Annotated in this window: 851 protein-coding genes, 6 tRNA genes, 16 pseudogenes and 2 riboswitches (2 of these 875 only partly in view); of the genes and pseudogenes, 351 read left to right on the forward strand and 522 right to left on the reverse strand. The window is 68.2% G+C overall.

The features are described 5' to 3' along the window. The 12 genes in view from ACEL92_RS15335 to ACEL92_RS15390 are tightly spaced (at most 59 nt apart) and all read right to left on the reverse strand, a layout consistent with a single transcriptional unit that may run on beyond the window. Window positions 1-952, reverse strand: the 5' portion of a protein-coding gene (locus tag ACEL92_RS15335; protein WP_374021592.1) for a calcium:proton antiporter. The gene continues 143 nt to the left of window position 1, outside the view; only the first 952 of its 1095 coding nucleotides appear in the window; it begins with the start codon at window positions 950-952; the stop codon falls past the left edge of the window. 52 nt (window positions 953-1004) lie between these two features. Beyond that, complete coding sequence (locus ACEL92_RS15340; RefSeq protein WP_374021593.1) at window positions 1005-1829, reverse strand: SAM-dependent methyltransferase; 825 nt, start codon at window positions 1827-1829, stop codon at window positions 1005-1007. 7 nt (window positions 1830-1836) lie between these two features. After that, entirely contained in the window at window positions 1837-2673 is an 837-nt protein-coding gene (locus tag ACEL92_RS15345; RefSeq protein ID WP_374026229.1) for a helix-turn-helix domain-containing protein, read from the reverse strand. A gap of 51 nt (window positions 2674-2724) precedes the next feature. After that, on the reverse strand, window positions 2725-3072 hold the full coding sequence (gene hisI / locus ACEL92_RS15350) for a phosphoribosyl-AMP cyclohydrolase (protein WP_374021594.1): 348 nt from the start codon (window positions 3070-3072) through the stop codon (window positions 2725-2727). After that, window positions 3069-3854 (reverse strand): imidazole glycerol phosphate synthase subunit HisF, encoded by a 786-nt coding sequence (gene hisF, locus ACEL92_RS15355; protein ID WP_374021595.1) that lies wholly within the window; start codon window positions 3852-3854, stop codon window positions 3069-3071. Before hisF ends, hisI begins: the two co-directional genes overlap by 4 nt. 1 nt (window position 3855) lies before the next feature. Then, complete coding sequence (locus ACEL92_RS15360) at window positions 3856-4659, reverse strand: inositol monophosphatase (protein ID WP_374021596.1); 804 nt, start codon at window positions 4657-4659, stop codon at window positions 3856-3858. Window positions 4660-4663: 4 nt separating this feature from the next. Then, window positions 4664-5395, reverse strand: a complete 732-nt coding sequence (gene priA / locus ACEL92_RS15365) for a bifunctional 1-(5-phosphoribosyl)-5-((5-phosphoribosylamino)methylideneamino)imidazole-4-carboxamide isomerase/phosphoribosylanthranilate isomerase PriA (RefSeq protein WP_374021597.1) — start codon at window positions 5393-5395, stop codon at window positions 4664-4666. Between the two features lie 20 nt (window positions 5396-5415). Next, complete coding sequence (gene hisH / locus ACEL92_RS15370; protein WP_374021598.1) at window positions 5416-6036, reverse strand: imidazole glycerol phosphate synthase subunit HisH; 621 nt, start codon at window positions 6034-6036, stop codon at window positions 5416-5418. Beyond that, entirely contained in the window at window positions 6033-6653 is a 621-nt protein-coding gene (hisB, locus tag ACEL92_RS15375) for an imidazoleglycerol-phosphate dehydratase HisB (RefSeq protein WP_067310415.1), read from the reverse strand. Before hisB ends, hisH begins: the two co-directional genes overlap by 4 nt. Next, a complete protein-coding gene (locus ACEL92_RS15380; RefSeq protein ID WP_374021599.1) occupies window positions 6650-7786 on the reverse strand; it encodes a histidinol-phosphate transaminase in 1137 nt (378 codons plus the stop codon). Before ACEL92_RS15380 ends, hisB begins: the two co-directional genes overlap by 4 nt. Then, window positions 7783-9129, reverse strand: a complete 1347-nt coding sequence (gene hisD, locus ACEL92_RS15385) for a histidinol dehydrogenase (RefSeq protein WP_374021600.1) — start codon at window positions 9127-9129, stop codon at window positions 7783-7785. Before hisD ends, ACEL92_RS15380 begins: the two co-directional genes overlap by 4 nt. A gap of 59 nt (window positions 9130-9188) precedes the next feature. Then, complete coding sequence (locus tag ACEL92_RS15390; RefSeq protein ID WP_374021601.1) at window positions 9189-9890, reverse strand: carboxymuconolactone decarboxylase family protein; 702 nt, start codon at window positions 9888-9890, stop codon at window positions 9189-9191. Window positions 9891-10107: 217 nt separating this feature from the next. Between ACEL92_RS15390 and ACEL92_RS15395 the strand changes: the two genes are divergently transcribed. After that, on the forward strand, window positions 10108-10530 hold the full coding sequence (locus ACEL92_RS15395) for a nitroreductase family deazaflavin-dependent oxidoreductase (protein WP_374021602.1): 423 nt from the start codon (window positions 10108-10110) through the stop codon (window positions 10528-10530). Window positions 10531-10761: 231 nt separating this feature from the next. Here the strand turns inward: ACEL92_RS15395 and nadC are convergent, their stop codons facing one another. From nadC to nadA, 3 genes are read right to left on the reverse strand one after another with little or no spacing between them, the layout of a single operon-like run. Continuing rightward, a complete protein-coding gene (nadC, locus tag ACEL92_RS15400) occupies window positions 10762-11613 on the reverse strand; it encodes a carboxylating nicotinate-nucleotide diphosphorylase (protein ID WP_374021603.1) in 852 nt (283 codons plus the stop codon). Next, a complete protein-coding gene (locus ACEL92_RS15405; protein WP_374021604.1) occupies window positions 11613-13199 on the reverse strand; it encodes an L-aspartate oxidase in 1587 nt (528 codons plus the stop codon). Before ACEL92_RS15405 ends, nadC begins: the two co-directional genes overlap by 1 nt. Further along, window positions 13196-14245, reverse strand: a complete 1050-nt coding sequence (nadA, locus tag ACEL92_RS15410) for a quinolinate synthase NadA (RefSeq protein WP_374021605.1) — start codon at window positions 14243-14245, stop codon at window positions 13196-13198. Before nadA ends, ACEL92_RS15405 begins: the two co-directional genes overlap by 4 nt. Window positions 14246-14291: 46 nt before the next feature. Between nadA and ACEL92_RS15415 the strand changes: the two genes are divergently transcribed. Then, complete coding sequence (locus tag ACEL92_RS15415; RefSeq protein WP_374021606.1) at window positions 14292-15002, forward strand: NUDIX domain-containing protein; 711 nt, start codon at window positions 14292-14294, stop codon at window positions 15000-15002. 186 nt (window positions 15003-15188) lie between these two features. Further along, complete coding sequence (locus ACEL92_RS15420; protein ID WP_374021608.1) at window positions 15189-16529, forward strand: lipase family protein; 1341 nt, start codon at window positions 15189-15191, stop codon at window positions 16527-16529. On the opposite strand, the gene ACEL92_RS15425 is transcribed toward ACEL92_RS15420, so the two are convergent. Genes ACEL92_RS15425 through bioB form a run of 3 tightly spaced genes read right to left on the reverse strand, consistent with a single transcriptional unit; the run spans window position 16524 to window position 18450 of the window. After that, a complete protein-coding gene (locus ACEL92_RS15425; protein WP_374021609.1) occupies window positions 16524-17177 on the reverse strand; it encodes a DUF2567 domain-containing protein in 654 nt (217 codons plus the stop codon). The two genes, ACEL92_RS15420 and ACEL92_RS15425, sit on opposite strands and share 6 nt — an antisense overlap. Then, window positions 17174-17401: a hypothetical protein gene (locus tag ACEL92_RS15430; RefSeq protein ID WP_068086434.1), complete on the reverse strand. Its 228-nt coding sequence runs from the start codon at window positions 17399-17401 to the stop codon at window positions 17174-17176. The genes ACEL92_RS15425 and ACEL92_RS15430 overlap by 4 nt, the downstream gene beginning before the upstream one ends. Window positions 17402-17415: 14 nt before the next feature. Beyond that, entirely contained in the window at window positions 17416-18450 is a 1035-nt protein-coding gene (bioB, locus tag ACEL92_RS15435; RefSeq protein ID WP_374021610.1) for a biotin synthase BioB, read from the reverse strand. 132 nt (window positions 18451-18582) lie between these two features. On the opposite strand from bioB, the gene ACEL92_RS15440 reads away from it, so the two are divergent. From ACEL92_RS15440 to ACEL92_RS15455, 4 genes are all read left to right on the forward strand, one after another. Further along, window positions 18583-18753, forward strand: a complete 171-nt coding sequence (locus tag ACEL92_RS15440; protein ID WP_374021611.1) for a hypothetical protein — start codon at window positions 18583-18585, stop codon at window positions 18751-18753. Between the two features lie 88 nt (window positions 18754-18841). Further along, on the forward strand, window positions 18842-20686 hold the full coding sequence (locus tag ACEL92_RS15445; RefSeq protein WP_374021612.1) for a hypothetical protein: 1845 nt from the start codon (window positions 18842-18844) through the stop codon (window positions 20684-20686). Window positions 20687-20689: 3 nt separating this feature from the next. Further along, on the forward strand, window positions 20690-21052 hold the full coding sequence (locus ACEL92_RS15450; protein ID WP_374021613.1) for a hypothetical protein: 363 nt from the start codon (window positions 20690-20692) through the stop codon (window positions 21050-21052). Between the two features lie 68 nt (window positions 21053-21120). Continuing rightward, window positions 21121-22413, forward strand: a complete 1293-nt coding sequence (locus ACEL92_RS15455) for a hypothetical protein (RefSeq protein ID WP_374026230.1) — start codon at window positions 21121-21123, stop codon at window positions 22411-22413. Here ACEL92_RS15455 and ACEL92_RS15460 read toward each other — a convergent pair. Genes ACEL92_RS15460 through ACEL92_RS15475 form a run of 4 tightly spaced genes read right to left on the reverse strand, consistent with a single transcriptional unit; the run spans window position 22410 to window position 26074 of the window. Next, complete coding sequence (locus ACEL92_RS15460; protein WP_374021614.1) at window positions 22410-22919, reverse strand: 2'-5' RNA ligase family protein; 510 nt, start codon at window positions 22917-22919, stop codon at window positions 22410-22412. The genes ACEL92_RS15455 and ACEL92_RS15460 overlap by 4 nt on opposite strands. Continuing rightward, window positions 22919-23599 (reverse strand): dethiobiotin synthase, encoded by a 681-nt coding sequence (gene bioD, locus ACEL92_RS15465; protein ID WP_374021615.1) that lies wholly within the window; start codon window positions 23597-23599, stop codon window positions 22919-22921. Before bioD ends, ACEL92_RS15460 begins: the two co-directional genes overlap by 1 nt. Next, the gene (locus tag ACEL92_RS15470) at window positions 23596-24744 is read right to left on the reverse strand and encodes an 8-amino-7-oxononanoate synthase (protein WP_374021616.1); all 1149 of its coding nucleotides are present in this window, start codon (window positions 24742-24744) and stop codon (window positions 23596-23598) included. Before ACEL92_RS15470 ends, bioD begins: the two co-directional genes overlap by 4 nt. Before the next feature lie 4 nt (window positions 24745-24748). Further along, entirely contained in the window at window positions 24749-26074 is a 1326-nt protein-coding gene (locus tag ACEL92_RS15475; protein WP_374021617.1) for an adenosylmethionine--8-amino-7-oxononanoate transaminase, read from the reverse strand. 62 nt (window positions 26075-26136) lie between these two features. On the opposite strand from ACEL92_RS15475, the gene ACEL92_RS15480 reads away from it, so the two are divergent. The 6 genes and pseudogenes from ACEL92_RS15480 to treZ all read left to right on the forward strand — a co-directional run bounded on the left by ACEL92_RS15480 (window position 26137) and on the right by treZ (window position 36352). After that, window positions 26137-26589, forward strand: coding sequence for a hypothetical protein (locus ACEL92_RS15480; RefSeq protein WP_374021618.1), 453 nt, complete (start codon window positions 26137-26139; stop codon window positions 26587-26589). Between the two features lie 312 nt (window positions 26590-26901). Next, window positions 26902-27600, forward strand: a pseudogene (ripD, locus tag ACEL92_RS15485) (NlpC/P60 family peptidoglycan-binding protein RipD); the annotation flags it as partial. 329 nt (window positions 27601-27929) lie between these two features. After that, entirely contained in the window at window positions 27930-30086 is a 2157-nt protein-coding gene (locus ACEL92_RS15490; protein ID WP_374021619.1) for an acyltransferase family protein, read from the forward strand. Window positions 30087-30120: 34 nt separating this feature from the next. Continuing rightward, window positions 30121-32313, forward strand: a complete 2193-nt coding sequence (gene glgX, locus ACEL92_RS15495; RefSeq protein ID WP_374021620.1) for a glycogen debranching protein GlgX — start codon at window positions 30121-30123, stop codon at window positions 32311-32313. Window positions 32314-32316: 3 nt separating this feature from the next. Further along, entirely contained in the window at window positions 32317-34617 is a 2301-nt protein-coding gene (gene treY, locus ACEL92_RS15500) for a malto-oligosyltrehalose synthase (protein WP_374021621.1), read from the forward strand. Further along, complete coding sequence (gene treZ, locus ACEL92_RS15505) at window positions 34610-36352, forward strand: malto-oligosyltrehalose trehalohydrolase (protein WP_374021622.1); 1743 nt, start codon at window positions 34610-34612, stop codon at window positions 36350-36352. The genes treY and treZ overlap by 8 nt, the downstream gene beginning before the upstream one ends. Before the next feature lie 210 nt (window positions 36353-36562). Here treZ and ACEL92_RS15510 read toward each other — a convergent pair whose 3' ends face one another. Next, window positions 36563-37891: an aminotransferase class I/II-fold pyridoxal phosphate-dependent enzyme gene (locus ACEL92_RS15510; protein ID WP_374021623.1), complete on the reverse strand. Its 1329-nt coding sequence runs from the start codon at window positions 37889-37891 to the stop codon at window positions 36563-36565. Window positions 37892-37926: 35 nt separating this feature from the next. Between ACEL92_RS15510 and ACEL92_RS15515 the strand changes: the two genes are divergently transcribed. Continuing rightward, window positions 37927-38589, forward strand: a complete 663-nt coding sequence (locus ACEL92_RS15515) for a pyridoxamine 5'-phosphate oxidase family protein (RefSeq protein ID WP_374021624.1) — start codon at window positions 37927-37929, stop codon at window positions 38587-38589. On the opposite strand, the gene ACEL92_RS15520 is transcribed toward ACEL92_RS15515, so the two are convergent. From ACEL92_RS15520 to ACEL92_RS15535, 4 genes are read right to left on the reverse strand one after another with little or no spacing between them, the layout of a single operon-like run. Then, window positions 38565-39461: a phosphatase PAP2 family protein gene (locus ACEL92_RS15520; RefSeq protein WP_374021625.1), complete on the reverse strand. Its 897-nt coding sequence runs from the start codon at window positions 39459-39461 to the stop codon at window positions 38565-38567. The two genes, ACEL92_RS15515 and ACEL92_RS15520, sit on opposite strands and share 25 nt — an antisense overlap. Window positions 39462-39477: 16 nt before the next feature. Next, window positions 39478-40761, reverse strand: coding sequence for a threonine ammonia-lyase (ilvA, locus tag ACEL92_RS15525; RefSeq protein ID WP_374021626.1), 1284 nt, complete (start codon window positions 40759-40761; stop codon window positions 39478-39480). Between the two features lie 38 nt (window positions 40762-40799). Beyond that, the gene (locus ACEL92_RS15530) at window positions 40800-41237 is read right to left on the reverse strand and encodes a nitroreductase family deazaflavin-dependent oxidoreductase (RefSeq protein WP_374021627.1); all 438 of its coding nucleotides are present in this window, start codon (window positions 41235-41237) and stop codon (window positions 40800-40802) included. Between the two features lie 9 nt (window positions 41238-41246). Further along, window positions 41247-41819 carry a TetR family transcriptional regulator gene (locus ACEL92_RS15535; RefSeq protein WP_374021628.1) on the reverse strand — a complete coding sequence of 191 codons (573 nt, stop codon included), beginning with the start codon at window positions 41817-41819 and terminating at the stop codon, window positions 41247-41249. 97 nt (window positions 41820-41916) lie between these two features. Between ACEL92_RS15535 and ACEL92_RS15540 the strand changes: the two genes are divergently transcribed. Both ACEL92_RS15540 and ACEL92_RS15545 read left to right on the forward strand, forming a co-directional pair. After that, window positions 41917-42324, forward strand: a complete 408-nt coding sequence (locus ACEL92_RS15540) for a hypothetical protein (protein ID WP_374021629.1) — start codon at window positions 41917-41919, stop codon at window positions 42322-42324. Beyond that, on the forward strand, window positions 42321-43760 hold the full coding sequence (locus ACEL92_RS15545; protein ID WP_374021630.1) for an FAD-dependent oxidoreductase: 1440 nt from the start codon (window positions 42321-42323) through the stop codon (window positions 43758-43760). The genes ACEL92_RS15540 and ACEL92_RS15545 overlap by 4 nt, the downstream gene beginning before the upstream one ends. Before the next feature lie 4 nt (window positions 43761-43764). Here ACEL92_RS15545 and ACEL92_RS15550 read toward each other — a convergent pair whose 3' ends face one another. From ACEL92_RS15550 to ACEL92_RS15585, 8 genes are all read right to left on the reverse strand, one after another. Continuing rightward, a complete protein-coding gene (locus tag ACEL92_RS15550; RefSeq protein WP_374021631.1) occupies window positions 43765-44538 on the reverse strand; it encodes a DUF6065 family protein in 774 nt (257 codons plus the stop codon). Between the two features lie 85 nt (window positions 44539-44623). After that, window positions 44624-45187 (reverse strand): arsinothricin resistance N-acetyltransferase ArsN1 family B, encoded by a 564-nt coding sequence (locus ACEL92_RS15555; RefSeq protein WP_374021632.1) that lies wholly within the window; start codon window positions 45185-45187, stop codon window positions 44624-44626. A gap of 105 nt (window positions 45188-45292) precedes the next feature. Beyond that, window positions 45293-46546, reverse strand: a complete 1254-nt coding sequence (locus ACEL92_RS15560; RefSeq protein ID WP_374021633.1) for an HNH endonuclease signature motif containing protein — start codon at window positions 46544-46546, stop codon at window positions 45293-45295. A 55-nt stretch (window positions 46547-46601) separates the two neighbouring features. Then, on the reverse strand, window positions 46602-47120 hold the full coding sequence (locus ACEL92_RS15565) for a phenolic acid decarboxylase (protein WP_374021634.1): 519 nt from the start codon (window positions 47118-47120) through the stop codon (window positions 46602-46604). 281 nt (window positions 47121-47401) lie between these two features. Then, entirely contained in the window at window positions 47402-49294 is a 1893-nt protein-coding gene (locus tag ACEL92_RS15570; RefSeq protein WP_374021635.1) for a lysophospholipid acyltransferase, read from the reverse strand. Then, window positions 49291-51108: a fatty acid--CoA ligase FadD11 gene (gene fadD11, locus ACEL92_RS15575; protein ID WP_374021636.1), complete on the reverse strand. Its 1818-nt coding sequence runs from the start codon at window positions 51106-51108 to the stop codon at window positions 49291-49293. Before fadD11 ends, ACEL92_RS15570 begins: the two co-directional genes overlap by 4 nt. 60 nt (window positions 51109-51168) lie before the next feature. Beyond that, the gene (locus ACEL92_RS15580) at window positions 51169-51642 is read right to left on the reverse strand and encodes a VOC family protein (RefSeq protein ID WP_374021637.1); all 474 of its coding nucleotides are present in this window, start codon (window positions 51640-51642) and stop codon (window positions 51169-51171) included. Window positions 51643-51655: 13 nt separating this feature from the next. Next, complete coding sequence (locus tag ACEL92_RS15585) at window positions 51656-52045, reverse strand: MerR family transcriptional regulator (protein ID WP_374021638.1); 390 nt, start codon at window positions 52043-52045, stop codon at window positions 51656-51658. 54 nt (window positions 52046-52099) lie between these two features. Here ACEL92_RS15585 and ACEL92_RS15590 point away from each other — a divergent pair, with 54 nt between their 5' ends. From ACEL92_RS15590 to ACEL92_RS15610, 5 genes are all read left to right on the forward strand, one after another. Then, window positions 52100-52546 carry a PPOX class F420-dependent oxidoreductase gene (locus ACEL92_RS15590; protein WP_374021639.1) on the forward strand — a complete coding sequence of 149 codons (447 nt, stop codon included), beginning with the start codon at window positions 52100-52102 and terminating at the stop codon, window positions 52544-52546. Beyond that, window positions 52543-53472, forward strand: a complete 930-nt coding sequence (locus ACEL92_RS15595; RefSeq protein WP_374021640.1) for an MBL fold metallo-hydrolase — start codon at window positions 52543-52545, stop codon at window positions 53470-53472. Before ACEL92_RS15590 ends, ACEL92_RS15595 begins: the two co-directional genes overlap by 4 nt. A 174-nt stretch (window positions 53473-53646) precedes the next feature. Continuing rightward, a complete protein-coding gene (locus ACEL92_RS15600; RefSeq protein WP_374026231.1) occupies window positions 53647-54453 on the forward strand; it encodes an SH3-like domain-containing protein in 807 nt (268 codons plus the stop codon). 36 nt (window positions 54454-54489) lie between these two features. Continuing rightward, window positions 54490-55206 (forward strand): thiocyanate hydrolase subunit gamma, encoded by a 717-nt coding sequence (scnC, locus tag ACEL92_RS15605; RefSeq protein WP_374021641.1) that lies wholly within the window; start codon window positions 54490-54492, stop codon window positions 55204-55206. A 10-nt stretch (window positions 55207-55216) separates the two neighbouring features. Then, complete coding sequence (locus ACEL92_RS15610; protein ID WP_374021642.1) at window positions 55217-55579, forward strand: thiocyanate hydrolase; 363 nt, start codon at window positions 55217-55219, stop codon at window positions 55577-55579. Between the two features lie 57 nt (window positions 55580-55636). Here ACEL92_RS15610 and dnaE read toward each other — a convergent pair whose 3' ends face one another. The 5 genes from dnaE to ACEL92_RS15635 form a co-directional block, all read right to left on the reverse strand. After that, window positions 55637-59209 (reverse strand): DNA polymerase III subunit alpha, encoded by a 3573-nt coding sequence (gene dnaE / locus ACEL92_RS15615; RefSeq protein ID WP_374021643.1) that lies wholly within the window; start codon window positions 59207-59209, stop codon window positions 55637-55639. A 229-nt stretch (window positions 59210-59438) separates the two neighbouring features. Further along, a complete protein-coding gene (locus tag ACEL92_RS15620) occupies window positions 59439-59882 on the reverse strand; it encodes an SRPBCC family protein (RefSeq protein WP_374021644.1) in 444 nt (147 codons plus the stop codon). 51 nt (window positions 59883-59933) lie between these two features. Further along, window positions 59934-62186 (reverse strand): MMPL family transporter, encoded by a 2253-nt coding sequence (locus tag ACEL92_RS15625; protein WP_374021645.1) that lies wholly within the window; start codon window positions 62184-62186, stop codon window positions 59934-59936. An 87-nt stretch (window positions 62187-62273) separates the two neighbouring features. Then, window positions 62274-63077 (reverse strand): SDR family NAD(P)-dependent oxidoreductase, encoded by an 804-nt coding sequence (locus tag ACEL92_RS15630; RefSeq protein ID WP_374021646.1) that lies wholly within the window; start codon window positions 63075-63077, stop codon window positions 62274-62276. A 4-nt stretch (window positions 63078-63081) separates the two neighbouring features. Further along, complete coding sequence (locus ACEL92_RS15635; RefSeq protein WP_374021647.1) at window positions 63082-64122, reverse strand: SDR family NAD(P)-dependent oxidoreductase; 1041 nt, start codon at window positions 64120-64122, stop codon at window positions 63082-63084. A gap of 285 nt (window positions 64123-64407) precedes the next feature. Between ACEL92_RS15635 and ACEL92_RS15640 the strand changes: the two genes are divergently transcribed. Together ACEL92_RS15640 and ACEL92_RS15645 are read left to right on the forward strand one after the other, a co-directional pair. Further along, window positions 64408-64818, forward strand: coding sequence for a group 1 truncated hemoglobin (locus tag ACEL92_RS15640; RefSeq protein ID WP_374021648.1), 411 nt, complete (start codon window positions 64408-64410; stop codon window positions 64816-64818). Window positions 64819-64914: 96 nt separating this feature from the next. Then, window positions 64915-65676 carry a class I SAM-dependent methyltransferase gene (locus tag ACEL92_RS15645; RefSeq protein ID WP_374021649.1) on the forward strand — a complete coding sequence of 254 codons (762 nt, stop codon included), beginning with the start codon at window positions 64915-64917 and terminating at the stop codon, window positions 65674-65676. 24 nt (window positions 65677-65700) lie between these two features. Here ACEL92_RS15645 and ACEL92_RS15650 read toward each other — a convergent pair whose 3' ends face one another. Both ACEL92_RS15650 and lspA read right to left on the reverse strand, forming a co-directional pair. Next, window positions 65701-66627, reverse strand: coding sequence for an RluA family pseudouridine synthase (locus tag ACEL92_RS15650; RefSeq protein WP_374021650.1), 927 nt, complete (start codon window positions 66625-66627; stop codon window positions 65701-65703). Beyond that, window positions 66624-67202, reverse strand: a complete 579-nt coding sequence (gene lspA / locus ACEL92_RS15655; RefSeq protein ID WP_374021651.1) for a signal peptidase II — start codon at window positions 67200-67202, stop codon at window positions 66624-66626. Before lspA ends, ACEL92_RS15650 begins: the two co-directional genes overlap by 4 nt. Window positions 67203-67272: 70 nt before the next feature. Between lspA and ACEL92_RS15660 the strand changes: the two genes are divergently transcribed. Continuing rightward, on the forward strand, window positions 67273-68199 hold the full coding sequence (locus ACEL92_RS15660) for an asparaginase (RefSeq protein WP_374021652.1): 927 nt from the start codon (window positions 67273-67275) through the stop codon (window positions 68197-68199). Here ACEL92_RS15660 and ACEL92_RS15665 read toward each other — a convergent pair. Beyond that, the gene (locus ACEL92_RS15665) at window positions 68164-69555 is read right to left on the reverse strand and encodes a DNA polymerase IV (protein ID WP_374026233.1); all 1392 of its coding nucleotides are present in this window, start codon (window positions 69553-69555) and stop codon (window positions 68164-68166) included. The two genes, ACEL92_RS15660 and ACEL92_RS15665, sit on opposite strands and share 36 nt — an antisense overlap. A gap of 49 nt (window positions 69556-69604) precedes the next feature. On the opposite strand from ACEL92_RS15665, the gene ACEL92_RS15670 reads away from it, so the two are divergent. Then, window positions 69605-70108, forward strand: a complete 504-nt coding sequence (locus tag ACEL92_RS15670) for a hypothetical protein (protein ID WP_374021653.1) — start codon at window positions 69605-69607, stop codon at window positions 70106-70108. Between the two features lie 5 nt (window positions 70109-70113). Here the strand turns inward: ACEL92_RS15670 and ACEL92_RS15675 are convergent, their stop codons facing one another. The 9 genes from ACEL92_RS15675 to ACEL92_RS15715 all read right to left on the reverse strand — a co-directional run bounded on the left by ACEL92_RS15675 (window position 70114) and on the right by ACEL92_RS15715 (window position 103150). After that, window positions 70114-70878 carry a hypothetical protein gene (locus tag ACEL92_RS15675; RefSeq protein ID WP_374021654.1) on the reverse strand — a complete coding sequence of 255 codons (765 nt, stop codon included), beginning with the start codon at window positions 70876-70878 and terminating at the stop codon, window positions 70114-70116. Between the two features lie 255 nt (window positions 70879-71133). Then, complete coding sequence (gene ileS / locus ACEL92_RS15680) at window positions 71134-74256, reverse strand: isoleucine--tRNA ligase (RefSeq protein WP_374021655.1); 3123 nt, start codon at window positions 74254-74256, stop codon at window positions 71134-71136. A 316-nt stretch (window positions 74257-74572) separates the two neighbouring features. Beyond that, window positions 74573-74809, reverse strand: coding sequence for an Rv1535 family protein (locus ACEL92_RS15685; protein WP_374021656.1), 237 nt, complete (start codon window positions 74807-74809; stop codon window positions 74573-74575). Between the two features lie 288 nt (window positions 74810-75097). Further along, window positions 75098-75267: riboswitch (M-box (ykoK) riboswitch) on the reverse strand. 265 nt (window positions 75268-75532) lie between these two features. Beyond that, complete coding sequence (locus ACEL92_RS15690; RefSeq protein WP_374021657.1) at window positions 75533-76657, reverse strand: NAD(P)H-dependent flavin oxidoreductase; 1125 nt, start codon at window positions 76655-76657, stop codon at window positions 75533-75535. Between the two features lie 32 nt (window positions 76658-76689). Further along, the gene (locus ACEL92_RS15695) at window positions 76690-77271 is read right to left on the reverse strand and encodes a carboxymuconolactone decarboxylase family protein (protein WP_374021658.1); all 582 of its coding nucleotides are present in this window, start codon (window positions 77269-77271) and stop codon (window positions 76690-76692) included. A 130-nt stretch (window positions 77272-77401) separates the two neighbouring features. Beyond that, complete coding sequence (locus ACEL92_RS15700) at window positions 77402-84616, reverse strand: amino acid adenylation domain-containing protein (RefSeq protein ID WP_374021659.1); 7215 nt, start codon at window positions 84614-84616, stop codon at window positions 77402-77404. 352 nt (window positions 84617-84968) lie between these two features. Beyond that, window positions 84969-92615, reverse strand: coding sequence for an amino acid adenylation domain-containing protein (locus ACEL92_RS15705; RefSeq protein WP_374021660.1), 7647 nt, complete (start codon window positions 92613-92615; stop codon window positions 84969-84971). Continuing rightward, the gene (locus ACEL92_RS15710; protein WP_374021661.1) at window positions 92612-102856 is read right to left on the reverse strand and encodes an amino acid adenylation domain-containing protein; all 10245 of its coding nucleotides are present in this window, start codon (window positions 102854-102856) and stop codon (window positions 92612-92614) included. Before ACEL92_RS15710 ends, ACEL92_RS15705 begins: the two co-directional genes overlap by 4 nt. A gap of 63 nt (window positions 102857-102919) precedes the next feature. Then, window positions 102920-103150 (reverse strand): MbtH family protein, encoded by a 231-nt coding sequence (locus ACEL92_RS15715; protein WP_374021662.1) that lies wholly within the window; start codon window positions 103148-103150, stop codon window positions 102920-102922. A gap of 960 nt (window positions 103151-104110) precedes the next feature. Here ACEL92_RS15715 and ACEL92_RS15720 point away from each other — a divergent pair. The 6 genes from ACEL92_RS15720 to ACEL92_RS15745 all read left to right on the forward strand — a co-directional run bounded on the left by ACEL92_RS15720 (window position 104111) and on the right by ACEL92_RS15745 (window position 112975). Further along, the gene (locus ACEL92_RS15720; RefSeq protein WP_374026234.1) at window positions 104111-104530 is read left to right on the forward strand and encodes an MmpS family protein; all 420 of its coding nucleotides are present in this window, start codon (window positions 104111-104113) and stop codon (window positions 104528-104530) included. Further along, the gene (locus ACEL92_RS15725) at window positions 104527-107418 is read left to right on the forward strand and encodes an RND family transporter (protein WP_374021663.1); all 2892 of its coding nucleotides are present in this window, start codon (window positions 104527-104529) and stop codon (window positions 107416-107418) included. Before ACEL92_RS15720 ends, ACEL92_RS15725 begins: the two co-directional genes overlap by 4 nt. A gap of 38 nt (window positions 107419-107456) precedes the next feature. Then, window positions 107457-110369, forward strand: a complete 2913-nt coding sequence (locus tag ACEL92_RS15730) for an RND family transporter (protein WP_374026235.1) — start codon at window positions 107457-107459, stop codon at window positions 110367-110369. Window positions 110370-110499: 130 nt separating this feature from the next. Continuing rightward, on the forward strand, window positions 110500-111447 hold the full coding sequence (locus ACEL92_RS15735) for an ATP-binding cassette domain-containing protein (RefSeq protein ID WP_374021664.1): 948 nt from the start codon (window positions 110500-110502) through the stop codon (window positions 111445-111447). Further along, complete coding sequence (locus tag ACEL92_RS15740) at window positions 111444-112187, forward strand: ABC transporter permease (RefSeq protein ID WP_374021665.1); 744 nt, start codon at window positions 111444-111446, stop codon at window positions 112185-112187. The genes ACEL92_RS15735 and ACEL92_RS15740 overlap by 4 nt, the downstream gene beginning before the upstream one ends. Continuing rightward, on the forward strand, window positions 112184-112975 hold the full coding sequence (locus ACEL92_RS15745; protein ID WP_374021666.1) for an ABC transporter permease: 792 nt from the start codon (window positions 112184-112186) through the stop codon (window positions 112973-112975). Before ACEL92_RS15740 ends, ACEL92_RS15745 begins: the two co-directional genes overlap by 4 nt. A 112-nt stretch (window positions 112976-113087) precedes the next feature. On the opposite strand, the gene ACEL92_RS15750 is transcribed toward ACEL92_RS15745, so the two are convergent. From ACEL92_RS15750 to ACEL92_RS15775, 6 genes are all read right to left on the reverse strand, one after another. Further along, complete coding sequence (locus ACEL92_RS15750) at window positions 113088-114275, reverse strand: acyltransferase family protein (protein WP_374021667.1); 1188 nt, start codon at window positions 114273-114275, stop codon at window positions 113088-113090. Window positions 114276-114317: 42 nt separating this feature from the next. After that, on the reverse strand, window positions 114318-115130 hold the full coding sequence (locus ACEL92_RS15755) for a glycosyltransferase family 2 protein (protein ID WP_374021668.1): 813 nt from the start codon (window positions 115128-115130) through the stop codon (window positions 114318-114320). A 125-nt stretch (window positions 115131-115255) separates the two neighbouring features. Continuing rightward, complete coding sequence (locus tag ACEL92_RS15760) at window positions 115256-115978, reverse strand: FkbM family methyltransferase (RefSeq protein ID WP_374021669.1); 723 nt, start codon at window positions 115976-115978, stop codon at window positions 115256-115258. A 196-nt stretch (window positions 115979-116174) separates the two neighbouring features. Continuing rightward, entirely contained in the window at window positions 116175-117137 is a 963-nt protein-coding gene (locus ACEL92_RS15765) for a GDP-L-fucose synthase family protein (protein ID WP_374021670.1), read from the reverse strand. Between the two features lie 7 nt (window positions 117138-117144). Continuing rightward, window positions 117145-118167, reverse strand: coding sequence for a GDP-mannose 4,6-dehydratase (gmd, locus tag ACEL92_RS15770; RefSeq protein ID WP_374021671.1), 1023 nt, complete (start codon window positions 118165-118167; stop codon window positions 117145-117147). A 282-nt stretch (window positions 118168-118449) separates the two neighbouring features. Further along, window positions 118450-119322 carry a glycosyltransferase family 2 protein gene (locus ACEL92_RS15775; protein ID WP_374021672.1) on the reverse strand — a complete coding sequence of 291 codons (873 nt, stop codon included), beginning with the start codon at window positions 119320-119322 and terminating at the stop codon, window positions 118450-118452. Between the two features lie 289 nt (window positions 119323-119611). Here ACEL92_RS15775 and ACEL92_RS15780 point away from each other — a divergent pair, with 289 nt between their 5' ends. Further along, entirely contained in the window at window positions 119612-120964 is a 1353-nt protein-coding gene (locus ACEL92_RS15780; RefSeq protein WP_374021673.1) for a UDP-glucose/GDP-mannose dehydrogenase family protein, read from the forward strand. Window positions 120965-121029: 65 nt separating this feature from the next. Then, window positions 121030-122055, forward strand: coding sequence for a methyltransferase type 11 (locus tag ACEL92_RS15785; RefSeq protein WP_374021674.1), 1026 nt, complete (start codon window positions 121030-121032; stop codon window positions 122053-122055). A 15-nt stretch (window positions 122056-122070) separates the two neighbouring features. On the opposite strand, the gene ACEL92_RS15790 is transcribed toward ACEL92_RS15785, so the two are convergent. Further along, window positions 122071-122724: a hypothetical protein gene (locus ACEL92_RS15790; RefSeq protein WP_374021675.1), complete on the reverse strand. Its 654-nt coding sequence runs from the start codon at window positions 122722-122724 to the stop codon at window positions 122071-122073. 302 nt (window positions 122725-123026) lie between these two features. Here ACEL92_RS15790 and ACEL92_RS15795 point away from each other — a divergent pair, with 302 nt between their 5' ends. From ACEL92_RS15795 to ACEL92_RS15825, 7 genes are all read left to right on the forward strand, one after another. Further along, window positions 123027-124310: a glycosyltransferase gene (locus ACEL92_RS15795; RefSeq protein WP_374021676.1), complete on the forward strand. Its 1284-nt coding sequence runs from the start codon at window positions 123027-123029 to the stop codon at window positions 124308-124310. A 466-nt stretch (window positions 124311-124776) separates the two neighbouring features. Beyond that, window positions 124777-126018, forward strand: a complete 1242-nt coding sequence (locus tag ACEL92_RS15800; RefSeq protein WP_374021677.1) for a methyltransferase domain-containing protein — start codon at window positions 124777-124779, stop codon at window positions 126016-126018. 153 nt (window positions 126019-126171) lie between these two features. Beyond that, on the forward strand, window positions 126172-127290 hold the full coding sequence (locus ACEL92_RS15805) for an NAD-dependent epimerase/dehydratase family protein (protein WP_374026236.1): 1119 nt from the start codon (window positions 126172-126174) through the stop codon (window positions 127288-127290). Between the two features lie 181 nt (window positions 127291-127471). Further along, window positions 127472-128305 (forward strand): TylF/MycF/NovP-related O-methyltransferase, encoded by an 834-nt coding sequence (locus ACEL92_RS15810; protein WP_374021678.1) that lies wholly within the window; start codon window positions 127472-127474, stop codon window positions 128303-128305. Between the two features lie 144 nt (window positions 128306-128449). Then, window positions 128450-129718: a glycosyltransferase gene (locus tag ACEL92_RS15815; RefSeq protein ID WP_374021679.1), complete on the forward strand. Its 1269-nt coding sequence runs from the start codon at window positions 128450-128452 to the stop codon at window positions 129716-129718. A 122-nt stretch (window positions 129719-129840) separates the two neighbouring features. Next, window positions 129841-130845 (forward strand): class I SAM-dependent methyltransferase, encoded by a 1005-nt coding sequence (locus ACEL92_RS15820; RefSeq protein WP_374021680.1) that lies wholly within the window; start codon window positions 129841-129843, stop codon window positions 130843-130845. A gap of 408 nt (window positions 130846-131253) precedes the next feature. Next, window positions 131254-132711 carry a GMC oxidoreductase gene (locus ACEL92_RS15825; protein WP_374026237.1) on the forward strand — a complete coding sequence of 486 codons (1458 nt, stop codon included), beginning with the start codon at window positions 131254-131256 and terminating at the stop codon, window positions 132709-132711. 33 nt (window positions 132712-132744) lie between these two features. Here ACEL92_RS15825 and ACEL92_RS15830 read toward each other — a convergent pair whose 3' ends face one another. Next, a complete protein-coding gene (locus tag ACEL92_RS15830) occupies window positions 132745-133752 on the reverse strand; it encodes a Gfo/Idh/MocA family protein (RefSeq protein ID WP_374026238.1) in 1008 nt (335 codons plus the stop codon). Between the two features lie 234 nt (window positions 133753-133986). On the opposite strand from ACEL92_RS15830, the gene ACEL92_RS15835 reads away from it, so the two are divergent. Next, window positions 133987-135096, forward strand: coding sequence for an acyltransferase family protein (locus ACEL92_RS15835; RefSeq protein ID WP_374021681.1), 1110 nt, complete (start codon window positions 133987-133989; stop codon window positions 135094-135096). A gap of 64 nt (window positions 135097-135160) precedes the next feature. Here ACEL92_RS15835 and ACEL92_RS15840 read toward each other — a convergent pair whose 3' ends face one another. After that, window positions 135161-136435: a glycosyltransferase gene (locus tag ACEL92_RS15840; protein WP_374021682.1), complete on the reverse strand. Its 1275-nt coding sequence runs from the start codon at window positions 136433-136435 to the stop codon at window positions 135161-135163. 825 nt (window positions 136436-137260) lie between these two features. Between ACEL92_RS15840 and ACEL92_RS15845 the strand changes: the two genes are divergently transcribed. Beyond that, the gene (locus tag ACEL92_RS15845; RefSeq protein WP_374021683.1) at window positions 137261-138436 is read left to right on the forward strand and encodes a sulfotransferase family protein; all 1176 of its coding nucleotides are present in this window, start codon (window positions 137261-137263) and stop codon (window positions 138434-138436) included. A gap of 127 nt (window positions 138437-138563) precedes the next feature. Here the strand turns inward: ACEL92_RS15845 and ACEL92_RS15850 are convergent, their stop codons facing one another. The 4 genes and pseudogenes from ACEL92_RS15850 to mutA all read right to left on the reverse strand — a co-directional run bounded on the left by ACEL92_RS15850 (window position 138564) and on the right by mutA (window position 145039). Continuing rightward, on the reverse strand, window positions 138564-139850 hold the full coding sequence (locus ACEL92_RS15850; RefSeq protein ID WP_374021684.1) for a serine hydrolase domain-containing protein: 1287 nt from the start codon (window positions 139848-139850) through the stop codon (window positions 138564-138566). A 52-nt stretch (window positions 139851-139902) separates the two neighbouring features. Further along, window positions 139903-140903, reverse strand: a pseudogene (gene meaB, locus ACEL92_RS15855) (methylmalonyl Co-A mutase-associated GTPase MeaB). After that, complete coding sequence (scpA, locus tag ACEL92_RS15860) at window positions 140904-143156, reverse strand: methylmalonyl-CoA mutase (protein ID WP_374021685.1); 2253 nt, start codon at window positions 143154-143156, stop codon at window positions 140904-140906. Between the two features lie 5 nt (window positions 143157-143161). Continuing rightward, complete coding sequence (mutA, locus tag ACEL92_RS15865) at window positions 143162-145039, reverse strand: methylmalonyl-CoA mutase small subunit (protein WP_374021686.1); 1878 nt, start codon at window positions 145037-145039, stop codon at window positions 143162-143164. 168 nt (window positions 145040-145207) lie between these two features. On the opposite strand from mutA, the gene ACEL92_RS15870 reads away from it, so the two are divergent. The 3 genes from ACEL92_RS15870 (at window position 145208) to ACEL92_RS15880 (ending at window position 147277) form a co-directional block, all read left to right on the forward strand. After that, complete coding sequence (locus tag ACEL92_RS15870; RefSeq protein WP_374021687.1) at window positions 145208-145975, forward strand: TVP38/TMEM64 family protein; 768 nt, start codon at window positions 145208-145210, stop codon at window positions 145973-145975. Between the two features lie 134 nt (window positions 145976-146109). Next, window positions 146110-146901 (forward strand): endopeptidase, encoded by a 792-nt coding sequence (locus ACEL92_RS15875; RefSeq protein WP_374026239.1) that lies wholly within the window; start codon window positions 146110-146112, stop codon window positions 146899-146901. Between the two features lie 127 nt (window positions 146902-147028). Further along, window positions 147029-147277 (forward strand): hypothetical protein, encoded by a 249-nt coding sequence (locus tag ACEL92_RS15880; RefSeq protein ID WP_374021688.1) that lies wholly within the window; start codon window positions 147029-147031, stop codon window positions 147275-147277. 49 nt (window positions 147278-147326) lie between these two features. On the opposite strand, the gene ACEL92_RS15885 is transcribed toward ACEL92_RS15880, so the two are convergent. Next, window positions 147327-148847: a sensor histidine kinase gene (locus tag ACEL92_RS15885; RefSeq protein WP_374021689.1), complete on the reverse strand. Its 1521-nt coding sequence runs from the start codon at window positions 148845-148847 to the stop codon at window positions 147327-147329. After that, window positions 148844-149557 (reverse strand): response regulator transcription factor, encoded by a 714-nt coding sequence (locus ACEL92_RS15890; protein WP_374021690.1) that lies wholly within the window; start codon window positions 149555-149557, stop codon window positions 148844-148846. Before ACEL92_RS15890 ends, ACEL92_RS15885 begins: the two co-directional genes overlap by 4 nt. Before the next feature lie 119 nt (window positions 149558-149676). On the opposite strand from ACEL92_RS15890, the gene ACEL92_RS15895 reads away from it, so the two are divergent. Further along, window positions 149677-150060, forward strand: coding sequence for a hypothetical protein (locus ACEL92_RS15895; RefSeq protein WP_374021691.1), 384 nt, complete (start codon window positions 149677-149679; stop codon window positions 150058-150060). Between the two features lie 45 nt (window positions 150061-150105). Further along, window positions 150106-150219, forward strand: a pseudogene (locus ACEL92_RS15900) (nitroreductase family deazaflavin-dependent oxidoreductase); the annotation flags it as partial. Here ACEL92_RS15900 and ACEL92_RS15905 read toward each other — a convergent pair. The 3 genes from ACEL92_RS15905 to ACEL92_RS15915 are packed head-to-tail and all read right to left on the reverse strand — an operon-like array spanning window position 150220 to window position 152217. After that, entirely contained in the window at window positions 150220-150576 is a 357-nt protein-coding gene (locus ACEL92_RS15905) for a DoxX family protein (protein WP_374021692.1), read from the reverse strand. A 9-nt stretch (window positions 150577-150585) separates the two neighbouring features. Beyond that, a complete protein-coding gene (locus tag ACEL92_RS15910; protein ID WP_374021693.1) occupies window positions 150586-151731 on the reverse strand; it encodes an SPFH domain-containing protein in 1146 nt (381 codons plus the stop codon). Window positions 151732-151779: 48 nt separating this feature from the next. Next, window positions 151780-152217: an NfeD family protein gene (locus ACEL92_RS15915; protein WP_374021694.1), complete on the reverse strand. Its 438-nt coding sequence runs from the start codon at window positions 152215-152217 to the stop codon at window positions 151780-151782. 57 nt (window positions 152218-152274) lie between these two features. On the opposite strand from ACEL92_RS15915, the gene ACEL92_RS15920 reads away from it, so the two are divergent. Continuing rightward, the gene (locus ACEL92_RS15920; RefSeq protein WP_374021695.1) at window positions 152275-153201 is read left to right on the forward strand and encodes a hypothetical protein; all 927 of its coding nucleotides are present in this window, start codon (window positions 152275-152277) and stop codon (window positions 153199-153201) included. A gap of 2 nt (window positions 153202-153203) precedes the next feature. Here the strand turns inward: ACEL92_RS15920 and ACEL92_RS15925 are convergent, their stop codons facing one another. Genes ACEL92_RS15925 through fabG1 form a run of 3 tightly spaced genes read right to left on the reverse strand, consistent with a single transcriptional unit; the run spans window position 153204 to window position 155861 of the window. Beyond that, window positions 153204-154226, reverse strand: a complete 1023-nt coding sequence (locus tag ACEL92_RS15925; RefSeq protein WP_374021696.1) for a ferrochelatase — start codon at window positions 154224-154226, stop codon at window positions 153204-153206. A 23-nt stretch (window positions 154227-154249) separates the two neighbouring features. Continuing rightward, a complete protein-coding gene (inhA, locus tag ACEL92_RS15930) occupies window positions 154250-155059 on the reverse strand; it encodes an NADH-dependent enoyl-ACP reductase InhA (protein WP_067311115.1) in 810 nt (269 codons plus the stop codon). A gap of 34 nt (window positions 155060-155093) precedes the next feature. After that, complete coding sequence (fabG1, locus tag ACEL92_RS15935) at window positions 155094-155861, reverse strand: 3-oxoacyl-ACP reductase FabG1 (RefSeq protein ID WP_374021697.1); 768 nt, start codon at window positions 155859-155861, stop codon at window positions 155094-155096. A 148-nt stretch (window positions 155862-156009) separates the two neighbouring features. Between fabG1 and ACEL92_RS15940 the strand changes: the two genes are divergently transcribed. Continuing rightward, window positions 156010-156849: a hypothetical protein gene (locus tag ACEL92_RS15940; protein WP_374021698.1), complete on the forward strand. Its 840-nt coding sequence runs from the start codon at window positions 156010-156012 to the stop codon at window positions 156847-156849. 54 nt (window positions 156850-156903) lie between these two features. Here ACEL92_RS15940 and ACEL92_RS15945 read toward each other — a convergent pair whose 3' ends face one another. The 6 genes from ACEL92_RS15945 to ACEL92_RS15970 form a co-directional block, all read right to left on the reverse strand. Beyond that, window positions 156904-157911 carry a VWA domain-containing protein gene (locus tag ACEL92_RS15945; protein ID WP_374021699.1) on the reverse strand — a complete coding sequence of 336 codons (1008 nt, stop codon included), beginning with the start codon at window positions 157909-157911 and terminating at the stop codon, window positions 156904-156906. A gap of 46 nt (window positions 157912-157957) precedes the next feature. After that, window positions 157958-158911 (reverse strand): DUF58 domain-containing protein, encoded by a 954-nt coding sequence (locus ACEL92_RS15950; RefSeq protein WP_374021700.1) that lies wholly within the window; start codon window positions 158909-158911, stop codon window positions 157958-157960. After that, window positions 158908-160044 carry an AAA family ATPase gene (locus ACEL92_RS15955; RefSeq protein ID WP_374021701.1) on the reverse strand — a complete coding sequence of 379 codons (1137 nt, stop codon included), beginning with the start codon at window positions 160042-160044 and terminating at the stop codon, window positions 158908-158910. The genes ACEL92_RS15950 and ACEL92_RS15955 overlap by 4 nt, the downstream gene beginning before the upstream one ends. Before the next feature lie 162 nt (window positions 160045-160206). Beyond that, a complete protein-coding gene (ripB, locus tag ACEL92_RS15960) occupies window positions 160207-160962 on the reverse strand; it encodes an NlpC/P60 family peptidoglycan endopeptidase RipB (RefSeq protein ID WP_374021702.1) in 756 nt (251 codons plus the stop codon). 4 nt (window positions 160963-160966) lie between these two features. After that, window positions 160967-162403, reverse strand: a complete 1437-nt coding sequence (gene ripA / locus ACEL92_RS15965) for an NlpC/P60 family peptidoglycan endopeptidase RipA (RefSeq protein ID WP_374021703.1) — start codon at window positions 162401-162403, stop codon at window positions 160967-160969. A 239-nt stretch (window positions 162404-162642) separates the two neighbouring features. Then, window positions 162643-163191 carry a DUF6676 family protein gene (locus ACEL92_RS15970; RefSeq protein ID WP_374021705.1) on the reverse strand — a complete coding sequence of 183 codons (549 nt, stop codon included), beginning with the start codon at window positions 163189-163191 and terminating at the stop codon, window positions 162643-162645. Between the two features lie 356 nt (window positions 163192-163547). Between ACEL92_RS15970 and ACEL92_RS15975 the strand changes: the two genes are divergently transcribed. Both ACEL92_RS15975 and ACEL92_RS15980 read left to right on the forward strand, forming a co-directional pair. Further along, a complete protein-coding gene (locus ACEL92_RS15975) occupies window positions 163548-166364 on the forward strand; it encodes an aconitate hydratase (RefSeq protein WP_374021706.1) in 2817 nt (938 codons plus the stop codon). A 12-nt stretch (window positions 166365-166376) separates the two neighbouring features. Next, a complete protein-coding gene (locus tag ACEL92_RS15980; protein WP_374021707.1) occupies window positions 166377-166958 on the forward strand; it encodes a TetR/AcrR family transcriptional regulator in 582 nt (193 codons plus the stop codon). 76 nt (window positions 166959-167034) lie between these two features. Here the strand turns inward: ACEL92_RS15980 and ACEL92_RS15985 are convergent, their stop codons facing one another. From ACEL92_RS15985 to trxA, 3 genes are read right to left on the reverse strand one after another with little or no spacing between them, the layout of a single operon-like run. Continuing rightward, a complete protein-coding gene (locus ACEL92_RS15985; RefSeq protein WP_374021708.1) occupies window positions 167035-168672 on the reverse strand; it encodes an ABC-F family ATP-binding cassette domain-containing protein in 1638 nt (545 codons plus the stop codon). A 21-nt stretch (window positions 168673-168693) separates the two neighbouring features. After that, window positions 168694-169503: an enoyl-CoA hydratase gene (locus tag ACEL92_RS15990; protein WP_374021709.1), complete on the reverse strand. Its 810-nt coding sequence runs from the start codon at window positions 169501-169503 to the stop codon at window positions 168694-168696. A gap of 55 nt (window positions 169504-169558) precedes the next feature. Beyond that, a complete protein-coding gene (trxA, locus tag ACEL92_RS15995) occupies window positions 169559-169912 on the reverse strand; it encodes a thioredoxin (protein WP_374021710.1) in 354 nt (117 codons plus the stop codon). A 208-nt stretch (window positions 169913-170120) separates the two neighbouring features. Here trxA and ACEL92_RS16000 point away from each other — a divergent pair, with 208 nt between their 5' ends. From ACEL92_RS16000 to ACEL92_RS16010, 3 genes are all read left to right on the forward strand, one after another. Further along, window positions 170121-171947, forward strand: coding sequence for an acyl-CoA dehydrogenase (locus ACEL92_RS16000; protein ID WP_374021711.1), 1827 nt, complete (start codon window positions 170121-170123; stop codon window positions 171945-171947). A gap of 228 nt (window positions 171948-172175) precedes the next feature. Beyond that, a complete protein-coding gene (locus tag ACEL92_RS16005; RefSeq protein ID WP_374021712.1) occupies window positions 172176-172823 on the forward strand; it encodes a DUF5666 domain-containing protein in 648 nt (215 codons plus the stop codon). Between the two features lie 102 nt (window positions 172824-172925). After that, window positions 172926-173663, forward strand: a complete 738-nt coding sequence (locus tag ACEL92_RS16010) for a DUF5666 domain-containing protein (RefSeq protein WP_374021713.1) — start codon at window positions 172926-172928, stop codon at window positions 173661-173663. A gap of 204 nt (window positions 173664-173867) precedes the next feature. Here ACEL92_RS16010 and ACEL92_RS16015 read toward each other — a convergent pair whose 3' ends face one another. The 7 genes from ACEL92_RS16015 to ACEL92_RS16045 are packed head-to-tail and all read right to left on the reverse strand — an operon-like array spanning window position 173868 to window position 180133. Continuing rightward, on the reverse strand, window positions 173868-174215 hold the full coding sequence (locus ACEL92_RS16015) for a metal-sulfur cluster assembly factor (RefSeq protein ID WP_374021714.1): 348 nt from the start codon (window positions 174213-174215) through the stop codon (window positions 173868-173870). Further along, complete coding sequence (gene sufU / locus ACEL92_RS16020; protein WP_374026240.1) at window positions 174190-174690, reverse strand: Fe-S cluster assembly sulfur transfer protein SufU; 501 nt, start codon at window positions 174688-174690, stop codon at window positions 174190-174192. Before sufU ends, ACEL92_RS16015 begins: the two co-directional genes overlap by 26 nt. Continuing rightward, the gene (locus tag ACEL92_RS16025; protein WP_374021715.1) at window positions 174687-175928 is read right to left on the reverse strand and encodes a cysteine desulfurase; all 1242 of its coding nucleotides are present in this window, start codon (window positions 175926-175928) and stop codon (window positions 174687-174689) included. The genes sufU and ACEL92_RS16025 overlap by 4 nt, the downstream gene beginning before the upstream one ends. A gap of 2 nt (window positions 175929-175930) precedes the next feature. Further along, window positions 175931-176713, reverse strand: a complete 783-nt coding sequence (sufC, locus tag ACEL92_RS16030) for a Fe-S cluster assembly ATPase SufC (protein ID WP_374021716.1) — start codon at window positions 176711-176713, stop codon at window positions 175931-175933. Then, window positions 176710-177876 (reverse strand): Fe-S cluster assembly protein SufD, encoded by a 1167-nt coding sequence (gene sufD / locus ACEL92_RS16035; protein WP_374021717.1) that lies wholly within the window; start codon window positions 177874-177876, stop codon window positions 176710-176712. The genes sufC and sufD overlap by 4 nt, the downstream gene beginning before the upstream one ends. Then, window positions 177873-179333, reverse strand: a complete 1461-nt coding sequence (gene sufB / locus ACEL92_RS16040; RefSeq protein WP_374021718.1) for a Fe-S cluster assembly protein SufB — start codon at window positions 179331-179333, stop codon at window positions 177873-177875. The genes sufD and sufB overlap by 4 nt, the downstream gene beginning before the upstream one ends. Further along, window positions 179330-180133 (reverse strand): helix-turn-helix transcriptional regulator, encoded by an 804-nt coding sequence (locus ACEL92_RS16045; protein ID WP_374021719.1) that lies wholly within the window; start codon window positions 180131-180133, stop codon window positions 179330-179332. Before ACEL92_RS16045 ends, sufB begins: the two co-directional genes overlap by 4 nt. A gap of 74 nt (window positions 180134-180207) precedes the next feature. On the opposite strand from ACEL92_RS16045, the gene mptB reads away from it, so the two are divergent. From mptB to ACEL92_RS16070, 5 genes and pseudogenes are all read left to right on the forward strand, one after another. Further along, window positions 180208-181911, forward strand: coding sequence for a polyprenol phosphomannose-dependent alpha 1,6 mannosyltransferase MptB (mptB, locus tag ACEL92_RS16050; protein WP_374021720.1), 1704 nt, complete (start codon window positions 180208-180210; stop codon window positions 181909-181911). Window positions 181912-181913: 2 nt separating this feature from the next. Next, window positions 181914-181988, forward strand: a pseudogene (locus tag ACEL92_RS16055) (16S rRNA (guanine(966)-N(2))-methyltransferase RsmD); the annotation flags it as partial. Continuing rightward, a complete protein-coding gene (locus tag ACEL92_RS16060) occupies window positions 181985-182920 on the forward strand; it encodes an ABC transporter ATP-binding protein (RefSeq protein WP_374021721.1) in 936 nt (311 codons plus the stop codon). The pseudogene ACEL92_RS16055 and the gene ACEL92_RS16060, both read left to right, overlap by 4 nt. Further along, window positions 182917-183696 carry an ABC transporter permease gene (locus tag ACEL92_RS16065; RefSeq protein ID WP_374021722.1) on the forward strand — a complete coding sequence of 260 codons (780 nt, stop codon included), beginning with the start codon at window positions 182917-182919 and terminating at the stop codon, window positions 183694-183696. The genes ACEL92_RS16060 and ACEL92_RS16065 overlap by 4 nt, the downstream gene beginning before the upstream one ends. A 149-nt stretch (window positions 183697-183845) precedes the next feature. Continuing rightward, on the forward strand, window positions 183846-184781 hold the full coding sequence (locus ACEL92_RS16070; RefSeq protein ID WP_374026241.1) for a heme A synthase: 936 nt from the start codon (window positions 183846-183848) through the stop codon (window positions 184779-184781). On the opposite strand, the gene ACEL92_RS16075 is transcribed toward ACEL92_RS16070, so the two are convergent. Then, window positions 184731-185372 carry a hypothetical protein gene (locus ACEL92_RS16075; protein ID WP_374021723.1) on the reverse strand — a complete coding sequence of 214 codons (642 nt, stop codon included), beginning with the start codon at window positions 185370-185372 and terminating at the stop codon, window positions 184731-184733. The two genes, ACEL92_RS16070 and ACEL92_RS16075, sit on opposite strands and share 51 nt — an antisense overlap. Before the next feature lie 19 nt (window positions 185373-185391). Here ACEL92_RS16075 and ACEL92_RS16080 point away from each other — a divergent pair, with 19 nt between their 5' ends. Next, window positions 185392-186366 carry a quinone oxidoreductase gene (locus ACEL92_RS16080; protein ID WP_374021724.1) on the forward strand — a complete coding sequence of 325 codons (975 nt, stop codon included), beginning with the start codon at window positions 185392-185394 and terminating at the stop codon, window positions 186364-186366. Between the two features lie 6 nt (window positions 186367-186372). Here ACEL92_RS16080 and ACEL92_RS16085 read toward each other — a convergent pair whose 3' ends face one another. Next, window positions 186373-187299 (reverse strand): heme o synthase, encoded by a 927-nt coding sequence (locus ACEL92_RS16085; RefSeq protein ID WP_374021725.1) that lies wholly within the window; start codon window positions 187297-187299, stop codon window positions 186373-186375. A gap of 259 nt (window positions 187300-187558) precedes the next feature. Between ACEL92_RS16085 and tkt the strand changes: the two genes are divergently transcribed. From tkt to ACEL92_RS16115, 6 genes are all read left to right on the forward strand, one after another. Next, window positions 187559-189649 (forward strand): transketolase, encoded by a 2091-nt coding sequence (gene tkt / locus ACEL92_RS16090; RefSeq protein WP_374021726.1) that lies wholly within the window; start codon window positions 187559-187561, stop codon window positions 189647-189649. Window positions 189650-189664: 15 nt separating this feature from the next. After that, window positions 189665-190783: a transaldolase gene (tal, locus tag ACEL92_RS16095; RefSeq protein WP_374021727.1), complete on the forward strand. Its 1119-nt coding sequence runs from the start codon at window positions 189665-189667 to the stop codon at window positions 190781-190783. Further along, on the forward strand, window positions 190780-192324 hold the full coding sequence (gene zwf, locus ACEL92_RS16100; protein WP_374021728.1) for a glucose-6-phosphate dehydrogenase: 1545 nt from the start codon (window positions 190780-190782) through the stop codon (window positions 192322-192324). Before tal (ACEL92_RS16095) ends, zwf begins: the two co-directional genes overlap by 4 nt. Before the next feature lie 77 nt (window positions 192325-192401). Beyond that, entirely contained in the window at window positions 192402-193313 is a 912-nt protein-coding gene (gene opcA, locus ACEL92_RS16105) for a glucose-6-phosphate dehydrogenase assembly protein OpcA (RefSeq protein ID WP_374021729.1), read from the forward strand. Continuing rightward, on the forward strand, window positions 193310-194059 hold the full coding sequence (gene pgl, locus ACEL92_RS16110; protein WP_374021730.1) for a 6-phosphogluconolactonase: 750 nt from the start codon (window positions 193310-193312) through the stop codon (window positions 194057-194059). Before opcA ends, pgl begins: the two co-directional genes overlap by 4 nt. A 27-nt stretch (window positions 194060-194086) precedes the next feature. Then, complete coding sequence (locus ACEL92_RS16115; protein ID WP_374021731.1) at window positions 194087-194485, forward strand: ATPase; 399 nt, start codon at window positions 194087-194089, stop codon at window positions 194483-194485. A 10-nt stretch (window positions 194486-194495) separates the two neighbouring features. On the opposite strand, the gene ACEL92_RS16120 is transcribed toward ACEL92_RS16115, so the two are convergent. Together ACEL92_RS16120 and ppc are read right to left on the reverse strand one after the other, a co-directional pair. Continuing rightward, window positions 194496-195308 (reverse strand): DUF1206 domain-containing protein, encoded by an 813-nt coding sequence (locus tag ACEL92_RS16120; protein WP_374021732.1) that lies wholly within the window; start codon window positions 195306-195308, stop codon window positions 194496-194498. A 16-nt stretch (window positions 195309-195324) separates the two neighbouring features. Further along, window positions 195325-198132: a phosphoenolpyruvate carboxylase gene (gene ppc / locus ACEL92_RS16125; RefSeq protein WP_374021733.1), complete on the reverse strand. Its 2808-nt coding sequence runs from the start codon at window positions 198130-198132 to the stop codon at window positions 195325-195327. Between the two features lie 200 nt (window positions 198133-198332). Here ppc and ACEL92_RS16130 point away from each other — a divergent pair, with 200 nt between their 5' ends. Continuing rightward, window positions 198333-199193, forward strand: a complete 861-nt coding sequence (locus ACEL92_RS16130) for an alpha/beta fold hydrolase (RefSeq protein ID WP_374021734.1) — start codon at window positions 198333-198335, stop codon at window positions 199191-199193. Window positions 199194-199227: 34 nt separating this feature from the next. Here the strand turns inward: ACEL92_RS16130 and ACEL92_RS16135 are convergent, their stop codons facing one another. Further along, window positions 199228-201948: an AAA family ATPase gene (locus ACEL92_RS16135; RefSeq protein ID WP_374021735.1), complete on the reverse strand. Its 2721-nt coding sequence runs from the start codon at window positions 201946-201948 to the stop codon at window positions 199228-199230. A 53-nt stretch (window positions 201949-202001) separates the two neighbouring features. Between ACEL92_RS16135 and ACEL92_RS16140 the strand changes: the two genes are divergently transcribed. Beyond that, window positions 202002-202454 carry a winged helix-turn-helix transcriptional regulator gene (locus tag ACEL92_RS16140; protein ID WP_374021736.1) on the forward strand — a complete coding sequence of 151 codons (453 nt, stop codon included), beginning with the start codon at window positions 202002-202004 and terminating at the stop codon, window positions 202452-202454. Here the strand turns inward: ACEL92_RS16140 and ACEL92_RS16145 are convergent. Beyond that, complete coding sequence (locus ACEL92_RS16145) at window positions 202451-203272, reverse strand: alpha/beta fold hydrolase (RefSeq protein ID WP_374021737.1); 822 nt, start codon at window positions 203270-203272, stop codon at window positions 202451-202453. The two genes, ACEL92_RS16140 and ACEL92_RS16145, sit on opposite strands and share 4 nt — an antisense overlap. A gap of 142 nt (window positions 203273-203414) precedes the next feature. Between ACEL92_RS16145 and ACEL92_RS16150 the strand changes: the two genes are divergently transcribed. From ACEL92_RS16150 to ACEL92_RS16160, 3 genes are read left to right on the forward strand one after another with little or no spacing between them, the layout of a single operon-like run. Beyond that, complete coding sequence (locus ACEL92_RS16150; protein ID WP_374021738.1) at window positions 203415-204134, forward strand: hypothetical protein; 720 nt, start codon at window positions 203415-203417, stop codon at window positions 204132-204134. 14 nt (window positions 204135-204148) lie between these two features. Beyond that, entirely contained in the window at window positions 204149-204988 is an 840-nt protein-coding gene (locus ACEL92_RS16155; protein ID WP_374021739.1) for an alpha/beta fold hydrolase, read from the forward strand. A 35-nt stretch (window positions 204989-205023) separates the two neighbouring features. Beyond that, window positions 205024-205908 carry an NADP-dependent oxidoreductase gene (locus ACEL92_RS16160; RefSeq protein WP_374021740.1) on the forward strand — a complete coding sequence of 295 codons (885 nt, stop codon included), beginning with the start codon at window positions 205024-205026 and terminating at the stop codon, window positions 205906-205908. Between the two features lie 6 nt (window positions 205909-205914). Here ACEL92_RS16160 and secG read toward each other — a convergent pair whose 3' ends face one another. From secG to ACEL92_RS16195, 7 genes are all read right to left on the reverse strand, one after another. Continuing rightward, on the reverse strand, window positions 205915-206148 hold the full coding sequence (gene secG / locus ACEL92_RS16165; RefSeq protein WP_040624202.1) for a preprotein translocase subunit SecG: 234 nt from the start codon (window positions 206146-206148) through the stop codon (window positions 205915-205917). Window positions 206149-206179: 31 nt separating this feature from the next. Next, on the reverse strand, window positions 206180-206965 hold the full coding sequence (tpiA, locus tag ACEL92_RS16170) for a triose-phosphate isomerase (protein WP_374021741.1): 786 nt from the start codon (window positions 206963-206965) through the stop codon (window positions 206180-206182). Beyond that, window positions 206962-208200, reverse strand: a complete 1239-nt coding sequence (gene pgk / locus ACEL92_RS16175) for a phosphoglycerate kinase (protein WP_374021742.1) — start codon at window positions 208198-208200, stop codon at window positions 206962-206964. The genes tpiA and pgk overlap by 4 nt, the downstream gene beginning before the upstream one ends. 2 nt (window positions 208201-208202) lie before the next feature. Continuing rightward, window positions 208203-209222 (reverse strand): type I glyceraldehyde-3-phosphate dehydrogenase, encoded by a 1020-nt coding sequence (gap, locus tag ACEL92_RS16180; protein WP_374021743.1) that lies wholly within the window; start codon window positions 209220-209222, stop codon window positions 208203-208205. Window positions 209223-209334: 112 nt separating this feature from the next. After that, window positions 209335-210762: a phytoene desaturase family protein gene (locus ACEL92_RS16185; protein ID WP_374021744.1), complete on the reverse strand. Its 1428-nt coding sequence runs from the start codon at window positions 210760-210762 to the stop codon at window positions 209335-209337. Continuing rightward, a complete protein-coding gene (locus ACEL92_RS16190; RefSeq protein ID WP_374021745.1) occupies window positions 210759-212570 on the reverse strand; it encodes a DUF3556 domain-containing protein in 1812 nt (603 codons plus the stop codon). The genes ACEL92_RS16185 and ACEL92_RS16190 overlap by 4 nt, the downstream gene beginning before the upstream one ends. A gap of 140 nt (window positions 212571-212710) precedes the next feature. Then, entirely contained in the window at window positions 212711-213076 is a 366-nt protein-coding gene (locus tag ACEL92_RS16195; RefSeq protein WP_374021746.1) for a hypothetical protein, read from the reverse strand. Between the two features lie 355 nt (window positions 213077-213431). Here ACEL92_RS16195 and ACEL92_RS16200 point away from each other — a divergent pair, with 355 nt between their 5' ends. The 4 genes from ACEL92_RS16200 (at window position 213432) to ACEL92_RS16215 (ending at window position 218070) form a co-directional block, all read left to right on the forward strand. After that, window positions 213432-214172: a lysophospholipid acyltransferase family protein gene (locus tag ACEL92_RS16200; RefSeq protein WP_374026242.1), complete on the forward strand. Its 741-nt coding sequence runs from the start codon at window positions 213432-213434 to the stop codon at window positions 214170-214172. 24 nt (window positions 214173-214196) lie between these two features. After that, a complete protein-coding gene (fadD12, locus tag ACEL92_RS16205) occupies window positions 214197-215804 on the forward strand; it encodes an acyl-CoA ligase FadD12 (protein WP_374026243.1) in 1608 nt (535 codons plus the stop codon). Continuing rightward, on the forward strand, window positions 215804-217066 hold the full coding sequence (locus ACEL92_RS16210; RefSeq protein ID WP_374021747.1) for an alpha/beta hydrolase: 1263 nt from the start codon (window positions 215804-215806) through the stop codon (window positions 217064-217066). Before fadD12 ends, ACEL92_RS16210 begins: the two co-directional genes overlap by 1 nt. Window positions 217067-217224: 158 nt before the next feature. Next, window positions 217225-218070, forward strand: a complete 846-nt coding sequence (locus ACEL92_RS16215) for a DUF559 domain-containing protein (RefSeq protein WP_374021748.1) — start codon at window positions 217225-217227, stop codon at window positions 218068-218070. Between the two features lie 66 nt (window positions 218071-218136). Here the strand turns inward: ACEL92_RS16215 and ACEL92_RS16220 are convergent, their stop codons facing one another. From ACEL92_RS16220 to uvrC, 9 genes are all read right to left on the reverse strand, one after another. Continuing rightward, the gene (locus tag ACEL92_RS16220; RefSeq protein WP_374021749.1) at window positions 218137-219525 is read right to left on the reverse strand and encodes a wax ester/triacylglycerol synthase family O-acyltransferase; all 1389 of its coding nucleotides are present in this window, start codon (window positions 219523-219525) and stop codon (window positions 218137-218139) included. Window positions 219526-219767: 242 nt separating this feature from the next. Next, complete coding sequence (locus tag ACEL92_RS16225) at window positions 219768-220781, reverse strand: PPE family protein (protein ID WP_374021750.1); 1014 nt, start codon at window positions 220779-220781, stop codon at window positions 219768-219770. 60 nt (window positions 220782-220841) lie between these two features. Beyond that, the gene (locus ACEL92_RS16230; RefSeq protein WP_374021751.1) at window positions 220842-221195 is read right to left on the reverse strand and encodes a DUF732 domain-containing protein; all 354 of its coding nucleotides are present in this window, start codon (window positions 221193-221195) and stop codon (window positions 220842-220844) included. Between the two features lie 35 nt (window positions 221196-221230). Then, window positions 221231-222592, reverse strand: coding sequence for a PPE family protein (locus ACEL92_RS16235; protein ID WP_374021752.1), 1362 nt, complete (start codon window positions 222590-222592; stop codon window positions 221231-221233). A gap of 14 nt (window positions 222593-222606) precedes the next feature. Next, window positions 222607-223872, reverse strand: coding sequence for a PPE family protein (locus tag ACEL92_RS16240; protein ID WP_374021753.1), 1266 nt, complete (start codon window positions 223870-223872; stop codon window positions 222607-222609). Between the two features lie 847 nt (window positions 223873-224719). Next, window positions 224720-225697 carry a DNA-binding protein WhiA gene (gene whiA, locus ACEL92_RS16245; RefSeq protein ID WP_156736802.1) on the reverse strand — a complete coding sequence of 326 codons (978 nt, stop codon included), beginning with the start codon at window positions 225695-225697 and terminating at the stop codon, window positions 224720-224722. After that, on the reverse strand, window positions 225694-226770 hold the full coding sequence (gene yvcK / locus ACEL92_RS16250) for a uridine diphosphate-N-acetylglucosamine-binding protein YvcK (protein ID WP_374021754.1): 1077 nt from the start codon (window positions 226768-226770) through the stop codon (window positions 225694-225696). The genes whiA and yvcK overlap by 4 nt, the downstream gene beginning before the upstream one ends. Then, complete coding sequence (rapZ, locus tag ACEL92_RS16255) at window positions 226767-227684, reverse strand: RNase adapter RapZ (protein WP_374021755.1); 918 nt, start codon at window positions 227682-227684, stop codon at window positions 226767-226769. The genes yvcK and rapZ overlap by 4 nt, the downstream gene beginning before the upstream one ends. Continuing rightward, a complete protein-coding gene (uvrC, locus tag ACEL92_RS16260; protein WP_374021756.1) occupies window positions 227681-229636 on the reverse strand; it encodes an excinuclease ABC subunit UvrC in 1956 nt (651 codons plus the stop codon). The genes rapZ and uvrC overlap by 4 nt, the downstream gene beginning before the upstream one ends. A 273-nt stretch (window positions 229637-229909) precedes the next feature. Here uvrC and ACEL92_RS16265 point away from each other — a divergent pair, with 273 nt between their 5' ends. Next, complete coding sequence (locus ACEL92_RS16265) at window positions 229910-230248, forward strand: hemophore-related protein (RefSeq protein ID WP_374021757.1); 339 nt, start codon at window positions 229910-229912, stop codon at window positions 230246-230248. Between the two features lie 48 nt (window positions 230249-230296). Here ACEL92_RS16265 and ACEL92_RS16270 read toward each other — a convergent pair whose 3' ends face one another. The 3 genes from ACEL92_RS16270 to ACEL92_RS16280 are packed head-to-tail and all read right to left on the reverse strand — an operon-like array spanning window position 230297 to window position 232564. After that, window positions 230297-230758 (reverse strand): PH domain-containing protein, encoded by a 462-nt coding sequence (locus ACEL92_RS16270; protein WP_374021758.1) that lies wholly within the window; start codon window positions 230756-230758, stop codon window positions 230297-230299. Beyond that, complete coding sequence (gene ribH, locus ACEL92_RS16275) at window positions 230755-231234, reverse strand: 6,7-dimethyl-8-ribityllumazine synthase (RefSeq protein ID WP_374021759.1); 480 nt, start codon at window positions 231232-231234, stop codon at window positions 230755-230757. Before ribH ends, ACEL92_RS16270 begins: the two co-directional genes overlap by 4 nt. 52 nt (window positions 231235-231286) lie before the next feature. Next, complete coding sequence (locus tag ACEL92_RS16280; RefSeq protein ID WP_374021760.1) at window positions 231287-232564, reverse strand: bifunctional 3,4-dihydroxy-2-butanone-4-phosphate synthase/GTP cyclohydrolase II; 1278 nt, start codon at window positions 232562-232564, stop codon at window positions 231287-231289. Between the two features lie 519 nt (window positions 232565-233083). Between ACEL92_RS16280 and ACEL92_RS16285 the strand changes: the two genes are divergently transcribed. Further along, window positions 233084-233359, forward strand: coding sequence for a hypothetical protein (locus ACEL92_RS16285; RefSeq protein ID WP_374021761.1), 276 nt, complete (start codon window positions 233084-233086; stop codon window positions 233357-233359). A 16-nt stretch (window positions 233360-233375) separates the two neighbouring features. Here the strand turns inward: ACEL92_RS16285 and ACEL92_RS16290 are convergent, their stop codons facing one another. Then, the gene (locus ACEL92_RS16290) at window positions 233376-233969 is read right to left on the reverse strand and encodes a riboflavin synthase (RefSeq protein ID WP_374021762.1); all 594 of its coding nucleotides are present in this window, start codon (window positions 233967-233969) and stop codon (window positions 233376-233378) included. 129 nt (window positions 233970-234098) lie between these two features. Here ACEL92_RS16290 and ACEL92_RS16295 point away from each other — a divergent pair, with 129 nt between their 5' ends. The 3 genes from ACEL92_RS16295 (at window position 234099) to ACEL92_RS16305 (ending at window position 237462) form a co-directional block, all read left to right on the forward strand. After that, the gene (locus ACEL92_RS16295; RefSeq protein ID WP_374021763.1) at window positions 234099-234806 is read left to right on the forward strand and encodes an LppX_LprAFG lipoprotein; all 708 of its coding nucleotides are present in this window, start codon (window positions 234099-234101) and stop codon (window positions 234804-234806) included. Beyond that, window positions 234803-236356, forward strand: a complete 1554-nt coding sequence (locus ACEL92_RS16300) for an MFS transporter (RefSeq protein ID WP_374021764.1) — start codon at window positions 234803-234805, stop codon at window positions 236354-236356. The genes ACEL92_RS16295 and ACEL92_RS16300 overlap by 4 nt, the downstream gene beginning before the upstream one ends. 119 nt (window positions 236357-236475) lie before the next feature. Then, entirely contained in the window at window positions 236476-237462 is a 987-nt protein-coding gene (locus tag ACEL92_RS16305) for a GGDEF domain-containing protein (protein WP_374021765.1), read from the forward strand. Here the strand turns inward: ACEL92_RS16305 and ribD are convergent. From ribD to fmt, 4 genes are read right to left on the reverse strand one after another with little or no spacing between them, the layout of a single operon-like run. Beyond that, the gene (gene ribD / locus ACEL92_RS16310; RefSeq protein ID WP_374021766.1) at window positions 237459-238481 is read right to left on the reverse strand and encodes a bifunctional diaminohydroxyphosphoribosylaminopyrimidine deaminase/5-amino-6-(5-phosphoribosylamino)uracil reductase RibD; all 1023 of its coding nucleotides are present in this window, start codon (window positions 238479-238481) and stop codon (window positions 237459-237461) included. The two genes, ACEL92_RS16305 and ribD, sit on opposite strands and share 4 nt — an antisense overlap. Then, complete coding sequence (gene rpe / locus ACEL92_RS16315) at window positions 238478-239167, reverse strand: ribulose-phosphate 3-epimerase (protein ID WP_374021767.1); 690 nt, start codon at window positions 239165-239167, stop codon at window positions 238478-238480. Before rpe ends, ribD begins: the two co-directional genes overlap by 4 nt. A 32-nt stretch (window positions 239168-239199) precedes the next feature. After that, on the reverse strand, window positions 239200-240588 hold the full coding sequence (locus ACEL92_RS16320; protein WP_374021768.1) for an RsmB/NOP family class I SAM-dependent RNA methyltransferase: 1389 nt from the start codon (window positions 240586-240588) through the stop codon (window positions 239200-239202). Then, complete coding sequence (gene fmt / locus ACEL92_RS16325; protein ID WP_374021769.1) at window positions 240585-241517, reverse strand: methionyl-tRNA formyltransferase; 933 nt, start codon at window positions 241515-241517, stop codon at window positions 240585-240587. The genes ACEL92_RS16320 and fmt overlap by 4 nt, the downstream gene beginning before the upstream one ends. 170 nt (window positions 241518-241687) lie before the next feature. On the opposite strand from fmt, the gene ACEL92_RS16330 reads away from it, so the two are divergent. Then, the gene (locus ACEL92_RS16330) at window positions 241688-242485 is read left to right on the forward strand and encodes a class I SAM-dependent methyltransferase (RefSeq protein ID WP_374021770.1); all 798 of its coding nucleotides are present in this window, start codon (window positions 241688-241690) and stop codon (window positions 242483-242485) included. Between the two features lie 42 nt (window positions 242486-242527). On the opposite strand, the gene ACEL92_RS16335 is transcribed toward ACEL92_RS16330, so the two are convergent. The 6 genes from ACEL92_RS16335 to ACEL92_RS16360 form a co-directional block, all read right to left on the reverse strand. Further along, entirely contained in the window at window positions 242528-243367 is an 840-nt protein-coding gene (locus ACEL92_RS16335) for an MBL fold metallo-hydrolase (protein WP_374021771.1), read from the reverse strand. A 21-nt stretch (window positions 243368-243388) separates the two neighbouring features. Further along, window positions 243389-244057, reverse strand: a complete 669-nt coding sequence (locus ACEL92_RS16340) for a cysteine hydrolase (protein ID WP_374021772.1) — start codon at window positions 244055-244057, stop codon at window positions 243389-243391. A gap of 48 nt (window positions 244058-244105) precedes the next feature. Beyond that, the gene (locus tag ACEL92_RS16345; protein ID WP_374021773.1) at window positions 244106-244573 is read right to left on the reverse strand and encodes a nuclear transport factor 2 family protein; all 468 of its coding nucleotides are present in this window, start codon (window positions 244571-244573) and stop codon (window positions 244106-244108) included. Window positions 244574-244789: 216 nt separating this feature from the next. Further along, a complete protein-coding gene (locus ACEL92_RS16350) occupies window positions 244790-245278 on the reverse strand; it encodes a MarR family winged helix-turn-helix transcriptional regulator (protein WP_374021774.1) in 489 nt (162 codons plus the stop codon). Window positions 245279-245407: 129 nt separating this feature from the next. Continuing rightward, the gene (locus ACEL92_RS16355) at window positions 245408-247420 is read right to left on the reverse strand and encodes a primosomal protein N' (RefSeq protein ID WP_374021775.1); all 2013 of its coding nucleotides are present in this window, start codon (window positions 247418-247420) and stop codon (window positions 245408-245410) included. A 45-nt stretch (window positions 247421-247465) separates the two neighbouring features. After that, window positions 247466-248200 (reverse strand): lysoplasmalogenase, encoded by a 735-nt coding sequence (locus tag ACEL92_RS16360; protein ID WP_374021776.1) that lies wholly within the window; start codon window positions 248198-248200, stop codon window positions 247466-247468. Between ACEL92_RS16360 and ACEL92_RS16365 the strand changes: the two genes are divergently transcribed. The 3 genes from ACEL92_RS16365 to ACEL92_RS16375 are packed head-to-tail and all read left to right on the forward strand — an operon-like array spanning window position 248199 to window position 251643. Next, complete coding sequence (locus ACEL92_RS16365) at window positions 248199-249161, forward strand: alpha/beta hydrolase (RefSeq protein WP_374021777.1); 963 nt, start codon at window positions 248199-248201, stop codon at window positions 249159-249161. The genes ACEL92_RS16360 and ACEL92_RS16365 overlap by 2 nt on opposite strands. A 22-nt stretch (window positions 249162-249183) precedes the next feature. Continuing rightward, on the forward strand, window positions 249184-250149 hold the full coding sequence (locus tag ACEL92_RS16370) for an alpha/beta hydrolase (protein WP_374021778.1): 966 nt from the start codon (window positions 249184-249186) through the stop codon (window positions 250147-250149). Window positions 250150-250158: 9 nt separating this feature from the next. Next, a complete protein-coding gene (locus ACEL92_RS16375) occupies window positions 250159-251643 on the forward strand; it encodes a flavin-containing monooxygenase (RefSeq protein ID WP_374021779.1) in 1485 nt (494 codons plus the stop codon). 10 nt (window positions 251644-251653) lie between these two features. Here ACEL92_RS16375 and ACEL92_RS16380 read toward each other — a convergent pair whose 3' ends face one another. Beyond that, a complete protein-coding gene (locus tag ACEL92_RS16380) occupies window positions 251654-253276 on the reverse strand; it encodes a GMC oxidoreductase (protein ID WP_374021780.1) in 1623 nt (540 codons plus the stop codon). A 294-nt stretch (window positions 253277-253570) separates the two neighbouring features. Here ACEL92_RS16380 and ACEL92_RS16385 point away from each other — a divergent pair, with 294 nt between their 5' ends. Beyond that, entirely contained in the window at window positions 253571-254653 is a 1083-nt protein-coding gene (locus ACEL92_RS16385; protein WP_374026244.1) for an alkane 1-monooxygenase, read from the forward strand. A gap of 42 nt (window positions 254654-254695) precedes the next feature. Here the strand turns inward: ACEL92_RS16385 and metK are convergent, their stop codons facing one another. The 5 genes from metK to mihF all read right to left on the reverse strand — a co-directional run bounded on the left by metK (window position 254696) and on the right by mihF (window position 258699). Next, window positions 254696-255907, reverse strand: coding sequence for a methionine adenosyltransferase (metK, locus tag ACEL92_RS16390; protein ID WP_374021781.1), 1212 nt, complete (start codon window positions 255905-255907; stop codon window positions 254696-254698). Between the two features lie 96 nt (window positions 255908-256003). Further along, window positions 256004-257251 (reverse strand): bifunctional phosphopantothenoylcysteine decarboxylase/phosphopantothenate--cysteine ligase CoaBC, encoded by a 1248-nt coding sequence (gene coaBC, locus ACEL92_RS16395; protein WP_374021782.1) that lies wholly within the window; start codon window positions 257249-257251, stop codon window positions 256004-256006. A 21-nt stretch (window positions 257252-257272) separates the two neighbouring features. Further along, a complete protein-coding gene (gene rpoZ / locus ACEL92_RS16400; protein WP_374021783.1) occupies window positions 257273-257599 on the reverse strand; it encodes a DNA-directed RNA polymerase subunit omega in 327 nt (108 codons plus the stop codon). A gap of 85 nt (window positions 257600-257684) precedes the next feature. Then, a complete protein-coding gene (gmk, locus tag ACEL92_RS16405; RefSeq protein WP_374021784.1) occupies window positions 257685-258335 on the reverse strand; it encodes a guanylate kinase in 651 nt (216 codons plus the stop codon). A gap of 49 nt (window positions 258336-258384) precedes the next feature. Continuing rightward, window positions 258385-258699: an integration host factor, actinobacterial type gene (mihF, locus tag ACEL92_RS16410; RefSeq protein WP_007171927.1), complete on the reverse strand. Its 315-nt coding sequence runs from the start codon at window positions 258697-258699 to the stop codon at window positions 258385-258387. Window positions 258700-259166: 467 nt separating this feature from the next. Between mihF and ACEL92_RS16415 the strand changes: the two genes are divergently transcribed. Beyond that, window positions 259167-259589, forward strand: coding sequence for a molybdopterin-binding protein (locus ACEL92_RS16415; protein ID WP_374021785.1), 423 nt, complete (start codon window positions 259167-259169; stop codon window positions 259587-259589). A gap of 14 nt (window positions 259590-259603) precedes the next feature. Here ACEL92_RS16415 and pyrF read toward each other — a convergent pair whose 3' ends face one another. From pyrF to ACEL92_RS16455, 8 genes are all read right to left on the reverse strand, one after another. After that, a complete protein-coding gene (gene pyrF / locus ACEL92_RS16420; RefSeq protein ID WP_374021786.1) occupies window positions 259604-260431 on the reverse strand; it encodes an orotidine-5'-phosphate decarboxylase in 828 nt (275 codons plus the stop codon). Next, complete coding sequence (carB, locus tag ACEL92_RS16425; protein WP_374021787.1) at window positions 260428-263793, reverse strand: carbamoyl-phosphate synthase large subunit; 3366 nt, start codon at window positions 263791-263793, stop codon at window positions 260428-260430. Before carB ends, pyrF begins: the two co-directional genes overlap by 4 nt. After that, window positions 263793-264911 (reverse strand): glutamine-hydrolyzing carbamoyl-phosphate synthase small subunit, encoded by a 1119-nt coding sequence (gene carA / locus ACEL92_RS16430; RefSeq protein WP_374021788.1) that lies wholly within the window; start codon window positions 264909-264911, stop codon window positions 263793-263795. The genes carB and carA overlap by 1 nt, the downstream gene beginning before the upstream one ends. Window positions 264912-265004: 93 nt before the next feature. Then, window positions 265005-265514: a transporter gene (locus tag ACEL92_RS16435; protein WP_374021789.1), complete on the reverse strand. Its 510-nt coding sequence runs from the start codon at window positions 265512-265514 to the stop codon at window positions 265005-265007. Next, the gene (locus ACEL92_RS16440; RefSeq protein ID WP_374021790.1) at window positions 265511-266803 is read right to left on the reverse strand and encodes a dihydroorotase; all 1293 of its coding nucleotides are present in this window, start codon (window positions 266801-266803) and stop codon (window positions 265511-265513) included. Before ACEL92_RS16440 ends, ACEL92_RS16435 begins: the two co-directional genes overlap by 4 nt. Next, entirely contained in the window at window positions 266800-267744 is a 945-nt protein-coding gene (locus ACEL92_RS16445) for an aspartate carbamoyltransferase catalytic subunit (RefSeq protein ID WP_374021791.1), read from the reverse strand. Before ACEL92_RS16445 ends, ACEL92_RS16440 begins: the two co-directional genes overlap by 4 nt. Continuing rightward, window positions 267741-268313 carry a bifunctional pyr operon transcriptional regulator/uracil phosphoribosyltransferase PyrR gene (gene pyrR / locus ACEL92_RS16450; RefSeq protein ID WP_374021792.1) on the reverse strand — a complete coding sequence of 191 codons (573 nt, stop codon included), beginning with the start codon at window positions 268311-268313 and terminating at the stop codon, window positions 267741-267743. The genes ACEL92_RS16445 and pyrR overlap by 4 nt, the downstream gene beginning before the upstream one ends. Window positions 268314-268573: 260 nt before the next feature. Beyond that, window positions 268574-269005, reverse strand: a complete 432-nt coding sequence (locus ACEL92_RS16455; protein WP_374021793.1) for a cellulose-binding domain-containing protein — start codon at window positions 269003-269005, stop codon at window positions 268574-268576. Window positions 269006-269185: 180 nt separating this feature from the next. Between ACEL92_RS16455 and ACEL92_RS16460 the strand changes: the two genes are divergently transcribed. The 4 genes from ACEL92_RS16460 to ACEL92_RS16475 all read left to right on the forward strand — a co-directional run bounded on the left by ACEL92_RS16460 (window position 269186) and on the right by ACEL92_RS16475 (window position 272014). After that, a complete protein-coding gene (locus ACEL92_RS16460) occupies window positions 269186-269818 on the forward strand; it encodes a class I SAM-dependent methyltransferase (RefSeq protein WP_374026245.1) in 633 nt (210 codons plus the stop codon). A gap of 79 nt (window positions 269819-269897) precedes the next feature. Next, window positions 269898-270263: an STAS domain-containing protein gene (locus ACEL92_RS16465; protein ID WP_374021794.1), complete on the forward strand. Its 366-nt coding sequence runs from the start codon at window positions 269898-269900 to the stop codon at window positions 270261-270263. Between the two features lie 4 nt (window positions 270264-270267). Continuing rightward, window positions 270268-271473 carry a serine hydrolase domain-containing protein gene (locus ACEL92_RS16470; protein ID WP_374021795.1) on the forward strand — a complete coding sequence of 402 codons (1206 nt, stop codon included), beginning with the start codon at window positions 270268-270270 and terminating at the stop codon, window positions 271471-271473. Window position 271474: 1 nt separating this feature from the next. Continuing rightward, window positions 271475-272014 carry a GNAT family N-acetyltransferase gene (locus ACEL92_RS16475; protein WP_374021796.1) on the forward strand — a complete coding sequence of 180 codons (540 nt, stop codon included), beginning with the start codon at window positions 271475-271477 and terminating at the stop codon, window positions 272012-272014. A gap of 64 nt (window positions 272015-272078) precedes the next feature. On the opposite strand, the gene ACEL92_RS16480 is transcribed toward ACEL92_RS16475, so the two are convergent. From ACEL92_RS16480 to ACEL92_RS16510, 7 genes are all read right to left on the reverse strand, one after another. Further along, window positions 272079-274778, reverse strand: coding sequence for a fumarate reductase/succinate dehydrogenase flavoprotein subunit (locus tag ACEL92_RS16480; RefSeq protein WP_374021797.1), 2700 nt, complete (start codon window positions 274776-274778; stop codon window positions 272079-272081). Then, window positions 274775-275527 carry an ABC transporter ATP-binding protein gene (locus ACEL92_RS16485; protein WP_374021798.1) on the reverse strand — a complete coding sequence of 251 codons (753 nt, stop codon included), beginning with the start codon at window positions 275525-275527 and terminating at the stop codon, window positions 274775-274777. Before ACEL92_RS16485 ends, ACEL92_RS16480 begins: the two co-directional genes overlap by 4 nt. Further along, entirely contained in the window at window positions 275524-276381 is an 858-nt protein-coding gene (locus ACEL92_RS16490; RefSeq protein ID WP_374021799.1) for an ABC transporter permease, read from the reverse strand. The genes ACEL92_RS16485 and ACEL92_RS16490 overlap by 4 nt, the downstream gene beginning before the upstream one ends. Beyond that, entirely contained in the window at window positions 276378-277766 is a 1389-nt protein-coding gene (locus ACEL92_RS16495) for an ABC transporter substrate-binding protein (RefSeq protein ID WP_374021800.1), read from the reverse strand. Before ACEL92_RS16495 ends, ACEL92_RS16490 begins: the two co-directional genes overlap by 4 nt. A gap of 13 nt (window positions 277767-277779) precedes the next feature. Further along, complete coding sequence (locus ACEL92_RS16500; protein WP_374021801.1) at window positions 277780-278010, reverse strand: ferredoxin family protein; 231 nt, start codon at window positions 278008-278010, stop codon at window positions 277780-277782. Then, the gene (locus ACEL92_RS16505; RefSeq protein ID WP_374021802.1) at window positions 278007-278741 is read right to left on the reverse strand and encodes a GntR family transcriptional regulator; all 735 of its coding nucleotides are present in this window, start codon (window positions 278739-278741) and stop codon (window positions 278007-278009) included. Before ACEL92_RS16505 ends, ACEL92_RS16500 begins: the two co-directional genes overlap by 4 nt. A gap of 123 nt (window positions 278742-278864) precedes the next feature. After that, entirely contained in the window at window positions 278865-280124 is a 1260-nt protein-coding gene (locus ACEL92_RS16510) for an MFS transporter (RefSeq protein ID WP_374021803.1), read from the reverse strand. A gap of 294 nt (window positions 280125-280418) precedes the next feature. Between ACEL92_RS16510 and ACEL92_RS16515 the strand changes: the two genes are divergently transcribed. Then, window positions 280419-281195, forward strand: a complete 777-nt coding sequence (locus tag ACEL92_RS16515) for a hypothetical protein (RefSeq protein ID WP_374021804.1) — start codon at window positions 280419-280421, stop codon at window positions 281193-281195. A gap of 4 nt (window positions 281196-281199) precedes the next feature. Further along, window positions 281200-281868, forward strand: a complete 669-nt coding sequence (locus tag ACEL92_RS16520; RefSeq protein ID WP_374021805.1) for a response regulator transcription factor — start codon at window positions 281200-281202, stop codon at window positions 281866-281868. On the opposite strand, the gene ACEL92_RS16525 is transcribed toward ACEL92_RS16520, so the two are convergent. The 7 genes from ACEL92_RS16525 to ACEL92_RS16555 all read right to left on the reverse strand — a co-directional run bounded on the left by ACEL92_RS16525 (window position 281865) and on the right by ACEL92_RS16555 (window position 289504). Further along, on the reverse strand, window positions 281865-283268 hold the full coding sequence (locus ACEL92_RS16525) for an ATP-binding protein (protein ID WP_374021806.1): 1404 nt from the start codon (window positions 283266-283268) through the stop codon (window positions 281865-281867). The genes ACEL92_RS16520 and ACEL92_RS16525 overlap by 4 nt on opposite strands. A 316-nt stretch (window positions 283269-283584) precedes the next feature. Further along, window positions 283585-286446, reverse strand: a complete 2862-nt coding sequence (locus ACEL92_RS16530) for an aminotransferase class I/II-fold pyridoxal phosphate-dependent enzyme (protein WP_374021807.1) — start codon at window positions 286444-286446, stop codon at window positions 283585-283587. A gap of 78 nt (window positions 286447-286524) precedes the next feature. After that, the gene (locus tag ACEL92_RS16535; RefSeq protein WP_374021808.1) at window positions 286525-286920 is read right to left on the reverse strand and encodes an antitermination protein NusB; all 396 of its coding nucleotides are present in this window, start codon (window positions 286918-286920) and stop codon (window positions 286525-286527) included. Then, window positions 286917-287414, reverse strand: coding sequence for a transcription antitermination factor NusB (gene nusB / locus ACEL92_RS16540; RefSeq protein WP_374021809.1), 498 nt, complete (start codon window positions 287412-287414; stop codon window positions 286917-286919). Before nusB ends, ACEL92_RS16535 begins: the two co-directional genes overlap by 4 nt. Then, window positions 287411-287974, reverse strand: a complete 564-nt coding sequence (gene efp / locus ACEL92_RS16545) for an elongation factor P (protein WP_067282552.1) — start codon at window positions 287972-287974, stop codon at window positions 287411-287413. The genes nusB and efp overlap by 4 nt, the downstream gene beginning before the upstream one ends. A 139-nt stretch (window positions 287975-288113) precedes the next feature. Beyond that, window positions 288114-288335, reverse strand: a complete 222-nt coding sequence (locus ACEL92_RS16550) for a hypothetical protein (protein ID WP_374021810.1) — start codon at window positions 288333-288335, stop codon at window positions 288114-288116. Window positions 288336-288385: 50 nt separating this feature from the next. After that, complete coding sequence (locus ACEL92_RS16555) at window positions 288386-289504, reverse strand: M24 family metallopeptidase (RefSeq protein WP_374021811.1); 1119 nt, start codon at window positions 289502-289504, stop codon at window positions 288386-288388. A 33-nt stretch (window positions 289505-289537) separates the two neighbouring features. Between ACEL92_RS16555 and ACEL92_RS16560 the strand changes: the two genes are divergently transcribed. Continuing rightward, on the forward strand, window positions 289538-290221 hold the full coding sequence (locus ACEL92_RS16560) for a B-4DMT family transporter (RefSeq protein WP_374021812.1): 684 nt from the start codon (window positions 289538-289540) through the stop codon (window positions 290219-290221). Here the strand turns inward: ACEL92_RS16560 and aroQ are convergent. From aroQ to ACEL92_RS16605, 9 genes are all read right to left on the reverse strand, one after another. Then, window positions 290218-290670: a type II 3-dehydroquinate dehydratase gene (gene aroQ / locus ACEL92_RS16565; RefSeq protein WP_374021813.1), complete on the reverse strand. Its 453-nt coding sequence runs from the start codon at window positions 290668-290670 to the stop codon at window positions 290218-290220. The two genes, ACEL92_RS16560 and aroQ, sit on opposite strands and share 4 nt — an antisense overlap. Then, the gene (gene aroB / locus ACEL92_RS16570; RefSeq protein ID WP_374021814.1) at window positions 290667-291758 is read right to left on the reverse strand and encodes a 3-dehydroquinate synthase; all 1092 of its coding nucleotides are present in this window, start codon (window positions 291756-291758) and stop codon (window positions 290667-290669) included. Before aroB ends, aroQ begins: the two co-directional genes overlap by 4 nt. Next, window positions 291755-292291, reverse strand: a complete 537-nt coding sequence (locus tag ACEL92_RS16575; protein ID WP_374021815.1) for a shikimate kinase — start codon at window positions 292289-292291, stop codon at window positions 291755-291757. The genes aroB and ACEL92_RS16575 overlap by 4 nt, the downstream gene beginning before the upstream one ends. Further along, a complete protein-coding gene (aroC, locus tag ACEL92_RS16580; RefSeq protein ID WP_374021816.1) occupies window positions 292291-293496 on the reverse strand; it encodes a chorismate synthase in 1206 nt (401 codons plus the stop codon). Before aroC ends, ACEL92_RS16575 begins: the two co-directional genes overlap by 1 nt. Before the next feature lie 63 nt (window positions 293497-293559). Next, window positions 293560-295170, reverse strand: a complete 1611-nt coding sequence (locus tag ACEL92_RS16585) for an ABC transporter ATP-binding protein (protein WP_374021817.1) — start codon at window positions 295168-295170, stop codon at window positions 293560-293562. Window positions 295171-295182: 12 nt separating this feature from the next. Beyond that, window positions 295183-296004 (reverse strand): ABC transporter permease, encoded by an 822-nt coding sequence (locus ACEL92_RS16590; protein ID WP_374021818.1) that lies wholly within the window; start codon window positions 296002-296004, stop codon window positions 295183-295185. Next, window positions 296001-296963 carry an ABC transporter permease gene (locus ACEL92_RS16595; RefSeq protein WP_374021819.1) on the reverse strand — a complete coding sequence of 321 codons (963 nt, stop codon included), beginning with the start codon at window positions 296961-296963 and terminating at the stop codon, window positions 296001-296003. Before ACEL92_RS16595 ends, ACEL92_RS16590 begins: the two co-directional genes overlap by 4 nt. Beyond that, window positions 296963-298552, reverse strand: coding sequence for an ABC transporter substrate-binding protein (locus tag ACEL92_RS16600; protein WP_374021820.1), 1590 nt, complete (start codon window positions 298550-298552; stop codon window positions 296963-296965). Before ACEL92_RS16600 ends, ACEL92_RS16595 begins: the two co-directional genes overlap by 1 nt. 7 nt (window positions 298553-298559) lie before the next feature. Beyond that, entirely contained in the window at window positions 298560-299753 is a 1194-nt protein-coding gene (locus ACEL92_RS16605; RefSeq protein ID WP_374021821.1) for an acyl-CoA dehydrogenase, read from the reverse strand. 192 nt (window positions 299754-299945) lie between these two features. Between ACEL92_RS16605 and ACEL92_RS16610 the strand changes: the two genes are divergently transcribed. From ACEL92_RS16610 to ACEL92_RS16620, 3 genes are read left to right on the forward strand one after another with little or no spacing between them, the layout of a single operon-like run. Continuing rightward, window positions 299946-300869 (forward strand): luciferase, encoded by a 924-nt coding sequence (locus ACEL92_RS16610; RefSeq protein ID WP_374021822.1) that lies wholly within the window; start codon window positions 299946-299948, stop codon window positions 300867-300869. Beyond that, window positions 300866-302143 (forward strand): NtaA/DmoA family FMN-dependent monooxygenase, encoded by a 1278-nt coding sequence (locus tag ACEL92_RS16615; protein WP_374021823.1) that lies wholly within the window; start codon window positions 300866-300868, stop codon window positions 302141-302143. Before ACEL92_RS16610 ends, ACEL92_RS16615 begins: the two co-directional genes overlap by 4 nt. A 3-nt stretch (window positions 302144-302146) precedes the next feature. After that, window positions 302147-303202 carry an LLM class flavin-dependent oxidoreductase gene (locus ACEL92_RS16620; RefSeq protein ID WP_374021824.1) on the forward strand — a complete coding sequence of 352 codons (1056 nt, stop codon included), beginning with the start codon at window positions 302147-302149 and terminating at the stop codon, window positions 303200-303202. Here the strand turns inward: ACEL92_RS16620 and ACEL92_RS16625 are convergent. The 6 genes from ACEL92_RS16625 to ACEL92_RS16650 form a co-directional block, all read right to left on the reverse strand. Further along, window positions 303195-303614 (reverse strand): A24 family peptidase, encoded by a 420-nt coding sequence (locus tag ACEL92_RS16625; protein WP_374021825.1) that lies wholly within the window; start codon window positions 303612-303614, stop codon window positions 303195-303197. The two genes, ACEL92_RS16620 and ACEL92_RS16625, sit on opposite strands and share 8 nt — an antisense overlap. A gap of 111 nt (window positions 303615-303725) precedes the next feature. Next, window positions 303726-304562, reverse strand: a complete 837-nt coding sequence (locus tag ACEL92_RS16630; RefSeq protein WP_374021826.1) for a shikimate dehydrogenase — start codon at window positions 304560-304562, stop codon at window positions 303726-303728. After that, complete coding sequence (mltG, locus tag ACEL92_RS16635; protein WP_374021827.1) at window positions 304540-305781, reverse strand: endolytic transglycosylase MltG; 1242 nt, start codon at window positions 305779-305781, stop codon at window positions 304540-304542. Before mltG ends, ACEL92_RS16630 begins: the two co-directional genes overlap by 23 nt. Then, entirely contained in the window at window positions 305774-306283 is a 510-nt protein-coding gene (gene ruvX / locus ACEL92_RS16640) for a Holliday junction resolvase RuvX (RefSeq protein WP_374021828.1), read from the reverse strand. Before ruvX ends, mltG begins: the two co-directional genes overlap by 8 nt. Further along, a complete protein-coding gene (alaS, locus tag ACEL92_RS16645) occupies window positions 306284-308977 on the reverse strand; it encodes an alanine--tRNA ligase (protein WP_374021829.1) in 2694 nt (897 codons plus the stop codon). It lies immediately after the preceding gene. A gap of 91 nt (window positions 308978-309068) precedes the next feature. Continuing rightward, complete coding sequence (locus tag ACEL92_RS16650; RefSeq protein ID WP_197498726.1) at window positions 309069-309458, reverse strand: secondary thiamine-phosphate synthase enzyme YjbQ; 390 nt, start codon at window positions 309456-309458, stop codon at window positions 309069-309071. Window positions 309459-309629: 171 nt separating this feature from the next. On the opposite strand from ACEL92_RS16650, the gene ACEL92_RS16655 reads away from it, so the two are divergent. After that, window positions 309630-310253 carry a hypothetical protein gene (locus ACEL92_RS16655; protein WP_374021830.1) on the forward strand — a complete coding sequence of 208 codons (624 nt, stop codon included), beginning with the start codon at window positions 309630-309632 and terminating at the stop codon, window positions 310251-310253. A gap of 46 nt (window positions 310254-310299) precedes the next feature. On the opposite strand, the gene ACEL92_RS16660 is transcribed toward ACEL92_RS16655, so the two are convergent. Together ACEL92_RS16660 and ACEL92_RS16665 are read right to left on the reverse strand one after the other, a co-directional pair. Then, window positions 310300-310635, reverse strand: a complete 336-nt coding sequence (locus ACEL92_RS16660) for a hypothetical protein (protein WP_374021831.1) — start codon at window positions 310633-310635, stop codon at window positions 310300-310302. Next, complete coding sequence (locus ACEL92_RS16665; RefSeq protein WP_374021832.1) at window positions 310635-311984, reverse strand: replication-associated recombination protein A; 1350 nt, start codon at window positions 311982-311984, stop codon at window positions 310635-310637. Before ACEL92_RS16665 ends, ACEL92_RS16660 begins: the two co-directional genes overlap by 1 nt. Window positions 311985-312074: 90 nt before the next feature. On the opposite strand from ACEL92_RS16665, the gene ACEL92_RS16670 reads away from it, so the two are divergent. The 3 genes from ACEL92_RS16670 to ACEL92_RS16680 all read left to right on the forward strand — a co-directional run bounded on the left by ACEL92_RS16670 (window position 312075) and on the right by ACEL92_RS16680 (window position 319165). After that, window positions 312075-313082: a hypothetical protein gene (locus ACEL92_RS16670; RefSeq protein WP_374021833.1), complete on the forward strand. Its 1008-nt coding sequence runs from the start codon at window positions 312075-312077 to the stop codon at window positions 313080-313082. A 90-nt stretch (window positions 313083-313172) separates the two neighbouring features. Further along, window positions 313173-316493 carry a DUF2126 domain-containing protein gene (locus ACEL92_RS16675; protein WP_374021834.1) on the forward strand — a complete coding sequence of 1107 codons (3321 nt, stop codon included), beginning with the start codon at window positions 313173-313175 and terminating at the stop codon, window positions 316491-316493. Between the two features lie 14 nt (window positions 316494-316507). Next, complete coding sequence (locus tag ACEL92_RS16680; protein ID WP_374026246.1) at window positions 316508-319165, forward strand: circularly permuted type 2 ATP-grasp protein; 2658 nt, start codon at window positions 316508-316510, stop codon at window positions 319163-319165. Window positions 319166-319199: 34 nt separating this feature from the next. On the opposite strand, the gene ACEL92_RS16685 is transcribed toward ACEL92_RS16680, so the two are convergent. Together ACEL92_RS16685 and ACEL92_RS16690 are read right to left on the reverse strand one after the other, a co-directional pair. Further along, window positions 319200-319874, reverse strand: a complete 675-nt coding sequence (locus ACEL92_RS16685; RefSeq protein ID WP_374021835.1) for a TetR/AcrR family transcriptional regulator — start codon at window positions 319872-319874, stop codon at window positions 319200-319202. Continuing rightward, window positions 319871-320782: a fumarylacetoacetate hydrolase family protein gene (locus ACEL92_RS16690; RefSeq protein ID WP_374021836.1), complete on the reverse strand. Its 912-nt coding sequence runs from the start codon at window positions 320780-320782 to the stop codon at window positions 319871-319873. The genes ACEL92_RS16685 and ACEL92_RS16690 overlap by 4 nt, the downstream gene beginning before the upstream one ends. A 235-nt stretch (window positions 320783-321017) precedes the next feature. Between ACEL92_RS16690 and ACEL92_RS16695 the strand changes: the two genes are divergently transcribed. Beyond that, window positions 321018-322379 carry an alpha/beta hydrolase family protein gene (locus tag ACEL92_RS16695; RefSeq protein WP_374021837.1) on the forward strand — a complete coding sequence of 454 codons (1362 nt, stop codon included), beginning with the start codon at window positions 321018-321020 and terminating at the stop codon, window positions 322377-322379. Between the two features lie 80 nt (window positions 322380-322459). Here ACEL92_RS16695 and ACEL92_RS16700 read toward each other — a convergent pair whose 3' ends face one another. The 4 genes from ACEL92_RS16700 to ACEL92_RS16715 all read right to left on the reverse strand — a co-directional run bounded on the left by ACEL92_RS16700 (window position 322460) and on the right by ACEL92_RS16715 (window position 326611). After that, the gene (locus ACEL92_RS16700) at window positions 322460-323824 is read right to left on the reverse strand and encodes an HNH endonuclease signature motif containing protein (protein ID WP_374021838.1); all 1365 of its coding nucleotides are present in this window, start codon (window positions 323822-323824) and stop codon (window positions 322460-322462) included. A gap of 107 nt (window positions 323825-323931) precedes the next feature. After that, window positions 323932-324612, reverse strand: a complete 681-nt coding sequence (locus ACEL92_RS16705) for a DUF6629 family protein (protein WP_374021839.1) — start codon at window positions 324610-324612, stop codon at window positions 323932-323934. 9 nt (window positions 324613-324621) lie between these two features. Further along, on the reverse strand, window positions 324622-325677 hold the full coding sequence (locus ACEL92_RS16710) for a putative zinc-binding metallopeptidase (RefSeq protein WP_374021840.1): 1056 nt from the start codon (window positions 325675-325677) through the stop codon (window positions 324622-324624). Further along, a complete protein-coding gene (locus tag ACEL92_RS16715; protein WP_374021841.1) occupies window positions 325670-326611 on the reverse strand; it encodes a transglutaminase N-terminal domain-containing protein in 942 nt (313 codons plus the stop codon). The genes ACEL92_RS16710 and ACEL92_RS16715 overlap by 8 nt, the downstream gene beginning before the upstream one ends. Before the next feature lie 91 nt (window positions 326612-326702). Here ACEL92_RS16715 and ACEL92_RS16720 point away from each other — a divergent pair, with 91 nt between their 5' ends. Then, window positions 326703-327092, forward strand: a complete 390-nt coding sequence (locus ACEL92_RS16720; RefSeq protein ID WP_374021842.1) for an MmcQ/YjbR family DNA-binding protein — start codon at window positions 326703-326705, stop codon at window positions 327090-327092. A gap of 6 nt (window positions 327093-327098) precedes the next feature. Here ACEL92_RS16720 and ACEL92_RS16725 read toward each other — a convergent pair whose 3' ends face one another. Genes ACEL92_RS16725 through aspS form a run of 3 tightly spaced genes read right to left on the reverse strand, consistent with a single transcriptional unit; the run spans window position 327099 to window position 330395 of the window. Continuing rightward, window positions 327099-328178 (reverse strand): aromatic acid exporter family protein, encoded by a 1080-nt coding sequence (locus tag ACEL92_RS16725; protein ID WP_374021843.1) that lies wholly within the window; start codon window positions 328176-328178, stop codon window positions 327099-327101. A gap of 4 nt (window positions 328179-328182) precedes the next feature. Further along, a complete protein-coding gene (locus tag ACEL92_RS16730) occupies window positions 328183-328614 on the reverse strand; it encodes a nitroreductase family deazaflavin-dependent oxidoreductase (protein WP_374021844.1) in 432 nt (143 codons plus the stop codon). Beyond that, window positions 328611-330395 carry an aspartate--tRNA ligase gene (gene aspS, locus ACEL92_RS16735; RefSeq protein WP_374021845.1) on the reverse strand — a complete coding sequence of 595 codons (1785 nt, stop codon included), beginning with the start codon at window positions 330393-330395 and terminating at the stop codon, window positions 328611-328613. The genes ACEL92_RS16730 and aspS overlap by 4 nt, the downstream gene beginning before the upstream one ends. Window positions 330396-330424: 29 nt before the next feature. Between aspS and ACEL92_RS16740 the strand changes: the two genes are divergently transcribed. The 4 genes from ACEL92_RS16740 to ACEL92_RS16755 all read left to right on the forward strand — a co-directional run bounded on the left by ACEL92_RS16740 (window position 330425) and on the right by ACEL92_RS16755 (window position 334487). After that, a complete protein-coding gene (locus ACEL92_RS16740) occupies window positions 330425-331357 on the forward strand; it encodes an oxidoreductase (RefSeq protein WP_374021846.1) in 933 nt (310 codons plus the stop codon). Between the two features lie 9 nt (window positions 331358-331366). Beyond that, window positions 331367-331870 carry an SRPBCC family protein gene (locus ACEL92_RS16745; protein WP_374021847.1) on the forward strand — a complete coding sequence of 168 codons (504 nt, stop codon included), beginning with the start codon at window positions 331367-331369 and terminating at the stop codon, window positions 331868-331870. Window positions 331871-331879: 9 nt separating this feature from the next. Next, window positions 331880-332758, forward strand: coding sequence for a neutral zinc metallopeptidase (locus ACEL92_RS16750; RefSeq protein WP_374021848.1), 879 nt, complete (start codon window positions 331880-331882; stop codon window positions 332756-332758). Window positions 332759-332873: 115 nt separating this feature from the next. Next, window positions 332874-334487, forward strand: a complete 1614-nt coding sequence (locus ACEL92_RS16755; protein ID WP_374021849.1) for an MFS transporter — start codon at window positions 332874-332876, stop codon at window positions 334485-334487. Window positions 334488-334501: 14 nt separating this feature from the next. Here the strand turns inward: ACEL92_RS16755 and ACEL92_RS16760 are convergent, their stop codons facing one another. Beyond that, window positions 334502-334945 (reverse strand): hypothetical protein, encoded by a 444-nt coding sequence (locus ACEL92_RS16760; RefSeq protein ID WP_374021850.1) that lies wholly within the window; start codon window positions 334943-334945, stop codon window positions 334502-334504. Window positions 334946-335063: 118 nt separating this feature from the next. On the opposite strand from ACEL92_RS16760, the gene ACEL92_RS16765 reads away from it, so the two are divergent. Further along, the gene (locus ACEL92_RS16765) at window positions 335064-336662 is read left to right on the forward strand and encodes a purple acid phosphatase family protein (RefSeq protein ID WP_374021851.1); all 1599 of its coding nucleotides are present in this window, start codon (window positions 335064-335066) and stop codon (window positions 336660-336662) included. A 1-nt stretch (window position 336663) separates the two neighbouring features. Here ACEL92_RS16765 and ACEL92_RS16770 read toward each other — a convergent pair whose 3' ends face one another. The 4 genes from ACEL92_RS16770 to ACEL92_RS16785 all read right to left on the reverse strand — a co-directional run bounded on the left by ACEL92_RS16770 (window position 336664) and on the right by ACEL92_RS16785 (window position 339933). Then, window positions 336664-337695 (reverse strand): Rv2578c family radical SAM protein, encoded by a 1032-nt coding sequence (locus ACEL92_RS16770; RefSeq protein ID WP_374021852.1) that lies wholly within the window; start codon window positions 337693-337695, stop codon window positions 336664-336666. Window positions 337696-337735: 40 nt separating this feature from the next. Next, the gene (locus ACEL92_RS16775) at window positions 337736-338167 is read right to left on the reverse strand and encodes a hypothetical protein (protein ID WP_374021853.1); all 432 of its coding nucleotides are present in this window, start codon (window positions 338165-338167) and stop codon (window positions 337736-337738) included. Window positions 338168-338305: 138 nt separating this feature from the next. Further along, complete coding sequence (locus ACEL92_RS16780; RefSeq protein WP_374021854.1) at window positions 338306-339163, reverse strand: LLM class flavin-dependent oxidoreductase; 858 nt, start codon at window positions 339161-339163, stop codon at window positions 338306-338308. An 11-nt stretch (window positions 339164-339174) separates the two neighbouring features. Beyond that, the gene (locus tag ACEL92_RS16785) at window positions 339175-339933 is read right to left on the reverse strand and encodes an SDR family oxidoreductase (protein WP_374021855.1); all 759 of its coding nucleotides are present in this window, start codon (window positions 339931-339933) and stop codon (window positions 339175-339177) included. A 97-nt stretch (window positions 339934-340030) separates the two neighbouring features. On the opposite strand from ACEL92_RS16785, the gene ACEL92_RS16790 reads away from it, so the two are divergent. From ACEL92_RS16790 to ACEL92_RS16800, 3 genes are all read left to right on the forward strand, one after another. Then, window positions 340031-341077: an Lrp/AsnC family transcriptional regulator gene (locus ACEL92_RS16790; protein ID WP_374021856.1), complete on the forward strand. Its 1047-nt coding sequence runs from the start codon at window positions 340031-340033 to the stop codon at window positions 341075-341077. 44 nt (window positions 341078-341121) lie between these two features. Further along, complete coding sequence (locus ACEL92_RS16795; RefSeq protein WP_374026247.1) at window positions 341122-341607, forward strand: SRPBCC family protein; 486 nt, start codon at window positions 341122-341124, stop codon at window positions 341605-341607. Window positions 341608-341699: 92 nt separating this feature from the next. Next, on the forward strand, window positions 341700-341924 hold the full coding sequence (locus ACEL92_RS16800) for a deoxyribodipyrimidine photolyase (protein ID WP_374021857.1): 225 nt from the start codon (window positions 341700-341702) through the stop codon (window positions 341922-341924). A gap of 8 nt (window positions 341925-341932) precedes the next feature. On the opposite strand, the gene hisS is transcribed toward ACEL92_RS16800, so the two are convergent. After that, the gene (gene hisS, locus ACEL92_RS16805; RefSeq protein ID WP_374021858.1) at window positions 341933-343195 is read right to left on the reverse strand and encodes a histidine--tRNA ligase; all 1263 of its coding nucleotides are present in this window, start codon (window positions 343193-343195) and stop codon (window positions 341933-341935) included. After that, a complete protein-coding gene (locus ACEL92_RS16810) occupies window positions 343192-343863 on the reverse strand; it encodes an MBL fold metallo-hydrolase (protein WP_374021859.1) in 672 nt (223 codons plus the stop codon). Before ACEL92_RS16810 ends, hisS begins: the two co-directional genes overlap by 4 nt. A 117-nt stretch (window positions 343864-343980) precedes the next feature. Here ACEL92_RS16810 and ACEL92_RS16815 point away from each other — a divergent pair, with 117 nt between their 5' ends. Both ACEL92_RS16815 and ACEL92_RS16820 read left to right on the forward strand, forming a co-directional pair. Continuing rightward, window positions 343981-344880 carry a peptidylprolyl isomerase gene (locus ACEL92_RS16815; RefSeq protein WP_374021860.1) on the forward strand — a complete coding sequence of 300 codons (900 nt, stop codon included), beginning with the start codon at window positions 343981-343983 and terminating at the stop codon, window positions 344878-344880. A 68-nt stretch (window positions 344881-344948) separates the two neighbouring features. Next, window positions 344949-346733: a protein kinase gene (locus tag ACEL92_RS16820; protein WP_374021861.1), complete on the forward strand. Its 1785-nt coding sequence runs from the start codon at window positions 344949-344951 to the stop codon at window positions 346731-346733. 172 nt (window positions 346734-346905) lie between these two features. Here ACEL92_RS16820 and ACEL92_RS16825 read toward each other — a convergent pair whose 3' ends face one another. The 6 genes from ACEL92_RS16825 to yajC form a co-directional block, all read right to left on the reverse strand. After that, the gene (locus ACEL92_RS16825; protein WP_374021862.1) at window positions 346906-349299 is read right to left on the reverse strand and encodes a bifunctional (p)ppGpp synthetase/guanosine-3',5'-bis(diphosphate) 3'-pyrophosphohydrolase; all 2394 of its coding nucleotides are present in this window, start codon (window positions 349297-349299) and stop codon (window positions 346906-346908) included. A 42-nt stretch (window positions 349300-349341) separates the two neighbouring features. After that, complete coding sequence (locus ACEL92_RS16830; RefSeq protein ID WP_374021863.1) at window positions 349342-349899, reverse strand: adenine phosphoribosyltransferase; 558 nt, start codon at window positions 349897-349899, stop codon at window positions 349342-349344. Continuing rightward, a complete protein-coding gene (locus ACEL92_RS16835; protein WP_374021864.1) occupies window positions 349881-351530 on the reverse strand; it encodes an ABC transporter substrate-binding protein in 1650 nt (549 codons plus the stop codon). The genes ACEL92_RS16830 and ACEL92_RS16835 overlap by 19 nt, the downstream gene beginning before the upstream one ends. Before the next feature lie 5 nt (window positions 351531-351535). Beyond that, complete coding sequence (gene secF, locus ACEL92_RS16840) at window positions 351536-352801, reverse strand: protein translocase subunit SecF (RefSeq protein WP_374021865.1); 1266 nt, start codon at window positions 352799-352801, stop codon at window positions 351536-351538. Between the two features lie 3 nt (window positions 352802-352804). Further along, window positions 352805-354646 carry a protein translocase subunit SecD gene (gene secD / locus ACEL92_RS16845; protein WP_374021866.1) on the reverse strand — a complete coding sequence of 614 codons (1842 nt, stop codon included), beginning with the start codon at window positions 354644-354646 and terminating at the stop codon, window positions 352805-352807. 111 nt (window positions 354647-354757) lie between these two features. Next, window positions 354758-355096 carry a preprotein translocase subunit YajC gene (gene yajC / locus ACEL92_RS16850; protein ID WP_374021867.1) on the reverse strand — a complete coding sequence of 113 codons (339 nt, stop codon included), beginning with the start codon at window positions 355094-355096 and terminating at the stop codon, window positions 354758-354760. A 209-nt stretch (window positions 355097-355305) separates the two neighbouring features. On the opposite strand from yajC, the gene gabT reads away from it, so the two are divergent. Both gabT and car read left to right on the forward strand, forming a co-directional pair. Further along, window positions 355306-356646, forward strand: a complete 1341-nt coding sequence (gene gabT, locus ACEL92_RS16855; RefSeq protein ID WP_374021868.1) for a 4-aminobutyrate--2-oxoglutarate transaminase — start codon at window positions 355306-355308, stop codon at window positions 356644-356646. A gap of 149 nt (window positions 356647-356795) precedes the next feature. Further along, window positions 356796-360317 carry a carboxylic acid reductase gene (gene car, locus ACEL92_RS16860; protein WP_374021869.1) on the forward strand — a complete coding sequence of 1174 codons (3522 nt, stop codon included), beginning with the start codon at window positions 356796-356798 and terminating at the stop codon, window positions 360315-360317. A gap of 61 nt (window positions 360318-360378) precedes the next feature. Here the strand turns inward: car and ACEL92_RS16865 are convergent, their stop codons facing one another. The 6 genes from ACEL92_RS16865 to ruvC all read right to left on the reverse strand — a co-directional run bounded on the left by ACEL92_RS16865 (window position 360379) and on the right by ruvC (window position 364860). After that, window positions 360379-361068, reverse strand: a complete 690-nt coding sequence (locus tag ACEL92_RS16865; protein WP_374021870.1) for a hypothetical protein — start codon at window positions 361066-361068, stop codon at window positions 360379-360381. Window positions 361069-361196: 128 nt separating this feature from the next. Then, window positions 361197-361583 (reverse strand): DUF1304 domain-containing protein, encoded by a 387-nt coding sequence (locus tag ACEL92_RS16870; protein ID WP_374021871.1) that lies wholly within the window; start codon window positions 361581-361583, stop codon window positions 361197-361199. Window positions 361584-361708: 125 nt separating this feature from the next. Continuing rightward, complete coding sequence (locus ACEL92_RS16875; RefSeq protein ID WP_374021872.1) at window positions 361709-362380, reverse strand: hypothetical protein; 672 nt, start codon at window positions 362378-362380, stop codon at window positions 361709-361711. Between the two features lie 283 nt (window positions 362381-362663). Then, window positions 362664-363719 (reverse strand): Holliday junction branch migration DNA helicase RuvB, encoded by a 1056-nt coding sequence (gene ruvB / locus ACEL92_RS16880; RefSeq protein ID WP_374021873.1) that lies wholly within the window; start codon window positions 363717-363719, stop codon window positions 362664-362666. Further along, window positions 363716-364309: a Holliday junction branch migration protein RuvA gene (ruvA, locus tag ACEL92_RS16885; RefSeq protein WP_374021874.1), complete on the reverse strand. Its 594-nt coding sequence runs from the start codon at window positions 364307-364309 to the stop codon at window positions 363716-363718. Before ruvA ends, ruvB begins: the two co-directional genes overlap by 4 nt. Then, window positions 364306-364860, reverse strand: a complete 555-nt coding sequence (ruvC, locus tag ACEL92_RS16890; protein ID WP_374021875.1) for a crossover junction endodeoxyribonuclease RuvC — start codon at window positions 364858-364860, stop codon at window positions 364306-364308. The genes ruvA and ruvC overlap by 4 nt, the downstream gene beginning before the upstream one ends. A gap of 180 nt (window positions 364861-365040) precedes the next feature. Between ruvC and ACEL92_RS16895 the strand changes: the two genes are divergently transcribed. From ACEL92_RS16895 to ACEL92_RS16915, 5 genes are read left to right on the forward strand one after another with little or no spacing between them, the layout of a single operon-like run. Then, the gene (locus tag ACEL92_RS16895) at window positions 365041-365652 is read left to right on the forward strand and encodes a DUF4178 domain-containing protein (RefSeq protein WP_374021876.1); all 612 of its coding nucleotides are present in this window, start codon (window positions 365041-365043) and stop codon (window positions 365650-365652) included. Between the two features lie 9 nt (window positions 365653-365661). Beyond that, window positions 365662-366165: a DUF2617 family protein gene (locus ACEL92_RS16900; protein ID WP_374021877.1), complete on the forward strand. Its 504-nt coding sequence runs from the start codon at window positions 365662-365664 to the stop codon at window positions 366163-366165. Continuing rightward, on the forward strand, window positions 366162-366593 hold the full coding sequence (locus tag ACEL92_RS16905; RefSeq protein ID WP_374021878.1) for a DUF4247 domain-containing protein: 432 nt from the start codon (window positions 366162-366164) through the stop codon (window positions 366591-366593). Before ACEL92_RS16900 ends, ACEL92_RS16905 begins: the two co-directional genes overlap by 4 nt. A gap of 31 nt (window positions 366594-366624) precedes the next feature. Next, complete coding sequence (locus ACEL92_RS16910; RefSeq protein ID WP_374021879.1) at window positions 366625-367080, forward strand: DUF350 domain-containing protein; 456 nt, start codon at window positions 366625-366627, stop codon at window positions 367078-367080. Continuing rightward, window positions 367077-368663, forward strand: a complete 1587-nt coding sequence (locus ACEL92_RS16915) for a polyamine aminopropyltransferase (protein WP_374021880.1) — start codon at window positions 367077-367079, stop codon at window positions 368661-368663. Before ACEL92_RS16910 ends, ACEL92_RS16915 begins: the two co-directional genes overlap by 4 nt. A 60-nt stretch (window positions 368664-368723) precedes the next feature. Here ACEL92_RS16915 and ACEL92_RS16920 read toward each other — a convergent pair whose 3' ends face one another. From ACEL92_RS16920 to pdxS, 4 genes are all read right to left on the reverse strand, one after another. Continuing rightward, window positions 368724-369479 carry a YebC/PmpR family DNA-binding transcriptional regulator gene (locus ACEL92_RS16920; RefSeq protein WP_068084934.1) on the reverse strand — a complete coding sequence of 252 codons (756 nt, stop codon included), beginning with the start codon at window positions 369477-369479 and terminating at the stop codon, window positions 368724-368726. A gap of 135 nt (window positions 369480-369614) precedes the next feature. Continuing rightward, window positions 369615-370211: a pyridoxal 5'-phosphate synthase glutaminase subunit PdxT gene (gene pdxT, locus ACEL92_RS16925; RefSeq protein ID WP_374021881.1), complete on the reverse strand. Its 597-nt coding sequence runs from the start codon at window positions 370209-370211 to the stop codon at window positions 369615-369617. Then, a complete protein-coding gene (gene tesB, locus ACEL92_RS16930) occupies window positions 370208-371053 on the reverse strand; it encodes an acyl-CoA thioesterase II (protein ID WP_374021882.1) in 846 nt (281 codons plus the stop codon). The genes pdxT and tesB overlap by 4 nt, the downstream gene beginning before the upstream one ends. 14 nt (window positions 371054-371067) lie before the next feature. After that, window positions 371068-371979 (reverse strand): pyridoxal 5'-phosphate synthase lyase subunit PdxS, encoded by a 912-nt coding sequence (pdxS, locus tag ACEL92_RS16935; protein ID WP_374021883.1) that lies wholly within the window; start codon window positions 371977-371979, stop codon window positions 371068-371070. A 221-nt stretch (window positions 371980-372200) separates the two neighbouring features. Between pdxS and ACEL92_RS16940 the strand changes: the two genes are divergently transcribed. Together ACEL92_RS16940 and ACEL92_RS16945 are read left to right on the forward strand one after the other, a co-directional pair. Then, on the forward strand, window positions 372201-373256 hold the full coding sequence (locus ACEL92_RS16940) for a PPE family protein (protein ID WP_374021884.1): 1056 nt from the start codon (window positions 372201-372203) through the stop codon (window positions 373254-373256). Window positions 373257-373271: 15 nt separating this feature from the next. Continuing rightward, on the forward strand, window positions 373272-374471 hold the full coding sequence (locus ACEL92_RS16945; RefSeq protein WP_374021885.1) for a PE-PPE domain-containing protein: 1200 nt from the start codon (window positions 373272-373274) through the stop codon (window positions 374469-374471). 1 nt (window position 374472) lies between these two features. Here the strand turns inward: ACEL92_RS16945 and ACEL92_RS16950 are convergent, their stop codons facing one another. The 7 genes and pseudogenes from ACEL92_RS16950 to thrS all read right to left on the reverse strand — a co-directional run bounded on the left by ACEL92_RS16950 (window position 374473) and on the right by thrS (window position 381006). Next, on the reverse strand, window positions 374473-375522 hold the full coding sequence (locus ACEL92_RS16950; RefSeq protein ID WP_374021886.1) for an NUDIX domain-containing protein: 1050 nt from the start codon (window positions 375520-375522) through the stop codon (window positions 374473-374475). Beyond that, on the reverse strand, window positions 375522-376646 hold the full coding sequence (locus tag ACEL92_RS16955) for a glycosyltransferase family 4 protein (protein ID WP_374021887.1): 1125 nt from the start codon (window positions 376644-376646) through the stop codon (window positions 375522-375524). The genes ACEL92_RS16950 and ACEL92_RS16955 overlap by 1 nt, the downstream gene beginning before the upstream one ends. After that, window positions 376646-377575 carry a phosphatidylinositol mannoside acyltransferase gene (locus ACEL92_RS16960; protein ID WP_374021888.1) on the reverse strand — a complete coding sequence of 310 codons (930 nt, stop codon included), beginning with the start codon at window positions 377573-377575 and terminating at the stop codon, window positions 376646-376648. Before ACEL92_RS16960 ends, ACEL92_RS16955 begins: the two co-directional genes overlap by 1 nt. Window positions 377576-377583: 8 nt before the next feature. After that, on the reverse strand, window positions 377584-378216 hold the full coding sequence (gene pgsA, locus ACEL92_RS16965; RefSeq protein ID WP_374021889.1) for a phosphatidylinositol phosphate synthase: 633 nt from the start codon (window positions 378214-378216) through the stop codon (window positions 377584-377586). Between the two features lie 79 nt (window positions 378217-378295). After that, window positions 378296-378370: pseudogene (locus tag ACEL92_RS16970) on the reverse strand (hypothetical protein); the annotation flags it as partial. Window positions 378371-378383: 13 nt separating this feature from the next. Continuing rightward, a complete protein-coding gene (locus ACEL92_RS16975) occupies window positions 378384-378959 on the reverse strand; it encodes an HIT domain-containing protein (protein WP_374021890.1) in 576 nt (191 codons plus the stop codon). Continuing rightward, window positions 378952-381006, reverse strand: coding sequence for a threonine--tRNA ligase (gene thrS, locus ACEL92_RS16980; protein ID WP_374021891.1), 2055 nt, complete (start codon window positions 381004-381006; stop codon window positions 378952-378954). The genes ACEL92_RS16975 and thrS overlap by 8 nt, the downstream gene beginning before the upstream one ends. 217 nt (window positions 381007-381223) lie before the next feature. Between thrS and ACEL92_RS16985 the strand changes: the two genes are divergently transcribed. Together ACEL92_RS16985 and ACEL92_RS16990 are read left to right on the forward strand one after the other, a co-directional pair. Further along, complete coding sequence (locus tag ACEL92_RS16985; RefSeq protein ID WP_374021892.1) at window positions 381224-382075, forward strand: LLM class F420-dependent oxidoreductase; 852 nt, start codon at window positions 381224-381226, stop codon at window positions 382073-382075. Between the two features lie 110 nt (window positions 382076-382185). Further along, complete coding sequence (locus ACEL92_RS16990; protein WP_374021893.1) at window positions 382186-383874, forward strand: cation:proton antiporter; 1689 nt, start codon at window positions 382186-382188, stop codon at window positions 383872-383874. A gap of 29 nt (window positions 383875-383903) precedes the next feature. On the opposite strand, the gene ACEL92_RS16995 is transcribed toward ACEL92_RS16990, so the two are convergent. The 4 genes from ACEL92_RS16995 to ACEL92_RS17010 form a co-directional block, all read right to left on the reverse strand. Next, entirely contained in the window at window positions 383904-385142 is a 1239-nt protein-coding gene (locus ACEL92_RS16995; protein ID WP_374026248.1) for an amidohydrolase, read from the reverse strand. A gap of 16 nt (window positions 385143-385158) precedes the next feature. Next, a complete protein-coding gene (locus ACEL92_RS17000; RefSeq protein WP_374021894.1) occupies window positions 385159-385884 on the reverse strand; it encodes a trimeric intracellular cation channel family protein in 726 nt (241 codons plus the stop codon). 143 nt (window positions 385885-386027) lie between these two features. Next, window positions 386028-386651, reverse strand: coding sequence for a PaaI family thioesterase (locus ACEL92_RS17005; RefSeq protein ID WP_374021895.1), 624 nt, complete (start codon window positions 386649-386651; stop codon window positions 386028-386030). 20 nt (window positions 386652-386671) lie between these two features. After that, window positions 386672-387565: an aldo/keto reductase gene (locus tag ACEL92_RS17010; RefSeq protein WP_374021896.1), complete on the reverse strand. Its 894-nt coding sequence runs from the start codon at window positions 387563-387565 to the stop codon at window positions 386672-386674. A 56-nt stretch (window positions 387566-387621) separates the two neighbouring features. On the opposite strand from ACEL92_RS17010, the gene ACEL92_RS17015 reads away from it, so the two are divergent. Next, window positions 387622-388122, forward strand: a complete 501-nt coding sequence (locus ACEL92_RS17015) for a DUF1990 family protein (RefSeq protein WP_374021897.1) — start codon at window positions 387622-387624, stop codon at window positions 388120-388122. A 113-nt stretch (window positions 388123-388235) separates the two neighbouring features. Here ACEL92_RS17015 and ACEL92_RS17020 read toward each other — a convergent pair whose 3' ends face one another. The 6 genes and pseudogenes from ACEL92_RS17020 to ACEL92_RS17045 all read right to left on the reverse strand — a co-directional run bounded on the left by ACEL92_RS17020 (window position 388236) and on the right by ACEL92_RS17045 (window position 392185). Continuing rightward, window positions 388236-389177, reverse strand: coding sequence for an NAD(P)H-dependent flavin oxidoreductase (locus tag ACEL92_RS17020; RefSeq protein ID WP_374021898.1), 942 nt, complete (start codon window positions 389175-389177; stop codon window positions 388236-388238). 4 nt (window positions 389178-389181) lie between these two features. Then, complete coding sequence (locus ACEL92_RS17025) at window positions 389182-389526, reverse strand: cupin domain-containing protein (protein ID WP_374021899.1); 345 nt, start codon at window positions 389524-389526, stop codon at window positions 389182-389184. A 31-nt stretch (window positions 389527-389557) separates the two neighbouring features. Further along, window positions 389558-389983, reverse strand: a complete 426-nt coding sequence (locus ACEL92_RS17030) for a hypothetical protein (RefSeq protein WP_374021900.1) — start codon at window positions 389981-389983, stop codon at window positions 389558-389560. After that, a complete protein-coding gene (locus ACEL92_RS17035; RefSeq protein ID WP_374021901.1) occupies window positions 389980-390660 on the reverse strand; it encodes a helix-turn-helix transcriptional regulator in 681 nt (226 codons plus the stop codon). The genes ACEL92_RS17030 and ACEL92_RS17035 overlap by 4 nt, the downstream gene beginning before the upstream one ends. A gap of 7 nt (window positions 390661-390667) precedes the next feature. Continuing rightward, window positions 390668-390907 (reverse strand): annotated as a pseudogene (locus ACEL92_RS17040) (ferredoxin family protein). Window positions 390908-391024: 117 nt separating this feature from the next. Further along, on the reverse strand, window positions 391025-392185 hold the full coding sequence (locus ACEL92_RS17045) for a site-2 protease family protein (RefSeq protein ID WP_374021902.1): 1161 nt from the start codon (window positions 392183-392185) through the stop codon (window positions 391025-391027). Window positions 392186-392420: 235 nt separating this feature from the next. Between ACEL92_RS17045 and ACEL92_RS17050 the strand changes: the two genes are divergently transcribed. Further along, window positions 392421-392660, forward strand: coding sequence for a hypothetical protein (locus ACEL92_RS17050; RefSeq protein ID WP_374021903.1), 240 nt, complete (start codon window positions 392421-392423; stop codon window positions 392658-392660). Between the two features lie 261 nt (window positions 392661-392921). Here the strand turns inward: ACEL92_RS17050 and ACEL92_RS17055 are convergent, their stop codons facing one another. Continuing rightward, window positions 392922-393905 (reverse strand): GNAT family N-acetyltransferase, encoded by a 984-nt coding sequence (locus ACEL92_RS17055; RefSeq protein ID WP_374021904.1) that lies wholly within the window; start codon window positions 393903-393905, stop codon window positions 392922-392924. Between the two features lie 330 nt (window positions 393906-394235). Here ACEL92_RS17055 and ACEL92_RS17060 point away from each other — a divergent pair, with 330 nt between their 5' ends. Both ACEL92_RS17060 and ACEL92_RS17065 read left to right on the forward strand, forming a co-directional pair. Then, entirely contained in the window at window positions 394236-394499 is a 264-nt protein-coding gene (locus tag ACEL92_RS17060) for a hypothetical protein (protein ID WP_374021905.1), read from the forward strand. 150 nt (window positions 394500-394649) lie between these two features. Further along, a complete protein-coding gene (locus ACEL92_RS17065) occupies window positions 394650-396491 on the forward strand; it encodes a long-chain fatty acid--CoA ligase (protein WP_374021906.1) in 1842 nt (613 codons plus the stop codon). A gap of 164 nt (window positions 396492-396655) precedes the next feature. Here ACEL92_RS17065 and ACEL92_RS17070 read toward each other — a convergent pair. Then, window positions 396656-396786, reverse strand: a pseudogene (locus ACEL92_RS17070) (DUF1876 domain-containing protein); the annotation flags it as partial. A 218-nt stretch (window positions 396787-397004) separates the two neighbouring features. On the opposite strand from ACEL92_RS17070, the gene ACEL92_RS17075 reads away from it, so the two are divergent. From ACEL92_RS17075 to ACEL92_RS17085, 3 genes are read left to right on the forward strand one after another with little or no spacing between them, the layout of a single operon-like run. After that, the gene (locus ACEL92_RS17075; protein WP_374021907.1) at window positions 397005-397652 is read left to right on the forward strand and encodes a TetR/AcrR family transcriptional regulator; all 648 of its coding nucleotides are present in this window, start codon (window positions 397005-397007) and stop codon (window positions 397650-397652) included. A 49-nt stretch (window positions 397653-397701) separates the two neighbouring features. Beyond that, a complete protein-coding gene (gene macS / locus ACEL92_RS17080) occupies window positions 397702-398856 on the forward strand; it encodes a MacS family sensor histidine kinase (RefSeq protein ID WP_374021908.1) in 1155 nt (384 codons plus the stop codon). Beyond that, complete coding sequence (locus tag ACEL92_RS17085) at window positions 398853-399515, forward strand: response regulator (RefSeq protein ID WP_374021909.1); 663 nt, start codon at window positions 398853-398855, stop codon at window positions 399513-399515. Before macS ends, ACEL92_RS17085 begins: the two co-directional genes overlap by 4 nt. A gap of 291 nt (window positions 399516-399806) precedes the next feature. Here the strand turns inward: ACEL92_RS17085 and ACEL92_RS17090 are convergent, their stop codons facing one another. Beyond that, on the reverse strand, window positions 399807-400463 hold the full coding sequence (locus ACEL92_RS17090; protein WP_374021910.1) for a TetR family transcriptional regulator: 657 nt from the start codon (window positions 400461-400463) through the stop codon (window positions 399807-399809). Window positions 400464-400642: 179 nt separating this feature from the next. Between ACEL92_RS17090 and ACEL92_RS17095 the strand changes: the two genes are divergently transcribed. From ACEL92_RS17095 to ACEL92_RS17110, 4 genes are read left to right on the forward strand one after another with little or no spacing between them, the layout of a single operon-like run. Beyond that, on the forward strand, window positions 400643-401509 hold the full coding sequence (locus tag ACEL92_RS17095; RefSeq protein WP_374021911.1) for an amidohydrolase family protein: 867 nt from the start codon (window positions 400643-400645) through the stop codon (window positions 401507-401509). Window positions 401510-401512: 3 nt separating this feature from the next. Beyond that, a complete protein-coding gene (locus ACEL92_RS17100; RefSeq protein ID WP_374021912.1) occupies window positions 401513-403741 on the forward strand; it encodes an acyl-CoA dehydrogenase family protein in 2229 nt (742 codons plus the stop codon). A gap of 35 nt (window positions 403742-403776) precedes the next feature. Continuing rightward, on the forward strand, window positions 403777-404970 hold the full coding sequence (locus tag ACEL92_RS17105; RefSeq protein ID WP_374021913.1) for an amidohydrolase family protein: 1194 nt from the start codon (window positions 403777-403779) through the stop codon (window positions 404968-404970). Window positions 404971-404980: 10 nt separating this feature from the next. Next, window positions 404981-405265 carry a hypothetical protein gene (locus tag ACEL92_RS17110; protein WP_374021914.1) on the forward strand — a complete coding sequence of 95 codons (285 nt, stop codon included), beginning with the start codon at window positions 404981-404983 and terminating at the stop codon, window positions 405263-405265. A 114-nt stretch (window positions 405266-405379) separates the two neighbouring features. Here the strand turns inward: ACEL92_RS17110 and ACEL92_RS17115 are convergent, their stop codons facing one another. The 3 genes from ACEL92_RS17115 to ACEL92_RS17125 form a co-directional block, all read right to left on the reverse strand. Beyond that, a complete protein-coding gene (locus tag ACEL92_RS17115; RefSeq protein WP_374021915.1) occupies window positions 405380-406696 on the reverse strand; it encodes an acyltransferase in 1317 nt (438 codons plus the stop codon). A 158-nt stretch (window positions 406697-406854) separates the two neighbouring features. Next, window positions 406855-407148 (reverse strand): YiaA/YiaB family inner membrane protein, encoded by a 294-nt coding sequence (locus ACEL92_RS17120; protein WP_374021916.1) that lies wholly within the window; start codon window positions 407146-407148, stop codon window positions 406855-406857. 196 nt (window positions 407149-407344) lie between these two features. Beyond that, window positions 407345-408415, reverse strand: a complete 1071-nt coding sequence (locus tag ACEL92_RS17125; protein WP_374021917.1) for a permease — start codon at window positions 408413-408415, stop codon at window positions 407345-407347. A 109-nt stretch (window positions 408416-408524) separates the two neighbouring features. Here ACEL92_RS17125 and ACEL92_RS17130 point away from each other — a divergent pair, with 109 nt between their 5' ends. Further along, window positions 408525-409331 (forward strand): SGNH/GDSL hydrolase family protein, encoded by an 807-nt coding sequence (locus tag ACEL92_RS17130; RefSeq protein WP_374026249.1) that lies wholly within the window; start codon window positions 408525-408527, stop codon window positions 409329-409331. 36 nt (window positions 409332-409367) lie between these two features. Beyond that, window positions 409368-410033, forward strand: a complete 666-nt coding sequence (locus ACEL92_RS17135) for a DedA family protein (protein WP_374021918.1) — start codon at window positions 409368-409370, stop codon at window positions 410031-410033. Window positions 410034-410043: 10 nt separating this feature from the next. Here the strand turns inward: ACEL92_RS17135 and ACEL92_RS17140 are convergent, their stop codons facing one another. Beyond that, a complete protein-coding gene (locus ACEL92_RS17140; protein WP_374021919.1) occupies window positions 410044-410664 on the reverse strand; it encodes a TetR/AcrR family transcriptional regulator in 621 nt (206 codons plus the stop codon). Between the two features lie 153 nt (window positions 410665-410817). On the opposite strand from ACEL92_RS17140, the gene ACEL92_RS17145 reads away from it, so the two are divergent. Together ACEL92_RS17145 and ACEL92_RS17150 are read left to right on the forward strand one after the other, a co-directional pair. After that, window positions 410818-411255, forward strand: a complete 438-nt coding sequence (locus ACEL92_RS17145; RefSeq protein ID WP_374021920.1) for an anti-sigma factor antagonist — start codon at window positions 410818-410820, stop codon at window positions 411253-411255. Between the two features lie 39 nt (window positions 411256-411294). Then, window positions 411295-412377, forward strand: coding sequence for a glutamate--cysteine ligase (locus tag ACEL92_RS17150; protein ID WP_374021921.1), 1083 nt, complete (start codon window positions 411295-411297; stop codon window positions 412375-412377). Between the two features lie 145 nt (window positions 412378-412522). Here the strand turns inward: ACEL92_RS17150 and ACEL92_RS17155 are convergent, their stop codons facing one another. The 3 genes from ACEL92_RS17155 to ACEL92_RS17165 all read right to left on the reverse strand — a co-directional run bounded on the left by ACEL92_RS17155 (window position 412523) and on the right by ACEL92_RS17165 (window position 415112). Continuing rightward, complete coding sequence (locus ACEL92_RS17155; protein ID WP_374021922.1) at window positions 412523-413308, reverse strand: sulfite exporter TauE/SafE family protein; 786 nt, start codon at window positions 413306-413308, stop codon at window positions 412523-412525. A 65-nt stretch (window positions 413309-413373) separates the two neighbouring features. Then, window positions 413374-414306, reverse strand: a complete 933-nt coding sequence (locus ACEL92_RS17160) for a catalase family peroxidase (protein ID WP_374021923.1) — start codon at window positions 414304-414306, stop codon at window positions 413374-413376. 17 nt (window positions 414307-414323) lie between these two features. After that, a complete protein-coding gene (locus tag ACEL92_RS17165; protein WP_374021924.1) occupies window positions 414324-415112 on the reverse strand; it encodes an SDR family NAD(P)-dependent oxidoreductase in 789 nt (262 codons plus the stop codon). 194 nt (window positions 415113-415306) lie between these two features. Here ACEL92_RS17165 and ACEL92_RS17170 point away from each other — a divergent pair, with 194 nt between their 5' ends. Next, a complete protein-coding gene (locus ACEL92_RS17170) occupies window positions 415307-415885 on the forward strand; it encodes a hypothetical protein (RefSeq protein WP_374021925.1) in 579 nt (192 codons plus the stop codon). Window positions 415886-415922: 37 nt separating this feature from the next. On the opposite strand, the gene ACEL92_RS17175 is transcribed toward ACEL92_RS17170, so the two are convergent. Continuing rightward, on the reverse strand, window positions 415923-416567 hold the full coding sequence (locus ACEL92_RS17175; RefSeq protein WP_374021926.1) for a carboxymuconolactone decarboxylase family protein: 645 nt from the start codon (window positions 416565-416567) through the stop codon (window positions 415923-415925). A gap of 93 nt (window positions 416568-416660) precedes the next feature. On the opposite strand from ACEL92_RS17175, the gene ACEL92_RS17180 reads away from it, so the two are divergent. Next, entirely contained in the window at window positions 416661-418220 is a 1560-nt protein-coding gene (locus tag ACEL92_RS17180) for a long-chain-fatty-acid--CoA ligase (RefSeq protein ID WP_374021927.1), read from the forward strand. After that, window positions 418217-419005 (forward strand): MBL fold metallo-hydrolase, encoded by a 789-nt coding sequence (locus ACEL92_RS17185; RefSeq protein WP_374021928.1) that lies wholly within the window; start codon window positions 418217-418219, stop codon window positions 419003-419005. Before ACEL92_RS17180 ends, ACEL92_RS17185 begins: the two co-directional genes overlap by 4 nt. On the opposite strand, the gene ACEL92_RS17190 is transcribed toward ACEL92_RS17185, so the two are convergent. Beyond that, entirely contained in the window at window positions 419000-419839 is an 840-nt protein-coding gene (locus ACEL92_RS17190) for an enoyl-CoA hydratase/isomerase family protein (protein WP_374021929.1), read from the reverse strand. The genes ACEL92_RS17185 and ACEL92_RS17190 overlap by 6 nt on opposite strands. 116 nt (window positions 419840-419955) lie before the next feature. On the opposite strand from ACEL92_RS17190, the gene ACEL92_RS17195 reads away from it, so the two are divergent. The 4 genes from ACEL92_RS17195 to gyrB all read left to right on the forward strand — a co-directional run bounded on the left by ACEL92_RS17195 (window position 419956) and on the right by gyrB (window position 425117). Next, complete coding sequence (locus ACEL92_RS17195) at window positions 419956-420825, forward strand: formylglycine-generating enzyme family protein (RefSeq protein WP_374021930.1); 870 nt, start codon at window positions 419956-419958, stop codon at window positions 420823-420825. Between the two features lie 222 nt (window positions 420826-421047). Then, window positions 421048-421752, forward strand: a complete 705-nt coding sequence (locus tag ACEL92_RS17200) for a GntR family transcriptional regulator (RefSeq protein ID WP_374026250.1) — start codon at window positions 421048-421050, stop codon at window positions 421750-421752. 59 nt (window positions 421753-421811) lie between these two features. Then, window positions 421812-423164, forward strand: coding sequence for an arylsulfatase (locus tag ACEL92_RS17205; protein ID WP_374021931.1), 1353 nt, complete (start codon window positions 421812-421814; stop codon window positions 423162-423164). 12 nt (window positions 423165-423176) lie between these two features. Beyond that, window positions 423177-425117 (forward strand): DNA topoisomerase (ATP-hydrolyzing) subunit B, encoded by a 1941-nt coding sequence (gene gyrB / locus ACEL92_RS17210; protein ID WP_374021932.1) that lies wholly within the window; start codon window positions 423177-423179, stop codon window positions 425115-425117. A gap of 13 nt (window positions 425118-425130) precedes the next feature. Here the strand turns inward: gyrB and ACEL92_RS17215 are convergent, their stop codons facing one another. Beyond that, window positions 425131-425475, reverse strand: coding sequence for a DUF202 domain-containing protein (locus tag ACEL92_RS17215; protein WP_374021933.1), 345 nt, complete (start codon window positions 425473-425475; stop codon window positions 425131-425133). Then, window positions 425472-425786 (reverse strand): YidH family protein, encoded by a 315-nt coding sequence (locus ACEL92_RS17220; RefSeq protein WP_374026251.1) that lies wholly within the window; start codon window positions 425784-425786, stop codon window positions 425472-425474. The genes ACEL92_RS17215 and ACEL92_RS17220 overlap by 4 nt, the downstream gene beginning before the upstream one ends. Window positions 425787-426227: 441 nt before the next feature. On the opposite strand from ACEL92_RS17220, the gene ACEL92_RS17225 reads away from it, so the two are divergent. The 5 genes from ACEL92_RS17225 (at window position 426228) to ACEL92_RS17245 (ending at window position 431247) form a co-directional block, all read left to right on the forward strand. Next, window positions 426228-427607: an ABC transporter substrate-binding protein gene (locus ACEL92_RS17225; RefSeq protein WP_374021934.1), complete on the forward strand. Its 1380-nt coding sequence runs from the start codon at window positions 426228-426230 to the stop codon at window positions 427605-427607. Window positions 427608-427670: 63 nt separating this feature from the next. Continuing rightward, window positions 427671-428519 carry an ABC transporter permease gene (locus tag ACEL92_RS17230; protein WP_374026252.1) on the forward strand — a complete coding sequence of 283 codons (849 nt, stop codon included), beginning with the start codon at window positions 427671-427673 and terminating at the stop codon, window positions 428517-428519. After that, complete coding sequence (locus tag ACEL92_RS17235; protein WP_374021935.1) at window positions 428516-429271, forward strand: ABC transporter ATP-binding protein; 756 nt, start codon at window positions 428516-428518, stop codon at window positions 429269-429271. Before ACEL92_RS17230 ends, ACEL92_RS17235 begins: the two co-directional genes overlap by 4 nt. A 75-nt stretch (window positions 429272-429346) precedes the next feature. Continuing rightward, a complete protein-coding gene (locus tag ACEL92_RS17240) occupies window positions 429347-429694 on the forward strand; it encodes a hypothetical protein (protein WP_374021936.1) in 348 nt (115 codons plus the stop codon). A 44-nt stretch (window positions 429695-429738) separates the two neighbouring features. Next, window positions 429739-431247, forward strand: coding sequence for a SulP family inorganic anion transporter (locus ACEL92_RS17245; protein WP_374021937.1), 1509 nt, complete (start codon window positions 429739-429741; stop codon window positions 431245-431247). 18 nt (window positions 431248-431265) lie between these two features. Here the strand turns inward: ACEL92_RS17245 and ACEL92_RS17250 are convergent, their stop codons facing one another. Continuing rightward, window positions 431266-431559 carry a hypothetical protein gene (locus ACEL92_RS17250; protein WP_374021938.1) on the reverse strand — a complete coding sequence of 98 codons (294 nt, stop codon included), beginning with the start codon at window positions 431557-431559 and terminating at the stop codon, window positions 431266-431268. Between the two features lie 247 nt (window positions 431560-431806). On the opposite strand from ACEL92_RS17250, the gene ACEL92_RS17255 reads away from it, so the two are divergent. Beyond that, a complete protein-coding gene (locus ACEL92_RS17255) occupies window positions 431807-432121 on the forward strand; it encodes a hypothetical protein (RefSeq protein WP_374021939.1) in 315 nt (104 codons plus the stop codon). A 51-nt stretch (window positions 432122-432172) separates the two neighbouring features. Here the strand turns inward: ACEL92_RS17255 and ACEL92_RS17260 are convergent. Then, window positions 432173-432247, reverse strand: a tRNA-Val gene (locus ACEL92_RS17260). A gap of 179 nt (window positions 432248-432426) precedes the next feature. On the opposite strand from ACEL92_RS17260, the gene ACEL92_RS17265 reads away from it, so the two are divergent. From ACEL92_RS17265 to ACEL92_RS17280, 4 genes are all read left to right on the forward strand, one after another. Next, window positions 432427-432499, forward strand: a tRNA-Gly gene (locus ACEL92_RS17265). A gap of 28 nt (window positions 432500-432527) precedes the next feature. Continuing rightward, window positions 432528-432601: transfer RNA gene (locus ACEL92_RS17270), tRNA-Cys, on the forward strand. Window positions 432602-432614: 13 nt separating this feature from the next. Further along, window positions 432615-432689: transfer RNA gene (locus ACEL92_RS17275), tRNA-Val, on the forward strand. Window positions 432690-432916: 227 nt separating this feature from the next. Further along, on the forward strand, window positions 432917-433243 hold the full coding sequence (locus ACEL92_RS17280) for a hypothetical protein (RefSeq protein ID WP_374021940.1): 327 nt from the start codon (window positions 432917-432919) through the stop codon (window positions 433241-433243). A gap of 702 nt (window positions 433244-433945) precedes the next feature. Here the strand turns inward: ACEL92_RS17280 and ACEL92_RS17285 are convergent. Next, window positions 433946-435412, reverse strand: coding sequence for a hypothetical protein (locus tag ACEL92_RS17285; RefSeq protein WP_374021941.1), 1467 nt, complete (start codon window positions 435410-435412; stop codon window positions 433946-433948). Window positions 435413-435846: 434 nt separating this feature from the next. On the opposite strand from ACEL92_RS17285, the gene ACEL92_RS17290 reads away from it, so the two are divergent. Further along, a complete protein-coding gene (locus tag ACEL92_RS17290) occupies window positions 435847-436032 on the forward strand; it encodes a hypothetical protein (protein ID WP_374021942.1) in 186 nt (61 codons plus the stop codon). Between the two features lie 153 nt (window positions 436033-436185). On the opposite strand, the gene ACEL92_RS17295 is transcribed toward ACEL92_RS17290, so the two are convergent. The 6 genes from ACEL92_RS17295 to ACEL92_RS17320 all read right to left on the reverse strand — a co-directional run bounded on the left by ACEL92_RS17295 (window position 436186) and on the right by ACEL92_RS17320 (window position 439274). Beyond that, the gene (locus ACEL92_RS17295) at window positions 436186-436497 is read right to left on the reverse strand and encodes a hypothetical protein (protein WP_374021943.1); all 312 of its coding nucleotides are present in this window, start codon (window positions 436495-436497) and stop codon (window positions 436186-436188) included. A 92-nt stretch (window positions 436498-436589) separates the two neighbouring features. Further along, window positions 436590-437090 (reverse strand): hypothetical protein, encoded by a 501-nt coding sequence (locus ACEL92_RS17300; RefSeq protein WP_374021944.1) that lies wholly within the window; start codon window positions 437088-437090, stop codon window positions 436590-436592. A gap of 238 nt (window positions 437091-437328) precedes the next feature. Next, window positions 437329-437676, reverse strand: a complete 348-nt coding sequence (locus ACEL92_RS17305) for a hypothetical protein (protein WP_374021945.1) — start codon at window positions 437674-437676, stop codon at window positions 437329-437331. 115 nt (window positions 437677-437791) lie between these two features. After that, the gene (locus ACEL92_RS17310) at window positions 437792-438022 is read right to left on the reverse strand and encodes a hypothetical protein (protein ID WP_374021946.1); all 231 of its coding nucleotides are present in this window, start codon (window positions 438020-438022) and stop codon (window positions 437792-437794) included. 31 nt (window positions 438023-438053) lie between these two features. Then, a complete protein-coding gene (locus tag ACEL92_RS17315; protein WP_374021947.1) occupies window positions 438054-438803 on the reverse strand; it encodes a hypothetical protein in 750 nt (249 codons plus the stop codon). 123 nt (window positions 438804-438926) lie between these two features. Further along, entirely contained in the window at window positions 438927-439274 is a 348-nt protein-coding gene (locus tag ACEL92_RS17320; protein WP_374021948.1) for a DUF732 domain-containing protein, read from the reverse strand. 615 nt (window positions 439275-439889) lie between these two features. Here ACEL92_RS17320 and ACEL92_RS17325 point away from each other — a divergent pair. The 3 genes from ACEL92_RS17325 (at window position 439890) to ACEL92_RS17335 (ending at window position 442688) form a co-directional block, all read left to right on the forward strand. Beyond that, complete coding sequence (locus ACEL92_RS17325; RefSeq protein WP_374026253.1) at window positions 439890-441836, forward strand: alpha/beta hydrolase; 1947 nt, start codon at window positions 439890-439892, stop codon at window positions 441834-441836. Then, the gene (locus tag ACEL92_RS17330; RefSeq protein WP_374021949.1) at window positions 441817-442395 is read left to right on the forward strand and encodes a hypothetical protein; all 579 of its coding nucleotides are present in this window, start codon (window positions 441817-441819) and stop codon (window positions 442393-442395) included. Before ACEL92_RS17325 ends, ACEL92_RS17330 begins: the two co-directional genes overlap by 20 nt. A gap of 62 nt (window positions 442396-442457) precedes the next feature. Continuing rightward, window positions 442458-442688 (forward strand): hypothetical protein, encoded by a 231-nt coding sequence (locus ACEL92_RS17335; protein ID WP_374021950.1) that lies wholly within the window; start codon window positions 442458-442460, stop codon window positions 442686-442688. On the opposite strand, the gene ACEL92_RS17340 is transcribed toward ACEL92_RS17335, so the two are convergent. After that, on the reverse strand, window positions 442685-443020 hold the full coding sequence (locus ACEL92_RS17340) for a DUF732 domain-containing protein (RefSeq protein ID WP_374021951.1): 336 nt from the start codon (window positions 443018-443020) through the stop codon (window positions 442685-442687). The genes ACEL92_RS17335 and ACEL92_RS17340 overlap by 4 nt on opposite strands. Window positions 443021-443276: 256 nt before the next feature. Between ACEL92_RS17340 and ACEL92_RS17345 the strand changes: the two genes are divergently transcribed. After that, a complete protein-coding gene (locus ACEL92_RS17345; RefSeq protein WP_374021952.1) occupies window positions 443277-444197 on the forward strand; it encodes a cation diffusion facilitator family transporter in 921 nt (306 codons plus the stop codon). A gap of 3 nt (window positions 444198-444200) precedes the next feature. Here ACEL92_RS17345 and ACEL92_RS17350 read toward each other — a convergent pair whose 3' ends face one another. From ACEL92_RS17350 to ACEL92_RS17365, 4 genes are all read right to left on the reverse strand, one after another. After that, window positions 444201-444545 (reverse strand): DUF732 domain-containing protein, encoded by a 345-nt coding sequence (locus ACEL92_RS17350; RefSeq protein ID WP_374021953.1) that lies wholly within the window; start codon window positions 444543-444545, stop codon window positions 444201-444203. A 76-nt stretch (window positions 444546-444621) separates the two neighbouring features. Continuing rightward, on the reverse strand, window positions 444622-446130 hold the full coding sequence (locus ACEL92_RS17355) for an alanine/glycine:cation symporter family protein (protein ID WP_374021954.1): 1509 nt from the start codon (window positions 446128-446130) through the stop codon (window positions 444622-444624). A gap of 148 nt (window positions 446131-446278) precedes the next feature. Next, window positions 446279-446596: a DUF732 domain-containing protein gene (locus ACEL92_RS17360; protein WP_374021955.1), complete on the reverse strand. Its 318-nt coding sequence runs from the start codon at window positions 446594-446596 to the stop codon at window positions 446279-446281. Window positions 446597-446655: 59 nt separating this feature from the next. Next, complete coding sequence (locus ACEL92_RS17365) at window positions 446656-446988, reverse strand: DUF732 domain-containing protein (protein ID WP_374021956.1); 333 nt, start codon at window positions 446986-446988, stop codon at window positions 446656-446658. A gap of 110 nt (window positions 446989-447098) precedes the next feature. Between ACEL92_RS17365 and ACEL92_RS17370 the strand changes: the two genes are divergently transcribed. The 3 genes from ACEL92_RS17370 to ACEL92_RS17380 all read left to right on the forward strand — a co-directional run bounded on the left by ACEL92_RS17370 (window position 447099) and on the right by ACEL92_RS17380 (window position 448954). Continuing rightward, window positions 447099-447836: a Clp protease N-terminal domain-containing protein gene (locus ACEL92_RS17370; RefSeq protein WP_374021957.1), complete on the forward strand. Its 738-nt coding sequence runs from the start codon at window positions 447099-447101 to the stop codon at window positions 447834-447836. Between the two features lie 87 nt (window positions 447837-447923). Then, window positions 447924-448457, forward strand: coding sequence for a hypothetical protein (locus tag ACEL92_RS17375; RefSeq protein WP_374021958.1), 534 nt, complete (start codon window positions 447924-447926; stop codon window positions 448455-448457). Then, window positions 448445-448954, forward strand: coding sequence for a GNAT family N-acetyltransferase (locus ACEL92_RS17380; RefSeq protein ID WP_374021959.1), 510 nt, complete (start codon window positions 448445-448447; stop codon window positions 448952-448954). The genes ACEL92_RS17375 and ACEL92_RS17380 overlap by 13 nt, the downstream gene beginning before the upstream one ends. On the opposite strand, the pseudogene zapE reads toward ACEL92_RS17380, so the two are convergent. Continuing rightward, window positions 448932-450024, reverse strand: a pseudogene (gene zapE, locus ACEL92_RS17385) (cell division protein ZapE). The gene ACEL92_RS17380 and the pseudogene zapE overlap by 23 nt on opposite strands. Between zapE and ACEL92_RS17390 the strand changes: the two are divergent. From ACEL92_RS17390 to msrB (ACEL92_RS17405), 4 genes are all read left to right on the forward strand, one after another. Then, window positions 450023-450784 (forward strand): pyrimidine reductase family protein, encoded by a 762-nt coding sequence (locus ACEL92_RS17390; RefSeq protein ID WP_374021960.1) that lies wholly within the window; start codon window positions 450023-450025, stop codon window positions 450782-450784. The pseudogene zapE and the gene ACEL92_RS17390 overlap by 2 nt on opposite strands. Before the next feature lie 163 nt (window positions 450785-450947). Continuing rightward, entirely contained in the window at window positions 450948-452507 is a 1560-nt protein-coding gene (locus ACEL92_RS17395) for an alpha/beta hydrolase (protein ID WP_374021961.1), read from the forward strand. A gap of 18 nt (window positions 452508-452525) precedes the next feature. Beyond that, window positions 452526-453836, forward strand: coding sequence for an arabinofuranan 3-O-arabinosyltransferase (gene aftC, locus ACEL92_RS17400; protein ID WP_374021962.1), 1311 nt, complete (start codon window positions 452526-452528; stop codon window positions 453834-453836). After that, window positions 453833-454243, forward strand: a complete 411-nt coding sequence (gene msrB, locus ACEL92_RS17405) for a peptide-methionine (R)-S-oxide reductase MsrB (protein WP_067268938.1) — start codon at window positions 453833-453835, stop codon at window positions 454241-454243. Before aftC ends, msrB (ACEL92_RS17405) begins: the two co-directional genes overlap by 4 nt. Window positions 454244-454347: 104 nt before the next feature. On the opposite strand, the gene ACEL92_RS17410 is transcribed toward msrB (ACEL92_RS17405), so the two are convergent. From ACEL92_RS17410 to hemE, 5 genes are all read right to left on the reverse strand, one after another. After that, a complete protein-coding gene (locus ACEL92_RS17410) occupies window positions 454348-455196 on the reverse strand; it encodes an endonuclease domain-containing protein (RefSeq protein ID WP_374021963.1) in 849 nt (282 codons plus the stop codon). A gap of 123 nt (window positions 455197-455319) precedes the next feature. Beyond that, window positions 455320-456072 carry a class I SAM-dependent methyltransferase gene (locus ACEL92_RS17415; RefSeq protein ID WP_374021964.1) on the reverse strand — a complete coding sequence of 251 codons (753 nt, stop codon included), beginning with the start codon at window positions 456070-456072 and terminating at the stop codon, window positions 455320-455322. Continuing rightward, a complete protein-coding gene (gene hemQ, locus ACEL92_RS17420; RefSeq protein ID WP_374021965.1) occupies window positions 456069-456764 on the reverse strand; it encodes a hydrogen peroxide-dependent heme synthase in 696 nt (231 codons plus the stop codon). Before hemQ ends, ACEL92_RS17415 begins: the two co-directional genes overlap by 4 nt. Window positions 456765-456769: 5 nt before the next feature. Further along, window positions 456770-458125, reverse strand: a complete 1356-nt coding sequence (locus ACEL92_RS17425; protein ID WP_374021966.1) for a protoporphyrinogen oxidase — start codon at window positions 458123-458125, stop codon at window positions 456770-456772. Continuing rightward, window positions 458122-459171, reverse strand: a complete 1050-nt coding sequence (gene hemE, locus ACEL92_RS17430) for a uroporphyrinogen decarboxylase (protein ID WP_374021967.1) — start codon at window positions 459169-459171, stop codon at window positions 458122-458124. Before hemE ends, ACEL92_RS17425 begins: the two co-directional genes overlap by 4 nt. 58 nt (window positions 459172-459229) lie before the next feature. On the opposite strand from hemE, the gene ACEL92_RS17435 reads away from it, so the two are divergent. From ACEL92_RS17435 to ACEL92_RS17445, 3 genes are all read left to right on the forward strand, one after another. Next, window positions 459230-460051 (forward strand): enoyl-CoA hydratase/isomerase family protein, encoded by an 822-nt coding sequence (locus ACEL92_RS17435; protein ID WP_374021968.1) that lies wholly within the window; start codon window positions 459230-459232, stop codon window positions 460049-460051. 76 nt (window positions 460052-460127) lie between these two features. Then, window positions 460128-460784, forward strand: a complete 657-nt coding sequence (locus ACEL92_RS17440; protein ID WP_374021969.1) for a DUF3000 domain-containing protein — start codon at window positions 460128-460130, stop codon at window positions 460782-460784. Between the two features lies 1 nt (window position 460785). Continuing rightward, window positions 460786-462117, forward strand: coding sequence for an HRDC domain-containing protein (locus ACEL92_RS17445; RefSeq protein ID WP_374021970.1), 1332 nt, complete (start codon window positions 460786-460788; stop codon window positions 462115-462117). Window positions 462118-462226: 109 nt separating this feature from the next. On the opposite strand, the gene dxs is transcribed toward ACEL92_RS17445, so the two are convergent. The 4 genes from dxs to ACEL92_RS17465 form a co-directional block, all read right to left on the reverse strand. Continuing rightward, a complete protein-coding gene (gene dxs / locus ACEL92_RS17450; protein WP_374021971.1) occupies window positions 462227-464140 on the reverse strand; it encodes a 1-deoxy-D-xylulose-5-phosphate synthase in 1914 nt (637 codons plus the stop codon). 58 nt (window positions 464141-464198) lie between these two features. Next, window positions 464199-465662 (reverse strand): cation:proton antiporter, encoded by a 1464-nt coding sequence (locus ACEL92_RS17455; protein ID WP_374021972.1) that lies wholly within the window; start codon window positions 465660-465662, stop codon window positions 464199-464201. A 153-nt stretch (window positions 465663-465815) separates the two neighbouring features. Then, entirely contained in the window at window positions 465816-467012 is a 1197-nt protein-coding gene (locus tag ACEL92_RS17460; RefSeq protein ID WP_374026254.1) for a class I SAM-dependent RNA methyltransferase, read from the reverse strand. Between the two features lie 29 nt (window positions 467013-467041). Further along, a complete protein-coding gene (locus ACEL92_RS17465) occupies window positions 467042-469036 on the reverse strand; it encodes an APC family permease (RefSeq protein ID WP_374021973.1) in 1995 nt (664 codons plus the stop codon). 128 nt (window positions 469037-469164) lie between these two features. Here ACEL92_RS17465 and ACEL92_RS17470 point away from each other — a divergent pair, with 128 nt between their 5' ends. Further along, window positions 469165-469833 carry a TrkA family potassium uptake protein gene (locus ACEL92_RS17470; protein ID WP_374021974.1) on the forward strand — a complete coding sequence of 223 codons (669 nt, stop codon included), beginning with the start codon at window positions 469165-469167 and terminating at the stop codon, window positions 469831-469833. Between the two features lie 10 nt (window positions 469834-469843). After that, complete coding sequence (locus ACEL92_RS17475; RefSeq protein ID WP_374021975.1) at window positions 469844-470521, forward strand: TrkA family potassium uptake protein; 678 nt, start codon at window positions 469844-469846, stop codon at window positions 470519-470521. Between the two features lie 46 nt (window positions 470522-470567). On the opposite strand, the gene ACEL92_RS17480 is transcribed toward ACEL92_RS17475, so the two are convergent. Together ACEL92_RS17480 and ACEL92_RS17485 are read right to left on the reverse strand one after the other, a co-directional pair. After that, window positions 470568-471215, reverse strand: coding sequence for a DUF3159 domain-containing protein (locus tag ACEL92_RS17480; RefSeq protein WP_374026255.1), 648 nt, complete (start codon window positions 471213-471215; stop codon window positions 470568-470570). 74 nt (window positions 471216-471289) lie between these two features. Continuing rightward, window positions 471290-471658 carry an OB-fold nucleic acid binding domain-containing protein gene (locus ACEL92_RS17485; RefSeq protein WP_374021976.1) on the reverse strand — a complete coding sequence of 123 codons (369 nt, stop codon included), beginning with the start codon at window positions 471656-471658 and terminating at the stop codon, window positions 471290-471292. A gap of 136 nt (window positions 471659-471794) precedes the next feature. Between ACEL92_RS17485 and ACEL92_RS17490 the strand changes: the two genes are divergently transcribed. After that, window positions 471795-472496 carry an alpha/beta hydrolase gene (locus ACEL92_RS17490; RefSeq protein ID WP_374021977.1) on the forward strand — a complete coding sequence of 234 codons (702 nt, stop codon included), beginning with the start codon at window positions 471795-471797 and terminating at the stop codon, window positions 472494-472496. Between the two features lie 8 nt (window positions 472497-472504). Here the strand turns inward: ACEL92_RS17490 and ACEL92_RS17495 are convergent, their stop codons facing one another. Next, the gene (locus tag ACEL92_RS17495) at window positions 472505-473245 is read right to left on the reverse strand and encodes a DUF3710 domain-containing protein (protein WP_374021978.1); all 741 of its coding nucleotides are present in this window, start codon (window positions 473243-473245) and stop codon (window positions 472505-472507) included. Beyond that, window positions 473245-473709, reverse strand: a complete 465-nt coding sequence (gene dut / locus ACEL92_RS17500) for a dUTP diphosphatase (RefSeq protein WP_067780641.1) — start codon at window positions 473707-473709, stop codon at window positions 473245-473247. Before dut ends, ACEL92_RS17495 begins: the two co-directional genes overlap by 1 nt. 25 nt (window positions 473710-473734) lie before the next feature. Between dut and ACEL92_RS17505 the strand changes: the two genes are divergently transcribed. Beyond that, window positions 473735-474220, forward strand: a complete 486-nt coding sequence (locus ACEL92_RS17505; RefSeq protein WP_374021979.1) for a DUF3093 domain-containing protein — start codon at window positions 473735-473737, stop codon at window positions 474218-474220. Window positions 474221-474224: 4 nt separating this feature from the next. Here ACEL92_RS17505 and ACEL92_RS17510 read toward each other — a convergent pair whose 3' ends face one another. Next, window positions 474225-474527, reverse strand: a complete 303-nt coding sequence (locus ACEL92_RS17510) for a DUF4193 domain-containing protein (protein ID WP_007171590.1) — start codon at window positions 474525-474527, stop codon at window positions 474225-474227. A 197-nt stretch (window positions 474528-474724) separates the two neighbouring features. On the opposite strand from ACEL92_RS17510, the gene cei reads away from it, so the two are divergent. Further along, entirely contained in the window at window positions 474725-475375 is a 651-nt protein-coding gene (gene cei, locus ACEL92_RS17515; protein ID WP_374021980.1) for an envelope integrity protein Cei, read from the forward strand. 7 nt (window positions 475376-475382) lie between these two features. On the opposite strand, the gene ACEL92_RS17520 is transcribed toward cei, so the two are convergent. Then, a complete protein-coding gene (locus ACEL92_RS17520; RefSeq protein ID WP_374021981.1) occupies window positions 475383-476258 on the reverse strand; it encodes an inositol monophosphatase family protein in 876 nt (291 codons plus the stop codon). A 104-nt stretch (window positions 476259-476362) separates the two neighbouring features. Here ACEL92_RS17520 and ppgK point away from each other — a divergent pair, with 104 nt between their 5' ends. The 3 genes from ppgK to ACEL92_RS17535 all read left to right on the forward strand — a co-directional run bounded on the left by ppgK (window position 476363) and on the right by ACEL92_RS17535 (window position 479334). After that, complete coding sequence (gene ppgK / locus ACEL92_RS17525; protein ID WP_374021982.1) at window positions 476363-477172, forward strand: polyphosphate--glucose phosphotransferase; 810 nt, start codon at window positions 476363-476365, stop codon at window positions 477170-477172. Between the two features lie 175 nt (window positions 477173-477347). Then, entirely contained in the window at window positions 477348-478835 is a 1488-nt protein-coding gene (locus tag ACEL92_RS17530) for an RNA polymerase sigma factor (RefSeq protein ID WP_374021983.1), read from the forward strand. Between the two features lie 85 nt (window positions 478836-478920). Further along, window positions 478921-479334 (forward strand): RidA family protein, encoded by a 414-nt coding sequence (locus tag ACEL92_RS17535; RefSeq protein ID WP_374021984.1) that lies wholly within the window; start codon window positions 478921-478923, stop codon window positions 479332-479334. On the opposite strand, the gene ACEL92_RS17540 is transcribed toward ACEL92_RS17535, so the two are convergent. Next, a complete protein-coding gene (locus ACEL92_RS17540) occupies window positions 479283-479648 on the reverse strand; it encodes a DUF952 domain-containing protein (protein ID WP_374021985.1) in 366 nt (121 codons plus the stop codon). The genes ACEL92_RS17535 and ACEL92_RS17540 overlap by 52 nt on opposite strands. Window positions 479649-479784: 136 nt before the next feature. On the opposite strand from ACEL92_RS17540, the gene ACEL92_RS17545 reads away from it, so the two are divergent. After that, complete coding sequence (locus tag ACEL92_RS17545) at window positions 479785-479970, forward strand: hypothetical protein (RefSeq protein ID WP_374021986.1); 186 nt, start codon at window positions 479785-479787, stop codon at window positions 479968-479970. Between the two features lie 65 nt (window positions 479971-480035). Continuing rightward, a complete protein-coding gene (locus tag ACEL92_RS17550; RefSeq protein WP_374021987.1) occupies window positions 480036-481007 on the forward strand; it encodes a YihY/virulence factor BrkB family protein in 972 nt (323 codons plus the stop codon). Window positions 481008-481029: 22 nt separating this feature from the next. Here ACEL92_RS17550 and ACEL92_RS17555 read toward each other — a convergent pair whose 3' ends face one another. Next, window positions 481030-481269 carry a DUF3039 domain-containing protein gene (locus tag ACEL92_RS17555; protein ID WP_007171573.1) on the reverse strand — a complete coding sequence of 80 codons (240 nt, stop codon included), beginning with the start codon at window positions 481267-481269 and terminating at the stop codon, window positions 481030-481032. Window positions 481270-481314: 45 nt separating this feature from the next. Between ACEL92_RS17555 and ACEL92_RS17560 the strand changes: the two genes are divergently transcribed. The 3 genes from ACEL92_RS17560 to ACEL92_RS17570 all read left to right on the forward strand — a co-directional run bounded on the left by ACEL92_RS17560 (window position 481315) and on the right by ACEL92_RS17570 (window position 483668). After that, entirely contained in the window at window positions 481315-481740 is a 426-nt protein-coding gene (locus ACEL92_RS17560; RefSeq protein ID WP_374021988.1) for a DUF3099 domain-containing protein, read from the forward strand. Window positions 481741-481890: 150 nt separating this feature from the next. Next, window positions 481891-482850 carry a sigma-70 family RNA polymerase sigma factor SigB gene (sigB, locus tag ACEL92_RS17565; protein ID WP_040623889.1) on the forward strand — a complete coding sequence of 320 codons (960 nt, stop codon included), beginning with the start codon at window positions 481891-481893 and terminating at the stop codon, window positions 482848-482850. 128 nt (window positions 482851-482978) lie between these two features. Next, on the forward strand, window positions 482979-483668 hold the full coding sequence (locus ACEL92_RS17570; RefSeq protein ID WP_374021989.1) for a metal-dependent transcriptional regulator: 690 nt from the start codon (window positions 482979-482981) through the stop codon (window positions 483666-483668). A gap of 16 nt (window positions 483669-483684) precedes the next feature. Here the strand turns inward: ACEL92_RS17570 and ACEL92_RS17575 are convergent, their stop codons facing one another. After that, window positions 483685-484743: a DUF4192 domain-containing protein gene (locus ACEL92_RS17575; RefSeq protein WP_374021990.1), complete on the reverse strand. Its 1059-nt coding sequence runs from the start codon at window positions 484741-484743 to the stop codon at window positions 483685-483687. A gap of 111 nt (window positions 484744-484854) precedes the next feature. Here ACEL92_RS17575 and sthA point away from each other — a divergent pair, with 111 nt between their 5' ends. Then, the gene (sthA, locus tag ACEL92_RS17580) at window positions 484855-486270 is read left to right on the forward strand and encodes a Si-specific NAD(P)(+) transhydrogenase (RefSeq protein WP_374021991.1); all 1416 of its coding nucleotides are present in this window, start codon (window positions 484855-484857) and stop codon (window positions 486268-486270) included. Here sthA and ACEL92_RS17585 read toward each other — a convergent pair. After that, window positions 486267-487106, reverse strand: coding sequence for a serine protease (locus ACEL92_RS17585; protein ID WP_374021992.1), 840 nt, complete (start codon window positions 487104-487106; stop codon window positions 486267-486269). The two genes, sthA and ACEL92_RS17585, sit on opposite strands and share 4 nt — an antisense overlap. Window positions 487107-487293: 187 nt before the next feature. Here ACEL92_RS17585 and ACEL92_RS17590 point away from each other — a divergent pair, with 187 nt between their 5' ends. From ACEL92_RS17590 to ACEL92_RS17600, 3 genes are read left to right on the forward strand one after another with little or no spacing between them, the layout of a single operon-like run. Continuing rightward, window positions 487294-488265: a proteasome assembly chaperone family protein gene (locus ACEL92_RS17590; protein ID WP_374021993.1), complete on the forward strand. Its 972-nt coding sequence runs from the start codon at window positions 487294-487296 to the stop codon at window positions 488263-488265. A gap of 46 nt (window positions 488266-488311) precedes the next feature. Then, window positions 488312-489343 (forward strand): alpha/beta fold hydrolase, encoded by a 1032-nt coding sequence (locus tag ACEL92_RS17595; RefSeq protein ID WP_374021994.1) that lies wholly within the window; start codon window positions 488312-488314, stop codon window positions 489341-489343. Window positions 489344-489389: 46 nt separating this feature from the next. Further along, complete coding sequence (locus tag ACEL92_RS17600; RefSeq protein ID WP_374021995.1) at window positions 489390-490076, forward strand: PhzF family phenazine biosynthesis protein; 687 nt, start codon at window positions 489390-489392, stop codon at window positions 490074-490076. Between the two features lie 170 nt (window positions 490077-490246). Here the strand turns inward: ACEL92_RS17600 and ACEL92_RS17605 are convergent, their stop codons facing one another. The 5 genes from ACEL92_RS17605 to ACEL92_RS17625 all read right to left on the reverse strand — a co-directional run bounded on the left by ACEL92_RS17605 (window position 490247) and on the right by ACEL92_RS17625 (window position 496350). Beyond that, complete coding sequence (locus tag ACEL92_RS17605) at window positions 490247-491830, reverse strand: AMP-binding protein (protein WP_374021996.1); 1584 nt, start codon at window positions 491828-491830, stop codon at window positions 490247-490249. A gap of 39 nt (window positions 491831-491869) precedes the next feature. Further along, on the reverse strand, window positions 491870-492661 hold the full coding sequence (locus ACEL92_RS17610) for an alpha/beta hydrolase (RefSeq protein WP_374026256.1): 792 nt from the start codon (window positions 492659-492661) through the stop codon (window positions 491870-491872). Window positions 492662-492870: 209 nt separating this feature from the next. Beyond that, window positions 492871-493629: a class I SAM-dependent methyltransferase gene (locus ACEL92_RS17615; protein WP_374021997.1), complete on the reverse strand. Its 759-nt coding sequence runs from the start codon at window positions 493627-493629 to the stop codon at window positions 492871-492873. A gap of 207 nt (window positions 493630-493836) precedes the next feature. Beyond that, entirely contained in the window at window positions 493837-495396 is a 1560-nt protein-coding gene (locus ACEL92_RS17620) for a GMC family oxidoreductase (protein WP_374026257.1), read from the reverse strand. A gap of 237 nt (window positions 495397-495633) precedes the next feature. Next, complete coding sequence (locus ACEL92_RS17625; protein WP_374021998.1) at window positions 495634-496350, reverse strand: SDR family oxidoreductase; 717 nt, start codon at window positions 496348-496350, stop codon at window positions 495634-495636. 70 nt (window positions 496351-496420) lie between these two features. Here ACEL92_RS17625 and ACEL92_RS17630 point away from each other — a divergent pair, with 70 nt between their 5' ends. Beyond that, window positions 496421-497317, forward strand: coding sequence for a LysR family transcriptional regulator (locus tag ACEL92_RS17630; RefSeq protein WP_374021999.1), 897 nt, complete (start codon window positions 496421-496423; stop codon window positions 497315-497317). 351 nt (window positions 497318-497668) lie between these two features. Here the strand turns inward: ACEL92_RS17630 and ACEL92_RS17635 are convergent, their stop codons facing one another. Then, window positions 497669-498658 (reverse strand): alpha/beta hydrolase, encoded by a 990-nt coding sequence (locus tag ACEL92_RS17635; protein ID WP_374022000.1) that lies wholly within the window; start codon window positions 498656-498658, stop codon window positions 497669-497671. A 597-nt stretch (window positions 498659-499255) separates the two neighbouring features. Here ACEL92_RS17635 and ACEL92_RS17640 point away from each other — a divergent pair. Together ACEL92_RS17640 and ACEL92_RS17645 are read left to right on the forward strand one after the other, a co-directional pair. Continuing rightward, entirely contained in the window at window positions 499256-499954 is a 699-nt protein-coding gene (locus ACEL92_RS17640) for a CGNR zinc finger domain-containing protein (protein ID WP_374022001.1), read from the forward strand. Between the two features lie 319 nt (window positions 499955-500273). After that, window positions 500274-500411 (forward strand): annotated as a pseudogene (locus ACEL92_RS17645) (PhzF family phenazine biosynthesis protein); the annotation flags it as partial. A 14-nt stretch (window positions 500412-500425) separates the two neighbouring features. Here ACEL92_RS17645 and ACEL92_RS17650 read toward each other — a convergent pair. From ACEL92_RS17650 to ACEL92_RS17660, 3 genes are all read right to left on the reverse strand, one after another. Further along, the gene (locus ACEL92_RS17650) at window positions 500426-500911 is read right to left on the reverse strand and encodes a peroxynitrite isomerase (protein ID WP_374022002.1); all 486 of its coding nucleotides are present in this window, start codon (window positions 500909-500911) and stop codon (window positions 500426-500428) included. A 31-nt stretch (window positions 500912-500942) separates the two neighbouring features. After that, the gene (gene nrdR / locus ACEL92_RS17655; RefSeq protein WP_374022003.1) at window positions 500943-501407 is read right to left on the reverse strand and encodes a transcriptional regulator NrdR; all 465 of its coding nucleotides are present in this window, start codon (window positions 501405-501407) and stop codon (window positions 500943-500945) included. Between the two features lie 127 nt (window positions 501408-501534). Continuing rightward, a complete protein-coding gene (locus ACEL92_RS17660) occupies window positions 501535-502029 on the reverse strand; it encodes a LysM peptidoglycan-binding domain-containing protein (RefSeq protein WP_374022004.1) in 495 nt (164 codons plus the stop codon). A gap of 289 nt (window positions 502030-502318) precedes the next feature. On the opposite strand from ACEL92_RS17660, the gene lexA reads away from it, so the two are divergent. Further along, window positions 502319-503014, forward strand: a complete 696-nt coding sequence (gene lexA, locus ACEL92_RS17665) for a transcriptional repressor LexA (protein WP_374022006.1) — start codon at window positions 502319-502321, stop codon at window positions 503012-503014. A 10-nt stretch (window positions 503015-503024) separates the two neighbouring features. Here the strand turns inward: lexA and ACEL92_RS17670 are convergent, their stop codons facing one another. The 7 genes from ACEL92_RS17670 to ACEL92_RS17700 all read right to left on the reverse strand — a co-directional run bounded on the left by ACEL92_RS17670 (window position 503025) and on the right by ACEL92_RS17700 (window position 511994). Then, window positions 503025-505232, reverse strand: a complete 2208-nt coding sequence (locus ACEL92_RS17670; protein WP_374022007.1) for a hypothetical protein — start codon at window positions 505230-505232, stop codon at window positions 503025-503027. Between the two features lie 544 nt (window positions 505233-505776). Next, entirely contained in the window at window positions 505777-506937 is a 1161-nt protein-coding gene (locus ACEL92_RS17675; RefSeq protein ID WP_374022008.1) for an acyl-CoA dehydrogenase family protein, read from the reverse strand. Window positions 506938-507029: 92 nt separating this feature from the next. Continuing rightward, complete coding sequence (gene hflX, locus ACEL92_RS17680) at window positions 507030-508451, reverse strand: GTPase HflX (protein WP_374022009.1); 1422 nt, start codon at window positions 508449-508451, stop codon at window positions 507030-507032. A gap of 46 nt (window positions 508452-508497) precedes the next feature. After that, complete coding sequence (dapF, locus tag ACEL92_RS17685; protein ID WP_374022010.1) at window positions 508498-509370, reverse strand: diaminopimelate epimerase; 873 nt, start codon at window positions 509368-509370, stop codon at window positions 508498-508500. Between the two features lie 4 nt (window positions 509371-509374). Then, entirely contained in the window at window positions 509375-510295 is a 921-nt protein-coding gene (gene miaA, locus ACEL92_RS17690; protein WP_374026258.1) for a tRNA (adenosine(37)-N6)-dimethylallyltransferase MiaA, read from the reverse strand. 7 nt (window positions 510296-510302) lie between these two features. Further along, a complete protein-coding gene (locus ACEL92_RS17695) occupies window positions 510303-510992 on the reverse strand; it encodes a hypothetical protein (RefSeq protein WP_374022011.1) in 690 nt (229 codons plus the stop codon). Between the two features lie 33 nt (window positions 510993-511025). Further along, entirely contained in the window at window positions 511026-511994 is a 969-nt protein-coding gene (locus ACEL92_RS17700; protein ID WP_374022012.1) for a DMT family transporter, read from the reverse strand. Window positions 511995-512580: 586 nt separating this feature from the next. Between ACEL92_RS17700 and ACEL92_RS17705 the strand changes: the two genes are divergently transcribed. Next, a complete protein-coding gene (locus ACEL92_RS17705; protein ID WP_374022013.1) occupies window positions 512581-513942 on the forward strand; it encodes a DUF349 domain-containing protein in 1362 nt (453 codons plus the stop codon). Here ACEL92_RS17705 and ACEL92_RS17710 read toward each other — a convergent pair. The 4 genes from ACEL92_RS17710 to recA are packed head-to-tail and all read right to left on the reverse strand — an operon-like array spanning window position 513939 to window position 517641. Then, window positions 513939-514553, reverse strand: a complete 615-nt coding sequence (locus ACEL92_RS17710; protein WP_374022014.1) for a hypothetical protein — start codon at window positions 514551-514553, stop codon at window positions 513939-513941. The two genes, ACEL92_RS17705 and ACEL92_RS17710, sit on opposite strands and share 4 nt — an antisense overlap. Further along, the gene (miaB, locus tag ACEL92_RS17715; protein WP_374026259.1) at window positions 514541-516061 is read right to left on the reverse strand and encodes a tRNA (N6-isopentenyl adenosine(37)-C2)-methylthiotransferase MiaB; all 1521 of its coding nucleotides are present in this window, start codon (window positions 516059-516061) and stop codon (window positions 514541-514543) included. Before miaB ends, ACEL92_RS17710 begins: the two co-directional genes overlap by 13 nt. Window positions 516062-516113: 52 nt before the next feature. Further along, window positions 516114-516635 (reverse strand): recombination regulator RecX, encoded by a 522-nt coding sequence (recX, locus tag ACEL92_RS17720; protein ID WP_374022015.1) that lies wholly within the window; start codon window positions 516633-516635, stop codon window positions 516114-516116. Continuing rightward, a complete protein-coding gene (gene recA, locus ACEL92_RS17725) occupies window positions 516601-517641 on the reverse strand; it encodes a recombinase RecA (RefSeq protein ID WP_067268999.1) in 1041 nt (346 codons plus the stop codon). Before recA ends, recX begins: the two co-directional genes overlap by 35 nt. Before the next feature lie 166 nt (window positions 517642-517807). Beyond that, a riboswitch (cobalamin riboswitch) is annotated at window positions 517808-517937 on the forward strand. Between the two features lie 42 nt (window positions 517938-517979). Here recA and ACEL92_RS17730 point away from each other — a divergent pair. Together ACEL92_RS17730 and ACEL92_RS17735 are read left to right on the forward strand one after the other, a co-directional pair. After that, window positions 517980-518696 carry a (2Fe-2S)-binding protein gene (locus ACEL92_RS17730; protein WP_374022016.1) on the forward strand — a complete coding sequence of 239 codons (717 nt, stop codon included), beginning with the start codon at window positions 517980-517982 and terminating at the stop codon, window positions 518694-518696. 5 nt (window positions 518697-518701) lie between these two features. Beyond that, window positions 518702-519322: a flavodoxin family protein gene (locus tag ACEL92_RS17735; protein WP_374022017.1), complete on the forward strand. Its 621-nt coding sequence runs from the start codon at window positions 518702-518704 to the stop codon at window positions 519320-519322. A 9-nt stretch (window positions 519323-519331) separates the two neighbouring features. Here the strand turns inward: ACEL92_RS17735 and ACEL92_RS17740 are convergent, their stop codons facing one another. From ACEL92_RS17740 to ACEL92_RS17750, 3 genes are all read right to left on the reverse strand, one after another. Next, a complete protein-coding gene (locus tag ACEL92_RS17740) occupies window positions 519332-519526 on the reverse strand; it encodes a DUF3046 domain-containing protein (RefSeq protein ID WP_067269003.1) in 195 nt (64 codons plus the stop codon). 43 nt (window positions 519527-519569) lie between these two features. Further along, a complete protein-coding gene (locus tag ACEL92_RS17745) occupies window positions 519570-519794 on the reverse strand; it encodes a hypothetical protein (RefSeq protein WP_374026260.1) in 225 nt (74 codons plus the stop codon). 80 nt (window positions 519795-519874) lie between these two features. Further along, window positions 519875-521041 carry a glycosyltransferase gene (locus ACEL92_RS17750; RefSeq protein WP_374022018.1) on the reverse strand — a complete coding sequence of 389 codons (1167 nt, stop codon included), beginning with the start codon at window positions 521039-521041 and terminating at the stop codon, window positions 519875-519877. A 53-nt stretch (window positions 521042-521094) separates the two neighbouring features. Here ACEL92_RS17750 and ACEL92_RS17755 point away from each other — a divergent pair, with 53 nt between their 5' ends. After that, window positions 521095-521526 (forward strand): limonene-1,2-epoxide hydrolase family protein, encoded by a 432-nt coding sequence (locus tag ACEL92_RS17755; RefSeq protein ID WP_374022019.1) that lies wholly within the window; start codon window positions 521095-521097, stop codon window positions 521524-521526. On the opposite strand, the gene ACEL92_RS17760 is transcribed toward ACEL92_RS17755, so the two are convergent. From ACEL92_RS17760 to pgsA (ACEL92_RS17775), 4 genes are all read right to left on the reverse strand, one after another. Beyond that, window positions 521523-522332 (reverse strand): hypothetical protein, encoded by an 810-nt coding sequence (locus ACEL92_RS17760; protein WP_374022020.1) that lies wholly within the window; start codon window positions 522330-522332, stop codon window positions 521523-521525. The genes ACEL92_RS17755 and ACEL92_RS17760 overlap by 4 nt on opposite strands. A gap of 13 nt (window positions 522333-522345) precedes the next feature. Further along, the gene (gene pspA / locus ACEL92_RS17765; RefSeq protein WP_374022021.1) at window positions 522346-523176 is read right to left on the reverse strand and encodes a phage shock protein PspA; all 831 of its coding nucleotides are present in this window, start codon (window positions 523174-523176) and stop codon (window positions 522346-522348) included. Between the two features lie 127 nt (window positions 523177-523303). Further along, entirely contained in the window at window positions 523304-523654 is a 351-nt protein-coding gene (clgR, locus tag ACEL92_RS17770) for a transcriptional regulator ClgR (protein ID WP_374022022.1), read from the reverse strand. Between the two features lie 114 nt (window positions 523655-523768). Then, a complete protein-coding gene (pgsA, locus tag ACEL92_RS17775; RefSeq protein ID WP_374022023.1) occupies window positions 523769-524368 on the reverse strand; it encodes a CDP-diacylglycerol--glycerol-3-phosphate 3-phosphatidyltransferase in 600 nt (199 codons plus the stop codon). A 56-nt stretch (window positions 524369-524424) separates the two neighbouring features. Between pgsA (ACEL92_RS17775) and ACEL92_RS17780 the strand changes: the two genes are divergently transcribed. Beyond that, window positions 524425-524934, forward strand: coding sequence for an amino-acid N-acetyltransferase (locus tag ACEL92_RS17780; RefSeq protein WP_374022024.1), 510 nt, complete (start codon window positions 524425-524427; stop codon window positions 524932-524934). A gap of 120 nt (window positions 524935-525054) precedes the next feature. Here the strand turns inward: ACEL92_RS17780 and ACEL92_RS17785 are convergent, their stop codons facing one another. Beyond that, a complete protein-coding gene (locus ACEL92_RS17785; RefSeq protein WP_374022025.1) occupies window positions 525055-527730 on the reverse strand; it encodes a DNA translocase FtsK 4TM domain-containing protein in 2676 nt (891 codons plus the stop codon). Here ACEL92_RS17785 and ACEL92_RS17790 point away from each other — a divergent pair. The 3 genes from ACEL92_RS17790 to ACEL92_RS17800 are packed head-to-tail and all read left to right on the forward strand — an operon-like array spanning window position 527729 to window position 529729. Then, on the forward strand, window positions 527729-528043 hold the full coding sequence (locus tag ACEL92_RS17790; RefSeq protein ID WP_085242012.1) for a putative quinol monooxygenase: 315 nt from the start codon (window positions 527729-527731) through the stop codon (window positions 528041-528043). The genes ACEL92_RS17785 and ACEL92_RS17790 overlap by 2 nt on opposite strands. Further along, window positions 528040-528861 carry a mycofactocin-coupled SDR family oxidoreductase gene (locus ACEL92_RS17795; protein WP_374026261.1) on the forward strand — a complete coding sequence of 274 codons (822 nt, stop codon included), beginning with the start codon at window positions 528040-528042 and terminating at the stop codon, window positions 528859-528861. The genes ACEL92_RS17790 and ACEL92_RS17795 overlap by 4 nt, the downstream gene beginning before the upstream one ends. Window positions 528862-528865: 4 nt before the next feature. Further along, complete coding sequence (locus tag ACEL92_RS17800; protein ID WP_374022026.1) at window positions 528866-529729, forward strand: SAM-dependent methyltransferase; 864 nt, start codon at window positions 528866-528868, stop codon at window positions 529727-529729. A gap of 75 nt (window positions 529730-529804) precedes the next feature. Here ACEL92_RS17800 and ACEL92_RS17805 read toward each other — a convergent pair whose 3' ends face one another. The 9 genes from ACEL92_RS17805 to ACEL92_RS17845 all read right to left on the reverse strand — a co-directional run bounded on the left by ACEL92_RS17805 (window position 529805) and on the right by ACEL92_RS17845 (window position 539044). Further along, window positions 529805-531481: a ribonuclease J gene (locus ACEL92_RS17805; RefSeq protein WP_374022027.1), complete on the reverse strand. Its 1677-nt coding sequence runs from the start codon at window positions 531479-531481 to the stop codon at window positions 529805-529807. A gap of 19 nt (window positions 531482-531500) precedes the next feature. Beyond that, window positions 531501-532403 (reverse strand): 4-hydroxy-tetrahydrodipicolinate synthase, encoded by a 903-nt coding sequence (dapA, locus tag ACEL92_RS17810; protein WP_374022028.1) that lies wholly within the window; start codon window positions 532401-532403, stop codon window positions 531501-531503. A gap of 81 nt (window positions 532404-532484) precedes the next feature. Continuing rightward, window positions 532485-533237 (reverse strand): FAD-dependent thymidylate synthase, encoded by a 753-nt coding sequence (gene thyX / locus ACEL92_RS17815; protein ID WP_374022029.1) that lies wholly within the window; start codon window positions 533235-533237, stop codon window positions 532485-532487. 10 nt (window positions 533238-533247) lie between these two features. Next, entirely contained in the window at window positions 533248-534309 is a 1062-nt protein-coding gene (locus tag ACEL92_RS17820) for a restriction endonuclease subunit S (RefSeq protein WP_374022030.1), read from the reverse strand. Next, a complete protein-coding gene (locus ACEL92_RS17825) occupies window positions 534306-535679 on the reverse strand; it encodes an N-6 DNA methylase (protein WP_374022031.1) in 1374 nt (457 codons plus the stop codon). Before ACEL92_RS17825 ends, ACEL92_RS17820 begins: the two co-directional genes overlap by 4 nt. After that, complete coding sequence (locus tag ACEL92_RS17830) at window positions 535679-536923, reverse strand: winged helix-turn-helix domain-containing protein (RefSeq protein ID WP_374022032.1); 1245 nt, start codon at window positions 536921-536923, stop codon at window positions 535679-535681. The genes ACEL92_RS17825 and ACEL92_RS17830 overlap by 1 nt, the downstream gene beginning before the upstream one ends. Window positions 536924-536961: 38 nt before the next feature. Continuing rightward, entirely contained in the window at window positions 536962-537663 is a 702-nt protein-coding gene (locus ACEL92_RS17835) for a cell division protein DivIVA (protein ID WP_374022033.1), read from the reverse strand. Between the two features lie 86 nt (window positions 537664-537749). Further along, window positions 537750-538247, reverse strand: coding sequence for a dihydrofolate reductase (locus ACEL92_RS17840; protein ID WP_374022034.1), 498 nt, complete (start codon window positions 538245-538247; stop codon window positions 537750-537752). Continuing rightward, a complete protein-coding gene (locus ACEL92_RS17845; protein ID WP_374022035.1) occupies window positions 538244-539044 on the reverse strand; it encodes a thymidylate synthase in 801 nt (266 codons plus the stop codon). The genes ACEL92_RS17840 and ACEL92_RS17845 overlap by 4 nt, the downstream gene beginning before the upstream one ends. A gap of 751 nt (window positions 539045-539795) precedes the next feature. Here ACEL92_RS17845 and ACEL92_RS17850 point away from each other — a divergent pair. Both ACEL92_RS17850 and ACEL92_RS17855 read left to right on the forward strand, forming a co-directional pair. Further along, window positions 539796-540290 (forward strand): PAS domain S-box protein, encoded by a 495-nt coding sequence (locus tag ACEL92_RS17850; protein ID WP_374022036.1) that lies wholly within the window; start codon window positions 539796-539798, stop codon window positions 540288-540290. Between the two features lie 63 nt (window positions 540291-540353). After that, a complete protein-coding gene (locus ACEL92_RS17855) occupies window positions 540354-541094 on the forward strand; it encodes a dienelactone hydrolase family protein (protein ID WP_374022037.1) in 741 nt (246 codons plus the stop codon). Here the strand turns inward: ACEL92_RS17855 and ACEL92_RS17860 are convergent. The 4 genes from ACEL92_RS17860 to ACEL92_RS17875 form a co-directional block, all read right to left on the reverse strand. Next, on the reverse strand, window positions 541083-542297 hold the full coding sequence (locus ACEL92_RS17860; protein ID WP_374026262.1) for a glycosyltransferase: 1215 nt from the start codon (window positions 542295-542297) through the stop codon (window positions 541083-541085). The genes ACEL92_RS17855 and ACEL92_RS17860 overlap by 12 nt on opposite strands. Window positions 542298-542495: 198 nt before the next feature. Next, the gene (locus ACEL92_RS17865; RefSeq protein WP_374022038.1) at window positions 542496-543587 is read right to left on the reverse strand and encodes an acyl-CoA dehydrogenase family protein; all 1092 of its coding nucleotides are present in this window, start codon (window positions 543585-543587) and stop codon (window positions 542496-542498) included. Continuing rightward, window positions 543584-544777 (reverse strand): acyl-CoA dehydrogenase family protein, encoded by a 1194-nt coding sequence (locus tag ACEL92_RS17870; RefSeq protein WP_374022039.1) that lies wholly within the window; start codon window positions 544775-544777, stop codon window positions 543584-543586. The genes ACEL92_RS17865 and ACEL92_RS17870 overlap by 4 nt, the downstream gene beginning before the upstream one ends. 2 nt (window positions 544778-544779) lie before the next feature. Beyond that, the gene (locus ACEL92_RS17875; protein WP_374022040.1) at window positions 544780-545556 is read right to left on the reverse strand and encodes an SDR family oxidoreductase; all 777 of its coding nucleotides are present in this window, start codon (window positions 545554-545556) and stop codon (window positions 544780-544782) included. 90 nt (window positions 545557-545646) lie between these two features. Here ACEL92_RS17875 and ACEL92_RS17880 point away from each other — a divergent pair, with 90 nt between their 5' ends. Beyond that, window positions 545647-545994 (forward strand): PE-PGRS family protein, encoded by a 348-nt coding sequence (locus tag ACEL92_RS17880; protein WP_374022041.1) that lies wholly within the window; start codon window positions 545647-545649, stop codon window positions 545992-545994. A gap of 9 nt (window positions 545995-546003) precedes the next feature. Here the strand turns inward: ACEL92_RS17880 and ACEL92_RS17885 are convergent, their stop codons facing one another. Further along, entirely contained in the window at window positions 546004-549243 is a 3240-nt protein-coding gene (locus ACEL92_RS17885) for a carboxyl transferase domain-containing protein (protein WP_374022042.1), read from the reverse strand. After that, window positions 549240-550775, reverse strand: a complete 1536-nt coding sequence (locus ACEL92_RS17890; RefSeq protein ID WP_374022043.1) for a class I adenylate-forming enzyme family protein — start codon at window positions 550773-550775, stop codon at window positions 549240-549242. The genes ACEL92_RS17885 and ACEL92_RS17890 overlap by 4 nt, the downstream gene beginning before the upstream one ends. Before the next feature lie 39 nt (window positions 550776-550814). Between ACEL92_RS17890 and ACEL92_RS17895 the strand changes: the two genes are divergently transcribed. Beyond that, complete coding sequence (locus ACEL92_RS17895) at window positions 550815-551648, forward strand: acyl-CoA thioesterase domain-containing protein (RefSeq protein ID WP_374022044.1); 834 nt, start codon at window positions 550815-550817, stop codon at window positions 551646-551648. Between the two features lie 5 nt (window positions 551649-551653). On the opposite strand, the gene ACEL92_RS17900 is transcribed toward ACEL92_RS17895, so the two are convergent. The 3 genes from ACEL92_RS17900 to dapB are packed head-to-tail and all read right to left on the reverse strand — an operon-like array spanning window position 551654 to window position 553318. Further along, window positions 551654-552121 carry a flavodoxin family protein gene (locus ACEL92_RS17900; protein WP_374022045.1) on the reverse strand — a complete coding sequence of 156 codons (468 nt, stop codon included), beginning with the start codon at window positions 552119-552121 and terminating at the stop codon, window positions 551654-551656. Then, window positions 552118-552573: a hypothetical protein gene (locus ACEL92_RS17905; protein ID WP_374022046.1), complete on the reverse strand. Its 456-nt coding sequence runs from the start codon at window positions 552571-552573 to the stop codon at window positions 552118-552120. The genes ACEL92_RS17900 and ACEL92_RS17905 overlap by 4 nt, the downstream gene beginning before the upstream one ends. 7 nt (window positions 552574-552580) lie before the next feature. Further along, window positions 552581-553318 carry a 4-hydroxy-tetrahydrodipicolinate reductase gene (gene dapB / locus ACEL92_RS17910; RefSeq protein ID WP_374022047.1) on the reverse strand — a complete coding sequence of 246 codons (738 nt, stop codon included), beginning with the start codon at window positions 553316-553318 and terminating at the stop codon, window positions 552581-552583. Window positions 553319-553517: 199 nt separating this feature from the next. Here dapB and ACEL92_RS17915 point away from each other — a divergent pair. Next, a pseudogene (locus ACEL92_RS17915) lies at window positions 553518-553679 on the forward strand (transposase); the annotation flags it as partial. 19 nt (window positions 553680-553698) lie between these two features. On the opposite strand, the gene ACEL92_RS17920 reads toward ACEL92_RS17915, so the two are convergent. Both ACEL92_RS17920 and ACEL92_RS17925 read right to left on the reverse strand, forming a co-directional pair. Further along, window positions 553699-553965, reverse strand: coding sequence for a hypothetical protein (locus tag ACEL92_RS17920; RefSeq protein WP_374026431.1), 267 nt, complete (start codon window positions 553963-553965; stop codon window positions 553699-553701). A 59-nt stretch (window positions 553966-554024) separates the two neighbouring features. Continuing rightward, window positions 554025-556109, reverse strand: coding sequence for a P-loop NTPase fold protein (locus tag ACEL92_RS17925; RefSeq protein ID WP_374022048.1), 2085 nt, complete (start codon window positions 556107-556109; stop codon window positions 554025-554027). A gap of 109 nt (window positions 556110-556218) precedes the next feature. On the opposite strand from ACEL92_RS17925, the pseudogene ACEL92_RS17930 reads away from it, so the two are divergent. Continuing rightward, window positions 556219-556491, forward strand: a pseudogene (locus ACEL92_RS17930) (HNH endonuclease signature motif containing protein); the annotation flags it as partial. Between the two features lie 7 nt (window positions 556492-556498). Here ACEL92_RS17930 and ACEL92_RS17935 read toward each other — a convergent pair. Further along, entirely contained in the window at window positions 556499-557581 is a 1083-nt protein-coding gene (locus ACEL92_RS17935; RefSeq protein ID WP_374022049.1) for a dihydrodipicolinate reductase, read from the reverse strand. Continuing rightward, a complete protein-coding gene (locus ACEL92_RS17940; protein WP_374022050.1) occupies window positions 557578-558585 on the reverse strand; it encodes a Rieske 2Fe-2S domain-containing protein in 1008 nt (335 codons plus the stop codon). Before ACEL92_RS17940 ends, ACEL92_RS17935 begins: the two co-directional genes overlap by 4 nt. A gap of 172 nt (window positions 558586-558757) precedes the next feature. Here ACEL92_RS17940 and ACEL92_RS17945 point away from each other — a divergent pair, with 172 nt between their 5' ends. Continuing rightward, on the forward strand, window positions 558758-559333 hold the full coding sequence (locus tag ACEL92_RS17945; protein WP_139273184.1) for a TetR/AcrR family transcriptional regulator: 576 nt from the start codon (window positions 558758-558760) through the stop codon (window positions 559331-559333). Further along, window positions 559330-559842, forward strand: coding sequence for an N-acetyltransferase family protein (locus tag ACEL92_RS17950; protein WP_374022051.1), 513 nt, complete (start codon window positions 559330-559332; stop codon window positions 559840-559842). The genes ACEL92_RS17945 and ACEL92_RS17950 overlap by 4 nt, the downstream gene beginning before the upstream one ends. Here the strand turns inward: ACEL92_RS17950 and ACEL92_RS17955 are convergent. Together ACEL92_RS17955 and ACEL92_RS17960 are read right to left on the reverse strand one after the other, a co-directional pair. Continuing rightward, window positions 559829-561289 carry a flavin-containing monooxygenase gene (locus ACEL92_RS17955; RefSeq protein ID WP_374022052.1) on the reverse strand — a complete coding sequence of 487 codons (1461 nt, stop codon included), beginning with the start codon at window positions 561287-561289 and terminating at the stop codon, window positions 559829-559831. The two genes, ACEL92_RS17950 and ACEL92_RS17955, sit on opposite strands and share 14 nt — an antisense overlap. 9 nt (window positions 561290-561298) lie before the next feature. Further along, window positions 561299-561760, reverse strand: coding sequence for an SRPBCC family protein (locus ACEL92_RS17960; protein WP_374022053.1), 462 nt, complete (start codon window positions 561758-561760; stop codon window positions 561299-561301). Between the two features lie 100 nt (window positions 561761-561860). Between ACEL92_RS17960 and ald the strand changes: the two genes are divergently transcribed. Next, window positions 561861-562976, forward strand: coding sequence for an alanine dehydrogenase (gene ald / locus ACEL92_RS17965; RefSeq protein WP_374022054.1), 1116 nt, complete (start codon window positions 561861-561863; stop codon window positions 562974-562976). On the opposite strand, the gene ACEL92_RS17970 is transcribed toward ald, so the two are convergent. From ACEL92_RS17970 to rpsO, 4 genes are all read right to left on the reverse strand, one after another. Continuing rightward, the gene (locus ACEL92_RS17970; protein ID WP_374022055.1) at window positions 562973-563998 is read right to left on the reverse strand and encodes a nitronate monooxygenase; all 1026 of its coding nucleotides are present in this window, start codon (window positions 563996-563998) and stop codon (window positions 562973-562975) included. The two genes, ald and ACEL92_RS17970, sit on opposite strands and share 4 nt — an antisense overlap. A gap of 4 nt (window positions 563999-564002) precedes the next feature. After that, window positions 564003-565358, reverse strand: coding sequence for a M16 family metallopeptidase (locus tag ACEL92_RS17975; RefSeq protein ID WP_374022056.1), 1356 nt, complete (start codon window positions 565356-565358; stop codon window positions 564003-564005). Further along, window positions 565336-567591, reverse strand: coding sequence for a polyribonucleotide nucleotidyltransferase (locus tag ACEL92_RS17980; RefSeq protein WP_374022057.1), 2256 nt, complete (start codon window positions 567589-567591; stop codon window positions 565336-565338). Before ACEL92_RS17980 ends, ACEL92_RS17975 begins: the two co-directional genes overlap by 23 nt. Before the next feature lie 306 nt (window positions 567592-567897). After that, window positions 567898-568167 (reverse strand): 30S ribosomal protein S15, encoded by a 270-nt coding sequence (gene rpsO, locus ACEL92_RS17985; protein WP_003878661.1) that lies wholly within the window; start codon window positions 568165-568167, stop codon window positions 567898-567900. A gap of 172 nt (window positions 568168-568339) precedes the next feature. On the opposite strand from rpsO, the gene ACEL92_RS17990 reads away from it, so the two are divergent. Next, a complete protein-coding gene (locus tag ACEL92_RS17990) occupies window positions 568340-568681 on the forward strand; it encodes an ArsR/SmtB family transcription factor (protein ID WP_374022058.1) in 342 nt (113 codons plus the stop codon). A gap of 3 nt (window positions 568682-568684) precedes the next feature. Beyond that, the gene (locus tag ACEL92_RS17995; RefSeq protein WP_374022059.1) at window positions 568685-569170 is read left to right on the forward strand and encodes an SRPBCC domain-containing protein; all 486 of its coding nucleotides are present in this window, start codon (window positions 568685-568687) and stop codon (window positions 569168-569170) included. 23 nt (window positions 569171-569193) lie between these two features. Here the strand turns inward: ACEL92_RS17995 and ACEL92_RS18000 are convergent, their stop codons facing one another. Continuing rightward, entirely contained in the window at window positions 569194-570171 is a 978-nt protein-coding gene (locus ACEL92_RS18000) for a bifunctional riboflavin kinase/FAD synthetase (RefSeq protein WP_374022060.1), read from the reverse strand. Window positions 570172-570272: 101 nt separating this feature from the next. On the opposite strand from ACEL92_RS18000, the gene mntR reads away from it, so the two are divergent. Further along, entirely contained in the window at window positions 570273-570965 is a 693-nt protein-coding gene (gene mntR / locus ACEL92_RS18005) for a manganese-binding transcriptional regulator MntR (RefSeq protein WP_374022061.1), read from the forward strand. A gap of 129 nt (window positions 570966-571094) precedes the next feature. On the opposite strand, the gene ACEL92_RS18010 is transcribed toward mntR, so the two are convergent. Further along, window positions 571095-572285, reverse strand: coding sequence for a lipid-transfer protein (locus ACEL92_RS18010; RefSeq protein WP_374022062.1), 1191 nt, complete (start codon window positions 572283-572285; stop codon window positions 571095-571097). A 162-nt stretch (window positions 572286-572447) separates the two neighbouring features. On the opposite strand from ACEL92_RS18010, the gene ACEL92_RS18015 reads away from it, so the two are divergent. Beyond that, window positions 572448-573266, forward strand: coding sequence for an SHOCT domain-containing protein (locus tag ACEL92_RS18015; RefSeq protein ID WP_374022063.1), 819 nt, complete (start codon window positions 572448-572450; stop codon window positions 573264-573266). A 4-nt stretch (window positions 573267-573270) separates the two neighbouring features. Here the strand turns inward: ACEL92_RS18015 and truB are convergent, their stop codons facing one another. The 3 genes from truB to ACEL92_RS18030 are packed head-to-tail and all read right to left on the reverse strand — an operon-like array spanning window position 573271 to window position 575803. Continuing rightward, the gene (truB, locus tag ACEL92_RS18020) at window positions 573271-574164 is read right to left on the reverse strand and encodes a tRNA pseudouridine(55) synthase TruB (RefSeq protein ID WP_374022064.1); all 894 of its coding nucleotides are present in this window, start codon (window positions 574162-574164) and stop codon (window positions 573271-573273) included. Further along, a complete protein-coding gene (locus ACEL92_RS18025) occupies window positions 574161-574841 on the reverse strand; it encodes a 4'-phosphopantetheinyl transferase (RefSeq protein ID WP_374022065.1) in 681 nt (226 codons plus the stop codon). The genes truB and ACEL92_RS18025 overlap by 4 nt, the downstream gene beginning before the upstream one ends. Further along, window positions 574838-575803 carry a metallophosphoesterase gene (locus ACEL92_RS18030; protein WP_374026263.1) on the reverse strand — a complete coding sequence of 322 codons (966 nt, stop codon included), beginning with the start codon at window positions 575801-575803 and terminating at the stop codon, window positions 574838-574840. Before ACEL92_RS18030 ends, ACEL92_RS18025 begins: the two co-directional genes overlap by 4 nt. Window positions 575804-575961: 158 nt before the next feature. Between ACEL92_RS18030 and ACEL92_RS18035 the strand changes: the two genes are divergently transcribed. Continuing rightward, on the forward strand, window positions 575962-576549 hold the full coding sequence (locus tag ACEL92_RS18035; protein WP_374022066.1) for a DUF3558 domain-containing protein: 588 nt from the start codon (window positions 575962-575964) through the stop codon (window positions 576547-576549). An 8-nt stretch (window positions 576550-576557) separates the two neighbouring features. On the opposite strand, the gene ACEL92_RS18040 is transcribed toward ACEL92_RS18035, so the two are convergent. Then, window positions 576558-577295 (reverse strand): polysaccharide deacetylase family protein, encoded by a 738-nt coding sequence (locus ACEL92_RS18040; protein WP_374022067.1) that lies wholly within the window; start codon window positions 577293-577295, stop codon window positions 576558-576560. Window positions 577296-577449: 154 nt separating this feature from the next. Here ACEL92_RS18040 and ACEL92_RS18045 point away from each other — a divergent pair, with 154 nt between their 5' ends. Beyond that, window positions 577450-579165, forward strand: a complete 1716-nt coding sequence (locus ACEL92_RS18045) for a CocE/NonD family hydrolase (protein WP_374022068.1) — start codon at window positions 577450-577452, stop codon at window positions 579163-579165. On the opposite strand, the gene ACEL92_RS18050 is transcribed toward ACEL92_RS18045, so the two are convergent. After that, window positions 579124-579684: a DUF1802 family protein gene (locus ACEL92_RS18050; RefSeq protein ID WP_374022069.1), complete on the reverse strand. Its 561-nt coding sequence runs from the start codon at window positions 579682-579684 to the stop codon at window positions 579124-579126. The genes ACEL92_RS18045 and ACEL92_RS18050 overlap by 42 nt on opposite strands. After that, on the reverse strand, window positions 579681-579950 hold the full coding sequence (locus ACEL92_RS18055) for a DUF2277 domain-containing protein (protein WP_374022070.1): 270 nt from the start codon (window positions 579948-579950) through the stop codon (window positions 579681-579683). Before ACEL92_RS18055 ends, ACEL92_RS18050 begins: the two co-directional genes overlap by 4 nt. A 43-nt stretch (window positions 579951-579993) precedes the next feature. Here ACEL92_RS18055 and ACEL92_RS18060 point away from each other — a divergent pair, with 43 nt between their 5' ends. Both ACEL92_RS18060 and ACEL92_RS18065 read left to right on the forward strand, forming a co-directional pair. Further along, window positions 579994-580743, forward strand: a complete 750-nt coding sequence (locus ACEL92_RS18060; RefSeq protein WP_374022071.1) for an enoyl-CoA hydratase — start codon at window positions 579994-579996, stop codon at window positions 580741-580743. A 95-nt stretch (window positions 580744-580838) separates the two neighbouring features. Continuing rightward, a complete protein-coding gene (locus ACEL92_RS18065) occupies window positions 580839-581420 on the forward strand; it encodes a hypothetical protein (protein ID WP_374022072.1) in 582 nt (193 codons plus the stop codon). 75 nt (window positions 581421-581495) lie between these two features. On the opposite strand, the gene ACEL92_RS18070 is transcribed toward ACEL92_RS18065, so the two are convergent. From ACEL92_RS18070 to rimP, 6 genes are all read right to left on the reverse strand, one after another. Continuing rightward, window positions 581496-582506 (reverse strand): bifunctional oligoribonuclease/PAP phosphatase NrnA, encoded by a 1011-nt coding sequence (locus tag ACEL92_RS18070; RefSeq protein ID WP_374022073.1) that lies wholly within the window; start codon window positions 582504-582506, stop codon window positions 581496-581498. After that, window positions 582481-582954, reverse strand: coding sequence for a 30S ribosome-binding factor RbfA (gene rbfA, locus ACEL92_RS18075; RefSeq protein ID WP_374022074.1), 474 nt, complete (start codon window positions 582952-582954; stop codon window positions 582481-582483). The genes ACEL92_RS18070 and rbfA overlap by 26 nt, the downstream gene beginning before the upstream one ends. Next, window positions 582954-585722 (reverse strand): translation initiation factor IF-2, encoded by a 2769-nt coding sequence (gene infB, locus ACEL92_RS18080; RefSeq protein WP_374022075.1) that lies wholly within the window; start codon window positions 585720-585722, stop codon window positions 582954-582956. The genes rbfA and infB overlap by 1 nt, the downstream gene beginning before the upstream one ends. A gap of 64 nt (window positions 585723-585786) precedes the next feature. Beyond that, window positions 585787-586173 carry a YlxR family protein gene (locus ACEL92_RS18085; protein ID WP_374022076.1) on the reverse strand — a complete coding sequence of 129 codons (387 nt, stop codon included), beginning with the start codon at window positions 586171-586173 and terminating at the stop codon, window positions 585787-585789. Window positions 586174-586267: 94 nt separating this feature from the next. Next, a complete protein-coding gene (gene nusA, locus ACEL92_RS18090; protein WP_374022077.1) occupies window positions 586268-587323 on the reverse strand; it encodes a transcription termination factor NusA in 1056 nt (351 codons plus the stop codon). After that, on the reverse strand, window positions 587320-587847 hold the full coding sequence (gene rimP / locus ACEL92_RS18095; RefSeq protein WP_374022078.1) for a ribosome maturation factor RimP: 528 nt from the start codon (window positions 587845-587847) through the stop codon (window positions 587320-587322). The genes nusA and rimP overlap by 4 nt, the downstream gene beginning before the upstream one ends. Before the next feature lie 202 nt (window positions 587848-588049). Between rimP and ACEL92_RS18100 the strand changes: the two genes are divergently transcribed. Both ACEL92_RS18100 and ACEL92_RS18105 read left to right on the forward strand, forming a co-directional pair. Beyond that, window positions 588050-588586, forward strand: coding sequence for a hypothetical protein (locus ACEL92_RS18100; protein WP_374022079.1), 537 nt, complete (start codon window positions 588050-588052; stop codon window positions 588584-588586). Continuing rightward, complete coding sequence (locus ACEL92_RS18105) at window positions 588583-589029, forward strand: ferritin-like domain-containing protein (RefSeq protein ID WP_374022080.1); 447 nt, start codon at window positions 588583-588585, stop codon at window positions 589027-589029. Before ACEL92_RS18100 ends, ACEL92_RS18105 begins: the two co-directional genes overlap by 4 nt. A gap of 19 nt (window positions 589030-589048) precedes the next feature. On the opposite strand, the gene ACEL92_RS18110 is transcribed toward ACEL92_RS18105, so the two are convergent. The 8 genes from ACEL92_RS18110 to mqo form a co-directional block, all read right to left on the reverse strand. Further along, complete coding sequence (locus ACEL92_RS18110) at window positions 589049-590797, reverse strand: proline--tRNA ligase (RefSeq protein ID WP_374022081.1); 1749 nt, start codon at window positions 590795-590797, stop codon at window positions 589049-589051. Between the two features lie 138 nt (window positions 590798-590935). Continuing rightward, window positions 590936-592528 carry an MFS transporter gene (locus ACEL92_RS18115; protein WP_374022082.1) on the reverse strand — a complete coding sequence of 531 codons (1593 nt, stop codon included), beginning with the start codon at window positions 592526-592528 and terminating at the stop codon, window positions 590936-590938. Window positions 592529-592561: 33 nt separating this feature from the next. Then, on the reverse strand, window positions 592562-593767 hold the full coding sequence (gene cobA, locus ACEL92_RS18120) for a uroporphyrinogen-III C-methyltransferase (RefSeq protein WP_374022083.1): 1206 nt from the start codon (window positions 593765-593767) through the stop codon (window positions 592562-592564). 9 nt (window positions 593768-593776) lie between these two features. Further along, on the reverse strand, window positions 593777-595147 hold the full coding sequence (locus ACEL92_RS18125) for a cobyrinate a,c-diamide synthase (protein WP_374022084.1): 1371 nt from the start codon (window positions 595145-595147) through the stop codon (window positions 593777-593779). Next, the gene (gene cobO, locus ACEL92_RS18130; RefSeq protein ID WP_374022085.1) at window positions 595144-595758 is read right to left on the reverse strand and encodes a cob(I)yrinic acid a,c-diamide adenosyltransferase; all 615 of its coding nucleotides are present in this window, start codon (window positions 595756-595758) and stop codon (window positions 595144-595146) included. Before cobO ends, ACEL92_RS18125 begins: the two co-directional genes overlap by 4 nt. Before the next feature lie 15 nt (window positions 595759-595773). Next, window positions 595774-597609 carry a magnesium chelatase subunit D family protein gene (locus tag ACEL92_RS18135; protein ID WP_374022086.1) on the reverse strand — a complete coding sequence of 612 codons (1836 nt, stop codon included), beginning with the start codon at window positions 597607-597609 and terminating at the stop codon, window positions 595774-595776. Beyond that, entirely contained in the window at window positions 597606-598133 is a 528-nt protein-coding gene (locus ACEL92_RS18140) for a GNAT family N-acetyltransferase (RefSeq protein ID WP_374022087.1), read from the reverse strand. The genes ACEL92_RS18135 and ACEL92_RS18140 overlap by 4 nt, the downstream gene beginning before the upstream one ends. Continuing rightward, a complete protein-coding gene (mqo, locus tag ACEL92_RS18145) occupies window positions 598130-599632 on the reverse strand; it encodes a malate dehydrogenase (quinone) (protein ID WP_374022088.1) in 1503 nt (500 codons plus the stop codon). The genes ACEL92_RS18140 and mqo overlap by 4 nt, the downstream gene beginning before the upstream one ends. Window positions 599633-599742: 110 nt before the next feature. Here mqo and ACEL92_RS18150 point away from each other — a divergent pair, with 110 nt between their 5' ends. Together ACEL92_RS18150 and mtr are read left to right on the forward strand one after the other, a co-directional pair. Next, window positions 599743-600753: an alpha/beta hydrolase gene (locus ACEL92_RS18150; protein ID WP_374022089.1), complete on the forward strand. Its 1011-nt coding sequence runs from the start codon at window positions 599743-599745 to the stop codon at window positions 600751-600753. Between the two features lie 4 nt (window positions 600754-600757). Then, window positions 600758-602161: a mycothione reductase gene (gene mtr / locus ACEL92_RS18155; protein WP_374022090.1), complete on the forward strand. Its 1404-nt coding sequence runs from the start codon at window positions 600758-600760 to the stop codon at window positions 602159-602161. Between the two features lie 17 nt (window positions 602162-602178). On the opposite strand, the gene ACEL92_RS18160 is transcribed toward mtr, so the two are convergent. Further along, entirely contained in the window at window positions 602179-602670 is a 492-nt protein-coding gene (locus ACEL92_RS18160) for a Fur family transcriptional regulator (RefSeq protein ID WP_374022091.1), read from the reverse strand. A 154-nt stretch (window positions 602671-602824) separates the two neighbouring features. On the opposite strand from ACEL92_RS18160, the gene ACEL92_RS18165 reads away from it, so the two are divergent. The 19 genes from ACEL92_RS18165 to ACEL92_RS18255 all read left to right on the forward strand — a co-directional run bounded on the left by ACEL92_RS18165 (window position 602825) and on the right by ACEL92_RS18255 (window position 619753). Further along, window positions 602825-603943: a HoxN/HupN/NixA family nickel/cobalt transporter gene (locus ACEL92_RS18165; RefSeq protein WP_374022092.1), complete on the forward strand. Its 1119-nt coding sequence runs from the start codon at window positions 602825-602827 to the stop codon at window positions 603941-603943. 73 nt (window positions 603944-604016) lie between these two features. Further along, window positions 604017-604352: a hydrogenase maturation nickel metallochaperone HypA gene (locus tag ACEL92_RS18170; protein WP_374022093.1), complete on the forward strand. Its 336-nt coding sequence runs from the start codon at window positions 604017-604019 to the stop codon at window positions 604350-604352. Window positions 604353-604380: 28 nt separating this feature from the next. Further along, entirely contained in the window at window positions 604381-605151 is a 771-nt protein-coding gene (gene hypB, locus ACEL92_RS18175) for a hydrogenase nickel incorporation protein HypB (protein ID WP_374022094.1), read from the forward strand. A gap of 218 nt (window positions 605152-605369) precedes the next feature. Beyond that, window positions 605370-606425, forward strand: a complete 1056-nt coding sequence (locus tag ACEL92_RS18180; RefSeq protein ID WP_067311604.1) for a hydrogenase expression protein HypE — start codon at window positions 605370-605372, stop codon at window positions 606423-606425. Window positions 606426-606497: 72 nt separating this feature from the next. Then, window positions 606498-608297, forward strand: a complete 1800-nt coding sequence (locus ACEL92_RS18185) for a nickel-dependent hydrogenase large subunit (protein WP_374022095.1) — start codon at window positions 606498-606500, stop codon at window positions 608295-608297. Then, window positions 608298-609206, forward strand: a complete 909-nt coding sequence (locus tag ACEL92_RS18190) for a NifU family protein (RefSeq protein ID WP_374022096.1) — start codon at window positions 608298-608300, stop codon at window positions 609204-609206. Continuing rightward, window positions 609203-609841 carry a DUF5947 family protein gene (locus ACEL92_RS18195; protein WP_374022097.1) on the forward strand — a complete coding sequence of 213 codons (639 nt, stop codon included), beginning with the start codon at window positions 609203-609205 and terminating at the stop codon, window positions 609839-609841. The genes ACEL92_RS18190 and ACEL92_RS18195 overlap by 4 nt, the downstream gene beginning before the upstream one ends. Continuing rightward, window positions 609838-610479, forward strand: coding sequence for a DUF6084 family protein (locus ACEL92_RS18200; protein ID WP_374022098.1), 642 nt, complete (start codon window positions 609838-609840; stop codon window positions 610477-610479). Before ACEL92_RS18195 ends, ACEL92_RS18200 begins: the two co-directional genes overlap by 4 nt. Next, the gene (locus ACEL92_RS18205; protein ID WP_374022099.1) at window positions 610476-611795 is read left to right on the forward strand and encodes a hypothetical protein; all 1320 of its coding nucleotides are present in this window, start codon (window positions 610476-610478) and stop codon (window positions 611793-611795) included. Before ACEL92_RS18200 ends, ACEL92_RS18205 begins: the two co-directional genes overlap by 4 nt. 19 nt (window positions 611796-611814) lie before the next feature. After that, on the forward strand, window positions 611815-611934 hold the full coding sequence (locus tag ACEL92_RS18210) for a hypothetical protein (protein WP_374022100.1): 120 nt from the start codon (window positions 611815-611817) through the stop codon (window positions 611932-611934). 11 nt (window positions 611935-611945) lie between these two features. Beyond that, window positions 611946-612443 (forward strand): hydrogenase maturation protease, encoded by a 498-nt coding sequence (locus ACEL92_RS18215; RefSeq protein WP_374022101.1) that lies wholly within the window; start codon window positions 611946-611948, stop codon window positions 612441-612443. Between the two features lie 3 nt (window positions 612444-612446). Beyond that, entirely contained in the window at window positions 612447-612713 is a 267-nt protein-coding gene (locus tag ACEL92_RS18220) for a HypC/HybG/HupF family hydrogenase formation chaperone (protein ID WP_374022102.1), read from the forward strand. Between the two features lies 1 nt (window position 612714). Beyond that, window positions 612715-615048, forward strand: coding sequence for a carbamoyltransferase HypF (hypF, locus tag ACEL92_RS18225; protein WP_374022103.1), 2334 nt, complete (start codon window positions 612715-612717; stop codon window positions 615046-615048). Window positions 615049-615051: 3 nt separating this feature from the next. Beyond that, window positions 615052-615768 (forward strand): HypC/HybG/HupF family hydrogenase formation chaperone, encoded by a 717-nt coding sequence (locus ACEL92_RS18230; RefSeq protein WP_374022104.1) that lies wholly within the window; start codon window positions 615052-615054, stop codon window positions 615766-615768. Beyond that, window positions 615765-616442, forward strand: a complete 678-nt coding sequence (locus tag ACEL92_RS18235) for an SIS domain-containing protein (protein ID WP_374022105.1) — start codon at window positions 615765-615767, stop codon at window positions 616440-616442. The genes ACEL92_RS18230 and ACEL92_RS18235 overlap by 4 nt, the downstream gene beginning before the upstream one ends. Continuing rightward, window positions 616439-617551, forward strand: coding sequence for a hydrogenase expression/formation protein HypE (hypE, locus tag ACEL92_RS18240; RefSeq protein WP_374022106.1), 1113 nt, complete (start codon window positions 616439-616441; stop codon window positions 617549-617551). The genes ACEL92_RS18235 and hypE overlap by 4 nt, the downstream gene beginning before the upstream one ends. Before the next feature lie 39 nt (window positions 617552-617590). Next, window positions 617591-617863: a HypC/HybG/HupF family hydrogenase formation chaperone gene (locus ACEL92_RS18245; protein WP_374022107.1), complete on the forward strand. Its 273-nt coding sequence runs from the start codon at window positions 617591-617593 to the stop codon at window positions 617861-617863. 13 nt (window positions 617864-617876) lie between these two features. Then, window positions 617877-619007 (forward strand): hydrogenase formation protein HypD, encoded by a 1131-nt coding sequence (hypD, locus tag ACEL92_RS18250; protein ID WP_374022108.1) that lies wholly within the window; start codon window positions 617877-617879, stop codon window positions 619005-619007. Beyond that, entirely contained in the window at window positions 619004-619753 is a 750-nt protein-coding gene (locus ACEL92_RS18255; RefSeq protein WP_374022109.1) for a DUF6390 family protein, read from the forward strand. The genes hypD and ACEL92_RS18255 overlap by 4 nt, the downstream gene beginning before the upstream one ends. Here the strand turns inward: ACEL92_RS18255 and ACEL92_RS18260 are convergent. Beyond that, on the reverse strand, window positions 619750-620835 hold the full coding sequence (locus ACEL92_RS18260) for an IS630 family transposase (RefSeq protein ID WP_374022110.1): 1086 nt from the start codon (window positions 620833-620835) through the stop codon (window positions 619750-619752). The genes ACEL92_RS18255 and ACEL92_RS18260 overlap by 4 nt on opposite strands. Before the next feature lie 117 nt (window positions 620836-620952). On the opposite strand from ACEL92_RS18260, the gene ACEL92_RS18265 reads away from it, so the two are divergent. The 4 genes from ACEL92_RS18265 (at window position 620953) to ACEL92_RS18280 (ending at window position 624769) form a co-directional block, all read left to right on the forward strand. After that, window positions 620953-622092 carry an alkaline phosphatase family protein gene (locus tag ACEL92_RS18265; protein WP_374022111.1) on the forward strand — a complete coding sequence of 380 codons (1140 nt, stop codon included), beginning with the start codon at window positions 620953-620955 and terminating at the stop codon, window positions 622090-622092. Between the two features lie 781 nt (window positions 622093-622873). Further along, on the forward strand, window positions 622874-623236 hold the full coding sequence (locus tag ACEL92_RS18270; RefSeq protein ID WP_374022112.1) for a PPE domain-containing protein: 363 nt from the start codon (window positions 622874-622876) through the stop codon (window positions 623234-623236). A 59-nt stretch (window positions 623237-623295) separates the two neighbouring features. Beyond that, window positions 623296-623745 carry a hypothetical protein gene (locus ACEL92_RS18275; RefSeq protein ID WP_374022113.1) on the forward strand — a complete coding sequence of 150 codons (450 nt, stop codon included), beginning with the start codon at window positions 623296-623298 and terminating at the stop codon, window positions 623743-623745. Window positions 623746-623878: 133 nt separating this feature from the next. Next, window positions 623879-624769: a PPE family protein gene (locus ACEL92_RS18280; RefSeq protein ID WP_374022114.1), complete on the forward strand. Its 891-nt coding sequence runs from the start codon at window positions 623879-623881 to the stop codon at window positions 624767-624769. Here the strand turns inward: ACEL92_RS18280 and ACEL92_RS18285 are convergent. The 10 genes from ACEL92_RS18285 to dxr form a co-directional block, all read right to left on the reverse strand. After that, the gene (locus ACEL92_RS18285; protein WP_374022115.1) at window positions 624766-625509 is read right to left on the reverse strand and encodes a gamma-glutamyl-gamma-aminobutyrate hydrolase family protein; all 744 of its coding nucleotides are present in this window, start codon (window positions 625507-625509) and stop codon (window positions 624766-624768) included. The two genes, ACEL92_RS18280 and ACEL92_RS18285, sit on opposite strands and share 4 nt — an antisense overlap. A 170-nt stretch (window positions 625510-625679) precedes the next feature. After that, window positions 625680-626240 carry an alpha/beta hydrolase gene (locus ACEL92_RS18290; RefSeq protein WP_374022116.1) on the reverse strand — a complete coding sequence of 187 codons (561 nt, stop codon included), beginning with the start codon at window positions 626238-626240 and terminating at the stop codon, window positions 625680-625682. Window positions 626241-626360: 120 nt separating this feature from the next. After that, complete coding sequence (locus tag ACEL92_RS18295) at window positions 626361-627872, reverse strand: cobyric acid synthase (RefSeq protein WP_374022117.1); 1512 nt, start codon at window positions 627870-627872, stop codon at window positions 626361-626363. Between the two features lie 14 nt (window positions 627873-627886). Continuing rightward, window positions 627887-628744, reverse strand: coding sequence for a type I methionyl aminopeptidase (map, locus tag ACEL92_RS18300; RefSeq protein WP_374022118.1), 858 nt, complete (start codon window positions 628742-628744; stop codon window positions 627887-627889). A gap of 10 nt (window positions 628745-628754) precedes the next feature. Continuing rightward, a complete protein-coding gene (locus tag ACEL92_RS18305) occupies window positions 628755-629366 on the reverse strand; it encodes a DUF1707 domain-containing protein (protein WP_374022119.1) in 612 nt (203 codons plus the stop codon). 42 nt (window positions 629367-629408) lie between these two features. Then, a complete protein-coding gene (locus ACEL92_RS18310) occupies window positions 629409-631226 on the reverse strand; it encodes a penicillin-binding transpeptidase domain-containing protein (protein ID WP_374022120.1) in 1818 nt (605 codons plus the stop codon). Between the two features lie 178 nt (window positions 631227-631404). Then, on the reverse strand, window positions 631405-632259 hold the full coding sequence (locus tag ACEL92_RS18315) for a GNAT family N-acetyltransferase (protein WP_374022121.1): 855 nt from the start codon (window positions 632257-632259) through the stop codon (window positions 631405-631407). A 50-nt stretch (window positions 632260-632309) separates the two neighbouring features. After that, window positions 632310-633476, reverse strand: coding sequence for a flavodoxin-dependent (E)-4-hydroxy-3-methylbut-2-enyl-diphosphate synthase (gene ispG, locus ACEL92_RS18320; RefSeq protein ID WP_374022122.1), 1167 nt, complete (start codon window positions 633474-633476; stop codon window positions 632310-632312). 16 nt (window positions 633477-633492) lie between these two features. After that, window positions 633493-634716, reverse strand: a complete 1224-nt coding sequence (locus ACEL92_RS18325) for an RIP metalloprotease (protein ID WP_374026264.1) — start codon at window positions 634714-634716, stop codon at window positions 633493-633495. Window positions 634717-634736: 20 nt separating this feature from the next. Then, on the reverse strand, window positions 634737-635942 hold the full coding sequence (dxr, locus tag ACEL92_RS18330; protein ID WP_374022123.1) for a 1-deoxy-D-xylulose-5-phosphate reductoisomerase: 1206 nt from the start codon (window positions 635940-635942) through the stop codon (window positions 634737-634739). Window positions 635943-636019: 77 nt separating this feature from the next. Here dxr and ACEL92_RS18335 point away from each other — a divergent pair, with 77 nt between their 5' ends. Further along, window positions 636020-636274, forward strand: a complete 255-nt coding sequence (locus ACEL92_RS18335) for a DUF2631 domain-containing protein (RefSeq protein ID WP_068088435.1) — start codon at window positions 636020-636022, stop codon at window positions 636272-636274. A gap of 60 nt (window positions 636275-636334) precedes the next feature. On the opposite strand, the gene rlmN is transcribed toward ACEL92_RS18335, so the two are convergent. From rlmN to pyrH, 4 genes are all read right to left on the reverse strand, one after another. Continuing rightward, the gene (gene rlmN, locus ACEL92_RS18340) at window positions 636335-637429 is read right to left on the reverse strand and encodes a 23S rRNA (adenine(2503)-C(2))-methyltransferase RlmN (RefSeq protein ID WP_374022124.1); all 1095 of its coding nucleotides are present in this window, start codon (window positions 637427-637429) and stop codon (window positions 636335-636337) included. A gap of 23 nt (window positions 637430-637452) precedes the next feature. Continuing rightward, window positions 637453-638376: a phosphatidate cytidylyltransferase gene (locus tag ACEL92_RS18345; protein ID WP_374022125.1), complete on the reverse strand. Its 924-nt coding sequence runs from the start codon at window positions 638374-638376 to the stop codon at window positions 637453-637455. A gap of 32 nt (window positions 638377-638408) precedes the next feature. Further along, window positions 638409-638966, reverse strand: a complete 558-nt coding sequence (gene frr, locus ACEL92_RS18350; RefSeq protein ID WP_067269849.1) for a ribosome recycling factor — start codon at window positions 638964-638966, stop codon at window positions 638409-638411. Window positions 638967-639058: 92 nt separating this feature from the next. Then, window positions 639059-639829 (reverse strand): UMP kinase, encoded by a 771-nt coding sequence (gene pyrH, locus ACEL92_RS18355; protein WP_374022126.1) that lies wholly within the window; start codon window positions 639827-639829, stop codon window positions 639059-639061. Window positions 639830-640184: 355 nt separating this feature from the next. Here pyrH and ACEL92_RS18360 point away from each other — a divergent pair, with 355 nt between their 5' ends. Both ACEL92_RS18360 and ACEL92_RS18365 read left to right on the forward strand, forming a co-directional pair. Further along, the gene (locus ACEL92_RS18360; RefSeq protein ID WP_067901776.1) at window positions 640185-640421 is read left to right on the forward strand and encodes a CsbD family protein; all 237 of its coding nucleotides are present in this window, start codon (window positions 640185-640187) and stop codon (window positions 640419-640421) included. 215 nt (window positions 640422-640636) lie between these two features. Further along, entirely contained in the window at window positions 640637-641359 is a 723-nt protein-coding gene (locus ACEL92_RS18365) for a winged helix-turn-helix domain-containing protein (RefSeq protein WP_374022127.1), read from the forward strand. Window positions 641360-641387: 28 nt separating this feature from the next. Here ACEL92_RS18365 and ACEL92_RS18370 read toward each other — a convergent pair whose 3' ends face one another. Both ACEL92_RS18370 and ACEL92_RS18375 read right to left on the reverse strand, forming a co-directional pair. Further along, a complete protein-coding gene (locus ACEL92_RS18370) occupies window positions 641388-642323 on the reverse strand; it encodes a lysophospholipid acyltransferase family protein (RefSeq protein WP_374022128.1) in 936 nt (311 codons plus the stop codon). Window positions 642324-642425: 102 nt separating this feature from the next. Further along, the gene (locus ACEL92_RS18375; protein ID WP_374022129.1) at window positions 642426-642983 is read right to left on the reverse strand and encodes an MPT63 family protein; all 558 of its coding nucleotides are present in this window, start codon (window positions 642981-642983) and stop codon (window positions 642426-642428) included. A gap of 286 nt (window positions 642984-643269) precedes the next feature. Between ACEL92_RS18375 and ACEL92_RS18380 the strand changes: the two genes are divergently transcribed. Both ACEL92_RS18380 and ACEL92_RS18385 read left to right on the forward strand, forming a co-directional pair. Continuing rightward, window positions 643270-643446 (forward strand): hypothetical protein, encoded by a 177-nt coding sequence (locus tag ACEL92_RS18380; protein ID WP_374022130.1) that lies wholly within the window; start codon window positions 643270-643272, stop codon window positions 643444-643446. Between the two features lie 52 nt (window positions 643447-643498). Further along, window positions 643499-644338, forward strand: a complete 840-nt coding sequence (locus ACEL92_RS18385) for an SDR family oxidoreductase (protein ID WP_374022131.1) — start codon at window positions 643499-643501, stop codon at window positions 644336-644338. A 27-nt stretch (window positions 644339-644365) separates the two neighbouring features. On the opposite strand, the gene ACEL92_RS18390 is transcribed toward ACEL92_RS18385, so the two are convergent. Together ACEL92_RS18390 and ACEL92_RS18395 are read right to left on the reverse strand one after the other, a co-directional pair. Continuing rightward, window positions 644366-644647, reverse strand: a complete 282-nt coding sequence (locus tag ACEL92_RS18390) for a DUF2795 domain-containing protein (protein WP_374022132.1) — start codon at window positions 644645-644647, stop codon at window positions 644366-644368. A gap of 120 nt (window positions 644648-644767) precedes the next feature. Beyond that, window positions 644768-645181 carry a ChaB family protein gene (locus ACEL92_RS18395; RefSeq protein WP_374022133.1) on the reverse strand — a complete coding sequence of 138 codons (414 nt, stop codon included), beginning with the start codon at window positions 645179-645181 and terminating at the stop codon, window positions 644768-644770. Window positions 645182-645295: 114 nt separating this feature from the next. Between ACEL92_RS18395 and ACEL92_RS18400 the strand changes: the two genes are divergently transcribed. Next, a complete protein-coding gene (locus tag ACEL92_RS18400; RefSeq protein ID WP_374026265.1) occupies window positions 645296-645715 on the forward strand; it encodes a MarR family winged helix-turn-helix transcriptional regulator in 420 nt (139 codons plus the stop codon). A 7-nt stretch (window positions 645716-645722) separates the two neighbouring features. On the opposite strand, the gene ACEL92_RS18405 is transcribed toward ACEL92_RS18400, so the two are convergent. Genes ACEL92_RS18405 through rpsB form a run of 3 tightly spaced genes read right to left on the reverse strand, consistent with a single transcriptional unit; the run spans window position 645723 to window position 648845 of the window. Beyond that, on the reverse strand, window positions 645723-647132 hold the full coding sequence (locus ACEL92_RS18405) for an amidase (RefSeq protein WP_374022134.1): 1410 nt from the start codon (window positions 647130-647132) through the stop codon (window positions 645723-645725). Window positions 647133-647163: 31 nt separating this feature from the next. Further along, window positions 647164-647991 carry a translation elongation factor Ts gene (gene tsf, locus ACEL92_RS18410; protein WP_374022135.1) on the reverse strand — a complete coding sequence of 276 codons (828 nt, stop codon included), beginning with the start codon at window positions 647989-647991 and terminating at the stop codon, window positions 647164-647166. Between the two features lie 11 nt (window positions 647992-648002). Then, window positions 648003-648845 carry a 30S ribosomal protein S2 gene (rpsB, locus tag ACEL92_RS18415; protein WP_374022136.1) on the reverse strand — a complete coding sequence of 281 codons (843 nt, stop codon included), beginning with the start codon at window positions 648843-648845 and terminating at the stop codon, window positions 648003-648005. Between the two features lie 273 nt (window positions 648846-649118). Between rpsB and ACEL92_RS18420 the strand changes: the two are divergent. Further along, window positions 649119-649619 (forward strand): annotated as a pseudogene (locus tag ACEL92_RS18420) (M23 family metallopeptidase); the annotation flags it as partial. 17 nt (window positions 649620-649636) lie between these two features. Here ACEL92_RS18420 and ACEL92_RS18425 read toward each other — a convergent pair. Genes ACEL92_RS18425 through dprA form a run of 4 tightly spaced genes read right to left on the reverse strand, consistent with a single transcriptional unit; the run spans window position 649637 to window position 653829 of the window. After that, window positions 649637-650533 carry a tyrosine recombinase XerC gene (locus tag ACEL92_RS18425; RefSeq protein ID WP_374022137.1) on the reverse strand — a complete coding sequence of 299 codons (897 nt, stop codon included), beginning with the start codon at window positions 650531-650533 and terminating at the stop codon, window positions 649637-649639. A 33-nt stretch (window positions 650534-650566) separates the two neighbouring features. Further along, window positions 650567-651730, reverse strand: a complete 1164-nt coding sequence (locus ACEL92_RS18430; RefSeq protein WP_374022138.1) for a lactate 2-monooxygenase — start codon at window positions 651728-651730, stop codon at window positions 650567-650569. A 42-nt stretch (window positions 651731-651772) separates the two neighbouring features. Next, the gene (locus ACEL92_RS18435; protein ID WP_374022139.1) at window positions 651773-652630 is read right to left on the reverse strand and encodes a siderophore-interacting protein; all 858 of its coding nucleotides are present in this window, start codon (window positions 652628-652630) and stop codon (window positions 651773-651775) included. A gap of 32 nt (window positions 652631-652662) precedes the next feature. Continuing rightward, complete coding sequence (gene dprA / locus ACEL92_RS18440) at window positions 652663-653829, reverse strand: DNA-processing protein DprA (RefSeq protein WP_374022140.1); 1167 nt, start codon at window positions 653827-653829, stop codon at window positions 652663-652665. Window positions 653830-653942: 113 nt separating this feature from the next. Between dprA and ACEL92_RS18445 the strand changes: the two genes are divergently transcribed. Continuing rightward, window positions 653943-654218 (forward strand): DUF4190 domain-containing protein, encoded by a 276-nt coding sequence (locus ACEL92_RS18445; protein WP_374022141.1) that lies wholly within the window; start codon window positions 653943-653945, stop codon window positions 654216-654218. A 14-nt stretch (window positions 654219-654232) separates the two neighbouring features. Here the strand turns inward: ACEL92_RS18445 and ACEL92_RS18450 are convergent, their stop codons facing one another. From ACEL92_RS18450 to ACEL92_RS18465, 4 genes are all read right to left on the reverse strand, one after another. Then, a complete protein-coding gene (locus tag ACEL92_RS18450; RefSeq protein ID WP_374022142.1) occupies window positions 654233-655744 on the reverse strand; it encodes a YifB family Mg chelatase-like AAA ATPase in 1512 nt (503 codons plus the stop codon). Further along, complete coding sequence (locus ACEL92_RS18455; RefSeq protein WP_374022143.1) at window positions 655744-656121, reverse strand: YraN family protein; 378 nt, start codon at window positions 656119-656121, stop codon at window positions 655744-655746. Before ACEL92_RS18455 ends, ACEL92_RS18450 begins: the two co-directional genes overlap by 1 nt. Before the next feature lie 115 nt (window positions 656122-656236). After that, window positions 656237-657055 (reverse strand): formate dehydrogenase accessory sulfurtransferase FdhD, encoded by an 819-nt coding sequence (fdhD, locus tag ACEL92_RS18460; RefSeq protein WP_374022144.1) that lies wholly within the window; start codon window positions 657053-657055, stop codon window positions 656237-656239. A gap of 70 nt (window positions 657056-657125) precedes the next feature. Next, complete coding sequence (locus ACEL92_RS18465; RefSeq protein ID WP_374022145.1) at window positions 657126-658106, reverse strand: SDR family oxidoreductase; 981 nt, start codon at window positions 658104-658106, stop codon at window positions 657126-657128. Between the two features lie 269 nt (window positions 658107-658375). Between ACEL92_RS18465 and ACEL92_RS18470 the strand changes: the two genes are divergently transcribed. After that, complete coding sequence (locus ACEL92_RS18470; RefSeq protein ID WP_374022146.1) at window positions 658376-659143, forward strand: GAF and ANTAR domain-containing protein; 768 nt, start codon at window positions 658376-658378, stop codon at window positions 659141-659143. A gap of 7 nt (window positions 659144-659150) precedes the next feature. Here ACEL92_RS18470 and ACEL92_RS18475 read toward each other — a convergent pair whose 3' ends face one another. From ACEL92_RS18475 to rplS, 4 genes are all read right to left on the reverse strand, one after another. Further along, complete coding sequence (locus tag ACEL92_RS18475) at window positions 659151-659456, reverse strand: DUF2469 domain-containing protein (RefSeq protein WP_007171389.1); 306 nt, start codon at window positions 659454-659456, stop codon at window positions 659151-659153. 4 nt (window positions 659457-659460) lie between these two features. Further along, the gene (locus ACEL92_RS18480; RefSeq protein WP_374022147.1) at window positions 659461-660264 is read right to left on the reverse strand and encodes a ribonuclease HII; all 804 of its coding nucleotides are present in this window, start codon (window positions 660262-660264) and stop codon (window positions 659461-659463) included. A 2-nt stretch (window positions 660265-660266) separates the two neighbouring features. Then, window positions 660267-661157 (reverse strand): signal peptidase I, encoded by an 891-nt coding sequence (gene lepB, locus ACEL92_RS18485; RefSeq protein WP_374022148.1) that lies wholly within the window; start codon window positions 661155-661157, stop codon window positions 660267-660269. A 69-nt stretch (window positions 661158-661226) separates the two neighbouring features. Beyond that, window positions 661227-661568: a 50S ribosomal protein L19 gene (gene rplS, locus ACEL92_RS18490; RefSeq protein WP_007775353.1), complete on the reverse strand. Its 342-nt coding sequence runs from the start codon at window positions 661566-661568 to the stop codon at window positions 661227-661229. A 352-nt stretch (window positions 661569-661920) separates the two neighbouring features. Between rplS and ACEL92_RS18495 the strand changes: the two genes are divergently transcribed. Further along, window positions 661921-662907, forward strand: coding sequence for a hypothetical protein (locus ACEL92_RS18495; protein ID WP_374022149.1), 987 nt, complete (start codon window positions 661921-661923; stop codon window positions 662905-662907). On the opposite strand, the gene trmD is transcribed toward ACEL92_RS18495, so the two are convergent. From trmD to ACEL92_RS18520, 5 genes are all read right to left on the reverse strand, one after another. Continuing rightward, complete coding sequence (gene trmD, locus ACEL92_RS18500) at window positions 662904-663689, reverse strand: tRNA (guanosine(37)-N1)-methyltransferase TrmD (RefSeq protein ID WP_374022150.1); 786 nt, start codon at window positions 663687-663689, stop codon at window positions 662904-662906. The genes ACEL92_RS18495 and trmD overlap by 4 nt on opposite strands. After that, entirely contained in the window at window positions 663686-664207 is a 522-nt protein-coding gene (gene rimM / locus ACEL92_RS18505) for a ribosome maturation factor RimM (RefSeq protein ID WP_374022151.1), read from the reverse strand. Before rimM ends, trmD begins: the two co-directional genes overlap by 4 nt. A gap of 17 nt (window positions 664208-664224) precedes the next feature. Further along, the gene (locus ACEL92_RS18510) at window positions 664225-664467 is read right to left on the reverse strand and encodes an RNA-binding protein (protein ID WP_003878715.1); all 243 of its coding nucleotides are present in this window, start codon (window positions 664465-664467) and stop codon (window positions 664225-664227) included. Between the two features lie 7 nt (window positions 664468-664474). Then, the gene (rpsP, locus tag ACEL92_RS18515) at window positions 664475-664996 is read right to left on the reverse strand and encodes a 30S ribosomal protein S16 (RefSeq protein ID WP_374022152.1); all 522 of its coding nucleotides are present in this window, start codon (window positions 664994-664996) and stop codon (window positions 664475-664477) included. Window positions 664997-665171: 175 nt separating this feature from the next. Then, entirely contained in the window at window positions 665172-665591 is a 420-nt protein-coding gene (locus ACEL92_RS18520; protein WP_374022153.1) for a nuclear transport factor 2 family protein, read from the reverse strand. Between the two features lie 59 nt (window positions 665592-665650). Between ACEL92_RS18520 and ACEL92_RS18525 the strand changes: the two genes are divergently transcribed. Further along, entirely contained in the window at window positions 665651-666526 is an 876-nt protein-coding gene (locus ACEL92_RS18525) for a D-alanyl-D-alanine carboxypeptidase family protein (RefSeq protein WP_374022154.1), read from the forward strand. On the opposite strand, the gene ACEL92_RS18530 is transcribed toward ACEL92_RS18525, so the two are convergent. From ACEL92_RS18530 to ffh, 5 genes and pseudogenes are all read right to left on the reverse strand, one after another. Beyond that, a complete protein-coding gene (locus tag ACEL92_RS18530) occupies window positions 666521-667123 on the reverse strand; it encodes a TetR/AcrR family transcriptional regulator (RefSeq protein WP_374022155.1) in 603 nt (200 codons plus the stop codon). The genes ACEL92_RS18525 and ACEL92_RS18530 overlap by 6 nt on opposite strands. A gap of 1 nt (window position 667124) precedes the next feature. Next, on the reverse strand, window positions 667125-668954 hold the full coding sequence (locus ACEL92_RS18535; protein ID WP_374022156.1) for an amidohydrolase family protein: 1830 nt from the start codon (window positions 668952-668954) through the stop codon (window positions 667125-667127). Between the two features lie 144 nt (window positions 668955-669098). After that, window positions 669099-670190: an amidohydrolase family protein gene (locus ACEL92_RS18540; protein ID WP_374022157.1), complete on the reverse strand. Its 1092-nt coding sequence runs from the start codon at window positions 670188-670190 to the stop codon at window positions 669099-669101. Window positions 670191-670204: 14 nt separating this feature from the next. Further along, window positions 670205-670372, reverse strand: a pseudogene (locus ACEL92_RS18545) (hypothetical protein); the annotation flags it as partial. 47 nt (window positions 670373-670419) lie between these two features. After that, complete coding sequence (ffh, locus tag ACEL92_RS18550) at window positions 670420-671979, reverse strand: signal recognition particle protein (protein ID WP_374022158.1); 1560 nt, start codon at window positions 671977-671979, stop codon at window positions 670420-670422. A gap of 153 nt (window positions 671980-672132) precedes the next feature. Between ffh and ACEL92_RS18555 the strand changes: the two genes are divergently transcribed. Together ACEL92_RS18555 and ACEL92_RS18560 are read left to right on the forward strand one after the other, a co-directional pair. Then, window positions 672133-672927 carry an alpha/beta hydrolase gene (locus ACEL92_RS18555; protein ID WP_374022159.1) on the forward strand — a complete coding sequence of 265 codons (795 nt, stop codon included), beginning with the start codon at window positions 672133-672135 and terminating at the stop codon, window positions 672925-672927. Between the two features lie 104 nt (window positions 672928-673031). Further along, complete coding sequence (locus tag ACEL92_RS18560; RefSeq protein ID WP_374022160.1) at window positions 673032-674765, forward strand: DEAD/DEAH box helicase; 1734 nt, start codon at window positions 673032-673034, stop codon at window positions 674763-674765. Here ACEL92_RS18560 and ACEL92_RS18565 read toward each other — a convergent pair whose 3' ends face one another. The 8 genes from ACEL92_RS18565 to ACEL92_RS18600 form a co-directional block, all read right to left on the reverse strand. Beyond that, window positions 674766-675857 (reverse strand): diguanylate cyclase domain-containing protein, encoded by a 1092-nt coding sequence (locus ACEL92_RS18565; RefSeq protein ID WP_374022161.1) that lies wholly within the window; start codon window positions 675855-675857, stop codon window positions 674766-674768. Between the two features lie 144 nt (window positions 675858-676001). After that, window positions 676002-678461, reverse strand: coding sequence for a [protein-PII] uridylyltransferase (locus ACEL92_RS18570; protein ID WP_374022162.1), 2460 nt, complete (start codon window positions 678459-678461; stop codon window positions 676002-676004). Window positions 678462-678506: 45 nt separating this feature from the next. After that, window positions 678507-678845 (reverse strand): nitrogen regulatory protein P-II, encoded by a 339-nt coding sequence (gene glnB / locus ACEL92_RS18575; RefSeq protein ID WP_066952569.1) that lies wholly within the window; start codon window positions 678843-678845, stop codon window positions 678507-678509. Then, a complete protein-coding gene (locus ACEL92_RS18580) occupies window positions 678842-680233 on the reverse strand; it encodes an ammonium transporter (protein ID WP_374026266.1) in 1392 nt (463 codons plus the stop codon). The genes glnB and ACEL92_RS18580 overlap by 4 nt, the downstream gene beginning before the upstream one ends. Before the next feature lie 187 nt (window positions 680234-680420). Beyond that, entirely contained in the window at window positions 680421-681767 is a 1347-nt protein-coding gene (gene ftsY, locus ACEL92_RS18585; protein WP_374022163.1) for a signal recognition particle-docking protein FtsY, read from the reverse strand. A 162-nt stretch (window positions 681768-681929) separates the two neighbouring features. Continuing rightward, entirely contained in the window at window positions 681930-685538 is a 3609-nt protein-coding gene (smc, locus tag ACEL92_RS18590; RefSeq protein ID WP_374022164.1) for a chromosome segregation protein SMC, read from the reverse strand. Window positions 685539-685695: 157 nt separating this feature from the next. Further along, complete coding sequence (locus ACEL92_RS18595) at window positions 685696-685989, reverse strand: acylphosphatase (RefSeq protein WP_374022165.1); 294 nt, start codon at window positions 685987-685989, stop codon at window positions 685696-685698. Then, the gene (locus ACEL92_RS18600) at window positions 685976-686389 is read right to left on the reverse strand and encodes an OsmC family protein (RefSeq protein ID WP_374022166.1); all 414 of its coding nucleotides are present in this window, start codon (window positions 686387-686389) and stop codon (window positions 685976-685978) included. Before ACEL92_RS18600 ends, ACEL92_RS18595 begins: the two co-directional genes overlap by 14 nt. 52 nt (window positions 686390-686441) lie before the next feature. Between ACEL92_RS18600 and ACEL92_RS18605 the strand changes: the two genes are divergently transcribed. After that, window positions 686442-687218 carry a PIG-L deacetylase family protein gene (locus ACEL92_RS18605; RefSeq protein ID WP_374022167.1) on the forward strand — a complete coding sequence of 259 codons (777 nt, stop codon included), beginning with the start codon at window positions 686442-686444 and terminating at the stop codon, window positions 687216-687218. Between the two features lie 36 nt (window positions 687219-687254). Here ACEL92_RS18605 and ACEL92_RS18610 read toward each other — a convergent pair whose 3' ends face one another. The 7 genes from ACEL92_RS18610 to sepIVA form a co-directional block, all read right to left on the reverse strand. After that, window positions 687255-687818, reverse strand: a complete 564-nt coding sequence (locus ACEL92_RS18610) for a NifU family protein (protein WP_374022168.1) — start codon at window positions 687816-687818, stop codon at window positions 687255-687257. Beyond that, on the reverse strand, window positions 687815-689725 hold the full coding sequence (locus ACEL92_RS18615; protein WP_374022169.1) for a ferrous iron transporter B: 1911 nt from the start codon (window positions 689723-689725) through the stop codon (window positions 687815-687817). Before ACEL92_RS18615 ends, ACEL92_RS18610 begins: the two co-directional genes overlap by 4 nt. Then, the gene (locus ACEL92_RS18620; protein WP_374022170.1) at window positions 689722-689994 is read right to left on the reverse strand and encodes a ferrous iron transport protein A; all 273 of its coding nucleotides are present in this window, start codon (window positions 689992-689994) and stop codon (window positions 689722-689724) included. Before ACEL92_RS18620 ends, ACEL92_RS18615 begins: the two co-directional genes overlap by 4 nt. Before the next feature lie 173 nt (window positions 689995-690167). Further along, window positions 690168-691028 (reverse strand): DNA-formamidopyrimidine glycosylase, encoded by an 861-nt coding sequence (gene mutM, locus ACEL92_RS18625; RefSeq protein ID WP_374022171.1) that lies wholly within the window; start codon window positions 691026-691028, stop codon window positions 690168-690170. A 168-nt stretch (window positions 691029-691196) separates the two neighbouring features. After that, complete coding sequence (gene rnc, locus ACEL92_RS18630) at window positions 691197-691910, reverse strand: ribonuclease III (RefSeq protein WP_374022172.1); 714 nt, start codon at window positions 691908-691910, stop codon at window positions 691197-691199. Next, the gene (locus tag ACEL92_RS18635; protein ID WP_374022173.1) at window positions 691907-692491 is read right to left on the reverse strand and encodes a DUF177 domain-containing protein; all 585 of its coding nucleotides are present in this window, start codon (window positions 692489-692491) and stop codon (window positions 691907-691909) included. Before ACEL92_RS18635 ends, rnc begins: the two co-directional genes overlap by 4 nt. 57 nt (window positions 692492-692548) lie before the next feature. Further along, window positions 692549-693286, reverse strand: a complete 738-nt coding sequence (gene sepIVA / locus ACEL92_RS18640; RefSeq protein ID WP_374022174.1) for a cell division protein SepIVA — start codon at window positions 693284-693286, stop codon at window positions 692549-692551. Between the two features lie 317 nt (window positions 693287-693603). Between sepIVA and ACEL92_RS18645 the strand changes: the two genes are divergently transcribed. Further along, window positions 693604-694788, forward strand: coding sequence for a permease (locus tag ACEL92_RS18645; RefSeq protein WP_374022175.1), 1185 nt, complete (start codon window positions 693604-693606; stop codon window positions 694786-694788). 159 nt (window positions 694789-694947) lie between these two features. On the opposite strand, the gene ACEL92_RS18650 is transcribed toward ACEL92_RS18645, so the two are convergent. From ACEL92_RS18650 to ACEL92_RS18675, 6 genes are all read right to left on the reverse strand, one after another. Next, window positions 694948-695901 carry an amidohydrolase family protein gene (locus ACEL92_RS18650; RefSeq protein ID WP_374022176.1) on the reverse strand — a complete coding sequence of 318 codons (954 nt, stop codon included), beginning with the start codon at window positions 695899-695901 and terminating at the stop codon, window positions 694948-694950. An 89-nt stretch (window positions 695902-695990) separates the two neighbouring features. Continuing rightward, window positions 695991-696473 (reverse strand): pantetheine-phosphate adenylyltransferase, encoded by a 483-nt coding sequence (gene coaD, locus ACEL92_RS18655; RefSeq protein ID WP_374022177.1) that lies wholly within the window; start codon window positions 696471-696473, stop codon window positions 695991-695993. A 77-nt stretch (window positions 696474-696550) separates the two neighbouring features. Then, window positions 696551-697105, reverse strand: a complete 555-nt coding sequence (gene rsmD, locus ACEL92_RS18660) for a 16S rRNA (guanine(966)-N(2))-methyltransferase RsmD (RefSeq protein WP_374022178.1) — start codon at window positions 697103-697105, stop codon at window positions 696551-696553. 10 nt (window positions 697106-697115) lie between these two features. Next, entirely contained in the window at window positions 697116-697742 is a 627-nt protein-coding gene (locus tag ACEL92_RS18665; RefSeq protein WP_374022179.1) for a vitamin K epoxide reductase family protein, read from the reverse strand. A 7-nt stretch (window positions 697743-697749) separates the two neighbouring features. After that, window positions 697750-698508 (reverse strand): DsbA family protein, encoded by a 759-nt coding sequence (locus ACEL92_RS18670; RefSeq protein ID WP_374022180.1) that lies wholly within the window; start codon window positions 698506-698508, stop codon window positions 697750-697752. 75 nt (window positions 698509-698583) lie between these two features. Beyond that, the gene (locus tag ACEL92_RS18675; protein ID WP_374022181.1) at window positions 698584-699699 is read right to left on the reverse strand and encodes an alpha/beta hydrolase; all 1116 of its coding nucleotides are present in this window, start codon (window positions 699697-699699) and stop codon (window positions 698584-698586) included. Here ACEL92_RS18675 and ACEL92_RS18680 point away from each other — a divergent pair. Both ACEL92_RS18680 and ACEL92_RS18685 read left to right on the forward strand, forming a co-directional pair. Continuing rightward, window positions 699698-699868: a hypothetical protein gene (locus tag ACEL92_RS18680; RefSeq protein ID WP_374022182.1), complete on the forward strand. Its 171-nt coding sequence runs from the start codon at window positions 699698-699700 to the stop codon at window positions 699866-699868. The two genes, ACEL92_RS18675 and ACEL92_RS18680, sit on opposite strands and share 2 nt — an antisense overlap. 273 nt (window positions 699869-700141) lie before the next feature. Then, window positions 700142-700987 (forward strand): aldo/keto reductase, encoded by an 846-nt coding sequence (locus ACEL92_RS18685; RefSeq protein ID WP_374026267.1) that lies wholly within the window; start codon window positions 700142-700144, stop codon window positions 700985-700987. Window position 700988: 1 nt separating this feature from the next. Here the strand turns inward: ACEL92_RS18685 and ACEL92_RS18690 are convergent, their stop codons facing one another. Genes ACEL92_RS18690 through ACEL92_RS18700 form a run of 3 tightly spaced genes read right to left on the reverse strand, consistent with a single transcriptional unit; the run spans window position 700989 to window position 705621 of the window. Continuing rightward, window positions 700989-701702, reverse strand: coding sequence for an HNH endonuclease family protein (locus ACEL92_RS18690; protein ID WP_374022183.1), 714 nt, complete (start codon window positions 701700-701702; stop codon window positions 700989-700991). Next, on the reverse strand, window positions 701699-703930 hold the full coding sequence (gene recG / locus ACEL92_RS18695; protein WP_374022184.1) for an ATP-dependent DNA helicase RecG: 2232 nt from the start codon (window positions 703928-703930) through the stop codon (window positions 701699-701701). Before recG ends, ACEL92_RS18690 begins: the two co-directional genes overlap by 4 nt. 2 nt (window positions 703931-703932) lie before the next feature. Beyond that, complete coding sequence (locus tag ACEL92_RS18700; RefSeq protein ID WP_374026268.1) at window positions 703933-705621, reverse strand: DAK2 domain-containing protein; 1689 nt, start codon at window positions 705619-705621, stop codon at window positions 703933-703935. A 262-nt stretch (window positions 705622-705883) separates the two neighbouring features. Here ACEL92_RS18700 and rpmB point away from each other — a divergent pair, with 262 nt between their 5' ends. Beyond that, the gene (gene rpmB / locus ACEL92_RS18705) at window positions 705884-706078 is read left to right on the forward strand and encodes a 50S ribosomal protein L28 (protein ID WP_374022185.1); all 195 of its coding nucleotides are present in this window, start codon (window positions 705884-705886) and stop codon (window positions 706076-706078) included. A gap of 17 nt (window positions 706079-706095) precedes the next feature. Here rpmB and ACEL92_RS18710 read toward each other — a convergent pair whose 3' ends face one another. Next, entirely contained in the window at window positions 706096-706917 is an 822-nt protein-coding gene (locus ACEL92_RS18710) for a mycofactocin-coupled SDR family oxidoreductase (protein WP_374022186.1), read from the reverse strand. Window positions 706918-706919: 2 nt separating this feature from the next. Then, window positions 706920-707810 carry an SDR family NAD(P)-dependent oxidoreductase gene (locus ACEL92_RS18715; RefSeq protein ID WP_374022187.1) on the reverse strand — a complete coding sequence of 297 codons (891 nt, stop codon included), beginning with the start codon at window positions 707808-707810 and terminating at the stop codon, window positions 706920-706922. A gap of 96 nt (window positions 707811-707906) precedes the next feature. On the opposite strand from ACEL92_RS18715, the gene ACEL92_RS18720 reads away from it, so the two are divergent. The 3 genes from ACEL92_RS18720 (at window position 707907) to ACEL92_RS18730 (ending at window position 710489) form a co-directional block, all read left to right on the forward strand. Beyond that, window positions 707907-708350, forward strand: a complete 444-nt coding sequence (locus ACEL92_RS18720; protein ID WP_374022188.1) for a nuclear transport factor 2 family protein — start codon at window positions 707907-707909, stop codon at window positions 708348-708350. A 62-nt stretch (window positions 708351-708412) separates the two neighbouring features. Beyond that, window positions 708413-709657 carry a hypothetical protein gene (locus tag ACEL92_RS18725; RefSeq protein WP_374022189.1) on the forward strand — a complete coding sequence of 415 codons (1245 nt, stop codon included), beginning with the start codon at window positions 708413-708415 and terminating at the stop codon, window positions 709655-709657. A 1-nt stretch (window position 709658) separates the two neighbouring features. Continuing rightward, window positions 709659-710489 carry an oxidoreductase gene (locus ACEL92_RS18730; protein ID WP_374022190.1) on the forward strand — a complete coding sequence of 277 codons (831 nt, stop codon included), beginning with the start codon at window positions 709659-709661 and terminating at the stop codon, window positions 710487-710489. A gap of 128 nt (window positions 710490-710617) precedes the next feature. Here the strand turns inward: ACEL92_RS18730 and ACEL92_RS18735 are convergent, their stop codons facing one another. From ACEL92_RS18735 to ACEL92_RS18750, 4 genes are all read right to left on the reverse strand, one after another. Further along, window positions 710618-711982 carry an HNH endonuclease signature motif containing protein gene (locus tag ACEL92_RS18735; protein WP_374022191.1) on the reverse strand — a complete coding sequence of 455 codons (1365 nt, stop codon included), beginning with the start codon at window positions 711980-711982 and terminating at the stop codon, window positions 710618-710620. A gap of 118 nt (window positions 711983-712100) precedes the next feature. Beyond that, the gene (locus ACEL92_RS18740) at window positions 712101-713027 is read right to left on the reverse strand and encodes an NADP-dependent oxidoreductase (RefSeq protein ID WP_374026269.1); all 927 of its coding nucleotides are present in this window, start codon (window positions 713025-713027) and stop codon (window positions 712101-712103) included. A gap of 5 nt (window positions 713028-713032) precedes the next feature. Then, entirely contained in the window at window positions 713033-713716 is a 684-nt protein-coding gene (locus ACEL92_RS18745; RefSeq protein WP_374026270.1) for a uracil-DNA glycosylase, read from the reverse strand. A gap of 39 nt (window positions 713717-713755) precedes the next feature. Further along, window positions 713756-714718, reverse strand: coding sequence for a thiamine-phosphate kinase (locus ACEL92_RS18750; protein ID WP_374022192.1), 963 nt, complete (start codon window positions 714716-714718; stop codon window positions 713756-713758). Between the two features lie 159 nt (window positions 714719-714877). Here ACEL92_RS18750 and ACEL92_RS18755 point away from each other — a divergent pair, with 159 nt between their 5' ends. After that, entirely contained in the window at window positions 714878-715447 is a 570-nt protein-coding gene (locus ACEL92_RS18755) for a DUF3515 domain-containing protein (RefSeq protein ID WP_374022193.1), read from the forward strand. On the opposite strand, the gene ACEL92_RS18760 is transcribed toward ACEL92_RS18755, so the two are convergent. Both ACEL92_RS18760 and ACEL92_RS18765 read right to left on the reverse strand, forming a co-directional pair. Continuing rightward, entirely contained in the window at window positions 715444-716556 is a 1113-nt protein-coding gene (locus ACEL92_RS18760; RefSeq protein ID WP_374022194.1) for a D-alanine--D-alanine ligase family protein, read from the reverse strand. The two genes, ACEL92_RS18755 and ACEL92_RS18760, sit on opposite strands and share 4 nt — an antisense overlap. A 71-nt stretch (window positions 716557-716627) precedes the next feature. Then, a complete protein-coding gene (locus ACEL92_RS18765; protein WP_374022195.1) occupies window positions 716628-717647 on the reverse strand; it encodes an NAD(P)H-dependent glycerol-3-phosphate dehydrogenase in 1020 nt (339 codons plus the stop codon). A gap of 112 nt (window positions 717648-717759) precedes the next feature. Here ACEL92_RS18765 and cofC point away from each other — a divergent pair, with 112 nt between their 5' ends. The 3 genes from cofC to ACEL92_RS18780 all read left to right on the forward strand — a co-directional run bounded on the left by cofC (window position 717760) and on the right by ACEL92_RS18780 (window position 721711). Then, window positions 717760-718413, forward strand: a complete 654-nt coding sequence (gene cofC / locus ACEL92_RS18770; RefSeq protein ID WP_374022196.1) for a 2-phospho-L-lactate guanylyltransferase — start codon at window positions 717760-717762, stop codon at window positions 718411-718413. Between the two features lie 89 nt (window positions 718414-718502). Next, complete coding sequence (locus tag ACEL92_RS18775; RefSeq protein ID WP_374022197.1) at window positions 718503-720695, forward strand: RNA degradosome polyphosphate kinase; 2193 nt, start codon at window positions 718503-718505, stop codon at window positions 720693-720695. 86 nt (window positions 720696-720781) lie between these two features. Continuing rightward, complete coding sequence (locus ACEL92_RS18780; RefSeq protein WP_374022198.1) at window positions 720782-721711, forward strand: NUDIX domain-containing protein; 930 nt, start codon at window positions 720782-720784, stop codon at window positions 721709-721711. Window positions 721712-721780: 69 nt separating this feature from the next. On the opposite strand, the gene ACEL92_RS18785 is transcribed toward ACEL92_RS18780, so the two are convergent. The 3 genes from ACEL92_RS18785 to leuC form a co-directional block, all read right to left on the reverse strand. Next, window positions 721781-722407, reverse strand: coding sequence for an HU family DNA-binding protein (locus ACEL92_RS18785; RefSeq protein ID WP_374022199.1), 627 nt, complete (start codon window positions 722405-722407; stop codon window positions 721781-721783). A 211-nt stretch (window positions 722408-722618) separates the two neighbouring features. Further along, window positions 722619-723215, reverse strand: coding sequence for a 3-isopropylmalate dehydratase small subunit (gene leuD, locus ACEL92_RS18790; RefSeq protein WP_374022200.1), 597 nt, complete (start codon window positions 723213-723215; stop codon window positions 722619-722621). Between the two features lie 24 nt (window positions 723216-723239). Continuing rightward, window positions 723240-724655, reverse strand: a complete 1416-nt coding sequence (gene leuC, locus ACEL92_RS18795) for a 3-isopropylmalate dehydratase large subunit (RefSeq protein ID WP_374022201.1) — start codon at window positions 724653-724655, stop codon at window positions 723240-723242. Between the two features lie 85 nt (window positions 724656-724740). Here leuC and ACEL92_RS18800 point away from each other — a divergent pair, with 85 nt between their 5' ends. Both ACEL92_RS18800 and ACEL92_RS18805 read left to right on the forward strand, forming a co-directional pair. Beyond that, window positions 724741-725442 (forward strand): IclR family transcriptional regulator, encoded by a 702-nt coding sequence (locus tag ACEL92_RS18800; protein ID WP_374022202.1) that lies wholly within the window; start codon window positions 724741-724743, stop codon window positions 725440-725442. A 153-nt stretch (window positions 725443-725595) separates the two neighbouring features. Then, window positions 725596-726108 carry a pyridoxamine 5'-phosphate oxidase family protein gene (locus ACEL92_RS18805; RefSeq protein ID WP_374022203.1) on the forward strand — a complete coding sequence of 171 codons (513 nt, stop codon included), beginning with the start codon at window positions 725596-725598 and terminating at the stop codon, window positions 726106-726108. A gap of 5 nt (window positions 726109-726113) precedes the next feature. On the opposite strand, the gene ACEL92_RS18810 is transcribed toward ACEL92_RS18805, so the two are convergent. The 4 genes from ACEL92_RS18810 to ACEL92_RS18825 all read right to left on the reverse strand — a co-directional run bounded on the left by ACEL92_RS18810 (window position 726114) and on the right by ACEL92_RS18825 (window position 728754). Then, window positions 726114-726186, reverse strand: a tRNA-Glu gene (locus ACEL92_RS18810). Between the two features lie 73 nt (window positions 726187-726259). After that, window positions 726260-726331: transfer RNA gene (locus ACEL92_RS18815), tRNA-Gln, on the reverse strand. 147 nt (window positions 726332-726478) lie between these two features. After that, a complete protein-coding gene (gene gltX / locus ACEL92_RS18820; protein ID WP_374022204.1) occupies window positions 726479-727960 on the reverse strand; it encodes a glutamate--tRNA ligase in 1482 nt (493 codons plus the stop codon). Then, window positions 727957-728754 carry a fumarylacetoacetate hydrolase family protein gene (locus tag ACEL92_RS18825; protein ID WP_374022205.1) on the reverse strand — a complete coding sequence of 266 codons (798 nt, stop codon included), beginning with the start codon at window positions 728752-728754 and terminating at the stop codon, window positions 727957-727959. Before ACEL92_RS18825 ends, gltX begins: the two co-directional genes overlap by 4 nt. Before the next feature lie 95 nt (window positions 728755-728849). On the opposite strand from ACEL92_RS18825, the gene ACEL92_RS18830 reads away from it, so the two are divergent. Beyond that, window positions 728850-730154 (forward strand): MFS transporter, encoded by a 1305-nt coding sequence (locus tag ACEL92_RS18830; RefSeq protein ID WP_374022206.1) that lies wholly within the window; start codon window positions 728850-728852, stop codon window positions 730152-730154. Here ACEL92_RS18830 and ACEL92_RS18835 read toward each other — a convergent pair. Next, window positions 730054-731064 (reverse strand): 3-isopropylmalate dehydrogenase, encoded by a 1011-nt coding sequence (locus ACEL92_RS18835; RefSeq protein WP_374022207.1) that lies wholly within the window; start codon window positions 731062-731064, stop codon window positions 730054-730056. The genes ACEL92_RS18830 and ACEL92_RS18835 overlap by 101 nt on opposite strands. Continuing rightward, the gene (serA, locus tag ACEL92_RS18840; RefSeq protein ID WP_374022208.1) at window positions 731061-732647 is read right to left on the reverse strand and encodes a phosphoglycerate dehydrogenase; all 1587 of its coding nucleotides are present in this window, start codon (window positions 732645-732647) and stop codon (window positions 731061-731063) included. The genes ACEL92_RS18835 and serA overlap by 4 nt, the downstream gene beginning before the upstream one ends. A 107-nt stretch (window positions 732648-732754) precedes the next feature. Between serA and wrbA the strand changes: the two genes are divergently transcribed. Continuing rightward, window positions 732755-733372 (forward strand): NAD(P)H:quinone oxidoreductase, encoded by a 618-nt coding sequence (wrbA, locus tag ACEL92_RS18845; protein ID WP_374022209.1) that lies wholly within the window; start codon window positions 732755-732757, stop codon window positions 733370-733372. Window positions 733373-733411: 39 nt separating this feature from the next. Here wrbA and ilvC read toward each other — a convergent pair whose 3' ends face one another. From ilvC to ACEL92_RS18860, 3 genes are read right to left on the reverse strand one after another with little or no spacing between them, the layout of a single operon-like run. Beyond that, window positions 733412-734413: a ketol-acid reductoisomerase gene (ilvC, locus tag ACEL92_RS18850; protein WP_374026271.1), complete on the reverse strand. Its 1002-nt coding sequence runs from the start codon at window positions 734411-734413 to the stop codon at window positions 733412-733414. Window positions 734414-734447: 34 nt separating this feature from the next. Continuing rightward, window positions 734448-734948 carry an acetolactate synthase small subunit gene (gene ilvN, locus ACEL92_RS18855; RefSeq protein ID WP_066952481.1) on the reverse strand — a complete coding sequence of 167 codons (501 nt, stop codon included), beginning with the start codon at window positions 734946-734948 and terminating at the stop codon, window positions 734448-734450. Continuing rightward, complete coding sequence (locus ACEL92_RS18860; RefSeq protein WP_374022210.1) at window positions 734948-736816, reverse strand: acetolactate synthase large subunit; 1869 nt, start codon at window positions 736814-736816, stop codon at window positions 734948-734950. The genes ilvN and ACEL92_RS18860 overlap by 1 nt, the downstream gene beginning before the upstream one ends. Before the next feature lie 314 nt (window positions 736817-737130). Between ACEL92_RS18860 and ACEL92_RS18865 the strand changes: the two genes are divergently transcribed. Continuing rightward, the gene (locus ACEL92_RS18865) at window positions 737131-737487 is read left to right on the forward strand and encodes a PH domain-containing protein (RefSeq protein ID WP_374022211.1); all 357 of its coding nucleotides are present in this window, start codon (window positions 737131-737133) and stop codon (window positions 737485-737487) included. 3 nt (window positions 737488-737490) lie between these two features. Here the strand turns inward: ACEL92_RS18865 and ACEL92_RS18870 are convergent, their stop codons facing one another. After that, a complete protein-coding gene (locus ACEL92_RS18870) occupies window positions 737491-738351 on the reverse strand; it encodes a DoxX family protein (RefSeq protein WP_374022212.1) in 861 nt (286 codons plus the stop codon). Window positions 738352-738611: 260 nt separating this feature from the next. Here ACEL92_RS18870 and ACEL92_RS18875 point away from each other — a divergent pair, with 260 nt between their 5' ends. Next, window positions 738612-739733: a sorbosone dehydrogenase family protein gene (locus ACEL92_RS18875; RefSeq protein WP_067758311.1), complete on the forward strand. Its 1122-nt coding sequence runs from the start codon at window positions 738612-738614 to the stop codon at window positions 739731-739733. 79 nt (window positions 739734-739812) lie between these two features. Here the strand turns inward: ACEL92_RS18875 and gatB are convergent, their stop codons facing one another. From gatB to gatC, 5 genes are all read right to left on the reverse strand, one after another. Next, window positions 739813-741324, reverse strand: coding sequence for an Asp-tRNA(Asn)/Glu-tRNA(Gln) amidotransferase subunit GatB (gatB, locus tag ACEL92_RS18880; protein ID WP_374022213.1), 1512 nt, complete (start codon window positions 741322-741324; stop codon window positions 739813-739815). A gap of 88 nt (window positions 741325-741412) precedes the next feature. Next, window positions 741413-742378, reverse strand: a complete 966-nt coding sequence (locus ACEL92_RS18885) for a MinD/ParA family protein (protein WP_374022214.1) — start codon at window positions 742376-742378, stop codon at window positions 741413-741415. A 357-nt stretch (window positions 742379-742735) separates the two neighbouring features. After that, window positions 742736-743767 carry an ATP-dependent 6-phosphofructokinase gene (locus tag ACEL92_RS18890; protein ID WP_067276507.1) on the reverse strand — a complete coding sequence of 344 codons (1032 nt, stop codon included), beginning with the start codon at window positions 743765-743767 and terminating at the stop codon, window positions 742736-742738. Between the two features lie 119 nt (window positions 743768-743886). Then, the gene (gene gatA / locus ACEL92_RS18895; protein ID WP_374022215.1) at window positions 743887-745368 is read right to left on the reverse strand and encodes an Asp-tRNA(Asn)/Glu-tRNA(Gln) amidotransferase subunit GatA; all 1482 of its coding nucleotides are present in this window, start codon (window positions 745366-745368) and stop codon (window positions 743887-743889) included. Further along, window positions 745365-745664 (reverse strand): Asp-tRNA(Asn)/Glu-tRNA(Gln) amidotransferase subunit GatC, encoded by a 300-nt coding sequence (gene gatC, locus ACEL92_RS18900; RefSeq protein ID WP_374022216.1) that lies wholly within the window; start codon window positions 745662-745664, stop codon window positions 745365-745367. Before gatC ends, gatA begins: the two co-directional genes overlap by 4 nt. A 96-nt stretch (window positions 745665-745760) precedes the next feature. Between gatC and ACEL92_RS18905 the strand changes: the two genes are divergently transcribed. Next, the gene (locus ACEL92_RS18905) at window positions 745761-746417 is read left to right on the forward strand and encodes an amino acid-binding protein (protein WP_374022217.1); all 657 of its coding nucleotides are present in this window, start codon (window positions 745761-745763) and stop codon (window positions 746415-746417) included. Here the strand turns inward: ACEL92_RS18905 and ACEL92_RS18910 are convergent. The 7 genes from ACEL92_RS18910 to ACEL92_RS18940 all read right to left on the reverse strand — a co-directional run bounded on the left by ACEL92_RS18910 (window position 746414) and on the right by ACEL92_RS18940 (window position 755848). Then, entirely contained in the window at window positions 746414-749350 is a 2937-nt protein-coding gene (locus ACEL92_RS18910) for an RND family transporter (protein ID WP_374022218.1), read from the reverse strand. The genes ACEL92_RS18905 and ACEL92_RS18910 overlap by 4 nt on opposite strands. Further along, entirely contained in the window at window positions 749347-749778 is a 432-nt protein-coding gene (locus ACEL92_RS18915) for an MmpS family transport accessory protein (RefSeq protein ID WP_374022219.1), read from the reverse strand. Before ACEL92_RS18915 ends, ACEL92_RS18910 begins: the two co-directional genes overlap by 4 nt. A 173-nt stretch (window positions 749779-749951) precedes the next feature. Next, window positions 749952-750560 carry a TetR/AcrR family transcriptional regulator gene (locus tag ACEL92_RS18920; RefSeq protein WP_374022220.1) on the reverse strand — a complete coding sequence of 203 codons (609 nt, stop codon included), beginning with the start codon at window positions 750558-750560 and terminating at the stop codon, window positions 749952-749954. Between the two features lie 41 nt (window positions 750561-750601). Further along, a complete protein-coding gene (locus ACEL92_RS18925; RefSeq protein ID WP_374022221.1) occupies window positions 750602-751714 on the reverse strand; it encodes a cystathionine gamma-lyase in 1113 nt (370 codons plus the stop codon). Window positions 751715-751718: 4 nt separating this feature from the next. Beyond that, a complete protein-coding gene (gene ligA, locus ACEL92_RS18930; protein ID WP_374022222.1) occupies window positions 751719-753800 on the reverse strand; it encodes an NAD-dependent DNA ligase LigA in 2082 nt (693 codons plus the stop codon). Window positions 753801-753853: 53 nt separating this feature from the next. Continuing rightward, entirely contained in the window at window positions 753854-754747 is an 894-nt protein-coding gene (locus ACEL92_RS18935) for a hypothetical protein (RefSeq protein ID WP_374022223.1), read from the reverse strand. Between the two features lie 87 nt (window positions 754748-754834). After that, the gene (locus ACEL92_RS18940) at window positions 754835-755848 is read right to left on the reverse strand and encodes a methionine synthase (RefSeq protein ID WP_374022224.1); all 1014 of its coding nucleotides are present in this window, start codon (window positions 755846-755848) and stop codon (window positions 754835-754837) included. Window positions 755849-755953: 105 nt separating this feature from the next. Between ACEL92_RS18940 and ACEL92_RS18945 the strand changes: the two genes are divergently transcribed. After that, complete coding sequence (locus ACEL92_RS18945) at window positions 755954-756589, forward strand: sensor domain-containing protein (RefSeq protein WP_374022225.1); 636 nt, start codon at window positions 755954-755956, stop codon at window positions 756587-756589. Here the strand turns inward: ACEL92_RS18945 and mnmA are convergent. From mnmA to ACEL92_RS18965, 4 genes are all read right to left on the reverse strand, one after another. Beyond that, complete coding sequence (gene mnmA, locus ACEL92_RS18950) at window positions 756586-757662, reverse strand: tRNA 2-thiouridine(34) synthase MnmA (protein ID WP_374022226.1); 1077 nt, start codon at window positions 757660-757662, stop codon at window positions 756586-756588. The two genes, ACEL92_RS18945 and mnmA, sit on opposite strands and share 4 nt — an antisense overlap. Beyond that, window positions 757663-758841, reverse strand: coding sequence for a cysteine desulfurase family protein (locus ACEL92_RS18955; RefSeq protein WP_374022227.1), 1179 nt, complete (start codon window positions 758839-758841; stop codon window positions 757663-757665). Between the two features lie 197 nt (window positions 758842-759038). Further along, window positions 759039-759944, reverse strand: coding sequence for a lysophospholipid acyltransferase family protein (locus ACEL92_RS18960; protein WP_374022228.1), 906 nt, complete (start codon window positions 759942-759944; stop codon window positions 759039-759041). Then, a complete protein-coding gene (locus ACEL92_RS18965; protein WP_374022229.1) occupies window positions 759941-760786 on the reverse strand; it encodes a GNAT family N-acetyltransferase in 846 nt (281 codons plus the stop codon). The genes ACEL92_RS18960 and ACEL92_RS18965 overlap by 4 nt, the downstream gene beginning before the upstream one ends. A gap of 247 nt (window positions 760787-761033) precedes the next feature. Between ACEL92_RS18965 and ACEL92_RS18970 the strand changes: the two genes are divergently transcribed. Beyond that, window positions 761034-761414, forward strand: coding sequence for an SRPBCC family protein (locus ACEL92_RS18970; RefSeq protein WP_374026272.1), 381 nt, complete (start codon window positions 761034-761036; stop codon window positions 761412-761414). A gap of 654 nt (window positions 761415-762068) precedes the next feature. On the opposite strand, the gene ACEL92_RS18975 is transcribed toward ACEL92_RS18970, so the two are convergent. The 10 genes from ACEL92_RS18975 to ACEL92_RS19020 all read right to left on the reverse strand — a co-directional run bounded on the left by ACEL92_RS18975 (window position 762069) and on the right by ACEL92_RS19020 (window position 773229). Beyond that, window positions 762069-762398, reverse strand: coding sequence for a PPE domain-containing protein (locus ACEL92_RS18975; RefSeq protein ID WP_374022230.1), 330 nt, complete (start codon window positions 762396-762398; stop codon window positions 762069-762071). 83 nt (window positions 762399-762481) lie between these two features. Continuing rightward, on the reverse strand, window positions 762482-763462 hold the full coding sequence (locus ACEL92_RS18980) for an SIS domain-containing protein (protein ID WP_374022231.1): 981 nt from the start codon (window positions 763460-763462) through the stop codon (window positions 762482-762484). Window positions 763463-764087: 625 nt separating this feature from the next. Then, on the reverse strand, window positions 764088-766391 hold the full coding sequence (locus ACEL92_RS18985) for a LuxR C-terminal-related transcriptional regulator (protein ID WP_374022232.1): 2304 nt from the start codon (window positions 766389-766391) through the stop codon (window positions 764088-764090). A gap of 468 nt (window positions 766392-766859) precedes the next feature. Next, entirely contained in the window at window positions 766860-767384 is a 525-nt protein-coding gene (locus tag ACEL92_RS18990; protein WP_374026273.1) for a DUF421 domain-containing protein, read from the reverse strand. Window positions 767385-767486: 102 nt separating this feature from the next. Then, a complete protein-coding gene (gene ctaD / locus ACEL92_RS18995; RefSeq protein WP_374022233.1) occupies window positions 767487-769229 on the reverse strand; it encodes a cytochrome c oxidase subunit I in 1743 nt (580 codons plus the stop codon). 13 nt (window positions 769230-769242) lie between these two features. Next, window positions 769243-770361, reverse strand: coding sequence for a transaldolase (gene tal / locus ACEL92_RS19000; protein ID WP_374022234.1), 1119 nt, complete (start codon window positions 770359-770361; stop codon window positions 769243-769245). A 152-nt stretch (window positions 770362-770513) separates the two neighbouring features. Further along, complete coding sequence (msrA, locus tag ACEL92_RS19005) at window positions 770514-771065, reverse strand: peptide-methionine (S)-S-oxide reductase MsrA (protein WP_374022235.1); 552 nt, start codon at window positions 771063-771065, stop codon at window positions 770514-770516. Beyond that, window positions 771062-771550, reverse strand: a complete 489-nt coding sequence (msrB, locus tag ACEL92_RS19010; RefSeq protein WP_374022236.1) for a peptide-methionine (R)-S-oxide reductase MsrB — start codon at window positions 771548-771550, stop codon at window positions 771062-771064. Before msrB (ACEL92_RS19010) ends, msrA begins: the two co-directional genes overlap by 4 nt. 82 nt (window positions 771551-771632) lie before the next feature. Beyond that, window positions 771633-772403 carry an SDR family NAD(P)-dependent oxidoreductase gene (locus ACEL92_RS19015; protein ID WP_374026274.1) on the reverse strand — a complete coding sequence of 257 codons (771 nt, stop codon included), beginning with the start codon at window positions 772401-772403 and terminating at the stop codon, window positions 771633-771635. Between the two features lie 310 nt (window positions 772404-772713). Beyond that, window positions 772714-773229: a YkgB family protein gene (locus ACEL92_RS19020; protein WP_374026275.1), complete on the reverse strand. Its 516-nt coding sequence runs from the start codon at window positions 773227-773229 to the stop codon at window positions 772714-772716. Window positions 773230-774074: 845 nt separating this feature from the next. Between ACEL92_RS19020 and ACEL92_RS19025 the strand changes: the two genes are divergently transcribed. After that, window positions 774075-774518: a hypothetical protein gene (locus ACEL92_RS19025; RefSeq protein WP_374022237.1), complete on the forward strand. Its 444-nt coding sequence runs from the start codon at window positions 774075-774077 to the stop codon at window positions 774516-774518. Between the two features lie 71 nt (window positions 774519-774589). Here ACEL92_RS19025 and ACEL92_RS19030 read toward each other — a convergent pair whose 3' ends face one another. Next, window positions 774590-776860 carry a LuxR C-terminal-related transcriptional regulator gene (locus ACEL92_RS19030; protein ID WP_374022238.1) on the reverse strand — a complete coding sequence of 757 codons (2271 nt, stop codon included), beginning with the start codon at window positions 776858-776860 and terminating at the stop codon, window positions 774590-774592. A gap of 624 nt (window positions 776861-777484) precedes the next feature. Here ACEL92_RS19030 and ACEL92_RS19035 point away from each other — a divergent pair. From ACEL92_RS19035 to ACEL92_RS19070, 8 genes are all read left to right on the forward strand, one after another. Further along, window positions 777485-777727, forward strand: a complete 243-nt coding sequence (locus ACEL92_RS19035; protein ID WP_374022239.1) for a hypothetical protein — start codon at window positions 777485-777487, stop codon at window positions 777725-777727. Between the two features lie 228 nt (window positions 777728-777955). After that, complete coding sequence (locus tag ACEL92_RS19040; RefSeq protein WP_374022240.1) at window positions 777956-778576, forward strand: sigma-70 family RNA polymerase sigma factor; 621 nt, start codon at window positions 777956-777958, stop codon at window positions 778574-778576. 93 nt (window positions 778577-778669) lie between these two features. Further along, the gene (locus ACEL92_RS19045; RefSeq protein WP_374022241.1) at window positions 778670-779254 is read left to right on the forward strand and encodes a hypothetical protein; all 585 of its coding nucleotides are present in this window, start codon (window positions 778670-778672) and stop codon (window positions 779252-779254) included. A gap of 51 nt (window positions 779255-779305) precedes the next feature. Then, a complete protein-coding gene (locus ACEL92_RS19050; RefSeq protein WP_374022242.1) occupies window positions 779306-779545 on the forward strand; it encodes a hypothetical protein in 240 nt (79 codons plus the stop codon). A gap of 41 nt (window positions 779546-779586) precedes the next feature. Continuing rightward, window positions 779587-780612, forward strand: a complete 1026-nt coding sequence (locus ACEL92_RS19055) for a DUF4331 family protein (protein ID WP_374022243.1) — start codon at window positions 779587-779589, stop codon at window positions 780610-780612. A gap of 347 nt (window positions 780613-780959) precedes the next feature. Beyond that, the gene (locus ACEL92_RS19060; RefSeq protein WP_374026276.1) at window positions 780960-782354 is read left to right on the forward strand and encodes an NAD(P)/FAD-dependent oxidoreductase; all 1395 of its coding nucleotides are present in this window, start codon (window positions 780960-780962) and stop codon (window positions 782352-782354) included. 65 nt (window positions 782355-782419) lie between these two features. Further along, the gene (locus ACEL92_RS19065) at window positions 782420-783418 is read left to right on the forward strand and encodes an NAD(P)/FAD-dependent oxidoreductase (protein WP_374026277.1); all 999 of its coding nucleotides are present in this window, start codon (window positions 782420-782422) and stop codon (window positions 783416-783418) included. 348 nt (window positions 783419-783766) lie between these two features. Beyond that, entirely contained in the window at window positions 783767-784429 is a 663-nt protein-coding gene (locus ACEL92_RS19070) for a TetR/AcrR family transcriptional regulator (protein ID WP_374022244.1), read from the forward strand. 208 nt (window positions 784430-784637) lie between these two features. Here the strand turns inward: ACEL92_RS19070 and ACEL92_RS19075 are convergent, their stop codons facing one another. After that, on the reverse strand, window positions 784638-785345 hold the full coding sequence (locus tag ACEL92_RS19075; protein ID WP_374022245.1) for a TetR/AcrR family transcriptional regulator: 708 nt from the start codon (window positions 785343-785345) through the stop codon (window positions 784638-784640). A 293-nt stretch (window positions 785346-785638) separates the two neighbouring features. Here ACEL92_RS19075 and msrB (ACEL92_RS19080) point away from each other — a divergent pair, with 293 nt between their 5' ends. Then, window positions 785639-786139 carry a peptide-methionine (R)-S-oxide reductase MsrB gene (msrB, locus tag ACEL92_RS19080; protein ID WP_374022246.1) on the forward strand — a complete coding sequence of 167 codons (501 nt, stop codon included), beginning with the start codon at window positions 785639-785641 and terminating at the stop codon, window positions 786137-786139. Continuing rightward, window positions 786139-786828 (forward strand): antibiotic biosynthesis monooxygenase, encoded by a 690-nt coding sequence (locus tag ACEL92_RS19085; RefSeq protein WP_374022247.1) that lies wholly within the window; start codon window positions 786139-786141, stop codon window positions 786826-786828. Before msrB (ACEL92_RS19080) ends, ACEL92_RS19085 begins: the two co-directional genes overlap by 1 nt. 36 nt (window positions 786829-786864) lie before the next feature. On the opposite strand, the pseudogene ACEL92_RS19090 reads toward ACEL92_RS19085, so the two are convergent. Further along, window positions 786865-787144: pseudogene (locus ACEL92_RS19090) on the reverse strand (cytochrome ubiquinol oxidase subunit I); the annotation flags it as partial. 336 nt (window positions 787145-787480) lie between these two features. On the opposite strand from ACEL92_RS19090, the gene ACEL92_RS19095 reads away from it, so the two are divergent. Continuing rightward, window positions 787481-788833, forward strand: a complete 1353-nt coding sequence (locus tag ACEL92_RS19095) for a PPE domain-containing protein (RefSeq protein WP_374022248.1) — start codon at window positions 787481-787483, stop codon at window positions 788831-788833. Between the two features lie 207 nt (window positions 788834-789040). Then, window positions 789041-789449, forward strand: a pseudogene (locus tag ACEL92_RS19100) (four-helix bundle copper-binding protein). 252 nt (window positions 789450-789701) lie between these two features. Here the strand turns inward: ACEL92_RS19100 and ACEL92_RS19105 are convergent. The 3 genes from ACEL92_RS19105 to ACEL92_RS19115 all read right to left on the reverse strand — a co-directional run bounded on the left by ACEL92_RS19105 (window position 789702) and on the right by ACEL92_RS19115 (window position 792363). Further along, the gene (locus ACEL92_RS19105; protein ID WP_374022249.1) at window positions 789702-790712 is read right to left on the reverse strand and encodes an LLM class flavin-dependent oxidoreductase; all 1011 of its coding nucleotides are present in this window, start codon (window positions 790710-790712) and stop codon (window positions 789702-789704) included. Between the two features lie 469 nt (window positions 790713-791181). Beyond that, the gene (locus ACEL92_RS19110) at window positions 791182-791871 is read right to left on the reverse strand and encodes a TetR/AcrR family transcriptional regulator (protein WP_374022250.1); all 690 of its coding nucleotides are present in this window, start codon (window positions 791869-791871) and stop codon (window positions 791182-791184) included. Window positions 791872-792054: 183 nt separating this feature from the next. Next, a complete protein-coding gene (locus ACEL92_RS19115; protein ID WP_374022251.1) occupies window positions 792055-792363 on the reverse strand; it encodes a putative quinol monooxygenase in 309 nt (102 codons plus the stop codon). A gap of 391 nt (window positions 792364-792754) precedes the next feature. Between ACEL92_RS19115 and ACEL92_RS19120 the strand changes: the two genes are divergently transcribed. The 9 genes from ACEL92_RS19120 to ACEL92_RS19160 all read left to right on the forward strand — a co-directional run bounded on the left by ACEL92_RS19120 (window position 792755) and on the right by ACEL92_RS19160 (window position 802653). After that, on the forward strand, window positions 792755-793627 hold the full coding sequence (locus ACEL92_RS19120; RefSeq protein ID WP_374026278.1) for an alpha/beta fold hydrolase: 873 nt from the start codon (window positions 792755-792757) through the stop codon (window positions 793625-793627). Between the two features lie 529 nt (window positions 793628-794156). Then, entirely contained in the window at window positions 794157-795158 is a 1002-nt protein-coding gene (locus ACEL92_RS19125; protein ID WP_374022252.1) for an LLM class flavin-dependent oxidoreductase, read from the forward strand. A 221-nt stretch (window positions 795159-795379) separates the two neighbouring features. Next, entirely contained in the window at window positions 795380-795541 is a 162-nt protein-coding gene (locus tag ACEL92_RS19130) for a hypothetical protein (protein ID WP_374022253.1), read from the forward strand. Between the two features lie 254 nt (window positions 795542-795795). Then, window positions 795796-796545 carry an SDR family NAD(P)-dependent oxidoreductase gene (locus tag ACEL92_RS19135; RefSeq protein WP_374022254.1) on the forward strand — a complete coding sequence of 250 codons (750 nt, stop codon included), beginning with the start codon at window positions 795796-795798 and terminating at the stop codon, window positions 796543-796545. 271 nt (window positions 796546-796816) lie between these two features. Further along, complete coding sequence (locus tag ACEL92_RS19140; RefSeq protein ID WP_374022255.1) at window positions 796817-797605, forward strand: isocitrate lyase/phosphoenolpyruvate mutase family protein; 789 nt, start codon at window positions 796817-796819, stop codon at window positions 797603-797605. Window positions 797606-797693: 88 nt separating this feature from the next. Beyond that, entirely contained in the window at window positions 797694-798425 is a 732-nt protein-coding gene (locus tag ACEL92_RS19145) for a haloacid dehalogenase type II (protein WP_374022256.1), read from the forward strand. Window positions 798426-798468: 43 nt separating this feature from the next. Then, complete coding sequence (locus ACEL92_RS19150) at window positions 798469-799554, forward strand: IS630 family transposase (protein ID WP_374021365.1); 1086 nt, start codon at window positions 798469-798471, stop codon at window positions 799552-799554. 167 nt (window positions 799555-799721) lie between these two features. Then, entirely contained in the window at window positions 799722-800636 is a 915-nt protein-coding gene (locus tag ACEL92_RS19155) for an alpha/beta fold hydrolase (RefSeq protein WP_374022257.1), read from the forward strand. 397 nt (window positions 800637-801033) lie between these two features. Next, window positions 801034-802653: an MFS transporter gene (locus ACEL92_RS19160; protein ID WP_374026279.1), complete on the forward strand. Its 1620-nt coding sequence runs from the start codon at window positions 801034-801036 to the stop codon at window positions 802651-802653. 169 nt (window positions 802654-802822) lie between these two features. Here the strand turns inward: ACEL92_RS19160 and ACEL92_RS19165 are convergent, their stop codons facing one another. Further along, window positions 802823-803377, reverse strand: coding sequence for a carboxymuconolactone decarboxylase family protein (locus tag ACEL92_RS19165; RefSeq protein WP_374022258.1), 555 nt, complete (start codon window positions 803375-803377; stop codon window positions 802823-802825). A gap of 796 nt (window positions 803378-804173) precedes the next feature. Here ACEL92_RS19165 and ACEL92_RS19170 point away from each other — a divergent pair. Continuing rightward, on the forward strand, window positions 804174-805907 hold the full coding sequence (locus ACEL92_RS19170; protein ID WP_374026280.1) for an MOSC domain-containing protein: 1734 nt from the start codon (window positions 804174-804176) through the stop codon (window positions 805905-805907). A gap of 191 nt (window positions 805908-806098) precedes the next feature. Here ACEL92_RS19170 and ACEL92_RS19175 read toward each other — a convergent pair whose 3' ends face one another. The 3 genes from ACEL92_RS19175 to ACEL92_RS19185 form a co-directional block, all read right to left on the reverse strand. Further along, a complete protein-coding gene (locus ACEL92_RS19175; RefSeq protein ID WP_374022259.1) occupies window positions 806099-806296 on the reverse strand; it encodes a hypothetical protein in 198 nt (65 codons plus the stop codon). A 422-nt stretch (window positions 806297-806718) separates the two neighbouring features. Next, a complete protein-coding gene (locus ACEL92_RS19180; RefSeq protein WP_374022260.1) occupies window positions 806719-807675 on the reverse strand; it encodes an electron transfer flavoprotein subunit alpha/FixB family protein in 957 nt (318 codons plus the stop codon). Window positions 807676-807714: 39 nt separating this feature from the next. Further along, on the reverse strand, window positions 807715-808506 hold the full coding sequence (locus tag ACEL92_RS19185; protein ID WP_374022261.1) for an electron transfer flavoprotein subunit beta: 792 nt from the start codon (window positions 808504-808506) through the stop codon (window positions 807715-807717). Window positions 808507-808733: 227 nt separating this feature from the next. Between ACEL92_RS19185 and ACEL92_RS19190 the strand changes: the two genes are divergently transcribed. The 4 genes from ACEL92_RS19190 to ACEL92_RS19205 are packed head-to-tail and all read left to right on the forward strand — an operon-like array spanning window position 808734 to window position 813761. Beyond that, window positions 808734-809549 (forward strand): class I SAM-dependent methyltransferase, encoded by an 816-nt coding sequence (locus tag ACEL92_RS19190; protein ID WP_374022262.1) that lies wholly within the window; start codon window positions 808734-808736, stop codon window positions 809547-809549. A 26-nt stretch (window positions 809550-809575) separates the two neighbouring features. Continuing rightward, entirely contained in the window at window positions 809576-811138 is a 1563-nt protein-coding gene (locus ACEL92_RS19195; RefSeq protein ID WP_374026281.1) for a 1,4-alpha-glucan branching protein domain-containing protein, read from the forward strand. Between the two features lie 13 nt (window positions 811139-811151). Next, the gene (locus ACEL92_RS19200) at window positions 811152-812396 is read left to right on the forward strand and encodes a glycosyltransferase family 4 protein (protein WP_374022263.1); all 1245 of its coding nucleotides are present in this window, start codon (window positions 811152-811154) and stop codon (window positions 812394-812396) included. Between the two features lie 9 nt (window positions 812397-812405). Further along, window positions 812406-813761: a TIGR01777 family oxidoreductase gene (locus ACEL92_RS19205; protein ID WP_374022264.1), complete on the forward strand. Its 1356-nt coding sequence runs from the start codon at window positions 812406-812408 to the stop codon at window positions 813759-813761. 40 nt (window positions 813762-813801) lie between these two features. Here the strand turns inward: ACEL92_RS19205 and ACEL92_RS19210 are convergent. From ACEL92_RS19210 to ACEL92_RS19245, 8 genes and pseudogenes are all read right to left on the reverse strand, one after another. After that, window positions 813802-813966 (reverse strand): annotated as a pseudogene (locus tag ACEL92_RS19210) (NAD-dependent epimerase/dehydratase family protein); the annotation flags it as partial. Window positions 813967-813975: 9 nt separating this feature from the next. Continuing rightward, the gene (locus tag ACEL92_RS19215; RefSeq protein WP_374022265.1) at window positions 813976-814653 is read right to left on the reverse strand and encodes a phosphodiesterase; all 678 of its coding nucleotides are present in this window, start codon (window positions 814651-814653) and stop codon (window positions 813976-813978) included. A 57-nt stretch (window positions 814654-814710) separates the two neighbouring features. Next, window positions 814711-815790, reverse strand: a complete 1080-nt coding sequence (locus tag ACEL92_RS19220; RefSeq protein ID WP_374022266.1) for a sulfate/molybdate ABC transporter ATP-binding protein — start codon at window positions 815788-815790, stop codon at window positions 814711-814713. Between the two features lie 16 nt (window positions 815791-815806). Then, window positions 815807-816625 carry a sulfate ABC transporter permease subunit CysW gene (gene cysW / locus ACEL92_RS19225; protein WP_374022267.1) on the reverse strand — a complete coding sequence of 273 codons (819 nt, stop codon included), beginning with the start codon at window positions 816623-816625 and terminating at the stop codon, window positions 815807-815809. Next, on the reverse strand, window positions 816622-817506 hold the full coding sequence (gene cysT / locus ACEL92_RS19230) for a sulfate ABC transporter permease subunit CysT (RefSeq protein WP_374022268.1): 885 nt from the start codon (window positions 817504-817506) through the stop codon (window positions 816622-816624). Before cysT ends, cysW begins: the two co-directional genes overlap by 4 nt. Beyond that, window positions 817503-818540, reverse strand: coding sequence for a sulfate ABC transporter substrate-binding protein (locus tag ACEL92_RS19235; protein WP_374022269.1), 1038 nt, complete (start codon window positions 818538-818540; stop codon window positions 817503-817505). The genes cysT and ACEL92_RS19235 overlap by 4 nt, the downstream gene beginning before the upstream one ends. 469 nt (window positions 818541-819009) lie before the next feature. Continuing rightward, the gene (locus ACEL92_RS19240) at window positions 819010-819555 is read right to left on the reverse strand and encodes a hypothetical protein (RefSeq protein ID WP_374022270.1); all 546 of its coding nucleotides are present in this window, start codon (window positions 819553-819555) and stop codon (window positions 819010-819012) included. Window positions 819556-819641: 86 nt separating this feature from the next. Further along, window positions 819642-820136 carry a MarR family winged helix-turn-helix transcriptional regulator gene (locus tag ACEL92_RS19245; RefSeq protein WP_374022271.1) on the reverse strand — a complete coding sequence of 165 codons (495 nt, stop codon included), beginning with the start codon at window positions 820134-820136 and terminating at the stop codon, window positions 819642-819644. 270 nt (window positions 820137-820406) lie between these two features. On the opposite strand from ACEL92_RS19245, the gene ACEL92_RS19250 reads away from it, so the two are divergent. The 9 genes from ACEL92_RS19250 to ACEL92_RS19290 are packed head-to-tail and all read left to right on the forward strand — an operon-like array spanning window position 820407 to window position 828352. Next, window positions 820407-821588: a polyprenyl synthetase family protein gene (locus ACEL92_RS19250; RefSeq protein WP_374022272.1), complete on the forward strand. Its 1182-nt coding sequence runs from the start codon at window positions 820407-820409 to the stop codon at window positions 821586-821588. Between the two features lie 27 nt (window positions 821589-821615). Beyond that, window positions 821616-823148 carry a phytoene desaturase family protein gene (gene crtI, locus ACEL92_RS19255; RefSeq protein ID WP_374022273.1) on the forward strand — a complete coding sequence of 511 codons (1533 nt, stop codon included), beginning with the start codon at window positions 821616-821618 and terminating at the stop codon, window positions 823146-823148. Beyond that, entirely contained in the window at window positions 823145-824101 is a 957-nt protein-coding gene (locus ACEL92_RS19260; RefSeq protein WP_374022274.1) for a phytoene/squalene synthase family protein, read from the forward strand. Before crtI ends, ACEL92_RS19260 begins: the two co-directional genes overlap by 4 nt. Then, the gene (locus ACEL92_RS19265) at window positions 824098-824421 is read left to right on the forward strand and encodes a lycopene cyclase domain-containing protein (RefSeq protein WP_374022275.1); all 324 of its coding nucleotides are present in this window, start codon (window positions 824098-824100) and stop codon (window positions 824419-824421) included. The genes ACEL92_RS19260 and ACEL92_RS19265 overlap by 4 nt, the downstream gene beginning before the upstream one ends. Beyond that, window positions 824418-824729: a lycopene cyclase domain-containing protein gene (locus tag ACEL92_RS19270; protein ID WP_374022276.1), complete on the forward strand. Its 312-nt coding sequence runs from the start codon at window positions 824418-824420 to the stop codon at window positions 824727-824729. Before ACEL92_RS19265 ends, ACEL92_RS19270 begins: the two co-directional genes overlap by 4 nt. Continuing rightward, window positions 824716-825441 (forward strand): class I SAM-dependent methyltransferase, encoded by a 726-nt coding sequence (locus ACEL92_RS19275; protein ID WP_374022277.1) that lies wholly within the window; start codon window positions 824716-824718, stop codon window positions 825439-825441. Before ACEL92_RS19270 ends, ACEL92_RS19275 begins: the two co-directional genes overlap by 14 nt. Further along, window positions 825438-826973, forward strand: coding sequence for an FAD-dependent oxidoreductase (locus ACEL92_RS19280; RefSeq protein ID WP_374022278.1), 1536 nt, complete (start codon window positions 825438-825440; stop codon window positions 826971-826973). The genes ACEL92_RS19275 and ACEL92_RS19280 overlap by 4 nt, the downstream gene beginning before the upstream one ends. After that, complete coding sequence (locus ACEL92_RS19285) at window positions 826970-827980, forward strand: DUF5914 domain-containing protein (RefSeq protein WP_374022279.1); 1011 nt, start codon at window positions 826970-826972, stop codon at window positions 827978-827980. Before ACEL92_RS19280 ends, ACEL92_RS19285 begins: the two co-directional genes overlap by 4 nt. A gap of 12 nt (window positions 827981-827992) precedes the next feature. Beyond that, the gene (locus ACEL92_RS19290; protein ID WP_374022280.1) at window positions 827993-828352 is read left to right on the forward strand and encodes a DUF2784 domain-containing protein; all 360 of its coding nucleotides are present in this window, start codon (window positions 827993-827995) and stop codon (window positions 828350-828352) included. Here the strand turns inward: ACEL92_RS19290 and ACEL92_RS19295 are convergent. Continuing rightward, complete coding sequence (locus ACEL92_RS19295; protein ID WP_374022281.1) at window positions 828342-828590, reverse strand: hypothetical protein; 249 nt, start codon at window positions 828588-828590, stop codon at window positions 828342-828344. The two genes, ACEL92_RS19290 and ACEL92_RS19295, sit on opposite strands and share 11 nt — an antisense overlap. A 102-nt stretch (window positions 828591-828692) precedes the next feature. On the opposite strand from ACEL92_RS19295, the gene ACEL92_RS19300 reads away from it, so the two are divergent. The 6 genes from ACEL92_RS19300 to ACEL92_RS19325 all read left to right on the forward strand — a co-directional run bounded on the left by ACEL92_RS19300 (window position 828693) and on the right by ACEL92_RS19325 (window position 832360). Next, window positions 828693-828986 carry a lipopolysaccharide assembly LapA domain-containing protein gene (locus tag ACEL92_RS19300; protein WP_374022282.1) on the forward strand — a complete coding sequence of 98 codons (294 nt, stop codon included), beginning with the start codon at window positions 828693-828695 and terminating at the stop codon, window positions 828984-828986. A 170-nt stretch (window positions 828987-829156) separates the two neighbouring features. Then, complete coding sequence (locus tag ACEL92_RS19305; RefSeq protein ID WP_374022283.1) at window positions 829157-829579, forward strand: hypothetical protein; 423 nt, start codon at window positions 829157-829159, stop codon at window positions 829577-829579. Between the two features lie 4 nt (window positions 829580-829583). Then, complete coding sequence (locus ACEL92_RS19310; RefSeq protein WP_374022284.1) at window positions 829584-831068, forward strand: DUF2867 domain-containing protein; 1485 nt, start codon at window positions 829584-829586, stop codon at window positions 831066-831068. Between the two features lie 12 nt (window positions 831069-831080). Next, on the forward strand, window positions 831081-831314 hold the full coding sequence (locus ACEL92_RS19315) for a DUF2945 domain-containing protein (RefSeq protein WP_374022285.1): 234 nt from the start codon (window positions 831081-831083) through the stop codon (window positions 831312-831314). Continuing rightward, window positions 831301-831636, forward strand: a complete 336-nt coding sequence (locus ACEL92_RS19320; RefSeq protein ID WP_374022286.1) for a DUF3140 domain-containing protein — start codon at window positions 831301-831303, stop codon at window positions 831634-831636. The genes ACEL92_RS19315 and ACEL92_RS19320 overlap by 14 nt, the downstream gene beginning before the upstream one ends. Window positions 831637-831778: 142 nt before the next feature. Beyond that, window positions 831779-832360 (forward strand): MarR family winged helix-turn-helix transcriptional regulator, encoded by a 582-nt coding sequence (locus ACEL92_RS19325; RefSeq protein WP_374022287.1) that lies wholly within the window; start codon window positions 831779-831781, stop codon window positions 832358-832360. Here ACEL92_RS19325 and ACEL92_RS19330 read toward each other — a convergent pair. Next, a complete protein-coding gene (locus tag ACEL92_RS19330) occupies window positions 832357-833607 on the reverse strand; it encodes a glycosyltransferase (RefSeq protein ID WP_374022288.1) in 1251 nt (416 codons plus the stop codon). The genes ACEL92_RS19325 and ACEL92_RS19330 overlap by 4 nt on opposite strands. 9 nt (window positions 833608-833616) lie before the next feature. Then, a complete protein-coding gene (fni, locus tag ACEL92_RS19335; protein ID WP_374026282.1) occupies window positions 833617-834642 on the reverse strand; it encodes a type 2 isopentenyl-diphosphate Delta-isomerase in 1026 nt (341 codons plus the stop codon). Window positions 834643-834955: 313 nt separating this feature from the next. Between fni and ACEL92_RS19340 the strand changes: the two genes are divergently transcribed. The 3 genes from ACEL92_RS19340 to ACEL92_RS19350 all read left to right on the forward strand — a co-directional run bounded on the left by ACEL92_RS19340 (window position 834956) and on the right by ACEL92_RS19350 (window position 837442). Next, window positions 834956-835435 (forward strand): TspO/MBR family protein, encoded by a 480-nt coding sequence (locus ACEL92_RS19340; RefSeq protein WP_374022289.1) that lies wholly within the window; start codon window positions 834956-834958, stop codon window positions 835433-835435. 2 nt (window positions 835436-835437) lie between these two features. Then, a complete protein-coding gene (locus tag ACEL92_RS19345) occupies window positions 835438-836766 on the forward strand; it encodes a deoxyribodipyrimidine photo-lyase (protein WP_374022290.1) in 1329 nt (442 codons plus the stop codon). A 124-nt stretch (window positions 836767-836890) separates the two neighbouring features. Further along, the gene (locus tag ACEL92_RS19350; RefSeq protein WP_374022291.1) at window positions 836891-837442 is read left to right on the forward strand and encodes a DUF4333 domain-containing protein; all 552 of its coding nucleotides are present in this window, start codon (window positions 836891-836893) and stop codon (window positions 837440-837442) included. 292 nt (window positions 837443-837734) lie between these two features. On the opposite strand, the gene ACEL92_RS19355 is transcribed toward ACEL92_RS19350, so the two are convergent. Beyond that, entirely contained in the window at window positions 837735-838472 is a 738-nt protein-coding gene (locus ACEL92_RS19355) for an acetyltransferase (RefSeq protein ID WP_374022292.1), read from the reverse strand. Between the two features lie 102 nt (window positions 838473-838574). Here ACEL92_RS19355 and ACEL92_RS19360 point away from each other — a divergent pair, with 102 nt between their 5' ends. Continuing rightward, window positions 838575-839933: a PQQ-binding-like beta-propeller repeat protein gene (locus tag ACEL92_RS19360; RefSeq protein WP_374022293.1), complete on the forward strand. Its 1359-nt coding sequence runs from the start codon at window positions 838575-838577 to the stop codon at window positions 839931-839933. Between the two features lie 18 nt (window positions 839934-839951). Beyond that, the gene (locus ACEL92_RS19365) at window positions 839952-840338 is read left to right on the forward strand and encodes a DUF6264 family protein (protein ID WP_374022294.1); all 387 of its coding nucleotides are present in this window, start codon (window positions 839952-839954) and stop codon (window positions 840336-840338) included. 56 nt (window positions 840339-840394) lie between these two features. On the opposite strand, the gene ACEL92_RS19370 is transcribed toward ACEL92_RS19365, so the two are convergent. The 8 genes from ACEL92_RS19370 to ctaD (ACEL92_RS19405) all read right to left on the reverse strand — a co-directional run bounded on the left by ACEL92_RS19370 (window position 840395) and on the right by ctaD (ACEL92_RS19405) (window position 849041). Next, window positions 840395-841078: an esterase gene (locus ACEL92_RS19370; RefSeq protein ID WP_374022295.1), complete on the reverse strand. Its 684-nt coding sequence runs from the start codon at window positions 841076-841078 to the stop codon at window positions 840395-840397. 71 nt (window positions 841079-841149) lie between these two features. Next, window positions 841150-842319 carry a class I SAM-dependent methyltransferase gene (locus ACEL92_RS19375; RefSeq protein ID WP_374026283.1) on the reverse strand — a complete coding sequence of 390 codons (1170 nt, stop codon included), beginning with the start codon at window positions 842317-842319 and terminating at the stop codon, window positions 841150-841152. 29 nt (window positions 842320-842348) lie between these two features. Further along, window positions 842349-843323, reverse strand: coding sequence for a class I SAM-dependent methyltransferase (locus ACEL92_RS19380; RefSeq protein WP_374022296.1), 975 nt, complete (start codon window positions 843321-843323; stop codon window positions 842349-842351). A 10-nt stretch (window positions 843324-843333) separates the two neighbouring features. Next, window positions 843334-844107: an enoyl-CoA hydratase gene (locus ACEL92_RS19385; protein WP_374022297.1), complete on the reverse strand. Its 774-nt coding sequence runs from the start codon at window positions 844105-844107 to the stop codon at window positions 843334-843336. Further along, the gene (locus ACEL92_RS19390; RefSeq protein ID WP_374022298.1) at window positions 844095-844940 is read right to left on the reverse strand and encodes an NUDIX hydrolase; all 846 of its coding nucleotides are present in this window, start codon (window positions 844938-844940) and stop codon (window positions 844095-844097) included. The genes ACEL92_RS19385 and ACEL92_RS19390 overlap by 13 nt, the downstream gene beginning before the upstream one ends. Continuing rightward, the gene (locus ACEL92_RS19395; RefSeq protein ID WP_374026284.1) at window positions 844937-845764 is read right to left on the reverse strand and encodes an ABC transporter ATP-binding protein; all 828 of its coding nucleotides are present in this window, start codon (window positions 845762-845764) and stop codon (window positions 844937-844939) included. The genes ACEL92_RS19390 and ACEL92_RS19395 overlap by 4 nt, the downstream gene beginning before the upstream one ends. A 262-nt stretch (window positions 845765-846026) precedes the next feature. Next, window positions 846027-847265, reverse strand: coding sequence for a phosphoserine phosphatase SerB (gene serB, locus ACEL92_RS19400; protein ID WP_374022299.1), 1239 nt, complete (start codon window positions 847263-847265; stop codon window positions 846027-846029). A gap of 15 nt (window positions 847266-847280) precedes the next feature. Continuing rightward, the gene (gene ctaD, locus ACEL92_RS19405; protein WP_374022300.1) at window positions 847281-849041 is read right to left on the reverse strand and encodes a cytochrome c oxidase subunit I; all 1761 of its coding nucleotides are present in this window, start codon (window positions 849039-849041) and stop codon (window positions 847281-847283) included. Window positions 849042-849226: 185 nt separating this feature from the next. Here ctaD (ACEL92_RS19405) and ACEL92_RS19410 point away from each other — a divergent pair, with 185 nt between their 5' ends. Together ACEL92_RS19410 and ACEL92_RS19415 are read left to right on the forward strand one after the other, a co-directional pair. Next, window positions 849227-850321 (forward strand): iron-siderophore ABC transporter substrate-binding protein, encoded by a 1095-nt coding sequence (locus ACEL92_RS19410; RefSeq protein ID WP_374022301.1) that lies wholly within the window; start codon window positions 849227-849229, stop codon window positions 850319-850321. 79 nt (window positions 850322-850400) lie between these two features. Further along, entirely contained in the window at window positions 850401-851441 is a 1041-nt protein-coding gene (locus ACEL92_RS19415) for an NAD(P)-dependent alcohol dehydrogenase (protein WP_374022302.1), read from the forward strand. Here the strand turns inward: ACEL92_RS19415 and ACEL92_RS19420 are convergent. Further along, on the reverse strand, window positions 851436-851873 hold the full coding sequence (locus ACEL92_RS19420; protein WP_374022303.1) for a DUF3349 domain-containing protein: 438 nt from the start codon (window positions 851871-851873) through the stop codon (window positions 851436-851438). The genes ACEL92_RS19415 and ACEL92_RS19420 overlap by 6 nt on opposite strands. Before the next feature lie 156 nt (window positions 851874-852029). Here ACEL92_RS19420 and ACEL92_RS19425 point away from each other — a divergent pair, with 156 nt between their 5' ends. After that, complete coding sequence (locus ACEL92_RS19425; protein WP_374022304.1) at window positions 852030-852608, forward strand: restriction endonuclease; 579 nt, start codon at window positions 852030-852032, stop codon at window positions 852606-852608. A gap of 60 nt (window positions 852609-852668) precedes the next feature. Here the strand turns inward: ACEL92_RS19425 and nrdF are convergent, their stop codons facing one another. The 6 genes from nrdF to ACEL92_RS19455 form a co-directional block, all read right to left on the reverse strand. Further along, the gene (gene nrdF, locus ACEL92_RS19430) at window positions 852669-853643 is read right to left on the reverse strand and encodes a class 1b ribonucleoside-diphosphate reductase subunit beta (RefSeq protein ID WP_374022305.1); all 975 of its coding nucleotides are present in this window, start codon (window positions 853641-853643) and stop codon (window positions 852669-852671) included. A gap of 135 nt (window positions 853644-853778) precedes the next feature. After that, on the reverse strand, window positions 853779-853970 hold the full coding sequence (locus ACEL92_RS19435) for a ferredoxin (protein WP_374022306.1): 192 nt from the start codon (window positions 853968-853970) through the stop codon (window positions 853779-853781). Between the two features lie 46 nt (window positions 853971-854016). Beyond that, window positions 854017-856380 carry a CoA transferase gene (locus ACEL92_RS19440; protein ID WP_374022307.1) on the reverse strand — a complete coding sequence of 788 codons (2364 nt, stop codon included), beginning with the start codon at window positions 856378-856380 and terminating at the stop codon, window positions 854017-854019. After that, window positions 856381-857547: a CaiB/BaiF CoA transferase family protein gene (locus tag ACEL92_RS19445; RefSeq protein ID WP_374022308.1), complete on the reverse strand. Its 1167-nt coding sequence runs from the start codon at window positions 857545-857547 to the stop codon at window positions 856381-856383. A 43-nt stretch (window positions 857548-857590) separates the two neighbouring features. Next, on the reverse strand, window positions 857591-859123 hold the full coding sequence (locus tag ACEL92_RS19450; RefSeq protein WP_374022309.1) for an aldehyde dehydrogenase family protein: 1533 nt from the start codon (window positions 859121-859123) through the stop codon (window positions 857591-857593). Window positions 859124-859129: 6 nt separating this feature from the next. Then, window positions 859130-860332, reverse strand: coding sequence for an amidohydrolase family protein (locus ACEL92_RS19455; protein WP_374022310.1), 1203 nt, complete (start codon window positions 860330-860332; stop codon window positions 859130-859132). Between the two features lie 102 nt (window positions 860333-860434). On the opposite strand from ACEL92_RS19455, the gene ACEL92_RS19460 reads away from it, so the two are divergent. Beyond that, complete coding sequence (locus ACEL92_RS19460) at window positions 860435-861868, forward strand: cytochrome P450 (RefSeq protein WP_374022311.1); 1434 nt, start codon at window positions 860435-860437, stop codon at window positions 861866-861868. A 22-nt stretch (window positions 861869-861890) separates the two neighbouring features. Here the strand turns inward: ACEL92_RS19460 and ACEL92_RS19465 are convergent, their stop codons facing one another. Then, window positions 861891-863012: an NDMA-dependent alcohol dehydrogenase gene (locus tag ACEL92_RS19465; protein ID WP_374026285.1), complete on the reverse strand. Its 1122-nt coding sequence runs from the start codon at window positions 863010-863012 to the stop codon at window positions 861891-861893. Between the two features lie 233 nt (window positions 863013-863245). On the opposite strand from ACEL92_RS19465, the gene ACEL92_RS19470 reads away from it, so the two are divergent. The 3 genes from ACEL92_RS19470 to ACEL92_RS19480 all read left to right on the forward strand — a co-directional run bounded on the left by ACEL92_RS19470 (window position 863246) and on the right by ACEL92_RS19480 (window position 865076). Beyond that, window positions 863246-863932 (forward strand): TetR/AcrR family transcriptional regulator, encoded by a 687-nt coding sequence (locus ACEL92_RS19470; protein ID WP_374022312.1) that lies wholly within the window; start codon window positions 863246-863248, stop codon window positions 863930-863932. A gap of 165 nt (window positions 863933-864097) precedes the next feature. Then, on the forward strand, window positions 864098-864544 hold the full coding sequence (locus ACEL92_RS19475; RefSeq protein ID WP_374022313.1) for an SRPBCC family protein: 447 nt from the start codon (window positions 864098-864100) through the stop codon (window positions 864542-864544). Then, window positions 864528-865076: a TetR/AcrR family transcriptional regulator gene (locus tag ACEL92_RS19480; RefSeq protein WP_374022314.1), complete on the forward strand. Its 549-nt coding sequence runs from the start codon at window positions 864528-864530 to the stop codon at window positions 865074-865076. The genes ACEL92_RS19475 and ACEL92_RS19480 overlap by 17 nt, the downstream gene beginning before the upstream one ends. Here the strand turns inward: ACEL92_RS19480 and ACEL92_RS19485 are convergent. Further along, entirely contained in the window at window positions 865053-865625 is a 573-nt protein-coding gene (locus ACEL92_RS19485) for a TetR/AcrR family transcriptional regulator (RefSeq protein ID WP_374022315.1), read from the reverse strand. The two genes, ACEL92_RS19480 and ACEL92_RS19485, sit on opposite strands and share 24 nt — an antisense overlap. Window positions 865626-865729: 104 nt before the next feature. Here ACEL92_RS19485 and ACEL92_RS19490 point away from each other — a divergent pair, with 104 nt between their 5' ends. Continuing rightward, window positions 865730-866647 (forward strand): SDR family NAD(P)-dependent oxidoreductase, encoded by a 918-nt coding sequence (locus tag ACEL92_RS19490; protein ID WP_374022316.1) that lies wholly within the window; start codon window positions 865730-865732, stop codon window positions 866645-866647. A 23-nt stretch (window positions 866648-866670) separates the two neighbouring features. On the opposite strand, the gene ACEL92_RS19495 is transcribed toward ACEL92_RS19490, so the two are convergent. From ACEL92_RS19495 to ACEL92_RS19510, 4 genes are all read right to left on the reverse strand, one after another. Next, a complete protein-coding gene (locus tag ACEL92_RS19495) occupies window positions 866671-867129 on the reverse strand; it encodes a universal stress protein (RefSeq protein WP_374022317.1) in 459 nt (152 codons plus the stop codon). Between the two features lie 86 nt (window positions 867130-867215). Then, entirely contained in the window at window positions 867216-868760 is a 1545-nt protein-coding gene (locus tag ACEL92_RS19500) for a flavin-containing monooxygenase (RefSeq protein ID WP_374022318.1), read from the reverse strand. 113 nt (window positions 868761-868873) lie between these two features. After that, on the reverse strand, window positions 868874-869608 hold the full coding sequence (locus ACEL92_RS19505) for a TetR/AcrR family transcriptional regulator (RefSeq protein WP_374022319.1): 735 nt from the start codon (window positions 869606-869608) through the stop codon (window positions 868874-868876). Window positions 869609-869678: 70 nt separating this feature from the next. Continuing rightward, complete coding sequence (locus ACEL92_RS19510) at window positions 869679-870686, reverse strand: AraC family transcriptional regulator (RefSeq protein ID WP_374022320.1); 1008 nt, start codon at window positions 870684-870686, stop codon at window positions 869679-869681. Window positions 870687-870905: 219 nt separating this feature from the next. On the opposite strand from ACEL92_RS19510, the gene ACEL92_RS19515 reads away from it, so the two are divergent. After that, entirely contained in the window at window positions 870906-871688 is a 783-nt protein-coding gene (locus ACEL92_RS19515; RefSeq protein WP_374022321.1) for an alpha/beta fold hydrolase, read from the forward strand. A gap of 48 nt (window positions 871689-871736) precedes the next feature. Here the strand turns inward: ACEL92_RS19515 and ACEL92_RS19520 are convergent, their stop codons facing one another. The 3 genes from ACEL92_RS19520 to ACEL92_RS19530 are packed head-to-tail and all read right to left on the reverse strand — an operon-like array spanning window position 871737 to window position 876488. Beyond that, on the reverse strand, window positions 871737-872180 hold the full coding sequence (locus tag ACEL92_RS19520; protein ID WP_374022322.1) for an MmpS family transport accessory protein: 444 nt from the start codon (window positions 872178-872180) through the stop codon (window positions 871737-871739). Between the two features lie 30 nt (window positions 872181-872210). Next, window positions 872211-873623 (reverse strand): FAD-binding oxidoreductase, encoded by a 1413-nt coding sequence (locus tag ACEL92_RS19525; RefSeq protein ID WP_374022323.1) that lies wholly within the window; start codon window positions 873621-873623, stop codon window positions 872211-872213. Window positions 873624-873626: 3 nt separating this feature from the next. Beyond that, window positions 873627-876488: an RND family transporter gene (locus ACEL92_RS19530; RefSeq protein WP_374026286.1), complete on the reverse strand. Its 2862-nt coding sequence runs from the start codon at window positions 876486-876488 to the stop codon at window positions 873627-873629. Between the two features lie 361 nt (window positions 876489-876849). Between ACEL92_RS19530 and ACEL92_RS19535 the strand changes: the two genes are divergently transcribed. Continuing rightward, window positions 876850-878361 carry a GMC family oxidoreductase gene (locus ACEL92_RS19535; protein ID WP_374022324.1) on the forward strand — a complete coding sequence of 504 codons (1512 nt, stop codon included), beginning with the start codon at window positions 876850-876852 and terminating at the stop codon, window positions 878359-878361. 16 nt (window positions 878362-878377) lie between these two features. Here the strand turns inward: ACEL92_RS19535 and nrdE are convergent, their stop codons facing one another. The 4 genes from nrdE to ACEL92_RS19555 all read right to left on the reverse strand — a co-directional run bounded on the left by nrdE (window position 878378) and on the right by ACEL92_RS19555 (window position 882333). Further along, window positions 878378-880543: a class 1b ribonucleoside-diphosphate reductase subunit alpha gene (gene nrdE, locus ACEL92_RS19540; RefSeq protein WP_374022325.1), complete on the reverse strand. Its 2166-nt coding sequence runs from the start codon at window positions 880541-880543 to the stop codon at window positions 878378-878380. After that, entirely contained in the window at window positions 880513-880965 is a 453-nt protein-coding gene (gene nrdI / locus ACEL92_RS19545; RefSeq protein ID WP_374022326.1) for a class Ib ribonucleoside-diphosphate reductase assembly flavoprotein NrdI, read from the reverse strand. The genes nrdE and nrdI overlap by 31 nt, the downstream gene beginning before the upstream one ends. Window positions 880966-881008: 43 nt before the next feature. Then, window positions 881009-881248, reverse strand: a complete 240-nt coding sequence (locus tag ACEL92_RS19550; RefSeq protein ID WP_374022327.1) for a redoxin NrdH — start codon at window positions 881246-881248, stop codon at window positions 881009-881011. Between the two features lie 527 nt (window positions 881249-881775). Continuing rightward, window positions 881776-882333 (reverse strand): NAD(P)H-dependent oxidoreductase, encoded by a 558-nt coding sequence (locus tag ACEL92_RS19555; protein ID WP_374022328.1) that lies wholly within the window; start codon window positions 882331-882333, stop codon window positions 881776-881778. Window positions 882334-882425: 92 nt separating this feature from the next. Between ACEL92_RS19555 and ACEL92_RS19560 the strand changes: the two genes are divergently transcribed. The 3 genes from ACEL92_RS19560 (at window position 882426) to ACEL92_RS19570 (ending at window position 885178) form a co-directional block, all read left to right on the forward strand. Further along, complete coding sequence (locus ACEL92_RS19560; protein ID WP_374022329.1) at window positions 882426-883028, forward strand: TetR/AcrR family transcriptional regulator; 603 nt, start codon at window positions 882426-882428, stop codon at window positions 883026-883028. Beyond that, the gene (locus tag ACEL92_RS19565) at window positions 883025-884059 is read left to right on the forward strand and encodes a DNA polymerase IV (protein WP_374022330.1); all 1035 of its coding nucleotides are present in this window, start codon (window positions 883025-883027) and stop codon (window positions 884057-884059) included. The genes ACEL92_RS19560 and ACEL92_RS19565 overlap by 4 nt, the downstream gene beginning before the upstream one ends. Window positions 884060-884185: 126 nt before the next feature. Next, on the forward strand, window positions 884186-885178 hold the full coding sequence (locus tag ACEL92_RS19570; RefSeq protein ID WP_374026287.1) for an IS481 family transposase: 993 nt from the start codon (window positions 884186-884188) through the stop codon (window positions 885176-885178). On the opposite strand, the gene ACEL92_RS19575 is transcribed toward ACEL92_RS19570, so the two are convergent. Continuing rightward, window positions 885116-886036, reverse strand: coding sequence for an SDR family oxidoreductase (locus tag ACEL92_RS19575; RefSeq protein WP_374022331.1), 921 nt, complete (start codon window positions 886034-886036; stop codon window positions 885116-885118). The genes ACEL92_RS19570 and ACEL92_RS19575 overlap by 63 nt on opposite strands. 27 nt (window positions 886037-886063) lie before the next feature. Then, a complete protein-coding gene (locus tag ACEL92_RS19580) occupies window positions 886064-886699 on the reverse strand; it encodes a TetR/AcrR family transcriptional regulator (RefSeq protein WP_374022332.1) in 636 nt (211 codons plus the stop codon). A gap of 116 nt (window positions 886700-886815) precedes the next feature. Between ACEL92_RS19580 and ACEL92_RS19585 the strand changes: the two genes are divergently transcribed. Further along, window positions 886816-888297, forward strand: coding sequence for a cytochrome P450 (locus ACEL92_RS19585; protein WP_374022333.1), 1482 nt, complete (start codon window positions 886816-886818; stop codon window positions 888295-888297). 3 nt (window positions 888298-888300) lie between these two features. Here the strand turns inward: ACEL92_RS19585 and ACEL92_RS19590 are convergent, their stop codons facing one another. Further along, window positions 888301-888804 carry a homocitrate synthase gene (locus tag ACEL92_RS19590; protein ID WP_374022334.1) on the reverse strand — a complete coding sequence of 168 codons (504 nt, stop codon included), beginning with the start codon at window positions 888802-888804 and terminating at the stop codon, window positions 888301-888303. A 274-nt stretch (window positions 888805-889078) separates the two neighbouring features. On the opposite strand from ACEL92_RS19590, the gene ACEL92_RS19595 reads away from it, so the two are divergent. Then, a complete protein-coding gene (locus tag ACEL92_RS19595) occupies window positions 889079-889306 on the forward strand; it encodes a hypothetical protein (protein ID WP_374022335.1) in 228 nt (75 codons plus the stop codon). A gap of 49 nt (window positions 889307-889355) precedes the next feature. Here the strand turns inward: ACEL92_RS19595 and ACEL92_RS19600 are convergent, their stop codons facing one another. From ACEL92_RS19600 to ACEL92_RS19610, 3 genes are all read right to left on the reverse strand, one after another. Further along, the gene (locus ACEL92_RS19600; protein WP_374022336.1) at window positions 889356-890345 is read right to left on the reverse strand and encodes an anti-sigma factor RsbA family regulatory protein; all 990 of its coding nucleotides are present in this window, start codon (window positions 890343-890345) and stop codon (window positions 889356-889358) included. A gap of 108 nt (window positions 890346-890453) precedes the next feature. Continuing rightward, entirely contained in the window at window positions 890454-891884 is a 1431-nt protein-coding gene (locus tag ACEL92_RS19605; protein WP_374022337.1) for a FadR/GntR family transcriptional regulator, read from the reverse strand. 33 nt (window positions 891885-891917) lie between these two features. Beyond that, window positions 891918-893111: a thiolase family protein gene (locus tag ACEL92_RS19610; protein WP_374022338.1), complete on the reverse strand. Its 1194-nt coding sequence runs from the start codon at window positions 893109-893111 to the stop codon at window positions 891918-891920. A gap of 50 nt (window positions 893112-893161) precedes the next feature. Between ACEL92_RS19610 and ACEL92_RS19615 the strand changes: the two genes are divergently transcribed. Beyond that, complete coding sequence (locus ACEL92_RS19615) at window positions 893162-893497, forward strand: Zn-ribbon domain-containing OB-fold protein (protein ID WP_374022339.1); 336 nt, start codon at window positions 893162-893164, stop codon at window positions 893495-893497. Between the two features lie 81 nt (window positions 893498-893578). Here ACEL92_RS19615 and ACEL92_RS19620 read toward each other — a convergent pair whose 3' ends face one another. After that, window positions 893579-895741, reverse strand: coding sequence for an acyl-CoA dehydrogenase (locus tag ACEL92_RS19620; protein ID WP_374022340.1), 2163 nt, complete (start codon window positions 895739-895741; stop codon window positions 893579-893581). A 107-nt stretch (window positions 895742-895848) separates the two neighbouring features. After that, window positions 895849-896607, reverse strand: a complete 759-nt coding sequence (locus ACEL92_RS19625; protein ID WP_374022341.1) for an SDR family NAD(P)-dependent oxidoreductase — start codon at window positions 896605-896607, stop codon at window positions 895849-895851. A gap of 122 nt (window positions 896608-896729) precedes the next feature. On the opposite strand from ACEL92_RS19625, the gene ACEL92_RS19630 reads away from it, so the two are divergent. The 5 genes from ACEL92_RS19630 to ACEL92_RS19650 all read left to right on the forward strand — a co-directional run bounded on the left by ACEL92_RS19630 (window position 896730) and on the right by ACEL92_RS19650 (window position 903441). Then, complete coding sequence (locus tag ACEL92_RS19630) at window positions 896730-898259, forward strand: ATP-dependent DNA ligase (protein WP_374022342.1); 1530 nt, start codon at window positions 896730-896732, stop codon at window positions 898257-898259. A gap of 42 nt (window positions 898260-898301) precedes the next feature. Beyond that, window positions 898302-900569, forward strand: coding sequence for a carbon starvation CstA family protein (locus tag ACEL92_RS19635; RefSeq protein WP_374022343.1), 2268 nt, complete (start codon window positions 898302-898304; stop codon window positions 900567-900569). Window positions 900570-900741: 172 nt separating this feature from the next. After that, complete coding sequence (locus ACEL92_RS19640; RefSeq protein ID WP_374022344.1) at window positions 900742-901059, forward strand: hypothetical protein; 318 nt, start codon at window positions 900742-900744, stop codon at window positions 901057-901059. Between the two features lie 179 nt (window positions 901060-901238). After that, window positions 901239-902768, forward strand: a complete 1530-nt coding sequence (locus tag ACEL92_RS19645; RefSeq protein ID WP_374022345.1) for an Hsp70 family protein — start codon at window positions 901239-901241, stop codon at window positions 902766-902768. A gap of 7 nt (window positions 902769-902775) precedes the next feature. Beyond that, window positions 902776-903441, forward strand: coding sequence for a nitroreductase family protein (locus ACEL92_RS19650; protein ID WP_374022346.1), 666 nt, complete (start codon window positions 902776-902778; stop codon window positions 903439-903441). Between the two features lie 23 nt (window positions 903442-903464). On the opposite strand, the gene ACEL92_RS19655 is transcribed toward ACEL92_RS19650, so the two are convergent. Next, entirely contained in the window at window positions 903465-904421 is a 957-nt protein-coding gene (locus ACEL92_RS19655; protein WP_374022347.1) for an LLM class F420-dependent oxidoreductase, read from the reverse strand. Between the two features lie 81 nt (window positions 904422-904502). Here ACEL92_RS19655 and ACEL92_RS19660 point away from each other — a divergent pair, with 81 nt between their 5' ends. From ACEL92_RS19660 to ACEL92_RS19685, 6 genes are all read left to right on the forward strand, one after another. Further along, a complete protein-coding gene (locus tag ACEL92_RS19660) occupies window positions 904503-906176 on the forward strand; it encodes a glycoside hydrolase family 15 protein (RefSeq protein ID WP_374022348.1) in 1674 nt (557 codons plus the stop codon). Further along, on the forward strand, window positions 906176-906319 hold the full coding sequence (locus ACEL92_RS19665) for a hypothetical protein (RefSeq protein WP_374022349.1): 144 nt from the start codon (window positions 906176-906178) through the stop codon (window positions 906317-906319). The genes ACEL92_RS19660 and ACEL92_RS19665 overlap by 1 nt, the downstream gene beginning before the upstream one ends. Window positions 906320-906479: 160 nt before the next feature. Then, complete coding sequence (locus tag ACEL92_RS19670; RefSeq protein WP_374022350.1) at window positions 906480-907676, forward strand: acetyl-CoA C-acetyltransferase; 1197 nt, start codon at window positions 906480-906482, stop codon at window positions 907674-907676. Further along, complete coding sequence (locus tag ACEL92_RS19675) at window positions 907673-908455, forward strand: enoyl-CoA hydratase/isomerase family protein (protein WP_374022351.1); 783 nt, start codon at window positions 907673-907675, stop codon at window positions 908453-908455. Before ACEL92_RS19670 ends, ACEL92_RS19675 begins: the two co-directional genes overlap by 4 nt. Beyond that, on the forward strand, window positions 908452-909600 hold the full coding sequence (locus ACEL92_RS19680) for a CaiB/BaiF CoA transferase family protein (RefSeq protein ID WP_374026288.1): 1149 nt from the start codon (window positions 908452-908454) through the stop codon (window positions 909598-909600). Before ACEL92_RS19675 ends, ACEL92_RS19680 begins: the two co-directional genes overlap by 4 nt. Then, window positions 909601-910962, forward strand: coding sequence for an acyl-CoA dehydrogenase family protein (locus ACEL92_RS19685; RefSeq protein WP_374022352.1), 1362 nt, complete (start codon window positions 909601-909603; stop codon window positions 910960-910962). 94 nt (window positions 910963-911056) lie between these two features. On the opposite strand, the gene ACEL92_RS19690 is transcribed toward ACEL92_RS19685, so the two are convergent. Continuing rightward, entirely contained in the window at window positions 911057-911740 is a 684-nt protein-coding gene (locus tag ACEL92_RS19690) for an MspA family porin (protein WP_374026289.1), read from the reverse strand. Window positions 911741-912186: 446 nt separating this feature from the next. Continuing rightward, on the reverse strand, window positions 912187-912956 hold the 3' portion of the coding sequence (locus tag ACEL92_RS19695) for a phosphotransferase family protein (protein ID WP_374022353.1). The gene runs 190 nt beyond the window's last position; only the last 770 of its 960 coding nucleotides appear in the window; the start codon falls outside the window, past its right edge — the gene reads right to left on this strand; it ends in the stop codon at window positions 912187-912189.

Here is a 912956-nt window from a genome sequence, read left to right on the forward strand (position 1 = left end):
GGCCGAGCACCAGCGGCCCCTCGAGCCAGCTGGACGCCAGCGCGATCACCGGGATGGTCAGCCCGATGCTGGCCATCGCCGAGCCGTACGCCAGGTTGAGGCTGGTCTGGATGCGACCCTGGCGCGCCGCGCGCACGGCCGCCAGGGTTTCGGGCAGCAGCACCAGCGCGGCGATCACCACGCCGACGAATGACTGCGGGAACCCGGCCGCGGTCACCGCGCGTTCGACGGCCGGCGACTCCTCCTCGGCGAGCCCGACCACCGCGACGAGGGCGACCAGCAGCAACCCGAGACTGCCCAGCGCGGCGGCGCGGCTTGGCGGCTCGGCGTGGCTCTCGTCCTCGAACAGCCGCTTCTTCTGGCCCTTCTGCGCGACCGGGAGGAAGAAGTCGCGGTGGCGCACCGTCTGCGTGAAGACGAACACCAGATACACCAGCAATGACGCGACCGCCGCGAACGTCAGCTGGCCCGGGGAGAACTCCGGCCCCACTTCGCTGGTGGTGAACGCCGGCAGCACCAGGCTCAGCGTCGCCAGCGTGGTGAGCGTGGCCAGCGCGGCGCCGCTGCCTTCGGCGTTGAACAGCGTGACGCCGTAGCGCCGGGAGCCGAGCAGCAGCGACAGCCCCGCGATGCCGTTGGTGGTGATCATCGCCGCGGCGAAAACGGTGTCCCTGGCCAGCGTCGCCGCCTCGTTGCCGCCGGAGGCCATGAGCGTGACGATGAGCGCCACCTCGATCACCGTCACCGCGGCCGCGAGCACCAGCGAGCCGAACGGCTCACCGACCCGGGCCGCGACCACCTCCGCGTGGTGCACCGCGGCCAGCACGGCCCCGATGAGCAAGGCCGCCGCCAGCGCGACCAGCGGCGGGCCCAGCTTCTCGCCCCAGATCACGGCCAGGACGGCGACGGCAAGCAGCGGCACGACCGCGGTCCACGACACCCGTCTCAACATCGCCCGCCATTGTCACCGAAGACGCGGGTCCGCGCCCGCGGGCGAACCGGGATCAGTTCTTGGTCGCCCGCACGAAATACCCGCGCGGCACCCCGGGCACGTCCAACGGGACGACCGGGTGCTCCCAGCGGTGCCATCGACTGCCGGGCTCGGCCACATCGGTGACTACGGCGGTCCAGCCGCGGTCCTCGACGAGCGCGGCCGGCGTGTCGGTGCCGAACGTCCACGGCGCACCGAGCCGCCGCATGAATTGCTGGGTGGACTGCAGGAAGGGCGCCTCCAGCAAGGTCTGGCCGATCACGTTGTACAACAGCACGCCCCCGGGCGCCGACAACGCGTCGATGCGCGCGAACAGGCTGTCGACGGCGGCCCCGTCGAGGTACTGCAGCAACCCCTCGACCAGCCACGCGGTCCACGCTGAGGATGTAAATCCCTGCGAGACAAGCGCTTTGGGCCAATCGTCGGCCAGGTCGACGCCGACCGCGACCCGCCGGCAGCGCGGCGATTCGCCGTCCAGTCGCTCGTCCTTGGTCGCGATCACGTGCGGCTGGTCCACTTCGTAGACGGTCGTGCCCGGGCGCCACGGCAGGCGGTAGGCGCGGGCGTCCATGCCCGCGGCCAGCAGCACCACCTGTGTCACGCCCTCGCGCTGCGCCCTCAGCAGCGCCTCGTCGAAGAATCGCGTGCGGATGGCGATTTCGGCGGGCGACTGCCCGGTGGCGGCCACGGCGTCGGCGAGCAACCGCCGGCCGTCGTCGCCGGCCAGGCGTTCGGCGAACGGGTCGGTGAAAAGCGGGTCCTCGCGCCGGGACTCCTCGGCGCGCACCGCCGCGGCGAGCAGCCCGGTGGCCGCTACCGCGCGTTTCGTGTTGTCCATGCGCCGATCATGACGCGGCGGGCGCCGGCGGTATTGCATATTTGTGCCGTCCTGCGGGGACATGGCTGGGCAACACGAGCGGCTGCCGGACGTATTGCGTCGGCGTCATCGCGGTGAACGAGCGGAACTCGCGGACGAAGTGCGGCTGGTCGAAATAGCCCGCGTCCGCGGCGATACGCGCCCCGCCCACCGTGCCCTCCCCGAGCTGCCGCAGGGCGGCCTGCAGTCGGCGCACCCGCGCGTAGGCCTTGGGGGTGAGGCCGATCTCGGCCCGAAACAGCGCGAGCATCCGCTTGGTCGACAGCCCGCTCAGGCGGCGCAGTTCGGTCATCCGAATGGAGGGGTTGGCTTCGATCGCCGCCACCGCGCCGGCGACACCGGGGTCGCGCGACACGCCGAACCGCGCCCGCGCCAGCAAGAAGCCCTCGAGGATGGCGAATCGGGCGGGCACCGACGGCGCCTCGATCAACCGCTCGTGCACCTCGCGTCCCGCGCGTCCCCAGAGCTCGTCGAGGCCGATGGCCGCATCCTCGATGTCGCCGAGCGGGACGCCGAGAAACGGGAAGGCGCCGCCGGGCCTGAAGTGGATCGCCATGGCGGGCTCCTCGGCGGCGATGTCGGTGACGTACGACGCGCGGTGCGGCCCGGCGACGACAGCGGGTGGAACCGCCAGGCGGGTGCGGCCGTCTGCGGCGTAGAAGTCCAGTCGGTGTCGGCGCCCCACGTCGATGACGATGGTCACCGCGCCGCGCGGCAGCGCCCGGCTGCGGTAACTGGACCCGCGATGCAGCCAGTGGCCGAAGAATTCGACGTGGTCGCCCAACGGCGGCGGCGGCCGGTACAGCGCAGGCCCGCACCGCCCAAGGGGTGTCGAAAGCCCGTCCGCGTTGATCCTTCAGTCCTCCGGCGCCAGCAGCAGGTCGGCGTCGAAGCAGCTGTGGTCGCCGGTGTGGCAGGCGCCGCCCACCTGGTCGACCGTCAGCAGCACGGTGTCCCCGTCGCAGTCCAGCCGCACCGAGTGCACGTATTGGGTGTGGCCGGACGTCGCGCCCTTGACCCATTGCTCGGAGCGTGACCTCGAAAAATAGGTTGCCTCACGCGTTTCCAAGGTGCGGGCCAGCGCCGCGTCATCCATCCAGGCGACCATCAGGACGTCCCCGGTGCCGCGCTCCTGCACGACAGCGGTGAACAGGCCGTCGGCGTTGCGCTTCAGGCGCGCGGCGATCTGCGGGTCGAGCGTCATCGCACCGTGATCCCTTCCGCGGCCATCGCGGCCTTCACCTGGCCGATGGTCAGTTCCCGGAAGTGAAACACGCTGGCGGCCAACACCGCATCGGCGCCGGCGGCGACCGCGGGCGCGAAGTGTTCGGCCGCACCCGCCCCCCCGCTGGCGATCACCGGGACCGTGACCGCCGAGCGCACCGCCCGCAGCATCGGCAGGTCGAACCCGGCCTTGGTGCCGTCGGCGTCCATCGAGTTCAGCAGGATCTCTCCCACGCCCAGATCGGCGCCGCGCGAAGCCCACTCGACGGCGTCGATCCCGGTGCCGCGGCGTCCGCCGTGCGTGGTGACCTCCCAGCCGGACGGCGTCGGCACCGAGTCCGGGGGCACCGTGCGGGCGTCGACCGACAGCACGATGCATTGCGAGCCGAATTGCCTTGCCATTTCTTCCAGCAGGTCGGGGCGGGCGATCGCGGCGGTGTTGATCGAAACCTTGTCGGCCCCGGCGCGCAGCAAGACGTCGACGTCGGCCACCGTGCGCACCCCGCCGCCGACGGTCAGCGGAATGAAGACCTGCTCGGCCGTGCGCCGCACCACTTCCAGCATGGTGGCCCGTCCCGACGACGAGGCGGTGACGTCGAGAAAGGTGAGCTCGTCGGCGCCTTCGGCGTCGTAGGCGGCGGCGAGTTCGACGGGATCGCCCGCGTCGCGCAGGTTTTCGAAGTTGACCCCCTTGACCACCCGCCCGGCGTCGACGTCCAGGCACGGAATCACCCGCACCGCAAGGCCGTTACCGCAAGGCATGTCAGTAGTCCTCCGGCCGGCCGGTCCTGCGCAGGATCTCGAGTATCTCGTCGTGCGCGCGGGTCCCAGCGGCCAGGGCGGAATCCGAGGCGGGTGACCACGGTTCGCCGTGGATATCGGTGACGACGCCGCCCGCCGCCCGCACCAGGGCCACGCCCGCGGCATGGTCCCACACGTGGCCTCCGAAACTGATCGAGCCGCCGAGGACTCCGTCGGCGACGTAGGCGAGGTCGAGCCCGGTGGAGCCGTGCATGCGCAACCGCGACGAGACCCGGCTCAGGTTCTCCAGCACCGCGATGCGGTACCGCCCCGGGAACCGGCCCCGCGCGTCTGCGCTGAAGGAGCCCGCGCCGATCAGGGCGTCGGTCAGGTCGATGTCGGCCAGCGGAGGTTGCGCGACAGCGTTTTTCATCAGCGGTCCGCCCACGACCGCGGTGTAGCGCTGGTCGACGAAGGGCAGCCAGGTCAGGCCCGCCACCGGGTCGCCGTGATGCAGCAGGCCGAGCAGGATGCCCGCCATCGGCGATCCCGCCGCGTAGTTGAACGTGCCGTCGACGGGGTCCAGCACCCATACCCACTCCGAGTCGACGTCGGCGCCACCGAACTCCTCACCGTGCACACCGATCCCGGTCGCCTCTTCCAGCGCGCCAACCACCTGCCGCTCGATCGCCAGGTCGACGTCGGTGGCGAAGTCGTTGCCCTTCTTCTGGACCGCCGAATCGGCGCGGTGGCCGGCCAGGAACGGCTCGGTGGCGTCGTCGAGGATCGCCGAGGCCTTCTCCACCAACGCGTCCAGATCCGCCACTGCCCTACCCCGCGACCGCGGCCAGCGCCTGCGGCAGAGTGAACCGCCCGGCGTAGAGGGCTTTGCCCACGATCGCTCCCTCGACCCCGCGGTCGGTGAGGGTCGCGATCGCCCGCAGGTCGTCCAGGCTGGACACGCCCCCGGAGGCGATCACCGGGGCCTCGGTGCGGTCGGCGACGGCCGCCAGCAGGTCGAGGTTGGGGCCGCCCAGCGTGCCGTCCTTGGTGACGTCGGTGACCACGAAGCGCGAACAGCCCTCGCCGTCAAGGCGTTCCAGCACCTCCCAAAGATCGCCGCCGTCAGTTTCCCAGCCGCGGCCACGCAGGCGGTGCCGTCCGTCGACGATCTGAACGTCCAGCCCGACCGCGACCTTCTCGCCGTGCTCGGCGATCGCGCGCGCGCACCACTGCGGGTTCTCCAGCGCCGCGGTGCCCAGGTTCACCCGGGCGCAGCCGGTGGCCAGCGCCGCGGCCAGCGAATCGTCGTCGCGGATGCCGCCGGAGAGCTCCACCTGCACGTCGAGCTTGCTGACCACCTCGGCGAGCAGTTCGCGGTTGGAGCCGCGCCCGAACGCCGCGTCCAGGTCGACGAGGTGGATCCATTCCGCGCCGTCGCGCTGCCAGCCCAGCGCCGCGTCCAGCGCCGAGCCGTATTCGGTTTCACTGCCCGCCTTGCCCTGCACCAGTCGCACGGCGCGGCCCTCGACCACGTCGACCGCGGGCAACAAGATCAACACATTCCCTCCCGAGCCGTCCTTCACAAAGACTCAATCCAGTTGCGCAGCACGGCCGCACCCGCGTCCCCACTCTTTTCGGGGTGAAACTGGGTGGCCGACAGCGGCCCCTGCTCCACGGCGGCCAGGAACGGCACCCGGTGGGTGGCCCAGGTGAGCACGGCCTCGGGCGAACCCTCCCACCGCTGCGCGGCGTAGGAGTGCACGAAATAGAAGCGGGTGTCCGGGTCCAGTCCCTTGAACAGGGTGGTGCCTCCCCCGGCGTCGACCACGTTCCAGCCCATGTGCGGGATGACAGGGGCATCCAGCCGGGTGACCTCTCCCGGCCACTGGCCGCAACCCGTTGTCTGCACACCGAATTCGACGCCGCCGGCGAACAGGATCTGCATGCCCACGCAGACCCCCAGCACCGGGTGCCCGGCAGCGACCCGGTCGGCGATGATGCGGTCCCCCTTCACCCTGCGCAGGCCGGTCATGCAGGCCTCGAACGCCCCGACGCCGGGCACCACCAGGCCGTCGGCCGCGGCCGCGGCGTCGGCGTCAGCGGTCACCTCGACCGACGCGCCCGCCCGCTGCAGGGCGCGCTGGGCCGACCGCAGGTTGCCCGAGCCGTAATCCAGGACGACGACGGATGGTTTTGTCACAGAACACCTTTGGTGGACGGCACGTCCGACACGCGGGGGTCGGGTTCGACGGCCTGGCGTAGCGCGCGGGCCACCGCCTTGTATTGCGCTTCGGTGATGTGGTGCGGGTCGCGCCCGTAGAGGACACGCACGTGCAGCGCGATGCGGGCGTTCATGGCGAGCGACTCGAACACGTGCCGGTTGATGACCGTGTGGTACGGTACCGAGCTGCCGGCGATGGTGGTGTGCAGCAGGTGATCCGGCTCGCCGGTGTGCACGAAATAGGGGCGGCCCGACACGTCGACGACAGCGTGGGCCAGCGTCTCGTCCATCGGAATGAAGGCGTCGCCGAACCGGCGGATGCCGCGCTTGTCGCCCAGGGCCTGCCCGAGCGCCTGCCCGAGCGCGATCGCGGTGTCCTCGATGGTGTGGTGCCCCTCGATCTCCACGTCGCCCTTGGTGCGCACCGTCAGGTCGAAGCTGGCGTGGCTGCCCAGCGCCGTCAGCATGTGGTCGTAGAACGGCACCCCGGTGTCGACGTGGACCTGGCCGGTGCCGTCGAGGTCGAGTTCGATCACGATGTCGGATTCTTTGGTGCGGCGCTCGATCCGCGCGCGCCGGGTCGCAATGGTGGTCACGGGGCTCCTACAGGGGTGGCTGGGGCCAGCTCGGTGGCGGCGATCTGGGCGCTGGCCCGCAGGAAGGCGTCGTTCTCCTCGGCCAGCCCGGTGGTGGCGCGCAGGTAACCGGGAATCCCGACGTCGCGGATCAGGACACCGGCATCCAGGTAGCGCTGCCAGGTGGCCGGGGCGTCGGCGAATTGCCCGAACAGCACGAAATTCGCGTCACTGGGAATCACCTGAAACCCCATACCGCTCAACGCTTTTGTGACGCGCTCCCGTTCGGCGATCAGCGTCGCGACGCTCGCCAGGGTGTCGTCGGCGTGGCGCAGCGCGGCCCGGGCCGCGGCCTGGGTGACCGACGACAGGTGATACGGCAGCCGCACCAGCAGCATCGCGTCGATCACCGCGGGCGTGGCGATCAGGTAGCCGAGCCGACCGCCGGCGAAAGCGAACGCCTTGCTCATGGTGCGCGTGACTATCAGCTTGGTCGGGTATTCGCGCACCAGCCCGACCGCGCTGGGCTCGGAGGAGAACTCGCCGTAGGCCTCGTCGACGATCAGGATGCCCGGCACCGCGTCGAGTAGCCGCCGCAGATCCGGCAGCGAAACGCTCTGCCCGGACGGGTTATTCGGGCTCGCGATGAACACGACGTCGGGCCGCCGGTCGGTCACCGCGGCCACGGCCGCGTCGACGTCGAGGCTGAAGTCCTCGGCCCGGACGCCCTCGAGCCACTCGGTGCGCGTGGCGTCGGAGATGATCGGGTGCATGGAGTAGGACGGGACGAACCCGATCGCGGTGCGCCCCGGCCCACCGAACGCCTGCAGCAGCTGCTGCAGGATTTCGTTGGAGCCGTTTGCCGCCCAGACATTTTCGACCCCGACGTGCACACCGGTCTGGGCGGTGAGGTAGTCGGCCAGATCGCGGCGCAGGTCCACCGCGTCCCGGTCGGGATAGCGGTGCAGGTCGGCCGCCGCGGCCGCGACCGACCGCACGACGTCGTCCACCAGCGCCCGGCTGGGCGGGTGCGGATTCTCGTTGGTGTTCAGCCGCACCGGGACGGCCAATTGCGGTGCGCCGTAGGGCGATTTGCCGCGCAGGTCATCGCGCAGGGGTAGGTCGTCGAGGGTGGGCTCCCGCGGTTCGGTCATCGCTCGAACCTCCGCCGGATCGCCTCGCCGTGCGCCGGCAGGTCTTCGGCCTTGGCCAGCGTGACCACGTGGCCCGAGACGTCCTTGAGGGCGGCCTCGGTGTAGTCGACGACGTGGATGCCGCGCAGGAACGTCTGCACCGACAGCCCGCTGGAATGCCGGGCCGAGCCCGCGGTCGGCAGGACGTGGTTGGATCCGGCGCAGTAGTCGCCGAGGCTCACCGGCGAGTACGGACCCACGAAAATGGCTCCGGCCGAACGGATACGGGCGGCCACCGCGGGGGCGTCGGCGGTCTGGATCTCCAGGTGCTCGGCGGCGTAGGCGTTGACCACCTTGATGGCGGCGTCCAGGTCGTCGACCAGGATGATCGCCGACTGGCGGCCCCCGAGCGCGACGGCCACGCGGTGGTGGTGCACCGTCGTGCGCAGCTGAGCGGCCAGCTCATCCTCGGTGGCGGCGGCCAGGCGCTCGCTGGGGGTGACCAGCACGCTGCCCGCCATCTCGTCGTGTTCGGCCTGGCTGATCAGGTCGGCGGCCACGTGCGCGGGGTCGGCGGTGTGGTCGGCCAGGATCGCGATCTCGGTGGGCCCGGCCTCGGCGTCGATGCCCACCCGGGAGCGGCACAGCCGCTTGGCGGCGGTGACGTAGATGTTGCCGGGCCCGGTGATCATGTCGACTGGTGCGAGCTCTCGACCGTCGGTGTCGGTGCCGCCGTAGGCCAGCAGCGCCACCGCCTGCGCGCCGCCCACGGCCCACACCTCGTCGACCCCGAGCAGGCGGGCGGCGGCCAGGATCGTCGGGTGCGGCAGGCCGTCATATCGGGCCTGCGGCGGGCTGGCCACCACCAGCGACTCGACGCCGGCGGCCTGGGCAGGCACGACGTTCATCACGACGCTCGAGGGGTACACCGCGTTGCCGCCGGGCACGTACAGGCCGACCCGCTCGACGGGGACCCACCGCTCGGTGACTGTCGCGCCGGGGCCCAGAGTGGTCGTGACGTCGGCGCGACGTTGGTCGGCGTGCACGGCGCGCGCACGTTCGATCATCACCCGCAGGGCTTCGACGACCTCGGGGTCTAGGCCCGCCAGCGCCGCATCCAGCGCGGCGGCGGGCACCCGGACGGCCGCGGGCCGCACCCCGTCGAACGACGCCCCGTACTCCAGCGCCGCCTCGGCGCCGCGCTCGGCGACGGCCTGCACGATCGGCCGCACCTTGGGCAGGACGCTCTCCACGTCGGCGCCGCCGCGCGGCAGCGCGGCCCGCAATCGGGCAGCCGTCAGCTCGACGCCGCGCAGGTCGATGCGGGCGATCGGCGACGGTTGGGTGGGGGTCACGTTGTCCATTGTCCCCGATGGAAGCAACCGCATTTGCTCTCGGGGTTCGGGACCGGGCGAGTCGGCGTTCAGCCGCCGAACGCGTTGCTTCCCATGACCAGCGCTGCGGTCCCCCCGTAGAGGTATCCCACCTCGACCGCCTCGGTGACCTCGGCTTCGCTCGCGCCTGCCGCCCGGGCGTTGTCGGCCAGCATCCTGACACCGTCCGGGTGCGCCGCGATGGCGTCGGTGACCATACCGATGAGCAGCTTGTACTTGGCGGGGATCGCGCCGTCCTTCAGGATGCGCTCCCGCATCGCCAGGTAGGACTCGGCGAACTGCGGATCGCGACGCTCGATCGTCGACAGCCAGGGCGGTTTGGGAGAGGCGGCCTGCGGTGGCGGGTCCCCGGCGGGCGCGCCGGGCTGGCTGCAGCCACCCGCGGGCGTCTGCGCCCCGCCGACGTCGCCGCACCCATCGGCCCGGGCCGGTGCAGCGGACTGCATCAGCAGGGCCGCGCCCACCATGACGGCCGCCGCGCACAGGGCCAGGTAGCCCCGCAGTGTCCGCGTTCGCGAGTTTTCGGCGGCCGCCGCGGGCAGACCTGCGGCGCCCACCGATCGTCGGATCTCGACCGCCTCAGCGACCTCCGCGTGCGAGGCGCCGGCCGCGCGAGCGGCGGCGGCCAACGCCCTGACACCGTCGGGACGCGCCGCGGCCATGGCCACGAGCAATCTGTACTTGGCCGGGATAACGCCGTCATTCAGAATCTGCTCGCGCGCGTTGGTCATGTCCAAACCGTACGCCCGCGACGCCGCCGATTGCAACGAAATCCCTTGTGGGGCTTGGCTTATGCGACGCAACGACCATGAACGCCAGTCGCGCACCCGGCATTGGGTTGCCACGCGCGCTCCCGGAACATCGCAAGCCGATGCCCGACCGGTACAGTGCCGGTGAAAGGCATCGCACGACCGGCCAAGGCCCGCAGAGATTACTCAAGGAGCCGTCATGTCCGCGAAGGATCACCCCAACAACGCTCCAGGCGTCCCGATGGTGTTCCCGCCCTGGTTCGAGCGCTTCCAGATCAAGTATTTCAACCCGGCGGTCAAGCCGCTCGCCCGCTTTCTGCCCGGGACCGCGACCATCAAGCATCGCGGCCGCACCTCGGGCAAGCCGTACGAGACGATCATCACCCCGTATCGCAAGGGCAATGTCCTGGCGATCGCGCTCGGCCACGGCAAGACGAACTGGGTCAAGAACGTGCTTGCGGCCGGCGAGGCCGACGTGCAGTTCGGCCGCAACCGCGTGGTGCACCTCACCAACCCGCGCATCCTGCCCGCCGGCACCGAGGGACCCGACGCCGAACGCCTGCCGCGGATGGCCCGCGTGCAGCTGCGGCGCATCGGCGTTTTCGTCGCCGACATCGCCTGAGGGCTGCTCGCGCTTTTGCGCGTGCGCTCACGGCATTGCGCGTGCGCTCACGGTGGCGACACGCCGCGGGGGTCCGCCCTGCGCGCACGCCCGACGCCCGACGCGCGGGGCCCTCACACGATCGACTTCGCCGAGGCCGCGGTGTACGAAGCGGAATACGCAGTGCTCGATGCGCTTTCGGCCCGCTCCGCCGCCGACGCGATGGCCCGAGGGTGATCGTCCGGTAAGGGGTTACATGTCCAGGCCGAGATCGAGCGCGCGCACCGAGTGCGTCAGCGCGCCGACGGCCAGGTAGTCCACCCCGGTGGCGGCGTAGGTGGCGGCGTTGTCCAGGCTGAGCCCGCCGGACGACTCGAGCAGGACGGCCGGAGCGCGCGCGTCGCGCCGCTGCACGGCCATCTGCGTCTGCCACACCGGGAAGTTGTCCAGCAGCACCAGTTCGGGCTTTTCGGCCAGCACCTCGTCGAGCTGTTCGAGCGAGTCCACCTCCACCTCGCACGGCAGGTCCGGCGCCGCGTCGCGCACCGCCCGCAGCGCGTCGACCACCGATCCCGCGGCCACGACGTGGTTGTCCTTGATCAGCGCCGCGTCCCCCAGCCCCAGCCGGTGGTTGACGCCCCCGCCGACGCGCACCGCGTATTTCTGCAGCGCGCGCAGGCCGGGAAGGGTCTTGCGGGTGTCGCGGATCTTGGCCTTGGTGCCGTCCACGGCCTCGACCCAGGCCGCCGTCGTGGTGGCGATGCCCGAGAGATGGCAGACCAGGTTCAGCATGGTCCGTTCGGCGGTCAGCAGGCCGCGGGTGTCCGCGCGCACGGTCAGCACCGGTTCACCGGGCTGCAGCCGGGTGCCGTCCTCGACGCCGTGCATCACGTCGTAGCCGCCGGCGAGGACCGCGTCGAGGACCAGCAGGGCGACCTCGATGCCGGCGATCACGCCGGGCTCCCGGGGCACCATCGACGCCGTGGCCACCGCCCCGGCGGGCACCGTCGCGAGCGTGGTGACGTCGGGCCCGTAGCGCAGGTCCTCTTCCAGCGCTCGCCGGATGGTGTCTTGAGCGGCGCTCCGCTCGTCGGGCAGCATCATCAGCCCACCGCCGCCAGCGCCTCCACCAGGACCGAGTTCTGGTCGTCGGCCAGCCGCAGCACGCTGCTGCGGGCCTGTTCGGGTGCGGGGTCCGGGTGCTCCGCCCGGTGGTGGCAGCCCCGGCTTTCGTTGCGGGCCAGGGCCGCCGCGGTCACCGCGCGGGCGGCGACGGCCAGCGCCACGTCCTCGAAATCGCGGCGGCCGGCGATGGCGCGCACCGGCGCCCCCGACAGCGCGTCGGACAGCCGCGCCAGCCCGGCGGCGTCGCGCACCACCGAGGCGTCGCGGCTCATCGCGGCCTGCAGTTCGGCCCGGTCGGGCGCGGTGTGGACGACGGGCTCGGGCGCCGTGAAAGGCACGGCCCGGACGCGTCCGGCCGCCCCCGCGTGGGCGGCCGCGGCCCGGCCGGCGCGGCCCCCGACCACCAGGCCCTCCAGCAGGCTGTTGGACGCCAGCCGGTTGGCGCCGTGCATGCCGGTGCGCGCCACCTCGCCGGCGGCGAACAGCCCCGGCAGCTCGGTCCGCCCGTGCACGTCGGTGACGACGCCGCCGCAGCTGTAATGCGCCCCGGGCACGACCGGGATGGGCTGGCGGACGGGGTCGATGCCGGCGGCCCGGCACGCGGCGGTCACGGTCGGGAAGCGGGCCGCGAAACCGTCGATGCCGCGGGCGTCGAGGAAGACGCACGGGTCACCGGTGGCCTTCAGCCGCGTGTCGATGGCCGCCGCGACCACGTCCCGCGGCGCCAGGTCGCCCATCGGGTGCACGCCGGCGGTGACCGAATTGCCTTGCCGGTCAACCAATATCGCGCCCTCACCGCGGATGGCCTCGGTGACCAGCGGGCGCCGGCCACCGGCCGCGCCGGCGTAGAGCATCGTGGGATGGAACTGGATGAACTCCAGGTCGCTGACCGCGACACCGGCCCACAGCGCCAAGGCGATGCCGTCGCCAGTGGAGCCTTCGGGATTGGTGGTCGCGCCGTAGAGGTGCCCGAGCCCGCCGGAGGCCAGGATGACCGCGGGCGCGTGAATGATCCCGTAGCCGTCCTGGTTGGCGACGGACACGCCGGTCACGGCGGTGCCGTCGTGCAGCACGCGCAGCCCGACGTGTCCGGTGCGGATGTCCAGCAGCCGGGCGGCGTGGTCGAGCGCCCGCTGCACCTCGGCGCCGGTGGCGTCGCCGCCGGCGTGCACGATGCGCCGCCGGGAGTGCCCGCCCTCGCGGGTGACGTCCCAGCGACCGGGGGTCGCCTCGTCGAATCGCGCTCCGGCACCGACCAACTCGGACACGGCGCGATAGCCGTCGGCGACGATCGAGGTGACCGCGTCGGCATCGCACAGTCCGGCGCCCGCGGTCACGGTGTCGGCGACGTGGGCCTCGACGGAATCGTCGTTGTCGGGCAGCACCACCGCGATGCCGCCCTGGGCGTAGTGCGTCGCCGTGACCCCGCGCGCCTGGTCGGCCTTGCTGAGCACGACGACGCTGCGCCCGGCGCGGTGGGCGGCCAGCGCCGCGGCCAATCCCGCGACGCCGGTTCCGACGACGACGACGTCAGCGCTGTGCGTCCAGGCGGGGCGGACGATCATTCACCACCGCCCGGCTGGCCGATCTCGATCATGCGCTGCACGCTGCGGCGGCCCGCCGCCGCGATCTCCGGGTCGACGTCGACCTCGTCGGCGCCGTCCACCAGGCAGCGCAACAGGGCCGCCGGGGTGATCATCTTCATGTACTTGCACGAGGCCCGGTCGTTGACCGCGCGGAAGTCGACTTGCGGTGCGGCCCGGCGCAATTGGTGCAGCATGCCGACCTCGGTGGCGACCAGCACCTTGCGGGCCTGCGTTGCGTGCGCCGCGTCGAGCATGCCGCCGGTGGACAGGATCTTCACCCGGTCCTGGGGGAAGGCGCCCTCGCCGGCGAGGTACAACGCCGAAGTGGCACAACCGCATTCGGGGTGGACGTACAGCTCGGCGTCGGGGTTCGCGCGGGCCTGCTCGGAGAGCTCGTCGCCGTTGATGCCGGCGTGCACGTGGCACTCACCGGCCCACACGTGCAGGTTGGTGCGGCCGGTCACCCGGCGCACGTGCGCGCCGAGGAATTGGTCCGGGCAGAACAGCACCTCGCGGTCGGGGTCGATGGACTCGACCACGTCGACGGCGTTGGACGAGGTGCAGCAGATGTCGGTGAGCGCCTTTACGGCGGCCGTGGTGTTGACGTAGGAGACGACGACGGCGCCGGGGTGCTCGTCCTTCCAGGCGCGCAGTTCGTCGGGGGTGATGGAGTCGGCCAGCGAGCAGCCGGCCCGCTGATCTGGGATGAGGACCGTCTTCTCGGGGCTCAGGATCTTGGCGGTCTCGGCCATGAAGTGCACGCCGCAGAACACGATGGTGTCCTCGGGGGCCTCGGCGGCGATCCGCGACAGGGCCAGCGAGTCGCCGACGTGGTCGGCGACGTCCTGGATGGCGGGCAGCTGGTAATTGTGGGCGAGCACGGTGGCGCCGCGCAGCGTGGCCAGGCGGCGGATTTCGGCGGCCCATTGCTCGTCTGGATCGACACCGCCGTAGCCGGCGGGCGAATTCGTGAGGTCGGCCATCATGTCTTCAGCGAGCGTGTCCATGCGATTGATAACCGTCACGGCGGCTCCTTTCAGCCCAGGAGGTTTTCGACTTATAATCGAAAACATGGGCCATACTAGCACTGAACACGAGGTGCTGGCCGTGGTGTTTCAAGTTCGCCGGGTGACCACCGGCCCGCGAACAGAGAAACCGCAGCTGAACGTGTTGTTATGGGAGCGTGCCAAGGACCCGCAGCGCGGCGCCTGGTCGCTGCCGGGCGGGCGGCTGCGCTCCGACGAGGACATGACCACCTCCGTCCTGCGACAGCTCGCCGAGAAGGTGGACCTCAAGGAACTGGCGCACCTGGAGCAGCTGGCGGTGTTCTCCGACCCGAACCGGGTGCCGGGCGCCCGCGTCATCGCGTCGACGTTCCTGGGACTGGTGCCCTCCCCCGCCACCCCGGAACTGCCGCCGGACACCCGCTGGCATCCGGTGAGCAACCTGCCGCCGATGGCCTTCGACCACGGCCCGATGGTGACGCACGCCCACGCCCGGCTGAGCGCCAAGTTGTCCTACACCAACCTCGGATTCGCTTTGGCGCCAAAGGAATTCGCGCTCTCGACGCTCCGCGACATCTACGGCGCCGCGCTGGGCTACCAGGTCGACGCGACCAACCTGCAGCGGGTGCTGGTTCGCCGGGGCGTGATCAGCCAGACCGGCACCATCGCCCAGTCCGGCCGCAGCGGCGGACGGCCGGCGGCGCTGTACCACTTCACCGATTCTCGACTGCGCGTCACCGACGAGTTCGCCGCTCTCAGGCCGCCCGGGCAGGTGTGACACCGCCGATCGTCGCCCCCGTTAGGCTGGTGGAAAGCGCCGGGGGGTGACGTAGCCGCAAATCGGGTACCAGTGACGTGTCCGACCTGCATGCCCTGGCAAGAAGTCGCTCACAGTGCGGCGATTACGTTTTGGTTACCCGCCGTTCGTACGCGAGAATGCCGGATGGCCTAGAAGGGAGCCTCAATGGCTGAGCTCGGCAATCTGGCAGGCACGCGCGGGGCGGAGTGGATCGCCCGGCCGCCGCACGAGGAACTGCAGCGCAAGGTGCGCCCGCTGCTGCCCTCGGACGACCCGTTCTACCAGCCACCACTCGGCTTCCAACACGCCGAACCCGGGACGGTGCTGCGCTCGCGCGACGTCGAGCTCGCCTTTTTGGGGCTGATCCCGCAGCCCGTCAAGGCCGTCCAGCTGCTCTACCGGACGATGGACATGAACGGCGAGCCCGAGGCCGCCGCGACCACCGTGATCGTCCCCGCCGAGCTGTCCCCGGAACGTCCCTGCCCGCTGCTGTCCTATCAATGCGCCATCGACGCCGTGTCGTCCCGGTGCTTCCCGTCGTACGCGCTGCGGCGCCGGGCGAAGGCCCTCGGATCGATCGGCCAGTTCGAACTGTTCCTGATCACCGCGGCCGTCGCCGAGGGCTGGGCCGTGTCGGTGCCCGACCACGAGGGGCTGCGGGGCCTGTGGGGCGCGCCCTACGAACCCGGCTATCGCGTCCTGGACGGCATCCGCGCCGCCCTGGGCTCCGAACGTGTCGGGCTCTCGCCGTCGGCGCCGATCGGGCTGTGGGGGTATTCCGGTGGCGGACTGGCCAGCGCCTGGGCGGCCGAGGTGTGCGCCGAATACGCGCCCGAGCTGGACATCGTCGGGGCGGTGCTGGGATCGCCCGTCGGGGACCTCGGCAACACCTTCCGCCGGCTCAACGGCAGTTTCCTGTCCGGCCTGCCTGCGCTAGTGGTGGCGGCCCTGGCCCACATCTACCCCGAGCTGGACCGGGTGATCAAGGAGCACAGCAACGAGGAGGGGCGCGCCCTGCTCGAGTCGCTGGAGAAGATGACCACCGTGGAGGCGGTCGTCCGCATGGCCGGCAAGAACATGGGCGACTACCTCGACGAGCCGCTCGAGAACATCCTGTCGACGCCCGAAGTCACGCACGTGTTCGAGAACATCAAGCTGGGTGTCGCGGTGCCGACGCCCCCGGTGCTGATCGTGCAGGCCGTCCACGACTACCTCATCGACGTCAAGGACATCGACGTGCTGGCCGACGCCTATTCGGCGGGCGGCGCCCGGGTGACCTACCACCGGGACGCGTTCAACGAGCACATGCTGCTGCATCCGCTGTCGGCGCCGATGACGCTGCGCTGGCTCACCGACCGGTTCGACGGCCGGCCGCTGACCGAGCACCTGATCCGGACCACTTGGCCGACGATGTTCAACCCGATGACCTACGTCGGCATGGCGCGGCTCACCAAAATCGCGGCCAAGGTCGTCCTCGGCCGCAGGATTCACCGCCGGCCGCTATGACCCGGGACCTTCCGGGGCGCTGCCCGCCCCCACCCGCAGCGCATCCGAAGACCGGTCGCGCGGCGGCATAGCCCCCAAATCGTCGCGCGCGTCGGCGGCGGCGAGGACCGCGTAGACCAGCGCCGCGACCGCGGCGGGCCACAGCAGGGTGAGCGCGACCCGCAGCGGATCGCTCGCGAAGAACACCGGCGGCGCCTGGATGACGTAGGCCACCGACGGGCCCTTGGGCAGCGGCACCGCGTCGAAGTTCAACGCTCCGTACCTGATTCGGGCCAGCGCCGCCCCGGTGGCCGCCGCGACCGCGGCCGCGGTCGCCAAGCCGGTCGCCAGCGCGACGACCATGCCGGGCCCCCGGCGCGCGCGCCACTGCCACGCCACCGCCGCCCCCAGCACCGCCAGCACGGTGAGCAGGCCCAGCATCAGGCAGGGCGCGTCGAAGAAGTGCTGGGACTCGTTGCCGAGATAGTCGTGGACCCGTTCACCGGCGCGCGTGAGGGCCACCACGGCATGGATCGGCGGGGCGATCCACACCCACAGCGCGCCGAGCAGCACACCGGCGGCCACCGGCGCGAGCCCCGCGATGGCGGTCGCCCGGCGCGGCAATGCGCGCGAGGGCGCGCTCGGCGGGGTGTGCGCGTGCTCGGTCACCGCTGGGCCTCCAGGTCGACGGAGTCGACCTGCCCGTGCCGCGAGCACCGCGCCCGCCAGCCGTCGGGGCGGACCTGCACCACCATGCGGCGTCCGCATTCCGCGCAGAACCGCGGCGGTTCCAGACCCAACTGCGCCGCTGTCGGCACCGCAGTGCCCCCCAGTTCGCCGGTGTAGACGTTGTAGACGCCCGCGCTGACCGGAGCGCCCAGATCGTGGACCACAGTCTCCAAGTCTCTTACAAAGTGGCGTTGAGCGCCTTGATCGGCATCTGCAGGTCGTCGAGCAGCTCCAGATCGGCTTCGGCCGGCCGGCCGAGCGTGGTCAGGTAGTTACCGACGATCACGGCGTTGATGCCGCCCAGGATGCCTTTCTTGGCGCCCAGGTCGCCCAGCGTGATCTCGCGGCCCCCGGCGAACCGCAGCATCGCGCGCGGCAGGGCCAGCCGGAAGGCGGCCACCGACTTGAGCGCCTCGGCCACCGGCAGCACCTCCAGGTCGCCGAACGGCGTGCCGGGCCGCGGGTTGAGGAAGTTCAGCGGGACCTCGTCGGGCTCCAGCTCGGCCAGCTCGGCGGCGAACTCCGCGCGCTGCTCGAGCGTCTCGCCCATGCCCAGGATGCCGCCGCAGCACACCTCCATGCCGGCGTCGCGCACCATCGACAGGGTCTGCCAGCGCTCTTCCCAGGTGTGGGTGGTCACCACGTTGGTGAAGAACGAACGGGCGGTCTCGAGGTTGTGGTTGTAGCGGTGCACCCCCATCCGCGCGAGCTGCTCGACCTGCTCGGCGGTCAGCATCCCCAGCGAGCAGGCGATGTTGATCTCCACCTCGTTGCGGATCGCCTCGATCCCGGCCGCGACCTGGGCCATCAACCGCTCGTCGGGGCCGCGCACCGCGGCCACGATGCAGAACTCGGTGGCGCCGGACTTGGCGGTTTGCTTGGCGGCCTCGACCAGGCTGGGAATGTCGAGGCGGGCGCTGCGCACCGGCGACGCGAACAGCCCCGACTGCGAGCAGAAATGGCAATCCTCGGGGCAGCCGCCGGTCTTCAGGCTGATGATACCCTCGACCTCGACCTCGGGACCGCACCAGCGCATCCGCACCTCGTGGGCCAGCTCCAGCAGGTCGTCGAGCCGGTCGTCCGGGAGTTGCAGCACCCGTAGCACCTGGTCGCGAGTCAGTCCCTCGCCGCGCTCGAGCACTTGTTCGCGGGCAACCACCAGAATGTCTGCGTCGGTGGCGCCGGTCGCCGGTCGAGTTGCCGCTTGAGTCACCAGTACTCCCCTACATCGTCGGTGGCCGAGCGCGCGGCCTCCTGCCCCACGGTCGTGGCGGCTGTGAATAAAAGATGTTCAAAGTAGGGTAACGGCCGCAGCGCATGCCGTCCGCCGGGGTATCTCACCACCATGACCGATCCGCACGTCACCTATGTGGCCCACCACATGATCCTGCTGGCGATCCCGGCGTTCCTGCCGGCGATCATCGTCGTCGGCGTGATCCTCTACGTCGCGCTCAAAGACCGCCGGTCCTCCGGCGAGTCGCAGGACACCGGGCGGCGCGACGACGAAAATCCGTGATTGATCGGCAGGCGATTTGGGCATTCCGCTTCGTGCGAGCTGGATCACAGCTCGCCAGGCGGTCGGGCGCTGTTGGGAGGGTTTGACGATGACATCGGCGGAACTCACTTTCGTTGCCGAGGCGCCGGCGCGCGGCGCCGGCCTCAACCAGGTGATCGGGCTCTCGGTCGCGGCGGTCGTGATCGCCGCGGTCATGCTCTGGGTCGGTTACGCCCACCGCACCCATCGCATCGAGTGGCTGACCCGGGTCGCCGACAAGCTGGGCGAGAAGTTCCACCGGCCCAACTGGGTGGCGCTGCCGGTCCTCATTTTCACGACGTTCATCATCTGCGCCCTGTTCGGATTCATCTGGGACGTCAGCTGGCACATCGGCAACGGCCGCGACCCCGGCCCCTTGGCCAACCCCGCGCACTACTTCATCATCATCGGCCTGTTCGGGATCTTCGTCGCCGGCATGGTCTCGGTCGTGCTGCCGTTCGACAAGCCGGGCCCCGCGGCGGTGCGCATCACGCGCAACTGGCACGCACCGGTCGGTGGCCTGCTGATGGCGGGCTGCGGGATGTACGCGATGATCGGGTTCCCGCTCGACGACATCTGGCACCGGATATTCGGGCAAGATGTAACCCTCTGGGGCCCAACGCATTTGATGATGATCGGCGGGGCGTGCTTCTCGCTCTTCTCGGTGCTGCTGCTCGAGCGTGAGGGCGAGGCGCACGACGCCGACGAGGTGACCCACCCCGCGTTCGTCACCTTCCTGCGTTACCTGTCCTTCGGCGGGCTGTTTATCGGCCTGTCCGTCTACCAGATCGAGTTCGACTTCGGGGTCCCGCAGTTCCGGCTGGTGTTCCAGCCGATGCTGATCGCCGCGGCGTCCGCGCTGGCCGCCGTCGCCGCCCGCCTGACCATGGGGCGTGGCGCCGCGGTCATCGCGGCGGTGTTCGCCATCGCGCTGCGGGGCGCGGTTGCGGTGCTGGTCGGCCCCATCCTGGGCGCCCCGATCAACTGGTTCCCGCTGTACCTGGGGCCCGCCCTCGTCGTCGAGCTGGTGGCGCTGACCCCGTTGATCAAGCGGCCGGTGGCCTTCGGCGCCGTCTCCGGCGTCGCGGTGGCCACGGTGGGGCTGTGGCTGGAATCGCTGTGGATCGGGGCGGTGTACCACTACCCGTGGCCGACGAGCATGTGGGGCGAGGCGCTGGCGATGTCGGTGCCCGTGGCCGCGTTGACCGGCGTGTGCGGCGCGCTGTTCGGCCTGGTCCTCATTGGCCAGCGCCTGCCGGGGCGGCGGCTCGGCGTCGGCGTCGTCGCGCTGACGGTGCTGGTGATCGGCGTCGCGGTCGCCAACGGGTTGCACATCACCGTGCCGAGCCAGAACATCGCCACGGTGACGCTGACGGATCTGCCCAGCCCCGCGGGGCAGCGGATGGTGTCGGCCGACGTGATGATCTCCCCGACCGACATGGTCAGTGACCACCCGGACTGGCTGACGATCCTGTCCTGGCAGGGGCGGATGCAGAACGACCGCGGCCTGGTGATCGACAAACTCGCCAAGGTCGGGCCGGGGCATTACCGGTCCACCGAGCCGGTCCCGGTGTGGGGAGACTGGAAGACGCTGTTGCGGGTGCAGGACGGCCGCACGATGACGGCGGTGCCGATCTACGAGCCGGCCGACGCCGCCATCCCCGCGCCCGAGGTCCCGGCGCTCGCGATCAGCACGCGGCCGTTCGTCCTGGAGGTCACGATCCTGCAGCGCGAGCGCGACCAAAGCGCGCCGGCCTGGCTGTTCACCGCCGGCGGGATCGTCGTGCTGTTCCTGACGCTGATGGTGATCACCGCCCTGACCTGGGGCGCCGGCCGGATCAACAACTACGACACCCTGCCCAAGCGACCCGAGGAGGCGAAGCACACCGTGCCCGGCACCCCCCAGGCGGCGTGACCGATGGGAACGCGTAGCGCCCTGGCCGCGGCGTGGGTGGCGGCCCTGGCATCGGCCCTGATCGCATGTGGCGGTTCGCAGAACCAGTCCCCGGCCGCCGGCCCGACGGTCGACGTCACCATCGCTAAGGGACAGGTGACCCCCACCAACGCCACACTGCAGGCCAAGGTGCGCCAGCAGATCACCCTGCACGTCACGAGCGACGCCCCCGACGAGCTGCACGTGCACTCGACGCCCGACCACAAGTTCCCGGTGGCCGCGGCGCCGAACCAAACCTTCCAGTTCGCCGTCGACGTACCCGGCAACGTCGAGGTGGAGCTGCACCACCTGGACCGCACGATCGCGACCATCCAAGTCCAGCCGTGAGCGCCCGCGGCGCGACCGCGGTGCTCGCGCACGGGCTCGGCGGATCCGGCGACCTTCCGGTGCCGTACATGTACGCGATGGTCGGCGCGGCGTGGGCGCTGACGTTCACCTTCGCGCTCGTCGCCTTCGCGTGGCGCAAGCCGCGGTTCGATCCGGCCAAGCCGGGCCGTCCGCTGCCGCCTGCGGTGACCGCGGTCGTCGACGCGCGGGCGACCCGTTGGGCGGCGGCCGCGCTGGGGCTGGTCTTCGCGGCGTGGGCGGTGGCGGCCGGGGTGTGGGGCCCGCGGTCGGAGGCCAACGCCCTGCTCGGCGTGTTCTACGTGCTGCTGTGGGTGGGGCTGGTGGCGCTGTCGCTGCTGGTCGGCCCGGTCTGGCGGGTCATCTCGCCGATGCGGACCGTCTACCTGCTGCTGCGCCGCGGCACGCCGGAGCGCCTGCACCGGCCGCGGCTCGCTTATCCCGACGGCTGGGGCTACCGCCCGGCGGCGGTGGGCCTGTTCGCATTCGTCTGGATGGAACTGGCCAGCCCTAACCCGGCCTCGCTGCCGTGGGTGCGGGCGTGGCTGGCCGTCTATGCGGTGGCCATGCTGGTGGGCGCCTGGTTGTGCGGCCAGCGCTGGCTGGCCCGGGCCGACCCCTTCGGGGTGTACAGCATGGCGGTGTCGCGCCTGTCGCCCTTTCGTCGCAACCCCGACAGCGGGCGAATCGTGGTGGGAAACCCGCTCGACCATCTGCCGTCGCTGCCGGTGCGGCCCGGTGTGGTGGTGCTGCTCGCGGTGCTGCTGGGGTCCACCGCGTTCGACAGCTTCTCGTCGTCGGCGACGTGGCGCGGTTTCGCCGACCGGCTCTCCCCCAGCATCGGCCTGCCGCCGGCTGCGTCGTCGTCGCTGCTGCGGACTCTCGGGCTGATCCTCTTCATATCCGTTGTCGCCGTGACCTTTTCGCTCGCCGCACGCGCGACCGGCGGCGTGGACCGCGCGCAGCGCCGCGCCCTGCCCGGGCAGATGGCGCATTCCCTCATCCCGATCGTGGTGGGCTACATCTTCGCCCACTACCTGACCTACCTCGTCGAGCGCGGACAGCAGGCCGTGTTCGCGCTGGCCGACCCCTTCGGCCGCGGCTGGAACGCGCTCGGGCTGGCGCACCAGCAGGTCGCCTACGTGCTGTCCACCCACCCGCCGGTGCTGGCCGGGATCAAGGTGGCGTGCGTGGTGACCGGCCACATCCTCGCGGTGATCGCGGCCCACGACAAAGCGCTACGCCTTTTGCCCAGCGGCCACCAGCTCACCGGCCAGCTGACGATGATGCTGGTCATGGTCGGCTACACGTTCACCGGGCTCTACCTGCTGTTCGGCGGTTAGCCGATCAGGTGATCAACCTTCTTGTCGCCATTCCAGTGCCGCAGGGCGGCGAAGCCGCCCTTGACGAGCGTTGGCCGTCCCGCGATGTGTAGCGCGCGGCTCAGCGCCGGCCCGCCGACGCGCCGGGCCAGCGTGACGTGAGGCGTCCATTGACCGGGCAGGCTGGTAGGGGCCGGCGCGGGGTCCAGGTGCTCGCCGCACAGGCGGTGCACCTCCGCGTGGAAATCGAGCAGTTCGGCCGTCGGGACGATGAGCCGGGCCAGGATCGCGTTGGACCGCCCGAGCAGCAACGACGCGCCGACGGCGCAGCCCAGCGGCAGCCGTGCGGTGAGCGGCCGCAGGGCGGTGTCGGCCTCCTCGGCGATGCGGTCGGCCACCGCGAGCGTGACGTGCGGCCGCCCGGCCGGCGCCTGGCTGGGAATCCCGGCGCCCGCCAGCGCGTCCCACAGCCCGCGGATCGTCGCCTCGGTCCCGGCGTCGAAGAGCAGCTCGATGGAATGCACCATCAGCGGACCAGCGCGGTGACCCAGCCGCGGTCGAACGCCGCCGCGCTCATGTCCGCGAACTGCGCCGCGTCCATCGCCCCGGCGCCCGCGGGCAGCGCGGCCCGCACCGGGCCCAGCCGGTCCAAGGCGACGCGGTTCGAGGTCTCCGCGGGCCCGGGGCGAACCGGCCAGCTGCCGATCACCAACCCCGCACACGGAACACGATGCGCGGCGAGCGCTTCCAGCGTCAGCGCGGTGTGGTTGAGGGTGCCCAGTTCCGCGGTGACCGCGACCAGCGCCCCGGCGTCCAGCTCGACGGCGAGATCGCGCAGGGTGACGCCGCCGGCGGCGAGCTGGACCAGCAGCCCGCCGGCCCCTTCCACCAGGGTCAGCCGCCCCGGGCGGTCCAGGCCGGCGATCAGCCGCAGCACCTGGTCGCCGGTGGGCAGCGTGGCGCCGGCCAGCTCGGCCGCGGCGGCCGGCGCCAGCGGTTGCGGATAGCGGGCGAGCCCGGCCAGCTCCGTCGTGCCGGACAGGCGGGCGACCTCGGCGAGGTCGTCGTCGCCCGAGTCGGTGCCGGTCTGGACCGGTTTGCACACCGCCACGTCGATGCCGGCCTGGCGGGCGTGGCAGGCCAGGGCCGCGGTGACGACGGTCTTGCCGACCCCGGTGCCCGTGCCCGTGACGACCAGGACGGTCAAGGGCGCGTCACAGCGAGGACGTCGGTGAGCACCCGCCGGGCGAGCTCGAGCTCGGCGGCGTCCAGCGACGCCCGCGCGGTCAGCCGCAGCCGGGACGTCCCCGCGGGCACCGTGGGCGGCCGGAAGCAGCCGACTTTCACGCCGGTGTCCAGGCAGGCGGTCGCGGCGGCCAGGGCCACCTCCGGGTCGCCCAGGATCACCGACACCACCGCCGACTGCGGGACCTCGGCAACGTCGCAGACCTCGGCCAGGGCGCGGGCGTGCCGCAACACCGCCTCGGGTCGCCACGGCTCGGTCCGCAGGACGTTCAGCGCGGCGCGCGCGGCGCCCACCGCGGCGGGCGCCAGGCCGGTGTCGAAGATGAACGTGCGCGCGGCGTCGATCAGGTGGGCCCGCACCGCCGCCGGTCCGAGCACCACGCCGCCCTGGCTGCCCAGCGCCTTGGACAGGGTCGTGGTCATCACCACGTCGGGCGCGCCCGCCAGCCCAAGCTCGTGCAGCAGCCCGCGCCCGCCCCCGCGCACGCCCAGGCCGTGGGCCTCGTCGACGATCAGCAGCGCCCGGTGGCGGCGGCAGGCCTCGTGCAGCTCGCGCAGCGGCGCCAACGCGCCGTCGGCGCTGAACACGGACTCGGTGATGACGACGGCGCGCTCCTCGTCGCGGGACCACAGGGCGGCCGCCACCGCGTCGACGTCGCGGTGCGGCGTGACCACCACCCGCGCCCGTGACAGCCGGCAGGCGTCGACCAGGGACGCATGGGAGAGGGCGTCGGACACCAGCAGCGAACCCCGGCCCGATAGGCCGACCACCGCGCCCAGGTTGGCCGCGTATCCGGACGAGAACAGCAGGCCCGCCGAGACGCCGACGTACTCGGCGAGCTCGGACTCGAGTTGCTGATGCAGTTCGGTGTCGCCGGTGACCAGCCGGGAACCGGTGGCCCCGGCGCCCCACATGCGCAGCGCGGCGACGCCGCCCTCGATCACGTCGGGGTGCTGGGACAGGCCCAGATAGTCGTTGGACGCCAGATCGAGTTCGGTGGCGACGGCCGGGCGGGGCCGCAACGAGCGACGCAGCCCGGCCTCGCGGCGCTGTTTCTCCACCTCCTCCAGCCAGGCCAGCGGGGAAACCTCGATCGGTGTTTTCATCGCCCTAAAGACTACGAGAGCCAACCAGGCGCGCGACCTCGACCATCGCCGAGGTGATCTGGGCGATCTCGGCCGGCGGGCAGATGTAGGGCGGCATCGCGTACACGAGGTTGCGGAACGGGCGCAGCCACACGCCGCGCTCCATTGCCGCCGGGGTGGCGACGGCCAGGTCGACCGGCCGGGCGCACTCGATGACGCCGATCGCCCCGCACACCCGCACGTCGGTGACGCCGGGCAGCGCCCGGGCGGGCTCGAGCCCGTCCGCCAGCCCGGCGGCGATCTCGCCGACCCGCGCGCGCCAGTCCTGGCCGAGCAGCAGCTCGACGCTGGCCACCGACACCGCGCAGGCCAGCGGATTGGCCATGAAGGTGGGCCCGTGCATCAGCGCGCCGGCCTCACCGGCGCTGATGGTGTGCGCGATCTCGGTGCTGCACAGCGTGGCCGCCAGGGTGACGTAGCCGCCGGTCAACGCCTTGCCCACGCACATGATGTCCGGGCTGACGCCGGCGTGGTCGGCCGCGAACAGCTCGCCGGTGCGCCCGAAGCCGGTGGCGATCTCGTCGAAGATCAGCAGCACGTCGTGCCGGCGGCACAGCTCGCGCAGGTCATGCAGGTAGCGGGGATCGTGGAAGCGCATGCCGCCCGCGCCCTGCACCACGGGTTCGACGATGACGGCCGCCAGTTCGCCGGCGTGCTGCGCCAGTTGCCGCTCGAACGCCGCGGTGTAGCCGGGGTCGTAGTCGCGCGGGACCTGCGGGGCGAACACCTGGCGGGCCAGGACCGAGTTTTCTCCGGTCCACAGCTGGTGCATGCCGCCCTCGGGATCGCAGACGCTCATCGGCGTGAAGGTGTCGCCGTGGTAGCCGCCCCGCCAGGTCATCAGCCGGTGCTTGTCCGGCCGGCCCCGGCCGCGCCAATACTGCAGCGCCATCTTGACCGCGACCTCGACGGACACCGATCCGGAATCGCTGAAGAACACGGTGTCCAGCCCGGCCGGCGTGATGTCCACCAGCAGCTGCGCCAGCCGGGCGGCCGGTTCATGGGTGAGCCCGCCGAACATGACGTGGTTCATGACGCCCAGCTGCGCGGTCAGCGCCGCGTCCAGCACCGGGTGGCCGTGCCCGTGGATCGCGGTCCACCACGAGCTCATCGCGTCGAGCGCCTCGATCGGCTCGCCGTCGCGGATCAGCGTCAGCATGGCGCCCCGCGCGGCCACCGCGACCACCGGCGCGACGGCCTCGCTGCCGATGGTGCTGTACGGGTGCCAGAGATGCGCAGCGTCGATCGCGCTGATCTGCTCGGGGGTCAACCCGGCCCTCGCCGCAGGCATAGTGATCGAGGGTAAAGCAGCCAAGTCGCACAACGGCCGCCCATCGGGGAGCATGGGATCCGATGGCTACGCCGAACACGTCCGGTGAACCCGCCGCGGGCACCCCGCCGACCGCGACGACGAATTCCCTGTTGGCCGACTACGACGACGAAGCGCCCCGGGTGCTGCGGGTGCGGCTGGCGCCGTGGGACGTCGCGTGCACGGTCGCGCTGCTGGCCCTGCTCCTCGTCCTGGCCACCGCGACGGCGTGGCCGGACCGTCTTTTCGGCTTCCTCGATCACGTGTGCGCCGACGAGACGTGCGGGCCGGTGCCCTTCGGGGTCGACTACTACATCCGCCCGATCGTGTGGGGCGGCATCGGGGCCGCGATCGCCGCCGCGGTCCTCGGCCCCATCGTGTCGCTCCTGAAGGGCTGGTACATGTCCTTCTGGCCGGTGCTGGCCCTCGCGCTGGTCATGCTCAGCTCCCTCGTCGGCTCGCTGCTGACCCTGTTCAGCGAACGCTATTGGGCGTAGGCGCGCGGCGCGACGGTCCGCGTCGACGCCCGCCCGACTGAGACCGAAATCACAACTGCGCACTCGGATTTCGGTCGCCCAGTCACCGTCCGGTCACGTTACGACAAAGAATCCCACCGGGCCCTGGCGGCTAACAACTTCTGTTGTCAGAGTGGCTGCAGTGACTGATGTGAAACAGGCCCGCTGTTCACATCCGCAAGTGTCATGCAGCGGCGTCGGCCCCAAAGGGGAGGCCCTCGCCCAGTCATGGATCGGCGGCGGACGCGCGAGGTCACCGCGCTGAGGCCAGTGAGCCCCTGAGAGGCCAAGACAATGAAACGGATCTCCGCCTTCGCGATCGGTGTGGCGCTGCTTGCCGCACCGATGGCCGCTCCCGTGATCGCTTCCGCCGATCCGGGCATTCGGCCGATGGACTACCAGCAAGCCGCCGACGTGGTGATCGCGCGCGGGTTGTCGCAGCGGGGCGTGCCGTTCTCCTGGGCCGGCGGCGGCATCAACGGCCCGACCCGTGGCACCGGGACCGGCATCAACACCGTCGGCTTCGACGCGTCGGGCCTGATGCAGTACGCGTACGCCGGCGCGGGAATCAAGCTGCCGCGTTCGTCCGGGGCGATCTACCGGGTCGGCCAGAAAGTACTGCCGCAGCAAGCGCAAAAAGGCGACATGATCTTCTACGGGCCCGAGGGCACGCAGAGCGTCGCGATGTACCTGGGTAACAACCAGATGCTCGAGGTCGGCGACGTCGTCCAGGTTTCGCCGGTACGCGCCAACGGCATGACCCCTTATCTGGTCCGGGTCCTGGGGACCCAGCCGGCGCCGGTCCAGCAGCTGCCGCAGCAGGTGCCGGCGCAGCAAGCCCCGGTGCAGCAACTGCCCGCGCAGCAAGCCCCGGCGCAGCAACCGCCGCTTCAGCAACTCCCGACGCAACCCGCCCCGGCCCAGCCGGTCCCCTCACCGCAGGCGCCGGTGCAACAGGCCCCCGTGCAGCAGGCCCCCGTGCAGCAGGCCCCGCTGCAGCAGCAGTCCGGCCAGCTGCCCTCGCAGCAGGCACCCGTGCAGCAGCTCCCGGCGCCGCAGGCCCCGCCGCAGCGGGTCCCGGTGCAGCAGGCGCCGCTGCAGCGGGTCCCGGTGCAACAGGCGCCGGTCCAGCAGCTGCCCACGCAGCAACTTCCGGCGCCGCAGGCCCCCGTGCAGCTGCTGCCGCCGCAGCAATCACCGTTCCTCCCTCCGGCCCCCGGCACCGCCCGATAAATTTCCCGCACTTCGGGAGACTTTCGAACGCCGCCACCCCGCTCCTAAACCGGAGGGGGTGGCGGTTTTCGGTAAATTAGCGGTCAATCATGCCGACCCTGTCCCCGTCTCCCCGACCGGTCGCGACCGCGGAACCGGTCGATACGGCGGCGCGCAATTCGGGGTTCTACCGCTATGACCTCGACGGCCTGCGCGGCATCGCCATAGCGCTGGTGGCCGTCTTCCACGTCTGGTTCGGCCGGGTCTCCGGCGGCGTCGACGTCTTCCTGGCGCTGTCCGGATTCTTCTTCGGCGGCAAGATCATTCGCGCGGCGCTGAATCCGGCCGGCACCCTGTCGCCGGTCGCCGAGGTGGTCCGGCTCGTGCGCCGCCTGGTGCCCGCCCTGGTCGTGGTGCTGGCCGGCTGCGCGGTGCTGACCATCCTGGTGCAACCGGAGACCCGCTGGGAGACGTTCGCCGACCAAAGCCTCGCCAGCCTCGGCTACTACCAGAACTGGGAGCTGGCCAACACCGCGTCGGACTACCTGCGCGCGGGCGAGGCCGTCAGCCCCCTGCAGCACATCTGGTCCATGTCGGTGCAGGGCCAGTTCTACGTCGGCTTCCTGCTGTTGATCGCCACATGCGCGTACCTGTTCGGGCGTCCGTTGGGCCCGCGGCTGCGCACCCTGTTCCTGGTCCTGCTAACGGCGCTGACGGCGGCGTCGTTCGTGTACGCAATCGTGGCGCATCAGGACGACCAGGCGGCCGCCTACTACAACAGCTTCGCGCGCGGCTGGGAGCTGTTGCTCGGCGCGCTGGTCGGCGCGCTGGTGCCGGCCATCCGCTGGCCCATGTGGTTGCGAACGGCCGTGGCCACCCTGGCGCTCGCCGCGATTGTCTCGTGCGGGGCGCTGATCGACGGCGTGAAGGAATTCCCCGGCCCCTGGGCGTTGGTGCCCGTCGGGGCCACCATGCTGATGATCCTGGCGGGGGCCAACCTGCAGGGCGATCCCGGCGCCGGGAACCGGCTGCCGGCGCCCCATCGCCTGCTGGCGGCCGGGCCGCTGGTCGCGCTGGGCGCCATGGCGTACTCCCTCTACCTGTGGCACTGGCCGCTGCTGATCTTCTGGCTGTCGTTCAGCGGCCACCGGCACGCCGGCTTCGTCGACGGCGCGGCGGTGCTGCTCGTCTCGGGGCTGTTGGCCTACCTGACCACCCGGCTCGTCGAAGACCCCCTGCGCTACCGGACCGCGGGCAGGTCACCGGCGCCCGCACCCGCGTGGCTGGCGCGCCTGCCCCGGCCCACGATGGCGCTGGGCGCGGCGATCGTGCTGCTCGGCGTCACGCTCACCGCGACGTCGTTCACGTGGCGCCAGCACGTCACCGTCCTGCGGGCCGCGGGCAAGGAGCTCAGTGTGCTCAACCCCCAGGACTATCCGGGGGCGCGCGCGCTGACCGAACGCGTGCGGGTGCCCGCGCTGCCGATGCGGCCGAGCGTCCTGGAGGTCAAGGAGGATTTGCCGGTCTCCACCCGCGACGGCTGCATCAGTGACTTCGTCAACCCGGCGGTGGTCGCGTGCACCTACGGCGACGTGGCCGGTGACCGCACGATCGCGCTGGCGGGCGGGTCGCACGCCGAACACTGGCTGCCCGCGCTGGACCTGCTCGGCAAGATGCACCACTTCAAGGTGGTGACGTACCTCAAGATGGGCTGCCCGCTGTCCACCGAGGAAGTCCCGTTGATCATGGGCAACAACGCCGCCTACCCGCAGTGCCGGCAGTGGGTCGAGCAGGCGATGGACCGGCTGATCGCCGACCGTCCCGACTACGTGTTCACCACCACGACGCGCCCGTGGAACATCAAGCCCGGCGACGTCATGCCGGCGACCTACATCGGAATCTGGCAGCGGTTCTCGGACAACAACATTCCGATCCTGGGCATGCGGGACACGCCGTGGCTGGTCAAGAACGGCCAGCCGTTCGACCCGGCGGATTGCCTGGCCAAGAAGGGCGGCAGCCCCCAGTCGTGCGCGATCAAGCGTTCCGACGCGCTGTCCGACCGCAATCAGACCCTCGACTTCGTCACACAATTCCCGCTGCTGAAGGTGCTCGACATGTCGGACGCGATCTGCCGCACCGACGTGTGCCGGCCGGTCGAGGGAAACGTGCTGATCTACCACGGCGCCCACCACCTGACCCCCACCTACGTGCGGACCATGGTGGGCGAATTGGGCCGCCAGATCGCCGCCAACACCGGTTGGTGGTGACGCGCCCCGCCGCCCCGAGCGCGGATAAGGTCAGATGGTGCCGACCGACAATCACGCTTCAGAAACAGGCGTAGCTGGTAACCAACAGCCGAAACTGGCCACCGTCTGGCCAGGGAACCCGTATCCCCTCGGCGCGTCCTATGACGGCGCGGGGACGAACTTCTCGTTGTTCTCCGAGATTGCCGAGAAGGTCGAGCTGTGTCTGATCGACGACGCCGGGGCGGAGTCACGGATTCCCCTCGACGAGGTCGACGGCTATGTGTGGCACGCCTACCTGCCCAACATCTCCCCGGGCCAGCGCTACGGTTTCCGCGTCTACGGGCCCTTCGACCCGGCGGCCGGGCACCGCTGCGACCCGAGCAAGCTGCTGCTCGACCCGTATGGCAAGGCCTTCCACGGCGATTTCACCTTCGGGCAGGCGCTGTTCTCCTACGACATGAAGGCCGTGCATCCCGACGGCGACGACGCCGACCCCGGCATCCCGCCGATGGTGGACTCCTTGGGCCACACCATGACCAGCGTGGTGAGCAATCCCTTCTTCGACTGGGGCTCGGACCGCTCGCCGCTGACCCCGTACCACGAAACGGTCATCTACGAGGCCCACGTGAAGGGCATGACCCGGACCCACCCCGGCATCCCCCCCGAACTGCGCGGCACCTATGCCGGGCTGGCCCACCCGGTGATCATCGACTACCTCAAGTCGCTCAACGTCACCGCGCTGGAGCTGATGCCGGTGCACCAGTTCATGCACGACTCCCGGCTGCTGGACCTCGGGCTGCGAAACTACTGGGGCTACAACACTTTCGGGTTCTTCGCGCCGCACAACCAGTACGCGGCCAATCGCACCTCCAGCGTCGCCGAGTTCAAATCGATGGTGCGCAGCCTGCACGAGGCCAATATCGAGGTGATCCTCGACGTGGTGTACAACCACACCGCCGAGGGCAATCACCTGGGGCCGACCATCAACTTCCGCGGCATCGACAACGCGGCGTACTACCGGCTCGTCGACACCGACCTGCGGCTGTACAAGGACTACACCGGCACGGGCAACAGCCTCAACCCGCGGCACCCCCACGTCCTGCAGCTCATCATGGACTCGCTGCGCTACTGGGTGACGGAGATGCACGTCGACGGCTTCCGTTTCGACCTCGCCGCCACGCTGGCGCGCGAGCTGCACGACGTCGACCGACTGAGCGCGTTCTTCGACCTGGTGCAGCAGGATCCGATCGTCAGCCAAGTCAAGTTGATCGCCGAACCGTGGGATGTCGGCGAGGGCGGCTACCAAGTCGGCAATTTCCCGGGTTTGTGGACCGAGTGGAACGGGAAGTATCGCGATACTGTGCGTGACTACTGGCGGGGCGAGCCCGCGACCCTGGGCGAGTTCGCTTCCCGGCTGACCGGGTCGTCGGACCTCTATGAGGCGACCGGCCGGCGCCCCAGCGCCAGCATCAACTTCGTCACCGCCCACGACGGGTTCACGCTCAACGACCTGGTTTCCTACAACGAGAAACACAACCTGGCCAACGGCGAGGACAACCGCGACGGCGAAAGCCACAATCGCTCGTGGAACTGCGGCGTCGAGGGTCCCACCGACGACCCGGAGATCTTGGCGCTGCGTGGTCGCCAGATGCGCAACTTCTGGGCGACGCTGATGCTCAGCCAGGGCACCCCGATGATCGCGCACGGCGACGAGCTGGGCCGCACCCAGAACGGCAACAACAACGTGTACTGCCAGGACTCCGAATTGTCGTGGATGGATTGGTCATTGGTCGACAAGAATTCGGACCTGCTGGCCTTCGCGCGCAAGGTGACCACGTTGCGCAAGACCCATCCGGTATTCCGCCGGCGGCGGTTCTTCGAGGGTGAACCGATCCGCACCGGCGACGAGGTGCGCGACATCGCCTGGCTGAATCCGAGCAGCCGGGAGATGACGCACGAGGACTGGGGCGAGAGCATCCACAAGTGTGTGGCGGTGTTCCTCAACGGCGAGGCCATCACCGCGCCCAACGCGCGCGGTGAGCGGGTCGTCGACGACTCGTTCCTGTTGTGCTTCAACGCCGGCGAAGAACCGGTGGAGTTCGTGATGCCGAACGACGACTATGCGCAGGAGTGGACCGTGGAACTGGACACCAACCACCCGACGGGTGACGCCGACCAGGTGGTGAATGCTGAAGAGAAGGTCTCGTTGCCCGGGCGTTCGCTTCTGGTCTTACGTAAGACCATGTGACGCATGCCCTTTCCCATACTCTCGACCTACCGGTTGCAACTGCGCGGTGAGGCCAGCGGGTTCGCGTTCACGTTCGCCGACGCCGAGAACCTGCTGGACTACCTGGACGAACTCGGGGTGTCCCACCTCTACCTGTCCCCGATCATGACCGCGGCCACCGGGTCCAACCACGGCTACGACGTCACCGACCCGACGACCGTCTCCCCCGAACTCGGTGGCCGCGCCGGTCTGCAGCGGCTGTCGGCCGCGGCGCGGGAGCGCGGCATCGGCCTGGTCGTCGACATCGTGCCCAATCACGTGGGGATCGACCAGCCCCAACAGAACGCATGGTGGTGGGACGTGTTGCGGCACGGCCGGTCGTCGGACTACGCCACGTATTTCGACATCGACTGGGACCTCGACGAGGACGGCCGCATCGTGCTGCCGATCCTGGGCTCCGACGACGACGCCGCCGACCTGAAGGTCGACGGGGACCTGCTGCGGCTGGGCGACCTCGCGCTTCCCATCGCGCCCGGCACCGGCGGCGGCAGCGGGCCCGAGGTTCACGACCGCCAGCACTACCGGTTAGTGGGCTGGCGCAACGGCGTGTGCGGCTACCGGCGCTTCTTCTCGATCACCTCCCTGGCCGGGCTGCGCCAGGAAGACCGCGCCGTGTTCGACGCCACCCACGCCGAGGTCTCCCGGTGGGCCGCGGAGGGCCTCGTCGACGGCGTGCGCATCGACCATCCCGACGGCCTGTCCGACCCCTGCGGCTACCTGGCGTGGCTGCGCGAATCGGTGGGGCCGCAAACCTGGATCGTGATCGAGAAGATCCTGGCGGTCGACGAGGCGCTCGAACCCACGCTGCCCATCGGGGGCACCACCGGGTACGACGTGCTGCGCGAGATCGGCGGGGTCTTCGTCGACCCCAGTGGCGCACCCGCGCTCACCCAACTCGTCGAATCGGCGGGGCTGGACTACGGCGCGACACCGAAGATGTTGGCGGACCTCAAGATCCGCGCGGCTACCGACACGCTCGCCAGCGAACTGCGCCGCCTGCGCCGCGCCATCGTGGCGGCGGCCGGCTCCGACCACCCGCAGTTGCCCGAAGCGGTGGCCGCGCTGCTCACCCACATCGGCGTCTACCGCAGCGACTACCCGGCGCTGTCCGCGATCATGCCCACCGCGCTGGCCGAAACGCAGGCGCAGTCACCGGAATTGGCGCCCGCCCTGCAGGTGATCGCCGCCGCGCTGGCCCGGGGCGGCGAGCCGGCCACCCGGCTGCAGCAGCTCTGCGGCGCGGTGACCGCGAAATCCGTCGAGGACTGCTACTTCTACCGTGACGCGCGGCTGGTGTCCCTCAACGAGGTCGGCGGTGAGCCGCACCGCTTCGGTGTCGGCGCGGCGGAGTTCCACCACAGCGCCGCGACCCGCGTTCGGCAGTGGCCGCAGACGATGACGACGCTGACCACCCACGACACCAAGCGTGGTGAGGACGTGCGGGCCAGGATCGGGGTCCTCTCGCAGGTCCCGTCGCTGTGGGCCGAGTTCGTCTCCCGCTGGGAGGTCAACGCGCCCTCCCCCGACCCGATCACCGGACAGTTCTTGTGGCAGAACATCTTCGGCGTGTGGCCGGTGAGCGGCGAGGTGAGCCCCGAGCTGCGCGAACGGCTGCACGCCTACGCGGAGAAGGCGATCCGGGAGGCCGCATGGCGGACCTCGTGGAACGATCCGGACACCGAGTTCGAGGACGCGGTGCACCAGTGGCTGGACGGCGTGTTCGACGGCCCGGTCGCGGGCCAGCTGACCGAGCTCGTCGGCCAGCTCAACCCGCACGCCGCCAGTGACGCGCTGGGCCAGAAGCTGCTCGCCCTGACCGTGCCCGGGATACCCGACGTCTATCAGGGCACCGAACTGTGGGACGACAGCCTGGTGGACCCGGACAACCGCCGGGCCGTCGACTACGCCGCCCGGCGCGCAGCCCTGAAGGCGTTGGAGCATCCCAAAATTCGGGTGGTCACGACCGCGCTTCGGGTGCGACGCGCCCACCCGGACACCTTCCTGAGCGGCGGCTACGTTCCCGTGCTGGCCGACGGCGATGCCGGCGATCACGTGCTGGCCTTCCGGCGGGGTGAAGACATCGTGGTCGCGGTCACCCGGTGGACGGTGCGCCTGACCGAAGCCGGTTGGGGCAACACGGTGCTGGCGCTGCCGGAGGGCACCTGGAAAGACACGCTCACCGGCGCCATCGCGGACGGGCCGACGGCCGCGGCCCAAATGTTCGCCGAGCTGCCCGTCGTGCTGCTGGAGCGCCACCATGACTGAATTCCGGGTCTGGGCACCCAAACCCGAGTTGGTCCGGCTCGACGTCGAGGGCCGGGTGCACCCGCTGACACGCTCGGACGACGGCTGGTGGCACGCGTCCGTCGAGGCGGCCCCGGACGCCCGCTACGGCTTCCTGCTCGACGACGATCCCACGGTGTTGCCCGACCCGCGCTCGCCGCGCCAGCCCGACGGCGTGCACGCTCGCTCACAGCTGTGGGACCCGGCCGGTGCCGTCTGGACCGACGACGACTGGCAGGGCCGGCCGGTCGAGGGCGCGGTGATCTATGAATTGCACCTCGGCACCTTCACCCCCGAGGGAACCCTCGACTCGGCCATCGAGAAGCTGGACTACCTGGTGGATCTCGGCGTCGACTTCGTCGAGCTGATGCCGGTGAATTCCTTTGCGGGAACGCATGGCTGGGGCTACGACGGCGTGCTGTGGTACAGCGTGCACGAACCCTACGGCGGCCCCGACGCCCTGGTGCGGTTCGTCGACGCCTGCCACGCGCGGGGGTTGGGCGTCCTGATCGACGCGGTGTTCAACCACCTCGGCCCGTCCGGCAACTACCTGCCGAAGTTCGGCCCGTACCTGTCGTCGGCGAGCAACCCATGGGGCGAAGGCATCAACATCGCCGACGCCGACTCCGACGAGGTCCGGCGTTACATCATCGGCTGTGCGCTGCGCTGGATGCGCGATTTCCATGCCGACGGGCTGCGCCTGGACGCCGTGCACGCGCTGGTGGACACGACGGCCGTCCACATTCTCGAGGAGCTCGCGACCGAAACCGATTGGTTGTCAAGGCAAGTGGGTCGCCCGCTGTCGCTGATCGCCGAGAGCGACCTGAACGACCCGCGGCTGATCACCCCGCGCGACCGCGGCGGTTACGGCCTGACGGCGCAATGGTCCGACGACATCCACCACGCCATCCACACTGCGGTGTCCGGCGAGCGGCAGGGCTACTACGCGGACTTCGGCAGCCTGGCCACCCTGGCGCAGACGTTGCGTCACGGCTACTTTCACGCCGCCACCTATTCGTCGTTCCGGCGCCGCCGCCACGGACGCCGGCTGGACACCACCGAGAAGTCCGGGATCCCCGGTACCCGTCTGGTCGCCTACACCTGCACCCATGACCAGGTGGGCAACCGGGCGCTCGGGGACCGCCCGTCGCAGAACCTGTCCGGCGGCCAGCTGGCGATCAAGGCCGCGCTCGCGCTTGGGACGCCCTTCACCGCAATGCTTTTCATGGGCGAGGAGTACGCGGCGTCGACCCCGTTCCAGTTCTTCAGCTCGCATCCCGAGCCGGAGTTGGCCAAGGCCACCGCGGAGGGGCGCAAGGCCGAGTTCGCCGAACACGGCTGGGACGCCGACGAGATCCCCGACCCCCAGGATCCGCAGACGTTCCAGCGCTCGAAACTCAACTGGGCCGAGGTGGACGCCGGCGAGCACGGCCGACTGCACCGGTTCTACCGCGACCTGATCGCGTTGCGGCACCGCGACCCCGACCTCGCCGATCCCTGGCTCTCGCACCTCGCGGTCGACTTCGACGAGCAGCAGCGCTGGATCAGCGTGTCCCGCGGCCGGTTGCGCATCGTCTGCAACCTCGGCACCGATGCTGTGACGGTGCCCGTCGCCGGTGACGTGGTGCTGGCCTGGGGCGACCCCACGGTCGAGGCCGACAAGACGACGCTCGACGGGCATTCGCTCGCCATCCTCGCGGTGGCCGAGCAGCGCTGAGCCCTGTGGATAGCGGTGCGCGGCCTGGCGCGCGACCGCCGATGATTCGCCCATGGATCAATCCGTATTCGACCGGTGGATCAACTCACTGAGGAAACGGAAGCCGGTCACGGCTTCGCCCGTCGCGCCCGACGGGGCGCCGCCACCACGCAGCGTGGAGCTGCTGTGGTCGGGTCCCGGCCTCGGGTGCACCGAAGGGTCTGAACTCGCCTAGACGCTGGGACGGCCAGCGCCGTGCACCGCCTCGGCGATCGCCTCCGCCAGCGGGTCGATCTCGTCGGCGCCCAGGTCCGCGATGGTGACACGGATGCCCGGGGGCGTGCCGATGCGGAACCGGGTGCCCGGCGCCGCGGCCCAGCCCGCGCCCAGCAACCGGGTGATCGCGACCGTCTCGTCGGGCACCTGGATCCACACGTTGAGCCCGGAGCGGCCACGCGCGGCGACGCCGCGCCCGGCCAACGCGGCCGCCAGCCGCCGGCGAGTGTCGGCGTACCGCCGCTCGGCCGTGGCGACCAGGCGCGCGGCGGCCGGGTCCGACCACAGGCTGACGGCCAGGTCCTGCAGCAGGTGGCTGACCCACCCCGGCCCGAGCCGCAGGCGGCCGTGCACGCGCTCGACCGTGCGCCGATCCCCCGCCAGCACGGCCACCCGCAGGTCCGGGCCGTAGGCCTTCGATGCGGACCGCACGAACGCCCATCGCTCGGTCACGCCGGCCAATGTGTACAGCGGCGCGCCCGAAATGCCCGCGCAGTGATCGTCTTCGACCAGCAGCAGATCGGCGGCCCGGCGCGCCAGCAGCTTTCGTAGGTCATCGCGGCGGCCGGCCGACAACGCCGCCCCGGTCGGGTTCTGGGCGCGGGTGGTGACGATCAGCCCGCGCACCCCGCGGTCCAGCGCCCGCGCCAGGTCGTCCGGCACTGGTCCGTCGTCGTCGACCCGCACCGGTTCGGCCGAAAGATCAAGGGCGCCAAGCAAATCGAGCAGGTTGGCCCAGCCCGGGTCCTCCACGGCGACGCGGTCGCCGGGACGCAGGTGCGCGGTGAGCACGCGTTCGATGCCGTCGAGCGCGCCGCTGGTCACCGCGAGGTGTTCGGCGGGGACGCCATCGGCGGCCAGCGCCGCCCTGGCGAACTCCACCAACGCCGCCGACATGGCCGGCTCCCCGTACAGCACCGGGCGGCCCCCCACCGGCCCGGGCAGCGAGGCCCCGGCCAGGGGCAACAGGGCGGGGTCGGGATTGCCGGTCGACAGGTCGCGCACCCCGGCGGGGACGTCGAGCCCCAGCAGGGATCTGGGCGTGGTCGCCGGCCGTTGCCGCACCCGGGTACCGCGCCTGCCGGCGGTCTCCACGGCGCCGCGATGCCGCAGCAGGCGATAGGCCGCGGCGGCGGTGTTGGCGTTCACGCCGAGCTGGGCGGCCAGGTCGCGGACGGGCGGCAGCGCGTCGCCGGGCGCCAGCGCCCCCGCCGAGATGGCCTCCTCGATGCTGCCGGCTATGGATTCGGCGCCCGTCCCGGTTATGCTGATTTGTACTGGCACGCAATTAATTATGTACTAGGACAAAGGTAAGCGCCATGACCACGGGATACGAGCCGACACCGCGCACGACGCCCAGCCGCTACCGGGAACGCGCGCGCTATGACCGCGAGACCGTTCACCGGATCCTGGACGAGGCGCTGATCTGCCACCTGGGCTACCTCGACAACGACCGGCCGGTGGTCCTGCCGACCACTCACGCCCGCCTCGGCGGGACCCTCTACCTGCACGGTTCGACCGGCAGCGGCCCCCTGCTGGCGGCCGGCGCGGCACCGTCGGGCCTGCCCGTGTGCGTCACCGTCACCCTGGTGGACGGGCTGGTGCTGGCGCGGTCCGCCATGCACCACTCGATGAACTTCCGCTCGGTCGTCGTGCTCGGCAACGCGCGCGTAGTGGACGACGCGGCAGAGAAACTGCGGGCGCTCGCCGGCCTGCTGGATCACATCGCGCCCGGGCGCGCCGCCGACTGCCGAGCCCCCAACCCGCGGGAGCTGGCCGCGACGGGGATACTCGCCCTCGACCTGGAGGAGGTGTCGGCCAAGGTGCGCAGCGGCGGGCCGGTGGACGATCCGGACGATTGCTCCCTGCCGCACTGGGCGGGGGTGGTGCCGCTGAGCGTGACGGCCGGGGCGCCGGTGCCGGCCGGGGACCTCGATCCCGGCACTCCCGTGCCGGCCTACCTCAGCGAGCGAACGGCCTGAGGCCCACCCGCGCGCCGGGTGTCGTCCCACCAGGTTCCGACGAGCATGACGGTGCCGGCCCAGGCCAGGCCCAGCATCCAGCCGGAGAGCACGTCGCTGACGTAATGGACCCCTAAGTACACCCGCGAGAACCCGATCAGGAACGCCGAGCCGATCGCGACCGTCCACACGATCACCCGCCCGGTCCACCGCAGGATCAGCCAGCGGGTCAGCATCCACGCGGAGATCACCATGATCGCGGCGGTGCCGGTGGCGTGCCCGGACGGGAACGAATACCCGTCGGCGTCGACGAGCGCGAACGGCAACGGCGGTCGCGGCCGACCCACCACCGCCTTGGCGGTGAAGAGCACCAGCGGCACCACACCGCCGCCGACCAGGGCGAGCACGATGGGCCGCCAGGATCTGCTCCGATAACCAGCGGCTACGGAAATCGGGAACGCGACCGCCGTCAGGAAAAGGGGTCCGCCCGCGACGGTGACCGCCCGCAAAGCTGCGGTCAGCCACAGCTCACGGTGGGCCGCGAGCCACCGAGTCACCGGTGGGTCGATGCCGGCGATGCCGTCGCCCTCGAGCACGTCCTCGAGGACCTCGCTGAAGCCGACCGCGAGCGCGATGACCACGGCCAGTCCGACCAGCAATGCCGCACCGGCGACCTCGCTCTCGGACCACCGGCGGGCCAGCGACCATCCCCGGTCGCTGATCCGGTCACGGGCCCAGGTCAGCGCTTCGGACACCCTTACCCAGAGCATCCGGAACGGGGGTCCGCGGCGGGCGACCCGAACCGCCACCCACGCAAGCAGCACGAGCGAAGCGACGACGCCGGCGCCGACCAGGCCGAACCCGCCAGCACCGGGGCCATACTGCTGGTCCATGCAGCGCGGCCCGGTTCTAGAACAACAGGTAGCGGTACGCGGGCGAACCCGGCTCGAGGCGTTCGACGTGCAGCTCCGTCGCCCGCATCCGCGCGAGCAGGCCGTCCAGGTCGGCCGACGAGGCCAACTGGATGCCCACCAGCGCCTCGCCGGTCTCGCGGTTGTTCCGCTTGATGTACTCGAACAGCGTGATGTCGTCGTCGGGGCCCAGCACCTCGTCGAGGAACCGGCGCAGCGCGCCGGGCTCCTGCGGGAAGTCCACCAGGAAGTAGTGCTTGAGGCCGAGGTGGACCAGCGACCGCTCCAGCACCTCGCCATAGCGCGAGACGTCGTTGTTGCCGCCGGAGATGAGGCACACCACGCTCGAGCCGGGCTCGACGTCCGCCTCCAGCAGTCCCGCGACAGACAGCGCGCCCGCGGGCTCGGCGATGATGCCCTCGTTCTGATAGAGGTCCAGCATCGCGGTGCACACGGCGCCCTCGTCGACCGTCGTGATCGACACCATGTCACCGGCGGCCGCCAGCGCGGCGTAGGTCAGCGTGCCCGCGCGGCGCACCGCGGCGCCGTCGACGAACTGGTCGACGTGGTCCAGTGTCACCGGTTCGCCGGCGGCCAGCGCGGCCATCATCGCGGCGGCCCCGGCCGGTTCAACGCCGAGCACCGACGTGTTGGTCGTCCGCTCGGCCAGGTAGGTGGTGATGCCGGCGATGCAGCCGCCACCGCCGACGGGGACGACGACCAGGTCCGGCTCGGCGTCCAGCTGGTCCAGCAGCTCGACGGCGATGGTGCCCTGACCGGCGATGGTGCGCAGGTCGTCATACGGGGGCACCAGCGTGGCGCCGGTGCGTTCGACGTCGGCCAACGCGGCCTCGGCGGCCAGGTCGTACGTCGTTCCGCCCACGATCAGTTCGATGAACTCCCCGCCGTGGTAGCGGATCCGGTCACGCTTCTGCTGCGGGGTCTTGGCGGGCACGTAGACGCGGCCGTGCACCCCCAACGTCCGGCACGCGTAGGCGAAGCCCTGCGCGTGGTTGCCGGCCGACGAGCACACCACCCCCGCGGCCAGCTCCTCCTCGGAGAGCTGGACCAACAGGTTGTAGGCACCGCGCAACTTGTAGGAGCGCACCACCTGCAGGTCTTCCCGTTTCAGGTAGACCTGCGCGCCGGTGATCGCCGACAACCGGTCGCTGTGCTGCAACGGCGTCGGCGTGACCACCGCGGCGATCCGCTTCGCTGCGTGGTCGATGTCAGACCCGCAAACGTACGGCACGCTCGGGTGATGGCTCAGTTCGGCGGACACTGGTCAATGGTGCCACGCCAGCCGGTCAACCCAGGAATTCAGTCGACGGGGGTGAGCACGAAGACCGGGATCTGACGGTCGGTCTTCTTCTGGTATTCGGCGTAGTCGGGCCATGCCTCGACGGCGCGCTCCCACCACACTGCCTTTTCGTCGCCGAACACCTCACGCGCGTCGTACTCGCGGGTGGTGGCGCCATCCTGCAGCTCGACCCGGGGGTTCTTGACGACGTTGTGGTACCAGACGGGGTGCTTGGGGGCGCCGCCCAGCGAGGCGACGATCGCGTACTCGCCGTCGTGCTCGACCCGCATCAGCGGGGTCTTGCGGAGCTTGCCGGTCTTCGCCCCGACCGTGGTCAGGACGATGATGGGCTTGCCCTTCATGTCGGTCGCCTCGGTCCCACCGGACTGCTCGTACTTCTCGGCCTGTTCGCGGGACCAATCCCATGGGCTCGGCGCGTATTCCCCAGAAAGTGGCATGCCCCAACTCTAGGCCGGGGATTTCGAGGGCGCCGGGCCCGTCAGGTAGCGGGCGAGCACCGGGCGTACCCATTCGGTCAGCGCGTCGTCGTCCATCTCGGCCAGGGCCGGCACGCCGACGACGTAGCGGGCCATCGTGATCCCCAGCACCTGCGAGCCCACCAGCGCGGCCCGCTCGGCGGCGCGATCGGGGGTGACGCCGGCCAGCGCCGGGGCGACCTGCTCGACGAACACGGCCAGCAGCGTGTCGGCGGCCGTGCGGTTGGTCGCGGCCGCGCGCAGCAGGGGCAGGAAGGAGCCGTGCGGGTCCCATACCTGGACGAACAGCGGAACGAGCACGTCCGCGAGGCGATCGGGGGCGACGCCGGACAGGTCGGGGAACCTGACCTCGAGCCGTGAGACGGCGGCGAACAGGTCGGCCTTGCTGCCGAAGTAGTGCATGACGAGCGCGGGGTCCACGCCTGCCTCCGAAGCAATCGAGCGAATCGTGGTCCGCTCGAAGCCGTGTGCGGAGAACTGGGCGCGCGCGGCGCGCAGGATGGTTTCGCGGGTGAGGTTCCCGTCGCGCGTCTTTGCGGGCATGGCCGCGATTGTATTCAACAACTGTTGACACGACCAGGGTGCCGGCCTAGCGTTGAGTTCAACAATTGTTGAACTCAACTCCGGGGAGGTCTCACCCATGACCGTGACCGTCATCCAAATCGGGCTCGATCCCGACGTGATCGACTACTCGTCGCCGGATTTCGCGCAGTTCGCGGGCCTCTCCAGAGACATGCTGCGGACGGCCAACGACGACAACGTCGCGGCGTTGCGCGCCGCCGGCTACGAGGTCGACAACTGTTTGGTCGACTTCGGCGCAGCGGGCGCCGACAAGGCCCGCCAATGGCTTCGGGCCAAGCGTTACGACGCCGTGTTGATCGGCGCCGGGATCCGGCTGGTCGCCGGCAACACCCTGCTGTTCGAGTCGATCGTCAACGCGGCGCACGAGACCCAACCCGGCTGCCGGTTCGTCTTCAACCGCGCCGCGCGGTCCACCCCCGGCGACATCCGCCGCTGGTACCCGCAGCCCGAAGGGGCGGCGCGATGATGACCCACGAAGTCGACGTCCTGGTGGTCGGGGCCGGCCCGACCGGCCTGACCGCCGCGGGTGACCTGGCCCGCGCCGGCCGGTCGGTCACCGTGCTGGAACGCTGGCCGACCGAGAACCCGGCGAGCCGCGCGTTCGCCACCATGGCGCGCACGCTGGAACTGCTCGACGCGCGCGGCCTGGCCGACGACCTGTTGGCGCTCGGGCACCGCGCACCGGGCGTGCGGCTGTTCGCGGGCGCGCAGATCGACCTGACCCACCTCGACTCGCCCTATCCGTTCGTGTTGATCACCCCGCAGACCAACGTCGATGCGGCGCTGCGCCGCTACGCCGAGGCCCAGGGCGCCGAGATCCGCCGCGGCATCGAGGTGATCGCGCTCCACCAGGACGCCCATGGTGTGACCGTCACCGCTCGCCCCAAGGACGACGACGATCCGGCGCACCGGCAGACGTGGCGGGCGCGGTACGTGATCGGCGCCGACGGCGCGCACAGCACCGTGCGACGGCTGGTGGGCGCCGCGTTCCCCGGCAAGACGGTGCTGACGTCGATCCTGCTGGCCGACGTCAGGCTGGCGCACGGCCCGGAAGGCGGCGGCCTCACGGTCGCAGCGCCCGGTGACGTCCTGGCCTTCCTGGCTCCGTACGACCGAAGGGGCGGTTCCTGGTATCGCGCCATGGTGTGGGACCGCGCGCACCAGGTGCCCGACGGCGAACCGGTCTCCGACGCCGAGATCGTCGACGTGCTCGCCCGCGGCATGCGCACCGACTACGGCGTCGTCGAGGTGGGCTGGAAGTCCCGATTCCATTGCGACGAAAGGCAAGTCGAGCGGTACCGGCACGGGCGGGTGTTCTTGGCCGGCGACGCCGCGCACGTGCACTCCCCCATGGGCGGCCAGGGCATGAACACCGGCATTCAGGACGCCGCCAACCTGGCGTGGAAGCTCGACGCGGTGCTCGGCGGCGCCGACGAGGAGCTGCTCGACAGCTACCACACCGAACGCCACCCGATCGGCAAGCGCGTGCTGTTGCAATCCGGGGCGATGGCCCGCGCCGCGACGCTGCATCCGCGCCCCGCGCGGTGGTTGCGAAACCTGTTGGTGCCCAGGTTACTTCGGGTGCCAGCGGTCCGCGACGTGGTGGCGGGCAGTTTCGCGGGGACGACGCTGCGCTACGGCCGTCGCGGCCTGGTCGGCACCCGCGCCACCCAGATTCCCCTCGTCGAGGGGCGGTTGACCGAATTGCAGCGCGCCGGGGGCTTCGTGTTGGTGCGCGAACGCGGCGCCCCACCCGTCGAGGCACCCGGGATGCTGCAGGCCGAGCGGACCGATCGCGGGCCGGCCGTGCTGGTGCGCCCCGACGGGTACATCGGCTGGGCGGGGTCTTCGGCTCGTGCGCCGGCCCGGATCCCGGGGCCGGCCGCGACGCGCGCGGGGTGAGCGCCTACCGGGTGTCGACGAACGGGCGCAGGTGGACTCGCGTCTGGTGATCGGGTGCGCCGGGTTCGCCGTCGGCGTGCTTGCCGCGGGTGTAGTCGCCCTGCCACGGGATCTTTTCGCCCAGTTCGGTGTTGACCGCGGCCTGCGCCTGGCCCAGCTCGTTTCGTGAACGCAGGAAGAACTCGTGTTTACGCCGCACTTCCTCGTCGGAGTCGATCGGCCTGAGTTCGGGCGCGAACTCTTCCAGCTCCGCCCGCCGCTGCGGGACGATCATGCAGATCGGCTCGTCGACCTCGAACCGCACCGGCATCATCTTGCGGGTTATCTGCCAGCTCATGCTGAAACTCGATGTGGCCCAATCCGTCTCGACGATGCCCTCCAACGGCGACACGGCATCCTTCGGGTAGTTCGCCGGCCCGCGGACCAACAGGTTGTAACCGGGCGGGGTGCGGAACAGCATCGGCAGGTGCCAGGTCAGGATGCCGTGACCGAAGTGGCTGAACGGCAGCAGCTGAGCGGGGTCGCGCCGGTCGGGCGCGATGATCACCCCCAGGCTGTCGTCGCCACCCATCCACGTCGCGGTGAATGCACACGGGTTGCGCAGCTCCCAGCCGCTCTGGTTGGCGATCAGTATCGGCAGGCACCGGTTCGGCCAACCGTTGCGCAGCTCCGACATCCACGGCCGGCTGATGGGCGCGGGCGTGATCGGCGGCGCGTTGTCTGCGGTGGTGAACGCGATCAGCGGGCGGCGCGTGGGCGCCCCGGACTTGTCGCTCATCGACTCCCCTCGATTCGCCGCTTGCCGCGGACGTCGTCCGCTCCAGTCTTAGCGCACGTCTAGCGGTGCCGCCTCGAGCCAACGCTCATCGGTCGTGTCCGTTGAGCGCAGCCTCAATTGTGCGAGTCGGAAGACCCGACCATGGCAGCGGGTCAGCAGGCCGGCCGGGCCGGTCCGCCAGCGGGCGCCGCCACCAGCCGACGTCCCACCACGCTCCGTTCTTGAAGCCCACCCCGTCGAACACGCCGACGCAGGCGAAACCCATCGACTCGTGCAGACCGACGCTCGCGGGATTGGGCAGCGCGATGGCGGCGAATGCATTGATATACCCCTGCGCGGCAAGAAGTTTGAGCAATGCGGAGTATAGCCGCCGACCGTTGCCGTTCCGGTGAAGTGACCGGTCGAGGTAGATGGAGACGTCGACGGACCAGCGGTAGGCGGCCCGCTCGCCGTGCGGACTTGCGTAGGCGTAGCCGCTGACGGCGCCGGCATGGGTGATGACCAGCCAGGGCAGGTCGGTCAGCGTGGCGGTCAGCCTCGACCGCATCTCATGCGCCGTCGGCGGCACCGCCTCGAAGGAGATCGCGGAGTCGCGCACGTAGGGCGCATAAATCTCGGCGATAGCGTCCGCGTCCTTCGGCGTCGCCATTCGGATCATGAAAACAGCTTGCCAATGAATCACCTTCTCGGCGGACCGGCGGTGGGTGTTCTGCGTCGCCGCGCTCGGCTACCGGCCGTTGGTTTGCGAACCGAGTCAGTTGGTGCTCGGTGGTGGTTGGGGCTGGAAGGGGTCGTACCACCACCAGTCGGCGCGTTCGCCCAGAGGCCCGGGCCATGGCGGGACGGCGGGTGGCGGATCTTTGGGGGGACGGGCCAGTGATCGGGCGCTCAATGGTCGACCGGAGTCGTCGGTGACGCTCAGATCGGTCGCGGTTCCGCCGATGGTGATCAGGCCCCGGTGGTGCGCCCGATGGTGATACGGGCAGACCAGCACGAGGTTGGTCAGCTCGGTGGCACCGCCGTCTTCCCAGTGTCGGATGTGGTGGGCATGCAGACCGCGGGTGGCACCACAGCCGGGCACCGCGCACGTGCGGTCGCGGTGCTCGAGTGCGCGACGTAGCCGCCGGCTGACGGTGCGGGTCGCCCGGCCGGCGCCGATGACCTCCCCGTCACGCTCGAACCACACCTCACAGGTCGCATCGCAGGTCAGGTATTGACGCTCGGCATCGGACAGCAGCGGACCCAGATGCAGCGCGGCCGCGCGCTGGGCGACATCGAGATGCACCACCACGGTGGTGTGCTGCCCGTGCGGGCGGCGGGCCGCCTCGCTATCCCAGCCGGTCTCGACCAGGCGCAGGAAGGCATCGAGGGTGTTGGGGAACGGCGGCGCACCATCGCAGGCGGCCTCGCCGTCGCCGCGGTCGCGCTTCCACTGGGCGATCAGCGCGTCACGATGAGTCGCCAACGCCGCGTCGAACGTCGCCGCCTCGTCGCGGGGCAGCTTGATCCGCCAGCAGCTGCCCTCCTCGGTGGTGGTCTTACTGATCGAGCGCTCCGGCTCGGGACGGGCATCGGGTTCGGGCCGCGGTTCGAGCTTGACCGCGGTGCGCAGCTGATTGACCGTGGCCACCGCGGCCAGCTGGGCGTAATGCTCATCAGACCCCTCACCCGCCCGCGCCGCGATCACCCCAACCTGATCCAGCGACAACCGCCCCTCCCGCATGCCCTGCGCACAGCGCGGGAACTCCTCGAGCCGGTGCGCGACGGTGGTGACCGTGTGCGCGGTGGTCGACGACAAACCCAGCTTCCAAGCCACCAACGCCGCGACCGAGCGCGCGCCGGTCATGCCGCACAGCTCATCACGCTCGATCTCGGCCACCAACTCAACAATGCGGCCATCAATCGCGTTGCGCTGACCGGCCAACTCCGCCAACTCCTCGAACACCACCTCCAAACGCTCTTTGGGGCTCACCGCCACAGAGCCCGGAGGCGACGCGATCGAGTACATGACCTCATCATCGCAGGGGGGTACGACAAGCCTCGGCCACCAAATCCGCAACGCGTCAATTGGTGCGGTCGGCCCAACCCGGTGGGAGCTGGTCGGGGGCCACGGCGATCACCGATTCGTCGTCGGCGCCGACACGCTCGAACAGTGTGATGTAGGCGAACTCGGGCACGGTGAAGATCGGGTAGGTCGGTCCCTCGTCACGGTAGGCGCGCATCTCAGCGAGGTGCTCGTTTTGGAAACACACCGTTCGCTCCCCGTGCTGACGGATCCACTGGGGGAAAAAGATCACGCCGTGGATCCGCCGCTTGCCAGGCATGACGTTGACGACCACCGACGTGCCCGTGGGCTCGGTCCAGGAGATCTTGTAGCTGTCGTCGTCGAGCTGCACCAGGTCGACCTCTTGGCCCTTGACCCACCGCCCGCCGACATGGCCCGAATGGATTCGATAGTCGATGGTCCGGTCGTTCTTGACATACATCTCGTAGCGCCAGCCATTGGCGTAGGTGTAGATGAACCGGCATCCGACGATGCCCGACAAGTCCTGCAGCGGAATGGGATTGTCGACGGTGGTCATAATCGGCTCCCGAAACTGTCGGCGGTCCGTAGCATACGGCGAAGGCAGGGGTGAGGGGCGTCGCGGAATGCACTGGATGCGCGTGTGGTGGCGTCAACCAGATCACTACGACTGGTTCTCCGACTACCTCGGCGCGCGTGGATTGAAACCATTCGTCCGCTACTTGATGGTCGCAATCCTGTCAGTCCTCGTCGCGGCGACGTTGCTGATGCTGAACAGCCCCTCGGGTCTGCAGACCCCCGCTCGGCGCGGCCTGGCGGCGGTGTTCGTCGCCTGCCTACCTACCGCGTCCCGGCCAGCCCCGCAATGGTGTTGACGCGCCGGACGGCCGTGGCGATCTCGTCGGCGAAGTCGCGGCGCCGTTGGGCGATGTCGACGTCGGAGAATCCGTCCACCAGCTCTCGATGCCGGGCCAGCCGCAGCGCGGTCTTGAACAACTCCATCGACCTCGATTCCGCGCTGGCGATCCTGCGTTGCAGCTCCCACTGCTTGCCCACCTCAAGGCACTCGGCGAGAAACGCCTCCCCATCGAACGATTCGTCGTCGAAGGCGGCCAGCCGGTCGGCGACGATGTGGTAGGCGTCCAGGAACGGCCGCAGCACCAGGTGCGCCAGCAGCAGGTCGGCCTTCTCCAGTAGGCCGCGCACGTCGGCGGCGTTGGCCGCCTTACTGGTGTCCTCCACCCGCCCGATCAGGCGCACCTCGTCGGCGAGCTCCTTCTCGAACTGCGCCCGCGCCGAGAACAGGAACTCAAATTTCAGCAACTCGCGCAGGCGCAGCGCCTCGTCACGCACCGTCATCGGTTCAACCAAACCGTCCACCGAACCCTCGGCGTCCTCTATGGCGGCCAGCAGCGCGGTCTCGGCGATGGCGCGGTCGACCACGATGTGGATCGCGGTGTTGCGGTAGAACGCGGCCACCAGGTGTTGCTCGGCCCCGATGCCCCAGACCGGTTCGGTGCCCGCGTCATACACGTTGACGACGCCTGAGGCGACCATTTGATGCAGCGTCCAGCGGATGGTCGAGCGGTTCGTCAGGTCGGCGGCGCCGGCCACGCACCAGTTCCGCGCCGCGATGTAGCTCGCCAGCGGTCGCACCGTGGCCAGCACCTCGCTGATCGAAAGCGAGCGGTCGGCGCCCAGCAGCGCGAGGCTCACCACCGCGGTCGGGGTGACCGGAGTGGCGCGGTTGATCCGGTGCTCGACGTCGAGCGCGATGCGTTCGATTTCGGTGCCCGTCCCGGACTCCTCGGCGCGCAGCTCCTCGAGGCGCTTGCGCAGCGGCAGCGGTTCGCCGAAGTCCAGGTAGGCGCGGCCGAGTCGCTCGCCCTGCTGGCGCGCCAGCCGCACCAGGAAACGAAAGTCCTCGGGCCGCTTCGTCGCGCCGTAGGCCTCGGTGGTCATCGCCTCCACCTCGTGCAGCTGGTCGTACACGATCGAGGTGGGCACCAAATAGACTTCCGGACCGTCGATTTCGTCGACGGCGTCGCTGATGTAGCGCAGGATGCCGTACACCGGGGGCCGCAGCTTGCCGGTCCGGGTGCGGCCGCCCTCGATGGACCAGGTGAGGTTGGCGTGGTTCTGCACCAGTTGCGCGGCGTAGGCGCGTAATACGAAGCGGTACACCGGAATGTCTTTGGTCTGGCGCCGGATGAAGATCGTGCCCGTCCGCTTGGCCCACGCCCCCATCGGGAAGAAGTTCAGGTTCGCCCCGCCGAAGGTGAGCGCCGGCGAAAGCCGGTTGGCCTGAATCACTTCCGGCAGCAGCAGGCCGTCCAGATAGGAGCGATGCGAGAAAGCAAACGCCAGTGTCGCTTTGCGATCCAACTTGCGCAGCTGCGCGATCTGGTCCTCGTCGACCAAGACGTCGTAGGCGCGCATCAACCAGCAGCTGAAGCTGCGCCACGCTCGGACAGCCCGCTCGTCCAACGACGGCGCCATCTCCCGCAGGTAGCCGGCCGCCTCGGCGCGCACGCCGGCCAGGTCGCGCCCCAGCTCGTCGGCCAGTCCGGCCAACCGCTGGTCATACCACGGGGCCGCGAGCAGCTGGACGACCTCCGCCGGGTCCGTCGTCAGCGGCGTCGTCGATTCCTCCACGATTCCGGTGCGCTGCAACAACTTTCGCATCCCGACCCGACCGAATTCACGGGCGCTCGCCCCCGGACCCGCGCTCATGCCGGCTGCACCGTCGCCGCCGACGGCTCGTGCACGTCCGGGTGCAGCTCGGGCGCGTAGAGCTCCTCGATCTCTCGGGCGTATTTCGTCATGATCGGCTTGCGTTTGAGCTTCATGGTCAACGTGATCTCGTCTCCTCCGGGCTCCCAGAGTGACGGCAGTATTCGGAAGCGCTTGATCTGCTCCACCCGTGACAGCTTGGCGTTGCCCTCGGCCACCCCCGCGGCGATGCGGGCGATGACCTCCGGGTGGGCCGCCAAAGCCGCGGGCGACGCGTCGCCCAGGCCGTGCTGCGCCGCGTAGGGACCGACCGATTCGGCGTCGAAGACCATGAGCGCGGCGTTGTAGGGCCGCCCGTCACCGATCGTGATCATCACGCCGACCATCGGGCACGCGGCCAGCACGGTGTTCTCAATGTTGGCCGGCGACATGTTCTTTCCGGCCGCGTTGATGATCAACTCCTTCTTGCGGTCGATGATCCTCAGGTAGCCCTCGTCGTCCACCTCGATGATGTCGCCGGTGTGCAGCCATCCGTCGGCGTCGATCGCCTCGGCCGTCTTCGCGGGTTCCTTGCGGTAGCCCTTCATGACCAGCGGTCCGCGCACCAGGAACTCGCCGTCGTCGGCGACCTTGCCCTCAAGCCCGGGCAGCAGCTTGCCCACGGTGCCCAACCGTGCGTCGCGGGGATGGCTGACGCTGGCGACACAACTGAGCTCCGACATCCCCCAGACCTCGGCGATCGGAATGCCGATGCCGAGGAAGAACGCCAGGGTCTCCCGGGGAATCGGGGCGGCGCCCGATACCGCCCAACGGAGTTCGCCGAACCCGAGCCGCTCGCGCAGCTTGGACAGCACCAACTGGTCGGCCTGCGCCCATTCGGCGGCCAGCTCGTCCGACATCGGCTCGCCGGCCACCAGGGCGGCGGCGCGCTTGCCGGCCACCGACATCGCCCACTGCAGCGCCGGACGCTTGACCTCGTCGGTCTCGCTGGCGACGGCGAATTCGATTCCGGCCTTGAGCTTTTCCCACACCCGCGGCACGCCGCCCCACACCGTGGGCCGCACGTCGGGCAGCGCGGCGGCGATGGCGCGGACGTCCGAGACGACCGTGACCTGGGCGCCGAACACCTCGAGGCCGTACAGTCCCATCACCCGGTCGGCGATGTGCGCGGTCGGCAGGTACGAAGTCACGCGGTCACCGAACTGGGACGGGAGAACGGCGTTGAGGGCATACGCCTCGAAAAGCAGGTTGGCGTGGGTCATCTCCACGCCCTTGGGGTTCCCGGTGGTTCCGGAGGTGTAGATGAGCGTGACGACGTCGTCGGGCCGCACGGCCCGCCAGGTCGCCTCGAAGTCGAAGCCCTCCCGCGCGGCGGCGTACACGTCGTCGACCGACATGGTGCCGGGCGGCGACCCGTCGATGCAGACGATGTGCTCGATCGGCGCGCCGCTGGCGCGGATGCGGTCCACGTACTGCTCCTCGCAGATCGCGACCCGCGTTCCCGCGTTCTCGAACAGGTAGGTCAGTTGTTCGGCGGGCAGCGTGTTGTAGACGGAAAACGAAGTGGCGCCGAGGTGTTGGGCGGCGATCTCGAACGGGTAGAACTCGATGCGGTTGGCCATCATCAGCGACACCGTGTCGCCCGGCCCGACGCCCAGGCCGGCCAGGCCTGCGGCCACCTTGCGCACCTGCGCCGCCAGCTCGCGCCAGGTAAGGGTCTGGGTGCCGCCCGGGGTGCGTAGCGCGACGGCGTCCGGATCGATCGACGCGTTGCGTGCGAACGCCTCGCATAGGGTGACGGGACGCTCGGTCATGGGTGTCCTCTCAGCTGTGCCTTCGTGAGCGTACGTCCGCGGTCGGGGACGCGGAGCCGATCACGCCGGATCCGGGCGCCAGAGCTGCAGCGTGCTCGATATCCCGGCGGGCAACTCCAGCAGTTCGATCGGGGTGCCATCGGGGTCGTAGATGAAGAACATCCGCACCCCGCCGATGTCGACGGGCGGCTCGGACCGCACGCCGGGATGCTCGCGCCGCACCGCGTCGTACGTGGCGTCCAGGTCGTCGACGCGGAACGAGACGTTGGTGTAGCCCAGGTGCGGTCCGCTCGGGCACTCGGGGACGGCGCCCAGCGAGAGGAGCTCGACCATCGCGGAGCCGATCAGCCCGCCGATCATGCGGCCGCGTTGCGCGGCCCCGCCGGTCACCGAGTCCAGTCCGGCGCCGTCGAGTTCGACGTCGAAGACGACGTCCATGCCCAGCACCGCGGTGTAGAACGTGCGCGACGCCTCGATGTCCGAGACGCCGATGCAGACGTGGGAGAAGTTGCGCACGGCGATGGGCGGGGTCATCGAGCTCCTTTGCTCAGGCGGGCAACGCGGCGTGAATCCCGCACGTACACGCGTCGATCGACGGGCACGTGCAGCGCATCCCCCATTCGATCACGGCGCGCGCCCGGGCCAGCGCCTCCATCTGGGCGTCGATTTCGGCGAGCTTGGCCTCGGCCAGCGCGCGACTGACCGGCCGCCCCGGCGCGTCGTCGGCGAACAGCAGCTGGATCTCCTCCAGCGCGAAGCCGGCCGATTTGCAGAGCCGGATCACCTCGAGCCGGGCAAGCACGGAATCGTCGTAGCGGCGCTGCCCGCCGAGCCGGCCCGGCCGGGGCACCAGGCCGATCTGTTCGTAATAGCGCAGCGTGGTCGCCGCGACGCCCGCTCGGCGCGCCACCTCGCCGATCGTGAGCCGAGCACTCATCGGGCCTCCCTCGACGCTTGACTTAGAGCCAACTCTAAGTCGTTGACTGGGGCCATGCACACACATTCACTCGACGCGCTCGGCGGGGCGCGCTACGCGCTGCTGCGGTCCTTCCGCCGCGACGGCACACCCGTCGACACCCCAATCTGGTTCGGGCTGGACGGCAGCGCGCTGCTCTTTCGCACCAAGCGGGGGCCGAAGACCACGCGGCTGACCGCGCGCCGCGACGTCGAACTCACCGCGTGCGACTATCGGGGCCGGGTTCGCCCCGGCGCGACGACGGTCGCCGGCCGCGCCACCATCCTGTCGGGGGTCGACGCCGAGCGGGCCAATCGGATCCTGCACCGGCGCTACGGCTGGCAGTGGAACATCGTGCCGCTGATCAAGGTCCCGGGCGTCACGAACGTCCACGAAGATCTGTGCCTGCGCGAGAAGGTGCGCCGGGCGCGCGACCGCGGCGTGTGGCCCGACAGCGTCATCGTCCGGGTGGAGGCGCCATGACGCACGATCCCGTCCGCTCCCCCACCCTGCGCCAATGCTGCGCCGCCGCAACCGGATTGGTGTGGGGCGCGCTGCGCCCGAAGCGGCCCGACGACCGGTTTCTCCGCCATGTCACCGACGCGGGTCTGCCCGAGCCGCGGCGCACGGTCACGGTGACCGCGCTGCCCCAGGTGCCGCGCTCGGTGCCCACCGCGGCGATCGTCGAGGGCACATTCGTGCCCGCCCGCGTCGACAACTCGATGACCTCGTTTCTCGTCAGCCACCCGGAAGCCACCTTCATCGTCGATCCGGCCGTGTGCCGTGACGTCGAGCGCCGGGCGATCGCGCAACTACCCGCGGTGCTGCGCGTCGCGGTTCGTCCGCCCGTCGACACCGTTCCCACCGTCACGGCCCTCAACCGGCTGCCCGGGGCGCCGGCGTTGGACTTCGCGTTACCCACCCACGCGCACTGGGACCACGTGTCGGGTCTGCTGGACCTGCCGGATCTGCCGGTTCATTTGCATCGCACCGAACGGGACTGGGTCGATTCGGGTCGCGTGGCGCCGGTCGGCGGCGTTCGCGATTCGCTGCGCGGCCGGCCCGTCGTCGACTACGAACTGGACGGGCCGCCGGTGCTGACCTTCACCCGCAGCCACGACCTGTTCGGGGACGGCTCCGTCGTGTTGGTCGACCTGCCCGGTCACACGCCGGGCAGCGTCGGGGTGCTCGCCCACACCGGGCACCGGTGGGTCTTGATCGCCGGCGACGCGGCGTGGCACCAGTTGCAGATCGAGAAGGTGCGCCAAAAGTCAAGCTACCCCGGTGTTCTGGTGGACGAGGACCGCGACGAGGCCTTCCGGACGCTGCAGCGGCTGCACCTGGCGCGGCACACCGTGACGATCATCCCGACGCACGACCACCAGGCGGCGCTGGGATTGTCGGCCTAGCGGCCCGCCGGCCCGCACAGCGGGACGCGAGGGTGCGACCGGCCGCGCGCTCGACCGGCGGTCGCGCAGATTCCCGCGCCGGATGACCCGAGCGGTGTTACCGTGAGTCCTCGGGGTCATGCACTCTCGCTTCTACGCTTCTACTTTGAGGTAGCGATCGTGGCGAATTCTGTTATGGGCGACTTGGTCAGCCAACTGCGCGTCGCCTTACACCGCTTACAGGACTGGGTCTACCCGGACGAGGTTCATCACGACCACTTTTGCGCCTTCATGAAGACGCCCCACGACGTGGGCGGCGAGCCCGACGCCCCGGCGGTCTTCGAGGAGAAACAGGAAGAGCAGTGGGAACTCAATACGTTCGTCACCTGTGAGGTCCTCGGCTGGCGGGGCATCTGGACGTCGGAGGAGCGCAGACGGCTCGGCAACGTCGATGTCGGAAGGACGCTGTATCAGGGCTTCCCCTATTACGGCCGTTGGGTTTTGGCGGCCGCCCGGTGCCTCATCGACAAGCGCCACATCACCCTCGGTGAACTGATCGAACGGGCCGCCGAAGTGCGCGGGCGCGCGGCGGCCGGCGCGACCCCGCTGGAAGCAGCGCCTCGCGCTGTCGGCGACGCGGCGGCGGTGCCCAGGAACCGCCATCACGTCGAGGCGGTCGGCAAGGGCGACCCGCAGTGCTTCGACGGCCTCGCCGGTGACGCGCGATTCGCGGTCGGCGACCCGGTGGTGGTGCGCGACCTGCCCACCATCTTCTACACCCGAACCCAGGAATACCTGCGGGGCAAGCCGGGAACGGTCGTGCGGGTGTCCTACGAGAGCCTGGTCTCCGAGGACGAGGCGTTCGACCGCGAAGACCAGCAACCGGAGTGGTTCTACATCGTTCGCTTCAAGATGGCCGACCTTTGGGACCCCTACGCGGGCCCGCCGAACGACACGCTGCAGGCGGAGATATCGGAACGGTGGCTGCAGCCGGCTTCCTAGCCCGAGCCGTCACTTATCACTAACCAGGATGGCGAGATGACAGAGCACACCGATGCGGCCCACGAAATCGAACGCCACGCGGCACCGATGGTCGAGGAGGTCACCGACTTCGAAGTGCTGGAAATCGCCTTGCGCGAGCTGGCAATTGAGAAGGGTCTGTTCACCGCCGAGGATCATCGGCGCTACACCGAGTTCGTCGAGCAGATGGGACCGGCGCCGGGCGCCCGGCTCGTCGCGAAGGCCTGGGTGGACCCCGACTTCAAACGGCTGGCCCTGCAGGACGGCATCGCCGCCAGCCGCGAGGTGGGCATCGACTGGCTCCATCCGACCGGCTTCGGCACACCCAGCGACTTCACCGCGCTGCACATCCTCGAGGACACCGAAACCCTGCACCACGTGATCGTGTGCACGCTGTGCTCGTGCTACCCACGTCCGCTGCTGGGAAACTCCCCCGAGTGGTACCGGACGCCGAACTATCGACGCCGCATCGTGCGATGGCCCCGCCAAGTCCTCGCCGAGTTCGGCCTGTATCTGCCGGAGGACGTCGAAATCCGAGTCGAGGATTCGAATTCCAAACATAGGTTCCTCGTCCTGCCGCTCCGGCCGGCGGGGACCGACGGGTGGAGCGAGGAGCAACTCGCCGAGATCGTGACCCGCGACTGCATGATCGGCGTTGCCCTGCCCAAGCCGGGTGTGACCGCCAGCGTCGAACGCCCCGTGCATCCCGCGGTGCGCCCCGCCGAGAACTACTGAGGGCCTAGCGATGTCTGCCGAGATCGACGTCACCGCCGTGCGGGTGCCGACGCTGGAGCAGGTGGCCGGGCGCGACCAGGTGTGGGCGCGGATGGCGCAGAAATACGGGGTGAGCAATCCCGTGCCGCCCTGGAAGTCGAGCCTCGACGGGATGTGTGAAGCGCTCGACAGGCAGGGAACGGCGCTGGAGCTTTTGACGCGCCGGACCGACGAGGATCGCCTCGGCGAAGGGCGTTACGCGGCCCTACCGTATCCGGAGAGCCAGCTCGTCGCGCTGGCGCACTCCCTGGTGGCCCGCAACGTCATCGACGAGGAGGCGCTGGCCCAACGCATGGAAGCGGTTCGAGCGCGGCTGCAGGCCGGCGACGCCTAAAGCCGCGACGACTCAAGTCGCGAGTGTGCTGCCGGTTTCCCGCTCGGGCGGGGCGACCTAGCCGCCCAGGCAGCCCGGGCCGAGCAGCTCCTTGAGGTCTCCCATCAGCGCGGGCGAGGGCGTCACCCGCAGCGACGGGTCCAGCTCGAGGGTGGTGATTCGGTCCCCGCTGATCAGCCGCAGGTGCACCTGAGCGGTCCCGGGGTGACGCGCCAGCACCTGCTTGAGCGCGCTGACCTTGTCGATGGTGCACTGCCGGGTCGGCAGGCTGACCGCGATCGGACGATTCGGCTGGGCGTTGGAAAAGTCCGGCACCACAAGCTCGTTGGCGATCAGGCTGATGCGATCGTCGCGAATCGCGACCTTCGCGTTGATCAGCACCACCGCGTCGTCGGCGATGTCGGCGCCGTAGGCGGAGTACGCGTGCGGGAAGAACATCACCTCGATGCCGCCGGTGAGGTCCTCCAATTGCGCCGAGGCCCAGGGCATCCCGTTCTTGTTGACCCGCCGGTTGACCGACGCCAGGATGCCACCCACCCGCACCTGCGTCTCATTGGGGACGTCGCCGTCCAAAATGGCCGGGATCTGGGTGTCGACCTGGGCCGCCAGCAGGTGCGCCACACCGTTGAGCGGGTGCCCCGACACGTACAAGCCCAGCATTTCCCGCTCCAGGGCAAGCTTGTGTTTGTCTTCCCATTCGTCCTCGGGCACCTTGATGGTGAAGACAGCGTCGGTGACGCTGCCGTCACCGCCGCCGCCGAACAGGTCGAATTGGCCCATTGCCTCGGCCTTCTTGGTGCCCAGCACCGAATCGACGGCGTCGGTGTGCACCAGGAACAGGCCCTTGCGGGCATGGCTGAGCGAGTCGAACGCGCCGGCCTTGATCAGCGACTCGGTGACCTTCTTGTTGCACGCCGAGATGTCGATCTTGTTGAGGTAGTCCGAGAAGTCGGTGAACTTCCCCTTCTCGTTGCGGGTCTTGATCAGCGAACCGACGACGTTGGCGCCGACGTTGCGGACCGCGCCCAGCCCGAAGCGGATGTCCTTGCCGACCGACGCGAAGTTGACCAGGGACTCGTTGACGTCCGGCGGCAGCACGGTGATGCCGAGCTTGCGGCAGTCGGCCAGGTAGACCGCGGCCTTGTCCTTGTCGTCACCCACCGAGGTCAGCAGGCCGGCCATATATTCGGCCGGGTAGTTGGCCTTCAGGTAGGCCGTCCAGTACGACACCAGGCCGTAGCCGGCGGCGTGTGACTTGTTGAACGCATACCCGGCGAACGGAAGGATGGTGTCCCACAACGCTTTCACCGCTTTTTCGGAGAAACCGTTGGCGGTCATGCCCTCGTAGAAGCCCTTGTACTCGGCCTCGAGCACCTCGAGCTTCTTCTTGCCCATCGCCTTGCGCAGCGCGTCGGCCTTGCCCATCGTGTAGGAGGCGACCTTCTGGGCGATGAACATGATCTGCTCTTGGTAGACGATCAGACCGTAAGTCTCCGAGAGGATCTCGCGCAGCGGCTCCTCGAGCTCCGGGTGGATCGGTTTGATCGCCTGCCGGTTGTTCTTGCGGTCGGCGTAGTCGTTGTGGGCGTTCATGCCCATCGGCCCGGGACGGTACAGCGCCAGCACCGCGACGATGTCGTTGAACTCGGTGGGCTGCATGCGCCGCAGCAGGTCGCGCATCGGCCCGCCGTCGAGCTGGAACACCCCCAGCGTGTCGCCGCGACCCAGCAGCTCGTAGGTGGGCTTGTCGTCCAGCGGCACCGATTCCAGGTCGAGGTCGATTCCCCTGTTGGCCTTGATGTTGTCCAGCGCGTCGCCGATGATCGTCAGGTTGCGCAGGCCCAGGAAGTCCATCTTCAGCAGGCCGATGGCCTCACACGACGGGTAGTCCCAGCCGGTGATGATGGCGCCGTCCTGCGGCCGCTTCCACAGCGGGATGGCCTCGGTGAGCGGCTCGCTGCTCATGATCACCGCGCAGGCGTGCACGCCGGCGTTGCGGATCAACCCCTCCAGCCCGCGCGCGGTCTGGTAGATGGTGCGGACGTCGGGATCGGTTTCGATCAGGCCGCGGACCTCGGCGGCCTCCTTGTACCGCTCGTGGTTCGGATCGGTGATGCCCGACAGCGGGATGTCCTTGGCCATGATCGGCGGCGGCAGCGCCTTGGTGATCCGGTCGGCGATGGCGAAGCCCGGCTGCCCGTAGTGGATACGCGCCGAATCCTTCAGCGCCGCTTTCGTTTTGATGGTGCCGAAGGTGATGACCTGGGCGACCCGGTCGTGGCCCCACTTGTCGGCGGCGTAGCGCACCATCTCGCCGCGCCGACGGTCGTCGAAGTCGATGTCGATGTCGGGCGCCGACGGGCGCTCGGGGTTGAGGAACCGCTCGAACAGCAGGCCGTGCGGGATCGGGTCGATGTTGGTGATGCCCAGGGCGTAGGCCACCAGCGAGCCGGCCGCCGAACCGCGGCCGGGACCCACCCGGATGTCGACCGAGCGGGCGTAGTTGATCAGGTCGGCGACGATCAGGAAGTACGACGGGAAGCCCTTGTCGCAGATGACCTTGATCTCGTATTCGGCCCGGTCGATGTAGTCCTGGCCGACGCCGTCCGGGAAACGGCGCGCCAGGCCCGCCATCACCTCGTGGTGCAGCCAGGACGCCTGGTCGTGCCCCTCAGGCACCGGGAAGACCGGCATCCGGTCGCGGGGTGTCCACACGTCGTCATAGGGCTGCACCCGCTCGGCGATCAGCAGCGTCGAGTCGCACGCGCCCGGGATCGTGTCGTCCCACAGTTGACGCATCTCGGCGGCCGACTTGAGGTAGTAGCCGTCACCGTCGAACTTGAACCGGTTCGGATCCGACAACGTCTTGCCGGTCTGCACGCACAACAGCGCCTCGTGGTTGTGGGCCGCGTCGCGGGTGACGTAGTGGCAGTCGTTGGTGGCCAACGGCGGGATGCCCAGTTTGCGGCCGATCTCCAGCAGACCCTCGCGGACCCGCTGCTCGATGGACAGCCCGTGGTCCATCAGCTCGAGGAAGTAGTTGTCGGCGCCGAAGATCTCCCGCCACTTGGCGGCCGACTCCAGGGCCTCGCGGTCGTGCCCCAGCCGCAGCCGGGTCTGCACCTCACCCGACGGGCACCCGGTGGTGGCGATGATGCCCTCGGCATGCTCGGCGATGAGCTCGGCGTCCATGCGCGACCACTTGCCGAGCTGGCCCTCGAAAGACGCCAGGGAGGACAGCTTGAACAGGTTGCGCAGGCCGGTGGCGTTCTCGGCCACCATCGTCAGGTGCGTGTAGGAGCCGCTGCCGGAGACGTCGTCGGACTTCTGGCCGGGATCTCCCCACGTGATCCGCCGGGTGTCGAAGCGCGAGCCGGGCGCGATGTAGGCCTCGACCCCGATGATCGGCTTGATCCCGGCCTTGGTCGCCGCGTTGTAGAACTCGCTGGCGCCGAACATGTTTCCGTGGTCGGTCATCCCGACCGCGGGCATGCCCAGCCGCTCCACCTCCGCCAGCATCGGCGTGATCTTCGCGGCCCCGTCCAGCATCGAGTACTCGGTGTGGTTATGCAGGTGCACGAAGGACGACTCGCGGCGAACGCTTGCGGGAGGGGGAATCGAACCGGTCATAGGGACGCCAGTCTATGACTGAGGACCGACGGGTTTCGGGCGTGTCGCGAAGTGTGTCCCCTATTGATTCGCGGCGACCCGCCGCGCCCGGCCACCCCGCGCTTGCGATCGCCGCTATTGATTCGCGACGACCCGCCGCGCCCGGCTACCCCGCGCTTGCGATCGCCGCCATTGATTCGCGACGACCCGCCGCGCCCGGCTACCCCGCGCTTGCGATCGCCGCGTGAAGTTACCCGGTGGCCTGGCCATAGCGCTCGACGAAATTCTTCAACGACCTCTGCACGTCCCCCTTGACGGCGCGCGCCGCCGCCGAACCGACCGGCCCGAACAACGGCCGCCCGCCCAGCTCCAGGCGCAGGCCGAGCGTCGACCCCTGGTCGGCGGGCCGCACGGTGAGCGTCACGGCGTACTTGGCGCCGCCCTTGCCCGACCCCGAGAGCGCCACCTCATGCGGCGGATCCCACGTCGTCACCGTCCACGTCACCCGGTTGCGGAAGCCCTTCGCCCTGGCCACGCCCACCACCTGGACGCCCTCGCCGAGCTCCTCGGGCAAGTCGCTGCGCCACCCTTCGTGCATCACCAGCCAGTCGCCCAGTTCCGACAGGTCGGCGACGTGATCCCACATCTCCTGCGGGCTCATCGGCATATCGGCGGTCAGGTCAACGGCGGCCATGGCCCGAGCCTAGATTGTGCGATCGGCCCCGCGGGCCTGGTGTCCCGCGCGTTACGGTTCGGGACTGAGGGCCCGCGGCCGAACGTCGCCTTCTTCGGCATTGACGCCGATCCGCTCGTGCAGTTTGGCCAGCGGTTTAGGCGCCCACCAGTTGGCGCGGCCCAGCAATCTCATGAAGGCCGGAAGCAGCAGCATGCGAACGAGCGTCGCATCGACCACCACCGCCAGGGTGAGGCCCAGACCGAACATCCTCATGAACGAGACCTGCGCGGCTATCAACGCCGCGAACGAGATCGCCATCAGGAGCGCCGCTGCGGTCACCACCCGGCCCGAGCGGGCCACTCCCTGCGCGACGGCGTCGTCGTTATCCTCGGGCGTTCGGTTCGAGGCCAGCCAGTGCTCGCGGATCCTCGACACCAAGAACACTTCGTAATCCATGGACAGGCCGAACGCGATGCAGAACAACAGCACCGGCATGTGGACCATCAGGGTGCCGTTGGGAGTGGTGCCAAGGGCACGCAGATGGCCGTCCTGGAAGATCCACACCAACGCGCCGAAGGCGGCGGTCAACGACAAGACGTTGAGCACCAGGGCTTTCAGCGGCATCACCACGCTGCCGGTCAACAAGAACAGCAGCGCGAATGTGATTACCGCGATGATCGACAGCACGACCGGCAGTCGCGACGTCACCGCCTCCGCACTGTCACGGTTTATCGCCGCCCGGCCGGTGAATTGCACGTCGCGGCCGGCCGGACTGGAGACAGCTTGCAAACGATCTAGTTGCCTCTTCGATGCGGCGGAGAACAGCGGAGCCGCGCTGCGCACGGTGAGGAACACGCTGCCGTCTTTCGCATCGGTGGGCGCCGACGGGGCCCCGACCAGCGCGCCGTTCTGGACGGTTCCGCCCGGCGTCGACACCGAGACGACGTCGGCGACCTGCGAGAGCCGGGTGGCATAACGCTCGATGTCACTGGGCGCCAACCCGTTTGCGTCGGGGATCACCACGATGACGTCCTTTGCCGCGTCTGCGGTGAAACCCGAGCGCATCTCATCGCCGATCTGCCGCGCCGATGCCGACGGGGGCAACACACGGTCGTCGGAGAAGCCCCAATTCGCGCCGAGAAAAGGCGCGCCCAGCACCAGTAACAGTGCGACGACCGCTGTCGCGATCGGAATCGGCCGCCGCATCACGGCTTTTGTCGATCGATACAGGAAGCTCTCTTGGATCGGTCGTGGCGCCGGTTCCGGTCGCGCGGCCAGCCGGCGGATGAGCCGACGCACGTTGAGGGAGTCCAACCGGTCGCCGAACAACACGATCAGGGCAGGAGTGACCACGACCGCGGCACCGGCCGCCAAGGCGACCACCGCGACACCCGCGTAGGCGAACGACTTCAGGAAGTACATCGGAAACAGCACCATCGTCACCATCGACAGTGCGACGGTGGTTGCCGAGAACAGCACGGTTCGCCCAGCCGTGCACATTGTGCGAACCAGCGCATGCTCGGCGTCTGCGCCGTCGGCGAGCTCATCGCGATATCGGCTGATGATCAGCAGGGTGTAGTCGATGGCCAGCGCCAACCCCATGGCCACCGTGAGGTTGAGCGCGAAAATCGAGACGTCGGCGAAGAGTGCGATCGCTCGCAGCGTCGCCAAGGTGGAAACGATCGCGAAGCCGCCTACCGCCATCGGGATCGCCGCGGCGACCAGGCCGCCGAATACCCACACCAGCACAATGAAGCTCAACGGCAAGGCAATGGATTCCATGGCGAACAGGTCGTTTTCGGTTTGGTCGTTGATCTGCGCGTAGGTCAGGGCCTCGCCGCCGGCCTTCACCGTGATGCCGTCGCGATCGTGCACGAGCTGCTTTTCCAGCGCCGCGGCGTTCTTCTGAGCGTTGGTTTCACCGCCGCGAACGCCGGCGACGATCAGTCCCGTCTTGCCGTCCGCGCTGATCAGCCCCGACGCAACCGACGGCGGAGCCGTCCAGGCCGAACTGACCTGGGCAACGTCCGGCGACGCTTTCAGCCGCGTGACGATGTCGATGGCCACGTTCCGGGTGCTCTCGTCTTGGGCGCCCGCCGCGGAGGTCACCGCGATGATCATCTGCTGGTCGCCGTAATCGAACTTCTCCGCGAGGACCCGCTGAGCCCGCGCCGACTGCGATGACGGGTCTTGATAGCCGCCGGCTGACAGCGCGTGCAACGCCGAGGCGCCCACAACCGCGGCCATGATCAGCACCAAGAAAGCCGCGGCGATGATCCTGCGCGGCGCGGTTATGGCGAGTCGTGCAGTTCCCCGTAGCACCTGGTGCTCTCCCTACCTAGCGCGAAGGCGCGTGAGTCTACTGTCCGGCCGGGCGCGTTAGGTGCCAAATCGCCTGCACATCCCACATCAGCGGTTGGGTCCCCCGCGGAAGCGGTTACCGATCCGGATCCCCGGCAGCAGCAAGCTGCGCGGCGCGAACCGGCCGCCGGTGCTGACGACCTTGGGCACGACGCCGGGCACCACCGTGCGCCGGCCGGACAGCATGCCGCCGATCGCCGCCTCGGCGACGTCGCGCGGCGAAACCTGCGCGATGGGGATGCTGAACCGCTCGGCGTTGGCGATCTCCGCCCACTCGGTCGGCACCGGCCCCGGGCACAGGCACGTCACCGACACCCCGGTCCCGTGCAGTTCCTCGTGCACGGCCTCGGAGAATGTCTGCACGAACGCCTTCGTCGCCGAATAGACCGCCATGTAGGGCACCGGCTGGAAGCCGGCGATCGACGCGATGTTCATCACCGCGCCCGCCCCGCGCTCGACCATGCCGGGCAGGGCCGCGTGGGTCAGTTCCATCAACGCCAGCGCGTTGAGGGTCACCTCCTCGCTTTCGCGCTCCAGCGGCAGCTCGTGGAAGACGCCGCTGGTGCCGAACCCGGCGCTGTTGCACAACCCGGCGATGGGCTCGGTGCGCAGCCGGTCGGCCAGTTTGGCGCGGCCCTTGGGATCGCCGAGGTCCAGCGGCAACACCTCGACCGCGACCGAGTACTCCCGGCCCACCTCGTTGGCGAGCTCGTCGAGGCGCTCCCGGCGCCGCGCGACCAGCAGCAGCGGGAAGCCCCGCCGGGCCAGCCCGCGGGCCAGTTCGGCGCCGATGCCGGACGAAGCGCCGGTGATGACGACGGTGGTCTGAATGTCGGGTTTCGGAAGGCTCATGATGTCACCAATGTATCCCGCGGGTCGCGCGCACAAACGTCTCGCTGCGTTTGTCGAATTGCGGTGAATTGCTTGGTGATTCGTCGCCCCTGGCGGCGTCGGAGTCACCGAACATGGCGAACGCGCGGTTGCGCACCCGGTCCATCACCGCCGGGTTCACCGCGTCGGCGACTGCGGCGAATTGGCCGAACGGCGAGCTGGCCCGCCGGGGCCGGTGCACGATGGCGTCGGCGATCACCCCGGCCGCCTGGTCCGGCGTCAGCGCCGGGAACTTGTCGTAGAGCGTGGTGGGGCTGATCATCGGGGTGCGCACCAGGGCCATGTGCACGGTGGTGAACTTCACCCCGTCGTTGACCGTTTCGGCCTGCAGGGAATCACAGAGGCTGTCCAGCGCGGCCTTGCTGGCGATGTAGGCGCCGAAGCGCGGCGCGCGGGTCTGCACCCCGACCGAGGAGACGTTGATGATGTGCCCGAAGCCGCGCTCCCGCATCCCCGGGATGAACTTGAGGATGAGCTGGACGGCGCCCAGGTAATTCAGCTGCATGGTCCGCTGATAGTCGTGGATCCGGTCGTAGGACAGCTCCAGCGAGCGCCGGATGGACTTGCCGGCGTTGTTGATCAGGATGTCGACGCCCCCCAGGTCGCCGAGCACCTGGTCGGCCATCGCGGCGATCGCGTCCATGTCGGACAGGTCGCACGGATAGACGTGGGCGGTCCCGCCGTCGCCGCGGATCTCGTCGGCCACCTTCTCCAAGTTCTCCCTGGTCCGCGCGACCAGCACCACCGCGCCGCCGGCTTCCGCGATCCGCTTCGCGGCGGCCTCCCCGATGCCCGACGATCCCCCGGTGATCAGAACGGTCTTGCCGTTGACCGCCTCGTCGAGCGTGCGGCCCTGCACGGCGTCGAGCAGATTCCTCAGATAGAACGGCCGGTAGCGGCCCGCGGAGTTGGGGGTGTTGACGATGTGGGACACCGCCGCGAGCGGCTTCTCCACCAAACTCGCGAGCGGCTTTTCGACCAGGTTGGTGATGTCGCCGAGATTCATTGGCTTTCGCTCCTGATGATGTCGGCCCCCCGACCGCAACTGGCCTGCCCGTTGACCACGACCGCCTTGCGGGGCTGTGTGAATGTTGTGACGTGAGTCATAAGGCCAACCTAGGACATCAGCGCCCCGACCCGATGCAGATTTCCGCCATGTAAAGCGCGCCGCACATCTCACGCCGCGGCGAAGGCGGCCGTCATGGTTGGGCAATCCGGTTGTTACCCATAGACATCGGTGCGTGATTGCCAACTAACCGGCGGGCAACGCCGGAATGTTCCAATCGAGCTTATGAAAATGCTGGCACGCTTCCGCAAGCCACAGTCGGTCACCATCTACGACCGGATCGGCGGGCACGAGGCGATCGAAGTCGTGGTCGAGGACTTCTACGTTCGTGTGCTTGCCGACGACCAACTCGCGGGCTTTTTCACCGGGACCAACATGAACCGCCTCAAGGGCAAGCAGGTCGAGTTCTTCGCCGCCGCGCTCGGGGGCCCCGAGCCCTACACCGGCGCGCCGATGAAGCAGGTGCACCAGGGGCGTGGGATCACCATGTACCACTTCAACCTGGTGGCCCGGCACCTGTCGGACGCGCTGGCCGCGGCCGGGGTGCCGGCCGAAACCGTCACCGCCATCATCGGCGCGATCGCGCCGCTGGCCCCCGAGATCGCGACGGGTGACGCCAACCCAGCCACGGTCTGACGCTTCCGCCGCCGTGGTCACCGCGGCGGGACCGGCCGTAGGCGACGGCACGACCGTGACGGCGATCTCGGGTGTCGCGCGCCTAGCATGCTCGACATGGGCCGCACCTTCGACGACCTCGTGGCCGAGGCCGACGCCGCCCCCGTTGACGGCTGGGACTTCTCGTGGCTGGACGGGCGCGCCACCGAGGAACGCCCGTCGTGGGGGTACCAACGGCAGCTGAGCAGCCGGTTGGCCACGGTGTCCGCCGCGCTGGACATTCACACCGGAGGCGGCGAGGTGCTGTCGGGCGCGGCACCGTTCCCGCCGACCATGGCGGCCATCGAGACGTGGCCCCCCAACGCGGCGCTGGCGACCAAGCGGCTGCATCCGCTCGGCGTGGTCCTCGTCGTGACGCGGGATGAGCCGCCACTGCCGTTCGCTGACGAAGCGTTCGATCTGGTCACCACACGTCATCCGATCTCCGTGTGGTGGAACGAGATTCGCCGGGTGCTGCGGCCGGGCGGCACCTACTTCGCCCAGCAGATCGGGCCCGAGACGATGGCCGAGCTGGTCGAGTACTTCATCGGGCCGCAGCCCGAGAAGTGGGCCGAGTTCCACCCGGACGCCGTGCGCGCCCAGATCGAGGCCGCAGACCTTCAGGTCGAGGACTTGCGCATGGAGCGGATGCGGGCCGAGTTCTTCGACGTCGGCGCCGTTATCTACTTCCTGCGCAAGGTGATTTGGACGGTGCCGGACTTCACGGTCGCCGCCTACCGGGATCGGCTGCGGGAACTGCACGAGCGCATCCAGGCCGACGGGCCCTTCGTCGCGCACTCCACGCGGCTGCTCGTCGAGGCGCGCAGACCGGCTGAGTGATCGCAAGCGCGACCATCAGAATGATCAGCCCTCGGCGCGCAGCACGTCCAGCGCGTGCCGCAGATCCGCCGGGTAGGGGCTGACGATCTCCATCCGCCTGCCGTCAGCCGGATGGGCGAACGACAGCGACCTCGCGTGCAGCCATTGCCGTTCCAGCCCAAGCCTTTTCGCAAGTTTCGGGTCGGCACCGTAGACGAGGTCACCGCAGCATGGGTGATGCAGCGCGGAGAAGTGCACCCGGATCTGGTGCGTGCGACCGGTTTCCAGGTGCACGTCGAGCAGGCTGGCCGCGGTGAAGGCTTCGATGGTGTCGTAATGGGTCAGGCTGTGCCGGCCATTCGTCGTGACCGCGAACTTCCACTCGCCGCCGCGGTGCCGCCCGATCGGTGCGTCGATCGTCCCGCTCGACGGGTCCGGATGCCCCTGCACCAGCGCGTGATAGCGCTTGTCCACCGTGCGCTGTTTGAACGCGCGCTTCAGCACGGTGTAGGCCCGCTCGGAGAGCGCCACCACCATCACTCCGGAGGTGCCGACGTCGAGGCGATGCACGATGCCCTGCCGCTCGGGCACGCCGGACGTGGTGATCCGGTAACCGGCCGCGGCCAGGCCGCCGAGCACCGTCGGCCCGGTCCAGCCCACCGACGCGTGCGCGGCCACCGCCGCGGGCTTGTCGACCGCGACGATGTCGTCGTCGGAATACAGGATCGTCATGCCCTCTATCTCGACGGGCGTGTTCTGCACCGGCGGGGGCGCTTCGGGCAACCGGACGTCCAGCCACGCGCCGCCGGTCAGCCGGTCGGACTTGCCCGCCTGCACCCCGTCCAATTCCACGCCGCCGTCCTCGGCCAGCGCCGCGGCGGCGCTGCGGGACAGGCCCAGCAGGCGCGCGAGGCCCGCGTCCACGCGCATGCCCGCCAGCCCCTCTGGGACGGGCATGGAACGGTGCGTCATCGGGGCTGGTCGGCCTTTCGCCTGCCGACCGTGTCGAAGTCGTAGCCGAAGACCGACAGCACCACCAGGAGGATCGCGCCGCCCACCACCGAGGGATCGGCGACGTTGAAGACCGGCCACCACCCGACCGACAAGAAGTCCACGACGTGGCCGCGCAGCGGCCCGGGAGCGCGGAAGAAGCGGTCAACCAGGTTCCCCATGGCGCCGCCGAGGATCATCCCCAGCCCGACCGCCCACCAGGGCGACACCAGCCGCCGGCCCATCCAGAAGATGCCGGCCACCACGCCGGTCGCGATCAGCGTCAGCACCCACGTGTAGCCGGTCGCCATCGAGAACGCGGCGCCGGAGTTGCGGACCAGCGTCCAGGTCACCGTGTCACCGATGATGGGCACCGGCTGACCGGGCGGCAGCAGCTTGACGGCCAGCACCTTGGTGACGATGTCCAGGGCCAACACGACGCCCGCCACCGACAGCAACAGGCGCAGCCGCCTCGGCGGCCGCGCCGGCTCCGCGGCCGCGGCGTCCCCGGCTTGCTCGGTTGAGGTCACTGGCTCAGTCGATGGTTCCTCGGGCACTCTCACATCATCCCCCAATGCCGGCGCGGGCTGGCCGGTGTTCGCGGTTGGCGTGCGCGATGATTTCATCATGGGCCGGCTCACCGTCATCGCCACCGGAGGCACGATATCGACCGGCACCGGCCCGGACGGCGTACACCGGCCCGCGTATGGCGCGGCCGACTTGGCCGCCGGCCTCGACGTTGACGTCGTCGACGTGCTGGCGTTGGACAGCTCGCAGCTGGTGCCGGCCGATTGGGACCGGATCCGCGACGCCGTGCGGGCGGCGATCGACGGCGGCGCCGACGGAGTGGTGGTCACCCATGGCACCGACACCATGGAGGAGACCGCGTTGTGGCTCGACCTCACCCATGCAGGTGATGTTCCCGTGGTGCTGACCGGCGCGATGCGCAGCGCCGACGCCCCCGACGCCGACGGCCCGGGCAACCTGCGCGCTGCCCTCGCGCTGGCGGGCAGCCCCGCCGCGCGGGGCCTGGGCGTGCTGGTGTGCTTCGCCGGCCGGGTGTTGCAGCCGTTGGGGCTGAACAAGGTGGCGACCAACGACCTGACCGGGTTCGCCGGTGAGCTCATCGGCACGGTGAACGGCGGTGTGACGCTGGCCGGCACCAAGACGCGGCCGCAGCTCGGGGACCTGACCGCGGCCGACGCGCCGCGGGTGGACATCGTCGCCGCCTACCTGGGCAGCGACGGGGTGGCGCTGGACGCCTGCGTGGCGGCCGGGGCGAAGGGCGTGGTGCTCGAGGCGCTGGGCTCGGGCAACGCCGGCGACGCGGTGGTCGACGCGGTGACCCGGCACTGCCGCGCCGGGGTCGCCGTCGCGGTGTCCACCCGCGTTCCCGGCGGGCGCGTGGGTGCCAGCTACGGGCCCGGCCACCAGATGGCGACGGCCGGCGCGGTGATGGTGCCCCGGCTGCGCCCGCCGCAGGCGCGAGTGCTCGTGATGGCCGCGCTGGCCGCGCAGCTACCGGTCGCCGACGTCGTCGCCCGCTGGGGCTGACGGCTCGTTGGCATCCCGGGCCTGCAGCGCGCCTACGTAGTCCGGCCAGTCCAGGGAATCGACCGGGTTGGCTTTGGTCAGCTCGGCGGTGCCCGCGGGGAACGTGCGGGCCGGGCCCGGACCGGAACTGCGGGTCTCGAACCGCGCGGTGACCACGCCGTGGCCCGCGCCCTGCACCCAGCCGTGCCCCAGCTCGGGATGCGTGACGTCGTCGCCGACCCGCCAGCCCTGCTCGGGCGCGGCGGCGAACATCACCTCGGCCGCGGTGGCCACGGTTTCGGCGGGGTGGTCTTCCCCCGCCAGCTCCAGGTCCGGGAACAGCGACTCCTGCCGCACGTCAGTCAATCCCGAAAACCCCACGCCCAGTAGGCGAATCGGCCCGATCTCGCGGGGGTCGAGCAGCAGCCGCCGCGCCACCGCGACCAGCGCGCCGGACTCCGTCGTCGCGTACGGCAGCGTCGCCGAGCGGGTCAGGGTGCTCATGTCGGACTTCTTCAGCTTCACGGTGACGGTGCGCGCGCCGCGGCCGTCGCGCAGCAGGCGCTGATGCGCGTGCTCGGCGATCGGGTCGATCGCCTCGCGCAGCTGCTCCAGGCTGGTCAGGTCGATTGCGAAGGTGGACTCGGAGCTGATCTGCTTGGCCTCGGCGCGCTCGGCGACCGGGCGGTCGTCGATGCCGCGGGCCAGGCGGTGCAGCGCCGGCCCGATCGTCGCGCCCAGGATGTTCGCGGCCTCGGCGTCGGTCAGCGCGGCCAGCTGACCGATCGTCTCGATGCCGAGCCGGTTGAGCTTCTCCTCGGCGACCGGCCCGATGCCCCACAGCCGCCGCACCGGCAAACCGCCGAGCAGCGACCGCTCTTCGGCGCGCCGGACCACCCGAACGCCGTCCGGTTTCGCCAGTCCCGACGCGATCTTGGCGATCTGCTTGCCCGAACCGGCACCCACCGACGCGATCAGGCCCGTCTCCTCGCGAACCCGTCGCCGCAGGCTTTCGCAGAACGCCTCGACGTCCTCGGCGGACGCGCCCGCGAGGCCGGGCGGTTCACCGAACCCCTCGTCAAAGGACAGCTGCTCGACCACCGGCACCACGCCGCGCACGGTGTCGAAGACGCGCCGGCTCGCCACCCCGTACACGACGCCGCGCGGGGGCAACACCACCGCGGTCACCCCGATCAGGCGGCGGGCCTGGTGCATCGGCATCGCCGAGCGGGCGCCGAACACCCTCGCCTCGTAGCTGGCACCGGCCACCACGCCCCGGCCGCCCAGGCCGCCGACCAGCACCGGCCGCCCCCGCAGCGTCGGCCGGGTGAGCTGTTCGACCGAGGCGAAGAACGCATCCATGTCCAGGTGCAGCACCCAACGGGACTCCACACTTCAAAATGCTATTGGTCTAGCGTCGTTGGGTATGGAGCCTGACGGCACCGACGCGCCGAGGTCGCGGTGGGAGCGCCTGCGCCGGCAATGGGACCAGCGGTTGCAACCCGGCGAGCAGGCCACGGTGCTGGCCTGGTCGTCGTTCACGCTCACGTTCGCCGCACTGCGGGCGCTCACGCATTGGATCCGCGCCGGCCATGGCCCGTCGGGTGGGGGTATGTCGATGGGCGGGAGGCACTTTCACCACTACAACATCGGCATCGCGATGCTGGCCATCGTGGGCGCTGTGGGCTTGCGCGGGACCGACAGGCAACGGCGGCATCCCGCGGCGGCCGTCGCGTACGGCGCCGCGAACGCCATGATCGTCGACGAGCTCGCCCTGCTTTTGGACCTCAAGGACGTCTACTGGGCGCGCGACGGCCGCCGGAGCGTCGACGTCGCGGTCGGGCTCATCGCCACCGGCGCGACCATCGTGGCGGGCATGCCGTTCTGGCCGCACGCCCACCGAGCGCTGCGCTCGCGAACGGCCCGATAGCGCGCTCAGGGACGCAGCGGCTGCGGGTGGATCGGCTGCGGCTGAACCGGCTGTTGCGAGACCGGCGGGTGGCAGGCGTAACACTGGATCGGCCCGTGGCCGCTCGGCGCGGGCTGGCCGCCGCCCTGCTGAGTGCCACCTTGTTGGCTGCCACCTTGCTGGCTGCCACCTTGCTTTGGCGGCACCGGTATCGGAACCGGCACCGGCACTATTACCGGCGGGACGTTGACGGTCACGTTGGGCGGCGGCGGGGGGCCCGGATCGGCCGGGGGCGCCGGTGCGGCTGGCGCCGGCGCCGGCGGTGCGAGTGGCGCCGGTGCGATCACGACGGGCGCGTCCCCACCGTTGACCGGCCCGGGCGAGACGTGCCCCGCGTCGGGAGGCGCAGCCGCCGGGGCCGGCGCCGCGGGCGGTGGCGCGACCGCGCTGGGCGCTTGGGGCGTCACCGGGCCGACGCTGGCATTCGGAACCACGACGGCCGGCCTCTGCTCCTTGGCGCCCGACCCGTCGAAAAGCACCAGGCCTAACCCGGCGACCGCCCCGAGCGCCGCCACCACGGCCCCGGCCACCACGGCGTTCGTTGCCCTCGGGCGCGGCTTCGCGGTCACGGTCGTGGCCGGGGAGTCATCCGAATTGCCGGTCCCCGACAGCGAACCGTCCTCGAGCGCGGGGTCGCCAAGCGGGCTCGACGCCCACGCCTCGGCGACGGTGAGGTCCTCGTGCGGGATGGCGGCGAACGTCGTCGACCTGAAGTTTTCGATGGTGCTCATGGCGTGTTCCTTAACCTGGTCGCGCCCCCCGATGGGCCGCTGTCACAGATAGGAGCGGCCAGCCCCGCTGGGGCGGACACTTTTCTCTTCGCGAGAGTGCGACTACCGACGCCCCGACTCGTGCGCTTTCGCCTTCAGCCACGGCAGCCCGCGGCTCCCAGTGCATCGCGGTCAGCGGATGAACCTCGTCCACCGCGAGCCCGGTAGCCCTTGCCAAGGACTCGACTGCCGCAGCTCGCGCTTAACACCGCACGGTCAGGCTTTGGTGATCGCCACCCGGACGCCGTCACCGATGTCGACGGCGTCGCCCGGCTCACCGAATTCGAAACTGGTGGCCAGGATCTCACCGGCGATCAGGTCGGCATGGGTGCGCGCCCAGTCGGCCCGCTCGGCGGGCACCGACATCACCACCGAGATCCGGTCGGACACGTCCAGGCCGGTGGATTTGCGCAGCTCCTGCAGTTCGCGGATGCGGTCCTTGGCCCAGCCCTCGGCCTCCAGCTCCGGTGTCACAGTGCCGTCGAGCACCACCAGCCCGGCCCCACCAGGGAGGGCCGCGGTGAACTCCGGGTCGGCGGCGACCAGCCGGGAGCTGTACTCGTCGGGCAACAGCACCGCGGGACCCGCGGTCAGGGTTCCGTCGGGGTTGACGACGCCCTCCCCCGCCTTGACGGCCTTGATGGCGGCCTGCACGTCCTTGCCCAGCCGCGGGCCCGCCACCCGGGCGTTGACCGTGAGCTCGAACCGGCCGTAGGTGTCGATCGCGTCGGTCAGCTCGACGCTCTTGACGTTCAGCTCATCGGCGATCAGGTCGACGAACGGCTCCAGGCTCCGCGGGTTCTCAACGGCCACAGTCAATTTCAGCAGCGGCAGGCGCACGCGCAGCTTCTTGGCCTTGCGCAGCGACGACGCGGCCGAGCACACCTCGCGCACCTGGTCCATCGCGGCGACCAGGCCGGGGTCGGCGGGCAGCGCCTCGTCCGGCCAATCGGTCAGGTGCACCGAGCGCCCCCCGGTGAGGCCGCGCCAGATGATCTCGGTGACCGACGGGAGCAGCGGCGCGGCCAGCCTGGCCGTCACCTCGAGCACGGTGTGCAGCGTGTCGATCGCGTCGGGGTCCTCCTCCCAGAACCGCGAACGCGACCGTCGCACATACCAATTCGTCAACGCCTCGGTGAACTGCCGCAGGTGCTCGCAGGCCCGCGAGATGTCACAGGTGTCCATCTCGCGGGTCAGGTTGTCGCGCAGTTCGGCCAGCTTGGCCAGGATGTAGCGGTCCAGCACCTGCCGCGAATCGGTGCGCCAGGTACCGACTTTGGGCGCGTAGAGGGCCAGGAAGCTGTAGGCATTCCACAGCGGGAGCAGGACCTGGCGCACACCCTCGCGGATGCCCTGCTCGGTGACGATGAGGTTGCCGCCGCGCAGGATCGGGGAGGCCATCAGGAACCACCGCATCGCGTCGGAGCCGTCGCGGTCGAACACCTCGGAGACGTCCGGGTAGTTGCGCAGCGACTTGCTCATCTTCTGTCCGTCGGAGCCCAGCACGATCCCGTGCGCGACACAGGTTTTGAAGGACGGCCGGTCGAACAGCGCGGTGGCCAGCACGTGCAGGGTGTAGAACCAGCCGCGGGTCTGCCCGATGTACTCGACGATGAAGTCGCCGGGATAGTGCCCGTCGAACCAGTCGCGATTCTCGAACGGGTAATGCACCTGGGCGTACGGCATGGAGCCCGAGTCGAACCACACGTCGAGCACGTCGGGGATGCGTCGCATGGTGCTGCGCCCGGTGGGATCGTCGGGGTTGGGCCGGGTCAGCTCGTCGATGTAGGGCCGGTGCAAGTTGGTCGGCCGCACCCCGAAATCGCGCTCCAGCTCGTCGAGGCTGCCGTAGACGTCGATGCGCGGGTAGGCCGGGTCGTCGGACTTCCACACCGGAATGGGGCTGCCCCAGTAGCGGTTTCGCGAGATCGACCAGTCGCGGGCGCCCTGCAGCCACTTGCCGAACTGGCCGTCCTTGACGTGTTCGGGATACCAGGTGATCTGCTGGTTGAGCTCCACCATGCGGTCGCGGAATGCGGTGACCGCGACGAACCACGACGACACCGCCCGGTAGATCAGCGGGTTGCGGCAGCGCCAGCAGTGCGGGTAGGGGTGCTCGTAGGTCTCGTGGCGCAGCAGCACCGCGCCGTTCGCCGCCGCCGGGCCGCTGCCGTTCTTCAGGTCCCGGATGATGGACGGGTTGGCGTCGAAGACGTGCTGCCCCTGATAATCCGGCACCGTGGCGTCGAAGCGGCCCTTGGAATCGACCGGCGTCACCGGCACGATGCCCACCTTGTCGGTGGTCGCCATGTCGTCCTCGCCGTAAGCCGGGGCCATGTGCACGATGCCGGTGCCGTCCTCGGTGGTGACGAACTCCCCCGGCAGCACCTGAAAAGCCTTGGGGCTGTCCAGGAAATACGGGAAGGGCGGCAGGTAGCGCGTGCCCAGCAGGTCGGCCCCCCGGTAAGTGCCCAGGATCTCGGGCTCCTCACCCAGCTCGCGGGCGTAGGCGGCCAGCCTCGGCTGCGCCAGCACGAAACGATGGTCGCCGGATGGGACCTCGACGTAGGTCACGTCGGGGTTGACGGCGACCGCCTGGTTCGACGGCAGCGTCCACGGTGTCGTCGTCCACACCAGCAGGTGCGCGCCGTCCAACGCGCCGCCGACCACCTTGAATCCGACCGTCAGCGCCGGGTCCTGCCGGCTCTGGTAGACGTCGTCGTCCATGCGCAATTCGTGGTTGGACAACGGGGTTTCGTCGCGCCAGCAGTACGGCAGGACGCGGTAACCCTCGTAGGCCAGGCCCTTGTCCCAGAGCTGCTTGAACGCCCAAATGACCGATTCCATGTAGGGCAGGTCGAGCGTCTTGTAGTCGTTGTCGAAGTCGACCCAGCGGGCCTGGCGGGTGACGTACGCCTGCCATTCGTCGGTGTAACGCAAGACCGACGCGCGGCACGCGTCGTTGAACGCGGCGATCCCCATGTCGTCGATCTGAGATTTGTCGTTGATGCCGAGTTGGCGCTCGACCTCGAGCTCGGCGGGCAATCCATGCGTGTCCCAACCGAACCGGCGCTCCACCTTGTAGCCGCGCATGGTGCGGTACCGCGGAACGATGTCCTTGACGTAGCCGGTGAGCAGGTGCCCGTAGTGCGGCAGGCCATTGGCGAACGGCGGCCCGTCGTAAAAGACGTACTCGTCGGCGCCGTCGCGGCGCGCGATGCTGGCGCGGAAAGTGTCGTCTTGGGCCCAGTAGTCGAGGACCTCGAGTTCCAGAGCCGGGAAGTCGGGTGCGCCGCTCGCCAGCTTGGGATAAGCCCTGGCTTCAGCGTTTTCTGTCAACGCGTCGTCTCCTGCGTGCCTATGGTCAGGCCGGGGACGACGACGCGCTGTCTGCGCGAGCGCCGCGGTACCACCCCGCTTGCCACGCCGTGGCGTGGCCGCTCGTTTCAAGGCTGTGACGGGCCCACCCGTTCGGTTCTACTGAGCCGGCCCGAGAAAGATGCCGGCTGTTCTTCCGAAGGCTCCCCGGTGATGCCGGATCGACGCCGATGGCCCGATTCTACTCAGGCGGAGCACCCCAAGGGGCTACCTGGCCTCAGGAAACACCTGCGGCCGGGTAGCCCCTTGGAGCCTTGGTTGGTCGCTGTCCATCGGATCAGGCCTGAATTTCGAGCACACCGGCCCGCAGCAGGGCCGCGTACAGGTGGCGCAGCGGGATGCTGAGCAGGCGGGTGGCGCCCTCCACCAACGGGTCGCCCACGACGGGCTGCGGGTTGGCCCGCGGGGTGGCCTTCTTGGGCGCGGGGGCCTTGGTCGTCTCGACGTCGCGCACCACCGTCAACTTGCGGGCGGGCGCTACGGTTACCACTTCGTCGTACAGAGCTGCGGTCATGGTCGTCTCCTGACGGGTTCGAACGGGGACTGAATGAATTTGACGTGCCCCGTCCCGCCGCGGTTCCGGTCCCAGAACGCTTGGCCGATAAGCCAGTTAGCGTTTGCGACGCCTCAGCTGAGAACGCCGTGCCGGAGACCGGATCGGGACGAGACGGAGTTCGGACTTCGGTCCGGACTATCGCTGGAACTCATGTGTCCCTCACCTCCTCGCGGTCACGACGCATGCGGTTGTCCGCACACGATTTGCGCGCAGCATGAGGAGCAGAAACCCGACGACCGCCGGTAATCTGCACCCCTCTCGTCAGAGCTTTGGCACCACACGACGTGTCCGGTTGTCCGGAAGCCACCTGGGCTCAACCCTTAAGCCGGGAGGAGCTGTCCTGACCCGGGGCGTCTTTCGACGTTCGGGGTCAGTGGCCTGTATTCGTGTAGACGCCTCACCTAACGAGGTGCTTACCCGACCGATAATGCACGACGGGTCCGACGGGGTCAAACTCATCGGCGCGGGGTTTCGCAATCTTTACGAATCCGCGCGGCCGGCCCACAGGATTCTGCCAGGACCGGGCCGCTGAGCTGGGCGTATGCGCTCCTCCGGACGCCACCGAATGTTCATCTGGTGTTTGCGCCGGCGCCCAAGCGTGTGCGTCCAGGGCGAAGGTTGTCGGCGTGTCGTCGCCGTGCGCGCACCCCGAAAGCCGTCGGCGCACACGCGAAACGCGTCTTAGTTCTCGATGAGCCCGTCGAGCCGCCCGATGGTGTCGATGAATTCCTCGACCATGTCGAGCATCACCGTTCGCGCGGGGCGAACCCGGTCGAGCGAGCCGACCACCTGGCCGACGAAGTAGGTGGCCAGCTCGCGCGCCTTGGCCCCGGGGTGCGCGGCCGCGGAGTTGATGCGCACCTGCGGCTCGCTGACCAGCGCTGTCTGCAGCGGCATGCCGAGGGGCTCGGGATTCCCCGGGCGGTCCCATTCGTCGGTCCAGGCCGTGCGCAGCATCCGCGCCGGCTTGCCGGTCATCGATCGCGACCGCACGGTGTCCGAGGAGGTGGCGGCCAGGAACTTATCCTTGACCACCGGCGGCGTCTCGGCCTCCTCGGTGGTCAGCCACACCGACCCGCACCACACGCCCTCGGCGCCGAGCGCCAGGGCCGCCGCGACCTGGCGGCCGCGGGCGATCCCGCCTGCGGCGAGAACGGGGACCGGCGCCACGGCGTCGACGACCTCGGGCACCAGGACCATGGTGGCGACCTCGCCGGTGTGCCCCCCGGCCTCGGTCCCCTGCGCCACGATCAGGTCGACTCCGGCGGCCGCGTGCCGTTGGGCGTGACGCGTGGTGCCGGCCAGCGCTGCCACCAGCACGTCACGATCGTGGGCGCGGTCAACCAGGTCCGCGGGCGGCGGCCCGAGCGCGCTGGCGATCAGCCGGATGCGGTGCGCGAACGCCACCTCCAGCAGGGGCTCGTAACCCTTCGGCGAGATGTTGAGGCCGCCTGCGGGGCCCCGCGCCTCCTGGGGCGGGGCCGTGATCCCGTAGCGGGCGAGGATGTCGTCGACGAACGCGCGGTGCTCCTCGGGCAGCCGCGCCCGCACCTGTGCGGCATCGATGCCACCCTCATCCGCGCCGACGTACTTCGGTGGCAGCAGCAGGTCCACCCCGAAGGGCTTGCCGCCGGTCTGCTCCTGAATCCACGTCAGTTCGTTCTCCAGCCGCTGGGGGCTGTGCGCCACCGCGCCGAGGACGCCGAACCCGCCCGCATTGGTCACCGCGGCCACCACATCGCGGCAGTGGCTGAACGCGCAGATGGGGAACTCGACGCCGAGCATTTCGGCGACCCTGGTACGCATTGCCCGACGCTAAAGAGCCACCGATCGATATGTCAATCGACGACGGCCTCGGCGGGTGACCGGCCGTCCGGCGGCCAGCTGGACACGCCCTCTTCGAGCGGGACCTGCAGGCTCTGCAGGATCGACGAGACCATCCGCCACGCCCCGATCACGGTGACCAGCTCGATGAGAACCGTTGTGTCGCCTTGCAATTCGCGCTCGCAGGCCGCCCAGCTTGCGGCGCTCACCGCGCCGTCGCGGACCACGTCGTCGGTGGCGGCCAGCACCGCCCGCTCGGCGGCCCCGAACCCGTCGTGCGCCTGCCAGTCGCGCACGCCGAGCAGGTCGTCGGGCGCCACGCCCAGCCGCGACGCGACCCGCCAGTGCTGCGTCCATTCGTAGTCGCAGGCGGTGAGCCAGCCGATCCGCATGATCACCAGCTCGCGCAACCGCGGGTCGAGCGCGCCGTGCCAGAGCATGGTGGCCAGCAGATCGTTGATCGCGCGCGCCAGCGGCGGGTGGTTCAGCAGCACCTGGAAGATGCTCAGCTCGGCCATGTAGTTGGGCACGGCCGCTTCGTCGGCGGCGGCCGTGGCTTCATCGAGCGGCAGTTTGGGCACGCGAGCTGTTGTCATGGTGAACACCTTCGTGTGCTGGCGGGACACCGTCACGATCATCGGCCATGTTAGTCACGAACCGCCGCCCCGTTGCCCGAACGCCGCGATGCCGTGACTGCCCGATCGAAACCGTTGGCGCCCTGCGCATTCAGAGCAATCCGAGCAGTTGTAGGTCGGTCGGGTCGGCGGTCATGGCCGCCAGCACCCGGCGGAACCGCTCGACGAGCGCGTCGATGCCGGCCGCGTCGAAGACCTCGGTGTCGAATTCGACTCGCAGGCGCAGTTCCTCGCCCGGCGCCGCCCGCACCGAGAGGGGATAGTGGGTGAACCCCCGGCTGGCGAAATCGGTGACGGCGACTTCGTGGGCGCCCGCCAGCGCGGCGGTGTCGATCGGAGAGTCCTCGTACACGAACAAGGTGTCGAACAGCCGCTCGTGGCCGGTTACGCGGTGAATTTCGGGCAGCGCGAGATGCTGGTGTTCGAGGGTGTGATTGTGGGCGCGGCGCAGCTGGTCGAGCAGGCCGGCGACGGTGGTTGCCGGGGTGATGTTGGCCCGCACCGGAACCGTGTTGGCCAGCAGGCCCACCATCGATTCGGCGCCGGGCAACTCGGCCGGGCGGCCCGACACCACCGCGCCGAACACCACGTCGTCCTGCCCCGTCAGCCAGGCCAGCAGCTGCGCCCACCCGGCCTGCAGGACGGTGCTGACGGTGGTGTGCGACGAGCGGGCCAGCGCGCTCAGGGCCCGCGTGGTGTCCGCAGGCACTGCGAAGGTCGCGACCCCGCGCCGCCCCGCCCGGCCCGGCGCGCGCACCAGCGTCGGGGTGTCGAACCCGTCGAGCACCTGGCGCCACGCCGTCCGCGCCGCGGCCGCGTCGCGGGTGGCCAGCCAGGTGAGGTAGCTGCGGTACGGCGTCGCGGCCGGCAGCGGCTCCTGGTAGTAACCGGCGAAGATCTCCCGGAGCACGATCGGCAGCGACCAGCCGTCCATCGCGATGTGGTGGACGGTCAGCACAAGGCGATGCCGGTCTGTCGTGGTGCGGACCAACGCCGCCCGAAAGGCCGCGGGGGTCGCCGGGTCGCACACCGCGGCACGCTCGGCGACGCACAGCTGCTCGATCCGCTGATCGGGGGCGGGATCGTCGGCGTCGAGCTGGAGGTAGCGCCAGGCGATGGCGGGGTCGGCCGGGATGATCTGCACCGGCTCGTCGAACTCTTCGCTGAACCGGGCCACCAGGTTGGGGTGCCGGTCGACCACGTTGCGGACCGCCTGGCACAGGCGGTGTGGGTCGAGCGGGCCGCAGACGGTGATGTCGAGCTGCACCGCGTACACGTCGTCGCCCGGGTCCCGTCCGGAGCCGGTGTGGAAAAGCAGTCCTTGCTGCACCGGGGTCAACGGCAGCACGTCGGCGGTCGGGTGTCGCCGGCAGAGCTCGTCGATCTGCTGCTGGGTCAGCCGGGCGGGAGTGATGTCCGACGGGGTCAACCCGCCGCCGCCGTTTCGCACGTGCGCGCAGATGCCGGTCAGGGCGGCGCACCACAACTGGCTGAGGCGGAGGACCTGCCCGTGCTCCAGGACCGACGGCGCCCACATCCAATTGGCATGCAGGAGTGGGCCCTTCGCCGTTTCCATGATGCCGGCGTTGAGCTCCAGCGTATGTCCGAGCGGAATGGGCAGTGCCGTGGTCGCGGCGGTGAACGTCGGACCGCAGGGGTCGGGCCGCCACAGGTCGTCCGACAACTCCGCCGCGCCGCCCAGCCGACCCAGGTAGTTGAATCCGATCGCCGGGTCCGGATCATCAAGGGCCACTTCGGCATTGAGATAACGCAGCAACCCGTAGGTAATCCCGTCGGGCAGGGCACGCAGCTGCTCCTTGGCCTCCTTGACGAGCGCCCCGAGCTCGGCCGCACCGGCGGTGACCCCGTCCCACGGCGGCTTACCGAGGCTGAACGCGACCGGGTATTTGGCGGTGAACCACCCCACGGTGCGCGACAGATCCACGCCCGGGCCCACGTCTTCGTCGCGGCCGTGGCCCTCGACGTCGATGGAAAGCGGCGCGCCGGTGCCCAGGAATTCGTTGATCGCCAACCCGAGGGCGACCACCAAAATATCCTGGACACCGGCGTGGAACGCCGCCGGCACTGCCCCCAACAACATGCGAGTGGTCTCGGTATCCAGCGCCACCGACAGGTGCTGCGCCGTCTGATAGGTGTCGAGCCCCGGGCGCACCGCAGGCAACGCGACCGGGATCGCCGCTACCCGCCGCCAGGCGTCCGCCAGCTGGACGACCTCGGGCCGCCGGGCGTGCTCCTCCACCAGGGCGGACCACCGGGCGAACGACGTACCGCCAGTTGGCAGCGCCACCGGCAGGCCGCCGCGCTGCTGGACCCATGCGATGTTCAGGTCCTCCAACAGGATTCGCCACGACGCACCGTCGACGGCCAGGTGATGAACGATCAACGCCAGCCGCCCGGTGGCCTCCGCCCACACCGCACGCAGCAGCACGCCCGCGGCCGGGTTCAACCGCGACCGCGCCGCCACCAAGGCCTCTTCGGACAACGCGTCGACGATGTGCATACACCCGCGGGCGTCGACGGCGCCGGGCCCGGGCACCTGCAGCGACCAGCCACCCGCACCGTCGTCGTCGACGCTCAGCCGCAGCATCGGGTGCCGATCGAGCACGGCCTGCAGGAGCGCCGCCACGTCGTCACGGGTGACGCCGGCGGGGGCCTGAACGACCATGGTCTGGTTGAACTGTTCGACCGGCCCGTCGAGCTGCTGCAGCCAGCGCATGATCGGCGTGGCGACGACGTCGCCGAGACCGTCGTCGACCGCATCGTCGCCGGTGGACACCCCGGCCACCCCGGCCACCCGGGCCAGCCGGGCCACCGTCTGCTGGACGAAGACGTCCCGCGGGCGGAACCGGACGCCGGCCGCCCGCGCCCGCGCCACGACCTGCATCGACAAGATGCTGTTCCCGCCGAGGTCGAAAAAGGAGTCGTCGATGCCGACCCGCTCCACGCCCAGCACCTGGGCATAGATTCCGGCCAGGATCTCTTCGACGGCATCGCCGGGAGCGCGAGAGTGCTCGGCGCCCTGGTAGTCGGGCGCGGGCAGGGCCCGGGTGTTCAGCGTGCCGTCGGGCGCCAACGGCAACTCGTCGAGCGCGACGACCGCGGCCGGCACCATGTGGATGGGAAGCCGATCGGTCAACTGTGCGCGAACATCGGCCGGATCAGCACGACCGGTGATGTAGGCAACCAGCCGCCTGTCCCCGGGCCGATCCTCGCGCGCCAGCACCGCCGCGCGGTCCACCCGAGCCAAAGCCGTTAACGCCGCGCGGACCTCGCCCAACCCGATGCGATATCCGTGAATCTTGACCTGCTCGTCACAACGGCCCACATACTGCAGCTGCCCACCGACGCCCCAGCGCGCCAGATCCCCGGTCCGATACATCCGCGCACCCACCCCTTCGAACGGACATGCCACGAACCGGGCCGCGGTCAACCCCGACCGGCCCGCATACCCACACGCCACACCGCGGCCGGCCACATACAACTCACCGACCACACCGGCCGGAACCGGCCGGAGCCAGCCGTCCAACACGAACAGCGCCGCGCCGGGCATGGGCGAGCCGAGCGGCGGTGTTCCGCTCCTCGCGGTCAGCGGCCCGGTCATCGCCGCGCACCTCGTGGTTTCGGTGGGTCCGTATAGGTTGACCATCGCCCGCCCGGGCGCCCACCGGTCCACCACCTCAGACGGGCATGGCTCACCGGCCATCACCAGCGTCGCCACCGAATCCAAACCTTGCGGCGACAACGCTGCCACGGCCGAAGGGGTGTGGCTCAAGACGTCGACCTGCTCGCGAATCAGCATGGTGTGCAAGTCTTCTGGTGAGCGGACCACCGAGTCGGGCACGATCACCAGCCGGTCGCCGCTCAGCAGCGACCCGAAGATCTCCCACACCGAAAAGTCGAAGCCCAGCGGGTGACACTGCGACCACACCCGGCCCAGTGCCAGCCCGTCGTGCGCCGAAGCCACCAGCTGGGTGACGTTGTGGTGGGTTGCGGCCACGCCCTTCGGCGCCCCGGCCGTGCCCGAGGCGTAGATGACGTACGCGATGTCCCCGGGAGACGGCGCCGGTAGCGGGTCGCCCGAGTGTGTCGCGATTTCGGGGTCGTCGAATTCGATGACGGCCGCGGCTGATCCGTCGAGCCGCGATCGCACGCCCGCGGTGGTGACGACGGCGATCGGTAGGGCGTCGGTGAGCAGGTACTCGATGCGGGTCGCCGGGAGTCCCGGGTCGATGGGCAGGTAGGCGGCCCCGGTTTTGAGCACGGCCAGGATCGCCACCACCGCCTTGGCCGAACGCTCGGCCACCAGCCCCACGCACTCCCCTGGGCCCGCGCCATATTCAATCAGCAAGCGCGCCAATCGATTCGACGATTCATCCACCTCGCCATAGGTCCACGACCCGTCCCCGCAGGTGATCGCCACCGCCTCCGGGTCGCGATCCACCCGCACGGCGAATAACTCCGGAATCGACACCCCCGCCGGCGCAGGCCCACTCAGCACCGCCCGATTGCCGATCACCCCAAGACGCGCACGCTCGGCCGCATCAAGCACATCGATCGACGAGAGATGCCGCGTGGGGTCAGCGGTCATCGCGACCAACACGTCGTGCAGTTGGGTGGCCAGCGCCTCGATGCGGGCGGTGTTGTACACGTCGGTGCGGTATTCCACCGTCCCGCCGATGCCGGCGGGCCGCCCGTCCTCGGTCCAGCGTTCGGCCAGCGAGAACACTAGATCCGTTCGCGCGCCGCGGGTCTCGGTGGGCAATGGGGTTACCTTCAGGTCGCCCAGCTGCACCTCGGCGAAGTCTTCGGCCTGCCAGGCCAGGACGACTTGGATGAGGGGGTGGTGGGTCAGGCTGCGGCTGGGGTGCAGCCGTTCGACAAGGACTTCGAAGGGCACGTCCTGGTGCTCATAGGCGGCCAGGCACCGTTGCTGCACCTGAGCCAACAACTGCGCAACCGTGGGATCACCGCTCAGATCGGTGCGCAACACCAACGTGTTGACGAAAGACCCGACCAACTCGGCAAGCCCGGGCTCGCGCCGCCCCGCGATCGGAAACCCGACCGCCACATCTGAACTCGCACCCAACCGGCCCAACACCACCGCCAACGCGGCCTGCACCACCATGAAACTGCTGGCATTATGCGCACCAGCCACCGCGCGCACCCGCTGCTGCAACGCCGCCGGCCACTCCACCACCACCCGCGCGCCCCGATAATCGGCCACCGCCGGATACGGCCGATCCGTGGGCAACTCCAAACGCTCCGGCATCCCCGCCAACGCATCAAGCCAATACGCCAACGGCGCGGCAATCGCACTGTGCGGATCCCCCAAATCCCGGAACCGCGTCCGCTGCCACAACGTGTAATCCACATACTGCACCGCCAACGGCGCCCATCCCGGCGCGCTGCCCGCCGAACGGCTGGCATAAGCCAACCCCAGATCACGCGCCAACGGCGTGATCGACCACCCATCCGCGGCGATACCATGAGCCACCGCGACCAACACATGCGCATCGCAACCCACACGGAAAAGTGTTGTACGAAAAGGAGTTTCGGCCGACAAATCAAACGCGTAGCGCGCCGCCGCCTCGATGGCCTCCTGCAACCGGCTTGCGGACCAGCCGTCGGTCTCGACCACCTCCCACTTGACGGTTGAGGGGGTGGGCGGCAGCACGATCTGCTCGGGATTTCCCTCGGGTGCGATGAAGACGGTGCGAAGACTTTCGTGCCGCGCCACCACGTCGCCCAGTGCGGCACGCAAGGCGTCGGTGTCGAGGCGCCCTTGAAGTCGAAGCGCCGCCGCCACGTTGTGGACGGGCGACGGCCCGTGCAGTTGGTCGATGAACCACAGCCGGGACTGGGCGAAGGACAGCGGGATCGTGGCCGGGCGTTCGCAAGCCGCCAATGGTGCCGGCCCAGTCCCGCCGGTGCCGATGCGCGGGGCCAAGTGTCGATGGCCGCACCTGGCCGGCCGGGCCCGCTCCGGCTCGTCGAGCACCTCGATCGACAGCAGCCGCCGCGTCGGATCCGCGGTCAGCGCCACCAGCACCCGCTGCAGGCGGCGGGCCAACTGCGATGCCTCGAAGCCGGAGAAGGCTTCCCACGCGCCCGCCGTGCTGAGGAAAAGCCGGTCCCCGTCACCGGAGAAGATCAGCCCGAAGCCACTGACCTGGCCGCTGTCGGTGTAGGACGCCGAGGCGGTGACACCGCCGAAGGGCAGGGGGAAATCGGAGGGGATGAAATTGACACCCACCCGCTCGGCGGGTTCGGCCGGGCCGCGGGCTTTGCGTTCCAGCGCCTGCACCGGAAACCGTTGGTGTTCAACGGCTTCACGAATCCGGGTGTCGACGTGCCGGCAGAAATCGGTGACCGTGAGTTCGGGCGCGACCCGCAATACCAGCGGCACCACCCCGGCCACCATGCCGGGGAGCGTTTTCGATTCCGGGCGCACTCGCCGGTCGACCGGGAAGTCGAGGACCACCTCCGAGGCACCGCCGGTCCAGCCACGCACCACCAGCGCGCACGCCGCGGTGATGATCGACGTCGGGGACACGCCCCATGTCGGGGACAGCTTGTGAACGCAGCGGAGGATTCCGGAGTCCAACGCGACCGGCGCGGACGGCCAGGGATCGCGCTCACCGTTCGCGTGGGGGGCCCGATGCGGTCCCGCGTCGATCGCGGGCAGGTTCTGGACCCAGTACGCCTCGTCGTTCCGGTAGTCGCCGGACGCTTCGTACCGTGACTCGCAGTCGAGAAGATCCTGCAGGGAGCCGAACGGGGCCGGCCCGATCGGAGCGCCTGAGACTATGGCGGAGTAGACGGAGGCGATGCGGTGCGCGAGGAGCGCGACGCCGGTTCTGTCGACGATGATGCGGTGGCAGCACGCGAACAAGTGGTACTGGTCCGCGCGGGTCCGGAAGAGGGCGAATCGGAACAGCGGACCCGCGAACGCCATCGGCGTTCGTTGGATCGACAACGCCATCTGCCGGGCCTCTTCGATGGCGTCGCTCGAACCGCTCAAGTCGTGAAAGGCCAGTTCGATGCTGGGGTAGGCGATCGGGCGTTGGAAGACCTGACCGTTCGCCTCGGTGAAACAGACCCTGGTCGGTTCGGCTTCTTCTACCGATTGGCGGATCGCCGACTTCAGGGCATCACGGTCGACCCGGCCGTCGATCCTGACGAAGAGGCCGATCTGCCACTCCGTGCCGGGGCGGCAGATCTCCTGCGCAAGCCAGATATCTAGCTGTCCGCGCGTAAGCGGAAGGGCGTGTTCACCAGGCTGCATCCAACTTCCCAACCATGAGGTTCACCGTTCAAACCCCCGGTTGACTGCAGTCGCTCGACCGAACCCTCCACAATGCCCGTTCGGTTTTCATGCTGACTAAGACGGAACCGCGGCTGTGGTCTTCGACCGGTCCAACGCACAGGGTTTCTCCGCCAAAGTTAGTCAACATGAGTGCAACAATCCGAAAGGTTAGCCGAGCGCGCGAATGTGCGCTAGAGGTTTCGAAAAAGTGCCGGGCGCCTTAACAAAACCTCACGCGAAAGCCCCTAAAGATACGGAAAGGATGTTTCAGCCCGCAACATGAACATGCGTTCGATAGCTCCCGGGCAGACCGTCGTGAACCGCGGGCGTGTTACAGCAGGCCGAGCAACTGGAGGTCGGTGACGTATTTGACGATCACCGCCGGCGTGATGTGCGGGATGTCGTTGTCGGCGCCGATCTTGGCTTCCTGCACCGCGGCGCGGAATCGGTCGGCAGGGGCGAACGACCCCGTTGCCGGTTCGGGCGCCTGCAGCTGGTTGTAGCCCGGAACCTGCAGCATCTGCAGGACCGAGTGCTTGCGCTGGCGCTCCGGCAACTCGCGCAGCGCGGCCTCGAATCGCTGCAGCCACTCCCCGAAGTCGTCGATGCGCTCGATCGGGTACCCGGCCTCGATCAGCCAGTCGACGTACTCGTCGATGCCGATGCCGTCGTCGTGCGGGTTCATCACGTGGTAGGTCTCGAACCCCTCCATCACCTGCGCGCCGAGGGTGGTGACCGCCTCGGCGACGAACTCCACCGGCAGCGCATCGAAGTGCGAACGCTGCCGGTTGCCGTCGGCGTCCAGCTGGTAGAACGACCGCGGAGCGATGCCCGTGGCCACCAGGCTCAATACCATCCGCGTGAACATGTCGGACAGGTTGAACTGGCCGGCGTAGCTGGTGTCGGACAGGATCATGTCGGAGCGGAACACCGAGACGGGCAGCCCGCACAGGTCGTTGGCCTCGCGCAGTAGCACCTCGCCGGCCCACTTGCTGTTGCCGTAGCCGTTGGCGTAGCTGCCGTCGATCTTGCGGATCGGGCTGATCACGCGGATGTCGGCGTCCTCGGTGAACGCCGCCGGATCGATCTGGCGGCCCACATCGGAGGTCGACACGTACGCGTACGGCTTCAGCCTGCTGGTCAGCGCGATCCGGATCAGCTCGGCGGTGCCCGCGACGTTGGGTCCGAACAGCTCGCTGTAAGGCAGCACCCCGTTGACCAGGGCGGCCGAGTCGACGATCAGGTCGACGGTGTCGGCCAGCCGCTGCCACGTCTGCTCGTCGAGACCCAGGTTCGCAGCGCCCTTGTCACCGGCGATCACCTCGAGGTGGTCGGCCGCGAGCTGCTGGAAGTAACGGAGCAGCTTCGGGTCCCCGCTGTCGAACGTCTTCTCCAGCCGCTGGCGCGCCTCTTCGTCCGAGCCGGCCCGCACCAAGCAGATCAGCTTGCCGTCCACCAGCTCGAGCTGCTCGAGCCACTGCAGCGCCAGGTACCGGCCGAGGAAGCCGGTCGCCCCAGTCAACAGGACCGTCTGCACCTGCGAGCTCGGGCCCGGCAGCGCGGGCGCGGCGCTCAGTGTCGCGGCGTCGATGAACTTGTCCAGGGTGAGATCGCTGGCGTAGACCTGGGTGGCGTCCCGCCCGTGGACGGAGGCGAAGCTGGGGCCGCCGGCCTCGGCTTGGCCCGCATCGCCGGCATCGCGTTCGGCCCGGTGGGCCAGGCCGCGCACCGATGGCGCCTCGAACAAGCTGCGCACCGAGAGGTTGGTGTCGAGGGCGGTGTTGATCTCGGCGATCACCCGCATCGCGGAAAGCGAATCCCCGCCGAGGTCGAAGAACGAGTCTTCGACCGAAACCCGCTGCAGCCCGAGCACGCGGCCGTAGATGTCGGCCAGGGTCTCCTCCACCGGAGTGGCCGGGGCCCGGTACTCACCACCGGTCTTCTGGTATTCGGGGGCGGGCAGGGCGCGCTTGTCGAGCTTGCCGTTGACGGTCAGCGGCAGCGCGTCCAGCACTACCACCGCGACCGGCACCATGTAAGCGGGCAGGCGCTCACCCAGCTGGGCCCGCACCTGGGCGGGATCGGCGGTGCCGGTGATGTAGCCGACCAGCCGCTTGTCGCCGGGGCGGTCCTCGCGGGCGATCACCGCCGCTTGCTCGACCCCGTCCAGACCGGCCAGGGCGGCCTGGATTTCGCCGAGCTCGATGCGGTAGCCGCGGATCTTGACCTGCTCATCGACACGGCCGAGGTACTGCAGCTGACCGTCTGCGCCCCAGCGCACCAGGTCCCCGGTGCGATACATCCGCGCGCCCGGCGCCCCGAATGGGCAGGCCACGAACCGCGAGGCCGTCAGGGCGGAGCGCCGCGCATAGCCCGACGCCACACCCCGACCGGCGATGTAGAGCTCACCGACGACGCCTTCCGGCGCCGGGCGCAGCCACTTGTCCAGGACGAACAGGGCTGCCCCGGGAACGGGTGCGCCGATCGGCGCTCCCCCGTCCGCGCTCAGCGGCGCGCTCATCGCCGCGTACACCGTGCCCTCGGTCGGGCCGTAGGCGTTGATCATCACCCGACCCGGCGCCCACCGTGAGACCACCTCCGGCGGGCAGGCCTCGCCGGCGACCACCAGGGCCATCGAGTCCAGCCCCTCCGGGGACAGCATTCCCACCGCCGACGGGGTCTGGCTGAGCACGGTCACCTGCTCCGCGACCAGCAGCGCGTGCAGGTCCTTCGGGGAACCGGCCACCGACTCGGGCACCACGACCAGCCGCCCGCCGTGCAACAGGGCGCCGAAGATCTCGTGCACCGAGACGTCGAAGACCAGCGAATGCCACTGCGCCCAGACGCCCGGGTCGGGCAGGTCGGCGTGCAGCTTCTCGAGCAGCTGGGTGGCGTTGAGGTGCGTGACCGCCACGCCCTTCGGGATACCCGTGGTGCCGGACGTGTAGATGAGGTACGCGATGTCGTCGGGCGCCGGGCCCGGCAACGCCGTGGCGGGCCGCGCGTCCACCGACGGGTCGTTGACGTCGATCACCAGCAGGCCAGCGCCCTCCAGCCGCGACCGCAATTCGGCGGCCGTGACGACGGCGACCGGCGTGGCGTCGGCGAGCACGAACTCGATCCGCGCCGCCGGGACCGCCGGGTCGATCGGCAGGTACGCCGCGCCGGTCTTCAACACGGCGATGATCGACACGATCGCCTCGGCCGACCGGGGAAGCAGCAGCGCCACGTTTTCGCCGGGCCGTGCGCCGTGCTCGGCCAGGAGGTGGGCCATCCGGTTCGCGGCCTCGTCGAGTTCCCGATAAGTCATCGAGTGGCCGTCGAACGTCAGCGCCACCGCTTCCGGCGTCCGGGCCACCTGCCTGGCGAACAGCGACGTGATCGACGCCTTGCCTCGCACGGGCGCGGTCAACACCGACCGGTTGCCCCACTCGTCGAGGCGGGCGCGCTCGCCGACGTCCAGGACGTCCATCGTGGACAGCCGCTGGCTGGAGTCGGCGGTCATGCCGGCCAACACGCGCTGGAACCGCTCGATCAGCGATTCGATCGCGGCGGTGTCGAACACGCTGGTGTCGAATTCGACGCGCAGGCCCAGCTCACGGCCCGGAAGGGCCATCACCGACAGCGGGTAATGGTTGTACTCGCGGTTGGTGACGTCGGTGATCGCCAGCTCATGGAAGCCCAGCGGCACGCTGGTGTCGATCGGGTAGTTCTCGTACAGGAAGAGCGTGTCGAAGAGCTGGTCGTGACCGGTGACGCGGTGAATCTCGTTCAGCGCCAAGTGCTCGTGTTCGATCGTGTTGTTGTGGGCGTTCTGCAGCTGCTGCAGCAGCTCGACCACGGTGGTCGACGCGGTGATGTTGGCGCGCACCGGCACGGTGTTAATCAACAAGCCCACCATCGACTCGGCGCCGGCCAAGTCGGCCGGCCGACCGGACACCGCGGTGCCGAAGGCGACGTCGTGCTGGCCGGTCAGCCACATCAGCAGCTGCGCCCAGGCGCCCTGCAACACGGTGTTGATGGTGGTGTGGCAGGAGCGGGCGAGCTCGCCCAGCGCCCGAGTGGTCTCTGCGGGCATCCGGTAGGACTCGACGCCTCGCCGGCCGAGGCCCAGCCGGGCCGGCGGGCCGACCAAGGTGGGCGCGTCGAATCCGGCCATCACCTCGGCCCAGGCCGCCCGGGCCGCCGTGCGGTCCTGGGCCGCGAGCCACGTCAGGTAGCTGCGGTAGGACGCGGGCGCGGGCAACCGCTCGCCGTAGTAGCTGGTCAAAATCTCCCGCAGCATGATCGGCAGCGACCAGCCGTCCATCACGATGTGGTGGTTGGTCAGCACGAACCGGTGCCTGTTGTCGGCGGTGCGGATCAGCGCGGCGCGGAAGGCCGGCCGGTTGGCGAGGTCGCTGACCGCCGCCCGCTCGGCGGCGCAAAGCTGATCGATCTTCTCGTCGGGATCCAGGTCGTCCGCGCCGAGCTGGATGTAGCGCCACGCCATCACCGGGTCGGCCGGGAGGACCTGCACCGGCTCACCGAACTGGGGGCAGAATCGCGCCGCGAGGTTGGGGTGCCGGCCGACGACGGCGTGCACGGCCTCCCGCAGCCGGTGCGCGTCGAGGGCGCCGGTGACGGTGATACCGAGCTGCACCGCGTACACGTCGTCGCCGGGGTCGTGCGCGAAGCTGGCGTGGAAGAGCAGGCCCTGCTGCAACGGGGTCAACGGCAAGACGTCGGCGACCGCGTACTGCTGGCACAGGTCGTCGAGCTGCTGCTGAGTCAGCCGAGCGGGGGCGATGTCGGACGGGGTGAGCCCGCCGCCGCCGCTCCGCACGTGCGCGCAGATGCCGGCCAGGGCCTCGAACCACAACTGGCTCAACCGGCTGACCTGTTCGTGGTCGAGCGCCGACGGCGCCCACGTCCAGTTCGCCTGCAGGTTCGGGCCGGCCTCGGTGTCCATGGTGCCGGCGTTGAGGTCGATGGTGTGCATCAGCGGCATCGGCAACGCCGCGCTGGCGGCGCCGGTGAACGACAGGCTGTCCTGGCTGATTCGCCACATCTCGCCGGGCAGATCGGCCGCCGCGCCCAGCCGACCCAGGTAGTTGAACCCGATGACCGGGTCCGAGCCGTCCAGGTCGACGTCGGTGTTGAGGTAGCGCAGCAGCCCGTAGGTCAGCGGGTTTGGCAGGGCACGCAGTTGCTCCTTGGCCTTCTTGACCAGCGCTCCCAGCGCCCGGTCGCCGGCCATCACCTGTGCCCAGTCCAGCTCGCCGACGGTCAGCGCGACGGGGTACTTGGTGGTGAACCAGCCGACGGTGCGGGACAGGTCGACGCGCGGGCCCAGTTCCTCGTGGCGGCCGTGGCCCTCCACGTCGATGCCGATCGGGGCGCCGGTGCCGACGAACCGCGCCCATGCCAGCCCGAACGCGATCAGCAGGATGTCCTGCACGCCGGCGTGGAACGCCGCGGGCACCTCGCCCAGCAGCGACCGGGTGGTCTCCACGTCCAGCGACACCGACAGCTGCTTGGCCGTCTCGTAGGTGTCGACGTCGGGGCGCACCGCCGGCAGCAACGCCGGGGTCGCCGCGACCTGGCGCCACGCCTCGGCCGTCTCGACGACCTCGGGGCGCTGGGCGTGCTCCTCCAGCATCGCCGACCAGCGGGCGAACGAGGTTCCACCCGTCGGCAACGCCACGGGCTGCCCGCTGTGGTGCTGGGCCCAGGCAATGTTCAAGTCTTCCAACAGAATCCGCCACGACACGCCGTCAACGGCCAGGTGGTGGATCATCAACGCCAACTGGGCGGTGGATTCCGCCCACACGGCACGGAACATGACGCCGGCAGCGGGGTTCAGCTGCGAGCGCGCCGCCACCAGCGCCGCGTCGGACAGCGCGTCGACGGTGTGCATGCAGGTGCCGGCATCGACCGAGCCGACCTCGGGCACATGCATCGACCAGCCGCCGGCGCCGTCGTCGTCGACGCGCAGCCGCAGCGTGGCGTGCCGGTCCAGCAGCGCCTGCAGCACCACCCGCACGTCGTCGCGGGTGACACCCGCGGGGGCCTGCACCACCATGGTCTGGTTGAACTGGTCGGTCGGGCCCTCGACCGGCTGCAGCCAGCGCATGATCGGGGTCGCGGCCACCGGGCCGATGCCCTCGTCGACTTCCTCCTCGTCGGAGGCCACGCGGGCCACTCGGGCCAGCTTGGCCACCGTCTGCTCGACGAACACGTCGCGCGGCCGGCACACCACGCCGGCAGCCCGGGCGCGGGCCACCACCTGCATGGACAGGATGCTGTCGCCGCCGAGGTCGAAGAACGAGTCGTCCACGCCCACCCGCTCGAGTCCGAGGACCTGCGCGTAGATGGCGGTCAGGGTCTCTTCGACGGCCGTGGTCGGCGCGCGGTATTCGCCGCTGGTCTTCTGGTATTCGGGGGCGGGCAGGGCGCGCTTGTCGAGCTTGCCGTTGACGGTCAGCGGCAGCGCGTCCAGCACCACGACGGCCGCGGGCACCATGTAGCTGGGCAGCCGCTCGCCGAGCTGGGTGCGGATCTCGGCCGGGTCGGCGGTGCCCGTCACGTACCCCACCAGCCGCTTGTCGCCGGGGCGGTCCTCGCGGGCGATCACCGCCGCCTGCTCCACGCCGTCCAGCGCCGCGAGCGCCGACTGGATTTCGCCGAGCTCGATGCGGTAGCCGCGGATTTTGACCTGCTCGTCGGCGCGGCCCAGGTACTGCAACTGGCCGTCGACGCCCCAGCGCACCAGGTCGCCGGTGCGGTACATGCGCGTCCCCGGCGCCCCGAACGGGCAGGCGATGAAGCGCGAGGCCGTCAGGCCCGGCCGGCGCACGTATCCGGAGGCCACGCCGCGACCGGCGATGTACAGCTCGCCGACCACACCCTCCGGCGCGGGGCGCAACCACTTGTCGAGCACGAACAGCGCCGCTCCGGGCACCGGCGAGCCGATCGGCGGCGCCCCGGACTCCGCCTTCAGCGGCCTGCTCATCGACGCGTACACCGTGCCCTCGGTCGGGCCGTAGGCGTTGATCATCACCCGGCGCGGCGCCCAGCGATCCACCACTTCGGACGGGCAGGCCTCGCCGGCCACGATCAGCGCGGTGGAATCCAGCCCGTCGGGCGACAGCATGCCCACCGCCGATGGGGTCTGGCACAGCACGGTGACCTTCTCCGCCACCAACAGCGCGTGCAGCTCGTCCGGCGATCCGGCCACCGATTCGGGCACCACGACCAGCCGGCCGCCGTGCAGCAGCGGGCCCCAGACCTCCCACACCGACACGTCGAAGACCAGCGAATGCCATTGCGACCACACACCGGCCTTCGGCAGGTCGGCGGGCAGCTTGTTGAGCAACTGGGTGACGTTCTGGTGCGTGACCGCCACACCCTTCGGGGTGCCGGTCGTGCCCGAGGTGTAGATCATGTACGCGATGTCCTCGGGAGCCGGTCCGGGCAGCTCCGAGCTCGGCTGTTCGTCGACCGCCGGGTCGGCGACGTCGACGACCAGCAGATCGAAGCCGTCCAGCCGCGCTCGCAGTTCACCCGTCGTGACCGCGGCGACCGGTGCCGCGTCGCCGAGCATGAACTCCATCCGCGCCGCGGGGACCGCCGGGTCGATGGGCAGGTACGCCGCACCGGTCTTGAGCACCGCCAGGATGGACACGATCGCCTCGGCGGACCGCGGCAGCAGCAGCGCCACGCAGGCGCCCGGGCGCGCGCCGTGATCGGCCAGCAGATGCGCGAGCCGGTTCGCGGCCTCGTCGAGCTCCCGGTAGGTCAGCGTGCGACCCTGGAAGGTCAGCGCCGGAGCTTCGGGAACGCGCGCGACCTGCTTGGCGAACAACGCCGGAATCGATGCCGCTTCCGTCACCGGAGCAGTCAGCACCTCCCGGTTGCCCCACTCGTCGAGGCGGTCGTGCTCACCGCCGTCAAGCAAGTCGATCGACAACAATCGCCGCCCCGCACCGACGGTCATGACTGCTCCTCCACATCTGCGGTCATGGCTTCCAGCACGCGCCTGAACCGCTCAACCAACCTTTCGATTCTGCCCGTGTCGAAGACTTCTGTATCGAATTCGACGCGAAGACCTATTTCGTGACCTGGCACGGCCTGCACCGACAACGGGTAATGGTTGTATTCCCGATTAGTGAAACCGCTAATAGCCAGCTCATCGACGGCAGACAACGCTGCGGTGTCGATCGGATAGTTCTCGTACACGAACATGGTGTCGAACAATTGGTCGTGTCCCGTTACACGGTGGATCTCGTTGAGCGCCAGATGCTGGTGCTCGAGCGTGTCGTTGTAGGCGCCTTGTAGCTGGTTGAGCAGGTCGGCGATCGTGGTTTCGGCGCCGACCGTCGCCCGCACCGGCACCGTGTTGATCAGCAGCCCCACCATCTGGTCGGCGCCGGCCAGATCGCTCGGCCGACCCGACACCGCTGTGCCGAAGGTCACATCGTGCTGACCGGTCAGCCACATCAGCAGCTGCGCCCACGCCGCCTGCAGCACGGTGCTCACGGTGGTGTGGCACGAACGGGCCAGTTCGCCCAGCGCCCGCGTGGTCTCCGCCGACACTTGGAAGGAGGACACCCCCCGGGGCCCGAGGCTGACCCGGCCGGGCGGACCCACCAAGGTCGGCGTGTCGAAGCCGGCCAGCACCCGCCGCCACGCCGCCTGGGCCGCGCCGCGGTCCTGCGCCGCCAGCCAGGCGACGAACTTGCGGTACGGCACCGGGGCGGGCAACTGCACACCGTAGTAGGCGGCGAAGATCTCCTGCAGCAGGATCGGCTTCGACCAGCCATCGAGCACGATGTGGTGGTTGGTCAGCACGAACCGGTGCCGGTTGTCGGCGGTGCGGATCAGCGCGGCCCGGAACGGCGGGCGCTCCGCCAAATCGGAGACCGCGGCGCGTTCGGCGGCGCAGAGCTGCTGGATCTGCTCCTCCGGTTCGACGTCTTCGGCGTCGAGCTCGACGTAATGCCACGCCAGTGCGGGCTCGGCGGAGAGCACCTGCACCGGCTCGCCGAAGTCCTCGACGAAGTGCGCCACCACGTTGGGATGCCGCTTGATCATGGTGTGGACGGCGTCGCGCAACCGGTGCGGGTCGAGGGCGCCGCTCACGCTGATGTCGAGCTGCACCGCGTACAGGTCGTCGCTGCCGTGCTCGCTGCCGGTGTGGAAGAGCAGGCCCTGCTGCAGCGGGGTCAACGGCAACACGTCGGCGATCGGGTAGCGCTGGCACAGTTCGTCGATGTCCCGCTGGGTCAGCCGCGCGGGGGCCAGGTCCGACGGCGTCAGGCCGCCGCCGCCGCTGCGGACGTGGCTGCAGATGCCGCTCAGGGCGTCGAACCACAATTCGCTCAGCCGGGCCACCTGGCCCTCGTCCAGCGCCGAGCGCGCCCAGGTCCAGTTGGCCTGCAGGAGCGGACCGCCGGCGGTGTCCAGGGTGCCGGCGTTGAGCTCGACGGTGTGCGGCAACGGCATCGGCACCGCCGTCGCGGCGCCGGCCGACGCCAGGCTGTCCTGGTCGAGCCGCCACAGCTCGCTGGACAGGTCGCCGGCGCCGCCCAGCCGCCCGAGGTAGTTGAACCCGATCACAGGGTCGGACACGTCGAGTTCGACGTCGGGGTTCAGGTAGCGCAGCAGTCCGTAGGTCAGGCCGTCGGGCAGGGCGCGCAGCTGTTCCTTGGCATCCTTGACCAGCGCCCCCAGCTCCGCCTCACCGGCGACGACCCGCCCCCAGGACAGCCCGCCGACCTGCAACGCGACCGGGTACTTGCTGGTGAACCAGCCCACCGTGCGGGACAGGTCCACCTGCGGACCCAACTCCTCTTGCCGCCCGTGGCCCTCGACGTCGATGCCGATCGGGGCGCCGGTGCCCACGAACTGCGCCCAGGCCAACCCAAATGCGATCAGCAGGATGTCCTGCACGCCGGCGTGGAACGCCGCGGGCACCTCGCCCAGCAACAACCGCGTCGTGTCGGCATCCAGTGACACCGACAGCTGTCCCGCACTGACGTAGGTGTCGATGTCGGGACGCACCGACGGCAACGGAGCCGGGGTCGACGAGATCTGCCGCCAGGCTTCGGCGGTGTCGACGACTTCCGGTCGGCGCGCGTGCTCGGCCAGCAGCGACGACCACCGCGCGAACGACATGCCGCCGGCCGGCAGGGCCACCGGCTGCCCGCTGTGATGCTGGGCCCAGGCAATGTTCAAGTCTTCCAACAGGATTCGCCACGACACGCCGTCAACGGCCAGGTGGTGAATGATCAGCGCGAGCTGGCCCGTGCCGGGCACCCATACCGCGCGCAGCATCGTGCCGCTGGCCGGGTTCAGCTGCGAGACGGCCGTCGACAACGCCGCGTCGGACAACGCCTCCGCGGTGTGCACGCAGCTGGCGGCGTCGACCTCGCCGACCTCGGGAACCCGCAGCGACCACCCGCCCGCGCCGTCGTCGTCGACGCGCAGCCGCAGCATCGCGTGCCGGTCCAGCAAAGCCTGCAGGACCAGCACGACGTCGGCTTCGATCACCCCCGCCGGGGCCTGCACCACCATCGTCTGGTTGAACTGCTCGACCGGGCCGTCGATGCTGTGCAGCCAGCGCATGATCGGGGTCGCGACCACCGGCCCGACACCCTCGTCGACCACGTCGTCGTCGGTGGCCAGAGCGGCAACCCGGGCCAGCCGGGCCACCGTCTGCTCGACGAAGATGTCGCGTGGGCGGCAGACGACGCCGGCCGCCCGGGCGCGGGCGACGACTTGCATCGACAGGATGCTGTCGCCGCCGAGGTCGAAGAACGAGTCGTCCACGCCGACGCGTTCCACACCCAGCACCTGGGCGTAGATGCCGGCCAGGATCTCCTCGATCGCCGTGCTGGGGGCGCGGTACTGGTCGGCGTCGGAGTATTCCGGTGCCGGCAGCGCGCGGGTGTCGAGCTTGCCGTTGACGGTCAGCGGCAGCGCGTCGAGCACCACCACCGCGGTGGGCACCATGTAGGTCGGCAGCCGCTCGCCGAGCTGGTTGCGGATCTCGGCCGGGTCGGCGGTTCCGGTCACGTACCCCACCAACCGCTTGTCGCCGGGGCGGTCCTCACGGGCGATCACCGCCGCCTCGTTGACGCCGTCCAGCGCGGCCAGGGCGGCGTGCACCTCGCCGAGCTCGATGCGGTAGCCGCGGATCTTGACCTGCTCGTCGGCGCGGCCCATGTACTGCAGCTGGCCGTCCGCACCCCAGCGCACCAGGTCGCCCGTGCGGTACATGCGCGCGCCGGAGCCGCCGAACGGGCACGCCACAAACCGCGTGGCGGACAGTCCGGACCGGCCCACATACCCGTACGCTAGGCCCCGGCCGGCCACGTACAACTCGCCGACCACACCTTCGGGCACCGGCCGCAGCCACCCGTCCAGCACGAAGAAGCCCAGGTGGGCCAGCGGAACGCCGATCGGGCTGGCGTTGCTGTCGACGTCGCCCTCGACGACTTCCCGGAACGAGGCGTGCACCGTGGTCTCGGTGATGCCATACATATTGATCAGGCGCGGCAGCCCGGGGTGATTGTGCAGCCACTTGCCCAGCCGGTGGGGTTCGAGGGCCTCTCCGCCGAACACCACCGTCTGCAGCTTCAGCTGCTGCCCCAGCTCGGGCGCCAGCGAATCCGCGGTCTGCAGCGCGTAGAACGCCGACGGCGTCTGGCTCAGCACGCTGACCTGTTCCCGGACCAGCATGGCGTGCAGCTCTTCGGGCGAACGGACCACCGCGTCGGGCACGATCACCAGCCGGCCGCCGTACAACAGCGACCCGAAGATCTCCCACACCGAGAAGTCGAAGGCCAGCGAGTGGCACTGCGTCCACACCTGCCCCAGTGCCAGCTGCGCGTCCAGCGACTCGAGCAACTGGGTGACGTTGCGGTGCGGCACGGCCACGCCCTTGGGCGTGCCGGTGGTTCCGGACGTGTAGATGATGTAGGCGATGTTGTCCGGCGACGGCGCGGGCAGCCCGTCGCTGGACTGGGTGGCGACGGCGGGGTCGTCGAAGTCGATGACGTCCAGGTCTTGTCCGTCGAGCCGCGACCGCACCTCCGCGGTGGTGACGGCGGCGATCGGAGACGCGTCGCCGAGCACGAACTCGATGCGCGCCGCCGGCACCGCCGGGTCGACGGGCAGGTAGGCCGCCCCCGTCTTGAGCACAGCCAGGATGGCCACGACCGCCTCGGCCGTCCTGGGGAACAGCACCGCGACGCGCTCCCCCGGTCCGGCGCCCCGGCTCACCAGCAGGTGGGCCAGGCGGTTCGCCTGTTGCTCGACCTCGCCGTAGGTCCAGGAACGGTCGCCGTAGGTGATGGCCACCGCTTCCGGGGCGCGGGTCGCCTGCGCGGCGAACAGCTCCGGTATCGATGCCAGTTTGGGTGCCGCCTCGGCCAGCACCGGCCGGTTGCCCCAGTCGTCGAGCCGGCCGTGTTCGGCGGCGTCGAGCAGGTCGATCGAGGACAGGCGGCGGGCGGGATCGGCCGTCATGGCGACCATTACCTGCTGCAACCGCTCGATGAGCGTGTTGATGGCCGCGGCGGTGAACACCTCGGTGTCGAATTCGACGCGCAGGCTCAGCTCGTGACCCGGCGAGGCCACCACGGACAGCGGGTAGTGGTTGTATTCGCGGCTGCTGAAGTCGGTGATGGCCAGCTCGTGGACGCCCAACAGGGCGCCGGCGTCGATCGGGTAGTTCTCGTAGAGGAACAGGGTGTCGAACAGCTGGTCGTGACCGGTGACGCGGTGGATCTCGGGCAGCGCCAGGTGCTGGTAGTCGACGGTGTCGTTGTGCAGGCGTTGCAGCTGGTCGAGCAGGTCGGCCACGGTGGTCGTCGCGGTGATCCTCGCCCGCACGGGCACGGTGTTGATCAGCAGGCCCACCATCGCGTCCGCGCCGGGCAGCTCGGTGGGACGTCCCGAGACGGCGGTGCCGAAGGCGATGTCATGCTGGCCGGTCAGCCACGTGAGCAGCTGCGTCCACGCGCCTTGCAGGACGGTGCTGATGGTGGTGCGGCAGGACCGCGCCAGCTCGCCCAGTGCGTGCGTGGTTTCGGCGGGCACGTGGAAGGCGGCGACGCCGCGCTTCCCGATCTGCCCGAGCGGACCGACCAGGGTGGGGGTCTCGAAGCCGGCCAGCGCCTGGGCCCATGCGGCTTGCGCGGCGGCGCGGTCCTGGTTGGTCAGCCAGGTGACGAAGCTGCGGTACGACGGGGGGGCGGGCAACCGCTCTCCGTAGTAGCTGGCGAACACTTCCTGCAGCAGCACGGGCAGCGACCAGCCGTCGACCACGATGTGGTGGATGGTCAGCACGAACCGATGCCGGTCGGCCGTCGTGCGGATCAGCGCGCCCCGGAACGACGGCTTGTCGGCCAGGTCGCACACCGCGGCGCGTTCGTCGGCGCACAGCTGCTCGACCTGCTCGTCGATGTTGCCGCCGTCCAGCTCGACGTACCGCCAGGCCATCTGGGGATCGGCCGGGATGATCTGCACGGGCTCGCCGAAGTCTTCGGAGAACCGGGCGACCAGGTTGGGGTGGCGCTTGACGGCTGTGTGGACCGCCTCGCGCAGGCGCGCCGCGTCGAGCGCACCGCTGACGGTGATCCCGAGCTGCACCGCGTACAGGTCGTCCATGTCCTGCGCGAAGGCGGTGTGGAACAGCAATCCCTGCTGCACCGGGGTCAGCGGCAGCACGTCGGCGACGCCGCCCTGCCTGCACAGGCTGTCGATTTCCTGCTGGCTGAGCTGAGCGGGGGCGATGTCCGACGGGGTCAGCCCGCCGCCGCCGGCCTGGACATGCGCGCAGATCCCGGCCAGAGCCTCAAACCACAGCTGGCTCAAGCGGTTTACCCGTTCCTGGTCCAGCGCCGACGGGGCCCAGCTCCAGTTGGCCTGCAGGTGCGGGCCGGCCTCGGTGTCCATGGTGCCGGCGTTGAGCTCGACGGTGTGAGCGAGCGGCATGGGTACTGCCGTGGCCACCGCCGCCACCGCCAGGCTGTCGTGGCTGACCCGCCAGAACTCGTCGGAGAGATCCGCGCCCGCGCCGAGCCGTCCCAGGTAGTTGAACCCGATCACCGGGTCCGCCCCGTCCAGGTCCACGTCGTCGTTCAGGTAGCGCAGCAGGCCGTAGGTCAGGCCGTCGGGCAAAGCGCGCAGCTGTTCCTTGGCGGCCTTGATCACCGGGCCCAGCGCGGGCTCGCCGCCTGCCACCTGCGACCAGTTGAGCCGGCCACCCTTCAACGCCACCGGGTATTTGGTGGTGAACCAGCCGACGGTGCGCGACAAGTCCACGCGGGGAAAGAGTTCTTCCTGACGCCCGTGGCCCTCCACGTCGATGCCGATCGGCGCGGCGCCGGCGCCCAGGAACTCCGCGAAGGCCAGCCCGAAGGCGATCAGCAAGATGTCGCCCACGCCGGCGTGGAAGGCGGCGGGCACCTCGCCGAGCAGCAGCCGGGTCGTCTCCACGTCCAGCGAGACGGACAGCTGACCGGCGTTCACGTAGGTATCGGTGTCGGGTTGCACGGCCGGCAACGCGGCTGGGGTGGCCGCGACCCGCCGCCAGTCGTCGGCCCGGGCCACCACGTCGGGCCGGTGCGCGTACTCCTGAAGCAGCGACGACCAGCGGGCGAACGACGTCCCGGGCGCAAGCAGGTCGATGGGCTGCCCGTTGTGATGCTGGGACCAGGCGATGTTGAAGTCTTCCAACAAGATTCGCCACGACACTCCGTCGACGGCGAGGTGGTGGATGATCAGCGCCAGCTGACCAGTGGACTGCGCCCACGCCGCGCTGACCATCACCCCGGCGGCCGGGTTCAGCCGCGATCGGGCCTCCGCCAACGCCTCGTCGGACAGCGACTCCACGGCGTGCACGCAGCCGCGCGCGTCCACCGCGCCGACCTCGGGCACCTGCAGCGACCAGCCGCCCGCGCCGTCGTCGTCGGCGCGCAGCCGCAGGGCGGCGTGGCGGTCCAGCAGCGCCTGCAGGACCGCCACCACGTCGTCCTCGCTCGCGCCCGCCGGCGCCTGCACCACCATGGTCTGGTTGAACTGCTCGATCGGCCCGTCGATGTCTTGCAGCCACCGCATGATCGGGGTGGCCACCACCGGCCCGACGCCGTCGTCGCCCGCCCCCGCCGCACCGTCGGCCGCCACCTCGGCCACCCGGGCCAGCCTGGCCACCGACTGCTCGACGAACACGTCACGCGGCCGGAACAGGATGCCCGCCGCCCGGGCCCGGGCCACGACCTGCATCGACAGAATGCTGTCGCCACCGAGGTCGAAGAACGAGGCGTCGACGCCAACCCGCTCGATACCCAGCACCTGGGCGTAAATGTCGGCCAGGATCTCCTCGACCCGGTCGCCCGGGGCGCGGTACTCGGCGGTGGCATACTCGGGTGCGGGCAGGGCGCGCTTGTCGAGCTTGCCGTTGCCGGTCAGCGGCAGGGCCTCCAACACCACCACCGCGGCCGGGACCATGTACGGCGGCAGGCGATCGGCCAGCGCCGCGCGGATCGCGGCCGGATCGGCGGTCCCGGTGATGTAGCCCACCAGGCGCTTGTCGCCGGGGCGGTCCTCGCGGGCGATCACGGCCGCCTGGTCGACGCCGTCGAGACCCTTGAGCACCGACTGGATCTCACCCAGCTCGATGCGATAGCCGCGGATCTTGACCTGCTCGTCGGAGCGGCCGAAGTACTGCAGCTGCCCGTCCTCGCCCCAGCAGACGAGGTCACCGGTGCGGTACATCCGCGCACCGGGACCACCGAACGGGTTGGCCACGAACCGGGAAGCCGTCAGGCCGGCGCGGCGCACGTATCCGATGCCGACGCCGCGACCCGCGAGGTACAGCTCGCCGACCACACCGGCCGGCACCGGCTGCAACCACTTGTCCAGGACGAACATCGCCGCGCCGGAAATCGGCGAACCGATCGGCACCACACCGGTTCCGGGGGTCAGCGGCTTGCTGATCGAGGCGCAGACCGTGGTCTCCGTCGGGCCGTAGGCGTCGAGCATCACCCGTCCGGGCGCCGCCCACCGATCCACCACGTCGGTCGGGCAAGCCTCGCCGGCCACCACCAAGGCGGTGGACTCGAGGCCCTCCTCCGGCAGCATCGCCACCGAGGACGGGGTCTGGGTGAGCACGCTGACCTTTTCCGCGACCAGCAGGTCGTGCAGCTCGTCCGGGGAGCTCGCCACGGACTCCGGGACCACGAGCAGCCGGCGACCACGCAGCAGCGCGCCGAAGATCTCCCACACGGAGAAGTCGAAGGCCGCGGAATGGCATTGCGTCCACACCTGCCCCTTGGGCAGGCCCTCGTCGAGCGACTCGATCAGCCACGTGACGTTGAGATGAGGAATGGCAACACCTTTGGGGGTTCCGGTGGTGCCGGACGTGTAGATGATGTAAGCGACGTTCTCCGGGGCCGGCGCGGGCAGCGCGGTGCTGGGCTGGGTTTCGACGGCCGGGTCGTGGACGTCGACGACCAACAGGTCGCGCCCGTCCAGCCGGGAACGCAGGTCCGCCGTGGTGATCACCGCGCTCGGCGCCGCATCGGACAGCACGAACTCCATCCGGGCCGCGGAATGCGCGGGGTCGATCGGCACATAGGCCGCACCCGTCTTGAGGACCGCAAGCATCGCCACGATCGCATCGGCGCAGCGGGGGAACATCACCGCCACACACTCGCCGGGCCCCGCGCCGTGGCCGGCCAGCAGGTGCGCCAGCCGGTTGGAGGCCTCGTCGAGTTCGGCGTAGGTCAACGACTTGGCGTCGCAGGTGACGGCCAGGGCCTCGGGCGAGCGCTGCACGTGTTCGGCGAACGCCACCGGGATCGAGACAGGCTCGGGTGCCGGCTGGGTCAGGGCCGCCCGGTTGCTCCACTCGTCGAGCTGCGCCGGCTCGTCGGCGGCCAACAGGTCGATCGAGGACAGCCACCGCTCCGGGTCGGCGGTCATCTCCTCCAGTACCCGCTGCATCCGCGCCGCCAGGTCCGCCACGCCGAAGTCCGCGAACGGTTGGCCCGGACCCGCGGTGCTGAGGAAAAGCTGGTCGCCGGCGCCGAGGAAGAACAGGCTGAAATGCCCCACGGGCCCGTGGTTGGTGTAACTCGCCGTCGCCGGCGAACCGGCGAGGTCCAAGGTCAGCCTCATCGGCAGGAAGTTGATGCCGACCCGATTCGCCGCCTGCCTCAGGCCGTCGCTCTCCAGGGTGTGCACCGGGAATCGCTGATGGTGCAACAGTTCCCGGATTCGCGTGTCGACGTGTTTGCAGAAGTCAGCGACCGTGGCGGTGGGCGCGGTGTCCAAGACGAGCGGCACCACCCCGGCGAACATGCCGGGAAGCGTCTTGGATTCCTGGCTCACCCGCCGGCTCACCGGAAAGTCGAGCGCCACTTGCGAGCCGCTCCCCGACCACGCCCGCACCAACAGCGCGCACGCCGCGGTGGTAACAGAAAACCGGCGGATGCCCAGCTTCTTGGACAGCTCCTTGATCCGGGTGGTGACGGACGGGTCCAGCTGGACCGACGCAGACGGCGAGTAGTGGTCTTTGCCGCTCGCGGCCTCGACCGGGCGATCGACCCACGCGCTTTCCGGCGGAAGGTTGTCGCGCCAATAAGCCTGGTCCTCCAAATAGTCGGCAGATGCTTCATATTCGGATTCGATGTCGACCAAATCTTGCGCCGAGCCGAAATAGGCATCAGGAATGGGTTTCCCGGCCATCATGGCGGAATAAATTGTGGAGACCCGACGGGCCACCAGCGCCATACCCAATCCGTCGATCGCTATGTGGTGACAGCAGCCGAATAAATAAAACTGGTCAACCCCGGTCTGAAACAACACGAATTGAAACAGCTGGCCGTTCAATGCCATGGGCGTCCGCTGGATCGAGGACGCCATCGCGCGGGCTTCCTGCACGGGGTCGGGCAGGGAGGTCAGGTCGTGAAAGGTGAGCTGGACGTCCGGGTAGTCGATCGGCTTCTGCACCACTTGGCCGTCGACCTCGAAGAACGACACCCGGCCGGCCTCGGCCTCGGCGACGGTCTGGGTGAGGGCGCGCCCAAGGGCTTCGCGGTCGACCGGACCGTCGATCCTGATCAGCAGCCCGAGCTGCCACTCCGTACCGACATAACCCGTTTCCTGCGAGAGCCAGATGTCAAGCTGGCCGCGCGTCAGCGGAAGTGTGCGATCACCAACTTCCATCGACTCCCCCAAAGTTTCACCCGCCCCATACCCCGACTCGTTACTGGTCAAAACCCCGACTCGTTACTGGTCAGAACCCCGGCCCGTTGCGAGCCTGTCGCGCAAGCTCTTTGGCCGAATGTCGGGCCAGTTCTGTTCGATGTACTCCAAGCATGCAGCGCGATCGGCCTCCCCGTGGACCACTCGCCAGCCAGCTGGAACGTCGGCGAAGGCCGGCCAGAGGCTGTGCTGCTCCTCGTCGTTCACCAAGACGAAAAAACTGCCGTTGTCGTCGTCGAACGGATTGATGCTCACAGTTCTCCAAAGCTGCTAGTTGACATGAGTGGAACGGTTCCAAACCATACTGGAGCCACTAGCGCGCGTCCGAGGTTTGGACAAAGTTCCGGGGTGACCCGTCAGGCTCTTAACGTGCCCTAAAGATTGGGCTGGTACAGGGCTGCGCAGCGGCCGCCGTTGGCTGCTGTGACCTGCACGAACCGCTCACCGGTGTGGCTCGCGATCGGGCAAGGTCGGCCTTCAGGGACGATGGAATTTTGGGGGCTTGCCGTCGCCAAGGATACCGGCGCTCGAGCCGCCGCAAAAATCACCACGAGGCGAGCCCCTTCCGGTGGATGACGGGGCCACGAAATCGGCCATAAAGCGAAACGACGGGCGGCGAAACGCATTGCCTATGGGCATCGGCCGTCGTTAGCTGGCTGGGGCCGCCGAGGGTGAGTGGACCTTGGCCGGCGGGCGGCCCGCGGAGGCCTCGTTCCGAACCGACCTGGGGACAGGCGCCGGCCCGCTGAACCAGCCGGGCGAGGATCGAAAAGTGCGCTTACGCACGCGGTATGCATTACGATCCCGTATCTCCTTTTCGAACGGCTGATGCGGAGACCGATGGCGTGGTTTACTCGTGAAGACTTGGTCGCGCTCCCCGGGGGGCGGGGCTCGAACCAGGTGCCCAAGCACGACTAGTCTGTGATGTACACCGCATTCGAAGTGCCCTCACCTGGTGGCGCGACCGACCTGTAACGACTTGTTAAGGCCGGCGGACATACAAGAGACGTAAAACGTGTAGAAGGGGGTGCGGTGGTCGAACCCGATGTGCGGGCCCGGCCCGATATCGCCGTCACGGAAGGCCGCGAAATCAGCCAGCCGCCCAGTCGCCGACGCAGGTTCCTGCCTTTTGGTCGCCGCTCTTCAGCCGGCGTTGAAGGAAAAGGCGCGCCTCGAGAAAACCGCAGGAAGCGGCGAGCCGGGCTGTTCAGCTTCTTGAAGCACGGGTGGATCCCGCTGGTCATAATCGCCGTCGTCGCCGCCGGCGGATTGACCGTTTCTCGGTTGCACGGCATATTCGGCTCCGAGAAACGCCCGTCCTACGCCGACACCAGACAACAAGACACCAAGCCGTTTAACCCCAAGCATGTTAAGTACGAGGTTTTCGGACCGCCTGGGACGATGGCCGACATCAGTTACTTCGATGCAAACGGCGAGCCGAATCACATCAACGGCATCCCCCTTCCTTGGACGTTCGACATCGCGACCACCCTCCCGTCAATCGTGGGAAACGTTGTCGCACAAGGCAATAGCGATACTCTGGGGTGCCGCATCGTGGTGGATGGTGTGGTCAAAGCCGAGAGGATCTCACACGAGTTGAACGCGTTCACCTACTGCGTGTTGACAGCCACATGAGCAATCAAGATCTGGCTACGGAGCGGGCCTCGCAACCATTCTTCGCGCGGATGATCCACCGATTCTCCGTGCCGATCATCTTGGGTTGGTTGGGAATCGCCGTGCTCATCAGCATCGGCGTTCCGTCGCTGGAGCAGGTCGAGAAAGAGCATGCGGTATCGCTGAGCCCAATAGGCGCACCCTCATTCAAAGCGATGGAGCGCCTCGGTCAGGACTTCAAGGAGACCAACTCCGGCGCCTTGGCAATGATCCTGCTGGAAAGCCAGCAGCCACTCGGCGACGACGCGCACCACTACTACGACCGTTTGGTTCGCCTCCTCGAGGACGACCACAAGCATGTGCAGCACGTCCAGAACTTCTGGGGCGATCCCCTGACCCGGGGCGCGGCGCAGAGCCAAGACGGCAAGGCCGCCTACGTGCAGGTCAATCTCAATGGAACCCAGGGTGGTAGTCAGGGCGACGAATCCGTAGCGGCGGTCCGCAAGATCGTGCAACGGGCTGACCCCCCGCAGGGTCTCAAGGTTTATGTCACCGGCCCTGCGCCGATCGTCGCGGATATGAATATCGCCGGCCAAAAGACGGTGATGTTGGTCACCGTGGCGAGCCTCGCCGTCATTTTTATCACCCTGCTGCTGGTCTACCGATCAGTCGTCACGGTGATTCTGTTGTTACTCATCGTCGGGCTGGAATTGCAGATCGCCCGCGGAATGGTCGCATTGCTCGGCCATTTGGGGATCGTCGGACTCACCACTTTCGCCGTCAACCTACTGGTGGCCGCGGTAATCGCAACGGGAACCGACTACGGGATATTTTTCGTCGGCCGGTACCAGGAAGCCCGGTCGGTGGGCGAGAGCCGGGAGATGGCTTTCTATACGACCTTCGGCAGCGTCGCCAAGGTCGTGTTGGCGTCGGGTCTGACCATTGCCGGGGCGGTGCTATGCCTCAGCTTCACCCGACTCCCGTACTTCCAGCCACTGGGCATCCCCTGCGCCGTCGGCATCGCCATAGCGGTGCTCGTCGCGCTGACGCTGGGGCCGGCGCTGCTTGCCGCCGGCGGTCGCTTCGGTCTGTTCGAAGCCAAACGGCCTATCTCGACGCATCGATGGCGGCGGTACGGCACGGCGATCGTCCGGTGGCCGGCGCCGATCCTGATCGCATCGTTGGCGATCGCGCTCATCGGGTTGTTGACCCTGCCGAATTACAGACCCAGCTATGACGACCAGAAATTCATACCGACGAACATTCCCGCCAATGTGGGCTATGCGGCCGCCGAACGGCACTTCCCCGGCTCGCGAATGATGATGCCGGAAATTCTGCTGGTCGAGACGGATCATGATTTGCGGAACCCCACGGACATGTTGGTGATCAACAAACTGGCGAAAGGTGTTCTCGCGGTCCCGGGGATTTCCACCGTGCAGACCGTCACCCGGCCGGAAGGGGTCCCGCTTCAGCACACGACCATTCCGTGGATCATGAGCATGTCACAGGCGAGCCAGCTGCAGAACATGGCATTCCAGAAAGACCGCATGGATGACATGCTCAAGCAGGCCGAAGAGATGGGCAGGATGATCGCCATCATGGAGCACATGGTGGGCCTGATGCGTGATCTGGTGAACACCACCCATCAAATGGTCGGCACGACGCACGAAATGCAGGACATCACTTCCGAATTACGCGACCACATCTCGGATTTCGAGGATTTCTGGCGCCCCATCCGCAGCTACTTCTATTGGGAACGGCACTGCTACGACATCCCGATCTGCTTCTCGCTGAGGTCCATTTTCGACGCTCTCGACGGTGTCGACGAAGTCAACGACAAGTTGAAGGAGTTGGTCGGCAACCTCGATCAGCTGGACGTCGTCCTGCCGCAGATGGTCATGGAGATCCCTCCGATGATCGAGATCATGAAGGGCATGCGCAGCATGATGCTGACCATGCACAGCACCATGTCCGGCGTGATGGGTCAGATGGACTCGAGCGTCAAAGACCCGAGCGCCATGGGGCAGGCTTTCGACGCTTCCCGAAACGACGACTCGTTCTATCTGCCGCCGGGAATCATCGATGGCTCGGATGCCTTCAAGCGGGTCGAGAAGGTGTTCATGTCGCCGGACGGTAAGGATTTCCGGCTCCTCATTTCGCAGCGGGGCGACCCGGCGACGCCCGAGGGTCTTTCTCGGGTGGAAGCCATCAAGACGGCGGCCGAAGAGTCGTTGAAGGGCACACCCCTGGAAAACGCCAAGATCTATCTCACCGGCACCGCCGCGATCACCAAAGATCTGGTGGATGGCTCCAAGTTCGACCTGCTGATCGCCGGGGTGTCTGCGCTGTGCCTCATTTTCATCATCATGCTGATCATGACGCGCAGTTTCATTGCCGCCATGGTGATCGTGGGAACGGTCTTGCTCTCGTTGGGTGCGTCCTTCGGACTGTCCATCCTGGTCTGGCAGGACTTGCTGCACGCGCCGCTGCACTGGACGGTGCTGTCCACCTCGGTAATCGTCCTCTTGGCGGTGGGGTCTGACTACAACCTGTTGTTGGTGTCCCGCATGAAAGAGGAATTGGGCGCCGGTATCAACACCGGGATCATCCGGGCGATGGGCGGTACCGGCAAGGTCGTCACCAATGCCGGCCTGGTCTTTGCGTTCACCATGGCATCGATGGTGGTCAGCGACCTGCGCAGCATCGGCCAAGTCGGCACGACCATCGGCATGGGCCTGCTGTTCGACACGCTGGTCGTCCGCGCCTTCATGACGCCCTCGGTCGCCGCGCTGCTGGGACGCTGGTTCTGGTGGCCGCAGCGCGTCCGGCCTCGCCCGGCGAGCGCGCTGCTGCGGCCCACGGGGCCGCGCCCGTTGGTGCGTTCCCTGTTGCTGAAAGATGCGCGATAAGTGAAGGGTCTTCCACTTCTGGTCGGGGAAGGGGACGCATGAGTAGCCCACGCCCGCAGGGCTTCTCGGCTTCGCGGACGATTCGCAGGCTCGCGCTGGTCATCATCCTGGCGTGGGTTGGGTTCACGCTGCTGGTCTCGTTCGGTGTTCCGTGGCTGGAGACGGTAGGGCGGGAGCACTCCGTCCCGATGGCCCCCCAGGATGCGCCGGCGGTGCAGGCCATGCAGCGGATGGGCAGGGATTTCAAGGAATCCGACTCGGACAGTTTCGCGATGCTCGTGCTGGAAGGCCAACAGCCACTCGGCGACGATGCGCACGCGTACTACGACCGACTGATCCGGGAATTGCGGGCGGATACCAAGCACGTCGAGCACGTCCAGGACCTGTGGGGCGATCGGCTCACCGCGGCGGGCGCACAAAGCCCGGACGGCAAGGCCGTCTATGTCCAGATCAATCTCGCCGGTAACCAGGGCACCACCCTGGGCCAGGATTCCATTGCTTCCGTCCGCCATATCATCGCGCGGACACCCCCGCCGCCGGGGCTGCACGCCTATGTCACCGGGCCCGCGGCGCTCGTCTCGGATATGCAACACGCCGGTGACAGCTCCATCCTGAAGATGACCCTGATCGGCGCGGTGATCATCTTCACGGTGTTGATGTTCGTCTACCGCTCTGTCTTCACCGTGATCTGTCTGCTCGTCACGGTCGGGATCGAAGTGTTTGCGGCACGGGGGGTTATCGCGTTCCTCGGCGACAACGGCGTCGTCGCGCTCTCCACGTTCGCCATCAACCTGCTGGTGGCGCTGGCCATGGCGGCCGGCACCGACTACGGCATCTTCTTCTTCGGCCGGTATCAGGAGGCGCGCCAGGCGGGCGAGGACCGAGAAACGGCGTTTTACACCACCTACCGCGGCGTAGCGCCCGTCGTCCTGGGTTCCGGTCTGACGATCTCCGGGGCGATGCTGTGCTTGAGCTTCACCAGGATGCCCATCTTCCAGACCATCGGCGTGCCGTGTGCCGTGGGCATGCTGGTTTCGGTCCTGATCGCCCTGACTTTGGTTCCCGCGGTGATCACCGTTGGCAGCGGATTGGGGCTATTCGACCCCAAGCATTACATCGGCTTCGGCCGGTGGCGCCGGGTCGGGACAGCGATCGTCCGCTGGCCGGTGCCGATCCTGGTCGCCACCATCGCGATCGCCCTGGTGGGCCTGGTGACCCTGCCTGGCTATAAGACCAGTTACAACGACCGGGCGTATATCCCGAAGGACATCCCCGCGAATGTCGGTTATGCCGCGGCCGATCGCCACTTCTCGCAAGCCCGAATGATGCCGGAAATCTTGATGATCGAAGCCGATCACGACATGCGCAACCCTGCGGATTTCCTCGTGTTGCACCGGCTGGCGAAGGGCATCTTTCAGGTTCGCGGAATTTCACGCGTGCAAGGCATCACCCGGCCCGAGGGCACGCCGATCCAGCACACCTCGATCCCCTTCCTGCTCAGCATGCAGCAGGCGATCATTCACCAAGACGTGAAATACATGCAGGCCCGGATGGACGACCTGGTGGTCCAAGCGGACATGTTGGCCGAGCAGATCAAGCACATGAAGCGGATGTACGAAATCCAAAAGCAGATGACCGCTCTGACCCATGACTCAATTGCCAAGACGCACGAGATGTTTGCGGTCGTTAGTGACCTTCGCGACGACCTGTCGAATTTCGAGGATTTCTTCCGGCCCATCAGGAGCTATTTCTACTGGGAACGGCATTGCTACGACATCCCCATCTGCTTCTCGCTCCGCAGCATCTTCGACACGCTCGACGGTGTCGACACGCTGAGCGACAAGATGAAAGAGCTCCTCGTCCATCTCGACCACATGGACGCGATCATGCCGCAACTGCTCGAGCAGTTTCCCCCGATGATCGCGATGTCCGAGGACATGCGTCAGATGATGTTGACGAATCACAGCACCATGTCCGGGATCATCGGCCAGATGGACAGCAACGATAAGGATGCCGTTGCCATGGGCGAGGCGTTCGACGCCTCAAAAAACGACGACTCCTTCTATCTGCCCCAGGACATTTTCGAAAACCCTGATTTCAAGAAGGCGATGAGCCAGTTCCTGTCTCCGGACGGAAAAGCGGCTCGGTTCATCATCTCTCACCTCGGCGATCCCGCGACGCCCGAAGGGGTGGCGCGGATCGACAAGATCAGGACGGCGGCGGAAGAAGCGCTCAAGAACACGCCGCTGGAGAATTCCAAGATCTTCATCGCAGGCACGGCGTCGACGTACAAGGACTTCCGCGACGGGTCCACCTATGACCTCTTCATCGCCGGCGTCGGTGCGCTCTGCCTGATTTTCATCATCATGCTCATCCTGACGCGAAGCTTCGTGGCGGCGCTCGTCATCGTGGGCACCGTGGCCCTTTCCTTGGGCGCCTCGTTCGGGCTTTCGGTACTGATCTGGCAGTACATCTTTGGCATCAAACTGCACTGGATGGTGCTGCCGATGTCCGTGATCGTCCTGTTGGCGGTCGGTTCCGACTACAACCTGCTGCTGGTGTCCCGGATGAAAGAGGAACTGGCCGGCGGCATCAAGACGGGCATCATCCGCGCCATGGGTGGGACCGGCAAAGTCGTGACCAACGCCGGTCTGGTGTTCGCCTTCACCATGGCCTCGATGGTGGTCAGCGACCTGCGGATCATCGGCCAGGTCGGTACCACGATCGGCCTTGGTCTGTTGTTCGACACCTTGATCGTGCGTTCCTTCATGACGCCCACGATTGCCACGATCCTCGGACGGTGGTTCTGGTGGCCGCAAGTGGTTCGCCCCCGGCCGGCCAGCCTGCTGCTTCGCTCCGAGGGGCCGCGTCCGCTGGTACGTTCCCTCCTGCTGCACCGAGAGTTCGGCGAGGATGCACCGACGGCCGAATTGCCAAGGACTACCGTCTAGATAGCACTTCACTCGACCATGCCGCTGCGGCGGCCATGCGTTATTCGCTGTGTTGCCGAACGATTTCATGGAGGAGCATGTACGACCAATATGGCCAACGTGATGACGGCCCCATGAAATACTTTCTACCGTGAGCCAACTGGCAATCGAGGTTGTCGACCTAGCAAAGACTTTCGGCCGCGACACCCATGCCCTGCGCGGCGTGAACTTCTCCGTTCCGGCCGGCACGGTCTGTGGTTTGCTCGGCCATAATGGCGCCGGAAAGACAACCACCATCAATATTCTTTCGACGCTCATTCGCCCCAGTTCGGGCCGTGCCACCGTTGCCGGATACGACATCGTCCGCCAGCCGGCGCAGGTGCGGGCCAGCATCTCGACGACGGGGCAGAAGAGCGCGATGGACACACTACTTACCGGCAGAGAGAATCTGATCCTGTTCGGCAGGTTGCGCGGGCTGGGCCGCAAGCAGGCGAAGGCTCGTGCCGACGAACTCATCGAACAGTTCGACCTGAGCGCGGTCGCCGATCGCCTGATATCCACCTACTCGGGAGGCATGTGGCGGCGCACTGACGTCGCGTGTGCCCTGATGGTGCGGCCGGAAGTCCTTTTTCTCGATGAACCGACCACCGGGCTCGATCCCCGGAGCCGGCGAGACGTGTGGTCCTTCGTGAGCTCGTTGGCCGGGCAAGGAGTGACCGTGCTACTGACCACGCAGTACCTGGAAGAAGCGGACCAGTTGAGCGACTCCATTGTCGTGATCGACCACGGGGAGGTGATCGCCAGCGGCACCGCCGAGGATCTGAAGCGCCGGGTGGGCGCGAGCTATTGCCAGGTGAGCCCGGCTGATCCCGCCGACCTGCCCCGGGTCGCGTCGACGTTGGCCGGGTTCGAAGGGTTAGACGTCGACAGCGACACCAACTCGGTATCGGTGTTCGCCCCCGACGGGGTGGCGACGTTGGCCGATGTGTTCCGACGGGTCGACGCGCTGGGCGTCGAACTCGCCGACATCTCGTTGCGCAAGCCCTCTCTGGATGAGGCTTTCCTCCACCTCACCGAGCGGACCGTGGCGCGGCCATGAGCGGCCTCGCTGCCCTTACCGAACGTTCGCTGATGTCCTCAGCACGCGATGGAGGCCTGATCTTCGAACTAGTGTCGCCGGTCGTGTATTTGGCCGGCTTCACCGTGGCGCTGCACGGCCTCGTCGACACGGGCCGCGTGAGCTACGCGCAGTACTTGCTGCCCGCCGTGGTCGTCCAGTCGATGATCTTTGTCGCCCTGATGACGGCTGACCGCGCCGCCCGTGACCACTTGTCGGGGTTCGGCGAGCGGTTGCGGACGCTGCCGATCGCCGCGGCAACGCCCGTTAGCGCCCGCGTGGCAGCCACCCTGACGCGCGGCGTCCTCGCCCTCTCGGTGTCGATGGTGGCCGGCTACGCGTTCGGATTCCGGATGACCGGCGGAATCAGCTCCGCAGTCGCCTTCATGCTCATCGCTTTGCTGCTTTGTTTGGCCGTCGCATTGGGCGCCGATGCACTGGGCTCGCGCTCGAAGAGCCTGCAGGGCGCGAGCTATCTGCTCTTCGTCCCCCAGCTGCTGTTGTTCATGCTGTCCACCGGAATTGCCCCCGAGAAGGCGTTTCCCGGTTATTTGCGGCCTTATGTACGCAATCAACCGGTGTCTCAGGTCGCCGAAACGCTCCGCGGGCTGGGCGCCGGCCACCTATCGGCCAGCAACTTGGCGGCGAGCCTCGCGTGGTGTGTCGGCATGATCGTGGTCTTCGGAGGCATCGCGCTACGAATGCAACGGCGAGCCGGATGACGTCGGGAACCGGAGTGCAGGGTTCGCTTCTGGCCCAAAGCTGGGTGCAGGCCGGTCGGCTTCTCACCAGATGGCGGCGAGACCGAGCCGTGCTGATGGGCTCGCTGCTGTTGCCCATCGGGCTTCTGCTGCTTTATCAAGCGGTGCTGGGCGACCAGGTGCGTCGGATTACCGGCGTCGAGAGCATTTACGGGCTGGTCCCGACCTGTGCGGTGCTGTCCGCGCTGTTCGGCGGCTTAGCCAATTCCGTTGGAATTACGGATGACCGGCAGACGGGTTTGATCAGCAGGATGTGGATGCTGCCGGTACACCGCTCCAGCGCGCTCACCGGGCGGCTCACGGCGGAGGCCACGCGCGTCCTCATCGGCACGCTCCTCATCACCGCGCTCGGAGTCACCATGGGGCTGCGCTTTACGCACGGGTGGCTTTCGGCGTTGTTGTATGTACTGATTCCGTCGATCGTGGTTGTCGAATTCGCAACGCTGGCAATGGCGCTCATCATCCGCACCAACGGTCGCGCGATGACGACCTGGTTGGCGGGCGGCACCGTCGCGCTCGCCTTTCTCAACCCGGGCACCACCCCGGTCGGGCAGTATCCGAGTTGGCTTCAGACGTTCGTCCGCGTACAGCCCATCTCCCCTCCCATCGAGGCGATGAGATCACTGGCACACGGCGGACCGATCCTGTGGCCCGTCGCCATGACCTTGATGTGGGCGGTCGCATTCCTCGCCGTCTTCTTTCCCCTAGCGGTCCGCGGGTACCGGGTCGCCGCGGAGACCAACGCGTAAGACCTTGCCGCCCTTGGTTGTCCGAGACGAAGGGCAGGCGGGTGGCACGGCCTGCATTGAAAGGCCGCGGAACTCCCGCCTCCGCCTCCGCGCGCAGGTATCGCCAGCGCAACTACACGGCCGGTTCCGGACTCGCCGAGGGCGGTTCCGGAGCGTCCTCGTCGGTCGAAAGGTTGTCTGGGCGCGTACCGGTCTCGCCGCGAGCTGAATAGCGGCTCGGGTCTGACTCGACTTCGCCAAGCTCGTCTGAAGCCTGCTCGCGTCGCGTGGCGCGCCCCCTCAGGCGGCGCTTCAGGGACAACGCGGGTTTCTCGATCAGGAACCAGCTCAACGCGGCGGTCGGCGCAGTGACTGCAATAGATATGAAGCAGAACAAGATCGAATTGAGGCGAACAAGTCCCGCGAGCACCAGCAACTGCTGGATCGCGAACGCGTAAATGTACACGCCGTAGGACAGGTCGGTGGGAAACCTCAAGCGCCTGTTCTTGATCAGGGAACCCGAAACGATGATGGCGTAGGCCATGGGAAGGGCGGCGATCAGCCGATAGTTGGGCAGTACAGCCGATGACGCGAGGACGACGAGGCCGCATACCGCGACGAGCGACCACTTGGCTGGAATTGCGTTCCTCAGCTGATGGAGAAGGGCCCCGGCCAAGAACATGAGGGCGAATCGCGCTGCGTTGGCGGCGATCGCGTGCACACCACCCCACGGCGGCAGCACCACCGACCAGGCCAGCGCCAGCGCCAACGCCAACGGGATGGCCCATTTTCGGCGAAGCAGCCCGGCGACGCCGAACACCGCGACGCCGATGTAGCACAGCACCTCCCAACCCAAAGTCCACAGGGAACCGTTCCACATTCCCGAAACCGGGATACCGCGAGGTGTGCCGCCGATATCGAATTGGAACATCCACACTGCGCTGTTCTTCAGGACGTATTCGATCGGCGCTCGGGACAGCAGCAGCTTTGCCGCCGAACCACCTTGAAGTGCCACGCCGATCGGGGCGATGACGAAGGCGGTGACGGCGAGGCACACCCACAACCCCGGCAGGATCCGCAGGGATCGAGCGATGAAGTATTGACCGAGCTGCGGATTTCGAAGCCAGCTCGAGACGATGAGGTAACCGGAAATTGCAAAGAAACCGTCCACACATCCAAGGCCGAGAATCTGGACGAAAGGCGCGAACGGCATGCGCCCCGTAAGGGGGAAGGAATGCCACAGGATCACACCGGTCGCCAACGCAAAGCGCCACGCGTTGAGGGCATTCTTGCGTGGGTCAAACACTTCCCCGAGCGTCATACGCCCAATGTCCCCCTCACGATAAGCAAGGGCTGTCTTGATTCACTCACCCGCGACTCCAGATGTTTGCCGTGCGTTGGCTGCCGCCCGGTACCTGATCATGCGCGAACGGACCGCCAGTTTCCGGTTTTCCTTATTCTTCAAGAAAGCCAGCATTCTGCTGCAGGTCTCCCAGGCCGCCACCCAGAAGTACATGGGGAGCCGTTTCCTGAATTCCCTGTCGACTCCCTCCCGCATGCTGAGGCCCGTCATATCGTTGTAGCGCGCGACGACGATATCCATGTAGTGGGCGACTAACGCCGGATTGGAGAAGCACCGGATATTGAAGTCCCAGTCGGCCCACACCGGGTAGCGCAGGTTGTACGGGCCGATCCCCGCGAAGAGCTCACGGCGGTAAAAGATCGATTGATGGCACAGATTCGTTTCGAACAGCAGTCGGTCGAGGTCGAAGGCGCCGGCGTGCCGAGTCTCGGTTGAACGCATGATGACGTCGCCGTACACGAGATCACTGCGTTCATGGTCGCGAATGAAGGCTGCCACGTGGGCCAGGGTCTCCGGCTCGTAAAGAGTGTCGTCGGCCCCCAGGAACAGTAGCCACTCTCCCGTGGCGATTCCGACACCGCGGTTCATGGCATCGTAGGGGCCGCCGTCGGGGCCACTGTGAACGACTAGACGTGCGCCGAGTTCGGTACCGAAGCCCCGCGCGATGTCGAGGGTTTCGTCCTTCGACCCGCCGTCGACGATAACGACTTCGAATTCGTCGTAGGTCTGGTGGACGATACTTCCCAGGCAGGCCTGGATTGTCGCCGCTGCATTGAAGGTGGGCACGATGATCGAGAACAGTGGCGCGGTCATGGCCCCTGTCACGTTAGCAGCGGACTGCCTAGTGTTCGCATCCTTCCGAACAATCGCCGCTCACCGCGTCGCCCCCTGGGTCACGCCTGGTCGTTTCGTCACGCAGCGACGGTTGCACGACGCGGTCAATCGTCGCCACGGAAGAAAATGCCGTCGGCCTGCAGCATCCGCCCATTGCGCGGATCGGTGAATCCCGGCAGCAAGCCCGTGAGCACGAAGCCCATCGAATACACCCGTTCCAGTGATTCATGAATGAGCATGTCGCCCTGATACAAGGGCAGGAAGGATAACTCGAGTTGCATGCCGACGCAGCGGTCGTTCACCGTTTCTTTTGCGCCCGCCAGCACCTCCTTCTCGAAACCCTGGACGTCGATCTTCAGAAACATCACGTCGCCGGGTTTCAAAAACTCCGGGGCCAGGGAGTCGAGCCTATGGATGGGAACTTCTTCTGTGCCGACGTAATTCGCAGGCGGAAAGGCATCCTGATGACTTTTGAGCATGGGCAAGACGGAACTGCTTGCGCCGGCATTCCCCGCGACGTTGATCGCAATTGTCTGTTCGGCGTCACCCAACGCGCATTGTCGACAATCCCACAATGGATCGTTGGCGGTCTTGCGTTGCAATTGAGAAAAGGGTCCCGACAGGGGTTCAAACGAGACAATACGGCCCTTGTATCCGGCGCGTCGCAATGACGTACCGAATTGCCCCGAGTTGGCGCCGACGTCGATAACGACATTTACCTTCAGCGCTTCGAGTTGATTGATTAGCAGGCGTTTGCGATCGAAGTGACGCAGCGTCTCCATACTGACGTTGCGAGCGATCAAGCGAACATTGCGAAAGAATTCCACCGCGCCACATTAGCACGCGAATATGCGCCGAGGAGACGCTTGGCCATGCTGATTCTGCGATGCGATGCCGCATGCTCGGCTTTCCGCCCACTCGACGGACGGAGCACCACCGCGGCAACGGTCGACGCCCGTCGGCGACGGCATGTGCCGGTCGCACGCAGGCGGACCGAACGGTCAAGGCTGGAATGTCACGCGTTCACTGCCTCACCGCATCCGCGTTCGTGCGGTACCAGGACACCGTTGCCTCAATACCGCTCTGCAGGGTGATGCTGGGCAGCCATCCCATGTCCCGCAAGAGCGAGACGTCGAGCAACTTGCGCGGAGTCCCATCCGGTTTCGTTGCGTCCCAACGGGTTTCGCCCGTATAACCCACCGCCGCGGCGACCATCTCGGCTATCTCGTTGATGGAGTGGTCGATGCCGGTACCCACGTTGACGTGGCTGGGACCATCAAAGTGTTCCAAGAGGTAGAGACATGCGCTCACCAGATCGTCAACGTGCAGGAGTTCACGCCGCGGTGTCCCTGTCCCCCAGTTGCTCACCTCGGGCGCGCCACTGGCTTTGGCCTCTTCATACCTGCGGATGAGCGCGGGAAGCAGATGGGACCCCGAGGGAGAGAAGTTGTCACCCGGCCCATAAAGGTTTGTTGGCATCGCCGAAATCCATGCCAGCCCGTATTGGCGTCTGACCGCCTGGACCTGAAGAATTCCGGCAATCTTGGCGATTGCGTACGCGTCATTGGTGGGTTCCAGAGGGCCGGTCAACAACGCATTTTCCGGAATAGGTTGCGGAGCGTACTTCGGGTATATGCACGATGACCCGAGAAATAGCAGCCGAGGCACCCGAGCGGCGACGGCGGCATCGAGCATATTGACCTGAATCTGCAGGTTTTCGGATAGAAAATCGGCCGGGTAGGTGTTATTGGCCATGATGCCGCCGACCCGGGCCGCGGCATCGACAATGACCTGCGGCCTCGACTCCAGAACGAAGTCAAAAGTCGCGGCGCGATCCGTAAGGTCAAGTTCGGAGTGTGACCGGGTCAGAAGGTTCGTGAATCCCTCGGCTTGAAACCTTCGCATCAAGGCGGACCCGACCAGTCCGCGGTGACCGGCGATGTATACAGGCGATGCGCGGTCGAGCATCCCGATCGGTGTGTTCATCGCCCCGTCAGCTCCAGCCAGGCAGGGTTGGCTTGTCGATCCACGGCCTGCCGTCGCACTCCAACGCGGCCATATCGGCATCGACCATGATCCGTGCCAGTTCGCCGGTGTGCACCGAGGCCTTCCACCCGAGTGACTGCGCGGCCTTGGTGGCGTCGCCTATCAGCGAATCCACTTCAGTGGGCCGCAGATAGCGGTCGTCGAACTTCACATACTTTTGCCAGTCGAGTCCGGCATGATCGAATGCGGTCTGCGCGAACTCACGCACGGTAAAGCCGCGTCCCGTCGCCAGAACGAAGTCCTCGGGCTCGGGCGCCTGCAGCATCCGCCACATCCCTTCGACGTATTCGGGCGCGTATCCCCAACCGCGCACCGCGTCGAGATTGCCGAGGTAGAGGTCGGACTGGACGCCGGCCTTGATACGCGCAACCGCCCTAGTTATCTTTCGAGTCACGAAAGTTTCACCGCGCCTGGGTGATTCGTGATTGAACAAGATGCCGTTCACCGCGAATAAGCCGTACGCCTCTCGATAGTTGCGCGTCGCCCAATAGGAGTAAACCTTCGCCGCGCCATACGGAGACCGCGGATAGAAGGGCGTTTCCTCGCTTTGCGGTGGCGGCGACGCGCCGAACATCTCCGACGAAGACGCTTGGTAAAACCGGCAATTCACGCGCGAGAGGCGGACGGCTTCGAGCAGCCGGATCGACCCCATGCCCGTCGTGTCGCCGGTGTGCACCGGCTCGTCGAAGCTGACGCGCACATGTGACTGCGCCGCAAGGTTATACACCTCATCGGGGTCAATGGTGCTGAGCAAGGTGACCAGGCGGGTGCCGTCCGTCAGGTCGCCGTAATGCAGGAACAGCCGTGCGTCCGGTTGGTGTGGATCTACGTATAGGTGATCGATCCGCGAAGTGTTGAAGGTCGAGGCGCGGCGGATGAGGCCATGGACCTCGTATCCTTTGCTCAGCAAAAGTTCGGTGAGATAAGACCCGTCCTGTCCGGTGATTCCGGTTATGACTGCCCGCTTCACCGGATTCCGGCTCTCATGGGTGCATGCAGCTCACCGTAGGTCCGGCATCGCATCATCTGGCGGTTCACTCCTCGTGGTACTGCAGGGCGGGTGCCGTCGCGAGAGCCACGCTGCGCATGGCCGCAAAACCGCCTCGCTGCCGGGTTTCAACGTACAGGACACGCTCGCCCCACGACGGCATCTGGCTGACTTCCGGTAGCGATTCCACGCCGTGCGAGCCGGGCGCAACAAGCGGCTACTGGTCGCCAGTGAACCGGCGTCTTCGGACCGCCAACGCGCCGTTCACCCGGCTTGGGCGACGCTCGTCTCACTCTGCGTCGACGTCGACCCCGACCGCCTGCGGTTGGCCAACTTCCCGCGCAGCGCCTTGACAGCGTTGAAGGCGGCAAGATCCGCCCTGATGGCATATTCCTTCACGCGTAGGTAGGCCCACGACCTCCGCCGTCCCCCCAGTGGGTAATAGCCGTACATGTCCCACATGCGGCGAAGAGTTCGGTAGTGCTCACGAATGGGTTGTGTCGAACCGGGTCCAGTCATGTCGAAGTTGCAGACCACCCGGTCGATCGTGATCGGCGCTTGCAGCATCGCGGCCCGGTAGATGAAGAGTTGGTCCGCTTCGAGTCCGAAATCGAGGTCGTAGCCCCCTAACTTCTCCACCAGCGCCGCCCCGAAAAAAGTCGCTTGGTGCGCAACGGTCGCTCCCAACAGGAACTTCCGTATTTTGAAGGGCATATAGCCATACGGGCGGGGGAAGAGAACGCTGCCGTCGGGGCCAACCAGGTTATTTTTCCCGTAACCCCATACGTCACGCACCGATCCTTGCCGGGAGATCGCCTCGACGACCGAGGCCACCGCGTCCGGATCGGAAAAGCAATCCGTAGAGTGCATGAACCACAACAAGTCGCCGGAGGCGTGAGCGATGCCCTGGTTCATGGCGTCATATCTGCCGTTGTCGGGCTGAGACTGCCAGTATGCAAACCCAGGCTCACAGCCGGACAGATATTCGACGACCGCGTCGCCCGACCCACCGTCGATAATGATGTGCTCGATCTGGCCCCCATAACGCTGTGACCGCACACTTTCCACCGTGCGTCTCAGCCCGTCGAGGTCGTTGAACGAGATCGTTATCACCGAAACGGTCGGAGCAGATGCCACCGTTGTCGTCCTTCCCGCTGTTGACCGCTCTCGCTGATGTTTGGTCATCGTCGCACGGAACCTATGGTCGACCAACGCTACAACGCTCCTGGCTTGGCCGGAGGGCGATCGCCAAGCGTCGGCAATCCGGTTCCGTTACCGGTTGACAAGGCTGGCCGGGTCGGCCCTGCCCGCCATCGCGCGACAACCCAGCCCCGCTGGTACCACAGCTATTGCGGGCTACCCGCTCGCCGCCACGAGCGGACGCGACATACGAATCGGTGCGTGAACCGGGCGCGCGTGAGGCAATATGGGCGGCGATCAGTCAGGACGTAAAGGGGATGTCTTGAAAATTTCGGTTATCGGATCCGGCTACGTCGGCCTGGTCACCGGCGCCTGCCTGGCGGACAGCGGCAACGACGTCGTCTGCGTGGATATCGATCGAGCGAAGGTGGACCGGCTGCTGGCCGGCGAAGTGCCGATCTACGAGCCGGGGTTGGCGGAGCTGCTCGCGAGGAGCCGGGACAACGGGCTCATCGACTTCACGACCGACGCCCGACGTGGAATCGAGCACGGGGATGTCATCTTCATCGCCGTGCCGACACCGATGGGCGAAAACGGGGCAGCCGATCTCACCCATGTCTACTCCGCCGCCGACGCTATCGGATCACACATGGACCGATACAAAGTCATCGTCGACAAGTCCACCGTTCCCGTCGGCACCGCGGACGAGGTTCGAGCGATCATCAGCAAGAAAACCAAGCATGACTTCGACGTCGTCTCAAACCCCGAATTCTTGAAGCAGGGCAAGGCGATTGCCGACTTCATGCAGCCCGATCGCGTGGTGATTGGCACCGATTCCGAGCGCGCCCTCGAGATCATGCGCGAGCTCTACGAGCCGTTCCTGCGCACCTTCCACCCACTGATCGCCATCGACATCAGGAGCGCGGAGATGGCCAAGTATGCGGCGAACTGCTTCCTGGCGACCAAGATCTCGTTCATCAACGAAATGTCGAACTTGTGCGAAAAGGCCGGCGCCGATATCTCGGCGGTCCGGGAGGCTATCGGGGCGGATAAGCGTATCGGTTACGAATTCCTGTTCCCTGGAATAGGATACGGTGGTTCTTGCTTGCCGAAGGACGTTCGGGCACTGTTGCACACGGCCGACTGCGTGGGCTCTGACATGCACCTGCTGCGCGCCGTCGAGCATGTCAACAACGAGCAAAAGGCCGCCCTGGTGGCAAAAATCTTCACCCGATTCGGGGGCGAGTCACCGCAGAGGAACTTGCAAGGCTTGCGCATCGGGCTCTGGGGTCTCAGTTTCAAGCCGCAGACGGACGATGTGCGCGCCGCCCCTTCGCTGGTCATCGCGAAGAGGCTGGTGGAGTCCGGAGCGACAGTGCGGGTCTTCGACCCCGAGGCCACCGCGCAAGCCAAGGAGACGTTAGGAGATTCGGTCGAGTACGCCGGAAATATGTACGAGGCCGTCGAGGGCGCCGACGCGCTGCTCTTACTCACCGAATGGAAGCAATTTCAGCGGCCGTCGTGGCAACGCGTCAAGTCAGCGATGCGGGGCCATGTCATTTTCGATGGCCGCAACATCTACGAGCCCGAAAGCATGCGCGCCGAGGGTTTCGAATACTACGGCATGGGCCGCCATTAGTGGAAAGCGGCCGGGACGTGGCTTGACGGTTCCACAACGACTTCTATAGGGTCAGAACGCATTTCGTGGGCGACGTCTTCTCGGATAACTCATACATTCCGCCTCTCCTGAAAGTGGTCGCGAAGGATGGGACTGTGACAACGACACCACCGGTCATCCTCATGATTTTCAACCGGCCGGATACCACCCGACAGGTTTTCGAGACTATCCGCGCGGCGAAGCCGGAGAAGCTGCTGGTGATCGCCGACGGCCCTCGCTCGAACAAGCCTGGAGAAGCCGAGAAGTGCGCGGCGGCGCGCGCGATCATCGACGAAGTCGACTGGGACTGTGACGTCCAGAAGAATTTCTCCGAGACGAACATGGGCACCTGCCCTCGCGTCTCCTCGGGCATTACGTGGGCATTCGAGCTGGTCGAGAAAGCGATAATACTTGAGGACGACTGCGTCGCCTCTCCTTCATTTTTCCAATACTGCGAAGAACTCCTTGACCGCTATGAGGACGACGAGCGGGTCATGATGGTTTCCGGCGGGAATCATTTATTCGGCCACGCCGAGACGAGCGAAAGCTATTACTTCTCCAGATATCCCCATATTTGGGGATGGGCCACGTGGCGGCGGGCCTGGGCGCATTACGACGTCGAGATGACGCGCTGGCCGGAAATCAGAGATAGGAAATTGTTCGACCAGTACTTTCCGAAGCTGACCGAGCGTTACCACTGGGAGGGCATCTTCGAATACATCGTGTACCGGGGCAGAGTCGACACCTGGGCGTGGCGGTGGTTTTACAGCATATGGGCCAACTCGGGCCTATGCGCCACCCCGGGTCGCAACTTGGTGCGAAATGTCGGCTTCGACGCCGATGCGACGCATACTCACGCCAAATGGGACAGGATCTATGCGGCACTGGCGGCAGAAGAACTGGACCTGCCGCTAATTCACCCCGCGGCCGTCATAGCGAGCTCGGACCTGGACAAGCTCGAGGCGAAACTCAGGGCGACCTACCATTCGAAAGGCCTGCTGTGGGTGACCAACAAATTGCTGGAGTCCAGGGTGCTGGGCGCACGGGCGATCAGGGGTATCAAGAACCGCTGACAATCAAGGAGGCAGTTAGCCGCTTGCGGGGGTCTCGACGACGATCGAGTCCAAGCCGGCCCGAATGATTGCGTCAGGGAAAGCGGCTCGCGCGGCTGAGGTGATCGCGTCGAGCTGCGGAAAACCCGAAAGCCCAGAGCCGAAGAGTCGCAGATCGTCGATCACGATCGTCGTGCCCGCAGGTGTCACGTCCGCGAGCCGGGAGAGGGTGGATTCCGCGGGCTCCATCTCCTGACCTTCGGCGGTGCCCTCGCCGGAGAAGTGTCCGTCGAGAAACACCAGGGGTGGAGACGAACAGTTCGCGACGATCTTTGGTATCTCGACGAGCGAGTCGCCATGAACCAGAGTGACTTTGGGCTCGTGCGCGAACCGTCTCTGGGCCGCGGCAAAAAGGCCATCGTGCAACTCGACCGAGATCACCTGGTCCACATATGGCACGAAGAAAGCGGTGGTCTCCCCCTTATATGTGCCGGCCTCGACAAAGATGCGGTGCTGGCGCGACTGCAACGTGTGAAGCAGGTGTCGCTGTTTCGAGATCGCAGGCGGCGAGACAAGATGTTCACCGTTGAACCAGCCGTAAGCAGCCGCTAGGCGCGAGGGCTCGAGGGACTTCCTGTTCCGAACTGAGTTCAGCGCAATGCCGACCAGGCCGCGCGTGATCCTCGACATAACGCAGAACCCTAACGGGTCGCTCGTTGTGATTCCAGCAGAACGGCACAGTTCGTTTCGGGGCCGGCCACTCCATCTGACCGGGATCACCAAACACCGCGCAAGCATTGCAGCGCGAGGGCGCCGCGACGTGAGCGCCGCTGACCGAACGATGCGTACGGTTGGCGTCATAGAAGATAGGTTGAACCACAGCCAACACCCCACCGCGCCAACGCGAAACGGCAGCCCGCAGTCGAAGAACCAGGGACAATGACCGAGACCCCGCAAGCCGCTCACGCACTGCAACACGGCGAGGATTCGCGATGAGATTTGCCCTGGCCAGCTATGGAACTCGCGGCGATGTCGAGCCTTCCGTCGCCGTCGGGCGGGAGCTACTGCGCAGGGGGCATGAAGTCCAGATGGCCGTGCCACCTGAACTTGTGAGCTTCGCCGAATCGGCCGGGCTTGCGGCGGTGCCCTATGGGCCGCAGGTGCAGGACTTCTTGAACGAGGAGTTTCTTCGCAACATGTGGCGAGACTTCTTCCGCAGCGCCTGGACAATCCGCGGTCCGGTCAAGGTGGTCCGCAGGGTGTGGGAGCCCATCATCCGCTACTGGAATGACGTGAGCAGAACGCTCATGTCGGTGGCCGACGGAGCGGACCTGCTCTCCACCGGCTTGAATTTCGAGCAGGCCGCCGCCAACGTCGCGGAGTATTACGACATTCCGCTGGCCACGCTGCATCACTTTCCGATGCGCGCCAATGGCCAGCTGGTTCCCAGTGCCCCGGCGCCGGTGGTCCGCTCGACGATGACGGCGGTCGAATGGCTGTTCTGGCGCTCGACGAAGAAGACGGAGAACGCACAGCGCCGGGAATTGCAGCTGCCAAAGGCCAAGCGTCGCTCGCCGCGCCGGATCGCGCGACGTGGTTCGCTGGAAATCCAGGCTTACGACGAGGCGTGCTTCCCCGGCCTGGCGGCGGAGTGGGCGAAGTGGGGCGATAGACGGCCCTTTGTCGGTGCCTTGACGATGGCGCTGACGACCGATGCCGATGAGGATGTGGCCTCGTGGATCGCCGCGGGTCCACCGCCGATCTGCTTCGGCTCGGGCAGCATACCGGTCGAGTCGCCGACCGAGACGGTCGAAATGATCGCGAAGGCGTGCGCACAACTGGGCGAACGGGCCTTAATCTGTTTCGGCGGAACCGATTTCAGCGATGTCCCCCAGTTCGACCACGTCAAGGTCGTGGGCGTGGTCAACTACGCTTCGGTTTTTCCTGCCTGTCGCGCCGTTGTCCACCACGGTGGCTCGGGAACCACAGCGGCAAGCATGCGCGCCGGCGTCCCGACGTTGATCTTGTGGAGCTCGGCCGACCAGCCGTACTGGGGGAACCAAGTGAAACAACTCAAAGTGGGTACCGCCCGCCAGTTTTCACAAACCACCCCGGAGTCGCTGGTTGCGGACTTACGTCAGATCCTGGCCCCCGAGTACACGATTCGGGCCCGCGAGCTCGCCGCCCGGATGACCGAACCCGCCACCAGCGTCGCCAAAGCCGCCGACCTGCTGGAAGGTGCCGCTCGCCGGGACGTGAAGAGATCCAGCCCGTAAATGGGCGTCGGATGGTGACCCGCGCACTTTTATGAGGATTGCTGTTGCACCGCATGCCTGCGCCGCTAACACCTCGATGTTCTGATGTATTCATTGGCGACCACAACTGATTGCGCATTTCGGCCGCTGACCGCAATTTGCATCCATAACGCGCGGCCGTCGGGCCGTTCTAATGGAAGCCACCGGCGACCACGGGACACCATCAAATTGCGGCCTTCTCGGCGTGCGCATTTCCGGTCGGGATGGCCGGCGCCGCGGGGTTGCCGCTGGTCATGGCGTCGCCCACCTGCGGTAGCGCCCAACGACCGGCCGCGCGTCGCCGGACCTGCGCAGACGCGTCGGATCGGCTTGCCAGCTGCTGAAAGCCACCTACGCCGGCACTCTGGAACGAATTAATGTTCGAGAAACTCAGGAGCCTATTGACGACGTCCGTTCCGGTCTATGCTCATCACACGGCGGTCGCGATGTGAGACAGGGGGCAGTATTGTCCGAGCACAGTTGCCGAGTATGCGGCGGTGATCTTCGGCAGGTCCTTGACCTCGGGCGTCAGCCTGTCTCAAATGCCTTCGTCAAGGCCGAAGAGAGCGCCAAAGTGCCGTTCTTCCAACTCGCGGTAGGACTCTGCACGTCGTGCACAATGGTGCAACAGCTCGACGAGGTGCCACCGAACGAAATGTATCGCGCCGACTATCCATATCGCGCGTCCGGATCCGCGCTCATCCGCAGACACGGCGAGGAAGTGGCCCGGCACATCATGCGAGCCTGTCCCGGAAAAGGTGACAAGTTTGTCGTCGAGATCGGCAGCAACGACGGGGTAATGCTGAAGACCCTGAGCGAAGCCGGAATACGGCACTTGGGGGTGGACCCGGCCGCCGGGGCCGGCGAGGTGGCCCGGGCACAAGGCATCAACGTGCGCACCGATTTCTTCAACGCGCCAACGGCCGGCGAGATTCGCGAAGAGCACGGACCCGCCCACCTGATCTATTCGGCGAACACGATCAGCCACATCTCCTACCTGGACTCGATCTTCCAGGGTGCCGACACCCTGCTTTCCCCGGACGGCCTATTCGTATTCGAGGATCGGTATCTCGGCGACATCCTGAAGCAGGTCTACTTCGACCAGATCTACGACGAGCACATCTACCTCTTCTCGGTCCGCTCGGTGCAGGCGACTGCCGCCCGGTTCGGCTTTGAACTCGTCGACGTCGAACACCTCCCGCTGCACGGTGGTTCGATCCGTTACACCGTCGCTCGGCGGGGCACTTCGGAGCCGACCGCCACCGTCGCGGAATTCCTGGCACGGGAAAAAGCCGAAGGGATCGCCGAGGAAGAGACTTTCGTTCGGTTCGCGGCCAACGTCGATCGCATCCGCGCGGACCTCGTCAAACTCCTGCGCGACTTGCGTTCTGACGGCCGACGTGTCGTCGGATACGGGGCCACCTCACGGAGCGCGACGGTGATGAACTACTGCCACATCGGCCCGGATCTTCTTCCTATGGTGTGTGATTCGACCCCCGAGAAGCAGGGGCGTCTCACGCCCGGCTCCCAAATTCCGGTGTGCCCGCCGGAGGTCTTCTCTCACCCCTATCCCGACTACGCGCTGCTGTTTGCGTGGAACCACGCCGACGAGATCATGGCCAAGGAACGCGGCTTCCAAGAGCACGGTGGACGGTGGATCCTCTACGCGCCGGACGTTCACCTGGTCTGACACGCCCCCGGCGACAGGGTTATGGAGCTATCTCCTTCAACTCGGCTGACGGTGGATCGTTCACCGATATGATCAACCGCGGGCCGCACCCGCAAACGCGTCTCGGTTGGATTGTCTGCGCTCGAACGGGAGGATCGGCTCTTGTCAACATCCGTGCTCATCACCGGTGGAGCAGGATTCATTGGGTGCAGGCTGTCACGCCGACTCATCGAAGCCGGGCACAACGTCGCTGTCATGGATGTGCTGCTGCCTCAGGTCCACGGTCAACGCCCGACGATTGACCTACCGCCATCCGTGCGGTTCTTCACCGGCGACGTCACCCACGCCCCGGACTGGGATGCCGTGCTGCGGCTTTTTCGCCCCACACAGGTCGTCCATCTGGCAGCGGAGACGGGAACAGCGCAGTCGCTATCAGAGGCGACGCGGCACGGCGCCGTCAACGTGGTGGGCACCACCCAGCTTCTCGACGCCCTGACGCGCGCGGGCATCGTGCCCGAGCAGCTGGTGGTGGCGTCGTCCAGGGCCGTCTACGGCGAGGGCGCCTGGCGCGCCGGAACACAGATCTTCTATCCCGGGCCTCGCAGCCACGCGCAGCTGGCCGCGGGTAACTGGGATCCGCAAGGACCCACCGGCGAGCGCGCCGAACCCCTGCCGAGCTGCGCGGAGCGCACGGAGCCTCGCCCCACCAACATCTACGGCGCGACCAAGCTCGCCCAGGAACACTTGCTGGCCGCCTGGGCGGCCGCGCACGACACCAACCTCAGCGTGCTGCGTTTACAGAACGCCTACGGACCCGGTCAGTCGCTCACCAATCCCTACACCGGAGTGGTTCCGTTCTTCGCACGCCTGTCGCGCCAACAGCAACCGTCCGAGGTCTACGAGGATGGGCGGATCCTCCGCGATCTCGTCTACATCGACGACGTCATTGACGCGGTGTTCGCGACGGTGCAGCAACCTGCCCACGGGTCACGCTGCCTCGACATCGGGTCGGGCGTCGCGACCAGCATTCATGAGCTTGCGCGGAAGATCGCCGCCGTCTTCGACGCCCCCGAACCGATCGTCGTACCGAAATTTCGCGACGGTGACATCCGCGCCGCCAGCTGCGATATCGCGCCGGCGAAGAAGGAGCTCAACTGGCAACCCAAGTGGGCGCTCGACGAGGGACTGGGTGCGCTACTGCGATGGATCGATGAGCAGAGCGATATACCGCCCGCGCAAAGCGATTACGCGAGCGCATCGGGTCGACCCGCCGAACCCGCTGGGCGCCAATAACACCGCCTCCCACCAGCGCGCGCGACTTGCCTCCGCATCAGCACCGGCGTGTGAGTGTGGATAATCTAGCTCTGGCAACCTGATTCTAGAAAAATCCAAACGCGCAATGGGGCGTGGATTGGGCGTCTAGGCTCACCACCGGCAGTACTGGCATCCGAGAAACAGGGGGACGGTTTTGACCGTGACCGAAAGCGACGTCCGATCTCTCTATCTGGACCAGATCCGGCGCGATCTGACCAGGTACGGCATGGACCAGCTAGTGCCCGTGGGGTGGCCGCTGCAAATGCGTGCCAGCGTCGGGTGGCTGACGTGGCTTCCCTTCCTCAAGAACCGCAACCTGATGCTGGTCCGCAAACGCCCGTTCGACAAGCACGCACGCGACTTCGGCATGGATTGGCCGGCCGACGCGGAAACGATGATCGGGATGCAGCGACTCACAAGTCTGCAGCACTGCGTCGAGACGGTGCTGAACGAGGACATCCCCGGTGATCTAGTCGAATGTGGCGTGTGGCGGGGCGGGGCCTCTATCTTGATGCGCGCGGTGCTGGCCGCATACGGCGATAAGACCCGACACGTGTGGCTCGCCGATTCGTTCGAGGGCGTCCCGCCCCCGGACACCGCCAATTACAAAGAGGACAAGCTGCCCCGGTTTGCGCTGGGCCTGCACCACGCTGCGCCGGTCCTGGCGGTGTCCGAAGCGGAGGTCAGAGCGAACTTCGAGCGCTACGGGCTGCTGGACGATCAGGTCCGCTTCCTTCCGGGCTGGTTCAAGGACACGCTGCACAAGGCTCCGATTGACCAAATCTCGGTATTGCGGCTCGACGGCGATCTCTACGAGTCGACAATCCAAGCGCTCGATGCGCTGTACCCGAAGTTGTCACCGGGGGGCTTTTGCATCATCGATGACTACAACCTCGAGGGATGCCGCAAAGCTGTCGCCGACTATCGTTCCCGGCACAACATCGCCGCGGAGATCGTCACGATCGATCAATGCGGGGTCCTGTGGCGAAAGTAGTGACAACCCGCACGACGTTTCTCAACGCCGGCGACTTTGCTGTCATCGGCGCCGGTATACCGACGCGGTAGATGTGACGTCGAGACAATTTCCTTCCATTCGATCACCACGCCATAACGCCCGACTCGAAGGCTAGAACCTTAGATGAAGTTTGTGCTGGCAAGTTATGGAACGAGAGGCGATGTCGAGCCTTCCCTCGTAGTCGGCCGTGAACTGATGCGCCGGGGGCACGAGGTGCACATGGCGGTGCCGCCCGATCTGGTCGGCTTCACCGAGGCCGCGGGCCTCCCCACGGTCGCCTTCGGCTTGAACACGCAGACGTGGGTCGACGTGTACCGCAACTTCTGGACATCCTTCTTCGGGGGTTTCTGGAAGCTGCGGGAGATGAGGGAATTGTGGCGCGAGATGTGGGACCTCAGTGACCAGTGCTGGACACAGATGAGCAAGACGTTGACGTCGCTCGCCGAGGGGGCAGACCTTCTGCTCACGGGCCAGAGTTACCAGGAGGCCGTCGTCAACGTGGCCGAGCATCTGGGCGTCCCGTTGGCCACGTTGCACCACGTTCCGGTGCGTGCCAACGGCCGGCTCGTTCCGCTTCTCCCCCCTCCCCTCGCACGCGCGTCGATGACGGCGTTCGACTGGTTCGGTTGGCGCCTCAACAAAAAGGTTGAGGACGCACAGCGCCGCGAACTCGGGCTGCCGAAGGTCAGAGGCGCATCGGCGCGGCGCATCGCCGCGAATGGATCGCTCGAGATACAGGCCTACGACGAGGTCTGCTTCCCCGGGCTGGCGGCGGAATGGCGAAAGTGGAACGGTCAGCGGCCCTTCGTCGGTGCGTTGACGATGGCTCTGACCACGGAGGCCGATAGCGAGGTCGCGTCGTGGATCGCGGCCGGAACCCCGCCGATCTGTTTCGGGTTCGGCAGCATGCCGGTGGAATCGCCAGCGGACGCGATCACGATGATCAGCGCCGCCTGCGCCGAGCTCGGCGAGCGCGCGTTGATTTGCGCTGGTTGGAGCGATTTCAGCGACGTCTCCCACGCCGACCACGTCAAGGTGGTGGGCGGCGTGAACTATGCGGCCGTCTTCCCCGCCTGCCGGGCGGTCGTGCACCACGGCGGTTCGGGCACCACAGCCGCAAGCATGCGCGCCGGGGTGCCCACCTTGATCCTCTCGATGGACGTCAACCAGACGTTGTGGGGCGCGCGGGTGAAGCGATTGGGGGTGGGCACCACCCGCCGCTTCTCGAAGACCACCCGCCAATCCTTGGTCAAGGACCTGCGGCGAATACTCGGCCCCGAATATGCCGCCCGAGCCCGCGAGCTGGCCACCCGGATGACCGCACCCGCCGAAAGCGTCCAGAAGGCCGCCGACTTGGTGGAGAGCTTCGCCCGGTCAAGGCAACCGGCTTGATGGCGGTGCGCGTGACCACCGTTTTGGCTGCCACGTGCGCCGGACGGCGCCTGCGGTGGGGCCCGCTGGGCCGAGCCAAACTGCCCCGCCCCCTGAGCGGCTGCTGTTAGGATCCAACGACCGTGCTCTACGAGCTCGCCGAACCTTCCGGGGGAGGTCAGCGGCCCGTTTCGAGCCCCGAGACAAGACCGCGCCAGCCTTCCAGCAACAAGACCAAGGGAAACATGACCAGCCAGACGACCAGACCGAAGTTTCGTTGGACCGCGCGAACCCTGACATTCCTGTTTTTCTGGTGGATCGGGGGAATGCGCGCGGGTGTGATCTGGCACTATCTCACGGACGTCGTGCACTACCGCCTGGTAACGCGGGGCGTTCTCTCCCGCAAGGCCAAACACCTGGCCGAAGTTCGCGCGGAGTTTGAGGAGCAGGCGGCCAACGGCCAATTCCAAGAGCGGTGGTTCGACATGAACATCGTGCACTGGGCCGTCACCTTCCCGAAAGTCTTCAAGCGTGCCGACCCCATACGCATCCTCGAAATCGGGTCCTGGGAAGGGCGTTCGACGCTGTTTTTCCTGACGTACTTCCCGCACGGGCACATGACCGCCGTGGACACCTGGGCGGGCAGCGACGAATGGCACTACCACGCCACGTCGGACCTGCGCGACCTCGAGGCACGCTTCGATCACAACGTATCCTCGGCCGCGGGTCGGGTAATAAAGCGGAAGGGGTCATCGCTGGCCGTTTTGCCGCAGCTCATCGACGAAAAGCAGGAATTCGATCTGATCTACGTCGATGGGTCGCACTTCGCCGACGATGCAATAGTGGATTCACTCAACTCGTGGCGCCTGCTGAAGCAGGGCGGGATGATGATTTTCGACGATGTTATGTGGCCGGCCTATCCGCGACCACGGGCAAACACCGCGTGGGCCATCCACCAGTTCCTGAAGTACCACGCCGGAGAATACCGAGTTCTGCACGCCCAGTATCAGATCATCCTGCAGAAGAAGACGGCGTTCGATGATCGCCTCGCGCACTGGACGAATCACCCCACCGCCGCTGTGGCGGTCACGCACTCGGCCACTAATTCCCACCAAGCGGAGCACGCGCATCAGCACTCGGTTGGCTAGGTAAGGCGCACCTCGCGCAACCACGAGCGCCGATGTGCCTGTGGGCGAAAGAGATTGGCCCAGCGATGGGTCGTCGGTGCGGTTCGCCCGCACGGTCGCCCCATGGACGCGGGTGCGTTGGGGCCTGATCAGGCAAACGGCCGTCTGTCCGCGGCGGGGATGATACTGTCGTGATTCGCCCACCTGGGGGCAAAGTTTGGGCAATCATGCACTGAGGACGAGATTTTGGCCGACGGCGAGTTAGACGCGCGCGAGGCGGAACGCGTCGAGTGGGACGCGATCATCGTTGGAACCGGCATGGGCGGCGGTACCCTGGGCTACTCGCTGGCCCGTGCGGGTCGAAAGGTGCTATTCGTCGAGAAGGGTCGTTCGACCCTTCCGGGAGCGTCCGGGACGGTGCGCTCATCGATGCCCGAAGTGTCCCATCCACGGGCATGCCGCTCCGCGGAAACCTACTTCGACGTGTTGACCAGGTCCGGACGCTCGACCGATGAGATCGAAGACATCAGCGGACGCTCCCCGCAACGATTCGTCCCCTTCTTGGGTGCCGGTACGGGCGGCTCGTCGGCGCTCTACGGCATGGTGTGTGAGCGGTTTTTCGCTCAGGATTTCACCCCTCGGCAGCACTTCCGAAACCCTCGCGATTCGACCGTGCCCGAGGCCTGGCCGATCACGTACGACGAGATGCGCCCGTGGTACTCGGCGGCCGAAAGGCTGTTCGGGGTTCGGGGCCAGCCCGATCCCCTCCGGCCGGGCGCCGCCGACCCTGATCTGCCTGCGGCGCCGCCATTTTCGGTGGACAACCAGCCGCTTGTCGATTACCTGAGGGGCCGCGGCTTGCACCCGTATCACCTACCGATGGCCTGCGACTACACCACCGGGTGCACGACCTGCCAAAGCTATCTGTGCCACCAGTCATGCAAGAACGACACCGCACGCAACTGCGTCTTGCCGGCGGTCGCCGAGTTCGGCGCGAAGCTCCTGCCGGAATGTCGGGTCATTAATCTCGACGCGGACCGCAAGCGAGTCCGGCAAGTGATCTGCGAACATCGCTCCGGGACGGTCTCTTTGAAGGCCAAACTGGTGGTGCTTGCCGCCGGCGCGCTGGTCACCCCGGTGCTGTTACTCAATTCCCGTTCCGCCGACTGGCCGCGTGGGCTGGCCAACGGCTCGGATTGGGTGGGCCGCAACCTGATGCGTCACCTTGTCGACTTGGTCGAGATCTGGCCGCAACGCGGTTCCAGGACCACCGCCGCCAACAAGGAGATCGGGCTGAACGACTTCTATTTCTGGGAGGGACAGAAGTACGGCACCGTGCAATCTTTCGGTTCCATGGCGCCCATGGAGATTCTGACCAGTGCCCCCGGATGGCGGCCAGCGGCACTTCGGCTGATGAAACCGGCAGTGCGTCAAGTCTATGAGCGGTTTTTCAACGGCGGGTTGGTCCTCGCAACGATCATGGAGGACCTCCCGTATCTGGACAACCGCGTGGTGCCCCACGACGGGCCGAGCGCCGACGGTCGTCAGCGGCTGAAGCTCCAGTACCGCCTTCACGACAACGAACTCGAGCGCCGCACAATCTTTTTGGAGCAGTTGCAAGGGGTTCTGGAACCCTTCCGCAAGATCACCCTGCGAGGCGCCGAGGACAACAAAGCCGTGGCCCACGTTTGCGGCACATGCCGCTTCGGCGACGATCCCAAGACGAGCGTGCTGGACCCGTACAACCGGGCGCACGAGGTCGAAAACCTCTACGTGGTCGACAGCTCGTTCTTTCCCAGCAGCGCCGGCCTGAATCCCAGCCTGACCATCGCCGCCAATGCCTTGCGGGTGGCCGAACACCTGAATCAGGCGCACTTCGCCAGCTGAGCTTGCCGGCTCCACCCGGATGGGCCGTTCAGCTCAGGCGGGCTCGCGAAGCGGGAGGCCGGCAGCGCGATAGATGGCGTCGATGACGCTCATGTTCTCGACCGCGCCTTGCGGTGTCGTCTTGATGGGCTCCCCGCGCAGCACCGCCGCGGCGAACGCGTCGAGTTGATACGCATAGGAGGGGCGGCGCGAGAAGCGCTCCACTCGTTTGCCCTCGGCTGATTTGACCGTGAGCCGATGGAAGGCTTGCGGCATCACGGGATTGAGCACGCGCGCTTCCCCGCGATCGCCGACAACCTTGGCGCTCAATTGGAACAGATCCCACGACCACATCGAGCAACGGATCCGCCCCTCAATCCCGTTCGCAAAGCGAAGCCGGGCGGTCATGGCACGGTCCACCTGCGCATCGCGCAGTTTCGCCTGTGCCGAAACAACTTCGGGGGTCCCACCGCCAAACGTGCGGATAATGTCGACCGCATAGCATCCGGCGTCCATCGTCGCGCCACCGGCAAGGGAGTAGTTGTAGCGGATATCGGAAAACTTCGGCAATGGGAAGCAGATGGCCGCCTCCACCCGCTTCAGCTGTCCCAGTTCCCCGGAGGCGATGATCTCCTCGACGCGCAGTGTCAACGGATGGTAGCGATAGTGGAAGGCCTCCATCACGACCCGGTCCGATCCAGCGGCCAGTCCCGCGACTTCGCGGGCCTCGGCGGCGTTGGCGCTGAACGGTTTTTCGCACAGCACATGCTTGCCCGCGGCAATTGCAGCTCGGGTCCACCTGCCGTGCAACCCATTTGGGAGTGGGTTGTAGACGGCGTCCACCTCCGGGTCGGCGACGAGTGCCTCATAACTGTCGTGCACTCGAGAAATGCCGTGTTCCGCGGCGAAGGCTTGGGCGCGAGATGCCTCTCGAGCCGCCACCGCCGTGACCACCACCTGGTCGTTTTCGCGTGCCGGATTGATGAGCGCCAGCGGTGCGATGCGGGCTGCGCCGAGGACCCCGATCCGCACCCGTGCACCTTGTTCAGACACGACCCGGATGCTAGCACCCCCGTTCTTACCGGGAGCGTTAAATGTCGCTGAGGCGGCCCCGTTACGGGGCATCACCCAACCGCAGGGCGCGTCAAATCCCCGCTTCGCCAGTTAACCCGCCGCTGCAGCGTCGCTGCTCCGTCCCGACCGACTCGCCAAGGGCGCTCAAAGCCACGGTGATCAACACCGCCGCGATATACGATGGCGCCGACAACGCGCACGGGGGACGATGGACGGAGTCACATGAAGCTGGGGCAAGTGTTCAGCCCGCGAAATAATGCGCTGAACGCGTTCCGGCTGGCCCTGGCAACTGAAGTGATGCTGTTCCACTCGTGGCCCATTACCGGCCACATGCCGCCGGCCGCGGCCAACAAGCTTCTTTTCGCCGTGGGTGTCGACGGGTTTTTCGCGATCTCAGGGTTTCTCATCTCCCGAAGCTGGCTGAACGACCCTCGACTTCGTGACTACCTCTTGGCTCGGGCTCTACGCATTCTGCCCGGCTTCTACGTCTGCCTGATCGTCACCGCATATCTGTTCGCACCACTGAGCGTGGCGATTCAGGGCGGTTCGCCCGGACGGTTGCTGGCCTCGCGCGCCCCGGTCGATTACGTGCTGCAAAACGCCGCCTTGGCCTACCTGCACCCGAATGTCGGCGCGACACCGCACGGGACGCCGGGCGGAGCAAATTGGAACGCCTCGCTGTGGTCCCTCATCTGGGAAGTGATGTGCTACTTGGCGGTTGCGGTCATCGGCGTCGTTGGACTCGCCAACCGCAGGTGGGTTTCGCCGGCGCTGCTGGCACTCGCCGTGGTCGGGGCGATGTTGTTGCCGCCGTTGACCTTTCCCGGCGTGTGGACCATCCCGCAGCTCCTTTGCCGCTCCGCCATCATGTTCGCCTCCGGAGCACTCCTGTACCAATGGCGAGACGTGATCCCCGCTCGCTGGTCGCTCGTGGCGGTCTGCGTGGTCATCGTCCTGGCGTCCAGCCAGCTGCCGGATTATCGGGTGGTGGCCGGGCTTCCGCTGGCCTACGCCGTCGTCGTTTCTGGGGCCCTGCTTCAGCACAAACGATTGCAACTACGCACCGACTTGTCCTACGGCATGTACATCTATGCGTTCCCGATGCAGCAGTTGCTGGCAGTGTGCGGCCTTGCGCGGCTGCATCCGGTGGTGTTTTTCGTCGTCGCCATGGCGGCCACCCTTCCGGTGGCGGCGTTGAGTTGGTTCCTGGTGGAAAAGCGCGCGCTATCGCTGAAATCTCGCTTCAAGCGGACGAGCACCGCCGCCCCGACCGGTCGGCCCGTCCAGGTCGAGGTCAGGTCGGACAACGGGAGAGACGCGCCCAGCGGATAACCGCATCCCGTGGAGCGGGCCGGTGACCGGTGCCCAGCAAATCCGGGTAGACCGCCGTCACCGGTCAGACCAGACGCCTTGCGCTGGCGAACTTTTCGAGCACATCAACGGCTCTGGCAACGCTTTCAGCCGGGTCTGTCATCCGCGCCGCGAGGTCACGGGCTCTTACCGCATAGTCGGGTTCGAGGATCTGACGCAAGTCGGTGACCAACGTCTCGCTGGTCGTGCTCGAAAAGCGCCGAGTGGTACCGACTTTCAGCCTCTTGAGCTGGGCCCCCCAATGCGGTTGGTCACCGGCCGTCCAAAGGATCATCGACGGAACGCCGGCACGCAGAGCCGCAGCCGTGGTGCCCGAACCACCGTGGTGGACGACCGCGCGGCACCTAGGGAAAGTTGCCGCATAATTCACCGCGCTGACCACCTTCACGTGCTCGAGATCGGGCACGTCACTGAAATCGGCCCACCCGGCGCAAACCAATGCCCGCTCGCCCAGCTCCGCGCAGGCGGCGCCGATCATCTTCAGGGTGTCGGCCGGGGAAGCGGCGACCGGCATACTGCCGAAACCGAAGCAGATCGGCGGTGTTCCCGCGGCTATCCACGACGCCACCTCTTCGTCGGCATCCGTGGTCAACCCCATCGTCAGCGCCCCGACGAAAGGGCGTCGGTCACCCCATTTTTGCCATTCATCGGCCAGGCCCGGGAAGCAGACTTCGTCGTAAGCCTGAATCTCCAACGCGGTGCGTTCGATTCGACGCGGCGAGGGAGACGTCGCCTTGGGTAGACCGAGTTCGCGGCGCTGCGCGTCCTCCGCATTCTTGCTCATGCGCCAACAGAACCAGTCGTAGACGGTCAACCCGGTACGGACCAGTGGCGCCGGCACAACGGGATACAGCTGGCCGTTGGGGCGTATCGGAAAGTAATGCAGCGTGGCGAACGGAATGTCGTAAGCCTCGGCGATGCTTGCGGCAAGTTCCTGGTAGACGAGTCCGCTGAACAGCACGTCGGCGCCGGCGGCGAGCGATGCCAGCGTGCGGCTCATTTCTGCCCAGTGCGTGAGGCAGGGCTGCCAGAGTTCACGCAACAACCTGATGGGCTCTTTGATCGTCCAGAAGCTGCGGCGGAAATTCGTCCAGAAGTCACGGAGGAAGTCATCGGTCAGGAAGTCATGCATATCCGGGCCGTAGGCGGCTGCCGGAAGCCCCGCCGCCTCGGCGAAGCCGGTGAGGTTGCACGGGACGGCCATGAGAACGTCGTGTCCCCTGCGCTGCAATTCTCGGCCCATGGCCACGGTCGGTTCGACGTCGCCCCGAGTTCCATAGCTTGCCAGCACGAATTTCACGACGGATCATAGCCTTTCAGTCCTGTGGGGCCCGAGGCATTGATAATTGTCTCCGATCCTTCGGCGATGCGGCAACTCATCTCGTTTCGATACGCCATCGCAATCGGACGGAGTCCGGCGAACACCTCCATGACGGTCTTCGTTGTGCGCGAGATCGCATACCTTCATTGGCAGCCTCAATAACCGATGCGACGTTTGAAGTGTGTGCGTCGCGGGTCAAGACCTAACTCCCCCTTTACCGCATGCCAGTACCGCCGCGTGTGAGTCTAGATGCCCGTCGACCCAGCCACCCCCATTTTCGGCGTTTCCCGCCAGACGGTGCGACGGTTGGTCATTCGGCGTCGTGTAGCCAGCCGAGAGGCTTCCGGCGAGCCGGTTGATGACCCACGGGCGACTACTACCCCGCCACCCATCAATGAACCCGCAATCCACAAACTTGTGATGGGCATCACGTCAAGAGCAGAGGCGCGTCGGCCCCAGCTACTCACCGCTCCGCCGGCCGGCCGTAGATGCCGATCACTATCGGCCGGGGGCCCGACCCGGCGACACGCGCCAGGAGGACACGGGCCGGCACGCGACCCTCTGATCCTCCCGCAGAGGCGCCTCGGACCGTTCGGGTAGGAAAACCTACCGCGCGCGATCGTCGTCGAGCCAGATGGCGTCGTACGGCCGGACAACCGGCCCCCGGGTTGCGCCACCCGGCCATACCGCCGTACCTAAAGTCGTCGCGGCCGCTTGAAAAGATTCTTCAAGAATGTAAACATTGACTTCTGCTGCATCTAGGTCCGGTCGCAGCGGTTGATCATGGGGTTACGAGGGGAAAGCATGCCCAGCACTACGAGCAAACGTCGTCCGACGGGAAGCCATCGCAAGCGTGGAGAGCCACTGGGCGTGCCCCACACCCCCTACGGTGCGAAAACGGAGAAGAAACCCGTCGCACTGTTCGTACTCGGTATGGGGCGGTCTGGTACGTCGGCCCTCACACGGGTGATCTCGCTGTGCGGCGCCGCGCTGCCGCCCCGACTGCTGGGGGCCGACGCGAGCAATCCACTCGGCCTATGGGAACCGCGAGACGCCATGGACATCAATGAAGAGATCCTGTATCGGCGGCACAGCGGTTGGGCCGATCCCAGCCTACGAATCCACGAGGAAAGCGCATCCCCCGAAGAAAATGCGGCGTGTATCAAAACGATCGCGGCCTTTTTCGCCACCCTGCCGGCCGAGCCACTCGTTGTCATCAAGGAGCCCCGGATTTCGTTGCTGTTCAACGTGTGGTTCGAGGCCGCACGTCGAGCCGGGTTCGACGTCGCGATTGTCATTGCGGTGCGCCACCCGGACGAAGTCATAAAGTCGCTCGCGACGAGAGACCGAGCCTCGCAGGAACTTGCAAGTGCCTTGTGGCTGAAATACAGCCTGCTCGCCGAAAGGCAAACGCGTGGCCTCCCGCGCGTTTTCGTCGACTACGCCAACTTCCTCAAGGATTGGCGAGCGGAGATAGCGCGGGTTTCTACGGCCCTCGCAATCGATTTCGATACCCGCGACGAGCGTGCGATCGAGGAGTTCCTCAACCCCGGCCTGCGGCGGGAGCAAAGCAGCGGATCAGTGACAGACACGTTCGGGACGGATTGGCTCTCCGCCACCTATGAAGCCCTACATGCAGCCGCGCAAGACGAAGTCTTGGACCAGAACACACTTGACCGTGTGTTTGACGCTTTTCGGGCCGGTGAGCACGACTTTCGCACTGCGCTCGAGGATTTTGACGAACACTTCAGTCTGAACACCGTTTTACGGCGGGCCTTGTTCCGACCCTCCATCGCCAAAAGGCTGCGCGCTGTCGTCGCTTTCGTGACGCGCCTGGGTTTCGACCCCTATCAGCGGCGATACGCGAAGCAACAAGGCCTTCGCACGACGAAACCCGCCGAGATTGCCCCAGCTGGTCGAGCGGAGCCACAACGCGGCCAACCCCATTGGCGTGGTGGAGGAGTTCGCTCGGTCGGGTGAGCATTCGGGGGCAGCAAGGCCGTAACGCCAGCCAGTAGATCATGGCGGCCGTTATCGGGGCGCTTTGCTACCTCGGGGGCCTCAGCGCGCGAACACGCGATCACATTGAGCGGCAACCGCTTCGGCGTCAGCCCGCGACCGCTCCCGGCTCGTAAAACGGCGCGCCGTATTCGGTCACCGGCGAGAAACCGCGCTTGCGCGCCTTTTCGGCGGCCTTACGGATCAGCGCATAAATGCCGACGAACGCGGCGTGATCGGTCATGACGAACGGGGTGAGCAGCCGATTGTGCACCAGCGCGAAGGCCACGCCGCTCGACGGGTCGGTCCAGCCGAGCGAGCCGCCCAGCCCGACGTGGCCGAAGCCCGGCATCACGTTCCCGATGGGCAGGCTGTGGTAGCCCAGGTGGAACGCCAGCGGCACGAACAGGTTTCGGTCCGGCCGCAGGCTCCGCCGACCGGTCAGGCCCGCGACCAACTCGCGCGACAGGAACCGGATGCCGTCGACCTCGCCGCCATTGGCGATGGCACCGTACATCCGTGCCAGCCCGCGGGCGGTCGCCACCCCGTTGGCCGCGGGAATCTCCGCGTCCAGCAAGGGGGTTTCGCCCTGGACCGCGGCGACCATCCCCGGAAAATAGATGGACCGGAAGCCGCCGGACAGCTCGTTGGCGACCTTGCGCGTCACAAAACTCAGGACCGGGTTCCGCACCATGCTCTGCGGCGCGATGATCTCGGCCACCCGCGTCGGCGCGCCGGCCGGCGGGCGACCGAGGTACAACCCGTCGGTGCCCAGCGGCTCGGCGAGCTCCTCGCGGATCAGCGCTGCCATGCCCTTCCCGGTCACGCCCCGGGCGAGGCCGGACATCAGCCAGCCGAAGGTCAGTGCGTGGTACGCCGACTTGCCCAGCAGCCGTCCTGGTGACGCCGCGGCCAGCCGCTCTTCCATCCCGACGTGGTCCAGCAAGTCCTCGCTGCTGGCTCCCCGCAGTCCCGATAGGCCGGCGGCGTGCCTCATCACGTCGCGCACGGTGAGGTCGGCCTTGCCGTTGGCCCCGAACTCCGGCCAGTACTCGGCAACGGGCGCCTCGTAGTCGATCAGCCCGCGGTCGGCGAGCCGGTGAATGACGGTGGCGGCCATGCCTTTGGTCGCGGAGAACACCATCGGTGCGCTGTCGGCCGACCACGGCCGGTGCCCGCCGCGGTCGGACCAGCCGGCCCACACGTCGACGACGGGCTGACCGTCGAGGTATACGGCCAGCGCTCCGCCACCGAACCGGCGGGCGGGAAACATCGTGGAAAAGCTGCGAACGACGCATCCGAAGTGTGAGTCCGCCGCGCCGGACACACGGTGACCTGCGTCAAGGTCATCGTGGACAGGGACCGCACGGCGATCGACTCGGGTTTCCACCGTCACAGTTTCGAATTTACTTGGATTTCATACCTTGCCGGTGCGAAACCTAGATTATTTACCTATCCGTTAGTCTGACGCAGCCGTCAATATTTGCTCGGCGGCCAGCGCGGGGGTCAGCTCCCCCGCCTTGACCCTGCGCTCGACATCGGCGCGCATCGTCCGCACCTTGGGGTTGGCCAGCACTCGGTCCACGACGGCGTCGCGCACCATCTGCCAGGTCCACTCCACTTGCTGGGCCCGCCGGCGCGCCTCGAACTCGCCGGCCTCGGTCAGCACCCTCCGATGGCGTTCGATGGTGTCCCACAGCTCCTTCAAGCCGGTCCCCTCCATCGCGCTCATGGTGAGAACCGGCGGCCGCCACAGTGTTTCACGCGGGTGTATCAGCCTGATGGCCGAGGACAGTTCTCGGGCGGCCACCCGTGCCTCGGCGAGGTGTTCGCCGTCGGCCTTGTTCACCACCACGATGTCGGCCAGCTCCAGGACACCCTTCTTGATGCCCTGCAGCTGATCGCCGCCGCGCGCCAGCGTCAGCAGCACGAAAGTGTCAACCATGTTGGCCACCGTCACCTCGGACTGACCGACACCGACGGTCTCGATGATGATCACGTCGAAACCGGCGGCCTCCAACAACACCACCGTCTCGCGGGTGGCCTTTGCTACGCCACCCAGCGTGCCGGACGTCGGTGACGGGCGGATGTACGCATCCGGATGCACCGCCAGGCGCGCCATCCGGGTCTTGTCGCCCAGGATCGACCCGCCGCTGCGTGTCGACGACGGGTCGACGGCCAACACCGCCACCCGGTGGCCGTGTCCGATCAGGTGCATGCCGAGGGCCTCGATGGTGGTCGACTTCCCCACCCCCGGGGTGCCGGTGATGCCAACGCGATGCGCGTTGCCCGCGTCGGGCGTCAACTCGAGCAGCAGCCGCTGCGCCTTCTCGTGATGGTCGGCGCGGGTGGACTCCAGCAGCGTGATGGCCCGCGGCAGCGCCGCCCGGTCGCCACGGCGAACGGCGCCGGCGAGCTCCTCGACGGAATCGCTCTTGCGGCCGGCCATCTAGTCGAGCGGGTAACCCAGCCGCTCGGCCAGCTTGTGCAGCAAGCCGATCGCGGCGTCGGCGATCACCGTCCCGGGCGGGAAGATGGCGGCGGCCCCGGCCTCATACAGCTCGTCGAAGTCACCGGGCGGGATGACCCCGCCGACCACGATCATGATGTCGGGCCGTCCCACCTCGGCGAGCGCGTCCCGCAGCGCCGGCACCAGCGTCAGGTGGCCGGCGGCCAGCGACGAGACGCCGACGACGTGCACGTCGTTGTCGGCGGCCTGCCGGGCCACCTCGTCGGGCGTGGAGAACAACGAGCCGACGTCGACGTCGAAGCCCAGGTCGGCGAAGGCCGTCGCGATCACCTTCTGGCCCCGGTCGTGACCGTCCTGCCCCATCTTGGCCACCAGAATTCTCGGCCGTCGGCCGTCGGCCTCGGCGAACTTCTCGACTAGTTCCGTGGCGGTTGCGATGTTGGGGGCCTTTCCGGCTTCGTCTCGGTAAACGCCGGCGATCGTGCGGATCTCCGCCTGGTGCCGGCCGTATACCTTTTCCAGCGCGTCGGAGATCTCCCCGACCGTCGCCTTGGCCCGGGCGGCGTTGATCGCCAGCGCCAGCAGATTATTACCCAGCCCGTCGTCGCCGGCGCGGCCGTGTGCCGCGGCCGCCCGGGACAGGTCCGCCAGGGCGGCATCGACGGCGGACTGGTCGCGGCTGGCCCGCAGCTCGGAGAGTTTGGCCAGCTGTTCAGCGCGCACCCGGCTGTTCTCGACCTTGAGGACCTCGACCTCTTGGTCCTCCTCGACCTGATACTTGTTGACGCCGATCACCGGCTGCATCCCGGAGTCGATGCGGGCCTGGGTGCGCGCGGCCGCCTCCTCGATGCGCAGCTTGGGGATGCCGTCGCTGATGGCCTGGGCCATGCCGCCGTGCTCGGCGACCTCGGCGATGTGGGCGCGGGCCTTTTGCGCCAGCTGATGGGTCAGCCACTCCACGTAATACGAACCGCCCCAAGGGTCGATGGGCCGCGTGGTGCCGGACTCCTGTTGCAGCAGCAACTGGGTGTTACGCGCGATCCGCGCCGAGAAGTCGGTGGGCAGCGCCAGCGCCTCGTCGAGGGCGTTGGTGTGCAGCGACTGGGTGTGCCCCTGGGTGGCGGCCATCGCCTCGATGCAGGTGCGCGCCACGTTGTTGAACGCGTCCTGCGCGGTCAGCGACCAGCCCGAGGTCTGCGAATGCGTGCGCAGCGAAAGTGATTTCGCGCTTTTCGGGTTGAACTGGGCGACCAGCTCGCTCCATAGGAGCCGGCCCGCGCGCAGCTTCGCGACCTCCATGAAGAAGTTCATGCCGATGCCCCAGAAGAACGACAGGCGCGGCGCGAACTTGTCGATGTCCAGGTCGGCGTCCAGGCCCGCCTTGATGTAGTCGACACCGTCGGCCAGGGTGTAGGCGAGTTCCAAATCGGCTGTGGCACCGGCCTCTTGGATGTGATAACCGGAGATCGAGATGGAGTTGAACTTCGGCATCTTGGCGCTGGTGTAGCCGAAGATGTCGGAGATGATGCGCATCGACGGCTTGGGCGGGTAGATGTAGGTGTTGCGCACCATGAACTCTTTGAGAATGTCGTTCTGAATGGTGCCGGCCAGCTTCTCCGGCGGCACGCCCTGCTCCTCGGCGGCCACCACATACAGCGCCAGAATCGGCAGCACGGCGCCGTTCATCGTCATCGACACCGATACGGTCGACAGGTCGATGCCGTCGAACAGCTGCCGCATGTCCAGAATGGAATCGATTGCCACGCCGGCCATTCCGACGTCACCCTGGACGCGGGGGTGGTCGGAGTCGTATCCGCGGTGGGTGGCCAGGTCGAACGCCACCGACAGGCCCTTCTGACCGGCGGCCAGGTTACGACGGTAGAACGCATTCGACTCCGCCGCGGTGGAGAACCCCGCGTACTGGCGGATGGTCCACGGCTGGTTGACGTACATGGTGGGGTACGGGCCACGCAGGAAGGGCGGTTCGCCCGGGAAGCTGTTCAGCGGGTAACCGGCCGCCACGGCGGCGGCCCGGTCGGCGCCGATGTACACCGGTTTGACGGCGATGTCTTCTGGCGTATGCCATTCGAGCTGATCGGGCGTGTACCAGTGGGCCGCCGCGGCTGCGGCGACGTGCTTGTGCACGGCGGCCTCGGTGGGCGGTGGCAGCGGCCGGTCGCCGTCCAGCGGGATTTCGGCGAAGTTTCCGATCACGGGTGCGGTTGTGGTCATCGCGGCTAGGCTCCCAGTCGAGTGAGCAGGTTCGAAAGGGCTTCGACCGCATTGATTTTCGCGGTCAGGAACTCGTCGGGCCGGTGCTCGGCGTCGCCCAGGGCCTTTTCCGGCCCGGCCAGATAGACCCGCGAAACCCCCGCGGCCCGGGCCGCCTCGACGATCGCCGCGGCTTCCTCCCCGTAGCGCTTGTCGGTGCCGCAGATGACCGCCGCGTGGGGCGCCCCGGCGTCGGCGACGGCCTTCGCGACGCCCGCGGCGTCGACGGTTCCGGGGTTGACGGCCTCGATGCCCCCCGAGGCCAGCAGGTTGACGGCGAAGGTGGCCCGGATGTTGTGCTCGGCCAGCGGGCCCAGCGGCAGCAGCAGCGCTCGCGGTCGCGCACCGGTGCGGGCCAGGAAAGCGTCGGAACGATCGCGTAGCGCCTCGAACGCCGCGGCATAGCGCTGCAGGTGGCCCGCGGCCAGCGGCGACCTTGACGAATCGTCTTGCGGCAGTGCCGGTTCCGCCAGATTCGGGAACTCGTTGACGCCGGTGATCGCGGTGCGCCGATGCGCGATGTCGTCGGCGCGTCGCGCGGCCACTTCGGCGATCTGACCGGCGACGTAGTCGCGCGCCTCGACGAAACCGCCGTGGGCCTCAATGGCCTGGAAGTGCTCCCAGGCTTGCTCCGCGAGCCGCGCGGTGAGGTCCTCGACGAACCACGACCCGCCGGCCGGGTCCAGCACCCGGCCGACGTGCGACTCCTCCAGCAGCAGCAGCTGGCTGTTGCGCGCGATCCGGCGCGCGAAGCTTCTCGCCGTGCCTGGGAAGCCGCCCGGGATCGCCACGTCGAACGGCAGCACCAGCACGGTGTCGGCGCCGCCGACGCCCGCGCCGAATGCGGCCAGGGTGCAGCGCAGCATGTTCACCCACGGGTCGCGTTGGGTCATCATCGGCAGCGACGTTTCGGCGTGCACGACGACGGCGCCGCCGTCCGGGTCGCCGACGACCTCGGCCACCCGCGCCCACAGGCGACGCACGGTCCGCATCTTGGCGAGCGTGACGAACTGGTCGTCGTCGGCGGCCAGCCGGAAACTGATCTGCCGCAACGCCTCGCCGACCGGCACGCCCGATTCGGTGAGCCGCCGCAGATAGTCCACTCCGGCGGCCACGGTGCCGGCCAGCTCCCACGTCGCGTTGGCGCCCAGGTTGTGGAAGGCCGGCCCGTCGACGGTGATGGCACGCACGCCGCGGTCCCCGGCCGCGCGCTTGGCGACCGTGACGACCTCGTCGAGCGTTGGTGCGGGACGCTCGCTCAGCGCCGCGGTGAGCGGGTCGCCGCCCAGGTCGATCGACACCAGTTCGCGCTGATCCGCCTCCACGCCCGCCGCCAGCGCCAACATCACGTCGGCGGCCGTGGAGTAGTCCGCGCCCGCGTCGATGATGACCGGTGCCATGCTCAGGTACACCCCGGCCAAACTTTCCTCGAGCTGGTCGGCGGTCACGCCGGACTGCCCCACCCGCAGCACGAGCGCGCTCGCCCCGTTGCCGAGCGCCTCGAGCACCGCCGCGTTCACGTCCTTGGCCGCCACCCCGGCGACGCGGTCGGCCGGAAACGCCTCGGCCACCTTCCAACCGGACTTGACGTCGCGCAACGCGTCCGCGCCCCGCACGTACGGCCACTCGCCCGGCAGCGGTGGTTCCGGCAGCTCGTCCAGCGCCGTGTACAGCGCCCGGATCGCGATGCCGTCATAGGTCGGGGTTTCCAACAGCCGCTCGGGCTGGTCCCCGAGCTCCTCGGGGTCCTTCCGGGTGCTTTTCGATAGCACACCGGCGACCGCGTTGCGCCAACGCCCGCGAACCTGTTCTAGTTCGGCGAGCTCGGGTACATCAATGGACACCGATTGCTCCCTTTTTCCCAGCAAATGGGGCCTGCGACTTACTAATGAGGCTAATTGATCGGGCCTGTCGGCAGAAAACCGCGCGGCGCGACGAGCGTGGCGGCGCGGCGGCGAAACGCCAGCCTCGGGAAACGAGTTATTCACCTCGGGCACGTAACCTTTACAGGCGTGACGGCTCCCGCCACCTGCAGAATCAACCGCGCTCTGCGCGACCTCGGCGGCACGCTGGGCGCGACCGCGCGCCTGCTGTCGCGGCCCCGGGCGATCGCCACAGTGGTCGGTATCACACTCCTGATCGCCGCGGTGTCATGGCTTCCCCTGCCCACGCCCGTGCAGATGCGGGACTGGGCCCAGTCGGTCGGCCCGTGGTTCCCGCTGGCGTTCCTCGGCGCTCACATCGTGGCGACCGTGGTCCCGGTCCCGCGCACGGCGTTCACGCTGGCCGCCGGCCTGCTGTTCGGCCCGCTGCTCGGGGTGGCGCTCGCCGTCGGCGCCAGCACCGCGAGCGCGGTGATCGCGATGCTGCTGGTGCGGGCGGCCGGGTGGCGGCTGAACCGCCTGGTGCGCCACCGGTCGATCGACACGGTCGACGAGCGCCTGCGCCAACGGGGTTGGCTGGCCATCCTGTCGCTGCGGCTGATTCCGGCGGTGCCGTTCTCGGCGATCAACTACGCCGCCGGCGCGTCGACGGTGCGCCTGCTGCCGTACACGCTGGCGACGCTGGGCGGCCTGCTGCCCGGCACCGCCGCCGTGGTGATCCTCGGCGACGCCCTCGCCGGACACCCCAACTCGCTGCTCTACCTGGTGTCGCTGTGCACGGCGACATTGGGTTTGACGGGCCTGGTCATCGAGATCCGCCATTTCCGCCGGCACCATCGCCGGGCCCACAGTCCCGTCGACGACGAGCCCTCCCCCGAGCCGGCCACCGTTCGCTGACCAGATCCGGCTAATCGCCACGGCTGGTGCGCCGAAGCTGGCAAGCTAGGGCCCACAGACCTACCGGCATCGCGCGCTCAGGGGGGGTGTTGGCCGGAACCCACGCGCAGTACCCGCTGCCGCAACGCGCCAGGATGCATTCCGCGTTGCTGGCGATCGCGGCGTTGTTGTGCGCCCTGGCCTTCGTCGCCGCCGTTACCCAGCTGTCCAGGAACGACGCGGCCCGCGAACTGACCCCACCGCCGGCTCTGGCGCCGATCGACCTGCCCGCATCGAGCGCCATCGGCCCCGGCGCGGGCATCTTCGTCGAGTACGCCGACGGCTCGGGCGGAATGGGTTGCACCGCAGGGTTTTTGGTCCATACCGCCGCCGGCGAGGCCGGAGTTCTCACCGCCGGCCACTGCAACCGCCCGGGTGGGCCCGGCAAGGTGACGATGAACCTGGGCGGCGTCCTGCCCTACGCGGCGGTCGGCACGTTCAGCCAGACGGTCAACGAGGGCGTCCACAACGAACAGCACGACATCGGCCTGGTCCTGCTGGGTGGCGACAACATCCCGCAGAGCGCGGCTATCGGGGCCTCCCTACCGGTCTCGGGCGTCGCCACCAACCTGCGCATCGGCCAGGAGCTCTGCAAGTTCGGCATGGGCTCCGGCGGGGCCACCTGCGGACAGATCACCGAAGTCACCAAGAGCAAGGTCGTGTTCTTGGCGCCCGGCCAGTGCGGCGACTCCGGCGGCCCGGTGTATCTCAACGCAGGCGACGGCACCGTTCGCGCCGTCGGCATCCTCATCCGCGGGGGTATCCCGAACACCCCCAAGGCCGGATGTTCGGCCCCGGCCAGGTTCTCGGTGGCCGAGCTCGTCCAGCCCTGGCTGGACAAGTGGCGGCTGACCACCGTGACCACGGCGCCGTCCGCCGCGGGCTGAAAGACCGCCGCCCGCAGCATCTTCAGGTCGGCTTCAGGCTCACTTCTTACTGTCGCTGCCGTTGCGGTGCGCCGCATGGCACACCCAACGGGTGATTGATTGCCGCCTGAGAGGAGAGATGGGCCCAGTGAAGATCAAACAACTCATCGCCGGTTCGATGCTGGCCGGTGCCCTTGGGGCGGCCGTGGCCGGCTTCGGTGCCGCGGCGGCCAGTGCCGATCCGCCGCCGCCCCCACCGCCGGGACAACCCTGGGGGCCGGGTCCGGGTGGGCCCGGTGGACCGGGTGGACCGCCGCCACCGCCGGGGGGACCGGCTGGACCGCCGCCGCCGGGGGCCCCGGGGGGACCGTTCCGTCCGCCGCCGCCGGGGTTCTGACGCCGACTGCGCTAGCTGTACCGAGCGGTGGCCGCCTCAGCTGGGGCGGTCACCGCTCGCCGCTACGGTCGGCCGCCGCGACGGCCGGCAGGGTGAGGCGGAACTGGGCACCGCCCTCGTGCGGCACGCACACCAGCTCTCCTCCGTGGGCTCGGGCCAGCGCCCGCGCGATCGGTAGGCCCAGTCCGGCGCCGCCGTGATCCCGGCCGCGCCCGGCGTCCAGGCGCACCAGGCGCTCGAAGACTCGCTCGCGCTCGTCGTCGGCAATCCCGGGGCCGCTGTCGGTGACGGTCACCGCGGCGGCGCCGTCATCGCGCCGGACGTCGACCGTGATCGCGCCTCCGGCCGGGGTGTAGCGGCGTGCGTTGTCGAGCAAGTTCGACAAGATCTGCGCGAGCCGGGTGGGGTCCGCGTTGACCGCGAGGTTGGCCGCGCCGGTGCGACTGATGGTGAGCTGCGGCGCCAGCATGGCGGCCCGGTCGGCTTCGGCGTCCGCGATCGCGGCCAGGTCGACGTCACGGGCGTCCAACGCCAGCCCCGCGTCGATGCGACTCAGATCGAGCATGTCCGAGACCAGCCGGCCGGCGCGGCGGGCGTCGGACAGCAGCAGGCTGGCCCGGTGATATTGCCCCTGCGCCAGGTCGTCCCCCCGATCCGCGGAGGCGTTGTTGGCGAGCTGTTCGGCGGCGACCTGGATTCCGGCGATCGGGGTGCGCAGCTCGTGGGCGGCGTCGACGAGGAAGCGCCGGGTGGCGCTCTCGGCGCGCTGGGCGGCGTCCGCGGCCAGCCGGGCGCGCTTTTCGGAGGCCTCCAACGCGTCCAGCATCCCGTCGAAAGCTGTTGCGGCGCGGCCCAATTCGGTGTCAGCGCGGTCCGGGCGCAGCCGTCGCCCGCGATCGCCGGTCCTGATGTCGTTCGCCAGCGCCGTCAACCGGTCCAGCGGGCGCAGCGCCACCCTGCTGACCGCAATCAACAACAGCGCCGCGGTCAGGAGCGTTACCGCACCGGCCCCGATCATCAGCAGGCGCAGCTGGTGGGTTACCTGGGTGGTCTGCGTCGTGTCGGCGACCAGGATCACCCGGGAGCCATCCGGCAGCGGGCGCACCACGGCCGTCGCGGTGGCGTCCGGCGGGGGCGGCGGGGGTGGGGGCGGCGGTGGCCACGGCGGAAGGCCGGGCGGCTGGAAGTTCGGGCCGGGCGCGAACGGCGGTGGTGGACCAAAGGGTGGCGGGGGCGGAAGGGGCGGCGGGACAACGGGACCGGCGACGGTATCGGGGCTGATGCCGCGGTCGCCGTATGTTGCGCCGTCGGCGGTGATCAGCAAGGCTCGCACACCGCCGCCGTTGAGTTCGGCCGCCAGCAGATCGGGCGAGGTGTGCGCGGCGTCCAACGCCTCGGCCCGGGATGCGGCGGCGAGCAGCCGGTCGTGCAAGTTCCTGCGGGCGAGGACGCCCAGGCTGAGGTCGACGGTCACGCCGAGCAGCACCAGCAGCAGCGCGAGCAACGCCACCACCACCAGCGTCACCCGGCGCTGCAGCGACGGGGTCCGAGTCGCGGGGGCGGCCGTCATGATCGCTGCGGCTGCAACCGGTAGCCGATGCCGCGAACGGTGTGCAGGATCCGCGGCCCGTGGGCTTCGAGCTTGCGCCGCAATCCACTGACATGCACCTGGACCAGGTTGGGGTCGTAGGCGTCGTACCCCCACACCGCGTTCATGATCTGGCCGGCGCTGACGATGCGGCCGCGCTGCTCCACCAGGAAAGCCAGCAGGCGCAGCTCGGTCGCGGTCAGATCGAGGCGACTGCCGGCGCGCGCGGCCACTCCGGCGTCGGCATCCAGCATCAGATCGCCGACCTGGACGACCTGCGGCAGCCGTCCGCGCCGGCGCAGAACCGCGCCGACACGTGACACCAGTTCGGCCAGCTCGAAGGGTTTGATCACGTAGTCGTCGGCCCCACCGTCCAGGCCGCGCAGCCGATCGTGCAAGCCGTCGCGCGCCGTGATCAAGACGATCCCCACGTCGCCCCAGTCGCGGATGACGTCGATGAGGTCGAAGCCGTCGCGTCCCGGCAGCATGACGTCGAGCACCACCAGATCCGGCCGGAGCCCGTCGAGCACCTCCTCCAACCCATCGCCGTCGCAACGGCCGACGGTGTGATAGCCGACGTCGGTGAGCGCCTCGCTCACCATCTCGCGGATCGTCTCGGAGTCCTCGACCACCAGAACCCGCGGCGCACCGACGCTGAAGTGGCCGGCCGCCGCGCGCGGGCAGTTCGTCATGATTCCATTGTCGACGCCGGTGCTGAAACCAACCTGAAGCGGTCGCTGGTGACAGACGTGACGGAAGGGCCACGGTTTCTTCAGGTCCACTTCAGATCCGGCTCCTACCGTCCGATGCCATGACCACAAACGACGAGATCGACACCAATCCGCCGCCGCCGGCGGCACCCCAACCACGTGAGCCCCGCCGCTACGCCACGGGCGTCGTGGTCGGCGCCGGGGTGGCGGGCGCGCTGATCGGCGCCGTCGGAACCATCGTGGCGATTGCCTTCGCCTGGATCATCAGCGTGGGCCCGCCCGGTCCGCCGCCGCTGCCGGGTCCGCCGCCGATGATGGCGCTGCATCAGGGCCCACCGCCCCCGCCGATGGGCGGGCCCATGCCCGGCGGATTCGGGGTCGCGCCGCCGCCCGGGCCGCCCGGTCCCCCGCGAGGCTTCGTCCCCCCTCCGCCGGGTGAGGCCTTCCCGCCACCGCCGCCGCCCTCCCCTGCGCCACATAGCTGACCGGCCTGCCGCCGTCACGATCAACAAAATCGTGGCGGCGGCCGCCGTCACCCCAAGGCGTGGGAGCGGATGCGGCCCGTGCTGGAGGGCACGCTTGGCGCGTCGATCACCGACACCGGCGCCCCGTTGCCGTTGGTCGAGCTGCGCCTCGCCATATAACTAGCTGCGGTCGGGACCCTTCGCCGTCATGACGGCGAAGGTGGCCAGGAACACCGCCGCCGGAAGCGCGTTGGCGACCTTGTCCCGCACCCGGATGTGCGCGCCGAGCGCCAAGACGAAATAGAGCGTCAGCATCGCCGTCGTCAGCCTCGCCAGGGCGGGGAAACGGGTGACCGACAGCAATCCCACCGCGGCGGCCGCCTTGACCACCGGCAGCACGGGCCGGACGTTTTCCGGCAGCCCGACGTCGTCCAGAACCTTCTTGATCGGAGCCACCTGGACGCCGCACGCCAACGCGTCCACGGCATGGAACGCGCCGAGCGCGACGTAGGTCTTCGGCGAAGTGAAAACGCTCATGGAGCAATCCTATTGGGCCAACTGAGGCGGCGTCCCGGGCGTCGTGCCATCCACGGGCTGACGGGCGATCGCCTCCGCCTTGGCCACCGCCTGCGCGATCGCGGGGTCGGTCTCGGCGGAGAACCAGTCGGCGATGTCGGCGTCGTCGTCGGCGCTGTGCTTGGGTGCGTCCTCGACCGGTGACGGCTGGAACCTGAACACGCCGTCCTCGCCGGGGGCGCCCAGCAGCTTGGTGAATCCCTGCAACGCCGCGCTGAAGTCGCTCGGCACCACCCACACCTTGTTGGCGTCACCGCGGGCCATCTCCGGCAGGGTCTGCAGGTACTGGTACGCGAGCATCTCCGGGGTGGGCCTGCCGGCCTTGATCGCGGCGAACGTCTTCTCGATGGCTTTGGCCTGCCCCTGCGCCTGCAGGTAGGCCGCGGCGCGCTCACCCTGGGCGCGCAGCATGCGGGATTGCCGGTCGGCCTCGGCGGCCAGGATCGCGGCCTGTTTGGCCCCCTCGGCCGCCAGGATCTGCGCCTGCTTGGCCCCCTCGGCCTGGGTGATCGCGGCCTGCCGGTTGCCTTCGGCGGTCAGGATCATCGCCCGCTTCTCGCGGTCGGCCTTCATCTGCTTTTCCATCGAGGCCTGGATCGACGGCGGCGGGTCGATGCTGCGCAGCTCGACCCGCGCGACCCGCAGGCCCCAGCGGCCCGTTGCCTCGTCGAGGACGCCGCGCAGCTGGCCGTTGATCATGTCGCGGGAGGTCAGCGTTTGCTCGAGCGTCATTCCACCGACCACGTTGCGCAGGGTGGTGGTGGTCAGCTGCTCGACGCCGACGATGTAGTTACTGATCTCGTAGACGGCGGCCTGCGGGACGGTGACCTGGAAGTAGACCACGGTGTCGATGTTCAGCGTCAGGTTGTCCTCGGTGATCACCGGCTGCGGCGGGAACGACACCACCCGCTCGCGCAGGTCGACCCGGGCGCGCACCCGGTCGATGAACGGCACCAACAACGTCAGCTGACCGCTGACCGTCCGGCTATACCGCCCCAGCCGCTCGATCACCGCGGCCTCGGCCTGCGGGATCAGGGCGACCGACTTGGCCACCACGATTATGGCGAATATCACCAGGACGGCTAACAACACCAGACCTGCAACCGCACCTTGCACGGCAGTTCCTTTCTCTACCAGGGTCTCTCACAGCGCCTCGCGCATCCGTTATGGACTGCTTTTGAAGACCACCGCCGTGGCGCCGTCGATCTGCAAGACGGTCACCGACTCCCCCGGTTCGTAGACATCGCCCTCGTTGAGGGGACGCGCCGTCCACACCTCCCCGTCGAGCTTCACCTGACCCTCGTCGCGGCCAATCCGCTCGAGCACCAGCGCATTCTTGCCCTCGAGCGCCTCGATACCCAGGCGCGGCGCGTGCGCTGGTGTCAGTCGCCGCCGCAGCGCCGGGCGAACCAGCGCCAACAGCAGGACGGAGACGATGAGAAACACCATCCCGTTCGACCAGCCGGGCCAGTCCGTCAGCCAGCTGGTGATTGCCGCCGCCACCGCCCCACCGCCGAGCATCACCAAAAACATATGGCCGGTGAGCGCCTCCGCACCGGCAAGCACCAGCGCGAATATTAGCCAGAGCACCGCAGCGTGCATGCGGTCAGAATACGCGTGATCCGCCTTTGCCGGGCAAAACAACTACACTGCGGAATCGTGTGGTGTCCCAGTGTCTCGCTCTCCCTGTGGGCCAATGCCTGGCTCGCGGGCAAGGCCGCGCCCGACGACGTCTTGGACGCGTTATCGGTATGGGCTGCAAAGCAATCGGTCACCGCGTATGATGCGGTCGCCGCGGGCCACACCGGGCTGCCGTGGCCGGATGTGAACGACGCCGGGACGGTGACGCTGCTGCAGACGCTGCGGGCCGCGGTCGGCCGATCGGCCCCCACCGCGGGCGGCTCGGGGCGGCTGCTCGGAAACATCAATGTGCTTTTGCCCGTGCCCGGCGACGTGCGGGGTCTGGCCCCGGGAACGCAGTTCGAACGCGACGCCCTGGCGGCGGGCGAGGCGATCATCGTCGCCAACCCCAACGATCCCGCCACCGCCGTCGGGCTGGTGCCCGAGTTCTCCTACGACGAAGAGGCGACGGACTTCCCGGAATTGTGCGCGCTGTCCTGGACGGTGTACTCCCTGCCGGCCGCGCCGGTGCTCGACCACCACGATCTCGGGGACGCCGAATACACGTTGCGCTCCGCGGTCCGGTCGGCCGCCGACGCGCTCGGCGCCATCGGCCTGGGATCAGCCGCGGCCGATGTCGAGGATCCGCGCGGACTCGTCGAGCAGTTGCTGGAAACCGCACGGCAGCACCGGATTCCCGACCATGCGCCGTCCCGCGCGTTGCGCGTGCTGGAGAACGCCGCGCACGTCGACGCCATCATCGCGGTCAGCGCCGGACTCAGTCGCTCCCCCGACTCGCCGGATCGCTTCACGGCTCCCGTCGTCGCCGTTCCGGAACCGTATGGGACGCAATCTTCTTCGGAGGCGCGCATCGCCAGTGACGCGTTACGCCCGCTCACCGCGGTCGTGCGTTCGGCGCGGATGGCCGCCGTCACGGCGATCCTGCACTCCGCGTGGGCTGACTAGCACTAGCCAGCCGGCTTGGCGGTTTCGGTCGCGACGCAGTGCGGCGGACGGCACGGCTCGCCGTTCACGCTGGCGAGACAACCGGATACCGGGTCGAGGCCGGCCACCCTGGTGGGGTGGCGACCCGTGCGCAGTTCGTCGATCAAATCGGCTGCGAGCCTGGCGAATCGGCGATCGGCGTTGGGCGTGGCGGCCCGGGCGAACGCCAAACCCGTCGCCTCGGCCTGGGCGCGCAATTCCTCGTCGAGATCCCACACCACCTCGATGTGGTCGGCAACGAACCCGATCGGGCAGACGACGACGGCCTTCGTGCCCGAGGCGGCCAGCGCCGCGAGATGGTCCTCGACGCTGGGCTCCAACCAGGGCACCTGCGGCGGACCGGACCGGGATTGCCAGGCGAGATCGAACTCGGTGTAGCCGGCCGCCGCGGCGACCAGCCTTGTGGCGTAAGCGACTTGGCGACTGTAAAGCCGGGGGCCGAGGCGCTGGTCGGCGGCCACCGGGACAGAATGCGCGGTGAACACCAGGCGGGCGCCGTCGGGCACGGTCCGCGCGGCGGCCCCGACGGCACCGGCGAACATCTCGACGAAGAGCGGGTGGTCGAAGTACGGTCGCAGCTTGACCAGTTCGGGGGCGTCCGGCCCGGCGGCCCGCCGAGCGCGGGCGATGTCCTCGGTGTACTGCGTGCAGCTGGAGTAGCCGCTCCACGCCGAGGTGGTGAAAACGGCTGCGCGACGAATCCCATTGTCCCGCATGGCCACAACGGCGTCTTCGACGTAGGGGTCCCAGTTGCGGTTGCCGAAATAGATCGGCAGGTTCAGTTCCGCCCGCAGCTCGTCGATCAGCGCGCGATTGATGCCGTTGATCGGTGACACCCCGCCGAAATGCAGGTAGTGCTGCGCGACGTCGTCCAGGCGCTCGGGCGGCACGTTGCGGCCCCGGGTGACGTTCTCCAGAAACGGCCGCACCTGCTCGGGGCCTTCCGGTCCACCGAAGGACAGCAGCAGGACGGCGTCGAATTCCATTCTAGGCTCGCGCAATTCCGCTTTTACAGCAATTGCGTGCTGGCGCCGCCGTCGGCGAAGATGATGGTGCCGGTGGTGGCCGGCAACCAGTCTGAAAGCAGGGCGCACACCGTCTTCGCCACGGGCGTGGGGTCCTTCATGTTCCAGCCGATCGGCGCGCGCTGGTCCCAGCCCTCTTCCAGTAGCTGCATCTGGGCGCCGGCCTCCTCGCCGAGCGCGCCGCCGACGATGGCGGACATCGCCAGGGTCCGGATCGGCCCCGCCGCAACCAGATTCGAGCGCACGCCGAACTTGCCGGCCTCGCGGGCCACGAACCGGTTGACCGATTCGAGCGCGCTCTTGGCCACCGTCATCCAGTTATAGGCCGGCATGGCCCGGCTGGGGTCGAAGTCCATGCCGACGATGGACCCGCCGGGGTTCATGATCGGCAGCAGCGCCTTGGCCAGCGAGGCATACGAGTACGCGGAGATGTGGATGCCCTTGGAGACGTCCTCGTAGGGCGCGTCGAAGAACGGGTTGATGCCCATCCCGGTCTGCGGCATGAAGCCGATCGAGTGCACCACACCGTCGAGCTTGTTGCCCTCACCGATCTCGGCGGTGACCCGCTCGGCCAGGGTGTCGAGGTGCTTTTCGTTCTGCACGTCCAGCTCGATCAGCGGGGCCTTCTCCGGCAGCCGGTCGGCGATGCGCTGGATCAGCCGCAGCCGGTCGAACCCGGTCAGCACCAACTGCGCCCCCGCCTCCTGGGCCACCTTGGCGATGTGAAACGCGATCGACGAGTCGGTGATGATCCCGCTGACCAGAACCCGTTTGCCCTCGAGCAGTCCTGCCATGTCCGTCCTTAATGTCCTTGTGTCGTGGGTGAATTCAGTGGCCCATGCCCATGCCGCCGTCGACGGGGATGACCGCGCCGGCGATGTAGCCCGCATCCTCGGACGCCAGGAAGCTGACCGCCCCCGCGACGTCCTCGGCGGTGCCGACCCGCTTGGCCGGGATGAATTCCAGTGCGCCCGCCTGGATGCGCTCGTCGAGCGCGCGGGTCATCTCGGTGTCGATGTAACCGGGGGCGACCACGTTGGCGGTCACCCCGGCCTTCGATAGTTCGCGGGAGATCGAGCGCGCCATGCCGATCAGGCCGGCCTTGGCGGCCGCGTAGTTGGCCTGGTTGCCGATGCCCCACATGCCCGACACCGACCCGATGAAGATGATGCGGCCGAACCGCTTGCGCTGCATGCTGCGCGACGCCCGCTGGGCCACCCGGAACGCGCCGGTGAGGTTGGCGTTGATGACCTCGGTGAACCGCTCCTCGGTCATCCGGATCAGGAAGGCGTCCTTGGAGATGCCGGCATTGGATACCAGCACCTCGACCGGCCCCTGATGCTCCTCGACCTCCTTGAACGCGCGGTCGACGGCCTCGTTGTCGGTGACGTCACACACGACGCCGAACAGCCCATCGGGCGCCCCGGATCCGCGGTGCGTGACGGCCACCTTGTGGCCATCGGCGGCCAGCCGCTGCGCGATCGCCAGGCCGATGCCCCGGTTTCCGCCCGTCACCAGGACTGAGCGGGATACGAATGCGGGTTTGCCGCCGGTGGCGGCACTTTCGGTGGTGTTCTCCGTGGCCGTGTCAGTCACCCCGCCAACCTAGCGCCTCGCCGTGGTCGCGTTGAAATGTCCCCCCTGCCAGGCTGCGGTCGTAACGCTGTGGCGAGATATCGAACGAAATTCCGCCACCACGTTACGACCGCCTCGACTTGTCGGTGTGACTCAGCACACTTTCACCATGACGCATCCTTTCGTGGGCAGTGAAGCCTGCGCCGCGCGGCTGGTGACTCGCCATGAGCTGCGAACTCGGTACGTTGCGCTGCATCGGGACGTCTACGTGCCCAGAGATGCGGACGTGACCGCGGTTTTGCGCGCCAAGGCGTCCTGGCTGCGATCGCGGAGACGCGGCATCCTGGCGGGCTTCTCGGCCGCCGCGCTCCATGGTGCTCGCTGGATCGACCCGGCGCGACCTGCCGAGATCATCGATTGCAATCGCCGACGGGCCGCGGGAGTGCGGGTCTGGGAAGAGCGCGTCGAAGCCGACGAGATCGCGGTCGTCGACGGGATGCGTGTCACGACGCCGCCTCGAACGGCCCTCGACCTGGCGAAGCGCCATCCGAAGGGAACCGCGGTCGCCGCCATCGATGCCCTTGCCCGGGCGACCGAACTGAAGATGGCCGACGTTGAGCTGCTCCTTGAGCGGTACCGCGGCCACCACGGTATGAAGTCTGCGCGAGCGGCTATCGAACTGGTCGACGGTGGGGCTCAATCTCCGAAGGAGACGTGGCTACGTCTGCTGTTGCTGCAGGCCGGCTTCCCCAAGCCACAGACGCAGATTCCCGTCCGCAACGAATGGGGTTGGGCCGAGGCGTATTTGGACATGGGCTGGGAAGAAATCAAGGTGGCCGCGGAGTACGACGGCGACCAGCATCGAGCCAACCGCTACCAATACGTGAAAGACATCCGCCGGCTGGAGATGCTCGAGCGGATGGGCTGGATCGTCGTCCGGGTCATCGCCGAAGACCATCCCGATGACATCATCCGCAGGGTGGCCCACGCGCGAGCGCGCCGCTCGTAACGACAGGCCGAAGATTGAGACGAAGTGTCGCCCTGGTTACGGGCGCGCCCGAGGCTACGTCGGCAGGCGGCGGTTGATCAGCAGCGCGGCCAGGGCGGCGAGCGCCAACACCAGGGCCCCCAGCCGAACCCAGCCCACGCTGGCGTCGCCCTTGATGGTCTCGTAGCCGATCTGCTGCTGCAGCGTCGCGTAGACCGCCTTGAGCTCCGCGAGGCTGGCGGCGTTGTACCAACTGCCGCCGGAGAGCTCGGCGACCTTCTTCATCGTCGTGTCGTCGACGGGCACCGGCTGGCGCTGGTCGTTGATCTCGACGAAGCCGTACGGGGTGCCAAACGAGATGGTCGAGATGGGCACGCCCTGGTCCTTGGCGGTGCGCGCGGCGGTGAAGGCGCCCTTCGGGTTGTCCGGATTGGTCGGCATCGTCTCCTTGCCGTCGGAGAACAACACGATGCGCGCCGGCGGCGGTTTGTCACCGCCGCCGATCACCGCGCCGACCGTCGCGATCGCCTGCAACGCGGTGAAGATGCCCTCTCCGGTGGCGGTGCGATCGGCGAACTGCAGCTTGTCCAGCGCGTTCTTCGTCGCGTCGCGGTTGGTCGTCGGCGACACCAGCACCGTGGCCGTGCCCGCATACTCGATCAACCCGAGGTTGATGCCCGGGGTCAGCTCGTCGGCGAATTGCTTGGCCGCCTCCTGTGCGGCCGCCATCCGGTTCGGCTGGACGTCGGTGGCGCGCATCGACTGCGACACGTCGATCGCCAGCATCACCACCGCCCGGTTGCGGGGTATGCGGACGTCGTTGGTGGGCCCAGCCATCGCGATGGTGAACAGCACCAGCGACGTGACCAGCAGAATCGCCGGCACGTGCCGCCAACGCGAAGGTCGTTTGGGTGCAACGCTTTCCAGCAGCTCCATGTTGGCGAAGCGCAGCATGCGCCGCTGGCGGGCCAGCTGCATGAGGATGTACATCGCGGCCAGCCCGAACACAACCAACAGGAAGAGGAAGAACCAGGAGTGTTCGAAGCCGGACAGCGAGATCGGCCCGAGCAATGGCAGTGTCATAACGAAACCGTCTTGGTGTGTCTGTGCGCCTCGGTCAAAATGCCGGTCACTGCCGTCCCGCCATCGCCCCGCGCCTGCGGGACTCGACGAAACGGACGATGTCGGCGATCCAGTCGCGGTCGGTGCGCAGGGTCAGGATCGGCGCCCCGCAACTGCGCACGGTACGCGCCACCTCCGCGCGGTGCGCGGCGGCCGCCTTGGCGAAGTCGTCGCGCAGCTGAGGGTCGATGGTGAACTCGCGGGTGACCCCGGATTCGGCGTCCTGCAGCACGACGTCGCCGATGTCGGGCAGCTCGACGTCGCGGGGGTCGAGCACCTCGACGGCCAGCACTTCGTGACGCGCCGCGATCGCCCGCAGCGGACGCATCCAGTTGATCGGCCCGAGGAAGTCGCTGATGATCACCGCCATGCCGCGGCGGCGTTCCGGCCGGCGCAGCGCGTCGATGGTCGTCGCCAGATCCCCTCGCACGCCCACCGGCGCCCTCGGGGTGGTGGCGATGGTGCGCAACAGCGTCTGCTCGTGCTGTCGCCCGGAGCGCGCCGGGACCCGGATCGTGGTCTGGCCGTTGGAGATCAGCGCGCCGAGCCGGTTACCGCCCCCGCTGTTGAGGAATGTGATCGCCGCGGCGGCCGCCACCGCCAGGTCCCGCTTCTCGCACCCGACGGTGCCGAAGTCGAGGCTGGCCGACATGTCGACCACCAGCCAGGTTTCCAGCTCACGGTCAGCGATCATCTGCCGGACGTGGGGGTGGGTGGTGCGCGCGGTGACGGCCCAGTCCATCCGCCGGACGTCGTCACCGGGCTGGTACTCGCGCGATTCGCCCGGCTCGGAGCCCGGTCCCGGGATCAGCCCGAGGTGGTCACCGTGCAGGACGCCGTCGAGCTTGCGCTTGACCGTCAGCTCGAGTTGCCGCAGCGCCGCCGCCAGCTTCGGGTCGACGATCTGCCCGCGCTGCATCGAGGGCGGATGTGGCAACGCCGGCTGCTTGGGATTCGTCACCGACCGCTAGCCGCGCCGGCGGGCTGCATCACCGGGGGCACCGACTGCCCTTGCTGCGGAACGGCATTGACCTGAGGCAGGGCGACCGTCTGCAGCACCCGGTTGATGACGATCTCCGGGGAGATCTCGTCGGCGAGCGCGTCGTAAGTGAGCACCAGGCGGTGCCGCAGCACGTCGGGGATGACGTCCACGACGTCCTGCGGGATCACGTAATCCCGGCCGCGCACCAGCGCCAGCGAGCGGGACGCGGCGATGATGCCCAGCGAGGCGCGCGGGGACGCACCGAACGAGATCCAGGTCTTGACGTCGTTCATGCCGAGCTGCTCGGGATGGCGGGTGGCGGTCACGACGCGCACCACGTAGTCGACGAGCGCGTGGTGGACGAAGTTGTTGGCCGCGATGTCCTGCAGCCGGATCAGGTCGCCGGTGTTCAGGATCTGCTTGGGCTCGGGCGGTCGCACGCCCATCCGGTAGATGATCTCCCGTTCCTCTTCGGGCGACGGGTAGCCGACGTTGATCTTGAACAGGAAGCGGTCCCGCTGAGCCTCGGGCAGCGGGTAGACGCCCTCGTGCTCGATCGGGTTCTGGGTGGCCATCACCAGGAACGGGTTGGGCAGGTCGAACGTCTTGCCGCCGATCGACACGTGGCGTTCCTGCATGACCTCCAGCAGCGCCGACTGCACCTTGGCCGGCGCGCGGTTGATCTCGTCGGCGAGCAGGAAGTTCACCACCACCGGGCCGAGCTCGGTGTCGAATTCTTCCTTGCCCTGCCGGTAGATGCGGGTACCGATGATGTCGGTGGGCACCAGGTCGGGCGTGAACTGGATGCGCGCGAACGTGCCGCCCACCACCTTGGCGAAGGTCTCGACGGCCAGCGTCTTGGCCACGCCGGGGACACCTTCGAGCAACACGTGGCCCTTGGAGAGCAGGCCGACCAGCATCCGCTCGACGAGCTGGTCCTGACCGACGATGATCCGCTTGACCTCGAAGATGGCCCGCTCCAGGGTGTGCACCTCGGCGGCCAGGCCGTTACCGCCGCCGCCGGACGGCGCTTCATGGGCCGGCGAGCCGGAAGGACCACCCGGGCCCGAGTAACCGCTGGCGCCCTGAGGCGGCCCACCTGCTGCTGTCATCAATAACCCTCCACAGCTCATTCGGACACGACTGCCTGCACCACCACTGTCGTGGGGCCGCGACGTGCCCGCGTCCAACTATTCCAGGCCCACCGGATTCCGTCGACGCTGGTGGTTCGCCCCCGGCATCCAGCCGGGCGATCCGCCAGCAACGAACCTGGATCAGTACTCGATGATCCTAGTCAGGAACGGCGTCATGCCGGGCTTGCGAACCGGGCTGACGGTGACGTGACCGGCGAGGCTGGACGCCTCCAGCATCTGGCCGTTGCCCAGATACATCGTCACGTGCTGGCCGCCGTTCGGGCCGTAGAAGATCAGGTCGCCGCGCCGCGCCTGGTCGGGCGGGATGTGCCGGCCCGCGTTGTACTGGTCACCGGAGAACCGCGGGATCAGGACGCCGACCCCGGCGAAGCCGTACCGCATCAGGCCCGAGCAGTCGAAGCCGGTGATGTTCGCGCCGTCACCGACGCCCTTGCTCGGACCGTCGAGCGAGCCACCGCCCCACGAGTAGGGCACGCCCATCTGCGACCCCATCCGCTTGATCACGTACTCGATCGCCTGCCGGCCGTAGACCCGCGGGATCTTGCCGCCCGGGTTGGTGGGGCTGGCCGCGGTGGGAGCCGGATCTCCCAGGATGTTGATTCCGAGGCCGCCGAGGAATTGTCTGCCCAGGTCCATCGTCGTCTGGGTGGCCTGGGCGGTGGCCTGCAGCGACGCGTTGGCGACGGCAAGTGGATCGCCCGGTGCGCCGGCGCTGATCGTCGCCGGCAGGGTGGGATCCCACGCGCCGGGATCGGCCAGGGCGACGGGCGTCGGGGCGGCGACAGCCAAGGTCAGCCCGGTCACCAGGGTGGTGATCCAGGCGAAGTTGATCAGGCGAATCCGCTTGCGACGCAGGACTGTCCGTTCGATTCTCATTCGTTCACCACTCGATGTAGCGGACCACGTAGGGCGTCATGCCGCTGGTGCGCACCGGCGCGACGCGGACCTTCAGCCCGATGTCGGGAGCCTCGAGCATCTGCCCGTCGCCGAGGTAGATCGTCACGTGCTGACTGCCGCCCGGGCCGTAGAAGATGACGTCACCGCGGCGCATCTGCGAGGACGGGATCTTGCGGCCCATGTTGTACTGCGAGCCCGAGTAGTGCGGCAGCTTGATGCCCACCCCGGCGAACGAGTACAGGACCAGGCCCGAGCAGTCGAAGCCGGTGATGCCCGCGCCCGAGTCGATGCCCTTGCTGGGCCCGGCGGCGTTGCCGCCGCCCCAGGAGTACGGCACGCCGATCTGCGACATGCCGCGCCGGATCACATATTCGGTGGCCTGCCGGCCGTACACCCGCGGGATCCGCCCGGAAGTCCCGCCGGGGGTCGCGTTGGTGATGCCGGTGTCGTCGGGCTTGAGGATGCCGAGCTGCTGCAGGAAGTTGCGGCCCAGTCCGGCGGTGACCTGCGTGGAGGTGGCCGAGATGCCCAGCACCTGGTTGATGACCGCGATCGGGTCACCGGGGACGTTGGCGCTCGGGATCATCGGCAGGGTGGGGTCCCAGGCGCCGTCCCAGCGACGGGCCCCGGCCTTCGGCGCCGGGGCGCCCGGCGAGCCCGTCTCCCACCGGTCGCCCGACGTCGGGGCGGAAGGCGCGGCGGGGCCGGCCGACCACTGCCGTTGGGCGGCTTCGAGTTTCGCCTGCGCCTCGTCGCGTTCCGCCGCCAGCCGGGTGATCTGTTCGCGCTGTTCGTCGAACTTGCGCTTGGAATCGGTCAGTGCCGCCACGGCGGCGTCCTGGCTGCCCTTGGCGTCGGCGGCCGCCTTGTCGGCCTTCTGCTTGGCCAGCCGCGCCGCCGATTCCTTGTTCACCTGTTCCGTTCGCGCCCGCTGCAGCTTGGCCATCACCGTTTGCGAGCTCGCGGACAGCGTCTTGGCTGCGGCCTCGGTGGCGATGATGTCGTCGGGGCTGGTGGCGGTCAGGTAGCTGCTCGAGGGGCCGTTCATATAGGTGGCCGCCGCGAACGTGTCGAACCGCTGTTGCGCCGCGGCGATCGCGGAGTTGGCGTCCTTGACCGCCTGCTGACTGGTCTCCAGGTCGTGTTGGGCCGCGGCGACGTTGTCCCGGGAGGTCTCGACGTCCACCAGGGCCTTGTTGACGCTCTCCTGTTCCGTCTGGATTTCGGCGCTCAGATTCTCCAGGCGCTGGTTGGCCTTCGCGACGTTGGCGATCAGGCCGGCCAGGCTGTCGGCGGCGGGGTCGCCCTGCGCGAGCCCGGGCGTACAAAGCAGCAGGGCCACGCTCACGACTGATGGCACGACCGGTCGGACCAGCCTCGCGACCGGCTGCGCAGCGGAGCCCCGGCGTGTGCGTCTCATTCGACTCAGGTCTCCTACGGCTCAACGCGACGGGCGGCGCCGGCCACAGGGCTCACAAAAGGCGCCAAAGACAACACCAGCATCATTTGCACCGTACGTCACACTATTGGGCGTGCAAACGCCCCACACAAATCGCACTCTCTGCGTGCGTTTAATGTGACCGAACGGTGACCTGCCGGGTTTGCCGCGGCGGCACATTCACTCGGGGACCGGCGGGAGGTGACGCGCCGGAAAGCGTGCTAGCCCGTATTCGTCGGGGTTACTTCCTGCGCCCCGGCCGAGTCCGGCGGAGTTGCTGACCGCCTGGCGCGGACCTGCAGGAGGCGGGTGCCGACGGCGGCCGCGAAGACCGCGATCAGCAGGAAGATCGTGAGCCCCGTCCACGGGAACTCGTGGCCCTCCAGCTCGCCCACGAAATGCTGCGCGGAGACCACCGGGTTGCCGGTCTTGGCGATGTCCTCGCCGGCCTCCAGCGTGACCCGCGGGAATTGCGTGCTGTAGCTGCCGACGTAGCTCGGGCTGAGCGTCAGGACCGTCGAGTCGTGGTAGTCGGCGCCGACCACGGTGGAGATGTCGCGCAGCGGGGTGTCGTTTGGTGGGTTGTGATCGAGCAGCACGATCTTGAGGTTGATGCCGTGCGCGCGCGCCTGGTTGACCACGTCGAGCAGGCCGGGCAGGGCCGCGGCCGGCGCGCTGACACCGTCGGCTGCGACCTGCGCCTTGATCGCGGCCATGTCGACGTCCTGCGGAATGTAGAGCGGCAGGACGAAGGATTCGTGCCCGGTCATGTGGCCTCCCTGACTAGTGCTACAGGCACCGTACGCGAGGCGGGCTCGCGATCGCCCGCGCGGCGGGCGGGCAAGCCGCGAGCCGCGCTTGCCTCGCGACACATAAAGCACGCACACGACGCGCCGATGCGGGTGTGCGAGTTTTATATCTCGAGAGCGTGCCCTGGAGCCACGCCCGAGCAGCCGAACGAGGCGCTCCCGAGAGAGTCCACTCCGGGGGGTTTAAACCGCCGCGGAAGGCGACAAGACTGAACCTACGGGCGCCCCGCCGTAATGCAGGACAAGCGTACTGTTAAAGTAGCATCGCACCGCCGACACGGCCCGTCGGCGGAAGAACTTAATCCTTGGGAGTTGAAGTGAGTAAAGAAGATTCTGTGAACTCGTTCGGAGCACGCGACACCCTCAAGGTCGGCGACAAGAGTTACCAGATCTATCGTCTCGACGCCGTACCCAACACCGAGAAACTCCCCTACAGCCTCAAAGTCCTCGCCGAGAACCTACTGCGCAACGAGGACGGCGCCAACATCACCAAAGACCACATCGAGGCCATCGCGAACTGGGATCCCAAGGCCGAGCCCAGCATCGAGATCCAGTACACCCCCGCCCGCGTGGTGATGCAGGACTTCACCGGCGTGCCCTGCATCGTCGACCTGGCCACCATGCGCGAGGCGATCGGCGACCTCGGCGGCAAGGCGGAGAAGGTCAACCCGCTGGCCCCGGCCGACCTGGTGATCGACCATTCGGTGATCGCCGACCTGTTCGGCGCCGCCGACGCCTTCGAGCGCAACGTCGAGATCGAGTACCAGCGCAACGGGGAGCGTTACCAGTTCTTGCGTTGGGGCCAGGGCGCTTTCCGCGACTTCAAGGTGGTGCCGCCGGGCACCGGCATCGTGCACCAGGTCAACATCGAATACCTGGCGAGCGTGGTCATGGAGCGCGACGGGGTGGCCTACCCCGACACCTGCGTGGGCACCGACTCGCACACCACGATGGTCAACGGCCTGGGCGTGCTCGGCTGGGGCGTCGGCGGCATCGAGGCCGAGGCCGCGATGCTTGGTCAGCCGGTGTCGATGCTGATCCCGCGCGTCGTCGGGTTCAAGCTCACCGGTGAGATCCAGGCCGGCGTCACCGCCACCGACGTGGTGCTGACCGTCACCGAGATGCTGCGCAAGCACGGCGTGGTCGGCAAGTTCGTCGAGTTCTACGGCGAGGGTGTGGCCGAGGTGCCGCTGGCCAACCGCGCCACTCTCGGCAACATGAGCCCCGAATTCGGTTCCACCGCAGCGATTTTCCCGATCGACGAGGAGACCATCTCCTACCTGCGGTTCACCGGCCGCTCCGAAGAGCAGCTCGCGCTGGTCGAGGCGTACGCCAAAGAGCAGGGCATGTGGCACGACCCCAAGCACGAGCCGGCCTTCTCCGAGTACCTCGAACTGAACCTGTCCGACGTGGTGCCGTCGATCGCCGGACCGAAGCGTCCGCAGGACCGAATTGCGTTGTCCGACGCGAAGTCGACGTTCCGCGCGCAGATCGGCGACTACGTCGGCGACGACCCCGACAAGAAGGAGTACTCCAAGCTCGACGAGGCGGTCGACGAGTCCTTCCCGGCCAGCGACCCCGGGGCGCTGGAGAACGGCCATGCTGACGACGCTCCGAAGTTCGAATCCGCTGCGGCACATGCCAAAGGCCGGGTGAGCAACCCGGTGCGGGTGCGCTCGGAGGACCGCGGCGAGTTCGAGCTCGACCACGGCGCGGTGGTGATCGCCGCCATCACGTCGTGCACCAACACGTCGAACCCCGAGGTGATGCTGGGTGCGGCGCTGCTGGCGCGCAACGCCGTCGAGAAGGGGCTGACGTCCAAGCCGTGGGTGAAGACCTCGATGGCGCCGGGCTCGCAGGTGGTCAGCGACTACTACGACAAGGCCGGCCTGTGGCCCTATTTGGAGAAGCTCGGCTTCTACCTGGTCGGCTACGGCTGCACGACGTGCATCGGGAACTCCGGCCCGCTGCCCGACGAGATCTCCAAGGCCATCAACGACAACGACCTGTCGGTGTCCGCGGTGCTGTCCGGCAACCGGAACTTCGAGGGCCGGATCAACCCCGACGTGAAGATGAACTACCTGGCGTCCCCGCCGTTGGTGGTCGCCTACGCGTTGGCGGGGACCATGGACTTCGACTTCGAGTCCGAGCCGCTCGGTCGGGACAAGGACGGCAACGACGTCTTCTTGAAAGACATCTGGCCGTCGCAGAAGGACGTCTCGGACACCATCGCCTCGGCGATCAGCCAGGAGATGTTCACCAAGAACTACGCGGACGTGTTCAAGGGCGACGAGCGGTGGCGTAACCTGCCCACCCCAAGCGGCGACACCTTTGAGTGGAACCAGGATTCGACCTACGTGCGCAAGCCCCCGTACTTCGAGGGGATGGCAGCGGAGCCTGAGCCCGTCGGTGACATCACGGGTGCGCGGGTGCTGGCGCTGCTGGGCGACTCGGTGACCACCGACCACATCTCCCCCGCGGGTGCCATCAAGCCGGGCACCCCGGCCGCGCAGTACCTTGACGAGCACGGCGTCGAACGCAAGGACTACAACTCCTTCGGCTCCCGGCGCGGTAACCACGAGGTGATGATTCGCGGCACGTTCGCCAACATCCGGCTGCGCAACCAGTTGCTCGACGACGTCTCGGGTGGCTACACCCGCGACTTCACCCAGGACGGCGCTCCGCAGGCGTTCATCTACGACGCGGCGCAAAACTATGCGGCGCAGAACATTCCGCTGGTGGTGCTGGGCGGCAAGGAGTACGGCTCCGGTTCCTCACGTGACTGGGCGGCCAAGGGCACGCTGCTGCTGGGGGTGCGGGCGGTGATCGCCGAGTCGTTCGAGCGCATCCACCGCTCGAACCTGATCGGCATGGGCGTGATCCCGCTGCAGTTCCCCGAAGGCAAGTCCGCGAAGGAATTGGGGCTGGACGGCACCGAGGTGTTCGACATCACCGGCATCGAGGCGCTCAACGACGGCAAGACGCCAAAGACGGTGCACGTCAAGGCCACAAAGGATGGCAAGGACGCCGTCGAGTTCGACGCGGTGGTGCGCATCGACACCCCCGGGGAGGCCGACTACTACCGCAACGGCGGCATCCTGCAGTACGTGCTGCGCAACATGCTCAAGTCATAGCCGTCGCCGCCTGTGCCTAAAGTCAGCGAGGACCATCTGGCGGCTCGCCGCCGCCAGATCCTCGACGGCGCCCGCCGTTGCTTCGCCGAATACGGCTACGACAAGGCCACGGTGCGGCGGCTGGAGACGGCCATCGGGATGTCGCGTGGCGCGATCTTCCACCACTTCCGCGACAAGGACGCACTGTTTTTCGCGCTGGCACATGAGGACGCCGAGCGGATGGCCGACGTGGCGTCGCGCGAGGGGCTCATCCAGGTGATGCGCGACATGCTCGCCGCGCCCGACCAGTTCGACTGGCTGGCCACCAGGCTGGAGATCGCACGCAAGCTGCGCAACGACCCCGAGTTCAGCCGCGGCTGGGCGGAGCGGTCCGCGGAACTGGCGGCGGCGACGACCGATCGGTTGCGCAGGCAGAAGGAGGCGCATCGGGTGCGCGACGACGTTCCCGGCGACGTCTTGCAGTGCTATCTCGAGTTGGTGCTCGACGGCCTGGTGGCGCGGCTGGCCTCAGGCGAGGACCCGGGGCGGTTGTCCGCGGTGCTCGACCTGGTGGAGAAATCGGTGCGCCGCAACGACTCTGGGCCGCAGCGATAGGTGCGCCGCGACCGGCGCTACACCCCGGGGACCGCGCGGTGTGGTTGTGCCCGCCGCGGGCCGATTCGGCGAAGAGTCAGGCCAGTTCGATCAGGTCCCGGTACTCGTCGGACCAGAAGTCCTCGGTGCCGTCGGGCAGCAGCACGACGCGCTGCGGGTCGAGCGCCTCGGCCGCTCCCGGATCGTGGGTCACCAGCACCACCGCGCCCTGGTAACTGCGCAGCGCGTCGAGCACCTGTTCGCGCGAGGCGGGATCGAGGTTGTTCGTCGGTTCGTCGAGCAGCAGGACGTTCGCCGTCGACGCGACCAGCCCGGCCAGCGCGAGCCGCGTCTTCTCCCCGCCAGACAGGGTGCCCGCCGGTTGGTCGAGCTGGGGTCCGCTGAACATGAACGCGCCCAGCAGGCCCCGCAGATCCTGCTCGCCGGTGTCGGGCGCGGCGTGCCGGATGTTCTCCCACACGCTGGCGTCGTTGTCCAGGGTGTCGTGCTCCTGCGCGAAATAGCCCATGCGCAAGCCGTGTCCGGGCTCCAGGCCGCCGGTGTCGGGCTCCTCGGTGCCGGCCAGCAGTCGCAGCAGCGTGGTCTTGCCGGCGCCGTTGAGCCCCAGGACCACCACCCGCGAGCCGCGGTCGATGGCCAGGTCCACGCCGGTGAACACCTCCAGCGACCCGTATGACTTGCTCAATCCCTTGGCCACCAACGGGGTACGCCCGCACGGGGCCGGGGTGGGGAACTTGATGCGGGCGACCTTGTCGGCGACCCGTTCCTCGTCGAGCGCGGCCATCATCCGGTCGGCGCGGCGCAACATGTTCTGGGCGGCAACGGCTTTCGTGGCCTTGGCGCCCAGCTTCGCGGCCTGCGTGCGCAGCGCGGTGGCCTTGCGTTCGGCGTTGGCGCGCTCGCGGCGACGGCGCTGCTCGTCGGTGGCCCGGGCGTCGAGGTACTTCTGCCAACCCATGTTGTAGACGTCGACCTCGCCGCGCACGGCGTCGAGAAACCACACCCGGTTGACCACGTCGGCGAGCAACTCGACGTTGTGACTGATGATCACCAGCCCGCCGGTGTGGGCGCGCAGGAAATCACGCAGCCAGCCAACCGAATCCGCGTCCAGGTGGTTGGTGGGCTCGTCGAGCAGCAGGGTGGTCTCTGAACCCGAAGCACCGGCTCCGCCTTCCGACGCGGCGAACAGGATCCGCGCCAGCTCCACTCGGCGGCGTTGGCCGCCCGACAGCGTGCGCAGCTTCTGCGTCAGCACCCGGTCCGGCAATCCCAGGCTCGCGCAGATGCGGCTGGCCTCGCTCTCGGCGCCGTAGCCGCCCAACGCGACGAATCGCTCCTCCAGCTGCCCGTACCGGCGAATGGCGCGATCTCGGGCGTCGTCGTCGGCGACCTCGGCCATCAATGCCTGCTGCTTCTCCAGGTCGGTGAGCAAAACGTCCAGGCCGCGCGCGGACAGCACCCGGTCGCGGGCCAGCACGTCGAGGTCCCCCTCTTTGGGATCCTGTGGCAGATAACCGATTTCGCCGGCGCGGACCACCGACCCAGCGTACGGTTCGGTCTCCCCGGCCAGGATGCGCAGGGTGGTCGTCTTGCCGGCACCGTTGCGCCCCACCAGTCCGATGCGGTCGCCGGGCTGCACGCGCAGGTCCGGCCCGTCGGGTGAGAGCAGGATGCGCGCACCAGCGCGGACCTCCAGGTCCGTGGCCGTGATCACATCTACTCCCTCATGTCGTGGCTACTTGTCGTCGGTGAAAACCGCGGGGCGTCGCTCCGCGCGCGCGGCAACCGCTTCTTCGAAGTTGGCGGTGAGCAGACGGACGAACAGCTGACCCAAGCCTTCGGCTTGCATGTGCCCCTCCAGGCTACCGGCGTCCAGTCCACTCCACAGTGTGCGCTTGGTCAATTCGATGCCCGGCCGCGAGAACGCCGCTATCCGGGCGGCGATGGCGTAGCAGGTGTCCAGCAGTTGCTCGTCGGGCACCTGGCACGACACCAGTCCGATCCGCTCGGCCTCCTCGGCGGTGACGTCGCGACCGGTCAACATGATTTCGAATGCCCGCGACGATCCGATGGCCCTGGGCAGCAGGTAACTCAGCCCCAGCTCGCTGGCGGTCAGGCCGTTGTTGATGCCGGCCGCGCGAAAATACGCGCCGGTCGCGGCGACCCGGATGTCGGCGGCCAACGCCAGACACAGCCCCCCGCCGATGGCCGGGCCGTTGACCGCGGCGATCACGGGTTGGTGCAGGCGTCGCAGCCCCAGGATGACCTCGTCGAGGACCTCCATGGAGCGCAGCGCGTACGTGGGGCGGGTCAGTCCCTCGACGTGGGGCACCGAGCCTGCGGACTTGTGGTCCGCCCCCGAGGAGAATCCGCGCCCCGCCCCAGTCAGGACGACCACGCGCACGGAATTGTCGTACCTGACCTTCTCCAGGGACTCTTTCAGCGGCACCATGACGTCGAACGCCATGGAATTCATTCGCTCGGGCCGATTGAGGGTTATCAGCGCGACGCCGGGCCGCGGGTGCTCTACCAGTACCAGACTCACCCAAGCAACCTAGCGCGTGAGCCGGCCCCGCCCTGCCTTTGCCGCGATGTCGGAGCTATTCGGCCTGGCCGGCCTCGGCCGCGTCGACGTCGAAGGCCCTGATTTGCTGGACCAGGTCTTCCAGCGCCGCCGGCGGCAGCGCCCCGGCCTGGTTGAACAGCAGCTTGCCCTTCTTGAAGGCCATCAGCGTGGGGATGGACCGGATCTGGGCGGCGGCGGCCAGTTGCTGTTCGGCCTCGGTGTCGACCTTGGCGTGCACGATGTCGGGGTGCTTCTCCGCGGAGGCCTGGAAAGTGGGCCCGAACTGGCGGCATGGCCCGCACCAGGAGGCCCAGAAGTCGACGAGCACGATGTCGTTGCCCTCGATGGTCTCGTTGAACTTCTCGGCGGTGAGATCGAGTGTGGTCACGTTTTGGGTAACGCGGGGGCCAACCGTGGTGTTCCCGGGTCGGGAAGCCGGCCGAGTTTGCCTCGGGCCGCTGCACCCGCTTTTTCCCCACCGCAACCGCCGCGTAACCCGCCGGCGCCCCCTCGTAGGTTACGGTTGCGTACGTTTTCCCACGTCGGAGACACTGAGCGGACGATCCGCCGCGTCAAGGGACCAGTGAGGAATCGCGTTGGGCCACTACATCGCTAACGTCCGTGATCTTGAGTTCAACCTGTTCGAAGTGCTCGACATGGGCGCCGTGCTGGGCACCGGACGCTACAGCGACCTCGACGCGGAGACGGTGCGGACAATTCTCGACGAAGCCGCGCGCCTGGCCGAAGGTCCGGTGGCCGAGTCCTTCGCCTTCGCCGACCGCAATCCGCCGGTCTTCGACCCGGCCACCCACACGATCAGCGTGGCGCCCGAACTGGCCAAAACGGTGCAGGCGATCAAAGAGGCCGGTTGGTGGCGACTGATGCTCGACGAAGAGATCGGCGGCATGGCCGCGCCGCCGCCGCTGGCGTGGGGCGTCAACGAGATGATCATCTGCGCCAACCCGTCCGCGAACTTTTTCAGCCTCGGACCGTTGATGGCCCAGGCCCTGTATGTCGAGGGCAACGAAGAACAGCGGCGCTGGGCGGCCGAGGGTGTGGAGCGGGGCTGGGCGGCCACCATGGTCCTCACCGAGCCCGACGCGGGCTCCGACGTCGGAGCCGGCCGCGCCAAGGCCATCGCGCAACCGGACGGCACCTGGCACATCGAGGGCGTCAAGCGGTTCATCTCGGGCGGCGACGTGGGCAACACCGCGGACAACATCTTCCACCTCGTGCTCGCCCGCCCGGAGGGCGCGGGCCCGGGCACCAAGGGACTGAGCTTGTTCTACGTGCCCGAGTATCTTTTCGATCCCGAGACGTTCGAACTCGGGCCCCGCAACGGGGTTTTCGTCACCGGGGTGGAGCACAAGATGGGGATCAAGTCCTCGCCCACCTGTGAACTGACGTTCGGCGCTACGGATCTGCCCGCGGTCGGCTACCTCGTCGGTGACGTGCACAACGGGATCGCGCAGATGTTCACAGTGATCGAGCACGCGCGCATGACGATCGGCGTCAAGGCGGCCGGCACGTTGTCCACGGGCTACCTGAACGCGCTGGCGTTCGCCAAGGAGCGGGTGCAGGGCGCCGACCTCACGCAAATGTCCGACAAGACGGCACCGCGGGTCACCATCATCCACCACCCCGACGTGCGACGCAGCCTGATGACGCAGAAGGCCTACGCCGAGGGGTTGCGGGCGCTCTACATGTACGCGGCAGCGCACCAGGACGACGCCGTGGCCCAACATGTTTCGGGTGCCGACCACGACATGGCGCACCGCGTGGACGACCTGTTGCTGCCGATCGTGAAAGGCGTCAGCTCGGAACGGGCCTACGAGATCCTGACCGAGTCACTGCAGACGCTCGGCGGTTCGGGCTTCCTGCAGGACTACCCGCTGGAGCAGTACATCCGGGACTCCAAAATCGATTCGCTCTACGAGGGCACCACGGCCATCCAGGCGCTGGACTTCTTCTTCCGCAAGATCGTCCGCGACCGCGGGCAGGCCCTGCAGTTCGTGACCGCTCAGATCACCGCGACGATCGATGCGTGCGACGACGCGCTCAAACCGCAGGCCGAGCTGCTGCAGACCGCGCTCGACGAGGTCACCGCGATGACGGGCGCCTTGACCGGGTACCTGATGTCCGCCGCGCAACATCCCACCGAGATCTACAAAGTGGGGCTCGGATCGGTGCGGTACCTGCTCGCGGTCGGCGACCTGCTCATCGGCTGGCGGCTGCTGGTGCAGGCCGGGGTCGCGCAGGCGGCGCTGGCGGGCGCGGACGGGAAAGACGCGGCGTTCTACCGGGGCAAGGTGGCGACGTCGGCGTTCTTCGCCAAGAACATGCTGCCCAAGCTCACGTCCCTGCGCCAAGTCATCGAGTCGATCGACGACGAGGTCATGCGCGTGCCCGAACAGGCGTTTTGACCAGACCGCATTACACACAGGTTAGCTACAGCTCCAACTGGTAATACCCATTGGCGTTGGGTCCCACCACGATTGGAGAAAACCTCGATGCCTGCCAGTTGTCCGACGCCTCCGCTCACCCGGTTAGCGGTCCTCACGGCCGCGGGGGTCACCGCGCTGTCGCTCGCCGCGTGCAGCTCGTCCAACAAAGCCAGCCCGACGACGTCGACTTCGACGTCTACCTCGGTAGTGACCTCGACGACCACGTCGCCGGCTCCGGCCAACGGTGAAGCACGGGTCAGTGGCCTGATCGCGTCGGTGGCGGGCAACTCCGTGCAGGTCACCAAGGAAGACAACTCCACCGCCGCGGTGAACTTCACCTCGACCACCAAGGTCACCGAAACGACGCCCGCCGCGCTGACCGACGTCACCTCCGGCAGCTGCGTGACCGTGCGGCCCACCCAGGAAGCCCAGGGCGGCCAGCCCGTCACCGCGGCGTCCGTGAAGGTCAGCCCCTCCGTCAACGGCGCCTGCCCGGCCAAGCCGGCGGGCCAGGGCTCCGGCCCGGGTCCGTCGACCCCGCCGCCCCCCGGCTCGCCCGCCCCGGCCCCCAAGCCGGCGCCGGTGCGCGGCTCGGTGGCGTCCGTGTCGGGTAACACCATCAACGTCACGGGCACCGACCCTGGTGGCAACACCACCCAGACCGCGGTGACGGTCGACGACAAGACCAAGTACAGCAAGCAGGCGTCCGCGACCACCGACGCGATCGCGCAGGGTAAGTGCCTGTGGGCTCGCGGAACGATGGACAACGGCACGCTGCAGGCGACCAGCATCAACGTGCGGCAGGCCAATGACGGCAAGTGCGGCAAACCCAAGCAGCCCGGGCAGGGCGGCTAACAAAGCCGCTGAGATTACCGTCACAACGGGCGGGCGCGGTGGTGAAAACCGCGCCCGCCCGGGTACCCGTTGGCGACGGCCAACGCGAACGGAGTTGTGACGATGCCAGCCATGTCGGTGAACAACACCCGGCTGGCTCGGATGGCGCTCGTCGCCGTCGTCGCGGTCATCATCCTCAGCGTCGCGATGTGCCGTTCGAGCCATACCGATACCGGCAATGCCGCCAAGCCGTCGGTGCCGACAGCGGTCCCGCCCAGCCCGCCGCCGAGCGCGGCGCCGCCGCCCCCGGCGCCCCCGCCCGTGGGCAAGGACTACGTCGAGGGCATGGTCCAGTCGGTGGCCGGCGACAAGATTCAGCTCAGAACGCGCAGCGGCTCGGCGACGGTGGACTTCGCCCCGGCGACACCCGTCTTCCAGGTGGCCCCGGCCAAGCTGCCCGATGTCACCCCGGGCAGCTGTGTGAACGTGCGGGCCACCCCGCAAAGTTCACCGGCCGCCGGTGTCACTGCGCAGACCGTCATGATCACGTCGGCCGTCGATGGCAAGTGCCCGCCGCCCGCCGGCTTCTACGGCACGGTCGCGTCGGTGTCGGGCAACACGATCGCCGTCAACGGGCTTGGCCCCAGCGGCCCCACTACGGTGACGGTCAACGACGCGACGTCCTACAAGAAGCAGACGATCAGCAACACCCAGGCGATCACCAACGGCACCTGCATGGGAGCCCAGGGGACGAACGACGGCGGCGCGCTGCAGGCGACGACCATCAGCCTGGAACAGTGCCCGCCGATGGGGCGTCCACACCACCATCTGCACCTGCCACACCTGCCCTTCCACCTTTAGCGGCGATCGCAAGCGCGGCGAAGCCGGGCGCAGCGGGTCGCCGCCATCGGGCTTAGCGGCGATCGCAAGCGCGGCGAAGCCGGGCGCAGCGGGTCGCCGCCATCGGGCTTAGCGGCGATCGCAAGCGCGGCGAAGCCGGGCGCGGCGGGTCGCCGCTAGGGCCTCGCGACGATCGGAAGCCGGGCGCAGCGGGTCGCCGCCGATCTAGACGGTAAAGCCCAGGGCACGCAGTTGCTCGCGCCCGTCCTCGGTGATCTTGTCCGGGCCCCACGGCGGGTTCCACACCCAGTTGATCCGCAGGTCGTCGACCAGACCGCTGCTGACCAGCGCGCTGCGGGACTGGTCCTCGATGACGTCGGTCAGCGGGCAGGCCGCCGAGGTCAGCGTCATGTCGATCAGGGCGACGGTTCCGTCGTTGCCCTCTTCCACGTTGAGCCCGTAGACCAGCCCGAGATCGACGACGTTGATGCCCAATTCGGGGTCGACGACGTCGCGCATCGCCTCCTCGAGGTCGGCAATGAATTCGTCATCCGGTGCGGCGGTCTCGCTCATCTTTCTCCTCCTCGAAGTCCGCGCCCGTGTCCGAGCAAGCCTGGGCCAACGCGTCCTTGAACGCCATCCACCCCAGCAGGGCGCATTTCACCCGGGCCGGGTATTTGGCCACCCCGGCGAACGCGATCCCGTCGCCCAGGACGTCCTCGTCGCCCTCGACCGTGCCGCGCGAGGACACCATCTCGGTGAACGCGCTGACGGTCTTCAGCGCCTCGGGCACGGTCTGACCGATCACCTGCTGCGTGAGCACCGAGGTGGCCGCCTGGCTGATCGAACAGCCCTGGCCGTCATAGGAGACGTCCGCGACGCGCTGACCGTCGTCGGACAGCGCGACGCGCAGGGTCACCTCGTCGCCACAGACCGGGTTGACGTGGGAAACCTGCGCGCCGAACGGCTCCCGCAGCCCCCGGTGCTGGGGGTGCTTGTAGTGATCCAGGATCACGTCCTGATACATCTGCTCCAGGCGCACGGTCAGTCTCTCCCGAAGAATTCCAGCGCGCGCCGCACGCCGGCCACCAACCGCTCGACCTCGTCGGCGGTGTTGTACACGGCGAAGGACGCCCGGGCGGTGGCCGCCACGCCGAACCGGCGGTGCAACGGCATCGCGCAGTGATGCCCCACGCGCACCGCGACACCGTCGTCGTCGAGCACCTGCCCAACGTCGTGCGCGTGCACGCCGTCGACGACGAAAGAGACTGGCGAGCCGCGGTTCTCCATGACGGTCGGCCCGACGATCCGCACACCCTCGATGTCTGCGAGGCCCTCGAGGGTCGCGGCGACCAGATCGCGCTCGTGCGCGCGCACCGCGTCCATGCCGATGGCACTCAAATAGCGCGCGGCGGCGCCCAACCCGACGACCTGAGACGTCATCGGCGTGCCGGCCTCGAATCGTTGCGGCGCCGGGGCGTACGTCGACGCCTCCATGGTCACCGTCTCGATCATCGACCCGCCGGTGAGGAAGGGCGGCAGCTGCGACAGCACCTCGCGCCGGGCGTAGAGCGCGCCGACCCCATTGGGGGCCAACATCTTGTGGCCGGAGAAGGCGGCGAAGTCGACGCCGAGCGCGTGCAGGTCGACCGGCTCGTGCGGCACCGACTGGCAGGCGTCCAGCACGGTGACGGCGCCGACGGCGCGAGAGCGGCTGACCAGTTCCGCCACCGGTGCCACCGCGCCGGTCACGTTCGAATGATGGCTGAAGGCAACGACTTTCACGCGTTCGTCGAGCTCCAGCGAATCCAAATCGATGCGCCCGTCGTCGGTCACGCCGAACCAGCGCAGCGTGGCGCCGCTGCGACGGGCCAGCTCCTGCCAGGGCACGATGTTCGCGTGGTGCTCCAGCTCGGTGGTGACGATCACGTCGCCCTCACCCACCGCCCGGTCGAACCTCTTGTCGCCCAGCACGTATGACGCCAGGTTGAGCGCCTCGGTGGCGTTGCGGGTGAAGACCAGCTCGTCGGCGTGGGCGCCGACGAACGCCGCGACGTCGGCGCGGCCCTGTTCGTAGGCGTCGGTCGCCTCCTCCATCAGCTGGTGCGCGCCACGATGCACCGCGCCGTTGGAGGTGATCAGGAACTCGCGTTCGGCGTCGAGCACCTGCAGCGGGCGCTGCGACGTCGCGCCGGAATCCAGGTACGCCAACTGCTTCCCGCCGCGCATCACGCGCTTCAGGATGGGAAAGTCAGCGCGGATGGCGTCGACATCCAGTGCGGTCATGCCTACGCTCCCGCGGCCGCCGCTTCGGTGAAGCGCACGTAGCCGTTCTCCTCGAGCTCGTCGGCCAGCTCGGGACCGCCGGATTCGACGATCCGTCCCCCGACGAACACGTGCACGAACTGCGGGCGGATGTAACGCAGGATCCGGGTGTAGTGGGTGATCAACAGGATGCCGCCGTGTTCGGCCTCCGCGTAGCGGTTCACGCCCTCGCTGACCACCCGCAGCGCGTCCACGTCCAACCCGGAGTCGGTCTCGTCGAGGATGGCGATCTTGGGCTTGAGCAGACCCAGCTGCAGGATTTCGTGGCGCTTCTTCTCCCCGCCGGAAAACCCTTCGTTGACACTGCGTTCGGCGAACGCCGGGTCGATGTCGAGGTCGGCCATTGCGGCCTTGACCTCCTTGACCCAATGCCGCAGTTTCGGCGGCTCGCCGCGGACGGCGGTGGCGGCGCTGCGCAGGAAGTTCGACATCGATACGCCCGGCACCTCGACGGGGTACTGCATGGCCAAAAACAGCCCGGCGCGGGCACGTTCGTCGACGCTCATGTCCAGCACGTCCTGGCCGTCGAGCGTGATCGACCCGGACGTCACCCGATACTTCGGGTGGCCGGCGATGGCGTAGGACAGCGTGGACTTGCCCGAGCCGTTCGGCCCCATCACGGCATGCGTCTCACCTGACTTGACGGTCAGGTTGACGCCGTTGAGGATTCCGATCTCGCGGCTGCCCTCGGGGGCGTTGGGATCTTCGACGCTGACGTGCAGGTCTTTAATGTCCAAAGTCGTCATGACGCTGTTGTCTTCTCCGTGATTTCCAGTTCGTGTTCGATGGCGGCGGTCAGGCGTTCGCGGATCTCCGGCACGGCGATCTTGGCGATGATCTCGCCGAAGAAGCCGCGCACCACCAGCCGGCGCGCCTGGTCCTCGGGGATGCCGCGGGCCCGCAAGTAGAACAGTTGCTCGTCGTCGAAACGTCCGGTGGCACTGGCGTGCCCGGCGCCGACGATCTCGCCGGTCTCGATCTCCAGGTTGGGCACCGAGTCGGCGCGCGCCCCGTCGGTGAGAACCAGGTTGCGGTTCACCTCGAAGGTGTCGGTGTCTGTGGCGTCGGCGCGGATCAGCACGTCACCCACCCAGACGGTGTGCGCATCGGGGAGCTGCGAGGACGGATCCCCTTGCAGCGCACCCTTGTACAGCACGTTCGACTTGCAGTTCGGCTGCGCGTGGTCGACCAGCAGCCGCGATTCCAGGTGCTGCCCGTCGTCGGCGAAGTACAGGCCGAGCAGCTCGGCGTCCCCGCCCGGGGCGGCGTAGCGCACGTTGGCCGACATCCGCACCACCTCGCCACCGAGGGTGACGGCGACGTGGCGCAGCACCGCGTCCTTGCCCAGCTTGGCGTGGTGCGCGCTGAGATGGACCATGTCGTCGGCCCAGTCGGCGACCCACACCACGGTGAGCCGGGCGGCATCGCCGACGATCAACTCGACGTTGTCGGCGTAGGTTCCACTCCCCCGGTGGTCGATCACCACGACCGCCTCGCCGAGTTCGGCGACGCTGATCTGCAGGTGTCCGTAGGCCACCGCGCCGGCACCCGGCCCCGTCACCGTGATGTTGATCGGCCCGGCGACCTGGGTGTCGCGGCCGACGCTTACCAGCGTCGCGGAGTTGAACGACGAAAACGCTTGCGCGGCAACCCGATCGGTGGGCACACCGGCGCGGCCCAGCCGCTCGTCGCCGCGGCGCACGGTTTCGACCTGCACGCCCGGTTGCTCGTCGACGCTGATCTGCGCCTTGCCGGTGGCCTGAGCCGAGCCGTCGTGCAGCCCGCGCAGCCGCCGCAGCGGGGTGAACCGCCAGATCTCGTCGCGCCCGCTGGGCACCTCGAAGGCGTCCACGTCGAAGGACGCGAACAACTCGCCCTTGTTCAGGGCGGCAGCAGCGGTGGCGGTCATCCGACCGCGCCCTCCATCTGCAGCTCGATCAGCCGGTTGAGCTCCAGGGCGTACTCCATGGGCAGCTCTTTGGCGATCGGCTCGACGAAACCGCGCACCACCATCGCCATCGCCTCGTCCTCGGTCAGCCCGCGGCTCATCAGGTAGAACAGCTGGTTGTCGCTGACCTTGGACACCGTGGCCTCGTGGCCCATCGTGACGTCATCCTCGCGGATGTCGACATAGGGGTAAGTGTCGCTGCGGCTGATCGTATCGACGAGCAGCGCATCGCATTTCACGCTGGAACGCGATCCGTGCGCGCCCTTGTTCACCTGCACCAGGCCCCGGTAGGAGGTGCGGCCGCCGCCGCGGGCCACCGACTTCGAGACGATGTTGCTCGACGTGTTGGGCGCCAGGTGCAGCATCTTGGCGCCGGCGTCCTGGTGCTGACCCTCCCCGGCGAAAGCGACCGAGAGAACCTCGCCCTTGGCGTGCTCGCCGGTCATCCAGACGGCCGGGTACTTCATGGTCACCTTGGACCCGATGTTGCCGTCGACCCACTCCATCGTCGCGCCGGCCTCGGCCCGCGCCCGCTTGGTGACCAGGTTGTAGACGTTGTTCGACCAGTTCTGAATCGTGGTGTAACGGCAACGGCCGCCGGGCTTTACGATGATCTCCACCACCGCCGAGTGCAACGAGTCGGACGTGTAGATGGGCGCGGTGCAGCCCTCCACGTAATGCACGTAAGCGTTTTCGTCGACGATGATCAGGGTCCGCTCGAACTGGCCCATGTTCTCGGTGTTGATCCGGAAGTAGGCCTGCAGCGGGATGTCGACGTGCACGCCGGGCGGAACGTAGATGAAGGATCCGCCGCTCCACACCGCGGTGTTCAGGGCGGAGAACTTGTTGTCCCCGGCCGGGATCACGGTGCCGAAGTACTGCTGGAAGAGCTCGGGGTGTTCCCGCAGGCCGGTGTCGGTGTCGAGGAAGATGACACCCTGCGATTCCAGGTCCTCGCGGATCTGGTGGTACACCACCTCGGACTCGTACTGGGCGGCCACACCGGCGACCAGCCGCTGCTTCTCGGCCTCCGGGATGCCCAACCGGTCATAGGTGTTCCGGATGTCCTCGGGCAGGTCATCCCAACTGGCGGCCTGCTTTTCGGTGGACCGCACGAAGTACTTGATGTTGTCGAAGTCGATGCCCGCGAGGTTCGAGCCCCACGTCGGCATCGGCTTGCGATCGAAGATGCGCAGCGCCTTCAGCCGGGTCTGCAGCATCCATTCGGGCTCGTTCTTCTTCGCCGAGATGTCGCGAACCACCGCCTCGGACAGCCCGCGCTGGGCGCTGGCTCCGGCGGTGTCGGAGTCCGCCCAGCCATAGCCGTAGCGGCCCAGCGAGGCGATCGTCTGCTCCTGGGTCAACGGCTCTGCTTCTCCCGCTTTAAAGGCCTTCTGGGCCTCTGGCGTGAGGGTCATAACGACGCTCCTTCGATGCTCGTGGTGTCACGACGCGGGCTGGGCGCCGGGGTAAGTGGCACGTGGGTGGTGCAGGCGCAGTTTCCGTTGACGATGGTCGCCAACCGCTGCACGTGGGTCCCGAGCACCTCGGCCATGGCCTGCTGCTCGGCTTCACACAACTCGGGGAATTCCTCGGCGACGTGCGACACCGGGCAGTGGTGCTGGCAGATCTGTACGCCGTGGATCGGGCCGCCGACCCGCGTCGTGGTGGCGACGTAACCCGCCTTGGTCAGCGCGCCGGCCACCCGCTCGGCGGCCGCCTCGACTTCGGCGTCGTCGTCGCCCTCGGCCGACGGTACCCCGGCCAGGATCGAGTCGATCCGTTGGCGGGCGAACGTGCGGACCGCATCCTCGCCGCCGATCTCCCGCAGCTGCCGCATGGCCGCGGCGGCGAGGTCGTCGTAGGCGTGGTCGAGCTTGGCGCGGCCCCCCGCGGTGAGCCGGAAGCGCTTGGCGGGACGCCCGCGGCCCACCTGCTGCCACGCCGCGGCGGGCACCGACTCGGCGTCGCCCGCCTCGATCAGGGCGTCGAGGTGGCGTCGCACGCCGGCGGCGGCCAGCCCGAGCCGGTCACCGATCTCGCCGGCGGTGATCGATCCGGACTCCACCAGCAGGCGCACGATCGCGCGGCGGGTGTGGCCATCCGGCACCGCCGCGCCCACGGCGGCGTCATCGAAGCCGGTTCGGATTTTCACAACACCAGTGTGACGCAATTCCGGGAATCGGTCTACCAAGGGTGCCCTGACCGGGCGTTGCACTGGTCACAGTGAGTGCAACGCGGGGCGACCCGCCGGGCACGAGGCGCGGCGACCCCGACGGTTACGCTGCTCTGATGGCAGCCCGCCACCACGTGCTGAGCTCGTCGATCGCCAGCCTGCATGGCGACGAGCAGACGGTGGGCACGCCGCTGAACGATACCGAGCTCACCGCGCTGCAGCGCACCCGCCTCTTCGGCGCGACTGGCACCATCCTGATGGCCATCGGCGCGCTGGGCGCCGGCGCCCGGCCCGTGGTCCAGGACCCGACCTTCGGGGTGCGGTTGCTCAACCTGCCGTCCCGTATCCAGACCGTGTCCCTGACGATGACGACCACCGGCGCGGTCATGATGGCGCTGGCCTGGCTGATGCTCGGGCGGTTCGCGCTGGGCAGCAGGCGGATGTCGCGCGGGGACCTCGACCGCACGCTGCTGCTGTGGACGCTGCCGCTGCTGATCGCGCCGCCGATGTACAGCAAAGACGTCTACTCCTACCTGGCCCAGAGCCAGATCTCGCTGGAGGGGCTCGACCCCTATCGGGTGGGCCCGGCGTCCGGGCTCGGGCTGTCCCACGTCTTCACGCTTTCGGTGCCCACGCTGTGGCGGGAGACGCCGGCGCCCTACGGTCCGCTGTTCTTGTGGATCGGGCGCGGCATCTCGGCCATCACCGGGGAGAACATCGTCGCCGCCGTGCTGTGCCACCGGCTCGTCGAGCTGATCGGCGTGGGCTTGATCGTCTGGGCGACTCCGCGGCTGGCCCGGCGCTGCGGCGTCGCGGAGGTCAGCGCGCTGTGGCTGGGCGCCGCCAACCCGCTGCTGATCATGCATCTGGTCGCCGGCGTCCACAACGAGGCGCTGATGCTCGGGCTGATGCTGGCCGGCGCCGAGTTCGCGCTGCGGGGCCTGGACTCGGCGCGCTCATCGCGGCTGTTGCCTTCCTCCTGGCGGCCCGGTCCCGATTGGGAACCGCTGGGCTTGCTGCTGGCCGGCGCGGTCCTGATCGTGCTGTCGTCACAGGTCAAGCTGCCGTCGCTGCTGGCGCTGGGCTTCGTCACGATGGCGCTCGCCTACCGCTGTGGGGGCAACCTGCGGGCGCTGTTGCTGGCGGGCGGCGCGATGAGCGCGCTGTCGTTGGCGGTGATGGCGGTCGTCGGCTGGGCCAGCGGCCTCGGTTTCGGCTGGATCTACACGCTGGGCACCGCCAACGTGGTGCGCAGCTGGATGTCGCCGCCGACGCTGCTCGCCCTGGGCACCGGGCAGGTGGGCATCCTGCTGGGGCTGGGCGATCACACCACCGCGGTGCTGGGCCTCACCCGCGCCATCGGCGTGCTGATCATCACGGTGATGGTCGGCTGGCTGCTGGTGGCCGTCTTCCGCGGGCGGTTGCATCCCATCGGCGGCCTGGGCGTGGCGCTGGGCGTCACGGTGCTGCTGTTTCCCGTCGTTCAGCCCTGGTATTTGCTGTGGGCGATCATCCCGCTCGCGGCCTGGGCGACCCGCAGCGGCTTCCGCGTCGCGGTCATCGTCATCACCCTGGTCGTCGGCATCTTCGGCCCGACGGCCAACGGCGACCGCTTCGCGCTGTTCCAGATCGTCGACGCGACCCTGGCCAGCACCGTGATCGTGGCGGTCCTCATCGCGGTGACCTACACCCGCCTGCCGTGGCGGCGGCTCCCGGCCGACAGCGCCGAACCGCAACAGACGACCGCCGAAACGGCGCCCGCGACCGCTCAGACCCCCCGCCCGGCGGCGGCGCCTGACGCCTACGCTGATTCCACGTGAGCCGCGCCGACGACGATGCAGTGGGGGCACCTCCCGCTTGCGGGGGACGAAGCGATGAGGAGGAGCGGCGCTCGTGAGCTCGGACGTTCCTGAGACGGTCGTGCGGCTGCGCGGGGTGACCAAGCGCTACGGATCCACCACGGCCGTCGCCGATCTCGACCTCGAGGTGCACGCCGCCGAAGTGCTGGCGCTGCTGGGGCCCAACGGTGCCGGCAAGACCACGACGGTCGAAATGTGCGAGGGCTTCGTGCGCCCGGACGCCGGCACGATCGAGGTGCTCGGGCTGGACCCGATCGCCGACAACGCCCGCCTGCGCACCCGCATCGGCGTGATGCTGCAGGGCGGCGGCGGGTACCCGTCCGCGCGGGCGGGCGAAATGCTCAACCTGGTCGCCTCCTACGCCGCGGACCCACTGGACCCGGCCTGGCTGCTGGACACCCTCGGCCTCACCGACGCGGCCCGCACCACCTACCGGCGGCTGTCCGGCGGGCAGCAGCAGCGGCTCGCGCTGGCCTGCGCACTGGTCGGCCGCCCCGAACTGGTCTTCCTCGACGAGCCGACGGCGGGCATGGACGCCCACGCCCGGCTGCTGGTCTGGGAGCTGATCGACGCACTGCGCCGCGACGGCGTGACGGTGCTGCTGACCACCCACCAACTCAAGGAAGCCGAGGAGCTGGCCGATCGGCTGGTCATCATCGACCACGGCGCGACCGTCGCCGCCGGCACGCCGACCGAGCTGATGCGCGCCGGCGCAAAGGACGAGCTTCGGTTCACCGCGCCGCCACGGCTCGATCTGTCGCTGCTGACCGCCGCCCTGCCGGAGGACTACAAGGCCTCGGAGGTGACGCCCGGCGAGTACCTGGTCGAGGGCCCGGTCGACCCGCAGGTGCTGGCCACCGTCGCCGCATGGTGCGCACGGATCGACGTGCTGGCCACCGACATGCGCGTCGAGCAGCGCAGCCTCGAAGACGTGTTCCTCGACCTCACCGGCAGGAAGTTGCGGCAGTGACCCAATCGAACGTCTTCCCCGCGGGGACCTTCACCCCCGACCCTAGGCCGAACGCCGTGCCGCGGATGCTGGCCGCGCAGTTCGGCCTCGAGCTCAAGCTGCTGCTGCGCAACGGCGAGCAGCTGCTGCTGACCATGTTCATCCCGATCACGCTTCTGGTCGGGTTGACGCTGTTGCCGTTCGGCTCCTTCGGCCACAACCGCGCCGCCACCTTCGTCCCGGCCATCATGGCCCTCGCGGTGATCTCGACCGCGTTCACCGGGCAGGCCATCGCGGTCGCCTTCGACCGTCGCTACGGCGCGCTCAAGCGGTTGGGCGCGACCCCGCTGCCGGTCTGGGGCATCATCGCCGGCAAGTCGCTGGCCGTGGTCACCGTGGTCTTCCTGCAGGCAATCCTGTTGGGCGCCATCGGGTTTGCGCTCGGCTGGCGGCCCGCGCCGGCCGCGCTGCTGCTCGGCGCCGCGGTCATCGCCCTGGGCACCGCGGGCTTCGCCGCGCTCGGGCTGTTGCTCGGCGGGACGCTGCGCGCCGAGATCGTGCTGGCGGTGGCCAACCTGCTGTGGTTCGTGTTCGCGGGGCTCGGCGCGCTGACCGTGGAAAGCGGGATGATCCCGGCCGGGGTCAAGTGGGCGGCCCGGCTCACCCCGTCGGGCGCGCTCACCGAGGCCCTGTCGCGGGCGATGGTGCTGTCGGTGGACTGGTTCGGCGTCGCCGTCCTGGCGGCGTGGGGGGCGGTCGCGGCGCTGGCCGCGCGGCGCTGGTTCCGCTTCACCTGAGGCGCGGCGGCTCCGGATCCGCGACACGTAAAACCACGGACACGACACGCTGCGGACGTGTGTGGTTTATGGCTCGCGACGCCAGGGCTTACTACAGGGTGTAGTTTTCGTTGGCCTACCATCGGGCCATGCCGGTGGGACGAACGCTGATGCGGCTGGTGGACCTGCTCCCCAGCCCCAGCGTGCGCGTCCAGCGCCTCATCGCCGCGGCCGTCGTCCTCACCCAGGGCGGTATCGCCGTCACCGGGGCGATCGTCCGCGTCACGGCGTCGGGCCTGGGCTGCCCCACCTGGCCGCAGTGCTTCCCGGGCAGCTTCACCCCCGTCGCCCACGCCGAGGTGCCGCGCATCCACCAGGCGGTCGAATTCGGCAACCGCATGATCACCTTTGCGGTGGTCGTCGCGGCGGCGCTGGCCGTGCTGGCCGTGATCCGGGCCCGGCGCCGCACCGAGGTGCTGGTCTACGCGTGGCTGATGCCGGTGTCGACGGTAGTGCAGGCGGTCATCGGCGGCATCACCGTGCGCACCGGGCTGCTGTGGTGGACGGTCGCCATCCACCTGCTCACCTCGATGACAATGGTGTGGCTGTCGGTGCTGCTCTACGTCAAGATCGGCGAGCCCGACGAAGGCGTGACGCGCCGGCGGGTCCCCCGGCCGCTGCGCGCCCTGACGGCGCTGATCGGGCTGGACCTGGCCGTGGTGTTGGTCACCGGCACGCTGGTGACGGCCGCCGGCCCGCACGCGGGTGACCGCAGCCCCACCCGGACCGTGCCCCGGCTCAAGGTCGCGGTCGACACCCTGGTCCACGCGCACTCCTCGCTGCTGGTCGCCTACCTCGCCCTGCTGATCGGACTGGGCTTCGGGCTGCTGGCGGTGCACGCCGCCCGGCCCATCCTGCGACGGTTGATCGTGTTGCTCGGCCTGGTCTGCGCACAGGCCGCCGTCGGCACCGCCCAGTACTTCACGGGGGTGCCCGCCGCGCTGGTCGCCCTGCACGTGGCCGGGGCGGCGGCGTGCACCGCGGCCACCGCGGCGCTATGGGCGTCGATGCGAGAACGGGCCCAGCCCGAGCCGTTCGCAGGCTGACTCCACGGCCAGCGCGAAGTCGCGCTGGGCGCGCTCGCGGTCGTCGGCGCGCAGGTGCCGCCAGCCCAGCGACGGCGCGACGAGGTCGAGCCCGACCAGCCGTCCCTCGGCGAGGTCGGCGCGCGCGTACAGGAGGTCGCGTGCGGCGATGCCGGTGCGGTCGGCGGCGGCCGCCAGCGCGGCGTAACCGACGTCCCACGACTCGAAGTCCGGCTCGACCGGCCAGGCGTGTGACTGCTTGCCGCCGAGAAAGACCAACGCCGCCCGCGCCGTCCCGCCCGCGAGCGTCGGCACCCCGGCGGCCGCCAGGTCGCTCAGATACCGCTCAGCGAGGTTCCACGCGACCGCGTCCGGCGGGTTGAGCAGGTGGCGCACCCGCCGCGTCCAGCCGAGGAACTCGTCGCTGCGGTCCGCGGAGGCACGCAGAATCACCAGGTCGGCGCCGAGGGTCTCGGGATCGTCCCAGGACAGCCAGCGCGCGTGCAGCCCACGGGTGCGCAGCGCCGGCAGCAGGCCGGCGTCGTCGGGGTGGCGCGGACCACCCGCCAGCACGATGCGGGGATGGAAGATGTCCGGACGGGCGAGTTTCATGCCCGGGCATGATATCCACATGCACGCAATCGAAGTCAGCGAAAACGGTGGTCCCGAAGTCCTGCGCTATGTCGACGTCCCCGAGCCCACGCCCGGCCCGGGCGAGCTCTTGATCAAGGCCGAGGCGATCGGCGTCAACTACATCGACACCTACTTCCGCTCCGGGCAGTACCCGCGCGAGGTGCCGTTCGTCCTCGGCCAGGAGACCGCCGGCACCGTCGTCGCCACCGGCGACGGGGTCGACGGCTTCCGCGAGGGCGACCGGGTGGGCACCGCCGCGGCGTCGGGCGCTTACGCAGAATTCGCCACCGCCCCAGCGGCTTTGACCGCCAAGGTGCCCGATGGCGTGACGTCCGAGGTGGCCGCCTCGGTGATGCTGAAGGGCCTGACCGCGCATTATCTGCTGACGTCGGTGTATTCGGTCAAGAGCGGGGACACCGTGCTGGTGCACGCGGGCGCCGGCGGGGTCGGGCTGATCCTGACGCAGTGGGCCACGTTGCTCGGGGCGCGGGTCATCACGACGGTCTCCACCCCGGAGAAGGAGCGGATGTCCAGGGAGGCCGGCGCCGCCGAGGTGCTCTCCTACCCCGACGACCCGGGCGAATTCGGCCAGCAGATTCGCGAATTGACGCGAGGCGACGGGGTGGCCGCGGTTTACGACGGCGTCGGCGCGACCACCTTCGACGCCAGCCTCGCCAGCCTCGCCGTGCGAGGCACCCTGGCGCTGTTCGGCGCCGCCAGCGGACCCGTTCCCCCGTTCGACCCGCAGCGCCTCAACGCCGCCGGGTCGGTGTTCCTGACCCGCCCGTCGCTGGCGCACTTCATCCGCACCGGCGACGAGTTCCATTGGCGCGCAGGCGAACTATTCGACGCGATCGCCGGCGGCGGCATCACCATCGAGGTCGGCGGCCGCTACCCGCTCGCCGAAGCGGCGCGCGCACACCAGGATCTGCAGGGCCGCAAGACGACCGGATCGATCGTGTTGCTGCCGTAGGGCCGACTAGAGCAGCGTCGGCAGCGCGATCACCGAGTCAACCGCCAGCGCGCAGAACACCACCGCCAGGTAGTTGTTCGATTGCAGGAACAACCGCAGCGGCTTGACCGGCTCGCCGGCGCGGACCCCCGCGTAGAGCTGGTGGGCCATCGCCAGGAACCACACGCCGGCCACCACGGCGACCGCCGCGTAGAGCCAGCCGGCGGCCAGCGCCAGCGCCAGCGTCGCTGCCACCGTCAGCCAGGTGTAGATGAGGATCTGCTTGGTGACCTGACGCTCGGTCGCCACGGCGGGCAGCATCGGCACGCCGGCCGCCTTGTAGTCGTCCTTGTACCGCATGGCCAGCGCCCAGGTGTGCGGCGGCGTCCAGAAGAAGATGATCGCGAACATCACCAGCGCGGGCCAGCCGATGGTGCCGGTGACCGCCGACCAGCCGATCATCACCGGCATGCAACCGGCGGCACCGCCCCACACAACGTTCTGCGACGTGCGCCGCTTGAGCAGCAGCGTGTAGACGAACACGTAGAAGGCGATCGTGGCGAGCGCCAGCAGACCCGACAGCAGGTTCGTCGTCCACCACAGCCAGAAGAACGAGCCGACGCTGAGCACCAAACCCAGCACCAACGCGTTTCGCGTCGGCACCGCGGCGCGAGCCAGCGGCCGGCGCGCAGTGCGCTTCATCACCTTGTCGATGTCCGCGTCGGCCACGCAGTTGAGCGTGTTGGCGCCCCCGGCGGCCAGCATCCCGCCGATCAACGTGTTGAGGATCAGCAGCGGGTTCACGACGCCGCGGTGGGCGAGCAGCATGGCGGGTATCGCGGTCACCAGCAACAGCTCGATGACCCGCGGCTTAGTCAGCGCCAAGTACGCCAGCACCGTGCTCTGTACTCGGCTCGGTACCTGGCTCGGGGCGACGCGCCCGCGAACGCTCACGCAATAACTCCTTGGGGTCGCAGCAGCGCGCACGATCTACTACGCACGATGGTAGACCGCGGGCCGGTGCCGGCCTGCCCGCAGGGTCCAATCAAGGCATACTTCTCCGAAGATTTCCGGACTGAATGTTACGGGTCGACGGCCACCGCGTTATTTTCACACCAGCCGGCGGCGGGTACCCGAAATCCAGCGATGCAAGAGCCGGCCCTCCCGCACTAGGGTGGGATTGATCAGCTCGATAACCCCAAGGACTGAGTCTGTGACCACACTCGAAGAGATCTCCACGCTGACCCAACCGCACCTCCCCGACGACTGGTCCGAGATCGACTCGGCCGCCGTCGACACGATTCGGGTGCTGGCCGCCGACGCGGTGCAAAAGGTCGGCAACGGACATCCCGGAACCGCGATGAGCCTGGCCCCCCTGGCGTACACGCTCTTCCAGCGCACGATGCGACACGATCCCAGCGACACCTACTGGCTGGGTCGCGACCGCTTCGTGCTGTCCTGCGGGCACAGCAGCCTCACGCTGTACATCCAGCTGTACCTGGGCGGGTTCGGCCTGGAGCTCTCCGACATCGAGTCGCTGCGCACATGGGGATCCAAGACACCTGGGCACCCGGAGTTCCGGCACACCAAGGGTGTTGAGATCACGACGGGTCCGCTCGGCCAGGGTCTTGCGTCGGCTGTCGGCATGGCGATGGCGTCGCGCTATGAGCGCGGGCTGTTCGACCCGGACGCCGCCCCGGGCGCCAGCCCGTTCGACCACTTCATCTACGTGATCGCCTCCGACGGCGATATCGAGGAGGGCGTCACATCGGAAGCCTCGTCGCTGGCCGGCGTCCAGCAGCTGGGCAACCTGATCGTCTTCTACGACCGCAACCAGATTTCGATCGAGGACGACACCAACATCGCGCTGTGCGAGGACACCGCCGCGCGCTATGAGGCCTATGGCTGGCACGTACAACGCGTCGAAGGCGGCGAGAACGTGGTCGGCATCGAGGAGGCCATCGCCAACGCCAAGGCCGTCACCGACCGGCCGTCGTTCATCGAGTTGCGCACCATCATCGGCTACCCCGCGCCGAAGTTGATGAACACCGGCAAGGCGCACGGCGCGGCGCTGGGCGACGAGGAGGTCGCCGCCGTCAAGGAGATCCTGGGCTTCGACCCGGGCAAGAACTTCGAGGTGCGCGACGAGGTCATCGCCCACACCCGCAAGCTGGTGGACCGGGGCAAGGAGGCCCACGAGAAGTGGCAGGCGGACTTCGACGCCTGGGCGGAGCGCGAACCCGCCCGCAAGGCGCTGCTGGACCGGTTGACCGCAGAAGAGCTGCCCGACGGCTGGGACGCCGACCTGCCGCACTGGGAGCCGGGCTCCGACGCGATAGCGACCCGCAAGGCGTCCAACGAGGTGCTCAACGCGGTGGGACCAAAGCTGCCCGAGCTGTGGGGCGGTTCGGCCGACCTGGCCGGCAGCACCAACACCACCATCAAGGGCGCCGACTCGTTTGGGCCGCCGTCGATCTCAACGAAGGAATACACCACTCACTGGTATGGGCGGACCCTCCATTTCGGCGTCCGCGAACACGCGATGGGCGCCATTCTGTCCGGCATCGTGCTGCACGGCCCAACCCGCGCTTATGGCGCCACCTTCCTGCAGTTCTCGGACTACATGCGCCCGGCGGTGCGACTGGCCGCGCTGATGGACATCGACACCATCTATGTGTGGACGCACGATTCGATCGGGCTCGGCGAGGACGGCCCGACCCATCAGCCGATCGAGCACCTCTCCGCGCTGCGCGCCATCCCCAAGATGTCGGTGGTGCGGCCGGCCGACGCCAACGAGACCGCGTACGCCTGGCGCACGATCCTGGCCCGCGGCAACGGCAGCGGCCCGGTCGGGCTGATCCTGACCCGCCAGGGCGTGCCTATCCTGGAGGGCACCGACGCCGAGGGTGTGGCCCGGGGCGGCTACATCCTGGGTGACGAAGGGGTCGAGGATCCCGACGTCGTGCTGATCGCCACCGGCTCCGAGGTCCAGCTGGCGGTCGAGGCCCAGAAGTTGTTGGGCGACAAGGACATTGTCGCGCGGGTGGTGTCGATGCCGTGCGTGGAATGGTTCGAGTCGCAGCCCGAGGACTACCGCGACAGCGTGCTGCCCCCGTCGGTGTCGGCCCGGGTGGCCGTCGAGGCGGGCGTCGCGCAGTCCTGGCACAAGCTCGTCGGCGACACCGGTCGCATCGTCTCGATCGAGCACTACGGCGAATCCGCCGATTACAAGACTTTGTTCCGTGAGTTCGGTTTCACCGCAGAAGCCGTCGCGGCCGCCGCGGAACAGGTAGTGGACAACTGAGAAAGGGTAATCCACATGACTCAGAACCCTAACCTCGCGGCGCTGTCCGCCGCGGGCGTATCCGTGTGGCTGGACGACCTGTCGCGCCAGCGGTTGCAATCGGGCAACCTGAAGGAGCTCATCGACACCAAAAGCGTTGTGGGAGTGACGACCAACCCGTCGATCTTCCAGAAGGCGCTGGCCGACAGCGACACCTACAACGACCAGATCTCCGAGTTGGCCGAGCGCGGCGCCGACGTGGACGCCACGATCCGCACGGTCACCACCGACGACGTGCGTAACGCCTGTGACGTGCTGCGTCCGCAGTGGGAGGCCTCCGACGGGGTCGACGGCCGGGTCTCCATCGAGGTCGACCCGCGCCTGGCCGCCGAGACCGACAAGACCACCGCGCAGGCCGTCGAGCTGTGGAAGATCGTCGACCGGCCCAACCTGTTCATCAAGATCCCGGCGACCAAGGCCGGGATTCCGGCCATCACCGCCGTTCTCGCCGAAGGGATCTCGGTCAACGTCACCCTCATCTTCTCCGTCGAGCGGCACCGCCAGGTGATGGACGCCTACCTGGCCGGCCTGGAGAAGGCCCGCGAGGCGGGACACGACCTGTCCAAGATCCATTCCGTCGCTTCGTTTTTCGTGTCCCGGGTGGACACCGAGGTGGACAAGCGTCTGGAGAAGATCGGGTCACAGGAAGCGCTGGCGCTGCGCGGACAGGCCGGGGTGGCCAACGCCCGGCTGGCCTACGCGGCCTACCAGGAGGTCTTCGAGGGCGGCGATCGCTTCGAGGCACTCAAGGGCAGCGGGGCCCGCGTGCAGCGCCCGCTGTGGGCGTCGACCGGGGTCAAGAACCCGGACTACTCCGACACCCTGTACGTCACCGAGCTGGTCGCGCCGAACACGGTGAACACCATGCCGGAAAAGACGCTCGAGGCCGTGGCCGACCACGGCGAGATCAAGGGTGACACCGTCACCGGCACCGCGTCGGCGGCCCAGGAAGTGTTCGACAAGCTGGCCGGAGTCGGGATCGACCTGACCGACGTGTTCGTCGTTCTGGAGAACGAGGGCGTGGAGAAGTTCGTGGAGTCGTGGACCGAGCTGCTGGAGGAGACACAGAAGCAGCTGGGTTCCGCCTCGAAATGAGTCCGGCTCGCACCGCCGAACAATGGCATAACCCGTTACGGGACAAGCGCGACAAGCGGCTGCCGAGGATCGCCGGCCCGTGCGGCATGGTGATCTTCGGGGTCACCGGTGATCTCGCCCGCAAGAAGGTGATGCCGGCCATCTACGACCTGGCCAACCGCGGCCTGCTGCCGCCGAGCTTCTCGCTGGTGGGATTCGCGCGCCGGGACTGGGAAACCCAGGACTTCCGCAAGGTGGTCTACCAGGCCGTCAAGGATCACTGCCGCACACCGTTCCGGGAGGAGAATTGGGAGCGGCTGGCCGAGGGATTCCGGTTCGTGCCAGGGTCTTTCGATGACGACGCGTCGTTCGGTCGGCTGGCCGAAACCCTGGACAAGCTGGACGCCGAGCGGGGCACCGGCGGCAATCACGCGTTCTACCTGGCGATCCCGCCGAAGTCCTTCCCGGTGGTGTGCGACCAGCTGCACAAGTCCGGATTGGCGCGCCCGCAGGGCGACCGCTGGAGCCGGGTGGTCATCGAGAAACCCTTCGGGCACGACCTGGAGAGCGCGCAGGACCTCAACCGCGCGGTCAACGCCGTCTTCCCGGAGGAGGCGGTGTTTCGCATCGACCACTATCTGGGCAAGGAGACGGTGCGCAACATCCTGGCGTTGCGCTTCGCCAACCAGTTGTTCGACCCGATCTGGAACGCGCACTACGTCGACCACGTGCAGATCACCATGGCCGAGGACATCGGATTGGGCGGGCGCGCCGGCTATTACGACGGCATCGGGGCCGCCCGCGACGTCATCCAGAACCACCTGATGCAGCTGTTGGCGCTCACCGCGATGGAAGAGCCGGTCAGCTTCAACCCGTCGGCGTTGCAGACCGAGAAGATCAAGGTGCTTTCGGCGACCCAACTCGCCCAGCCGCTGGACGAGACCACCAGCCGCGGCCAGTACACCGGCGGCTGGCAGGGTGGCGAGAAGGTCGTCGGCCTGCTCGACGAGGAGGGGTTCGCCAAGGACTCCACCACCGAGACGTTCGCCGCCATCACGCTGGAGGTGGACACCCGCCGCTGGGCCGGTGTGCCGTTCTACCTGCGGACCGGAAAACGCCTGGGCCGCAGGGTCACCGAGATCGCGCTGGTCTTCAAGCGGGCGCCGCACCTGCCGTTCGACGCCACCATGACCGACGAACTGGGCGCCAACGCACTGGTCATCCGGGTGCAGCCCGACGAGGGCATCACCCTGCGTTTCGGGTCCAAGGTGCCGGGAACCGCGATGGAGGTCCGCGACGTCAACATGGACTTCTCCTACGGCTCAGCGTTCGCCGAGGAGTCACCGGAGGCCTACGAGCAGCTGATCCTCGACGTGCTGCTGGGCGAGCCCTCCCTGTTCCCGGTCAACGAAGAGGTCGAATTGGCTTGGCAGATATTGGATCCCGTCCTGGATTACTGGGCGGCCGACGGCAAGCCCGAGCCGTACGAGGCGGGCACCTGGGGTCCGGAGTCCGCGTTCGAGATGCTGCGCCGGACCGGGCGTGAATGGCGGCGGCCCTAAATGATCCGCGCCGTCGACAATGCACAACGAAGTGATGCTGCGGGGGCACCGCCCGCCTGCGGGGGAGAGTGGGGCGCATGATCATCGACATGCCGGACACCACCACCACGGCGGTCAACAAGAGGCTCGAGGAACTGCGGGAGAAGGTCGGCGCCGTGACGATGGGCCGGGTGCTCACGCTCATCATCGCGCCGGACAGCGACGCCATCCTCGAGGAATCGATCGAGGCGGCCAACAACGCCAGCCACGAGCACCCCAGCCGGGTCATCGTGACGATGCGGGGCGACCCGTACGCCGACAAGCCGCGCCTGGACGCGCAGTTGCGGGCCGGCGGCGACACCGGCGCCACCGAGGTGGTGATCCTCAACCTGTCCGGGGCGCTGGCCGGGCACGCCGCCAGCGTCGTGACCCCGTTCCTACTCCCCGACATCCCGGTGGTGGCGTGGTGGCCCGACATCGCCCCGGCCGTGCCCGCCCAGGACCCGTTGGGCAAGTTGGCAATTCGGCGTATCACCGATGCCACCAACGGAACCGATCCGCTGGCGGCGATCAAGGGCCGGCTGCCCGGCTACACCGCCGGCGACACCGACCTGGCCTGGGCCCGCATCACCTATTGGCGGGCACTGCTCACCTCCGCGGTCGACCTGGCGCCCCACGAGCCGATCGAGTCGGCCCTGGTGTCCGGATTGAAAACCGAACCGGCGCTTGACGTCCTCGCGGGCTGGCTGGCCAGCCGCATCGATGGCCCGGTGCGCCGGGCGGTCGGCGAGCTCAAGGTGGAACTCGCGCGCAAGAGCGAGACCATCGTCTTGAGCCGGCCCCAGCAGGGCAGGACGGCAACTCTGAGCCGCACCGCCAAGCCGGATGCCCTGCTTCCCTTGGCGCGCAGGGAAACCGGCGAGTGCCTCGCCGAGGATCTGCGGCGGCTTGATCCCGACGAGATTTACCAGACAGCGTTAGAAGGCATTGAGAAAGTGCAGTACGTGTGAGCACCATCATCGAAGTTTTCCCGGAGACCAAGGCGCTGGTCGAGGCCGCGGCCAACCGATTGGCGGAGAGCATCCGCAACGCCGTGGCGGCCCGGGACCGGGCGCTCGTGGTGCTGACCGGCGGCGGTAACGGCATCGGGCTGCTCGAGTCGCTGGCGCACTTCGAGATCGCCTGGCCCAAGGTGCACCTGTTCTGGGGCGACGAACGCTACGTCCCCGAGGACGACGACGAGCGCAACGACAAGCAGGCGCGTGCGGCGTTGCTGGACCGGATCGACATCCCGTCCAGCCACGTGCACGCGATGCCGGCCAGCGACGGCGAATTCGGCACCGATCTCGCCGCCGCGGCGCTGGCCTACGAACAACTGCTGGCGGCCAACGCCGAACCCGGCCAACCGGCGCCGAACTTCGACGTGCACCTGCTGGGCATGGGGCCCGAAGGTCACATCAACTCCCTGTTCCCGGACACTCCGGCCGTGCTGGAGACCGGCCGCATGGTGGTGCCGGTCGAGGACTCCCCCAAGCCGCCGCCGCAGCGAATTACCTTGACGCTGCCCGCGGTTCAGCGTTCGCGTGAGGTCTGGCTGATGGTGTCCGGGGCTTCGAAGGCCGACGCCGTGGCGGCGGCCATCGGTGGCGCCCCGCCCGTCTCGGTGCCGGCGGCCGGGGCGATCGGCCAGGAAACCACGCTGTGGCTGCTCGACGAGGAGGCCGCGGCCAAACTTCCCCCGGGTCAGCGAAGCTAGTTTCTCACCCGGTGGGTCCGGGTGATAATGACGGGCATGGCAGACAGAACCGTGCGCGGTGGGCAAGAGCGAAGCCGGCTCAAGACCCTCACCCAGGCTGCGTTGAACGCCGACAAGACGGTTGAGCAGGTCGAAGACGTGCTCGACGGCCTGAGCACGACGATGAAAGAGCTGAACACGTCGCTGTCCGCCCTGAACGCCACGGTCGAGCGCATGGAGAGCGGCCTGGACCACCTGGACGGCACCCTGTCGCGGCTGGACGATCTGGCGCGGCGCCTGATCGTCCTGGTCGAGCCCGTCGAGGCCATCGTCGGGCGGATCGACGACATGGTCAAAGTCGGCGAGGTGATGATGACGCCGCTGTCCATGACCGAGCACGCCGTGCGCGGCGTGGTGGACCGGCTGCGCAACCGCGCGGTTCAATAGCGGTCGGCCGCTACATCTTGGTCGACCGGGCCATCACGAAGCTGTACAGCCCGTAGGTGATGATCCCTAGCCCGGCCGCGATCAGCAGCGCCGCCCCGAAGTGCTGGGACCCGAGGGTCTTCAGCGCCCCGTCGAGGCCGGTGGCCTTCTTCGGCTCCGAGCGGCACGCGGCCACGATCACCAGCGCGCCCGTCAGGGTGATCACGATCCCCTTGCCGATATACCCGGCCACGCCGAGGCGGCGCACCCAGTCACCGGACTTGCCGCGGAGGTCGTCGACGAAATTGCGGCTGGCGCCCTTGTAGATGTGGTAGCAACCGACCGCGACGATGACCGCGCCGCACGCGATCAGCGCCGCGGTGCCGCCGGCCGTGGCCATCAGGCGCGCGCTGATGCCCGAATTCTGTTGATCCGCAGCCCTGCCCGCGCCGCGGGCGAATCCGAACGCGGAATACGCGAAAGCCAGGTAGACCGCCGCCAGGCCCAACGCCTTCAGCCGCGACGACGCATCCGACGACGAGCCGTCCGACTCACGGTCGCATGATCGGCCGAGGAAGCATTCGACGAGCCGCCACAGGCCCATCGCCAACAGGGCGGCGGTGGCGATCCAGAGCGCGACCGGGCCGCCCGGCTTGGTCGCCAGCGTCGCGAGGGCGCCGGTTTGGTCGGCGGTGCCGCCGTCCCCGCATGCGACCCGAATCGCGAGGTAGCCGACGATCAGGTGCAGGATCCCGTTGACGACGAACCCGACCCGGGCTAGTCGTTCGAAGATGCCGTTCTGGGCCACCTGAGCGGCGCTGACGGGCGACGCGACGTCGGACATGGCTTACGAATGCCCGTCACCCGCTGTTCCGTAACGCGCTGGCCAATCCGTTCATCGTCAGCAGGATGCCGCGTTGCACCAACTCGTTGTCGTCGCCGGAGCGGTAGCGGCGCAGCAATTCCACCTGAAGGTGGTTCAGCGGCTCCAGGTAGGGGAAGCGGTTGAACACCGAACGCGCCAGCGCGGGGTTGTCGGCGAGCAGGTCGTCCTGACCCGTGATGAGTTTGTGCATCGCGATGGTTCGCCGGTGCTCGTCCACGATCTTGCCGAACACCCGGTCCCGCAGTTCCTCGTCGTCGACCAGCTCCGCGTAGCGGGCCGCCAGGCCGAGGTCGCTCTTGGCCAGCACCTGGGCCATGTTGGACAGGACGCTGCGGAAGAACGGCCACCGCTCGTAGAGCTCGTGCAGGATCGCCACCCGCTCGTCTTTGCTTTCCGGGCCCGCCGCGATCCACTGCTCGAACGCGGACCCGGTGCCGTACCACCCGGGAAGCATGACCCGCGACTGGCTCCAGGCCAGCACCCAGGGGATGGCGCGCAGGTCGGAGATCGACGAGGTGGGTTTGCGTGACGTCGGCCGGCTGCCGATGTTCAGCGAACCGATCTCACTGACCGGGGTGGAGGCCGTGAAGTACTCGACGAAACCCGGTGTGTCGTGGACCAATTCGGCGTAGGCGCGTTGCGCCAGGGTGGCCACTTCGTCGAGCACCGCGTAGGCGGGCTCCGCGGCGTCGCCCAGGCCTTCGACGTCGAGCAGAGTCGACTCCAGCGTCGCGGCTACCAAGCTCTCCAGGTTGCGCCGCGCCACCTGCGGCTCGGCGTACTTGGCGGCGATCACCTCACCCTGCTCGGTGAGCCGCAGTGAGCCGTTCACGGCGCCGGGCGGCTGCGCCAGGATGGCCTGATAGCTCGGGCCGCCCCCGCGGCCGACGGTGCCGCCGCGACCGTGGAAGAGCCGCAGTCGGATTCCCGCTTTGCGGGCCACCTCGACCAAAGCCAGCTCGGCGCGGTAGACCGCCCAGCTGGAGGCCAGGTAACCGCCGTCCTTGTTGGAATCGGAATAGCCGAGCATCACCTCTTGGCAACCGCCCTGGGCGTCGACGACCGCCCGGTACAGCGGAAGCTCCAGCATCGCGTGCAGGATGTCCGCCCCGTTGTGCAGATCGTCGATCGTCTCGAAGAGCGGCGAGATGGCCACCGGGCAATACGGTTCCGGTCGGGAAGCGTCCAGCAGCCCAGCCTCTTTCAGCAGGATCGCCACCTCCAAGACGTCGGACACCGAGCGGCACATCGAGATGACGTAGTTCGGGACGGCGGCCGGGCCGTAGCGCTCGACGGCATGCGTCGCGGCGCCGATCACCTCGAGCTCCTTGCGCGCCAGGTCGGACAGTTGCGCGCGGTCACCGACCAGTGGACGGCGGGTGCCCAGTTCGTCCGCCAGCAGCGCGACCCGCTCGTCCTCGGGCAGTGCAACGTAGTCCGGGTGCACCCCGGCCCACGCCAGCAGCTCCCCCACCACCTCTTCGTGCACGTCGGAGTTCTGCCGAAGGTCGAGACCGCTCAAGTGAAAGCCGAAGACGCTCACGCCTTCTCGCAGCAGCGCCAGGCGGTCCTCCGCGAGCAGCGCGCCGCCGTGGGCGCGCAGCGACTCGTCGATCGTGTCGAGGTCCGCCCGGAGCTCGGCCGGCGTGGAATACGGCGCCAGGCCGAGGTCCAGTTCGTGCTGCGGTTCCCGGTCCAGGATCTCGGCGCTCGTCGCGGTGAGTCGGGCCCGGATCACCCGCACCGCCCGCCGGTACGGCTCGTCGGCGCGGGCCTCCTCGGCGCAACCCTCGGCCAGTTCGGCCAGCGCGGGGGTGACGGGGACGAGGCGCGCCGACATGGACAGGTCCTGCTCGAGGGCGACGAGCTCTTCCAGGTAGTGCGACAGCGCGGTGAACGCGGCGCTGCCGGTGGCCTGGCGGACCACGTCGCCCGTGACGTTCGGGTTGCCGTCGCGGTCGCCGCCGATCCAGGAACCGGGCCGCAGGATCGGCGCGGCGAGCAGATCGGTGTCGGGCCAGCGGTTGCGCAGGGCATCCCGCACCTCGGCGTTGACCTGCGGGATGACCTGGAAGAACGCCGCCGCGTAGTAGCGCAACCCGACCTCGATCTCGTCGGTGATCTGCAGCCGGGACAACCGGATCAGTGCGGTCTGCCACAGGGTAAGCACCTGGCGGCGCAACTCTCGCTCGATGTCGCGGCCGTCGTCGGTTTCGGTGTGCCCCTCCGCGTGCAACCGCATCAGCTGGGTGATCCGGTGCTGGGTGACGAAGACGGTGCGCCGCCGGGTTTCGGTGGGGTGGGCGGTGATCACCGGGGAGATCAGGGCCCCGCGCAGCGCGGCGGCGACCGTGGCCGAATCGAGTTCGGCCTCGTCGAGTTTCGCGTACGTCGCGGCCAGGCTGCTGTCCTGCGGTGGCTCGCCGGCGGCGACGTGGATCGCACGGCGGCGCTCCCGGTGGATGTCCTCGGCCACGTTGGCCAGCAGCGCGAAGTGGCTGAAGGCGCGGATGACCGGGATCGCCTGGTGAATGTCGATGCCGTCGAACATCCGGGCCAGCTCGGCGCGGTCGATCTCGGAGCGGCGCACCCGAAACGATTCGACCCGGGCGCGTTCGACGAGGTCGAAAACCTCGTCACCGTTCTGTTCGCGCACGGTGTCGCCGAGGATGGTGCCCAATAGCCTGATGTCGGCGCGCATCGGCTCGGTCGCCTCGCGACCGACCAGCGTCCGTTGCACGGCGCCGATCGGTTCGAGCGCGATGTCGGAAACGTCAACCATGTGTCCCAGTATCGGCGCGGATCACTTGGTCCGCCCGTCGACGGGTCAGGGTTGGTATAGCAGGCCAAAAAAAGAACCGAAGACACCGAGGCCACCTCGGCCCGAACGTGGTGATGGTCATTTGACGGATACCCGCGCCGGGCGAGCGCTGCCAGCCTAATGGGCAGTGTGATCGATGTAACCACCAGAGAGGCAGACATATGACGCCCTTAGACCAACCGGGCACCGCATTTGCCCCGAACCTGAGCGTTGAGGTGAGCGGTGACACGTTTGCCTACCGCCGCTTCGGAACCTGGTCCGGGGTCGTGCCGCCGTTGGTGCTGCTGCAGCATTTTCGCGGCAATCTGGACTATTGGGATCCGTCCCTGCTCGACGTGCTGGCTGCCGACCGTGAGGTAATCACGGTAGACTTGCGCGGTGTCGGCGCCTCCACCGGTGCGACACCGGGCACCGTAGGCGCGATGGTCGCGGACGCGTTGGCGTTCATCGACGAGCTCGGTCTTAAATCGATTGATTTGCTTGGGTTTTCCCTCGGTGGGCATCTCGCCCAAGAGATCGCCTTGGTGCGCCCCCGACTGCCTCGCCGGCTAGTACTGGCCGGGACGGCACCGCAAGGCGCTCCCGATCTGCATCGCTGGTCAGATGACGTGTATCGCTGGGCCTGCGCCGATGAGATCACACCGGAAGGCTTTCTCTCACTGTTCTTTTCGGGATCAGACGCCAGCGTGAAACGGGGTTGGGAGTATCTGGCGCGCACCCACACGCGGACGGAGGACCGCGATCAGGAAACCACCCTGGCCTGTCGTGACGCCCAGTACCAGGCTTTGATGACCTGGGGCATCCCGGAGTCGGCCAAGCTGGAGCGGCTTTCCGCGATCACACAGCCGACGCTGGTTGCCAATGGCGATAACGACACCATGATGTCAACAAAGAACACCTATCTGCTGGCCGAGGCGATTCGCGGTGCTCAGCTTCGCATCTACCCCGATGCTGGGCATGGATTCCTGGACCAGTATCCGGTCGAGTTCGGGCAGCATATCTGTCATTTCCTGGGCCATTGAGGCACTCGATACCGCAGGTACGCCCGGGTATCGGTCAAATGACCGGTTCGCCGAGGGCGGCGTGCAGTTGGCTGCGGGTGGTGATGCCCAATTTTGGGAACACCTTGTACAGGTGTGCCGCGACTGTCTTGTGCGACAGATAGATTCGATCAGCGATCTCTCGGTTCGTCAGACCGGATGCCGCCAGTTGCGCGATCTGCAGTTCCTGTGAGGTCAGGCTTTCGGCGAGAGGTTTACGGGCGGTGTGGTGGGTGCCGGTCACGCCGGCAGCACGCAGTTCGGCCCTGGCTCGCTCGACAAAGGGTGCGGCGCCGGCGCCATCGAACGCGGTCAGTGCGCCCGACAGGTGCGTCCGGGCCTCGACGATTCGCCGCCGGCGGCGCAGCCATTCGCCATAAAGCAGATCGGTGCGCGCAAGTTCGAGTTCAGCGTCGGCGTCCGCACCGACGGCCAGAGCCGCGAGAAACCGCTGCTCGGCTTCATCGTCGGAGGCAGCCAACAGCGCTTGGGCGCGTTGCGCCAGCATGATATCCAGGCCGGCGCCCAGGCGATTTGCCTGCGCCTCCGCGTCGTCGACCAGCGACCCGATCCCTTCGGTCTGACCGCACCCCTCCGCCGCCTCGGCGAGGTCGGCGATCGCCCATCGTCGGCTGGTCCGATGCAGGGTCATCTTACGGAAGTGGCGCACGGCTTCCATATGGTTGGCGGTACACAACGCGGCCATCCCTGCTGCCCAGTGCGCGTCGTCGTGCCAAAGTATCTGCGGGTCCGGCGCCAGCCGGCAGCGCGCCTGCTCGAGTGCCTGACGGGCGCGGTCGGGATGCCCCTGCAGGGTCAGTGCCCGGGCGAGGATCGCCGCCGCCGAGCCTGCCGTCATGGGCAGATTCATATCGTCGGCCATCTGCAGACTGCTCTGTGCGGCGATCGCCGCGGCTTGGATGCGGCCGGTGAGGACGAGCAGTTGTGAACTGCCGCGCAGGGTTTCGCATTCGTTGGCCGGCGAGCCGCGATGACGTGAGAGGCTGCCCACGCGGGTCCAGCACTGCATCGCATGCTCGCGGTCGGCGAGCGCTTCGGCGGTGAAGGCCAACGCCATCAGCAAGAGCGGATCGTCTCCCGCCGCGTCGATCAATCGAGGCAGCCGCGCCCGCACTGCCAGGCCTTTGCCTGTGTCGTCGACCAGAGCCAGCGCGACCCCGGCCAAGGGGTCGCCCTCGATATCGTCGAGTCGGGTGATCGCGGAGAGCACCTCCTGGCGCGGCCGGTGGGCGAGCCCATGCATACGGCATTCGATTGCGGCTGCCCACAACAACTCTCGCTGCTGCGGATCACCGTCCGGGAACTTCATGGCCAGCGCCACCAGGTCGTCGGCGGCCTGTCCAGGAATGGCGGCAGTGACGTTGAGAACGAATCGAGTGATGGCCAACGGCTCCGCTTCGCAGAGTTCGTGCGCGATCGGTTCTGCTTCCGCGAGGATGCGGAGGGCCTCGGCGGTCTGCCCGGCGCTGCGGGCGACTTCGGCGGCGTGGGCCAGTCGCCGCACGCGGTTGCCCGCCGTGACAGATAGGACCGCGGCGCGCCGTAGCGCCGCTGCGGCTTCGGCGCCGGCGCCGCGGCCCCGCGCCCGCTCGGCGGCGCGTTCGAGCTCCGCTGCGACGTGCTCGTCGGGGGTGAAGGTCGCTTCGGCGCGATGCCAAGCCGCCTTGGTGGGGTCGTCGGCACACGTCGCCAGCGCGCGGTGCACGAGGGTACGAGAGGCCAACGGCGCGGCGCCGTACACCGTGGAGCGGATCAACGGATGCCGGACCTGGACCCGCCCTCCGCCAACGGTGACGAGGCTAGCCCGCTCCAGCGGAGCAAGGTGCGCACCGAAGTCCAGGCCGATATGCGCTGCGGCGGCACTGACCTCGGGGAGGGATCCTCCGCTGGCCGCAATCAGCAGCAGCAGCAGACGGCTGTCCTCGGAAAGAGCATCGAGCTGGGCCAGGAAAGCCCGTTCCACTCGCCGAGTCGTCGGCAGCGGTTCACCGGCGAAGATGGCCGCGTCACGGCCCCGTTCGCCGAGAGCGTTCGCCAGTTCGATCACGGCAAGCGGGTTTCCGTTGGCCTGACCGAGCACGCGCTGCTGGAGGTAATCGTCCACGTCGCGCGGCACCGTGCGCAGTGTCGCGGCTAGCAACTCGCGCGCCGCCGCGGGCAGCAGCGGGCCCAATGGGAGCCGGGCCAGCCCATCGAGCTGAGGCACGGGGCCGTCCAAGCCGGTCCGTTCGGCATACAACATCATCAGCGGTGCGTTGGTGAGCCGGCGCGCCACGAACGCCAGAACGTCCAGCGACGACTGGTCGAGCCACTGCACGTCGTCGATGACCAGCAGGAGCCGGCGTCGTGTGGCCGCCTCTTCGAGCAACCCGAGCACGGCCAGGCAAACCAGTAGCCGATCCGGGGCCGGCCCGCCTTCCAGGCCAAATGCCGTCATCAGCGCGTTGCGCTGCCGCCTGGGAAGCTGGTCGGCGTGGCCCAGCAAGGGGTGGATGAGTTCGTGCGCCCCCGCGAATCCAATCTCGGTCTGGCTCTGCAGCCCAGAGCAACCCAGCCGGGCGAACCCGTGTGCGCTCGCCCAGTCGGCCGCGGCTGCGAGCAGCGTTGATTTGCCGATCCCGGCCTCGCCCTCGACCACCAGCGCCGTGCCGCTGCTGGATATGGCGTCCAGCCCTGCGGTGACCACGGCCAGCTCAGCCGACCTCCCCACTATCACCCGGCCAACCTACCAGCCTGACTACGGATAACCAATCCAGCTATAGTGTGAGGATGCGCACCGCCCCGTGGTCCGACGATGTCTGCCCCATCGCACGCGCCATGTCGGTGCTCGGCCAGCGGTGGGCGATCTTGATCGTGCGTGAGGCGATGCTGGGCAGGACCCGGTTCACCGAGTTCCGCGAGCAACTCGGCCTGTCCCCAGACGTGCTCAGCGCCCGGCTATCCGAGCTGGTGGCCATCGGCGTCCTGGAGGAGCAGGACTACCGCGAACCCGGTGACCGGACCCGGACCCACTACCTGCTCACTCCTTCCGGACACGACCTGCTATCCGTGCTGGCAGCGTTGGGCCAGTGGGGCCATCTGCACTTGCCCCGGCCCGACAGCAGCCGCTACCGCCTCATCGAACAGTCCACCGGCGAATCGGTCGGCGTGGCCTTCGGCCGCCGTGACGGCAGCCGGGTGCCCACCGCAGAAGTTGCACTGATGGCGCCCGCGGCTCGCTAGGAGCGCAGAAAATCGAGCAGATCGCGGCCCAGTTGTCTTTGGTAGTCGCCGTGGACGCCATGCGAAGCCCCGGGATATACGCGAAGTGTGCCGTAGCGCACCAACTCGATCGCCTTGCACGCGGCATCATGGATCGGAACTATCTGATCGTCATCACCGTGGGCGAGCAAAATCGGTACGTTCAACGCGCGCAGGTCCTCGGTGAAATCGGTTTCGGAGAACGCTTTCACGCAGTCGTAGGCGGCCGCCAGACCTACCCGCATGCCCTGCAGCCAGAAGTGGTCGACGAGTCCCTGCGAGACGGGCACCCCCTCCCGATTGAATCCGTAGAACGCCAGCGCCAACTCCTTCCAGTACTGCGCGCGGTCGTCGAGCACCCGGGCGCGGATATCGTCGAACACCGTCACGGGTGCCCCCTCCGGATTGTTCTCCGAGCGCACCATCACCGGCGGCACGGCGCCCACGGTGACCACCTTGCATACCCGCCCCGCGCCGTGCCGCGCCGCGAAACGCACGACCTCGCCGCCGCCGGTGGAGTGGCCCACCACGACCACCTCCGAAAGGCCCAGGCCGCCAACGAGGGCGGCCAAATCCGCGGCGTAGGTGTCCATATCGTTGCCCGTGTAGGTGTGCTCCGAACGCCCATGACCGCGCCGGTCAAAAGCGATGGCACGAAAACCGTTGTCTGCGAGCAACTTCAGCTCGACGTCCCAGGCGTCGGACGACAGCGGCCACCCATGACTCAGCACCACGGGCGCTCCGCTGCCCCAGTCCTTGAAGAACAACCGGGTGCCGTCGGAACCGCGGATAAAAGGCATAACCGTCAGTGTCGGGTGCTCAGCAGGTCATCGCCATCGGTCAGATGACCATCGCGAACGCCCGCACCCGCCGGTCACGGAATCACGACGCTGGTCATTTGACCGATACCCCCGGCGCGGCGCGGCCGGGAGGGTAAGAGCCATGGCAGACATTCTGGAGCAGACATTGCAGGCTTACGGCGGCTACAACCGCTGGAAACAGGTGACCTCGGTCAGCGCGCACAAACGATTCGGCGGCGCCATCTGGGATATCAAACAGGTACCCGGCATCGTCGACGACGGTGAGGTCACCGTCTGGATCAAGGACCAGCGGACCTCGCTGCGACCGTTCACCCGACCCGACATGTGCACGGCGTACACCCCGCAACGGGTCGGCATCGAGACCACTGACGGCGACATCATCGAGGTGCTCGACGACCCGCGCGCCTCATTCGCCGGGCACACTCTCGAAACGCCATGGACCGCACTGCAACTGGCGTATTTCACGGGCTATGCGATGTGGACCTACACCGCGGAGCCGTTCAACCTCACCCTCCCAGGCGTAGCCACCGAGGAGGGCGACCCATGGATCGAGGATGGACAGCGGTGGCGCCGGCTGCACGTTCGCTACCCGGACACCATCGCCACCCACAGCCCCCAGCAGATCCTCTACATCGACGACGACGGCCTCATCCGCCGCCGCGACTACCAGGTCGACATCGCCGGCGGATCCCCAGCTGCCCAGTACATCTCAGATTTCGACGACATCGACGGCCTGATCGTGCCACGCACCCGCCTGATCTACGTTCGCGACGCCGAAAACCGCCCGATGCCCGAACAACTCGTGGTCTCGATCGAACTTACGGACGTCAAGCTCGACTGAAAGGAATACACGCCATGTCCTACCTCTCCGATCGGGCCGAGGACCGCTTCGTCGCCGGCCCCGACGGCGAACGCTTCCATTACCGCCGCTTCGGGCGGCCCGGCGGCGTGCCCCTGGTGCTGTGCATGCGCTTGCGCGGCACCGTCGACCACTGGGATCCTCGACTTCTCGACGCCCTCGCCGCCGAGCGTGAGGTCATTGTCTTCGACAACCGAGGCACCGCCGCGTCCACCGGTGACATTCCGACCGGCATCGACGGCCTCGCCGAGGGTGGTATCGCGTTCATCCGGGCACTCGGGCTCGACCAGGTCGACGTGCTCGGCTGGTCCCTCGGTGGCATCGTCGCGCAGGGAATCGCCCTGGGCGCACCGGAACTCGTGCGCCGCCTCGTGGTCGCCGGCAGCACCCCGGCCGGGGTACCAGACCAGCCGGTCCCACCGGCGCGGGTCGCTGAAATCCTCCGGCACGCCGTCAATGACGACGACGACTATCTCTACCTGTTCTTTCCGGAGACCGATCAGGGCCGAGCCGCGGGCCTCGCATCGTTGCGGCGCTTGGACGTTCGCCTCGACCAGTCTCATGCCACAGTGCAGGACGCCACCTATCACGCCCAACTCGGCGCCATCGCGGCGTTCGGCGGGTACTACGACCGACTCGGTGAACTCAAACTCCCGGTGCTGGTTGCCAACGGAGCCCACGACGTGATGATCAACTCATACGCGAGCTACGTGATGTCGCAGAAACTGCCGGACGCCAAAGTCGTGCTGTACAGCGACGCCGGCCACGGATTCCTCTTCCAGCACATCACCGACTTCGCCCACGACGTCAACCGATTTCTGGGGGCCGGACGTTGAAAGCGATCAGCCAAAACCAGCTTGGCGGGCCCGAAGTGCTGAAGCTCGTAGAACGAGAACGCCCCGAACCCGGAATGGGTCAGATCCTGGTTCGGGTCCACGCTGCCGGTGTCAACCCCGTCGACGCGCTGAACCGCCAAAGCGGTGTATTCGTCGGGCCGCCGCCCTTCGTGCTCGGCTGGGACGTCTCCGGAACTGTCGAGGTGGTCGGGGTCGGGGTGACGCTGTACCAGCCCGGTGACGCGGTGTTCGCCCTACTGCCGTTCCCCCATGGACACGGCGCGTACGCCCAGTACGTCGTCGCGCCCACCCGGGTCTTTGTGCGCAAACCGGCCGCCCTCAGCCATGTCCAGGCTGCGGCGTTGCCGCTGGCCGGGCTTACCGCGTGGCAGGCCCTGGTCGACACCGCGCGGATCGGCGCGGGCAGCCGCGTGCTGATCACCGCACCGGCCGGCGGCGTCGGGCATCTCGCCGTTCAGATCGCCAAGGCAGTCGGAGCCCACGTCATCGGGCTGGTGAATCCCACTACGGCCGGCTACGTGACATCGCTGGGTGCGGATGAGGTGATCGACTACACCACAACAGATTTCAGGGAGTCGATGTCGGATGCCGATGTGGTGTTCGACATGATCGGCCACGATTACCCCGAGAAAGCGCTAGAGGTACTCAAACCGGGGGGCACGCTGGTATCGACGCTGCTGCAATCACTGCCAGCGGTTGCAGGTGTGGCAAGGGATCGTGGCATCCAGCTGGCCGGGTTGTTCGTCGAAGCCGACCAACTGGGCCTCACCGCGCTGGCCGACCTGGTAACCCGTGGCGCGCTCAGCCCCACGGTCGCGGCGGTCTTCCCGCTGGAACAGGCGGCCCAGGCCCAGTCGGTCCGCAGCGGACCGGGCAAGACCGTGCTCACCGTAGGTTGACGCTGGTCACCGGTACTTGATCAGCAGGGCGACCCCGATGATGGAGACCAGCCAGATGCCGGTGATGAACAGCGTCAACCGGTCCAGGTTCTTCTCCACCACCGTCGAGCCGGAAAGGCTGGACTGCACACCGCCGCCGAACAGCGTCGACAGGCCGCCACCCTTGGCGCGGTGCAGCAGCACCAGCAACACCACCAGCACGCTGGTGACCACCAGGGTGATCTGCAGGGCCAACTCCATGACGCAAAAGTTTACCGGTGACGCCGGGGCGTCACGGAAGCGGCCCGCCGGCGGCGATCGCCGCCAGCGTCGCGAACTGCTCGCCATCCAGCGAGGCCCCACCGACCAGCGCGCCGTCGATGTCGTCGCGGGCGATGAGGTCGCCGATGTTCTTGGCGTTCACCGAGCCGCCGTAGAGCACCCGCACGGTGTCGGCGACCTTTGAGGAGGCGAGGGACGCGAGCTCCGTGCGGATCGCGGCGCACACCTCCTGGGCGTCAGCCGCGCTGGCCACCCGCCCGGTCCCGATGGCCCACACGGGCTCGTAGGCGACGACGACCTTGCCGATCTGCTCGGCCGACAGCCCGGCCAGCGAGCCGCGCAGCTGCTTCTCGCAGTGCGCGACGTGGTGGCCGGCCTCCCGGACGTCCAGGTGCTCGCCGATGCACACGATCGGGGTCAGCTCGTGCTTGAGCGCCGCGGCGGCCTTGGCGGCCACCAGCGCGTCGTCCTCGTCGTGGTAGGTGCGCCGCTCGGAGTGGCCGACCACGACGAAGCTGCAGCCGAGCTTGGCCAGAAAGGCCCCGCTGATGTCACCGGTGTAGGCACCCGAGTCGTGCTGGGACAGGTCCTGGCCGCCGTAGGTCAGCCGCAGCTTGTCGCCATCGACTAGGGTCTGCACGCTGCGCAGGTCGGTGAAAGGCGGCAGGACGGTGACGTCGACCTTGTCGTAGTACTTGTCGGGCAGCGCGAACGCGATTTTCTGCACCAGCGCGATCGCCTCGAAATGGTTGAGATTCATCTTCCAGTTGCCGGCGATCAGCGGCTTGCGGCTCACGCGTCTCCTCCACTTGGCTGCTGCTGACCGAGCACTTCGATGCCCGGCAGCGCTTTGCCCTCAAGATATTCCAGCGACGCACCCCCGCCGGTGGAGATGTGCGAGAAGGCTTCCTCCGGGATCTTCAGCGCGCGCACCGCGGCGGCGGAGTCACCGCCGCCGACCACGCTGAACGCCCCTTTCCCGGTCGCCGCGACGATCGCCTCGGCGATGCCCCTGGTGCCCGCGGCGTACGCCGGGAACTCGAACACGCCCATCGGGCCGTTCCAGAAAATGGTCCTGGCGTTCGACAGCAACGCGGCGAACCGCTTCACCGAACCCGGGCCGATGTCCAAGCCGATCAGCTCGTCGGGAATCGCGTTGGCGGCCACGAACTGTGGCGGGGAATCGGCGGCGAACTTCTCGGTCACCACGATGTCGCCGGGCAGCCGCAACACGTCGGCGTAGGTCTCCAGCAGGTTGCGGCAGGTGTCCACCATCTCTTCTTCGAGCAGCGACTTACCCACCGAATATCCCTGTGCGGCAAGGAATGTGAAGCACATCCCGCCGCCGATCACGATGCTGTCCGCCTTGGTCGCCAGCGATTCGATGACGCCGAGCTTGTCGGACACCTTCGACCCGCCGAGCACGACGGCGTAGGGCCGCTCGGTGGAGCTGGTCAGTTGCTCCAAGACCGCGATCTCCTCGGCCACCAGCTTGCCCGCGTAGTGCGGCAGCAGCGTGGCGACGTCGTACACCGAGGCCTGCTTGCGGTGCACCACCCCGAACCCGTCGGAGACGAAAGCGCCTCCGGGCGAGACCAATTCGGCAAGTTCGCGGGCGAGCGCGAGCCGCTCCCCGTCGTCTTTGCTGGTTTCGCGCGGATCGAAGCGGATGTTCTCGAGCAGCAGGACGTCGCCGTCCGTGAGCCCCTCGGCGCGGGCCAGCGCGTCGCCGCCGACGACGTCACCGGCCAGTTGCACGTGCCGGCCGAGCTGCTCGCCGAGCGCGGCGGCGACCGGCGCCAGCGACAACTTGGGGTCGGGCCCGTTCTTCGGCCGACCGAGATGCGCGGCGACCACGACCTTGGCCCCGGCGTCGACCAGCGCCTGCAACGTCGGCACCGACGCGGTGATCCGGCCCGGGTCGGTGATCGCACCCTGTTCGTCGAGCGGGACGTTCAGGTCGGAGCGCACCAGCACGCCTCGACCGGAAACCCCTTCGGCCAGGAGGTCTGAGAGGTTCGGGACGGCCACGACTACAGCGACTTGCCGACCAGCGCGACGAGGTCAACGAGCCGGTTGGAGTAGCCCCACTCGTTGTCGTACCAGGACACCACCTTGGCCTGGTTGTCGATCACCTTGGTCAGGCCGGAGTCGAAGATCGAGCTGTGCGGATCGGTGACGATGTCGCTCGAGACGATCGGGGCGTCGTAGTACTTCAGGATGCCCTTCAACTTGCCCTCGGCGGCGGCCTTGAACACCGCGTTGATGTCGTCGGCGGTCGCGGACTTCTTCAGCTCGGCGGTCAGGTCGGTGACCGAGCCGGTGGGGATGGGCACCCGCAGCGCGTAGCCGTCGAGTTTGCCCTTGAGGTTGGGCATGACCAACCCGATGGCCTTGGCCGCGCCGGTGGAGGTCGGCACGATGTTCAGCGCCGCGGCACGGGCCCGGCGCAGGTCCTTGTGCGGCCCGTCCTGCAGGTTCTGGTCCTGCGTGTAGGCGTGGATGGTGGTCATCAGGCCCTTGACGATGCCGAACTCGTCGTCGAGCACCTTGGTCAACGGCGCGAGGCAGTTCGTGGTGCACGACGCGTTGGAGATGATGTTCTGGCTGCCGTCGTACTTGTCGTCGTTGACGCCCAGCACGATGGTGATGTCCTCGTCGGTGGCGGGCGCCGAGATGATCACCTTCTTGGCGCCGGCGTCCAGGTGACCCTTGGCCTTGGCCGCGTTGGTGAACAGCCCGGTGGACTCGACGACGACGTCGACGCCCAGGTCGCCCCACGGCAACGCCGCCGGGCCCTCCCGGACCTCGAGTGCGGAGATCTTGTGCGGGCCCACCACGATGGTGTCCTGGCCCTCCAGGCTGACGTCGTGCGGCAACCGGCCCAGGATCGAGTCGAATTTGAGAAGGTGCGCCAGTGTGTGATTGTCGGTGATGTCGTTGACTGCGATCACCTCGATGTCTGCGGTGCCCTGCTCCTGCTGGGCCAGCAGGGCCCGGTAGAAGTTGCGTCCGATTCGACCGAAGCCGTTGATGCCTACTCGGACCGTCACTGATCTCTCCCTGTCTTCTGATGTCTGTAGAGTCCGCTGAAGATGCGCTCCTGGTCAGCCTAGATGAGCAACATGCGCGGTGGCCGCCCCGGTTCCCGCGGACTATGTGACGTCAGTCGCGGCGCGCCTTCCGCAGCCACCTCAGCGCTGACTCGGCGGCGTGATAGCCGCACAGGCCATGGACGCCGGCGCCCGGTGGGGTGGACTGCGAACACAGGTACACGCCCGGCACCCCGATCGCGTAGGGGTCGACGGCGATGCGCGGGCGGAAGATCACCTGGAGCTTGTCGTTGGCGCCGCCGATGATGTCGCCCCCGATGAAGTTGGCGTTGTAGGCCTGCAGTTGGGCGGGCCCCTTGCTGACCGTCGCCAGGACCCGGTCGCGAAAGCCGGGGGCGAACCGCTCGATCTGGGCGACCACGGCGGCGGTGGCGTCGCCGTCGTAGCCGAACGGCACGTGCGCGTACGCCCAGATCGGGTTGACGTTGCCCGCCGAGCGGGACGGGTCGGCCCGGTATTGCTGGCCGACCAGCACGAAGGGGCGGTCGACGATCTTGCCCTGCGCGCGTTGGCGTTCGGTGTCGGCCGTCTCGGCGAACGTGCCGCCGAGGTGGACGGTGCCGGCCCGGGCGCAGTCGGGGTTCGTCCACGGGATGTCGCCCTCGATGGCGAAGTCAACCTTGAACGCCGACGAGCCCTCGCGATAACGCCGATACGATCGCCGGATCCGGCCCGGCATGGCGTCGCCATAGATGCCCAGCGCCGCCGCCGGGCTCAGGTCCAGCATCACGATGTCGGCGTCGGGGATGTCCTTGCGGCTCGCGACGGTCACGCCGGTGGCCACCGAGCCACCGTGCTCCTCCAGGGCGGCGGCAAGCGCCCGGCTGATCGACCCCGACCCGCCTTCGGCGACGGGCCAGCCGTAGCGGTGCCCGCTGGCCAGGATCATCAGCCCGAGCGACGCGGTCAGCGGGCGGTCCAGCCGGGTGTAGACGTGGGCGGCGGCGCCGCCGAACAACGCGCGTGCCTGCTCGGTGCGAAACCAGCGGGCCATGGTGGTGGCCGGCAGCAACGCCCGCGGCCCGAAACCGGCCAGGCGAAGCGGGTGTCGGGGGATGCCCAGCACGGGGCCCATGAGATCCTCGGCCAGCTCGTCGAACCCCGCCGCCAGGTCGCCGATCGCCCGTCTCCAGCGGGAGCCGTCGGGCCCCATGCGGGCCACGGTTTCGTCGATCGAGTGGTAAAGCAGGCCGGCGCTGCCGTCGTCGAGCGGGTGGGCGCAGTCGATCTCCGGCCACTTCCACCGCAGACCGTAGCGCTGCAGGTCGATTTCCTTCCATAACGGCGAACCGACGCCCAGCGGGTGAAACGCCGAGCAGTGGTCGTGGATGACGCCGGGCATCGTCAGCTCGCCCGAGCGCGCTCCCCCGCCGACGGCCTCGCGCGCCTCGAGCACCTGCACGTCGACGCCGTGGCGAGCGAGGTGGATCGCGGCGGCCAGGCCGTTTGGGCCGGCGCCGACCACCACCGCTCTGGTCATGGGGCGTTGCGCCGGCTCGCCCGCGGCGAAGCCGGACGCGCCGAAGCCGGGCGGGGCGGATCGCCGCGGTTTATCACGTGCACGGGCAACTCGTCACCGGGCTCCGGCCACGGCTGGCGGGCGAGCATGTCCTCGACGTTGACATAGCCTTCCTCGATCAGTCCAGCCTTGGCGTCGAAGATGCGGTACCACTGTTTCTGGATGTGGATGGGCTGTCCCTCAAGGACGATCACCCGTACGTCGCCGTCCTCGAAGTGGCAACGGCGCTGCACGGCTTCGAGCAACTGCTCGTTGTGCAGATGGCCCTCCCCGAAGTTCCAGCCGACGAGCGGCCCGGCGACGATTTCACCCTCGCGGATCTTGTAATTGGCTTCGGCGGCCTCTCCCCCCAGGGCGCGAGGTATCAGGGCGTTGAGTGCGCGGCCGTGCACGTGCATGGCCCGGAAGGCGGCGGTTTTGTCCGCCATGATCTCCGCGGTCTCGGGGTCGTAAAGCCGGGCCAGCTGGTTGACGACGAGGGCGGAGCTCTTGACGATCTCGGCGTCGATCCTTTCCTCCGCGCCGGCGCGGAAGCACCACACACTGGACGCCCAGTTGCCGGCGTAATACCTCATCGCGGGGAGGAACGAAATCTTTTGGGGGAACATGTTTCCCGCGACCACGATTGCCAGCGCGGCGGCGACGAGGGCCCACAGCAGCGGCGAACGCAGGTCGGTGGCCCGGATCGACGCGTAGTGCCCGAACAGAAAGAAAAGCGAGAAGATGAAGAAGACGTTCCACTCCAACGGAACTCCCATCGGGAGGTTGGCAATGATGTTGAGGTGGAAGATCACCATGAATCCGATCAGGAACCACCGCCACGGGTGATCGCCGGCGAAGAACACCAGCACCGTCGGAACCACGAATTCGGCTGTGGTGCCGCCGACGTGGGCCATCATCTTCGGCAACCAGGTTGGACGCAGATCGTTGATGTGGTCGCGGTACAGCATGTGCTTGATCGGGCTGAACAGTTTCGGCCGCAGCAGCGCGTTATTGCTCGTCATCACCGACACCACATACGGGAAGTGGTGGTTGAGCTTGGATGTTGCGGCGCCCCACCACAACAACAGCATGATGAGCTTGTATGCCGCGATCTGATCGGTGAACGGGAAGAAGAACACCAACAGCTTGAGCCAGTAGTGCTCGCCACGCGCGGCCAGGAAAATCGTCTTGTCACGCAAGCCCAGTACCGCCAGCGCGATGATCGTCGGGACGACGCGGACGGGGTCGATCAGGCCAACGTCGCCCGCCGCGGTGACCGGCCCGCCCTGGCCGGGCGACAGCAGCGCCCACACACCGCCGGCCAAAACGATTGCGTACAGCGCAACGTCGACGACGGTGCGGCTGTCACCGGCGGTGAACGGCACCTTCCCAGGCCACGCGGGCAGCCGAATCGTGTTGGGACGCAGCCAGTACAAGATTCCGCCGATCGGCGGCATGAACCGTCCGGTCAGCGGGCCGGACCCACAACCCAGGCCCATCACTTCGAACAGCAGCGTGAAGACGATGACCTTCTGGTAGACGATCGGCTGCGTCCACCAGCCGGCGATGCGGCCGATGCCGCCGAGGCCCGGGGTCAGCGAGATGATCGCGGCGGGGACGGCGATGTACAGGGCGATCTTGATCAGGTACAGCAGATACACGGCATACGGTGTCCCGAAGCCGTGTTCCGCCCAGTGCCGCGTCACGACCTGCAGTCGGGCGGCCCGGGGCAGTGTGGGCCAGGTCGTGCGATCGACGTCGGGAAGGTCGGGGGTCATGAATCCCATGGCGGCCTCGTTCGGTGTGGGAGGAAACCAGTTGGCCCGTCAAATGTATCGGCACCGCGGTGCGGGTGTGGCCGATTCGGAAGGCTCAGCCCACCGGCGGTCTCTGGAGCGACGTAAACCGCTGAGCGGTAAGCGAATTGCTACCGGACGACAGAGCGCGGCCGAGGGGAATGGGCGGGTGGGTCGGCCGGGACCCGGCGGGCGAATCGGCTGCGCAACCGCTCGAGCATGCCGTCGAGATTCTCGCGATCGTGTTCCTCGATCCGCGCCATGCGCCGCAGGTTGCAGACGGCATCCACGTCGCCGCCGGCTTGCGCGGTCGCGATCGCCTTCTGGTAGTCGTCGAGCCGCTGGTCGATGAGCCTGCGGTTCTGGGAGAGCAACCGCACGAAGTAGTCGGCCTGGCGGTGGTCGGCCGCGTCGGGCGCGGTCGCACCCGCGTCCCGGGCCGGCCGGTCGGTGGCCGGTGCCGACGGCACGGGCCCCTTCGATTCGGGACGGGCCACGCCGGGAAGGGCGCGGCGAACTCGAGGGTCATGGGGGCTGATCCTGCGGGTGCCCCGGGCGCTGCGCTCTGGGGACAAACCGGCAACGTCCATCCGATTCCCGTTTCTCCCGAAGATCTCACTGAAGGCGTCGTAACAATAGCGCCCGCGGCCCGCCGGCACCATATCCGCAGAAGGGAATCCGATAAACACCATGACGGGCGGCGCGCCCCGGTCGCTACCATCGAGGAACTCGACGCGGCTCCTAGGACCCGAGGCAGCCTCGCGGGAGCGCCAAGGGAGGAACGTGACCGACGACGATCACGCCGATGTCGGCGACATCGGCAAATTCGACCCCGTCTTGACCCAGCGCCTGATGGGTGTGATGCGCCCGGCCCTGAAGACCTACTTCCGGTCGGAGGTGCACGGCCTGGGTTCCTTCCCACCGGGCGGTGCGCTGGTCGTCGGGAACCATTCCGGCGGCATGTTCCCGATGGACGTCCCGATCTTCTCCGTCCACTTCTACGAGAAGTTCGGCTACGACCGGCCGGTCTACACCCTGAGCCACGACATCCTGATGACCGGCCCCACCGGCGACTTCTTCCGGCGCACCGGATACATCCGGGCGAACCGGGAGAACGCGGCCCAAGCCCTGCGGTCCGGTGGGGTCGTGATCGTCTTCCCGGGCGGAGACTACGACGCATACCGGCCCACGCTCGCGGAGAACGTCATCGACTTCAACGGCCGCAAGGGCTACGTCAGGACGGCGATCGAGGCCGGCGTTCCCATCGTGCCCGCGGTGTCCATCGGTGGGCAGCAAACCCAGCTCTACCTGTCGCGGGGCACCTGGCTGGCCGAGCGGCTGGGCATCAAGCGCCTGTTCCGCAGCGCCATCCTGCCGCTGTCGTTCGGCTTCCCGTTCGGCTTCAGCGCGGTGATCCCGCCCAACGTGCCGCTGCCCACCAAGATCGTCACGCAGGTGCTCGAGCCGATCGACATCGCCGCGCAGTTCGGTGACGACCCGGACGTGGACGAGGTCGACGAGCACGTGCGGTCGGTGATGCAGGAGGCCCTCAAGGACCTGGCCGCCAAGCGACGTTTCCCGATCTTGGGCTGACCCGTGGCTTCTCCTTTGAGTCCCATCAGCGATGCCCTCGGCGTCATCTCCACACTGCGCCGCGCCGGCATGATCGCGGCGATGCGGCCTGACCGCTACCTGAAGATCGCGTCGGCCATGCGCCGCGAGGGGCTGGGCATGACGGTGGGCTTCGCCAGCGCGGCGCAACGCTGCCCCGACCGGCCGGGCCTGATCGACGAACTCGGCGCGCTGACCTGGCGGCAGCTCGACGAGCGCATCAACGCCCTCGCGGCGGCGCTGCAGGACTTACCCGCCGGCCAACCCAAGGTCGTCGGGATCATGTGCCGCAACCACCGCGGCTTCGTCGAGTCCGTGGTGGCCGTCAACCGGCTCGGCTCCGACGTCGTGCTGCTGAACACGTCGTTCGCCGGGCCCGCGCTCGCCGAGGTGGTCAACCGCGAAGGCGTCGACGCCGTCATCTACGACGAGGAGTTCACCGAGACGGTGGACCGGGCGCTGGCCGACAAACCGGACGCCACCCGCATCGTGGCGTGGACCGACGGCGACCACGACCTGACCGTCGAGAAGCTCATCACCGCCCACGCCGGCCAACAGCCCGAACGCTCCGGCCGCAAGGGCAGGATGATCCTGCTCACCTCCGGCACCACCGGAACGCCCAAGGGCGCCAACCAAACTGGCGGAAGTGCCGGCATCAGCACGCTCAAGGCCATCCTGGACCGCACGCCGTGGCGGGCCGAGGAGACGGTAGTGGTCGTGGCGCCGATGTTCCACGCCTGGGGTTTTTCGCAGCTGATCTTCGCGGCGTCGATGGCGTGCACGGTGGTGACCCGGCGCAAGTTCGACCCGGAGGCGACGCTGGATTTGATCGACCGGCACCAGGCGACCGGCCTGGCGGTGGTTCCGGTGATGTTCGACCGCATCATGGAGCTGCCGCCCGAGGTGCGAAAGCGGTACAGCTGCAAGTCATTGCGCTTCGCCGCGGCGTCCGGCTCGCGGATGCGTCCCGACGTCGTCACCGCATTCATGGACGAGTTCGGCGACGTGATCTACAACAACTACAACGCCACCGAAGCCGGCATGATCGCCACCGCAACCCCGGCGGACCTGCGCGCGGCGCCCGACACCGCGGGGCGGGCCGCCGGCGGCACCGAAATCCGGATCTTGGACGGCGAATTCAACGAGCTGCCCACCGGCGAGGTCGGCACCATCTACGTCCGCAACGACACCCAGTTCGAGGGCTACACCTCCGGCACGACCAAGGATTTCCACGCCGGGTTCATGTCGTCCGGAGACGTCGGCTACCTGGACGAGGCCGGCCGCCTGTTCGTGGTCGGCCGCGACGACGAGATGATCGTCTCCGGCGGCGAGAACGTCTACCCGATCGAGGTGGAGAAGATTCTGGCGGCACACGAGGACGTGGCCGAGGCCGCGGTGATCGGCGTCGACGACGAGCAGTACGGGCAGCGCCTGGCGGCGTTCGTCGTGCTGAGCGCCGGCGCCCGGGCCACGCCCGAGACCCTCAAACAACACGTCCGGGAAAACCTGGCCAACTATAAGGTGCCTCGCGAAATCACCATTCTCGACGAACTCCCCCGGGGCAGCACCGGCAAGATTTCGCGCAACGAACTGCAGTCCCGGGTCAACGGCTGATGCGCCGACTGGTACGCCCCCGCCCGCTGGCGCGCGCCGCATTGGAATTGGCCAACGCCGCCAACGGATTACGCCCGCTGGCGCGCAAGGGTTACAGCACCGTGCTGGTTTTCTGGTTCGGTTGGCCGACGTCGGAAGTGCCGGGCGTCTACTTCACCGTCTCCTTGGTCGACGCGCTACGACGCGCGCGGCGTGGACATTTCGCGGGACGACGCGGCAAGGCGGCGTTGGCCATGACGGTCGCCTCGTGGGCCATCCTGGGGGTGATCCGCTACCGCGGCATCACGACCCCGGGCCCGGTGCTCGAGGCGGGCCTGCGCGAGCAGCTTGGTCCCGACTATGAGGAGGCACTGGGCAAGCTGCCACACGCCAAGCCCACGCGCAGTGGGCGGCGCAGCCTGCCGCTGGGCAACACCGTGGCGCGCCGGCGGTACGTCGAGAAGACGAATGTGGTTTCCTACGGCCCGAACGGCCGCGCCAACCTCGCCGACATCTGGCGCCGCCGCGACCTGCCGCGCGACGCGAAAGCGCCGGTGCTGCTGCAGGTTCCGGGCGGCGCCTGGATGATCGGGATGCGCCGGCCACAGGCTTACCCGCTGATGAGCCACCTGGCCGCCCGCGGCTGGGTGTGCGTGTCGATCGGCTACCGCGTCTCCCCCCGCCACACCTGGCCCGACCACATCGTCGACGTCAAACGGGCGCTGGCATGGGTCAAGGAGAACATCGCCGACTACGGCGGTGACCCCGACTTCGTCGCGGTCACCGGCGGGTCGGCGGGCGGGCACCTGTGCGCGCTGACGGCGTTGACCCCCAACGACCCGAAATTCCAGCCGGGCTTCGAAGACGCCGACACGTCGGTGGCGGCCGCGGTTCCGATCTACGGCCGCTACGACTGGTTCTCCACCGAGGGCGAAGGCCGGCCGGAATTCGTCTACCTGCTGGAAAAGTTCGTGGTGAAGCAGGATTACGACGCGCATCGCGAAATCTACGTCGACGCCTCGCCGGTTCGGCGGCTGCGGGCCGACGCGCCACCGTTCTTCGTCCTGCACGGCTGCGACGATTCGCTGATTCCGGTCGGCGAGGCCCAGGAATTCGTCGAGGAACTGCGCTCGGTGTCGAAGTCCCCGGTCGCCTATGCCGAACTGCCCAACGCGCAACACGGTTTCGACATCTTCAGTTCCCCGCGGGCGCACCGGTCCGCGGAGGCCGTGGCCCGGTTCTTGTCGTGGGTGTACGCGACGAACCCGCCCGACCGCGACTAGGCCGGTCCCCGCGCCGAGCGTCACGCCAGCGTGGCCCTCGGGCGCGAGCGTCACGCTAGCGTGGCGCTGGGGCGCGAGCGTCACGCCAGCGTGACCGGCTGTGGATAGCCGGGCCGCACTGACCTGGCGTTCGCTGCGGCTTGTGCGACGCTGCCGCGATGGCGGAGCCCTTCATCGGCACTGAGGCGGTCTCGAACGGAGAAGTCCTCAAGAGCGCGTTGCGCACGCACTACCGGAAGTTGTTTCGCGACGTCTATGTCGACCCTCGCGTCGAACTCACTCCTTTGATCCGAGCCCGCGCGGCATGGCTGTGGTCGCGTCGGCGAGGCGTTGTCGCGGGCCTGTCGGCCGCCGCCGTTCATGGCGCCCAGTGGGTCGACGCCACGGCACCGATCGAGATCCTCCACAGCAACAGAAATCCGTTGCCGGGACTACGGGTTCACGGTGGCTCCCTAGAAGACGACGAAATCACGCTGGTCGACGGCGTTCCCGTGACGACGCCTGCCCGTACCGCCGTCGACCTGGGATGCTGGCATCCGACGAACGACGCTGTGGCCGCGATCGACGACCTGCTTCGGGCAACGAACTGCAAGGAGGCGGAGATCGAGTTGCTCGCCGAGCGATACGGGGGGCGACGCGGCATTCACTCGGCGCGCCATGCGATCAGTCTCGCCGACGCCGGCGCCCAGTCCCCGAAGGAAACGTGGGTGCGACTGTTGCTGATCCAAGCGGGGCTGCCCCGACCGCAAACGCAGATCCCGGTCAGTGACGAGTTCGGCGACCCGACGTACTACCTCGATATGGGTTGGAAGGAATCCAAAGTCGCGGCCGAGTACGACGGTGAGCAACATCGTCGTGATCGCCGGCAATACACATGTGACATCAGGCGGCGCGAAACACTCGAGCGCCTGGGCTGGATCGTGGTCCGAGTGGTGGTCGGGGATCGTCCCGCCGACATCGTGGGGCGGGTACGGGCCGCGTTGGCCACACGCGCGTCACGCTAGCGTGGCGCTCGCGTGCGGCAGCCACGCTAGCGTGACGCTCGACGAGGGCGATTTGATGGCCCCCTGCTACTCCCGCGTGGCCGCCTTCTCCAGTTCCGTGAGCGCCGGCTCGATGCGGTCGGCCATGTCGTCGATGTCGTTGGCCACCTCGGGCGTGGTCACGAACCCGAAATCGAGGTAGTCGGTGTAGGAGAAGCAGGTGATGTTCAGGGCGACGTCCATCACGGGCGGCCCGAGCGGCACCAGCGAATCCAGTTTGGCGCCGGCCATGTACAAGGGGAATGGTGGACCGGGCACGTTGGACACGACCAGGTTGATGGGGGCCAAGTTCCTCGACAGTCCGCTGGCCGTGTAGGCCCGGGCGGCCAGCTGCAGCAGGCCGGGCGGCGTGGTTTCGGTCAGCCCCATGATCTGGTGCGCCGACAACGCCTTGGCCATCAGCTTGGCGTTCTGGGTGCTCTCGTGGATGGCCCGCAGCCGTTCGGCGGGATCCTCGATGTGGGTGGCCAGCGACACGGTCATCGAACTGACCTGGTTGCCGACATCATCCCTGTTCTCGTCGGTCCGGGTGGAGACCGGGATCTGGGCGATCAGCGGTTTGGTGGGCAGTTCGCCCCGCTCCTGCAGATACTCGCGCGCCGCGCCGGCCACCAGCGCCAGCACGACGTCGTTGAGCTTGACGCCGTAGGCGTCCTTGACGGCCTTGGCCCGGCCCAGCTCCACGCGGCAGCCGGTGATCCGCCGGTGCGGCGACACGGGCGCGTTGAACCGGGTCTTGGGCGCTTCGAAATAGCGCGGGGGCCGGCCACTCACACCGAGCGCGGCGATCTGCTGGCGCACCGTCTGCTCCACCAGCCGGGCGATCCGGAAGGGCGTCTTGACGCCGACGTTGATGAGGGCGCCCACCGCCCGGCGCTCGATGCCCGGGATCCGGTTGCCCACCAGGGATCCCACTGTTTCCTGTTGCGGTGGACGCGGTTCCGGCGTGACGTCCAGGAGAATCTCACCCAGACCCGCGCCCGAGACGCCGTCGACGATGGCGTGGTGCATCTTGGTCAGCGACGCGATCCGGCCGCCCTCGACGCCCTCGATCACCCACATCTCCCACAGCGGCCGGGCGCGATCCAGCTTGTAGGACATCAACCGGCCCACCAGTTCCTCGAGCTCGCGCCGGCCGCCGGGCGCCGGGACGGCGATGTGCCGGATGTGGAAGTCGGGGTCCAGGTCCTCGTCCTCGACGAACCACGGCCGGTCCAGCCCGAGCGGCGCGCCGGTGACCCGCCACCGCAGCTGCGGCAGTTCCGGCAGCCGTTCGATGATCAGTTCGCGCAGCCGGTGGAAGCTGTAGTCCGGTGCGTCCTTCGGGTCGCAAATGGCGAGCGCGCCCACATGCATGTGCCAGCCCGCAGTCTCGGCTGACCAAAACGCCGCATCAACACTCGAGAGCCGTTTCATCCCCCGACCGTAGCCCTCCGACCGCCGTCGCGACCAGCAATGGCAAACAAACCGCCGGGCGGCTCAGCTGGGTCGATGTCCGCGTGGCCGCCGGGTCGTTGCGACCACGGCGAATGCCGACCGGGTGGGCGCCCCTAGCGCCCGCCGTGGGCGGCGCGCGGTTGCCGGTCATCCGTCGCCCGCACACCCGCCGCGAGTCACCGGAACCCTTGCGCTGCAATCGAGGCAATCGAGCGGCTGGGTCACTGGCTGCCATCAAGGGTGCTCGCCTGCGGACTCGGCCGCGCCGGGCGTGGCATTGATCGAATCCACGCCGGGGGAACCGACAGGGCCCCGACCGCTGCGCGGCGAGCAACGCTCACCCGCGGAGCTGCGACATCCGCGCCGGCCGCGGTAACCCGCCGGGACCGCACGACCATGGCCCGACTCAGCGCGGCGGCCTTGTTGAGGGAGCTCAGGCGGTTGAGCGCAACGTCGAGCGGAGCCGACAATGAACTCAACCGGGACAGGGGCGCCGTTATCGGCAGCAGGGACACGTCGAAGGAGGCGAGCGGCGAGGAGAACAGCGCGTCGAGCGCATCGGCGATGGCCGAAATCACTTGAGCGCCAAGCGTTACGACCTCCGGTGCCACCGTTAGGCGCCATTTGCGCGACGGTTCGCTGACCGCAGCGTCCCGCCGCGCGGGTTCGCAGGGGTGAGCGCAGGGTGGGGGCGAACTGAACGGCGTCAGCCTGATGCCCGCCGAGGCGCGGGCATAGGCATACATGGCGGCAGCGTCTTGGGCCCACATCTGATCGTAGGCAGCTTCGGCGTCGGCGATGGCCGGACTCAGCTGGCCCAGGCAGTTCGTCGCGGCCAGCCAGATCCGCTGCCGCCGGTTGGCATCGATGACATGAGGCGCCACTACCGCCGCACGCGCCGAACCGTAAGCGCTCGCAGCCGCCTCGGCCCGGGTGGCCGCCTGCCGGGCGCGCGCCGCGGCGGCATCGAGCCACGCCGAATAGGCCGTGACGGCCCGGTTTAGCGCCTGCGCCGAAACGCTTTGTTCCGTCAACTCGAGCTCGGAGACCACCGCCCGGTAGTTCAGCGCCATGTCACCGAGTTGAGCACCTAACACGCCCCACGCCCTGGCGGCTTCCATCATCGATTCAGCGCCGGGTCCCGCATGCATTCGACCGGAATTGGTTTCCGGCGGCAAGGCACCGAAGTCCGTCACCGGTTCGAGCTCAACGGTGGGCGACATGTGCTGCGACATCGGGATTTTCTCTGCGGGGTGGGTGGACAAGTGTGAGCGGTTGGGGGCTCATGTTGCGATTCAGCCGCCGCCTTTGCCGGCTCCCGAAGCGTCGAGTTGTCGTGGGCAATACGACTTCGCTGATATCGTCGCGAACTGGGCCGCACCGTTGGTGGTCAGCGCGGGATTGTTGTCTCGCAGGTCGTTGAGGAGCTGAAGACCGGATACACCGCGAGCGATCAAGCCGCACACCGCCTTTCCGGCCGCGACGGCTTGATCCGGGTCCGCGAAACTGATTCCCACCCTGTGCAGGTCGGCGATGAAAACCTCGTTGTTCTCATCGGTCGCGGCCTCGTCCTCCCCGGGGATGGCGTGCGCGGGCGTCGCGACGGCGATGCCCAGTGACACACCGAAAAGCGCTAACAGCAGTTTCATCAGTCTTCCTTCATGAGCATCGCCGCGTGCGGTCCTTACCCCAACTTCGATTCGGCGCCGCCCACCGCTGCCTCCGCGCCATCCGTCACGTGTACGGCGTGCACGCCCGGTGTCGTTCTGAGTTTGGCGACCAGGTCATCGAGGCCCGCCTCGTCGACGTTCCAGTGCTGAACTTGGTCGGGCATCTCCTGCAGCTGGGCGATGATGCGGTCGAGCTTGACCGGTGCGGTGCGCCGCTCGCCGGTGCCGATGCGGGCCTGCTGGATGCCGGTTGAACTGACCACGCGCGCCGCCGGGCCGCCCAGCGCGCCGCCCGCCAGGCTGCCCAGCGTCGCCTCGTTGACCAGGCCGGGGAAATCCGTGGCCGCGGCCGCGGCCACGCTGGTGCCAGGTAGAGACGCCAGCCGGATCGCCGGGGCGGCGGTTGCCCAGCCGGGCGGAACCGAAAGCTTGCCCACCGTCGGGGCGTTACCCAGCACCGCCGACACCGGCTTGGCCGCGGCTCCGGCGGCAACGTGGCCCGGCGACGAAAGGCCGGCGCCCAGCGCGGTTTTCGACATCGCAGCGCTCCACGGCGCGTAGATGAAGAAGTTCTTCCACTGCGAGACGCCCAGGCTGATGCTGGCGTTGGTGACGTTGGTCCACGTCGCCTGCGTGCCGATCTGGGAGATGCTGGAATACAACGCTTCCCACAAGGGCGCGACGTCCGGGCTCCCCGTAACTCCGCCGATCAACTGCTGCCAAAACTTGGTGTATTGGCCGGTGAGCGAGGTGAGGTAGTCCTCTATCTGTTTGAGCCAGGATGACAACGACGTCGGCTGCGCCGCGGCCGCGGCGGCCGCCTGGGCCGCCGGTCCGGCGTCGCTGGTGGTGGCCGGCGCCTCTTCGAAGGGGGCCAGGTCACCGGCAGACTCCGACGCGCTGGCGTAGCTGAACATGGCCGCGACGTCTTGGGCCCACATCTGGGCGTACTCGTCTTCGGCCGCCGCGATCGCCGCGTCGTTCTGCCCCAGCAGGTTCGTCTGCAACAGTTCGGCCAGCTCAATGCGGTTCGCCGCGACGAGCTGCGGCGGCACGGTTGCCGCCAGGGCGGCCTCGTAGGCGGCCGCCGCGGTCCTGGCCTGGGCGCCGGTCTGCTCGGCCTGACCCGCGGTGGTCGACATCCAGGCCAGATACGGTGCGACGGCCGCGGCCATCGACTCCGACGACGGACCCTGCCACGACTCGCCCACCAGGTCCGCGATCACCGTGCCGTAAGACGCGGCGGTGGAATGTAACTCGGTGGCCAGCGCGTCCCAGGCCGCGGCGGCGGCCAGCAGCGGCCCGGCGCCAGGGCCCGCATAGATCTGGGTGGAGATCACCTCCGGTGGCAGCGTTGCGAAATCGCTGAAAACCATTGCCGCACCCTTTCTTACTTGGCGTTCGGCGGGATCACGATGACGGTGGACGTGGTCGCGATGTCGTCGACGGCCACCGCACCGGGCACCCGCACGGTCGACCCGGCGACCGCGCGAGTGGCGCTGTCCCCCATGGCGCGTCCGGCCAGGCTCGACAGGGCTGTCGGGCCGACCATGCCTTGTTGGCCGTTCACGGCCATCGCGGGAGCGGCTTCCACGATCGTCTCAGGCAGCTGCGCGGCCACCGTTCGGATCGCGGGAACGGCGGAAGCCCAATTCGCCGGCACCGACAACGACCCGACCAGCCCGGCGTGGCCCGTCACGGCCGACACCGAACTCGCACTCGACAACGCGGTCGCGCCGGTCAACAGCTCGCTGCGCAGCAGCGGCGCAAGGACTCCGGTGAGGGCTTTGGGGTGCAAGAGGGGCCCGATACCTTGGATGCCCGTGCCCACGCTCGGGATGCTGAGGGCGATCTGGTACCAGTTCTTTGCCAGGTTGGCCACCCCGAGCGGGGTGTACGGCCCGGAGATCGTGCCCATGATGCTGTTGAAGGTCTTCAGGATCCCCGTGATGTCCGTCAGGCCCAGCGGCAGGCCGGCCGCGGGCGTCGTCACCGCATCCGCGCTCACCACCAGGCTTTGCAGCCCGGCCGGCGCCTGCGAAACCGCTTCGGACAGCGCAGATTCCACCCGGGAGGCGGTCGACGACCCGAAAGCGGAGGCCAACGCGGCCGACTGGTCAGCTTCGCCGCTGCCGTCGGTGGTTGGCGACGGCGCAGTGAACGGGGTGAGCCGGGTAGCCGCCGCCGACGAGGCGGCATAGGCATACATGGCCCCCGCGTCCTGGGCCCACATCTCGGCGTATTGCGCCTCGGTGGCCGCGATTGCCGGGGTGTTCTGCCCCAGGATGTTCGTCGCGATCAGCGAGGCCAGCAAGGCCCGGTTGGCCGCGACCACCGGGGGCGGGACCGTGGCCGCGAACACGGCTTCATAGGCGGCCACCGCCGCCTTGGCTTGAACGGCGGTCTGCTCGGCCTGCGCGGCAGTGCCGTCAAGCCACGCGACGTAGGTCGTCGCCGCGGTCGCCATCGCCGTCGACGCGGGTCCGCGCCAAAGGGTTCTCAGCTCCGAGATCGTGGCACCGTAAGACCCGGCAGCCGAACGTAATTCGGCCGCCAGACCGTCCCAGGAAGCCGCGGCTGCCAGCAACGGCGCCGGCCCCGGACCCGAATAGACCCTGCCGGAGTTGATCTCCGGCGGTAACGCCCCGAAATCCATGCCATCCTCCGCCCCCGGCCGTGTCGCCACCGCCGGCCGTGTGCCTGCGCCCCTTCATGCCGCCGCCAAAGGAGGGGATCCGAGTTTGCTGACGGCGGGCATCTGCGTGCAGTCAGGACACTAGCCAGCCGCGGTCAAAATGCCTTCCGCAAAACTGCGCAGGACTGCGCACCGCCACGGCGCCGCGAGTGGCGGACTGCTCCCCGTCGGCTTGGCAGGCAGATCGGCAATAAACCCCGCTACCTCGCGCGAATGCGGCAAGGCGGCGGAATGAATAGTTGGTGAAATTGCGATAAGGCCGCCCGCGGACGCTGGCCACTGAATAAAAATCTCGCGAGCATTAATTGCGACCACGGCGAATGAGGCTCTCAGCCGGATGCCTGCGCAGGCCCGGACCCCGCACCGGACTTGGGCGTACTTCGGGCCGTCCGATGGGATTCGCCGTGGCCCCCGGTTACATGCGCTCGCACTTCACCGCGGGTTGCCACCCGCGCGGGGGGCCCGCTGAGTTATCGGACGCTCATCACCGAAACTCATATAATCTTCAAACAAGGTATGGGGTTTCTATGAATTTGCAAGTCCCGAGATACCGTTTCGGCGGGATACCGCCACAGTTGCTAATTCTATGAATTACATGATCTGTGTGAATTGAATATGGAAATCGAGCTGGGAAATGTCAGCGCCCCGGATTGTTCGGCAAGAGGAGCGACGGGAGAATGCTGCGCGATCGCCGAGCGCTCGAACCGGGTTTGCCAGAGCCGGGGCGGCCGTGGCCTGATGGCCGGGCCAACGCGACCCGGGCCGGGGAGCTATGACGACGGGGCCCGCAGGACGCAGCGTCGCCCGGCTAAGCGTCTTCCAGCAGATCGGGCGTGACCGCCGATTCGGTGTCCGGGATGCCGTCGATCTTCGCCTTGCGGTCGGCCATCGACAGCAGCCGCCGAATGCGGCCGGCCACAGCGTCTTTCGTCATCGGTGGATCGGCGAGCCGGCCGAGCTCCTCCAGGGAGGCCTGCCGGTGCTCGACCCGCAGCTTGCCGGCCGAGGCCAGGTGGTCGGGGACCGTGTCGCCGAGGATCTCGAGTGCGCGTTCCACCCGGGCGGCCGCGGCGACCGCGGCGCGCGCCGAGCGGCGCAGGTTGGCGTCGTCGAAGTTGGCGAGGCGGTTGGCCGTCGCGCGCACCTCGCGGCGCATCCGGCGCTCCTCCCAGATGAGCCGGGTGTCCTGGGCGCCCATCCGGGTCAGCAACGCGCCGATCGCCTCGCCGTCACGCACCACCACCCGGTCGGCGCCGCGCACCTCGCGGGCCTTCGCGCTGACCCCGAGGCGGCGCGCCGCGCCCACCAACGCCAGCGCGGCCTCCGGGCCGGGGCAGCTGACCTCCAAAGCCGACGACCGTCCCGGCTCGGTCAGCGACCCGTGCGCCAGGAAGGCTCCGCGCCAGGCGGCTTCGGCGTCGGCGACGCTGCCGCCCACGACCTGGGCGGGCAGACCGCGAACCGGCCGGCCGCGGTTGTCCAGCAGGCCGGTCTGGCGGGCCAGTGCCTCGCCGTCATTGGCCACCCGCAGCACGTAGCGGGTGGTCTTGCGAATCCCGCTGGCCGACAACACATGCACGACCGCGTTGTAGCCGTAGAGCTCGAAGATGTCCTTGCGCAGCCGACGCGCGACGTTGCCCAGGTCCACCTCGGCCTCGACGACCACCCGGCCGCCGACGATGTGCAACCCGCCGGCGAACCTGAGCAGGGAGGTGACTTCCGCGCGACGGGCGCTGACCGACTTCACGACCAGGCGGCTCAGCTCGTCCTTGACTTCGGTCGTCATCGCCACGCGTCGTCACCCCTTGGTCCGCTGCCAGCCGGTCCACTCCCACCGGTCTGTGGACTTGCACCGTCGACCCGAATATCCGCGGTGGCCGTGACCGGAGGCGCTCCCGTAGCCCTGTGGGCCACCCGGACCCCGTCCAGGGCCGCCGCGAGTTTGCCCGGATCATGTAAAGGTGTACCAGGTCGGGCCACATCGGCGAAGTGGACCTCGGCTTGGAGCAGCATCGCGGTGCGGCGCAGCTGCTCGCGCTCCCGCTCCCCGGGCACCCGTTCGGCGTCGATGATGATGTCGTGCACGGTGAATCCCGGTGCGTGCTGAGCCAACACGTGCAGATGACGCTCGACGGAGAAGCCCGCCGTCTCCCCCGGCTCGGCGACCATGTTGAGCACCAGCGCCCGACGGGCGGTGGTGGCCCGCAGCGCGGCCGCCAGCCCCGGCACCAGGACGTGCGGGATCACGCTGGTGAACCACGAGCCCGGGCCCAACACCACCAAGTCGGCGGCCATGATGGCGTCGACGGCCTGCCGGGTCGCCGGCGGATCCGGCGGCGACAGCCGCACCCGCCGGACCTTGCCCGGCGTGGTGGCGATCGCCACTTGGCCGCGAATGAGCCGGAAGATCCGCGGATCGGTCTCCAGGCCGGACACGTCGGCCTCGATCTGCAGCGCGATCGGGCACATCGGCAGCACCCGACCCTTGACGCCCAGGATGCGGCCCATCTCGTCGAGGGCGGCCACCGGATCGGCCAGCACCTCGGACAGCCCGGCGAGCAACAGGTTGCCGATCGGGTGCCCGGCCAACGCCCCGGTGCCGCCGAATCGGTGCTGCAGGATGGTCGCCCACAGCCGCCCGTGCGGGCTGTCAGATGCCAGGGCCGCCAACGCCATTCGCAGGTCACCCGGCGGCACCACGTCCAGTTCGCTACGCAGCCGCCCGGACGAACCACCGTCGTCCGCGACGGTCACCACGGCGGTCACGTGCGGGGTGAGCCGACGGGCCGCGGACAGCGTCGCGTACAGGCCGTGTCCGCCGCCCAGCGCGACGATGCCGTGATTCGTCGGCCCGCTCATTCGCGGCCCAGATCCCGGTGCAGCACCCGCACCGACAGTTGGGGATTCGCCTTCAGCAGCCCCATCAACGCCTCGGCGATCGCGACGCTGCGATGCTTGCCGCCGGTGCAGCCGATCGCCACTGTCATGTAGCGCTTGCCCTCCCGGCGGTAGCCGTCGACGACGAGAGACAGCAACCGGTGGTAGGCGTCCAGAAAGTCCGCGGCGCCGGGCTGACTCAGCACGTATTCACTCACCGCCGGGTCCTGCCCGGTGAGTGGGCGCAGCTCGTCGACCCAGTGCGGGTTGGGCAAAAATCGCACGTCCATCACCATGTCGGCGTCCATCGGCAGGCCGTATTTGAAGCCGAACGATTCGACGGTCACGCTGATCGACGTGCCGGCGTCGCCGCCGAACGCGCGCTCGATGCTCTCCCGCAGCCCGCGCACGGACAGCGTCGACGTGTCGATGATGAGGTCGGCCGTGGCGCGCACCTGCGCCAGCATCCGGCGCTCCGCGGCGATGCCCTCGGCCAGCGTCTGGTCGCCCTGCAGCGGGTGGCTGCGGCGGTTCTGCTCGTAGCGGCGCACCAGCATGTCGTCGGAGGCCTCCATGAACACCACGCGCGGGGTGATGTTGCGGGTGGCCAACTCGTTGCGCACCTCGTCGAGGTCGCCGGTGAAGCCGCGCGACCGCACGTCCATCACCACCGCCAGCCGGGTGATCCGAGATCCCGCGTCCATGCCGAAATCCACCATCCGCGTGATCAGCTGGGGCGGCAGGTTGTCGGCGACGTACCAGCCCAGGTCCTCGAGCACCTTGGCCGCAGTACCCCGCCCGGCGCCGGATAATCCGGTCACCAGAACGACGTCGATACCGGCCCCGCCGTTCGGGCGGGCCTTGATCGGGTGGCCCTCCGCCACTTCACCCGTCATCCGGCTTCTCCGGGTTGCTCCGGTCGCAGCGCCTCCAGGACGGCGGTGGCGGTGGCCACACCGATACCGGGAACGGCCGTGATCTGGTCGACGGTGGCCTCCTTGAGGCGGGCGATGGATCCGAAATGGGTGACCAGCGCCTTGCGGCGATGCTCCCCCAATCCTGGCACCGAATCCAGCGCTGAGGCGGTCATTCGCTTAGATCTCTTGCTGCGATGGTAGGTGATGGCGAACCGGTGCGCCTCGTCGCGAATCCGTTGCAGCAGATAAAGCCCTTCACTGTTGCGCGGCATGATGACGGGGTCGGGCTCGGACGGCACCCAGATCTCTTCCAGCCGCTTGGCCAAACCGATCACCGCGACGTCGGTGATGCCGAGATCTTCGAGCACGGCGCTGGCCGCGTTGACCTGCGGCGCGCCGCCGTCGACGACGTAGAGGTTGGGCGGATAGGCGAACCGGCGCGACTTCCCTTCGGCGGAAAGCATATTCGGGTCGTTCTGTTCGCTCAGGTGCCGCGCGAACCGGCGGCGGGTCACCTCGGCGATCGAGGCGACGTCGTCGGAGCGTCCCTGCCCGGCAGCCTCCCGGATCCCGAAGTGGCGGTAGTCCGACTTGCGTGGCAAGCCGTCCTCGAACACCACCAACGAGCCCACCACGTCGGTGCCCTGTACGTGGCTGATGTCGACGCATTCGATGCGCAGCGGCGCATCGGCCAGCCCGAGCGCATCCTGAATGTTCTGCAGCGCAGCCGATCTTGCATTGAAGTCACCGGCCCGCTTCAGCTTGTGTTGCTGCAGAGCCTCTTTGGCGTTGCGTTGGACCGTTTCGGCCAACGCGCGCTTGTCGCCGCGGCGCGGCACCCGCAGCGCGACGCGGGAGCCGCGCAGGCCGGAGAGCCAGCTGGCCAGTTCGCCGGAGTTGGACGGCAGGCAGGGCACCAGCACCTCGCGCGGCACCGGGTTGGCGGCTTCGTCGGCCCCTTGGTTGTCCTGGCCACCCAGTTCGGCCTGCTCGCCGTAGAACTGCGTCAGGAACTGCTCCACCAACTGCTCCTCGGCGGAATCACCGGCCTCCGCGGACTTTTCGACGATCCAGCCGCGCTGGCCGCGCACCCGGCCGCCGCGGACGTGGAACACCTGGACCGCCGCCTCCAGCTCGTCGTCGGCGAAGGCCACCACGTCGGCGTCCGTACCGTCGCCCAGCACCACGGCCTGCTTCTCCATCGCGCGCTTGAGCGCGCCCAGGTCATCGCGTAGGCGTGCGGCGCGCTCGAAGTCCAGCTCCTCGGCCGCGGCGTGCATCCGCTGTTCCAACTCGCGGGCGAAGCGATCGGTCTTGCCGGACAGGAAGTCGCAGAAGTCGTCGACGATCTGGCGGTGCTGCTCGGCGCTGACCCGCCCGATGCACGGCGCCGAACATTTGTCGATGTAGCCGAGCAGGCAGGGGCGGTCGATCTGCTTGTGCCGCTTGAACACCCCGGCCGAACACGTGCGGGCCGGGAAGACGCGGGTGAGCAGGTCCAGCGTTTCCCGGATCGCCCACGCGTGGGAATAGGGCCCGAAATAGCGGACGCCCTTGCGGCGCGGGCCGCGATAAACCATCAACCGCGGAAATTCCTCGTTGAGCGTGACGGCCAGCACCGGGTACGACTTGTCGTCGCGGTAGCGGACGTTGAAGCGCGGATCGAACTCCTTGATCCAGTTGTATTCGAGCTGCAACGCCTCGACTTCGGTGTTGACCACCGTCCACTCGACCTTGGCGGCGGTCGTCACCATCTGCCGGGTTCGCGGATGCAGGCTTGCGACGTCGGCGAAGTAGGACGTCAGCCTGCTACGCAGGCTCTTGGCCTTCCCGACGTAGATGACTCGCCCGTGCGCGTCCCGGAATCGGTAGACGCCCGGTTCGACCGGGATGGACCCGGGCGCGGGACGGTACGTGGCGGGATCTGGCACCCATCCAGGCTAGTAGCCGCTGCGGACATACCGACGCCTCGGGATCGCGGCTCGACGCGCCGAAAACGGCGCCCCCGGTTCGAGTGGCCCCGGTAACGCATTCGAGCGCTTGTTCGATAGACAGGTAGCCCACCGATAGCTCCGCCATTACCCGTAAAACGGCCGATGACCACAGGCTATGACGACCGACCGGCGGTGTGGACGGTTTGTTCCGGTTACCAAGGGGGTAGCTGGACGTTACAGTGGGTGGCAATCGATGGAGGGAGTCCACAGATGTTCAAACGCTCGTTGACCAGGATCGCGATGGGGATTGGCGGCCTGGCAGTGGCGTCGACCGCCGCAGCTGGGGTCGCATCCGCAGCCCCCGACTACGGCCCGATGATCAACACGACCTGCAGCTACGACCAGGCGATGCGGGCGGTGCACGCGGAAAACCCGATGGCCGCTCAGTACCTCGACCAGTCGCCGCCGAACCAGCAGTTCTTGCAGCAGTACCTGGCGTCGTCGCCGGATCAGCGCGTGAACCTGCTGCACGCCATCGAGCACAACCAGGGCGCGCAGCAGGCTTTGCCGATCTTCCAGCAGATGATGACCGACTGTAAGAACTTCTGACCCGCTCACCTGAAGGGAGCTATCCGTGCGAGCACGGGTGGCTCCCTTTCAGCGGGTGGGGAGGTCCGGCCGGTATTGGGCCAGCAGCGTCCGCACGGTGTCCATGGCGTTGACCGCGCGTTCCTCGTCGACGGCCTGGATGGCCATCACGGGAATGTATTCGTCGTCGGGTAGATCGACGCGCGCCCAGCGGTTGCCCATCGGGAACGACACGCCGGCGACGTCCGGCCACTCGATCAGCTTGTCGCCCAACAGGTTACGCACCGAAATTCCCGCCGCCCCGATCCGCAGCCGCGGCCGGGCGAACAGCAGCACCAGCCCGGCGAGCACCAGGCCGAGCAGCGCCATCGCCACCTGGTCGCTGGTCTGGAAGACCACCCCGGTGGATCCGATCTTGAGCAGGAAGCCGATCGCGATGTGCACCGCGGCGATGGTGAACGCCGCGACGTAGACGAATATCGGTGTGCGGCGGGGACGCAATTCGACGTCCCAGTCCTCGCCGGTGGTCACGACCGGGCGCGCAGCTCGCGCAGCGTCAGCGCCGCGGTCAGCGCCGCCCCGGCCGCCTGGGCGCCCTTGTCCTCGACCGATTCCGGAAGCCCGGCGCGTTCAAGCGCCTGCTGCTCGGTATTGGTGGTCAGCACCCCGTTGGCGACCGGCGTCGACGCGTCCAGCGCCACCCGGGTCAAGCCCTGCGTCACCGCATCGCAGACGTACTCGAAGTGTGGTGTTCCCCCGCGGATCACGACGCCGAGGGCGATGACGGCGTCGTGGTTGCGGGCGAGCTCCTGCGCCACCACCGGGAGCTCGATGGCGCCCAGCACGCGCACCACCGTCGGGTTGTCGATGCCTGACTCGGCGGCGACCCGACGGGCACCCTCCAGCAGCGCTTCGCAGATCTTGCTGTGCCACGTGCTGGCCACGATGCCGACCCGCAGACCGGACGCGTCGAGCACCGGGATCTTCGGCTCCCCGCTACCGCTCACTTGCGCCGTCCCCCACCAGTGGGAGGTGCCCCCACTGCACCGTCGCCGGCGGTCACAGAGCGCCGCCGAATTCGCCCGGCAGATGAACCGATTCGTGAAAATCGTCGAGACCGGCCAGGTCGTGGCCCATCTTGTCGCGCTTGGTCATCAGGTAGCGGATGTTCTCGGCGTTGGCGCGCACGGGCAGCGGCACCCGCTCGATGATGTGCAGGCCGTAGCCGTCCAGCCCCACCCGTTTGGCCGGGTTGTTGGTCAGCAGCCGCATCGAGCGCACCCCGAGGTCGACCAGGATCTGCGCCCCGATGCCGTAATCCCGTGCGTCAGCGGGCAATCCGAGTTTCAGATTCGCGTCGACGGTGTCCTCCCCCGCATCCTGCAGCTGGTAGGCCTGCAGCTTGTGCATTAGCCCGATGCCGCGGCCCTCGTGGCCGCGCATGTAGAGCACGATGCCACGCCCCTCCCGCGCGACCATCGCCATCGCGGCGTCCAGCTGAGGCCCGCAATCGCAGCGCCGCGACCCGAACACGTCACCGGTCAGGCACTCGGAGTGCACACGCACCAACACGTCGTCGCCGTCGGCGTTCGGCCCGGCGATCTCGCCGCGGACCAGCGCCACGTGTTCGACGTCCTCGTAGATGCTGGCGTAGCCGATGGCCCGAAACTCGCCGTGCCGGGTCGGTATGCGGGCTTCGGCGATCCGCTCGATGTGCTTCTCGTGCTTGCGTCGCCACTCGATCAGGTCGGCGATGGTGATCAGTGCGAGGTCGTGCTCGTCGGCGAAGACGCGCAGCTCATCGGTCTGCGCCATCGAACCCTCGTCCTTTTGGCTGACGATCTCGCAGATCGCGCCGGCCGGCTGCAGCCCCGCCATCCGGGCCAGGTCGACCGCCGCCTCGGTGTGCCCGGGCCGGCGCAGCACGCCGCCGTCCTTGGCGCGCAACGGAACCACGTGCCCCGGGCGCGTGAAATCGTTGGCGGCGCTGGCGGGATCGGCCAGCAGGCGCATGGTGGTGGCCCGGTCGGAGGCCGAGATCCCCGTGCCCACACCGTTTTTGGCGTCGACGGTGACGGTGTAGGCGGTCCCGTGCTTGTCCTGGTTCACCGCGTACATAGGCAGCAGGCCCAGCCGGTCGCAGATCGCGCCGTCCAGCGGCACGCAGAGGTATCCCGAGGTGTAGCGGACCATGAACGCCACCATCTCCGGCGTCGCCTTCTCGGCGGCGAAGATCAGGTCGCCTTCGTTCTCGCGGTCCTCGTCGTCGATGACGACCACGGCCTTACCGGCCGCAATGTCGGCAACCGCCCTCTCGACGGAGTCCAACCTCGTCATCGTCGCTACCTTGCTGTCTCAGGGGTTCGCAGAAAAGAGCCCAACGCTTGCATTCAGTATGAACCACCGCATGGGCCGCGTTATTGCCCAGTGACCGACGTCGCCCGCGTGCATGATGCCGCGCTGCGGCTATGTACATCCGGTGCGGCCAGGTCGAGAATGGTGTTCGTGGCGACTCGAACCGCCAGGTTGATCGCAGCAGCTGTGGTGGCGCCGCGGCGTTGGCCATGGCGTTCGGCGGTGTCGTGAGCGCGGTCGGGGCCGGCGGTGAAGGTGTCCCGCGCGTCAACGCTGACCCTTCGCCGACCGTAGACCCGGCGCCTGGCGCGCCGGACGACCAGTGCTGCGACCCGGTCCAGCCCCAGGCGGCGGGCTGGCACTGCATCATCGGCCTGAACTGCGGGCAGATCCGACCCCGCACGAATTCGCCCGCGCCGCCCGCTCCGGGTGCGCCCCAGTAATAGGCCGACTGCCGCGAAACGGCTCCCTATCCGCGGCCAGCAATCTACGCTGACCGGCATGAGCATCGCATCCAGACTGGCGGTACCGGTGGTGACCTCGATATTCGCGGCCGGACTTGCAGCGGGTATCGCCTGCCCGCAACGGGCCACGGCAGACGCGTGCGCGGACGTCGGCGGTCGGCATGTCAGCGTCGGTGGGTGCACCGATCCGGGGCGCTGGGGTAACTGGGTTCTTCCGGCTGGTGCGGTGACGGCCCCGCCGCCTGACGCGCCACCGCCCTGCTACACCCCGTCCGGCGAGCCGTATTGGACCCCGCCCGGCGAGCCCTGCTGACCGAAGCGGCGTTGGGCTATTTGCTTGCCAGCAACCGCTCGACGTATTTCGCGATGACGTCCACCTCGAGGTTCACCTGCGTCCCGACCGGGGCTCGACCCAGCGTGGTCAGCTCCCGCGTGGTGGGGATCAGCGAAACCTCGAACCAGTCGGGGCCCAGTCCCGAGACCGTCAGCGAGATGCCGTCGACGGTGATCGAGCCCTTTTCGACGACGTAGCGCGCCACCGGCGCGGGGATCTCGATCCGCACCACTTCCCAGTGCGCGGACGGCGCACGGCTGACCACCTGGCCGGTCCCGTCCACGTGCCCCTGCACGATGTGCCCACCGAGCCGGCTGTTGATTGCCGCGGCGCGCTCCAGGTTGACCGGGCTGCCGACCTGTAGGGCGCCCAGGTTGGACCGGTTGAGGGTCTCGGCCATCACATCGGCGGTGAACTGGCCGTCGGGCAGCAGCTCGGCGACGGTCAGGCAGACGCCGTTGACGGCGATCGAATCACCGTGGCCGGCGTCCGAGGTCACGACGGGTCCGCGGATGGTCAGCCGCGCAGCGTCGGCCAGCACGTCGCGGCCCGTCACCTCTCCGAGTTCCTCGACAATTCCGGTGAACATGCCATCAGGTTAATCGGACGCCCAAACGCGGCGGTCGCGCTGGCGAGCAGGCCAAACCCGCGTCGCCGGGCAGACAGCGGGCCCCCGCGTCTCGAAAGCCGGTCGGCGGCACCCTCTACGATGCAAGGTATGCAGACCCGCCGCCGACTTTCGGCCGTCATCGCATCCCTTACCCTCGCCACCGCCTTGATCGCCGGCTGCTCGTCGGGGTCCAAGCAGAGCGGCGCCCCATTGCCCGACGCCACGACCTTGGTCAAGCAGTCGGCCGATGCCACCAAGGCCGTCAAGAGCGTGCACCTGGTGCTGTCGATCCAAGGCAAGATCCAGGGGCTGCCCATCAAGACGCTCACCGGTGACCTCACCACGGCGCCGGCCACCGCCGCGTCGGGGAACGCCACGATCACGCTCGGTGGATCCGACATCGACGCCAACTTCGTGGTCGTCGACGGCACCCTGTACGCCACCCTCACGCCGAACAAGTGGAGCGACTTCGGCAAGGCGTCCGACATCTACGACGTGTCCGTGCTGCTGAACCCGGACAGCGGGCTGGGCAACGCGCTGGCCAACTTCAGCAACGCCAAGGCCGAGGGCCGCGAAACCATTAACGGGCAGAACACGATTCGCATCAGCGGGAACGTGTCCGCGGATGCGGTGAACAAGATCATGCCGCAGTTCAACGCGACACAGCCGGTGCCGAGCACCGTGTGGGTGCAGGAGACGGGTGAGCACCAGCTGGTGCAGGCCAACCTGCAGAAGAGTTCGGGCAATGCCGTGCAGGTCACCTTGTCCAACTGGGGCGAGCAGGTTCAGGTCACCAAGCCCCCGGTGAGTTCATGAGTTCGCAGACCGGACGTCGCGTCGCGATCAGCGCCGGCAGCCTGGCGGTCCTGCTGGGGGCGCTGGACGCCTATGTCGTCGTGACGATCATGCGCGACATCATGAGCGACGTCCACATCCCCATCAACCAGCTGCAGCGCATCACCTGGATCATCACGATGTACCTGCTGGGCTACATCGCCGCCATGCCGCTGCTGGGCCGGGCGTCGGACCGGTTCGGCCGCAAGCTGGTGTTGCAGGTCAGCCTGGCCCTGTTCATGGTGGGGTCGGTGGTGACCGCGCTCGCCGGGCACTGGGGCGATTTCCACCTGCTGATCGCCGGCCGCACCATCCAGGGTGTGGCCAGTGGCGCACTGCTGCCGGTCACCCTCGCCCTGGGCGCCGACCTGTGGGCTCAGCGCAACCGCGCCGGCGTGCTGGGCGGCATCGGCGCCGCGCAGGAACTGGGCAGCGTGCTGGGCCCGCTGTACGGGATCTTTATCGTGTACCTGTTCCACGACTGGCGCTACGTGTTCTGGATCAACGTCCCGCTGACCCTGATTGCGATGGCGATGATTCAGTTCAGCCTGCCCTCGCACGAGAAGGTCGAGAACCCCGAGCGGGTCGACCTCGTCGGCGGCGTGCTGCTCGCGGTCGCGCTGGGCCTGGCGGTCATCGGCCTGTACAACCCGCAACCCGACGGCAAGCAGATCCTGCCGAGCTACGGGCTGCCCCTGGTCATCGGGGCGGTCGTCGTCGCGGTGCTGTTTTTGCTCTGGGAACGGTTCTCGCGCACCCGGCTGATCGAGCCGGCCGGGGTGCACTTCCGCCCCTTCCTGGCCGCACTGGGCGCATCGCTGGCCGCGGGCGCGGCGCTGATGGTGACGCTGGTCGACGTGGAGCTGTTTGGGCAGGGCGTGCTACAGATGGACCAGACGCAGGCCGCCGGCTTGCTGCTGTGGTTTTTGATCGCGCTGCCGATCGGGGCGGTGCTGGGCGGCTGGATCGCCACGCGCGTGGGAGACCGGGTGATGACCTTCATCGGGCTGCTGATCGCGGCTTACGGTTACTGGCTGATCCACTACTGGCGCCAAGACGTGTTGAGCCAAAAGCACGACATCTTCGGGGTCAGCGTTCCCGTGTTGCACGCCGACCTCTTGGTCGCCGGCGTGGGCCTGGGCCTGGTGATCGGGCCGCTGACCTCCGCGGCGCTGCGGGTCGTTCCGTCGGCGCAGCACGGCATCGCCTCGGCGGCGGTGGTGGTGGCCCGGATGACCGGCATGCTGATCGGCGTTGCGGCGCTCAGCGCGTGGGGCCTCTACCGGTTCAACCAGATCGTGGCGGGCCTGACCGCCGCGATACCGGCGAACGCCTCCCTGCTGGAGCGGATCGCCGCGCAGGGGACGATGTACCTCAAGGCGTTCGCCATGATGTACGGCGACATCTTCAGCGCCACCGTGGTGATCTGCATCGTGGGAGCGCTGCTCGGCCTGTTGATCGGCGGCCGCAAGGAACACGCCGATGAGCCGGAAGCGGTTGAGCCGCAAGCGGTTTCGCTGGGCGAGCGCTAGCGCTAGGCGCTTCCAACTGCCACCGGTGAACCGGTAGCACACGGCAGGGTGGCCAGCACCGACAACTGCGGCGGCGCGTGGGACCCACCCTGCCGCCCCCGGTCTCATATTCTGGCTGCGTGCCGTGGCGCATCGATCCTCAACCGTCAGCCGAACGACTGCACGCCATCGGCTTCACGGCGTTCCTCGCGCTGCTCGGGCTATATGCCGCAGCCGGAGTGCACGCCGGAACCGCCGGCCCCCACACGGCGCTGAACTGGGTGCTCGGCGCAGCCGCGACGCTGGCGACGTCTGTCGCGCTGGTAGGCGCGCTCCGCGGTTGGCAAGGCCGGCGCGGTTTGCTCGCGGCATGGCCGGTGGCGTCGCTTGTCGTCACTCTCCTCATCGGAGCCATCGAACCGGCCGCCACGCGCGACTTCCCCGGCACGATCACGATCACCTTCGCCTACCTCGGCCTGACCGGTCGGCGGTGGCGCTCACTGGCACTGCTCCCGCTCGGGGCCGCGGCGTTCATCGTGGCCTGCGCGAAACCGCTTCCCGCCTCGATTTTGACCGTGGTGCTGGCCGCGATCATGTGGGTCCTCGTGGCCGAGGTGCCGGCCTGGCTCATCTCCAGGCTCGTGGAGCAAAGCCTGCTGCTGCGCGACATGGCGCAGACCGACGCGTTGACCCAATTGCTGAACCGGACCACCCTGGGGCATCAGCTCTCACAACACGCCGGCCGGTGCGCCGTGGTGGTTGCCGATCTCGACAACTTCAAGCGCTACAACGATCGTCACGGCCATGAGCCCGGCGATGAAGTTTTGGTCGCCTTTGCCGACGCGCTGCGGCGGTCGGCCCGCAAGGAGGACATCGCCTTTCGCATCGGCGGCGACGAATTCCTACTCTTGCTGGTCGGGGCCGATGCGCCCGAGGCCGGGCGGATCCTCGATCGGCTCCGCCGCCGATGGGCCGAGGTCGGCGCCCCGGTCGAGTTCAGCGCAGGCATTGCCGCTGGCGAGCACGATGTCATGCGCCTGGCCGACGAAGACATGTATGCCGACAAGCGTGCGCGCGGCCTGGCCGGCAAGGACCCGATGCACGGCGACGCGGCCGGTCGCTGTTAATCGCCCCGCGGCACCAGACTAAGCAGCAGGTCCGGCCCGACGCGGTCGACTCCGTCGAAATGCCAGCGCAACGCCCGCGCGATGGTCGGCACACCGACGTCGTCGACGGCCGAGATCGGACCGCCCAGCAGCGTCGGCGCCACGTACGCCAGGATGCGGTCGACCGCCCCGGCCCGCAGGAAGGCGCCGGCTAGGGTGGGTCCGCCCTCCAGCAGGACGTCTGTGCGATCCGACAGCGCCTTGATCACCTCCATCGGGTCGTGCGTGCGAATCACCATGGTCCGCGAGTCATCGTTGAGAACCTTTGCCTCCGGCGGTATTTCGCGCATGCCGACCACCACGCGCAGCGGCTGCCGGTCGGCCAGCGAACCGTCCGGCAGCCGGGCGGTCAGCGCCGGATCGTCGGCCAGCACCGTGCCCGTGCCGACCACGATCGCGTCGGCGGCCGCGCGGCGGCGATGCAGGTCCAGCCGCGAGGCCTCGCTGGAAATCCACTGGCTGGTGCCATCGGCGGCCGCGCTGCGGCCGTCGACGCTACTGGCGTACTTCCAGGTGACGTGCGGCAGCCCGGTCCGCTGCTTGTGCAGCCACTCCCGCAGCGGCCCGCCGGCCACCTCGTCGGCCAGCACACCGGCCCGCACCTGCACGCCTGCCTCGCTCAGGCGCGCCGCCCCGCCGGCGGCGGCCGGGTTCGGGTCGGCGACGGCGTAGACGACGGCCGCGACGTTGGCTTCCAGAAGGGCGTTCACGCACGGCGGGGTCTTGCCGTAGTGGTTGCACGGCTCGAGGGTGACCACCGCGGTCCCGCCGATCGCGAGGTCGCCGGCCCGTCGTAACGCCAGCACCTCGGCGTGGTCGCCCCCGGCGGGTTCGGTGCCACCGACGCCGACGACCGTGCCGTCGGCGTCCAGGATGACCGCACCCACCGGCGGGTTCGGATAGGTGGTGCCCTTGACGTGGCTGGACTGCTCGATCGCCAGGCGCATGGCCGCGTCGAGTCCGTCCGCGGGCTGGTTCATCGGCGCAGGTGCGGTGAGGCGGCGGCGGCCTGCCTCCGCAGCGCCTCGACGGCGGCCTTCGGGTCCTCAGCGCCGTACACGGCCGACCCGGCGACGAAGCAGTCGACGCCGGCCTCCGCGGCCTGCTCGATGGTGTGATCGTTGATGCCGCCGTCGATCTCGACCAGGATGGTCAGCTCCCCGGCGTCGATCAGCTTGCGCGCGGTGCGCACCTTGCTCAGCACGTCGGGGATGAAGCTTTGGCCGCCGAAGCCGGGTTCGACCGACATGATGAGCAACGTGTCGAACTGCGGCAGGATCTCCAAGTACGGCTCCAGCGGGGTTCCCGGCTTGACGCTGATGCCGGCCTTGGCGCCCGCGGCGCGGATGTCGCGCGCCACGCCGACCGGGTTGTCGGTGGCCTCGGCGTGGAAGGTCACGTTGTAGGCGCCGGCCTCCGCGTAGCCGGGCGCCCACCGGTCCGGATCCTCGATCATCAGATGGCAGTCCATCGGGATCGTCGTGGTGGCCAGCAGGCTTTCGACCACCGGCAGTCCGATGGTCAGGTTCGGCACGAAGTGGTTGTCCATGACGTCGACGTGCAGCCAATCGGCACCCACGACGGCGGCCGCCTCGTCGGCGAGCCGCGCGAAATCGGCGGACAGGATGGACGGCGCGATCAGCGGCCTACCGGTGTTGCCAGACATGTGCGCCAGACTACTGAGCGTCGCGGGCAGCTTCACGCGGGCAAGCGGCGCAGCGTCGCGGCGAACATCGCGTCGGTGCCGTGCCGATGCGGCCACAGCTGTACGTGCGGCCCATCCCCCAGCCCGGTGACGGGCTCGAACAGCGGCCGAGTGTCCAACGCGGACACCGGATGCCGGCGCAGCGCGTCGGCGACCACGCCGACGGTCTCGGCGAGATGGGGCGAACAGGTCGCGTAGAGCACCACACCACCCGGCCGGGTCAGCTCGATCGCGGCGCCCAGCAGCTCGCGCTGCAATTTGGTGAGCGTTGGCACGTCGCCCGGCTGGCGCCGCCAGCGCGCCTCGGGCCGGCGCCGCAACGCGCCCAGCCCGGTGCACGGCGCGTCGACGAGGACCCGATCGAAGATCGGCTCGAGCCCGCTCTGCCGGCCGTCGACCCGCAGCACGTCGACCGGCAGGCCGCGGGTGTTCTCGACCACCAGGTCGGCGCGCCGCGGGGCCGGCTCCACCGCCGTAACGCGCGCGCCGGATCCGGACCCGAGCGCGGCCAGCAGCGCGGTCTTGCCGCCCGGTCCGGCGCACAGATCCAGCCACCGCCCGGCGTCGTTTTCGACCGGCGCCAGCGTCAGCGCCCGCGCCACCAGCTGGCTGCCCTCGTCCTGGACCAGCGCGGCGCCCTCGCGCACCGGGGCCAGCCGCCCCGGGTCGCCCGCCGGCAGATACACCGCGTAAGGCGAATACCGGCCAACCGAGCCACCGACGGCGTCGGCCAGCTCGGCGGCGGTCAGCACGCCGGGACGAGCCGCCAGGTGCACCTGCGGCCGTTCGTCGTCGCTGGCCAGCACCGCGTCGAGCTCGGCTGCGGCCGCCCCCAGCGCGTCGGCGAACGCCTGCGCGATCCAGCGCGGGTGCGCGTGCACGAAGGCGGCATGCCCGACCGGATCACGCGCCGGGTCGGGCGCCAGCTCCTCGACCCAGGACTTCTCGTCGCGGGCGGCGATGGCGCGCAGCACGCCGTTGACGAAACCCGCTCGCGCCGAATCGAATTCGATCCCCGCCTGTTCCACCGTCGTCGAGACCGCTGCGTAGGTGTCGACCCTGGTGCGCAGCAACTGGTAGGCACCCAGCCGCAGCAGATCGAGCAGGACCGGGTCGATGGCGTCCGGCGAGCGGTTGGCGGCGGCGCCGATGACCGCGTCGAGCAGGCCCCTCGTGCGGCAGGTGCCGTAGGTCAGTTCCGTGGCGAACGCGGCGTCACGGCCGCCGATCCGGCGATCGCGCAGCAGCGCGGGCAGGGCCAGGTTCGCGTAGGCGTCGCGGTCGCTGACCGCCCGCAGCACGTCGAACGCGGCGGCGCGCGCCGGGTCGAGCGGCCGCCGCCGCTTGCCGCGCCCGCGGTCGGTGGGCCGCGGCGGGCTCATGTCGCCCGCGCCGCGGAGTCGAGTCGCGCGCCCCTGGCCCAGTCGACCGCATTCATGAGTTTCTTGCCGGGCGGCTGTATCAGGCCCAGCCGCACGGGCTGCGAACCGGTGCCGATCCAGACATTTTTGCGATCGACGTGAATAGCGCCGGGCGCCAACGGTTCTGGGGCGTCCGCGTCGATGTGCACCGGGCCGAGCTTGATACGCAGGTCGCCGATCAGCGTCCACGCGCCCGGATTGGGCGTGACCGAGCGGATCCGGCGCTCCACGACCAGCGCCGGCAGGTCCCAGCGCACGCGGGCCTGCTCGACGGTGATCTTCGGCGCGATGCTGACCCCGTCGGCGGGTTGCGGTCGCGGTGTCAACGTCCGATCTTCGATGCCGTCCAGGGTGGTCGACAACAACGCCGCGCCCGAAACGGCCAGTCGCTCGAGCAGTTCCCCCGCGGTGTCGGTCGGCCGGATCGTCTCGGTGACGACGCCATAGATGGGCCCGGAGTCCAGGCTGGGCTCGATCCGGAAGGTCGTCGCCCCGGTCACGGTGTCTCCGGCCGCGATGGCCGCCTGCACCGGCGCGGCCCCACGCCAGGCGGGCAACAGCGAAAAGTGCAGGTTGATCCATCCGTGCGGGGGCACCGCGAGCAGTCCGTCGCGCAGTAACGCGCCGTAGGCCACGACGGCGCAGCAGTCCGGCGCGAGCGCCGTCAGTTCGGCGACGAACTCGTCCGAGTTCGGCCGCGCCGGCCGCAGCAGCGGGATGCCCCGGTCGAGCGCTTCGCGGGCCACCGGCGACGGCTGCGGCCTGCCGTGCCGGCCGACGGCGGCGTCGGGCCGCGTCAGCACGGCGATCACCTCGTGCCGGGACGAGTCGATGAGGCGGCGCAGCGCTGGCAGCGCGGGTTCGGGGGTGCCGGCGAAGACGAGACGCACTGGCACAGTCTAGAAAGCGGTGCACGCCACTCACCAAAAACTTGCGCTGGTCTATTGTTGCTCATGCATACTATTTCTAGTAGTTATCGTCTGCGGATATGGCCGCACTGCCGTGCTAGTGACAACGAGGTCGAGTTGGCAGCCCTTTCCTTACCTTTCAAGGAGGTCTAATGACACTCGACGCCACCGTGCACCGCACGGTATGGGCCCTGGGCGACTACGCGCTGATGGCCGAGGAAGTGATGGCCCCGCTGGGGCCTGTCCTGGTCAGGGCCACCGGCATCGGCCCGGGCGTCCGCGTGCTGGACGTCGCCGCCGGCTCCGGGAACATCTCGCTGCCGGCCGCGGCCGCGGGGGCCACCGTGGTCTCGAGCGACCTCACCCCCGAGCTGCTGCAACGGTCGCAAGCCCGTGCCGCGGCGCAAGGCCTGACGCTCGACTACCGGGAAGCCAACGCGCACGCGCTGCCCTTCGGCGACGGCGAGTTCGACGTCGTGATGTCCGCGATCGGCGTGCAGTTCGCCCCGGATCAGCAGCGGGCCGCCGACGAACTGATCCGCGTCTGCCGGCCCGGCGGAACGATCGGCGTAATCAGCTGGACGCCCGAGGGATTCTTCGGCCGAATGCTCGCCACTATCAGGCCCTACCGCCCCAGCCTGTCGCAGGCCGTGCCGCCCGCCGCCCTGTGGGGGCGCGAGGGCTACGTCACCGGCCTGCTGGGTGACCGCGTCGCACAGGTGACAGCGACCCGCGGACTGCTGCGCGTAAACCGGTTCGACAGCGCCGAGGCGGTGCACGCCTACTTCAAGAACCACTACGGCCCGACGATCGAGGCCTACACGAACATCGGCCACAACCGCGTGCTGGCCGCCGAGCTGGACGCGCAGCTCGTTGAGCTCGCGCAGCAATACCTCGCCAACGGCGGCATGGAATGGGAGTACCTGTTGGTGACCGCCGAGAAGCGGTAAGGGTCGGGCCGGCACCCGCAGGCGACGCCCAAAACGGACGTGTCAGGCGTCAGGCGTGAAGGTATAAGTCTCACCGTGAGCGAGGTAGACGAATCGCGTTGGCGTGGTTGAGGCCTCCGCCGCCCTCTGAAAGTCGTCCAGCCCGGACCGGAACACCGAGAAGTCGTTGTAGTGGATCGGGATTGCAGTTCGGGGCTTGGTGATTTCGACGGCCCGCACCGCCTGCTCGCCCGTCATCGTGACGATGGTGACGAGAAAGGTGGTGCCGCCGGTGTGAATGAGGCCAAGGTCGATGTCCGGGTAGCGGCGTGGGATGTCCTCAAGGCTAACGACGAGCATGGTGTCGCCCGTGATGTAGAGCCGGTAGAGCAGGTCACCCTTCCTGCTGAAGTCAAGCAGGTGCCCGTTGACGGGCATGAGCAGTTCCTCGACCGCGTCGTCCGCGGCGTGCTTGGCCGGCATCGCGGTGATCGTCAGCGTCGCGTCGCCTTTGCACACCTCCAGTGATTCCCACGTGTCAAGGGGATAGCCCCGCTCAAAGCCGAGCGCTCGCAGCTTGCCGACCGCGTCGGCCGTGGACACGATGGGCAGCGTCTTGTCGAGCTCACGTGCGGCGACGTCATCGAAATGATCGCCGTGATAATGCGATAAGACGATGAGATCGATCGGCGGCAGGTCGGCGATCTGGCAGGCGGGCTCGACCTCGCGGCGCGCCCAGATGCCGTGTCCCAGGTCCACATGCTCGCCTTTGTGCAGGAAGGCGGGATCGGTCAAGATCGATAGCCCGCCGTAACGGATCAAGGTGGTGGCGTTGCCGATGAAGAAGACTTCACCCGCGGTGAAATCGGCGGTGTCGTCACCGGAAATATTCAGGGCAGTCATCTGATCCTCGCTCGAGAAGTGTTATGGCCGTGGCGACTTCATTGCCCCAACGACCTCTTTGGTGTAGGGAACCGCGTGAGCCAGGAAGGCGTAGTTCACCAGCGCGGCCTGGTAGCCGTCGCCACGCGCGGGGTGCCGGGGGCCGGCGGTTGCGTCGCGGACGACGGCCACCTGGAACCCGTGCTCGAGCAGATCCCGGAGGTGGGACTCCACGCACATGTTGGCGAGCATGCCGCACAGAATCACCGTGTTGATCCGTCGCTTCCGCAGCTGCAGGACCAGGTCATTGGATTGCGGGCCCCACACTTTATGGGGGCTGGCCACGACGGTCGCCGAGTCCTCAATGAACGGCCTGAGTCGATCGAGCCAGTCGGCCCCCGAACCGGGGAAGCCGTCCAATGTCAGGGGCCCGGTGCGCGCAAACGTGTTGGTGCGCAACTCATCTGATTCCAGTGGGCCGTTGAACAGCCACCCGCGGTCGGTGGGATAGAAGTAGTGCGGAGAGATGAAGAGGCTGAAGCCGCCGGCCTTGGCCGCCGCGCAGAGGTCGACGAGATGTTCGACCGTCTGGTTAGCAATGATGCTGTCCTTCAACACTTCCCAGTTCTTGCCGGTGGGGCTCAGGACGTCGTTCTGAGGATCAATGACCACGACTGCGGTGTCGGAGGGGGTGTATGTCAGCGGCGTCATCGTCGGGTCAAGTCCAGCGCCGAGGCGCGGTCGATGGAGCGGCGCGGCTCAGCGCAGCGGGATGTCATGGCCCAAACTCCGTTCGCTTTCCGGCCGGGGGCCAAAGATGCGGCGTTCGGATTCGTCGATAGGGATGTCGTTGATGCTTGCCTCGCGACGGAACATCAGGCCGCTGTCGTCGAACTCCCACAGTTCGTTGCCGTAGCTCCGCCACCACTGGCCGGCGGCGTCGTGACACTCATACTGAAAGCGCACCGCGATCCGATTGCCGTGGAAGTCCCAGAGGCTCTTGCGCAGAGCGTAATCGAGTTCTCTCTCCCATTTGGCGGAAAGAAATTCGACGATCGCGTCCCGTCCAGTGACGAACTGGTCGCGGTTCCGCCAGGCGCTCTCGGGGGTGTAGGCAAGACTGACCCGGTGCGGGTCGCACGTGTTCCAGGCGTCCTCGGCGGCCTGAACCTTCACGAGCGCCGTCTCTAGGTCGTACGGCGGAAACGGTGGGCGGGACTCATTCATCCGCTCGGGTCCTTCCCGTGGTGTGGTGTCACCTGCCGACAACCAGGCTGCACGACATTGGCGAGCGGAGAAAGAGCCAAATCGCGATTGATCCGATCGCCGGGACCGATCAGTGCTGTCGGGACCGCGTCTGCGATAGGGGCTCGTCCGGATGCGGCCCGACAGCGAGCGGGGCCAGCACCCCGCGCGCTCGAGTCGGTGCTGTCCGAAGCCGCGCTAGAGATCGATCTCGGTGTCCAGGTGCACGTCCGGCTCGCCGCCGGCGGCGGTGAACGCGGTCAGGGCCCGCACCAGCCCGTGGCGCTCCGCCGGCGGCATCTTCTCCACGATCGCCGCGATCTCGGCGCGCCGGTAGGAGGTGACCTGACGAACGACCTCGCGTCCACGCTTCGTCAGCGCGGCCAGCAGCTCGCGCCGGGACGTCGGGTGCGGGAGACGGTCGATCAGCCCGGCCGCGACCAGCCGGTCGACCATCCGCCCGGTGGCCGACGGTTGCACCCCGAGCAGGCCGGCCAGGGTGGCGAGGTTCACCGGGCCGCGGTTGGACAGGATCACCAGCGTCCGGAACTGCGGAATAGTGATGGTCTCGTCCACCTGTCCGATGGACCGCGCCGAAATGGCGACCAGCAAGCGGGAAGCCGTCAGCAAAGCGTCGGTGATTACGTCGAGCGAATCGTCCGCCGAGGTGAGGTTCTCCGCTGCCATCTCGCCCCTTCTCCGGGATCGTCTCCGGCCTATCGGCGGCTGAAGACCAGGAAGTGTAACAACCTTCCAAAGTCGTAGTCAGGCATTATTTCCGACGCATACTATCGGCCCGGGCAGGAGTTGGCGAGGTCACCCGATGTGCAGCGGGTCGATCTGCACCCGGACCGGCTCGTGGTTCTGGCGGGCGGACAGCACGCTCACGCCGCGGCGCAGCGCCGCGGCCAGCGCCAGGCCCTGCTCCCGGCGGGCGCGCACCAGCATCCTGGTAACCGGCGTGCCGGGCGGCGTCCCCGCCGGGCGGCGGACGCCCGCCGGCAAATCCACCGGCCCCAGCACGTCGGCGCCCTCCGGCAACCCGGCCTCCTCGAGCAGCGCCGCCACCGCGGCGGCGGCGCCGTCCAGCGCTGCCATGTGCACGCTCGGCGGCAGGCCCACCTCCGTCCGGGCCACCAAGTCGGCCTCCGCATGACCCACCGGATCCCAGCGGATCAGTGATTGCACTGTGGGAATTGATGATTCGGCCACCGCCAGCACCACGCCGCCGTCGCCGCGGGCACGAACGAGCGCCGCGGCGGACATCCAGCGCCACAGCGCGTCCTCCGCGGCGCGCAGATCCTGGCGCCCCAGCAGCGCCCAGGTGTCCAGCAGCAGCGCCGCCCCGTAACCGCCCGACGCCACCGGCTCCGCCCCCGGGGTGGCCACCACCAGCGCCGGGCCCGCCGCCACCTCCGGCACGACGCCGTCGCCGGACGAGGTCACCACGGCGGTGCCGGGGAACGCGCGCCCGAGCTCCTCGGCGGTGCGTCGCGCCCCGACGACCACGGCGCGCACCGCGTCCGACCCGCAACGCGCGCAGCGCCGCGTCGGCTCGGTCCGCCCGCACCACCGGCAGACCAGCGCCGGGCCGCCCTCCTGCAACGACTCGGCCAGTGAGAGGGGTCCCGTGCAGTGTCGGCAGCGGGCGATGGTGCGGCAGCGCGCGCAGGCCAGCGACGGGACGTACCCGCGCCGCGGCACCTGCACCAGCACCGGCGCACCGGCCTCCAGTGACGACCGGGCGGCGCGCAGCGCGATCGACGGGATGCGCGCGGTCCGCGCGGCGGGGTCGCGTTCGTCGGCGTAACCGGTGTCGTCGAGGGCGACCACCCGCGGCGCGCGGGCGCGCACCACCGCCCGGGCCGCGACGATGTCGTGCGCCCACCCGCTGAGCACCAACGCCTGCGCTTCGGCGGTGCGCGCGTAGCCCCCGATCAGCGCCGCGCACCGCGCCTGGTGGGCGCGCAGCATCGCCACCTCGCGGGCGTGCGGGTACGGCGCCCGCGGCTCGGCCAGGCTGTCGTCGGCGTCGGCCCACACCATGACCAGACCCAGGTCGCTCAGTGGCGCGAAAGCCGCACTGCGGGTGCCGATCACCAGCCTGGCCTGACCGCGCAGCGCCGCGAGCCACCGCCGGTAGCGGGCGGCCGGCCCCAGCCCGGCCGACAGCGCCACCACGCCGCTCTCGTCGATCCGCGCGGTCGCGGCCCGCGACAGCGAGTCCAGATCGCGCTGGTCGGGCACGATCGCCAGCACCGCCCGACCGGCGCGGATCGTTTGTGCGGCGGCCTCAGCGAATCGGTCGGCCCACGACTCCCCCGGCAGGGCCTGCCAGACCGCACGCGCGGCCCGGGACTCGGCCAGGGCGTCCAGGAACTGGGTGCCCCGCCCGTAGACCGCCCACCCCGACGGGTCGACGGGCGCGGGCGGCGGCGGCCGCACCGTCGCCGTCGGTTCGCGCTCCACCCGGGCGTGCCGGGCCGGCACCGCCAGGCGCAACACATCCGGCCGTGTCCCGGCATAGCGTGCCGCCACCGCGTCGACCAACCGGCGGATCTCGGGGGTCAGCACCGGTTCGGCGGACACGACGCGGTCCAGGTAGCCGAGCTTGCCCTGATGGTCGGTGTCGTTGCGGCGCTCCAGCACGAACGCGTCGACCAGCCGGCCGTGAAACCGCACCCGCACCCGCACCCCCGGCTGGGCGTCGTCGGACTGCTCGGCCGACACCAGGTAATCGAACTCGCGATCCAGGTGCGGCACCGAGAGCATCGGCAACACCCGGGCGATGGGCTCGACCTGAACGGGTGTGCGCGCGGTGCCGCTCAAGGCGCTCTCATGGCCCGGCTGGTGCTCAATCCCGTACCGTCCGGGTCAGCTTCCGGCCGGTTCCGGGGCGCCGCCGTCGGCCGGTGCCTCACGACCGAAGAAGAACCCGGCCGTCATCAGGATCAGCGCCGCGGCGTACGACCACCAGATCGGCACCGCCAGCGCCTCGTTGCCCAGGATGAAGCGGCCGACGGCGATCAGCGAGTCGGACGCCGCGAAACACACCGCCCCGACCGCCGTCCAGATCGTCGGCAGCTTCGCCACCAGGGCGGCGCACACCATCGCGGTCAGCACCAGGATGTAGGCCGTCACCGGGAGCGTCAGCTTGCCCAGGTGCGGCCAGAACCAGGCCAGCAACCCGATGGTGGCCAGACACATGGCGACCACGGCGGCGATGCGCAACCTCGACGGGCGCCTGGCGGCCAGCGGCAGCAGCGCGCCCAGGAAACACAAGTGCGCCAACAGGAATGCGCCGAGCCCCACGACGAACGACTGGCTCCACCACGGGATCGCCAGCGCCCAGTCACCGATGGCCGACAGCAGCAGCGCCGGCATCAGCCACCGGCGCTCGCGGACGACGGCGTGGCCGGCCGCGGCGGCGGTCAGTAACAACGCCATCGACGCCTTGAACAACGGCTGCGCCACCCAGTGCCCGGTCAGTTCGGCCCCCGGCTCCGAACCCAGGGCCAACACCGTCAGGTACACGCCGTAGCCGAGGGCCGCCCAGTCGGCCAGCACCCAGCCGCCGAACACCAGCCGAGGTGCGTACGGTACGTCCATGCCCAGCTTGGACAACACAGCCGACGAAAAGCCCGCTATCGACCCCATCCTGCAGAAGGTACTGGATGCGGTTCCGTTCCGGCTATCCACCGAGGACGGCGTCGACGCGGCGCGGCAGCGCTTCCGCGACCTGCCCCGCCGGCAACTGCATCCCGAGTTGCGCGTCGAGGACCGCGCCATCCCCGGTCCCGCAGGGCCGGTCGGCGTCCGGATTTATTGGCCGCCAATCGAATCCGAGATCACCGCGCCGCCCGTCGTGCTGTATTTTCACGGTGGCGGGTTCGTGGTGGGCGACCTCGACAGCTACGACGGCACGGCCCGCCAGCACGCGGTCGGCGCCGACGCCATCGTGGTCTCGGTCGACTACCGGTTGGCGCCGGAGCACCCCTACCCCGCCGCGATCGAAGATGCTTGGGCCGCAACGGTTTGGGCCGCGGAGCACGCGGCCGCGCTGGGCGGTGACCCGAACCGGATGGGCGTGGCCGGGGACTCGGCCGGCGGCACGATCAGCGCGGTGATGGCGCATCGGGCGCGCGACCGCGGCGCACCGGCCATCGCGTTCCAGCTGCTGTGGTACCCGTCGACGATGTGGGACGCCTCGCTGCCGTCCTTCACCGAGAACGCCGGCGCGCCGATCCTCGACGTCAAGGCCGTCGCCGAGTTCTCGCGTTGGTACGCGGGCGAAGTCGACCTGTCCGCCCCGCCGCCGGGTATGGCGCCCGGGCGGGCTGACGACTTGTCCAACCTGCCGCCCGCCTACATCGCCGTCGCGGGCTACGACCCGCTGCGCGACGACGGCATCCGGTACGGCGAACGGCTCGCGGCCGCCGGCGTGACGGTCGAGGTACACAACGCCGAGACGCTGGTGCACGGCTACCTCGGCTACGCCGGCGTGGTGCCCGCGGCCACCGCCGCGATGGAACGGGGGCTGACGGCCCTGCGAACGGGGCTACGCGGGTGACGCCGGAGCGTACGGTGAGTCCATGACGGAGCCCACCTTCGCCCGACCAGAGATCGACGCGACCTTCAAGGCGTTGCTCGACGCCTTCCCGATGACCTTCACCGCGGCCGACGGCGTGGAGACCGCGCGTTCGCGGCTACGGATGCTCAAGGTGCCGCCCGAAATGCTGCCCGACCTGCGCGTCGAGGAGCGCACGATCGGATACGGCGACATCAACGACGTCGGAGTGCGGATCTACTGGCCGCCCCTGGAACCGGACGAGCCGCTGCCCATCGTCGTCTTCTATCACGGCGGCGGCTTCTGCCTCGGCGACCTCGACACCCACGACCCCCTCGCCCGCGCGCACGCCGTCGGCGCCGAGGCCATCGTGGTGTCCGTGGACTACCGGCTGGCCCCCGAGCACCCGTTCCCGGCCGGCGTGCACGACTCCTGGGCGGCGTTGCAGTGGGTCGCCGAGCACGCCGCCGAGCTCGGCGGCGACCCGGGCCGGATCGCCGTCGCCGGCGACTCGGCCGGCGGCAACCTGGCCGCGGTGATGGCGCACCTGGCCACCGCGAACGACGGCCCCGAGCTCAGCTTCCAGCTCCTGTGGTATCCGGTCGTCACCGCCGACATGTCGTTGCCGTCCTACACCGAGAACGCCAACGCGCCGATCCTGGACCGCGACGTGATCGACGCCTTCCTGTCCTGGTACCTGCCCGACATCGACATCAGCGACCCGACGGTGCTGCCCCCCACCCTGGCCCCGGCGAACGCGACGGATCTGTCCGGGCTGCCGCCCGCCTACATCGCGACCGCCGAACACGATCCGCTGCGCGACGACGGGGCCCGCTACGCCGAGCTGCTGGACTCCGCGGGTGTGCCCGCGGAACTGAGCAACGAGCCCAACCTGGTGCACGGCTACGCCAGCTTCGCCCCGGTGATCCCCGCGGCCTCGGCTGCCACCGACCGCGGCCTGGCCGCGCTGAAAAAGGCGCTACACCCCTAGGCGGTCACCATGAGCAGCACTCCCGATTACCACACGCTGATCGTCGGCGCGGGCTTCTCCGGGATCGGCGCCGCCATCAAGCTCGACAACGCCGGGCTGTCCGACTACCTCGTCGTCGAGGCGGGCGACGGTGTCGGCGGGACGTGGCATTGGAACACCTATCCCGGTATCGCCGTGGACATCCCGTCGTTCTCCTACCAGTTCTCCTTCGAGCAGAGCCCGGACTGGTCGCGCACCTACGCGCGGGGACGCGAACTCAAGGCCTACGCCGAACGCTGCGTCGACAAATACGGCATCCGATCCCGAATCCGCTTGAACACCAAGGTGCAATCCGCCGAGTTCGACGACGAACGGTCCCTGTGGCGGGTGCAGACCGACCCGGGCGGCACGGTCACCGCCCGCTTCCTCATCAGTGCCTGCGGCGTCCTGACGGTGCCGAACCTGCCCGACATCGACGGTGTGGACGGCTTCGGCGGCGTCACCATGCACACCGCGCGCTGGGATCACGACCAGGACCTCAGCGGCAAGCGCGTCGCGATCATCGGCACCGGCGCCTCGGCGGTGCAGGTCATTCCCGAGATCGCGCCGATCGTCAAGCAGCTCACGGTTTTTCAGCGGACGCCGATCTGGTGCTTTCCCAAGCTGGACGTCGCGTTGCCGGCGCCGGCCCGCTGGTTGATGCGGGTGCCCGGCGGTAAGGTCGCGCAGCGGCTGCTCAGTCAGGCCTTCGTCGAAGTCACCTTCCCCATCTCCGCGCACTACTTCACGGTGCTGCCGCTGGCCAAGAGGATGGAGTCCGCGGGGCTGGCCTACCTCCGCAAACAGGTGCACGACCCGACGGTGCGCGACCAGCTCACCCCGCGGTACGCGGTCGGCTGCAAGCGCCCCGGGTTCCACAACGAGTACCTGGCCACGTTCAACCGGGACAACGTGCGGTTGGTCACCGAGCCGATCGACAAGGTCACGCCCACGGCGGTGGCCACCGCCGACGGGGAAACCCACGAGGTCGACGTGCTGATCCTGGCCACGGGGTTCAAGGTGATGGATCCCGACGACATCCCGACGTTCGCGGTGACCGGCAGCGGCGGCAAGTCGTTGAGCCGGTTCTGGGACGAGCACCGGCTGCAGGCCTACGAGGGCGTCAGCGTGCCCGACTTCCCCAACCTGTTCACGGTTTTCGGCCCGTACGGATACGTGGGATCGTCGTATTTCGCGCTGATCGAGACGCAGACCCACCACATCGTGCGGTGCCTGAAACGGGCGCAGCGGGACGGCGCGACGCGCGTGGAGGTCACCGAAGAGGCCAACGAGCGGTACTTCGCCGAGATGCTGCGCCGACGGCACCGGCAGATCTTCTGGCAGGACAGCTGCAAGCTGGCCAACAGTTACTACTTCGACAAGAACGGCGACGTGCCGCTGCGCCCGACCACCACGGTGGAGGCCTACTGGCGCAGCCGGCGCTTCGACCTCGACGACTACCGGTTCAGCGGGTAGTCAGGCCAATTCACTTGCGTCCTTGAAGGATTCCTTCGATATTCCGCTCCGCCAGCGCGGTGATGGACATGAAAGGATTGCAGCCAAGGTAGCCGGGCAGCAGTGACGCATCGTTGACATAGAGCTTGTCATACCCTTTCACCCTGCCGTAGGCGTCTGTCGCTTTGCCCCGGACCACCCCACCCATCGGGTGGACAGTGTTGGGCGCAAAGACCTGTCCTTCGAACAGATCGTCGCGGTAATGCACTCCGTTGGCTTGCGTCACTTTGTCGAAAACCAACTGCGCTTTCGCGCGCAAATGATCGGTATGGCTTTCCGGCCAGTTGATCGTGATCCCGTCCGTGGCGCGGTCGTAGCTGATGTCAGCGCGATCACCGGTCCTAACCATGACGTAGTAGCCCAACGCGAACGTCTCGACCGGAAGCGGTATCGAGAACATGCTGGCGTACACCGGATTATCCGGATCATTCCGGCCGTCCAGGTTGATCAGTCCCATTAAAGACTGTTGGGTGCCCGCGGGATCCGTGGGTTGGAGTTCATGGGCGACCATGATGTCTCCGTTGTTTCCATATCCACGACCGATCTCTTCGCTCAAGTTGGGCAGCGCCCCCGTCTCCCGCGCCCGCAGCAGGATTTCGTTCGTACCGAGCACTCCGGCGTTGAGATGCAGCTCGTCGCAGCCGATTTCGAGCCGTCCGACCTCTTTGCCAAACCTGTCGATCTCTCGGGTGGACACCACGAACTCACCAGAACGCTCGCGCCGGATAGCGGTTACTTCGGTCAATGGCTTCAGCGTGACCTTTCCGGTCGCCAGTGCGGCGGCGACATAGGTCTGATCAACACTGCCAAACCTGCCGTAATTGTTGCCGTACTGTTGCTCAAAGTCCAAGGCTGAGCGTGGAACCTCGCCGGCCGCTTCCTTTTTCAGGTAATCGAACGAATACGCGCTGCCGTTGTAGTCCACGCCGTAACCGGCCGCTGCCGCGTACTTCCGGCCAACCCTGGCGTATTGGAACCATGGCGTCTCCTCGAACCAGTTCATATCGCGATAGCTGATGCGCAGCATTTTCTTGGCACGTTCGATGTAGGTCCCCAAGAAGGCACCGGGTTCGATATCCGGGAACGCGGAACGAACCTGATCCTCGGTTGGAATTGCGGCAATTGCCGCGTTTACCATGGACCCTCCGCCGACGGCCGCGCCGCGGAACACGGTATGCGCGCCATGCACGACCTTTTCGCATATCCCGGCTTGCACCGGCTGGGGCGACGGCGCGTGCTTAGCCACATCCTTCACCGAAACACCGCGATACGACGTCACCAGGCTCGGCGGAACGGACGTGAACCAGCCCGCGCGGTTGTCCGCGGGCAACATCCTGGAAAAGCGCTTCCCGTCAGCGTCGGGGGTATCCCACAGCCTGCCCCTCTCCAGGATCAGTGTCTCGATGCCGGCCTCGGCAAGCCGCAACGCCGATACCCCGCCGCCGTAGCCACTACCCACGACGATCGCTTTGAAGTGGTGTTCGGGAGCAGTCGACGTGCGCTCCCGTGCCAGTTCCAGGGCCCCGCAGATACCGCCAGCGCCCGCCGCAACCCCGGCTGTGACTTGCAGGAAAGTCCTCCGCGAGAAAACCATCCCGTGGCCCCCCTTTGGTGTATAAACCAACCCTTATTTCACGGACATCCCGGCCGATACGTATCAAAGATTACTATTATGGCCGATAGACGTCCAAAACTCAGGCTGTAACCATACGGATAGTATGGTATAAATCTTTTGGGCGCGGCAGGGCGGGCGCGGCCCAAGAATTCAGCACAGCTGCCGAAGGTTCGGGGGAGGACTGTGGCACCCTTATTTTTTCGCCCCGCCGTAGCGGAATCTCGAACCGAGACGTCGCCTGGAACGTGGAAGCAACCTCCGAGGTACCTCCGGCTGCTGCCGGCGGCGGTTCCGGTGTTCGTCTATGTGTCATGGCTTGGCGTGTTCATCACGGGCGCCGACGCATTCTGGTGGACCGGCTCCATTGCCGCGTTTGTCATCACTCCCGTTCTCGACCACGTGATCGGGTCCAACCCGAACAATCCCCCCGAGAGCGTCCTCGAATGGCTCGAAAAGGATCCGATTTACCGCTGGGCCACGTATCTGTACCTGCCCAACCAATACCTATCGCTGGTGTTCGCCTGCTGGCTGTGGGCGGGCGGGGGCTGGATCACCATGGACGCCGTCGACAAGCTGGGATTGATGGCGACGGTCGGGCTCGTCGGCGGCCTGGCCATCAACGCCGCACACGACCTGGGACACACGCGCGTACGGGCGGAGAAACGCTTGAGCAAGATCGCCCTCGCCCAGACTTGCTACGGCCATTTTTTTGTCGAGCACAACCGCGGCCACCATGTCCGGGTCGCTACCGTCGAGGATCCGGCGAGCGCGCGCTTGGGCGAGTGGCTTTACGCCTTCATTCCGCGGTCCGTGATCGGCGGTCTGCGCTCCGCCTGGAATCTGGAAGCTTCCCGATTGGCCGCAACGGGGAAATCGCCCTGGACGCCGGGCAATGACGTGATCAACGCCTGGGTGCTCAGCGTCGTCTTGTTCTCCGTACTCTCGGTTTGGTTTCGCCCCGTCGTCCTGCCGTGGCTGATCGGGCAGGCGATTTTCGGATTTTGCCTGCTGGAGATCATCAACTACATCGAGCACTACGGGCTGCGACGGCAGAAAACACCCAGCGGCCGCTACGAAAGGGTGCGCCCGACCCATAGCTGGAACAGCAGCACCGTGCTCGCCAACATCCTGCTTTTTCACCTGCAGCGGCACTCGGATCATCACACCAATCCGTTGCGCAACTACCAGATCCTTCGTCATCGCGACGAGGCACCTCAGCTGCCAAGTGGCTACAGCGCCATGCTGCTGTTGGCGTTGGTCCCCCCGTTGTGGCGTCGCGTGATGGACCCGCGCGTCATCGCCTTCTACCGCGGCGACATCCGGCTGGCGGCACTGAAGCCCGGCGCACGAATCTAATCTGCGCGTTCAGCGTCAAGCGCTGAGCGCCGTTGTCAGCGCCTAGATCGCGCGCTTGAGCTCGTCAACCTTGTCGAGCCGCTCCCAGGGCAGGTCGACGTCGGTGCGGCCGAAGTGCCCGTACGCGGCGGTCTGCGCGTAGATCGGGCGCAGCAGGTCCAGGTCGCGCACGATCGCGCCGGGACGCAGGTCGAACACCTCGGGGACGATCTTCTCGATCTTGACCGGGTCGACCGTCGCGGTGCCGAACGTCTCGATGAACAGGCCGACCGGGGCCGCCTTGCCGATGGCGTAGGCCACCTGCACCTCGACGCGCTCCGCGAGCCCGGCGGCGACGATGTTTTTCGCGACCCAGCGCATCGCGTACGCCGCCGAGCGGTCCACCTTCGACGGGTCCTTGCCGGAGAAGGCGCCGCCCCCGTGGCGAGCCCAGCCGCCGTAGGTGTCGACGATGATCTTGCGGCCGGTCAGCCCGGCGTCGCCCATCGGGCCGCCGACGACGAACTTGCCGGTCGGGTTGATCAGCACCCGCGTGGACGACGAGTCGAGGGTGTCGTGCGCCAGCTCGGCCAGCACGGCCTTGATCACGTGCTCCCGCAGGTCGGGATCCAGCGTCTTTTCCAGGTCGATGTCGGCCGCGTGCTGCGTGGAGATCACCACGGTGTCCAAGCGGACCGGGACGTCGTCCTCGTAGGCGATGGTGACCTGGGTCTTGCCGTCCGGACGCAGGTATCCCAGCGTGCCGTTCTTGCGCACCTCGGTCAGTTTGCGCGACAGCCGGTGGGCCAGCGCGATGGGCAGCGGCATCAGCTCGGGGGTGTCGGCGATCGCGTAGCCGAACATCAGGCCCTGGTCGCCGGCGCCCTGGGAGTCCAGCGGGTCCGCGGCGCCCTCGACGCGCGCCTCGTGGGCGGTGTCGACGCCCTGGGCGATGTCGGGCGACTGGGCGCCGATGCCGATGTTCACCCCGCACGACGCCCCGTCGAAGCCCTTGTCCGAGGAGTCGTAACCGATGTCGAGGATGCGCGCGCGCACAGTGTTGGTGATGTCGGCGAACGCCTCCTTCGCCGTCGTCGTCACCTCGCCCACGACGTGCACCTGACCGGTGGTGACCAGCGTCTCGACCGCGACCCGTGAGCGGGGGTCCTGCGCCAGCAGGGCGTCGAGGACCGAGTCGCTGATCGCGTCACAGATCTTGTCGGGATGTCCCTCAGTCACCGACTCACTGGTAAACAGGCGACCCTTTTCGCTCACAATCGAATCCTTCCGAATAGTTAGTTAACCGAATTATATCGGCTGGCATCGGGCCGGCCGGCGCCTGGCCCCGCGCCACAGCAAAACCGAACCGTATTACCCGCCGCCGTGCAGGAACGTGGCAATCGCATCCACGATACGACTGGCCATCAGCGTCTTGGAGCCGTGTTGCAGCGCCGACTCGGTGCCGTCGGAGGCCAGCAGCCAGCCGTCGTTGCTGTCCACCTCGAACGCCCTGCCGTCGCCGACCGCGTTGACCACCAACAGGTCGCAGCCCTTGCGGCGCAGCTTCGCCCGCGCGTGGAACAGCACGTCGCCGTTGGCGTCGCCCGTCTCGGCGGCGAACCCGACAATGGCCCGCATGTTGGGCAGCTCGCCACTGGCGCGCGCCCGGACCGCGCCGGCCAGCACGTCGTCGTTGCGGATCAGCTCGATCGTCGGAGGCCGTTCTTGGTCGTTCGAGCCCTTTTTGATCTTGGCGGCGGAAACCTGCGCGGGGCGGAAGTCCGCGACGGCCGCCGCCATCACCAGCACGTCGGCCGCGGGCGCGTGCTTGGCCACCGCGTCGCCGAGTTGCTCAGCCGAGCTGACGTGGACCACCTCGACCCCGGCCGGGTCGATCAGGCCGACGGTGTGCCCGGCGATCAGCGTGACCTCGGCGCCGCGCTGGGCGGCGACGCGGGCCACCGCGTAGCCCTGCTTGCCCGAGCTGCGGTTGCCGATGAAGCGCACGGGGTCGATCGGTTCGCGGGTGCCGCCGGCGGTCACCAGCATCTTGCAGCCGGCGAGGTCGTACGGGAGCGCGTCGTTTCGCTCCAGCAGCAGCTGGGCCAGCGTGGTGATCTCCTCGGCCTCGGGAAGCCGCCCGGAGCCGCTGTCGGTGCCGGTGAGCCGCCCGAAGGCCGGTTCGAGCACCACCGCCCCGCGGCGACGCAGGGTGGCCACGTTGTCGACGGTGGCCGGGTGCAACCACATCTCGGTGTGCATGGCCGGCGCGAACATCACCGGGCACCGCGCGGTGAGCAGGGTGGCGGTCAGCAGGTCGTCCGCGCGGCCGTGCACCGCGCGGGCGAGCAGGTCCGCGGTGGCGGGCGCCACCACCACCAGGTCGGCCTGCTGGCCGAGCTGGACGTGCGGCACCTCGGGGACGTTCTCGAAGATGCCGGTGTGCACCGGTTGGCCGGAGAGCGCCTCGAACGTGGCGGCCCCGACGAATCGCAGCGCGGATTCGGTGGGGATGACCCGGACCAGGTGGCCGGCCTCGGAGAGCTGACGAACGACCGTGCACGCCTTGTAGGCGGCGATGCCACCGGAGACGCCGACGACAATCCGTTTGCGGTCCACAGTTGGCCCGGCCCCGCCTTGCTACTCGCCCTCGGTGTGCTCGAGCAGGTCGGCGTGGATCTCGCGCAGCGCGATCGACAGCGGCTTCTCCTGAAGCCCCGGCTCGACCAGCGGCCCGACATATTCGAGGATTCCCTCGCCAAGCTGGTTGTAGTAGTCGTTGATCTGGCGGGCCCGCTTGGCGGCGTAGATCACCAGGGCGTACTTGCTCGACACGCGGTCCAGCAGTTCGTCGATGGGCGGGTTGGTGATGCCCAGCGGGGTGTCGTAGGCGCCCTGCACCCCAGCCGATGGGTCGAACCGGTCGGGGACGGCGGTCAGGGCCGCGTCGGACTGCGGAATAGTCACTTAGGTCAAACTCCTTGGCGGTCAGAGCCCCGAAACGGATTGGCTACCGCTGCTGATTCGAACGCTCAATCTCGATTGGATCTGTCTAACTCCTGGTCTGGCCAGGCGGGTCATGCGGACTCGGCGCAGTTCCTAGCAGCAAGGATACCAATTCGGCGCACGCGGACTCCAATTGACTGTTGACCACGACCTCGTCGAAGTCGTCCTGGGCCGCCATTTCGACGCGGGCGGTCTCCAGGCGGCGCCGCATGGCCTCCGGCGTTTCGGTGCCGCGACCGACGAGCCTGGCCTCCAGGTCCTGCCAGCTGGGCGGCGCGAGGAACACGGTGATGGCCTCGGGCATCGCCGCCTTGACTGCCCTGGCGCCGGCCAGGTCGACCTCGATGAGCACCGGGATCCCGGCCGCGGTGGCGGTCCGCACCGGCTCGGCCAGCGTGCCCGAGCGGTGCAGTCCGCCGTGGATCTCGGCCCACTCCAGCAGCGCGCCGTCATCGATGAGCTGCTGAAAGCGGGCCGGGCTGACGAAGTGGTAGTCGACGCCGTCGACCTCGCCCGGCCGGGGCGCCCGCGTCGTGGCCGAGACGGAAAAATGCAGGTCCGGGATTCGCTCGCGCAGGCACCGGACAACTGTCGACTTGCCGACCGCGGAGGGACCGGACAGCACGACCACACGCCCCTTACCTGATGATGCGGGACGCGTGCCGTGCTCGGTGTCCGGTCCCCCGCTCGCGCTCACTTGCGCTCCTGGGCCGGTGCGCCCATAGCGCGGGTTGGCCGGGGCCGGGCTAGGAGCCGAACTTTTCCAGCAGGGCCTTGCGCTGGCGGTCGCCCAGGCCGCGCAGGCGGCGGGTGGGGGCGATCTCCAGCTCAGTCATGATCTCCTGCGCCTTGACCTTGCCCACCTTGGGCAACGCCTCGAGAAGCGCAGAAACCTTCATCTTGCCCAGGACTTCGTCGGTCTCGGCGTCTTTGAGCACCTGGGTGAGGTTGGTGCCGCCGCGCTTCAGCCGGTCCTTGAGCTCTGCTCGTGCTCGACGTGCGGCAGCCGCCTTCTCCAACGCGGCCGCGCGCTGCTCGTCGGTCAACTGGGGAAGGGCCACGATTCCTCCGTATCTGATCAATCAATTTCAATCGATCTCATTTTGTCTCGCCGGTTCTTCTGCCAGCGGAGACGACCGTACTCAGGCCTTCTGACGAAATCTAACCCGACCCCCTGGTTCAGGGGACAAACTCCCAGCATGTGCCCCGCGCACGGTCCGAAAAAGCCGTCCGCCCGGCGTCCGCGCCGACCACCCGGCCGCGCGTCGCCGGCGCGCGCGGAGCGCCGTCGCGGCAACCCAAATATGCGTCCTGAGCTGTGCTTTTACCGAACGGGCCAGCCGCCCGGCCGCCCGCCGGGGCGGCGGCAAACGGCGACGACGGCGCGGCGACACGCCTCGTGCCGGGGATCACGCATTTTTTCGACGCGTGTCGCGCGTGTCGCGCCCGCGCTGTCCGGGCGCAGCGCGAGCACGCGTCCTTCGCTGGTACGGCCGCCAGCTAATACCCAGCGGGTTACCATCAAGCGGTGTCGAACCTGCGGATCCGTCAGGCCGCTGAGCTGCTCGGAGTCAGCGACGACACAGTCCGGCGCTGGATCAACCAAGGATCGCTGACGGTCGGTCACGACGCGGCGGGCCGCAAGGTCATCGCCAGCGAAGACCTGGCCCGGTTTTCCCGCAACAACGCCCCCGCCCCGCCGCCGGACCCGCTCAGCATCTCCAGCTCGGCGCGGAACCGCTTCGTCGGGCTGGTCACCAGGGTCACCAGCGACAAGGTGATGTCCCAGGTCGAGATGCAGTGCGGCCCGTTCACCGTCGTCTCGCTGATGAGCACCGAAGCCGCCGAGGAACTGCACTTGCGGCCCGGCAGCGTCGCCGTGGCGGTCGTCAAGGCCACCACGGTGATCGTGGAGACCGCGCGGCCCAGCCCGGCCATAGCGTCCGACTGAGGGCCGGCGCGGGCCTACTGCGCGCCCAGGTAGGCGACGGCCTCGAGCATCCGTTCGCCCGCGGCCCGCAGGTCGGCCACGGCCGGCCCGGCCCGCAACACCTCGCGGGCCACCGCGGGCAGCAGCTGACCGGGGGCCGCGCCGCCCAGCCCGGCGAGCGCGTCGGGCCGTCCGCCCTGGACACCGAGCCCGGGCACCAGCACCGGCCCGCCGAGCGCGCTGAGGTCGGGCGCCTCGAGCACCGTCGCGCCCACCACCACGCCGACGTACCCGGGGCCCGACGGCGTCGCGGACTTGTTCACCACCGCCGCCTGGTCGACCACGAGCTGGGCCACCGTGCGGCCGTCGAACGCGGCGCGCTGCACGGTGGCGCCCTCCGGGTTGGAGGTCGCGGCCAGCACGAACACGCCGCGGTCATGCGCGGCGGCGGCTTCCAGCAGCGGGCGCAACGACCCGAATCCGAGGTACGGCGAGGCCGTGACGGCGTCGGCCGCCAGCGGCGAGTCGCCCGCCCAGGCGGCGGCGTAGGCCGCCATCGTGGTGCCGATGTCGCCGCGCTTGGCGTCGGCCAGCACGAGCACGCCGACCGAACGCAGGGCCGCGATGGTGCGTTCGAGCACCGCGAACCCGGCGGAACCATACGGCTCGAAGAACGCCACCTGCGGCTTGACGACGGCGAAGCCGGCGAACGCCTCGACGCAGACGTCGCAGAACGCGGCCAGCCCATCGGCGGTGGTCGGCAAACCCCACGCGCTGAGCAGCTCGGGATGGGGGTCGATGCCCACGCACAGCGGGCCGCGTTGCGCTTTCGCCTCGGCCAGGCGGCCGCCGAATCCCGTCATCGGGCGCCTTCGTCGGGCGCGCCGCCCTGGCCGATCAGGCTGTGCAGTTCCTGCAGCGACCGGACGCCGATGTCACCGCGGATGCCCGCCTCGATGCCCTGGATGGCGGCGGACGCGCCCTGCACCGTGGTGACACACGGGATGTTGACCGACACCGCGGCCGAACGGATCTCGTAGCCGTCGATGCGCGGACCGGAGTTGCCGTACGGTGTGTTGATCACCATGTCGACCTCACCGGCCTTGATCGCGTCGACGGCCGACGCGGCCGGGCGGCCCGGCTGCGGCGGCTCGAAGTGCTTGCGCACCTCGTCACATGGAATTCCGTTGCGCCGCAACATCTCCGCGGTACCCTCGGTGGCCAGGACACGGAAGCCCAGGTCGGCCAGCCGCTTGACCGGGAACACCAGTGAGCGCTTGTCCCGGTTGGCGACCGAGACGAAGATGGTGCCCTCGGCCGGCAACGACCCGTAGGCGGCCGTCTGGCTCTTGGCGAACGCGCTGCCGAAATCCCGGTCGATGCCCATCACCTCGCCGGTCGACTTCATCTCCGGGCCAAGCAGCGAATCGATGGCCGCCCCGTCGATGCGGCGGAACCGGTGGAACGGCAGGACCGCCTCCTTGACCGCGATCGGGGCGTTCCAGGCGGCGTGGGCGCCGTCCCCGGACGTTGCCAGCATGCCTTCGTCACGCAGCTGGGCGATGGTGGCGCCCAACATGATCCGGGCGCAGGCCTTGGCGAGCGGGACGGCAGTGGCCTTCGAGACGAACGGGACCGTGCGGCTCGCCCTCGGGTTGGCCTCCAGGACGTAGAGCACGTCGTCCTTGAGGGCGTATTGCACGTTGAGCAGGCCGATCACCCCGATGCCGTGGGCGATGGCCTCCGTCGCGCGGCGCACCTTCTCGATGTCGCTGCGGCCCAACGTGACCGGCGGCAGCGCGCACGCCGAGTCGCCGGAGTGGATGCCGGCCTCCTCGATGTGCTCCATGATGCCGCCGATGTAGACCTCCGCGCCGTCGCACAGCGCGTCGACGTCGATCTCCACCGCGTCCTCGAGGAAGCGGTCGACCAGCACCGGGTGCTCCGGCGAGAGCTCGGTGGCGCGGGTGATGTAGCCCTCCAGGGTCTCGTCGTCGTAGACGATCTCCATCCCGCGGCCGCCCAGGACGTACGACGGCCGCACCAGCACCGGATAACCGATTTCGTCGGCGATCCGGCGGGCCTGCGCGAAAGTCGTTGCCATGCCGTATTTCGGCGCGGGCAAGCCGGCGCCGGCCAGCACGTCGCCGAACGCGCCGCGGTCCTCGGCCAGGTCGATCGCCTCCGGCGGGGTTCCCACGATCGGGACCCCGGCGTCGGCCAGGCGCTGCGCCAACCCGAGCGGGGTCTGGCCGCCCAGTTGCACGATGACGCCCACCACGCCGGGCCCCGCGCCGGCCGACTGCTGTTCGGCGCGGTACACCTCGAGGACGTCCTCGAACGTCAGCGGCTCGAAGTACAGCCGGTCGGCGGTGTCGTAGTCGGTGGACACCGTCTCGGGGTTGCAGTTGATCATCACGGTCTCAAAACCGGCTTGGCTCAACGTGGTTGCCGCGTGCACGCAGCTGTAGTCGAACTCGATGCCCTGGCCGATGCGGTTGGGCCCGGACCCGAGGATCAGCACCTTGGGCCGCTCGGCCTGCGGGGCCACCTCCGTCTCGGCGGCCGGGTCGAGCTCGTAGCTGCTGTAGTGGTAGGGGGTCTTGGCCTCGAACTCCGCCGCGCAGGTGTCGACGGTCTTGTACACCGGGTGGATGCCGAGGCGCTCGCGCAGCGAGCGCACCCCGTTCTCGCCCGCCAGTTCCGGCCGCAGGGAAGCGATCTGGCGGTCCGACAGCCCGCTGTGCTTGGCCCGCCGCAGCAGGTCGGTGTCGAGCACCGGGGCCTCCACCAGCTCGGCGCGCAGCTCGCCCAGCTCGCCGATCTGGGCCACGAACCACGGGTCGACGCCGCTGGCCTCGGCGACCTGCTCGATCGACGCGCCCAGCCGCAGCGCCAGCTCGATGTCGTAGAGCCGGCCCTCGGTCGGCGTGCGTAGGCGGTCGAGCACCTCGTGCAAGTCCCCGTGCGGGTCCGGCTTGGTCCAGAAGCCCGTGCGGGTGGTCTCCAGCGACCGCATCACCTTGCCGAGCGCCTCGATGAAGTTGCGGCCCAACGACATTGCCTCGCCGACAGACTTCATCGTGGTGGTCAGGGTGGGGTCCGCCCCGGGGAACTTCTCGAACGCGAACCGCGGCGCCTTGACGACGACGTAGTCAAGGGTGGGTTCGAAGCAGGCGGGCGTTTCCTTGGTGATGTCGTTGACGATTTCGTCGAGGGTGTACCCGATGGCCAGCTTGGCGGCGATCTTGGCGATCGGGAAGCCGGTGGCCTTGGAGGCCAGCGCGCTGGACCGCGACACCCGCGGGTTCATCTCGATGACGATCAGCCTGCCGTCGACCGGGTTGATCGCGAACTGGATGTTGCAGCCGCCGGTGTCTACCCCGACCTCACGCAGGATCGCGATGCCCAGGTCCCGCATCCGCTGGTATTCCCGGTCGGTCAGCGTCATGGCCGGCGCGACGGTGACCGAGTCACCGGTGTGCACGCCCATCGGGTCGAAGTTCTCGATCGAGCAGACCACGACGACGTTGTCGTTGCCGTCGCGCATCAGCTCGAGCTCGAATTCCTTCCAGCCGTAGATCGATTCCTCGATCAGCACGTTGGCGCTGGGGCTTTCGGCCAGGCCGGCGCCGGCCATCCGGTCGACCTCCTCGACGGATCGCGCCATGCCCGACCCCAACCCGCCCATGGTGAAGCTGGGCCGCACCACGACCGGCAGCCCGAGTTCCTCGACCGTCTCGCGGACCTCTTCCATGGTGAAACACACTCGGCTGCGGGCGGATTCACCGCCGACCTTGGCGACGATGTCCTTGAACATCTGCCGGTCCTCGCCGCGCTGGATCGCGTCGATGTCGGCCCCGATGAGCTCGACACCGTGGCGCTCCAGCGCCCCATTCTCATGCAGCGCGACCGCGGTGTTGAGCGCGGTCTGCCCGCCCAGCGTGGCCAGCAGTGCGTCGATCTTGTTGCCACGCTCGGCCTGCTGGGCGATCACCCGCTCCACGAAGGCCGGGGTGATCGGCTCGACATAGGTGTGGTCGGCGTACTCCGGGTCGGTCATGATGGTCGCCGGGTTGGAGTTGATCAGGCTGACCTGCAGCCCCTCGGCCCGCAGCACCCGGCAGGCCTGGGTGCCGGAGTAGTCGAATTCGGCCGCCTGGCCGATGACGATCGGCCCCGAGCCGATCACCAGCACGTGGTTGAGGTCGGTGCGACGCGGCATCAGCGCCCCTCTTCCATCAGGTCGATGAATTGGTCGAACAGGTATTCCGCGTCGTGCGGTCCGGCGGCGGCCTCGGGGTGGTACTGCACCGAGAACGCCCGCCCGTCAGCGAGTTTGACGCCCTCGACCACCCCGTCGTTGGCGCAGGTGTGGCTGACGACCGCCGGGCCGAACGGGGTGTCGAAGGACTGGCCCGCCTCGCCTTCCAGCGCGAAGCCGTGGTTCTGCGCGGTGACCGCCACCCGCCCGGTGGCGTGATCCATGACCGGGACGTTGATGCCGCGATGGCCGAAGACCATCTTGTAGGTGGACAGGCCCAGCGCGCGGCCCAGGATCTGGTTGCCGAAGCAGATGCCGAACAACGGGATTCCGGCACCGAGCACCTCACGGGTGAGGGCGACGACGTGGTCGGCCGTGGCGGGATCGCCGGGGCCGTTGGACAGGAACACGCCGTCGGGTGAGATGTCGGCGATCTGCTCGAAGGTGGTCGACGACGGCAACACGTGGCTGCGGACCCCGCGCCGGGCGAAGTTGCGCGGCGTGTTGGTCTTGATCCCCAGGTCCAGCGCGACCACGGTCAACCGGTGCGGGCCTTCGGGTTCCACGATGTAGCGCTCCGGCGTGCTGACCTCCCCGGCGAGGTCGGCGCCGAGCATGGACTGCTGTCCCCGCACCCGTTCCAGGAGCTCGGCGGTGTCGGCGAGCGCGTCACCGGAGAACACCCCCGCCTTCATCGATCCGCGGCTGCGCAGGTGGCGCACCACCGCCCGGGTGTCGATGCCGGCGATCCCGACGATGTGCTGGCGCATCAGCTCGTCCTCCAGGGTGCCGGTGGCGCGCCAGCTGGACGCCCGTGGCGACGGGTCGCGCACCGCGTAGCCGGCCACCCAGATCCTGTCGCCACGGCTCTCCGCGTCCTCGGTGTTCCAGCCGGTGTTGCCGATCTGCGGGGCCGTGGCCACCACGATCTGCCGGTGATAGCTGGGGTCGGTCAGCGTCTCCTGGTACCCCGACATGCCGGTGGAAAAGACGGCCTCGCCGAGCGTTTGGCCGACCTTGCCGAACGGCGTGCCCGTGAAGACGCGCCCGTCCTCGAGCACGAGCACTGCTTTACTCACGAGCGCGGCTCCTTTCCTCCGCGAGCGGGTGGGGTCCCCGCGAAGCTGGGGAGTGGCCCCACGTCGCTTCGCTCTCAGTCGTCGCCGCGCGACTCACGCGGCGCCCTCCTGCTGGGACTCCAGCCACTCGGTGTATTCCTCACGGTGATTGGCCCGAAAGCCGGTGTCGATCTCGACTCCCGACGGCAGCCGCCACCGAATCGCCAGGATCCCGATCCGGGCCACGGCCCTGCCCCCCATGCTGCGTTCCATCCGGATACCGGTGATCGTGTCTTTCGGAATCCAAATCGGGTGTGCCCGTACACGTTCCACCATGATTCCGCCGGCGTAGCGGGTCAGTACCGCCTTGCTGCGGAAACCCATGTCGCCGGCCGCGATCCGCTCGTGCCAGCCCGGCGCGATCATGGAACCGCAATAGTGGCCGCGGGTGGTGATCAGCGCCGCGCCCACCTGGTCGGGCACGTCGGGCAGGTCGCCGATCAGCTCCTCCTGCCGCTCCGAGCGACGCCGCCAACCGCGCATCATCAGCTGGATCACCACCGCGATCACCACCACCAGCACGGCCGCGAAGATCAGCGACCCCACCAGCGTGCCGGAATTCATGCCGGGCACTTCCCGTCTCGAGCGGTGACCTTGCCCCGCAGCAGCGTCGCCGTCACGGTGGCCGGCAGCGCCATCGATTCGAATGGCGTGTTGGCCGACCGGCTGGCCAGATCGGCCCCGGCGACGGTCCAGGTGGCCTCGGGGTCCACCACCGTCAGGTTGGCCGGCTCCCCCACCTCGAGCGGGCGCCCGTGATCGGGCAGGCCGACGATGCGTGCGGGGTTCTCGCTCATCACCCGCGCGACGTCGCGCCACGTCAACAGCCCGGGCGTCACCATCGTGTGCACCACGACCGACAGCGCGGTCTGCAAGCCCAGCATGCCCGGCCGCGCCGCGGCGAACTCGACGCACTTCTCGTGTTCGGCGTGCGGGGCATGGTCGGTGGCCACGCAGTCGATGACGCCGTCCGCCAGGGCCTGGCGCAACGCCACCGCGTCGGCGGCCTCCCGCAGCGGCGGGTTGACGCGGTTGCGCCCGTCGTAGGTGGCCAGCCTGCCGTCGTCGAGCAGCAGGTGATGCGGGGTGACCTCGGCGGTGATCGAAATGCCTTGATCCTTGGCCCATTTCAGCAGCTCGACGGTGCCCGCGGTGGACGCGTGACAGATGTGCACCCGGGCGCCGGCGTCGCGCGCCAGCAGCGCGTCGCGGGCGACGATCGATTCCTCGGCGGCCCGCGGCCATCCCGAGAGCCCGAGCCGGGCGGCGGTGGGTCCCTCATGGGCGACGGCGCCGACGGTCAGCCGGGGTTCCTCGGCGTGCTGGGCGATCAGCACGCCCAAACCGGTGGCGTACTCGAGGGCGCGGCGCATCACCAGCGGGTCGTGCACGCAGACGCCGTCGTCGGAGAACATCCGCACCTGCGCGGCGCCGGCCGCCATCATGCCCATCTCGGTGAGCTCGGCGCCGGCGAGGCCGACGGTGACGGCGCCGACGGGGTGGACGTCGACCAGGCCGACCTGCTGGCCGCGGTGCCACACGTGGTCGGTGACCACCGGGCTGTCGGCGACGGGATTGGTGTTGGCCATCGCGAACACCGCCGTGTATCCGCCCAGGGCCGCTGCGGCGGAGCCGGTTTCGATGTCCTCGGCGTATTCGCGGCCCGGCTCGCGCAGGTGAGTGTGCAGGTCGACGAACCCGGGCAGCAACACCTGCCCGGTGGCGTCGATGACGTCGGCATCGTCCGGGATCTCGAGTCCGGCGCCGATGCCGGCGATCTGGCCGTCGTCGACGAGGACGTCGACCCGGTCGCCCTCGCCGTACAACCGCACGCCGCGAATGAGCACGCTCATGCCGCAATCTCCTCTGCCCCCACGAGAACATGGAACAGCACCGCCATGCGGACGTGCACACCGTTGGAAACCTGTTGCAGCACAGCCGATTGCGGCGAGTCGGCCACCGACGACGCGATCTCCATGCCGCGCAGCATCGGGCCCGGGTGCAGCACCACGGCGTGGCCGGGCAGCATCGCCTGGCGGCGATCGGAAAGGCCGTAGCGCGAGGAGTATTCGCGCACCGACGGAAAGAAGCCGCCGTTCATGCGCTCGGCCTGCACCCGCAGCATCAGCACCGCATCGGCGGCGGGTAGCTCGGCATCGAAGTCGTTCGTGACGGTCACTGGCCAGCCGTCGACGCCGACCGGCAACAGCGTCGGCGGCGCGACCAGCACCACCTCGGCGCCCAGGGTGTTCAGCAGCATGACGTTGGAACGGGCGACCCGGCTGTGCAGGATGTCGCCGACGATCACGATGCGCCGGCCCTCGATGCCGCCCAGGCGCTGGCGGATGGTCAGCGCGTCCAGCAGCGCCTGCGTCGGGTGCTCGTGAGTGCCGTCCCCGGCGTTGATCACCGATGGGCCGTGGTTGGCGCTGCCGGTCCAGCCGGCGAGCAAGTGGGCCGCGCCGGATGCCGGGTGGCGAATGATCAGCGCGTCGGCGCCGGCCGCGCGCAGGGTCAGGGCGGTGTCGCGCAGCGACTCGCCCTTGCCCACCGACGATCCCGCCGCGCTGACGTTGATGACGTCGGCGCTCATCCACTTGCCCGCCACCTCGAACGACACCCGGGTGCGGGTGGAGTTCTCGTAGAACATCGTGATGACGGTGCGCCCGCGCAGGGTGGGCAGCTTCTTGATCTCGCGGCCCACGAGCGCCTGGGCGAAGCGGTCGGCGTCGTCGAGGATGGCGGTGGCCTCGTCGCGGCTCAGGTCGCCGGCGGCCAGCAGGTGACGGGTCATCGCGAGATCACCACCCCGTCGCGCCCGTCCTGTTCGCTCAGCAGCACGTGCACGCTCTCGCTGCGGGAAGTCGGAACGTTCTTGCCGACGTAGTCGGCGCGCAGCGGCAGCTCGCGGTGGCCGCGGTCGACCAGCACCGCGAGCTGCACCGCCCGCGGGCGGCCGACGTCGCGCAGCGCGTCCAGCGCGGAGCGCACCGAGCGCCCGGAGTACAGCACGTCGTCGATGAGGATCACCAGCGCGTCGTCGATGCCACCCGCCGGGATCGACGTGGCCTCCAGCGGCCGCGGCGGCTTTTGCATCAAATCGTCGCGGTACAAGGTGATGTCGAGGCCCCCGCGGCCCACCTCCACGCCGCTGAATTCGGCGATGTGGGTGGCCAGCCGCTCGGCCAGGATCACGCCGCGGGTCGGGATGCCCAACAGCACCACCCGCGGCGCGTCGGGGCCGTCCAGCGCGGTCTTCTCGATGATCTGATGTGCGATACGGGAAATGGTGCGGCCCACGTCGGCCGCCGACATCAATTCCCTGGACCCGCGGCCTGAGCCGCTCTCGTCCACAGCACCCATACGAAACTTGACCTCCTTCTCCGCCTCGCCGGACGGATCGTTAAAGGATGTCGACTGTCGGGCAGCCTAACACTTCCCTGCCGGGGCGACCGCGCGGGGCACGAGCGCCGTCCCGGATCCACCGCCCGTCCCAGGTGTCTCGCCGGGAATCGGCGCCTCGATACCAGGGCGGCCAAACAGGGGTCGGCGCGACGTCACCCACCGAGCCTGGGCGAAGCCCCGCCCGCGCCGTCGGAGCCGTCGAGCCTGTGCGCGGTCGCCTAGGTGCAGGGAAGTTGCCCGTTGAGCAGGCAATTCGACGGCGGCGTGAAGGAACCGGTCAGCGCGCCCCGCATGCCGCCCGTGGCCGAACCACCGGGCGCAATGCTGCGATTCCAGTTCGCCGGGGTGAGGGTGTAGTGGGTGCCCGACTGGGTGACGTTGCTGTTCCACGTGTGCAGGACGGATTGTCCGGCCGGCATGTCGAAGTCGATCCGCCAATCGGTGAGCGGCGCCATGCTCAGGTTCGTGACGGTGAAGTTGGCGATGAAGCCGCTCTGCCACGCATGTTGCACCGACAGCGTCGCCGAGGCGGGCGCAGCGGCGCGAGCCACGGGGGTGACGGCAAGTCCGAGGGTGGCGACCGTCAATGCCGACACGGATACGTGAAAGGCTGTGCGCCAGCGCTTCACGCATTTGTTCAGTTCGGCCATGCCGCCAACAGTAGAGCCGAGCAGGCGTTATCGGCCCGCGCATCGCGGCACGCTGCAGTACCTTTGCCCAACCGCAACCGTCATGAAATTTTGGCGTGGATCGGGGGCGCGGTTCCTACCGGCTCCCGCGACGCCGTTCGCGCTACCCTGGCGAAAGTGACGGGCTCCGGATTCTCCCGAATGCAACAGATGGACTTCGACGCGCTCTACCGCGGCGAGAGCCCCGGCGAAGGCATCCCGCCGATGGCGACGCCCCCGTGGGACACCAAGGCGCCCAAAGACAGCGTCGTCGCTTGGCATAGCGGCGGCTGGGTCCACGGCGAGGTCCTGGACATCGGCTGCGGGCTCGGCGACAACGCCATCTATCTGGCTCGCAACGGCTTCGGCGTCACCGGGCTGGACATCTCACCGACCGCGCTGGTCACCGCGCAGCGCCGCGCCCACGACGCCGGAGTCGACGTGACGTTCGCGGTGGCCGACTCCACCAAGCTGGAGGGCTACTCAGGCGCTTTCGACACGGTCATCGACAGCGGCATGTTCCACTGCCTCGACGACGAGGGCAAGCGCAGCTACGCCGCCGCGGCACACCGGGCGACCAGGCCGGGAGCCACGTTGCTGATCAGCTGCTTCTCGGACGCCAACGCCCCCGACGAGCGCTGGCCGCGGCCGGCGGTCTCCGAGCAGACGCTGCGGGACGTCCTCGGCGACGCGGGGTGGGACATCGAGTCGCTGGAGCCCGCGACGATGCGCCGGGAAGTGGACGGCGCCGACGTCGAGATGGCGTTCTGGTACGTCCGCGCGCAGCGGCGCTGACCGAACCTGCCGCTCGCCGCGACCGCGAGATTTCGGCCCGGGTAGTCGGCCGCCGCGGGGAAGAAAGTACGTTCGATTCGTGAGCGAGGAGTTCTGGGTTACCCGCCGCGATGCCGGGGACGCGGTGGTGTTGCAGGTCAGCGGCGTGGTGGACATCATCACCGCACCGTCACTCGCCACCCATATCGACGTCGCCCTGGCCGGCACGCCCGCGGTGCTGGTCATCGACCTCACCGAGGTCGATTTCCTGTCCTCCGCGGGCATCACCGTGCTGGTCGAGGTCCATCGCCTGACCGAGAACAGCCCGACCTCACTGCGGGTGGCGGCCGACGGCTCGGCCACCAGCCGGCCGCTGCGCATCGTCGGCCTCGACCAGTTCATCGACCTCTACCCCACCGTGGACGAGGCCTTGGCCGGAGCTCCCCGCGGCCCGGAGCTAACCTGACCGGGTGAATCTCGACGTCAATGCGGCCTCCATCCGGGAAGTGGTCGACGCGGGCCTGCTCGCCGGCGCGCTGACGATGGTCTGGCAGCGCGGAGAAGTCCTGCAGGTCAACGAAATCGGTTACCGCGACGTGGACGCCGGGCTGCCGATGCAGCGGGACACCCTGTTCCGGATCGCGTCGATGACCAAGCCGGTCACCGTCGCGGCGGTGATGAGCCTGGTCGACGAGGGCAAGCTGACGCTGAAGGATCCCGTCGTGCGCTGGGCGCCCGAGCTGGCCGACGTGCGGGTGCTCGACGATCCGCACGGCCCGCTGGATCGGACGCACCCCGCCCAGCGGGCCATCCTGATCGAGGATCTGCTCACCCACACCAGCGGACTGGCCTACGGCTTCTCGGTGTCCGGGCCGATCGCCAAGGCCTACGTGCGGCTGCCGTTCAACCAGGGCCCGGACGCGTGGCTCGCCGAGCTGGCCAAGCTGCCACTGGTGCACCAGCCCGGCGACCGGCTCACGTACAGCCACTCCATCGACCTGCTGGGCGTCATCGCGTCGCGCATCGAGGGCAAACCGTTCAACCAGGTACTCGACGAACGGGTTCTCGGCCCGATCGGCATGCCCGATACCGGATTCTTCGTCTCCCCCGACGGGCGCCGCCGCGCGGCGACCATGTACCGGCTCGACGGGCAGGGCCAGCTGCACCATGACGCGATGGGGCCGCCGCACATCAAGCCGCCGTCCTTCTGCAACGCCGGCGGCGGGTTGTGGTCGACCGCCGACGACTACCTGAGGTTTGTGCGGATGTTGCTCGGCGACGGGACGATCGACGGGGTGCGGGTGCTCTCCCGCGCGTCGGCCCGGCTGATGCGGACCGACCGGCTCACCGACGAACAGAAGCGCCATGACTTCTTGGGCGCGCCGTATTGGGTCGGCCGCGGCTTCGGCCTGAACCTGTCGGTGGTGACCGATCCGACCAAAAGCGCGCCGCTGTTCGGCCCGGGCGGGCTCGGGACGTTCAGCTGGCCCGGTGCCTACGGGACGTGGTGGCAGGCCGACCCGACCGCCGATCTGGTGCTGCTGTACCTGGTGCAGAACCTGCCGGACATGTCCGCGGACGCGGCAGCGGCGATCGCCGGCAACACGTCGCTGGCCAAACTGCAGTCGGCGCAACCGAAGTTCGTCCGGCGGACCTATCAAGCGCTCGGCCTCTGACGTGGTCGATTACCCGCCCGACCGCATCACCGGACCGCGTCTCGTGCTGCGCCGGCCGGTGCTCGACGACGCCGGCGCGCTGTTCCAGCGGGTCGCCCGCGACCCCGAGGTCACCAAGTACCTGATGTGGGCGCCGCATCCCGACGTGGCGGCGACCCGGCGGGTGATCACCGAAAAGCTCAACTCCACCCCCGACGAGCGGACATGGGCGATCGAATTGCGGCACAGCGGTGAGGTGGTCGGGCTGACCAGCTGCCGGCGCCCGGTGCCACATTCGGTCGAGATCGGTTACTGCCTGGGCCGCCGGTGGTGGGGCAAGGGCCTGATGGGCGAGGTGCTCGACATGCTGCTGACCGCGCTCGACAGCGACCGGGCGGTGTATCGGGTGTGGGCGACGTGCAACGTCGACAACGAGCGCTCGGCCCGGTTGCTGGAGCGCGCGGGCTTCGTCTTGGAGGGGCGGTTGGCCCGCCACGTAGTCTACCCCAACCTGGGCCCCGAGCCGCAGGACAGCCTGCTCTACGCGAGGATCTTGCGCTGATCGAGCGTGCGGCCAAGGCGGGCGTCAGCGGCGTGTCGCCGCCCAGGACGCACGCCGAAAGCCGTCAGCGCACGCCCGATCGCGCTTGCTCCAGAGCGCGCCGCGCGTAGGCCCGCACGTCGGCGTCGCCGTCCTTGAGGGCGATGGTCAGCGCATCGCGCGCGGCGGGTTCACCGGCCCACCGGGTCAGGCTCAGCACGGCCGCCTTGCGCACGTCGAGGTGCGCGTCGGCGAGCGCCTCGGCCAGCGCCGGCACCGCGACGTCGGCGGGCGCGCCCGCCAGGGCGCGGGCCGCGCCCTCCCGGATCTGCCACGCGGGAGCCCGCAGCGCCGCTTTCACCGCAGCGAAATCTGCTGGGCGGCAACCTAACTCGCCCAGCGCGGCCAGCGCTGCCGCGCGCACCAACGGGTCCGGGTCAGCGATCAGCGCGCTGACGGCCTCGCCGCCGCCGCGCAGCGTGGCCAGTCCGGCGGCCGCCGCGATCCGGACCTCGCGGCTCTCGTCGCCGGTGGCGGCGACCACCCCGGCCACGTCGTCGACCGACACCAGCGCCCGCACCGCCTCGATCCGCACCCGGTGGTCGGCATCGGTGAGCGCGCGGCGATAGTCCTCGGGGTCGCCGACCCGGCGCGCGGCCAGCACGTAGAGCGAGGCCGCCCGCACCACCACGTCCCCGGAGTCCAGGCCCGGCTGAACGTCGGCCGGCTCGGGTAACACCTCGACCAGCTCGCGGATCCCCTCGGCGCCCGTGCGCCGCACGGCGGCGTCGGCGTCGTCCAGCGCGGCCAGCAGGGCGGGCGCGTATCCGTCCGGGATGTGTTCGGTGAGCGTGGCCACCGCCGTGCGGCGCACGCCGGGGTCGGGATCGGTCAGGTACGGCCGCAGCTCGTCGATCGTCGGCTCCTCGAGGGCCAGGACCTCGGCTATGCGCGGCGACGGCGGTTCGAATGACGTTGCGGCCGTGGCGATCCGGGACGCGGTGGTGGCCGGGGCCTGGCCGCCGACCAGCGGCGGCTGCTCCACCGCGCGCACGGTCTGATCCACCGGCGGCAGGCCGTCCAGCTCCGGCACCGGTACGAAATACGGGGCGACCGGCCGCTTCAGGAACACCATCTTGCCGTCGGCGCCCTTGCGCAGGTTGAGATGATAGCCCCACTGACTGTCGTCGCGGCCGGGCAGGTCGGCGCGGTCGTGGTAAAGGCCCCACCGCGATTCGGTGCGGGTAAGCGACGATCGGGCGGCCATCTCGGCGCAGTCCCGGATGAACGACACCTCGACGGCGCGCATCAGCTCGTGCGGGTTACGCGCCCCCATCTCGGCGATCTCGGCCCGCATGCGGTCGAACGTGCGCACGGCGATCGACAGCTTGGCCGCCGTCTTGGGGGGCGCCACGTAGTCGTTGACGAACCGGCGCAGCTTGTACTCGACCTGCGGCTGGGGTGGCCCGTCGGGATGCCGCAGGGGCCGGTAGATCAGCTCGTGCGCCTCGCGCAGCTGGTCGTCCGGGAGTTGTTGCGGTGCAGACGTTTCCCCGCAGGAGGTGGCCGCGTCCGTGCCGGCGAGGTCGCCGAAGACGAACGCGCCGATCATGTAGTTGTGCGGGACGCAGGCCAGGTCCCCGGCGGCGTACAACCCGGGCACCGTGGTGCGGGCGTGTTCGTCGACCCAGACCCCGGACGCCGAATGCCCGCTACACAACCCGATTTCGGAGATGTGCATCTCGATGTCGTGGGTGCGGTAGTCGTGGCCGCGGTTGGCGTGGAAGGTGCCGCGCGTCGGCCGTTCGGTGGTGTGCAGAATGTTCTCCAGCGCGGTCAACGTCTCGTCGGGCAGGTGGGAGACCTTGAGGTAGATGGGTCCGCGGGCGGAGTCGATCTCGCTCTTCACCTCCGACATCATCTGACCCGACCAGTAGTCGGAGTCCACGAACCGCTCACCGTGGGCGTTGACCTGGTAGCCGCCGAACGGGTTGGCCACGTACGCACACGCCGGCCCGTTGTAGTCCTTGATCAACGGGTTGACTTGGAAACACTCGATTCCCGACAATTCGGCGCCCGCGTGGAAGGCCATCGCGTACCCGTCGCCGGCATTCGTCGGGTTCTCATACGTGCCATACAGGTAGCCCGACGCGGGCAGCCCCAGCCGGCCGCAGGCGCCGGTGGCCAGGATCACCGCCTTCGCCCCGATCGCGACGAATTCGCCGGTACGGGTGTGCAGCGCGGCGGCGCCGACGGCCCGTCCACCGGACGTCAGCACCCGCACCGGCATCAGCCGGTTCTCGATGCGGATCTTCTCGCGCATCGACCGTTGCCGCAGCACCCGGTACAGCGCCTTCTTGACGTCCTTGCCCTCCGGCATGGGCAGCACGTAGGAGCCCGAGCGGTGCACCCGGCGCACCGCGTACTCCCCGTGCTCGTCCTTCTCGAACTTCACCCCGTAGCGCTCCAGCCGCTGCACCATCGCGAAACCGCGGGAGGCCGTCTGATAGATGGTGCGCTGGTTGACGATTCCGTCGTTGGCGCGGGTGATCTCCGCGACGTAGTCCTCGGGTTCGGCCTTGCCCGGGATGACGGCGTTGTTCACGCCGTCCATGCCCATCGCCAGCGCGCCGGAGTGCCGGACGTGCGCCTTCTCCAGCAGCAGCACCTGGGCGCCGTGCTCGGCGGCCGACAGCGCCGCCATCGTGCCGGCGGTGCCGCCGCCGATGACCAGCACGTCACAGTCGAGCCGGACGGGGGCCGCCGGGTCCGGGATTTCCATCATGCCGCCACCAAATCGCCGAGGGCGGCGATGATTTCGGCGCGCAATCCGTCCCTCGGCAGGTCGCTGCGCGGCTCGGGCACGTCGATCGACGCGCGGGGCGGCTCGCCGGCGCGGCCGAGCACGACGATCCGGTCGGCCAGCGCGAGCGCCTCGTCGACGTCGTGGGTGACGAAGACGATCGTCGTCGGGTGGGTGCGCCAGGCGTCGATCAACAGCCGCTGCATGGCGGCCCGGGTTTGGGTGTCCAGCGCGCCGAACGGCTCGTCCATCATCACCGCGCGGGGCGCACCCGCCAACCCGCGGGCCAGCTGAACCCGTTGCCGCATCCCGCCGGACAGGCTCTTGGGCAGGAAGTGGCCGAAACCGGCGAGCCCGAGTTCGGAGATCCAGCGCTCGGCCTGCGCGCGGCGGGTGGCGCGGGGTTCGCCACGCAGCCGCAGTGCCAGCTCGATGTTGGACCGCACGGTTCGCCACGGCAACAGCGCGTTGTCCTGGAACACCATGCCGCGGTCACCCGAGGTGGTGGTCACCTCGACGCCGTCGGCCAGCACCCGGCCCTCGTCGGGCCGCAGCAGCCCCGCCAGGGCGCGCAGCAGCGTCGACTTGCCGCAACCCGACGGCCCGGTCAGCACGAGGATCTCCCCCGGCCGCACCGTCAGGCTCAGCCCGTCGATCACGGGCGTCCCGGTGTAGGACAACCGCACCGCTTCGAGCTCGAGGCTGGTTCCGATTTGTGTCGCAGTGGTCATCGCAACCCTTCCTGTGCGCGGGGCAACCAGCGCGTCACCCGCCGGCCGACCAATTCGACGGCCGCCGACGTGGCGAACCCGAGGACACCGATGGTGATGATGCCGACGAACACCTGCGGGTAGGCCAACACCGTGTAGTCCTGCCAGGTGCGGTAGCCGACGCCGAGACGGCCCGAGATCATCTCGGCGGAGATGACGCAGATCCAGGCCACGCCCATGCCGACCGACAGCCCCCCGAACACGCCGGGCAAGATGCCCGGCAGCACCACCTGCGTCAGCACCTCCCACCGGCCGCCGCCCAGCGTGCGCACCGAGTCCTCCCACAGGGTGGGCAGCGCCCGCACGGCGTGCCGGGTACTGACCATGATCGGGAAGTAGGCGGCGAGGAAGGTGATGAACACGATGCCCGCCTCGTCGGTCGGGAACAGCAGGATCGCCACCGGCACGATCGCGATCGCGGGGATCGGTCGCGCCAACTCGGCCAGCGGACCGAACAGGTCGGCGAACAGGCGCGAACGACCCAGCAGCACACCGGTCGCGACGCCGATCACGGCGGCCAGCCCGAAGCCGGTGAGGATGCGGAGCAACGACTGCGCCAGGTCAAGCCAGTACTCGTAGGCGCCGAGCCGCCGCTGCAGCGCGTGCACGATCTGCGTGACGGTGGGCAACGTGTCGAACCGCAACAGCAGTCGCACCTTGCCCGCGGTGAGCAACTGCCACAGCCCGATTGCCGCCAGCACCGACGCGAGCCGCAGCAGGCGCGACCCCCAAGCCGAGACGCGTCGCCGCGGATGCGCGAGCGCGGGCGCCGCGATCACGCCGGGGGCCTGGTCGGCCACTGCTTCGACGGTCATACCGAACCTCCCAGTGCCTGTTGGTAATTCATGACGACGCCGCCCGGGTGGACCGCCAGGTACCGGCGGGCCCCGGCCTGCGTGCCGAACGGCAGATAGTTCTGGCCGTCTTTCACCCAGACCGCCTTGTCGGCGAACCACCGGGTGCCGAGCTCGGCGTCGGGCACGTAGGCCGCCCGGACCTTGCGGCCGCGGGCGGTGGCGTCGGCGACCGCCCGCAGTAAGCCGGTGGGGTTGGCGACCGTCTGCGTCGTGTCGGTACCGTCCAACCACAGCTCACTGGCCAGGGCCGGGTCACCGGCGAGCAGGGACGGGTTCGTGGCCCGCGCCCGGGTGGCGGCGTAGTCCAGCCCGCGGGCGGCGAACACCGCGCGCAGCGGATCGTCCACGGCGAACTTCGCGACGTCGAGGTCGGCGAAGTCACCGATCGACTTCAGGTACGGCACATCGCTTTTCAGCGCGTCGATCAGCGACGGCTTGAGCGTGGCGTCGAACGATGTCCCGCCCGGGCCGTTGTAGAGGTACACCACCTCCTGCGGCAGCCCGCTCGCCTGGGCGACGATGCGCGCCGCCTCCAGCGGCTTGTCGTTGAGGAAGTCGGTGGCGTCCAGTTGGGCCTGCAGGAACGCCGCCAGCACCTCCGGGTGCGCGGACGCGTACGAGCGCCGCACCACCACGCCGTGCAACGTGGGCAGGTTCAGCTCGGCCCCGTCGTAAAGCAGTTTGGCCTTGCCCTGGTACACCAGCAGGCCGGGCCACGCGACGAACTGCGAAAGCCCGTTCACCTGGCCCGATTCCAGCGCGGACGCGCCGACCTGGGGCTGCTGGTTGAGCACCTCGACACCGGTGATGCCAGCCCTACCCAGCGCGCGCACCAACGTGCCGTGGCCCGCGGAGCCCACGCTGGCCGACACCTTCGCGCCGGCCAGGTCGGCGAGCGTGGTCGCCGACGAATCCGGCGCCACCACAACCATGTTCAGCGCGCCCTTGGCGTTGTAGCCGGTGATCGACACCATCTCCGTGCGGGCCAGCGGGTTGGTCTGGGTCTTGGACCCGTTGATCAGCATCGGGTAGTCGCCCATCGAGCCGATGTCGATCTTCTCGGCAAGCATCTGCGCGGTGATCGGGGCGCCGGTGTCGTAATCCTGCCAGCGCACCGCGTACTTGGTGCCGGTGCGGCTGGTGATGTCGGCCAGCCGGCGCTCGAGGTAGCCCTGCGCGCGCAGCAGCGTGCCGGCGGTGACGGTGTTGATGGTCTTGGACTGGTATCCCACCACGACGTTGACCACGCCGGAGGATTGCGAGAGTGATTCCAGCGAGCATCCGGTGGCGAACACGGCGAGCGTGACCGCCAGCGAAAGCAGCCGGAGGGCTTGCTTTTTCATGATGGCTTCAGTTTCAGCGGAGCAGGTAGGGCATGTTCACGGTGACGGCGCCGGTCGGACACCGAGCCGCGCAGGGGCCGCAGTACCAGCATTCGTCGACGTGCATGAACGCCTTGCCGGTGTCGGGGTTGATCGCCAGCGCGTCCAGCGGACAGACCTCGACGCACAGGGTGCAGCCATCGATACACAGCGACTCGTCGATCGTCACCGGCACATCGGCGCGGATGTTGTTGACCAGCGTCATGTATCGCTCCTTGTCAGGCTGCCGCGCATGGTGATTCGATCGCCACGCATCCGGATGTATTCCAGGTCAACGGGTGTGCCGTCGGCGAGACTGGTGAGCCGCTCCAGCATGAGCAGCGCCGCGCCGTCGGGCACCTGTAGCGTGGCGGCCGAATGCGCGTCGGCGGGGATGGCCTCCAGCGCGAGCGACGCCGAGCCGAGCCGCTGCCCGCTGACCTCTTCGATGAGCGCGAACACATCGTTGGTCTCCAGCGGATGGCGCAGCACCTGTTTCCCGATGTCCGGGGCCAGGTAGGTCAGGTCGAGGCTGAGCGGCAGGTTGCCGAGGTAGCGCAGACGCTCGATGAAGACGGCCTGTTCGCCGGGCGCCAGCCCCAACCGGCGGGCCACCGACGGCGGCGCGGTGACGGGCATCGCGGCGCGCACCTCGTTGCGCACCTCACCCAGGTGCTTGAACGTCTCCTTGAGCCCCAGCAACGCGTCCAGCCCGTGTGCGTATTTGCGCTGCGCGACGTGCGTGCCGACCTTGGGCCCGCGGTCGATGAGCCCTTCGTGCTTCAGCACCGCAAGCGCCTCACGAATGGTGTTGCGCGACACCAGGAATTCGGCAGCTAAGTCGTGCTCGGCGGGCAACCCGTCGGGGTAGGCGTCGGCGTGGATCTGCTGGCGCAACACGTCGGCCACCCGGCGGGCGCGGTCGGCCCGGGGTTCGCTGCTGATCGGTTGCGCCACGCGGCCACGCTAACGCAGCTCACGGGCACTTTTCGGGCGAGCGACGCCCGCCCCCGCCGGCGCCTGTGCGTATTGCGCCGGTCCGCACTCGGGACCGACCAGCCGAAATCACGGCCCACAGCGCTATTGCGCCACCCCGGCGACGACGTCCTCTTTCCAATCCCGGTGAGCGGAACCGCCTCCGGAGTCGCGCACGACATGCCCGCTGGGTACCAGCGGCACGGCAGCCAACGGGAACATCGCACAAAGGGCCCAGGCCGCTGGGTATTCGGCGGCCATGATCAGCGCACCGAAGAGCGGCGGCCCGGCCGCGGCCATCAGCCGTTGGCTGGTGTTCTGCAGACCCAGCGCGCGCCCGCTCCAGAACGGCCCGGCGGATTCGGTGATGGCGGTCGCCTCGAGCCCATTGTCGAGCACCGCGATCACCGAGATCGCGACCATCAGCAACACGTCGTAACGCGAACCGGTGCCGTCGGTGAAGGCCAGCAGCAACAGCGCGAGCGAGGCGGCGATGGCGATGGCCCGGACCGGCCGCATCCGGGAGCCCACCCGATCCGACCAACGCCCGACCGCGATGCGGCCCGCAGCGCCCAGCAGCTGGCAGACGGTGATCAGGGCGCCGGCGGCCCCGACCGACCAGCCGTGGTGGTGCATCAGCCACACCAGCATGAACGTCACGGTCACCGTCTGCGGCATCATCAGCAGGGCGCTCACCGCGTGAATCCGCCACAACAGGGACGACCCGCGATACGGGCTGGCAAGTTCCGCGTCGGTGGCCACCTTGCGCGACTTGCGCGGCGGATCGACGATCCCGAGCGCGCTCGCCGCCGCCGCTACGGTGCACATGATTGCGAGGAACATCAGCCCGAATCGGGGACCGCGCTCGGCGAGCTCCGGTACGACCAGGGCGGCGACGGCGATGCCCAACGGCTGCGCGGTCTGGCGGATGCCCATCGCCAGTCCCCGCTGGTGCGACGGGAACCATGCGGACACCAGCCGCCCGCCCGCGGTGTTGCAGCTGGCCGCGGCCATGCCGCCGAGAAAGAGGAAGACGCCGATGGCCGCCATCGAGTGGGCCGACGCCGCCGCGTACGCCGCTACCGCGGTCAGCGCCGAACCGGCCGTCAACACGGCTCGCTCACCCACGCGGTCGAGCACCCAGCCCCACAGGATCAGCGTCGCCACCATGCCCCAACTCGGCATCGACGACACCAACCCAGCCTCGGTCAACGAAATGCCCCTGCGCGCCTGCAGCGACGGGATCAAGAACGCGACGCCACCGATGAAAAGGAACGAGGTCGCCGTCACCCACAGGGAGACGAGCATGACCGACCAGCGCGCGCCCGCGCCGAGTTGATCTGCGCTGTCGGCCTCGGAAAGCATGCAACCCATGGTGACACGGCCGAAGGGCGGTGTAGGGCCCTCAGCTGCCTCGGACGCCGCGTAACTTATTGAATGCTAAGGCGTTTCACACCCAGCGCTTAGTGTGGACCAGTGATATCCTACGTCGTTAACGGCGATTCCGTTGCGCGCGAGTAACTTTCACGGCGATGGGCGGACATCGCCGTCCGGCGATTCATAGCCCCGGCACAGCAAGTTCTTATGCGCGAACTCAGCGTTTTCTCAGCGCGACTACCCTACAAAAGCATGGACGACGACATCGGAATATGACTGTTGATGAGTGAGTATTCGCGGCGGGCGCTGACCAAGGTGCCGGCGGTCACCCTGGGTTTCTGGATCATCAAGATCTTGGCCACCACGCTGGGCGAAACCGGCGGTGACACCGTCACGATGACTCTGAACTGGGGGTATGCGGCGGGCGTCGCCCTTTTCGGTGTCGCGCTGGTGGTGCTCGTCGTCGCGCAGATCTTCGCCGAGCGCTTCCACGCGACCCTGTACTGGGCGACGATCGTGGCGTCGACAACGTTCGGCACCACCCTGGCCGACTTCGCCGACCGCTCGCTCGGCATCGGCTATACCGGCGGCTCGCTCCTGCTGCTGGCTTGCCTCCTGGCCACCCTCGCCCTGTGGCGGTACTCGCAGGGCACCGTATCGGTCACCACCGTGTCGACGCCGAAGGTCGAGGCCTTCTATTGGGCGACCATCACTTTCTCGCAGACGCTGGGAACCGCGCTCGGCGACTGGCTCGCCGACACTCGCGGATTCGGTTACGAGCGGGGCGCACTGGTGTTTGCGGCGGGGCTGGCCGTCGTGATCGCGCTCTACTACTGGACCGCCGTATCGCGAGTCGCGTTGTTCTGGGTCGCGTTCATTCTGACCCGGCCATTGGGCGCGACCGTCGGCGACTTCATCGACAAGCCGGTCGCCGACGGTGGGCTGGCTTTGAGCCGCCCGCTGGCCTCGGCGGTCATCGCCGCGATCATCGTGGCATTGCTTGTCGTCCTCCCGCAGCGCGCGGGGCGCCACCCCGGCGCGACGCACGAAGAAGCGTGATGGCGTGAGAGTGCTTCTCGTCGAGGATGAAGCGCGTCTCTCCGCAACTCTGTCGAGGGGGCTCAAGGCGGAGGGCTTCGTCGTCGTCGCGGTCGGCACGGGCGTCGACGGCTTGCGCGAGGCGGTCGACAGCAGCTTCGACGTGGTGATCCTGGACATCATGCTTCCCGGCCACAGCGGGTACGAGGTGCTGCGCCGGATGCGGTCGCAGGACGTGTGGACACCGGTTCTCATGCTGACCGCCAAGGACGGCGAATACGACGAGACCGATGCCTTCGACCTCGGGGCCGACGACTACCTGACCAAGCCGTTTTCGTTCCGCGTGCTCGTGGCGCGGCTGCGGGCGCTGGTGCGTCGTGGCGCCCCGGCGCGCCCGGTGGCATTGACCGCGGGGTCGCTGGTGCTCGACCCCGCCCGCCACACCGTCCACCGCGACTCGACCCCGATCGCGTTGACACCGCGCGAGTTTGGGCTACTCGAATATCTGCTCCGCAACAAGGACCTGGTGGTGACCAAGGCCGACATCCTGCGCAACGTGTGGGACGCGAACTATCGCGGCCCCGACAATGTGGTCGAAGTTTACGTGGGGTACCTGCGTCGCAAGATCGACGTCCCCTTCGGCACCAACACCATCGAAACGATTCGGGGCGTCGGTTACCGGCTGCCGTGCTAAGGCTCGAACCCCGGCAGGGACACACTCATTCGGGTTCCGCCGCCGGGCCGGTCGTCGACCATGACCGTGCCGCCGTGAGCGGCGACCACCTCGGCGACGATCGCGAGGCCAAGCCCGGCGCCCCCTCCGCTGCGGGCACGGTCCGAATCCAGCCGCACGAAGCGTTCGAACACCCGCGTCCGGTCGGCCGGCGGGATTCCGGGCCCGTCGTCGCTGACCGTCAGGAATACCGTCCCGTCGCTGCTGGTGACCGCCAGCGTGACGCGCGAATCCGCATGACGTACAGCATTTTCCAGCAGATTGCGAACCATGCGCGAGATAGCCATCGGATCCCCGGTGCAGCGCGCCGGGCGGATGTCGGCGTCGATTTCGCAGCGCGCCTCGCGTCGCGCGCGGGCGGCTTCGACCTCGGCGATGTCATCAAGGGCCAGCTCTTCTTTGCGCCCCAGCGGCTTTCGCTCGTCTGCGCGGGCCAGCAACAACAGGTCTTCCATCAGGGTGTGCATCCGTTGCGCCTCGGGAAGCAGGGTGTTGACCGCCAGCTCGGCATCCAGCAGTTCGGGGTGGGCCTCGGCGACCTCCAGTCCGGAGATGATGGTGGCCAGCGGGCTGCGCAGTTCATGCGACGCGTCGCCCACGAAGCGTTGTTGCGCACGATGGCCGGCTTCGATGCGGGACAGCATCTGGTTCATGGTGACCGCCAGCGCCGCGATCTCGTCGCGGCTGTCGGGCACCGGCACCCGTTCGGCCAGATCCGATGAAGAGATTTCGGCCACCCGAGCCCGGATGGCGTCCACGGATCGGAGTGACCGGCGAACGAGCCAGAAGGTCGCTCCGGCCGCCATCGCGATGACGATGGGCGCACCACACGCCAACAACAGCGCAACCGTCCGTGCGGTGGCTTCGACCGCCTGGCTTCCCCCTCCTACGAGCACGGTGTAGTCCCCGGCCGGGGTCGCGACCCGTTGACCACTGACCCGCATGTTGTCCCCGGCCACCGCGTCGCCGGATAAGGCGCGACGCAGATGGAAGTCGAAGGCGGTGACGGGCACCAGCGGCGTGCTGGGCGCCGAACGCGACCGCTTCACCACCCTGCCGTCGGGACCGATCAACTGGACCGCGACCACCCGCTGATCCGTGCTGAACAGGGCGCCGTCCAGGCCGACGGGCGGTTCGGATTCCAACTCCTTCGCCACGTCGCGAACTCTTTCGGCGGATGCGTAATCAACACCCGCCAACAGGGACCGATACAAAAAGCCGTCCAACCCTGCGCCGGCAAGAAGGAGCGCACCGCTCACCACGACCGCCGACACCGCGGCCGAGCGGGCGGGAATCCCCCAGCCCGAGAGGCGAAGCTGCACACTGTCGATTCTGCAGGGCCGCGGTCCGTCGGGAAACACCGAGCTCAGCGCTCTTCTCAGCGGCTTCTCAGCGACCTCGTCCTAGGCTGGCGGCGCCATGTCCGGTAATGCACGCCCCAGGCATCCTCAGAACCGCACCACCGCACTGGCCTGCGCCGCAATCGCTTTCGGCTCCGTCGTGGTGGCGGCGGCGCCGCCGGCCGGCGCCGATCCAAACCCGTTCAACTCTCTCAGCTGCAACTGTCCTGAGACAGCCCCGCCCGGTAGCGCCGCTCGCGGCGACGAGATCGCGCGAGGGATCCGGCTGGGCGAGATGGGTTCGCCGGCGCAGAAGATACCGGCGTCCCGTTAGGGCTCACGCGTCTTCGCTCACGACGGCACGGTCACCGTTGCGGGCCCCGTTCATGCCGGAGGCGTCCGCCGGCAACTCGAACGAGGGATAGGCGGTACCGACCGCGGCCAGCGCCGCGTTGCGCTGCGCCTCCATCCGCGCCAGCGCGGCCTCGGTGAACACCGACAGCCCGAGGTCCGGGTTGTACCCGTGGATCTCCTTGACGTCGAGCTGGGCCAGGAAGTAGATGATCTCCTTGGACACCACCTGCCCGGGCACCAGCACCGGGAAGCCCGGCGGGTAGGGCACGACGAACGTGGTGGACACCAGCGTCTTGCCCTCGGCCAACCGCCGCCCCGCCATGCCGATGAGGACGTGCTCGCGGTCGGACTCCTCGTAGCCGGCGTAGAAGGCCGACCGCATGTCACCGAAGACACACGCGTCGACGGGCCGGAAGGCGACGTCGAACTCGCTGAAGTCGGGCAGGTGCGGCAGGTCCTGCGTGATCTCCTCGACGTGACGCTCGTGCAACGCCCGGTCGGCGACGCTGGCCGCACTCTCGGCGCGGTCGAAATCGATTGCGACCCTGCGCAAGACGTCCAGCAGGTAGTGCACGCTGGACCACGTGACGCCGATGGTGAAGATCAGCAGGACGCTGTTGATCGACGTCTTGTTGATTTGGATGCCGAATCGTTCCATCAGGATCTTCTCGCGGAAGTCGTACCCGTTCATCCCGGTCTTGCCGACGAACAGGGTCACCCGCGTCGCGTCCAGCACGAACTGATCGGATCGCCACGCCTCGTTCCACTCGGCCAGCGCACCCTGCCTCACCTCGCGGTACGAGCTCACCGACGACGCCCGGAATTCCTCGGGCACCAGGTCTGACTCGTCGAGGATTCGAAACCACTTGCTGATCAACCGGTCTCGGCGTACCCGATGCCGGAAAACCAGCGCCATGTCGTAGGTCTGCCGGACCAGCTGGAAGCCCTCGATGTCCACCTGGCGGCGCGCCAGGTCCAGCGACGCCAGCAGCTGCTGGTTCGGCGACGTCGACGTGTGGGTCAGGAACGCCTCACCGAAGGCATCCCGGTTCAGGGCGTTGAAGTCCTGGTCGCGCACGTGGATCATCGACGCCTGCCGCAGCGCCGAAAGCGACTTGTGCGTCGAGTGCGTCGCGTAGACGCGCACCCGGGCTTTGGCCGGGTCGGGCAGCAGCGGGCGGTCCACCCAGTCCGACCGGTCCTCCCCCTTTTGCACCCGTTGCATCTCCGCCGCCCACTTCCGGTACTCGGCGGCATATTCCGGCGAGGCGAGCATCTGCTCGAGGCGTTCGGCCGACACCATCGCGGTGCGCTGCCGGGCCCACGGCACCGCGGTGGCGAAGGCGTACCACGCCTCGTCCCACAGGAAGCAGATGTCCGGTTTGATCGCCAGCACCTCCTGCATGACCTGCAACGGGTTGTAGACCACCCCGTCGAAGGTGCAGTTGGTCAGCAGCAGCATGCGCACGCGGTGCAGTTGACCGGCCGCCTCGAGGTCGAGCAGCGTCTGCTTGATGGTGCGCAGCGACACCGCCCCGTAGATGGCGAACTGCGGCAATGGATACGCGTCCAGGTACAGCGGGTACGCGCCGGCCAGCACCAGCCCATAGTGGTGCGACTTGTGGCAGTTGCGGTCGATCAGCACGATGTCGCCCGGCCGGGTCAGGGACTGCACGACGATCTTGTTGGCGGTCGAGGTGCCGTTGGTGACGAAATACGTGTGGTTGGAATTCCAGGTGTGCGCGGCCTTATCCATCGCCTTCTTGATGTTGCCGTGCGGGTCGAGCAACGAGTCGAGGCCGCCGGACGTGGTCGAGGTCTCGGCCATGAAGATGTTGCGGCCGTAGAACTCGCCCATGTCCTGCAACGACTTCGAGTTGAAGATGCTGGCACCGCGCGCGACGGGCAGCGCGTGGAACTGGCCGACCGGCGCCGCCGCATATGCCCGCAGGGCATCGAAAAACGGTGTGGCATAACGGTTTCGCAGGCCCGCGAGCACCGTGCTGTGCAAGTCGGTGACGTCGTTGAGCCGGTAGAACGTCCGGTCGTAGACGTCGGGCTCGGTGTCGTCACCGGCCGCGATCGACTCGTCGGTGAGCAGGTACAGGTCGACGTGGGGCCGCAGCTCGCGAATCCATTCGCCGCACTCCACCCAGTCGTTGGCGCGGTCGGGAATGGCGGCGCCCACCGCGGCCTCATTCGGCCCGAGCAGCGTGTTCATCAGCGGCAGCCGGTCGCGGGAGCGCAGCGGCAAGTCGTCGCGGATGATCGCGGCCTGGATCTCGCCGTTCAGGGCGACCGCGGTGATGGCGTCTTCGACGCTGGGCACCACCAGGACCTCGAACTGCACGTCGTCCGAGGGATTGCGCAGCGCCCGCAGGCATTCGGCCAGGCAGTCGGGCGCCGTCGCGGGCGCGTCGTCGGCGAGCAACACGGTGTAGAACTGCTGCTGCTTGGCCTGGGCCACCAGCTCCTGGTCGGCCAGCGGCGCCGAGGTATCAAATAGCCCGGCGCGGTCGCCGTATTCGCCCAACAGCCGCACGGCCATCGATACCTCTTCGGTGAGCCGCACGGTGGACAGGCTCTCCAGGTGCGCGCGGAACGTCGCCAGGTTCGCCGCTCCGGGGTACAGCCAGTACCGCTCATAGGCGGCGATGCGGTCCATCAACCGTTTCACCCGGGCCACGTCGTGGGTCTTGTCGTGCCCGGCCAGGTCGACCTCGGCGAGGTGGCGGCACGCGTCGTCGAGCAGGTTCCAGGTGTCGATGCGGGCGTAGGACGGGTTGGCCACCGCCGCGAGCGCGGAGACGCGGAGTCGTCGCGGCTGGGTGGTGTATCGAGTCATGATCTCACCTGTTCTTCTGAACGACTTGTATTCTCACCCCGCCGCGCGGCCCACGTGATCGTTTCGCCTCAGGTCGATTCAGTGGTCGGTGTCGTCGCCATCGGCGGCGTCCACCACGCGCCGGCCGGCGCGCGTGCCGTCAACCCGGCGCAGCACCGGCAGATCCCAGCGGCGGGCCGGCAGCTCGGTGACGTCGGACAGCGATCGCACCACGGCCTGCGTCAGGCCCATGATCGCGGCCATCACCGGCAGCAGCGGCTGCAGCGGTTTGGCCGCGCTGCGAACCGTGCTGATGCGGCGGGCCATGATCAGCCGTTCGACGCAGTGGCACAGCCAGGCGCCCACCGCAAGCGCGTAGATCGACAGGGCCGACGCGGCGATCGTCCACCCGCAGGCCGCGCAGACGACGGCGCCCAGCACCACGGTCGCGGCCAGCAAGCCCGCGATGACGGCGCGCAGCTCCAGCCGGGTCACCCGTGGGGATCCTCGTTCTCCGGCGCGCCGGCCGCGCTGGCACGGACCGCCGCGGCGGCCGCCCGGATCTGCGGCGTCACCAGCATGACCTGGCCCAGCACGCCGTTGACGAAGGCCGGCGAGTCGTCGGTGGACAGCTCCTTGGCCAGCTGCACGGCCTCGTCCACGGCGACCGGCTCCGGCACGTCCTCGGCGTAGAGCAGCTCCCACACCGCGACCCGCAGAATGGCGCGGTCCACGGCGGGCAGCCGGTCCAGCGTCCAGCCCTGCAGGTGCGAGCTGATCAGGTCGTCGATGTGGGCCGCGTGCTCGCCGACCCCGCGGGCCGCCGCGACCGTGTAGGGCTGCAGCTGGGCCACGTCGGGGTTGGTTTGGGCCAGCGCGGTGCGCACGTCGACGACCTCGGCCGGGCCCAGCCCGCGGGCCTCGGCTTCGAACAGCAGGTCAACGGCGCGCTTGCGGGCCTGATGGCGTCCCCTGACGGGCCTGCTCACGCGTTGACGCGCCCCAGGTAGCTGCCGTCGCGCGTGTCCACCTTGAGCTTGTCGCCGGTGTTGATGAACAGTGGCACCTGGATCTCCGCCCCGGTCTCCACGGTGGCGGGCTTGGTGCCCGCGCTCGACCGGTCGCCCTGCAGGCCGGGCTCGGTGTGGGTGACCTCCATCTCGACCGCCACCGGCAGCTCGATGTACAGCGGCGCCCCGTTGTGAAACGCCACCTGCACCGGCAGGCCCTCAAGCAGGAACCGGGCGGCGTCGCCGACCAGCGACTCCGGCAGCGGGTGCTGCTCGTAGTCCTGGCTGTCCATGAACACGAAGTCCGAGCCGTCGCGGTACAGGTAGGTGGTGTCGCGCCGGTCGACCGTGGCCGTCTCCACCTTCACGCCGGCGTTGTACGTCTTGTCGACGACCTTGCCGGAGAGCACGTTCTTGAGCTTGGTGCGCACGAAGGCGGGTCCCTTGCCGGGTTTGACGTGCTGGAACTCGACGATCTGCCAGAGCTGGCCATCGATCACCAGCACCAGTCCGTTCTTGAAGTCGGCGGTGCTTGCCACGGTTCGGTGTATCTCCTAGGGGATGGACAGTCGTTCGCCGACTGTCTGTAACTTGTTGGTCAGTCTAGAGCGGGAGGTGGCCGGTGCCCGCGCGTCGGGTGGCCCGTGACCGGCGGGAAGCGGGCCCTCCGCTCGCGCGTTACGGGCCGGTCTCGGCCGGCCCGGTGGGCGAAGGGGGCACCCGCTTGATCATCGTCAAGAAGGGAACGCTGAGCTTCCTGCCGCCGGAGAACGGCACCGGGACGGTGAAATACACGATGTCCACCTCGAGCCGCAGCTCCCGCAGCGGCTGGGCGCTCAGCTCCCACCGGAAATCCCGCAGGCGCGCCAGGCCACGTTCGATTGGCTCCACCCCGTTCACGCCACCCGACTTTACCCCGGGGCGCCCGGCCGCCTCACCGCGCGCGTGGCCTAGCTGAGGACCGCCAGCTCCTTGGGGAACCGGGTCAGCAGTTCCGGCGCGTGCCCGCGGGCCGCCGCCGCCTCGTCGGGTACGACCAGGGTGTCCTCGATGCGCACACCGCCGCGGCCCGGGAGGTAGACGCCGGGCTCGACGGTCACCACCGAACCCCCCAGCAGGGTGCCGGTGGAGGTGGCGCCGATTCCCGGCGCCTCGTGGATCTGCAGCCCCACGCCGTGGCCCAGGCCATGGCCGAACTGCTCGCCGTAGCCCGCGTCGACGATCAGCTGGCGCGCCGCGCCGTCGACGTCGCGCAGGCTCGCGCCCGGCCGCAGCGCCTCCCGGCCGGCGCGCTGCGCGTCGGCGACCAGCTGGTAGATCTCCAGCTGCCAGTCGGCGGCCTTGCCGAGGACGAACGTGCGGGTCATGTCGGAGTGGTAGCCGGCCACCAGCGCGCCGAAGTCGATCTTGACGAAGTCGCCGGCGGCCAGCACCGCGTCGGTCGGGCGGTGATGCGGGATCGCCGAATTCGGCCCGGCGGCCACGATGGTCTCGAACGAGATGGCGTCGGCGCCGTGATCGAGCATCAGCGCCTCCAGGTCCCGGCTCACCTCGCGTTCCGTTCGGCCCGGCCGCAGGCCACCGCGCTCCACCAGATCGGCGAGCGCGGCGTCGGCCGCCTCACAGGCCAGCCGCAGCAGCGCCACCTCGCCGTCGTCCTTGATCTCCCGCAGCGCCTCGACGGTCCCGGCGGCGCGCATCAGTTCGGTGGCCGCCTTGCGTTCGCCGAGTTCGCTGGTCAGGGCGTCGAAGGCGTCGACGGTCACCACGTTGCTCTCGAAGCCCAGCTTCGAGACCCCGTCGGCGGCGGCGCGGCCGACCAGATAGCGCCCGAGGGCCCGTTCGATGGCGATCTCCATCCCCGCGGCCTGTTCGGCGGCCTGGGTCCGGTACCGGCCGTCGGTGGCCAGCACGGGTCCGCGGTCGTCGGCGAAGACCAGCAACGCGCCGTTCGACCCGGTGAAACCGGACAGGTAGCGCACGTTGTTCAGGTCACTGACCAGCATCGCGTCCAGTCCGCTGGCACTGATTTGCGCTTTCAGGTTGTCCCGGCGCTGAGAATGTGTCACGACCCTTGACGGTACTCGCTACGCTGATTGCCCATGAGGTCCTGGATGCTGCGTGGATTGGTCTACGCCGCGGCAATGATTGTCGTTCGCTTGCTCCAAGGCGCGTTGATCAACGCGTGGCAGACGCAGGCCGGGCTCTTCAGCGTGGTGCTGCTCGTGCTGTTCGTCATCGGCGTGGCCGTATGGGGGGTATTCGACGGCCGGGCCGACGCCATCGCGAACCCGGACCCGGACCGGCGCCGGGACCTGGCGATGACGTGGCTGCTGGCCGGCCTGGTCGCGGGCGTCCTGTCCGGTGCCGTGTCCTGGCTCATCTCGCTGGTCTACAACGGCCTCTACACGGGTGGGCTGATCAACGAGGTGACGACGTTCGCGGCGTTCACCGCCCTCTGCGTCTTCCTGCCCGGGATCATCGGTGTGACCATCGGCCGTTGGCGGGTGGACCGCAATCCCCCGCCCCGGCAGAAGGGAACGGACGAGGAGCGCGCCGACACCGACGTGTTCTCCGCGGTGCGCGGTGATGACGCGCCGACCGGTGAGATTCCCACCGCGGGGGCCCAGCACGAGGAGCGGACCGCGTCGGTCGCCACGGCCGAGCGGGACGCGCCGACCGAGAGGATCGACACCGCGGCCGACCACGAGCCGAAGACCGAGGTGATCCGCACCGACGGCGGCGACGACGTCACGAAGCCGGGCGCGGAGCCGAAGAAGAACTAGCCCTCGGCGGCTTCCGCCAGGTAGCGCAGGGCGAGCAGATAGCCCTGGATGCCCAGGCCCACGATCACCCCCGTCGCAACGGGGCTCAGGTATGAGTGGCGCCGAAACTCCTCGCGGGCATGCACATTGGAGATATGCACCTCGATCAGGGGCGCGCGCAGCTCGGCGCACGCGTCGCGCAGCGCCACCGATGTGTGGGTGAGGCCGCCGGCGTTGAGGATCACCGGCTCACCCGCATCGGCCGCCGCATGGATCCAGTCCAGCAGCTGGCCTTCGCTATCAGTCTGGCGTACAACGGCTTTCAGGCCGAGTGCGGTGGCCTCCCGCTCGATGAGCGCAACCAGTTCGTCGTGCGTCGTGTCGCCGTAGACCTCGGGCTCCCGGCGGCCCAGCCGACCCAGGTTCGGGCCGTTGATGACTTGCACGTTGACGTTGCCGGTGGTGGTCATCGGGCCCCTTCTTCGTCCGACAGCCCCGCGTACGCCGCGGCCAGCAGCGACGGGTCGGGCCCGGCCAGCCGGCCCGGCTTCGCCAGCCCGTCGAGGACCACGAACCTGAGCACACCGGCCCGCGACTTCTTGTCCTGGGCCATGTATTCCAGCAACTGCGGCAACGCGTCGGCGTCGTAGGCGACCGGCAGCCCCAGCGCCGACAGGACGGTGCGGTGGCGTCGCGCGGTGGCGTCGTCGAGCCGGCCGGCAAGGCGGGCCAGCTCCGCGGCGAACACCAGCCCCACGGACACCGCGGCACCGTGGCGCCACTCGTAGCGTTCCCTGCGTTCGATCGCATGCGCCAACGTGTGGCCGTAGTTGAGGATTTCGCGCAGCTCCGACTCTTTCTCGTCGGCGGCGACCACCTTCGCCTTGACGGCGATCGAACGCCGGACCAGTTCCGGCAGCACGTCACCGGCGGGGTCCACGGCGGCCTGCGGGTCGGCTTCGATGATATCGAGGATCACCGGGTCGGCGATGAACCCGGCCTTGACCACCTCGGCCATCCCGGCGACGAGTTCGTTGTGCGGCAGCGTTTCCAGGGTCGCCAGGTCGACCAGCACCGCCCGCGGCTGGTGAAACGCGCCCACCAGGTTCTTGCCCGCGTCGGTGTTGATGCCGGTCTTGCCGCCGACGGCCGCGTCGACCATGCCCAGCAGCGTGGTGGGAATGTGCACCACGTCGACGCCGCGCAGCCAGGTGGCGGCCGCGAACCCGGCGACGTCGGTGGCCGCACCGCCGCCCAGGCTGACCACCGCATCTTTGCGGTCAATGCCGATGCGGCCGAACACTTCCCAGAGGAATCCGACGACCGGCAGGTCTTTGCCGGCTTCGGCGTCCGGGATCTCGATACGATGCGCGTCGACGCCCTTGTCCGCCAGTCGGCTTCGGATCGCTTCCGCGGTGTGTGCCAGCACCGGTTGGTGCACGACCGCCACCCGGTGCCGGTCGCAGAGCAGCTCGACCAGCTGGTCGCCGAGGTCGGTGCCGATGACCACCGGGTACGGCGGGTCGACGGCGACCTCGACGGTGACTGGCGCGGTCATGTTGCGGCCTGCGCGTGAGCGTTCTGCGGCTTTTGCAGCCGAGACACGATGTAGCGCACCACCGCACCGGGATTGCGGCGGTTGGTGTCGACCCGGATCGTCGACACCCGCCGGTACAGCGGGGCCCGCGCGGCCATCAGCGCACGGAATTTCTCCGCGCGGTCCGGTCCGGCGAGCAGCGGGCGCACGGTGCTGCCGCCGGTGCGCCGCACGCCTTCGCTGGCGCTGATCTCCAAGTAGATGACCGTGTGGCCGGCGAGCGCCTCGCAGACTCCCGGGGTGGTGACCGCGCCGCCCCCGAGAGAGACGACGCCGTCATGGTCGGCCAGCGCGGCACGCACCGCGTCCTCCTCGATGCGGCGGAACTCCTGCTCGCCGTCCGTGGCGAAGATGTCGGCGATGCTGCGCCCGGTCCTCTGCTCGATCGCCGCGTCGGTGTCGAGGAACTCGACGCCGAGCGCCTTGGCCAGGCGCCGCCCGATGGTGGACTTGCCCGAGCCCGGCAGCCCGACGAGTACGGCCTTGGGCGCCATCAAGCGGTCCCCCGGGCGGCCGGCGCTTCCCGGTCGGCGACGGCGCGCTGATACGCCTCGATGTTGCGGCGGGTTTCGGTGAGGGAGTCGCCGCCGAACTTCTCCAGCGCCGCGCGGGCGAGCACCAACGCCACCATGGCCTCGACGACCACGCCGGCGGCGGGCACCGCGCAGACGTCCGAGCGCTGATGGATGGCGACGGCCTCGTCGCCGGTCGCCATGTCGACGGTGGCCAGCGCTCGCGGCACGGTGGAGATGGGCTTCATCGCGGCCCGCACCCGCAGCGGCTGGCCGTTGGTCATGCCGCCCTCCAGCCCGCCGGCGCGGTTCGTCGAGCGGACCACGCCGTCGGGGCCGGGATACATCTCGTCATGCGCGCGGCTGCCTCGCCGGCGCGCGGTCTCGAAGCCGTCGCCGATCTCGACGCCCTTGATGGCCTGGATGCCCATCACGGCGGCGGCGAGCTGGCTGTCCAGGCGGTTGTCGCCGCTGGTGAACGAGCCCAGGCCCACCGGGAGGCCCAGTGCCACCACCTCGACCACGCCGCCGAGGGTGTCGCCGTCCTTCTTGGCCGCCTCGATCTCGGCGATCATGGACTTCTCAGCCTCCTTGTCGAAGGCGCGCACGGGACTGTCGTCGATCGCGGGCAGGTCTTCCGGGCGCGGCGGCGGGCCGTCGTAGGGCGCCGACGGGCCGATCGCGATGACGTGGGACAGCACGTCCACGCCCAGCGCCTGGCGCAGGAAGGACCGCGCGACCGTGCCCACCGCGACGCGGGCGGCGGTCTCCCGCGCGCTGGCCCGCTCGAGGACCGGGCGGGCGTCGTCGAAGCCGTACTTGAGCATGCCGGCGTAGTCGGCGTGGCCCGGTCGCGGACGCGTGAGCGGTTCGTTGCGGGCGATGTTGGCCAGCTCCGCCGGGTCGACCGGGTCTGCGGCCATCACGGTCTCCCACTTGGGCCACTCGGTGTTGCCGATCTCGATCGCGATCGGGCCGCCCAGCGTGACGCCGTGGCGGACACCCGAGAGCACGGTCACCGCGTCGCGCTCGAACTTCATCCGTGCGCCGCGGCCGTAACCGAGCCGGCGGCGGGCCAATTGGTCGGCGATATCGGTGGAAGTGACCTCGACGCCGGCGACCATGCCTTCGAGCATGGCCACCAGCGCACGGCCGTGCGACTCCCCTGCGGTGATCCAGCGCAACACCCGGACATTCTCCCATGTCGGCTTCCGAAACCCGATTCGCGCAGGCCAGGCCGCGACCTCCGGTCACTTCAGGACGGCGGGCGTCGGGTGCGCGAGCCGCCGCCCCGGGATCGCGTCCAAAAGCGCGCGGGTGTGCTCCGAGGCCGGCGCGGCGAACACCGCTTGCGTCTCGCCGCTCTCCACCATCCGCCCGGCCCGCAACACCACGACTCGGTGCGCCACCCGCCGGACCACCGACAGGTCGTGCGAGATCAGCAGGTAGGTCAGGCCGAGTCGCTCCTGCAGTCGCGACAGCAGGCCGACGATCTGCTCCTGCGTGACGACGTCGAGCGCCGACAGCGGCTCGTCGAGCAGCACGATCTGCGGTCGCACCACCAGCGCGCGGGCGATCGCGACGCGCTGGCATTCGCCGCCGGAGAGCTCGGCCGGCCGCCGGTCGAGCTTGTCGGAGGCCAGGCCGACGTTCGCCATGGCCTCGGCGATCCGCTGCGCCCGCTGCCAGGCGTCGCGCAGCCCGGAGGACCGCAGCGGGGTGTCCAGGATCTGGCGCACCGTCCAGCGCGGATCGAGCGCGGAATCGGGGTTCTGATACACGAATTGAATGTCGCGCCAGTGCGCGCGGCGCGCCCGCGCGGACAGCGCGGCGACGTCTCGGCCGAGCACCCGGACCGTCCCCCGGCTGGGCCTGAGCAGCCCGATGATCATCTTCGCGGTGGTCGACTTGCCCGACCCCGACTCCCCCACCAGCGCGAGCGTCTCGCCGCGCCGGACGGTGAAACTGACCTCCTCGACGGCGGTGTGCCTGCCCCGCCCGCCGGCCCGGAAATCCCTCCCGACGCGCGTGAGTTCGATGACGCCCTCGCCCGCGGGCGGCGGGCCCGTCGGGGCGGCCGCGCCCAGGCGCCGGACCAGCTCGGCGGCGTACTCGGTGCGCGGGGCCGCGATGATCGCGTCGGACCCGGCGTCCTCCACGACGGCGCCGTCACGCATGACGACGATGCGTGACGCGTGGTCGCTGGCGACGCCGATGTCGTGGGTGATGAACACGACGGTGGTGCCGTGTTCGGCAACCAGCCGGTCGAACACCCGCAACACCTGGCGCGCAACGGTGACGTCGAGGGCGGACGTTGGCTCGTCGGCGACCAGCAGCCCCGGATTGAGCCCGAATGCGATGGCGATGAGCACCCGCTGGCGCATCCCGCCCGACAGCTCGCCCGGATACTGCTTGAGCCGCTGTTCGGGACGGTCGATCTCGACCCGCTCCAGCAGTTCGACGCAGCGCCGCCGGGTACCGGCCCGGCCGAGCTTGCGGTTGTGCAGCGCGAAGATCTCGGCGAGCTGGGAGCCGATGGTACGTACCGGGTTCAGCGACGCGCCGGGGTCTTGCGGCACCAGCCCGACGGCGCTGCCGCGCAGGCTGCACCATTGGCGCTCGGTCAGGCCGAGCAGGCTGCGCCCGCCGATGGACAGTGAGGACGCGGTGACCGTGGCCGCCGGCGGCAGCAAGCCGACCACCGTGTTGGCCAACGACGTTTTTCCCGAACCGGATTCGCCCACGACGGCGACGAATTCGCCGGCGCTCACCGTCAGGTCGACATCGTTCAGCGCCACCTTGGGGACCGGGCCCGGGTAGGTCACGGTGAGGCCCGACACGTCGAGCAAGGGCTGCGGCATACGGGTGTCCGATCAGATCCGGTTGGACGCCAGCACGCGCCGGCTGACGGTGCCGAGGGCGAGGATGACGAGCAGGATCACCGCACCCGGCAGCGTGGTGAGCCACCAGGCGGTCGCGAGGTAGCGGCGGCCCTCGGCGACCAGCAGGCCCCACTCCGGGGTCGGCGGCGGGGCGCTGTAGCCCAGGTAACCCAACGCCGAGATCAGCAAGATCGCGCTGCTCAGGTCGATGACCGCCAGGGTCACCACGGCGCCCACGGCGTTGGGGATGACGTGACGCCGGATCACCGACCACCGCGTCTCCCCCGACAGGAACGCGGCCTCGACGTAGTCGAGCGCCCGCACCCGCAGCACCTCGGCGCGAAACACCCGGGCGAAGATCGCGATCGACCCGATGCCCACGCCGATGCCGACGGACAGCGGGCCGGGGCCGTAGGCGGTGACGATCCACACCGAGATCAGGAAGCCCGGCAGCGCCAGCAGCACATCGGACAGGCGCATGCCGACGGCGTCGACGACGGGGCCGGACACGCCGGCCAGGACGCCGATCACGCTGCCGATGAGCAGGCCGACGGCCACCGCCAGGCCCGCGGTGGCGATGGTGTGCGAGGTGCCGTAAATCACCCGGGTCAGCACGTCGCGGCCGAGGTGATCGGTGCCGAACCAGTGCGCCGGGCTCGGCGGCCGGAACTTGTCGACCGGCCTGCCCTTCAATGGATCCCGGGAGGTGAACAGGCCCGGAGCCACGGCCCACGCGACGACCAGGACTAGAAGCGCCACCGAGAGCCGGACCGACCAGGGTGTCCGGCGCCGAATGGTCGGCGGAGCGCTCATCCGAAACTGCCCAGGCGGGTGGCGAAGCCGCGGCGCTGCGACTTGGTGACGCGGGGGTCGAGGATCGGATAGATCAGGTCGACCAGCAGGTTGGCCGCGACGATGACGACCGCGGTCAGCAGCACGAGGCCCTGGATGAGCGAGATGTCCTGATTGGACACCGCCTGGAGCAGCACGGAGCCCAATCCGGCGCGGGAGAACACGGTTTCGGTGACGACGGACCCGCCCAGCAGCGCGCCGACGGTCGTCGCCGTCACGGTCAGTGCGGGGCCCGCGGCGTTGCGCAGCACGTGCCGGCGCAACACCCACCCCGGGGTGCCGCCCTTGGCCCGGGCGGTGTTGACGTGCGGCAGCGCCAGCGTCGCCTCCACATTCTTCAGCAGGACCTGCGCGATGGGCGCCGAGATGGGCACGGCCAACACCAGCGCCGGGACCAGCAGGGCGGCGAACGAACCGTCGGGGAACAGCGAGATCAATCCCAGCTGAACCGAAAAGATTTGCAGCACGACCAGTCCCAGCCAAAACGTGGGGACTGCCCCGAACAGCGGCGGCAAGGCCCGCACCAACGATCGCACCGGGGCGACCGTCGTGGCCAGCACCATGATGGCCGCGGCGAGCAACAGCGCGAGCGCGGTGGCCGTCGCCGCCAACTGCAGGGTTTGCCCGATCACCCCGCCGATACGGTCGGTGACGGTCTGCCCGCTGGACAGCGAGAAGCCGAAATGCCCGTGCAGCAACCCGGTGAGCTGCGAGACGTACTGCACCCACAGCGGTCGGTCGTAGCCGTAGAACGCCTTGACCTGGGTGACGATGTCGGGGTTGAAATAGCCCTCGCCCTTGGCCACGAAGATGGTGGCCGGATCAGTCGGCAGGATGCTGACGCCGACGAACACTAGCGTGAAGGCCAGCAGCAGTACGAGCACCGACTGGCCGACCCGGGCGAGGACGTAGCGCAGCATCATGCCTTCCAGGCGCTTTGCAGCAACGGCTCGGTGTAGCGGGTGAAGTCGAGGTGGACGTTGGGTGCGGCGGCGTGCACCTGCACCTCGTCCCACAACACCAGCGCCAGTTGGTCGTCGATGATGGTGCGCTGCTCGCGCGCGACGACGTCTTTGAGCCGGACGGGGTCGGTCTCCTTGAGTTCCTCGTCGGCAAGGGCAATCAGGCGGTCGTTCTTGGCGAAGGTGAGGTTGCTTTTCGGGCGGCCGAACAGCAGGCCGAGCCCGATGTTGTATTGGATGCGGGTGCCGAACAGCGGCGTCGACGGTTGGGTCGCCGAGGCGTTGAAGAAGGTCATGTCGCCGGCCCGGTTCTGCAACGCGACACCCAGCTCGCGCCACTCGGATTCGATGAACTCGAACGCCGGGCGGAACACCACACTCTGATTCGACGCCGCCAGCGAGAGATTGAGCTTGTGGCCGTCCTTTTCGCGTATCCCGTCGCCGCCGATCTTCCAGCCGGCCTCGTCGAGCAGCTGGGCCGCCTTCTGCGGCTGGTAACCGATGTCGGCGCTGACGTTCGCGAACAGCGGATCGTCGTGTCCCAGTACCGAATCGCTGGCCCGGTAGCTGTCGGACAGCACGGTGTCCACCACCGCCTTCCGGTCGATGCCGAGCTGCAGCGCGCGGCGCACCCGCACGTCGGCGACCACCTGGTTGTTGATCCGCATCCCGACCAGGTTCGCGGTTTCGGCGGGCGCTGCGACCGAGATCACTTGCAGGCCACCCTGTTTGAGCGCCGGCTCGTCGGTGGGCTGGATTCCGCGGGCAACGTCGACCTGGTGGGACTGGACCGCCCCCGCGCGCAGCCCCGGCTCGGTGATCACCCGGAACACCACGGTGTCGAGGTAGGCGGCGCCATGATTGGGCCACGACTCGGGCGCCCACGCGTAATCCGGGCGCTTCTTGAGCACCACCTGCTGGTCCGGGATCTGCGACTGATACACGAACGGCCCGGAGCCCACGACGTTTTCGACCTTCGCCTGGTGCGCGTAGTCGAGCGCCAGCGTCACCGGCGAGCGGATCCCCGAGCGGCTGTACGACAGCACCTTGTAGAAGTTGGTGTTGGGCCGGTTGAGGAACACGGTGACGACGTTGCCGTCGACCTCGCTGCGGTCGTAGCCGACGAAGTCGGCGAAGGCGGGCATTTTCTTGGCCGGATCACCCTTGCCGAGCTGGTCGAAGTTGGCCTTGATCACCTCGGCCGTCACCGGGGTGCGGTCGCTGAACGTCACGCCGTCGCGGATCGTGAAGCTGTACCGCGTGGCGTCGGCGTTGCGGGTGAACTGCCGGGCCAGCCAGCCGTGCACGGCGTCGGTTTTCGGGTCGACGTACACCACGCGGTCGAGCAGCTGGAACATCAGGTTGTTGGCGCTGTAATTGGCCGCCATGGTGTCGGTCACGAAGGACACGTCGGAGTAGGTGAGGGTGCCGCCGCGCACCGGCGCGCCGGTGGGCCCGCTGCTCGGGGGGTGGCGGTGCCCCGCGCACCCGGCCACCACCAGCGAGACCAGGGCGACCAGCGCCGCCGCGCGCGTGCAGACCCTCACGACCGGATCAGAAGAAGCTGGAGTCGGGCAGGTCCGCGCCGTTGACGGCGATGTCACCGAGCACCCGGGCCTTGTAGATCGTCGGGTTGTGGGAGAACAGGGTTCGCAGGTTGCGCCAGTGCCGGTCCAGCACCGCCGACGCCTGGACAGCGGAGGCGCCCCCGGCGTCGAAGACGCGCGACGCCGCCCGCAACGCGGGCTCCTGGATCGCGACCTTGACCCGCGCGGCGGCGATGGACGCCGCGGCTTCGAGCTCGGGATCGATTCCGGTGCCGCGGGCGGCCTCCAGCGCGGGGGCGAGCTCGGCGGCCGCGGCGCGCACCAGCGCCTGCGCGGCGTAGGCCACCGCGTCGATCTCGCCGACGATCTGCAGCAGCTGCGGGTCGGCGGTGGGGTCGTCGACGGTGGCGAAAGTGTAGGTGCGGCGCCGCCCGCGCACCAGCGCGGCCGCGTCAGCGGCCAGGGCGCGCAGGATGCCGGCGGCGACCGCGTGCAGGTACAGCTGCACCAGCGCGCCGCGGGCCCGGTTCACCCCGATCGTCGCACCGAGCGGGAACACCTCGTCGGCCTCCACCACGACATCGTTGAAAACCGTTGTTCCGCTTCCAGTTTGGCGTTGGCCGATGCCGTCCCAGTCGTCGAGGTGCTCGACGCCGGCCCGGTTCACCGGGATCACCACGGCCGTCGGCGAGTCGTCGTCGTCCTGCGCGGTGATGCGCAGGTAGTCGGAGAACTGCGCGCCCGTGCTGTAGAACTTCCTGCCGCGCAACCGCAGTCCGTCGGCGGTGGCGACCAGCCGGGTGTCGCGGTTGTTGCCGCCCACCGACTTCTGGCTCTGCTCGGCGTTCGCGCCGCCGATCAGCCCGCCCTCGGCGACCACCGCGATCCAGCGGTCGCTGCCCGGGCGTTTCGGTTTCAGCTGCAGCTCCTCGACCAGTGCGTAGTGGATGCGCAGGATGTGGGCCAGATCCGGGTCGGCCGCGGCGAGCGCGATGAGGTGGTCGAAGAACTCCGGCACGGTGTAACCCGCCCCGCCCAATTCGCGGGGCAAGCGCACCGCACCCAGCCGGTGATCGCGCACCAGTTTCAGGCCGCGCAGGGGCGGTTCGGTCCCGCCGTCGGCAAGGCGCAGACGGTAGTCCGCGGCGATTTCGGCGAGGACGTCCTCGGCCGGAACGTCGGTACCAGAGCCAACGGGCATGCGCGTCAAGACCTTCCACGTGGGGGCGGTGTTTGTGTGGACCAGCCCCACAAGGTAGGCGGCTGCCGGCGCCACCGGCAACGGTTTACACCGTCACAATTTTTAAGTGAGCGACCCTGTGCGCAGCCGTTTTTCGGCCCCGCGGCCGCACCGCCGTTGCATCGCCGGCGCGCCCACGTAGCCTCGGGATTCGTGTCCTTAACCTTGGGGATCGAGACCGCCGGCGACGGGATCGGCACCGGCCCGCGCGCACACGGCTTCGCCGCGCTGGCGCGCAGGCTGGAATCCGCCGGTGTGCACTACTGGGTGGTGGGCGCCGACCGCGGCGAGCCGACCGGCGCCGCGCCCAGCCTGGACGCGTCGCTCGTCGCCACCGTGGCGGCCCGGCACACGGCCGCGTTGGGCCTGGTGGTCGCGGCGTCCGCGCACCGCGACCACCCCTACAACCTGGCGCGCCGGTTGCTGTCGGTGGACCACGCCGCCCACGGGCGGGTCGGCTGGTTCGCCCTCGACGCCGACCACCGCATCGGGCTGAACGCCGCCGCGGCCACCTGGACCGGCGCCCCCCTGGGTCCGGCCCACACCACCGAGGTGATCGCCGCGGTGCGAACCTTGTGGCGCACATGGCCGTACGCGTCCATCGTGGGTGACCGCGCCGCCGGCGTCTTCGCCGACGTCGCCCAGATCCGGCGCGCGGACACCGACGGCACCTACCGCATCGCCGGGCCCCTGAACGTTCCCGGGTCGGTGCAGGGCGACCTGCCGGTGTGGCGGCACCCCGGACCGGGCGCCCGAGAGGCCGACCTCGTCGTTGTCGAGGACGGTGCCCCGGTGCCGCCGGCCGCCGTGGTGCGGTTGCGCGCGGTCGACGACGCGGCGCTGGACCGGGTGGCCGGCACGCCCGGCGCGGTCGGCGCGCTGCTGCGCGTGCCGCCGGCGGCGCTGCCGGCCGTGCTCGAGGACCTGCTGCCGTCGGCGCGCCGCCGCGGCGCCGTCGCCGCCCCCGGTAGCGGCACGCTGCGGCAACGGCTCGGGCTGCCGGCGCCAGCCGCACCGGACCTCTCGACGCATCGGCTCGCCTATGATTCCCAGCAGGACGCGGCGGTGCGGCTGTGAACCCGCGCGAGCGCGGCCTCACGCTCAACGTCAATGTCCTCAACCTCGGCATCCACACCGCGTCGTGGCGCCGGTCCACCGAGAGGCCCGCCGCGTTCAGCGACCCGGGCTACTACGTCCGGATGGCCCGGATCGCCGAACGGGGCACCTTGGACGCGCTGTTCCTGGCCGACGGGCCCGCGTTGCGCGACCACCCGGCGCTGCGCCCGTCGCAGGCGCTGGAGCCCAGCGTCATCCTGGCGTCGGTGGCGGCCGAGACCGAGCACCTGGGGCTGATCGGCACGCTGTCGTCGACGTTCAACGACCCCGTGGAGCTCGCGCACCGGTTGCTCAGCCTCGACGAGCTCTCCGGCGGCCGGTTCGCCTGGAACGTCGTCACCACCTACTCCGAAGCGGCGGGCGTCAACTTCGGCCTCGACGACCTCCCGGACCGGGCCAGCCGCTACCGGCGGGCCGCCGAGTTCGTCGACGTGGTCCTGGCGTTGTGGCGCGACGCCGCCGCCGGTGCCGGCGGCATCGACCATCGCGGCGACTTCTTCGCTGTGACAGGCTCATTGCCGCAAGGGCCGTCGCCGCAGGGCTACCCGCTGTTGGTGCAGGCCGGCGGCTCGCCGCAGGGGCGCGAGCTCGCCGGGCGGGTGGCCGACGCCGTGTTCAGCGCCGAGCTGGACCTGGACGCCGGCCTCGAGCACTACCGGCTCGTCAAGGACGTCGCCGCCGCCCATGGGCGGGGCCGCGACGCGGTGCGAATCCTGCCGGGGCTGATCACCACCATCGGCAGCAGCCGCGCCGAGGCCGAGCGGCGCTACGAGGAGCAGAACGCGCTGCTGCCCGCCGGGCACGACGTGGCGCGGCTGTCGCAGACCCTGGGCGAGGACCTCTCGGGGTTGCCGCTCGACGAGCCCATCCCCGCGCGCCTGCTGGGCGCCGTGCCGTCGGACGCCGTTGGCTCGCTGGGCTTCCGGGAATCGGTGGTGCGCCTGGTTACCGGCCGCGGACTGACGCTGAGGCAGACGCTGCGCGAGTTCAGCGGATCGGGGCATCGGGTGATCGTCGGGTCTCCCGTCGACGTGGCCGATACCATCGAGCGGTGGTTCGTTGCCGGCGCCGCAGACGGTTTCAACCTGATGCCCGACGTCTTCCCGGACGGCCTGGAGGTGTTCGTCGACGAGGTGGTGCCAATTCTGCGCTCCCGCGGCCTGTTTCGCGCGTCGTACGCGGAATCGACCCTGCGCGAGCGGCTCACGGGTACCCGCTTCATCGCGGCGGCCTGACCCATGCACCTGTGGTATATCCCGAACACCGTCGAGCCCGGCCACCGCGGTGACGACACCGTGGCCGGCTGGGGCAGCCTGGACTACTCGGTGGATCTGGCGCTGCGCGCCGAGCGGCATGGCTGGGGTGGCGCGCTGATCGGCACCGGTTGGGGCCGGCCGGACACGTTCACCGTCGCCACCGCGGTCGCCGCCCGCACCACCAACTTCACCCCGCTGGTGGCCGTGCGGCCCGGCTACTGGCATCCGGCGCACTTCGCCAGCGCAGCGGCCACGCTGGACCGGCTCAACGACGGCAAGCTGTTCATCAACATCGTCAGCGGCGTCGACGATCCGGCCGCCTACGGCGATACCGAACTGGACAAGTCCCGTCGCTACGACCGCACCCGCGAGTTCATGCGGCTGATCCGCCGGCTGTGGCACGAGGACGACGTCACGTTCCACGGCGAGTTCTTCCGGGTCGACCACTCGACGCTGCAGCCGCGGCCCTTCGGCGCCGCCGACGGGCGGCACCCCAAGCTCTACTTCGGTGGGGCGTCGGCCGCCGCGGAGCAGGTCGCGGCCACCGAGGCCGACGTGCAACTGTTCTGGGGGGAGCCGCTCGACGGCATCGCCGAGCGCGTCGAGCGGCTGAAGTCGTTGTCCCGCAAGCTCGGCCGCGAGCACCCGCCGCTGGAGTTCGGCCTGCGGATCACCACCCTGGTGCGCGACACCTCGGAGGAGGCGTGGCGCGACGCCGAGGCGAAGGTCGCCACCCTCGCCGGCGCGCCGCGGGTGCTGAGCCTGCACAACGCGGGCGCGGCCGAGGGACAGCGACGGCTGAGCGATCTCGCCGAGCGCGGCGAGGTGCTGGACTCGTGCCTGTACACGACGCCGAGCAGGTACGGCGGGGAGGGCGCCGGCACGACGTGGCTGGTGGGTTCGGCGGCCGAGGTGGCCGCCGCGCTGCACCGCTACGCCGACCTGGGCATCACCCACTTCGTGCTGAGCGACACCCCGTACAAGTCCGAGGTGGTCCGCCTCGGCGAGCAGCTGCTACCGCTGCTGCCCGTCACGTGAGCGCCGCCATGCCGACGGCGGCCGCGCTGGCCAGGCACATCGACGGGCCGTGCGGCACCGTCCGGGCGCCGAGCAGCGCCGCGAACAGCGTCGTCAGCAGCGGCGCCGCCACAGCCGCCAGGAACCAGACACCGGCGCCGAAACAGCCGGCCAGCGCCCCCAGGCCGATCGCCAGCTTGACGTCGCCCGCGCCCATCCCCGCCGGGGCGAGCGAATGCACCAGCAGATAGGTCGCGGTCAGCGCCAACGCACCGGCCAGTGCGGGCCAGCCGCGCCCGGCCACCGCGGCCGCCAGCAGGACCACCCCGGCGCCGGGCAGCGTCAGCCAGTTCGGCAGCCGACGCCGGGCGACGTCGTATCCGCTGAGCGCGCCCATCCAGACCAGCACCACGACCGTCGCGGCCATTCGCATGGGTTCTCCTGTGCGCGCCGCGAGTGTGGGGCTGCGCACGAATCCCGCGGCGGATTCGTCCGCAGGCCCCACGCCCGGCGGTTGATCCGGGGACATCCGACGCGCGAGACGTTAGCCGAGCGCGGCGGTCATGGCCTCCCGCGGAGCGGGCAGCCCTGTGAATAACTCGACTTGGGTGAACGCCTGGTGCAGCAGCATCTGCACGCCGCTGATCACGCGGCCGCCGGCGGCGGCCACCGCGGCGGCCAGCGGCGTGGGCCACGGGTCGTAGACCGCGTCGAGCAGGACCGGGATGGCCGCGAGGGTGCCCGCGTAGCGCGCCGCGACGTCCGCGGGGACCGTGCTGACCAGCACCTCCGCGGCGGCCACCGCCGCGCGCAGGACGGCGTCGTCGTCGATGTGCACGAATCGCGTCGGGACCCCGATCCCGGTGCCCAGCCCCACCAGCCGGGCGGCCTTGTCGGGGTTGCGCGCGACGACGGTGATGGCGGTGACGCCCAGCTGGGCCAGCCCCGCGACGGCCGCCGGCGCGGTGCCACCCGACCCGCACACCAGCGCCGGGCCGGCCGCCGATCCCAGCGCCCCCGCGACGCCGTCGATGTCGGTGTTGTCGGCCCGCCAGCCGGCCGCCGTGCGGACCAGGGTGTTGGCCGAACCCACCCGCTCGGCCCGCTCGGTGCGCTCGTCGGCGAAGCGCAGCGCGGCGAACTTGCCCGGCATGGTCACCGACGCCCCCACCCATTCGGCGCCGAACCCGCCGACGACTGCGGGCAGCCGCTCTGCGTCGCATTCGATGCGCTCGTAGGTCCAGTCCAGCAGGCCCAGCGCCCGGTAGGCAGCCAGGTGCAGCTGCGGTGACTTCGAGTGGGCGATCGGCTTGCCGAGCACCGCCGCTTTGCGGGGTCCAGCGCCCGGGCCGGGCGCCCTAACGGGCCGAGTCGAGGACACCGTTGCGCTTAGCCAGCTCGATGTTGGCCAGATGCTGCTGATAATCCTTGGTGAACAGCGTCGTCCCCTGGGCGTCGATGGTGACGAAGTACAGCCAGTCGCCGGGCTCGGGATGCTCGGCGGCGTGCAGCGCGTCGACGCCGGGCGAACAGATCGCCGTCGCGGGCAACCCCTGCGACACGTAGGTGTTCCAGGGCGTCTTCTGGGCCCGGTCTGCGTCGGTGGTGGCCACCTCCCGGCGGTCCAGCGGGTAGTTGACCGTCGAGTCGAATTCCAGCGTGTGGTGGGCGTGCAGGCGGTTGTAGATCACCTGGGCGACCTTCGCGAAGTCCTGCGACTTGGATTCCTGCTCCACCAGCGACGCCACCACCAGGATGTCGTAGGGCGACAGGCCCATGGCCTGGGCGGTGTCCACCAGCCCCGACTTCGCGTATTCGACGGCCCCGGCGCTGATCAGGCCCGACAGGATGGTCTCCGCGGATGCGGAGGGGTCGACGTTGAAGGTTCCCGGCGCGATCAGCCCCTCGATCCGGCGATGGTCCTTGCCGAGCTCGGTGAACGGTTCGACGGCCCAGGGCGGCACCGCCAGCGCGGCGGGCGTGCTGTTGGTCGCCGCCGCCCGCAGCTCCTCCACCGCGATGCAGTGCTGGTTGCCGTCGAGGGTCACGCAGGTGGCGCGGGAGATCAGCGTCAGGATCCCCGGCGTCACCACATTGGTCTTCATGTCGGTGGTGTCGTCGAGCTGACGGCCCTCCGGGATGACGAGCCGGCCCACCCGGCTGTTCGGGTCGGCGAGCCGCGCGACGGCGTCGGCCGCCGGGATCTCGGTGCGCATCCGGTAGAAGCCGGGCTGGATCGAGGAGATCTTGCTGTTGCCGTGCGCGGCGTTGACGAACGCCCGGACGGTCTTGACCACCTGCTCGTGCTGCAGCGTCTCCCCGACGTTGGTGGTCGAGTCACCGTCCTTGATCTGAATTACGGTGTCCTGCTTGCCATTTCCAGCGTAGTCGTCGTCGACCCCGAAGACCGTGTGCCACAGCTTGGCGCCGACGACCACGCCCACCAGCACGACTACGGCCACGACCGCGAGCACGATCTTGCCGGCGAACCGCCGCCGGCGTCGCCCCCGCTCGGCGCGGTTGCGGGCGACGCGGCTCCTCTTCCGTGGCGAACCGACCGTTTCGGGCTCGGCGCGTTGCCGCCGTGCGCTGTCAACCATCGGCGCGCTCCCCCGCCGTCAGGGTGGCGCGGCGCTGATCGAGCCAGCTCTGCAGGATGGCCACCGCGGCGGCCTGGTCGATCACCGCCCGCTGTTCGCGGGCGCGGACGCCGGCGGCGCGCAGCGAGCGCTGCGCGCTGACGGTGGTCAGGCGCTCGTCGGCCAGCCGCACGGGCGTGGGGGCGATCCGCTGGGCCAGCATGTCGGCCAGCTCCATCGCGTCGATCGCCGACGGACCGGTGCGGTCGGCCAGCGTGCGCGGCAGCCCGACGACCACCTCGACCGCCCCGAGCTCGGCGGCCAGCTCGGCCAGCCGCCGCACATGCTTCCCGGAGCGGTCGCGGCGCACGGTTTCCACCGGCGTCGCCAGAATTCCGTCGGGGTCGCTGCAGGCGACGCCGATGCGCACGGTGCCGACGTCGATGCCGAGCCGCCGCCCCCGCCCGGGATCCTGGTCAGGGTCGCCGGGCCGGTCGGGCACGCGATGCTGTGCCGGCCCCACTCAACCGACCCGCGCTATCTCGGAGCGGACCGCCTCGAGCGCCGCGTCGATGCGGCTGGGGTCCTTTCCGGAACCCTGCGCCAGGTCCGGCTTGCCCCCGCCGCGGCCGTCGACGGTCGCGGCGAGCTGCTTGATCAGGTCGTTGGCGCGGAGCCCGAGGTCCTGGGCGGCCGGGTTGGCGGCGACCGCGTACGGCACGCTGCCCCCCTCGCCCTCGGAGATCAGCGCCACCACGGCGGGGTCGCTGCCCAGCTTGCCGCGGATGTCGCCCACCAGGGAGCGCAGGTCGCCGGCCGTCATCCCCGCCGACATGCGTTGCGCCACCACACGGACGTTACCGATACGCTCCGCGCCGGCCGCCGCGTTGGTGGCCGCGGCGCGCGCGCCGGCCAGCCGGACCCGTTCGAGCTCTTTTTCGGCGGCCTTGAGCCGCTCCACCAGGCCGGCCACCCGGGCGGGCACCTCGTCGGACGGCACCTTCAGCGACGAGGCCAGCCCCGCCATCAGCGCGCGCTCCTTGGCCAGGTGGCGGAACGAGTCCAGCCCGACGTAGGCCTCCACCCGGCGGACGCCGGAGCCGACCGACGATTCGCCCAGGATGGTCACCGGCCCGATCTGAGCGGAGTTGTGCACGTGGGTGCCGCCGCAGAGCTCGAGCGAGAACGGTCCGCCGATCTCGACCACCCGCACCTCGTCCGGGTAGGCCTCGCCGAACATCGCCATCGCACCCATCGCCTTGGCCTTCTCGAGCTGCTCGGTGAACGTGTGCACCTCGAAGTCGGCCTGGACGGCCTGGTTGGTGACCTCTTCGACCTGGGTGCGCTGCTCGTCGGACAGCGGGCCCTGCCAGTTGAAGTCGAAACGCAGGTAGCCGGGGCGGTTCAGCGATCCCGCCTGGACGGCGTTGGGGCCCAGCACCTGTCGCAGCGCGGCGTGCACCATGTGGGTGCCCGAGTGGCCCTGGGTGGCGCCCCGGCGCCATTCCGGGTCGACCGCGGCCACCACGGTGTCACCCTCGACGAATTCGCCGGACTCGACGTTGACCCGGTGCACCCACAGGGTTTTCGCGATCTTCTGCACGTCGGTGACCGCCGCGCGGGCGCTCCCGCTGGCGCCCGTCCCGCTGATGGTGCCCTCGTCGGCGATCTGCCCGCCGGACTCGGCGTAGAGCGGGGTGCGGTCCAGCACCAGTTCGACTTGCTGCGCCCCCTCGGTGCCATGCGTGACGACCGGGACGCGTTTGCCGTCCACGAAGATGCCCAAAATCGCTGCTTCGGAGGTCAATTCGTCGAAGCCGGTGAATTCTGTCGGGCCGGCGTCGACCAGCTCCCGGTAGGCGCTCAGATCGGCGTGCGCGTGCTTGCGGGCGGCGGCGTCCGCCTTGGCGCGGCGGCGCTGCTCGGCCATCAGTTCCCGGAAGCCGATCTCGTCGACCTGCAGGCCGGCCTCGGCGGCCATCTCAAGGGTCAGCTCGATCGGGAAGCCGTAGGTGTCGTGCAGCGTGAAGGCGTCCGAGCCCGAGATCGCTTTGGCCCCGGCGGCTTTGGTGGTGCCTGCGACCTCGTCGAACAGCTTGGAGCCGGCGGCCAGCGTGCGGTTGAACGCGGTCTCCTCGGCGACGGCGATGCGCTTGATCCGGTCGAAGTCGGCGACCAGTTCGGGATATGACGGCCCCATCGCGTCGCGCACGGTGGCCATCAACTCACCGACGATGGGGCCGTTGATGTCGAGCAGTTTCGCGGAGCGGATCACCCGGCGCAGCAGCCGGCGCAGCACGTAGCCGCGGCCGTCGTTGCCGGGCGTGACGCCGTCGCCGATCAGGATCGCCGCGGTGCGGCTGTGATCGGCGATGACGCGGTAGCGCACGTCGTCCTCGTGGTTGCCCACGTCGTACCCGCGCGGCGCGCGGGCGGCCACGGCGTCGATGACCGGCCGCACCAGGTCGGTCTCGTAGACGTTGTGCACGCCCTGAAGGATGAACGCGACGCGCTCGACGCCCATGCCGGTGTCAATGTTCTTGCGGGGCAAGGGGCCCAGGATTTCGAAGTCGGTCTTGCCGGTGCCCTCGCCGCGTTCGTTCTGCATGAACACGAGGTTCCAGATCTCGATGTAGCGGTCTTCGTTGGCCACCGGGCCGCCGCCAACCCCGAACTCTTCGCCGCGGTCGTAGTAGATCTCCGACGACGGGCCGCACGGGCCGGGGATGCCCATGGACCAGTAGTTGTCTTCCATGCCGCGGCGCTGGATCCGCTCGGCCGGCAGCCCGGCGATCTCCTGCCACAGCTGCACGGCCTCGTCGTCGTCGAAATAGACCGTCGTCCAGATTCTTTCGGGGTCCAGGCCGTAGCCGCCCTCGGACAGCCCGTTGGTCAACAGGGTCCACGCCAGCTCGATGGCGCGGCGCTTGAAGTAATCGCCGAACGAGAAGTTGCCGGCCATCTGGAAGAAGGTGTTGTGCCGGGTGGTGATGCCCACCTCGTCGATGTCGGGCGTCCGGATGCACTTTTGGATGCTGGTGGCCGTCGAGTACGGCGGTGTGCGCGCCCCCAGGAAGTACGGCACGAACTGGACCATGCCCGCGTTGACGAACAGCAGGTTGGGGTCGTCGAGGATCACCGATGCGCTCGGCACCTCGGTGTGGCCCGCCTTCACGAAATGATCAAGAAACCGCTTCCTGATCTCGTGTGTCTGCACTTCTGGTCCGCTTCTTCCTTGTGCTTTTTCGTGCTTTTTCGCGTGAATGTCTATTCCAGCGTATTCGCTGGAGTAGCTGGCTACCGGGCCGCTAACCCTCCAGAAAGCTCAGCCGCACCGAGCGTTGCGGGTTGTCCCGATTCAGATCGACCAGCACGATGCTTTGCCAGGTGCCCAGCATCGGCTCGCCGCCGGAGACCGGCACGGTCACCGACGGGGCGACCAGCGCCGGCATCACGTGGTCCGCGCCGTGGCCCGGCGAGCCATGCGAGTGCCGATACCGGTCGTCGCGCGGGAGCAGCCGTTCGAGCGTGTCGAGCAAGTCGTCGTCGGAGCCGGCCCCGGTTTCGATGATGGCGACCCCCGCCGTCGCGTGCGGAACGAACACATTGCACAGGCCGTCGCCCCTCGACCAGCAGAAGCCCCGCACCGCCTCGGTCAGATCGACGATGCGGCGCCGGGAAGTGTCCACATCCAGCACGTCGGTATGCATCCCGACCAGCCTACGGCGCGCACGTCGCGACCAGCCAATCGTCTGTGAGCGCGACCACATTTGGGCATTGCGGCGCGCAACGGGCAGGAGGAAGGTAACTGGTGGGGCCGGTGGCGCCACCGGGCTCCTTGGATACCAGCCCTACAAAGGAGGTCGGCCGTGTACGCACGCTCCACCACCATCCAGGCGCAACCCTTGTCGGTCGACATCGGGATCGCGCACGTCCGCGACGTCGTCATGCCCGCCCTGACCGAGATCGACGGGTGTGTCGGGCTGTCACTGTTGGTCGACCGGCAGTCCGGGACCTGCATCGCCACCAGCTCGTGGGACAGCATCGACGCGATGCGCGCCAGCGCCGAACGGGTCGCCCCGATTCGCGATCAGGCGGCGCTGATGTTCGACGGCAGCGCGCGGGTCGAGGAGTGGGACATCGCTTTGCTGCATCGCGACCACCCGTCGCGGCAGGGGGCCTGCGTGCGGGCCACCTGGCTCAAGGTGGTGCCGGATCAGCTCACCCGGTCCCTGGAGTTCTACCGGTCGTCAGTGCTGCCCGAGCTGGAGGAGCTCGACGGGTTCTGCAGCGCGAGCCTGTTGGTCGACCACCCGGCGTGCCGTCGGGCGGTGTCGTGCTCGACGTTCGACTCGATGGACGCGATGGCCCGCAACAGCGACCGGGCGAACGAGTTGCGCAGCAGGCGCGTCCGGGAGCTGGGCGCCGAGGTGATCGACGTGGCCGAATTCGAGCTGGCGATCGCCCACCTGCGGGTGCCCGAGCTGGTCTAGCCGCACACCCAGGCCGAGTGTGCGGCTCGCCGCACACTCGACACGCTTAGGGCAGCGCGTCGCCCGGGAATCCGCGGCAGGGGTGCACCTCGAAGGTGAAGACGCCCGCGGCCACGCCCGGGTCGTCGGCCATGATCGCGGCGGTGTCGTCGACGGACGCTGCGAACACCGCGATCCCGCAGACGTCGGAACCGTCGGTGACCGGCAACACGATGGGCATGACGCCGTCGTCGCGCAGCCCGAAGTTGCGCCGCCCGTGCTCCCAGACGGTCCCCGGTGTCGTCTCGTCGCCGAACTGCGGCCCCCGCTTGAGGATGACGACGCTGTAGGACTGCGTGGTGGCCAGCAGCCGGCCCATCTCCTCGTCCGTGAAGGTTTTCATCACCGCCCCCGCTTCCCACGGATGATCGCGCGCAGCCGCTCCAGCCGCCCGGCCATCTCCCGCTCACCGCCGCGGCCGGTCGGCCGGTAGTAGTCCACACCCACCAGCTCGTCCGGCGGATATTGCTGAGCCAGGACACCGTCGGGATCGTTGTGCGAGTACTGATACCCCTGCGCGTGTCCCAACGCCGTCGCGCCGGAGTAGTGCCCGTCGCGCAGGTGCGGCGGCACCAGGCCGGCCTTGCCCGCCTTGATGTCGTCCATCGCCGCGGCCAGCGCGGTGGTGACGGAGTTCGACTTCGGTGCGGTGGCCAGGTGAATGGTGGCGTGCGCGAGCGTCAGCTGCGCCTCGGGCATGCCGATCAGCGCGACGGTCTGCGCGGCCGCCACCGCGGTCTGCAGCGCGCTGGGGTCGGCCATGCCGATGTCCTCGCTGGCGAGGATCATCAGCCGGCGCGCGAGGAACCGCGGGTCCTCCCCCGCGACGAGCATGCGGGCCAGGTAGTGCAGCGCCGCATCGACGTCCGAGCCGCGCACCGACTTGATGAAGGCGCTGATGACGTCGTAGTGCTGGTCGCCGTCGCGGTCGTAGCGCACCGCGGCCTTGTCCAGCGACTGCTCGATAATTTCGACGGTCACGGAGTCGGTGGCTTCGGCCGCGACCTCCAACGCGGTCAGCGCGCGCCGGGCGTCGCCGGCGGCCAGCCGCACCAGCAGGTCGACGGCGTCGGGCGTGACCGCGACGCGGCCGCCCAGCCCCCGGGGATCGTCGATCGCCCGCTGCACCACGGCGCGGATGGCGTCGGCGCTGAGCGGGCGCAGCTGCAGGATCAGTGAGCGGGACAGCAGCGGCGCCACCACCGAAAACGACGGATTCTCGGTGGTCGCCGCCACCAGCAGCACCACCCGGTTTTCCACGGCGGACAGCAGGGCGTCCTGCTGGGTCTTGGAGAAGCGGTGCACCTCGTCGATGAACAGCACCGTCTGCTCGCCGATGAGGAGCGCCTTGCGCGCATTTTCTATGACGGCGCGCACGTCTTTGACCCCGGCCGACAGCGCCGACAGCGCCTCGAACCGACGGCCGGTCGCCTGGGAGATCAGCGCGGCCAGCGTCGTCTTGCCGCTGCCGGGCGGGCCGTAGAGGATGGCCGACGCCACGCCGGATCCCTCGACCAGGCGGCGCAGCGGCGACCCGGGCGCCAGCAGGTGCTCCTGGCCGACCACCTCGTCCAGCGAGGCCGGTCGCATGCGCACCGCCAGCGGCGCACCGGCCGACACGCCCAGGCCGTGATCGCTGGTCGGCACCGCGCCGGGCAGGTCAAAAAGACCGTCGGACACGGCTTCAGGCATACCACGAAAACGAATCCGGGCGCCGCCCCGACATCTTTGCTAAGTTCCCGTGTGCGCGTGCCACAGGTTGAGTCAACAGCTAGGACGGACATGAGCCAGCCTCCCGAATATCCAGGCACACCGGCCGACCCGTACGGCAGCGAGCACAACCCTCCGGGCTACCCGCCCCCGCCCGGCTACGGCGCCCCACCCCCACCGCCCGGCTACGGCGCACCTCCTCCGCCGCCCGGCTACGGCCCGCCCCCGGGTTACGGCGCCCCGCCGCCACCGCCGCCCGGCTATGGCCCGCCGCCGGGCTACGGCGCGCCGCCGCCCCCGCCCGGGTACGGCGGCTACCCCCAGCCCGGCTACGGGGCACCGGCCACCCCCGGGTTCAGCGTCGGTGACGCCTTCAGCTGGGCCTGGAACACGTTCACCAAGAACGCGCTGGTGTTGATCGTGCCCGCGCTGGTGTATGGCCTGCTTCTGGGCGTGGCCACCGGCGTGAACGTTGCGGGCCAGAACATGTCGCCGAGCACCGCGACCGGCGACGACTACGGCTTCTACTTCACGACGAACCTCACCGGCGCCGCGTTGGTCGTCTTCATCATCGGCACCCTGCTGACGTACCTGGTCACGGGGTTCGCCCAGGCCGGCTTCCTGTCGGGCTGCCTGGACATCGCCGACGGGCGCCCGGTCACCATCGGCTCGTTCTTCAGGCCCCGCAACCTGGGGATGGCGTTCCTGGCCGCGCTGATCATCGGCGTGCTCACCTCGATCGGCTACTCCTTGTGCCTGGTTCCGGGCCTGGTGCTGAGCCTCTTCGTGCAGTTCACCATCCTGTTCGTCGTCGACCGCTCGGAGTCGGCCATCAAGGGCTTCACCTCCAGCTTCTCGCTGGTGGGTTCGAATTTCGCCAACTCGCTGCTGGTGTGGCTGGTGGTGATGGCCCTGATCGTCGCCGGGGCGCTGGCGTGTGGCGTCGGCCTGCTGGTGACGGCGCCGCTCGACGCGCTCATCCTGACCTACACCTACCGGAAGCTGACCGGCGGCCAGGTTGTTCCCGTTCCGCAGTCGGGCTACCAACCCGGCCCGCCGCCTGGGCCGCAGCAGGTCTGACCGCAAGCAAGCGCCCCGAAGTTACGGCCCTGTTAGCCACGGCTGCGGTGCGCTGCGCCCCTGTGGCGCTTGTGATGCAATCACCTTGTTATGAGCATCAAAGTCGCCCTCGAGCACCGCACCAGCTACACCTTTGACCGCTCGGTCCGGGTGTTCCCGCACGTCGTTCGGCTGCGCCCGGCGCCCCACTGCCGAACGCCCCTCGAGGCCTACTCGTTGCGCATCGAGCCGGAAGAGCACTTCATCAACTGGCAGCAGGACGCGGTGGGTAATTTCCTTGCGCGCCTTGTCTTTCCGAACCCCATGCGCCGGCTCACCATCACCGTGGGGCTCATCGCCGATCTGAAGGTGATCAACCCGTTCGACTTCTTCATCGAGGACTGGGCCGAAACCTGGCCCGCCGCCGGGCTGACCTACCCCAAGGAGCTGGCCGACGACCTGGAGCCCTACCTGCGGCCCGTCGACGAAGACGGCGAGGGGTCGGGGCCGGGTGAGCTCACGCGGGCGTGGGTGGAGAACTTCTCGGTGGCCGAGGGCACCCGCACCATCGACCTGCTGGTCGCGCTCAACCGCGCGATCAACGCCGACGTCGCCTACAGCCTGCGAATGGAACCCGGGGTCCAAACGCCGGATCACACGCTGCGCACCGGCGTGGGCTCGTGCCGCGACTCCGCGTGGCTGCTGGTGTCGATCCTGCGCCGGCTCGGGCTGGCCGCCCGCTTCGTGTCGGGGTATCTGGTGCAGCTCGCCTCCGACGTGGAGGCGCTCGACGGGCCGTCGGGTCCCGCCGCCGACTTCACCGACCTGCACGCCTGGACCGAGGTGTACATCCCCGGCGCGGGCTGGATAGGACTGGACCCGACGTCGGGGCTGTTCGCCGGCGAGGGGCACATCCCGCTGGCCGCCACGCCGCATCCGTCGTCGGCGGCGCCCATCAGCGGCGGCACCGAGCCGTGTGAATCGGTGCTCGAGTTCTCCAACACCGTCACCCGCATCCACGAGGACCCCCGCGTCACGCTGCCCTACACCGACGAGGCGTGGCACACCATCTGCGAGGTCGGCCAGCGCGTCGACGAACGGCTGGCCGCCGCCGACGTGCGGCTGACCATCGGCGGTGAGCCGACGTTCGTCTCGGTCGATAACCAGGTCGCCAAGGAGTGGACCACCGCCGCCGACGGGCCGCACAAGCGGCAGCGCGCATCGGACCTGGCCGCGCGCCTCAAGGAGGTGTGGGCGCCGAACGGGTTGATTCAGCGCGGGCAGGGTCGGTGGTATCCGGGAGAACCGTTGCCGCGCTGGCAGATTGCGCTCTACTGGCGCACCGACGGGCGACCGCTGTGGACCGACGGCACGTTGCTGGCCGACCCGTGGGGAGACCGGCCGGAGCCCGTCGACGGCGAGGCCGCCTACCAGGTGCTCGCGGGCCTCGCCGACGGCCTGGGGCTGCCGCTTTCGCAGGTGCGGCCCGCCTACGAGGACCCGCTGCACCGGCTGGCGGCCAAGGTGCGGCAACCCGAGGGCGACCCGGTGGACCCGGCCGATGACCTCGACCAGGACACCCCCGCCGGTCGCGCGGCGCTGCTGGCCCGGCTCGACGAATCGGTCACGGAACCAGCGGCTTTCGTGCTGCCGCTGCACCGCCGGGACGACGGGGCGGGGTGGGCCAGCGCCGACTGGCGGCTGCGGCGCGGCCGAATCGTGTTGCTGCACGGCGACTCCCCGGCGGGTCTGCGCCTGCCCCTGGATTCGATCAGCTGGCGACCGCCGCGCCCGTCGTTCGACGCCGACCCCCAGACCGCGGGCGACGCGCTGGCGACGGATCCGGGCGAAGCGGTGGTGGACGACTCGGACACCGCGCCGCCCACCGCGATGGTCGCCGAGGTCCGAGACGGGCTGCTCTACCTCTTCATGCCGCCCACCGAGGCGCTGGAACACTTCGTCGACCTCATCGCCCGCGTCGAGGCCGCCGCAGCCAAGGCCGACTGCCCGCTCGTGATCGAGGGCTACGATCCCCCGCCGGACCCTCGGCTGAGGTCGACGACGATCACCCCGGACCCCGGCGTCATCGAGGTCAATGTCGCGCCCACCGCCAGCTTCGCCGAGCAGTGCCAGCAGCTCGAAACGCTGTACGAACAAGCGAGATTGGCCCGGTTGTCCACCGAGTCCTTCGACGTGGACGGCACCCACGGCGGCACCGGCGGCGGCAATCACATCACGCTCGGCGGCGTCACCCCCGCGGACTCGCCCCTGCTGCGGCGCCCGGACCTGTTGGTCTCGCTGCTGACGTACTGGCAGCGACACCCGTCGCTGTCGTATCTGTTCGCCGGCCGGTTCGTCGGCACCACCTCCCAAGCACCCCGCGTCGACGAGGGCCGCGCCGAGGCGCTCTACGAGCTCGAGATCGCCTTCGCCGAAATCGCCCGGCTCTCGGGGCCTTTCGGCGGAAATGCCCCCCGGCCGTGGGTGATCGACCGCGCGCTGCGGCATCTCTTGACCGACATCACCGGCAACACCCACCGCGCCGAGTTCTGCATCGACAAGCTCTACAGCCCCGACAGCCCCCGGGGCCGGCTCGGCCTGCTGGAGTTGCGCGGGTTCGAGATGCCCCCGCATCTGCGCATGGCGATGGTCCAATCGCTGCTGGTGCGTTCGCTGGTGGCGTGGTTCTGGGACGAGCCGCTGCGCGCCCCGCTGATCCGGCACGGCGCCAACCTGCATGGGCGATACCTGTTGCCGCACTTCCTGATTCACGACATCGCCGACGTCGCCGCCGATCTGCGCGCGCACGGCGTCGCGTTCGAGACCAGCTGGCTGGACCCGTTCACCGAGTTCCGCTTCCCCCGCATCGGCACCGCGGTGTTCGACGGCGTGGAGATCGAGCTGCGCGGGGCGATCGAACCGTGGAACACCCTCGGTGAGGAGGCCACCGCCAGCGGTACCGCCCGCTACGTGGACTCGTCGGTCGAGCGGATCCAGATCCGCATCATCGGCGCCGACCGCCACCGCTACGTGGTGACCGTCAACGGCTACCCGGTGCCGCTGCTGGCCACCGACAACCCCGACATCCACGTGGGCGGGGTGCGGTTCAAGGCCTGGCAGCCGCCGAGCGCGCTGCACCCGACGATCAGCACCGACGTCCCCCTGCAGTTCGAGCTGATCGACCTGACGACGGGCACGTCGCGCGGCGGGTGCACCTATCACGTCGCGCATCCCGGTGGCCGGGCCTACGACGAGCCGCCCGTCAACGCGGTCGAGGCCGAGGCGCGCCGCGCCCGCCGCTTCGAGGCCACCGGCTTCACCCCCGGCAAGCTCGACTTGTCCGACATCCGGGAGAAGCAGGCACGCATCTTCACCGACGTCGGCGCGCCGGGCATTCTCGACCTGCGTCGCGTGCGTACCGTTCAGCAGTAATGGCGTTTGCTGACATGACATTCGGCACCGGCGCAGCACCGGCGACCGCTGGCGGGTTTCAGGAGGACCGCTACGACGCCGACCGCTTGCTGGCCGGGTATCGCGCCGCGCGCGCCCAGGAGGCGCTGTTCGACCTGCGGCACGGCCCGGCCGCCGGTTACGACGAATTCGTCGATCAGGACGGGAACGTCCGACCGGCCTGGGCGGAGGTGGCCGACACCATCGCCGAACGCGGCCGGGTGGGGCTGGACCGGCTGCGCTCGGTGGTGCGCAGCCTCATCGACAGCGACGGCATCACGTACACCGACGTCGAACCCGGCGGGCACGGCCTGGAGCCCCGGCCGTGGATCCTCGACACGCTGCCGATCGTGCTGTCCGCCGCGGAATGGGAGCTGCTGGAGGCCGGGCTGGTGCAGCGGTCCCGGCTGCTCGACGCCGTGCTCGCCGACCTGTACGGGTCGCGCAGCCTGCTCACCGAGGGTGTGTTGCCACCGGAGCTGCTGTTCGCCCATCCCGGGTACGTGCGGGCGGCCAACGGCATCGAAATACCCGGGCACCACCAGCTTTTCCTGCACGCCTGCGACGTCAGCCGGCTACCGGACGGAGCCTTTCAAGTCAACGCCGACTGGACGCAGGCACCTTCGGGCGCCGGCTACGCGCTGGCCGACCGGCGGGTCGTCGCGCACTCGGTTCCCGACCTCTACGAGCGGATCGCGCCGCGACCGACGACCCCGTTTGCCCAGGCCTTGCGGCTGGCGCTGATCGAGGCCGCGCCCGACGTGGCCCAGGACCCCGTGGTGGTGGTGCTCAGCCCGGGTATTTTCTCCGAAACCGCCTTCGACCAGGCGTATCTGGCCACGCTGCTGGGTTTCCCCTTGGTGGAGAGCGCGGACTTGGTGGTGCGCGACGGCAAACTGTGGATGCGGTCGCTGGGAACGTTGAAACGGGTCGACGTCGTCCTGCGCCGCGTCGACGCCGCTTACGCCGACCCGCTGGATCTGCGCGCCGACTCCCGGCTCGGCGTGGCCGGTCTGGTGGAGGCGTGCCACCGCGGGACGGTAACCGTGGTCAACACGTTCGGCAGCGGCATCCTGGAAAACCCTGGGCTGCTGCGGTTTTTGCCCCAGCTGTCCGAGCGCCTGCTCTCCGAGGCGCCGCTGCTGCACACCGCGCCGGTCTACTGGGGCGGCATCCCCGCCGAACGGTCACACCTGCTGGCGAATCTGTCGTCGCTCCTGCTCAAGTCCACGGTCGGCGGGAGAACCCTTGTCGGCCCCACTCTTTCGTCGTATCAGCTGACGCAATTGGCCGGGCGGATCGAGAAGATGCCGTGGCAGTGGATCGGCCAGGAGCTGCCGCAGTTCTCGTCGGCGCCCACCGACCACGCCGGGGTGTTGTCGTCGGCCGGTGTCGGCATGCGATTGTTCAATGTTGCCCAGCGCAGCGGATACACCCCCATGGTCGGCGGCGTCGGCTACGTGCTGGCGCCCGGCCCGGCCGCTTACATGCTGGAAACCGTTGCGGCCAAGGATGTCTGGGTACGCCCGACGGAGCGTGCGCGCGCCGAGACGGTGAGCCTGCCGTCGCCCGCGCCGCCGGCGAAGACCGCGGCCGGCACCTGGGGTGTCAGCTCCCCGCGCGTGCTGTCCGACCTGTTCTGGATCGGCCGCTACGGCGAGCGCGCGGAGAACATGGCGCGGCTGCTGTTGGTCGCCCGCGACAGGTTCCACGTCTACCGGCATCAGCAGCACACCGAGGAGAGCGCGTGCGTCCCGGTGCTGATGGCCGCGCTGGGCGTGATCACCGGGACCGACACCAGCGCCGCCGACGAGAGTGCCAGCGACGCAGCGGAAATGATCGCCGTGGCGCCGTCGACGCTGTGGTCCTTGACGGTGGACCCCGATCGCCCCGGATCCCTGGTGCAGTCCGTGGAGGGCTTGGCGCTGGCCGCCAGGGCGGTGCGCGACCAGATGTCCAACGACACCTGGATGGTGCTGGCCGGGGTGGAACGCGCGTTGGCGCAGCGGCGCGAGCCGCCCGACTCGCTCGCCGAGGCCGACGCGCTGCTCGCGTCGGCTCAGACGCAGACGCTGGCCGGGATGCTGACCTTGGCAGGTGTGGCCGGCGAGTCGATGGTGCGCGACGTGGGCTGGTCGATGATGGACATCGGCAAGCGCATCGAACGCGGCCTCTGGCTGACCGCGCTGCTGCGGGCGACGCTGACCGCCGTCCGCGGCGCCATCGCCGAGCAGACGATCATCGAGGCGACGCTGGTGGCGTGCGAGTCGTCGGTGATCTACCGGCGCCGCACCGTGGGCAAGGTAAGCGTCGCCGCCGTGGCCGAGTTGATGCTGTTCGACGCGCAGAACCCGCGGTCGTTGCTGTATCAGGTCGAGCGGCTGCGGGGCAACCTGAAGGACCTGCCGGGGGCGTCGGGGTCGTCGCGCCCGGAGCGGTTGGTGGAGGAGATCGGCACCCTGCTGCGCCGCTCGCATCCCGCCGAACTGGAAGAGGTCAGCGAGGACGGGCTGCGCACGGAGCTTTCCGAGCTGCTCGATTCGGTGCACACGCAGTTGCGTGAGCTGGCCGAGGTCATCACCACCACGCAGCTGGCGCTGCCCGCGGTGCAGCCGCTGTGGGGCCCCGACGTCCGCCGCGTCATGCCGGCCTAGCGGTGATCGCGAAGTGAAAGCGAGGTCAGCCTAGCTAGCTTGTGGCGAGGCTGGTGATGCCGCCGGCGACAAAGCGCAGCAGCGCCTGATGGCGCTCGTTGATGTCGTGGGCGTGCATGCGTCCATGGCTGAGACTATCCAGGCGCAAGTTGTTGGAGTAGGTGTGCAGCGTGGCGGCGACCATATGTAGGTATGCGTCATGGATGGCGGGGTCGCCGGCGGATGGAAACAGATCGCGCAGTGCATGGATGAAATCGCCGGCGATTGCGTTGAATTCGTCGGCGATGAGCGCCCGGATGGGATGTCCGGAGTTTGCGAGTTGGGCAATGAGGCGAAAGTAGTTGTCCCAGCCGGGATCACCGGCCCGTTGACGCATTGGTTCGCTGAACGCTTCGATGAGTGCGTGCAGACGCCGGCGTCGGCTGCCGCGAGCCGGAAGCGCCGCGAGGCGCTCTCGGCGCTCACGGTTAAGCGGCAGGATGCGGCGGAGCACGACGGCGCGGAATAGTCCTTCTTTGCCTCCGAACTGCTCACTCACCGCCGCGAGTCGGGTGCCGGCATGGTCGGTGATCTCGCGGACGCTGACACCGAAATAGCCGCGGGCGGAGAAGAGTTCTTCGGCGCTGTTGAGCAACCGGTGCTGGATGGCGGCGCGGGCGGTTTCGCGCGTGGTGCCGGCGACTGGGCTGACCGGGGCGGTTCTGCTCACGGCTCGACGATCTCGTGATAGATGCTGCCGATGCCGTCAATCCGCAACTCGAGGACGTCCCCGGTGTGTAGCCAGTGGCCGGTTTCCATTCCGCTGCCGCCCGGCAGGGTTCCCGTACCGAACAACTCGCCTGGCCGCAGCTGCTCGCTTTTCGACGCATGGGCCAAGACATCGCCCAGACTGTGCTGCATGCCGGCGCTGGACACCGTCGCCACCGTCGAACCATTGATCGAAACCGTCCCTCCCAGCGCGTCGATCCTGGGCAGGATCTCATCGGCGGTGACCGCCACCTCTGACATTGAGCTGGCGAAGTGCTTGGATTTCTGCGGTCCGAACCCGCTGTCCATCTCGGCGCGTTGCACATCGCGTGCGCTGAAGTCGTTGAGTACGACGAAAGCACCGATGGCGGCGAGGGCTTCGGTGGGCGTGGCATTGCACAGCCCGCGGGCCAGAACAAAGCCGATCTCGAGTTCATAGTCGAGCGCATTGGTGTAAGAAGGCGCGGTGATCGTCGTGCCTGACGGCACGAAGGTCATCGCGTTTGACATGTAGTAGATGGGCTGTGCATAAAACAGGCTCCGTGGCTTCAGCAACGGAAACGTGCGCCGGGTGAGCGCTTCTGCAGCCTGAATGAACCGGTACTGACCTGGATGAAAGCGGCGGACCAGTCCTCGGCTGGCGTCGAGGACGTGGCGCTCGTAGAGCATGAAGTCCCGAAACGACACCGGCTGGAACGGCAGCAGCGCGGGACTGCGGAGCAGGTGCTCGTCGGCTCGGGCGATCTGCCAGTCGTCGTCGAATACCCGCCCGCCTACTGCTGCCTCATCATCTGCGGCCTGCCAGGTTCCGTCGCTTTGCAGCGATTGCAGCTCCAATCCGCTGGTGGTCCGAATTCTTCTCAACTTCATCCCAGGCGCTCCTCGCTGGCATCCGGAACGGATGTTCCACCGGCCGTCGAGATGATGTTAGTCTCGGAACAAGCGTTCCGCCGTGTAGGGGGCCGCCCGTAACAGGTCATCGCGTGGCCGACTTCGACTCAGCCAAGTGCACGAACCTGCTCGGAGCCGGACTCAGGCCGACATCGCAAACCGCGCCGGCACCAATATTGAACCACCAACATTGAACGTTGAAAGGACCACGACCGTGGCCGAGGTCTCGTTAGGACAGAAGATCTTTGTGACCGCTTGTGCGATCACCCACACCACCGACCTGGCGGCCCGCTGGTGCGGGGCAACACTTTTCCTGCCGAAGCTGTTCGTGCTGCGCTACGCCAACATGGGCGGACTCGATCCGGTCGGCTTTGCCCGGCAGATCAAGGCGGCCCGCTCATTTCGCGACGACCGTTGGTGCAATCACTGGAACGGGATCGCCGCTCAACACGCCCGACGGGCCGCCTCAATGCTTCGAGGCCTGGCCGGCGCCAACCACTCGCCGGTCCCCGATCTCTGCGAACCGGCCGCGATCACCGAGGAGCACGTCGCGGTGCTAAGCGAGTTGATCGCCCCCGGTGCGGTGCTGTTCGCCGACCACGGGCCGCAGGCGGACGACAAGGCGATCACCGACCTAGTGGATAGACACGCACCGGAAGGTGACCGTCGGCGCACGGCATTGGCCTTCGGAGCAATAGACGCATGGGTCAAGGCGATGACCTACTACCAGGTCAGCGCGTTTCCCGGCCACAGCACCCACCGCATGCAAGCCTACTGGCGCTCTCGGCACCTATTCGACGCCCTGATCAGGGCGATCGCCCCGGCGATCGACGTTCGTGTTGAGCACCTCGAAATTCCGGCGTCCGAGAACGACACGGTGAGCGGGTGGCTGGTCCTGCCACCAGGGCACGGTCCCCATCCAGCGGTATTGACCACCAACGGTTTGGAGGGAACCGTGCAGGAACTGGCGCTCGGGCTGTTGCGCTATCGCGGTGCCGGGCTGGCGACGTTCATGATGGAAATGCCCGGAAGCTATGCCTACAACGAGCCCATGGGGCCTCAGTCCGAGGCGATCTACCGCCGGGTCATTGACCACCTCGCCACCGACATGCGCATCGACCCCAGCCGCATCGCCATGGTCGGAGTCAGCTTCGGAGGCTACTGGGCCGCGCGCATGGCCGCCAACGACGACCGACTGGCATGCGCAGTGGCTTGCGGCGCACCCACCCACCACTCTTTCGACGGCGATGCCTTGGGCATGCCCGAGATCATCATCGGCGCGCTATCGAACACTCTTGGCGTAACAAACCCATTCAAACTGGTTCGTGCCCTCAAAGCGCTCACGATTCGTGATCGATTGTCGCACATCGCGATTCCGCTACTCGCCATCAACGGCGACCACGACACGCTGCTCAGCACCCAAGACACCATCGACCTCGCCAACGAAGCCCCGCACGCCACCTTATTGCTCTACCCCGACGACGACCACTGCGCCATGCGCCACTACCGCCAGTGGCTCGACTCCTCCCAGGAATGGCTCAGGAAGCACCTCGTGGATGCCGTCGGCACCAATTAAGGACGCGCCCTTGGCATTTCGGACGATTTCGCGGAGTCCGGCACGATACGGGTCGCGGCGATCAGGCGAAATTGCTGAGGTCAAACAGGTTCGTCGTCGTCGGTGTCGCGGAGGAACCTCTCGGGGTGGTGGTAGGTGTTGGTGCGGGGTTGGCCGCGGTCGAGGTGGGGTGGGGGGATCCACTCGGTTTCGCCGCGGGCGTTGGTGCGGGTGGTCCAGCCTTGTTCGGCCAGGCGGTTGTCGGGGCCGCAGGCCAAGGTGAGGTCGTCGATGTCGGTGCGGCCGGTCCCAGCCCAGCCGCGTACGTGGTGGACCTGGCTGTGGTAGGCCGACGCATCACATCCCGGCCGGGTGCAGCCACGATCCTTGGCATATAACATGATCCGCTGCCCAGGTGAGGCGAACCGCTTGGCGTGATACAGCGCCAACGACCGGCCCCGGTCGAAGATCGCCAGGTAGTGATGGGCGTGGCCGGCCCAGCGGATCACATCCGACATCGGCACCAGCGTGCCGCCGGCGGTCAGGGCCTTACCGGCGGCGGCCTCCAACTCCTGCAGCGTGGTGGTCACCACGATCGACACCGGCAACCCGTTGTGCTGGCCCAGTTTTCCAGACGCCAGCAGGGCGCGCAGCCCGGCCAGGAAGGCGTCGTGGGTGCGTTGCGCGGCGCTGCGGGTATCGCGGCGCACCGCATCCTCATCCGGGGCCGCATCGACGATCGGGGTCTCGTCGTCGGGGTTACACACCCCGGGGGCGGCCAGCTTGGCCAACACCGCCTCGATCGCCGCCCGCAACTCCGGGGTGATCACACCGTTCAGCCGCGACATGCCGTCACATTCCTGGGCGCCCAACACGATCCCACGCTTGCGGGCCCGCTCGCCATCACTGAAGTCCCCGTCGGGATGCAGCCACTCCATCAGCCGCTTGGCGTAGACGGCCAATTCATCCGGGCGATACCCGCACGCCTTGCCGGCCAGGTCGGCCTCGGCCGCGGCCCGGGTCACCACGTCGATGGCATCGGGCAGCTGGGCAAAAAAGCCGCGGATCACCCTGATGTGCCCCTCCCCGATCAACCCCGCACGCTGACCGGCCGCGGTCGCACTCAACAGTGGCGCCAACGGCTCACCGCTCAACGCCCGGCGTTCACCAAGCTCGGCGGCCTCGCCGACGCGCCGGGCGGCCTCGGCCTTGGTGATCCGCAACCGATCGGCCAGCCCCACCCGCAGCGAGCCGCCCAACTCTTGGGGACTCGCTTGGGCGGCAAGCTGATTGATCAACGCATGCTGCGGCGCCCGGAGGCGACGCGCCACCCGTTCCACCCGCTCCAATACGCGCAACCGCTCCGGGGTAGTGAGCACATCAAAAGACAAGCCGCAGAGCCGCTCCGCGTCGTCGTCGAGCGCGTCGATAAGCTCGACGATCTCCTCGCGCGCACTCGAACCCATGCCTCAAACCTAGGAACACCCACCGACAAAAAAGCCCGCATTGTGACCATAGAAACCAAAGTGGCACAAGAGATTCCAGAGGCGAAATGATTCGAGCGGACAGCTGGTCACACGTTGGATGTCGCGCTATCCACGTCGAGCCCGTGGTAGCGGTGCGGATCGGGCAGTCGGCGACGGCGCCGCATGTGCACCAGCGCCAGGACCGACAGCACGGCGGCGTAGATGCACCAGAGCGACGCGAACGCCTGCAGGTAGAGGACCGCGACCAGCACCAGCCCTACCAGGTTCGCCACACCGAACGCCACGATGGAGCGATATCCCGACATCAGGGCCGGCCCGATGACAGCGACGATGTAGAGCACCGCCCACAGGTAGCTGTCGCGGGAGGCGGTTTGGTATTCCAGCACGTGCGGGCACCTCGTCACTCCGACCGGCTTGGTCAGGACGACAACCGCGAGGTAGGCCGACACCACCCCACCGAGCACCGCGAAGGGCGCCACCCGCAGCCTGGCGCCGCGCGGTTCGAGCATCAGGATGGCCAACGGGACCAGTAGAGGGAGCACCGGCAGTGCGACGAACACGTAGGCGTGCATCGCGAAGTTGGCCGTTCCAGCGGAGACAAAGTGATTGGGCCACACCGCCGCCTCGAGGAACTGGTGGACCGAGAACAACGCCGGCAGCGAAGCGAAAGGCACCTCACGCCAGTGCCTCACCTCACGCAGGGTCGCCACCGCGACCGGTACCAGGGCGGTGCCCACCACCAGGTCGGCCGTGATGGAGAAGCACATGGTCGAGACCTAGCCCGCGACGGCGGCCGGTCCGCGAGACTCCGACGTCACCTCGTCGATCACCGTGTAGATGAACTTCATTTTCTCCAGCACCGCGACGGGCAGCACGAACGGGTACAGGTCGTCGTGGCCCATCGACCGGTTCACCATGTTCAGCGACCACGACAGCGGCAGCCACATGTCGATGATCGTCTGAAAAGCGCTGGGGCCTAACGCCGGCCGGTCGAACGTCGCCGATGCCGATGCGAAACCGCACCACGCCGACGTGTCCAGGGTGTCGCGGATGTGCAGGTAATGGGCGAACGTTTCCGCCCAGTCCTCGGCGGGATGCATGGTGGCATACGACGAGACGAAGTCTTCCTGCCAGTCCTCCGGCGGCCCCTGGCTGTAGTGGCGGTCCAGCGCCTCCTGGTAATCCGCGTCGGGATCGCCGAACAGCTCGTTGAACCGCGCCAGGTACTCATCGGACGAGGCGATCAGCCGGTAGAAGTAGTAATGCCCGATCTCGTGGCGGAAGTGGCCCAGCAGGGTGCGGTACGGCTCCTCCATCTCCACCCGCAACTGCTCGCGGTGCACGTCGTCGCCCTCGGCGAGATCCAGCGTGATGACGCCGTTGTCGTGACCCGTCATCACCTTCTCGTGCACGCTGGACAGCAGGTGGAAGGCCAAGCCCTGCTGGGGATCTTCCTCGCGCCCGACGATCGGCAGCTTGAGCTCGTGCAGCTCCGCGATCAGCCGCCGCTTGGCCGCCTCGGCACGGGCGAACTCGGCCAGGCCGGCGGTGTCGGCGTCGTTGGGCCGCACGGTGGTCAGCGCGCACGACGTGCACAACAGCCGGGGATTGTTGACGGGCACCAGCCAATTGCATTCGGCCAGTTGGAGGTTGGCACACAATTGATACTCGGCGGCGTCCACGAAACCGGCGTGCTCGCTGGCGTTCTCCTCGGCGATCACCATCAGGGCCATCTGCTCGAGCGAGAACCCCAACGCGCTGCCGCAGTTCAGGCAGGTGGAATTCTCGAACGCCAGGCGCTGGCCGCAGTTGGGGCAGTTGAAGTCACGCATGCAGCGCATCCCCCTCGAAGGGCACCACGTCCACGGCGACGTCGATCACGCTGTGTTCGGAATTGGTGTAGATGATGCCGCGCAGCGGCGGCACGTCCGCGTAGTCGCGGCCGCGTCCCACAATGATGTAGCGCTCGTCGACCAGCTGGTCGTTGGTGGGGTCCAAACCCAGCCATTCGAACTGGCCGGGCTCCTGGGGTGTCCACACCCCCGCCCAGGCGTGGGTGGCGTCTATCCCGATCATTCGATCCTTTCCCGGTGGCGGGTCGGTGGCCAGGTACCCGGACACGTAGCTGGCCGCAAGACCATTGGCGCGCAGGCAGGCGATCGCCAGCCTGGCAAAGTCTTGACATACCCCTTCCCGGGCCGCCAGAACCGCGTTGACACCAGTGGAAATCGTCGTAGACCCCGAGCGGTAGGTGAAGTCCGCGAAAATCCGCGACGCGAGGTCGCGCAGCACGTCGACCAGCGGCCGCCGCGGGGCGAAACTGGGCGCTGCGTACTCACGGATCTCGTCGGTGATCTCGGGCGGATTCAAGTCGAGCGTGAATTCGGCGGCGAGCGCTCCCCTGCCGCCCGTCGGGCGGGAGTCCTCCCACGGTTGCACCGCCGGTCCGCTGGTATAGCGCCCCGGCGCGGGCGGATAGACGTCGACGATGGAGTCGCTGGTGACCGTCAGGGCGTGGTGTGGCTCGGTGACGTGGAAGTAGGAGCTGATGTTGCCGTAGACGTCGACGCTGGTGGAGACGTCGGCGGCGGCCGGGTCGATGGTCAGCCGGTGCGCGACGCAACGCTGCCGCGCCGAATCGCGCGGGGTGAGGAAGCCGCGGCCGTAGGAGCTGGTCACGACGTCGGAGTACCGGTACTCGGTGCGGTGAGTGACTCGATGGCGGCGGGCGGTCCCGGCGTCAGATTCAGACACAAGGGTGATCACATCACACGCCGGCCGGTCGCGCGGCGTGCGCGGCGGGAAACCGTTTGCCAATCCGGCGGCACGCGCGCCAAACAGGGAGCACAATCGAGATGTGGCCACGTGGTACGACGTCGCCCGCATCGTTCGTGAGCTGGCACTCACCTCGGAGCCGTCGCCGCATGACTGGCGGGTCGGCAAGAAGTTGCTGGCTTGGGAGCGGCCGTTGCGTCCCTCCGAGCGCGAGGCGCTGGCAGGCGCGGGCGCGGAACCGCCCGGCGGCGACATCCTCGGCGTCCGGGTGTCCGACGAGGGCGTCAAGTTCGGGCTGATCGCCGACGAGCCGGACGTCTATTTCACGACACCGCATTTCGACGGCTACCCGGCGGTGCTGGTCAAGCTGGACGCGATCTCGGTCCGCGACCTCGAGGAGCTGATCACCGAGGCGTGGCTGACGCAGGCCCCAAGGAAGCTGGTCCAGGAATTCCTGGCTGACTCCCGCTGAACCGCCTCAAACGTGCCGCAGGTCGATGACCCGTTGCAGATCGTCGACGCAGGCGCTGACGACGTCGGCAAGGATCAGCTGCGTTTTGTCGTGGGCGGTCGACTGCAATTCCGAAGCGTGGTGACGCGCGGACGCGATGTACGCGCACGCGCCGGCCGGATCGGGATCGGCGAGGGCGGTCGCGGCCGCGAGCACCACCAACACGGTGTGCACGGTTCGCGGATTGCCGCCGCGACGACCGTCGGCGTTGGCATCGGAGGTAGGGGCGACGGCGCGGGCCAGTTGCAGCACCGAGCCGGCCAGCAGGGCCACGTGCACGGCCTGGCGGTCGGCGGTGTGGACCGGGACGCGCATCCCCCAGCGGCGCGGGGCGACGCGCACCACTTGGCGGGCGGTGGTGCGCGCCTCGAGCAGCCCGCTGATCTGTTCGTGCACTCGGTCCACCGCCGTCAGCGGCCAGTCGGGGGGCGGCGCTTGGCGTCCGACGGCGACGTCCGCGGCACGCGCCAAGATGTCGTGCAGCACGCCCAGCACGCCGACGCGCGCGTTGCGCAGCACCCTCAGCGGGTCGGCGGGGAACAGGACGACGGCGAACACGATGGCCACCCCACCGCCGATCAGCGCGTCGAAGATCCGTTCCCAGCCCAGGCCGCTGTGGAACAGCGCCAACACCAGGATGGCCGACACCACGGTCTGGTTGGCGAACATCATCCCGTGCCCGATGAAGCCGCCCCCGATGAACACCGCCGCCGCGAGCGCGACCAACGCGGCGAGCGCGATGGGCACCGCGCCGGGGCCGAGCAGGGCCTGCACCACCGAGCCCAGCCCGATCCCGAGAGTTACCCCGACCATCATTTGGATGGCGCGTTGGGCGCGCAGCACGTTGCTCGTCGACAACGAGACCGCTGCCGCGATCGGCGCGAAGAACGGCTGCGGATGCTCTAGGACATCGTGCGCGAGGTACCACGACAGGCCTGCGGCCACGGCCGTCTGTATCAGGTTGAACCACACCAGCCGGAGCCGTGCGAGGCCCGCACGCGCGGCCACGAGAACAACCGATGGCCCCGTCCGCCGCGCTGCGCCCACGGGCCTAGGTGCGCTGCAGCTCGAACAGCGGAAGGACCCGGCTGGTTTTGGACTGGTACTCGGCGAAGCCGGGCGCGGCGGCGACGATCTTGTCGAACAGCGCGTCGCGTTCGTCGGACGGCAACTCGCGCGCCGAGACGGCGAATTCGTCGGTCCCGATCTCGACGCGCGCCTGCGGGTTGGCCCGCAGGTTGTGCACCCACGCCGGGCTGATCGGCGCGCCGGCGAAGGAGCCGATGATGATCAGCTTGCCGTCGATGTCGAAGTACGCCAGCGGCGACACCCGCTGTGCGCCCGACTTGGCCCCGGTGGTGGTGAGCAGCAGCAGGTTGGCACCCTCGAACTGGCCACCGACCTTGCCGCCGTTGGAGCGAAACTCGTCGATGATGCCCTGGTTGAACGCGTTGATGGTCTGCGTGTCCGGCATTTCAGTCATGCCTGGTCAACCTTCTCCGGTTTAGCGTCTATTCCGGATTCCTTGCGCTGTTGCGCGGTGATGGGCGCGGGCGCATTGGTGAGCGGGTCGACGCCGCCGCCGGTCTTCGGGAAGGCGATCACCTCGCGGATCGAGTCGACCCGGGACAGCAGCGCGTTGATCCGGTCCCAGCCGAACGCGATCCCGCCGTGGGGCGGTGCGCCAAAGGTGAACGCCTCCAACAGGAATCCGAACTTCTCTTCGGCCTCGGCCTGGTCCAGGCCCATCACGGCGAACACGCGCTCCTGGATGTCGCGGCGGTGGATACGTATCGAGCCGCCACCGATCTCGTTGCCGTTGCAGACGATGTCGTAGGCGTCGGCCAGCACCGCGCCGGGGTCGCTGGCTGAAGTTCCCACCACGTCGTGGTACTGCGGCTTGGGCGAGGTGAACGCATGGTGCACCGCGGTCCACGCACCGGAGCCGACGGCCACGTCGCCGGCGGCGGTCGCCTCGTCGGCGGGCTCGAACAGCGGCGGGTCCACCACCCAGACGAACGCCCACGCATCGGGGTCGATCATGTCGAGCCGGCTGGCGATCTCCGCGCGGGCGGCGCCCAGCAGGGCGCGCGACGGCTTGGGTAGGCCTGCGGAGAAGAAGATGCAGTCTCCCGGCTCGGCCCCGACGTGCGCGGCCAGACCGCCGCGCTCGGCGTCGGTCAGGTTTTTGGCCACCGGGCCGCCCAGCGTCCCGTCGTCGCCGACGAGCACGTAGGCCAGCCCGCGGTGGCCGCGCTGCTTCGCCCAGTCTTGCCAGCCGTCCAGCGTCCGCCGTGGCTGCGACGCCCCGCCCGGCATCACGACCGCACCCACGTACGGCGCCTGGAAGACGCGGAAAGTGGTGTCTTTGAAGAACTCCGTGCACTCGACGAGTTCCAGCCCGAACCGCATGTCCGGCTTGTCGGAGCCGAACCGGCGCATCGCGTCGGCGTAGCTGATCCGCGGGATGGGCGTTGGCACTTGGTATCCGATCAACGCCCACAGCGCGGTCAGGATCTCCTCGGAGATCGCGATGATGTCCTCGGCGTCGACGAAGCTCATCTCCATGTCGAGCTGGGTGAACTCGGGCTGGCGATCGGCGCGGAAGTCCTCGTCCCGGTAGCAGCGGGCGATCTGGTAGTAGCGCTCCATCCCGGCCACCATCAGCAACTGCTTGAACAGCTGCGGGCTCTGGGGCAGGGCGTAGAACGAGCCGGGGTGCAGCCGGGCCGGCACCAGGAAGTCGCGCGCGCCCTCCGGCGTCGACCGGGTGATCGTCGGCGTCTCGATCTCGACGAAGTCGTGGCCCGCCAGCACCGCGCGCGCCGCGGCATTCACGTTGGAGCGCAGGCGAAGCGCCGCCGCCGGGCCGTCGCGACGCAGGTCGAGGTAGCGGTACTTGAGCCGCAGCTCCTCCCCGGCGGGCTCGTCGAGCTGGAACGGCAGCGGCGCGCTCTCGCCGAGCACGGTCAGCGAGGCGACGTTGACCTCGATGTCGCCGGTGGCGATCTCGGGGTTGGCGTTGCCCTCCGGGCGGATCTCGACGACGCCGGTGACCGCGACGCAGAACTCGGCGCGCAACCGGTGCGCCTGCGCCAGCACTTCCGCGTCGCGGAACACCGCCTGCGCGACACCCGAGGCGTCTCGCAAATCGATGAAGATGACGCCGCCGTGGTCGCGGCGGCGAGCCACCCAGCCCGCTAACGTCACCTGCTGTCCGGCGTCGCCGCTTCTCAGCGACCCGGCGGCGTGGCTGCGCAGCACAAATACTCCCTTTCCCGCGGTTGGAACGAGTGCCCAGTCTAGAGGGAGGTAATTTCGGTCCTATCGTCACAGACCTTGTTTCAAAGATCGCACTCGTTGGTCCCGGCGCCGTCGGCACGACCATCGCCGCGCTGCTCCACCAGGCCGGGCATCCGGTGCTGGTGTGCGGCCACACCCCGCGCGAACGCATCGAATTGCGGCCGGACGGCGCGGATCCGATCGTGGTACCCGGCCCCGTGCACACCGATCCGAGCGAGGTCACCGGTCCGGTCGACGTCGTGCTGCTGGCGGTCAAGGCCACCCAGAACGAAGCGGCGTCGGGCTGGCTGGCCCGGCTGTGCGGCCCGCACACCATCGTCGTCGTGTTGCAGAACGGCGTGGAGCAGGTCGAGCAGGTGCAGCCGCACTGCCCGTCCTCGCCGGTGGTGCCCGGGATCGTGTGGTACTCGGCGGAGACCCAGCCAGAAGGCTGGGTGCGGCTGCGCAACGAGGCGGCACTGGTGTTGCCCAGTGGGCCCGCACCGCAGACCATCGCCGAGCTGCTGCGTCAAGCCGGGTGCCGGGTGGACTGCGATCCCGACTTCATCACCGCCGCCTGGCGCAAGTTGCTCACCAATGCGCTGGCCGGGTTGATGGCGCTGTCCAGGCGGCGATCCGGCATGTTCCGCCGCGACGACGTCACCGAACTGTCGCGACGCTACGTCGCCGAATGCCTGGCGGTCGCGCGGGCCGAGGGCGCCAAGCTGCCCGACTCCGTCGTCGGCGAGGTGGCCGACATGTTCCGCCGCGCGCCCGAGGACATGGGCACCTCGATCCTGGCCGACCGGGAGCACCACCGGAAGATGGAATGGGACATCCGGAACGGGGTGATCATCCGCAAGGGCCGCGCGCACAACCTGGCGACTCCGATCAGCGACGTCGTTGTGCCGCTGCTGGCCGCGGCGAGCGACGGCCCCGGCTAGATTATTTCCATGTTCCCCTGCGACCGCGTCGACCTGAGCTTCATCGACAGCGCGCCGTTCGTCTACCGCAACAGCGTCGACCTCGCCATCACCCCCGAGCAGCTGTTCGAGGTCCTCGCCGACGCCCAGTCCTGGCCGCGCTGGGCGAGCGTGATCACCAAGGTGACCTGGACCAGCCCCGAGCCGCGCGGCGTCGGCACCACCCGCGTCGTCGAGATGCGCGGCGGCCTCGTCGGGAACGAAGAATTCCTGGCGTGGGAACCGTTCAGCCACATGGCTTTTCGGTTCAACGAATGCTCGACGCAAGCCGTCGCGGCGTTCGCCGAGGACTACCGGGTAGAGGTCATCCCGGGTGGTTGCCGGCTGACCTGGACCATGGCGCAGCAGCCCGCGGGCCCGGCACGCCTGGCGATGTACGTGGTGGGACCGCTGCTGAACCTGGGGCTCCGCCGATTCCTGCGCAACCTGCGCAACTACACCGATACGCGGTTCGCCGAAACCGGGCAACGTTAGGAGCGGGCGATGAGCTTCAACGAGGGTATGCAGATCGACACCAGCACCGCCTCCTCGTCGGGCGGCGGCGGGATGGGGATGGCTGTGGGGGGCGGCGGCCTCGGGCTGCTGATCCTGATCGGCGCGTTGCTGTTAGGCGTCGATCCGGGCCGCGTGATCAACCAGCAGCAGACGAACACGGGCGGCTACTCGGCGCCCGGGTTCGACCTGAGCCAGTGCAAGACCGGGGCCGACGCCAACAAATACGTGCAGTGCCGGGTGGTCGCCACAGGCAACTCCGTGGACGCGGTGTGGAAACAGCTGATGCAGGGTTACACCCGGCCGCATGTGCGGCTGTTCACCGGTTCGGTGGACACCGGCTGCGGGCCGGCCACCACCGCGGTGGGGCCGTTCTATTGCCCCGTTGACCAGACGGCGTACTTCGACACCGACTTCTTCAAGGAGCTCGTCGACAAATTCGGTTCCAGCGGTGGGCCGTTCGCGCAGGAGTACGTGGTCGCCCACGAATACGGCCACCACGTCCAGCAGTTGCAGGGCATCCTCGGCCGCTCGCAGCAGGGCGCGAAAGGCGCCGGCGGCAACGGTGTTCGCACTGAGTTGCAGGCGGATTGCTACGCCGGGATCTGGGCCCATTACGCGTCGACCGTCAAGCAGGAGAGCACCGGCGTGCCCTACCTGCAGCCACTGAGTGACCAGGACATCTCCGACGCCCTGTCCGCGGCGGCCTCGGTGGGCGATGACCGCATTCAGAAGGAAGCGACCGGCCGAGTCAACCCCGAGTCGTGGACGCACGGCTCGTCGGAGCAGCGGCAGCACTGGTTCACCGTCGGCTACCAGACCGGTGACCCGAAGAAGTGCGACACCTTCGCCGCCCCGAGTTTGGGCTAGTCCCAATCGGTGCCGTCGGCACCCGGACCGGGTCCGGCGGTGACGCCGCGCCGTCATGCGGGCGTCGGGTGGGTGTCCTAGACTTCTACCCCGCCGCACGACGCGAAAGGCTCGCATGTCGGACATGACGCAGGAGCGCACCGACAGCGGGGAGATATCGGTCTGGACGCCGTTGCGCAATCAGGTATTCCGCGCCTTGTTCGTTGCGCAGTTCGTCTCCAACGTCGGCACCTGGATGCAAAGCGTGGCGGCGCAATGGGTCTTGATCGAAGGCCACAGCAGCGCCACGGTCGTCGCGTTGGTCCAGACCGCGAGCCTCGGCCCGACGCTCGTGCTGGCGCTGTTCGCCGGCGCGCTCGCCGACGTGTTCGACCAGCGGCGGCTGCTGATGGTCCTGCAGTCGTACGCGGTGGTGGTGGCGCTCGCGCTGGCGGGGCTCACCTACTTCGGGCGCCTCACCCCGACGGCACTGCTGCTGTTCACCCTGGCGATCGGCGTCGCCTCCGCGGTCACGGCGCCGGCCTGGCAGGCGATCCAACCTGAGGTCGTCCCCCGCGACCAGATCACCTCCGCCGCGACGCTGGCCAGCGTCTCGGTCAACGTCGCCCGGGTGGTGGGACCGGCCATCGGCGGCATCGTCCTGGCGGTGGCCGGCCCGGCGGCGGTCTTCGCGATCAACGCGGTCTCGTTCGTGGGCATCATCGTCGCCCTGGCCCGGTGGCGGCGACCTAAGCAGATCGCGCCCATCGAACGAGAACACCTGGGCCAGGCGATCCTGACCGGATTGGGCTACGTGGTCAACGGCCCGATCTTCCGGAGGATCCTGCTGCGCGCGGCCCTGTTCGTCTTCCCCGGCTCGGCGCTGCTGGCGCTGCTGCCCGTGACTGCCGCCCACACCTGGCACCTGGGGGCCGGCGGCTACGGTGTGGCGCTGGGCGCCATCGGTGTCGGCGCGGTGCTCGCCGTCGCCGTTCCGGCGCCGTTGCGCCGGAAGGTGCCGCCCAACACGCTGCTGGCCGGGTGCGCGGCCGGGTACGGCGCCGCCACGCTCGCGGTGGTCTTCCTGCCGTTCGCCGCGGCGGCGCCCTTCCTGGTGTTGTCGGGGATGACCTGGCTGATCACGTTGACGACGTTGAACGCCGCGGCGCAGCTGCATCTGCCGCGCTGGGTCCGCGCCCGGGGGTTGGCGATGTACCTGCTGGTCTTCACGGGCTCACAGGCGGTCGGGTCGTATCTCTGGGGTGTCGTCGCCACCCGCGAGGGGCTCGGCGTGGCGTTGACCGGGGCGGCGGTGTTGCTGGGCGTCACCGCGCTGAGCGTCGTCCCGCTGGGGCTCCGGCCGGAAACCGGGAAACTGAGCCGCGACATCTCGCGCGCCTGGCCGACGCCCATGGTCGTGTTCGAGCCATGCCCCAACGACGGGCCGGTGCTGGTGACCGTGCGCTATCGCGTCGCGACGGAGACCCTCCAGGATTTCGTCGAGGCGATGAGCGCGGTACGGCGCTCACGGCTGCGCACGGGCGGCCACAGCTGGGGGCTGTATCACAGCCTGGAGCATCCGGACACGGTCCTCGAGCGGTTCACGGTGCCGTCGTGGACGGAATTCGAACGTCAGCACACCGAACGCTGGCTGGAGTCCGACCACGACGGGGTAACCAAGGCAATCGGTTACACGCTCGACCACACCCGGCGGCACGAGTACTACCTCGCGCTGCGGGTGCACCGCTAGGGGGCCCTACCGGTTCACCAGGGCCGCGTCGAGCAGGTCACGCCGGTGGTGGCGCTCTGCGTCACCACGACCTGACCGTCGACGGCGATCTGGCACTGGATCTGCGGCGTGTTCGACGAATCGCAGTCCGGCCAGTGACAGCCGCCGCTCGCATTCACGAACGCCCACTGATTCGGGTCGTTCAACGTCGTGTTGTACACCAGCGGCTGCCCCGCGGAGAACGCCGTCTGCACGCTGTTGAGGAACTGCGACGAGTTCGCGTTGAAGGCGGCCTGGCTGGGCGGATCGGTATTCATGTACCTGACGTTGCCGGTGAGGTTGCCGGTGGCGGTGATGGTGTAGGTCACCTGGTGGCGGGCCGGGTCCGCGGATGAGGTCGAGGGCGTGACGGCCACCGCTGCGGCGGCCGCAAACGTCGCCACCGCGACCCCCGTGGTCACTATTCGCACGTTCGTCATATCGAAAACGCTACCCAATTCGTTACCGGGCTACGCGCAGTCAAGGTCCCGCCATATCTGTGCCGGGCCACTGGCGCCCGTTCCGCCGACGTTCACCCCGCTCGGGTATGAAGCAGGGGTGGCCGAGGATCCCGCACCACCCAACGGCAGTGCTCCCGCTTCCGGCATCAGCCGCCGCAGGTTGTTGACCACCAGCGCGGTCTCGGCCGCCCTCGGGGCGGGCGTCGGGGGCGGCGCCGTCCTGGTGTCGTCCCACCGCAGTGCGCCCGCCTTCGTCTACCAGCCGAGCCGGACCGGCGCGCCGCCGGTGACCGGGCTGCACCTGCAATTCGGCAGGCAGGCCGCCTCGGAGGTGGTGGTGTCCTGGCACACCGTCGACGCGATCCGAAACCCCCGCGTCATGTACGGCACGCCGGCGTCGGGCTTCGGCCGGACCGTCACGGCCGAAACGCGCACCTACCGCGACGCCAAGTCCAACACCGAAGTCCGCGTGAATCACGCCCGCCTGACCGACCTGGCCCCCGACACCGACTACGTGTACGCCGCCGTGCACGACGGCGCCGAGCCGGAGATGGGAACCATCCGGACCGCACCGTCCGGCCGAAAGCCCTTCCGATTCACCAGCTTCGGCGATCAGTCCACGCCGAACCTGGTGAGGATGCCCGACGGCAGTTACGGCACGGACAACATCGGCTCACCCGCGTCCGCCGACACCACGCTGGCGGTCGAGCGGATGGCCCCGTTGTTCAACTTGGTCAACGGTGACCTGTGCTACGCCAACCTCGCGCGGGACCGGATCCGTAGCTGGTCGGCCTGGTTCGAGAACAACACCCGCTCGGCGCGCTACCGGCCGTGGATGCCGGCGGCGGGCAATCACGAAAACGAATTGGGCAACGGCCCAATCGGTTACAGCGCCTATCAGGCCTACTTCACCGTGCCCGACTCGGGGTCGAGCCCCGAGACGCGCGGGCTGTGGTATTCGTTCACCGCCGGCTCGGTGCGGGTGATCAGCCTGAACAACGACGACGTGGCGTTCCAGGACGGCGGCAACTTCTACGTGCATGGATATTCGGGCGGTGAGCAAAAGCGTTGGCTGGCAGCCGAACTCGCCGCCGCTCGGCGCGACCCGGACGTCGACTGGGTCGTCGTGTGCATGCACCAGACGGCGATCTCGAGCGCCGACAAGCCCGCCAACGGTGCCGACCTGGGGATCCGCGAAGAATGGCTCCCGTTGTTCGACCAGCACCAGGTCGACCTGGTGGTGTGCGGCCACGAACACCACTACGAACGCTCGCACCCCTTGCGCGGCACGCTGCAGACCGACACTCGCACACCGATACCCGTCGACACCCGCGGGGACGTCATCGACGCCACCAAGGGAACGGTGCACCTTGTCATCGGCGGAGGCGGCACATCCGCGCCCACCAACGCGTTCTTCTTCCCCGAGCCCCGGTGTCGGGTGCTGACCGGCGTCGGCGCGTTCGATCCGGGGATCGGGCGCAAGGCGCCGATCTACGTCGTCGAGGACGCGCCGTGGTCCGCCTTCAGGGACCGGGACAATCCCTACGGCTTCGCGGCGTTCGACGTGGACCCGGGCCAGCCGGGCGGCAACACCTCGATCAAGGCCACGCATTACGCGCTGAACGGGCCGTTCGGCGCGGTCACGGAGGTGGACCGGTTCACGCTGACTAAGCCGCGCCGCGACAAGCCGGCATAGGTCAAAACAACGTCGCCTGAACGGGTTCCGGCTCGGCGGGCATGGCCGGGGCGGGCTGACGGAACGATCGCAGCTCGCCGCCCAGCCGGTATTTGGCGATCAGCGGAGCGGCGCGGCCCCGCAGCATCTCGCGATAACCCGGGGGCAGGTACGCGCTGCGACGATACAGCTCGCGGTAGCGGCCCACCAGCTCGGGATGCGAGCGGGCCAGCCAGGCCATGAACCAGCCACGGGTCGAGCCGCGCAGGTGCAAGCCGAAGACCGTGACACCGGTGGCGCCGGCCGCCGCGATCTGGCCGAGCAGCCGATCGAGATGTTCTGTCGAATCGGTCAGATGTGGCAGCACGGGCGCCACCATCACGTGACAGTCCAAGCCGGCCTCGCGGATCGCGGCGATCAGTCCCAGGCGCGCCTGCGGAGTCGGCGTCCCCGGCTCGACGTCGCGATGCAGGTCCGGGTCACCGACGGCCAGCGAGACCGCGACCGACAGCGGAACATGTTGCGCCGCATCGGCGATCAACGGCAGGTCGCGCCGCAGCAGCGTACCCTTGGTGAGGATCGACAGCGGTGTGCCGGATTCGGCGAGGGCGCCGATGATGCCGGGCATCAGCGCGTAGCGCCCCTCGGCCCGCTGGTAGGGGTCGGTGTTGGTCCCGAGCGCGACGGTTTCGCCCCGCCACGACGGCCGGCGCAGCTCGCGCCGCAGCACCTCGACGACGTTGGTCTTGACGATGACCTGGCTGTCGAAGTCGTTGCCGCAGTTGAAGTCCAGGTATTCGTGCGTGGGCCGCGCGAAGCAGTAGCGGCACGCGTGCGAGCAACCGCGGTAGCCGTTGACGGTGTACCGGAACGGCAGCGCGGAGGCGTCCGGCACCTTGTTGAGCGCGGACTTGCATAGCACCTCGTGAAAGGTGATGCCCTCGAACTGCGGGGCGCGCACACTGCGGACGAGGCCGATCCGCTGCAGCCCCGGCAGTGCCCCATCTTCGACGGGCGCCCCGTTGACGGCGACCGCCTGGCCCGCCCAGCGCATGCTTTATTCGAACATCAGTTCGACATCGTGTCAAGCGCCCTTAGATGTGTCCCGGCATTCCCGGCATGCCGCCCGCCGCCGGCGCTTCGGGGATATCGATCCGGGGCGGCGGCATCGGGAGCGGTGCCATCTCGGGGTCGGGCGGCCGCATCGGCGGCGCCATGTCGGGCGCCATGTCGGGGGCTGGCGGCGGCATCTGAGGCGGAGCCGGGGGTGGCGGCGGCACGCCGTAAGGGCCGCCCGCGCACGCCGGATCGGTCGGCATGCTGATGCACCCCGGGGACGCGGGGCCGTTGATCGGGGCGTAGGGGCCGCCCTGACACTGACCCAATCCCGGCATTCCCGCGCACCGCGGATCGTAGGGATTGGTGGGCTGACCCGGATCGGGATCGTCGAGCGGCGCGGGCGAACCCGGCAAGCCGGCGAAGATGGGCGTCGCGCTCGCCGACGCGGCGACTCCCAGTGCTACCACTCCCCCGATCCCAACGGCCACAACGTTTCTCGCCAGCGCACGCCAGACGTGAGATGCCACCCTTACCCCCCTTCACTGACGCCACTGCGACGCGTCATCGCTCATGATCGCACGGCGCGGCGAAGGTGCGCCCGGGATTCACAGCACGGCGTCGGCGAGGCGGTCCACCTGGTCGACCCCTGCGACGCAGGGATGGAACACCAGCCCATCGAAACCGAGGTCGCGGTAGGCGCGCACGGTGGCCGCCGCGTCCTGCGGGGTGGTCAGCATGTCGTCGACGTTGAGAGCTGCGTAGTCGGGTTTGAAGCCGTAATAGCGCTGCAGGTGCTCCCGGCCGAGCCGGACGGTGTCCTCATCACCGAACGCGAAGTTCACGCTGGCGTGTAGCAGCGGCCGACCTGACCGGCCCGCCTCCCGCCACGCCGCGCGCGCCCTATCGGCGAAGGACGCCTGATTGTCGTAGTCGCGCAGGGCGCCGGCCGACCAGCCGTCACCCATCGTCACGACCCGTCGCATGGTCGCCTCCGATCGTCCCCCGAACAGGATGGGAATGTGTACCGGCCGCGGGCACAACCCCTTATCGCCGGTGACCGGGGTGGCGCGCCACGCCTGCCGCAACAAGCCGACCGTGTCGTCCAGAACCCGTCCCCGTCGGCCGAAGTCCACGCCGACCGCCGCGTAGTCGTCGGTCCGATTGCCCACACCCAAACCCAGGAGCAGTCGGTTGTCGGTGACGTCCGCCAGGGTGGCGAGCTGCTTGGCGAGCAGCGCGGCCGGGTACAGCGGAGCCAGCAGAACGTTTGTTGCCAAACGGATTTCACTGGTCGCACCCGCCGCCAGGGACAGCGCAACGATGGAGTCGAGGCTCTCATAGACCAGCCGGTCGATGGTGGCCAGGCCGGCGAATCCCCGTTGCTCCGCCCGGCGGGCCCACTGCACCGTCGACGGCCCGGGCACGTGGGCGATGTGGCTGGGCAAACCGATTCCGAGTTGCATGACGTCCTCCGTTATTTCGTTGTCGGGGCCGTGTCATTGACGGCATTGAAGATGGCGCCGTAGGAGCCGTCGCGCGCGGCCAATCGCACACGGCGGGCGGCTTCGACCACCAGCTCGTCGGCGTCCGGCTTGGATCGCAGTAACGAAATGGTCTCGGCGACAAAGGCATTCAGCGGCAGGGCATGGGGCACGTTTTCGATGCAGCGTCGCATTTCTGTCTCGACGAGTGGCGGGATGATCTCGATGACCTCAACCGCCGTATCGCGCAGCTGGTGGCGCAGCGACTCGGTGTAGGAATGCAGCGCCGCTTTGGTCGCGCAATACGTCGGCGCGACCGCCTTGGGTACGAACGCCAAGGCGGAGGTGACGTTGATGATCGCGGCGTCTCGTTGCGTGAGCAGGGTCGGCAGCAGCGACGCGGTGAGCCGGACAGGCCCGAGCAGGTTGACCGCAACCATCGCCTCCGCCGCGGTGGTGTCATCGGTCAGCAGGTTTTCGGTGCGCATGATCCCCGCGTTGTTGATCACGACGTTCAACCCGGGGTGTCGATCCCTCACCTCGGCAGCCAGCCGAGCGATGCTGCTCGGGTTGCTCTGATCCAGGTGCAGGCGCTGAATGCCGGGGTTGGCGGCCGCGACGGCTTCCAGGGCCTCGCGGCGGCGCCCGGCGATGATGACCTCGTTGTCCAAGCGGTGCAAAGATTCGGCCAGGCCGCGGCCGATGCCGCTACCCCCGCCGGTGACCAGGACGACGTTGCGCGTCAGCTTCATGGTGCAAGGTTCGCAGCGGCAGCGACGAAAACACCACCACACGGCCGGAAGTATTGATAAGTCCTCAACTTCTATCCAAATCTCGCTAAGATTGCTCATGATCGATGCGCTGGATGGCCAGATTCTGCACGCGTTGCAGATATCGCCCAGGGTGTCGTTTCGCCGCATCGCCGAGGTCGTCGGAGCGACCGAACAAACGGTCGCCCGCCGTTACCACCGGCTGCGCCGGACGGGGGTCGTCCGCGTCGTGGGGCTACAGAACCCGTGGGTCGACGGTGAAGCCGACTGGGCTCACTGGGTCTGCCGCGTCCGCGCGAAGCCCGAGCGCATACCGCAACTGGCCGAAGCGCTGGTCCGAAACCCCGACGTGTCGCACGCCAACGTCCTGTCCGGCTGGACCGACTTGGTGTGCACCATCCGGGCACCGGTCGGCGACAGCCGCGACGACGTATTGCTGAAGCGGCTTCCGCGAACGAGTTCCGTCATCGACATCGACATCGACGCGGTGCTGCACACGTTCGGGCGTCCCCCGAGTGCGCCGTGGACGGGCTACGGCCACAAGCTCAGCGGAGCACAGGCCGCCCGGATCCTCGCCGACGACGGCCGCACACCTACCGGCCAGCCGTCCCGGCCGGTCCCCGAGGACCGACCCATGCTCGACGCGCTGGCCGACGACGGCCGCACCCCCTACTCACGGCTGGCCGAACGCACGGGATGGTCGGTGGCGCGAGTGCGCAGGCGCCTGGCGGCGCTCGAAGCGGCCGGGGCGTTGCTGTACGACGTCGACGTGCTTCCCGAGCGGCTCGGTTACCACCTCAGCGCCATGCTGTGGCTGACGGTCGCGCCCCGGCACACACAGCACGTCGGAGAACGAATCGCGGCGCACGACCGGGTCGCATTCGCCGCCGCCGTCAGCGGCAGGAAGAACCTGATGGCGGTGGTCATCTGTCGTGACGTCGACGACCTGTACGGCTACCTGGCCGACCAGCTTGGGGCCATCGACGAGGTCCTCACCTACGAAGTCAGCATCCGCACCCAGCGGCTCAAGCAGCACGGATCCGTGATCGCGCACGGACGGCTGATGAACCCCACCCCATCGCGCGCTTCGCGCGGAACCGCCCTGGGCTCCGCACCCGGGTCGTAAAGTGAGCCACGATCGTGTCGTACTACGGCGGCTGCGAGGAAATGATGACCGAACGCATCGAGGTGCAACGCACGATCGCGGCCACGCCGGCCGACATATTCGCCGTCCTCTGCGACCCGCAGGGCCACGTCGCGATCGACTCGTCCGGAATGCTGCAGGACGCGGAGGGCGCACCGGTAAACGGCGTCGGCGACCAATTCGTCGTCCACATGGACCGCGAGGCGTTGAACGACTTTCCGCAATTCGGCAAGTATGACGTCACCGTCGACATCACGGAATTCGACCGCGATCACCTGATCGCGTGGACGGTTCTCGGCCAGATCCAACCGCCGATCGGGCATGTCTACGGCTATCAACTCCGGCCGACCGAAGACGGCTCGGCCACCGTCGTCACCTCGTTCTACGACTGGTCGAACATCGACCCGAAGTGGCGCGAAGCCGGGATTTTCCCGATTCTGTCCGAGGGCGCATTGCGGGCCACCCTGGGCATTCTGGACCGCACGGTCCGGCGCGGTTATCCGCACGGATAACCCGCTTTCCGGCCGAGCGCATAAACCCGGCCGCGGTTTTGTCCCGCATTCGGGTGGGTATCAAGTCAGGGCCCCTCATGAAAGGACCTGCAATGTTGCATTCGGTGATTCTGGCGAGTTCGGACCCGGTCGCGGCGGGCTTTATCCTGCGCGGCATCAAAGGAATTTTCGTCGCCATCGGCAGCGTGATCGCCGCAATTGTGTGCGCATTAATCGCAATGATGAAGGGCCGCAACCCGCTGGGCTGGGGAATTCTCGGGTTGTTCTTCTCGATCCTCACCTTGATCGTGGTCATCGTCATTCCGAGCAAGAAATAAAGACGGGGCTACCGCCCGAGTTGTGAAAGAACTTCGGCGACAACCGATTCAGCGGGCACCGAAATCTGCTCGCCCGTCGTGAGATCCTTCACCCCGACCGTGCCCGCCTCGATGTCGCGGTCGCCGAGCACCAGCGCGACGCGGGCGCCCGAACGGTCGGCCGCGCGCATCGCGCCCTTGAGGCCGCGGTCGCCGTAGGCCATGTCGACCCGGGCGCCGGACGCACGCAGCTGCGCGGCCAGCACCGCCAGCTGGAGCTTGGCCTGCTCGCTCAGCGGCACCCCGAACACCTCGCAGCGGGTCTGCTCCCCCACGCTCTTGCCCTCGGCGCGCAGCGCCAGCAGCGTGCGATCGACGCCGAGCCCGAACCCAATCCCGGACAGGTCCTGGCCGCCGAGCTCGCGCATCAGGCCGTCATAACGGCCGCCGCCGCCGATGCCGGATTGCGCGCCCAGGCCGTCGTGCACGAACTCGAAGGTGGTCTTCGTGTAGTAGTCCAGCCCGCGCACCATGCGCGGGTTGATGACATACGGCACGCCGAGCGCGTCCAGGTGGGCCAGCACAGAGTCGAAGTGCTGCTTGGCGACGTCGGACAGGTGGTCGAGCAATACCGGCGCGTCGGCCGTCATGACCCGCACCGCGGGGCGCTTGTCGTCGAGCACCCGCAACGGGTTGATCTCGGCGCGCCTGCGAGTCTCGTCGTCAAGGTCTAGCCCAAACAGGAACTCCTGCAAGAGTTCCCGATACTGCGGGCGGCAACTATCGTCACCCAGGGAGGTGATCTCCAGGCGAAACCCGTCGAGTCCCAGCGACCGGAAGCCGGCGTCGGCGACCGCGATCACCTCGGCATCCAGCGCCGGGTCGTCCACACCGATCGCCTCCACGCCCACCTGTTGCAGCTGGCGATAGCGGCCGGCCTGCGGGCGCTCGTAGCGGAAAAACGGTCCCGCGTAACAGAGTTTGACCGGCAACGCGCCGCGGTCCAGCCCGTGCTCGATCACCGCGCGCACCACCCCGGCGGTGCCCTCGGGGCGCAACGTCACCGAGCGGTCGCCGCGGTCGGCGAACGTGTACATCTCCTTGGACACCACGTCGGTGGATTCGCCGACGCCCCGGGCGAACAGGGCGGTGTCCTCGAAGATCGGCAGCTCGATGTCCCCGTAGCCGGCCCGGCGCGCGGCGCCCAGCAACCCGTCGCGGACCGCCACGAACTGTGCCGAGTCGGGCGGCACGTAGTCGGGAACGCCCTTGGGAGCGGAGAACTCGGTCACGGGCTCAGGCCTTCGATGAACGGGTTGAAACGCCGCTCGGCGCCGATGGTCGTGGCGTTGCCATGCCCGGGCAGGACCACGGTGTCGTCGTCGAGCACCAGCAGTTTGTTGACGATCGACGTCAGCAGGTCGCGGCCGCTGCCGCCGTGCAGGTCGGTGCGCCCCACGGAGCGTTCGAACAGGGTGTCACCGGTGAACACATAGTCTTTGTCGTCCTTGTCGGACGACACCCGAAACACCACCGACCCGCGCGTGTGGCCCGGGGTGTGGTCGACGTTGACCGTCACGCTGCCCAGGTCGAGCTTGTCGCCGTCGCGGTCCAGCTCGACGACCTGCTTGGGTTCGCGGAAGAAGGCGCCCGCCACCAGCTGGGCCACCCGCGGGCCCAGGCCGTAGATCGGGTCCTTCAGCATGAACCGGTCCTCGGGGTGGATGAAGGTCGGGCAGCCGTAGGTGTCGGACACCTTCTGCGCGGACCACATGTGGTCGATGTGTCCGTGGGTGAGCAACACCGCGGCCGGGGTCAGCCGGTTCTCGTCGAGGATGCGCCGCAACGGGCCCATCACCCGCTGGCCCGGATCCACGATGACGGCGTCCGTTCCTGGCCGCTCAGCCAGCACATAGCAGTTGCACTGCAACATGCCGGCGGGAAATCCGGTGATCAACACGGTTCCCAGTTTCCCACGGGCCCCAGTTGACACCGGTCGCGGCGCCCCAATTAGCCTGAGCTGGCCAATGACGCCTTTTGCGGGCCCCCGACCTACCGACCATGGAGGCATACGGCCGTGCCGACCAACGAACAGCGACGTGCCAACGCCAAGCGCAAGCTCGAACGGCAGCTGGAGCGCCGCGCGAAGCAAGCCAAAATGCGCCGGATCGTGGTGATCGCCGCCGGCTCGCTGGTGGCCGTGGCCGTGGTCGTCGCGGTGGCGCTCGCCGTGATCAACACCAGGCACGAGCACAAGAGCAACAGCGCCGCGAGCTCCACCACCTCGGCCCCCAGCAGCTCCTCGGAGACCACCACGCCCGCCGGGCCGACGCCGCCCGTTCCGCCGTTGCCGGCGTTCAAGCCGTCGGCCGACCTCGGCGCCAACTGCCAGTACCCGGCGTCACCGGAACCGGCCGCCAAGCAGGTCAAGCCGCCGCGCACCGGCAAGGTGCCGACGGACCCGGCCCAGGTGAGCGCCAGCATGGTGACCAACCAGGGCCGCATCGGACTCATGCTGGCCAACAACGAATCACCCTGCACGGTAAACAGTTTCGCGAGCCTGATCGGTCAGAAATACTTCGACAACACCAAGTGTCACCGGCTGACCACGTCGGCGGACCTGGGTGTCCTGCAGTGCGGTGACCCCAAGGGCGACGGCACCGGCGGTCCGGGCTACCAGTTCGCCAACGAATACCCGACCGACCAGTACCCGCCGAACGACCCGAAGGCGCAGCAGCCTGTCCTCTACCCGCGCGGCACCCTGGCGATGGCCAACGCGGGGCCCGGCACGAACGGCAGCCAGTTCTTCATGGTGTACAAGGACTCCCAGCTGCCGCCCCAGTACACCGTCTTCGGCACCATCCAGCCCGACGGGCTGGCAACGCTGGACAAGATCGCCAAAGCCGGCGTGGCCAGCGGCGGCGAGGATGGCGCCCCCGCCACCGAGGTCACCATCACCTCGCTGTTGCTCGACTAAAGGCAAGCGGCGCAACGCAGTCCGCCGATTGCGCGACCCGCGGGCGGTTCACCGCTTAAGGTCGTGGCGTGGGGTCAGAATCTTTCGGGCATTACCAATTGCTGGACGTCCTGGGGCGCGGGGGCATGGGCGAGGTCTACCGCGCCTACGACGCCGCCACCGACCGGGTTGTCGCGCTCAAGGTGCTGCCGCCGAACATGGCGCAGGATCAGGAGTTTCAGCAACGATTCCGCCGGGAGGCGCGCATCGCGGCGAGCCTGAACGACCCGCATGTGGTGCCCATCCACAGTTACGGGGAGATCGACGGCCGGCTCTATGTCGACATGCGGCTGATCGAGGGCCGCGACCTGTTGTGCTACATCGCCGAAAACGGTGGGCGACTGTCCCCGGAGCGCGCGGTCGCCGTGATCGAACAGGTTGCCGCGGCGCTCGACAGCGCGCACCAGGCGGGGCTGGTCCATCGCGACATCAAGCCGAAGAACATCTTGGTCACCACGGCGCGGGACTTCGTCTACCTCATCGACTTCGGCATCGCCCGCACGCTGGCCGACACGTCGCTCACGCAGACCGGTCACACGATGGGCACCGTCGCCTACATGGCGCCCGAGCGATTCAGGGGCGCAACGGATCACCGCGCCGACGTGTATTCGTTGGCCTGCGTGCTGTACGAGTGCCTGACCGGCAACCGCCCCTATGTCGGCGAAAGCCTCGAGGAGCAACTCAACGCTCACCTCAACACCCCGCCGCCGCGACCGTCGACAACCGTGGCCGGCCTCTCCCCGGCACTCGACGCGGTGATCGCCCGCGGGATGGCCAAAGACGTTGAACAGCGCTATCAGTCGGCAATCGAGCTCGCCGAGGCCGCCAGGGCGGCGTTGGCCAGCCCGGCCGGAACCGCGGCATGGAGTTCCCCGCATTCGCCGGCCACGCCGCCGCCTCCGGCCGCCGGGCCGCCCACACAGGACTTTCCCTCCACCGGCCCCAGCCCGGACCCGCAGCCGTCGTATCGCGCCCCAACGCAATCCCGGCGTCTGTTGCTGGGCATCGTCGGCGCATCCACGCTGGCGCTGGCCGCGGTGGTGGCGCTGGTGATCGCGCTGGTGACCCAGGACGACGGGTCCGCCAACGGCGCGGCGTCCACCAGCGTGTCCCGCGCCCGGGTGCCCAACAGGGCTGGTGCAGGCTCAGGACCGACCGGGCAGGCGATGGCGACCGTGCCCCCACTGCCGGCGTTCGCGCCGCCGGCCGACCTGGGCGCCAATTGCCAGTACCCCAGCGCGCCGGACACCGTCGTCAAACCCGTCAGCCCGCCCCCGTCGGGCAGGGTCTCCACCGAACCCGCGGAGATCCCGGCCACCGTCTCCACCAACTTCGGTGACATCGGCATCCAGCTCGCCAACTCCGAATCCCCTTGCACGGTAAACAGTTTCGTCAGCCTCGCCAGGCAGCAGTTCTTCGACAACACCCAGTGCGCCCGGCTGATCAATTCCACCGACGGCGGATCGCTGCTGTGCGGTGGTCCCGAGGCCGACGGCTCCGGTGGCCCGGGCTACCAGTTCGCCGACGAGTACCCGACCGATCAATACCCGGCCGGGGATCCCGGGCTCAGGGCGACCGTGCTCTATCCGCGCGGCAGCGTGATTATGGCCGTCGACGGCCCGAACACCAACGGCAGCCAGTTCTCCTTCGTTTTCCGGGACTCCGAATTGCAGCCGACGAGCACCGTGCTCGGCACCGTCACTCAGGCCGGTCTGGCGGTCCTGGACAAGGTCGCCGAGGCCGGCATCGCCGGTAACCGGCAGAGCGGCGCCCCCACCAACCCGGTCACCATCAACTCGGTGCGCATCGGCTAGAACGCGCCACACCGGGTACCCGACCTGCGAACCCAAGCAGGAGGGCGTCTTGACAACCAAGAGTGCGGTGGAGATCCGTTTCGGGGCACCGGAGAACGTGCTGGAAGTCCAAGTGGGCACCGTCGAGGTGGACGTGCCACGATCCGTGCGCTAAGCGCGGCCGGCGGGCGCCCTAGGCCGCGGACGTCACGCGGTAGACGTCGAATACGCCTTCGACGTTGCGCACCACGTTGAGCAGGTGACCGAGGTGCTTCGGGTCGCCCATCTCGAAGGTGAACCGGCTGATCGCCACGCGGTCGCCGGAGGTGGTGACCGACGCCGACAGGATGTTGACCTTCTCGTCGGCGAGCACCCGGGTGACGTCGGAAAGCAACCGGTGCCGGTCGAGCGCCTCGACCTGGATGGCCACCAGGAACACCGACGACGGCGACGGCGCCCAATGCACCTCGATGATCCGCTCGGACTGCTGTTGCAGCGACGCCGCGTTGGTGCAGTCGGTGCGGTGCACGCTCACTCCCCCGCCGCGCGTGACGAACCCCATGATCTGGTCGCCGGGCACCGGCGTGCAGCACTTGGCCAGCTTGGACAGCACACCCGGGGCGCCGGGCACCGAGACACCGACGTCGTCGCTGCTGCGCGGGCGGCGCAGCATGGTCGTCGGCGTGGAACGCTCGGCCAGCTCCTCTTCGGCCTGGTCGATCCCGCCCAGTTCGGCGAGCAGCCGCTGCACCACATGGCGGGCCGACACGTGGCCCTCGCCGATCGCGGTGTAGAGCGCGGACACGTCGGTGTAGTGCAATTCGCGGGCCACCGCCGCCATGGATTCGCCATTGACCAAGCGCTGCAAGGGAAGTCCACCCCGGCGCACCTCGCGCGCCATCGCCTCTTTGCCGGCTTCCAGCGCCTCCTCACGGCGCTCCTTGGCGAACCACTGGCGGATCTTGGCTTTGGCGCGCGGCGACACCACGAACTGCTGCCAGTCGCGCGACGGCCCGGCGTTGGGCGCCTTGGACGTGAAAACCTCGACGACTTCGCCGTTTTCCAGCTTTCGTTCCAGCGCCACCAACCGGCCGTTGACCCGGGCCCCGATGCAGCGGTGGCCCACCTCGGTGTGCACCGCATAGGCGAAGTCCACCGGCGTCGAGCCGTTGGGCAGGGTGATCACATCACCCTTGGGGGTGAACACGAAGATCTCTTGCACGGCAAGGTCGTAGCGCAACGATTCCAGGAACTCGCCGGGGTCGGCGGCCTCCCGCTGCCAGTCGAGCAGCTGACGCATCCAGGCCATGTCGTCGATCTCGGCGGCGGCGTGCGGATGCGGAACGCCGTTGCGGCCCTTGGATTCCTTGTACCGCCAGTGCGCGGCGATGCCGTATTCGGCGGTGCGGTGCATGTCCCGGGTGCGGATCTGCACCTCGAGAGGTTTGCCCTCGGGACCGACGACGGTGGTGTGCAGCGACTGGTAGACGCCGTATCTCGGCTGGGCGATGTAATCCTTGAACCGTCCCGCCATCGGCTGCCACAGCGAATGCACCACGCCGACAGCGGCATAGCAGTCCCGGATCTCGTCGCACAGGATCCGGATGCCGACCAAGTCGTGGATGTCGTCGAAGTCGCGTCCCTTGACGATCATCTTTTGGTAGATGGACCAGTAATGCTTGGGCCGGCCCTCCACCGTCGCCTTGATCTTCGAGGCGCTCAGGGTGTTGGTGATCTCGGCGCGGACCTTCGCCAGGTAGGTGTCCCGCGACGGTGCGCGGCCGGCGACCAGCCGGACGATCTCGTCGTACTTCTTCGGGTGCAGGATCGCGAAGGACAGGTCTTCCAATTCCCACTTGACGCTGGCCATACCCAGCCGGTGAGCAAGGGGCGCAATCACTTCCAGCGTCTCACGGGCCTTGCGCGCCTGCTTCTCCGGCGGCAGGAAGCGCATGGTGCGCATGTTGTGCAACCGGTCGGCGACCTTGATCACCAGCACCCGGGGGTCGCGGGCCATCGCGGTGATCATCTTGCGGATCGTCTCGCCCTCGGCGGCGCTGCCCAGCACCACCCGATCCAGCTTGGTCACGCCGTCGACGAGGTGCGCCACCTCTTCGCCGAACTCCTCGGACATCTGCTCGAGCGTGTAGCCGGTGTCCTCGATCGTGTCGTGCAGCAGCGCGGCCACCAAAGTCGTGGTGTCCATGCCCAATTCGGCGAGGATGTTCGCGACAGCCAGCGGGTGGGTGATGTAGGGGTCGCCGGAGTGGCGCAACTGCGTGGCGTGCCGCTGGTCGGCGACCTCGAAGGCGCGCTGCAGCAGCGACAGGTTCGCCTTCGGATAGATCTCGCGGTGCACCGCCACCAGTGGTTCCAGCACCGGGTTGAGCGTGGTGCGCTGGGAGGTCATCCGGCGGGCCAGCCTGGCCCGGACCCGGCGCGACGCGCTGCTGGTGGTCTTCAGCGTCTCGGTCGGCTGCTCCGGCGGCTCGGCGGCCTGGGCCGTGACCGGCTCCCCGACCAGCAGCGACTCCGCGACGTCAGTGGGCGCGTCAAGCGCCTGCGCCCCGCTCTTCTCGTCCGCCACGTTGGTCACCTCCGACCTCGAGGATATCGCGCGGTTGGCCCGCTAGACCCGACTCAGGCTGTGCACCGGCAGGTTCGCGACCGCCTGACGGCCCCCGAGCGCGGTCAATTCGAGGACCACCGCCGCCGCGATCACGGTGGCGCCGGTGCGTTCCAGCAGCCGGGCGGCCGCGGCCAGGGTGCCCCCGGTGGCCAGCACGTCGTCGATGATCACCACATGGCGTCCCCGCAATTCGATGCCGTCGGCGGGGATCTCCAGCGTGGCGCTGCCGTACTCCAGGTCGTAGTTCTCGGCGTGCACCGGCGGCGGCAGCTTTCCGCCCTTGCGGATGGCCAGCACGCCGGTGCGCAGCCGGTCGGCCACGGCCGCCGCAGCCAGGAACCCGCGGGAGTCGATTCCCGCCACCAGGTCGGCGCCGGACGCGATCTCGGCCAGCGCGTCGGTGACCGCCGTCAGCCCCCGCGGGTCGGCGAACACCGGGGTGAGGTCCTTGAACTGGACGCCCGGCTTGGGGAAGTCCGAGACCTCGCGCAGCAGCGCACCGATGACGTTCGCCACCGGCGAGGTCCCGCCGACGCTCGTCACTGCACCAGGGCCCATCGGTCCATGTTCCAGCCCGCGCCCCAGCGGGTCGGGTTCTTGCTCACCGCGTACATCTTCTTCGACATCAGGAGCGTGCGTTGCTGCCGGTAGAGGGGCAACGTGGGCATGTCGCCCCACAGCACCGGCGCCGCCTCCCCCAGCAGCCGGACGCGTTCGGCGGGGTCGGCCGACACCGCCAGCGCCCCGATGGCGCTGTCGATCTGCGGGTTCGAGTAACCGGACAGGTTGTTGCCGTTGCCGCTGTGCAGGTCGTAGGCGTCCATCGCCGACGACCCCGTCGACCCGCTGCCCGTGGCGCCGCCGGTGCTGGCCAGCAGCACGTCGATCTTCCCGTCCTTGAGGGCCTGCGGCCCCGAGGTGTCCAGGGCGACGTTGACGACGCTGATCCCGGCCGCGGCGCAGGCTTTGGTGATCACCCCGACGTTGACCGCGAGCCGCGCGTTGGGTCCCGGGTAGCCGATCCGCACCGCCGTCGGCGCGCCGCCGAGCGCGGCGCGGGCGGCGGCGGGGTCCGCCTTGGCGAACGGGGCGGCCTCGGCGGCGCCGTCGCCGGCGGTGACGGGGTCGTCGGCGGCGGGGTTCAGGCGCGAATTGGCGATCGGCACGCCCGCGTCGCGCGCGAGGGTGTCGCGGGGCGTGCACAGCGCGAGCGCGCGCCGGGCCTTCGGCTGCGAGAGGGGACCCTGCGGGGCGAAGATCAGCTGCTCGACGCCGGCCGACGGTGAATCGGCGCGGACGTAGTTGTCCGGGGTGGTCAGCGTTCCCGACGAGCCCGCCGCCACGTCGACCACGTCGACGCTGCGGTTGTTGACGCGGTCCTGGATGTCGGGGCCCTGCGGCCACACGGTGATGCGCTTGGTGATGGCCTTGGGACCCCACCACCGGTCGTTGGCGACGAGCACCACCGCGCCGCCGTCCAGGACGCGTTCGATCTTGTACGGGCCCGACGAGGGGAAGTTCTTCAGGTCCAGGCCGGGCTTGAGGTCCCAAATGGTGTTCCACAGCTTGGCGATCTGCTGCACCAGCTGAGTGTTGTTGCTCAGCAGCGCCGCGGTCACGTCGATGTGCAGCTGGTCGGCGATGACGTGCGACGGCATCAGCGTGGTGGCGGTGAACAGCTGGTTGTAGTCGACGACGCCGCGGTCCGGGACGAACGACACCCGGGCCTTCTTCTGCCCGGGCAGGCACTCGACGTTGGCGATGTCGAGGTAACCGGCCTGGGTGGCGGCGTTGAAATCGGGGTACCGGCCGGACTGGGCCGCCCACGTGAGCACCAGGTCGTCGCAGGTCACCGGCTTGCCGTCGGAATACACCGCGTTGTCGGCGATCTGGTAGTCGAGCACCAGCGGCGAGCCGCCGACCACCGAGACGGTGCCGAAGTCACGGTCGGCGACGGTCTGCCCGTCCGGGCCGTGGTAGCTGAAGCCGACGAGTGTGCGGGCGAAGGCCTGCGCCCCGGCCGATGCCGCGCCGACGACGGTGTTGGTGTTGTAGGTGACCAGCCGCCCGTCGACCACGTAGTCGACCTGGGAGGCGGCGCTGCCCGAGCACGCGGTCAGCGTGACGGCCGCGACGAGCAGTGCGGTCAGACCGATAGCGCCCCAAGCGAGGCGGTACCTGGCGGCCATGGCGCCTACCGCCGGCCGGCGTTTCGCTTGCCGCTCGGACGCCGGGTCCCGGTCGGGCGCGCCGGGCGCGCGCCCGGCGCCGGCTTGTTCGGTGCGGGCTTGTCGGACGGGGTGGTCGCCGGCGGCGCCGCTTCGTCCTCGGCGGCCGTCGTCTCGTCGGCGGCCTTCGTCTCCTCCGCGGGTTCGGCGCCGCCCTTGCGGCGCCGCGTGACGCGGCGCGTGTGCGTACGCACCAGCTCCGTGCGCTCGCGGAGCGTGACGAGCAGCGGAGTGGCGAAGAAGATCGACGAGTAGGTACCGACGATGATGCCGACCAGCTGGACCAGCGCCAGGTCCTTGAGCGTGCCCACGCCCAGCAGCCACACCGCCACCACCATCAGCGCCAGCACCGGCAGCACGCCGATCAGGCTGGTGTTGATCGAGCGCATGAAAGTCTGGTTGATCGCCAGGTTGGCCTGCTCGGCGAACGTGCGGCGGGTGGTGTGCTGGAAGCCGTGGGTGTTCTCCTCGACCTTGTCGAACACGATGACGGTGTCGTAGAGCGAGAACCCGAGGATGGTCAGTAGGCCGATGACGGTGGCCGGGGTGACCTCGAAACCGACGAGCGAGTACACCCCCGCGGTGACGGTCAGGTCGAAGACCATCGTCGTCAGCGCGGAGACGGCCATGTACCGCTCGTACCGGACCGTGATGTACAGGCTGACCAACGCCAGGAACACCACGAGCGCGATCAGCGCCTTATTGGTGATCTGGTCACCCCAGGTCTCGGACACCGCCGCGTCGCTGATGGCCTGCTTGCTGGGCTTACCGTCGGCGCCCTTCGGCTGGAAGGCGTCGAATAGGGCGTTGCGCAGCTTGGTCGTCTGGTCGTTGGTCAGCGTTTCCGAGCGGATCTGCACGGTCGCGGACCCGCCGTTGCCGACGATCACCACCGACTCCGGATCCCGGCCGATGGTCTTCCTGAAGACGTCGGACACTTGCGACGTCTGGACGGTGCCGCGGGGCATCGACACCGTGGTGCCGCCCTTGAAATCGATGCCGAACGTGAAGCCGCGCAACAGGATTGACAGTATCGCCACCGCGACGATCGCCCCGCTGATCCCGTACCACAGGCGGCGGCGGCCGATCACCTCGAACGCGCCGGTGCCGGTGTAGAGCCGCGAGATGAAGCCGTGCCGCTGCTCGCCGGCGCCGCCGTCGGTCAATTGCGCGGCGTCGCTGGTGGCCTCGGTGATTTCGGTCGCGTCCTTGGATGCCTTGGAGGCACTCATGGGCTATCCCCGTCCCGTCTTCACTTGCGAAGCCCGGCGTTCGCGGGCCACCTGCTGCACGGCCCCCAGGCCGTTGTATGCGGGTTTGGCCAGCGTCGACGACCTCGACGCCAGGTAGATCATCGGCCAGGTCACCAGGAACACGACCACGACGTCGAGGATCGTGGTGAGCCCCAGCGTGAACGCGAATCCCCGCACCTGACCGATCGCCAGGGCGTACAGCACGGCGGCGGCTAGGAACGTGACGGCGTTGCCGGACACGATCGTCTTGCGGGCCCGCACCCAGCCTCGGGGCACCGCCGACCGAAACGATCGACCCTCGCGGATCTCGTCCTTGATGCGTTCGAAGAACACCACGAACGAGTCCGCCGTGGTGCCGATACCGATGATCAGGCCCGCGATGCCGGCGAGGTCGAGGGTGTAGTTGATCTGACGGCCAAGGATCACCAGGATCGCGAAAACCATTGCACCGGACGCGATCAAGGACAGGGCCGTCAGCAGGCCCAGCACCCGGTAGTACAGCAACGAATACAGCAACACCAGGACCAGCCCGATGGCACCCGCGATCAGCCCCGCCCGCAACGAGGTCAATCCCAGTGTCGCCGAGACGGTTTGCGCCTCCGACGCTTCGAAGGACAGCGGCAGCGAGCCGTACTTGAGGACGTTGGCCAGCTGCTTGGCGGTCGCGGCCGTGAACGGCGGGTCGCCACCGGTGATCTGCGTCCGGCCGCCGGGGATGGCCTCCTGGATCATCGGAGCGCTGACGACCTGGGAATCCAGCGTGAAGGCGGTCTGGGTGCCGATGTGGGCGGCGGTGAAGTCGGCCCAGGTGTTGGCGGCCGCCGGCTTGAACTGCACGTCGACCACGTAGCCGATGCCGCGCTGGTTCATCCCCGAGGTGGCGTCCTGGATCTGGTCGCCGCTGATGATCGACGGTGCCAGCAGATACGCCACCTTGTGGTCGGTCGAGCAGGTCACCAGGGGCAGGTTCGGGTCGTCGTTGCCGGCGAGGATGTCCTCTTTGTCGCACCGGGTCGCCTGGAATTGCAGCGCCAGGAACTGGACGCCCTGACGGGTGCTCTGCCGCCACTTCTTCTCATCGGCGATGCGCTCGGCGAGCTCCTTGCGCGGGTCCGGGGGCGCGGGCTGCTCGGCCGGCGGCACGTCGGCCGGTGGCGGGGCGTTCCCGGCGGGCGCCGGTGTGGGAGCGGGGCCGGGTGCCGGCGCCGGGCTCGGCGGCGCGGGGGGGCTGGGCGGAGGCGGGGGGTCCTGCGGATAGGGCCGCGGCTGGGCCGGCGGCCGCCCACCCTGGGGAGCGGGCTGGCCCGGTGCGGGCTGGCCCGGTGCGGGCTGACCGGGCGGCGCCTGACCGGGCGGCGGGGCGACGCCGGGGGCCGGCTGGCCGGGAGGCGGAGCCTGGCCCGGCGGGGGCGCGTGCGGCGCGGGCTTGGGCTGGAGCTCCTGCGCCGGCATCGAGTTGAGCACCGGGCGGATGTAGAGCCGGGCGGTCTGCCCCAGGTTGCGCGCCTCGTTGCCGTCGTTTCCGGGCACGGTGATGACCAGGTTGTCGCCGTCGACCACGACCTCCGAACCGGAGACGCCCAGACCGTTGACCCGCGCGCTGATGATCTGCTGCGCCTGCGCCAGCGCGTCGCGGCTCGGACGCGAGCCGTCCGGGGTGCGCGCGGTCAACGTGACGCGGGTGCCACCCTGCAGATCGATGCCGAGCTTGGGGGCGGCGCGCTTGTCACCGGTCAAGAACACCAGCAGGTAGACGCCGACGAGCAGCAACAGGAAGACGGATAGGTAGCGGGCAGGGTGCACCGGCGCCGAAGACGATGCCACGTTCCTTCTATCTCCTCGAAATCGGTTTCTTACCCCGGACAAAGCCTAGAAAAGACTACGTGCCTAAAGGCCGGCGATTGCGCCGCTGGTGGGTTTGGGCCGCAATTCCCGTCAGGAATCCTTGGTCGCGCGGTTGTCGCCGAATTCTTCCAAGTCGTCCGCGTCGTCGTCGGCGGCGAGGTCGTCGTCCTCGGGCAGGATCCGATCACGGATCGCCAGCTTCATCCAGGTGGTGACCACGCCGGGCGCGATCTCGAGGTCGACGGTGTCGTCCGTGATCTCGACGACCGTGGCCTCGAGTCCCGACGTGGTGTGGACGCGGTCGCCCGGCTGCAACGACTCGTACAGGTCGATGGTGGCCTGCATGGCGCGCTTCTGGCGCCGCGACGCGAAGTACATGAACCCGCCCATGATGAGCAGGAAGGGCAGGAACAGGATCAAACTTTCCATGAACGGGCCTGTCTTTTCGTAGTGGCTTCGTGCTGGCACTTCAATGCCATCGGTGGCCGGGACGACCCGCGGGCCGCGCACCTCGTACCGGCCAGTGTGCCATTGCCGCAGGTCGCTCCCGAGCGCCGCCGTGCACGAGAGGCCGGGCGGGGCCGCGCCGGATAGGCTTGAGTCGCGACGTGACAGCCGCGCCGCGGTGAGGAGAAATCGTGGCCGGCCTCCAGCAGACTCGCCAGCTGGTCACCGAAATCCCCGGTCCCGCTTCGCTGGAGCTGACCAAACGTCGCGCGGCGGCGGTGTCGCACGGGGTCAACGTCTCGTTGCCGGTTTTCGTGGCGCGGGCCTTCGGCGGCATCATCGAGGACGTCGACGGCAACCGGCTCATCGACCTGGCCTCCGGCATCGCGGTGACCACGGTCGGCAACTCCTCGCCCCGGGTGGTGGAGGCGGTGCGCGCCCAGGTCGCCGACTTCACCCACACCTGCTTCATGGTCGTGCCCTACGAGCAGTACGTCGCCGTCGCAGAGGAGCTCAACCGGATCACGCCGGGCTCCGGGGAGAAGCGTTCGGTGCTGTTCAACTCGGGCGCCGAGGCCGTCGAGAACGCCGTCAAGGTCGCCCGCGCGTACACCCGCAAGCCCGCCGTCGTTGCCTTCAATCACGCCTACCACGGGCGCACCAACCTGGCGATGGCCCTGACCGCCAAATCCAAGCCGTACAAGAGCGGCTTCGGCCCGTTCGCGCCGGAGGTCTACCGCGCACCGATGTCCTACCCGTACCGGGACGGGCTGCTCGACAAGGAGTTGGCCACCGACGGGGAGAAGGCCGCCGCCCGGGCGATCGGCGTCATCGAGAGCCAGGTCGGTGCCGACAGCCTCGCGGCGGTCATCATCGAACCGATCGCCGGCGAAGGCGGCTTCATCGTGCCTGCCGAGGGATTTTTGCCCGCCCTGCGCAACTGGTGCCGGAACAACGACGTGGTGTTCATCGCCGACGAGGTGCAGACCGGGTTCGCGCGGACCGGCGCGATGTTCGCGTGCGAGCACGAGGGCATCGAACCCGACCTGATCTGCACCGCCAAGGGCATCGCCGACGGGCTGCCGCTCTCGGCGGTCACCGGCCGCGCGGAGATTATGGATGCATCGCACGTCGGCGGTTTGGGCGGCACCTTCGGCGGCAATCCAGTCGCTTGTGCTGCAGCACTGGCGACCATTACCACGATCGAAAGTGACGGACTGATCGAGCGGGCCCGGCAATTGGAACGGCTGATCACCGAACCGTTGTTGCGCCTGCAGGCCGGCGATGATCGGATCGGCGAGGTACGCGGTCGCGGCGCGATGATCGCCATCGAGTTGGTGAAGTCAGGAACCGCCGAGCCCGACGCGGAGCTGACGCAGAAGCTGTCCACCGCGGCCCATGCCGCCGGAGTCGTCGTCTTGACCTGCGGGATGTTCGGCAACATCATCCGGCTGCTGCCGCCGCTGGCCATCAGCGATGACCTGCTGAACGAGGGCCTCGAAGTCCTGACGGGACTCCTCGCCGACCTCTAAGACCTGGGACTCGACCGGCCTGGGTGGGCAATCTCACAAGACGCGCGTCGGCGCGGCCATGGTGGAATACCGTTACTTTAGCTAACGTTCTAATCATCAGCGCTTACGCGCGAAATGACTCAATATCTTTCATTGCAAGGGAAATGCTTATGTCGACCATCAATCACGACGAGCGGCTCGAGCGCCGCATCGAGGACCTGACCGCCAACGACCCCCAGTTCGCCGCCGCCCGCCCCGACCCGGCGATCGAAGCGGCGCTCGAACAGCCCGGGCTGCGCCTCCCGCAGGTGATCCGGACCGTACTCGAGGGGTATGCGGACCGCCCAGCCCTGGCGCAGCGCGCCGTGGAGTTCGTCAAGGACCCGGCGAGCGGACGTAGCCGGCTGGGGTTGCTTTCCCGATTCGAGACGCTCACCTATCGCGAACTGGGCGAACGGGTTTCAGCGCTCGGCCGCGCCTGGTCCCACGACGAGGTGCACACCGGCGACCGGGTCTGCGTGCTGGGCTTCAACAGTGTCGACTACACCACCATCGACATGGCGCTGGCGACGATCAGCGCGGTGTCGGTCCCGCTGCAGACCAGCGCGTCGCTGACCTCGCTGCAGCCGATCGTGGCCGAGACCGAGCCCACCGTGATCGCGGCGAGCGCCAACCAGCTGCCCGACGCCGTGGAGTTGATCCTGAGTGGCCACCGGCCCGCCAAGCTGGTGGTGTTCGACTACCACCCGCAGGTCGACGACGAGCGGGAGGCGGTGGAGACCGCCCGCACCCGGCTCGCCGACACCGACGTGGTGGTGGAGACGCTCGCCGAGGTGCTCGAGCGCGGCAAGGCGTTGCCGGACGCGCCGCTGCCGACCAGCGACGAACCCGACCCCCTGGCCCTGCTGATCTACACCTCCGGCAGCACCGGCGCGCCCAAGGGCGCGATGTACCCGCAGAGCAACGTCGCCAAGATCTGGCGCCGGGGCAGCAGGAACTGGTTCGGTGAGAGCGCGGCGTCGATCACCCTGAACTTCATGCCGATGAGCCACGTCATGGGCCGCGGCATCCTCTACGGCACGCTCGGCAACGGCGGCACGGCCTACTTCGCGGCCAAGAGCGACCTCTCCACCCTGCTCGAGGACCTCGAGCTGGTGCGGCCGACCGAGCTGAACTTCGTGCCGCGCATCTGGGAGACCCTGTTCGGGGAATTCCAGCGCGTCGTCGACCGGCGGCTGTCCGAGGGCGGCGACCGTGCCGCGATCGAGGCCGAGGTCCTGGCCGAGCAGCGCCAGTACCTGCTGGGCGGGCGATACATCTTCGCGATGACGGGCTCGGCGCCCACCTCGCCGGAGCTGCGCGCCTGGGTCGAGTCGCTGCTCGAGATGCACCTGATGGACGGCTACGGCTCCACCGAGGCCGGCATGGTGCTGTTCGACGGCGAGATTCAGCGCCCGCCGGTGATCGACTACAAGCTCGTCGATGTGCCGGACCTGGGCTACTTCAGCACCGACCGGCCGTACCCGCGCGGGGAATTGTTGTTGCGGACCGAGAACATGTTCCCCGGCTACTACAAGCGGGCCGAGACCACCGCCAACGTGTTCGACGAGGACGGCTACTACCGGACCGGCGACGTGTTCGCCGAGGTCGCACCCGACAAGCTGGTGTATGTCGACCGCCGCAACAACGTGCTCAAGCTGGCGCAGGGCGAGTTCGTGACACTGGCCAAGCTGGAGGCCGAGTTCGGCAACAGCCCGCTGGTGCGCCAGATCTACGTCTACGGCAACAGCTCCCAGCCCTACCTGCTGGCCGTCGTGGTCCCGACGGACGAGGCGCTGGCCTCGGGTGACCTGGAGACGCTCAAACCCAAGATCGCCGACTCGCTGCAGAACGTCGCGCGTCAGGCCGGGCTGCAGTCCTACGAGGTGCCGCGCGACTTCATCATCGAGACCACCCCGTTCAGCCTGGAGAACGGCCTGTTGACCGGGATCCGCAAGCTGGCGTGGCCGAAGCTCAAGGCGCACTACGGCGAGCGGCTCGAGCAGCTCTATGCCGAGCTGGCCGAGGGGCAGGCCAACGAGCTGGCCGAACTGCGGCGCAACGGCGCGAACGCACCCGTGCTGCAGACCGTGACCCGGGCCGCCGCTGCCATGCTGGGCACGGCGAGCAGTGAGCTGACGCCTGACGCGCACTTCACCGACCTCGGCGGCGACTCGTTGTCGGCGTTGACCTTCGGAAACCTGCTGCGCGAGATCTTCGACATCGACGTCCCCGTGGGCGTCATCGTCAGCCCGGCCAGCGACCTGGCGGCCATCGCCAACTACATCGAGGGCGAGCGGCAGGGCACCAAGCGGCCCACCTTCGCCGCCGTCCACGGCCGTGACGCGACCGAGGTGCACGCCAGCGACCTGACCCTGGACAAGTTCCTCGAGGCCGAGACGCTGGCAGCCGCGCCCAGCCTGCCCAAGCCCACTACCGAGGTGCGCACAGTGCTGTTGACCGGGGCGACCGGCTTCCTGGGCCGCTACCTCGCGCTGGAATGGCTCGAGCGCATGGACATGGTCGACGGCAAGGTGATTGCGCTGGTTCGCGCCAAGTCCGACGCCGAAGCCCGCGTCCGGCTGGACAAGACCTTCGACAGTGGAGACCCCAAGCTGTTGGCGCACTACCAGCAGCTGGCGGCCGACCACCTGGAGGTCATCGCCGGCGACAAGGGCGAGGCCAACCTCGGCCTGGACCAGCAGACCTGGCAGTGGCTGGCCGACACGGTCGACCTGATCGTCGACCCGGCGGCCCTGGTCAACCACGTGCTGCCCTACAGCGAGCTGTTCGGTCCCAACGCACTGGGCACCGCCGAACTGATCCGCATCGCGCTCACCACCAAGCTCAAGCCGTACACCTACGTGTCGACGATCGGCGTCGGTGACCAGATCAAGCCCGGTCAGTTCGTCGAGGACGCCGACATCCGCCGGATCAGCGCCACCCGCGCGATCAACGACAACTACGCCAACGGCTACGGCAACAGCAAGTGGGCCGGCGAGGTGCTGCTCCGCGAGGCGCACGACCTGTGCGGCCTGCCCGTCGCGGTGTTCCGGTGCGACATGATCCTGGCCGACACCACCTACGCCGGCCAGCTCAACCTGCCGGACATGTTCACCCGGCTGATGCTGAGCCTGGTCGCCACCGGTGTCGCGCCCGGCTCGTTCTACGAGCTGGACGCCGAGGGTAACCGCCAGCGTTCGCACTACGACGGCTTGCCGGTCGAGTTCATCGCCTCGGCAATCTCGACGCTCGGGGCGCAGGTGTTGGACACTGCCGCTCAAGGCGACGGGTTCCAGACCTACCACGTGATGAACCCCTACGACGACGGCATCGGTCTCGACGAGTACGTCGACTGGCTGATCGATGCGGGCTACGGGATCCAGCGCATCGCCGACTACGGCGAATGGCTGCGGCGGTTCGAGCAGACGATGCGGGGCCTGCCGGAACGGCAGCGCCAGTACTCGCTGCTGCCCCTGCTGCACAACTACCAGAAGCCCGAGAAGCCGATGCGCGGTTCGCTGGCCCCGACCGAGAAGTTCCGCGCCGCGGTGCAGGAGGCGAAAATCGGCCCGGACAAGGACATCCCGCATGTCTCGCCGCCGATCATCGTCAAGTACATCACCGACCTGCAGTTGCTCGGACTGCTGTAAGGGCACCAAAGACCGATCGCCAGCCTGGTTTCAGGCTGGCGATCGGTCTTGTGTGAGCGCGTTACTGCGAAGGATGCGGCCAGCGCAGGTACGCGGCGTTGGCGCCCGTCGCCGCGCCCGAGCGCTGCCGACGCCACCCGCGCTTCGGCTCCGGGTCGGCAGCGCTGCGTGGCTTGGTCAGCGCGCCCGAAGACACCTCGGCCGGCTCGTACGTCGGCTCCCGGTACGGTTCGACGACCGGCGCCGCGGGGGCCGCCGCCGCGACGGGCTGCACGTCGCGCGCGAGCCGCACGGCCGTGCGCGCCAGCACCACACCGCCCACGAAGACGATCAGCGCACCCAGTCCGGAGAAGTAGCTGACCTCGAGGACCGCCCGCTTGCGGTCGGTCGCGGCGACCGGGTCACCGGCAGAGCCGATGCCCAGCAGCGGCGCGAACTGGCCACCCACGATGAACCAGGCGCCGGCCAGGACCGCCAGCCAGCCGCCCAGCATCGCCGCGACGCGGTTTCCGGCGACGATCAGCAAGAGTCCGCCGAGCACGGTCGCCGCTCCCGGCAGCACCTCGAGCCACCCTCGGGCCGTGCTCCACGCCCACTCCCGATCGGGCGTGTAGGCGAAGTTGAACCGCGGTCCGACAAACGGTATTAACGCCCCCCAGGCTCCCAGAATGACCAGGAGCAGTCCGCTGACCGCGCCTCGCGAACGCGGCATGCTCAGCCCGCGGGTTTGGCCGTCTTCTGCGTATTTCATGACATCCCCTCGTTAAATACCGGGTCTATTTCCGGCGCGGGATGGGTACCCGGCGGTTCCCGCTCGTAACCCATCGGGCACGCGGAACTCACTGCCCGCGGTGACCATTGTGGCTGGTGGGGCAGTTGTTAATGGACGAGGTCGAGCAGCAACAGCACGATCGCGATGACCGGAAAGACGCCCTGCGTCACCGCCGCACGCGCCTTTTCCGGTGCCGACAGGAGCAGAACCACGGCGGCCGCGGCCATGGACCCGACGCCGGCGAAGATCAGCGCCGCGCCGACGGCGTTGTGGCGCAAGATGATCGACGCGATGCCGAGGGCGGTCACGACGGCCAGGAACAGGTTGTAGAAGCCTTGGTTGAAAGCCAGCAGCTTGGTGGTCTCGGCCTCCTCGGCCGTCGTGCCGAACGTGGCGCGGGTGCGCGGCGAGGTCCAGGTCAACGATTCCATCACGAAGATGTAGACGTGCAATAAAGCCGCCAGTCCGGCGAATACCAACGCGGCGGTGATCATCGCTCCTCCTCGGGGTCGAGGCCTGCGCGTGGGCACGCCAACTGTACCGACCTGCCGACACCCGGACTGCTCGGACACGAAAGGGCGCCGGTAGCCAGGGGCTACCGGCGCCTCCCGCGTACCGGTTACACGCCGGCGTGGTGGTGCCGGTGGAACAGGCCGCCACCGGCGCGCCGACCGAAGAAGCCACGCCCGCGGGGCTCGGCTACCTGGTCCGTCGGCGCCGCCGTCACGCCGCGCGTCTCGTCGTACATGGCCGGGCCGCCCGCCGGGACCGCGCCGGCAGCCACCGGGGCGGGTTCGGTCACCACGACGTCTCGCGCGTGCCGCACCGCCAGGCGCGCCACGGCCGCCCCGCCCAGGAACACGATCAGGGCACCCAGACCGGTGAAGTAGGTGACCTCGAGCAGGGCTCGTTTCAGGTCCGTCGACGCGACCGGTTGACCGACGTCGCCGATGCGCAGGATCGGCGCGAACGCGCGGCCGACCACGAACCAGGCGCCGCCAACGACCGCCAGCCAACCGCCGAAGACGGCGCTGGCGCGGTTACCGGACAAGAGGACCAGCAGACCACCGAGTGCCGCCGCGGCCCCGGGGAGCACCTCGAGCCAACCCTTGGTCGTGGTCCACGTCCACGCCGGGTCGGCCATGTACGCCCAGTCGATGTTGGGCCCGAAGAACGGCACCAGCGCGCCCCAGGCGCCCAACAGAATCAGGAAAAGCCCGGTTAGCGCGCCGCGAGTACGTGGCATGTACAGCGCGCGAGGGCGTTCATTGTCGTAGCGCGTGGTCCTCATCAGAATCTCCTTCAACAGGTGTTACTGCTGTGAGCCTGGTTACCCGACGATGCCGGCGCGTAACCGATCACGGCGGCCGCGGGAAGTTAGCTGGAACCGCGATGGGTGTCGCGGCGACGTGGTGGCGGCGGCCTGAGCAGGCCAAAGAGCGCAGGCGCGAACGGTCACGGGCCGGCTCACCCGCAAAGGTCACGATTTGGTCGCGGAAGCCTTGGCGCTCGCGGTCGTCACTGGTCGAATGGTGCCGACCCGCTTCGCCCGGCTACGCCGCGCTCGCGGTCGTCTAGTCGAACAGACCGGGTTGGCCCAGCCCCGTGACACCCGCCGGCGGGCTCATGCCCAAATGCGTCCACGCCTGCGCGGTGGCGACCCGGCCCCGCGGCGTGCGGGCGACCATCCCCGCGCGCACCAGGAAGGGCTCGCACACCTCCTCGACCGTGGTCGCCTCTTCGCCCACGGCCACCGCCAGCGTCGAGACCCCGACCGGGCCGCCGCCGAAGCTGCGGGTCAGGGCCGACAGCACCGCCCGGTCCAGCCGGTCCAAGCCGAGTTCGTCGACGTCGTAGACCGCCAGCGCGGCCTTGGCGACGTCGCGGGTGATCACCCCGTCGGCGCGCACCTCGGCGAAGTCGCGGACCCGGCGCAGCAGCCGGTTGGCGATGCGCGGCGTCCCACGCGAGCGCCGGGCGATCTCCTCGGCCGCCTCGTCGCCCAGCTCGATGCCGAGGATGCCGGCGGAACGGGCCAGCACCCGCTCCAGCTCGGCGGGCTCGTAGAAGTCCATGTGCGCGGTGAACCCGAACCGGTCGCGCAGCGGGCCGGTCAGCGCGCCGGACCGGGTGGTGGCGCCGACCAGGGTGAAGGGCGCCACCTCCAGGGGTATCGACGTCGCCCCGGGGCCCTTGCCGACCACGACGTCGACGCGGAAGTCCTCCATCGCCAGGTACAGCATTTCCTCGGCGGGCCTGGCGATGCGGTGAATCTCGTCGATGAACAGCACGTCGTGCTCGACCAGGTTGGACAGCATCGCGGCCAGGTCACCGGCGCGTTCCAGCGCGGGACCCGACGTCACCCGCAACGAGGACCCGAGCTCGGCGGCGATGATCATGGCCAGCGACGTCTTGCCCAGCCCCGGCGGACCCGACAACAGGATGTGATCCGGTGTGCCGCCGCGGTTCTTGGCGCCCTCGATGACCAGCTGGAGCTGTTCGCGCACCCGCGGCTGACCGATGAACTCCCGCAGCGAGCGTGGCCGCAGGCTGACGTCGACGTCGCCCTCCCCGACGGCCAGCGCCGGGGACAGCTCGCGGTCGGCGAAGTCGTCGTCGGGGCTGCTCATCGGGACTTGCCCAGCAGCGAGAGGGCGGCGCGCAGGGCGCCGGACGTCGTGGCGTCCTGATCGGTGGCCAGCACCTTGTCGGTGGCCTCCTCGGCCTGCTTGACCGCGAAGCCCAGGCCGACCAGGGCCTCGACCACCGGCCCGCGCACCCCGTGCCCGTTCACCACGGACGCGGGTGCGCCCGCCGACACCGCGCCCACCTTGTCCCGCAGCTCGAGCACCATCCGTTCGGCCCCGCGTTTGCCGATCCCGGGGACCCGGGTCAGCGCGACGACGTCGCTGTCGTGCAGGACCTGCCGCAGCGCCGCGGCGTCGTGCACCGCCAGCGTCGCCATCGCCAGGCGCGGGCCCACCCCCGACACGGTCAGCAGGGTCAGGAACAGGTCGCGGGTCTCGGCGTCGGTGAACCCGTACAGCGTCATCGAGTCCTCCCGCACCACCATCGCGGTGATCAGGCGCGCCTCGGTCCCGGTGCGCAGCGTGGCCAGTGTCGACGGCGTTGCGTTCACCCGGTAGCCGACGCCGGCGGCCTCGATGACCGCATGGTCGAGCGCCACCTCGAGCACCTCACCCCGTACCGAGGCGATCATCGCGCGGCCTTCAGCTTGGCCAGGTACGCGTGCCGCTGCTGCGCGGCCAGCGCCTCGGCAGCGGCCATCCGGGCCATCATCGGCGCGCGCCAGCAATGGCAGATCGCCAAAGCCAGCGCATCCGCGGCGTCCGCCGGGGTCGGCTTGGCTTGCAGCGCAAGGATTTTCGTGACCATCGCGGTGACCTGAGCCTTGTCGGCTGCGCCGTTGCCCGTCACCGCGGCCTTGACCTCGCTGGGGGTGTGGAAATGCACGTCGATGCCGCGCTTGGCCGCCGCCAGCGCCACCACCCCGCCGGCCTGCGCGGTGCCCATCACCGTCGACACGTTCAGCTGGGAGAACACCCGCTCGATCGCGACGACGTCCGGTTGGTGGGTGGCCAGCCAATGCTCGACGGCGTCGCTGATGGTCAACAGCCGCTTGGCCAGCGGCGCATCCGACGGTGTCCGCACCACGTCCACGTCCAGCGCGACCACGTTTCGCCCGCGCCCACTTTCCACGACCGACAGTCCGCATCGGGTCAGCCCGGGGTCGATGCCCATCACGCGCATTGCCCGCTCCCACCTGTAGAACAGCTGTTCGATACCCTAGCGGCCGGGACCGACGGCCGTGCGCAGGACACGCGGCGGTATCGCTGATTCCGGGCCGCGACGTTACAACGCCGAACCCACCGAAAAGCTGTTAGCTTTACGTCACGTTCGCTCAAGACAGGTGGCAACGGAAGGGCTCGCGTGGGATCACTGCTGGTCGTCATCGCGATCGTGCTGTTCATCGCGTCCATCGTCGTACTCGTCATCGCTTTGCGGCGCCCCAAGCAACCGACCACCCCACGCGGCCGCCAGGATCCGCTCTCATTCAACGCGATGCCGGAGTTCGGTCCGCGGCAACTGGGCCCCGGCGCCATCGTGAGCTACGGCGGCGTCGATTACGTCGTGCGCGGATCGGTGACGTACCGCGAGGGCCCGTTCGTGTGGTGGGAACACCTGCTGGAGGGCGGCGACCAGCCGATCTGGTTCAGCGTCGAGGAGGACGACGGGCGCCTCGAGCTGGCGATGTGGGTCAGTCGCAAGGACCTCGTGCTGCAGCCGGGCGGCCAGTACGTGGTCGACGGGGTGACGTTTCACGAGTCGGAACGCGGTCGCGCCTCGTTCACCACCGAGGGCACCACGGGCCTGCCCGCGGGCGGCGAGATGGAGTTCGTCGACTGCGCCAATTCCGATGAGTCCCTACTGCTCTCGTTCGAGCGCTGGGCGCCGGGCATGCCGTGGGAGGTCTCGACCGGCAAATTGGTGCTGGCCGGCGAGCTGACCGTGTACCCGGCACCCCCACCCTCGTCCTCCTAGGACGCGCCGGTGCCGCTTCATCAGCTCGCCGTAGCCCCTTCGGACGTGTCGGGGCAGAAACTCGGACTCGCGCTCAACGCGCCCGCGCCGCCACCGCTGGCGACCTGCGTGCTGCACCACCCCGGCGGCGGCGCGCTGCGGCTCGGGGTCCTCGGCGCGTCGCACGTCGTCACGGTCGAGCACGCGACGGGCCGGTTCTCCGAGGAGGTTTCGTGCACGGCGCGCGGCCTCGGCGTCGACCTGCCCGAGCGCACGGCCGCGCCCGGCTACTCCCTTCAGTCGCGCACGGACACTTATGACGAGGGCACCTTCCGCCGCCTGGCGCGCGATCTTCGTGACCGCTGCGCGCGCGAAACGGGTTGGCTTGGCGGCTCCTTCCCCGGTGACGACGCCGCGCTGACCGCGCTGGCCGCCGAACCCGACGGCGCCGGTTGGCACTGGCGGACCTGGCACCTGTATCCGACCGGCGGTGGCGGCATGGTCGTCCACACGACCAGCAGGTGGCATCCGTGAGCCGCAACCGCCTGTTCGTGATCGCCGGCGTGCTGGCCGCCGCCGCCACGGTCTGCTTGGTGTTCGGAATCATCCTGTCGCGGAAGAACATTGCCTCCTACATCGCCGGCCACTATCACGAGTACGCCCACGACGCGAACGGGACGCGTTACGAATGCAGCGGCTCCGCCGACGACGTGGCCGACACGCTCGCCGACTATCAGGCCCCCGAGGCGCGTGCCGCCAACGGCGACAACGAGTACCTGCGCTACAGCAACAACATCGTGACCGTCGGCCCCGACGGCAATCACCCGTGCAGCATCCGTCTGGAAAGCCTGAACGCCGGATACAGCCACGGCGCGTTCATCTTCCTCGGCCCCGGCTTCACGCCCGGCTCCCCCTCGGGTGGCGCCGGGGGCAGCCCGGGCGGCCCGGGCGGAACCAAGTGACCTCTAGCCGGAAACGCAAAGGAGACCGACCATGTACCTCGCGATCGATTTCGGATCCACCAACTTCGGCACGATCGCCCAGGGCGTGCTCGCCGTCGTCCTGTACTTCGCGGTCGGCGTCGTCGTCCTGATCGCCGGCTTCCTGATGGTGGACGTCCTCACCCCCGGCAGCCTGCGCCAGCTGGTATTCATCGACAAGCGCCCGAACGCGGTCGTCCTCGCCTCCGCCATGTACATCGCGCTCGCCATCGTCATCATCAGCGCCATCGCGAGCAGCTACAGCCAGCTGGGCCAGGGACTCGTCGGCGTCGCGGTCTACGGACTGGTGGGTGTCTTGCTGCAGGGCGGGGCGCTGCTGATCCTGCAGATCGCGGTGCCCGGTAAGTTCCGCGAGCACGTCGACGAGCCCGAGCTGCATCCGGCTGCTTTTGCCACCGCCACCATGCTGGTGGCGGTGGGAGGAGTGATCGCGGCCGCCATCTCATGACCTCAACGGAAAGCCGGGCAGCGCCTTCCGTCGCCTCGGCGGCGCTGCCCGGGCGGTGGCGGGCCGTGCTGCTGGCCGCCGTCGCGGCCTGCGCGGCGTCCGGAATCATCTACGAACTCGCGCTGCTGACGCTGGCGGCGAGCCTGAACGGCGGCGGCATCGTCGCCACCTCGTTGATCGTCGCGGGCTACATCGCCGCGCTCGGGGTGGGCGCCCTGGTGGTCAAGCCGCTGCTGGCGCACGCGGCCGTCGCGTTCGTCGCGGTGGAGGTGCTGCTGAGCATCGTCGGTGGCTTGTCGGCCGCGGCGCTCTACACGGTGTTCGCGTTCATCGACGACGAGTCAATGTGGATGCTGGCGCTGGGCACGGCCTTAATCGGTGGGCTGGTCGGCGCCGAGGTGCCGCTGCTGATGACCATGCTGCAACGCGGCCGCAGCGGCGCGGCGCCCGACACCGGCCGGACGCTGGCCAACCTCAACGCGGCCGACTATCTCGGTGCGCTGCTGGGCGGCCTGGTGTGGCCGTTCCTGCTGCTGCCGCAGCTGGGCATGATCCGCGGCGCGGCGGCCACCGGCGTCGTCAACCTGGTCGCCGCGGCCGTCGTGGCGGTCTTCGTGCTGCGCCGGCTGGTTTCGGCCCGGCAGCTGGCGATGACCCTGTGCGCGCTGGCCGCGGCGCTGGCGTTGCTGGCGACGCTGCTGGCGCGTTCCGCCGACATCGAGACAACGAGCCGGCAACGGCTCTACGCCGACCCGATCATCGCCTACCAGCACTCGGCCTACCAGGAGATCGTGGTCACCCAGCGCGGCAACGACATGCGGCTCTACCTGGACGGCGGCCTGCAGTTCTCCACCCGGGACGAATACCGCTACACCGAAAGCCTGGTCTACCCCGCGCTGGGGGCCAACGCGCGAACAGTGCTCGTGCTCGGCGGCGGCGACGGGCTGGTGGCCCGCGAACTGCTGCGCCAGCCGGGCATCACGACGATCGTGCAGGTGGAACTCGACCCCGCGGTGATCCAGCTCGCGCGCACCACCATGCGCAGGGCCAACGGCGGCTCCCTGGACAGCCCGCGCGTCAAGGTGGTGATCGACGACGCCATGCGCTGGTTGCGCTCGCCGCACCCCGACGTCGTCCCGCCTGCGGGTTTCGACGCGATCATCGTCGACCTTCCCGACCCCGACACCCCGGTGCTGGGCCGGCTCTACTCGACGGAGTTCTACGCGCTGGTGGGGCACGCGCTGGCCGCCGACGGTCTCATGGTCGTGCAGGCCGGCAGCCCGTTCTCAACGCAGACCGCGTTCTGGCGCACCACCTCGTCGATCCGCGCCGCCGGCTACGCGGTGACGCCGTATCACGTCTACGTGCCGACGTTCGGCGACTGGGGTTTCACCCTGGCGCACCGCGGGTCCAGCCCGCCCGCACCCACCGTGCCGCCGAACGCGCCCCCGCTGCGCTTCCTCAATCAGCAGGTGCTCGACGCCGCCACGGTGTTTCCCGACGACACCCGGCCCCGCGCTCTGGACCCGTCAACGTTGGACAATCCGCGCATCGTCGAGGACATGCGGCACGGATACGACTAGTTTCAATGGCGCCGACCCGCGGCGCCCGGCGCCAGCGCCGCGCTTGCGATCGGCGACTAGTCAGTCCTCGTCGAGGGCGGCCAAGACCTCATCGGACAGGTCGACATTGGTCCAGACGTTCTGCACGTCGTCGCTGTCTTCGAGGGCGTCGACAAGCTTGAACACCTTCCGGGCGCCGTCGACGTCGACCGGCACGCTGACCGAAGGCTGGAAGCTGGCCTCGGCTGACTCGTAGTCGATGCCGGCGTCCTGCAGGGCGGTCCGCACGGCGACCAGATCGGTTGGCTCGGAGATGATTTCGAAGCTGTCGCCGAGGTCGTTGACGTCCTCGGCGCCCGCGTCAAGCACGGCGGCCAGCAGGTCGTCCTCGGTCAGGCCGTTCTTCTCCAGCGTGACGACGCCCTTGCGGGTGAACAGATACGACACCGAACCCGGGTCGGCCATCGTGCCGCCGTTGCGGGTCACCGCCACCCGGACCTCGCCGGCCGCGCGGTTGCGATTGTCGGTCAGACATTCGATCAGCACCGCCACACCGTTGGGACCGTAGCCCTCGTACATGATCGTCTGGTAGTCCGCGCCGCCGGCTTCCTCGCCGGCGCCGCGCTTGCGGGCGCGCTCGATGTTGTCGTTGGGCACCGACGTCTTCTTGGCCTTCTGAATGGCGTCATACAGCGTCGGGTTGCCCGCCGGGTCCCCCCCGCCGGTACGGGCCGCGACCTCGATGTTCTTGATCAGCCGGGCAAACTCCTTGCCGCGGCGCGCGTCCTTGACGGCCTTCTGGTGCTTGGTGGTGGCCCACTTGGAATGGCCGCTCATCGGTGTTTCTTACCTCTTCTGTCTTCGAAAGTTCGCCAGACGAGTCTACGTGGGCGTTGGACCTCGCCGAGCGTCACGCCAGCGTGGCTGTCGGCGCCGAGCGTCACGCCAGCGTGACACCCAGGCGTCGGCGTGTCAGGCGAGCCCGTTGACGATGTCAACGAAGAGCTGGTGAACGCGGCGATCACCGGTCATCTCGGGATGAAAGGCCGTCGCCAGATTCTTGCCCTGCCGCACCGCGACCGTGTGTCCGGCCGCTTCGGCCAGCGCCTGCACGCCGTCGCCGGACCGCTCGACCCACGGCGCGCGGATGAACACCGCGCGCACCGGACCGTCCAGACCGGCGAACGGTATGTCGCCCTCGAAGGAATCGACCTGACGGCCGAATGCGTTGCGCCGCACGGTCATATCGATCGCCCGCAGCGGCAGCGCCTCCCGCCCGCCCGCGCCGGCGTCCAGGATTTCGCTGGCGAGCAGGATCATGCCCGCGCATGCGCCGTAGGCGGGCAGCCCGTCGGCCAGCAGCCCGCGCAGCGGCTCCAGCAGATCAAGGTCCAACAGCAGGTGGCTCATCGTGGTGGACTCCCCGCCGGGTATGACCAGGCCGTCGACCTTCTCCAGCTCGGCGCGGCGCCGCACCGGCATCGAATCGGCCCCGGCCTCGCCCAGCGCCGCCAGGTGCTCGCGGGTGTCGCCCTGCAGCGCCAGCACGCCGATGCGCGGCGCGTTCACTGCGCGGTGGGCTGAAATCCGCGCGGAAAGCGGGTCAGCCCCTCCTGCATGACCGCCGCCACCATCTCGCCGGACTGCGTGAAGATCTTGCCCTGGCACAGCGAGCGGCCGCCGCTGGCCGACGGCGACGACTGGTCGTAGAGCAGCCATTCGTCGGCCCGGAAAGCCCGCATGAACCACATCGCGTGGTCCAGCGACGCCACTTGCAGATGCTCGCGGACGTCGAGGTGGGTGACCTGCGCCGATCCCAGCAACGTGAGGTCGCTCATGTAGGCCAGCGCGCAGATGTGCAGCACCGGGTCGTCGGGCAGCGGGTCGCGGTGGCGAAACCACACCTGCTGCTGGGAGGCCTTGCCGGGCGAGAACTGCAGTTGGTCGCGCGGCACGATGCAGACGTCCCACTCCTCGAACTGCTTGAAGCCGGCGTCGTCGAACACCTTGATCGAGTCCAGGCCGGGCAGCCCGTCGGGTGGCGGCGCCGGCGGCATGACGTCCTGGTGGTGGATGCCCTCCTGATCGGTCTGGAAGGACGCCCCCATGCTGAAGATGATTTCGCCGTGCTGAATCGCGTTGACGCGCCGGGTGGCGAACGAGCCGCCGTCGCGGGTGCGTTCCACGATGAAGACCGTGGGCTGGTTGGCGTCCCCGGGCCGCAGGAAATAGCCGTGCAGCGAGTGCACCTGGTAGCGCGGGTCTACGGTGCGCACCGCCGAGACCAGCGACTGGCCCGCGACGTGGCCGCCGAACGTGCGCTGGAAGTATCCGGATTCCGGGCTGAACACCCGGCCGCGGTAGATATTGACCTCTAGTTGCTCCAGATCAAGGATCTCTTCGATCGCCACCAACAGCCCCCGGCTTACCAGCCGCGTTCGGCAAGCCGGTGGGGCTGCGCGATCTGCTCGACGTTGATGCCCACCATGGCCTCGCCCAGCCCACGCGACACCTTGGCCAGCACGTCCGGGTCGTCGTAGAAGGTGGTCGCCTTGACGATGGCGGCGGCCCGCTGCGCGGGATCCCCGGACTTGAAGATGCCCGAGCCGACGAAAACGCCCTCGGCCCCGAGCTGCATCATCATCGCCGCGTCGGCCGGCGTGGCGATGCCACCGGCGGTGAACAGGGTGACGGGCAGCTTGCCCGCCCGGGCCACCTCGACCACGAGCTCATAAGGTGCGCGCAATTCCTTTGCGGCGACGAACAATTCGTCCTCCGACAGCGAGGTCAGCCGGCGGATCTCGCCGCCGATCGCCCGCATGTGCGTGGTGGCGTTGGAGACGTCGCCGGTGCCGGCCTCGCCCTTGGACCGGATCATGGCGGCGCCCTCGCTGATGCGCCGCAGCGCCTCGCCCAGGTTGGTCGCCCCGCACACGAACGGCACGGTGAACTTCCACTTGTCGATGTGGTGGGTGTAGTCCGCGGGTGTGAGCACCTCGGACTCGTCGACGTAATCCACGCCGAGGCTCTGCAGGATCTGCGCCTCGACGAAATGGCCGATGCGCGCCTTGGCCATCACCGGAATGGTCACCGCGGCAATGATGCCCTCGATCATGTCGGGGTCGCTCATCCGCGACACCCCGCCCTGGGCGCGGATGTCGGCGGGCACCCGTTCGAGCGCCATCACGGCGACGGCACCGGCGGCCTCCGCGATGCGGGCCTGCTCCGGGGTGACGACGTCCATGATGACGCCGCCCTTGAGCATCTCGGCCATACCGCGTTTGACTCGCGCCGTTCCCGTCTGATTGGCCTGATTCGGCCGTGCGCCGCTCTCCACTAGCTCCTTCTCTCCTTGAACCACTCGAGCTTCGAGTCTAGTGGGGGAAACAAGCGACTTCTCCGCGCGCTTCCGCGAGTTGCTCCAGGGGGGTGCGACGAGCGTCACATTGTGCTAACAATTGCGTCGACTGTTTGCGCAGACCGTTGCTGCTGGTGCGGATCCGTGGATGGCGAGCCTGGTCACACCGGCCGTGGTGGTTGGCCGAGAAGGGGTCCCGGATGTTGCCGGATTTCGTGCTGTTGCCCCCGGAAATCAATTCGGCGCGCATGTATGCCGGCCCGCGCTCCGCGTCGATGTGGGCGGCGGCCGCGGCCTGGGACGGGGTGGCCGCCCAATTGGGTTCGGCGGCAAGCGCTTTCCAGGCGACGGTGTCGGCGCTGACGGGTGGGGCGTGGCAGGGGCCCGCGTCGATGACGATGGCTTCCGCGGCCACCCCCTACGTGCAATGGATGACCGCGACCTCGGCGCAGGCGGAGCTGGTGGCCAACCAGGCCCGGTTGTCGGCCGGAGCGTTCGAGGCGGCGTTCACCGCGACGGTGCCCCCGCAGGTCGTCGCGGCCAACCGCGCCCTGCTGATGACGTTGATCGCGACCAACATCCTGGGCCAGAACACCGCGGCGATCGCGGCGACCGAAGCCGAATACGCCGAGATGTGGGCCCAGGATGTGGCGGCGATGACCGGCTACGACGCCGGCACCCGGGCGGCCGAGGCCGCGTCGACACCGTTCCCCGACCCGCCGCTAACCCTGACGAGCCTGCCCACCGCGTCGTTCACCTCGTTCGGTCAGCAGCTGCTCGATTCGCTGATCCAGTCGATGACACAGCAGCTGATGAACCCGATGTCGCAACTGCAGATGCTCTCGACGCCCGCCCAGTTCGCGATGGAACCCGTGCAAATGGTGGGCCAGCTCATGTCCGGCGCCAATCCGGTGCTGACCAGCGCCGGCGGTCGCCCCGCGATGGACCCGGTGCTGGCGTCCACGGCCAGTCCGGGCACGGGCGGCCCAATCACCGCGCAACTCGCCGGACGCGTGGTCGCCGCGAGCACCGGCCGGGCCGGTTCGGTCGGGACGCTGTCCGTGCCGGCGAGCTGGCCCACCACCGCCCAGCCCGCAACCACGGCTCCCGCGGCTCCCGCGACGCCCAGTGCGGCGGCGAGCCCGGTCTCAGCGAGCCTGCCCACGACCCCGCACCTGTCCTCCACGGGCATCCCCGGGCGATCGGCCGCCGCCACCCCGCGCGAGACACCGCCCGCCCGCCTGGTGTCGAGTTAGCCAGGGGGACCGCCGATGTCGTTCGTGATCACCGACCCCGACGCGATGGCGACGGCCGCCGACGAGTTGCAGGCGATCGGTTCGGACCTCGAGGCGACGAACGCGGCGGCGGCGGCCCCGACGACGGGAGTGCTGCCGCCGGCCGCCGATTCGGTGTCGGCGCGCGCGGCGGCCCTGCTCGACGCCCACGCCCAGCAGTACCAGGCGGTCAGCGCGCAGGCGGAACTGTTTCACAAGCAGTTCGTGCAGACCCTGATCACCGCCAAAAACGCGTACGCCGAAACCGAGGCCTCCAACGCGGCCGCCATGCAGTCGTCCACCACGTCGAACAAGATCGCGCTGATCATGGGCGGCACCGGCAACCCTTCGCCGGACCTGAAGTACATGACGTCCATCGAACAGGCGTATCTCGCCCAGCATTACTCCGGGTACACGTTGGTGAGTTTGAAGACGCCAGAACAGTTTTGGCCCGTCACCGGGCTCGGCAGCGAAACCTTCGGCAAGTCCGTCTATCAGGGCGTCGCGACGCTGAACAGCGCGATCCTGACACAAACCGCCGCGGGGAATCACGTTGTGGTCGTGGGATATTCGCAGAGCGCCACCATCGCCAGCCTGGAAATGCGGTATCTGCAAGCCCTGCCGACCGCGCTACGGCCGAGCCAGGATCTGCTCAACTTCGTGTTGCTGGCCGACCCGAACAATCCGGTGGGCGGCATCCTGACGCACTTCATACCGGGCTTCGGCGCCTTCCATTTCGCAACCCCGCTGACCACGTCCTACGCGACGTCGATCTTCACGCTGCAATACGACGCGATCGCCGACTTCCCGCTGCACCCGCTGTGGCTGCCCTCGGACCTCAACGCGCTGTTCGGCTTCCTCGAGCTGCACCATACGATGCCCTTCGTCGCCCCGGCACAGGTCGCGGCCGCCCTGCACCAGCAGGTCGGCAACCTGAGCTTGTACTTCATGCCCACCACGCAGTTGCCGCTGCTCGACCCGCTGCGCATGTTCCTGCCGATCATCGGGAACCCATTGGCAGACTTGCTCCAACCGTTCCTCAAGCCGATCGTCGACCTGGGCTATGCGCCCGGCCTTTTCCCGGGCGCGCTCAGCACCGCCGGCTACCTCGGCCCCGGCGTTGCGTCCGGCATCAGCAGTCCGCTCGTGGCGGCAGTGCCGCCGCTGGCCTCCAACGGTTTCGCGAGCGGGTTCTAGCTCACCGGATGGGCAGCAGCGGACCCGGTGTGCGGCCGTCGGCCAGCGCGGCCGCGTCCGTGAGCAACTCGGCAAGCTGGGTGGGGTACACCGTCTCCCCGGCGGCGGCCAGCCGGGCGATTTCGGCGGCATCGCACCAGCGGTGGCCGTGAATGTAGCTGCGTTCCAAGTCGGTCCGGCCGGCGCCGGACGGCTCGAACCGCTGGGTGCGGTGGACGAAGTAGAACTCCTCGCTGTCGATCAGCGAGCCGTTGAACTCGAAGACCTCGTCGCGCCGCCAGACCGGGCCCACCATGTCGCCCGGCGTGACTTTCAGTCCGGTCTCCTCGGCCAGCTCGCGGGCGGCCGCCTCGGCCAACCGCTCCCCCCGCTGCACCTCCCCGCCGACGGTGATCCACCACTTCGGCGCTTGGTTCTTGAGGGGGCCGCGGGCGACCGCCGGGTCCGAACCGCACAGCAGCAGCACCGCACCGGTCTCGTCGAGCAGCACCACGCGCGCCGACGTGCGGTGGCTGAGCACCCCGTTGAAGGAGCCGACGTCGCCGTGAGCCAGCGCGTGCGGGCGCTCGACGATCTCGAAATAGGTTGGCAGCGCGGCAGTTCCGCCGAGGCGAAGAGTCCGTACCAGGAATCGCTCGCGCAGCGCCAGGGTGTCCCGAACCGCGTCATTGTGGAAGCGGCGGGCCAGCACCACCCGGGCCTCGGCGTCGGCCAGCTCGGCGATCAGCCCGGCCGGCAGCGACGCCGGGTCGACGACCGCCAGCGCGGCCGAGAGCTCGTTCTCGCGCGACTCGCGCTCCTGCCGCGGTGCGGCCTCGGCGGCGTCGGCCAGCGCGGCCAACCGCCTGCCCTCCGGGGCGCCGCCGTAGGCGTCGATGGCGACCGCACGGGCGACCACCGCGCGCCGCGCGAGCGCGCCGTCGAGCGCCTGCCACGACAGGTCGTAGCGGACGTGCAGCCGGTCCAGCCGGTTGGCCGTCTGGTAGGCCCAGGCCCCCAGGATCGCGAGCAGTCCGACGAATACCGCGATGGCGACGGCGAACCAGGTCATCAGCCGGCCACCTGAACCTTGGCGCCGGTCGCCGCGACCGTCTCGTAGACGCGCATGATCTGGCTGGCCACCACCGACCAGTCGTAGCGCTGGACGGCGGCCGAACCGGCCGCCACATAGCGTTCGCGCAGCACATCGTTTTCTAGCACCGAGATGAGGGCGTCCGCCAGCGCGGCGCCGTCACCGACCGGCACCAGGCACCCCACTTCACCGTCGCGCAGCACCCGCCGGAAGGCGTCCAGGTCGCTGGCCACCACCGCGGTGCCCGCGGCCATGGCCTCGACCAGGACGATGCCGAAGCTCTCACCCCCCAGGTGAGGCGCGCAATACACGTCGGCGCTGCGCATCGCCGACGCCTTCCCGGCGTCGTCGACCTGGCCCAGAAACCGCATGTGTTTAACCAATTCGCCTGCCTGGCTGCGTAATTCGGCCTCGTCGCCGTGGCCGACGATCAGCAGCTGAACGTCCGGGAAGTGTTGCACCACCCCGGGCAGCGCGTCGAGCAGGACCGCCATGCCCTTGCGGGACTCGTCGTAGCGGCCCAGGAACAGCACCGTCTTGCCCGGCCGCGGGTAGTCGTCCAGCGGGGGCGCCGAGGCGAACGAGTCGACGTCGACGCCGTTGGGTATTTCGACCGCGTCGGTGCCCAGCGCCTCCATCTGCCAGCGACGGGCCAGGTCCGACACCGCGATCCGGCCGACGATCTTTTCGTGCATCGGCCGCAGGATGCCCTGAAAGACCGTCAGGGTCAGCGATTTGGTGGTCGAGGTGTGAAACGTCGCCACGATCGGTCCCTCGGCGATGTTCAGGGCCAGCATCGACAGGCTCGGCGCGTTGGGCTCGTGCAGGTGCAGCACGTCGAAATCGCCTTCGGCGATCCACTTTTTCACCTTGCGGTGGGTTGCCGGGCCGAACCGCAGCCGGGCCACCGAGCCGTTGTAGGGAATCGGGACCGCCTTGCCCGCGGAGACGACGTAGTCCGGTAGGGCCGCGTGCGGCGACGCCGGCGCCAGGACGTTCACCTCCTGCCCGCGCTCGCGCATCACCTCGGCCAGCTGCAAGACGTGCGACTGCACCCCGCCCGGGACGTCGAACGAGTAGGGGCAGACCATGCCGATGCGCATCAGGTCTCCCTGAGCCGCGCCTGCTTGGCCTCGGACAGGTCGGCCAGCCACTGCGGTTGCATCATGTGCCAGTCCTCGGGGTGCGCGGCGATGTTCTGCGCGAACCGGTTAGCCAGCGCCTGGGTGATGGCGCCGACGTCGCGGCTGCCGCAGTCCAGGGGCGGCTGCATCCATACCCGCGAGCGGTCGCCCTCGAACCAGCAATGCGATGGCAGCAGCGCCGCCCCGGTCTCGATCGCGAGCTTCGCCGCGCCCGCGGGCATCCGGGTGGGTTCGCCGAAGAAGTCGACCTGGACCCCACTGCGAGTGAGGTCGCGCTCGGCCATCAGACACACCACTCGGTTGGCCCGCAGCCGCTCGCACAGCACCTCGAAGGGCGGCCGCTCGCCGCCGGACAGCGGCAGCACCTCGAACCCGAGGCTTTCCCGGAAGGCGATGAAGCGCCTGTACAGCGACTCCGGCTTGAGCCGCTCGGCAACCGTGGTGAAGGTGCCGTGTGTCTGCGCGAGCCATACCCCGGCCATATCCCAGTTGCCGCTGTGCGGCAACGCGCATATCGCGCCGCGGCCCGCGGCCAGCGCCGCCGCCAAATTGTCTTGCCCCGCGACCCACTCGTGGAGCTGGCTCGCCAGCTTGCGGTGGTCCATCGTCGGCAGCCGGAAGGCCTCCCGCCAGTAGCGGGCGTAGGAGGCCAGCGACGCCCGCATCAGCTCATCGGGCACCTCGGCCGGCGCGACACCGATGACCCGGGCCAGGTTCTTGCGCAGCTGCTCCGGGCCACCACCGCGGGCCGCGTACCGGGCTCCGGCTCCGAACGCCGAGCGCGCGGCGAATTCCGGCATCGCCCGCACGGCCATCCAGCCGGTCGCGTACGCCCAGTCGCTGGCGGTCCCGGACAGCCGGCGCCCCGGCGCGGTGAGCAGACTCATCCCCGGGATCACGGCATGCGCTCCGTCGCGCCGGGCGAGGTCCACACCGTGTGCAGCCGCTGCACGCAGGTGATGACGCTGGCCACCGCCAGCAGCCACATCGCCACCGGCAGGGCGGGCGGCCAGGCGACGAACGGGAAGTCCGCCACGCCGGCGCCGACCAGGACGATGATCAACCGTTCCGGGCGTTCGATGATGCCGCCGTCACCGCGCAGCCCGCTGGCCTCGGCCCGCGCCTTGATATAGGAGATGACCTGCGAGGTGACCAGGCAGACCATGGTCGCCACCGCGAGCAGCTGGTCGCGCATGCCGAAGGCCACCCACCACAGCAGGCCGCAGAACACCGCGCCGTCGCTGACGCGGTCGCAGGTGGCGTCCAGCACGGCGCCGAACCGGGTGCCTCCCCCGCGTTCGCGGGCCATGGCGCCGTCCAGCATGTCGAACAGCACGAAGAACCACACCACGCAGGCACCCGCGAACAACTTGCCCATCGGGAACAGCGTGAGCGCTCCCGCCACGGACCCGGTGGTGCCCAGCACGGTGACCACGTCCGGCGTCAACCCCATCCGCAGGCACGCTTTGGCGGTCGGCGTGGTGAGCCGCGCGAACGCCGCCCGCGAGAGGAACGGCACCTTGCTCATGAGCGGCGCTCCTCCTCATCGCTACGCTCTGCATCGTCACCGCCGCGGCTCATTTGCGACGGTCTCCCCCGCGAGCGGGTGGTGCCCCCACCTCATCGCTACGTCCCCGGCAAGCGGGCGGTACCCCCACTGCGTCGTCACCGCCGCGGCTCATGAGCGCTCGAGCCTCATGACTGCCTTGCCCACTCCGTGGCCAGCAGCCGGCGGGTTTCACGCAGCAACTGCGGGATCACCTTCGAGCCGCCGATGATGGTGATGAAGTTCGCGTCGCCGCCCCAGCGCGGCACGACGTGCACATGCAGGTGTTCGGCCAGCGACCCGCCGGCCGACGTGCCGAGATTGAGGCCGACGTTGAAGCCGTGCGGCCGCGACACGTTCTTGATCACGCGAATGGCCTTCTGGATGAAGGCCATCAACTCCGCGCTCTCCTCGTCGGTGAGGTCCTCGAGCTCGGAGACCCGCCGATAGGGCACCACCATCAGGTGACCCGGGTTGTACGGGTAGAGGTTGAGGACGGCGTAGACGAGTTCGCCGCGCGCGACCACCAAGCCTTCCTCGTCCGACAGTTGCGGAATATCGGTGAACGGCTGGTCGGTCTTGCCCGACGAGTTGGGGTCGCGCTTCATCGGCGCTTCGGCCAGATAGGTCATCCGGTACGGCGTCCACAGCCGTTGCAGGTGGTCACTCTCGCCGACACCGGTGTCCAGAATGGTGTCCTCCGCGCGTTCCGTGGGCTCACTCACCGCCGGTCACCTTCACCAGTTCGGCTGTGGGGGCCGCATTCTCGCGCTCGGCGATCCAGCCCACGATGGCGTCGACCGCGCTGTCACGGGGGACCCCGTTGATCTGCGTGCGGTCGCCGAAGCGGAAACTCACCGCCTTCGCCTGGACGTCGCGGTCACCGGCCAGCAACATGAACGGCACCTTCTGGCCCGTGTGGTGCACGATCTTCTTGGCCATCCGGTCGTCGCTGCTGTCCACCTCGACCCGCACGCCGCGCGACTTCAGCTGCGCCGCAACGCTTTCCAGGTAGGGCACGTGTTCGTCGGCGACGGGAATCCCGACCACCTGCACGGGCGCCAGCCACGCCGGGAACGCCCCCGCGTAATGCTCGGTGAGGATGCCGAAGAACCGCTCGATCGACCCGAACAGGGCGCGGTGGATCATCACCGGCCGCTGCCGGGTTCCGTCCGGGGCAGTGTACTCCAGCTCGAAGCGCTCCGGAAAGTTGAAGTCCACCTGGATGGTCGACATCTGCCAGCTGCGGCCCAGGGCGTCGCGGGCCTGCACGGAGATCTTCGGGCCGTAGAACGCCGCGCCGCCCGGGTCGGGCACCAGTTCCAGGCCCGACTCGGCCGCCACCTCGGCCAGGGAGTTGGTGGCCTGCTCCCACATCTCGTCGGTGCCGACGAACTTCTCCGGGTCCTTGGTGGACAGCTCCAGATAGAAGTCCTCCAGGCCGTAGTCGCCCAGCAGCTCGAGCACGAACCGCAGCAGCGACGCCAGTTCGCCGTGGAGCTGGTCGCGCGTGCAGAAGATGTGCGAGTCGTCCATGGTGAATCCGCGGGCCCGGGTCAGCCCGTGCACCACGCCGGACTTCTCGTAGCGGTAGACGGTGCCGAATTCGAACAGCCGCAACGGGAGTTCGCGGTATGACCGCCCGCGGGACCGGAAGATCAACGTGTGCATCGGGCAGTTCATCGGCTTGAGGTAGTAGTCCTGCCCGGGCTTGCGCACCGTTCCGTCGTCGTTCAGTTCGGCGTCGAGGTGCATCGGCGGGAACATCCCGTCGGCGTACCAGTCCAGGTGGCCGGAGGTGTGGAACAGCTGCGCCTTGGTGATGTGCGGGGTGTTGACGAACTCGTACCCGGCCTCGATGTGCTTGCGGCGCGAGTACTCCTCGAGCTCCCTGCGCACCACACCGCCCTTGGGGTGGAAAACGGCGAGCCCGGAACCGATCTCGTCGGGGAAGCTGAACAGGTCCAGCTCGGCGCCCAGCTTGCGGTGGTCGCGCCGCTGCGCTTCGGCGAGCAGCTCGAGGTGGCGGTCCAGCGCCTCCTGCGATTCCCACGCGGTGCCGTAGATGCGTTGCAGACTCGCGTTTTTCTGGTCCCCGCGCCAATACGCGGCGGAGCTGCGGGTCAGCTTGAACGCCGGGATGTGCTTGGTGGTCGGGATGTGCGGGCCGCGGCACAGGTCGCCCCAAACCCGTTCGCGGCTGCGGGGATTGAGGTTGTCGTAGGCGGTGAGCTCGTCGCCGCCGACCTCCATGATGTCGGGGTCGCCGGACTTGTCGTCGACCAGTTCCAGCTTGTAGGGCTCACCGGCCAACTCCGAGCGCGCCTGGTCCTTGGACTCGTACACGCGCCGCTCGAACAGCTGACCCTCCTTGACGATCTGGCGCATCCGCTTTTCCAGGGCCGCCAGGTCGTCGGGGGTGAACGGCTCCGCCACGTCGAAGTCGTAGTAGAAGCCGTCGGTGATGGGCGGCCCGATCCCCAGCTTCGCGTGCGGAAACATGCCCTGGACGGCCTGGGCCAGCACGTGCGCGGCCGAATGCCGGATGACGCTGCGCCCCTCTTCGGTGTTGGCCGCCACCGGCACCACCTCGGTGTCGGCGTCGGGCACCCAGCTCAAGTCCCGCAGCTTGCCCTCGGCGTCGCGCACCACGACGACCGCGTCGGGCGCCCCGCGGCCCGGCAGCCCGGCCTCGCGCACCACGGCCGCGGCGGTGGTCCCCGCGGGCACCCGGATCGGGGCTGCTGGGGACGGGTTTGCGGCGGCGCTCATCGCGTGGGTTCTCCTAGGTCGGTGGATCGACGACCATGCTATCGGGGCGCTCCGGACGCGAGCAGGGCCGCCGAACAGTGCGCTTCCGCGGACGTGCGAACGGTTCTCCGATCCGGTCACGGCTTCCCGTTTTTGTTCACGCCCTCCGGGTAGCCCACGGTGACCGCTCGATTGAGCGCAGTCGTCGCCGCACCGCGTGAGGCAGGGAGGCCACCCTATGCAATTCGGTTTGTGCTATTTCCCGACGGACTACGGCATGCGGCCAGACGAACTCGCGGCAGCGAGCGAAGAACGCGGTTTCGAGTCGCTGCTGTTCTGCGAGCACACCCACATCCCGACCAGCAGGAAGTCGCCCTACCCCGGGGGCGGCGAATTGCCCAGGATGTACGTGCACACCTACGACCCGTTCGTCGCGTGCACCGCCGCAGCGGCGGCGACGAGCCGCTTGAAGATCGGCACCGGAGTGTGTCTGGTGGTGGAGCGGGACCCCATCACCACGGCCAAGGAAGTGGCCAGCGTCGACCGCCTTTCGGCTGGGCGTTTCCTCTTCGGGGTCGGAGCGGGTTGGAACCGCGAAGAGATGGCCAACCACGGCACCGACCCTCGCGTCCGGATGTCCGTCATGCGCGAACGGGTCGAGGCGATGCGGCAGATCTGGACCAACGAGGAGGCGGAGTATCACGGCGAATTCGTCAACTTCGACCCGATCTGGTCCTATCCCAAGCCGGTCCAGTCGCCCCTGCCGGTACTGGTCGGCGGGATGGGCCCGACCGTGGAGGACCGCATCATCTCGTTCGGCGACGGTTGGCTGGCGCAGAACGTCACACGGGACAACGTGGACGAGTTCGCCGAGCGCGCGGCCCGATTGCAGCAGCGCGCAGCCGATGCGGGGCGGGGCCGGATTCCGATCAGCCTCTTCGCCGCATCGTCGGACGAGGACATGGCCGAAAAGTACGCGTCCGCCGGGATAGAACGCTGCCTGTTCCTGCTGCCCGACGGTGACGATTCGCGAGTCACCGGGGAGCTCGACAAGTTGGCCGAGCGAGTCTCGAGCGGGCAGAACGCCTAGGCCAACCGACTTCCAGCGCCCCGCCGTCCGGTCGAGGTCCGCCCGGCCCGGCTGCGGCGGCAACGACCCCGGCAGCAAATTGTCGGCAGAATGGGACCGTGGGGGCGCAGATGGCTTTGGCATTGCTGCTCGCCGCTGTCGGCGCCATCGTGGTGGTGAACTGGGTCAGCGACCGCACCGGACTGCCCAGCGCGGGGCTGCTGACCCTGGTCGGTATCGGTTACGGGTTCCTGCCGGGACCGAACGTCGGCCTTCGTCCCGACGTCGTGATGACCTGCATATTGCCGCCTCTGCTCTACAACGCGGCCCTGGAGTCGTCACTGGTCGGGATCCGCCGCAACCTGCGGACGGTCATCAGCCTGTCGGTCATCCTCGTTCTGCTGACCGCGGCCTCGGTCGGGGTCGCCTTCGCGCTGCTGGTCAGCGGTGCGACGCTCGCGGTGGGCGCAGTGCTGGGCGCCGCGGTGGCACCCACCGACCCGGTGGCCGCGCTCGCGGTCGCCCGCAAGGTCGGCCTGCCACTCAACATCGTCACCCTCGTCGAAGGCGAGGGGCTGCTCAACGACGCGACGGCGCTCACCACCCTGTCCGTGGCCATCACGGTGGCCAGGGGTTCGGACTTCTCGTTCCCGTTCGCGGTCCGGGAGTTCGCCCTGGCGGCCGTGGGCGGCCTGGTGATCGGGCTGGTCTTCGCCTGGTTCCGCCGCCTGTTGCGGCGGTTGCCGCACGACGTCATGACGGCCAACGCGATCTCGCTGGCCACGCCGTTCCTGGCCTATCTCGCGGCCGAGAAGGTGCACGCGTCGGGTGTGCTGGCGGTCGTGGTGTGCGGACTGATCGTCGGACACGACTCACCCCGGTCGGAGTCGGGGGCGAGCCGGTTGCAGACCCGGGCCGTGTGGCGGTTGGCGAACTTCCTCCTCGAGGGCCTCGTTTTCCTGCTGATCGGCCAGCAGTTCCCGACCATCCTCGACGGCCTGCGGGGCTACCCGGTGTCGACCATCGTCGTGGCGACCGTCGTGACCACCGCGGCGGTGCTGCTGGTGCGGCCGCTGTGGCTGTTGCTCACGCAGTCGCTGCCGCGGTCACTGCACACCCGGCTGGGCAACGTCACGGGGACCGCCGACGATGACGACGATGACGACGATGACGACGACGCGCAAGCCCGTCGCCCGCGCGACCGCAACGCCGAGAGACTCAGTGGCCGTGAGATTTTGGTGCTGAGCTGGGCCGGCACCCGCGGGGTCGTCAGCCTCGCCGCGATCTTCGCCGTGCCCTTCACGACCGACAGCGGCGCACGGTTTCCCGTGCGGGACCTGCTGTTGTTCTGCACGTTGGTGGTCGTGCTGGTGACGCTGATCGGGCAGGGCAGCACTTTCGGCCCGGTCGTGCGTGCTCTCGGCGTTCACGCCAACGCCATCGATGAAGTGCGCCTGCGCAATCGGGCGCGCACGGCCGCCGTGCGCGCTGCCCTGGACACCCTCGAGGAGCTGGATCATGGAAGCGAAGCGGACGCGAGGGCGATCGACGCAGTGCGAAGGCAGTTGCGCACGCGGCTCGAGCGGTATCAACGCCGGCTCGATGTCTTGGCGGATTCCGACGACTTACCCAACTACCCCGAATACGAGGCGGCCGTCGCGATCCGGCGGGCGGCAATCGATGCCGAGCGCGACGAACTGGTGCGCTGGCGCGATGCCGGCATGCTGCCCGATCGGAGTCTTCGGGTGCTCGAACGCGAACTCGACCACGAAGAGGTGACCCTGCCGACGTACACGCCGGGCGACCGCCTCGGTCAATGAGGGTTACGCCATGCGTTGCAGCCCAACGGTTATCGCCGCGCCAGCCAGGCAAGCGCGGCGACCGTCATGGCTTGAGTCCCGGTGTCCAGGGTGGGCTGGATGACGGGTGCGAACGTCGGCGAATGGTTGACCGGGATGTCCTCGCTGACGCGGCCCGCCTCCACCGCCGTGCGGTAGGTGTCGGGATCGACGCCGCCGATACCCCAGTAGCAATAGGGCGTCTCGAGCGCCGTGGGAATGTCGCTGAAGTCCTCGCTCGCGGCCTGCAGCGGCAACTCGGATGATCGGTCGCCGAAGAATTCGTCGAACGCGGCGCGCACCCGCCCGGTGACCCCGGGATCGTTGACGGTCACCGGGTAGTGGTCGAAAAGCTCGAAGTCGGGATCCATCGGCGATCCGGACGCCCGGCATTCGGCGGTCACGATGCGCCGGATCGCGTCCAGGACCCTGGTGCGGGTCTCCTCGCTGAAGGTGCGCAGGTTCAGTTCCAGCACCGCCCGGTCACCGATGATGTTGCTCTTGGTTCCCGCCTCGATCTTGCCGATGGTCAGCACGGCGGAATCGGTTGGCGCGACCTCGCGGGAGACGACGGTCTGCAGCCGGATCACGATCATGGCCGCCAGGACCACCGGATCGACGGTGGCCTGCGGCGTCGAGCCATGCCCGCCGCGGCCATGCACGGTGATCCGCATGCTGTCCGCGGTAGAAAGGACGGGCCCGGATCGTGTGCCAACCTGACCGGCCGGCAAAGGCAGGACGTGCTGGGCGAGGGCGACGTCGACGCGGCCGACCAGCGTCGCGAGACCGTCGGCGAGCATGCCGCGTGCCCCGTCGCCGACCTCCTCGGCGGGCTGGAACACCGTGATCACGGTGCCCGTCCACTGGTCGTGGGCGGCCGCCAGCAGCGCGGCGGCTCCAAGCAGACACGCGACGTGAACGTCGTGGCCGCAGGCGTGCATCACCGGCACCCGGTTGCCGCCCGCATCGGTGGCGGTGGCCGTGCTGGCGTACGGGAGGCCGGTGTCTTCCCTGACGGGCAGCGCGTCCATGTCGGCCCGCAGCAACACGGCCGGGCCGTCGCCGTTGCGCAGAATCCCGACGACGCCCGTGCCGCCGATGCCCTCGTGCACGTCGTAGCCGAAGCCGCCCAGCCGCTCGGCCACGGCTGCCGCCGTGTCGCGCTCCTGGTGCGACAACTCGGGGTGTCGGTGCAGGTCGCGGTAGAAGCCCTCCTGCCAGTCACGGGCATCGCGCAGCCCCGCAAGCACCCGCGTGCGCATCGAATTAGTCGCTGTCCCCATCCTCGAAGCCCTCCTCCGCCTGGTTGGCCCCGGGCGCCGACCGGCGGGATCGACCCCGATGCAAAATTGTCGCCGGCGACCAGGCGCCCACGGCGGGCAACATCCAGCCGCGCCACTGCGCGAGCCAGCACAACACCGTCCCGGTCAGTGCGCCCACCAGCAGCCCGGGGGTCGGATGATCGCGGTAGTCGAAGAGCACCAGCGCACCGCTCGCGGCGAGAGCACACGTGGCGTAAAGGGTGTTGCCACCGAAAATTCCCGGGACGCGACGCATCACGATGTCCCGCGTCGCTCCCCCGCCGACCGCCGAGATCGTGCCCAGCAGCAGCGCGGCCAACCAGCCGAGTCCCACGGCGAGCGTCTTATACGCCCCGGTGGCCGCCCAGCATCCCAATGCCAGCGCGTCCACGACCGGCCATACCCAGTTCCACACCCGGCCCTCGACCCGGAAAGCGAACGCGAACGCCGCTCCGGCCAGGGCGGTCAACAGATAGGCGTAGTCGGTGAGCGCGACCGGTGTGCCGCGCTGCAGCAGAGTGTCCCGGATCATGCCGCCGCCCAGGCCCGACAACACGGCGAGGGCCGCGAAGCCAACGGGGTCCAGCTTCTCCTTGCGGGCGACCACGCCGCCCAGCAGGGCGTTGCCGAACACGCCAGTCAGGTCGACCGCACGGAACAAGTCCGCCAATGTCAGGCCGGCGAGCGCCACTACGAAACCCCTTCCGCCAAAAGCGCCCAGGTCAATGTCCCGGGTACCGACGCGAGAGGGCCGATGCGCGGGCGACTGCGACCGGCGGAAGGCGCAGTTCGCCAAAACGCCGGTGGTGCAACGTTTTTCGGTGCGGCATAGCGTCAAGGCTGTCCGGGCTTGAGCCGCACGAACAGGGCGTCGGCTTCGGTCAGCAGCGTGTCGCCGTCGGTCAGCCGGCCGGACACGAAGATCTTGCGCCCGTCCATCCTGTCGACCCCGGCGTCGAACTGCAACTCCTTCTCGATGGGCACGATGTTGCGGTAGTCGATCTTGAGGTAGGCGGTGCGCTGACGCCGGCTCCCGGTGAGAAGGACCGCCGTCAGGCCGAGCACGGTGTCGAACAACATGCCAAGCGAACCGCCGTGGACCGCGCCGTTGCGCCCCAGATGGAACCGGGCGAACCGCGCCCAGCCGTGCACGCGGCCGTCGTCACCCTTGCGGGCCGACATGGGAATCGTCAGGACGTTGCCCCGCATCGGCAGGTCCATGCGGCGCCCCGAGGGCGACGCCCACTCGTCGGCGTCGTACGGGGCCAGCAGCGCCGACAACTTCTCCAGCTGATCCGCCGCTTCGGTGATGACCTCGTCGGGGGCGTCCACGGCCCGGGCGTGGTCCTGCAGCTTGCGCACGGCGTCGATGAACCGGCCGTAGTCGGGGCCGCCCTTGGTCGTCGGTTCGGGCGGGTTGAACCCGCCGCCAGGGTGCCTGGCCTGTCCGGTGCTCACCGGGACACCGTATCCGGCGGTCAGACCGTGTTCTGACCGCCGGCGGTCGACAGCGCCTCGAACTCCTCGTCGCTCAGCTCGATCTGGGCGGCGGCGACGTTCTCCTCCAGGTGCGCCGCCTTCGACGTGCCCGGGATCGGCAGCATCACCGGCGACCGTTTCAGCAGCCAGGCCAGCGCCAGTTGGGACGCGCTCGCGTGGTGCTCGGCGGCGATGCGCTGCAGCGGACCGTCGGGCGCGGCCAGCGGCCCGGCCGCCAGCGGGAACCACGGGATGAAGCCGATGCCCTGGCTGGTCGCGGCGTCCAGCAGCCGCTCGGCGCCGCGGGCGGACAGGTTGTACATGTTCTGCACCGAGACGATCTCGGTGATGCGCTGGGCTTCCGTGAGCTGATCGACGTTGACCTCGGACAGGCCGATGTGGCGGATCTTGCCCTCGTTCTTCAGCGTCAGCAACTCGCCCACCTGGTCGGCCAGCGGGAAGTCGCGGTCGATGCGGTGCAGTTGGAACAGGTCGATGGTGTCGACGCCGAGGCGGCGCAGGCTCATCTCGCATTCCTGCCGCAGGTAGCTCGGGTTGCCCAGCGGGATCCAGACGTCCGGCCCGGTGCGCAGCAGTCCCGCCTTGGTCGCGATGACCAGCCCGTCGTACGGGTGCAGCGCCTCGCGAATGATCTCCTCGGACACGTAGGGGCCATAGGAGTCGGCGGTGTCGATGAAGTTCACGCCGAGTTCGACGGCGCGCCGCAACACCCGGACGCATTCGTCGCGGTCGGCGGGCGGCCCCCAGACGCCCTTACCGGTCAGGCGCATGGCGCCGAAGCCGAGTCGGTTGACGGTCAGGTCGCCGCCGATGGTGAACGTTCCGGACGCTTGGCTTGTTGGTGCAACGCTTTCCGAGTTTTGTGCGGTCACTTTCACGACCGTACGCGGAAATGTCGACGCGGAGGGCGGCGTGGCAAGCTGGGCGGGTGGACTTAGGAGCGCTCGAGGAACTTCCGTTGACGTACCCCGAGGTGGGGGCGACCGCGTCCGGCAAGTTGCCCGCGGGATACGGCCACCTGCACACGGAGAAACAGATCGGCACCGGGCAGCAGCGCTTCGAGCGGGCCGCCGACGCCGTCATGCGCTGGGGCATGCAACACGGGGCCGGCCTGCGGGTGCAAGCGAGCTCCGAGGTTGCCGAGGTCGACACAGTTGTTTTGGTGCGCATGGGTTTTCTGCCCGCGCCGTGCCGGGTGGTGTACGTCATCGACGAGCCCGACATCCGCGGATTCGCCTACGGCACCTTGCCCGGACATCCGGAGTCCGGCGAGGAACGTTTCGTCGTCCGGCGTGATCCCGTCACCTCCGCGGTGTTCGCGGAGGTGACGGCGTTCTCGCGTCCCGCAACCTGGTGGAGCAAGGCCGCCAGGCCCGTGGTGTCGGTGGCTCAGCGCGTCATCGCCAAACGCTATCTGCGCGGCGTCTGACCCGGCGGAGTCAGCGACGCCGGATGCTGCCGTTGTGCATGCCCGCTTGCCGAGCGTCACGCCAGCGTGGCGATGGGCGCCGAACGTCACGCCAGCGTGACGGCCGGACGGGGCTACGACCCCCAGGCCGTCAGCAAGCGCTCTGCGCCCGAACACATTTCGTCGATCACCTCGGCCACCGAGGCGTCATCCCGGATCATCCCGACGCCCTGACCGGCGTCCACCGGGGCGACCCGACGGTCGTCGGCGACGATGGAGGCCGCGAGTTCGTCGCAGGCCTGCGGGTTGAGCGCGTCCTCCTTGCCGGTCCAGCGCTCGACGAAGTCGTTGGTCAGCACCCGCGACGGGAAACGCGCCGGCCACGGCCGGGCCTGGGCGACGTCGAAGGCCCGGGTGACCGCGGTGTCGGTGGCCCGGGCCGCGATCAGCGCGCGGCGGCTGCCGTCACCGGAGAGCGCCTCCGGACACGCGGCCAGGCGCGTGCCCACCCACGCCCCGCTCGCCCCGGCGGCCAGCACGGCGGCCAGGCTGCGCGCCGACGCCACGCCGCCACCGGCGAGGACCGGCACCGAGACGGCGTCCAACACGGTGTCCAGCAACGGCAGCGTCGCCAGCGTCGTCTCACCGTGCCCGCCGCCCTCCGAGCCGCGGGCCACCAGAATGTCGACGCCGGCGTCAGCCGCCTGGCGAGCCCCGAGGCCGTCGTACACCTGGGTGGCGGTGGGGATTCCGGCGTCGTGCGCCTTCTGGACCCACGACCAGTCGGTCCCGAAACTGACCGACAGCAATGCCGGACGCGCCGCCAGCGCATCCTCGAACAGGCCGGCCTGGGTGCGCATCACCCAATCGACCAAGCCGATGCCGAACTTCCCCCGCACGTGCTGCAGCTCGGACCGCAGCAGTTCTGGCGTCGCCGCGCTGCCCATGCCGACCATCCCCAGGCCCCCGGCGGCGGTGACCGCCGCGGCCAGCCGGCCCCCGGCAACCCCGCCCATGGGCGCGTTGACGATCGGCGCCCGCAGCCCGAACTCCCTTGACCAGGGCGTGGAAAGCATGCGGCTAGTGAGCCGAGGGCAGGGTCTTGAGCACGGTCAGCATGACCACCGAATCCTCGACCGCGTGCAGGGCGTGCCGTTCCGCCGGGATCGCGACGTAGTCGCCCGTTTTGCCTTCCCAGGCGTCACCATTGGTGGTCAGGCGCACGTGGCCCCGCAGCACCTGCAGCGTCGCCTCGCCGGGGCTGTCGTGTTCGGAAAGCTCATGGCCGCCAAGCAAAGCCAGCACGGTCTGCCGAAGTTCGTGGGTGTGGCCCCCGTGGATGGTGTGGGCCGCCCGGCCGCTGTGCGATTTGGTGGCCTCCGCCAGCTTTTCGGACGCGAGACTGGTCAACGAGATCGATTCCATAGCTGAGTCCTTCATGGTCGAGCGGACGCGATCACCCCGCCACTAGCAGTATCCCCGCCGCGACAAGCGCGGCCACCTTGACCACCTCGAAGCCGATGTAGACGTAATGGGCCCGCGAGCGCGGCCCGTCGGACCCGGCGAGCACGCTGTCGGAGCGCCGCGTCAATCGGGGACGCACGGCGATCAGCTGCGTGGCCAGCGCTCCCACCGCGACGAACGTCGCCGCGGCGACACTCGCCGGCGCGGGGCCGGTGATGACGACCGCCACGAGCACGAGCGCGAAGCACACCTCGACGGTATTGAGGGCCCGAAACACCAGCCGCCCGATGCCAAGTCCGATCTGCAACGTCACATTCGGCGCACGGAACTTCAGCGGGGCTTCCAGGAACGAGATGGCCAGCACCATGCCGAGCCACACGAAGGTGGCCGCGACGGCGACCGCGGGCCCGGTGCTCACTTGGCCGCCTTCTGCAGTTTCAGGTGCGCCAGGCACAGATCGGGCTCGACGAACGCCTCGAGCCGGTCGACCGTAATCGGCGCGCCCCAGCTCTCCATGGCGCCCTGCATCAGGCCGAGGTGCACGGGGCAGACGACGGTCGTCCGGTTCTCGGCCAGTTCCAGGAACGGGCAGTGCCGCAGGCCGACCTGTTGCTTCCCGTCGGCCGCCCGGCGTTCGGGCGCGAAGCCCAGTTCGTCGAGCATGTTGACCAGGTGGTCGACGGCGTCGTCGACGGTGGTGGGGCTCGTCGGGACCGGCTGAAGGCTGGCATCGAGGTTTTTCCCCCAGGCCCGGCCCGCGGCCACCGCCTTGGCGCTGGCGTCCGGCTCGCCGGCGAACGCCGTGGCCAGCACCTCGGCGAGCAGTCGATAGTGCCGCGTGCCGCCGCGGTCCATCTGGCGGACCGCCCGGAACATCAGCGGCGGGCGGCCCGGCCCCTTGCGGTCCAGCTCGACGTGCTCGACCTGCCCGTCGCCGACCAAGGTGTCCAGGTGGAATCGGACGGTATTGGGGTGCACGCCCAGCAGGTCGGCGATCGCGGCGATGCTCATGGCGTCGGGTGACGCCCGCAACACCCGCAGCACCTCGCGGCGTCGGCCGGCGGACTCCCCGACCGACGTGGGCGGCACGTTCACGGGACCCTCACGCTCCTTCCGCTTGCTCGACCCCCGGGCGAGCGGCCATTAAAGGTGTGTCTACACCGAGCGGACCTAACTTGGCCGCCCCACCCGGTGACCCGAGGGGGCGTCGCGTCCCAGCAGCGTTTCGGTGAAGAACACTTCATTGTCGGCCAGGCGCGGTTTGAGCTCCCGGGAAGGTCGTCTTCGTAGTAGCCGGGGTCGACCGGGGACTCGTCCCACATGCGCGGTCCGCCACGTCGATGCACGGTTACCCAACAGCATTAGTAAGAACGAGGGAATCGCAGGCTCCGCCGGCATCGCAAGCAGCCGGCCGCCGTCGCCATCGTCGCCCCTGAGCCCTGCTGTCGAGCGCCGCGGCCTAAATGCTCTGGGCCGGAGCCGATTTCGGGGCCTCCGGGTGCGCGAGCCGGTAGACCTCGATGAGCCGCGTCACATCGGTCGGCGTCACGATGCCGACGACCTGGCCGTCGTCGAACACCAGGGCGCGGCTGCGCGGGCCGGCGGGCGCCATGCGCTCCAGCAGGGTGGTCAGCGGCTCCAGTGGTGCGCCGGACGGCACCTCGTGCAGCGGCTGCGCGATCTCCGCCACGGTGGTGGTGGCGCGCCGTTCGGGTGCGACGTCGCGTAATTGCCGCAACGTGATCAGGCCCGTAACCGTCCCGCTCTGGTCGACGACCGGGTACGCGGAGTGCCGATCTCCGAGCACGTAGCGCTGGACGAAATCGTCGACGGTGATCCATCCGGGGGCGGTGTGCGGGCGATCGGTCATCGCGTCGGCGACGCGGACCCCGGAAAACATCTGCTGGGCCGAAATCCGCGTTTCCTCTTCGCGACTGGCGGCGAAGATGAACCAGCCGATGAACGCGAGCCAGACGCCGCCAACCAGACCGCCGAGCAGAAACTCGGCCAGCCCCAAGCCAATCAGGATGAAGGCCACCACCCGCCCGGCGTGGGCGGCGCCGATGCTGGCACGCACGCTGTCGCCGTGGCGGCGCCACAACAAGGCCCGCAGTACCCGGCCACCGTCCAGCGGCGCGCCGGGCAGCAGATTGAACAGGCCCAGCAGCAGGTTGATGCCGGCCAGCCAGGACGCGACGCCGACGGCGATCGGTGGGGCGCCCGCCATCGGCAGGGCGGCGACCAGGCCGCCGAAGATGGCCGCCAGCGCCAGGCTGGTGGCCGGCCCGGCGACCGCGATCCGGAAGGCCGCCGTCGGCGTCTTCGCCTCGCCGCCCAGGGTGGTGACTCCACCGAACAGCCAGAGCGTCACGTTGCCCACGGGCACGCCGGCGCGGCGGGCGACGACGGCATGCGCGAGCTCGTGCGCCACCAGGGACGCCAACAGCACCAGCGCCCCGCACGCTCCCGCCGCCCAGTAGGCGACGGGCGAATACCCCTTGACGCTGCCGGGCAGCATGCTGGCCAGGCTCCAGGTGAACAACCACAGAATGACCAGCACGCTCCAGTGAACCTTCACCGGGAAGCCGGCGATCCGCCCGACTGGGATCGCATCGCTCACCTCGAACCTCCAAAATCGTTGAGGGAAGCGGCGCGACCGCCGCCTCCGCTCCGAAGGTATTGCGACGCTGCGGTTACCACTAGGGCCGTTGGACCCCGGCGGCCGGCAATCGACCCGCCGAACGGCCGGCGGTGACGAATTTGGGCCCGATTCGCAATCTCCGCGTGACGGAACACCGGGGCCTTCTCACGTAATTTGGCATGCGGTTCCGGTTGAACAAAGGAGCATGGCGGTTATGGGTGGTATCCCACCGTTGTTGTTGACCGACTCTGACGTGGATGCCCTGGCTTGCGAGTTCCTGGAGTCACGGTATCTCGGCGCCATCTATGCCGACTGGTCCCCCGATCGGCGCCTCGACACTTTCCTGCGGCGGCGTGGCCTGTCTCGCGTTGCCGACGACGGCGACCTGTCCAACACGGTCTTGGAACGCATCCTGGGACAGGTTGGCCGCGCCTCGCGGCTGGCCCGCCGCTGAGCTTGCGGCGCAAGCAAATCGGGGCGGGCCAGCGGGTCGTCCAGGTTGGTGCCCAACGGACACGCCCAAAGCCCAAACCTGTTGCCATGCTGGATATCTGACGAATCGTGCTGGTGAGCATGCACCGTGATGGGGCAAGCCGCCACCAACGGCCGCTCAGGCAGTTCCCCGCGATCACCCAACCACCGCCGCGCCACCCCGGCCGCCATCGCGGTGAGCAAGCACGGCGAGTAGATACGTCCGGCCGCCTGGCAGCCCGCCCTAGTCGAACGCGTGGATCACCTGGCGGGCTACCTGCCGGATTTGTTGGTAGACAACGTGATCGAGGGGGAGATCCCGGTAACGCGGGATCTCCCCCGTCGTGGTGACCACGCCCGGTTCCTCGTGCGCCCAATGCGCGTGCACCTTGTCGCCCAACGCGCGTGCGGGCGGATTGTCGGACAGCACGCGGGCGTGGAAGCGCTTGATGCCGTCGACGCGCGCCGCGACCGCGAGCGCGCCGAGCAGCAGCGTGCCTATCCCGCGCCCCTGGTAGCCGTCCGCCACAGTGAGCGCGACCTCTGCCGAGGCGGGGTCGTCCTGGTCCCGGACGAAGCGGGCGTCCGCGATGACCGGCCCTGCCACGCCGTCGGTGACCACCCAGACGAAATGGTCGACATAGTCGACCTCGAAGAGATAGGTCAGTCGCGCCTCGGTGGGGGCGCCGCCTTGATACCGCCGGTACAGGGTCTCCCGCGAGAACGAACCGCTGCTCTTGAACCGTTCGGCGTCACCGGGCAGGACCGGGCGCAGCGATAGGACGGCGCCGTCCTTGGTCGTCACCGGGATCGGGACGACGTATGCGGCCACTCGCTGCCGCGCGGTGCGCAGCATCCGGTCGGCGACGACCGGCATGGCCAGCATGCCGTCGAAGGCGGCGCCGTACCCGCTGTATCCGCGCACGTCCTCGGCCGCCGTCACCGTGGCCGTTCTGGTGGCGTGCCGCAGCAACGCGATCTCCCCGACGATCGTCGCGGACGACAGCTCGGTGACGGTGACCCGGCCCTTGGATCCGACATGCCGCACCCGGATGCGGCCCGACGCGATGATCGCGAAAGACTCCGCTCGTTCCCCCTGCCGCATCAGTACCTCGCCGGCGACCGCGTGGAGGGGCTCGAGAAGGGCGGCCAACGTCTTGAGGTCCTCGGCCGGGATGTCGGCGAACACGGGAAGCCCCGCGAGTTCTTCGGCGCGGACAGCCCTCACGTCGGCCCACCTGTCAGCTCGAGTCCCCGGCCCGAATCACACGCCGATTGCGAATCCGTTGCTAAAGCGGTCATTTCGCCAATTTCGTAATCCAGCGGCCCCCGAAACGGGTAGCGTGGCGATGCGTCCTCCCCGGTGTACGGTACGCCAGCCGCATCGCCATCGCGGGAGAACGAAGTAGCTGACAGCTGTGACAAAAGACCCTGTCGGACTGGGACTTCGGCAGGCCGGAAGCAAGACCAAAGCCTTTCGGTGAACGTGCTCTTGGCCTCTACGGCCGGGCCCCCTGGGGCTGGTCGGATGGATCGATAGGCTAGCGGGGAGGGAAACATGATTACAGGCAAGTGGCGGCAGCATTGGCCACAGCGCCGGCCGGAGGCCCGGATCTATCAGCTCACCGATCGCCTCCACGAGGGACATGTTGCCCGAGTGCCCGCCCACCAGATACCCGCCACCGTGTCCGCCTGGTTGGAGGAGCTCGGTGCGCGCAGCCCGTTGGTCGACGATCTCGAGCGCGCGGTCCGCGGAGAAGACTGGTCCGCGGCGCACGCCCTTGGTGAGTGCCTGTCCATCGAGATCGCTCTGGCCGACTGACCGGTCTGATCGGATGTAGCGCGGCGGGGACGTTTGCCGCGCCCCACGTGACTTTCGTCACTACCGCACAGCCGCCGCGCACCGCAGGATCGACGGTATACCGGTACACCACGCCATCGGTATCCCTTTCGGCAGCAATGGATTCGCGTCATGAATGCAAGACTGGCCTCAACGGAGAGGCCCGATTTTCGCAAGATCGAGAACCGCGCACCCTCGGTGGCGCAGATGTTCGTCAACCGGGTCGCCGCCACCCCCGACGCTGAGGCCTTCCGCTACCCGCAGGACCACACCTGGGCCAGCGTGACCTGGCAGCAAGTCGGCGAACGCGTCAACAACCTCGCCGCGGGGCTGATCGCGCTGGGCATCGCGCCCGAGGACCGGGTCGCGCTCGCCTCCGCGACGCGCTACGAGTGGGTCCTCGCCGACTTCGCGATCATGTGTGCGGGCGCCGCGACCACCACCGTGTACCCCACGACGAACGCCACCGATGTGGCCTACATCGTCGCCAATTCCGGCAGCCGGGTGGTGATCGCCGAAAATCAGGCCCAGCTCGACAAGCTGATCAAGCACCGGTACGAACTGCCCAACGTCGGCAAGGTCGTCATGATCGACGGCAACGGCGACGGCGACTGGGTGATCTCCCTCGCCGACCTCGATCTGTTGGGCAAGCAACTGCTCGCGGATACGCCCGACGCCGTCAACGACAGGGTCGCGGCCGTCGGTCCCGACCACCTGGCCAGCCTCATCTACACCTCCGGCACTACCGGTCGCCCGAAGGGGGTGCGGCTCACGCACGGGGCATGGACGTACACCGCTGCGGCGATCGACTCACTGGGGATCCTGGGGCCCGACGACTTGAACTTCCTGTGGCTGCCGCTCGCGCATGCGTTCGGCAAGGTGATGCTGGCGCTGCCGTTACAAATCGGCTTCCCCACCGCCATCGACGGCCGCGTGGAGCGGATTATCGACAACCTCGCGGCCTTGCGTCCCACGATCATGGGCGCGGCGCCGCGCATCTTCGAGAAGGCGCACGCGCGCATCCAGGACATGGCAGCCGAGCGCGGCAGGCTCAGGAAAATGATCTTCGATTGGGCGATCGGGGTCGGCAAGAGGGTGTCGGAGGCGCGACAGTCCGGGCGGAAGCCCTCGCTGGCGTCGTCGCTGGCCTATAAGGTCGCCGACCGATTGGTGTTCACCACCATCCGGGAGCGGTTTGGTGGCCGCTTGCGGTTCTTCGTGTCCGCGGCCGCCGCGCTGGACCGCGACGTCGCGCAGTGGTTCGATGCCGTCGGCATCATCGTGCTGGAGGGCTACGGGCTGACGGAGACCGCGGCCGCGTCATTCATCAACCGTCCCAACGCTTATCGGTTCGGCACGGTCGGCTGGCCCTTCCCCGCCACCGATGTGAAGATCGCCGAGGACGGCGAGATTCTGCTGAAGGGGCCGGGTCTGATGACCGCCTATCACGACCTGCCGGACGCCACGGCCGAGGCGCTCGACCCCGACGGGTGGTTCCACACCGGCGACATCGGCGAACTGGATGCCGACGGATTCCTGCGGATCACCGACCGCAAGAAGGACATGTTCAAGACCTCACAGGGCAAATACGTTGCGCCGTCGGCGATCGACGCGCGGTTCAAGGGCCGCTGCCCGTACGTGAGCGAGATCGTGGTCTACGGGGAGGGCAAGCCGTACTGTGTCGCCCTGGTCAGTCTCGACACCGAGGCGATCACCGATTGGGCCAATAAGAACGGCCTGGCGGGCAAGTCGTTCGCCGACATCGCGCACGACGACAAGACACAGCAGCTGATCGCCGGCTACATCGACGCCTTGAACACCGAACTCAATCGCTGGGAACAGATCAAGAAGTTCACGATCGCCGACCGCGAATTCACCGTCGAGTCGGGCGATCTGACGCCGAGTATGAAGCTGAAGCGCAAGGTGGTCATCGACAAATTCGCCGACCGCCTCCAGGCTTTGTACGAAACCTGACGCCCCAATACCGGCCTGTTCGCCGGGCGAAGTTTGGGGCGGCGGTCCCGGGCGGGGGGCGTGCCGGGACCGCCGCGGATTCAGTTGGCCGATCGGCGTTTCACGTCGCCGCTGTGATGAGCCTGTAATGTCCGTCGTAGCGGTCGTCCGCGCATAGTCGTCGGCCGCGCCAGGCCGATGCCGACAACGCCTCGCCTTGCCAAGACGGCCGCGCTTTCGCCCGGGTCTTTTCGTCGCGCTCTTCGACCAGCACGTCGATGTGGCAGGCCTTGCTGGCGTCGTCGTTCTTCGTCATCACCCGATGCGACCATTGCGCGGCGGGGCCGCAGTAGGGGCGGAAGTCCCGAATCACGGGGCAGTTCGTCGGGCGACGCGGGGGGCCGCCGCACGCGATGAAAGGGCCAGCAAATACCGGTCACGCCCGCGAAGAAAGCGTCGAACTTAATCGACATTATTGCTGGGCTTAATCAACAGTTTCGTTCGCGTATATCGGGGTGCCCAACAGTAGCGGGCGTGTCCAACCTGCCGACACAGACCAAGTACCTGCACGCCTCGCGGGGCCGCCGGTCATCGCCGCACTCGGGTGACGATCGGGAACAGGCGATACTGGCCACCGCGGAGCGCCTGCTGCAGGAGCGCCCGCTCGCGGATTTCTCCGTGGACGACCTAGCAAAAGGCGCTGGGATTTCGCGTCCCACCTTCTACTTCTATTTCCCATCGAAGAACGCGGTGTTGCTGTCGCTCCTGGACCAGATGAACGGCAAAGCGCAGACGGCCCTCCGGTCGCTCGGGGGGATCTCGTCCGGCGACCCTGCGGAGCTGTGGCGGGCGCGCATCGAGGCGTTCTTCGAGGTGTCGGGCTCTCACCCGGCGGTCGCCGTGGCGGGCGCCTCGGCGAAGGCCACCAACCCCGAGGTGCGGCAGTTGTGGTCCACGCTCATGCAGAGGTGGATCTCGCTGACCACGGCCGCCATCAAGGCCGAGCGCGGCCGGGGCGCCGCCCCCGACACCGTGCCGGCCGAGCAGCTCTCGCTCGCCCTCAACATGTTGAGCGAACGGGTGATGGCCGCCACGTTCACCGCCGAGGACGAGGCGCTGCCCGAGGACCGGGCGGTCGACACCTTGCTGCACATCTGGCTGGCCAGCATCTACCAGCGCTGACCGAGCACCCGCGCGCCGCTCTTGCCGACCGCCGTGAGCCCCCGCATTTATGCTGACCACGATGGCGAAAAACGGCCCCGATCCCACCACGCCGTTATGGCGTGCAGCGCAAGTGTTCCGGCTGCTGAGCTGTGTCTACGCCACCGGGTTCCAAATTGCCATCAACCCGGATCTGCGTCGGCCCGCGCTGGGCTGGGTGTTGTTCGCGGTCCTCATCGGCTGGAGCGCGGCGTGCGCGGTGGCTTACCTGCGCGGGTTCGGCCGCAGAGCGGCATGGGTGCTCGCCGAGATCGCGATCGTCGTGCTGCTCATGTCGTCGAACGCCCTCGTCACCACCCCGCAGTGGGCGGCCGACAACCAGACGTGGCCGACGACGCTGTGGGCCAGCAACCCCACGATCTCGGCGGCCATCCAGTTCGGCCCCGCCGGCGGCATGCTCACCGGCGTGGTGGTGATGGCCACCAACTTCACGGTCAAGGACTACTTCGCTCTCAACCTGGGGCATAACGCCACCGCCATCATCGAGCTGGCGATCGGCATGGCGATCGGTATGGCCGCCCAGACCGCGCGCCGCGCCCACGACGAGCTTCAAGAGGCGGCCCGATTGACGGCCGCGGTGCAAGAACGGGAACGCCTGTCCCGCCAGGTGCATGACGGAGCCATCCAGGTGCTGGCCCTGGTGGCCAAGAAAGGCCACGAAATCGGCGGCGCCACAGCGGAACTCGCCGACCTGGCCAGCGAGCAGGAACGCGCGCTGCGGCGGTGGCTGGCCAGCGCGGACGTCGACCACGAAACCGACGGCGCCACCGTCGACCTGTGCACCCTGCTGCGGAGCCGGGAATCCGACCGAGTGTCGCTGAGCCTGCCCGCCACACCCGTGCCCTTGGGCCGCCGGGTGGGCACCGAGCTCGACGCCGCGGTGGGCAACGCCCTGGACAACGTGGGAAGGCATGCCGGACCCGACGCGCACGCATTCGTGCTCGTCGAAGACCTCGGTGATTCCGTCGTGGTGAGCATCCGCGACGACGGGGTGGGAATCGCGGCCGGCCGGCTCGAGGAGGCGGCCGGCCAGGGGCGCCTGGGCATTTCGCAATCGATCGTCGGGCGGTTGGCTGCGCTCGGCGGCAGCGCCCGGCTGCGAAGCGAACCCGGAGAGGGCGCCGAGTGGGAGTTGTGTGTGCCGCGCGGGGAGGGCGTTCCATGACCGATGAGACCCCCACGACGGTGATGGTCGTCGACGACCATCCCATCTGGCGCGACGCGGTCGCCCGCGACCTGGCCGACGACGGGTTCACCGTGGTCGCCACCGCCGACAGCGTTGCCGCGGCGCGGCGGCGGGCGGCCGTGGTCAAGCCCGACGTGGTGGTGATGGACATGCAGCTGCCCGACGGCGACGGGGCGCAGGCGACCGCGGGAGTGCTCGCGGTGTCCCCCTCCTCTCGGGTGCTGGTGCTTTCGGCGTCCGACGAGCGGGACGACGTGCTGGAGGCTGTCAAGGCCGGCGCGATCGGCTATCTGGTCAAGAGCGCATCCAAATCGGAACTGGCACAAGCCGTGACGGCGACCGCCGAGGGCCGGGCCGTGTTCACCCCGAGCCTGGCCGGGTTGGTGCTGGGCGAATACCGGCGCATGGCGCAGAGCAAGGACGACGGTCCGGCCCGGCCGAGCCTCACCGAACGCGAAACCGAGGTGTTGCGCTACGTGGCAAAGGGTCTGTCCGCCAAGCAGATCGCCCAGAAGCTGTCACTGAGCCACCGCACCGTCGAAAATCACGTGCAGGCGACGTTTCGCAAACTGCAGGTCGCCAATCGGGTGGAGTTGGCGCGCTACGCGATTGAGCACGGCCTCGACGAGGAGCCGTGACCCGCAGGGACTAAGGCGGACATGGACCATCCCTATCGGGGATGCTCCATCTGGGACGAACGTGTCCGGCTCGCGTCAAAATATCCCAGCTACTCGTTCCCGTGCCGGTATGCGATGGGCCCGGGAGGCGGTGTTCTCCGACCGCACCGGCCACTACCTTCCATGCCGCTCGCCCGGTCGCTGTCAACCGAAATTCCGTGGCATTGGCGCGACGACTGAACGCGCCGGCGTCGGCGTGTGACTCCGACCCTTGAACCGCCGAATCCGCATCGCTACCGACACCCGACAGTCCTACGTCGTGTTCGCTACCGCGCCGTCGACAAGTGTTCGTGCAACCCACTCCACGCGTTCGAGCGCCTCATCCAACGAGAGAGCTTTAATGAGGACTGCCGTCACCGCGCTGGACAAGGCGGCGTCCAGGCCGAAGCTGATATTCGGAATGAGTTGGGGATCAACACCTTTGAGCAGCCGGGCGAGCATTTCGCTGTTGGTACGAGCCATGTGGTCGATGCCGGTCCTGGTCACGGGGTCATTTGAGGTCATCGCTTGGAGCATCAGCGCCGTCATCTTCGGATTGCGATGGAAGGCGCGCTGTGCCCGTTCCAGGTAATCCAGTATTCCTGGTAGCGGCGTGCCTTCGCCCGGATCGCCAGCTGGCGTGACACGACGGGTCAGTCGTTTCTGCCAGTCCTCAAGGGCCGCGGCCAGCAGATGCTCCTTGGAGCTGAAGTATCGATAGACGGTGCCCAGCGCGACCCCTGACCGCTGAGCCACGTTCCGCATCTGCACCGCATCGGCACCGACTTCGCTGATCAGCGCGATCACCGCTTCGACGATCTTGGCTCGGCGGGCCAGCTGCCCGCTGGTCATGTCCGCCGCCTGCAGGGCTTGGGTGTGAGGGCGCTCAGCAGTTCTGACGATGACGGTGCGCCTTTCCTGTGACACCACAGCCCCTTGCTAGATGATAACGATGTTCTCGCTGTGGTTCATAATCCTAGCGTTATTCCGCCTAAGAGCATGCCATTTAGTGTACCGACCTTGATTCGCGGTTGACTAAAGTAGAACAGCGTTTCAATATGGAACCATCGCTCGGCGCTCTCATTGCGCCGGTTAGATCGGAGGTACTGATGCCCGGACCAGTCGGTCTGCCGGTGATTGACACGATGATCGGCTTCCCACACGAGGGATCGGCCCAGTACGACTTCATCCGCAGGCAGACGAAAGACCGCGAGTCGAAAGAAGGCTTCGAGTTTCCCGTCGAGTACATGTTCAAGGACGTTCCGAATGGTCTGCCGACGGACGACCCGGTGTCGCTGGTGCTTCAGCAGATGGATCGATTCGGCATCGAGAAGGCCGTGATCGGCGTGACCGAGGACTGCGCCGCCAAAGCGCTGAAGACCTTTCCGGATCGATTCGTCCCGTCGGGCGCCGTGGCGGATCCCAACGACGTGATGGGTTCGGTCAACGCCATCCGCCGCGACTACGAGGAGTACGGCATACGGGCGACGTCGGTGTTTCCGGCAGGTACCTTCCCCCAGGTCGCCATCGACGACCCGAAGATGTATCCCATCTACGCGACCTGTGTAGAACTGGGTCTGCCGATCTTTGTGTGCGCCGGTGTACCGGGCCCGCGTGTGCCGTATGCCGCGCAGGAAGTCTCGCGGATCGACGTGGTGATGTTCGATTTCCCCGACTTGGTGTTCGTCACCCGCCACGGCTGCGAACCCTGGGAGGACCTCGCGGTCAAGCTGATGCTCAAGTGGCCCAACCTCTACTACTCCACCTCGGCCTTCGCCCCCAAGTACTACCCGAAGGCCATCATCGACTACGCGAACACCCGTGGCGCCGACAAAGTGCTCTACGCCGGCTACTTCCCCATGGGCCTATCGCTGGAGCGAATCTTCAGCGAGCTGCCCGGAGTGCCGTTCAAAGACCAGGTGTGGCCAAAGTTCCTGTACGGCAATGCCGCCCGCATCCTCGGTCTCGGGGACTGATCGATGGCGTTCGGAATCACCACCGAGCAGGAGCAGCTGGCCGAAACCATCAGCAGCTTCGCCGCGCGCCACGCGCCGCTCGACAAGACCCGAGCGTCGTTCGACTCGATCGCGGCGGGTGATCTACCGCCCTGGTGGGAGGAACTCACCGCCTCCGGCTTTCACGCGGTGCACCTGCCGGAAGCCGCCGGAGGTCAGGGCGGCTCGCTCGCCGACTTGGGCTGCGCCATCGAGGCCACCGCAGCGGCCCTGCTGCCTGGCCCGTGGCTGAGCACAACCATTGCCAGCGCGATCACCAACCTGTCGGACGGCTCCGGCGCCACACTGCTCGCCGATCTCGTTGGCGGCGTACCTGCAACGTCGGTGCTGCCCGAGCACTCCATGGTCCGCGTGACACGTCACCACGATGGCTGGAAGCTCGACGGCTTCAGCGCACCCACGGCGGGACTGGTGTCCGCTCAACGCATCCTGCTCGCCGTACACACCGACGCCGAGGCCGACGTGCGCTGGTTCGCCCTCGATGCGGGCCACGGGGCGTCGGGGATGTCGGTCGACCCGCGGCGCGGCACCGACTTGACCACCGATGTCGGTGTCCTGACACTGACCGGTCACGTCGTGCCCGCAAGTGCCGAACTATTCGGAATCGCCTGCGCGCCTGCCCGTTGCATCGCGGTGGCCCTGACCGCGTGTGCGGCAGCGGGCATCGTGCGCAGATGCCAGGAAGCGGCGACCGACTACATCCGCAACCGTGAGCAGTTCGGCCGGCCCGTCGGCGCCTTCCAGGCCCTGCAGCACAAGGCCGCGACACTACTGGTCAATTCCGAATTGGCCTCGGCCGCAGCATGGGACGCGGTGCGCGCCGCCGGGGATTCCACCACCCAACAGCGGCTCGCCGCCGGGGCGGCTGCGCAGGTGTCCATCGCAACCGCACCCGACCTCGTCCTCGACGCCATGCTCATGTTCGGCGCCATCGGGTACACCTGGGAACACGACACACACCTGTACTGGCGGCGGGCGACCACGCTGGCCGCCTCGATCGGATCGATCACGCGATGGGCCCGCGAAACCGGCGAACTCGTGTTACGCGAGAGGCGCAGCACTGCAGTCGATCTCGGCGACATCGAAGCCGCATTCCGTGCTTCGGTAGCGGCCACGCTCGAACAAGCCCGTGCGCTGCCCAACGAGCACCCGGCCGACGACGACCGAACCCCGGGCCAGGCCTGGGGTCAACAGCGCGATGTCTTGGCCGAGGGCGGGCTGATGGCCCCGCACCTGCCCGCTCCGTGGGGTCTGGGCGCCACGGCGTTACAGCAGGTGATCATCGGCGAGGAGTTCGACAAACGTCCCGATGTGCCCAAGCCTTACCTCAGCATCGCGGAGTGGATTCTGCCGACGATCCTCAGCTACGGAACCGACTGGCAGAGAGAGCAATTCGCCTGGCCGATGCTCCGCGGGTCGCAACGCTGGTGCCAGCTGTTCAGTGAGCCGGAGGCCGGATCGGACCTGGCCTCCCTGAGAACGCGTGCCGAGAAAATCGACGGCGGGTGGCTGATCAACGGGCACAAGATTTGGACCTCGCAGGCCGACCGAGCGCACTTCGGTGCTCTGCTCGCGCGTACCGACCCGGATGCGCCCAAGCACCGTGGCATCAGCTACTTCCTCATCGACATGGCCTCGCAGGGCATCACCGTCGAGCCCATCAGGCAGGCCAGCGGTGGCTATGACTTCAACGAGGTGTTCCTCACCGACGTCTTCGTTCCCGACCACATGCTGGTCGGAACACCCGGCGCCGGTTGGGATCTCGCAGTGGCCACAATGGCGGTCGAACGCACCGCGATCGCCAACAACGTCAACATCGACCGATCGGCCGCCCTGCGCCACGTCGCGCGCGGCGACGGCCCCGACCGTGCCGCCGTCCTGGAAGCACTGGGCGACATCGAGGCCCACACGTCTGCCGTCAAGGCCATGGTGCTTCGCGAAACGCTGCGCCAGGTGCAGGGCCGGGCGGCCGGACCCACATCGAGCATCGCCAAATACGCGCTGGTCATGCTGCTCCGTCGCGCCTCCACCGCCACGCTGCGCCACACCGGGGTCAACGCGATGCTCGAGGATTCCGAACCCGCCGTGATCGGACCGTATTTCGACATGCCATCCGAACTCATCGGCGGCGGTACGCCCGAAATACAGCTGACCGTGATCGCCTCCATGATCCTCGGCCTACCACGCAAATAACGACACAACACTTCCCGCCAACAGAGAGGCACACGATGACAGAGAATCTCGAATTCACCTACTTCGACTGCGACAACCACTACTACGAGGCGCTGGACGCCTTCACCCGCCACATCGAGCCCGCTTACAAGAAACGCGCCATCCAGTGGGCGCAGATCGACGGCAAGCAGCGACTGATGGTTGGCGGCCGCGTCAACCGGTTCATCCCCAACCCCACGTTCGATCCCGTCGGCAAACCAGGCGCCCTCGACGAGTACTTCCGTGGGCGCAACCCCAAGGGCGCCGACATGAACGCACTGTTCGGCGAGTTGGAACCTATCCCCGCCGCGTATCGCGATCGTGACGCGCGATTGGCGCTGATGGATGAGCAGGGCATGCAGGGCTGCATCCTGCTGCCGACCCTCGGGGTAGGGATGGAACAGGCACTGCTGCCCGACTTCGATGCCACCGTGGCGACGTTCCGCGCGTTCAACCGTTGGATGGAGGAGGACTGGGGATTCGCCTACCGCGAGCGCATTTTTGCCGCGCCCTACATCACACTCTGCCAACCGGATGCCGCCGTGCGCGAGCTTGAATGGGCCTTGGAACGCGACGCCCGGTTCATCGTGATGGTCCCAGGACCGATCACCACTGCCATCGGCACGCGCGCACCCGGTGACCCGATGTTCGACGACTTCTGGCGGCTGGCAAACGATTCGGGTATTACCGTCTGCTACCACTCGGGTGAGACCTACTACTCGAAGTTCATGCCGGCGTGGGGCGAATCCGACTACATGATGTCCTTCCAAACGCTGCTGGGCTTTCGGTCGTTGTTCTCCGCCGACCCGATCCAAGACACTTTCGCCAACCATTTGCACAAAGGCCTGTTTCTGCGATTCCCCAACCTGCGCATGGCGTCCATTGAAAGCGGCTCGGCGTGGGTGTTCCACCTCTTCGAGAAGCTGACGAAGTCCTACGGTCAAATCCCGTTCATCTACCAGGAAGACCCGCGCGAGACGTTCAAGCGCCACGTCTGGGTGTCCCCCTTCTACGAGGACGAACTGGCCAGCCTGCTCAAGCTCGTCGGCGCCGACCGCATCGTCATGGGCTCCGACTTCCCCCACGTCGAAGGCCTCGCCAACCCAGCCTCTTACATCAAAGACCTGGAAAACTTCGACTACAGCCCAGCACAATGCCGAACCGTCATGCGCGACAACGGTCTCGAGTTGGCGACCCGCCGGCCCGTCTGACGCGACCGAAGTGAAGGTCGACAAGGGCTCGCTCGTCGCGATGCTGCTGGAAGTCGGTGAGGAGAACGCCGCCGTCCTACTCGCCCGTTCGAACATGGCCGACGAAATCGACACGGAGAAGGACCTGGACACCCTCCTGCATTTCGGGCTCGACCCGGATCAGGTCGACGAGGTCGCCCGGTTGGCCGTCGGCGCGATCGCCGCTGACGACGTCAACACCCGACGCCGACGTGACGAAATGGAGAGGGCAATCTCGCGACGCTGGGCGGACCTAGTCGACGACTGGTTATCGTAAGCCATTGCGGCATCGCATTGTCGGCGTCATGATTCGGTTCGACCGAGGATCGCGGCGACGGCCGACCCGCAGGGCAGCCAGGTGACCAACTCTGCGGGTCAGCCAATCCTGCGGCTAGCCGCGAATGGTGGTTAGGCGCGTCGCCGGTGCGCCGGCCACCACGCGGGCACCGACCAACGCGGTCACCATCACGGCCATCCACACCAGGCCGTCGTCCTTGAGTCCCCACCTGATGGCGGCGAGGATCGCCACGCCCGCCACGCACAACAGGCCGCCGACGGCCGCTCCGCGCCCGCGCCCCGGCACCGTCGGAGCGCCGTCCCAGCCCGAGAGCGGGTTGTTCTCCAGCGGGCGCAGCGCGACGAAAAGCACCGCCACCGCGACGATCACGACGAGCAGCTGCGCGAGGCTGACGGCGAGGAAATCCGGCGCGCCCGGGTAGCGAGGGCAACCGAGGCAGTCGAAGACCAGATGCACGCCCAGCAGCACGGGCATGTGCCACAGGTACAGGGTCATGGCCCCGGAGTTACCGATCGCCGTCCACCACCACACCCGTGGTCGCCGGGCCCAGCGCGCGATCGCCGGCGCGGCCGCAATCGCCAAGGCGCTCAGGATGATTGCGTGGCCCGCCAGCAGCAGCGAGGGCGGGCTCGTGTTGGAGAGTTGGTGATCACCGGTGCCGACCATGCTGATCTGGTACGGGCCCCAGGCCACCAGTGCGACGTCGACGGCGAACGCGATGGCCGCGACGGCCAGTGCGGCGCGCCCGGTGAGCAGCCGGCGGCGGTAGGCGATGCCGAACATGGCCGGGATGAGCCAGACGGCCAGGTTGAGGTAGCCCAGCGGCATCATGGCCGGCCAGTGCAGCCGGATGGCGTCGATCGCCGCGATGGCCCCGTAGACACCGACCACAGCGGCGGCGAGACGCCCCGCGGTGGTGATGCGGTACAGCATCGGCATCGCAGCCAGCACAAGCACATAGGCACCCAGGAACCACAGCAGCTGGGTGCTGACACCGGCCACCGGCTCGTAAATGTGTTGCGGCAGCACCCGATACAGCACCGTCAGCACCACGGCCCAAAACGCCAGGTAATAGAACACCGGCCGGAACAGCCGGGTGCAGCGTTTCATCAGCCAGTCGCCCCAGTTCGTGCCCGCGGACCACGACGACAGGCAGGCCGCGGCGCCGGCGAAGAAGAACAGCGGCATGATCTGCAAGAGCCAGGTCGCTGCTTGAAACACCACCGAGGTGGTCAGCAGGTTGTCCCAGATCAAGACGTGGTTTTCGATGATGCTGATGGCCATCACGGTGTGGCCGAGCACCACGCCGATCAACGACGTGATGCGGATGACGTCCAGGACGCGGTCGCGGTCGGCCGGGGTGGCCGCCGCCACCTCGGCGACGTCGGGGAATCTGGTGCGAGCTGCCATGGGATGTTACCGGGCCTTTCGGGAAAGCCGTTGCGGGGGAATGATTTAGGCGGCGCTGCCTATGGGACGTGCTAACTCGGATGCCACGAAACCAGCATCGCCGGTCGCGCTGGGTCTGCGCCCGCGCAGTTCTACGCGTCGGGCCTGAGTAGTACTACTCAGTTCGCGGTGGCGTTGAGCGGGTCGTAGTCGGCGAGCAGTTTCTCGATGCGCGCTTCATCCAGACGCACGCGCACCGTCGCGGCCTCCTGCTGGTCGCGGATAACCTTGGCCAGGGTGAACGCGCTCGACACCAAGAATAGGAAGGTGATGCCGAGGAAGCCTCGCTGCCAGGCGTCGAGCGGGAGTAGGTAGATCCCGCCGAGCGCGGTCACGAAGCTGATCGCGAACGCGACGGCGGCCTGAACGAAGAACGCGGCAGTGGTCTTGGACATGCTGTTGGGAACGGTCATAGCAAACAGACTGCGGCACAGCGCTGCTCGCCGGATCCGTAAGACTACTCAGATTCGCGGTTGCCGGCTGGCTGAGCTTGCGTCACAGACGCGTGTTGTCGACCGACTCGATCGGATACTGCGGCACAAGCGAATCGACCGAGCCGTCATCGCTCTTTCGCGCCATGACAGTGAAGGTACTCGGGCTGGTTGCGACTTACAGCAAGCTGAGCACGGCGGCGCCGAGGAGTCCCGCAGCGACCACCATGCCGGTCGCGGTCGCGGTGGCCTTCCACCCGAAGCTGCGGGCGACCATTGCGGCGCCCGGAATGCTCACCGCCGGAAGGGTGATCAGCAGCGCGCCGATCGTCCCCGATGACGCGCCCAGCAGGGCCAGGCCCTGCAGGATCGGGATCTCCCCCGCCGTCGGGATGACCATGAGTGTGCCGGCGATCGCGATGACCACGACCAGCAACAAGCCATGGTGCGCCGGTTGCCCCAAGGTGAGCAGGAAACCGCGGAACGCCCCGACCACGAGCACCAGGACCGCGTACTCGGGCAGCAAGAACAGCACCAACCACAGCAGTGCCCGCACGAACCTGCGCGGCCTGCCCGTGCGCTCGTCGTCGACCGGCCGCGCGGTCGCCGGCGCCGGGCCCCCGGCCGGTCCGGAGAGCCATCCCACCGCGGCGCCGACGCCCAGCACGGTCGCGATGCCGACGACCGCCCTGGTCAGGCTCCACTGCCAGGGGGCGACGAAGAGCAGGAAAACCAGCACCGCCGGGTTGAGCAGCGGGTTGCCCAGCCAGTAGGCGATGGCCGCCGCGGGCGTGACGCCGTTGCGCCGCAGGGTGACGGCAACCGGTGCGGCGCAACACGTGCACATCATCGTTGGCATGCCGGCGGCCCCGCCGGCCAGCGCGGTGGACAACCGACCGTGTCGGTTCAACGCGCGTGGCAGCCAGGACCGCGGGATCAGCGCCTGCACCGAGGCGCTGATCAGCAGCGCGGCCACCAGCGCCGGCCAGATCGAGGCCACATACGCGTGGAAGAAGGTCGCCGCGGCGTGCCAGGTGGGGCGATCGCCGGGGTGCACGCCGCCCACGGTGAGAACGCTCGACCCCGGCCAGTGGTGGGTGCGATGGGCCGTCGCGGCCTTGCCCGCGTAGGGCAGCCACTTCGCCCACAGGAGCCCCACCACGAACAGGGCAAGGGCGACGAGAACACCGGCCGCGACGTTCGCCCGCCGGCCGGTGTGAATTGCATTGCCCTTCAAAGGCATCGCCATGCCCCCAGACGCTAGTCGACGGACCGCGATCCTTCTCGGGCGCGTGGGTGGCCGCGCTTCACGCACCGGGGCGGCGATCGCTACTATTCTCGGCTTCGTGTACGGGGCTATGCCTTGCGGATATCGCCGTTACGTCGCCATCGGGGACAGCCAGACCGAGGGCTTATGGGACGGCGACGACGTCGTCGGCCTCCTGGGGTTTGCTGACCGGCTCGCCGCGATGCTCGATTCGCTTTATCCGGGCCTGCACTACGCCAACCTGGCGATCCGCGGCAAGCGGATCGCCGACGTCTTGCACGAGCAGGTTCCGCAGGCCCTGGCGATGCAGCCGGACCTGATCACCGTCTGCGCCGGGATGAACGACGTCATTCAGCCGGGCCGGTCGTTCGGCCCCGCGCTGGCCGACCTCGAACACGTCTACGCCGCGCTGGCCAGGTCCGGGGCCACGGTGGTGACGACGACCTTCCCGAACGTCGCGCAATTCCTGCCGCTCGGACGGCTGGTCTCGGGCCGTCTCGCCCGCATCAACGCGGCGATCACCGCGGCCGCCGATCGCTACGGGTTCGGGCTCGTCGACCTGTACAACGCGCCCTCGATGCGCGAGTTGGACACCTGGGCCATCGACCGGGTGCACGCCTCCACCAAAGGGCACATGCTGTTCGCCGCCGCGGCCGCCGAGGCCCTGAATCTGCCTGGCAGCAACCATGATTGGGCCCACGCCAGCCCCGAAGCCAGGCGGCGGTCGCTCAGCGCCGGCGCGTACGAACAGCTGCGCTGGACGCAGGACAGCTTCTTTCCCTGGATCTGGCGACGGCTGCGCGGCCTGTCGTCGGCCGACGGGCGGGAACCCAAACGTCCGCAGTTGGAGAGCCTGAGCACGCCGAGCAGGCCGGCCGACGCAAACCGGAGGGTTTAGGGGGCACATCGCTGGGCGGTCAGGCATCCTGGACGCATGGACGTGGAGGCTTTGCTGCATGCGATCCCACCGCTCGCGGTCTATCTGGTGGTCGGCGGTGTGGTCGGGCTCGAGAGCCTGGGAATTCCGCTGCCCGGCGAGATCATCCTGGTCAGCGCGGCCCTGATGTCCTCGCACGACGACCTGCCCGTCAACCCGATCGGTGTCGGCGTCGCCGCGGTGATCGGCGCCGTGGTGGGCGACTCGATCGGTTACACGGTCGGGCGCAAGTTCGGCATGCCGCTGTTCGACCGCCTCGGCCGGCGGTTCCCCAAACATTTCGGTCCCGGACACGTCGCGTTGGCCGAAAAGTTGTTCAACCGTTGGGGAGTTCGGGCGGTGTTCTTCGGCCGCTTCATTGCGCTGTTGCGGATTTTCGCCGGGCCGCTGGCCGGGGCGCTGAAGATGCACTATCCGCGTTTCTTGGCGGCCAACGTCTCGGGCGCCATCTGCTGGGCCGGCGGCACCACCGCGCTGGTGTACTTCGCCGGGATGGCCGCCGAGCGCTGGCTGGAGCGGTTCTCCTGGATCGCGCTCGTCATCGCGATCGTCTGCGGTCTGATCGCGGCCTTCGCGCTGCGGGAACGCACCTCCCGGGCCATCGCGGAACTCGAGGCCGAGCACAACCGCAAGGCGGAGAACACCGCGGCCGACGCGGCCTGACTTCAGCGGCTCAGCTGGCCGCCTCGCCCAGGTCCTCCGGCGCCACCGGCCGGTGCTCTTCGATGAGGCCGACCGCCATCCGGCGGGCCCGCAACGCCGCGTCGCTGTCGCCCACCGCGGCCAGCACGATGGCGCCCTTCATCAGGATGTGCCAGGACGAGGCGAAGTCCTCGACGTCGATCAATCCCGCCGCTACGGCGCGCTGGCGCACGATGTCGCGCACGTGGTCGATGTGGACGATGCAGGCCTGCCCCGCCGCGGAATCGGCGCCGAGCTCGAGCAGCACGTTGATGAACGAGCAGCCCTCGTAGCCGTCGCGCAGCTGGATCCAGTCGTGCATGACGTCGAAGATCGCGAGCAACTGTTCTTCGGGCGTCTCGCCGCGCTGACGGGACTGTTCCTCGATCAGGCCGTGCGTCCACAATTCCTCGCGCCGCTGCAGCACGGCCAGCACGAGGTCGTTTTTGGTGGCGAAATGGCGGTACAGGGTGGCCTTGGCGACGCCGGCCCTCTCGATCACCTCTTCCGTGCCGACAGCACGGATCCCACGCCGGCTGAACAGGTCATATGCGGCGGTCAAGATGCGTTCACGAGCCGACGCAGGAGGCGTTCCGACGTCGGGAGTTGTCATAACAACGCACAACATACTCTTAGCCAGGACATGTAGACAGACCGACCTGTCTTGTTATAGAAATGAGATTCGCACTCCGCGAGAGTCTGTCTTCAGACGGCAGGACGGGCATCCATCGCAGCGTCGTAGACGCGAGTCGATTAGGAGGCCACGATGAGCTCGGCCATTGCAGAACCCATGACAACTACCCACCTCATGCTGAGCACCAAGCTGGTTTATGAGTTGGGCGATCCGAACAGCACGCTGCGCGCGACCGCCGATCGCAGCGGACCGGCGGTGCTGATTTTTGCGGGCGGGGAGATCGACGCTTGCAATGAGCACACCTGGCGTCAGCTGATCAGTGAGGTCGCCGGCATCGTGGCGGCGCCGGGCCCCCTGGTGGTCGACGTGACTGGCCTGGAATTCATGGGCTGCTGCGCCTTCGCGGTGCTGGCCGACGAGGCCAAGCGCTGCAAGGGTCGCGGCGTCGAACTGCGCCTGGTCAGCCGCGAACCGATCGTCGCCCGCATCGTCGACGCGTGCGGCCTGTCCGCGCTGCTGCCCATCTACCCGACCGCTGACTCCGCGCTGGCGGCCGCTGCCCGTTGGTGACGGGACAGCACCGGCACTGAGCGGCCCTCCCCTGACTGAATGAGCGATCCGCCCACCTTCGGCGCGGAGGAAGAATTCCTGCTCGTCGACCGGCGAACCGGCGAACCGGCTCCGCGCAACAGCGATGTGGCCGCCGCGGCCAAGCGCCGGGGCGTCGAGCTGGACCTCGAATTGGCCAGCTGCCAGGTGGAGACCACGTCCAGCGTCGTGGCGAGCAGCTCGGAACTCGGCGAGGAGCTGTCCCGGTTACGGCGCACGGTCGCGCAGGCCGCCGAGTCGGTGGGGCTACAGCTGCTCGCGACCGGGCTGCCGCCGGCTACGCCCCACGAGTTCCCCGTCACCGACACCCCCCGCTATCGCAGGATCGGCGCCGAGTACGGGATGGTCGCGCACGAGCAGGGCATCTGCGGCTGCCACGTGCACGTGCAGGTTCCGGACCGCGCGGCCGCCATCCACGTCAGCAACTGGCTGCGGCCGTGGCTGCCGTCATTGCTTGCGCTGTCGGCGAATTCGGCGATCTACCGCGGCGCCGACAGCGGCTACGCCAGCTGGCGCAGCGTGCTGTGGCGGCGCTGGCCGGTGGCCGGGCCCCCGCCCTTCTTCCCGTCGCCCGAGGACTACGACCGCACCGTCGAGATGCTGATCGACAGCGAGATCATCCTGGATCACAAGATGGTCTATTGGGATGTGCGCCCGTCGGAGAACTTCCCGACGATCGAGGTGCGGGTGGCCGACGTGCCGGCGACCGTGGCCGAGACGGTGTTGCTGGCCACCCTGGTGCGGGCCGCGGTGATGACGGCGCTCGAGGACGACGAGGTCGGGCGGCTCGCGCCGGCGGCCCTGCGCGCGGCCTACTGGAAGGCAGCCCACGACGGGCTCGCCGGACGCACTCTCGACCTGGTCCACGGCCGCGGATCCGTGCCGGCGCCTGAGCAGTTGCGCGCGCTTGTGCAGCGCGTGCGGCCGGCGCTGGAATCGCTCGGCGAATATGACCGCGTCACCGGCGAACTCGACCGCGTCGCCGCCCGGGGCAACGGGGCGATGCGCCAGCGGCGGGCGTGGCGCAAGCGCGGCGAGGTCAGGGACGTCATCGACGAGGCGGCCGCCGCCACGCTGGACTGAAACTGGTTGCCGCGCTTCCGGTCAACTTGAGCGTGCGTTCAGGGCGGCGACACGCCGGGCGGCCCCGCCCTGGGCGCACACTCAAAGCCGTGCACGCACACTCGATGCAGCCAGCCCAGCGCGAAACTGGTTGCCGCGCTTCCGGTCACGCCACGGCGACCAGGCGATACAGCCCGATCAGGCCGACCACCACGATCGTCGCGCGCAGCGCGTTGCCCGACAGTCGCCGCCCGTAGCGCGCTCCGATCAGTCCGCCGACCAGCGAGCCCGCCGCGATCAGCCCGGCGGCCGGCCAGCTGATCCGGTCGAACGCCACCAACGTATACGCCACGGCGGCAACCACATTCACCACCAGCGTCAGCAGGTTCTTGGCGGCGTTCATCCGCTGCACCGACTCCGGCAGCAGCGCGCCCATCACCCCGACCAGCAGGATGCCCTGGGCGGCGGTGAAGTAGCCGCCGTAGACACCGACGGCGAACGTGCCGACCACCAGGACGGCCATCCGGGCGGGGGTGATGTGTTCGGGTGAGCGGCCAGCCACCTCGGCCCGCCGGCCGGTCCACGCCTGGATTCGCGGGCCGAGGACCACCAGCACCAACGCCAGTACCAGCAGCACCGGCACCACCTCGGCGAAGACCTTCTCCGGCAGGTGCAGCAGCAGGAAGGCACCCAGCACAGCGCCGGCCAGTGAGGCGGGCAGCTGCCAGCGCAGGCGATTCCATTGGCCGCCCAATTCCGCGCGGTAGCCCCAGGTGCCCGAAACGCTGCCGGCGACCAGGCCGGTCGCGTTCGACATGGTGGCGGTGACCGGCGGAAAGCCGAGGGCGACCAACGTCGGGAACGTGATCAGCGTGCCGGACCCGACGAGCGCGTTGATGGCCCCCGCGCCGAACCCGGCCAAACAGATCAACAGCATGTGGAAAGGCGACACTGAAGAAAAACCTTAGCCTGCCGCCGGTTTCGGCCCGCGGGCGGCCGCCGGATACCGCTCGCCGGTCAGGCGGAAGGCGCCTCGGCCCCGCGGTCGACGCCGGTGCGCAGCTTGACCGACGCGGAATAGGCGAGCGTCCGGAAGTGCAGGACCGGGTCGTCGGAGGGCTCGATGCCATCGGTCACCCGCATCGGGTCGAACACGACGATGTCGCCGCCGTGCTCGCGCTGGGTCTCCAGGCCGGTGATCTCGATGGTGCCTACGGTCGCGATCTGCGTGCTCTGCCATGCCGCGGACGGGTCGACCGTGGAGTCGGTGGGCCCGGCGATCTGTACGCGATATTCGAACCGCACCGGCCCGCTGTCCAGGCGCGCGGTCAGCTCGTCGGTGAGGAAGTCCGCACCCTGGCCCTGGGCGGCCGACGCGGACAGGTAGTCCTGCGGGGCCGCCGGAACCAGGTGGTAGCGAACGAATCTGGCGCTGCCGTCGGCGGCGACCCAGCGGAAGGCGTGCAAGCCGTGGTACTCGGTCGTCGCGTAGCTGGCCGGGATCTTGTTGGCGTCGCGCACCACCGGCAGCGCCCCGAGCAGCCGGGGATGGGTGAGGAAGTATCTGGCCATGCGCAACGGCGTGGTCAGGCCCGGCCGCATCGCCTTGAGCAGATCGACAAACCCGTCGGGTGTGCTCGAGACGAACAGCCGGGCGGTCTGCGTCGACACGTCGGTGGTGGAGCCGTCCGGCAGGGTGAACTTCACCGCCATGCCGCGGATCCCGGGCACGTTGTCGCGCTGCTTGGGATTGCCCGCGCCGTTGGAGAAGCGGATCAGCGCCGGGACGGTCGAGCCGTCGAGATGCTTTGCGCGCGAAAGCATCACCGCGTCGGGGGTTGCGGTGAACGTGCCGCGGTAGAGCGTGCCTTTGGCGTGCAGCGCGCGACAACCCGGCTGTGCGCCGCCGGTGCCCCGGATCGCCTCGATCGCCTCATCGGGAGTGACCATGGGCGAATCTTAAGGCCCTATTCGGGAAAGCCGAAGAGTTTCACGACACCGTGGTCGCGCCCGGCGGTGTAGCCGCCATCGACGGCGATGGCCTGGCCGCTGACGAAGGAGGCGTCGGGCGACAGCAGGAACGCCGCCATGGCCGCGACCTCTTCCGGCCGGCCCAGCCGTTGCAGGGCGTGTTCTTCGGTGATGGATCGCAGCGGGCCCTCCATGCCCGGCAGGCCGAAGACGCTTTGCGCCATCGGCGTTTCGATGAAGCCGGGACAGATGGCGTTGGCGCGGATGCCGCTCGGCCCGTAGTCGAGCGCGATGTTCTTGGTGAGCAGGACGACTCCGCCCTTCGCCGCGTTGTACGAGCTGCCGCCCGCCGTGCCTTCCAGCCCCTCGACGCTGGCGACGGTCACCAGCGAACCCCGTTCGCCGTCGATCCGTGGCTGCTCGATCATCCGCGCCAGCGCCGCCTTGGCCACCAGGAACGTGCCGGTGAGGTTGATCCCGATCACCCGGTCCCACTCGGCGCGGTCAAGCAGATGGACCGGGCCTCCGCCCGCGACTCCGGCGGCGTGCAGGACGCCGTCGAGGCGGTCGGGCACGGCGGCCAGCACCGCGGCGATGGCCGCTTGGTCGGTGACGTCGGCGGCGACGAACGTGAACCCGGGCCCCAGGTCGGGCGCGGCGGCCAGGTCGGCGCCGATCACCGTGCCCCCTTCGGCCAGGAGGCGCCTCGCGGTCGCCAGGCCGATTCCGGACGCGGCGCCCGTCACGACGAAGGTGCGGGAGCGGGCACGGTCCGGGTTCGCCACGTCTGGTCCCCTCGGTCGAAGGTCGGTTGGGCCGCAGCCATGTTGACACACCGGCCCGCCGCCGAAGCCGGTTTCGATAGAGCAGAGCTATCAGCAAATTGTGGCGCGGTCTTGGACACCGGCCCGCGTGCGGGAGATTGTTAGACCAGCGGGCGGATCTCCCTTTCGCCCAGAGCCGGATCAGGAGCCAGCACATGTCGACACCCAAACCAATACGTCCGCGGCGGGTGGCCGCCGCCCTGGCCGTTGCCACCGCTGTGATGGCGGGGGCGACCGCCCTGTTTCCCACCGTCCATTCGGCGCCGGTGCGACTCGCCTCGGCCGAACCGGTCGAGGTTGCCGACGGCGTCTCGATCGTGCCCGCGCCGGGCTGGGCAGTCGGGCACCGCGGCCCGAATTGGGTGGCGCTTACCAACGCCGACGGCAGCGCGCAGCTGCGGGTCGCGGTGAAGCCCGCCGGCACGACGGATGTGGGCGCTGTGCTGCAGGCCGACATGGACGAGTACGCGTCGTCGTCCGGCCTGGGCGACATGAAGAACCTGACCGCCCCGAACACGCAGCCGCTGCAGAGTGCCAACTTTCAACAGCAAGCGTCCATCGACTACACGGCCGACGTGCCGGCCCCGCAGGGCCCCATTCCCGTCCTCGGGACCTTCACCGAGCTGTTGAACACGTCCAATCAGCGGTCGGCGTTCATCGACTTTCGGCAGAACAACAACGCGACCCCGCAGGCCGTGGACGACGGCGGGATGATGATCCGATCGATGGAATGAGCGCTGCGGCTCCGCTGAAACATCAACGGGCGCAGCGCTAGCCGAGACCTTCCTCCCTGCCCGGCACCGACGCATCGAACGCGTTCAGCGTTATGCCGACCATCGAGAAACATCCCACCAGGAAGACGATCTCGGCGAGTCCCTCCGCACCGAACGCATGTCGCGCTGCCTGGTACGTCGTCTCCGGAAGCGCGCCGCCCCGGTTCAACGCGGCCGCCATGTCATACGCGGCACCTTCGTCGGCGTCGAGGTCGTGGGGACGTTCGCCCGCGGCGATCGTCGCGATCTTGCGCTCGGCCAGGCCCGCCCGCCGGGCGAAGTACTCGTGCCCATAGATCTCGTAGCGAGCGCCGAACTTGGCGGCGGTCACCAGAATCACCAGCTGATGGACGGTGTCCGGCAGCACGCTGTGCTCCCAGAGCGCTTTGTTGAATGCCCACGCCGGCTTTCCGAATTGCGGAAAATGCAGCCAGCCGTTGAAGGGGCCGATCAGGGCGCCATCCTCGCGGCGGGCGACGAGTGTGCCGAAGTTGCGCTCGATCACCGCCGCCATGTCGTCATAAAGGCGCTTTTGCTCGGCGCTCAAGCTGGGCGGTGGCAGCAGCGGCAGGCGTGTCTTGTCGGGCATAACCTGATCGTGCACCGGCGTCGGCGGCCAATGCCAGGACTTGTTGGTGACCACTGGTAGGCGAAACCTTCCAACAGAACTGGCAGGCCGCGTGCGCGGGCGCGGCCGCGTATCAGAAACTGGAACAAACCGACCTCGGAGGGTTTCATGCCACCAGCCGACACCACGGCGAACACCACGGAAACGCTCGCCGGATTCGTCGATCGGCATGCACAGCAGCGGCCCGACGCCGTCGCGATCCGCTACGGCGAATTGCAGTGGTCCTGGGCCGACTGGGCCGCGCGGATCCGCCGTGCGGCCGGCGCGCTGCGCGCCGCCGGGGTGCGGCGCGGGCAGAGCGTCGCGTTCCTGGACAAGAACCACCCGGCATGCCTCGAGGTGCTTTTCGCCGCGGCGTCGATCGGGGCTGTGGCCACCGTCGTCAACTGGCGCGTCGCGGGCGACGAACTCGTGCACGTGCTCGACGACAGCGGGGCGCGGCTGCTCTTTGTGGGTGTGGAGTTGCGGGCCGCGGCCGAGGCGGCCGCCGCTCGGGTGCCGGGCGTCGAGCGCATCGTCGTGGTGGACGACGAGTACGAATCGCTGCTGGCCACCGCGTCTCCCACGGAGCGCGACCCCGAAGTGCACGAGAGCGAAATCGCGCTGGTGATCTACAGCTCGGGCACCACGGGGCGACCGAAGGGCGTGTTGCTGAGCCAGCGGGCACTGGTCAACCACGCCGCGAACCTGGCGCCGGCCTTCCCGTTCGACGACGGGGACGCGAACCTCGTCGCGATGCCGCTGTTTCACGTCGGCGGAATCGGCTATGCGCTCTTCGGCATTCGGGCCGGGGTGCCGACCATCATGACCCGCGAGCCCGACGCCGCCGCCCTGATGGGTGCCGTACGGGCCGGCGCCACCCACGCCTTCTTCGTCCCTCCGGTGATCGCCCGGTTCCTCGACGCCGGCGAGGCGGCCCACGCCGCGATCGCGGGCCTGCGCTACATCGTCTACGGGGCCGCGCCCATGCCGCTGCCGCTGCTGCACCGGGCGCTATCCACCTGGCCCGACACGCGTTTCGTGCAGGTGTACGGGCAGACCGAACTGTGCGGCGCGGTCACCGCGCTGAGCGACGACGACCACCGGGATCCCGCTCGCCCGCACTTACAGCTGGCGGCCGGAAAGGCGGTGCTGGGCACCGAGATTCGCGTGGTCGATCCGGAGACGGGCGCCCCGGTGCCCGCAGGGGAGGTGGGCGAGATCTGGGTGCGCAGCAACCAGAACATGACTGGCTACCTGAACCGGCCCGAGGCGACCGCCGAGACGATCACCGGCGATGACTGGGTGCGCACCGGTGACGTGGGGCGCCTGGATGCCGACGGCTACGTCTACATCGAGGACCGCCTCAAGGACATGATCATCACCGGCGGGGAGAACGTGTACGGGCCCGAGGTGGAAAGCGTTCTCATCGAGCATCCCGCGGTCACCGACGCCGCGGTGATCGGCGTGCCCGACGACTTCTGGGGCGAATCGGTCAAGGCGATCGTGGTGGCTGACGGCGAGGTCGATGCGCAGGACGTCATCGATTTCTGCCGTCAGCACCTCGCCGGCTACAAGTGCCCGCGGACGGTGGACTTCGTCGAGTCGCTGCCCCGTAACGCAAGCGGCAAGATCCTGAAAGCCGATCTGCGCGAACCCTATTGGCGCGGGCGGGGACGGGGCATATGAGCGCTGCGGTCGATGCGCGGCGCCGCGATCGTGCGATTAGTGTGCTGGGCGGGCCGACCACCGTGGTCGACATCGCGGGCCGGCGGATCGTGATGGATCCGACGTTCGACCCGCCCGGTGAGCACGCGTACCTGACGAAGCTCACCGGCCCGGCGGTGAGCGCGGAAGCGCTCGGCCCGGTGGATGCGGTGTTGATCAGCCACGACCAGCACCCGGACAACCTCGACGACGACGGTCGCCGCATGGCCCTGGCCGCGCCGCTGGTCCTCAGCCACCCCGGCGGCGCCGCCAGGCTGGGGCCGCCCGCGGTCGGAGTCGCGCCCTGGCACACCTATGAACTGTCCGAATCGCTTGTGGTGCAGGCGGTTCCGGCGGTGCACGGGCCGGCCGACGGCCAGCGCGACGCGAGCGGCCACGTCAACTGCGAGGTGACCGGCTTCGTGCTGTCCGGGCCCGGGCTGCCCACCGTGTACCTCAGCGGCGACAACGCCTCGATGGCGGCGGTCAAGGAGGTGGCCGACCGGGTGGGCGTCATCGACGTCGCGGTGCTGTTCGCGGGCGCGGCCAGCGTGCCGGCCAAGGAGCGCGGCCGGCCGCTGACGCTGACCTCGGCGCGGGCGGCCGCCGCCGCCGAGGTCTTGGGCGCCCGCGTCGTCATACCGGCGCATGTCGACGGCTGGGCCCACTTCAGCGAGGGCGCCGACGAGTTCGCGGCGGCCTTCGATCAGGCCGGGATCCGCGACCGGTTGCGGGTTGCACCGCACGGGGAATGGATCGACTTATAGCCGTCCCTCGACGCGCAGGTCGGGGTGCACCCAGTCGGGCGAGCGGCGCTCCTTGAACGCGCGGAAGCCCTCCCGCGCCTCGGCGTCGCTCAGGCTGCTGGTCATGCCGATGCGGTCGTAGAGGCCCAGATAGCTGTCGATGCTGGACTTGATGACACCGCGGGCCCGGGGCGCGGTCCGACAGCACTGTGCGAGTAGCTCTTTCGCGGTGGCCAGCAGATCCTCGTGCGGCACGACACGGGTGACCAGGCCCCAGTCCAGGGCCTCCGCGGCCGTCAGCACCCGTCCGGTGAACATCAGGTCGCGGGTGCGCACCGGCCCGATGACGCGGGTGAGCATCTGGCTGTAGTAGGTGTCGGCGTAGCCACGGAACAGCTCGGGCACGCGGAAGGTGGCCCGTTCGCTGACCACCGACAGATCACTGCACAGCGCGATCTGGAATCCGCCGCCCTGGCACAGGCCATTGACCGCGGAGACAACGGGTTTGGCCGAGGTGCGCACGGTGTCGAACGGCGTGACGTCCATGCCGAGCGCGCCGCCGAACGTGATCCAGTTGTCCGTGACTCCCCCGCCGCCCATGTCGCCGCCGGGCGCGAAGACGTCACCGGTCCCGGTGATGAGCAGGCCGGCCAGGTCGGGGTCCTCGGCGACACGTCCGACGGCGTAACGGATCCCGAAGTACATGGCGGGAGTCAGGGCGTTACGGGCTTCGGGACGGTCGATGGTGCACACCGCGATCGGGCCGTGGCGTTCCAACCGCAGGTAAGGGGTTCCCAGCCAGTCGTCCTCCGGCGGGCGGGGCGCGTCGTGTGGTGTGGATGGCTGCCGTGTCACGGGACTCCTTCCGCCGGCGCCGCGGGTGGCGCTACCGTCGCTCTTACAGTATCGGCGGGAACGGACTGTCCGTCGGTGGGTCGCCGGGTGAGGGGCAGACCGCATAGCCTGGCGGCATGCTCACCGAGTTGATCGACCTTCCCGGCGGCGCCTTCCTGATGGGGTCCAACGCTTTCTACCCCGAGGAATCACCCGTGCACGAAGTGACCGTGCGCCCGTTTTCGATCGAGCGTCATCCGGTGACGAATGCGCAGTTCGCCGAATTCGTCGACCAGACCGGCTACGTCACCGTCGCGGAGAACGCGTTGGACGCGGCCGCCTTCCCCGGCGTGCCGCCCGAGGAGCTGGTACCCGGTGCGCTCGTGTTCACGCCGACCTCCGGACCGGTGGATCTGCGCGACTGGCGGCGGTGGTGGGCGTGGGTGCCGGGCGCCTGCTGGCGGCGGCCCTTCGGGCCGGGGTCCTCGATCGAGGATCGGCTCGACCATCCGGTGGTGCAGGTGGCCTATCCGGACGCCGCCGCGTACGCGAACTGGGCGGGACGGCGGTTGCCCAGCGAAGCCCAGTGGGAGTACGCCGCGCGCGCCGGCACATCGTCGACCTACGCGTGGGGCGACGACGTCGCTCCCGGCGGTCAGCTCATGGCCAATACCTGGCAGGGCAGATTCCCCTACCGCAATGACGGCGCTCACGGATGGGTGGGCACCTCGCCGGTGGGCACGTTCGCGCCCAACAACTTTGGCCTGGTCGACATGATCGGCAACGTCTGGGAGTGGACGACCACCCGCTACAGCGCCAGCCACCGCCAGGCGCCCAGCTGTTGCCCCACGCCGGCGACCGGTGACCCCTCCGTGATGCAGACACTCAAGGGCGGCTCGCACCTGTGCGCGCCGGAGTACTGCCATCGGTATCGTCCGGCCGCACGGTCGTCGCAGTCCCAGGACAGCGCCACCACCCACATCGGGTTCCGCTGCATCGCCTCCTGACGGGTGGCGAAACACTGCCGATAACGCCGCCGCATATACCCTGGCCTAAGGCGTAACGCGCCGGCGGGGTGGCGTAACATTCCGCTAACCGCCACCCCCGCTCATTGGTGGCACAGTGAGCCCATGCCCCGGCGCCCAAACATTCCTCCTAAGGACTTTCCCCGTCCTGTCACGCGGGAGTACGCCGGTACCCGGGCAGACGCGGCGCGGTGGGTTCGCGACGTGTTGCGCAGCCAGATCCTCGAGGGCGCCTACGGCGGTCTGGCCGCGGCACGCCCGGCGCTGCCGTCGGAATCCGCTCTGGCCGCCGAACTGGGAGTCAGCCGCAACGCCATTCGCGAAGCGCTGGAACTGCTGCGGGGGGAAGGTCTGATCACTCGCGTGCAGGGCTCCGGCACGTTCGTCACGGGCGCGAAATTGCGCCAGCACCTCGACCGGCTCGAAGGGCTTGCGGAATCCCTTGCGGGGCACCGGCTTCCGGTGGACAACAAGGTGTTGTCGGTACGTGAATCCACCGCCACCCCGTTCGTGGCGGCCAAACTGCGACTGCCGGAGAACTCCCCCATCCTGTTCATCGAGCGGCTTCGTTCGGTCGGGGGGCTGCCGCTGTCGCTGGACACCACCTCGCTGCGCATCGGGGCCATTCCGATGGACGCCGAACTCGACAAGCAGGACGTGTTCGCGCTCATCGAGCAGGCACTGGGCGAACGCTTGGGTTGGGCCGAAATCACGGTCGAATCCGTCGTGGCGGACCCAACCACCGCCACACTGCTGCAGATCCGCACCGGTGCGCCGCTGCTGTTGTTGCACCGGCTGACCCATTTGCGCGACGGCACACCGTTCGACCTGGAGACGGTGCGCTATCGCGGTGACCGATGCTCGCTGGTCACCACCGCCACGCGTGAGGACGCACCGCCGCCGCCGTAGTCGGCTGATCCACACCGCGACAACGATTCATCCCGCACTAATCGAGAGGTGGCACCGTCATGCCCGAACAACCCAACATCGTGTACTTCCACGTCGACAACCTCGGCATGGGCGAGCTCGGCTGCTACGGCGGAGGGATCCTGCGCGGCGCCGACACCGCCCGCGCCGACGCCTTCGCCGCCGAGTCGCTGAAGCTGTCGCACTTCGTCGTCGAACCACAGTGCACCCCAACCCGGTCGGCACTGATGACCGGGCGCTATCCCATCCGGTCGGGCAATCACACCATCGCGTTGGGCGGAAACGGTGGTGGGATCGTCGCCTGGGAACGCACCATGGGCGACATCCTCTCCGAAGCCGGCTACGCCACTGCGTGTTTCGGAAAATGGCACATCGGTGCCGAGGACGGCCGTTGGCCCACCGACCACGGCTTCGACGAGTGGTACGGCCCGGCCCGCACCTACGACGAGTGCCTGTGGCCCGACGACCCGTGGTACGACGGTGAGCGCGATGGCTACTCGTACATGTACGAGGGCACCAAGGCCGACGGGGTCACCGCCACCGACCAGCAGCTGACGGTCAAACTCAAGGGTGAGATGGACGGCGAATACGACCGTCGGGCCAAGGCGTTCATGAAACGCAGTGTCGAGGCAGGCAAACCGTTCTACCTGTACCACAACCACTCGTTGATGCACTTCCCGATGGAGGTGCGCGAGGAGTTCAAGGGCAAGAGCACCAACGGCGCATGGGGTGATTCGCTGCTGATGCTCGACCACGACTTCGGCAGCATTCTCGACTATCTGGCCGAGCTGGGCATCGAGGAGAACACGATCGTGGTGTTTGCCGGCGACAACGGCGCCGAAGACCACCTGGTCGGTCGCGGCACCGCGGGCTTCTTCGATGGTTCGTACTTCAGTTCCGCCGAGGGCGGAATCCGCACCCCGTGCCTGATCCGCTGGCCGGGCAAGGTCAAACCTCGCGAGAGCAACGAGATGGTGCACGTCACCGACATGTTCCCGACGCTGCTGCGCTGGGCCGGCTGCGACGTCCCCGACGACCGCATCATCGACGGCATCGACCAGCGCGAATTCTTCGCCGGCGCCGACGAATCCAGCCGCGAGGGTTGCATGGTGTGGCTCAACGAAGAGCTACACGCGGTGAAGTGGTCACAGTTCAAGATCAACTTCAAGCGCCAGCAGCACTTCCATGACCCGGAGATCCCGCTCGGCTTTGCCCGCATCACCAACCTGCTGGAGGACCCGAAGGAACGCGAGGCGGTCAACCAGACGTGGGTGCGGTGGTGGGTGATGCAGCACGCCTACCGGTTCATCCAGGCGTTCGACGAGAGCGTGAAAACCGAGGAGCTGATCCCGGCCGGGGCGCCGCTGGACTTCGTTCCGGCCCGCACCGCCTAGGAGGTATGACCGATGGCCGATGGTGTCACTCCCAACGGTTATGGCGCGCAATCGATCACCATCCTGGAAGGCCTCGATGTCGTCCGCAAGCGGCCCGGCATGTACATCGGGTCCACCGGGGAACGCGGCCTGCACCATTTGATTTGGGAGGTCGTCGACAACGGCGTCGACGAAGCCACGGCCGGCCACGCCCGACGGGTGGACGTGACGCTGTTGGCCGACGGCGGGGTCGAGGTGACGGACGACGGGCGTGGGATTCCGGTCGCGATGCATGCGACCGGAATCCCCACCGTGGACGTCGTGATGACCCAGCTGCACGCCGGGGGCAAGTTCGACGCGGGCTCCTACAGCGTCTCCGGCGGATTGCACGGTGTCGGGGTTTCCGTGGTCAACGCGTTGTCCACACGACTCGAGGTGGACATCTGCCGCGACGGATTCCAGTGGTCGCAGCAGTATGACCATGCCATCCCCGGCGCCCTGACCCGCGGCGCGAGCACGAGGCGGACCGGCACGACGGTGCGGTTCTGGGCCGATCCCGACATCTTCGAGACCACGCTGTACAGCGCGGAGACCGCGGCCCGAAGACTGCAAGAAATGGCCTTCCTGAACAAGGGGCTGCTGCTGACGCTGACGGATCGACGATCCAATGCCGCCGATCCCGCAGAGCAGCGTCGGTTTCACTACCCAGGCGGACTGGTCGACTACGTCACCCACCTCAACCGCGCGAAATCACCGATCCAGCCCAGCATCATCGAAATCTCGGGCCGCGAACCCGGACATGAGGTCGAGATCGCGATGCAGTGGAACGAGGGCTATACGGAGTCGGTGCATACCTTCGCCAACACCATCAACACCCACGAGGGCGGCACCCACGAAGAGGGCTTCCACAGCGCCCTGACCTCGGTGGTCAACAAGTACGCCAAGGACAAGAAGCTACTGAAAGAGAGCGAGGCCAATCTCACCGGCGACGATATCCGCGAGGGCCTCGCCGCGGTGATCTCGGTCAAACTCGCGGAGCCCCAGTTCGAGGGTCAGACCAAGACGCGGTTGGGCAACGCCGACGTCCGCTCCTTCGTGCAAAAGATCTGCCACGAGCAGCTCGCCCACTGGTTCGAGGCCAACCCGGCCGAAGCGAAGGTCATCGTCGCCAAGACCGCGTCCTCCGCCCGGGCGCGCATCGCGGCGCGCAAGGCCCGGGAGTTGGTGCGGCGCAAGAGCGCCACCGACCTCGGCGGGCTGCCCGGCAAGCTGGCCGACTGCCGCTCCACCGACCCACGGAAGTCGGAACTCTATGTGGTCGAGGGCGATTCAGCAGGCGGCTCGGCCAAGAGCGGCCGCGACTCGATGTTCCAGGCCATCCTGCCGTTGCGCGGCAAGATCATCAACGTCGAGAAAGCCCGCATCGACCGCGTGCTGAAGAACACCGAAGTCCAGGCCATCATCACCACGCTGGGCACCGGCATCCACGACGAGTTCGACATCGCCAAGCTGCGCTACCACAAAATCGTGCTGATGGCCGACGCCGACGTGGACGGCCAGCACATCTCCACGCTGCTGCTGACCCTGCTGTTCCGGTTCATGCGCCCGCTGATCGAAAACGGGCACGTCTTCCTGGCGCAGCCCCCACTGTACAAACTGAAGTGGCAACGCAGCGACCCCGAGTTCGCCTACTCCGACCGCGAACGCGACGGGCTGCTCGAGGCCGGACTGAAGGCCGGCAAGAAGATCAACAAAGAGGACGGCATCCAGCGCTACAAGGGTCTGGGTGAAATGGACGCCAAAGAGCTGTGGGAGACCACGATGGACCCCTCGGTGCGGGTGCTGCGCCAGGTCACCCTCGACGACGCCGCCGCGGCCGCCGAGCTGTTCTCCATCCTGATGGGCGAAGACGTCGACGCCCGCCGCAGCTTCATCACCCGCAACGCCAAAGACGTTCGCTTCCTGGACATTTGAACTGCCGCGGAAATTAGGCGCCCAGCATCAGATAGGTGACGACGACCGACGTCAGTGAGACGACCGAGGTGCCGACGAGCAACACGGCGCGTCGTGCGTGCACCCGCTGCGGCAAGGGGCGGACCGTCAGCGCGCGGCGGCGCCGCACCCCGACGGTGTAGACGGCCAATGCGAGAGCGGCCGCCGCCCCCGCGACCGCGACGCGCGCCGCGAGACCGCTGGGAGCGGTGAGGTTGCGGTCCTTGAGCAGAACCAACACCCCGGATCCGATGACGGACAGCGATGTTCTCGTCCAGGCCAGGGCCGTACGCTCCGGCTGCAGCCCGCGGTCGCCCGGCGAGGCCTGCGCGGACGTCACCGGCCGCTCCCGGTTCCGACCAGCGCCAAGGCCACCGTCGCCAGGCCGACGGCGATCAGCGCCACCGTCAGGTAGACCGGTGTGGCCGGGCGGGGCAGCGGTTGATCGAGGCGGATCGCACGATCGACGTGCCGCCAACGCTGCAGGCCCGCAACCGAAGTCAGCATCGCCGTTGCGCCCACAGCGCCACCGAGGATGTGCCGCGCCCCCGGTACGGCTAGTTCCGGCAGGAACTGCACCACAGCGACCGCCGCCGCAAGCAACCCCAACGCGGTCCGCTGCCAAGCCAGGAAGGTCCGCTCGTTTGCCAGCGTGAAACGATAGTCTGGCTCGGCACTGGGCGTCGCAGCTGCCGTCGGAGTGTCTTGCGTTCCCGGGTTGGCCGCAGCGCCTGAGGTTTTCACAATCACCCAGTCTTTCGCTCACCGCGCCGGAGTGCCAGGAAAACCGAGGTGGCGTAACTCAGACTTCATTTGCGCGCGGAGCCAACGCTCGGCCGGCGTCGTTGGGCCCCGGCGAACTTCCGCCGGCGCCCGGCACCGCAGCGCCGTAACCACCTGCGCCCTGAGGGGCCAGATGGCGTAACGGTTGTGCAACGTCCAGTGATCGAGCGGTAATAGAAAACCCCGACGCTGGATTGCGTGTACGACGTGATTCCATTCGCCCGACCAGGCCGACGCACCTCGCGGGGTGCTCGAGGGCCGCGCTGGCGGCGTGTTTCCGCGGCGGCCGCCGCGTCAGTGGTCGTGCCCGTGATCCAGGCGCTGAGCGGATGCGGCGTGCTGACCGAGTCCGCCCTGGTGATCAACGTCGGATACCAGTCCAAGACCATCAACACCGTCAACGCCGGAACCTTGATGCGTGACCGCGGCGCGTTCGAAAGCGAGCTCAACCAACTCGGCAAGTCGACGGGCCGCAAGTACCGGGTGGTATGGCAGGACTTTTCCTCCGGCGCACCGCTGACCGCGCAGATGATCGCCACCCACGTCGACATCGGGTCGATGGGCGACTACCCCTTGCTCACCAACGGATCGAAGACGAAGAAGTACGACGACGCTCAGACCAGATTGATCGCCATCACCGGCTACAGTCTGCGCGGCTCGCTGAACCAGGTCGTGGTTCCCAACGGTTCCGCGGCGCGCACCCTGGCCGATCTGGTCGGTAGGCGGCTGTCCACCAGCCTCGGGTCGGCAGGCGACGGCATGATCTCAGCAGCGTTGCAGCACAACGGTATCGACCCCCATGCCGTGCACACGGTCAACCAGGATCCGTCGATCGGAGCGTCGGCCATCGACGGTGGGCAGGTCGACGCGTTGGCGCAGTTCGTGCCGTGGCCACAACTGGTGATCTTCCGCAACCAGGGCAGGCTGCTCTACGACGGCGGCGACAACAACGTGCCGACATTCCACGGCGTCGTCGTCCGTAAACAGTTCGCCGAAGCCAACCGCGACGTGATGGCCGCGTTCCTGCGGGCGATGCGGACGACCACCGACTACATCGTCACGCATCCGCTGGCGGCCGCGCTCCGAGTGAGCCAGTTGACCGGCATCGAACCCGAAGTCGTCTACCTCTATAACGGCCCCGACGGGCTGGTGTCGTTCGATATGACGTTGAAGGACCGGTTCGTCAAGGCCGCCGACGGGATCAAGAAGTTCCTGGTCGCGCGGGGCTCGGTGAGCAAGGACTTCGACGTCGCGTCGTTTATCGACGACGGATATCTGCGACGGCTTTTCGGCGATGACTATGACCGTAGGCGCGCCGACGTGACCAACCCGAGCGTGCTGAGCGGATACGACGACCTGTGCGGGCTGCCCGTCACCGATCCGGCGCAGGCCTCGGAGATGTGGGCCCGGGGGGCCGACGGCACTGTGGTGGCCGCGACACCGACGTGCCTGCTGCGCCGAGTGGCCGGCACTGCCGCGGTGCGGACCGCGTACGTCCCCGACACCGCGACCGGCACCCGGTTATTCGCCAATCATGCTGTGTGGCTTGCGGACCCGGATGCGCCCCCCACTCAGCGGTACAAACCCTTCGCCACCGGTGCCGGCGCCGACACCTACCGGGCGAGTCATCCGACAGCCGCACCACTCGCCTACTCGGCAGCCGTGGCGCAGTCCCGGTCGCCGCAATAGCCGACGACTGAAACCGAGAAGTAAGGAGCTCCCGTGACAAGCACACTGACTCGCCTGGAGGCCATCGGGGCCGCACCCGTCGCGCCGGTCTCGGCGCCGAGGCTGAGGCCGGGCGCGATCCGCATTCCGCCGGCGGTCCAGCGCCGCACCGCGGCCGTGGTGCTGCCGCTGATCCCGATCGTCGCGTTCGTCGCGCTGTGGCAGCTGCTCACCGCGCACAACGTCGTGGCCTGGCTGCGGTTCAACCGGATGCCCGCCCCCATGCGGGTTGTCGAGAGCCTCGGTGCGCGAATCAGTTCCGGCGGCTACTACGACGACTTGCTGGCCAGTCTGCAACGCATCTTGCTCGGGTTCGGTCTCGCCGCCGTCGTCGGCGTCGCCCTGGGCATTCTGGTCGGCCGCTCAGCGACAGCACGGATGACGTTGCGGCCCTTCATCGAGATCGTGCGGCCAATCCCGGCGATAGCCCTGGTGCCGCTGACGATCCTGCTCTTTCCTTCCAGCGAACAAGGCATCGTGTTCATCACCTTCTTCGCCGCGTTCTTCCCCGTCGTCGTCAGCACCATCCACGCCACGGAGTCGCTGCCTAAAGTGTGGGAGGAAGCCGCGAAAACGATGGGCGCGGGCCGGCTTTCGCTGCTGTTGCACGTGATCCTTCCGGGGGCGCTGCCCGGCATCTTCGCCGGCCTGTCCGTCGCCATGGGGGTGGCTTGGATCTGCGTGGTCAGCGCGGAGATGATTTCCGGGCAGTTCGGCATCGGCTACTACACCTGGCAGTCCTACGGCCTGCTGGATTACCCCGGAGTGGTCGTCGGCATGATCTCGATCGGCGCGCTGGGTCTGATCACGGCGTGGGCGGTAGAGCGGGTCGGCCGCCGCATCAACCGCTGGTTGCCGAGGGCAAGCCGATGAGCGCCGGCGCCGTTCACCTCGACCGGTTGAAATTGGGTTTCAACGGAGTTGTCGCCGCGGACATCACCCTCGACATCGATCCCGGCGAGGTCGTCGTCTTCCTCGGCCCGTCGGGGTGCGGCAAGTCCACGATTCTGCGAGCGCTGGCGGGGCTCCTCACCCCGCTGAGCGGGAACGCCACGGTCGACGGTGCGCCCGTGGCGGGCAATGCGGCCCAGTGCGCCATGGTGTTCCAAGAAGACGCACTGTTCCCGTGGCGTACGGCGCTGAAAAACGTCATGTATCCGATGCGGCTGCGCGGCATGCGCGGCAGGGATTTGAAGACCGCGGCGCAAGAGCGCCTCGAGCAGGTGGGCCTGGGGTCCTACGGCGGTCATCTGCCCAGCCACCTGTCCGGCGGCATGCGGCAGCGGGTGCAGTTGGCTCGTACCCTCGCGTGTGAGCCGAAGGTGATGCTGATGGACGAACCCTTCGGTGCCCTGGATGCCCAGACCCGACTGGACATGCAGCGGCTGCTGATGACGGTGTGGGAGCGGCAGAAAATGACCATTCTGTTCGTCACCCACGACGTCGACGAGGCGCTGCTGCTCGCTGACCGGATCGTGTTGTTGAGCCACCGGCCCGCGACCGTCACCGACGTCATCACGATCGACGAGCCCCGTGCTCCGCAAGCCCAATTCACCGATGCCTATCAGCGCCGTCGCCACGACATCCTCGCGTTTCTCGGGCACGACTCGGCTGTGACGGCGTAGGGCGCGTTCAACGACGGTGGCCGGTGAGGAAACGCTCCGACCGCCGCCCACTTCACCGGAAGGTCAGCAAGAGTGATGACTGAGACCGAGCTAAGAGCAGCGGGAGAGCTCACCGGAATTGCGCCGGGCATACCGCATCGCCCGTATTACTCGGCCGGCCGCGAACAACTGGCCGCCCTCCCCGAGGACCGACTGGTCGGCGCGACGCGGGCAGCGTCTCCAGCGCACCACGCGGACGTCGCCCAGGCCCGGCTGTTCGCCGAGTTGCTGCGCGCAGAGCACGCCGAACTCGGAGCCGCCGCGGGTCTCGGGCCGCAGCTGCGCCCGCAACCGTGCACTTCCGAGCAACTGCGACAGTTGCAGGCGCGCATGAAAGAGATCCGCCGACTCCTGCATGCGCTCGAAAAGCGCTTCCCCTGCTGATGATCGCCAAACGCTTTGCGGCTCTTCAACACAACAGAACCACGATGAGGCCTGCTGCCGCACGTCGATACGGCGTGAGTGGCCGCGGCGACGGCGTCCTCGGCGCGTTGCGCGACCTCCCCCGGTTGCGCACCGAGGTACTCGCGGGACTGGTCGTGGCGCTCGCGCTGATTCCCGAGGCAATCGCCTTTTCGGTAATCGCCGGTGTCGATCCCCGTGTCGGCCTGTTTTCTTCGGTGACTATGGCGCTGACCGTGGCGGTTGCGGGAGGCCGACCGGCCATGATCTCGGCGGCCACCGCCGCCGTGGCCCTCGTCGTCGCGCCGGTCGGCCGCGAACACGGAATCGACTACCTGGTCGCGACGATCGTCGTGGCCGGCGCCCTTCAGATATTGCTCGGGCTCGTCGGCATCGCGAAACTCATGCGGTTCATCCCACGCAGCGTGATGATCGGGTTCGTCAACGCCCTGGCGATCCTGGTGTTCCTGTCCCAGCTTCGGCACTTGGTGGGTGTCCCGTGGTTGGTCTATCCGCTCGCCGCGGTCGGCATCGCGATCATGGTGTTGCTGCCCAAACTGACCACCGCCGTCCCGCCTCCCCTGGTGGCGGTGCTGGTCCTCACGGCGGCGGTCGCGGCCTTCGGCTGGCATGTGCCCGACGTGGGATCCCAAGGCCAGCTGCCACATTCGCTGCCGTCCCCGGCGATTCCGCACGTGCCGTTGACCTGGGCGTCGCTGCGGATCATCGTTTCGTACGCCCTGGGCGTGGCGTTGGTCGGGCTGCTGGAATCGTTGATGACCGCCAAGCTCGTCGATGACCTCACCGAAACGCCGTCGAACAAGACCCGCGAAGCGTGCGGCCAGGGAGTGGCCAACATCCTCACCGGGATCTTCGGCGGCATGGGCGGCTGTGCGGTGGTGGGCCAGACCATGATGAATGTCAAGATCGCCGGCGGACGAACACGGCTGTCGACCCTGTGCACCGGGACATTTCTGTTGCTGCTCATCATGTCGCTCGGCGACCTGGTCGGTCGAATACCCATGGCCGCGCTGGCGGCCGTGATGATCGTGGTCTCCGCGGCCACTTTCGACTGGCACAGCGTGGCGCCCCGCACGCTGAAAGTGTTGCCGCGCAGCGAAACGGTCGTCATGATCGTCACCGTCGTGGCCACAGTGGCCACCGGCAATCTGGCCGTCGGGGTGACTCTGGGGGTCCTTACCGCCATGGCCGCATTCGCACGCCGGGTCGCGCACCTGACGATCGTCGAAGCCGACCACCCATCGCAGAGTCGCGGCACCCGCGTCTATCGCGTACGGGGCGAATTGTTCTTCGCCTCCAGCAACGACCTTGTGCACCAATTCGACTACGCCAACGACCCCGACGACGTCCTGATCGACATGTCCGGCACCGATATCTGGGACGCATCGGCGGTGGCCACCCTCGACGCTATCCGAAACAAGTACCGCGCCCGCGGCAAGACGGTGCGCATGACCGGCTTGGACGGGGCCAGCCTCGAGCGGCTCAACCGCCTCTCCGGCCGGCTGGGTGTCTGATGAGCCGGTAGCGGCGACCTACCGGTACGCGAGCGTGGCCGTCCCGGCCGTCACCGACGCGTCGGCGATCACCTCGGCCAGTTTGACCTGCAGCGTGGCCGTGGCCTCGCCCACCGGCTTGTCGCAGTGCCTGCACTGCGCGTCGAACTGCGGCTGGTCCTCTTCATCCGGCCAGAACCGGCGGGGCCCCACCATGGCGCCGGGATCGTATTGAACCGCCTGATGCGGGGCGTCCTTGAGGATCCGGCCGACCGGATGGCCTTGCGGGCATTCGAGTTTCAGGATGCCGATGCCTTCTTGGTTGGCTACCACGCTCCACCGTCCTTTCCAGTGTTGTCTGCCGTCGACCGAGGGCCGCGTCGAGCTGCCGCGGCAATCCGCGTTGGGGCGCAGTGGGCGCGCGCCAGCGCGAGGTCGTCGCCGGCGGCGTGTCCCGCGGCGGTGATGGTTTCGGCGGGCAGCAGGCGTGGCTGAAGGGCCGCCAGCGGCCGCGCGGCTGGATCGATGCCGGCCCCAGTGCGGCGGCCTGCCGGCAATTCGCCAAGCGCCGCGTCGGCGATTGGTCGGCGCCGTCTACGGCTCCGCCCACTTCCGCGTGTTCGCGCAGGAACCGGTCGAGGGTCTTGGGGCCGAGGTCGTCGGTGAGGACCTTGACCGCCACCATGCGGTCCAGGTCGGGCCGGTCGCAGCGGTAGAGCACCCCGAATCCGCCGCGCCCGATCTCCTCGATTTCCGCGGCGGCCTTGGCGACCAGATCCTGCTGGGTCGCCGCTGCATCTACGTCGGCCATCGACGGTCACTGTCCTCGCGAGTCAGGCCGGTGCGCCTTGCACTGGTCGCCACACCATATCGCGGAATGACCTGCGGGCGATGACGGGAAATCGCGCCTGAGCAGCCGAGCCGAGGGCCTGGAACTGCGAACTTATGGTGGTCCCGGCTGGGATCGAACCAGCGACCTTCCGCGTGTGAAGCGGACGCTCTCCCACTGAGCCACGGGACCGGCGCCGAGAGGCGAACGACGTCGAAGACTAGCACGAACCAACCTCCCCGTATGGGCCGCATGCACCCGCAGGGGTGTGCGCTAGCCTAGTACGCGGCTCGTACCAAGAAATTTGTATGTGCCCGCTCACGTGGACTATCGTCGTGCTTCGCACCGGGCGACGATCTCGTCCGAGGCGCGCGGATGTAGCGCAGTTGGTAGCGCATCACCTTGCCAAGGTGAGGGTCGCGGGTTCGAATCCCGTCATCCGCTCGAAGGTGCAAGTGGCATCAATCCCAGCGGTGGAGTGGCCGAGTGGTGAGGCAACGGCCTGCAAAGCCGTGCACACGGGTTCGATTCCCGTCTCCACCTCCAGTTTTTGACCCCGGCGCGATTAGCTCAGCGGGAGAGCGCTTCCCTGACACGGAAGAGGTCACTGGTTCAATCCCAGTATCGCGCACCAGAGTTTTTCGCAGATCACTTCTGTACTTAGCGGAGCTAACAAAGCGCATGTAATACTCATGCAAAGGGTGCGGGGGCCGTTTCTGATGGGGGCGGTTCGGGTCTCGGTCAAACCACTGCCGTTCCGCTGCGTGAAAGCTCTTCTGCGCACAGAGCTAGCCTTCGTCGCCGAGGATCAGGCCGCTACCGCGATCAGGCGGCGGTGGCGCAGCACGCCCACTCCTCCAGATGGGCTGCACGCTCGGCCCGGTCTTGGGTCCGCTGCAAAACGCCTGCCTTCGCCGCCAATGCCGCGACTGCCGCCAGGCCGGCGCCGGGTCGGTCAAAGCAGCACCGATCCAGAGCCAGACCTCAGTGTGCGAGAGCGCGGCCTTCGTCTTGGCAGCCAGCGATGAAGTCTGCGGGGGAATCGACCCTTGGCATAAGCCCGCTCTTGGTCACGTTGCCGAGCTCTTCTTGACAGTAGGCCGGCCAATCCGTCGTGGCTGGAAAGACCACATGATGCTGATTGACCTGAATATCAACGGCCTGTTTGCCCTGGTTATACGACGGTGACCCCGGGTCGCTTGCGGCAACGGGGGCCGCGGCCAAACTGACAACGCAGATTGCGGCGCTTAAGGACCATCCCCTCTTACACCCCATGGGAGTCACTTTACGCAAGTTTGCTATGCGCCACCTGTGCATTGGCTGCATCGCATCGATTCAGAAGGTCCACGAGCCCGACGGCTGCAGCACGAACCCGCGATTGAGCACTGGGTCGATACACGCGGTCAACCGGTCGGCTCCGACCAGGCAGGTGGTGTTTGCGGCGGTAAGCTTTTGACCCACGTTCAGTACCGGCGCCGTGATGGCCGGGCACCCGCCATCATGGAATCCGTAGGGGCCGAGGTCTGTCGGTTTCGTGCTCGCGACACCGACTTGTTGGCAGCCGTCTCGCCCGCGCGGAGCCCCGTCGGGAAGGCCCGGAATCGGCCCGTCGCAGCCCACACTCACATGATCGTCTGGCCCATTGGCTAGCGAAGCCCACCCGCACTGGAGTCCGTCGGGGGTGGAGAAGAAGACTCCGCCACCGCCGCGGCCGAACTGGATTGTGTACGGGGCGGGGTCGACCGATTGGAAGGCGTTGAGGTCGGGGAATTTTGGCGGTGTCGCCGTAGCTACGCCCGGGTTTGCGCGGGAACAACCGATTGCTATGACCGTCAAGGCTGCGCCTACGATCGCTGTTGTCATCCTCCCGAACACGCTGTGCCGCCTCTCTTAGTGTTGGACATCGAATGTCGTGGTCCAGGTGTTGGGGTCGTAGGCGGCGCCCGTCCATGTGCTGAGCCGCAAATTGATCGTCTCGAGCCCGGTTTGGGGGTTCAGCGATGTGCCGGTGATGGTCGGTCCATACACGGACGGCATCCGTTGTTGGTCCATGATCGTGACGGGCGTCGCGTTCATCAGGCCCTGCGGCGTGGCAGCGGAAATCGCCTGTACCGGGCCATCTTTGGTCGCTCCGACCAGCATGAACCCACCGCCCTGCAGCTTGACCACCTGGCTTTCACGGTCACCCGGGAGGCTGACATTTCCGACGCGTTGCAAATTGTTGATCCAGCCATTCGGGTTGCGGGGGTCGATCGGCCCCGACACCCACATCCCACGCTGGAGGTCGCCTTCCCGGTTGCTGGTGTTCCCGATAACCACCATCTGATTGGTGGCAGGGTCATACACCCCCGACGCTTGGTAGATGCCGGGCAGGTCGCCCACTTTGACGGGGTGGTTGGGGTCGCTGTAATCCCACACGTCGCCGTTGGTCGCGAACTGGTTGTAGCCGGGCACGTGGGTGCCGTCGGGGTGAGAGAAGAACGCGTAGCGGTGGCCGTCAGGTCCAATCGCGGTCCCCGTCGGCAGCGGCCGGGATCCGGGCGGACCTTGTGCCAGCTCCGAGGCGGGGCTGCGGGGGAAGCCGTCTCGCGGGTCGCCGCCGAACGTGGGCCCTTGGCCATCAGAAAATTGGTCCTGTAGGTCGTATGTGTTCTGCTCGTGTCGGGGGTCACCTGCCGGACCGATGATCCTGGGGTCGCTGGGAGGAGGGCCTTCCCCGTCCCCGAAGCCGGCCGGCTTGAACTCGCTCACCGCCCGGGCGTCCTGCGGGGTCAGGTTGCCGTTCGCCTGCGCCTGACGCAGCGACCTCGTGTAGACGTCCCGAATCGAATTCATCTGCTTCAAAGCGTCTCGCGTGTCGTCGTCAGCGTCCGCGTGCGCGTCCCGGATCAACGCCTCCAGCTGAGCCCGACTCTTCGGGTCGAGCGGACCCTGCAGATCCTTCTTCGCCGCAGTGATGAGCTTGTCCAAAAGCCGCAGCTGGCGCTCCAGTGAGGCGATCTCCGCGGCGCCCTCCTTCTGCGCCGCGGCCAGCATGCCGGCGATGTTCTCCAAGTCGTCGCCGATTTTCGGCAGCTGGTCCGTATGTAGCCCAAGGGATTTGGTGAGGCGCTGCACCTCAGCAGAGCCATTGATCGGATGATCGCCGTTCTGGTGATTCCAGGCGGCGTCGAATCGCTTACGGGCTTGCTCGAATGAGTGCTCGGCCTCCGCGGAGCAGCGGCCCGCGGCGTGGAATGCCTCCGCCAGCTGAGAAATCTGAAACGGGCTGCCCGCTTGCAAGCTCTGGTTGACCGCCCACGGATCACCCCCGGCGGCACCGACCAGCTCCGCCTGGCTCAGATTCTCAAACTGCATCGCATCGTAAGCGGCTGGCGGTCAGCGCCGACGAAATCACCGCACCCTTCTCAAGCCGGTCTAACACCGTGAATGCGCAACCGTCAAATACCGCGGATGCGTCGATAATCCGCGGACTCACAGCTCACGCACGCCGAGGGCCGCATAGGGTGTCAGCTGATCGCGCCGAGTTCGGCTGGGCGCCTTCTAGATTCGTGTGCCCGAGAAGCCACCCGGCTCGTTCACGAAACCCAAACGATGCGTTCGCGGCGCCGGCCGACGCCGAACTCTCGGCGGTTGCGTATTTCGCGCGAACCCGAACAGCTCAGTTTCCTATCGGCGGCTTGGGTTCGCCCATCAACGGAGGGAAAGTGTCCCTTTCGGTGCTCACGGTTGCTCCAAGTCGGTGAACGCGCGCCCGAACGACGGGCCGCGACGACCTACAGGAGACCACCATGAAGAACACCCACAAGCCGATCCGGTTCCGCTACGCCGCCACGCTGTTCGGCGCGCTGGCCATCGTCGCGGTGGCGCCCGCCACCGCTTACGCCGAGCCCAACGGGCCCACCGGCGGGGGCGGCGGATGCCACTACACCGACCGGACGGCTATGACATCCCGATCGACGAGGGCCAGGGCGTGATCGTCGCCGGCAAGCTCGTCACGTGCACCAACGGCAAGACGGTCGTCACCGATGCGCCGGCGCGCACGCACCCCCGTCCGCCGGTTTCGCCGCCTAATCAGCCGCCGGTGCTGACTCGCAGAGTGTAAGCCGCGCAACAGCCGAACACCGGCTTTACGGGTGCTCCTGAATTACGCACTCCACAATTCGACTGGCCAAGCGCGGGTCGAATCCCATGTGGGATACCCTCTGCGCTTCGGTGGCCGGAGAAACACCGGAGTTGAGATCCTGCTCAATAGTCCCAATCAGCTGCTGGTTCTGGTAGTCGTGTTCCGACAGCGGGATTTGCGTAATCCTTCCCACGCAATTTCCGTAACCACTCAAGTCGGCACGGGCGGGCGCCGCCACCAGCACTGCCGGGGCGACCGATAGCAAGGCGATGGCAATGCCAACCGCGGCAACAATATGGACGAAACGCATGGTCACATGGATACCCAGGCATTGCACCACGTAATCAGCAAACGGTTTGCGGCCGCCCGCCCGGGCCGGAAAGTGTCCGGCGCGGCGTCGGCGCAAATTCAGACCCGCTCGGCCTTCATGTCCATGTCGATGGTGCCTTGGCAGGCGCCGCTCAAAATGTCGGTGTGCATAAGCCCGTCGAGCGACCCGTCGGGTTGTGGCGTGTAGGTCACGGTGGCTCGCGCCGGATTCCATTGAATCGAGGTATCGGGCATCATGCAGTCCCACTGGAAATCGTTGGTTTGCGACCAAGACTTCCCGTCCCACGTGAATTGGACTGGCTGCGGAACCGTCGGGTTAGTCGGCGGCGGGCCGCTGACGATCGTGGCGACGCACTTGCCATTCGTGCAGCTCGAGCGGATGCCGTAGGTCTCGGTGTGCTGCACCTCGGGATTGCCGACCGCCATGCTGGTCCCGGCCTTCGGGCCGACCATGAACGTGATCGCGTACTGGCCGTTCCACGACGGATTGTCGGCCAGGGCGGTCGGGGCCGGCGACAGGGCGGTCGGAAGCGCCGCGGCGCAGACACCGACGAAGATTTTCCAGCGGTCCGATGCCATCGTTTCTCCTCTGCGGCCGTGACCATTCAATAGTCATCCGCCTACCCATCACGGGCAAGATCCCGCCGCTTTGTCGGCCAGCCGCCAGAGACAAGCACGCGGCCCAGCAGCGGGTCAATGCGAGTGCGGCGGCGGGCCGGTTGGGGCGCAGCCCTCCTCCGCGACCCGCCAGCCCAGTGCCGAGTCTGCCGTGTGTCAGATCGGTTGGTAGGCAACGCAAATGCTGCGCAAGTGCAACTCAGTCAGAATCGTCGGAGTCCTTGTCGTCCTCGTCATCGTCGTCATCGCCGTCATCGTCATCGTCGTCCTCGTCGTCCCCGTCGTCCCCGTCGTCCTCGTCGTCCTCGTCGTCCTCGTCGTCCTTGTCGTCCTTGCCCTTGGACTTATCGGACTTCTCCGAGTCCGCCGATTTGTCGGAGTTGTCGAGCTTGTCCGCGAATTTCGTCAGGAGCCCGGCCAGTTTGCGCGCCTCATCCGAGTCCAACGAATCGATGAATAGTTGCTCGTCCGCATCCGAGACCCGCTGAACAAAAACAGCGTCGTCCTTGATACCGACGTCCCACCGGCCTCCCTCGTCACGAGCCATCTGATGCCGCCTTTCAACTAGTGAGCTGATTGCACAACCGACGCGCCCGACGCGTTACTGCGTTGTTTACCCACTTGTCCCGACAACGCCTCACCGACGGCAACGCGCGCGGGGCTTAAGGCGCGATCGGCCGCTTGAAGAAGCACGCGACGGAAAACTCCCCGCGGTGGTCGGCGTCGAGGCCGACCATCTCCCACCCGAGGCGGCCGAGCTCATCCGCCCTCAGCTTCATCTCGTCCATCGCGGTGTCGCCCTCGCGGTAATCCCACGTGTACTCCCACTGCTGCGGATACCACTTGCCATCTGAGGCCAGCCACCATCCGGGGCCCGGTGAAGGATTGTCCATGTGGTCGTGAGTACCACAGGCGGTGCCGGCTCTAGGGCGCGTACGCCCAACCGAGGAAGATGTTCTGCGTGTCGTAAGGGCTCGGCCTTATTTCGCGGATGTGCGGCGCGGTGAAGTAATTGGCGGTCAGGTATTGCCCGTTGCCCTCGCTGAGCATCACGTGTCCGGTGCCGTGGTCGAACCCGGGATTGCTCGTGAAAACGAGCGCCCCTTCCGGGATGTTGTCGGGGCTGGTGTGGATCTGCCCTTTGCGGTTGAAGTCGTTGAAGGCGTCCATCGCCGAGGGGTACCGGAACGCATGGTTGTAGGCCTGTTCGACGAAGGCCTCACATTGCACGGCGTTGTTCGGGTCGCTGACCATCTGATCGCGCGCCCACGCGAGCGCGTGCGCCGCCTTGTCCTCGCCGGCGTTCGAAGTGGCCGCCGCCGCGCCACCCCCGCTGGCGCAGTCGGGCCCAAGCGCGTCGAGGGTGCGGGTGTCAATGTCGACGTCGGCGACGTAATGACCGTCAGTTGTCCTGTACCACAGGCTGTCCCAACCTCCGTTGGAGATCTGGTAGCTGAAGAAGCCCTTCACGGGCTCGCCCACGGTATGGCAAACCAGAGTCACTACCTGGCCGGCGTTGTAGACGCCCTCCTGGCCCGACTTCGAATTGGGGCCGATCATGCGACTGGTGGTCGGCGCTTTGACGGTGGCAGATGTTTCGCCGTGAGCGGGCGCGGCGCCGCCCAGACCGAAGGCAAAAACGGCTGCCGTCGCGGCCGCAATTGCTGATCTCATCGCTCGATCTTTCTGCCACGCCCTATGAAATTGATCGGGACGCTACACCTTTAACGACAACTCGATGAGCGATACGAAGACGATCTTATCGACCCTTCAGCGAACGAAAAGAGCCCGCCAATCTCAGCAGTGGTCGGTCCAACACCGCTGCAGGGGGCAGTACGTCGAATGCGCGAGGGTCACCATGGAATGCACGTCTCCGAACGTCACGTTCCGTTGATCCAGATTGGCGTGGATGCTCTGCGCGACCTGGTCATACGTCCAACCCCAGCCCAGGTCGTCACAGATGAGACGCCCCATCCCCGTGAGGGCGGCGTCGTGTTCCGGCGGCCAACTGAAGCCCTGGGCGCGCAGCTGGGCCAAGTAGGCGTCGTCGAGCGGGTCGGCGGCTGCGCTGCCGGCGCCGGCGAGTAAGGCTGCGCCAGCCGTGACGGGAACGGCCAACCGGGTCAGCCAGCGACGTGAGGGCATTCGATGCACTTCCTTTCCTCGCGCCGGTGGCGACGCCGTCAGTCGACGGCTGCAAACACGGCAAGAGAACGAAGAATAGGAAAGGCAAGGAAAAAGTAGCTTATGAAAAGCTGAATAATCGGCATTGCGCAAAATTCAGGGCCCGTCGCCGGGCGGCGGAGGCGGCGGAGGCGGCGGAGTCCATCGCCGCCCATCCGTGGTCCACCCGCACGGCAGCCAGTTCAATTGGGGGCCGTCGAGCGTCAGGCATTTCGGGGTGCCCGGCGTCGGCGTGGGGCTCGGTGACGGCGCATCGGCGTGAGCGGCGGCTCCGCTGAGCGTCAAAGCCCCAACGGCCACAAATATCGCTGCCGACTTCCTCATCGCGATTCCGGTGAAACGGGGAACCACCAGAGCGAGTCGCTAGCCTTGAGCCCGCGCGTTCACGCTTCGAATGCTAAATGTCCGAACTGCTGACGGCCTGCAGGATTCCTGCCAATCGGCCGTGCGGCGAGGCCTGTGGACAACGTGCGGCGGCCCCCAGAATGCGCTCGCAGTGAACCGTGTAGGAGCGCGTTCGATAGTAAAGTCCACCGCCATGGGAGGCGGCGATGCCGCAAAACAGCAGGCGGTGCGATGCAGCTCCGGTACATAAGCGTCCTGCCGCTGATCGCCGAAGCCGGCGGCGACCCCTGGGCGATCCACCAGAGCCTGCAGGCGGGTAGCCCGTCCCAGATTTCGAATCTCGCCGAGGCCTTTCACCGGGCGGGCCGCTGCACCCAGGAAGCGAACGAGAGTTTCGAACAAGCGCGCAAACGCTTCGACGCGGCCTGGAACCATCAGAACGGCGATCGTCCGATCAACGAGTCCGCTGAAGTGCAGCGCGTCACCAGAGCACTGGGCGCCCAATCCCTCCAGTTGCCAAAGATCGGCGCCGACTTGGAAAACATTGCCGCCGCCCTGGCCGAGACACAGAAGACCGTGGCCGGCGAGATCGAAACGCTGGAAGGTGAACTGCAGAGGCTCGACGACCTGATCGGCCAGGCGGTCGACACGGAAAACGACACCCACCCCAGCGCGGCCGACAGACAGGCGCTCGACGCCGTGATCCGCGCCTGCGAAGACGACGCCATCAGCGACACCAAGGCCGCGCTGGCGCAGTTGCAGGCGCTGCGCAACGGCTACTCGGCCAGGTTGCAAAAGTCGCTGGGCAATCTGGGCGCCGACGGGTACGACCCCGACTCGCTGCGCCAGGTCGACGCCGACACGCAGATCCCGACGCCGGACACCAAACCCGAGGACGTGCATCGCTGGTGGACGTCACTGACACCCGAGCAGCGGCAGCGCTTCATGGCCGAAAACCCGGACCGGATCGGCAATCTCAACGGCGTCCCGGTCCTCGCCCGCGGCGACGCCAACATCGCCGTGCTGACGCGCGACCTCAACCGGGTGCGCGACATCGCCTCCCGCAGCGGCGTATCCGTCGACGACGTGCTGCGCGACCCGGCGAAATACGGCCTGTCATCCGCCGACATCACCCGCTACCAGAACGCCGACGAGACCAAGCAAGGCCTCGGCCACGGCGCGGGCAACGACCCATCGCACGCCAACCCGACTTACCTGTTCGCCTATGACCCGTTGGCCTTCGGCGGCAAGGGCCGCGCGGCGATCGCCATCGGTAACCCGGACACCGCGAAGAACACGGCGGTGATCGTGCCGGGGACCAGCAGCAGCGTGAAGGGCGGGTGGCTGCACGACGGTCACAACGACGCCATCAACCTCTTCGCTCAAGCCAACGCCGCCGACCCCGACAACCCGACGGCCGTGATCGCGTGGATGGGCTACGACGCCCCCAACGACGCCTCCGACGCCCAGCGCATCTCCACACCCGAACTCGCGCGGACCGGTAGCGCGGCGCTGGCGCTGGACGTCAACGGACTGTGGGCGACCCATGTCGGCGGCGGACAGCACGTCACGGTGCTGGGCCACTCCTACGGTTCGACGACGGTGGCCGACGCCTTCGCCGTGCACGGCATGCACGCCAATGACGCTGTGCTGCTTGGCTGTCCGGGCACCGACGCCGCCAAGAGCGCCGCCGATTTCCATCTGGACGGCGGCCACGTGTTCGTCGGGGACGCCTCGACCGACCCGGTCGGGATGCTCGGCCAGCTGAACGGCTTGAGCAAGCACTTCTTCGGCGACGACATCGTCGGGCAGGTGATGGGCAGCGACCCGGGCCTGGGCGCCGATCCCGCCGCCGACGGCTTCGGATCGACGCGGTTCCGTGCTGAGGTGCCGGGCGCGAACGGCATCAACGCCCGTGACCATTCGCACTACTACTATCCCGGAAGCGAGGCGCTGCACAGCATGGCCGACATCGTCTCGGGCCACGGCGACGCGTTGGAAGCCGACGGCCTGACGGCCGGACATCGCCACCAGATCGGCGGCGTCCAAATCAGAATTCCCGGGTTGCCCCCGGTCACGTTGGGCCCCCACACCCCGGCGGTCGTCGACCCGGAGTGGTACCGCCCGCGCGGGTCTGTCACCGACAATCACTTCTTCGATGGCCAGCACCACCATTGAGCGTCAGCGCCGGCGGCCGCGGCAGGCAGCGCTTGCCGCGCTGGCGGCCGCCACGCTGTTGATAGGAGGATGCGGTTCCGTGTCGCCCAACCAACACTCTTCCGGCTCGCCTCGTCCGGTGGACGATTCCGCCCACCCCCTGACCGACGACCAGGCCATGGCTCAGGTCGTCGATCCGGCCAAACAGATTGCGGCCGTGGCGAATTTGCAAGGGATCAGCGGAGGTTTCTCGTTCGCCTCCTGCAACGACCAAGGAGATCCGCCGTACATGGGCACCGTCACCATGAGTTTCCTGCTGCAGGGAGACCCCGACGCGTACTTTCGGCAGGTGCGCGCCGCGATGGTGGCCCATGGCTGGAACGACGGCCCCCCGCCGGGACAGCGCTACTTCGGCGCCACGCTGAACAAGGATGGCGTGGCCGCGAACATGGGCTACGTCCCGTCCGACAACAGCTATGGTCAGATCATGTTGTACGGGCAATGCCGCAACACGACCGATCACCACCACGATGGCAAGACGAATACGACGGACATCACCGGCGAGCTGAACGCACGCTGACGTCGACCACGGAAATCATTCGGCCCCGCAACGACTTTCGTCAGGAGGGTAGAGTCGCGGGCATGAATTTGGTCGAGTGGCTGAAAAGCCCGCACCACCTGCGCACGCGGCTGATGATGGAGCGTCAACCGATACGCAACGTCGAGATGGAGACCGTGTTCCTCGAAATCTCCCACCGCGACGCGCAGCTGCGGTTTCCGGTGATGTTCATGGTGCTGCCGAGGCGTTTCGGCTCGTCGACCGAGCGCACCCGGCGCACCGACCAGCAGAAGTTACCGCCGAACGTGGACTAGCTCTGGGTGGCCTTGCTGACGTACTGGGGGCAGTACGACTGCGTCGCTGCGCCGATGAAGTAACCCGAATTGTTGTCGGTTAATCCGAGCCCGCTTTTTACGTCGGCCATTGTCTGCGCCAATGTCGCGCCATTGCTCCAATCCTGGCAAACCCCATGTCCGGCGTTGACGACGGTTTGACTCGATAGGTTGGGGAAGCTGATTCCCTGCTGCCCGAGCGCCTGCAGGAAAACGTCGTCCGTCGCGTCCGCGTTCGCCATGGGCGCGGCGACGACAGCCATACTCACCAAACCGGCGGCAACTGGGCCGGTCAAACGCGCGAGTTTCTTCATGCTGGCTCCTCGGGGTGGGTTCAATTTCTAGCCGTGAGTATCTGTGTGCGCGCCGATCAGTTAATGACTCGGCCACTGGATACTTTTGCACATTTACCGCTTCTGCGCTGGGCAATCGGCAAACTTTCAATTCGGCGACGCCACGCGAAACTCGGCCTTTAATTAACGAAAGCGGCAGTTATGGCGGCCCATTGCCCTGCCGCGGCGACGCGTTCGGCAGACGACGCGGCGGCGCGCCGTCCGGCATGCTTGCCCTATGCACCTCGTCAACGGCGTCCGCGACCCCGCGGCCAGTTTTCCCCTCGACACCGTCACCGACGACGCGGCGGAGCGTCGGCAGGCGAACCGGGCCGTCGCCGTCAGCGCGATCGGACTGGCGCTGACCGGGCTCGTCGAATTGGCCATCGCGCTACTGTCCGGCTCGGTGGCCCTGCTCGGCGACGCGTTGCACAACCTGTCGGACGTCTCCACCAGCGTGCTGGTGTTCGTCGGGTTTCGCGCGTCGCGCAAACTTCCCACCGAGCGCTACCCCTACGGGTACGAACGCGCCGAAGACCTCGCCGGAATCGGTGTCGCACTGGTGATTTGGGGCAGCGCCGCCGTGGCCGCATTCGAAAGCGTCAACAAGCTACTCCGGCACGGCGGCACCGGATACGTGGGCTGGGGTATCGCGGCCGCGCTAGTGGGAATCGCGGGTAACCAGCTGGTGGCCCGCTATAAGTTGGTGGTGGGCAAGCGGATTCGCTCGGCCACCATGGTGGCCGACGCCAAACACTCCTGGCTGGACGCGTTATCGTCCGCGGGCGCGATGCTCGGGCTGATGGGTGTGGCGCTAGGCTGGGGCTGGGCCGACGCGGTCGCCGGGATCGTCGTCACGGGATTCATCTGCCATGTCGGCTGGGAGGTGACCTCGGACATCGCTCACCGCCTGCTGGACGGCGTCGACCCCGAAATCATCACGACCGCCGAGGCGGTCGCCGCCACGTTGCCGGGCGTCACCCATGCGCACGCCCGGGCCCGATGGACCGGTCGGACGTTGCGGGTGGAAGTGGAAGGCTTCCTCGACCCCGGCACCCCACTGGCGGCGGCCGACCGGATCGGGCGTCTCGTCGCCGCCGCGCTGGCGCCACGGATTCCCGAGATGCACAACTTCACGTGGACGGCGCGGGCCGCCTAGCGGTCAGTTACCGGGAGCGCCTTCAGGCTTCGGGCCGCGGTCCTCGCCGGTGACGTACTTCGGGCAGTAGTGGGCCGCCGAAAGATACGTGAACTTGGCCGCGCTGGCCCCCTGGAACGCCGGGTTCTGGTTGCGGAGTTGGGTCACGATCTCCGCGGTGGACTGGCCGTCGTCGAGCAGGTCGCACACCGACTTGCCGATCGTGACCGCGTTGCCGCCGTCCTGGTAGGTGATGCCGGCGTCGCGCAGGTCGGTCAGAAAGTCCTGATCGTTGTTCACATCGGCGTAGGCGGGCACGGCCAGGCCGATCACGGCGGCCGCGCCGGCCAGAACGAGTAGGAATCGCATAACGCAGCGATTGTCGCAGACCCGCTGGGGAATGGCACCTCGCCGGGCAAACGGCGGGTGAACTCTCGCGCCCTCGTCAGGCCGCCGGGGCGCGGGACGGTCGCGGCGCCGGGCGGCTCAGCGTCAACGACTCGGGCAGCGCGCCCACCTGCCGGCGCTCCGCGCGCTCCCAGACGTCACCGTCCAGGACGCCGGGCAGGCCGGCCTCGCTGGCGATGAACACCGGCGCCACCCCCTGCGCGAATTGGCGGTGGTAATCGTTGAGGGCCGCGAACGCCCACTTGCCCAGCACACAAATGGTGAGCAGGTTCGCGATGGCCATCACCGCCATCGTCAAATCGGCTAGCGCCCACACCAGGGTCAGCTTGGCCAGGGCCCCGAAGATGATCGACAGCAGCGTGACCACCTTCAGCATGTTGGCCGCCAACCGCCGGCCGCCCAGATAGAACAGATTGGCCTCGGCGACCACGTAGTTGCTCAGCACCGACGCGAAGGCGAAGACGAACACCACCGAGGTCATCAGCACCGTGGTCCACGACCCGAGATCCGCGGCGATCGCGGACTCCGTCAGGCTCGCCCCGGCCAGCGAGCCCAAGCGGGACGGGTTGTAGGTTTCCGGGCCGGACAGCAGCACGATGAACGCCGTCGCCGTGCAGATCACCATCGTGTCCACGAACACCGCGAGCGACTGAATCAGGCCCTGCTCCACCGGATGTGCCACGGTCGCCGCGCCCGCGATGTTGGGCGAACTGCCCATCCCGGCCTCACAGGCGAACAGGCCTCGCTTGACGCCGGTGAACATCGCGGCAAGCGCGCCGCCCGCGAAACCGCCCGCCATCTGCCGGATGCCGAACGCACCGCCGATGATCTCCTTGATCACCGTCGGTAGCTCGGTGATGTTGACGGCCACGATGCCCAGCGCGAGCAGGGTGTACACCAGCGCGACCACCGGGAGGACCGATCCGGCGAATTGGGCGACGCGCCGCACGCCACCGAAGAGCACGGGCGCCGCCAGCACCGCCAAACCGAGTGTGGTCCAACCAACCCCGATGCCGTGCGACGACTTCAAGACCCCGCTGACCGCGTTCGTCTCCACCATGTTGAACGCGGTGGAGAACGTGACCACCAGCAGCATGGCGAAGATGACGCCGCCCGCGCGCGACCGCAGTCCCCGTTGAATGTAGAACGCGGGACCGCCGCGGAAGGCGCCGTCGTTCGAGCGGACTTTGAAGATTTGGGCCAGGGTGGCCTCGATCACCGCGGTGGCCATGCCGACGGCGGCCACCACCCACATCCAGAAGACGGCGCCGGGGCCCCCGACCGTCAAGGCGATTGCGACGCCGGCGATGTTCCCCGTACCCACGCGGGACGCGAGGCCCACGCAGAACGCCTGGAAGGACGAGATGCCGCCGTCCTGGCGATGAGCCCGACGAAGCTGGCGAAGCATGCGCCCGAAGTAGCGGATCTGAATGAATCGGGTGCGCACGGTGAAATAGATGCCGCCACCGATCAGCAAATAAATCAGGACGTGCGTATTGAGGATGTTGCTAAGGGGCTCGACCAACTGCTGCTGAAGGAAGTCCAAGCCCATGCTTCCTTTCGGCCACGATCACTGTCCGTCGCCGAAATGTTATGGGTGAATTGTTGATGACAGGTTTCGTTAACCCGCCGTCAATGGTCGGCCATGTAACAACCGCATCACATTCGATGGCGCGGCCCACCGCCGCCACCACCTACGAGGCGGCGTCGGGCTTCGAGAGCGCTTGGGGGCAATAGGAGTTGGCGGCGATGGCCGCGAATCGGGTGGCGTCGTCCCCCTGCAGCCCGCGGTTGAGCATCTGGATCATCCGCACAACGTCGGTCAGGTTCGAGCCCTCGCTGACCAACTTGCACACCGACCTGCCGGAGGTAATCGCCTGCTCGGGATCCGAGTAGGTCAGGCCGGCGGCGTGAACCGTGGCCAGGAAGGCGTCGTCGCTGCCGTCGGCGCGCGCGGGTCCGGCCAGGCCGATCGCGGCTACAAGACCGAGTGAAATCAGGAATAGCCTCACGGCTCACTGATCGTTCCAGAGGTGCCGCCGCCCCGCATCTCGTAGGGCGAACCGGCGGGTCAGGAGCTGGCGGTCGTTGTCGTCGGGGAGCTCGACGAGAGCGCATCCGGGCAATAGGCGTTCGCCGCGATCGCGGTGAACTTCGTGGCCTTGTCGGCGCTCAATGCGCTGTCGCCCTTTTGCACCGCCGTCGCGATGTCCGCGATGGCGGTGCCGCTACCCGCCGCGGAGCACACGTAGTGGGCCGCCTGGATGGCCTGCCCCGGGTCGGTGTAGGTGAAACCGGCCTTGTCCAGGGAGGCGAGGAATGCGCCGTCGGTGTCGTCGGCGTATGCCGGGGCGGCCAGGCCGATCATGACAGCAACGCTGGAAATCGTCAGAAGGAGCCTCATAAATCTGAAATCGTTCCAGACGGGCGCGGCGTGCGCGGCTGACGAAACAATTTTTAACATTCGTCAACCCCGGGTTGACAGGCGCAGAGCGTCAACCTATCGTTGACGCCATGGCCGCGCCGACCCGTATCGCCTATCCCGTCCGCCTCGACGAGCTGATCAACGCCATCAAAGCGGTGCACACCGACGCGCTGGATCAGCTGGCCGACGCCGTGCTGGCGGCCGAGCATCTGGGCGAAGTCGCCGACCACCTGATCGGGCACTTCGTTGACCAGGCGCGGCGGTCCGGGGCGTCATGGACCGACATCGGCAAGAGCATGGGCGTCACCAAGCAAGCGGCGCAAAAGCGGTTCGTCCCGCGCGCCGAGACGAACACCCTGGACCCCGAACAGGGCTTCGCCCGCTTCACGCCCCGGGCGCGTGGAGCGGTGGTAGCGGCGCAAAACGCCGCTCATGAGGCGGCCAACGACGAGATCACCCCCGCCCACCTGCTGCTCGGTGTGCTCAGTGAGCCGGCCGCGCTGGCCACGGTGTTGCTGCGCCTGCAGCAAGTCGACACCGAGTCATTGCGTGCGGCGGTGGAGCTGCCCCCGGCCGGCAGCGAAACCCCCGACCTCATCCCGTTCAGCGGGCCCGCGCGCAAAGCCCTCGAGCTGACCTTCCGCGAAGCACTTCGGCTGGGCCACAACTACATTGGCACCGAGCACCTGCTGCTGGCGCTGCTCGAGCTGGAGGACGCACCGTCCGGCGAAGGACCGCTGCGCCGGTGCGGCGTGGACAAGGGCCGCGTCGAGGCCGACCTGATCAAGGCGCTGGAATCACTGGGCGGCGGCACCGCTGCTCGATGATCGCGGGTCGTCGACCCCTCCCCCGCGCAACACCGCGTATGCGATCATTCGAAGGTTCCCTTCCCGGGTTGCCTAGGAGGCGAAGGCATGGCACAGACGCACCGCTGGCTGGTCGTCCTGTCCGCCTTCGTCGTCGCCGCGGCGAGCGTCACCGCCGTCGCCGTGCTGCCCGCCCCCCGCGCCTGGGCCGGTGACGCCCCGATCGGCCATATCGGCGACACGCTGCGGGTGGACACTGGCACCTACGTCGCGGACGTGACCGTCACCGGCGTGGCGCCCTGCGACCCGCCCCCGGGCTTCGGCTACACGCGTGAGGGGACCTTCCGGGGTTTCCCCGGCAGCTCGGTCGAGCGGGCCGACGTCATCGTTCGCGCGGTCCGGGTGCCCAACCCGTTCGTCATGGCGACCACCTTCAGCTTCGACGGCGTGACCCAGTTCGCCGACGCCTACAAGCCGCGCGCCTCCGACGCCCCCGACGCACTGGACAACGTGCTGACCAACGCGCCGAACGGGGCGATCGTGCGCGGCGAAGTGTATTGGGACGCCTACCGTGATCCCGTCTCCACGGTGGTCCTGCTGGACAGGAAGACGGGCTACCACCTGGCGCAGTGGAACCTCTGACACGCACCGTACGCGTCGTCACGACGGAATCCGTTGACGTTCAACAGCTTGCCGACGTCGCCGCGCGCACCTTCCCACTGGCGTGTCCGGCCTCGATGGCACCCGAGAACATCGCCGCGTTCGTCGACGCCAACCTGACGGCCGCCCACTTCGCCGCATACCTGGAGGATCCGCGTCGCGCGATCCTCACCGCCACGCAGGACGACCGAATCATCGGCTACGCCATGCTGATTCGCGACGATGACACCGCCGAGCTGTCCAAGATCTACGTCGCGCCGGAGCACCACGGCACCGGGGTCGCGTCCGCGCTGATGGACCTCGCGCTGACCACGGCCGACGAATGGCACGTGGATCGCCTTTGGCTGGGCGTCAACCAGGCGAACGAACGCGCGCAACGCTTCTACGCCAAGAGCGGCTTCGTGGTCAGCGGCACCCGGACCTTTCAGGTCGGCGCCGGGCGCGAGAACGACTTCGTCATGACGCGCCCGCTTCCTTGACCGTCAGCGCCAGGAGCCGAGAGATGGCCCGCAGGTACTTCTTCCGATAGCCGCCCGCCAGCATCTCGTCGCTGAAGATGGTGTCCAGCTTGGCGCCCGAGGCGACCAAGGGAATGCCGGCGTCATACAACCGGTCGGTCAGCGCCACCAGCCGCAGCGCGACGTTCTGGTCGTCGATGCCGTGCACCCCGGTCAGGAACACGGCGGTCACCCCCTCGATGAGGGTCAGATACCGCGACGGGTGCATGGTGGCCAGGTGCGCGCAAAGCGCGTCGAAATCGTCGAGCGTCGCCCCGTCGACCCGAGCGGCCCGCGCGACCACCTCGGCGTCCGACGGCGGCTGCGGCGCCGGCGGCAGGCCGCGATGCCGGTAGTCGGGACCCTCGATCCGCACGGTGGTGAAAATGCTTGCGAGCGTGTTGATTTCGCGTAGAAAGTCCTGGGCGGCGAAGCGGCCCTCGCCGAGCTGCTCGGGCAGCGTGTTGGAGGTGGCGGCCACCGACACCCCCCGCTCGACCAGCGACGAGAGCAGCCGGGATATCAGCGTGGTGTTGCCCGGGTCATCCAGCTCGAACTCGTCGATGCACACCGCCGTGTAGTCGGCCAGCAGGTCGATGCACTCGGCGAAGCCGAACACCCCGGCCAACTGGGTCAGCTCCCCAAACGTCGCGAACGCCTTCGGAGTTGACGACTCCGGACCCTCACCGGGCAGCGCGTAATAGGCCGACGCCAGCAAGTGGGTCTTGCCCACGCCGAACCCGCCGTCCAGATACAGCCCTACACCGGGCAGCACCGTCCGCCGGCCGAACAACCTTCGCCGGCCCGCGCGCCGCTCCACCGCCTGCCGGCAGAACTGTTGGCACGCCACGACGGCGGCCTCCTGCGTCGGCTCGGCCGGGTCGGGCTCATACGTCGCGAAGCTCACGTCGGCGAACGTTGGCGGCGGTCGCAATTGAGCGATCAGCCGCTCCGGCGACACACTCGGATGCCGATCCACCAGGTGCGCCACTCCCCCGGAAGTGGACCCGTGCATCCGCAGAACCCTACCGGCGTGCTGCAATCAACCCCATGGCCCTGCCCGAGACGCCGCTGTCGCTGCTCGGATCGGTGCGCGAACTCGGCGACGCTGAACTCCCCCGCCTCTACGACTACCCCGAACGCGACGGGACCTGGGTGCGGGCCAACTTCATCGCCAGCGTCGACGGCGGCGCCACCTCCGGCGGCAGCAGCGGAACGATGGGGGGTCCCGGCGACCGGTTCGTGTTCCACCTGCTCAGGGAGCTCGCCGACGTCATCATCGTCGGCGCGGGCACCGTGCGGGTCGAGGGCTACTCGGGCGCGCAGCTGAGCGTCGCCCAGCGCCAGCGGCGGCAGGCCCGCGGGCAGAGCGAAATCCCGCAACTGGCGATCGTCACCAAATCGGGCCGACTGGACCGCGACATGGGGGTGTTCACCCGGACCGAGGTGCCGCCGCTGGTCCTGACCTGCGCGGCGGCGTCGGCCCCGGCGCGCCGGATGCTCACCGACCTGTGCGAGGTGATCGACTGCTCCGGTGACGACCCCGGCGAGGTCGACGAGGCCGTCATGCTGGCGGCCCTCGGCGCTCGCGGGATGCGCCGCATCCTGACCGAGGGCGGACCGATGCTGCTCGACTCGTTGATCCGGCGCGACATGCTCGACGAGCTCTGCCTGACCATCGCGCCCTACATCGTCGGCGGCCTGGCTCGCCGCATCGCGACGGGGCCCAGCCAGCTGCTGACGCCGATGCGCTGTGCCCACGTTCTGACCGACGACGCCGGTTACCTGTACACCCGGTACGTCAAGGCCTAGCTTTACGGCGACCCGGCTGCGCCGCGCTTGCGATCGCCCTAGTCCGATGGCGGCGACCCGCGGCGCCCGGCTGCGCCGCGCTTGCGATCGCCGCTGATATGGCGGCGACCCGCGGCGCCCGGCTGCGCCGCGCTTGCGATCGCCGCTAGCTACTGTGGTCGACATGAGTCGGCAGATCACGCTCGCCACGGTGTTGATTGCGGTGACCACCGTGGTCGCCGGCTGCGTCCCGGGCCTGGCCGCCGACCCGCGCTTCGCCACCAACTCCGGCGCCCGGCCCCAGGGTGCGACCACCGCCAAGCCACCGCCCAGCGGCCCGCCCCCGATCGCGGCCCCCAAGAACGACCTGCCCTGGCACGACTGCACGGCGCGGGTGTTCGGCGACGCCGCGGTCCCCCCCGCCGCCGGGGTCCAGCTGGATTGCGCGAACTACGACGCCGACCTGGATCCCAATGGCGGCGGGACGGGCAACGTCAGCGTCGGCGTGGTCCGCGCGCGCTCCAGCCAGACCCCCCGCGACGCGGGCCCACTGGTCTTCACCACCGGCTCAGACATGCCGTCGTCGGCGCAGCTGCCGGTCTGGCTGGCGCGGGGCGGCGCCGACGTGCTGCAGACCCATCCGATCGTGGCCGTCGACCGGCGCGGCATGGGCATGTCGAACCCGATCGACTGCCGGGACTCCTCCGACCGCCAGATCATGCGCGACCAGGCGCAGTTCCAAACCGGTGACGATCCCGTCGCCAACCTCTCGGACGTCGCGAACACCGCCACCACCAACTGCACCGACGCGATCGCGCCGGGCGCGGGCGCCTACGACAACGCCCACGCCGCCTCGGACATCGAGCGGCTGCGCTCGCTGTGGGACGTCCCCGCGGTCGCGCTGGTCGGGATCGGCAACGGGGCCCAGGTGGCGCTGGCCTACGCCGCGGCGCGCCCCGACAAGGTCGCCCGACTGATCCTCGACTCGCCAGTTGCCTTGGGCGTCAACGCCGAAGCCGCCGCCGAGCAGCAGGTCAAGGGCCAGCAGGCCGCGCTCGACGCGTTCGCCGCCCAGTGCGTCGCGGTGAACTGCGCGCTGGGCCCCGACCCCAAGGGCGCCGTCGGTGCGTTGCTGGCCGACGCCCGCGCCGGTAAGGGGCCCGCCGGTGCGTCCGTGGCCGAGGTGGCGAACGCCATCACCGTCGCGCTGGGCTTCCCCTCCGACGGCCGCGTCAACACCACCACCAACCTGGCCAACGCCCTGGCGGCGGCCCGCTCCGGCGACACCAACCAGCTGACCAACCTGATCAACCACGCCAACGCCACCCAGGACTCCGACGGCCAGTTCGTCAACACCTGCAGCGACGCCGTCAACCGCCCCACTCCGGACCGGGTGCGCGAACTGGTGGTGGCGTGGGCCAAGCTGTACCCGCAGTTCGGCACCGTCGCGGCGCTCAACTTGGTCAAATGCGTGCACTGGCCGACGGGCTCGCCGCCGGCGCCGCCGAAATCGTTGAAGGTCGACGTCCTGTTGCTCGGCGTGCAGAACGACCCGATCGTCGGGACCGAAGGGGTCGCGGCGACGGCCGCGACGGTGATCAACGCCAACGCGGCCAGCAAGCGCGTGATGTGGCAAGGCATCGGCCACGGCGCCAGCATCTACTCCCCGTGCGCGGTGTCCCCGCTGATCGGCTACGTCAACAGCGGCAAACTGCCCGGAACCGACACGTACTGTCCCGCCTGATTTTCCGGCCGCACGCCGGTGTACGGTGCGCTGGTGACGGCAGCTGAATCGACCCCAACCGGCTTGCGTGATTGGACGTTCGCCGCCTTTCGTCCCCGTAGCGGCGCGCCGAGCACTGCAAGCATATTGCGGTCCGCATTGTGGCCGGTGGCCATCATGTCGGTGCTGCACCGCAGCATCATCCTGACGCTCAACGGCAACATCACCGACGACTTCAAGCCGGTGTACCGCGCCGTCCTGAACTTCCGGCGCGGCTGGGACATCTACAACGAACACTTCGACTACGTCGACCCGCACTACCTGTACCCACCGGGCGGCACGCTGCTGATGGCGCCGTTCGGGTACCTGTCCTTCACGCCGTCGCGGTACCTGTTCATCCTGATCAACACCGTGGCCATCCTGATCGCCTGGTATCTGCTGCTGCGGCTGTTCAAGTTCACGCTGTCGTCGGTGGCCGCGCCCGCCCTGCTGCTGGCCATGTTCTGCACGGAAAGCGTCACCAGCACGCTGGTCTTCACCAACATCAACGGCTGCGTGCTGCTGGCGGAGGTGCTGTTTTTGCGGTGGATGCTGGACGGAAAGGTCCGGCACGAGTGGTGGGCCGGGCTGGTCATCGGGTTGACGCTCACGCTCAAACCCGTGCTGGGTCCGCTGCTGCTGCTGCCCCTGCTGAACCGCCAGTGGCGGACGCTGGTGCCCGCGTTCCTCGTCCCGATCGCCATCAACGCGGTGGCCTGGCCGCTGGTCAGCGATCCCACCGATTTCGTCACCCGCACGCTGCCCTACATCGGCGGTGTCCGGGACTACTTCAACAGCTCGATCGAGGGCAACGGCGTGTACTTCGGCCTGCCCACCTGGCTGATCGTCTTCCTGCGACTTCTGTTCACCGTGCTCGCGATCGGCGCGCTGTGGCTGCTCTACCGCTACCACCGCACCCGCGACCCGCTGTTCTGGTTCACCACCTCGTCGGGCGTGCTGCTGCTGTGGTCGTGGCTGGTGTTGCCGCTGGCCCAGGGCTACTACTCGATGATGCTGTTCCCGTTCCTGATGACGGTCGTGCTGCGGAACTCGCTGATCCGCAACTGGCCGGCGTGGCTGGGGATCTACGGGTTCCTCACGCTCGACGACTGGTTGATCTACCGGTACATGAGGTATGGCCGCGCCCTGCACTACCTCAAGATCACCTATGGCTGGTCGCTGCTGCTGATCGTGGTGTTCACCGTGCTCCTGTTCCGCTACCTCGATGCGAAGGCCGAGGACCGGCTGGACGAGGGCATCGATCCGGCGTGGCTGACGGCGGAGCGGGGGAAGGCTAGCGTGGAGGCATGACTAGCCCGAAGCTGCAGCTGACCGACGACGAGTGGCGCCAGAAGCTGACGCCCGAAGAGTTTCACGTGCTGCGCCGCGCCGGCACCGAGCGGCCGTTCACCGGTGAGTACACCGACACCAAAACCGAAGGCATCTACCAGTGCCGGGCCTGCGGCGCCGAACTGTTCCGCAGCACAGAGAAATTCGAGTCGCACTGCGGCTGGCCGTCGTTCTTCGACCCGGCCAATTCCGACGCAGTGATCCTGCGGCCCGACCACTCGATGGGAACCACGCGCACCGAGGTGCTCTGCGCGAACTGCCACAGCCACCTGGGCCACGTGTTCACCGGCGAGGGCTACCCGACGCCGACCGACCAGCGCTACTGCATCAACTCCATCTCGCTGCGCCTGGTGCCGGCGGGGGCGTAGTCCCTTCACTGCAGTCGGCTGCAGCTGGCTGACAGCCGCGACAGCCAGCTGCAATCGCGACACGTAGACCGTTGCGACGACACGCCGGCGTGCGTCGCAACGGTTTATATCTCGCGGCATCCGCGGCGGACGAGTGCGTCGCGCACGCGACGCACGACGTCCTGCGGCTTGTCCTCCGCGATCACCCGGATGACGATCCAGCCAAGCTCCTCGAGCTTGCGCAACCGCCACTGGTCTCGGGCATACTGACGGCGGTCGGTGCGATGCTGGTCACCGTCGTACTCGGCGGCCACTTTGTATCTCTCCCAACCCATATCGAGCACGCCGACCGTTCGCCAGTTTTCGTTCACGGGTATCTGCGTCTCCGGAGCGGGCAATCCGGCGTCGATCAGCAAGAGTCGTAGCCACGTCTCCTTGGGCGACGCGGCGCCTGCGTCAACGAGCGGTAGGACCCTGCGCAACAGGCGCAACCCCCTCGCGCCCGGATGCCGCTTGGCCTGCAACAACACCTCCTCGACATCAAACGGCGTGGCCCGCATCAGGGCGTCGAGCCGCGCAACCGCCTCCCCAAAAGGCGGTTGCCGAGCCACGTCAAACGCTGTGCGAGCGACTGTGGTCACGGAAAGACCCGCGACACGGGTGACCTCATCCGGCCCAAGTCGGTGATTGCGAGTGATCACGCCATCGGGAGCGTGCTGGTTACGCCAGATCAACTCGATGGGCTCCTCGTCGTCGATCCAATTCGAGCCGTGCAGCGCGGCAGCGGCAAGCCCGGCCACCACACCGCGTCGGCCTGACCAGAGCCATGCCCCCACGGAACGCGTCCGCAAGGACGGGATCGCCCGCTCCCCCAGGTACACATCCGGGTAGATGGCCCGAAATCCGACCCTCAGCTGATACGGGCTAAGCCTGCCCTCCCGCACGGCCTCGCTGCCAATAAACACTTCGTCCATAAACGAAAGACGCGGGCACGCGGCGCGTGGATCCCCAGATATAAACGGCTGCGAGGAGTTTCGGCGCGTCGTCGCAGACGTTTACGTGTCGCGGGAAGGAGGGGCGCGACAGACGAGGCGAAATCAGTCGACGCGGGTGGCGTGCACTTCCCAGAACGGGGCGTGCGCCCGCGCGCCCTCGAGCCAGGGCTCGATCACGCGGAAGCGCTCCAGCAACACCTGCGCCTGATCGGCCATGTCGGGGTTGCGCGCGGCCATCAGCTCGATGGATTCCACGCTGATGTTGACCTGGTAGGTGGTCGTGCCGAGATATGTGATCTCCCAGCCGCCGGCCGGAAGCACGTCGCGAAAGTCGTTCTCGGACAACGACCGCAGCATCTTGAAGCCGTTGATGTTGTGTTGGCCGAACTCGTACATGTACAGCCGCGCGCCGGGCTTGGTCGCGCGGTGCAGCGCGCGCACGTAGGACTGCCGGAGCTCGGGCTCTGTGCTGAACGTGTGGTAGAAGGCGCAGTCGACGACGGTGTCGAACCGGCCGTCGAACCCGTCCAGCTTGGTGGCGTCGGCGAGTTCGAAAGTGACCGACACGCCGGCCTTTTCGGCGTTCTTCCGGGCCCGCTCGATGGCTCCCGCCGAGCCGTCGATGCCGGTCGCGGCGTAGCCCTTCGAGGCGTAGTAGATCGCGTGATGGCCCGGCCCGGTGCCCGGGTCGAGCACCTCACCCTTGATCGCACCCAGCGCGACCAGCTGCTGGACCACCGGCTGGGGGCCGCCGATGTCCCACGGCGTTGCGGCGGGTAGGCCGTGCGACGTCCGCTCGTCGCGGTACATCTGCTCGAAACGGGTGGGGTCGTTGGGATCGAATGCGGTCGTCATGGCAGCGCGTTCACCAACTGCTCGACCGACACCCGAGGACCGGTGAAAAACGGCGTCTCCTCGCGGGTGTGCCTGCGGGCGTCGGTGGCCCGCAGCTCGCGCATCAGGTCGACGATGCGGTGCAATTCGGGGGCCTCGAAGGCCAGCAGCCATTCGTAGTCGCCCAGCGCGAACGCCGGCACCGTGTTGGCGCGCACGTCCTTGTACTCGCGGGCGGCCATGCCGTGTTCGGCGAGCATGCGGCGCCGTTCCTCGTCGGGCAGCAGGTACCACTCGTAGGACCGGACGAACGGGTACACGCAGACGTAGTTGCCGGGCTCCTCGCCCGCCAGGAACGCCGGGATGTGGCTCTTGTTGAACTCCGCCGGCCGATGCAGCGCCACGCTGCTCCACACCGGCGAGCAGGCCCGCCCCAGCGTCGTGGTGCGGCGGAAGTCGGCGTAGGTCGCCTGCAGCGCTTCGACGTTGTCGGCGTGCGTCCAGACCATGAAGTCGGCGTCGGCCCGCAGGCCCGCCACATCGTAGAGTCCGCGCACCACGACGCCGCGCTCCTCCTGCTGCTTGAAAAACCGCGATGCGTCATCGATCACGGCGTCGCGCTGTTCCCCGAGCACGCCCGGCCGCACCGAGAAGACCGAGAACATCAGGTAGCGGATCGTGGCGTTGAGGGTGTCGTAGTCGAGCTTGGCCATGGCACCTATCGTGCCACTTTCAGATCGAGGGCCTCGACCGCGCGCCCGGCGGCCCCGACGCACGCCGGCACACCGATGCCGTCGAGGTAGCTGCCCGCCACGGCCAGCGTCGGCGGCAGTCCCGCCCGTATCTGGGCGACCAGCTCCGCGTGGCCCGGCCCGTACTGCGGCATGGCCTCGATCCAGCGTTGCACGCGGACGTCCAGGAGGTCGACGGCCAGGCCGAACACGTCGACCAGGTCGCTCAACGCCCAGCCCAGTAACTCGTCGTCGGAGACGCCGGTGGCCACGCCGTCGCCGCACCGGCCGAACGACAGCCGCAGCAGCTGGGCGTCCCCACGGGCGCCCCACTTGCGCGACGAGAGCGTGATCGCCTTGCCCCGCAACCGCTCTCCGGTCGCGACCAGCACCCCGGAGCAGTCGGGAAAGGGAGTGTCGCCCGGCACCGCAAGCCCCACCACCACCGACGACGCGTTGGTGATCCGGCCGGCGGCGGCGGCGCTGCCCGGGGCGATCTCGGCGAGCAGGGCCGCCACGCAGTGGGCCGGGACGGCCAGGATCACCGCGTCGGCGTGCCGGCGGGCGCCGCTGTCATCGAGCAGCGACCAGCCGGCCTCGCCGCGGTCCACCCGCTGCACCGCGGCCCGCACCCAATGCGGCCGGCCGCGCGCGACGAGCGCGTCGAGCAGCACCTGGTAGCCGCCATCGAGCGCCCCGAACACCGGCGCGCCGGTCGCCGGCGGCAGCGCCTGCCGCACCGCGTCCGTCAGGCTGGAGGCGCCGCGGTCCAACGCCGCCGCGACGCCGGGGGCCGCCGCGCGCAGACCGATCGTCGCCGCCGAGCCCGCATACACCCCTCGCAGCAGCGGGTCCACCGACCGGGCCACGACCTGCTCGCCGAACCGCTCGCCGACCAGTTCGGCCGTCGCGGGGTCGTCGCCGGGTCGCCACGCCAGGGCGCGGGCCGGTTCGTCCTCGATGCGCGCGACGGTCGCCTCGTCGACCAGCCCCGCCACCGAGGTGGCCGACGACGGAATCCCGACGACCGTGCCGGCGGGCAGCGGGTGCAGGCTCCGCTGGCTGTAGATCAACGGGCGGGCGCCGGTGGACACCAGTTGGCGGCCGGCCAGGCCCAGTTCGGCCAGCAGCGCCGGCATCTCCGGCCGGCGCAGCACGAACGCCTCGGCGCCCAGGTCCATGGTCTGCCCGCCGACGCGCTCGGTCCGCAAGATGCCGCCGAGCCGGTCGGCGGGATCAAACAGCGTGATGTCCGCCTCGTCACCCACCGCGACGCGCAGCCGATAGGCCGCCGTCAGCCCCGAAATCCCGCCCCCGACAACGCAATACGACGGAACGGTCATAGGGAGTGGACCAGCGCCACCAGGTCGGTCAGCACGCCGGGGTCGGTGTCCGGCAGCACACCGTGGCCCAGGTTGAAGACGTGACCGGTCGCGCCCGCGTCGACCGCCCGGCGGCCGTCCTCGACGACGGCGCGGGCGGCGCGTTCCACGGCAGGCCATCCGGCCATCAGCACCACCGGGTCGAGGTTGCCCTGCAGCGCCGTGCCGGGCGCGACCCGGGCGGCCGCGTCAGTCAGCGCGGTGCGCCAGTCGACGCCCACCACCGTCGCGCCGACCGTCGACATGGCGCCCAGCAGTTCGGCGGTGCCGACCCCGAAGTGCGTCATCGGCACGCCGTATTCGGCGAGCGCGCCGAACACCCGGGCGCTGTGCGGTTGCACGTAGGTGCGGTAGTCGGCGAGCGACAGGGCGCCCGCCCACGAGTCGAACACCTGAATGGCGTCCACTCCCGCCTCCAGCTGCACGCGCAGGAAGCCGACGGTGATGTCGGTCAGCTTCTCCATCAGCGCGTGCCAGCTGTCCGGTTCGGCCAGCATCATCGCCTTGGTGCGAGCGTGGTGGCGGCTGGGGCCACCCTCGATCAAGTAGGACGCCAGGGTGAACGGCGCCCCCGCGAACCCGATCAGCGGGACCGCGCCGAGCGCGGCCACCAGCAGCGTGACCGCGTCGGAAACCGGCTGAATCCGTTGGCGGTCAAGGGGTTTCATCGCGTCGACGTCGGCGGCGGTGCGCACCGGCGACGCGATCACCGGTCCGACGCCCGCGACGATGTCGAGGTCGACGCCCGCGCCGAGCAGCGGCACCACGATGTCGGAGAACAAGATCGCCGCGTCGACGTCGTGGCGCCGCACCGGCTGCAGGGTGATCTCGCAGACCAGCTCGGCGTCGAAACAGGCCGCCAGCATGTCGGTCTGGGCCCGCAGCGCGCGGTATTCGGGCAGCGAACGACCGGCCTGCCGCATGAACCACACCGGGGGCCGACCGGGCTTGCCGCCGGTGGCGGCGGCCAGATACGGCGACTCGGGGAGGTCGCGACGGGTGCTCATCGTCCTCAATGCTGCCACGGCGGCGGCCCCGTCCCCGCGCTGCGTACTATCAACCACCGTGCCGGTCAGCCAGCCCCCCGTGAATTACGACGAGTTCCCCAGCCTGCGCTGCGAGGTGGGCGACCACGGCATCCTGACGCTGGTTCTCGACGCCCCCGGCCTCAACTCGGTGGGTCCGCAGATGCACCGCGACCTCGCCGACATTTGGCCGACGATCGCCCGCGACCCCGACGTGCGCGTCGTGCTGGTCCGCGGCGAAGGCAAGGCCTTCTCCTCCGGCGGCAGCTTCGACCTGATCGCCGAAACCATCGGCGAGTACGAGGGCCGGATCCGCATCATGCGGGAGGCCCGCGACCTGGTGCTCAACATGGTCAACTTCGACAAGCCGGTCGTCTCGGCGATCCGGGGACCGGCCGTCGGCGCGGGCCTGGTGGTGGCGCTGCTCGCCGACGTCTCGGTGGCGGGCCGCACGGCGAAACTCATCGACGGGCACACGAAGCTGGGGGTGGCCGCGGGCGACCACGCCGCGATCTGCTGGCCGCTGCTGGTCGGCATGGCCAAGGCCAAGTACTACCTGCTCACCTGCGAGACGCTGCTCGGGGAAGAGGCCGAGCGGATCGGCCTGGTATCCACCTGCGTCGACGACGACGACGTGCTGTCGACGGCCACGCGGATCGCCGAGGACCTGGCTCGGGGCGCGCAGAACGCCATTCGCTGGACCAAGCACAGCCTCAACTACTGGTACCGCATGTTCGCGCCCGCCTTCGACACCTCGCTCGGCCTGGAGTTCCTCAGCTTCAGTGGCCCCGACGTGCAGGAGGGCTTGGCCGCGCATCGTGAGAAGCGACCCGCCCGATTTACCGGCGGAAACGCCTCCTGAGCTGGTTCGATACGCTCCGATGAGGTCTGGTAACGGCTTGGTCGCGGTCGGCGCGCCTGGTTTCGCCTGTCGGCCGATGGGTCTACCGTCTGACCCTGTGACCCGTGCCGCGACGACGAAGAGCGACCGGGATGAACAGGAGCGGCGCCAAGTGACCTCAGCTGAACCGGAGCCATTCCGCGAGGCGGTAGCGGCGATGAACGGCGTCATCGTGCGGCCGGAACTTGAGCTGGGCCCGATCCGTCCACCCCAACGCCTGGCGCCCTACAGCTACGCGCTGGGCGCCGAGGTCAAACACCCCGACCGCGAGATCGTGCCGGAGCGGTCCGACGGCGACGCGTTCGGCCGGCTGATCCTGCTGTACGACCCGGAAGGCGCCGACGCATGGGACGGCACCATCCGGCTGGTCGCCTACATTCAGGCCGACCTGGACCCCAGCGAGGCCGTCGACCCCCTGCTGCCCGAGGTGGCGTGGAGCTGGCTGGTGGACGCGCTGGAGTCCCGGATGGAGCAGGTCACCGCCCTGGGCGGCACCGTCACCGCGACGACCTCCGTGCGTTACGGGGACATCTCCGGGCCACCGCGCGCGCATCAGTTGGAGCTGCGGGCGTCGTGGACGGCGACCACGCCGCAAGTCGGCGTCCATGTCGAAGCCTTCTGTGAGGTACTGGAACACGCGGCGGGCCTCCCCCCGACGGGCGTCACCGATCTGAGCTCCCGGTCACGCGCCTGACATGTGCGAACCGGACGCCCCCGGGCCCGGCAGCACTGTGCCCGACAACAGCGAGCCCGACAACAGCGAGCCCGACAACCCCGAACCCCAGCCCACGCCGCTGCTGCACCCCGCCGAAGGCATTCCCGACCTCTCGGTGACGGTCCGGCAGATCCAAGACGCCGCGAAGCTGCTGGAGCGTGGCCACGGACCGTTCGCCGTGGACGCCGAGCGGGCGTCGGGTTTTCGGTACTCCAACCGGGCGTACCTGATTCAGATCCGCCGGGCCGGCGCCGGCACGGTGCTCATCGACCCGGTCAGCCACGGAGCTGACCCGCTGGAGGCGCTGCGGCCCGTCGCCGAGGTGCTGAGCGAAGACGAATGGATCTTGCATTCCGCCGACCAGGACCTGCCCTGCCTGGCGGAGGTCGGCCTGCGGCCGCCGGCCCTCTACGACACCGAGCTGGCCGGGCGGCTGGCCGGTTTCGAGCGGGTGAACCTCGCGACCATGGTGGAGCGGCTGCTGGGTTCCGGACTGGCCAAGGGCCACGGGGCGGCCGACTGGTCCAAGCGCCCGCTGCCCGAGGAATGGCTCAACTACGCGGCGCTGGACGTGGAGCTGCTCATCGAGCTGCGGGCCGCGATCGCCGACGTCCTGGCCGAGCAGGGCAAAACAGATTGGGCCGCGGAGGAATTCGACTATCTGCGGGCGGTGGGGTCCAGGGATCCCAGCTCCGTGGCGCGACCGGACCGGTGGCGGCGCACGTCGGGAATCCACCGGGTGCGCGACCAGCGTGGGCTGGCCGCGGTTCGCGAGCTCTGGCTGACCCGCGACCGCATCGCCCAGCGCCGTGACATCGCGCCGCGGCGCATCCTGCCCGACTCGGCCATCATCGAGGCCGCCATCGCCGACCCGAAGACGATCGAGGACCTCACCGCGCTGCCAGTGTTCGGCGGGCGCAATCAACGCCGCAGCGCCCCCACCTGGCTGGGCGCGCTAGAGGCCGCCCGGCGAACGAAGAACCCGCCCGCCGATGCCGAACCGCCCAACGGCCCGCCTCCGCCCGCGCGCTGGAGCCGGCGCAAACCGGAGGCGGCCGCGCGGCTGGAGGCGGCGCGGGCGGCGCTGTCGCGAGTGTCGGAGCAGGTGCACGTCCCCACCGAAAACCTGGTCTCACCCGATCTGGTGCGACGGCTGTGCTGGGACTGGGAGCCGGCGCCCGATCCCCTCGATGCCGTCGAAACGTTTCTGCGCGCCGGGCAGGCCCGGCGGTGGCAGCGGGCACTGGTGGATCCCCCGCTGGCGCAGGCGCTGCAGCCCACGGCCGAGCAGGAACCCGAGAACTCCGACTAATCGCGGCGCGCGGCGCCGAACGTGCAACCACTGCGAAAAATCGCGCCCGGAACCGCACTGAGTGCACGTTGGGCGAAAGGTCATCGCGTATGACGACGCCGCGGGCGGCTCAGTCGAGGTGTTCGCGGATCTCCGCTTCGGTGACGGAACTGCCCAACGCGGCCACCCAACCGGTGATGCGGCGGGCCACGTCCTGATCGGTCAGCCCGAGGTCGGCCAGCAGCTCACCCCGCGAGGCATGCTCGTAGAACCGCTGCGACAGCCCGACGTCGCGGCACGGAACGTCGATGTCGGCGTTGCGCAGCGCGGCGGACACCGCCGACCCCACGCCGCCGCTGACGCCGTTGTCCTCGCAGGTGACGACCAGTTTGTGCTGCGCGGCGAGCTCGAGCACCCCGTCGGACACGGGCAGCACCCAGCGCGGGTCGATCACCGTCACGCCGATCCCCTGGTTGTGCAGCCGCTTGGCCACCTCCAACGCCATCGGGACGAACGCGCCGACGCCCACCAGCAGCACGTCGTGGTTCAACCCGCCGGCCGGCACCGCAAGCACGTCCACGCCCGAGCGCCGCTCCAGCGCCGGAATGTCTTCGCCCACATCGCCTTTGGGGAACCGCAGGGCGGTCGGGCCGTCGTTGACGTCGAGGGCCTCGCCGAGCTCCTCGCGCAGCCGGGTGGCGTCCCGGGGTGCCGCCACCCGCATGCCCGGCACGATGCCGAGCACGGACATGTCCCACATGCCGTTGTGGCTGGCGCCGTCGTTACCGGTGATGCCGGCGCGGTCCAGCACCATGGTGACGGGCAGCTTGTGCAACGCCACGTCCATCATGATCTGGTCGAAGGCGCGGTTGAGGAACGTCGAATAGATGGCCACCACCGGGTGCATGCCGCCCATCGCCAGGCCCGCGGCCGACGTCAGGGCGTGCTGCTCGGCGATGCCGACGTCGAAGAGCCGATCCGGGAACTGCTGGCCGAAGGGGCTCAGGCCGGTCGGGCCCGGCATCGCCGCGGTGATGGCCACGATGTCGCGGCGCTTCTTGGCGTAGCCGATGAGCGCGTCGGAGAACGTCGCGGTCCAGCCGGGGCCGGCGATCTTGGTGGCCTGCCCGGTGACCGGGTCGATCACGCCGCAGGAGTGCATCTGCTCCGCCTCGTCGTCCTCGGCCGGGCCGAAGCCCATCCCCTTGCGGGTGACGACGTGCACGATCACCGGCCGGCCGAACCCGCGGGCGTGCCGCAGCGCCATCTCCACCGCGCGTTCGTCGTGGCCGTCGACCGGTCCGACGTATTTGAGTCCAAGGTCGGTGAACAGCAGCTGCGGGGACAGCGAATCCTTGATGCCCACCTTGACGCTGTGCATGAACCGGTAGGCGAGCTCGCCGAAGAACGGCATCGAGCGCACCGCGTCGCGGCCCTTCTCCAGCGCCTGCTCGTAGGCCGGCTGCAGCCGCAGGGTGGCCAGGCGGTCGGCGACGCCGCCGATGGTCGGCGCGTAGCTGCGGCCGTTGTCGTTGACCACGATGATCACCGGACGGCGCGACGCGGCGATGTTGTTCAGCGCCTCCCAGCACATGCCGCCCGTGAGGGCGCCGTCACCGACCACGGCGACCACGTGCCGGTTGCGGTGGCCGGTCAGCTCGAACGCCTTGGCCAGGCCGTCCGCGTACGACAGCGCGGCGCTGGCGTGGCTGGACTCGACCCAGTCGTGTTCGCTCTCGGCGCGCGACGGATAGCCCGACAGGCCACCCTTCTTGCGCAGGCTCTCGAAGTCCCGGGCCCGGCCGGTCAGCATCTTGTGGACGTACGCCTGATGACCGGTGTCGAACACGATCGGGTCGTGCGGCGAGTCGAACACCCGGTGCAGCGCCAGCGTCAACTCGACCACGCCGAGGTTGGGCCCCAGGTGTCCCCCGGTGGCAGCGACCTTGTGGATCAGGAACTGGCGAATCTCGGCGGCCAGTTCGCGCAGCTGCTGCCCCGACAGGTGCTGCAGATCAGCGGGCCCGCGGATCTGTTCCAGCATCCCGATAGTCTACGCAGCGTCCGCGGCAACCACAGGGAAGCGGCCGGAGGGCGCAGACCTAGGCGGGGCCGAAAAGCTCGGCCAGGTCGGCGTGAAGTTCGGGATCCGCCAGCACAACGACCTCGTCGCCGGCCCGAAGTTGGGTGTCGCCCCGGACGGGGACCAGTCCGGTGGTGCGCACCACAATGCTCACCCAGATGTCGCCGACCCGGTCGCTGAGGCCCTCGACCGTGCACCCCTCGGCGGTCGACCCCCGGGCGACGCTGAAGCGATGCACGCCCTGCGGTTCGTCCGCGAGCCGGACACCGATCTCCCAGGGCCGGGTCTGCACGGTGCGCATCGGCAGCCGCAGCAGCCGAGCCACACCGGGCACCGAGCTGCCCTGCACCAGCACGGAGAAGATGACGACGACGACCACGATGCCGTAGAGGCGTTCCGCGTCCGGGACGTGGGCGGCCCGCAGGAACTCGCCCAGCAGGATCGGCACCGCCCCCTTGAGCCCGGCGTAGAGGACGAAGATGCGTTCGTTTCGCCGCAGCCGCACCGGAACCAGGCAGGAGCCCACCGCCAGCGGCCGGATCACCAATGTCAGCGCGACACCGAGGGCGAGGCCGGGGATCCACACGTCCGGATGGGCGAGCACGTCGATGTCGACGGTGAGCCCGAGGAACGCGAACGCGACGATTTCGGCCAGTCCGGCCAGGGCGGCGTGGAACCGTTTGATCTCCGGCTTGTAGGGGGCGCGGGCGTCGCCGATCACGATGCCCGCGACGAACACGGCCAGGAACCCCGAGCCGTGTGCGAGCGTGGCGATGCCGTACAACATCAGGCACGACGCCAGCGTGCGCAGCGAGTAGAGGCCTTCGCTCGGCAGGGCCACCCGGCGCATGAAGACGAGCAAGGCCCGGCCGCCGATCACCCCGACGGCCAGCCCCACCGCCATCTGGAGAGCGAATTGCTTTCCCACGTCGGCGAATCCGGCCGCGCTGAGTCCGCCAGCGGCGACCAGGCTGGACATCAGGGAGATGCCGACCGGGTCGTTGGCGCCGGACTCGCCCTCCAGGATGGTGCTGCTGCGGCCCCTGATCTCGCGTTTGCCCAGGACGGAGAAGACGACGGCCGGATCGGTGGGGGCCACCGCCGTGGCGACGAGTACCGCGGGAAACCAGCCGATCCCGAATGCGTAGTGCACCATCAGCGCCGCCCCGGCGGCGGTGAGGGCGGTTCCGAACACGCCCAACGACAGAATCGGGACGGCGGCCGCGCGGAACCGCGACGGTCCGATGTGCATGCCGCCGTCGAACAACACCAACACCAGCGCGATGGTGATCACCCGCTCGACGGTCGGCTCGGACGGCGACTGCACCGCCGGGACCGCGTGCACCGCCACGGCGGCCCCGACCAGCACGAGCAGGGGCACCGGGATCTTCACCCGCTCGGTGAGACGGTTCGCCAGCACCGCGACCAAACCGACTGCGCTGCAGAACGAAATGATCAGCGCGTATCGAAGAGTCTCGGTCACCAGGGCCGCCATCCGGTACCGCGTGGTACGTCGACGGGCGCGGGGCGCTCTTCGGTGGTAGGCACCTAAGCCTTTCGGTGGGTCGACAGGGACATCGCCGACCAGACTTCCCGGCACACCGTGACGGAGTCTATCGGCTGGGGCGCCCTTCCTCTATCGCGGGCGCGTCAGCAGTGCGACGCATTCGGTGTGATGCGTGAGCGGGAACGCGTCGAAGACCTTGATCTTCTCGACGGCATAACCCTGGCCGAGGTAGAGGCCGATGTCACGCGCGAAAGACGCTGCCTCGCAACCGATGTGCACCACCCGCGGAACTCCGGCGGCGGCCAGCAGCTCGATGACTTCGCGCCCGGCGCCCGCCCTGGGCGGATCGAGCACCGCCACGTCGGCGCTCGATCGTTGCGCGCCGAGCGCCCGGCGCACCGAGTCGGTGACGACCTGCACCTGCGGCAGGTCGTCCAGCGCCGCGCGGGCGGAGCGCGTCGCCGCCCGAGAGGTGTCCACGGTCAGCACCCGCCCGGAGTCCCCGACCGCGGGGCCCAGCGCCGCGGCGAAAACGCCCGCGCCGCCGTACAGGTCCCACGCGGTCACGCCGAGGCACGGCTGCGCCCAGTCGGCGACCAGCCGGCTGTACACCGCGGCGGCGCCGCGGTGCGCCTGCCAGAAGGCCGTCACCGGGATCTGCCAGCTGCGCCCGTCCACCCGCTGGATCGCCTCGTAGCCGCCCTCCACCACCTTGGTCGCGGTCCGTTTGCCCTGCCGGAGCGTGCGCACCACGTGGCGCGCGCCGTCGTCGTCGACGACCACGTGCAGTTGGGCCCCCGGCGGCCAGTCGGATTCGGCGAGCCCGTCGAGCATGCCGGACGGCAACTGCGCGCAGCGCAGGTCGGTCACCAGATCGTCGCTGTGATACCGGTGAAAACCGGGGCGACGGTCCGCGCCCACGTCCAGCCGCACCCGCGTGCGCCACCCCGTCGGCCCGGCATCCGCCAGCGGTTCGGCCTCTCCGGTCCAGCGGTGCCCGCCCAGTCGCTCCAGCTGGTTGGCCACCACCTGCGCCTTGAGGGCCCGCGCAGCCTCCGGCGCGGCGAACGCCAGGTCGCAACATCCGGCCCCGCCCACCCCGGCGATGGGGCATAGCGACGCGACGCGGTCGTCGGCCGGCTCGAGAACCTCGAGGGTCTCTGCGTGCCAATAGGATCCGCGGTCGGCGGTCACCCGGACCCGCACTCGCTCACCCGGCAGCGCGTAGCGGACGAACACCACGCGCCCATCGTGGTGGGCCACGCAGCTGCCACCGTTGGCCGGCGCACCGGTCACCAGCGTGAGTTCCTGCCCCGAGGGCGGCACCGCGCTGGGTGCGCGGGGCGACTCGCGTCTCAATCGAAGATTCCCCGACGAGTGTCGCCGGGGGCCGCGTGCGGTTGCAGCGTCTGCAGCCGTTCCGACGAATTCAGTTGCCATGGAACCGAAGTCACCATCACGTTGGGCATGAACAGCAGCCGGCCCTTGAGCCGCAGCGCGCTTTGGTTGTGCAGGACCTGCTCCCACCAATGCCCCACCACGTACTCGGGGATGAACACGGTGACGACGGTGCGCGGCGACTCCTTGCTGACCCGCTTGACGTAATCGAGGATGGGGCGGGTGATTTCGCGATAGGGCGAGGCGATCACCTTCAGCGGCACGCTGATGTCGCTTTCCTCCCACTGGTGCACCAGCTCGCGGGTTTCAGCGTCGTCGACGCTGACGGTGAGCGCCTCGAGCACATCGGGACGGGTCGCGCGGGCGTAGGCCAGCGCGCGCAGCGTGGGCAGATGCAGCTTCGACACCAGCACCAGGGCGTGGTTGCGGCTGGGCAGCACAACGTCGTGCTGGGTGGCGGCCTGCTCTTCCAGCTCCCGGCTGACGGTGCCGTAGTGCCGGTGGATCATCTTCATGATCAAGAACAGCAAACCCATCGCGAAAAGCGCGATCCACGCGCCGGCGGCGAATTTGGTCACCAGGACGACCAATAAAACCGCGCCGGTGGAGAGCAATCCGACCGTGTTGACGACCCGGGAGCGCATCATCTTGCGCCGGGCCCGCGGGTCGGTCTCGGTGCGCAACAACCGGGTCCAGTGCCGCACCATGCCGATCTGACTCAGCGTGAAGGAAATGAACACGCCGACGATATACAGCTGGATCAGGGCGGTGACCTCCGCGCGGAACGCGATGATCGCCAACAGCGCCGCACCGGACAGGAACAGGATGCCGTTGGAGAACGCCAACCGGTCGCCGCGGGTGTGCAGCTGGCGCGGCAGATAACTGTGCTGCGCCAGCACCGAACCAAGCACCGGGAAACCGTTGAACGCCGTGTTGGCCGCCAGCACCAGGATGAGCGCGGTCACCGTGGCAATCAGCAGGAAGCCGATGTGGAAGCTGCCGAACACCGTCTCCGCCAGCTGGGTGACCAGCGTCTTCTGGTAGTAGCCCGGCGGGGCGCCGCCCAGTTGCCGGGCCGGATCCTCGACCAGCTGCACCCCGATCTGTTGGGCCAGCACGATGATGCCCATCAGCAGAGTGACCGCGATCCCGCCCAGCAACAGCAGCGTCGTTGCCGCGTTGCGCGACTTGGGCTTCTCGAAAGCCGGGACGCCGTTGCTGATCGCCTCCACACCGGTCAGCGCCGCGCAGCCCGAGGAGAAGGACCGCGCCACCAGGAATGCCAGCGCGAAGCCGACGACCTGCCCGTGCTCGGCGTGCATCTGGAAGCCGGCCGACTCCGCGCGCAGCGGGTTGCCCAGCACGAAGATCCGGACCAGGCCCCAGCCGATCATGATGAAGACGCCGACGATGAACGCGTACGTAGGGATCGCGAACGCCACCCCCGACTCCCGGATGCCGCGCAGGTTCAACGCCATCACCAGCAGGATGGCCGCCACGCAGAACCACACCTTGTGCTGGGCGACGACCGGGATGGCCGAGCCGATGTTGGACATCGCCGACGCCGTCGAAACGGCAACGGTGAGCACGTAATCCACCATCAACGCGCTGGCGACCACCAGGCCGGCGGTATCGCCGAGGTTGGTGGTGACGACCTCGTAGTCGCCCCCGCCCGACGGGTAGGCGTGCACGTTCTGCCGATAGCTGGCGACCACCACCAGCATCACCGCGGCCACGGCCAGGCCGATCCAGGGCGTCAGCGCATACGCCGTCACGCCGGCCACCGAGAGCATCAGGAAGACCTCTTCGGGCGCGTACGCGACCGAGGACAACGCGTCGGAGGCGAACACCGGCAAGGCGATCCGCTTGGGCAGCAGGGTGTGACTCAGCCGGTCGCTACGGAACGGCCGGCCAATCAGCAACCGACGCGCTGCGGTTGAAAGTTTGGACACGAGAGCCAAGAGTAAGCCCACACGGGTTTGGCGGTAGCTTCGTAGGCGAGAATGTTTGCCGACCCGAAATCGGCTGGCCGACGTGGGTTGCCGATGGGAGACGCAGGACGCGGCCGAGAGGATCGTAAGTGCGAGTAGTGGTGATGGGCTGCGGCCGCGTCGGTTCCTCGGTGGCCGACGGGCTGTCGCGGATCGGCCACGACGTCGCGGTCATCGACCGCGACAGCACCGCCTTCAACCGGCTCAGCCCGGAATACGCCGGCGAGCGGGTGCTGGGCCAGGGGTTCGACCGCGACGTGCTGCTGCGGGCCGGCATCGAGGAGGCGGACGCGTTCGCCGCCGTGTCATCCGGGGATAACTCGAACATCATCTCGGCGCGGCTGGCCCGCGAAACCTTCGGCGTCAAGCGCGTCGTCGCCCGGATCTACGACGCCAAGCGCGCCGAGGTCTACGAACGCCTCGGCATCCCCACGATCGCCACCGTGCCCTGGACCACCGACCGCCTGCTCAACGCGCTGCTGCGGGACACCGAGACCGCCAAGTGGCGGGATCCGACCGGCACGGTGGCCGTCGCCGAGGTCGTCCTGCACGAGGAATGGATCGGTCACCGGGTCACCGACCTCGAGCAGGCCACCGGCGCTCGCGTCGCCTTCCTGATCCGGTTCGGCGCCGGTGTTTTGCCGGAACCGAAGACAGTCCTGCAAGCCGGCGACCAGGTGTACGTCGCCGCGATCTCCGGCCGCGTGGCCGAGGCCGTGGCTATCGCGGCCCTGCCACCCAGCGAAGACCTCGGTTAAGGAGCGGCACATGAAAGTAGCTGTCGCCGGGGCCGGCGCGGTCGGCCGCTCCGTCAGTCGCGAACTCGTCGGCAACGGCCACGACGTGACGCTGATCGAGCGCAACCCCGATCACGTCGACGTCGACGCCATCCCCGCCGCGCATTGGCGGCTCGGCGACGCCTGCGAGCTCAGCCTGCTGGAATCGGTGCACCTGCACGAGTTCGACGTGGTGGTCGCCGCGACCGGCGACGACAAGGCCAACGTCGTGCTCAGCCTGCTGGCCAAGACGGAGTTCGCCGTGCCCCGGGTGGTGGCCCGGGTCAACGACCCCCGCAACGAGTGGCTGTTCACCGACGCCTGGGGGGTCGACGTGGCGGTGTCCACGCCGCGCATGCTGGCCTCGCTGATCGAAGAGGCCGTCGCAGTCGGTGATCTGGTGCGGCTCATGGAATTCCGTCGCGGGCAGGCCAACCTCGTCGAGATCACGCTGCCCGACGACACGCCCTGGGGCGGCAAGCCGGTGCGTCGGCTGCAGCTCCCCCGGGACGCCTCACTGGTGACGATCCTGCGCGGCCCGCGGGTGATCGTGCCCGAGGCCGACGAACCGCTCGAAGGCGGCGACGAGCTGCTCTTCGTCGCGGTCGCCGAGGTCGAAGAGGATCTGCGCAAGCTCCTGCTGCCGGACGGACCGGGGCTGGACGACTAGAACCTATGGCGGTGACCCGCAGCGCCCGGCTCCGCCGCGCTTGCGATCACCGCCGGGGCCGATGGCGGTCGGCGTCCATCGGGGCGCGGGTGTCGCCGACCGCGAGCATGGCGCGCTGCGCGGACTTGATCGCCAGGTAGGTCACCAGCGCGGCCGCGACGGTCAGCGGCCACCCCATCGCGATGCGCGCGACGGCCAGCCAACCCGTCTGGTCGGCGTTGTAGAGCAGGCCCTGCACGACGAACCGGGCGGCGAACACCAGCACCCAGCAGATCGAGGCGATGTCGAACGCGTGGACGGCCCGCGGGACGTCGCGCCAGCCATGACCCCGCGCGGTCGCCCAGGTCCACACATAGCCGACCAGCGGCCGCCGGACGATGACTGACGCCGCGACGACCACCGCCCACAGCAGCGACATCCAGATGCCCAAGAGGAAGTAGCCCTTGGACTCCCCCACGATGTAGGCGACCAGCGCGCAGATCGCCACGCCGAAGAACCCGGACAGGGCCGGCTGCGGGGATTCCCGTCGAATCAGGCGCCACACCAAGACCAGCGCGGCCGCTGTCAGCGCGGCGGCGATCGCCGCGATCAGGCCCCACACGCTCGACGCAATGACGAAGATCACAACGGGCAGCGAAGAATAGATGACGCCGCTGACCCCGCCCGCCTGCTGCAGCAGACGTTCGGCGGTGATGCGGTTGACGGTCGCGCGCCCAGCTTCGCCCGACTCGTGGGGTACCGAACTCGGCCCCCGATCGTCGGGTTGGGTCACCGCTGAATTTCGTAGTGCGGGTTGTAGATGGCTTTGGTGCCGTTCTCCAGCTTGCCCAGCCGGCCCCGCACCCGCAGTTTGCGGCCCGAGTCGATGCCGGGGATCCGGCGCTGCCCCAACCAGACCAAAGTGACGGTGTCGCTGCCGTCGAACAGCTCGGCGCGGACGCCGCCCGAACAGGCCTTGCCGTTACATTCCACGCTGCGCAGCGTGCCGACCATCGTGACTTCTTGGCCCCGCTCGCAATCGATAACCCGTTGCGCGCCAGTGCTGGCGACCTCGTCGGACAACTCCTCGGAGTCGCGTTGCTCCGGCGCCTCCGTCAGACGACGGGTGAGCCGGCGCAGATATCCTTGGGCCCTCATGGCCACTCCTGACAATGCTGTTAAGCCTCGGCGCTTCACTTATGCCAACGGACACCGTAGACCTGTTGGTTCCCGCACGCCAACCGACTCAAACGTCGTGTTGGAGCGGGGCTGAACGCCGGGGCACTATCAGTTGGTGGCTGTCGATCTGCGGGGTGTCACGACGGTGTTGTTGCCCGGCACCGGGTCCGACGACGACTACGTTCAGCGGGCGTTTTCGGGACCGCTGGGTGACGTGGGGGCGGTGCTGGTCGCCCCGCCGCCACGTCCGGACCGGTTGATCGACGGCTACGTTGCGGCCCTGGATGCCGCCGCGCGCACCGGCCCGGTCGCCGTCGGTGGCGTGTCGATCGGCGCGGCGGTGGCGGCGGCCTGGGCGCTGGCCCACGCGGATAGGGCGGTCGCCGTCCTGGCCGCGCTGCCGGCGTGGGCCGGCGCCCCGGAAGCGGCGCCGGCGGCGCTCGCGGCGCGGTACACGGCGTCGCAGCTGCGCGCCGACGGGCTGGCGGCGACGACCGGTCAGATGCGGGCGTCCAGCCCGCCGTGGCTGGCGGACGAGCTGGCCCGGTCGTGGCGGGCGCAGTGGCCGCAACTGCCCGACGCGATGGACGAGGCCGCCGCCTACGTGGCGCCGAGCCCCGCCGCGCTGGCCCGGCTGGTGGTACCCCTGGGCGTGGCGGCCGCGGTCGACGATCCCATTCATCCGCTGGACGTCGGCGCGGAATGGGTCGACGCCGCGCCGCGCGCGGCGCTGCGGACGGTGACGCTCGACCAGATCGGCGCGGACCCCGCCGCGCTCGGCGCGGCGTGCCTGGCCGCGCTCGCAGACGTCAGCTGACGGGCGGGTCAGCCGCCGGTGGTGGTGCGCAGCTGCTGCATGGCCGAACCCTCGACGCTGCGGCGCGCCGCCGGCTCGTTCGGCCCCGACTCCGCCTCGCCTTGTTGTTGCTGGGCATGCTGGGCGGCCGCGGCTTCCCGCAGTTGCTGCGCCATCGCCTCGGGCAGCTGCACGGTCAACGGGGTGCGCACCGGGAGGGGCGTGTCACCACGGCGAACCACGGTGTCCGCCAACGCCGCTCGCGCCTCCTGCTCGAGAGCCTCCATGGTCTCGTGCGGGCCGTTGACGACGCAACGGATCATCCACCGGTAGCCGTCGACCCCGATGAAGCGCACCGCCCCGGACGCGGAGCCGACCACCTCTCGACCCCACGGGCCGTCCTTGATGCTGACTTTGGCCGAGTCCTTGCGCAGCGATTCGGCGAGCTCGCTGGCCACCTCGCGCCACAGGCCGCCCGTCTTCGGCGCCGCGTAGGCGGCGATGGTGAAGCGGCCGTTGGGCGTGACGACCCACACCGCGCTCGGGACCCCGGTCTCGGTCAGCTCCACCTGCAGCTGGCCCGCCTCCGGCATGGGAATGAGCACCGACCCGAGGTCCAGGCGAGCCAGCTCCGCGACCGACGGGTCGTCGAAATCGTCGATGTCGAACGGGCCCTCGAGTTCCTCGTCGAACTCGTCGTCGATCGGGTCGGCGGCGGCTTCCGCGTCCACCGTCTCGTCGCTCTCGTCGTTGCGTCTCTTAAGTGCCATCACAAACTCGCATGTCCGCCGGAGGAACCGTGGCCACCATCGCCACGGGAGGTTTCGGCCAGCCCGGCCTCGTCGAAGGACGACACCTCGACCAGCTCGACCAACTCGACCCGCTGCACCAGCAGCTGGGCGATGCGGTCGCCGCGATGCACCACGATGGGCTCGGCCGGGTCGAGGTTGATCAGCGCCACCTTGATCTCGCCGCGATAGCCCGCGTCGATGGTGCCGGGGCTGTTGACGATCGAAAGTCCCACGCGCGAAGCCAATCCCGAACGCGGATGAACCAACCCGACCATCCCGAACGGGATCGCGACCGCGACGCCGGTGCGCACCAGGGCGCGTCGCCCAGGTTCCAGCTTCAGGTCTTCCGCGCTGTAGAGATCCACGCCCGCGTCGCCCTCATGCGCGCGCGTGGGCAGTGGCAGCTCGGGATCGAGGCGGATGATGGCCAGACTGGTCGACACGGGGCCACAGATTACCCTTGACTGCGTGTCCGGGACGCGCGTCGCGCCGCACAGTGTGCGATATCGCGAACGATTGTGGGTGCCATGGTGGTGGTGGCCGTTGGGCTTCGGGCTGGCGGGGCTCATCGCGTTCGAAGTCAACATGGGTGTTGCCCCCCGACCTTCCTGGCTGCCGTACGCGACGCTGTTCGCGGTGGCAGCCGGGGCGCTGTTGTGGCTGGGCCGCGTGGAGATCCGGGTCACCGCTGACCCGAACGTCCCCGGCGGGGTCGAACTGTGGGCCGGTGAGGCGCACCTGCCGGTCACCGTGATCGCCCGGTCCGCTTCGGTCGCGCCGTCGGCCAAGTCCGCGGCACTGGGCCGCCAACTCGACCCGGCGGCGTTCGTCCTGCACCGGGCATGGGTCGGGCCGATGATCTTGGTCGTCCTCGACGACCCGGACGACCCGACGCCGTACTGGCTGGTGAGTTGCCGCCACCCGGAGCGGGTGCTGTCGGCATTGCGCAGCTGACCTATCAGGCTGCGCAGTCGGTACAGATCATCAGGCCGTTCTTCTCGCTGGCCAGCCGGCTGCGGTGTTGCACCAGGAAGCAGCTCGAGCAGGTGAACTCGTCAGCCTGCTTCGGGATGACGCGCACCGACAGTTCTTCCCCTGATAGGTCGGCGCCAGGCAGCTCAAAAGATTCAGCGGTTTCGGATTCGTCGACGTCGACCACGGCCGAGGCCGCCTCGTTGCGTCGTGCTTTGAGCTCCTCCAGCGAGTCCTCCGAGACATCGTCGGTCTCGGTGCGCCGTGGAGCGTCATAGTCGGTAGGCATATCTGTTCCCCTGCCCTATTGCCTCTACTACATGCCCGCTTTAGTTCAAGCATCGCTTTGTACCAGCGTCGAACGCATCCACCAAACGATTCGTGCCCGGATACTGGTCCGTTAATGTGTGATTTACGTCACAGACCCATGATGGCCCTTGCGTTCGCCTTTCAACAGTGCGTTTGGGGTGCGACTAGAGTGCACCTGTGGTCGCACAAATCACCGAGGGTACAGCCTTCGACAAGCACGGCCGGCCGTTTCGGCGACGCAATCCCCGGCCCGCCATCGTTGTGGTGGTCCTCCTGGTGGTGGCGACGGCCGTGGTGTGGACCATCGCCCTGACCCGGCCTGCCAACGTGCACGAGGTCGCGGTCTGCAACCCGCCCCCGAAGGGGGCGAACTCGACGCCGGCTCAGCTCGGCGAGCAGGTGTCGCGGAGCGCGATGATGGACGTCACGCCCGCCAAGCTCAACGACACGAAGGTCCGCGTGCTCAACGCCAGCGGCCGTGGCGGACAGGCCGGCGACGTCGCCGGTGCGCTGAAAGATCTTGGCTTCGCCCAGCCGACCGCCGCCAACGATCCGCTCTACGCGGGCACCCGGCTCACCTGCCAGGGCCAGATCCGGTTCGGCACCGCCGGGCAAGCAACCGCCGCCACGGTGTGGCTGGTGGCGCCGTGCATGGAGTTGTTCAACGACAACCGCGCCGACGACTCCGTCGACCTGTCGTTGGGAACGGACTTCACCGCGCTGGCCCACAACGACGACATCGATGCCGTGCTGGCCACCCTGCGCCCCGGCGCCACCGAGCCGTCAGACCCCGCGCTGCTCACCAAGATTCACTCCAGCAGCTGCTGACGAGCCGTCAGTCGAGAATCGGGTCCAGGCCGTCGACCTCGTTCAGCGCGGCCAGCAGCGCGTCGGCGATTCCCGGCGCGGCGGCCAGCACCAGCCCGGCGCCCTCAATGTCCGGCGGCGGCAAGGTGACTCGCGCCCCCGCCTCGGCCGCGATCAGCGCGCCGGCGGCGCAATCCCACGGCTGCAGGCCGTGCTCGTAGAACGCGTCCAGCCGGCCCGCCGCGACCATGCACAAATCGAGAGCCGCCGAACCGATGCGACGAACGTCGCGGACCACCGGCAGCAGCCGCGCCAGCAAGGCCGCCTGCGTCGCCCGGCGCTGCCGTGAATAGCCGAAACCCGTGCCCAGCAACGCCATCGACAAGTCGTCGACCGCGGCGCACCGCAACGGCAGGGGCCCTTGGTCGTCGATGACGTGTGCGCCCTGCCCCGTCGCCGCTGAGTAGACCCGGCCGCCGATGACGTCGGCCACCGCGCCCGCCACCGACACGCCGTCGACCTGCACCCCGACCGACACCGCGTATGCCGGGATGCCGTAGACGAAGTTCACGGTGCCGTCGATGGGATCGAGCACCCAGGTGACCGCGCCCGCGGGCGTGCCCGCCGGATCGGCCGGCCCGCCGCCCTCCTCGCCGAGAATCGGGTCGCCCGGCCGCAATTCGGCCAGCCGATCCCGCAGCAGGCGCTCCGTTTCCGTGTCGACGATGGTCACCGGATCGGTGGGGGTGCTCTTCGACCGCACCGCCCCGCCACCCGATGCCGAGCCCGCCGCGGCCGCGCCGAACACCTCGGCGCGACGGCGCCGCACGAACGCCGCGGCTTCAGTGGCCAACGACTCGGCCACCGTGCGCAACCGGGCGGGCTCGTCCTGAGGGCGGGTCACCGGTCTATCGCATCACAGGACGGCACGGCCCCGCAGATACCCCGTCGCGACATCGGCGCCGGGCTAAGGTGGGCGGACAGCCAAAGTCACGTCCAGGAGCTTCGATGACCAGCACCGATTCGACCACGGGTACGCCCGGCACCGGCACCGCCGTCGGCGCCCCACAGCGTCGGGGATTCGGCATCGACGTCGGTGGCAGCGGCATCAAGGGCGGCATCGTCGACATGGACACCGGGCAGTTGATCGGCGAACGGGTCAAGCTGCTGACCCCGCAGCCGGCCACACCCGCGGCGGTCGCCAAGACCATCGCCGAGGTCGTCAAGACGTTCGGCTGGACCGGCCCGCTCGGGGTGACCTACCCCGGGGTCGTCACCCACGGCGTCGTCCAGACGGCGGCCAACGTCGACAAATCCTGGATCGGCACCAACGCGCGCGACATCATCAGCACCGAGCTGGGCGGCCAGGACGTCACGGTGCTCAACGACGCCGACGCCGCCGGGCTGGCCGAGGAACACTACGGCGCGGGCAGAAACCAGACCGGCCTGGTCGTGCTGCTGACGTTCGGCACCGGGATCGGCTCCGCCGTCATTCACAACGGCACGCTGATCCCGAACACCGAGTTCGGACACCTCGAGGTGGGCGGCAAGGAGGCCGAGCAGCGGGCGGCGTCGTCGGTCAAAGAGAAGAACGACTGGACCTTCGAGAAGTGGGCCAAGCAGGTCACCCGCGTGCTGGTGGCCATCGAGAACGCGGTGTGGCCGGACCTGTTCATCGCCGGCGGCGGCATCAGCCGCAAGGCCGACAAGTGGCTACCGCTGCTGGAAAACCGCACCCCGGTGGTGGCTGCGGCCCTGCTCAACACCGCCGGAATAGTGGGCGCGGCAATGGCCTCGACCTCCGACGTGACCCACTGATTTTTCCCGGCGGAGCCGTTCGGCCGCTGACTGTCGTTACAATGGTCATCGGCGACCGCCCGAACGATAGCGTGCAAGTACCCACGCTCATCCAACGCCGACATCGACATAGCAGACACTTTCGGTTAACCGTGCCCACTACCCACCGAAGGTGAGCCCAAACGAAGGGGTGTAAGTGGCAGCGACCAAGGCAAGCCCGGCAACCGACGTGCCGGTGAAACGGACCGCCACGAAGTCCTCCCCCGCTAAGCGACCGGCCGCCAAGGCCGCCCACGGCGCAGCCCCCGCGAAGCGCGCCGCCAAGGCGCCGGCCGCCAAGTCCGAGGCCGGTACCGAGACCAAGACCCGCGCGGCCAAGGCGCCGGCGGGCCGCGGGACGAAAGCGGCCAAGGGCGCCCCGGCCGACGCCGAGGTCGACCTCGAGGTCGTCGAGGATCTCGACGACGCGGAGCTCGACGCCGAGCCCGGTGAAGACCTCGAGATCGACGCCGCCGACCTGAGCCTGGACGACCTCGAAGACGACGTTGCGGCCGACGGCGAGGACGCCGACATCGAGCCCGCCGACGCCGACGACAGCGAGGAAGAGGCCGCCGCACCCGCCGCCCCGGCCGGCCAGGCCGCGGCCGACGAGGACGAGGAAATCGCCGAGCCGTCCGAAAAGGACAAAGCCTCCGGCGATTTCGTCTGGGACGAAGACGAGTCCGAGGCGCTGCGCCAGGCCCGCAAGGACGCCGAACTCACCGCGTCCGCGGACTCCGTTCGCGCCTACCTCAAGCAGATCGGCAAGGTGGCGCTGCTCAACGCCGAGGAAGAGGTCGAACTCGCCAAGCGGATCGAGGCCGGCCTGTACGCCACGCAGCTGATGGCCGAGATGGCCGAGCGCGGCGACAAGCTCCCCGCCGCCCAGCGCCGCGACATGATGTGGATCTGCCGCGACGGTGATCGCGCGAAAAACCATCTGCTGGAAGCCAACCTGCGCCTGGTGGTGTCGCTGGCCAAGCGCTACACCGGCCGCGGCATGGCGTTCCTGGACCTCATCCAGGAGGGCAACCTGGGCCTGATCCGCGCGGTGGAGAAGTTCGACTACACCAAGGGCTACAAGTTCTCCACCTATGCCACGTGGTGGATCCGGCAGGCCATCACCCGTGCCATGGCCGACCAGGCCCGCACCATCCGCATCCCGGTGCACATGGTCGAGGTGATCAACAAGCTGGGCCGCATCCAGCGCGAGCTGCTGCAGGACCTGGGCCGCGAGCCCACGCCCGAAGAGCTGGCCAAGGAAATGGACATCACTCCGGAGAAGGTGCTGGAGATCCAGCAGTACGCCCGCGAACCCATCTCGCTGGACCAGACCATCGGCGACGAGGGTGACAGCCAGCTGGGTGACTTCATCGAGGACAGCGAGGCCGTGGTGGCCGTCGACGCGGTGTCCTTCACGCTGCTACAGGACCAGCTGCAGTCGGTGCTCGAGACGCTGTCCGAGCGCGAGGCCGGCGTAGTACGGCTGCGCTTCGGGCTCACCGACGGCCAGCCCCGTACCCTCGACGAGATCGGCCAGGTCTACGGGGTCACCCGCGAGCGCATCCGTCAGATCGAGTCCAAGACGATGTCAAAGCTGCGCCACCCCAGCCGGTCCCAGGTCCTGCGCGACTATCTCGACTAGGCGACCTCCGGTCTGCCCGCCGGACTGATTGGCGCGCAAGGGAAAACCCGTCGCCCGGCGGCGCCGGCCGTCGTACGGTGGGCGCATGTCCGCCAACCGCACCCTGGTCTCCTCCGACTCCGAGTTCGAGACAGTCGTCGGGTATTCGCGCGCCGTCCGGGTCGGACCGCACGTGTGGGTGGCCGGGACCACCGGCGCCGGCCCGGCCGGCGACATCGCGGCCCAGGCCCGAAACGCCCTGCGCCGCATCGAGATTGCGCTCGGCCAGGCGGGCGCGGCGCTCACCGACGTGGTCCGCACGCGCATCTACGTCACCGACATCTCCCGATGGCGCAAGGTCGCGGCGGTGCACGCCGAGGTGTTCGGTGACATCCGCCCGGCGGCCACCATGGTGCAGGTATCGGCGCTGATCGCGCCCGAACTGCTGGTGGAGATAGAAGCCGACGCCTACGTGCAACCCTCGATCGGCGCGAAGGTGCCGTCGGGGGCGGGTCGGTAATCGGTGACCCGAATCACGGCAGCTGTGGGCAGCGGACCGTACAGGTGCGGGAACAGCATCGACTCCGGATCCGTTGCTACGCCTGGCTCCCAACGAACTTCAGAGTCCAGCAGTGCCGGGTCGATGTGCAGCAGCACCAAATCATCGCGGCCGCGGTAGAGCCGGTTAGCCGGCAGGTGGACCTGCCCGGGCGCCGAAAGATGGATGAACTGGCCACCGCCGGACGTGTCGGGGCGAATCTCACCGGCGGCGCGCGCACGGGTCCACAAGTCACGCCCGCACAGATGTACCAGCAGGTCAGGAGCGAAAGCCACGGATGATCACTGTAGAGAGTTCTTCGAAACGAAACGTTTACAGGTCGTGAGAAACGACACACCCGATAACGATCGGGGAACAACGCAGAAACCCCATACGTCTGAGAGAGTGAATAAAAGCAAGAACGGAGAAGCCATGAATGCAACTCTGACCAGTCCCGAGCTAACCCGCGCGGACCGCTGCGACCGCTGCGGTGCCGCTGCTCGAGTCCGCGCCAAGCTGCCTTCAGGAGCTGAGCTTCTCTTCTGCCAGCATCACGCCAACGAGCACGAGGCGAAGCTGGCCGAGCTTTCCGCCGTCCTGGAGGTCAGCGGAAGCTAGGTCCGCCGAACTCACCCCTCGGCAATGTGGGCGAGTGGGGCGGTCTTCGGTAATGCTGGACGGGTATGAGCGATCAAGTCGCAAAACCATCCCGCCATCACATCTGGCGACTCACTCTGAGGACCCTCTCGAAAAGCTGGGATGATTCCATCTTTTCCGAGTCGGCCCAGGCGGGTTTCTGGTCGGCGCTGTCGCTACCGCCGCTGTTGCTCGGGATGCTGGGCAGCCTCGCCTATGTGGCGCCGCTGTTCGGGCCGGACACGTTGTCCGCCGTCGAGAAGAGCATCATCTCGGCGATCCGCAGCTTCTTCTCCCCCAGCGTGGTCAACGAGATCATCGAGCCGACCATCCGCGACGTCACCGCCAAAGCCCGCGGCGAGGTGGTGTCGGTCGGCTTCCTGATCTCGATGTGGGCTGGATCGTCGGCCATCTCGGCCTACGTCGACGCGGTGGTGGAGGCGCACGACCAGACCCCGCTGCGCCACCCCGTGCGGCAGCGGCTCTTCGCCCTGTTCCTGTACGTGGTGATGCTGGTGTTTGTCGTCGGGGCCGCGCCGGTGCTGGTTGTGGGGCCGCGCAAGCTGAGCGAACACATCCCGGACAGCCTGGCCAACGTCCTGCGCTACGGGTATTACCCGGCGCTGATCCTGGGCCTCCTCGTCGGGGTGGTCATCCTGTATCGGGTGGCGCTGCCCGAGCCCCTGCCGACGCACCGGCTGATCTTCGGCGCCGTGCTCGCCATGGCGGTCTTCCTGATCGCCACCCTGGGACTGCGGGTCTACCTGCGGTGGATCACCAGCACCGGCTACACCTACGGCGCGCTGTCCACCCCGATCGCGTTCCTGCTGTTCGCGTTCTTCGGCGGTTTCGCCGTCATGCTGGGCGCGGAATTCAACGCCGCGATCCAAGAGGAGTTCCCGGCGCCGAAGACCCACGCGCACCGGCTGCGCAAGTGGCTGCAATCGCGCATCACTGCGCTGAAGGGGACGGCGGCTCCCCCGCCGGAGCCGGCGGCCGCCGACAACGCGGCGCTGTGACGGACCGTCGGCCGCGGCCGACCTAGTCCTTCTTCATCCGGTCGTAGATCTGCTTGCAATCCGGGCACACCGGCGAGCCGGGCTTGGCCGCCTTGGTGACGGGAAACACCTCCCCGCACAACGCCACCACGTGGTTACCCATGACCGCGCTCTCGGCGATCTTGTCCTTCTTGACGTAGTGGAAGTATTTCGGCGTATCGCTACCGGTCCCGTCGTCGACGCGTTCGTCGGTGTCGGTGCGTTCGATCGTCTGGGTCTGCATACCTGACATTGTGCCCCGTAACTCGTTTCTGCCGGAACCGCTGCGGTGTGGGACAGTGGAAGGATGACGCGCGGCTCCGAATTGGGGTTCGACGATGATGGCAGGCCGATCCTCATCACCGCCGCCGCACCCTCCTACGAAGAACAGCACCGCGCGCGGGTGCGTAAGTACCTGACGCTGATGGCATTCCGGATCCCGGCGCTCATCCTGGCCGCCGTCGCGTATGGCGCCTGGCACAACGGTCTGATCTCGCTGGCGATCGTGGCCGTCTCGATCCCGCTGCCGTGGATGGCCGTGCTGATCGCCAACGACCGGCCCCCCCGCAGCGCCGACGAGCCCCGCCGGTTCGACGACGCCCGCCGGCGCACCCCGCTGTTCCCGACGGCCGAGCGGCTGGCGCTCGAGTCACGACGCCACCCGCAACCGGGCTGGCCCCCCGGACCGGGCGGCGACATCGGTCATTCGCGCTGAAAAGGCGATTGCTCCGACTTCTCAGGACATTCTCAGGTCGGCGGCACATTTGTGCACGTCACGACGTGTGAGATGGGAAAGGGCTGGGAACTCTCAGGGCTGATCTGTCGTTGATCTCAATGACAGCACAAAGCCGAATGGGAGGTCGCTATGGCGAACGCGAGCACGAGCAGATTTGACGGCGATCTGGATGCTCAGAGCCCCGCAGCGGACCTCGTGCGCGTTTATCTCAATGGCATCGGTAAGACGGCGCTGCTGAACGCGGCGGGCGAAGTTGAACTGGCCAAGCGCATCGAGGCTGGGCTCTACGCCGAGCACCTGCTCGAAACACGTAAGCGCCTCGGGGAGAACCGCCGACGCGACCTCGAGGCCGTAGTGCGCGATGGCCAGGCCGCGCGCCGGCACCTGCTGGAAGCGAACCTGCGGCTGGTGGTGTCGCTGGCCAAGCGCTACACCGGTCGCGGCATGCCACTGCTGGACCTGATCCAGGAGGGCAACCTCGGACTGATCCGCGCGATGGAAAAGTTCGACTACACAAAGGGATTCAAGTTCTCGACCTATGCGACGTGGTGGATTCGCCAGGCGATCACCCGCGGCATGGCCGACCAGAGCCGCACCATCCGCCTGCCCGTGCACCTGGTCGAGCAGGTCAACAAGCTGGCGCGAATCAAGCGGGAGATGCACCAGAACCTGGGCCGCGAGGCCACCGACGAGGAACTGGCCGCCGAGTCCGGCATCCCGGTCGAGAAGATCAACGACCTGCTCGAGCACAGCCGTGACCCGGTGAGCCTGGACATGCCGGTCGGCTCCGAAGAGGAAGCCCCGCTGGGCGACTTCATCGAGGACGCCGAGGCGATGTCCGCCGAGAACGCGGTGATCGCCGAGCTGCTGCACACCGACATCCGCAGCGTGCTCGCCACTCTGGACGAGCGGGAGCACCAGGTGATCCGGCTGCGCTTCGGCCTGGACGACGGCCAGCCGCGCACCCTGGACCAGATCGGCAAGCTGTTCGGCCTCTCGCGCGAGCGGGTCCGCCAGATCGAGCGGGACGTAATGTCCAAACTGCGCCACGGCGAGCGCGCCGACCGGCTACGGTCGTACGCAAGCTAGGACCCCCTGAGCCAGGTAGCAAGACGGTATGCCCGCCGCGGACGCGGCGGGCATACTGCTTGTCGGGGAAACGTTGCACCCATTCACGCAGCTGGCCAAGTAGACTCGGCGTCGATGGAAGGTGCTGAATGAACGACCTGGTTGACACCACCGAGATGTACTTGCGGACCATCTACGACCTCGAAGAAGAGGGCGTGACGCCGCTTCGCGCCCGGATCGCCGAGCGCCTCGACCAGAGTGGGCCGACTGTCAGCCAAACCGTATCCCGCATGGAGCGCGACGGGCTCCTCCACGTCGCCGGCGACCGGCACCTCGAGCTCACCGACAAGGGCCGGGCGCTGGCCATCGCCGTCATGCGCAAACACCGCCTCGCCGAGCGATTGCTCGTCGACGTCATCGGTGTGCCCTGGGAGGAAGTGCACGCCGAGGCGTGCCGGTGGGAGCACGTGATGAGCGAGGATGTCGAGCGGCGGCTGGTAAAGGTGCTCAACCACCCGACCACCTCCCCCTTCGGCAACCCGATCCCGGGGCTGCTGGACCTGGGCGTGGGCCCCGAGTCGGGCTCCGACGAGGCCAACCTCGTCCGGCTGACCGAGTTGCCGCCCGGCTCGCCGGTGGCCGTGGTGGTCCGCCAGCTGACCGAACACGTGCAGGGCGACATCGACCTGATCACCCGCCTGAAGGATGCCGGCGTCGTCCCCAACGCCCGGGTGACCGTCGAGACGGGACCGGCCGGAGTGACCATCGTCATCCCCGGCCACGAGAACGTCACCCTGCCGCACGAGATGGCGCATGCCGTCAAGGTCGAAAAGGTCTGACCGCTCGGTCGTCGGGCTAGCCGGCCCGCCGGCCGAACGGCCGCCGCGGCGGTAACCGCAGCCCGAGCTGCTTGGCCAGCCGGTAACCGGTGAGCGCCAGTTCCCGGATGTCCTCGGGCCGCAACCCCGACTGCAACGCGGTGTCCAGCATGCCCGCCATGCGGTGCTCGGGCTCGCAGCGCAGCGCGGCCTCCAGCGACACCCCCGCCAGCGGGCCGTCGCCGCGGGCGTAGGCGCTGAACGCGAGCAGCACCAGCGCCTCGACCCGCCAGGGCGGCGGCAGAGTGCGCGCCAGCAGCGCCCACAACGTTTCCGCTTCACCGGCGTTCTCGCCGACCGCCAAGGCGTACAGGATGTCGCGAACCTGCGCGTCGGTGAGCGCGCAGCTCAGCTTGGCCAGCTGGGTCGAGGACAGCGCCTGGCCCGCCGCGACACGGGATGCGGACGCCATGGCGTGTTTGACGTCGGCCCGGGCGCGACGGGCCGGATCCGCCCGCTGAGCCGCCAGGCGCCGCGTCGCATACCGGTCGATCACGCCGGTCAATGCGGCGCTACGCGCCGCGTCCTCGACCGCGATGACGGCCTGCAGGTCGGCGCGGCGGGCGTAGAGCCGCCTGCCGTCGAGCACCGCCGCGGCCGCCAGCGGCGACGCGGATGGATCTTCGACCACGCCGCTCGAACCGCAGCCGTCCACGCAGTGCCAGCGCCCGCCGAGCGCGACACGGTCGACCACATGGGCCGCCCACAGCTCGATACCGTTGTGGGACAACGAGTTTGCGAGCACGTCGCACAGCTGCCGGTATTGCTCGTTGCAGCACGGGCAGTGCGCCCCCTCCTCGTTGACGATCACCACGATCGCGGCGTCGGGGCGGGCCGCGGCGGCGACCTCCGCCAGGTGCCCGACCCGGCCGATGAGCTCGTCGGACAGGTCGACCCGCATCACCGCCCCCAGGTCGCCCCCGTCCAAAGACACCAATATCAATGAATTTTCGGGAACGAAGCCGAGAACGGCCGGCAGCGCGGCGATGAGGGCGCCGGGTCGGTTCAGTTTGAAGTCAGGTCGATGCGTCGTCATGGGCACCACGCTGGCGGCCACCGCTGTCAGCCGGTGCTCGCGGGAACGGGCGGAATCCCCCGCCTGTGAATGAACTCAGCACTGTGAGTGCTGCTGAACTACTGTTACCCCATGAGTTCGGCGCAAGAGTACGACATGGTGGTCATCGGTTCGGGGCCCGGCGGCCAGAAGGCCGCCATCGCGTCGGCCAAGCTCGGCAAGTCGGTCGCGGTCGTCGAACGCGGCCAGATGCTCGGTGGCGTGTGCGTCCAGACCGGCACCATCCCGTCAAAGACGTTGCGCGAGGCCGTCCTTTACCTCACCGGCATGAGCCAGCGCGAACTGTACGGCGCGAGCTACCGCGTCAAGGAAAAGATCACCCCGGCCGACCTGCTGGCCCGCACCCAGCACGTGATCGGCAAGGAGGTCGACGTGGTGCGCAACCAGCTGATGCGCAACCGCATCGACTTGTTGCTGGGCCACGGCCGGTTCGTCGACCCGCACACCATCGAGATCGAAGACCCCTCGCGTCGCGAAAAACTCACCGTCAGCGGCAAACACATCGTCATCGCCACCGGCACCCGGCCGGCGCGGCCGTCCGGCGTGGAGTTCGACGAGGAGCGGGTGCTCGACTCCGACGGCATCCTCGACCTCAAGTCGTTGCCCACGTCGATGGTGGTGGTCGGCGCCGGTGTGATCGGCATCGAGTACGCCTCCATGTTCGCCGCGCTGGGCACCAAGGTCACGGTCGTGGAGAAGCGCAGCGACATGCTGGACTTCTGCGACCCCGAGGTCGTGGAGGCCCTGAAGTTCCACCTGCGCGACCTGGCGGTGACGTTCCGGTTCGGCGAGGAGGTGACCGCGGTCGACGTCGGCTCGGCGGGCACCGTCACCACGCTGGCCAGCGGCAAGCAGATCCCGGCCGAGACGGTGATGTATTCCGCTGGACGGCAAGGCCAGACCGACCACCTCGACCTGCACAACGCCGAACTGGAGGCCGACAACCGCGGCCGGATCTTCGTCGACGACTTCTTCCAGACCAAGGTGCCGCACATCTACGCCGTCGGCGACGTCATCGGCTTTCCCGCGCTGGCCGCCACGTCCATGGAACAGGGCCGGCTGGCCGCCTACCACGCCTTCGGCGAGCAGACCGACGGCATCACCGAACTGCAGCCGATCGGCATCTACTCCATTCCCGAGGTCTCCTACGTGGGGGCCACCGAGGTCGAACTGACCAAGAACGCGATCCCCTACGAGGTCGGGGTGGCCCGGTACCGGGAGCTGGCCCGCGGCCAGATCGCCGGCGACTCCTACGGGATGCTCAAGCTGCTGGTGTCCACCGAGGATCTCAAGCTGCTGGGCGTGCACATCTTCGGCACGAGCGCCACCGAGATGGTGCACATCGGGCAGGCCGTGATGGGCTGCGGCGGCACCGTCGAATACCTGGTGGACGCCGTGTTCAACTACCCCACGTTTTCCGAGGCCTACAAGGTGGCCGCGCTCGACGTGATGAACAAAGTGCGGGCGCTCAACCAGTTTCGCCACTAACAGCTGTCGTCGAGTTCTCCAGGAAGCGGATCGCCGGGGCCGCCGGCGTCGGCGCGGGCGAGTAACTGCGCGGTTCGCGCGTCGAACGGCGCCGAATACGACACGTTCGCGGCGCAGCCGCCGCGCTCGAACCCACCGATCACCCCGGTGAGCGTGGTTCCGCTGACCCAGGGCGCGCCGCTGGTGCCGTCCACCAGGCCCTCGCACGGAAACGAGGGGAAACCGCCCTCGGTCACCGACGTGCTGGCCTGACACCCGATCGGCGCGCCGCCCACGCCGGCCGGGTAGCCCACGACGGTGACGTGGCTGCCGGGCGGCGGCGTCGTGCCCAGCGTCAGCGCCAGGCCGGCGCGGCCCTCCACCGAACCCCCGGCGTCGTTGCTCAGCCGCGCGATCGCATAGTCCGCGTTCGGATCCTTGCTCGCGCTCCAGCGGGGGTCGAGGTAGACGGCGTCGGCCTTCCAGATGTCGGCCGGGGCGGGCGGCGCATCGCCGGCGAAGCCCGGCACGAAGGTGATCTTGGAGGCCCCGGCCAGACAGTGCGCGGCGGTCATCATCAGGTTGCCGCCCGTCGAATGCACCACCGAGCCCGTGCACACGTGCAGCGGCCCACCGTCGATGAAGATGGCGCCGACCCGCTTGTCCGGGTCCACCGGACCCGCCACCGCCTTTTGCTGGGGCTGGCCCAGCCGCTGCGCGGGCGCGCTGCTGCGCACGGCGGGCACCGGCGGCGCCGACGCACGATCGTTCGGCGGCCGCTTGCACGACGTCACCGACGTCGCCACGGCGACCACCAGGCACAGCAACAGGGTCGGAACGCGCATCGGTTTCATCATGCCTGACACCCGCTCGACGAGCAGATTCCGACGCGTCGCCGCGCAACCACCCGCCGCCACGGCCCACGGGCGTGTTCGCTTGAAGGATGAAACGCGAACTTCACACTGCTGTTTGATTTTGGTGCCCACCGATTCGGGGGACACTGGTAGGGCACCATGGATGGACCCTCGAGAGGAGGCGATCCCGATGGCTAGTCAGGACCCGCAGGAGCAGCACTATCAGCCGGGACAGGCGGGCATGTACGAGCTCGAGCTGCCCGCGCCGCAGTTGTCGACAGCGGACGGCCGCGGCCCGGTGCTGGTGCACGCGCTGGAGGGTTTCTCGGACGCCGGTCACGCGATCCGGCTGGCCTCCTCGCATCTGAAGGCGACGCTGGACACCGAGCTGGTCGCGTCCTTCGCCATCGACGATCTGCTGGATTACCGCTCACGGCGGCCACTGATGACGTTCAAGACCGATCACTTCACGAACTACGACGAGCCGGAACTGAGCTTGTACGCGTTGCGTGACACCATCGGCACTCCGTTTCTGCTGCTGGCCGGGATGGAACCGGATCTGAAGTGGGAGCGCTTCATCACCGCGGTGCGCCTGCTGGCCGAGCGCCTGAACGTGCGCCAGACCATCGGCCTGGGCACCGTCCCGATGGCCGTGCCCCACACGCGGCCGATCACCATGACCGCGCACTCGAACAACCCCGAGTTGATCGCCGAGTTCACCCCGTGGATCTCCGAGATCCAGGTCCCGGGCAGCGCCTCAAACCTGCTCGAATACCGGATGGCCCAGCACGGCCACGAGGTCGTCGGTTATACCGTCCACGTCCCGCACTACCTGACGCAGACCGACTACCCTGCCGCCGCCGAGGCCTTACTCGAGCAGGTGGCCAAGATCGCGTCACTCGAGCTGCCGCTGACCGCGTTGACCGAAGCGGCGGCGGTGATCCGGACCAAGATCGACGAGCAGGTCGAGGCGAGCGCGGAGGTTGCTCAAGTGGTGACCGCGCTTGAGCGACAGTACGATGCCTTCATCGACGCTCAGGAGAACAGGTCGTTACTAACGCACGACGAGGACCTGCCTAGCGGCGACGAGCTTGGTGCAGAGTTCGAGCGATTCCTCGCCCAGGAGGCGGAGAAGAAGCGCGGCGACGACGACCAGGCCTGACCATTCCACCCGGCCCTAGTCGCGGCCCGACCCGAAGGTTGGCGAGATGACCGAGCGGACGCGCAAGAGCACTCTCCGCCCGGTGCGTGAGGTCGCGGCGCCCCGGCTGGAGTTCCGCACCATCCACGGCTACAGGCGGGCCTACCGGATCGCCGGTGACGGCCCGGCGATCCTGTTGGTCCACGGCATCGGGGACAACTCCACCACGTGGAACACGGTGCAGGCCAAGCTCGCTCAGCGGTTCACGGTCATCGCCCCGGACCTGCTCGGTCACGGGCGATCCGACAAGCCGCGCGCCGACTACTCCGTCGCCGCCTACGCGAACGGCATGCGTGACCTGCTCAGCGTGCTCGACATCGAGCGGGTGACCGTCGTCGGTCATTCACTGGGCGGCGGCGTGGCCATGCAATTCGCTTACCAGTTTCCGCATTTGGTCGACCGGCTCATTCTGGTTGCCGCCGGTGGCGTCACCAAGGACGTCAACGTCGCGCTCCGGCTCGCGTCGCTGCCGATGGGCAGCGAGGCCCTGGCCCTGCTGCGGCTCCCCCTCGTGCTGCCGGCCCTGCAGCTGGCCGGACGGATAGCGGGCCTGGCGATCGGATCGACCGGCCTGGGCCGCGACCTGCCCAACGTCCTGCGGATCCTCGACGACCTGCCGGAGCCCACGGCCTCGGCGGCCTTCAGCCGCACCCTGCGCGCGGTGGTGGACTGGCGCGGGCAGATCGTCACCATGCTCGATCGTTGCTACCTGACCGAAGCCATCCCGGTGCAGATCGTCTGGGGCACCAAGGATGCCGTGGTCCCCGTCCGGCACGCATGGATGGCGCACGCCGCGATGCCCGGCTCGCGCCTCGAAATCTTCGAAGGCTCCGGCCACTTCCCGTTCCACGACGACCCGGTCCGCTTCATCGACGTCGTCGAACGCTTCATCGATTCCACCGCTCCCGCCGAATACGATCAGGCCGCCCTGCGCGCGCTGCTGCGCAGCGGCGGCGGCGAGAAGGCCGTCAGCGGCCCCGCGCCCACCCGCGTCGCCGTGCTGAACGCGATGGGTTCCGACGAACGCAGCGCCACCTGAACCACCTTGATCGGGGCTGCCGCCCCGGGGGTCGTACAGTCGGGCCATGGGGATCGACGTCACGGTGTTGCGGGTGTTCACCGATGCGGACGGCAATTTCGGCAATCCGCTCGGGATGGTGAACGCCGCCCACGTCGGGCCCGCCGACCGGCAGCGGGTGGCAGCTGAATTGGGTTACAGCGAAACCGTTTTCCTCGATCTCCCGGAGGCCGGGTCAACGACCGCGCACGCCACCATCTACACCCCCCGCGTCCAGATCGCGTTCGCCGGGCACCCCACCGTCGGCGCGTCGTGGTGGCTACGGGAGAACGGGACGCCGATCAACACGTTGCAGGTGCCGGCCGGCATCGTGCAGGTGAGCTACGCCGGCGACCTCACCGGCATCAGCGCGCGCTCGGACTGGGCGCCCGAGGTGGCCTTGCACGAATTCGATTCGGCCGAAGAGCTTCTCGCGGCCGATCAGGGAGATTTTTCCGATGACACGGCGCACTACCTGTGGGCGTGGACCGATCGGGCCGGTGGAGCGCTGCGCTCCCGCGGGTTTTTCGCGAACCTCGGTGTGCCGGAGGACGAGGCGACCGGCTCGGCGGCGATGCGGATCACCGACTACCTCAGCCGCGACCTGCGCATCACCCAGGGCCGGGGATCGATCATCGAAACGACGTGGAACGCCGAAGGCTGGGTGGGGGTGGCCGGGCGCGTGGTCAACGACGGTGTCCGACAGGTCGACTGAGTTCAGCCCTGCCGGTGTATTACGGCCACGACCGAACGAGGAAGCGTGGGCTAAGGGCGCCGCGCCGGTCAGCGGGCGCCAGTCTCGGGCTTTCGTGTCATGGCCGCATTTAGCCTCCGGATGGGCTTCGCGAGAGGGGTGGCGGGGCGTCTTAAGGCTTAAGCGGGATCTCAGCGGTCCCTCAAATTTTTGCGGAGAATCTTTCCGGATGCCGATTTCGGGATGAAGGTGGTGAATTCGACCTCACGAATCTTTTTGTATGGAGCGACGCTGCTAGCCACGAACTCCATCACCTCGGCGGCGGTCAGCGCAGCGGAGGGTTGGGTGACGACAAAGGCCTTCGGGATCTCCTCGCCGGACTCGGGGTCCGTGGCTGGAACCACCGCGGCATCCGCTATCGCGGGGTGGGTCAGCAACAGTGCCTCCAGTTCAGCGGGCGCCACCTGATAGCCCTTGTACTTAATGAGTTCCTTGAGGCGGTCGACGATATAGACACAGCCGTCGGCGTCGACGCAAGCCAGGTCCCCTGTATGAAGGAACCCGTCGTCGTCGATGGTGTTGGCAGTCGCCTCATCGTTGCCGAGATAGCCGAGCATCACGTTCGGGCCCTTGAACCACAGCTCGCCGGCCGCGCTGACGCCCTGGTCGGGGACCGCGATCTCGACACCGGTCTGCGGCGCAACGAGCTTGCTTACCGTGTTCGGGAGAGTCCACCCGCAGGAATGCAACTGCGCGACAACGCCGACCGAATCCCGGCCCTGGTCGACCGGCATGCCGTGGCCGACTCCGCTCAGTTCACTCATTCCGAAGCCCTGCAGCACCGTCACACCGAGTCGCGCGCTCACCGCACGTGCGAGTTCCCCGTCTAGCGGCGCGGCACCAGAGATGATGACGCCAAGCGAGGACAGGTCGTAGGAATCCACCATTGGGTGCTTGGCCAGCGCCACGGCCACCGGTGGCACAATAAATGCCCGGGTGCAGCGGTGATCCTGAATGGCGCCCAAGAACGCGGTCAGGTCGAACGAAGGCATGACGACCAGCTTCGCGCGCGGCACCAGTGAAGCCGTGAGCAGCACCGACAACCCATAGATGTGAAAGAACGGCAGCACGGCCAGCACAACGTCGTCGGGACCGACGACGTTGAGGGGTTGAACTTGGGCGGCATTGGCTACCAGGTTGCGGTGGGTCAGCATCACCCCCTTTGGCAGACCGGTGGTGCCGGAGCTGTAGGGCAGTACCGCCAAGTGGTCGGCCGGATGGAAGTTCTTGGTGCTAGCGCGCTGAACTGCCGCCTGGGACCTGACGTCGACGGCGTCGAGCATGAGCACCTCGCCCTGTGCGAGTCCGATTTGCGCGGCGGCCGTTTCGGCTTTCTCGCGGTGCTCAGCGACGGTCAACATCATCCGAGCGTGTGAATCGCGCAGCTGCCGTGCAACTTCATCCACGGTCGACAACACATTGAATGTGGTCGCGGTCGCGCCAGCTCGCAGGATGCCGTGAAACGCGACTGCGAACGCTGTGCTGTTGGGTGAAAGTAGCCCAACCACGTCACCGACGCCAACGCCGCGGGTGACTAGATTCGCGGCGAATGCTTCGATTCGATCAATCAGCTCCCCGTAGCGTGTTGTGGCACCCGTCGTCGCCTCGACGAGCGCGACGAGCTCGCGGTCGTCGTCGGTGATGCCATCGAACAAGTAGTTGAAGACGGGGACGTCGGGAATGCTGACATCTGGGAAGGGACTGGCGAAGCTCAAGGGTACTCCGATCTGGTTGCGACTGACTGATTTGCGGACTTAGAGCCCTTGACTTGTCAGCCAGGACTCAATGAGTTCGGCCACCGCCCTCCATTGAGGTTCGAGCATCATTTCGTGTCCGACGCCGGGAATGAGGACCGGTTTGGTTCCATAGGCCGCGGCGGTTCGACGCACGTGTGTGGGCCGATAAAATTGGTCGCACTCTCCGCCGACGATCAACATCGGCGAGCGGACTTTCTTGGTTTTTACAAGACTGCCAACCACCGTGTCGAACATCATCGCCCGTGTGCTGTCGGGTTGGACACGCCGCGTAAAGCTGTCGATGAGGCTGTCTGGCGCGTCCTCTCCGAAAAACAACTCTCGCGCGCCGGCGGATGTCCCCACCAAGTCTAGCGGCTGGGCGGTCAGGGCGAATTTCGTTGCGCGCCAGGGGTGGCGACGTATCATTCGCATTATCGAACCCAGCTGTCCGCCGCGCGGTGGGGTCGACGCCATCAGTACGGCCGCGGCTGCGTCGTGGTTTTCAAGATACTTCTGCACGACAAAGCCGCCGATGGAATGCCCGACGAGGATGGGCGGGTCTGGAAGCGCGCCGACGACCTCACTAACATCGGTGACGTAGTCGGCAATCGAACACAACCGCAGGGACTTGCTCAACGGGCTGTGGCCGTGACCACGCAGGCTGGGCGCCAAGACACGAAACCCCCGGTCGACGAAGAAGGCAACGAAATTCTCCTCCCAGCACCAAGCGGCATGCCAAGCCCCGTGCACGAAAGCGATTGAATGCGGACGTTTTTGAGTCCGCGGTCCGGTGTCAAGCAATTCCAGCATCTTCAACCTGACCTGTTCGCTTAGTACCGCGGTTATGGAAGGGGCTCGTCACACTCGAACCCAGGCACACATCTGGGGAACGAACTCGAGTTGACAATCTGACGAGTTCGCCTGGCGGCGAAGTCGATCCAACAATGTGTCGATCGCGAGCTGATCCGCGGTCGTCGCGCCTGCGGCCAGCATGTGGGGAAGCACTTCGCGCGCCAGGCTTACCAACCACGGCAGCATCTGCGAGTCCGCCGCGCTCTCCACAAGTGTCTCCGTGAACATCGATGGCGCTGGTAGCCCCGCTTCGCGGAAGACGCGTACCAACCGTCCGCCGACATCAAACGGCGCACCGCCCGTGTGAGCGTGTAGTGCACCGCGTCGTAAACCTCATGCAGTACGGCGAGCCGTGGATTGGACCGAATGCCGCGCGCGGCGTCCATCTCGTGAAGCGCTATGACACCGCCGGTCCGGATGAGCCTACGAGTCACTCGCAGAAAATCACTAGGGTCTTTCTGATGAATCAAAACGTACCGACATACAGCAGCGTCGAAGCCGGCTGGGCCTTCGTAAGATTGGACGTCGGACTGGACGAACTCAGCATTGGTGTGGCGGCGAGCGCGGAACCGTTGCCGCGCGACGGCGATTGCATCTTCACTGGGATCGATACCGAGCACGTTGCCGGTTGGACCTACCAGATCGGCGAGCATCAGCGAGACGTCGCCTGGTCCACAGCCGATGTCAAGCACGCGCATACCCCGCTCTATACCTGCGCGCATCAGCAGGCGTTCGGTTATGGGCCGCAACATCTCGGCTTGCCTTATCAGACGGTCGATTTCGGGACGGGAGTGACCTAGTAGATAGTCCCGCTCCGGTACCGGTTGACTGGCCATCGAAGCTTCCTTTCTGGGCATGCGGAGTGCCACTGTCTCTGCGCTGGTACGGCGGTTCAGCACCGTCGTCGAACGAATATCGATCGTCATATCAAAGCGTCGTACCTACGCCCCGAAGTGAAGCGTCAGGAACTCACCTGGTCTTTGCGATCTGTGACGTGCTCGTCGCGGGCGGCCAGTTGAGTACCAATGCTTCAGTGCGCGGGGTTTAGCTGCGCACCCACCAGTAACAGGAGTGTTGATGTGCCCCTAGGTTTTCCAGCAAGTGCGGATACACCGCGGTCGGAGTGATGGTTGTCAGATTTCGTATTGGGTGCGGATGAAGTGAGCTGCTTGTTCGCCGATGATGACGCAGGGTGCCATGGTGTTGGCGGTGGTGATGCGCGGCATGATGGAGGCGTCGGCGATGCGCAGGTTGCGTACGCCGTAGACGTTGAGTCGGCCATCGACTACCGACATGGAGTCGCGACCCATTTTGGCTGTGCCTGATTGGTGCCAGTAGGTGGTCACGGCGTTGCGCAGGTAGGTTTCCAATTCGTCCGCTGAGCCGTTGCCGGGCATGGCTTCCCGGGTGACGAAGGGGCGTAGTTTGGCGCTGTTGCCGATTTCACGCAATGTTTCCACGCAGACGATGGCAGTTTTGAGGTCCTCGGGGTCAGCTAGGGCGTTGGCGTGGATCTGGATAGGGTCGGTTGGGCGGGGTCCCGTCAGCCGCAGCTGACCGCGGCTTTTGGGGTGCGTTGGCGCCCCGAACAGTGTCCATCCGTTCTTGGGCAGGCGGCGTTCAGCGGCGTTTTCGGGGGTGGCTTTGGGGAATGGGCCCAGGCAGGCGAACAAGTCGGGCCCGCTGAGGTCCGCGGTCAGTCCGGAGTCCCAGAACAGGGCGGCTTGCACCTGAATGCCACCGGGGATGGCTTCGGGGAGTTCCCATACACAGTCAAACCCAAAGTGGTCTTGGAAGTTTCGGCCGACCCCGGGTAGGTGCTGCACAACCGGGATGCCGATGCGGCGCAGTTCGGCCATGTCGCCGATACCGGATTGCATCAACACCTTCGGTGTGTGAATGGCGCCCAGCGACAGCACGACTTCGGTGCCAGCGGCCACCCGATGTGTCGACCCGGCGTGGTCGATTTCCACACCGGTTGCCCGGGCGCCCTCGAAGAGCACTCGTCTAACCAGGGCATGGGTCAACACGGTCAGGTTCGGCCTGTCCAGGTAGGGTCCCACATAGCTGCGAAAGACTGAGACACGCCGTCCGTCGCGGATACGCATGTCAGTGATCGCCGCGCCACGGACCTCTTCCATCAGTCGCCCGTTGGGACTCTGGTAGGTCGGAATTCCGAACAGCTTGGCAGCCTCCAAAACCGCCGGGGCCACCGGGTGCACATCGGCAACCGGTTGAACGAAGACAAGACCGTCGTGGCCACGGTGCGATGATTCCCCGGTCCCGTGCCAGTCTTCGATACTGCGGTACAGATCGAGCACCCGCTCGTAACCCCATGACTTCTCCCCGGATTCGGCGGCAAAATAGTCCCAGTCGCTGCGGTGTCCGCGCGCCCAAATCATCAAGTTGATGCTCGACCCCCCGCCCAGCCCCTTGCCCATCGAAAATGGCAGTGCCCGCCCATGGACCCGCTCGTCAGGCTCGGCAGCGAATCCCCAATCACGTTCACTGCCCAGATTGAGCGGCCACTGGTCGGCCTGCCTCACACTGTCGACCTCATCAGTACCGCCGGCCTCCACCAGCAACACCGACACATCCGGAATTTCGGCGAGTCGTCGCGCAACCACCGACCCTGACGTCCCGGCACCACACACGACAAAGTCGTACCGCTGCTCCAACACACCTGCCACCACAACCTCCTCGATTGGAATAACGACCGCTATGTCAGTAGAACGCGCCCGGTACGAAAAGAGTTCAACTCGAACCGAATTCGCGGAAACAGCAAGGCAACCAGCGATCGTCGTCGGCGGCTTCGCCGAGTTGCAGCGCCAATTCGGCATCGCCAAAAACGTTCTCACCGTGAGCCTTCAGAAGCTTGTAGACGAGGGCATTGTGGAAGAAGTCTCGGATGGGTGGACCACGCCTATCGACTAGACGAGGACGCTGCCGCCGTCGACCTTGACGACCGCTCCGGTGGAGTACGTCTGCTCGATGCAGTACAGGTAGGCCCGTGCCACCTCGTCAGCCTCGGCGATCCTGCTCAACGGGATCCGTTCTGCCGCGGTGGCGAACAGCGCATCGCGGTCCTCCCGGCCCATGTTGTCCCACAGCGGTGATCGCACCATGCCCGGGGCGACAGCATTCACCCGCACTGGCGCCAGCTCGACCGCAAGAGCGGCGGTTAGCGCGTTCATCGCGCCGCACAAACTCACCGGCAAAGCGCCGAATTCCGGCTGGTCGGCGGCCGATCCGCTGGTCAACGTGATCGAGCCGCCCGCAGGCAGGAGCGGACCGACCACCCGAACCGCGCTGCACGCGCCGACGAAGCGAGTTTGGTAAAAGCCGGCGATAACCTCAGGTGTCAGCCCGGCCAGCGGCACCATCTCCAGCGGCTCGCCCGCCGTGTAGACGAGGTGATTGACCGGTCCGATCCGTTCGGCCAGCCGCTCGATGGACGCGGGGTCGGCGAGGTCAACGGTTGCGCCGACGGCACCGGCGGGCAGCCAGGCCAGCGCGCGCTCGACGCTGGATGTCCGGCGCGAGGCGACGACGGGCGTGGCGCCACGCTCGGCGACCGCCGCAGCCACAGCCAGGCCGATGCCGGACGTTCCCCCGATGATCAGGACACGTTGGTTGCACAGACTCATACATACAGGGTCAAGGCGGGGGCTTCGCTCGTCCAACACCCATTTGGTCCGGCAGCGATACCCTTTAGGTATGCCCGCACGGGATCTGGACATGCGCAAGCTACGCTACTTTGTCGCCGTGGCGGAGGAACTCAACTTCGGCCGGGCCGCGGCACGCCTGCACATCGCCCAACCAGTGCTGTCCCGTCAAATTCGCGCGCTCGAGCACGAGCTGGGAACCACGCTGTTCAATCGCGGCACCCGCGGGACGACACTGACCCCCGCTGGGTTGCGGCTACTCGACGATGGCCGTTTCTTGCTCGCGGAAGTGCAGGCGCTCCGGCAGCGGCTTGCTCGCGCCGAGGCCCCCGCTGTCGTGGTCACGGTCGGGGTACTACCCGGACTGTTGGCTACCGCTGCCGCCCGGGCGTTCGAGGCGGGCGATCCCTTGCGGCGCACGGTGATCCTGCCGGTGACCTGGAACGAGCAGGCCGAAGTGATCCGCCGAGGCGACGCGCAGGTGGTTTATGCTCGCTCGCCATTCGACCTGTCCGGCCTGGCGACAGCGCCGCTCCTTGAGGAGCCACGGGATGTAGTGCTGCCCGCCGGTGACCCGCTGACCGAGCGGCGGTCGGTATCGCTGGACGATCTGGCACGGCGGCGGTTGCTGCAAAATCCGACATCGGTGCCCGAGTGGTATGCCATCGCCAGCCCGCAATTGCGCCGCGCGGCAGTGCAGTCGTCGGTCACCGGGGTGGAGCAGAAGCTCGAATTGGTGGCTGGCGGTGCCGGTTTCGCCGTCCTGCCCCGGTCGACGGCCATGTCCTACCGGCGGCCGGACGTGCGGGTGGTGCCAGCCGACGGCCTCGCTCCTAGCCAGGTGGTGTTGGCATGGGACGCCACGGTCACGGATGCGGCGCGCGACGACTTCATCGCAGCCGCGCTTGCCTGTGCCGGACAGACGATCGATCCGACCTCGCAAACGTAGGATATCGATAGTTACACCGCACTGTTGATGTCATGAGATATCCGACAGACCAAAAGGTAACGGCGTGTGCCGCGTTACTCCGTGGGGGCACGCGCTCAATGAAGGTCGCGGGCTTCAACGGGATGGGGGTGGACGGGCTGGCCGCCGCGGCGGACATGACCTCAGGTGCCTGCTATTCAAACTTCGCGTAAAGCAGCGATGCTCGAGGCGATCGTCGGTGGGCCTTTTGTTTCCGCCACCGAGTCGGGAACGAAAGCCGAGCTAAGGCTGAGCGTGCGATCGGGCCATGCAAGCCTGCATGACACCGGGACCGTGATGGCCGGCCGCTCGACCCGGATGTGGTCAATCTCCTCAGAGTCGGGGTAACGGAACCTCGAAATCACTGCGCATTTCACCGAATTGGGCTGTTTGACGCGCGCTTCTCCGAGCCAGGTGCGTCGCGAACCAGTCCCGCGCGGCCCCCGCCGCCAGCGCGAACCCGTCGCCGGTGTACGCCGCAAAGTGACCGCCCGGCACGAAGACGATCTTTTTTGGTTCGGCCGCGGTCTGGTACGCGGCCGCCGCCAGGTTCCCGCCTGTCAAGCCGTCATCACGCCCGACGATCATGAGCAGCGGGGTCGGAGTGATGTCGGGTAGGTAGCGCGCGGGTTCATACCCGTAGAAGTTGTCCAGGCTGCGCAACGACACCTCGTTCGGCCACTGCGGATCCAAAGTGGTGCGCGCCTCGGTGAAGAACGCGTAGGCGTCCGAGGTCGGCAGTCCCACCAACGTCGCCGGATCCGCCCCGACGACTGGCACCATCTCCGCCGGACCACCGCGGGCGCGAGCCCGCCGGTCCGCGGTGAACCGCTCCGGGCCGACCACCTGATTGTCCACCCGGGCAAGGTTGGCATAGGTAGCCCGGCCGCTGATGAACGGCGCCTGGCCGCAAACGGCTTGAACTCGCCGGTCGATCGCGGCCACAACGAACGCGTGCGCCGCCGAGAAGCTCGTACCCCAGACGCCGATGCGATCGGGATCGACTTCGGATCGGTTCTGCGCAAAAGTGACCGCATGTTGGTAATCGCGGACCTGCTCCCAAGGGTCGACTTCGTGACGTGGCTTGCCGGGCGCTATCCCCGACTCGCCCCAGCCCCGATGGTCGAAGACCACCACGCACAGTCCCGCCGCCGCGAACACCTCGGCGAACTTGTCGAGGTGCATCTTCTTCGTTGACGTCCACCCGTGCGCCATGACCACACAAGGACTCGCCGTGCCCGCTCGGCGGCCTCGCCGCCCGGGGTACCACCACGCGTGGAGAGTGGCTCCTTCGGCATCGATGGTGACGTCCTCACGCAGCACTCCTCATCACCCCTCGAAATAGTCTGCAACCAAGACGTTTTCACAATGAGTCGGATGCCGTCCAATACCGAATCGGGATAGTCCGCCATACCTCGGGGGTATGACCGACTAGAGCTGCCTATGGGATAGCGTGCGTTATATAGTGGCCGTGATTCTATAAACCATGACGAAAGGCAGTTGGATGGCAAGCAAACAGGCCACCGGCAGCTGCTCGGCGCGCCTGGCGATTACTGCCCCTAATTATCCGTCAGGCATTGGAGGTGCTCGTAGAAAACGTTGCGGCCGTAGGCGATTCGCGCCCTACACCCGTGATTGTATCGATATGGCGGGGTTGGTTGGTGACAGCGAACAGTCGCGCTGTCCTTGAGCTATGTTGAACCGCGGAACTTTTCGACGCATCGCGTAGATATCGAGATAAGGATACCGAAACAATGATCAGGAGAGCTTCGTGAACACTATGTTGGAACCGCGGCACGATCACGATGTCGTCGTGTGCGGTGCTGTGCTCTTAGGGTCGGTGATCGCCGATCGCTTGGCTGAAGATTCCTACATCAAGGTCTTACCGTTGGAGGCCAGCGGTAGCGATGGCGCTACAACGTGACCGAGGCCAGTCAGTGGCCATCGAACCTTGGCGGCGAATACGATTGGGGCACCTTCGCGGCGCTACGCCCGGCAACGATGCGTTCGCAACCTTCTGAGCGCCAGCAGGGCAGATTCGGGGTCGCGCCCGGCGGCCTGGTTTTGGTTCAGGAATTCCTCAACACCGCCCCCGTCCAGGCGGACGGCACCGATCTGTTGGCCGACGTCGACCTGGCAGCAGAATGGTGCGCCGGTGCGGTGTCCAAATGGGTGAAGCTGCGAGATGGCGATGCTCAACCGCCGTCACTAAATGCAGCGGATCTGGCGCAACTGCGAGACTTGCGCGACGCGATTGCGAACGTGGTTAACAAAAGGTCACTGCATGGGCGACAGATGCGCTGTGCCAGCTCCGTTTCCGGAGCGTTCTCGTTGTCCAACTCTGGTGTACTCCGGATGGAGCCAACCGGCAGCGGCTGGCGTTGGCTGGCATCGGCCCTCTTCAGCGAGATCTGCCTCAGTCAGCGGGACGACACGTGGAAACGGGTCAAGCAATGCCACAAATCCCTATGCGGGACAACATTTTACGACCGATCGAGGAACAACAGCGGGAGGTGGTGCAACGTGAAGACATGTGGGAACGCGGCGAACCTGCGAGCATCTCGGGCGCGGCGGCGCGAACGTCAGCGCGCCGGCCCAGACGACCACCGGACGAAATGACACATGTGTGCGAGGCTACAGCTTAGCGACGGTCCATGCCGGCACTGTCTCTGTGCCGCCGGCGCATCAAACACATGTGAGCGCCCAGATCGCGGCGCGACGGAGACGAAGCGCTTGCCACTACAACTCCCCCGAGCAACCTGGCAACCGATCGCATTCAGCTGCGGAACGCGTGTCTAGGCCGGCTTCGTCTACATACCGATGCAGGCGACCACGGACTCGTGACCAAGAAGCTTCATCAGCGTGCGTATACGCTCACGCTCGCAGTGTTCGCGCCTCTGCGCGGCTGAGGAAGCGGGCGGTGCGGCTTTCGAGATACCGCTTCACCGACTACCTCAGCCGCGACCTGCGCATCACCCAGGGCCGGGGATCGATCATCGAAACGACGTGGAACGCCGAGGGCTGGGTGGGGCTGGCCGGGCGCGTGGTCAATGACGGTGTGCGGCATCTGGACTGACGGCCCGGTCGCGCTCAGCGCTGCCGGCGCAGCACCGCGGCCAGGTGATGCTGCAAGGGCTGCCCGACCGCGCCCATCCGCACCGAGTACGACAGTTCGTCGCCGTCGACGCGGAAGGAACGGCCAAGGGCGGTCACCTCTTTGGCGGTCGGGGTGAGGCCGACGTCCGTGGTAGACAGCTCGATGTCGATCACGTCGCCGGTCACCGCGTACGTGCCCACCTCGATCTCGGTGATGCCGCTCGGATGGGCCAGCACCAGTTCGACGCGACCGGGCTGCGGCACGCGCAGGTAGCCGGTCTCGGCGTGCAACGGCTTGCCGTCGGCCGCCGCCTTGGTCTTTTGCCCGTAAGCCAGAAACGGCTTGCCGACGTGGGAGAACATGACTTCTTCGAGATAGTCGAAGGGCTCGATGGTCGGGTATTCGCCCGTGCCCTTTCCGGCCCAGGTGCCCAGCAGCGGTGCCAGGGCCGCGAGATCGGGATGCAAGTCGGGGGGCATGAAACCGAGACTAGCCCGGCGGCACGGGCCTTCAGCCCGGCGTCGTCACCTGGCGGTGTTCGCGCAGCGCCTGGATCTCGCGTTCGAAATCGTCCGCGGACTCGAAGGACCGATACACCGAGGCGAACCGCAGGTAGGCCACTTCGTCGAGGTCGCGCAGAGGCCCGAGGATGGCCAGGCCGACCTCGTGGCTGGCGACCTCCGGCGAGCCGGCGGCCCGCACCGTGTCTTCGACCTGCTGGGCGAGCAGGTTCAGCGCGTCGTCGTCCACCTGGCGGCCCTGGCAGGCCCGGCGCACACCGCTGATGACCTTCTCCCTGCTGAACGGCTCGGTGACTCCGCTGCGCTTGACCACGGCCAGCACCGCGGTCTCCACGGTCGTGAAACGACGCCCGCACTCGGGGCACGATCGGCGGCGCCGGATGGCCTGTCCCTCATCGGTTTCCCTCGAGTCGATGACCCGGGAATCGGGATGACGACAGAACGGGCAATGCATGACCGCTCCTTCGCCGTGCCGACAACCAGTTACCGCAGCACTTCGAGCGTACCCGCGCGCTCACCTGCACGGGTACCGGCTCAGTGGCGGGTTCGTGGGCGCAGCTCGGTCGTTAGCGGGGCGGTCGTCAGCCGACCGGGGCGATCAACGTCTGGCCCGCCACCAGGTTCGGTGAGCTCATGTCGTTGAGTTCCCGGATGCGGTCGGCGACCTGGCGGGCGGGCGCGTCGGGCGCCACCCGGTGCGCCACGTCCTGCAGCGACTCCCCCGCCTCCACGCGCACGACGGCCAACCGGTCCGGGACGTGCGCGGCCGAGCTGCCGGAGTCGCCATTGAGCACCTGACCGACGTTCCCGACCAGGCCCAGCCACAGCGTGATCGCGCCGGCGGCCAACGCCAGCCAGATCGTGGTCGTCACGGTGACGGGACGCTTGCGGTGGGGCGCGGCGGACACCGCGACGCCGGTGCCGTAGTAGCGCGTCGGCGTTCCCGCCGGCCTCGAGAGGCCGGGGCGGCGGGACCGGGCCAGCCCGTCGCGGCCGTAACGAAGCCCCTGGACCGGTCCGTTGACCGGGCGCCGAGGGCTGCTGATACGCGGTGCCAGCGTGTGGATGGTTGTCATCTGCGTTCCTCCGGTCAACTTGATTCGCTCAGCTGTTCGACTGTATCGCTCGTGTGTTCGAAATCCGAACATGTGAGCGAAGCGTGTCGCACGAGTCGAACGCTAGGCCACGCCACCGACAAGTCCGTGGCCGCTAGAGCTGACATGCGGCTGAAATACCCCATCTGCCGAAGAGTTACACCTTTGTGATTCACCACTTCCGCGCGGCTTTCCGCCAGGGCGAGGCAACGCGACACGCTAGTCGAACACATGTTTGATTCTTGGGCGAGGTGGGGTTACATTCAGTGCCATGAGTGACAGCAGCGACACCTCATCGGCCGGCACGGACGGTCGGTTGCACGCCGTGGATTCATCGCTGACCGAACGTCAGCGCACCATCTTGAACGTCATTCGCGCGTCGGTCACCAGCCGCGGTTACCCGCCGAGCATCCGGGAGATCGGTGACGCCGTCGGCCTGACGTCGACCTCGTCGGTGGCTCATCAGCTGCGCACCCTGGAACGCAAGGGCTATCTGCGTCGCGACCCGAACCGTCCGCGGGCGGTCGACGTCCGCGGCGCCGACGACGAGGTGGTGGCGGCCACCGACGTCGCCGGCTCGGACGCGCTGCCGGAGCCGACGTTCGTTCCGGTCCTGGGGCGCATCGCCGCCGGCGGACCGATCCTGGCCGAGGAGGCCGTCGAGGACGTCTTCCCGCTGCCGCGCGAGCTGGTCGGGGAGGGCACGCTGTTCCTGCTCAAGGTCGTCGGCGACTCCATGGTCGAGGCGGCGATCTGCGACGGCGACTGGGTGGTGGTACGTCAGCAGAACGTCGCCGACAACGGCGACATCGTCGCGGCCATGCTCGACGGGGAGGCCACCGTGAAGACGTTCAAGCGGGCGGGCGGTCAGGTGTGGCTGATGCCGCACAACCCGGCGTTCGACCCGATACCCGGCAATGAGGCGACCGTGCTGGGCAAGGTCGTCACGGTGATCCGCAAGGTTTAGCCCCGGCGGGTCAGTCCGCCTTGACGAAGCCGTTGGCCTGTGCGACTTCTTCGCTGGACAGCCAGAACTCGGCGATCGTGTCGTGGTAGAGCGGGCTGCCGGGCGTGTAGTACAAACCGAAGCTGGCGTTGGCCTTGATCGGATACCCGTCCGGCACCTGGTACGGGTCGTCGAGCGGTAGGCGGATGGTCGGGCGCCCGGGCGAGCCCGCCCCGCCGTCGTCGGCGGCGGCGTGCCGTCCGCCCCGCTGCTCAGGGACGACGACGGCCGCGACGGCCGCCTCCGGCGCGGTGGCTTCCGGAGCGGCAGCCTCGGGAGTGGGGGCCTCGGCTACGTCGGCCAGGGCATCGGACGCGGCCGCATCCGGATGCTCGGGCTCGGGGGCCGGGGTTTCTTGGGCGGTGCCCTCGTATTCGGGAGGCGCATCCGGCACCGCGACGTCCTGGTACTCGGCGTCCACGTACTCCTCGTCCGCGCGGGCGGACTCCGGGTAGGCGGGCTCACGCGCGTCGTCGGCGTACTCGGCCTCGACGTACTCGACCTCCGGGTAATTCGGCTGGCTGTACTCGGATTCGGCGTATTCGGATTCGGCGTACTCGGGTTCGGCGTAGCCGGATTCCGTTTCGGGATAGCCGGCCTCCGACAGGTCCGCCGCGGATACCGCGGAGAAGGAGTCGGTGTCCACCGCGTCGGGGTCCTGCTCCACGTCCCCGTACGCACCCTCGTCCGCGCCGCGCCGCCGCCAGCTGACCCGCCCGGCGGCCCCGGCCTCGGGCGCCTCCGACTGACGGGCGAAGTGTTCGGTGCTGACGTCGTCGGGCCCCCAGTGCTGGTCACCCGCCGCCTCGTAGCCGAGGTCGCGGTGCGGCTCGTAGCCGGCGCCGGCAGGTGCGGCGCGCCGCCGGCGCCAACCCAAAGCCAGCAACCCGGCCAAGACGATCAGCACCAGCACCGGGATGCCGGCCAGCAGCCACCACCACTGCAAGGTGAACTTCTTGGCATGGGCGGGCGTCGCCGAAGTGCTCGGCTGATTCTGCCCCGACACCTGCAGGCCCGACAGCAACGGCGCGAGATTGGCCGGGTCGGTGCTGAACGTGTTCTTCGCCCGGTTCCACGAGACCTTGCCGCCCACGAACTGCTGGGAGACCACGTCGCCGTCCACGGACTGGTCGCCGACGGGGGCGCCCAGCTTGCCGGTCGGTCCGCGGAGCTTGTCCCACGCCGCCTTCATCGCGCCGCGCACCACGAACGCGCCGTGCTCGGAAGTCCAGAAGATCACCGGCTTGTCGGCGCCGGAGAAGGTGACGACGCGGCTGGACGGGATGCCGCCGTCGGCTTCGTTGGCGGTGGGAAAACCCAGGTCGCTGCCGGCCGGGCCGCCGAGTGATTCGTACTTGGCCACGATGTTGGTCTCGACGGCGTTCGCGCCGGTGGCCGGGCTGAAATACACCTTGCCGTTGGCAAAGTCCTGGACGATCCCGTCGCCGCCGATCGGGTACTGCGCGCCCTTCTTGACGCCGAGCGGCCCATTAGGGCCACCCGCGGCGCGCCAAGCCATGTTGATGGCCGCGGTGGGATCGATCGCCACCTGCAGACCCTTGAGCTGGTCGGCCAATCCCGCTGGCTCGGTGGTGAACTGCTTGGTCTGCCTGTTCCACGAGACCTGGCCGCCGCTGAACTTCTGGGCGGACACCTCGCCGTTGTAGGTCTCGTCGCCGACCGGGACACCGAGCACCCCACCGGAGCTGCCCAGCTTGTCCCACGCGGCGTTGATCGCGCCGCGCACCACGAACGCGCCGTGGTCGGGCGTCCAGAAGATCACCGGCTTGTCGCCGGCCGAGAAGGTGGCCACCCGGCTGTCGGGCCCGGCGAGGCCGGGCACCTCATTGATCGCGGGGAAACCCAGGTCGCTGCCGGCCGGTCCGCCCAGCATTTCGTATTTGTCCAGGATCGGCCCGTAGATGAATTTGGCGCCGGTCGCCGGCGTGAAGAACATCTTGCCGCCGTCGAAGTCCAGCTCGAAACCGTCGCCGGCGGGATACACGTCGCCCTTCCGGGGGCCCAGCGGTGAACCGTCGCCGCCTGCCTTCTCCCAGGCCGCCATCATGGCCGCCTCGGCGTCGCCGATGGGAGACGCCGCCGCGGAAGGCGCCAGCAGGGCGGCGGTGGTCGCGATGGCGGTCACGGTGACCAGCGCGCTCCCGACCAGCCTGCGCATGTGACCTCTCTGCCCGTTCACCAAGCCTCCCAGCCGACGGCTACGGCTCTATCAGCGGCTATGCCCGTAGCTGCACAGCCGGCGAGCGGGCCGCTCTCCGACCGCGCGGAAACAACCCCGCACCGATCCGCATCATCGCCAGGCTGGCATAACTTTGCTCCAACCAACGAGAAATACGAAGTCAAATCACGCATATTACAAAAACGGATACCACGCCGATGTCGAAATGATGCCAAGCCACGCTCAAATCGCGACGAACCCCAGCAACGCCCGCGTGACACCTGGCATATCGTGCCGACTCCCGAACCCCTCGCACGCGTGCGCAATAGGGCACGAGTTCGGCCGTAGGGGCCCGGCTCGACGCCCGCGCCGCGCTTTTCGCGATGCGCCATTGCGCGGGCATACCCGAAACACATGCGCCGACGGTACGTGAGGCCATTAACTCACCGGCGATGTACCCGAAAAAAGGGCCGCGCGCCGGGCATTGGCGCGTTTGCCGATGGCGGGCGAATTGACCGTTTCTACGGCGTCACCGTCGTCGGGCCTAGACCCCGAGGCTGCGGCCGATGATCTCCTTCATGATCTCGGTCGTGCCGCCGTAAATCGTCTGCACCCGCGCGTCCAGATAGGCACGGGCAACCGGGTATTCGCGCATGTAACCGTAGCCGCCGTGCAGTTGCAGGCAACGATCGATCAGGTGCACCTGCTTCTCGGTGGAGTACCACTTGGCCATGGCCGCCTGTTCGGCCGTCAGCTTCTTGTCCAGGTGCAGGCGGATGAACTCGTCGACCATCATGCGCACCACGGTGGCCTCGGTCGCCAGCTCGGCGAGGACGAAGCGGCTGTTCTGGAAGCTGCCGATCGGCTTGCCAAATGCCTTGCGCTCCTTGGCATATTGCAGCGTGTCTGCTAATACCTGCTCCATCGCCGCGGCCGCCATGATGGCGATCGAGATCCGCTCCTGCGGCAGGTTCTGCATCAGGTAGATGAACCCCATGCCCTCCTGCCCCAGCAGGTTCTCGGCGGGAACCTTGACATCGGTGAAGGACAGCTCGGCGGTGTCCTGCGCGTCCAGCCCGATCTTGTCCAAGTGCCGGCCGCGCTCGAAGCCCTCCATGCCGCGTTCGACAACGAGCAACGAAAAGCCTTGCGCCCCTTTGTCCGGATCAGTCTGCGCGACGACGATCACCAAGTCGGCGTTGATTCCGTTGGTGATGAACGTCTTTGCGCCGTTGAGCACGTAGTGGTCGCCGTGGGCGACCGCGCGGGTCTTGATGCCCTGCAAGTCGCTGCCGGTTCCCGGCTCCGTCATCGCGATGGCTGTGATGAACTCGCCGGTGCAGAACTTCGGCAGCCAGCGCTGCTTCTGCTCCTCGGTGGCCAGGGCCAGCAGGTAGGGCGCCACGATGTCGTTGTGCAGCCCGAAGCCGATGCCGCTGTAGCGACCGAAAGTGGTCTCCTCGGTGATGATCGTGTTGTACCGGAAGTCCGGATTGCCCCCGCCGCCGTATTCCTCGGGGACGGCCATGCCGAGGAAGCCCTGCTTGCCCGCCTCGAGCCACACGCCGCGGTCGACGATCTTCGCCTTCTCCCATTCGTCGTGGTGGGGCGCGACGTGGCGGTCGAGGAAGGCGCGGTAGGACTCGCGGAACAGGTCGTGCTCCGGCTCGAAAAGAGTGCGCTGGTACTTGACGGCACTGGCCATGTGGATAACCTCCGGCGACTGGGACTCTGTCGCCCAACATATACCAACCAGACGGTTGGTCGGCAGGCGGCAGGCTGACCCCGCCACGCGGATCAGCCCGCCAAGAACTCCTGCAGGCGCCCGGCCAGCGCCACCGGGACCCTCGCCTTGATGCGGGTGCCGTCGGCGTTGTGCTCCTCTTGCTGCACGCGCCCGTCGGCGTGCAGCCGGGCCACCAGGTCGCCGCGGTGGTACGGAATCACCACATCCACGGCCGTGTCGGCGGGGACGGCCAGCTCGCCCATCCGGCACCGCAGGGCCTCGATGCCTTCCCCGGTCCTGGCCGAGACGAACACGGCGCCGGGCAGGGCGTGCCGGAGCTCGGCCAGCGTGAGGCCGCTCGCGGCGTCGACCTTGTTCACCACCAACAGCTCGGGCGGTGGGTCGCCGTGATGGTCGGCGATGACGTCGGAGATCACCTCGCGCACCGCGTTGATCTGGGCCAGCGGATTGACGTCCGAGCCGTCGACCACATGCACCAACAGGTCCGCATCGACGACCTCCTCCAGCGTGGAGCGGAACGCCTCGACGAGTTGGGTGGGCAGGTGCCGGACGAACCCGACGGTGTCGGTGAGCACCAGCGGGCGACCGTCGGTGAACTCGGCGCGGCGGGTGGTGGGCTCCAGCGTGGCGAACAACGCGTCCTGCACCAGCACCCCGGCCCCGGTCAGGGCGTTGAGCAGGCTCGACTTGCCGGCGTTGGTGTAGCCGACGATCGCGACAGACGGGACGTCGCTCTGCCTGCGGCGGCTGCGCTGGGTGTCGCGGACCTGTTTCATGTCCTTGATCTCCCGGCGCAACTTCGCCATGCGTTCGCGGATGCGGCGGCGGTCGGTCTCGATCTTGGTTTCACCGGGACCGCGCAGGCCCACGCCTCCCCCGCTGCCGCCGGCGCGGCCACCGGCCTGCCGGGACATCGACTCACCCCAGCCGCGCAGCCTCGGCAGCATGTATTCCATCTGCGCCAGCGACACCTGCGCCTTGCCCTCCCGGCTGGTGGCGTGCTGGGCGAAGATGTCCAGGATCAGCGCGGTGCGGTCGATGACCTTCACCTTCACCGCCTTTTCCAGCGCGGTGAGCTGCGCCGGGGACAGTTCACCGTCGCAGATGACGGTGTCGGCGCCGGTCGCCAGCACCACCTCGCGCAGCTCTTGGGCCTTGCCCGAGCCGATGTAGGTCGACGGGTCGGGCTTGTCGCGGCGCTGGATGAGCCCCTCGAGCACCTGCGAACCGGCGGTCTCGGCCAGGGCGGCCAGCTCGGCCATGCTGGCCTCGCTCTCGGCGGCGGTGCCGTCGGTCCACACGCCGACCAGCACGACGCGCTCCAGGCGGAGCTGGCGGTACTCGACCTCGGATACGTCGGCGAGTTCGGTGGACAGCCCGGCGACGCGCCGCAGCGCCGACCGTTCTTCCAGGGCCAGTTCGCCGGTGCTTGGCTCCGGCACAGCGGAATTGGAGAAATCAGGATGTGTCATAGGCAATACAAGATGATGCACGGCGGATCGGCGCCGTGCACCCGAATTAACGTCGCTGCGCGTCCCACCATTCCCCGCTGATCTCCCCGCGTGCCACCAATACCGACGGTCCCCTCAGGTAACTGGTGGCGTCGGTGATGGTGACGACGACGTCGCCGCCCGGCACCCGCACCTCCAGCGTGCCGGTGTCCGCACCTGCGGCGGCCAGCGCGGCGACCGTGGCGGCGACCGTGCCGGTGCCGCAGGAGCGGGTCTCGCCGACGCCCCGCTCATGCACCCGCATCCGGATGGCGCCGTCGGACGGCGCGGTGACGACTTCGATGTTCACTCCCTCCGGGAACTGGGCGTGGTCGAAGCTCACCGGCGCCGCCACGTCCAGCGCGGCGAGGTCGTCGACGGTCAGGTCGGGATCCACGCACGCCAGGTGGGGGTTGCCCACGTCGACAGCCAGGCCGGAAAACCGGCGGCCACCGACGAGGGCGCTGCCCGGGCCGAGGGTGTTGGCCTTGCCCATGTCGACGCTGATGTCGGCGAGCGTCGCGCCGGCGTGGTGCACGGTGATCGGCCGCGGGCCGGCCGGGGAGCCGATCACGAGTTCGTCGCGGGACTCCATGCCGCTGGCCCGCAGGTAATGCGCGAACACCCGGATGCCGTTGCCGCACATCTGGGCGATGGACCCGTCGGCGTTGCGGTAGTCCATGTACCAGTCGGCCGCGGCCACGCCGTCGGGCAGGCGGTCCAAGACGCCGGCCGCCAGCGCGGCCCCGGCGGTGGTGACCCGCAGCACGCCGTCGGCGCCCAATCCGCGCCGCCGGTCGCACAAGGCGGCCACCCGCGCGGCGGTGAGGTCGAGCGCCGCCTCCGCGTCCGGGAGCACCACGAAGTCGTTCTCGGTGCCGTGGCCCTTCGCGAAAATCACCTGCTCAGGATACGGGGGCCAGGACACCCAGCGCTTCGTCGACGAGTCGGGCCCCGTCCGCGGCGCCCAGCCAGTGAACCCGGTGGTCGCGGCGGAACCAGGACCGCTGCCGGCGCACATACCGGCGGGTGCCCACGTAGGTGCGTTCGCGCGCCTCCCGCAGCCGCTCGGTGCCACCCCCCGCGTCGAGCGCCTCGATCACCTGGGCGTAGCCCAGGGCGCGCGACGCGGTGACCCCGTCCCGAAGGCCCTCGCCGAGCAGCGCGCTGACCTCATCGACCAGGCCCTGGTCGAACATGGCGTCGGTGCGGCGGGCCAGCCGCTCGTCCAGAGTCGTTGTCTCGCAATCCAACCCAACGATGGCGGTGTTCCACTTCGGGACGCCGACGCGTGGCGCGGACGCGGCGAACGGCAGGCCGGTCAGCTCGACCACTTCGAGCGCCCGCACGGTGCGCCGGGCGTCGGTCGGCAGGATGGCCGCTGCGGCGGCGGGGTCGCGGCGGGCCAGTTCGGCGTGCAGCGCGCCGACGCCGACCTCGCCCAGCCGCTGCTCCCAGCGCGCCCGCACCGCAGGATCGGTCGCGGGGAACGACCAGTCGTCGAGCAGCGATTGGATGTAGAGCATGGAGCCGCCGACGATGATCGGGACGGCGCCGCGGGCCGCGATCGCCTCGACGTCCGCCGCGGCGGCGCGCTGATAGCGGGCGACCGTCGCGGTCTCGGTGACGTTCAAGACGTCGAGCTGGTGATGGGCGACGCCGCGGCGTTGCGCGACGGGCAGCTTGGCCGTGCCGATGTCCATGCCTCGATAGAGCTGCATCGCGTCGGCGTTCACGATCTCGGCCGCGCCGAGCCGTTCGGCGACATCGAGCGCCAGCTGCGACTTGCCGGTTCCGGTGGGGCCGATGATCGCCAGCGGTCGCACAGTCACCTCAGACCTGCCAGGCGCCGGCGAAGTAGCCCACGCCGTAGGGCGCCCCCCGGTAGAGCTCCTTGGCCGACCGCGGCCCAGGCTCGGCCAGGCCGGCCAGGACCTGGAAGGCCACTCGGCCCAGGATCTGGCGCGGCAGCCGCATCAGGGCGGCGACGTCACCGCTCGCCAGCGCGTCGTCGAGGGCCAGCTGCGCGTCGGCGTTGGCCGGGTCGTATCCGCCGGGTGCGGCCGGCGTCAAAGTGTTGGCGCCGTCGGCCACGACCAGCACCCCGATCGGCTCGGCCGACCGGTCGACCTCGGCGCGCAAGGCGCGGCCCTGCGCCAGGGCGGTCGCATCGTCGTGGCCGGCGCGGTAGATGCGGGCCTCCGCAGTCGCGTCGGGGCGGACCTGGCCGCGAACCCACCCGGCGATCAGCGCGGACACGGGCAGCTCAGCGGGGGCCGCCGTCCCGGACCGCGGGGACAGCCCGACCCGGACGTCCACACCGAAACCCGCGAACGTGCCGGCCGCGTCGGGCCCCCACACCCCGTCGCGCGCGGCCGTCCCGATGACGGTCCAGCGGGCGGGGAGAAAGGCGGCCGCCGCCAACACCGCGGCCACCAAATCGGTCACCTCCGCGGTGGCCCGTCCGGCGAGTTCGGGCACCAGCAGCGGCGCCGAGGGAACAATGGCAATCCCGCTGAGCACGCCACCAAACTAATGGTTCGCCGAAGCGTGCGCTCAGGCCTCGGCAGCCGCGACTACCGGGCCGGTGCTAAAAGGGTCGGCCTGGCCTTCCCCGGACGACCACGCGTCCGGCGTGATGCTTCCGTCGTCCCGGCCGACCTCCGCGACCATGGTGGCGGCCTCGCCGCGGGCGAGCGCGACCGTGGCCACGATCACCACCGCGATCGCCGCTACCAGCACGAAGGCCTTCGGCCCGTCGGCGTTCAGCGTTTCCCCGAGGACGAAGATGCCGAGCAGACCAGCCACCACGGGCTTCGCCACGGTCATCGTCGGCATGGAGGCCGTCAGTGCACCGGCGCGGAACGCCGACTGCTGGAAAATCATCCCGATCAGCGCCAGCAGGAGCCAGGGGACGAACTCGGGCGCGGTCAGCACGGCCAGCGGGCCTTCCTCGCCGACCTCGACGATGCCCTTGGTCAGCACCGCGAACAACGCCAACGCGGAACCCGCCACCACCGCGAGCAGGGCCGCCGCGAACGGGCTGCCCGACCAGATCCGCGCAACCACCACGCACGCCACCAGCAGCGGCGCCATCACCGCGGCGACGATGGCCCACGTCTCGGCCGACGCGCGCTGATGGCCCGAGGCCGGGTCGCCGACGATGATGACCACCGCCAGGGCGGCGGCGAGCACCACCGCCCACACCCACTCCCAGCGGGTGACCCGGCGCCTCGTCAGCCGCGCGTAGATCGGCAGGGCGAACAGCAACGCCGTCACCTGCAGCGCGGTCACCAACACCACCGACCCCCAGGCCAGGGCCCCGGCCTGCAGGCTGTAGTTGATGATCGCCGCCAGGCCCCCCAGCCACCATCGGGTGTCCTTCAGCGACATGCGGAACAGCTCCAGATGGCCGACCTGCTTGTCCGTGATCTCCTGCGCAGAGCGCTGACGGATCACGTCGCCGACCGCGGATGCCAGCGCCGCGCACAACGCGATCAACGCCGCGACATCAACCTTCGACATGAGTGACCCCTCGTCTCACGATTGCCCCGACCAGCTTTCCCTGGGGCACGGGCAAATACACGCAATATTTGCGATCAGTTCAGCAACAACTGTGTGACGTCGCCCACGCCGCGGCGCGTTCAACAGATCACCCTTCGTTCTTACGGCATTAACCTAAGGAAGCCCTGTGGGCAACGCTGCGATCCGGTTAACCGGGGCGCGGCTACGCCGGTTGCGCTGGGGCGTTCCGGAAACCCGGCCGCGAGTGTGTTGCGCGTCGCGGAGGCGTCGGCGCGGGTCCGCAGCACGTCGCCGATCGCGACGCAAAGCGAGGACGCCAACGCGAGCAAAGCCGCGACGGCCGTCGTGGCCATGACTTCTCCGCCCGAGCCTGGATGCGGACAACCGTGATACCCGATGCGCCTGCGCCGATGCGTCTGGAACGGGCAAGATCTCAGGTGGCGGCGGATGCGCCGACAAGCTGCTTGAATACTGTTAAGCAGCTGTTGGGAACGCCGCGAAGGCACCCCACAGGTGCAGCAGACGGTGCCGCTACGCGCGGCAGGTGCGCGGAGTTCCGACCGCGCGAAGGGTAGGTGACGAGCGCATGACGGCTGACGAACCCCAGGGACCGGACCCGGGCGGGCCGGTGCCCCAACCGGTTTCGCGCCCGGTGCCACGCCCGGGACCCCGTCCGGGCCCACGGCCGTCGAGCGCGGCGCCGCGGCCCGTCGTTCACCCGATTCCGGCGCCCCCGCGCAGCAATCCGCATCAGTTCGGGCGCGTCGACGACGACGGCACGGTCTGGCTGATCACCGCCGCAGGCGAGCGCATCGTCGGCTCCTGGCAGGCAGGCGACCGCGAAGCCGCTTTCGCCCACTTCGGTCGCCGCTTCGACGACCTGAGCACCGAGGTCACGCTCATGGAGGAGCGACTCGCGGCGGGAACCGGCGACGCCCGCAAGATCAAGGCCCACGCGTCCGAGCTGGCCGAAGCGTTGCCGACCGCTGCCGTGCTCGGCGACGTCGACGCGCTCGCCGGCCGATTGGCCAGCCTCATCGACCAGGTCGAGTCCGCCGTCGCGCAGGAGCGCTCCCGCCGCGACGAGCATCGCGCCGCGCAGACCGCCCGCAAGGAGGCGCTGGCCGCCGAGGCCGAGGAGTTGGCCGCGAACTCGACGCAGTGGAAGGCCGCCGGTGACCGGCTGCGGGCCATCCTCGACGAGTGGAAGACCATCAGCGGCCTGGACCGGAGGGTCGACGACGCGCTGTGGAAGCGCTACTCGGCGGCGCGCGAGGCCTTCAACCGGCGGCGGGGGTCCCACTTCGCCGAGCTGGACCGCGAACGCATGGGCGTCCGGCAGGCCAAGGAACGACTGTGCGAACGCGCCGAAGCGTTGTCCGATTCGACCGACTGGACCGCCACCAGCGCCGAATTCCGCAAGCTGCTCACGGAGTGGAAGGCGGCGGGCCGGGCGGCCAGGGACGTCGACGACGCCCTGTGGCGGCGGTTCAAGTCCGCCCAGGACGTGTTCTTCACGGCGCGCAACGCGGCGACGGCGGAGAAGGACGCCGAGCTGCGGGCCAATGCCACGGCGAAGGAAGCGTTGCTGGCCGAGGCGGAGAAGATCGACACCAGCAACCACGACGCGGCCCGGGCGGCGCTGCGCTCGATCGCCGAGAGGTGGGACGCCATCGGCAAGGTGCCGCGGGAGCGGTCCGCCGAATTGGAGCGCCGGCTGCGCGCCGTCGAGAAGAAGGTGCGCGACGCGGGCGAGGCCGATTGGTCGGATCCCCAGGCGCAGGCCCGCGCCGAGCAGTTCCGCGTCCGCGCCGAGCAGTACGAGCAGCAGGCGCAGAAGGCCGCCGCGGCGGGCCGCACCAAAGAGGCCGAGGAAGCCAGGGCCAACGCCGAGCAATGGCGGCAGTGGGCGCAGGCGGCCGCCGAGGCGCTGACGCGTAAGTCCTAGGCGTCGGGATCCCGGGGCGCAGGGGCGTCGGGCCCCGCCTCGTCGTTGAGGCTGTCCAGCAGCGTCTTCGACTGCTGCTGCGCCGCGACCCGGCGCCGCTGCTCCTCGGCCGCGAGCTGCACGATGGTGCGCGACCAGACCACCCGCGCCCACTGGTAGATCAGCGCGAGGACGACGATCCAGGCCGCGATCAGCCCCACCCCGGGGCCCGGGTGCCCGGCGGCGACGGTCTGGCGTGACCAGATGGCCAACAGTCCGGCCGCCCCGGCGAGCGCGGAACCCGCGAGCGCGGTCCAGGCCAGCGCCCAGCGACGCGTCACCAAGGCCAGCATGGAGAATCCGACGCCGAACACCAGCGCCAGCCAGGCGAACACCCGCGACGGCAGCGCCACCGCCGCCGCGCCGGCGCCGTGGCTGCTGAACAACACGTCCCAGCCCCGCACCGCGCCGGTGTGCGGCAGGATGAACGATCCCAGCAGCACGAAAACCAGGATCGCGACAACGAAACCCCGTGGGCCCGGGTCAAATCCCCGTGCCACCCGGCGTTCGGCGGCCTCGATTTCCGTGCGCAGGGCGTCGAAGTCGGGGTGTTCTTCCATCATCGGGCACATCCAAGGGGTTCCGTGGGGTCGGCGGGCGGTCCGACGGCAGGCATGCCGAGGCCGACCCCGCCCGGGCGCTGCCCGGCGGCGTGCGCGTCGCCCGCGCGGGTTCGGCGATGGCTCAGGATGCCGGCGTCGGCGATGAGGTGGTGCGGCGCCGCCTGGGTGACCACCGCGGTGACGAGGTCCCCGGGCCGCACCCGGTCGTCGGCGCCGAAGTGCACCAGGCGGCCGTCGCGGGCGCGGCCGGTCATCCGCGCCGTGCGGGTGTCCTTGCGCCCCTCGCCCGCGGCGACCAGCAACTCCACGGTCTGGCCGATCAGCGCGCGATTGCCCTCCAGCGAGATCTGCTCCTGCAGCTCGACCAGCCGCTCGTAGCGTTCCTGCACAACGGCTTTCGGGAGCTGCCCGTCGAGTTCGGCGGCCGGGGTCCCGGGCCGCTTGGAGTACTGGAAGGTGAACGCGGCCGCGAACCGGGCCTGCCGGACCACGTCCAGCGTGGCGGCGAAGTCCTCTTCGGTCTCGCCGGGAAACCCGACGATCAGGTCGGTGGTGATGGCGGCGTGCGGCATGGCGGCGCGCACGCGGTCGATGATGCCGAGGTAGCGCTCGGCGCGGTACGAGCGCCGCATCGCGCGCAGCACCCGGTCGGAGCCCGACTGCAGCGGCATGTGCAGCGCGGGGCAGACATTCGGCGTCTGCGCCATGGCCTCGATGACGTCGTCGGTGAATTCGGCCGGATGCGGGGAGGTGAATCGCACGCGTTCCAGCCCGTCGATGTCCCCGCAGGCCCGCAGCAGCCGCGCGAACGCGCCGCGATCGCGGGGCAGCGCCGGGTCGGCGAAGGACACCCCGTAGGCGTTCACGTTCTGGCCCAGCAGCGTGACTTCGAGCACGCCGTCGTCCACCAGGGCCCGCACCTCGGCCAGGACGTCGGCCGGGCTGCGGTCGACCTCCTTGCCCCGCAGCGCGGGCACGATGCAGAACGTGCAGCTGTTGTTGCACCCGACGGAGACGGAAACCCAAGCGGCGTAGGCCGATTCGCGTGCGCTTGGCAGCGAAGAGGGGAACTCCCGCAGCGACTCGGCGATCTCCACCTGGGCGGTCTTGTTGTGCCGGGCCCGCTCGAGGAGCGTGGGCAGCGATCCGATGTTGTGGGTGCCGAAGACGACGTCCACCCAGGGCGCCTTGCGCAGCACCGCGTCCCGGTCTTTCTGGGCCAGGCAGCCCCCGACCGCGATCTGCATCTCGGGGTTGCCGCGCTTTCGCGGGGCCAGGTGGCTGAGGTTGCCGTACAGCTTGTTGTCGGCGTTCTCGCGGACGGCGCAGGTGTTGAAAACCACCACGTCTGCGTCGCCGAAATCCGAGCCGTCGGGGGCGCGCCGGTAACCGGCGGTTTCCAGCAGGCCCGCCAACCGCTCGGAGTCGTGGACGTTCATCTGGCAGCCGTAGGTGCGGACCTGATAGGTGCGCGCACCGGCGCCGTCGGGCGCGCCCGCGGCGTCCTGCACCACCATCGAAGTCACGGGGCCATGGTACGGCGACCCGGCGGCACCCGAGAAACCGCAGCTAGACCCGGCGGCGGTCCCGTTCGGCGGCCAGCTCGGCGAGGACGACCTCGCACGCCAGGTTCTGGCTGTAGCCGCGACGCGCCAACATTCCGACGAGCCGGCGGGTCACCCGCGCGTCGTCGCCGTCCAACGTTTCGCGGCGCAGCTTGGCCCGCACCAACTCCTCGGCCCGGTCGCGTTCTGCCCCGGCGTCGATCCCGGACAGGGCTGAGGCGATCACGTCCTTGTCGACGCCCTTGGTGTGCAATTCGGCGGCCAGGGCCCGCTTGCTCTTGCCGGCCTTCGCCCGGCGTGACCGCACCCACTGTTCGGCGAAGTCGGCGTCATCGACCAGGCCGACGGCGGCGAGGCGGTCGAGCACGTTGGCGCTGACGTCCTCGGGGTAGCCGCGTTTCGCCAGTTGGCCGTGCAGTTCGGCGCGGGTTCGCGCCCTCACGGTGAGCAGGCGCAGACACAGGGTGCGCGCCTGCTCCTCGCGAGAGGGCTCAGAAATCGACGGGGGCGGGCAAGACGTCGTCATCGGTCACAACCGCACCAATGCCAAGCTTTTCTTTGATCTTCTTCTCGATCTCGTTGGCGATGTCGGCGTTCTCCATCAAGAAGGTGCGGGCGTTCTCCTTGCCCTGGCCGAGCTGCTCGCCCTCATAGGTGAACCAGGAACCCGACTTGCGGATGAAGCCCTGCTCCACCCCCATGTCGATCAGCGAGCCCTCCCGGCTGATCCCCCTGCCGTAGAGGATGTCGAACTCGGCCTGCTTGAACGGCGGCGACACCTTGTTCTTGACGACCTTGACCCGGGTGCGGTTGCCCACCGCGTTGGTGCCGTCCTTGAGGGTCTCGATCCGGCGCACGTCCATGCGCACCGACGCGTAGAACTTCAAAGCCTTTCCACCCGTGGTGGTTTCGGGGCTGCCGAACATCACCCCGATCTTCTCGCGCAGCTGGTTGATGAAGATGGCGGTGGTGCCCGAATTGTTCAGCGCGCCAGTCATTTTCCGCAGCGCCTGGCTCATCAGCCGGGCCTGCAGCCCGACGTGGCTGTCGCCCATCTCGCCCTCGAGCTCGGCGCGCGGCACCAGGGCCGCCACCGAGTCGATGACCAGGATGTCCAGCGCCCCGGACCGGATCAGCATGTCGGCGATCTCGAGGGCCTGCTCCCCCGTGTCGGGCTGGCTGACCAACAGGGAGTCGGTGTCGACGCCGAGCTTCTTGGCGTAGTCCGGATCCAGGGCGTGCTCGGCGTCGATGAACGCCGCGACGCCGCCGGCAGCCTGGGCGTTGGCCACCGCGTGCAGGGCGACGGTGGTCTTACCCGAGGACTCCGGGCCGTAGATCTCCACGACCCGGCCGCGGGGCAGGCCGCCGATGCCCAGGGCCACGTCCAGTGCGATGGATCCGGTCGGGATGACCGAGATCGGCTGACGCATCTCGTCGCCGAGACGCATCACCGAGCCTTTGCCATAGCTCTTCTCGATCTGGGCCATCGCCAGCTCGAGGGCCTTCTCGCGGTCGGGGGCTTGCGTCATGGTGCCTCTCCTATGGTTCGGTGTGTTCGGTGACCGGTATTGGTCGGTTGGCCGTGACACTAGAGAAGGCCACCGACAAGTTGACTCGCCGAACGTTCCCCACAGTAGCCGAACACCTGTTCGATTCAAGCGGACACGCCGAACCCACCCGCGTGTGGCAACATTTGCACCGAAACACGCTGACGGGGCCCATAGCGCCTGAGGAAACCGGTGTGAATCCGGTGCGGTCCCGCCACTGTGACCGGGATGGTCCCCCTCCCGCGAGCCAGACACTCACCGTCAGCGCTTCCTCACGACGACTGGGGCGGATCTCCCCAGAGAGGCCTGGTTGCGCATACATGACCGTGCGAGACATCTCCGCCGAGCTGGCCGAAATATCTTCCTACCGAGGGTTTTTCGCGCTGGCCGTGGGCGGTGACGCGGCCGGGTGGCACCCGGTCGCGCAGTCCTACGCCGACGGGTTCACCGACCTGGTCGAGGCCACCGCCCGGCGCTATCACACGACGGATCTGCGGATCGGCGCCTCGCTGGTTCACCTCGGACACGCCACCCGGCTGTGGTCACCCGTGCTCGCGTGCGCGCTGAGCCACGGCGTCGTCCCCGACCTGGGCGACCTGCAGCGCGCCGACGACGGGGCGCAACTGCGGTTGCCCGCGCCGGTCGGGTTCCCGACCAGCTCACCGGACGCGCTGTACCGGCTGGTCGTGCAGGAGCACATGCAACGGTTCGCCGCCGGTCTGCGAGTGGGGCTGGCGCCCGCCCTGCTGGCGGGCAACCTCGCGTCAGCGCTGATCGGCGCGGCGCGGGCCCTGCTCGCCGTGCGCCCCGACCTGGGCGCGCGGACCGCCGAGATGGTGCGCGCGCTGCTGGGCACCGGCGTGCTGGCCGGTTCGGGCGTCGTCACCGGCCCACCCCTGGGCTTCAGACGCCGTAGTTGCTGCCTCTTCTATCGCCTGCCCGGCGGGTCCGTCTGCGGCGACTGCGTCTTCGAGAAGCCACCGCCGCGCCGAACTCGGGCGCCGCGTCGTTTGCCCAACTCGCCCAAGGGTATCTGAGCACCATGCCCACCGAGACATCCCTGCGAGCGCTCGCGTTGACGTGTTCGTTGAAGAAGAGCCCGGCGCCGTCGAGCAGCGAGCTGATCGCCGATCAGGTGCTCGCCCAACTGCGCGGCGCGGGCGTCGGCACCGAGAAGGTGCGCTGCGTGGACCTGGCGCTGCTGCCGGGCGTGGAAGCGGACATGGGCCCGGGCGACGAGTGGCCGGCTCTGCTGGAGAAGATCACCGCGGCCGACATTGTGGTGCTGTCGACGCCCACGTGGGTCGGCCACATGTCCAGCGTCGCGCAGCGCGTTCTGGAGCGCCTCGACGCCGCGATCTCCGACAAGGACGACGCCGGCCGGCCCCGGATGGTGGGCAAAGTCGCGCTGGTGGCGGTCGTCGGGAACGAAGACGGGGCACACAAGATCGTCGCCGACCTTTTTCAGGCGCTCAACGACATCGGATTCTCGATTCCCGCGCAAGGGTGCACCTACTGGAACGGCGAGGCGATGCAGGGGACGAACTTCAACGACCTCGACGACGTGCCGGAAGCGGTGGCAGCCACGACCGAAACGGCGGCCCGCAACGCCGTCCACCTCGCGGCGCTACTGCGGCAGCACGAATACCCGCCTTACGAATAGCCGCCGCATTCACCACTGGTCGCGCGGCACGTCGAAGTCGACGCACAGGGCCCGCCACACGTCGCGGGGCTCGACCCCGTCCTCGATCGCCTGGGCGGCGGTGCGGCCGTCGAACCCGGTCAGCACATGGTCGGCCAGCACCGAAGAACCGTAGGCCGCACCGAATCGCAGGACGACCCGCTCGTTGAATTCCGTTAGCCGCACGCCAGCAAGATACCCGCCTGGAGCCGATCGGACACCGGCCGCGTCACCGCCAGCTGGCCGGCAGGTCGATCAGGTGATTGGGGCAATAGTCCTGCACGGCCTCGGACATGGTGGTCCGCGCGCGCTGCGCCGACATTCGCGAGCGCAACTGCATGAACGCGTACTCGGCCGGCGCGTAGCCCTGCTCGGCGGCGGCCGGGTCGTCCATCAACTGGCACGCCTGCTGCTCGTCGCCGCTGTCGGCGCGGGCGACGCCCGAACCGAACATCACAGCGAGAAGCACGCCGCCGGCCGCGATCGATGTCAATGCCTTCAATGCCGGTGCCCTCCTTTGCGCGGCCTTGGCCATCAGCCCGTCAGGGCGAGTGCTTCGTGGCACACCCGCACCGGATCGGCCACCCCGGCGATGCTAGCGGCGGCGGCCTGCGCGGCCCGTCGATACCGGGGTGACGACAGCACCTCGTTCACCGCGGCCACCAGCGCCTCGGCGGTCAGCGGCCGGACCAGCCGTCCGCTGCCCTGCCGAACCACCCGGTTGGCGATCTCCCACTGATCCCCTCCGCCGGGCACCGCCACCAGCGGCACCCCCGCCAGCAGCGTCTTGGCCACCATGCCGTGACCGCCGCCGCAGATGACCAGGTCGGCGTGCGTCAGCAACTGGGTCTGGCTGCCCAGCCCGACCGCCGCCCACGGCGGCACCTGCAGATCCGCCCCGCCCAGCCGGGAGACCACCAGCCGCGACCCGGCGGGCAGCGTCTCCCCCGGCCGCAGGCAAGCCAGCGCGACCTCGGCCAGGCCTTCGGTCCCGGTCGACGCGGTCGACGGCGCCACCACCAGCACGGGCCCCGAGCCCGCCGGGACGTCCAGCACCCGATCGGTCGGTTCGAAGTGCAACGGGCCCACCACCACCGCCTCCGCCGGCCAGTCCGGCCGGGGAACCTCGAGGGCGGGCAGGGTCGCGATCAGCCGCCGCAGCGGGCCGGAGTCGTGGGCCGGCAGCCCGATCTCGGCCCGCACGGCGGCGCGCTGCCGCAGACCCGCTCGCCAGGACCGCGCGGTGAGCGCCCGCATCGTGGCATCGCGGAGCCGGCCGCGGATGCCGGTGCCCGGCGCCAGCCCGCTGCCGATCGGCGGCAATCCCTTCGAGGGCAGATACAGCGGATGCGGGTCGAGCTCGACCCACGGGAGGCCCAACAGCTCGGCGGCCATGCCGCCGCCGGCGGTGATGACGTCGGAGACCACCAGGTCGGGCGCCAGTTTGCGCAACGCCGGCACGTTGAGGACTGCCATCCGCGCCGCGCGCCGATGGATTCGCGCACCGGCGTCGACGTCGTGGTCGGTGGCCACCAGCCCGTCCAGTGGGGCGGCGTCGATGCCGGCGGCCCGAGCGGTGTCGACCCACTCGGCGCCGGTGAACAGCGTGGGCTCGTCACCGGCCGCGGCGAAGCGTTGGCAGAGCGCAATCGCGGGAAATGAGTGCCCGGGATCCGGCCCGGCGACCACGGCGACACGCATCGGCCTTACCCTGCCACAGCGCGCGACCGCGACGCTCGCCTACGCTGGCGGTCATGACCGAGCTGACCGGGACAACCGTTGCGAACACCCGCACGGTCGAGACCTTCCTGAACGCGCTGCAGGACGCCGATTACGACGCCGCCGACGCGGCGCTGGACGACAACCTCGTCTACGAAAATGTCGGGCTGCCGACGATTCACGGCCGCGCCAGGGCCATGAAGCTGTTTCGCCAAATGGACGGCCGCGGGGCCTTCGAGGTGAAGATTCACCGCATCGCCGCCGACGGCGGGGCGGTGCTGACCGAGCGCACCGACGCCCTGATCTTCGGCCCGCTGCGGCTTCAGTTCTGGGTGTGCGGGGTGTTCGAAGTCCACGACGGGCGAATCACGTTGTGGCGGGACTACTTTGACTTCTTCGACATGTTCAAGGCCACGATTCGCGGCCTGGCGGCGGTGGTGCTGCCGTCCTTGAAGGCGACGTTCTAGCTCGCCCCGCGCAGACCGCCGAGTTCGTCGAACGCCTGCGCCCAGCCGACCAGCCGGTCGGTGGCCCCGGTCAGCTCGGCGCGGTAGCGCTGCGAGGCCGCCAACTGGTCGCCGTTGGCCGAGGAAACCAATTGCGCTGCGGCGGTGACCATTTCGTTGTACTGGCGAACGCCGGCGCTCAGCTGCGCGGTGAACGCGTTGATCGTAGGCACCAGATACGATCGCGATGAGTCGCTGGACTGGGCCGCCCGCTCCATCGACACCACCTCCGCGGCGGTGGCCGCCATGGCCGCCGAGCTCTTGTTGGCCGCCGCGGTCAGGTCACGAATTTCGGCGGTCGGCAACATCGAACCCCGCTCGATCACGTTCAGCAGCGACAGGAATCCCCGCTCCGAGGCGCCCAGCGCGTACATCGCGGGCCGCGCAGCAGAGCCGGGCGGCGGCAGGCGTCGCACGTTCGACGGGCGGGGTGTGGGCAGCGGCTCGGAACGCAACCACCGGTAGCGCAGCAACAGCAGCGTCGCCGGGACGGCCATGACGACCGCCACAGCGCCGGTGATCTCCAGCAGCAACGCGAACCATCCCCACGCCGCCAGCAGCATCGTCACCGCCGCCCAGAACACGCAGCCGACGGCGAATATCAGGCCCCACCGCAGCGCGCGCCGCCGCCGCCGCAACAGCCGCGCACGGGGATCCGCTGCGGCGCTGAGCTTTTGAGCAACCAGGTCGGACAGGTCGGCGGCGGTGGCCAATCCCCGCCCCAGCAACGTGCGCCAGAGCCCACCCCGTGTCTCGCTCACCGCCATGACACCACCCGGGCTACTGGCCAAAGGGCTTTTCGGTGGCCGCGCCCCCGGTCGTCTCGGCGGGCGCGGGAGCCGCCTGCGGGGCGGCCCCGGCGGCCGGTGTCCCACCGGTCGGCAAGGCTTCGCCGCGCATCGAGGCGCGGATCTGCTCGAGGCGGGAGTGGCCGGCCATCTGGACGCCGGCCTGCTCGACCTCGAGCATGCGTCCCTGCACCGAGCTCTGCGCGAGCTCGGCCGATCCGATCGCGTTGGCGTAGCGGCGTTCGATCTTGTCGCGCACCTCGTCGAGGCTGGGCACGTTGCCCGGCGCGGCGATCTCGCTCATCGAGCGCAACGAGGCGCTGACCTGTTCCTGCATTTTGGCCTGCTCGAGCTGGCTGAGCAGCTTGGTGCGCTCGGCGATCTTCTGCTGCAGCACCATCGAGTTCTGCTCGACCGCCTTCTTGGCCTGGGCCGCGGCGGCCAGCGCCTGGTCGTGCAGCGTCTTGAGGTCCTCGACGCTCTGCTCGGCCGTCACCAGCTGGGCCGCGAACGCCTCGGCGGCGTTGTTGTACTCAGCGGCCTTGGCGGCGTCGCCTGCCGCGGTGGCCTGGTCGGCCAGCGTCAGCGCCTGACGGACGTTGACCTGCAGTTTTTCGATGTCGGCGAGTTGCCGGTTCAGCCGCATCTCCAATTGGCGCTGGTTGCCGATCACCTGGGCGGCCTGCTGGGTCAGCGCCTGATGAGTGCGTTGCGCCTCCTCGATGGCCTGCTGGATCTGCACCTTGGGGTCGGCGTGCTCGTCGATCTTCGCGTTGAACAGCGCCATCAGGTACTTCCAGGCTTTGACGAACGGATTGGCCATGAGTGAGCTCCACCTTCGCTTCTTGTAGGCCGGATGATCCCGGGATGGGCCGACGCTTGTCGCTCAATTTAGTGGGTCGGCGCCGATCGCCCTACCCCTAGCGGCCGATCCCTGCGTCCGGTGCGGCTCAGGCGATCGCCAGCGACGCCACCGGCGGGATGACGACCTTGGTCTCGGCGTCGATGCTGGGACCACGCAGCGCCTCAGCGGGCGCGCTGCGGGCCACGCGTTCGCGCGCCCGCTCCTGGCCGGCCATCCGCTCGCCGGCGTCGGTCAGCACCGAAGACAGCGGTACCTGTAACGCCTCGCAGATCGCGTTGAGCAGCTCGCTGGACGGTTCCTTGCGCCCGCGCTCCACCTCGGACAGGTACCCGAGGCTCACGCGCGCCGAGTCGGACACCTCGCGCAGCGTCCGGCCCTGCGTCATGCGGGCCTCGCGCAGCACGTCGCCGATGACCTCGCGCACTAATGACGGCATTCCTGCCCTCCTTCGTCCAGTCAGCCTGCTCGGCACGGATCGACCGCGACTACAGGCGCTCACAGGGTGAAACGCGGAGGGCGCGATCTTGGTTCCCGTTCAGCGCTTCGAGAATCAGTCGGATGTCCGGCGCACTTCCCGCACGGTCGACACCACATAGTCGATGCCGGTGACGATCGTGAGCACGATGGCGATCCCCATGACCACCGCCGCCGCCACCCGTAGCGGCCCTGACAGCGGCAGGATGAACAGGCCGATCGCCACCGCCTGCACCACGGTCTTGACCTTGCCGCCCCAGCTCGCCGGGATGACCCCGCGGCGGATCACGGCCAGCCGCAGCACGGTCACCCCGAACTCGCGGGCCAGGATCAGCACCGTGACCCACCACGGCAGGTCACCGAGCATCGACAGCCCGATCAGCGCCGACCCGACGAGCGTCTTGTCCGCGATCGGATCGACGAACGCCCCGAATTCCGTTGCCATGCCGTAGTTGCGGGCCAGCAGGCCGTCCAACCGATCGGTGATGCAGGCGATCGCGAAAATCACGAAAGCCACGACCCGGAACGCGACATCGTGACCGCCCTTGGCGAACAGCGCGAGCAGGAAGATCGGGACCAGCACCAGCCGCAACAGGGTCAGGGTGTTGGCGAGATTTGCGATGTGGACGCGGCCCGGCGGTCCCGTTAACGGACCCGTTTGCGGCTGCCCCGACACGGCAACAGAATAACTGTTGACCAGCGCACCCGTTCCCGATGCCGATACTGTTAGCCGTGACCGATAGTCCGCAGGACTGCCTGGTGCGACGCGCGCGAACCTCCGACGTCCCCGCCATCAAGCAGCTCGTCGACACCTACGCCGGCAAGATCCTGCTCGAGAAGAACCTGGTGACGCTGTACGAGGCCGTCCAGGAATTCTGGGTGGCCGAATGCGAGGGCGCCGTGGTGGGTTGCGGCGCGCTGCACGTCATGTGGTCCGACCTGGGCGAGATCCGCACCGTCGCTGTCGACCCGGCGATGACCGGCCACGGCATCGGCCACGCGATCGTCGACCGGCTATTGGAGGTCGCGCGCGAGCTGCAGCTCAAGCGGCTGTTCGTGCTCACGTTCGAGACCGAGTTCTTCGGCAAGCACGGGTTCACCGAGATCGAGGGGACGCCGGTGACCGCCGAGGTGTTCGAGGAAATGTGCCGCTCCTACGACATCGGTGTCGCCGAGTTCCTGGACCTGAGCTACGTCAAGCCGAACATCCTGGGCAATTCCCGCATGCTGCTGGTGCTTTGATCCTCGCGGGCGAAGGCGTCGGGGTCGGCCACCTTGGGTGGGTTGCGCCGAGCGTGCACTGACTGCGAATCTGCGGCCGTTTTTTCGCGGTGAGTGCACGTTGGGCGGCGAGTCGACCCGCTAGTCGTCGGGGTCGCCGCCGTCGGCGTCGGAACCGCCCCGGATCAACGCCAGCGTTCCGGCCAGCTCGTCCGGCTTGACCAGCACCTCGCGCGCCTTGGACCCTTCCGACGGCCCGACGATGCCGCGCGTCTCCATCAGGTCCATCAGCCGGCCGGCCTTGGCGAAGCCGACCCGCAGCTTGCGCTGCAGCATCGAGGTGGAGCCGAACTGGCTGGACACCACCAGCTCGACGGCCTGCAGGAACACGTCCATGTCGTCGCCGATGTCCGGGTCGACGTCGGTGCGCTCGCCGGTGGGCTTGGCGGTGGTCACGCCCTCGGTGTACTCGGGTTCGGCCTGGTCCTTGCAGGCGGCGACGACGGCCTGGATCTCCTCGTCGGTGATGAACGCGCCCTGCAGGCGGATCGGCTTGCCCGCGCCCATCGGCAGGAACAGGCCGTCGCCCATGCCGATCAGCTTCTCCGCGCCGGCCTGGTCCAGGATCACCCGGCTGTCGGTCAGCGACGACGTGGCGAACGCCAGCCGGGACGGGACGTTGGTCTTGATCAGGCCGGTGACGACGTCGACCGACGGGCGCTGGGTGGCCAGGACCAGGTGGATGCCCGCCGCGCGGGCCTTCTGGGTGATCCGCACGATGGCGTCCTCGACGTCGCGCGGCGCGGTCATCATCAGATCGGCCAGCTCGTCGACGATCGCCAAAATGTAGGGGTACGGGCGATACTCGCGCTGGCTGCCCAGCGGTGCCGTGATGGCGCCGGACCGCACCTTCTCGTTGAAGTCGTCGATGTGTCGCACCCGGGACGCCTGCATGTCCTGGTAGCGCTGCTCCATCTCCTCGACCAACCACGCCAGCGCGGCGGCGGCCTTCTTCGGCTGGGTGATGATCGGGGTGATCAGGTGCGGAATGCCCTCATACGGCGTCAGCTCCACCATCTTCGGGTCGATCAGGATCATCCTGACCTCCTCGGGGGTGGCCCGGGTCAGCAGCGACACCAGCATGGAGTTGACGAAGCTGGACTTACCCGAACCGGTGGAGCCGGCGACCAGCAGGTGCGGCATCTTGGCCAGGTTCGCCGAGATGAAGTCGCCCTCGATGTCCTTGCCGAGCCCGATCACCAGCGGGTGGTGGTCGCGGCGGGTCGACGGCGCCGTCAGCACGTCGGCCAGCCGCACCATCTCCCGGTCGGTGTTGGGCACCTCGATGCCCACGGCGGACTTGCCGGGGATCGGGGCCAGCATGCGCACGCTCTCGGTGGCCACCGCGTAGGCGATGTTCTTCTGCAGCGCGGTGATCTTCTCCACCTTCACGCCCGGACCCAGCTCGACTTCGTAACGCGTGACGGTCGGCCCGCGGGTGCAGCCGGTGACGGCCGCGTCGACCTTGAACTGGGTGAGCACCTCGCTGATGGCATCAGCCATGACCGTGTTGGCGGCGCTGCGCTTCTTCGGCGGGTCCCCGGCCACCAGCAGGCTCAGCGAGGGCAGCGTGTAGGGGCCTTCGACGACCCGGTCCAGCACCTCGGTCTTCTTCTTGTCGCGCCGACGGCTCTTGCCGATGGCCGGCTCCGGCGTGGTGGGGATGTCGTCCTCGTTGTCCCGCAGGGCCGCGGCCGGGACCGGGTCGGCTGTCGGCCAGGCCTGCGGCTCGTCTTCGGGTAGCGAGCTCTCGTCGTAGAAGTCTTCGGCCGCAACGGAGTCGGCGTCGCCGTCATAGTCGTCGTATTCGTCGTCATAGTCGTCGTACTCGTCGTCGCCGAGCAGCCGGGCGCCGAACATGGCGCGGACCGCGTCGGGCACCTCACGGATCGTCGTCCCGGTCAGCAGCAGCAGGCCGAACATGAAGCCGATGAACAACAGGGGCGCGGCGATCCAGGCGGTCAGCCCGTCCGACAGCGGGCCGCCGATCGCGAAGCCGATGAAGCCCGCCGCGCGGCGGCGCGCCTCGGGGTCTTCGGGCGAGCCTGACCACAGGTGCCGCAGGCCGAGCACCGACAGCGCGATCAGGGTGCCGCCCAGGATCAGCCTGGGGCGCGCGTCGGGATTGGGCTGAGTGCGCATCAGCGTCACCGCCACCGCGGCGGTGACCACCGGGAGCGCCAGCACGCCCGCGCCGATGAAGGTGCGCAGCAGCGTGTCGACCCACGCGCCGACCGGCCGGGCGGCGTTGAACCACGAGCTCGCGGCGACCACGACGGAAAGGCCCAGCAGCATCAGCGCGATCCCGTCGCGGCGGTGTCCCGGGTCGATGTCGCGCGCCCGCCCGATCGACCGGGCGGCGCCGCCGGTGCTGCGCGCGGCCATCAGCCAGGTGGCGCGCAGGGCGCGGCCGCCAGTCAGCCCGGCGGCCATCAGCAGCGACCGGTTGCGCCGTTTGGCGGGCCTGCTCGGCCGCTTGCGGGGTGCCGCAGGCCGCGCGCGACCCGAGCCACTCCGCGAAGTGGCCTTTGACCTGCTCGTTCGAGCTTTGGAGCGGGCGGCGGTCTTGTTAGCCATGTCGGCAAGGGTAGTCGCATCAACATCATCGACACCACCCGCCACACTGGTAACGGTGTGGTCATGTGACCCATCTGACGGGGGGCCCGAAAGGCCGCGTGAGTAGGGTGGACAACCGGTGACCCAGATAACAAAGTCATGCGCGTCACCCACCCCGTCAGCCCCAGGAGGCCCGAGCATGCCCGTCGTCGTCGTTGCCACCATGACCGTCAAACCGGAATCGGTCGACGCAGTCCGCGACATCCTCACGCAGGCCGTGGAGGAGGTGCACAACGAGCCGGGCTGCCAGTTGTACTCCCTGCATCAATCGGGCGAGACCTTCGTCTTCGTCGAGCAGTGGGCCGACGAAGAGGCGCTCAAGGCCCACAGCACCGCACCGGCCATCGGCAAGATGTTCGGCGCGGCCGGCGAGCACCTCGCCGGCGCGCCCGACATCAAGATGCTGCAGCCGGTGCCCGCGGGCGACCCGGACAAGGGTCAGCTGCGGTCCTGATGACCCGTCCACTCGAGGGCAAGGTCGCCTTCATCACCGGCGCGGCGCGCGGCCAGGGGCGCGCGCACGCGGTGCGACTGGCTTCCGACGGCGCGGACATCATCGCGATCGACCTGTGCGACCAGATCGCCAGCGTCCCCTATCCCCTCGCCACCGAGGAAGACCTGGCGCAAACGGTCAAGCTGATCGAGGACACGGGCTCACGCATCGTGGCCGCTCGTGGCGACGTCCGGGACCGGGCGTCGCTGTCGGCCGCCCTGCAGGCCGGCCTCGACGAGTTCGGCCGGCTCGACATCGTCGTCGCCAACGCCGGCATCGCACCGATGCAATCGGGCGACGACGGCTGGCGCGACGTCATCGACGTCAACCTCACCGGCGTCTACAACACCATCAAGGCCGCCATCCCGACCATGGTCAAGCAGGGCACGGGGGGCTCGATCGTGCTGATCAGTTCCAGCGCCGGACTGGCCGGGGTCGCCGGCCCGGACGCCGGTTCGGTCGGCTACGCCGCCGCCAAACACGGCGTGGTGGGATTGATGCGGGTATACGCGAATCTGCTTGCCCCACAGTATATTCGGGTCAACTCGATACACCCCTCGGGCGTCGAGACCCCGATGATCAACAACGAATTCACCCGGGAGTGGCTGGCCAAGATGGCCGCGGCGACCGACACACCCCGCGCCATGGGCAACGCCATGCCAGTGGAGGTGCTGGACGTCGAGGACGTCGCCAACGCGGTGGCGTGGCTGGTGAGCGACCAGGCCCGCTACATCACGGGTGTCACGTTGCCGGTCGACGCCGGCTTCTTGAACAAGTAGTCGAATGGCACGAAACTCCGCCGCTCAGACCGCCTTTGGGCCGATGGTGCTGGCCGCCGTCGAACAGAACGAGCCACCGGGCCGCCGCTTGGTGGACGACGACCTGGCCGAGCTGTTCCTGCCGGCGCCGCTGCGGTTGCTGGTGGCGGCGACCCGCGCCCGGCCGGTGCGGCGCTTGATGATGCGCGGATCGGAGTGGTCGGGCCGCGGGCTGTGGGCGAACCTGGCTTGCCGCAAGCGTTTCATCGGCGACAAGCTGGCCGAGGCGCTCGACGGCATCGACGCCGTCGTCATCCTTGGCGCCGGGTTGGACACCCGCGCCTACCTGCTGACACGGCAGATTCGCATCCCCGTGTTCGAGGTCGACCTGCCCGTCAACGTCGCCCGTAAGGTCAAGACGGTCCGACGGGTGCTGGGTGGGCCGCCGATGTCGGTCCGGCAGGTGGCGCTGGACTTAGAGCGCGACGACCTGCTCACCGCCCTGGCCGAGCACGGCTATCGCACCGATTACCGGGCCTTCTTCATCTGTGAGGGCGTCACCCAATACCTGAGCGAAGCCACCGTCCGGCGGACGCTGGAGGGGTTGCGGGCCGCCGCGCCGGGCAGTTGTCTGGTGTTCACCTATGTCCGGCGGGATTTCATCGAGGGCAAGAACCGGTACGGCACCCGCACGCTGTACCGCAGCGTCCGGAAGTTGTGGCGTTTCGGGTTACAGCCCGAGGAGGTCGGCGCGTTCATCGGGGATTACGGTTGGCGGCTGCTGGAGCAGGCCGGCCCCGACGAACTCGTGCAGCGTTACGTGGAGCCGACCGGCCGCAAACTCAAGGCCTCGCAACTGGAATGGTCGGCCTACGCGGAGAAGCTCTGAGACGCCACGACACATAAATCATTGCGACGACACGCCGACAAGCGTTGCAGCACTTTATGTTTCGGCAGTGAGGGATCAGACCTCGATGACCGTCGGCACGATCATCGGCTGTCGCCGGTAGGTCTCGCCGACCCACTTGCCGACGGTGCGGCGCACGGCCTGGGCGATGCGGCCGGGGTCGGTGATGTTGTCGGCGGCCAGCAGTTCCAGCTCCGCCTCGACCCGGCGCCCGGCGGGTTCCAGCGCCTTGGGATCCTCCGAGAACCCGCGTGAATACAGGTGCGGCGCCGCCACCGGCCGCCCGGTGCCGCGCTGGACGACCACCGTCACCGCGATGAAACCCGATGACAGGATCAGCCGTTCGCCGAGCGTGATGTCGCCGACGTCGCCGCTGATCAGCCCGTCGACGAACATCTTGCCCACCGGCACCGCCCCGGCGATCGACGCCGTGCCGGCGACCAGGTCGACGCTGACGCCGTTCTCGGCCAACAGGATCGACTCCTCCGGCACCCCGGTGCTGGCCGCCAGCTTGGCGTTGGCGCGCAGCATCCGCCAGGTGCCGTGCACCGGCATGACGTTGCGCGGCCGCACGCCGTTGTAGAGGAACAACAGCTCACCGGCGTACGCGTGGCCCGAAACATGCACGCGGGCTTGGGCGTTGGTGACGACGCGGGCCCCGATCTTGGCGAGCGCGTCGATCACGCCGTAGACCGCCTCCTCGTTGCCGGGGATCAGCGACGAAGCCAGCACGATCAGGTCGCCCGCCGTCAGCGTGATGCTGCGATGCTCGCCGCGCGACATCCGCGACAGCGCCGACATGGGCTCGCCCTGGGTGCCGGTGGTGATCAGCACGACCCGCTCGGGCGGCATCATCTCGGCCGCGCCGATGTCGATCACGTCGGAATCGGCCACCCGCAGGAACCCGAGCTCGCGGGCGATGCCCATGTTGCGCACCATCGAGCGCCCGACGAACGACACGCGCCGGCCCAAAGCGACCGCGGCGTCGATGATCTGCTGCACCCGGTCCACGTTGGAGGCAAAGCACGCGACGATGACGCGGCCCTCGGCGCCCCGGATCAGGCGGTGCAGCGTCGGCCCCACTTCGCTTTCCGACGGCCCCACGCCCGGGATCTCGGAATTGGTCGAGTCGCACAGGAACAGGTCCACCCCGGCGTCGCCGAGCCGGGACATGCCGGGCAGATCGGTCGGCCGGCCGTCGAGGGGAAGCTGGTCGAGCTTGATGTCCCCGGTGTGCAAGACGGTTCCCGCGCCGGTGTGCACGGCGATGGCGAGCGCGTCCGGGATGGAGTGATTGACGGCGAAGTATTCGCACTCGAAGACGCCGTGCGTGCTGCGTTGCCCCTCGGTCACCTCGACGAACACCGGCTTGAGCCGGTGCTCACGGCATTTCGCCGCCACCAGCGCCAGGGTGAACTTCGACCCGACGACCGGGATGTCGGGGCGCAGCCTGAGCAGGAACGGGATGCCGCCGATGTGATCCTCGTGCGCGTGGGTCAGCACCAGCGCCTCGATGTCGTCGAGCCGGTCGGAGATATGGCGCAGGTCCGGCAGGATCAGGTCCACCCCGGGCTCGTCGTGGGTGGGGAACATCACCCCGCAGTCGATGATCAGCAGCCTGCCGAGGTGCTCGAAAACCGTCATGTTGCGGCCGATTTCGCTGATGCCGCCCAGCGCGGTGACCCGCAGCCCACCAGTGGTCAAGGGACCAGGAGGGGTGAGGTCTACATCCACTTATCGGCCACCCTCTGCCTCACCGCAGCACCGACGCCGCGCGCATATCGGCGGCCAGCGCATCGATCTGGTCGGGCGTGGCCGGCATCTGCGGCAACCGGGGATCGCCAACCTCGATGCCCTGCAGGCGCAGACCCGCCTTGGACAGCGTCACCCCGCCCAGCCGGCCCATCGCGTTGCACAACGGGGCGACGGTGCCGTTGATCTTGCGGGCGGTGGCGATGTCGCCGGAAGCGAAGGCGGACAGCATCTCTCGGAGCTGACCCGCGGCCAGATGCGAGATCACGCTGATGAATCCGGTGGCGCCCATGGCCAGCCACGGCAGGTTGAGCGCGTCGTCGCCGGAGTAGTAAACCAGTCCCGTCTCGGCCATGACCTGGCCGCCGCCGTGCAGGTCGGCCTTGGCGTCCTTGACGCCGACGATGTTGGGGTGGGACGCCAGCGCGCGGAGCGTGTCCGCCTCGATCGGCACCACCGACCGCGGCGGAATGTCGTAGAGCAGCACCGGCAGGTCGGTCGCGTCGGCGACGGCGGTGAAATGTGCGATCAGTCCGCTCTGCGGCGGCCTCGAGTAGTACGGGGTGACCACCAGCAGCCCGTGGGCGCCCTCGGCCGCGCAGGCCTTGGCCAGCCGGACGCTGTGAGCGGTGTCATAGGTGCCCGAGCCGGCGATGACCCGGGCGCGGTCGCCGACGGCCTCCAGCACGACGCGCAGCAGGTCCCGCTTCTCGTCGTCGGTCGTGGTGGGCGACTCGCCGGTGGTTCCGGAGACGACCAGGCCGTCACATCCGGAGTCCACCAGGTGGTTCGCCAACCGGGCGGCGGCTGCGGTGTCCAGCGAACCGTCGGGAGCGAACGGTGTCACCATCGCGGTCAGCACGGTTCCCAACCGGGCCGGGGCGTCGAATCCGACGGTGCTCACGGTCTTTAGGTTACCTGGCGGCGGCAAGCTCTTTAGCAACGGCGCGGGCCCGCGGTCGGGTCGGTGGCGGCTGGGACTGGCTCAGGCTTCGGTCGCCAGCGGGCTGGTGGCCACCTCGGTCCCGTCGGCCAGGGTGGAGATCTCGAAGTCGGCGAACACCGCGGGCGCGGCGTCGGCGAGCTGGCGTAGGCATTCGATCGCCAGCCGCCGGATTTCCACGTCGGCGTGCTCGCTGGCTCGCATGGCGATGAAGTGGCGCCAGGCCCGGTAGTTGCCGGTCACGACGATGCGGGTTTCGGTCGCGTTCGGCAGCACGGCCCGGGCGGCCTGCCGCGCCTGCTTGCGCCGCAGGACCGCGTTGGGCTGGTCGGCGAACTTGGCCTCCAGCCTGGCCAGCAGGTCGGCGTAGGTGGCCCGGCTGGCGTCGGCGGCCTCGGTCAGGATGCGCCGCAGTTCGGGGTCGTCCTCCATGCCCGGGGGCACCACGACTTGCGAGTCCCCCTCCGGCACGTAGCGCTGCGACAGCTGCGAGAAGGAGAAATGCCGGTGCCGGATCAGCTCGTGCGTGAGCGACCGGGAGACGCCGGTGATGTAGAACGACACATTCGCGTGCTCGAGCACGGAGAAATGCCCCACGTCGATGATGTGCTTGATGTAGCCGGCGTTGGTCGCGGTCTTGGGATTGGGCTTCGACCAGCTCTGATAGCAGGCACGGCCGGCGAATTCGACCAGCGCCGGCCCGCCGGCGGCGTCGGTGGTCCACGGCACGTCCGGCGGTGCCAGGAACTCGGTCTTGGCGATCAGTTGCACGCGCAGCGGCGCGGTCTCGGCCACGGCGCTCACCTTAACGTGGTGACCGGATGGGGAGCTCACCCGATATCAGCACCGGCAGCAGCGCGTCGCGCAACGCGGACAGCCGCGCGCTTTCTGCGCGTCGCGCGTGGCACAGCGCGCCCAGGCCGGTGATCGTCTCCGACTGCGCGACGGGCAGGCGCCGGACGTCGGGGACCCGCGCCTCCAGCAGATCGCGGGGTTGGACCCGCTGATGGCTCCCCGACGTTCCGGCGACCCGACGCTGCAGCCATTCAGAGACCTCCGGTTGCCGCACGGCCGCCCACAGGGCGGACGCGTCCACCCCCGATGGCACCAGGACGACGAACTCGCTGCTGGCCAGGGCCATCTCCGGCGGCAGGCTGGGCACGTTCCAGATTCGCGGGATCCGCGGGTTGAGCTTCGCGAACAACACGCACGGCGCCGACAAGACGAACTTGCCGCTCCTGACGGACTCGGCGCTCACCAGGCTCGGATTCGCCCCGTCGTCGAACGCCGGAAGGCTGAAGTGCGCGACCACGCCGTCGAATTCGGCGGCCTCGAGGAATGCCGTCGACCGGCTTGCCAGGCTGGACACCGGCACCCGCTCGCGGACCGACTCGGCGAGGGCCACCATGAGGTTCTCGGCGGCCTCGATCACCCGGTGATTGGCCGAGACCTTGTCGTCGAGAGCCCCGAGCACTTCGGCGATCGCCTCGCGCTGCGGCGCCGCCACGGTGTGCACCGCGACGTCGCGCAGGATCCTCTTACTCAGCAGCGGCTGTCCCGATCCGGCTCGGTGGTCGCCCAGCCGGCAGGTGTGCATCGCGTAGTACCAGTACCGCGTCTCGCGTGGGTCCTTCGCCCGGCAAACCAATGCGTTCTCGGTGACCCAGGCGTCGGAGTCGCAGTACCGCAGGCTGCCGCACTGTGACCCGACGCGCCCGAGGACGATCAGCGGCCCGGCCGCATTGTGCTGGGCGGCGTAACCGATGGTCCCGTTGGCGCCGTAGACCCGAATGCGTCCGCCCGGCGTCGGCCGCGGCGCCCGGCTTCCGCTCACGAAGTCCAGGTGGTCGCCCAGCGTGGTGTTCACCGCAGGCGCTCCAGTTGTTGGCGCACAATGCCTTCCAGGCGCACGGATTCGTCGAGCGCCGTCAGCAGGTCGCCGGTCAGCCGGGCGACCCTCTGCTCGACCGGCTCACCGTCGTCCTCGGCGGCGGGCGCACCGACGTAGCGGCCGGGTGTGAGCGGATAACCCGCCGCCGCGATGTCGTCGAGCGACGCGGAGGCGCAGAAGCCCGGGACATCCTGGTAGGTAACGCCTTTCGTGGCGGCGGATTGCGAGCCACGCCACGCGTGGTAGGTGTCGCCGATGCGGACGACCTCCTGGTCCGTCAGCTCCCTCTCGGCGCGCTCCACCAAGCGGCCGAACCCGCGCGCGTCGATGAACAGCACCTGACCGGACCGCTCGCCCTTATCGGTGTCGAAGAACCACAGGCACACCGGAATCGAGGTGCTGCGGAACAGTTGAGCGGGCAGGGCGACCATGCACGACACCAGGTCGGCATCAACGACCCGGGCGCGAATAGCGCCCTCCCCTAACGTGTTCGACGACATCGAGCCGTTCGCCATGACGACGCCGGCCTTACCACCCGGGGCCAGTTTCGACAGGATGTGCTGAATCCAGGCGTAATTGGCGTTGCTGGCTGGCGGGACACCGAACCGCCAGCGCGGATCGCGCTCGTCGCGCGCCCAATCCCTGATGTTGAAGGGCGGATTGGCCATCACGTAATCCATCTGCACGCCGGCGTGCACGTCGTCGACGAACGTGTCGGCCCACCGCGCCCCCAGGCCGGTGCTGTCGATGCCATGCACCGCGAGGTTCATCTTCGCCATCCGCCAGGTCTGTTCGACACTTTCCTGTCCGCATATCGTGACCCGCGCGGGATCGCCGTCATGCTCGGCGATGAACCGATCGGTCTGCACGAACATGCCGCCCGATCCGCAGCACGGGTCATACACCCGGCCGCTCGACGGCTCCAGCACCTCGACGAGCACACGGACCACGCTGGGCGGGGTGAAGAATTCGCCGCCCCGCCGCCCCTCGGCGCGCGCGAAATTGCCCAGGAAGTACTCGTACACCTCGCCCATCAGGTCCCGCCCGCGGCCCGGCTCGCCGAATCGCGCGGCGTCGAGCAGGCGCAGCAGCTCCCCGAGCCGGCGCTGGTCGAGGTTCTCGTACAGCCGCGGCAGCGCCGCGGCCTCCATCGCGTCGTCGACGAGCCGCCCGATGTTCGGCGATTCGGCGTTGTCCGCCAACGATTTCCACGGCCCGGCGGCGGTGTGCTTGAGGTACACCAGCCCGAGGACGACGTCCTTGTACTGGCCGGCCGACAGGGAGCCGCGCAGCTTGTTGGCCGCATTCCAGAGCGTGTCTTTGAGCTCTTTGTCCGTCGCCCGCATCAGCCGACCGCCCGCAGGTCGGCGGCCAGGTCCCCCCGGGTCGCGACGCTGAATCCACTCAGGCCCAGCCACGACGCCATCGACCGCAGTTCGCCGGCCAGCGCCTCGAGCACGCGGGGCCGCGGGGCGTCGGGTTCGCCGAAGGCGCCCATGACGCGCAGCGTGTCGGCGGTCCGGTCGGCCTTGAGGTCGACGCGCGCGACGAGCTGCCCGTCCATCAGCAGCGGCCACACGTAGTAGCCGTATTGGCGCTTGGCGGCCGGCGTGTAGATCTCGATGCGGTAATGAAACCCGAACAGCCGCTCCACGCGGGGCCGGAAAAAGATCAGCGGGTCGAACGGACACAACAGCGCCGTGCCGCGGTCGGCGCGGGGCACCGTCCGGCCGGCGCGTAGGTAGGCCGGCGCGGGCCAGCCGTCGACCTCGACCCGCTCGATCTCCCCCGCGGCCAGCAGGGCGGCGACGGCCGGCTTGACCTGCTGGGCCGACAGCCGGAAGTAGTCGCGGATGTCGGCCTCGGTCCCCACGCCAAGCGCGGTGGCGGACCGCAACGTGAGTTCCCGGACGGCCTCCTCGTCGTCCACCTGCCGCGCCAGCACGCCCGCGGGCAGCACGCGTTCGACCAGGTCGTAGTGGCGGGCGAAGCCCACCCGCGTGGCCGTGGTGAGCACCCCGGCGGCGAACAGCGCCTCGGCGACCCACTTGGTGTCGCTGCGGTTCCACCAGGCCCCCTTCTTGCGGCGCGGCTCGGCGGCGAGGTGGGCCTCGATCTGGCCGGCGGTGCTGGGGCCGAGTTCGGCGACGGCGGCGACGATGTCGTCGGCGAGTTGGGGGTTGGCCTTGACGATGTGGGTGCCCCAACGACCGTGGCGGTACTGGCGCATTCGCCAGCGCAGCAGCGGCCAGTCGTCGACGGAAACCAGCGCGGCCTCGTGCGCCCAGTATTCGGCCAGCAGCCGCGCAGAGCGCGGGCCCCAGGCGGCGCGATCCAACACGTCGCGGTCGTAGGGCCCGAGCCGGCTGAACACCGGCGCGTAGTGGGCACGCACCGCGACCGACACCGAATCAAGTTGCAGCACTTGGATTCTGGATATCAAGCGCTTGAGGTGGGCGCGGGTGATCGGGCCGGCGGGCGGCGGCTCGGTAAAGCCCTGGGCGGCAACGGCGATTCGCCGGGCTTGCGCGGCCGACAGCCTGCGGGTCGGGATCGACACGGCGCCGAGAATACCGGCCAGGTGCGACAACCCTCGGCGGCGACGCGGCGCCGCTCGTTGTAGGCGGGCTAACCCGTGCTGACTTTCCCGTCCAACGGCACGACGACACTGGGCTCCGGCGCGTTCTTCTGCTCCTGGTAGGCCGACTCGAGCGCGGCCGGAACCGCTTCGAGGTCGCGGAACACGCCCATCAGCTGCTCGAGGACCTGGATCCGTTGCCGGATCGCCTCGTCCGCCGCGCGCTGGGCCTGCTCGCGATAGTGATCGGCCTCCCGCTGGGCGTCTCGCCAGGCCTTGTCGATCGCCGCTTCCGTTTCGGCGCGCATCTCGGCCAATTCGGCCTCGAGCTGCTTCTTGGCTTCTTCGTAATCGGTTTCCATGGCTTTTCGTTGTTCGGCCATCTCCGCCAACTCCTCTTCGTGCTTTCGCTGCGCGGCCTGGACTTCAGCCTCGGTCGCTGCGATCATCGCGTCGGCCTCGCTGCGCGCCTCGGCCTGCATCTCGGCGACCTCGTCGACCGCGCGGCGCAGCATCTGCGCCATCCGGCGCTGCACCGCGTGGGGGGAGGGCGAGGTGTCGGTGAGGAGGGCGACCTCCTTGCGCAGCGCGGCCGTCTCGTCGCCGGCTGCCTTCAGCCGACTCCTCAAATTCTCGACGTCGTCGAGCAACAACTGCTGCTTGGTGGTCAGCATCTCAATGTGGGCGTCGACCGCGGACGGGTCGTACCCCCTGAATATGCGCGTAAACGCTTTCGTGGGTTCGGTTATCACTGCCAATTCCCCCTTCTGGCAACGTGTGGTGAGCTGGTGAGACCGACCCCCGCGTCCGAGTATGTCACGGTCGCGGGGACCGACGCTCATGCCCGACGGTAGCTGTGCAGGCGGTACCGCAACCCCGTGCGGCTGACCTGCCACTCCCCCGTCTCACCCAGCCAGCTGTCGTCGAGCACCGGCGCCAGCGCGTCGTCGTCGTCGCGCCGCAGGTCGACTTCGACCTCGGTGACCTCGCACCGCGTGGCGCGCGGCAGCGCAAGCAGATAGACCTGCTCGCCGCCGATCACCCAGGTCTGCGGCTCGCCCTCGCATTCGGCGAGAGCCGCCTCGAGCGATCCGACGATCTGCGCACCGTCGGCAACGAAATCACTCTTTCGCGAGAGTACGACATTTTTGCGCCCCGGCAGCGGCCGGACCTTGCTCGGCAACGACTCCCAGGTGCGCCGGCCCATCACCACCGTATGCCCGACGGTGAGCTCTTTGAACCGGATCAGGTCCTCGGGCACCCGCCAGGGGATGTCGCCGCCGCGACCGATGATGCCGGATGTCGACTGAGCCCAGATCAGCCCGAGTTCGGTCATACCGCGACGGGCGCTTTGATCGCCGGATGCGGATCGTAGTTCTTCACGACCACGTCCTCGTAGGTGTAGTCGAAGATCGAATCACGCTGCGCCAGGACAAGTTCCGGGTAGGGGCGCGGCTCCCGGCCGAGCTGGGTGCGCACCTGCTCGACGTGGTTGTCATAGATGTGGCAGTCGCCGCCCGTCCAGACGAACTCACCGACCGCCAGGCCGGCCTGGGCGGCCATCATGTGGGTCAGCAGCGCGTAGCTGGCGATGTTGAACGGCACACCGAGAAACAGGTCGGCGCTGCGCTGGTACAGCTGGCAGCTCAGCCGACCGTCGGCCACGTAGAACTGGAAGAAGGCGTGACACGGCGGCAGCGCCATCTGCGGGATCTCTCCGACGTTCCAGGCCGACACGATGATCCGCCGCGAATTCGGGTCGGTGCGCAGCAACTCCAGCGCCGCGCTGATCTGGTCGATGTGTTCACCGGTCGGCGTGGGCCAGGATCGCCACTGCACGCCGTATATCGGCCCGAGATCGCCTGTGTCGCTTGCCCATTCGTCCCAGATGGTGACGCCGTGCTCGTGCAGCCAGGCGACGTTGGAGTCGCCGCGCAAGAACCACAGCAACTCATAGACGACCGATTTGAGGTGCACCTTCTTGGTGGTCAGCAGCGGGAAGCCGGCCGAGAGGTCGTAGCGCAATTGCTGGCCGAACAGGCTGCGGGTCCCGGTGCCGGTGCGGTCCGATTTGGCCGTGCCCCGCTCGAGCACCAGGCGCAACAGGTCCTCATATGGCGTCGGGATCGGCACGCGCCGATCTTACTTCTCAGCAGCGGCAGAAAAACGATAGCCATGCCGACACGCCCCGGCGCATCGACTGGGCGCCGGTCCGTCAGCGACTCCGCGCACTGCCCAGCCCCGCTTGCAGAACCACGCCCTCGCGCGGGATGCCAGCAACCCGAGTGCGCGTCCTGCCCGGCGCCCGACAGGCCCGCGAGCCCGACCGCGGTGGCCGGGCAAGCCCTTCGCTGCAGGCGTCCCGTGAGCGTCCGTTTCGACGACCGCTCGACTCGAACGAGGGCAGCGCCGGGGCCGAGACAGCGCCGAAGGCATGACAGTTGGATGATTCGAGGCCGGTCACCAAGCGGTCCCGGCTGTTGCAGCGCCGCCTTGCGCTGGGTTGCTGGTCCGCGACGCGACGCGGCAAAGCCGTCGGTAGATCACCGCTGTCGTGGCGTGATCGACGGTGCCCGATGCGCAACCCGCAAATTTCCGAAGCGATGGGTCAATATTTGCTGGTGGTCCGGGAATGCTGCCACTCAAGATGCGTTTATTGACCTCATAGCTAATAAGATTTGCGCGTCGAACCACCGTGATACCGTGCAGCGCTGGGACAAATAATTGGCCATGTGGCAAATAGCAAATACATCCGGAATCGGTAGACGCACTCCGGCGTCATACCCTAACATTTTGCTGACGGGCAAGTTACCAGCGGCGGAAAGGCTAAAACGCTCAAGGGCAAAAGCAACGACCGGGGGTTTCCGTGGTTTCGAACAGTTCAGTGGCCGTTAACGCACAGCGCCTGAAGCGCCGAGCGGCGATACCGCCCGAGACGTCACCGATGGCGGCGCTGCGGCAGATCCCCACCATGGTCATCCTGGAGCGACTGCCGGTGCCAGCCCTGGCCGTCGACCGCGCCGGCACCGTCCTGTTCCTCAACACCGCTTTTTGCGACATGGTCGGCTACGCATCCGACGAACTGCTGCCGGAACATTTCGAAGTGGTTTTCCACGGAATGCCGGCCGACCACCGCTGGGGCGCACTGGTCGAGGGCGAGGTCCCCAGGCTGGTCGAGCTGCGTCACAAATCCGGCTACGCGGTGTGGGCCGGTGTGAAGAATCCGGCCATGCGAAGTGGCGACGAGACCGCCGCCCTGGTGATCTTGTACGACCGCACCGAAGAGCTCTGGCTGTTCAGCGACGTCCCGCAACCGTTGCCCGAGGCCCCCGTCGGTAACCCGGGATCTGAGCCAGCAGGGCGGGGCCGGCGGCGGTAGGCGGGGCCGACAGAGGTCGACGCCGACAATCTTGCGACAGGCGCTGGGAGTAAAACGGAGGCCATGCCGAAAATCACCGACAGCGTCACCACCGCCGATGGCACCTGTGCCGTCGGCCTGTTCACCCCGGACGGCACGGGCCCCTGGCCGGGCGTCGTCATGTACTGCGACGCCGGCGGCGTGCGCGGCACCTTCGACCAGATGGCCGCCAAGCTGGCCGGCTTCGGTTACGCGGTGCTGCTCCCGGACGTGTATTACCGCAGCGGCGATTGGGCCCCGTTCGACATGGCCACCGTGTTCGGCGACGAGCGGGAGCGCAGGCGGCTGTTCGGCATGATCGGCAGCCTCACTCCCGACAAGATCGCCGGCGACGCCGTCGCGTTCTTCGACTACCTGGCGGCCCGCCCGGAGGTATCCGGGGAGCGCTTCGGCGTGTGCGGCTACTGCATGGGCGGGCGGGCCTCCCTGATCGTCGCCGGCCGGGCGCCGGAGCGCGTCGCCGCCGCCGCGTCGTTCCACGGCGGCGGCCTGGTGACCGACGCCTCGGACAGCCCCCACCAGCTGGCCGACCGGATGAGGGCGACGGTATACGTGGGCGGCGCCAAGGACGACGCCTCCTTCACGCGCGAGGACGCCGAACAGCTGGACAAGGCGCTGACCGCGGCCGACGTGCAGCACACCATCGAGTGGTATCCGGCCGGCCACGGGTTCGCGGTGCCGGACAACGGGCCGTACGACCCGGCCGCGGCCGAGCGGCACTGGCAGGCCATGACCGAGGTCTTCGGTTCGGCGCTACCGCGCTAACCCGTCCAGCAGCAACGTCGCGGCCACCATCGCCCCGTCGGTGCGGATCGTCGCGGCCACGGCGCCCGCCCGCGCACGGGTTTCCGGGGTGAGGACGGTTTTCAACGCGGCCGCCAGGGACTCGGCGGTGGGGGCCGGGCCGTCATGCCCGGCGCCGATGCCCAGCTCCGCCACCCGGCAGGCCCAGTACGGCTGGTCGGCTCCCTGCGGCACCAGCACCTGCGGCGCGCCGGCCAGCGCGGCGGTGGTCGTGGTGCCCGCGCCGCCGTGGTGCACGACCGCCGCGACCCGGGCGAACAGCGCCCGGTGGTTGAGCTCACCGACGGCCAGGCAGTCGTCCCGGTCGTCTATCGCGGTCAGGCCGGACCAGCCGCGGTAGAGAACCGCCCGGTGGCCCAGGGCACGGACGGCTTCGACGACCGCGCGGGACAGGTCGCTGGCGGCGCGCATGGGCATGCTGCCGAAGCCGACGTACACCGGTGGCGGCCCGGCGTCGAGGAACGCCGCCACGGCCGCCGGCAGGGGACGTTCATCGGACAGCAGCCACGCCCCCGTCTGGACCACCTCGAGCCCGCCGCCCTGCGGCCATGGGCCCAGAGTCGGGTCCGCCGCCAGCCACGGCCGCTCGGTCAGGGCGTAGTCACGGACGTCGTCCACGGGCGGCAGGCCCAACGACCCGCGGTACTCGTTGAGCGTCGCGCCGAATAGCGCGTGCATGTGCTGCGCGTCCATCTGCCACAGCACCCGGTTGTCGATCAGGCCTGGCGGGACCGCGCCGGCGTACGTCGGGGGCAGGTGGTGCGGCGACGGCAGGATCGTCGGTTGGTAGCTCACGTAGACGTACCGGATGCCCAGGCGTTCGGCCACCGACCGCGCTCCCGCCGCCACCGGCGGAAACCCGGTCGCCACCAGCAGGTCGCAGCCGTCGGCCGCGTCGGCCACCGTGTCGAATTGCGCGGCGACCAGTCCGTCGAGGTGCCGGCGCAGGTTGTCCTCCGACGGCGTGAGCCCGGCCGCCCTCGCGCGCCATGACTCGCCGAACGGCCTCAGCGGCAGGTCGATTGCGGCGAGCAGGTCCGCGAATTCCTGGTCCGGCGGCGCGCACACCCGCACTTCCGCGCCGAGCGCCCGCAACTGGACCCCGAGTGCCGCCAGCGGTTCCACCGCCCCACGCGAATCGTGGGTGGACAGCAACACGCGCATTCCGATGTTTTTCACCTCCGCACGGCGCGGCCGGCCACGCCGTCGGCCACCGCGGACCGACACCGTCTCACGAAACGGCGGTCCGCCGTGTGCGCCGACCGTTCCAGCAGAAGCCCGTACCGCCGCGAATACGGCTGCAAGATAACGAACTCCGCTGTCCCCCGACGGCCCGCGGGGAAAAAATCAATCCGAGCCCAATTAGGTCGGCGGCAGGTCCACCAACTCCGCCAGTCGGGCGCGGTGACGGTAGGCGGTGCCGAAGATCAACTGATCGCTCTTGGCCCGCTTGAGGTACAGGTGCGCGGGATACTCCCACGTCATGCCGATGCCGCCGTGCAGCTGGACGCATTCCTCGGCCGCATGCACCGCGACGCCGCTGCAATACGCCTGAGCCAATGCGGCCGCGATGGCCGCGTCCTCGTCGGCGCGGGCGCAGGTGTCGGCGGCGTAGCGGGCCGCCGCCGTCGCCGCGCCGACCTCGAACCACAGATCGGCCAGCCGGTGCTTGATCACCTGGTAGGAGCCGATCGCGCGGCCGAACTGCTTGCGCTGCTTGACATAGGCCAGCGTGGTCTCGAAACACCACTGGGCGATTCCGAGTTGCTCGGACGCCAGCAGCGCCGCCCCCGTCCGCAGGGCCTCGGCGACCGGCCCCTCCGCCGGCCCAATGCGGGACGAGTCCGCCCCCGAAAAGGTCACGGTGGCAAGGGGTCTCGTCATGTCCAACGCCAGCACCGGCGACACCTCCACCCCCGCCGCCGTACGCGCGACGGTGTGCAGCTCCGGCCCGTCCGGTCCGGCGGCCGGGACCACCAGCACGTCGGCCTCGGTGGCGCCGGGCACGCTCGTGACAGCTCCGCTCAGCCCGTCGGCGCCGCTGGCGACCAGTCCGATCGGATCGTTCGGTGCGGTGGCCGCCGGCACCGCCAGCGCGGCGGTCAGCTCACCCTGCGCCAGCGCGGAGACGGTCGCGGTGTCGCCGGCGCGCAGCAGGGCGACGGTGGCCAGCACCGCGCTGGACAAGAACGGCACCGGCGCGACGGCGCGACCGATCTCCTCCATGACGACCGCGGCCTCGCGGGCAGACGCGCCGGCCCCGCCGAGCGATTCGGGCACCAGCAGCCCCGCCACCCCGAGCTCGATGGCCAGCGTCCGCCAAAGGGCGGAAAAGTCTTGCGGCTCAGGCTCGTAGGCGCGCGCCAAGGCTTCGGGTGGGCAGCGGTCGGCGAAGAGGTTACGGACACTGTCCCGCAAGGCCTCCTCGGTGTCGGAGTACAGCAGGTCAGTCATCGATCCAGGTCCTTCCACGGCCTGTCCTTATCCACCCGATGCTCGCCCGGCAGGCCGAGGATGCGCTCGGAGATGGTGTTGCGCAACACCTCTGACGTGCCGCCCTCGATGGAGTTGCCGCGGGCCCGCAGGTAGCGGTATCCCGGCCCGCGACCGACCAGGTCGACCGTTTCCGGTCGGCGCATGGTCCAGTCGTCGTAGCGCAGCCCGGCTTCACCGTGTAGTTCGATCTCGAACCCCGAGATCGCCTGGGCCAGGCGGGCGAAGGCCACCTTCATGCCCGCCCCCTCCGGTCCCGGCTGACCCGCGCTCGCCTGCTGGCGCAGCCGCTCACCCGCGAGCCTCAGCACCTCCGCCTCGACCCACAACCGCATCAGCTCGTCGTGCATGGCGGGATCGCGCAGCGCCGGCTCGTTTCGCCAGGCCTTGGTGACCTTGCCGATGTGGCCGCCCTCCCGCGGCGTTCCGGCGCGGGTACCGATGGCGACGCGCTCGTTGTTGAGGGTGGTGGTCGCGACGCGCCAGCCGCCGCCCTCCGGGCCGAGCCGATTGGCGTCGGGCACCCGGACGTCGGTGAGGAACACCTCGTTGAATTCCGCCTCGCCGGTGATCTGGCGCAGCGGGCGGACTTCCACGCCGGATTGCGTCATGTCGCACAGGAAATACGTCAGGCCGGCGTGCTTGGGCACCGCCGGATCGGTGCGCGCGACCAGGATGGCCATGGTCGCGTGCTGTGCCTGCGACGTCCACACCTTCTGCCCGTTGACAATCCAGTCGTCCCCGTCGCGGACCGCCCGCGTGGACACACCGGCCAGGTCCGAACCGGCACCGGGCTCGCTGAATAACTGGCAGTAGATCTGTTCGCCGGTGAACAACGGGCGCAGGAACTTCCGCTTCTGCTCGTCGGTCCCGAACGCCGCGATCGTCGGCGCGGCCATGCCCATGCCGATGTAGTTCTTGACGGTGCCGCCCACCGGAGCACCCGCGGCGGCGAGCTCAGCGTCGACGAGCTCCTGGGCCTTGCGCGGCAGGCCCAGCCCGCCGAAGCCCTGCGGCAGGTGCACCCACGCCAGGCCCGCGTCATATTGCGCGCCAAGGAATTCCCGGGGATCGGTGGTGGCCGGGTCGTGCTCGTCAAGCAGCGTCTGCACCCGCGCCTTCAGGCCCACCGCCACATCGTCGGTGGTCATGGCTAGCCCTGCGGCCGCGTTTGAAAGCCTTGTGCGGCGCCGAGCAGCAGTCCGCCGTCGATCACCATGGTCTCGCCGGTGATCCAGCTCGCGGCGTCGGAAACCAGGAAGGCCACCGCGCCGGCGACGTCGACGGGCTCGCCGATGCGTCCGAGCGCTATCGAGGATGCCAGCGGATCCTCGTGGTCCTTCCACAACGCCTCGGCGAGCCGGGTGCGCACCACCCCGGGGGCGATGGCATTCACCCGGATTCGGGGTGAAAGTTCCAGCGCCAGTTGCTTGGTGACGTGGATGAGCGCGGCCTTGGTGGCGTTGTACATGCCCATGGCAGGCGATTGGTGCAGGCCGCCGATGGAGGCGGTGTTGACGATCGCGCCGCCGTGTTCGCCCATCCAGGCTTTGACGACGAGCGAGGTCCACAGCAGCGGCGCCCAGAGGTTGACGTCGAAGATCTTGGTGAAGCGGGCGTGGTCCTGGTCGATCAGCGGCCCGAACGCGGGGTTGGTGCCGGCGTTGTTGATCAGGATGTCCACGCCGCCGAACCGCTCGCAGGTGAGGTCCACGCAGCGCCGGGCGGCGTCCTCGTCGACGGCATGCGCGCCGACACCCAGGGCGTTGCCGTCCACCTGTGCGGCCGCCTCGTCGGCGGCCTCCTGCTTGCGGGCGGTGAGCACCACGTTGGCTCCGGCGGTGGCGAGCTGCTGGGCGATCGCGAGCCCGATCCCGCGCGAGGCACCGGTGACGATCGCGGTTCGGGCGGTCAGGTCCTGTGAGGTCATCGTGGTGCGCCTTCCGTCGCGCGAAAGCCAACGGTTTCCCGTTCGCTACATGGATGTTTTACACGTGTCGGTCGGTGGTATGCGATCCGCATGTTTTCGAAATTAACCCTTGCGAAAGGGCTGGTGGTGGGCGGGGCCGCGGCCGCCGCGATCGCCGTTGCCCCGATCGCCATGACAGATTCCCTCGCTTCGGCATCCGCCCCGTCCGCGGCGCCCTCGCACGTGGTCATCAAGGATGACCCCGGCGGCGGCGGTTGCGACGGAAACGGCAACTGCGGCTCCGGCGGACAGAACCAGGGCCCCGGCGGCGGTCCCGGCGGCCAGGGCTGCGTCCCGGGCGTCGGCTGCGGCTCGGGCGGCCAGAACGCGGGTCCCGGCGGGATCCCGGGCGGACAGGGCTGCCTGCCCGGCGTCGGCTGTGGTTCCGGCCACGCCTGACCGGTTCGATCACTTCGATGTCCGTGGGTCCCGAAGCCGGGCAATCCAGGCCCGGGAGTCCGCGGGGTCGATGACGTCGTCGAGTTCGAATGTGGTGGCCGCGCGCAGCGCCTTGCCGTGCTGGTAGGCCGCGGCCACCAGCTTGTCGAACAGTTCTTGCCGCTTGGCGGGGTCGGCCTCGGCGGCCAGCTCTTTGCTGAACCCGAGGCGCACGGCGCCCTCGAGGCCCATCCCGCCGATCTCGCCGGTCGGCCAGGCGACGGTGAAGTGCGGCGCCCGGAATGATCCCCCGGCCATCGCCATCGCGCCCAACCCGTATCCCTTGCGCAGGATGATCATTCCGACCGGCACGGTCAGCCGCGCGCCCAGGACGAACATCCGCCCGAACCGGCGGACCGCCGCGTCCTTCTCGGCGTCGGGACCGACCATGAAACCCGGCGTGTCGCACAGCGAAACCACCGGCAGCCGAAACGACTCGCACAGGGCAAGGAAGTCACCGGCCTTGTCGGCCGCCTCGGAATCGATGGCGCCGCCGAGGTGGTGCGTGCTGTTCGCGATCAGCCCGTAGGCCGCCCCCTCGACGCGGACCAGCGCGGTGACGATGCCGACGCCGTAGTCCGGCCTGAGTTCCAGCACGGACCCGGTATCGACGACCGCCTCGATCGCCCGGTGTACGTCGTAGGCGCGTAACCGGTTCTGCGGCACCACATGCCGCGCCAGCCGCGGGTCCGGCGCCGCCCAATCGTTTAGGCTGCCCTGAAAATACGACAGATATTGTTTGGCCAGCGACACCGCATGCGCCTCGTCGCGGGCGACCAGGCTGACCACTCCGTTGCGACGCTGGACCCCGATGGGGCCGATCGCCTCCGGCGGGTACACGCCCAGCCCGCCGCCCTCGATCATGGCGGGCCCGCCCATCCCGATATTGGCGTCCGGGGTCGCGATGATCACGTCGCATACCCCGGCCAGCGCGGCGTTGCCTGCGAAACACCGGCCGGACACGATCGAGATCAGCGGCACCCGACCGCTCAGCCCGGCCAGCATCCGAAAGGTCGGCACGTCCAGGCCGGCGGCGCCGCCGACGTCGGTGTCCCCCGGCCGCCCGCCGCCGCCCTCGGCGAACAGCACCACCGGCAACCGCTTTCGGGCGGCCAGGTCGAACGCGCGGTCGGTCTTGGCGTGGTTGCGCATCCCTTGCGTGCCGGCCAGCACGGTGTAGTCGTAGGACACGACGACGGCCTCGGCCGCCGCACGGCCGAACCGGTCCGCGCCGATCGTGGCCAGCCCGGCGACCAGGCCGTCGGCCGGCGTGTTGGCGATGAGGTCGTCTTCGGAGCGCCGACTGCGCTGCGCGGCAATGGCCAGCGCGCCGTACTCGACGAAGCTGCCGGGATCGATCAGGTCGGCGATGTTCTCCCGCGCCGTACGGCGACCTCGCTTGTGCCACTTGGCAACCGCGGCCTCGCGGCCCTCGTCGAGGGTGAGCAGATGCCGTCGGCGCACCTCGTCGAGGTCGGCGCGCGGCCGGTCGAGGTCGGTTTCCTCGGACGCCGAGTCACCGCCGGCGCCGTCGCCGGTGCGGGTGAAGACCAGCAACGGGTCGCCGGTTCCGACCACCTGCCCGGGCGACACCAGGACCCGGACGGTTCGCAGCGCGTCGGGTGCGGTGAGCACGTGCTGCATCTTCATCGATTCGAGGACGACGAGCTGGCTGCCCGCGCCGAACTCGGCGCCCTCGGGCACCGCCTCGATGACGGTGCCCGCCAACTGGGCGCGCAACACGTCCTCACCGGGATAGAGTTCGACCGGCGCGGCGGGGACCTCGTGCCGGTGCGACGCCGCGGCCGCGGCGAGTTCGGGCAGCGTCTTGTCGAGGAAACCCGTGTCCACCCAACCGGATTGGACCTGCGGATGGGCCAGCAGCTCGCGCAGCAAGTCGATGTTGGTGCGGACGCCCTCGATGCCGAACTCCGCCAGGGCGGTGCGGGCCTTGCGCAGCGCCGCCTGCGGCGACGACCCGTGCACATGGGCGACGACCTTCGCCAGCAACGAATCGTAGTGCGGGTTGACGACCGATCCGGCCCGGCCGTAGGTGTCCACGCGGATCCCCGGCCCGCTCGGTGGCGTGAACACGCTGATGGTGCCGACAGCGGGCACGACCGACAAGTCCGGGGCTAAGGTCTCCATGTTCACCCTGGCCTGAATCGCGATGCCGCGGTGCGCGGCGGGCTCGCCCATGACTTCATTGCCGTCGGAGGCGATCCCGGCGGGTAGCCCGAGCTGGTAGAAGGAGGCGCCCCCGGCGATCGCCAGCTGGACGGCGACCAAATCGAACCCGGTCGTTTCCTCGGTGACGGTGTGCTCGACCTGAATTCTCGGGTTGATCTCGAGGAACACGAACTCCTCACCGGCCACCAGGAATTCGACCGTGGCCAGCCCGCGCAGCCCGACCCGCGCGCACAACCGGACCGCCGCCCGGTGCAGGTCGTGCCGCAGCGCGTCGGAAAGCCCTTGGGCGGGCGCGATTTCGACCAGTTTCTGGTAACGCCGCTGGATGCTGCAGTCGCGGTCGCCGAGCGCGAGCGCGCGCGTTTGGTGCCCCGCCGGAGCGGCGACCACCTGCACCTCGATGTGCCGCGCGCCGTCGAGGCGCGCCTCGGCGAACAGCGCCGGATCCCCGAAGCCCAACTGCGCCTCCGCGGCACACTGTTGGTACGCCCCGGCGATCTCGTCGGCGCTGCGCACCGTGCGCATGCCCCGGCCGCCCCCGCCGGCCAGCGCCTTGATCATGATGGCGCCGCCCTGGGCCGCGAAGAACGCCTCGATGTCCGCGACGGTGCTCGGCCCGTCGGTCGCCGGCAGCACCGGTGCCCCGGCGGCGACGGCTGCGCCGCGGGCGGCCGACTTGTTGCCCACCAGTTCGAGCACGTCGGCGTCCGGTCCGACGAAGGTGTGCCCGGCGCCGGCGCATGCCCGGGCGAATTCGGCGTTCTCGCTGAGGAATCCGTAGCCGGGGTGGATCAACTCGGCGCCCGAGTTTTTCGCCGCGGCCAGCACGGCGGCCTGGTCCAGGTAGGCCCGGGGCCCGGCGCCCGGCAGGCCGATTGCTTCGTCGGCCGCGTGCACGTGCGGGGTCTCGGCATCGTCCTCGGCATAAACCGCGACCGTTCGTAGGCCCAATTCGACTGCGCTGCGGACGATTCGGAGCGCGATCTCACCGCGGTTGGCGACCAGCACCGTCGCGCTCATCGCAGCGGCTCCCCCCACCGGACCTGCTCGCGGAGTTTGCCCTTGAGCAGCTTGCCGCCGGCGTTGCGCGGCAGCGCGCTGTCGACCACCGCGACGTACTGGGGCACCTTGAAGTCGGCGAGCTGCTCGCGGCAGTGGTCGAGCACCGCCGGCACGTCGATCTCGTCCGATCCGCCGAACAGCACCGCCCCCACCTTCTCGCCCATGACGTCGTCGGGAACCGCCAGCACGCACGCGTCCGCGACGTGGGGCGCGGCCAGCAACACGGCTTCCACCTCGACGCTGGAGACGTTCTCACCGCCGCGGTTGATGATGTCCTTGAGCCGGTCGACGATGTGCACCCGGCCCGCCTCGTCGACCCGCACGACGTCGCCGGTGTGCAGCCAGCCGTCGACGACGGTCGCCGCGGTTGCCTCGGGCCGCTTCCAATAGCCGGCGGTGATGTTCGCGCCACGCACCACCAGCTCGCCGACGCCTTGCTCGTCACCGCCGAAGGCAACCAGGCCGAGGTCGACGGAGGGGACCGCGTAGCCGACCGAGTCGGCGTGCTCGACGGCGTCGCGGCTGGGCAGCACGGTCATCAGCGAGGCCGACTCGGTCATGCCGTAGCCGTTGAAGACCGTGGCTTGCGGAAAGGCTTCCTTGACCGAACGCACCAGCGACGGCGCGATCGGGGCGCCGCCGTAACCCACCCAGCGCACGCCGGAGACGTCGGCGTCGGGAAAGCCGGGGTGCCGCAACATCAGTGCGTAGACGGCCGGGACGGTGACCATGACGGAGATGCGCTCGGCGGTCAGGGTGGCGATCAACCCGTCGAGGTCGAGGGCAGCCATGATCACCGACGCGCCGCCCAGGCGGGTGGCGGCCAGCAGCTGCGAGTTGCAACCGGTCACGTGGAAGAGCGGCACGGAGATGAGCGTGCGCATCGCATCGCCCAGGTCGCGCGGCTGGTCGAGACAGCGAATCGCGTTCTCGGTGTTGGTCACGAAGGCCTCGTGGGTGGTCGGCACCCCCTTGGGATGTCCGGTGGTGCCCGACGTGTAGAACAACGCGGCCACGTCGCTGCGGCCCAATCGCTCCGTCACATACGGCCCGCCGTCGGGCAGCGGGGTGTCGGGCGCCAGGTCCAGTGTCGCCCCGGAGTCGGCGAGGACGAACTCGACTTCCGGTTGCGCCGAGCGCGTATTGACCGCCACCGCAACGCCACCGGCCATCACGATGCCCCAGAACGCCAGCACCCAGTCGATGCCGGCGGGATAACGCACCGCGACGCGATCACCGGGCCGCAGGCCGCCCGCGCGCAGTCCACCGGCGACGCGCGCGGCACGGTCCCAGAGCTCGCGGTAGGTCAGTCGGCCTGCGCCGACCTCGACCACCGCCTCACTGTCCGGGCGCCGCCCGACCTGTTCGGCGAGCATGTCCAGCAGCGTCGCGGGCAGATCGTCGTAGTGTGGGACGCCATCGGCGTCGCGGGTCACGCCTGTCGTCGGAAACGGGTTGTGGTCGCGCGGAATTTCGATCACAGGAGGCATGCCCGGTCCTTACTATCGGCGTGTCCTATCGTGATGGCCGTGACGGTCGACGATTCCGCCATCATGCCCGAGGCGTTCTTCACTGTCGACGGCGACGCCTACGTGCCGGGCCCGCTGACCCGGGGACCGTGGGGCGCCGCGATGGGTGGCCAGAACGTCGGTGGCCTGTTGGGTTGGGGCATAGAACAATCCGGCATCGAGCCCGATTTTCAGCCCGCCCGCCTCACGGTCGACCTGCTGCGCCCGGCGTTGCTCGAGCCGGTGCGGATCCGCATCTCGGTGCAGCGGGAAGGTCGGCGGATCAAGCTCGTCGACGGCGCGCTGCTGCAGAACGGCATCACCGTCGCGCGGGCCAGCGCGCTGTTCCTGCGCCGGGGGGAGCATCCCGACGGGACGGTGTGGTCGGCGCCGGCGGCCATGCCGCCGCCGCCGGCCGATTCCGGGGGCTTCCCGGCCGACATGCCGTTTCTCATCTGGGGTTACGGGGCCACCGCCGCGGGCAGCCCGGGCATCGCGGCCGGCGAGTGGGAACAGTCCCACTCCCAGAAGTTCGCGTGGACGAGGATCTTTCGCCCGATGGTGCAGGGCTATCCCCTGACCCCGTTCACCCGGCTGGCTTTCGTCGGTGACATCACGAGTTCGCTGACGCATTGGGGCACAGGCGGATTGCGCTACATCAACGCCGACTACACCGTCACCGCCAGCCGCTTGCCCGACGGTGAGTTCCTGGGGCTGGCCGCGCAAAGCCATTACGGCGCAGCCGGGGTGGCCACCGGCGCCGCCACCCTGTTCGACCGGCACGGGCCGATCGGCACCAGCTCGGCGCTGGCCCTGGCTCAACCGGCCGAGGCGTTCAAGCCGACGTACACCTAGACGGCTCATTCCATGAGCTGGGCGGCAACCGTCGCGCCGAGTTCCCAGCAGGACTGCAGGTCGCCCTTGTCCGGCTTGCCCGAAACCACCACGGTCTCTGCGGCTTTGGTCCAGCCGAGCCCGGTGGTGATGGACATGACGCCACGCTCGGCGCCCTCGGTGCCCTCGTTGCCGTGCAGGTAGAGGCCGAACGGGCGCCCGCGCGTCGAGTCGAGCAGCTGGTAGTAGGCGCAGTCGAAGGCGTGCTTGAGCGCACCGCTCATGTAGCCCAGGTTCGCGGGGCTGCCCAGCACGTAGCCGTCGGCCGCCAGCATCTCGGCCGGCGACACGGTCAGGGCCGGCCGCCGCACGACCTCGACGCCCTCGATCTCGGGGTCGGTGGCGCCGGAGACGACGGCCTCGAACATCTCGTGGCAGTGCGGGGACGGCGTGTGGTGAACGATCAGCAGCGTCTTGCGCGGTGTCTCGTTCATGGGCGGCCCTGCAGTTCGAGCGCCGTCTTCATGGCCTCCCGCGCGCGGCGGCGGTCCCCGGCGTAGTCGTAGGCGCGGGCCAGCCGGTACCAGCGCCGCCAGTCGTCGGGGTGGTCTTCGACTTCGGTGCGGACGGACGCGAACAGCGCGTCGGCGGCGTCGCGCTCGATGCGGCCCGACGCGCGCCGTGGCAGCGCGCTGGCGTCGAGCTCCATGCCTTCGGCCGCAATCAGATTGGCCAGCTTCTGGTGTGCGAACCCGAACCGCAGGGTCGCCACCATGGCCCACAGCCCGATCAGCGGCATGATCAACACGGCCAGGCCCAGCCCCACCGCGGCGGCCCGTCCCGACGCGATCATCGCGACGGCCATCCGCCCCAGCAGCACGAAGTACGCCAGCATCGCGACGCACAGGAACGCGATCAGTAGTTGGGTGCGCAGGGCGGCGTTCATCGCGGGCTCACTGCAGGTCGAGCAGCGGCTCGAGCCCCACGGTGAGGCCGGGGTGTTCCTTGACGCGCCGGACGGCCAACAGCACGCCCGGTACGAACGAGGTGCGGTCAAGGCTGTCGTGGCGGATGGTGAGCGTCTCCCCCTCGGTGCCGAACAGGATCTCCTGGTGGGCGACCAGCCCCGCCAGCCGCACCGAGTGCACCGGGATGCCGTCGACATCGGCACCGCGGGCGCCGGGTAGGCCGGTGCTGGTGGCATCGGGGCTGGGCGGCAGCCCTTTTCGCGCTTCGGCGATCAGCTTCGCGGTGCGGGCCGCCGTGCCCGACGGGGCATCGGCCTTGTGCGGGTGGTGCAGCTCGATCACCTCCACCGAATCGAAGAACCGCGCCGCCTGCTTGGCGAAATGCATGGACAGCACCGCGCCGATCGCGAAGTTGGGGGCGATGAGGACGCTCGTGTCGGGGCTCCCGGCCAGCCACGCCCCGACCTGCTCCAGGCGTTCGGCCGTGAACCCGGTGGTGCCGACGACGGCGTGAATTCCGTTGGCAATCAGAAACTCTAGATTGCCCATCACCACGTCGGGGTGGGTGAAGTCGATGACCACCTCGGTGTCGGAGTCGGTGAACATGCTCAGCGGATCGCCGGCGTCGACCTCCGCGGACAGCGTCAGATCCTCGGCGGCCCGCACTCCCGCCACCATCGCCGAACCGACCTTGCCCTTAGCTCCCAAGACGCCTACCCGCATGAGCTTCACCCTAGACCGGGCCGATTCATCCCCAGTCGGGTGTTTATCCACAACGGGCGCTTTCCCCTATTCCCCCCTAGGCGCGACTCGCATAGTGTTCGAACATGGGTTCGATTGAGGTTCCGTCTACTGACTCAAACTTTTTGGCAGGGTCGCGTTGTCGACAGTGCGGCCACCGTTGAAGAGGATGGGTGATGTCATGGTCCGGTCGCGGCGCACGAAGATCGCACCCGAGGACAAGCTTCGGGTGGTGTTGTCGGTGTTGGCTGGGGAGATGAGCGGCCGGGAGGCGGCACGACGGCTCGGTGTGTCTCCTGATCTGGTCATCAAGTGGAAGCATCAGTTCCTCGAGGCTGGCGCCCAGAGGCTTCAAGAGGTCCCTAGCGGCCCGGCTGGCAAAACAAGGCACGCCCGAGCAACGGCGGCTGCAAATGGAAAACGAACAGCTCAAGCTGGCGTTGGCCGAAGCCACCGTGCAACTGCGGATCTGGCAGCGCGGTGCGGCTTTTGTCGATCAAGTCCCTTCCCCATCGCCTCATCGTATGAAGTGCCAACTCCAGCCGTACTAGCTTTAGGGCATCCACCACAGCAGGATCGTCGGGATCCAGCCCTTCGGCGCGGATCGCTTCTCGTTCAATATCAACCATGGCTGCTCGGACGCTACGGTGGGCGAACGGTTCCCCGTAGCTATCGCGGGCCACTTCGACTATCTATCGTCGTCGGGCATTTCACCAGCGAGGTACTTCTTCGCCAGTTCCACTATCGGGGCGAACTCATCGGCGGCTCCAGTCAGAGTAGTAGCCGCTGCATCTATACCTCGGCCTACGGCTTCTTCAGTGCCATACACCCGCTTGAGGTCATCCCATCGAAGTCGAGTTGCGATGTAAACGGCACGATTGCCGACCATTACGCTCTGCACCCCCGACTGCGCTTGTTCCAATAGCCTGCGATGAAGCAGAGGGCTCGTGAAATCGAGAACGCAAGGTGGAAGATCGTATCCCCAGAGGGTTAGCACGCTAAGCAGTTTTAATAAGCCCCACTCTGTCGCAAATTCTTCGGATGTGGCTTGGCCGACAGCCATGGAAAATTCGGTTTCGAGTTCTTTTGTCTGTTCGTCTGTAAGAATACCTTCACCACCAAAATCCAATCTATTCCCGGCAATTCTGATCAGCTCCAACTGGGAAGAGAGCGGGCCGACGTTGGCCATTATTCCCCTGACGATGTCATAAGCATCGTTTTGACTGTGTATGACTCTCAGCAATTCCTTTACTCGGATTATAGCAATATCGGATGGCTGAAGTCCGAATAATCCGATGTTCTCGTCTTTGGGCAATTCGCCCATTAGATTCAGCAGGACCGTTGAAGCCGGTAGTACGGCGGCTTTTGCGAAGCGTTTCTCGTAGTGCCGCAATGCATCAATCGTTGAAGCGCACCTAGCCGGTGTTAACGAGCGAAGAAAATTGCCGAGCTCTTCAGCGTCTTCGATGTAACCGAAGGCTAGATCAGCGTTAGCAAGATCTGTAATAATATCAGGCTGTTTGTACTCTAGATATCCGCCAAGCAGATCACCGTGCGCGAGGCGGCGTTCAATTAGCCACTGGCTTAGCCAATGACCAGCGAACGTGCCAGAATATTGCTGTCCTCCCAAGTGGTGGGATGCCAAGGGAAATACACGGTTTACGAGTGCGGTCATTACCGAAGTTACATTCTCATCACCTTCGCCATTAACCAACTGTCGAATGATGTCGGCGGCTCCCGGCACCATAAGATCGCTCGCAGCGGTCAAAGCTTCGCGAGCCCTAGCGATGGCATCGAATTTACTTGGTGCGAACACTCGAATGGCTTCTAATGCGAGGACATCGGTTAAGTTGAACTCAGCGTTAAAATCGAACGCTGCCGTTGAAGCGGCCACGGCATATCGCCGTACATCGCGCATCGTATGTACGAGCGGAAGGATGATCTCCGCCTGAATATCCATCCATCGATCGCGTTCAAAATAAGGAAACTTATCGATTTCCCTCATTGCGTCATTCAGCGCGTCAGTAAGAAGATTCGCAATTTGCGGTGTCGAGAGTTCAGGCACGCGGATTCCGTGTTGCACGATTTTCTCGACATACGCTTTGCCATCGAGTCCTGATCCGGTAAGCGCCATTTCTACACGCTGCCTGTCGAAGGCCAGAACATAGATAAGATTCGGGAAATTACCCGTCAGGCGGACCAGTTTAAAAATTGCGCGTATTTCGTCATCGCTAAGTCGGTCGATGTCATCGACGGTCATTATGATGGGCGAATCTAATTCTGATAAAAGATCTTGAAGTTGCCTGCGCTGCGAGTTAATGCTTGGCTTTTTTGAATCAGCATACTTTTTCACGCCTTTTGCGAAATCGACAGCACGGTCGATGTAGCCGCCAGCTCCGGGGATGAGACCGAGGGGTCTAAACAGGAACGAGTACTTGTCCACCGCGGTCGCGATCTTGTCGAACTTTTTGCCACCGGTTTCCCGGAGCTGGGCGCCAAGCTCGCGAAAGAACGCGTCAACTAGCTGTTCTGTGCCCGAAAACATCCACGGGTTGAACTTTATGACGGTGCTTGTTTCTTCCCGCTCCAACTGTTCCTGCATCAGATTTAGTATCGATGTCTTGCCTGAACCCCACGGCCCCACCACAGCGAGGACGTAACCCTCTGTGCTGTCGGCGGTCTGGATCGCGCGAACAAGTGTCGCAGCGGTCACCGTGCGATCGAGGAGATCTTCGGCGCTCGTGCGAATGGCGTTGTCAGCGGCGGTTGTCATGGCAGCACTATATGAGGACTGACGGACATCGGGGCTGCGCTGATCGGTTGGCCGGGTTCGGCTTCGTACCTGCCCAGCAACCTTTCAAGCTAGGGCGCACAACTGTTGCATGTACGCGCAAGACCGCGGCTGCACGCATCCCGGCTGCGACGCGCCCGGCTACTGGTGCGAGGTGCACCATCTCGATGAGTGGGCCGCCGGCGGAATGACCGACGCCGACAAGCTCACCTTCGCCTGCACTCCGCACCACAAGTTGATCGAAAAGGGCTGGCGGACAAGGAATCTGCCCGATGGCCGGACCGAATGGCTACCGCCACCAGACCAAGACCGCGGGCAGCGCACGAACGACTACCACCACCCCGAACGCTTCGAAGACCCTTGACCCCGCGCTACCTCTTGAACCGCCCGGCGAACCCGCGTAACGGCAGGTCGGCGCTGGTGATGAGCCCCGGTGGCGCCGCCACGACAGATTTGATAGCGGCCAGCGCGGGCATGCCGGTTACGGTCATGCCGATGGAGGCGAAGTTGTCCGGGTTCGACAGGTCCACGCCGGGCTTGGGGAAGATCATGTGCTTGTTGTAGATGCACGGGTCGCCCTTGATCTGAGTGATGTAGCAGCCCTTGATGTTCCAGCTCGGGTCGGTGTGGGGCGTCATCTGCCACTCCAGGTGTGTTTCGACCCGGGGTACCCCGTCGACCATGCCCTGGTACTTGATGTAGTTGCCGCCCAGCGAGCCCTTGGGCAGCGTGTACCAGCCCAGGTCCACATCCTTGGTGCAGGCGCCCAGCTCGTAGCTGAATTTCACCTCGTCCAGGGTCAGGCCGAAGCAGTCGGCCATCATCAACACGCTGTCGGCGAAAACCCGCGTGTACTTCTCCAGTTTCGAGGGGATCTCCGGGTCGTCGACCGGCTGGCCGTAGCCCACCTCGATCCAGGTGTCCTTGGAGTGGTGGCATGACACGTCGACGGACTCGATCGTGGTGACGTTCTCGATGTCGGCGACGTCGGCCGAGCACACCACGCCGAGTATCTGGTTGAGGCCCGGGTTCATTCCCGTCCCGTAGAACGTCGCGCCGCCCCTCTCGCAGGCCTCGGCCAGCAGTTGGCTCACCGGCTTGCCCGACGGGTGCGGGTGATTCTTGTCGCGGTGCCAGCCGGTGATCCAGTCGGCGGTGGTAACGATATCGATACCCGCCTCGAGCACCCTGACGTACAGGTCCTCGTCAGGGAACACCCCGTGGAACGTCAGCACGTCCGGCTTGGCGGCGATGATCTCGTCGACGGAACCGGTGAACTTCACCCCGTTGGCCGCCACGCCGGCGAACTCACCCGTGTCCTTGCCGATCTTCTCCGGCGAATAGCAATGCACGCCAACGAGTTCGAGATCGGGATAGGTGGCGATCCGCTTGATCATCTCCGAACCGACGTTTCCGCTTCCCACCTGAAAGACGCGAATCCGTGAGCTACTCATTGCTTGGAGCCTTCCTGTAATGCGAATGCCTCGGAATAAAACTGCGTGGCCCACTTGCGGATTGCGGTGAAGCCCTCGTACTCGTCGGTGGCCAGCGCCGGCGGATCGGAGTAGCGCTGGTGCTGCCAGATCTCGATGTCCTGCTCGAACTGCCGGATCACCTCGCGGCCGAAATCGGCCGCCTTGCGCTCGGCGCGCTCCGGGTCCCTGCCCGGAGTGCGGCCGATGTAGACCATGAACCGGACATCGGAGGTGTACTCGTCGACCGGGGTGACCGCGGAAATGGTGCGGTTGTCGACCATCCCCCAGCTCTTGGTCACCGCGATGCCCAGGCCGCCGTTGACGGCCTCGACGCCGCTGTTGACGTCCTCGATCTTCTGCCCGTCGTCACCCTCGAACGTGATGGTGAAGTCGACGAAAGACACCGGCCCGGCGAAGTCGTGGCGGGTGAACACCGGCACGATCGGCGTGTTGTGCACGAACTTGAAATGCGCGAAGTCGACGCCGTTTTCCAGCACGTACTGGGGGTGCAGCTCCAGGGCCGGCCGGTACAACCGCTGCTGCGGGTAGTAGTCGTCGGCGCTGCTGTCGTCGTGGAACGCGCCGAACACGTCGGGGGCGTCGAAGTACGGCTCGCGGCGCTGAACGTCGTGCCAGATGTAGACCGACGAGTTGCGTTCCACCACGGGATAGGTGCGGATGCGCCGGCCGCGGTTGGGCCGATCCTGGTAAGGGATGCAGACGTTGCGACCCTCCTGGCTCCACTGCCACCCGTGGAAAGGGCACTGCAGGATTTCGCCGACGACCTTGCCGCCGTACCCCAGATGCGCGCCGAGGTGTTCGCAGTAGGCGTTCATGACGGTGAGCTGCCCGGACTCTGCGCGCCATGCGACCATCTCCTGGCCGAAGTACTTCATCTTGTGCACGTCCCCGACACCGATCTCGTCGGACCAGGCGACCTGGAACCAGCCGGTTGGTTTCATCGACAACGGCGGCTTAGCCATGCGGGATCCCTCCTTGAAACGAATGATAGGCCGGGCTGTCACAAAATCAAAGTACCCTCTATGAAAAAATCAGGGCCTTGCGCGATAGGCTCGGCGAATGACTCGGCACGTGAGCGGGGCGGGAACCGCGACCCGGCGCCCCAACCGCCGTGGCAACGCCACGCGCGAGAGCATGCTCGAGGCCGCGCTGACGTCGTTGGCCTCCGGTGACCCGGGCTCGGTCTCGGCCAATCGGATCGCCAAGGAAATCGGCGCCACCTGGGGTGCCGTGCAATATCAGTTCGGCGACACCGACGGGTTTTGGGCAGCGGTCTTGCACCGCACCGCCGAGCGGCGGGCCGCGACCTTCTCGACTCTCTCGACGCCGATCTCACCCGACGCGCCCTTGCGTGAGCGGGTCGGCGCGATCATCGACACCCTCTACAACGGACTGGCGTCGGCGGACTCGCGCGCGATCGAGAACCTGCGGGCCGCCCTCCCCCGCGACCCCGGCGAACTCGAGCGCCTGTTCCCGCGCACCGCCGCCGAGCTGTTCTCCTGGGGCAAGAGCTGGCTGGAAACCTGCCAGAACGCGTTCGCCGGCCTGGACGTCGACCCCGACCGCGTGCGCGAGGTGGCGGCGCTGATCCCCGGCGCGATGCGCGGGCTGGTCTCCGAGCGCCAGCTCGGCTCGTACGCCGACCTGGACATGGCGCGGCGCGGGCTGACCAATGCGCTGGCGGCATACCTGGAGCAGTCCAGGCCGTGACCACCGGCGGCGTCACGATCCGCCGAGCCGGACCGGGTGATTTCGCCCCGGTCGCCGAGATGCACTATCCGGTCTGGCGGCAATCGTGGGCCGGCATACTGCCCGACTCCACGCTCGACGTCCTCGGATCGCCGCGCCGCTGGGCCATCCTCGCCTATCCGCGAATCCTGCAACGCCGCCACTGGAGCATGTGGGTCGCCGAATCCGGCTCGGCGACAATCGGTATGACCATCTTCGGCCCCGATCCCGCGAACCCGGAACAGGTGGAACTCGACTCGCTCTACATCGCGGCGCAATCCCAAGGGCGCGGTGTCGGCGCGCAACTGCTCGCCACGGCGCTGCGTGAAAACCCCTCAGGGGACGTCGTCTTGTGGTGCGCTGAGCGCAACACGCGTGCGCGAAAGTTCTACGAGGGCAACGGCTTCCACCTCGACGGACGCACCCTGGATTGGGAGCCGCTGCCCGGCGTCAAGGTTGCCCACCTGGGCTATCGGCTCAGCCGGCGATGACGTGCCGGCGCAGGTCGTACTCGCCGAGATCGGTGCTGGCCAGCATGGCGCGATGTTCGCCCGGCGTGAAGGGCCACACCTCGGGCACCCCGTCCTTGTTCAGATACCAGCTGTCGCAGCCGGTGGTCCACACCGTATCCGGCATCGCGGCGCGCAGCTTGGCGTTGAACCTCTCGGTAGCCGGCCAGGTCGGCTCCACCGTGTCGAATTCGCCACGCCGCCAACGCTGAATCCACCGCAGTATGTGGTCGGACTGCGATTCGGCGACGGTGGTCAGCGCAAGGTTGCCGACCGGGCTGTGCGGCCCCAGCATCATGAAGAAGTTGGGGAAACCCGGCAGCGCCACCGTCCGGTGGGCCCGCGGGCCGTCGCGCCACACGTCGTCGGCGGTGACGCCGTCGCGGCCGACCACTTGCATCGGCCGGAAGAACGCGTGCGTGTCGAACCCGGTGGCGAGCACGATGACGTCCGCCTCGTGCAGTACGCCGTCGTCGGTCACGATGCCGCGCCGCTCCACGCGGTCGATGCCGGCGGTGACCAGTTCGACATCGTCGCGCTGAACGGCGCGGTAAAAGCCGTTGGACATCACCAGCCGTTTGCACATCGGCGTGTAATTCGGGGTCAGGGCCCGCCGCAGCTGGGGGTCGCGGACCTCGCGCAGGCTGGCGCGGCACAACGCCCCCATGATCTTTCGGCGCAGGCCGGGCTTGGTGAGCCCGGCGGCGAAGGTGTCGTAGCCGAAGCTGTAGCACCGGTACGCCAGCCGGTCGAGCCAGCCGAACCGGTTGTGGGTGATGTTGGTGAGCCGGCTGTAGCGGGGGTTGGGCAGGCGAAGCACCCACTGCGCGGTGCGCTGGAAGAGCATGACGCGGCCGGCGACACCGGCCAGGCCGCAGACCAGCTGCACGCCAGTCGATCCGTTGCCCACGATCGCGATCCGGCGGCCGCGAACGTCGACGGAATGGTCCCAGCGCGCCGAGTGAAAGGCGTGGCCGCCGAACTCGCCGAGGCCGGGGATCGACGGCAGGCGGGGATGGTGAAGTACGCCGGTGGCGCAGATCAGAAAGTCGACGGTTGACTCCGCGCCGGCGGCTGTGCGCAGCCGCCAGCGACCCTCCTCGAAACGCGCATAAGAGATTTCGGCGCCGAACCGGATGCGATCGCGCAGGCCGAAGCGGTCGGCGACGTCGCGGAAGTAGGCCTGGATCTCGCCGCCGGGCGAAAACAGGTGCGACCAGTTGGGGTTGTGGGCGAATGTGTACTGGTACACCCGGGACGGAATGTCACAAACCAGGCCGGGATAGGTGTTCTCGCGCCAGGTACCGCCGACCTCGTCGGCCTTTTCGTAGATGGTGACATCGGTTATGCCGCTGCGCAGCAACGCGATTGCGACGCAGAGCCCCGACATGCCCGCTCCGACGACGGCTACGGCGGGATCGCGTCGCATGGTGACCGGCTACTCGGACTCAGCGCGCTGCTTGAGGCGCCGCAAGGTGAGCCGGATGTGTTCGGTGTTGGCCGCCGCCCGATCCGGAACACCGGTGGCCTTACCGGCGATCTTGCGGAACCAGCCGGGTCTGCGGTCCCAGGTGCTTTCGGTGACCCGGCAGCCACCGTCGGCCGCCACGATGTCGTATTGCCAGCGCGCGATCGGCAGCACCAAGTGCCGCACGTCGAAGGCGAACAGCCGCCCCGGTTCCGCGTCGGTGACCGTGCATGTGGTGCTCCAGCGCCGTTTGGCGCTCGCGTTGCGCCCGGTGAACACCGCCCCGGGGCGCGCTGAAATCCCCTTGCGCCATTCCATCGCCACCGTCTCCTCGGCGAACGAGGCCAGGGTGGGCAGGTCGGTGATGAGCCGGTACACCACGTCGGGGCGTGCGTCGACCTGCACGGTTTCCGTCACGCAGCGCTCACTCATGCGCCGATCATAGCCACGGCGCGGGGCGCTTCACCTCGATTGCGGCCCATCCGAACTTTCTCCACACTTGAGGGCGAACCTCCCACAGCAAGGGGTAACCATGCGAGTCGGTGTACCGACCGAGACCAAGGCCAACGAATTCCGGGTGGCGATTACGCCCGCAGGCGTCGCCGAACTGACCCGCCGCGGCCACGACGTGCTCGTCCAGGCGGGCGCCGGGGACGGATCGTCCATTCCCGACGAGGAATTCAAGGCGGCGGGCGCGCAGTTGGCCGACTCGGCCGAGCAGGTGTGGGCCGAAGCCGATCTGCTGCTCAAGGTGAAGGAACCGATCGCGTCCGAGTACGGCCTGCTGCGCCCCGGGCAGGTGTTGTTCACCTACCTGCACCTGGCCGCCTCCCGCGCCTGCACGGAAGCGCTATTGTCCTCCGGCACAACGTCGATCGCCTATGAGACCGTGCAAACCGCCGACGGCGCGCTGCCGTTGCTGGCCCCGATGAGCGAGGTCGCCGGCCGGCTCTCGGCGCAGGCCGGCGCCTACCATCTGATGCGTTCCCACGGCGGCCGCGGGGTGCTGATGGGCGGGGTCCCGGGTGTCAAACCCGCCGACGTGGTGGTGATCGGGGCCGGCACCGCCGGCTACAACGCCGCCCGCGTCGCCAACGGCATGGGCGCAAGCGTAACGGTGCTCGACGTCAACATCGGCAAGCTCCGGCTCCTGGACGCTGAGTTCGGCGGACAGGTCCGCACGCGCTACTCGTCGGCCTACGAGCTCGAGGGCACCGTCACGCGCGCGGACCTGCTCATCGGGGCCGTCCTGCTGCCCGGCGGTAAGGCACCCAAGCTGATCTCTAATTCGCTTGTCGCGCAGATGAAGCCGGGCGCCGTGCTGGTCGACATCTCGATCGACCAAGGTGGCTGCTTCGCCGATTCGCGGCCGACCACCCACGATGACCCGACGTTCGCCGTGCACGACACCCAGTTCTACTGCGTGGCGAACATGCCCAGCGCGGTGCCCAAGACGTCGACCGTGGCGCTGACCAACGCGACGATGCCCTACGCGCTACACCTCGCCGACCGCGGCTGGCAGGCGGCGTGCCGGTCGGATCCCGCTCTGGCCAAAGGACTCTCGACGCACGACGGCGCGCTGCTGTCCGAGCGGGTGGCGGCGGACCTGGGTCTTCCGTTCACCGACCCGGCGAGCCTCCTGGCCTAGTCGGCCTCGACCAGGCTGGCGATGATGTCGGCCGCCGGCCCGGGTTGCGCCTCCTTGAACGACGTTCCGGCCCACAACGGTATGCCGTTGGGGTCCTCCATGGCGGCGGCCGCCTCGCGGATCGGAGAGGTCATCTGGTTCACCTCCGGGTAGCCCAGCGGAGCCACGTTGTCGAGCAGGCGGGTGAAGTTGTTCTCCAGGCCGCGTGCGTAGCGGCCCGAGAAGGCGCGAGTGACGACGGTGGTGCCGAAAATTGGGTTCTTCAGGGCGGTGCGATGCGCGGCGCTGGTGCCCGCCTCGTCGCTGAGCAGCAAAGCGGTGCCGACCTGTACGGCCACTGCGCCGCGGTGCAGCACGGCGGCAACATCCCGGGCGTTGCCCAGGCCGCCCGCCGCGATGATCGGGACGTCATGGGCGTGGCGAATGCGGTCGATCAGGTGGTGCAGCGATTCGTTGCCGGGCTCCATGTCGGGCGCAAACGTGCCCCGGTGCCCGCCCGCGTCCGGACCTTGGACGATCAGGCTGTCCGCGCCGGCGGCGACGGCCACGCCGGCCTCGTACGGCGACGTCACCGTGACCATCACCAGCAGACCCAGGGCGCCCAGCCGCCGGATGACGTCGGGCGGCGGCACCCCGAAGGTGAAGGACACCAGCTCGGGTCGCACGTCGGCCACCACCTCGAGCTTGCGCTCCCAGTCGTCGTCGTCGCCGTAGTGCGGGTGGCCGACCTCGACCTGGTAGTACTCGGCGATCTCCTCGAGCTCTTCGGCGTAGTAGTCCAATGCCATCCAGTCCGCGACGCTGGGTTGGGGCACGAACAGGTTGACGCCCAGCGGGCCGGTGGTCGCAGCGCGGGCGGCGGCGATGTCTTCGGCAAACCGCTCCGCGCTGCGGTGGCCGCCGGGGACGAAGCCGAGCCCACCCGCGTTGGACACCGCCGCGGCCAGCTCGGGCGTGCCCGGTCCGCCGGCCATCGGCGCGCCAACGATGGGCACCATGATGTCCCAAAAGCCCAGTACCACGGGGCTAATTTACCATCGCCCGAAGTTGTTGGGGCAGTGACCGTTTGGAGGGATACGGGCCCAGGACCGCGGCGCCGTACGGCTGGCTGAGCAGCCGGTGGGCCACCGCGTTGACCTCCTCGACGGTCACCTGGTCGATCTGCCGCAGGGTGTGCTCGATGCTGCGGTGCTCGCCGTAGTTCAGTTCATTGCGGCCCAGCCGACTCATCCGGGAGCTGGAATCCTCCAGGCCGAGGACGAGCCCGCCCCGCAGCGACCCCTTGGCGATGCGGCACTCCGCCTCGGTGATGCCGTCGCGGGCCACCGTCTCGAGGACTTCGTTGGTCACCTGCATCACCTCGGCGAACCGCTCGGGCTGGCAGGCGGCATAGACGGAAAGCGCGCCGCTGTCGGCAAAGATGTCCACGGTGGAGTACACCGAGTAGGCCAGCCCGCGTAGTTCCCGAACCTCTTGGAACAGACGGGAACTCAGGCCGCCGCCCAGCGCGCTGTGTAGCACCGACAGCGCCCAGCGGTGCCGCCAGCCACGCCCAGGGGTGCGCACGCCCAGCGAGACGTGGGTCTGCTCGGCATCCCGGTTGCCCAGCATCAGCCCGGGCCGTCCGGTCACCCGTCCTGCGCCCTTGCGCGGGGCGATCGGCCGGCGCCCGCGAACCAGGTGCGGTCCGAAGTGCTCGCGCACCAGCGCGACCACCTCGTCGTGGTCGACATTGCCGGCCACCGCGACCACCATGCGTTCGGGCGTGTAGCGCCGCACGTGGAAGGAGTGCAGCTGGGCCCGGGTCATCGACGACACGGACCGCGCCGTGCCGATCACCGGCCGGCCCACCGGGTGGTTTCCGAACATCGCGCTCAGGAACATGTCGCCCAGCGCGTCCTCGGGGTCGTCGTCGCGCATCGCGATCTCTTCGAGCACCACGTCGCGTTCGAGTTCGACGTCCTCGGTGGCGCAGCGACCGTTGAGCACCACGTCGGCCACCAGGTCGACGGCCAGCTCGAGGTCGCTGTCCAGCACGTGGGCGTAGTAGCAGGTGTGCTCCTTGGCGGTGAAGGCGTTCAGCTCCCCGCCGACGGCGTCCATCGCCTGCGCGATGTCCACGGCGCTGCGCGTCGGCGTCGACTTGAACAACAGATGCTCGAGGAAGTGCGCGGCGCCCGCCACGGTGGCACCCTCGTCGCGCGATCCGACGCCGACCCAGACCCCGACGGAGGCCGAACGCACCGCCGGCAGGTACTCGGTGACGACGCGCAGGCCGCCCGGAAGCGTGCTGCGACGCAGTGCGGTCGAGGTTTCGACCTCAGGGGTGTGCTTGCCGCGGCGTAACGCCGCGGCGCGCTCAGCTGCTGGCGGTCGCGGCATCGGCAGGTGCGGCCGCCGGGGCGTCGGCCGAAGCCGAGCTGTCTTCCTCCACCAGGACCAGAGAGATCTTGCCGCGCTTGTCGATGTCGGCGATCTCGACCCGCAGTTTGTCGCCGACGTTCACGACGTCCTCGACCTTCGCGATGCGCTTGCCCCTGCCCAGCTTGGAGATGTGCACCAGCCCGTCGCGTCCCGGCAGCAGCGACACGAACGCACCGAAATCGGTTGTCTTGACGACGGTTCCCAGGAACCGCTCGCCGACGGTCGGCAGCTGCGGGTTGGCGATGGCGTTGATCCGGTCGATGGCGGCCTGCGCCGAGGGCCCGTCGGTGGCCCCGACGAACACGGTGCCGTCGTCCTCGATGGAGATCTGCGCGCCGGTCTCCTCGGTGATGGCGTTGATGACCTTGCCCTTGGGGCCGATCACCTCACCGATCTTGTCCACCGGGACCTTGATGGTGGTGACCCGGGGCGCGTAGGGGCTCATCTCATCGGGGGCGTCGATGGCCTCGGCCATGACCTCGAGAATCGTCAGGCGAGCGTCCTTGGCCTGCGCCAGCGCACCCGCGAGCACCTGCGAGGGGATCCCGTCCAGCTTGGTGTCCAGCTGCAGCGCGGTGACGTAGTCCTTGGTGCCGGCGCACTTGAAGTCCATGTCGCCGAACGCGTCCTCGGCGCCCAGGATGTCGGTCAGGGTGACGAAGCGGCGTTCGGTCTTGCCGTCAACCTCGACGTCGTCGGAGACCAACCCCATGGCGATGCCGGCGACCGGCGCCTTGAGCGGCACGCCGGCGTTCAGCAGCGCCAGCGTGGAGGCACACACCGATCCCATCGACGTCGAGCCGTTGGAGCCCAGCGCTTCCGACACCTGCCGGATCGCGTACGGGAACTCCTCGACGCTGGGCAGCACCGGGATCAGGGCCCGCTCGGCGAGCGCGCCGTGCCCGATCTCACGCCGCTTGGGCGAACCCACGCGGCCGGTCTCGCCGGTGGAGAACGGCGGGAAGTTGTAGTGGTGCATGTAGCGCTTGGAGGTTTCCGGCCCCAGCGAGTCGATCTGCTGGGCCATCTTGACCATGTCCAGCGTGGTCACGCCCAGGATCTGGGTCTCGCCGCGCTCGAACAGCGCGCTGCCGTGCGCCCGTGGCACCACGGCGACCTCGGCCGACAGCGCGCGGATGTCGGTGATGCCGCGGCCGTCGATGCGGAAGTGGTCGGTCAGGATGCGCTGGCGGACCAGCTTCTTGGTCAGCGAGCGGAACGCGGCGCTGACCTCCTTCTCCCGGCCCTCGTAGGTCTCGGCCAGCCGCGCGACCACCTCGGCCTTCAGCTCGTCGGTGCGCGCGTCGCGCTCGGCCTTGCCGCCGATGGTCAGCGCCTTGGCCAGCTCGTCGGTGGCCAGCGAGGCCACCGCGTAGTAGACGTCTTCCTGGTAGTCCGGGAACGTCGGGTATTCACTGACGGGCTTGGCGGCCGCGTCGGCCAGCTCCTGCTGCGCGGTGCACAGCACGTCGATGAACGGCTTGGCGGCCTCCAGGCCTTCGGCCACCACGGTTTCGGTCGGCGCCTGGGCGCCGCCCTCGACCAACGCGATGACGTGCTCGGTGGCCTCGGCCTCGACCATCATGATCGCGACGTCACCATCCACCTTGCGGCCGGCGACGACCATGTCGAACACGGCGCGCTCGAGCTGCTCGACGGTGGGGAACGCGACCCAGGTGCCGTCGATCAGCGCCACCCGCACGCCCCCGATGGGTCCGGAGAACGGCAGGCCGCTGATCTGGGTGGAGGCCGACGCGGCGTTGATCGCCAGGACGTCGTAGAGGTCGTTGGGGTCAAGGCTCAGGATCGTCACCACGACCTGGATCTCGTTGCGCAGCCCCGACACGAACGACGGGCGCAGCGGCCGGTCGATGAGCCGGCAGGTCAGGATGGCGTCGGTCGAGGGCCGGCCCTCGCGACGGAAGAACGAACCGGGGATGCGGCCGGCGGCATACATCCGCTCCTCGACGTCCACGGTCAGCGGGAAGAAGTCGAAGTGCTCCTTGGGGCTCTTGCTGGCGGTGGTCGCCGACAACAGCATGTTCTCGTCGTCGAGGTAGGCGACGACGGCGCCGGCGGCCTGCTGGGCCAGCCGACCGGTTTCGAAACGGATGGTGCGGGTGCCGAAGCTCCCGTTGTCGATAACGGCGGTTGACTCGAACACGCCTTCTTCAATTTCAGCGACAGACATAGGTGTCCGTACGGCCTCTCTGGGTATTCAGCTTTTTCGCGTCGTCACGCTTGAACCCGAGAGCTTCCTACGAGAGGAAAAAGTCTGGATGCGGCTACGGCCGTCGATCGAAGCGGCCGACCTGCCCCAGATCCGGGGAGCCCGGCAGCCACTACCGAAGACCGCCCGATACAGACCGGGCTGCTCCCGTCATGACACGCTGGAACGGCGCACGCGGATCTGCGAGGCCGCACCGTTCGCTCGGGCCGAACCGGCCCAGAACGCTCCCACTCTACACGGGTGGGCGTAGCGGTCAGTAGGCCCGGGTCAGCGGCGCAGGCCCAGGCGCTCGACCAGCGAGCGGTACCGTTCGACGTCGATCTGGGCGACGTACTTGAGCAGCCGGCGCCGGCGCCCGACCAGCAGCAACAGGCCGCGCCGCGAGTGGTGGTCGTGCTTGTGCACCTTCAGGTGCTCGGTGAGGTCGGCGATGCGCTTGGTCAGCAGCGCGACCTGCGCCTCCGGGGAACCGGTGTCGGTGTCGTGCAGGCCGTAGGTGCCCAGGATTTCCTTTTTTTGCTCGGCGGTCAGCGCCACGAAAACATCTCCATCAATCGGTGCCGCAAAAAATCTGTGCGTGGCCGCCGCGGACTGCAGCACACGCCGTATCGGCTGGCGAGTCTATCAGCGGCGGCGACGTCTACCGAAATCGCAGGCCAAGCGTCCGAGCCCTTGACAACATACAACCATTTGGTTGTAGGTTAGCCGGGTGACCGTAGACCAGGAAGACCGGGTGGACGCAATGTTCCACGCCCTCGCCGACCGAACCCGGCGCGACATCATGCGCCGGACACTGGCCGGGGAGCACTCGGTTTCCGCGCTGGCACTCAAGTACGACATGAGCTTCGCCGCGGTGCAGAAGCACGTCGTCGTGCTGGAAAAGGCTGGCCTGCTCACCAAACGACGAAGCGGCCGCGAGCAGCTGGCCAGCGGTGACGTGGGAGCCGTGCGGTCAGTGGCCGCGATGCTCACCGAGCTCGAATCCCTCTGGCGGGATCGCATCGCCCGTGTCGACGAACTCATCGCATCCGACTCAAAACAGGAGGACTGAACCATGCCCGTGACCGACGTCCAGCACGACCCGGACAACCTGACGCTGACCATCACGGCGGACTTCGCCGCGCCGGTGGCCCGAATCTGGCAGGTGTACGCCGACCCGCGTCAGTTGGAAAAGGTGTGGGGGCCGCCTTCCCACCCGGCGACCGTCGTCGACCACAGCCTCACACCGGGCAGTCGCACAACCTATTTCATGACCGGCCCGGACGGCGAGAAGTACGCCGGGTACTGGGAGATCACGGCCGTGGACGAGCCGACGAGCTTCTCCTTCCTCGACGGCTTCGCCGACCTGGACTTCAACCCGAACCCCGACCTCCCGGTCTCGAGGAATGTCTACACGTTCGCCGAGCACAACGGCGGCACCCGCGCGACCTACGTGAGCACCTACTCCTCCGCCGAGGCGCTTCAGCAGGTGCTGGACATGGGCGTCGTGGAGGGCGCCTCTTCGGCCATCAACCAGATCGACGACCTGGTCGCCGCCTGACGCCGCCTGCCGCCTCCTGCGAATCAGTCCTGGGCCGAGAGGGTGACGCGGGCCCGTTCGGTGTCCTTGCCCATCGCGTCGACGAGGTCCTTCACCGAATCGAACTTGCGCTGCCCGCGGATGCGCGCGACGAAGTCCAACGCCACGTACTGGCCGTAGAGGTCGGCCGTAGTGTCCAGGACGAAGGCCTCGACGGTGCGGGTGCGCCCGGAGAAGGTCGGGTTGGTGCCGACCGACACCGCGGCCTGGTAACGCTCGCCCGGGACGACGGTACCGGTCACCGGACCGTGCCCGAGCACGGTGAACCAGGCGGCGTACACGCCGTCGGCCGGGATCGCCGAATGCATCGGCGGCGCGACATTGGCGGTCGGGAATCCCAGCTCCATGCCCCGCCCCTCGCCCCGCACGACGACGCCCTCGACGCGGTGCGGACGGCCAAGCGCCTCCATGGCCGCCACCACGTCGCCGGCGTCGACGCAGGACCGGATGTAGGTGGACGAGAACGTCACCGTCTCGTTGCTGTGGTGCTCCGAGAGCAGCGACATGGCCTCGACCGCGAAGCCGAACCGGTCCCCCGCCCGCCGCAGCGTCTCGACGTTGCCCGCCGCCTTCTTGCCGAAGGTGAAGTTCTCCCCCACCACGACCTCCACCACGTGCAGGTGCTCCACCAGCAGCTCGTGGACGTAGCGCTCCGGCGTCAGCTTCATGAAATCGCTGGTGAACGGCATCACCAGGAACACGTCGATGCCCATCTCCTCGACCAGCTCGGCGCGCCGCGTCAGCGTCGTGAGCTGCGCCGGATGGCTGCCCGGGTAGACCACTTCCATCGGGTGCGGGTCGAAGGTCATCAGGACGGTCGGGACGTTGCGGGCGCGGCCGGCCTTCACCGCATGCGCGATCAGCTCGGCGTGGCCGCGGTGCACACCATCGAACACACCGATGGTGAGCACGCACCTGCCCCAGTCCGTGGGAATCTCGTCTTGGCCGCGCCACCGCTGCACGACCGCAAGCCTACGGCGCGCGGCCCTCTGCCGGGAGATCCGCCCGCGCGACGGTGGCGAGGAGCACACGATCAGGCTTGGGTTGCCTAAACTCTCTGGTTGTGAAGGCTGACGACGAGCGTGGCGCTCTCACCGCGGTCGGCCAAGATTATTTGAAGGCCATCTGGAACGCGCAGGAATGGTCGGTGGAAAAGGTCAGCACCAAGATGCTGGCCGAGAAGATCGGGGTGTCGGCCAGCACGGCTTCGGAGTCGATCCGCAAACTGGCCGAACAGGGCCTGGTCGACCACGAGAAGTACGGCGCCGTGTCGCTCACCGAGGCGGGCCGGCGGGCGGCGTTGGCGATGGTGCGCCGGCACCGCCTGCTGGAGACGTTCCTGGTCAACGAGCTCGGCTACGGCTGGGACGAGGTGCACGACGAGGCCGAAGTGCTCGAGCACGCGGTGTCGGACCGGCTGGTCGCCCGCATCGACGCCAAGTTGGGCTTTCCGCAGCGCGACCCGCACGGGGATCCCATCCCGGCCTCGGACGGGCAGGTGCCCACGCCGCCGGCGCGTCAGCTCTGGGCGTGCGACGACGGCGACACCGGCACGGTCGCCCGCATCTCCGACGCCGACCCGCAGATGCTGCGTTACTTCGCCGACGTCGGCATCAACCTCGACTCCCAGCTGCGGGTCCTGACCCGCAGGGAATTCGCGGGAATGATCTCGGTCGCGATCGACTCGGGTGATGGCGCCGAGACGACTGTCGACCTGGGCAGCCCGGCCGCGCGGGCGATCTGGGTGGTCGCTTAGCGCGCCGAGCGCTTTGCCCCACAGCGCGCCGAGCGTTTTGCCCCACAGCGCGCCGAGCGTGCATTCACTGCGATTTCTCGGCCGATTTTTCGCGCTGAGTGCACGTTCGGCGTTGGTTCCCTGGCGCGGTCAGCGCTCGGCGCGCTGGTAGGCGGTCACGACGGCCGCGCCCCCCAGACCGATGTTGTGTTGCAGTGCGGCGCTGACGCCCTCGACCTGGCGCTTGTCCGCGGAGCCCCGCAGCTGCCAGGTCAGCTCGGCGCACTGCGCCAGCCCCGTCGCGCCCAGCGGGTGACCTTTCGAGATCAGGCCGCCCGACGGGTTGACCACCCAGCGCCCGCCGTAGGTGGTGTCGCCGTTGTCGATCAGCTTGGGCGCCTCACCCGGGCCGCACAGCCCCAGCGCCTCGTAGAGCAGCAACTCGTTCGCCGAGAAGCAGTCGTGCAGCTCGATCACCTGGAAGTCCTCGGGTCCCAGCCCGGATTGATCGTAAACCTGTTGCGCCGCTTGGACATTCATGTCGTAGCCGATCAGGTTCTTGGCGCTTCCGTCGAAGGTCGACTCGAAATCGGTCGTCATGGCCTGACCGACGATCTCCACGGCCTGGCCGGCCAGCCCGTGGCTGTCCACGAAGCCCTCCGAGGCCAGGATGGCCGCGCCCGAGCCGTCGGAGGTGGGCGAGCACTGCAGCTTGGTCAGCGGGTCGGAGATCATCCGCGCCGCCAGGATGTCGTCGAGCGTGTAGGACTCCTGGAACTGCGCGAACGGGTTGTTGACCGAGTGCTTGTGATTCTTATAGCCAATCTTGGCGAAATGCTCTGCGGTGGTGCCGTATTGGCGCATGTGCTCGCGGCCCGCGGCGCCGAACATCCAGGGCGCCACGGGCATCGCGAACTCGTCGATCTCCGCCATCGCCTTGACGTGCTTGCCCATCGGGGATTCGCGGTCCTGGGCGCCCCCGCTCAGCGACCCGGGTTGCATCTTCTCGAAGCCCAGCGCGATAGCACAGTCGACGATCCCGCCGCGGATGGCCTGGGCCGCCAGGAAAAGCGCGGTGGAGCCGGTCGAACAGTTGTTGTTGACGTTGACGATCGGAATCCCCGTCATGCCCAACTCGTAGAGGGCGCGCTGCCCGGACGTCGAATCGCCGGCGACGTACCCGACATAGCCCTGCTGCACCTCGCGGTAGTCGATGCCCGCGTCGGTCAGCGCGTTGGTTCCGGACTCGCGCGCCATGTCGGGGTAGTCCCAGCCTTCGCGGCGGCCCGGTTTCTCGAATTTGGTCATGCCGACGCCGACGACGTACACCTTGTTGGACATAGCTCGCGCCTTCCGAGCGGTGGAATTTTGACACCTGCCTGTTCGGCAGCTTAGCCGCGCGGGTTGGCGGGCCGGAAGCCCGCTTGCGACGCCGTCACCCCATCCTCTTTCGACCCACTTTGCGTAGGCTCGAACCAGAACCCACGACGAAAGATCACGACCATGAAGGCGACGGTTACTCCCGAGGCCGCCAGCGCGATCGCCGAGATCGCCCAGCGCCATGGGCTCTCTCAAGAAGCGGTGCTTTCGATGCTTGTCGCACTGCGCATCGGGGGCGGCACTATGGCCCAATTCTCCATCCCCGAACTCGGCGGCAACGGGCAATGGATGCGGGGCGGCATGACGATGGTCGGCAACATGTTCGACAACGCGCTCAAGGCCCGCGTCGACGCGCTGTGCAACGAGTTAGCCCACCTGCTGGCCACCACCGCCGTGTTTCCGGCCGCGCCCCCACACTCCCCGGCGGCATTCGCCTCGAACAACTGGTGGCCGGCCGACCTGGGGATACCGAGCTCGGTCGGCGGACAGAACGAGGTGCGCTACGCGTTCTTCCCGGGCACGCGGCGGCTGGCGATCCACATCAACGGCGTCACAAGGGTTTTCGATACCGGCGAACACCAAATCGGTGGTGTGCAACAGCAGCAGGGCGCCGGTTACAGCTCGGTGAGCTTCACCAGCCAGTTCGGCACCTTCGGCGTGTCGAGTCTGCATGAGGTCGGTGGCCACCAGGCGGCGCAGTCCCAAGCGGCGCCACCCGCACAGGGCCACCAAGCGCAATACCAGTCCGGCCCGTCGCCGCAACTTACGCCCGAGGTGCAGCTCCCACCCGAGGCACCGGCAGCCAAACAACCTGCCGGCCCACCGGAGGACTCCCAGGCCATCGTCGCGGCCATCGAGTCACTGGCCGGTTTGCACGAGCGCGGCATCCTGTCCGACGAGGAGTTCGCCGCGAAGAAGGCCGAACTGCTCAGTCGCCTGTGACGCCTCAGAGCGTGGCAGGGCGGATCACCACCACCGACTTGGTCCGTGAGCCCTCGTCGCGCAGCAGCGCGGTCACCCGGCCGCCGACGTCGCAGGCGGCGTAGACGCCCTGGATGCCGGCCGGCGAAAGCGCGCGCCCGTTGGCTGCGGCCTCGACCTCTTCCGCGGTCAGGTCGCGGCGGGGAAAGACCAGCAGGCACGCCTCGTCGAGGGTCAGCGACAGGGCGGGGTGCTCGGCCAGGTCGTCGAGCGAGCGGGCCCGCTCCAGCGTGAAGCGCCCAACCCGCGTGCGCCGCAGGGCGGTCAGATGCCCGCCCACGCCGAGCGCGGCGCCGACGTCGCGGGCCAACGCGCGAACGTAGGTTCCCGACGAGCAGTCGACCTCGACGTCGACGTCGACGACGGCGCCGTCGTGGCGGACGTCGCACACCTCGAACCGGTCGATGCGGACCGGCCGGGCCGCGAGTTCAACGGTCTGGCCCTCGCGAACCAGCCGGTAGGCGCGGCGGCCGTCCACCTTGATGGCGCTGACCGCCGACGGCACCTGGTCGATCTCACCGCGTAGGCCGGCAACCGCGGCCTCGATCTCGCCGCGCGTCAGGTGCGCGGCCGAAACCCTGTGCAGCACTTCCCCTTCGGCGTCCTCGGTGGATGTGGTCTGGCCGAGCCGGATGGTGGCGGCGTACGACTTCGAGGCCGCCGTCAGCAGGCCGAGGATCTTGGTGGCGCGGTCCACGCCGATCACCAGCACGCCGGTGGCCATCGGGTCCAGCGTGCCGGCGTGCCCCACCCTGCGGGTGGCGAAGATGCGTCGACAGCGCCCCACCACGTCGTGGCTGGTCATCCCGGCCGGTTTGTCGACGACGACCAATCCAGGACCGACGGGGCTCGACGTCATAGCACGATGGCGGTCAGCACCAGCCCCCGATCCACCGACCACCGGCCCCTCAGCGCGGTCAACGGTGGGCCGTCGAGTGCCTGCCCGTCGATCAGGATCTTGGACACGAACACCCCGGTGGTCCCGCCGTCGGGCGGGTCGAGGTCGAACACGATGTGGGCGTCCTCAAAACCCAGCCAGCGCTTGGTCAACGGAAACCAGGCTTTGTACGTTGCTTCCTTGGCGCAGAACAGGATTCGATCCCAATGCAGGCCCGCGGGTAACGCCGCCAGCTCGTGGCGCTCCTCGGGCAGGCTGATCGCGTTCAGCACGCCGTCGGGCAACACGTCGTGCGGTTCGGCGTCGATGCCCACCGAGCGCACCGCCCCGGTGCGGCCCACGACCGCGCCGCGGTACCCCGTGCAGTGGGTGAGGCTGCCGACCACGCCGTCGGGCCAGCATGGTTCGCCCTTCTCGCCCTTGAGGATCGGCACCGGCGGCAGGCCCAGCTCGCCCAACGCCACGCGCGCGCAGTGCCTAACGGTGATGAACTCGTTGCGCCGCTTGGGCACCGACTTAGCGATCAGCGGCTCCTCCTCCGGCAGCGGCGCCAGGTCCGGCGGGTCGGAATACAGCTCGCAGTAGGCCAGCCCGGCCATATCGGGCAGTACCGCGGAGACCAGCAACTGCTCGGTCATCGAGACTGCCGCTGCCGCAACCGGTCCCGGAACTGCGCGGCCTGCTGCCGCATCTCGGGAGTGATCTCGAAATGGCCGCCGAAATCGTTGAGGTAGCCCGGCGGGTACTGCGGATCGGGCAGCACCTGGCGCAGCCAGCTGTGCGGCTTGCGGCGCCGCCACTCCCGCGGGTAACCCACCGACACCTCCTCGAAGCGCACGTCGTCGTACCAGGTGGTGCGGGGGATGTGGAGGTGTCCGTAGACGGAGCAGACGGCGTTGTACCGGGTGTGCCAATCGGCGGTTTTGGTGGTTCCGCACCACAGCGAGAATTCGGGATAGAACAGCGCGTCGCAGGGCTCACGCACCAGCGGGAAATGGTTCACCAGCACCGTCGGCGTCATCCAGTCGAGTTGCTCGAGGCGGGCCCGCGTCGCGGCGAGCCGCTCCTGACACCAGGCCTCGCGGGTGGGATACGGCTCCGGCGAGAGCAGGAACTCGTCGGTCGCGACGACGTTGCGCTCCCGCGCGATGGTCAGGCCCTCGGCTTTGCCCGTCGCCCCCTCGGGCAAGAAGCTGTAGTCGTAGAGCAGGAACATCGGCACGATGGTCGCGGGACCGCCGCGCTCGGTCCACACCGGGAAGGGGTGCTCGGGGGTGACGACGCCCATCTCGTCGCACATGTTGACCAGGTAGTCATAGCGGGACTTGCCGAAGATCTGCACGGGGTCGCGCGTCGTGGTCCACAACTCGTGGTTGCCGGGCACCCAGATCACCTTCGCGAAGCGGCGCCGCAGCAGGTCGAGGGCTGAGCGGATCTCGTCGGTGCGCTCGGCGACGTCGCCGGCGACGATCAGCCAATCGTCCGGGGAGGACGGGTGCAGGGATTCGGTGACCGGCTTGTTGCCGAGGTGACCGGTGTGCAGGTCGGAGACGGCCCACAGCGTCGGTTGTCCCCCGTTGGGCGATTCGTGCCCCGCAATTTGACCAGCCACGATTAACCAGCCTAATGACTCGCGGTCCCGCGCCGGCCGGCACGGGCCCTTGCCCGCTGCATTAGAACGTGTTCTTGTTTTCGTGTGGCCTCTCCGACGCGACTTGTACACTCCCGGCAGGAAGCGCCGAGCCGTCAGGGGGTGTCGTGTTCGCCAAGGTGCGTCTGATCGGGGCGGTGGGCGCCCTGGTCGCATCGGCCGTCGCAGGCACGGCGGGGTGGCTGGGGTCCGCGCCGGGGCCCGAGGGCGGCGCCGCGCGCGTCGAGCTGCGCTCGACCGCGGCGCCGATGGAGACCACGATGAAGAGCCCGATCGTGGCGACCACGGACCCGCGCCCCTTCGACGCGTGCGAGGACATCCCGTTCGACGTGATCCAGCGGCTCGGGCTGGGATTCACACCGCCCGAACACGAGGACGGCCTGCGCTGCCACTTCGACGCGGGCAACTATCAGGTGGCCGTCGAGCCGATCATCTGGCGCACCTACGAGGAGACGCTGCCGCCGGACGCCGTCGAGACCACCATCGCGGGCCACCGCGCCGCGCAGTACTGGGTGCTCAAGCCGACCTATCACAACAGCTACTGGTACTACTCCTGCATGACCGTGTTCAAGACCAGCTACGGCGTTCTGCAGCAGGCGCTGTACTACTCAACGGTGTACTCGAACCCCGAGGTGGACTGCATGTCCACCAATCTGCAGCGCGCCAATGACCTGGCGCCTTACTACAAGTTCTAGCCCGACGCTTACCCGAAAACGTCGTTGAGTGTCACGGTTTGCAGGTTGCGACTGGTGATCAGATCGGTCAGCTGGCCGTAGCAGTGGGTGATGGTCGGAAGATTGGCGTGGGTGAGCACGATCTGTTGCGGCTGAAATGATTTCGCGGCGTTGGCGACCAAGTTGGCTTCGTTCTCCGGCGCTGAATCGCCGACGGTGCCGCTCCACATGGTGATCGTGGTGTACCCCTGGTTGGCGGCCACCCGGTCGATGTCGGGATTGTGCGCGCCGAAGGGCGGACGAAAGAACGGGGCGCCGTCGGTACCGAAGGTGTTGCGCAGGAAATCGGCGTTGCGGCGGATCTGATCGTCTACCGCGGCGGAGCTCATCCGGCTCAGGTTGGGGTGCGACCAGGTGTGGTTGGCCACCTGCACCTGACCCGAGTCGACCAGGGGACGCAGCGCCGGCGCGTTAACCGACCAGGACGGGTTGGCGCCGTTGACGAAGAACGTCAGCCGGGTGCCGGTGTCGCGGCAGAACTGTGCGAACGCGCCGACGACCGGCACGCTGGCACCGTCGTCGACGGTCAGGGCCAACTGGTTGCCGTCGCCGGGCAGCCTGGTAAGCACGCCGGTGGGCGGGGGGATCCGGCCGACCGGGATGTTCCACCTGACGGGCACGGCCCTGCTCACCGGCGCGTGGCTTATCGCCGCGACCACACCTCCCGCGATCGCAGCGAGTAGCTTGCGCCGCTCGATGTCTGGCACACCGCAAAAGCTACCCCTCGCGGCAGGCCAGAAAACGTTACGCAGCTTGAACTTTGAGAAAACGGCCGACTGGCCTGTGTGGCTTACGGGGCGTTTCGCCGAAGCTCCGCGAGCCGGCGGCCAAGACTGGTCGATCACGCCTAACCTGTTGGTCGTGAGCATGACATCCGTTCGACACGCGGAGCCTACGCTGGGCACCTTGAGACGAGTCGGCGCCTACGCCGTTGGCCGGCTGCTGGGGATGCGCCCGGCGACGACGGACTACACCGTCGAACGCGTGCGGGTGCCCATGCGCGACGGCGTCCAGCTGGTTGCCGATCATTACGCGCCGGCGACCGTGTCGTCCGCCGGCACCGTGCTGGCCCGGGGGCCCTACGGGCGTGGCCTGCCGTTCTCGCTGCTGTTCGGGACGCTGTACGCCAGCCGCGGCTACCACGTCGTGCTGCAGAGCGTCCGCGGCACGTTCGGGTCGGGCGGGGATTTCGAGCCGATGGCCAACGAGGCCGCGGACGGCGCCGACACCGTGGCCTGGCTCCGCGAGCAGCCCTGGTTCACCGGCAGCTTCGCCACCGTCGGCCTGTCCTACCTCGGGTTCACCCAGTGGGCGCTGTTGACCGATCCCCCGCCGGAGCTGGCCGCCGCCGTCATCACTGTGGGGCCGCACGATTTCAATGAATCCGTCTGGGGCACCGGCTCGTTCGCCATCAACGACTTCCTGGGCTGGAGCGACATGGTGGCCCACCAGGAGGATCCGGTAAGGGCGCGGTCCGCGCTGCGCCAGCTGCAGAACCGTAGCAGGGTGGCGCAGGCGGCTCTTGGACTCCCGGTCGGCGACACCGCCCGCGCGCTGCTCGGGGCGGGCGCGCCGTGGTTCGAGTCGTGGGTCGAGCACACCGACCCCGGTGATCCGTTCTGGGACGCGCTGCGCTGCGGCAACGCCCTGGACCGGGTCGACGCGCCCGTGCTGCTGATCGGCGGTTGGCAGGACGTCTTCGTCAGGCAGACGCTGCAGCAGTACGCGCATCTGCGCCGCCGGGGCGTCGACGTCGCGCTCACCATGGGCCCCTGGACGCACGGTCAGGTGCTCACCACCGGGCTGAGCACCTGCATGCGGGATTCGCTGGACTGGCTGGACACCCACCTGGGCGGCGCGCCCGCGGCCAGACCCAGCCGGGTGCGGGTCTGCGTCACCGGGCAGGGCTGGCGCCACGTGGCCGACTGGCCGCCGGCCACCACCGAACGCGCGCTGTACCTACGGCCGGGCGGCCACCTCGGCGAGACGGCGCCGACGGACCTGACGCGGCTGGCGCCGGCGACCTTCCGCTACGACCCCGCCGACCCGACACCCACCACGGGCGGCCCGTTGCTGTCGCCGAACGGCGGCTACCGCGACGACAGCCGGCTCGCCGCGCGCGACGACGTGCTGGCCTTCACCAGCCTCACCCTCACCCACGACCTGTGCGTCTACGGGAGCCCGGTGGTCGAGCTGGCGCACGGCGCGGACATTCCCCACGTCGACCTGTTCGTCCGGGTCAGCGAGGTCGACGCCAAGGGCCGATCGAAAAATGTCAGCGACGGCTACCGGCGGTTGGCGGCCGCCGCCAAGAACTCGAAGAAAACCGTCCGCATCGAGCTCGACGGCACCGCCCACCGCTTCCGCGCCGGCTCACGCATCCGGGTGCTGATCGCCGGCAGCTGGTTCCCCCGCTATGCGCGCAACCTGGGCACCGACGAACCGATCCTGACAGGCCGGCAGTCCAAGCCGGCCACCCACACCGTGCGCTACGGGCGTTCCCGTCTGCTGCTGCCCGTCGGCCCGCTCGACCTGTCAGCCAACGGCGCGGCGGACGCGGGCGGCCACCTCGGCTAGCGCGTCGTCGTCATGAACGGGCGCCGCGAGCGGGGCCCGCACGGGCAGCTCCACCCAGCTTTTGCAGCCGCCGTAGTCGGGTGTGCGGAGGACGTCCACCGGCTCGGCCAGCGGCTGCACCGACACCACCAGCACGGCCAGCTTGTGCTTCGGGCGGAAGTCCAGCCGGTCGGCGCGCACCGAGTCGGCGGTCCAGATGTGCAGGTCCTCGATCGCGGGCAGGCCGTCGGGCCGGTCAACGGGCACGGCCGCAACGACTTTCGCCGCCGCCCGGATCACCAGACGCTCCCCGTTGCTGTCCGCGGCGGCCGCCGCCAGCAGGTCGCGATGCTCGGGCCGGACCCGCTCGGCGTGGCTGTGCGCGACCGTCGGGAACAGCAGGAACTCGTCGGCGGCCAGCTCGAAGCGCTTCTCCCCGATGCCGCCCTTGCGCAGCAGCACCTGCTGCCGCCCGTCCAGCAGGGCATGCACCGCCGCGCTCCACTCCTTGAGCGCGGGCATGGTGGCGGTGAGCGTCATTGCGCCCCGGCCAGCCGGGCGATTACTTCGGGCCGGCGCAGCGGCGGGACGGTCTTGGGTGGCTGACGCCGCGGGGGCAACGCCGCCAGCAACCGCGTGGTCGTCTCGGTGACCTCCGCGACGGCGGCTTCGAAGGCCTCGGTGTTGGCCGCGTTGGGACGGGTGATGCCGCTGACCTTGCGCACGTACTGGCGGGCCGCCGCCGCGATCTCCTCGGGCGTGGCCGCCGGCTGCAGGCCCCGCAGCTCGGTGATGTTCCGGCACATGCCTCAACGATAGGCGCGGCCGGCGACCCTTTACGGTGAACTCATGACCGACGACATCCTGCTGATCGAGACCGACGAGCGGGTGCGCACCCTGACCCTCAACCGGCCGCAGTCCCGCAACGCGCTGTCCTCGGCGCTGCGGGACCAGTTCTTCGGGGCCCTGGCCGACGCGGAAACCGACGGCGACGTCGATGTCATCATCGTCACCGGCACCGACCCGGTGTTCTGCGCGGGGCTGGACCTCAAGGAGCTGGGCGGTTCCTCGGCGCTTCCGGACATCTCCCCGCGGTGGCCACCGCTGAGCAAGCCGGTCATCGGTGCGATCAACGGCGCCGCGGTGACCGGCGGGCTGGAGCTGGCGCTCTACTGTGACATCCTGATCGCCTCGGAGAACGCCCGGTTCGCCGACACGCACGCCCGGGTGGGCCTGCTGCCCACCTGGGGGCTGAGCGTGCGGCTGCCGCAGAAGGTGGGCGTCGGGCTGGCCCGGCGGATGAGCATGACCGGGGACTACCTGTCGGCGGCCGACGCGCTGCGCGCCGGCCTGGTGACCGAGGTGGTGCCGCACGAAGCGCTGTTGAGCACCGCCCGCGCCGTGGCGGCGTCGATCGTCGGGAACAACCAGGACGCGGTGCGCGCGCTGCTGGCGTCCTATCACCGGATCGACGACGCGCAGACCAGCGCGGGCCTGTGGCAGGAAGCGATGGCGGCCCGCCAGTTCCGCACCAGCGGGGACGACATCGCCGCCAACCGCGAGGCGGTGCTGCAGCGCGGGCGGGCCCAGGTCCGCTAGCAACTGGCCGGCATTAAGCCTGGTCACAGCGGTTAGCTCGGTTCTGATCGCCGCTGGTTTATGGGTGAACTGAGGCCAACCCATACGATCAGCTGATGCGTGTGGTCGTCGATGTCACCGGGAGGGCCCTGGTGGGCGCTCTGGCGCTCGCGTGCGCGATCGCGGGGCCCGCGGCGCCGCGCGCGGCCGCGCAGCCACCGCCGGGCTTTCCCAGCCTGGACGGTTTCGCGCTGGTCCCGGCGGACGGCTACCTGGCCAGCTCCGGGCCGGGCACACCGCCGCGGATCAGTTTCTCCACCCCCTACTCGCTGGCGTGTGACTTCTACGGCGGACCGGCGCCCGCGCCGCAGCCGTCACAGGACATCAAGTGCAAGGGCGACATGCCCGGGATCGACGACGTGCCCGTGCTCGGTGGGCGCCCGCACCCCGGCGACTGCCTGGTCGGTTCCGCCGAGTTCAAGGGTCCCGGCTACCAGTTGAGCCGCATGTCCTCCGGCGGCTGCGACGGCAGCAACGCGGCCCTGTCGCCGGGCGGCAAGTTGTTGGGAGCCGGTCAGAAGCTGACGTACCTCAACGTCACGTGCGCCGTCGGCGCCGACAACCTGGTGGCCTGCCTGGACACCACCAGCGGCGACCACGGGTTCGTGCTGCAGCGCTCGGGCAGCTGGGCGTTCTAGCCCGCTCGGCGACGCAGCAGCTCACGCCGCGAGGTGCGGTGGGGGCACCTCCCGCTTGCGGGGGGAGTCGGGCAATCAGCCCAGGGCGCTGCGCAGCGAGGCCACCGCGTCGTCGATCGGACCGCTCGTCGAATAGCCGGCAGCCAGCCGGTGGCCGCCACCGCCGAACGCGGACGCCACCGCCGCCAGGTCCACCTCGGACTTGGCCCGCATCGACACCGACCACTGCTGCGGGTCGACCTCCTTGAACACCGCGGCCACCTCCGCCTGCTGCGTGGTGCGCACGATGTCGACGATGCTCTCGACTTCTTCGGGGCGCGAACTGACCCAATCCTGGTGTCGGACCACCGCATACACCAACCCGCGACCGCCGGCGGCGTCGGGCAGCAGGTGCGCGGAGCCCAGCACGCGGGAGAGCAGCGGCAACCAGTCGAAGGGGTGGCTGTCCATCAGCGTCCGACTGATCGCCGCGTTGTCGACGCCCGCCTCGACCAGCCGGGCGGCGAGCCGAAGGGCGCGGGCGGTGGCCCAGCGGAAGGACCCCGTGTCGGTGGTCAGCCCGGCGTAGATGCAGTGCGCGACGTCCGGGTCGATCGGCTTGCCCCACGCGTCGAGGATGTCGGCGATGAGCATCGTGGTCGAATCCGCCGACACGTCAACGAAGTTCGCGGTCCCGAACAGCTCGTTGGAGGCGTGGTGGTCGATCACCAGCGACTCGCGGCCCGGACCGGCCAGATCGCTCAGCGCGCCGAGCCGCTTGACGCTCGGAACGTCCACGGTGACAACCAAATCGACGTCGCGCCGCATCGCGTCCGCGCCGACCAGCAATCCGCAGCCGGGCAGCGACGACAGCGACTCGGGGAGCGTCGCCGGCTCGGCGAAACCGACCTCGACGCTCTTGCCGCACTTGTCCAGCACCAAGGCCAGCGCCAGCCCGGCGCCGATGGTGTCGGCGTCGGGGTGGACATGGGCGACCACCGCGATAGTTTCGGCGGCGGAAAGCAATTCGACCGCACCCCGGGCGTCGACCCGTGTCCCGGCTCCCGCGGCGCGGGACAGCTCAGTCTTCGCGTCGGTCGTCGTCACCGGTGTCCTCGTCGCTTGTCCCGCTGGGACGGTATGGATCGGCATCCCCGGCCGGTTTGGCCCCCGAGCGGACGCGCGCCAGGTCGGCATCCGCGGCGCGGGCGCGCGCCAGCAACTCGTCCATCCGCTGCACGGTGTCCAACGTGGTGTCGCGGTTGAAGGTCAGGGTCGGCGTGAAGCGCACGCCGGTGCCCGCCCCGACCATGGTGCGCAGCGCGCCCTTGGCCCGCTCCAGGGCGGCCGCCGCGGCGGCATAGTCCGGCTCGTCGTCCAGGGTGCGGCCCATCACGGTGTAGAACACCGTCGCATCGTGCAGGTCGGCGGTGACCTTCGTGTCGACGATGGTCACCCCGTCCAGCCCCGGATCCTTGATCTCGAACTCGATCGCCGAGGCGACGATCGCATTGATGCGTTTGGCCAGTCGCCGCGCCCGGGCGGGGTCGGCCATTAAGTGCGCTCCTTTTGGACGAGCTCGTAGGACTCGATGATGTCGCCTTCCTTGATGTCGGAGTAGCCCAGCGTCATACCGCACTCGAAGCCCTCGCGGACCTCGGTCACGTCGTCCTTCTCCCGGCGCAGCGAGGTGATCGTCAGGTTGTCGGCGACCACGATGTTGTCCCGCAACAGCCGGGCCTTGGCGTTGCGGCGCACCACGCCCGAGCTGATCATGCAGCCGGCGATGACGCCCACCTTCGAGGACCGGAAGATCGCGCGAATCTCGGCGCGACCCAGCTGGTTCTCCTCGTAGATCGGCTTGAGCATGCCGCGCAGGGCCTTCTCGATGTCGTCGATCGCCTGGTAGATCACCGAGTAGTAGCGGATCTCGACGCCCTCGCGGTTGGCCAGCTCCGTAGCCTTCCCTTCGGCGCGCACGTTGAAGCCGATGATCACCGCATCCGACGCCGACGCCAGGTTGACGTTGGTTTCGGTGATGCCACCGACGCCGCGGTCGATCACGCGCAGCATCACCTCGTCGTCGACCTGGATGCCCATCAGGGCCTCCTCGAGGGCCTCGACTGTACCGGCGTTGTCGCCCTTGAGGATCAGGTTCAGCTGACTGGTTTCCTTCAGCGCCGAGTCCAGGTCCTCCAGGCTGATGCGCTTGCGGGACCGGGCCGCCAGCGCGTTGCGCTTGCGGGCGCTGCGCCGGTCGGCGATCTGGCGGGCGATGCGGTCCTCGTCGACGACGAGGAAGTTGTCGCCGGCGCCCGGCACCGAGGTGAAGCCGATGACCTGCACCGGCCGCGACGGCAGCGCCTCCTCGACATCGTCGCCGTGCTCGTCGACCATGCGGCGGACGCGACCGTAGGCGTCGCCGGCCACCACCGAGTCGCCGACACGCAGCGTGCCGCGCTGCACCAGCACCGTGGCAACGGGTCCGCGGCCGCGGTCCAGGTGCGCCTCGATCGCCACACCCTGGGCCTCCATGTCGGGGTTGGCCCGCAGGTCCAGGGCGGCGTCGGCGGTCAGCAGCACCGCCTCCTCGAGTGCGGAGATGTTGGTGCCTTCCTTCGCCGAGATGTCGACGAACATCGTGTCGCCGCCGAATTCCTCTGGCACCAGCCCGTATTCGGTGAGCTGCCCGCGGATCTTGGCCGGGTCGGCGCCCTCCTTGTCGATCTTGTTGACCGCCACCACGATTGGCACGTCGGCCGCCTGCGCGTGGTTGATGGCCTCCACCGTCTGCGGCATCACGCCGTCGTCGGCGGCAACCACCAGGATCGCGATGTCGGTGGCCTTCGCCCCGCGGGCACGCATGGCGGTGAACGCCTCGTGACCCGGGGTGTCGATGAAGGTGATCAGCCGCTCGTTGCCGTCGAGGTCGACGGAGACCTGGTACGCGCCGATGTGCTGGGTGATGCCACCCGCCTCGGCCTCGCGCACGCTGGCGTTCCGAATCGTGTCCAGCAACCGCGTCTTACCGTGGTCGACGTGACCCATCACGGTCACCACCGGCGGCCGGGTCTGCAGGTCTTCCTCGGTGCCCTCGTCCTCGCCGTAGGTCAAGTCGAACGACTCCAGCAGCTCGCGGTCCTCGTCCTCCGGGCTGACGACCTGGACGACGTAGTTCATCTCGCTGCCCAACAGCTCGAGCGTCTCGTCACCGACCGACTGGGTGGCCGTCACCATCTCACCGAGGTTGAACAACGCCTGCACCAGCGAGGCCGGGTTGGCGTTGATCTTGTCGGCGAAGTCGGAGAGCGACGCGCCGCGGGCCAGCCGGATCGTCTCGCCATTGCCGTGCGGCAACCGCACGCCGCCGACGACCGGCGCCTGCATGTTCTCGTACTCGGCGCGTTTTGCCCTCTTGGACTTGCGGCCGCGCCGCGGCGCACCGCCGGGACGGCCGAACGCGCCGGCCGCGCCGCCGCGCTGACCAGGGCGGCCACCGCCACCACCGCCACCGGGACGGCCCCGAAAACCTCCCGCACCGCCGCCGCCACCGGGCGGCGCGCCAACTCCACCACCGCCGCGGTAGTTGCCGCCGCCACCGTCACGACCGCCGGGCCCGCCGGGCCGTCCACCACCGGGCCGCGGGGCACCGGGCCGCGCCGGGCGACCCTGACCAGCGGCGCCGCCGGGGCGGGGCGGCATGTTGCCGGGCGAAGCGCCGGGACGCGGCGCGCCGGGCCGGGGCGCCCCGGGACGGGGCACCGGGCGCGGGATCGGCCGGTCGACGGGCTGCGCGGACGAGAAGGGGTTGTTGCCGACGCGCGGGGTGCGCACACCGGGCTTGGGCGCCGGACCGGGGCGTGGACCCGGCGTCATGCCGGGTTGCGGTCCGGGCTGGCCGGTCGGCTGGCCGGGCGCGGGCGGCTTCGGCTGCCCGGGCTGCCCGGGCTGTCCCGGTGTGGGCCGGCCGGGCACGGGGCCGGGACGCGCCGGCGCTTCCGTGGGCGCGGCCGGGGCGGCCTGCGCCGTCGCCGCCGTCGCTGCGGCGGCAGCCTCGCCATTGCCGATGGCCTTGTCGAGGGCCTGGTCGAGCGATTTGTCCGGCCCCTTGACGGGAGCCTTGGCGGCCGGCTTGGCCGCAGTCTTCTGGGGAGCCGCCCTGCCGCCCCCGAAGGATTCGCGCAGTCGACGAGCGACCGGCGCTTCCACCGTTGACGATGCGGATTTTACGAATTCGCCCTGTTCATTCAGCCGGGCGAGAACTTCCTTGCTGGTAACACCGAGTTCCTTAGCCAACTCGTGTACGCGGGCCTTACCTGCCACTACATCTCCTGTCTATGAGGCGACAGTCGTAGGGCCGCGCCTCGGGTTTAGCTATGACGCATGGTCATCGGGACTTCACGGTGTGCTCATGTTCTTTGCTGCCTCTTCTGTTGCTGCCGAGACGATCGGGCGCGCCTAGAGACTCTAGGTGCTCGACCACCGCGGACACGTCCGGGGAACCGGCGATGCGCAGCGCTCGGGTGAAAGCCCGTCGCCGAATCGCCTGTTGCACGCACTGCGCTACGGGATGCAGCCACGCACCCCGCCCCGGCAGGCTACTCCTAATGTCAACGATCACGGCATATTCGCCGTTCCCGCGCGACACAGCCACTACGCGAAGCAGTTCGACGACCAACTCTCGCTTCCGGCACCCGACGCACGTCCGGACTGGTCCGTCCACACGCCTGTGCGCCCTTTCGGGATCGGGGGCCGAAGGCTCACGCTGGATCACGGCTCAGTCTAGCGTCACTTACCCGATCGTCAGAACCGCCCGACGGTGCTGGGCGCTCTCGCCCGACGCCGCGGTGGCGGGCGGGGTTGCTGCGCTAACGCTCGTGCGCCACCGGACGGGTGGCGCCGTGTTCGGGGTGGGCCTGCGAATGCGCCTCGGAACCGCCCGGCGTATCGCCGCGGATGTCGATGCGCCACCCGGTGAGCCGGGCGGCCAACCGCGCGTTCTGACCCTCCTTGCCGATGGCCAGCGACAGCTGGAAATCGGGCACCACAACGCGGGCGGCCCGCGCGTTCTGGTCGATGATCGACACGGAGACCACCTTGGCGGGTGACAACGCGTTGGCGACGAACCGCGACGGGTCCTCGTCGTAGTCGATGATGTCGATCTTCTCGCCGGACAGCTCGCTCATCACGTTGCGCACCCGCTGGCCCATCGGGCCGATGCAGGCCCCCTTCGCGTTCAGGCCGGCAACGTTGGACTTCACCGCGATCTTGGAGCGATGGCCGGCCTCGCGGGCCACCGCGACGATCTCGACCGAGCCGTCGGCGATCTCGGGAACCTCCAGGGAGAAGAGCTTGCGCACCAGATTGGGATGCGTCCGCGACAGCGTGATCATCGGCTCCCGGGCGCCGCGGGTCACGCCGATCACGTAGCAACGCACCCGGTTGCCGTGTTCGTAGCTTTCGCCGGGGACCTGTTCGGCCGCCGGGATGACGCCCTCGGAGGCCTTGGTCTCGGTGCCCATCCGCACCACCACCAGGCCGCGGGCGTTGGCGCGGCTGTCCCGCTGGATGACGCCCGCGACGATCTCCCCCTCGCGGGTGGAGAACTCGCCGTAGGTGCGCTCGTTCTCCGCGTCCCGGAACCGCTGCAGCATGACCTGCCGCGCGGTGGTCGCCGCGATGCGCCCGAAACCCTCGGGGGTGTCGTCCCATTCGCTGATGACGTTGCCGTCCTCATCGGTCTCGCGGGCGACGACCTTCACGACACCGGTCTTGCGGTCGATCTCGATGCGCGCGTCGGTCTGATGGCCCTCGGTGTGCCGGTAGGCGGTCAGCAGCGCCGACTTGATCGTCTCGAGTAGCTCGTTGACCGAGATGCCCCGATCCACCTCGATGGCATGCAGCGCCGCCATGTCGATATTCATGTTCCGGCCTCCGTCCTGTCGGCCTGGCCCGCCAGGTCGAGCTCCGCCTGGGCTGGGGGCGAAAACTCCACCTGCACAACGGCTTTGGCAATATCGGCGAGCCGAATGTCGCGCACCCGGTAGTCACGGCCCTCGCGGACCACCAGCGCGACGGCGTCATCTTGGGTCTCGCCGACGCGACCCGTCAGCCGCGAACCGTCCGACAGGACGACCTCGACCTTCCGGCCGCGGGCCCGGCGGAAGTGTTTCGCACTGGTCAGCGGGCGGTCCACGCCCGGCGAGCTCACCTCGAGCACGTAGGAGTCCGCGATGCCGTCCACGCCGTCCAGCAAAGTCGACGCAGAGCGCGACAGCATCGCGATGGTGTCCAGGTCGAGGGCCTTGTCGCCGTCGGCGACCACCATGATCCGCGGCGGCCGCGTCCGGGCGTCGATGACCACGTCTTCGATCTCGTATCCCGCGCGCGCGAACTCATCACCGAGTAGCTCGATCACCTGCGTCTGCGAAGGTAGCCCGGTGGTCACGGCGAGCTCCTCATCTTGAGTTGTCCGGTCAGCTGGAGGGTGTCGCCGCCCCGTGGCTTGCGGGCGGCTCCAGTGTCCTGGCGGAACGGGAGGGCTTCCGTTCCGCGAGAGCCAGCTATCAACGATACGCCAGGAATCGCCTCTGACGACCGGATCGCGCCTGGCTTCATACCCGCCTTCGCACCGATGGCAGGATGTGTTTGTGTCTAGCGCAGTTCCCCCCGTCAACCGGCGGGGTGTGCTCGCCGGCGGCGTGGCTCTGGCTGCGCTCGGGGTGGTCGCCTCCGCCTGCGGCGAGTCCCCGCCCAAGCCCCCGGCCGTCGAAGAGCTGCTGGGGCCGTTGGACCAGGCCCGCAAGGACAGCGCGCTGGCCGGTGCCGCCGCCGCGGCCATCGGCAACCCACCGCAGATTGCTGCCGCGCTCGCGGTGGTGGCGAATCAACGCGCCGCGCACGCCCGCGCGCTGTCGACGGAGATTTCGCGGGCGGCCGGCAAGATCACCAGCTCGTCGACCAGCGAGACGACGAGCCCCAGCCCGACCCCGGCCGAGCCGCCGGGGCCGCCGCCGCCCCCGCCCCCGGTGTCCGACGTGATCAACGCCCTTCGGGCGTCGGCCGACAGCGCCAGCCGCCTGGTGGCGGGGGAATCGGGCTACCGGGCCGGGCTGCTGGCGTCGATCATCGCGTCTTGCACGGCGTCGTACACGGTCGCCCTGGTGCCCGGGGGCCCGTCGATATGAGCTCCGGCAAGGACGCCGACAACGCGGCGCTGTGCGACGCGCTGGCCATCGAACACTCGACGATTTACGGCTACGGCATGGTCTCGGCGCTGTCGCCGCCCAGCGTGAACGGCATGGTGGTGGAGGCCCTGTTGCAGCACCGCCAGCGCCGCGACGACGTGATCGCGATGCTGACCGCCCGCAAGGTCAACGCGCCGGTCGCCGCCCCCGGCTACCAGCTGCCGATGCTGATCGGCAGCGCGGCGGACGCGGCCCGCCTGGCCGCCCGGATGGAGAATGACTGCGCGTCGGCATGGCGGGTGGTGATCGAGCACGCCGAGACGGCCGAGGACCGTGCGTTCTCCTCGACGGCCCTGACGCAGAGCGCCGTGATGGCCGCCCGCTGGAACCGCGTGCTGGGCGCGTGGCCCATCACGACGAGCTTCCCGGGCGGAAACGACTAGGGCCGCAGAGGGTTTCGCTCTACCCGCTCAGCGCGGCGGCGACGTCGGTGGCCAGCGACGGCCCGGTGGCCAGCTCGCGCGTCTGGCCGCCGAAGCGGTCACGCAGCTCGACGACGCCGTTGCCCCAGCCGCGGCCCACCACCAGGATCCACGGCACCCCCAGCAACTCGGCGTCCTTGAACTTCACCCCGGGGGACGCCTGCCGGTCGTCGAGTAGCACCTCGACGCCCAACCGGTCGAGGTCGGCGGCCAGCTCGCTGGCCCCGGTGCGCGCGTCCGCGTCCTTGTTGGCGATGACCAGGTGCACGTCGAACGGCGAGACCTCCGCGGGCCAGCGCAGGCCCAGCTCGTCGTGGTGCTGCTCGGCGATCACCGCCACCATCCGCGACACCCCGAAGCCGTAGGACCCCATGGTCAGCCGCACCGGCTTGCCGTCCTCACCGAGCACGTCGGCGCTGAAGGCGTCCGTGTATTTGCGCCCGAGCTGGAAGATGTGCGCGACCTCGATCCCGCGCGCCGAGACCAGCGGGCCGGCGCCGTCCGGAGACGGATCGCCGTCGCGCACCTCGGCGGCCTCGATGGTGCCGTCGGCGGTGAAATCGCGGCCAGCCACCAGGCCGACGACGTGCCGGCCGGGCTCGTCGGCCCCGGTGATCCAGCTGGTGCCGTCCACCACCCTCGGGTCGACGAGGTAGCGGACGTCGTTGTCCCGCAGCGCTTTCGGACCGATGTAGCCCTTCACCAGGAACGGGTACTTGGCGAAATCGGTGTCGTCGAGCAAGGAGTATTCGGCCGGCTCCAGCGCCGCGCTCAGCCTCTTGTCGTCGATCTCACGATCGCCGGGCAGCCCGATGGCCAGCAGCTCCGGATCCCCGCCCGGCTGCCGCACCTTGAGCAAGACGTTCTTCAGCGTGTCGGCCGCGGTGACGGTGCGGCCGAGGTCGGCGGCGTTGGCCCAGTCCACCAGCGTGGCGATCGTCGGGGTGTCACCGGTGTCGTAAACCACCGGCTCCGGCAACCCATCGATGGGCCTGGCTTCTGGGCGGGCGGTGACGACGGCCTCGACGTTGGCCGCGTACCCCGACTCCAGGCAGCGCACGAAGGTGTCTTCGCCGACCGGGCTCTCGGCCAGGAACTCCTCGGAGGCGCTGCCGCCCATCGCCCCCGAGACCGCGGAGACGATCACGTACCCCACCCGGAGCCGGTTAAGGATGCGCTGATAGGCCTCCCGGTGCGCGTGGTAGGCGGCCTTGAGCCCGTCGTCGTCGATGTCGAAGGAGTACGAGTCCTTCATCACGAACTCGCGCACCCGCAGGATCCCGGCCCGCGGCCGCGCCTCGTCGCGGTACTTGTTCTGGATTTGGTAGAGCAGCACCGGGAAGTCTTTGTAGGAGCTGTATTCACCCTTGACGGTCAGGGTGAACACCTCTTCGTGCGTCGGCCCGAGCAGGTAGTCGTTGCCGCGGCGGTCCTTGAGCCGGAACACGCCGTCGCCGTATTCGGTCCACCGGTTCGTCGTCTCGTACGGCGCGCGGGGCAGCAGGGCGGGGAACAGAATCTCCTGCCCGCCGATCGCGTCCATCTCCTCGCGGACGACGCGCTCGATCCGGCGCAGCACCCGCAGGCCGAGCGGCAGCCAGCTGTACAGCCCGGGCGCGACGGGCCGGATGTAGCCGGCCCGGATCAGCAGTTTGTGGCTGGGCACTTCGGCGTCAGCGGGATCGTCGCGCAACGTGCGCACAAAGAGCTCGGACATCCGGGTGATCACAGCGGGCCAGCCTAACTTGTCAGGGGTGGGCGCCTGGCAGCTGAGGACCCATGCCGGGCGCCGCGGATTTGATATCGCCCGCGCTATCGAATCCGGCGCAAGGACATTGGCATTGGCCGCCGTCGGCGGCGCGCCGCCCTACAGCTCGCCGGCGTCGATCGCTTCCTTGACCTCTTGCGCGTGGGCGACCTGCTCCGGCGTGTAGCCGATCAGCAGCGCCGCACCGCCGACGATGACGGCCACCCCGGCCACCCATAGCAGGCCGTAGGTATAGCCCTGGTCGAGCGCGTGCAGCTGGAGGTCGTTCATGACCTTCACCGGGCCGGTGGTGCCGCCCAGGTACAACGTGCGGGAGGTGATGACGGCCTGGATGACCGCCAGCACCAGGGGGCCGCCGAGGCTCTGCAGCATCAACGCGATCGCCGACACCGGGCCGATCTGGTCGAAGCCGACGCCGGCGATGGCCGACAGCGTCAGCGGGACGACGCAGATGCCGATGCCGATGCCGCCGACGATGATGGGCAGGACCAGGTTGGGGAAGTAGGGCACGCCGCGGTGCATGAAGCCCCAGCCGTAGAGCATCGCCCAGAACAGCAGGAGGCCGCCGCCGATGGTCAGCACCCGGGGCGAGAACCGCGACACGAGTTGCGACGAGACGCCAAGGCCAATCCCCATCGCGATGACGAACGGGATGAAGCCGACACCGGCGCGCAACGCGCTGTAGCCGAGGATGTCCTGGACGTACAGGCCGATGCACACGGTGAGGCTGAACATCAGGCCGCCCGCCAGGAAGATCGCGGCGAAGGTGACCAGTCGGTTGCGGTCGCGGAACAGGTCGAATGGGACGACGGGGTTTTCGGCGGTGCGCTCGACGATGATGAAGGCGAGCCCGGCGGCCAGGGCGACCACTCCGGAGCCGATGGTGGTGAACGACACCCAGCCCTTCTCCGGGCCCATCGAGAAGGCGTAGACGGCCGCGGTGCACGCCAGCGTGGCCAGCATGGCGCCGGTGGCGTCGAGTTTCATCCGCTCGCGGTTGGTCTCGCGCAGCGCGGTGCGGGCCAGGTAGATCATCACCAGCCCGATCGGCACATTCACCAGGAACGCCAGCCGCCAGGAAACCTCGGTCAGCGCCCCACCGACGACCAGGCCCATCACGGAGCCGATGGCGGTCATGGCGGCGAACACCGCCGTCGCGAAGTTACGGGCCGGGCCCTTGGGGAACGTGGTCGCGACCAGCGCCAGCCCGGTCGGCGAGGCGATGGCGGACCCGACACCTTGGGAGAGCCGCGCGATGACCATGGTCGCCTCGTCCCAGGCGACCGCGCACAGGACCGAAGAGATGGTGAACAGTGCGACGCCGACGATGAAGGTGCGCTTGCGCCCGATGGTGTCGCCCAGCCGGCCGCCCAGCAGCATCAGCCCGCCGAACGTGAGCACGTACGCGGTGATCACCCAGCTGCGGCCCGCGTCGGACAGGCTCAGTTCGTTCTGGATCCTGGGCAGCGCAACGATCGCGACGGTGCTGTCCATGGTCGCCAGCAGCTGCATACCGCCGATGGCGATCACCGCCGCGATGAAGCGGCGGGAAGGCAGCCAGGCCGGGTAGTACTTGCTGATGCGAGTGGAGGCGGTCTCCGCCGGGCGCGAGGAGCGCGCCGGGGCCGGACGATCGGGGCGCGCGGACGTGAAGTTCCGCATCGCGCGCTCGGTTTCGTTGAGGGCCGTCATAAAGGGTTACCTTACAGTAATCTTAAGAATCGTTTAAAGCCCGAATGCGGCCACCGGCCCGATCACGATGATCGCGGGAGGTCGGATGCCCTCGGCGCGGACCTTTTCTGGCGTGTCGGCGAGAGTCGCCCGCAAAGTCCGCTGCGCGGCCGTCGTCCCGTGTTGGACCACCAACGCCGGAGTATCCGCAGGTCGGCCGCCCTTTATCAGCGCCTCGGCGAAAAGCTCGATGCGCTCCACGGCCATCAGCAAAACAATGGTCCCCGACATCGCGGCCAATGCATTCCAATTCACTAACGATTCGGGATGATCGGGCGCCAGATGGCCGCTGACCACCACGAACTCGTGGTTTATGGCCCGATGGGTGACCGGAACGCCGGCCAGGGCGGGCACTCCTATGGCGCTCGTCACACCCGGCACGACCGTGACCGGAATCCCGGCGTCGACGCACGCCAGCACTTCCTCGTAGCCGCGGGCGAAGACGAACGGGTCCCCGCCCTTGAGGCGGACGACGAACTTCCCGGAGCGGGCGCGCTCGATCATGACGTCGTTGATGGCGTCCTGCGCCATCGCCCGCCCGTACGGGATCTTGGCGGCGTCGATGACCTCCACGTGGGGCGGCAGCTCGGCCAACAGCTCAGGCGGCGCGAGCCGGTCGGCCACGACGACGTCGGCGTGGGCCAGCAGCCGGCGCCCGCGCACCGTGATCAGTTCGGGATCGCCGGGGCCGCCGCCGACGAGTGCCACGCCGCCACGCGTGACGTCGGAGCTCGCGGCGCTGTCCGGTGCGATGAGCCCGGTTTGCAGCGCTTCCCGGATCGCCGAGCGGATCGCCGCGGAGCGGCGGTGCTCGCCGCCGGCCAGCACGCCGACCGATAGCCCTTCGTAGCGGAACGACGCCGGTGTCACCGCGGTCCCCTCCACGGCGATGTCGGCGCGGACGCAGAAGAGGTGGCGGCGTTCGGCCTCGGCGACGATGGCCGCATTGACTTGCGGGTCGTTGGTGGCGGCGATCGCGTACCAGGCTCCGTCGAGGTCACCGTCGCGATATTCGCGCAGTGACAATGTGATTCCGGTCATCGCTTCGACCGACCTGGTGGCGCTGCGGGAGATGACGTGGACGTCCGCGCCGCTGGCGATGAGCAGGGGCAGCCGGCGCTGGGCGACCGAGCCGCCGCCGACCACGACGACCTTCTTGCCGGCCAGGCGCAGCCCGGCGAGGTAGGCGTTCTCGGACACCCGGCAAGCCTAAACGGAGGGTGTGCGGGCGGACGCGTGGGCGACGAACCGCGCGACGGCTTGCGGCGACGCTGCGGGATGAGTGTGCAGGTACGACGCGTGCACGCCGGCGTGCACGACGCCGTCCCGCACGGCGTCCACGTCGTTGCCCCGGTACACCCACGCCGGCTGGTAGCTGTCGCTGAAAGTGACCGCGGTCCGGTGGAATTCGTGCCCCACCGCCCGTTGCCCGGCGGTGTACAGCGGCGAGTCGGCCACCGCGACGGCGTCGCGATACGCCAGCGTCAGGTGCGGGGTGAACCGCGCCGAGGCGGCCAGCACCCCGCACATGGGATGGCCGTCGAGTTCGGCGGCCAGGTAGATGAGGCCGGCGCATTCGGCGTGTATCGGCGCGCCAGCGACGGCCAGCTCCTTGATCTGTCGGCGCACCACGTCGTTGGCCGAGAGCTCGGCGGTGAACTGTTCCGGGAAGCCGCCGGGCAGCACCACCGCGTCGGTGCCGTCGGGCAATGGGTCAGCGAGCGGGTCGAATTCGACCACGTCGGCACCGGCGGCGCGAAGCAGCTCGGTGTGCTCGGCATAGGCGAAGGTGAACGCCTTCCCCGCTGCCATCGCCACGGTGGCGCGCACGCCGGGTGCCTCCCCCACCGCCGACGCCGGGTCCCACGCCGGGCCTTCGCGGCTCGCCGCGACGGCCGCCAGCGCCGCCAGGTCGACGTGGCGGGCGACCAGGTCGGTCATGGCGTCGACCGCAAGCCGCGCGCGCCGCCCGTACTCCGCCGCGGTGACGAGGCCCAAATACCTTGTCGGCAACTCCAATTCGGCGGCCCGCGGGATGGCCCCCAGCACGGCGACGCCGGCTTGCTCGCAGGCCTGCCGCAGCACGAGTTCGTGCCGGGCCGAACCGACCCGGTTGAGGATCACGCCGCGGACCCGCGTCGCGGCATCGAAGGTCGAAAACCCGTGCAGCAGTGCGGCGATGCTGTGGCTCTGCCCGCGGGCGTCGACCACCAGGATCACGGGCGCGCCCAAAAGGCGCGCCACGTGCGCGGTGGAACCCTCGGCGGGGCCGGTCGCGGCGGGGCCGATCCGCCCGTCGAAGAGACCCATCACCCCTTCGATCACCGCGATGTCGGCGCCGCCAGCGCCGTGAGCGTACAGCGGGCCGACGAGGTTTTCGCCGACGAGCACCGGGTCGAGGTTGCGGCCGCGACGCCCCGCGGCCAGCCCGTGATAGCCGGGATCGATGAAGTCCGGGCCGACCTTGAACGGTGCCACGACATGGCCCGCACGCCGCAAGGCGCCGATCAAACCCGTTGCGACGGTAGTCTTTCCGCTGCCCGACGCCGGCGCCGCCACGACGACGGCGGGAACACTCACCACTCGATGCCCTTCTGCCCCTTGCGGCCGGCGTCCATCGGGTGCTTGACCTTGGTCATCTCGGTGACGAGGTCGGCGGCCTCGATCAGCCGCTGCGGGGCATCGCGGCCGGTGATGACGACGTGCTGGTGGCCCGGCCGCGCCAGCAGCGTGCCCACCACCTCGTCGACGTCCACCCAACCCCATTTCAGCGGGTAGGTGAACTCGTCGAGGACGTAGAAATCGTGCCGCTGTTCGGCCAGCCGGCGCGCGATCTCCGCCCACCCGTCGGCGGCGGCGGCCGCGTGATCGAGCTCGCTGCCCGCCTTGCGGGACCACGACCAACCCGCGCCCATCTTGTGCCATTCCACGGGCCCACCGACGTTGTGCTGCTGGTGCAGTTGACCGAGCCGGGCGAAAGCGGCCTCCTCCCCCACCTTCCATTTGGCGCTCTTGACGAACTGGAACACGGCGACGGACAGCCCGACGTTCCAGGCCCGCAACGCCATTCCGAACGCCGCGGTCGACTTTCCCTTGCCCGGGCCGGTGTGCACTGCCAAGACCGGGGTGTTGCGCCGGGCCCTGGTGCTCAGCCCGTCGTCGGGCACCTGGACCGGTCGGCCTTGGGGCATCGGCGATTACCTTCCTCAGGCCGCGTTGCGCACGGCGCGCGTCAGGGAGTCCGCGTGTAACTGCTCGAGGCGCACGGCCGGCGCGCCGAGGTGGCGGGCCAGCTGCGTGGCCAAACCCAGTCGCACGTAGGACGTTTCGCAGTCGACGACCACCGCGGCGGCGCCCTCGGCCACCAGGCGGGCGGCCGCCACCCGGCTGCGGCCCAGCGGGTCGGGCCCGGCCGTGGCCCGACCGTCGGTGAGCACCACCACCAGGGAACGCCGCGCCCGATCGCGCGCCTTCTCCCGAACGATCAGTTCCCGCGCGGCGAGCAGGCCCTCGGCCAGCGGCGTCTTGCCGCCGGTGTCGAACCGCGCCAATCGCCGGCCGGCGATGTGCGCCGACGACGTCGGGGGTAGCAGCAGCCGCGCCTCGTGCTGGCGGAACGTGATCACCGCGACCTTGTCGCGGCGCTGGTAGGCGTCGCGCAGCAGCGACAACGTCGCCCCGCTTACCGCTGCCATGCGATCGCGCGCCGCCATCGATCCCGAGGCGTCCACGACGAAGATGACCAGGTTGCCCTCGCGCCCCTCGCGGATCGCCCGTCGCACGTCGTCCGGGGCCGGCCGAAGCGGTCCGGCGGCTGCGCGCTCGGCGGCCGAAAGCAAGGTGGCGAACAGGTGCAGCCCGTGCGCGCCGGAGCTTCTGTCGTCGCTTTCGGCGGCCGCGATCACGCTGCCGGTCGCGTTGCGCGCCCGCGACCGCCGCCCGGGCGCGCCGTCGCCGACCCCCGGCACCGTCAACGCCCGGGCGCGGAAGGTCTTCGACGGAGGAGCGCTGGGGCGCGGTGGTTGCGGCTTCGGCAGGGCCGACGAATCCGGTTGCTCCGCAGCTCCTTCCGCGGACTGACCGCCGCCCGGAGGGTCGGGGTGGGGTTCGGGCCCGTCGTCACCGGCTTGCGCCAGCGCCTCGTTGAGCTGGTCGCGGTCGATGCCCGGGTCGTCGAACGGGTCACGGCGGCGCCGATGCGGCAACGCCAGCTCGGCGGCCACCCGGACATCTTCTTCTTCGACGGCCTTGGCTCCGCGCCAGGCGGCGTGCGCGGCCGCGGTGCGGGCCACCACCAGGTCGGCGCGCATCCCGTCGACGTCGAACGCCGCGCAGACCGCCGCGATGCGCCGTAATTCGCTGTCCGGCACCACCACCTCGCCGACGAGCGCCCGGGCCTCCGCGATGCGCCTGGCCAGTGCCGCCTCGGCGTCGGCGTATCGCTCGACGAACGCGTCGGGGTCCGCCTCATAGGCCATGCGCTGTCGGACCACCTCCACCCGCACGTCGACATCACGCGACGCGTGCACGTCGACGGTGAGGCCGAACCGGTCCAGCAGCTGCGGACGCAGTTCGCCCTCCTCCGGGTTCATGGTGCCGATGAGGACGAACCGGGCCTCGTGCGAATGGGAAATGCCGTCGCGTTCGATGTGCACCCGACCCATGGCCGCGGCGTCGAGCAGCACGTCCACCAGATGGTCGTGCAGCAGGTTCACCTCGTCGACGTAGAGCACACCGCCGTGCGCACGGGCCAGCAGTCCCGGCGAGAACGCGTGCTCGCCGTCGCGCAGCACCCGCTGCAGGTCCAGCGAGCCGATCACCCGGTCTTCGGTTGCGCCGAGGGGCATTTCGACCAGGCCGGTCCCCTCACCGTCGGTCGCGGCGGACAGCAACGCCGCCAGGCCTCGCACGGCCGTCGACTTCGCGGTGCCCTTCTCGCCCCGGATCAGCGCACCGCCGATCTCCGGGCGCACGGCGCACAGCAGCAGCGCGAGGCGCAGCTGCTCGTGTCCGACGATCGCGCTGAACGGATACGGCTTCACGCTGGCTCCGTCAGGCCGGAACCGGGCGCGTCCGCCGACGATGCGGGCCGGGTATCGGCTTGAGAAAGGGGCGGGCGCGAGGGCTTGAGCATCGGCACGTGCGGAATGCCGTCGTCGACGAAATCCTCGCCGGCGCGGACGAATCCATGCTGGGCGTACATGTCGGCCAGGTACGTCTGCGCGTCAATCCGGCACGGGTAGTCGCCCACCTCGGCCAGGGCGGCACGCAGCAGCCGGGTGGTGTGGCCCTGCCCGCGCGCGCTGCGTTTGGTGCACAACCGGCCGATCCGGAACGTCTTCTGGCCGCCGGCGTGTTCCTCCATCAACCGCAGCGTGCAGATCACCTCGCCCTCGGGGGTCTCCAGCCAGAAGTGCCGGGTTTCGGCGAGCAGGTCGCGCCCGTCCAGCTCCGGGTAGGGGCAGGCCTGCTCCACCACGAACACCTCCACCCGCAGCTTCAAAAGCTCGTAAAGGGTGCGTGCATCAAGGTCTTTGGCCCAGGACCGACGCAACGCTTCACTCATGACCGAACCCCCGAATCGGACTTCAACCCCAGCACCTCGGTGCTCCAGGACCACACCTCGTCGTACAACGCCGGCTCGCGGGACAGCTCGACGCCCAGCGAGGGCAGCATCTCTTTGAGTCTCGGCAGCCACGAGCGATAGCGGTCGGCGAAGCACCGCTCAAGCACGTCGAGCATGGCGGCCACCGCCGTCGACGCGCCTGGCGAGCCCCCCAGCAGCCCGGCGATGCTGCCGTCCGCGGCGGTCAGCAGGGTGGTGTTGAAATCGAGCACTCCCCCCTTGCGCCTGTCGCGACGGATCACCTGCACGCGCTGACCGGCCACCGTCAGTTGCCAGTCGGAATCCATTGCGCTGGGCGCGAATTCGCGTAGCACGTCGATGCGGTCGGGTTCGGATAGCCGCAGTTGGCCGAGCAGGTAGTTGACCAGCGTCAGCTGGGTGAGGCCGACACCGAGCATGGACAACGCGTTGTCCGGCTTCACCGACCGCGGCAGGTCGGACAGGCGGCCGTGCTTCAAGAACTTCGGCGACCACCCGGCGTAGGGCCCGAACACCAGCCACGACTTGCCGTTGACGAACCGGAGATCCAGGTGCAGCGCGCCCAGTGGCGGGGCCCCCGGCGCCGGAACCCCGTACACCTTGGCCCGATGGGCGGCGGTCAGCGCCGGGTTGTCGGTGCGCAGGAACCGGCCGCCGATCGGGAATCCGGCGAAGCCCCTAACCTCCTTTATGCCGGACTTCTGCAGCAACGGCAGCGCGTCGCCACCGGCGCCGACGAAGACGAATTTGGCGTTCAGCCGGTGCTTTTCGCCGGTGCGGCGATTGCGAATCAGTAGCGTCCAGGAGCCGTCCGATTGCCGGGTCAGATCGCGGACCTCGTGGCCGAACAACGCGGTCGCCCCGGCCTGCACGCAGTAGCCGATGAGCTGGCGGGCCAGCGCGCCGAAGTCGACGTCCGTGCCGTGGGGGGCCCAGTTGAGCGCGGTCGGCTCGGAGAAGTCACGCTTGGCGGCCATCAACGGCAGCCGGCGGGCGAACTCGTCCGCGTCGTCGATGAATTCGGTGCCGGCGAACAGCGGGTTGGCGGCCAACGCCCGTTGCCGGCGGCGCAAGAACTCGACGCGCTGCGCGCCCCGCACGAAACTCACGTGCGGAATCGGGTTGCAGAAGCCGGTATCGGTCAGGATCCCGTTCTCGACGGCGTAGGCCCAGAATTGCCGCGTGACCTGGAACTGCTCGTTGATCCGCACCGCTTTGGTGATGTCGATCGAGCCGTCGGGAGTTTGCGGCGTGTAGTTGAGCTCGCACAGCGCCGAATGCCCGGTGCCGGCGTTGTTCCAGGGACTGCTGCTCTCCGCCCCGACGGCGTCCAGCCGTTCGACGATGGTTATCGACCAGTCCGGCTGCAGCCGGCGCAGCAACGCGCCCAGCGTCGCGCTCATGATGCCCGCGCCCACCAGCACGACGTCCGTGCGTGCGGTTCGGGCTCGCGACGACACCTGCTCCTGGTCCTTCCCTCGACTGGGCCGGTCCCCAGGCTATCCCGAACGGAGCCGGGCGCGAACGGCGTGCGCCTCCCCGCGACCAGCAAAACCTCTAAGCTGGCCTCGTGACTGGCTGGGTGCCCGATGTCCTGCCCGGTTATTGGCAGCGCACCATCCCCCTCGGGCCCGACCCGGTCGGCGAGGGCGAGATCGTCGCGACGCTGATCCGGCGCGGTGAGCCCACCGGCCCCTCGGGGACCGGCCACGCGGTGCTCGCGGTGCACGGCTACACCGACTACTTCTTCAACACCGCGCTGGCCGATCACTTCGCCGACCGCGGCTTCGCCTTCTACGCGCTGGACCTCCAGAAATGCGGGCGCTCCCGCCGCGACGGTCAGACGCCGCACTTCATCACCAACCTCGAGGATTACGACGCCGAACTCGAACAGGCGCTGGCGGCCGTTCGCGATCACGACGGGCCCGCCAAGGTCTTGGTGTACGGCCATTCCTCCGGCGGGCTCATCGTGTCGTTGTGGCTGGACCGCCTTCGCCGGCGCGATGCCGCGGCGCACGCCGGCATCGGGGGTCTGGTGCTCAACAGCCCGTTCCTGGATCTGCGTGGGCCGGCGGTCCTGCGCCATTCGGCGACCTCGGCGCTGATCGCGGGCCTGTCCCGGGTGCGGTCCAAGGGGGTGGTCCGGACACCCACCGACGGCGGCTACGGCACCACACTGCACCGCGACTATCACGGCGAGTTCGACTACAACCTGCAGTGGAAACCGGTGGGCGGCTTCCCCATCACGCTGGGCTGGCTGCACGCCATCCGCCGTGGCCACGCCCGGCTGCACCGCGGGCTGGACGTCGGGGTGCCCAATCTGATCCTGCGTTCAGACCACACCGTGCGGGAAACCAGCGACCCGGCGTCCATGCAGTGCGGCGACGCGGTTCTCGACGTCGCCCAGATCGCCCGGTGGGCCGGCTGCATCGGAAACCACAGCACCATCGTTCCGGTCGACGACGCCAAACACGACGTGTTCCTGTCGCTGCCGCTGCCGCGGCGGGCGGCGTACCGCCAGCTCGACCGCTGGCTGGACCACTACCTCGACGCCGATCGCACGTCTTCGAAGAAGGGGTGACCGGGTGGAGACGTACGACATCGCGATCATCGGAAGCGGCTCGGGCAACAGCCTTCTCGACCATCGCTTCACCGGCAAGCGGGTGGCGCTGTGCGAGCACGGCACGTTCGGCGGCACCTGCCTCAACGTCGGCTGCATCCCGACCAAGATGTTCGTCTACGCCGCCGAAGTCGCCACCACGATCCGGGACGCGGCGCGCTACGGGATCGACGCGCGCCTCGACCGGGTGCGCTGGGACGACATCGTCTCGCGCATCTTCGGGCGCATCGATCCGATCTCGATGAGCGGGGAGGACTATCGCCGCGCGTCACCCAACGTCGACTTGTACAGCCAGCACACGCAATTCGGGCCGGTTCAGCCCGACGGGCGATACCTGTTGCGCACCGGCGCCGGCGAGGAGTTCACCGCCGATCAGGTGGTGATCGCGGCGGGGTCGCGACCGGTGATCCCCCCCGCGATCCTCGACTGCGGCGTCGCTTATCACACCAGCGACACGATCATGCGGATCGCGGAGTTGCCCGAGCACCTTGTGATCATTGGAAGCGGCTACGTGGCAGCCGAATTCGCACACATCTTCTCCGCCCTCGGTGTGCGCGTCACGCTGGTTTGCAGAGGCGCCACCATGCTGCGGTATTCCGACGACACCATCTGCAGACGCTTCACCCGCATCGCCGCGGCCAAATGGGAACTGCGCACCCATCGCAACGTTGTGGGCGGCACCAACCACGACTCCGGCGTGACCCTGCAATTGGACGACGGATCGACCCTGGATGCCGACCTGCTGCTGGTCGCGACCGGCCGCGTCCCCAACGCCGACCTGTTGGACGCCGAACAGGTCGGCGTCGACGTGGTGGATGGCCGGGTGGAGGTGGATGAATACCAACGCACCTCCGCCCGTGGGGTTTTCGCCCTCGGCGACGTTTCCTCGCCATACCAGCTCAAGCACGTCGCCAACCACGAGGCTCGCGTCGTGCGGCACAACCTCATGTGCCAGTGGGACGATACCGATGCGATGGTCAGAACCGATCACCGCTACGTGCCGTCGGCGGTATTCACCGATCCCCAGCTGGCGGCCGTCGGCCTAACCGAAACCCAGGCCATGGCAAAGGGATTCGACATCTCGGTTGCGATACACAACTACAGCGACGTCGCCTACGGTTGGGCCATGGAGGACACCACCGGAATAGTGAAGCTGATCGCCGACCGGAGCACCGGGCGCCTACTCGGCGCGCACATCATGGGCCCCCAGGCGTCGTCGATCATCCAGCCGCTGATCCAGGCGATGAGCTTCGGGCTGACCGCCCCGGAGATGGCCCGCGGGCAGTACTGGATTCATCCCGCGCTGCCGGAAGTGGTCGAGAACGCGCTACTGGACCTGTACCGGGGGTCGCCAACGCCATCTGACTGACCTGGCGCTAAATGGTGTCAGCGCCCGGAACGTTTGAGCGGCCGGTTACCGTCTTGGCACTGGGGGCACAGCCCGTGCAGCGTCAGGCCCGCCGCCTCCGAGAGCGCGAAGGAACTCCCCGCCATCGCGTGCTCGAGCGCCGAGCTGAGCTGCCGGGCGGGCACCTCGATGATCGAGCCGCACTCGGTACACACGGCGTGGTGGTGCGGCGCCGTGGCCATCCCGTAGGTGGTGACGCCGCCGTCGAGGGTCAGCGCGTGCAGCATCCCCTGCCCGACCAGGGTGGTCACGGTGCGATAGATGGTCGCGACGTCGGGGGCGTGGGCGCCGTGCGGCAATGCCGCCCGCACCCGCTGGTGGATCTCCGCGACCGGCAGGTGCCCGTCGACGGGCTCGAGCACCGCCAGCACCTGGATGCGCGAGGACATCCGCCGCAGCCCCCGGGCGCGCAGCAGATCACCGATCCGTGCGGTGACGGAGGGGTCCAGGGCCGACGGCTTGGACGTCACCCGCCCAGTGTCGCGCCGCTCCGCAGGGCGCGCCAGTTTTCGGCCGAATTCGCCTACCGCATCGGGCGCGGCGGGTTTCCTGCGACCCACTTGCATCTAGTCGGCGACCGCACATACAGTCGTGCCGGTTGTTCCTCATGCCGGAAGGACCGCAGTGGCGAGTACCGAGCTCGACCGGCGGCCGTCGTGGACGACCAAGCTTCGCAGCGCGTTGACGGCGGCGGAGTGGTGGCGTCTGGCGTCGATGCTGGCGGTCATCGTCGCGCTCCATCTGGTCGGCTGGCTCACCTTGGTGGCCCTGGTCGCCCCCGCGCAATTAAGCCTCGGCGGCAAGGCATTCGGTGTGGGCATCGGGCTCACGGCCTACTCCCTGGGCATGCGGCACGCGTTCGACGCCGACCACATCGCCGCTATCGACAACACCACCCGCAAGCTGATGAACGACGGGCAGCGCCCGCTGGCGGTGGGATTCTTCTTCTCGCTCGGCCATTCCACGGTGGTCTTCGCGCTGGCGGTCCTGCTGGTGTCCGGGGTCAAGACGATCGTCGGGCCGGTCCGGGACGACTCCTCGGCGCTACACCACTACACGGGGCTGGTCGGCACGGGCGTCTCGGGCGCGTTCCTCTATGCGATCGCCCTGCTCAACGTCGTCGTGTTGGTGGGCATCCTGCGGGTATTCGCCCGGCTGCGCCGCGGCGACTACGACCACGAAACCGACGGGGCCGAACTGGAACGGCAGCTGGACAGCCGCGGCCTGATGAACCGGTTTCTCGGCCGCTTCACCAGGTCGATCACCAAGTCGTGGCACTCCTACCCCGTCGGGGTGCTGTTCGGACTCGGCTTCGACACGGCGACCGAGATCGCGCTGCTGGTCCTGGCCGGGACCAGCGCGGCGGCCGGACTGCCCTGGTACGCCATCCTGTGCCTGCCCGTGCTGTTCACCGCCGGGATGTGCCTGCTGGACACCATCGACGGCTCGTTCATGAACTTCGCCTACGGCTGGGCCTTTTCCAACCCGGTCCGCAAGATCTACTACAACATCACCATTACCGCCCTGTCGGTGGTGGTCGCGCTGCTGATCGGCAGCGTCGAACTCCTCACGCTGTTCGCCGAGCAGTTCGGCTGGCGGGGCCCGTTCTGGAACTGGATCGGCGGGTTGGACCTCAACACCGTGGGCTATTTCGTCGTGGCCACGTTCGTCATCACCTGGGCGGTGGCCGTGCTGGTCTGGCGTTACTGCCGGCTGGAACAGAAGTGGACTTCCGCTCCCTGACACTGCTGCGCACCCGGGGCGTTCGGGTGTAGAACAGTGCTCATGAGCCCGCGGCGGACGCCGGTGATCGGCGGTGCATGAGCTGTCGCTCTGTGAGGCGATCGCCGATGTGGCCAAGACCCACGCCGACGGTCGGCACGTCGACGTGGTGCGCGTGCGGATCGGGGCGCTGCGTCAGGTGGTGCCCGAATCGCTCTCGTTCTGCTGGACGCTGGTGCGCGATGCCGAGAACATGCCGGAGGCCGAGCTGGAGCTCGAGTGCGTCGGGGCCGAGGTGAGCTGTCACGCCTGCGGCCGGCGATCGGAGATCACGTCCGCCTGGTCGATCTGGTGCCCGGAGTGCGACAGTTCCGACGTAGAGGTGCTGCGGGGCAACGAGTTCCTGGTGACGTCGCTGGACGTCTCGTGAAAAGCGCGCCATCCGAACGGATTTGACCATGGGCAGATTTCATCGACATGACGACGGAACGGTGCACACCCACGAGCACGACGATCCGGATCACCAGCACGGCGACCATGGCCAGTACCGGACCGGCAAGCAGCGGGTCGACGTGTTGGAGGCGATCTTCGCCGAGAACGACGCGCTCGCCGAAGTCAACCGTGCCGCGTTCGAGGGCAACGGCGTGCGCACCCTGAACCTGATGAGTTCGCCGGGATCGGGCAAGACGACCATCCTGCAGGCCACGCTGGACGAACTCGCCGGCGACCTTGCCATCGGGGTGATCGAAGGCGACATCGCCACCGATCTCGACGCGGCCAAGCTTCGTGGCCGCGGCGCCCAGATCTCACTGCTCAACACCAGCAACGGTTTTGGCGGCGAATGCCACCTCGACGCGCCGATGGTGAACCGCGCCCTGCCCGGGCTCGACCTTCCCGCGCTGGACCTGGTGATCATCGAGAACGTCGGTAACCTGGTCTGCCCGGCGGAGTTCGACGTGGGCGAGCACGCCAAGGCCATGGTGTACTCGGTGACCGAGGGTGAGGACAAGCCGCTGAAGTATCCGGTGATGTTCCGTTCCGTGGATGTGGTGCTGCTCAACAAGATTGACTTGGTCCCATACCTTGACGTGGACGTCGATGAATACATCGCTCACGTGCGCAAGGTCAATGCGACGGCCACGATCCTGCCGCTCAGTGCGCGCACCGGAGCCGGGATGGCCGCGTGGTTCGGCTGGCTGCGGCGGTTCGCCGCGGAGCCGGCGGCGTGACCCCCCGTTCTGCGAGCGATTTGCATGAGGTCGGGGGTTGCCGGCCGCCCGCGCCGCGGAACGAAATACTATGCAACGGCTGTCTAACTAGTTGGTGCCGCAGAACCGTTGACACGCCCGGCGGCGAGGAGTAGACCCGAAAATTAGCGCTGCGCAAGTGGGCCGACGGTCGACTCCGGCGGCGCAGGGGTCTAAGCCCGGCCCCGGAAAGCTGCAGCATGCCAACAGAAGCAGCAGTCAAAGCAGAAGAAACATTGATCCACGTTCTTTGGATTAATGCGGGGCTCAGTTGTGACGGCGATTCGGTGGCGTTGACTGCCGCCACCCAACCCACGGTCGAGGAGATTGCCTTGGGGGCTCTACCCGGGCTTCCGAAGGTCGCTGTGCACTGGCCCCTAATCGATTTCGAATGCGGCCCCAACGGCGGGGCGGACGACTTCCTGTCGTGGTTCTTCAAGGCCGACCGCGGTGAGCTGGAACCCTTCGTGCTCGTCGTCGAAGGATCCATCCCCAACGAGAAGCTCAAGGACGAGGGCTACTGGTGTGGCTTCGGCAACGACCCCGCCACCGGCCAGCCGATGACCACCAGCGAATGGCTCGACCGGCTGGCGCCCAAGGCCACCGCGATCGTCGCGGTCGGGACCTGCGCCACCTACGGCGGTATCCATGCCATGGCCGGCAACCCGACGGGGGCGATGGGGGTGCCCGACTACCTCGGATGGGACTGGAAGAGCAAGGCCGGCATTCCGATCGTCTGCGTGCCGGGTTGCCCGATCCATCCCGACAACCTCTCCGAGACGCTGACCTACCTGCTCTATATGGCGACCGGTCAGGCGCCGATGATTCCGCTCGACGACGCGCTGCGCCCCAAGTGGTTGTTCGGCAACACCGTACATGAGGGTTGTGACCGGGCCGGATACTACGAGCAGGGCGACTTCGCCACCGAGTACGGATCGCCGAAATGCATTGTCAAACTGGGCTGTTGGGGCCCGGTCGTCAAGTGCAACGTGCCCAAGCGCGGATGGATCAACGGTGTGGGCGGCTGCCCCAACGTGGGCGGCATCTGCATCGGATGCACCATGCCGGGCTTCCCCGACAAATTCATGCCCTTCATGGACGAACCGCCGGGCGGCAAGTTATCGAGCACCGCGTCGGGACTGTACGGCACCGTGATTCGCAATTTGAGGGGTATCACGGGACGCACGGTCGACAAGGAGCCGCGCTGGCGCCACAACGGCGATCAACTAACCACCGGGGCGCGCCGCACCTGGTAAGCCACCTCGGCTACCGGGTCGGCGCGCTTCGTTCTCATCACTGGAGCCCTCGGGGCGGAGAGCGGTACTGCAATGGCAACCATCACCCCTGAACCCATGCACGCCAAGCGGGAACCCGGCCAACTCGTCGACATGGCCTGGGATCCCATCACCAGAATCGTCGGCAGCCTGGGTATCTACACCAAGATCGACTTCGAGAACCGACAGGTCGTCGAGTGCCACAGCACCTCGTCGATTTTCCGCGGCTACTCGATCTTCATGAAGGGCAAGGATCCTCGCGACGCGCACTTCATCACCAGCCGCATCTGTGGAATCTGCGGTGACAACCACGCCACCTGCTCGTGCTACGCGCAGAACATGGCGTACGGGGCCAAGCCGCCGCACCTCGGCGAGTGGATCGTCAACCTGGGCGAGGCCGCGGAATACATGTTCGACCACAACATCTTCCAGGAGAACCTGGTCGGTGTCGACTTCTGCGAGAAGATGGTCTCCGAGACCAACCCGAGCGTGCTGGCCCTGGCGGAGAAGACGCCCGCACCGCAGGCGGGCGCGCACGGGTACCGGACGATCGCCGACATCATGCGGTCGCTGAACCCGTTCACCGGCGAGTTCTACCGCGAGGCGCTGGCGGTCAGCCGTTGGACGCGAGAAATGTTCTGCCTCATGGAGGGTCGGCACGTCCACCCGTCCACGCTGTACCCCGGCGGAGTCGGGACCGTCGCGACCATCCAGCTGATGACCGACTACATGACGCGGTTGATGCGCTATGTGGAGTTCATGAAGAAGGTCGTGCCGATGCACGACGACCTGTTCGACTTCTTCTACACCGCACTGCCCGGTTACGAGAATGTCGGTCTGCGCCGCACCTTGCTCGGCTGCTGGGGCTCCTTCCAGGACCCCGAGGTGTGCAACTTCGCGTACAAGGACATGGAGCGTTGGGGGAACGCGATGTTCGTGACCCCGGGTGTGGTGGTCGACGGCAAACTGGTCACCCACTCGCTGGTCGACATCAACCTCGGCATCCGGATCCTGTTGGGCAGTTCGTATTACGACGACTGGACCGACCAGGAGATGTTCGTCAAGACCGATCCGCTGGGCAATGCGGTGGACCGGCGGCACCCGTGGAATCAGCACACCAACCCGCACCCCCAGAAGCGGGACATGGAGGGCGGCAAGTACAGCTGGGTGATGTCGCCGCGCTGGTTCGACGGCAAGGACCACCTGGCGCTCGACACGGGCGGCGGCCCGCTGGCCCGGCTGTGGGCGACCGCGCTGGCCGGCCTCGTCGACATCGGCTACGTCAAGGCGACGGGAAACAGCGTCAAGATCAACCTGCCGAAGACCGCGCTCAAGGGCCCGGTGGAGTTGGAATGGAAGGTCCCCAAGTACGGCAGCAACACGATCGAACGCGACCGCGCGCGCACCTACTTCCAGGCCTACGCGGCCGCCTGCGGGCTGTACTTCGCCGAGAAGGCGCTCGAGGAGATCCGCGCCGGGCGCACCAAGACGTGGGAGCGCTTCGAGGTGCCCGACGAGGCCATCGGGTGCGGGTTCACCGAGGCGGTCCGCGGCGTGCTCAGCCACCACCTGGTGATCCGGGACGGCAAGATCGCCAACTACCACCCGTACCCGCCCACCCCGTGGAACGCCAACCCCCGCGACAGCTACGGCACGCCGGGCCCGTACGAGGACGCGGTGCAAGGCCAGCCGATCTTCGAGGAGAACGGCCGGGAGAATTTCAAGGGCATCGACGTGATGCGCACGGTGCGCAGCTTCGATCCGTGCCTGCCCTGCGGTGTGCACATGTATCTGGGCAAGGGCAAGACCCTCGACAGACTGCACACGCCGACACAGTCACCCGCCGGGGAGTGAGTGAAGGTGGATCGCCCGGACACCCTTGACGAAAGCGAGGCGCGGTGGCGCACAGCGGGCGATCGGATCCAGACCCTCCTGGATGCCTGCGCGGCCAGTGGGCCGGCCGCGCAGGAGCGCGCGACTGAGCTGGTCCGCGAGGTGGTCGGCCTCTACGGGGCCGGGCTGCAACGGATCATGCAGTGCCTGGGGCGGGCCGGGGACCCGGGCATAGCCGAGCGGCTGGCCACCGACGACCTGGTGGCCAGCCTGCTCCTTGTGCACGGCCTGCACCCGCACGACGTGCACCGCCGGGTGTCCGACGCGCTGGACCGGGTGCGGCCGTATCTGGGCTCGCACGGCGGGGACGTCGATCTCATCGAAGTCGACGGTGACACCGTGCGGTTGGCGTTCGCAGGCAGCTGCAAGAGCTGTCCCTCGTCGGCGGTGACGCTGGAGTTGGCCGTGGAGGACGCCGTGCGCGCCGCGGCCCCCGAGATCTCCTCGATCGAGGTGGTGACGGCCGATGCGAAACCCGCACCCGTCATCCCGGCCGAATCACTGTTGGCGCGTGTGCATTCCAACGCATCCGGCAGCTGGCACCCGGCGCCCGAGCTGGCCGAGCTGGCGCCCGGGGAGGTGGCGGGCTATCGCGTCGACGCAACCACCGTGCTGGCGTGCCGGGTCGGCGACCAGACGTTCGCCTACCGGGACCATTGCCCGGTGTGCGACGCCACCCTGGCCGGCGCGAAACTGCATGGTCCGCAACTGCGCTGCCCCCGCTGCCAGACTGACTTCGACGCCGTACATGCCGGGGCCGGGGTGAACGGCGCGCACCTGGACCCGCTCCCCCTCTTGACCCGCGACGGCGTGCTGTCGGTGGCGTTGCCGGCGCGCGAACCGGTGCACGTGATGGGCGCACCGGCATGACCACCCCCTACGATGTCCTGGCCCGCATCCGCAGCAACCGCCCGGTCCCGCAACCGGCCGGCGAGCGGTGCGAAATGTGTTCGGAATCGATCGCCGACGAGCACCAGCACGTGGTCAACGTGGCCGACCGGCAGCTCATGTGCGTGTGCCGGGCCTGCTATCTGCTGTTCACCGACACCCAGGCCGAACTGCGCTACCGCGCGGTGCCCGACCGGTATCTGTCCTTCCCGCAGTTCGCGCTGGACCGCCGCGCGTGGGAGGCACTGCAGATCCCGGTGGGGGTGGCGTTCTTCTTCACCAACTCCGCCCTCGGGCGGACCGTCGCCTTCTATCCCGGCCCGGCCGGTGCGTGCGAATCCGAACTCGCGCTGAATGTTTGGGACACGCTGAGCGGTTCCGACGCGCGGGCGGGACTGCTGGCCGACGACGTGGAGGCGCTGTTGGTCCGGGTCCCCGAGATCGGTCCGCCGCAGACCTATCTGGTCCCCATCGACGCCTGTTACGAATTCGTCGGCCGGCTGCGCGTGCTGTGGCGTGGGTTCGACGGCGGCCAGGAGGCGCGCGCGTTCATCGATGGCTTCTTCTCCCACCTTCAGGCCCGCGCAGTCCAAACACCTTCTGGGACAACGCCATGATGGACATCGACTTCACGGTCCTCGACGTGGCGCCCGAACCGTACACCGTCAGCCCGGTGCTGACCGCCCGCATCGCGGTTACCACCGGAGGCGACGACCCGGTGCACGCGATCGCCCTGCGTTGCCAGGTGCGCATCGAGCCGCTGCGGCGGTCCTATTCCGACGACGAAGCCGCCGGGCTGACCGATTTGTTCGGCCCGCGCGAACGCTGGGCGAGCACGCAACGCACCTTCCTGTGGCAGCACTGCACCGCGATGGTGCCGGGGTTCAGCGGCGCCACGACTGCGGCGCTGCCCCTGGACTGCACCTACGACTTCGAGGTCGCCGCCGCGAAATATCTGCACGCCCTGCGCGATGGCGCGCTGCCGCTCCAGTTCCTCTTCAGCGGAACGGTTTTCGTCAAATCCGAGCGCGGCTTCTCCGTCCAGCAGGTGCCGTGGGACTGCGAATACCGCTACGACATGCCGGTCCCGGTCTGGCGGCAGCTGATGGCCCAGCACTATCCGAACGCCGGCTGGTTGCGGCTGAGTCACGAAACCATCAGCGCGCTGGCCGCCTACAAGTCGGCGCACGGCCTGCTCGACCTCGACCACGCGATCGCCGCACTGTTGGACGCGGACCGGGAGACGGCGCGGTGACCGAGGATCGGGACCGGGCCCGCGCCGTCGCCGACGCGGTCCTCTACGAGGGCTACCTGCTCTACCCCTACCGCGGGACGTCGACCAAGAACCAATCCCGCTGGCAATTCGGCGTCCTGGGGCCCCCCGGGGCCGCGGACGCGGGCCTGGGCGAGGACGACAGCCTGGCGGCGCAGTTCCTCGTCGACGGGGCCCGGGAGCTGAACCTGGTGGTGCGGTTCCTGCAACTGCAACACCGACGGGCCGAGCGGGAAGGCGCCCACGGCGAATACGAACCCGTCGGCGAGCTGACAACCCCGGATGGCTCGTGGCTCACCTGGGACGAGGCGGTCGAGCGCGAAGGGTCCTTCGGCCCTGTCGCCTTGGACGGACGGACCTGGACACTGTCGGTGACGGCCGACGCAGGCACGGACGTCGAGAAGCTTGACGGCGGGCGCCTGGTGCGCCAACGGCGGGAGGTGCGTGGTGTGTTGACGGTCGCCAGCGAGGCGGACGGCGACCTGTGCCGGGTGTCCGTGCGGGTCCGCAACGTCGGCACCGCCGCGGTGGACAAGGACGACGCGATCGCCCGGTCCATGATCGGCACCCACCTCATCGCCGAACTCGGGCGCGGGCGGTTCGTCTCGCTGCTCGAGCCGCCGCCGGCCGCGGCCGGCGCGGCGTCGCGGTGCGTCCAGCACCGCTGCTTCCCGGTGCTGGCCGGCCCGCCCGGCGCGCACGACTCGCTGCTGATCTCGCCGATCATCCTCTACGACCACCCGGAGGTCGCCGAACAGAGCGATACCGCGCTGTACGACTGCACGGAGATCGACGAGATCCTCACCCTGCGCGTGATGACGATGACGGACGAGGAGAAGGCGCAGGCGCGGGCCACCGATCCGCGGGCGGCGCGGATCATCGACCAGTGCGACGCCATGTCCCCCGAGGCCATGGCGCGCCTGCACGGCGTGTTGCGCGACCCGCACGCGATCGCGGGTCTGGTCCCGGAGGTTCCCGACGGGGTCGACTGGTGGGACCCGTTGGCGGACAATGCGGTTCGTCCGGAAATCGATGCGGTGCTGGTGAACGGCATCCGGATAGCACGCGGCAGCCAGGTCCGGTTGCGGCCCAGACGAAACGCCGATGTGCAGGACATCTTCGTCGCGGGCAAGACTGCCCGCGTCACCTCGGTGCACGAAGACGTCGAGGGTAGCAAGCACGTCGGCGTCGTCGTCGAAGATGATCCGGCGGCCGACCTGCACGACTGGTACGGCCGATACCTGTACTTCTCCCCCGACGAAATCGAGCCTCTCGGAAGCTCAACGCAGCCCGGCTAACTCTTGAAAGGAGTTTCAGATGGAAATCCTGGGTTGGATATTCGTCGCGATCATCGCTTTGGTGCTCGCGATCGGATTGGCGCTGGGGGTGGTGTCCCTGCCCGACGCTCGCCGCTACCTCAAGCTCAGGCGGATGTAACCGGCTCCAGAATGACAGCGCGCATCCTGGTAGCCGGTATCGGCAACATATTCCTGGGCGACGACGGGTTCGGATCCGAAGTGATCCGCACCGCCGAGATCTCCCGGGACGATTCGAATGTCCGCGTCACCGATTACGGCATCAGCGGCATGCACCTGGCCTACGACCTGCTCGAGGACTGGGACACGCTGGTCCTCGTCGATGCCGTGCCCAGCCGCGGCCAGCCCGGCACGTTGCACGTGTTTCAGGCCGACCATGAATCAGGTTCGGCCACAGTCGGTTTCGACGGCCACAGCATGGATCCGGCCGCGGTGTTCGCCAGCCTGCGGGCGCTGGGCGGCAATCCGCCCTACACGGTCGTCGTCGGGTGCGAGGCCGGCAGCGTCGAGGAGGGCATCGGGCTGACCGAACCCGTGGCCAGGGCGGTTCCGCGCGCCGCGCGCGCCGTCGAGGAGATCGTCGCGGCGCTGCAGTCGCAGTCGGTGGCAACCAGCCGAGAGGGCCGCTGAGCCATGTGTTTAGGGATCCCCGGCCAAGTGATCCGGATGCTGGACGGTTACGAGGGCCAGCTCGCGCTGGTCGACGTCACCGGCGAGCAGCGCAAGGTCAACGTCGGAATGCTGCCGGACGAGACGTTCGCCCCCGGCGACTGGATCATCATCCACATGGGTTTCGCCGTCGAGAAGACGGACCGCGAGGGCGCCGAGCAGGCGATGGCCGGCCTCGAGCTGATGGGCAGGGGCCGCACGCATCCGTTCGACCTACCGGAGGGCGGCTGAGATGACCCGGTCCCCCCTGCTGCTGCGGCACGACGACATTCGGCAGCGCTTCACCGTGACCGGTGTCGTGCAGGGGGTTGGCTTCCGGCCTTTCGTCCACCGCATCGCGACCGAACTCGGGTTGTCCGGTTTCGTCGGCAACGATTCCGGCGCCGTCTTCCTCGAGGTGCAGGGTCAACGCTCACGCCTGGCCGAATTCGGCCGGCGCCTGAGCGCGGAGGCGCCGCCGCTGGCCCGAATCAGCGACGTGACGGTTCACGAGCTCGCCACCGACGCCGGCTGCGGACGCGAATTCCGGATAGTGACCAGCCGCGCCGCGCCCGGCGGAACGACGCCGATTCCGCCCGACATCTCGGTGTGCGACGACTGCGTCGCCGAGCTGTTCGACCCGCGCGACCGGCGCTACCGCCACCCATTCGTCACCTGCACCAACTGCGGGCCGCGCTTCACCATCATCCGCGGGTTGCCCTACGACCGCCCGTCCACCACCATGGCGGGGTTCGCCATGTGTGCGCGCTGCGCCGCCGAATACCACGACCCGGCGGATCGCCGGTTCCACGCGCAGCCCATCGCCTGCCCCGATTGCGGCCCGTCCCTGTGGTTTTCGTCGGTGTCCGGCCGCGTCGACGGGGTGGACGCCGCGCTGGCGGCCACCCAACGCGCACTGGCCGCGAGCGACGTGGTGGCCATCAAGGGTGTCGGCGGCTACCACCTAGCCTGCGGCGCCGCAGACGACACCGCCGTCACCGCGCTGCGGGCGCGAAAGGCGCGCGGCGCCAAGCCGTTTGCCATGCTGGTCCGCGACCTCGACGTCGCGCGCCGCTACGCCTACCTCGACGACACCGAAGCGGCGGCGCTGCTCGGCCCCGCCCGCCCGATCGTGTTGCTCAAGCGCCGGCCGGACGCCCCGGTGGCCGGCGTGGTCGCCCCCGGCAGCCCACTGCTGGGCCTGATGCTGCCGTACTCCCCCCTCCATCACCTGCTCCTGACGCCCGTACCGGGCATCGCCGCGCCGGTGCCCGAGGCGCTGGTGCTCACCAGCGCCAACCGCTCCGACGAACCCATCTCCTTCACCGATGACGATGCCGCCCAGCGCCTTCCGGTGCTCTGCGATGCGGTATTGGACCACGACCGCCCGATCCACGTGCCGTGCGACGACTCGGTGGTCCGCGTGGTCGACGGTCACGAACTGCCGATCCGCCGCTCCCGTGGCTATGCGCCGTTGCCGGTCGACTTGAACATCCCGGGGCCGCCGGTGCTGGCCGTCGGCGGGGAATTGAAGAACACGTTCTGCCTCACCGACGGCCCGCGGGCGTACCTGTCCGGGCACATCGGCGACATGGGCACGTGGGAGACGCTGCGCGCGTTCGAGCGGGCGGTGAGCCAGCTCAGCGAAATACGCGGCGAGCCGGCGCGGTTGGCCGCCGACCTGCATCCCGGGTACCACACCCGCAGCTGGGCGGAGCGCCGCGCCGACGCCAGACCGCTGCACCTCGTCCAGCACCACCACGCGCACGTGGTCTCCCTGCTGGCCGAGCACGGGCGCCTCGGCGAACCCGTCATCGGCGTCTCGTTCGACGGCACCGGTTACGGATGCGACCAGACCATCTGGGGCGGCGAGATTCTGCGGCTCGGCACCGACAGCCACCGATTCGTCCGGGCCGGCCACCTGTTGGGAGTGCCGCTGCCCGGCGGTGACGCCGCGGTGCGCAACCCGTGGCGGATGGCGCTGTCCCAGTTGTGGTTCGCCGGCGTCGACTGGGCCCCCGACCTGGCGCCCGTCGCCGCCGCCACCCGGGACGAATTACGCGTCACGCGTTCGCAATTGGATTCGGGGACCGGATGCGTGCCCTGCTCGAGCGTGGGTCGCCTCTTCGACGCGGTCGCCTCCCTGCTCGGCGTGCGGCACCGCATCGACTACGAAGGCCAGGCGGCCATCGAGCTGGAGGCGCTGGCGGAATCGGCGCAGGGGCGCGCCGGGCCGTCGCTGCCGCTCGTGGTGCGCGCCGACGGGGTGATCGACCCCGCACCCATGGTGCAGGCTCTGGTGTCGGCGCTGCGGGCCGGCGCGCGGCCCGCGCCGCTGGCCGCGGCGTTCCACCAGGCCGTCGCGGTCGCCGTCGCCACGGTGGTCGGTCAGGTGGCCGGCGCCACCCGCCTGGTGGGTCTCACCGGCGGGGTGTTCCAGAACGTGTTGTTGCTGAAGGCATGTCGACAACGGTTGCAGCTGGCCGGATTCGAAGTGCTGACCCACCACACCGTTCCGCCGAACGACGGCGGACTCGCCCTGGGTCAGGCCGCGATCGCCCTGCTGAACGCGCAGGAGGAGGACTGAGCAATGACCACCACGGCGATCGATCGCGGGCTCGGCGCCGGATTGGCCGACGACCTCGCCGCCACCGCCTTCACACTCGCCAAGCGCTTCTCCGCCGGCGCCACCATGTGGTCCATCGCGCCGTCATGGGAACCGCACGCCCTGCACATCGCGGTCGAATTCGTGCACCCGGTGGTCATGGGCAAGCGGGCGCTGCCCGCGGTGGCGCTGACCGGACCCGACCTGGTGGACCTGGTGCGGGTCTCGGTGCGCCCCGGCGACATCGTGGTCGCGGTCTCCGGCGCCGAGGAGCCGCAGGTCCGCTCGGTGATGCGGCGCGCCCCGGCGTGGGGGGCCACCACGATCTGGATCGGCAGCGGCGAACGACCCGCCGCGGGGATGGCCGACCACGTGCTGTGGCTCGACGACCCCGATCCGCGGGTTCCCGCGACCGGTGGCTTCGTGCTGTTCTACCACCTGCTGTGGGAACTGACCCACGTGTGTTTCGAGCACCCCGGCCTACTTAAACCCGAACGCCCCGAGCCGGTTTGCGTCACCTGCAGCGACGAGGGACGCCCCGGCGAGGCGGTGACGGCGTCGGCCGACGGTCACGCCGTCGTGCGCACCGCCCGAGGCGTAGAGACCGTGGTGACCACGCTGATCGAACCGGTTGCCGCCGGGGACCTGATGCTGGTGCACGCCGGCATGGCGATCGGCAGGCTGGACGAGGAGGACCGATGAGCCGCGACGCCGACGAGCCGACCAACTTCCTGTACCCCTTCATCGACGCCCAGGAGGACGATCCCGCCTCGCTGCTGGCCGACCTGGCCGCGTCGGCGCAGGCCAAGGCGGCCGAGAGCCTGGCGCTGCGGCGCTCGACGCTGGAGGCCAACGCCGCACTGCTCGACCAGGCCGCCGCCGAGCTGGCGCGCCGTTTCATGGCGGGCGGGCGCATGTTTACCTTCGGTAACGGCGGCAGCTGCACCGATTCCAGCACGCTGGCAAGGCTGTTCGCCCGGCCGCCGGCCGGCAAGCCGCTGCCCGCGTGGCCGCTCACCACCGATCAGGCGATCCTGACCGCGCTGGGCAACGACGTCGGATTCGAGTTGGTATTCGCCCGGCAGTTGATCGCCCGCGCAACCGCCGGTGACATCGCCATCGCGATGTCCACCAGCGGCGGCTCACCCAACCTGCTTGCCGCGCTGGCCGAGGCGCGTCAACGCGGCCTGTACACCATCGGGTTCGCCGGCTACGACGGGGGCGCGTTCGCGAACAACCCGAATGTGGACGCCTGCTTCGTCGTTCGTTCGCAGAGCGTGCACCGCATCCAGGAATCGCAAGCGCTGCTGGGCTACCAGCTGTGGCTGAGCGTGCATCAACATCTCCGCGGCGAGCAGGGTCTGGGGGCGGCATGAAAAAGCAGGCAAGTGAATATCTCTCGTCGGGGCCACGCTTCGCCGAGGGTCAGGTGATCGAGCGGATCGAATCGTTCCGCAGGCGCCGCCCCCGCTTGCTCGACGACCACGTGACCCTGGCGCACGGCGCGGGCGGCAAGGCCTCAGCGGCGCTGGTGGACGCGGTGTTCGTGGAAGCGTTCCGCAACCCGCTGCTGGAGTCGCTTTCAGACAGCGCGATCCTGACGCTGCCCGGAGGCGAGCGCCTGGCCATGTCCACGGACTCGTTCGTGGTGCAGCCCAGACGCTTTCCCGGCGGCTCGCTGGGCGCGCTCGCCGTGCACGGCACCTGCAACGACCTCGCGATGGCCGGCGCCGTGCCGTCGTGGATCTCGGCGGCGTTCGTGCTCGAAGAGGGTTTCCCCATCAGGGAATTGAAGGAGATCGTCGCCGACATGGCGGAGTCGGCCGCCGCGGCGGGCGTGCTGGTCGTCACCGGCGACACCAAGGTGGTGCCCAGGGGCGCCGCCGACGGCGTGTTCATCACCACCGCCGGCGCCGGCATCATTCCGGCGGGACGCGCGCTGTCGGCGGCGGCGGTGCGGCCCGGCGACAAGCTGCTGCTGTCAGGGTCGATGGGCGACCACGGCATGGCGGTCATGCTGGCACGCGGCGACCTGGCCATCGAAGCCGACATCTCGTCCGACACCGCATCGGTCAGCCCCCTGGTGGAGCTGTTGCTGGCGGCCGCGCCGTCGACCCGATGGATGCGCGACGCGACCAGGGGCGGGGTGGGCACCGTCTGCAACGAACTAGCCCAGGCCTGCGGCCTCGGCGTGCTGCTCGAAGAGGAACGCCTCCCAGTGGCGCCCACGGTGAACGGCGCCTGCGAGCTGCTCGGCATCGACCCGCTCTACGTCGCCAACGAGGGCAAGTTCGTCGCCGTCGTCGCGCCGGAGGAGGCGGAGGCCGGGCTGGCCGCGCTGCGGTCGCACCCGCTGGGCGCCGGTGCGGCCGAGGTCGGCGAAATCGTCGCCGAACCAGCCGAAAGCGTGGTGCTGCGAACCGGATTCGGCGGCACGCGAATCGTCGACATGCTCGTCGGTGATCCCCTGCCGCGGATCTGTTAGGGCGAACGCGTCGCCACAGGAAAGGAAGGGAGGCCGGACATGTGCCTTGGAATTCCGGGCCGGATCGTCGAGATCACCGATCCCGCCAACTATTTGGCGAAGGTCGACGTCAGCGGCGTGCAGCGCACCATCAGCGTCCGGCTGTTAGAGGACGACATGCCCGAGCCCGACGAATGGGTCCTGGTCCACGTCGGGTTCGCGATGGCCAAGATCGACGAGACCGAGGCACTGCTCACCCTGGCCGCTGTCCAGAAACTCGGCGACGCCTACGACACCGAGATCCAAGCCTTCGACTCGTCGTCGATCGTTTAAGGGAAGGCGCACAATGAAATTCGTTGACGAGTTCCGTGATCCGGCCGCGGCGCGAAAGTTGCTGGGCGCCATCGCGCGCTTGGCCGGCACCGACGGCGAGCAGTTCAAGTTCATGGAGGTGTGCGGCGGCCACACGCACACGATCTACCGGCACGGCATCGAACACCTGCTGCCCGAGAACGTCGAACTGGTGCACGGTCCCGGGTGTCCGGTCTGCGTGATCCCGATGGGCCGCATCGACGACGCGATGTGGCTGGCCGGCCAGCCCGACGTGATCTTCACGTGCTTCGGCGACATGATGCGCGTCCCCGGCTCGAACGGCAGCCTGCTGGACGCCAAGGCGCGCGGCGCCGACGTGCGGTTCGTCTACTCGCCGCTGGACGCGCTGAAGATCGCCCTCGACAATCCCGGCAAGCACGTGGTGTTCTTCGCCATCGGGTTCGAGACCACTGCGCCGTCGACGGCCGTGACGCTGGTGCGGGCGCGTGACCTGCGGCTGACGAATTTCAGCGTGTTCTGCAACCACGTGATGATCGTCCCGCCGATCAAGGCCATCCTGGAGTCGCCGGACCTGCGGCTGTCGGGGTTCATCGGCCCCGGCCACGTGTCGACGGTGGTGGGCAACCGCCCCTACCGGTTCGTGCCCGAGGTGTACCGGAAGCCGTTGGTGGTGGCCGGCTTCGAGCCGCTGGACATCCTGGCCGCGGTCGCGATGCTGCTGACCCAGATCCGCGAGGGCCGCTGCGAGGTGGAGAACCAGTACACGCGTGTGGTGCCCGAACGCGGCAACCCGGCCGCTTTGGCGTTGATGGGCAAGGTTTTCGCGCTGCGTCCCCACTTCGAATGGCGCGGGCTGGGCTTCATCTCCCAAAGCGCGCTGCGGCTGCACGACGACTTCGCGGGATTCGATGCCGAGTTGCGATTCTCGATGCCGGGCGTGCGGGTCGCCGACCCCAAGGCTTGCCAGTGCGGCGAGGTGCTCAAGGGCGTGCTGAAGCCTTGGGAATGCAAGGTTTTCGGGACCGCTTGCACCCCGGAGACGCCGATCGGCACCTGCATGGTGTCCCCCGAGGGGGCCTGCGCGGCCTACTACAACTTCGGCCGGATGCACCGTGACGCCGTCAAGCTGGTGGGGCGCGCTTGACCGGTGACACCAACGGCTCGCACCGCGGCGTGGAGATGTTCGCCCGCTACGCCCACGCCCCCAACGCGCTGGGCTATTGCGGCCCCCCGCTGGGAGCCACCTTGCGCCACGGATCGGAGGACGAGGTGCGCCGGGCGGCGACCAAGTTCTCCGGGGCATGGCCCTACCTGCGGGTGCTGTCCGAGCTGACCGGGATCGCCGACCCGCTCGACTACCGGCTCGTCGAGTCGTATTGGCTGGGCGGCGGCGTCGGAGCCGACCTGGACCCGCAAAGCTTCTTCGACGCGTTGCTCGCGATCATCGGCCCGCAGGCAGGCCGCTACTGGTCACACCTGACACCGGACCTGGTCCGCGAGGCCGCAGCCAACCACAGCTTCCACGTGTTCGGCGTGTACCCGTGGACGCGGTTTTTGGGCCGGGGCATGGATGAGCATCCGCTCAAAGTGCTGGACAACTGCCGCATCACCTGGGGCACGGTGGTTTCCCGCGAAGGCGGCCGGATCGAGGTGCTGCGGGCGACGCTGGCGTTCGACGGCGCGGCGCTGGCGCTGTCAGAACCCTCGTCCGGCCTCTTCCAGGTGTGGACGGACGGATACAGCGCGGTGCCCGACGTGGCCCCCGGCGACCAGGTCGCATTGCACTGGGGGCGGCTGTGCGGCCGGCTGTCCCCGCGGCAGATTCGAGCGCTGGCCGACGCGACCGATCGACAGGTGCGCGTGACGAGCCGGCGGCTGGCGAGCGTCTAGTGTCCTGAGTCGTTAATTCGTCGGCAGTAGTTAGCGACGGATTCGAGGATTTGGTCTGCGGTCTTGGTCCACACGTAGGGGCGTGGATTGTCATTCCAGGTGTCGATCCAGGCGCGGATGTCGGCGTTGAGTTGTCGTACCGAAGTGTGGGTGCCGCGGCGTAGCTTCTTGGTGGTCAGTTCGGCGAACCAGCGTTCAACGAGGTTGAGCCATGACGAGCTGGTGGGGGTGAAATGCAAGATGAATCGGGGGTGATTGATCAGCCAGCGCTGGACCGCCGGGGTCTTGTGCGTGGAGGCGTTGTCGAGCACGACGTGGCAGTCCAGATCGGCGGGGACCTCGGTGTCGATCTTTTTCAAGAACGCCAGGAACTCCTGGGACCGGTGACGCGAGTGCAGTGATCCGATCACCTTGCCGGTAGCCAGATCGAGCGCGGCGTACAGGCTCGAAGTGCCGTGGCGGACGTAATCATGGGTGGCGCGTGTCGGAGTGCCGGGCAGCATCGGAAACACCGGCGCGGTGCGGTTGAGCGCCTGGATCTGGGTCTTGTCATCGACGCACAGCACGATGGCCCGCTCGGGGGGATCCAGGTAGAGACCGACGATGTCGCGAACCTTGGCCACGAACAACGGGTCCTTGGACAACTTCCACGAATCCTGTTTGTGCGGTGCCAAACCGAACGCCCGCCAGACCCGCGACACCATCGACTGGGATAGTCCTAGATGGTCGGCCATCGACCGCGTCGACCAGTGCGTGGCATCCGTGGGTGCCGTCTCTAGCGTTGCGGTGATCAACGCTTCGATCTGCTCATCGCCGACCACACGAGGCCGGCCCGGTCTCGGTTCATCGAGCAATCCGTCGCAGCGCTTCTCGGCGAACCGGTTGCGCCACTTACGAATCGTGCCCCGGTCGAGTTCGAGCCGTTCGGCGACCTCGACATTACTGCCGCCATCAGCGCACGCCAGCACGATTCGGGCACGCAGAGCCAACCCGGCAGCACTGTTCCGTCGCCGAACCCAGCCTTCCAACTCAATACGTTCATCGTCGGTCAACACGATCGTGGCAGCATGCGGCGACGGCATCACCCATACTAACAAGAGCGGTCGAATTAACGACTCAGGACACTAGACGGTGATCGCCAGCGCGGCCGTGCCCCCAGGGTCGCCGCCATTGGGGTCGGCCCGTGCCAGACTGGCCCGGTGCCCGGTTCCCTGTGCGATGTGCTGCCCGCCGCCGGTGCGCTCCTCGGCGCGCCGGGCGCCGTCGACAAGCTGGGCCTGACCGAGTGGGTCGGCGCCGATCAGATCGATCGCGTCGCCGTCGTGCTGGTCGACGGCCTGGGGTGGCACCTGCTCGGCGAGCTCGCCGGCAGCGCGCCGCTGCTCGCCGCCGTAGCGACGGGCCAGGTGGGACGCCTCACGGAGCTCGCGTGCACCTTTCCGTCGACCACGCCGACCAGCCTGGTGTCGATGGGAACCGGAGCGCGGCCGGGTGAGCACGGGATCCTGGGCTTCACGCTCAACGTTCCCGGCTCGGACCGGGTGATCAGCCACATCGTCTGGCGTGATGACCCACCGCACGCCGAGTGGCAGCCGCTACCGACCTGGTTCGGACGGCTCAACGAGGCGGGCGTCAGCGCGCGGGCCGTGTTGCCGGCCGCGTTCATGCATAGCGGGCTGACCGACGCGGCGTACCGGGGCGCCGAATTCCGCCCTACCCAGCCGACGGACGACACCGCGCAGCGGATCGGCGAGGAGCTGCGTGCGGGGCCTGGACTGGTCTACGGCTATACGGCGGCCCTGGACACCGCGGCCCATGCATTCGGCGTCGGGTCGCCCCAATGGCACGACGCGGCCGCGCACGTCGGCACGCTGCTGACCCGGTTGGTCGAGGCGCTGCCCCCGACCGCGGCGCTGCTGGTGACCGCCGATCACGGCGGGATCAACGTTCCACCCGGCGCGCGCGTCGACCTCGACACCGACCCGCGGCTGGGCGCGGGGATCCGGGTGGTCGCGGGCGAGCCGCGGGTGCGTTACCTGCACACCGAGCCCGGCGCCGCGGCGGATGTCCGGGCCGCCTGGAGCGAAGTACTCGACGGCCGTGCCCGCATCTACAGCCGCGAGCAGGCCGTGGCCACCGGGATGTTCGGGCCGGTCAACCCGGCGCACCTGCCGCGAATCGGTGATGTCGTCGCCGTCTGCACCGGCGATGCCGCCGTGCTGGCAACCGGGCACGAGCCGCCGGAATCGGCCCACCTCATAGGCTTTCACGGCGCGGCGACACCCGCCGAGATGGCCATTCCCCTCATCGCTTTCAAATCCCCTGCTGCCGAACATTAGTCGCGGCCAACCCGCCCGCCGCCGCCTGGCGGCGAGGCGCTCACAGCCGAATGTGCGCTATCTTTAAGCAATTTCGAAGCGGCCCAGCCGGTCGGCCGCACAGCCACGCTGTTACGGTGGCAAGCACTGTGACTTTCCGCGGTGCAGGCAGAGCTTCACAATGGACACGACGCCAGTCGGCCGTGGCCGTAATTGCCGCAATATCCCTCTTCGCCGCCGCCTTCGGGTTCTGGGCGTTGCAGGCCAGCACCCAGGCCGGCCCACCCCAGCACCTCTCGGTCTCGGCCGCCGCCAGCGGGGCGGCGCAATCCGGGGATATCTCGGCACCGCGGACCCACCCGGACTTCGGCTCCACCGTGAACAACGACAGGGCCTTCAGGAGCGCGGGGCTGAAGCGCGACCGGCCGACGACCTTTTGGCTGTCCGTCCCGCGATGGGCCTGGACGTTGTCGTTCGCGTCGGACACGGGAGCGCACCGGCCCATCGAGGCATGCTCGCCGCGCGCACCTTCGACCGTCAATGCAGCTCAACATCTTCTGACCTTGCTCTGCGCGTCCCGCCGCTGAGCGGCGCCCAGACCCACGAGCCATTTCGCCCGGGCACTGCGCGCCGGCGAGAACCCGATCGCATTAGCCGAGGGCCCGAGCCGCTCGGCATGCGCGGATTACCTGGAGCACCGATGATGAAGGTCGGGCGCTACCCAAAGCAAGGAAGTCATGTTTGCAGCGAACCTCATCGCACGCCCCGGCCGGCGAGCGACCCGCCCGAGGGGTAGATAGACATGGATTACGGGACGCTACCCCCCGAAATCGAGACCGCGCTAACGTTTTCTGGCGTCGGCGCCGGATCACTGGTGGCCGCCGCGGCCGCCTGGCAGCAGCTGGCCGATCGGCTCCGCGAGACCGCGACCAGGTACCTCATCACCGCGGGGCTGCTGGACGGGTTGCGTGGCCCCACGGCGGTGCAAATGGGCGCCACGACGGCGCCCTACGTAACCTGGCTGCGCACCACCGCCGAGTTAGCCGAGCAAACCGCCGCCCGCGCCGCCGCAGCCGCCGAGGCGTACGAGTGGGCGTTGACCGCGGCCAATTTCAGTCCGGCGGCACACAGGCCGGGCGATCGTGAAACCCACACCGGACTTTGATCGTTTTCACAGCTCGCACGCCGTGGCGCCCAAGCCTCGTGTTGTAAATTCGGGCCACTGTGACAGTCGGAGGCGCCCCTAAAGATCGGCGATGGCGGTCGGCCATCGCGATCGTCGCGGCGCTGTCCGTGTTCTGCGCGATGACCGCGGGCTGGGCGTCGCGCGGGACCGCCGTGGCCGGCCTCGGGCCGCCGCAGCAAGCCGTGTCCCAGGAAGCCGCGCACGCCGGTGTCGACCCTGCACGTGCGCACACGCGCGATATCAGCACTGCGGCCCAACACTTTTCGTCCGATTCGGCGCCGACGCATCACGGCACCGTCAAGAACGCGTGGATGACGCGGGATCGCCCGCCGACTTGGGCGCGCTCGTCACCACCGTCGCTGGGATCGCCGTTACCGCCTTCGTTCACGGCCGCCGCGTTCCGACTCCCCCGCCCCCCGTCGCGAGCGCCCGGGGCGGTGCCGCCCGACCGGGATCTGTTGGCGCAACTCTGCGTCGCTCGTCGCTGACGGCTCGACGACCGCTGCAACCGCCGTCGTTGCACTGCCGCAGTTGCAAGTAGGCCTGTAACCCCCGCGCCTACGTCCCAACAGAAGAGTCCATGTTCGGTGGGCTCAGAGCGCCGTCGTTAGGCAGATAGCTATGAATTTCACCACCCTCGCACCCGAAATCGTTTCCGGCCAACTCCATGACGGCCTCGGCTCCGGGTCGATGACCGAAGCCGCGGCCGCGTGGGCCCGGCTGGCCACTCGGCTGCACACCGCGGTCGCGGATTACCGGGCGGTGACCGCGAAGCTGGTGGCCGGCTGGGAGGGCCCCGCGCCGGTACCGGAAGGCGCGGCAGCCTATGTCGACTGGCTCAGCGCCACGGCGATGCGGGCCGAGCAGGCGGCCACGCAGGCCGCCGCGGCGGCAAGTGCGCACGAGACGGCACTGGCGGCGACGGTGCCGCCGCCGGCGATCGCCGCCAACCGCCTGCTGCGCAGGTCGCTGATCCTGGCCAACCCCCTGGGCCTGGCCGGTCCCGCGATCGCGGACACCGAGGTCGAGTACGAACGGATGTGGGCCCAGGGCGCCGCGGCCATGTACGCCTACGCCGAAGCGTCGGCGGCCGCCGCGACCATCGCCCCGTTCACCTTGCCGCCCGGCGACGCGGCCCGCGGCACGTGGGTGCTGGACTCGGCGCCGGAGGTCGTGGCCGCCGGCAAGCAGTTGATCTCCGCAGCCCCCGGCGCGTTGCGGGCGCTGGCCTCGTCTCCGCTGGCCACGTTAGATGTGCACCTCGCGTCGGCGACCTGCCCACTGTCGAAACTGAGCTCTCTGACGGCGCCGTCCGGTGTGGCGATCGCCCACCTGAATTCGCTCAACAAGGCGGCGGCCCTGCAATGCCTGCTGCCCAATCGGCGCGCGGGCTTCGACGCGACGATCGCCGTGGCGGCCGGCCGCGCAACGTCGGTCGGGGCGTTGTCGGTACCCCGGGCGTGGGCGGCCGCCGCGGCGCCGCTGGCGGTCTGCCCGGGAACGGTCGCCTAGCCACGCTCAGTCGCGCGCGCAGCATACGAGCGTGCGGCGTCCACGATCGCGGTGAAAAGGCGCATGTCGTCCAGGGACTGTTCCGGATGCCATTGCACCGCAAGGACAAAGCGGTCCCCGGGCAGCTCCAGCGCCTCGACCACTCCGTCGGAGTCCCAGGCGCTGACCACGAGGCCCTCGCCAACCTGGTCGATCGCCTGATGGTGGTAGCACTGCGCGGTGGTGGATTCCCCCACCAGGGCAGCCAGCCGGCTGCCCGCAACCGTGCGCACCGGCAATTTGGTGAACACCCCGTTCCCGGCGCGGTGCCCGTCGTGGCCGAGAACGTCGGGCAGGTGCTGGTGCAGGGTGCCGCCAAGCGCCACGTTGAGCACCTGCGCGCCGCGACAGATACCCAGCACCGGCAAACCCCGGCCCAGCGCGCCGCGCAACAACGCGAACTCCCAGGCGTCGCGGTCCACACGCGGCCGATCGGTGCTCCGATGGGGGTGTTGGCCATACGCGGCGGGGTCCAGGTCGTAGCCACCGGTGATGACCAGCGCGTGCAGGCCGTCCAGGACCGAGTCGACCGTCTGCGGCTCCGCCGGTTGGGGTGGCAGCAGGACCGCGGCCCCGCCGGCCATGACGACCCCCTGGAAGTAGTCGGCCGGCAGATAGCCCGCGGGCATGTCCCAGATCCCGGTCCGGACCCGCTCCAGGTATGACGTCAGGCCCACCACCGGGCGCCCAGGGGCGTTCACAACCGCGCATCCTTTCCCGAGCCCGTGCCGGGCGACCGCTCAGCGCAGGCGCTCCCGGCTCCGTTCGACACGGTACCGCCCCGGGCCGATCGGTGCCGCCCGCGCTCAACAGCGCGCGGAGCGGCCGGCAAAGCGCTTGCGCGAGTGGGGATTCGGCGCGCCGGCGCCGCTTACCAGGTGCTGGTGCGCAACACGATCTCGGCGGCCAACTGTGCCGTCGACTCCTGCACCGTGCGCCTCCCCAGGTGCACCACGCGGTATTCCGCGTAGACGTACTGCTGGCTGGCGCGGGCCACCGCGCGCGCCGCCGGGGAGCTGACGAGCACGGTGGTACCGATCTCCACCGGCGGGCAGTGGTCGTCGCGGACCACGCCGTCGCGGTCGGCGGCCCGGGGGTGCCCACGGTCGATCACGACCAGGCCGACGAACCGGCCCAGCTTCGTCGCCGCCAATTCCCAGGCCAGGTCGCCGCCGGCGCGGTCGCCCACCACCACGGCCCAGCCGATTCCCAGCGCGTCGAGGATGCCGATCACCGACTTTGGGGTCAGGCGCGGATCGAGGCCGACGACGACGGTCCGAAGCGATGCCGTGTGCAGACGCTCGCATACCGCGTCGTAAGCGGCGGGAACGCGTTCCTCGTCCCCCAGGATGACCACCACGACGCCCTGCTCGGGACCGGCCACCGCTACCGGGACGGGGAACCCGTCGAGCGTGGTCATCATTGAGGGCATTAACGCACGCTACAGCGGATCGGCCTGCGCGCGCGAGGATTTGTCCAATTCCGAGCGGGCCCAACGTGTTCTGCCTCGCCGTAAAATCGATGGTCGTGCGTGCGCATAGCGGTGAATGCCTCAGGGCCGCAACTCGGTTGCGATATGCGGTCGGCGTGGCGGCGGACCGTCGAGCAGACCGAGAACCGCGTCAACGTCGAGATGCTCGGCCAGCAGATCGGCGACCGTGTCGAGCTGAGCGTCGCGCCGCGCTGCGACGTCGGTGTGGGCGGCGACGAACCCGCCACGGCCCGCCGCGGCCGCGACGCGGCTGAGCCACGCGCGGCGGAAGTCGTCGTTGTCGAGCAGGCCGTGCCAGTGGGTGCCGAAGACCGCGCCCCGCGCGAGGCCGTGCGGTTCACAGTCGCGGCCGCCCTCCGCGCCGAACCAGCTCTGCTCGGCGCAGCGCGACACCCGGCCGTGGTGGATTTCGTAGCCGACCAGCGGCTTCGGCCAGCGGCGCAGGACCTTGGACTCGCCGAACGCGATGTCCGCGTTCAGCAGCCCCAGCCCGGCGACTTCGCCCGCCCCGGATTCCACCGTGTCGTCAATGCGCCGGCACAGCATTTGGAAGCCCCCGCAGATGCCCAGCACCGGCTTGCCGGCCGCGGCGTGGGCGGTGATCGTGTCGGCCAGCCCGCGGTCGCGCAGCCAGGCCAGATCGGCGACGGTGGATTTGCTGCCGGGAATCACGATCAGGTCGGTGTCGGCCAGGTCGGCGGGGTCGGTGATCCAGCGCACGATGACGCCCGGTTCGCATGCCAGCGCCTCGACGTCGGTGGAGTTGGAGATCCGGGGCAACCGGATCGCGGCCACCCGCAGCCACTCGCGCCCGCGCGGCGGCGCCGGGGTACCGACGACGCGGTGCGCGACCACCGACAGGGAGTCCTCGGCGTCCAGCCAGAGCTCGTCGGCGTACGGCAGCACCCCGTAGGTCGGTCGCCCGGTCATCGCCTGCAGCTGTCGCAGCCCGGGTTCCAACAGAGCGGGGTCGCCGCGGAACTTGTTGACCACAAAGCCCGCGATCAACTCTTGGTCGTCGGGATCGAGGACGGCGACCGTCCCGAACAGGTGGGCGAGCAGCCCGCCACGGTCGATGTCCCCGACCAGGATCACCGGCAGGTCCGCGGCCCTCGCCAGCCCCATGTTGGCCAAATCAGTGGCGCGCAAATTGATTTCGGCCGGCGAGCCGGCGCCTTCGCAGATGACGGCGTCGAACTCGTCACGCAGGCCGGACAATTCGTCTGCGACGATTCCCGCGAGGCGGTCGCGATGCTCCACATAGTTTGCCGCCGTGACCGAATCGGCGACCTGGCCCCGGATTATCAGCTGCGACGTTCGATCGCTGCCCGGTTTGAGCAGGATCGGATTGAACCGCACGCTGGGCTCCAGCCCCGCCGCCCGCGCCTGCAGCGCCTGCGCCCGGCCGATCTCGCCGCCTTCGACGGTGACCACGGAGTTGTTGGACATGTTCTGCGCCTTGAACGGCGCCACCCGAACGCCGCGGCGCGCCAGCAACCGGCACAGGCCCGCCGCCACCACAGACTTCCCGGCGTCGGAGCTGGTGCCGGCCACCAGCAACGCCCCGCTCAAGGGTCCCCGGCTTCTTATATCGAGGTGAGGATTTCCACGCCGGTGTCGGTCACCAGCAGGGTGTGCTCGAACTGCGCGGTCCACTTGCGGTCCTTGGTGACCACGGTCCAGCCGTCGTCCCAGATCTCGTAGTCCAGGCCGCCGAGGTTGATCATCGGCTCGATGGTGAATGTCATGCCCGGCTGCATGATCGTCGTCACCGACGGCTGGTCGTAGTGCAGCACCACCAAGCCGTTGTGGAACGTGGTGCCGATGCCATGACCGGTGAAGTCGCGAACCACGTTGTAACCGAACCGATTCGCGTAGGCCTCGATGACGCGGCCGACAACCGAAAGCGCCCGTCCCGGCTTGACCGCGTTGATGGCGCGCATCGTCGCCTCGCGGGTGCGCTCCACCAGCAGCCGGTGCTCCTCGGATACGTCGCCGGCGAGGAACGTCGCGTTGGTGTCGCCGTGCACCCCGTCGATGTAGGCCGTGACGTCGATGTTGACGATGTCACCGTCCTCGACCACCGTCGAATCGGGGATGCCGTGGCAGATGACCTCGTTGAGCGACGTGCAGCACGACTTCGGGAAGCCCTTGTAGCCCAGGGTCGACGGGTAGGCGCCGTGGTCGATCATGTACTCGTGGGCGATCCGGTCCAGCTCGTCGGTCGTCACGCCGGGCGCCACGGCCTTGCCCGCCTCCTGCAGCGCGCCGGCCGCGATCCGGCCGGCGACCCGCATCTTCTCGATCACCTCCGGCGTCTGCACCCACGGCTCGCTGCCCTCGCGCACGGTGGACTTCCACGCGTACTCCGGGCGGGGGATACGGCCGGGCACCGGCAGGGTCGGGGACAACTCTCCGGGGGAAAGCGCGGTGCGAGCAGGCATGCCGACCAGCTTAACCGCGCGCCCGACCACGATGCGGGCCGTCGAGACGTCCGCGGATCAGCGGGCGCCGCGGTCCGCGGATGGTGATCGAGCCGCACACCACCCGCCCGGTGAGGATCACATGCGGCCTTCCCTCACCGGGGGCGTCCTTGCGGCGGTCGCGGGCGCTCCCCACGTAGACCTGGACGTCGTCGATCGAGGCGCTCGCCCCGTCGGGCAGCCGGATGTCCACCGAGCCGCCCCTCATGTCCAGCTCGATGACCACCACCGGGCCCGCGAACCGGGCCCTGGTGAGGTCGAGTTCGATGGAACCCAGCCGGCGGACCAACGCCAGGCGGGTGGGCACCGTCCACTCGCCGTGGCGTTTCAGCGAGCCGGCCCAGCCGCGCAGCTCCACCCGGTCGGCCGCGGAAGTGACGATGGCGCCCGGCCCGGGCAGGTCGCCGACCAGCCCGTCCAGCTCGCCCCGGGTTCGGGCGTAGGACACTTGCGACGAGCGCTGCTCGAACTCGTCGATATCGATCAGCCCGAGCGCAACGGCATTGTGCAGTCGCCGCATCGTGCCGTTGCGGTCGGCGTCGGAAACCCGCAATGCCACCATGTCGCCGCCACGATCCGTCATGTTCGCAATTTACCGCTGTTGGAGCCCCGGGACCGGGGCAGTTCAGGCCAGGTAGCCCGGCGGCATGGCCTCGAACATGAATTTCGTCATCCGCACCGCCCACTCCGAGCTGCCACCCCCGACGATCAGCGCGGCGAACGCCAGGTCGCCGCGGTACCCGGCGAACCAGGAGTGCGACCCGCCCGGGAACTCGGCCTCACCGGTCTTCCCGTAGATCTCGCCGCAGCCGGCGATCTCCTTGGCCGTCCCATTGGTCACCACCAGCCGCATCATCGGCCGCAACGCCTCGACCATCTTCGGGCTGATCGGGGTGTCGTCCCCCTCGACCGTCGTAGGCCGACCGGCGATGAGCTGCGGCACCGGGGTCTTGCCGGCCGCGACCGTCGCCGCCACCAGGGCCATGCCGAACGGGCTCGCCAGCACCTTGCCCTGGCCGAAGCCGTCCTCGGTGCGCTCGGCCAGGTCCACCGTCGGGGGCACCGACCCGGTCACGGTGGTGAGGCCGTCAACGGTGTAGTCGAGCCCGATGCCGTAGCGGGTGGCCGTCTGGGTCAGGCCGCGGGGCGGCATCCTGCTGCTCAGCTCGGCAAACGTGGTGTTGCACGAACTGGCGAACGCGCGCGACATGGGCACCACGCCCAGGTCGAAGCCGCCGTAGTTCGGGATGGTGCGATGCCCGATGTCGATGTGGCCGGGGCACCCCAGCATCGAGTTGGGGGTGGCCATGTCGCGGTCGATGGCGGCGCCCGCCGTGATCATCTTGAAGGTCGACCCGGGCGGGAACAGGCCGTTGGTGGCCGGCAGGCCGTCGGCGTCGGCGCCCTTGTTCTGCGCGATCGCGAGGATCTCCCCCGTCGACGGCTTGATCACGACGATCATCGCCTTGCCGCCCTTGTTGTCCACGGCGCGCTGGGCGGCGTTCTGCACGACCCGGTCCAGAGTGATCGACACCGACGGCGCCGGCGACCCCTCGACCTCGTGCAGCACGGCGACGTCGACGTTGTTCTGGTTGACGCTGACCACCCGCCAGCCCGCCTGGCCGTCGAGCTGATCCATCACGGCTTTCTTCACCTCGGCGACGACGGCCGGCGCGAAATGCGGGTCGGTGGGCAGCATTTCGGCCAGCGGCGTGACCACGATGCCGGGCAGCCGACCGATCGCCGGGAAGACCTTGTCGTTGTCGTCGGGATGCAGCGTGACGCCCAGGTCCAGCGGGTGGGTCGCCGCGCTGGCCTGCTCGGCGAGCGTTTGCGGGTCGGTGAGCGTGTTATTGAACGGCCGCAACACGTCGACGATCGAGTGGGTGGTGAAGCTCAGCGACTCCGACGGGCCGGCCTGGGTAGCGTCCAGCGTGTAGTGATACAGGTAACCCGGCGCCAGCACGTCGCTGCCGCCGAGTTCGTTCACCGAGGCGCGCCGCGGCCGATCGGCCCGCAACGCGAACGTCTGGTGCTCGCCAAGCTTGGGATGCAGGTCGGTGGTGGTCCAGCGGACCTCCCAGCGCCCCTCGTCGCGCGCCATCTTCAGCTGGCCGTCGTAGGTCCAGGTCCGATTCTTGGGCAGGTGCCAGGTGAAGCGATAGCCGACCATGCCGGTGTCCTCGGCGTACTTGGCGTTGAGGATCTGGACGTCGAGGTGACTCGCCTGCAGGCCCGCCCACGCCCCGTTGAGCGCTTCGCGGGCCTCGTTGGGGTTGTCGCTGAGCTGGGCGGCCGTGGCGGTGTCGCCGATCGCCAGGGCGGCAAAGAACTTCTCGGCCGCCGGGCCAGGGCCATCGGGCCGCGGGGTGCACCCGGACATCGCGACGGCCGCAAGCAGCAGACCCGCCGCCACGATTACCAGTGGGGTTTTTGTGACCATTGGTACAGATGTTATGAAGCGCGGCCGCCGCACCGGTGTCGACACACCGAGATCGGATCGTGATGGAACGCGGGCTGTCGCCCGGGTGGCGTTTGCCCGAATGTGCGGTGGCGTTTGCCCGAATGTGCGGCCAGCCGCACCTTCGGAGCCGAGTGTGCGGCTGGCCGCACACTCGCGGTCAGTCCAACAGCACCGTCGCGAAGGTGCCCACCTCGGCAAAGCCGACCCGGGCGTACGCGGCGCGGGCCACGGTGTTGAAGCTGTTCACGTAGAGGCTCGCGGTGCGGCCGCTGCCGACGATCACCGCGGCCACCGTTGCGGTGCCTGCGGTGCCCAGCCCCAGGCCCCGCCACTCGGGGTGCACCCACACCCCCTGGATCTGGCCGACGCCCGGCGACTGCGAGCCCACCTCGGCCTTGAAGACGACCTGGCCCTGCTCGAAGCGGGCCCACGCGCGGCCGGCCGCGATGAGGCTCGCCACCCGGCGCCGGTAACCCCGACCGCCGTCACCGATGCGGGGGTCGACGCCGACCTCGCCGATGAACATGTCCACGGCGGCCACCAGGTAGGCGTCCAGCTCGTCGGGCCGGACCTGCCGCACCCCGGCGTCGATGTCGCAGTTGGGATGGCGGGACAGCGCCAGCAGCGGCTGGTGGTCGCGCACGTCGCGCGCCGGTCCCCACGCCGGCTCGAGCCGCTCCCACATCCGCATCACCAGGTCGGCCCTGCCGACCAGGGACGAACAGCGCCGGGTTCCGCTCATCGCCTCGTCGGCGAAGGCATCCATGTCCCCCGCGGCGCCGCGCAGCGGGATCAGGTTGGCGCCGGCGAAGCACAGCGACTCCTGCGCCCCGCGCACGGTCCACAGTTCGCCGCCGATGGAGTTGGGATCGATGCCGTGGTCGGCCACCCGGGCCGCGACCATGCACGACCCGACGGGATCCTCGTCGAACACCCGCCAGACGGCGGCGGCGTCGCGCACCACCGACACCCGTCGCTCGCCGACAAGGCGGAAGAGGGGCGGAGCCGACATCTGGCGAACTCTCTGTGCTGCGAACTAAAGGACCGGGAAACCGGACCCCATCAGCTTACGGTCACGATCGGCGAACCGCTGGATGTTGTGTCAGGACCGTGATCGGTTCCCATCTCCGAGGCTAACCGCATCGCCTCCTCGATGAGCGTCTCGACGATCTGCGCTTCGGGCACGGTCTTGATCACCTCGCCGCGAACGAAGATCTGCCCCTTGCCATTTCCCGACGCGACGCCCAGGTCGGCCTCGCGGGCCTCGCCGGGGCCGTTCACCACGCAGCCCATCACCGCGACCCGCAGCGGGACGTCGAGGCCGTCCAGCCCGGCGGTCACCGCGTTGGCCAGGGTGTACACGTCAACCTGGGCGCGGCCGCAGGACGGGCAGGACACGATCTCCAGCCCGCGCGGCCGCAGGTTCAGCGACTCGAGGATCTGGATGCCGACCTTCACCTCTTCGACCGGCGGCGCGGACAGCGACACCCGGATGGTGTCGCCGATCCCCCGCGACAGCAGCGCGCCGAACGCGACCGCGGACTTGATGGTGCCCTGGAAGGCCGGGCCGGCCTCGGTGACGCCCAGATGCAGCGGGTAATCGCACTGCGCGGCCAGCTGCTCGTAGGCGGCGACCATCACGACGGGGTCGTTGTGCTTGACGCTGATCTTGATGTCGCCGAAGCCGTGCTCCTCGAACAGCGAGGCCTCCCACAGCGCGGATTCGACGAGCGCCTCCGGGGTGGCCTTGCCGTACTTCTCCAGGAACCGCTTGTCCAGCGAGCCGGCGTTGACGCCGATGCGGATCGGGATGCCCGCCGCGGCCGCGGCCTTAGCGACCTCGCCGACCCGGCCGTCGAATTCCTTGATGTTGCCCGGGTTTACCCGCACCGCGGCGCAGCCCGCGTCGATCGCGGCGAAGATGTACTTCGGCTGGAAGTGGATGTCGGCGATCACCGGGATTTGGCTGTGCCGCGCGATCTCGGCGAGCGCGTCGGCGTCCTCCTGGCGCGGGCAGGCGACGCGGACGATGTCGCAGCCGGCGGCGGTCAGCTCGGCGATCTGCTGCAGCGTCGTGTTGACGTCGTGCGTCTTGGTCGTGCACATGGACTGCACCGAGATCGGGTAGTCGCTGCCGACCCCGACGTCGCGAACCATCAGTTGGCGCGTCTTGCGGCGGGGGGCGAGCGTGGGCGCCGGAGGGTCCGGCATGCCCAGGCCAACGGTCACTGTGATAGTTCCTTAGCTATTGGAAGAGCCTGATCGGGTTGACCAGATCAGCGGTCACGGTCAGCAACATGTACCCGACCACGAACACCAGCACCACGTAGGTGGCGGGCATCAGCTTGAGGTAGTTCACCGGTGCGGCCGCGACCATGCCGCGCGCCGACCGGACGAGGTTGCGGATCTTTTCGAACGTCGCGATGGCGATGTGGCCGCCGTCGAACGGCAGCAACGGCACCAGGTTGATCGCGCCCAGAATCAGGTTCAGCTGGGCCAGGAAGAACCAGAACGCCACCCAGAGTCCGTGGTCGACGGTGTCGCCACCGATGATGCTGGCGCCGACCACACTCATCGGGGTCTGCGGGTCACGCTGCCCACCGCCGATGGCGTGCACCAGGGCACCCACCTTGGTGGGGATGGTGACCAGCGCCTTGCCCACCTCGCCGGTCAGGTCCCAGGTGAACGCCAACGTGGCCGGCACCGCCGAGAACACGCCGTAGTGCGTGGGCGCGAGCTTGACGGCGGCCACGCCGATGGCACCGACCGTCGACGGCGCCGCCTGCCCGCTCTGCCCGCCCGCCCCATTGGTCAAAAAGCGCTGGGTCGGCGTGACGTCGACGTAGGTGGTGATCGTGTTGCCGCCACGCTCGACGACGACCGGGACGGTGCCGTGCATCTTGCGAATCGCGGCGGCCATGTCCTCGAAGGTGGACACCGGGGTGTCCCCGACCTTGACCACGACGTCGCCGGCGCGAATCCCGGCCATGGCGGCCGGACCCGGGCCGGTGCAGTCCGCGACCTTCCCCGGGGCCACTTCCGGTGCGACACAAGCGGTTTCACCCACCACCGCCCTGGTCGGCGGGTGCAGGTTCGGCAACCCCCAGACCAACGCGATGCCGTAGATCAGCACCAGGCAGATGACGAAGTTCATGGCCGGACCCGCGAACAGCACCGCCACGCGCTTCCACACGTCCTGCTTGAACATCGCGCGGTCGGTCTCGTCGGGCGCCAGCTCCTCGACCGAGGTCATGCCGGCGATGTCGCAGAAGCCGCCCAGCGGCACGGCCTTCAGGCCGTATTCGGTCTCGCCGCGCCGCGTCGACCACAGCGTGGGCCCGAACCCGACGAAATAGCGGCGGACTTTCATGCCGGTGGCGCGGGCGACCCACATGTGGCCGCACTCGTGCAGGGCCACCGAAATCAGGATGGCGAGGGCAAACAGCACAATGCCGATAGCGAACATCATCTCCGACTGCAGGACCTTTCTCACACCATTCCAGAGGCGTTGACGGAGGCCTCGGTGGGCCGTGCGTGTGCGACTCGATCGATTTGGCGCCTGGCCTTCTCCCTAGCCCAGCGCTGCGCGTCTAGTACCTCATCCACGTTAGCGGGTGAAACCGCCCATTGGTCTGCGGCGTGCAGCACGTCCGCGATGGTTTCGACGATCGCCGGGAACCCGACGCGGCCGTGCAGGAACGCCTCGGCGGCCTCTTCGTTGGCCGCGTTGTACACCGCGGTCATGCAGCCGCCCGTCTGGCCGGCATACCGGGCCAGCTCGACGGCGGGGAAAACTTCGCTGTCCAGCGGCTCGAAATCCCAGCTAGAGGCGGTGCTGAAGTCGCAGGAGGCCGCCACTCCGGGAACCCGGGCCGGCCAGCCCAGGGCCAACGAGATAGGCAGCTTCATGTCCGGGGGGCTGGCCTGGGCGATGGTCGAGCCGTCCACGAAGGTGACCATCGAATGAACAATCGACTGGGGGTGCACGACCACCTCGATGCGGTCGTAGCCGATGCCGAACAGCAGATGCGTTTCGATGAGTTCGAGACCCTTATTGACCAGTGACGCCGAGTTCAGGGTGTTCATCGGTCCCATCGACCAGGTCGGATGGGCGCCGGCCTGTTCCGGCGTGACGCCCTCGAGCTGGGCGGCGGTCCAGCCCCGAAACGGCCCGCCGGAGGCCGTCAGCACCAGCTTGGCGACCTCCTCGGGGTCGCCGCCGCGCAGGCACTGGGCCAGCGCCGAGTGTTCGGAATCGACGGGCACGATCTGACCTGGGCGCGCCGCCTCGAGGACCAGCGGCCCGCCGGCGACCAGGGATTCCTTGTTGGCCAGGGCCAGCCGGGCGCCCGATTCCAGCGCGGCCAGTGTCGGCCGCAGGCCCAGCGCGCCCACCAGCGCGTTGAGGACCACATCGGCCTCGGTGTCCTGCACCAGGCGGGTCACCGCCTCTGGTCCGCGGTAGGGGACGGCGGCGATCTGGGCGGCGCGTTCGTCGGCGACGGCGACGTTGGTGACGCCGGTCTCGGCGCGTTGCCGCAGCAGGGTCTCCAGGTTTGCGCCGCCCGCGGCCAGGCCCACCACCTCGAAGCGGTCGGGATTGGCCGCGATCACCTCCAGCGCCTGGGTGCCGATCGAGCCGGTGCTGCCCAGCACCAGCACGCGCAGGCGGCGTTCGGGTGTCGCGGTTGTCACTCGTTCATTGTGCCCGCTCGGTCCCGCAACCGGTGTGCCAGAATCTCCCTACCAGCCGATCACGAAAGGGACTCACCGTGGCCAGTACCGAGGTGGAACAGTTCACCGGCGTCGACACCGTTGAGGTGCCGTCGGCGGCGTGGGGTTGGAGCAGGATCAACCACCGCACCTGGCACATCACCGGCCTGGTCATCTTTGGGTTCCTGCTGGCGATGCTGCGCGGCAACCACGTCGGCCACGTCGAGAACTGGTTCCTGATCGGGTTCGCCGCCTTGGTGCTCGTCGCCCTGGTCCGCGACCTGTGGGGCCGTCGCCGGGGCTGGATCAGGTAGGCGCTACCCGCCTTCGGCGGCCAGCTGTCCGCAGGCCCCCAACAAACGCCTGCGCTCCAGCTACCCGCCTTCAGCGGCCAGCTGTCCGCAGGCGGCGCTGATCTCGCGGCCGCGGGTGTCCCGCACCGTGCACGACACCCCGTGCCCGCGCACCCGGCGGACGAACTCACGCTCCGCCGCCTTGGGGCTGGCGTCCCACTCGCTGCCCGGGGTCGGGTTGAGCGGGATCAGGTTCACATGCACCAGCGGGCCGAGCGCCCGATGCAGACGTTTGCCCAGCAGGTCGGCCCGCCACGGCTGGTCGTTGACGTCGCGGATCAGGGCATACTCCACCGACACCCGCCGGCCGGTGATGTCGGCGTAATAGCGGGCCGCGTCGAGCGCCTCGGTGATCTTCCACCGGTTGTTGACCGGCACCAGCGTGTCGCGCAATTCGTCGTCGGGCGCGTGCAACGACAGCGCCAGCGTCACCCCGAGCCGCTCGTCGGCCAGTTTGCGGATGGCCGGGGCCAGGCCGACGGTGGAGACCGTGACCGAGCGGGCCGAGATGCCGAAACCGTGCGGCGGCGCTTCGGTGATGCGGCGCACCGCGGCCACCACCCGCGCATAGTTGGCCAGCGGCTCCCCCATACCCATGAACACGACGTTGGAGAGCCGATCGCCGAAATCGTCCCGCAGGGCCACCGCGGCGGAGCGGACCTGCTCCAGGATCTCCGCGGTGGACAGGTTGCGGGTCAGTCCGCCCTGCCCGGTCGCGCAGAACGGGCAGGCCATGCCGCAGCCGGCCTGCGAGGAGATGCACACGGTGTTGCGCTGCGGGTAGCGCATCAGCACCGACTCGAACGTCGTCCCGTCGGTGCCGCGCCACAACGACTTTCGGGTCTGCCCGGCGTCGCAGGTGACCTCGGCGGCCGAGGTGAGCAGGTGCGGGAACATCGCGTCGGCGATCCGGTCCCGCACCGCCGCGGGCAGGTCGGTCATCTCTCGGGGGTCGGCGATCAGGCGGCCGTAGTACTGCTGCGCGAGCTGCTTGGCGCGAAACGCCGGCAGGCCGAGCTCGGCGACGGCCGAGGCGCGGCCATCCGCGTCGAGGTCGGCCAGGTGCCGCGGCGGCCTGCTGGGACGGGGTTCGGTGAAGACCAGTTGTGCGACCATGTCCAGTCCAGTATCGGCCCTCCTCAGGGTACGAGCGTCAGCACCGTCCAGGCGGCGACCGCCGAGGGGAGCACGCCGTCGAGCCGATCCATCAGCCCGCCATGACCGGGCAGCAGGCGGCCCATGTCCTTGATGCCCAGATCGCGCTTGATCTGCGACTCGACCAGATCGCCAAGCGTGCTGGTCAGCACCAGGATCACGCCCAGCACCGCACCGATCCACAGCGGCTTGCCGGCCAGGAAGGTGGCGGTCAAAACGGCCGCGGTGACGCCGAAGAGGAGCGAACCGGCGAAACCCTCCCACGACTTCTTCGGGCTGATCGCGGGCACGATCGGGTGCTTGCCGAACAGCACGCCGACGGCGTAGCCGCCCACGTCGGAGGCGACGACGGTGACCATCAGGCAGAACACCCGGCCCGCGCCGTCCTGGGGGTAGACGAGCAAGGCGCCAAAGGAGGCGAACAGCGGCACCCACGCGGCCAGGAACACCGTCGCGGACGCGTCGCGCAGGTAGTTGGCCGACGGGGACCCGGCGAACGGCTCGGGTCGCCTCCTGTTGTCCTGCATGAACAGGCGCCAGACGTTGCACACCACCACCGTGGCGCCGAAGCCGGCCAGGGCGCCGGCCGCATGGAACGGCCACGTCAGCCAGATGATGGCCTGACCGCCGATCAGCAACGGGATCAGCGGGATGACGTATCCGGCCTCGCGCAGCCGTCGCACCACCTCATGGGTGGCGACGGGGATGGCGATCGCGACGATGGCAACCCAGAGCCGGGGCGCGAACACCAGCGTGACGATGAGCACGCCGCCGATTCCGGCGCCCACCGCGATGGCCGCGCGCAGGTCGCGTCCCGCACGGGAGGTCTTCTTGGCCGGCTGCTGCGCGGTCTTCTTGCCCTCACGCGCCGGCTCGTCGGGCGTGCTGGCTGCGCCGGTGGTTGCCACGGACCTGGGTGAACTTAGCTGCTGAGCGGCCGCTAGACCTCCAGCAGCTCGCCTTCTTTGTGCTTGACCAGGTCCTCGATCTGGGTGATGTACTGGTGCGTCGTCTTGTCCAGGTCCTTCTCGGCGCGGCCGACCTCGTCCTCGCCGGCCTCGCCGTCCTTGCGGATGCGGTGCAACTCCTCCATCGCCTTGCGGCGGATGTTGCGCACCGACACCTTGGCGTCCTCGCCCTTGCCCTTGGCCTGTTTGACCAGCTCGCGGCGGCGCTCCTCGGTGAGTTGGGGAACCGCCACCCGGATCAAGGTGCCGTCATTGGTGGGATTGACGCCCAGATCCGAGTTGCGGATAGCGGTCTCGATCGCGCCCAGCTGGCTGGTTTCGTAGGGCTTGATCACCACCAGCCGGGCCTCCGGGACGTTGATGCTGGCCAGCTGGGTGATCGGGGTGGTGGCGCCGTAGTAGTCGATGGCGATCCGGGAGAACATGCCCGGATTGGCGCGACCGGTTCGAATGGTTGACAAGTCGTCACGGGCGACCGCTACGGCCTTCTCCATTTTCTCTTCCGCATCAAAGAGAGCCTCGTCAATCATTGCGCCGCTCCTCTCCCCCGCAAAACGGGAGGTGCCCCCACATCGCTGCGTTGTGCATCGTCGCCGGCGCGGATCATCGTTCGCTCTTCCCCTCAAGTGGTGACCAGTGTCCCGATTTTCTCACCGGCGACCGCGCGGGCGATATTCCCATTGGTCAGCAGGTTGAACACCAGGATCGGCATGCCATTGTCCATGCACAGGCTGAACGCTGTGGCATCGGCCACCCGCAGCCCCCGGTCGATGACCTCGCGGTGAGTGATCGCGGCGATCAGCTGGGCTTCCGGGTTCACCCGTGGATCCTCGGTGAACACCCCGTCGACCGCCTTGGCCATCAGGACGACGTCCGCACGGATCTCCAGCGCGCGCTGCGCGGCCGTGGTGTCGGTGGAGAAGTACGGCAGCCCCATGCCGGCCCCGAAGATCACCACGCGCCCCTTCTCCAGGTGCCGGACGGCGCGCAGCGGCAGATAGGGCTCGGCGACCTGCCCCATCGTGATCGCGGTTTGGACGCGGGTGACGATGCCCTCCTTTTCCAAAAAGTCCTGCAGCGCGAGGCTGTTCATGACCGTGCCGAGCATGCCCATGTAGTCCGAACGGGTGCGTTCCATGCCGCGCTGCTGCAGTTGCGCGCCCCGGAAGAAGTTGCCGCCGCCGATGACGACGGCGACCTGGACACCGTCGCGCACCACCTCGGCTATCTGGCGGGCCACCCGCGCCACGACGTCGGGATCGAGCCCAACCTGGCCGCCGCCGAACATCTCACCGCCGAGCTTGAGCAGCACCCTCGAGTATTTGGGCCGCAGGCGGGGCTGCCCGGCAGCTGATCCATTCTCCGGCGCCTTGGGTTCCCTGGACTCCGTCATCAGGCTCCTCGCATGAGAGTGCCATCCCGGGGTGACCTCTCCGGAACGGCATTTCACATCCTGCCTCATCGCAGCACAACGCGGCGCCGGCGGGGTGCGTTATGCGCAGAGTTGGCGATTGCGACGGCTTTTCGCGGCTATCGGCCCAGGTGAGGCCGCCGGTGCCGGCAGTATCACTCCCTGCGGATGGCGGATGTTTGAGCGGTGCCCGCCAGGGGGAATCCGCAGCATCGCGGTGGGGATTTCGCGGTCTTGAGAACAAGGGCCAGCCTTAACCGCATGACCGGACCGGTCGCTTGGCGATCGGTAGTGAGCGCGGGATCGCTCAGGTACGCCTACAAGGAGGAACGGATCCATGGCGGACAACAACTCGGGACCTGCTGAAGCTGTCAAGGGCGTCGTCGAGGACGTCAAGGGCAAGGCCAAGGAGGCCGTTGGTGCGGTGGCGGGTCGAGACGACCTCACCCGCGAGGGCCAGGCCCAGCAGGACAAGGCGGAAGCCCAGCGCGACGCGGCGAAGAAGGAAGCCGAGGCCGAGGCGGCCCGCGGCGGCGCCGAAGCCGCTGAGGAGCGCCAGAAGGCCAATCAGTAGCTTGCTGGGAGGATGGGTCCGGTCTGTGAAGACAGGCCGGACCCATCGACTTTTCCGGGCACGCGACCGGATGCGGTTAGCTGAGCCGGTCGGGGCGATCGGCTAATTCAACACACTTTGCATAGTTTCGCGACGAGCGGGTATTCATCGTCGCGCTTGCAGACATCTCCCTGAGGTGCCTACGGGCCGGGAACTCACCCGAAGGTTCTCTGGAGATGTCCTTGGACGTATTACTGCTGACCGACGCGGACGACTTCGATCGCGCTCTACCGCCGTTGAACTCCTTCGCGAAAGTCATGCAGCGAGTGCCCCTCAGCGGCGACACCCACGGTCCCGCACAATCCGGCGACGTGGCGATCATCGATGCTCGTGGGGATCTCGCGGCGGCCCAAACAGCCTGCCGCCGCCTGACGACGGATGCCCCCGCCACCGCGGTGGTAGCGCTGGTGTCGGCAGCCGACGGCCTGGCGGTCGAAGGCGAGTGGAACGTTGACGACGTCATGCCGCCCGTCACCGACGCCAACGAGCTCCAGGAACGGCTGGGGCGGGCGATCGCCCGCCGGCGCAGCGCAATCAACGGCAGTTTGAAATTCGGTCCCCTGCTGCTGCACCCGACCGCCCTGACCGGATCGCTCGAAGGCAAGGGCCTGGCCCTGACGGTGACCGAGTTCAAATTGCTGAGTTTCCTTGTGCAGCATGCCGGTCGGCCGTTCACCCGCACCCGGCTGATGCACGAGGCGTGGGGCTACGACTGTAACGGCCACATCCGTTCGGTCGATGTCCACGTGCGGCGGCTGCGCGCCAAGCTCGGGCCCGCGCATCAGTCGATGGTCGACACGGTCCGCGGCGTCGGGTACATGGCCGCGACCCCACCGCATCCGGAATGGATCATCAGCGAGTCCGCGCCGACCCCGATGGAGCCAGCGCCTGCGCAGTGAATCCCGTTGCGCGGGTGAGGTTTCGGGATCAGCCGAAGAGTGGAAATGCGCGCTTGCGCGCGAGCGCGTCCATCCCCTCCTGGATGGCGTCCTGGACCTCGCGGTACTTGCGGTCGACGTAGGCGTCGTCTTCGGCAAGCTCGGGGTCGTGGTCGAGCTCCACGGTCGGCATGAACCGGGTCCTGATCTTGGCCGGCAGCGGCAGCTGCGGCAGCGCCGCCGGCGCGATGCCCCACGGCAGTGAGACCGCCAAGGGGAACACTTTGAGGCGCAGCAGGCGGTCCAGCTGTAGGGCCTTCGACAGCTTGTCGCCGCGGATCAGCACGGGCATCGCGTCGGCGCCGCCGACCGTGGCGATCGGCACGATCGGCACGCCGGCCCGAATCGCCATCTTCACGAAGCCTTTTCGGCCCGCGAGGTTGGCCTGGTCGCGCTCGGTCCAGGGGCGCAGCGAGTCCACTTCCCCGCCCGGCCACAGCGCGACGTCACGACCTTCGGCGAGGGCGGTGGCGATCGCGTCGGGGGCGGCCGGCAGCACACCCATCGAGCGGAAGTACCTGCCGATCACCGGAATCGCCATCAACGCGTCATGCGCGGTGCCGTGCAGTGGGCGATCCTGCCCGAAGCGCCGCCACCACTGCAGACCCACGGTCCAGGCGTCCCAGACGAAGGGAGCGCCGGAGTGGATCCCCACCAGCAGCGCGGGTGGGTCCGGGATATTTTCCCAGCCGTCGATTTCCATTCGAAACCAGTAGTCCACCAGCACATTCCACAGGTATTTCTGCCGCTGCAGAGTGGTCTCGTCCTGGCCGCTGAGGTCCCATTGGCCGGCCCGCTCTGCGACCCAGCCGCTGATTCCGCCATCCTGGCCGCTGCGCCGCTCCTCCATCGTCGCCCGCGCCTGTTTGGCGTTCAGTTTCGCTTGTTCGCGTACTTCTGGAGGTCTGTGATCCGGGTTACTCATGGGTGCGGTGTACCCGATTCATGCGCGCACGATGCAACTGCCGCCCGCAAATGCGGAACTCCCCGCGTCGCACGCGACGCGGGGAGATATCCGCAAGCCGGATTAGGTGTGGGCCGGGGCCGGCGGAGCACCCGGTACCGGGCTGGCGTTAGGGGCGGCACCCGGCGCAGCGCTGCTCGGCACGTTCGACGTCCACATCAGGATGTCCTGCATCCCGTCGTTGTAGACGACGCCGTTGGGCGGCGCGCCGGTCACGTCGAAGTACAGAGTTCCGGTCGACTCGCTACCCTGCGCGATCGGCGCGGGGCTCAGGCCGTTGGGAACCCCAACCTTGTCGATCACCCGGTAGTTCTGGCCATTGGGCCCGCGGGCGATGAAGTCGTTGACCATCGGGGTCACGAGCCCGCCGTCCGACCGAGCGGTGACGTCCGCCTGGTAGAGCGTTCCCTTGGGCGTGTAGCCCGGAATTGTGACGTTGCTCGGCTGCAGGTTGCTCACCGTGTAGTTGGTGACCAACGGGCCGTCGACGAGCTGCTCACTGGTGCCGAAGCCCTGAATGTTCGGCGGCGCGGCGGCAGCCGTCGACGCGGCGAAAACGCTTGCCACCGCTATCCCCCCGGCAGCGGCGGCAGTCTTGATGGCCCTCTTGGTGACCTTCATTGCTCATTCCTTTCGTGTTGAACAATCGCCCCCCGTAAGGGCAATACACACACGAGTCGCAAATAGCCATTCGCCTTACGCTCTAAACATGCGGGTCCGCTGAATAGCGAATTAGTGCAGGTTAGCTGGTGAAACGCGGTTTAATTGTCGGACAGCATCTTTCGCATCAGCTTTTAACATCCGTATCGCTATTCACGTCCGGTCACTGGCGCAACGCGGGCGATTAGCCTCCGGCCCGGTGGGTAGTCGGAGCGGGACGAAACCGACGAGGACGGAAGGGGCGTCCATGGAACGCGGAAGCTCCAAGCACAGCCCACGCGAGGACGACGAACTCAAGCACGAATTGGACGGCACGCTGCGCGGCAACCGGCCCAGTCGCGCCGAGGAGTGGCATGATCCCGAACCCCCGGCCGACGACGACCCCGACGTGCCCACGGCGGGCCCGGTGACGCGCGAGCGGTAAATCTGGCGAGGCGTTTGCTCGCAGCAATTCTCGACACGAATAGAGGAAACAGATGGGCTTTGCGCCTCAACAACAATCCGCCCCCGGCGTGCAGGCCGAGATGAACCCGGTTCCCGACTGCGGCGAAAACAGTTACCGGGGCTCGGGAAAGCTCACCGGCAAAAAGGCGATCATCACCGGTGGTGATAGCGGCATCGGCCGCGCGGTCGCAATCGCTTTCGCCCGGGAGGGCGCCGACGTGCTGATCTCCTACCTCAACGAGGACGACGACGCTCGCGACGTCGCCCGCTATGTGCAGGACGCCGGGCGGAAGTGCGTACTGGTGTCCGGCGACCTGTCGGACGCTGCGCACTGCCGCGCCGTCGTGGATCGAGCCGTCGAGGAATTCGGCGGCATCGACATCCTGGTCAACAATGCCGCCTACCAGATGATGCACAAAAGCCTCGACGAAATCAGCGACGAGGAATGGGATTACACCTTCCGGCTCAACGTCGGCGCCTACTTCCATCTCACCAAGGCGGCCGTGCCGCACATGAAGGCCGGCGCATCGATCATCGGCAGTTCATCGGTCAACTCCGATACGCCCAACCCCACCCTGGCGCCCTACGCGGCGACCAAGGCTGCCATCACCAACTTCTCGGCCAGCCTCGCTCAGCTGCTGGGCGAGAAGGGGATTCGGGTCAACAGCGTGGCGCCGGGCCCGATCTGGACCCCGCTGATTCCCTCCACCATGCCGCCGGACAGCGTCGAATCGTTCGGCGAGAACACGCCGCTGGGCCGCGCCGGTCAGCCCGCAGAGCTAGCCCCCGTCTACGTGCTGTTGGCCTCCGATGACGCCAGTTACATCTCCGGCGCGCGGGTGGCCGTGACCGGGGGGCGGCCAATTCTCTAGGGCAGCATCGAAAATGCGCGCCGGGCGTCAGGAGCCCCGGTTCTCGCCGAGCTCCTCGACGATCGGGCTTTGGACGGGATTGTCCTTGGCGTTTTCGGCCAGCCCGGGCTTGGTGTGGGTGCGACGCGCCGCGGCCTTGCCACCGTTCTCGACGTCACGGTCGTCGGCGATGGTGACCGACGCGGCAACCTGGGCGGCGTTGTTGTAGGTCTCGGGCGGAATGCCCCGCAGGGCGCGGACCGTGTCGTCGTCACAGCCGTTGCGATCGGCGGCGTCAAGCAAATCCTGCTTGTTCGCCGGAAAGTCCACATCGCTCAAGCATCGACGCAGCTGATTGGGGGTGGTGGACGCAACCATGGCTGTCGGGATGCCCCGAAGCCGCGGGTCTAAACGAGCTCATCGCGTGTCACATCGGCGGGTCCGCGGTTCTCAGCGGCCGCGGACTCGACGGTTCTGCTTCTTGATCGCGTCCACCAGCTCCGCCTTGCTCATCGTGGACCTTCCCCGGATGTCGAGTCGGCGGGCCACATCGAGCAGATGCTTCTTGCTCGCATTCGCGTCGACACCCTCGGCGGTCTGACCGGACGCACGCGGACCACCGCTTTCGGCTCGCTCGTCCGACGGGCCCTTGTTTTCTTTGGGCTCCCAGTGGTCGCCGACCTTTTCGAAACTGTGCTTGAGCGCGGAATAGGCCACTCGGTGTGCGCGCTCTTCGCTGCCGTATTCGTCGGCGGCCGCGTCATGAGTCTTGGCGAAGGTGCGTTGCGCTTTGGCATTGGAACGTTGCAGCGTGCTCGGCAATTCGTCCTTCTTCGGCTTGCCGCCTTTCGTGGTCTTCGGCATGGAACCTCCTCGGGGTGCGCGTGACGTGTCGATTACCCCGTTGACCGGCCGGCAACCCCCGTCGCGTCGGCGAACCTGCCCGCCCGGCCGACAAAATATGTCAAGATGATTGACATGGTTCAGTCCGAAGACGCCCCGCTTGGTTACCTGCTGTACCGGGTGGCGAGCCTGCTGCGACCGGAGGTTTCGGCGGTGTTGGGCCCGCTGGGCCTGACGTTGCCCGAATTCGTCTGCCTGCGAATGCTTTCCATGCTGCCGGGGATGTCCAGCGCCGAACTGTCCCGGCAGGCCGGTGTCACACCGCAGGCCATGAACACGGTGCTGCGCAAGCTGGAAGACATTGGTGCCGTGGCGCGCCCGACGTCGGTCTCCAGCGGCCGCGCACTGCCCGCCACGCTCACGGGCCAGGGCCGCGCCCTGCTCAAACGCGCGGAAGGCGCGGTGCGGACCGCCGATGCCCGCATCCTGGCCAAGCTGACCGAGGCTCAGCAGCGCGAGTTCAAACGAATGCTCGACAAGCTCGGTTCCGACTGACCGGCACCTAAGCGGTTTGGATCCGGGCCCACGGCCGGGCCTCTTCGAGTTCGTAGGCCAGCTCGAGCAGTAGCGCCTCCTGCCCGGTGTCGGCCGAAAACATCATCCCCACCGGCATGCCTTCGTCGGACTGGGCCAACGGAAGCGAAAGCGCCGGCTCACCGGTGACGTTCTGCAGCGGGGTGAACGAGACCCAGTCGATCAGCCGCTCGATGATCTGGTGGTAGTCGGTGGGTGCCAGATAGCCGATGCGGGGCGTCTCGTCGGCGAGCGTCGGGGTCAGCACGACGTCGTAAGTGCCGAAGAATTGGGCGGTGCGCCTGCGGATTCGGCGCAGCCGCATGATCGCCAGCGGCAGTCGGTGCATGTTGCGCGCGGTGTGCCGCTCCAGACCGAGGGTGAGACTGTCCAGCCTGCTGCGGTCGAACGTCGCGCCGAACATTCGCCGCCCGGTGCGCACCTGGGCCAGCGCCAAAAATCCCCAATACAGCACGAAGTCGTCGACGAAACTGGCCGGCACCGGGGGTTCGTCGAGGTATTCGACGCGGTGGCCCAGCTCCTCGAGGAGACCGGCCGACTTCAGCGTGAGTTCGCGCACCTGCGGGCTGCAGTCGCGTTGCACCGAGCGGGTCAGCACCGCGATTCGCAGCCGCTGCCTGCCGGGCCCGGTGACGTCCCCGATCGGCGCCAGATTCGGGTTGCGCCAAATGCGTTCGGCCTCGCGGTAGAACGTCGCCGTGTCGCGCACCGAGCGGGTCACCACACCGTTGGCGACGATGCCCACCGGCATCCGGCGCAGGTGCGGGTCCAGCGGCAGCCGCCCCCGCGACGGCTTCAGCCCGACGAGGCCGTTGCAGGCGGCGGGGATGCGGATGGATCCGCCGCCGTCGTTGGCGTGGGCGATCGGCACGACACCGGCGGCGACGAAGGCCCCCGAACCCGACGACGAGGCGCCGGCGCTGTAGTCGGTGTTCCACGGGTTGCGCACCGGCCCCAACCGGGGGTGCTCGGCCGACGCGCTGAACCCGAATTCCGACAGCTGGGTCTTGCCCACGGGCGCCAGCCCGGTGGCCAGGAACAGCCGGGTGAACTCGCCGTCGGAGGTGGCGTTCCGCGGCGTCCACGCGTCGGTCCCGTGCATCGTCGGCTGGCCGGCGATGTCGACGTTGTCTTTGAGGAACGTCGGGACGCCTTCGAAAAACCGCGAGAAACCGTTCGCCAGCGGGGCGGCGGTTCGTGCCTGCTGGAAGGCGGCGTAGGCCAGGCCGTTGAGGATCGGGTCGACGGCCTCGGTGCGGGCGATGGCCGCCTCGACCACCTCCGCCCTGCCAACCCAGCCGGCCCGTATCGCGTGCGCGAGGCCGACCGCGTCGAGATCACCGAGGGCGTCGTCGCCGAACGCATGCACGTGTCGCATGGATCGACGCTAACCCGCATCCGCGCGGGGCCTAGGCTTGGCCCACCTCGAAGCGCACGAACCGCGTCACCGTGACGCCGGCCTCGTCGAGCAGCGCCTTGACCGTCTTCTTGCTGTCGGACACCGACGGCTGCTCCAGCAGCACCGCGTCCTTGAAGAAGCCGTTCAGCCGGCCTTCGACGATCTTGGGCAGGGCCTGCTCCGGCTTGCCCTCCGCCTTGGCTGTTTCCTCGGCGATCCGACGCTCGCTGGCCACCACGTCTTCGGGAACGTCCGCGCGGGACAGGAAGCGCGCCTTGAGGGCGGCGATTTGCAGCGCCACCGAATGCGCGGCCTCGGAATCCGAGCCCTGGTACTCGACCAGCACACCGACGGCGGGTGGCAAGTCGGCCGCCCGCTTGTGCAGGTAGGCCTCGACGGTGCCGTCGAAGTACGCGACGCGACGCAGTTCGAGCTTCTCGCCGATCTTGGCCGACAGGTCGGCGATGGCCTGCTCGACCGTGGTGGCCGGCGAGCCTTGGCCGATGGGGGAAGCCTTGAGCGCGTCGACGTCGGCGGCCTTGGACTGGGCCGCCGCCGAGACGATGTCGTCGGCGAGCTTCTGGAATTCGGCGTTCTTGGCGACGAAGTCGGTCTCGGAGTTCAGCTCGATCAGCGCGCCGCCCCGCGCGGCGACCAGGCCCTCGGCCGTGGCGCGCTCGGCCCGCTTGCCGACGTCCTTGGCGCCCTTGATGCGCAACGCCTCGACGGCCTTGTCGAAGTCGCCGTCGCTCTCGGCCAGCGCGTTCTTGCAGTCGAGCATGCCGGCGCCGGTGAGCTCACGAAGCTTCTTGACGTCGGCGGCGGTGAAGTTGGCCATGTCAGCCTTCCCTAGGAGGGTTCAGTGGTTGATTCGGGTGCGCCCGCAGCGGCGTCGGTGGGGGCGCTGGCGGCAGCGGAGGCCAGCAGTTCCTGCTCCCATTCGGGCAGCGGCTCGGCGGCCAGCGAGTCGGAAGCCTCGGGCTTGCCGTCGCCGCGGCCGACCCCGGCGCGGGCCTGCAGGCCCTCGGCGACGGCGGAGGCGATCACCTTGGTCAGCAGCGCGGCCGAGCGGATGGCGTCGTCGTTGCCCGGGATCGGGTAGTCGACCTCGTCGGGGTCGCAGTTGGTGTCCAGGATCGCGATGACCGGGATGCCGAGCTTGCGGGCCTCGCCGACGGCGATGTGCTCCTTGTTGGTGTCGACGACCCAGATCGCCGACGGCACCTTGGCCATGTCGCGGATACCGCCCAGGCTGCGCTCCAGCTTGTTCTTCTCCCGGGTCAGCATGAGGATTTCCTTTTTGGTGCGGCCCTCGAATCCCCCGGTCTGCTCCATCGCCTCGAGCTCCTTGAGGCGCTGCAGGCGCTTGTGCACGGTGGAGAAGTTGGTGAGCATGCCGCCCAGCCAGCGCTGGTTCACATAGGGCATGCCGACGCGCGTCGCCTCGGCCGCGACCGATTCCTGCGCCTGCTTCTTGGTGCCGACGAACAGCACCGTTCCGCCGTGCGCGACGGTCTCCTTGACGAACTCGTACGCCTTGTCGATGAAGGTCAGTGTCTGCTGCAGGTCGATGATGTAGATGCCGTTGCGGTCGGTGAAGATAAACCGCTTCATCTTGGGGTTCCAGCGACGGGTCTGGTGCCCGAAGTGGGTGCCGCTGTCCAGCAGCTGCTTCATGGTTACGACGGCCATGCTTGTGCCTTACGTGTGTCGGTTGTCGCCCGGCATCGGGTGAAGCCGGGCCCTGGCGCCTGCTGCGATGCCGGACCTCGCCAGGAAACCCTGGCGGGGACCGCCCGGCACGCGGTGCGTACTCCTAGTGGGACGGGAGACGCGGGGCGGACGCGCGAAGTCAGCCCGCGAACGAGCTGCGACCAGCAGTTTACACGGACTCAGCTGGTGGTTTTGCACAGCACCGGGCGCACCTGAGTGGTGGCGACGCCGCCGGCGCAATCAACTGAGCCGATGCGACGGGTGTGGTGGCTCTCATTGTGGCTGGCGGTGTTGTGGTTGGCGCTGCTCAGCGCGGCGCCGGCGGTCGCGGACGACGGTCGCCTGGACTGGCCGCTGCGCCCGCCGCCCGCGGTGGCCCGGGGCTTCGACGCTCCGTCCCCGGACTGGCAGCCCGGGCACCGAGGGGTGGACCTGCCCGGCGCGCCTGGTCAACCGGTGTACGCGGCGGGTACCGCCACCGTGGTGTTCGCCGGTCAGCTGGCGGGGCGGCCGGTGGTGTCGCTGGCCCATCCCGGCGGGCTGCGCACCAGCTACGAGCCGGTCCGGGCGGCGGTGCGGGTGGGTCAGCCGGTGACGGCCGAGACGGTGCTCGGGTCGCTCGAGCCCGGGCATGCCGGCTGCCGGGCGGCGGCCTGCCTGCACTGGGGCGCGATGTGGGGCCCGGCGTCCGGGGCCCGCTACGTCGATCCGCTTGGACTGGTGAGGTCGACGCCAATCCGGCTCAAACCGTTGCGGGGTTGAGCGTGCGCTCACGCCCGCGGATGGGCCTGATCGTGCACCGCCCGCAACCGGGAGACGGCGACGTGGGTGTAGAGCTGGGTGGTCGCCAGGCTGGAATGGCCGAGCAACTCCTGCACCACGCGCAGGTCGGCCCCGCCTTCCAGCAGATGCGTCGCCGCGCTGTGCCGCAGCCCGTGCGGGCCCATGTCGGGGGCACCGTCCACCGCGGCGACCGTCTGGTGCACCACCGTGCGGGCCTGGCGCACGTCGAGCCGCCGGCCCCGCGCACCCAGCAGCAGGGCCGGGCCGGACTCGGCGGTCACCAGCGCGGGGCGCCCCTCGTCGAGCCAGGCGCGCAGCGCCTCGGCGGCCGGCATCCCGAACGGCACGGTGCGCTGCTTGTTGCCCTTGCCCAGCACCCGGACCAGCCGATGACGGGCGTCCACGTCGTCGAGGTCGAGGCCGCACAGCTCGCTCACCCGGATTCCGGTGGCGTACAACATCTCGACGATCAGCCGGTCCCGCAGGGCCATCGGATCACCTTGTTGGGCACCGGATTTCGCGGCGGCCATCGCGTCGAGCGCCTGGTCCTGGCGCAGCACCGCCGGCAGTGTGCGGTGCGCCTTGGGCACCTGCAGCCGCGCCGCCGGGTCCCCGGCCAGCAGCCCGCGCCGCACGGCCCACGCGGTGAAGGCCTTGACCGCCGAGGTGCGGCGGGCCAGCGTCGTGCGGGCCGCCCCGGCCGTGGCCGCGGACGACAGCCAGGAGCGCAACAGCGGCAGGCTCAGCCCGTCCAGCCCGGCGCCGCGGCTCTCGAGGAACGTCAGCAGCGAGCGCAGGTCGCCGAGGTAGGCCCGACGGGTGTGCGCCGAGCGGCCGCATTGCAGCGACAGGTACTCGTCGAATTCCTCGAGGATGGCCTCCACGCCTGCAACGTTCGCAGGCGCCGGGGGGCCGATTCAGCCGACGCGCCGAAGCGTGTCCGGGGTGAGATCTTTCAATGTCGGGTAGCCGTCGACGGCCATGATCAGGTCCGCCTCGGCCAGCAGCGAACGGAGCACATGCACGACGCCGTCGACGCCGCCCAGCGCCAGGCCGTAGGCGTACGGACGACCGACCCCCACCGCGGTCGCGCCCAGCGCCAGCGCCTTGACGATGTCGGCGCCGTTGCGGATGCCCGAATCGAACAGCACCGGCAGCCCGTCGGCCGCCTCGATCACTCCGGGCAGGCAGTCCAGCGCGGGCAGACCCCCGTTGGCCTGGCGGCCGCCGTGCGTCGAGCAGTAGATGCCGTCGACGCCACCGTCCTTGGCGCGCCGGGCATCGTCGGGATGGCAGATGCCCTTGATGATGAGCGGCAGCTTGGTCAGCGATCGCAGCCAGGGCAGGTCGTCCCACGTCAACGGATTGCCGAACGTCGTGATCCACTGCAGCACAGTGGCCTGCGGGTCCTCCTCGGGCGGGAGCTGCAGGCCGGCGCGAAAGACCGGGTCGCTGGTGTAGTTGCTCAGGCACAGGCCCCGCAACTGCGGAAAGTTCGCCGTGCTGAGGTCGCGCGGACGCCACCCGGGGATCCAGGTGTCCAGGGTGACGATGATGGCCTGGTAGCCGGCGGCCTCGGCCCGCTGCACCAGGCTGGCGGCGAGCTCGCGATTCTTCGGTGTGTACAGCTGGAAAAAGCCGGGGGTGTCGCCGAACTCGGCGGCGACGTCTTCCAGCGGGTCGGCGGTCAGGGTGGAAACGACCATCGGGACACCGGTCGCCGCCGCGGCGCGCGCGGTGGCCACGTCGCCGTGGCCGTCTTGAGCGCAGATGCCGATGACGCCGATCGGGGCCATGAACACCGGCGACGGCAGCGTCAGGCCGAACAGCTCTACCGACAGGTCGCGCTCGGCGGCGCCGACGAACATCCGGGGGATCAAACCCCAGCGGTCGAACGCCTCGCGATTGGCCCGTTGGGTGCGCTCGTCGCCGGCGCCGCCGGTCACGTAAGACCACACCGACGGCGACATCGCCCGCTCGGCCCGGGCCTCCAGCTCCGCGAAGGCCATCGGCAGCGCGGGCGCGACCCCGCCAAGACCCCGGAAGTAGATCTCGTTCTGGTAATCGCCGAAATGCGCCATGGAAGTAGAGGATGCCAGCCGGCGACGGGTCCGACGAACCCGCTAGGAGGCCCCGGCCCCGGCTTCGGCCTCGGCCAGTTCCTTCTTCCACTGCCGGAATGTCTCTTCGGTGCGGCCGCGGCGCCAGTAGCCCGAGATGGACGACGCCCATTTCGCGTCCACGCCGCGCTCCTTGCGGATGTAGGGCCGCAGATTGTGCATGACGCTCTGCGCCTCGCCGTGGATGAACACGTGCACCTGCCCGGGCAGCCAGGGCGTGGTGGTGACCGCCTCGATCAGCGGGGCGTGGTCGCCGGCGCGGTCCTCGGGGACGAGGTCGGCCCGGCCACCGCGATAGACCCAATGCACTTCGACGCCTTCCGGCGCGGTCAACGGGATTTCGTCTTCCTGGCCCGCCACCTCGATGAACGCCTTGCCCACGGCGCTGGGCGGCAACGCTTCCAGCGCGGCGGCGATGGCCGGCAGCGCCGACTCGTCGCCGGCCAGCAGGTGCCAGTCGGCGGCCGGGTCGGGCGTGTAGGCACCGCCGGGCCCCATCAAGAAAATCCGCTGGCCGGGCTGCGCCGCGGCCGCCCATTGGCCCGCGATCCCGTGCTCGCCGTGCGTGACGATGTTCAGCGTGATCTGACCCGCGGCGCTGTCGACGTGGCGCACCGTCATGGTCCGGACCGACGGCCGCTTCTCGGGGGGCAGCCCCGCGAAGCTGTCCAGGGTCAACGGCTGGGGCAAGCCCGAGACGTCGATGTCGTCGGCGACGAACACCAGCTTGACGTAGGAGTCCGTGAATTTGCTGGGCACGAAGGCGTCGAAGTCCTTGCTGCCGAGCACCACCGCGACCATGTGCGGTGTGAGCTCCTTGGTATCGACAACCTCGAAGCGTTGCAGAGGTCGACCCGCCACTTGTCCTCCTGTCCCCGCCCGACCCCCGTCGACTATACGAGCCGCGGCGTCGACGCAGCTTGGCCGCTCGCTGCGCGGACGAGTCGCCACCTGCCCTCCTGGCGGCACACCAACCCGGCCAGCTCGAGCATCGCCAGGGGACCCAACACCCGCTCGGGCGCCAGCCCCGACGCGACCGCGAGCTGCTCGACGGTTGCGGCGCCGCGGCCCGGCAGCGCCTCGTACACCCGGCGCTCGGCGTCGCTCAGCCCGTCGAGTGCGGTCGCCGGGCGCGGTTCTTCGGCGGCCAGCTCGCCGATGCGGCCGATGAGCTCGACGATGTGGTCGGCCCGGGTAACCAGTTCGGCGCCGTTGCGCAGCAGCGCGTGGCAGCCGGCCGACGCCGACGACGTCACGGGCCCGGGCACCGCGGCCACCACCCGCCCCAGCGCCCGCGCCCACGCCGCGGTGTTCGCCGCGCCGCTGCGCAGCCCCGCTTCCACGACCACCGCGGCCCCGGCGACGGCGGCCACCAGCCGGTTGCGGGTCAGGAATCGGTAGCGGGCGGGCCGAACGCCCGGCGGGTATTCGGTGAAGAGCAGCCCCTGCTGGCCGACGCGATGCAACAGCGCCGCATGGCCGCTCGGATACGGAATGTCAAGCCCGCCGGCGAGGACCGCCACGGTGATGCCCTCGGCGTTCAGCACCGCCCGGTGGGCCGCGCCGTCGATGCCGTAGGCGCCGCCGGAGACGACGGCCACCTCCCGCTGGGCCAGCCCGACCGCCAAGTCCTCGGCCACCTGCTCGCCATATGCCGTCGCGGCCCGCGTTCCCACCACGGCCGCCGCACGGTGCGCCACCTCGTCGAGCCGGGTGGGGCCCAGCGCCCACAGCACCATCGGGGCCGCGCCGTGCGCTTTGCCCGAGGCGTTGGCGAAGGCGGCGAACGCCAGCAGCGGCCACTCGTCGTCGTCGGGCGTGATCAACCGTCCCCCACGATGGGCGAGAAGCTCTAGATCGGCTGCCGCACAATCGGTTTCACGCCTCGCCTCGGTGTGCCGCGCGAGATCGTCGTCGACCAGCCCGCGTCGCACCCGGTCGGCCGCCTCCACCGGGCCGACGCACCGCACCAGGGTGGCCAGCCCGGCGCAGGGCGGCTCGGCCACCCGGGACAGGTATGCCCAGGCGCGCAGCACGGGATCGTCGACCGCGGTCAGCATCGGGACGCTCCGGATTCCAAGTATTCGCCAAGGATTTGTTTAGCCCCATACGCGAATGTGTTGCCGTCGACCACCATTCGCCATCGCGCGGCCGGCAACGAAGGGAGCGAACAATGATCGTCTGCCCGCCGACCCGGCTCGCGCCCCCCGCGCGCCCAACCAACCCTTGGGCGATCGCGGCGTTCGCGCTGAGCCTGGTCAGCTGGTGCGGCCTGCCCATCCCGATCCTGAGTGGCGTCCTCGCGTTCGTCGCGTTGCGCGACATGGAACGGCGCGGCGAACGCGGTCGCGCCATGGCGCAGTTCGCCCGGGCGCTCGCCATCCTGGTGACGGTCGCGATAGCGGTTAGCGGCGGGCACAACGACTGGTTGACCAACGCCTACTGGTGATTCGCGTTCGGCGCTCATCGCTGCGCCCCCGGCTGCCGGAAGCTGAGCGCGGCCGCGACCTCCTCGAGCCCGGGCGACACCCCGCCGGCCAGATCGGTCAGGCTCCACGCGACCCGCAAAGTCCGGTCCAAGCCCCGGATGCTGAGCACCCCACGATCCAGTGCCCGTTGCAGCGGAGTCATCGCCGCGTTGCCGAGGCGGAACTTTCGGCGCAACAGCGCCCCGCTGACTTCGGCGTTGGTGCGAAATCCGTGCGGCGACCACCGCTCGGCCGCGGCCGCGCGGGCCTGGGCCACCCGCTCCCGAACCTGCGCCGTCGACTCGGCTTCACCGCCGGACATCGCATTGGCGCGCACCGAGTGCATCTCCACCCGCAGGTCCACTCGGTCCAGCAGTGGACCGGACAGCTTGCCGAGGTAGCGGCGCTTGGCCGCGGCAGCACAGACGCAGTCCTGCGGGTCGGCGGGCGCGCAGGGACACAGGTTGGCCGCCAGCACCAGCTGAAATCGGGCCGGGTAGCAGGCCACACCGTCGCGTCGGGCGAGACGGATCTCCCCATCCTCCAACGGAGTTCGCAAGGCTTCCAGCGCGCCGACACTGATCTCCGCGCATTCGTCGAGGAAGAGCACCCCTCGATGCGCGCGGCTGACCGCGCCGGGCCGCGCCATGCCCGAACCGCCGCCGACGAGCGCCGCGACGCTCGAGCTGTGATGCGGCGCCACGAACGGCGGCTTGGTGATGAGCGGGGTCTCCCCCGACAGCAGCCCGGCCACCGAATGGATCGCGGTGACCTCGAGTGACTCGCTCTCCGACAGCGGCGGAAGCAGCCCCGGAAGCCGTTGGGCGAGCATCGTTTTGCCGATGCCCGGCGGCCCGGTGAGCATGAGGTGGTGCGACCCGGCGGCCGCCACCTCCACCGCGAACCGCGCCTGCGTCTGCCCGACCACGTCGGCCAGATCCACCGAGGGTTCCGGCGGGCTGGACGTGGTGGTGATCCGGTTGTGCAGGGCGGCGGAGCCGCTGAGCCATTTCTGCAACTGCCCCAGCGTGCGCACTCCCCAGACGTCGATGCCATCGATCAGGCTGGCTTCGGCCAGGTTGTCGACCGGGACGACGACGGCAGGCCAGCCGTCGCGCTTGGCGGCCAGCACCGCCGGCAGCACGCCGCGCACCGGGCGCACCCGGCCGTCCAGCGACAGCTCGCCCAGCAGCACCGTCTTCTCCAGGCGGTCCCACGGGTTTCTTCGCTGCGCCGACAGGACGGCCGCGGCCAGGGCGATGTCGTAGACCGACCCCATCTTGGGCAGCGTCGCCGGTGAGAGCGCGAGCGTCAGCCGCGCCTGCGGCCAACTGTTGCCGCAGTTGGTGACCGCAGCCCTGACCCGGTCGCGGGATTCCTGCAGGGCGGCGTCCGGCAGACCCACCAGGTGAACGCCGGGCAACCCGGAGCTGATGTCGGCTTCGATCTCCACGGTTTGTCCGTCCACGCCGCGGACGGCGACCGAGAACGCGCGGCCCAGCGCCATCAGCCGATCCCTTGCAGATGGGTGATCTCGGGGGTGCGCCGGCGCCCGACCCGCACCCGGATCACGTCGATGCGCAGCGCCGCCCAGCGCGTGTCCTGGCCCGCCAGCCACAGCCCGGCCAGGCGGCGCAACCGGCGGACCTTGCGCTCGGTGACCGCGTACGCCAGCCCGCCGTAGCCGTCGCCGGTACGGGTCTTCACCTCGACGAAGACCACCGTACGGGTGGAGTCGTCGCAGGCGATGACGTCCAATTCGCCGTAGCGGCAACGCCAGTTGCGTTGCAAGACGCGCAATCCCGCCCTCGCCAGGTGGTCCACGGCGAGCGCCTCACCCAGCGCGCCGAGCTGGACCCGGGTCATCATCGTTTCGGTCGTCATGCGGGCCACTGTGCGGGCCGGCTCCGACACGGCGGCGCCACGGCGGCGCGTGTGAGCCGTCCGCGGCGGCCGGTTGTCCCCAGTGCCGCGTTCATCCACAACCGGGCGAATACGCCTAGCCGATGCGGTCGGCCCTGGTGTAGATGTTCATCGAGTCCTCGCGCAGGAAGGCGACCAACGTGATCCCCGACTCCTCGGCCAACGACACCGCCAGCGACGACGGCGCGGACACGGCGGCCAGCACCGGAATGCCGGCGAGCACCGCTTTCTGCGTCAACTCGAAGGAGGCTCGCCCACTGACCAGCAGCACCGAGCCGGCCAGCGGCACCCGGCGCTGCTCCACCGCCCAGCCGATGACCTTGTCGACGGCGTTGTGCCTGCCGACGTCCTCGCGCACCGCGAACATGGTCCCGTCGACCCCGAACAAGGCGGCGGCGTGCAGCCCACCGGTGCTGTCGAAAACCTTTTGCGCGGTGCGGAGTTGGCTGGGCATGGTCTCGAGCGTGGTCGCCGCGAGCGTCGCGGGATCCGCGCCGGGGGCGAAGCGGCCGATCAGCCGCACCGCATCCAGCGACGCCTTGCCGCAGACGCCGCACGAGGAGGTGGTGTAGAAGTTCCGGGTCACGTCGAGGGTGGGGACCGTGACGCCGGCGGCCAACGTCACGTCCAGGACGTTATAGGTGTTCGCGCCGTCGACGGCGCCGCCGCAATAGCGGATGGTCTGCACGTCGTCGCGGCCGGCGATGATGCCCTCGGTCAGTAGAAAGCCTTGCGCCAATTCGAAATCCGCCCCAGGCGTGCGCATGGTCACGGTGACCGCCGCGCCGTTCACCCGAATCTCGAGCGGTTCCTCGACGACCAGGGTCTCGGGCCGGGTGATGGCTTCCCCGGCGGCCACGTGCGTCACCCGACGGCGCGCAGTTACGCGTCGCACGAGGCGATTTCACCGTCGGCGGGGATCGCGGCGCAGCGCTGAAACCTCACACAGCAAAACTACCCCGGCCTCAGAGCGCCGCGGCCAGCGCGGTCAGGGTTTCCGCCGACGAGTGGACCGGCCGCCAGCCGAGTTGGGTGCGCGCCTTAGTGGTGTCCATGACCATCGACGTGCGCGCGGTGTGCAGCCATTCCAGCATCGACGGCACGAGCGGCACCCGCGAGAGCGCCGCCGAGGCCGCGGTGGCCGCGACGGCGGGCACCCGGACCGGGCGGCCACCCAGGGCCCTGGCCACGTCGGCCACCGTGACGACGCCGTCACCGGCGATGTTGTACGCGCCGGGGGGCGCCGGCGTGGTGGCCGCCAGCGCGATCGCGCTCGCGACGTCGTCGTGGTGCACCAGCTGCAACGGGTAGCCCGGATCCGGGACGACCGGCTTCAAGACCGGCACCGCCTTGACCACGGCCCGCATCGGGGCGGGCAGTTGGTTCCACGGCATCGCGTCGGCCAGGGCGGTGGCGTTGGGGCCGGCGACGATGCACGGCCGCAACACGAAGACCTCCAGCGCCGACTCCTTGGTGATCTCGCCGAGCAGCGCCTCACACGCCGCCTTCTGCTCGGAGTAGTAATGCTCCTCGGATCCCCGCGCCGGCACGTCCTCGGTCAGCGGGTCGGGGTTGTCGCGGTGATACCCGTAGGCGGCCACCGACGACGTGTACACCAGCCGCCGGGGCCGCTCGGCGGCGACCGTCGCCTCGAAGACGTTGCGGGTGCCCTGCAGATTGATCCGGGCGCTTTCTTCCCGCGACCCCATGATGATGAACGCCAGGTGGATCACCACGTCCGCCTGCGCCACCAAGGCGTCGACGGCCTCGCGGTCCAGGATGTCGCCCTGCTGGTAGGTGGTCTTCTGCCAGCCGCGCGACGACGGGTCGAACGGCCGGCGTGCCATCCCGATGATGGCGTCCACGGCGGGTTCGCGCTCCAGCGCCGTCACCGCCGACATCCCGATCTCGCCGGTCGGCCCGGTCACCGCGACGGTAATTCCCACTCCAAGGCTCTTTCCCCTCGCAGCCTCGCCGAAACCAGGGGTGGGAAACGTCACCCGTACCACCGACCCAGCGCTGCGCCGGTCGTGAACGCCCCCGGCGGGGGTATCCGGACGGTCAGCGGGCGGCTTCGTCGTCCGCGCGCTGGCGATCCGGGCTCGTGCGATTCGTGCAATCGAGCCGAACAGCGTGTGAGGCGCGCGCGCAGGACAGATAATCTACGGCGATCGACGCGGGGTCAGACGGCATTGCGCGGGGAAAGAGGCACAGCATGAGCGACGAATCGACGGCCGCGGGCCCACCGGCGGCCGGCGGGGAGAAAGCCGACCCCGGGACGGTTTTCGCCGCGCTCGCCGAGATCATCTACCAGGGCTCGGACGTCGCCCAGATGTACGCGGCCATCTGCGTCGCCGCCACCCTGGTGGTCCCCGGTTGTGACCACGCCAGCCTGCTGCTTCGTGACGGCGACCGGTACGTCACCGTGGGTGCGAGTGACCAGCTGGCGCAGCAGATCGACGAGCTGGAACGGCGGTCCGGCGACGGGCCGTGCGTCGACGCGATCGAGGAGGAAACCCCGCAGATCGATCCCGACCTGAGGACGCCGTCGCTGTGGCCCCACCTGGCGAAGGTCCTGGTGGCCGAGACCCCGGTGCGCGGGGCGATGGGCTTTCGGCTGCTGGTGGACAAGCGCAAGGGCGCCGCGCTCAACCTGTTCAGCGACACCCCCAACATCTTCGACGCCGAATCGGCAGGGCGAGCGGCGGTGCTGGCCGCGTTCGCCAGCGTGGCCATCAACGCGGTCGCCAAGGGCGAGGACGCCAGCAGCCTGCGCCGGGGCCTGCTGACCAACCGTGAGATCGGCAAGGCGGTCGGCATGTTGATGCTGCTCCACGACATGACCGAGGAGCAGGCGTTCGACTTGCTGCGGAGCCATTCTCAGGCGCTCAACATCAAGCTGGCCGACGTGGCCCGCGAGGTGATTCAGAAACGCGGCGAGCTGCCGTCCCCGGACGACAAGCAGGTCCTGGGGGGCGGCTAGCTCCCGGCTATTCAGGCAGCCGCAGCTCGGGCTTTTCCACCTCTTCGATGTTGACGTCCTTGAACGTCACCACCCGCACCTGCTTGACGAACCGCGCCGGCCGGTACATGTCCCACACCCACGCGTCGGACAGTCGCAGTTCGAAATACACCTCGCCGTCGGCGTTGCGCGGCACCATCTCGACGCTGTTGGCCAGGTAGAACCGCCGCTCGGTTTCCACGACATAGCTGAACTGTCCGACGATGTCCTTGTATTCGCGGTACAGCGAGAGCTCCATCTCGGTTTCGTACTTTTCGAGATCCTCGGCACTCATCTGTTCAGACGTCCTTCTCGGAGAAACACTTCCCCGGCGTTCCGCCCAGGGAATCCTGGTCCCATCTTTCCTCACCGATATCCGCCGCGCGCGGGCGGAGGGCCGGTCCGCATTCGGTCACCACGCGACTACCCGACCCTTGTGACCCTATGGCCACGCGCCGGACGTTGATGAACGAATGGCGGTGTTCGGGGCAGGGCCCGAGCCGCGTCAGCGCCGCGCTGTGCGCGGGCGTGCTGTAGCCCTTGTGCTCGGCGAAGCCGTAACCCGGGTGGTCGGCCTCCAAGTCGACCATCAGCCGGTCCCGGCTCACCTTGGCCAGCACGCTGGCCGCGGCGATGCAGGCCGCCACCGCGTCGCCCCCGATGACCGGCAGCGACGGCACCGGTAGCCCGGGGACGCGGAATCCGTCGCTCAGCACGTACCCAGGCCGCACCGGCAGGCCGGCGACGGCACGCCGCATGCCCTCGATGTTCGCGACGTGCACGCCGCGCCGGTCCACCTCGGCCGGCGGGATGAACACCACGTGGTAGGCCAGCGCGTAGCGACGGATCAGCGGGAACAGCTTCTCCCGGGCAGCCTCGGTGAGCTTCTTCGAATCATCAAGCGCCGCAAGACTTTCCAGCCGTCCCGGGCCAAGCACACAGGCGGCCACCACCAGCGGGCCCGCGCAGGCGCCGCGGCCGACTTCGTCCACGCCGGCGACCGGGCCCAGCCCGCTGCGGTACAGCGCGGATTCCAAGGTGCGCATTCCCCGGGAACCCCCGGCCTTGCGGATCACCGTCCGCGGCGGCCACGTCGTGGCCATGGCTACTGATGCTGCTGCGGGTTCACCGAAGACACGCCACCCCAGCGCCCCGGCGGCCACACGATGAACCTCGCCTTGCCGATCACGTTGGACACCGGCACGGTCCCCGACGTCGGATCTCCCGTGCACAGCACGCCCTTGAGCGCTTCGGCCGGAACGCTGGTGCAGTGCGCGCGGGAATCCGCCGAATGGGTCCGGTTGTCGCCCATCACCCACAGCCGCCCTTGCGGGACAGAGACTGGCCCGAACTCGCTGCCCAGGCACGGGTACACCGACGGGTCGGCCATCATGGTGGCCGGATCCAAATAGGGCTCCTTGAGCGGCTTGCCGTCGACCGTCAACCCGGTGTCGGCGCGGCACTGCACCGTTTGCCCTCCGACCGCGATGACCCGTTTGACCAGATCGTTCTCGTCGGGTGGCACGAACCCGATGAAGGACAGCGCGTCCTGCGCCCAGCGCAGCACGGTGTTGTTGGACCGGATCGACTTGTAGCCGAGGTTCCACGACGGCGGCCCCTTGAAGACGATGACGTCGCCCGGGCGCGGCGGGTCGAAGCGATAGGTGATCTTGTCGACCATGATCCGGTCACCGACGCAGCCGGCGCACCCGTGCAACGTCGGCTCCATCGACTCCGACGGGATCAGGTAGGGCCGCGCCACGAACGTCAGCATCACGTAATAGAGCGTCACCGCGATGACCGCCAGCAGCGCGAATTCCCGCAGGGCGGATCGCTTGGTGCGTTCCGGCGCGTCCTCGTCGGGCGCGTCCGCCGGCTCGGGAACCGGTTCGGCGGCCTTCGGGGCCTCGCCGTCGGACGGATCCGGGATGCGGGTGGAGACCTTCGGCTCTGACTGGGCGGACGGGGGCTCAGGCGAGTCCGTGGGATCGGTCACGAGATCAGAGTAGCCAGCGCAGATTGTGTCGCTGTAAACCGACCGGAACTGCCACCCGGCCGTCCCAGCTCAGCGCTTTTCCTTGATCTTGGCCTTCTTGCCGCGGAGCTCACGCAGGTAGTACAGCTTGGCTCGGCGGACATCGCCACGGGTCACCACCTCGATGTGGTCGATGTTGGGCGAGTGCACCGGGAAGGTCCGCTCGACGCCCACGCCGTAGCTCTCCTTGCGCACGGTGAAGGTCTCGCGGATGCCGCCGCCCTGTCGGCGAATCACCACGCCCTTGAACACCTGGATCCGCTCCTTGGCGCCCTCGATGACCTTGACGTGCACGTTGATGGTGTCGCCCGGGCCGAAAACCGGGATGTCGTCGCGCAGCGACGCTTGGTCGACGAAGTCCAGGCGGTTCATCTTAGAAGGCACTTCCTTGCGGTCGCGGCCTGCGGCAACAGCCCTCACCCGGGGTGTGAGGCGGTCGCCAAGCCGATGGTTTTGGGCAACTTGCGCGCATCTCGCAGCAGGTGGGAAGCGGCCTGGCCGGCCAGCAACCGCTGGAGACAACTGGTCAATTGTGCCAGACAGGGCGGTTCCCACGAAAATCACAGCTTCCGACGCGGTTCGCAGCGAGCCGAAAACGCTGGTGAATGGTACATATGAACGGGGCCAGAACGCGCTACCGGACCTTGCGTGACGGCCGGATCAGGTGGCGTGACGCGGCCCGCGCCTTGCACTTCGGTGCGTCCGAGCCAGTCGGAGGAGAGGAATGCGCGTTCGGCCGCTGACTTTGTTCACCGCCACAGCGGCGGTGGCGTTGGTGGTGGCCGCCGGTTGCGAGGCGAAGGTCCAGGCCAAGGTCTACAACTTCCCGGTGTACGTCAGCCCCGACCGGGGCCTGCACCAGCCGCCCCCGCAGCGGGCGCAGCTGATGCTCGAGGCGGTCAAGCCCACGCAGCCCGAGCAGCAGCCGCCCCCGGAGCAGCAGGCGCCCAGCGCGGGACCCGTCGGCCTGCAGGCGCGGGTGCAGCGTGCGACCGACGAGGCCGCAGCCGGCGGGGCGGCCCTGTCGGTGGCGATTCTCGATCGCAAGACCCATCAGCTGGTTTCCACCGGCAACAGCCAGGTCATCGGCACCGCATCGGTGGCCAAGCTGTTCATCGCCGACGACCTGCTGCTGCACGAATCCGAGGGCAAGGCCGCGCTGAGCGCCGACGACCGGCAGGCGTTGGACATCATGCTGCAGTCCTCCGACGACGGCGCGGCCGAGAGGTTCTGGGCCCAGGGCGGCGAGAACGCGATCATTACCGCGGTCGCGGCCCGCTACGGTCTGGCGTCGACCACGCCGCCCAGCGACGGACGCTGGTGGAACACCATGAGCACCACGACCGACCTGGTCCGCTACTACGAGATGCTGCTCGACGGGTCCGGCGGCCTGCCGCCGGACAAGGCGAAGCTCATCGTCGACGACCTGGCCCAGTCCACGCCGAACGGGCTCGACGGCTATCCGCAGCGCTTCGGCATCCCGGAGGGGTTGTACGCCGAACCGGTGGCGGTCAAGCAGGGCTGGATGTGCTGCATCGGCAGCGATTGGATGCACCTGTCGACCGGGGTGATCGGCGCGGACCGTCGCTACATCATGGTGGTGCAGTCCCTGCAGCCCTCCGACGACGCCACCGCGCGCGAGACCATCACCCGGGCGGTCAAGACCATATTTCCCGAAGGCCGGATCGACCCGCTGCGGCGCGGGCTCTAATCGGATTGCCCGGCTTGTCCCCTCGCCGCTTCCCGGCCGGTGACACCCTCACCTCGCTCCACTTCGCGGAGCGCATCGCCGCTTTGCGAATCCGAGGGGCCCAGCAGCTCGGGGCGCCGTTCGCGGGTGCGCTGCACCGAAAGCTCCCGCCGCCACGCCTCGACGCGCGCGTGGTCGCCGGATAGCAAGACCTCGGGTACGTCGAGCCCGCGCCAGCTCGGGGGCCGGGTGTAGCTGGGCCCCTCGAGCAGCCGGTCCAGCGCCGGCGAATGCGAATCGTGCAGGTGCGAGGCGGGATTGCCGAGCACTCCCTCCAGCAGGCGCACCACGGCCTCGATCATCACCACGGCCGCCGACTCCCCACCCGGCAGGACATAGTCACCGATCGAGACCTCCTCCACCCGCATCCGCCGGGCGGCGTCGTCGATGACCCGCTGGTCGATGCCCTCGTAGCGACCGCACGCGAACACCAGGTGCTCCTCGGCGCTCCAGCGCTGTGCGTGGTCCTGCGTGAACAACCCACCGGCGGGCGTGGGCACCACCAACACCGTTTTAGCCGAACAGATTTCGTCCAGCGCTTCGCCCCACACCGGCGCCTTCATCACCATTCCGGGACCGCCCCCGTAGGGCGCGTCGTCGACCGAGCGGTGCACGTCGTGCGTCCACCCGCGCAGGTCGTGCACCCGCAAGTCGACCAGGCCTGACTGAATCGCCTTGCCCGGCAACGATTGCCGCAGCGGGTCCAGAAAGGCGGGAAAAATAGTGACGACGTCGATTCTCATGCCAGATCCAGCAGGCCCTCGGGCGGGTCGATCTCGACGACACCGTCGTCGAGTGACACCACCGTGACGATCGCGCCGACGAACGGCACCAACGCTTCCCCGCCGTCGGCCCGGCGCACCGCCAACAGCTCGCCGGCGGCGGTGTGCAGTACCTCGGCGACGACACCGACGTCCTGGCCCGTCACGGTCCGGACGTGCAGCCCTTCGAGCTGGTGGTCGTAGTAGGTGTCCGGCTCGTCGATGGGGGGCAGGTCATCGGAATCGACGACGAACAGGGTTCCGCGCAGCGCGTCGGCGGCGTCACGATCGGTGACTCCGGCCAATCGCAACAGCAGCCGCCCACCGTGTTCACGCGCACTTTCGACGACGAAGTCACGTTCCGTGCCGCCGCGGGAAGGCCTGCCGCGCAACGTTTTACCGGGCGCAAATCGGGCGTCAGGGTCGTCGGTGCGGATCTCGACGACAACCTCGCCGCCGATCCCGTGCGCCTTCGCGACGCGCCCGACCGTCAACTCCAACGGAGTTCCATGAGTGGCTACTGGTCGGTGTCCACCACGTCGACGCGGATACCGCGACCACCGATACCGGCGACCAGCGTGCGCAGGGCGGTCGCGGTGCGACCACCGCGACCGATCACCTTGCCCAGGTCGTCGGGATGGACGTGGACCTCGACAGTTCGGCCGCGGCGACTGGTCACCATGTCCACCCGGACATCGTCGGGGTTGTCGACAATCCCGCGGACCAGGTGCTCCACCGCGTCAACGACGACCGTGCTCATCGTCGCGTCAGCTTTCGGTGCTCGGCTCGGCCTGCTCGCCGCCCTCGGTGGCCGTCTCGGCCGGTGCGGCTTCAGCGGGCGCCTCGGCGGCGGCCTGCGGCGCGACGGCCTCCGGCTCGGCGGCCTTCGCGGCCTTCTTCGCCGGGGCCTTCTTCTTCGGCTTCGCGGCCTCGGTGGTCGGGCCGCCCTCGGCCTCGGCCAGCGCGGCGTTGAACAACTCCAGCTTGCTGGGCTTGGGCGGGGCGACCTTCAAGCGGCCCTCGGCGCCCGGCAGACCCTTGAACTTCTGCCAGTCACCGGTGATCTTCAGCAGCTTGAGGACGGGCTCGGTGGGCTGAGCGCCCACGGACAGCCAGTACTGGGCGCGCTCGGAGTTGATCTCGATGAGGCTCGGGTCTTCCTTCGGGTGGTAGCGACCGATGACCTCGATGGAGCGGCCGTCGCGCCGCGTCCGCGCGTCGGCGACGGCGATGCGGTACTGAGGATTGCGGATCTTGCCGAGCCGGGTGAGCTTGATCTTCACAGCCATGGTTAAGCGAATTCTCCTGTGTGCGTCACGCTGCAATTCAGCGATCGGGGCGGGATGCCCGGATCCGGTTTTGCCTCGCGTGTCTGACCACGAAGCGATGCGTAATCGCTCGGCGGACAGCCGCCCATTGTGCCAGAACAGGCCGCCGCGCCAGAAATCGCGGCGATCGCGAGCCCTACATGACCTTCTGGAAGACCTTCGTCTCCACCCGGCGGGTCATCCGCCAACCCGCGGGCGTGCGGACGAACTCGTCGTCGTACCAGAGCCCGCAGAACAACACCTCATCGCTGTCGCCGCCGAGCACCATCGGGTTGAAGCAGATAACCCGCGACGACGCCTTGTCGCCGTCGATCCGCACCGAGAAGTTGCCCAGCATGTGCGCGTACACCGGGAAGTTGGGCAGCACCTCGGACAGCCACTTCTTGACCTCCGGGTAGTGGCCCTCGATGCCGCCGAGCGCGGTGTAGTCGATGTACGCGTCGTCGGTGAACACGTTGTCGAGATCGTCGAATCGGCGCTGGTCAATCGCGGTGGAGTAGTCCACCAGCAGCTGTTGGATCTCTAAGCGGTCGGAAATCTCGGCCAGGCTCAACATGCATCGGACAGTAGACGAAAATCGGCGGTTAAAAGACCAGGAAGTTAGACTTTCGGCCCATGCGTAAGGTCCTCGCCTCAGCCGCGGCCGTGCTGATGGTCGGCGCGGGCGGCGCCGCCGTCCCCACGTCGTGGGCCGACAGCATGCAGCCAGTCGGCTCGATGCCGATCCCGGACGGCCCGGCCCAGACCTGGATCGTCGCCGACCTGGATAGCGGTCAGGTGCTGGCCGGCCGCGACCAGAACGTGCCCCACCCGCCGGCGAGCACCATCAAGGTGCTGCTGGCGTTGGTGACCCTGGACCAGGTGAGCCTGGATTCCACCGTGGTCGCCGATACCGCCGACACCGAGGTGGAGTGCAACTGTGTCGGCGTCAAACCGGGCCGCCTCTACACCGCGCGCCAGCTGCTGGATGGCCTGCTGCTGGTCTCGGGCAACGACGCCGCCAACACGCTGGCGCACATGCTGGGCGGACCCGACGCCACGGTCGCGAAGATGAACGCCAAGGCCGCCTCCCTGGGCGCGACGAGCACCCATGCCGCGACGCCGTCCGGCCTCGACGGGCCCGGCGGATCCGGGTCGTCGACGGCGCACGACCTGGCCGTCATCTTCCGCGCCGCGATGGCCAATCCGGTGTTCGCCCAGATCACCGCCGAGCCGTCGGCGATGTTTCCCGGCGACCACGGGGATCAACCGATCGTCAACCAGGACGAGTTGTTGCAGCGCTATCCCGGTGCGATCGGCGGCAAGACCGGGTTCACCGACGCCGCGCGCAAGACCTTTGTCGGCGCGGCCGCCCGCGGCGGCAGGCGGCTGGTCATCGCGATGATGTACGGCCTGGTCAAGGCCGGCGGGCCGAGCTACTGGGACCAGGCCGCGACGCTGTTCGACTGGGGTTTCGCGCTCAACCCGCAGTCCAGCATCGGCTCGCTATAGGCCCGCGTCCGGGGCCGCCGCGGACAGCAGCGTCATCAGCAGCGGGATCCGTTGCTCGGCGATCTGCGGCTGCGGCAGCACCCCCTCCACCACCGCGGCCCCGTCGAACACATTGGTCAGCACCGCTACCAGAACCGGGAACGTCTCCTCGGGGAAGCTCTCGGCGCGGGGCAGGGTGCGGGCGGCTTCGAGAATCTTGGTGGAGTACTGCCGCAGCTCGTGTTGCAAAGTGTCCCTGAGCTTTTCGTCGGTACGCGCGGCAACCAGCAGTTCATAGATCACCGCGTTGGCCGGGGCGGCGGTGACGTCGCGCAGGATCGCCAGAGCGGCTTCGAGCGCCGGCCGATCGGGCGGGATTTCGGCGACCCGCTTGGTGAACGTCTCGAGCTGACGGCGTAGCACCTCGGACGCCGTCGCCGCCATGAACTCGCCCATGGTCTCGAAGTGCCGGAACAGGGCGCCCACCGACACGCCGGCACGCTTGGTGATCACGGCGGCCGACGCCCGGGCGTACCCGACCTCGATGATGGTGTCGATGCAGGCGTCGAGGAGCCGGCCCACCGTCTCCTCGCGCCGCTGCTGCTGGGTCCTGGCCACGTCAGGCCCCGATTGACACGGCGGTCCGGCCGCGGTGCGGCTGGCCCGCGCGCAGGTAGCGGCCGGACCTGACGGTCTGGCCGTAGCCCTCGCAAAACCGGCCCCCGCGGAAGACCACGGCGCCGCCCACGCCGGTCGCGACGACCGCGTCGTCGTTGCGGTTGACCATGCGCCGCAGGCCGCCGTAGAAGGGCACCTCCTCCTCGTAATAGCCCTCGACCGCCTCGTTGAGGCCGGCCGGGTCGATCACCACGAAGTCCGCGCGGTCGCCCTGGCGCAGCGTGCCGGCGTCGATGCCGAACCACTCCCCGAGTTCGCCGGTCAGCCGATGCACCGCGTGCTCGGTCGACATGAACGGCGCGCCGGCCCGGTAGGCGTCGCGGGCGCGTTTGAGCAGCTTCAGCGGGAAGTTGTAGAAGGCCATGTTGCGCAGATGCGCGCCGGCGTCCGAGAAGCCCATGTGCACGCTGCCCTCCTTGGCGAGCGCGTCGAGCAGCTTGGGGCGATGGTTGGCCACGATCGTCGTCCAGCGCACATTGCGTTCGCCGTTCTCGACGAGCACGTCGAGGAACGCGTCGAGCGGATGCAGTTTGCGCTCGTCGGCGATGGCGCCAAAGCTCTTGCCTATCAACGACTTGTCGGGGCATTCGACGATGACCGCGTCGTGGAAGTCGCGGTGCCACAGCGACGGCCCGAGTTTGATGCGGTCGAATTCGCGCCGAAACTGCCGGCGGTATTCCTTGTCGGCCAGTAACTCGTTGCGCTGCAACTGGTCCCGCAGGTGCAGGGCGGCGGTTCCGGCGCCGAACTCCTCGAAGACCGGCAGGTCGATCCCGTCGGAGTACAACTCGAACGGCACCGGCAGATGCTGGAATCGCACGCTGGCACCCAGGAGCTTGTTGAGCAGGCGAGCCCCCGGGCCGAAGACGTATACCGACAGCGGCATCGACTTGGCGTCAGCGGATACCAGCATGCTCATGCGAACGCCCTTGCCCCGGTTGAAGATACGGCTGCTGGCGAGGAAGAAGAGTATCCCGGTCGCCGGCTTGCTCACGTTGGGGGCGCTCTGCAGGATGCGGCCGCGCTTGCGCAGCACCTTGATCAGCCGGCGCCGCTCGCGCCACGTCGCGAAGGTGGACGGCAGCGCCCGCGACCGGAAGCGTTCCCCATCGAGTTTGTCGATGGCCGCATCCATCCCCGACATGCCGAGCAACCCGGCGTCGAGCGCCTCGTCGAGCAGGCTTGCCATCCGCTCCACCTCGGTGTCGGTGGGCCGGACGGCGGCGTCGGTGGCCCGGTCGAGGCCCATCACCGCCGCCCGCAGGTCCGAATGGCCAAGCAGGGAGCCGATATTCGGTCCGAGCGGCAGGGCGTCGATCGCCTTGATGTAGTCCGCCGCGCAGGACCAGGTCTTGTTCTGCAAAGCGCCGTAGACGTATTCGCGGGGCACGGCCTCCACGCGGCTGAACAGGTCGGCGGCGTCCTCGGAGTTGGCGTACACGGTGGACAGCGAGCAGTTCCCCAGCAACACGGTGGTCACACCGTGGCGCACGGACTCCCGCAGACCCGGGTCAAGCAACACCTCGGCGTCGTAGTGGGTGTGCACGTCGATGAATCCCGGCATGACCCACTTGCCCGCCGCGTCGATCACGTCGGGGCAACCCGTTTCGTCCAGCGGGCCGTCGGACACCGTCGCCACCACGCCGCCGCGGATGCCCAGCGTGCGGGTCTGCGGCGCAGCACCGGTGCCGTCGAACCACAGCCCGTCGCGGATGATCACGTCGTACGCCACTTTTGCCTCCACTCGTCGCGGTGAAATGGACGGTAACATAGATAGCAAGCACTCGCAATCTTTTTGGGATGCGGCGTGTCGGCCCCCTACCGGGGCCGAAGGGAATGTCGTCGGGTCGGCAACCGGCACACCCGGCGGCGCGTCGCCCACGCCGTTGGCCGCCGACGCCATCCGGCGCGGGGGCTACGCCGAAGGGCGAAACACCTTGCCGCGCAATATCACCAGGTCCGGTCGCTGCAGCACGGCCGGGCCCGACCGGGGGTCCTGCGAATAGCACACCAGGTCCGCGGACGCGCCGTGGTCGAGGCCGGGGCGGCCCAGCCAGCGGCGGGCGTCCCAGCACGCCGCGCCCAACGCCTCGCCCCCGCTCATCCCGATGCCCTTGAGCGCCTCGACCTCGTCGGCGATGCGCCCGGGGGCGACCATGGTGCCCGCGTCACTGCCCGCGTAGATCGGCACACCGGCGTCGCGGGCCGCGGCGAGCCGCCCCGGGCCGCGGGCATGCAGATCACGCATGTGGGCGGCGTAGATCGGGTATTTCGCGGCGGCGGCGTCGGCGATGCCGGGGAAGTTCTCGACGATGTTGACCAGCGTGGGAACCAGGACAGTGCCGCGCTCGACCATCAGCTCGATGCTGTCGTCGGTAAGACCGGTGCCGTGCTCGATGCAGTCGATGCCGGCGTTGATCAGGCCGGGCAGCGCGTCCTCGCTGAAGACGTGCGCGGTGACGCGGGCGCCGTGGGCGTGCGCGGTGTCGATCGCCGCCTTGAGCACGTCGTCCGACCACAGCGGCGCGAGGTCCCCCACGCTGCGATCGATCCAGTCGCCGACCAGCTTGATCCAGCCGTCCCCGCGGCGCGCCTCTTCCGCGACCGCCTCGGGCAGCTGCGACTCGTCTTCCAGCTCGCGGGAGAAGCCGGCCGCGTAGCGTTTCGGCCTGGCCAGATGTTTCCCCGCCCGGATGATGCGGGGCAGGTCGTCGTGGTCGTCGAGGCTGCGGGTGTCGGTGGGTGAGCCGCAGTCCCGCAACAGCAGCGCACCGACGTCGCGCTCAACCTCGGCTTGGGCAATCGCGTCGTCCAGCGGGATCTCCCCGCGCTCACCGAGCCCCACGTGGCAGTGCGCGTCGACCAGGCCGGGCAAGATCCAGCCGTGAAACCCAGACGAGCCGAAGACGGTGTCGGCGCCGGCAACCGGTTCGGCGCTGATGCGGCCGTCGACGATCCACAGCTCGATCGGCGTCTCGCCGGGCAGCGCGAGACCTCGCACGTGCATGCGCACGGTGCGGGCTACTTCCTACGGTGACGACCCGCTTCGCCCGGCTCCGCCGCGCTCGCGATCGTCACGTTCCTACGGTGACGACCCGCTTCGCCCGGCTCCGCCGCGCTCGCGATCGTCACGTTCCCACGGTGACGACCCGCTTCGCCCGGCTCCGCCGCGCTCGCGATCGTCACGTTCCTACGGTGACGACCCGCTTCGCCCGGCTCCGCCGCGCTCGCGATCGTCACGACTTCTTGCCTGGGAACTTGAGCTTGGACAGGTCGAAGTCCGCCAACCCCGGCGGCAGCTCATTGAGGCCCTCCGGCATGTGCGACAGGTCGGGGAACCCGGCCGGCATGCCGGGCATCCCGGCGCCGAGCGGGTTGCGGACCTTGGGCGGAGTCGGACCGCGTCCGCCCTTCTTGCCCTTCTTGCCCTTGGCGCCCTTGGCCTTTCGGGTCGCCGATTTGCGGCCCATGCCGGGGATGCCCATGCCGCCGAGCATCGACGACATCATCTTGCGGGCCTCGAAGAAGCGGTCGACCAGCTGGTTGACGTCGGACACCGAGACGCCGGACCCGTTGGCGATACGCAGCCGCCGCGAGGCGTTGATGATCCTCGGGTCGGCCCGCTCCTCGGGCGTCATGCCGCGGATGATGGCCTGCAAGCGGTCGAGTTGCTTGTCGTCGACCTGGGCCAGCGCGTCCTTCATCTGTCCGGCCCCGGGCAGCATGCCCAGCAGGTTGCCGATCGGACCCATCTTGCGGATGGCGAGCATCTGCTCCAGGAAGTCCTCGAGCGTCAGCTCGCCGGTGCCGATCTTGGCGGCGGCGGCCTCGGCCTGCTCGGCGTCGAAGACCTGCTCGGCCTGTTCGATCAGGCTCAGCACGTCGCCCATGCCCAGGATGCGGCTGGCCATCCGGTCGGGGTGGAAGACGTCGAAGTCCTCCAGCTTCTCGCCGGTGGAGGCGAAAAGGATTGGGACGCCGGTCACCTCGCGGACCGACAGCGCGGCGCCACCGCGGGCGTCGCCGTCGAGTTTGGTCAGCACGACGCCGGTGAAGCCGACGCCCTCGCGGAAGGCCTCCGCGGTGGTGACGGCGTCCTGCCCGATCATCGCGTCGAGCACGAACAGGACCTCGTCGGGGTTGACGGCGTCGCGGATGGCCGCGGCCTGGGCCATCAGCTCCTCGTCGATGCCCAGGCGCCCCGCGGTGTCGACGATGACGACGTCGTGGTGCTTGGCCCGAGCCTCGGCAAGGCCGGCGGCCGCCACCGCGACCGGGTCGCCGGGCCCGGATTCGGGGGATTCGCCGGGATGGGGCGCGAACACCGGCACGCCGGCGCGCTCGCCGACGACTTGCAGCTGGTTCACGGCGGCCGGCCGCTGCAAGTCGCAGGCCACCAGCAGCGGGGTGTGTCCCTGGCCGCGCAGCCAGGCGGCCAGCTTGCCGGCCAGCGAGGTCTTTCCGGAACCCTGCAGACCGGCGAGCATCACCACGGTCGGCGGTGTCTTGGCGAACGCCAGCTGGCGGGTCTCGCCGCCGAGGATGCCGATGAGCTCTTCGTTGACGATCTTGACGACCTGCTGCGCCGGGTTGAGCGCACCGGAGACCTCGGCACCCCGGGCGCGGTCCTTGATCCGGGTGACGAAGGCCCGGACCACGGGCAACGACACGTCGGCTTCCAGCAGCGCCAACCGGATCTCGCGGGTGGTGGCCTCGATGTCGGCGTCGGTCAGTCGACCCTTGCCGCGTAGTCCCTGAAGTGCACCGGTCAACCGGTCGGACAGCGATTCAAACACCCCGCCAGCCTAGTGGTTGTATGGGTTGGCCGGCTCGGCGCCGTCGGTCGACCGCGACACATAAACGGCTGCGACGACGCGCCGGGACAGTCGCAATGGTTTATATCTGGCGAACGGGCACCGGCGCAGGCGAGCGCGCTATTGAATGGGCTGATGCTCGAGGTGATCGACAAAGGATCCTGTACCCGAGACCATCCGGTGCCGCTGCTGTTCGTGCACGGCGGCTGGCACGGCGCGTGGTGCTGGGAGCACTTCCTGGACTTCTTCGCCGACGCGGGCTATCGCGCGGTCGCGATGAGCCTGCGCGGGCACGGGGGCAGCCCGACGGCCAAGCCGCCGCACAAGGTTTCCATCGCCGACTACATCGAGGACGTCGGTTCGGTCGCCGACGAACTGGGCGGCGGGCCGGTGCTGATCGGCCATTCGCTGGGCGGCTTCGTCGTCCAGCGCTACCTCGAAGACCGCAGCGCGCCGGCGGCGGTGCTGGTGGGCTCCGTCCCGCCGCAGGGCGTGCTCACCTTGGCGTTGCGGGTCTGGCGCCGCCGGCCGTCGATGACCATGGAGGCCTGGAGCGATCGCACGTTGCTGCGATTCCTCGCCACCCCGGCGCTGGCCCGCGAGTACCTGTTCTGCGCCGACACGCCCGAGGCCATCGTCGAATCCTGCAGGCAACGCGCCGGAGCCGAAAGCGTCCGCGCCGCCATGACCGATCCGGTGCTCCGCCGCGTCCGAACCCGGCGTGTGAGCACCCCGATCCTGGTCCTGGGCGCCGAGTACGACGGGTTCGTCAGCGTCGGCGAGGTACGCGCCACGGCGCGCGCCTACCGGACCGAGCCGCAGTTCTTCCCGATGGGACACAACATGATGCTCGAGCCGGGCTGGGCTGACGTCGCCGAACACATCCGCGGGTGGCTGGCCGCGCGCGACCTGGCGGGCCAGGCGCGCTAATCACGCTCGAGTCGCTACTGCGCCGAAAAGCGTTGGCGTGCTAGATTTCACAGCCATCGCCTAACCAGGCTGGCCACACCGAAAACTACAACCACCGGGGGGAAATGTCCGTGCAACCGCTCGCTCGCACGGAGACCTCCGTCGACGACAGCGGCGGCCGGGCGCTGCGCGGATGGCAGCGCAGGGCGCTGGTCAAATACCTCACCGGACAACCGCGGGATTTTCTGGCCGTGGCGACCCCGGGATCCGGGAAGACGACGTTCGCGTTGCGGGTGGCGGCCGAACTGCTGGGCCAGCGTGCCGTCGAGCAGATCACCGTCGTGGTGCCCACCGAGCACCTCAAAGTGCAATGGGCGCAGGCCGCCGCGCGGCACGGCATCGCGCTGGACCCCAAGTTCTCCAACTCCAACGCCCGCATGTCGGGCGAGTACCACGGCGTGATGGTCACCTACGCCCAAGTCGCCGCGCATCCGACGCTGCACCGGGTGCGCACCGAACAGCGCAAGACGCTGGTCGTCTTCGACGAGATCCACCACGGCGGCGATGCCAAGACGTGGGGTGACGCCATCCGTGAGGCCTTCGGCGATGCCACCCGCCGGCTCGCCCTGACGGGGACGCCCTTTCGCAGCGACGACAGCCCCATCCCGTTCGTGGCCTACGAATCCGGAGCCGACGGGGTGCGGCGTTCGCGGGCCGACCACACCTACGGTTATGCCGAGGCTCTGGCCGACGGGGTGGTCCGACCGGTGGTGTTCCTGGCCTACTCCGGCGAGGCCCGCTGGCGGGACAGCGCCGGCGAGGAGCACGCCGCGCGGCTGGGCGAGCCGCTGACGGCCGAGCACACGGCGCGGGCCTGGCGCACGGCGCTCGACCCCGCCGGGGAATGGATGCCGGCGGTGATCGCGGCCGCCGACCAACGGCTGCGCCAGAAGCGCGAGCACGTGCCCGACGCCGGCGGCATGATCATCGCCTCCGACCGCACGGCGGCCCGCGCCTACGCCGCCCTGCTGACGAAGCTGACCTCGGAGGCGCCGACGGTGGTGCTGTCCGACGATCCCGGTTCGTCCGCCCGCATCAGCGACTTCGCCGCCGGCACCAGCCGATGGCTGGTCGCGGTGCGCATGGTCTCCGAGGGCGTCGACGTGCCGCGGCTCTCGGTCGGGATCTACGCCACCAGCGCGTCGACGCCCCTGTTCTTCGCGCAGGCCATCGGCCGGTTCGTCCGGTCGCGCCGCGCCGGCGAGACCGCGAGCATCTTCCTGCCGTCGGTGCCCAACCTGCTGCAGCTCGCCAGCGAGCTGGAGGCCCAACGCAATCACGTGCTCGGGGAGCCGCATCGCCCGGCCGAGGACCCCCTCGACGGTGATCCGGCCACCAGAACGCAGACCGAGAAGACCGAAGCCGACAACGGCTTCACCTCATTGGGCGCCGACGCGGAGCTGGATCAGGTCATCTTCGACGGGTCGTCGTTCGGCACCGCGGCGCCGGCCGGCAGCGACGAGGAGGCCGACTACCTCGGCATCCCGGGCCTCCTCGACGCCGAGCAGATGCGGGCGCTGCTGCACCGCCGCCAGGACGAGCAGCTGCAGCGACGGGCCGCGCAGGGCGCGCCGGCCCCGGTGTCCGCGGCCCCGACGCTGCACGGTCAGCTGCGCGACCTGCGTCGCGAGTTGAACTCGCTGGTGTCGGCCACCCACCACCGCACCGGCAAGCCGCACGGCTGGATCCACAGCGAACTTCGCCGTCGCTGCGGGGGACCGCCGATCGCCGCAGCGACCCGCGAGCAGATCCAGGCGCGGATCGAGGCCCTGCGGCACCTCAACGCCGAGCACGCTTAGTCAACGCGAGGAACCTTCGCCGGCTTGCTGCGGCGAATAGTGTCGAGCGTGGTTCCCGCCGCGCCGCTTGGCCTCATACATCGCGGTGTCGGCATCGGCGACCAGCTGACGATAGGCTCGCTCGGCGTCGTCGCTGCCGACCTTGCTCAACGCCAGAGTCGCGGTTCCGATGCTGGCGGTCACCGACGATGCCGCCTCGGCCACCGCGCCACACAGTCGTCGACCCCACGCGAGAGGCTCTGCCGTCTTCACGATTTCGGCGACCAGAAATTCCTCTCCGCCCACGCGGCCGATGAGCGCGGTGTCCGTGCAGACGGTGGTCAATGCGCGAGCCACCGCTACCAGCGCCGCGTCGCCGGCCGCATGCCCCTGGCTGTCGTTGAGGTCTTTGAAGCGGTCCAGATCGATCATGGCCACCACCAAACAAGCATGGTTGGCACTGGCGATGATCCGCCCGACGATGGCTCGGTCGCAGGCCCGGCGGTTCAGCAGGCCGGTCAGCGGATCGCGGTCGGTTCGCAGCAAATCCATGCCCAACGCCCGCACGGCGGCCTGGATACCAAGTGGGACAATGACATTGAGTTCAAGTAGCAAGGAGTAGGCGTTGACGGCGAGCATCGACTGCCCGGCCGCCGCCAGGCGCGCCACCTCGATGGCGCCGACCGTTCCGGCCAGCACGAAATTCGGCGTCATGTACCTGGCCGTGTGGAAGAACGCGAGGTAGCCACCGGGGATCGCCAGCGCAGTGCACGCCATCAGGGCGACCAGTGGGTTGGCCTGCGACAGGGCGCCCGTGGCGATGCAGACGCTGCCGGTCATCGCTAGACGGATCGATTGGTGACGCGTGGGCCAGTTCGACAGCCACACCGCCGCGATGCTCAAGCCGACGATGCCGATCAGCACGGCGACCAGCAGAGTGACCGGCCGGAAGGGCCTCGGCCCCAACAGGACATCAGCCGGATAAAACGCGAGCGAAGCGGAGATCAACGCAAACATCCGGCGGGCCGCCGTACTCAGCCCCCGGGATTGCAGATAGCCGGTCAACCAATCAAAGTGGTCGGGCTGTCGCCACCACGCGGCCAGCCCCTTCATCGGTTGCCCTTCCACCGGCGTGTCCAGCGGCGGATTTGCCCCCCGACGCTTGGTCAGTTTTAACACGATCGGGGGGTCGGTGCATTGACCGCACGCGCGGGCTGTGAGCAAATGCTGCCAAGCGCGGACCCTTGACCGTGAAGGCTAGTCGCCGACCGGCTCTTGGAGCACTTCGACCGCGGGGCCACCCAACACGGCGAGCAAATGCTCTTCGATCGCGGCTCGCGCGTCGTGCTCGGCCTCGGCCGGGACCGACACGCAGAACACGTCCGCGGCCGTCGAACCGAACGTGTTGACCTTGGCCCAGACGATGTCGGCCCCCGCCTGTTCCAGCGCGCGGGTCAACAGCGCCAGCAGCCCCAGGCGATCCATGGCGCGGACCTCGAAGATCAACTGGCCGGCGGTCGCCGCGTCGAGCCACAGGATGCGCGGCGGGGCGGTCGACCGGGTGACGGGCACCCCGGCCTGAATCTCGCCTGCCCGCGCGGTCGCGGCGCTGACGGCGTCGCTGTCACGCTTCTCCAGCGTGCCCAGGACGTCGAGGTCACCGGCCAGGGCTCCGTTGAATTGTTGTCGCAGCAAACCTGATTCGGGCGGCGAACCGAACACCGGGGACACGACGAACTCGACGATGGCGACGTCCTCGTAAATGTTGGCCAACGCCGAATGGATTCGCAGCGAGTTCAACGCCAGCACCGCAGCGGCTTTCGACACCAGCCCCCGCTGGTTGGGCGCGATCATCACCGCGGTCAGGCGCTCGCGATCATTGGGTTTGATCTCCACGTGCACACCGCGGTCGGCCGCCAGCGAAAGGTGATGCGGCGCAATCGGTTCCGCCTCGGGAAGCGGCTCCCCCGCCATCACCAGCCGGCAGCGGCGGACCAGGTCCTCGATCAGGGAAGCCTTCCAGTCACTCCATACCCCGGGCCCGGTGGCCTTGGAGTCGGCCTCCGCCAGCGCCTGCAGCAGCTCGAGCAGCTGCGGATCGCCATTCAGCGCCGCGGCCACCGATTCGATGGTGTCGGGGTCGTTGAGGTCGCACCGGGTGGCCGTCACCGGCAGCAGCAGGTGATGACGGATCATGCCCGCGAGCGTGGCCGTGTCGTCGCTGGACAGGCCCAGCCTGTTGGCGATCGGGATGGCCAGTTCCGCGCCGAGCACGCAGTGGTCGGTACCGCGCCCCTTGCCGATATCGTGCAGCAGCGCGCCGAGCGCGAGCAAGTCCGACCGCGCCACGCGCGTGGTGAGCGGCGCGGCGTTGACGGTGGTTTCGACGATGTGCCGGTCGACGGTCCACTTGTGCGAGACGTCGCGCGGCGGCAGGTCGCGCACCGCGTCCCACTCTGGGAAGAGACGACCCCACAGCCCGGTTCGGTCCAGCGACTCGATGGTGTTGACCGTCGCGGGCCCGGCCAAAAGCACGACCAGCAGGTCGTCCAGCGCCTCCCGCGGCCACGGCGAGGGCAGGTCCGGAACGCTGTCGGCCAGCCGCTTGAGCGTGCCCGCACCCATGGGCAGGCCGGTGGCCGCCGACGCGGCCGCGACGCGCAGCACCAACCCGGGATCGGTCTGGGGGTGGGCGTCGCGGGCGAGCACCACCTCGCCGTCGTACTCGACCACACCCTCGTCCAACGGTCGGCGCCGCGGGCGTCGCACGAAAGCCGTGAGGCCGCGTCGGGGTAGCGCGTTCTGCGCGGTCCGCAGCCCGGTTTCGGCGTGGTAGGAGATCGTGCGGCTGGCGCTGGACAGCAAGCGGGACAACGCAAATCGATCCCCGACGCCCAACGCGGCGCTCACCTCGTCGGCGAACTGCGCCAGCAGTTGATCGCGTCCGCGCCCGGACACCAGGTGCAGTTCGGTGCGCACGTCGAGCATCGTCAGGTACGCGGCGTCCAGCGAGCCCCCCGGCGCGTCGGGATGGCCCATGCCGTGGCGGTCGATGAGCTGCGCGACGCCCAGCGCGTCGAGCAGTTGGACGTCGCGCAGGCCGCCGCGGCCCGACTTGAGGTCCGGCTCGGCCCGCTGCGCGATGCGCCAACACCGTTGCCAGCGTTCGTATGTCATCGCGACAAGCTCGTCCATGCGGGATCGAATCGCGCTGCGCCATTGGCGTCGCGCCCCGTCGATCAGTTCCGCCGACAGCCGCTCGTCCCCGGCGATGTGGCGCGCGTCCAGCATGCCCAACGCCGCCACAAGGTCGCTGTTGGCCACACCCAGGGCCCCCGGCACCGTCCGCACGCTGTGATCGAGCCGAACGTTGGCGTCCCACAACGGGTACCACAGACCGTCGGCGACCCGCTGCAGCACCTCATCAGACTTGTTGTCGTGCAACAACATAAGGTCCAGATCCGAATACGGCAGCAGCTCGCGCCTGCCCAACCCGCCGACCCCGACGACCGCGAAACCGCTGCCGTCGGTGATGCCGATCTCGTCGGCCTTGGCCACCAGCCAGGATTCGTGCAGCTCCAGCCAGGCCTTGCGCAGCTCCGCGGGACCAAGCTCGCGACCCTCAGACAGCAGTCGGCGCCGCGAGGCAGCCAAATCGGCTGCCCCGCCGGCGCTTTCTGTCCCCGCTTCAGATGGCCGGTCGAGGGGGCTGGTCATGCCCTCCCGGCCCGTCCGGCCTGGTTCAACGATGCGCGGCCACGGTCAGAGGGCATCGGTTCCGCGTTCACCCGTGCGCACCCGCACAATGGTTTCCACGGGGGTGACCCAGACCTTGCCGTCACCGATCTTGCCGGTCCGCGCCGCCCGGACGATGCTGTCCACGACCTTGTCCACGATGGAATCGTCGACCACGACCTCGATTCGCACCTTCGGCACGAAATCCACCGAGTACTCAGCACCCCGGTAAACCTCGGTGTGGCCCTTCTGCCGCCCGTACCCTTGGATTTCGCTGACCGTCATCCCCAGGACGCCCGCGTCCTCGAGGCTGGTCTTCACGTCATCGAGGGTGAACGGCTTCACGATTGCGGTGACTAGCTTCATGCCTGCTCTGCCTCCACTTTGTCGCCCACTCGATCCCCCTCCAGGCCGTTGCGGTCATCCACGGGAGTCCGCGCCGTCGGAAGGACGGATCCTTGCCCACCGATCGTTCCGAAATCGTACGCGCTCTCCGCGTGTTCGGCCTCGTCGATGCCGGTTGATTCTTCTTCGGCGGGGATACGCAGCCCGATCGTGTACTTGAGGATCAAGGCCAAGATCAGCGTGACGATGCCCGAGTAGAAGAGAACGGCGAAGGCGCCGACGGCCTGCCGTTCCAGCTGGGACCAGCCGCCGCCGTAGAACAGGCCCTTCGACACCCCGGTCACGCCGTTGATCGCCGTGCTCTCCGGCGCGGCGAGCAGGCCGACCAGCAGCGTGCCCGTCAAACCGCCGATCATGTGCACCCCGACCACGTCGAGCGAGTCGTCGAAGCCGAGCTTGAACTTCAGCCCGACCGCCAGCGCGCAGACGACTCCGGCCACCGCGCCGACGACGAGGGCGCCCAGCATGTTGACCGACGAGCAGGACGGCGTGATCGCGACCAGCCCGGCGACGATGCCCGACGCCGCTCCCAGCGTCGTGGGCTTGCCGTCGCGGATGCGCTCGGTCAGCAGCCACGCGAGCATGGCCGTGGCCGTGGCGACGGTGGTGGTCATGAAGGTGGAACCGGCGGAGCCGTTGGAGCTGGTCGCCGAGCCGGCGTTGAACCCGAACCAGCCGAACCACAGCAGACCGGCGCCGAGCATCACGAACGGCAGGTTGTGCGGCCGGAACAGCGTGGTGGGCCAGCCTTTACGCTTGCCCAGCACGATGGCCAGGGCCAGGCCCGCCACACCGGAGTTGATATGGACCGCGGTCCCTCCGGCGAAGTCGATGGCGTGCAGCTTGTTGTTGATCCAGCCACCGTGCTCGGACGCGAAGCCGTCCGCCGCGAACACCCAGTGTGCGACCGGGAAGTAGACCAGCGTCGCCCACAGACCGGAGAACACCAGCCACGCGGTGAACTTGAGCCGGTCGGCGACCGCGCCCGAGATCAGCGCGACGGTGATGATCGCGAACATCAGCTGGAAGGCCACGAAGACGGTCGCGGGCATGGTGCCCGCCAGCGGGATGTCCACCTGCGTGACACCCTTGCTCGGGTCCGCCTTGACGGCGTTGCCGCCGATCAGCTTTGCCAGGCCCCAGTAATCGGTCGGGTTGCCCACGACGCCGCCCCGGTCGTCGCCGAACGACATCGAGTAGCCGTAGAGCACCCAGAGCACTGTCACGACGCCCATCGCGCTGATGCTCATCATGATCATGTTGAGCACGCTTCTGGTGCGGACCATGCCGCCGTAGAAGAACGCAAGGCCGGGCGTCATCAACAGCACTAGCGCGGAACTCGCCAACATCCAGGCGGTATCGCCGGTATCGGGTTGGCCCAATTGCGGGAATGCCACTCGCTCACCTCCGGTCAGGACATGAATGGCCGTCAGGCGACGCCTGTGACCTGATCCAGAACCTTGCGCAATGGTTGTTTCCGCGATGGGGCCGCGGTGTTTCGGCGGTATTAACGTCCCGCTCGCCGTGTAAGCGGTTTCAGCCGAGCAGCGCGTCGACGAAGGCGCCCGGCTCGAACGGCGCCAGGTCGTCGGGTCCCTCCCCGAGCCCGACCAGCTTCACCGGCACGCCGAGCTCCTGTTGGACGCGGAATACGATGCCGCCCTTGGCCGTCCCGTCCAGCTTGGTCAGCACCGCGCCGGTGATCTCGACGACGTCGGCGAACACCCGCGCCTGTGCCAGGCCGTTTTGTCCGATGGTGGCGTCGAGCACCAGCAGCACCTCGTCAACAGCTGCGCGGCGGCTCACCACCCGCTTGACCTTATCGAGCTCGTCCATCAGCCCGACCTTGGTGTGCAGCCGGCCGGCGGTGTCGATCAGCACCACGTCGGCGCCCGCGGTGACGCCCTTGTCGACGGCGTCGAAGGCCACCGACGCGGGGTCGGCGCCTTCGGGCCCGCGCACCACCTCCGCGCCCACCCGGGAGGCCCAGGTCTGCAGCTGGTCGGCCGCGGCGGCGCGGAAGGTGTCGGCGGCGCCCAGCACGACGCGGCGCCCATCGGCCACCAGCACGCGTGCCAGCTTGCCGACGGTGGTGGTCTTTCCGGTGCCGTTCACACCGACGACCAGCAGCACCGACGGGTGGTCCGGATGCGGGAGCGCGCGGATCGAGCGGTCCATCTCGGGGTGCAGTTCGCGGATGAGCACGTCGCGCAGCACGGCCTTCGCGTCGGCCTCGGTGCGCACGTCGCTGCCGGCCAGGCGGGCGCGCAGCTGTGTCATCACCGAGTCGGTGACCACGGGGCCGAGGTCGGCGACCAGCAGGGTGTCCTCGACGTCCTGCCAGGCGTCCTCGTCGAGGTCGCCGCCGCCGATCAGGCCGAGCACGCTGCGTCCCAGCGCGTTCTGGGAGCGGGCCAGCCGGCCGCGCAGCCGCTCCAGCCGGCCCTCCGGCGGCGCGATGGCCTCGATCTCCGGGGCCTCGATCTCCTGGGCCTCGGGGGCCGCCGGCGGCGGCGCGGGCGGCGGTGGCTCGGGCGCCGGCGGCGGCTGCGGCGCTACCGGCGGCGGGGCGACGGTCTCCGGGGCCGGCGGTTCCGGGAGTTCGACCTCGGAGATCGTGCGCCGCGGCGCGTCGCGGGGGATGGTCGCGTCGTCGCCGACCGCGGGCAGGCCCGTGGTGTCGAGCCGATCGGCCTGGGTCGTTTGGCTGAAGGTGATGCCGGACGACGCCGTGTAACCGCCCGACCGGTCGATCGCGCCGGGCTCCGGCTTGGCCGTGAAGCTGATCCGGCGGCCGCGGTACCGCACCAGGCCCAGGACCAGCGCGGCGATGACAACCAGGACGGCGACGACCGCGATGGCGATCCAAAGACCTTGCGACACGCTCACATTGTTTCAAGCGGGCAGACGCTCAGCGGGCATCGGGTGCGCCTCCTGGGCGTCGGGCGTGATCCCGGGCGGAGAAATCGCCGCCGAAACCCCGCCGTCCGTGCACGCCGAACGCCGTCAGGTCACCCTCGAGCATTCCGGAGCGTCGTCGGATGCCTAGGAGGAGCTCGTGACCAGCTGCTCCACCTGCTGCCCGCGCATCCGCTGCGAGATCACCGCGGTGATGCCGTCGCCCTGCATGGTCACGCCGTAGAGGGCGTCGGCGACCTCCATCGTGGGCTTCTGATGCGTGATGATGATCAGCTGCGACCGCGCGCGGAGCAGCTCGAACAGGCTGATCAGGCGGCGCAGGTTGGTGTCGTCGAGCGCGGCCTCCACCTCGTCCATGATGTAGAACGGCGACGGGCGGGCGCGGAAGATGGCCACCAGCATCGCCACCGCGGTCAGCGCCTTCTCCCCACCCGACAGCAAAGACAGCCGGGTGATCTTCTTGCCGGGCGGGCGGGCCTCCACCTCGATGCCGGTGGTGAGCATGTCGTCGGGATCGGTCAGCCGCAGCCGGCCCTCGCCGCCGGGGAACAGCACGGTAAAGACTTCCTGGAATTCGCGTTCCACGTCGACGAACGCGTCGCTGAACACCTGCAGGATGCGGGCGTCCACGTCGGCGACGACGTCCAGCAGGTCCTTGCGGGCCGCCTTGACGTCCTCGAGCTGCGTGGACAGGAAGTTGTAACGCTCCTCCAGGGCGGCAAACTCCTCGAGCGCCAGCGGGTTGACCCGGCCCAGCTCCGCGAGCTCCCGCTCGGCGCGTTTGGCCCGCCGCTCCTGGGTGGCCCGGTCGTACGGCATCGGCGCAGGCGCGACCACCTGCTCGCCACGTTCGCGGGCCTGCTCGAACTCGGCCATCTCCAGCTCGGTGGGCGGCAGCGCCACGTCCGGCCCGTACTCGGCGATCAGGTCGGCCGGCGCCATCCCGAACTGCTCGAGCACCATCTGCTCGAGCTGCTCGATGCGCATCGCCGCCTGCGCGTTGGCCACCTCGTCGCGGTGCAGCGAGTCGGTGAGGGTGGCGACCCGGGCGCTGAGCGCGTTCACCTCGTCGCGCACCGCCGCCATCGCCGTCGCCCGGCCCTGACGTTCGGCCGCCAGCGCGTCACGGATCTTCGACGCCGCCCCGACCACCCCGTCCAGCCGCTGCGCCAGCAGCCGTCCGGCGTCGGCCACCGCCGCCGCGACAGCGGCCGCGCGCAGCCGGGCCTCGCGCGCCTGCTGGGCCCGCAGCCGCGCCTCACGTTCCGCGGCCGCGGCGCGGCGCAGGGAATCCGCTCGTCCGCGGACCGCGTTGGCCCGCTCCTCGGCGGTGCGCACCGCCAGCCGGGCCTCCACCTCGGCGCTGCGGGCGGCCTCGGCGGCGGCGGCGATCCGCTGCCGGACCTCGGCGTGGTTGGGCTCTTCGGCCTCGACGTGTTGCGTCTCTTGCGCGTTGCGCAGCCGGTTCTCCAGTGCCGTGACTTCTTCGACGGTCTGCGCGCGGCCGGCCTCGAGCTCCTCGCGCTGCCGCAGCAACCTGGTCCACTCGTCTTCGGTGGTGCGGGCTTCCTGGCCGAGCCGCCCCAGCTGCTCGTACATCGCCGAGATCGCGGTGTCGGATTCGTTGAGCGCGGCCAACGCCTGCTCCGCGGAGTCCTGGCGGGCGGCCTGCTCGGTCAGCGCGCCGGACAGCGCCGCGGTCAGCTGCGCGACCTGCGATTCCGCGGCGGCCAGCTCGCTGCCGGCCTTGTCGATTTCCGAGGTCACCTCGAGCGTGGACAGCTTGCGGTCGGAGCCCCCGCTGACCCAGCCGGCGCCCACCAGGTCGCCGTCGAGCGTGACCGCACGCAACCGCGGGCGCGCCGCCACCAGCTCGAGCGCCTGATCCAGGTCGTCGACCACCGCGACGCCCGAAAGCATCGCCGTGATGGCGCCGCGCAGCCGCGCGGGCGCCTCGATCAGGTCCAGCGCCCACAGGGCGGAGCCGGGCAACGCGTCGCGCGACGCGGCGTCGTCGGCGGGCCAATCGCCGAGCACCAGCGCCGCACGTCCGCCGTCGGCTTGCTTGAGGGCGGCGACCGCGGACCGGGCGGCGCCGAAGCTCTCGGCGGCCAGGGCGTCGGCGGCCGATCCCAGCACCGCGGCCAGGGCCGCCTCGTAGCCGGAGCGGACCTTGACCAGCTTGGCGATCGGCCCGAAAAGACCTGTCCCGACGTGATTTTCGGTCAGCCAGGCCGCGCCGTCCTTGCGCTCCAGCCCGACCGCCAGCGCGTCGATGCGGGCCCGCAGCGAGGCCACCCGGCGTTCGGCGTCGCGCTCGGCGGCCTGCAGTTCGGCGACGCGCGCGTCGGCCAACCGCAGGGCGGCCACGGTGCGCTCGTGGTGTTCGTCGAGGCCCACCTCGCCCTGATCCAGCTCGCCGACGCGGCCCTGCACGGTCTCGAACTCCGCCTTGGACTGCTGCGCGCGGGCGGCGGCCTGTTCGATGCGTTCGGACAGCCGGGCGACGCTGTCGTCGATGGATTCCACGCGCGCCCGCATGGTCTCCACCTGGCCGGCCAGCCGCGCGAGGCCCTCGCGGCGGTCCGCCTCGGCGCGAACCGCCGCCAGGTGGGCCCGATCGGCTTCGGCGGCCTCGCGCTCGCGCTCGCCCAGCTCGGCGCGGGCGGCATCGAGCCGCGTGCGCGTATCGGCCAGTTCGGCCAGCAATTGCCGCTCGGCGACGGCGACCCGCTCGGCCTCGGCTTCCAAAGCGTCGGGGTCGGTGTCGCTGGGCGGCGCCTGCTCGACGTCCAGATGTTGCGCGCGTTCGCTGGCGATGCGCACCGTCGCGGCCACCCGTTCGGCCAGCGCGGACAGCCCGAACCAGGTGTGTTGCACCGATTCGGCCCGCTGCGAGAGTTCGGCGACCGCCGCCTCGTGCGCGGTGAGCTCCTCGGACGCCACGGCCAGGCGGGCGGCGGCCTCGTCGTGCTCGCGGCGGATGGCGGCCTCCGCCTCGAAGATGGCGTCGCGCTCGGTCTGCCGGTTGACCAGGTCGTCGGCGGCCAGGCGCAACCGGGCGTCGCGCAGGTCGGCCTGGATGGTCTGGGCACGGCGCGCCACCTCGGCTTGGCGGCCCAGCGGTTTGAGCTGGCGGCGCAGCTCGGTGGTGAGGTCGGTCAGGCGGGCCAGGTTCGCCGCCATGGCGTCGAGTTTGCGGAGGGCCTTTTCCTTGCGCTTGCGGTGCTTGAGCACCCCGGCGGCCTCTTCGATGAAGGCGCGACGGTCTTCGGGTCGCGACTGCAGGATCTCGTCGAGCTTGCCCTGCCCCACGATGACGTGCATCTCCCGGCCGATCCCGGAGTCGCTCAGCAGCTCTTGGACGTCCATTAAACGGCAACTGGCGCCGTTGATTTCGTATTCGCTGGCACCGTCGCGGAACATGCGCCGGGTGATCGACACCTCGGAGTATTCGATCGGCAGCGCGTTGTCGGAGTTGTCGATGGTGACGGTGACTTCGGCGCGGCCGAGCGGGGCCCGCGACGAGGTGCCGGCGAAGATGACGTCTTCCATCTTGCCGCCGCGCAGGGTCTTCGCGCCCTGCTCCCCCATCACCCAGGCCAGGGCGTCGACGACGTTGGACTTGCCCGAACCGTTGGGCCCGACGACCGCGGTGATGCCCGGCTCAAAACGCAGAGTCGTCGGCGAAGCGAAGGACTTGAAGCCCTTCAGCGTCAGACTCTTGAGGTACACGGCGAGCCAGACTACCGCTCGAATCGCCCGCGTCGGCCGTACCGAGGGGTGTCGGGAGGCGCGAAATGCGGCGGTTGTTCACACCTTGCCGCACTGGTCACAATGGCCACATCAATCACGCTCTGGCGGGCTTTCGGGAGGGCGATGTCGCGCCGCGTCAGCGCTCGACGAACCCCTCGAACCGTTCCCGCGGCGGTGACCAGTCGGCGACCACCTTGTCGACGCGGCCGGGCCGCGACGGCCACGCCTCGTCGCCCTCCAGCAGCGCCAGCAGTCTCTCGGCGGCCTCCCGCGGCCCCTGCGCGACAACCAGGACGCGGCCGTCGGCCTGGTTGGCCGCGTACCCGGTAAGCCCCAGCTCGAGCGCCCGGCTGCGCGTCCACCAGCGGAAACCGACGCCTTGGACCTTCCCGTGCACCCAGGCGGTGAGCCGGACGTCAGGTTCCGACATCGGCGACCTTGAAGCTGACCTTCGTACCGGCCTTCAGCGTGCGCCCGACGGTGCAGACCAGGTCGATGGCCCGGTCGACCACCGTCAGCAGCCGCTCCTTCTCCTCGGCCGTGAGCCCGGACAGGTCCAACTCGAGCGTCTCTTCCAGGAGCGGATACACCTCACGTTCGCGGTCGGCGTCCCCCGACACCTTGACCACCGCCTTGTAGTCGTCGCCGAGCCGGCGGGCGAGCGGCTGGTCGCTGGACATCCCGCTGCACGCGGCGAGCGCGATCTTTAGCAGCTCGCCCGGGGTGAACACGCCGTCGACGTCTTCGGAGCCGACGAGTACCTGCGCGCCGCGCGAGCTGTGTCCGGTGTAACGGCGCGATCCCGTGCGCTCCACCCAGAGTTCGGTCATGGCTCATTTCTACCGGGCAGTGCGCGCCCGATGCCGCGGGCATACTGCGTTCATGGCCACCGTGGTCGCATTCCACGCCCATCCGGACGACGAGGTGATCCTCACCGGAGGCACGTTGGCGCGCGCGGCGGCAGACGGGCATCGCATCGTCGTCGTCACCGCGACCGACGGACGGGTGCACAACGCAGAGGACGATTGTCGCCTAGACGAACTACGTTCGAGCGCAAGCATTTTGGGAGCTCACCGGGTCGAGTGCCTGGGCTACGCCGATAGCGGTTACGGGCCGCTGTTCTACTCTGACCCGCCGGGGCGAATCCGCTTCGGGCGCGCAGATGTCGAGGAAGCGGCGCGGCGGCTCGCGGCCATCCTCGCCGAGGAAGACGCCGACCTTCTGCTCAGCTATCAACCGAACGGCGGCTACGGCCACCGCGATCATGTCCAGGTGCATCACGTCGGCAAGCGGGCCGCCGAACTTGCGGCTACGCCTCGCGTGTTGGAGGCGACGATGCCGCGCGAATTAGTGGTGCGCACCGGCCAGCTCGCCCGGCTGCTGAGGCTCCCGCCGCCCTACGAGCCGGACGTGGCCCGCACCGCCTACGCGCCGCGGGCGAGCATCACCCACCGGATCGACGTGTTTCGCTTCGCCCGCCAGAAGCGGGACGCGTTCGCCGCCCACCGCTCTCAGATCGGCGCGTCCAGCGTGGGTGCGCGCATGTATGACGTCCTGCTGCGGCTGCCGCCGCAAACGTTCGGTCTGCTGTTTCCCCGTGAATGGTTCGTCGACCCCGCGCTGCCCGCGGGGGCCACCCGCCGCGACATCTTCGATTGACACGCCCGACGTCGCGCCCTCGATGAGCCCGAGCCTTCAGCGGACGATCAGCGACAGCAGCTTCTTACCGAATGAGATTGCCGCCGAATTGTTTTCGCAGGCGACAACCACCTGCTGGCCGACCCGTTCCCGTAGCTCGCGCTCGAAGACGTCCCGCAGCGTCGACGACGCCGCCGGGCATCCGTCGCAGGCGCCGACCATCCGCACCGTCACGGTGTGTCCGGCCACCGAGACCAGCTCGATCGACCCGCCGTGCGAGGCGGCGAGCGCGCCGACGGGCCCGGCAAGCAGTTCCGCGGCAGCGGATTGCAGATCCGGGCCGGATGACTCGTCGACCGTCCAGCCGTGCGGGTCCAGCAGCGCCTCGCCGAGCGCCTCCCGGACGTCGTCGCCCAGGTCCCGCCAGCTACCGCCGGCGCCGATCGTGATCAGGATGTCGCGGGCGCCGACCACGAGCTCGGTGAGCACCCCGCTGTCCAGCAGGGCGCCCAGCCGGCCCGGAGCCCCCCGGACGGCGCCGCGCGCCGGCAGACGATCGGGCGGGACCACCCAGCGCAGCTGACGCGGGTCCGCGGTCGCGGTGGCGTGGATCGGAATCATGCGCCCACCCCGACCGCGATCGAGCGGGCCACAAACGCCATCGTCCAGGCCAGGATGAACATGTAGGACCACGCGAAGGCGGGCCAGCGCCACGAGTTGGTCTCGCGGCGCATCACCGCGACGGTGGACATGCACTGCAGCGCGAAGATGAAGTACACCATCAGCGCGATGACGGTCGGCGCGGTGAACACCTTGTGGCCGTCGTCGTCGGCCATCGTGACCAGGGCCTCGTGCGGGTCGTCCGGACTCGTCGCCGCCGACACCTGACCGAGGGTGGACACGAAAACCTCACGCGCCGAGAAGGAACCAAGCAGGGCGACGTTGATGTGCCAGTCGAAACCGAGCGGTGAGAACACCGGCCCGATCGCCTTGCCGACGTCGGCGGCGTAACTGTGGTCCATCACGTAGGCGGTGGCCTGTGTCGCCGACATGTGCGCGGTTTCCGCTTGGCGCGCGGGCAAATTGAGCAGCACCCAGAGCACCACGGAGGTGCCCAGGATGATGGTTCCGGCCTTGCGCAGGAACACCTTCGCCGAATCCCACATGGTGATCAGCACGTTCTTGGGCGACGGGAAACGGTACGGGGGAAGCTCCATCGTGAACGGGAGCAGATCGCTGCGCAGGATCGTCGACTTGAACAACGACGCCGCGATCAGCGCCGAGGTGCCCCCACACAGATACAGCAGAAACATCGCCACACCCTGCGCGCTGAAGCCCCACCACTGGGTCTGCGGCGACACCAGCAGCCCCACCAGCAGGGTGAAGACGGGAAGCCGGGCGGAGCAGGTCATCAGCGGCGCCGTGATGATGGTGGCGATCCGGTCGCGCGACGACGGCAGCGTCCGGGTCGCCATGATCCCCGGGATGGCGCAGGCGAACGACGAGAGCATCGCGACGAAGGCGCGACCCTCCAGCCCGGTCGCGGCCATCACCCGGTCCATCAGGAAAGCCGCCCGCGCCATGTAGCCGACGTTCTCCAGCAGCGCGATCAGCAAGAACAGCAACACGATCTGCGGGATGAACTGCAGCACTGTCCCGACGCCACCGATGAGTCCCTGGCCGAGCAGACCCCGCACGACGTAGTTGCCGACGTGGTCGCTGACCAGCGTGCCGAACCAGCCGAGTCCCTGGCTGACGCGGTCCTGCAGCGGCGCGGCGACGGTGAAGACGACCTGGAAGAAGCAGAACATCACCGCGAAGAAGATGACGGTTCCCCACAGGGGGTGCAGCACGACTCTGTCAATGCCGCCGGTGCGCCGATCGGGCTGCGGCGCAATGTAATTGGCGGCACGCAGGACCGACTTGCCCCAGGCGTCGACGGCGTCGTCGTCGGCGGGCGGCAGGATCGGCGGCCGCTGCCACCGGTCGAAGGACACCAGCCGCGCGCGCAGGGTGTCGATGCCCCCGCCGCGGTGCGCGATGACGGGGAGCACCGGGATGCCCAGCGCCGTCGACAAGGCCTCGGTGTCGATGCGGCCGCCGCGCGCGGTCAACTCGTCGGTCATGGTCAACGCCAACAGGCACGGGACGTCGAGCCGCATCACCTGGGCCACCAGGGTGATGGATCGGTTCAGCGTGGTGGCGTCTGCCACCAGAACAATCGCATCGGGACGGCCGGCGTCGGCGACGTTGCCGGCCAGCAGGTCGGCGACCACCTGTTCGTCGGGGCTGATGGGCTGCAAGCTGTAGGTGCCCGGCAGATCCTCCACGGCGATCTCGACGCCGTCCACTTTCGTGGTGCCGACCCGGCGCCCGACGGTGACGCCCGGATAGTTGCCGGTCTTGGCGCGCAGCCCGGTGAGGTGGTTGAACACCGACGTCTTGCCGGCGTTGGGGCTGCCCACCAGCGCGACGCGTGCCACACCGGCAACCGCGACCGCGGCGCCTTCCTCATGGCAGGACGTCATGCGACGCTCCCCGGATCGACTTGGATCAGCCGCGCCTCGCGGCGGCGCAGGCAGAGCTCGGTCTCCTGCACGCGGTAGATGGTGGGGTCACCCATCGGCGCGCGCCGGATGACCTCGACGTCCGAGGCCGGCCGGAAGCCGAGCTGCCGCAGCCGGCCCGCCACCACTGCAGACGCCGCCGGCGCCACGCCCAGGATGGTCGCCCGCTGGCCCGGCGCGAGCTGGGCCAGCACGGTCGGCGAACCCGATCCACGAAGTGAGCTCCGCACTAGCCGACCCGGCCCCATCGGTTCACCATGCCACCCAGGATAACGACGCGAGGTGAGGATAACCTCACCTTTCTTGCCAACGCCCGGCCGGCGTGCAATCGAGCGTGCGCCCCGGGTGACGTCCCTCGGCGTGTCGCAACCGTGGCCGCACACGCAATGCCGTGCTCGCCCACTCAAAGGCGCGGCCGCGGCTGGCATCTCGGGCAGTAGAACGACGACCGGTTCATGAACTTCTCCCGGCGAATCACCGCGCCGCAGCGCCGGCAGTTCTGCCCTTCGCGGCCGTACGCATCCAGCGACCGGTCGAAGTAGCCGGATTCGCCGTTGACGTTGATGTACAGCGAGTCGAACGACGTACCGCCCTGCGCCAGCGCGTCGCGCATCACGTCGGCCGCGGCGTCCAGGATCGCGGCGAGCCGGCGGCGGCTCAGCGTGGCGGCGATCCGGGCCCCGTTGACCTTGGCGCGCCACAGCGCCTCGTCGGCGTAGATGTTGCCGATGCCCGACACGACGGTTTGATCGAGAAGCTGCCGCTTGATCTCGGAGTGCTTGCGCCGCAACACGCTCACGACGGCGTCGCGGTCGAAAAGCGGGTCCAGCGGGTCGCGCGCCAGGTGCGCGATGGGGGCCGGAATCACGCTGCCGTCCACGCTGACCAGATCGGCGAGCATCCAGCCACCGAAGGTGCGTTGGTCGGCGAAGCTGAGCACGGTCCCGTCGTCGAGCAGCGCGGAGATGCGCACGTGGTCGGCGCGTGGCACCTGCCCCAGCAGCATCTGCCCGCTCATGCCGAGGTGCACCACCAAGGCCGTGTCCGGGTCCTGCGGGCCGTCGAGCAGCAGCCACAGGTACTTGCCGCGCCGATCGGTGCCGGTGATGCGCGCGTCGAGCAGCCGTGCGGTGAGGTCGGCGGGGCCAGCCTCGTGCCGGCGCACCGCGCGCGGGTGATGCACCCGAACGGCCGTGATCGTTTTGCCGACGACCCGGGCTTGCAAGCCGCGGCGCACCACCTCGACTTCGGGTAGCTCGGGCACCTAGTGATGATCGCAAGCGCGGCGAAGCCGGGCGAAGCGGGTCATCACCCTCAGGCCCAGTGATGATCGCAAGCGCGGCGAAGCCGGGCGAAGCGGGTCATCACCCTCAGGCCCAGTGATGATCGCAAGCGCGGCGAAGCCGGGCGAAGCGGGTCATCACCCTCGGTTTCACACCGACGTTTTGTCGGCGGCGTCCAGGTCTTCGAGGGCTTTCCAGGTGGCGGCGGCGGCCTTCTGTTCGGCCTCCTTCTTGGACCGCCCCACGCCCGAGCCGTATTCGGTGTCCATCACCACGACGACCGCGGTGAATTCTTTGTCGTGGTCCGGGCCGGTAGAGGTGACGACGTAGGACGGCGCGCCCATGCCACGGGCGGCGGTCAGCTCCTGCAGGCTGGTCTTCCAGTCCAGCCCCGCCCCCAGCGTGGGCGCCGCGTCCAACAGACCGCCGAACAGCCGCAGGATCACTTCGCGGGCGGTGTCGATGCCGTGCTGCAGATAGATCGCACCCAGCAGCGACTCCATCCCGTCGGCCAGGATGCTCGACTTGTCGGCACCGCCGGTGTTGGCTTCCCCGCGCCCAAGAAACAGGTGAGCGCCCAGGCCGTCCGGGGACAGCTTCCGGGCGACGTCGGCCAGCGCCTGGGTGTTGACGACGCTGGCCCGCAGCTTGGCCAGGTCACCTTCGGAGCGGTCGGGGTGCCGGTGGTAGAGCTCGTCGGTGACGGTCAGACCCAGCACGGCGTCGCCGAGAAATTCCAGCCGCTCGTTGGTGGGCAGGCCGCCGTGCTCGTAGGCATAGCTGCGATGCGTCAACGCCAGCGAGAGCAGCTCGTCGGGCAGTTCGACCCCCAGCGCGTCGAGCAGATCCTGGCGAGACGTCATCGCTCACCCCGCGGTGCGTCGGGGTCGGGAAACATGCCGGCCAGCTTGGCCCACCGCGGGTCGATGCGGTCGTGCCGATGGCCGGGCTCGGCCGCCAGGGCAACCCCGCATTCGGGACACAGCCCCGGGCAGTCGGGCGTGCACAGGGGCGCGAACGGCAGCTCCAGTCCCACGGCGTCGACGATCGACTGCTCGAGGTCGATGGTGTCGTCGACGATGTGGCCGACCTCGTCCTCCTCGGTGGTCGCCTCCGTCGTGCTGTCGGGATAGGCGAACAATTCGGTCAATCTGACCTGCACCCGGCCGCTGACCGGCGTCAGGCACCGGGAGCATTCGCCGACCGTGGGTGCGTCCACCGTCCCGGTCACCAAGACGCCTTCGGAGACGGATTGAATCTGCAGGTCCAGTTCCAACGGGGCATCCCGCTCGATCGCGATCATGTCCAGCCCGATCCGCGATGGGCTGGGCACCGTCTTGCGCACGGTCACCATCGCGCCCGGGCGTCGCCCAAGCCTGGTGATGTCGATCGACATCGGCGAGCTCAGACGACGCTGGGAAGTGGTGCTGTGCTGCCGCGTCATAGGAGAAATCCTACGGCGCGCGCCGCATAATGCCAGGGCACGGCCGCCCGCAGGGGACTAGCGCACCGCGTAGTCGTGCGTGCCGGCGGCCGTCCGGAGCTGGTGACGTCCGCGCCCGACGGAGCGCAGCGTGCCGTTGAGGAATTCCTCGAACTCGGCGAGCTTGTTGTCGACGTAGATGTCGCATTCACCGCGTAGCCGGTCGGCCTCGGCATGGGCCGAGTCGATGAGCCGGGTGGCCTCGGCGTTGGCCGCCTCCACCACGCTGTTCTGCGACACCAGGCGCTGCTGCTCCTTGATGCCCTCTTGCACGGCCTTCTCGTAGGAGATGTTGCCGTTCTCCAGCAGCCGGTCGGCCTCGGCCTGGGCGCGGCCGACGCTGGCCTCGTACTCTCGTTTCGCCGCCGTGGCGATGCGCATCGCTTCCTCGCGGGCCTCCCCGACCATCCGGTCGCTGTGCTGGCGCGCCTCGCTCACCATGCGGTCGGCCTGCGCTTTTGCGTCGGACAGCAGCCGGTCGGCCTCGGCACGGGCGTGGTTGAGCATCGATTCCGACTCGGTGGTCGCCGAGGACACCATGGATTCGGCGTGCGACTTGGCGTCCTGCAGCATCGAGTCGCGAGCATCGAGCACGTCCTGGGCGTCGTCCAGCTCCCCGGGGATCGCATCCTTGATGTCGTCGATCAGTTCCAGCACGTCACCGCGGGGCACCACGCAGCCGGCCGTCATCGGAACGCCGCGCGCTTCTTCAACGATGGCGCTCAGTTCGTCGAGCGCTTCAAAGACTCGGTACACGGCCATATCCTCCTGGCGTCTGCAAAATCTGTTGTTACCAGTGTGCCTGGTGTTGCCTTTGTGACAGCGGTGGCGGCCCGGTGTGTCGGACATTTGGCCGCGTCGCCGCCAAGAGGCGCTGCGGCAACGACACCCCGTCCTGCGTGAATTCCATCGACATGCCCGTCCGCGCCGCCACGGTTGTCGGCGCTTTGGCGCCATTCTAGGGATCGCGGCCACCCTTCGCCCTGGCCAGGACGCTTTGCGCCGTTGACGTATACCCCTGCGGGGTATAGGTTTGGGGCCCGTGAAACCTTGAAGGGGAGGATCGAGCACTCGTGTTAGCAGCGGTCGGACACGCCTTGGCGGTGGCGGGATCGATGACGTGGGAAATCCTGTGGGCCCTGATCCTGGGGTTCGCCCTGTCGGCGGTGGTGCAGGCGGTGGTGCGGCGCTCGACGATCGTTACGCTGCTGGGCGATGACCGGCCGCGCACCCTGGCGCTGGCCGCCGGGCTCGGCGCGGCATCGTCGTCGTGCTCGTACGCCGCGGTGGCGTTGGCCCGGTCACTCTTCCGCAAGGGCGCCAGCTTCACCGCCGCCATGGCGTTCGAGATCGGCTCCACCAACCTGGTGGTCGAACTGGGCATCATCCTGGCGCTGCTGATGGGCTGGCAGTTCACCGCCGCGGAATTCGTCGGCGGCCCGTTGATGATCGTGGTCCTGGCCGTCCTGTTCCGTCTGTTCGTGCGCTCGCGGCTGGTCGATGCCGCCCGGGAGCAGGCCGACCGCGGGATCGCCGGTTCGATGGAGGGCCATGCCGCCATGGACATGTCCATCACGAAGCAGGGTTCGTTCGCGCAGCGGCTGTTCTCCGCGGAAGGCTTCACCTCCGTCGCCCACGTGTTCGTGATGGAGTGGCTGGCGATTCTGCGCGATCTGGTGCTGGGCTTGTTGATCGCCGGCGCCATCGCGGCGTGGGTCCCCGAAAAGTTCTGGCAGGTTTTCTTTTTCGCCGACCATCCGACCTGGTCGACGATATGGGGCCCGCTCGTGGGACCGATCGTGGCGATCGTGTCGTTCGTCTGCTCGATCGGCAACGTCCCGCTCGCCGCGGTGCTGTGGAACGGGGGCATCAGTTTCGGCGGTGTCATCGCGTTCATCTACGCCGATCTGCTGATCCTGCCGATCCTCAACATCTACCGTAAGTACTACGGCACCAAGATGATGCTGACACTGCTGGGCACCTTTTACGCCGCGATGGTCGCCGCCGGCTACCTCGTCGAAATGATCTTCGGCGCAACGGGTCTCGTTCCCAAGCAGCGCAACGCGACGGTCATGGAAGCGGCCGTTTCGTGGAACTACACGACCTGGCTGAACATCGCCTTCCTGGTCGTCGGGGCGGTGCTGGTCATCCGGTTCGTCACCTCCGGCGGCGTGCCGATGTTGCGCATGATGGGCGGCGCCCCCGACGCCCAGCACGAGCACGAGTGCCACCACGACCACGGCGAGCACCACCACTAGCCCAGGCGCTCGCCCTAGTCGAGGCCGCCCGCACGCCTGCGCGAGGGCCGCGTAGTCGGTGACCGGTCCACGTTGTGCCTCAGGAAAGCCGTTGCCCCGCACCAAGACTCCGTCCGGATACCGTCCAGGTCGGCACGCCGAAGTGAAACGGCCCCTCGATCAAACCTTCAGGATGCGTTCGGCGTTGGCGTGGGCGATCTTCTCGCGGTCACCAGGGCTCAGGGTCGCGCGCTCGAACCCGTCGACAGCGGCCCGTGAGGATTCGTAGGGATAGTCGATCGAGAACATGATGGCGTCGGCGCCCACTTCCCCGACGGCGCCGGCCAGGGTGGCCGGCGAGAACACCCCGCTGATGGTGAACACGATGTTGGTGCCGAGATAGGACGACGGGGGGCGCTGCAGCCGATAGTCGGTGTCAATCGTCGCGTATCGCGAGTCCAGGCGGCTGCGCTGGAAGGGCAGGAATTCGCCCATGTGGCCCAAAATCAATATCGCCGAGGGGTGGCGGTCGAACAGCCCGCTGAACAGGACGCGCAGTGCGTGCCCCGAGACTTCGGCCGCCCAACTCCACATCGAGCCGTAGAGTTCCGGGTGGCCGTTCAGCACCCGCCAGTGGTCCGCCGGCGGCGCGCCCGGATGCAGATACAGCGGCACGCCAAGCGATTCCAGCGCGCCCCACAGCGGTTCATAGGCCGGCTCGTCCAGGTAGTGGCCGCCAAGGTGGTCGTTGACCAGTGCCCCGCAGAACCCGAGCTCGGTGACGCAGCGGTCGAGCTCGGCAACGGCCGCCCCAGGGTCTTGAAGCGGAAGCGCCGCGAAGCCGCGGAAGCGCGTCGGGTGTTCGGAGACCACTTGGGCCAGATAGTCGTTGGCGCGGCGGGCCTTGTCCCGCGCGGTGGCGGCGTCCATGTCGGCTTGCAGACCCGGGACGGTCAGTGACAGCACCTGGATGTCGATGCCGGCCGCGTCCATCTCCGGCAACCGGTACTCCGTGAAGTCGGGCAGCTTGCGCAGCCACTCTTGGGCGTAATGCCTTGTGCGCGAGGCCAACTGCGGCATGGGATCGGCAATCCCGGGTATCGAGAAGGCTTCTTCTAACGCAATGTACTTCACCTGCCGGCTCCTCCCCGCCGCTCGGCCGCCCAAATCCTGCGGGTACCCGCTTGCGGGCCCGATACGCGCCAGGAGCGGATGCGCCGCATTTAAAGGCGGCCGGCGAGCTTTTCGCGCAGGCGCCGGTTCACCGGCTCGGGCAGGAGCTCCGACACGTCGCCACCGAACGTCGCGACCTCCTTGGCCAACGACGACGAGACGAACGAATACCGCGGCGTCGTCGCCACGAAAAAGGTGTCGACACCGGCGATGTGCTTGTTCATCTGCGCCATCTGCAGCTCGTATTCGAAGTCGGTCCCGGTGCGCAGGCCCTTCACGATGGCGGTCATCCCCCGCGACCTGACGAAGTCAACCACCAGACCCTGTCCGGCCTCGACGCGCAGGTTGGGCAGATGGGTGGTCGACTCCTTGATCATCGCGATCCGCTCGTCCAGGTCGAACATGCCCTTCTTGGCGGGGTTGGTCAGGATCGCCACCACCACCTCATCGAATTGGGCCGCCGCGCGTTCGAAGACGTCGATGTGGCCCAACGTCACTGGGTCGAACGAGCCCGGGCATACCGCGCCGCTCATGGCGCGCGCCCAGGACGATGCAGAACGCGGTGATGAAGACGAGCGGCGCCCATGACGAGAGACGCTACACGCCGGCCTCACGCTCGCTCGGCCATCTCCAACCGGGTGTCGCCGTACACGCGCGGCGGCCACCGGGACCAGCCGGCCGGCCAGGTCAGCGGCGCACCGGTCGCCGCGCGCTCCACCACCGCGACGGTTCCGGCAGTGGTCCAGCCGTGGGCGACCAGGGCGGCCAACACGGCCTCCACCTCGGCGGCCGACAGGTCGTAGGGCGGGTCGGCCAGCACGAGATCGACGGGGTGCGCGGCCCCGGATGCCAGGACGGTGGCGGCCGTGCCACGGCGCACCGTCGCGCCGGCCAAGCCCAGTGCGTCGATGTTGCGCGCGATGACCGAGGCGCTGCGCTGGTCGGACTCCACGAACAGCGCAGAGGCGGCCCCCCGCGACAGCGCCTCCAAACCCAATGCGCCCGAACCGGCGTAGAGGTCCAGCACCGCCGCGCCCGTCAGGTCTCCTCGCGCGATCAGGATGTTGAACAGCGACTCGCGCACCCGGTCGGTGGTCGGCCTGGTCCCGCGGGGCGGGACGGCGATGCGCCGGCCGCCGGCCACGCCGCCGATGATGCGGGTCACCTGCCCACGCCTACAGCAGCGTCGACCAGTAGTCCCAGAATCGCGCCATGATCAGCAGGAACACCGCGGTGAACCACAGCGCGACGATGGACCACCGCCATTGGTACAGCACCCACGCCACACCGCGTCCCCGGCACTGCAGCGCCGGGCGCCACGCGATCGACGCGACGACCACCAGCAGCGTGACGGTGGCCGCCCAGACGACCATGCAGTACGGGCACAACGCGCCGATCCTGTAGAGGCTCTCGTAGATCAACCAGTGCACGAACGCCGCACCGGCCAGCAGCCCGATGGTCAAACCGACCCAATACCACTGCGGCAAAGACACTTTCGTCACCGCCAGCAGTCCGGTGACGACCACCACGGTGAAGGCCACCAGGCCCAGAAGCGGGTTGGGGAAGCCCAGCACCGACGCCTGCGGGGTGACCATCACCGAGCCGCACGACAGGATCGGGTTGAGGTTGCACGACGGCACGTACGCCGGGTTGAGCAGGAGATCGATCTTCTCCACGGTCAGCGTCGCGGAGGCGGCCAGGCCGATCACGCCGGCGATCAACACCCACCACGCGCTGGCCGCCGGCACGCCCGCTTCCTGACGCGACTCCGCTGTCAGGTCGGCGATTTGGGTCGACGACACCGGGTGGTCAGGTGGCCGGAGGGGCGGTGGCGCCGTCGATGCCCGGCACGTCACCGACGATGCTCTTGATCTTGGCCACCAGCGCGTCAGGGGTGGACGGGTCGTAGTCGTCGCCGTTGATCTTGATGGTCGGGGTGGCGTTGATCTTCGCGGCTGCCGCCTCGCCGGTGACCTTGGCGATGTACTTGCCGCTGTTGATGCAGTCGGGCACCTTGCCCACGACGCCGGCCTCGCGGGCGAGCTCGATCAGCCGGGCGTTGTCCGGGAAACTGCTGCCGCGTTCGCTGGGCTGCAGGTCGGTGGTGAACAGGGCGGTGTGGAATCGGCGGAACGCGTCGAGCGACTCGTCGGCCACGCACAGCGCCGCGGCCCCCGCCCGCGACGAGTAATTCTGGTTCCTGGCGTTGTCGAGGATCGACACCATGGAGTAGTCGGCCGCGATGGCGCCGACGTCGATCAGCCTGGACACCGTCGGACCGAAGGTCCGCTCGAAGTTGCCGCAGGCCGGGCACAGGAAGTCCTCGTAGAACGTGACCACGGCCTTGGGGTTGTTGGTACCGGGCTGGGTGACCAGCTTGCTGGACGTCACCCGCACAGTGTCGCCCGCGCCAATGGCGGCGGTCTTCTTGTGGTGCGTGACCACGATGTAGGAGACCAGCGCGACGAGGAAGATGACGACGACGGCGGTCCCGCCGATCTGCACGAGTCGGCCCGATTTACCGTCGGCCGCCTTCATGTCAAAGCGCGGTTTGGATTTGTCGGCCACAGTTGCGCGATCCTTCGGTAATCGGGTGGTCGTTCGTGGGCGCCTCTAGATTACCGGCGCCGACCGCGCGACAGATCAGACCCGGCTCAGGTGAGCCCGCAGAGCCGAGATCAACTCCGTGGTCGCGGCGGCGCTGCCACCGCCGAGCTGGAAAAGGTTGATGAAGCCGTGCGTCAGCGACCGCATGCACCGCAGATCGACCGCCGTCCCGGCCGCCCGCAGCGCCGCCGCATAGCTCTCCCCTTCGTCGCGCAGCGGGTCGAACCCGGCGACCGCGATGAGGGCCGGCGCGAGCCCGGCGAGCGATTCGGCCAGCAGCGGCGATACCCGGGGGTCCGCCCGGTCGATGCCCGAGCCGCGCAGGTACTGCGACTCGAACCAGTCGATGTCGCGTTTGGTCAGCAGGAAGCCGCGGGCGAACAGCCCCATGGAGCGGGTCTGCGAGGTGAAATCGGTCCGCGGGTAGATCAGCCACTGCAGCACCGGGGCGGGCGCACCCTCGTCGCGCGCCCGTTGGCAGACGGCGGCGGCCAGGTTGCCGCCCGCGCTGTCCCCGCCGACCGCGACCCGACCGGGCGCGGCGCCGAGTTCCTCGGCGTGGTCGTGCGCCCACCCGAAGGCGGCGTACGCGTCCTCGATCGCGGCCGGGGCCGGATGCTCGGGGGCCAGCCGGTAGTCGATGGACAACACGTGAATGCCGGCGTCGCGGCAGGTCAGCCGGCACAGCGCGTCGTAGGAGTCCAGGTCGCCGATCGACCAGCCACCGCCGTGGTAGAAGACCAGCAGGGGTGCGGGCGCGCCGCTGGCGGGCCGGTAGTGCCGCGCCGCGATCTCACCCGCGGGTCCGGGCAGCGACAGGTCCCGGACGTCGACGTGGACCTGCGGCCCGGGCAGCTCCAGCAGCATCTGCCGCAATTGAGCGCGGGACGCGCTCGCGTCGTCGTCGACCACCAGGCCGTCGATGCCGACGGCGCGCAGCCCGGAGAGCATCAGCTGAAGCGTGGCGTCCAGCGTGTTGCCGTCGATGGTCACCGAGCGGCCGCCGAACAACGCGCGCTTGGCCCGGGCGGGGATCCAGGGAATGACCTTGACACCGACCGTCGAGACGGCGCCCTGCATGCGGCTGGTCAGGCGCATGGGCGTGTGTTTGACGCCAAGGTGCAGGTCCGGCGCGGGCACGCTTTTGGTCATGGGCACTCCCTGTACGTACAACGTGGCGACGCTCGACGCAGGTCAGTCGTTCCGCGCCGTGGTCTTCCGACTTTTCCGGTCTTCGGCGGCCACCGAGCAGGTGCGGTCGATGCCGTGCGGCGCGTCCGCTGCCGGCCGGACGCTGGCCCGCCCCCGGTCGGGGGTGTGACCAACTCTACGTGGTGACGAGTAGTCCAAAAGAAGGCCGGGTTCCGGATCACCGCGCCCCGGGTCCGGTGTCGCTGAGGTGGTATTTTCCTGCTCGGTAATATCGTGATCCCCAAGCCGGTAACCGCCTCACGGATTGCGAGCAGCTTCGACGTGTTCGATTTCGAGCCCAACGGCTCGAATTCAGCGCCGCTGGAATGGCGTCGATCTCCTCGCTCGACGACGGCATCGGTTGGGCCCACGAACCTTCAAACCCACAGGCAGGTGAATGACATTGGCTGGCGAGTCGGGCGCTGCCGTGCCCTCGGTAGCTCTTAATGATGAAAACACGATGCCGGTGCTGGGCTTGGGTGTCGCGGACTTGTCCGAGGACGAGACGGAACGCGCGGTCTCCTCGGCGCTGGAGATCGGCTGCCGGCTGATCGACACCGCCTCGGCCTACGGCAACGAGGCCGCCGTCGGCCGTGCCATCGCCTCCTCCGGGATCCCGCGCGCCGAACTATTCGTCACCACCAAGTTGGCCGCCGCCGACCATGGGTTTCTGCGGTCCGAGGAGGCCTGCAAGGAAAGCCTGGAGCGGCTCGGCCTGGATTACGTCGACCTCTACTTGATCCACTGGCCCGTGCCGTCGCGCGGTGAGTACGTGAACTCCTTCGGCGGGCTGATCCAGTGCCGCGGGAACGGGCTCGCGCGCTCGATCGGCGTCTCGAACTTCACCGAGCTGCATGTCACCGACGTCATCGACCTGACCTTCGTCACCCCGGCGGTCAACCAGATCGAGCTGCACCCGCTGCTCAACCAGGCCGACGTGCGCAAGACCAACGCGGAGCACAACGTCGTCACCCAGGCCTACACGCCGCTGGCGCTCGGCAAGCTGACGGACAACCCGACGGTGACCTCGGTCGCCGGCGAATACGGCAAGACGCCGGCCCAGGTGCTGCTCCGGTGGAACCTGCAGCTGGGCAACGCGGTGGTGTTCCGCTCCGCCAACCCCGAGCACATCTCCGGCAACCTCGACGTGTTCGACTTCGAGCTGGCCGCCGAGCACATGGACGCGATCAACGCGCTCAACGACGGCACCCGGCTGCGCCCGGATCCCAACACCTTCGAGGGCGTCTGAGCTATCCCACCGGGCAGGTGGCCGCCGCCTGGCGCAGCGCACCGGTCGACGCCTGATCCACCGGAAGCGCGTAGCCGCGTAGCACGGCGATGAACTGCATGGCGTACTGGCAGGCGAACGCGGCGTTCGGCGGCATCCACTGCGCCGGCGGGGCGTCGCCCTTGTCCTGATTGGCCTGCCCGTCGACGGCCACCAGATTGGCCGGATCGTTGGCGAACCGCAGCCGCTCGGGGGCCGGCCAGTCGTAGGCGCCCATGTCCCAGGCGTAGGCCAGCGGGACGATGTGGTCGATCTGCACCGCCTCGCCGACTTTGGCGCCGCGCTGGAACGCAATCGTCTTGTTGGTGTACGGGTCGTGCAGGGTGCCGGTGGCCACCGCGTCCGGACACCGTTTGGTCGACACGTAGGTCTTGTCGACGAGGTCGCGGTTGAGGATGTCGTCGCGGGTGTCGCAGCCGTTGTGGCCCAGCGGGGCGTCGTTGTCGTCGTCCCACGCGTCGCCGAACGCCGCGCGGCGGTAGTCGTACCGGTGCGCCCGCAGCGGCAGCACCGCGATGCCCGCGAGCACGTCGGTGCCGGGCTGCACCGTCGGAACGTCGGCGCGGGCGGCGTACTCGGCGGCGTGCCTGGCCGTCGAGGATCCCACGGTCTGGTAAGCCACCAGCACGGCGAGCGCCGCGGCCGCCGACAACCACAGCAGCACCTTGTGGTTCACGACTTGTCCAGGTATTCGATCCGGTCGGTGGTGACGAAAGGCGCTGCCAGCAAGGCCAATTCGGGACTGGCCGGGTTCTCGTCGTAGCTTCGGACGCAGAAGTCACGCGCGGCCTCGATGACGTCGCGGTGGTCGGCCAGCGAGAGCAGGCGCAGGTTGATCGCGCGGCCGGACTGGTTGCGGCCCAGGACGTCTCCCTCGCGGCGCTCCTTGAGGTCCAAATCGGCGAGCGCGAACCCGTCCTGGGTCGCGGCCACGGCCGAGAGCCGCCGGCCGGCCGGCGACCCCGGTGAGACCCAGGTGGCCAGCAGGCACAAGCTGGGATGCCGGCCGCGGCCGATGCGGCCGCGCAGCTGATGCAGCTGGCTGATGCCGAAGCGGTCGGCATCCATCACCAGCATCACCGTGGCGTTGGGGACGTCCACGCCCACCTCGATCACCGTGGTGCACACCAGCACATCGGTCTCACCGGCACGAAACGCCGCCATCGCGGCGTCCTTCTCCTCGGCCGACAACCGCCCGTGCATCAGTCCCAGGCGCACGTTCGCCAACTCGCCCCCACGCAGCCGCGCGTAGAGTCCCTCGGCGGTCTCCGACGGTCTGGCGTCCTGTTCCTGCTTCTCCGGTTCGTCGGTCTCGTCGATCCGGGGCGCCACCACATAGGCCTGACGGCCGGCGGCGACCTCTTCGGTGATGCGCCGCCAGGCGCGCTCGAGCCAGGCGGGCTTCTCCCTGACGAAGATCACGTTGCTGGTGATCGGCTGGCGTCCGCGCGGCAGTTCCCGCAGCGTCGAGGTTTCCAGGTCGCCGTAGACGGTCAACGCGACCGTGCGCGGTATGGGCGTCGCCGTCATCACCAGCAGGTGCGGGGTGACGCCGCGACGAGCCTTGGCCCGCAACTGGTCTCGCTGTTCGACCCCGAACCGGTGTTGCTCGTCGACCACCACCATGCCCAGGTTGTGGAATTCCACCGCGCCCTGCAACAGCGCGTGGGTGCCGACGACGATCCCGGCCTGGCCGCTCGCCACCTCGTCGCGGACTTGCCTCTTCTGCGCCGCGGTCATCGAACCGGTGAGCAGGGCGACCCGGGTCGCCACCCCGCCTTCACTGTCTGCACCACCGAGCTGACCGGCCATCGCCAACGGGCCGAGTACGTCGTTGATGGACCTAAGATGTTGGGCGGCAAGGACTTCCGTCGGCGCCAGCAGCGCACACTGGTAACCCGCGTCCACCAGTTGCAGCATCGCCAGCACCGCGACGATCGTCTTGCCCGAACCGACCTCACCTTGGAGCAGGCGGTTCATCGGCCGGGTGGCCGACAGCTCCTGCGCGAACACGTCGAGGACCTCACGCTGCCCGGCGGTCAGCTCGAACGGCAAGCGCCGCAACAGTTCAGCGGACAAGCCGTCGGGGCGCTGCGGCGCCGGGGGGCCCGATTCCGACAGCTCGCTGTGCCGCCGGGTGACCAGCGCCCACTGCAGCCCCACGGCTTCGTCGAACGTCAGCCGCTCCCGCGCCCGCCGCCGCGCCGCCTGGTCCTCGGCCAGGTGGATGTCGCGCAACGCCCGGTCCTCGGGGACCAGGCCGTAGCGGGCGCACAGGTCGGCGGGCAGCGGGTCGTCCACCGGATCCAGGACGTCGAGCACTTGGCGCACGCACCTGAAGATGTCCCAGCTCTGCACCTTCGTGGTCGCCGGATAGATCGGGAAGAAGGCCCGCTCGAACGCCTCCATCTGCACCTCGCCGGTGGTGGCCTGCGAGGCGATCGCGATGTTCTTCAGCGAGCTGGTGCCGCGGTTCTTGCCGTCCGGGGAATCGAGGATGAGGAAGGCCGGATGCGTCAGTTGCATGACGTTCTTGAAGAACCCGACCTCCCCGGACAGCATTACCTTGGTGCCCTCGGTCAGGTCCTTCTTCAGATAGTTCGCGTTGAAGAAAGTCGCGGTCACCTTGTTGCGGCCGGCGCCGAGGGTGATGCGGTGGCAGAGCTTCTTCGGGGTTTTCTTCATCGGCCACGTCTTCGTCGCGGTGATCGTGTCGACGATGGTGATGTGCTCGCCGGCCGGCGGGCGCTGGTCGTCGGCGTCCCACCGGGTCGCGCCCTCGGTGTAGCTGCGCGGGTAGTGGCGTAGCAGATCGTCGACCGTGCGGATGCCCAACTCCTCGTCGAGCTGATCGGCGGCCTTGGCGCCCACCACGAAATCGAGCCGGTCGCCCAGCGACGCCACGGCTACTCGACCCCGATCAACAGCGCGTCACCGCGATGGCCCGTGCGGTAGGTGACCAGCTCGGTGCCCGGGTGGTGGTCGTGCATGTGCTTTTGCAGGATGTCGCCGACGGCCGCGACGTCGTCATCCGATTCGATGGCGGCGCCGACCAGGACGGTCACCAGGTCCCCGCCGGAGGCCAGCAGCAGATCCAGCAGGCCGATGGCCGCCGCGATCGCGTCGGCCGCCACGATCAGCACCTCGTCGCCCGCGATGCCCAGCCCGTCTCCGGGCTGGCAGCGGCCGGCCCAGGTCAGCGCGCTCTCGGTCGCGATGCGCACGGACGCGTGCCGGGCCGCGCCGGCGGCGCGGGCCATGGTGTAGCCGTCGTCCACCGCCTGCCGGCCGGTTTCGTGCACGGCCAGCGCCGCCAGCCCCTGAACCATCGACGCCGTCGGGATCGGCACCACGTCGATGCCCCAGCCGATGGCCGCGGTGCACCCGGCCACCAGCTCCTCGGCGGGCACATAGCCGTTGGGCAGCACCATCACCTGCGCGGCGCCGGTGTCGATGACCGCGCGCATCAGCTGGTGCGCACTGATGTTCACCGGGTCGCCGGCGGCCCGATCGCGCTGCAGCACGCAGGCGCCCTCCCCGCCGAACAGCTCGGCGGCGCCGTCGCCGTCTACGACGGCCAGCACCGCCCGCTCCCGCGTCCAGCCACCGACCGGCAGGCCGGCGGCACCCAAGCTCAGCGCCGAAATCACGATGCGGCTCAGCCGCCCCGCGGCCAGCCCCGCCTCGACCGCGGCACCGGCGTCGTCGGTGTGCACGTGCACCGAGTACGTACGCTCGGCCGACGACGTCGCGGCCGCGATGCCCACGGAATCGCCCAGCTCACCGAGCCGGTCCCGCAGCGCGTCGGCCGCGGCCGCATCGCAGCCGTCCAAGCGGTACATCACCTCGAATTGCGGCGCCGGGCGCTCGGCTGCGGCGTCCGGTTGCGGCGCCCGCGGCGACAGCTCGTACACGGTTCGGGCGGGCGCCTGACCGGTGACGGTGGTGCGCAGGGCGTCCAGCAGGACCAGCAGGCCCCGGCCGCCGGCGTCCACCGCGCCCGCGTCGGCCAGCACGTCGAGCTGCTCGGTCGTCTTCTCCAGCGCGATCACCGCCGCGTCGCCTGCGGCGGTGACCGCTGGGGCGAGCCCCTCCCCGGCCTGGGCGCACTCCCCGACGGCGTCCGCCGCCGCCCGCAGCACCGAGACGATGGTTCCCGGGATCTCCTCCCCGCCCATCGACGCGATGACCAGGTCCACGCCGCGCCGCAACGACGCCGCGAGGATGGCGGTATCGATATGGGGCAGCTCACCGCCGGAATCGGCCGCCGCGACGGCGGTGACGTCGGCGATTCCCCGCAGAATCTGCGACAGGATCACCCCGGAATTCCCGCGCGCGCCGTTGAGCGCACCGGCCGACATCGCGGCCGCGGCCCGGGCGACGCAGGCCGAGCCGCCCTCGGCATTCACCCCGGCGTTGGCCTCGGCCAGCGCCGAACGCATGGTGAACAGCATGTTGGCGCCGGTATCGGAGTCGGCGACCGGGAAGACGTTGAGCCGGTTGATCTCGTCAATGTGGGTGATGAGGTCGCTGACCGCGGTGTGCGCCCAGTCCCGCAAGGCGATCGCGTCGAGCAGACGTTCCGACGTTCCCAGTGTCAGCCACCTCCTCCACAACCAGGCCCCCGGTGGGCGCCAGCGTAGCCCGGCGACTCGGGCGACGGCTGCCCTCGCCCACCACCCGCCCGCGGGGCCGATCCGGCCCATTGAGCCTAGCCAGACGGGGCGACAGCGGTGGTGATCGTTTTGGTGGTTGCCACCGGAGTCGGTATCCTGGTTGGGCCCGGGTCGACCCGGGCTTTCCCGGCCCCGTGTCAGACCGCCGAGCCGGACCCCCGAGATTTGAGGAGCTTGAACCATGGCCGCTGTGTGCGACATCTGCGGGAAAGGCCCCGGCTTCGGCAAGTCGGTGTCGCACTCCCACCGCCGCACCAGCCGCCGGTGGGACCCCAACGTCCAGACCGTGCATGTTGTCACCCGCCCGGGCGGCAACAAGCAGCGCCTCAACGCCTGCACGTCCTGCATCAAGGCCGGCAAGGTCCTGCGAGGCTAGTCGGCGCTAGTCCGGAGCTACATGACGATGTGCCCGGCGTCGACGGGTATCGACACGCCCGTCACGTAGCGGGCACGGGGACCCACCAGCCACAGCACCGCTTCCGTCACGTCTTGCGCTTCGACCAGCGGGACGTCGGGCAGCAGCATCTGCGAGACGGCCGGGTTGGGGTTCTCCAGCATCCGGTTGACGACGAAGTCGTTGAGGATCATCGGCGTCATGACGCCGCTCGGGTGCACCGAGTTGACCCGAATCTTGTGCGGCGCGTAGGCATTGGCCGCTGACCGCATCAACCCCACCACCCCGTGCTTGGACGCGGCGTAAGCGAACATCGCCGCGCTCCCGTCGCCGCCCCGGCCGGTCAGCCCCTGCGACGAGCTCACCAACACGATCGACCCGCCCTGACCCTTGCGGACGATCGAGGGCACCGTTGCCAGCAACGTGTGCCACACGCCCTTGAGGTTGGTGTCGACGATCGTGTTGAACACCGGTTCGGAGCGGGCCTCCGGGTCACCGATCGCCACCACGCCGGCGTTGGCGACGACGATGTCCACCTCCCCGAGTTCGTCGATTCCGCTTTGCACCGCGGCCTCCAGTTGCGGCAGGTCGCGGACGTCGGCGACGACTGGCGCCGCCCTGCGGCCGGCGGCTTGCACCAGCCGCGCGGTCTCGTCGAGATCCGACTTGGTGCCCAGCGGGTAGGGAATCGCGTCGATGTCGGTGCAGATGTCCACGGCGATGATGTCGGCGCCCTGTTCGGCGAAGGCCACCGCGTGACTGCGGCCCTGGCCGCGCGCCGCACCGGTAATGACGGCGACCTTGTTGTCGAGTTCTCCCATGGTTACACCTCCAGCCTCGTGCCGGTCTCTTGCTCGGCGAAGGCCACCAGGCGGGCGGCCACGTCGTAGTCGCACGCGACCGGCGACCGGCCGATCAGCACGGGGCCGCCGCGCAGGCCGAACCGCCCGGTCACCCCGACGTAACTGCCTGGTGGCAACGGCTCGCTGATGCAGTACAGCGTGGGGGCCGCGCCCTCGTCGATGTCGTTGGCCAGCCGGTCGGCCACCATCTTGACCACCTTGTGGGCCGCCGACATCAGCGGCGAGTCGCCGAGTTGCGACAGGTTCGACGCCACCCAGCCCGGGTGGGTGAGCTGGGTGACCACCGGCGATCCGGCCGCCCGCAGCCTGCGGTCCAGCTCCAGCCCCCACAGCATGACCGCGAGCTTCGATTGCGCGTAGGCGCCCAGCCGGGTCCATTTGTGCCGGCGCAGATGCAGGTCGTCGAGGTGCAGCGTCGCCGACCGGTGCGCGTCGGAGCCGACGTTGATGATCTGCGAGCGCACCCTGGGCAGGAGCAGGTTGGTCAGGGCGAACGGGCCGAGCAGGTTGGTGCCCAGCGTCTTCTCGAATCCGTCGACGGTTTCGGTGCGGCGGTCGGTCAGGGCGCCTGCGTTGTTGATCAGGATGTCGACGTCGTCGTCGATCGAACCGGCGAAGGCTCGCACCGAGGACTGGTCGGCGAGGTCGACCCTGGCCACCGTGGTCGAGCCGCCCATCTCGGCGGCGCGTCGCGCGCCCAGTTCGGTGTTGCGCACCGCCAGGATCACGTGCGCGCCGGCCTTGGCCAGTGCGCGGGCGGTCCCGAGCCCGACGCCGTTGGTCGCTCCGGTCACGACGACTCGTTTGCCGGTCAGGTTGCCGAGCCGGCTCGGCGTCCAAGTTGGGGTCACGGCGATCAACAGTAATGGTCGGTTCTATGTAAATTCGGCCGATTCTGCCACCATTGTTCGCGGAAGCGGCGGCAACGGGTGCGACGGGTGGTCCACATGGGTGACAGCGCAACAGAAATCACGAACCTGATCTACACCTACGCCGAGCTTCTCGATGGCGGCGACCTGGAGGGGGTCGCCCGGCTTTTTGAGCACGGCCGCATCTGTGGCGTGGAGAACGGCCCACCGGAGACGGTGTTCGCCGGTGCCGCCCGCGTGCGCAAGATGTATGAGATGGCCACGCGCATCTACGAAGACGGCACCCCCAAGACCAAGCACAACACCACCAACGTGCAGCTGCACATCGACGAGGACACGGGGACCGCCCGCAGCACGTCGTACTACTGCGTCACCCAGGCCACCCCCGACCTGCCGCTGCAGGTGATCGTCACCGGGCACTACAAGGACACGTTCCACCGGGTCCAGGGCGCCTGGCGGTTCGACAGCCGCACCATGTTCGTCGACCAGGTCGGCGACGTCAGCCAGCATTTGAAGTTCTGAGCCGGGTCGGCTATTCACATTGGACGCCAATGCTTTTGGAAAGCGCACCGAAAGAAGAGCGCATGCCTGACCACCCCGTCGCGACAGCGTCGCAGCACGAACAGGAATTGGCAGCGCTCGAGCTGGTCCAACATCCGGTCGTCAAGGACGCCTATCGATCGGTGGCGCAGACCTGGCTAGGCCGGGCCAAGGCATCGCAGGCGATGCGGGAGCGGTTCGACGACGCGTTCGCCGAGGTGATGTTCTCGGCGGCGGTGTGGTCGTCCAACCAGGACAAGCTGCGGCCCAAGGTCAGCTGCATCACCCGGCTGGCGCACCCCGTCGACGGCCGGCGCGTCCCCGGGTCGCGCTGGGGCATCGACAATCCCGACAGCGTCTACCGGGTGATCCCGATCTCCGGCGACGAACGCTACGAAATCCACGGCCGGGTCGGCGAGCACCGCATGACCGAAAACTACTTCACGCTCTGGGATGCGCACATGGGCACGGTCGACGTGCTCAACGGGCGCACCATGCAGGTCGACTCCGATGGCAGCTTCACCATCACCGTGGATGCCGATCCCGCCGGCGGCCGGCCCAACCACGTGCAGACCACCCCCGCGGCACACGAGTTCTACATCCGCGACGTGCTGTTGGACTGGGCCCGGGACGACCCCAATCATCTTGAGGTGCAACGGCTTGGCGGCCCGCCCGCGAGGCCGGCGCGCACGCTCGACGAGCAGGCCGAGGCCACCGCGGCGATGATGGACTATTTCGCCAACTTCACCGGCAAGCTCAGCCACGGCGTGTACAAGATGCCCCCCAACCAGTTCGACCTGGCCTGGTCGGCCGATAAGGTCGGCGCGATGCGCAACCAGGTCTATGTGATGGGCCGCGTCGACCTCGCGCCCGACGAGGCGTTCGTGGTGGACCTCAATGACGGTGGGGCCGAATACTTCACGGTCCCACTGAGCAACATCTGGGGCACCACGCTGGACATCCTCGACCGCACCGGCAGCCTCAACAAGGCTCAGTCGCTGGCCAACGAGGACGGCAGCTACACCTACGTGATCGCGCCGACCGACCCCGGCGTGGCCAACTGGATCGACTCCGACGGTCTGCGCGAGGCAATTCTGACCTTGCGCATGGCCGAATTCGGGGAGGCGGGTCCCCGCCAAGACCTCGGCGCGCGCGGGCGGGTGGTCAAGCTGGACCGGCTCGACGCCGAGGTGGGCCACCTGCCGCGGGTCAGCCCGCAGGATCGGGCCGCGCAACTCGCCGACCGCCGCGCCGCGTATCTGCGGCGCCTGCCGGAAGGATCGGCCTGAGATGGCGCGCTGGCTCATCACCGGATGTTCGACCGGCTTCGGCCGTGAAATCGCCCGCGCCGCTTTGGAAGCGGGCCACAGTGCGGTGGTGACCGCGCGGCGCGCCGACTCGGTGCGCGACTTCGCCGGCGAGTTCGGTGACCGGGCGCGCCCCGTCGCGCTCGATGTGACGGACCCCCGACAGATCGCGGCGGCCGTGTCGGCCGCCGAGGCGGCGTTCGGCGGCGTCGACGTCCTGGTCAACAACGCCGGCCACGGCTACCTGGCCGCCGTCGAGGAGGGCGAGGACGCCGAGGTTCGACAGCTGTTCGAGGTCAACTACTTTGGCGCGGTCAACATGATCAAGGCGGTGCTGCCGGCGATGCGCGCCCGCCGCTCCGGGCACATCATCAACATGTCGTCGATGACCGGTCTGGTCGCCAACCCGCCCAACGCGTATTACTCGTCGACGAAGTTCGCGCTGGAGGCGATCACCGAGGCGCTCGCCACCGAGGTGCGGCCGCTGGGGATCAAGGTGACCGCGATCGAGCCGGGCGCCTTCCGCACCGACTGGGCGACCCGATCGATGAAGGAGTCGGCCACCCCGATCGCCGATTACGCCGACGTGTCGGCGCGCAAGGATCTGATCAAGCAGTTCGCCGATCATCTCCCCGGTGATCCCAGGAAGGTCGCCGAGGCGGTGCTGATGGTGACCACGCTCGACGAGCCGCCGCTGCGGCTGCTGCTGGGCCGTGACGTGCTCAAGGCCATGCGCGACAAGCTCGCCGCGCTGTCATCGTCGATCGAAGAGTGGAAATCCGTCACCAAGGACGTCAACTTCGCGGGATCGTGAATCACTCGTCGAGTGTGGGCCGCTCCCGCATGGCGTCTTCCAAGTCGCCGCCACCAGGCCAGCGCGATCGTGAGCGTCGCGGAGTCCGGCACGATACGGGTCGCGGCGATCAGGCCAATTTGCTGAGGTCAAACAGGTTCGTCGTCGTCGGTGTCGCGGAGGAACCTCTCGGGGTGGTGGTAGGTGTTGGTGCGGGGTTGGCCGCGGTCGAGGTGGGGTGGGGGGATCCACTCGGTTTCGCCGCGGGCGTTGGTGCGGGTGGTCCAGCCTTGTTCGGCCAGGCGGTTGTCGGGGCCGCAGGCCAAGGTGAGGTCGTCGATGTCGGTACGGCCGGTCCCAGCCCAGCCGCGTACGTGGTGGACCTGGCTGTGGTAGGCCGGCGCATCACATCCCGGCCGGGTGCAGCCACGATCCTTGGCATATAACATGATCCGCTGCCCAGGTGAGGCGAACCGTTTGGCGTGATACAGCGCCAGGGAACGGCCCTTGTCGAAGATCGCCAGATAATGGTGCGCGTGGCCGGCCCAGCGGATCACATCCGACATCGGCACCAGCGTGCCGCCGGCGGTCAGGGCCTTACCGGCGGCGGCCTCCAACTCCTGCAGCGTGGTGGTCACCACGATCGACACCGGCAACCCGTTGTGCTGGCCCAGTTTTCCAGACGCCAGCAGGGCGCGCAGCCCGGCTAGGAAGGCGTCGTGGGTGCGTTGCGCGGCGCTGCGGGTATCGCGGCGCACCGCGTCATCATCGGGAACGCCATCCACAATCGGGGTCTCGTCGTCGGGATTACACACCCCGGGGGCGGCCAGCTTGGCCAACACCGCCTCGATCGCCGCCCGCAACTCCGGGGTGATCACACCGCTCAGCCGCGACATGCCCTCACAATCCTGGGCGCCCAACACGATCCCACGCTTGCGGGCCCGCTCGGCATCACTGAAATCCCCGTCGGGGTGCAACCACTCCATCAGCCGCTTGGCGTAGACGGCCAATTCGTCCGGGCGATACCCGCACGCCTTGCCGGCCAAGTCAGCCTCGGCCGCGGCCCGGGTCACCACGTCGATGGCATCGGGCAGCTGGGCAAAAAAGCCGCGGATCACCCTGATGTGCCCCTCCCCGATCAACCCCGCACGCTGACCGGCCGCGGTCGCACTCAACAGTGGCGCCAACGGCTCACCGCTCAACGCCCGGCGCTCACCAAGCTCGGCGGCCTCGCCGACGCGCCGGGCGGCCTCGGCCTTGGTGATCCGCAACCGATCGGCCAGCCCCACCCGCAGCGAGCCGCCCAACTCTTCAGCGCTGGCCTGCGCACCGAGCTGATTGATCAACGCATGCTGCGGCGCCCGGAGCCGACGGGCCACCCGTTCCACCCGCTCCAAAACGCGCAACCGCTCCGGGGTGGTCAACACGTCAAACGACAACCCACACAACCGGTCAGCATCGTCGTCGAGCGCGTCGATGACCTCGACGATCTCCTCGCGACTACTGACACTCATACCCCAAACCCTACGAACACCCACCGACAAAAAAGCCCGCATTGTGACCACTGAAACCAAAGTGACACAAGGGATTACAGAAAGACCACGAGCCCGGAAGCAGGAACCGCCAACCGTCCTAATCGCGGACGACGATGACCGTCTTTCCGGGGCGACGGCCCGGGCGCCCGCGGCTTTCGAACGCCTCGCGGCCCCGCTCGAGCGGGAAGGTCTCGGCGATGTCGACGCGCAACCGTCCGCCGTCGACCAGCGCGGCGAGTTCCCTGAGCTGGTCGCGGTCCGGTGTGACGATGAAAAATGTTGCCGTGACGCCGTATTCGTCGGCTCGGCCCTCCGGCGGTGGCGCCGACAGGGTGACCAGCCGCCCACCACGGCGCAGCACGGGAAACGACCGGTCCAACGTCTCACCGCCGACGGTGTCGATCACCACGTCGTACACCGCATCGTCGAAAGTCTCGGTGCGGACGTCGATCACCCGGTCGGCGCCATGCCCGCGAACCAGCTCGGCGCCGTCGCTGCGCACGGTCGCGGTGACGCGCGCGCCCAGCATCGCTGCCAGCTGGACCGCCAGGGCGCCCACCCCACCCGCGCCGCCGTGCACCAGCACGTTCTCGCCGGCCCGCACGCCCGCCTGGTCGACCAGCGCCTGCAGGGCGGTCAGGCCGGCCAGCGGCAGCGCGGCGGCGACGACGTGCGAAACCGTCGACGGCTTGGCGGCCAGGTCGGCCGCGGGAACGCAGACGAATTCGGCCGCGCCGCCGTCGCGGTCGAACGGGATCAGTCCGTACACCTCGTCGCCGGGCGCGAAATCCGCGACGCCCGCGGCCACCTCGCGGACGACCCCCGAGACTTCGTGCGACGGGATCACCGGTGTGCGGCTGACGCCGTCTTGGGTCCAGGTCTCATCCCAGGTCAACTCGTCGAACGTGATAGCCGCGGCGTGGACGGCCACGAGGGCTTCGCCGGCGGCGGGGACCGGTACGGGCGCCGGCTCGACGACCAATTGCTCCGGGCCGCCCCGGTGGTGCGCCCGCAAGGCCTTCATCTCGGTCACGGCAGCCGCCAATCGATGGGGTCGGCGCCCATGCCCGTCAACAGTTGGTTGGCGCGGCTGAACGGGCGCGACCCGAAGAACCCCCGAGAAGCCGACAGCGGTGAGGGATGCGGGGACTCGATGGCCACGCAATTCCCTTCGGCCAGAATCGGTTTCAGCGTGGCGGCGTCGCGTCCCCACAGGATCGACACCAATGGCTGCGATCGTGCGGCCAGTGCGCGGATCGCGCACTCGGTCACCGCTTCCCAACCCTTGCCCCGGTGCGAGGCCGGATTGCTCGGCCGCACGGTGAGCACTCGGTTCAGCAGCATCACCCCGCGTTGAGCCCACGGGGTCAAGTCACCGCACGAGGGCTGCGGGTAGCCGAGGTCGGCGGAGTATTCGTCGAAGATGTTGGCCAGGCTGCGCGGCAGTGGACGCACGTCGGGCGCCACCGAAAAGCTCAGCCCCACGGCGTGCCCCGGTGTTGGGTACGGGTCCTGCCCGACGATCAGCACTCGGACGTCGTCGAACGGAAAGGTGAACGCCCGCAGCACATTCTGGCCCGCTGGCAGATACCTACGCCCGGCGGCGATCTCGGCCCGCAGGAACTGACCCATGGCGGCCACCCGATCCGCCACCGGTTCCAGCGCGGCGGCCCAGCCCTGCTCGACGAGTTCGGTCAACGGCCGCGCCGTCATCGCCGGTCCTTTCGTAGCATCGGCGCTCACCGCGCCACCCTAACGCTCATATGACTGCCAGCCCGCGTAGCCGGTCCAGGGTTGTCCGTCGACGAGCACGTCGGCCTCGCCCTCGAGGACCCGCCCGATGATTCGCCATCCCGCCGGCGCCGGCCCGGCGAAACAGGCCACCAGGGCGTGGTCTTCGCCGCCGCCCAGCACCCACGACCACGGGTCCGCGCCGACCGCGGTGCCCGCGGCGGTCAGCGCATCGTGGTCGGCGGCCAGCGCGGCGGTCGACAGATCCATCGCCACGCGGGACGCCTCGGCGACGTGCCGGAGGTCGGCGACCAGGCCGTCGGAGACGTCGATCATCGCCTGCGCTCCCCCGGCCGCCGCCGCCACGCCCTGGCCGTAGGGCGGCTCGGGAACCAGATGCCGGCGCCGCAGCGAGTCGAAACCCTCAATACCCTTGCCGAACAACGCAAGGCCGGCCGCCGAGCGGCCCAGGTCGCCGGCGACCGCGATCACTGATCCCGCCTTAGCGCCGGACCGTAACACCGGCGCGCGGCCGTCCAGATCGCCCAGCACCGTCACGGAGACCACCCACTGCGGGCAGCCGACGAGGTCGCCGCCGGCGATGCCCGCGCCGATGCGGTGCGCCTCGTCCCACATTCCGCCGACCAGCGCGTCGACGTCGGCGGTCGGCGTGTCGCCAGGGGCGCCGAAGGCGACCACGAAGGCCGTGGGCCGCGCGCCCATCGCCTCGATGTCCGCGGCGTTCTGGGCGATGGCCTTGCGGCCGACGTCGTGCGGGGTCGACCAGTCCAGCCGAAAGTGCCGGTCCTCGACGAGCATGTCGGTCGACACCGCGACGCGGCCGTCGTCGGCTTGGATCACCGCCGCGTCGTCGCCCGGCCCGACCGCCACCGCGGGCGGCTGCCGGCGACCGCGCACCAATCGATCGATGACCGCGAACTCACCGAGCTGCTGCAGAGTGGAATTCGATCCGTCCTCGCCCACGCCACCTCCTCCGGCGCGTTCCCGCCCTGTACGGGCCTCTATCCGGCCGCCGACCTGCGGTAAGTTGGGTTACTGCCGGCGCGAGCGGCCCGCGCCAGTTTAGAACCACGTCACGATGCGGACCGCTCGCGGCCCGAGATAGGAGGTGCGCGGGCGGTGATGACCGACCCCGATACCCGCCCCGCCGTCGACGAGGGGCCCCGGCCCGCGCTGATCATCGCCGCGGTCGCCCTGGCCGTCGTCGCGATCGGGGTGATCCTGGTGATCGCGGCCACCCGCGAGGCGCCACCGCAACCGGTCGCCGTGCCCGCGGCCCCGGCGCCCCAGGCCGACAGCGCCGCATGCCGGGCGCTGGCCGGGGTGCTGCCGCAGCGGCTCGGCGACTATCAACGCGCGCCCGTCGCACAGCCGGCGCCCCCGGGCGCCACCGCGTGGCGGGCCGGACCGGACGGCGAGCCCGTCGTGCTGCGCTGCGGGCTCGACCGCCCCGCGGAGTTCGTGGTGGGCTCTCCGATCCAGGTCGTCGACCGGGTGCAGTGGTTCGAGGTGCATTCCCAACAGCAGTCCGCCGGTGACGCGGGCAGGTCGACCTGGTACACGGTGGATAGGCCGGTGTACATCGCGCTCACGCTGCCCTCGGGATCGGGCCCGACGCCGATCCAGCAACTCTCGGAACTGATCGACCGCACCATCGCGGCGATGCCGATCAACCCGGCGCCAGCTGGTTAGCGCAAACCCACGCCCCGGGCCAGCGCCGTTTCCACCATGGTCGCCAGCAGGGTGGGATAGTCCACGCCGCTGGCTGCCCACATCCTCGGGTACATCGAAATCGTGGTGAACCCCGGCATCGTGTTGATCTCGTTGAGCACCGGTCCGTCGTCGGTGAGGAAGAAATCGACGCGGGCCAGCCCCTGGCAGTCGATGGCTTTGAACGCCCGGACCGCCAAATGCCGGATGGCATCGGTGATCTCGTCGTCCACCTTGGCCGGCACGTCCAATTCGGCTGCATCGTCAAGATATTTCGTAGTGAAGTCGTAGAACGAATCCTCGCGTCCGCGCACTCCCGCCACCCGGATCTCCCCCACCGTGCTGGCTTCAATTGTGCCGTCGGGCATTTCGAGCACGCCGCACTCCAGCTCGCGGCCGGTGATCGCCGCCTCCACAATCACCTTCGGGTCGTGCCGGCGCGCGGCCGCGACGGCGACGGGCAGGTCGTCCCAGCTTGCCACCCGGGTGACGCCAATCGACGAGCCGCCCCGCGCGGGTTTGACGAACACCGGCAGGCCGAGCCGCTCGCATTCCTCGGGCTGCAGGGTCGACCGCGACGGGCGCAGCACTGCGTAGGCGCCGACCGGCAAGCCTTCGGCGGCGAACAGCTTCTTGGTGAACTCCTTGTCCATGCCCGCCGCGCTGGCCAGCACGCCGGCCCCGACATAGGGCACCCCGGCCAGTTCCAGCAGGCCCTGGAGCGTGCCGTCTTCCCCGTACGGTCCGTGCAGCACCGGAAACACCACATCGACCGACGCCAACACCTCGCCGGCCCCCGGCGCAAGGGCGACCAGTTGGCCGCCGCGGCGCGGATCCGCCGGCAGGGCAAGTTCGGTGCCCGATTGCGCGGTCACCTCGGGCAGCTGCCGGTTGCTGATGGCCAGCGCGTCCGGGTCGCCGTCGGTGAGCACCCACGATCCCTCCGGGGTGATGCCGATCGCCAGCACCTCGAACCGCTCGGGGTCGAGGTTGCGCAGGATGCTGCCCGCGGACACGCACGAAATGGCGTGCTCGTTGCTGCGCCCGCCGAAGACGACGGCGACGCGCACGCGGTTTCCGCTGGCACTCACAATTCAAAGAGGCTACCGGTTGCGCGGCACCGGGGCCGGGCGGCGCCGCTGGCTGCGATCTTCGATGGCGGTCACTCGGGCTTGGTCCGGCGGCCGAGCAGCAGCGCCATCGCCTCGTCCACCGACAGCCCTTTGTGGCAGACCCGGTGCACCGCGTCGGTGAGCGGCATCTCGACGTCGTAACTGGACGCGAGCGCCAGCACCGACTCGCACGACGTCACGCCCTCGACGACGTGGCCGCCGCCGGCCTGCATGGCCGACTCCATCGTCCCGCCGCGGCCCAGGCGTTCGCCGAAGGACCGGTTGCGCGACTGCGGCGACGTGCACGTCGCCACCAGGTCGCCCACGCCGGCCAGGCCGGCCAGCGTGGCGCCCTTGGCGCCGAGCGCGATTCCCAACCGGATGATCTCGGCCAGGCCGCGGGTGATGATCGCCGCCGCGGTGTTCTCCCCCAGCCCGACGCCGGCGGCCATGCCGCACGCGAGCGCGATGACGTTCTTGCACGCCCCGCCGATCTCGGTGCCGACGACATCACTATTGGTGTAGGGGCGGAAGTAGCCGGTGTTGAGCATGCGCTGCAGCGCGACGGCGCGACCGGAGTCGCTGCACGCCACGACCGTGGCGGCGGGCTGGCATTCGGCGATCTCGCTGGCCAGGTTCGGCCCCGAAACCACCGCGACCTGAGCCGGGTCCACCCCCGTCGCCGAGACGATGACCTGACTCATCCGCATCAAGGTGCCCAGCTCGATGCCCTTGGCCAGGCTGACCAGGGTGGCGCCCTCAGACACCTGCGGCGCCCACCCTTCGAGGTTGGCGCGCATCGTCTGCGCGGGCACTCCCAACAGCACCGTCGAAGCGCCGGCCAGGGCCTCGGCCGCGTCGGTGGTCGCGCGGATGCCCGCCGGCAGCGCGGTGCCGGGCAGGTAGTCGGGGTTGGTCCGGGTGGCGTTGATCTGGTCGGCGACGTCGGACCGGCGCGCCCACAGCGTGACCTCGGATCCCGGTTCCCCGGCTTCGACGAGCACCTTGGCCAGCGCCGTGCCCCACGCCCCGGCACCCATGACCGCGACGGCGCCCTGCGAGCCGGTCATCCACCACCCCCGTCTGTCGTCTCGGCGTGTTGCAGCCGCTACACCCTAGATCAGCGGGCGTGACGCGAGCTAGCGCGTCCGCCGTCGGCGGTCGCTGGCAGGATGAGATCTCATGAGCGGCACACGAGCAGACGACGCGGGCAAGGACGTCGCCCTGATCGTCGCCGTCAAGCGGTTGGCCGCGGCCAAGACCAGGCTGGCCCCGGTTTTCTCGGCACGCACTCGGGAGAGCGTGGTGCTCGCCATGCTCATCGACACCCTGACCGCGGCGGGACGCGTCGACGCGTTGGGCTCCGTCACCGTCGTCACGCCCGACGAGGCCGCGGCCGCGGCGGCGACGGAGCTGGGGGCCGAGGTGCTGGCCGACCCGACGCCCGACGGGCACGGCGACCCGCTGAACAACGCCATCGCCACCGCGGAACGGGCGGTGGGTGGATTCTTCCCGAATATCGTTGTGCTGCAAGGCGATTTGCCGGCACTGCAGACGCAGGAGCTGGCCGAGGCCATCGCCGCCGCGCGGCAGCACCGCCGCAGCTTCGTCGCCGACCGGCTGGCGACGGGAACCGCCGCCCTGTTCGCCTTCGGCGCCCCCCTCGATCCGCAGTTCGGCGCCGATTCGTCGGCGCGGCATCGGCGTTCGGGCGCGATCGAACTGACGGGGGCGTGGCCGGGACTGCGTTGCGACGTTGACACGCCCGCCGACCTCGCCGCCGCGCGCCGCCTCGGCGTGGGCGCGGCGACCGCCAGTGCCCTCGCCCATCAGTGACATCGGCCGGCGCCCGGCGAACCTGTCGTCACGGTGAACGTCGTCCCAACGGCGAATGGATGTCCGTCGAGCGCTAGCAGCATCGGCGAGTGATGGGCCATGATCGCAGGGTGACTGAAACCGAAGCTGAGGCACGCCCCGACCAGAACTTGTGGCATCAAGGCGACTCGGCCGTGGCGGCGCCGCCCGCCGCAACGCCGTCCGCCATCACCGACCTGCCGGAGGACCGCTACCTCAACCGCGAGCTGAGCTGGCTCGACTTCAACGCGCGCGTGCTCGCGCTGGCCGACGACAACTCACTGCCATTGTTGGAACGGGCCAAGTTTCTGGCGATCTTCGCGTCCAACCTCGACGAGTTCTACATGGTCCGCGTCGCGGGCCTCAAGCGCCGCGACGAGATGGGGCTGTCGGTTCGTTCCGCCGACGGGCTGACGCCGCGCGAGCAGCTGGCCCTCATCGGTGAGCAGACTCAACGGATCGCGACCCGGCACGCGCGGGTCTTCCTCGATTCGGTGCGCCCGGCGCTCGCCGAGGAAGGCATACATATAGTCACGTGGGCCGATTTGGATCAGGGTGAGCGCGACGAACTGTCGACCTATTTTCACGAGCAGGTCTTTCCGGTCCTGACTCCGCTCGCGGTCGATCCCGCGCACCCCTTCCCCTTCGTCAGTGGGTTGAGTCTGAACCTGGCAGTGATGGTGCGCCAACCCGAGGAGGGCGGCCAGCATTTCGCACGGGTGAAGGTGCCCAACAACGTGGATCGCTTCGTCGAACTGCGCGGCCCCGGACATCCCGACGAGGGCGACGGGCCCGCCGTAATCCGCTATCTGCCAATGGAAGAGCTGATAGCGGCCTTCCTGCCGGTGCTGTTCCCGGGCATGGAGATCGTGCAGCATCACGCGTTCCGCATCACCCGCAACGCCGACTACGAGGTCGAAGAGGACCGCGACGAAGACCTCCTGCAGGCGCTGGAGCGGGAGTTGGCGCGCAGGCGGTTCGGATCGCCGGTGCGACTCGAGGTCGCCAACGACATGACCGAGAGCATGCTGGAATTGCTGTTGCGCGAACTCGACGTGAATCCGGGTGACGTCATCGAGGTGCCCGGCCTGCTCGACCTGTCGTCGCTGTGGCAGGTCTACAGCGTCGACCGGCCGGCGCTCAAAGACCCGGCTTTCGTCCCCGCCACCAGCCCCGCCTTCGTCGACCGTGAGACGCCGAGAAGCATTTTCGCGACGCTGCGCGAAGGCGATGTGCTGCTTCATCATCCGTATGAGTCGTTCTCGACCAGCGTGCAGCGGTTCATCGAGCAGGCGGCCGCGGACCCGAATGTGCTGGCGATCAAGCAGACGCTATACCGCACAAGCGGTGATTCGCCGATCGTTCGGGCGCTCATCGCCGCGGCCGAGGCAGGCAAGCAGGTGGTGGCGCTCGTCGAGATCAAGGCGCGTTTCGACGAGCAGGCCAACATCCGCTGGGCGCGAACGCTGGAGCAGGCGGGTGTGCACGTCGTCTACGGATACGTCGGACTCAAGACGCACTGCAAGACCTGCCTGGTGGTCCGTCGCGAGGGTTCGGCGATCCGGCGCTACTGCCACATCGGCACCGGTAACTACAACGGAAAGACGGCGCGACTCTACGAGGACGTCGGGCTGCTGACCGCGTCTCCCGAGATCGGCGCCGACCTGACCGACCTCTTCAATTCGCTGACCGGCTACTCGCGCAAGGTCTCCTACCGCAACCTTCTGGTCGCCCCGCACGGCATTCGCACGGGCATCATCGAACGCGTAGAGCGCGAGATCGCCGCGCACCGCGAACATGGTGGTGGCCGGATCCGGCTCAAGATGAACGCCCTTGTCGACGAACAGGTCATCGACGCGCTCTACCGTGCATCGCGGGCCGACGTGCGAGTGGAGGTGGTGGTGCGCGGCATCTGCGCGCTACGGCCAGGCGCCGAAGGATTCTCGGAGAACATAGCGGTCCGTTCGATCCTCGGTCGCTTCCTCGAGCATTCCCGCATCATGCATTTCAATCGCATCAACGAGTTTTGGATCGGCAGCGCCGACATGATGCACCGCAACCTCGACCGGCGCGTCGAGGCGTTGGTTCAGGTGAAGGATCCGAGGCTGACCTCATACCTGGACGATTTGTTCGAGTCCGCGCTCGACCCCTCCACCCGCTGCTGGGAGCTGGGGCCCGACGGACAGTGGACCGCGTCGCCGCAGGAGGGTCACACCGTGCGCGACCACCAAGTCTCGTTGATGGAGCGGCACCGCAGTCAATAACCCTCTGCGTGGTGATCTACGGTTGTCTCCGGCCGCACGGCGAACGTGCGCGCGACCTCGGACCGAATTGACCTGCAGGAGTTGAGTTGCCGACCAAGAGCTCGCGTTCGGGAAGCCGGATCGTGTACGCCGCCGGAGCCGTGTTGTGGCGGCCGACCGATTCGTCCGACCCCGGCCTCGAGATCGCGGTGATCCACCGGCCGCGCTACGACGACTGGTCACTGCCCAAGGGCAAGGTCGACCCGGGCGAGACGGCGCCCGTCGCCGCGGTGCGGGAGGTGTGCGAGGAGACGGGGCACCACGCCATTTTGGGCAGGCGGCTCGACATGGTGAGCTACCCGATCGAGGCGGGAGTCAAGAAGGTCTACTATTGGGCGGCGCGCAGCACCGGCGGTGACTTCGCCCCGGGCAACGAGGTCGACGAATTGATCTGGCTGCCGGTCTCCGACGCGCTGAACAAACTCAGCTATTCTCATGATCGAAAGATGTTGCGCCGCTTCAATAAACACCCCGCAGACACGCACACCGTGTTGGTGGTCCGGCACGGGACGGCGGGCCGCAAATCGCGCTTCAAGGGCGACGACACCCAACGGCCGTTGGACCAACGGGGCCGCGCACAGGCCGAGGCACTGGTGCCGCAACTGCTGGCCTTCGGCGCCACCGACGTGTATGCCGCCGACCGGCTGCGTTGCCACCAGACGGTGGAGCCGCTCGCGGAGGAGCTGGGTGTGACGGTGCACAACGAGCCCGCCCTCACCGAAGAGTCTTACGCCAAGAGCCCCAAACGCGGCCGGCACCGCCTGCTCGCCATCGCGGAGCAAGAAGGCACACCGGTCATTTGCACGCAGGGCAAGGTGATCCCGGATCTGATCGCGTGGTGGTGCGAACGGGACGGGGTGCGTCCCGACAAGTCACGCAACCACAAGGGCAGCACCTGGGTGCTCTCGCTCGCGAAAGGCCGGCTGGTGTCGGCCGACCACATCGGTGGCGCCCTGGCCGCCAACGTGCGGGCATAACACGCGAATACCCTTCGGGTGCATCGCTGCCCCCCGAAGGGTATTCGCGTCTAGAACTCGACCGATGCCTTAGCGGCGACCGCGACGCGCGGTGGCCTTCTTGGCGGGAGCCTTCTTTGCGGCGGTCTTCTTGGCCGGGGCCTTGGTCGCGGCCTTCTTGGCCGGAGCCTTCTTCGCCACAACCTTCTTCGCCGCGGTCTTCTTGGCCGGGGCCTTGGTCGCGGCCTTCTTGGCCGGAGCCTTGGTCGCGGCCTTCTTGGCCGGAGCCTTGGTCGCGGCCTTCTTCGCCGGAGCCTTCTTGGCAGGAGCCTTCTTGGCTGCCGCCTTCTTCGCCGGAGCCTTCTTGGCGGCCGTCTTCTTCGCCGCGCCGCTTGCCACTACACCACGCTTCACTGCAGGTCCTTCCGACGGGAGACGCTGTGCCCCAGACACAACCGCTTTGAATTGAGCACCGGGCCGGAAGGCCGGCACGGAAGTCGGCTTAACCTTCACCGTCTCGCCGGTACGCGGGTTGCGCGCCACTCGGGCCGCGCGGCGCCGCTGCTCGAATACACCGAACCCCGTGATGGTGACGCTGTCGCCCTTGTGCACCGCGCGCACAATGGTGTCGACAACGTTCTCGACGGCGGCGGTCGCCTGCCGGCGGTCGGTGTCCAATTTCTGTGTGAGCACATCTATGAGCTCTGCCTTATTCATCCAATCCCTCCGACGCTAGTGGTCCTCTGTTTGAACCGACTAGTGCACACGGTAAACCCTCACCCAGCAAATTTCCAAGAGCCACGCGCAATTTCAGGGTCGGACAATGGCAGATTTTCGCAATCTGGTTGCCGCCCTTGACCGGTGGGGGACTGGAATTCCGCCCGGTTTAGTTAGGTGAGCGAGAAGAAATTCCGCTCCTCTCGACCGTTCAGGAGGCGGGCAGAGTCCGCGGCTTCCACCCCGGATACGCGGCCTCGTATGACTCGATTTTGTCGAGTTTCCGCAGCGTAAGGGCTATATCGTCGAGCCCTTCGAGAAGCCGCCAGGCGGTGTGGTCGTCAATCTTGAACGGCAACACCGCGGTTCCCGCGGTGATATTTCGATCTTGAAGATTGACAGTGATTTCCAGTCCCGGACTCTGCTCGATCAGCTTCCAAAGCAGCTCCACGCCATCTTGCGAAACTTCGGCCGCCAGGAGCCCCGCCTTGCCGGCGTTGCCCCGGAAGATGTCACCGAACCGAGACGAGATGACCACCCGGAACCCGTAGTCCATGAGCGCCCACACGGCATGCTCGCGCGACGAGCCGGTGCCGAAGTCGGGTCCAGCGACCAGTACCGACCCCCGGTCAAAGGGGCTGAGGTTGAGGACGAATGAGGGATCCTGCCGCCAGCTGGCGAACAATCCGTCCTCGAAACCGGTTCGGGTGACCCGCTTCAAATACACCGCCGGAATGATCTGATCGGTGTCGACATTGGACCGCCGCAACGGCACACCGATGCCGGTGTGCGTGTGAAATGCTTCCATGCTCTTGCCTTCTTCTCGAATGGATCAGTTCAAATCGGCCGGGGCGGACAATGTGCCGCGAACCGCCGTCGCGGCGGCGACGGCCGGAGACACCAGGTGCGTGCGGCCGCCTTTCCCCTGGCGCCCTTCGAAGTTGCGGTTGGACGTCGCCGCGCATCGCTCCCCCGGCGACAGCTGGTCCGGGTTCATCCCCAGGCACATCGAGCAACCCGCCTGGCGCCATTCGGCGCCCGCGGCGGTGAAAACCTCGCCCAGCCCTTCGGCTTCGGCCTGCGCGCGCACCCGCATGGACCCGGGCACCACGAGCATCCGCACCCCGGGCGCCAGCTTGCGCCCGCGCAGCACGTCGGCGACCACCCGGAGGTCTTCGATACGACCGTTGGTGCAAGAGCCCACGAACACGGTGTCGATCGCGATCTCGCGCATCGGGGTGCCAGGGCGAAGGTCCATGTAAGCCAACGCCTTCTCGGCGGCCTGCCGCTCGGCGTCGCCGGCCATCAGCTCCGGGTCGGGCACGGCCGCGGCCAGCGGCACGCCCTGCCCCGGATTCGTTCCCCAGGTCACGAACGGGCTCAACGACGTTGCGTCGAGGTGGACCTCGGTGTCGAAGACGGCGCCGGGGTCGGTGTGCAGCTGCTGCCAATAACGCATCGCCTCGTCCCATTGCTCGCCCTGGGGTGCGTGCGGCTTGTCGCGCAGGAATTCGAAGGTGGTGGCGTCCGGCGCCACCATGCCCGCCCGGGCGCCGGCCTCGATGCTCATGTTGCAGATCGTCATCCGTGCTTCCATCGACAGCGATTCGATGGCGCTGCCGCGATATTCGATGACGTGGCCCTGCCCGCCGCCGGTGCCGATCTTGGCGATCAGCGCGAGAATGATGTCCTTGGCCGTCACACCGGCCGGCAATTGGCCGTCGACATTGACCGCCATTGTCTTGAATGGCCGTAACGGCAATGTCTGGGTGGCCAGCACATGCTCGACCTCCGACGTGCCGATGCCCATCGCCAGCGCCCCGAATGCGCCGTGCGTCGATGTGTGACTATCACCACAGACAACGGTCATTCCGGGTTGGGTGAGGCCCAATTGCGGCCCGACGACATGCACGATGCCCTGTTCGATATTGCCCATCGGGTAAAGGCGGACGCCGAATTCCGCGCAGTTTCGGCGCAACGTCTCGACCTGGGTGCGCGACACCGGGTCGGCGATCGGTTTGTCGATGTCGACCGTGGGCACGTTGTGATCCTCGGTGGCCAGCGTCAGATCGGGGCGCCGCACGGTCCGGCCCGCCAGCCGAAGACCGTCGAAGGCCTGTGGGCTGGTGACCTCGTGCACCAGATGCAGATCGATGTAGATCAAGTCGGGGGCATCAGCCTCCCCTTTGTCCACAACGTGGTCCTCCCAGACCTTTTCGGCCAGGGTGCGCGGCTTGCCGGATCCCATCTGAAAACTCGCCTCTATTCCTGATGCGCGCTCGCCGATCCACCACGGGCTGTGATCTCATAATGCGAGACGCTAGTATCTTCTTATGAGACAGCATAGCGGCATCGGCGTCCTCGACAAAGCCGTGAGTGTCCTGCACACGATCGCCCAATCCCCCTGCGGACTGGCCGAACTGTGCGAACGGACCGGATTACCCAGGGCCACCGCGTATCGGCTGGCGGCCGCGCTGGAGATCCATCGCCTGCTTGCCCGTGACGACGAAGGGCGCTGGCTGCTGGGCCCGGCCGTCACCGAGCTCGCCGCGCACGTCAACGATCCGTTGCTCGCCGCCAGCGCGGGGGTGCTGCCCCTGTTACGCGAGACCACCGGTGAAAGCGTGCAGCTGTACCGCCGCGAAGGCACGACCCGGGTCTGTGTGGCCGCCCTGGAACCCCCTGCGGGACTTCGCGATACCGTCCCGGTGGGGGCGCGGTTGCCGATGACGGCCGGATCGGGCGCCAAGGTGCTGCTGGCCCACAGCGACGCGGCGACGCAAAAGGCGGTCCTGCCGACGGCGAAATTCACCGAGCGCACGCTGGCCGAAGTGCGTCGCCGCGGCTGGGCGCAAAGCGTCGCCGAGCGAGAGCCCGGAGTCGCGAGCGTGTCGGTTCCCGTGCGCGATGGCCGCGGCGCCGTCATCGCCGCCATCTCCGTATCGGGACCCGTCGACCGGATCGGCCGCCGTCCCGGGGTGCGCTGGGCCGCCGATCTGTTGTCGGCGGCCGAAGCACTCACCCGCCGGCTGTAGAAGCCCGCCGGGTGTGCAGTGGTGGCCTCGCGAGTGCAACTGCGGCTTCGAAATCGCCCAAATCCCGCCGCACACGCACGCCCGATGCCGTCAGCGCACGCTGAACGCCACCGGTGCACAGTCGACCGCAGGTGGCCTGACAGACTGACCGCCATGGGAACCAATCAGCGCGCGAGCATCGTCATGTCGGACGATGAAATCGCCGACTTCGTCGTCAAGAGCCGCACCGGAACGCTGGCCACCATCGGGCCCGACGGCCAGCCGCACCTGACCGCAATGTGGTACGCCGTCGTGGACGGCGAAATCTGGCTGGAAACGAAGGCCAAGTCGCAGAAGGCGGTCAACCTCAAACGGGATCCGAGGGTGAGCTTCCTGATCGAGGACGGCGACACCTACGACACACTGCGCGGGGTGTCGTTCGAGGGCGTCGCGGAGATCGTCAACGATCCCGACGTCTCGCACCGGGTGGGGGTCAGCGTGTTCGAGCGCTACACCGGGCCCTACACCGACGAGATGAAGCCCTTCGTGGAGCAGATGATGAACAAGCGCGTCTGCGTGCGGATCGTCGCCCAGCGCGCGCGTTCCTGGGATCACCGCAAACTCGGCCTGCCGGCCATGCCTGTGGGTGGGTCCACGGCACCGGCCGTGTTGGGAACCGGTCAATAGTTTTGTAGCCCCGATGGGATTCGAACCCACGCTACCGCCGTGAGAGGGCGGCGTCCTAGGCCGCTAGACGACGGGGCCAGACACGATCCGAGGTGTCAGCATAGCTCACACGTCAGAAGGCCACCTAATCGCTTGAGGTGGCGAGATTTTGCTGGGGTACCAGGACTCGAACCTAGAATGGCTGAACCAGAATCAGCTGTGTTGCCAATTACACCATACCCCATTGGCCGCCTAAAACCGCTGGTCAGCGGTCGTGCTGAGCGATAACGCGCCGCTCGGGCGACCGCCGCTGCCAGCCGTTGTAGGCCTTGTGCGAACCGCAGTGCAGACTACCAAAGACTCGCCGCACTATCCGCAAGCGAGGCCTTGCCTAGCCGCCGATCGTTTCGCGCGTGGCACGTAGCCGCTGGATGCTGCGCTCCCGGCCCAGCAGTTCCAGCGATTCGAACAACGGCGGGCTCACCGTCGTTCCCGTGACCGCAACCCTGATCGGGCCGAAGGCCTTGCGCGGTTTGAGGCCCAGGCTCTCGATCAGTGCGGCCTTGAGCGCGGGCTCGATCTGGGCCGTGGTCCAGTCCGTCACGCCGTCCAGCGCGGCCAGCGCGGCGTCCAGCACGGCGGCCGCGTCCGGACCGAGTTCCTTGGCGGCGGCCTTGGGATCGATGGCGTACTCGTCGTCGTTGAGGAACTTCAGCAGCTCCCACGCGTCGGCGAGCACGACGATGCGGGTCTGCACCAGCTCGGCGGCGGTGGCGAACGCCGCTTCGTAATTACTCGGGTCCAACCCGAGGCGGTGGCCGTGCACGTCGAGGTAGTCGCGCAGCCGGCCCGCGAAGTCGGCCGGCTCGAGCATGCGGATGTGCTCGGCGTTGAGCGCGTCGGCCTTCTTCTGGTCGAACCGCGCGGGGTTGGAGTTGACGTCGACGACGTCGAACGCGGCCACCATCTCGTCGAGACTGAACACGTCGTGGTCGTCGGCGATGGCCCAGCCCAGCAACGCCAGGTAATTGAGCAGCCCCTCCGGGATGAAGCCCCGGTCGCGGTGCGCGAACAGGTTCGACTGCGGGTCACGCTTGGACAGCTTCTTGGTCCCCTCCCCCAATACCGTTGGCAGGTGAGCGAACTCCGGGATCCGGTCGGCCACACCGATCCGGATCAGCGACTGATACAACGCGAGCTGGCGTGGGGTGGACGGCAACAGATCCTCGCCCCGCAGCACGTGGGTAATCTTCATCAGCGCGTCGTCGCAGGGATTGACCAACGTGTACAACGGATCTCCGTTGGCGCGGGTCAACGCGAAGTCGGGAACGCTGCCGGCGGCGAAGTTGGTGGGCCCGCGCACGAGGTCGTTCCAACCAAGGTCTTCGTCGGGCATCCGCAGCCGCACCACCGGCTTGCGCCCCTCGGCGAGGAACGCGGCCCGCTGGGCGTCGGTCAACTGCCGATCGAAGTTGTCGTATCCCAGTTTCGGGTTGCGGCCGGCCGCGATGTGGCGCGCCTCAACCTCTTCCGGGGTCGAGAACGCGTAGTAAGCCTCGCCCGCTTCCAGCAGCTTGGCCACCACGTCGCGGTAGATCTCCTTGCGCTGCGACTGCCGGTACGGACCGTAGGGTCCGTCGACCTCCGGCCCCTCGTCCCAGTCCAGGCCGAGCCACCGCAGCGCGTCGAGCAGCGCCAAATAGCTTTCCTCGCTGTCGCGTTCGGCGTCGGTGTCCTCGATGCGAAACACGAACGTGCCGCCCGTGTGCCGGGCATAGGCCCAGTTGAACAGCGCGGTGCGGACCATTCCGACGTGCGGGGTGCCGGTGGGCGACGGACAGAACCGGACCCGGACTTTCGCTTCGGCCGTCACGACTTGCCCTTACGGACCACGGGATTGGACAGGGTGCCGATGCCCTCGATGGTGATCGCGACCGTGTCACCGTCCTCGATCGGACCGACCCCGGCCGGCGTTCCGGTGAGGATCAGGTCGCCGGGCAGCAGGGTCATGACGGCCGAGATCCATTCGACGATGGCGCCGACGTCGTGGATCATCAGCGAGGTCCGGCTGTGCTGCTTCACCTCGCCGTTGACCTCGGTCCGGATTTCGAGGTCCGCCGGGTCGACATCGGTGACGATCCACGGTCCGACCGGGCAGAAGGTGTCGTGCCCCTTCGCCCGCGTCCATTGGCCGTCGGCCTTCTGCTGATCGCGGGCCGACACGTCGTTGCCGACGGTGTAACCCAAGATGCTGTCGGCGGCCTCGGCGGCGGTGACGTCCTTGCACGGCCGGCCGATGACGGCGGCCAACTCCCCCTCGAAATGCACCGGTGATGCGTTGGCCGGCAATCGAATCGGCACGTTAGGGCCGACGATCGCCGTATTGGGTTTGAGGAAGATGATCGGATCCGGCGCGGCCGGACCGGTGAGCTCGGTCATCTCCGCGATGTGATCGGTGTAGTTCTTGCCGATGCAGACCACCTTGCTGGCCAGTATCGGGGCCAGCAGCCGCACGTCGGGCAGCGGCCACGAGCGGCCGGTGAAGTTCGGCGTGCCAAACGGATGCTCGGCGATCTCGCGGGCGATCATCGCGGCGGGATCGGCGAGGTCACCCTCGATGCTGACGAAGGCGACACCGTCCGGGCTGGCGATTCGACCAAGGCGCATTTCGTTGAGCCTACTGATGAGTGGTTGCCTCATCGCACCGGCGGCAGGCAGACGAGTATTACCAGCGGTTTTCCCCGCGTGTGCAAGCATGGGGAATGCAAAGGGGGACGGCCGCGACGCGGGACCTGGGCGCCGGCGCGCGCTGGTCCATCATGGTCGTTTCGCTGGTGGCCACCGCGAGTTCCTTCCTGTTCATCAATGGCGTCGCGTTCCTGATTCCCTCGCTGCAAACGGTGCGGGGAATCCCGCTCGACGAAGCCGGTCTGCTGTCCTCGATGCCCAGCTGGGGCATGGTCGTCACGCTGGTGCTGTGGGGTTACGTGCTGGACCGGGTGGGCGAGCGTCTGGTGATGACCGCGGGTTCGGCGCTCACCGCCGTGGCGGCTTACGCCGCTGCCTCGGCGCATTCGATGGTGCTCATGGCCGTCTATCTGTTCCTCGGCGGCATGGCCGCCGCGAGCTGCAACACCGCCGGCGGGCGGCTGGTGTCGGCGTGGTTCCCGCCGCACCAACGCGGCCTGGCGATGGGCTTCCGGCAAACCGCGCAGCCCCTCGGAATCGCCCTGGGCGCGCTGGTCATTCCCGAGCTGGCCGAACACGGGCCGAGCACGGGGCTCAGGTTCACGGCGTTGGCGTGCGCCCTGGGCGCGGCGGCCAGCGCGGTCGGCATCATCGACCCGCCGCGCAAGCCCCGGGAGAAAGCCACCGACACCGAACTGGCCAGCCCGTACCGAGGATCGTTGACGCTGTGGCGAATTCACACGGTTGCGGGCCTGATGATGGTGCCGCAGACGGTGACCGTCACGTTCATGTTGGTGTGGCTGATCAAGAATCTGCATTGGTCGGTCGCGGCCGCCGGCAGTTTGGTCACCCTTTCGCAGCTGCTGGGCGCCGTCGGCCGCGTTCTGGTGGGCCGCTGGTCCGACCGGATCGGTTCGCGAATGCGTCCGGTCCGCCTCATTGCGGGTGCGGCCGCCATCACGCTGTTCCTGTTGGCCTGGGCCGATTTCCTCAATTCGAGCTATCAGGCGCCCCTGATGGTCGCCATCTCGGTGATCGCGGTGCTCGACAACGGTTTGGAGGCCACGGCCATCACCGAATTCGCCGGTCCCTTCTGGAGCGGGCGCGCCCTGGGCATCCAGAACACCACCCAGCGGGTGATGGCGGCCGCGGCGCCACCGCTCTTCGGCGCGTTGATCACCGCCGCGAAATACCCGAACGCGTGGATATTGTGCGGAATGTTCCCGGTGCTCGCCGTGCCCTTGGTGCCAGCGCGGCTGCTACCGCCCGGCCTGGAAACTACAGCCCGGCGGCAATCCGTTCGCCGACTTCGGTGGTGGCGAGCCGTTCGTTCCCACGCGTTGCCAAATACGACTCGACGGCCCGATCCACCCGGCTAGCGGCATCGTCCTCGCCGATATGGGCGAGCAGCAACGCCACCGACATGATCGCCGCGGTCGGGTCTGCAACGCCCTGGCCCGCGATGTCGGGGGCGCTGCCGTGCACCGGCTCGAACATCGACGGGTTGGTGCGCGTGGCGTCGATATTCCCGCTGGCGGCCAAGCCAATTCCGCCGCACACCGCCGCCGCCAAGTCGGTGATGATGTCGCCGAAGAGGTTGTCGGTGACGATCACGTCGAAGCGCCCGGGGTCGGTGACCATGAAGATGGTGGCGGCGTCGACGTGTTGGTAGGCGACCTCGACGCCGGGGTACTGCTCCCCGACCTCGGCCACAATGCGCGCCCACAGCTTGCCCGCGAACGTGAGCACGTTGGTCTTGTGCACCAGCGTCAAGTGCTTGCGGCGGCGCTGGGCGCGCTCGAATGCGTCGGCCACCACACGGCGCACGCCGAAGGCGGTGTTCAGGCTCACCTCGGTGGCAACCTCGTTGGGCGTGCCGGTGCGGATGGCGCCGCCGGTACCGGTGTAGGGGCCTTCGGTGCCCTCGCGCACCACCACGAAATCGATGTCGGGGTTTCCGGCGAGCGGGCTTTCCACACCGGGATACAGCCGGCCCGGTCGCAGGTTGACGTGATGATCGAGCTCAAAACGCAGGCGCAGCAACAGCCCCCGTTCCAGCACGCCGCTGGGCACCGACGGATCGCCGATCGCGCCGAGCAGGATGGCGTCGTGCTGGCGCAGTTCGCCGAGCACCGATTCCGGCAAGAGCTCACCGCTGGCGTGAAAACGCCGGGCGCCCAGGTCGTAATCGGTCTTCTGGACACCGGGCAGCACCGCGTCGAGCACTTTGACGGCCTCGGCCGTCACTTCCGGCCCGATGCCGTCGCCGCCGATAACCGCCAACTTCATGAAAGGTCAACCACCTCAAGCTTGTTGGCGCCCACCGCCGCACCGATCTCCGATCGCACCTCGCCCGGCACGTCCTGGTCCAGCCGCAGCAGGATCGTCGCGCCCGGCCCCTCGGCGTCCTCGGACAGTTGCGCGGCTTGGATGTTCACGCCCGCCGAGCCGAGCAGGGTGCCGATTTTGCCCAGCGCCCCGGGCTGGTCGACGTAGTTGATCACCAGGTTGGTCCCGCGGGCGCGCAGATCGAAGTTGCGGCCGTTGATCTGGACGATCTTTTCCACCAACTGCGGCCCGGACAGCGTGCCGGCGACGTTGACGGCGCTGCCGTCGGCCGCGACCGCGCGCACGTCGACAACGCTGCGATGGTTGGGACTTTCCGAGGCCTTGGTGAGCTCGGCGGTGACACCGCGCTCTTCGGCCAGCGCCGGTGCGTTGACGAACGTGACGGGACCCTCGACCACCGCCGAGAACAGCCCCCGCAGAGCCGAAAGCTTGAGCACCTCAACGTCTTCGGCGGCCAGCTCGCCGCGCACCTGCACCGACACCGAAACCGGCGGGCCGGCGGACAGCGAGGCGGCCAGCACGCCGAGCTTGCGCACCAGGTCCAGCCACGGCGCCACCTCTTCGTTGACCACGCCGCCGCCGACGTTGACGGCGTCGGGAACGAATTCGCCGGCCAGCGCGAGCTTCACGCTTTCGGCGACGTCGGTGCCCGCCCGGTCCTGGGCCTCGGAGGTGGACGCGCCCAGGTGCGGGGTGACCACCACCTGCGGCAGCTCGAACAGCGGGCTGTCGGTGCACGGCTCTTTGGCGAAGACGTCGAGACCGGCCGCCCGGACGTGGCCGCTGCTCACCGCATCGGCCAGCGCGGCCTCATCCACCAGCCCGCCGCGGGCGGCGTTGACGATGATGACGCCCGGCTTGGTCTTGGCCAGCGCTTCCTTGCCGATCAGGCCCGCCGTCTCGGGAGTCTTCGGCAGGTGGACCGAGATGAAGTCGGCGCGGCTTAACAGCTCGTCGAGGGGCAACAGTTCGATGCCGAGCTGCGCGGCCCGGGCCGGCGAGACGTAGGGGTCGTAGGCGACCAGGTGGGTGCCAAATGCTGTCAACCGCTGGGCGACCAACTGCCCGATCCGGCCCAGCCCCACCACGCCGACCGTCTTGCCGAAAATCTCGGTGCCGTTGAACGACGACCGCTTCCACGTGTGCTCGCGCAGCGAGGCGTCGGCGGCCGGGATCTGCCGGGCCGCGGCCAGCAGCAGCGCCAGCGCGTGCTCGGCGGCGCTGTGGATGTTCGAGGTGGGCGCGTTGACCACCAGCACGCCGCGCTCGGTGGCGGCGTCCACGTCGACGTTGTCCAGCCCGACACCTGCGCGGGCGACGATCTTCAGCTTGGGGGCCGCCCCCAGCACCTCGGCGTCGACGGTGGTGGCCGAACGCACCAGCAGCGCGTCGGCCTCCGGCACCGCGGCCAGCAGCTTCTCCCGGTCCGGCCCGTCGACCCAGCGCACCTCGACCTGGTCTCCCAGGGCGGCGACAGTCGATTGGGCGAGTTTGTCGGCGATCAATACAACAGGCAGATTCACCCGGCCAGCCTAACGGCTGCGTTTGACGGGCATCGACGGGCTCACCACTGCCGTCACCTGCACCGACGCGCTTGGGACGCGGGTCGGTGTGGTCCTACGATGCGCTCGTGACCAAACTCGCGATCATCTACTATTCGGCCACCGGGCATGGCACCGCGATGGCGCAACGCGTGGCCGCCGCGGCCGAGTCCGCCGGCGCGGACGTCCGACTGAGGCACGTCGCCGAGACCCGCGACCCGGAATCGTTCGCCCAGAACCCGGCTTGGACCGCGAATTACGAAGCGACCAAAGACCTTCCGGCGGCGACCGGTGAGGACATCGTCTGGGCCGACGCGGTGATCTTCGGTTCGCCGACCCGCTTCGGCTCTCCCGCTGCGCAATTGCGCAACTTCCTCGACTCGCTGGGCGGGCTGTGGGCCGAGGGCAAGCTGGCGGACAAGGTGTACGCGGCGTTCACGTCGTCCAACACCGTTCACGGCGGTCAGGAAACCACGCTGCTGTCGCTCTACATCACCCTGATGCATTTCGGCGGCATCATTGTGCCGCCCGGCTACACCGACCCGCTGAAGTTCGTCGACGGCAATCCGTATGGGGTGAGCCTGGTCTCCACCCACGACAACATCCACGAGTGCGATGAGGCGACGGGTAACGCGCTGGACCACCTGGCCCGCCGCGTGGTCTTGACGGCCGGCCGGCTGGCGTCGCCCAGCGTCACGCCAGAGTGACCGCGGTGGCCGAACGCCACTCTGGCGTGACGCTCGCGGTCACGCCGTCTCGGTGATCGGCCGGTCGACCCAGCTCATCAGGTCGCGCAACTTCTTGCCGGTCACCTCGATGGGATGCTCGGCGTTCTCCTTGCGCAGCTGCTCGAGTTGCTTGTTGCCGCCCTCGACGTTGGCCACCAGCTTCTTGGTGAAGGTGCCGTCCTGGATGTCGCGCAGGATCTCGCGCATCCGCTCCTTGGTGCCGGCGTCGATGACCCGCGGACCCGACAGGTATCCGCCGAACTCGGCGGTGTCGGACACCGAGTAGTTCATCCGGGCGATGCCACCCTCATACATCAGGTCGACGATCAGCTTGAGCTCGTGCAGCACCTCGAAGTAGGCCATCTCCGGCGGGTAGCCCGCCTCCACCATCACGTCGAAACCAGTCTTCACCAATTCCTCTGTGCCGCCGCACAACACGGCCTGCTCGCCGAACAGGTCGGTCTCGGTCTCGTCCTTGAACGTGGTCTTGATGACGCCGGCGCGGGTGCCCCCGATGGCCTTGGCGTAGGACAGCGCCAGCGCCTCACCCTTGCCGGTCGGGTCCTGGTCGACCGCGATCAGGCACGGCACGCCCTTGCCGTCGACGAACTGGCGGCGCACCAGGTGGCCGGGGCCTTTCGGCGCGACCATCGCGATGGTTACATCGGCGGGCGGCTTGATCAGCCCGAAGTGAATGTTGAGGCCGTGACCGAAAAACAGGGCGTCGCCCTCGGACAGGTTCGGCTCGATCTCGTTCTTGAAGATGTCGGCCTGCGCGGTGTCGGGCGCCAACAGCATGACGACGTCGGCCCACTTGGCCACCTCGGCGGGGGTGTCGACCTCCAGGCCCTGCTCCTCGACCTTGGGCCGCGACTTCGAACCCTCCTTGAGCCCGACGCGCACCTGCACACCGGAATCGCGCAGGCTCAGCGAGTGCGCGTGCCCCTGACTGCCGTACCCGATGACGCCGACCTTGCGGCCCTGGATGATCGACAGGTCTGCGTCGTCGTCGTAGAACATTTCTAGTGCCACTGTTTCAATATCTCCTTGTGTGTTACTTGGCCGTGGCGATGCCGCGCGGACCGCGGGACAACGACACCACTCCCGATTGGACTATCTCGCGGATGCCGAACGGTTCCAGCACCCGCAGCAGCGCCTCGATCTTGCCGCGGTCACCGGTCGCTTCGATCGTCAGCGCCTCCGGCGACACGTCAATCACCTTGGCGCGGAACAGGTTCACCGCCTCGATCACCTGACTGCGGCTGCCCGCGTCGGCGCGCACCTTGATCAGCGCCAATTCCCGTGACACCGCGGCTCCGTCGTCGAGCTCGACGATCTTGATGACGTTGATCAGCTTGTTGAGCTGTTTGGTGATCTGCTCGAGCGGGGTCTCCTCCGCGCTGACCACAATGGTCATGCGCGACATGTCCTTTTGCTCGGTGGCACCGACGGCCAGCGACTCGATGTTGAAACCGCGCCGGGAGAACAGCGCCGCCACGCGGGCGAGCACACCGGGCTTGTCCTCCACCAACACCGACAGCGTGTGCGTGTGCATCAGGCGTGCCCTTCGCTCTCGTCGTCGAAGAGCGGGCGAATGCCGCGGGCGGCCTGGATCTCGTCGTTGCTGGTGCCCGCCGCGACCATCGGCCACACCTGCGCGTCCGCGCCGACGATGAAGTCGATCACCACGGGACGGTCGGTGATCGCGCGCGCCTGGTTGATCACGTCCTCGACGTCTTCCTCACGCTCACAACGCAATCCGACACAACCCAGCGCCTCCGCCAGCTTCACGAAGTCGGGGATCCGGTGTGAGTGCGTGGCCAGGTCCGTCTGCGAATACCGCTCCTGGTAGAACAGCGTCTGCCACTGACGCACCATGCCCAGGTTGCCGTTGTTGATCAGCGCCACCTTGATCGGCACGCCCTCGATCGCGCACGTGGCCAGCTCCTGATTGGTCATCTGGAAGCAGCCGTCGCCGTCGATGGCCCACACCTCGGCCTCCGGGCGAGCCATCTTGGCGCCCATGGCCGCCGGTATGGCGAACCCCATGGTGCCCAGGCCGCCGGAGTTGATCCAGGTGCGCGGGTTCTCGTACGAGATGAACTGCGCCGCCCACATCTGGTGCTGACCCACCCCGGCGACGTACACCGCGTCGGGGCCGGCGATCTGGCCGAGCTTCTCGATGACGTATTCCGGGCCGAGGCTGCCGTCGCTCTGCGGGTCGTAGCTCAGCGGGTAGGTGGACTGAACGCTGTCCAGATAGGCCCACCACTCCGTCATGTCGACGTTGCCGGGGATGTCGTAGTGACGCAGCATCGCGATCAGGTCGGTGATGACCGCTTTGACGTCGCCGACGATCGGCACGTCCGCATGGCGGTTCTTGCCGATCTCGGCGGGGTCGATGTCGGCGTGGATGACTTTCGCCTCCGGCGCGAACGTGTCGAGTTTGCCGGTCACCCGGTCGTCGAAGCGCGTGCCCAGGGCGATCAGCAGATCACTGCGCTGCAGCGCCGCCACCGCGGCGACCGAGCCGTGCATGCCGGGCATGCCCATGTGCTGTCGATGGCTGTCGGGGAACGCCCCCCGCGCCATCAGGGTGGTGACCACCGGGATGCCGGTCAACTCGGCCAGCTCGCGCAACTGCTCGGTCGCTTCTCCGCGGATCACACCACCACCGACGTAGAGCACCGGTTTGCGGGCGGCGGCGATCAGCTTGGCGGCCTCGCGAATCTGCCGGTTGTGCGGCTTGGTGTTGGGCTTGTAACCGGGCAGGTCCATGCGCGGCGGCCAGCTGAACGTGCACTCACCCTGCAGCACGTCCTTGGGGATGTCGACCAGCACCGCGCCCGGGCGGCCCGAGGCCGCGATGTGGAAGGCCTCGGCGATCACCTGCGGGATCTCGTCGCCCGTGCGGACCAGGAAGTTGTGCTTGGTGATCGGCATCGTGATGCCCGAGATGTCGGCTTCCTGGAAGGCGTCGGTGCCGATCAGCGTGCGACCGACCTGGCCCGTGATCGCGACGACGGGCACGGAGTCCATCTGGGCGTCGGCCAGCGGCGTGACCAGGTTGGTGGCCCCGGGGCCCGAGGTCGCCATGCACACCCCGACCTTGCCGGTGGCGTGGGCGTAGCCGCTCGCGGCGTGACCGGCGCCCTGCTCGTGCCGAACCAGCACGTGGCGAAGCTTTTTCGAGTCGAACAGCGGGTCGTACACCGGCAGCACGGCGCCACCGGGGATCCCGAAGATGACCTCGACGCCGAGCTCCTCCAGCGACCGGATCACCGATTGTGCGCCGGTAAGTTTCTCGGGCCCAACCCGTTTCGGCTTGCTTGCGGGGGCGGCGGCCGGGGTCTGCGCCGAGTCCGTGGCGATGTCGGCGGCCCGCTCCGGCTGGGTGGCGTGCTGCCTGGTGGGTGCGCTCACTGTCTTTCGTCCTTATTCACTCTGAGAGTCTTCGCTGGGGGCAACAAAAAACCCCCGACAGCTCTTCTGCTGCACGAGGGTTGCGCGTTGGTCTGGATAGCTTCAAATGCCGAAGAGGCTAGTCAGGCACCAACGCGCCGACCAATTACTACGAGCATCCCGGGCTGTCCGGCGGTATCCATAACGTCCGACGGTAGCCTTCGCACAGCTCAGCAGTCAAATCCGCTGCCCTCAACCCGCGCCAGGACCGGCCTCCCGCGAACGGGTGAAATGATGGCCGGGTGGCTACCGGTTCGTCTTCCCATACACCCGTCGTGATCAAGGTGTCTCCGATCGCACACCTGGCCGTCGGGTTCTTCACCCTGGGGCTGCTGATCCCGGTGATGCTCTGGCCGGCCTCGGCGCCGCTGCTCGTCATCCCCGTGCTGCTGTCGGCGCTGATCGTCCGGTTGCGGACCGTCGCCGACGATCGCGGCGTGACGGTCCGCACGCTGCTCGGCAGCCAGACGGTGGACTGGGATGACATCGAGGGGCTGCGCTTCCACCGGGGTTCTTGGGCACGCGCGCAGCTCAAGAGCGGCGCGGAGGTGCGCCTGCCCGCGGTGACGTTCGCGACGCTGCCGCAGCTGACCGATGCCAGCTCGGGACGGGTGCCCAACCCGTATCAGTGAGTGTCAGGCGATCGGGTTGACCCCGTTGAGCAGCACCCAGACCGCGATGCCGGCGGCGATGCCGACCAGCAGCGCGACGAACGACCCGATGAAGGGCCGATGCGCCCAGCCCCGTCGCGCGTCGAGGCCGTAGCGGCCGGGCCCACACAGGATCACCGCGACGGCCATCACGATCAGGCTGATCTGGTATTCGTGCCCGTCGGGCAGGAAGTACGTGAAGCTGTGCGGATGCGGCCGCGCGGTGATGGTGGCCAGCATGCCGTTGATCAGAAAGGCCAGCGCGCCGGCCGCGGCCACCGGGGTGAACAGGCCGAGGACCAGCAGAACGCCCGCGACGAGTTCGCCGCCGGCGCTGACGTAGGCCAGGATGTCGGCGTGCTGGTAGCCGACGTCGGAGAGGGAGTTCTTGAACCCGCCCACGCCGGAGCCGCCCCACCAGCCGGTCAGCTTCTGCAACCCGTGGGCGGCCAGCACGACCCCGAGGCCAACCCGCAAGATCAGCAAACCGAGGTGCTGGGTTCCGCGCCGGCCGACCTCGTGCAGCCGGCCGTGGTGTTCATCGGCGTCGATCTCGGCGGGCTCGGCCGCCGGGTGCCGCGATGCCTGCGGCTGGACGTAGGGCAACGGCTCCTGCTGGTCGAGCACGTTGTAACCGGCGGCACTGGGCCCGCCCACGCCGGCGTGGTCGCCCATGTAGGGGATGACGGTGGTGGTCCCGGTGGAGGGGTTGAAGTCGCCGGGGTAACCGACGGGCGTCAGATCGTCTTCGGGGTCAACCACACGCGCCGTCGTGGGGCGACCTGGAGTTGGCTCCGGGGATTCGCCGGGCCGCTGCCAATGTCCGTCATTCGGTTGACTGGTCACGCGTGTCAGGGTAAGGGCATTTGCCGCCGAATTGGGGATTTGAGCGGCGCTTTCGCCGGGCAATCGGCAGTTTGCCCGCCGAACGCGCCCAGATCGGCCCGAAAATGCCTTTCGCGGGCGGCCGCAGGGCCCCGTACGCCCGCGAATGGGGGCCGACCGGGCCCGTGGACCGTTCGCGGGAAGCGGTCGATCGTGTCGCGCCAGGCGGATGAATGCATGCGTGTGGCGGCGGTGGCCGCACTATCCGTAGCCTGTCGGTCATGCGATTAGGGCGCTCGGTTCGGTGCGGGTTCGCCGCGCTTTGCGCGGTAGTGCTGGTCGCGAGCGGGTGCGCACGGTTCAACGACGCCCAGTCGCAGCCGTTCACCACCAACCCCGAACTCAAGCCCCAACCCAGCTCGACGCCGCCCCCGCCGCCGCCGCTGCCGCCCACGCCGTTCCCCAAGGCGTGCCCGGCGCCGGGCGTCATGCAGGGCTGCCTGGAGAGCACCAGCGGGCTGATCATGGGGCCCGACAGCAAAACCGCGCTGGTCGCCGAGCGCACCACCGGGGCGGTCAAGGAGATCTCGGTGAGCGCCGAGCCGAAGGTGAAGATGGTCATCCCCGTCGACCCATCCGGCGACGGCGGCTTGATGGACATCGTGCTGTCGCCGACCTACACCCAAGACCGGCTCATGTACGCCTACGTCAGCACGCCTACCGATAACCGGGTGATCCGGGTGGCCGACGGCGACATCCCCAAAGACATCCTCACCGGGATCCCCAAAGGCGCGACCGGGAACACCGGCGCGCTGATCTTCACCAGCCCCACGACGTTGGTCGTGATGACCGGCGATGCGGGTAACCCCGCGGCGGCCGCGGATCCCAAATCGTTGGCCGGCAAGGTGCTTCGCATCGAGCAGCCGACCACCATCGGGCAGGCCCCGCCGACGACGGCGCTGTCGGGCGTCGGCGCGGGCGGCGGCCTGTGCATCGACCCCGTGGACGGCTCGCTCTACGTCGCCGACCGCACGCCGACGGCGGATCGGTTGCAGCGCATCACCAAGACGTCCGAGGTCTCCACGGTGTGGACCTGGCCCGACAAGCCGGGTGTGGCCGGCTGCGCGGCGATGGACGGGACCGTGCTGGTCAACCTGATCAACACCAAACTGACGGTGGCCGTGCGGCTGGCCCCGGCGACGGGTGCGGTCACCGGTGAACCCGACGTGGTCCGCAAGGACACCCACGCCCACGCGTGGGCGCTGCGGATGTCACCGGACGGAAACGTCTGGGGCGCAACCGTCAACAAAACCGCCGGGGACGCCGAGAAGCTCGACGACGTGGTGTTCCCGCTGTTCCCGCAGGGCGGCGGTTTCCCGCGCAACAACGACGACAAGACCTAGCGGAGCCCGCCGAGCCTGACTCCTGCGGCGACGAAACGGCGTGTCGCATCGCTCAATTCACTCGCGATCCGGTCGGTGCCTAGCCCTGGCCGCAGGCCGCCAGCACCAGCTCGCGAACCCGAGCCGCATCGGCCTGTCCGCGGGTGGCCTTCATCACCGCGCCGACGATCGCGCCCGCCGCGGCCACCTTGCCGCCGCGGATCTTCTCCGCCACATCGGGATTGGCGGCCAGCGCCTCGTCGACCGCGGCCTGGGTCACCGAGTCGTCGCGCACCAGCTCGAGGCCACGGGCCGCCATCACCTGGTCGGGCTCGCCCTCGCCGGCCAGCACCCCCTCCACGACCTGGCGGGCCAGCTTGTTGGACAGCTTGCCCTCGTCCACGAGCGCGATCACCCCGGCGACCTGAGCTGGGGTGATCGCCAGCTCGTCCAGGCCGATGTTCGCCTCGTTGGCCTTTTGCACCAGGAAGTTGCCCCACCAGGCGCGCGCTTGCTCGCTGGTGGCGCCGTGCTTGACGGTCTCGATGACCAAGTCGACGGCGCCGGCGTTGACCAGATCGCGCATCACCTCGTCGGAGACACCCCATTCCTGCTGAATCCTCTTGCGGCTCAGCCACGGTAGTTCGGGGATCGTCTCCCGGAGCTGCTCGACCCACTCGCGGCTGGGCGCGACGGGTTCCAGGTCGGGCTCGGGGAAATACCGGTAGTCCTGGGCGGTCTCCTTGGCACGGCCGGGGCTGGTGTACCCGGCTTCGTGAAAGTGTCTGGTCTCCTGGATGATCTGACCGCCGGATGCGAGGACGGCGGCCTGCCGCTGCATCTCGTAACGCACCGCCACCTCAACGCTTTTCAGCGAGTTGACGTTCTTGGTCTCGGTGCGGGTGCCGAACTCGGCGGCGCCCTTGGGCATCAGCGAGACGTTGGAATCGCAACGCATCGATCCTTGGTCCATCCTGACATCGGATACGCCCAAGGCGCGCAACAGGTCTCGCAATGCCGTGACGTAGGCACGGGCGATCTGGGGGGCCCGGTCACCGGCGCCCACGATGGGCTTCGTGACTATCTCGATGAGCGGCACACCCGCCCGGTTGTAGTCGAGCAGCGAGGTCGTCGCGCCGTGGATGCGGCCGGTCTCGCTGCCCAGGTGGGTCAGCTTGCCGGTGTCCTCCTCCATGTGTGCGCGCTCGATCTCGACCCGCCAGGTGGTGCCGTCGTCCAGCGGCGCCTCCAGGTAGCCGTTGATGGCGATCGGCTCGTCGTATTGGGAAATCTGGTAGTTCTTGGGCATATCCGGGTAGAAGTAGTTCTTCCGGGCGAAGCGGCACCAGGACACGATCTCGCAATTGAGCGCCAGCCCGATACGGATCGCCGATTCCACCGCCGAGCGGTTGAGCACCGGCAGCGAGCCGGGCAGCCCGAGGCATACGGGACATACCTGGGTGTTGGGTTCGGCGCCGAACGCGGTGGAGCAGCCGCAGAACATCTTGGTGACGGTGGACAGCTCGACGTGTACCTCGAGGCCGAGCACCGGGTCGAAGCGCGCGATGACCTCGTCGTAGTCCATGAGATCGACGCTGGCAGCAACACTCATGCCGTCGATCGTAGTGGTGACCGCGAGCGCGGCGACGCCGGGCGAAGCGGGTCAGTGCGGCGAGCGCGGCGACGCCGGGCGAAGCGGGTCAGTGCGGCGAGCGCGGCACCCGGAACCGGTTGGGCTCCCCGCCCCTGCCGGGAAACATGTCGGCCAGCACGGCCGCCATCTCGAGGTAACTTCGCCGGCTTTCCCTGCTCAGTCGATCCAGCTCGATCTGATTTCCGCTATGTATGTGCCGATCGAACGGCAGCACCACCGTTGCGCCGACGCGAGCGGACAATCGCTCGAGTTCCTTGGCGGCCAGCAGTTCCACCTTGGCCGGCTCGACGTGGTTGATCGCCAATATCGTCGACTGCACCAGCCATTGATAGGCGTTGTTGGCCAACCAATCCAGGGTGGTGGCGGTCTTCCGAATCGCATCCATGGACGTGCTGGTCACCACGACCAGCGCCAGCGCCTCACGCAGGACCGCGTCCATTACACCCGAATTGAGCGCCTTCGCGCAGTCCACCAACACCACCGAGTAGTGGTTGCGCAGGATCGAAAACGCCTTGACGGCGTCGTGGCGCTCGAGCCGCCAGTCGGTGTCCGCATAACTGGGCAATCCGAGCACTTCCAGGCCGAAGTTGTTCATGTAGGTGTGCGCCCGGACGTCTGCGTAACTCGTGATCGTGTCGTCGGCGAGCAGCTCGGCCATTCCCAGCGCGTTGGGTTTGCCGTGGCGCTCGGTCAGGTCGCCGGCGTCCATGTCGACGGCGACGATCCGGTCGTGGCGCACGTCGGCGAACGTCGAACCAAGCGCCTCCACGACCGCCGTCTTGCCGACTCCACCCTTGAGGTTGAGAACGGCGATAGGAAATGCTGCGCGCAGCTCCGCGCGGATGCGGTTACGCAGGTCCTCTTTATACCGTGCGTCTTTGCCGGGGCCCAGATCGACGCCCGTCAGGCGATGGACCACTTCTCGCCAGCTAAACCGGGAGGAGTCGTCGCGCTCCTGCTGGTCGAGCCCGTCCAACGCCGTCCCGCCCGGCAGTCGCGAGGGACGCCGCACGGAGGGAACCCGTGCCCCCGGGACGGGTGCGGGCGGCGGCGGCCCGAACGGCGGCCGGCGGACGGCCGGGTCCGAAGGGTGGGGCTGGGGCACCGTGCTAGCCGCCGGATCGGCCTCGATGCGCCGATCGGGCGGGCATGACGGACGGACCGGCGGGCCTACTGGCCCCGCCGCCGCGGGGCGCTGAACGACTCCGCGAACCGAACCGCGGTTGCTCACTTCGGGGGTATAACCGCTGGCAACCGGTCCGGAAACCACGAATTTCGGGCGAACGGCCCGGACCTGGTCAGCCGCCGGGCAAATTCAGGGCCCGGTCAGGTGAGAGTCACGTCGGGGCCACCCGCCGTTTGCCGGGGATCAGCCGAAGAAGGCGGCGGCGTCGTCGTAGCGACTTTCGGGCACCAGCTTGAGCTGGCGCACGGCGTCGGCCAGCGCCACCCGGCCGATGTCCTGCCCCCGCAGCGACACCATCTGGCCGTACTCACCGGCGTGGGCGGCGTCGGCGGCGTTGACGCCGAACCGCGTCGCCAGCACCCGGTCGTAGGCGGTCGGGGTACCGCCGCGCTGGACGTGACCCAGCACGGTCACCCGGACGTCCTTGTTGATCCGCTTCTCCACCTCGGCCCCCAGCTGGGCCGCGACGCCGGTGAACTTCTCGTGGCCGAACTCGTCAAGCCCGCCCTCGCGCAACGAGATCGAACCGGGGATGGGTTTGGCGCCCTCGGCGACCACACAGATGAAATGCGAATCTCCGCGCTGGAAACGGCGTTTGACCAACCGGCACACCTCCTCGACATCGAAGGGTTGCTCGGGGATCAGAGTCATGTGCGCGCCTGAGGCCAGGCCGGCGTTGAGCGCGATCCAGCCGGCGTGCCTGCCCATCACCTCCACCAGCATCACCCGCTGGTGGGATTCCGCGGTGCTGTGCAGCCGGTCGATGGCCTCGGTGGCCACGGTGAGCGCCGTGTCGTGGCCGAAAGTGACGTCGGTGCAATCGATGTCGTTGTCGATGGTCTTCGGCACGCCGACGACGGGAACGTTCTCCTCCGAGAGCCAGTGCGCGGCGGTCAGGGTGCCTTCCCCCCCGATCGGGATCAGCACGTCGATGCCGTTGTCGTCCAGGGTCTGCTTGATCTGGTCCAGCCCGGCCCGCAATTTGTCGGGATGAACCCGCGCGGTCCCCAGCATCGTGCCGCCCTTGGCCAAGAGCCGGTCGTTGCGGTCGTCGTTCTGCAGCTGGATGCGCCGATTTTCCAGCAACCCGCGCCACCCGTCCTGGAAGCCGACGACCGACGAGCCGTACCGGGCGTCGCAGGTGCGCACCACCGCCCGGATGACGGCGTTCAGCCCCGGGCAGTCACCACCTCCAGTGAGAACTCCGATCCGCATGCCTTCATCTTGCCTTGCGGCCCAGCTAGGTGGCGCGGGCAGACGCAGAATCGCATCGAAGTGCCGAAAAATGCCGCGACTTTACGTTCCCCGGAAAGCGAGCATGCCCCAGCTCGGCGCTAGATCGCGGTCGGCAGCGGACCGCGCGCCACCTCGTAGGCGGCGCCCACCCGGTAGAGGCGGTCGTCGGCGAGCGCGGGCGCCATGATCTGCAGCCCGACCGGCAGTCCGTCATCGGGTGACAACCCCGCGGGTACCGACATGCCGCAGTGGCCGGCCAGATTCAGCGGCAGCGTGCACAGGTCGAACAGGTACATCGCCAGGGGATCGTCCACCTTCTCCCCCAGCGGGAAGGCGGTGGTCGGGGTCGCCGGTGACACCACCACGTCGACCGACTCGTATGCCCGGTCCAGGTCGCGGGCGATCAGCGTGCGCACCTTCTGCGCCTGGTTGTAATAGGCGTCGTAATAACCGGCCGACAGCGCGTAGGTCCCGATCATGATGCGCCGCTTGACTTCCGGACCGAAACCGGCGGCCCGTGTCAGCGCCATCACCTCCTCGGCGCTGTGCGTCCCGTCGTCGCCGACGCGCAGCCCGTAGCGCATCGCGTCGAAGCGGGCCAGGTTGCTCGACACCTCCGACGGCAGGATCAGGTAGTAGGCGGCCAGCGCGTATTCGAAGTGCGGGCAGTCGACTTCGGTCACCTCGGCGCCCAGCTCGGTCAGCCGCCCGACGGCGGCCTCGAACGAGGACAGCACCCCCGGCTGGTAGCCGTCGCCGCGCAGCTGCTTCACGACCCCGACGCGCACGCCCTTGAGGTCGCCCGCCGCACCGGCTTTGGCGGCCCCGACGACATCGGGTGTCGCCGCCTCGACGGACGTGGAATCGCGGGTGTCGTGCCCGGCGATCACCTGGTGCAGCAGCGCGGTGTCCAGCACCGTACGCGCACACGGGCCGCCCTGATCCAGCGACGACGCGCACGCCACCAGCCCGTAGCGCGACACGGTCCCGTAGGTGGGCTTGACGCCGACCGTCGCGGTCAGTGCCGCCGGCTGGCGGATGGAGCCTCCGGTGTCGGACCCGATGGCCAGCGGCGCCTGGAACGCGGCCAGCGCCGCCGCGCTGCCTCCCCCGGAGCCACCGGGCACCCGGTCGGTGTCCCACGGGTTGCGGGTGGGGCCGTAGGCGGAGTTCTCTGTCGACGACCCCATCGCGAACTCGTCCATATTGGTCTTGCCCAGGATCGGGATGCCCGCGCCGCGCAACCGCGTGGTGACGGTCGCGTCATAGGGAGAACGCCAGCCCTCGAGGATCTTGGAGCCGCAGGTGGTGGGCATGTCGATGGTGGTGAAGACATCCTTGAGCGCCAGCGGCACCCCGGCCAGCGGTGAGGGCAGCGGCTTGCCCGCGGCCACCGCCTCGTCGACGACGGCGGCCGCGGCGAGCGCCTCGTCGGCGGCCACGTGCAGGAAGGCGTGGTAACGGTCGTCGGTCGCCGCGATCTGGTCCAGGCACGCCTGGGTGACCTCGACCGACGACACCTCCTTGGCCGCGATCCGGGCCGCCAGGGTGGCGGCGTCGGACCGGATGATCTCGTTCACTCGCTGTCCCCCAGGATCTGCGGCACCGCGAAGCGGCCGTCGGCGGCTTCGGGCGCCTGGGCCAGCGCCTCGGACTGGGTCAGACAAGGGGTCGGCTCGTCCGGGCGGGTGACGTTCACGTCCCTGAGCGGGTTGTCGGTCGCTTCGACGCCGGTGACGTCGACCGCCTGCACCTGGCTGACGTGGGTCAGGATGGCGTCGAGCTGACCGGCGAAGCTGTCGAGTTCGGTATCGGTCAGCGCCAGCCGGGACAGCCGGGCCAGGTGCGCCACCTCGTCGCGGGAGATCTGAGACACGACAGGAAAGCCTAGTCGCGCGCGCGGGACGGGGTTCAGGGCCGCCGGGTATCGGCAGAAATGCAGTGCACGCATCGCTGTGTAACAGTGTTGGCCGTGCCGTCCTATCTGTTGCGCATCGTGCTGGCCGACCGCCCGGGCAGCCTGGGCTCGCTCGCCGTCGCGCTCGGTTCTGTCGGCGCCGACATCTTGTCGCTCGACGTGGTCGAGCGCAGCTCGGGGTATGCGATCGACGACCTGGTGATCGAACTGCCGCCCGGCGCGATGCCCGACACGCTGATCACCGCCGCGGAATCGCTCAACGGTGTCCGGGTGGACAGCGTGCGTCCGCACACCGGGCTGCTGGAAGCGCATCGCGAGCTGGAGTTGCTCGACCACGTCGCCGCCGCCGGCGACAACGCGTCCCGGCTGCAGGTCCTGGCCAACGAGTCGCCCCGGGTGCTGCGGGTCAGCTGGTGCACCGTGGTGCGCGGCGCGGGCGACGGGCTGGAGCGGTTGGCCTCCAGCCCCGGCGCGCCGGAAACGCGGGCAGATTCGGCCCCGTGGTTGCCGATCGAGCGGGCCGTGACGCTCGACAGCGCGGACGATTGGGTGCCGCAGGCCTGGCGCGACATGGACACCACGATGGTCGCGGCCCCGCTGGGCGATCCGCAGACCGCGGTGGTGCTGGGCCGCCCGGGCCCGGAATTCCGGCCATCGGAGGTGGCCCGCCTGGGCTACCTCGCCGGGATCGTGGCCACCATGCTGCGCTAGTGCGGCTGCGAGTTCGAGCCGGACAGCACCGCCGGCGAGTGCGAGCCGGACAGCACCGCGGGGTCGTCGTCCTCCCACAGCAACAGCTGCCGGACCGCCGGACGCGGACCGTAGGGCCGCAGCATGGTGCTGGCCGGGCGCGGACGGACCCGTTGTGGCCACCAGAACCAGCGTCCGAGAATCCTTGCGACAGAAGGCGTCATGAACGACCGCACGATCAGCGTGTCGAACAGCAAGCCGAGGCCGATCGTCGTCCCGATCTGACCGAGGACCTGGAAACCGCTGAACACGAACGCGCACATGGTCACGGCGAAAACGATGCCTGCCGAGGTGACCACCGATCCGGAACCCGCCATCGCGCGGATGATGCCGGTGTTCAGGCCGGCATGAATCTCTTCCTTGAACCGGGAGATCAGCAGCAGGTTGTAGTCGGATCCCACTGCCAGAAGCAGGATCACGGCCAGCGCGAGCACCACCCAATAGAGCTGAATGCCGAGGACGTACTGCCAGACCAGGACCGAGAGCCCGAACGAGGCGCCCAGCGACAGGGCGACGGTGCCCACGATGACCAGCGCGGCGATCAAGCTGCGGGTGATGATCATCATGATCAGCAGGATCAGGCTCAGTGCGGCGAACGCGACGATCATCAGGTCGTACTTGGCGCCGTCCTGAATGTCCTTGTAGGTCGCCGCGGTGCCGCCGAGATAGATGCCCGCGTCCGCCATCGGCGTGCCCTTCAGGGCCTCGTGCGCAGCCTTAGCCATCGGGTCGATATGCGAAATGCCTTGGGGGGTCGCAGGATCGCCTTCGTGCGTGACGATCATGCGGGCGGCCTTGCCGTCGGGCGAGAGGAACAGTTTGAGCCCGCGCTTGAAGTCGGGGTTGTTGAACACCTCTGGTGGCAGATAGAAGGTGTCGTCGTTCTTGGCCGCGTCGAAGGCCCGCCCCAGCGCCGTCGCGTTGTCGATCGCGGCCGCGGTCTGCGCGTAGATGCCCGACAGTGTGGCGTAATTGGCCAGCGTCAGATCGCGGTTGGTCTGTTGACTCTCGATCTGCGGCGGTATCAGCGCCACGAGTTTCGGCTGCAGCGCGTCGAGCTTGTCGAGTGACGCCGTCAGGTTCTCGAACTTCTCGGTGAGCTGATCAATTCCGTCGAGCGCGTCGAACAGCGATCTGAAGGCGAAGCAGATGGGAATGTCGTAGCAATGCCTTTCCCAATAGAAGTAGCTGCGCACCGGGCGGAAGAAGTCGTCGAAATACGCGATCTTGTCGCGCAGGTCCTGGATCGTGCCTAGCGTGTCGTGGAAGCTCTGGGTCTCGTCGTGGGTGGTGCCGGCGAGCTGCTGCTGCAACACGTACTGCTGCTTGAGGATGTCGATGGTCTTGTTCAGCTCGTTGGCCTGTTTGAGGGCATCGTTGGCCCGATCCTGTTGGTAGGTCAGGTTTTCCTGCTGCGCCGCGCTGGAATTGCTGACCACGAACGCCAGCGAGCTGTGGACCAGCGGGGTGCCCAGGGGCCGGGTGATGGTCTGCACCTGCGCGACACCGGGAACGTGAAATACCGCCTTGGCCACCTTATCCAGGATCAGCATGCTTTCCGGGTTGCGCATGTCGTGATCGGTTTCGACCATGAGCAATTCGGGCTCCAGCCGGGCCCGCGAGAAATGCTTCTCGGCGGCGGTGTAGCCGACGTTGGCCGGCGCGCTGGCCGGCATGTAGGGACGGGCGTCGTAACTGGTCTTGTAACCCGGCAAGGCGATCAGACCCACCAGGGCCAGCGCGCAGGCCGCGGCGAGAACGACCCCGGGCCAGCGGACGATGGCGGTGCCGATGCGCCGCCAGCCACGGGTTCGCACGGCCCGCTTGGGCTCGAAGATGCCCACTTTGGCGCCCAGGGTGAGGATCGCGGGGCCCAAGGTGAGGGCGGCGAACAGCGCGACGAGGATGCCCAGCGCGGCCGGAATACCCAGACTCTGGAAATAGGGCAGCCGGGTGAAGCTAAGACAAGCCACCGCGCCGGCCACGGTCAGCCCCGAGCCCAACACGATATGCGTCGTGCCGTGATACATGGTGTAGAAAGCCTTTTCGCGGTCTTCCCCGGTTCCGCGCGCTTCCTGGTAGCGGCCCACGAAGAATATCGCGTAGTCGGTGCCCGCGGCGACCACCAGGAGCGTCAACAGATTCGTCGCGTACGTCGACAAACCGATGATCCCGGCATTTCCGAGGAACGCGACAAGGCCTCGGGCGGCTGACATTTCGATCAGGACCGTGGCGAGAACGAGCAGCGTGGTGAGCACCGAGCGGTAGACGAAGAACAGCATCAGAGCGATCATGCCGATCGTGATCGCGGTGACCTTCGCGGTTCCCTGGCTGCCGACGTCGAACTGGTCGGATATCAGTGGCGCCGCGCCGGTCACATAGACCCTGACGCCGGGCGGCGGCTTGACGCGATCGACGATGTCGCGCAGCGCCCCGACGCCCTCGTTGGCCAACGCCGAACCCTGATTACCGGCGAGGTTCACCTGAACGTAGGCGGCCTTACCGTCGCTGCTCTGCGACCCCGCCGCGGTCAGGGTGTCGCCCCAATAGTCCTGGACGTGCTCGACGTGCTTCTTGTCCTGCTCGAGCCTGTGGATCATGTCGTCGTAGAAGCGGTGCGCGTCCGCGCCGAGCGGCTTGTCGCCCTCCAGCACGATCATGGCCGTGCTGTCGCTGTCGAACTCGCCGAACTTCGCGCCGATGCGTTTGATGGCCTTGAGCGAAGGGGCGTCGGGCGAGTTCAGCGCCACGTTGTGGGTCTTGCCAACCTCTTCCAGCTGCGGCACCGCGATGTTGGTGATCGCGGCCAGTGCCACCCAGAACAGCAGGATGGGCAATGCGAGCCGGCGGATGATGCGCGGGACGCGCGCCCGCGGCTGTTCGTGGTCGCTCATCCGGATTTGTCCAGGCAGAAGGTGTAGGCGTCGGCTTTGTCAACGGTGCGTTGGTCTTTCACTTCCCCATTGACGGTGATGCGGCAGCCGAGGCTGTCCCCGTTTCCCTGCGCGACGACGTTGCCGATGACCGCGGGCTCGGTCGTGGTGATGGTGAACGACCACGGCAGCGGTGCGTCCTTCACTTGCTGCGGTTGGGCGTTGACATCAAGGTAGTTGATGGTTGCGGTTGCGCCGGGCGTGCCGAACACCTCTAGCACCACCCGTTTGGGGTTGAACGGGACGATCTCGTTGGCCAGGCCACTGTTGGCCGAAGCGCTGCTGTCTGAGCCGAAGATTCCGTGCAGGCGGTAGATGGCGAATCCCGCGAGCGCGACAACCAGCACCGCGACCAACACCATCCACCCCCGTCTGACGAGGGATGTCACCGAAATCCCCTTCACCCGTTCACCTTTCGATCATCGGGCGACACGACCACCCTGAAGGCGAGTGCGGCTGCCGGTGGGTCGGGCGTGATCGACAGGTATGACAGTACGGTACTGGACCGTACTGTACAAGAGACGCGCGCGTACACATTCCGTCTCGGCGGATCAACGCCGCACTACCTGGTGGTTCTGGTCAAACCCGGGATGAGAAACCCGTCCACGAGGGCTTGGACGGTGCGACGGGTGGGCGGGCGTCCCGGAATGATGGCCCGGAAGATGAGATAACCGGGCAGCAGATCCCAGAGCTCGTCGCTGATGACGTCCTCGCTGATCTCACCGCGGTGGACGGCCTGGCGCAGCACATGCTGAATCAACGCCTTGCGCTGCTTGAGGAATTGTTCCTGCAATGCGTCGTTGAGCGCCGGGTGCCGCGACACCTCGACCATCACCGCGCGGATGGTGCTCGCGTGTTCGACGCCGTGCTGCCCACACGTCTCCCCCAGACTCAACAGGTCGCCGCGCAGCGTGCCCGTGTTGGGCGGGACGGCGACCATGCGGACGCCCTCGGTGAAGGCGGCCAACACCAATTCGGCCTTGGAAGGCCAGCGCCGATACACCGTTGCCTTGCTCGCGTGCGCGGCGGCGGCGACCGCGTCGACCGTCAACTGGTCGTAGCCGTGCTCCTGGAGCAATCTCAGCGTGACCGCCAAAATCTCGCCCTCCCGGGGCGACCACGGTGAGTCCTGCGTGAACCGGTCCGCCGTCTGCGTCATAGCGCCCACCATAGAGCCGCTTGCGCTGTGCGGCCCAATTTCGGGCGCGCCCGTCATCTCGGCGTCGTCAGCGCGCGTTCGATGTCAGCGACCAGATCGTCGGTGTCTTCGATGCCCAGCGAGATGCGGGCGAACCCGTCGCTGACCGCATCGCCCCAGCGTGCCCGGCGATCCACCGACGTGTGCAGGCCGCCGAAACTGGTTGCGGCGACGAGCAGTTCGCTGCGCTCGACGAGCGCGTGCACCGCGGCTGCGTCGGCCAATTCGACCGACACCAAAGAACCGAACCGGCGCATCTGCGCCATGGCCACGCGATGAGAGGGGTCCTGCGCCAACCCCGGGTAACGCACCATCCGCGCCGCCGGATGGCGGGCCAACATGGTCGCCACGGCCCGGGCGTTCTGGCATTGGCGTTCGAAACGCAGTCCGGCGCCGGCCAGGCTGCGCAACAGCAGCCACGCCTCGAACCCGCCCAGGATCGCGCCGGCGAGCAGGCGCTGGCGCTCCACCGCGGCGAGCAACTCGGGGTCGTCGCTGGCGACGTAACCGGCCAGCAGGTCGCTGTGGCCGGACAGCGCCTTGGTGGCGCTGGCCACCACGGCGCCGGCGCCCAGTGACAGCGGCTGCTGGCCCAGGGGCGTGGCGGCGGTGTTGTCCACGATCAACCGCGCGCCGCGGCCCCGGCAGACGGCGGCCAACCGGTGCAGGTCAACGACATCCAGTGCCGGGTTGGTGGGCGTTTCGGTCAGCACCACGTCGGCGCCCGCGGCGGCGTCATAGATCCGCGAGCTCGACGCCTCGATGACGGTCACCCCCGCGGGCGCCAGGTCTTCACGCGCCCAGCGACGGACTTGGTAGTAGCCGTCGCCGGGGACCACCAAAGTTGTTCCCGGCATCGCGAGCGCCCGGAGCACGGCGCCGATGGCGGCCATGCCCGAGCCGAACACCAGCGCACCGGTCGCTCCCTCCAGCTCGGCGACCGCCGACTCCAGTTGCCGCCACGTGGGATTGGAGCTTCGGCCATAGGTGTCCGCCGCGCCGGTCTCGTCGCTGGACAGGTGGTAGGCGGCGGCGAGCACCGCCTGCGGCGCCACCGGCCGACCCGAGCTCGCGGCCGGGCTCGCGGCTTTGAGGCTGCGGGTGGAATCGCCGTAGCGACCGCTCATCGGCCTAGCCCGCCGGGGCTTCCGGCGGGCCCTCGGCCAACAGTTTCCGGAACCCGTCCTCGTCGAGCACCGGCACGCCCAGTTCCACCGCCTTGTCGTACTTGGAACCCGGCGCGTCGCCGGCGACGACGTAGTCGGTCTTCTTCGACACCGAACCCGCGGCTTTTCCGCCGCGGGCGATGATCGCCTCCTTGGCGTCGTCGCGCGAAAAACCGGTCAGCGAACCGGTGACGACAACCGTCAGCCCCTCCAGCGTGCGGGGCACGCTGGCGTCACGCTCGTCGGCCATCCGCACCCCGGCGGCCCGCCACTTGTCGACGATCGCGCGATGCCAGTCGACGGCGAACCACTCGGTGAGCGCGGCGGCGATCGTCGGCCCGACCCCCTCGACCGCGGCCAGCTGCTCAGTTGACGCCGACGTGATCGCGTCCAGGCTGCCGAACTCGGTGGCCAGTGCACGCGCCGCCGTCGGGCCGACATGCCGGATCGACAGCGCCACCAGGACCCGCCACAGCGCCACCGTCTTGGCCTTGTCCAGGTTGTCGAGCAGGCGCCTGCCGTTGGCGGACAACGCGCCGGCCTTGGTCCGGAAGAGTTCGGTGCGCAACAGGTCGTCCTCGGTGAGGGTGAACAGGTCGCCCTCATCGGCGATCACCCCGGCTTTCAGCAGCGCGATGGCCGCCTCGTAGCCCAGCCCCTCGATGTCGAACGCTCCCCGACCGGCGACGTGGAAGACGCGCTCACGCAGTTGCGCCGGGCAGGACCGCGCGTTGGGGCACCGGATGTCCGCATCGCCCTCCTTGGCGGGGGCCAGCGTGGTGCCGCATTCGGGACATGTTGTCGGCATGACGAATTCGCGTTCGGAGCCGTCCCGCAGGTCCACGACGGGACCGAGCACCTCCGGGATGACGTCGCCGGCCTTGCGGATCATCACCGTGTCGCCGATCAGCACCCCCTTGCGCTTGACCTCGGCGGCGTTGTGCAGGGTGGCCAACCCCACGGTCGACCCGGCCACCTTCACCGGCGTCATGAAAGCGAACGGCGTGACGCGCCCGGTGCGCCCGACGTTGACCCGGATGTCGAGCAGCTTGGTCTGCGCTTCCTGCGGCGGATACTTGTAGGCCACCGCCCACCGCGGCGCCCGTGACGTCGTCCCCAGCCGGCGTTGCAACGCGAAGTCATCGACTTTGACCACCACGCCGTCGATTTCGTGGTCGAGGTCGTAGCGGTGCTCACCCCAATACCCGATCCGGTCCTCCACCGCGGCCAGGCCACGAACGCGTGCGGTTTCCTCGGCCACGGGCAGACCCCAGGCTTTCAGCGCGGTGTAGGCCTCGTGCAGGGACTTGGGTGCGAACCCGTCGGTGCGGCCGATGCCGTGGCAGATCATTCGCAGCTTGCGCCGGGCGGTGACCGCGGGGTTCTTCTGGCGCAGCGAACCGGCCGCACTGTTTCGCGGATTGGCGAACGGCGCCTTGCCGTCCTCGACCAGGCTGGCGTTGAGCGCCTCGAAATCGGCGAGCATGAAGAAGACCTCGCCCCGCACCTCGAGGACGGCCGGGATGGGCAAGTCGGCACCGGGGGTGAGCCGCTCGGGAACGTCGTCGATGGTGCGGGCGTTGAGCGTCACGTCCTCGCCCACCCGGCCGTCGCCGCGCGTGGCGGCGCGTTCCAGCCGGCCATCGCGGTAGACCAGCGACAACGCCGCCCCGTCGATCTTGAGTTCACACAGGTAATGGGGCTCGCGGCCGATCTCGTTCTCGACGCGATTGCTCCAGGCGACCAGCTCGTCGCGGTCGAACACGTCGTCCAGGCTCAGCATCCGCTCGAGATGCTCGGCCTCGGTGAAGTCGGTGGCGAACCCGGCGCCGCCGACCAGCTGCGTCGGAGAATCCGGGACCCGCAGCTCCGGGTGACGCTCCTCAAGCGCGACAAGGTCGTTGAACATCTTGTCGAACTCGGCGTCGGAGACGATCGGGGCGTCCTTGACGTAGTAGCGGAACTGGTGCTGACGGACTTCGTCGGCCAGTTCCTGCCACTGCCGCCGGACCTCGGGCGACACCGGATCAGCTTCTGCTGAGCTCACCCTCGCAGGCTATCGGAGGCCGCCGACACCACGCCCGCAAGGCGGCCCAGGACTCAGGCCGATGATCCGGCCTTATCCGGGAAGCCGCCGAAAGGAACCTCCACGCCTTTTTGGAATGACAACGCCGCCGCCTGAATCAGCAACGCAACACTGAGTACGCCCACCCACAGCCAAGCTTCGCCCGGATCGATATGAGTGGCAGTACTCGCGTATCGCAATTTCACGACGGAGCGCACTATCACCGCGGCGACGACGACGACCGTGATGTATGGGACGACCGCTCGGAATTGTCGCGCGAAGCGGCCGGCGGGTTCTTCGGAGCGCCGCCTTTTGATTCCGAGAAACCACGCGACGGCGCCGACGAAGCCGACGGCCAGCGGTATGGGAATCGCAAGGCGGACGGCCCAATCAAACAGCGGTTGCAGGGGTTGGTGTTTTTCCGCATCGCCCAGCACCAGCGCCAGGTGACTCAGCGTGTCTTCGACCAAAAACACCGAAATCGGCGGAACGAGCACCACCAAGACGAAGACACAGTGCTTGGCGAGCACGCCGGCGGTGCCCGAAAAGAACTGCACGATCGCATTGAGCAGCATGTAGATGGAAGCGGCGAAGGAGACCGCGGTGAGCACCTCCGCGGACGCGGCCCGTCCCCCGGTGAGCGCGCATCCGCTTTCGCCGGCCAACAACGCATATCGCAAGGTGGTCAAAAAGAGCCCAAGAAACGCACACACCAGTGCAATTCCTACCTGCGTCTCATGCTCAACCTCACGCGGCTCCAGCGGACGGCCCTCACCGCGGCGGCGATAGGCGCGATCGATCACCAGATTTATGACGACGAAGGCAAACCCGGCGAGAATGCCGGTGAACTGCGCATAGCTGCGGGCGACGATCGATATGTCGAAACCGGTCCAAAGGTTGCAGGAGTCAGCAATTTCTCTCACGACCATTGTCGAGATGGTAGTCGCAGCCACCACTCCGCCAGCGGAATTGACGCGCCATGTGTTTGGCGCGGCGGAATTCCGCCGAGGCCACCCTTAAATGGCGTCGGGATCCTCCGCGAAAGCCTCAGCCGCCTTGCGGGCCAGCTCGATCGTTAGGCGCGCCCACTCGGGCGTCGCACCGGCCAGACCACACGCCGGGGTGACGCCGATCCGATCGCGCAGCGCCGAGCGCCCGAAGCCCAGCCGATCGGTCACCGCGACCAGCGCGGCGGCCACCTCCTCTGTCGAGGGCCGCCGCGGCGGCGCGGTGGCTGCAACCACCCCCAACATCACCGCGCGACCCGATTCGACGAACGCGGCGATACCGTCGAGATCCCCCGCGGCCAGCGTGTTCGCGTCTACCGAGACAGCGCCGAAGGCGCTGTCCTGCACCACCTTCCATGGAACACGGGGGGCGCAACTGTGCAACAGCACCTCGCCGCCCACCGCGGCGGCGCTGGTGTCGAGCAGGGCGACGGCCGCCGCTTCGTCCAGCGGCGCTACCGGGCTCAGCGCGGTCACCCCGGTCAGCTGTCCGCCCAGCGCCTTCGGCAGCGACGGCTCGTCGAACTGGACCACCACCGGCGTCTCGAGCCGGCGGGTCAGCGCCGCGCGGTGGGCGGCGACGCCTTCGCCCAACGACGCCGCCAGGTCCCGGACCGCGCCGGAATCGGTGATCGCCCGGTGGCCGTTGGCCAGCTCGAGTTCGGCGGCCAGCGTGATCGGCCCCACGGCCTGCACCTTGACCACGCGATCGCCGCCGCGCAGGCCGGCCACCTCCCAGGCCTCTTCCAGTGCGTCCATGTCCTCGTCGAGCAGACTCACGGCGCGGCGGGTGACCGCGCCGGGCCGGGTGGCAAGGCGATAGCCGCGGGGCACGATGTCGATGGCCACATCGATCAGCAGCGCGCCGGCCCGACCGAGCACATCGGCGCCCACGCCGCGGGCTGGCAGCTCGACGATGTGGGCCAGCGCGCCGGCCAACTCGCCGACCACGACCTCGGCGGCCTCGCGAGGCTTGATGCCGGGCCACGACCCGACGCCGCTGGCTTTCGCGAAAACGCTCACCGGGCCAACCGTATTCGACGTCACCTCACCCGCCCGTGGCCAGGGGTGTCTACCGTGCGGCCGCACGGTAGGTTCTACGCAAGAAGGGTGCGAAACGTGTCACGGATGGCGGGATTGGCACGGCCGCTGCTGTTGTGCGGGGCCACGGTGCTGGCTGCGTCGTGCACCCGGATGGTCGACGGCGCGGCGGTGGCCGAATCCGGCGCTCCCCGCAGGGCGGTGCAGGGCGTCAACGTCGACACGATCCTGCTGGACCAGTCGCGGATGCGCGCGATCACGGGCGCCGGCGAGCATCTGACGATCATTCCCTCGATGGACGGCACGAGCCCGGTGGACATCGAGGCGCTCGCGGACACCACGCCGCAGGAATGCCGGTTCATCTACGCCGAGACCGCGACCTTCGGGCCCGATATCGAAGAGTTCCACAAGACGACCTTCCAGGACCCACCCGACGGCGCGCTGATCTCCGAAGGGGCCGCGGCCTACCGGGACGTCGAGACCGCGCGGCGCGCCTTCGGCGCGTTGGTGACCACGGTCGGGGATTGCGCGAACGGTTCGGCCGGCCAGCAATACGTCGGCGACTGGAAGTCCGACGACGCGTCGCTGCACCTGCGACCGGGTGGCTGCGGCCGCGACTATCGGCGGCGGTCGGTCGCCATTGTGGAGGTCACCTTCTGCGGCTTCGCGCAATCGGTGTCCGACACCGTGATGACGAACATCGTCGCGAACATGCCGGCCTAGCGCGCGGTGCCCGCGATGGTGGCGCTGCCGAGCACCTCGTCGCCGTCGGGGTCGGGTCGGTAGAGCACCAGCGTCTGGCCGCGCGCGACGCCGCGCAGCGGGGCGCGCAACCGCACGACGAGCTCGTCGCCGACCAACTCCGCTACCGCATCGGCGGTTTCACCGTGCGCGCGCACCTGGACCGCGCACTCGACGGGGCCTGACGGCGACCGGCCCGCCGTGAAAACCGGTTCCCGCCCACGCAATTCGCGCACGTCGAGGTCGGCCGCCGGGCCCACCCGAACGGTCGCGGTGGCGGCGTCGATGGCCGTCACGTACCGCGGGCCCCCGTCGGGCCCCGGCCCGCCGATGCCCAGGCCCTTGCGCTGGCCGATGGTGAACCCGTGCACGCCGTCGTGTTCGGCGAGCACCGCGCCGTCGTCGCCGACCACGGTGCCGCGGCGCACCGCGATGCGCTCGCCCAAGAAGGCCCGGGTGTTGCCGGACGGGATGAAGCAGATGTCGTGGCTGTCCGGCTTTTCGGCGACCGCGAGGCCGCGCCGGGCGGCCTCGGCGCGGATCTGCGCCTTGGGGGTGTCCCCGATGGGGAACGTCGCGTGGCGCAGCTGCTCGGCGGTCAGCACGGCCAGCACGTAGGACTGGTCCTTGTCCGGATCGACCGCGCGGCGCAGCCGCCCGCCGGACAGCCTCGCGTAGTGGCCGGTGGCCACCGTGTCGAACCCCAGCGCAAGGGCTTTCGCTGACAGCGCCGAGAACTTGATCCGCTGATTGCACCGCACGCAGGGGTTGGGCGTCTCGCCGCGCGCGTACGACGACACGAAGTCGTCGATCACGTCAGCTTGAAACCTTTCCGCGAAATCCCAGACGTAGAACGGTATTCCGAGCACATCGGCGACGCGGCTGGCGTCCGAGGCGTCTTCTTTCGAGCAGCACCCGCGCGAACCCGTGCGCAGTGTGCCGGGCGTGGTGGACAACGCCAGGTGCACGCCCACCACATCGTGTCCGGCGTCGACCATGCGGGCGGCGGCGACCGAGGAGTCGACGCCACCACTCATCGCGGCGAGAACCTTCACTTAGGGAGCCCCCGCGGCGGCCAGCGCGGCCCGGCGCGCCCGGTCGACGGCCGCCGGCAACACCCGCAGCACGGCGTCGACGTCGGCGTCAACACTGGTGTGCCCCAGGGACATTCGTAAGGAACCGCGGGCGCTGGCCGGGTCGGCCCCCATCGCGAGCAGCACATGCGACGGCTGCGCGACTCCCGCGGTGCACGCCGATCCGGTCGAACATTCGATGCCGTTGGCGTCCAAGAGCATCAGCAACGCGTCGCCTTCGCAGCCGCGGAACGTGAAGTGCGCGTTGCCCGGCAGCCGGAGCTTGCCGCGAGCGCCGTTGAGGCTGACCTCCTCGATGCCGGTCAGCACCCCGTCGATCAGGCGGTCCCTCAGGGCCCGCAGCCGTGCGCCGTTCGCCTCGATGCCGTCCACCGCGATTTGGACCGCGGCCGCCATGCCGACCGCGCCGGCGACATCGGCGGTGCCGGAGCGAATGTCGCGCTCCTGCCCGCCACCGTGCGCCAGAGGCACACACGCCACGTCGCGGCGAACCAGCAACGCGCCCACACCGGGCGGGCCGCCGAACTTGTGCGCGGCCACGCTCATCGCCGCCAGCCCGCTGGCGGCGAAGTCCACCGGCAACTGCCCTACCGCCTGGACGGCGTCGCTGTGCATCGGCACCCCGAATTCGGCTGCGACGGCGGCGAGTTCGGCGGCGGCCATCACGGTGCCGACCTCGTTGTTGGCCCACATCACCGACACCAGCGCGACATCGTCGGGGTTGCGCAGCGCCTCACGCAGCGCGGCCGCCGACACGGAGCCGTCCGGGGCGGTCGGCAGCCACGTCACCTCGGCGCCTTCGTGCTCGGCGAGCCAGTTGACCGAATCCAGGACGGCGTGGTGCTCCACCTCGCTGGTGATGATCCGCCGATGGCGCGGGTCCGCGTCTCGGCGGGCCCAGTAGATGCCCTTGACGGCCAGGTTGTCGCTCTCGGTCCCGCCGCCGGTGAAGATGACCTCGGAGGGGCGGGCGCCCAGCCTGTCGGCGATCAGTTCCCGAGACTCCTCGACGCGCCGCCGCGCCGCGCGGCCGCTGGTGTGCAGCGAGGAGGCGTTACCGACGGTGCCCAGCACCGCCGTCATCGCCTCGACGGCGGCGGGGTGCATCGGCGTTGTAGCGGCGTGATCGAGGTAGACCATGACCAGACCCACGATACCGGCAGGTCCGAAGGCCTTTGACCAGTGGTGATCGCAAGCGCGGCGAAGCCGGGCGCCGCGAGTCACCACCATCGGGTTACGTGGTGATCGCAAGCGCGGCGAAGCCGGGCGCCGCGGGTCACCACCATCGGGTTACGTGGTGATCGCAAGCGCGGCGAAGCCGGGCGGTCACTATCCGGTTATGAGGCCACCAGCACGGACCCGTGACCGGCGGGCCGGGGCGTGCCCGCGCCCACGACCGACTGGCAGCGGCTCGCCAAGGCCCGCCGATCGGTCCCCGGCAGCTGCAGGGATTCGACGTGGACCCTGGCCAGGGTGCGGCGCACGGTCAGCAGCCTGCGGATGGACCCCACCAGCGTCTCGTCGCCGACGAAAGCCGGCACGGTCGAGACGCTGCCGTCGACGTGGTGGTACGTCAGCCTCAGCGGCTGCACCGGACGCCCGGCGTCGATCGCGGCCTGGAACATCGCCGGATAGAACGCCCCGCGACCGCGGTGCGGCTGGCCGCCCCCAGGCCCGGCCACCGCACGGCCGGGATCGTCGCCGGGCGCACCGCACCAGGTGGTGCCCTCCGGGAAGCACACGACCGTCTGTCCGGCGCCTAACCGGCGGGCGACGGTGTCCACCACCGCCGGCAGGCGCCGCAGGCTGGACCGCTCGATCGGGATGATCTTCAGGATGCGGGCCACGATCCCGGTGGCGGGCCCGGTGAACATGTCGGCCCGGGCGACGAACGACCCGGGCAACACCGACCCGATGGCAAAGACGTCCAGCCACGACATGTGCGGGCTGACCACCAGGACCCCGCTCAGGTTGCGAATCGGGCTGCCCGTCACCCTGATCCGAATTCCGAAGCAGCGCAAGACCATCCGGCAGTAGATGCGCTGCACCCGGGTACGGCCGGGCAGCGGCACCGCCAGCAGCGCCACCCCGGGGGCCAGCAGCAGCGCCAGCAGGAGGCGAAGCGTCACCCGCAGCGCCACCAACAGCCCCGGCGACGCGGCCACGTCGCCGCGGCGCACACAACCGGCGTCACACGATGCGCGTGGTAGCCAGGGGTGCCCGGGGCGGGCGGGAGCGCTCATCGGTCGCCGCCGGCCAGCTGCGAGGCGGCCGACACCGAGCGCAGCCGCTTGAGATATCGCGTATCGGCCCGCTGCTTTTCCAGCAGGACGCAGAAATCGCCCACCCCGAAGTCGGGGTCGTGCGCGGGCTCGCCGCACACCTGAGCGCCCAGCCGCAGGTAGCCACGCATCAGCGCCGGGATCGACGGCCGTGCGGGAGCCGGAATCTCCTCGAGCGTCCGCCCGTCGAGCACCACCGGCCGGTGCGGACGCACCCGGTACTGCGGCGGGGCCGGATGCCGGCTGAGGATGAAGTCGCGCACCCCGCGAAGCTGGCTACCGGGGGCTTCGGAATCTCCGCCGATGGGCACCGACACGCAGCCGGTCACGTAGTCGTAGCCGTAGCGGTCCAGGTAGGCCAGGATGCCGGCCCACATCAGCAGGACGACGCCGCCGTTGCGGTGCCCCTCGCGCACCACCGCGCGTCCCATTTCCACCAGCGACGGCCTGAGCGGGTCGAAGCCGCGGATGTCGAACTCCGTCGCGGTGTAGAGGCCCCCCGCCGCGATCGCGCCGGCCGGGGCGAGCATGCGGTAGCAACCCACCAGTTCGCCGGTGGTGTCGTCGCGGACCAGCAGGTGGTCGCAGTGCTCGTCGAACCTGTCGACATCCCGTCGTTCGCCGTCGTTCGCCGGCAGCGCAAAGCCGGGCGTGCTGCTGAAGACGTCGTACCGCAGCCGCTGCGCCGCCTCGATCATGCTGGGGTCGGTCGACAGCAGCAGTGAGTATCGGGGCCCGGCGGACGACGCCGTCGTCGCGCCGTCGGGCTTGTCGCTGGGGATCAGGACAGAAGCAATGCTCATGTAAATCAACGTTGCGTAGTCGGTGAGCGAATCGGCATCGCGGCTGTGACGTGTCCATGCACGTCAGATGACGAAATGTGGATGCCACAGACCCGTGCTGCGGCGCGCTGTCGCAGGTGGAAGGATCGGGCCGCGCCATTTCGGGTATGCCGGTCACCATGTGGCGGACCGATTCCCGAGCGGCAGCGCCCCGGCCGGCGCCAAAGGCCCTTCGAAGGCGGTCGGCCCCGTGAAGGGCAGTGGACTGATGCTCACCGTCGACCGCACGGTCGCGGCGCCGCCGTCGGCGGTGTGGGCCGTGCTCGTCGACCTCGACGCGTGGCCGAAGTGGGGCCCGACGATCCGGGGCGCCCGACTTGACGAACCGCACACCGAACTGGCGTTGGGCGCGACCGGGGTGGTCAACACGTCGCTGTTGGTTCCGGCCCCCTTCGTCATCACCGACTTCGAGCCGGTTCGACATTGGGCCTGGCGGGTAGCCGGCGTCCCCGCGACGCGCCACTGGGTGGACCCGGTGGGCGACGGATCGCGGGTCGGCATGGCCGCGCCGTGGTGGGCGGCGCCCTATGTCACGGTGTGCGCAATCGCGTTGCGGCGCATCGAGGCAATGGTGACCGCGGTGCGCTAGCCGCCCTGATGCGCGCTAGCCCCCGACACTGCTGTCGAGATGCAGCGAAGATGAACAAGACACGCCTGCATACTTTGACAAAACCTCGGTGTGTCGCAGTTGCTTGCCCATCTTCGTTGCGAAAGTCCTGTTCAGGAACATTCAGCCTCGATGCATTGCGCTTGGATGGGCACTGGGATCCGCGACCTCCGAGCGAGTTTCACAGCTCATGCGACAGTCACAGAGTGTTGGATTCCGGCGGCGACCAGAATGGACACCAGTTGGTCTCGACGAGATTGAGGCACCACGAGCACCAGCTCTTTCATAGCGCGACTCACTCTCACGTACAGCACCCTGCGTTGCTCTGAATTATTGCCATCCCGCCAGTCGTCCAGAACATGTGTAGTTGCGGACGAAGCCGACGGTAGCGCCATAACGACGGCCTCGAATTCATCGCCCTTTACGCCGTGGACGGGACCCCGACGAAAGGCGTCCGGGGTCTCGGAAAGTGGCCCGGCAGTCGACTCTCCCCGAAGCTCCCCACCTTGGGGCTAATTTGCAGCCGGGCCCCTAGACGTCACGCCAATGCAACGTCGGTCCTGCCGGCAAGGTCTTCAAAAATCGTGCGGACGTGCGACTTACACGAATCTGTATCCTGCCAATCATCTGAGGACTTCAGTTAGCACGCACAGCCGTGGTCTGCGGCCACAACACATAAGGGTCGTGGTGGCCCGCATCACTGCTGCCGAGGGCCCGGCGCCACACACCCGACAAGGTTTGCAGGACGGATCTGTAAAGGCGCGCGGTGGTATCGAGCTCGGCCGCCAGCTGAAGCCAGGCGTGGGCGGCCGCACTCAAGCTGGCATACCCCGGCCGGGCATACAGAAGTCCAGACGTCACCTCTGATGAGATCACACCGAAGTCGAACATTACCCACTCCGGGTTGTGGCGACGTAACCATAACAGCAGCGGGGCTACACCGATGCAGCCCAGCGGGTGGCCCATGCTGGCACCGACGAGACCGCCAGGGAGGCGCGGGGTTCATGGACAGACAGATTTCAGTGGGTTGCACCGTCGACTAACGGGCGTTAGTGCATGAGACCATCGGCCTGTGCTTCGGCGGCCAGACATGACACGAAATGCTCGGCGATTAGCACGCCATGGGCAACTTGGGCGCTGACATGGCGATCTGGCCCTGAGATACGCTGCACCCCAGGCACATTGGTGCTCCCAATGATCAGCACGGCGGTTCCGGCGGCCACCAATTCGCTGGCCAATCTCCCCACGCACTTGTCGTCGGCGCCGCCACTGCCGGTGAAAAGCACAGCGGTCGACGGAAACACGTTGGGCACCAACGAGATCGGGAGGCCTCGTCGGACGATGTAGCCGTGGCCGTCAACAGGTGTCGTCTCGCGTGTGAGCAGCGCGGCGTAGAGTGCCGTCGCGGCATGTTCGTCGAACCCGAAATATGCCAGCCGTCCTCGTGGATGGGCGGCGTGATGAGCTGCAACCTCACGCACCACGGTGGGAAACGTTGTCGCCGCCACTACATGCGCGGTGGTGGCGACATCGTCATTATCTTCACCTAGCATCATCGACGCGAGATAGTCATGCGCTGCTAGGGCATTCAAGAATCCCGTCGGGCTGCTTGAAGACTCGCTGCGCAGCAGAACCTCACAGTCGGCAGCTTCGGCCAATGGGCTGGCGAGGTCCTCGGTAACGGCGACGAGTGTTGCCGGCCAGGTCGTTTGGTCGAACCTCTCCAGCAATGCCAGCACTTCTGCGCATCTGCCCGACCGAGAGGTCGCGATGATGAGCGAATCCGAAGTGATCGCATCGACTTCGCCCAACAGACTCGCGGTATCGATCCACCGACTGACTTTCTTGCCTACCTGCATCCGCTGCCAGCTGGCGCACGCCGCCAGATGGACGGCTCGCGTCCCGGTGAAGATGATCCGGTCGTATCCGCCGCGCACTAACGGGTATAACCCCAGCGATACCGGCGCTTGGTCCAAGTCGAGCAGCGCACGCGCTTGAGCCGCGACATTCACACGAAACGTTGCGGTCATAGCTGCGAAAACCCCCCATTGTTCCGGCAGCTCCGAATGACCACACCGAGATCGTCTCGGCGCTGTTGGCCCACGCATGCGTATTGGCACGCGCCGCGGTCCACCACCGTTACCGATCCCGACAGCACGCCAGAGCGCTGCGTCCAGCTGGTTACGCCAAAGCAATGCATGTGGTGGTCAGCTGTCATGGGGCGGCTGGTCCGGCGTTGCCGAGGGAACAGAAGCCGCGGCATCGCACGACCTCCAAGCCCGCGAATGGAGGTTGACACCAGCTGCTGAGCCACTTCACTCGACTCACCGAGCGTGAACAATGGTCCACTGAAACGGATCTGGGCGTCCTCGTCATCGATCACGTCAGCACGCCTCCTGTCCGGTGCTTGTCGTCATCCCCAGCGTGGCAGCGGACCCGAGTGCAGTGACGCTGCTCAACCGGATGGTTCGGCAGACAATGTGGACTAGGGCGAAGACGCGAGTGGCGCCGCTCCAACCCGGGTTACCGTCTTCGAGCTTGAGGCCAACCCGGGTGAACTGTCATCACCCACGGCGTCTATTCACCCGGGTGGAAACCCCGGCCTGCATGGGCAGTGGCCGGGCATGAATGGCCCAACGACGTTGCGCTTGTGGGCTACAACAAGCCCAGGTCTCGCGCCGCTTTGGCTGCGCTGGACCTGTCATCAACCCCGAGTTTGCGATACAGCGACCGCTGATGGCTCTTGACGGTATTGAGCGACACGTACAAGCGCTGCCCGATCTCGCGCCGAGACAAGCGCGTAGCCAGCAGACCGAGTACTTCGAGCTCTTTGGGTGTCAGCTCCTCACCGGCCCCATACGGCGGGCTACCCGCCGATACGGTGGTGCTCGGGTGCTCCGAGATGAGCAATGTCTGCCCGATCGTGGCGTCGGCGCTGCGCGCAAGCAGCGTCGTAGCTTCGGTGCGAGCCTGGGCTGCGCTGGGGTGATCACCGAGGTGTTCGAGGATCCCAGCCTTGGCCAACAGCGCCTTGGCGATTTCGGGGATCGCTCCGCCCTGGCGCGCCGAATTGAGCGCCATCTCAACGGCATCGGCGGCAGCGGCGACCTGACCGTGCTTGTCCAAGACTGTGGCGGCGGCCAGCGACACCATCACACCTACGAAGTATTCTTCAGCCGCGAGGTCCGTCCCCCCACCGTTTGCTCGGCGGATCTGTTGCTCGGCGAGCGCAAACTGGCCGCGTTCAGCCGCGATCAACGCCAGGTAACCCAGGGCGTAGATGCGGTAGCGGCGATCGCCGATCTCGTCGGCTCGCTGCACGGCGCGGCGGTAGGAGGCTTCGGCGTCATCGATGCGCCCCGAGTAATACAACGTGTTGCCGTAAATGCAGAAGACGCCGGATCGCGCCAGCGGCGCATCACCAAGATCGAGAGTGATCGCTCGCTGTGCGGTCCACAGGGCGCCGGAAATGTCACCCAGCTTGAATGACTGGATTGCGCTGAGCACCACGGCTTGGGCTTCGATACTGGTGTCGGCGAAGGCCGCGGTCTGCACGGCGTCGATCCAGAAGGCCGCGTCACTGATGCGACCCTCGTTCTGCGCGATCCAGGACCGCGCCACGCTCAGGCGCGGATCGTGCACCACGATCTCGCTGGGAAGAAGGTCAAGCCAGCCCGACACGGTGGACAGACCGCCGGCATTGAACTCGGTGACCCAGTTCGCTGCGATCAGCTCCGCCGCCCGCGTGAGGTCGCCGGCTTCACTGAGGTGACGCACGGTGGCATCGATAAGGCCCTCATGTTCGAGCCAGGCGGCGGCACGCTGATGTAGTCCGGCCAACGCATCCGGTTCACAGCGGTACAGCTCTGTGCGCAGCAGCTCGGCAAACAAGTGGTGGTAGCGATACCAGCGCCGCGTCGAATCTAGAGGAACCAGGAACAGGTTTTCTCGCTCGATCGCCTCCAGGACCGCGCCCGAGTTGCGCTCTTGCAGAACCGCGTCGCACAACGTGCCGCTGAGCCTGCGCAAAATGGAGGTACGCAGCAAAAAGGTACGCCGCGCCGGGGATTGACCATCAAGCACTTCCGCCATCAGGTAATCGACGATGTGGCGGTTATCGCCCGCGAACGTCCTAATCAGCGCCTGCGTGTTGGCCCGTCCGGCAAGTGAGAGCGCGGCCAGATACAGACCCGCGGCCCAACCTTCCGTGCGTTGGCACAGCAGCTCGATATCCGCCTCGGACAGATCCAGGTCCAGCACGTCGTTGAGGAGTTGGTCTGTTTCGGTGGTGGCGAACCGCAGATCCCCGGTGCGGACTTCCATCAGGTCACCGCGCGCCCTGAGCCGGGCAAGCGGTAACACGGGGTCAGAACGGGTGGCTACCACAACGTGAAGGTTCGTTGCCATGTGGCTGATAAGGAAGGTCATCTGCTCGTGCACCGCTGGGTTGATCACCAAGTGGTAGTCATCGAGGACTAGCACAATCCGGTCGGTAATAACGGCCAGTTCGTTGAGCAAGGTCGGCAACACCGCCTGGAGGGGCGGCGCTCCCATATCCAACAGCTCGAGTGCGCGAGCGCCGACGCCCGGGCTTGCGGTTTGCAGTGCCGAGATCACGTATCGCCAAAAGCGCACGGGATCGTTGTCGGGCGGATCAAGCGACAGCCATCCGTATCGCTGATCGTGGCGGTGACAAGCAACGTCAGCTAGCCACTGCGCCAGCAACGTCGTCTTGCCCCACCCTGCGGGGGCGCTGACCAGGGTGACTTTTCGGGAGTCCGTGGTACGCAGCGCGTCGAGCAGATTTGACCGATGGATGAGCCCATCCCGTACCGCCGGTACGTGCAATTTGGTGGCCAACACCACCGCTCCCTCACCGACGTGCTGGGCATCGTTGCCGCGGGCAGAACCGCTGGCGGTCATGTCCGTGGCCTGCTCATCGTTCGCCGCGGCGCCCATATCGAATGGGTAGCGAACACCAGCGGCCGCGCCACAGACGTGCGCGATATGCCGCTGCGATCGGGTGCTGGTGCCTGTGCATCCGAAGGTTCCCCTGCGCGCTGCGCTGGGCTCGGTTTACTCAGCGCCTCCAGTGAGCCTAGCGAATCTGAGCTGCCCGCGGGTGTCGCCGCCGCCGGGGGGTGCGATGTCTCGGCCGGCCGCTGCGGACCCTCTTGGATGCCCGTTTCGTCGCGGATAGGCCGTGCTCTGGCTGCGGCCACTCACCACGCGGAAGACTACCGGCGGCAAACCCCGTGTCGTTGTTTGTTGAGCGGACAGCCCTTCCCTCCCGGCTGCAACGGCGGACTCGGGTGATGCGCGTCGGGCCCCGGCCCGCATGCGAGAGGGAGCCTTCCTTCGTTGGGCGGTGACGTGTCCAACAGCGCTGGCTCGTTCACAGTTGATCGACAAATACCTGATACCTGGCTAGCGGCAGGAGCTTTCGCATTTGGCCGAGGGGGTGGGCGGCGGTTCGGCAGTCAGGACGGAGATGGCGCCTTTGGCTTCGAGAATTGCCAGTCGAACATGGTCGGTGTTGGTGTGCCCGTGCTCGCGTAGCACCGCGTCCAAATCTCGGACCGTGAGCCCGCAGCGGCGAAGGTTGTGCCGATTGATTACCCCGTCGTTGACCAGAACCATTAATGGCGGGTCGATGAACCGGCACAACGCGGGAAATAAGCGGAGTCGGGCTAGGAGTGCGTGGGTGAGGAGAAGGCATACTAGCGCAGTCGTCGCCTTCAACCATGATGTGTCAGAGGCAGTGGCCGCACGTCCGACGATGGCGCCGGCAGCTACGGCTGCAATCCAATCGAATGGCGCGCATTCGGCGAGGGTTCGTCGTTCGGTGAACCGAAATAGAATCGCTGCGGTCACAAACAGCGCAGACGTCTTGATCGCCGCGTCCGACAGGGTCGACAGATCACCGATCAGCGCATGATGGACTGCGTTCATGCCGTTGCTGATTGGTGGTGCGCCGATGCTCACGGCGTCGGCGTAATTTCCCATGTGGCCGGCAACGCCGGTCATGATTGATTCGAACTGGCCAGTCATTGCTCACCGCGTCCTGTCGTTCGGGTGCACGACCGCGAGTGCATCATGATGCGTCACGCGGCGGCGGACGTGTGCTTCTTCGCGCAGCCGGTCGATCATGTGGGGGTAGTGCAGTTCGAAAGCGGGCCGCTCGGAACGGATGCGTGGCAATTCGGTGAAGTTGTGCCGCGGCGGTGGACTGCTGGTGGCCCATTCCAGGGAGTTGCCATATCCCCAGGGGTCATCGACGGTGACGACCTCGCCATAGCGCCAGCTGCGGAACACATTCCAGACGAACGGCAGCATCGAAACCCCGAGGGTGAACGCCCCAATTGTGGAGACGACGTTGAGTGTGGTGAACCCATCTGTGGGCAGGTAGTCCGCATAGCGACGCGGCATGCCCATGTTGCCGAGCCAGTGCTGCACCAAGAACGTGGTGTGAAAACCGATCAGGGTCAACCAGAAATGAAGCTTGCCCAGCCGTTCGTCGAGGAGCCGCCCGGTCATCTTGGGAAACCAGAAGTACACCCCGGCGTAAGTGGCGAACACGATGGTGCCAAACAGCACATAGTGGAAATGCGCCACCACGAAATAGCTGTCGGTGACATGGAAGTCGATCGGGGGGCTGGCCAGCAGCACACCCGACAAACCGCCCAACAGGAATGTCACCAAAAAGCCCACCGCGAACAGCATTGGGGTTTCAAAGGTCAACTGGCCCTTCCACATGGTGCCGATCCAGTTCACGAATTTGATTCCGGTGGGGACCGCGATCAGGTAGGTCATGAAGGAAAAGAAGGGCAGCAGCACCGCCCCGGTGGCGTAGAGGTGATGGGCCCACACCGCGATCGACAGCGCCCCGATGCTGATGGTGGCATACACCATGGTCGTGTAGCCGAACATCGGCTTGCGGGAGAACACCGGGATGACTTCGGTGATGATGCCGAAGAACGGCAGTGCGATGATGTACACCTCGGGGTGGCCGAAAAACCAGAACAGGTGCTGCCACAACAGGACTCCCCCGTTGGCCGGATCAAACACGTGCGCGCCGAGGTGGCGGTCGGCGGCCAGCCCGAACAGCGCGGCTGTCAACAGCGGAAAGGCCACCAGCACCATGATGCTAGTGACCAGGATGTTCCAGGTGAAGATCGGCATCCGAAACATGGTCATCCCCGGCGCCCGCAGGCACACGACGGTGGTGATCATGTTGACCCCACCCAAGATGGTGCCCAGCCCGCCGACGATTAAGCCCAGGATCCAGAGATCCCCTCCAGGACCCGGGGAATGGATCGCGTCGGACAGCGGAGCGTAGGCGGTCCAACCGAAGTCCGCGGCGCCACCAGGGACGAGGAATCCTGCCAGGGCGATTAGTGCACCAAACATGAAGAGCCACAACGATAATGCGTTGAGCCGAGGGAACGCGACGTCGGGGGCGCCGATCTGCAGCGGCAGTACCAGGTTGGCGAACCCGAACACGATCGGGGTCGCATAAAATAGCAGCATCACGGTGCCGTGCATGGTGAACAGCTGGTTGTACTGCTCGTTGGACAAAAACTGCAGCCCGGGCGCGGCCAACTCGGCGCGCATCAACAACGCCATGAGCCCACCGACGAAAAAGAAGGTGAAGCAGGCGACGATGTACATGATCCCGATCAGCTTGTGATCGGTCGTGGTAAGCAGCCGGTAGATCAGGTTGCCCTTCGGGCCAACGCGCGCGGGGAATGCCCGGCGGGCCTGAGGCCCTTGCAGCGGGGGCGCAGAGGTGGACATCAGATCTGTCTCCTCAGTGCCGCTCGGTGCGGCTGTCCGATGGCCAGTGCCGGCGTGATTGCCGCCAGGATGCGGCGAACTTGGCGACGCCGTCGTTTTCGAGAGCGGCGAACGCGTCACGTACGTCGATCCCCACGTCGCGGAGGTGGTCGAACAGGGCCTGCGCCTGTCCTGCCGTGCCGGAGATGGTGTCCCCGGTAATGGCGCCATGGTCGGCGACCGCCTCGAGGGTCTTTTCTGGCATGGTGCTGACGGTGTTGGGGGCGATCAGTTCGGTGACGTACATGGTGTCGGGGTAGGCGGGGTTCTTGACGCCGGTGGAGGCCCACAGTGGGCGCTGCGCACGGGCGCCGGCGTTTCTGAGTGCGGCATACCGCCGCCCGGCTTCGAACGCCTGTTGGTAGGCCGAGTACGCCAGCCGCGCATTGGCGATGCCCGCCTGTGCGCGCAGCGCGAGCGCCTCACTGGTGCCGATCATCTCCAGGCGCTTGTCAACCTCAGTGTCGACGCGGGATACGAAAAGCGAGGCAACTGAGTGGATTTGGGATAGGTCCAGCCCCGCATGCTGAGCGGCTTCCAGGCCGGCCAGGTAGGCGTTCATCACGGCGCGGTGGCGTTGCGCCGAAAAGATCAGCGTGACGTTGACCGAGACACCTTTGGCCACGACAGCGGTGATGGCGGGCAGCCCTGCAGCGGTGGCCGGAATTTTGATGAGCACGTTGGGCCGGTCGACGATCTTGGCCAACTCGACGGCTTGGGTGGCTGTCTGATCGGTGTTGTGGGCCAGCCGCGGATCAACTTCGATGGACACTCGCCCGTCGACGCCGTCGGAGGCCGTCCACTGCGGGCGCAACACGTCACAGGCCGCCCGCACATCGTCGGTAATGACGGTGCGGATCGCGGTATCGATGTCGGTACCGCGCGCCGTCAGTTCGGCGATCTGGCCGTCGTACGCGCGCCCATCTGTGAGTGCGCGCTCGAAGGTGGATGGGTTAGTGGTCACCCCGACAACGCTTCTCGTGTCGATCAGGTGCTGCAGCGTGCCCGATTGAAGCAGGCTGCGGGACAAGTCGTCCAGCCAGACCGACACACCGGCTGCCGAGAGCGCGGCCAGGTTCTGATTCTGAGTCATCCGATCACCGTTCGCGGACTCTGCGCCCAGGTGAGCCGCAGCCCTTGGCGTGGAGAACCGCGTAGAGTGTGACCGGGAGATAGGCGGCAATCAGGACTTGCCAATCACAGGGCATCGTGTCTCGGTGCTGCTGTACTGCCAGGGCCGCGTCGCTATGTGGTCGGATTCGCATGTTCCGAGGTCGATTCGACGCTGGTGGCATTGCTGCGCGTGGGCAGCTTCCAGTCGGGGCGGATGTAGTGGCACGTGTATCCCGAGGGGTAACGCTCGAGATAGTTCTGGTGCTCGGGCTCGGCTTCCCAGAACTCGGTCGCCGGGCTGACCTCGGTGACGATCTCGCCGGGCCACAATTCGGACCCATTGATATCAGCGATGGTCGCCAAGGCGATGTGCTTTTGCTCGTCGTCGAGATAGAAGATTGCTGACCGGTAACTGGTCCCGACGTCATTGCCCTGACGGTTTTTGGTAGTCGGGTCGTGGATCTGGAAGAAGAACTCCAGCAGCGCCCGGTAGTCGGTCTCGCTGGGGTCGTAGGTGATTTCGAGTGCCTCGGCGTGGCCGGGGTGATTGCGGTACGTCGGATGTGCGTTATTGCCGCCGGTGTAGCCGACGCGGGTGGATACCACACCGGGCTGTGTGCGGAACAGGTCCTCCATGCCCCAAAAGCACCCACCGGCGAGAATGGCGATCTTGTGATCGGTCATGATTGCGGCTCCGCGAGACTTTGATCCTGTGCCGGAACGCGTTTCGTGAACAGACTCAAATACTGCCCATAACCCTGGGTTTCGAGGTCGTCGCGGTGGATGAACCGCAGCGATGCCGAGTTGATGCAGTAACGCAAACCGCCGGCTTCTGGTGGACCGTCGGTGAACACGTGGCCCAAGTGGCTGTCACCATGAGTCGACCGGACCTCGACGCGCTCCATGAAGTGGCTTCGGTCACGCTTCTCGACGACGTTGTCCGCGTCGACGGGCCGGGTGAAGCTGGGCCAGCCCGTTCCGCTGTCGAACTTATCCACCGACGCGAAAAGCGGCTCACCGGAAATAACGTCGACGTAGATGCCAGGTTCGTGGTTGTTCCAATACTCGCCGGTGAACGGAACTTCGGTCCCAGACTCCTGGGTGACGTGGTATTGCTCAGGGCTTAATGCGTCAACCGCGGCCGGGTTCTTGCGGAATTCATGAGACACGACTTCATCCTTTCGACTGTGCAGCCGTCAATTCCCTTGATCTGCTGGCAATGTCAGCGGAATCCCAGCAGCTCCGATCGTGCTAGTTGCGGCCCGCCATGATGCCGCCATCGACGTTGAGGATCGTGCCGGTGACCCAACTGGCCTGCTCAGAAAGCAGATAGACAACAGCGCCGGCGACGTCGGCGGGGGTGCCGACTCGCCCCAACGGGTGAAGTGGCGCGAAGGTGGCAAGCGTGGCGTCGATGTCGTCCTTGGGGATGAACCCTTCATACAGCGGGGTCTTGACGACGGCCGGCGCCACCGCGTTGACGCGAATCTTGTGTCCGGCCAGTTCGATAGCGAGGTTGTGGGTCAACGCATGCAGCCCGGCCTTCTGCATCGAGTAAGCAGACGACGGGGTCAGGCCGATGGCCTGGTGGGCCCACATGCTGCCGATGTTGACGATAGAGCCGCCCTCACCCTTGGCGATCATGCCCTGCACGACGGTCTGCGTCAGGAAGAACAGCGCATAGTTCAGGTCCATATAGGAGTCGTAGAACTCCGCGTCGTAGTCGAGAAATGGCTTAGGGATGAAGAACCCGGCCGCGTTGACAAGCAGGGTCGCATCGCTGTGCTGCTCGGACAGCGCGCGCTGCACGTCTGCGACACCAGCGCGATCAGTCAACTCGGCGGTGATACCCCACGCCCGACCATGCTGGCTTTCCAGCTCAGTGACGGTCTCGTCGACGCGATCTTTCGAGCGTCCGATGATCACCGCGCTGCCGCCGTGTTGGACGACATCGACCGCGACCTGGCGTCCCATGCCGGCACTGCCGCCGACAACAACAACCTTTTTCGCGTCAAAGTGCATATCCGGGTTCCCTTCCTGGTTCTTCTTGACGACTAGAAAGCTCGGCCACACCTCTTCTCGATCCAGTCGATAAGACACACAGCCTTGGCCGCGACATCCGGCACTGGGTCCACATACCTGCCGGGATCTGCTTGTTATGACACTGCAGCCAGGCAGGGTGAGCTGTCATCACCCCGAACCCCTATTCACCCGGGTGATTGGGCCATTCGGCGCGAAGCGTTGTTCGCGTTTGGTGCGCGCGGCAATCGATCACCCGGGCATCGCACGACGGTGACTTGCACGTCGGACGGGACGTCCTGACCGGGAAAGGTCAGGCGGCTTGTGCGAGCGGTGTCGGTTTGCGGGCCGCGTCGATCGCGTCGGCGAGCAGCCACAGTGCTAAGCCGAGGATCGCGATGTCCTTCATTAAGAACTCGCCGTTCGCCGACAAGACGGGAAAGCCGCCGGCCGATGCCTCGCCGATGCCGGGGGTGGTGACCATGAAACTGAGCGTGCCCACGAAAAACAGGCAGGCGAACACGCCGCCCAGGACGGACGCCTTCGGCCACCATGGTTTGACCCCCAGTAACGCTGCAGTAATGAGTTCGGCTGAGCCAAGCACTCGACCAAAGTCGCTGATGGACATGACGTGGTAGACCCAACCTAGGAACGGGCTGTTGGCGACCAGTGGTGAAACACCGTGCGACTCGTAGTAAGTGAACTTCATCGCGCCGAACCAGGCGAGAACTATGACCAGACCGTACCGCGCGACGAGAGCCGCAATGTCGGTCGCTCGATACCTTCCGTGCCGCGTTGTGAACACGGGTGCGGCCCCATCATTTGACATGCAGTCTCCGTTCCTGCGGATTTCGTTGCACCGCAAGGGCCGTCCCGAACGGTCACCGCCTCGGTTGGCGCCGCAATCGGTCCAGGCCGGGGGCGGTCGCATCTGAGATCAGCGACCACTATCGCGGCGCCGGGGGTGAGTTGTCCTCATCCGCGCGGGCAATTCACCCGGGTGAAAGAACAACGAGGGAAACGAATCTGCGGCGCAGCTCTCGACCAACACGACCGCAGAGCAAGGGGCGATCGGGGCAATCCGATCGTGACGAGCTGAACGACTGCCCGGCACCCTCGGTGGCGGAGCCCGGTCGTTGTGCCAGGGTTCGCCCACTTCGTCATTCACCCCGGTGATAGATCGACACGAGAAATATTTGGTGCAGTCTGGTGAATCGGGACGGTGGGAGTGGCCACCGGTCGACGCGGAGTTGTTCGACATTGAGTTGACCGATGGCGTTCTCTACCAATCACCGACCGATCAGATCGACACCTCACCCGGTCAGCGCGGGGGCACGTTAAAAGCCGTTGGCGATAGCCATCGCCGCCAATCGAGACCCCCGCCCGGTCGTGCGCTATCGCGCCGAGGGTGGCCCGGCACGCTAACCATGCCAGGTGATCGCGCTTGAATCTGTTTGCGCTCACCCGGGCGGACTCGTTCGGTGGGTGATGACCATTCACCCGCCGTCGGTGGATGCTCGATCAGCAGATGGCGAGCGCGGGGTTAGTGCCACCGGCGGGAGACCGGACCTGTCTTGGCCGCGGAATCAGCGAGCGGCTCAGGTCCGCATTAGAACGGGTGCACCTTCAACGAGGCGCGGCCTTGGCGACTCGTCTTAAAACAAGGAGGAAGGCATGAACGGGTACTTCGCTGGCGCTATTGGTGGCATTGTCGGCGGACTCGCCATTGCCGCGCTGAGCATGGCCTACGGCGCAACGAGCGGCCGGGGTTTGTGGACGCTGCCCAACACCATCGGCGGGATCATTCTGGGACCCAGACGCGAAAATGCGAGATCGTTTGGAGTCGCCACTTTGGTTGGTGTGGCCTTGCACATCGTTCTCTCGGCGGTATTTGGTGTTGCCATCGTCCTACTCGCCCAGAACTTCACGCACGCCTACCTCGCAACCGGTCTGGTGGCCGGCGTAGCGATCTGGCTCATCAACTATGTCGGTATCGGCGCGATTCACCCGGCCTCTCGTGAGGTCGCGAAGCTCAATCCTGTCCCGATCGCGCTCGGACTTCATATCCTGTTCGGGTTGATTACCAGCGTCGTCGCCGTCCTAATCCAACAACCATGAGATTTGTCGTCGCCGCGCAGGCCGATTCCGGCTGGCGCGACGGCTCCGCAAGGGACCCCGGAGCGACCGGGCTACAACAAGCCGAGTTCCCGTGCTCGCTTGACCGCTGCGCTACGTTCCTCTACCCCGAGTTTGCGGTACACCGCTCGCTGGTGTGTCTTTACCGTGTTGAGCGAGACATACAGCCGCTGGCCGATCTCACGTCGCGACAACCGGGTTGCTAGCAGGCGAAGGACGTCAAGCTCCTTGGCCGTGAGCTCCTCGCCGAGGTGCCCCGCGTGACCCAAAGCGACTGTGCCGCCGGCACTTTCAGCCCGCAGCGTCTGGGAGATGGCAGCATCCGCACGGAGGCGAAGCAGCGCGTCGGCCTCGTTTTGGCTCGCCTGCGCGGTCTGGTAATCGCCGAGGTGCTCGAGGACCGCGGCCCGAGTCGCTAGTGCCTTGGCCATCTCGAGGACTCCCCCACCCTGGCGCGCGGACGCCACGGCCATGTCGGCTGCGTCCAGCGCAGCACCGGCGTCGCCACGTAGGTCGAGGACGGTAGCCGTTGCAAGCGAGACCATTACGTCCACAAAGTGCTCGGCCTGCGTCAGGTCGCGGCGGCTGCCGGAAGCCCGGCGGATCTGATGTTCGGCGTCAGCGAGCTTACCTTGTTCTGCCAAGATCAGCGCCAGGTAGCCCAGCGCGTAGATGCGGGCGCGCCGATCACCGGCCTGCTCGGCCAGCTGTACAGCGCGCCGAAAGGTGGCTTGTGCCTCGTCGGGGCTGCCCGAAAAGTACAACGCAGAGCCATAAACGCAGTAGGCCCCCGACTGGCCCAGCGGCGCGCCGTCGAGGTCGAGGGTGATCGCTCGGCGACCCGCCTCCAGTGCCGCAGCGATGTCGCCGGTCTTGAACGAGTGAAACGCGCGCAAGACGACGACTTGAGCCCCGATGCTGCCAGCGTCTGCGCTAGCGGTTTCGGATGCGGTCTCGACGGTCTGGATCCAGCCGGCGGCGTCATCGAGGTGGCCCAGGGTCAGGGCGATCCAGGCGCGGGCCACGCCCAGCCGCGGATCATGTGAAACCGTCTCGTAGGCAAGGAGATCGAGCCAGCGAGACACTGTTGACAGGCCGCCTCCGCTGAATTCGACGACCCAGTCCGCGGCGATGAGATCCGCACTTGCCGTGATGTCACCGCCGGCAACCAGGTGGTGCAGCGCCTCATCAACCAGGCCTTCGGCCTCGCACCAAGCAGCGGCTCGTCGATGTAGATCCTGCACGAGATCGGGCTCGCTTCGCTGCAGCTCGGTGCGCAGTAACTCTGCGAACAGCTGGTGATAGCGATACCAGCGACGTGTCAGATCCAGGGGCACCAAAAACAGGTTCTCGCGTTCCATCTCCTCCAAGACGGCGGCCGATCCGGTGGCTTGCAGCACCGCGTCGCACAGCGCACCGCTGAGCCTGCCCAGGATCGAGGTGCGCAGCATGAAGCTGCGCAGGTGCGGCGGTTGACTGTCGAGTACCTCGGCCATCAAATAGTCGACGATATGGCGGTTGTCCCCGGCGAATGTCTTGATGAACGCGGCGGCATCAGTACGCCCGGCAAGCGAGAGGGCGGCCAAATACAGGCCGGCGGCCCACCCCTCGGTGCGTTGGCACAGAAGTTGGATTTCCGCGTCGGCCAAATCCAGTCCGAGGACGTCGTTGAGCAGCTGATCGACCTCAGTGGCGTGGAAACGCAAATCATCAGTGCGCAGCTCGAGAAGGTCGCCGCTGGCCCTCAGCCGCGCTAAGGGCAACATCGGGTCCGAGCGGGTGGTCACCACCAGGTGAAAATTCGTCGGCATCCGGTCAATGACGAATGTCAGCTGCTCATGAACCGCTCGGCTGACCACCAGGTGGTAGTCATCGAGAATGAGCACCACCTGTTTGTCGATCGTGACGAGTTCATTCAACAAGCTTGGAAGAGCGACCAGCAGCGGGTCTGCGCCCATCTGCAGCAGTTCCAGCGCACGATTCCCGACCCCAGGACTAACCTTCTGAAGTGCGGCGATCACATACATCCAAAACCACACCGGGTCGTTGTCGGAAGAATCAAGTGACAGCCAGCCGAACCCCTGGTCCTCATCTGCACCCAAGACCCACTGCGCAACCAATGCCGTCTTGCCCCAACCCGCGGGCGCGCTCAGCACCGTGAGTTTGCCGCGTCCCGCCGAAAGCGCATCCAACAGGCCGGTCCGGTGAACGAGCTGGCCCCGCACGGCCGGAACGTGCAGCTTCGTCGCCAGCAGAACAGCCCGCTCACCGGCTTCACCGACCTCAGGGGCGGCACTCTCGCCACGTTCATCTGAGTTGATCACATCCCGACTCCGCGCATCCGTTGAATTGAGCTGCCGGGCGGCAACACGCGGCGCTCGCATTTGAGCATCCGTCGCTGCGCCCTAGCGGGCTCGTTCTGCGAAGCGTCGCGATAACTCTACCCATTCAGATGCGTTCTCAGGGATCACCGGAGCCTACGGTGTCCATCCCGTTTGAGCTGGCCGGTGACGGTCCCGCCTACACCGCCCGGTGAGTCTTTCGCTGGCCGCGCTCGCGATAGACCCCCCTCACCTAGTCGCCGTCGGCATGCCGGACGATACAGCCGCGCTAAGCCCACGCTTTCGCGCTCCCTCGCGACGACCCCGGTGCCTACGTGCTGGTCGCAGGAGACCGACGGCTACCTCCCAGAGGAGACTGGATCAAGAAGCGCTGACCGGCTGGCGCGCCTTTCCGTCGGCCCGGCAGCCACCCTCATCGACGGCGACCGAAGCCCGCCAATCGATCCCGGATAGGAAAGATCTTGCAATGGAATGGCGGCCAACCCCGATGCGATTTGACCACGCCTGCATCCGTTTGCGCTCACCCGGGTGAACTAGGTCGCCGGGTGATGACCACTCACCCGGCGTCGGTGAATGCTGGTTCGACGGATGGCGAGCGGAGGGCCGGTGGAACAGACGATGTACCGGATTTGCGTTCGAGGCCACCTGAGCGAGCGGCTCGGGTCGGCACTGGAGGGGATGCGGCTAGAGGCCGGTGCGGCCGAATCCGCTTTCACCGGCGAAATCCATGACCAGTCACAACTGTACGGGCTCCTCGACCGAGTCCGTGATCTGGGCCTTGAACTCATCAGCGTGCAACCGCAGACGGTGGCTGACTCGCTGAGCGGGAGCACGGAAAAGATGCGATGAGCGCGCACCGACAAGCTGCAGGCGCGGTCGCAGCGATCCACGCTTCCACCAATCTCAGCGACCTCCCACGCTGCGCTTGGCTTAGGCGCTTTGCCTCGCCAGCCGCGGTAGGCCGCCGGCCCGGGACCCGTGATCCGCAGAGACCCCACGCGGCGAGATTTGTTCAGACTCGTGCGCGCCGCCAACGAGGTCACCCCATAACGATGATCATGACAACGGGGGTTTGTTGTGGCGCGCGTATCTGCTGAACATTCCTGCCCCACAGGTGATACGGCCGCGACCGTATTTGAACGCGATCTGATAGCGCTGCTGGAGCCCCTTCACCGGCAGGCGCTTCGCATGACCTTCCATCCCGCGGATGCGGAGGATCTGCTGCAACAGACGGTGCTCAACGCGTATGCCGGTGCGCGCACCTTTCAGCCAGAGACCAACCTCAAGGCGTGGCTACACCGGATCATGACCAACACCTACATCAACAGCTACCGGAAGAAAAAGCGGCAACCCGTGCAGTATCCGACCCCTGAAATCACCGACCGACAACTCGTGACCGGTGCCGCATACCGGCCGCTCCACCTGCGCTCGGCCGAAGAGGAGGCATTGGAATCACTACCGAACCCCGACATCACGGCGGCAATGCAGCTGCTGCCCGAACAGTTTCGCATCGCCGTGTACTTGGCCGACGTCGCCGGCTTCTCCTACAAAGAGATCGCGGCGATGACGGGCACAGAGCAGGGAACGGTGAGTTCACGGCTCAACCGCGGGCGACGACAGCTGCGCGCTTTGTTGACCGATTCGCCCAACCAGCGACGACGCCAAGAACATTCGCTTCACCCAGGAGGGGAGGAATAGCCGAAGACCGTGTCACGCCAACGTCGCCGCGTGCAGCGCCGGATCCATGCGTCCAATCGTCGGTAACCGACGTAAGAGGGAGAGGAAAATCAGATGCCGTTTATCCGCGTCAACTGCCCCAAGGGAGCGCTGACCGCTGAGCAAAAGGCCATGCTTGCTCCTCGGTTGGTACACGCCCTGATCCGCCAGGAGATCGACCCCGTCACCGAAATCGGCACGGCGGCAACCGGCTTCTTCTTCAACGAGCTCGACATCGAAAACTGCTATCCCGGCGGGGTTCCGTTATCAGAGCATCCCGACAGGGTGTTTTGGACCGTGGAGGCATTCGTGGCGGCATCCTATTTCACCCAGCGGCGCCGCGACGAAATGCAGCAGGACATCGCCGCAGCCTTCGTGGACATACTCGGTGATGACGGCACGGTGCTCGAGCGTGAAGACATCCGAATAGCGCCGGCGTACCTCATGCGGCTGCATGTGATCGTTGTTGAAATCCCCGAAGGCAGTTGGGGTGCCGGCGGTCAAACCATCGATACCGAGAAAATCAGCAAGCTCATCGGGGCGACCCAGGGGCCCGCCCGCTTGGCCGAGGCCCTCGAACTCGGCGAGAAGATGAAGAAAGCTCGGCTGGACGTTACGGCCGGGCGCAGCGGCGCGGACTGGCGGATACCGTGCCGGTGAGGTGCGTTGTGCGTCGGCCGGCAGAACCTAAGCCATCAAGGGGTAACAAGAATGGCACCTAATGCGACCGTTGAGCCCAACGGCAAGATGCAGCCGCGGGCACCTCGCAAAGTATTCCTGAGGCTGCCGGCGCAGGAACATCTGGCGTTCTACGCGGTTCTCGGCGTGATGGCTGCGGTGGGGATCATGGAGTGGCCCATTGTGATGACTGTTGCAGTCGGTCATACGCTGGTAACTGCGCAGCACAATAAAACTCTTCGATCACTTGGCGAGGCCCTGGAAGAAGCCTAGCTGCAACGAACTAGCGCGACGACCAGTTGGGAGGTTTGCCTGTGTCGCACCACTTCGACATCCCAAGCGGCCGTCACGACCCCCGGTTGAACCTGTGTGACTTCTATCTGTTCGCAGGCGGCGCCGCGGGGACATCGGCGATGGTGATGACTGTCAACCCTGCCGCAAACGCGCACACCGCGGCACCGTTTCGTCACGAGGCAATCTACGCGTTCCGTTTCGACACCGACGGCGACCAAGGCGAAGACGTGTCGTTCAAGGTGCACTTCGGCGACGTTGTCCACACTCCATCGCGCAGCACGGATCTCGGTCACGCGCAGACATTCGAAGTCCGTCGTGCCGATCACGCCTGCGACGGCCTGGACGGAGACGTTGTGGCCCGCGGGCAGACCAATGCGGTCGTCTGCGGAGAGGATGGCGTACGCGCCTTCGCCGGGATCGTCCACGACCCCTTCGCCGGTGATGCGAGCGCCCTAGAGGCGTTCAAGGCTGCGTTCGCCCAGGGCAGCTACAAGCCCGAGGCGTTCGGCAATCGGGTTAACTTTTTTGCCGACCGCACCATCGCCGCGATTGTCCTTGAAGTGCCAAATCACTTGATTAGCAACACCACTCGCGTGTGTGCGTGGACCACGGTGTCACTATACGGGCACGCTCCAGAGCAGCAGGTAGCCCGCTGGGGGCTCCCCCTGCTTACCCACATCTATCTCGGCGGCGATGCCCTGCGCGAGCGCTTCAACCGGAGCCGGCCATCCGACGACAATTCCGTGTTCTTCTCCAGCATTGTGTCGACCGTGAGTAAATATGCCGCAGCGGCGGGCACAGCCCATGACCCTCAGGCATACGGCCGTCGCGTCGCGAGGTTGTTCGGATCGCTCACGTTGCCCTACGAACTCGGCACGGTCGCCTCCTTCGACTACGCCGGGTTCAACGGCCGATCGCTGTGCGACAACGTGATGGACAACATGCTCTCACTGCTGACCAACTCGCCACTGGGCACGGGCATAGGCCCCAACCCCGCCGCAGTCAGCGACAGATTTCCCTACCTGCTACCAGCCACGGGGCGCTGACGCACCAACTCGCCGTGTCCACAACCCATCATCGCAACTCCAGGTCTCATCCTGTAACTGCGTGGGCGCGCTTGGGGGCAGCCGGTCTTCAGATCACCCGGGTGAGGATGGGGCGCGGGTGATGACCGCTCACCCGTTCCTACGGCAGGCTGGCTTGCAGGAAGTGATGCCGGGCCAACTGCTTAGCGGCGCGGCATCGGCGGGTCAGGACTCGTCGCAGACGCATAACCGGCCGAGCGAGGCCCGTATCACCCACGACCGAGGGAGATCTCGTGCGCTCGACCCGCACCGCGGATGGCGCGGCGGACCCTCCGCAGCCGGAGCAAATCACCTCGGCACGGTCGGTTTTGATCGTTGGAAGCGGGTTCGCCGGGTTCGAATGCGCCCGCCGCCTCAGCCGGTTGCTGCACCACCACCGCTCTGCAGACACCGTGACGTTGATTTCGCCGATCGACTACCTGCTCTACACCCCTCTACTGCCCGAGGTTGCCGGCGGCGCCATCGATCCACGCTTCGCCGCTGTGCCCTTGATCGACATGCTGCCGCGGGTACGCATCGTTCGGGCCTACGTCGATTCCGTCGACATCCCCGCGCACACGCTGCAATGTCGCGACCAGGAGAACACCTCCTACCAACTGTCATGGGACCGGCTTGTGCTGACCCCGGGATCGATCAGCCGCCTGTTCGATATTCCCGGCTTGGCCGAACACGGCCGCGGCCTCAAATCGACTGCGCAGGCCCTATATCTGCGCGACCACATTCTTGAGCAGTTCGAGCTGGCTCGTATCGACACCGACAAGCAGCGCGCAGCGGCGCGCAAGACGATCGTCGTCGTCGGGGCGTCGTATTCGGGAACCGAACTCATCGCTCAGTTGTGCGCGATGAGTGCGGTAGCCGTTCACAACTTCGGGTTCACCACGGGTGATGTCCGACTGATACTCGTCGAACGCTCTGGGCGGATGATGCCCGAACTCGGCGCCGAACTCGCGGCCCGCGCCGAGCGGGTGCTGCGGCGCCGCGGTGTCCAGATCCGTGTCGGCGTCACCCTTTCTGAGGTCGCATCCGACCACGTTGTCCTCAGCGATGGAACCCGAATCGATACCTACACCGTCGCGTGGGTCACCGGGGTCGTCGCCAGCCCCCTGATCGCCGCTCTCGGGTTGCCCACAGAAAAGGGGCGCCTCAAGGTCGGGCCTGATCTCCAAATACCAGGCGCCGAAGGCGTTTTCGCCGGCGGTGACGCCGCCGCTGTGCCTGACGCGACCAACCCGGGCACCATCACCCCACCTACCGCGCAGCACGCCAACCGGCAGGGAAAGACCCTGGCCCGCAACGTAGCCGCCAGCCTCGGCTACGGCAGCCCTCGCCCGTACCGCCACCGCGATCTGGGAACGGTTGTCGACCTCGGCCCGGGTTTCGCGGTGGCCAATCCGCTCGGCATCCAACTCTCTGGCCTCGCCGCCAAGTTCATCACCCGCCTCTATCACCTCTACGCGATCCCCCGCAACGCCAACCGGTGGGCCGTGGCCTTGGGATACCTCACCAACACACTGTTCACGCTGCCGCTCGTTTCGATCGGACTGGGCCAATCGTCGCTGGCACGATTTTCAGCCAGCGAGGAGTTCGTTGCCACGCCGCAGGTAGGGAACATGCGCGACGAACAGATGTACGCAGATGATCGCAGATACCAAGAAGCGGCTGCCGAGGCTACCGCGTTGCCTGCCAACCGCAGCCCGACGTAGCGCGTCCGGTAAAAGACCACATGAATCACGAACATTACCAACGCGACGACATCGCCAACCCGACTATGGAACTGAACCTTTCGACACAGGATGGCTCGACGACTGTTCGTGAACTCATTATTGTGGGTTCCGGGCCGGCCGGATACGCCGCCGCCATCTATGCCGCACGCGCACAGTTAGCGCCACTCGTTTTCGAAGGGGCCACCGCAGGCGGGGCGCTCACCACGACCACCGAGGTGGATAACTATCCCGGGTTCCCCAGCGGCATCCCAGGACCTGAGCTGACGCACCGATTCCGAACACAGGCACAGCGATTCGGCGCCGACCTACGAAACGGCGACGTCCACGCGGTATCGCTGCACGGACCAGCCAAGTCAGTCACCATCGGCTCCGCGGCCCACCATGCACGCGCGATCATCCTGGCGATGGGCGCCGCACCCCGGCGACTCGGGGTGCCCGGCGAGGACGCGCTGCACGGACACGGCCTAAGCATCTCCGCGAAACTCGACGGCCCCAACTTCTGCGACCAGCACGTCGCCGTCATCGGCGGCGGTGAGGCCGCGATCGAGGAGGCGATCTTTCTGACTCGATTCGCCCGCAGCGTCACAGTCATACACCAGCACAAGCACTTTCGGGCAACCCGCACCATCCTCGAGCACGCCCGAGCGCACAACGTCACCACGATGACAGACCAACAAGTGCTCTGCGTGCTCGGCACAGACCACGTCACCGGAATCTCGCTGCGCCACAACACCACCTCCGAGCACCGCACCCTTGAAGTGACAGGCGTATTCGTCGCGGTCGGACAAGAACCACGCTCCACGCTCGTCGCCGGGTTGATCGACCTCGACACGCGCGGACACATACGAGTCGACGCACGCAGCACACACACCTCCGCCGACGGCGTCTTCGCCGCAGGCGATCTCATCGATGCGCGATACCGCCAAGCGATCACCGCCGCGGCCAGCGGCTGCATCGCCGCCATCGATGCCCAACGCTGGCTCACCAAAACGGACGCTACAACGAGCCGACAACCCCGCACCACCGTCCAGAAGAACCCATGACCGGCGCGACCTCAGCCCATTCCTCCGTCACTGTCACCGATGCCTGGTTCGACGCCCAGGAGTCAGCGTACCGCCAAGTGGGGTATATGTCCCACTATCCATAGCTTGGCTGACCACTTGGATCGCGGCTCGACCGGCTTTGTCGGCACCCATCCCGGTTCCAGGGCTCCCGGTGAGTCCGCAGACCAAGCTCCGGCCCAGTGCGCCAACGCCGCCCGCTCGGCGCAAGACGTGAGCGAGGGCGTATGCGGACACTCCGCGCAGGGTGGGGGGCGTGTTGAGGCGTTCAGGCGATACCATAGGAAGTGACAGTGACGTGAACCCTCTCCCTCCCAACCGGACTTTCACATGCAGACTGATGACACCGTTGTGGCCTCGACCCCCCAGGGTCGCGCCACGCGTGCTCGTATCGTAGGGGCAGCCGCCGATCTGTTTTATCGCCAGGGTTTGGGCAACACCACCATCGGTGACGTCCGATCAGCGGCGACCGTCAGCGGCTCGCAGCTGACCCATTACTTCGATGATAAACGGGCGTTGGTGCGCAACGTGATCGCATGGCGCCGCGATGAGGTCGTTGCTTTTCACACCGAAGGGCCGCTGCTGCGGCTGGACACTTTTCAGGCTCTGCAGGATTGGGCCGATCTCAATGTCGCCAAGCAACTCGAGATCGACTGCATCGGGGGTTGCACGTTCGGATCGCTGGCCGCTGAGGTGTCCCCCTCGGATGAGGAGATCTGGGGCGACATCAGCGCCGCCTACGACGAGTGGATTGCGCTGTTTCGCAGTGCGCTGGCCGCGATGCGCCGTCGCGGCGAGCTAAGCGCCGACGCCGATCCGCGTCATCTGGCGCGGGTGCTGGTGGCCGCCCACCAGGGCGGGTCGCTGCTGACTCAGACCACCCGATCCATCAAGCCGCTGCGTGATGCCCTCGACGCCGCTGTGCAGCACGTGTTCTCCTATGCCACCCAGCCGGTGTCAACGACCCGTCGCCGCGCCCATCCGCGCCGCTGATTGGCCGGGCGACGCCAGTTCGTGTGAGCGTGGTCAATCAGCACGATATTGGCGCGATAACGCCGGTGGGCTGGTGGCCGATCACTCTGCCATCGATTTGTGCGGCCGCAAACTAATCAGCGGCGTTGTCAAGGACGGTGATGGACGCACCGTGGACGGTGCGTTCGGTAGCAGAATCCGACACCAACTTCCGCTTTCCTAGTGATGTCTAGCCCGATCGGCTGGGACGGGCGGGCTGCTTGATCGCTGTCCTGACACGGTTATGCCGAGGGTGGCGGCGCACGTCAGGATGTGCGGCGAATCGGCGTAAATGGCTCATCGCGAAATCCAAGGCTTCGCGGTCAGGCCAGGACGCGCCGTAGGCGGTGGAGAGGATGGAGCCACCCTCGTGGGCGCTGATCATCGTGTGGGCCAACGCCGTCGGGTCGGCAGAGTCGATAAGCACGCCGGCTTTCTTCATCCGCGCCAGCCCTCGCCGCAGCAGCGCGACCCACTGGTCATAACCTTCGGCGAGCAGTTCGCGAACCTCCTCGCTGTACTTGCTCAGTTGGCCGGCCAGCGCCCCGTAGGTTGGCATCTCGTGATGGCGGGCCTTGCGTCGGCTGAACTTCAGCGTCAATTCGACCCATCGCTCGAAGTCCTCGAAGGTGTCCAGATCGCCGAGGGCGGGCTGGCGATGAAAGTCCAGCACTATCTCGGTTTGACGCTGCACCACCGCACGTACCAGTGCGTCCTTGTCGGCGAAGTAGTGGGTGAGCTGCGACCCGCTCACTGATGCAGCGTGGCGCACGTTGTCTAGTCGCAAACCCTCCGAGCCCTGGGTTAGTAACAGTTCGGCCGCCGCACCGAGGATCCGGTCACGGGTGGCGCGGCCGCGCTCGGTGATTGGCGTCGCCGCGTCGGCATTCGGGGGCACACTATGCAGCTTAACCTGACTCGCCCGACTGGGTCGGTCGCCCCACCGACGTGTTCACGAACGAGGCCCTCGTCGGCAGGCGGGGTGAGTCACGGCCTGCAAGTCACGGCGATTCCGCACCGCATGTCGTTGTCTATTGGCACGTGCGCAAAAACGCTCACTGTGGGACACTTAACCCAGTAAGATCGAGAACGTGCCTAGCGGGGTCCAACTCCGAGCTGCGTTACGTTGGCGTGTTTGTCGTCGTTCGGCCGCATCTGCAGGTCGGCCCGGTTTCACAGTTAGGACTCGACATGGCCGATTACCACAAGAATCCCGCCGCGGTGAGCGCCCTGAGCCCCGAGCAGTATCGGGTCACCCAGGAAGACGGCACAGAGCAGCCGTTCACCGGGCAGTACTGGGACAATCACGAGCCGGGAATCTATGTTGATGTGGTCTCCGGCGAGCCGCTGTTTGCCTCGGTAGACAAGTTCGACAGCGGCAGCGGCTGGCCCAGTTTTACCAAGCCCCTGGACTCCGATCACGTTATTGAGCGACCCGACCGTAGTCATCACATGGTGCGCACCGAGGTCCGCTCCACCCACGCCGACAGTCACCTCGGTCATGTCTTTCCCGATGGCCCGGCCGAGCAGGGGGGCCTGCGCTACTGCATCAACTCGGCGGCGTTGCGGTTCATCGCTCTCGAGGATCTCGACTCCGAGGGCTATGGCCAATACCGAGTCCTGTTCGCCGATGACGCCGAAGACAGTGCGTCATCGTTGGTTCAATCCCCGCGCCAGGAAGGCCGCCACTGATGTTCTCCGTGCTGTTCGAGGTTCACCCCCGCGGCGAACAAGGCGACGCCTATCTGGGCTACGCGAAAATGTTGCGGCCGGAGTTGGAGGGCATCGACGGTTTCGTCGACAACATCCGCTACCGCAGCCTGACCCGGCCCGGATGGATTCTGTCGCTGTCGAACTGGCGCGACGAGAAAGCGCTGGTGCGGTGGCGCACTCGCGCCCGCCATCATGAGGTTCAGGTCAAAGGCCGCGAGGAGGTGTTGTCTGACTACCATCTGCGGGTCGGCCAGATCACCAGCGATACCCACGTTCCGGCGGGCTACCGGCTCGAGGAGCAGCGCCTCGATCTCACCGAAACCGGTGAGGGATCTATGGTCACTCTGACCAATCCCCTTGCACCATATGAGGAAATGGCGATCGAGGAATCCCACGCACTGGAAATTGCTGCAGCACTGGGACTGCGGACCGACGCGGATGGGCTGATGTCCTGGGACGTGTTTGACGCCGTGCTGGAACCGGGGAACCCGATTTTGCTGCGATCGTGGCGCGACGCTGCGGCGGCGCCGCAGCAGATCGACGACTCCGCGATACGCGCACGCCACGTCAGGATCATCCGCGACTACGGCATGTTTGACCGACGCGAAACCCCCCAGTACTACCCCGAGATCGTTCCACAGAACGCCGCGACGTCCGGGTCGGGGTGAGCCCCGGCCGGGGCATATCGGGAATGAAGGTCGGTGTCAGGCGATGTCACCGTCGGCCGGTTCATGGGCCCGCCCGACGTGCGCTTCGGCCCGCATGCGATCCACCATGTGCGGCTAGTGTAATTCGAATGCCGGCCGCTCCGAACGGATCCGGGGCAGCTCGGTGAAGTTGTGCCCGCGGTGGGCAGTGGTCGCCCACTCCCAACGAGTTACCGGCGCACGGGTCGTCAACTGTGACGACTTCGCCGTAACGCCAGCTCTCGAAGACGTTCGAAACGAACGGAATCATCGAGACCCCCAGGGTGAAAGCGGCGTTATGACTCATCTCATCTCCTTCGTATCTGATTGCCGAACACCATCTCGGAGCCTTCCTCACGTCGTCACACAGCCAGTGGGATAGATACCCCACTATTGGTGAGGCTCTCAGGTGACGGGGCGAGGCCGCGTGACTTATCATAGTGGGATATCTGACCCATGCTTACTGCAGCGCGTAACTCGAGGCAAGAGGCGCCAGTCCGCGCGTGTCGTCGCTTCTCGCACTGACTAGCTCGGTGCCCGCCGACGTGCCGCGGAGTAAGCCGGGTCAGCGCGCCTGCCTACGTCCGCCGCGCTGAGCGGTTTTTTTGGGCTCAACCGAACAAGGAGTTGCGCAATGGATTTCGCCGCATTGCCACCGGAGGTCAATTCGGGTCGGATGTATTCTGGACCCGGTTCGGGACCGTTGCTGGCCGCCGCCGCCGCCTGGGATGGCCAGGCCGCGGAATTACACTCAGCGGCAACCGCTTATCAATCGGTGCTCGCGAATCTGACTAGCGGTCCGTGGCTGGGGCCGGCTTCGGATTCGATGGCTGTGGTCGCAACAGCCTATATCGATTGGCTTACCGCCACCGCCGAACAGGCCCTGCAAACAGCAACTCAGGCGAGAGCGGCGGCTAGCGCCTACGCAGCGGCGTTCGCTATGACGGTTCCGCCGCCGGCGGTTGCTGACAACCGCACCCTGTTGGTCGCCCTGGTCACCACCAACCTTCTCGGCCAAAACACCGCAGCGATCGCCGCGACCGAAGCTCAGTACGCTGAGATGTGGGCCCAAGACGCCACCGCCATGTACAGCTACGCAAGCACCTCGGCTAGTGCGGCCAGCCTGGCTCCGTTCGCGTCGCCGGCCGCTCACGCTCCAGCGGGTGGGCTCGCCAGCCAGGCTGGCCGCCTTTCGTCGGCCGCCACTGCGGCCCCCGCGACCGCCCACACCCTCCTGGCTGAACTGACCTCGGCGATTCCTACTGTGCTGCAGCGATTGGCATCACCTCTTCCATCGGCGACGATGAGCCCTGCGTCGGTGTCGGGACTGTCCGGAATCTTGTCAGCTCTCGGCCTCAATACCCCGCTTAGCTTCCTTAACCCGATCAATACCGGCCTTACTGTTACCAGCCTCAGCGGTGGATATGCCGCCTGGGGCTCCGCCACAAACGCCAACGCTCAGATCCTCGAAACTCAGAACATGATCGGCAACAGCGAGAATCGCATCACGAACCAACTCGACCAGCTGTTCGCCCCGCCGCCTTCGAGCCGGTCAGGCCGCGCCGGCCCCGAACCGGCAACCGTATCGGCGAGTTCGGGCCGGGCGCCCTTGGTGGGCGCACTTGCGGTGCCGCAGGCCTGGGCGGCAAACGCCCCTCAGATGCGTTCCGTCGCGATGACTTTGCCGCTTACCGCTGCAAGCGGCACCGACGCGAACCCCGCTACCTCGGCAAGCCTGTTGGCCGAGACTGCACTGACGAATACGGCCCTCAACGGCTGGCAGACGGGCGGAACCCGTGGCTCCGGTCGTCTACCAGCGCCCTCGCGGGAACACGTCGATCGGGGTTCGACCCCTCCCCCGATCATGCCGGGTGGTTCCTGGATCGGGGTGGCCGCCGAGCTGACCAAGCTCGCCGAACTCCGCGAGTCGGGAATCTTGACCAACGAAGAATTCGCCCGACAGAAACGACGCCTCCTGGGGGACTGAACCCGAGAAATGTTCCTCGGCTCCGACTTCCCTGCCGTCAGCCTGGCCGATACCGTTCCATCTTGGATCGCCGGTTGACGATGCGTCGTTGTGCACGATCTCATTCGCTACCCACTCGTGACGCACCTACGCTCAACTGGGTTGACTGTCCCATATGCTTGTGTGACGATAAGCCATCGTCGGCTTCAGCAGATTGGAGATGGCGCGATGAGCACCGTAAGCGACATGCTGGAGACCTATCCACGGGAACTAGGTCGTATCGACAGAGCCAATCTGGTCGAATGTATCGAAGCCTGCATAGAATGTGCTCAAGCCTGTACGGCTTGCGCGGACGCATGCCTGAGCGAAGAACAGGTTGGGCACCTCGTAAAAATGCATCCGTACCAATCTCGACTGCGACGACACATGCGTGGCGACCGGACGCATACTGTCGCGTCACACCGAATACGACGTACACATCACCCGCGCTGTGTTGAACGCATGCATGATCACCTGCAAAGCGTGCGGCGACGAGTGCGATCTTCATGCGGCACACCATGAACACTGCCGAGTCTGCGCCGCCGTGTGTCGCCGTTGTGAAAAAGCGTGCCACCAGCTTCTCGACTCATTAGGCTGAAGAACATTCGCGCATACCGACGAATTCGATTGCACCGCAGCCGGTATCGCGCTCCTATCCTAACGCCACGGTACTGGTGGTCGCGGCGAGCAGCATTCCACCCGGGGATGCAAACGTCCCGGCGCACGAGTCGCAGGAAGCGGCGTCGTGCGTAACTGTGGGCGACGAGCAATAGCACGTTTGGTGCTGGGATACGCGGCCCGCGTCGTCAGCTAGTCAGCGCGGGGCCGACAAATCCCTTGCAGGCGCGGGCTAGGTTCCTCGCACGGCGTTGGCGAAGGCCTCCAACTCTCGACGCATGTCGGGACCGGTGCCTTGGAATTGGACTTCACTGACCCCGTGGTCGCCGAGTGCACGCACCCGCTTGCCCATTTCCGCGGCTGGCAGTGACCATGTCGCGTGCGAAAGGGTGTGCGCGGCAGCGATGTCCCAGGCGGCCTCATCGGCCTCGTTGCCTTCCAGCACATGACCTGTCTGAACGGCGAGATGCCGCAGATGTGCTGGGTGCTTTTCGATAACGTCGAGCCATTCTTTCCCGCCGGGCAGCTCAAGGACGGCGTCGCGGCTCTTCATCTTGTAGGTCATGTGGTACATCAACGCCCACAGCGGCAGGGTGGCCTTTTTGACCCGCTCATCGGCGGCCGACTCCCCTGGGTCTAGCACAGTGCCCATGACGACCAGCATGGAGCGTGGGTAATCGGTGAGATGTTCACTGGGCTGATCAAATCCGATGATACCGTCAGCGCCGAGCGCGGTGGCGGCCTGGCTGCCGCGGGGGCCGAGTGCGGCGATGAGTAGCGGGACCTGCAGTGGCAGTACTTTTTTGAGGTCTGTGGGCAGGAGTAGCTGAATGTGCTGACCGTCCCATTTGGTGGCTTCGCCGCGCAGCAGCGCGGTGTAGGTGTTGATGTAGCGCTCCATGTAGGCCCATGGGACGGCGGGCTGTCCGATGGCGGCCTGGGTACCGAATCCGGTGCCGAATCCCACGACGACACGACCGCGGGCCAACTCGTGCAGCGAGATGGTGTTAGCGGCGTTCACAAGAGGGTGGCGCATACTCGGGATGAGCACTCCGGGCCCGATCGTGATGCGCGACGTTGTCTCTGCCGCGCGATGCAGCTGCACCCAGACGTCGTCACCCTGGAACGGGGTGTCGAATAGGTAGGCAGCGTCGTAGCCCAGTTCTTCGGCCCACCGAATGTAGGTCGGCGACTTGCTGGTTGGGGGGAATCCCGCCGATAGGCGCAGTGAAGTATCAGCCATGGTGCTCCCTGGGTGTAATTGGTGTGATGGACGTGCAGCAGCTGGCCCAGTGATCGGGTGGGCGATCTCGTGGCCCATGCGCGGTCGTCCTCCCGGTGATAACGCAGCAGCGTCGCTGCTCGCGGACACTCCATCGCGTCGAAGTCCGACTGGGTTGATTGTCCCACATAGCGCCAAGTGTGCAATGGGCAGATTTATTCCGCTGATGTTCCGACGATGTGGATGACTCGGTGGGGCCCTGAGAACTGTCGCGTCGTATCGTCGGTAACATTTCCGGCGTCCGGGCAGGTACACAGTTGACAGAGGTTGTGAGGCAAACGATTCGCGACTCGACAACGGAACTCGGGGACCGCGGCCAGGTGTCCCGTTGGATGCCCGAGTGGGTATATCGGCTCCCCGCCTCGACCTACTGAGGTGAAGACAGCCTCGTGCAGTGCAGCAGATCTGGCGAGCGTTCTCGGCTCTGCCCTCACCGGCGGCGGCGAGCCGACGGGTCATATTCTGCCAGTAAGTGACTGCGGCGTTGGGTTGGGTCGGTGGCGAACATGTGAAGGTAGCTCAGCCCGAACGCCAGCGCCTCACGCACCGGCCACGACCGGCCGAGCGCGAGGGTGAGGGCATCGGCACCCTGGTGCGAGCCGATCAGCACCGACGCCAGCTGCCCGGTGTCGGTCTCGGCCACCAGATATTTACGCTTGACCATGCGTTCGAGACCGTCCCTCAGCACCGCCTGCCACTGCCGATAGCCATCAGCCAGAAGCCGGCGTGCCTGTTCGTCGGTGGCGATTTCACACACCAGCACACCGTAATGCGGGACCGCCCCGCGACGGCTCCTGCTTCGCCCGAACCGCAACGTCAGCTCCGCCCAGCGGTCGAAGTCCTCGAACGTCTCTAGGCCCCGCAACGCGGATTGACGATGAAACTGCAGGATTACCTCGGTCTGGTGTGCGATGACCGCCCGGATCAACGCATCGCGGCACGGAAAATAGTGCGTCATCTGGGAACCACTCACCAAGGCTGCCTTGCGGATGCTTTCAATACTGAGCCGAGAAAACCCGCCCACCAACGCTAATTCGGCCGCGCGGGTGATGATTCGATCACGCGTCATCCGTCCCTTGTAGGTCAGTGCGTCTGGGCCGTGGTCGACCATCTCCACCACATTACCCACCTGACCCAGGTAATTGGGGTAAATGCCCCAACGCCTACCTCTTGCGTACGTTAGGCGTCGCGGCAACCTCGCACAGGAGCGCCGACATGGCACAGATTGCCTCGCGACGACGGCTTCGGATCTAATCGCCCAGAGCTCGTCGCGACCATCCGACCTCTACGTCAAGTTGCCGGGTTACGCCGATCCCGCGTCGTCGACCACGTCATACTGTTCAATGGTGCGATGTTCTAACAACGGCAGGATCTTGCCCAGCATGATGTCTTTGAAATGGGGTGTCTCGCGGTGGTCAGCGAACGCCTGACGGGAGGTATAACGCTCTAACAGAACGTAGTTCCTGCGGTCACCGAGTGCAGGGTAGGCGTCGAACGCCAGGTTGCCTGGTTCGGACCGAGCCCCGGCAATGAGATCGGGCAACAACGCATAGACCCGGTCTTCATTGCCCGACGCGATGGTATGCCGCGCAATCACCTGTAGCTCGCTCACGGAAAAACCCTCACTTCACATCGAGATAGACGGTCGCGGCTTCGTCGCACCACGGGCCGTGGCCTGTAAACTTTCGCGTACCTCTTAGACTTCAGCGCGAGCATAGCAGTCCTGCTGGGTCACGTCACCCAGTTGTCTTCACGCCATCACGGTATCGGGGGGCCGCAGGGTGTGCTCGGCCTACTGAGCGCCTCCCCATGCGGTGATCAGCCAGACGGCCCGAGCGGCTGAACTAATCGGCCGGCTCGGCGCACAACCACTCACAGCGTGATGGGGTGAATATCCCAATGCGCGCTGTGTTGACTTACAGTGAGAGGGCGCTGTCCTATCGTCCGCATCCAGTCATGCGGCGCCACCCATTGCTGAAAGCACCGCTGACACAGGAGAAATGATTATGACTGTCCACTACCGATTCGCCGAGATCGACGGCCACCGCCTGTTTTACCGCGAAGCCGGCCCCACTGACGCACCGGTCGTGCTACTGCTGCATGGATTTCCCACCAGCTCTTACATGTTTCGCGAACTGGTGCCTGCGCTGGCCGACACCTATCACGTCATCGCACCTGATCACCTCGGGTTCGGATTATCCGACGCGCCGCCGGTCACCGAGTTCGACTACACCTTCAACGCTTTGACCGAGTTGACGTCAGGGCTGCTGGCTCATCTCGGTGTCTCGCGTTACGCACTCTACGTGCAGGACTATGGTGCACCGATCGGCTGGCGACTGGCGACGGCCAACCCGTCGGCGATCACCGCGATCATCAGCCAAAGCGGCAACGCCTACGATGCCGGCTTTGTCACCGACTTCTGGAAGCCGATCGTGGCCTGGCAGCAGAATCCGAACGCCGACACCGAACCCGGTGTACGGCAGTACCTCACGCTGGATGCAACCCGCTGGCAATACACCAACGGAGTTCCCGACGAATCACTGATCAATCCCGAATCTTGGTACCACGACTACAATCTGATCTCCCGGCCCGGCAATGACGCGGTACAGCTCAAACTCTTCGTCGACTACGGCACCAATGCACCGATGTACCCTGCCCTGCATGATTACTTCCGCACCAGCCAGGTACCTCTTCTGGCGGTGTGGGGTAAAGGTGACGGCATCTTCGGACCCGACGGCGCCACTGCGTTCGCAGATGACTTACCCAACGCGCAGATCCACCTCATCGACGGCGGTCACTTCCTCCTGGAATCCGCGCTGACCGAGGTCGCCGCGCTGATCCGGACTTTCCTGGGACAGCTGTCACTTTCGGCATAGACATCGAACAAGTAGGCAAAACGCCAGCAATCGTGGGGTTCGAGGGCAGGCGGGCAACGTAAAGTGAGTACCACTTTGCCCCGGCAAAGCAACGCCCGACCTCATGGCTGAACACACCGCGCTTCCCCACCGCGCGGTCGCGCCACCCCAGCGCGCATCGTCAGCGCCCCCGCTGAACAGATCTACTGCGGGAGCCTGCACAACCCTCGGCAGGCGATGTGAGGGAAACCGCGGGCGTCGGCGGCTGGGAGCCGAAGGTGCACGCGCCGATTACAGTGGAGCTCGTTCTCGGCGCTGCACGCGATTCTCAGCACGCATGCCTCGCACTCGACCGGCCATCGCCTCGACCGCGGAGCCCCGCAAACCGCGGTCTGGCGGAGCTCGTTGACAGAACACGCCCCACCTCCCTACGTTGGGTTAGATAACCCAGTGAGGTCCGGTCGGTGACAGTCCTGCGTAGCCGCGAAATAGCTACCGGGTTGATCCCGCGCCGACACGGGTGTCACCGCTTCGCGAGGAGACAGCATCCATGACCGATATCGACGTAAGCGTCGGGCTGGCACCGACGTTCGAGTCTGCGCAACACATCGCCACTGCCGAGAAGCTGGGCTACCGGCGCGCGTACCTCTTCGACACCCCATTTGAAGGAGACGACGTCTGGCTCGGGCTGCACCGCGCGGCACAGATGACCAGCACGATCGAACTCGGCCCTGGGGTTCTCATCCCCACCCAGCGCCACCCCCTAGTCAACGCAGCTGAAACGGTGTCGCTGAGCAAGCTCGCGCCGGGGCGGATCTTCTCGGCGTTCGGAACCGGCTTTTCCAGCCGCGCCGCCATCGGCCAACCGCCGATTCGGTGGGCCTACATGGAGGCCTACATGCGTGCCTACCAGGGGCTGCTGGCCGGTGAGGTGGTCGACTGGGAAGGCGCGCCGATCAAACTGATGCTGACCTCTCACGAGGCCGATGCGCTCCCACTTCGAATCCCATTGCTAGTCAGTGCGATCGGCCCCAAAGGTGCTGCGGTGGCGCAGCGCGTCGCCGCCGACGGCATAATCTCCCTTTTCCACGTGCTGCCCGACCAGCGACGCTTTCCGCGCGCGGTCGTCGCCGTCTTCGGCACCGTGCTCGAGGACAACGAACAGCCAGCCGACGAACGGGTCCGGCTGGCAGTCGGGCCGGCATGGGCGGGTATGTTCCATTTCGTCTACACCGGCCAAGGCGCCGCTGCCGTCGCCGACATGCCTGGCGGTACGGCCTGGCTGGAGGTGATCGAAAGCATTCCCGAACGCGAACGCCACCTTCACATCCACCAGGGGCACATGGCGGAGATGAACGAGGCTGACATGGCCGCCTGGCGGGCCGGGGGCCACGTGTCGATCCCCTCCACCACGCTGACCGGCAGCGCCGAGGCAATCGGCAAAGCCGTGGCAGCGATGGCGGCCGACGGTGCCACCGAAGTAATGATCCAACCATCAGGTCCCGACATATCCCGTGAACTCGACGCTTTCATCGCCGCCGTCCGCGGCTGACAACAACTCGGCGAGGTTGCGGCTCGCTAAGCACGGCCCATGCGTATGGCCCATGCCGTCGTACCGCCGTTCGATGGCGAAAGAGCCCGGCGAGCGTCCCGGTCATGCCATTGACTTGTCGTATTACTTCGCGGAGGATGAAATTGGGTGGCCTGACCCACCCGGGCACTGCCTCATCACGCAGTGACGCATCACATCATCAGAAAAGGGGTAACTCGTGAGTGGATTCGACTGCAACGAAGCATCATTCGGTGGAGGCGCCGGCGGCGGCCGGCGCGGTGGAGGTGCTGGCGGTGGCCGGCGTATCGGTGGTGGTGGCGCAGGCGGCAAGTCGTAGCCCGCGCGCACCGACCGTCATCGCCGGCGATGTGGTGGATATTTGACACCGCGAAGACGGTGGCGCAACAACCACATTGTCGACGTGAACGAGCCGAGTCGACCCAGGCGCCGGCGGAGGACACTCCGCCGGCGTTCTGATACGCCGCATCGGGCGGGCTGTCGGCAGGCTACCCGGCCGCGACTAGTCGAACGTCGCCCCCCCTCAGCACTTGGAAGTCAATAAGATTCGCTGCACTGCATTGACACCAGGACCGCGACGGCGAACTATGGGATAGACAACCCACTCGTGAGGAGTTGTATGACGCAGGCCGTCGTCGTGATCACTGGAGCATTGACCGGTATTGGTGAGGCGACCGCGAAAGCCTTCGCCGGCCGTGGTGACGTGGTCGTGGTGTCGGGTCGCCATCCCGAGGTCGGCGAGCGGCTGGTCGGTGATCTCAAGGCCGCCGGCGCCGTGGACGCAGTGTTCGTTCGCGCGGATGTGCGCTCAGACTCCCAAGTGGAAAAGCTCATCGATACCGCCGTGACGTCTTTCGGGCGGCTCGATGTTGCGGTCAATAACGCCGGAACCGAAGGGGCCCTGGCGCCGATGACCGAGTTGAGCGAACAGCAGTACAGCGACTCGTTCGACACCAACGTGCTCGGTACGCTGCTGTCACTCAAATATGAACTGCGGGCGATGAAACGCCAGGGCAACGGCGCGGTCGTCAATGTAACCTCGATCTACGGCAACAAAGGATTTGCCAACGGCGCGCTGTATGTCGCCAGCAAGCACGCCGTCATCGGGTTGACTCGCAGCGCGGCGTTGGAGGCCGCCGCGCACGGGGTCCGCGTCAACGCGATCGGGCCAGGCTTCATCGACACCGCGATGTTCGCCCGCGTTGCGGGCAGCGCCGAGATGCAAACCGCCTTCGCCAGCACCATTCCCCAGGGCCGGGCCGGGCGCCCCGACGAAGTCGCCGAGGCGATCCTGTTCCTGACCAGCAGCCAATCCGCCTACCTCACGGGACAGACATTGTTCCTCGACGGCGGCGTTAGCGCAGGGTAATCCAGATGCCCACCAGCGCATGGCAACGCCGCGACCGCCGCCGATTCGGTCACGGCACCGGCAGCGGCAGGCTGGGATCACGATGATCACTGCAGCGCCCCAGGATGCGGTTGCGCCACGGCAAATGCCTGATGCCACACCACCGATCTGCAGGCCAGGCACGGACGACATCGGCGATCCGCAGCGCTGGGTGGTCTCGGGTCTAGTGCTCATCGCGGCGTTCGTCGCTCAAGTCGGATTCTTCATTTCTCTGGACTGAAAGGTATCGCTAATGAGCTTTCACGACCTGCACCACCACAACGTTCCCTTCGTGTTGCCCAACGCCTGGGATGTGCCTTCAGCTCTGAGCTATCTCGAAGACGGCTTCACCGCGGTCGGCACGACAAGCTTCGGCTTATCTTCCAGCGGCGGCCACGCCGACGGTGGCCGCGCCACACGCGACGCCAACATCGCCCTGGCCGCGGCGTTGGCTCCCCTGGGCTGCTATGTCAGCGTTGATGTCGAAGACGGCTACAGCGACGACCCCGACGAAGTCGCCGACTACGTCGCTGCACTACCACTGGCAGGGATCAACATCGAAGACAGCACTGATTCGCACCTCGTCGATCCCGACGCCGCGGCCGCCAAAGTCGCTGCGATCAAACGCCGTTGCCCCGACGTGTTCATCAACGCCCGCGTCGACACCTACTGGCTCAACCAGGACGCCACCCCCGCCGCAACCATCAAACGGGCCCAGCGCTACATCGCGGCCGGCGCGGACGGAATTTTCGTACCGCTGGCCAACGACCGCACCGAGCTCGCCGAAATCACCGCCGCCATCTCCTGCCCTGTTAACACCTTGCCCATCCCCGGGCTGAGCCTGGCCCAACTTGGCGAGCTCGGAGTAGCACGCGTGTCAACCGGATCGATGCCCTACAGCGCAAGCCTGTTCGCCGCCGCGCAAGCCGCACGCGCCATCCGCGACGACACACTCCCGCCCCACTCGCTGCCCTACCCCCGACTGCAAGCCCGCCTCGTCGACTACGAAAAACACGCTCACACACCGCAACCCGCCACCTGACCCACCCCGCACACGACTATCAGCACAACCCCCGCCCGCGAAGCACACGCCAACATCCATCGCACGACCGCCCCGTAAGGACAACACCATGAACACTCACCAGCCTGCAGCAGATCAATGGCCCGTACCCGCCGAACCGACAGTCCTGGTCTTCGACGTCAACGAAACCTTGATCGATTTCGAATCCATGACACCGATCTTCGAACGAGTATTCGGCGACGGCCGCACCATGCGAGAATGGCTAGGCCACCTGATCATGTACTCGATGACTGCCACCCTGTCCGGGCTCTACGTCGACTATTTCACCCTCGGCCCGGGATTGCTGAAAATGGTCGGCGACATTCATGGCGTCACCGTCACCGATGACGACGCCGCCCTGATCAAAAAAGGGATGCAAACCATGCCCGCTCACCCCGACGTCGCTCAAGGACTGACACTGCTGCGCGACAAGGGATATCGGCTCGTGACCCTGACCAACTCCCCGCACACCCCGGGTGCGCCCACCCCGCTCGAGCACGCTGGCCTCAGAGACTATTTCGCCAACCAATACACCATCGAAACGTGCCGCGCCTACAAGCCATCGGCCGCGGTCTACCACTATGTCGCCCAACAAGAAGGCGTGCCGCCATCCTCGTGCATGATGGTCGCCGCCCACGTCTGGGACACCGTCGGCGCCCAAGCCGCCGGCTACAGTTCTGCGCTCATCACCCGCCCAGGCAACGCACCCCTACCAGTCCCCGGACTACCGCAACCCAACGTCATCGTCGCCGACCTCGAAGCACTCGGACATCACCTCACACCGGTAGGCACACCCGCCTAGTGTCGTGAGTCGTTAATTCATCATTAGCGTTTAAGCTTGGTGGGTGCCGAATCCTGTCGCACCCGTGGTGGATCTGACCGAAGACGAGCGGTCTGAGTTGTTGTCGTGGTCGAGGCGATCCAACAGTGCCAATGCGTTGGCAATGCGGTCGCGGATCGTGCTGGCCGCTGCCGATGGGCTGAGCAATACCGCGATCGCTGACAAGCTCGATATCAACATTTCCAGTGCTCGTAAGTGGCGGACGCGGTTTGTGACCGACCGGCTTGACGGGTTGCTCGATGAGCCGCGTCCTGGCCGGCCACGGCTGGTGGGCGATGAGCAGATCGAAGCGTTGATCACTGCGACGTTGGAGACCACCCCAGCGGATGCCACGCACTGGTCGACCCGATCGATGGCCGAGCATCTCGGGCTGAGCCAGTCGATGGTCTCGCGGGTATGGCGAGCGTTCGGATTGGCTCCGCACAAACAGGATTCGTGGAAACTGTCCAAGGACCCGTTGTTCGTGGCCAAGGTCCGCGACGTCGTCGGGCTGTATCTAAATCCACCCGAGCGGGCCCTGGTGCTGTGCGTGGATGAAAAGACTCAGATCCAAGCCTTGAACCGGACCCAGCCAGTGTTCCCGATGCTGCCGGGCACCCCCGCGCGCGCCAGCCACGACTACGTTCGTCACGGCACCTCCAGCCTGTATGCCGCACTCGACCTCACCACCGGAAAGGTCATCGGAGCCCTTCATTCGCGGCACCGGGCCACCGAGTTCTTGGCGTTTCTCCGCAAGATCGACGCCGAAGTACCCACCGATCTCGACGTGCACCTGGTCTTGGATAACGCCTCCACGCACAAGACCCCAGCGGTGAAGCGTTGGCTCACAGCACATCCGCGATTCGTCCTGCACTTCACCCCGACCAGCTCATCGTGGCTGAACCTGGTCGAACGGTGGTTCGCCGAACTGACCACCAAGAAACTGCGCCGCGGCACCCACACCTCGGTGCGCCAACTCAACACCGACATCCGTGCCTGGATCCAAACCTGGAACGACAACCCCCGCCCCTACGTCTGGACCAAAACCGCCGACCAAATCCTCGAATCCGTCGCCAACTACTGCCGACGAATTAATGACTCAGGACACTAGCGGCGAATCTCCGCTACGACCACATACCGTAGCGAGCCGCCCTTTGCAACAGCATCAACGACAGCGGCTCGCAGACGCACCACCCCGGATGCGATGGTGAGCTGACATACGCTGAGCCCAGCCGGCGATGACCGGCCCGCCCGCATATGCCAGCGGCCAGGAGGCAGATGACCATCCCAGGAACCGAGACCCCGCTCAGCGCGGGCTATGACGCCGCCACGCGCGACGACCCCGTTTTCGCCCAGCATTTCCGGCACGGCTTCACCACCATCGACGGACTGCAAATGCATTACGTCCTCGGCGGCCAAGGGCCGCCACTACTGCTCGTGCCCAGCTTTCTGGGAACTTGGTTCAGCTGGTGGGGACTCATGCCCGACCTCGCCACACGGCGCACAGTTATTGCCGTCGATCCGCCCGGACTCGGCGACAGCAGCGGGACACCCCCCGCGCACGACAAAGTGCATCTCGCCCATTACGTCAATCAACTCCTGGACCGTCTAGGTTTCCAACAGAACGTTGACGTCGCCGGCTTCGACTTTGGCGCCGCGATCGCCTACGCCCTGGCTACGCAGTGGCGAGACCGCTACTCGCGGTTGATGTTGATGGACTTTCCCATCACCGGCGGAACATTGCTGTTCGCTCAGGTGCAAGCACTGTCGTTTCACCTTGGGTTTCACAGTCAGGAACCGTTGTTCGAACAACTCGTCATCGGACGCGAACGGCTCTGGCTGGAGTACATCTTTCGCCACCTCTCACCCGGCAACAACCAGCCGATACCACCGGCTGCCGTCGATGAATTCGTCCGCGCCTATCAGCGCCCCGGCGCGCTGCACCACGGCTCCCGGTACTACCAGGCCTGGCCGCAAGACGAACGCGACAACCAGGCCGCGATGCGCACCCCGCTGACGATCCCGGTCCGTGTACTGGCACAAGCTCCCTACCTCGACGACTTCCTGACATCAATACGCAGCGCCGCACCACAGGCCACCGGCGTCGCATTCCACACCGGACACTGGTTCCTCCACGAGGCTCCCGAACAGGTTCTCGAAGAAATGAGCGCGTTTTTCACCACCGACCGCTGACTCGCAACACCACGCCCCGACGCCGGGTCGCGGCAACATGCCGATCGTCATCAGGTGGCAACCCAGAAAACAGTGATTACCCGCCCCGCATTTGAGGGGCTTTATGAAGCTCATTAACGTCTGAGTAACCGACTCCGGGCGTTGGACGCACGCTGGCCTGAATGTCAATGCCGCTTGACGTCCAGTATGGAAGTCCCACTGCTCGAGCCGCTTCCGCGGCCTTAGTTGCATGACATCACAATCCCTGACCGCGACTGCACGGTGCCGCCGCCCTTACCACGCCGACCCCCGATGACAATGCTCTCTGACTGGGTTATTCTTCCCATTGAGGGATTCGAGGTATTCACGAGCCGCTGGGGCGGCGGGGGCCAGTACTTGCACGGAGAGGATCGTCAACATCAGTTCTCCGTCGGCGACGCCAGAAACCGGTAACGCACCGGCTACCCACCCGTCGTCATGGGATCCGCTACGCAGCCGCGTGTACCGTCGTCTGTTCGCTGCGCAGTTCGGCTCCAACATCGGAACGTGGATGCAAAGTGTTGCCGCTCAATGGTTCCTGATTGAGCACCACGCCACCGATGTCGTGGTGGCGCTGGTGCAGACGGCCAGCCAGGGACCAACACTGCTGCTGGGATTGCTCGCCGGAGCGCTGGCTGACGTCTTTGACCGGCGGAGGCTGCTGATTGTTCTGCAATCCTACGCCGTCGTTGCGGCGCTGGTCCTGGCTGCTCTGGCCTACGCCGGTTACCTCACCCCGACAACGCTTCTCGTACTGACCGCCGCCATCGGCTGCGCCGCGGCCCTGACCGCTCCCGCATGGCAGGCCATTCAGCCCGAACTCATTCCGCGCGAACAGATACCGGCGGCATCGACTCTGGCCAGTATGGCCGCGAACGCCGCGCGCGCAATCGGTCCGGCGATCGGCGGAATCGCCGTCGCAGTTGCCGGCGCCGCCGCCGTCTTCGGCATTAATGCCGTATCGTTCGTTGGCATCATCGTGGCGTTGCTGGCCTGGAAACGCCCCACACGGCACGCCCCTATCCAGCGAGAACCTCTCGGCCAGGCCATCATCAACGGACTGATGTTCGTCAAGAACGGGCCCATTATCCGGCGAATCCTGCTGCGCGCGGTGCTGTTCTTGTTGCCGGCCTCGGCGGTGTTCGCGTTGTTACCGGTAGCGGCAGCTCACCGCTGGCATCTGTCGGCCGGCGGTTACGGTGCCGCACTGGGAGCCATCGGTTGTGGTGCCGTCCTCGCGGTCGGGGTGGCGGCGCCGCTACATCGACGCCTTTCTGCCAACCGACTGCTCGCCCTCAGCGCCGCAACATACGGGCTGGCGCCGGTTGCGATGGCGTGGTTGCCGTTCGACGCCGCCCTTCCGTTGCTGGTGCTGTCGGGCGCGGCGTGGCTGCTGACGCTGACGACGCTAAACGCCGAAGCGCAGATGTCGTTGCCGCGCTGGGTGCGAGCCCGCGGCTTATCGGTATATCTGTTGGTGTCCACCGGAACACAGGCGATCGGGTCCTACCTCTGGGGCGTGCTTGCCACCCAAGCCGGACTCACTCTGGCGATGACGGTATCGGCCGCAGTCCTCGGCACTGTCGCGCTAAGCGTCGTGGTGCTTCCGCTGCGGCCGTCGATCGCCGACGTGAGCATCGACGTCTCGAACGCTTGGCCCACACCGACTCTCATGTTCGAGCCCTGCCCGAACGACGGACCGGTTCTGGTCACGGTGCGCTACCAGGTGCCCCAAGCCAACGTCGAGACCTTTCTGGAGGCGATGGGCGCGGTGCGCAGGTCGCGGCTGCGCACCGGCGGCCACAGCTGGCGGCTCTACCACAGTGTCGAGCATCCAGACCGCTACCTCGAGCGGTTCACGGTCACGTCCTGGAGCGAATTCGAACGCCAACGCACCCAACGCTGGCTCGACTATGACCAGGACTTCATGGCCACTGCGTTGGCCTACACTCTTGAGCAACAGCACGACTATTACGTTGCTCGCCGAGTCTCCCGCTAGACCGGCGCCCGCCCCGGGAGAACCGGGGCCGCGCAATCGGACAGAAATCGAGACGTGATCCTGCGGTACAGGTCCGTGACGATCAACCCACCCACTTGCGCACCAGGACGCCATCGGGGTCACGTCACCGACCGCGGCGCCGGCGAACCCGATCAGTCACCCATCGGGCTCAGAGACTCCGTTCCGGCAGGTTCGCCGGCTCGGGAAAGTCGATCTCGGTGTCGGCGACATTGTTCAGGAAATTCGTCAGCAGAAACTGAGCCGACAGCGCCACCACTTCGACGATGTTTCTATCGGAGTAACCAGCGTCCCGCACCGCCCGGAGATCGTCATCGCTGACCTGTCCGCGAGTTTCAATCAACCGGCGTGCGAACGTCGCAGCTGCCTGACGACGTGGGTCAGACGACTTACCCTCACGCGCTAAGGCAATCTCCCCTTCGCTGAAACCGTTGAACCTCGCGGCGGTATAGCCATGGGCGCCCACACAATACCGGCACCCGTTCGCTTGCGACACGGCCAACGAGACGCTGTCACGTGTCGCTGCATCCAGCGTTTTATTCAACGCCGTCTGCAGTTGCATGAAGCCTGCCAGAGCGTTCGGGCTCAATCCCAGCAGACGGTGCACGTTGGGCACGAAACCTAAACGCTTACCCACGACGTCAAGCGTCGACTGTGACTCCTCCGGAGCGTCGCTTACCGACTGTGGAATGTCGAGCCTGGCCATAGCCTGGGGTCCTATCGATCGAGTGGGTTCAAGGTCCTGATGTCGAGTGAGAACAACTGCCGCCGCGTGCCTCGGTGTCACCAACATCGGCGAGCGAGGCAGCTGCCGCACAAACGTCTGAAGAAGCTCAGCCCGGGTATGGGTCGAGTATCGACCGTCACCGAGAGTTGGCCTCCGTAGCGAAAGCCAATGCGCGGCAACCTTTGCTCTCCATCTTCCCCTCGGCCGCCTGCCAAGCGGCCCTGCGTCAGAAGACGCTATCGACGATAGCAGGCTGACTGGGTTATTTCACCCAGGGCGTTGGATTGCCCATCATTCCCGTGACGGGGGCGGCCCGGTCGTGGTGAAGGCCGATGACGACGGGTTCCTCCTCGGTCGTCTCAAACTCACCAACCGTGCTGCTGCCCGGTCTCATAACGTGACCAGGAACCGCGGCGAAAAGTCGACACGGGGCAGGCATCGACATATCCGACCAAGCAGGCTTGGTTCCACGGACGCTGTGAATGGTTGCGTCCACCTCGCGGGTGTTGCCGCTCTACACGCGCCCGTGTCGGCGCTGCGGACACATCCATTCAATGACGACATACGGCACAAGACAACCCCCTCGTAATGATCACCCATATCACCACACCGCCGACAAAGCGTGAGGCCCCAGCCCGGTCGTTTGAGGTCTTCGTCCCCAGATAATGGGCGCGCCAGCAAGTCGTCTCGTGGCAGCCACGAATCCAAAACCACGACGACAGGCGACCCCTGCAGTAATTGGGTTATTTCACCCACTGCCGCTAGGATGAAGCCGATGAACCCGGAGCCAACCGGAGCGCCGCCTACCCTTCTGTCAGTCAACATCGGCCGACCAGTCGAACGTTCCTGGGCTGGCGGCACCATGAACACCGCGATCTGGAAATCGCCGGCCCACGGACCCCAGAAGGTGCGGCGACTGAACATCGACGGCGACGAGCAAGCCGACAAGATCGGCCACGGCGGCGAACACCGCGCCATCCTCGTCTACCAGACCCAGTCCTATACCTACTGGCAAGAACAACTCGGCCGCGACGATTTCAGCTACGGCCAATTCGGCGAAAACTTCACCATCGATGGTCTTTCCGACACCGACGTCCACATCGGTGACCGCTACCGGATCGGCACCGCCGTCTTCGAAGTCACCCAACCGCGGGTTACCTGCTACAAACTCGGGGTCCGCATGGGGGTGCCCACCATGGCCGCCTTGCTGGTCGCCCACCATCGACCGGGCTTCTACTTTCGCGTCCTCGAAGAAGGCGAAGTCTGCGCCGGCGACACCGTCAAACACCTCGAGCGTCCCGCGATCTCACTATCCGTCGCCGACATCGATGCCCTGCTGTATCTGCCCAATCGCAAACCCGACGACCTACGGCGCGCAATGCACATGCCCGCACTGAGCCGGGGATGGCGCGACTCATTCGCTGGCCTGCTCGCCAAAGCCCAACAACCCACCTCGCCAGCCTGGAACGGCTTCCAACCCGTCATCATCACCGAACTGCGCGACGAAACACCCGAGATCCGCTCCTTCACTCTTGCCGCACAAGACGGCACCGACCTACCAGCCTTCGCCCCGGGCCAATACCTGACCATCCGCGTACCGGCTACAACAGGCAAGTCACCGGCGGTCCGCAACTACTCGTTATCCTCGCCACCCACCGGCGGCCGCTACCGCATCAGCGTCAAACGCGAAGACCTCGGAGTCGTCAGCGCCTGGCTGCACGCCAACCTTGCCGCCGGGAACGCCCTGCAAGCCGCCCAACCACGAGGCGACTTTGTTCTCTCCGATTCCGATCGCCCTATCCTGTTCGCCTCCGCCGGCATCGGTGTTACCCCGCTTCTGTCCATGCTGTACGGCCTGGCCGCCAAACACAGCAGACGACACATCACCTGGCTACAAGTTGCCAAAAATCCGACCCAGCGGCCCTTCTGCACAGAAGTCGCCGACCTCCTTTCGAGTTTCCCGGCAGCCGCCGCCCACATCTTCTACACCGGCGATATCCCTCCTGAAAACCCCTTTGCCACAGCTGAACACCTCCACTACGGTCGCCCCGCTGCCGCGGCGCTGAGCACACTAGGCATCCCTGCCGACTCCGAGGTCTACATCTGCGGGCCCGTTGGCTTCATGACCTCCATGACTATGGCCGTCACCGACCTCGGTATTGACCCCGCCCACATCTTCACCGAAGCCTTCGGCCCCAGCGCCGTCCCGCACGGAACAACTACGCCGCACGCACCCGACGGCCCGGTAGGCGAGGGCCCGTCAATTACATTCTCCCGCAGTGGAATCGAGGTCCCGTTCTCCGACCGGTTCGCCAACCTTCTGGAACTCGCCGAAGCATGCGACGTCCCAGTTCACTGGTCATGCCGAACCGGGGTGTGCCAAACCTGCATCACCTCGCTCATCTCGGGCAACATCACCTACCAACCCCAGCCGCTTGACCAACCCGGCCCCGAATCGGTCCTGCTGTGCTGCGCCACACCGGTGGACAGCGTCGTACTCGATGCCTGACCCGCTCGCTGGCCCCGCACCTCGGCCGGATCGCCACCCATTCGCCACCCGGGCAATGCGGCTCCTCACCGACGGCATAGCTGATCGTGCCCTGCTAATGCGGGCGAGTTGCTGGCGCGGGCGCGCGCGTCTTTGCAATACTGCTCCCGCCAACCTGGTTCAACTGCCAGCGTCAGGCCGGTGGAGAAAACTTAGAACCGCTCCGCTGTGGTGGTGCGCGACAACAGCTCCGCGCCGACCACTTCTTGCATGATCCGCTGTTTGCGTCCCAGCACGGCAGCCGCCGATGAGGCGAGAGGTTCGCCGTGCCACCCGGCGGTCCACCGCTGCAGGACGGGATCGGGTTGTGCGTTTTTGGCGTCGCCGCGCGCCACGCCGTGCTCGCTCAACAGCCGATACAGCCCGCCGGCTGCGCGCGGCGGGCAAGGCATGCTCGGCGGCGCGGGCTACCGTCGAGCGGGCGGTCCGGAAGCCATTGATGTCGATGTCGCGCAGTAGAAGACGCGGCCCGGGTACGAAGGGTTGATTGCCAGCGCGGCGAGCCGGGTGGGTAGGGCAAGACCTTGAACGACATCGGAGGCGCGCCGGCTGCAGGCGGGTCGCCGGCGTCCCCGCGACGCGCCACTGGGTGGACCCGGTGGGCGACGGATCGCGGGTCGGCATGGCCGCGCCGTGGTGGGCGGCGCCCTATGTCACGGTGTGCGCAATCGCGTTGCGGCGCATCGAGGCAATGGTGACCGCGGTGCGCTAGCCCCGGTGATACGCGAGAGCCCCCGACACCGCGGCGTCGGGGGCTCTTGGGCCGAAAAACTCAGCCCTTGCGTGCCTTGATGGCGTCGGTCAGCTGCGGGGCGACCTTGAACAGGTCGCCCACCACGCCGTAGTCGGCGATCTCGAAGATCGGCGCCTCTTCGTCCTTGTTCACCGCGACGATCGTCTTGGACGTCTGCATGCCCGCGCGGTGCTGGATCGCCCCGGAGATGCCGAGGGCGATGTACAGCTGCGGCGACACCGTCTTGCCGGTCTGGCCGACCTGGAACTGGCCCGGGTAGTAGCCGGAGTCGACCGCGGCGCGCGACGCGCCGACGGCGCCGCCCAGCGAGTCGGCCAGCGCCTCGACCACGCTGAAGTTCTCCGCGCTGCCCACGCCGCGCCCACCGGACACCACGATGGTGGCCTCCGTCAGCTCCGGGCGGTCGCCGGCAACCGCCGGCTCGCGGGCCGTGATCTTGGTGGCGTTCTCCGCGGGCGCGGGCACCTCGACGGTGACCTGCTCGCCCGCACCGGCCTGCGGCTCGGCGTCGATGGCGCCACCGCGGACCGTGATGACCGGGGTGTCCCCGTTGGCCTGCGACTCGACGGTGAACGCGCCACCGAAGATGGAGTGCACCGCCTTGTTTCCCTCCTGGACGCCGACCACGTCGACCAGCAGGCCGGATCCGATGCGGGCCGCGAGCCGGCCGGCGACCTCTTTGCCGTCGGCGTTGGCGGACAGCAGCACCGCGGCGGGCGCGTTGGACTCGGCCAGCGAGGCCAGCACGTCCACCACGGGGGTGATCAGGTAGTTCTCGGCATCGTCGGACTCGGCGACATAGATCTTGGCGGCGCCCGCCTCCTTCAGCCCGTCGACCAGCGGCGCGGCCGTTCCGGGCTTGCCGACCACGACGGCGGCCGGCTCGCCCAGCGCCCGGGCGGCGGTGATCAGTTCGGAGGTGACCTTCTTCAGTGCGCCTTCGGCGTGCTCAACGAGCACCAAAACTTCAGCCATGGTTTCTTCGCTCTTCTCGTCTCTGGGTTGGGTGCTCGTCTAGATGATCTTCTGGGCCACGAGGTACTGGGAAATCTGGTTCCCGCCCTCGCCCTCGTCGGTGACCTTCTCACCCGCGGTCTTCGGCGGCTTCGGCGTCGACGACAGCACCGTCGACCCGGCGTTCTCGAGCCCGACCTCGTCGCTTTCCACCCCGATCTCGGCGAGGGTCAGCACCGTGACCTCTTTCTTCTTGGCGGCCATGATGCCCTTGAACGACGGGAAGCGCGGCTCGTTGATCTTCTCGGTCACACTCACCACCGCGGGCAGCGACGCCTCGAGCGTGAAGACACCTTCGTCGGTCTCGCGCTCGCCCGTGACCTTGCCGCCCTCGATCGACAGCTTGCGCAGGTGGGTCAGCTGCGGCAGGCCCAGGTATTCGGCGATGATGGCCGGCACCGCGCCACCGGAGCCGTCGGTGGACTCGTTCCCGGCGATGACCAGCTCCGTGCCCTCGATGGTGCCCAGCGCGCGCGCCAGCGCCCACGCCGATTGCACCACGCACGAGCCGTGCATGCCGTCGTCCTTGAGGTGGACGGCCTTGTCGGCTCCCATCGACAGCGCCTTGCGGATCGCCTCGGTGGCACGCTCGGGGCCGGCGGTCAGCACCGTGACCGAGCCCTCGCCGCCCTCACGCTCGCGGATCTGCAGGGCCTCTTCGACGGCGCGCTCGTTGATCTCGTCCAGCACTGCATCGGCGGCCTCGCGGTCCAGCGTGTAATCGCCGTCGTTCAGTTTGCGTTCCGACCAGGTGTCTGGGACCTGCTTGATCAGGACCACGATGTTCGTCATGGGTGTGGTTCGTCCTCCTCGAAGGAGTCTCGCAGCAGTCGACCACGAGACTTTCAGTACGCGTTACGCAGCGCACGGTCGTGTTACTACTCGGTAACTTTGTGCGGCCTGCCTTCACACCATAGCGGGTGGTACTGCGGGTTCTTCCGGCGTGTCCACCCTCGTTGACCGGGGGCGCCCCGTTCCCGGTTCGCGAATCCGACACTTCGCGTTAGCCTGCCTATGCGATGAGCGCAACCGTTCCCGACGCCCCCTGGCACAGCCCCGGCGATCCCTCGCCGGCGGCCGACCCCGTGCTGACTTTGACCGGCGAGCGCACCATCCCCGGCCTGGATATCGAAAATTACTGGTTCCGCCGCCACGAGGTGGTCTACCAGCGGCTGGCCGGACGATGCGCCGGCCGCGACGTGCTCGAGGCCGGCTGCGGCGAGGGGTACGGCGCGGACCTGATCGCCGCCGTCGCCCGCCGGGTCGTGGCCGTGGATTACGACGAGGCCGCCGTCGCGCACGTGCGCAGCCACTACCCCCGCGTGGAGGTCATGCAGGCCAACCTCGCGGCGCTGCCGCTGCCTGAGGCGTCGGTGGATATTGTGGTCAACTTCCAAGTCATCGAGCACCTGTGGGATCAGGCACAATTCGTCGCCGAATGCGCGCGCGTGCTGCGCCGCGGCGGGTTGCTGATGGTGTCGACACCGAACCGGGTCACCTTTTCGCCCGGCCGCGACACCCCGATCAACCCGTTCCACACCCGCGAACTCAACGCCGCCGAGCTGAACGAGTTGCTGGTCGACGCGGGCTTTCGGGACGTGTCGATCAGCGGGCTGTTCCACGGTCCGCGGCTGCGGGAAATGGACGCCCGCCACGGCGGCTCGATCATCGATGCGCAGATCGAGCGGGCAATGTCCGCTGACCCGGGGGCGCCATGGCCGCCGGCGCTGCTGGCCGACGTCGCCGCGGTGACGTGCGACGACTTCGACATCGAAAGCGGTCCCCGGGACATCGACGACAGCCTGGATCTGATCGCGATCGCGGTAGCGCCGTGAGCAATTCGCACGACCGGGTGCCCGGCATGTTCACCCTGGTCCTGCACACCCACCTGCCGTGGCTGGCCCATCATGGCCGGTGGCCGGTCGGCGAGGAGTGGCTCTACCAATCGTGGGCGGCGGCGTATCTGCCGCTGATGCGGGTGCTGAGCACGCTGGCCGACGAGGACCGCGGCGGATTGATCACGCTCGGCGTCACCCCGGTGGTGAACGCGCAGCTCGACGACCCGTACTGCCTGGATGGCATGCACCATTGGCTTGCCAACTGGCGGCTGCGGGCCGCCGAGGCCGCCAGCGTCAGGTCCGCCGCGCGTTCGAAGTCGGCCAATTACCCGTCCTGCACGCCGGAAGCGTTGCGCACCTTGGGGATTCGGGAATGCGCCGAGGCGGACGGGGCGCTGGAGGACTTCGCCACCCGGTGGCGGCACGGCGCTAGTCCGCTGCTGCGCGGCCTGATCGACGCCGGCACGGTGGAGTTGCTCGGCGGCCCGTTGGCCCACCCCTTCCAGCCGTTGCTCGCGCCGCGGCTGCGCGAGTTCGCCCTGCGCGAGGGGCTGGCTGACGCGCAGTCGCGCCTCGGGGCGCGAAAAGGGCAGGGCCCCAGCGGGATCTGGGCGCCCGAGTGCGCCTATGCGCCCGGCATGGAGCGCGACTACGCCGCCGCGGGCGTCACCCACTTCATGGTCGACGGCCCGTCGCTGCACGGCGACACCGCGCTGGGCCGGCCGGTCGGCGACACCGACGTGGTCGCGTTCGGCCGCGACCTGCAGGTCAGCTACCGGGTGTGGTCGCCCAAATCCGGCTACCCCGGGCACGCCGCCTACCGCGACTTCCACACCTACGACCACCTCACCGGGCTGAAGCCGGCGCGGGTGACCGGCCGCAACGTGGCGTCGGAGGCCAAGGCGCCCTACGACCCCGAGCGCGCCGACCACGCCGTCGACGTCCATGTCGCCGACTTCGTCGACGTGGTCCGCAACCGGCTGACGAGCGAATCCGAGCGCATCGGGCGGCCCGCGCACGTGATCGCCGCCTTCGACACCGAGCTGTTCGGCCACTGGTGGTACGAGGGCCCGACGTGGCTGCAGCGGCTGCTGCGCGCCCTGCCCGCCGCCGGCGTGCGGGTGGGGACGCTGAGCGACGCCATCGCCGGCGGATTCGTCGGGCGCCCGGTCGCGTTGCCGCCCAGTTCGTGGGGCTCGGGCAAGGACTGGCAGGTGTGGGCCGGCGACAAGGTGGCCGACCTCGTCCAGCTCAACAACGAGGTGGTCGACACGGCGCTGAGCACCGTCGACAAGGCGTTGTCGCAGCGGGCCTCGCTGGACGGGCCGCTCCCCCGCGACCACGTGGCCGACCAGATACTGCGCGAGACCCTGCTCACCGTCTCCAGTGACTGGCCGTTCATGGTGAGCAAGGACTCGGCCGCGGACTACGCGCGGTATCGCGCCCACCTGCACGCGCACGCCACCCGCGAGATTGCCGGGGCGCTCGCGTCCGGGCGGCGGGACGCCGCCGCGCGCCTGGCGGAGGGCTGGAACCGCGCCGACGGACTGTTCGGCGCACTGGACGCGCGCAGGCTGCCCCGATGAGCCGGGCGGCCGCGTGAAGATCCTGATGGTGTCGTGGGAGTACCCGCCGGTGGTGATCGGCGGGCTCGGCCGGCACGTGCACCACCTCTCGACGGCGCTGGCCGCGGCCGGTCACGAGGTCGTCGTGCTGTCCCGCCGCCCCACGGGCACCGATCCCAGCACGCACCCGTCGTCGGACGAGGTGGTCGACGGTGTCCGGGTGATCGCCGCCGCCCAAGACCCGCACGAGTTCTCGTTCAGCACCGACATGATGGCTTGGACCCTGGCCATGGGCCATTCCATGACCCGTGAGGGACTGTCCGTGAAGAAGCGGGGCACCAACCGGCCGTGGCGTCCCGACGTGGTGCACGCGCACGACTGGCTGGTGGCGCATCCGGCGATCACCCTCGCTCAGTTCTACGACGTGCCAATGGTTTCCACCATCCATGCGACCGAGGCCGGGCGGCACTCCGGCTGGGTGTCCGGGGCGATCAGCCGTCAGGTGCACGCCGTCGAGTCGTGGTTGGTGCGCGAATCCGATTCGCTGATCACCTGTTCGGCGTCGATGGCCGACGAGATCACCGAATTGTTCGGGCCCGGCCTGGCCGGAATCACGGTCATCCGCAACGGCATCGACGCCGCGCGCTGGCCGTTCGCCGACCGCCGGCCGCGCACCGGCCCCGCCGAATTGCTCTACCTCGGTCGGCTTGAGTACGAGAAGGGTGTGCACGACCTGATCGCCGCCCTGCCCCGCATCCGGCGCACCCATCCCGGGACCACCCTGACCATCGCCGGGGAGGGCACCCAGCAGGAGTGGCTCGTCGAACAGGCCCGAAAACACCGGGTGCTCAAGGCAATTCGGTTCGTCGGCCACCTCGGCCATGCCCAGCTGCTCGCGGTCCTGCACCGGGCCGATGCCGCGGTGCTGCCCAGCCACTACGAGCCGTTCGGAATCGTCGCGCTGGAGGCCGCCGCGGCCGGCACGCCGCTCGTCACGTCGAACATCGGGGGCCTCGGCGAGGCGGTGATCAACGGACAGACCGGGGTATCGTGTCCGCCCCGCGACGTCGCCCGGCTCGCCTCGGCGGTGCGGGTCGTGCTCGATGATCCAGACGCCGCGCAGCGGCGCGCCCGCGCCGCCCGCGAACGGCTCACCTCGGCCTTCGACTGGAAGACCGTGGCCGGGGAGACCGCGCAGGTGTATCTCGCCGCCAAGCGCGGCGAGCGGCAGCCCCAGCCGCGGATGCCCATCGTCGAGCACGCCCTGCCCAACCGCTAACCTGCAGCGATGGGGCTGGAGTGGTCGAGCGTGGTCGACGCGCCGATCGGTGGCGTGTTCGCCTGGCACTCCAGGCCGGGCGCGTTCACCCGGCTCTCGCCGCCGTGGCAATCGATGCGGCTGGTGTCCGAGGCCGCCTCGCTCGAAGACGGGCGGGCGACGCTGGCGCTACCGGGCGGCCTGCGCTGGGTCGCCGTCCATCAGCCCGACGGCTACGACCCCCCGCGCCGCTTCGTCGACGCCATCGGCGGCGACGGGCTGGCCTCGCTGCCCGCCCGAATCGCTGTGCGCTGGCGGCACACCCACGACTTCGAGGAGGTCGGCGCCGGCCGCACCCGGGTCATCGACCGGGTGGACACGCCGGTGCCCGGCTCGTTGCTGCGGCCCATGTTCATCTACCGGCACCGCCAGCTGGCAGACGATCTAGGCGCCCACCGACTGGCCGCCGACAACGGGCTGGCCCCGGTGACCGTCGCCGTCACCGGGGCGTCCGGGTTGGTGGGTTCGGCGTTGACGGCGTTTCTGACCACCGGGGGCCATCGCGTCATCCGGTTGGTGCGCCGCTCCCCACGCGGCGACGACGAGCGACAGTGGGAGCCCGACGACCCCGACCCGGCAACCTTGGACGGGGTGGATGCCGTCATCCATCTGGCTGGCGCCTCGATCGCCGGCCGGTTCACTGAGAAGCATCGACGTGCCGTCCGCGACAGCCGGATTGGCCCGACCCGCCGCCTCGCCGAGGCGCTGGGCCGCGCCGCGCGCCGCCCGGCGGTGCTCATCTCTGCGTCGGCGATCGGATACTACGGGGCCGACCGGGGCGACGAGATCCTCACCGAGGACAGCGAGCGTGGCGACGGTTTCCTCGCCGACGTTGTCGCCGACTGGGAGGCGGCGGCCGCTGCCGCGGGGCAGTCCGGGGTTCGCGTGGTGTCGGTGCGCACCGGGATCGTGCAGTCCCCGCGCGGCGGCACGCTGAGGCTGATGCGCCCGTTGTTCAGCGCCGGTCTGGGCGGGCGGCTGGGCGACGGCCGGCAATGGCTGTCGTGGATCGGGATCGACGACCTGGTCGACATCTACCACCGCGCGCTATGGGACCCGACACTGTCGGGACCCGTCAATGCCGTTGCCCCGCAACCGGTTCGCAACAGCCAGTACACCGCGACGCTAGCGCGCGTCGTGCACCGCCCCGCGGTGCTGCCCGTGCCATCGCTGGGGCCGCGGGTGTTGCTCGGCGAGCAGGGCGCACGCGAACTGGCGTGCGCCAGCCAGCGTGTCCTGCCGCAGAAACTGACCGTGGCCGGGCACCGGTTCCGCCAGCCGGACCTCGAGCGGGCGCTGCGCCACCTGCTCGGCCAGGCCCGCTGAACTGCGCACGCGAAATGACCTTCGGGGCGCCGGGCTCGGCCAGGTCCAGTTGATGCCAGTCGGCGCGGGCGTACACCCCGTCCGCCGGTGGCTGCCTGCGGCTGACGCCGACGATGTCATAGTCGTGGCCGTCCTGAACCAGCCTGCCCAGCAGCGCCGTTCCCACATTGCCGCTGGCCCCGGTGATGACGATTCTCTTGGACACGGCGACCTCCTATTCCGCGTCTCTGCCGTGCCGGCTGCGCCGGTACGCGCGGGCGCGCAGATCGGCGAGCCACCGCGGGTGCAGGCTGACGCCGGGGGGCGTGTTGATCACCGGATCGAACGACACGTCCGCCGCCCGTTCGGGGTCGACGGCCCCGGTCAAGGTGAGCCGGCCCAGCGGCGTGAAATCGCCGCGGCCACAAGCTTGGTCGAGCGACACCTCGATACTGTCGTGCGCGAGGCGGTCGCGCACGCTGTCCAGCGACAGGCCCAGACCGTCGATGCGGCTGACGATCCGGGCCCTGAGCCACCAATTAACCCCCTGATAGTGCAGCGGCATCAGGGTGGTCAGCGTCTGATCGCTCCACGAGATTGCCGGGCGCAGCGCCAACGCCCGGGACAGCACCCCCGAGCCCGACGAGACGACCAGGATGTCCCATGGCCCGGTCCCCTGCGGCGGTGTGAGCCGGAAGGCCAGGCCGATGAAGTCGGGCAAGGCCCCCGGGGTGCCGCTGGCCTTCGACACCCGGGCGACAACCTCGGCCGACGGAATCGGCAGCCCCCGGCCCGCGGGTGCGGCCCGATCGATGGTGCCCTCCGCCAATACCCCTATCGGATGGAACAACCGCTTGCCCCGGATGGCGGAGCCCCACTGGAACGGCAATGCGACGAGATCGGAAACGCTCACCGGCGGCGGGTTCCCCTTTCCCCGCACCGGAAACGCGTCAAAAGCGCCGTACTCGGGTCACGCGGTGGTCAACGTGGTCTCGTCGTGGTCCGCGCCGCCGGCCGGCCGGGTGGCCGCGTGACCGATCGGCGGCACCCGCGTCGCTCGCACGTACACCGTGTCACCGTCGCGCAAGGCCAGCGCCTCGGCGTCGCCGCGGGTGATCTGGGCGGTGAAGGGTGCACCGCTGGCGGCGCTGGTCAACTCGACCCGCACCTCGAAGCCCAGCGTGACCACCCGGTCGACCGTGGCGGCCACGACGCCGACGGAAGCCGCGCTGCCGTCGCCGCCCGCGACCGCCATCTCAGGGTTGCGCCCCACGCGGATGTCGTGGGGGCGGACGAGGGCGCCGTTCAGTTCCGACACCGCACCTAGGAACGACATGACGAACGGGTTCGCCGGGGAGTCGTAAACGTCGCTGGGCGATCCGACCTGCTCGATGCGGCCCTTGTTGAGCACCGCGATCCGATCCGCGACGTCCAGCGCCTCGGTCTGGTCGTGGGTGACCAACACCGTGGTGACGTGCACCTCGTCGTGCAGGCGGCGCAGCCAGGCGCGCAGGTCCTCGCGCACCTTGGCGTCCAGGGCGCCGAACGGCTCGTCGAGCAGCAGCACTTGCGGGTCGACGGCCAGCGCCCGGGCCAGCGCCATGCGTTGCCGCTGACCCCCCGAAAGCTGATTGGGGTAGCGGCGGTGAAATCCGCTCAGCCCCACCACCTCCAGGAGGTAGTCGACCTTCTCCTTGATTTCGTCCTTGGGGCGTTTCCGGATCTTCAAGCCGTACGCGACGTTGTCGCGCACCGTCAGGTGCTTGAACGCCGCATAGTGCTGGAACACGAATCCGATGCCACGCCGCTGCGGCGGCACGTCGGTGACGTCACGGTCGCCGATCGTGACCGTGCCGCTGTCCGGCTGGTCCAGGCCGGCGATGGTGCGCAACAGGGTCGACTTGCCCGAACCGCTGGGACCCAGTAGCGCCGTCAGCGAACCGGTAGGTACGACGAAGTCCACGTGATCCAGCGCGACGAAATCGCCGTAGCGCTTGTAGGCATCGCGCACCGTGATCGCGTGGGTCTCGGTATTGCCGGCCTCGGTCATATGTACAATCTCCTTGTCACGCTTCAATTTTCGCGCGCGCCCGGCGCACCTGCAGAATCACTTTGACGATCAGGAATGTCACGGCGACTCCCATCATCAACGTCGACAGCGCGTAGGCGCCGTACTCCGCCCCCCGGTTGTAGCGGTCGTTGACCAGCAACGTCAGCGTCTGCGATTCGCCCGGCAGATTGGACGACACCATGATCACGCCGCCGAACTCTCCCAGGGTGCGTGCGGTGGTCAGCACGATCCCGTAGGTCAAGCCCCACCGAATCGACGGCAGCGTGATCCGCCAAAACGTCTGCCGCCAATTCGATCCCAGAGTGGCCGCCGCCAGCTCCTGCTCGATCCCCACCTCTTGAAGCACCGGCTGCACCTCGCGCACCACGAACGGCAGCGTGACGAAGATGCTGGCCAACACGATGCCGGGGGTGCTGAAGATGATCGTGACGCCGAGGTCTTTTTCGACGAAACCCAACACCCCGGCCGAGCCCCACAGCACGATCAGGGCCACGCCCACGATGATCGGCGAGACGGCGAACGGCAGATCGACAACCGTCTGCAGCACGCCCCGACCGCGGAATCGACTGCGCGCCAACAGGAGTGCGACCAGCACACCGAAGACCACATTCAGCGGGACGACAATCGCCACCACCAGCAACGACAGCTGCAGCGCCGATATCGCCGCCGGCGTGGTCACCCAGTCATAGAACCGAGGCAAACCGGGCCGAAAAGTCCGCCATACGATGATCGCCACCGGAGCGATCAGCATTACGCCCAAGTACGTCAGCACCGCGAATCGGGTCAGGTAGCGGCCCCAATTCACCTGACTCACGGCGCCTTCTCCTCGCGGCGGGCCCGGCGGCCACCGACGATCCGCAGAAGGAACAGCACCGCGAACGAGATCGACAACAGCACGATCGATATCGCGGCGGCGCCGGTCCGGTCGTCGTTCTCGATCAGCGCGCGGATCCACTGGGAGGACACCTCGGTCTTGCCCGGCACCTGACCGCCGATCGTGACCACCGAGCCGAACTCGCCGATACAGCGCGAGAATGCCAAGCCCGCACCGGATAGCAGCGCGGGAAGCAGAGATGGCAACACGATTGACGTGAAGATCTTCGGGCCGGTGGCGCCCAGTGACGCCGCGGCCTCTTCGGCGTCTCGGTCGATCTCGAGCAGCACCGGCTGGATGGCGCGCACCACCATGGGCAGTGTCACGAAGATCAAAGCGACCGTGACACCTGGCGGCGTGTGCTGCAGATGGACACCGACCGGGCTGTTCTTGCCGTAAAGCGCGAGCATTACCAGGCTGGTGACGATGGTCGGCAGGGCGAACGGCAGATCGATGATGGCGTCGATCACGCCTTTACCGATGAAGTCGTCGCGCACCAGCACCCAGGCGGTCGCCAGACCGCACACCAGATTGATGACCGTGACGACAACGGAGACCGTCAGCGTCACCCTGAAGGACTCCAGCGCGGCGTGCGAGGTGATCGCCAGCCAGAACGCCTGCCAACCTCCGCCGACAGCCTGCCAAGCGATCGCGGCCAATGGCATGAGCACGATCAGCGAGAGCCACAGGGTTGCGACCCCGACCTGGAGCGGCAGACTGCCGGAACGGGACCGCGGCACGGGCGACTCGGCCTGCCGCCCTCGGCGGGGAGCGAGTTCGGGCCGGATCGCCTCCGGTTCGGGGAGGACGGCGGTCGTCATCCGGTGGCCTTCAGATAGACCTTGGTTATGCTGCCGGTGCTCTTGTCGAACAGCTGCCTATCGACATCGGCCCATCCCCCGAGGTCCGTGATGGTCCAGAGTTTGACCGGAACCGGATAGAGGTCGCGGAACTTGTCCGCCACGGCCGGCTCGACCGGCCGGAAACCGGCCTCGGCCCATAGCCGTTGCGCCGCCGCGGTGTACTGGAAGTTCTTGAACGCGATCGCGCTGTCCAGGTGTGGACTCGTGGCGATTACTGCCAGCGGGTTCTCGATCTTGAAGGTCTGCGACGGCGTGATGTGTTCGACTGGTTTCCCTTGCCGCTCAACGGCGATGGCTTCGTTCTCATAACTGATCAGCACGTCGCCGCTGCCCTCGGCAAAGACGTCGGTGGCCAGGCGACCCGAACTTGGTCGCAGCTTCACGTGCTCGTGCACCAATCTGCTGATGAAGTCGATGCCGGCGCCGGCGTCCTTCCCCCCGCCGCTCTTGGCCGCGTACGGGGCCAACAGGTTCCATTTGGCCGAACCCGAACTCAGTGGGCTGGGCGTAACAACCTCAATGCCCGGCCGCAACAGGTCGTCCCAGTCCCGGATCTGTTTCGGATTTCCTTTCCGCACAACCAACGTCACTACCGAGCCGAACGGGATTCCCTTGGTGGCATCCTTGTCCCACTCCGCGGAGACCTTCCCGGCCTTCACCAGTCGGGTGATGTCCGGTTCGACCGAGAAATTCACGACGTCGGCCGGTTTGCCTTCGACGACCCCGCGGGACTGGTCGGCCGAGGCGGCGTAGGAGGCAACCACCTGCACCCCTCTGCCTTCCACGGAAGCGTTGAAGGCGGGAATGACCTTGCTCCAGCCGGGTTCGGGGACCGAGTAGGCGACGAGGGTGATCTTGGTGTTCGCGCTCGTCGGTCCCGTCCCGCCCACGGCGTCACTGGCACCCCCGCCGCAGGCGGTGACCAGCCCGCACAACAACGCGAGGGCGGCGCCTTGCCGCCGACGCTGCGCGCTGCCGGTGCGGTGGAGCATTGGGGGCCTTCCGTCGCGGGGATTCGATCCATGCGTCCCGTCGCGGCGGAAGGGACCTGGGAGGCATCACACGGTGATCGACTCCATACCGGGCCGCGCAACGGGCTCGAAGAGTCAGCGACAACAGTGCACGGGTACTGAGCAAACATCCTTTGCCACGCGCATGGGGGAAGCCTAACAAGGCACGCGCACCCCCGCGCTCGGCGACAATGGGGCGCACCGGCGCGACGGCCCGTAAGGGACTGAACGTTTCGGCAGACCCGGCCGCGTTAACTGATGCGTAACACCGACGCCGCGATCGGGGTTGCCCTCCTTCCCACCCCGGCTGGCCCCGCCGACCAGCAACCGCGCTCCACTCGGGCGCCGTACCGATCCAGAACGCGCAGGCCACGCCGTCGCAGCCCGCGACGGTGATCACCGGCTCCGCGACATCGTCGGCAAACGCCGGCGGCGTGGGGCCCAACCGCAACTACGACCGGGCGGCGCCCGGGTCACCACGGTGATGGAGTCGTTCCGCGGGAGCGGGCGTAAAAGTCACGGTGATGGAAATGAACTGGCCACCCGCCGGTCGACCATGCGTCGCTCCCCCGGGGGCTGCGGCTGCTGGTTTTGCGCGGCCGTCGACGTAAACCTGCTGCATCACCGCCTGCCAGGACTCCATCTCGGGCACCGATCCCCACATGCCTTCGAACAGCCCCACAATCACGGCCCCGTCGTCGGTCAGGGCATAGACCGGTCCACCGAAGTCACGGCTGTCGACGGCCGCGTCGGCGATGATGAACCGGCCGTCGCTGACGGAGCTGATCGATCCGCACCGCTGGCCGACCGACCGACGAAATTGGCACACCGGCAACCCCGGCTGCGCACGCAGGCCCGGGGAGGACTTCAGTTGCCTGCCGGTCGGCAACAGATCCGAAGCGGTCACGTCGGGGCCGAGCGCGATGACTTCGTATTCGACGGGTGACATCCCGCGATTCGCCGCGGCGTCATCGGCGGCCTGGCGGCGGGCGAGCACCACCTTCCCGACCGGGTTTCCGTCATGGTCGCTGACGTCCGTCTAAACCGCAGGGTGGGCGCGGCGACGTAGGGTGAAATCCCCGGTCACTCGCGGTCCACGTCCAGGTCGCCCTGGAATCGTCGCATGGCGTCGATCACGGCCCCGAGGACCCGGTGCGCCGCCATCAGGTCGGTGTCGGGGAGCTGCTCCAGGGCGAGGTGACTGTGGGCATCGAGCGGAGCGAAGAACGACCGGGCGGTAGCCAGTCCGGATTCGCCATGACGCAGGACGACCTTGCGTCGGTCGTCGGGGTGGGAGTCGCGCCGGATGTGGCCCGAGTCGATCAACCGATCGACCAGGTAGGTGATCGCCGAACCAGACAGCCCCATCCGTTGACTGAGGTCCCCCGAGGTCATCGGCCGCCCCGCGGTCTCTGCCACCATGATGTACATCAATGCCCGGAAATCATTGGGCCGCAACCGATGTAGCATCGCAAACTGTCGACCGATCTGGTCGGATTCGGTCGATATCTCCCGCAGATCCGCCGAGATCAGCGACTCGAGCGCTTCGCGGCGCAGGCGCTGCTCCTCAGCTTCCATAACCAACTGAGCATATCCGGTGAACCGCCATACAGTTCAGTTCGTTAATTGTTAATTGATTGAACTGAAGGTTGGGTGCCGACTAGGCCGCAGGACGAGCGATCACGGGGCGCTACGTACGACTGGCGTACCGGGAGTCGTTTAAGTAAGTTAATGTTTAAGTTATTGAAGGTGCTGGGTAAGTCGTTCGAGGTTGGCAAGGGCGGATCGGAGCGGGATCTCGGCGGCCGATGCGGCCGGTTTCGTGGCCGACAGCGGCGATGACGGCGTGTGTTTGAGCGGTCCCAGCCGGGGAATGCGAAGCCGTCCAGGAGGGAGCGCGTGGCGAAGATGGGTGCTTTGTCGTTGACACCCGCCACCGAGTCGCCGGCGGCCGCCGCGAGCTGGCCTGGCACCGCGGCCTTCGACGAGTGGCGCTCGCGCGTGCGGGATGGCGTTCTCGCCCACCTCGGCCATTTCGTCGAACCTCGACGCTCCCAATTGGACGACACCCGCGTCGACGCCGCCGGCGACATCCTGATCGCGTTCGCCTCCGGCGGCAAGTGCCTGCGGTCGACGTTCATGTACCTGGGGTGGCTCTGCGGTGCCGCCCCGGGCGAGGCGGCGCTGCGTGCGGCGGCCAGTTTCGAGCTGCTGCACGTGTTCGCGCTGCTGCAGGACGACGTGATGGACGGTTCGGACGAACGGCGGGGGCGCCCGTCGGCACACGTGCAATTCGCCCAATGGCACCGCGAACGCGGGTTGTCCGGCTCGTCGGGGCGGTTCGGTGAATCGGCCGCCATCCTGCTGGGTGACCTCTGCCTGATCTGGTCGGAGCAGATGCTGCGCGAGAGCGGTGTCGATGCCCGGCGGCTGCAGCGGGCGTGGCCCCGCTATGACACGATGCGCACCGAGCTGGCGGTGGGTCAGTTCGCCGACCTGACGAGCGATGTCCGGCGCATGCCTTCCCTGGAGGCCGTGCTGGACGTGGCGCGACGCAAGTCGGGCAACTACACGGTGCGGCGACCGTTGGAGATCGGCGCGGCGATGTCCGATTGCGACGATCGGACGCTGACCCAGCTCGGCCGCTACGGGGCCGCCGTCGGAGAAGCCTTCCAGCTTCGCGACGACATGCTCGGTGTCTTCGGCTCGCCGACGATCACCGGCAAGCCGGCCGCCGGGGACCTGTTGGAGCGCAAGGCAACCAGCGTCGTGGTGACCGCGCACCAGCTGGCCGATCCACCCACCCGGGCCGAACTGACCGAACTGATGTACGGCCCGTCCCTTGACGACGACGCGCTCGACCGATGCAAGGCGCTGATCGTGGCGACGGGGGCGGTCCAGATGATCGAGCAGATGATCACCGACCGGGTCGCATCCGCGCGGGAACACCTCGACGACACCTCGATCGACGAAGCCGTTCGCGCCGCGCTGGACGAAATGGCGGCCGCCTGCACGGATCGCGCCGAATGAGCGGCGAAAATTTGGGAGCATGCTGACATGCGGACCATCGAAGGACGCAGCGATCGCGTCGTCGTGATCGGGGCCGGCCTGGCCGGCCTGGCCGCCGCGCTGCACCTGGCCGGCCGCGGGCGCACGGTCACGGTGGTCGAGCGCCACCCCTGGCCGGGCGGACGCGCCGGCCGCCTCGACATCGAGGGCTACCGCATCGACACCGGGCCGACGGTGCTGACGATGCCGGACATCATCGACGAGACTTTCGCGGCCGCCGGACAGAGCCGGTCGGCCCGGCTGGAGTTGCTGCCGCTTGACCCGGCCTACCGGGCCGTGTTCGCCGACGGCAGCGCGCTCGAAGTGCACACCGACCCGGACCGGATGACCACCGCCGTAGAAGAGTTCGCTGGCTTCGGGCAGGCAGCGGGCTACCGGCGGCTGCGCGAGTGGCTGCAGCGGTTGTACAGGATCGAATTCGACGGGTTCATCGCCGCCAACTTCGACTCGCCGCTGTCGTTGCTCACTCCGCAGTTGGCGCGGCTGGCCGCGATCGGCGGCTTCCGCAAGTGGGATCGCGTGGTCAAACGGCATATCAGCGACCCTCGGCTGCAACGGGTATTCACGTTCCAATCCCTGTACGCGGGCGTGGCGCCGCGAAACGCTCTGGCCGTGTACGCCGTCATCGCCTACATGGACACCGTCGCGGGCGTCTTCTTCCCGCGCGGCGGCGTTCGCGCCCTTCCCGACGCGCTGGCCGCGGCCGCCACCGACGCGGGAATCGAATTCCGCTACAACGCAACGGTTACCGGGCTCGACCGCGCCGCCGGACGGGTCAGGGCGGTGCTGACGGATCGCCTGGACCCCATCCCGTGCGACGCCGTGGTGCTGACCACCGAACTGCCGCAGACCTACGAACTGTTGGGCCGCACACCGCGCCGCCCCGTGCGGCTGCGGCCGGCGCCGTCGGCGGTCGTCGCCCACCTGGGCTGCCGCCGCGTCCCTTCCGACACGGCTCATCACACGATTCTGTTCGGTGATTCGTGGGATCAGACCTTCACCGACATCATCCGCGACGGCCGCTTGATGCAGGATCCCTCGCTGCTGGTCACCCGCCCGACGGCGAGCGACCCGAGCCTGGCCCCGGACGGGCAGGACCTGCTGTACGTGCTCGCCCCGGCGCCCAACCTGGATCGCGGTCCCATCGACTGGGACACCGTCGGCGCCCGGTACGTCGACAGCCTCATCGACGAGGTCGCGGCGCGGCTGCTGCCCGGCCTGCCCGGTGACGCAACGGTATTGGACGCCATCACGCCCGCCGGCTGGGCGCGTCAGGGGATGGCCGCGGGCAGCCCCTTCGCGCTGGCCCACACCTTCGGGCAGACGGGCCCGTTCCGGCCGGCCAACATGGTGCGCGGCGTCGAAAACGCGGTGCTCGCCGGGTCGTCAACGGTGCCCGGCGTCGGTGTGCCGACCACGCTGATCTCGGGCCGGCTCGCCGCCGACCGCATCACCGGCCCCCGCGCCGGCCGGGCCAACCGGATGACGACCCACCACGACATGGGGGCCGGGCTGACATGATTCGCAGCGAACTGGACGCGGCCGGGATCGACGATCCGCGCCTGCGCGAGGGGTATCGGCGCTGCCGCGAACTCAACGCCGCGCACGGCCGCACCTTTTTCTTGGCCACCCGCCTGCTGGCACCCGACCAACGTCCGGCGGTGCACGCGCTCTACGGTTTCGCGCGCTACGCCGACGACATCCTCGACGACCTCGACCCCGGGCTGAGCGCCGACGTCCGTGGCATGCGCTTGCAGCAACTGGCCGACCAATTCTTCTCCGGCGGAGACCATCTCGACGACCCCGTGCTCGCCGCGGTCACCCACACCGCCCGCCGGTACCGCATCGACGCCGAGCTGTTCGACGACTTCCTGGCGTCGATGCGGATGGATCTGACCGTCACCGACTATCCCGACCGCGGTGCGCTCAACCTCTACATGCGCGGATCCGCCGAAGCCATTGGCCTGCAGGTGCTTCCGGTGTTGGGAACGGTGGCTCCGGTCGAGGAGACCGCGCCCTACGCCGCGGCGCTGGGCAGGGCGTTTCAGCTCACCAACTTCCTGCGCGACGTCGACGAGGACCTGTTGCGGCATCGGGTGTACCTGCCGGCCGACGAACTCGCCGCATACGGCGTGGATCGCGAGCTGCTGACCTGGTGCCACCGCAATCGCCGCACCGACCCGCGGGTGCGCGAGGCGCTGGCCGCCCAGCACGAGATCACCCGGGAGACTTACCGTTTCGCCGCTGTGGGCATCCCCATGCTGAGCCCGCGCTCCCAACCGTGCGTCGCGGCCGCGGCGGCGCTGTACTCCGAAATCTTGGACCGCATCGAAGAGAGTGGCTTCGCGGTGTTCAATCACCGGGCCACGGTCGGCAGAGCTCGACGCCTGCAGGTCGCCGGGATCGGGCTGATACGGTCGTGGCGGGCGCGCAATAGTTCGCCCGGCGTTTCCGATGCCCCGGGGGCAGCATGACCGATCGCTGGCAATATCTTCTGGTCCTGGCCGCCTGCCTGGCGATCACCGCGCCGCTGGAGTTCTTCGGTCCCGGCGTCTACCGCCAATGGCGGCGGCTGGTGAAGGCCGTCTTCCCCGTGGCCGTGGCGTTCCTGCTCTGGGACGAGATCGCCATCGCCGCGCACGTGTGGACGTACAACGGCGCATACATCACCGGCCTGGACATCCCGTTCCGGGTGCCGATCGAGGAGGCGCTGTTCTTCGTCGTCATTCCGATCTGCGCGCTGCTCACCTACAACGCCGTGAGCACGATCCTGGACAGGGTCACCCGGCGGTGACCGGCCTGGGTTATACCGTTCCGGCCGTGGCGTCGGTAATCGCGGTCTGCGCATTGGAATTGGCGGTCCTGCGCACCGGGCTGTTCCGGCGACCGGCCTACTGGTTGTCGATGCTGATCATTCTCGGGTTCCAGGTTCCGGTCGACGGTTGGCTGACCAAGCTCAGCTCCCCCATCGTCAGCTACGACCCCCGCCACATCACCGGGCTGCGCTTTCCGTTCGACATCCCGGTCGAGGATTTTTTGTTCGGCTTCGCACTGGCCACCGCGGTGCTGCTGGGATGGGAACGCCAGCGTGCGCATCGGTGAGGCCGGGCCGACCCCCGGCGAACTGGCGGCCGCCTTCGACGCCGGCGCGACGGCGTACGACCGGCTGGTCGGCGCCAGCCCCGGGTACCACAAGCAACTGCTGCTCTCCGCGCGCCGCATGCGAATACCCAATAGCGGCAAGGGCCTACGGCTGCTCGACGCCGGGTGCGGCACCGGCGCGTCGACGGCCGCGCTGCTGGCCGTGGCCCCGGACGCCGAGATCGTCGCCGTCGACGCGTCGCGGGGCATGCTCGACGCGGCGGCCGCGAAGGACTGGCCCCCGTCGGTGCGGTTCGTGCACACCCCCGTCGAGCAGCTGGCCGAGCACGGCATCACCGGCCCGTTCGACGGAATCCTGGCCGCCTACCTGATCCGCAACCTCGCCGACCGGGACGGCCAATTGCGGGAACTTCGGGCGATGCTGCGGCCCGGCGCCACGCTCGCGGTGCACGAGTACTCGGTGCGCGACTCCGCCACCGCCACCGGCATCTGGCATGCCTTGTGCTGGGGCATCATCATTCCCGCCGGATGGTGGCGCACCCGCGACGCGGCGCTGTACCGCTACCTGTGGCGCAGCGTGCTGGATTTCGACGGCGCGGCCCGATTCCGGGACCGCCTCTCCGATGCGGGTTTCACCGCGGTGCACAGCGAAACGATGCCCGGCTGGGAGGCCAACATCGCGCACACGTTCCTGGGGGACGCGCCGCTATGACGGCCCTCGGCACCGATCGTCGGCGCGAAACTTTACCCGCGTCAACCGGATTCCCGGACGCCGGCGCGCTGGCGTCGAGACCCCGGGTGGTCGTCGTGGGCGGTGGCATCGCGGGGCTCGCCGCCGCCACCGGCCTGGCCGAACGTGGCGTCGCCGTCGAGGTGATCGAGCGCGAGGAATACCTCGGGGGCCGGGTGGGCGGCTGGAGCGAGCGCGAAGACGGGACCGACCTCGCGATGAACCGGGGGTTTCACGCGTTCTTCCGGCAGTACTACAACCTGCGCGCCCTGCTCCGCCGCATCGAACCGCGGTTGCGGATGCTCACGCCCGTCGACGACTATCCGCTCATCGACGGAGCGGGCCGGCGCGACACCTTCCGGGGACTGCCGCGCACCCCACCGTGGAACGCGGTGGCCTTCGCCGCCCGCAGCCCGACATTCCGACTTCGCGATTTCCTCCAGATCGACGCCCGCGCGGCCGCGCCGCTGGCTGCCGTGTCGGTGCCCGCGATCTATGAGCGCCTCGACCACTTCGACGCCGCGACGTTCCTTAAGAGCATCCGATTCCCAGAGACGGCAAGACATCTGGCGTTCGAGGTGTTCTCCCGCAGCTTCTTCGCCGACCCTACGAAGCTTTCCGCCGCCGAGCTGGCGGCCATGTTTCACATCTACTTCCTGGGCTCGTCCGAGGGCCTGATCTTCGACGTCCCCACGTCCAACTACGACACCGCCCTCTGGCAGCCGCTGCGCCGCTACCTCGAAGGGCGCGGCGTCCGATTTCGGCTCGGCACCAGCGCCTCTCGCATCGAGACTCAGTCGGCGGAGTCGTTCCGGGTGCGGACGGATTCGGGTGATCACCTGGACGCGGACGCCGTGGTGCTGGCCACCGACGTGGCCGGCCTGCAGCGTGTCGTGGGGGCATCGACCGGCCTGGCCACCGGCCACTGGCGCGCACAGATCGCGCGGCTGCGGACCGCACCGCCGTTCGCCGTCCATCGGCTGTGGCTCGATCGCCCCGTCGCGGCGCAGCGGCCGGCGTTCCTGGGCACCGCCGGTCACGAGCCACTGGACAACATCAGCGTGTTGGAGCGCTACGAACGCCAGGCCGCCGAGTGGTCGCGTGCGCACCACGGTTCCGTCGTCGAACTGCATTCCTACGCCCTCGACGCCGCGCCGTCCCGCGCGGCGGCACTGCGCCAGCTGCGCAAGGTGTATCCGGAAACCGCGGCGGCGCAGATCGTTTGCGAGCGGCTGCTGCACCGCAGCGATTGCCCGCTGTTTGCGCCCGGCTCCTATGCGGACCGCCCGGAGGTGGTCACCCCCCAGCCGGGCCTGCTGTTGGCCGGCGACGCCGTCCGCGTCGACTTGCCGGTCGCGCTGATGGAGCGCGCCGCCACCACCGGTTGGTGCGCGGCGAACCATTTGCTGAGAGGATGGGGACTGGCCGGGCACCCATTGGTCACCGTACCCAGCCGAGGCCGATCGACCCTGTTGCGATGGCTCGCCACCCGCGAAGGATCCGCTCAACGATGAATACTCGCGCACAGCTTCACCACCTATGGCCGCGGCCGCGGCCCAAAGACTGGCCCCTGCAAGTAATTCCGCGCACGCCGTGGACCGCGCAACGCCCGACCTACCGCGAAGCGCAGCCCGCCATCATCGACGGCGCCCTGAAACGGGCTCAGGGCAGGCCCACCGGGAACTGGTTCGCATTCGCCGGCAGCGCCGACGTGCGTTCCGGGCGGCCGTTCGGCGCCCGGGTCGCCGGGGTCGACATCGTCGCCTGGCGCGACGACGAACACCGGCTCCGGGTCGGGCCGCGCGGCTGCCCCCACCTGGGGGCGGATCTGGCCACCGGGACGGTGCACCGCGGCACCCTGATCTGCCGCTGGCACGGACTGGTCCTGGACGGCCAGGCGCGCGAATTCGGATGGAGCCCGTTGCCCAGCCACGACGACGGCGTGCTGGTATGGGTGCGGCTCGACAAGGCCGGCGGCGAAGAGCCGTCGGCCGAACCGGTGATACCGGCCCGGCCGACCGGCGACACCCTGGCCGCCGTCGCCCGCATAGCGGGCGTGTGCGAACCCGCCGACATCATCGCCAACCGACTGGATCCCTGGCACGGCGCCTGGTTTCACCCGTATTCGTTCACCCGGCTCGAAGTGCTCACCACCCCAACCGAAACCGTCGATCGCTTCCTGGTGGCGGTGACCTTCCGCATGGGCCGCGTGGGCGTCCCGGTCGTCGCGGAATTCAGCTGCCCGGAGGCCCGCACGATCGTCATGCGCATCGTGGACGGCGAGGGAACCGGCAGCACGGTCGAAACCCACGCCACCCCAATAGGATTGGGACCCGACGGCCATCCTCGCACCGCCGTGCTGGAAGCCACCATCGCGCATTCGGACCGGCCGGGTTTCGCGCGGGCGACGCGGGTCGCCCCACTGATCACCCCGCTGATGCGCTTGGCGGCCAACAGGCTCTGGCGCGACGACCTCGCCTACGCCGAGCGCCGCTACCAGGTGCGCGCCGGCCTGGGCTGACGGGGCAGTGTCGTGCGGAAGGGGTACGTCGCCGCCGTCGTTGTGACCGTTGCCGTGCACCTCGCCTACCTGGTCTACGTGCCCGTCGGCGGCTTCCTCGCGCTGCGCTGGCCGCGCACGATCGCGCTGCACCGGGTGGCCGTGGCGTGGGGCGTCGCCGTCATCGCGCTCAAGCTGCCCTGCCCGTTGACGTCGGCGGAATCGTGGGCGCGCCGCCGCGCCGGCATGGACCCCCTACCCACCACCGGGTTCGTCGACCGTTATGTCGCGGGCCTGCTCGTGCCGTCCGGCCGCGTCGGTGTCGCGCAGTGGTTCGCCTTCGGGTGGGCCGCCATCTCGTGGGCCCTATTCGCACGGCGCGTCAGCCGTTGAGCCCGGGTTGTGCCGCCGGAACACCGGCGACCGCCGAATCCGTGACGGGCGGCGCGGCTTCGTGTCCCGGGCCACGGGACTTGCGCTGCCACAACGCCCAAGCGGCGACCGAAACCAGAATGGCCGAGAGGATCAGGGTGGGCCAGAGGGCCAGCTGCGCCAGCCACAAGTCGCGCTGCGCGCGCACCACCGTGCGCCGACCACGCCAGACGCGCCGCGGCATCTCCTTGACAGTCATCGCAGCCCTGATACCCCGGAACCGGCAAATCAAACCGCACGGCGCGAGAGGATTTCGAGCTTAAAGGGGTTTGACTCACGGCGTCGGCGGCTAGTCACCAGCATGAGCACTGAATCGCGCGTCCCCGCCGAGCCGTTATCCCGATCATTCACCCGGCTGGCGGCCGCCTGGTGGGCTCTCGTGGTAGGCCTGCTGATCCTGATCGTGCTGCTCATCTTCGTCGCGCAGAATACCGACTCGATAACCGTGCACTTCCTCGCTTTCCACTGGAATTTGCCGGTCGGAGTGGGCTACCTGCTGTCGGCGGTGGCCGGGGCCACCACCACGGTGCTCGTCGGGGCCGCCAGGATGATCCAACTGCGCAGAGCCGCCAAGAAACAACTCAAGGCGCTTTGACTACCGCCCTGCGCAAACCCCTTGCTTAACAAGCATTCCCGGTTACGGGCTGCTTGCGCGTCCGTGATCTGACCAATAACTTAAATATTAACTAAATTAATCCACCTCGGTCCCTCCCACCGATTCGGCTCAGGTCTGAACGGGAATGCCACGGCGACAGGGGAGGAACCATGAGCAACAACGGAACAACTGAGGCGGTCGCGCAGGCGGTGGGCAAAGTCACCGAGGCTCTGGAAACCGTCGAGCGAGCCCGGGGACACCTGTATTCGTTCCACCAGCTGACCGGGCGCGCTGACCTGCAACTCGACGAGGCGGTGGACCGGCTGACGGATCTCGGACACGCCGACCTGGCCCAACACATCAGCCAGGAACTCATCGGGCGCAACGTGTTACCGGGGCGGTGGAGCTTTCAGGTCGTCGATGACTACAACGACGGTTACTACCGCTGCTTCCAGGAGATCGAACGACTCGTGCGCGACCGGCTGACCGACGGGCGTCGTCATGTCCACGAAGCGCAGCTGAAGGAACGCCGGCGCACCGCGGGGCATCCGGCCCACACCGCCATCCCCCATGACCACCCGGCGAAGGAGTGAATTGATGCATTGCGTCGTGTTCGGCGCCACGGGATACCTGGGCACGCGGCTGATCCCCCAGCTGCTGGCGAGCGGGCACACCGTACGCGTGCTGGCCCGCGACCCCGCCAAGCTGGACGACGTCGCCTGGCGCGAACAAGTCGAGGTTGTTCGCGGCGACGTCATCGACACCGGCGCCGTCTGGCGGGCACTCGAAGGTCAGCAGGTCCTGTACTACCTGGTGCACTCGCTGATGCGCTCCGATTTCGTCGACTTCGACCAGCGCGCGGCCCGCAACGTCGCGGAATGCGCAAACCGGGCCGGCCTGTCGCGCATCGTCTACGTCGGCGGCATCACGCCCGACGGCCAGCAACTCTCCGACCATCTGGCCTCACGCGCCCAAGTGGGACGCCTACTGCGGATGTCGGGCGTGCCGACCGTGGAGTTCCGCGCCGCCGCCATCATCGGGGCAGGGTCGGCCAGCTTCGAAATGCTGCGCTACCTCACCGAGCGCCTGCCGCTGATCGTCGCCCCGCGCTGGCTGCGGACCTGCGTCCAACCGATCGCCGTGCGCGACGCGCTCCACTACCTGCTCCACGCGGCGGAGTTGCCCGCCGAGGTCGACCGGCCCTTCGACATCGGCGGACCCGACCGCTTCACCTACACGGAGATGATCCGCAAGTACGCCGTGATAGCGGGCCTGCCGCGGCGGCCCGCGGTGCCGGTGCCGCTGTTGAGCCCGAGGCTGTCCGCACCGTTCGTGGACCTGCTCACCCCGCTCCCGCGCCAGCTGGCGATGTCGTTGATGGAGTCGCTGGAAAACGACGTGGTGTGCGCCGACCACGATATCGCCCGTTACATCCCCGATCCCGAGGGCGGACTCACGCACTACGAGGAAGCCGTCGAACTCGCCCTGGCGCATGTGCGCGAACAGGACCTGCGCACCCGGTGGTCACGCGCCGACACCAACGGAGCGCCTTCCCAGCCGCTGCCGACCGACCCACAATGGTCCGGCGGATCGCTGTATGAGGATGTGCGCCAACGGGTTAGCCGCACGGACGCCGACACCCTGTGGCGTGCCATCCAGACCGCCGTCGCGGAGCGCAACTGGTCGGCGTTCCCGCTGGAATGGCCGCTGCGCGGCTGGATCAACGGCGCGCTCGGGGCCGTCCGGCCGCGACGCCGCCCGCTCGACGGACAGGAGTTGCACGAAGGCGAGGCCCTGGACTGGTGGCGGGTGGAACGCATCGACACCCCCCGTCTGCTCCGGTTACGCGCCGATATCCCCCTGCCCGGGCGTCTGTGGCTGGAGTTGTCGGCGAGCGCCGACGACAACGGCGGCTCCCGGTACCGCCAACGGGCGTTGTTCCAGCCGTATGGTCTTGCGGGGCAACTCTTTTGGAACGCGTCGGCACCGTATCGCGACGTGGTGTTCGGCGGCATCGCGCGCGACGTCACGGCGACGGCCCGTGGCGGCCTCATCCGGGAGGCGGATCCATCACATTGCTGAAAGGACAGCGACATGAGTGACAGGGAATTTCACCAGGGCGACAAGGTAGAGTGGAACAGCCACGGCAGCACCGTGCGGGGAACGGTGGAAGCCGAAATCACCTCCGACACCGAGGCCGCCGGACGCACCGTGCGGGCGTCCAAGGACGAGCCTCAGTACCAGGTCCGCAGCGACAAGACGGGCGCGGACGCGGTGCACAAGCCGGGCGCGCTTCGCCGGACGGAGAAGACCGATGGCCGACGATAGCGAGGACGCCACCTGGGACCGGTTCAAGAAGACGGTCAACATGACCGCCCACGAGCTGGAGAAATGGCTTGCCACCGAGGAGTCGCAGAGCGTGGGGCAGAAGCGGGGCGACGACGAGTCGACCGGGCATGCCAGCGGGCGCCGCATCGTCGCGATACTCAAGGCGAAAAGAAGCGAGCTGGGAGCCGACGACTACGCGCACATGCGCAAGGTCGTCGGTTACGCCAAGCGTCACCTGGCCCAGCGCCCCGAGGGCAACATCAGCGAGAGCGCTTGGCGGTACTCGCTGATGAACTGGGGTCACGACCCGTCGAAGTCCTGAAGCGCCGACGCGGTCCGCTTTGCGCTCGCGCGTTCACCTGTCAATTCGGTATGAATGCGGGACACTTAGCGGGGCTCGCGGGCCCGCGTGCGGCGGTCGCCGATACGCTGGTCGGCGAATCTCGCAAGAAGGACCCCGATAAGTGACGAAGCGCGGCGCCGCAGACCGGCGAATGGACCGAGCCGAACTCGAAAAATTGATGTCGGCCGACATGCGCGCGCTCACAGCGCAATCGGACCGCATCGGCCGACACTTCGCCCGCCAGCATGACGTTGGTGGCACCGACTTGCACGCCTTGTTGCACATCATGGTCGCCGAGACGGCCGGAACGCCGCTGACGCCGGCGCAGTTGCGGCACCGCCTGGACGTGTCGCCCGCCGCCATCACGTACCTGGTCGACCGGATGATCGACTCCGGCCACCTGCGGCGCGAGCCGGATCCCGTCGACCGGCGCAAGACGCTGCTGCGTTACGAGGAATCGGGCATGGCCCTGGCCCGCTCGTTCTTCACCCCACTCGGCGCGCACCTGCACGAGGCCCTCGCCGACATCCCCGACCGCGATTTGACCGCCGCACACCGCGTTTTCCAGGCGATGATGGCGGCGATGTCCACCTTCGAATCGCAACTCGCCGCGCCAGATTCCCAACCGACGGAGCCTGAGGGAAAGCCCGAGCGCACCCGGGGCAGGCGTCGAGCGGTGCACACCGGCGACCAAGCCGGCTAGGACACCGACCGCCGGGCCGCGGAACCAAGCACCCGCTGCTCGATGAGCTCGGCCCCGCGCCGCACCCCGCCCGTTGCAGCGAATCCGGCGGCCACCCGACGGGCGCCGTCCGTCATCGTCATCGCCGCGCGCACCTTCGCCCGCAACCGCGCGGGCGTGAGGCTCTTGGCCGCCAGCCGGGTGCCGCAGCGCGCGACCTCCACACGCCGGGCGACTTCCGCCTGGTCGCGCGCGAACGGCACGACACAGACCGGCACGCCGCGGTCGAGGGCCTTCAGCGTCGTGCCCATCCCGCCATGCGTGATGGCGCACGTGGCTCGCTGCAAGAGGGCCCCATGCGGGACGAAACGGCAGATGGTCGCGTTGGCCGGCCTGGGGAGGTCCGGCGGGATACCGGCCGGAAACGTCGCCACCACGTGGACCGGCTCGTCGGCCAGCGCCCGCAACGCGATTCGTCCGAGCGCTGCATCGGGCTGCCTGATCGACGAGGTGTTCACCAGGACCACCGGTCGGTTGATGTCAGCGACCCAATCCGGTGTGAACGCCTGCGCGGGCTCGAAGACGCAGGCGCCGATGTGGTGAACCAGCCCGGCCCACCCCGGGTGAGGATACTCGAAGGGCTGACCGCCGACGGCCAGCAACAGCGGCGCCCGCCGCACGAAGTCATCGACCGACACGACGGGCGACACTCCCAGATTGGCGCGAATTGTGTTGAGGCGCGGCACCATTGGCCGGTCGAACAAGTGCCGGACGATCGGCCGCACCGAGGCGTCACGCAGTTCACCCAAAATGCCCGGCAACGGGCGCAGGCCGGGACCGAACGGCGGCACCCCGCGGGACCGCAGGTACGGCGTGAAGGGTGAGAACACCAGCCACGGGGTATCGGCCGCCTCCGCGGCCGACATGGCCCCCCAGCAATTCGCGTCCACGATCACCGCGTCCGGCCGCACGGCGGACACCGCACGTCGCAAGTCCTCGACTTCGAGCGCCGCGCGCCGGCACAGCACGTCGATGGTTAACTTGAGCACTCCCAAGGCGTTTCTGGCGCGCCAGTCCTCACCGACGATCGACTCGATCGCCGGGTTGACCGGCTCCGCGTGGACGCCGACCGCGCGCATCGTCGCGACGCCACCCGCCATGGTGCGCGCGTGCACCTCGTGACCGCGGCCGGCCAGCTCGGCCAGCAGCGCGCCTGCCGGCAACAGGTGCCCCAGGGCCGGCGACCCGTAGGCCAGTATCACCGCCATGTCGCGCGGCTAGGTGACCGGAGTGAGGTCGACGGCGCGTAGGCCGGCAAGCCTTGCGACGCCACAGCCGTGCAGGCAGACGCGAAGTTCGTCGATGAAGGGCTGCAGCCAATCGACAACGGCCGCAGCCGAATCGATCGCCGCGGGAAGCAGGGGCCGAGCCACCGCCACGACGTCGGCGCCCAAGGCGATCGCCTTCGCGGCATCCATACCGGTACGGATCCCGCCGGAGGCGACCAGCGGAATGTTCGGCAGCACCTCGCGCACCTCCACGATCGCCCTCGCCGTGGGGATGCCCCAGTCAGCCAGATGCGGATAACGCAGCTCGCCGTAGCGGACGAATTGCTCGACCCGCGACCACGAGGTGCCGCCGGCGCCCGCGACGTCTATTCCGGCGACCGGCAGATCCCCCTCGGCCCCAACCAATTCCACGGCGGCCGCCCGGCCGATGCCGTGGCCGACCTCTTTGAGCAGCACAGGGCGATCTATCGTGTCGGCCGCTTCCCGCAGCCGGGCCAACGAACCGGAGAAGTCGGTGTCACCGTTGCGCTGGATCGCTTCCTGCAACGGATTGGTGTGCACCGCAAGCGCATCGGCGCCGACCCGGTCCAGGGCCTTCGCCAGATCGGGCGCGGCGGCCTTGGTCAGTTGGGCCAGGCCAATGTTGCCGAACAGCAAGACATCCGGGGCCACGTCACGGACCGTGAAGCTTCCTGCGGCGCGCTCGCCCAACGCGCTGTCCAGCATGATCCGCTGCGAGCCGAGCATCATCCCGACGCCGAGCTCCTGAGCGGCCGCGGCCAGATTCCTGTTGATGGTTCCCGACAACTCGGCACCGCCGGTCATCGCGCCGATCAGAACCGGGAAGCTCAGGTCCGCACCGAAGAATGTGGTCGACAGGTCGATGTCGTCGAGGCTGGTCTGGGTGAGGGCGTTGTAGGGCAATTGGTAACGCTCCAGCCCGGTGGTCACGTGCTCGTAGTTGACCTGCTCGGCGAGGCACACGTCGATGTGCCGCCGCTTGCGGGTGGTCATCGGCGCCCGATCTGCCGTCACGGCGGGCACCCCGGCGCGACGAAGCCGCACCCGCTCGCATCCATGGTCTCCATAGTGCCCCTTTATTGCGTACCGCCGATGTCCGACGCTGGTCCAGCGGTGCATAATTTCAGTTGATTAATGTTTAATCTACTGAAAGACTTCGCATCGTGGTGTGGGATCGCGTGGCCGCGGCCGTGACGGGACGACGCTGGCGGCTGATCGGGCTGGTCGCCGCCGCGCGAGCCGCCCACGACCCCCCGCAGGCCGCCGCTGCAGCACACGCAGAAGACCAATCGGAACGGAGCATCCCTTGAACAAGTCAACCCTCGCCGCCACCAGCCTCGCCGTCGCCGCCGCCGCGGTGACCGGCAGCGTCGCCAACGCCAAGGCCGCTCCCGCCTGGTACGCGCGGCTACGCAAGCCGCCGTACCAACCACCCAGCGCCGCCTTTCCCGTGGCGTGGACCTCCCTGTACGGCGACATCGCTGTCACGTCGGCGGTGGCCATCGACCGGTTTCGGGCGGCGGGACGCGAGGACGAGGCGCGCCGCTACGCCGCGGCGCTCGGCGTGAACCTCGTGCTCAACGCCGGATGGAGTTGGCTCTTCTTCGGTTTCCACAGACTCGGCGCGTCGGCGGCCGGTGCTGCCGTGCTGACTGCGAGCAGCGTCGACCTCGCGCGGCGGGCCGCGCAGGCCGACCCGCGGGCCGGACTGGCCTTGTCGGCGTACCCGCTGTGGTGTTCCTTCGCGACCGTCCTGGCCACCCACGTTTGGCGGCTGAACCGCTGATCATGCCGACACTTGTGTGGTTTCGTCGCGACCTGCGATTGGGCGACCACCCCGCCCTGAACGCCGCGGCCGGCGCCGGGGAGGTGCTTGCCTGTTTCGTGCTGGACCCGAAGCTCGAGGCGTCCTCCGGCCGGCGCCGACTCCAATTCCTCGGCGACTCGCTGCGGCGGTTGCGTGACGACCTGGACGGCCGGCTCCTGGTGACCCGCGGGCGGCCCGAGGAGCTGATCCCGCGCATCGCCGAGGAGATCGCCGCGTCGGCGGTCCACATCTCCGAAGATTTCGCGCCGTACGGTAAGCGGCGTGACGAAAAGGTCCGTGCAGCACTGGGTTCCGTCCCCTTGGTGGCCACGGGTTCGCCGTACCTGGTTTCGCCTGGCCGTGTCGTCAAGAAGGGCGGCTCGCCCTACCAAGTGTTCACACCGTTTCTGCGCCAATGGCGCGAGTCCGGCTGGCGGGCGCCCGCGAAACCGGCTGCCGGGTCCGCGCACTGGCTCGATCCGGCGCAGCTGCGAGTTGACCGGGTCGAAATTCCCGATCCGGGCGCCGCGCTTGACATCGAGGCGGGCGAGGCGGCGGCACGCAAGCAGTGGAAGTCATTCGTGGACAACGGGTTACAACGATACGCCGAAGAGCGCAACCGCCCCGATCTGCATGGCACCAGCCGCATGTCGGCATACTTGAAGTTCGGCAGCATCCATCCCCGCACCCTGGCCGCCGACCTCGACCTCCGTCACGACGGGGCGCAGGCGTACCTCCGCGAGTTGGCGTTTCGCGATTTTTACGCAGATGTGCTGCATAATTGGCCGGCCAGTGCCTGGCGCAACTGGAACCGTCAGTTCGACGGCATCCGCACCGACACCGGCGCCGAAGCGAAACGCCACTTTGAGTCCTGGAAAGCCGGCGAGACCGGCTTCCCGATGGTGGACGCAGGAATGCGTCAGCTGCGGGAGACGGGTTTCGTGCACAATCGGGTGCGGATGATCGTCGCCTCCTTCCTGGTGAAAGACCTGCACCTGCCGTGGCAGTGGGGCGCCGAGTGGTTCCTGGATCAACTGGTCGACGGTGACATGGCGAACAACCAGCACGGGTGGCAGTGGTGCGCGGGCTGCGGCACCGACGCCGCGCCGTACTTCCGGGTCTTCAACCCGACCACCCAGGGCGAGAAGTTCGATCCGTCCGGGGATTACATCCGGCGGTGGGTGCCCGAGCTGCGCGCCGTGGACGACCCGCACCTACGCAAGGGCGAACGGCCGGCGGGCTACCCCGCCCCGATCGTCGACCACGGCGCCGAACGCGCCGAGGCGCTGCAGCGTTACCAGAGCATCTGAGCCGCGGGGCAGGGCGCCGGAGCGCCGTCGCGCGCGTGAATGTTTGCTGAATTGGCCGCCGGGAGTTGGATGGCATGCAATTATCAGCCGATTCACAGTTGTCAAGCCGCTCGGGAGGCAGTACATGACACCCTTCGTCGTTCGGATGTTGCTGGCCTCCGGTGCCGCCGCGGGGTTGCTGGCCGGCGTGACCGCCTGTTCGTGTTCCGTCGGTTCCTCGCACACGGTCAGCAAGAGCGATGTCGCAGCCCAAATCACCTCGAAGTTGACCGACGCCGCCGGCAACAAGCCCGATTCGGTGAACTGCCCGAACGACCTGCCGGCGAAGGTTGGGGCGCAACTCAATTGCGAGATGAAGGTCAAGAACAAGACCACCAACGTCAACGTGACCGTGACGAGCGTGGACGGCAAGGACGTCAAGTTCGACATGGTCCAAACGGTCGACAAGGACGAGGTTGCCAGCATCATCAGCCACAAGCTGGCCCAGCAGGTGGGCAGAAAGCCGGATGCGGTGACCTGCCCCGACAACCTGAAGGGCGTCCAGGGCGCGACGCTACGCTGCCAACTCGTCGACGGCACCGACAAATACGGCGTCGCGGTGACCGTCACCAGCATCGCCGCCGGCGACGTCAACTTCGACTTCAAGGTCGACGACCACGCCGAACCGGCGTCTTAGCGGCGATCGCAAGCGCGGCGAAGCCGGGCGCCGCGGGTCGCCGCCATGTGCCCAGCGGCGATCGCAAGCGCGGCGAAGCCGGGCGCCGCGGGTCGCCGCCATGTGCCCAGCGGCGATCGCAAGCGCGGCGAAGCCGGGCGCCGCGGGTCGCCGCCATGTGCCCAGCGGCGATCGCAAGCGCGGCGAAGCCGGGCGCCGCGGGTCGCCGCCATGTGCCCAGCGGCGATCGCAAGCGCGGCGAAGCCGGGCGCCGCGGGTCGCCGCCATGTGCCCAGCGGCGATCGCCCACTTTCTAGCGAGATGCCTTTTTGCGTTCGATGTCGGCGAGTGCGGCGGCCAGTTCCGCCCGCTGGGCGGCCGAGCTCTCCCAGGCGAGCTGGCGGTTCTTGACCACCTTGGCCGGCGCGCCCACGGCAATGGAGTAGTCGGGGATCACGCCGCGCACCACCGCGTGCGACCCGAGCACGCAGCCGCGCCCGACGGCGGTGCCGCGCAACACCGTCACCTTCACGCCCACCCACGTGTCGGGCCCGATCCGTACCGGTGACTTCACGATGCCCTGATCCTTGATCGGCAGGGTGATGTCGTCCATGCGGTGGTCGAAGTCGCAGACGTAGCACCAGTCGGCCATCAGCACCGAGTCACCGAGCTCGATGTCGAGGTAGGCATTGATGACGTTGTCGCGGCCCAGCACCACCTTGTCGCCGAACCGCAGCGAGCCTTCGTGGGCGCGAATGGTGTTCTTGTCGCCGATGTGCACCCATCGGCCGATCTCCAGTTGCGCCAGTTCGGGCGTCGCATGGATCTCCACGCCCTTGCCCAGGAACACCATCCCGCGGGTGATGATGTGCGGGTTGGCCAGTTTGAACTTCAGCAGCCGCCAATAGCGCACCAGGTACCACGGTGTATATGCGCGGTTGCGCAGCACCCATCTCAGCGAGGCCATCGTGAGGAACTTGGCCTGGCGCGGGTCCCGCAGATTCGATCCCCGCCAGCGGCGATGGATCGGTGCGCCCCACATGCTCGTCATGGCCGGACAGCCTAGCGCGCGTCTGCGGCGGCCGAGAACGGCGGGCAATCCGCCGGAGCCGAGTCGCCACGGGTTACCCTCACCTGTACTCACTGGCCGCTCATGCCGAACGCCGTGGAAAAGGATCTGGGATTCGAGGTGCGTAACCGACATCTCCCGTGTGCGCTTCGGCGTTGGTCATCCGCGCTGCTGGCGGCCGGGATCACGGTTGGGCTCGGCGGGTGCGCCAACACAGACTCCTGGGTCGAGGCGTCCGCCTCGGCGGGGTGGCCCGCGCAATACGGCGACGCCGCCAACAGCAGCTACACCGGCACCAACGGCGCCAACAAGTTGTCGCTGCGGTGGACGCGCTCGGTCAAGGGCAGCCTGGGCGCGGGCCCGGCGCTCAGCGCGCGCGGCTACCTGGCCCTCAACGCGCAAACCGCGGCGGGATGCTCGCTGATGGAGTGGGAGAACGACAACAACGGACGGCAGCGGTGGTGCGCGCGTCTGTTCCAGGGCGGTGGCTTTGCCGGCCCCCTCTTCGACGGGTTCGACAACCTCTACGTGGGCCAGCCCGGCGCATTCCTCTCCTTCCCGGTGACGCAGTGGACGCGATGGCGGCAGCCGGTGATCGGAATGCCAACCACCCCAAGGTTTCTCGGGCACGGGCAGCTGTTGGTCGCGACGCACCTGGGCCAGGTGCTGGTTTTCGAAGCCCACCGCGGCGCGGTGGTGGGCAGCCCGATGGATCTGGTGGAGGGCGTCGATCCCACCGATGCGACGCGCGGGTTGGGCGATTGCGCGCCGGCCCGGCAGGGCTGCCCGGTGGCCGTCGCGCCCGCGTTCTCGCCGGCCAGCCAGATGGCGGTGCTCGGTGTCTGGCAACCCGGTGCCCCGGCCGCGGGACTGGTCGGGCTGAAGTACCACCCGGGACAGACGCCGCTGCTGTCCCGCGAGTGGACCAGCGACGCCGTCGGGGCCGGCGTCATCGCCAGCCCGGTGTTGTCGGCCGACGGGGCGACCGTCTACGTCAACGGCCGCGACCAACGGCTGTGGGCGTTGCGCGCCGCCGACGGCAAGGCGAAATGGTCGGCGCCGCTGGGGTTCCTGGCACAGACGCCGCCGGCGGTCACCCCCGCGGGCCTCATCGTGTCGGGCGGGGGCCCCGACACCCGGCTGGTGGCGTTCAAGGACGCAGGCGATCACGCGGATCAGGCGTGGCGCCGCGACGACGTCGTCCCGCTGTCCTCGTCGAGCCTGGCCGGGTCCGGCGCGGGCTACACCGTCGTCAGCCAACCCACCACGAACGGCGCGCCCGGCATGGCGCTGCTCGTGTTCGACCCCGGCAACGGTCACACGCAGGGCAGTTATCCCCTTCCGGCCGCCACCGGCTATCCCGTTGGCGTGTCGGTCGGCACCGACCGCCGCGTGGCGGCCGCCACCAGCGACGGCCAGGTGTACGGTTTCGCACCGGCGTGACGGGGACATACTGAGCCCATGCCCGACGACAACGAGATGCAGTCCGCGGTCGCCGCGGACTCCGAGCGGGGCCAACGCCATACGGCGGTGGACCGCACCGCGACCGTGGTGTTGCTCGCCGTGCTGGCTTTCCTGGTCGCGGTCACCATAGGGCTGCTCAGCGTCTACGTCATGGTTACCGACCCGTGCGGCTCCCAGAAGTGCGGCGACCCGGCGTGGATCAACCGCGCCATGGTGCTCGGCATCGGCGGCGGCGTCGTCATCTTCGCCGCCGCCCTGTTCCTCGCGGTCCGCCGCCTCGCCCAGCGCCGGCCCGCCTTCTTCGTCCCGATCATCGGGTGTCTGGCGCAGGTCGCGCTGGCTGCCGGCGCCGTGGCCATGGAGTTTCAGGCCGGCCCCGTCTAGGCGTCGCCGCTGGCGGCGACCCGCTTCGCCCGGCTACGCCGCCCTCGCGATCGCCGCTAGATCGCCAACGGCGGGATGGTATTGCGGGGCACCTGCGCCTGGACCGGCCCGGCGAACGCCGGCAACATCTCGCCGGGCGCGAAATAGAAGATCAGCTCGTCGTCGCCGATGGCGAAGTTCTGGTAATGGGTCGGATCGTGCCCGGTCGACGGCAATATGGCCGCGCCCAGCGGGGTCTGGCGTTCCAGGTCGCGCTGCACGATCGGGAAGATGCTGTCCAGCGGCGTCGTGCCCGGCGCGAACAGATTGTCGAAGGTGATGGGCTGCTGCGTCCCAAGGTTGTAGTTGAAGGCCTTGTACCAGATCGAGGGGTGCGCCCCGCCGAGGTCCTGGAAGAACTTGAGCACCACGCTGCGGGTGTTGTGCGGCGGCTGACCCGAGGTGCGTTGCTCGGTGGTGGCCTCCAATTGGTAGGGCTGGTCGCGGGGCCCCGAACTCTGAGCGACGTTGACGAAGCCGTCGCGGTTCTGCGTAACGTAGTCGGCCAGCGCCTGCTCGTCGGGGTAGTCAGCGGGGAACACCAAATTCAGCGTGTACGTGGGGCCGGTGGCGCGCACGCGGCACATCTGGCCGTCCTCGATGGTGCCGCCCACGCTGGCACACGACGGTGGGGCGGCGACCGCCGGCCAACCCAACAGGGCCGTCGATGCGAGCACGACGGCCGCTATCAGATAACGCATTCTTTTATTGTCCTTGCAGGTGAGGCGCGGGCTGGGCGCCTGGCAGAGCGATCGCACCAGCCTACCCGGCGCTATCGTGACGGACGGCAGACGAAGGCCGTCGCGCGCGCGGCGCCCCCCGAGCCGATGCGGCTGATGACCACCGACAAGGGCCGGTCGCCGCGCGGCCGCATCCGTCGCCGCAGGGCGTCGGGGTCCACCCGCACGCCGCGAACGAGGACCTCCAACGTCCCGCAGTCCAGCGCCGAGAGGGCCCGGCGCAGCCGCCGCTCGTCGAACGCCAGCTGCTCGAGCACCTCGAACCCCCGGACCGCCGGCGGCAGCTCGTCCCCCGACAGGTAGGCGATGTCGGGGTCGAGTTGCCACAGCGCGTGCCGCGCGCCGTAGTGGCGCACCAGCCCGGCCCGGACCACCGCACCGTCGGGGTCGACGATCCACCGCCCGGCCGGCCGCACGGGGCAGTCGTCCGGGTCGGCGTCGGTGATCTGCTCGCCGCGATCGAGGACGCTGGCGCGGCGCCGGACGCCGCGCTGCGCCAGTCCGGGCGACCAGAGGCACGCTTCGCGCACCGCGCCGCGGTAGGACGTCACCTCGATCTCGCCGCGGAAGCCCAGCCGATCCAGCTCGTCGAAATCTATTCCGGGAGCGCACTTTACGACGAGGTCGCGGCCTTGGTAGGTGCCGATCAGGGCGCCCAATGCCGGCCGGTAGTCGTCGAGGCGGAAGCGGCGCTGACCGCCGGCGCGGCGCGCCGGATCCGCGAGCACCGCGGCGTCGCGGGTCACCGGGGCCAGCGCGTCGGCGCGGCAGAGCACGGCGGACTCCCCCAGGTTGTGCCGCGCCATCGCCAGCCGGACCGGATCGAGGTCGCTGCCGAGCGCCCGGACGCCGACGGCGCGCAGCGCGGCGAGCTCGGTGCCGATCGAGCAGGTGGCGTCGTGCACGACGACTCCGGCCTCGGCGAGCCGCCGGGACCGGTGTAGCGCTACCGGCGCGGCGGTGGCCTGCTGCAGCGCCTCGCCGGTGAACAGCCAGCCCGACACCGGGATCCCGGCGCCCAGCCCGCCCAGTTTCTCGGCGGCGCGCCGGCGCAACAACGTGGTCTCCACCAACACCGCCGCCCGGTCCCCGAATCGCGCCCGCGCCGCCGCGACGTCGGCGACGCGGGTCGCGTCCGTCAGCTCGAGCTCGCCGACCGCCGCCAGCGCGGCGGCACCGGACTCCGACCGCAGATAACGGATGCCCTCGGCGGTGAAGGAGAGGCCGTCACTCAGGAGGGCTTGACCCCGGTGATCATCACGTTGTAGAACCAGCCCTTCGGGGCCACGTGCCGCCACACATTCGCATCCAGCCAACTCAGCGTCTTCCAGCTGTTGAACGCGAACTTCGCCCAGCCCCACCCGAGCCGTCCGGGCGGCACCGCGCATTCGAACGTCCGCAGCGGCCACCCCAGCATGGCGGCGGTGAATTCCACTGTGGCCGTTTGGACTTGCGCGGCACCGGCGTTGCCGGCCATCCGCTCCAGGTCGCCCGGCTCGAAGGTGTGCAGGTCGACGACCGCCTCCAGCGCCGCGGCCCGGGAGGATTCGTCGAGTTCGGCCTGCGGCCGCCGCCAGCCATCCAGTCCCGGCAGCTTGGTGACGTTGGTCGCCACGCGCCAGGTCAGGGTGGACAAGGTGCGGGCGTAGGTGTCGCCGACGGTGGTCGGCTCTCCGGCGAACACGAACCGCCCGCCCGGGCGCAGCACCCGGACGACCTCCCGCAGCGCCAGCTCGACGTCGGGGATGTGATGCAGGACGGCGTGCCCGACGACCAGGTCAAAGGTGTTGTCCTCGTAGGGGATTCCCTCGGCGTCGGCGACTCGGCCGTCGATGTCCAGCCCCAGCGACTGCCCGTTGCGGGTGGCCACCTTGACCATCCCGGGTGACAGGTCGGTGACCGATCCGCGACGGGCCACCCCGGACTGGATCAGGTTGAGTAGGAAAAACCCCGTGCCGCAGCCCAATTCGAGGGCCCGGTCATACGGCAGCTCGCGCTGCACCTCGGCGGGAACGATGGCGTCGAAGCAGTCCCTGGCGTAGTCCACGCAGCGCTGGTCGTAAGAGATCGACCACTTCTCGTCGTAGGACTCGGCCTCCCAGTCGTGGTAGAGCACCTGGGCCAGCTTGCTGTCGTGCCGGGCCGCTTCCACCTCTTCGGCCGTGGCATGCGGGTTGGGAACGGCATCGGTCGAACTCGTCGTCATGCAGGGCAGCCTAACGGGCTCCGGGTTCGGAGTCCTCGCCACCGGTCTGACCTGCGGCGAACACGTCGACGTACCGGCGCCGCTCGGCGGCGTCCCGGTCGGCCTGACCCAGCTCGAACACGTCGTTGATGCCCGCTTTCGCGGCGGCCAGCGCGTCTCGCGGGCCGTCGAGGAACCGCCGGGCCCACCCCGCGGCGGCGTCGTAGACGTCGTCGGGTGCCACCATCTCGTCGATCAGGCCCAGCGTCAGCGCCTCCTCGGCGTCGAAGAACCGGCCGCTGAACACCAGTTCCTTGGCCCTGCTCGCCCCGGCCGCGCGGGTCAGGCGGGCCATGCCGTCACCGCCGGGAGTCAGACCCGCCAGGATCTCGGTGGCGCCGAACTTCACGTTGTCGCCGCTGACTCGCCAGTCGGCGGCCAGCGCCAGCGTGAGTCCGGCGCCCAGCGCGTAACCGGTGATGGCGGCCACGGTCGGCTTGGGAATGGCCGCCACGGCGTCGATGGCCTGCTGCCGCGCGCGGGCCGCCGTTTCGGCCTCCGGCGCGCTCAGCGTGCGCAACTCGGGCATGTCGTCGCCCGCCGAGAAGATCTCGTGCCCACCGAACAGGATCACCGCGGCCACGTCGTCGCGCTCCCCCAGCTCGTTGGCTGCGGCCACGATCTCCCGGTAGACCTGCCGGGTCATCGCGTTCGTCGGCGGCCGCGACAGCAGCAGCATGGCCAGCCCGGCGTCCCGCGAGCCGTCGCTGACCACGGTGCTGATGAACTCCCTCAATGCCGCCACCCCATCCCGCCCGCTTCGCGCGCCCGGTGGTAGCGGTCGGAGTCGAAGAACTCGAACACCCAGTTGTCGCCCTGGATCTCCAGGCGCGGCTGGACCGGCACGATCTGCCGCTCGACGGCCAGCACTTCGGCGACGGTGCGCCCGGCCAGCGAATCCAGCTGGGTCCACGTCGGTGGTAGCAGGAAACAGCGCCCGGCGGAGAAGTCGTCGATCGCGGCCCGGGGCGTCGTCCAGCCGGCGCGATCGGATTCGGTGTTCTCACCGTCGGCCCGCTGCCCCGCCGGCAGGGCCCCGACGAAGAAGTAGGTGTCGTAGCGGCGGGTGCGTTCCGCTTCGGGGGTGACCCAATTGGCCCACGGCCGCAGCAGGTCCGAGCGCAGCTCCAGGTTCTCCCGGCGCAGGAAATCCGCGAACGACAAGGTGCCGTCGGCCAGCTCGCGGCGGGCGTCGGCGTACACCGAGGCGTCGCTGACGATACTTTTCGGTGCCGAAACGGCCTGGCCGGCGGGGCCCGCGAACAGCACCCCCGACTCCTCGAACGTCTCCCGGGCCGCGGCGCACACCAGCGCCTCGGCCAGGTCAGGCTCGATGCCGAAGCGCTCCGCCCACCACTGTGGGGGCGGGCCTGCCCACGCAATGTCGGCGTTGCGGTCGCGATCGTCCACGCCGCCACCGGGGAACACCATCGTGCCCGCGGCGAACTCCATCTTGGCGTGCCGGCGCATCAGGAAGACGGCTAGCCCGGTTTGTGAGCCGGCCGGGTCGTCGCGGATCAGCATCACCGTCGCCGCCGGGCGCGGGACGAGCGGGGCCGCTTCGGTCGGTGACGTCATAGCTGCCTCCGGTGGGCCGCGCGGGTGCGGACGCGGCGGGCGAAATAGCGGCCGTCGACGACGTCGAGCGCGATCGACTGGCCGAAGGCGGTGGACAGGTTCTCCGCGGTGAGCACGTCGGTCAGCAACCCGGCGGCGACCGCCTTGCCCTCCGACAGCAGCATGCAGTGGCTGAACCCGGGCGGGATCTCCTCGACATGGTGGGTGACCAGCACCAGCGCCGGGGCGTCGGGATCGGCCGCCAGGTCGGCCAGCCGAGCGACCAGCTCCTCGCGACCGCCCAGGTCCAGCCCGGCGGCGGGCTCGTCGAGCAGCAGCAGCTCGGGATCGGTCATCAGCGCGCGCGCGATCAACACCCGCTTACGCTCCCCCTCGGACAGCGTTCCGTAGCTGCGGTGCGCGAGGTGCTCGGCGCCCAGGCTCTCCAGCATGTCGACGGCCCGGCGGTAGTCGACGTCCTCGTAGCGCTCGCGCCACCGGCCCAGCACCGCGTAACCGGCCGAGACGACCAGGTCGCGCACCACCTCGTCGGTGGGCACCCGCTGCGCCAGGGCCGACGAGCTGAGGCCGATCCGGGAGCGCAGCTCCGAGACGTCAACCCGGCCCATGCGCTCGCCGAGCACGAAGGCGACTCCCGACGACGGGTGCTCGGCCGCCGCCGCGATTCGCAGCAGCGACGTCTTGCCCGCCCCGTTCGGGCCCACGATGACCCAGCGCTCGTCGAGCTCGACCGCCCAATCCAACGGCCCGACGAGCGTGTGTCCGCCGCGGCGCAGCGACACATTCCTGAATTCGATCAGCAGATCGGGGTCGGCTGCCTCGATCGTTTGGTCGGCTCTATCCTCGGATTCTCGCGAATCCTCGGATCTCACCTCCGGCTTCCGTTTTCGGGCACCCGCTCATCGTGCCGTACCGCGGCCGTCCGGCGCTTGCCGGGTCGCCGCTCCGGCGACCAGACGCAAAATCGCACGAAAGTGGCTGAGATCATGCGATTTTGTGTCTGCTGGCGGCGACGCCGCGCTTGCGATCGCTACGGGTCTGATGCGTAGCGACCCGCTGCGCCCGGCTTCGCCGCGCTTGCGATCGCTACGGGTCGGGCGGAATCTCCACCCGGCGGACCTCGCCGGTCACCGCGTCGGCGGCCTCGATCTCGCCCCGGGTCACGCCCAGCAGAAACAGCACCGTGTCGAGGTAAGGGTGGCTCAGCGAGGCGTCGGCCACCTCCCGCAGCGCCGGCTTGGCGTTGAACGCCACGCCCAATCCGGCCGCGGCCAGCATGTCGATGTCGTTGGCGCCGTCACCCACGGCCACGGTCTGCGCCATGGGCACGCCGGCCCGCTGCGCGAAGTCCCGCAATGCCGTGGCCTTGCCGGCGCGGTCGATGATCGGTCCGACGACCCGCCCGGTGAGTTTGCCGTCGACGATCTCCAGCTCATTGGCGGCGACATAGTCCAGCATCAGCTCCTCGGCCAACGGCTCGATGATCCCCCGGAAGCCCCCCGAGACCACACCGCAGTGAAAACCCAAGCGCCGCAACGTGCGCAGCGTGGTCCGGGCCCCGGGCATCAGCTCCAGCTGCTCGGCGACCTCGTCGATCACGCTGGCGGGCAGGCCGGCCAGCGTTGCAACCCGCTGTTCGAGCGACTGCGCGAAGTCCAGCTCGCCCCGCATGGCCGCCTCGGTGATGGCGGCGACCTTGCCCTCGGCGCCCGCGCGGGCGGCCAGCATCTCGATGACCTCGCCTTGCACCAGCGTCGAGTCCACGTCGAACACGATCAGCCGTTTGGCCCGCCGCTCCAGGGAGTAGTCCTCGACCGCCACGTCCACCCGTTCCTCGGCGGCCACCTGGTTCAGGGCCGTCCGCAGCGCGGCATCCGACCCCGGCGGCACCGACACCCGCAACTCGAGGCCGGTCACCGGGTAGTCGGAGACCCCGCGGATGAGGTCGATGTTGACCCCCAGGGCCGCAACCGCCCGGGCCACCGCGCCGAACGCCCCGGCGGTGATCGGCCGGCCGAGCACGAAGATGGTGTGGGTCGACGGCTCCCGGATGATCGGCACGTCGTCACTGCGCTCGATGCTGACGTCGAGGCCCACCCCGCGGATCGCCGATTCGACGTCACGGCGCAGCTCGAGGCCGTCGGCGACGTCGGCGGGACAGCACACCAGCACGCCCAGGGTCAGGCGGTGCCGAATCACCACCTGTTCGACGTTGAGCAGCTCGACGCCGTGCCGGGAGAGCGCCTCGAACAGGGCCGACGTGACGCCCGGTTGGTCCACTCCGGTGACGGTGATCAGCACCGACACCTTCGGTGGTGAATTCACCTGCGGCTACCGCCGCTACTGGTCAGGAGTCGAGCGATCGGCTTCGGTCCGGGGACCGAAGCCCTTGGGCGATTCCAGCGCTGTGGCGTGGCGTCCCACGTGCGCCTCGGCGCGCAGCCGCTCCACCATGTGCGGGTAGTGCAGCTCGAAAGCCGGGCGCTCCGAACGGATTCGGGGCAGCTCGGTGAAGTTGTGCCGCGGCGGCGGGCAGCTGGTGGCCCACTCCAGGGAGTTGCCGTAGCCCCACGGGTCGTCGACGGTCACGACCTCGCCGTAGCGCCAGCTCTTGAAGACGTTCCAGACGAACGGGAACATCGACGCGCCCAGGATGAAGGCGCCGACAGTGGAGACGATGTTGTACGGCTGGAAGCCGTCCGACGGCAGGTAGTCGGCGTAGCGGCGCGGCATGCCCAAGTCACCCAGCCAGTGCTGCACCAGGAAGGTGGTGTGGAACCCGATGAAGGTCAGCCAGAAGTGCAGCTTGCCCAGCCGCTCGTCGAGCAGCCGGCCGGTCATCTTGGGGAACCAGAAGTAGACGCCGGCGAAGGTGGCGAACACGATCGTGCCGAACAGCACGTAGTGGAAGTGCGCGACCACGAAGTAGGTGTCGGTGACGTGGAAGTCCAGCGGCGGGCTGGCCAGCATCACTCCGGTCAGACCGCCCAGCAGGAAGGTCACCAGGAAGCCCACCGAGAACAGCATCGGTGTCTCGAAGGTGATTTGCCCCTTCCACATCGTGCCGATCCAGTTGAAGAACTTGATCCCGGTCGGCACCGCGATCAGATACGTCATGAACGAAAAGAACGGCAGCAGAACGGCTCCGGTGGCGAACATGTGGTGCGCCCACACCGCCACCGACAGCGCGGCGATGGACAGCGTCGCGTAAACCAAGGTGGTGTAACCGAAGACGGGCTTGCGGGAGAACACCGGGATGATCTCGGTGATAATCCCGAAGAACGGCAACGCGATGATGTAGACCTCGGGATGGCCGAAGAACCAGAACAGGTGCTGCCACAGCAGGACCCCGCCGTTGGCGGCGTCATAGACGTGCGCCCCTAGATGCCGATCGGCGGCCAGGCCGAACAGCGCGGCGGTCAGGATCGGGAACGCGACCAGGATCAGGATCGATGTCACCATGATGTTCCAGGTGAAGATCGGCATCCGGAACATCGTCATGCCGGGCGCGCGCATGCACACCACGGTGGTGATCATGTTGACCGCACCCAAGATGGTGCCCAGACCGGCGACGATCAGGCCGGTGATCCACAGGTCTCCCCCGGCGCCCGGAGAGTGGACGGCGTCGGAGAGCGGCGTGTAAGCCGTCCAGCCGAAGTCGGCCGCGCCACCGGGGACGATGAAGCCGGCCGACGCGGTCAGGCCGCCAAAGAGGAACAGCCAGAATGAGAACGCGTTGAGGCGCGGGAACGCCACGTCGGGAGCGCCGATCTGCAGCGGCAACACCAGGTTGGCGAACCCGAACACCACCGGCGTCGCGTACAGCAGCAGCATGATCGTGCCGTGCATCGTGAACAGCTGGTTGTACTGCTCATTGGACAGGAACTGCAGTCCCGGTGCGGCCAGCTCGGTGCGCATCAACAGGGCCATCAGCCCGCCGATGAAGAAGAAGACGAAGCAGGTGACCGTGTACATGATGCCGATCATCTTGTGATCGGTGGTCGTGATCAGTTTGTAGACGAGGTTCCCTTTGGGACCGGTCCGGTCCGGGTACGGGCGAACGGCCTCGAGTTCTCCCAAGGGGGGCGCTTCGGCTGTCAACAGCTTCTCCAAACAGTTAGGACAAGGGCCCAAAAACAGAGCTGACACGAATCTTAACCGCCGATCATGGCGCCGTCAGGGCTGGTCCTACAAACTGTCGTAAACGGCTCGGCGGTGCGGCGTGTCGTTTCGGCGTGCCGGGCGCGGGGCCCGCGGGTGTTAGCGTCTGACGCGTGCTTTTCGGCATGACCAAAACCGCTTTCCGACCCGCCGTCGCCGCGCTCGCGGCGGCGGTCGCCGTGACGTGCGGCGGCTGCGGATCCGGCAAGCCGGGCACCCAGGCGACGACTCCCGCCCTGGTCACCCCCACCACGCAGATCGCGGGCGCCGGGGTACTCGGCAACGACCGCCGACCGGACGACTCGTGCGCGCGGGATGCCGCGGCGGCCGACCCCGGGCCGAAGACGCGGCAGGCCCACAACGCGGCCGGGGTCACACCGGGCGAGGTCCAGGTTCCGGCGGATCCGCAACGCATCGTGGTGCTGTCCGGCGACCAGCTCGACGCATTGTGCGCGCTCGGCCTGCAGTCGCGGGTGGTCGCCGCAGCCCTGCCGGACGGATCCTCGAGCCAGCCCGCCTACCTGGGCAATGCCGTGCATTCGATCCCCGGCGTCGGCACCCGCAGCAACCCCGACCTCGGCGGGATCGCGGCGAAACACCCCGACCTGATCCTGGGCTCGCAGGGGCTGACACCCACGTTGTATCCCCAGCTCGCCGCGATCGCTCCGACGATGTTCACCGCGGCGCCCGGGGCGGCGTGGCAGGACAACCTGCGCGGCGTGGGCTCCGCGACGTCGCGCGGCGGCGCGGCGGACGCGCTGCTCAACGGTTTTTCGCAGCGGGCGAGCGACATCGGCGCCCGGCATGACGCCTCCCATTTCCAGGCGTCCATCGTGCAGCTGACCACCGACACGATCCGCGTCTTCGGCGCCAACAACTTCCCGGCCAGCGCCCTCGGCGCGGTCGGGGTGGACCGGCCGGCCGCTCAACGGTTCACGGATAAGCCGTACATCGAGATCCGCGCCACCGACGACGACCTCGCCAAGAATCCGGACCTGTCCGCCGCCGACGCCGACGTCATCTACGTGTCGTGTGCGTCACCGGCTGCCGCCCAGCGGGCCGCCACCGTGCTGGACAGCAATCCGTGGCGCAAGCTTTCCGCCAACCATGACAATCGCGTCTACGTCGTCAACGACGAGGTCTGGCAGTCCGGCGAGGGCCTGGTCGCCGCCCGCGGAATCGTCGACGACCTGCGGCTGGTGAACGCCCCGATCAACTAGCCGCCCTTCGCCAAGTGGCCCCAAAACCTTACCTTAGCTAAACTTCTTCAGGACGCATCGAACTCGAAGAGGAAGATCAATGAGCACTGTTTCGGCGTATGCCGCCGCGTCGGCAACCGAACCACTGACCAAGACCACCATCACCCGCCGCGAGCCTGGCCCGCACGACGTGGCGATCGACATCAAATTCGCCGGCATCTGCCACTCGGACATCCACACCGTCAGGGGCGAGTGGGGCGAACCGCACTACCCGCTGGTTGTCGGCCACGAGATCGCCGGCGTGGTGACCGCCGTCGGCCCGGAGGTCACCAAGCACAAGGTGGGCGACCGCGTCGGCGTCGGCTGCATGGTGGGCTCCTGCCGCGAATGCCGCAGCTGCCGCGCCGGGCTCGAGCAGTACTGCGAACGGGGCATGGTCGGCACCTACAACGCCATCGACCGGGACGGCACCGTGACGCAGGGCGGCTACAGCCAAGCGATCGTCGTCGACGAAAACTACGTCGTGCACATCCCCGACTCCCTGCCGCTGGACAAGGCGGCGCCGCTGCTGTGCGCGGGCATCACGCTCTTCTCGCCGCTGCGGCACTGGAAGGCCGGCGAGGGTACCCGCCTGGCGATCATCGGCCTGGGCGGGCTGGGACACATGGGCGTCAAACTGGGGGCCGCGATGGGCGCCCACGTGACCGTGCTGTCGCAGTCGCTGAAGAAGATGGAGGACGGGCTGCGGCTGGGGGCCAGCGAGTACTACGCCACCGCCGATCGCGACACGTTCGCCAATTTGCGCGGCAGCTTCGACCTCATCCTCAACACCGTCTCGGCCAACCTGGACATGGGCGACTACCTGAAGCTGCTCGACGTCGACGGCACGCTGGTGGAGCTCGGCATCCCCGAGCACCCCATGGAGGTGCCGGCGTTCGCGCTCGCACTGGCGCGCCGCAGCCTCTCCGGGTCGAACATCGGCGGGATCGCCGAAACCCAGGAGATGCTGGACTTCTGCGCCGAACACGATGTGACGCCGGAAATCGAGTTGATCGAGCCCGATTACATCAACGAGGCGTACGAGCGAGTGCTGGCGAGCGACGTTCGCTACCGCTTCGTCATCGACATCTCGAAGCTATGAGGCGACCTCTGACGGCGCGTCGGGGGCGCAGTCGCGGGCGATGACCTCGGCCGCCTCCGCGTGCTCGTCGTCGGGAACGACCTCGCTGACGTCGATGCCGGCCAGCGGCCATCCCGCCGCGGCCAGCGTCGCGGCCACCCGGATGACGTTCTCCTTGCCGGCGTCGAACTGCGTCATGTCCGAGATGAATTCGGCGATCTCGTCGCGATTGATCGGATGATCGATCGTCTCCGGTGACCCTTCCTTGTCGGTGATGTTGCGCACCACCTCCCGGATCTGGTCTTCGGTGAGCGGTGTGCTGCGGAGCAGGGCCAACAACGGCACGCGGTCCGGGCCGGGAACTCCGTCCGGGTAGCCGACCTGCAGCCACCGAATCACTGAACGGCAGAAGTGGTGGCGGTGATCCTTCTCGGGCGAGGCGGGTTTCGTCACCAGAACAGTGTCGGGCAGCGTCAGCACCCGCGCTAGCGAGCCGTCCCCGGATCCCCACTATTCACATGCCGTTCATGGCCCCAACATCTGCGCGTCGGGCGCGGCGCCTGCGGTTAATGACCAGGTTTTGTCGTCGGGGCTCCCTACGATCGAGGCGTGCTCACCGCGGTCGTCGTCATCCCCCTCGCCTGCGGGCTGTTCGTCGGCGTCCTCGAGCACAGTCCCGGGACGGGGTTCCTGGCGTTCTACCTGATGCTGCTGCTCGAGGTGCTCGTCGGCTGGTCGACCAAGCGCCGATGGCCGCGCGGCGGGCGCGCCGACGACACGATGCGGGCGATCGACGCGATGGACGGGGTCGAGTTCGAGGGCTATGTGGCCGCGCGCCTGCGCCGGGCGGGCTGGCGGGTGGCGTTCACCCCGCCGGTCGGGGACTACGGTGTCGACCTGATCGCCGAACAGGACGGCCACTCGGTGGCGGTCCAGTGCAAGCGCTACGGCAAATCGGTGGGCGTCGCGGCCGTCCAGCAGGTGGTCTCCGGCGCCCGCCACCATGGGTGCGCCAGGAGCATCGTCGTGAGCAATCAGGAATTCACAAGAGCCGCAAAGCAATTGGCGCACACCCATGGCTGCCAGTTGATCGGCCGCAAGGTCCTGCAGGCCTGGGTGCCGCCACCCGCGGGGAGGGCGAAGAGCGCGTCGGGAAGAAAATCGGCTCAGCCGGTGTCTGAACAGTAGATCGGGCCGGCCCCAGTCCCTCCCCCCCGACGTGTGTGGCCGGCCCGATTCTGAAATCTTCTAGAAGTCCCAGTCCTCGTCCTCGGTGACGACGGCTTTGCCGATCACGTACGACGAGCCGGAGCCGGAGAAGAAGTCGTGGTTCTCGTCGGCGTTGGGCGACAGCGCCGACAGGATCGCCGGGTTCACGTCCGTCTCGTCGCGGGGGAACAGCGCCTCGTAGCCGAGGTTCATCAGCGCCTTGTTGGCGTTGTAGCGCAGGAACTTCTTGACGTCCTCGGTCAGCCCGACCTGGTCGTAGAGGTCCTGGGTGTACTCCACCTCGTTGTCGTAGAGCTCGAACAGCAGCTCGTAGGTGTAGTCCTTGAGTTCGGCGCGCTTGTCCTCGTCGACCAGCGCCAGCCCACGCTGGTACTTGTAGCCGATGTAGTAGCCGTGCACGGCCTCGTCGCGGATGATCAGCCGGATCATGTCGGCGGTGTTGGTCAGCTTGGCCCGGCTCGACCAATACATCGGCAGGTAGAAGCCGGAGTAGAACAGGAAGCTTTCCAGCAGCGTGGAGGCCACCTTGCGCTTGAGCGGCTCGTCGCCCTTGTAGTACTGCATGACGATCTCGGCCTTGCGCTGCAGGTTGGGGTTCTCCTCCGACCAGCGGAACGCGTCGTCGATCTCGGCGGTCGAACACAGGGTGGAAAAGATGTTGCTGTAGCTGCGGGCGTGCACCGACTCCATGAAGGCGATGTTGGTGTAGACGGCCTCCTCGTGCGGGGTCAGCGCGTCGGGAATGAGGCTGACCGCGCCGACCGTGCCCTGGATGGTGTCCAGCAGCGTCAGCCCGGTGAAGACCCGCATGGTCAGCTGCTTCTCGCCGGCCGTCAGCGTCGCCCACGACGGCAGGTCGTTGGACACCGGCACCTTCTCCGGCAGCCAGAAGTTTCCGGTCAGCCGGTCCCAGACCTCGGCGTCCTTTTCGTCCTGCAGCCGGTTCCAGTTGATCGCCGAAACGCGGTCAATCAGCTTCATGTTTTCGGTCACCAGAACCCCACTTCACACGCCGTATTCTCTGAGGGACGTCAGGCTCCAGACACTACCCCTGGGGGGCGACAACCCGGAGCAACACAAGAACTTGTGTTCGCGTGTCGCGAACTCCAGCTTAGGCCGAAACCGGGATCATTCGTCGACACTGATCGCACGCTCAGGGCAGTTCGCAATCGCCATCAGCACTTTGTCTTCCCATTGCGGCGGGATGTTGTCGACACGGACGAATGCCTTGGCGTCGTCATCAACGTCGAAGATGTCGGGGTGCGCCAGTGCGCACCGGCTGTGGCCCTGACAAGCTTCGAGGTCTATCCGTAAACGCATCGTTTCCTCTTCCCTGCAATCGAAGTCATGAGCCTTGAGCGCCCGCCTAATCCATGCCCTTCAGCCGGGTCCCGATGACAGATTCAGCGGTAAGCGCCTCGATCGCGGATTCGTCCAATCCGAGCACTCCGGTCAAGATGATCTCGTTGTGCTCTCCGACGGTCGGCGCTGGGGACCGACACCATCGATCGACACCGCGGAATCGGAACGGCAGGGTCGGCACCTGGTGCGGACCGACGATCGAGTGATCCAACTGTTCGAAGTAGCCGCGCGCGACCAGCTGCGGGTGTCGAGGGCTGAGCCGAGCGTCACAAAGCGCTGAGGCAGGAACCCCGCAAGCCGACAAGACGGCGGCCGCCTCGGCGCTCTTCTGTCCAGACGCCCACTGCTCCAGCTGGGCGTCGATCAAATCGTGCGCATGCCAGCGCCCTTCGTGCGTGTCAAGCGAGGGATCGTTCGCCCAGCCTGGCCGGCCGAGCACCGTTTTCAACGCTGACCATTGCTCGTCAGACGCAATGGAGAGTGCCAACCACTCTTCCTCTCCGCGGCATGGGTACAGACCCTGAGGCGCCGCATCCCTGCTCCGATTGCCCAATCGCGACAGGACGGTGCCGTACGCGGTGTACTCGATCGCTTGCTCCGACGCGGCGTTCAGTGCCGCCTCGACCATCGATACTTCGATGAAAGAGCCCTGACCCGTATGCTCGCGCCGGCTCAGGCCGACAAGCATCGCAAAAGCGGAATGCATACCCGCCAACGGGTCGCATGGGCCGCGCGGGATCCGGGGCTGGTCATACTCGTGGCCTGTCACCCAGGCCATGCCTGTCATCTGTTCCATTGTTTGGGCGAAACCGACGTTGTTCCGCCACGGTCCGTCCAGACCGAAGGCGGGCATGCGGGTCATGATCAGTCGCGAGTTGACGGCACTCAGTGCTTCCCAGGTGATGCCGAAATTCTCGAAGACGCGCGGTGAGAAATTCTCCACTACCAGATCGACTTGCTCGATGAGCCGGAAGAACAACTCTCGGCCTTTCGGTGCTGAAAGGTCGAGCGTCAAACCCCTCTTGTTGGTGTTGGTGGCCAAGAACATGGCCGAGCGTTCCCACCAATTGGGTTGGTCGACGAATGGTGCGGCCGTCATCCTTGCGCCGTCGGGGTGCTGGATTGACTCGAGGTGGATCACGTCCGCGCCCAATGCGGCGAGGATGTGAGTGGATGAGGGGCCAGCCCACCAAGCGGTCGCGTCGATGACCCGGATGCCCGCCAAGGGAAGGCTTCCATCTGGTTGCCTGATGTGAGATTCCCTTGGGTTTGTCGCAAAGTCAGCGGCATCATGTTCTCCGAGTCGCGGCGCTGCCTTGGGCGTGCTACCCGGCCTCATCCCGGCGATTCGATAAGGCGGAAGCGGATGGGTGTACGAGCCGTCAGCGCTGATGCTCCAGACGCCGCGCGCGTTGAAATGTGGGTGGTCTAGAACGGTCTGTCCGTTGTTGACCTGCGCGACTGGAATCCGAAGTTGCGAGGCGAGCTCCACGATCTCATCCGTGGTGTGCCGAGTGGTCCAGTCATGCACGATCTTGTTCCACTCCTCCATTCGCTCGTACCGCGTAGAGGCCAGGGCCCAGGCCGCGTCCTGCTCGAGGAGGTCTTCACGCTCGATCATCAACAGAAAGGACTCGAACTGCTGACGGGTGTTGGTGTTGAACCCAACCCAACCGTCAGCCGTCGGCTCGATTGAGGGCAGTTCGGTCATCCGCGCTGGACCTGATATTGGTGGACTGCCGGCAAGTGCGTAGTACAAGTCGATGAAGCCACTCGCGCTGAGGTGGCACGCTTCCAGCAACGAACAGTCGATGACCTCGCCACCGCCACCAGCCCGGGCGCGGAGGAAGGCGGCCAGCGCACCGACCGCCGCGTAACTGCCGAGGACCCACTCGAATACGCGGCCACCAGCCTGTAAGGGAGGCTGGTCCGGCCGGGCGCGCAGACCCATAGTTCCGCTCTCGGCCTGCAGCGTGAACTCGGTCGCCGGCTTGTCGCGACACGGACCGGTCAGGCCAAATGGCGACATCACTACAATCACCAAATCGGGTGAAAGGTCGAGCAATTGGTCGTGGTCGATGCCGCCGCAGGCCCCGGAATCGATAACTATGTCAGCTCCAGCGATCAAATCGTCGACATGCGCCTCGCCGTAAACTCCGATGGCCGAACGCTTCCCGGCGTTGAGGAATTTGAACAGAGCCCCGTCGTCATCCGCGCGCCGCCCCGTTCCTCTGCGACGGAACCGATCGCCGCCCGGCGGTTCGACCTTGATCACGTCCCCGCCGACATCCACGAAGAGTTTGCCGCAATAAGGCCCGGCGATTTCGTCGGCGATCTCGACGATCCGCACACCTTCGAGGATGTTCATTCAGATCACTCCGTCGCGGCGCAGCACGGCCAGTTCCGTTTCGTCGCATCCAGCCAGTGTCGTGAGCACCTGATCGGTATCTGCCCCGACTGCCGGCGGAAGGGCTGCGGGGAACGGGCGGTCCGGCTTGGTCTTAATGGGAACTGCGATGAGTCGCAACGACGGCCGACCCTCAGCGTGCCTTTCATAGACCATCGCGCGCGCTTTGACGTGGTCGTCGTCGAGTAGGTCGCCGCCTTCGAAGGCCGGAGCGCCAGCGATGTCAGCGGTGATGAAGAAGTCGGTCCACTCTCGACGACTGCGGCCCTTGAAGATTGCGGTGAGTTCACGGCGCAGGTCTTCGTCGGCATGCGGATCGTCGCCGAAACGAGCCTGTCCGAGCTCGTAAAGATCCATTCGGTCTACGGCTTCGCAAAACCTATGCCAGAACTTGTCTTCCAGTGCGTTGAACACCACGTAGTTGCCATCGCCGGTCTCGTAGTACTGGTACCGCAGGGAAGCTTGCGGGCCGTCCGCGTATCCGAACATGTCGTTGGCCAGTGCCGTCAGTTTCTGGAAGTTCCATGCGATGGCGGCGTCGACTTGAGCGACCTCAACGTATTGCGGCTGCCCGTCGCGGCGCGCGCTGTGTAATGCCGCAAGTACCGCCATCGCGGCGTAGAGGGGGCCGGCCAACACACCCGTGGTGCCGCTGGCACCGGCCGAGAGGCGCGGTGTTCCGTCGGCCTGGATCACGGGCGGATTCAGGCCGGCAAAGCAGTCGAACGACAGTCCATGCGTTGGAAGCTTCGCGTACGGGCCGTAGCTGCCCATTCCGTTGAGGCTGCAGTAGACGATTGTCGGGTTGACTTCGACGACGTCGTCATAGCCAAGGCCGAGTCGCTCGGCCGCACCCGCGCGCAGCCCGTCGATCACCACGGTGGCGTCGGCGGCAAGCCGGCGAAAGATCGCTACCCCCTTCTCCGATTTCAAGTTGAGCGTGACGCTCTTTTTCCCCCGGTTCCACTGGAGGTTTTGCACGTTGTCGGGCGGAAAGAGCTCGCCGCGAAACCCGCCGCCCCCGGGCGGTTCGATCTTTATCACTTCCGCACCGAGATCGGCGAGATGTCCGCCGAGCGCATCGGGCGAGAAGAGGGATAGCTCGAGCACTCGAACATCGTCCAGCACGACAGTTCACCTCTCGCTATTCCGATGCCCGCGCACTGCGGCTTCACATCCACGCGATCGACTTGATCTCGGTGAACTCCTCGAAGCCCCAGCGGCCCTGTTCGCGCCCGAGACCGCTGTGCTTGAAACCACCGAACGGTCCTCCGCCGTTGAACAGTCCACGCGCGGGCATCGACCAGCCGGGGCCCTCGCCGTTGCCGGGATTGGGACCGGGATCGGCGAGGCCACCGCCGGTGCACTGGACGATGACCGTGCCGGTGCGGATTTGGCGTGCCACGTTGAACCCGCGAGCGGCGTTGCGGGTCATGACGAGCCCCGCTAGTCCGAAGTCGGAGTCGTTGGCGATGCGTACCGCCTCCTCCTGTCCCCGGTACGTCTGCACCGTGAGAACCGGGCCGAACACTTCTTCTCGGCAGATCCGCATGTCGTTGTGACAGTTGACGAATGCTGTTGGCTCGTAATAGAAGCCCCGGCTCAGGTGTGCTGGCCGCCGCCCGCCCACCACCAGCGTGGCTCCTTCATCGAGCGCCGATTGCACATAGCCCTCGACCCGTTGGCGTTGTTGTTCACGGATCAGGGGGCCCACCACGGTGGCCGCGTCGCGGGGATCACCGATAGTGAGATTAGGCGCGATGGCCTTGACACCCTCGACGTAGGGATCAACTAGATGCTCTGGTAGCAGCAGGCGCGACGCCGCGACGCACGCCTGTCCCGAATGCATGAGAACTTGCCCGAAACCGATACCTGCGGCGTCGGATTCGGTCACGTCGTCAAGAACGATATGAGCACTCTTGCCGCCCAGTTCCAGCTGGGCCCGCTTCATCGTCCGCGCCGATATCTCCCTGATGCGCTTCCCGGTTTCGGTCGAGCCGGTGAAGGCGATCATGTCCACAAGGGGATTCGTCGACAACTCCTCCCCGACTTCACGACTACCCACCACGACGTTGAAGACGCCCGCAGGTATGCCGGCTTCCTCGCCTATGCGGGCGAGTTCGAGTGCATTCATCGGCGTCCATGGATGTGGTTTCAAAACGACCGTGCAACCGACCGCAAGCGCCGGCAAGCACTTCTGCAAGTTGATCGAGAAGGGGAAGTTGAACGGTGTGATCACGGCGACCACTCCGACGGGCTCCCGCACGACGACAGTGCCGCCGAGCCCGGTCGGTAAGACTTTCGGCCCTCCCGGAGTTTCGACCCAGGTGACGTCGTGCTCCACGAAATCGCTGTAGTAGTGCGATGCTTCGATCGCTCCGCCCACCTGTAGAAAGTCGGTGAGGAAGCCTACGGAGCCGATCTCGGCGACAATGAGTTCGCGCAGCTCGTCATGGCGCGACTCCATGATCTCGCTGAAGCGCTTCAGTATTCTCGCGCGTTCGCGCACTGACATCCACGGCCAAGGACCGTCGTCGAAGGCCCGGCGCGCCGCTTCGATAGCCATAACGGCTTGCTTGGCGCCCCCGTCGAGAGCGCGGCCGACCAGTTCTTCAGTGGCCGGATCGATTACCTCGATCAGTGCCCCGGCGTTCTCACTGGTCCAGCGACCATCGATGAAATTCTCGTACTGCCGGATGGCCACGCTGTTCTACTTCACGACTGGATACGGAGCGGGCTCGAAGTTGAAGACGCGGCGCGCATTGCCCTGCAGCACCTTGTACTTGTCCGCGTCCGATCGACCCTCCAGGCTCTTGAGCGCAGCATCCAGCGAGCGCGGCCACAAGCTGTCGGTATGCGGGTAGTCGGTTTCGATCATCACGTTTTCGACGCCAATGTAATCGAGATTGGCAGCACCGAATTCGTCCTCAATGAAGCATCCGTAGATGTGATCGCGAAACAACTGCCGAGGCGACTCCGGGAAGATCGCCGGGTCCGTGGCGATTGCGCTCATTCGCATGGTTGCCGGATCCACTGTCCAGTTATTGGCTCGCAGGTAGCGATATTCGGCGGCGACGTGCTCGGCGCGCTCGAGCAGATAGGGGATCCACCCGATACCGCCCTCGGCGAGAACGATCTTGAGGTCGGGAAACTTCTGCAGCTTGCCCGAGAACAGCCAATCTGTTGTGGAGTGGGCCAGGTTGAGCCCGATGTTGACCGACTGCACTCCGAATGGCGCGTCCGGTGACGTGTTCGGGCTGACCGATGACGACCCGATGTGCGTGCAGAGCGGCATCTTCGTTTCGTTCACCGCCGCGAAGAATCCGTCCCACTCCCCCGAGTGGATCGACGGGAAGCCAAGCGCGTGCACGTTTTCCGAAAACGCGATCGCCTTGGCGCCCTTATCCGCGCACCGGTGCACTTCGGCGACGGCCAGTGCGGCGTCCCACAGCGGCACGATGATCATCGGGATGTAGCGCCCCGGCGCCGACCCACACCACTCGTCGATGATGTAGTCGTTGTATGCCCTGAGGCACTTCAAACCGAGTTCGCGGTCCTGAACTTGTGAAAATACCTGTCCGCAAAAGCGTGGGAAGAACGGGAAGTTCAACCCGGCGATGACGTGATCCTGGTCCATGTCCGGGATTCGGGCCTTCGGGTCGTAGTAAACCTTCGGCAGATCCTCGTAGTTGACCGACAGCGGGGAGTAGTCGTCGGGCTGCTGATGGGCGGCCACCAGGATGCCCATGACCGTCGCGCGGTGCTTCTCATAGACCCAGGTGTCGACGCCGTCGATGCGTTCCACGTGCGGCACGCGGTCGCGATCGGCGGCAGACGCGCGGTCGACCCAAACGTTCGGCGGCTCGATGATGTGATCGTCAACGGAGATCAGCCACTGCAGATCCTGTTCCACGGATACTCCCTAGGGCCGTTGTGTGGTCGTCCGCCGGCTACGCGTCGGGCTGACGGGCCGAGCGCGTGCAATCCGCTGCCCGTCCCAACCCCTTCGGACACTATGAGCGGCCACCAGCCTTGTCAAGTAACACTTGATAACTGTGATCAAGCTTATCGAGTGTCACTTGACTACCCTTCCACCGCGATCTATCGTGCGAAAAACACGGCACTCGACGAATCCCCGGTCGAGGCGAAACCGCTGTCGCAAGACGGCGAGTACCGACGCCGCGACATCGACGTCGTGGTCGCAACAAGAGAAGGACTACGCCCAGTGCCCAAGTCGCTCGAGGACCATGCCGAGAACTTCGATCTTCGCCACGAGGATTTTAAGGAGCCGGACTATTTGTACGAGCTCTATTCGCACATGCGCGCCAAGGCAGCCATCGCGCATACCGACTTCCCGTTTCTGAGCACGCGGGAAGACGGTGCCTGGGTGGCGATGACCTACAACGAGTGCTACGAAATCCTCAAGAACTGGGAAACTTTCTCCAGCACGCCCCCACCCGGCGACGCCATGCAGCTATCGGGTGACGTCGTCATCCTGTTGGACCCGCCGCGCCAGCAAGCGCTACGCAAAGTGCTCAATCCGTACTTCTCGCCAGGCCGCATGAAGCAACTGCAGCCGCAGATCCGGGCCGAAACCGACGCGTTGATCAACGAGTTCGTCGAGGACGGTCATGGCGATTTGGCAGTAGTCGCCTGGCAGCAACCTGGGATCGTGTTCTTCAAGTACCTCCTTGGCATGCCGGTCGGCGACGTCCCGCTGTGCATTGAACTCACGGATGAAGCGTTGAACGGGGAAACCGAGGAGATCCGGCTGACGGCCTGGGGCGGCCTCTACGAACACATCACAAATGCGGTCACGACTCGGATGCAAGGCGAACCCCAAGACGACATGATTGACGTCCTGCTGTCGGCCGAAATCGACGGTGTCAAGCTGCGATTCGATGATGTCGTGTCGAACGCAATGCTTTTGGTGCAAGCGGGCCTAGAGACGACGGCGAGCGCGATGTCGTACGCATTCCACTACCTCGGCACCCGTCCCGACGAACGGGATCGGCTGATCCACGAACCCGAGCTCATGTCGACTGCCGTCGAGGAACTGATCCGATTCGCCGGATCGATTCACGGCATTCCGCGAACGGTCACCAAGGAGGTCGAAATCGGCGGGCTGAACCTGTGCCCGGGACAACAGGTCATCGTCAACTACGCATCGGCCAATCGTGACGACCGCGAGTTTCCTGATGCGCACAGATGCATCCTCGACCGAGAACCCAACCGCCATCTCGGATTTGGCGCAGGTGTTCACCGTTGCCTGGGGTCGAACCTGGCGCGACTGGAGTTTCGCATCGGGGTCGAGCAGACGCTGGCCCGTATGCCCGATTACACCGTAGCGACCGACGCTGAGTCGATCTTCCATGGGAATTCGGTGACCCGAGGATTCCGCAAGGTTCCAGTGGTGTTCACCCCCGGACCGCGAGTAGGACCGGACTGACGCACGTGTTCGGTTCGATGACTCAGTGTTCGTGAATGATTACGCCGCGAATGTTTCGACCGGCGAGCATGTCGTCGTAGGCGTCGTTGATGTCGGCGAGCTTGTATTCGGTGGTGACCGTTTCATCAAGTAAAAGCTTGCCCTCGCGGTAGAGGCTGAGCAGTCGGGGGATATCGGCGCGCGGGTTGGCTTCGCCGTAAAGGCTTCCCAGCAGTCGCTTTTGAAACAGCGTGACCATCGCGATCATTGACATCGGCAGGGTCCTCGTCATGTCGAGCATCGACCCCAGCGCGGTGACCACGACGGCACCGTTCTTGCTGACGATGTTCAGTGCGTCGACGATCATGGGGGCTTCGACGAGTCCGACCGTCACAATGGCGGAGTCGGCCATCACGCCGCACGTCAGCTCCGCAACCAAGGCTGTTGCCTCGGGCATCGATGTCACGAAGTGGGAAGCGCCGAACTGAGAAACCATGTCGCGCTTGGCCTCCACGATATCCACGGCGATGATCCTCTCGGCGCCGGCCAATCGCGCGCCTTGGATCGCGCCGCTGCCAATACCACCACATCCGACCACCACGACGGTGTCGCCCGGCTTGACTCCTGCGGTGTTCACCGCCGAGCCCCAGCCGGTGGTCACGCCGCAGCCGACAAGACAGGCTCGGCTCAGGGGAAGGTCCTCGTCAATCTTCACCACAGATGCCTCCGGCACCGTGCCGTATTGCGCAAAGGCACCGAGCCAGGCCAGCGCGCCGATATCGCGGCCCCTGGCATGGCGGCGGAAGCTGCCGTCGAGTTGCTCGCCCGTGGCCATCTGGCCACCTAGGTCACAGAGATTCTGGTGGCCGCTCGAACACCAACGGCATCGCCCACACGCCGGCAGGAACAAGCCCACCACATGATCACCGACGCTCAAGTCGCGCACACCTGGTCCGACCTCTTGGACGACACCCGCCCCCTCGTGCCCGCCGACCAGCGGCAGTGCAAGTGGTAGGTCACCCTCACGGACGTGGTGATCGGAGTGACAGAGCCCGGCCGCTTCGAAGGAGACGAGCACTTCGCCTTCTTTGGGGCCGTCCAGTTCGACCTCTTCGACGCTCCACTCCTGGTGGACGTCCCATAACACCGCAGCATTCATCTTCATTGTCGACGCATTTAACGGCCTCGCGATGACGTTGTCAAGTGTCACTTGACAACCCGTTCGGAAACGGCGCTGACGCTCCACCAGGGCGAGCACTCAAGCGCTATGCCTGTAATGAGCGATGTCCTTCATTCGTATGCGATCGGGATCCGAAGGCGAGGAATGCGGCTCGACCCCAGTCGAACACCACTCGCGGTCAGACTCAGGGACCCGCACCGTCGCGTTACTGTGTGCCAATGGCCAATAGCCCCGCGAAGCGCGTCCGAGATAAGGACGGGAAGCAACGCGCCCTGGTGGAGGCCGCGGCTGAGGTATTCGCCGAACAGGGCTTTGACGCGGCAGTGACGAAGGAGATAGCTCGCCGTGCCGGATGCTCGGAGGCCATGCTGTTTCATTATTTCGGCGACAAGCAGGGCATCTTCGAACAGGTCGTCTCACGTCAGATCGCGGAGGGAGTTACCGAGGCGGAGGACAAAGTCATGGAGTCTCTGCCAGACAGTTTCGTCGATTTCGTCAAGCAACTCTTTCTGGCGCGACTAACAGTCCGCGAGCGCCGAGACACGGTGCCGGGCTGGGACATAGCGGGACGCGCTTTGTCTGACCCCGAATTCTCCCTGCGGGTCATGCGTCCGAATCATGAGCACCGCGTATCGGTGATCACCGGCGGCGTCGCTCATTACCAAGATCTCGGCCAAGTCAACCCCCACGTTGATCCTGCTACGGTCGCCGAGCTGCTCGCCAATTTCACTATCTTCACCACGACCGTCGGTCCGCGCTGGTTCGGTACCCCCGATGCCGAAATTCGCGCTCAGATAGAGCTTGGGGCTCGGATCTTCGCCGACGGGGTCAGAGGCTCCTCTGCCGGCGGCGCGTCTCACCGTTCTCGCCGCGGACGGTCGTCACGATCGAGATCCGGCAGATAATGCGGTGCCCCTGAACATTCGCACGCGTTGCGGCCCGCCTTCACTGCTTGGCGGTCGCCGAGACCCCCCGGGATGGAACGGCGCCGAGGCGGCGCTCAAACCTCTGAACGCCCGGGTCTCGTAAGCGGGTATCCAGGACCCCTCATTCGATGTACCATTTGGTACATGTTTACCGAAGACAGTATCGAGATCGACGCGCCACCACAGCTCGTGTGGGATGTCTTCAGCGAGGTCGAGCGCTGGCCCGAGTGGACCGCATCGGTGACGTCGCTGGTCGGCCGGGACGGGCCAGCGCTCGGGGTCGGAAGGCGGTTCGCGATCAAGCAGCCCGGCATGGCGAAGCTGGTCTGGAAGGTCACCGAGCTCGACCGGGGCTCGTCGTGGACGTGGGTCCAGCGCTCCCCCGGCGTGTCGGTGAGCGCCCGGCACGACGTCACTGCGCTGCCCGGCGGCCGCACCCTGGTACGTCAGCAGCTGGATCAGCGCGGTGTGCTCGGGGCGCTGGTCGGCCGGCTGATGACGAAGAAGACCAAGCGATTTCTCGAGCTCGAGGCCCAAGGACTGAGGGCCCATTCTGAACAGCTCAGCCGCGACAATGGCGCGCACTCCTGACGTCGCGCGGCGCCGGCAACTACTCGACGCCCTGATCGAGGAGTTCGCCACCGGCGGCATCGGCGACCGCTCGCTGCGCGAGGTGGCTGCCGCGATCGGTACCAGCCACCGAATGTTGCTGCACCACTTCGGTTCCCGCGACGAACTACTGCTCGCGGTCGTCGAGGAGGTCGAGCACCGACAGATGGGACTGCTCCCCCAGTTGCCAGAAGAACCCGACGAGAGCTTCGCCGCCATGTGGGCCGACGTCCGTCGGCCTGAGCTGCGCAACCTGGAACGACTCTTCTTCGAGTGCTACGCCCGCGCCGCCCAGGGCGAAAAGCCGTTCGCCCGAATGGTTCCCGGCGCTGTCGAGGGTTGGCTTGCCGAGGCCGATGCGGCCGCCGGCGGCCCGGTCGACATCGCGCTGGCCCGGCTTGGATTGGCCGTCATCCGCGGCCTGCTGTTGGACCTCGTGGCCACCGACGACGACGCCGGCGTCGACGCCGCGGCAGGAGCCTTCGCGAGACTACTTCGCTTTGGGCAACACTGAGATCAGGGTGTCGACGAGCTCCTCTGCGTTGGTGTGCCACTTGTCCAGATCCATGTGGCCGCTTAAATCCAAACCCGTGATCCCGTGGGCACTGGTTAGCAGCAGCGCCCCATAACGCCGCGCCTGCTCAGGACCCGTGATCCGACCGATGATGTCGAGAAACAGATCCTGCGCCCGTTCGGCCACCCGCATCGCTTCGGTGGGGTCCCCCGGCGGCGGGGTGAACATCAGCCGGTACAGATGCGGTCGTGCGCGGCCCAGATCGATCAGAGCAAGCAGACCGGAGCGCAGGGAGTCTTCGGGCGGATCGTCGCTGTCGACCAAAGCCTGGAGCAGGTCGCCCAATTCGCTCAATGCGTTGATCGCCAGGACCGCGAGCAGCGACTCCTTGTCGGCGAAGTGGCGATAGGCCGCCGAGCGGGAAACCCCGGCCCGAGCGCCCACCTCGCGCAACGTGACAGCCTCGACGCCGCCGAGGTCGAGTAATGCCCCGGCGGCCTCGAGCAGCGAGCGGCGCGTCGCCGCAGCAGTTTCCGCTCGTGTCGCCACCCGCCGAGCATAAGCCCGAAATTTCAGTTGACACTGTCAACTCGACCCGATAGGTTCAGTTGACAACGTCAACTCAAAGGCTCGGATGCCGAACGGAGACCGTCATGACTTCCCCGCATTCCACCGACCGCAACCAGCTGATCGTGGTGACCGGCGCCTCCACAGGCATCGGCGCCGCCACGGCTAAAGAACTGGCCGGCAATGGTTTTCACGTCCTCGCCGGTGTGCGTCGTGATGCCGATGCCGACGCGCTGCGGGCTGACGGCATCGAACCACACATCCTGGACATCACCGTCGAATCGGACGTGGCCGCGATGGCCGATCGTGTCGCGAACGATCCACTGCATCGCCCCCTTCGCGCGCTGATCAACAACGCCGGGATCGCGATCAATGCTCCGGTGGAGACGTTGCCGATTCCGCAGTGGCGCAATCAATTTGAGGTAAACCTATTCGGTCAGATCGCGATGACTCAGGCGCTGCTGCCGGCGCTCTTAGGCAGCAAAGGCACCGTCGTGAACATAAGTTCCGTCGGCGGGAAGGTCGTCTTGCCGACCTATGGCGCATACGCCGGTTCGAAGTTCGCGCTGGAGGCGGTCAGCGACGCCCTGCGCCGGGAGGTCGGCGGTCTCGGGGTCAAGGTCGTCGTCGTCGAACCCGGTGCCGTCAGAACCGAAATGGCCGAGCGGGGAATCGCCACGGCGGAGGCACTGATGGCCGACATGACCCCGGCCCAGCTCAAGCGCTACGACACGCTCGCGGCAGCCGTCACGGCCCAAGCCCGGTCGTTCGGCGAGGACGGCGTCCCGGCTGAACACGCCGCCAAGGTGATCGTCAAGGCGGCGACCGCGTCGCGTCCCCGAACCCGCTACACCATCGGTCGCGATGCCGCGATCCTCACGCGGGTCAGCCGTCTCATATCCGACCGGGTGCTGGATCGCATTGTGCGCCTGAGCCTTCGATCATTCGCGAAAGGCTCGGAGTTCGGCGAAGGGCGCATCGCGGCAACCACAGCCAACGCCTAGGCGGCCGACCGCGGGCCGGAAGATCAGCCGGAGGTGTGGACGATCAGGACGTCGGTCTTCGCCCTGCGGGAAACTTCGGAGGGGACCGATCCCAGGAGCCGCCCCGCGACGCTGCTGAGCCCGACGTTGCCGACGACCAGCAGGTCGGCATTGACCTCCTCGGCGAGCTGCACCAGCGCGTTGATGGGCGGTCCGACGACGGCCCTCTCTTCAACGTTCTTGGCCCCGGCCTGGTGCGCCCGCTCCCTGGCGTTCTGCAGGATCGCATAGTAGGGGGCCTGGCCCAGCGTCCGGTAGTCCTGACCGTGGTCGCTCCCCGGGGGGATGGCGTAGCGGCCGCGTTCCTCGTGGACCGGGAGATGCGCCGTCGCGACGATCAACGTCGCGCCGTGGTCCGCGGCCGTCGCTGCCGCGCGCTCCACCGCGCGCAGCGACGAGTCCGAGCCATCGGTGCCGACCACGATGATCTGATAGGCGCACATTTCCCACCCAGTGTAAAAGCTCGGCGGCGGCTCAGAACCCGAATGAAGGCAAATAACTCGGTGGTGGCACGCAGCGCGTTGCCGGCTCAGCCCTGCGCGGCCGCCGCCAAGCGCTTGGCGCCCGACCCGTTGCCGAAGAACTCGTACTCCTCGGGATTGACCGAGCGCGTTTCCCGCCAATACTCCCAGGTATAGCCGCCCCACAGCACAGTGTTCTTGCCGTGCTCGTCGAGGTACCAGCTGGCGCAACCGCCGCTGTTCCACACCGAGGGCCCCAGCCTGCGCTGCAACTCGTCGTTGAAGGCGTCCTGCGCGGCGCGGGTGGGCGCGAGTGCCTGCACGCCGAGCTTGTCGCAGGTCTTGATCGCGCTGGCGACGTAGCGAATCTGCGACTCGATCATGAACACCACCGAGTTGTGACCCAGGCCGGTGTTCGGTCCCAGCAGGAAGAACAGGTTGGGCATGCCGGCGACGGTGATGCCGCGGTGGGCGGCGATGCCCTCGCGGTTCCAGCGGTCCACCAGGTCCTCGCCGTTGTGGCCCTTGATCTGGACGTAGGTGTAGGAGTCGGTGACGTGGAATCCGGTGCCATAGACGATCACGTCGACGTCGCGCTGCGTGCCGTCGGCGGTGACGATCCCGGTCGGCGTGATCCGCGCGATGCGATCGGTGATGAGTTCGGTCTTCGGGTCCGCGACCGCGCGATAGTACGTGGAGGAGTTCAGGATTCGCTTGCACCCGATGCGGTAGCTCGGGGTCAGTTTGCGGCGCAGTTCGCGGTCCTTGACCGAGCGGCGGATGTTGTATTTGACGTAGGCCTCGATGAACTTCAGCGCGTTGGGGCGCTTGGTCATGCCGATGGCCAACGCCTCCTGCCCCCAATAGATCGCGAGCCGCACCAACGCCCGCAGGCCCGGGACGTTCGCCATGGCCCGGCGCACCGCCACCGGGATCTCGGGGTTGGAGCGCGGCACCACCCATGGCGGGGTGCGCTGGTAGAGCTGAAGTTCGGCGACCTGACCGACGATCTCCGGCACGATCTGGATCGCGCTGGCGCCGGTCCCGATCATCGCCACCCGCTTGCCGGTCAAATCGACGGCGTGATCCCACTCCGCGGAATGGAAAGCGGGACCGCGGAATTCGTCGCGGCCCTCGATATCGGGCAGGGACGGGATGTGCAGCGCGCCCGCGCCCGAGATCAGGAACTGCCCGACGAATTCGCGGCCGTCTTTGGCGAAGACGTGCCAGCGCTGTTCGTCGTCGTCCCAGTGCGCCCGGTCGACGTGCGAGTTGAACTCGATGTAGCGGCGCAGGCCGTACTTCTCGGTGACGCCCTTCAGGTAGTCCCAGATCTCGGGCTGGTAGGAAAACGGATTCTTCCAGTCAGGCTTGGGCTCGAACGAGAACGAGTACAGGTGCGATGGGATGTCGCAGGCGCAGCCGGGGTAGCTGTTGTCGCGCCAGGTGCCGCCGACATCGCCGAACTTTTCCAGGACGACGAAGTCCACGCCCTGTTGCTGCAGCTTGATCGCCATGCCCAGGCCGGAAAACCCGGTCCCGATGATGATGGCGCGGGTGTGCACGGGCTGGTGTGCGGATGTCGGTTCGGCGTGTGTCACAACGTCGGTCACGGTGGATCGATCTTCCTGTTAGCTCCCCAGATACCCAGTACCCAGGGTATCGGATGGCACGAGTGTTGACGATCGCCGAAACGATGTCAACGTGACGGAGTCTTCAGCGGTCCTCAGCTCGCCGCGGGGTTGCTGGGCACCACGCTGTGCACCGGCTGGTCAGGGTCCATCGCGATGCCCAGCGCCTCGGCGGTGCCGACGATGACCCCGACCATGATCGTCGTCAGATGGGCGACGAACTGGTCGCGCGGCATGCGGCGGGCGCTCTGCGGGTCGGGGCCCAGCCACCATTCGGTGGCCGAGGCGGCCGAACCGAACGCGGCATGCGCGGCCAGCTCGAACGCCGCGTGGTCGAGCTCCATTTCGCGCAGCTCGTTGTCGAACAGGTCGGCCATTGCCAGCGTGATCCCGCGGCCCTCGTTGAGGATTTGGGGGCTGGCCGCCGAACGGCCCTGGATGAAGACCCGCAGCACGTTGGGATGCAGGTCGACGAGGTTGACGTACTCGTCGACGGCGCGCCGGATCACCTCGCGCGCCGAATCGGTCTTCAGGTCGATCGCCGGGAAGATCGCCGCCCACAGCATGTCGCGCAGCCGTTCCCCGATGGCCTGGAACAGGTCCGACTTGTCGTGGAAATGCCGGTAGATCTTCGGCTTGGCGGTGCCGGCCTCCTCCGCGATCTCGCGCACGCTCAACTCGGGTCCGAGCCGGTCGATGGCCCGGAACGCCGCGTCGACGATTTCGCCGCGCACCTTCTTGCGGTGTTCGCGCCAGCGCTCGCTGCGCGCGTCGACCTTCGCCCCGGGCGGCTTGACGCTGGGGTGCGGCGGTCGCGGAATTCTCACCACGTCAAGCACCATACCCCTCCGGGCGCCCGCCGAGCCCCTGACCTGGGCAGACCGCCGATACGTCACCGTGTCATGACCGTGCGCGCAGTACCTCGCTGGGAGTGCGGCCAAACTCCCGGCGGTAGTCGGCTGCGAATCGGCCGAGGTTGGCGAACCCCCAGCGGTACGCGACGGCTGCCACGGTCGCCCCGTCCTCGGCGGACGCCCGGCACAGGTCTGCATGTGCGCGCGCGAGACGGATCGACTTCAGGTAGGCCATCGGGGTCGTGTCCAAGTGGTTACGGAACGCCTCCTGGAGGGCGCGGGGGCTCAGCCGCGCCGCGGCCGCCAAGTCCTGGATGCGGACGTCCTCGGCTGCCCTGTCCTCGAGGTAGGCGATTGCACGACGCACGGCCGGGGGTCTTATGCGGCCGCGGAGTTCGTCATGGGCCGCGCGATGAACCGCAGGGTATGCCTCGACGATGCTCGCTATCAACATGCGACGCATCTGGGCCGACAATAACGGTCCGGAAGCCAAGAGGCCGTTCGGACCGGCATTTCGGAGCAGCACGTGCATCACCTGTGCCACGGCCGCCGCGCCCGGCTTGGACGGACGCCAACTCAGTGGGAAGCGAACGGAATTCAGGTGACTCGCGCCCGTGAACTCAGCGACCGTCGTCTCGAGTGCACTACGAGGGATCCGCGCGTGAAAGATGCTGCAGTTCTCCTGCCAGCGCAGGCGATAGGCGGTGTGGGCATCCAACACAACGTGCTCGCCGGGTACCAGCAACCGTTCGCCGGTGTCCGTGCTGACCAGCAGCCGACCGCTGACTTGTTGGGAAACCAGCACAAAGTCATCGAACGCAAACGAGTCCAGCACCGTAGTCCCCGCGCCGTAAGTCAGCGAGTAGACACCGAGCCCCCTGCTACCCCCTTCGGCATGCCGGGCACGGAAGGAGGCCTTGCTGCCTTCGAGGGTGAGCCGGTGGGGACAGTAGAGAGCTGCCATGCGGGTGCATGCATCGTCGGGATCCGCCGTGTCAAGACGAATGCGCAGCACATCGCTCATGCGACTGTGGCCCGGCAGCGTGCGACTCATTCGACACCTTTCGTCGACTTGTGACGTTCGGTAATGACAACGACGACCGCACGTCGCGTGTGCCGCCGGAAAGCCAAGGCGTCCGTTTCCGTGGAAAAGATGGCGCATTGCGAGCGACAGACAGATGTGCGGAATTTGCCCGTTCGGCCATGGCGCATTCTGTGGGAATCAAGGCACGATGTGCAGCCACCCAGGGAAGGCGGCGGCGTTGCATTCGACATGAACACCGTGGTCTCCCCCGACGGAACTCGGATCGGTTATGAATCGGTCGGTACCGGTCCACCCCTCTTGCTCGTCCACGGCAGCACCGGCACCCGCGCCCGCTGGTCACCGGTGCTACCGGCCCTGGCGAAGCATTACACCGTCCACGCGATGGACCGCCGCGGTCGCGGGCTGAGCACCGCTGAGGTCGAGCCTTACAGCTTGGCCCGCGAAGCCGAGGACGTCGCGGCCATCGCCGAAGCCCTCGGCGGCAACGTCTACGTGTTCGGCCATTCCTACGGCGCCCTGGCGGTTCTCGAAGCGGCCACGATCACACGTGCTTTCCGCCGGGTGATGCTGTACGACCCACCAATTTCGTCGTCGGGCTTCGACGTCGGCTCGCCGGAGGGCGTGGCCCGCATCGCCGCCATGTCCGACCCGCGCGACATCCTCGAGGCGTTCTATCGTGTGACGCTCCACCTGCCGCCGTCAGACATCAAGGACCTTGCGGATCGCGAGTTCCCGTACCTCGCCGCATCGATAGGCCGTACCGCCGGCCGCGAACTCGCGCAGGCCCGCGCCTACCGCCCGCCAGCGCGGCTCGCGGCGATCACCGTCCCGGTCCGTTTGGTGCTAGGCAGTGAGAGCCCCGCCTATTTCCGGGCGGCCACCGCGGCCGTAGCAGCACGAATACCTGGCGCGACGGTCGTCACGTTGAAAGGTCAAGGACATCAGGCGGTCGACTACGACCCGCAACAGATCGTCCAGGCACTGCTGGACTTCGACCCCGACGTTCGCTAGTGCGAACACGCGACTGACTCGACGGTCGTGGCGCGGTGTTACTGCGGCTCATGCGGACAGCACCTGGCACCAGACGCCGGCATGCTCTCCTTCGGCCGTGTGCTCGGAGCGCACCTTGCCGTCGACGGTGATGCGGCAGCCAATACTTCCTCCGGCCACTTGCGCCGTGATATCGGCGGTGGCCGTTGTCAATACCGTCACTTCGGTGTGTGTCCAGGGCAGCGCCATCAGCTCAATGGCGATCGCGTGCGAATTCATGTCCCAATAACTGACCCTTCCCCATCCTGCCAAATCACCGAAGATGTCGTATTCGATGCGTTTGGGATTGAATTGAGCTATCGAGAACTTGTTGTCCGGGCTGCGGGTTCGGTCCTGAGAGCCGAATACGTCGTGAGCATGTTGGATGGTGACGCCCGCCACGACGGCCACGACGGCCACCACGGCCGGCAGCCAAAGTCTGTCGCCAAGTCGACGATGGCAGGAATCATTCATAAACGTTGCGGTCCTTGCCTATTCAGGCCATCAGAGGGCATGCGGCGCCGGCGCCACATTGTGATTGAGGCGGAACATGTTGGTCGGGTCGTACATCCTCTTGACGCGCGCGAGGCGCTCGTAGCACTCGCGGCCATAGATGGCTACGGCGTCGTCTGCTTCGTCGGGAGCAAGATTGTTCACCAGCAGGCGTTCTCCCCGCCAGGGCGCCATGCCGTCGAGCAGCGCAGCGACCGACTCCTTGAGCCGCTGTTCGTCGGACCGCGGACCAACCTCGACACCCAACAGGACATACGGCAGGCCCCGGGTCGCCACGGCGTTGGGCACCAACGGATCTCGGTCCCAGGCTCCGCCCAGGGCGCGCATTTCAGCGATCCACATTGTGGTGTCGGATCCAGGGCCGACCAGATCGACCAACTTGTCCTGCGCCGCCCCGGGAAATTCCCGCAGCATGATGCTGCGCTCGTAGTACGGCAACGGTTCGGTCGGCTCGTCGTGGATCGATGCGACCGCGGCGTACGGCATGTCCGCCACGGTGTCCAGGATTGGCGGCGCCACCGCCCGCAGCGGTGCGATCATCCGTTCGCCGTCTTCAACGGAGCCGTCGTACGCGATCCGCACGGCCACTGTGAACACGCCGCGCAGGGGTTCAGGTATCGCTGGCAGCGTCGGCAATCGCAGCGCCGCGAACGAGGAGATCATTGTCTCGGGTGTGTGCGGGTGCCACGCAGTCCAGGCCCGCAGCACGTCGGCCATCCGTGCCCCTGCGAAATAGATGCCACCGCCGTAGAGGCGCGACACGGGGAACACAGAGAACTCCATCGCCGTGACGATCCCGAAGTTGCCCTTGCCGCCCCGCAGTGCCCAGAACAATTCAGGGTCCGAATCCGGGTCGACATGCCGGAATTCGCCGTCCGCAGTCACCACATCGAGCGCGCGCACGTAGTCGGCGGCATAGCCGCGGGAGCGGCCCAGGGTCGGGCTGAGACCGCCGCCCAGGGTATAACCGACGACTCCTACCGTGGGGTTCGACCCGTTCAACGGCGCGAGGCCCGCCTCGGCTGCCTTCCGGACGACGTCGCCCCATAGCGCTCCGGCGCCGACTCTGGCCGTGCGGCGCACCACATCGATGTCGACATCGCTCATTCGCCGTGTGGCGATCAGGACGGCATCCTGCGCCGTCCCGACAATCTGGTGTCCGGTCGCTTTTGCCAGAACCGGCCGCCCCTGTCGTGCCGCGAACGCTACCGCCGCCTGGACATCGATCGCGTTCTCCGCCAGCACAATCAGAGCAGGCGTCAGCTCGTGATTCAAATTGAACACGGCGCGTTCGACGTCATATCCCGCGTCAGCGGGCAACAACACCGAACCCCTGACCTCGGTTCGTAGCCGTACCACATCCTGCGGTCGGACGGGCGCAGAAGCAGCACTCTCGATATTCATTGCCTACAACCTTCTTTCGCCATGCACTAGGGGCGGTTCTTCTACCAGGACCGGGGCGGCGCGACGTTCGGTGGTCGTACGCGACGGTCTGGGTGGAATCCACTGGGGCCACCAGAAGAACGACCCGAGCAAGCGTGCGACCGCGGGCGTGATGAATGAACGCACGATGAGCGTGTCAAGCAGAAGACCCAGGCCGATGATTGAACCCATCTGGCCGATGTTGACCAGATCGCTCGAGACCATCGCCATCATGGTGACGGCGAAGACCAATCCCGCTGTGGTCACGACTTTGCCGGAGTTGGCGACCGCTCTGATCAGGCCGGTGTTCAAACCCGCTTTGGCTTCCTCGCGGTAGCGAGCGATGAGTAGCAGGTTGTAGTCGGAACCGACCGCCACCAAGATGAGGAAGGTGAGGGGCAGGTTCAGCCAGCTCAGCGGGACGCCCAATAGATGCTGCCAGATGAGGACCGACAGACCGAACGCTCCGGAATAGGAGAACGCCACGGTTCCAAGGATCACCAATGCTGCGACAACGCTTCGGGTGATGAGCAGCATCACAAGGAAAATCATCGCGAAAGCCGCTGTCGCGGCGATGAAAAGGTCGTTCCGCGAGGCTTCCTGGATGTCCCAGTACGTCGCCGCGGCGCCTCCGAGATAGACGCGCGATCCGGCGAGCGTGGTGCCTTTCAACGCCTCCCTGGCGGCAGGCAGATAGGCCTGGTCATGCTTGATACCTTCGGGGCTGAGTGCCTCTCCGTCGTGGTAGATCATGTACCGCGCCGCTTTGCCGTCCGGAGACACGAAGAACCGGAGGTCGATCTGAAAGTAGGGATTTTGAAAGGCATCCGGCGGCAAATAGAAGAAATCGTCATTCTTCGAGCTGTCGAAAGCGTAACCCAGATCCATCAGTTGGCGGCCCAGCTCATCCAACTGGGTCAACTGAGGTGTGATCGTGCTGTGCTCGGCCGAGATGATTCGGCGCATGTGGTCGAGTTCGCCGACGTTTTGGCCGATCAGTCCGACGAGCTGTGGCGTCACAGCATCTTGAATCAATGCGGCATTCAGGTTCTTGTCCATCTCGTCCGTCAGCTGGTCGAACTTGTCGGTGACGTCGAAGAGCGACCGCAGCGACCAGCAGATCGGGATGTCGAAACAATGCTTATCCCAATAAAAGTAACTGCGAAGAGGGCGCCAGAAGTCGTCGAAGTCAGCGATGTCGTCCCGCATCGAATCGCTGACCTCTTTGATGTTTTGAGCGGCATCGGCCGCGATATGCGCGGCCCCTGCCTGTCGCGAGGTCAACTCTTGCTGGTGATGCAGGAGAGCTGTCAATCGGTCGGTGACGGCGGCCATGTCCGTGAGCCGGTTGTTCAGATCGGCGAGGAAGGGTAACAATTCTTTGATCTTTGTTCCCATCGTGCCCACGGCGTAGGTAAATGATGAATGCTCGAGCGGCGCACCCAAAGGCCTGGTGGTGCCTTGCACCATCGCTACTCCCGGCGTGTGAAAGACGTTGTGCGCAACCCTTTCCAGCGCGATCATGTCCGTACTGTTACGCATGTCATGATCGGATTCCAACAGGAGCATGTCACTGTTCAACCGGCTCACGGGGAAGTGCCTGTCGCTTGCGGCATACCCTTGCTTCGACGGGATGTCATCGGCGATGTAGGCGCGGTCGTCATAGTTGGGGCGGTAGGACAATAGCGTGACCGAGCCGACCAGCACCACCATGGAACTCGCCAGCAGGAGCCGTCCAGGCCAGCGCACGACCAGTGTCCCTACCTTGCGCCAGATACCTGCTCCTGCAGGACGTTTCGGATCGAACAGTCCCACGCGACTGCCCAGCGCGAGCAACGCCGGACCGAATGTCAAAGCAGCCGCGACTGCGGTGAGCATCGCCACAGCGCATGGAATGCCACAGGTATTGAAGTAATTCAGTCGGGTGAACTGCAGGCAGAACGTTGCCCCGGCCACCGCCAGGCCGGACCCGAGAATGACGTGGGACACGCTGCCCACTGCGGAATAGTAAGCGGTTTCGCGATCTTCACCGGCATGGCGTGCTTCGTGGTAGCGGCCGATCAAGAAGATCGCGTAATCGGTGCCCGCGCCCAGGATCAGGGAGACAAGAATGTTCGACGCGAATTCGGATATCTGGGTGAACTTGTGGAAGGCGAGGAACGAGACGATGCCCCGTCCGCAGATCAGTTCCATCATCACCATGAACAGGATCAGCAGCGCGGTCGTTATCGAGCGATAGACGATCAGCAGCATCATGGTGATGAGGACGATGGTGACGAACATGATCGTGATGAGGCTCTTGTTGCCGACCTCGAGCATGTCTGCCGACAACGGTGCCGCACCCGAAACGTAGACTTTCAGTCCCGGCGGGGTTTTGGTGTGCGAGACCAGATCACGCACCGCACGGATGGACTCGTCCGACAGCGACGAACCTTGATCGCCAGCGACCCGCACCAAGGTGTAGGACGCCTGACCGTCATTACTCTGCACACCCGCAGCCGTCGTTCCTTCGCCCCACAGATTCATGACGTACTGAACGTGCCTGTCGTGCTGCAGTTTGGCGACCAGCGTGTCGTAGAAGGAGTGGTCAGCCTGATCCAGTTTGCGGGAACCCTCCAGCACGACCATGACCAGGCTGTTGCTGTCGGATTCCTTAAACACTTCCCCGATGTGGATGAGCGCCTTCGCCGACGGCGCATCCAGAGGGACCAGGGGGCCGCGGTTTGCCTCGGTGACGGGCTCGAGCTGCGGGACGACCGTGTTGACCACCACCAGCAAGGCAATCCAGGCGAGCACCACCGCGAGCGAATACTTCCGGATGATGCGTGCAACAAACGGTCTACGCACATCGGCGCCTGCGCGGCGCCGGTTCACGCGGACAGCACCCTGCACCAGACGCCCGGGTCGGGGGCATGGAAACCTCACGCGGCGGTGCCGCTTGCTGGAACACGTTGATGGCCAGTCATATTTACGAGAATGCGATGCCTTTCTATCCGGGGGGTCCTTCCTATCGGCCGCCCTCCGAGATACAAGCTAGGGACGTGAGCTCCCCCGGTCTACCCGAATAACGCGGCCGATGGCCGGAATACGCGGTGGTGCCGAAGCCAGCCGTGGTGCGCTGGCCTTGATGGCCGGCCGCTCGCCGTCTTATGGTGCTCGACACCGATTGAAATGTGTTTCCCCCCAACGCCTGAGGAGAGGCCTAGTCTTGCCAGAAACTGAGTCATATGACTTCATCGTCGTGGGCGCGGGTACCGCCGGGTGCGTCTTGGCGCGCCGACTGAGCGATGACAGCAACCTCCGGATCCTGCTTCTAGAGGCGGGAAGTGCCACCCTCCCGCCTTGCAGCGCCCAACCGCCGCAGTGGCCGACGCTGATCAAGAGTTCTGCCGACGGAGGCCGTCTCACCACGGTGCAGGCGGCAACCGGACGGGCGGTGCATTTGCCGCTCGGGCGCGGAATCGGTGGGTCTTCGGCAATCAACGGCATGATGTTCGCCCGCGGACACCGCGATAGTTACACCGATTGGCCACCCGGCTGGCGATTCGACGACCTCTTGGCCTACTTCAAAGCCAGTGAGTGCGCACCCAGCGGTGATCCTGCGTTGCGCGGCGAGAAAGGCCCCCTGCACGTCGCTCCCGTGGCGTCGCCGAACGAGGTACTTGCTGCCGGGCTGCGCGCCGCGTTGCAGTGCGGCCACCCGCCTGCGCAGGATCTGAGCAGCGGATTTGAGTGGGGTTTTGCAGCGCCGGACGTGACGATTCGCAACGGGCTCCGGCAGAGCGCGGCGGATGCTTATCTGTGGCCGGTGTTTCCCCGCGAGAACCTGACTCTGGTCGCGGATGCCGTCGTTCACCGGCTACGAATCGCCGGCGGGCGCTGTAGCGGAGTGGAGTACCGCGTCGCGGGCCAGGCTCCGACTGTGGCGCTGGCAGCCGAAGTCGTGTTGTGCGCCGGTGCAATTGGCTCACCGCGACTGCTGATGATGTCGGGTGTCGGACCGCAAAACCATCTACGCGACCTCGGCATAGATGTTGCGCTTGACCTGCCTGGCGTAGGATCCAACTTGCACGACCACCCATTCACCGGGGTGATATTCCAAGCGGCTCAGCCTATTCCGACGCCACGGCACAACCACGGCGAAATAATGGGCATGATCCGCTCCCCATCCGCCGTAGCAGCGCCTGACTTACAGATTCTGTTCGTGGACACCGGCGCCTTGGCCGGACTCGACATGCCGAATATCTACGTGATCGGCGTATCCGCGATGCAGCCGTTCAGCCGCGGCAGCGTGCGTTTGGCGGGACCGGCCGCCGACACGGCACCCCTCGTCGACCCCAATTACCTCGGGGATGCACGCGACGCGGAGACTTTGGTGGAGGGTCTCTTGATAGCCCGAGAGATCGGTACCGCATCCGCGCTGGACGCCTGGCGCGGCGCGGAGCTGGCGCCGGGACCGGGAATCGGCAGCAGAAAAGCGTTGCGCGAGTTCATGAAACAGACGGTAGGCCCCTACTTCCACCCGGCGGGGACCTGCGCCCTCGGGCACACTCAGCATTCCGTGGTTGATGACGAGCTTCGGGTCCACGGCATCACTGGACTCCGCGTAGCGGACGCGTCTGTCATGCCCTCGCTACCCTCGAGCAACACGCTGGCCACCGTCTATGCGATTGCCGAACGGGCTGCGGCTCTCATCAAGGGGCGCAGTATCGATACCTGACCCTTGATTGCCCGTCCTAGAGCATGCAGGACACGCAGCCCTCGACCTCGGTTCCCTCCAAAGCCATCTGACGCAGCCGGATGTAGTACAGCGTCTTGATGCCCTTGCGCCAGGCGTAGATCTGCGCCTTGTTCACGTCACGGGTGGTGGCGGTGTCCTTGAAGAACAGCGTCAGCGAAAGCCCCTGGTCGACGTGCTGGGTGGCGGCGGCGTAGGTGTCGATGACCTTCTCGTAGCCGATCTCGTAGGCGTCCTGGAAGTACTCCAGGTTGTCGTTGGTCATGTAGGGCGCCGGGTAGTAGACGCGGCCGATCTTGCCTTCCTTGCGGATCTCCACCTTGCTGGCGATCGGGTGGATCGAGCTGGTCGAGTGGTTGATGTAGGAGATCGACCCCGTCGGCGGGACGGCCTGCAGGTTCTGGTTGTAGATGCCGTGCGCCTGCACCGACTCCTTCAGCCGCTTCCAGTCGTCCTGCGTGGGGATGCGAATGTCCGCGTCGGCGAACAGCTGACGCACCTTGTCGGTCTGCGGCTCCCACACCTGCTCGGTGTACTTGTCGAAGAACTCGCCCGAGGCGTACTTCGACCGCTCGAAACCGCCGAACGCCCTTCCCCGTTCGATGGCGATGCGGTTCGACGCCCGCAGCGCGTGGTAGAGCACCGTGTAGAAGTAGATGTTGGTGAAGTCGATGCCTTCCTCGGAGCCGTAGAAAATGCGCTCCCGGGCCAGGTAGCCGTGCAGGTTCATCTGCCCCAGCCCGATCGCGTGGGACTCGTTGTTGCCCTGCTCGATTGAGGGCACCGACGTGATGTGCGTCTGGTCGCTCACCGCGGTCAACGCGCGGATCGCCACCTCGATCGTCTGCGCGAAGTCCGGCGAATCCATCGCCTTGGCGATGTTCAGCGAACCGAGGTTGCACGAAATATCCTTGCCCACCTTCGAATACGACAGATCGTCGTTGAACTCCGACGGCGTGGACACCTGCAGGATCTCCGAGCACAGGTTGGAGTGGGTGATCTTGCCTTCGATGGGGTTGGCCCGGTTCACCGTGTCCTCGAACATGATGTAGGGGTAACCCGACTCGAACTGCAACTCGGCCAGCGTCTGGAAGAACTCCCGCGCCTTGATCTTGGTCTTCCGGATCCGCGCGTCGTCGACCATCTCGTAGTACTTCTCGGTCACCGAGATGTCGGCGAACGGCAGCCCGTAGACCCGCTCGACGTCGTACGGCGAGAACAGGTACATGTCCTCGTTCTTCTTGGCCAGTTCGAAGGTGATGTCGGGGATCACGACACCCAGCGAAAGCGTCTTGATCCGGATCTTCTCGTCGGCGTTCTCCCGCTTGGTGTCCAGGAACCGGTAGATGTCGGGGTGATGCGCGTGCAGGTACACCGCGCCGGCGCCCTGGCGCGCACCCAGCTGGTTGGCGTAGGAGAACGAGTCCTCGAGCAGCTTCATGATCGGGATGACGCCCGAGGACTGGTTCTCGATGTTTTTGATCGGCGCGCCGTGCTCGCGAATGTTGGTCAGCAGCAACGCAACCCCGCCGCCGCGCTTCGACAGCTGCAGCGCCGAGTTGATCGATCGCCCGATCGACTCCATGTTGTCCTCGATGCGCAGCAGAAAGCAGCTCACCGGCTCGCCGCGCTGCTTCTTTCCCGAGTTCAAAAACGTCGGGGTGGCCGGCTGGAACCGCCCGTCGATGATCTCGTCGACGAGCTTCTCGGCCAGGCCGGTGTCGCCGGCGGCCAGCGTCAGCGCCACCATGACCACACGGTCCTCGAAGCGCTCCAGGTAGCGCTTCCCGTCGAACGTCTTCAACGTGTAGGAGGTGTAGTACTTGAACGCGCCCAAAAACGTCGGAAACCGGAACTTCTTGGCGTAGGCGCGGTCCAGCAGTGACTTGACGAAGTTGCGCGAGTACTGGTCGAGAACCTCACGCTCGTAATAGTTCTCGCGGATCAGGTAGTCGAGCTTCTCGTCCTGATTGTGGAAGAAAACGGTGTTCTGGTTGACGTGCTGCAAGAAGTACTCCCGCGCCGCCAGCACGTCCTTGTCGAACTGAATCTTGCCGTCCGCGTCGTACAGATTCAGCATCGCGTTCAGCGCGTGGTAGTCCGTCTCACCGGGCAACGCATGCGCGCCGGACGTTACAGGCTCTGCAGTGACGGTTGGTGGCACGTCTGTTCCTTCCAGAAATCTTCCAAGCCCGCGCGGACGGCTTCCACGTCGTCCGGGGTTCCCATCAGTTCGAAGCGGTAGAGGTACGGAACGCCGCATTTGCGTGAGATCACGTTGCCCGCATAGGCGAATTCGGCACCGAAGTTGTTGTTGCCCGCGGCGATGACACCGCGGATCAACGACCGATTCTGCTCGTTGTTCAAAAATGCGATGACCTGCTTGGGGACATAGCCACCGGCATTGAGGTCCGGGGTGGCCCGGCCGCCCCCGTACGTGGGCAGTATCAATACGTACGGCTCGTCGACCTCAATGCGCCCGTGCAGCGGTATCCGCGTGGCGGGAACACCCAGCTTCTCCACGAAGCGATGGGTGTTCTCCGACACCGAGGAGAAATACACCAGGTTGCGCTGCGTGCTGTCCATGGCACCGCAACCTCCTTCTTACCTAACGTCCTTCGCTAATGACTCAAGCGCTGAGCGCCGATTCCGCGAGCGCCTTGATGCGGTCCGGCCGGAAGCCCGACCAGTGGTCGTTGCCCGCCACCACCACGGGGGCCTGCAAGTAACCCAACGCCATCACGTAGTCGCGCGCGTCGTTGTCGAGCGTGATGTCGACCTTCTCGTAGCCGATGCCCTGCTTGTCCAGGGCCTTGAACGTGGCGCTGCACTGCACGCATGCCGGCTTGGTGTACACGGTGATGCTCATGAAAGCCGCTCCTTTGCGGAAGGTGGGACTTGTAATGGACTGGCAACTACTCGGGTACTGCAACAAACGCTGTCTTCGCTGTGTTTCAGCGGCCCGTCAAGCCCCCGCGTCCCCGTCCTGCGGCCGTCGGGGTCGAATGACCTCTGAGCCGATTTCGGGTGGTGAACCAGGGCCCGGTCGGCCTGGTGAACCTGGGATCTGCCGGTGCTCGAAACACTACACCTAGTGGCTGACAAGTTGTCGAGATACAACATGTTCGGAATAACAATTCTGAAATTCGCTGGTCGTAAGGCTTCTGCGGCAGACACGCCCGGCGTGTCGCAGGTCACAATCTCCGTGGAAGCCGGGCATGAGATTCGTTGTATCACCGGCCACCGACAAGCCCCGGCGACGCGCTTCGATGCCGACGCGGTCCGGGCCGGCCGCCCGGCCACTAGCAAAGCCGCCAGCGGGGGCTGGCGGCTTTGGCTATTTGGTTGTGGCAACCTCGCTGGTCGCCCGGCGATCGGCTTGTTGACTTCCGCCAATCAGGCGACCTCGGCGGCCAGCTTGCCCAGCGCGTCGCGAACGTTTGCGGCGACCTCGGCGTGCTCGCGCGGGTGCTGCCCGTTCAACGTCGCGAACGGAATCGACAGCTTGATCGTGTCAACCACCCGGGCACCGGCGATCCCGAACGACTTTCGGGTGTCGTCGTGCGCCCACACCCCACCGTACTGACCGAAGGACCCCCCGATCACGGCCAGCGGCTTACCTTTGAGCGCGCCGTCGCCAAACGGGCGCGACAGCCAGTCCACGGCGTTCTTGATAACGGCCGGATAGCTGCCGTTGTATTCGGGCGTCACCACCAGGGCGGCATCAGCGTCGGCCGCCGCGGCGCGCAGAGCGGCCACCGGGGCCAGCGTCGGCGCTTCGGGATTCATCGCGTCGTCGATCTCCTCGTTGTAGAACGGCAGCTCGCCGAGGCCCTCGAAGACAACGACGGCGACGCCGTCCGGGGCGACTTCGGTGGCCAGCTCAGCGATCTGGCGGTTGATCGACGCGGTGCGCAAGCTCCCTACCAGTGCCAACACTGTCGTGTCCGGCATGATCACATTTCCCTTCGCTCGTTGTTGTCCATCCTTGCATCGATTGAACCGGACTGCAGTCCGCTTTGTTCCCGTGACGCTACAGTAAAACCGTGAACGCCGCCGACCCGGTTCGGGATCTGCCGGTTTCCGCGCCGCACGAGCGCGGCGACGCCGCCCGCAACCGAGCCCTGCTGCTCGACGCGGCGCGCCGGTTGATCGACGAACACGGGGCCGACGCGGTCACCATGGACGACATCGCGGCTGCCGCGGGAGTCGGTAAGGGCACCGTCTTTCGCCGGTTCGGTAGCCGCGCCGGCCTGATGATGGTGCTGCTCGACGAGGACGAGCGGGCCCTTCAGCAAGCGTTCATGTTCGGCCCCCCTCCGCTGGGTCCCGGCGCACCGCCGACCGACCGCCTCGTCGCGTTCGCGCGTGAGCGGATCCGCTTCGCCCACGCCCACCACGGATTGCTGTCGGCGGCCAACCGCGACCCACAGCACCGGCACAACGCGCCCGCGACCGTATCGCGCACCCACGTGCGGGCACTGCTCAGGGCGGCGCAGTCCACCGGCGACCTCGATGCGCAGACCGACGCGCTACTGGCCCTGCTGGACGTGGACTACGTCGAGCATCAACTCACCGAGGGTGGCCACACCCTCACGACACTGGGTGACGCCTGGGAAAGCTTGGCGCGCAAGCTTTGTGGACGATGAAGCCCTGCTGGGTCCTGCACGTCGACCTCGATCAGTTCCTGGCGTCGGTCGAGTTGCGCCGCCACCCCGAGCTGGTCGGGCTGCCGGTCATCGTCGGCGGCAACGGCGATCCGACCGAACCGCGCAAGGTGGTCACCTGCGCTTCCTACGAGGCCCGGGAATTCGGCGTGCGCGCCGGCATGCCGTTGCGGACCGCGGCGCGCCGCTGCCCCGAGGCGACGTTTCTGCCCTCGGATGCGCCCGCCTACGATGCGGCCTCCGATGAGGTGATGGGATTGCTGCGCGACCTGGGACACCCGGTCGAGGTATGGGGTTGGGACGAGGCGTACGTCGGGGTGACGGGGGCCGACCCATCCGAAGTGGCCGAGGAGATCAGGACCGTCATCTCGTCGGAAACCGGGCTGTCCTGTTCGGTAGGCATCAGCGACAACAAACAGCGCGCCAAGGTCGCGACCGGCTTCGCCAAACCGGCGGGCATCTTCACGCTCACCGACGCCAACTGGATGACCATGATGGCGAACCGCCCGGTCGACGCGCTGTGGGGCGTGGGTCCCAAGACGGCGAAAAAGCTTGCCGCGCTGGGGGTAACGACGGTGTGGGAGCTCGCGCTCAGCGATGCCGAGTTGCTCACGTCCGCGTTCGGCCCGCGCACGGGCCTGTGGCTGCTGCTGCTGGCCAAGGGCGGCGGCGACACCGGCGTCAGCGCCGAGCCGTGGGTCCCCCGCTCGCGCAGCCACGTCGTCACCTTCCCGCGCGACCTCACCGACCGCGCCGACATGGATTCGGCCGTAGCACGATTGGCCGAGCAGGCGCTGGCGGACGTGCTGGCATCCGGCCGGATCGTGACGCGGGTCGCAGTCACCGTGCGAACCGCGACGTTCTACACCCGCACCAAGATTCGCAAGCTGGAAGCACCGACCACCGATCGCGACACCATCGTCGCGGCAGCGCTGCGCGTGCTGGACCTATTCGAGCTCGACCGCCCGGTCCGGCTGCTCGGGGTGCGCCTCGAACTGGCCATGCCGGACTAGCTGTACTGCCCAGGCAGGTTGGTTGAGGAAGTGTGACGACACGCTGTAGCGGTCGTTGATGGGTGAAGGTCTCCTGTCGTGGAGTGGAGCTGCTACCACTGCACCCACAACGAACAGGAGACCTTCGTGGTCCACGCTAATGCCGTTTTGACTCCGCGCGGGCGGTTGTTGCTCGCGCGCCGTGTCGTTGAAGAGGGCTGGCCGATTTCTCGGGCCGCCGAGTATTTTCACGTGTCCTGGCCGACCGCCAAACGCTGGGCATCGCGGTACGCGGCGATGGGTGCCACCGGGATGAGCGATCGGTCCAGCCGGCCTCATCACAGTCCGAATCGCACGTCGCAGGTGATGGTGCGCCGGATTGTGGAGTTGCGGTGGCGGCACCGACTCTCACCGATCGCCATCGCCTCAAGGTTGTCGATGTCGGCGTCCACGGTGCACGCGGTGCTAGTGCGCTGCCGGCTGAACCGGTTGTCGCACATCGATATCCGCACTGGCGAGCCGATCCGTCGCTACGAACATGATCTTCCTGGTGCACTGGTCCATGTCGATGTCAAAAAGCTCGGCAACATTCCCACCGGTGGGGGTTGGCGATTCGTTGGCCGTGGCCAAGGCAAGAAGAACCGCGCCGCAACCCCGGATGTGCCCCGCAACCGACACCGTGACGTGCTGTTAGGACATGCCTTTGTCCATACCGTCATCGATGATCACTCCCGGGTCGCTTACGCCGAGATCCACGACGACGAGACCGCACAAACAGCCATCGCGGTGCTACGTCGCGCGGTGGATTGGTTCGCAGCCCGCGGGGTCCTCGTCGCAAGCGTCTTGTCCGACAACGGCTCCTGCTACCGCTCTCGCGCCTGGCAGGCCGCCTGCACTGAACTCAACATTCTCCACAAGCGGACGAGGCCCTACCGTCCCCAGACCAACGGCAAAATCGAAAGATTCCACCGCACCATGGCCGCCGAATGGGCCTTTACCAGGCACTACCCCAATGAACGCACCCGCCGCTCAGCCCTACCGGCTTGGCTGCACACCTACAATCACCACCGGCAACACTCAGCGATCGGAAAGGTCCCACCCATCACACGGTTGACCAACCTGCCTGGGCAGTACAACTAGCGCTGCCGGGGCGGGCCGCAGCGCCCGGGTGAACACCACGTTGACCTGACGCATCGCCACGCTGTAGGGCCACCAGGCCAGCCGCTTGAACGCATACAGCGCCCGGATGTCCGCCGACGTGTAGATGAGGTAGCGGTTCTTGGCGACCCCGGCCAGGATCTTTTGGGCGGCCTTCTCCGGCGACACCGCGTGCCCGCTGAAGCGGTTCACCCAGCGGGCGACCTTAGGGTCTTCGCGGTCCACGCCGGCGATCTCGACGGTTTGGACCAGCGGGGTGTTGACCGCACCCGGCACCACGACCGACACGCCGATGCGGTGCCGGGCCAGGTCGAAGCGCAGCACCTCCGACAGGCCGCGCAGCCCGTATTTGCTTGCGCTGTAAGCCGCATGCCACGGCAACGCCACCAAACCGGCCGCCGACGACACGTTGACCAGGTGCCCGCCCCTGCGGGCCGCCACCATCGGCGGCACGAACGTCTCGATGACGTGGATCGGACCCATCAGGTTGATCGCGATCATCTTGCTCCACTGATCGTGGGTCAGCCGGTCGACCGTGCCCCAGGCGGACACTCCCGCGACGTTGAGCACCACGTCCATGCTCGGGTGGTCGCGATGGATGTCGGCGGCGAACGCCGCCACCTCGTCGTAGTTGGCGATGTCGAGGGCCCGGTGCGCGGACACTTCTGCGCCCAGGGCGCGGGCGTCGGCGACGGTCAGCTCGAGCCCATCGCGGTCCCGGTCGGTCAGATAAAGTTCGGCGCCGTCTGCGGCCAGCCGCAACGCGGTGGCACGGCCGATGCCGCTGGCCGCGCCGGTGACCAGACACCGTTTGCCTGCGAAGTACCCCTGCTGCCCCATTGCCGTGACGATACCGGCGGGAGCGCCCTACGGACGCCCGCCCCAGAGCGCGTGCAGCCACAACCGCTCGAGCACGCGCACGCGGCGGTCGAGATCGCTGTCGCGGCCGGCCAGGATGGGATCGCCGGTCAGCATCAGCGCGGTGGTACCGGCCAGGGTGCGGATCAGGGTGGGTAGGTCGTCGCTGATCGGGTGGGCCGTCCCGGCCTTCATCTCGGCTTCGACGATCGCGACGATCTGGCCCAGCACCACCTCGAATTGCCGATCCATCAGGTTGCGGATCTCGACGTCGGTGTTGCGCGCCTCGTTGCAGGCGGTCATCACCGGGTCGTTGTGCGCGTAGACGGCCGCCGCGCTGCCGACCATGCGTTTGGCGAACTGGTCGGGGGACTCCCCCGGCTGCCGCGGCGCGAAATCCTGGGTGAGCTCTTCGAGTTCCTCGGCGGCCTCGGCCATCAACTGGGCGAGGACGGCGTATTTGGAATCGAAATAGAAGTAGAAGCCAGACCGCGCCACCCCTGCCCGCAGGCTGATGGTGCTGACCGACAGCTCCGCGAATGACTTCTCCTGCAGCAATTCCCGCACCGCCTGCAGGATCGCCTGGCGCTGTTTGTCGCCCCGCCGTTGCCCGCCCGGTTCCGGGGTGGCGGGGTGGCTACTCATTCCCTGACCTTGCACCACGCCGGGGAAAAAGCAAACTTGACAGCCGTCAAGTTTTTTCCGAAGGTTATTGGACGGTGACGGCTGTCACCTCGGAGGGAACGCGCAAAGGAGCGTCTATGACCGCCACCATCAGCACCCCGCACTACCTGCTGGACCAGGCGCGGCGCCGGTTCACCCCGTCGGTCAACAACTTTCCCGGCATGGGCATGGTGGAACGCAGGCTCCGGAACACCCAGTTCCCGGAGCACACACTTGCCGAACCGCCAGCGGGCAGCGGGCTCAGGCCGGTCGTTGGCGATGCCGGGCTGCCGGTCATCGGGCACATCATCGAGATGTTGCGCGGCGGGCCCGACTACCTGATGTTCCTGTACCAGACCAAGGGACCGCTCGTCTTCGGGGACTCGCCCGTCCTGCCGTTCGTCGCGGCGATGGGTCCGGACGCCGCCCAGGAGATCTACACCAACCGAAACAAGGATTACTCGCAGCAGGGCTGGACCCCGGTGATTGGCGCCTTCTTCAATCGCGGCCTGATGCTGCTCGACTTCGAGGAACACCTCTTCCATCGGCGCATCATGCAGGAGGCGTTCGTCCGCTCCCGCCTCGTCGGCTATGTCGAGCAGATGGACAAGGTCGTGTCGCAGGTGATCACCAACGACTGGGTCATCGACGATCCGCGCTTTCTGCTGTATCCGGCGATGAAGGAGCTGACCCTCGACATCGCGTCCATGGTGTTCATGGGACACGAGCCGGGCGCCGACCGTGACCTGGTGACGAAGGTCAACAGGGCCTTCACCATGACCGTCCGGGCTGGGAATGCGGTCATTCGCACGCCCGTACCCCCGTTCACGTGGTGGCGCGGGCTCCGGGCGCGTCAGCTGCTGGAGGATTACTTCAGCGAGCGCGTCAAGGAGCGCCGCGGTCGAGAGGGCAACGACCTGCTGACCGTGCTGTGCCAGACCGAGGACGAGGAGGGCAACAGCTTCACGGACGAGGACATCGTCAACCACATGATCTTCCTGATGATGGCGGCCCACGACACCTCCACCACCACGGCCACCAACATGGCCTACCAGCTGGCGGCCAATCCGGTGTGGCAGCAGCGCTGCCGCGACGAATCCGACCGCCTCGGTGACGGTCCCCTCGACATTGAATCGCTGGAGAAGCTGGAGTCGCTCGACCTGGTGATGAACGAGTCGATCCGACTGGTGACGCCGGTGCAGTGGGCGATGCGGCGGACGGTGCGCGACACCGAACTGCTGGGCCATTACCTGCCCAAGGGCACGAACGTCACCGCGTTTCCTGGCGTGAATCACCTGCTACCGGAGATTTGGACCGACCCGATGAGGTTCGACCCGGAACGATTCACCGAACCGCGCAACGAACACAAGCGCCACCGGTATGCATGGACCCCGTTCGGTGGCGGCGCGCACAAGTGCATCGGAATGGTATTCGGCCAGCTGGAAATCAAGACGATCATGCACCGGCTGCTGCGCAGCTACCGGCTGGAGCTGGCCAGGCCGGGCTACCAGGCTAAGTGGGACTACCGCACGATCCCGCTACCGATGGATGGCATGCCGATCGTGCTGCGCCCGCTGTAGGCCTCAGGCGAGCAGCCGGTTAGCGCACGCGATCAGCGCGCGCAACGCCGACTGCGTCGAATCGTCCGACCAGCCCATTGCCCATTCCGCGCGGGCCCCGTTGCTGCCGCACACGAACGTGACGGTGTGGTCGTCCGAGCCCAGCTGATGAAACTTGGTGATCTCCACGGGGATTCCGCGATCATGCAGCATCGCGCTCAGCCCCGCGATCGGGCCACCGGCCGCGGCGGTTGAGGTGTCGATGCGATCTTCGACGGCGATGACGGCCCGGAAGTGGCGGGCCTGCGGCCCCGGCCGCGGTTGGGTGTCGGTGCACTCCCAGGTGCCCAGCCGGACCGGGCCGCCCGTGTGCGCGTAGGTCGCGACGAACTCGTCCCAGGGCATCGCACCCGCTTGCTCCCGCAGACCGCGGGGCAGCGGGGCGCCGAACCGCCGGGCGAACCACACGGTGGCGGGGCACGGGTGGGCCTGGTGGGTGGACGGATCGAGCCGCTCGGGGATGGTCATGATGTCGGTCTTCCTCGGTCGAAAGGAGTGACCGACGGCAGTAGCTTCCGACCCACAGCGGGGGGTCGGTCTGGATCAGACCCCGCTGCGGGTGCTAGCTACTACGGCTCGATCGAGAAGACGCACGAGCGCAGACTTTAGCCCCATACGTCCCTGACGTGCAAGTTCCGCCTCGCGGCATAACGCGGCGGACCGTCGCGAAATTGATCGGAAATTTTGGTTTACGTCCGCGCAACAGGGGGTATGAGGCGAGGGCAACAGTCATTGAACGGCTGTGCAACAACCCCTCGAAGATGATGAAAGAAGGCTCATCATGAAAGCAAAAAGCACCATGAAAACCCTCAAAACGGTCGCTGCGGCCACCGGGGTGGCCGCGGTGTTATTACTCCCGACCGGATGCGCTTCAGCGGCGGCCGGCAGCGGTGGACTGCTCGGCGGCACGGTTGGCGGCGGTAGCGGTGGGATTTTGGGTACCGTCGGCGGGATTGTCGGCGGCCTCTAACTGATTTTTCAAGCGGCCCGCGGGAAGCGATTCCCGGGGGCCGCTTACTTTATCCGGTCGGCCCGGCCGAGGGCTCGAACCGGAGATACGCCTGGATGGTCGTACCGCTCGGCGTGGTGTGGGTGCGCACCAAATCCGAGATGGCATTGACCAGATACAGGCCCCGGCTGGCGGGACCGCACGGCCCCGGGTCGAGGCGGCCCACCAACGGATCCTCGAAACACCCGGTGTCGCGCGCCTCGCAGACCAGATAGCCGTCGTCGCGCCAGAAGGCGAGCCGGCAGGCTCCGTTGGTGTACATCAAGCTATTGCTGGCCAGCTCGGTGGCGACCAGTTGCAGATCTTCGATTGCCTCCTGGGACAAGCCGATCCATCCGGCGTAGTTGACCGCGAACGACCGCGCGGGGCTGAGGTCCGCCGATTTCCTGACGGTGTAGGTGACCGCACCCGGATTGGCGGGCAGCGGTCGGTTGCAGCGCTGCAGGACGGCGTCGGGCGCGTAGTCGGCGCTGCGCTGCAAAGCGTCGCCCCGCCAGAGCAGCGGATGCGTCGCGCGCGCGGCAGCGAGCACGTCGTCGTCGAGCCGGCTCCCGTCGTAGAGGCACAAGCCGGTCGCCCAGTAGCCGTCCATGGCTCCGTTGAGCAGCGCCTCGTGCTCCACGCATGCGACCAACTCTTCCTCGGTGCGGCCGGGCCAGGCGAGTTGACTGACGATCCGCACGCGGCGGTCGGGGTGGTCGTCGACGAAAGACCCCTCCAGCGCCATGAATCGGCTCGGGTTGCGACCCGCCTCCGTGATGTCCACCAATTGGAGGTCGGCCGGCACCTCGTCCGTGCCGAGGGCCTCGCGCAGCAAGGCCAGCTTCTCCGACGGGACGGCGACGAGGACCGCCTCGTCCATCGCCAACCCGTCGCTGACGAAACGAGTCACGGAGTCGAGGTATTCCTGCTGGGATTGGTAGATGAGTGCGGAGTGAACGAAGCCGGGCTGGCCAATTTCGGTGCCCGTCGTCACTCCAGCACTCCCGCTTTCGATCACTGAATGCCAACCCCCTGCTGGACCGGCCGTCTATGTTCTCCCTCCCAATACCCGCCGCGGGCCTTCGCTATACCGCGCTGCAGATCACATCTGAGAACTCAGTATCTGCTAAAGCCACCAGGAGGCGGCGGCGTCCAGATGGCGGCGAACGCGGTGGCGGGCCAGGCTCTCGTCGCCCGCCTCGATCGCGTCGGCAATCCGCTGGTGAGCATGGTGAACCGCCAGCACGTCCGACCAGGTCGGCGGCGCCTGCCCCGTGCTCGACCAGTGCCGCCGGAACAACTCGACGATGATGCGCAGGAACAAGTCGAGCAGCGTGTTGCCGGCCAGCTGGGCCAGTCCGACGTGGAACCGGAACTCCTCCACGGCGGCGTCCGCGACGTCGCCGGGCGCTGCCTCGACGTCGGACCGGTGGGCGGCCAGGAAGGCGGCCACCTCGGGTTCGCCGCACCGCTTGACCACCTTGGCGACGTTGTCGATTTCGATGGCATCCCGGACGCAGCGGAGATCTTCGCGGCTCGGGTCGCGGTACTGCAGGTACAAGGCGATGGTGTCGATGCTGGCCCGCGCCTGCGGTCTGGCGATGACGAGGCCACCTCCGGGTCCGCGGCGCATGTGCGCGATCGAGTGGTACTCGAGCAGCCGCACCGCTTCGCGAAACACCGCGCGGCTCACCCGGTACCGCTCAAGAAGGGCCGTCTCGCTACCGAAGACGGAACCGACCTGCCAGCCGCTGGCCGCGATGTCGTCACCGATCGTGGCCGCCAGCATTTCCGCCAGCTTGCCGCGCGGCACCTCGACGTTGAGCGGCCGCGGCTTGCGCCGCCGGCTCGGGGTGCCGGGGTGGTGGTGCTGCAGCCAGGCGGTCACGGCCTCGACGTGCCGCTGGCTGAGCGTCTTGGCACGCGCCGAGTCGCCGGCGGTCACGGCCTCGACCAGCTCGGAGTGGTCGACGTGCATCCGGTCGACCGCCTCGGTGGCCTCGGTGGCCGAGTCGGTCCGCGACTGCAGGGCGTACCGGGTGGTGAGTCGCATCAGCACGTTGACAAAGACTTGCAGGACTGGGTTTTTCGATTGCTCGGCCAAGGCGATGTGGAACTCGTCCCGAGGCGTGGGGAGCCCGGGCCTCCACTCCTCTTCACCGCGCAACACCGCCCGCAACCGCGCGATGCCCGCCTCGTCGATCCGTTCCGCGGCCAGCGACGCCGCCAACGGTTCCAGCACTAGGCGGGCGTTGAGCAGGTCGCCCAGCGTCGTGCCGAGGTGTTCCAGATAGATCACGACGGCTCGGGTGGCGGGCCCGGCATCGGGCTCGCAGACGATCAACCCGCCGCCCGGCCCGCGGCGCATGCGGGCGACCTGGTGGTGTTCGACGAGCCGGACGGCCTCGCGCAGCACCGAGCGACTCACCCCGAACCGCTCTTGCAACGCGTGCTCCGAACCCAGCGATTCACCTATGACCCAACCGCGGCGAACGATCTCCGCCTCGATGTCCCGCGCGATCTTGGAAGCCAGTTTGTTCGCGAGGCCGGTGCTCATGTCAGGCCCGACGGCGTTTGCGCGCAGGCATTTTCAGCATGTGAGCAGCATGCAGCCGGCGACGGGCCCACCCCCGACGGACACGACGCCGACCTCCGGACGACGCGACACCTGCCGCTCCCCCGCGTCGCCGCGCAGCTGCAGACAGCCCTCGTGCAACGCCCAATAGCCGTGCATGCGCCCGGCCGAGAGCTGGCCGCCGTAGGTGTTCAGGGGAAGTTCACCGTCGCGGGCGATCCGCGCGCCCCCTTCGACGAACGGTCCGGCCTCGCCGTCGCCGCAGACCCCCAGCGCCTCCAGCCACGCCAGGGTGAGATAGGTGAAGCCGTCGTACAACTCGGCGACCTTCAGATCGGCCGGCGTCAGGTCCGTGCGCGACCACATCTGCGCCGTCGCGTTCGACATCGCCATCTTCGGGTAGTCGTCGCGGTGGAACCAGCCCCCGGCGCCATCCGATCCGCCGATCGCTTCCACCGCCACCGCGCGGTGCGGGCAGTCCCGGGCGTACTCCGCGTGCGAGACCACCACCGCGATCGACCCGTCGATCGGAACATCGCAGTCCAGCAGCCCGAACGGGGTGGACACCGGCCGCGCGCTCAGGTAGTCGGCCATGGTCATCGGGTCGCGGTACACGGCACGCGGATTCAGGGCGGCGTTGCGCCTGCCGTTGAGGGCCACCCAGCCCAGCTGTTGCTTGGTGGTCCCGTACAACTCCATGTGGCGCCGGCAGTTGAGCGCCAGCCAGTTCGCAGCGGAGTAGGCGTTGGCCGCGACCAGGTCGTTGACATCGTCCATCGCGCCGACGGCGGGCCGTTCCGCGCCCTCGGGCGTCTCGAACATCCGGGCCAGCGGCGGCGCGGGCGCGTTCTCCTGCGGTTTCACCGGGACGGTGCCCCCGAGCATTTGGATGGTCCGGTAGACCACGACGTGCCGGACGCGCCGCTCGGCGACCGCGCGGCACGCCGACATCACCGGGCTGAGCAGGCCGCCGGTGCCGAAGCCGGACCCGCAATCGGCCGCCTCGATCCGCAGTTGGGCGTTGACCTCGCCGGCGGGGGTGTCGCCCAGCGTCGCGATGCCGTCGATGTCGGAGGCGACCAGCCCGGCGTCCTCGATGGCCGACCGCACCGCCTCCATGGTCAGGTCCAGCCCCGGAATGCCGGTGCGACGGCCGATCCGCGAGATGCCTATGCCGGACAGGATCGCGTCCTTCTCGAAATGCGTCATGCACACCGCCCGTCAGACCATCGAAATCAATTGAGTGTACTGTATTCGTCGTGCCGGACGAGCCGCTGCTCATCGAATACTGCGAGGACTGCGCGCGCTGGGTGCATCCGGCGACCGGGGAGTGCCGCGCTTGCGGCGCCCAGCTGGTGGCGCGGCCGGTGTCCGGGCGTGGCACCGTGTTCACCTACACCGTCAACCACCATCCGTACCACCCGGAGATCCCGGTTCCGTACGTGATAGCGATCGTCGAACTCGCCGAACAAGAGGGTCTGCGGGTGGCCGCCAATGTGGTTGACTGCGAACCCGATTCGGTCACGTGCGGGATGCCGGTCGCCATCCGGCCGGACAGGGGCAGCGGCGGGGCCCCGCTGTTCGCACCCGCCTGACGCCTCACGCGCGTTCGACGGTGCGCAAAATGCCGGGCTGCACGGCGTGTCGCTGCACAAACACGCACGCTCGCCGGGGAATTAGTTGATCAGCGGGTCGCGCGGCATGCCGAGGATGCGCTCGGCGATCTGATTGCGGGTGACCTCCGAGGTGCCGCCGGCGATCGCCATGCCGCGCGCTCCCATCACGAGCCGGCCCACTACCGCACCGGGCCCGTCCATCAGGGCGACCTCCGGGCCCGCCAGCGCCGCCCAGATCGCCGCCCCGTCCACCATGTGCTCGGCGAGCTTCAGCTTGGTGATGTTGCCTTCCGGGCCTGGCCCGGCCCCCTCGACGCTGCGCGCCGCGCGTCGCAGGTTCAACAGCCGCAGCGCGTGGTCGTCGGCGAGGAAGGATCCGATCCGAACCGGCGCCCCCGCCAAGCGATCCGACTGCTGCGCGAGCTGCACCAGGGTGGGCGCCAAGGCCTCGTAAAACGACCCGCTGCCGCCGATGCTGACCCGCTCGTTGCCGAGCGTCGCGCGGGCGACCGTCCACCCCGAGTTGGGCGCCCCCACGACGTCCTCGTCGGGGACGAACACGTCGTTGAAGAACACCTCGTTGAATTCCGAACCGCCGGTGATCTGCCGCAGCGGCCGCACCTCAACACCCGGGCCCTTCATGTCGATGATGACGGTGGTGATGCCGGCGTGCTTGGGTGCGTCGGGGTCGGTGCGCACGGTGGCCAGGCCGCGCGCGCAGTACTGCGCGCCGCTGGTCCAGACCTTCTGCCCGTTGATCTTCCAGCCGCCGTCCACCCGGGTGGCGCGGGTCTTGACGGACGCCGCGTCGGAGCCGGCCTCGGGCTCGGAGAACAGCTGGCACCAGATCTCTTCCTGACGCAGCGCCTTCTCCACGAATCTTTCGATCTGCCAATCGGTTCCGTGCTGAATAAGGGTGAGGATCACCCAGCCGGTGATCGAGTAGTCGGGACGCTTGATGCCGGCGGCGCGGAACTCCTCCTCGATGACCAGCTGCTCCACCGCGTCGGCGGCGCGACCCCAGGGCTTCGGCCAGTGCGGCATGACGTAGCCCGTCTCGATCAGCTTGTCGCGCTGCGCCGCCTTGTCCAGGGCGGCAATTTCGGCGGCGTCGGCGTGGATCCGCGTGCGCAGCTCCTCGGCCTCGGGCGGCAGGTCCAGGCTGTTCTCCCGTGTGGCGCCGACGGCGGTGCGCTCGAAGACATCCCGGGCCGGCGCGTCACCGCCGAACAGCGCCGCGATCACCAGCGCGCGCCGCAGGTGCAGATGCGCGTCGTGTTCCCAGGTGAAGCCGATGCCGCCGTGCACCTGGATGTTCAGTTCGGCGTTGCGCGCATAGGCGGGAAACGCCAGGGCCGCCGCCACCGCGGCGGCGAGCTGGAACTGCTCCTCGTCCTCCGACGCCGCCCGCGAGGCGTCCCACACCGCGGCGACGCCCGATTCGGCGGCCACCAGCATGTTGGCGCAATGATGCTTGACCGCTTGGAAAGTAGCGATGGTGCGCCCGAATTGCTGCCGCACCTTGGCATAGTCCACGGCGGCGTCGACGCAGTCCGCCGCGCCGCCCACCGCCTCGGCGGCCAGCAACGCCCGGGCCCGGGCCAGCGCGGAGGCTCGGCCGCCGGTCAGGATGTCGTCGGCGCTGACGCTCACGTTTTCGAGGCGGACGCGTCCGGAACGCCGGGTCGGGTCGAAGTTGTTCGGTACCTCGACGGACACGCCGGCACGGCCGCGCTCCAGCAGCAGCACGTCCTCGCCCGCGGCGATGAGCAACACCTCGGCCAGTCCGGCGCCCAGCACGATCCCGGCGTCACCGTCGGCGACCCCGTCCTTGAGGTGCACCCCGCCGTCCAGCCCGATCCCGGCCGTGACGGTCCCGTCGATCAACCCGGGCAACAGCCGCGACTTCTGTTCGGCGCTACCGGCTTTGGCGATCACCGCCGATGCGATCACGGTCGGCACGAACGGCCCTGGGGCCACGGCCCGGCCGAGTTCTTCGACCACCACCACCAGTTCGGGCAGCCCGAAGCCGGACCCGCCGTGTTCTTCGTCGATATGCAGGCCGAGCCAACCCAGCTCGACCAGGTTCTGCCAGAACGGCGGACGGGATTCCTCCGTGGCGTCGAGCAACGAGCGCGCCGCCCAGCGGGCCTTCTGCGAGGTCAGGAACGCGCGGGCGACTTCGGCGAGTTCGCGGTGGTCGTCGGTCAGTGCGATACCCATGAGGGGCCCTCCTCGCTACCGGCTGGTGGCCTGCCCCGCTTCGAGGGGAAGCGGGGCGGCTGCCTAAAGAGTGTACTTAATGCGGGGAGGGCGGCCCTTCGGGGTGGCTACTTGGGCGCGAAGCGCTGGCCCGCGTCCAGCCGCAGGCACTGGCCGTTGAGCATCGGGTTGTCGACGATGGCCGCCGCCAGCTTGGCGTATTCGATCGGCCGGCCGAGGCGCTTGGGGAAGGCGGCGTCCTTGGTGAGGGCGGACGCGAATTCGTCGGGGATCCCCTGCGTCAATCCGGTGGCGAACAGGCTGGGCGCGATCGCCAGCACGCGGATGCCCAGCGAGCCCAGGTCGCGGGCCATGGTCAGGCACATGCCGGCGACGCCGGCCTTGGCGGCCGTGTAGGCGACCTGTCCGATCTGCCCCTCGAAGGCCGCGATCGACGCGGTGTTGATGATGACGCCGCGCTCCTCGTCCTCGGGCTCGTTCTTGGCCATGTGGGCGGCCGCGAGCCGGCTGATGTTGAAGGTGGCGATCAGGTTGAGATCGATCACGGATTGGAAGGACTCCAGGTCGTGTGGACCGGACTTGGTCATCGTCCGCTTGGCGATGCCGCCGCCGGCGGTGGTGATGATGACGTGCAGGCCGCCCAGCTTGTCGACGGCGGTCTGCAGCGTCTCCTCGGTGCCCTTGAAGTCGGTGACGTCGACCGGATGGAACGCGCCGCCGACCGCTTCGGCGACGGTCTTGCCGTCGGAGCCCTCGCGGTCCAGGATGGCGACCTCCGCCCCGCGCTCGGCCAGCAGCTCCGCTGAGGCGCGACCCATTCCCGACGCGCCGCCGATGACGACGACCTTCTTCCCGTTGATCTCCATCCGGACCCTTCCTTTCGGGGTTGTCAGATCCCTAGCAATCTGTAACGTTACGCAGGCACGCTAGCGTGTGCGCCGCCGAGGGTTGACCCCGCCTTGTTCAAGAGCCATGCCAAGCTGATTTCGTGCTCCTCCTCGACGTGGCGACCACCTCGCTCGACGTGGGCGCCACGTCGTCACGGCTGAGCAAGGTCGCCCACATCGCCGATCTGTTGCGCCGCGCGGCCGACGAGCCCGACACGGTCGCCATCGTGGTCTCCTGGCTCTCGGGTGAGCTGCGCCAGCGCCAGATCGGGGTCGGCTGGGCCTCGCTGCGGTCGCGGCCGCCCCCTGCGCCGCATCCGACGTTGACCGTCGGCGCGGTGGACGCCGGCTTCTCGGAGATCGGGGCGGTGTCGGGCAAGGGATCGCAGGCGCGCCGCGCCGAGCTCATCGCCAACCTGTTCGCCGCCGCGACCGACACCGAACAGACCTTCCTGCTGCGGTTGCTCGGCGGCGAGCTGCGCCAGGGAGCGCTGGCCGGGATCATGGCCGACGCGGTGGCCAAAGCCGCCGGCATCCCCGTCGCGGCGGTACAGCGCGCCGCGATGCTGGGCGGGGACCTGCCCGGCGTCGCGGCGGCCGCCATGGGCGGCGGCTCCCGGGCACTGGACGCGTTCGCCCTGCGCGTGGGCCGGCCGGTCGGCCCGATGCTGGCGCAGACCGCCGCCGGGGTGTCCGACGCGCTCGAACGTCACGGCGGCACAACGATTTTCGAGGCCAAGCTGGACGGCGCCCGGGTGCAGATCCACCGGTCCGGCGATGAGGTGACCGTGTACACCCGAAGCCTCGACGACGTCACCGCCCGGCTGCCCGAGGTGGTAGAGGCGACGCTGGCGCTGCCGGTCCGCGAACTCATCGCCGATGGTGAGGCGATCGCGCTGCGGCCCGACAACTCGCCGCAGCGCTTCCAGGTCACCGCGTCACGGTTCGGCCGGTCGGTCGACGTGGCTAAGGCCCGTGCGGCCCAACCACTTTCGGTGTTCTTCTTCGACATCCTGCACCGCGACGGCGCCGACCTGCTCGACGCGCCGACGGCCGAGCGGCTGGCCGCCCTGGACGCTCTGGTGCCGGCCGCGCAGCGCGTCGATCGGCTCGTCACCGCGGACGCCGCCGAGGCGGCCCGGTTCCTGGAGGCGACGCTCGCCGCCGGCCACGAGGGCGTCATGGCCAAGGCGCCGCAGGCGCCATACCAGGCGGGCCGCCGCGGCGCGGGCTGGCTCAAGGTCAAGCCGGTGCACACGCTGGACCTGGTGGTGTTGGCGGTGGAGTGGGGATCGGGGCGCCGACGCGGCAAGCTGTCCAACATCCACCTGGGGGCGCGCGACCCCGCCACCGGTGAATTCGTCATGGTGGGAAAGACTTTCAAGGGCATGACGGACGCCATGCTGGACTGGCAGACCGCCCGGTTCAGCGAACTCGCCGTCGGCGGGACCGACGGTTACGTCGTGCGGCTGCGGCCCGAGCAGGTGGTCGAGGTGGCCCTGGACGGCGTCCAGAAATCCTCGCGTTATCCCGGCGGTGTAGCGCTGCGGTTCGCCCGCGTGCTGCGTTACCGCGACGACAAAAGCCCGTCGGAGTCCGACACCATCGATGCGGTGCGCACGCTGTACTGACAAACCGAGCGCTGCCCGTTTCCCGCGCGTAGGGTTTCGCCCGTGGCCGTGAAAGTGCACGACAAAGACGTCAGCTACATCCACACCGACGAAGACCTGCCGCCCGTCGCGATCGTCGACCGCTCCCCCATCACGCTCCGGCACAAGGCCGTCTTCGCGGCCATCGCCGTCGCCGGTGCCGTCGCGTGGGCGATCATCGCGTTCGCGCGGGGCGAGACGGTGAACGCGGTGTGGTTCGTAGTCGCGGCGATCTGCACCTACATCATCGGGTTCCGGTTCTATGCCCGGCTGATCGAGATGAAGATCGTCGGCCCGCGCGACGATCACGCGACCCCGGCCGAAGTCCTCGACGACGGCACCGACTACGTGCCGACCGACCGCCGGGTGCTGTTCGGCCATCACTTCGCCGCGATCGCCGGGGCCGGGCCCCTCGTCGGCCCGGTGCTGGCCACACAGATGGGCTACCTGCCGTGCAGCATCTGGATCATCCTCGGCGCGGTGTTTGCCGGCGCGGTGCAGGACTACCTGGTGCTGTGGATCTCCACCCGCCGGCGGGGCCGCTCGCTGGGCCAGATGGCCCGCGACGAGCTCGGCGTCACCGGTGGCGCCGCCGCCCTGGTCGGCGTCCTCGTCATCATGGTGATCATCATCGCGGTGCTGGCGCTGGTGGTGGTGCGCGGGCTGGCCCAGAGCCCATGGGGCGTGTTCTCGATCGCGATGACCATCCCCATCGCCCTGTTCATGGGGTGCTATCTGCGGTTCCTGCGTCCCGGGCGGGTCGCCGAGGTCTCACTGATCGGGTTCGCGCTGCTGATGCTCGCGGTGGTCTCCGGCAATTGGGTCGCCGAAACCTCTTGGGGCACTTCGTGGTTGAACCTCTCACCGGTGACGGTGTCCTGGCTGATCGTCAGCTACGGTTTCGTGGCGTCGGTGCTGCCGGTGTGGCTGCTGCTGGCGCCGCGCGATTACCTCTCGACGTTCATGAAGGTCGGCGCGATCGCCCTGCTGGCCCTCGGCATCTTCATCGCGCACCCGGTCGTGCAGGCGCCCGCGGTGTCGGTCTTCGCCGCCCGCGGCGACGGGCCGGTGTTCCCCGGCGCGCTGTTCCCGTTCTTGTTCATCACAATCGCGTGCGGCGCGCTGTCGGGCTTCCACGCGCTGATCTCTTCCGGGACGACGCCCAAGCTGCTGGAGAAGGAAAGCCAAATGCGCTTCATCGGCTACGGCGGAATGCTCACCGAGTCGTTCGTCGCGGTGATGGCGTTGGTCAGCGCGTCGATCCTGGACCAGCACCTGTACTTCGCGCTCAACGCCCCGGCCGGGCAGACCGGCGGCACCGCGGCCACCGCCGCGCATTACGTCGACGGGCTCGGTTTGTCGGGGACGCCGACGACCGCTGACCGACTCACTCAGGCCGCCGCGGGCGTGGGTGAGAAGTCGATCGTGTCGCGCACCGGCGGAGCCCCGACGCTGGCGGTCGGAATGTCGGAAGTGCTCAACCGCGTCTTCGGCGGGGCGGGCCTCAAGGCGTTCTGGTACCACTTCGCGATCATGTTCGAGGCGCTCTTCATCCTGACCGCCGTGGACGCCGGCACCCGCGTCGCACGTTTCATGCTGTCCGACGCGCTGGGGAATCTGGGCGGTCCGCTGGCCAAGCTGCGCAACCCGAGTTGGCGCCCGGGTGTCTGGCTGTGCAGCCTGGCGGTGGCCGCCGCCTGGGGCAGCATCCTGCTGATGGGCGTGACCGATCCCCTCGGCGGGATCAACACACTCTTCCCGCTGTTCGGCATCGCCAACCAGCTGCTCGCGGCGATCGCGCTGACCGTCATCACCGTCGTCGTCATCAAGAAGCGGCTGCTGCGGTGGGCCTGGATCCCGGGGCTGCCCCTGCTGTGGGATCTGGCCGTCACGCTGACCGCGTCGTGGCAGAAGATCTTCTCGGGGGATCCCAACGTCGGCTACTGGACGCAGCACTTCCAGTACCTCGCGGCCCGCAACGCGGGCAAGACATCGTTCGGTTCGGCCAAGAACCCGCATCAGCTCGACGACGTCATCAGGAACACCTTCATCCAGGGCACCCTGTCCATCTTGTTCGCGCTGGTCGTCGTCATCGTGGTGATCGTCGGCGTCATCGTGGCGCTGGGCACGATGCGTGGCGCGGGGAGACCGCTGACCGAAGATGAGCCCGTGCCGTCGAAGCGGTTCGGACCGTCAGGTCTGATCGCGACCTTCAGGGAACGGCAGGTGCAACGGCAGTGGGACGAGCTGCCCGCATCGACGCCTGAGACCGTCGCCGCCCGCAAGCATTGATTGTCTGAACAAGTGCGCTCGGCCGGAAACCGCGCCGAGTGGTACCTAAGCCGTCGCGGCGGCTGGCTCCGCCGAAACAGGTAGTGCGCTACGCATGTCGGGCGTCATGGTTGGCCGTACGGTGACTTCATAAGGCAAAACGCCTGGTCAACCGGGGTACCGGCAACGGAAGGTGCTCGTCATGATGGTTCCAGTCACGGGACGTCCCGACACCAACGCTTTCGTCGACGCAGCCGCTCATCAACAGCCCTCGGCGCTGCAGGCCGAAGTTTCATCGACCGAAGTTCTGATCACTGGGCAGCAGGTGCTGTTGAGCACCGCGGCCGCGCTTGCCGTCCGCCGCGAGAGCATTGGCGGGCGGCTCGTCGCCATAACGCGGCGAATATTCGCAACCGCGCCGCACCCGTCGAGGACACGGCCGCGGTACTGCCCGAAACGGTACCGATTCCTCGAAGACGCCCTCATGGCGCGCGAAATGGAAAGACTATGAACGGCCTGACCGTCGTCGCCTCCGCCGTGCTGATGATTCTCATGGCAACGGGGACCTACAACCTGCAGTGGTGGCTCGAGCGCTGCGACTACCAACGCCATTTCGAGGACTGAGCTCAGGGCGGCACGCCGCGAAAAATGGTTGCCCCAAAGTCCGCGGCGCGGTCCTAAAATTGCGCGATGAGAGTCGGCATCGACTTTGGCACCACCCACACCGTCGTCGCGGCCGTCGACCGAGGCAACTATCCCGTCGTCTCGTTTGACGGCCTCGACGCGTGGCCCTCGATCGTCGCGGGCAACGCCGCCGGGCAGCTGCGGTTCGGCGCGGACGCCGCCGCGGTCCGGCACGAGCCGGGCTGGTCGGTGCTGCGGTCGTTCAAACGCCTGCTCAACGAGGCCGGACCCCAGACCGTGGTGAGCCTGGCCGGCCGCAGCCATCGCCTGGCCGATCTGCTCACCGGATTTCTGGCCCAGCTGAAGAGCGACCTCTTGCGTCGCTCCAACGCCGGACTCACCGCGGGGGAATCCATCGAAGCCGCGATCAGCGTGCCGGCCAACGCCTCGAGCGCCCAGCGCTTGCTGACACTGGACGCGTTCGTGGCGGCGGGCTTCCACGTCGTCGCGCTGCTCAACGAGCCGTCGGCCGCCAGCCTGGAATACGCGCACCGCTACCGCTCCACCATCACCGCCAAGCGGGAGTACGTCCTCATCTACGACTTGGGCGGGGGCACCTTCGACGCCTCGTTGCTCAAGATGACCGGGCACTCAAACGAGGTCGTCATCAGCGAGGGCATTCAGCGCCTCGGCGGCGACGACTTCGACGACGCGATCGTCGAACTGGTCCTTCAACGGTCGAAGCTGTCGGGCGTGGACGCGGCGGGCCGCGACCTGCTGCGGGAGGAGTGCGCCGCCCGCAAGGAGGCCGTGGGACCACAGACGCGGCGCTTCCTGGTCGACCTCACCGGGGTCGGCGGGGCGGACCGGCCGCCGTTCTCCTGCCCCGTCGACGACATCTATTCGGTGTGCGCGCCGCTCGTCGACAAGACGATGAAGTTGCTCGACCGCGTGCTGCACAATCCGGCCGACGGCGGCAAGGACGTGACGTGGTCGGAGGTCGCCGGCATCTACGTCGTAGGCGGCGCCGGCAGCTTCCCGCTCGTTTCCCGGATGCTGCGCACCACCTTTGGCGACAAGCGGGTCAAACGCTCGCCGCATCCCTTCGCGGCCACCGCGATCGGTCTGGCGGTCTTTCTCGACAAGGAGTCCGATTTCGCGCTGTCCGAACGCTTTTCGCGCAACTTCGGGGTCTTTCGCGAGGCCGAAGCCGGTGCCGGCGTCGTCTTCGACCCGATCGTGTGCAAGGACGTCTCCCTGCCAGCGGACGGGCACACCCCGCTGGTGGTGAAGCGGTCCTACCGGGCGGCGCACAACATCGGCCATTTCCGGTTCGTGGAGTGCAGCCGCCTGGTCAACGGCCGGCCCGACGGCGACGTGACGCCTTACGACCCGGTGCTCTTCCCCTTCGACCCGGCGCTGCATGATCGCGACGACCTGGGGTGTCAGCCGGTCGGCCGGTGGCGGGACGGACCGGACGTCGAGGAGCGCTACGTCATCGCCCCCAGCGGCGCGGTGGAAGTCACCCTGACCACGCGGCCGGCCGGGTTCGAGCGCACGTTCCGCCTGGAGCGCCGCTCCCCCGCGAGCGCCTGAGGGGCCCATGGAGCTCTACGACGTGATGCGAACGACGTTCGCGGCGCGAGAATTCACCGATGACCCGATGCCCGACGAGGTGCTGGCGCGCGTTTTCGGCAACGCCCGGTTCGCGCCGAGCGGCGGCAACCGGCAGGGCGCCCACATCACCGTGGTGCGCGACGAAGAGGTCCGGCACCGGCTCGCCGAGCTGGGCAAGGGTGCGGCCCGCCGCTACGTCGCCCAGCTGCAGGCCGGTGAAAACCCCTGGAATTCAATCTATCCCAGTGGCGTGCCGCAGGACGTCATCGACCGGACCGACGTTCCCGACAGTTTCGTCGCGCCGATCGCGAAAGCGCCTGTGGTCCTTGTGGTTTCGGTCGACCTGACCGTCGTAGCCTCGGTCGATCAGGACCTGAACCGTGTCGGCCTGGCCGGCGGTGCGTCGGTGTACCCGCTGATCTGGAACATTCTGCTGGCCGCCCGCGCCGAGGGGTACGGCGGCACCATCACCACCATGGCCATCGCGGCCGAGGACCAGGTTCGCCGTTTGCTGGGCATTCCCGACTGGCACGCGGTCGCCGCGGTTGTGCCCCTGGGCAAACCGGTGCGCCAGCTGACCAAACTGCGCCGCCGCCCGATCGCGGAATTCATCACGCGTGACCGCTTCGACGGTCCGGCATTCGAAGGCTGAGGCGAGGATCGAAAAGGCGACGCTCAGCCGCGAACCTGGGGCAGCACGTCGCGTTCCCACGCCGAGAAGAACCCGTCCATGTCCGGGCCGATCTGCTGCACGTACACCTCGTCGATGTCGGCGTCGATATACTCGCGCACCTTCGCGACATGCGTGTCGGCATCCGGGCCGCACGTGACGGCTTTGGCGACCTGGTCCGGTGTCACGAGCGACATCAGGGCGGCGAAATCCTTGGGCCGCGGCAGGGTTTGGGCCGATTGCCCCGGCAGCGCGTCGTTACCCCATAACCGCTGCGCCACCTTCAGCGCCGCGTCGGCGTCGTTGTCCCAGCAGACCTTGATGCCGCCCTGCACCGGCTTGTCGCCGCCGCCGGACTCGCGGAACGTCTTGACCAGGTCGGCCTCCGGCATCACCAGGACGTAGCCGTCGCCGATGCGCCCGGCCAGCTCGGCGCCCTGCGGCCCGAAGCCGGACACGTAGATGGGCACCGGCTGGTCCGGCCGGGTGTAGATGCGGGCCTCCTGCACCTCGTAGTGCTTGCCGTGGTGGCTCACCTCGTCGCCGCGGTGCAGCAGGCGGATGACGTCGACCGCCTCCTCCAGCATTTCCTGCCGCACACCCACCGACGGCCAGCGGTCACCCAGGATGTGTTCGTTCAGCGCCTCGCCGCTGCCCACCCCCAGCACGAAGCGGCCATCGAGCTGCACGGCGGCCGTCGCGGACGCCTGGGCGATGATCGCCGGATGGGTCCGGATGGTCGGGCACGTCACGGCGGTGCTGACCGGCAGCGATGTCACCTCGGAGAGCGCTCCGATCACGCCCCACACGAAGGGGCTCTGGCCCTGCTCGTCGTTCCAGGGATGGAAATGATCCGAAATCCACAGCGCGTCGAACCCGGCCGCCTCGGCCCGCTTGGCCTGGTCGATGAGTTCCTTGGGGCTGTACTGCTCGCAGGACAGGAAGTATCCGATCTTGGTCATGGCGGCGGGCTACCCGCTGCGCGCCGCGTTATGCAGCGCTTTCGCTGTTTATCCGCTGCGGCGCCGGGAATCCATTCGCCCGTGTGCCCGGCGCCGGAGCTTGACCCCGAAACCTCCTCGGCTACGGAATCGCCGTGCCGGACAGACGGTTTCGCAGGGCTGCGCAGCTATGCGCCCATCGGTGACGGCCGAACCGTCGCGCTGGTCGCCGAGGACGGCGCCATCGACTGGTTTCCGATTCCGGACCTGGACTCCGTCCCGGTGTTCGCTGCGCTCGTCGACCGGCCGAACGGCGGGCGCCTGGACCTCATGCCGACGGTGCCGTTTCGAACCGAACGGCGCTACCTCCCGAAAACCAACGTGCTGGAAACGACTTTCATCACCGAGGCCGGGCGGGTACGCGTCACCGATGCGCTCAACATCGGATTCGGTGGGCGGTTGCCCTGGACCGAATTGGCGCGCCGCGTCGAAGGCCTCGACGGTGAAGTGCCGATGCGGTGGCGTGTCGCGCCCGGTACCTGCTTCAACACGACGTCGCCGTGGGCTCGCCGCACCCCGCACGGGCCGGTGCTGCGGGCGGGAACGCTCAACCTCGGCGTCTGCGTGTCGGGAAACGTCGACGTGGACTGGACCGACCAGACGGCCTCCGGCGCGTTCGTCGCCGCCGCTGGCGAGCGCCGGCTGATCGGCATCGTGGCCTCCGAGTGCGAACCGCTGATGTTGTCGTCGGCCGCCGACATCGACGACGGGCTGGACAAAACGATCGCGTTCTGGGGGAACTGGTCGGGACAGTTCGAGTGCCCCGAAGCCTGGGCCGAGGCCGTGCGCCGCAGCGTGCTGCTGCTGAAGCTGCTCATCTTCAGCCCGACGGGTGCCATCGCCGCGGCCGCGACCACCTCACTGCCGGAGCGGCTTTCGGGCGGCAAGAACTGGGACTACCGCTTCGCCTGGGTACGCGACACCGCGTACACGCTGAGCGCGTTGCGCCGCTTCGGAATACGCGAAGAGACCCACGCCGCGGTCAGCTGGCTGCTGCGGACGGTCCGCAGGCACGGCCCCGACGTGGGCGTGTTTTATGGCCTCGACGGTTCGTCCCCACCCCCGGTGACCCACTATGAAGTCCCGGGCTGGCGCGGCATCGGCCCGGTCGTCACCGGGAACCGGGCCGACGGTCAATTGCAGCTCAGCATCTTCGCCGACCTCTTCGACACGGTGCGGCTCTACGTCGACAGCGGTCACGTGCTGGACACCGAAACGGGCCACCTGCTCGCCGGTTTTGCGGACCGGGCATGCGACGCCTGGCGGCATCGGGACGCCGGCATGTGGGAGCTGCGGCGCACCGAGCACTACACCACGTCGAAACTCGGCTGCTGGCAGGCGTTGCGGTGCGCGGTGTACCTGGCTGAGCTGGGCCAGATTCCGGGCGATCCCGGCCGATGGGCCGGCGAGGCCGATCGGATCGCCGATTGGGTGCGGCGGCGATGCTGGTCCGACGAGCTGGGCAGCTACGAGTGGTACCCCGGCAGCGGTAAGCTCGATGCCTCGATCCTGCTGCACGCCGGGAGCGGCTTCGACCGCGGCCCGCGCATGTCCGCCACCATCGACGCGCTGCGGCACGAGTTGGGCTGCGGGCCACTGCTTTTCCGGTTCAGCGGCGCTCGCGAGGACGAGCGGGAGGGCGCCTTCGTCGCGTGCTCCTTCTGGGCGGTGTCCGCCCTGCATCATGTCGGAGGCGGGCCGAGGCCCGCGAGCTGATGGACGAGCTGGTCGAACTGACCAACGACGTCGGCGTCCTGCCCGAAATGATCGACACCGACGACCGCGCGTTCATGGGCAACCTGCCCCAGGGGCTGAGCCACCTGGCATTGATCGGCGCCGCGCTGGACCTCACGTCCTGACCGGGGCCGCAGCGGCCCGACACGGCGCCGGAACGAGAATCGATTCGCCAATTTGGAGAAGGTAGTTCTCCACAGGCGAGAGACGATTTACGATACCGGTGAACCGTCAGCTTTCTCCCCACGATCGGAGTCCGTCATCGACGCCTGGATTCTCGACGCGGTGCGCACGCCCCGCGGCCGGGGCCGCCCCGACGGTGGCCTGCACGCCGTCCACCCGCAGGCCCTGTTCGCGCGTTGCCTTACCGCGCTCGCCGAGCGCATTGGCTTCGAGCCGGCCGACGTCGACGACGTGATCGCGGGCAACGGCATCCTCGGCGGCGACCACGGCGACGACATCGCGCGCCTTGCGGTTCTCCTCGCCGGTTGGCCCGAGACTGTGCCGGGGATGACACTGAACCGGTTCTGCGGTTCCGGCCAGCAAGCGGTCACCGTCGCCGCGTCGTCCATCGCCGCGGGCAACGAGGACCTGGTGATCGCCGGCGGAGTCGAATCGATGTCCCGGTGGGGCGTCACCGTGGGTGCCCCGACGATCGACGGCCAAAATCTCGCCTTCCGGGCACGCTATCCCACCGTGCCCCAAGGGATCTCGGCCGACCTGATAGCCACCCTGGAGGGGTTCACCCGCGAAACTGTCGACGCCTACGCCGCGCAGAGCCAGGAGCGCGCCGCCGCGGCGATCGACGAGGGCCGGTTCCTGCGTTCGCTCGTCGACGTGCCCACACCCAACGGGCCGTTCGAGCGCGACGAACACCCGCGCCCCGGCACCACGACCGAGACGTTGGCCCGGCTCAAGCCCGCCTTCGCCGCGATGGGCGACACCTGTGCCCACGGCGAGCAGCAGACGTTCGACGAAATCTGCATTGAGCGCTACGCAGGCATCGACCACGTCGATCACGTCCACCACGCGGGCAATTCGTCCGGGGTGGTCGACGGGGCCGCCGCGGTGCTGGTCGCGTCCTCCACCTGGATGCACGCCGCGGGGGTCACCCCGCGGGCACAGATTCGCGCCGCGGCGGCGATCGGTAGCGAACCGATCATCATGCTCACCGCGCCCGGGCCGGCGGCCCAGCGCTGCCTGGAGCGCGCCGGCATGGCGGTCGACGACATCGACCTCTGGGAGATCAACGAGGCCTTCGCCGCAGTCCCGCTCAAGACGATGCGCGACCTCGACATCGACCCCGAAGTGGTCAACGTCAACGGCGGCGCGATCGCCCTCGGTCACCCCATCGGCGCCACCGGGGCGATGCTCCTCGGTACCCTCCTCGATGAGCTCGAACGGCGGGATCTGACAACGGGTCTGGTGACCATGTGCACGGGCGGCGGGATGGGCACCGCGACCATCATCGAGCGGGTGTGACCGTGCCGCAAACCCTGGAGCTGCAGCGGCCGAGTCCGGCGGTCGCACTGCTGCGCCTGAACCGCCCCAAGCAACTCAACGCCATCAATGAGGCGATGCAGGCCGAATTACGCCAGACGCTCGCCGATTTGGCCACCGACCGCACCGTGCACGCCGTGGTGCTCACCGGCGCCGGCCGCGGGTTCTGCGCCGGGATCGACGTGCGCGATTTCGGCCCTTCGATGCTGGACGCCACCGCGCCCGCGCTGGACCGGATGCGCTTCCAGGAGCGGATGGCCGCCCTGGCCGAAGCCGTCCGTGCGTTGCCGCAACCCGTCATCGCCGCCGTCAACGGCCCGTGTGTCGGGGCCGGATTCGCGCTGTGCCTGGCCGCCGACATCCGGATCTGTTCGCAGACCGCGTCGTTCGGCAACGCCGCCATCCTGCTCGGCCTCTCCGGTGCCGAGATGGGCATGAGCTATCACCTGCCGCGCATCGTCGGCACCAGTGTGACCGCCGACTGGATGCTCACCGGGCGCACCGTCTCGGCCACCGAAGCCGACCGGCGCGGCCTGGTCAGCGAGGTGGTCCAACCGGATCGGTTGGTGGAGCGGGCCGCCGAATTGGCCGCGCTCGTCGCGAGCCATTCCCCGCTGGGCGCGCAACTGACCAAGCGTGCGCTGCAGGTCAACACCGACGCCGCCAGCCTCTCGGCGGCGCTGGAGCTGGAGAACCGCAACCAGGTCATCTCGCACGCCACGGACGAGGCGGCCCAGCGTCGCAAGAAATGGTCGTCGTGACGGGCCCGCTGCGCGGCGTGCGCATCGTCATGATGGGCGGTTTGGGCCCCGCCCCGTTCTGCGGGATGTTATTGGGCGACTTGGGCGCCGACGTTATCCGCATCGATGGCCTGCCCGCCGTGGACGGCCCCCTCCCCATCGATTACACGGTGCGCCGCAGCCAGCGGTCGCTGGCCGCCGACGTGAAGGATCCCCGCGGCAGGGAGCTGGTTGATCGCCTGATCGCCGACGCGGATGCCTTCGTCGACGTGTACCGGCCCGGGGTGGCCGAACGACTGGGCATCGGTCCGGACGAGCTGCGCGAGCGCAACCCTCGCCTGGTCTACGCCCGGATGACCGGCTACGGGCAGGATGGGCCCCTGGCCGGGCACGCCGGTCATGACATCAACTACATCGCCGTGGCGGGCGCCCTGCACGGCATCGGCACCGCCGAATCCCCAGTGCCGCCGTTGAATCTGGTCGGCGACTACGGCGGCGGCGGCATGCTGTTGGCGGTGGGCCTGCTCAGCGCCATCCTCGAGGCCCGTCAATCCGGTGCGGGTCAGGTGCTCGACGTCGCCATGGTCGACGGGGTCGCCACGCTATTGACGCCGTATTTCGGGATGGTTCCCGCCGGCACCTGGCGCGACCGGCGCCACGACAATCTGCTCGACGGGGCCGCCCACTTCTACGGCGTGTACGCCACGGCCGACGGTGGCCACTTCGCCGTCGGCGCCATGGAGCCCAAGTTCTACGCGGAGCTGTGCGATCGCCTCGGCGTGGACGTGCCGCACGACGACGACGCGCCGGCCGCATGGGCCGCCCACCGCGCCGTCCTGGCCGCCCGCTTCGCCGAGAAGTCGACGCAGCAGTGGCAGCTGCTCCTCGATAGTCCGGGATGTTGTGCGACACCGGTGCTTTCGCTGGCCGAGGCCCCACGGCACCCGCACCTCGCCGCGCGGCAAACGTTCATCAATGTCGACGGCGTGACCCAACCCGCGCCGGCGCCCCGGTTCTCCCGGACGCCGCCGACCACCCCCACACCGCCGTCGCTACCCGGTGACCACACGCGCGCGCTGCTCGCCGAACTCGGGTTGGACGCACAAGAAATCACCGAGCTGGTTCAAGCGGGCGTGGTGGCACAAAGCAACCGAGGGGGACGATAAATGTCGTGGGACTTCTCCACCGATCCCGAGTGGGCACGGCAACTCGATTGGGTCCAGGACTTCGTGCGGGAGGAGTGCGAACCGATCGACCTGATCGTCAAGGAATCCCATGACCTGGGCGACCCGGTGCGCCAGGCGCTCATTCCACCGTTGCAAGACATCGTCAAAGAGCGGGGCCTGTGGGCAACCCACCTCGGGCCGCACCTGGGCGGCCCCGGCTTTGGTCAGGTGAAACTCGCGCTGCTCAACGAGATCCTGGGCCGCTCGGAATGCGCGCCGATCGTGTTCGGTTCGCAGGCCCCCGATTCCGGCAACAGCGAGATCCTGGCGCACTACGGCACGCCGGAGCTCAAGGCGCGCTATCTCGAGCCGTTGCTCGACAACCGCATCGTGTCCTGCTTCTCGATGACCGAACCGCAGGGCGGCGCCGACCCGAAGGTCTTCCGCACGACCGCGGTGCCGGACGGCGATCACTGGATCATCAACGGGGAGAAGTGGTTCTCGTCGTTCGCCTCGATGGCGTCGTTCCTGATCGTGATGGCGATGACCGATCCGGACGCGCCGCCGTATCAGCGCTACTCGATGTTCGTCGTCCCCGGCGACACCCCCGGAATCAACGTGCTGCGCGACGTCGGGCTGGGCTACCAGCCGGTGGGCGGCGGGCGTGAGGGCTATGTCCGCTACGAAAACGTCCGCGTGCCCGTCGATCACATGCTGGGCCCGCGCGGCGGCGCGTTCGTCGTCGCGCAAACTCGTCTGGGCGGCGGCCGGATTCACCACGCGATGCGCACCGTCGGGCTGGTCCGCCGCATCTACGACATGATCTGCGAGCGGGCGGTGTCGCGTTACACCCAGGGCGAGGTGCTGGCGAACAAGCAACTCGTCCAGGAGATGGTCGCCGACTCGTGGATGGAGATCGAGGCCTTCCGACTGCTGACCTTGCAAACAGCTTGGAAGATCGACCAATTCAACGACTACAAAGCCGTGCGGGCCGACATCTCGGCGGTCAAGGCGATGATGCAGAAGGTGCTGCACGACGTGTCGGCGCGAGCGCTGCAACTGCACGGATCGCTGGGCACCACTCACGAGATGCCGTTCGTGCAGTACCTGGTGGAGTCGTTCGTGCTGGGGCTTGCCGACGGCCCGACGGAAGTGCACAAGGTGACGCTGGCGCGCCTGTTGCTGAAAGACCGCGCGCCAGCGCCGGATCTGTTTCCCTCCGAGCACCTGCTGCGGTTGCGCGCGGCCGCGGAGGCGAAGTTCGCCGACAAGCTGGCCGGCATCCCGCGCGACGTGGCGATCGCTAGCGCGGCGGAGCCGGGCGAAGCGGGTCGCCACCATCGGCCGCGTGGCGATCGCTAGCGCGGCGGAGCCGGGCGACGCGGGTCGCCACCATCGGCCGCGTGGCGATCGCTAGCGCGGCGGAGCCGGGCGACGCGGGTCGCCACCATCGGCCCTAGACGGTCTTGGTCACCCCGACGTAGGACAGCACCACGTCGGATTCCTCGGTTGCCCGAGTCAGCACCGCGTAGGAGCGGATGAACGACTGGCCCACGCATCCATCGATCTTGACGTGGAAGTTGCTGACCATGACCCAGGGGTGGGCGCCCTTGAACTGTTTCTTGACGACCGGCACCACAATCACCAGACCGGGCTTGAGTCCGACGTTGAGCACCCCCGCGATCGGGGCGACAACCAACGGCAGCACGTCCCCCGGCACACCGGTCACCGGTCCCGTCACGCCCGGGGTGATGCCGGCGGTGCCGCCAATCGTCACACCGTCTGATGTGCTCATGTCGATTCCGCAGCCGATCTCGTAACCCACCTCGAGGACCCCCTGCGGTTGCTCCGGTCCTTGCAGGGAGCCGAGGAAGATTCCGCTGCTGAGGTATTCACGTGACGAGACCGCGGTGGTCAACGGGGCCACGGGTACCTGCTGTTCGTTCGTGGCGCCGAGGCTCAGGGTCCATCCGTCGGGTGTCTGCAGGGTCGCGGCGGGATTCGAGGGCAGCGCTCCCTCGAGCGGCGGCGCCGCGTCGGGCGCGTCGGGGACGGAGTCGGGCTCCGCACCCGCCGACGGCACGCCGATGACGGACACGACGAGGCAGACGGCAATCGCCGCGGCGCGACGTACCACCAGAGCTACCGGCCTCACGGGCAACAACGTATGCGCCGCCTGGGTGGCACGGCAGAATCTGCTCACCCCCCAGCAAACTTGTTGCGGGTTTGTGACAGATACGCGATGTGGGTTTGCAAGGCGGGCGATGGGTGGCGGCCCTGCCAGCGGCTAGGATTGTGGCCTGCGGCTGACAGAGAGGGCCACGATGAAACCTCACCTGTGCGCTTGCGGACTGCTTACCGGGTTGATGAGCGTCATGTGTTTCGCCGGTGCAGGGGTGGCGCGGGCGGAACCTGAACCCCTTCCGCCGCCGCTGCCGCCGTCGATCGACGAATCAACGATCGATAACCCGTCGATTTTCACGAATCCCGCCGACCGCGGCCGCCCGCCCCAGAACTGGGGCGGCACCGGAATGTACTGCCAGAATCTCTGGGTCGACTGCAGTTAGGCGAACCTCGACGTTGCGCCTAGTCGATCAATGACCTGGCCCGCGCCACCAAACTCGGCAAGATCGCCGCCATGGCCTCCAATTCTGCTCGCGGCGAAGACCTTCGGCGATTGTGTTTGACGATCAGCGACCAGGTCGCTGCCGACTTGAAGCACGCCAATGCTTCGAACCAGGCCAGATCGCTGACTTCGCTGCCCAGCTCGTCCTGGTAGATCTGAGCGAGTTCGGTGGTCGACGGTGCCATGCTGTCGGATGCCCGAACGCGCCGATAGGTGTCCGGGTCGGAGTTGATCAGGAACCAGCCCGCATCTATCCGTGGATCGCCCACCGACCAGATCTCCCAATCGATCACCGCGTTGATGCGGGCGCCGGTCGCCATCAGGTTGCCCAGGCGGAAATCGCCGTGCACCACGCTCGGCCCCATGGCCGTTGGCGCAGAACCCAACAGCGCGTCCCGCACCCCGGACCAATCGGGTACCAGCGCCGCATCGACGGTCTGCAGCGTTGCGGACCATCGCCAAACTTCCGCGATCGCATCGACGATCGGTTCATCGCCCAGTCCCACGTCGCTGGGCCGCACACTGTGCAGCGCCGCCATCACCCGGCACGCGTTGCGGTACCGCTCGGCCAGACCCTCAGCGGCGGCGCAACCGTCGAAAAGCGGCTCGACACATTCGCCTTCGACGTGTGACATCACGAACAACGGCGGCGTGCACGGTGGCTCCCCCGGGTCCTCCCACAACACCTCGGGCACCGGAATGGCACTGCCCGCAAGGACTTTCAGGATGC

Source organism: Mycobacterium hainanense, assembly GCF_041890355.1.
Lineage (GTDB): Bacteria > Actinomycetota > Actinomycetes > Mycobacteriales > Mycobacteriaceae > Mycobacterium > Mycobacterium hainanense.

Bases quoted from the DNA above. Each gene is read 5' to 3' on its own strand.
- ACEL92_RS17610 (WP_374026256.1), bottom strand. From the start codon at position 492,661: ATGCTGGAATTGCTTGACACCGGACCGCGGACTCAAAAACGTCCGCAT.
- ACEL92_RS16800 (WP_374021857.1), top strand. From the start codon at position 341,700: ATGTTGCATTCGGTGATTCTGGCGAGTTCGGACCCGGTCGCGGCGGGC.
- coaD (WP_374022177.1), bottom strand. From the start codon at position 696,473: ATGAGCGGCGCGGTATGCCCGGGCTCGTTCGACCCAGTGACGTTGGGC.
- pyrH (WP_374022126.1), bottom strand. From the start codon at position 639,829: ATGACGGAGTCCAGGGAACCCAAGGCGCCGGAGAATGGATCAGCTGCC.
- ACEL92_RS17600 (WP_374021995.1), top strand. From the start codon at position 489,390: ATGGGGATCGACGTCACGGTGTTGCGGGTGTTCACCGATGCGGACGGC.
- carB (WP_374021787.1), bottom strand. From the start codon at position 263,793: ATGCCGCGTCGCACCGACCTCAACCACGTGCTGGTGATCGGCTCGGGG.
- ACEL92_RS19525 (WP_374022323.1), bottom strand. From the start codon at position 873,623: ATGAATATCGAGAGTGCTGCTTCTGCGCCCGTCCGACCGCAGGATGTG.
- ACEL92_RS17900 (WP_374022045.1), bottom strand. From the start codon at position 552,121: ATGAACGAGACACCGCGCAAGACGCTGCTGATCGTTCACCACACGCCG.
- ACEL92_RS19155 (WP_374022257.1), top strand. From the start codon at position 799,722: ATGACCATCCCAGGAACCGAGACCCCGCTCAGCGCGGGCTATGACGCC.
- ACEL92_RS17510 (WP_007171590.1), bottom strand. From the start codon at position 474,527: ATGCCTACCGACTATGACGCTCCACGGCGCACCGAGACCGACGATGTC.
- ACEL92_RS18395 (WP_374022133.1), bottom strand. From the start codon at position 645,181: ATGCCGAAGACCACGAAAGGCGGCAAGCCGAAGAAGGACGAATTGCCG.
- ACEL92_RS16625 (WP_374021825.1), bottom strand. From the start codon at position 303,614: ATGCGAATGGCCGCGACGGTCGTGGTGCTGGTCTGGATGGGCGCGCTC.
- rpe (WP_374021767.1), bottom strand. From the start codon at position 239,167: ATGTCTGGCAACACCGGTAGGCCGCTGATCGCGCCGTCCATCCTGTCC.
- ACEL92_RS15420 (WP_374021608.1), top strand. From the start codon at position 15,189: ATGGCTGAGCTCGGCAATCTGGCAGGCACGCGCGGGGCGGAGTGGATC.
- ACEL92_RS15550 (WP_374021631.1), bottom strand. From the start codon at position 44,538: ATGAGCGACAAGTCCGGGGCGCCCACGCGCCGCCCGCTGATCGCGTTC.
- ACEL92_RS18615 (WP_374022169.1), bottom strand. From the start codon at position 689,725: ATGACGTCCTGCCATGAGGAAGGCGCCGCGGTCGCGGTTGCCGGTGTG.
- hypF (WP_374022103.1), top strand. From the start codon at position 612,715: ATGACCCGGTCCCCCCTGCTGCTGCGGCACGACGACATTCGGCAGCGC.
- ACEL92_RS17925 (WP_374022048.1), bottom strand. From the start codon at position 556,109: ATGACAACCGCCGCTGACAACGCCATTCGCACGAGCGCCGAAGATCTC.
- ACEL92_RS19345 (WP_374022290.1), top strand. From the start codon at position 835,438: ATGCCGACACTTGTGTGGTTTCGTCGCGACCTGCGATTGGGCGACCAC.
- hisF (WP_374021595.1), bottom strand. From the start codon at position 3,854: ATGCCTTGCGGTAACGGCCTTGCGGTGCGGGTGATTCCGTGCCTGGAC.
- ACEL92_RS15890 (WP_374021690.1), bottom strand. From the start codon at position 149,557: ATGACGAACTGCCCGCGCGCGGCGGCCGGCCACTTCAGCGTCGGTGCG.
- ACEL92_RS15540 (WP_374021629.1), top strand. From the start codon at position 41,917: ATGACCGTGACCGTCATCCAAATCGGGCTCGATCCCGACGTGATCGAC.
- ACEL92_RS16530 (WP_374021807.1), bottom strand. From the start codon at position 286,446: ATGACTCGATACACCACCCAGCCGCGACGACTCCGCGTCTCCGCGCTC.
- ACEL92_RS18385 (WP_374022131.1), top strand. From the start codon at position 643,499: ATGGGCTTTGCGCCTCAACAACAATCCGCCCCCGGCGTGCAGGCCGAG.
- ACEL92_RS19315 (WP_374022285.1), top strand. From the start codon at position 831,081: ATGAGTGACAGGGAATTTCACCAGGGCGACAAGGTAGAGTGGAACAGC.
- ACEL92_RS16265 (WP_374021757.1), top strand. From the start codon at position 229,910: ATGTTCAAACGCTCGTTGACCAGGATCGCGATGGGGATTGGCGGCCTG.
- ACEL92_RS18765 (WP_374022195.1), bottom strand. From the start codon at position 717,647: ATGACCGGCTCGCAGGGCGCCGTCGCGGTCATGGGTGCCGGGGCGTGG.
- ACEL92_RS17615 (WP_374021997.1), bottom strand. From the start codon at position 493,629: ATGACGATCGATATTCGTTCGACGACGGTGCTGAACCGCCGTACCAGC.
- ACEL92_RS16960 (WP_374021888.1), bottom strand. From the start codon at position 377,575: ATGAGTCTGCTCACCGCGCCGGGGCGCCGGCTGTCCGGGACCGCCAGC.
- ACEL92_RS19620 (WP_374022340.1), bottom strand. From the start codon at position 895,741: ATGGGTATCGCACTGACCGACGACCACCGCGAACTCGCCGAAGTCGCC.
- frr (WP_067269849.1), bottom strand. From the start codon at position 638,966: ATGATTGACGAGGCTCTCTTTGATGCGGAAGAGAAAATGGAGAAGGCC.
- ACEL92_RS15520 (WP_374021625.1), bottom strand. From the start codon at position 39,461: ATGGACCAGCAGTATGGCCCCGGTGCTGGCGGGTTCGGCCTGGTCGGC.
- yvcK (WP_374021754.1), bottom strand. From the start codon at position 226,770: ATGAGCGGGCCGACGAATCACGGCATCGTCGCGCTGGGCGGCGGACAC.
- ilvC (WP_374026271.1), bottom strand. From the start codon at position 734,413: ATGTTCTACGACGACGACGCAGACCTGTCGATCATCCAGGGCCGCAAG.
- ACEL92_RS15815 (WP_374021679.1), top strand. From the start codon at position 128,450: ATGAAGTTTGTGCTGGCAAGTTATGGAACGAGAGGCGATGTCGAGCCT.
- ACEL92_RS15670 (WP_374021653.1), top strand. From the start codon at position 69,605: ATGGAGCCTGACGGCACCGACGCGCCGAGGTCGCGGTGGGAGCGCCTG.
- ACEL92_RS15885 (WP_374021689.1), bottom strand. From the start codon at position 148,847: ATGACGGCCGCCCCCGCGACTCGGACCCCGTCGCTGCAGCGCCGGGTG.
- ACEL92_RS16830 (WP_374021863.1), bottom strand. From the start codon at position 349,899: ATGGGCCCTGGTGCAGTGACGAGCGTCGGCGGGACCTCGCCGGTGGCG.
- ACEL92_RS16940 (WP_374021884.1), top strand. From the start codon at position 372,201: ATGTTGCCGGATTTCGTGCTGTTGCCCCCGGAAATCAATTCGGCGCGC.
- ACEL92_RS17085 (WP_374021909.1), top strand. From the start codon at position 398,853: ATGACCGATGAGACCCCCACGACGGTGATGGTCGTCGACGACCATCCC.
- ACEL92_RS19350 (WP_374022291.1), top strand. From the start codon at position 836,891: ATGACACCCTTCGTCGTTCGGATGTTGCTGGCCTCCGGTGCCGCCGCG.
- ACEL92_RS17280 (WP_374021940.1), top strand. From the start codon at position 432,917: ATGGGCTGCACGCTCGGCCCGGTCTTGGGTCCGCTGCAAAACGCCTGC.
- ACEL92_RS19355 (WP_374022292.1), bottom strand. From the start codon at position 838,472: ATGACGAGCATGTGGGGCGCACCGATCCATCGCCGCTGGCGGGGATCG.
- ACEL92_RS19245 (WP_374022271.1), bottom strand. From the start codon at position 820,136: ATGGAAGCTGAGGAGCAGCGCCTGCGCCGCGAAGCGCTCGAGTCGCTG.
- ACEL92_RS17485 (WP_374021976.1), bottom strand. From the start codon at position 471,658: ATGAGGGCCCAAGGATATCTGCGCCGGCTCACCCGTCGTCTGACGGAG.
- ACEL92_RS16140 (WP_374021736.1), top strand. From the start codon at position 202,002: ATGCGCACCGCCCCGTGGTCCGACGATGTCTGCCCCATCGCACGCGCC.
- ACEL92_RS19310 (WP_374022284.1), top strand. From the start codon at position 829,584: ATGCATTGCGTCGTGTTCGGCGCCACGGGATACCTGGGCACGCGGCTG.
- ACEL92_RS17290 (WP_374021942.1), top strand. From the start codon at position 435,847: ATGAAGAACACCCACAAGCCGATCCGGTTCCGCTACGCCGCCACGCTG.
- ACEL92_RS15970 (WP_374021705.1), bottom strand. From the start codon at position 163,191: ATGACCGGGCACGAATCCTTCGTCCTGCCGCTCTACATTCCGCAGGAC.
- ACEL92_RS18570 (WP_374022162.1), bottom strand. From the start codon at position 678,461: ATGACCAGCCCCCTCGACCGGCCATCTGAAGCGGGGACAGAAAGCGCC.
- ACEL92_RS15925 (WP_374021696.1), bottom strand. From the start codon at position 154,226: ATGGAATTCGACGCCGTCCTGCTGCTGTCCTTCGGTGGACCGGAAGGC.
- ACEL92_RS18405 (WP_374022134.1), bottom strand. From the start codon at position 647,132: ATGCGACACGTGCATGCGTTCGGCGACGACGCCCTCGGTGATCTCGAC.
- hypD (WP_374022108.1), top strand. From the start codon at position 617,877: ATGAAATTCGTTGACGAGTTCCGTGATCCGGCCGCGGCGCGAAAGTTG.
- ppgK (WP_374021982.1), top strand. From the start codon at position 476,363: ATGACCAGCACCGATTCGACCACGGGTACGCCCGGCACCGGCACCGCC.
- ACEL92_RS15645 (WP_374021649.1), top strand. From the start codon at position 64,915: ATGGGCCGCACCTTCGACGACCTCGTGGCCGAGGCCGACGCCGCCCCC.
- ACEL92_RS16295 (WP_374021763.1), top strand. From the start codon at position 234,099: ATGCAGACCCGCCGCCGACTTTCGGCCGTCATCGCATCCCTTACCCTC.
- ACEL92_RS17310 (WP_374021946.1), bottom strand. From the start codon at position 438,022: ATGGACAATCCTTCACCGGGCCCCGGATGGTGGCTGGCCTCAGATGGC.
- ACEL92_RS19685 (WP_374022352.1), top strand. From the start codon at position 909,601: ATGTCGTGGGACTTCTCCACCGATCCCGAGTGGGCACGGCAACTCGAT.
- ACEL92_RS18675 (WP_374022181.1), bottom strand. From the start codon at position 699,699: ATGACCAAAAGCGTGCCCGCGCCGGACCTGCACCTTGGCGTCAAACAC.
- ACEL92_RS16865 (WP_374021870.1), bottom strand. From the start codon at position 361,068: ATGAAATACGCAGAAGACGGCCAAACCCGCGGGCTGAGCATGCCGCGT.
- mptB (WP_374021720.1), top strand. From the start codon at position 180,208: ATGGCAGCCCGCCACCACGTGCTGAGCTCGTCGATCGCCAGCCTGCAT.
- ACEL92_RS15565 (WP_374021634.1), bottom strand. From the start codon at position 47,120: ATGACCACCGTCGACAATCCCATTCCGCTGCAGGACTTGTCGGGCATC.
- ACEL92_RS17660 (WP_374022004.1), bottom strand. From the start codon at position 502,029: ATGACAACCATCCACACGCTGGCACCGCGTATCAGCAGCCCTCGGCGC.
- ACEL92_RS16990 (WP_374021893.1), top strand. From the start codon at position 382,186: ATGGCTTTGGCATTGCTGCTCGCCGCTGTCGGCGCCATCGTGGTGGTG.
- ACEL92_RS15545 (WP_374021630.1), top strand. From the start codon at position 42,321: ATGATGACCCACGAAGTCGACGTCCTGGTGGTCGGGGCCGGCCCGACC.
- ACEL92_RS16590 (WP_374021818.1), bottom strand. From the start codon at position 296,004: ATGAGCGCTCCGCCGACCATTCGGCGCCGGACACCCTGGTCGGTCCGG.
- leuC (WP_374022201.1), bottom strand. From the start codon at position 724,655: ATGGGATCCGGCAAGCCGCGCACCCTGGCCGAAAAGGTCTGGGAGGAC.
- ACEL92_RS17245 (WP_374021937.1), top strand. From the start codon at position 429,739: ATGAGGCCTGCTGCCGCACGTCGATACGGCGTGAGTGGCCGCGGCGAC.
- ACEL92_RS19440 (WP_374022307.1), bottom strand. From the start codon at position 856,380: ATGAACATCCTCGAAGGTGTGCGGATCGTCGAGATCGCCGACGAAATC.
- ACEL92_RS19495 (WP_374022317.1), bottom strand. From the start codon at position 867,129: ATGTGCGCCTATCAGATCATCGTGGTCGGCACCGATGGCTCGGACTCG.
- ACEL92_RS16495 (WP_374021800.1), bottom strand. From the start codon at position 277,766: ATGAAAAAGCAAGCCCTCCGGCTGCTTTCGCTGGCGGTCACGCTCGCC.
- ACEL92_RS17760 (WP_374022020.1), bottom strand. From the start codon at position 522,332: ATGGCGGTGAGCGAGACACGGGGTGGGCTCTGGCGCACGTTGCTGGGG.
- ACEL92_RS17625 (WP_374021998.1), bottom strand. From the start codon at position 496,350: ATGAGTCTGTGCAACCAACGTGTCCTGATCATCGGGGGAACGTCCGGC.
- ACEL92_RS19190 (WP_374022262.1), top strand. From the start codon at position 808,734: ATGAGCGCAACCGTTCCCGACGCCCCCTGGCACAGCCCCGGCGATCCC.
- ACEL92_RS16560 (WP_374021812.1), top strand. From the start codon at position 289,538: ATGAGGTCCTGGATGCTGCGTGGATTGGTCTACGCCGCGGCAATGATT.
- ACEL92_RS15635 (WP_374021647.1), bottom strand. From the start codon at position 64,122: ATGAATCTCGGCGACATCACCAACCTGGTCGAAAAGCCGCTCGCGAGT.
- hemE (WP_374021967.1), bottom strand. From the start codon at position 459,171: ATGAGCACCCGTCGCGACCTCCCCGAGTCGCCGTATCTGGCCGCCGCC.
- ACEL92_RS15340 (WP_374021593.1), bottom strand. From the start codon at position 1,829: ATGGACAACACGAAACGCGCGGTAGCGGCCACCGGGCTGCTCGCCGCG.
- ACEL92_RS16455 (WP_374021793.1), bottom strand. From the start codon at position 269,005: ATGGCCGAACTGAACAAATGCGTGAAGCGCTGGCGCACAGCCTTTCAC.
- ACEL92_RS17875 (WP_374022040.1), bottom strand. From the start codon at position 545,556: ATGACCTCACAGGACCTGACCGCCCGAACCGCGATCGTCACCGGTGCC.
- recA (WP_067268999.1), bottom strand. From the start codon at position 517,641: ATGACGCAAGCCCCCGACCGCGAGAAGGCCCTCGAGCTGGCGATGGCC.
- ACEL92_RS18065 (WP_374022072.1), top strand. From the start codon at position 580,839: ATGCGTGTGGTCGTCGATGTCACCGGGAGGGCCCTGGTGGGCGCTCTG.
- ACEL92_RS18555 (WP_374022159.1), top strand. From the start codon at position 672,133: ATGCTCGAGGTGATCGACAAAGGATCCTGTACCCGAGACCATCCGGTG.
- ACEL92_RS16660 (WP_374021831.1), bottom strand. From the start codon at position 310,635: ATGAAAACCTTCACGGACGAGGAGATGGGCCGGCTGCTGGCCACCACG.
- zwf (WP_374021728.1), top strand. From the start codon at position 190,780: ATGAGTCCGGCTCGCACCGCCGAACAATGGCATAACCCGTTACGGGAC.
- ACEL92_RS15480 (WP_374021618.1), top strand. From the start codon at position 26,137: ATGGCTACGCCGAACACGTCCGGTGAACCCGCCGCGGGCACCCCGCCG.
- ACEL92_RS16230 (WP_374021751.1), bottom strand. From the start codon at position 221,195: ATGAAACTGCTGTTAGCGCTTTTCGGTGTGTCACTGGGCATCGCCGTC.
- ACEL92_RS19265 (WP_374022275.1), top strand. From the start codon at position 824,098: ATGACCGATCGCTGGCAATATCTTCTGGTCCTGGCCGCCTGCCTGGCG.
- mltG (WP_374021827.1), bottom strand. From the start codon at position 305,781: ATGGTTGACAGCGCACGGCGGCAACGCGCCGAGCCCGAAACGGTCGGT.
- ACEL92_RS18910 (WP_374022218.1), bottom strand. From the start codon at position 749,350: ATGAGCGACCACGAACAGCCGCGGGCGCGCGTCCCGCGCATCATCCGC.
- ACEL92_RS16515 (WP_374021804.1), top strand. From the start codon at position 280,419: ATGAGTGAGTATTCGCGGCGGGCGCTGACCAAGGTGCCGGCGGTCACC.
- ACEL92_RS18400 (WP_374026265.1), top strand. From the start codon at position 645,296: ATGGTTCAGTCCGAAGACGCCCCGCTTGGTTACCTGCTGTACCGGGTG.
- ACEL92_RS19625 (WP_374022341.1), bottom strand. From the start codon at position 896,607: ATGGAGATCAACGGGAAGAAGGTCGTCGTCATCGGCGGCGCGTCGGGA.
- ACEL92_RS15490 (WP_374021619.1), top strand. From the start codon at position 27,930: ATGCCGACCCTGTCCCCGTCTCCCCGACCGGTCGCGACCGCGGAACCG.
- ACEL92_RS17145 (WP_374021920.1), top strand. From the start codon at position 410,818: ATGAGCTCGGCCATTGCAGAACCCATGACAACTACCCACCTCATGCTG.
- ACEL92_RS15915 (WP_374021694.1), bottom strand. From the start codon at position 152,217: ATGCACGCTGCGGTGCTCTGGCTAATATTCGCGCTGGTGCTTGCCGGT.
- ACEL92_RS16215 (WP_374021748.1), top strand. From the start codon at position 217,225: ATGGCGGAGCCCTTCATCGGCACTGAGGCGGTCTCGAACGGAGAAGTC.
- ACEL92_RS18430 (WP_374022138.1), bottom strand. From the start codon at position 651,730: ATGGCGCATTTCGGCGATTACCAGAACGAGATCTACTTCCGGGGTCTT.
- ACEL92_RS17240 (WP_374021936.1), top strand. From the start codon at position 429,347: ATGACTGAGACCGAGCTAAGAGCAGCGGGAGAGCTCACCGGAATTGCG.
- ACEL92_RS15560 (WP_374021633.1), bottom strand. From the start codon at position 46,546: ATGTACTCGATCGCGTCGCCTCCGGGCTCTGTGGCGGTGAGCCCCAAA.
- ACEL92_RS18535 (WP_374022156.1), bottom strand. From the start codon at position 668,954: ATGTTACCGTCCATTTCACCGCGACGAGTGGAGGCAAAAGTGGCGTAC.
- ACEL92_RS19235 (WP_374022269.1), bottom strand. From the start codon at position 818,540: ATGCTCCACCGCACCGGCAGCGCGCAGCGTCGGCGGCAAGGCGCCGCC.
- ACEL92_RS16945 (WP_374021885.1), top strand. From the start codon at position 373,272: ATGTCGTTCGTGATCACCGACCCCGACGCGATGGCGACGGCCGCCGAC.
- ACEL92_RS17890 (WP_374022043.1), bottom strand. From the start codon at position 550,775: ATGCCTCCTGTGATCGAAATTCCGCGCGACCACAACCCGTTTCCGACG.
- ACEL92_RS15640 (WP_374021648.1), top strand. From the start codon at position 64,408: ATGAAAATGCTGGCACGCTTCCGCAAGCCACAGTCGGTCACCATCTAC.
- ACEL92_RS18245 (WP_374022107.1), top strand. From the start codon at position 617,591: ATGTGCCTTGGAATTCCGGGCCGGATCGTCGAGATCACCGATCCCGCC.
- ACEL92_RS19590 (WP_374022334.1), bottom strand. From the start codon at position 888,804: ATGACCATCCCCGAGCGGCTCGATCCGTCCACCCACCAGGCCCACCCG.
- ACEL92_RS19050 (WP_374022242.1), top strand. From the start codon at position 779,306: ATGGCACCTAATGCGACCGTTGAGCCCAACGGCAAGATGCAGCCGCGG.
- ACEL92_RS16335 (WP_374021771.1), bottom strand. From the start codon at position 243,367: ATGACTGCCCTGAATATTTCCGGTGACGACACCGCCGATTTCACCGCG.
- ACEL92_RS17115 (WP_374021915.1), bottom strand. From the start codon at position 406,696: ATGGCAGCTCGCACCAGATTCCCCGACGTCGCCGAGGTGGCGGCGGCC.
- ACEL92_RS17710 (WP_374022014.1), bottom strand. From the start codon at position 514,553: ATGTGCCCGATGATGGAAGAACACCCCGACTTCGACGCCCTGCGCACG.
- ACEL92_RS18495 (WP_374022149.1), top strand. From the start codon at position 661,921: ATGCGCGTTCGGCCGCTGACTTTGTTCACCGCCACAGCGGCGGTGGCG.
- ACEL92_RS15875 (WP_374026239.1), top strand. From the start codon at position 146,110: ATGCATTCCGCGTTGCTGGCGATCGCGGCGTTGTTGTGCGCCCTGGCC.
- hisD (WP_374021600.1), bottom strand. From the start codon at position 9,129: ATGGACAACGTGACCCCCACCCAACCGTCGCCGATCGCCCGCATCGAC.
- ACEL92_RS17535 (WP_374021984.1), top strand. From the start codon at position 478,921: ATGTCCGCCAACCGCACCCTGGTCTCCTCCGACTCCGAGTTCGAGACA.
- ACEL92_RS18960 (WP_374022228.1), bottom strand. From the start codon at position 759,944: ATGAGCGCTCCCGCCCGCCCCGGGCACCCCTGGCTACCACGCGCATCG.
- ACEL92_RS17940 (WP_374022050.1), bottom strand. From the start codon at position 558,585: ATGGCTAAGCCGCCGTTGTCGATGAAACCAACCGGCTGGTTCCAGGTC.
- ACEL92_RS17575 (WP_374021990.1), bottom strand. From the start codon at position 484,743: ATGACGACGCATCGACCTGACTTCAAACTGAACCGACCCGGCGCCCTC.
- sufB (WP_374021718.1), bottom strand. From the start codon at position 179,333: ATGACCCTCACGCCAGAGGCCCAGAAGGCCTTTAAAGCGGGAGAAGCA.
- nrdI (WP_374022326.1), bottom strand. From the start codon at position 880,965: ATGGACAGCACGCAGCGCAACCTGGTGTATTTCTCCTCGGTGTCGGAG.
- ACEL92_RS19140 (WP_374022255.1), top strand. From the start codon at position 796,817: ATGAGCTTTCACGACCTGCACCACCACAACGTTCCCTTCGTGTTGCCC.
- scnC (WP_374021641.1), top strand. From the start codon at position 54,490: ATGACAGAGCACACCGATGCGGCCCACGAAATCGAACGCCACGCGGCA.
- thrS (WP_374021891.1), bottom strand. From the start codon at position 381,006: ATGAGCGCCGCCGCAAACCCGTCCCCAGCAGCCCCGATCCGGGTGCCC.
- ACEL92_RS19575 (WP_374022331.1), bottom strand. From the start codon at position 886,036: ATGGGGCAGCAGGGGTACTTCGCAGGCAAACGGTGTCTGGTCACCGGC.
- ctaD (WP_374022233.1), bottom strand. From the start codon at position 769,229: ATGTCCACCTCTGCGCCCCCGCTGCAAGGGCCTCAGGCCCGCCGGGCA.
- ACEL92_RS17370 (WP_374021957.1), top strand. From the start codon at position 447,099: ATGGCCGCGCCGACCCGTATCGCCTATCCCGTCCGCCTCGACGAGCTG.
- treZ (WP_374021622.1), top strand. From the start codon at position 34,610: ATGACTGAATTCCGGGTCTGGGCACCCAAACCCGAGTTGGTCCGGCTC.
- ACEL92_RS17855 (WP_374022037.1), top strand. From the start codon at position 540,354: ATGCCGAAAATCACCGACAGCGTCACCACCGCCGATGGCACCTGTGCC.
- ACEL92_RS15555 (WP_374021632.1), bottom strand. From the start codon at position 45,187: ATGGCGACGCCGAAGGACGCGGACGCTATCGCCGAGATTTATGCGCCC.
- ACEL92_RS16460 (WP_374026245.1), top strand. From the start codon at position 269,186: ATGCAACAGATGGACTTCGACGCGCTCTACCGCGGCGAGAGCCCCGGC.
- sigB (WP_040623889.1), top strand. From the start codon at position 481,891: ATGGCGAACGCGAGCACGAGCAGATTTGACGGCGATCTGGATGCTCAG.
- miaB (WP_374026259.1), bottom strand. From the start codon at position 516,061: ATGGTGGTGCAGGACGCCGCGGGCGCGCCCGACGGCGCCGGTGCGCGC.
- ACEL92_RS19145 (WP_374022256.1), top strand. From the start codon at position 797,694: ATGAACACTCACCAGCCTGCAGCAGATCAATGGCCCGTACCCGCCGAA.
- ACEL92_RS16795 (WP_374026247.1), top strand. From the start codon at position 341,122: ATGACCGAACGCATCGAGGTGCAACGCACGATCGCGGCCACGCCGGCC.
- ACEL92_RS17825 (WP_374022031.1), bottom strand. From the start codon at position 535,679: ATGCGGGCGACGGACAAAGAGCTCAAAGACACGCTCTGGAATGCGGCC.
- ACEL92_RS17905 (WP_374022046.1), bottom strand. From the start codon at position 552,573: ATGAACGCCGCCCTGCGCACCCAACTACTGATCGCGTTCCTGTGCGTC.
- ACEL92_RS19085 (WP_374022247.1), top strand. From the start codon at position 786,139: ATGTTCTCCGTGCTGTTCGAGGTTCACCCCCGCGGCGAACAAGGCGAC.
- ACEL92_RS17345 (WP_374021952.1), top strand. From the start codon at position 443,277: ATGCACCTCGTCAACGGCGTCCGCGACCCCGCGGCCAGTTTTCCCCTC.
- ACEL92_RS16225 (WP_374021750.1), bottom strand. From the start codon at position 220,781: ATGTCGCAGCACATGTCGCCCACCGTTGAGCTCGAACCGGTGACGGAC.
- ACEL92_RS16910 (WP_374021879.1), top strand. From the start codon at position 366,625: ATGTACCTCGCGATCGATTTCGGATCCACCAACTTCGGCACGATCGCC.
- ACEL92_RS15380 (WP_374021599.1), bottom strand. From the start codon at position 7,786: ATGACCGAACCGCGGGAGCCCACCCTCGACGACCTACCCCTGCGCGAT.
- glgX (WP_374021620.1), top strand. From the start codon at position 30,121: ATGGTGCCGACCGACAATCACGCTTCAGAAACAGGCGTAGCTGGTAAC.
- ACEL92_RS15705 (WP_374021660.1), bottom strand. From the start codon at position 92,615: ATGACCGTCGGTGCGGGGCGGCGATTGTTGTCGATCGACTTGCTTGAC.
- ACEL92_RS18105 (WP_374022080.1), top strand. From the start codon at position 588,583: ATGAGCTCCGGCAAGGACGCCGACAACGCGGCGCTGTGCGACGCGCTG.
- ACEL92_RS17980 (WP_374022057.1), bottom strand. From the start codon at position 567,591: ATGTCTGTCGCTGAAATTGAAGAAGGCGTGTTCGAGTCAACCGCCGTT.
- rlmN (WP_374022124.1), bottom strand. From the start codon at position 637,429: ATGGTCGCACAACTGGTCTTCACCGAACCCCGTCCCAGCAGGCCGCCG.
- ACEL92_RS16490 (WP_374021799.1), bottom strand. From the start codon at position 276,381: ATGACCGTCGAAGCAGTGGCCGACCAGGCCCCCGGCGTGATCGCGGCG.
- ACEL92_RS17410 (WP_374021963.1), bottom strand. From the start codon at position 455,196: ATGGACGAAGTGTTTATTGGCAGCGAGGCCGTGCGGGAGGGCAGGCTT.
- ACEL92_RS18610 (WP_374022168.1), bottom strand. From the start codon at position 687,818: ATGATTCCGATCCACGCCACCGCGACCGCGGACCCGCGTCAGCTGCGC.
- ACEL92_RS16710 (WP_374021840.1), bottom strand. From the start codon at position 325,677: ATGCGTGACTTCAACTGCCCCAACTGCGGCCAGCGCCTGGCGTTCGAG.
- ACEL92_RS18215 (WP_374022101.1), top strand. From the start codon at position 611,946: ATGACAGCGCGCATCCTGGTAGCCGGTATCGGCAACATATTCCTGGGC.
- ACEL92_RS15825 (WP_374026237.1), top strand. From the start codon at position 131,254: ATGCCCGAAGTGTCCCATCCACGGGCATGCCGCTCCGCGGAAACCTAC.
- ACEL92_RS16440 (WP_374021790.1), bottom strand. From the start codon at position 266,803: ATGAGCGTGCTCATTCGCGGCGTGCGGTTGTACGGCGAGGGCGACCGG.
- ACEL92_RS15895 (WP_374021691.1), top strand. From the start codon at position 149,677: ATGACCACAAACGACGAGATCGACACCAATCCGCCGCCGCCGGCGGCA.
- ACEL92_RS17595 (WP_374021994.1), top strand. From the start codon at position 488,312: ATGACCGAGCGGACGCGCAAGAGCACTCTCCGCCCGGTGCGTGAGGTC.
- ACEL92_RS18375 (WP_374022129.1), bottom strand. From the start codon at position 642,983: ATGAAGGTCACCAAGAGGGCCATCAAGACTGCCGCCGCTGCCGGGGGG.
- ACEL92_RS18935 (WP_374022223.1), bottom strand. From the start codon at position 754,747: ATGGTCGTGAGAGAAATTGCTGACTCCTGCAACCTTTGGACCGGTTTC.
- ACEL92_RS18195 (WP_374022097.1), top strand. From the start codon at position 609,203: ATGACCACCCCCTACGATGTCCTGGCCCGCATCCGCAGCAACCGCCCG.
- ACEL92_RS17670 (WP_374022007.1), bottom strand. From the start codon at position 505,232: ATGCGCAGGCTGGTCGGGAGCGCGCTGGTCACCGTGACCGCCATCGCG.
- ACEL92_RS19645 (WP_374022345.1), top strand. From the start codon at position 901,239: ATGAGAGTCGGCATCGACTTTGGCACCACCCACACCGTCGTCGCGGCC.
- tsf (WP_374022135.1), bottom strand. From the start codon at position 647,991: ATGGCCAACTTCACCGCCGCCGACGTCAAGAAGCTTCGTGAGCTCACC.
- ACEL92_RS18210 (WP_374022100.1), top strand. From the start codon at position 611,815: ATGGAAATCCTGGGTTGGATATTCGTCGCGATCATCGCTTTGGTGCTC.
- ACEL92_RS18510 (WP_003878715.1), bottom strand. From the start codon at position 664,467: ATGAGCACGGTCGTCGTTGACGCGGTGGAGCACCTGGTCCGCGGGATT.
- ACEL92_RS18580 (WP_374026266.1), bottom strand. From the start codon at position 680,233: ATGTTGGCGAGTTCCGCGCTAGTGCTGTTGATGACGCCCGGCCTTGCG.
- ACEL92_RS17305 (WP_374021945.1), bottom strand. From the start codon at position 437,676: ATGGCTCGTGACGAGGGAGGCCGGTGGGACGTCGGTATCAAGGACGAC.
- ACEL92_RS16485 (WP_374021798.1), bottom strand. From the start codon at position 275,527: ATGACCACTGCGACACAAATCGGAACCAGCCTCGAGCTCGAAGCGGTG.
- rpsB (WP_374022136.1), bottom strand. From the start codon at position 648,845: ATGGCCGTCGTAACCATGAAGCAGCTGCTGGACAGCGGCACCCACTTC.
- ACEL92_RS15690 (WP_374021657.1), bottom strand. From the start codon at position 76,657: ATGCGTACCAGGGTCGCCGAAATGCTCGGCGTCGAGTTCCCCATCTGC.
- ACEL92_RS16025 (WP_374021715.1), bottom strand. From the start codon at position 175,928: ATGACCGCACTGGATGTCGACGCCATCCGCGCTGACTTTCCCATCCTG.
- ACEL92_RS16320 (WP_374021768.1), bottom strand. From the start codon at position 240,588: ATGAGCCCGCCGCGGCCCACCGACCGCGGGCGCGGCAAGCGGCGGCGG.
- ACEL92_RS17065 (WP_374021906.1), top strand. From the start codon at position 394,650: ATGAATGCAAGACTGGCCTCAACGGAGAGGCCCGATTTTCGCAAGATC.
- ACEL92_RS19285 (WP_374022279.1), top strand. From the start codon at position 826,970: ATGAATACTCGCGCACAGCTTCACCACCTATGGCCGCGGCCGCGGCCC.
- ACEL92_RS18525 (WP_374022154.1), top strand. From the start codon at position 665,651: ATGCGTAAGGTCCTCGCCTCAGCCGCGGCCGTGCTGATGGTCGGCGCG.
- ACEL92_RS18480 (WP_374022147.1), bottom strand. From the start codon at position 660,264: ATGGCCACGACGTGGCCGCCGCGGACGGTGATCCGCAAGGCCGGGGGT.
- ppc (WP_374021733.1), bottom strand. From the start codon at position 198,132: ATGGTTGACGTTTCCGACATCGCGCTCGAACCGATCGGCGCCGTGCAA.
- ACEL92_RS16680 (WP_374026246.1), top strand. From the start codon at position 316,508: ATGACATTCGGCACCGGCGCAGCACCGGCGACCGCTGGCGGGTTTCAG.
- ACEL92_RS15415 (WP_374021606.1), top strand. From the start codon at position 14,292: ATGGGCCATACTAGCACTGAACACGAGGTGCTGGCCGTGGTGTTTCAA.
- ACEL92_RS17365 (WP_374021956.1), bottom strand. From the start codon at position 446,988: ATGAGGCTCCTTCTGACGATTTCCAGCGTTGCTGTCATGATCGGCCTG.
- ACEL92_RS16585 (WP_374021817.1), bottom strand. From the start codon at position 295,170: ATGCCGCAGCCCTTGCTCGACGTGTCGGGCCTCACCGTGACCTACCCG.
- scpA (WP_374021685.1), bottom strand. From the start codon at position 143,156: ATGACCACAACCGCACCCGTGATCGGAAACTTCGCCGAAATCCCGCTG.
- ACEL92_RS18450 (WP_374022142.1), bottom strand. From the start codon at position 655,744: ATGGCGCTGGGCCGCGCGTTCTCGGTCGCCGTCCGCGGCGTGGACGGA.
- ACEL92_RS19550 (WP_374022327.1), bottom strand. From the start codon at position 881,248: ATGAGCATCACCGTGTACACCAAGCCGGCATGCGTGCAGTGCAGCGCC.
- ACEL92_RS18635 (WP_374022173.1), bottom strand. From the start codon at position 692,491: ATGACGCGGCAGCACAGCACCACTTCCCAGCGTCGTCTGAGCTCGCCG.
- ACEL92_RS17745 (WP_374026260.1), bottom strand. From the start codon at position 519,794: ATGTTCGGTTCGGGCGTCGCCCGCGCCGACAGCGGCGACGAGCAGCAG.
- ACEL92_RS16200 (WP_374026242.1), top strand. From the start codon at position 213,432: ATGGGTGTGATGCGCCCGGCCCTGAAGACCTACTTCCGGTCGGAGGTG.
- ACEL92_RS15585 (WP_374021638.1), bottom strand. From the start codon at position 52,045: ATGAGTGCTCGGCTCACGATCGGCGAGGTGGCGCGCCGAGCGGGCGTC.
- ACEL92_RS19045 (WP_374022241.1), top strand. From the start codon at position 778,670: ATGCCGTTTATCCGCGTCAACTGCCCCAAGGGAGCGCTGACCGCTGAG.
- ACEL92_RS19655 (WP_374022347.1), bottom strand. From the start codon at position 904,421: ATGACCAAGATCGGATACTTCCTGTCCTGCGAGCAGTACAGCCCCAAG.
- ACEL92_RS18115 (WP_374022082.1), bottom strand. From the start codon at position 592,528: ATGACGGCCCTCAACGAAACCGAGCGCGCGATGCGGAACTTCACGTCC.
- ACEL92_RS19605 (WP_374022337.1), bottom strand. From the start codon at position 891,884: ATGAGCACCGGCCTCGCGAACAAACTGGCTTCCAAGATCGCGCGGGAC.
- ACEL92_RS16870 (WP_374021871.1), bottom strand. From the start codon at position 361,583: ATGATCACCGCCGCGTTGGTATTCGCCGGACTGGCGGCTTTATTGCAC.
- ACEL92_RS17050 (WP_374021903.1), top strand. From the start codon at position 392,421: ATGGGTGGTATCCCACCGTTGTTGTTGACCGACTCTGACGTGGATGCC.
- ACEL92_RS19185 (WP_374022261.1), bottom strand. From the start codon at position 808,506: ATGACGAACATCGTGGTCCTGATCAAGCAGGTCCCAGACACCTGGTCG.
- ACEL92_RS18925 (WP_374022221.1), bottom strand. From the start codon at position 751,714: ATGAGCGGTCGCTACGGCGATTCCACCCGCAGCCTCAAAGCCGCGAGC.
- ACEL92_RS15570 (WP_374021635.1), bottom strand. From the start codon at position 49,294: ATGAGCGCGGGTCCGGGGGCGAGCGCCCGTGAATTCGGTCGGGTCGGG.
- ACEL92_RS16705 (WP_374021839.1), bottom strand. From the start codon at position 324,612: ATGTGCTTCTCCATCACGGCCGACCTGGTGGTGGGCACCGCCCTGGTA.
- ACEL92_RS19195 (WP_374026281.1), top strand. From the start codon at position 809,576: ATGTTCACCCTGGTCCTGCACACCCACCTGCCGTGGCTGGCCCATCAT.
- ACEL92_RS19580 (WP_374022332.1), bottom strand. From the start codon at position 886,699: ATGAGTAGCCACCCCGCCACCCCGGAACCGGGCGGGCAACGGCGGGGC.
- ACEL92_RS17095 (WP_374021911.1), top strand. From the start codon at position 400,643: ATGCCCGGACCAGTCGGTCTGCCGGTGATTGACACGATGATCGGCTTC.
- ACEL92_RS18835 (WP_374022207.1), bottom strand. From the start codon at position 731,064: ATGAAGTTGGCGGTTATCGGCGGCGACGGCATCGGGCCGGAAGTGACG.
- ACEL92_RS16370 (WP_374021778.1), top strand. From the start codon at position 249,184: ATGACGGAGCCCACCTTCGCCCGACCAGAGATCGACGCGACCTTCAAG.
- ACEL92_RS18920 (WP_374022220.1), bottom strand. From the start codon at position 750,560: ATGGTGGGCGCTATGACGCAGACGGCGGACCGGTTCACGCAGGACTCA.
- ACEL92_RS16755 (WP_374021849.1), top strand. From the start codon at position 332,874: ATGTCGGACATGACGCAGGAGCGCACCGACAGCGGGGAGATATCGGTC.
- ACEL92_RS15675 (WP_374021654.1), bottom strand. From the start codon at position 70,878: ATGAGCACCATCGAAAACTTCAGGTCGACGACGTTCGCCGCCATCCCG.
- opcA (WP_374021729.1), top strand. From the start codon at position 192,402: ATGATCATCGACATGCCGGACACCACCACCACGGCGGTCAACAAGAGG.
- msrA (WP_374022235.1), bottom strand. From the start codon at position 771,065: ATGACCGATCACAAGATCGCCATTCTCGCCGGTGGGTGCTTTTGGGGC.
- ACEL92_RS18755 (WP_374022193.1), top strand. From the start codon at position 714,878: ATGACCGACCCCGATACCCGCCCCGCCGTCGACGAGGGGCCCCGGCCC.
- ACEL92_RS15620 (WP_374021644.1), bottom strand. From the start codon at position 59,882: ATGGCCGCCGTTGACCTGACCGCCGATATGCCGATGAGCCCGCAGGAG.
- ACEL92_RS16235 (WP_374021752.1), bottom strand. From the start codon at position 222,592: ATGGTTTTCAGCGATTTCGCAACGCTGCCACCGGAGGTGATCTCCACC.
- ACEL92_RS17700 (WP_374022012.1), bottom strand. From the start codon at position 511,994: ATGTCGAAGGTTGATGTCGCGGCGTTGATCGCGTTGTGCGCGGCGCTG.
- map (WP_374022118.1), bottom strand. From the start codon at position 628,744: ATGCCTGCTCGCACCGCGCTTTCCCCCGGAGAGTTGTCCCCGACCCTG.
- ACEL92_RS18980 (WP_374022231.1), bottom strand. From the start codon at position 763,462: ATGACCGCAACGTTTCGTGTGAATGTCGCGGCTCAAGCGCGTGCGCTG.
- ACEL92_RS16115 (WP_374021731.1), top strand. From the start codon at position 194,087: ATGACGGGCATGGCAGACAGAACCGTGCGCGGTGGGCAAGAGCGAAGC.
- ACEL92_RS18965 (WP_374022229.1), bottom strand. From the start codon at position 760,786: ATGAGCATTGCTTCTGTCCTGATCCCCAGCGACAAGCCCGACGGCGCG.
- ACEL92_RS17180 (WP_374021927.1), top strand. From the start codon at position 416,661: ATGCCACCAGCCGACACCACGGCGAACACCACGGAAACGCTCGCCGGA.
- ACEL92_RS19320 (WP_374022286.1), top strand. From the start codon at position 831,301: ATGGCCGACGATAGCGAGGACGCCACCTGGGACCGGTTCAAGAAGACG.
- ACEL92_RS16480 (WP_374021797.1), bottom strand. From the start codon at position 274,778: ATGATGGAAATCCCGGACCCGGCGGCCCCCGTCCGGCTCGACTGTGAC.
- sthA (WP_374021991.1), top strand. From the start codon at position 484,855: ATGAGTTCGGCGCAAGAGTACGACATGGTGGTCATCGGTTCGGGGCCC.
- ACEL92_RS18595 (WP_374022165.1), bottom strand. From the start codon at position 685,989: ATGTCGGAACCTGACGTCCGGCTCACCGCCTGGGTGCACGGGAAGGTC.
- ACEL92_RS18720 (WP_374022188.1), top strand. From the start codon at position 707,907: ATGGGTGACAGCGCAACAGAAATCACGAACCTGATCTACACCTACGCC.
- ACEL92_RS18605 (WP_374022167.1), top strand. From the start codon at position 686,442: ATGGCCACCGTGGTCGCATTCCACGCCCATCCGGACGACGAGGTGATC.
- ACEL92_RS17340 (WP_374021951.1), bottom strand. From the start codon at position 443,020: ATGAAGAAACTCGCGCGTTTGACCGGCCCAGTTGCCGCCGGTTTGGTG.
- ACEL92_RS15750 (WP_374021667.1), bottom strand. From the start codon at position 114,275: ATGACGCTCGGGGAAGTGTTTGACCCACGCAAGAATGCCCTCAACGCG.
- rbfA (WP_374022074.1), bottom strand. From the start codon at position 582,954: ATGGCCGACCCCGCCCGGGCGCGGCGACTGGCCAAACGCATCAATGCG.
- ACEL92_RS15725 (WP_374021663.1), top strand. From the start codon at position 104,527: ATGAGCAATCAAGATCTGGCTACGGAGCGGGCCTCGCAACCATTCTTC.
- treY (WP_374021621.1), top strand. From the start codon at position 32,317: ATGCCCTTTCCCATACTCTCGACCTACCGGTTGCAACTGCGCGGTGAG.
- cysT (WP_374022268.1), bottom strand. From the start codon at position 817,506: ATGACGACCGCCGTCCTCCCCGAACCGGAGGCGATCCGGCCCGAACTC.
- ACEL92_RS18015 (WP_374022063.1), top strand. From the start codon at position 572,448: ATGAAGGCGACGGTTACTCCCGAGGCCGCCAGCGCGATCGCCGAGATC.
- ACEL92_RS17475 (WP_374021975.1), top strand. From the start codon at position 469,844: ATGAAAGTAGCTGTCGCCGGGGCCGGCGCGGTCGGCCGCTCCGTCAGT.
- ACEL92_RS18360 (WP_067901776.1), top strand. From the start codon at position 640,185: ATGGCGGACAACAACTCGGGACCTGCTGAAGCTGTCAAGGGCGTCGTC.
- msrB (WP_067268938.1), top strand. From the start codon at position 453,833: ATGACTAGCCCGAAGCTGCAGCTGACCGACGACGAGTGGCGCCAGAAG.
- ACEL92_RS19125 (WP_374022252.1), top strand. From the start codon at position 794,157: ATGACCGATATCGACGTAAGCGTCGGGCTGGCACCGACGTTCGAGTCT.
- ACEL92_RS17330 (WP_374021949.1), top strand. From the start codon at position 441,817: ATGGCCAGCACCACCATTGAGCGTCAGCGCCGGCGGCCGCGGCAGGCA.
- dprA (WP_374022140.1), bottom strand. From the start codon at position 653,829: ATGCTGACCGCGGTCGACGATCCCGTGCTGCGCGCCTGGGCATACCTG.
- ACEL92_RS19070 (WP_374022244.1), top strand. From the start codon at position 783,767: ATGCAGACTGATGACACCGTTGTGGCCTCGACCCCCCAGGGTCGCGCC.
- ACEL92_RS16330 (WP_374021770.1), top strand. From the start codon at position 241,688: ATGACACTCGACGCCACCGTGCACCGCACGGTATGGGCCCTGGGCGAC.
- ACEL92_RS19165 (WP_374022258.1), bottom strand. From the start codon at position 803,377: ATGGCCAGGCTCGACATTCCACAGTCGGTAAGCGACGCTCCGGAGGAG.
- sufD (WP_374021717.1), bottom strand. From the start codon at position 177,876: ATGACCGCCACCGCTGCTGCCGCCCTGAACAAGGGCGAGTTGTTCGCG.
- ACEL92_RS17390 (WP_374021960.1), top strand. From the start codon at position 450,023: ATGGCCCTGCCCGAGACGCCGCTGTCGCTGCTCGGATCGGTGCGCGAA.
- ACEL92_RS16290 (WP_374021762.1), bottom strand. From the start codon at position 233,969: ATGTTCACCGGAATTGTCGAGGAACTCGGAGAGGTGACGGGCCGCGAC.
- ACEL92_RS17840 (WP_374022034.1), bottom strand. From the start codon at position 538,247: ATGACCGAACTCGGGCTGATCTGGGCTCAGTCGACATCCGGCATCATC.
- rpsP (WP_374022152.1), bottom strand. From the start codon at position 664,996: ATGGCTGTGAAGATCAAGCTCACCCGGCTCGGCAAGATCCGCAATCCT.
- ACEL92_RS17935 (WP_374022049.1), bottom strand. From the start codon at position 557,581: ATGAGTAGCTCACGGATTCGCGTCTTTCAGGTGGGAAGCGGAAACGTC.
- ACEL92_RS19480 (WP_374022314.1), top strand. From the start codon at position 864,528: ATGGCGCGCACTCCTGACGTCGCGCGGCGCCGGCAACTACTCGACGCC.
- ACEL92_RS17195 (WP_374021930.1), top strand. From the start codon at position 419,956: ATGCTCACCGAGTTGATCGACCTTCCCGGCGGCGCCTTCCTGATGGGG.
- ACEL92_RS19205 (WP_374022264.1), top strand. From the start codon at position 812,406: ATGGGGCTGGAGTGGTCGAGCGTGGTCGACGCGCCGATCGGTGGCGTG.
- ACEL92_RS18325 (WP_374026264.1), bottom strand. From the start codon at position 634,716: ATGATGTTCGCTATCGGCATTGTGCTGTTTGCCCTCGCCATCCTGATT.
- ACEL92_RS15660 (WP_374021652.1), top strand. From the start codon at position 67,273: ATGGGCCGGCTCACCGTCATCGCCACCGGAGGCACGATATCGACCGGC.
- car (WP_374021869.1), top strand. From the start codon at position 356,796: ATGTCGACCATCAATCACGACGAGCGGCTCGAGCGCCGCATCGAGGAC.
- pspA (WP_374022021.1), bottom strand. From the start codon at position 523,176: ATGGCCAATCCGTTCGTCAAAGCCTGGAAGTACCTGATGGCGCTGTTC.
- ruvC (WP_374021875.1), bottom strand. From the start codon at position 364,860: ATGCGCGTGATGGGCATCGACCCCGGGCTGACCCGATGCGGACTGTCG.
- ACEL92_RS18890 (WP_067276507.1), bottom strand. From the start codon at position 743,767: ATGCGGATCGGAGTTCTCACTGGAGGTGGTGACTGCCCGGGGCTGAAC.
- ACEL92_RS17235 (WP_374021935.1), top strand. From the start codon at position 428,516: ATGAGCGCCGGCGCCGTTCACCTCGACCGGTTGAAATTGGGTTTCAAC.
- ACEL92_RS18745 (WP_374026270.1), bottom strand. From the start codon at position 713,716: ATGACGGCGCGGCCGTTGACCGAACTCGTCGAGCAGGGCTGGGCCGCC.
- ACEL92_RS18470 (WP_374022146.1), top strand. From the start codon at position 658,376: ATGAGCGACGAATCGACGGCCGCGGGCCCACCGGCGGCCGGCGGGGAG.
- tal (WP_374021727.1), top strand. From the start codon at position 189,665: ATGACTCAGAACCCTAACCTCGCGGCGCTGTCCGCCGCGGGCGTATCC.
- ACEL92_RS18520 (WP_374022153.1), bottom strand. From the start codon at position 665,591: ATGTTGAGCCTGGCCGAGATTTCCGACCGCTTAGAGATCCAACAGCTG.
- ACEL92_RS18805 (WP_374022203.1), top strand. From the start codon at position 725,596: ATGGGAACCAATCAGCGCGCGAGCATCGTCATGTCGGACGATGAAATC.
- ACEL92_RS16070 (WP_374026241.1), top strand. From the start codon at position 183,846: ATGCGGCTGGTGGACCTGCTCCCCAGCCCCAGCGTGCGCGTCCAGCGC.
- ACEL92_RS16745 (WP_374021847.1), top strand. From the start codon at position 331,367: ATGTTCCCCTGCGACCGCGTCGACCTGAGCTTCATCGACAGCGCGCCG.
- ruvB (WP_374021873.1), bottom strand. From the start codon at position 363,719: ATGAGCAGCCCCGACGACGACTTCGCCGACCGCGAGCTGTCCCCGGCG.
- ACEL92_RS19415 (WP_374022302.1), top strand. From the start codon at position 850,401: ATGAGCACTGTTTCGGCGTATGCCGCCGCGTCGGCAACCGAACCACTG.
- truB (WP_374022064.1), bottom strand. From the start codon at position 574,164: ATGACGTCGAGCCCCGTCGGTCCTGGATTGGTCGTCGTCGACAAACCG.
- ACEL92_RS18475 (WP_007171389.1), bottom strand. From the start codon at position 659,456: ATGAGTGCCGAGGATCTCGAAAAGTACGAAACCGAGATGGAGCTCTCG.
- ACEL92_RS18455 (WP_374022143.1), bottom strand. From the start codon at position 656,121: ATGACGACCGAAACGATGATGACCCGGGTCCAGCTCGGCGCGCTGGGT.
- ACEL92_RS16145 (WP_374021737.1), bottom strand. From the start codon at position 203,272: ATGCCTTTTATCCGCGGTTCCGACGGCACCCGGTTGTTCTTCAAGGAC.
- ACEL92_RS18055 (WP_374022070.1), bottom strand. From the start codon at position 579,950: ATGTGCCGGAACATCACCGAGCTGCGGGGCCTGCAGCCGGCGGCCACG.
- ACEL92_RS16955 (WP_374021887.1), bottom strand. From the start codon at position 376,646: ATGCGCATCGGCATGGTCTGCCCCTACTCGTTCGACGTCCCGGGCGGG.
- ACEL92_RS18975 (WP_374022230.1), bottom strand. From the start codon at position 762,398: ATGGGCCACCCGCTGGGCTGCATCGGTGTAGCCCCGCTGCTGTTATGG.
- ACEL92_RS16875 (WP_374021872.1), bottom strand. From the start codon at position 362,380: ATGAGGACCACGCGCTACGACAATGAACGCCCTCGCGCGCTGTACATG.
- ACEL92_RS19360 (WP_374022293.1), top strand. From the start codon at position 838,575: ATGCCGAACGCCGTGGAAAAGGATCTGGGATTCGAGGTGCGTAACCGA.
- ACEL92_RS18710 (WP_374022186.1), bottom strand. From the start codon at position 706,917: ATGGGAGAACTCGACAACAAGGTCGCCGTCATTACCGGTGCGGCGCGC.
- nadC (WP_374021603.1), bottom strand. From the start codon at position 11,613: ATGATGCTGCCCGACGAGCGGAGCGCCGCTCAAGACACCATCCGGCGA.
- ACEL92_RS17415 (WP_374021964.1), bottom strand. From the start codon at position 456,072: ATGACGACCGCATTCGATCCCAACGACCCCACCCGTTTCGAGCAGATG.
- ACEL92_RS17300 (WP_374021944.1), bottom strand. From the start codon at position 437,090: ATGGCATCGGACCGCTGGAAAATCTTCGTCGGTGTCTGCGCCGCGGCG.
- ACEL92_RS17550 (WP_374021987.1), top strand. From the start codon at position 480,036: ATGAGCGATCAAGTCGCAAAACCATCCCGCCATCACATCTGGCGACTC.
- ACEL92_RS19105 (WP_374022249.1), bottom strand. From the start codon at position 790,712: ATGGCTGATACTTCACTGCGCCTATCGGCGGGATTCCCCCCAACCAGC.
- ACEL92_RS16010 (WP_374021713.1), top strand. From the start codon at position 172,926: ATGCCAGCCATGTCGGTGAACAACACCCGGCTGGCTCGGATGGCGCTC.
- ACEL92_RS17105 (WP_374021913.1), top strand. From the start codon at position 403,777: ATGACAGAGAATCTCGAATTCACCTACTTCGACTGCGACAACCACTAC.
- ACEL92_RS19025 (WP_374022237.1), top strand. From the start codon at position 774,075: ATGAACGGGTACTTCGCTGGCGCTATTGGTGGCATTGTCGGCGGACTC.
- ACEL92_RS16015 (WP_374021714.1), bottom strand. From the start codon at position 174,215: ATGAGCGAGACCGCCGCACCGGATGACGAATTCATTGCCGACCTCGAG.
- ACEL92_RS18180 (WP_067311604.1), top strand. From the start codon at position 605,370: ATGCCAACAGAAGCAGCAGTCAAAGCAGAAGAAACATTGATCCACGTT.
- ACEL92_RS18260 (WP_374022110.1), bottom strand. From the start codon at position 620,835: ATGCCGTCGCCGCATGCTGCCACGATCGTGTTGACCGACGATGAACGT.
- ACEL92_RS16080 (WP_374021724.1), top strand. From the start codon at position 185,392: ATGCACGCAATCGAAGTCAGCGAAAACGGTGGTCCCGAAGTCCTGCGC.
- ACEL92_RS16075 (WP_374021723.1), bottom strand. From the start codon at position 185,372: ATGAAACTCGCCCGTCCGGACATCTTCCATCCCCGCATCGTGCTGGCG.
- rplS (WP_007775353.1), bottom strand. From the start codon at position 661,568: ATGAACCGCCTGGACTTCGTCGACCAAGCGTCGCTGCGCGACGACATC.
- ACEL92_RS17320 (WP_374021948.1), bottom strand. From the start codon at position 439,274: ATGCCCTCACGTCGCTGGCTGACCCGGTTGGCCGTTCCCGTCACGGCT.
- ACEL92_RS17130 (WP_374026249.1), top strand. From the start codon at position 408,525: ATGCCTTGCGGATATCGCCGTTACGTCGCCATCGGGGACAGCCAGACC.
- ACEL92_RS16675 (WP_374021834.1), top strand. From the start codon at position 313,173: ATGAGCATCAAAGTCGCCCTCGAGCACCGCACCAGCTACACCTTTGAC.
- rapZ (WP_374021755.1), bottom strand. From the start codon at position 227,684: ATGACGGGTGAAGTGGCGGAGGGCCACCCGATCAAGGCCCGCCCGAAC.
- ACEL92_RS17425 (WP_374021966.1), bottom strand. From the start codon at position 458,125: ATGACCGTTCCGTCGTATTGCGTTGTCGGGGGCGGGATTTCGGGGCTG.
- ACEL92_RS17755 (WP_374022019.1), top strand. From the start codon at position 521,095: ATGACCGAGCTGACCGGGACAACCGTTGCGAACACCCGCACGGTCGAG.
- ACEL92_RS16285 (WP_374021761.1), top strand. From the start codon at position 233,084: ATGAGCATCGCATCCAGACTGGCGGTACCGGTGGTGACCTCGATATTC.
- ACEL92_RS19305 (WP_374022283.1), top strand. From the start codon at position 829,157: ATGAGCAACAACGGAACAACTGAGGCGGTCGCGCAGGCGGTGGGCAAA.
- ACEL92_RS18290 (WP_374022116.1), bottom strand. From the start codon at position 626,240: ATGCCCTCAATGATGACCACGCTCGACGGGTTCCCCGTCCCGGTAGCG.
- msrB (WP_374022246.1), top strand. From the start codon at position 785,639: ATGGCCGATTACCACAAGAATCCCGCCGCGGTGAGCGCCCTGAGCCCC.
- ACEL92_RS19295 (WP_374022281.1), bottom strand. From the start codon at position 828,590: ATGACTGTCAAGGAGATGCCGCGGCGCGTCTGGCGTGGTCGGCGCACG.
- ACEL92_RS16435 (WP_374021789.1), bottom strand. From the start codon at position 265,514: ATGAATTCCGGCACGCTGGTGGGGTCGCTGATCTTCGCGGCCGTGCTG.
- nusA (WP_374022077.1), bottom strand. From the start codon at position 587,323: ATGAATATCGACATGGCGGCGCTGCATGCCATCGAGGTGGATCGGGGC.
- tal (WP_374022234.1), bottom strand. From the start codon at position 770,361: ATGACTCAGAATCAGAACCTGGCCGCGCTCTCGGCAGCCGGTGTGTCG.
- ACEL92_RS18955 (WP_374022227.1), bottom strand. From the start codon at position 758,841: ATGGTCTACCTCGATCACGCCGCTACAACGCCGATGCACCCCGCCGCC.
- ACEL92_RS15395 (WP_374021602.1), top strand. From the start codon at position 10,108: ATGTCCGCGAAGGATCACCCCAACAACGCTCCAGGCGTCCCGATGGTG.
- ACEL92_RS19515 (WP_374022321.1), top strand. From the start codon at position 870,906: ATGAACACCGTGGTCTCCCCCGACGGAACTCGGATCGGTTATGAATCG.
- ACEL92_RS17125 (WP_374021917.1), bottom strand. From the start codon at position 408,415: ATGGCGATGCCTTTGAAGGGCAATGCAATTCACACCGGCCGGCGGGCG.
- ACEL92_RS16380 (WP_374021780.1), bottom strand. From the start codon at position 253,276: ATGGTTTTCTCGCGGAGGACTTTCCTGCAAGTCACAGCCGGGGTTGCG.
- ACEL92_RS17545 (WP_374021986.1), top strand. From the start codon at position 479,785: ATGAATGCAACTCTGACCAGTCCCGAGCTAACCCGCGCGGACCGCTGC.
- leuD (WP_374022200.1), bottom strand. From the start codon at position 723,215: ATGGAAGCATTTCACACGCACACCGGCATCGGTGTGCCGTTGCGGCGG.
- ACEL92_RS17650 (WP_374022002.1), bottom strand. From the start codon at position 500,911: ATGCCCCCCGACTTGCATCCCGATCTCGCGGCCCTGGCACCGCTGCTG.
- ACEL92_RS18235 (WP_374022105.1), top strand. From the start codon at position 615,765: ATGAGCCGCGACGCCGACGAGCCGACCAACTTCCTGTACCCCTTCATC.
- ACEL92_RS15470 (WP_374021616.1), bottom strand. From the start codon at position 24,744: ATGAAAACACCGATCGAGGTTTCCCCGCTGGCCTGGCTGGAGGAGGTG.
- ACEL92_RS19135 (WP_374022254.1), top strand. From the start codon at position 795,796: ATGACGCAGGCCGTCGTCGTGATCACTGGAGCATTGACCGGTATTGGT.
- ACEL92_RS16750 (WP_374021848.1), top strand. From the start codon at position 331,880: ATGAGCTTCAACGAGGGTATGCAGATCGACACCAGCACCGCCTCCTCG.
- ACEL92_RS16915 (WP_374021880.1), top strand. From the start codon at position 367,077: ATGACCTCAACGGAAAGCCGGGCAGCGCCTTCCGTCGCCTCGGCGGCG.
- dxs (WP_374021971.1), bottom strand. From the start codon at position 464,140: ATGCTGGAACAGATCCGCGGGCCCGCTGATCTGCAGCACCTGTCGGGG.
- ACEL92_RS17955 (WP_374022052.1), bottom strand. From the start codon at position 561,289: ATGCGACGCGATCCCGCCGTAGCCGTCGTCGGAGCGGGCATGTCGGGG.
- ACEL92_RS16350 (WP_374021774.1), bottom strand. From the start codon at position 245,278: ATGGCAGCGGAGAACCTCACCTCGGCGGACGATTCGCTCGACGTAATC.
- ACEL92_RS19180 (WP_374022260.1), bottom strand. From the start codon at position 807,675: ATGGCTGAAGTTTTGGTGCTCGTTGAGCACGCCGAAGGCGCACTGAAG.
- ACEL92_RS18315 (WP_374022121.1), bottom strand. From the start codon at position 632,259: ATGTCGGCTCCGCCCCTCTTCCGCCTTGTCGGCGAGCGACGGGTGTCG.
- cobO (WP_374022085.1), bottom strand. From the start codon at position 595,758: ATGCCCCAAGGCCGACCGGTCCAGGTGCCCGACGACGGGCTGAGCACC.
- ACEL92_RS16770 (WP_374021852.1), bottom strand. From the start codon at position 337,695: ATGCGCTGGGCGGGCCAGGCGGTCGCCGTCAACGGGGCGCCCGTCGAA.
- ACEL92_RS16835 (WP_374021864.1), bottom strand. From the start codon at position 351,530: ATGGCCGCCAGGTACCGCCTCGCTTGGGGCGCTATCGGTCTGACCGCA.
- pyrR (WP_374021792.1), bottom strand. From the start codon at position 268,313: ATGGGTGCTGTGGACGAGAGCGGCTCAGGCCGCGGGTCCAGGGAATTG.
- ACEL92_RS16595 (WP_374021819.1), bottom strand. From the start codon at position 296,963: ATGCTGCGCTACGTCCTCGCCCGGGTCGGCCAGTCGGTGCTCGTACTG.
- ACEL92_RS19365 (WP_374022294.1), top strand. From the start codon at position 839,952: ATGCCCGACGACAACGAGATGCAGTCCGCGGTCGCCGCGGACTCCGAG.
- ACEL92_RS17395 (WP_374021961.1), top strand. From the start codon at position 450,948: ATGAGTCGGCAGATCACGCTCGCCACGGTGTTGATTGCGGTGACCACC.
- ACEL92_RS19435 (WP_374022306.1), bottom strand. From the start codon at position 853,970: ATGCGTTTACGGATAGACCTCGAAGCTTGTCAGGGCCACAGCCGGTGC.
- ACEL92_RS18305 (WP_374022119.1), bottom strand. From the start codon at position 629,366: ATGACGGATCGTGGCGGCGACATGGTGGCATTGCGGGTTTCCGACGCC.
- ACEL92_RS15730 (WP_374026235.1), top strand. From the start codon at position 107,457: ATGAGTAGCCCACGCCCGCAGGGCTTCTCGGCTTCGCGGACGATTCGC.
- trmD (WP_374022150.1), bottom strand. From the start codon at position 663,689: ATGAGAATCGACGTCGTCACTATTTTTCCCGCCTTTCTGGACCCGCTG.
- ACEL92_RS16220 (WP_374021749.1), bottom strand. From the start codon at position 219,525: ATGAAACGGCTCTCGAGTGTTGATGCGGCGTTTTGGTCAGCCGAGACT.
- ACEL92_RS18800 (WP_374022202.1), top strand. From the start codon at position 724,741: ATGAGACAGCATAGCGGCATCGGCGTCCTCGACAAAGCCGTGAGTGTC.
- ald (WP_374022054.1), top strand. From the start codon at position 561,861: ATGCGAGTCGGTGTACCGACCGAGACCAAGGCCAACGAATTCCGGGTG.
- fni (WP_374026282.1), bottom strand. From the start codon at position 834,642: ATGACCACCCGCAAGCGGCGGCACATCGACGTGTGCCTCGCCGAGCAG.
- ACEL92_RS17140 (WP_374021919.1), bottom strand. From the start codon at position 410,664: ATGACAACTCCCGACGTCGGAACGCCTCCTGCGTCGGCTCGTGAACGC.
- ACEL92_RS18785 (WP_374022199.1), bottom strand. From the start codon at position 722,407: ATGAATAAGGCAGAGCTCATAGATGTGCTCACACAGAAATTGGACACC.
- gyrB (WP_374021932.1), top strand. From the start codon at position 423,177: ATGGCCGATGGTGTCACTCCCAACGGTTATGGCGCGCAATCGATCACC.
- ACEL92_RS16950 (WP_374021886.1), bottom strand. From the start codon at position 375,522: ATGACCTGGTTCGCCGTCGCCATCGCGGTATTCGTCGGACTGCTCGCG.
- ACEL92_RS17555 (WP_007171573.1), bottom strand. From the start codon at position 481,269: ATGCAGACCCAGACGATCGAACGCACCGACACCGACGAACGCGTCGAC.
- pyrF (WP_374021786.1), bottom strand. From the start codon at position 260,431: ATGACGGGATTCGGCGGCCGCCTGGCCGAGGCGAAAGCGCAACGCGGC.
- ACEL92_RS19300 (WP_374022282.1), top strand. From the start codon at position 828,693: ATGAGCACTGAATCGCGCGTCCCCGCCGAGCCGTTATCCCGATCATTC.
- glnB (WP_066952569.1), bottom strand. From the start codon at position 678,845: ATGAAGCTAGTCACCGCAATCGTGAAGCCGTTCACCCTCGATGACGTG.
- ACEL92_RS17205 (WP_374021931.1), top strand. From the start codon at position 421,812: ATGCCCGAACAACCCAACATCGTGTACTTCCACGTCGACAACCTCGGC.
- ACEL92_RS19220 (WP_374022266.1), bottom strand. From the start codon at position 815,790: ATGACCGAGGCCGGCAATACCGAGACCCACGCGATCACGGTGCGCGAT.
- ACEL92_RS18945 (WP_374022225.1), top strand. From the start codon at position 755,954: ATGGCGGGATTGGCACGGCCGCTGCTGTTGTGCGGGGCCACGGTGCTG.
- ACEL92_RS19015 (WP_374026274.1), bottom strand. From the start codon at position 772,403: ATGCACTTTGACGCGAAAAAGGTTGTTGTTGTCGGCGGCAGTGCCGGC.
- ACEL92_RS16780 (WP_374021854.1), bottom strand. From the start codon at position 339,163: ATGCAACTCGGAATCGGTTTGCCCAGCCACATCGCCCACGTGCCCGGG.
- ACEL92_RS19465 (WP_374026285.1), bottom strand. From the start codon at position 863,012: ATGAAGATGAATGCTGCGGTGTTATGGGACGTCCACCAGGAGTGGAGC.
- ACEL92_RS18060 (WP_374022071.1), top strand. From the start codon at position 579,994: ATGACCGACGACATCCTGCTGATCGAGACCGACGAGCGGGTGCGCACC.
- ACEL92_RS17735 (WP_374022017.1), top strand. From the start codon at position 518,702: ATGCCCACCGAGACATCCCTGCGAGCGCTCGCGTTGACGTGTTCGTTG.
- ACEL92_RS19470 (WP_374022312.1), top strand. From the start codon at position 863,246: ATGGCCAATAGCCCCGCGAAGCGCGTCCGAGATAAGGACGGGAAGCAA.
- yajC (WP_374021867.1), bottom strand. From the start codon at position 355,096: ATGGAAAGTTTGATCCTGTTCCTGCCCTTCCTGCTCATCATGGGCGGG.
- ACEL92_RS18990 (WP_374026273.1), bottom strand. From the start codon at position 767,384: ATGAACGCAGTCCATCATGCGCTGATCGGTGATCTGTCGACCCTGTCG.
- secF (WP_374021865.1), bottom strand. From the start codon at position 352,801: ATGAGTGCCTCCAAGGCATCCAAGGACGCGACCGAAATCACCGAGGCC.
- ACEL92_RS16665 (WP_374021832.1), bottom strand. From the start codon at position 311,984: ATGCCTGAAGCCGTGTCCGACGGTCTTTTTGACCTGCCCGGCGCGGTG.
- ACEL92_RS19065 (WP_374026277.1), top strand. From the start codon at position 782,420: ATGGAACTGAACCTTTCGACACAGGATGGCTCGACGACTGTTCGTGAA.
- ACEL92_RS18825 (WP_374022205.1), bottom strand. From the start codon at position 728,754: ATGCGCCTTGGTCGAATCGCCAGCCCGGACGGTGTCGCCTTCGTCAGC.
- ACEL92_RS19475 (WP_374022313.1), top strand. From the start codon at position 864,098: ATGTTTACCGAAGACAGTATCGAGATCGACGCGCCACCACAGCTCGTG.
- ACEL92_RS17025 (WP_374021899.1), bottom strand. From the start codon at position 389,526: ATGGAATCGATCTCGTTGACCAGTCTCGCGTCCGAAAAGCTGGCGGAG.
- ACEL92_RS15940 (WP_374021698.1), top strand. From the start codon at position 156,010: ATGACGCATCCTTTCGTGGGCAGTGAAGCCTGCGCCGCGCGGCTGGTG.
- ilvN (WP_066952481.1), bottom strand. From the start codon at position 734,948: ATGCACACGCACACGCTGTCGGTGTTGGTGGAGGACAAGCCCGGTGTG.
- ACEL92_RS18560 (WP_374022160.1), top strand. From the start codon at position 673,032: ATGTCCGTGCAACCGCTCGCTCGCACGGAGACCTCCGTCGACGACAGC.
- ACEL92_RS15630 (WP_374021646.1), bottom strand. From the start codon at position 63,077: ATGAGCCTTCCGAAACCCGACATTCAGACCACCGTCGTCATCACCGGC.
- ACEL92_RS19520 (WP_374022322.1), bottom strand. From the start codon at position 872,180: ATGAATGATTCCTGCCATCGTCGACTTGGCGACAGACTTTGGCTGCCG.
- ACEL92_RS15535 (WP_374021628.1), bottom strand. From the start codon at position 41,819: ATGCCCGCAAAGACGCGCGACGGGAACCTCACCCGCGAAACCATCCTG.
- ACEL92_RS15905 (WP_374021692.1), bottom strand. From the start codon at position 150,576: ATGAGCGTTTTCACTTCGCCGAAGACCTACGTCGCGCTCGGCGCGTTC.
- ACEL92_RS15450 (WP_374021613.1), top strand. From the start codon at position 20,690: ATGGGAACGCGTAGCGCCCTGGCCGCGGCGTGGGTGGCGGCCCTGGCA.
- ACEL92_RS15530 (WP_374021627.1), bottom strand. From the start codon at position 41,237: ATGCCACTTTCTGGGGAATACGCGCCGAGCCCATGGGATTGGTCCCGC.
- ACEL92_RS17585 (WP_374021992.1), bottom strand. From the start codon at position 487,106: ATGATGAAACCGATGCGCGTTCCGACCCTGTTGCTGTGCCTGGTGGTC.
- ACEL92_RS15440 (WP_374021611.1), top strand. From the start codon at position 18,583: ATGACCGATCCGCACGTCACCTATGTGGCCCACCACATGATCCTGCTG.
- ACEL92_RS19095 (WP_374022248.1), top strand. From the start codon at position 787,481: ATGGATTTCGCCGCATTGCCACCGGAGGTCAATTCGGGTCGGATGTAT.
- ACEL92_RS17020 (WP_374021898.1), bottom strand. From the start codon at position 389,177: ATGCTTTCCACGCCCTGGTCAAGGGAGTTCGGGCTGCGGGCGCCGATC.
- hemQ (WP_374021965.1), bottom strand. From the start codon at position 456,764: ATGGCCAAGCTCGACTACGACACCCTCAACGCCACGATCCGCTACCTG.
- ACEL92_RS15475 (WP_374021617.1), bottom strand. From the start codon at position 26,074: ATGCCTGCGGCGAGGGCCGGGTTGACCCCCGAGCAGATCAGCGCGATC.
- ACEL92_RS19490 (WP_374022316.1), top strand. From the start codon at position 865,730: ATGACTTCCCCGCATTCCACCGACCGCAACCAGCTGATCGTGGTGACC.
- ACEL92_RS16210 (WP_374021747.1), top strand. From the start codon at position 215,804: ATGCGCCGACTGGTACGCCCCCGCCCGCTGGCGCGCGCCGCATTGGAA.
- ACEL92_RS18730 (WP_374022190.1), top strand. From the start codon at position 709,659: ATGGCGCGCTGGCTCATCACCGGATGTTCGACCGGCTTCGGCCGTGAA.
- ACEL92_RS18380 (WP_374022130.1), top strand. From the start codon at position 643,270: ATGGAACGCGGAAGCTCCAAGCACAGCCCACGCGAGGACGACGAACTC.
- ACEL92_RS18365 (WP_374022127.1), top strand. From the start codon at position 640,637: ATGTCCTTGGACGTATTACTGCTGACCGACGCGGACGACTTCGATCGC.
- dapB (WP_374022047.1), bottom strand. From the start codon at position 553,318: ATGCGGGTAGGCGTCTTGGGAGCTAAGGGCAAGGTCGGTTCGGCGATG.
- ACEL92_RS18230 (WP_374022104.1), top strand. From the start codon at position 615,052: ATGACCACCACGGCGATCGATCGCGGGCTCGGCGCCGGATTGGCCGAC.
- ripA (WP_374021703.1), bottom strand. From the start codon at position 162,403: ATGAGACGCACACGCCGGGGCTCCGCTGCGCAGCCGGTCGCGAGGCTG.
- ACEL92_RS17325 (WP_374026253.1), top strand. From the start codon at position 439,890: ATGCAGCTCCGGTACATAAGCGTCCTGCCGCTGATCGCCGAAGCCGGC.
- ACEL92_RS15405 (WP_374021604.1), bottom strand. From the start codon at position 13,199: ATGATCGTCCGCCCCGCCTGGACGCACAGCGCTGACGTCGTCGTCGTC.
- ACEL92_RS19370 (WP_374022295.1), bottom strand. From the start codon at position 841,078: ATGCGTTATCTGATAGCGGCCGTCGTGCTCGCATCGACGGCCCTGTTG.
- ACEL92_RS15460 (WP_374021614.1), bottom strand. From the start codon at position 22,919: ATGGTGCATTCCATCGAGCTGCTCTTCGACGCCGGGACCGAGGCGACG.
- ACEL92_RS17730 (WP_374022016.1), top strand. From the start codon at position 517,980: ATGACCGTGCGAGACATCTCCGCCGAGCTGGCCGAAATATCTTCCTAC.
- ACEL92_RS15695 (WP_374021658.1), bottom strand. From the start codon at position 77,271: ATGACAACAGCTCGCGTGCCCAAACTGCCGCTCGATGAAGCCACGGCC.
- ACEL92_RS17880 (WP_374022041.1), top strand. From the start codon at position 545,647: ATGTTTTCGAAATTAACCCTTGCGAAAGGGCTGGTGGTGGGCGGGGCC.
- ACEL92_RS16345 (WP_374021773.1), bottom strand. From the start codon at position 244,573: ATGAATGAGTCCCGCCCACCGTTTCCGCCGTACGACCTAGAGACGGCG.
- ACEL92_RS15445 (WP_374021612.1), top strand. From the start codon at position 18,842: ATGACATCGGCGGAACTCACTTTCGTTGCCGAGGCGCCGGCGCGCGGC.
- hypE (WP_374022106.1), top strand. From the start codon at position 616,439: ATGAAAAAGCAGGCAAGTGAATATCTCTCGTCGGGGCCACGCTTCGCC.
- hisI (WP_374021594.1), bottom strand. From the start codon at position 3,072: ATGACGCTCGACCCGCAGATCGCCGCGCGCCTGAAGCGCAACGCCGAC.
- ACEL92_RS15945 (WP_374021699.1), bottom strand. From the start codon at position 157,911: ATGACACTGCCATTGCTCGGGCCGATCTCGCTGTCCGGCTTCGAACAC.
- crtI (WP_374022273.1), top strand. From the start codon at position 821,616: ATGCGGACCATCGAAGGACGCAGCGATCGCGTCGTCGTGATCGGGGCC.
- ACEL92_RS18185 (WP_374022095.1), top strand. From the start codon at position 606,498: ATGGCAACCATCACCCCTGAACCCATGCACGCCAAGCGGGAACCCGGC.
- ACEL92_RS18445 (WP_374022141.1), top strand. From the start codon at position 653,943: ATGATCGTCTGCCCGCCGACCCGGCTCGCGCCCCCCGCGCGCCCAACC.
- ACEL92_RS15515 (WP_374021624.1), top strand. From the start codon at position 37,927: ATGACCACGGGATACGAGCCGACACCGCGCACGACGCCCAGCCGCTAC.
- ACEL92_RS18600 (WP_374022166.1), bottom strand. From the start codon at position 686,389: ATGACCGAACTCTGGGTGGAGCGCACGGGATCGCGCCGTTACACCGGA.
- ACEL92_RS17185 (WP_374021928.1), top strand. From the start codon at position 418,217: ATGAGCGCTGCGGTCGATGCGCGGCGCCGCGATCGTGCGATTAGTGTG.
- ACEL92_RS19665 (WP_374022349.1), top strand. From the start codon at position 906,176: ATGGACGAGCTGGTCGAACTGACCAACGACGTCGGCGTCCTGCCCGAA.
- ACEL92_RS17285 (WP_374021941.1), bottom strand. From the start codon at position 435,412: ATGCAGTTTGAGAATCTGAGCCAGGCGGAGCTGGTCGGTGCCGCCGGG.
- ACEL92_RS19260 (WP_374022274.1), top strand. From the start codon at position 823,145: ATGATTCGCAGCGAACTGGACGCGGCCGGGATCGACGATCCGCGCCTG.
- ACEL92_RS15610 (WP_374021642.1), top strand. From the start codon at position 55,217: ATGTCTGCCGAGATCGACGTCACCGCCGTGCGGGTGCCGACGCTGGAG.
- ACEL92_RS18310 (WP_374022120.1), bottom strand. From the start codon at position 631,226: ATGGTCACAAAAACCCCACTGGTAATCGTGGCGGCGGGTCTGCTGCTT.
- ACEL92_RS15595 (WP_374021640.1), top strand. From the start codon at position 52,543: ATGACGCACGATCCCGTCCGCTCCCCCACCCTGCGCCAATGCTGCGCC.
- ACEL92_RS18970 (WP_374026272.1), top strand. From the start codon at position 761,034: ATGCTCACCGTCGACCGCACGGTCGCGGCGCCGCCGTCGGCGGTGTGG.
- ACEL92_RS16375 (WP_374021779.1), top strand. From the start codon at position 250,159: ATGAGCAGCACTCCCGATTACCACACGCTGATCGTCGGCGCGGGCTTC.
- ACEL92_RS17785 (WP_374022025.1), bottom strand. From the start codon at position 527,730: ATGCTCGGGCCTCCTGGGGCTGACGGGGTGGGTGACGCGCATGACTTT.
- sufC (WP_374021716.1), bottom strand. From the start codon at position 176,713: ATGACGACTTTGGACATTAAAGACCTGCACGTCAGCGTCGAAGATCCC.
- ACEL92_RS18875 (WP_067758311.1), top strand. From the start codon at position 738,612: ATGCGATTAGGGCGCTCGGTTCGGTGCGGGTTCGCCGCGCTTTGCGCG.
- ACEL92_RS16240 (WP_374021753.1), bottom strand. From the start codon at position 223,872: ATGGATTTCGGGGCGTTACCGCCGGAGATCAACTCCGGCAGGGTCTAT.
- ACEL92_RS17995 (WP_374022059.1), top strand. From the start codon at position 568,685: ATGCCCGTGACCGACGTCCAGCACGACCCGGACAACCTGACGCTGACC.
- ACEL92_RS16510 (WP_374021803.1), bottom strand. From the start codon at position 280,124: ATGCTTTCCGAGGCCGACAGCGCAGATCAACTCGGCGCGGGCGCGCGC.
- ACEL92_RS17350 (WP_374021953.1), bottom strand. From the start codon at position 444,545: ATGCGATTCCTACTCGTTCTGGCCGGCGCGGCCGCCGTGATCGGCCTG.
- aroB (WP_374021814.1), bottom strand. From the start codon at position 291,758: ATGACCGCGCCAGTCACCGTCGAGGTCGCCGTCGACCCGCCGTACCCG.
- ACEL92_RS19410 (WP_374022301.1), top strand. From the start codon at position 849,227: ATGACCAAAACCGCTTTCCGACCCGCCGTCGCCGCGCTCGCGGCGGCG.
- ribD (WP_374021766.1), bottom strand. From the start codon at position 238,481: ATGAACCAGCCCGCGGACGGACTCGACGCGGCCATGCGCCTGGCGATC.
- ACEL92_RS16445 (WP_374021791.1), bottom strand. From the start codon at position 267,744: ATGACCCGTCACCTGCTGGCCGCCGGCGACCTGAGCCGCGACGAGGCC.
- ACEL92_RS17750 (WP_374022018.1), bottom strand. From the start codon at position 521,041: ATGCGTGTCGCCGTGGTCGCCGGGCCGGATCCCGGGCACTCATTTCCC.
- clgR (WP_374022022.1), bottom strand. From the start codon at position 523,654: ATGCCGTCATTAGTGCGCGAGGTCATCGGCGACGTGCTGCGCGAGGCC.
- aroQ (WP_374021813.1), bottom strand. From the start codon at position 290,670: ATGACCACCACCGGCAACGTCAACGTGCAAGTCATCAACGGCCCGAAC.
- ACEL92_RS15710 (WP_374021661.1), bottom strand. From the start codon at position 102,856: ATGGAAGTTGGTGATCGCACACTTCCGCTGACGCGCGGCCAGCTTGAC.
- ACEL92_RS16340 (WP_374021772.1), bottom strand. From the start codon at position 244,057: ATGACGCCGCTGACATACACCCCCTCCGACACCGCAGTCGTGGTCATT.
- ACEL92_RS19390 (WP_374022298.1), bottom strand. From the start codon at position 844,940: ATGACGTCACCGACCGAAGCGGCCCCGCTCGTCCCGCGCCCGGCGGCG.
- ACEL92_RS16985 (WP_374021892.1), top strand. From the start codon at position 381,224: ATGCAATTCGGTTTGTGCTATTTCCCGACGGACTACGGCATGCGGCCA.
- ACEL92_RS17865 (WP_374022038.1), bottom strand. From the start codon at position 543,587: ATGACTGACCTGCTGTACTCCGACACCGAGGAGGCCTTGCGGGACAGT.
- ACEL92_RS17975 (WP_374022056.1), bottom strand. From the start codon at position 565,358: ATGCCGCGACCGCCAGCAGCTGAGCGCGCCGCGGCGTTACGCCGCGGC.
- ACEL92_RS18680 (WP_374022182.1), top strand. From the start codon at position 699,698: ATGGGCACTCCCTGTACGTACAACGTGGCGACGCTCGACGCAGGTCAG.
- ACEL92_RS17100 (WP_374021912.1), top strand. From the start codon at position 401,513: ATGGCGTTCGGAATCACCACCGAGCAGGAGCAGCTGGCCGAAACCATC.
- ACEL92_RS16300 (WP_374021764.1), top strand. From the start codon at position 234,803: ATGAGTTCGCAGACCGGACGTCGCGTCGCGATCAGCGCCGGCAGCCTG.
- ACEL92_RS15845 (WP_374021683.1), top strand. From the start codon at position 137,261: ATGCCCAGCACTACGAGCAAACGTCGTCCGACGGGAAGCCATCGCAAG.
- ACEL92_RS15685 (WP_374021656.1), bottom strand. From the start codon at position 74,809: ATGACCGCAGCTCTGTACGACGAAGTGGTAACCGTAGCGCCCGCCCGC.
- ACEL92_RS18280 (WP_374022114.1), top strand. From the start codon at position 623,879: ATGAATTTCACCACCCTCGCACCCGAAATCGTTTCCGGCCAACTCCAT.
- ACEL92_RS17150 (WP_374021921.1), top strand. From the start codon at position 411,295: ATGAGCGATCCGCCCACCTTCGGCGCGGAGGAAGAATTCCTGCTCGTC.
- ACEL92_RS17960 (WP_374022053.1), bottom strand. From the start codon at position 561,760: ATGAGTGAGCGCTGCGTGACGGAAACCGTGCAGGTCGACGCACGCCCC.
- ACEL92_RS16155 (WP_374021739.1), top strand. From the start codon at position 204,149: ATGTCCTACCTCTCCGATCGGGCCGAGGACCGCTTCGTCGCCGGCCCC.
- fadD11 (WP_374021636.1), bottom strand. From the start codon at position 51,108: ATGACCGAGCGTCCCGTCACCCTATGCGAGGCGTTCGCACGCAACGCG.
- ACEL92_RS18740 (WP_374026269.1), bottom strand. From the start codon at position 713,027: ATGAAGGCCTTGCGGGCGCACCACCGGGGCGGCCCGGAGCAATTGGTC.
- ACEL92_RS16365 (WP_374021777.1), top strand. From the start codon at position 248,199: ATGCCCAGCTTGGACAACACAGCCGACGAAAAGCCCGCTATCGACCCC.
- ACEL92_RS19555 (WP_374022328.1), bottom strand. From the start codon at position 882,333: ATGCCGGACACGACAGTGTTGGCACTGGTAGGGAGCTTGCGCACCGCG.
- rpmB (WP_374022185.1), top strand. From the start codon at position 705,884: ATGGCCGCTGTGTGCGACATCTGCGGGAAAGGCCCCGGCTTCGGCAAG.
- ACEL92_RS19610 (WP_374022338.1), bottom strand. From the start codon at position 893,111: ATGACGCATTTCGAGAAGGACGCGATCCTGTCCGGCATAGGCATCTCG.
- ACEL92_RS17870 (WP_374022039.1), bottom strand. From the start codon at position 544,777: ATGACCACCGACGATGTGGCGGTGGGCCTGAAGGCGCGGGTGCAGACG.
- ACEL92_RS16120 (WP_374021732.1), bottom strand. From the start codon at position 195,308: ATGTCCGACGTCGCGTCGCCCGTCAGCGCCGCTCAGGTGGCCCAGAAC.
- ACEL92_RS17440 (WP_374021969.1), top strand. From the start codon at position 460,128: ATGGGTCTACCGTCTGACCCTGTGACCCGTGCCGCGACGACGAAGAGC.
- ACEL92_RS17570 (WP_374021989.1), top strand. From the start codon at position 482,979: ATGAACGACCTGGTTGACACCACCGAGATGTACTTGCGGACCATCTAC.
- macS (WP_374021908.1), top strand. From the start codon at position 397,702: ATGCTGACCACGATGGCGAAAAACGGCCCCGATCCCACCACGCCGTTA.
- ACEL92_RS17315 (WP_374021947.1), bottom strand. From the start codon at position 438,803: ATGAGATCAGCAATTGCGGCCGCGACGGCAGCCGTTTTTGCCTTCGGT.
- ACEL92_RS16760 (WP_374021850.1), bottom strand. From the start codon at position 334,945: ATGACGAACGTGCGAATAGTGACCACGGGGGTCGCGGTGGCGACGTTT.
- ACEL92_RS18025 (WP_374022065.1), bottom strand. From the start codon at position 574,841: ATGACCGAGCAGTTGCTGGTCTCCGCGGTACTGCCCGATATGGCCGGG.
- ACEL92_RS15700 (WP_374021659.1), bottom strand. From the start codon at position 84,616: ATGCAGCCTGGTGAACACGCCCTTCCGCTTACGCGCGGACAGCTAGAT.
- ACEL92_RS17590 (WP_374021993.1), top strand. From the start codon at position 487,294: ATGGCTAGTCAGGACCCGCAGGAGCAGCACTATCAGCCGGGACAGGCG.
- ACEL92_RS16190 (WP_374021745.1), bottom strand. From the start codon at position 212,570: ATGGGATTCATGACCCCCGACCTTCCCGACGTCGATCGCACGACCTGG.
- ACEL92_RS16360 (WP_374021776.1), bottom strand. From the start codon at position 248,200: ATGGACGTACCGTACGCACCTCGGCTGGTGTTCGGCGGCTGGGTGCTG.
- ACEL92_RS17860 (WP_374026262.1), bottom strand. From the start codon at position 542,297: ATGCGCGTGTTGCTGTCCACCCACGATTCGCGTGGGGCGGTGGAACCG.
- ACEL92_RS15455 (WP_374026230.1), top strand. From the start codon at position 21,121: ATGTACGCGATGGTCGGCGCGGCGTGGGCGCTGACGTTCACCTTCGCG.
- ACEL92_RS15650 (WP_374021650.1), bottom strand. From the start codon at position 66,627: ATGACGCACCGTTCCATGCCCGTCCCAGAGGGGCTGGCGGGCATGCGC.
- ACEL92_RS16500 (WP_374021801.1), bottom strand. From the start codon at position 278,010: ATGACGCTGGTCAACAACATCCGCGCCGATGTGCCGGTGACGATCGAC.
- ACEL92_RS18540 (WP_374022157.1), bottom strand. From the start codon at position 670,190: ATGCACGTGCGAGGTCTCGCGCTGCCCGGCGAGACGCCGATCGAGCTG.
- ACEL92_RS19565 (WP_374022330.1), top strand. From the start codon at position 883,025: ATGAAGCCCTGCTGGGTCCTGCACGTCGACCTCGATCAGTTCCTGGCG.
- ACEL92_RS16785 (WP_374021855.1), bottom strand. From the start codon at position 339,933: ATGAAGCTGACGCGCAACGTCGTCCTGGTCACCGGCGGGGGTAGCGGC.
- cofC (WP_374022196.1), top strand. From the start codon at position 717,760: ATGAGCGGCACACGAGCAGACGACGCGGGCAAGGACGTCGCCCTGATC.
- ACEL92_RS15590 (WP_374021639.1), top strand. From the start codon at position 52,100: ATGCACACACATTCACTCGACGCGCTCGGCGGGGCGCGCTACGCGCTG.
- ACEL92_RS15745 (WP_374021666.1), top strand. From the start codon at position 112,184: ATGACGTCGGGAACCGGAGTGCAGGGTTCGCTTCTGGCCCAAAGCTGG.
- ACEL92_RS16730 (WP_374021844.1), bottom strand. From the start codon at position 328,614: ATGACTGAAATGCCGGACACGCAGACCATCAACGCGTTCAACCAGGGC.
- ACEL92_RS17705 (WP_374022013.1), top strand. From the start codon at position 512,581: ATGACGGCTGACGAACCCCAGGGACCGGACCCGGGCGGGCCGGTGCCC.
- ACEL92_RS18735 (WP_374022191.1), bottom strand. From the start codon at position 711,982: ATGAGTGTCAGTAGTCGCGAGGAGATCGTCGAGGTCATCGACGCGCTC.
- ACEL92_RS15835 (WP_374021681.1), top strand. From the start codon at position 133,987: ATGAAGCTGGGGCAAGTGTTCAGCCCGCGAAATAATGCGCTGAACGCG.
- ACEL92_RS16690 (WP_374021836.1), bottom strand. From the start codon at position 320,782: ATGAAGTTGAGAAGAATTCGGACCACCAGCGGATTGGAGCTGCAATCG.
- ripB (WP_374021702.1), bottom strand. From the start codon at position 160,962: ATGAGAATCGAACGGACAGTCCTGCGTCGCAAGCGGATTCGCCTGATC.
- ACEL92_RS18830 (WP_374022206.1), top strand. From the start codon at position 728,850: ATGCAAAGGGGGACGGCCGCGACGCGGGACCTGGGCGCCGGCGCGCGC.
- ACEL92_RS18220 (WP_374022102.1), top strand. From the start codon at position 612,447: ATGTGTTTAGGGATCCCCGGCCAAGTGATCCGGATGCTGGACGGTTAC.
- dnaE (WP_374021643.1), bottom strand. From the start codon at position 59,209: ATGACCGGTTCGATTCCCCCTCCCGCAAGCGTTCGCCGCGAGTCGTCC.
- ACEL92_RS15390 (WP_374021601.1), bottom strand. From the start codon at position 9,890: ATGACCAACGCGCGCGAGCAGATTCTGAATGACGGCGTTATCCCGGCC.
- ACEL92_RS16670 (WP_374021833.1), top strand. From the start codon at position 312,075: ATGAGCCAGCCTCCCGAATATCCAGGCACACCGGCCGACCCGTACGGC.
- nrdR (WP_374022003.1), bottom strand. From the start codon at position 501,407: ATGCATTGCCCGTTCTGTCGTCATCCCGATTCCCGGGTCATCGACTCG.
- ruvA (WP_374021874.1), bottom strand. From the start codon at position 364,309: ATGATCGCCTCGGTACGGGGTGAGGTGCTCGAGGTGGCGCTCGACCAT.
- ACEL92_RS17945 (WP_139273184.1), top strand. From the start codon at position 558,758: ATGCTCGAGGCCGCGCTGACGTCGTTGGCCTCCGGTGACCCGGGCTCG.
- secG (WP_040624202.1), bottom strand. From the start codon at position 206,148: ATGGAGTTGGCCCTGCAGATCACCCTGGTGGTCACCAGCGTGCTGGTG.
- ACEL92_RS19020 (WP_374026275.1), bottom strand. From the start codon at position 773,229: ATGTCAAATGATGGGGCCGCACCCGTGTTCACAACGCGGCACGGAAGG.
- ACEL92_RS16575 (WP_374021815.1), bottom strand. From the start codon at position 292,291: ATGGCGCCCAAGGCCGTACTCGTCGGGCTGCCGGGCTCGGGCAAGTCC.
- ACEL92_RS15780 (WP_374021673.1), top strand. From the start codon at position 119,612: ATGGGCGGCGATCAGTCAGGACGTAAAGGGGATGTCTTGAAAATTTCG.
- ACEL92_RS19510 (WP_374022320.1), bottom strand. From the start codon at position 870,686: ATGAGTCGCACGCTGCCGGGCCACAGTCGCATGAGCGATGTGCTGCGC.
- ACEL92_RS17375 (WP_374021958.1), top strand. From the start codon at position 447,924: ATGGCACAGACGCACCGCTGGCTGGTCGTCCTGTCCGCCTTCGTCGTC.
- ACEL92_RS19380 (WP_374022296.1), bottom strand. From the start codon at position 843,323: ATGACGACGAGTTCGACCGATGCCGTTCCCAACCCGCATGCCACGGCC.
- ACEL92_RS16700 (WP_374021838.1), bottom strand. From the start codon at position 323,824: ATGGGTTCGAGTGCGCGCGAGGAGATCGTCGAGCTTATCGACGCGCTC.
- ACEL92_RS17060 (WP_374021905.1), top strand. From the start codon at position 394,236: ATGATTACAGGCAAGTGGCGGCAGCATTGGCCACAGCGCCGGCCGGAG.
- ACEL92_RS17160 (WP_374021923.1), bottom strand. From the start codon at position 414,306: ATGGTCACTCCCGATGAGGCGATCGAGGCGATCCGGGGCACCGGCGGC.
- ACEL92_RS16620 (WP_374021824.1), top strand. From the start codon at position 302,147: ATGCACCTGTGGTATATCCCGAACACCGTCGAGCCCGGCCACCGCGGT.
- ACEL92_RS16150 (WP_374021738.1), top strand. From the start codon at position 203,415: ATGGCAGACATTCTGGAGCAGACATTGCAGGCTTACGGCGGCTACAAC.
- pgsA (WP_374021889.1), bottom strand. From the start codon at position 378,216: ATGAGCAAGGTGCCGTTCCTCTCGCGGGCGGCGTTCGCGCGGCTCACC.
- ACEL92_RS19330 (WP_374022288.1), bottom strand. From the start codon at position 833,607: ATGGCGGTGATACTGGCCTACGGGTCGCCGGCCCTGGGGCACCTGTTG.
- ACEL92_RS19170 (WP_374026280.1), top strand. From the start codon at position 804,174: ATGAACCCGGAGCCAACCGGAGCGCCGCCTACCCTTCTGTCAGTCAAC.
- lexA (WP_374022006.1), top strand. From the start codon at position 502,319: ATGAGTGACAGCAGCGACACCTCATCGGCCGGCACGGACGGTCGGTTG.
- ACEL92_RS16790 (WP_374021856.1), top strand. From the start codon at position 340,031: ATGATCGATGCGCTGGATGGCCAGATTCTGCACGCGTTGCAGATATCG.
- ACEL92_RS18140 (WP_374022087.1), bottom strand. From the start codon at position 598,133: ATGAGTGAAGCGTTGCGTCGGTCCTGGGCCAAAGACCTTGATGCACGC.
- ACEL92_RS18725 (WP_374022189.1), top strand. From the start codon at position 708,413: ATGCCTGACCACCCCGTCGCGACAGCGTCGCAGCACGAACAGGAATTG.
- ACEL92_RS18370 (WP_374022128.1), bottom strand. From the start codon at position 642,323: ATGAGTAACCCGGATCACAGACCTCCAGAAGTACGCGAACAAGCGAAA.
- ACEL92_RS18200 (WP_374022098.1), top strand. From the start codon at position 609,838: ATGATGGACATCGACTTCACGGTCCTCGACGTGGCGCCCGAACCGTAC.
- rnc (WP_374022172.1), bottom strand. From the start codon at position 691,910: ATGACGTCTCGCCAGGATCTGCTCGACGCGCTGGGGGTCGAACTGCCC.
- hflX (WP_374022009.1), bottom strand. From the start codon at position 508,451: ATGACACATCCTGATTTCTCCAATTCCGCTGTGCCGGAGCCAAGCACC.
- ACEL92_RS17630 (WP_374021999.1), top strand. From the start codon at position 496,421: ATGCCCGCACGGGATCTGGACATGCGCAAGCTACGCTACTTTGTCGCC.
- ACEL92_RS15790 (WP_374021675.1), bottom strand. From the start codon at position 122,724: ATGTCGAGGATCACGCGCGGCCTGGTCGGCATTGCGCTGAACTCAGTT.
- ACEL92_RS16185 (WP_374021744.1), bottom strand. From the start codon at position 210,762: ATGACCAGAGCGGTGGTGGTCGGCGCCGGCCCAAACGGCCTGGCCGCC.
- ACEL92_RS19585 (WP_374022333.1), top strand. From the start codon at position 886,816: ATGACCGCCACCATCAGCACCCCGCACTACCTGCTGGACCAGGCGCGG.
- ACEL92_RS18010 (WP_374022062.1), bottom strand. From the start codon at position 572,285: ATGTCCAACAAGGTGTACGTCGTCGGCGTCGGCATGACCAAATTCGAG.
- whiA (WP_156736802.1), bottom strand. From the start codon at position 225,697: ATGACGACCGAAGTCAAGGACGAGCTGAGCCGCCTGGTCGTGAAGTCG.
- ACEL92_RS18270 (WP_374022112.1), top strand. From the start codon at position 622,874: ATGGATTACGGGACGCTACCCCCCGAAATCGAGACCGCGCTAACGTTT.
- ACEL92_RS17920 (WP_374026431.1), bottom strand. From the start codon at position 553,965: ATGGTTGATATTGAACGAGAAGCGATCCGCGCCGAAGGGCTGGATCCC.
- ACEL92_RS17675 (WP_374022008.1), bottom strand. From the start codon at position 506,937: ATGGCCAGTGCCGTCAAGTACCAGCGCACTCTTTTCGAGCCGGAGCAC.
- ACEL92_RS19460 (WP_374022311.1), top strand. From the start codon at position 860,435: ATGAGCGGCCACCAGCCTTGTCAAGTAACACTTGATAACTGTGATCAA.
- ACEL92_RS18050 (WP_374022069.1), bottom strand. From the start codon at position 579,684: ATGACGCTCACCGCCACCATGCCCGCGCTCAAGGAGTGGAGCGCGGCG.
- ACEL92_RS15755 (WP_374021668.1), bottom strand. From the start codon at position 115,130: ATGACCGCGCCACTGTTCTCGATCATCGTGCCCACCTTCAATGCAGCG.
- ACEL92_RS17170 (WP_374021925.1), top strand. From the start codon at position 415,307: ATGTCGACACCCAAACCAATACGTCCGCGGCGGGTGGCCGCCGCCCTG.
- ACEL92_RS17135 (WP_374021918.1), top strand. From the start codon at position 409,368: ATGGACGTGGAGGCTTTGCTGCATGCGATCCCACCGCTCGCGGTCTAT.
- ACEL92_RS18985 (WP_374022232.1), bottom strand. From the start codon at position 766,391: ATGGGCGCCGCGGCGAACGATGAGCAGGCCACGGACATGACCGCCAGC.
- hypB (WP_374022094.1), top strand. From the start codon at position 604,381: ATGGGCAGATTTCATCGACATGACGACGGAACGGTGCACACCCACGAG.
- ACEL92_RS15600 (WP_374026231.1), top strand. From the start codon at position 53,647: ATGGGCGACTTGGTCAGCCAACTGCGCGTCGCCTTACACCGCTTACAG.
- ACEL92_RS15580 (WP_374021637.1), bottom strand. From the start codon at position 51,642: ATGACCCCGCCCATCGCCGTGCGCAACTTCTCCCACGTCTGCATCGGC.
- inhA (WP_067311115.1), bottom strand. From the start codon at position 155,059: ATGGCAGGACTGCTCGAGGGCAAACGGGTTCTGGTCAGCGGGATCATC.
- ACEL92_RS15765 (WP_374021670.1), bottom strand. From the start codon at position 117,137: ATGAACACACCGATCGGGATGCTCGACCGCGCATCGCCTGTATACATC.
- ACEL92_RS17800 (WP_374022026.1), top strand. From the start codon at position 528,866: ATGGCACGAAACTCCGCCGCTCAGACCGCCTTTGGGCCGATGGTGCTG.
- ACEL92_RS17335 (WP_374021950.1), top strand. From the start codon at position 442,458: ATGAATTTGGTCGAGTGGCTGAAAAGCCCGCACCACCTGCGCACGCGG.
- ACEL92_RS19650 (WP_374022346.1), top strand. From the start codon at position 902,776: ATGGAGCTCTACGACGTGATGCGAACGACGTTCGCGGCGCGAGAATTC.
- ACEL92_RS18565 (WP_374022161.1), bottom strand. From the start codon at position 675,857: ATGAAGGGGCTGGCCGCGTGGTGGCGACAGCCCGACCACTTTGATTGG.
- recX (WP_374022015.1), bottom strand. From the start codon at position 516,635: ATGACGACGTCTTGCCCGCCCCCGTCGATTTCTGAGCCCTCTCGCGAG.
- ACEL92_RS17885 (WP_374022042.1), bottom strand. From the start codon at position 549,243: ATGAGCGCGACGGTGCTGGTCGCCAACCGCGGTGAGATCGCGCTCCGA.
- ACEL92_RS15740 (WP_374021665.1), top strand. From the start codon at position 111,444: ATGAGCGGCCTCGCTGCCCTTACCGAACGTTCGCTGATGTCCTCAGCA.
- ACEL92_RS17120 (WP_374021916.1), bottom strand. From the start codon at position 407,148: ATGACCGTTCCCAACAGCATGTCCAAGACCACTGCCGCGTTCTTCGTT.
- ACEL92_RS19280 (WP_374022278.1), top strand. From the start codon at position 825,438: ATGACGGCCCTCGGCACCGATCGTCGGCGCGAAACTTTACCCGCGTCA.
- ACEL92_RS17790 (WP_085242012.1), top strand. From the start codon at position 527,729: ATGCCCGTCGTCGTCGTTGCCACCATGACCGTCAAACCGGAATCGGTC.
- gatB (WP_374022213.1), bottom strand. From the start codon at position 741,324: ATGAGTGTTGCTGCCAGCGTCGATCTCATGGACTACGACGAGGTCATC.
- ACEL92_RS17495 (WP_374021978.1), bottom strand. From the start codon at position 473,245: ATGGCACTTAAGAGACGCAACGACGAGAGCGACGAGACGGTGGACGCG.
- ACEL92_RS16920 (WP_068084934.1), bottom strand. From the start codon at position 369,479: ATGAGCGGCCATTCCAAGTGGGCCACCACCAAGCACCAGAAGGCCGTC.
- ACEL92_RS15955 (WP_374021701.1), bottom strand. From the start codon at position 160,044: ATGACAGCAGCAGGTGGGCCGCCTCAGGGCGCCAGCGGTTACTCGGGC.
- ACEL92_RS15795 (WP_374021676.1), top strand. From the start codon at position 123,027: ATGAGATTTGCCCTGGCCAGCTATGGAACTCGCGGCGATGTCGAGCCT.
- ACEL92_RS16605 (WP_374021821.1), bottom strand. From the start codon at position 299,753: ATGCCCGTTGGCTCTGGTACCGACGTTCCGGCCGAGGACGTCCTCGCC.
- ACEL92_RS17445 (WP_374021970.1), top strand. From the start codon at position 460,786: ATGTGCGAACCGGACGCCCCCGGGCCCGGCAGCACTGTGCCCGACAAC.
- ACEL92_RS16280 (WP_374021760.1), bottom strand. From the start codon at position 232,564: ATGACGAGGTTGGACTCCGTCGAGAGGGCGGTTGCCGACATTGCGGCC.
- ACEL92_RS16130 (WP_374021734.1), top strand. From the start codon at position 198,333: ATGACGCCCTTAGACCAACCGGGCACCGCATTTGCCCCGAACCTGAGC.